Origin of the sequence: Streptomyces kaniharaensis (assembly GCF_009569385.1) — a bacterium.
Classification (GTDB): Bacteria; Actinomycetota; Actinomycetes; order Streptomycetales; family Streptomycetaceae; genus Kitasatospora; species Kitasatospora kaniharaensis.
In genome coordinates this window covers 226,470-1,135,866 of the sequence record NZ_WBOF01000001.1, presented here as the reverse complement: position 1 = coordinate 1,135,866, position 909,397 = coordinate 226,470, and the positions used below count along the sequence as shown (strand labels likewise).

General features: G+C 72.8%; 824 protein-coding genes, 8 tRNA genes, 10 pseudogenes, 4 riboswitches and 1 other annotated feature (2 of these 847 only partly in view). Of the genes and pseudogenes, 488 read left to right on the top strand and 354 right to left on the bottom strand.

Annotated elements, in window-relative coordinates:
• On the top strand, window positions 1–1,214 hold the 3' portion of the coding sequence (locus F7Q99_RS05160; protein ID WP_153460259.1) for an MFS transporter. 208 nt of this gene lie to the left of the window's left edge; 1,214 of the gene's 1,422 nt are visible here — the last part of the coding sequence; the start codon falls outside the window, past its left edge; its stop codon occupies window positions 1,212–1,214.
• Window positions 1,215–1,233: 19 nt separating this feature from the next.
• Here F7Q99_RS05160 and pth read toward each other — a convergent pair whose 3' ends face one another.
• The 4 genes from pth to F7Q99_RS05140 all read right to left on the bottom strand — a co-directional run bounded on the left by pth (window position 1,234) and on the right by F7Q99_RS05140 (window position 3,925).
• Window positions 1,234–1,830 carry an aminoacyl-tRNA hydrolase gene (gene pth, locus F7Q99_RS05155; RefSeq protein ID WP_153460258.1) on the bottom strand — a complete coding sequence of 199 codons (597 nt, stop codon included), beginning with the start codon at window positions 1,828–1,830 and terminating at the stop codon, window positions 1,234–1,236.
• A 135-nt stretch (window positions 1,831–1,965) separates the two neighbouring features.
• On the bottom strand, window positions 1,966–2,664 hold the full coding sequence (locus tag F7Q99_RS05150) for a DUF305 domain-containing protein (protein ID WP_326846282.1): 699 nt from the start codon (window positions 2,662–2,664) through the stop codon (window positions 1,966–1,968).
• Complete coding sequence (locus tag F7Q99_RS05145; protein WP_153460257.1) at window positions 2,661–3,323, bottom strand: DUF3105 domain-containing protein; 663 nt, start codon at window positions 3,321–3,323, stop codon at window positions 2,661–2,663. The genes F7Q99_RS05150 and F7Q99_RS05145 overlap by 4 nt, the downstream gene beginning before the upstream one ends.
• 101 nt (window positions 3,324–3,424) lie before the next feature.
• Window positions 3,425–3,925 (bottom strand): hypothetical protein, encoded by a 501-nt coding sequence (locus F7Q99_RS05140; protein WP_153460256.1) that lies wholly within the window; start codon window positions 3,923–3,925, stop codon window positions 3,425–3,427.
• A gap of 294 nt (window positions 3,926–4,219) precedes the next feature.
• Between F7Q99_RS05140 and F7Q99_RS05135 the strand changes: the two genes are divergently transcribed.
• A complete protein-coding gene (locus F7Q99_RS05135; protein ID WP_153460255.1) occupies window positions 4,220–5,734 on the top strand; it encodes a protein phosphatase 2C domain-containing protein in 1,515 nt (504 codons plus the stop codon).
• A gap of 35 nt (window positions 5,735–5,769) precedes the next feature.
• Here F7Q99_RS05135 and F7Q99_RS05130 read toward each other — a convergent pair whose 3' ends face one another.
• From F7Q99_RS05130 to ureA, 4 genes are all read right to left on the bottom strand, one after another.
• Complete coding sequence (locus tag F7Q99_RS05130) at window positions 5,770–6,372, bottom strand: TetR/AcrR family transcriptional regulator (protein WP_153460254.1); 603 nt, start codon at window positions 6,370–6,372, stop codon at window positions 5,770–5,772.
• A 134-nt stretch (window positions 6,373–6,506) separates the two neighbouring features.
• Window positions 6,507–7,553, bottom strand: a complete 1,047-nt coding sequence (locus F7Q99_RS05125; protein WP_153460253.1) for an agmatine deiminase family protein — start codon at window positions 7,551–7,553, stop codon at window positions 6,507–6,509.
• Between the two features lie 32 nt (window positions 7,554–7,585).
• Window positions 7,586–9,307, bottom strand: a complete 1,722-nt coding sequence (locus tag F7Q99_RS05120) for an urease subunit alpha (protein WP_153460252.1) — start codon at window positions 9,305–9,307, stop codon at window positions 7,586–7,588.
• Window positions 9,308–9,377: 70 nt separating this feature from the next.
• On the bottom strand, window positions 9,378–10,088 hold the full coding sequence (gene ureA / locus F7Q99_RS05115; protein WP_326846281.1) for an urease subunit gamma: 711 nt from the start codon (window positions 10,086–10,088) through the stop codon (window positions 9,378–9,380).
• Between the two features lie 469 nt (window positions 10,089–10,557).
• Here ureA and F7Q99_RS05110 point away from each other — a divergent pair, with 469 nt between their 5' ends.
• Window positions 10,558–11,073 (top strand): ATP-binding protein, encoded by a 516-nt coding sequence (locus F7Q99_RS05110; RefSeq protein ID WP_153460251.1) that lies wholly within the window; start codon window positions 10,558–10,560, stop codon window positions 11,071–11,073.
• 343 nt (window positions 11,074–11,416) lie between these two features.
• Window positions 11,417–13,705 carry a SpoIIE family protein phosphatase gene (locus F7Q99_RS05105; RefSeq protein WP_153460250.1) on the top strand — a complete coding sequence of 763 codons (2,289 nt, stop codon included), beginning with the start codon at window positions 11,417–11,419 and terminating at the stop codon, window positions 13,703–13,705.
• Window positions 13,706–13,711: 6 nt separating this feature from the next.
• Here the strand turns inward: F7Q99_RS05105 and F7Q99_RS05100 are convergent, their stop codons facing one another.
• From F7Q99_RS05100 to F7Q99_RS05080, 5 genes are all read right to left on the bottom strand, one after another.
• On the bottom strand, window positions 13,712–14,752 hold the full coding sequence (locus F7Q99_RS05100) for a DUF2637 domain-containing protein (protein ID WP_153460249.1): 1,041 nt from the start codon (window positions 14,750–14,752) through the stop codon (window positions 13,712–13,714).
• Between the two features lie 215 nt (window positions 14,753–14,967).
• Window positions 14,968–15,834, bottom strand: a complete 867-nt coding sequence (locus F7Q99_RS05095; RefSeq protein WP_153460248.1) for a (2Fe-2S)-binding protein — start codon at window positions 15,832–15,834, stop codon at window positions 14,968–14,970.
• Between the two features lie 190 nt (window positions 15,835–16,024).
• A complete protein-coding gene (locus F7Q99_RS05090; RefSeq protein ID WP_407697745.1) occupies window positions 16,025–16,867 on the bottom strand; it encodes a hypothetical protein in 843 nt (280 codons plus the stop codon).
• 193 nt (window positions 16,868–17,060) lie between these two features.
• Window positions 17,061–17,945 carry a hypothetical protein gene (locus F7Q99_RS05085; RefSeq protein WP_230210160.1) on the bottom strand — a complete coding sequence of 295 codons (885 nt, stop codon included), beginning with the start codon at window positions 17,943–17,945 and terminating at the stop codon, window positions 17,061–17,063.
• Between the two features lie 176 nt (window positions 17,946–18,121).
• Window positions 18,122–18,757, bottom strand: coding sequence for a nucleotidyltransferase family protein (locus F7Q99_RS05080; protein WP_153460247.1), 636 nt, complete (start codon window positions 18,755–18,757; stop codon window positions 18,122–18,124).
• A gap of 146 nt (window positions 18,758–18,903) precedes the next feature.
• On the opposite strand from F7Q99_RS05080, the gene moaA reads away from it, so the two are divergent.
• Together moaA and F7Q99_RS05070 are read left to right on the top strand one after the other, a co-directional pair.
• Entirely contained in the window at window positions 18,904–19,899 is a 996-nt protein-coding gene (gene moaA / locus F7Q99_RS05075) for a GTP 3',8-cyclase MoaA (protein ID WP_153460246.1), read from the top strand.
• A gap of 150 nt (window positions 19,900–20,049) precedes the next feature.
• On the top strand, window positions 20,050–21,630 hold the full coding sequence (locus tag F7Q99_RS05070; protein ID WP_153465816.1) for an alpha/beta hydrolase: 1,581 nt from the start codon (window positions 20,050–20,052) through the stop codon (window positions 21,628–21,630).
• A 58-nt stretch (window positions 21,631–21,688) separates the two neighbouring features.
• Here F7Q99_RS05070 and F7Q99_RS05065 read toward each other — a convergent pair whose 3' ends face one another.
• Both F7Q99_RS05065 and F7Q99_RS05060 read right to left on the bottom strand, forming a co-directional pair.
• Window positions 21,689–24,103, bottom strand: a complete 2,415-nt coding sequence (locus F7Q99_RS05065; protein ID WP_153460245.1) for a glycosyltransferase family 39 protein — start codon at window positions 24,101–24,103, stop codon at window positions 21,689–21,691.
• A gap of 86 nt (window positions 24,104–24,189) precedes the next feature.
• Entirely contained in the window at window positions 24,190–25,308 is a 1,119-nt protein-coding gene (locus tag F7Q99_RS05060) for an alpha/beta hydrolase (protein ID WP_326846280.1), read from the bottom strand.
• A gap of 189 nt (window positions 25,309–25,497) precedes the next feature.
• Here F7Q99_RS05060 and F7Q99_RS05055 point away from each other — a divergent pair, with 189 nt between their 5' ends.
• The 4 genes from F7Q99_RS05055 (at window position 25,498) to F7Q99_RS05040 (ending at window position 30,332) form a co-directional block, all read left to right on the top strand.
• Entirely contained in the window at window positions 25,498–26,445 is a 948-nt protein-coding gene (locus F7Q99_RS05055) for a hypothetical protein (protein ID WP_153460243.1), read from the top strand.
• Between the two features lie 155 nt (window positions 26,446–26,600).
• The gene (locus tag F7Q99_RS43585; protein ID WP_153460242.1) at window positions 26,601–28,148 is read left to right on the top strand and encodes a putative Ig domain-containing protein; all 1,548 of its coding nucleotides are present in this window, start codon (window positions 26,601–26,603) and stop codon (window positions 28,146–28,148) included.
• 1 nt (window position 28,149) lies between these two features.
• Window positions 28,150–29,646: a S1 RNA-binding domain-containing protein gene (locus F7Q99_RS43045; protein ID WP_153460241.1), complete on the top strand. Its 1,497-nt coding sequence runs from the start codon at window positions 28,150–28,152 to the stop codon at window positions 29,644–29,646.
• A complete protein-coding gene (locus F7Q99_RS05040; protein ID WP_153460240.1) occupies window positions 29,643–30,332 on the top strand; it encodes an HAD family hydrolase in 690 nt (229 codons plus the stop codon). The genes F7Q99_RS43045 and F7Q99_RS05040 overlap by 4 nt, the downstream gene beginning before the upstream one ends.
• Window positions 30,333–30,460: 128 nt before the next feature.
• Here the strand turns inward: F7Q99_RS05040 and F7Q99_RS05035 are convergent, their stop codons facing one another.
• Window positions 30,461–31,321: a hypothetical protein gene (locus F7Q99_RS05035; RefSeq protein ID WP_153460239.1), complete on the bottom strand. Its 861-nt coding sequence runs from the start codon at window positions 31,319–31,321 to the stop codon at window positions 30,461–30,463.
• A 145-nt stretch (window positions 31,322–31,466) separates the two neighbouring features.
• On the opposite strand from F7Q99_RS05035, the gene F7Q99_RS40875 reads away from it, so the two are divergent.
• Window positions 31,467–31,919: a GNAT family N-acetyltransferase gene (locus F7Q99_RS40875; protein WP_230210159.1), complete on the top strand. Its 453-nt coding sequence runs from the start codon at window positions 31,467–31,469 to the stop codon at window positions 31,917–31,919.
• Between the two features lie 239 nt (window positions 31,920–32,158).
• Here F7Q99_RS40875 and F7Q99_RS05025 read toward each other — a convergent pair whose 3' ends face one another.
• Window positions 32,159–32,560, bottom strand: a complete 402-nt coding sequence (locus F7Q99_RS05025) for a class I SAM-dependent methyltransferase (protein ID WP_230210158.1) — start codon at window positions 32,558–32,560, stop codon at window positions 32,159–32,161.
• A 106-nt stretch (window positions 32,561–32,666) separates the two neighbouring features.
• Here F7Q99_RS05025 and F7Q99_RS05020 point away from each other — a divergent pair, with 106 nt between their 5' ends.
• On the top strand, window positions 32,667–33,110 hold the full coding sequence (locus F7Q99_RS05020) for a VOC family protein (RefSeq protein WP_153460238.1): 444 nt from the start codon (window positions 32,667–32,669) through the stop codon (window positions 33,108–33,110).
• Between the two features lie 44 nt (window positions 33,111–33,154).
• Here the strand turns inward: F7Q99_RS05020 and F7Q99_RS05015 are convergent, their stop codons facing one another.
• Window positions 33,155–33,847, bottom strand: coding sequence for an aspartate/glutamate racemase family protein (locus tag F7Q99_RS05015; RefSeq protein ID WP_153460237.1), 693 nt, complete (start codon window positions 33,845–33,847; stop codon window positions 33,155–33,157).
• Between the two features lie 104 nt (window positions 33,848–33,951).
• Entirely contained in the window at window positions 33,952–35,805 is a 1,854-nt protein-coding gene (locus tag F7Q99_RS05010) for a CocE/NonD family hydrolase (RefSeq protein ID WP_153460236.1), read from the bottom strand.
• Between the two features lie 252 nt (window positions 35,806–36,057).
• On the opposite strand from F7Q99_RS05010, the gene nicT (F7Q99_RS05005) reads away from it, so the two are divergent.
• Window positions 36,058–37,179, top strand: coding sequence for a Nickel transporter NicT (nicT, locus tag F7Q99_RS05005; protein WP_153460235.1), 1,122 nt, complete (start codon window positions 36,058–36,060; stop codon window positions 37,177–37,179).
• A gap of 137 nt (window positions 37,180–37,316) precedes the next feature.
• Here the strand turns inward: nicT (F7Q99_RS05005) and F7Q99_RS05000 are convergent, their stop codons facing one another.
• The gene (locus F7Q99_RS05000; protein ID WP_326846279.1) at window positions 37,317–38,264 is read right to left on the bottom strand and encodes an SGNH/GDSL hydrolase family protein; all 948 of its coding nucleotides are present in this window, start codon (window positions 38,262–38,264) and stop codon (window positions 37,317–37,319) included.
• Between the two features lie 322 nt (window positions 38,265–38,586).
• On the opposite strand from F7Q99_RS05000, the gene F7Q99_RS04995 reads away from it, so the two are divergent.
• A complete protein-coding gene (locus F7Q99_RS04995) occupies window positions 38,587–40,242 on the top strand; it encodes an FAD-binding dehydrogenase (RefSeq protein WP_153460234.1) in 1,656 nt (551 codons plus the stop codon).
• 7 nt (window positions 40,243–40,249) lie between these two features.
• On the opposite strand, the gene lepB is transcribed toward F7Q99_RS04995, so the two are convergent.
• Window positions 40,250–40,921, bottom strand: coding sequence for a signal peptidase I (gene lepB / locus F7Q99_RS04990; RefSeq protein WP_195910992.1), 672 nt, complete (start codon window positions 40,919–40,921; stop codon window positions 40,250–40,252).
• A gap of 155 nt (window positions 40,922–41,076) precedes the next feature.
• Here lepB and F7Q99_RS04985 point away from each other — a divergent pair, with 155 nt between their 5' ends.
• From F7Q99_RS04985 to F7Q99_RS04975, 3 genes are all read left to right on the top strand, one after another.
• Window positions 41,077–41,481 (top strand): (2Fe-2S) ferredoxin domain-containing protein, encoded by a 405-nt coding sequence (locus F7Q99_RS04985; RefSeq protein ID WP_153460232.1) that lies wholly within the window; start codon window positions 41,077–41,079, stop codon window positions 41,479–41,481.
• Between the two features lie 102 nt (window positions 41,482–41,583).
• The gene (locus F7Q99_RS04980) at window positions 41,584–41,838 is read left to right on the top strand and encodes a hypothetical protein (RefSeq protein ID WP_153460231.1); all 255 of its coding nucleotides are present in this window, start codon (window positions 41,584–41,586) and stop codon (window positions 41,836–41,838) included.
• 199 nt (window positions 41,839–42,037) lie between these two features.
• Window positions 42,038–43,702, top strand: a complete 1,665-nt coding sequence (locus F7Q99_RS04975; RefSeq protein WP_153460230.1) for a purple acid phosphatase family protein — start codon at window positions 42,038–42,040, stop codon at window positions 43,700–43,702.
• 60 nt (window positions 43,703–43,762) lie between these two features.
• Here F7Q99_RS04975 and F7Q99_RS04970 read toward each other — a convergent pair whose 3' ends face one another.
• Together F7Q99_RS04970 and F7Q99_RS04965 are read right to left on the bottom strand one after the other, a co-directional pair.
• Entirely contained in the window at window positions 43,763–44,095 is a 333-nt protein-coding gene (locus F7Q99_RS04970) for a YnfA family protein (protein WP_153460229.1), read from the bottom strand.
• 18 nt (window positions 44,096–44,113) lie between these two features.
• Entirely contained in the window at window positions 44,114–45,328 is a 1,215-nt protein-coding gene (locus F7Q99_RS04965) for a pyridoxal phosphate-dependent aminotransferase (RefSeq protein ID WP_153460228.1), read from the bottom strand.
• A gap of 98 nt (window positions 45,329–45,426) precedes the next feature.
• Between F7Q99_RS04965 and F7Q99_RS04960 the strand changes: the two are divergent.
• Window positions 45,427–45,795 (top strand): annotated as a pseudogene (locus F7Q99_RS04960) (winged helix-turn-helix transcriptional regulator); the annotation flags it as partial.
• 174 nt (window positions 45,796–45,969) lie between these two features.
• The gene (locus tag F7Q99_RS04955) at window positions 45,970–46,758 is read left to right on the top strand and encodes an SGNH/GDSL hydrolase family protein (protein WP_407697744.1); all 789 of its coding nucleotides are present in this window, start codon (window positions 45,970–45,972) and stop codon (window positions 46,756–46,758) included.
• On the opposite strand, the gene F7Q99_RS04950 is transcribed toward F7Q99_RS04955, so the two are convergent.
• Window positions 46,759–47,400 carry a GNAT family N-acetyltransferase gene (locus F7Q99_RS04950; RefSeq protein WP_153460226.1) on the bottom strand — a complete coding sequence of 214 codons (642 nt, stop codon included), beginning with the start codon at window positions 47,398–47,400 and terminating at the stop codon, window positions 46,759–46,761.
• Window positions 47,401–47,531: 131 nt separating this feature from the next.
• Here F7Q99_RS04950 and F7Q99_RS04945 point away from each other — a divergent pair, with 131 nt between their 5' ends.
• Window positions 47,532–48,440, top strand: a complete 909-nt coding sequence (locus F7Q99_RS04945) for a pentapeptide repeat-containing protein (protein WP_326846278.1) — start codon at window positions 47,532–47,534, stop codon at window positions 48,438–48,440.
• 35 nt (window positions 48,441–48,475) lie between these two features.
• On the opposite strand, the gene F7Q99_RS04940 is transcribed toward F7Q99_RS04945, so the two are convergent.
• From F7Q99_RS04940 to F7Q99_RS04925, 4 genes are all read right to left on the bottom strand, one after another.
• Complete coding sequence (locus F7Q99_RS04940) at window positions 48,476–48,811, bottom strand: hypothetical protein (protein ID WP_153460224.1); 336 nt, start codon at window positions 48,809–48,811, stop codon at window positions 48,476–48,478.
• Window positions 48,808–49,146 carry a hypothetical protein gene (locus tag F7Q99_RS04935; protein WP_153460223.1) on the bottom strand — a complete coding sequence of 113 codons (339 nt, stop codon included), beginning with the start codon at window positions 49,144–49,146 and terminating at the stop codon, window positions 48,808–48,810. The genes F7Q99_RS04940 and F7Q99_RS04935 overlap by 4 nt, the downstream gene beginning before the upstream one ends.
• 202 nt (window positions 49,147–49,348) lie before the next feature.
• Window positions 49,349–50,083, bottom strand: a complete 735-nt coding sequence (locus tag F7Q99_RS04930; RefSeq protein ID WP_153460222.1) for a tyrosine-protein phosphatase — start codon at window positions 50,081–50,083, stop codon at window positions 49,349–49,351.
• A 118-nt stretch (window positions 50,084–50,201) separates the two neighbouring features.
• The gene (locus F7Q99_RS04925) at window positions 50,202–51,248 is read right to left on the bottom strand and encodes a Scr1 family TA system antitoxin-like transcriptional regulator (RefSeq protein WP_195910991.1); all 1,047 of its coding nucleotides are present in this window, start codon (window positions 51,246–51,248) and stop codon (window positions 50,202–50,204) included.
• Between the two features lie 170 nt (window positions 51,249–51,418).
• Here F7Q99_RS04925 and F7Q99_RS04920 point away from each other — a divergent pair, with 170 nt between their 5' ends.
• Window positions 51,419–51,808, top strand: coding sequence for an ATP-binding protein (locus F7Q99_RS04920; protein ID WP_153460220.1), 390 nt, complete (start codon window positions 51,419–51,421; stop codon window positions 51,806–51,808).
• 9 nt (window positions 51,809–51,817) lie between these two features.
• Here F7Q99_RS04920 and F7Q99_RS04915 read toward each other — a convergent pair whose 3' ends face one another.
• Window positions 51,818–52,864, bottom strand: a complete 1,047-nt coding sequence (locus tag F7Q99_RS04915; RefSeq protein WP_230210157.1) for a YncE family protein — start codon at window positions 52,862–52,864, stop codon at window positions 51,818–51,820.
• Between the two features lie 148 nt (window positions 52,865–53,012).
• On the opposite strand from F7Q99_RS04915, the gene F7Q99_RS04910 reads away from it, so the two are divergent.
• Window positions 53,013–53,945, top strand: a complete 933-nt coding sequence (locus tag F7Q99_RS04910) for a LysR family transcriptional regulator (RefSeq protein ID WP_153460219.1) — start codon at window positions 53,013–53,015, stop codon at window positions 53,943–53,945.
• A gap of 13 nt (window positions 53,946–53,958) precedes the next feature.
• Here F7Q99_RS04910 and F7Q99_RS04905 read toward each other — a convergent pair whose 3' ends face one another.
• On the bottom strand, window positions 53,959–54,858 hold the full coding sequence (locus tag F7Q99_RS04905; protein WP_230210156.1) for an aminoglycoside phosphotransferase family protein: 900 nt from the start codon (window positions 54,856–54,858) through the stop codon (window positions 53,959–53,961).
• Window positions 54,859–54,933: 75 nt separating this feature from the next.
• Here F7Q99_RS04905 and F7Q99_RS04900 point away from each other — a divergent pair, with 75 nt between their 5' ends.
• Window positions 54,934–55,548 (top strand): hypothetical protein, encoded by a 615-nt coding sequence (locus F7Q99_RS04900; RefSeq protein ID WP_153460218.1) that lies wholly within the window; start codon window positions 54,934–54,936, stop codon window positions 55,546–55,548.
• A 119-nt stretch (window positions 55,549–55,667) separates the two neighbouring features.
• Complete coding sequence (locus F7Q99_RS04895; RefSeq protein WP_326846277.1) at window positions 55,668–58,130, top strand: Tex family protein; 2,463 nt, start codon at window positions 55,668–55,670, stop codon at window positions 58,128–58,130.
• A gap of 69 nt (window positions 58,131–58,199) precedes the next feature.
• Here F7Q99_RS04895 and F7Q99_RS04890 read toward each other — a convergent pair whose 3' ends face one another.
• The 3 genes from F7Q99_RS04890 to F7Q99_RS04880 all read right to left on the bottom strand — a co-directional run bounded on the left by F7Q99_RS04890 (window position 58,200) and on the right by F7Q99_RS04880 (window position 60,457).
• Window positions 58,200–58,784 carry an NUDIX hydrolase gene (locus F7Q99_RS04890; protein ID WP_153460216.1) on the bottom strand — a complete coding sequence of 195 codons (585 nt, stop codon included), beginning with the start codon at window positions 58,782–58,784 and terminating at the stop codon, window positions 58,200–58,202.
• A gap of 105 nt (window positions 58,785–58,889) precedes the next feature.
• A complete protein-coding gene (locus tag F7Q99_RS04885) occupies window positions 58,890–59,603 on the bottom strand; it encodes a response regulator (protein WP_407697743.1) in 714 nt (237 codons plus the stop codon).
• A complete protein-coding gene (locus F7Q99_RS04880) occupies window positions 59,600–60,457 on the bottom strand; it encodes a sensor histidine kinase (RefSeq protein WP_326846276.1) in 858 nt (285 codons plus the stop codon). The genes F7Q99_RS04885 and F7Q99_RS04880 overlap by 4 nt, the downstream gene beginning before the upstream one ends.
• Before the next feature lie 118 nt (window positions 60,458–60,575).
• On the opposite strand from F7Q99_RS04880, the gene F7Q99_RS04875 reads away from it, so the two are divergent.
• From F7Q99_RS04875 to F7Q99_RS04860, 4 genes are all read left to right on the top strand, one after another.
• Complete coding sequence (locus tag F7Q99_RS04875) at window positions 60,576–61,301, top strand: ABC transporter ATP-binding protein (protein WP_153460215.1); 726 nt, start codon at window positions 60,576–60,578, stop codon at window positions 61,299–61,301.
• Window positions 61,298–63,607 carry an ABC transporter permease gene (locus F7Q99_RS04870; RefSeq protein WP_153460214.1) on the top strand — a complete coding sequence of 770 codons (2,310 nt, stop codon included), beginning with the start codon at window positions 61,298–61,300 and terminating at the stop codon, window positions 63,605–63,607. The genes F7Q99_RS04875 and F7Q99_RS04870 overlap by 4 nt, the downstream gene beginning before the upstream one ends.
• A gap of 74 nt (window positions 63,608–63,681) precedes the next feature.
• The gene (gene hemC, locus F7Q99_RS04865; RefSeq protein WP_153460213.1) at window positions 63,682–64,617 is read left to right on the top strand and encodes a hydroxymethylbilane synthase; all 936 of its coding nucleotides are present in this window, start codon (window positions 63,682–63,684) and stop codon (window positions 64,615–64,617) included.
• Between the two features lie 154 nt (window positions 64,618–64,771).
• Window positions 64,772–65,284 carry a hypothetical protein gene (locus F7Q99_RS04860; protein WP_153460212.1) on the top strand — a complete coding sequence of 171 codons (513 nt, stop codon included), beginning with the start codon at window positions 64,772–64,774 and terminating at the stop codon, window positions 65,282–65,284.
• A gap of 10 nt (window positions 65,285–65,294) precedes the next feature.
• On the opposite strand, the gene F7Q99_RS04855 is transcribed toward F7Q99_RS04860, so the two are convergent.
• Window positions 65,295–65,849 carry a winged helix-turn-helix domain-containing protein gene (locus tag F7Q99_RS04855; RefSeq protein ID WP_326846275.1) on the bottom strand — a complete coding sequence of 185 codons (555 nt, stop codon included), beginning with the start codon at window positions 65,847–65,849 and terminating at the stop codon, window positions 65,295–65,297.
• Between the two features lie 134 nt (window positions 65,850–65,983).
• Between F7Q99_RS04855 and def (F7Q99_RS04850) the strand changes: the two genes are divergently transcribed.
• The 3 genes from def (F7Q99_RS04850) (at window position 65,984) to F7Q99_RS04840 (ending at window position 67,871) form a co-directional block, all read left to right on the top strand.
• Complete coding sequence (gene def / locus F7Q99_RS04850) at window positions 65,984–66,628, top strand: peptide deformylase (RefSeq protein WP_153460210.1); 645 nt, start codon at window positions 65,984–65,986, stop codon at window positions 66,626–66,628.
• Window positions 66,625–67,263, top strand: a complete 639-nt coding sequence (locus tag F7Q99_RS04845) for a class I SAM-dependent methyltransferase (protein WP_326846274.1) — start codon at window positions 66,625–66,627, stop codon at window positions 67,261–67,263. The genes def (F7Q99_RS04850) and F7Q99_RS04845 overlap by 4 nt, the downstream gene beginning before the upstream one ends.
• Window positions 67,264–67,337: 74 nt before the next feature.
• Window positions 67,338–67,871, top strand: a complete 534-nt coding sequence (locus F7Q99_RS04840) for a hypothetical protein (protein WP_153460209.1) — start codon at window positions 67,338–67,340, stop codon at window positions 67,869–67,871.
• A 3-nt stretch (window positions 67,872–67,874) separates the two neighbouring features.
• On the opposite strand, the gene F7Q99_RS04835 is transcribed toward F7Q99_RS04840, so the two are convergent.
• Window positions 67,875–68,477 (bottom strand): TetR/AcrR family transcriptional regulator, encoded by a 603-nt coding sequence (locus F7Q99_RS04835; RefSeq protein ID WP_153460208.1) that lies wholly within the window; start codon window positions 68,475–68,477, stop codon window positions 67,875–67,877.
• A gap of 134 nt (window positions 68,478–68,611) precedes the next feature.
• Here F7Q99_RS04835 and F7Q99_RS04830 point away from each other — a divergent pair, with 134 nt between their 5' ends.
• Window positions 68,612–69,355: an SDR family oxidoreductase gene (locus F7Q99_RS04830; protein ID WP_230210155.1), complete on the top strand. Its 744-nt coding sequence runs from the start codon at window positions 68,612–68,614 to the stop codon at window positions 69,353–69,355.
• Window positions 69,356–69,494: 139 nt separating this feature from the next.
• On the opposite strand, the gene F7Q99_RS04825 is transcribed toward F7Q99_RS04830, so the two are convergent.
• Window positions 69,495–70,940 (bottom strand): SDR family NAD(P)-dependent oxidoreductase, encoded by a 1,446-nt coding sequence (locus F7Q99_RS04825; RefSeq protein WP_153460207.1) that lies wholly within the window; start codon window positions 70,938–70,940, stop codon window positions 69,495–69,497.
• A 236-nt stretch (window positions 70,941–71,176) separates the two neighbouring features.
• Here F7Q99_RS04825 and F7Q99_RS04820 point away from each other — a divergent pair, with 236 nt between their 5' ends.
• The gene (locus tag F7Q99_RS04820) at window positions 71,177–72,130 is read left to right on the top strand and encodes an aldo/keto reductase (protein WP_153460206.1); all 954 of its coding nucleotides are present in this window, start codon (window positions 71,177–71,179) and stop codon (window positions 72,128–72,130) included.
• Here F7Q99_RS04820 and F7Q99_RS04815 read toward each other — a convergent pair.
• The 4 genes from F7Q99_RS04815 to F7Q99_RS04800 form a co-directional block, all read right to left on the bottom strand.
• A complete protein-coding gene (locus tag F7Q99_RS04815; RefSeq protein ID WP_153460205.1) occupies window positions 72,124–72,801 on the bottom strand; it encodes a GNAT family N-acetyltransferase in 678 nt (225 codons plus the stop codon). The two genes, F7Q99_RS04820 and F7Q99_RS04815, sit on opposite strands and share 7 nt — an antisense overlap.
• A gap of 75 nt (window positions 72,802–72,876) precedes the next feature.
• Complete coding sequence (locus F7Q99_RS04810) at window positions 72,877–73,566, bottom strand: nitroreductase family protein (protein WP_153460204.1); 690 nt, start codon at window positions 73,564–73,566, stop codon at window positions 72,877–72,879.
• A gap of 59 nt (window positions 73,567–73,625) precedes the next feature.
• Window positions 73,626–75,281, bottom strand: coding sequence for an ABC-F family ATP-binding cassette domain-containing protein (locus tag F7Q99_RS04805; protein WP_153460203.1), 1,656 nt, complete (start codon window positions 75,279–75,281; stop codon window positions 73,626–73,628).
• A gap of 98 nt (window positions 75,282–75,379) precedes the next feature.
• The gene (locus F7Q99_RS04800; protein ID WP_153460202.1) at window positions 75,380–76,627 is read right to left on the bottom strand and encodes a trypsin-like serine peptidase; all 1,248 of its coding nucleotides are present in this window, start codon (window positions 76,625–76,627) and stop codon (window positions 75,380–75,382) included.
• A 525-nt stretch (window positions 76,628–77,152) separates the two neighbouring features.
• Here F7Q99_RS04800 and F7Q99_RS04795 point away from each other — a divergent pair.
• On the top strand, window positions 77,153–78,760 hold the full coding sequence (locus F7Q99_RS04795; protein ID WP_153460201.1) for an ABC-F family ATP-binding cassette domain-containing protein: 1,608 nt from the start codon (window positions 77,153–77,155) through the stop codon (window positions 78,758–78,760).
• 99 nt (window positions 78,761–78,859) lie between these two features.
• On the opposite strand, the gene F7Q99_RS04790 is transcribed toward F7Q99_RS04795, so the two are convergent.
• From F7Q99_RS04790 to F7Q99_RS04765, 6 genes are all read right to left on the bottom strand, one after another.
• On the bottom strand, window positions 78,860–79,513 hold the full coding sequence (locus F7Q99_RS04790) for a Pr6Pr family membrane protein (protein ID WP_153460200.1): 654 nt from the start codon (window positions 79,511–79,513) through the stop codon (window positions 78,860–78,862).
• A gap of 183 nt (window positions 79,514–79,696) precedes the next feature.
• On the bottom strand, window positions 79,697–80,365 hold the full coding sequence (locus tag F7Q99_RS04785; RefSeq protein WP_153460199.1) for a response regulator: 669 nt from the start codon (window positions 80,363–80,365) through the stop codon (window positions 79,697–79,699).
• A complete protein-coding gene (locus tag F7Q99_RS04780) occupies window positions 80,362–81,705 on the bottom strand; it encodes a sensor histidine kinase (protein ID WP_326846273.1) in 1,344 nt (447 codons plus the stop codon). Before F7Q99_RS04780 ends, F7Q99_RS04785 begins: the two co-directional genes overlap by 4 nt.
• Window positions 81,702–82,694, bottom strand: coding sequence for a hypothetical protein (locus tag F7Q99_RS04775; RefSeq protein ID WP_153460198.1), 993 nt, complete (start codon window positions 82,692–82,694; stop codon window positions 81,702–81,704). The genes F7Q99_RS04780 and F7Q99_RS04775 overlap by 4 nt, the downstream gene beginning before the upstream one ends.
• A gap of 219 nt (window positions 82,695–82,913) precedes the next feature.
• Window positions 82,914–85,058 carry a hypothetical protein gene (locus F7Q99_RS04770; protein ID WP_153460197.1) on the bottom strand — a complete coding sequence of 715 codons (2,145 nt, stop codon included), beginning with the start codon at window positions 85,056–85,058 and terminating at the stop codon, window positions 82,914–82,916.
• 18 nt (window positions 85,059–85,076) lie between these two features.
• Window positions 85,077–85,556, bottom strand: coding sequence for a hypothetical protein (locus F7Q99_RS04765; protein ID WP_153460196.1), 480 nt, complete (start codon window positions 85,554–85,556; stop codon window positions 85,077–85,079).
• Window positions 85,557–85,869: 313 nt separating this feature from the next.
• Here F7Q99_RS04765 and F7Q99_RS04760 point away from each other — a divergent pair, with 313 nt between their 5' ends.
• The 4 genes from F7Q99_RS04760 (at window position 85,870) to F7Q99_RS04745 (ending at window position 91,723) form a co-directional block, all read left to right on the top strand.
• Complete coding sequence (locus F7Q99_RS04760) at window positions 85,870–86,976, top strand: CaiB/BaiF CoA transferase family protein (protein ID WP_407697742.1); 1,107 nt, start codon at window positions 85,870–85,872, stop codon at window positions 86,974–86,976.
• Window positions 86,977–86,978: 2 nt separating this feature from the next.
• Window positions 86,979–88,121, top strand: coding sequence for an acyl-CoA dehydrogenase family protein (locus F7Q99_RS04755; RefSeq protein ID WP_153460195.1), 1,143 nt, complete (start codon window positions 86,979–86,981; stop codon window positions 88,119–88,121).
• 93 nt (window positions 88,122–88,214) lie between these two features.
• The gene (locus F7Q99_RS04750) at window positions 88,215–89,429 is read left to right on the top strand and encodes an acetyl-CoA C-acetyltransferase (RefSeq protein WP_326846271.1); all 1,215 of its coding nucleotides are present in this window, start codon (window positions 88,215–88,217) and stop codon (window positions 89,427–89,429) included.
• 116 nt (window positions 89,430–89,545) lie between these two features.
• Window positions 89,546–91,723 carry a 3-hydroxyacyl-CoA dehydrogenase NAD-binding domain-containing protein gene (locus F7Q99_RS04745; RefSeq protein WP_153460194.1) on the top strand — a complete coding sequence of 726 codons (2,178 nt, stop codon included), beginning with the start codon at window positions 89,546–89,548 and terminating at the stop codon, window positions 91,721–91,723.
• A gap of 62 nt (window positions 91,724–91,785) precedes the next feature.
• On the opposite strand, the gene F7Q99_RS04740 is transcribed toward F7Q99_RS04745, so the two are convergent.
• On the bottom strand, window positions 91,786–92,523 hold the full coding sequence (locus F7Q99_RS04740; RefSeq protein WP_153460193.1) for a MerR family transcriptional regulator: 738 nt from the start codon (window positions 92,521–92,523) through the stop codon (window positions 91,786–91,788).
• Between the two features lie 167 nt (window positions 92,524–92,690).
• Here F7Q99_RS04740 and F7Q99_RS04735 point away from each other — a divergent pair, with 167 nt between their 5' ends.
• Window positions 92,691–94,823, top strand: coding sequence for a tetratricopeptide repeat protein (locus tag F7Q99_RS04735; protein WP_153460192.1), 2,133 nt, complete (start codon window positions 92,691–92,693; stop codon window positions 94,821–94,823).
• 58 nt (window positions 94,824–94,881) lie between these two features.
• Here the strand turns inward: F7Q99_RS04735 and F7Q99_RS04730 are convergent, their stop codons facing one another.
• From F7Q99_RS04730 to F7Q99_RS04715, 4 genes are all read right to left on the bottom strand, one after another.
• A complete protein-coding gene (locus F7Q99_RS04730; RefSeq protein WP_153460191.1) occupies window positions 94,882–96,162 on the bottom strand; it encodes a hypothetical protein in 1,281 nt (426 codons plus the stop codon).
• Between the two features lie 637 nt (window positions 96,163–96,799).
• Window positions 96,800–97,834 carry an isopenicillin N synthase family dioxygenase gene (locus F7Q99_RS04725; RefSeq protein ID WP_153460190.1) on the bottom strand — a complete coding sequence of 345 codons (1,035 nt, stop codon included), beginning with the start codon at window positions 97,832–97,834 and terminating at the stop codon, window positions 96,800–96,802.
• A gap of 341 nt (window positions 97,835–98,175) precedes the next feature.
• Window positions 98,176–98,832: a response regulator transcription factor gene (locus F7Q99_RS04720; RefSeq protein WP_326846269.1), complete on the bottom strand. Its 657-nt coding sequence runs from the start codon at window positions 98,830–98,832 to the stop codon at window positions 98,176–98,178.
• A complete protein-coding gene (locus tag F7Q99_RS04715; protein ID WP_230210154.1) occupies window positions 98,784–100,229 on the bottom strand; it encodes a sensor histidine kinase in 1,446 nt (481 codons plus the stop codon). The genes F7Q99_RS04720 and F7Q99_RS04715 overlap by 49 nt, the downstream gene beginning before the upstream one ends.
• A gap of 249 nt (window positions 100,230–100,478) precedes the next feature.
• Between F7Q99_RS04715 and F7Q99_RS04710 the strand changes: the two genes are divergently transcribed.
• Window positions 100,479–101,192, top strand: coding sequence for an ABC transporter ATP-binding protein (locus F7Q99_RS04710; RefSeq protein WP_326846268.1), 714 nt, complete (start codon window positions 100,479–100,481; stop codon window positions 101,190–101,192).
• Window positions 101,189–103,597, top strand: a complete 2,409-nt coding sequence (locus F7Q99_RS04705; RefSeq protein ID WP_153460189.1) for an ABC transporter permease — start codon at window positions 101,189–101,191, stop codon at window positions 103,595–103,597. The genes F7Q99_RS04710 and F7Q99_RS04705 overlap by 4 nt, the downstream gene beginning before the upstream one ends.
• Window positions 103,598–103,824: 227 nt before the next feature.
• Here F7Q99_RS04705 and F7Q99_RS04700 read toward each other — a convergent pair whose 3' ends face one another.
• The 5 genes from F7Q99_RS04700 to F7Q99_RS43035 form a co-directional block, all read right to left on the bottom strand.
• On the bottom strand, window positions 103,825–104,586 hold the full coding sequence (locus F7Q99_RS04700) for a MerR family transcriptional regulator (RefSeq protein ID WP_153460188.1): 762 nt from the start codon (window positions 104,584–104,586) through the stop codon (window positions 103,825–103,827).
• A 132-nt stretch (window positions 104,587–104,718) separates the two neighbouring features.
• On the bottom strand, window positions 104,719–105,732 hold the full coding sequence (locus F7Q99_RS04695; protein WP_153460187.1) for a DUF2332 domain-containing protein: 1,014 nt from the start codon (window positions 105,730–105,732) through the stop codon (window positions 104,719–104,721).
• A 213-nt stretch (window positions 105,733–105,945) separates the two neighbouring features.
• Window positions 105,946–106,320, bottom strand: a complete 375-nt coding sequence (locus F7Q99_RS04690) for a hypothetical protein (protein WP_153460186.1) — start codon at window positions 106,318–106,320, stop codon at window positions 105,946–105,948.
• A 167-nt stretch (window positions 106,321–106,487) separates the two neighbouring features.
• Window positions 106,488–107,666, bottom strand: coding sequence for an SUKH-4 family immunity protein (locus F7Q99_RS43040; RefSeq protein WP_153460185.1), 1,179 nt, complete (start codon window positions 107,664–107,666; stop codon window positions 106,488–106,490).
• A gap of 93 nt (window positions 107,667–107,759) precedes the next feature.
• The gene (locus F7Q99_RS43035; RefSeq protein WP_326846267.1) at window positions 107,760–108,692 is read right to left on the bottom strand and encodes a hypothetical protein; all 933 of its coding nucleotides are present in this window, start codon (window positions 108,690–108,692) and stop codon (window positions 107,760–107,762) included.
• A gap of 36 nt (window positions 108,693–108,728) precedes the next feature.
• On the opposite strand from F7Q99_RS43035, the gene F7Q99_RS04675 reads away from it, so the two are divergent.
• The 4 genes from F7Q99_RS04675 (at window position 108,729) to F7Q99_RS04660 (ending at window position 115,437) form a co-directional block, all read left to right on the top strand.
• Window positions 108,729–109,202 carry a hypothetical protein gene (locus F7Q99_RS04675; RefSeq protein WP_153460184.1) on the top strand — a complete coding sequence of 158 codons (474 nt, stop codon included), beginning with the start codon at window positions 108,729–108,731 and terminating at the stop codon, window positions 109,200–109,202.
• Between the two features lie 411 nt (window positions 109,203–109,613).
• Window positions 109,614–110,351 (top strand): hypothetical protein, encoded by a 738-nt coding sequence (locus tag F7Q99_RS04670; protein WP_153460183.1) that lies wholly within the window; start codon window positions 109,614–109,616, stop codon window positions 110,349–110,351.
• 1 nt (window position 110,352) lies between these two features.
• Window positions 110,353–111,993: a DNA polymerase Y family protein gene (locus F7Q99_RS04665; RefSeq protein WP_153460182.1), complete on the top strand. Its 1,641-nt coding sequence runs from the start codon at window positions 110,353–110,355 to the stop codon at window positions 111,991–111,993.
• Window positions 111,994–112,050: 57 nt separating this feature from the next.
• Window positions 112,051–115,437 carry an error-prone DNA polymerase gene (locus F7Q99_RS04660; protein WP_153460181.1) on the top strand — a complete coding sequence of 1,129 codons (3,387 nt, stop codon included), beginning with the start codon at window positions 112,051–112,053 and terminating at the stop codon, window positions 115,435–115,437.
• Between the two features lie 105 nt (window positions 115,438–115,542).
• On the opposite strand, the gene F7Q99_RS04655 is transcribed toward F7Q99_RS04660, so the two are convergent.
• Window positions 115,543–116,361, bottom strand: a complete 819-nt coding sequence (locus tag F7Q99_RS04655; protein WP_153460180.1) for a TIGR03084 family metal-binding protein — start codon at window positions 116,359–116,361, stop codon at window positions 115,543–115,545.
• Between the two features lie 183 nt (window positions 116,362–116,544).
• On the opposite strand from F7Q99_RS04655, the gene F7Q99_RS04650 reads away from it, so the two are divergent.
• Complete coding sequence (locus tag F7Q99_RS04650) at window positions 116,545–117,351, top strand: helix-turn-helix transcriptional regulator (RefSeq protein WP_153460179.1); 807 nt, start codon at window positions 116,545–116,547, stop codon at window positions 117,349–117,351.
• On the opposite strand, the gene F7Q99_RS04645 is transcribed toward F7Q99_RS04650, so the two are convergent.
• From F7Q99_RS04645 to F7Q99_RS04635, 3 genes are read right to left on the bottom strand one after another with little or no spacing between them, the layout of a single operon-like run.
• Window positions 117,344–118,879 carry an AMP-binding protein gene (locus tag F7Q99_RS04645; RefSeq protein WP_153460178.1) on the bottom strand — a complete coding sequence of 512 codons (1,536 nt, stop codon included), beginning with the start codon at window positions 118,877–118,879 and terminating at the stop codon, window positions 117,344–117,346. The two genes, F7Q99_RS04650 and F7Q99_RS04645, sit on opposite strands and share 8 nt — an antisense overlap.
• Window positions 118,880–118,930: 51 nt before the next feature.
• Window positions 118,931–119,293, bottom strand: coding sequence for a MerR family transcriptional regulator (locus F7Q99_RS04640; RefSeq protein WP_326846266.1), 363 nt, complete (start codon window positions 119,291–119,293; stop codon window positions 118,931–118,933).
• Window positions 119,294–119,319: 26 nt separating this feature from the next.
• Window positions 119,320–120,090, bottom strand: coding sequence for an SDR family NAD(P)-dependent oxidoreductase (locus tag F7Q99_RS04635; RefSeq protein WP_153460177.1), 771 nt, complete (start codon window positions 120,088–120,090; stop codon window positions 119,320–119,322).
• A gap of 192 nt (window positions 120,091–120,282) precedes the next feature.
• On the opposite strand from F7Q99_RS04635, the gene F7Q99_RS40870 reads away from it, so the two are divergent.
• The 3 genes from F7Q99_RS40870 to F7Q99_RS04625 are packed head-to-tail and all read left to right on the top strand — an operon-like array spanning window position 120,283 to window position 121,687.
• Complete coding sequence (locus F7Q99_RS40870; RefSeq protein WP_230210153.1) at window positions 120,283–120,741, top strand: group II truncated hemoglobin; 459 nt, start codon at window positions 120,283–120,285, stop codon at window positions 120,739–120,741.
• A complete protein-coding gene (locus F7Q99_RS40865; RefSeq protein WP_326846265.1) occupies window positions 120,738–121,295 on the top strand; it encodes a GNAT family N-acetyltransferase in 558 nt (185 codons plus the stop codon). The genes F7Q99_RS40870 and F7Q99_RS40865 overlap by 4 nt, the downstream gene beginning before the upstream one ends.
• Before the next feature lie 5 nt (window positions 121,296–121,300).
• Entirely contained in the window at window positions 121,301–121,687 is a 387-nt protein-coding gene (locus tag F7Q99_RS04625; RefSeq protein ID WP_153460176.1) for a VOC family protein, read from the top strand.
• Between the two features lie 25 nt (window positions 121,688–121,712).
• On the opposite strand, the gene F7Q99_RS04620 is transcribed toward F7Q99_RS04625, so the two are convergent.
• Window positions 121,713–122,300: a maleylpyruvate isomerase N-terminal domain-containing protein gene (locus tag F7Q99_RS04620; RefSeq protein ID WP_153460175.1), complete on the bottom strand. Its 588-nt coding sequence runs from the start codon at window positions 122,298–122,300 to the stop codon at window positions 121,713–121,715.
• Window positions 122,301–122,445: 145 nt separating this feature from the next.
• On the opposite strand from F7Q99_RS04620, the gene F7Q99_RS04615 reads away from it, so the two are divergent.
• Entirely contained in the window at window positions 122,446–123,093 is a 648-nt protein-coding gene (locus F7Q99_RS04615; RefSeq protein ID WP_153460174.1) for an NAD(P)-dependent oxidoreductase, read from the top strand.
• A 35-nt stretch (window positions 123,094–123,128) separates the two neighbouring features.
• Here F7Q99_RS04615 and F7Q99_RS04610 read toward each other — a convergent pair whose 3' ends face one another.
• Entirely contained in the window at window positions 123,129–123,911 is a 783-nt protein-coding gene (locus F7Q99_RS04610) for a dioxygenase family protein (protein WP_153460173.1), read from the bottom strand.
• A 103-nt stretch (window positions 123,912–124,014) separates the two neighbouring features.
• Here F7Q99_RS04610 and F7Q99_RS04605 point away from each other — a divergent pair, with 103 nt between their 5' ends.
• On the top strand, window positions 124,015–124,491 hold the full coding sequence (locus F7Q99_RS04605; RefSeq protein WP_153460172.1) for a MarR family winged helix-turn-helix transcriptional regulator: 477 nt from the start codon (window positions 124,015–124,017) through the stop codon (window positions 124,489–124,491).
• 23 nt (window positions 124,492–124,514) lie between these two features.
• Here F7Q99_RS04605 and F7Q99_RS04600 read toward each other — a convergent pair whose 3' ends face one another.
• Window positions 124,515–124,934, bottom strand: coding sequence for a TOBE domain-containing protein (locus F7Q99_RS04600; RefSeq protein WP_153460171.1), 420 nt, complete (start codon window positions 124,932–124,934; stop codon window positions 124,515–124,517).
• Window positions 124,935–125,234: 300 nt separating this feature from the next.
• Between F7Q99_RS04600 and F7Q99_RS04595 the strand changes: the two genes are divergently transcribed.
• Both F7Q99_RS04595 and F7Q99_RS04590 read left to right on the top strand, forming a co-directional pair.
• Window positions 125,235–125,753 carry a GNAT family N-acetyltransferase gene (locus F7Q99_RS04595; RefSeq protein ID WP_153460170.1) on the top strand — a complete coding sequence of 173 codons (519 nt, stop codon included), beginning with the start codon at window positions 125,235–125,237 and terminating at the stop codon, window positions 125,751–125,753.
• A gap of 218 nt (window positions 125,754–125,971) precedes the next feature.
• Entirely contained in the window at window positions 125,972–127,009 is a 1,038-nt protein-coding gene (locus F7Q99_RS04590; protein WP_153460169.1) for a sphingomyelin phosphodiesterase, read from the top strand.
• A 64-nt stretch (window positions 127,010–127,073) separates the two neighbouring features.
• Here F7Q99_RS04590 and F7Q99_RS04585 read toward each other — a convergent pair whose 3' ends face one another.
• Complete coding sequence (locus F7Q99_RS04585; RefSeq protein WP_153460168.1) at window positions 127,074–128,102, bottom strand: LacI family DNA-binding transcriptional regulator; 1,029 nt, start codon at window positions 128,100–128,102, stop codon at window positions 127,074–127,076.
• Between the two features lie 117 nt (window positions 128,103–128,219).
• A complete protein-coding gene (locus F7Q99_RS04580) occupies window positions 128,220–129,083 on the bottom strand; it encodes a MurR/RpiR family transcriptional regulator (RefSeq protein ID WP_153460167.1) in 864 nt (287 codons plus the stop codon).
• Window positions 129,084–129,137: 54 nt separating this feature from the next.
• On the opposite strand from F7Q99_RS04580, the gene F7Q99_RS04575 reads away from it, so the two are divergent.
• Window positions 129,138–129,995 (top strand): DMT family transporter, encoded by an 858-nt coding sequence (locus F7Q99_RS04575; RefSeq protein ID WP_153460166.1) that lies wholly within the window; start codon window positions 129,138–129,140, stop codon window positions 129,993–129,995.
• On the opposite strand, the gene F7Q99_RS04570 is transcribed toward F7Q99_RS04575, so the two are convergent.
• The 5 genes and pseudogenes from F7Q99_RS04570 to F7Q99_RS04550 form a co-directional block, all read right to left on the bottom strand.
• Window positions 129,992–130,771, bottom strand: a complete 780-nt coding sequence (locus F7Q99_RS04570) for a GNAT family N-acetyltransferase (RefSeq protein WP_153460165.1) — start codon at window positions 130,769–130,771, stop codon at window positions 129,992–129,994. The genes F7Q99_RS04575 and F7Q99_RS04570 overlap by 4 nt on opposite strands.
• Window positions 130,772–130,844: 73 nt before the next feature.
• Entirely contained in the window at window positions 130,845–131,939 is a 1,095-nt protein-coding gene (locus tag F7Q99_RS04565) for a WD40/YVTN/BNR-like repeat-containing protein (RefSeq protein WP_153460164.1), read from the bottom strand.
• Window positions 131,940–132,135: 196 nt separating this feature from the next.
• A pseudogene (locus F7Q99_RS04560) lies at window positions 132,136–132,282 on the bottom strand (pyridine nucleotide-disulfide oxidoreductase); the annotation flags it as partial.
• A gap of 78 nt (window positions 132,283–132,360) precedes the next feature.
• Entirely contained in the window at window positions 132,361–133,095 is a 735-nt protein-coding gene (locus tag F7Q99_RS04555; protein ID WP_153460163.1) for an alpha/beta fold hydrolase, read from the bottom strand.
• A gap of 152 nt (window positions 133,096–133,247) precedes the next feature.
• Complete coding sequence (locus tag F7Q99_RS04550; RefSeq protein WP_326847175.1) at window positions 133,248–133,667, bottom strand: thioredoxin family protein; 420 nt, start codon at window positions 133,665–133,667, stop codon at window positions 133,248–133,250.
• Between the two features lie 141 nt (window positions 133,668–133,808).
• On the opposite strand from F7Q99_RS04550, the gene F7Q99_RS04545 reads away from it, so the two are divergent.
• From F7Q99_RS04545 to F7Q99_RS04535, 3 genes are all read left to right on the top strand, one after another.
• Window positions 133,809–134,390, top strand: a complete 582-nt coding sequence (locus F7Q99_RS04545; RefSeq protein ID WP_153460161.1) for a hypothetical protein — start codon at window positions 133,809–133,811, stop codon at window positions 134,388–134,390.
• A gap of 62 nt (window positions 134,391–134,452) precedes the next feature.
• Window positions 134,453–135,022, top strand: coding sequence for a sigma-70 family RNA polymerase sigma factor (locus F7Q99_RS04540; RefSeq protein WP_407697741.1), 570 nt, complete (start codon window positions 134,453–134,455; stop codon window positions 135,020–135,022).
• Window positions 135,019–135,828 (top strand): anti-sigma factor family protein, encoded by an 810-nt coding sequence (locus tag F7Q99_RS04535; RefSeq protein WP_326846264.1) that lies wholly within the window; start codon window positions 135,019–135,021, stop codon window positions 135,826–135,828. Before F7Q99_RS04540 ends, F7Q99_RS04535 begins: the two co-directional genes overlap by 4 nt.
• Before the next feature lie 97 nt (window positions 135,829–135,925).
• On the opposite strand, the gene F7Q99_RS04530 is transcribed toward F7Q99_RS04535, so the two are convergent.
• Together F7Q99_RS04530 and F7Q99_RS04525 are read right to left on the bottom strand one after the other, a co-directional pair.
• On the bottom strand, window positions 135,926–136,585 hold the full coding sequence (locus tag F7Q99_RS04530) for a hypothetical protein (protein ID WP_326846263.1): 660 nt from the start codon (window positions 136,583–136,585) through the stop codon (window positions 135,926–135,928).
• Window positions 136,586–136,627: 42 nt separating this feature from the next.
• Entirely contained in the window at window positions 136,628–137,488 is an 861-nt protein-coding gene (locus F7Q99_RS04525; RefSeq protein WP_153460159.1) for a YndJ family protein, read from the bottom strand.
• Between the two features lie 154 nt (window positions 137,489–137,642).
• Between F7Q99_RS04525 and F7Q99_RS04520 the strand changes: the two genes are divergently transcribed.
• A complete protein-coding gene (locus F7Q99_RS04520; RefSeq protein WP_153460158.1) occupies window positions 137,643–137,912 on the top strand; it encodes a DUF1876 domain-containing protein in 270 nt (89 codons plus the stop codon).
• Entirely contained in the window at window positions 137,909–138,112 is a 204-nt protein-coding gene (locus tag F7Q99_RS04515) for a hypothetical protein (RefSeq protein WP_153460157.1), read from the top strand. Before F7Q99_RS04520 ends, F7Q99_RS04515 begins: the two co-directional genes overlap by 4 nt.
• Before the next feature lie 95 nt (window positions 138,113–138,207).
• Here F7Q99_RS04515 and F7Q99_RS04510 read toward each other — a convergent pair whose 3' ends face one another.
• The 3 genes from F7Q99_RS04510 to F7Q99_RS04500 all read right to left on the bottom strand — a co-directional run bounded on the left by F7Q99_RS04510 (window position 138,208) and on the right by F7Q99_RS04500 (window position 141,430).
• The gene (locus F7Q99_RS04510) at window positions 138,208–138,648 is read right to left on the bottom strand and encodes a PPOX class F420-dependent oxidoreductase (RefSeq protein WP_326846262.1); all 441 of its coding nucleotides are present in this window, start codon (window positions 138,646–138,648) and stop codon (window positions 138,208–138,210) included.
• Window positions 138,649–139,031: 383 nt separating this feature from the next.
• Window positions 139,032–140,564, bottom strand: a complete 1,533-nt coding sequence (locus F7Q99_RS04505) for an MFS transporter (protein ID WP_153460156.1) — start codon at window positions 140,562–140,564, stop codon at window positions 139,032–139,034.
• A 188-nt stretch (window positions 140,565–140,752) separates the two neighbouring features.
• Window positions 140,753–141,430 (bottom strand): TetR/AcrR family transcriptional regulator, encoded by a 678-nt coding sequence (locus F7Q99_RS04500; protein WP_153460155.1) that lies wholly within the window; start codon window positions 141,428–141,430, stop codon window positions 140,753–140,755.
• A 408-nt stretch (window positions 141,431–141,838) separates the two neighbouring features.
• On the opposite strand from F7Q99_RS04500, the gene F7Q99_RS04495 reads away from it, so the two are divergent.
• Complete coding sequence (locus F7Q99_RS04495) at window positions 141,839–142,627, top strand: VOC family protein (RefSeq protein ID WP_153460154.1); 789 nt, start codon at window positions 141,839–141,841, stop codon at window positions 142,625–142,627.
• A gap of 23 nt (window positions 142,628–142,650) precedes the next feature.
• Here F7Q99_RS04495 and F7Q99_RS04490 read toward each other — a convergent pair whose 3' ends face one another.
• Together F7Q99_RS04490 and F7Q99_RS04485 are read right to left on the bottom strand one after the other, a co-directional pair.
• The gene (locus F7Q99_RS04490; RefSeq protein ID WP_153460153.1) at window positions 142,651–143,112 is read right to left on the bottom strand and encodes a hemerythrin domain-containing protein; all 462 of its coding nucleotides are present in this window, start codon (window positions 143,110–143,112) and stop codon (window positions 142,651–142,653) included.
• 185 nt (window positions 143,113–143,297) lie between these two features.
• Window positions 143,298–143,894 (bottom strand): TIGR03086 family metal-binding protein, encoded by a 597-nt coding sequence (locus tag F7Q99_RS04485; RefSeq protein WP_153460152.1) that lies wholly within the window; start codon window positions 143,892–143,894, stop codon window positions 143,298–143,300.
• A gap of 199 nt (window positions 143,895–144,093) precedes the next feature.
• On the opposite strand from F7Q99_RS04485, the gene F7Q99_RS04480 reads away from it, so the two are divergent.
• Window positions 144,094–144,663, top strand: coding sequence for a DoxX family protein (locus tag F7Q99_RS04480; protein WP_153460151.1), 570 nt, complete (start codon window positions 144,094–144,096; stop codon window positions 144,661–144,663).
• Between the two features lie 241 nt (window positions 144,664–144,904).
• The gene (locus tag F7Q99_RS04475) at window positions 144,905–147,217 is read left to right on the top strand and encodes a collagenase (protein WP_326846261.1); all 2,313 of its coding nucleotides are present in this window, start codon (window positions 144,905–144,907) and stop codon (window positions 147,215–147,217) included.
• A 73-nt stretch (window positions 147,218–147,290) separates the two neighbouring features.
• On the opposite strand, the gene F7Q99_RS04470 is transcribed toward F7Q99_RS04475, so the two are convergent.
• Window positions 147,291–148,052, bottom strand: coding sequence for a PP2C family protein-serine/threonine phosphatase (locus tag F7Q99_RS04470; protein WP_153460150.1), 762 nt, complete (start codon window positions 148,050–148,052; stop codon window positions 147,291–147,293).
• A 332-nt stretch (window positions 148,053–148,384) separates the two neighbouring features.
• Between F7Q99_RS04470 and F7Q99_RS04465 the strand changes: the two genes are divergently transcribed.
• The gene (locus F7Q99_RS04465; RefSeq protein ID WP_153460149.1) at window positions 148,385–149,170 is read left to right on the top strand and encodes an electron transfer flavoprotein subunit beta/FixA family protein; all 786 of its coding nucleotides are present in this window, start codon (window positions 148,385–148,387) and stop codon (window positions 149,168–149,170) included.
• Between the two features lie 45 nt (window positions 149,171–149,215).
• Complete coding sequence (locus F7Q99_RS04460) at window positions 149,216–150,178, top strand: electron transfer flavoprotein subunit alpha/FixB family protein (protein ID WP_153460148.1); 963 nt, start codon at window positions 149,216–149,218, stop codon at window positions 150,176–150,178.
• A gap of 95 nt (window positions 150,179–150,273) precedes the next feature.
• Here the strand turns inward: F7Q99_RS04460 and F7Q99_RS04455 are convergent, their stop codons facing one another.
• Complete coding sequence (locus tag F7Q99_RS04455; RefSeq protein ID WP_153460147.1) at window positions 150,274–150,708, bottom strand: Zn-ribbon domain-containing OB-fold protein; 435 nt, start codon at window positions 150,706–150,708, stop codon at window positions 150,274–150,276.
• A gap of 193 nt (window positions 150,709–150,901) precedes the next feature.
• Between F7Q99_RS04455 and F7Q99_RS04450 the strand changes: the two genes are divergently transcribed.
• The 3 genes from F7Q99_RS04450 to F7Q99_RS04440 all read left to right on the top strand — a co-directional run bounded on the left by F7Q99_RS04450 (window position 150,902) and on the right by F7Q99_RS04440 (window position 154,376).
• Window positions 150,902–152,053: an acyl-CoA dehydrogenase family protein gene (locus tag F7Q99_RS04450; RefSeq protein ID WP_153460146.1), complete on the top strand. Its 1,152-nt coding sequence runs from the start codon at window positions 150,902–150,904 to the stop codon at window positions 152,051–152,053.
• Window positions 152,054–152,166: 113 nt separating this feature from the next.
• On the top strand, window positions 152,167–152,856 hold the full coding sequence (locus F7Q99_RS04445; RefSeq protein ID WP_153465795.1) for a TetR family transcriptional regulator: 690 nt from the start codon (window positions 152,167–152,169) through the stop codon (window positions 152,854–152,856).
• A 137-nt stretch (window positions 152,857–152,993) separates the two neighbouring features.
• Window positions 152,994–154,376, top strand: a complete 1,383-nt coding sequence (locus F7Q99_RS04440; RefSeq protein WP_153460145.1) for a chloride channel protein — start codon at window positions 152,994–152,996, stop codon at window positions 154,374–154,376.
• Window positions 154,377–154,730: 354 nt separating this feature from the next.
• Here F7Q99_RS04440 and F7Q99_RS04435 read toward each other — a convergent pair.
• Window positions 154,731–154,818 (bottom strand) — tRNA-Leu (locus F7Q99_RS04435).
• 289 nt (window positions 154,819–155,107) lie between these two features.
• Between F7Q99_RS04435 and F7Q99_RS04430 the strand changes: the two genes are divergently transcribed.
• The 3 genes from F7Q99_RS04430 to F7Q99_RS04420 all read left to right on the top strand — a co-directional run bounded on the left by F7Q99_RS04430 (window position 155,108) and on the right by F7Q99_RS04420 (window position 158,083).
• Window positions 155,108–156,439: a M20/M25/M40 family metallo-hydrolase gene (locus F7Q99_RS04430; RefSeq protein ID WP_326846260.1), complete on the top strand. Its 1,332-nt coding sequence runs from the start codon at window positions 155,108–155,110 to the stop codon at window positions 156,437–156,439.
• A gap of 249 nt (window positions 156,440–156,688) precedes the next feature.
• Window positions 156,689–156,925, top strand: coding sequence for a chaplin (locus tag F7Q99_RS04425; RefSeq protein ID WP_407697740.1), 237 nt, complete (start codon window positions 156,689–156,691; stop codon window positions 156,923–156,925).
• A gap of 267 nt (window positions 156,926–157,192) precedes the next feature.
• Window positions 157,193–158,083: a chaplin gene (locus F7Q99_RS04420; protein WP_153460143.1), complete on the top strand. Its 891-nt coding sequence runs from the start codon at window positions 157,193–157,195 to the stop codon at window positions 158,081–158,083.
• A gap of 109 nt (window positions 158,084–158,192) precedes the next feature.
• Here the strand turns inward: F7Q99_RS04420 and F7Q99_RS04415 are convergent, their stop codons facing one another.
• Entirely contained in the window at window positions 158,193–158,402 is a 210-nt protein-coding gene (locus tag F7Q99_RS04415; RefSeq protein ID WP_153460142.1) for a DUF5703 family protein, read from the bottom strand.
• 393 nt (window positions 158,403–158,795) lie between these two features.
• Between F7Q99_RS04415 and F7Q99_RS04410 the strand changes: the two genes are divergently transcribed.
• Window positions 158,796–159,401 carry a hypothetical protein gene (locus F7Q99_RS04410; RefSeq protein WP_153460141.1) on the top strand — a complete coding sequence of 202 codons (606 nt, stop codon included), beginning with the start codon at window positions 158,796–158,798 and terminating at the stop codon, window positions 159,399–159,401.
• A 67-nt stretch (window positions 159,402–159,468) separates the two neighbouring features.
• Here the strand turns inward: F7Q99_RS04410 and F7Q99_RS04405 are convergent, their stop codons facing one another.
• A complete protein-coding gene (locus F7Q99_RS04405) occupies window positions 159,469–161,526 on the bottom strand; it encodes a helix-hairpin-helix domain-containing protein (RefSeq protein ID WP_153460140.1) in 2,058 nt (685 codons plus the stop codon).
• Window positions 161,527–161,573: 47 nt separating this feature from the next.
• Window positions 161,574–162,554 (bottom strand): aldo/keto reductase, encoded by a 981-nt coding sequence (locus F7Q99_RS04400; RefSeq protein WP_153460139.1) that lies wholly within the window; start codon window positions 162,552–162,554, stop codon window positions 161,574–161,576.
• Window positions 162,555–162,815: 261 nt separating this feature from the next.
• On the opposite strand from F7Q99_RS04400, the gene F7Q99_RS04395 reads away from it, so the two are divergent.
• Window positions 162,816–163,862, top strand: a complete 1,047-nt coding sequence (locus F7Q99_RS04395) for an LLM class F420-dependent oxidoreductase (protein ID WP_153465794.1) — start codon at window positions 162,816–162,818, stop codon at window positions 163,860–163,862.
• Between the two features lie 29 nt (window positions 163,863–163,891).
• On the opposite strand, the gene F7Q99_RS04390 is transcribed toward F7Q99_RS04395, so the two are convergent.
• On the bottom strand, window positions 163,892–164,884 hold the full coding sequence (locus F7Q99_RS04390; protein WP_153460138.1) for a magnesium and cobalt transport protein CorA: 993 nt from the start codon (window positions 164,882–164,884) through the stop codon (window positions 163,892–163,894).
• 134 nt (window positions 164,885–165,018) lie between these two features.
• On the opposite strand from F7Q99_RS04390, the gene F7Q99_RS04385 reads away from it, so the two are divergent.
• The 4 genes from F7Q99_RS04385 (at window position 165,019) to mshC (ending at window position 168,713) form a co-directional block, all read left to right on the top strand.
• Window positions 165,019–165,711, top strand: coding sequence for a histidine phosphatase family protein (locus tag F7Q99_RS04385; RefSeq protein WP_153460137.1), 693 nt, complete (start codon window positions 165,019–165,021; stop codon window positions 165,709–165,711).
• 168 nt (window positions 165,712–165,879) lie between these two features.
• Window positions 165,880–166,446, top strand: a complete 567-nt coding sequence (locus tag F7Q99_RS04380) for a DUF3090 domain-containing protein (RefSeq protein ID WP_326846259.1) — start codon at window positions 165,880–165,882, stop codon at window positions 166,444–166,446.
• The gene (locus F7Q99_RS04375; protein ID WP_407697739.1) at window positions 166,416–167,288 is read left to right on the top strand and encodes an SCO1664 family protein; all 873 of its coding nucleotides are present in this window, start codon (window positions 166,416–166,418) and stop codon (window positions 167,286–167,288) included. The genes F7Q99_RS04380 and F7Q99_RS04375 overlap by 31 nt, the downstream gene beginning before the upstream one ends.
• A gap of 195 nt (window positions 167,289–167,483) precedes the next feature.
• Window positions 167,484–168,713, top strand: a complete 1,230-nt coding sequence (mshC, locus tag F7Q99_RS04370) for a cysteine--1-D-myo-inosityl 2-amino-2-deoxy-alpha-D-glucopyranoside ligase (RefSeq protein WP_153460136.1) — start codon at window positions 167,484–167,486, stop codon at window positions 168,711–168,713.
• Window positions 168,714–168,773: 60 nt separating this feature from the next.
• On the opposite strand, the gene F7Q99_RS04365 is transcribed toward mshC, so the two are convergent.
• Both F7Q99_RS04365 and F7Q99_RS42445 read right to left on the bottom strand, forming a co-directional pair.
• Window positions 168,774–169,730, bottom strand: a complete 957-nt coding sequence (locus tag F7Q99_RS04365) for a PAC2 family protein (RefSeq protein WP_326846258.1) — start codon at window positions 169,728–169,730, stop codon at window positions 168,774–168,776.
• A gap of 157 nt (window positions 169,731–169,887) precedes the next feature.
• The gene (locus tag F7Q99_RS42445; protein ID WP_268267532.1) at window positions 169,888–170,013 is read right to left on the bottom strand and encodes a hypothetical protein; all 126 of its coding nucleotides are present in this window, start codon (window positions 170,011–170,013) and stop codon (window positions 169,888–169,890) included.
• Between the two features lie 306 nt (window positions 170,014–170,319).
• On the opposite strand from F7Q99_RS42445, the gene F7Q99_RS04360 reads away from it, so the two are divergent.
• The gene (locus F7Q99_RS04360; RefSeq protein WP_153460134.1) at window positions 170,320–170,832 is read left to right on the top strand and encodes an SRPBCC family protein; all 513 of its coding nucleotides are present in this window, start codon (window positions 170,320–170,322) and stop codon (window positions 170,830–170,832) included.
• Between the two features lie 3 nt (window positions 170,833–170,835).
• Here F7Q99_RS04360 and F7Q99_RS04355 read toward each other — a convergent pair whose 3' ends face one another.
• The gene (locus tag F7Q99_RS04355) at window positions 170,836–171,924 is read right to left on the bottom strand and encodes a glycoside hydrolase family 18 protein (RefSeq protein ID WP_326846257.1); all 1,089 of its coding nucleotides are present in this window, start codon (window positions 171,922–171,924) and stop codon (window positions 170,836–170,838) included.
• A gap of 142 nt (window positions 171,925–172,066) precedes the next feature.
• Here F7Q99_RS04355 and metH point away from each other — a divergent pair, with 142 nt between their 5' ends.
• The 3 genes from metH (at window position 172,067) to F7Q99_RS04340 (ending at window position 178,395) form a co-directional block, all read left to right on the top strand.
• A complete protein-coding gene (gene metH / locus F7Q99_RS04350) occupies window positions 172,067–175,576 on the top strand; it encodes a methionine synthase (RefSeq protein ID WP_153460133.1) in 3,510 nt (1,169 codons plus the stop codon).
• Window positions 175,577–175,729: 153 nt separating this feature from the next.
• Window positions 175,730–176,434, top strand: a complete 705-nt coding sequence (locus F7Q99_RS04345) for an HAD family hydrolase (RefSeq protein WP_153460132.1) — start codon at window positions 175,730–175,732, stop codon at window positions 176,432–176,434.
• A 356-nt stretch (window positions 176,435–176,790) separates the two neighbouring features.
• On the top strand, window positions 176,791–178,395 hold the full coding sequence (locus F7Q99_RS04340) for an ABC transporter substrate-binding protein (protein ID WP_153460131.1): 1,605 nt from the start codon (window positions 176,791–176,793) through the stop codon (window positions 178,393–178,395).
• Window positions 178,396–178,528: 133 nt separating this feature from the next.
• On the opposite strand, the gene F7Q99_RS04335 is transcribed toward F7Q99_RS04340, so the two are convergent.
• Window positions 178,529–179,200, bottom strand: a complete 672-nt coding sequence (locus F7Q99_RS04335) for a response regulator transcription factor (protein WP_326846256.1) — start codon at window positions 179,198–179,200, stop codon at window positions 178,529–178,531.
• On the bottom strand, window positions 179,200–180,108 hold the full coding sequence (locus tag F7Q99_RS04330) for a RecB family exonuclease (protein WP_153460130.1): 909 nt from the start codon (window positions 180,106–180,108) through the stop codon (window positions 179,200–179,202). The genes F7Q99_RS04335 and F7Q99_RS04330 overlap by 1 nt, the downstream gene beginning before the upstream one ends.
• Window positions 180,109–180,294: 186 nt before the next feature.
• Between F7Q99_RS04330 and F7Q99_RS04325 the strand changes: the two genes are divergently transcribed.
• From F7Q99_RS04325 to F7Q99_RS04315, 3 genes are all read left to right on the top strand, one after another.
• A complete protein-coding gene (locus F7Q99_RS04325; RefSeq protein ID WP_326846255.1) occupies window positions 180,295–181,512 on the top strand; it encodes a site-2 protease family protein in 1,218 nt (405 codons plus the stop codon).
• Between the two features lie 55 nt (window positions 181,513–181,567).
• Window positions 181,568–182,527, top strand: a complete 960-nt coding sequence (locus tag F7Q99_RS04320; RefSeq protein WP_153460128.1) for a tRNA (adenine-N1)-methyltransferase — start codon at window positions 181,568–181,570, stop codon at window positions 182,525–182,527.
• Window positions 182,528–182,633: 106 nt separating this feature from the next.
• Complete coding sequence (locus tag F7Q99_RS04315; protein WP_153460127.1) at window positions 182,634–183,272, top strand: hypothetical protein; 639 nt, start codon at window positions 182,634–182,636, stop codon at window positions 183,270–183,272.
• Between the two features lie 13 nt (window positions 183,273–183,285).
• On the opposite strand, the gene F7Q99_RS04310 is transcribed toward F7Q99_RS04315, so the two are convergent.
• A complete protein-coding gene (locus F7Q99_RS04310) occupies window positions 183,286–183,588 on the bottom strand; it encodes a ferredoxin (RefSeq protein WP_153460126.1) in 303 nt (100 codons plus the stop codon).
• A 284-nt stretch (window positions 183,589–183,872) separates the two neighbouring features.
• Between F7Q99_RS04310 and arc the strand changes: the two genes are divergently transcribed.
• The 24 genes from arc to F7Q99_RS04195 all read left to right on the top strand — a co-directional run bounded on the left by arc (window position 183,873) and on the right by F7Q99_RS04195 (window position 207,810).
• Window positions 183,873–185,639 carry a proteasome ATPase gene (gene arc, locus F7Q99_RS04305; RefSeq protein WP_326846254.1) on the top strand — a complete coding sequence of 589 codons (1,767 nt, stop codon included), beginning with the start codon at window positions 183,873–183,875 and terminating at the stop codon, window positions 185,637–185,639.
• 246 nt (window positions 185,640–185,885) lie between these two features.
• Entirely contained in the window at window positions 185,886–187,397 is a 1,512-nt protein-coding gene (gene dop / locus F7Q99_RS04300) for a depupylase/deamidase Dop (protein WP_153460124.1), read from the top strand.
• A gap of 173 nt (window positions 187,398–187,570) precedes the next feature.
• Complete coding sequence (locus F7Q99_RS04295; protein ID WP_153460123.1) at window positions 187,571–187,789, top strand: ubiquitin-like protein Pup; 219 nt, start codon at window positions 187,571–187,573, stop codon at window positions 187,787–187,789.
• A 162-nt stretch (window positions 187,790–187,951) separates the two neighbouring features.
• Window positions 187,952–188,794 carry a proteasome subunit beta gene (prcB, locus tag F7Q99_RS04290; protein WP_326846253.1) on the top strand — a complete coding sequence of 281 codons (843 nt, stop codon included), beginning with the start codon at window positions 187,952–187,954 and terminating at the stop codon, window positions 188,792–188,794.
• A 31-nt stretch (window positions 188,795–188,825) separates the two neighbouring features.
• Window positions 188,826–189,587: a proteasome subunit alpha gene (gene prcA, locus F7Q99_RS04285; protein WP_326846252.1), complete on the top strand. Its 762-nt coding sequence runs from the start codon at window positions 188,826–188,828 to the stop codon at window positions 189,585–189,587.
• A gap of 114 nt (window positions 189,588–189,701) precedes the next feature.
• Window positions 189,702–191,063: a Pup--protein ligase gene (gene pafA, locus F7Q99_RS04280; RefSeq protein WP_153460122.1), complete on the top strand. Its 1,362-nt coding sequence runs from the start codon at window positions 189,702–189,704 to the stop codon at window positions 191,061–191,063.
• A gap of 131 nt (window positions 191,064–191,194) precedes the next feature.
• On the top strand, window positions 191,195–192,181 hold the full coding sequence (locus F7Q99_RS04275; RefSeq protein ID WP_326846251.1) for an FKBP-type peptidyl-prolyl cis-trans isomerase: 987 nt from the start codon (window positions 191,195–191,197) through the stop codon (window positions 192,179–192,181).
• Window positions 192,182–192,385: 204 nt separating this feature from the next.
• Entirely contained in the window at window positions 192,386–193,696 is a 1,311-nt protein-coding gene (locus F7Q99_RS04270; protein WP_153460121.1) for an FKBP-type peptidyl-prolyl cis-trans isomerase, read from the top strand.
• Window positions 193,697–193,872: 176 nt separating this feature from the next.
• Window positions 193,873–194,250 (top strand): FKBP-type peptidyl-prolyl cis-trans isomerase, encoded by a 378-nt coding sequence (locus F7Q99_RS04265; protein ID WP_407697738.1) that lies wholly within the window; start codon window positions 193,873–193,875, stop codon window positions 194,248–194,250.
• A gap of 205 nt (window positions 194,251–194,455) precedes the next feature.
• Entirely contained in the window at window positions 194,456–195,442 is a 987-nt protein-coding gene (locus tag F7Q99_RS04260; protein WP_153460119.1) for a helix-turn-helix transcriptional regulator, read from the top strand.
• A gap of 26 nt (window positions 195,443–195,468) precedes the next feature.
• Window positions 195,469–196,395: a helix-turn-helix transcriptional regulator gene (locus F7Q99_RS04255; protein WP_153465787.1), complete on the top strand. Its 927-nt coding sequence runs from the start codon at window positions 195,469–195,471 to the stop codon at window positions 196,393–196,395.
• Window positions 196,396–196,422: 27 nt separating this feature from the next.
• Window positions 196,423–196,629 (top strand): hypothetical protein, encoded by a 207-nt coding sequence (locus tag F7Q99_RS04250; RefSeq protein WP_230210152.1) that lies wholly within the window; start codon window positions 196,423–196,425, stop codon window positions 196,627–196,629.
• Window positions 196,630–196,650: 21 nt separating this feature from the next.
• Entirely contained in the window at window positions 196,651–196,827 is a 177-nt protein-coding gene (locus tag F7Q99_RS04245) for a hypothetical protein (protein ID WP_153460118.1), read from the top strand.
• Between the two features lie 191 nt (window positions 196,828–197,018).
• Entirely contained in the window at window positions 197,019–197,315 is a 297-nt protein-coding gene (gene tatA / locus F7Q99_RS04240) for a Sec-independent protein translocase subunit TatA (protein ID WP_153460117.1), read from the top strand.
• A 127-nt stretch (window positions 197,316–197,442) separates the two neighbouring features.
• Entirely contained in the window at window positions 197,443–198,333 is an 891-nt protein-coding gene (gene tatC / locus F7Q99_RS04235; protein WP_153465786.1) for a twin-arginine translocase subunit TatC, read from the top strand.
• Window positions 198,334–198,462: 129 nt separating this feature from the next.
• On the top strand, window positions 198,463–199,623 hold the full coding sequence (locus tag F7Q99_RS04230; RefSeq protein ID WP_326846250.1) for an NAD(P)/FAD-dependent oxidoreductase: 1,161 nt from the start codon (window positions 198,463–198,465) through the stop codon (window positions 199,621–199,623).
• A 38-nt stretch (window positions 199,624–199,661) separates the two neighbouring features.
• A complete protein-coding gene (locus F7Q99_RS40860; RefSeq protein WP_230210443.1) occupies window positions 199,662–199,976 on the top strand; it encodes a (2Fe-2S)-binding protein in 315 nt (104 codons plus the stop codon).
• Entirely contained in the window at window positions 199,957–201,354 is a 1,398-nt protein-coding gene (locus F7Q99_RS04225; RefSeq protein ID WP_326846249.1) for an FAD-dependent oxidoreductase, read from the top strand. The genes F7Q99_RS40860 and F7Q99_RS04225 overlap by 20 nt, the downstream gene beginning before the upstream one ends.
• 133 nt (window positions 201,355–201,487) lie before the next feature.
• The gene (locus F7Q99_RS04220) at window positions 201,488–202,351 is read left to right on the top strand and encodes a dihydrodipicolinate synthase family protein (RefSeq protein WP_153465784.1); all 864 of its coding nucleotides are present in this window, start codon (window positions 201,488–201,490) and stop codon (window positions 202,349–202,351) included.
• Window positions 202,352–202,459: 108 nt separating this feature from the next.
• Entirely contained in the window at window positions 202,460–203,464 is a 1,005-nt protein-coding gene (locus F7Q99_RS04215) for a proline racemase family protein (protein ID WP_153460115.1), read from the top strand.
• Between the two features lie 85 nt (window positions 203,465–203,549).
• Window positions 203,550–204,905, top strand: coding sequence for an aldehyde dehydrogenase family protein (locus F7Q99_RS04210; protein ID WP_407697737.1), 1,356 nt, complete (start codon window positions 203,550–203,552; stop codon window positions 204,903–204,905).
• Window positions 204,905–205,939, top strand: a complete 1,035-nt coding sequence (locus F7Q99_RS04205) for a proline racemase family protein (protein ID WP_153460113.1) — start codon at window positions 204,905–204,907, stop codon at window positions 205,937–205,939. Before F7Q99_RS04210 ends, F7Q99_RS04205 begins: the two co-directional genes overlap by 1 nt.
• A complete protein-coding gene (locus tag F7Q99_RS04200) occupies window positions 205,936–206,871 on the top strand; it encodes an ornithine cyclodeaminase family protein (RefSeq protein WP_326846247.1) in 936 nt (311 codons plus the stop codon). Before F7Q99_RS04205 ends, F7Q99_RS04200 begins: the two co-directional genes overlap by 4 nt.
• Window positions 206,872–207,096: 225 nt before the next feature.
• A complete protein-coding gene (locus F7Q99_RS04195) occupies window positions 207,097–207,810 on the top strand; it encodes a GntR family transcriptional regulator (protein WP_153460112.1) in 714 nt (237 codons plus the stop codon).
• Between the two features lie 159 nt (window positions 207,811–207,969).
• Here the strand turns inward: F7Q99_RS04195 and F7Q99_RS04190 are convergent, their stop codons facing one another.
• Together F7Q99_RS04190 and F7Q99_RS04185 are read right to left on the bottom strand one after the other, a co-directional pair.
• A complete protein-coding gene (locus F7Q99_RS04190; RefSeq protein WP_153460111.1) occupies window positions 207,970–208,650 on the bottom strand; it encodes an ABC transporter ATP-binding protein in 681 nt (226 codons plus the stop codon).
• On the bottom strand, window positions 208,647–209,723 hold the full coding sequence (locus F7Q99_RS04185) for an ABC transporter permease (protein WP_326846246.1): 1,077 nt from the start codon (window positions 209,721–209,723) through the stop codon (window positions 208,647–208,649). The genes F7Q99_RS04190 and F7Q99_RS04185 overlap by 4 nt, the downstream gene beginning before the upstream one ends.
• A 163-nt stretch (window positions 209,724–209,886) precedes the next feature.
• Between F7Q99_RS04185 and F7Q99_RS04180 the strand changes: the two genes are divergently transcribed.
• Entirely contained in the window at window positions 209,887–211,089 is a 1,203-nt protein-coding gene (locus tag F7Q99_RS04180; RefSeq protein ID WP_153460109.1) for a sensor histidine kinase, read from the top strand.
• A complete protein-coding gene (locus tag F7Q99_RS04175) occupies window positions 211,086–211,712 on the top strand; it encodes a response regulator (protein WP_153460108.1) in 627 nt (208 codons plus the stop codon). Before F7Q99_RS04180 ends, F7Q99_RS04175 begins: the two co-directional genes overlap by 4 nt.
• Before the next feature lie 103 nt (window positions 211,713–211,815).
• On the opposite strand, the gene F7Q99_RS04170 is transcribed toward F7Q99_RS04175, so the two are convergent.
• On the bottom strand, window positions 211,816–213,264 hold the full coding sequence (locus F7Q99_RS04170; RefSeq protein ID WP_326846245.1) for an aminopeptidase P family protein: 1,449 nt from the start codon (window positions 213,262–213,264) through the stop codon (window positions 211,816–211,818).
• Between the two features lie 214 nt (window positions 213,265–213,478).
• Between F7Q99_RS04170 and F7Q99_RS04165 the strand changes: the two genes are divergently transcribed.
• From F7Q99_RS04165 to F7Q99_RS04145, 5 genes are read left to right on the top strand one after another with little or no spacing between them, the layout of a single operon-like run.
• Window positions 213,479–215,230 (top strand): ABC transporter substrate-binding protein, encoded by a 1,752-nt coding sequence (locus tag F7Q99_RS04165; RefSeq protein ID WP_153460107.1) that lies wholly within the window; start codon window positions 213,479–213,481, stop codon window positions 215,228–215,230.
• A 10-nt stretch (window positions 215,231–215,240) separates the two neighbouring features.
• A complete protein-coding gene (locus F7Q99_RS04160; protein ID WP_153460106.1) occupies window positions 215,241–216,200 on the top strand; it encodes an ABC transporter permease in 960 nt (319 codons plus the stop codon).
• A complete protein-coding gene (locus tag F7Q99_RS04155) occupies window positions 216,197–217,183 on the top strand; it encodes an ABC transporter permease (protein ID WP_326846244.1) in 987 nt (328 codons plus the stop codon). The genes F7Q99_RS04160 and F7Q99_RS04155 overlap by 4 nt, the downstream gene beginning before the upstream one ends.
• Window positions 217,183–218,181, top strand: a complete 999-nt coding sequence (locus F7Q99_RS04150; RefSeq protein ID WP_153460105.1) for an ABC transporter ATP-binding protein — start codon at window positions 217,183–217,185, stop codon at window positions 218,179–218,181. The genes F7Q99_RS04155 and F7Q99_RS04150 overlap by 1 nt, the downstream gene beginning before the upstream one ends.
• Window positions 218,142–219,155 carry an ABC transporter ATP-binding protein gene (locus tag F7Q99_RS04145; protein ID WP_153460104.1) on the top strand — a complete coding sequence of 338 codons (1,014 nt, stop codon included), beginning with the start codon at window positions 218,142–218,144 and terminating at the stop codon, window positions 219,153–219,155. The genes F7Q99_RS04150 and F7Q99_RS04145 overlap by 40 nt, the downstream gene beginning before the upstream one ends.
• 143 nt (window positions 219,156–219,298) lie before the next feature.
• Here F7Q99_RS04145 and F7Q99_RS04140 read toward each other — a convergent pair whose 3' ends face one another.
• Complete coding sequence (locus F7Q99_RS04140) at window positions 219,299–221,683, bottom strand: immune inhibitor A domain-containing protein (RefSeq protein WP_153460103.1); 2,385 nt, start codon at window positions 221,681–221,683, stop codon at window positions 219,299–219,301.
• Window positions 221,684–221,861: 178 nt separating this feature from the next.
• On the bottom strand, window positions 221,862–223,940 hold the full coding sequence (locus F7Q99_RS04135) for a S9 family peptidase (RefSeq protein WP_326846242.1): 2,079 nt from the start codon (window positions 223,938–223,940) through the stop codon (window positions 221,862–221,864).
• An 86-nt stretch (window positions 223,941–224,026) separates the two neighbouring features.
• Between F7Q99_RS04135 and F7Q99_RS04130 the strand changes: the two genes are divergently transcribed.
• Window positions 224,027–225,199: an aminotransferase class V-fold PLP-dependent enzyme gene (locus F7Q99_RS04130; protein ID WP_326846241.1), complete on the top strand. Its 1,173-nt coding sequence runs from the start codon at window positions 224,027–224,029 to the stop codon at window positions 225,197–225,199.
• Between the two features lie 7 nt (window positions 225,200–225,206).
• On the opposite strand, the gene F7Q99_RS04125 is transcribed toward F7Q99_RS04130, so the two are convergent.
• Complete coding sequence (locus F7Q99_RS04125) at window positions 225,207–225,539, bottom strand: ArsR/SmtB family transcription factor (RefSeq protein ID WP_326846240.1); 333 nt, start codon at window positions 225,537–225,539, stop codon at window positions 225,207–225,209.
• 29 nt (window positions 225,540–225,568) lie between these two features.
• Window positions 225,569–225,941, bottom strand: a pseudogene (locus F7Q99_RS04120) (hypothetical protein).
• A 254-nt stretch (window positions 225,942–226,195) separates the two neighbouring features.
• Between F7Q99_RS04120 and F7Q99_RS04115 the strand changes: the two are divergent.
• Both F7Q99_RS04115 and F7Q99_RS04110 read left to right on the top strand, forming a co-directional pair.
• A complete protein-coding gene (locus F7Q99_RS04115) occupies window positions 226,196–229,051 on the top strand; it encodes a DEAD/DEAH box helicase (RefSeq protein ID WP_153465778.1) in 2,856 nt (951 codons plus the stop codon).
• A gap of 73 nt (window positions 229,052–229,124) precedes the next feature.
• Window positions 229,125–230,348, top strand: a complete 1,224-nt coding sequence (locus F7Q99_RS04110; protein WP_153460101.1) for an IS30 family transposase — start codon at window positions 229,125–229,127, stop codon at window positions 230,346–230,348.
• Window positions 230,349–230,416: 68 nt separating this feature from the next.
• Here the strand turns inward: F7Q99_RS04110 and F7Q99_RS04105 are convergent, their stop codons facing one another.
• The 3 genes from F7Q99_RS04105 to F7Q99_RS04095 form a co-directional block, all read right to left on the bottom strand.
• Window positions 230,417–231,319 (bottom strand): 5'-3' exonuclease, encoded by a 903-nt coding sequence (locus F7Q99_RS04105; protein ID WP_153465777.1) that lies wholly within the window; start codon window positions 231,317–231,319, stop codon window positions 230,417–230,419.
• A gap of 59 nt (window positions 231,320–231,378) precedes the next feature.
• Window positions 231,379–232,434, bottom strand: a complete 1,056-nt coding sequence (locus F7Q99_RS04100; protein ID WP_153460100.1) for a cation diffusion facilitator family transporter — start codon at window positions 232,432–232,434, stop codon at window positions 231,379–231,381.
• 170 nt (window positions 232,435–232,604) lie between these two features.
• On the bottom strand, window positions 232,605–233,333 hold the full coding sequence (locus F7Q99_RS04095) for a gamma-glutamyl-gamma-aminobutyrate hydrolase family protein (protein ID WP_153460099.1): 729 nt from the start codon (window positions 233,331–233,333) through the stop codon (window positions 232,605–232,607).
• 159 nt (window positions 233,334–233,492) lie between these two features.
• On the opposite strand from F7Q99_RS04095, the gene F7Q99_RS04090 reads away from it, so the two are divergent.
• The 3 genes from F7Q99_RS04090 to F7Q99_RS40310 all read left to right on the top strand — a co-directional run bounded on the left by F7Q99_RS04090 (window position 233,493) and on the right by F7Q99_RS40310 (window position 236,927).
• On the top strand, window positions 233,493–234,881 hold the full coding sequence (locus tag F7Q99_RS04090; protein WP_153460098.1) for a glutamine synthetase family protein: 1,389 nt from the start codon (window positions 233,493–233,495) through the stop codon (window positions 234,879–234,881).
• A 5-nt stretch (window positions 234,882–234,886) separates the two neighbouring features.
• Window positions 234,887–235,687, top strand: coding sequence for a 3-oxoacyl-ACP reductase (locus F7Q99_RS04085; protein ID WP_153460097.1), 801 nt, complete (start codon window positions 234,887–234,889; stop codon window positions 235,685–235,687).
• Window positions 235,688–235,805: 118 nt separating this feature from the next.
• Complete coding sequence (locus tag F7Q99_RS40310) at window positions 235,806–236,927, top strand: DUF2510 domain-containing protein (RefSeq protein ID WP_326846239.1); 1,122 nt, start codon at window positions 235,806–235,808, stop codon at window positions 236,925–236,927.
• Between the two features lie 169 nt (window positions 236,928–237,096).
• Here F7Q99_RS40310 and F7Q99_RS04075 read toward each other — a convergent pair whose 3' ends face one another.
• The 3 genes from F7Q99_RS04075 to F7Q99_RS04065 all read right to left on the bottom strand — a co-directional run bounded on the left by F7Q99_RS04075 (window position 237,097) and on the right by F7Q99_RS04065 (window position 239,962).
• On the bottom strand, window positions 237,097–238,035 hold the full coding sequence (locus F7Q99_RS04075; RefSeq protein WP_153460096.1) for a lytic polysaccharide monooxygenase auxiliary activity family 9 protein: 939 nt from the start codon (window positions 238,033–238,035) through the stop codon (window positions 237,097–237,099).
• Window positions 238,036–238,274: 239 nt separating this feature from the next.
• Entirely contained in the window at window positions 238,275–238,682 is a 408-nt protein-coding gene (locus F7Q99_RS04070; protein ID WP_153460095.1) for a hypothetical protein, read from the bottom strand.
• Between the two features lie 59 nt (window positions 238,683–238,741).
• A complete protein-coding gene (locus F7Q99_RS04065; protein ID WP_230210150.1) occupies window positions 238,742–239,962 on the bottom strand; it encodes an alanine racemase in 1,221 nt (406 codons plus the stop codon).
• A 91-nt stretch (window positions 239,963–240,053) separates the two neighbouring features.
• Between F7Q99_RS04065 and F7Q99_RS04060 the strand changes: the two genes are divergently transcribed.
• Window positions 240,054–240,827 carry an SseB family protein gene (locus F7Q99_RS04060; protein WP_326846238.1) on the top strand — a complete coding sequence of 258 codons (774 nt, stop codon included), beginning with the start codon at window positions 240,054–240,056 and terminating at the stop codon, window positions 240,825–240,827.
• Between the two features lie 70 nt (window positions 240,828–240,897).
• On the opposite strand, the gene F7Q99_RS04055 is transcribed toward F7Q99_RS04060, so the two are convergent.
• Window positions 240,898–241,275 (bottom strand): DUF1844 domain-containing protein, encoded by a 378-nt coding sequence (locus tag F7Q99_RS04055; RefSeq protein WP_153460094.1) that lies wholly within the window; start codon window positions 241,273–241,275, stop codon window positions 240,898–240,900.
• A gap of 457 nt (window positions 241,276–241,732) precedes the next feature.
• Between F7Q99_RS04055 and infC the strand changes: the two genes are divergently transcribed.
• From infC to F7Q99_RS04010, 9 genes are all read left to right on the top strand, one after another.
• Window positions 241,733–242,422 (top strand): translation initiation factor IF-3, encoded by a 690-nt coding sequence (infC, locus tag F7Q99_RS04050; RefSeq protein WP_326847173.1) that lies wholly within the window; start codon window positions 241,733–241,735, stop codon window positions 242,420–242,422.
• A 141-nt stretch (window positions 242,423–242,563) separates the two neighbouring features.
• On the top strand, window positions 242,564–242,758 hold the full coding sequence (rpmI, locus tag F7Q99_RS04045) for a 50S ribosomal protein L35 (RefSeq protein WP_153460093.1): 195 nt from the start codon (window positions 242,564–242,566) through the stop codon (window positions 242,756–242,758).
• 109 nt (window positions 242,759–242,867) lie between these two features.
• Window positions 242,868–243,263 carry a 50S ribosomal protein L20 gene (rplT, locus tag F7Q99_RS04040; protein ID WP_030055649.1) on the top strand — a complete coding sequence of 132 codons (396 nt, stop codon included), beginning with the start codon at window positions 242,868–242,870 and terminating at the stop codon, window positions 243,261–243,263.
• 94 nt (window positions 243,264–243,357) lie between these two features.
• Window positions 243,358–244,224: a TrmH family RNA methyltransferase gene (locus F7Q99_RS04035; RefSeq protein WP_153460092.1), complete on the top strand. Its 867-nt coding sequence runs from the start codon at window positions 243,358–243,360 to the stop codon at window positions 244,222–244,224.
• A gap of 127 nt (window positions 244,225–244,351) precedes the next feature.
• On the top strand, window positions 244,352–245,455 hold the full coding sequence (locus F7Q99_RS04030; RefSeq protein ID WP_153460091.1) for a sensor histidine kinase: 1,104 nt from the start codon (window positions 244,352–244,354) through the stop codon (window positions 245,453–245,455).
• 301 nt (window positions 245,456–245,756) lie between these two features.
• Entirely contained in the window at window positions 245,757–246,878 is a 1,122-nt protein-coding gene (gene pheS / locus F7Q99_RS04025; protein ID WP_153460090.1) for a phenylalanine--tRNA ligase subunit alpha, read from the top strand.
• Entirely contained in the window at window positions 246,878–249,379 is a 2,502-nt protein-coding gene (gene pheT / locus F7Q99_RS04020) for a phenylalanine--tRNA ligase subunit beta (RefSeq protein ID WP_153460089.1), read from the top strand. The genes pheS and pheT overlap by 1 nt, the downstream gene beginning before the upstream one ends.
• Before the next feature lie 65 nt (window positions 249,380–249,444).
• The gene (locus F7Q99_RS04015) at window positions 249,445–249,864 is read left to right on the top strand and encodes a hypothetical protein (protein ID WP_153460088.1); all 420 of its coding nucleotides are present in this window, start codon (window positions 249,445–249,447) and stop codon (window positions 249,862–249,864) included.
• A gap of 117 nt (window positions 249,865–249,981) precedes the next feature.
• Window positions 249,982–251,076, top strand: a complete 1,095-nt coding sequence (locus F7Q99_RS04010; protein ID WP_153460087.1) for a sugar ABC transporter substrate-binding protein — start codon at window positions 249,982–249,984, stop codon at window positions 251,074–251,076.
• Window positions 251,077–251,164: 88 nt separating this feature from the next.
• Here the strand turns inward: F7Q99_RS04010 and F7Q99_RS04005 are convergent, their stop codons facing one another.
• Window positions 251,165–252,034 (bottom strand): 3-hydroxybutyryl-CoA dehydrogenase, encoded by an 870-nt coding sequence (locus F7Q99_RS04005; protein ID WP_326846237.1) that lies wholly within the window; start codon window positions 252,032–252,034, stop codon window positions 251,165–251,167.
• A 288-nt stretch (window positions 252,035–252,322) separates the two neighbouring features.
• Between F7Q99_RS04005 and F7Q99_RS04000 the strand changes: the two genes are divergently transcribed.
• Window positions 252,323–253,141 carry an SDR family NAD(P)-dependent oxidoreductase gene (locus F7Q99_RS04000; RefSeq protein WP_326846236.1) on the top strand — a complete coding sequence of 273 codons (819 nt, stop codon included), beginning with the start codon at window positions 252,323–252,325 and terminating at the stop codon, window positions 253,139–253,141.
• A gap of 42 nt (window positions 253,142–253,183) precedes the next feature.
• Here the strand turns inward: F7Q99_RS04000 and F7Q99_RS03995 are convergent, their stop codons facing one another.
• Window positions 253,184–254,080: a polysaccharide deacetylase family protein gene (locus F7Q99_RS03995; protein WP_153460086.1), complete on the bottom strand. Its 897-nt coding sequence runs from the start codon at window positions 254,078–254,080 to the stop codon at window positions 253,184–253,186.
• 223 nt (window positions 254,081–254,303) lie between these two features.
• Here F7Q99_RS03995 and F7Q99_RS03990 point away from each other — a divergent pair, with 223 nt between their 5' ends.
• Complete coding sequence (locus F7Q99_RS03990) at window positions 254,304–255,200, top strand: SAM-dependent methyltransferase (protein ID WP_153460085.1); 897 nt, start codon at window positions 254,304–254,306, stop codon at window positions 255,198–255,200.
• 170 nt (window positions 255,201–255,370) lie between these two features.
• On the opposite strand, the gene F7Q99_RS03985 is transcribed toward F7Q99_RS03990, so the two are convergent.
• Together F7Q99_RS03985 and F7Q99_RS03980 are read right to left on the bottom strand one after the other, a co-directional pair.
• Complete coding sequence (locus F7Q99_RS03985) at window positions 255,371–255,745, bottom strand: RNA-binding S4 domain-containing protein (protein ID WP_153460084.1); 375 nt, start codon at window positions 255,743–255,745, stop codon at window positions 255,371–255,373.
• A gap of 13 nt (window positions 255,746–255,758) precedes the next feature.
• Window positions 255,759–256,163 (bottom strand): VOC family protein, encoded by a 405-nt coding sequence (locus tag F7Q99_RS03980; protein ID WP_153460083.1) that lies wholly within the window; start codon window positions 256,161–256,163, stop codon window positions 255,759–255,761.
• 84 nt (window positions 256,164–256,247) lie between these two features.
• On the opposite strand from F7Q99_RS03980, the gene F7Q99_RS03975 reads away from it, so the two are divergent.
• The 16 genes from F7Q99_RS03975 (at window position 256,248) to cobA (ending at window position 276,166) form a co-directional block, all read left to right on the top strand.
• The gene (locus tag F7Q99_RS03975) at window positions 256,248–257,450 is read left to right on the top strand and encodes a methyltransferase (protein ID WP_153460082.1); all 1,203 of its coding nucleotides are present in this window, start codon (window positions 256,248–256,250) and stop codon (window positions 257,448–257,450) included.
• Window positions 257,451–257,545: 95 nt separating this feature from the next.
• Complete coding sequence (gene argC, locus F7Q99_RS03970) at window positions 257,546–258,574, top strand: N-acetyl-gamma-glutamyl-phosphate reductase (RefSeq protein WP_153460081.1); 1,029 nt, start codon at window positions 257,546–257,548, stop codon at window positions 258,572–258,574.
• A gap of 14 nt (window positions 258,575–258,588) precedes the next feature.
• Entirely contained in the window at window positions 258,589–259,743 is a 1,155-nt protein-coding gene (gene argJ / locus F7Q99_RS03965; RefSeq protein WP_326847172.1) for a bifunctional glutamate N-acetyltransferase/amino-acid acetyltransferase ArgJ, read from the top strand.
• 78 nt (window positions 259,744–259,821) lie between these two features.
• Window positions 259,822–260,697 carry an acetylglutamate kinase gene (argB, locus tag F7Q99_RS03960; protein WP_153465772.1) on the top strand — a complete coding sequence of 292 codons (876 nt, stop codon included), beginning with the start codon at window positions 259,822–259,824 and terminating at the stop codon, window positions 260,695–260,697.
• A complete protein-coding gene (locus F7Q99_RS03955; RefSeq protein ID WP_153460080.1) occupies window positions 260,694–261,899 on the top strand; it encodes an acetylornithine transaminase in 1,206 nt (401 codons plus the stop codon). The genes argB and F7Q99_RS03955 overlap by 4 nt, the downstream gene beginning before the upstream one ends.
• Window positions 261,900–261,922: 23 nt before the next feature.
• Window positions 261,923–262,471 (top strand): arginine repressor, encoded by a 549-nt coding sequence (locus F7Q99_RS03950; protein ID WP_153460079.1) that lies wholly within the window; start codon window positions 261,923–261,925, stop codon window positions 262,469–262,471.
• A 111-nt stretch (window positions 262,472–262,582) separates the two neighbouring features.
• Window positions 262,583–264,007: an argininosuccinate lyase gene (gene argH / locus F7Q99_RS03945; protein WP_153460078.1), complete on the top strand. Its 1,425-nt coding sequence runs from the start codon at window positions 262,583–262,585 to the stop codon at window positions 264,005–264,007.
• Between the two features lie 99 nt (window positions 264,008–264,106).
• A complete protein-coding gene (locus tag F7Q99_RS03940; RefSeq protein ID WP_153460077.1) occupies window positions 264,107–264,364 on the top strand; it encodes a sigma-70 RNA polymerase sigma factor region 4 domain-containing protein in 258 nt (85 codons plus the stop codon).
• Window positions 264,365–264,552: 188 nt separating this feature from the next.
• Window positions 264,553–265,056 carry a GNAT family N-acetyltransferase gene (locus F7Q99_RS03935; RefSeq protein ID WP_153460076.1) on the top strand — a complete coding sequence of 168 codons (504 nt, stop codon included), beginning with the start codon at window positions 264,553–264,555 and terminating at the stop codon, window positions 265,054–265,056.
• 539 nt (window positions 265,057–265,595) lie between these two features.
• Window positions 265,596–266,621 carry a methionine ABC transporter ATP-binding protein gene (locus F7Q99_RS03930; RefSeq protein ID WP_326846235.1) on the top strand — a complete coding sequence of 342 codons (1,026 nt, stop codon included), beginning with the start codon at window positions 265,596–265,598 and terminating at the stop codon, window positions 266,619–266,621.
• Window positions 266,618–267,349: a methionine ABC transporter permease gene (locus tag F7Q99_RS03925; RefSeq protein WP_153460075.1), complete on the top strand. Its 732-nt coding sequence runs from the start codon at window positions 266,618–266,620 to the stop codon at window positions 267,347–267,349. Before F7Q99_RS03930 ends, F7Q99_RS03925 begins: the two co-directional genes overlap by 4 nt.
• 57 nt (window positions 267,350–267,406) lie before the next feature.
• Window positions 267,407–268,231 carry a MetQ/NlpA family ABC transporter substrate-binding protein gene (locus F7Q99_RS03920; protein ID WP_326846234.1) on the top strand — a complete coding sequence of 275 codons (825 nt, stop codon included), beginning with the start codon at window positions 267,407–267,409 and terminating at the stop codon, window positions 268,229–268,231.
• A 197-nt stretch (window positions 268,232–268,428) separates the two neighbouring features.
• Window positions 268,429–269,094, top strand: coding sequence for a GNAT family N-acetyltransferase (locus tag F7Q99_RS03915; protein ID WP_153460074.1), 666 nt, complete (start codon window positions 268,429–268,431; stop codon window positions 269,092–269,094).
• Window positions 269,095–269,235: 141 nt separating this feature from the next.
• On the top strand, window positions 269,236–270,498 hold the full coding sequence (gene cbiE / locus F7Q99_RS03910; protein WP_153460073.1) for a precorrin-6y C5,15-methyltransferase (decarboxylating) subunit CbiE: 1,263 nt from the start codon (window positions 269,236–269,238) through the stop codon (window positions 270,496–270,498).
• A 524-nt stretch (window positions 270,499–271,022) separates the two neighbouring features.
• The gene (cobT, locus tag F7Q99_RS03905) at window positions 271,023–274,817 is read left to right on the top strand and encodes a nicotinate-nucleotide--dimethylbenzimidazole phosphoribosyltransferase (protein WP_153460072.1); all 3,795 of its coding nucleotides are present in this window, start codon (window positions 271,023–271,025) and stop codon (window positions 274,815–274,817) included.
• Between the two features lie 101 nt (window positions 274,818–274,918).
• Window positions 274,919–276,166, top strand: a complete 1,248-nt coding sequence (gene cobA, locus F7Q99_RS03900; protein ID WP_153460071.1) for a uroporphyrinogen-III C-methyltransferase — start codon at window positions 274,919–274,921, stop codon at window positions 276,164–276,166.
• A gap of 52 nt (window positions 276,167–276,218) precedes the next feature.
• Here the strand turns inward: cobA and F7Q99_RS03895 are convergent, their stop codons facing one another.
• A complete protein-coding gene (locus tag F7Q99_RS03895; RefSeq protein ID WP_153460070.1) occupies window positions 276,219–278,960 on the bottom strand; it encodes a SpoIIE family protein phosphatase in 2,742 nt (913 codons plus the stop codon).
• Between the two features lie 142 nt (window positions 278,961–279,102).
• On the opposite strand from F7Q99_RS03895, the gene F7Q99_RS03890 reads away from it, so the two are divergent.
• Window positions 279,103–279,909 carry a TrmH family RNA methyltransferase gene (locus tag F7Q99_RS03890; RefSeq protein WP_326846233.1) on the top strand — a complete coding sequence of 269 codons (807 nt, stop codon included), beginning with the start codon at window positions 279,103–279,105 and terminating at the stop codon, window positions 279,907–279,909.
• 700 nt (window positions 279,910–280,609) lie between these two features.
• On the opposite strand, the pseudogene F7Q99_RS03885 reads toward F7Q99_RS03890, so the two are convergent.
• Window positions 280,610–281,893, bottom strand: a pseudogene (locus F7Q99_RS03885) (protein kinase domain-containing protein); the annotation flags it as partial.
• A gap of 435 nt (window positions 281,894–282,328) precedes the next feature.
• Between F7Q99_RS03885 and F7Q99_RS03880 the strand changes: the two are divergent.
• Window positions 282,329–282,526 carry a hypothetical protein gene (locus F7Q99_RS03880; protein WP_153460067.1) on the top strand — a complete coding sequence of 66 codons (198 nt, stop codon included), beginning with the start codon at window positions 282,329–282,331 and terminating at the stop codon, window positions 282,524–282,526.
• Window positions 282,527–282,826: 300 nt separating this feature from the next.
• On the opposite strand, the gene F7Q99_RS03875 is transcribed toward F7Q99_RS03880, so the two are convergent.
• From F7Q99_RS03875 to F7Q99_RS03855, 5 genes are all read right to left on the bottom strand, one after another.
• A tRNA-Val gene (locus F7Q99_RS03875) sits at window positions 282,827–282,898 on the bottom strand.
• A 41-nt stretch (window positions 282,899–282,939) separates the two neighbouring features.
• A tRNA-Val gene (locus F7Q99_RS03870) sits at window positions 282,940–283,011 on the bottom strand.
• 41 nt (window positions 283,012–283,052) lie between these two features.
• Window positions 283,053–283,124, bottom strand: a tRNA-Val gene (locus tag F7Q99_RS03865).
• A gap of 34 nt (window positions 283,125–283,158) precedes the next feature.
• Window positions 283,159–283,232, bottom strand: a tRNA-Cys gene (locus tag F7Q99_RS03860).
• A gap of 40 nt (window positions 283,233–283,272) precedes the next feature.
• Window positions 283,273–283,345 (bottom strand) — tRNA-Gly (locus tag F7Q99_RS03855).
• 254 nt (window positions 283,346–283,599) lie between these two features.
• Here F7Q99_RS03855 and F7Q99_RS03850 point away from each other — a divergent pair.
• Genes F7Q99_RS03850 through F7Q99_RS03840 form a run of 3 tightly spaced genes read left to right on the top strand, consistent with a single transcriptional unit; the run spans window position 283,600 to window position 286,409 of the window.
• On the top strand, window positions 283,600–284,649 hold the full coding sequence (locus F7Q99_RS03850; RefSeq protein WP_195910990.1) for a chorismate-binding protein: 1,050 nt from the start codon (window positions 283,600–283,602) through the stop codon (window positions 284,647–284,649).
• Window positions 284,650–284,688: 39 nt separating this feature from the next.
• Window positions 284,689–285,519: an aminotransferase class IV gene (locus F7Q99_RS03845; protein ID WP_407697736.1), complete on the top strand. Its 831-nt coding sequence runs from the start codon at window positions 284,689–284,691 to the stop codon at window positions 285,517–285,519.
• Window positions 285,520–285,566: 47 nt separating this feature from the next.
• The gene (locus F7Q99_RS03840; protein WP_153460065.1) at window positions 285,567–286,409 is read left to right on the top strand and encodes a GNAT family N-acetyltransferase; all 843 of its coding nucleotides are present in this window, start codon (window positions 285,567–285,569) and stop codon (window positions 286,407–286,409) included.
• A gap of 12 nt (window positions 286,410–286,421) precedes the next feature.
• Here the strand turns inward: F7Q99_RS03840 and F7Q99_RS03835 are convergent, their stop codons facing one another.
• On the bottom strand, window positions 286,422–286,922 hold the full coding sequence (locus tag F7Q99_RS03835) for a DsbA family protein (protein WP_153460064.1): 501 nt from the start codon (window positions 286,920–286,922) through the stop codon (window positions 286,422–286,424).
• Window positions 286,923–287,031: 109 nt separating this feature from the next.
• On the opposite strand from F7Q99_RS03835, the gene F7Q99_RS03830 reads away from it, so the two are divergent.
• On the top strand, window positions 287,032–287,484 hold the full coding sequence (locus F7Q99_RS03830; protein WP_326846232.1) for a hypothetical protein: 453 nt from the start codon (window positions 287,032–287,034) through the stop codon (window positions 287,482–287,484).
• Window positions 287,485–287,494: 10 nt separating this feature from the next.
• Here the strand turns inward: F7Q99_RS03830 and F7Q99_RS03825 are convergent, their stop codons facing one another.
• Both F7Q99_RS03825 and F7Q99_RS03820 read right to left on the bottom strand, forming a co-directional pair.
• Window positions 287,495–288,064, bottom strand: coding sequence for a CGNR zinc finger domain-containing protein (locus F7Q99_RS03825; RefSeq protein ID WP_326846231.1), 570 nt, complete (start codon window positions 288,062–288,064; stop codon window positions 287,495–287,497).
• A 405-nt stretch (window positions 288,065–288,469) separates the two neighbouring features.
• Window positions 288,470–288,883 carry an SsgA family sporulation/cell division regulator gene (locus tag F7Q99_RS03820; protein ID WP_030056266.1) on the bottom strand — a complete coding sequence of 138 codons (414 nt, stop codon included), beginning with the start codon at window positions 288,881–288,883 and terminating at the stop codon, window positions 288,470–288,472.
• 662 nt (window positions 288,884–289,545) lie between these two features.
• On the opposite strand from F7Q99_RS03820, the gene F7Q99_RS03815 reads away from it, so the two are divergent.
• Together F7Q99_RS03815 and F7Q99_RS03810 are read left to right on the top strand one after the other, a co-directional pair.
• Window positions 289,546–289,617: transfer RNA gene (locus tag F7Q99_RS03815), tRNA-Val, on the top strand.
• Between the two features lie 212 nt (window positions 289,618–289,829).
• Window positions 289,830–289,901, top strand: a tRNA-Val gene (locus tag F7Q99_RS03810).
• A 63-nt stretch (window positions 289,902–289,964) separates the two neighbouring features.
• Here F7Q99_RS03810 and F7Q99_RS03805 read toward each other — a convergent pair.
• Window positions 289,965–290,732, bottom strand: coding sequence for an exonuclease domain-containing protein (locus F7Q99_RS03805; protein ID WP_153460062.1), 768 nt, complete (start codon window positions 290,730–290,732; stop codon window positions 289,965–289,967).
• 148 nt (window positions 290,733–290,880) lie between these two features.
• On the opposite strand from F7Q99_RS03805, the gene F7Q99_RS03800 reads away from it, so the two are divergent.
• From F7Q99_RS03800 to F7Q99_RS03785, 4 genes are all read left to right on the top strand, one after another.
• On the top strand, window positions 290,881–291,435 hold the full coding sequence (locus F7Q99_RS03800; protein ID WP_153460061.1) for a DUF4365 domain-containing protein: 555 nt from the start codon (window positions 290,881–290,883) through the stop codon (window positions 291,433–291,435).
• 32 nt (window positions 291,436–291,467) lie between these two features.
• Window positions 291,468–292,649 (top strand): hypothetical protein, encoded by a 1,182-nt coding sequence (locus F7Q99_RS03795; protein ID WP_153460060.1) that lies wholly within the window; start codon window positions 291,468–291,470, stop codon window positions 292,647–292,649.
• A 116-nt stretch (window positions 292,650–292,765) separates the two neighbouring features.
• The gene (thrS, locus tag F7Q99_RS03790) at window positions 292,766–294,745 is read left to right on the top strand and encodes a threonine--tRNA ligase (RefSeq protein WP_326846230.1); all 1,980 of its coding nucleotides are present in this window, start codon (window positions 292,766–292,768) and stop codon (window positions 294,743–294,745) included.
• Between the two features lie 84 nt (window positions 294,746–294,829).
• Window positions 294,830–295,390, top strand: coding sequence for an HIT family protein (locus F7Q99_RS03785; protein ID WP_153460059.1), 561 nt, complete (start codon window positions 294,830–294,832; stop codon window positions 295,388–295,390).
• A 68-nt stretch (window positions 295,391–295,458) separates the two neighbouring features.
• On the opposite strand, the gene F7Q99_RS03780 is transcribed toward F7Q99_RS03785, so the two are convergent.
• Window positions 295,459–297,108: a hypothetical protein gene (locus F7Q99_RS03780; RefSeq protein ID WP_153460058.1), complete on the bottom strand. Its 1,650-nt coding sequence runs from the start codon at window positions 297,106–297,108 to the stop codon at window positions 295,459–295,461.
• A gap of 212 nt (window positions 297,109–297,320) precedes the next feature.
• On the opposite strand from F7Q99_RS03780, the gene F7Q99_RS03775 reads away from it, so the two are divergent.
• Window positions 297,321–297,779, top strand: a complete 459-nt coding sequence (locus F7Q99_RS03775) for a thiol-disulfide oxidoreductase DCC family protein (RefSeq protein WP_153460057.1) — start codon at window positions 297,321–297,323, stop codon at window positions 297,777–297,779.
• Here the strand turns inward: F7Q99_RS03775 and F7Q99_RS03770 are convergent.
• Entirely contained in the window at window positions 297,767–299,815 is a 2,049-nt protein-coding gene (locus F7Q99_RS03770; RefSeq protein WP_153460056.1) for an elongation factor G-like protein EF-G2, read from the bottom strand. The genes F7Q99_RS03775 and F7Q99_RS03770 overlap by 13 nt on opposite strands.
• Window positions 299,816–300,070: 255 nt before the next feature.
• On the opposite strand from F7Q99_RS03770, the gene pgsA reads away from it, so the two are divergent.
• The 16 genes from pgsA (at window position 300,071) to F7Q99_RS03690 (ending at window position 315,933) form a co-directional block, all read left to right on the top strand.
• A complete protein-coding gene (gene pgsA / locus F7Q99_RS03765; protein ID WP_153460055.1) occupies window positions 300,071–300,718 on the top strand; it encodes a phosphatidylinositol phosphate synthase in 648 nt (215 codons plus the stop codon).
• 19 nt (window positions 300,719–300,737) lie between these two features.
• Window positions 300,738–301,733 carry a phosphatidylinositol mannoside acyltransferase gene (locus F7Q99_RS03760; protein WP_153460054.1) on the top strand — a complete coding sequence of 332 codons (996 nt, stop codon included), beginning with the start codon at window positions 300,738–300,740 and terminating at the stop codon, window positions 301,731–301,733.
• 46 nt (window positions 301,734–301,779) lie between these two features.
• Entirely contained in the window at window positions 301,780–302,964 is a 1,185-nt protein-coding gene (locus tag F7Q99_RS03755) for a glycosyltransferase family 4 protein (protein WP_326846229.1), read from the top strand.
• Between the two features lie 60 nt (window positions 302,965–303,024).
• Window positions 303,025–303,390, top strand: a complete 366-nt coding sequence (locus tag F7Q99_RS03750; RefSeq protein ID WP_195910989.1) for a 5-carboxymethyl-2-hydroxymuconate Delta-isomerase — start codon at window positions 303,025–303,027, stop codon at window positions 303,388–303,390.
• 74 nt (window positions 303,391–303,464) lie between these two features.
• Window positions 303,465–303,965, top strand: a complete 501-nt coding sequence (locus F7Q99_RS03745) for a hypothetical protein (protein ID WP_153465767.1) — start codon at window positions 303,465–303,467, stop codon at window positions 303,963–303,965.
• Between the two features lie 153 nt (window positions 303,966–304,118).
• Window positions 304,119–305,030 (top strand): pyridoxal 5'-phosphate synthase lyase subunit PdxS, encoded by a 912-nt coding sequence (pdxS, locus tag F7Q99_RS03740; RefSeq protein ID WP_326846228.1) that lies wholly within the window; start codon window positions 304,119–304,121, stop codon window positions 305,028–305,030.
• Window positions 305,031–305,125: 95 nt separating this feature from the next.
• The gene (pdxT, locus tag F7Q99_RS03735; protein ID WP_326846227.1) at window positions 305,126–305,749 is read left to right on the top strand and encodes a pyridoxal 5'-phosphate synthase glutaminase subunit PdxT; all 624 of its coding nucleotides are present in this window, start codon (window positions 305,126–305,128) and stop codon (window positions 305,747–305,749) included.
• Between the two features lie 78 nt (window positions 305,750–305,827).
• Window positions 305,828–306,583 (top strand): YebC/PmpR family DNA-binding transcriptional regulator, encoded by a 756-nt coding sequence (locus tag F7Q99_RS03730; RefSeq protein WP_153460052.1) that lies wholly within the window; start codon window positions 305,828–305,830, stop codon window positions 306,581–306,583.
• 115 nt (window positions 306,584–306,698) lie between these two features.
• The gene (gene ruvC / locus F7Q99_RS03725) at window positions 306,699–307,250 is read left to right on the top strand and encodes a crossover junction endodeoxyribonuclease RuvC (protein WP_326846226.1); all 552 of its coding nucleotides are present in this window, start codon (window positions 306,699–306,701) and stop codon (window positions 307,248–307,250) included.
• Window positions 307,247–307,858, top strand: a complete 612-nt coding sequence (gene ruvA / locus F7Q99_RS03720; protein ID WP_326846225.1) for a Holliday junction branch migration protein RuvA — start codon at window positions 307,247–307,249, stop codon at window positions 307,856–307,858. The genes ruvC and ruvA overlap by 4 nt, the downstream gene beginning before the upstream one ends.
• Window positions 307,859–307,904: 46 nt before the next feature.
• Window positions 307,905–308,981 carry a Holliday junction branch migration DNA helicase RuvB gene (gene ruvB, locus F7Q99_RS03715; protein ID WP_230210149.1) on the top strand — a complete coding sequence of 359 codons (1,077 nt, stop codon included), beginning with the start codon at window positions 307,905–307,907 and terminating at the stop codon, window positions 308,979–308,981.
• Between the two features lie 250 nt (window positions 308,982–309,231).
• On the top strand, window positions 309,232–309,639 hold the full coding sequence (gene yajC / locus F7Q99_RS03710) for a preprotein translocase subunit YajC (RefSeq protein ID WP_153460051.1): 408 nt from the start codon (window positions 309,232–309,234) through the stop codon (window positions 309,637–309,639).
• Window positions 309,640–309,786: 147 nt separating this feature from the next.
• Window positions 309,787–311,625, top strand: coding sequence for a protein translocase subunit SecD (secD, locus tag F7Q99_RS03705; RefSeq protein ID WP_407697735.1), 1,839 nt, complete (start codon window positions 309,787–309,789; stop codon window positions 311,623–311,625).
• A gap of 4 nt (window positions 311,626–311,629) precedes the next feature.
• A complete protein-coding gene (gene secF, locus F7Q99_RS03700) occupies window positions 311,630–312,724 on the top strand; it encodes a protein translocase subunit SecF (protein WP_326846224.1) in 1,095 nt (364 codons plus the stop codon).
• A 25-nt stretch (window positions 312,725–312,749) separates the two neighbouring features.
• Window positions 312,750–313,301, top strand: a complete 552-nt coding sequence (locus F7Q99_RS03695) for an adenine phosphoribosyltransferase (protein ID WP_326846223.1) — start codon at window positions 312,750–312,752, stop codon at window positions 313,299–313,301.
• 181 nt (window positions 313,302–313,482) lie between these two features.
• The gene (locus F7Q99_RS03690; RefSeq protein ID WP_326846222.1) at window positions 313,483–315,933 is read left to right on the top strand and encodes a RelA/SpoT family protein; all 2,451 of its coding nucleotides are present in this window, start codon (window positions 313,483–313,485) and stop codon (window positions 315,931–315,933) included.
• 80 nt (window positions 315,934–316,013) lie between these two features.
• Here the strand turns inward: F7Q99_RS03690 and F7Q99_RS03685 are convergent, their stop codons facing one another.
• Entirely contained in the window at window positions 316,014–317,243 is a 1,230-nt protein-coding gene (locus F7Q99_RS03685) for a DUF349 domain-containing protein (protein ID WP_153460049.1), read from the bottom strand.
• Between the two features lie 264 nt (window positions 317,244–317,507).
• Entirely contained in the window at window positions 317,508–318,362 is an 855-nt protein-coding gene (locus tag F7Q99_RS03680; protein ID WP_326846221.1) for a peptidylprolyl isomerase, read from the bottom strand.
• Window positions 318,363–318,625: 263 nt separating this feature from the next.
• Between F7Q99_RS03680 and F7Q99_RS03675 the strand changes: the two genes are divergently transcribed.
• From F7Q99_RS03675 to F7Q99_RS03660, 4 genes are all read left to right on the top strand, one after another.
• Complete coding sequence (locus F7Q99_RS03675) at window positions 318,626–319,333, top strand: MBL fold metallo-hydrolase (protein WP_326846220.1); 708 nt, start codon at window positions 318,626–318,628, stop codon at window positions 319,331–319,333.
• A gap of 11 nt (window positions 319,334–319,344) precedes the next feature.
• Window positions 319,345–320,607 (top strand): histidine--tRNA ligase, encoded by a 1,263-nt coding sequence (gene hisS, locus F7Q99_RS03670; protein ID WP_153460047.1) that lies wholly within the window; start codon window positions 319,345–319,347, stop codon window positions 320,605–320,607.
• Window positions 320,604–322,394, top strand: a complete 1,791-nt coding sequence (gene aspS, locus F7Q99_RS03665; protein WP_326846219.1) for an aspartate--tRNA ligase — start codon at window positions 320,604–320,606, stop codon at window positions 322,392–322,394. Before hisS ends, aspS begins: the two co-directional genes overlap by 4 nt.
• Window positions 322,395–322,490: 96 nt before the next feature.
• Window positions 322,491–323,000 carry a GNAT family N-acetyltransferase gene (locus F7Q99_RS03660; protein ID WP_153460046.1) on the top strand — a complete coding sequence of 170 codons (510 nt, stop codon included), beginning with the start codon at window positions 322,491–322,493 and terminating at the stop codon, window positions 322,998–323,000.
• Here F7Q99_RS03660 and F7Q99_RS03655 read toward each other — a convergent pair.
• Entirely contained in the window at window positions 322,997–323,902 is a 906-nt protein-coding gene (locus F7Q99_RS03655) for a LysR family transcriptional regulator (protein ID WP_153460045.1), read from the bottom strand. The genes F7Q99_RS03660 and F7Q99_RS03655 overlap by 4 nt on opposite strands.
• Window positions 323,903–324,108: 206 nt before the next feature.
• On the opposite strand from F7Q99_RS03655, the gene ppk2 reads away from it, so the two are divergent.
• From ppk2 to F7Q99_RS03570, 17 genes are all read left to right on the top strand, one after another.
• Window positions 324,109–324,909 carry a polyphosphate kinase 2 gene (gene ppk2 / locus F7Q99_RS03650; RefSeq protein ID WP_407697734.1) on the top strand — a complete coding sequence of 267 codons (801 nt, stop codon included), beginning with the start codon at window positions 324,109–324,111 and terminating at the stop codon, window positions 324,907–324,909.
• A gap of 70 nt (window positions 324,910–324,979) precedes the next feature.
• The gene (locus tag F7Q99_RS03645; RefSeq protein WP_153460043.1) at window positions 324,980–325,591 is read left to right on the top strand and encodes a hypothetical protein; all 612 of its coding nucleotides are present in this window, start codon (window positions 324,980–324,982) and stop codon (window positions 325,589–325,591) included.
• 30 nt (window positions 325,592–325,621) lie between these two features.
• Window positions 325,622–326,983, top strand: a complete 1,362-nt coding sequence (locus F7Q99_RS03640; protein WP_326846218.1) for a replication-associated recombination protein A — start codon at window positions 325,622–325,624, stop codon at window positions 326,981–326,983.
• Window positions 326,984–327,306: 323 nt separating this feature from the next.
• On the top strand, window positions 327,307–327,921 hold the full coding sequence (gene rpsD / locus F7Q99_RS03635; RefSeq protein WP_153460042.1) for a 30S ribosomal protein S4: 615 nt from the start codon (window positions 327,307–327,309) through the stop codon (window positions 327,919–327,921).
• A gap of 265 nt (window positions 327,922–328,186) precedes the next feature.
• Window positions 328,187–328,666 carry a DUF948 domain-containing protein gene (locus F7Q99_RS03630; RefSeq protein ID WP_326846217.1) on the top strand — a complete coding sequence of 160 codons (480 nt, stop codon included), beginning with the start codon at window positions 328,187–328,189 and terminating at the stop codon, window positions 328,664–328,666.
• Between the two features lie 4 nt (window positions 328,667–328,670).
• Window positions 328,671–329,108, top strand: a complete 438-nt coding sequence (locus tag F7Q99_RS40305) for a DUF6167 family protein (RefSeq protein WP_195910987.1) — start codon at window positions 328,671–328,673, stop codon at window positions 329,106–329,108.
• Window positions 329,108–331,777, top strand: a complete 2,670-nt coding sequence (gene alaS, locus F7Q99_RS03620; RefSeq protein WP_153460040.1) for an alanine--tRNA ligase — start codon at window positions 329,108–329,110, stop codon at window positions 331,775–331,777. Before F7Q99_RS40305 ends, alaS begins: the two co-directional genes overlap by 1 nt.
• Window positions 331,777–332,256: a Holliday junction resolvase RuvX gene (gene ruvX / locus F7Q99_RS03615; protein WP_153460039.1), complete on the top strand. Its 480-nt coding sequence runs from the start codon at window positions 331,777–331,779 to the stop codon at window positions 332,254–332,256. The genes alaS and ruvX overlap by 1 nt, the downstream gene beginning before the upstream one ends.
• A gap of 90 nt (window positions 332,257–332,346) precedes the next feature.
• Window positions 332,347–333,546 carry an endolytic transglycosylase MltG gene (mltG, locus tag F7Q99_RS03610; protein WP_153460038.1) on the top strand — a complete coding sequence of 400 codons (1,200 nt, stop codon included), beginning with the start codon at window positions 332,347–332,349 and terminating at the stop codon, window positions 333,544–333,546.
• A 207-nt stretch (window positions 333,547–333,753) separates the two neighbouring features.
• Window positions 333,754–335,559, top strand: a complete 1,806-nt coding sequence (mltG, locus tag F7Q99_RS03605; RefSeq protein WP_153460037.1) for an endolytic transglycosylase MltG — start codon at window positions 333,754–333,756, stop codon at window positions 335,557–335,559.
• Window positions 335,560–335,593: 34 nt separating this feature from the next.
• Complete coding sequence (locus F7Q99_RS03600; RefSeq protein WP_153460036.1) at window positions 335,594–336,424, top strand: shikimate dehydrogenase; 831 nt, start codon at window positions 335,594–335,596, stop codon at window positions 336,422–336,424.
• 172 nt (window positions 336,425–336,596) lie between these two features.
• The gene (gene aroC / locus F7Q99_RS03595; RefSeq protein ID WP_153460035.1) at window positions 336,597–337,781 is read left to right on the top strand and encodes a chorismate synthase; all 1,185 of its coding nucleotides are present in this window, start codon (window positions 336,597–336,599) and stop codon (window positions 337,779–337,781) included.
• Window positions 337,778–338,299: a shikimate kinase gene (locus F7Q99_RS03590; RefSeq protein WP_153460034.1), complete on the top strand. Its 522-nt coding sequence runs from the start codon at window positions 337,778–337,780 to the stop codon at window positions 338,297–338,299. Before aroC ends, F7Q99_RS03590 begins: the two co-directional genes overlap by 4 nt.
• The gene (gene aroB / locus F7Q99_RS03585; RefSeq protein ID WP_153460033.1) at window positions 338,292–339,380 is read left to right on the top strand and encodes a 3-dehydroquinate synthase; all 1,089 of its coding nucleotides are present in this window, start codon (window positions 338,292–338,294) and stop codon (window positions 339,378–339,380) included. Before F7Q99_RS03590 ends, aroB begins: the two co-directional genes overlap by 8 nt.
• An 8-nt stretch (window positions 339,381–339,388) precedes the next feature.
• Window positions 339,389–339,817: a type II 3-dehydroquinate dehydratase gene (gene aroQ / locus F7Q99_RS03580; protein WP_153465759.1), complete on the top strand. Its 429-nt coding sequence runs from the start codon at window positions 339,389–339,391 to the stop codon at window positions 339,815–339,817.
• A 79-nt stretch (window positions 339,818–339,896) separates the two neighbouring features.
• Window positions 339,897–340,736: an AAA family ATPase gene (locus F7Q99_RS03575; RefSeq protein WP_407697733.1), complete on the top strand. Its 840-nt coding sequence runs from the start codon at window positions 339,897–339,899 to the stop codon at window positions 340,734–340,736.
• Window positions 340,737–340,815: 79 nt separating this feature from the next.
• Window positions 340,816–341,625, top strand: a complete 810-nt coding sequence (locus tag F7Q99_RS03570) for an Fpg/Nei family DNA glycosylase (protein ID WP_326846215.1) — start codon at window positions 340,816–340,818, stop codon at window positions 341,623–341,625.
• A 402-nt stretch (window positions 341,626–342,027) separates the two neighbouring features.
• On the opposite strand, the gene F7Q99_RS03565 is transcribed toward F7Q99_RS03570, so the two are convergent.
• Window positions 342,028–342,411, bottom strand: coding sequence for an ArsR/SmtB family transcription factor (locus F7Q99_RS03565; protein WP_153460030.1), 384 nt, complete (start codon window positions 342,409–342,411; stop codon window positions 342,028–342,030).
• Window positions 342,412–342,492: 81 nt separating this feature from the next.
• Window positions 342,493–342,685, top strand: a riboswitch (cobalamin riboswitch).
• Window positions 342,686–342,717: 32 nt separating this feature from the next.
• Here F7Q99_RS03565 and nicT (F7Q99_RS03560) point away from each other — a divergent pair.
• The 6 genes from nicT (F7Q99_RS03560) (at window position 342,718) to F7Q99_RS03535 (ending at window position 348,328) form a co-directional block, all read left to right on the top strand.
• On the top strand, window positions 342,718–343,836 hold the full coding sequence (gene nicT / locus F7Q99_RS03560; protein WP_153460029.1) for a Nickel transporter NicT: 1,119 nt from the start codon (window positions 342,718–342,720) through the stop codon (window positions 343,834–343,836).
• A gap of 128 nt (window positions 343,837–343,964) precedes the next feature.
• Window positions 343,965–345,071, top strand: a complete 1,107-nt coding sequence (locus tag F7Q99_RS03555; protein ID WP_153460028.1) for a M24 family metallopeptidase — start codon at window positions 343,965–343,967, stop codon at window positions 345,069–345,071.
• Window positions 345,072–345,149: 78 nt separating this feature from the next.
• On the top strand, window positions 345,150–345,713 hold the full coding sequence (gene efp / locus F7Q99_RS03550) for an elongation factor P (protein ID WP_045692866.1): 564 nt from the start codon (window positions 345,150–345,152) through the stop codon (window positions 345,711–345,713).
• A gap of 4 nt (window positions 345,714–345,717) precedes the next feature.
• A complete protein-coding gene (gene nusB, locus F7Q99_RS03545) occupies window positions 345,718–346,155 on the top strand; it encodes a transcription antitermination factor NusB (protein WP_326846214.1) in 438 nt (145 codons plus the stop codon).
• A gap of 191 nt (window positions 346,156–346,346) precedes the next feature.
• Window positions 346,347–347,174: a thioesterase family protein gene (locus F7Q99_RS03540; RefSeq protein WP_153460027.1), complete on the top strand. Its 828-nt coding sequence runs from the start codon at window positions 346,347–346,349 to the stop codon at window positions 347,172–347,174.
• 236 nt (window positions 347,175–347,410) lie between these two features.
• Window positions 347,411–348,328 (top strand): hypothetical protein, encoded by a 918-nt coding sequence (locus F7Q99_RS03535; protein ID WP_153460026.1) that lies wholly within the window; start codon window positions 347,411–347,413, stop codon window positions 348,326–348,328.
• 126 nt (window positions 348,329–348,454) lie between these two features.
• Here the strand turns inward: F7Q99_RS03535 and bldD are convergent, their stop codons facing one another.
• Entirely contained in the window at window positions 348,455–348,958 is a 504-nt protein-coding gene (gene bldD, locus F7Q99_RS03530) for a transcriptional regulator BldD (protein WP_031072501.1), read from the bottom strand.
• A 330-nt stretch (window positions 348,959–349,288) separates the two neighbouring features.
• Here bldD and pyrR point away from each other — a divergent pair, with 330 nt between their 5' ends.
• The 14 genes from pyrR (at window position 349,289) to F7Q99_RS03460 (ending at window position 365,938) form a co-directional block, all read left to right on the top strand.
• Entirely contained in the window at window positions 349,289–349,912 is a 624-nt protein-coding gene (gene pyrR / locus F7Q99_RS03525; protein ID WP_153460025.1) for a bifunctional pyr operon transcriptional regulator/uracil phosphoribosyltransferase PyrR, read from the top strand.
• A 5-nt stretch (window positions 349,913–349,917) separates the two neighbouring features.
• Window positions 349,918–350,907: an aspartate carbamoyltransferase catalytic subunit gene (locus tag F7Q99_RS03520; protein ID WP_326846213.1), complete on the top strand. Its 990-nt coding sequence runs from the start codon at window positions 349,918–349,920 to the stop codon at window positions 350,905–350,907.
• Entirely contained in the window at window positions 350,904–352,208 is a 1,305-nt protein-coding gene (locus F7Q99_RS03515; protein WP_326846212.1) for a dihydroorotase, read from the top strand. The genes F7Q99_RS03520 and F7Q99_RS03515 overlap by 4 nt, the downstream gene beginning before the upstream one ends.
• Entirely contained in the window at window positions 352,205–352,771 is a 567-nt protein-coding gene (locus F7Q99_RS03510) for a PH-like domain-containing protein (protein ID WP_326846211.1), read from the top strand. The genes F7Q99_RS03515 and F7Q99_RS03510 overlap by 4 nt, the downstream gene beginning before the upstream one ends.
• The gene (carA, locus tag F7Q99_RS03505) at window positions 352,768–353,934 is read left to right on the top strand and encodes a glutamine-hydrolyzing carbamoyl-phosphate synthase small subunit (RefSeq protein ID WP_153460024.1); all 1,167 of its coding nucleotides are present in this window, start codon (window positions 352,768–352,770) and stop codon (window positions 353,932–353,934) included. The genes F7Q99_RS03510 and carA overlap by 4 nt, the downstream gene beginning before the upstream one ends.
• The gene (carB, locus tag F7Q99_RS03500) at window positions 353,927–357,235 is read left to right on the top strand and encodes a carbamoyl-phosphate synthase large subunit (protein ID WP_326846210.1); all 3,309 of its coding nucleotides are present in this window, start codon (window positions 353,927–353,929) and stop codon (window positions 357,233–357,235) included. Before carA ends, carB begins: the two co-directional genes overlap by 8 nt.
• 162 nt (window positions 357,236–357,397) lie before the next feature.
• Complete coding sequence (locus F7Q99_RS03495; protein WP_153460023.1) at window positions 357,398–358,501, top strand: quinone-dependent dihydroorotate dehydrogenase; 1,104 nt, start codon at window positions 357,398–357,400, stop codon at window positions 358,499–358,501.
• A 37-nt stretch (window positions 358,502–358,538) separates the two neighbouring features.
• Window positions 358,539–359,372 (top strand): orotidine-5'-phosphate decarboxylase, encoded by an 834-nt coding sequence (gene pyrF / locus F7Q99_RS03490; protein WP_153460022.1) that lies wholly within the window; start codon window positions 358,539–358,541, stop codon window positions 359,370–359,372.
• Between the two features lie 390 nt (window positions 359,373–359,762).
• The gene (gene mihF, locus F7Q99_RS03485) at window positions 359,763–360,089 is read left to right on the top strand and encodes an integration host factor, actinobacterial type (protein ID WP_030056187.1); all 327 of its coding nucleotides are present in this window, start codon (window positions 359,763–359,765) and stop codon (window positions 360,087–360,089) included.
• A 49-nt stretch (window positions 360,090–360,138) separates the two neighbouring features.
• Window positions 360,139–360,696 (top strand): guanylate kinase, encoded by a 558-nt coding sequence (gmk, locus tag F7Q99_RS03480; protein ID WP_153460021.1) that lies wholly within the window; start codon window positions 360,139–360,141, stop codon window positions 360,694–360,696.
• A 37-nt stretch (window positions 360,697–360,733) separates the two neighbouring features.
• A complete protein-coding gene (rpoZ, locus tag F7Q99_RS03475) occupies window positions 360,734–361,000 on the top strand; it encodes a DNA-directed RNA polymerase subunit omega (protein WP_030056185.1) in 267 nt (88 codons plus the stop codon).
• A gap of 138 nt (window positions 361,001–361,138) precedes the next feature.
• Entirely contained in the window at window positions 361,139–362,389 is a 1,251-nt protein-coding gene (gene coaBC, locus F7Q99_RS03470) for a bifunctional phosphopantothenoylcysteine decarboxylase/phosphopantothenate--cysteine ligase CoaBC (protein ID WP_153460020.1), read from the top strand.
• A 155-nt stretch (window positions 362,390–362,544) separates the two neighbouring features.
• Window positions 362,545–363,768, top strand: coding sequence for a methionine adenosyltransferase (metK, locus tag F7Q99_RS03465; RefSeq protein WP_326846209.1), 1,224 nt, complete (start codon window positions 362,545–362,547; stop codon window positions 363,766–363,768).
• Between the two features lie 85 nt (window positions 363,769–363,853).
• Window positions 363,854–365,938, top strand: a complete 2,085-nt coding sequence (locus tag F7Q99_RS03460; RefSeq protein ID WP_153460019.1) for a primosomal protein N' — start codon at window positions 363,854–363,856, stop codon at window positions 365,936–365,938.
• 82 nt (window positions 365,939–366,020) lie between these two features.
• Here F7Q99_RS03460 and F7Q99_RS40855 read toward each other — a convergent pair whose 3' ends face one another.
• The gene (locus F7Q99_RS40855; RefSeq protein WP_230210148.1) at window positions 366,021–366,635 is read right to left on the bottom strand and encodes a hypothetical protein; all 615 of its coding nucleotides are present in this window, start codon (window positions 366,633–366,635) and stop codon (window positions 366,021–366,023) included.
• A gap of 273 nt (window positions 366,636–366,908) precedes the next feature.
• On the opposite strand from F7Q99_RS40855, the gene def (F7Q99_RS03450) reads away from it, so the two are divergent.
• From def (F7Q99_RS03450) to F7Q99_RS03435, 5 genes are all read left to right on the top strand, one after another.
• Complete coding sequence (gene def / locus F7Q99_RS03450) at window positions 366,909–367,454, top strand: peptide deformylase (RefSeq protein ID WP_326846208.1); 546 nt, start codon at window positions 366,909–366,911, stop codon at window positions 367,452–367,454.
• Window positions 367,455–367,506: 52 nt separating this feature from the next.
• A complete protein-coding gene (gene fmt / locus F7Q99_RS03445) occupies window positions 367,507–368,451 on the top strand; it encodes a methionyl-tRNA formyltransferase (protein ID WP_153460018.1) in 945 nt (314 codons plus the stop codon).
• 115 nt (window positions 368,452–368,566) lie between these two features.
• Window positions 368,567–370,000 (top strand): RsmB/NOP family class I SAM-dependent RNA methyltransferase, encoded by a 1,434-nt coding sequence (locus tag F7Q99_RS03440; RefSeq protein WP_326846207.1) that lies wholly within the window; start codon window positions 368,567–368,569, stop codon window positions 369,998–370,000.
• An 85-nt stretch (window positions 370,001–370,085) separates the two neighbouring features.
• On the top strand, window positions 370,086–370,205 hold the full coding sequence (locus F7Q99_RS43580) for a MerR family transcriptional regulator (RefSeq protein WP_407697732.1): 120 nt from the start codon (window positions 370,086–370,088) through the stop codon (window positions 370,203–370,205).
• Entirely contained in the window at window positions 370,190–370,726 is a 537-nt protein-coding gene (locus F7Q99_RS03435) for a hypothetical protein (protein WP_326846206.1), read from the top strand. The genes F7Q99_RS43580 and F7Q99_RS03435 overlap by 16 nt, the downstream gene beginning before the upstream one ends.
• Here the strand turns inward: F7Q99_RS03435 and F7Q99_RS03430 are convergent.
• The 3 genes from F7Q99_RS03430 to F7Q99_RS03420 form a co-directional block, all read right to left on the bottom strand.
• The gene (locus F7Q99_RS03430) at window positions 370,644–371,141 is read right to left on the bottom strand and encodes a hypothetical protein (protein ID WP_153460017.1); all 498 of its coding nucleotides are present in this window, start codon (window positions 371,139–371,141) and stop codon (window positions 370,644–370,646) included. The two genes, F7Q99_RS03435 and F7Q99_RS03430, sit on opposite strands and share 83 nt — an antisense overlap.
• 187 nt (window positions 371,142–371,328) lie before the next feature.
• Entirely contained in the window at window positions 371,329–371,655 is a 327-nt protein-coding gene (locus F7Q99_RS03425; protein WP_153460016.1) for a sulfurtransferase TusA family protein, read from the bottom strand.
• 35 nt (window positions 371,656–371,690) lie between these two features.
• Window positions 371,691–372,380, bottom strand: coding sequence for a class I SAM-dependent methyltransferase (locus F7Q99_RS03420; protein WP_153460015.1), 690 nt, complete (start codon window positions 372,378–372,380; stop codon window positions 371,691–371,693).
• Window positions 372,381–372,543: 163 nt separating this feature from the next.
• On the opposite strand from F7Q99_RS03420, the gene F7Q99_RS03415 reads away from it, so the two are divergent.
• Together F7Q99_RS03415 and F7Q99_RS03410 are read left to right on the top strand one after the other, a co-directional pair.
• The gene (locus F7Q99_RS03415) at window positions 372,544–374,199 is read left to right on the top strand and encodes an FAD-dependent monooxygenase (RefSeq protein ID WP_153460014.1); all 1,656 of its coding nucleotides are present in this window, start codon (window positions 372,544–372,546) and stop codon (window positions 374,197–374,199) included.
• Window positions 374,200–374,552: 353 nt separating this feature from the next.
• Window positions 374,553–375,128, top strand: a complete 576-nt coding sequence (locus F7Q99_RS03410; RefSeq protein WP_153460013.1) for a maleylpyruvate isomerase N-terminal domain-containing protein — start codon at window positions 374,553–374,555, stop codon at window positions 375,126–375,128.
• 69 nt (window positions 375,129–375,197) lie between these two features.
• On the opposite strand, the gene F7Q99_RS03405 is transcribed toward F7Q99_RS03410, so the two are convergent.
• From F7Q99_RS03405 to F7Q99_RS03385, 5 genes and pseudogenes are all read right to left on the bottom strand, one after another.
• Window positions 375,198–375,377 (bottom strand): hypothetical protein, encoded by a 180-nt coding sequence (locus tag F7Q99_RS03405; protein WP_153460012.1) that lies wholly within the window; start codon window positions 375,375–375,377, stop codon window positions 375,198–375,200.
• Window positions 375,374–375,595, bottom strand: a pseudogene (locus F7Q99_RS03400) (ATP-binding protein); the annotation flags it as partial. The pseudogene F7Q99_RS03400 and the gene F7Q99_RS03405, both read right to left, overlap by 4 nt.
• A gap of 135 nt (window positions 375,596–375,730) precedes the next feature.
• Complete coding sequence (locus tag F7Q99_RS03395) at window positions 375,731–376,108, bottom strand: hypothetical protein (RefSeq protein ID WP_153460011.1); 378 nt, start codon at window positions 376,106–376,108, stop codon at window positions 375,731–375,733.
• A 324-nt stretch (window positions 376,109–376,432) separates the two neighbouring features.
• On the bottom strand, window positions 376,433–376,894 hold the full coding sequence (locus F7Q99_RS03390; protein WP_153460010.1) for a MarR family winged helix-turn-helix transcriptional regulator: 462 nt from the start codon (window positions 376,892–376,894) through the stop codon (window positions 376,433–376,435).
• Window positions 376,895–376,963: 69 nt separating this feature from the next.
• Window positions 376,964–377,317, bottom strand: a complete 354-nt coding sequence (locus F7Q99_RS03385) for a DUF6204 family protein (protein ID WP_153460009.1) — start codon at window positions 377,315–377,317, stop codon at window positions 376,964–376,966.
• 146 nt (window positions 377,318–377,463) lie between these two features.
• On the opposite strand from F7Q99_RS03385, the gene F7Q99_RS03380 reads away from it, so the two are divergent.
• Window positions 377,464–377,808 carry a cupin domain-containing protein gene (locus F7Q99_RS03380; protein ID WP_195910986.1) on the top strand — a complete coding sequence of 115 codons (345 nt, stop codon included), beginning with the start codon at window positions 377,464–377,466 and terminating at the stop codon, window positions 377,806–377,808.
• 16 nt (window positions 377,809–377,824) lie between these two features.
• On the opposite strand, the gene F7Q99_RS03375 is transcribed toward F7Q99_RS03380, so the two are convergent.
• From F7Q99_RS03375 to F7Q99_RS03365, 3 genes are all read right to left on the bottom strand, one after another.
• Window positions 377,825–378,469 carry a hypothetical protein gene (locus F7Q99_RS03375; protein WP_230210147.1) on the bottom strand — a complete coding sequence of 215 codons (645 nt, stop codon included), beginning with the start codon at window positions 378,467–378,469 and terminating at the stop codon, window positions 377,825–377,827.
• Window positions 378,470–378,618: 149 nt separating this feature from the next.
• Window positions 378,619–379,308, bottom strand: a complete 690-nt coding sequence (locus F7Q99_RS03370) for an alpha/beta hydrolase (protein WP_153460007.1) — start codon at window positions 379,306–379,308, stop codon at window positions 378,619–378,621.
• A gap of 128 nt (window positions 379,309–379,436) precedes the next feature.
• Window positions 379,437–380,342, bottom strand: coding sequence for a phosphotransferase (locus F7Q99_RS03365; RefSeq protein ID WP_153460006.1), 906 nt, complete (start codon window positions 380,340–380,342; stop codon window positions 379,437–379,439).
• Between the two features lie 202 nt (window positions 380,343–380,544).
• Between F7Q99_RS03365 and F7Q99_RS03360 the strand changes: the two genes are divergently transcribed.
• Entirely contained in the window at window positions 380,545–381,003 is a 459-nt protein-coding gene (locus tag F7Q99_RS03360) for an SRPBCC family protein (RefSeq protein WP_153460005.1), read from the top strand.
• On the opposite strand, the gene F7Q99_RS03355 is transcribed toward F7Q99_RS03360, so the two are convergent.
• Together F7Q99_RS03355 and F7Q99_RS03350 are read right to left on the bottom strand one after the other, a co-directional pair.
• Window positions 380,975–381,247, bottom strand: coding sequence for a hypothetical protein (locus F7Q99_RS03355; RefSeq protein ID WP_153460004.1), 273 nt, complete (start codon window positions 381,245–381,247; stop codon window positions 380,975–380,977). The two genes, F7Q99_RS03360 and F7Q99_RS03355, sit on opposite strands and share 29 nt — an antisense overlap.
• A 76-nt stretch (window positions 381,248–381,323) precedes the next feature.
• Window positions 381,324–381,884: a TetR/AcrR family transcriptional regulator gene (locus tag F7Q99_RS03350; protein ID WP_153460003.1), complete on the bottom strand. Its 561-nt coding sequence runs from the start codon at window positions 381,882–381,884 to the stop codon at window positions 381,324–381,326.
• A gap of 100 nt (window positions 381,885–381,984) precedes the next feature.
• Between F7Q99_RS03350 and F7Q99_RS03345 the strand changes: the two genes are divergently transcribed.
• Entirely contained in the window at window positions 381,985–382,587 is a 603-nt protein-coding gene (locus F7Q99_RS03345; RefSeq protein WP_153460002.1) for a DUF2867 domain-containing protein, read from the top strand.
• A 134-nt stretch (window positions 382,588–382,721) separates the two neighbouring features.
• Here the strand turns inward: F7Q99_RS03345 and F7Q99_RS03340 are convergent, their stop codons facing one another.
• Both F7Q99_RS03340 and pdxR read right to left on the bottom strand, forming a co-directional pair.
• The gene (locus tag F7Q99_RS03340; RefSeq protein WP_153460001.1) at window positions 382,722–383,447 is read right to left on the bottom strand and encodes a hypothetical protein; all 726 of its coding nucleotides are present in this window, start codon (window positions 383,445–383,447) and stop codon (window positions 382,722–382,724) included.
• A gap of 220 nt (window positions 383,448–383,667) precedes the next feature.
• A complete protein-coding gene (gene pdxR, locus F7Q99_RS03335) occupies window positions 383,668–385,047 on the bottom strand; it encodes a MocR-like pyridoxine biosynthesis transcription factor PdxR (RefSeq protein ID WP_153460000.1) in 1,380 nt (459 codons plus the stop codon).
• 68 nt (window positions 385,048–385,115) lie between these two features.
• Between pdxR and F7Q99_RS03330 the strand changes: the two genes are divergently transcribed.
• Window positions 385,116–386,108, top strand: a complete 993-nt coding sequence (locus F7Q99_RS03330) for an EamA family transporter (RefSeq protein ID WP_153459999.1) — start codon at window positions 385,116–385,118, stop codon at window positions 386,106–386,108.
• Window positions 386,109–386,268: 160 nt separating this feature from the next.
• Entirely contained in the window at window positions 386,269–386,643 is a 375-nt protein-coding gene (locus F7Q99_RS03325; RefSeq protein WP_153459998.1) for a VOC family protein, read from the top strand.
• Window positions 386,644–386,722: 79 nt separating this feature from the next.
• On the opposite strand, the gene F7Q99_RS40850 is transcribed toward F7Q99_RS03325, so the two are convergent.
• Together F7Q99_RS40850 and F7Q99_RS03315 are read right to left on the bottom strand one after the other, a co-directional pair.
• Window positions 386,723–386,956 (bottom strand): DUF397 domain-containing protein, encoded by a 234-nt coding sequence (locus tag F7Q99_RS40850; RefSeq protein ID WP_326846205.1) that lies wholly within the window; start codon window positions 386,954–386,956, stop codon window positions 386,723–386,725.
• Window positions 386,953–387,813 carry a helix-turn-helix domain-containing protein gene (locus F7Q99_RS03315; RefSeq protein WP_153459997.1) on the bottom strand — a complete coding sequence of 287 codons (861 nt, stop codon included), beginning with the start codon at window positions 387,811–387,813 and terminating at the stop codon, window positions 386,953–386,955. Before F7Q99_RS03315 ends, F7Q99_RS40850 begins: the two co-directional genes overlap by 4 nt.
• Before the next feature lie 185 nt (window positions 387,814–387,998).
• On the opposite strand from F7Q99_RS03315, the gene F7Q99_RS03310 reads away from it, so the two are divergent.
• The 3 genes from F7Q99_RS03310 (at window position 387,999) to F7Q99_RS03300 (ending at window position 390,078) form a co-directional block, all read left to right on the top strand.
• Window positions 387,999–388,424 (top strand): ATP-binding protein, encoded by a 426-nt coding sequence (locus tag F7Q99_RS03310; protein WP_230210146.1) that lies wholly within the window; start codon window positions 387,999–388,001, stop codon window positions 388,422–388,424.
• Between the two features lie 25 nt (window positions 388,425–388,449).
• Window positions 388,450–389,172: a hypothetical protein gene (locus tag F7Q99_RS03305; protein ID WP_153459995.1), complete on the top strand. Its 723-nt coding sequence runs from the start codon at window positions 388,450–388,452 to the stop codon at window positions 389,170–389,172.
• 96 nt (window positions 389,173–389,268) lie between these two features.
• Window positions 389,269–390,078: an alpha/beta fold hydrolase gene (locus tag F7Q99_RS03300; protein ID WP_153459994.1), complete on the top strand. Its 810-nt coding sequence runs from the start codon at window positions 389,269–389,271 to the stop codon at window positions 390,076–390,078.
• Window positions 390,079–390,131: 53 nt separating this feature from the next.
• On the opposite strand, the gene F7Q99_RS43030 is transcribed toward F7Q99_RS03300, so the two are convergent.
• Window positions 390,132–391,121 carry an ArsR/SmtB family transcription factor gene (locus tag F7Q99_RS43030; protein WP_153459993.1) on the bottom strand — a complete coding sequence of 330 codons (990 nt, stop codon included), beginning with the start codon at window positions 391,119–391,121 and terminating at the stop codon, window positions 390,132–390,134.
• A gap of 169 nt (window positions 391,122–391,290) precedes the next feature.
• Between F7Q99_RS43030 and F7Q99_RS03290 the strand changes: the two genes are divergently transcribed.
• Window positions 391,291–392,676: an alpha/beta fold hydrolase gene (locus F7Q99_RS03290; RefSeq protein WP_153459992.1), complete on the top strand. Its 1,386-nt coding sequence runs from the start codon at window positions 391,291–391,293 to the stop codon at window positions 392,674–392,676.
• Between the two features lie 119 nt (window positions 392,677–392,795).
• Here F7Q99_RS03290 and F7Q99_RS03285 read toward each other — a convergent pair whose 3' ends face one another.
• The 4 genes from F7Q99_RS03285 to F7Q99_RS03270 form a co-directional block, all read right to left on the bottom strand.
• A complete protein-coding gene (locus tag F7Q99_RS03285; RefSeq protein ID WP_153459991.1) occupies window positions 392,796–393,353 on the bottom strand; it encodes a hypothetical protein in 558 nt (185 codons plus the stop codon).
• Window positions 393,341–394,486 (bottom strand): serine hydrolase domain-containing protein, encoded by a 1,146-nt coding sequence (locus F7Q99_RS03280; protein WP_153459990.1) that lies wholly within the window; start codon window positions 394,484–394,486, stop codon window positions 393,341–393,343. Before F7Q99_RS03280 ends, F7Q99_RS03285 begins: the two co-directional genes overlap by 13 nt.
• 115 nt (window positions 394,487–394,601) lie before the next feature.
• Window positions 394,602–395,585 (bottom strand): AraC-like ligand-binding domain-containing protein, encoded by a 984-nt coding sequence (locus F7Q99_RS03275; protein WP_326846204.1) that lies wholly within the window; start codon window positions 395,583–395,585, stop codon window positions 394,602–394,604.
• Window positions 395,586–395,841: 256 nt separating this feature from the next.
• Window positions 395,842–396,327, bottom strand: coding sequence for a hypothetical protein (locus F7Q99_RS03270; RefSeq protein ID WP_153459989.1), 486 nt, complete (start codon window positions 396,325–396,327; stop codon window positions 395,842–395,844).
• A 305-nt stretch (window positions 396,328–396,632) separates the two neighbouring features.
• On the opposite strand from F7Q99_RS03270, the gene F7Q99_RS03265 reads away from it, so the two are divergent.
• Window positions 396,633–398,015, top strand: coding sequence for a pyridoxal-phosphate dependent enzyme (locus F7Q99_RS03265; RefSeq protein WP_153459988.1), 1,383 nt, complete (start codon window positions 396,633–396,635; stop codon window positions 398,013–398,015).
• A 72-nt stretch (window positions 398,016–398,087) separates the two neighbouring features.
• Here F7Q99_RS03265 and F7Q99_RS03260 read toward each other — a convergent pair whose 3' ends face one another.
• A complete protein-coding gene (locus F7Q99_RS03260; protein ID WP_326846203.1) occupies window positions 398,088–398,849 on the bottom strand; it encodes a TetR/AcrR family transcriptional regulator in 762 nt (253 codons plus the stop codon).
• A gap of 103 nt (window positions 398,850–398,952) precedes the next feature.
• Here F7Q99_RS03260 and F7Q99_RS03255 point away from each other — a divergent pair, with 103 nt between their 5' ends.
• The 4 genes from F7Q99_RS03255 (at window position 398,953) to F7Q99_RS03240 (ending at window position 402,610) form a co-directional block, all read left to right on the top strand.
• Window positions 398,953–399,927, top strand: coding sequence for an ATP-binding cassette domain-containing protein (locus F7Q99_RS03255; protein ID WP_153459986.1), 975 nt, complete (start codon window positions 398,953–398,955; stop codon window positions 399,925–399,927).
• Window positions 399,927–400,745 carry an ABC transporter permease gene (locus F7Q99_RS03250; protein WP_153459985.1) on the top strand — a complete coding sequence of 273 codons (819 nt, stop codon included), beginning with the start codon at window positions 399,927–399,929 and terminating at the stop codon, window positions 400,743–400,745. Before F7Q99_RS03255 ends, F7Q99_RS03250 begins: the two co-directional genes overlap by 1 nt.
• A 58-nt stretch (window positions 400,746–400,803) precedes the next feature.
• Entirely contained in the window at window positions 400,804–401,790 is a 987-nt protein-coding gene (locus F7Q99_RS03245; protein ID WP_153459984.1) for an aldo/keto reductase, read from the top strand.
• A 121-nt stretch (window positions 401,791–401,911) separates the two neighbouring features.
• Window positions 401,912–402,610 (top strand): C39 family peptidase, encoded by a 699-nt coding sequence (locus F7Q99_RS03240; RefSeq protein ID WP_153459983.1) that lies wholly within the window; start codon window positions 401,912–401,914, stop codon window positions 402,608–402,610.
• Here the strand turns inward: F7Q99_RS03240 and F7Q99_RS03235 are convergent.
• Window positions 402,600–403,454: an SCO6745 family protein gene (locus F7Q99_RS03235; protein ID WP_153459982.1), complete on the bottom strand. Its 855-nt coding sequence runs from the start codon at window positions 403,452–403,454 to the stop codon at window positions 402,600–402,602. The two genes, F7Q99_RS03240 and F7Q99_RS03235, sit on opposite strands and share 11 nt — an antisense overlap.
• A 237-nt stretch (window positions 403,455–403,691) precedes the next feature.
• On the opposite strand from F7Q99_RS03235, the gene rpe reads away from it, so the two are divergent.
• Window positions 403,692–404,375, top strand: coding sequence for a ribulose-phosphate 3-epimerase (gene rpe, locus F7Q99_RS03230; RefSeq protein ID WP_153459981.1), 684 nt, complete (start codon window positions 403,692–403,694; stop codon window positions 404,373–404,375).
• 117 nt (window positions 404,376–404,492) lie between these two features.
• The gene (locus tag F7Q99_RS03225) at window positions 404,493–405,452 is read left to right on the top strand and encodes a pirin family protein (RefSeq protein WP_153465749.1); all 960 of its coding nucleotides are present in this window, start codon (window positions 404,493–404,495) and stop codon (window positions 405,450–405,452) included.
• Between the two features lie 26 nt (window positions 405,453–405,478).
• Here the strand turns inward: F7Q99_RS03225 and F7Q99_RS03220 are convergent, their stop codons facing one another.
• The 5 genes from F7Q99_RS03220 to F7Q99_RS03200 form a co-directional block, all read right to left on the bottom strand.
• Window positions 405,479–406,366, bottom strand: coding sequence for a PfkB family carbohydrate kinase (locus F7Q99_RS03220; protein ID WP_153459980.1), 888 nt, complete (start codon window positions 406,364–406,366; stop codon window positions 405,479–405,481).
• On the bottom strand, window positions 406,363–409,173 hold the full coding sequence (locus F7Q99_RS03215) for an FAD-binding and (Fe-S)-binding domain-containing protein (RefSeq protein ID WP_153459979.1): 2,811 nt from the start codon (window positions 409,171–409,173) through the stop codon (window positions 406,363–406,365). Before F7Q99_RS03215 ends, F7Q99_RS03220 begins: the two co-directional genes overlap by 4 nt.
• Window positions 409,174–409,183: 10 nt before the next feature.
• Window positions 409,184–410,185: a phosphoribosylaminoimidazolesuccinocarboxamide synthase gene (locus tag F7Q99_RS03210; RefSeq protein WP_153459978.1), complete on the bottom strand. Its 1,002-nt coding sequence runs from the start codon at window positions 410,183–410,185 to the stop codon at window positions 409,184–409,186.
• A gap of 31 nt (window positions 410,186–410,216) precedes the next feature.
• A complete protein-coding gene (gene ssuE, locus F7Q99_RS03205; protein WP_153459977.1) occupies window positions 410,217–410,774 on the bottom strand; it encodes an NADPH-dependent FMN reductase in 558 nt (185 codons plus the stop codon).
• Between the two features lie 102 nt (window positions 410,775–410,876).
• Window positions 410,877–412,103 carry a Rieske 2Fe-2S domain-containing protein gene (locus F7Q99_RS03200; protein ID WP_326846202.1) on the bottom strand — a complete coding sequence of 409 codons (1,227 nt, stop codon included), beginning with the start codon at window positions 412,101–412,103 and terminating at the stop codon, window positions 410,877–410,879.
• A gap of 335 nt (window positions 412,104–412,438) precedes the next feature.
• On the opposite strand from F7Q99_RS03200, the gene F7Q99_RS03195 reads away from it, so the two are divergent.
• From F7Q99_RS03195 to F7Q99_RS03170, 6 genes are all read left to right on the top strand, one after another.
• A complete protein-coding gene (locus F7Q99_RS03195) occupies window positions 412,439–413,464 on the top strand; it encodes a beta-ribofuranosylaminobenzene 5'-phosphate synthase family protein (protein WP_153459976.1) in 1,026 nt (341 codons plus the stop codon).
• Between the two features lie 70 nt (window positions 413,465–413,534).
• A complete protein-coding gene (gene purB / locus F7Q99_RS03190) occupies window positions 413,535–414,959 on the top strand; it encodes an adenylosuccinate lyase (protein ID WP_153459975.1) in 1,425 nt (474 codons plus the stop codon).
• Between the two features lie 45 nt (window positions 414,960–415,004).
• Window positions 415,005–416,621: an FAD-dependent oxidoreductase gene (locus F7Q99_RS03185; protein WP_326846201.1), complete on the top strand. Its 1,617-nt coding sequence runs from the start codon at window positions 415,005–415,007 to the stop codon at window positions 416,619–416,621.
• Complete coding sequence (locus F7Q99_RS03180; RefSeq protein ID WP_326846200.1) at window positions 416,618–417,742, top strand: NAD(P)/FAD-dependent oxidoreductase; 1,125 nt, start codon at window positions 416,618–416,620, stop codon at window positions 417,740–417,742. Before F7Q99_RS03185 ends, F7Q99_RS03180 begins: the two co-directional genes overlap by 4 nt.
• A gap of 25 nt (window positions 417,743–417,767) precedes the next feature.
• Window positions 417,768–418,958: an amidohydrolase family protein gene (locus F7Q99_RS03175; protein ID WP_153459973.1), complete on the top strand. Its 1,191-nt coding sequence runs from the start codon at window positions 417,768–417,770 to the stop codon at window positions 418,956–418,958.
• 97 nt (window positions 418,959–419,055) lie between these two features.
• On the top strand, window positions 419,056–419,619 hold the full coding sequence (locus tag F7Q99_RS03170) for an NUDIX hydrolase (RefSeq protein ID WP_153459972.1): 564 nt from the start codon (window positions 419,056–419,058) through the stop codon (window positions 419,617–419,619).
• 57 nt (window positions 419,620–419,676) lie between these two features.
• On the opposite strand, the gene F7Q99_RS03165 is transcribed toward F7Q99_RS03170, so the two are convergent.
• On the bottom strand, window positions 419,677–421,614 hold the full coding sequence (locus F7Q99_RS03165) for an alpha/beta hydrolase family protein (protein WP_153459971.1): 1,938 nt from the start codon (window positions 421,612–421,614) through the stop codon (window positions 419,677–419,679).
• A gap of 453 nt (window positions 421,615–422,067) precedes the next feature.
• Between F7Q99_RS03165 and F7Q99_RS03160 the strand changes: the two genes are divergently transcribed.
• The 11 genes from F7Q99_RS03160 to F7Q99_RS03110 all read left to right on the top strand — a co-directional run bounded on the left by F7Q99_RS03160 (window position 422,068) and on the right by F7Q99_RS03110 (window position 435,742).
• Window positions 422,068–423,672, top strand: coding sequence for an ATP-grasp domain-containing protein (locus F7Q99_RS03160; RefSeq protein ID WP_326846199.1), 1,605 nt, complete (start codon window positions 422,068–422,070; stop codon window positions 423,670–423,672).
• Between the two features lie 32 nt (window positions 423,673–423,704).
• Window positions 423,705–424,859, top strand: coding sequence for a saccharopine dehydrogenase family protein (locus F7Q99_RS03155; RefSeq protein WP_153459970.1), 1,155 nt, complete (start codon window positions 423,705–423,707; stop codon window positions 424,857–424,859).
• A gap of 31 nt (window positions 424,860–424,890) precedes the next feature.
• Window positions 424,891–426,222 carry a lysine N(6)-hydroxylase/L-ornithine N(5)-oxygenase family protein gene (locus F7Q99_RS03150; RefSeq protein WP_153459969.1) on the top strand — a complete coding sequence of 444 codons (1,332 nt, stop codon included), beginning with the start codon at window positions 424,891–424,893 and terminating at the stop codon, window positions 426,220–426,222.
• Between the two features lie 65 nt (window positions 426,223–426,287).
• Window positions 426,288–428,312 carry a class I tRNA ligase family protein gene (locus F7Q99_RS03145; RefSeq protein WP_326846198.1) on the top strand — a complete coding sequence of 675 codons (2,025 nt, stop codon included), beginning with the start codon at window positions 426,288–426,290 and terminating at the stop codon, window positions 428,310–428,312.
• Window positions 428,313–428,402: 90 nt separating this feature from the next.
• On the top strand, window positions 428,403–429,674 hold the full coding sequence (locus tag F7Q99_RS03140; RefSeq protein WP_326846197.1) for an aspartate aminotransferase family protein: 1,272 nt from the start codon (window positions 428,403–428,405) through the stop codon (window positions 429,672–429,674).
• 101 nt (window positions 429,675–429,775) lie between these two features.
• Entirely contained in the window at window positions 429,776–430,390 is a 615-nt protein-coding gene (locus F7Q99_RS03135) for a sigma-70 family RNA polymerase sigma factor (protein ID WP_153459967.1), read from the top strand.
• Between the two features lie 46 nt (window positions 430,391–430,436).
• On the top strand, window positions 430,437–431,438 hold the full coding sequence (locus tag F7Q99_RS03130; protein ID WP_153459966.1) for a hydroxyacid dehydrogenase: 1,002 nt from the start codon (window positions 430,437–430,439) through the stop codon (window positions 431,436–431,438).
• A gap of 35 nt (window positions 431,439–431,473) precedes the next feature.
• The gene (locus F7Q99_RS03125; protein WP_326846196.1) at window positions 431,474–432,745 is read left to right on the top strand and encodes an adenylosuccinate synthase; all 1,272 of its coding nucleotides are present in this window, start codon (window positions 431,474–431,476) and stop codon (window positions 432,743–432,745) included.
• A gap of 27 nt (window positions 432,746–432,772) precedes the next feature.
• Window positions 432,773–433,363: a phosphoribosylaminoimidazolecarboxamide formyltransferase gene (locus F7Q99_RS03120; protein ID WP_153459965.1), complete on the top strand. Its 591-nt coding sequence runs from the start codon at window positions 432,773–432,775 to the stop codon at window positions 433,361–433,363.
• Entirely contained in the window at window positions 433,360–434,388 is a 1,029-nt protein-coding gene (locus tag F7Q99_RS03115; RefSeq protein WP_326846195.1) for an LLM class flavin-dependent oxidoreductase, read from the top strand. Before F7Q99_RS03120 ends, F7Q99_RS03115 begins: the two co-directional genes overlap by 4 nt.
• 4 nt (window positions 434,389–434,392) lie before the next feature.
• Window positions 434,393–435,742: an NtaA/DmoA family FMN-dependent monooxygenase gene (locus tag F7Q99_RS03110; RefSeq protein WP_326846194.1), complete on the top strand. Its 1,350-nt coding sequence runs from the start codon at window positions 434,393–434,395 to the stop codon at window positions 435,740–435,742.
• A 57-nt stretch (window positions 435,743–435,799) separates the two neighbouring features.
• Here F7Q99_RS03110 and F7Q99_RS03105 read toward each other — a convergent pair whose 3' ends face one another.
• From F7Q99_RS03105 to F7Q99_RS03095, 3 genes are all read right to left on the bottom strand, one after another.
• Window positions 435,800–437,008 carry an MFS transporter gene (locus F7Q99_RS03105; RefSeq protein WP_153459964.1) on the bottom strand — a complete coding sequence of 403 codons (1,209 nt, stop codon included), beginning with the start codon at window positions 437,006–437,008 and terminating at the stop codon, window positions 435,800–435,802.
• A gap of 42 nt (window positions 437,009–437,050) precedes the next feature.
• Window positions 437,051–438,058, bottom strand: a complete 1,008-nt coding sequence (locus tag F7Q99_RS03100; protein ID WP_153459963.1) for an HD domain-containing protein — start codon at window positions 438,056–438,058, stop codon at window positions 437,051–437,053.
• Between the two features lie 208 nt (window positions 438,059–438,266).
• On the bottom strand, window positions 438,267–439,616 hold the full coding sequence (locus F7Q99_RS03095) for an aminotransferase class I/II-fold pyridoxal phosphate-dependent enzyme (RefSeq protein ID WP_153459962.1): 1,350 nt from the start codon (window positions 439,614–439,616) through the stop codon (window positions 438,267–438,269).
• Between the two features lie 260 nt (window positions 439,617–439,876).
• Between F7Q99_RS03095 and F7Q99_RS03090 the strand changes: the two genes are divergently transcribed.
• From F7Q99_RS03090 to F7Q99_RS03075, 4 genes are read left to right on the top strand one after another with little or no spacing between them, the layout of a single operon-like run.
• The gene (locus F7Q99_RS03090) at window positions 439,877–440,572 is read left to right on the top strand and encodes a phosphoribosylaminoimidazolesuccinocarboxamide synthase (RefSeq protein WP_326846193.1); all 696 of its coding nucleotides are present in this window, start codon (window positions 439,877–439,879) and stop codon (window positions 440,570–440,572) included.
• The gene (locus F7Q99_RS03085) at window positions 440,565–441,266 is read left to right on the top strand and encodes an SDR family oxidoreductase (protein WP_326846192.1); all 702 of its coding nucleotides are present in this window, start codon (window positions 440,565–440,567) and stop codon (window positions 441,264–441,266) included. Before F7Q99_RS03090 ends, F7Q99_RS03085 begins: the two co-directional genes overlap by 8 nt.
• A gap of 34 nt (window positions 441,267–441,300) precedes the next feature.
• Complete coding sequence (locus tag F7Q99_RS03080; RefSeq protein ID WP_153459961.1) at window positions 441,301–441,723, top strand: hypothetical protein; 423 nt, start codon at window positions 441,301–441,303, stop codon at window positions 441,721–441,723.
• Window positions 441,716–442,510, top strand: coding sequence for an HAD-IIB family hydrolase (locus F7Q99_RS03075; RefSeq protein WP_153459960.1), 795 nt, complete (start codon window positions 441,716–441,718; stop codon window positions 442,508–442,510). The genes F7Q99_RS03080 and F7Q99_RS03075 overlap by 8 nt, the downstream gene beginning before the upstream one ends.
• A 299-nt stretch (window positions 442,511–442,809) precedes the next feature.
• On the opposite strand, the gene F7Q99_RS03070 is transcribed toward F7Q99_RS03075, so the two are convergent.
• Both F7Q99_RS03070 and F7Q99_RS03065 read right to left on the bottom strand, forming a co-directional pair.
• The gene (locus F7Q99_RS03070; RefSeq protein ID WP_153459959.1) at window positions 442,810–443,583 is read right to left on the bottom strand and encodes a CbtA family protein; all 774 of its coding nucleotides are present in this window, start codon (window positions 443,581–443,583) and stop codon (window positions 442,810–442,812) included.
• Between the two features lie 16 nt (window positions 443,584–443,599).
• Complete coding sequence (locus F7Q99_RS03065) at window positions 443,600–443,818, bottom strand: CbtB domain-containing protein (protein ID WP_153459958.1); 219 nt, start codon at window positions 443,816–443,818, stop codon at window positions 443,600–443,602.
• Window positions 443,819–444,116: 298 nt separating this feature from the next.
• Between F7Q99_RS03065 and F7Q99_RS03060 the strand changes: the two genes are divergently transcribed.
• The 4 genes from F7Q99_RS03060 to F7Q99_RS03045 all read left to right on the top strand — a co-directional run bounded on the left by F7Q99_RS03060 (window position 444,117) and on the right by F7Q99_RS03045 (window position 448,803).
• Complete coding sequence (locus F7Q99_RS03060) at window positions 444,117–444,683, top strand: histidine phosphatase family protein (protein ID WP_326846191.1); 567 nt, start codon at window positions 444,117–444,119, stop codon at window positions 444,681–444,683.
• Window positions 444,684–445,136: 453 nt separating this feature from the next.
• Entirely contained in the window at window positions 445,137–446,201 is a 1,065-nt protein-coding gene (locus F7Q99_RS03055) for an iron ABC transporter substrate-binding protein (RefSeq protein WP_153459957.1), read from the top strand.
• A complete protein-coding gene (locus tag F7Q99_RS03050) occupies window positions 446,198–447,763 on the top strand; it encodes an ABC transporter permease (RefSeq protein ID WP_326846190.1) in 1,566 nt (521 codons plus the stop codon). The genes F7Q99_RS03055 and F7Q99_RS03050 overlap by 4 nt, the downstream gene beginning before the upstream one ends.
• The gene (locus tag F7Q99_RS03045) at window positions 447,760–448,803 is read left to right on the top strand and encodes an ABC transporter ATP-binding protein (RefSeq protein ID WP_153459956.1); all 1,044 of its coding nucleotides are present in this window, start codon (window positions 447,760–447,762) and stop codon (window positions 448,801–448,803) included. Before F7Q99_RS03050 ends, F7Q99_RS03045 begins: the two co-directional genes overlap by 4 nt.
• 25 nt (window positions 448,804–448,828) lie before the next feature.
• On the opposite strand, the gene F7Q99_RS03040 is transcribed toward F7Q99_RS03045, so the two are convergent.
• Window positions 448,829–450,595 carry a protein kinase domain-containing protein gene (locus F7Q99_RS03040; protein ID WP_195910985.1) on the bottom strand — a complete coding sequence of 589 codons (1,767 nt, stop codon included), beginning with the start codon at window positions 450,593–450,595 and terminating at the stop codon, window positions 448,829–448,831.
• A 215-nt stretch (window positions 450,596–450,810) separates the two neighbouring features.
• On the opposite strand from F7Q99_RS03040, the gene F7Q99_RS03035 reads away from it, so the two are divergent.
• The 7 genes from F7Q99_RS03035 to F7Q99_RS03005 are packed head-to-tail and all read left to right on the top strand — an operon-like array spanning window position 450,811 to window position 459,908.
• The gene (locus F7Q99_RS03035; protein ID WP_153459954.1) at window positions 450,811–454,920 is read left to right on the top strand and encodes a tetratricopeptide repeat protein; all 4,110 of its coding nucleotides are present in this window, start codon (window positions 450,811–450,813) and stop codon (window positions 454,918–454,920) included.
• A gap of 43 nt (window positions 454,921–454,963) precedes the next feature.
• A complete protein-coding gene (locus tag F7Q99_RS03030) occupies window positions 454,964–455,389 on the top strand; it encodes a hypothetical protein (RefSeq protein WP_153459953.1) in 426 nt (141 codons plus the stop codon).
• On the top strand, window positions 455,386–456,099 hold the full coding sequence (gene grpE, locus F7Q99_RS03025; protein ID WP_153459952.1) for a nucleotide exchange factor GrpE: 714 nt from the start codon (window positions 455,386–455,388) through the stop codon (window positions 456,097–456,099). The genes F7Q99_RS03030 and grpE overlap by 4 nt, the downstream gene beginning before the upstream one ends.
• A gap of 27 nt (window positions 456,100–456,126) precedes the next feature.
• A complete protein-coding gene (locus F7Q99_RS03020) occupies window positions 456,127–458,685 on the top strand; it encodes an Hsp70 family protein (protein ID WP_153459951.1) in 2,559 nt (852 codons plus the stop codon).
• Window positions 458,682–458,966, top strand: a complete 285-nt coding sequence (locus tag F7Q99_RS03015) for a hypothetical protein (RefSeq protein ID WP_153459950.1) — start codon at window positions 458,682–458,684, stop codon at window positions 458,964–458,966. The genes F7Q99_RS03020 and F7Q99_RS03015 overlap by 4 nt, the downstream gene beginning before the upstream one ends.
• 12 nt (window positions 458,967–458,978) lie before the next feature.
• Window positions 458,979–459,623 carry a 2'-5' RNA ligase family protein gene (locus F7Q99_RS03010; RefSeq protein ID WP_230210145.1) on the top strand — a complete coding sequence of 215 codons (645 nt, stop codon included), beginning with the start codon at window positions 458,979–458,981 and terminating at the stop codon, window positions 459,621–459,623.
• A 57-nt stretch (window positions 459,624–459,680) separates the two neighbouring features.
• A complete protein-coding gene (locus F7Q99_RS03005) occupies window positions 459,681–459,908 on the top strand; it encodes a DUF6059 family protein (RefSeq protein ID WP_230210144.1) in 228 nt (75 codons plus the stop codon).
• A gap of 27 nt (window positions 459,909–459,935) precedes the next feature.
• Here the strand turns inward: F7Q99_RS03005 and F7Q99_RS03000 are convergent, their stop codons facing one another.
• Window positions 459,936–461,246, bottom strand: coding sequence for a cation:proton antiporter (locus F7Q99_RS03000; protein ID WP_407697838.1), 1,311 nt, complete (start codon window positions 461,244–461,246; stop codon window positions 459,936–459,938).
• Window positions 461,247–461,349: 103 nt separating this feature from the next.
• Complete coding sequence (locus F7Q99_RS02995) at window positions 461,350–462,594, bottom strand: FAD-dependent monooxygenase (RefSeq protein ID WP_153459948.1); 1,245 nt, start codon at window positions 462,592–462,594, stop codon at window positions 461,350–461,352.
• A 245-nt stretch (window positions 462,595–462,839) separates the two neighbouring features.
• Here F7Q99_RS02995 and F7Q99_RS02990 point away from each other — a divergent pair, with 245 nt between their 5' ends.
• From F7Q99_RS02990 to asnB, 4 genes are read left to right on the top strand one after another with little or no spacing between them, the layout of a single operon-like run.
• Entirely contained in the window at window positions 462,840–464,120 is a 1,281-nt protein-coding gene (locus F7Q99_RS02990; protein ID WP_326846189.1) for a beta-ketoacyl-[acyl-carrier-protein] synthase family protein, read from the top strand.
• The gene (locus F7Q99_RS02985; protein ID WP_153459947.1) at window positions 464,117–465,322 is read left to right on the top strand and encodes a ketosynthase chain-length factor; all 1,206 of its coding nucleotides are present in this window, start codon (window positions 464,117–464,119) and stop codon (window positions 465,320–465,322) included. Before F7Q99_RS02990 ends, F7Q99_RS02985 begins: the two co-directional genes overlap by 4 nt.
• 44 nt (window positions 465,323–465,366) lie before the next feature.
• Complete coding sequence (locus tag F7Q99_RS02980) at window positions 465,367–465,621, top strand: acyl carrier protein (protein ID WP_153459946.1); 255 nt, start codon at window positions 465,367–465,369, stop codon at window positions 465,619–465,621.
• Window positions 465,622–465,623: 2 nt separating this feature from the next.
• Entirely contained in the window at window positions 465,624–467,453 is a 1,830-nt protein-coding gene (gene asnB, locus F7Q99_RS02975; protein ID WP_153459945.1) for an asparagine synthase (glutamine-hydrolyzing), read from the top strand.
• Here asnB and F7Q99_RS02970 read toward each other — a convergent pair.
• Window positions 467,437–467,934 carry a MarR family winged helix-turn-helix transcriptional regulator gene (locus tag F7Q99_RS02970; RefSeq protein WP_153459944.1) on the bottom strand — a complete coding sequence of 166 codons (498 nt, stop codon included), beginning with the start codon at window positions 467,932–467,934 and terminating at the stop codon, window positions 467,437–467,439. The two genes, asnB and F7Q99_RS02970, sit on opposite strands and share 17 nt — an antisense overlap.
• A 170-nt stretch (window positions 467,935–468,104) precedes the next feature.
• Between F7Q99_RS02970 and tcr3 the strand changes: the two genes are divergently transcribed.
• A complete protein-coding gene (gene tcr3, locus F7Q99_RS02965; RefSeq protein WP_153459943.1) occupies window positions 468,105–469,640 on the top strand; it encodes a tetracycline efflux MFS transporter Tcr3 in 1,536 nt (511 codons plus the stop codon).
• Window positions 469,641–469,843: 203 nt separating this feature from the next.
• Window positions 469,844–470,419, top strand: a complete 576-nt coding sequence (gene ctcQ, locus F7Q99_RS02960; RefSeq protein WP_153459942.1) for a flavin reductase CtcQ — start codon at window positions 469,844–469,846, stop codon at window positions 470,417–470,419.
• Between the two features lie 74 nt (window positions 470,420–470,493).
• Here the strand turns inward: ctcQ and F7Q99_RS02955 are convergent, their stop codons facing one another.
• Genes F7Q99_RS02955 through F7Q99_RS02945 form a run of 3 tightly spaced genes read right to left on the bottom strand, consistent with a single transcriptional unit; the run spans window position 470,494 to window position 474,702 of the window.
• A complete protein-coding gene (locus F7Q99_RS02955) occupies window positions 470,494–472,149 on the bottom strand; it encodes an NAD(P)/FAD-dependent oxidoreductase (protein WP_153459941.1) in 1,656 nt (551 codons plus the stop codon).
• 17 nt (window positions 472,150–472,166) lie between these two features.
• Window positions 472,167–473,201 carry a methyltransferase gene (locus F7Q99_RS02950; protein ID WP_153459940.1) on the bottom strand — a complete coding sequence of 345 codons (1,035 nt, stop codon included), beginning with the start codon at window positions 473,199–473,201 and terminating at the stop codon, window positions 472,167–472,169.
• A gap of 28 nt (window positions 473,202–473,229) precedes the next feature.
• Complete coding sequence (locus F7Q99_RS02945) at window positions 473,230–474,702, bottom strand: FAD-dependent monooxygenase (RefSeq protein ID WP_230210143.1); 1,473 nt, start codon at window positions 474,700–474,702, stop codon at window positions 473,230–473,232.
• Window positions 474,703–474,862: 160 nt separating this feature from the next.
• Here F7Q99_RS02945 and F7Q99_RS02940 point away from each other — a divergent pair, with 160 nt between their 5' ends.
• Both F7Q99_RS02940 and dapC read left to right on the top strand, forming a co-directional pair.
• Complete coding sequence (locus tag F7Q99_RS02940) at window positions 474,863–475,288, top strand: PPOX class F420-dependent oxidoreductase (protein ID WP_153459939.1); 426 nt, start codon at window positions 474,863–474,865, stop codon at window positions 475,286–475,288.
• The gene (dapC, locus tag F7Q99_RS02935; RefSeq protein WP_153459938.1) at window positions 475,285–476,376 is read left to right on the top strand and encodes a succinyldiaminopimelate transaminase; all 1,092 of its coding nucleotides are present in this window, start codon (window positions 475,285–475,287) and stop codon (window positions 476,374–476,376) included. The genes F7Q99_RS02940 and dapC overlap by 4 nt, the downstream gene beginning before the upstream one ends.
• 175 nt (window positions 476,377–476,551) lie before the next feature.
• On the opposite strand, the gene F7Q99_RS02930 is transcribed toward dapC, so the two are convergent.
• The 4 genes from F7Q99_RS02930 to F7Q99_RS02915 are packed head-to-tail and all read right to left on the bottom strand — an operon-like array spanning window position 476,552 to window position 479,911.
• Window positions 476,552–477,589 (bottom strand): methyltransferase, encoded by a 1,038-nt coding sequence (locus tag F7Q99_RS02930; RefSeq protein WP_153459937.1) that lies wholly within the window; start codon window positions 477,587–477,589, stop codon window positions 476,552–476,554.
• 12 nt (window positions 477,590–477,601) lie between these two features.
• Entirely contained in the window at window positions 477,602–477,892 is a 291-nt protein-coding gene (locus F7Q99_RS02925) for an antibiotic biosynthesis monooxygenase family protein (RefSeq protein WP_326846187.1), read from the bottom strand.
• Window positions 477,893–477,928: 36 nt separating this feature from the next.
• On the bottom strand, window positions 477,929–479,482 hold the full coding sequence (locus tag F7Q99_RS02920) for a class I adenylate-forming enzyme family protein (RefSeq protein ID WP_326846186.1): 1,554 nt from the start codon (window positions 479,480–479,482) through the stop codon (window positions 477,929–477,931).
• A 12-nt stretch (window positions 479,483–479,494) separates the two neighbouring features.
• Window positions 479,495–479,911, bottom strand: a complete 417-nt coding sequence (locus F7Q99_RS02915) for a nuclear transport factor 2 family protein (protein WP_153459936.1) — start codon at window positions 479,909–479,911, stop codon at window positions 479,495–479,497.
• Between the two features lie 186 nt (window positions 479,912–480,097).
• On the opposite strand from F7Q99_RS02915, the gene F7Q99_RS02910 reads away from it, so the two are divergent.
• Genes F7Q99_RS02910 through F7Q99_RS02895 form a run of 4 tightly spaced genes read left to right on the top strand, consistent with a single transcriptional unit; the run spans window position 480,098 to window position 484,243 of the window.
• Complete coding sequence (locus F7Q99_RS02910) at window positions 480,098–480,886, top strand: SDR family NAD(P)-dependent oxidoreductase (protein WP_153459935.1); 789 nt, start codon at window positions 480,098–480,100, stop codon at window positions 480,884–480,886.
• A 43-nt stretch (window positions 480,887–480,929) separates the two neighbouring features.
• Entirely contained in the window at window positions 480,930–481,868 is a 939-nt protein-coding gene (locus tag F7Q99_RS02905; protein WP_153459934.1) for an aromatase/cyclase, read from the top strand.
• Window positions 481,861–483,486, top strand: coding sequence for an FAD-dependent oxidoreductase (locus F7Q99_RS02900; RefSeq protein WP_326846185.1), 1,626 nt, complete (start codon window positions 481,861–481,863; stop codon window positions 483,484–483,486). Before F7Q99_RS02905 ends, F7Q99_RS02900 begins: the two co-directional genes overlap by 8 nt.
• Entirely contained in the window at window positions 483,473–484,243 is a 771-nt protein-coding gene (locus F7Q99_RS02895) for a cyclase family protein (protein WP_153459932.1), read from the top strand. Before F7Q99_RS02900 ends, F7Q99_RS02895 begins: the two co-directional genes overlap by 14 nt.
• 69 nt (window positions 484,244–484,312) lie before the next feature.
• Here the strand turns inward: F7Q99_RS02895 and F7Q99_RS02890 are convergent, their stop codons facing one another.
• A complete protein-coding gene (locus tag F7Q99_RS02890; protein ID WP_407697731.1) occupies window positions 484,313–486,286 on the bottom strand; it encodes a GTP-binding protein in 1,974 nt (657 codons plus the stop codon).
• Window positions 486,287–486,629: 343 nt separating this feature from the next.
• Here F7Q99_RS02890 and F7Q99_RS02885 point away from each other — a divergent pair, with 343 nt between their 5' ends.
• A complete protein-coding gene (locus F7Q99_RS02885) occupies window positions 486,630–487,442 on the top strand; it encodes an AfsR/SARP family transcriptional regulator (RefSeq protein WP_195910984.1) in 813 nt (270 codons plus the stop codon).
• Window positions 487,443–487,533: 91 nt separating this feature from the next.
• Here F7Q99_RS02885 and F7Q99_RS02880 read toward each other — a convergent pair whose 3' ends face one another.
• Entirely contained in the window at window positions 487,534–488,184 is a 651-nt protein-coding gene (locus F7Q99_RS02880; protein ID WP_153459929.1) for a response regulator transcription factor, read from the bottom strand.
• Window positions 488,185–489,184: 1,000 nt separating this feature from the next.
• On the opposite strand from F7Q99_RS02880, the gene F7Q99_RS02875 reads away from it, so the two are divergent.
• Window positions 489,185–490,816 (top strand): AMP-binding protein, encoded by a 1,632-nt coding sequence (locus tag F7Q99_RS02875; protein ID WP_326846184.1) that lies wholly within the window; start codon window positions 489,185–489,187, stop codon window positions 490,814–490,816.
• A gap of 42 nt (window positions 490,817–490,858) precedes the next feature.
• Here the strand turns inward: F7Q99_RS02875 and F7Q99_RS02870 are convergent, their stop codons facing one another.
• Together F7Q99_RS02870 and F7Q99_RS02865 are read right to left on the bottom strand one after the other, a co-directional pair.
• Window positions 490,859–491,260 carry a YccF domain-containing protein gene (locus tag F7Q99_RS02870; protein WP_153459928.1) on the bottom strand — a complete coding sequence of 134 codons (402 nt, stop codon included), beginning with the start codon at window positions 491,258–491,260 and terminating at the stop codon, window positions 490,859–490,861.
• Between the two features lie 200 nt (window positions 491,261–491,460).
• Window positions 491,461–493,845, bottom strand: coding sequence for a collagenase (locus F7Q99_RS02865; RefSeq protein WP_326846183.1), 2,385 nt, complete (start codon window positions 493,843–493,845; stop codon window positions 491,461–491,463).
• 631 nt (window positions 493,846–494,476) lie between these two features.
• Here F7Q99_RS02865 and F7Q99_RS02860 point away from each other — a divergent pair.
• Window positions 494,477–496,288 carry an APC family permease gene (locus F7Q99_RS02860; protein WP_153465731.1) on the top strand — a complete coding sequence of 604 codons (1,812 nt, stop codon included), beginning with the start codon at window positions 494,477–494,479 and terminating at the stop codon, window positions 496,286–496,288.
• Between the two features lie 126 nt (window positions 496,289–496,414).
• Here F7Q99_RS02860 and F7Q99_RS43025 read toward each other — a convergent pair whose 3' ends face one another.
• Window positions 496,415–497,068 carry a transglycosylase family protein gene (locus F7Q99_RS43025; RefSeq protein ID WP_153459927.1) on the bottom strand — a complete coding sequence of 218 codons (654 nt, stop codon included), beginning with the start codon at window positions 497,066–497,068 and terminating at the stop codon, window positions 496,415–496,417.
• Between the two features lie 270 nt (window positions 497,069–497,338).
• On the opposite strand from F7Q99_RS43025, the gene F7Q99_RS02850 reads away from it, so the two are divergent.
• Window positions 497,339–498,196 carry an S-methyl-5'-thioadenosine phosphorylase gene (locus F7Q99_RS02850; RefSeq protein ID WP_153459926.1) on the top strand — a complete coding sequence of 286 codons (858 nt, stop codon included), beginning with the start codon at window positions 497,339–497,341 and terminating at the stop codon, window positions 498,194–498,196.
• On the opposite strand, the gene F7Q99_RS02845 is transcribed toward F7Q99_RS02850, so the two are convergent.
• Window positions 498,159–498,596 (bottom strand): hypothetical protein, encoded by a 438-nt coding sequence (locus F7Q99_RS02845; RefSeq protein ID WP_153459925.1) that lies wholly within the window; start codon window positions 498,594–498,596, stop codon window positions 498,159–498,161. The genes F7Q99_RS02850 and F7Q99_RS02845 overlap by 38 nt on opposite strands.
• Window positions 498,596–499,726: a molybdopterin-dependent oxidoreductase gene (locus F7Q99_RS02840; protein ID WP_153459924.1), complete on the bottom strand. Its 1,131-nt coding sequence runs from the start codon at window positions 499,724–499,726 to the stop codon at window positions 498,596–498,598. Before F7Q99_RS02840 ends, F7Q99_RS02845 begins: the two co-directional genes overlap by 1 nt.
• A 158-nt stretch (window positions 499,727–499,884) precedes the next feature.
• On the opposite strand from F7Q99_RS02840, the gene F7Q99_RS42440 reads away from it, so the two are divergent.
• On the top strand, window positions 499,885–501,231 hold the full coding sequence (locus F7Q99_RS42440; protein ID WP_195910983.1) for a hypothetical protein: 1,347 nt from the start codon (window positions 499,885–499,887) through the stop codon (window positions 501,229–501,231).
• Between the two features lie 175 nt (window positions 501,232–501,406).
• Here F7Q99_RS42440 and F7Q99_RS02830 read toward each other — a convergent pair whose 3' ends face one another.
• The 3 genes and pseudogenes from F7Q99_RS02830 to F7Q99_RS40815 all read right to left on the bottom strand — a co-directional run.
• A complete protein-coding gene (locus tag F7Q99_RS02830; protein ID WP_153459923.1) occupies window positions 501,407–502,093 on the bottom strand; it encodes a class I SAM-dependent methyltransferase in 687 nt (228 codons plus the stop codon).
• Window positions 502,090–502,545 (bottom strand): DUF2064 domain-containing protein, encoded by a 456-nt coding sequence (locus tag F7Q99_RS40820; protein WP_407697837.1) that lies wholly within the window; start codon window positions 502,543–502,545, stop codon window positions 502,090–502,092. Before F7Q99_RS40820 ends, F7Q99_RS02830 begins: the two co-directional genes overlap by 4 nt.
• A gap of 180 nt (window positions 502,546–502,725) precedes the next feature.
• A pseudogene (locus F7Q99_RS40815) lies at window positions 502,726–503,442 on the bottom strand (glycosyltransferase family 2 protein); the annotation flags it as partial.
• 158 nt (window positions 503,443–503,600) lie between these two features.
• Between F7Q99_RS40815 and F7Q99_RS02820 the strand changes: the two are divergent.
• A complete protein-coding gene (locus F7Q99_RS02820; RefSeq protein ID WP_407697730.1) occupies window positions 503,601–504,317 on the top strand; it encodes a response regulator transcription factor in 717 nt (238 codons plus the stop codon).
• On the top strand, window positions 504,314–505,450 hold the full coding sequence (locus F7Q99_RS02815; protein WP_326846182.1) for a sensor histidine kinase: 1,137 nt from the start codon (window positions 504,314–504,316) through the stop codon (window positions 505,448–505,450). The genes F7Q99_RS02820 and F7Q99_RS02815 overlap by 4 nt, the downstream gene beginning before the upstream one ends.
• On the opposite strand, the gene F7Q99_RS02810 is transcribed toward F7Q99_RS02815, so the two are convergent.
• Window positions 505,447–506,505 (bottom strand): NAD-dependent epimerase/dehydratase family protein, encoded by a 1,059-nt coding sequence (locus tag F7Q99_RS02810; RefSeq protein WP_153459921.1) that lies wholly within the window; start codon window positions 506,503–506,505, stop codon window positions 505,447–505,449. The two genes, F7Q99_RS02815 and F7Q99_RS02810, sit on opposite strands and share 4 nt — an antisense overlap.
• Window positions 506,506–506,714: 209 nt before the next feature.
• On the opposite strand from F7Q99_RS02810, the gene F7Q99_RS02805 reads away from it, so the two are divergent.
• Window positions 506,715–508,331 (top strand): purple acid phosphatase family protein, encoded by a 1,617-nt coding sequence (locus F7Q99_RS02805; RefSeq protein ID WP_153459920.1) that lies wholly within the window; start codon window positions 506,715–506,717, stop codon window positions 508,329–508,331.
• 183 nt (window positions 508,332–508,514) lie between these two features.
• Here F7Q99_RS02805 and F7Q99_RS02800 read toward each other — a convergent pair whose 3' ends face one another.
• Window positions 508,515–509,219 (bottom strand): sirohydrochlorin chelatase, encoded by a 705-nt coding sequence (locus tag F7Q99_RS02800; protein WP_153459919.1) that lies wholly within the window; start codon window positions 509,217–509,219, stop codon window positions 508,515–508,517.
• Window positions 509,219–510,340 carry a uroporphyrinogen-III synthase gene (locus F7Q99_RS02795; RefSeq protein WP_153459918.1) on the bottom strand — a complete coding sequence of 374 codons (1,122 nt, stop codon included), beginning with the start codon at window positions 510,338–510,340 and terminating at the stop codon, window positions 509,219–509,221. The genes F7Q99_RS02800 and F7Q99_RS02795 overlap by 1 nt, the downstream gene beginning before the upstream one ends.
• Before the next feature lie 192 nt (window positions 510,341–510,532).
• Here F7Q99_RS02795 and F7Q99_RS02790 point away from each other — a divergent pair, with 192 nt between their 5' ends.
• The 7 genes from F7Q99_RS02790 to F7Q99_RS02760 all read left to right on the top strand — a co-directional run bounded on the left by F7Q99_RS02790 (window position 510,533) and on the right by F7Q99_RS02760 (window position 519,773).
• Window positions 510,533–512,662: a molybdopterin oxidoreductase family protein gene (locus tag F7Q99_RS02790; protein WP_153459917.1), complete on the top strand. Its 2,130-nt coding sequence runs from the start codon at window positions 510,533–510,535 to the stop codon at window positions 512,660–512,662.
• Window positions 512,659–513,876: an NAD(P)/FAD-dependent oxidoreductase gene (locus F7Q99_RS42435; protein ID WP_153459916.1), complete on the top strand. Its 1,218-nt coding sequence runs from the start codon at window positions 512,659–512,661 to the stop codon at window positions 513,874–513,876. Before F7Q99_RS02790 ends, F7Q99_RS42435 begins: the two co-directional genes overlap by 4 nt.
• Window positions 513,877–513,890: 14 nt before the next feature.
• Complete coding sequence (gene nirB, locus F7Q99_RS02780; protein ID WP_195910981.1) at window positions 513,891–516,503, top strand: nitrite reductase large subunit NirB; 2,613 nt, start codon at window positions 513,891–513,893, stop codon at window positions 516,501–516,503.
• Complete coding sequence (gene nirD, locus F7Q99_RS02775; RefSeq protein WP_326846181.1) at window positions 516,500–516,859, top strand: nitrite reductase small subunit NirD; 360 nt, start codon at window positions 516,500–516,502, stop codon at window positions 516,857–516,859. The genes nirB and nirD overlap by 4 nt, the downstream gene beginning before the upstream one ends.
• Before the next feature lie 73 nt (window positions 516,860–516,932).
• On the top strand, window positions 516,933–518,285 hold the full coding sequence (locus tag F7Q99_RS02770; RefSeq protein ID WP_153459914.1) for a nitrate/nitrite transporter: 1,353 nt from the start codon (window positions 516,933–516,935) through the stop codon (window positions 518,283–518,285).
• 267 nt (window positions 518,286–518,552) lie between these two features.
• Complete coding sequence (locus F7Q99_RS02765) at window positions 518,553–518,972, top strand: cupredoxin domain-containing protein (RefSeq protein WP_230210142.1); 420 nt, start codon at window positions 518,553–518,555, stop codon at window positions 518,970–518,972.
• Between the two features lie 156 nt (window positions 518,973–519,128).
• Window positions 519,129–519,773 carry a hypothetical protein gene (locus F7Q99_RS02760; protein ID WP_153459913.1) on the top strand — a complete coding sequence of 215 codons (645 nt, stop codon included), beginning with the start codon at window positions 519,129–519,131 and terminating at the stop codon, window positions 519,771–519,773.
• Window positions 519,774–519,777: 4 nt separating this feature from the next.
• Here F7Q99_RS02760 and F7Q99_RS02755 read toward each other — a convergent pair whose 3' ends face one another.
• Complete coding sequence (locus F7Q99_RS02755; protein WP_153459912.1) at window positions 519,778–520,278, bottom strand: hypothetical protein; 501 nt, start codon at window positions 520,276–520,278, stop codon at window positions 519,778–519,780.
• A gap of 518 nt (window positions 520,279–520,796) precedes the next feature.
• Between F7Q99_RS02755 and F7Q99_RS02750 the strand changes: the two genes are divergently transcribed.
• Window positions 520,797–521,921, top strand: a complete 1,125-nt coding sequence (locus tag F7Q99_RS02750; RefSeq protein ID WP_153459911.1) for an alpha/beta hydrolase — start codon at window positions 520,797–520,799, stop codon at window positions 521,919–521,921.
• A gap of 114 nt (window positions 521,922–522,035) precedes the next feature.
• Here F7Q99_RS02750 and F7Q99_RS02745 read toward each other — a convergent pair whose 3' ends face one another.
• Window positions 522,036–522,521 (bottom strand): universal stress protein, encoded by a 486-nt coding sequence (locus tag F7Q99_RS02745; RefSeq protein ID WP_153459910.1) that lies wholly within the window; start codon window positions 522,519–522,521, stop codon window positions 522,036–522,038.
• Window positions 522,522–522,816: 295 nt separating this feature from the next.
• On the opposite strand from F7Q99_RS02745, the gene F7Q99_RS02740 reads away from it, so the two are divergent.
• The 6 genes from F7Q99_RS02740 (at window position 522,817) to dmpI (ending at window position 526,946) form a co-directional block, all read left to right on the top strand.
• Window positions 522,817–522,990, top strand: coding sequence for a hypothetical protein (locus F7Q99_RS02740; protein ID WP_153459909.1), 174 nt, complete (start codon window positions 522,817–522,819; stop codon window positions 522,988–522,990).
• Between the two features lie 33 nt (window positions 522,991–523,023).
• On the top strand, window positions 523,024–524,376 hold the full coding sequence (gene lysA / locus F7Q99_RS02735) for a diaminopimelate decarboxylase (RefSeq protein ID WP_153459908.1): 1,353 nt from the start codon (window positions 523,024–523,026) through the stop codon (window positions 524,374–524,376).
• A gap of 91 nt (window positions 524,377–524,467) precedes the next feature.
• On the top strand, window positions 524,468–524,983 hold the full coding sequence (locus F7Q99_RS02730) for a DinB family protein (RefSeq protein WP_153459907.1): 516 nt from the start codon (window positions 524,468–524,470) through the stop codon (window positions 524,981–524,983).
• A gap of 320 nt (window positions 524,984–525,303) precedes the next feature.
• The gene (locus F7Q99_RS02725; RefSeq protein ID WP_153459906.1) at window positions 525,304–525,666 is read left to right on the top strand and encodes a hypothetical protein; all 363 of its coding nucleotides are present in this window, start codon (window positions 525,304–525,306) and stop codon (window positions 525,664–525,666) included.
• A gap of 101 nt (window positions 525,667–525,767) precedes the next feature.
• Entirely contained in the window at window positions 525,768–526,664 is an 897-nt protein-coding gene (locus tag F7Q99_RS02720; RefSeq protein ID WP_153459905.1) for a LysR family transcriptional regulator, read from the top strand.
• Window positions 526,665–526,763: 99 nt separating this feature from the next.
• Complete coding sequence (gene dmpI / locus F7Q99_RS02715; RefSeq protein ID WP_153459904.1) at window positions 526,764–526,946, top strand: 4-oxalocrotonate tautomerase DmpI; 183 nt, start codon at window positions 526,764–526,766, stop codon at window positions 526,944–526,946.
• 56 nt (window positions 526,947–527,002) lie between these two features.
• On the opposite strand, the gene F7Q99_RS02710 is transcribed toward dmpI, so the two are convergent.
• Both F7Q99_RS02710 and F7Q99_RS02705 read right to left on the bottom strand, forming a co-directional pair.
• Window positions 527,003–527,206, bottom strand: a complete 204-nt coding sequence (locus F7Q99_RS02710) for a DUF397 domain-containing protein (protein WP_153459903.1) — start codon at window positions 527,204–527,206, stop codon at window positions 527,003–527,005.
• On the bottom strand, window positions 527,206–528,198 hold the full coding sequence (locus tag F7Q99_RS02705) for a helix-turn-helix domain-containing protein (protein WP_230210141.1): 993 nt from the start codon (window positions 528,196–528,198) through the stop codon (window positions 527,206–527,208). Before F7Q99_RS02705 ends, F7Q99_RS02710 begins: the two co-directional genes overlap by 1 nt.
• Before the next feature lie 125 nt (window positions 528,199–528,323).
• Here F7Q99_RS02705 and F7Q99_RS02700 point away from each other — a divergent pair, with 125 nt between their 5' ends.
• From F7Q99_RS02700 to F7Q99_RS02670, 7 genes are all read left to right on the top strand, one after another.
• Entirely contained in the window at window positions 528,324–528,752 is a 429-nt protein-coding gene (locus tag F7Q99_RS02700) for an ATP-binding protein (protein ID WP_230210140.1), read from the top strand.
• On the top strand, window positions 528,749–529,024 hold the full coding sequence (locus F7Q99_RS02695; RefSeq protein ID WP_153459902.1) for a hypothetical protein: 276 nt from the start codon (window positions 528,749–528,751) through the stop codon (window positions 529,022–529,024). The genes F7Q99_RS02700 and F7Q99_RS02695 overlap by 4 nt, the downstream gene beginning before the upstream one ends.
• 176 nt (window positions 529,025–529,200) lie before the next feature.
• Window positions 529,201–530,544: an ABC transporter substrate-binding protein gene (locus F7Q99_RS02690; RefSeq protein ID WP_153459901.1), complete on the top strand. Its 1,344-nt coding sequence runs from the start codon at window positions 529,201–529,203 to the stop codon at window positions 530,542–530,544.
• A complete protein-coding gene (locus F7Q99_RS02685; RefSeq protein WP_153459900.1) occupies window positions 530,541–531,476 on the top strand; it encodes a carbohydrate ABC transporter permease in 936 nt (311 codons plus the stop codon). The genes F7Q99_RS02690 and F7Q99_RS02685 overlap by 4 nt, the downstream gene beginning before the upstream one ends.
• Window positions 531,473–532,318 carry a carbohydrate ABC transporter permease gene (locus F7Q99_RS02680; RefSeq protein ID WP_326846180.1) on the top strand — a complete coding sequence of 282 codons (846 nt, stop codon included), beginning with the start codon at window positions 531,473–531,475 and terminating at the stop codon, window positions 532,316–532,318. Before F7Q99_RS02685 ends, F7Q99_RS02680 begins: the two co-directional genes overlap by 4 nt.
• Before the next feature lie 2 nt (window positions 532,319–532,320).
• Window positions 532,321–534,033: a glycoside hydrolase family 36 protein gene (locus F7Q99_RS02675; protein ID WP_153459899.1), complete on the top strand. Its 1,713-nt coding sequence runs from the start codon at window positions 532,321–532,323 to the stop codon at window positions 534,031–534,033.
• Window positions 534,034–534,112: 79 nt separating this feature from the next.
• On the top strand, window positions 534,113–535,141 hold the full coding sequence (locus tag F7Q99_RS02670; protein WP_153459898.1) for a LacI family DNA-binding transcriptional regulator: 1,029 nt from the start codon (window positions 534,113–534,115) through the stop codon (window positions 535,139–535,141).
• Here the strand turns inward: F7Q99_RS02670 and F7Q99_RS02665 are convergent.
• Entirely contained in the window at window positions 535,138–535,980 is an 843-nt protein-coding gene (locus tag F7Q99_RS02665; RefSeq protein WP_153459897.1) for a DeoR/GlpR family DNA-binding transcription regulator, read from the bottom strand. The genes F7Q99_RS02670 and F7Q99_RS02665 overlap by 4 nt on opposite strands.
• A gap of 206 nt (window positions 535,981–536,186) precedes the next feature.
• Between F7Q99_RS02665 and galT the strand changes: the two genes are divergently transcribed.
• Complete coding sequence (galT, locus tag F7Q99_RS02660; protein ID WP_153459896.1) at window positions 536,187–537,290, top strand: galactose-1-phosphate uridylyltransferase; 1,104 nt, start codon at window positions 536,187–536,189, stop codon at window positions 537,288–537,290.
• Between the two features lie 17 nt (window positions 537,291–537,307).
• Here galT and F7Q99_RS02655 read toward each other — a convergent pair whose 3' ends face one another.
• A complete protein-coding gene (locus F7Q99_RS02655; RefSeq protein WP_326846179.1) occupies window positions 537,308–538,528 on the bottom strand; it encodes an IS110 family RNA-guided transposase in 1,221 nt (406 codons plus the stop codon).
• 239 nt (window positions 538,529–538,767) lie between these two features.
• Between F7Q99_RS02655 and galK the strand changes: the two genes are divergently transcribed.
• Window positions 538,768–539,892: a galactokinase gene (gene galK, locus F7Q99_RS02650; protein WP_153459895.1), complete on the top strand. Its 1,125-nt coding sequence runs from the start codon at window positions 538,768–538,770 to the stop codon at window positions 539,890–539,892.
• Between the two features lie 190 nt (window positions 539,893–540,082).
• Here galK and F7Q99_RS02645 read toward each other — a convergent pair whose 3' ends face one another.
• Window positions 540,083–540,703, bottom strand: a complete 621-nt coding sequence (locus tag F7Q99_RS02645) for an L-threonylcarbamoyladenylate synthase (protein WP_153459894.1) — start codon at window positions 540,701–540,703, stop codon at window positions 540,083–540,085.
• A gap of 94 nt (window positions 540,704–540,797) precedes the next feature.
• Here F7Q99_RS02645 and F7Q99_RS02640 point away from each other — a divergent pair, with 94 nt between their 5' ends.
• A complete protein-coding gene (locus F7Q99_RS02640) occupies window positions 540,798–542,156 on the top strand; it encodes a cytochrome P450 (protein ID WP_153459893.1) in 1,359 nt (452 codons plus the stop codon).
• Here the strand turns inward: F7Q99_RS02640 and F7Q99_RS02635 are convergent.
• Window positions 542,123–542,536, bottom strand: coding sequence for a Fur family transcriptional regulator (locus tag F7Q99_RS02635; RefSeq protein WP_153459892.1), 414 nt, complete (start codon window positions 542,534–542,536; stop codon window positions 542,123–542,125). The two genes, F7Q99_RS02640 and F7Q99_RS02635, sit on opposite strands and share 34 nt — an antisense overlap.
• Before the next feature lie 204 nt (window positions 542,537–542,740).
• Here F7Q99_RS02635 and katG point away from each other — a divergent pair, with 204 nt between their 5' ends.
• The 6 genes and pseudogenes from katG (at window position 542,741) to F7Q99_RS02605 (ending at window position 550,554) form a co-directional block, all read left to right on the top strand.
• On the top strand, window positions 542,741–544,969 hold the full coding sequence (gene katG, locus F7Q99_RS02630; protein ID WP_153459891.1) for a catalase/peroxidase HPI: 2,229 nt from the start codon (window positions 542,741–542,743) through the stop codon (window positions 544,967–544,969).
• Window positions 544,970–545,382: 413 nt separating this feature from the next.
• Window positions 545,383–545,562, top strand: a complete 180-nt coding sequence (locus F7Q99_RS02625) for a hypothetical protein (protein WP_153459890.1) — start codon at window positions 545,383–545,385, stop codon at window positions 545,560–545,562.
• A gap of 122 nt (window positions 545,563–545,684) precedes the next feature.
• Window positions 545,685–548,849, top strand: coding sequence for a type 2 lanthipeptide synthetase LanM family protein (locus F7Q99_RS02620; protein WP_153459889.1), 3,165 nt, complete (start codon window positions 545,685–545,687; stop codon window positions 548,847–548,849).
• A 68-nt stretch (window positions 548,850–548,917) separates the two neighbouring features.
• A complete protein-coding gene (locus tag F7Q99_RS02615; RefSeq protein ID WP_153459888.1) occupies window positions 548,918–549,370 on the top strand; it encodes a DUF5990 family protein in 453 nt (150 codons plus the stop codon).
• 36 nt (window positions 549,371–549,406) lie between these two features.
• Window positions 549,407–549,568, top strand: a pseudogene (locus tag F7Q99_RS02610) (Fe-Mn family superoxide dismutase); the annotation flags it as partial.
• A gap of 158 nt (window positions 549,569–549,726) precedes the next feature.
• Window positions 549,727–550,554, top strand: a complete 828-nt coding sequence (locus F7Q99_RS02605) for a polysaccharide deacetylase family protein (RefSeq protein ID WP_230210139.1) — start codon at window positions 549,727–549,729, stop codon at window positions 550,552–550,554.
• A gap of 312 nt (window positions 550,555–550,866) precedes the next feature.
• Here F7Q99_RS02605 and F7Q99_RS02600 read toward each other — a convergent pair whose 3' ends face one another.
• Both F7Q99_RS02600 and F7Q99_RS02595 read right to left on the bottom strand, forming a co-directional pair.
• Window positions 550,867–552,045, bottom strand: coding sequence for a transcriptional regulator (locus F7Q99_RS02600; RefSeq protein WP_195910980.1), 1,179 nt, complete (start codon window positions 552,043–552,045; stop codon window positions 550,867–550,869).
• A 57-nt stretch (window positions 552,046–552,102) separates the two neighbouring features.
• Window positions 552,103–553,575 carry a helix-turn-helix domain-containing protein gene (locus tag F7Q99_RS02595; RefSeq protein ID WP_153459886.1) on the bottom strand — a complete coding sequence of 491 codons (1,473 nt, stop codon included), beginning with the start codon at window positions 553,573–553,575 and terminating at the stop codon, window positions 552,103–552,105.
• A 396-nt stretch (window positions 553,576–553,971) separates the two neighbouring features.
• Between F7Q99_RS02595 and F7Q99_RS02590 the strand changes: the two genes are divergently transcribed.
• The 5 genes from F7Q99_RS02590 (at window position 553,972) to F7Q99_RS02570 (ending at window position 557,478) form a co-directional block, all read left to right on the top strand.
• Entirely contained in the window at window positions 553,972–554,718 is a 747-nt protein-coding gene (locus F7Q99_RS02590; RefSeq protein ID WP_326846178.1) for a hypothetical protein, read from the top strand.
• A gap of 96 nt (window positions 554,719–554,814) precedes the next feature.
• Complete coding sequence (locus F7Q99_RS02585; protein ID WP_326846177.1) at window positions 554,815–555,729, top strand: phosphotransferase family protein; 915 nt, start codon at window positions 554,815–554,817, stop codon at window positions 555,727–555,729.
• Window positions 555,726–556,400, top strand: a complete 675-nt coding sequence (locus F7Q99_RS02580) for a class I SAM-dependent methyltransferase (RefSeq protein WP_326846176.1) — start codon at window positions 555,726–555,728, stop codon at window positions 556,398–556,400. Before F7Q99_RS02585 ends, F7Q99_RS02580 begins: the two co-directional genes overlap by 4 nt.
• A gap of 26 nt (window positions 556,401–556,426) precedes the next feature.
• On the top strand, window positions 556,427–556,972 hold the full coding sequence (locus tag F7Q99_RS02575) for an HAD domain-containing protein (protein WP_153459884.1): 546 nt from the start codon (window positions 556,427–556,429) through the stop codon (window positions 556,970–556,972).
• 20 nt (window positions 556,973–556,992) lie between these two features.
• The gene (locus F7Q99_RS02570; protein ID WP_153459883.1) at window positions 556,993–557,478 is read left to right on the top strand and encodes an ATP-binding protein; all 486 of its coding nucleotides are present in this window, start codon (window positions 556,993–556,995) and stop codon (window positions 557,476–557,478) included.
• Between the two features lie 79 nt (window positions 557,479–557,557).
• Here F7Q99_RS02570 and meaB read toward each other — a convergent pair whose 3' ends face one another.
• The 4 genes from meaB to F7Q99_RS02550 form a co-directional block, all read right to left on the bottom strand.
• Entirely contained in the window at window positions 557,558–558,544 is a 987-nt protein-coding gene (meaB, locus tag F7Q99_RS02565; protein ID WP_153459882.1) for a methylmalonyl Co-A mutase-associated GTPase MeaB, read from the bottom strand.
• Between the two features lie 12 nt (window positions 558,545–558,556).
• Entirely contained in the window at window positions 558,557–560,764 is a 2,208-nt protein-coding gene (gene scpA, locus F7Q99_RS02560) for a methylmalonyl-CoA mutase (protein WP_326846175.1), read from the bottom strand.
• The gene (locus F7Q99_RS02555) at window positions 560,761–562,668 is read right to left on the bottom strand and encodes a methylmalonyl-CoA mutase subunit beta (RefSeq protein ID WP_153459880.1); all 1,908 of its coding nucleotides are present in this window, start codon (window positions 562,666–562,668) and stop codon (window positions 560,761–560,763) included. Before F7Q99_RS02555 ends, scpA begins: the two co-directional genes overlap by 4 nt.
• Window positions 562,669–562,923: 255 nt before the next feature.
• Window positions 562,924–563,883 carry an NADP-dependent oxidoreductase gene (locus F7Q99_RS02550; RefSeq protein WP_153465721.1) on the bottom strand — a complete coding sequence of 320 codons (960 nt, stop codon included), beginning with the start codon at window positions 563,881–563,883 and terminating at the stop codon, window positions 562,924–562,926.
• Window positions 563,884–563,999: 116 nt separating this feature from the next.
• Between F7Q99_RS02550 and F7Q99_RS02545 the strand changes: the two genes are divergently transcribed.
• Window positions 564,000–564,959, top strand: a complete 960-nt coding sequence (locus F7Q99_RS02545) for a GlxA family transcriptional regulator (protein ID WP_153459879.1) — start codon at window positions 564,000–564,002, stop codon at window positions 564,957–564,959.
• Window positions 564,960–565,012: 53 nt separating this feature from the next.
• On the opposite strand, the gene F7Q99_RS02540 is transcribed toward F7Q99_RS02545, so the two are convergent.
• Together F7Q99_RS02540 and F7Q99_RS02535 are read right to left on the bottom strand one after the other, a co-directional pair.
• Window positions 565,013–566,110: a YncE family protein gene (locus F7Q99_RS02540; RefSeq protein ID WP_153459878.1), complete on the bottom strand. Its 1,098-nt coding sequence runs from the start codon at window positions 566,108–566,110 to the stop codon at window positions 565,013–565,015.
• Window positions 566,111–566,375: 265 nt separating this feature from the next.
• The gene (locus F7Q99_RS02535) at window positions 566,376–566,747 is read right to left on the bottom strand and encodes a BlaI/MecI/CopY family transcriptional regulator (RefSeq protein ID WP_153465720.1); all 372 of its coding nucleotides are present in this window, start codon (window positions 566,745–566,747) and stop codon (window positions 566,376–566,378) included.
• A gap of 198 nt (window positions 566,748–566,945) precedes the next feature.
• Window positions 566,946–567,119: riboswitch (M-box (ykoK) riboswitch) on the top strand.
• A 361-nt stretch (window positions 567,120–567,480) separates the two neighbouring features.
• On the opposite strand from F7Q99_RS02535, the gene F7Q99_RS02530 reads away from it, so the two are divergent.
• Window positions 567,481–569,124 carry an NRAMP family divalent metal transporter gene (locus F7Q99_RS02530; RefSeq protein WP_153459877.1) on the top strand — a complete coding sequence of 548 codons (1,644 nt, stop codon included), beginning with the start codon at window positions 567,481–567,483 and terminating at the stop codon, window positions 569,122–569,124.
• 162 nt (window positions 569,125–569,286) lie between these two features.
• Entirely contained in the window at window positions 569,287–569,964 is a 678-nt protein-coding gene (locus tag F7Q99_RS02525) for a YoaK family protein (RefSeq protein WP_153459876.1), read from the top strand.
• Between the two features lie 41 nt (window positions 569,965–570,005).
• On the opposite strand, the gene F7Q99_RS02520 is transcribed toward F7Q99_RS02525, so the two are convergent.
• The 4 genes from F7Q99_RS02520 to F7Q99_RS02505 all read right to left on the bottom strand — a co-directional run bounded on the left by F7Q99_RS02520 (window position 570,006) and on the right by F7Q99_RS02505 (window position 573,632).
• A complete protein-coding gene (locus F7Q99_RS02520; protein ID WP_153459875.1) occupies window positions 570,006–570,656 on the bottom strand; it encodes a hypothetical protein in 651 nt (216 codons plus the stop codon).
• 99 nt (window positions 570,657–570,755) lie between these two features.
• Complete coding sequence (locus F7Q99_RS02515) at window positions 570,756–571,409, bottom strand: Rv1733c family protein (protein WP_153459874.1); 654 nt, start codon at window positions 571,407–571,409, stop codon at window positions 570,756–570,758.
• 218 nt (window positions 571,410–571,627) lie between these two features.
• Entirely contained in the window at window positions 571,628–572,080 is a 453-nt protein-coding gene (locus tag F7Q99_RS02510) for a nucleotide triphosphate diphosphatase NUDT15 (RefSeq protein WP_153459873.1), read from the bottom strand.
• Window positions 572,081–572,111: 31 nt separating this feature from the next.
• The gene (locus tag F7Q99_RS02505) at window positions 572,112–573,632 is read right to left on the bottom strand and encodes an SDR family oxidoreductase (RefSeq protein ID WP_153459872.1); all 1,521 of its coding nucleotides are present in this window, start codon (window positions 573,630–573,632) and stop codon (window positions 572,112–572,114) included.
• A gap of 280 nt (window positions 573,633–573,912) precedes the next feature.
• Here F7Q99_RS02505 and F7Q99_RS02500 point away from each other — a divergent pair, with 280 nt between their 5' ends.
• Complete coding sequence (locus F7Q99_RS02500) at window positions 573,913–575,352, top strand: GuaB1 family IMP dehydrogenase-related protein (RefSeq protein WP_153459871.1); 1,440 nt, start codon at window positions 573,913–573,915, stop codon at window positions 575,350–575,352.
• Here the strand turns inward: F7Q99_RS02500 and F7Q99_RS02495 are convergent.
• From F7Q99_RS02495 to F7Q99_RS02485, 3 genes are all read right to left on the bottom strand, one after another.
• A complete protein-coding gene (locus F7Q99_RS02495; RefSeq protein ID WP_326846174.1) occupies window positions 575,313–576,128 on the bottom strand; it encodes a DUF5995 family protein in 816 nt (271 codons plus the stop codon). The two genes, F7Q99_RS02500 and F7Q99_RS02495, sit on opposite strands and share 40 nt — an antisense overlap.
• A gap of 113 nt (window positions 576,129–576,241) precedes the next feature.
• Window positions 576,242–576,631: a DUF3224 domain-containing protein gene (locus tag F7Q99_RS02490; RefSeq protein WP_153459870.1), complete on the bottom strand. Its 390-nt coding sequence runs from the start codon at window positions 576,629–576,631 to the stop codon at window positions 576,242–576,244.
• A 105-nt stretch (window positions 576,632–576,736) separates the two neighbouring features.
• A complete protein-coding gene (locus F7Q99_RS02485) occupies window positions 576,737–577,828 on the bottom strand; it encodes a PP2C family protein-serine/threonine phosphatase (protein ID WP_326846173.1) in 1,092 nt (363 codons plus the stop codon).
• A gap of 108 nt (window positions 577,829–577,936) precedes the next feature.
• Between F7Q99_RS02485 and F7Q99_RS02480 the strand changes: the two genes are divergently transcribed.
• From F7Q99_RS02480 to F7Q99_RS02470, 3 genes are all read left to right on the top strand, one after another.
• Window positions 577,937–578,884, top strand: a complete 948-nt coding sequence (locus F7Q99_RS02480) for a pseudouridine synthase (protein ID WP_153459869.1) — start codon at window positions 577,937–577,939, stop codon at window positions 578,882–578,884.
• Window positions 578,885–578,976: 92 nt separating this feature from the next.
• Complete coding sequence (locus F7Q99_RS02475) at window positions 578,977–579,726, top strand: SDR family NAD(P)-dependent oxidoreductase (RefSeq protein WP_153459868.1); 750 nt, start codon at window positions 578,977–578,979, stop codon at window positions 579,724–579,726.
• Complete coding sequence (locus F7Q99_RS02470; RefSeq protein WP_153459867.1) at window positions 579,723–580,790, top strand: S-adenosylmethionine:tRNA ribosyltransferase-isomerase; 1,068 nt, start codon at window positions 579,723–579,725, stop codon at window positions 580,788–580,790. Before F7Q99_RS02475 ends, F7Q99_RS02470 begins: the two co-directional genes overlap by 4 nt.
• A 64-nt stretch (window positions 580,791–580,854) precedes the next feature.
• Here the strand turns inward: F7Q99_RS02470 and F7Q99_RS02465 are convergent, their stop codons facing one another.
• From F7Q99_RS02465 to F7Q99_RS02445, 5 genes are all read right to left on the bottom strand, one after another.
• Window positions 580,855–581,271 carry a nuclear transport factor 2 family protein gene (locus F7Q99_RS02465; protein WP_326846172.1) on the bottom strand — a complete coding sequence of 139 codons (417 nt, stop codon included), beginning with the start codon at window positions 581,269–581,271 and terminating at the stop codon, window positions 580,855–580,857.
• Between the two features lie 124 nt (window positions 581,272–581,395).
• On the bottom strand, window positions 581,396–585,061 hold the full coding sequence (locus tag F7Q99_RS02460; protein WP_195910979.1) for a SpoIIE family protein phosphatase: 3,666 nt from the start codon (window positions 585,059–585,061) through the stop codon (window positions 581,396–581,398).
• A gap of 221 nt (window positions 585,062–585,282) precedes the next feature.
• A complete protein-coding gene (locus F7Q99_RS02455; RefSeq protein WP_153459865.1) occupies window positions 585,283–586,335 on the bottom strand; it encodes a serine hydrolase domain-containing protein in 1,053 nt (350 codons plus the stop codon).
• A 140-nt stretch (window positions 586,336–586,475) separates the two neighbouring features.
• Entirely contained in the window at window positions 586,476–586,892 is a 417-nt protein-coding gene (locus F7Q99_RS02450) for an HIT family protein (protein WP_153459864.1), read from the bottom strand.
• Between the two features lie 113 nt (window positions 586,893–587,005).
• Window positions 587,006–587,701 (bottom strand): MSMEG_1061 family FMN-dependent PPOX-type flavoprotein, encoded by a 696-nt coding sequence (locus tag F7Q99_RS02445; RefSeq protein WP_153459863.1) that lies wholly within the window; start codon window positions 587,699–587,701, stop codon window positions 587,006–587,008.
• Window positions 587,702–587,818: 117 nt separating this feature from the next.
• Between F7Q99_RS02445 and F7Q99_RS02440 the strand changes: the two genes are divergently transcribed.
• On the top strand, window positions 587,819–588,133 hold the full coding sequence (locus F7Q99_RS02440) for an antibiotic biosynthesis monooxygenase family protein (RefSeq protein ID WP_153459862.1): 315 nt from the start codon (window positions 587,819–587,821) through the stop codon (window positions 588,131–588,133).
• Window positions 588,134–588,208: 75 nt separating this feature from the next.
• Here the strand turns inward: F7Q99_RS02440 and F7Q99_RS02435 are convergent, their stop codons facing one another.
• Complete coding sequence (locus tag F7Q99_RS02435; RefSeq protein WP_153459861.1) at window positions 588,209–588,457, bottom strand: SCO4226 family nickel-binding protein; 249 nt, start codon at window positions 588,455–588,457, stop codon at window positions 588,209–588,211.
• A 265-nt stretch (window positions 588,458–588,722) separates the two neighbouring features.
• Window positions 588,723–588,850, top strand: a riboswitch (FMN riboswitch).
• 209 nt (window positions 588,851–589,059) lie between these two features.
• Here F7Q99_RS02435 and F7Q99_RS02430 point away from each other — a divergent pair.
• The 10 genes from F7Q99_RS02430 (at window position 589,060) to F7Q99_RS02385 (ending at window position 597,811) form a co-directional block, all read left to right on the top strand.
• Window positions 589,060–589,728 (top strand): riboflavin synthase, encoded by a 669-nt coding sequence (locus F7Q99_RS02430; protein ID WP_326846171.1) that lies wholly within the window; start codon window positions 589,060–589,062, stop codon window positions 589,726–589,728.
• Between the two features lie 56 nt (window positions 589,729–589,784).
• Window positions 589,785–590,372, top strand: coding sequence for a nicotinamide mononucleotide transporter family protein (locus F7Q99_RS02425; protein WP_153465717.1), 588 nt, complete (start codon window positions 589,785–589,787; stop codon window positions 590,370–590,372).
• Window positions 590,369–591,634: a bifunctional 3,4-dihydroxy-2-butanone-4-phosphate synthase/GTP cyclohydrolase II gene (locus F7Q99_RS02420; protein WP_153459859.1), complete on the top strand. Its 1,266-nt coding sequence runs from the start codon at window positions 590,369–590,371 to the stop codon at window positions 591,632–591,634. The genes F7Q99_RS02425 and F7Q99_RS02420 overlap by 4 nt, the downstream gene beginning before the upstream one ends.
• Window positions 591,635–591,696: 62 nt before the next feature.
• A complete protein-coding gene (gene ribH, locus F7Q99_RS02415; protein WP_153459858.1) occupies window positions 591,697–592,170 on the top strand; it encodes a 6,7-dimethyl-8-ribityllumazine synthase in 474 nt (157 codons plus the stop codon).
• 123 nt (window positions 592,171–592,293) lie between these two features.
• Window positions 592,294–592,566 carry a phosphoribosyl-ATP diphosphatase gene (locus F7Q99_RS02410; protein ID WP_153459857.1) on the top strand — a complete coding sequence of 91 codons (273 nt, stop codon included), beginning with the start codon at window positions 592,294–592,296 and terminating at the stop codon, window positions 592,564–592,566.
• Between the two features lie 49 nt (window positions 592,567–592,615).
• Entirely contained in the window at window positions 592,616–593,464 is an 849-nt protein-coding gene (gene hisG / locus F7Q99_RS02405; protein WP_153459856.1) for an ATP phosphoribosyltransferase, read from the top strand.
• 122 nt (window positions 593,465–593,586) lie between these two features.
• Window positions 593,587–594,024, top strand: a complete 438-nt coding sequence (locus F7Q99_RS02400) for a PH domain-containing protein (RefSeq protein WP_326846170.1) — start codon at window positions 593,587–593,589, stop codon at window positions 594,022–594,024.
• A gap of 281 nt (window positions 594,025–594,305) precedes the next feature.
• Window positions 594,306–595,649: a hemolysin family protein gene (locus F7Q99_RS02395; RefSeq protein WP_326846169.1), complete on the top strand. Its 1,344-nt coding sequence runs from the start codon at window positions 594,306–594,308 to the stop codon at window positions 595,647–595,649.
• Window positions 595,646–596,692, top strand: a complete 1,047-nt coding sequence (locus F7Q99_RS02390) for a hemolysin family protein (protein WP_153459853.1) — start codon at window positions 595,646–595,648, stop codon at window positions 596,690–596,692. Before F7Q99_RS02395 ends, F7Q99_RS02390 begins: the two co-directional genes overlap by 4 nt.
• A gap of 105 nt (window positions 596,693–596,797) precedes the next feature.
• The gene (locus F7Q99_RS02385) at window positions 596,798–597,811 is read left to right on the top strand and encodes an NAD-dependent epimerase/dehydratase family protein (protein WP_153459852.1); all 1,014 of its coding nucleotides are present in this window, start codon (window positions 596,798–596,800) and stop codon (window positions 597,809–597,811) included.
• Between the two features lie 29 nt (window positions 597,812–597,840).
• On the opposite strand, the gene F7Q99_RS02380 is transcribed toward F7Q99_RS02385, so the two are convergent.
• Both F7Q99_RS02380 and F7Q99_RS02375 read right to left on the bottom strand, forming a co-directional pair.
• Complete coding sequence (locus tag F7Q99_RS02380; RefSeq protein ID WP_153465716.1) at window positions 597,841–599,700, bottom strand: AAA family ATPase; 1,860 nt, start codon at window positions 599,698–599,700, stop codon at window positions 597,841–597,843.
• Window positions 599,701–600,108: 408 nt separating this feature from the next.
• Window positions 600,109–600,723 (bottom strand): uridine kinase family protein, encoded by a 615-nt coding sequence (locus tag F7Q99_RS02375; protein WP_326846168.1) that lies wholly within the window; start codon window positions 600,721–600,723, stop codon window positions 600,109–600,111.
• 210 nt (window positions 600,724–600,933) lie between these two features.
• Between F7Q99_RS02375 and F7Q99_RS02370 the strand changes: the two genes are divergently transcribed.
• The gene (locus F7Q99_RS02370) at window positions 600,934–602,097 is read left to right on the top strand and encodes an acyl-CoA dehydrogenase family protein (RefSeq protein WP_153459851.1); all 1,164 of its coding nucleotides are present in this window, start codon (window positions 600,934–600,936) and stop codon (window positions 602,095–602,097) included.
• An 86-nt stretch (window positions 602,098–602,183) separates the two neighbouring features.
• Here the strand turns inward: F7Q99_RS02370 and F7Q99_RS02365 are convergent, their stop codons facing one another.
• Window positions 602,184–602,639, bottom strand: coding sequence for a hypothetical protein (locus F7Q99_RS02365; protein ID WP_195910978.1), 456 nt, complete (start codon window positions 602,637–602,639; stop codon window positions 602,184–602,186).
• Window positions 602,640–602,868: 229 nt separating this feature from the next.
• Here F7Q99_RS02365 and F7Q99_RS02360 point away from each other — a divergent pair, with 229 nt between their 5' ends.
• The 4 genes from F7Q99_RS02360 to fxsA all read left to right on the top strand — a co-directional run bounded on the left by F7Q99_RS02360 (window position 602,869) and on the right by fxsA (window position 607,486).
• Entirely contained in the window at window positions 602,869–603,309 is a 441-nt protein-coding gene (locus tag F7Q99_RS02360) for an Lrp/AsnC family transcriptional regulator (protein ID WP_326846167.1), read from the top strand.
• Between the two features lie 31 nt (window positions 603,310–603,340).
• Complete coding sequence (locus F7Q99_RS02355) at window positions 603,341–605,005, top strand: amidohydrolase (protein WP_153459850.1); 1,665 nt, start codon at window positions 603,341–603,343, stop codon at window positions 605,003–605,005.
• 206 nt (window positions 605,006–605,211) lie between these two features.
• Window positions 605,212–606,840: an apolipoprotein N-acyltransferase gene (gene lnt / locus F7Q99_RS02350; protein ID WP_153465713.1), complete on the top strand. Its 1,629-nt coding sequence runs from the start codon at window positions 605,212–605,214 to the stop codon at window positions 606,838–606,840.
• A 67-nt stretch (window positions 606,841–606,907) separates the two neighbouring features.
• Window positions 606,908–607,486: an FxsA family membrane protein gene (gene fxsA / locus F7Q99_RS02345; protein WP_326846166.1), complete on the top strand. Its 579-nt coding sequence runs from the start codon at window positions 606,908–606,910 to the stop codon at window positions 607,484–607,486.
• Window positions 607,487–607,587: 101 nt separating this feature from the next.
• Here the strand turns inward: fxsA and F7Q99_RS02340 are convergent, their stop codons facing one another.
• The 3 genes from F7Q99_RS02340 to F7Q99_RS02330 form a co-directional block, all read right to left on the bottom strand.
• Window positions 607,588–607,962, bottom strand: coding sequence for an RNA polymerase-binding protein RbpA (locus F7Q99_RS02340; RefSeq protein WP_153459849.1), 375 nt, complete (start codon window positions 607,960–607,962; stop codon window positions 607,588–607,590).
• Between the two features lie 277 nt (window positions 607,963–608,239).
• On the bottom strand, window positions 608,240–609,856 hold the full coding sequence (locus F7Q99_RS02335; RefSeq protein WP_195910977.1) for a hypothetical protein: 1,617 nt from the start codon (window positions 609,854–609,856) through the stop codon (window positions 608,240–608,242).
• A 112-nt stretch (window positions 609,857–609,968) separates the two neighbouring features.
• The gene (locus F7Q99_RS02330; protein WP_153459848.1) at window positions 609,969–610,163 is read right to left on the bottom strand and encodes a hypothetical protein; all 195 of its coding nucleotides are present in this window, start codon (window positions 610,161–610,163) and stop codon (window positions 609,969–609,971) included.
• A gap of 387 nt (window positions 610,164–610,550) precedes the next feature.
• Here F7Q99_RS02330 and F7Q99_RS02325 point away from each other — a divergent pair, with 387 nt between their 5' ends.
• From F7Q99_RS02325 to F7Q99_RS43575, 5 genes are all read left to right on the top strand, one after another.
• Complete coding sequence (locus F7Q99_RS02325) at window positions 610,551–610,967, top strand: ankyrin repeat domain-containing protein (protein ID WP_153459847.1); 417 nt, start codon at window positions 610,551–610,553, stop codon at window positions 610,965–610,967.
• Between the two features lie 42 nt (window positions 610,968–611,009).
• Window positions 611,010–611,528: a GNAT family N-acetyltransferase gene (locus F7Q99_RS02320; protein ID WP_153459846.1), complete on the top strand. Its 519-nt coding sequence runs from the start codon at window positions 611,010–611,012 to the stop codon at window positions 611,526–611,528.
• Window positions 611,529–611,588: 60 nt separating this feature from the next.
• Window positions 611,589–612,662: a serine hydrolase domain-containing protein gene (locus tag F7Q99_RS02315; protein WP_153459845.1), complete on the top strand. Its 1,074-nt coding sequence runs from the start codon at window positions 611,589–611,591 to the stop codon at window positions 612,660–612,662.
• Window positions 612,663–612,979: 317 nt separating this feature from the next.
• Complete coding sequence (locus F7Q99_RS02310; RefSeq protein WP_153459844.1) at window positions 612,980–613,150, top strand: hypothetical protein; 171 nt, start codon at window positions 612,980–612,982, stop codon at window positions 613,148–613,150.
• Window positions 613,108–613,221, top strand: a sequence feature (AL1L pseudoknot). (Overlaps the previous gene by 43 nt.)
• Window positions 613,147–613,521: an IS3 family transposase gene (locus tag F7Q99_RS43575; RefSeq protein WP_153465711.1), complete on the top strand. Its 375-nt coding sequence runs from the start codon at window positions 613,147–613,149 to the stop codon at window positions 613,519–613,521. Its footprint overlaps the feature before it by 75 nt. The genes F7Q99_RS02310 and F7Q99_RS43575 overlap by 4 nt, the downstream gene beginning before the upstream one ends.
• A gap of 96 nt (window positions 613,522–613,617) precedes the next feature.
• Here the strand turns inward: F7Q99_RS43575 and F7Q99_RS02300 are convergent, their stop codons facing one another.
• The 6 genes from F7Q99_RS02300 to F7Q99_RS02275 all read right to left on the bottom strand — a co-directional run bounded on the left by F7Q99_RS02300 (window position 613,618) and on the right by F7Q99_RS02275 (window position 619,810).
• A complete protein-coding gene (locus F7Q99_RS02300) occupies window positions 613,618–614,637 on the bottom strand; it encodes a hypothetical protein (protein WP_153459843.1) in 1,020 nt (339 codons plus the stop codon).
• Window positions 614,638–614,649: 12 nt separating this feature from the next.
• Window positions 614,650–615,519: a papain-like cysteine protease family protein gene (locus F7Q99_RS02295; protein ID WP_230210137.1), complete on the bottom strand. Its 870-nt coding sequence runs from the start codon at window positions 615,517–615,519 to the stop codon at window positions 614,650–614,652.
• Window positions 615,520–615,550: 31 nt separating this feature from the next.
• Window positions 615,551–617,101, bottom strand: coding sequence for a fibronectin type III domain-containing protein (locus F7Q99_RS02290; protein WP_153459842.1), 1,551 nt, complete (start codon window positions 617,099–617,101; stop codon window positions 615,551–615,553).
• A 365-nt stretch (window positions 617,102–617,466) separates the two neighbouring features.
• On the bottom strand, window positions 617,467–618,120 hold the full coding sequence (locus F7Q99_RS02285) for a vitamin K epoxide reductase family protein (RefSeq protein WP_153459841.1): 654 nt from the start codon (window positions 618,118–618,120) through the stop codon (window positions 617,467–617,469).
• Window positions 618,121–618,187: 67 nt separating this feature from the next.
• Window positions 618,188–619,003 carry a thioredoxin domain-containing protein gene (locus tag F7Q99_RS02280; RefSeq protein ID WP_153459840.1) on the bottom strand — a complete coding sequence of 272 codons (816 nt, stop codon included), beginning with the start codon at window positions 619,001–619,003 and terminating at the stop codon, window positions 618,188–618,190.
• Between the two features lie 132 nt (window positions 619,004–619,135).
• Entirely contained in the window at window positions 619,136–619,810 is a 675-nt protein-coding gene (locus tag F7Q99_RS02275) for a hypothetical protein (protein ID WP_153459839.1), read from the bottom strand.
• 201 nt (window positions 619,811–620,011) lie between these two features.
• Between F7Q99_RS02275 and F7Q99_RS02270 the strand changes: the two genes are divergently transcribed.
• Entirely contained in the window at window positions 620,012–620,890 is an 879-nt protein-coding gene (locus F7Q99_RS02270) for a CHAD domain-containing protein (RefSeq protein ID WP_153459838.1), read from the top strand.
• A gap of 10 nt (window positions 620,891–620,900) precedes the next feature.
• On the opposite strand, the gene F7Q99_RS02265 is transcribed toward F7Q99_RS02270, so the two are convergent.
• Window positions 620,901–621,689 carry a uracil-DNA glycosylase gene (locus F7Q99_RS02265; RefSeq protein ID WP_153459837.1) on the bottom strand — a complete coding sequence of 263 codons (789 nt, stop codon included), beginning with the start codon at window positions 621,687–621,689 and terminating at the stop codon, window positions 620,901–620,903.
• Between the two features lie 147 nt (window positions 621,690–621,836).
• Between F7Q99_RS02265 and F7Q99_RS02260 the strand changes: the two genes are divergently transcribed.
• Together F7Q99_RS02260 and F7Q99_RS02255 are read left to right on the top strand one after the other, a co-directional pair.
• Window positions 621,837–622,814, top strand: coding sequence for a slipin family protein (locus F7Q99_RS02260; protein ID WP_153459836.1), 978 nt, complete (start codon window positions 621,837–621,839; stop codon window positions 622,812–622,814).
• Between the two features lie 108 nt (window positions 622,815–622,922).
• On the top strand, window positions 622,923–623,366 hold the full coding sequence (locus F7Q99_RS02255; protein WP_153459835.1) for a CBS domain-containing protein: 444 nt from the start codon (window positions 622,923–622,925) through the stop codon (window positions 623,364–623,366).
• A 31-nt stretch (window positions 623,367–623,397) separates the two neighbouring features.
• Here F7Q99_RS02255 and F7Q99_RS02250 read toward each other — a convergent pair whose 3' ends face one another.
• From F7Q99_RS02250 to F7Q99_RS02230, 5 genes are all read right to left on the bottom strand, one after another.
• Window positions 623,398–623,808 (bottom strand): PaaI family thioesterase, encoded by a 411-nt coding sequence (locus F7Q99_RS02250; RefSeq protein ID WP_153459834.1) that lies wholly within the window; start codon window positions 623,806–623,808, stop codon window positions 623,398–623,400.
• Window positions 623,809–623,899: 91 nt separating this feature from the next.
• Entirely contained in the window at window positions 623,900–626,869 is a 2,970-nt protein-coding gene (locus tag F7Q99_RS02245) for an FAD-binding and (Fe-S)-binding domain-containing protein (protein WP_326846165.1), read from the bottom strand.
• Window positions 626,870–627,004: 135 nt separating this feature from the next.
• Window positions 627,005–628,021: a glycosyltransferase family 2 protein gene (locus F7Q99_RS02240; RefSeq protein ID WP_153459833.1), complete on the bottom strand. Its 1,017-nt coding sequence runs from the start codon at window positions 628,019–628,021 to the stop codon at window positions 627,005–627,007.
• A gap of 206 nt (window positions 628,022–628,227) precedes the next feature.
• Complete coding sequence (locus tag F7Q99_RS02235; protein ID WP_153459832.1) at window positions 628,228–628,956, bottom strand: aggregation-promoting factor C-terminal-like domain-containing protein; 729 nt, start codon at window positions 628,954–628,956, stop codon at window positions 628,228–628,230.
• A 488-nt stretch (window positions 628,957–629,444) separates the two neighbouring features.
• Window positions 629,445–630,266: an EI24 domain-containing protein gene (locus tag F7Q99_RS02230; protein WP_326846164.1), complete on the bottom strand. Its 822-nt coding sequence runs from the start codon at window positions 630,264–630,266 to the stop codon at window positions 629,445–629,447.
• Window positions 630,267–630,407: 141 nt separating this feature from the next.
• On the opposite strand from F7Q99_RS02230, the gene F7Q99_RS02225 reads away from it, so the two are divergent.
• Window positions 630,408–631,196, top strand: a complete 789-nt coding sequence (locus F7Q99_RS02225) for a serine protease (protein ID WP_153459831.1) — start codon at window positions 630,408–630,410, stop codon at window positions 631,194–631,196.
• A 76-nt stretch (window positions 631,197–631,272) separates the two neighbouring features.
• Here F7Q99_RS02225 and F7Q99_RS02220 read toward each other — a convergent pair whose 3' ends face one another.
• From F7Q99_RS02220 to F7Q99_RS02210, 3 genes are all read right to left on the bottom strand, one after another.
• Window positions 631,273–632,412 carry a helix-turn-helix domain-containing protein gene (locus tag F7Q99_RS02220; protein ID WP_195910976.1) on the bottom strand — a complete coding sequence of 380 codons (1,140 nt, stop codon included), beginning with the start codon at window positions 632,410–632,412 and terminating at the stop codon, window positions 631,273–631,275.
• Window positions 632,413–632,568: 156 nt separating this feature from the next.
• Window positions 632,569–634,017, bottom strand: a complete 1,449-nt coding sequence (locus F7Q99_RS02215; RefSeq protein WP_153459829.1) for an amino acid permease — start codon at window positions 634,015–634,017, stop codon at window positions 632,569–632,571.
• 221 nt (window positions 634,018–634,238) lie between these two features.
• Window positions 634,239–634,463 carry a hypothetical protein gene (locus tag F7Q99_RS02210; RefSeq protein WP_153459828.1) on the bottom strand — a complete coding sequence of 75 codons (225 nt, stop codon included), beginning with the start codon at window positions 634,461–634,463 and terminating at the stop codon, window positions 634,239–634,241.
• A gap of 102 nt (window positions 634,464–634,565) precedes the next feature.
• Between F7Q99_RS02210 and ku the strand changes: the two genes are divergently transcribed.
• Together ku and F7Q99_RS02200 are read left to right on the top strand one after the other, a co-directional pair.
• Entirely contained in the window at window positions 634,566–635,558 is a 993-nt protein-coding gene (ku, locus tag F7Q99_RS02205) for a non-homologous end joining protein Ku (RefSeq protein ID WP_153459827.1), read from the top strand.
• Between the two features lie 54 nt (window positions 635,559–635,612).
• The gene (locus F7Q99_RS02200) at window positions 635,613–635,894 is read left to right on the top strand and encodes a hypothetical protein (RefSeq protein WP_153459826.1); all 282 of its coding nucleotides are present in this window, start codon (window positions 635,613–635,615) and stop codon (window positions 635,892–635,894) included.
• A gap of 32 nt (window positions 635,895–635,926) precedes the next feature.
• On the opposite strand, the gene F7Q99_RS02195 is transcribed toward F7Q99_RS02200, so the two are convergent.
• From F7Q99_RS02195 to F7Q99_RS02185, 3 genes are all read right to left on the bottom strand, one after another.
• Entirely contained in the window at window positions 635,927–637,315 is a 1,389-nt protein-coding gene (locus F7Q99_RS02195) for an NADP-dependent succinic semialdehyde dehydrogenase (RefSeq protein WP_153459825.1), read from the bottom strand.
• A 146-nt stretch (window positions 637,316–637,461) separates the two neighbouring features.
• A complete protein-coding gene (locus F7Q99_RS02190; protein WP_230210136.1) occupies window positions 637,462–637,743 on the bottom strand; it encodes a DUF6158 family protein in 282 nt (93 codons plus the stop codon).
• 208 nt (window positions 637,744–637,951) lie between these two features.
• Window positions 637,952–638,392: an SRPBCC family protein gene (locus tag F7Q99_RS02185; protein ID WP_153459824.1), complete on the bottom strand. Its 441-nt coding sequence runs from the start codon at window positions 638,390–638,392 to the stop codon at window positions 637,952–637,954.
• Between the two features lie 187 nt (window positions 638,393–638,579).
• On the opposite strand from F7Q99_RS02185, the gene F7Q99_RS02180 reads away from it, so the two are divergent.
• Complete coding sequence (locus tag F7Q99_RS02180) at window positions 638,580–639,449, top strand: Fpg/Nei family DNA glycosylase (protein ID WP_153459823.1); 870 nt, start codon at window positions 638,580–638,582, stop codon at window positions 639,447–639,449.
• 45 nt (window positions 639,450–639,494) lie between these two features.
• Here F7Q99_RS02180 and F7Q99_RS02175 read toward each other — a convergent pair whose 3' ends face one another.
• Both F7Q99_RS02175 and F7Q99_RS43020 read right to left on the bottom strand, forming a co-directional pair.
• Window positions 639,495–640,352, bottom strand: a complete 858-nt coding sequence (locus F7Q99_RS02175) for an SAM-dependent methyltransferase (RefSeq protein WP_153459822.1) — start codon at window positions 640,350–640,352, stop codon at window positions 639,495–639,497.
• A gap of 190 nt (window positions 640,353–640,542) precedes the next feature.
• On the bottom strand, window positions 640,543–640,908 hold the full coding sequence (locus F7Q99_RS43020; RefSeq protein ID WP_153459821.1) for a hypothetical protein: 366 nt from the start codon (window positions 640,906–640,908) through the stop codon (window positions 640,543–640,545).
• Between F7Q99_RS43020 and F7Q99_RS02165 the strand changes: the two genes are divergently transcribed.
• The 4 genes from F7Q99_RS02165 to F7Q99_RS02150 all read left to right on the top strand — a co-directional run bounded on the left by F7Q99_RS02165 (window position 640,892) and on the right by F7Q99_RS02150 (window position 644,793).
• On the top strand, window positions 640,892–641,509 hold the full coding sequence (locus tag F7Q99_RS02165; RefSeq protein ID WP_153459820.1) for a polysaccharide deacetylase family protein: 618 nt from the start codon (window positions 640,892–640,894) through the stop codon (window positions 641,507–641,509). The two genes, F7Q99_RS43020 and F7Q99_RS02165, sit on opposite strands and share 17 nt — an antisense overlap.
• A gap of 209 nt (window positions 641,510–641,718) precedes the next feature.
• Window positions 641,719–642,045 carry a hypothetical protein gene (locus F7Q99_RS02160; RefSeq protein ID WP_153459819.1) on the top strand — a complete coding sequence of 109 codons (327 nt, stop codon included), beginning with the start codon at window positions 641,719–641,721 and terminating at the stop codon, window positions 642,043–642,045.
• A gap of 164 nt (window positions 642,046–642,209) precedes the next feature.
• Window positions 642,210–643,082 carry a sulfurtransferase gene (locus tag F7Q99_RS02155; RefSeq protein ID WP_153459818.1) on the top strand — a complete coding sequence of 291 codons (873 nt, stop codon included), beginning with the start codon at window positions 642,210–642,212 and terminating at the stop codon, window positions 643,080–643,082.
• A gap of 172 nt (window positions 643,083–643,254) precedes the next feature.
• Window positions 643,255–644,793: a M1 family metallopeptidase gene (locus F7Q99_RS02150; RefSeq protein WP_326847170.1), complete on the top strand. Its 1,539-nt coding sequence runs from the start codon at window positions 643,255–643,257 to the stop codon at window positions 644,791–644,793.
• Window positions 644,794–644,888: 95 nt separating this feature from the next.
• Here the strand turns inward: F7Q99_RS02150 and F7Q99_RS02145 are convergent, their stop codons facing one another.
• The 4 genes from F7Q99_RS02145 to F7Q99_RS02130 form a co-directional block, all read right to left on the bottom strand.
• Window positions 644,889–645,830 (bottom strand): PfkB family carbohydrate kinase, encoded by a 942-nt coding sequence (locus F7Q99_RS02145; RefSeq protein ID WP_153459817.1) that lies wholly within the window; start codon window positions 645,828–645,830, stop codon window positions 644,889–644,891.
• 70 nt (window positions 645,831–645,900) lie between these two features.
• Entirely contained in the window at window positions 645,901–646,650 is a 750-nt protein-coding gene (locus tag F7Q99_RS02140; protein ID WP_153459816.1) for a CPBP family intramembrane glutamic endopeptidase, read from the bottom strand.
• Between the two features lie 7 nt (window positions 646,651–646,657).
• The gene (locus F7Q99_RS02135) at window positions 646,658–649,204 is read right to left on the bottom strand and encodes an MMPL family transporter (protein WP_153459815.1); all 2,547 of its coding nucleotides are present in this window, start codon (window positions 649,202–649,204) and stop codon (window positions 646,658–646,660) included.
• Entirely contained in the window at window positions 649,201–650,136 is a 936-nt protein-coding gene (locus F7Q99_RS02130; RefSeq protein WP_153459814.1) for a class I SAM-dependent methyltransferase, read from the bottom strand. The genes F7Q99_RS02135 and F7Q99_RS02130 overlap by 4 nt, the downstream gene beginning before the upstream one ends.
• Before the next feature lie 210 nt (window positions 650,137–650,346).
• Between F7Q99_RS02130 and F7Q99_RS02125 the strand changes: the two genes are divergently transcribed.
• On the top strand, window positions 650,347–651,549 hold the full coding sequence (locus F7Q99_RS02125) for an IS110 family RNA-guided transposase (protein ID WP_153459813.1): 1,203 nt from the start codon (window positions 650,347–650,349) through the stop codon (window positions 651,547–651,549).
• 126 nt (window positions 651,550–651,675) lie between these two features.
• Here F7Q99_RS02125 and F7Q99_RS02120 read toward each other — a convergent pair whose 3' ends face one another.
• Together F7Q99_RS02120 and F7Q99_RS02115 are read right to left on the bottom strand one after the other, a co-directional pair.
• Entirely contained in the window at window positions 651,676–652,200 is a 525-nt protein-coding gene (locus tag F7Q99_RS02120; protein ID WP_153459812.1) for a hypothetical protein, read from the bottom strand.
• The gene (locus F7Q99_RS02115; RefSeq protein ID WP_153459811.1) at window positions 652,197–653,447 is read right to left on the bottom strand and encodes an aminotransferase class I/II-fold pyridoxal phosphate-dependent enzyme; all 1,251 of its coding nucleotides are present in this window, start codon (window positions 653,445–653,447) and stop codon (window positions 652,197–652,199) included. Before F7Q99_RS02115 ends, F7Q99_RS02120 begins: the two co-directional genes overlap by 4 nt.
• Before the next feature lie 626 nt (window positions 653,448–654,073).
• Between F7Q99_RS02115 and F7Q99_RS02110 the strand changes: the two genes are divergently transcribed.
• The 3 genes from F7Q99_RS02110 to F7Q99_RS02100 all read left to right on the top strand — a co-directional run bounded on the left by F7Q99_RS02110 (window position 654,074) and on the right by F7Q99_RS02100 (window position 655,542).
• Window positions 654,074–654,619 carry a TetR/AcrR family transcriptional regulator gene (locus F7Q99_RS02110; RefSeq protein WP_326846163.1) on the top strand — a complete coding sequence of 182 codons (546 nt, stop codon included), beginning with the start codon at window positions 654,074–654,076 and terminating at the stop codon, window positions 654,617–654,619.
• 119 nt (window positions 654,620–654,738) lie between these two features.
• Window positions 654,739–655,071: a DMT family transporter gene (locus F7Q99_RS02105; RefSeq protein ID WP_153459809.1), complete on the top strand. Its 333-nt coding sequence runs from the start codon at window positions 654,739–654,741 to the stop codon at window positions 655,069–655,071.
• A gap of 39 nt (window positions 655,072–655,110) precedes the next feature.
• Entirely contained in the window at window positions 655,111–655,542 is a 432-nt protein-coding gene (locus tag F7Q99_RS02100; RefSeq protein WP_153459808.1) for a DUF5360 family protein, read from the top strand.
• Between the two features lie 58 nt (window positions 655,543–655,600).
• Here the strand turns inward: F7Q99_RS02100 and F7Q99_RS02095 are convergent, their stop codons facing one another.
• Window positions 655,601–656,413: a class I SAM-dependent methyltransferase gene (locus tag F7Q99_RS02095; protein WP_153459807.1), complete on the bottom strand. Its 813-nt coding sequence runs from the start codon at window positions 656,411–656,413 to the stop codon at window positions 655,601–655,603.
• 300 nt (window positions 656,414–656,713) lie between these two features.
• Between F7Q99_RS02095 and F7Q99_RS02090 the strand changes: the two genes are divergently transcribed.
• Both F7Q99_RS02090 and F7Q99_RS02085 read left to right on the top strand, forming a co-directional pair.
• Window positions 656,714–657,172 carry a DinB family protein gene (locus tag F7Q99_RS02090; protein ID WP_153465705.1) on the top strand — a complete coding sequence of 153 codons (459 nt, stop codon included), beginning with the start codon at window positions 656,714–656,716 and terminating at the stop codon, window positions 657,170–657,172.
• 131 nt (window positions 657,173–657,303) lie between these two features.
• A complete protein-coding gene (locus F7Q99_RS02085) occupies window positions 657,304–658,440 on the top strand; it encodes an NADH:flavin oxidoreductase (protein ID WP_153459806.1) in 1,137 nt (378 codons plus the stop codon).
• A 68-nt stretch (window positions 658,441–658,508) separates the two neighbouring features.
• Here F7Q99_RS02085 and F7Q99_RS02080 read toward each other — a convergent pair whose 3' ends face one another.
• Both F7Q99_RS02080 and F7Q99_RS02075 read right to left on the bottom strand, forming a co-directional pair.
• Entirely contained in the window at window positions 658,509–658,988 is a 480-nt protein-coding gene (locus tag F7Q99_RS02080; RefSeq protein ID WP_153459805.1) for an ATP-binding protein, read from the bottom strand.
• 135 nt (window positions 658,989–659,123) lie between these two features.
• Window positions 659,124–660,818 (bottom strand): CehA/McbA family metallohydrolase, encoded by a 1,695-nt coding sequence (locus tag F7Q99_RS02075; protein ID WP_153459804.1) that lies wholly within the window; start codon window positions 660,816–660,818, stop codon window positions 659,124–659,126.
• A 205-nt stretch (window positions 660,819–661,023) separates the two neighbouring features.
• Between F7Q99_RS02075 and F7Q99_RS02070 the strand changes: the two genes are divergently transcribed.
• Window positions 661,024–661,914, top strand: a complete 891-nt coding sequence (locus tag F7Q99_RS02070; RefSeq protein ID WP_326846162.1) for a polysaccharide deacetylase family protein — start codon at window positions 661,024–661,026, stop codon at window positions 661,912–661,914.
• A 103-nt stretch (window positions 661,915–662,017) separates the two neighbouring features.
• Here the strand turns inward: F7Q99_RS02070 and F7Q99_RS02065 are convergent, their stop codons facing one another.
• Together F7Q99_RS02065 and F7Q99_RS02060 are read right to left on the bottom strand one after the other, a co-directional pair.
• On the bottom strand, window positions 662,018–662,401 hold the full coding sequence (locus F7Q99_RS02065; protein WP_326846161.1) for a barstar family protein: 384 nt from the start codon (window positions 662,399–662,401) through the stop codon (window positions 662,018–662,020).
• 18 nt (window positions 662,402–662,419) lie between these two features.
• Entirely contained in the window at window positions 662,420–663,097 is a 678-nt protein-coding gene (locus F7Q99_RS02060; RefSeq protein WP_326846160.1) for a 4'-phosphopantetheinyl transferase family protein, read from the bottom strand.
• 340 nt (window positions 663,098–663,437) lie between these two features.
• Here F7Q99_RS02060 and F7Q99_RS02055 point away from each other — a divergent pair, with 340 nt between their 5' ends.
• Window positions 663,438–663,920: a cysteine/serine endopeptidase inhibitor gene (locus F7Q99_RS02055; RefSeq protein ID WP_153459803.1), complete on the top strand. Its 483-nt coding sequence runs from the start codon at window positions 663,438–663,440 to the stop codon at window positions 663,918–663,920.
• A 126-nt stretch (window positions 663,921–664,046) separates the two neighbouring features.
• On the opposite strand, the gene F7Q99_RS02050 is transcribed toward F7Q99_RS02055, so the two are convergent.
• The gene (locus F7Q99_RS02050) at window positions 664,047–665,672 is read right to left on the bottom strand and encodes an alpha/beta hydrolase (RefSeq protein ID WP_153459802.1); all 1,626 of its coding nucleotides are present in this window, start codon (window positions 665,670–665,672) and stop codon (window positions 664,047–664,049) included.
• Between the two features lie 138 nt (window positions 665,673–665,810).
• Between F7Q99_RS02050 and F7Q99_RS02045 the strand changes: the two genes are divergently transcribed.
• The 4 genes from F7Q99_RS02045 (at window position 665,811) to F7Q99_RS02035 (ending at window position 668,386) form a co-directional block, all read left to right on the top strand.
• Window positions 665,811–666,314 (top strand): flavoprotein, encoded by a 504-nt coding sequence (locus tag F7Q99_RS02045; RefSeq protein ID WP_326846159.1) that lies wholly within the window; start codon window positions 665,811–665,813, stop codon window positions 666,312–666,314.
• Between the two features lie 550 nt (window positions 666,315–666,864).
• Window positions 666,865–667,140 (top strand): hypothetical protein, encoded by a 276-nt coding sequence (locus F7Q99_RS40295; protein ID WP_195910975.1) that lies wholly within the window; start codon window positions 666,865–666,867, stop codon window positions 667,138–667,140.
• Complete coding sequence (locus F7Q99_RS02040) at window positions 667,137–667,697, top strand: acyl-CoA thioesterase (protein ID WP_195910974.1); 561 nt, start codon at window positions 667,137–667,139, stop codon at window positions 667,695–667,697. Before F7Q99_RS40295 ends, F7Q99_RS02040 begins: the two co-directional genes overlap by 4 nt.
• Window positions 667,698–667,990: 293 nt before the next feature.
• Window positions 667,991–668,386 carry a DUF2267 domain-containing protein gene (locus tag F7Q99_RS02035; protein WP_153459800.1) on the top strand — a complete coding sequence of 132 codons (396 nt, stop codon included), beginning with the start codon at window positions 667,991–667,993 and terminating at the stop codon, window positions 668,384–668,386.
• A gap of 96 nt (window positions 668,387–668,482) precedes the next feature.
• Here the strand turns inward: F7Q99_RS02035 and F7Q99_RS02030 are convergent, their stop codons facing one another.
• From F7Q99_RS02030 to F7Q99_RS02005, 6 genes are all read right to left on the bottom strand, one after another.
• Window positions 668,483–669,433, bottom strand: a complete 951-nt coding sequence (locus F7Q99_RS02030) for an ROK family protein (RefSeq protein WP_153459799.1) — start codon at window positions 669,431–669,433, stop codon at window positions 668,483–668,485.
• A 137-nt stretch (window positions 669,434–669,570) separates the two neighbouring features.
• A complete protein-coding gene (locus F7Q99_RS02025) occupies window positions 669,571–672,615 on the bottom strand; it encodes an alpha-mannosidase (protein WP_153459798.1) in 3,045 nt (1,014 codons plus the stop codon).
• A gap of 87 nt (window positions 672,616–672,702) precedes the next feature.
• Window positions 672,703–673,971, bottom strand: coding sequence for a glycoside hydrolase 5 family protein (locus F7Q99_RS02020; protein ID WP_153459797.1), 1,269 nt, complete (start codon window positions 673,969–673,971; stop codon window positions 672,703–672,705).
• A 44-nt stretch (window positions 673,972–674,015) separates the two neighbouring features.
• The gene (locus F7Q99_RS02015; protein ID WP_407697729.1) at window positions 674,016–674,915 is read right to left on the bottom strand and encodes a carbohydrate ABC transporter permease; all 900 of its coding nucleotides are present in this window, start codon (window positions 674,913–674,915) and stop codon (window positions 674,016–674,018) included.
• 4 nt (window positions 674,916–674,919) lie between these two features.
• Window positions 674,920–675,792 carry a carbohydrate ABC transporter permease gene (locus F7Q99_RS02010; protein WP_153459796.1) on the bottom strand — a complete coding sequence of 291 codons (873 nt, stop codon included), beginning with the start codon at window positions 675,790–675,792 and terminating at the stop codon, window positions 674,920–674,922.
• 85 nt (window positions 675,793–675,877) lie between these two features.
• Entirely contained in the window at window positions 675,878–677,167 is a 1,290-nt protein-coding gene (locus F7Q99_RS02005) for an ABC transporter substrate-binding protein (protein ID WP_153459795.1), read from the bottom strand.
• A 214-nt stretch (window positions 677,168–677,381) separates the two neighbouring features.
• Here F7Q99_RS02005 and F7Q99_RS02000 point away from each other — a divergent pair, with 214 nt between their 5' ends.
• From F7Q99_RS02000 to F7Q99_RS01990, 3 genes are all read left to right on the top strand, one after another.
• Complete coding sequence (locus tag F7Q99_RS02000; RefSeq protein ID WP_326846158.1) at window positions 677,382–678,449, top strand: LacI family DNA-binding transcriptional regulator; 1,068 nt, start codon at window positions 677,382–677,384, stop codon at window positions 678,447–678,449.
• A 210-nt stretch (window positions 678,450–678,659) separates the two neighbouring features.
• A complete protein-coding gene (locus F7Q99_RS01995) occupies window positions 678,660–681,119 on the top strand; it encodes an endo-beta-N-acetylglucosaminidase (RefSeq protein WP_153459793.1) in 2,460 nt (819 codons plus the stop codon).
• A gap of 31 nt (window positions 681,120–681,150) precedes the next feature.
• Window positions 681,151–685,335 carry a glycoside hydrolase family 38 N-terminal domain-containing protein gene (locus F7Q99_RS01990; protein ID WP_326846157.1) on the top strand — a complete coding sequence of 1,395 codons (4,185 nt, stop codon included), beginning with the start codon at window positions 681,151–681,153 and terminating at the stop codon, window positions 685,333–685,335.
• A gap of 106 nt (window positions 685,336–685,441) precedes the next feature.
• On the opposite strand, the gene F7Q99_RS40290 is transcribed toward F7Q99_RS01990, so the two are convergent.
• Window positions 685,442–686,062: a hypothetical protein gene (locus tag F7Q99_RS40290; protein WP_195910973.1), complete on the bottom strand. Its 621-nt coding sequence runs from the start codon at window positions 686,060–686,062 to the stop codon at window positions 685,442–685,444.
• Here F7Q99_RS40290 and F7Q99_RS40285 point away from each other — a divergent pair.
• Window positions 686,049–686,411, top strand: coding sequence for a CAP domain-containing protein (locus F7Q99_RS40285; RefSeq protein ID WP_195910972.1), 363 nt, complete (start codon window positions 686,049–686,051; stop codon window positions 686,409–686,411). The two genes, F7Q99_RS40290 and F7Q99_RS40285, sit on opposite strands and share 14 nt — an antisense overlap.
• Window positions 686,412–686,510: 99 nt before the next feature.
• On the opposite strand, the gene F7Q99_RS01980 is transcribed toward F7Q99_RS40285, so the two are convergent.
• Complete coding sequence (locus F7Q99_RS01980) at window positions 686,511–687,761, bottom strand: cytochrome P450 (RefSeq protein WP_326846156.1); 1,251 nt, start codon at window positions 687,759–687,761, stop codon at window positions 686,511–686,513.
• Between the two features lie 232 nt (window positions 687,762–687,993).
• Entirely contained in the window at window positions 687,994–689,172 is a 1,179-nt protein-coding gene (locus tag F7Q99_RS01975; protein ID WP_153459791.1) for a cytochrome P450, read from the bottom strand.
• A 292-nt stretch (window positions 689,173–689,464) separates the two neighbouring features.
• Between F7Q99_RS01975 and F7Q99_RS01970 the strand changes: the two genes are divergently transcribed.
• The 8 genes from F7Q99_RS01970 (at window position 689,465) to F7Q99_RS01935 (ending at window position 708,236) form a co-directional block, all read left to right on the top strand.
• Window positions 689,465–690,322 carry a sterol desaturase family protein gene (locus tag F7Q99_RS01970; protein ID WP_407697728.1) on the top strand — a complete coding sequence of 286 codons (858 nt, stop codon included), beginning with the start codon at window positions 689,465–689,467 and terminating at the stop codon, window positions 690,320–690,322.
• Between the two features lie 77 nt (window positions 690,323–690,399).
• Entirely contained in the window at window positions 690,400–699,654 is a 9,255-nt protein-coding gene (locus F7Q99_RS01965; protein WP_153459790.1) for a non-ribosomal peptide synthetase/type I polyketide synthase, read from the top strand.
• Window positions 699,641–701,320 (top strand): phytoene desaturase family protein, encoded by a 1,680-nt coding sequence (locus F7Q99_RS01960; RefSeq protein WP_153459789.1) that lies wholly within the window; start codon window positions 699,641–699,643, stop codon window positions 701,318–701,320. The genes F7Q99_RS01965 and F7Q99_RS01960 overlap by 14 nt, the downstream gene beginning before the upstream one ends.
• Before the next feature lie 20 nt (window positions 701,321–701,340).
• A complete protein-coding gene (locus F7Q99_RS01955) occupies window positions 701,341–702,981 on the top strand; it encodes a phytoene desaturase family protein (protein ID WP_153465696.1) in 1,641 nt (546 codons plus the stop codon).
• Between the two features lie 10 nt (window positions 702,982–702,991).
• A complete protein-coding gene (locus tag F7Q99_RS01950) occupies window positions 702,992–704,047 on the top strand; it encodes an MDR family NADP-dependent oxidoreductase (RefSeq protein WP_153459788.1) in 1,056 nt (351 codons plus the stop codon).
• 302 nt (window positions 704,048–704,349) lie between these two features.
• Window positions 704,350–705,624, top strand: a complete 1,275-nt coding sequence (locus tag F7Q99_RS01945; protein ID WP_407697836.1) for a hypothetical protein — start codon at window positions 704,350–704,352, stop codon at window positions 705,622–705,624.
• Between the two features lie 33 nt (window positions 705,625–705,657).
• The gene (locus tag F7Q99_RS01940) at window positions 705,658–706,914 is read left to right on the top strand and encodes an AAA family ATPase (protein ID WP_230210135.1); all 1,257 of its coding nucleotides are present in this window, start codon (window positions 705,658–705,660) and stop codon (window positions 706,912–706,914) included.
• Between the two features lie 74 nt (window positions 706,915–706,988).
• Window positions 706,989–708,236: a vWA domain-containing protein gene (locus tag F7Q99_RS01935; protein ID WP_230210393.1), complete on the top strand. Its 1,248-nt coding sequence runs from the start codon at window positions 706,989–706,991 to the stop codon at window positions 708,234–708,236.
• 79 nt (window positions 708,237–708,315) lie between these two features.
• Here F7Q99_RS01935 and F7Q99_RS01930 read toward each other — a convergent pair whose 3' ends face one another.
• Window positions 708,316–709,932 (bottom strand): ADP-ribosyltransferase domain-containing protein, encoded by a 1,617-nt coding sequence (locus tag F7Q99_RS01930; RefSeq protein WP_153459786.1) that lies wholly within the window; start codon window positions 709,930–709,932, stop codon window positions 708,316–708,318.
• Window positions 709,933–710,098: 166 nt separating this feature from the next.
• Here F7Q99_RS01930 and F7Q99_RS01925 point away from each other — a divergent pair, with 166 nt between their 5' ends.
• Both F7Q99_RS01925 and F7Q99_RS01920 read left to right on the top strand, forming a co-directional pair.
• Complete coding sequence (locus tag F7Q99_RS01925) at window positions 710,099–710,776, top strand: macro domain-containing protein (protein ID WP_153459785.1); 678 nt, start codon at window positions 710,099–710,101, stop codon at window positions 710,774–710,776.
• Window positions 710,777–711,183: 407 nt separating this feature from the next.
• The gene (locus tag F7Q99_RS01920) at window positions 711,184–711,981 is read left to right on the top strand and encodes an IclR family transcriptional regulator (RefSeq protein WP_153459784.1); all 798 of its coding nucleotides are present in this window, start codon (window positions 711,184–711,186) and stop codon (window positions 711,979–711,981) included.
• 95 nt (window positions 711,982–712,076) lie between these two features.
• On the opposite strand, the gene F7Q99_RS01915 is transcribed toward F7Q99_RS01920, so the two are convergent.
• From F7Q99_RS01915 to aceA, 5 genes are all read right to left on the bottom strand, one after another.
• Window positions 712,077–713,438: an NRAMP family divalent metal transporter gene (locus F7Q99_RS01915; RefSeq protein ID WP_326846154.1), complete on the bottom strand. Its 1,362-nt coding sequence runs from the start codon at window positions 713,436–713,438 to the stop codon at window positions 712,077–712,079.
• A complete protein-coding gene (locus F7Q99_RS01910) occupies window positions 713,435–714,802 on the bottom strand; it encodes a magnesium transporter MgtE N-terminal domain-containing protein (protein WP_326846153.1) in 1,368 nt (455 codons plus the stop codon). The genes F7Q99_RS01915 and F7Q99_RS01910 overlap by 4 nt, the downstream gene beginning before the upstream one ends.
• A gap of 297 nt (window positions 714,803–715,099) precedes the next feature.
• A riboswitch (M-box (ykoK) riboswitch) is annotated at window positions 715,100–715,278 on the bottom strand.
• A gap of 255 nt (window positions 715,279–715,533) precedes the next feature.
• Entirely contained in the window at window positions 715,534–716,400 is an 867-nt protein-coding gene (locus F7Q99_RS01905) for a 3-hydroxybutyryl-CoA dehydrogenase (RefSeq protein ID WP_153459783.1), read from the bottom strand.
• Between the two features lie 26 nt (window positions 716,401–716,426).
• A complete protein-coding gene (gene aceB / locus F7Q99_RS01900; protein WP_153459782.1) occupies window positions 716,427–718,037 on the bottom strand; it encodes a malate synthase A in 1,611 nt (536 codons plus the stop codon).
• A gap of 108 nt (window positions 718,038–718,145) precedes the next feature.
• On the bottom strand, window positions 718,146–719,441 hold the full coding sequence (gene aceA / locus F7Q99_RS01895; RefSeq protein WP_153459781.1) for an isocitrate lyase: 1,296 nt from the start codon (window positions 719,439–719,441) through the stop codon (window positions 718,146–718,148).
• A gap of 369 nt (window positions 719,442–719,810) precedes the next feature.
• On the opposite strand from aceA, the gene F7Q99_RS01890 reads away from it, so the two are divergent.
• The 7 genes from F7Q99_RS01890 (at window position 719,811) to F7Q99_RS01860 (ending at window position 727,346) form a co-directional block, all read left to right on the top strand.
• Window positions 719,811–721,217: a short-chain fatty acyl-CoA regulator family protein gene (locus tag F7Q99_RS01890; protein WP_153459780.1), complete on the top strand. Its 1,407-nt coding sequence runs from the start codon at window positions 719,811–719,813 to the stop codon at window positions 721,215–721,217.
• Window positions 721,218–721,660: 443 nt separating this feature from the next.
• Window positions 721,661–722,728 carry a gluconolaconase gene (locus tag F7Q99_RS01885; protein WP_153459779.1) on the top strand — a complete coding sequence of 356 codons (1,068 nt, stop codon included), beginning with the start codon at window positions 721,661–721,663 and terminating at the stop codon, window positions 722,726–722,728.
• Window positions 722,729–722,779: 51 nt separating this feature from the next.
• A complete protein-coding gene (locus F7Q99_RS01880) occupies window positions 722,780–723,913 on the top strand; it encodes a Vgb family protein (protein WP_153459778.1) in 1,134 nt (377 codons plus the stop codon).
• A gap of 31 nt (window positions 723,914–723,944) precedes the next feature.
• Entirely contained in the window at window positions 723,945–725,012 is a 1,068-nt protein-coding gene (locus tag F7Q99_RS01875; protein WP_153459777.1) for a gluconolaconase, read from the top strand.
• Window positions 725,013–725,383: 371 nt separating this feature from the next.
• Window positions 725,384–726,316: a hypothetical protein gene (locus F7Q99_RS01870; RefSeq protein ID WP_153459776.1), complete on the top strand. Its 933-nt coding sequence runs from the start codon at window positions 725,384–725,386 to the stop codon at window positions 726,314–726,316.
• Window positions 726,317–726,413: 97 nt separating this feature from the next.
• On the top strand, window positions 726,414–726,821 hold the full coding sequence (locus tag F7Q99_RS01865; protein WP_153459775.1) for a roadblock/LC7 domain-containing protein: 408 nt from the start codon (window positions 726,414–726,416) through the stop codon (window positions 726,819–726,821).
• A 120-nt stretch (window positions 726,822–726,941) separates the two neighbouring features.
• The gene (locus tag F7Q99_RS01860; protein ID WP_153459774.1) at window positions 726,942–727,346 is read left to right on the top strand and encodes a hypothetical protein; all 405 of its coding nucleotides are present in this window, start codon (window positions 726,942–726,944) and stop codon (window positions 727,344–727,346) included.
• A 330-nt stretch (window positions 727,347–727,676) separates the two neighbouring features.
• On the opposite strand, the gene F7Q99_RS01855 is transcribed toward F7Q99_RS01860, so the two are convergent.
• The 5 genes from F7Q99_RS01855 to F7Q99_RS01835 all read right to left on the bottom strand — a co-directional run bounded on the left by F7Q99_RS01855 (window position 727,677) and on the right by F7Q99_RS01835 (window position 734,862).
• Window positions 727,677–728,072 (bottom strand): SHOCT domain-containing protein, encoded by a 396-nt coding sequence (locus F7Q99_RS01855; RefSeq protein ID WP_326846152.1) that lies wholly within the window; start codon window positions 728,070–728,072, stop codon window positions 727,677–727,679.
• A gap of 270 nt (window positions 728,073–728,342) precedes the next feature.
• Complete coding sequence (locus F7Q99_RS01850; RefSeq protein ID WP_153459772.1) at window positions 728,343–731,081, bottom strand: LuxR C-terminal-related transcriptional regulator; 2,739 nt, start codon at window positions 731,079–731,081, stop codon at window positions 728,343–728,345.
• 131 nt (window positions 731,082–731,212) lie between these two features.
• Entirely contained in the window at window positions 731,213–732,586 is a 1,374-nt protein-coding gene (locus F7Q99_RS01845) for an MFS transporter (RefSeq protein ID WP_153459771.1), read from the bottom strand.
• Complete coding sequence (locus tag F7Q99_RS01840) at window positions 732,583–732,981, bottom strand: DUF7144 family membrane protein (protein ID WP_153459770.1); 399 nt, start codon at window positions 732,979–732,981, stop codon at window positions 732,583–732,585. The genes F7Q99_RS01845 and F7Q99_RS01840 overlap by 4 nt, the downstream gene beginning before the upstream one ends.
• A 51-nt stretch (window positions 732,982–733,032) precedes the next feature.
• Window positions 733,033–734,862 (bottom strand): glycoside hydrolase family 15 protein, encoded by a 1,830-nt coding sequence (locus tag F7Q99_RS01835; RefSeq protein ID WP_153459769.1) that lies wholly within the window; start codon window positions 734,860–734,862, stop codon window positions 733,033–733,035.
• Between the two features lie 297 nt (window positions 734,863–735,159).
• Here F7Q99_RS01835 and F7Q99_RS01830 point away from each other — a divergent pair, with 297 nt between their 5' ends.
• Window positions 735,160–735,681: a hypothetical protein gene (locus tag F7Q99_RS01830; RefSeq protein WP_326846150.1), complete on the top strand. Its 522-nt coding sequence runs from the start codon at window positions 735,160–735,162 to the stop codon at window positions 735,679–735,681.
• Between the two features lie 161 nt (window positions 735,682–735,842).
• Entirely contained in the window at window positions 735,843–736,343 is a 501-nt protein-coding gene (locus tag F7Q99_RS01825; RefSeq protein ID WP_153459768.1) for a DUF7144 family membrane protein, read from the top strand.
• Window positions 736,344–736,420: 77 nt separating this feature from the next.
• Here F7Q99_RS01825 and F7Q99_RS01820 read toward each other — a convergent pair whose 3' ends face one another.
• On the bottom strand, window positions 736,421–736,702 hold the full coding sequence (locus tag F7Q99_RS01820; RefSeq protein WP_153459767.1) for an SHOCT domain-containing protein: 282 nt from the start codon (window positions 736,700–736,702) through the stop codon (window positions 736,421–736,423).
• Window positions 736,703–736,725: 23 nt separating this feature from the next.
• Window positions 736,726–737,229: a DUF6325 family protein gene (locus F7Q99_RS01815; RefSeq protein WP_153459766.1), complete on the bottom strand. Its 504-nt coding sequence runs from the start codon at window positions 737,227–737,229 to the stop codon at window positions 736,726–736,728.
• A gap of 368 nt (window positions 737,230–737,597) precedes the next feature.
• Between F7Q99_RS01815 and F7Q99_RS01810 the strand changes: the two genes are divergently transcribed.
• Window positions 737,598–738,026: a DUF7144 family membrane protein gene (locus F7Q99_RS01810; protein WP_153459765.1), complete on the top strand. Its 429-nt coding sequence runs from the start codon at window positions 737,598–737,600 to the stop codon at window positions 738,024–738,026.
• Window positions 738,027–738,144: 118 nt separating this feature from the next.
• On the opposite strand, the gene F7Q99_RS01805 is transcribed toward F7Q99_RS01810, so the two are convergent.
• The 3 genes from F7Q99_RS01805 to F7Q99_RS01795 all read right to left on the bottom strand — a co-directional run bounded on the left by F7Q99_RS01805 (window position 738,145) and on the right by F7Q99_RS01795 (window position 741,283).
• Window positions 738,145–739,821 (bottom strand): alpha/beta hydrolase, encoded by a 1,677-nt coding sequence (locus F7Q99_RS01805; RefSeq protein ID WP_153459764.1) that lies wholly within the window; start codon window positions 739,819–739,821, stop codon window positions 738,145–738,147.
• Window positions 739,822–739,970: 149 nt separating this feature from the next.
• Entirely contained in the window at window positions 739,971–740,687 is a 717-nt protein-coding gene (locus tag F7Q99_RS01800) for a CPBP family intramembrane glutamic endopeptidase (RefSeq protein WP_153459763.1), read from the bottom strand.
• A 65-nt stretch (window positions 740,688–740,752) separates the two neighbouring features.
• Window positions 740,753–741,283, bottom strand: a complete 531-nt coding sequence (locus F7Q99_RS01795) for a DUF1269 domain-containing protein (RefSeq protein ID WP_230210134.1) — start codon at window positions 741,281–741,283, stop codon at window positions 740,753–740,755.
• Window positions 741,284–741,555: 272 nt separating this feature from the next.
• On the opposite strand from F7Q99_RS01795, the gene F7Q99_RS01790 reads away from it, so the two are divergent.
• On the top strand, window positions 741,556–742,503 hold the full coding sequence (locus tag F7Q99_RS01790) for a polyphosphate kinase 2 family protein (protein WP_153459762.1): 948 nt from the start codon (window positions 741,556–741,558) through the stop codon (window positions 742,501–742,503).
• A gap of 37 nt (window positions 742,504–742,540) precedes the next feature.
• Window positions 742,541–745,291 carry a cation-translocating P-type ATPase gene (locus F7Q99_RS01785; protein ID WP_153459761.1) on the top strand — a complete coding sequence of 917 codons (2,751 nt, stop codon included), beginning with the start codon at window positions 742,541–742,543 and terminating at the stop codon, window positions 745,289–745,291.
• 131 nt (window positions 745,292–745,422) lie between these two features.
• Here F7Q99_RS01785 and F7Q99_RS01780 read toward each other — a convergent pair whose 3' ends face one another.
• Window positions 745,423–746,229, bottom strand: a complete 807-nt coding sequence (locus F7Q99_RS01780) for an exodeoxyribonuclease III (RefSeq protein WP_326846149.1) — start codon at window positions 746,227–746,229, stop codon at window positions 745,423–745,425.
• Window positions 746,230–746,562: 333 nt separating this feature from the next.
• Between F7Q99_RS01780 and F7Q99_RS01775 the strand changes: the two genes are divergently transcribed.
• Window positions 746,563–747,339, top strand: coding sequence for a GntR family transcriptional regulator (locus F7Q99_RS01775; RefSeq protein WP_326846148.1), 777 nt, complete (start codon window positions 746,563–746,565; stop codon window positions 747,337–747,339).
• A gap of 98 nt (window positions 747,340–747,437) precedes the next feature.
• Here the strand turns inward: F7Q99_RS01775 and F7Q99_RS01770 are convergent, their stop codons facing one another.
• Entirely contained in the window at window positions 747,438–748,604 is a 1,167-nt protein-coding gene (locus F7Q99_RS01770; protein WP_153459759.1) for an ROK family transcriptional regulator, read from the bottom strand.
• A gap of 339 nt (window positions 748,605–748,943) precedes the next feature.
• Between F7Q99_RS01770 and F7Q99_RS01765 the strand changes: the two genes are divergently transcribed.
• Window positions 748,944–749,201, top strand: a complete 258-nt coding sequence (locus tag F7Q99_RS01765; protein ID WP_153459758.1) for a hypothetical protein — start codon at window positions 748,944–748,946, stop codon at window positions 749,199–749,201.
• A gap of 13 nt (window positions 749,202–749,214) precedes the next feature.
• Here F7Q99_RS01765 and F7Q99_RS01760 read toward each other — a convergent pair whose 3' ends face one another.
• Complete coding sequence (locus tag F7Q99_RS01760) at window positions 749,215–750,768, bottom strand: serine/threonine-protein kinase (protein ID WP_153459757.1); 1,554 nt, start codon at window positions 750,766–750,768, stop codon at window positions 749,215–749,217.
• Window positions 750,769–751,076: 308 nt separating this feature from the next.
• Here F7Q99_RS01760 and paaK point away from each other — a divergent pair, with 308 nt between their 5' ends.
• Complete coding sequence (gene paaK, locus F7Q99_RS01755) at window positions 751,077–752,411, top strand: phenylacetate--CoA ligase PaaK (RefSeq protein WP_153459756.1); 1,335 nt, start codon at window positions 751,077–751,079, stop codon at window positions 752,409–752,411.
• Window positions 752,412–752,520: 109 nt separating this feature from the next.
• Here the strand turns inward: paaK and F7Q99_RS01750 are convergent, their stop codons facing one another.
• Window positions 752,521–753,249 carry a COG4705 family protein gene (locus F7Q99_RS01750; protein ID WP_326846147.1) on the bottom strand — a complete coding sequence of 243 codons (729 nt, stop codon included), beginning with the start codon at window positions 753,247–753,249 and terminating at the stop codon, window positions 752,521–752,523.
• A 74-nt stretch (window positions 753,250–753,323) separates the two neighbouring features.
• Window positions 753,324–753,962, bottom strand: a complete 639-nt coding sequence (locus F7Q99_RS01745) for a hypothetical protein (protein WP_153459755.1) — start codon at window positions 753,960–753,962, stop codon at window positions 753,324–753,326.
• Window positions 753,963–754,137: 175 nt separating this feature from the next.
• Here F7Q99_RS01745 and F7Q99_RS01740 point away from each other — a divergent pair, with 175 nt between their 5' ends.
• The 6 genes from F7Q99_RS01740 to F7Q99_RS01715 all read left to right on the top strand — a co-directional run bounded on the left by F7Q99_RS01740 (window position 754,138) and on the right by F7Q99_RS01715 (window position 760,404).
• On the top strand, window positions 754,138–754,815 hold the full coding sequence (locus F7Q99_RS01740; RefSeq protein ID WP_153459754.1) for a response regulator transcription factor: 678 nt from the start codon (window positions 754,138–754,140) through the stop codon (window positions 754,813–754,815).
• Window position 754,816: 1 nt separating this feature from the next.
• Window positions 754,817–756,244 (top strand): sensor histidine kinase, encoded by a 1,428-nt coding sequence (locus F7Q99_RS01735; protein ID WP_153459753.1) that lies wholly within the window; start codon window positions 754,817–754,819, stop codon window positions 756,242–756,244.
• A 93-nt stretch (window positions 756,245–756,337) separates the two neighbouring features.
• Window positions 756,338–757,462 carry a sugar ABC transporter substrate-binding protein gene (locus F7Q99_RS01730; protein ID WP_153459752.1) on the top strand — a complete coding sequence of 375 codons (1,125 nt, stop codon included), beginning with the start codon at window positions 756,338–756,340 and terminating at the stop codon, window positions 757,460–757,462.
• A gap of 93 nt (window positions 757,463–757,555) precedes the next feature.
• Window positions 757,556–758,335, top strand: a complete 780-nt coding sequence (locus tag F7Q99_RS01725; protein WP_407697727.1) for an ATP-binding cassette domain-containing protein — start codon at window positions 757,556–757,558, stop codon at window positions 758,333–758,335.
• Between the two features lie 80 nt (window positions 758,336–758,415).
• The gene (locus tag F7Q99_RS01720; protein ID WP_153465688.1) at window positions 758,416–759,684 is read left to right on the top strand and encodes a sugar ABC transporter permease; all 1,269 of its coding nucleotides are present in this window, start codon (window positions 758,416–758,418) and stop codon (window positions 759,682–759,684) included.
• Between the two features lie 36 nt (window positions 759,685–759,720).
• On the top strand, window positions 759,721–760,404 hold the full coding sequence (locus F7Q99_RS01715; protein WP_153459750.1) for a class I SAM-dependent methyltransferase: 684 nt from the start codon (window positions 759,721–759,723) through the stop codon (window positions 760,402–760,404).
• A gap of 138 nt (window positions 760,405–760,542) precedes the next feature.
• Here F7Q99_RS01715 and F7Q99_RS01710 read toward each other — a convergent pair whose 3' ends face one another.
• Window positions 760,543–761,985 carry an aminopeptidase P family protein gene (locus F7Q99_RS01710; protein WP_153465687.1) on the bottom strand — a complete coding sequence of 481 codons (1,443 nt, stop codon included), beginning with the start codon at window positions 761,983–761,985 and terminating at the stop codon, window positions 760,543–760,545.
• A gap of 173 nt (window positions 761,986–762,158) precedes the next feature.
• Here F7Q99_RS01710 and F7Q99_RS01705 point away from each other — a divergent pair, with 173 nt between their 5' ends.
• Both F7Q99_RS01705 and F7Q99_RS43015 read left to right on the top strand, forming a co-directional pair.
• The gene (locus F7Q99_RS01705) at window positions 762,159–762,755 is read left to right on the top strand and encodes a helix-turn-helix domain-containing protein (protein WP_326846146.1); all 597 of its coding nucleotides are present in this window, start codon (window positions 762,159–762,161) and stop codon (window positions 762,753–762,755) included.
• 285 nt (window positions 762,756–763,040) lie between these two features.
• On the top strand, window positions 763,041–764,048 hold the full coding sequence (locus tag F7Q99_RS43015) for an ArsR/SmtB family transcription factor (protein WP_153459749.1): 1,008 nt from the start codon (window positions 763,041–763,043) through the stop codon (window positions 764,046–764,048).
• 38 nt (window positions 764,049–764,086) lie between these two features.
• Here the strand turns inward: F7Q99_RS43015 and F7Q99_RS01695 are convergent, their stop codons facing one another.
• Window positions 764,087–765,646, bottom strand: a complete 1,560-nt coding sequence (locus F7Q99_RS01695) for a hypothetical protein (RefSeq protein WP_153459748.1) — start codon at window positions 765,644–765,646, stop codon at window positions 764,087–764,089.
• A 391-nt stretch (window positions 765,647–766,037) separates the two neighbouring features.
• Between F7Q99_RS01695 and F7Q99_RS01690 the strand changes: the two genes are divergently transcribed.
• The 3 genes from F7Q99_RS01690 to F7Q99_RS01680 all read left to right on the top strand — a co-directional run bounded on the left by F7Q99_RS01690 (window position 766,038) and on the right by F7Q99_RS01680 (window position 767,673).
• Complete coding sequence (locus F7Q99_RS01690) at window positions 766,038–766,787, top strand: hypothetical protein (protein ID WP_153459747.1); 750 nt, start codon at window positions 766,038–766,040, stop codon at window positions 766,785–766,787.
• A 133-nt stretch (window positions 766,788–766,920) separates the two neighbouring features.
• The gene (locus F7Q99_RS01685) at window positions 766,921–767,175 is read left to right on the top strand and encodes a hypothetical protein (RefSeq protein ID WP_153459746.1); all 255 of its coding nucleotides are present in this window, start codon (window positions 766,921–766,923) and stop codon (window positions 767,173–767,175) included.
• A gap of 207 nt (window positions 767,176–767,382) precedes the next feature.
• Window positions 767,383–767,673, top strand: coding sequence for a hypothetical protein (locus tag F7Q99_RS01680; protein WP_153459745.1), 291 nt, complete (start codon window positions 767,383–767,385; stop codon window positions 767,671–767,673).
• A gap of 55 nt (window positions 767,674–767,728) precedes the next feature.
• Here the strand turns inward: F7Q99_RS01680 and F7Q99_RS01675 are convergent, their stop codons facing one another.
• The 6 genes from F7Q99_RS01675 to bioB form a co-directional block, all read right to left on the bottom strand.
• Entirely contained in the window at window positions 767,729–767,995 is a 267-nt protein-coding gene (locus tag F7Q99_RS01675; protein ID WP_153459744.1) for a DUF397 domain-containing protein, read from the bottom strand.
• On the bottom strand, window positions 767,959–768,192 hold the full coding sequence (locus F7Q99_RS43570; protein ID WP_407697726.1) for a Scr1 family TA system antitoxin-like transcriptional regulator: 234 nt from the start codon (window positions 768,190–768,192) through the stop codon (window positions 767,959–767,961). The genes F7Q99_RS01675 and F7Q99_RS43570 overlap by 37 nt, the downstream gene beginning before the upstream one ends.
• Before the next feature lie 9 nt (window positions 768,193–768,201).
• Entirely contained in the window at window positions 768,202–768,648 is a 447-nt protein-coding gene (locus F7Q99_RS01670) for a hypothetical protein (RefSeq protein ID WP_153459743.1), read from the bottom strand.
• A 77-nt stretch (window positions 768,649–768,725) separates the two neighbouring features.
• Window positions 768,726–769,460: a dethiobiotin synthase gene (gene bioD, locus F7Q99_RS01665; protein WP_153459742.1), complete on the bottom strand. Its 735-nt coding sequence runs from the start codon at window positions 769,458–769,460 to the stop codon at window positions 768,726–768,728.
• Window positions 769,457–770,761, bottom strand: coding sequence for an adenosylmethionine--8-amino-7-oxononanoate transaminase (locus tag F7Q99_RS01660; RefSeq protein WP_153459741.1), 1,305 nt, complete (start codon window positions 770,759–770,761; stop codon window positions 769,457–769,459). The genes bioD and F7Q99_RS01660 overlap by 4 nt, the downstream gene beginning before the upstream one ends.
• A 23-nt stretch (window positions 770,762–770,784) precedes the next feature.
• Window positions 770,785–772,065, bottom strand: coding sequence for a biotin synthase BioB (gene bioB, locus F7Q99_RS01655; protein WP_153459740.1), 1,281 nt, complete (start codon window positions 772,063–772,065; stop codon window positions 770,785–770,787).
• Between the two features lie 224 nt (window positions 772,066–772,289).
• Here bioB and F7Q99_RS01650 point away from each other — a divergent pair, with 224 nt between their 5' ends.
• A complete protein-coding gene (locus F7Q99_RS01650; protein ID WP_153459739.1) occupies window positions 772,290–773,120 on the top strand; it encodes a hypothetical protein in 831 nt (276 codons plus the stop codon).
• Between the two features lie 71 nt (window positions 773,121–773,191).
• On the opposite strand, the gene F7Q99_RS01645 is transcribed toward F7Q99_RS01650, so the two are convergent.
• Complete coding sequence (locus F7Q99_RS01645) at window positions 773,192–775,684, bottom strand: DEAD/DEAH box helicase (protein ID WP_153465685.1); 2,493 nt, start codon at window positions 775,682–775,684, stop codon at window positions 773,192–773,194.
• Between the two features lie 178 nt (window positions 775,685–775,862).
• Here F7Q99_RS01645 and F7Q99_RS01640 point away from each other — a divergent pair, with 178 nt between their 5' ends.
• Entirely contained in the window at window positions 775,863–777,062 is a 1,200-nt protein-coding gene (locus F7Q99_RS01640) for an 8-amino-7-oxononanoate synthase (protein WP_153459738.1), read from the top strand.
• Window positions 777,063–777,080: 18 nt separating this feature from the next.
• Here F7Q99_RS01640 and F7Q99_RS01635 read toward each other — a convergent pair whose 3' ends face one another.
• The 4 genes from F7Q99_RS01635 to ligD are packed head-to-tail and all read right to left on the bottom strand — an operon-like array spanning window position 777,081 to window position 780,348.
• Entirely contained in the window at window positions 777,081–777,941 is an 861-nt protein-coding gene (locus F7Q99_RS01635) for an aminoglycoside phosphotransferase family protein (RefSeq protein ID WP_326846144.1), read from the bottom strand.
• Window positions 777,938–778,609, bottom strand: coding sequence for a GNAT family N-acetyltransferase (locus F7Q99_RS01630; protein WP_230210133.1), 672 nt, complete (start codon window positions 778,607–778,609; stop codon window positions 777,938–777,940). Before F7Q99_RS01630 ends, F7Q99_RS01635 begins: the two co-directional genes overlap by 4 nt.
• Window positions 778,610–778,629: 20 nt before the next feature.
• On the bottom strand, window positions 778,630–779,298 hold the full coding sequence (locus tag F7Q99_RS01625) for a class I SAM-dependent methyltransferase (protein WP_326846143.1): 669 nt from the start codon (window positions 779,296–779,298) through the stop codon (window positions 778,630–778,632).
• Window positions 779,299–779,349: 51 nt separating this feature from the next.
• On the bottom strand, window positions 779,350–780,348 hold the full coding sequence (gene ligD / locus F7Q99_RS01620; RefSeq protein ID WP_153465682.1) for a non-homologous end-joining DNA ligase: 999 nt from the start codon (window positions 780,346–780,348) through the stop codon (window positions 779,350–779,352).
• A gap of 78 nt (window positions 780,349–780,426) precedes the next feature.
• On the opposite strand from ligD, the gene F7Q99_RS01615 reads away from it, so the two are divergent.
• Window positions 780,427–781,488 carry an ATP-dependent DNA ligase gene (locus tag F7Q99_RS01615; protein WP_153459736.1) on the top strand — a complete coding sequence of 354 codons (1,062 nt, stop codon included), beginning with the start codon at window positions 780,427–780,429 and terminating at the stop codon, window positions 781,486–781,488.
• A gap of 64 nt (window positions 781,489–781,552) precedes the next feature.
• Here the strand turns inward: F7Q99_RS01615 and F7Q99_RS01610 are convergent, their stop codons facing one another.
• Window positions 781,553–782,857, bottom strand: coding sequence for a serine hydrolase domain-containing protein (locus F7Q99_RS01610; protein ID WP_153459735.1), 1,305 nt, complete (start codon window positions 782,855–782,857; stop codon window positions 781,553–781,555).
• Window positions 782,858–783,325: 468 nt separating this feature from the next.
• Between F7Q99_RS01610 and tdh the strand changes: the two genes are divergently transcribed.
• The 5 genes from tdh to F7Q99_RS01585 all read left to right on the top strand — a co-directional run bounded on the left by tdh (window position 783,326) and on the right by F7Q99_RS01585 (window position 788,629).
• Window positions 783,326–784,354, top strand: coding sequence for an L-threonine 3-dehydrogenase (gene tdh, locus F7Q99_RS01605; protein ID WP_326846142.1), 1,029 nt, complete (start codon window positions 783,326–783,328; stop codon window positions 784,352–784,354).
• A gap of 30 nt (window positions 784,355–784,384) precedes the next feature.
• Window positions 784,385–785,578 (top strand): glycine C-acetyltransferase, encoded by a 1,194-nt coding sequence (locus tag F7Q99_RS01600; protein ID WP_326846141.1) that lies wholly within the window; start codon window positions 784,385–784,387, stop codon window positions 785,576–785,578.
• A gap of 422 nt (window positions 785,579–786,000) precedes the next feature.
• Entirely contained in the window at window positions 786,001–786,912 is a 912-nt protein-coding gene (locus tag F7Q99_RS01595) for a LysR family transcriptional regulator (RefSeq protein ID WP_326846140.1), read from the top strand.
• A gap of 219 nt (window positions 786,913–787,131) precedes the next feature.
• Complete coding sequence (locus F7Q99_RS01590) at window positions 787,132–787,647, top strand: hypothetical protein (RefSeq protein ID WP_153459731.1); 516 nt, start codon at window positions 787,132–787,134, stop codon at window positions 787,645–787,647.
• 52 nt (window positions 787,648–787,699) lie between these two features.
• A complete protein-coding gene (locus tag F7Q99_RS01585; RefSeq protein ID WP_326846139.1) occupies window positions 787,700–788,629 on the top strand; it encodes a Gfo/Idh/MocA family protein in 930 nt (309 codons plus the stop codon).
• A gap of 40 nt (window positions 788,630–788,669) precedes the next feature.
• On the opposite strand, the gene F7Q99_RS01580 is transcribed toward F7Q99_RS01585, so the two are convergent.
• Window positions 788,670–789,245, bottom strand: coding sequence for a hypothetical protein (locus F7Q99_RS01580; RefSeq protein WP_153459730.1), 576 nt, complete (start codon window positions 789,243–789,245; stop codon window positions 788,670–788,672).
• 248 nt (window positions 789,246–789,493) lie between these two features.
• Between F7Q99_RS01580 and F7Q99_RS01575 the strand changes: the two genes are divergently transcribed.
• Window positions 789,494–791,098, top strand: a complete 1,605-nt coding sequence (locus F7Q99_RS01575) for a CocE/NonD family hydrolase (RefSeq protein ID WP_153459729.1) — start codon at window positions 789,494–789,496, stop codon at window positions 791,096–791,098.
• A gap of 254 nt (window positions 791,099–791,352) precedes the next feature.
• On the opposite strand, the gene F7Q99_RS01570 is transcribed toward F7Q99_RS01575, so the two are convergent.
• A complete protein-coding gene (locus tag F7Q99_RS01570; protein ID WP_153459728.1) occupies window positions 791,353–792,204 on the bottom strand; it encodes an SDR family NAD(P)-dependent oxidoreductase in 852 nt (283 codons plus the stop codon).
• A 103-nt stretch (window positions 792,205–792,307) separates the two neighbouring features.
• Between F7Q99_RS01570 and F7Q99_RS01565 the strand changes: the two genes are divergently transcribed.
• From F7Q99_RS01565 to F7Q99_RS01555, 3 genes are all read left to right on the top strand, one after another.
• The gene (locus tag F7Q99_RS01565) at window positions 792,308–792,919 is read left to right on the top strand and encodes a CGNR zinc finger domain-containing protein (RefSeq protein ID WP_153459727.1); all 612 of its coding nucleotides are present in this window, start codon (window positions 792,308–792,310) and stop codon (window positions 792,917–792,919) included.
• Between the two features lie 647 nt (window positions 792,920–793,566).
• Window positions 793,567–794,943 carry an IS1380 family transposase gene (locus tag F7Q99_RS01560; protein ID WP_326846080.1) on the top strand — a complete coding sequence of 459 codons (1,377 nt, stop codon included), beginning with the start codon at window positions 793,567–793,569 and terminating at the stop codon, window positions 794,941–794,943.
• Between the two features lie 226 nt (window positions 794,944–795,169).
• Window positions 795,170–795,793 (top strand): hypothetical protein, encoded by a 624-nt coding sequence (locus tag F7Q99_RS01555; protein WP_153459726.1) that lies wholly within the window; start codon window positions 795,170–795,172, stop codon window positions 795,791–795,793.
• Window positions 795,794–795,872: 79 nt separating this feature from the next.
• Here the strand turns inward: F7Q99_RS01555 and F7Q99_RS01550 are convergent, their stop codons facing one another.
• From F7Q99_RS01550 to F7Q99_RS01535, 4 genes are all read right to left on the bottom strand, one after another.
• Window positions 795,873–796,733 carry a hypothetical protein gene (locus F7Q99_RS01550; protein ID WP_153459725.1) on the bottom strand — a complete coding sequence of 287 codons (861 nt, stop codon included), beginning with the start codon at window positions 796,731–796,733 and terminating at the stop codon, window positions 795,873–795,875.
• A 101-nt stretch (window positions 796,734–796,834) separates the two neighbouring features.
• Entirely contained in the window at window positions 796,835–797,893 is a 1,059-nt protein-coding gene (locus F7Q99_RS01545; RefSeq protein WP_153459724.1) for a TniB family NTP-binding protein, read from the bottom strand.
• Window positions 797,887–799,980, bottom strand: a complete 2,094-nt coding sequence (locus F7Q99_RS01540) for a Mu transposase C-terminal domain-containing protein (RefSeq protein WP_326846138.1) — start codon at window positions 799,978–799,980, stop codon at window positions 797,887–797,889. Before F7Q99_RS01540 ends, F7Q99_RS01545 begins: the two co-directional genes overlap by 7 nt.
• Complete coding sequence (locus tag F7Q99_RS01535) at window positions 799,977–800,783, bottom strand: TnsA-like heteromeric transposase endonuclease subunit (RefSeq protein WP_230210132.1); 807 nt, start codon at window positions 800,781–800,783, stop codon at window positions 799,977–799,979. The genes F7Q99_RS01540 and F7Q99_RS01535 overlap by 4 nt, the downstream gene beginning before the upstream one ends.
• Before the next feature lie 341 nt (window positions 800,784–801,124).
• Here F7Q99_RS01535 and F7Q99_RS01530 point away from each other — a divergent pair, with 341 nt between their 5' ends.
• The 7 genes from F7Q99_RS01530 (at window position 801,125) to F7Q99_RS42430 (ending at window position 812,627) form a co-directional block, all read left to right on the top strand.
• Window positions 801,125–802,780, top strand: coding sequence for an acyclic terpene utilization AtuA family protein (locus F7Q99_RS01530; protein ID WP_230210131.1), 1,656 nt, complete (start codon window positions 801,125–801,127; stop codon window positions 802,778–802,780).
• Window positions 802,777–804,375 carry an acyl-CoA carboxylase subunit beta gene (locus tag F7Q99_RS01525; RefSeq protein WP_326846136.1) on the top strand — a complete coding sequence of 533 codons (1,599 nt, stop codon included), beginning with the start codon at window positions 802,777–802,779 and terminating at the stop codon, window positions 804,373–804,375. The genes F7Q99_RS01530 and F7Q99_RS01525 overlap by 4 nt, the downstream gene beginning before the upstream one ends.
• Window positions 804,376–804,401: 26 nt before the next feature.
• Entirely contained in the window at window positions 804,402–806,324 is a 1,923-nt protein-coding gene (locus tag F7Q99_RS01520; RefSeq protein ID WP_153459722.1) for an acetyl/propionyl/methylcrotonyl-CoA carboxylase subunit alpha, read from the top strand.
• A 13-nt stretch (window positions 806,325–806,337) separates the two neighbouring features.
• Window positions 806,338–807,510, top strand: coding sequence for an acyl-CoA dehydrogenase family protein (locus F7Q99_RS01515; RefSeq protein WP_153459721.1), 1,173 nt, complete (start codon window positions 806,338–806,340; stop codon window positions 807,508–807,510).
• Between the two features lie 229 nt (window positions 807,511–807,739).
• A complete protein-coding gene (locus tag F7Q99_RS01510) occupies window positions 807,740–809,326 on the top strand; it encodes a 4-coumarate--CoA ligase family protein (RefSeq protein ID WP_153459720.1) in 1,587 nt (528 codons plus the stop codon).
• Window positions 809,327–809,392: 66 nt separating this feature from the next.
• The gene (locus F7Q99_RS01505; protein WP_153459719.1) at window positions 809,393–810,013 is read left to right on the top strand and encodes a TetR/AcrR family transcriptional regulator; all 621 of its coding nucleotides are present in this window, start codon (window positions 809,393–809,395) and stop codon (window positions 810,011–810,013) included.
• A 148-nt stretch (window positions 810,014–810,161) separates the two neighbouring features.
• Window positions 810,162–812,627 (top strand): SpoIIE family protein phosphatase, encoded by a 2,466-nt coding sequence (locus tag F7Q99_RS42430; RefSeq protein WP_153459718.1) that lies wholly within the window; start codon window positions 810,162–810,164, stop codon window positions 812,625–812,627.
• A gap of 7 nt (window positions 812,628–812,634) precedes the next feature.
• Here F7Q99_RS42430 and F7Q99_RS01495 read toward each other — a convergent pair whose 3' ends face one another.
• From F7Q99_RS01495 to F7Q99_RS01455, 9 genes are all read right to left on the bottom strand, one after another.
• Entirely contained in the window at window positions 812,635–813,891 is a 1,257-nt protein-coding gene (locus tag F7Q99_RS01495) for an amidohydrolase family protein (RefSeq protein WP_153459717.1), read from the bottom strand.
• Window positions 813,891–814,418: a nuclear transport factor 2 family protein gene (locus F7Q99_RS01490; RefSeq protein WP_153459716.1), complete on the bottom strand. Its 528-nt coding sequence runs from the start codon at window positions 814,416–814,418 to the stop codon at window positions 813,891–813,893. The genes F7Q99_RS01495 and F7Q99_RS01490 overlap by 1 nt, the downstream gene beginning before the upstream one ends.
• Window positions 814,419–814,593: 175 nt before the next feature.
• Window positions 814,594–815,271 (bottom strand): O-methyltransferase, encoded by a 678-nt coding sequence (locus F7Q99_RS01485; RefSeq protein ID WP_326846135.1) that lies wholly within the window; start codon window positions 815,269–815,271, stop codon window positions 814,594–814,596.
• Window positions 815,268–816,200: a TauD/TfdA family dioxygenase gene (locus F7Q99_RS01480; RefSeq protein WP_230210130.1), complete on the bottom strand. Its 933-nt coding sequence runs from the start codon at window positions 816,198–816,200 to the stop codon at window positions 815,268–815,270. The genes F7Q99_RS01485 and F7Q99_RS01480 overlap by 4 nt, the downstream gene beginning before the upstream one ends.
• 12 nt (window positions 816,201–816,212) lie before the next feature.
• Window positions 816,213–817,787 (bottom strand): AMP-binding protein, encoded by a 1,575-nt coding sequence (locus F7Q99_RS01475; protein ID WP_153459714.1) that lies wholly within the window; start codon window positions 817,785–817,787, stop codon window positions 816,213–816,215.
• Entirely contained in the window at window positions 817,774–818,445 is a 672-nt protein-coding gene (locus F7Q99_RS01470; protein ID WP_230210129.1) for a thermostable hemolysin, read from the bottom strand. Before F7Q99_RS01470 ends, F7Q99_RS01475 begins: the two co-directional genes overlap by 14 nt.
• A 13-nt stretch (window positions 818,446–818,458) precedes the next feature.
• The gene (locus F7Q99_RS01465; RefSeq protein WP_153459712.1) at window positions 818,459–819,460 is read right to left on the bottom strand and encodes a methyltransferase; all 1,002 of its coding nucleotides are present in this window, start codon (window positions 819,458–819,460) and stop codon (window positions 818,459–818,461) included.
• A 92-nt stretch (window positions 819,461–819,552) separates the two neighbouring features.
• Window positions 819,553–820,968 carry an amidase gene (locus F7Q99_RS01460; protein ID WP_153459711.1) on the bottom strand — a complete coding sequence of 472 codons (1,416 nt, stop codon included), beginning with the start codon at window positions 820,966–820,968 and terminating at the stop codon, window positions 819,553–819,555.
• Window positions 820,969–821,007: 39 nt separating this feature from the next.
• Window positions 821,008–821,613: a flavodoxin family protein gene (locus F7Q99_RS01455; protein ID WP_153459710.1), complete on the bottom strand. Its 606-nt coding sequence runs from the start codon at window positions 821,611–821,613 to the stop codon at window positions 821,008–821,010.
• A 216-nt stretch (window positions 821,614–821,829) separates the two neighbouring features.
• On the opposite strand from F7Q99_RS01455, the gene F7Q99_RS01450 reads away from it, so the two are divergent.
• Entirely contained in the window at window positions 821,830–822,339 is a 510-nt protein-coding gene (locus F7Q99_RS01450) for a MarR family winged helix-turn-helix transcriptional regulator (RefSeq protein WP_326846134.1), read from the top strand.
• Window positions 822,340–822,447: 108 nt separating this feature from the next.
• Here the strand turns inward: F7Q99_RS01450 and F7Q99_RS01445 are convergent, their stop codons facing one another.
• The 7 genes from F7Q99_RS01445 to F7Q99_RS01415 form a co-directional block, all read right to left on the bottom strand.
• Window positions 822,448–824,004 carry an MFS transporter gene (locus F7Q99_RS01445; protein WP_153459709.1) on the bottom strand — a complete coding sequence of 519 codons (1,557 nt, stop codon included), beginning with the start codon at window positions 824,002–824,004 and terminating at the stop codon, window positions 822,448–822,450.
• Window positions 824,001–824,606 (bottom strand): TetR/AcrR family transcriptional regulator, encoded by a 606-nt coding sequence (locus F7Q99_RS01440; protein WP_153459708.1) that lies wholly within the window; start codon window positions 824,604–824,606, stop codon window positions 824,001–824,003. The genes F7Q99_RS01445 and F7Q99_RS01440 overlap by 4 nt, the downstream gene beginning before the upstream one ends.
• Window positions 824,607–824,741: 135 nt before the next feature.
• Window positions 824,742–825,134, bottom strand: a complete 393-nt coding sequence (locus F7Q99_RS01435; RefSeq protein ID WP_195910969.1) for a cell division protein SepF — start codon at window positions 825,132–825,134, stop codon at window positions 824,742–824,744.
• Between the two features lie 270 nt (window positions 825,135–825,404).
• Entirely contained in the window at window positions 825,405–825,929 is a 525-nt protein-coding gene (locus F7Q99_RS01430) for a DinB family protein (protein WP_153459706.1), read from the bottom strand.
• A 37-nt stretch (window positions 825,930–825,966) separates the two neighbouring features.
• A complete protein-coding gene (locus F7Q99_RS01425) occupies window positions 825,967–826,656 on the bottom strand; it encodes a TVP38/TMEM64 family protein (protein WP_326846133.1) in 690 nt (229 codons plus the stop codon).
• Window positions 826,657–826,752: 96 nt separating this feature from the next.
• Window positions 826,753–827,523, bottom strand: a complete 771-nt coding sequence (locus tag F7Q99_RS01420) for a dienelactone hydrolase family protein (protein ID WP_326846132.1) — start codon at window positions 827,521–827,523, stop codon at window positions 826,753–826,755.
• Between the two features lie 98 nt (window positions 827,524–827,621).
• The gene (locus tag F7Q99_RS01415) at window positions 827,622–828,866 is read right to left on the bottom strand and encodes an MFS transporter (protein ID WP_153459705.1); all 1,245 of its coding nucleotides are present in this window, start codon (window positions 828,864–828,866) and stop codon (window positions 827,622–827,624) included.
• Window positions 828,867–829,015: 149 nt separating this feature from the next.
• On the opposite strand from F7Q99_RS01415, the gene F7Q99_RS01410 reads away from it, so the two are divergent.
• The 8 genes from F7Q99_RS01410 (at window position 829,016) to F7Q99_RS01375 (ending at window position 837,140) form a co-directional block, all read left to right on the top strand.
• Window positions 829,016–830,209: an ROK family transcriptional regulator gene (locus F7Q99_RS01410; RefSeq protein ID WP_153459704.1), complete on the top strand. Its 1,194-nt coding sequence runs from the start codon at window positions 829,016–829,018 to the stop codon at window positions 830,207–830,209.
• Between the two features lie 112 nt (window positions 830,210–830,321).
• A complete protein-coding gene (locus F7Q99_RS01405) occupies window positions 830,322–830,738 on the top strand; it encodes a TOBE domain-containing protein (protein ID WP_153459703.1) in 417 nt (138 codons plus the stop codon).
• Window positions 830,739–830,892: 154 nt separating this feature from the next.
• Complete coding sequence (locus tag F7Q99_RS01400) at window positions 830,893–831,624, top strand: glycerophosphodiester phosphodiesterase (RefSeq protein ID WP_326846131.1); 732 nt, start codon at window positions 830,893–830,895, stop codon at window positions 831,622–831,624.
• Window positions 831,621–832,739 carry a winged helix DNA-binding domain-containing protein gene (locus F7Q99_RS01395; protein WP_326846130.1) on the top strand — a complete coding sequence of 373 codons (1,119 nt, stop codon included), beginning with the start codon at window positions 831,621–831,623 and terminating at the stop codon, window positions 832,737–832,739. The genes F7Q99_RS01400 and F7Q99_RS01395 overlap by 4 nt, the downstream gene beginning before the upstream one ends.
• A gap of 123 nt (window positions 832,740–832,862) precedes the next feature.
• Window positions 832,863–833,756, top strand: coding sequence for a Vgb family protein (locus tag F7Q99_RS01390; RefSeq protein WP_153459700.1), 894 nt, complete (start codon window positions 832,863–832,865; stop codon window positions 833,754–833,756).
• Window positions 833,757–833,929: 173 nt separating this feature from the next.
• Complete coding sequence (ctaD, locus tag F7Q99_RS01385) at window positions 833,930–835,684, top strand: aa3-type cytochrome oxidase subunit I (protein ID WP_456114936.1); 1,755 nt, start codon at window positions 833,930–833,932, stop codon at window positions 835,682–835,684.
• 91 nt (window positions 835,685–835,775) lie between these two features.
• Window positions 835,776–836,309: a hypothetical protein gene (locus tag F7Q99_RS42425; protein ID WP_153459698.1), complete on the top strand. Its 534-nt coding sequence runs from the start codon at window positions 835,776–835,778 to the stop codon at window positions 836,307–836,309.
• Between the two features lie 126 nt (window positions 836,310–836,435).
• On the top strand, window positions 836,436–837,140 hold the full coding sequence (locus F7Q99_RS01375) for a response regulator (protein ID WP_153459697.1): 705 nt from the start codon (window positions 836,436–836,438) through the stop codon (window positions 837,138–837,140).
• Between the two features lie 105 nt (window positions 837,141–837,245).
• On the opposite strand, the gene F7Q99_RS01370 is transcribed toward F7Q99_RS01375, so the two are convergent.
• The 3 genes from F7Q99_RS01370 to F7Q99_RS01360 are packed head-to-tail and all read right to left on the bottom strand — an operon-like array spanning window position 837,246 to window position 840,215.
• Window positions 837,246–837,740, bottom strand: a complete 495-nt coding sequence (locus F7Q99_RS01370; protein WP_153459696.1) for a copper chaperone PCu(A)C — start codon at window positions 837,738–837,740, stop codon at window positions 837,246–837,248.
• 34 nt (window positions 837,741–837,774) lie between these two features.
• Entirely contained in the window at window positions 837,775–839,964 is a 2,190-nt protein-coding gene (locus F7Q99_RS01365; RefSeq protein WP_153465674.1) for a heavy metal translocating P-type ATPase, read from the bottom strand.
• Window positions 839,965–840,023: 59 nt separating this feature from the next.
• Entirely contained in the window at window positions 840,024–840,215 is a 192-nt protein-coding gene (locus F7Q99_RS01360; protein WP_153459695.1) for a hypothetical protein, read from the bottom strand.
• 182 nt (window positions 840,216–840,397) lie between these two features.
• On the opposite strand from F7Q99_RS01360, the gene F7Q99_RS01355 reads away from it, so the two are divergent.
• Window positions 840,398–841,012 (top strand): hypothetical protein, encoded by a 615-nt coding sequence (locus F7Q99_RS01355; protein ID WP_153459694.1) that lies wholly within the window; start codon window positions 840,398–840,400, stop codon window positions 841,010–841,012.
• A 6-nt stretch (window positions 841,013–841,018) separates the two neighbouring features.
• Here F7Q99_RS01355 and F7Q99_RS01350 read toward each other — a convergent pair whose 3' ends face one another.
• From F7Q99_RS01350 to F7Q99_RS01340, 3 genes are all read right to left on the bottom strand, one after another.
• Window positions 841,019–841,423 (bottom strand): PIN domain-containing protein, encoded by a 405-nt coding sequence (locus tag F7Q99_RS01350; RefSeq protein ID WP_153459693.1) that lies wholly within the window; start codon window positions 841,421–841,423, stop codon window positions 841,019–841,021.
• Window positions 841,424–841,496: 73 nt separating this feature from the next.
• Window positions 841,497–841,910: a PPOX class F420-dependent oxidoreductase gene (locus F7Q99_RS01345; RefSeq protein WP_153459692.1), complete on the bottom strand. Its 414-nt coding sequence runs from the start codon at window positions 841,908–841,910 to the stop codon at window positions 841,497–841,499.
• 72 nt (window positions 841,911–841,982) lie between these two features.
• Window positions 841,983–843,275 (bottom strand): D-alanyl-D-alanine carboxypeptidase family protein, encoded by a 1,293-nt coding sequence (locus F7Q99_RS01340; RefSeq protein WP_153465673.1) that lies wholly within the window; start codon window positions 843,273–843,275, stop codon window positions 841,983–841,985.
• Window positions 843,276–843,445: 170 nt separating this feature from the next.
• Between F7Q99_RS01340 and F7Q99_RS01335 the strand changes: the two genes are divergently transcribed.
• From F7Q99_RS01335 to F7Q99_RS01325, 3 genes are all read left to right on the top strand, one after another.
• Complete coding sequence (locus tag F7Q99_RS01335; protein WP_153459691.1) at window positions 843,446–843,643, top strand: hypothetical protein; 198 nt, start codon at window positions 843,446–843,448, stop codon at window positions 843,641–843,643.
• Between the two features lie 562 nt (window positions 843,644–844,205).
• On the top strand, window positions 844,206–847,691 hold the full coding sequence (locus F7Q99_RS01330) for a S8 family serine peptidase (RefSeq protein ID WP_153459690.1): 3,486 nt from the start codon (window positions 844,206–844,208) through the stop codon (window positions 847,689–847,691).
• 133 nt (window positions 847,692–847,824) lie between these two features.
• Window positions 847,825–848,808, top strand: a complete 984-nt coding sequence (locus F7Q99_RS01325) for an alpha/beta fold hydrolase (protein ID WP_153459689.1) — start codon at window positions 847,825–847,827, stop codon at window positions 848,806–848,808.
• Here the strand turns inward: F7Q99_RS01325 and F7Q99_RS01320 are convergent.
• Window positions 848,797–850,200 carry a vWA domain-containing protein gene (locus tag F7Q99_RS01320; protein ID WP_153459688.1) on the bottom strand — a complete coding sequence of 468 codons (1,404 nt, stop codon included), beginning with the start codon at window positions 850,198–850,200 and terminating at the stop codon, window positions 848,797–848,799. The genes F7Q99_RS01325 and F7Q99_RS01320 overlap by 12 nt on opposite strands.
• Window positions 850,197–851,069 carry an AAA family ATPase gene (locus F7Q99_RS01315; RefSeq protein ID WP_153459687.1) on the bottom strand — a complete coding sequence of 291 codons (873 nt, stop codon included), beginning with the start codon at window positions 851,067–851,069 and terminating at the stop codon, window positions 850,197–850,199. The genes F7Q99_RS01320 and F7Q99_RS01315 overlap by 4 nt, the downstream gene beginning before the upstream one ends.
• 274 nt (window positions 851,070–851,343) lie before the next feature.
• On the opposite strand from F7Q99_RS01315, the gene F7Q99_RS01310 reads away from it, so the two are divergent.
• The 4 genes from F7Q99_RS01310 (at window position 851,344) to F7Q99_RS01295 (ending at window position 857,011) form a co-directional block, all read left to right on the top strand.
• Window positions 851,344–854,727, top strand: a complete 3,384-nt coding sequence (locus F7Q99_RS01310; RefSeq protein ID WP_153459686.1) for an ALF repeat-containing protein — start codon at window positions 851,344–851,346, stop codon at window positions 854,725–854,727.
• Window positions 854,728–854,815: 88 nt separating this feature from the next.
• Window positions 854,816–855,199, top strand: coding sequence for a hypothetical protein (locus F7Q99_RS01305; protein WP_153459685.1), 384 nt, complete (start codon window positions 854,816–854,818; stop codon window positions 855,197–855,199).
• Between the two features lie 62 nt (window positions 855,200–855,261).
• Entirely contained in the window at window positions 855,262–855,777 is a 516-nt protein-coding gene (locus F7Q99_RS01300; RefSeq protein WP_153459684.1) for a hypothetical protein, read from the top strand.
• Between the two features lie 55 nt (window positions 855,778–855,832).
• Window positions 855,833–857,011 (top strand): trypsin-like serine protease, encoded by a 1,179-nt coding sequence (locus F7Q99_RS01295; RefSeq protein ID WP_153459683.1) that lies wholly within the window; start codon window positions 855,833–855,835, stop codon window positions 857,009–857,011.
• A 69-nt stretch (window positions 857,012–857,080) separates the two neighbouring features.
• Here F7Q99_RS01295 and F7Q99_RS01290 read toward each other — a convergent pair whose 3' ends face one another.
• On the bottom strand, window positions 857,081–857,752 hold the full coding sequence (locus F7Q99_RS01290) for a Tat pathway signal sequence domain protein (RefSeq protein WP_153459682.1): 672 nt from the start codon (window positions 857,750–857,752) through the stop codon (window positions 857,081–857,083).
• A gap of 350 nt (window positions 857,753–858,102) precedes the next feature.
• Between F7Q99_RS01290 and F7Q99_RS01285 the strand changes: the two genes are divergently transcribed.
• From F7Q99_RS01285 to F7Q99_RS01275, 3 genes are all read left to right on the top strand, one after another.
• Complete coding sequence (locus F7Q99_RS01285; protein WP_153459681.1) at window positions 858,103–858,810, top strand: TetR/AcrR family transcriptional regulator; 708 nt, start codon at window positions 858,103–858,105, stop codon at window positions 858,808–858,810.
• Window positions 858,811–859,057: 247 nt separating this feature from the next.
• Window positions 859,058–859,708: a DUF6230 family protein gene (locus F7Q99_RS01280; protein ID WP_153459680.1), complete on the top strand. Its 651-nt coding sequence runs from the start codon at window positions 859,058–859,060 to the stop codon at window positions 859,706–859,708.
• A 194-nt stretch (window positions 859,709–859,902) separates the two neighbouring features.
• Window positions 859,903–860,280: a DUF6114 domain-containing protein gene (locus F7Q99_RS01275; protein WP_153465672.1), complete on the top strand. Its 378-nt coding sequence runs from the start codon at window positions 859,903–859,905 to the stop codon at window positions 860,278–860,280.
• Between the two features lie 99 nt (window positions 860,281–860,379).
• Here the strand turns inward: F7Q99_RS01275 and F7Q99_RS01270 are convergent, their stop codons facing one another.
• Complete coding sequence (locus F7Q99_RS01270; protein WP_153459679.1) at window positions 860,380–861,483, bottom strand: NAD(P)-dependent alcohol dehydrogenase; 1,104 nt, start codon at window positions 861,481–861,483, stop codon at window positions 860,380–860,382.
• Window positions 861,484–861,670: 187 nt separating this feature from the next.
• Here F7Q99_RS01270 and F7Q99_RS01265 point away from each other — a divergent pair, with 187 nt between their 5' ends.
• Window positions 861,671–862,603, top strand: coding sequence for a helix-turn-helix domain-containing protein (locus F7Q99_RS01265; RefSeq protein WP_153459678.1), 933 nt, complete (start codon window positions 861,671–861,673; stop codon window positions 862,601–862,603).
• 179 nt (window positions 862,604–862,782) lie between these two features.
• Here F7Q99_RS01265 and F7Q99_RS01260 read toward each other — a convergent pair whose 3' ends face one another.
• Window positions 862,783–864,204: a selenium-binding protein SBP56-related protein gene (locus F7Q99_RS01260; protein WP_153459677.1), complete on the bottom strand. Its 1,422-nt coding sequence runs from the start codon at window positions 864,202–864,204 to the stop codon at window positions 862,783–862,785.
• Between the two features lie 242 nt (window positions 864,205–864,446).
• On the opposite strand from F7Q99_RS01260, the gene F7Q99_RS01255 reads away from it, so the two are divergent.
• The 6 genes from F7Q99_RS01255 to F7Q99_RS01230 all read left to right on the top strand — a co-directional run bounded on the left by F7Q99_RS01255 (window position 864,447) and on the right by F7Q99_RS01230 (window position 869,785).
• Entirely contained in the window at window positions 864,447–865,409 is a 963-nt protein-coding gene (locus tag F7Q99_RS01255; protein WP_153459676.1) for an alpha/beta hydrolase, read from the top strand.
• Between the two features lie 53 nt (window positions 865,410–865,462).
• The gene (locus F7Q99_RS01250; RefSeq protein WP_153465671.1) at window positions 865,463–866,257 is read left to right on the top strand and encodes a spermidine synthase; all 795 of its coding nucleotides are present in this window, start codon (window positions 865,463–865,465) and stop codon (window positions 866,255–866,257) included.
• 170 nt (window positions 866,258–866,427) lie between these two features.
• Window positions 866,428–867,234, top strand: a complete 807-nt coding sequence (locus F7Q99_RS01245; RefSeq protein ID WP_153459675.1) for a class I SAM-dependent methyltransferase — start codon at window positions 866,428–866,430, stop codon at window positions 867,232–867,234.
• 237 nt (window positions 867,235–867,471) lie between these two features.
• Window positions 867,472–868,125, top strand: a complete 654-nt coding sequence (locus F7Q99_RS01240) for a DedA family protein (protein WP_153459674.1) — start codon at window positions 867,472–867,474, stop codon at window positions 868,123–868,125.
• Window positions 868,126–868,193: 68 nt separating this feature from the next.
• Window positions 868,194–868,862 (top strand): O-methyltransferase, encoded by a 669-nt coding sequence (locus tag F7Q99_RS01235; protein WP_153459673.1) that lies wholly within the window; start codon window positions 868,194–868,196, stop codon window positions 868,860–868,862.
• A gap of 23 nt (window positions 868,863–868,885) precedes the next feature.
• Window positions 868,886–869,785, top strand: coding sequence for a Gfo/Idh/MocA family protein (locus tag F7Q99_RS01230; protein WP_326846128.1), 900 nt, complete (start codon window positions 868,886–868,888; stop codon window positions 869,783–869,785).
• A 39-nt stretch (window positions 869,786–869,824) separates the two neighbouring features.
• On the opposite strand, the gene F7Q99_RS01225 is transcribed toward F7Q99_RS01230, so the two are convergent.
• From F7Q99_RS01225 to F7Q99_RS01190, 8 genes and pseudogenes are all read right to left on the bottom strand, one after another.
• Complete coding sequence (locus tag F7Q99_RS01225) at window positions 869,825–870,397, bottom strand: GNAT family N-acetyltransferase (protein WP_153459671.1); 573 nt, start codon at window positions 870,395–870,397, stop codon at window positions 869,825–869,827.
• 27 nt (window positions 870,398–870,424) lie between these two features.
• Window positions 870,425–870,898: a glycine-rich domain-containing protein gene (locus F7Q99_RS01220; RefSeq protein WP_195910968.1), complete on the bottom strand. Its 474-nt coding sequence runs from the start codon at window positions 870,896–870,898 to the stop codon at window positions 870,425–870,427.
• A 95-nt stretch (window positions 870,899–870,993) separates the two neighbouring features.
• Window positions 870,994–871,841, bottom strand: a pseudogene (locus F7Q99_RS01215) (helix-turn-helix domain-containing protein).
• Window positions 871,842–871,867: 26 nt separating this feature from the next.
• Window positions 871,868–872,392, bottom strand: a complete 525-nt coding sequence (locus F7Q99_RS01210) for a DUF6879 family protein (protein WP_153459670.1) — start codon at window positions 872,390–872,392, stop codon at window positions 871,868–871,870.
• Entirely contained in the window at window positions 872,373–872,606 is a 234-nt protein-coding gene (locus F7Q99_RS01205) for a hypothetical protein (protein WP_153459669.1), read from the bottom strand. Before F7Q99_RS01205 ends, F7Q99_RS01210 begins: the two co-directional genes overlap by 20 nt.
• Window positions 872,607–872,723: 117 nt before the next feature.
• Window positions 872,724–873,809, bottom strand: coding sequence for a hypothetical protein (locus F7Q99_RS01200; RefSeq protein ID WP_153459668.1), 1,086 nt, complete (start codon window positions 873,807–873,809; stop codon window positions 872,724–872,726).
• 368 nt (window positions 873,810–874,177) lie between these two features.
• The gene (locus tag F7Q99_RS01195; protein WP_153459667.1) at window positions 874,178–874,384 is read right to left on the bottom strand and encodes a hypothetical protein; all 207 of its coding nucleotides are present in this window, start codon (window positions 874,382–874,384) and stop codon (window positions 874,178–874,180) included.
• Window positions 874,381–874,740: a hypothetical protein gene (locus F7Q99_RS01190; protein WP_153459666.1), complete on the bottom strand. Its 360-nt coding sequence runs from the start codon at window positions 874,738–874,740 to the stop codon at window positions 874,381–874,383. Before F7Q99_RS01190 ends, F7Q99_RS01195 begins: the two co-directional genes overlap by 4 nt.
• 137 nt (window positions 874,741–874,877) lie before the next feature.
• On the opposite strand from F7Q99_RS01190, the gene F7Q99_RS01185 reads away from it, so the two are divergent.
• The 5 genes from F7Q99_RS01185 to F7Q99_RS01165 all read left to right on the top strand — a co-directional run bounded on the left by F7Q99_RS01185 (window position 874,878) and on the right by F7Q99_RS01165 (window position 879,745).
• Complete coding sequence (locus F7Q99_RS01185; protein WP_153459665.1) at window positions 874,878–875,711, top strand: helix-turn-helix domain-containing protein; 834 nt, start codon at window positions 874,878–874,880, stop codon at window positions 875,709–875,711.
• Window positions 875,708–875,926, top strand: a complete 219-nt coding sequence (locus F7Q99_RS01180) for a DUF397 domain-containing protein (protein WP_153459664.1) — start codon at window positions 875,708–875,710, stop codon at window positions 875,924–875,926. The genes F7Q99_RS01185 and F7Q99_RS01180 overlap by 4 nt, the downstream gene beginning before the upstream one ends.
• A 150-nt stretch (window positions 875,927–876,076) precedes the next feature.
• Window positions 876,077–877,114, top strand: a complete 1,038-nt coding sequence (locus F7Q99_RS01175) for a phosphotransferase family protein (protein ID WP_153459663.1) — start codon at window positions 876,077–876,079, stop codon at window positions 877,112–877,114.
• A gap of 5 nt (window positions 877,115–877,119) precedes the next feature.
• Window positions 877,120–878,331: an acyl-CoA dehydrogenase family protein gene (locus F7Q99_RS01170; protein WP_326846127.1), complete on the top strand. Its 1,212-nt coding sequence runs from the start codon at window positions 877,120–877,122 to the stop codon at window positions 878,329–878,331.
• A gap of 127 nt (window positions 878,332–878,458) precedes the next feature.
• On the top strand, window positions 878,459–879,745 hold the full coding sequence (locus F7Q99_RS01165) for an alpha/beta hydrolase family protein (RefSeq protein WP_153459662.1): 1,287 nt from the start codon (window positions 878,459–878,461) through the stop codon (window positions 879,743–879,745).
• Between the two features lie 142 nt (window positions 879,746–879,887).
• Here the strand turns inward: F7Q99_RS01165 and F7Q99_RS01160 are convergent, their stop codons facing one another.
• Genes F7Q99_RS01160 through F7Q99_RS01150 form a run of 3 tightly spaced genes read right to left on the bottom strand, consistent with a single transcriptional unit; the run spans window position 879,888 to window position 882,396 of the window.
• A complete protein-coding gene (locus F7Q99_RS01160) occupies window positions 879,888–880,844 on the bottom strand; it encodes an NADPH:quinone oxidoreductase family protein (RefSeq protein ID WP_326847169.1) in 957 nt (318 codons plus the stop codon).
• A gap of 11 nt (window positions 880,845–880,855) precedes the next feature.
• Window positions 880,856–881,641: an SDR family NAD(P)-dependent oxidoreductase gene (locus F7Q99_RS01155; RefSeq protein ID WP_326846126.1), complete on the bottom strand. Its 786-nt coding sequence runs from the start codon at window positions 881,639–881,641 to the stop codon at window positions 880,856–880,858.
• The gene (locus F7Q99_RS01150; RefSeq protein WP_326846125.1) at window positions 881,638–882,396 is read right to left on the bottom strand and encodes an SDR family oxidoreductase; all 759 of its coding nucleotides are present in this window, start codon (window positions 882,394–882,396) and stop codon (window positions 881,638–881,640) included. Before F7Q99_RS01150 ends, F7Q99_RS01155 begins: the two co-directional genes overlap by 4 nt.
• A 214-nt stretch (window positions 882,397–882,610) precedes the next feature.
• Between F7Q99_RS01150 and F7Q99_RS01145 the strand changes: the two genes are divergently transcribed.
• The 4 genes from F7Q99_RS01145 to F7Q99_RS01130 all read left to right on the top strand — a co-directional run bounded on the left by F7Q99_RS01145 (window position 882,611) and on the right by F7Q99_RS01130 (window position 886,045).
• The gene (locus tag F7Q99_RS01145) at window positions 882,611–883,240 is read left to right on the top strand and encodes a TetR/AcrR family transcriptional regulator (RefSeq protein ID WP_153459660.1); all 630 of its coding nucleotides are present in this window, start codon (window positions 882,611–882,613) and stop codon (window positions 883,238–883,240) included.
• Window positions 883,241–883,596: 356 nt separating this feature from the next.
• Entirely contained in the window at window positions 883,597–883,860 is a 264-nt protein-coding gene (locus F7Q99_RS01140; protein WP_153459659.1) for an ABC transporter permease, read from the top strand.
• A 67-nt stretch (window positions 883,861–883,927) separates the two neighbouring features.
• A complete protein-coding gene (locus F7Q99_RS01135) occupies window positions 883,928–884,653 on the top strand; it encodes a hypothetical protein (RefSeq protein ID WP_153459658.1) in 726 nt (241 codons plus the stop codon).
• A gap of 6 nt (window positions 884,654–884,659) precedes the next feature.
• On the top strand, window positions 884,660–886,045 hold the full coding sequence (locus F7Q99_RS01130) for a hypothetical protein (RefSeq protein ID WP_153459657.1): 1,386 nt from the start codon (window positions 884,660–884,662) through the stop codon (window positions 886,043–886,045).
• Between the two features lie 96 nt (window positions 886,046–886,141).
• On the opposite strand, the gene F7Q99_RS01125 is transcribed toward F7Q99_RS01130, so the two are convergent.
• The 3 genes from F7Q99_RS01125 to F7Q99_RS01115 are packed head-to-tail and all read right to left on the bottom strand — an operon-like array spanning window position 886,142 to window position 888,349.
• A complete protein-coding gene (locus F7Q99_RS01125; protein WP_153459656.1) occupies window positions 886,142–887,215 on the bottom strand; it encodes a M14 family metallopeptidase in 1,074 nt (357 codons plus the stop codon).
• A gap of 15 nt (window positions 887,216–887,230) precedes the next feature.
• A complete protein-coding gene (locus F7Q99_RS01120; RefSeq protein WP_195910967.1) occupies window positions 887,231–887,566 on the bottom strand; it encodes a hypothetical protein in 336 nt (111 codons plus the stop codon).
• A 51-nt stretch (window positions 887,567–887,617) separates the two neighbouring features.
• Window positions 887,618–888,349, bottom strand: coding sequence for a TetR/AcrR family transcriptional regulator (locus F7Q99_RS01115; RefSeq protein ID WP_153459654.1), 732 nt, complete (start codon window positions 888,347–888,349; stop codon window positions 887,618–887,620).
• Between the two features lie 286 nt (window positions 888,350–888,635).
• Here F7Q99_RS01115 and F7Q99_RS01110 point away from each other — a divergent pair, with 286 nt between their 5' ends.
• Window positions 888,636–889,001 carry a hypothetical protein gene (locus tag F7Q99_RS01110; RefSeq protein ID WP_153459653.1) on the top strand — a complete coding sequence of 122 codons (366 nt, stop codon included), beginning with the start codon at window positions 888,636–888,638 and terminating at the stop codon, window positions 888,999–889,001.
• A gap of 66 nt (window positions 889,002–889,067) precedes the next feature.
• Here F7Q99_RS01110 and F7Q99_RS01105 read toward each other — a convergent pair whose 3' ends face one another.
• Window positions 889,068–889,973 (bottom strand): lysozyme, encoded by a 906-nt coding sequence (locus F7Q99_RS01105; protein ID WP_153459652.1) that lies wholly within the window; start codon window positions 889,971–889,973, stop codon window positions 889,068–889,070.
• A gap of 146 nt (window positions 889,974–890,119) precedes the next feature.
• Between F7Q99_RS01105 and F7Q99_RS01100 the strand changes: the two are divergent.
• From F7Q99_RS01100 to F7Q99_RS01080, 5 genes and pseudogenes are all read left to right on the top strand, one after another.
• Window positions 890,120–890,524 (top strand): annotated as a pseudogene (locus F7Q99_RS01100) (GNAT family N-acetyltransferase); the annotation flags it as partial.
• 157 nt (window positions 890,525–890,681) lie between these two features.
• Window positions 890,682–891,392: a hypothetical protein gene (locus F7Q99_RS01095; protein ID WP_153459651.1), complete on the top strand. Its 711-nt coding sequence runs from the start codon at window positions 890,682–890,684 to the stop codon at window positions 891,390–891,392.
• 240 nt (window positions 891,393–891,632) lie between these two features.
• Window positions 891,633–891,863 carry a hypothetical protein gene (locus F7Q99_RS01090; RefSeq protein WP_153459650.1) on the top strand — a complete coding sequence of 77 codons (231 nt, stop codon included), beginning with the start codon at window positions 891,633–891,635 and terminating at the stop codon, window positions 891,861–891,863.
• Between the two features lie 23 nt (window positions 891,864–891,886).
• A complete protein-coding gene (locus tag F7Q99_RS01085) occupies window positions 891,887–892,060 on the top strand; it encodes a hypothetical protein (RefSeq protein ID WP_153459649.1) in 174 nt (57 codons plus the stop codon).
• Entirely contained in the window at window positions 892,057–892,653 is a 597-nt protein-coding gene (locus F7Q99_RS01080; RefSeq protein ID WP_326846124.1) for a class I SAM-dependent methyltransferase, read from the top strand. Before F7Q99_RS01085 ends, F7Q99_RS01080 begins: the two co-directional genes overlap by 4 nt.
• A gap of 28 nt (window positions 892,654–892,681) precedes the next feature.
• Here F7Q99_RS01080 and F7Q99_RS01075 read toward each other — a convergent pair.
• The 3 genes and pseudogenes from F7Q99_RS01075 to F7Q99_RS01070 all read right to left on the bottom strand — a co-directional run.
• Window positions 892,682–892,801: pseudogene (locus tag F7Q99_RS01075) on the bottom strand (transposase); the annotation flags it as partial.
• Between the two features lie 27 nt (window positions 892,802–892,828).
• Window positions 892,829–892,951: a hypothetical protein gene (locus F7Q99_RS42420; RefSeq protein ID WP_268267531.1), complete on the bottom strand. Its 123-nt coding sequence runs from the start codon at window positions 892,949–892,951 to the stop codon at window positions 892,829–892,831.
• A gap of 78 nt (window positions 892,952–893,029) precedes the next feature.
• The gene (locus F7Q99_RS01070; protein ID WP_153459648.1) at window positions 893,030–893,977 is read right to left on the bottom strand and encodes an AraC family transcriptional regulator; all 948 of its coding nucleotides are present in this window, start codon (window positions 893,975–893,977) and stop codon (window positions 893,030–893,032) included.
• Window positions 893,978–894,119: 142 nt separating this feature from the next.
• Here F7Q99_RS01070 and F7Q99_RS01065 point away from each other — a divergent pair, with 142 nt between their 5' ends.
• Entirely contained in the window at window positions 894,120–894,836 is a 717-nt protein-coding gene (locus F7Q99_RS01065; protein ID WP_153459647.1) for an SDR family oxidoreductase, read from the top strand.
• Window positions 894,837–895,442: 606 nt separating this feature from the next.
• On the opposite strand, the gene F7Q99_RS01060 is transcribed toward F7Q99_RS01065, so the two are convergent.
• From F7Q99_RS01060 to F7Q99_RS01045, 4 genes are all read right to left on the bottom strand, one after another.
• Window positions 895,443–896,504, bottom strand: a complete 1,062-nt coding sequence (locus F7Q99_RS01060; protein WP_153459646.1) for an SDR family oxidoreductase — start codon at window positions 896,502–896,504, stop codon at window positions 895,443–895,445.
• Between the two features lie 78 nt (window positions 896,505–896,582).
• Window positions 896,583–897,173, bottom strand: coding sequence for a TetR/AcrR family transcriptional regulator (locus tag F7Q99_RS01055; protein ID WP_153459645.1), 591 nt, complete (start codon window positions 897,171–897,173; stop codon window positions 896,583–896,585).
• Window positions 897,174–897,223: 50 nt separating this feature from the next.
• Entirely contained in the window at window positions 897,224–897,847 is a 624-nt protein-coding gene (locus F7Q99_RS01050) for a histidine phosphatase family protein (RefSeq protein WP_153459644.1), read from the bottom strand.
• Window positions 897,848–898,374: 527 nt separating this feature from the next.
• Window positions 898,375–899,310, bottom strand: a complete 936-nt coding sequence (locus tag F7Q99_RS01045) for an oxidoreductase (protein ID WP_153459643.1) — start codon at window positions 899,308–899,310, stop codon at window positions 898,375–898,377.
• A 39-nt stretch (window positions 899,311–899,349) separates the two neighbouring features.
• Between F7Q99_RS01045 and F7Q99_RS01040 the strand changes: the two genes are divergently transcribed.
• The 4 genes from F7Q99_RS01040 to F7Q99_RS01025 all read left to right on the top strand — a co-directional run bounded on the left by F7Q99_RS01040 (window position 899,350) and on the right by F7Q99_RS01025 (window position 902,977).
• Complete coding sequence (locus F7Q99_RS01040) at window positions 899,350–900,384, top strand: ArsR/SmtB family transcription factor (protein WP_230210126.1); 1,035 nt, start codon at window positions 899,350–899,352, stop codon at window positions 900,382–900,384.
• A 287-nt stretch (window positions 900,385–900,671) separates the two neighbouring features.
• A complete protein-coding gene (locus tag F7Q99_RS01035; RefSeq protein WP_153459642.1) occupies window positions 900,672–900,827 on the top strand; it encodes a hypothetical protein in 156 nt (51 codons plus the stop codon).
• A gap of 27 nt (window positions 900,828–900,854) precedes the next feature.
• A complete protein-coding gene (locus tag F7Q99_RS01030) occupies window positions 900,855–901,829 on the top strand; it encodes a D-2-hydroxyacid dehydrogenase family protein (RefSeq protein ID WP_153459641.1) in 975 nt (324 codons plus the stop codon).
• A 113-nt stretch (window positions 901,830–901,942) separates the two neighbouring features.
• Window positions 901,943–902,977 (top strand): hypothetical protein, encoded by a 1,035-nt coding sequence (locus F7Q99_RS01025; RefSeq protein ID WP_326846123.1) that lies wholly within the window; start codon window positions 901,943–901,945, stop codon window positions 902,975–902,977.
• Between the two features lie 10 nt (window positions 902,978–902,987).
• On the opposite strand, the gene F7Q99_RS43010 is transcribed toward F7Q99_RS01025, so the two are convergent.
• Window positions 902,988–904,583, bottom strand: a complete 1,596-nt coding sequence (locus F7Q99_RS43010; RefSeq protein WP_326846122.1) for a M4 family metallopeptidase — start codon at window positions 904,581–904,583, stop codon at window positions 902,988–902,990.
• A gap of 476 nt (window positions 904,584–905,059) precedes the next feature.
• On the opposite strand from F7Q99_RS43010, the gene efeO reads away from it, so the two are divergent.
• The 3 genes from efeO (at window position 905,060) to efeU (ending at window position 908,519) form a co-directional block, all read left to right on the top strand.
• Window positions 905,060–906,208 carry an iron uptake system protein EfeO gene (efeO, locus tag F7Q99_RS01015; RefSeq protein ID WP_153459640.1) on the top strand — a complete coding sequence of 383 codons (1,149 nt, stop codon included), beginning with the start codon at window positions 905,060–905,062 and terminating at the stop codon, window positions 906,206–906,208.
• A 109-nt stretch (window positions 906,209–906,317) separates the two neighbouring features.
• A complete protein-coding gene (gene efeB, locus F7Q99_RS01010) occupies window positions 906,318–907,637 on the top strand; it encodes an iron uptake transporter deferrochelatase/peroxidase subunit (RefSeq protein ID WP_153459639.1) in 1,320 nt (439 codons plus the stop codon).
• Between the two features lie 48 nt (window positions 907,638–907,685).
• Window positions 907,686–908,519, top strand: coding sequence for an iron uptake transporter permease EfeU (efeU, locus tag F7Q99_RS01005; protein ID WP_326846121.1), 834 nt, complete (start codon window positions 907,686–907,688; stop codon window positions 908,517–908,519).
• A gap of 94 nt (window positions 908,520–908,613) precedes the next feature.
• Here the strand turns inward: efeU and F7Q99_RS01000 are convergent, their stop codons facing one another.
• A protein-coding gene (locus F7Q99_RS01000; RefSeq protein WP_326846120.1) for a restriction endonuclease crosses the window boundary here: on the bottom strand, window positions 908,614–909,397 show its final stretch. 1,355 nt of this gene lie beyond the right edge of the window; 784 of the gene's 2,139 nt are visible here — the last part of the coding sequence; the start codon falls outside the window, past its right edge — the gene reads right to left on this strand; its stop codon occupies window positions 908,614–908,616.

Sequence of the window (909,397 nt, the reverse complement as noted above, 5' to 3'; positions counted from 1 at the left end):
CCCTGGCGTACCTGCTCGTCCTGGTCGCCCTGCTCGCGCCGGTCGGCTGGCTCTCCGACCTGGTCGGCCGCAAGACGATGTACATAGGCGGCTTCGCCGTCTTCGGCCTGGCCTCGCTCGGCGCCGGATTCGCCGGCAGTCTCTGGGTCCTGGTCGCCTTCCGGGCGGTGCAGGCCGTCGGCGGCGCGATGATGCAGGCCAACAGCGTCGCCCTGGTCGCGCGCGGCGTCCCGGAGCACGCGATGCGGCGCGCGCTCGGCATCCAGGCCGCCGCCCAGGGCCTCGGGCTGGCGCTCGGGCCGAGCCTCGGCGGGCTGCTGGTGGAGCACGCGTCGTGGCGGTGGGTGTTCTGGATCAACGTGCCGGTCGGCGTACTCGGCATCCTGGCCGGCTGGTTCCTGCTGCCCCGCACCCGGACGGAGCGCCCTGCCGCCGCGCAGCGGGACGACGGCCGCTTCGACCTGCCCGGCATGCTGTTGCTCACCGGCTCGACCACCGCGCTGCTGCTCGCGCTGTCCACCGCCTCCGGCCTGCCGCTGCCCGGCTGGGTGGTCGTCGTGCTGCTGCTCGCCTCCGTCGTCCTCGCGCTCGGGCTGGTACGGCAGGAGCGGCGGGCCCTTCGGCCGATCCTCGCACCCGGACTGGTCAACACCCCGGGCGTGCGGTCCGGGCTGGTGGTCTCGCTGATCGGTTACCTGCTGCTGTTCTGCCCGCTGGTGCTGGGCCCCGTGCTGCTCACGGGCGCGGGCGTGTCGATGGCACGGGCGGGCCTGGTGATCACCCTGCTGCCCGCCGCGTTCGCGCTCGCCGCGACGGTCGGCGGCGCGCTGCTGCCCCAGGGCTGGTCGGACGTGACCAGGTGCCGCCTCGGCGCGTCCGTCGCAGGCGCCGGGCTGCTGCTCTTCGCGCTGCTGCCGGTGTCGGGAGCGGCGACGGCGGCGGCACTGCTGGTCGCCGGGTACGGGCTGGGCCTGCTGCTGCCCGCCAACAACGCACTGGTGATGCGGGCGATCCCGGCGGACTGCTCGGCGGTCGGCGGCGGCATGGTGAACACGGCGCGCAGCCTCGGTACGGCGCTCGGCACGGCGCTGCCCGTGCTCGGCGTCCACCTGGCGGGCGCGGCGTCCGGTGGGCGGACGGTGCTGCTCGTCCTCGCGGCGGTCGCGGCGGCGGCCGTGGTCCTCACCCGGCCGGTCCACCGCGTGCGCCGCTAGCTCGCGACGGTTCGGCCGGCTAGCGACCGTTCGGCCGGCTCGCGACGTTCAGCGCGTCCTGGGCTCGGTTGAGGCCGCGCTGGACGAGTGTCTCCGTCGCGTCCGCGCACCGGTCCAACACGGCGGGCAGCGCGGCCAGTTCGTCGTCCGAGAACTTCTTCAGGACGAAGTCGCCGACGCTCTGCCCCTTCGGCGGGCGCCCGATGCCGAACCGGAGCCGGACGAAGTCGCGGGTGCCGAGCACGTCGCCCACCGAGCGCACCCCGTTGTGCCCGCCCGGGCCGCCGCCGCGCTTGAGCTTGCAGGAGCCGAACGCGAAGTCCAGGTCGTCCTGCACCACCACCAACTGCTCGACCGGAATGCCGTACCGCCGCATCAGCCCGGCCACCGGGCGGCCGGACAGGTTGATGAACCACTGCGGCTTGGCGAGCAGCACCCGCTTGCCGTCGACCTCGATCTCGGCCACCACACTGCCGATCCCGCGCCGCCGGAACCGCGCGCCGTGCCGCTCCGCCAGCCGCCCCACGGCCAGGAAGCCCGCGTTGTGGCGGGTGAGCCGGAACCACGGGCCGGGGTTGCCCAGGCCGGCGATCAGCCAGGGGGCGTCGGGGGTCATCGGTGCTCCAGGGGTCATCTGATCGGAAGGGAATCGGAAGTTAACGGAAAATGCGGGCGGCCGGGGTGCGGCGGGGACGGAACGAACCGTCCCTGCCGCACCCCGGCCGCCGGGCGGTGCGGGTGCGGATGCGGGTCAGGAGTCGGGCACGCCGGGGGCGGCGCCGCGCTCCTTCAGCATGTCGGTCATCAGCTCCAGCTCGGAGGTCTGGGCGACCACCATCGACTGGGCGAGCCGCTTCTCGGAGTCGTTCTTCGCCAGGTCCACGTAGCCCTGGGCCATCTCGACGCCGCCCTTGTGGTGCTCGATCATCAGCTGCAGGTAGAACACCTCGGCGTCCCGGCCGCTGAGCGAACGCAGCTTCGCCAGCTGGGCGTTGGTGGCCATGCCGGGCATCAGCGAGCCGTCGTGCGCCTGGTAGTCGTGGCCCATCTTCATCCACGCCATCGGCTTGGCCGGCGAGTTCTGCGACAGCCCCCACTGGTCGAGCCAGCCCATCATCATGCCGCGCTGGTTGGCCTGGGTGTTGATGATGTCGAAGGCGAGGGTGCGGGTCGGCTCGTCGCCGGTCCGGTCCCGGACGATGAACGACAGGTCGACCGCCTGCTGGTGGTGGGTCGCCATGTCGCGGGCGAACCCGGCCTCGGGCGAGTCGTCCGCCGGGACGGCGATCGAGGACGATCCGGAGGCCGACGTCCCGCTCGTCACCAGGGCGGGCACGCCCAGCGCCAGCGCGACCGCGGCGGCCAGCGCCGCCGGCCACCACAGCCGGCGGCGGGCCGGGCGGGCCGCCTCGGGCGCGTCGTCGCCGGGCGTGGCCGCGTCGGCGGTCACATCTGCCCCATGGTGCAGGAGGCACCCGGCTCCTGGGTCTGCTTGCCCTGGACGTACTTGGTGAAGAACTCGTTCACCCGGGGGTCGTTGGCGCTGTCCACGACCAGCTGGGTGCTCCAGGCGTTCAGGGTGATGGTGCCCTTCTCGTCCGGGTACGGGCTCATCAGCGAGTACGGGGTGGCCTTGACCTTGTCGGAGAGGACCTTGATGTCGTCCGGGGTGGCCTTGCCGTTGTACGTCACCCAGACCGCGCCGTGCTCCAGCGAGTGGACGGCGCGCTCGTTCTCGACCGGCTGGTCGTAGACGTGGCCCATGCAGTCCAGCCAGATCGCGTTGTGGTCGCCGCCGACCGGCGGGGTCATCGGGTAGTTGACCTTCTCCTTGACGTGGTTGCGGCTCAGGTCGCCGAAGGTCTGCACGCCCGGGATGTCCGCGTTGGCGGCGGCCTCCCGGTCCTTCTTCTTCTGGTTCTGGTCCATCACGACCCAGGTGCCGGTGGCGACGGCGCCCATCACCAGCACACCGGCCGCGACCGAGGCGATGATCTTGTTCCGGCGGTCGCGGCGCTGCTCGGCGGCGCGCAGCTCGGCGATGCGGGCGCGGCGGTCGAGGCCGGACTGCTTGTTCGACTTGTCGGACTGCTTGGAGGCGGAACCCATGGTGGTTGTGTCCTTGTCCCCGCCGCGCCCTGAGGGCGGCGCGACGGTCGGCTGAAGAGGGCGGAGGGCGGATCCGTCCGTTTCCGGACGGTGGGTTCCGCTCAGGACCGGTGTACCTGGAGCTCGTACAGATCGGGCGCCGGATGCGGACCGACCAGCAGCCCGGCGGGCGCCACCCGTGGCAGTGCCTCCGGCGCCTCCGTGTGTGGTGACACCGCCGGCTGCGGCTGCGGCGGCGGGTTCGGCAGCTGGGCGTCCTGGGCGCAGTACGGGTGGCTGGAGCAGTCCTTGTCGCGGTGCGGCGGCCGGCCGTCGGCCGAACACCAGGTCCGGTGCCGCTGGCCCTCGGCGTGCAGGCGGTATCCGGCTGCCTTGGCGGCTAGGCCGGTGGCACTTCTAGCTGTCGCTGTCGCGGCCGTGGCCGAGGTCGCGCTCACCGTGGTGGACGCCGTCCGGGAGTCCTGGTCGGCGGCCCTGGCCTGACCCGCGCACGGCAGCGCCGTCAGCAGCGCGACCAGCAGCAGGATCCACAGCACACCCGCCGGGCGGCCCGCCCGTACGGCCCTCCCCGGTCGGGGCAGTCTGGGGGCCGACACGGTCATGCGCACATTTAATCAGCCGAACGAGTGAAGCGATGCCCCTCCTCCGGCCCCTTTTCCGGGCACTCGCGGAACGGAACAGCACGGAAACGCCCTGCTCCGGGCACTTCCGGCAAGCCCGGACGGAACGGGAGCGAACACGGCGGTGAACCGGGCCGCGGGGCCGTGGCTCGGATCATCCGGATCGGTGTCCGGTTGTCGCCGAAACCCGGACAGCGTCGTTGCACTTCGAGACAATGACGTCGAGTCCGGCCCCGCCCGGGGCGGCGCGACCACGGACCGACCAGGAGCCGCCAGATGAGCAACCAGGGTGCACCCGCACAGCCCCGCCGGTCCGACGACGCCTGGTGGGACGCCGTCTACGACGGTCCGGCGGGCACCCTCCTCGACACCCCCGACGCCGGCCCGGGCGAGGGCAGCGTCGACGACTGGTTCGACACGGCGGCCGGCCTCATCGCCCCCCGGCGCACCGGTGAAGAGGCCGAGACCGCGACCGCTGAGCCCGCGGCGGAACGGGACAGCTTCGACGACTGGTTCGACACCGCTCTCGGCGTGATCGGGCCCGCCCCGTCCGAGACCCACAAGTTCCCGGCCCCCTCCTTCCCGTCCGCCCCCGTCAGCCTCGACAAGCCGCAGTCCCCCGAGCCGGAGCCCGAGCCGGAGCCGGAGTCGGAGCCCGAATCCGGGCCTGAGCCCGCAGCCGAACAGTCCCCTGACGCTGTCCCGGCGCCCGAGGCGGGACCTGATGCCGATGCCGATGCCGAGGCCGAGGCCGCCCAGGACCCGCAGCGTCAGCCCGAGGCCGTCCACACCTCGCCGCCCGAGCCGGAACCGGATCACACGGCCGAGCCCGAACCCGCCCCGGCACCGCGCCCGGTCGTTCGTTCGCCGCTGGCCGACGGCGCGGCGGCCGTGCCGCACGTGGGTGAGCGCCCGCCGGCGTACGGGCCGGAGCCGACGGCCGTGCCGGAGGCGGACCCGGGGTCGCTCGGGACGGTCGTGCCGGACACCGTGCTGGAAGGGGCCCAGTACGGGTCGGCCATACTGCGGGCCGTCTCCGTCCGCGGCGACTCCGCCCGTCACCGGGGTGAGCCTCGCCGGGACGCGCTGCTGGTGACCAGGTTCGGCGAGGGGCCCGACGGGCTGCTGCTCGCGGTGCTCGGCGGTTTCCACGCCACCGGCACCGAGGCCGAGGGGGTGGCGATTCCCCCGGAGGCCGTCACCATCGCCACCGGCGAGGCCTGCCGCCAGCTCGCCGCCGCGATCGGCCGCAGCCGGGCCGGCCTCGTCGCCGACCTGCGTGCCGGCGCCCGCGACCGGCTCCGCTACGGCCTCCAGCGGCTGGCCACCGGCGCCGCGGCCCCGCTGCGGGCACTGGCGCCCCGAGCGGAAGGGGACCCGGCGTCGCTGCACTGCCTGCTGGTGTCGCTCGACCCGGCGGCCGGCCACCGGGCGGCGTTCGGCGTCGGACCGGGCGGGCTGTACCTGCTGCGCTCCGGTCACTGGATCGACGCCTACGCGGCCAGGCTGCTGCACCACCCGGACGGTCAGCCGCCGGCGCCCGACGCCATGCTGCCGGACCCGCGGCCGTTCCGCTTCCGCCTGGTCCCGGCCACCCCGGGCGACATCCTGCTGCTCTGCACCCCGGGCCTGGCCCGACCGATCGCGGACGAGCCGGCCGTGGCCCACTTCCTCTCCTCCCACTGGGCCCACCCGCACCCGCCGGGCACGGTCGACTTCCTCCGCCAGGTGCAGGTCCGCGCCAAGGGCTACGCCGACGACCGCACGGCCGCCGCGATCTGGACGCAATAGCGGCGCTCCGGTCGGAACGAGCAGCCCACCGCCCCTCAGGGCGTGCGGAGGAGGATGCCGGCGACGGTGGTGGCGTGGCTGACGGCGGCCGGAAGGTGGGTGTCGGGGAGCCCGATGGCGAGGGGGACGGCGAGGCCGTCGAGGAGGGCGCGGATCTGGGCGGCCCGGTCGGCGGACGGGCCGGGCGTGAAGTGGCCGGTGGCGGTTCCCTCGTCGATCAGGGCGACCAGGTCGGCCTGCCAGGGTGCCTCGATGTCCTGCTGGCCCTGGCGGAGTTCGGCGCTGGCGGGGGAGCGGCCCCACACCTCGACCCAGAGGATCCAGCGCGGGTCGCCGGGTCCTTCCGGGAGGTAGAGCCGGATGTAGGCGGCGAGTCGGTCCCAGACGTCCCGGTCGCCGTCGGCGAGGGCCTCGCGGCGGCGGGCGCCGAGTTGGTCCTCGCTCCAGCGGAGGGTCTCCAGCAGCAGCTGGTCCTTGCTGCCGAAGTAGTACAGCAGGTGCCCGGCGCTCATCTGGAGCTGTTTGCCGAGCCCGGCCATGGTGAGTTTGGCGAGCCCGTGTTCGGCGATCGCGGCTCGCGCCGTCGCGTAGACCTCCTCGCGGGGGCGCGCCGGTCGGCGGGGGCGGGCGTCCGCCATGTGCAGTGCTCTCCCTCGGTGGAACGGAGGTCCGAACGCTACCGGAGCAGGGGAGGCGGCCCCACTCCGGTAGCGAACGAAAGACGGCGCAGTCGGCGAAGGCTGGCCGGTCAGACGGTCAGACGGTCAGACGGTCAGACGGTCTTCGGCTGCTGCTGGGTGATGCAGTGGATGCCGCCGCCGTTGGCGAAGATCTCGCGGGCGTCGACGAGTTCGACGGTTCGGCCCGGGTAGGCCTCGCCGAGGATGTCGGCGGCCTCCTGGTCGCGCGGGTCGTCGAAGGCGCACAGGATGACGGCGCCGTTGGCCACGTAGTGGTTGATGTAGGAGTAGTCGACCGGCTCGCCGTCCTCGTCCAGCAGGACGGTGGGGGCGGGCAGTTCGATGACCTCCAGCTGCCGGCCCTGCGCGTCCGTGGCGGCGCGCAGGATGGCGACGAGCTCCTGGCAGACGGCGTGGTCCGGGTGCGCCGGGTCCGGCTGGACGTGGGCGACGACGACGCCGGGGCGCACGAAGGAGGCGACGATGTCGATGTGGCCGCGAGTGCCGAACTCGTCGTAGTCGCGGGTGAGTCCGCGCGGCAGCCAGATCGCCTTGGTGGTGCCGAGGAAGGCGTGCAGCTCGGCCTCGACGTCCTCCTTGGTCCAGTCGGAGTTGCGGCCCTCGCCGAGCTGGACGGTCTCGGTGACCAGCACCGTGCCCTCGCCGTCGACGTGGATGCCGCCACCTTCGTTGATCAGGCGCGAGGCGAAGCGCTGAACATCCGTCAGTTCGCTGATGTGCTCGGCGATGTGCTGGTCCTTGTCCCAGCGGGCCCAGCCCTGCGCGCCCCAGCCGTTGAAGATCCAGTCGGCGGCGGCGAGCGCGCCCTTGCCGTCGATCAGGAAGGACGGGCCGATGTCGCGCATCCAGGCGTCGTTCAGCGGGCGCTCGACGATCTCGACCTGCTCGGAGACGTACTCGCGGGCCTGCGCGGTCTCGCCGGTGTTGACGATCAGCGTCACCGGCTCGTACCGGACGATGGTGTTGGCGACCGCGGCCCAGGCCTCGCGGCCCGCGTGCAGCTGCTCGGGGCTGTCGAAGGTGGGGTTGGTGGTCGGGAAGGCCATCCAGGTGCGGTCGTGCGGGTGCCATTCGGCGGGCATCCGGTAGCCGAGGGAGGCGGGCGTGGGCGTGGTCATCTGGCGGTCCTTGAAAGAAAGGCGAGGGCAGGTCAGAGGAAGTAGAGGCGGCTGAGCGAGACGCTGTCCGCGGGTTCGGAGCGCAGCGGCGAGCCGTCCAGCGAGACCAGGCCGGTCTCGTTCACCTCGACGTGCCCGATGCGGGCGTTGCGCACCATGTCGCGCGGGCCGATGCCGCGCGTGTTGCGCACGCCGACGCGGCGACGGCGGGTGGGCAGGCCGTCGGCGGGGCGGTCGAGGTAGGCGCCGTCGGCGGCGGCCTGGGCGACGAAGGCGACCGAGATGTCGGCGGCGGTCGCGCCGTGGGCGCCGAACTGCGGTCCGAGGACGAGCGGTTCGCAGCGGTCGGTGGAGGCGTTGGGGTCGCCGACCACACCGTATGCGGGGAATCCGGCCTTGAGGACGAGCTGCGGCTTGGCGCCGAAGTGGTCGGGGCGCCAGAGCACGAGGTCGGCGAGCTTGCCGACCTCGATCGAGCCGACCTCGTGGACGAGCCCGTGGGCGATGGCCGGGTTGATGGTGAGCTTGGCGATGTAGCGCAGCACGCGCTCGTTGTCGTCGCCGCTCTCGGTGGTGCCGTAGGAGCCGGTGCCGTCGAGCGGGCCGAGTTCGGCCTTCATCTTGCCGGCCATGGCGAAGGTGCGGCGCACGGTCTCGCCGGCGCGGCCCATGCCCTGGGCGTCGGAGGAAGTGATGCCGATGACCCCGAGGTCGTGCAGGACGTCCTCGGCGCCCATCGTGCCGGCGCGGATGCGGTCGCGGGCCATGGCGGCGTCGCCGGGCAGGTCGACCTTGAGGTCGTGGGCGGAGACGATCATGCCGAAGTGCTCGCCGAGCGCGTCCCGGCCGAAGGGCAGGGTGGGGTTGGTGGAGGAGCCGATGACGTTCGGCACGCCCGCCATCTTGAGGACGTTGGGGACGTGCCCGCCGCCGCAGCCCTCGATGTGGAAGGCGTGGATGGTGCGGCCCTCCAGCACCTTGAGGGTGTCCTCGACGGACAGGCACTCGTTCAGCCCGTCGGTGTGCAGGGCGACCTGGACGTCGTACTCGTCGGCGACGCGCAGCGCGGTGTCCAGCGCGCGGGTGTGCGCGCCCATGTCCTCGTGCACCTTGAAGCCGGAGGCGCCGCCCTCGGCGAGCGCCTCGACCAGCGGGGCCGGGTCGGAGGACGAACCGCGGCCCAGGAAGCCGATGTTGACGGGCCAGGCGTCGAAGGCGTTGAACGCGTGCCGGAGCGCCCACGGCGAGTTGACGCCGACGCCCCAGACCGGGCCGAACTCCTGGCCGATGATCGTGGTGACGCCGGAGGCGAGCGAGGCCTCCATGATGCGCGGCGAGAGCAGGTGGACGTGGGTGTCGATGGCGCCGGCGGTGGCGATCAGGCCCTCGCCGGAGACGATCGTGGTGCCGGTGCCGACGACGACGTCCACGCCGTCGAGGGTGTCCGGGTTGCCGGCCCGCCCGATCGAGGCGATCCGGCCGTCGATCAGGCCGATCGAGGTCTTGCGGATGCCCTGGACCGCGTCGATCACCAGCACGTTGCTGATGACGACGTCGCAGGTCTCGCGGACGGCGGCGGCCTTGAGGTGCAGGCCGTCGCGGGCGGTCTTGCCGAAGCCGGCCAGGAACTCCTCGCCGGGCGCCTGCGAGTCGGACTCGACACGGACGATCAGGCCGCTGTCGCCGAGCCGGATCCGGTCGCCGGCGCGGAGGCCGTGCACCGAGATGTAGTCGTGCGCACTGATGGCGGTCATGCCCCCGCCTCGCTTCGCTCGGCGGACCACGCCCACGTGGCCACTCCGCTCAATTGCTTGCTCCGCTCGCTCATGACGGCACCTCCGCGTCGTCGAAGCTGGTCAGGTAGCCGGTCGCGCGGGCCTTCGCCAGGGCGGCCTCCTTCGCGCCGGGCGCGTCCAGCGGACCGTCCACCAGGCCGGCGAAGCCGATCGCGACGCGCTCGCCGCCGATCGGCACCAGGCCGACCTCGACGGTGGCGCCCGGGTCGAAGCGCACCGAGGAGCCGGCCGGTACGGCCAGGTGGGTGCCGTAGGCGGCGGCGCGGTCGAAGGCCAGGCGCGGGTTGGCCTCGAAGAAGTGGAAGTGCGAGGTGACCGAGATCGGCACCTCGGCGGTGTTGTGGACGGGGAGCACCACCGTCTCCTCGACGGGGTCGTAGCCGGCGCCGTCGCCGGCCAGCGCTCCGCCGGGGGCCTCGTCGCCGAGCGAGCCGGCGCCCTTGAACGGGTCGTTGACGACGGCCAGCCGGGTGCCGTCGTCGAACACGGCCTCGACCTGGATGACGGTGACGACGTCCGGCACGCCGGGCAGCACGTCGTCGGCGGTGAGCACGCTGCGCCCGGCCTCGATGGCCTCGGCGAGCCGGAGGCCGTCGCGGGCGGCCTCGCAGACGGTGTCCGCGATCAGGGCGGTGGCCTCGGGGATGTTGAGGCGTACGCCCCGGGCGCGGCGGGCGCGGGCCAGCTCGGCTGCTGTGAAGATCAGCAGCCGGTCCCGCTCGGTGGGGGTCAGTCGCACGGTTCCTCGCTGGCGGGTCGTCGGGCCCCTCGGGCAGGCAGGGGGGTCGGCCCGGGGGATGTTAGAACGTCGTTCAAACTTCTCGGGTCATTGAACCCGGACCGGGCCGCCCTGTCCAGCGTTGCCCGTCCGCGGTGGTTCGGCTCGCCGGGCGGGGCGCAGGGGGGCGAGGAGGAGGAACGGTGCGACGGCGCGCGAGGTGAGGAGGGGGCGGTTCCGCGCGCCGGGTGTGCGCGGGATCGGCAGGGGGCGGGCTCGAAAACGGTCTCTGCACATCGCAAACCTGTCCGGCGCGGTCAGTTGGATCACGTGAACCTCTCCGTGCCCCTTTCACCCCACGTGATCGGACGCACACTGTTGCAAACGCCGTCAACTGGGCATGACGATGGGTGGCCAGAACGAGGAGGGCCACCCGGCCGGCGGGGGATCCGGACGCGGGAGCCCGGATTGAGGGCGGGGGCATGAGTTGATGGACGGTCAGTCGCGATTCCCGCGGCAGCGGACGAGTTCGGGCGATGCCTACCGGTCCGCGCCGACCGGGGGCACGGCCGGCACCACGGGGACCGCAACGCCGGGCGCCGTCGCTCCCGGCTGTGCGCTGCACCGCAGACTCCATCTGACGCTCGACCCGGCCGATCTGGTCGCGGTCGGCGCGGTCCGGCGGCGGCTGCGGACGGCGCTGAGCCACTGGGGGGTGCCGGAGCTGGCGGACACCGCCGAGCTGCTCTCGTCCGAGCTGGTGACGAACGCGCTGCTGCACACCGGCAAGGGCGCGGTGTTCGACGCGGTGCTCGGGACCGATCACCGGCTGCGGATCGAGGTGCAGGACGGCACGGCCCGGCTGCCCGGCCGCCGGCGCGACCCGGACGCCGAGTACGCCACCTCGGGCCGCGGGCTGCTGCTGGTGGAGGCGCTCGCGGACGCGTGGGGCGTGCAGCTGCGCGGCGACGGCAAGGTCACCTGGTTCGAGCTGGCGCTGCCATAGCCGGCGTCCGCCGCCGTGGCCGGGCGTCCGCGGGCGGAGGGTAGCCCGGTCGGCGGCCGGGTCGGACACGCTTCGAAAACACTTCGGAAACGATTCATTCGCCGGCGAAGGACGCCCTGAACAGAAGGATTGCCGCAAGATTTCCGGTCCGTTGCCATTGCCGCTCGGCCGAACATTGGCCAGGATGGTGGGAATGTGTGTCCACGTGCGGAAGGCAGCGGGGAGACGGTACCTCGACTGACCGCCGCAGGTCGGCACCGCCCGATCCAGCACGACCCATCACACTGCCACGCGGCCCGGCCGGACGGCCGGCGCGGTCCGCCACGGCAGCGGCAGGAGCAGCATGCCCACTGAGCCCGAGTCGCCGGGGCCGGCGCTTCCTCCCGGTGCGTCCACGGCCGCACAGCCCGCCACGCCGTCCGCCGGGATCCCGGCCCCCGCGACGGGCCGGGCGCAGCCGCCCGCCCGGCCGGTGCGCCGGCATCCGCTGCGGGCCGCGCCCGGGCTGGCGGCGCACCGGCTGGCGCCGGTGCTGTCCGGGGGCCTGCCGCCCGCCTCCGGGGACTCCATGCCGGACTGGCTGGAGCCCGCGATGGCCGCCAACGGCATCGGCTCGTTCGACTGGGACATCCGCCGCGACGTGCTGGAGGGCGACCAGCGGGCGTGCGCGATCATGGGCCTGGACGCCGTGGACAAGGTCCGCTTCGACTGCACCGCCTCCTCCTTCCTGACCCTGCTGCACCCCGAGGACGCTCCGGTGGTGCGCCGCCGGGTCGAGCGCGCGGTGGCCGAGCTGGGCCAGTGCGGCGCGTACTACCGCGCGGTCGGGCCGAACGGCACCATGCGCGCCGTGCGCTTCCGCGGCCGGGTGCTCGCGGACGCCTTCGGCCGCGCCTCCCGGATGGTCGGTTTCGTCTGGGACGCCACCGTCGAGCTGCACAAGCGCGACCGCGCCGACCGGCTCGCCCTGCTGCGCGAGGAGCGCTCCCGGTTCATCAAGGAGGCCGCGCGCGCCCTCTCCGAGGCGGTCACCGTCCGCGACGTCGCCCGGGTCTTCACCGAGTTGCCGCTGCCCGGCCTGCCGCCGGACGGCCTGGTGCTGGCCGCCTTCGAGGCCGGCCGGGCGCAGATCCTCGGCGCCTCCGGCTACCGGCCCGGCTCGCTCTCCATCTGGGACCGCACCCTGCTGCCCGCCGGCCACCCGGCCGCGGAGGCGCTGCGGCACCGGGCGCCGGTCTTCATCTCGACGCGTGAGGAGTACCGCGAGGGCTACCCCGAGGTGTGGGAGCCGACCAGCCGCAACGGCCGCGGCTCCTGGGCGTACCTGCCACTGGTGGCCAGCGGCCGGGCGATCGGCGTCTGCGTGGTCAGCTTCGACGACGAGCGCGAGCTGGACGCCGACGAGCGCACCCTGCTGACCACGCTGGGCGGCCTGGTCGCTCAGTCGCTGGCCCGGGCCCGGCTGCACGACGCCGAGCACGAGCTGGCGGCCGGGCTCCAGCGGGTGATGCTGCCGCGCACGGTGCCGTCCGTGCCGGGCGTCACCACGGCCGTGCGCTACCTGGCGGCCGGCTCCGGCCTGCAGATCGGCGGCGACTGGTACGACGTCGTGCCGTTGCCCGGCGGGCACGTCGGTCTGGTGATCGGCGACGTCCAGGGCCACGACGTGCACGCCGCAGGGATCATGGGCCAGCTGCGGATCGCGCTGCGCGCCTACGCGGCCGAGGGGCACCCGCCGGCCGCCGTGATGGCCCGCGCCTCCCGCTTCCTCGCCGACCTCGACACCGACCACTTCGCGACCTGCACCTACGCCGAGGTCAACGTGGACTACGGCGTGGTCTACGCCGTCCGGGCCGGCCACCTCGACCCGGTGGTCCGCCGTTCGGACGGCACCGCCACCACCGTGCCGGTGGCCGGCGGCCTGCCGCTCGGCATCGACCCCGACCAGGAGTACCGGGTCACCCGGTTCAGTCTGGACCCGGGCGAGACGGTGCTGCTCTGTACGGACGGGCTGGTCGAGGCCCGCGGCATGGACCTGGACGACGGCATCGCCCGGCTCACCCGGACGCTCGCCGAGCCGCTGCCGCCCGCCGGGGAGGCGGCCCGCGACCCGCTGGAGAGCCTGGCCGACCGGATCGCCTCCCAGGCCGCCGACTCCAGTGAGCGCGAGGACGACATAGCGCTGCTGCTCCTGCGCTGGGACGGCCCGGAGGGCGGCCTGGCCGCCCAGCAGCTGCGCCGCCGCATCGGCCAGGCCGACCTCGCCCGCATCTCCGAGGTCCGGGCCGAGCTGCGCGACGCGCTGCGCCGCTGGGGCGTCGCCGAGTTCATCGACACCGCCGAACTGCTCTCCTCCGAGCTGGTCACCAACGCCATTCGGCACACCGACCGGGACGCCATGTTCACCGCCCGGCTCTACCGGGAGCCGGACTCCGCCGGCGGCAGGGCCCGGCTGCGGGTCGAGGTGGAGGACGAGTCGGACCTCTGGCCGACCCGCCGCACACCGGGGGAACAGGCCTCCTCCGGGCGCGGGCTGATGCTGGTGGAGGCGCTGGCGGACGCCTGGGGCGTCGAGCCGCGCGGCTCCGGCAAGCGGATGTGGTTCGAGCTCAGCGGGACGGCGGCCGCGTAGTCCCGGCTACCCCAACTGCTGTTCCAGGTCCTTCAGTTTGCGCTCCAGCGAGTCCAGCCGGGGCAGCGTCACGGTGTCCTCGTCGAGCGTGAGGTCGATGGTGTGCCGCTGCGGCCGGGCCGGGGGGCCGGGCTGCGCCGCCGCGCTCTCGGCCGCGCCTTCGACCTCGCGCGGTCCGGCGGGCCGCTCCGCCCCGAGCCGGCCGGCTATGGCGGGCTCCGAACCGGACTCCAACTGGCGGACGCCGCCCTCGCGTTGGCGCCAGGCGCCGTTGCTGCGGCTGATCGCCCGGATCTCCGCCCGCTCGCGGCGCCCGGCGAGTCGGCGGCGTTCCTTCTCCCGCGCCTTCTCACGCCGGTCCTCGCGGACCTCGTCCACCGCCTCGTCGAGGCTGCGGACGCCCTCCAGGAGCATCAACGACCAGGCCGCGTAGGTCTCGCGCGGGGCGCGCAGCCACCGGACGATACGGATCTGCGGCAGCGGCCGGGGGACGAGCCCCTGCTCGCGCAGGGCGGCCCGGCGGGTCTGCTTGAGCGCGCGGTCGAACAGCACGGCCGCGGAGAGGGACATCCCGGCGAAGAACTGCGGGGCGCCGGCGTGCCCGAAACCGCGCGGGGCGTGCACCCAGTTGAACCAGGCGGACGCGCCGGCGAACAGCCAGACCAGCAGCCGCGAGCCGAGGGCGGCGTCGCCGTGGCTGGCCTCGCGGACGGCGAGCACCGAGCAGAACATCGCCGCACCGTCGAGTCCGAACGGCACCAGGTACTCCCAGCCGCCGGAGAGGTCGAGGTTCTGCACCCCGAATCCGACCAGGCCGTGGAAGGAGAGTGCGGCGGCGACGGCGGCGCAGCAGAACAGCAGTGTGTACGAGGCGGCGCCGTACAGGGATTCCTTGCGGCGGCGTCGATCCTCGGAACGCTCCCAGGAATCCGTGCCCCCGGCTGCGGAGGAGCCCCGGTTCCGGGCCAGGGCCACCAGGAGTGCGGTGACCAGCAGCGCCGCGCCTCCGGTGACGGCCCAGCCGAGCGGTATGTCGGACAATTTCATCGCCGGAACCAGCCTCGCTTTCCTGCGTCGCGTTCCTGCGTCGTGATGGCGGGGACCATCATGGCGGATGCCCGGCATGAGTAAGCCTGATTCGCAGTCAATGCACTGCTGAGAGGTATTTCTGACTCTTGGCCATTCGCATTGTCGTATGAATTTGAAGCGGACTATTCCCGCGGATTCCGGACGTTCCGGCGTCCTTCTCGCATGTGTTTTCGTCAACGTCGCGTGACGCGCGGGCAGCCGCGGCACATGTCCGCGGGCTCCGCGGTGTACACGAGGCAGCAACTGGCCCGCACCCGGTCGGTACCCGGAGCGTCGCCGAGGCCGTCGGCACGGCCGGCGAAGCCGGCCCCGGGGGCGAAGGGAGCCGGAGCGGCGGCCGGCGCCAGCAGGGCGGACAGTTCGGCCCGCGCCCGTTCCTCCTCGCCGAGCAGCCCCCCGACGTACCAGAGCCCCTCGACCGCCGCGTCGGTGGCCATCGCCCACAGCACCCGCGGCCCGCGTCGCACCTCCGGACGGAACGCGGCCAGCACCGGCGCCAGGAACTCACCCAGCGCACACCGGAGTTCGGCGGCCAGCGCGGCCTCGCACGGGACCGTGCGGGCCAGCGCCAGCCCGGCGGCCGGGTCGTCCGGCAGGCACACGAAATCGCCCGGGCGGACCGTCAGTTCGCCCTCGCCGGAGCGGCGGCGCAGCGAGACGTCCGTGGGGGTGAGCAGCGGGACGCGCCGCTCCAGGAACCACGGCACCGTGAACAGCAGCGAGACCGGCCAGGCGAAGCGGTGCAGGCCGAAGCCTGCCGCCACGTCCGGGCGCAGCGGCCGCCCGTACCGGGCCAGGCCCTGCCGGGCGTCGTGGACGATCAGCTCGCGCACCGCCTCGGGCCGGGCGGCCAGGTCGGCGGCGGGGATCCAGCCGCGGCCGCGGCGGGGCCGGGCGCACCGCACCCGCAGGACGGGGGCGAGGGCGTCGAGCCGGTGGTACGAGGTGGTGCAGGGGGCGGGGGAGTCCGGCGCGGTGCGCGGGGCGCACGGCGCGGGGCCGGGCCGGGTGCTGCTCGCGCTCGTGCTGCTCGCTGTCATGGGCGGGCCCCATCGGGTCGACCCGGCCCCGCGGGTCGACTGCCCGGCGGGCCCGGCCGGGGCTTCCGTCGGCGGGATCGGGTCGTCGACGGGCACCGGTGGGCCCGGCCGGACCGGGGCGTGGCGGAGCCCGGGAACGGCAAGGCGACCCGGCTGGGGTGCTGCTCCCCCCAGTCAGGTTAGCCTCACCTTAGCTGATTGTTCCCCGGGTCTCGTGTCCGATGCGCCCGTCCGGGGGAGGCGCCGGCGCGTGAACGGCGCTCAGCTGGCGCGCGAGCCACACCGGTACGCCGCCCAGCGCATGCACCAGCCGGGCCGCCTCGGCGCGCAGCCGCGCCGCCTCGGCCGGTTCGGACACCTCCGCCAGCGCGGCCAGCGCGGGCGCGACCCCCACCGTGAAGCCGAGTTGCTCGCGCAGTCGCAGCGAGGCGTCGAAGCCCTCGCGCGCGTGGCCGCGGTCCCCGCGCGCCAGCGCCAGCGCGGCCAGGTGCCGCCAGGTGTACGAGCGCAGCAGCTCGTCCCCGCTTTCGCCCGCGCCGTCGTGCGCCCGGCGGTAGGCGATCCAGGCGGCGCTGCGGTCCCGCAGCAGGTTCTCCGCGACCAGGCCGCGCCGGAAGTCCAGCAGCGGACGGCCGGGGGCGTCCGGCGGCAGCAGCGCCGAGGCGCGGCCGAACGCCGCCTGCGCCTCGTCCAGCCGGTCCCGCGGGCCGAGCACGCTGGCCAGGTACGCGAGGAAGCCGCGGGCGCAGGCGGCGGAGGCGCGCTGCTCGGTGCTGGTCACCACGGCCTCGGCGAGCCGCAGCGCCTGCTCCGCCTGGGTCCAGTGCGCGGCGGTGAACAGGCACTGCTCTATGAGGAGTTCGGCCCTGCCGAGGGCCGTCGCCGGGTCGTGGTCGGCTTCCGGTCGCAGCAGTTCGGCGGCCTCCTGCCAGCACCCCCGGGACCGCAGTCGCCACACGGTGTCCCCCGGCTCCTGCGGCACCGCCCGCCCCTGCGCGTCCGGCCCGCTCGGGCCCCATCCGTGCTCCGACAACGCCACCTCCTTGTGTGCGCCATCCAGCAGGACGCAGGCCCGCCCAAGGGCCCGGCCGCCGGCTCCCCATGCCGGCGGCAGGGCAAAGGCCCGCGCTGTGGCGGCAATTCAACACGGGGGTGAGCTTGTGCACCAGATCACGAGCGCAGGTTGTTGCGCTCGCGGAGGATTCGATCCCGTGCGGCGCGTGCGGTCAGGACGTCCAGCCGGTCTCCATCAGCGCCTCGGCGGCGCCGTTCGCGGGCTGCGGGACGCCCGCCAGGTCCAGGCTGAACAGGGCGACCAGCAACTGCTCGCCGCGCACGGTGGCCTGGTGGGAGTAGCCGGCCAGGGTGAACATCGCGGCGGCCATCTCCTCGGCGTGCAGGGTCTGCAGCCACAGGCACTCCACCGACTTCACGTCGGCGGGCTCGGTCCAGGTGTCCACCTGGGCCACCATCCGGCTGCCCAGCAGGGTGACGCCGTCGCGCTCCTGGGCCTCCGTCAGCTCCAGGTCGTCGAAGCCCAGCCACTCCAGGTAGCGGGCGGCGGTGAACACCGCGTCCTGCGAGGTGCGCACCGGGTGCGGGCGGAACGGCTGGCGCCCGCGGAACGGCTTGGCCTGGCCGCTGCCGCCGGGCGGGGCGGGCACCGGCGCGCCCATCGGGTGGGCCGGATGGGGGCGACTGGCCTGCGGGCCGGCGGTGCCGAGCGGGCCGGCGGTGCCGAGCGGGGCCGTGGTGCCGAGCGGGCCGGTCGTGCCGCTGCCGAGGCGGGTCGTGCGGTCCACCGGCAGGCGGACGGTGGCGCCGCAGTTGCAGGTGAACTCGGGCTGCGGCCACTGGTCGGAGCGGCCGCAGTGCGGGCAGCGCATGCTGAGCCAGGAGTCCTCCCAGGAACGGAACCGCACCTGCACCGGCACCCCGCCGCGCAGCAGCGGCACCTTCAGCGAGGCGCCGCAGGGGCAGGGCAGCGACGGCGGTTCGTACAGGTGCTCGCGGCGGCAGGCGGGGCAGCGGATCGCCCGGGCGCCACCGCCCGTCCCCGGCCCGTTCCGCGCGGGGTCGTGTCCGGTGAAGTCGTCGGGCAGTCCGGCCATCGCGGGCTCCGTCCGTTCGAGTCGGGTGGAAGGACGCCTCCCATGCTCCCCGAAACCTCGGGCGCTTGGCGCGGAATGGGGCAATCCTCAGGGACAGATCAGGGGTATGCGCCCGGTTGGTGCCCTTACGGGACGACCCGGACACGTGTCCGGACGGCGATCCGGGTGGCGACGGGTCAGCCCGCCGACCAGCGCGCCAGGTCGGCGGGGGTGTCGAGGTCGTCCGGGACGGCGACGTCGGCGCATTCGACCAGCGCGAGCTCGTCCGCGTGCGCCGTCAGCAAGGCTCGCGCGCCCGCGTCGCCCGTCGCGCCCGCCGCCGCCTCCGCGAAGTGCCGGGCACCGATCAGCACCGGGTGCCCGCGCCGCCCGCCGTACGCCGCGGCGGCCAGCTCGGCGCCCGCCCGGTGCGCGGCCACCAGCCGGGCCACCGCGGCCGGGGTGACGCCCGGGGTGTCCACGAGCATCACCAGCACCGCCGACATCCCCGGCGAAAGTGCGGCCAGCCCGGCCCGCAGCGAGGAGCCCATGCCGCCCGCCCAGTCCGGGTTGGCCACCAGCCGGCAGCCCGGCAGACGGGCGGTGGCGCGGACCCGCTCCGCCTCGGCGCCCAGCACCACGGTCACGTCCGGGCAGCCGCCGGCCCGGACGACGGCCACCGCGTGCTCGACCAGCGGCCGCCCGGCGTACCGGATCAGCGCCTTGGGCCGCCCGCCGAGCCGCCGGCCACCCCCGGCGGCGAGCACGAGCGCGGCGACGGGGCCCTGCACGACGGGCCCCTGCGCGACGGGCGGGTCGGACGTCTTCTGCATGCGCCCAGCCTGCCCGCCCGTCGGCCCGCCGCGCACGGTAGGAACCCACACGTTGTACGAATCCACAACACGAACCCGCAGGTGGGAGCGGCTCCCCGGCGGTTCGGCCGCTGGTGGTCCGGCCCGCGCACCCCTGTACTTGGCAGATGAACACCGCACCGCGCCCGCTGCTGGACCGCTTCGGCAGGGTCCACACCGACCTGCGGGTCTCGCTCACCGACCGCTGCAACCTGCGCTGCACCTACTGCATGCCGCCCGAGGGGCTGGACTGGCTGCCCAGGGCCGAGGTGCTGGGCGACGACGAGGTGGTGCGGCTGGTGCGGATCGCCGTCGAGCGGCTGGGCATCACGTCGGTCCGGCTGACCGGCGGCGAGCCGATGCTGCGCCGCGGCCTGCCGGACCTGGTCGGGCGGATCACCGCACTCGGCCCCGAGGTCTCGCTCACCACCAACGGCATCGGGCTGGCCCGCACCGCCCTCGCGCTGCGCGAGGCCGGCCTGCACCGGGTGAACGTCAGCCTGGACACCCTGCGGCCCGAGCGCTACGCGGCGATCACCCGCCGGGACCGGATCGCCGACGTGTTCGCGGGCCTCGCCGCCGCGCGGGCCGCCGGGCTCGCGCCGGTGAAGGTCAACGCCGTCCCGGTGCGCGGCGTCAACGACGACGAGATCGTGCCGCTGGCCGAGTTCGCCGCCGCGCACGGGTACCGGATGCGGTTCATCGAGTCCATGCCGCTGGACGCGCAGGGCTCCTGGAACCGGGCGACGATGGTCACCGCGGACGAGATCCTCGCCGTGCTCGGTGAGCGCTTCGACCTCGTCCCGGTCGGCCGCCACGGGAACGCCCCGGCGGAGGAGTGGCGGATCGCCGGCACCGACACCGTCGTCGGCGTGATCGCCTCCGTCACCCGCCCGTTCTGCGGCGGCTGCGACCGGGTCCGCCTCACCGCCGACGGCCAGCTGCGCAACTGCCTGTTCGCCACCGAGGAGTCCGATCTGCGCGCCCTGCTGCGCGGCGGCGCCGACGACGACCGGATCGAGGCCGCCTGGAAGGCCGCCATCGCCGGCAAGGGGCCCGGACACGCCATCGGCTCCGCGGACTTCGTCCGGCCCGAGCGGCCGATGTCGGCGATCGGAGGGTAGCTTCGAGGACGCGGAGCCGTGGTGTGCTCAGCCTGGTGCCCGCGACGCACCGGCTGCCCGTCACCGAAGCGGACGAGCGCCACGCTCCGGCAGTCGGCTGACGAATCGTTGCGCCCGTCCACGACGTGGTATTCGTGGGCCGTGGACTCGATGATCCCCCGGTTCCGACGGCACGCCCTGCCCGCGCTCGCCGCCGCCCTCGCCGTCGCGCTGCCGGCCGGCTGCACCGGCCCGAGCGGCCCGGGCGCAGGCCGGGCGGGGGCCGGCGAGGCCTCCCGCCCGCCGCTCTCCGAACGGGTCTCCGCCACCGCCGCCCCGGCCCTGCGCGCCCTCTACGACCAGCGGATCCCCTGGAAGCCCTGCGCCGACGACGTCAACGCCGACCCCAACGGACCGGTCGTACAGTGCGCCACGCTCAAGGTCCCGCTGGACTACACCGACCCCGGCGGCGAGACCATCGACGTCGCACTCGCCCGAATGCCCGCCGCCGACCCCGGCCGGCGGATCGGCTCCCTCCTCCTCAACCCCGGCGGGCCCGGCAACTCCGGTGTCGACATGGTCCGGTGGGGCTGGCGGAGCTACCAGGGCCCGCTGCACGACCGCTTCGACCTGGTCGGCTTCGACCCGCGCGGCGCCGGCCGCACCACCCCCGTCGCCTGCCTCGACGACCGCACCCGCGACGAGTGGACCAGCACCGACGACCCGGCCTACGACCACGGCCGGATCCTCGCCGACGCCTGCCGGGCCAAGGACGCCAGGATGCTCCCGTACCTCGGCACCCGGAACACCGCCCGCGACCTCGACGTGCTGCGCGGCGCCCTCGGCGACCGCAAGCTCGACTTCCTCGGCCTCTCCTACGGCACCTACCTCGGCGCGCTCTACGCCGAGGAGTTCCCCGACCGCACCGGCCGGCTAGTCCTCGACGGCGCCGTCGAGCGCGGCACCGACCTGGTGCACCTCAACGCCGAACAGGCCGCCGCCACCGAGACCGCGTTCCGGGCGTTCGCCGCAGACTGCGCCACCGCCGAGGACTCCTGCCCGCTCGGCACCGACCCGGCCGCCGCCCCGCAGCGCCTCGCCGACTTCCTCGACGGCCTCGACGAGCGCCCGCTGCGCGCCGACCGCGGACGCCTCCTCACCGCCACCCTCGGCTGGAACGCCACCCTCAACGTGCTCTACGACGGCCACCGCTCCTGGGAGCGGCTGCGCACCGCCCTCGAACCGGCCCTGACCCGCCGCGACGCCGACGACCTGCTGAAACTCGCCGATTCCGCCAACGGCCGTGACGAGCAAGGCCACTTCGACACCTCCGCCGACGCCTACACCGCCATCCACTGCGCGGACGCCCCGCTGGCGCCCACCGAGGCGGAGCTCAGCTCGGCGCTCGCCGACCTCGCCGACCGGGCACCGCTGGTCGGCAGGCACGACACCCGGGCCGTCCTGCTCGACCCGGACTGTCGCTCCTGGCCGTTCCGTTCGCCCGAGCACCCGCACACGGTGAAGGCGCCGGGCAGCGCCCCGATCCTGGTGGTCGGCTCGACCGGCGACCCGGTCACGCCCTACGTGTGGGCGCAGCGGATGGCGGCCGGGCTGGAGCACGGCGTGCTGCTCACCCGCGACGGCGACGGGCACACCGCGTACGACAAGAGCGGGTGCGTGCGGGCGGCCGTGACGGCGTTCCTGGTGGACGGCCGGCTGCCCGGCGCGGGGACGCGCTGCCCGTCCGACTGACCACGCTGACCACGCGAGGGGGGCGTACCGCCAGGTCGCGGTACGCCCCCCTCGCGCTTCAGGAGGCCGGGGCCGTCAGGTCGTAGAAGGTGGCCGAGCCGACCGTCTTCGCCGTGAAGTGGCTCGTCACCCACGCCTCGATCCGGGAGGTCTCGGACGCCTGCTTGCCGTCGTCGCCGGCGCCGGTGCCGCCGCCGAAGGCGCGGTGGGAGCCGCCGGCGATGAACCAGTGCACCTTGCCCTCCTGCACGTACTTCTGGAAGCCGCTGAGGCTCAGCGACGGGTCGGTGCCGTTGAAGCCGCCGAGGGCCATCACCGGCTTGCCGGTGGCGAGTTGGTAGCTGGCGGCGTTCTGCGAGCCGCTGGTCGCGGCGGTCCAGGTGTAGTCGTCGGCGTTCTCCTTGAGCAGGGTCGCGGCCTCGTCGCTCACCTTGGTGCCGCCGAGCAGGCCGCCCATGCCGCCCGCGCCGCCGGGGCCCGCGCCGCCGGGCCCCATGCCTCCCGCTCCCATGCCTCCCGGGCCCATCCCCTCGGGGTCCATCGCGCCGGGGTCGGCGGTGGTGCCGCGCTCGTGGCGCCCGGTCGTCCCGCCGGAGCCACCGCCCGGGAAGCCGCCGGGGAAGCCCTGGCCGCCGTTCTGCCCGCGGGAGCCCTGGCCACCCGGGAATCCGCCCGGGAACTGGCCGCCCGGGGAGCCCTGGCCGCCCGGGAACTGGCCGCCGCCCGGGGCGAACCCCCGGCCGTTGCCGGCGAAGCCCTGCGCGCCGTGCTTGCCGCCGCCCGGGCCGAACGTGCCCTTCACCGCAGGCCCGGCCGTCACGATGGAGCCGTTGTGCGCGGTGTTGACGGTGTCCACGGCGTACGCCGCCGGACCGCCGAACGCCGCCGCGAGCCCCAGCAGGCCCGCCACCGAGGCGATCCGCGCGCCCACCCGTCCGGAGGCCTTCCCGGCGAACTGACCGGCCACCAGCGCGACCGCCGCCGCCAGCCCACCGGCCAGCACCGCCCAGCGCAGCCACGGCAGGAACCCCGAGCTGCGTCCGAGCAGGACGAACGCCCACACCGCCGTCACCGCGAGCGTGCCCGCCAGCACCAGGGCGTACGGCAGCCGGTGCCGCGCCCCCCACAGCCCGTCCACGCCCATGCCGACCAGCGCCGCGACGGCCGGGGCGAGCGCCACCGTGTAGTACTGGTGGAAGATCCCGGACATGAAGCTGAAGATCAGCGCGGTGGAGACCAGCCACCCGCCCCAGACCAGGAACGCCGCGCGGGCGGTGTCGGTGCGGGCGTAGCGGCGGGTCGCCCAGAGGCCGACCAGCAGCAGGATCAGCGCGGCCGGCAGCAGCCAGGCGATCTGCCCGCCGATGTCGCTGCCGAACAGCCGGGTGATGCCGGTCTGGCCCCAGCCGCGGCCGCGCGCCGCGCCGCCCGGCAGGTCGAGTCCGGCCGGGAGCCGGCCGCCGCCGCCCACGCTGCCGCGCTCGTTGCCGTCGACCCGGCCGAGGCCGTTGTAGCCGAAGGTGAGCGAGAGGAAGCTATTGTCCTGCGAGCCGCCGACGTACGGACGGGCCGAGGCCGGCAGCAGCTCGACGACCGCGACCCACCAGCCGCCGGCGACCACCACGGCCACACCGGCGAGCAGGACCTGCCGCACCCGTCGCCAGAAGCCGGTCGGCGCCACGACGAGGTAGACCACCGCGAAGGCGGGCAGGATCAGGAAGGCCGCCAGGGTCTTGGTGAGGAAGGCGAAACCGAACATCGCGCCGGTGAACAGCAGCCACCGGGTGCTCGCCGTCTCGATCGCCCGCACCAGGCCGTACGCGGTCAGGGTGAGCAGCAGCACCAGCAGCGCGTCCGGGTTGTTGAAGCGGAACATCAGCGCCGCCACCGGGGTGAGCGCCAGCGCGGCCCCGGCCAGCAGTCCGCCGAGCGGGGAGAACCGGCGGCGCACCGTCGCGTACAGGACGCCCACGGTGGCGGAGCCCATCAGCGCCTGCGGGGCGAGCACGGACCACGACGAGAGGCCGAAGATCCGCGCGGACAGGGCCATCGGCCACAGCGACATCGGGGGCTTGTCGACGGTGATGAAGTTCCCGGCGTCCGAGGAGCCGAAGAAGAACGCCTTCCAGCTCTGGCTGCCCGCCTGGACGGCCGCCGAGTAGAAGGCGTTGGCCCAGCCGGAGGCGCTCAGGCCCCAGAGGTAAAGGACGGCGGTGGCGGCCAGCAGGCCGAGCAGGGCCGGGCGCACCCAGCGCGGGTCGTCCGCCCGGCCGCGCCAGGCACGGGCCGGGAGGGTGCGCAGCCGGCCGGACCAGGAGGCCGGGCCCTTGGGTCCGGCCGGCGGCAGGGGCTGCTCCGGGAAGAGCGGTGCCGGGTCCGGGGCGGGGGCCGGCTGCGGCACCTCCGGCGGCGGGAAGTTCGCGGCCTCGGGCCACGGTTCGCCGGCCGGAGGGGAGTAGCTGGTCGTGGTCATGCACCGTACGGTGCGTGACGTGCCTGAGAGGACCGTGAGACGGGTCTGTGAGTCGGGTGTGATCTGTGGGTGGGTCGTGTGGGGGGTCAGGCGGCGGCGGGCATGACCAGGTGCTTGCCCAGCCACTCCAGGGCCGGGGGGATCTCCCGGGTCCAGGTGTGGAAGTTGTGTCCGCCGGTGTTCAGGGTGATGGTGGAGAGCTTGGTCGGGGCCTTGAACGCGCCCACCATGGCCTGGGTGCCGTCGTAGTTGTTCTCGTCGTAGCTGGTGGCGAGCAGCAGTGAGACGGGCGCGGCCGGCTGGTTCTTCAGCCGCCAGACCAGGTCGTTCTGCTGCTTGAGCTGGGCGCTGCCGTTGAAGAGGTCGCCGGTGGTCTCGTCGATCGGCGCGGTGTAGTAGCCGGAGAGGGAGATCGCCGAGCGGTACGCGTCGGGTTTGCGCATCGCGAACTTGAGGGCGCAGTAGCCGCCGGTGGAGTTGCCGATCACGGCGCGGCTGGCCGGGTCGCTGCCGATCCGGTAGGTGGTGGCGAGGGCCTTGGGCAGGTCGCTGGTGAAGAAGGTCTCGACCTGCGGGCCGTTCGGGATGTCCATGCACTCGGTGTCGCGGTTGCCGGACAGCGTCGGGCGCATCAGGACCAGGACGGTCGGCGGCAGCTTCTTCTGCTCGATCGCGGTGAGGGTGGAGGCCGGGTACTGCATCAGCGAGATCAGCTTCTCGGCCGAGCCCGGGTAGCCGGCCAGCACCAGGGCCATCGGGAACTGCTGCTTGGCGTAGTCCGCCTGGAAGTACTGCGGGGGCAGGTAGACGTAGGCGTCGCTGGTCAGGCCGCTGGCGGCGCCCTTGACGGCGACCTTCTGGATCAGCCCGGAGCGGTCGGGGTCGGAGCCCTGGGCGGAGTACATCTTCTGTTCGCCGGTGACGGCGACAGCGGCGTTCGGCGTGTGGTCGACGACCGTTCCGGGCTTGCCGTTGGTGCCGAGCAGGTCGCTCCAGGAGCTGTAGAAGCCGAAGTAGCCGTTGGCGACGAGGCCCATCGCGACCAGGACGGCGATCTGGGTGGCGAGGAAGGCGCCGATCCGGCCGAGCCAGGCCCTCCAGCCCCGCCCGCCGAATCGAGGCCAGAGCCACATGGTGGCGGCGAAGACGGCGATCGCGACGACCGACGCGATGATCTGGAGCGGGAGGCCGGTGAGACTGAGCACGAGCCCGATCTTAGGTGACCGGCGAGGGCGCACCGCGCGCCCCTTCCCGCTCCCTCGCGCCCCCTTGTCCCTCCGTACGCCCGCCCTGCGCCCTGTTGACCACGGCATGCGGGCTCGGGAACATGTCCGGCGGGGCAGGGGCACGCTGTGTGCCGGGGGAGTCGGGGAAGTCACAGGGGGCGGGGTTTCATGAGGTCCATCACCAAGGCCGGACTGGCCGTCGGCACCGCGCTGCTGCTCGCGGCGTGTTCCAGCGGCGGCGGGGGCGGCACGGCCGTGCCGTCGCCGTCCGGCACGCTCACGGCGCTGCCCGCGCCGACCCGCACCCCGACCCCGCTGCCGACGTGGACGCGGCAGCCGTACGGCCCGGTGCTCACCCGCAACGTCAACGCCGTCAACACCGCGCTCGGCAAGGTCACCGTGGTCAACAACCTGACCGACTTCGACACCGTGCTCGGCGAGATCGGCACGAGTGCGAGCAGCGCCGGCACCGGCCTGCGGGGGGCCGACCAGCCGGCCGAGGTCACGACCGCGCAGTCCGAGCTGGTGACGGCACTCGGCCAGGTCTCCACCGACATGACGAAGGTCCGTGGCGACATCAAGCACAAGAACGTCTGCGCGCTGAGCTCCGCCCTCGCGGAGTTCGGCCAGACGCAGGGGCTCAAGGCGGTCACCGCCGCCCTGGCCAAGATGGCGGCGGCCGGCTATCCGACCACGCTCACCGTCCCGCAGATCCCGCCGCCGCAGACCCGCTCGCTGGACAGCGGCACCATGGTCCGCGAGGGCCGGCTGCGCGGGCACGGCGTGTTCAAGGTCGACAACGGCGGCAAGTCCGACGCGGTGGTCTCGCTCGCGCTGGGCGGCAAGTCCGTGCACTCGGTGTTCGTCGCCAAGGGGGACAAGGCCAGCATCGAGGGCGTTGAGGACGGCAGGTACGAGGTGTACTTCTCCGGCGGGGTGGACTGGGACTCGGACGCGAAGGCGTTCACCCAGAACTGCCGGTTCAGCAAGTTCCAGGACACGCTCGCGTTCGAGACCGGCCGCACCTACACCTCCTGGTCGATCACCCTCCAGCCCGCGGTCGGCGGCAACGCGAAGACGGACGACGTGGACGAGAAGAACTACCCGCAGCCGTAGCTCTCTTGACGGCCCATGTCCTTGTTCTGACGGCCCATGAGATCTATTCGGCCGACTTCGGTCAGGACGGTTGACCGTTTGAAGTGACCATGGCACCTTCGTGCGGCGCGGGTCTCGGCGACCAGCCGGGCCCGCGATCCCCCACAAGGAGAGCCATGTTCAAGAGACTTGTCGCGATGGCCGGCGCGAGCGCCGTCGTCGCGGGCGGGCTGACCCTGGCCGCCGCCCCCGCGCACGCGGTCCAGGCCGGAGACCTCACGGCCACCATCGCGCTCAGCAACTGCTCGGCCTCGCTGGTCCGTTACCCCACCTCCGTGGACGGTGACCGGGCGCTCATGCTCACCAACGGCCACTGCCTGCCGACCATGCCGCCCGCCGGCGAGGTCATCCAGAACGTCGCGGCCAGCCGCAGCGGCACCCTGCTCAATGGCGCCGGGAACAGCCTGGGCACCGTCCAGGCCGACAAGGTGCTCTACGCGACCATGACCGGCACCGACGTCGCGCTCTACGAACTCACCGACACCTACGGCTCGATCAGCAGCCGCTACGGCGTCACCGCGCTGACCGTCAGCGACACCCACCCGGCCGACGGCGCCGCGATGTTCATCCCCTCGTCGTACTGGAAGCAGGTCTGGAACTGCTCCGTCAACGGCTTCGTGCCGACCCTGCGCGAGGACGAGTGGACCTGGCACGACTCGCTCCGCTACAGCGCCGGCTGCAACACCACGCACGGCACCTCCGGCTCGCCGATCGTCGACTCCGCGAGCGGGCGGATCATCGGCATCAACAACACCGGCAACGACGACGGCCAGATGTGCACCCTCAACAACCCGTGCGAGGTCGCCGCCGACGGCACCACCACCGCCACCAAGGGGCAGAGTTACGGTGAGGAGACCTACTGGTTCACCACCTGCCTCGGCAACGGCCGGGTCATCGACCTCAATGTCAGCGGCTGCCTGCTCACCAAGCCGGCCGGCAGTGGCGCGGTGTCGGTGAGCAGCCCGGGCGACCAGTCCACGGCGCTGAACGGTTCGGTGAACCTGCAGGTCCAGGCGTCGGGCGGGACGGCTCCGCTGTCGTACTCCGCGACCGGGCTGCCGACCGGTCTGTCGATCAACTCCTCGACGGGTCTGATCTCGGGCACCGCCTCCGCCGCGGGCAGCTACAACGTGACGGTCACGGCGAAGGACTCGGCGGGCAAGACCGGGACGACCAGCTTCAGCTGGACCGTGTCCGGTGGTGGCGGCGCCTGCACCCCGACGCAGCTGCTGGGCAACCAGGGCTTCGAGACGGGTTCGGCCGCGCCGTGGACGGCGTCGGCGGGCGTGATCGACAACAGCGCGTCGCAGCCGGCCCACGGCGGCAGCTGGAAGGCCTGGCTGGACGGCTACGGCAGCAGCCACACCGACACGCTGTCGCAGACGGTGACGATCCCGGCGGGCTGCAAGGCGACGCTGAGCTTCTGGCTGCACATCGACACCGCCGAGTCGGGCACCACGCCGTACGACAAGCTGACCGTGTCGGTGAACGGCACCACGCTGAAGACGTACAGCAACGTGGACGCCGCGGCCGGCTACCAGCAGCGCACGTTCGACCTCTCCGCCTACGCGGGCAAGAGCGTCACGCTGAAGTTCACCGGCGTCGAGGACTCCTCGCTGCAGACGAGCTTCGTGATCGACGACACGTCCATCCAGACCGGCTGACGTGACCGATGCCGCGCGGTCCGGCCCGGAGTTCCGCTGGGCTAGACTGCGCGGCATGGCGCACCCCGTCCACCGGCTGAGCGGGTCCTTCGACCACAACTCCCGGGAGAGCCACGCGGAAGCGTGCGTGGCGGCCGTCGCGGGTTTCGCGCTCGACGCCGGGGCCGGGCGGCTGACGATCGACAATCCCGCGCTGGACGGCTTCTTCTCCTTCTCCCGGCGGGTCGGTGTGAACGGCCATGGGTTGCACGGCCTGTTCGACCATCGTCATCGCGGTTTCCACGACGGCGCCGAGGTGTCGCTGGGCACCGGGCTCGCGCTGGTGCGCGCGATGGTGCTGCGGCAGGGGGCGTGGTGCCGGCTGAGTGGTGACGGCGGGTTCTTCGTGCACGTCGGCGACGAGGGAGAGGTCTACGTCCGCGGGGCGGCCTTCGGTACCGCCGTCGAGCGCGCGCGGGCGCTGGGGCTCGACGTCTCGGAGGTGGAAGGATCGCCGTACGCGCCGGAGTTGGACGAGACGGCCGACGCCCGTCCAGCCGATGACGCGTTCTGGGCGGCGGTCGCGGCTCTGGTGGCGGAGCGAGGCGCGGTGCTGTTGGAGGAGCAGTACGTCCGCAACGGCTATCGCTGGCACGGGATTTCGTCCGTCGAGGACGTCGACGGTGCGCGCGCCAGGCTGACCCCACGAGCGCGGCTCGCCCTGTGGCCGGATCTCTCGGCGGACCTCGACGCCGTTCGGACCGCGATCGAACGGCAGGAGCACGTCGCAATGCTGGTCGAGGAGCCGCAGCTCGCCGACTCGTTCCCGGCGAGGATCGCCGAGCGGCGTACGGAGGTGCGAAAGTGCCGCGCCGCCCTGATCCCGATGGAGCCGGCCGACCGCCATCCGCTGCTGGCCGCCGAAGTCCCGGACGCCGACGGCGTGTTGCGCACCCGCTGGCGGCTCCAGCCCACTCGGGCGGAGCAACTGCGCGCGCTGCTCGGCTCGTTGCGGGCCGGCGACCGGGTGCGCGGGGTGGTGGCGACGGGCGTGCACGACGTCGGCGTGTACGTGGACCTGGACGACGACCTCGGGCGGCAGGTCGGCTTCCTGCGTGTGCCCGAGCTGTCCTGGAGCCGCGTCGACGGCGTGGACGACCTCGCACCGGTCGGGCGGGAGATCGAGGCGATGGTGCTGAGCGTCGACTTCGGCTGGGAGCAGGTCAACCTGTCGATGAAGGCCCTGAACCCCGACCCGTGGCGACTCTTCGCCGACACCGAGCCGGTCGGGCGGACGTTCACGGGCGTGGTCGCGAAGCTCATGCCGTTCGGCGCGCTCGTGGCCGTCCGGAACGACGTCGGCGCGGAGCTGGGCGGCCTGGTGCGTGCCGAGGATCTCGCATCCTCGGTGGAGGAGGGCGATGAAATCGCCGTCTTTGTAGAGGAGTTGGACCTAGAACGGCGCCGGATCCGGCTGCGGTCGGCGGCGGAACCGGGCGCCCCTATGCTGTCCGGATGATCACGCCGATTGAGATGGTGATATTCGACTGCGACGGCGTCCTCGTGGACAGCGAGGTCATCGCCGCCCGCGTCCAGATGCGGTTGGGCGCGGAGCTGGGCTGGCCGCTGACGGAGGCCGAGGTGGTCGAGCTGTTCATCGGCCGCTCCGAGGCGTCCAACCACGCGGTGGTCGCCGAACGGCTCGGCGCCGCGACCGCCGACCTGTGGCGCAAGCGCTTCGTCGAACTCCATGCCGAAGCCGTGGACGCGGAGTTGGCGCCGGTCGCCGGGCTGCCGGAGGCGCTCGCCGCGATCACCCTGCCGACCTGCGTCGCGTCCAGCGGTTCGCACGAGAAGATGCGCCACACCCTCGGCCGCACCGGCCTGTACGAGCACTTCGCCGGGCGGATCTTCAGCGCCACCGAGGTCGGGCGCGGCAAACCCGCGCCCGACCTCTTCCTGCACGCCGCCCGCACGATGGGCGTCGACCCGGCCGCATGCGTCGTCGTCGAGGACAGCCTGCCGGGTGTCCAGGCGGCCCGCGCCGCCGGGATGCGCGCATTCGGCTACGCGGGCGGGCTCACCCCGGCGGACAGGCTGGCGGGGCCGGGCACGGTCGTCATCGACGACATGCGGAAGCTGCCCGAACTCATCGGCGGCTACCAGGGGTGCGGCACCAGGGGTATGTGGAGCCCTGATCGCTGAGGAACGTGCCCGTCGGCCCCTCAGCGGCCACGGTCACCTGGGCGGCGATGGGGCAACGGCCTCCTCAGCGCTGAGAGCCGCCATCGCGAGGCACGTGATCGCGGAGGTTCCGGCCGAGGGCTGAGGTCTCAGCTCTCGCCGACGGGGAGCCGCCACTCCCACGGGTAGAGGTCCTTCTCCCACGGCCCCGACGCGGCCAGGGCGTCGGCGGCCTCGGGGGTGCGGAGCAGGCTGCGGTGGCGGAGCAGTTCGCGGCGCTCGGTGGGGGTGAGCAGGCGTTCGTCGGGGCCGAGGTTCTCGGGGTGGTCCGGGTGCAGGTCGGGACGGCCGTCGATGGCGCCGTCCCCCGCGACGTTGAGGTGATCGCCGGTGGCCGTCCGGTAGTCGAGGCGGAGTTCCGTTCGCCATTGGGAGTTGCTGCCCCAGCCGTGCGAGCGGTCGACGGTCGGGCGGTTCCGGCGGCGGAACGTCCAGTACAGCGGTGAGGCGTCGGCGATGCCGCGCTGGGCGTGGTGGGCGCCGGCGCTCACTCGGACGCCGGCCCGGCTGAACAGCAGCTCGCCGAGCATCAGGCCCGGCCAGCGGACGTCGGTGAGCCGGATCGGCTGCTGCGGATCCTCGGTCTGCTCGACCTCGGCGATCTCGTGGTGGAACGGGTCGAAGGCTGCCTCGCTGTCCTCGACGGGAGTCATGCCGAGGGCGGTGAAGAGGCGGAGGTACTCCTGGGCCGAGAATCCGTCAGGCATGAGGTAGAGGAGGTAGTCGCTGACCCGACTCAACGCGTAGAGCTCCCAGTGGAGTTCGATCCTGTCAGGCCCCTCCCACCACTCCCGATGCCAGGCGGCCGTGGTCAGCCGCTTGTGGTACCCCTCGGGTAGGGCCCGGTCGAGCCACGGTGCGACAACCGCCGTGTACGGCTCCGCGCCCTCGTAGTCCAGCAGCGCCTCGTACAGTGCCCTCGCGTCCACCCCGTCCGCCCCGTTCGTCATGCGCGGAGCATACGTGAAGGCCCGCTCGGACAGGTTTTACCGAACGGTCGACCAACAGGCTGCCCGACTCGCGTAGCGTCCTGGTCATCCACTGAACGCGACACGCGGACGCCCCGGGATTGGGCGCACCGCTGGGAGGCATGCCATGAGCCCGATCAACGTCACCGAGATCGCGTCGTCCCTGCCGGAGGCGTGGCGGTCGCGCGTGTTGGGGCAGGTCGGGACGGCCGCGGTGAACGAGTTGAACCGAACATGCTCGGCGGACATCCCCGAGCGCGGCGAGTTCCACACCTACGAGGGGTACCGCATTTGCCGCCTCCGACCGCCCGCCTATGACCCGCACGGCGTCATCCTGGCCCTGGACGAGGGCGCATGGATCGGGATGGCGGCGACGTCGAGGCCGGGCGGCGGGGAGGCCTGGAGCGAGATGACCGGCGTCCTGCGAAGCCACCGGGGGAGGGGCACCTCGATGGCGATGAAGCTCCTGGCCATCGACTACGCGCGCACCGCCGGCGCCCGCTGGGTGCGGACCATCCACCACCCCGCCAACACCTCGGTCATCACCCTCAACCGCCGCCTTGGCTTCATCGAGGCCTGAACCTCAAGCTTCGCTCAACTTCCGTGCGCAGCGGGCGAGTTTGGCTACTCTCGAAGTCCGGGGGGAGTCCGGGGGGAGAAAGACCCGGCAGGCCAAGCCTGCCGGGTACTCCCATGCCGCCGGTGATGAAATCGAGCGAGGAGCCGACAGGCAGTGCCTCTGCCGTGATCTCCTGGAACTTGGGCCAGACCCACCGGGCGGCACGCCCGCCTGCACAGGAAGTCGGCCAGGCCGACTTCCTATGCGGGACCGGTGGCGTGGGCCCGGAGATCCCCCGCCAGGGGGAGGGGGATCGTCGTCGGCGACGAGGGGCTTCGTGCGCGCGCTCGCCAGCATTGGATCGTGGTCACCGAGCAGATGAAGTCGTAGTCGGCGTCCGGAAGTTCGAGGGCGAGGAAGTCTCCGGTGGCGAAGGCGAGGTCGGTGCGGCCGGCGGCGCGCTCCCGAGCGGCGGCGATCATCTCCGGCGATTTGTCGACTCCGAGGACGTGCTGTGCCCGGTCCGCGAGCTTCCACGCCAGCAGCCCGTCCCCGCAGCCGACGTCCAGTGCCCGCCGGCACGCGGCGGGGACGGTGCGGAGGATGCCGGGGTGGCGGGCGACGTTGGTGTTCCAGTACGGCTTGAGGTCAGGGTGTCCCATCGCGTCAATCTCGCGCTCTGCGGCCGGAGTCGTGCATCCCTGGACCTAGGCTGGGCAGGTCTCTCGCCCGATGTGCGGGTGATCATCTCTGCCTACCGTGAAGGGCATGGAGATTCCCGAGCACCACAAGCGCACCGTCATCCCGCACATCTTCGTCGACGGGGCCGCCGAGGCGATCCGCTTCTACCAGGCCGCCTTCGACGCGTCCGAACTGTTCCGGCTCGCAGGCGACGGTGACGGCGACCGCGACGGCGGTGACGGAGACGACGGCGGCCGGATCGTCCACGCAGAGATCGTCATCCACGGCGCCACCCTGATGCTCAGCGACGCCCACCTCGACCCGTTCGCCCCACCCGCTGCCGCCGCCGGAGCATCCGTCGCCCTGCACGTGTACGTGCCCGACGTCGACGCGCTCACCGTCCAGGCCGTGACCGCCGGCGCCCAACTTCTCTCCCCACCCGCCGACATGCCCTACGGCGCCCGCCAGTCGATGCTGCGGGACCCGTTCGGGCACGTCTGGATCTTCTTGACGCCTCTTCCTGCGGCCTGAACCCGGGCCCGCGTCTCAGCCGCTCATGCGGACGAGACCGGACGTTACGGCGCGAGGGCCGCGTCGATGGCGGCTTCCGCGTGGAGGCGGGCGGTGGGGAAGACGGGGACGGGGCTGTGCTCGGGGTGGATGAGCAGTTCGATCTCCGTGCAGCCGAGGATGACGCCCTCCGCGCCCGTGGCCACCAGGTCGTCGATCACCCGGCGGTAGGCCGCCCGGGACTCCTCGCGGACCACGCCGACGCACAGTTCCTCGTAGATCACCCGGTGCACCAGCGCGCGGCTCTCCGGGTCGGGGACGACGACCTCCAGGCCGCCCGATGCCAACCGGCCCCGGTAGAAGTCCTGTTCCATCGTGAACGCCGTCCCGAGCAGGCCGACCCGCCGCAGCCCCGCCGTGCGGACGGCGCTCGCCGTGGCGTCGGCGAGGTGCAGGAGGGGGATGGAGACGGCTGCGGCGATCTGGTCGGCGACCTTGTGCATGGTGTTGGTGCAGAGCAGCAGCAGGTCGGCGCCGGCGGCCTCCAGGGAGCGCGCCGCAGCGGCCAGGATCTCGCCGGCCTCGTCCCAGCGCCCCTCGGCCTGGAGGCGTTCGATGGCGGCGAAGTCGACGGAGTAGAGCACGAGTTGGGCCGAGTGCAGGCCGCCGAGGCGGTCGCGGGTGAGCTCGTTGAGGAGGCGGTAGTACTCGGCGGTGGATTCCCAGCTCATGCCGCCGATCAGTCCCAGGGTCTTCATGGCGCCATTTATAAAGCAACCTATGAGAAATGGGCAAATATATTAGGTTGACTTTGAGAAAGGGAAAGGCCTGGCGGGGCGAGCGGCCAGTCGGCGGCGCCACGTCAGCCGTTGCGTGGCACGCGGTGCTGCCATTCCCTCGTGAACACCACCGACCCCGCCTCCAGGGCGCGGAGTTGGACGATGCTGATGAAGTGGGTGGCGTCGCAGCGGAGTTGGGTGCGGGTCTGAACGCTGACGTCCCAGCCGATGTCCGGGCGTTCGAGGCGCGTGGTGTGGTCGGTGCGGGCCTGGGCGCTGAGCGGGGTGTCGGTGAGGACGCGGTAGGCGGTGACGGTGTGTTCGTCGCGGACGAGGCCGTCGGGGTGGGTGCGGGTGCCGTCGGTGGCGGGGGAGAGCTCGGTGCGCCATTCGTGGCGGCCGATGTCGTGGATGGTGACGCGTTCGGGGCGGGCGGTGAGCGGTTCGGTGAGGTGGACGGTGAGCGGATCGGGCAGGGTCGGGGACTCGAACACCACGGGGGTGGCGCCCACGTCGGCGGCGAGGTGGCGGACCGGGAGGGTGAGGGTGCTGTGGGAGGGGTCGAGCGCGTACCCGGCGGTGTCGGCGGCGGGCCACACCCACGGCCAGTAGACGGAGGAGAGGGCGAGCCGCAGCCGGTGCCCGGCCGGGACGGTGAAGGCGCAGGCGGCCAGCTCGACGGTGACGTCCGGGGTGTTCGAGGCCGCCAGCACCCCCCGGGTGACCAGCGCCGACGTCCCGTCCGGCCCGACGGCGCAGAGCCGGGCGACGACCAGGGCCGCCGGCCCCTCCTCGCGCAGCCGGAGCCGGACGGACGGGATGCCGAGCAGTTCGACGGGCTCGGGCAGCGGCTGGGAGTCGAAGCAGACCGAGCGCCCGTCCTCCTCGCGCTGGTCCGGCGGCTGGTCGGCGGGGCGGCCGAGCGGGACGAAGGCGCCCGCGTTGAGGCCGGTGTGCTGGGGTGAGCGGACGTGGACGTAGCGGTCGCCGGCGGCGGTGCCCGCGGTCTGCAGCGGCCCGTCGAGGCCGTAGTGGATGTCGCGGACGTCGGGGGACGGCCAGACCTCGTCGCCGGCCCAGCGGGTGCTGATCCAGCTGCGCAGGGCGGGTTCCTTGAGGACGCCGGTGTCGATGTCGCGCAGCCAGTGGTCCCACCAGCGGAGCGTCTCGGGGAGGGTGTCCTCGGGCAGGCCGTGCGGCCAGGGCCCGAGCAGGGCACGGGCGGTCTCGGAGGTGGCGAGCAGGCGCAGGACGAAGGAGCAGGACGGGTCGCCCCAGCCGGCGATCGCGAGGGTGGGGACGGAGACGGGCACGGTCGTGTCCCCGGCGGCGAGCCAGGCCTCGACGGGGGGTTCCAGGGACTCCAGGCGGGCCAGCCACCGGGCGCGCCAGGCGTCGCCGACGTAGCGGGGGTCGGGCGGCCGGGCGGCGCCCGCGACGTGGGCGGTGAGCCGGGTGTGCAGGTCGGCGGCGAGGACGGCGCCGCCGAGGTGGTGGCCGCCTTCGGGGCAGGCGGTGACGACGGCGCGGACGGTGTCGGGGGCGAGGGCGGCGAGCTGCAGGGCGGTGGGGCCGGCCGCGCCGACGCCGAGCAGGCCGATCCGGCCGCTGCACCAGTAGCGCGCGGCGAGCCAGGCGAGGACGGCGGCGCCGTCGGCGAGTTCCGGTTCGCTGCCGGGCGCGGCGGGCAGGCCGTCGGAGTTGCCGTGGCCGCGGGTGTCGACCCGGACGGCGGCGTAGCCGTGGCCCGCGTACCAGGGGTGGCGGCGGGCGTCGTCGGCGGCGGTCCAGTCGGTGTGCCGCCCGGCGGAGTACTCCAGCAGGGCGGGGACGGGTTCGTCGCTGACCGGGCGCCACAGGCGGGCGGACAGCTCGGTGCCGTCGGGCAGCGGGATGCGGACGTCCTCGCGGGTGGTGTGGAAGGGGTACGACGGCATGGCCGCTCCCATCGGGGTCCCGGGCCGGTACGTGCCGACGGGCCCGCCGCGCGGACGGCGAGCGCGGTGAGGCGTCGGCATTCCGACAGTAGGGGAGGAGCCGTCCGATTTCCTGACGAGTCGGACGGGACGGTGGTGCGACGGGACCGGATGGCGCCCGCTGCCATTAAGTAGTTGCGTATGACTTGCAACTACTTGCCAGTCGGGGGAAAGATGGCTCAGCCCCGCCGGTTCGTCGGAAGGACCCCCAGCATGGCAAGCCCCGCCGCAGGTGCCCCGCCCGTCAGATGGCGCGACCGGCTCACCCGTGAGGAGTGGATCCGCCTGGCCGGCATGGGCGGCTTCATCCTCGCGCTGCACGTCGTCGGCTGGTTCACCCTGCTCGCGCTCGTCGCGCCCGAGCACTACGACGTGGGCGGCCAGGTGTTCGGCGCGGGCATGGGACTCACCGCCTACACCCTCGGCATGCGGCACGCCTTCGACGCGGACCACATCGCGGCGATCGACAACACCACCCGCAAGCTGATGGGCCAGGGCAAGCGCCCGCTGTCGGTCGGCTTCTGGTTCTCGCTCGGCCACTCCTCGATCGTCTTCGGCCTCTGCGCCCTGCTGGCCTTCGGCATCCGCTCGCTCGCCGACCAGGTCGAGGCCGACGACTCGACGCTGCACAGGGCCACCGGCCTGATCGGCACCACCGTCTCCGGGACGTTCCTGCTCCTGCTCGGCCTGATCAACCTGGGCGCCTTCAACGGCATCCTCAAGGTGTTCCGCCGGATGCGCGAGGGCGAGTACGACGAGGCCGAGCTCGAACGCCAGCTGGAGCGGCGCGGGCTGATGAACCGGATCCTCGGCCGGGTGACCCGGGCCGTCACCAAGCCCTGGCACATGTACCCGGTGGGCCTGCTGTTCGGGCTGGGCTTCGACACCGCCACCGAGGTGTCCCTGCTGGTGCTGGCCGGCGGCGCGGCGGCCTTCTCGCTGCCCTGGTACGCGCTGCTCACCCTGCCGGTCCTGTTCGCGGCCGGGATGAGCCTGCTGGACACCATCGACGGCTCGTTCATGAACTTCGCCTACGAGTGGGCGTTCTCCAAGCCGGTCCGCAAGATCTACTACAACCTGACCGTCACCGGCCTGTCCGTCCTGGTCGCGCTGGTGATCGGGCTGATCGAGCTGATCGGCCTGGTCGGCGAGAAGCTGGACATCACCAGCGGCCCGATCGCCTGGATCGGCGGGCTGAACCTCAACGTCGTGGGCTACGCGATCGTCGGCCTGTTCGTGCTCACCTGGGCCGGGGCGATCGCCTTCTGGAAGTTCGGCAACGTCGAGGAGAAGTGGTCGGCGGGCCTGGCCGCGGCGGCGACCGAGTCCGACTGACGTACGTCCGACTGACGCAGGGACGCCCAGTCGAGGACACGCAGCCGAAGACGCCCAGCCGAAGTCGCACAACCGAAGACGCACAGCCGAAGGGGCGGTGACCGGGGTCTGGTCACCGCCCCTTCGGGGTCCGTGGGCTACCGCAGCGCGGCGAGCACCGCGTTCGCCATCACCCGCTCGCCGGTCGCGTTCGGGTGGAACGGCACCGCGGGCGAGCCGGGCAGCGCGCCCTCGATCCAGCGGTCGTCGGAGCACGCGTCGTGCCCGGCGGTCGCGGTCTGGGTGTCCACGTAGATCGCACCGTTCGCCGCCGCGATGGACTTGAGCATCGCGTTGAGCTTGCCCAGCGTGCGGTGCAGGTACGGGATGTCACGCGGCGCGATGGGCTGGCGCAGCACGCACGAGGAGCCGTCGGCCGGGATCACCGTGGGGTAACCCACCAGCAGCACCTTGGCCTTGGGGGCCTTGGCGTGGATCCGTTTGAGCGCGTCGGCGAGTTGCGGCTGCGCGGCGTCGATCCGGTCGGCGAGGGTGTCGTCGCCGTACTGCCAGGACCAGCTGCTCCAGTCCCAGTGGCCGTGGTTGTAGACGTCCTGGCAGGGCGTGCCCAGCGGGTTGACCACCGCGCCGGCGATGCAGGTGGCGATCACGTCGCCGATCCCGATGTCGCTGGTGCCGAGGTCGTTGCCGCCGAGGGTGAGGCTCACCAGGTCGGTGTCGTGGGTGACCGCGTCCAACTGCGGGTCGTTGACCCGCAGGAACAGGTCGTACTGCGGCTCGGTGATCGCCTTGATCTTGGCGGCGGCGCACGTGACGTCGGTGTACGTGCCGGCCTTGAGGGCGGCGGCGACCAGGTGGCCGTAGTTGTGGTCGGAGCGCAGGCACAGGCCGGCCGACTGGCCGGGGACGCCGGCGCCGGCGGCGTACGAGTCGCCGAGCGCCACGTAGTGCCGCGGGGCGGGGGTGGCGGCCTGGGCCGTGGTGGAGGTGAGCGCGAAAGCGGCGCCGAGGGCGACGGCGGCGAGCGCGGTGGAATTCCTGCGGTGGGGGAAACGCCGGATGGCTTTCCGGGCACGGCGGAGCACGGTTCCTCCTGGGGGAGAGAAACAACGGGGTGGGGGTCGTGTCAGCCGGGCCCAGCTACTCACAGGTAAGTTACTGCCAGGTTTCGTGCTCGTCCATCCTCTGCGCGGAATTTCCCGAAATCCCGTCAGATCCGCCGTCCGGGTATTTCGAATTACGCTCCACTGCGTATCGAAGGTATTTCCGCAACGCAGTGGAGCGGAATTGCCGCCACTGGTTGTTACTCGCCGGTTGACCGGACGTCACCGCAGGCCGCAGTATCGGGCGCACAGTGACGGCGTCCACCCCGCGCGCCGTCCGCCCCGCTGCGACGGAGGACTGCGCATGGCCCTGGACGCCGACGTCATCGTCATCGGAGCGGGGCTCGCCGGCCTCACCGCGACCGCCGAACTCGCCGACGCCGGACGGAAGGTGATCCTGCTCGACCAGGAGCCCGCGGCCTCGTTCGGCGGCCAGGCGCACTGGTCCTTCGGCGGCCTGTTCCTCGTCGACTCGCCCGAGCAGCGCCGGATGCGGATCCGCGACTCGCACGCCCTCGCCTGGCAGGACTGGCTGGGCACCGCCGGCTTCGACCGGCCCGAGGACGCCTGGCCGCGCCGCTGGGCCGAGGCCTACGTCGACTTCGCGGCCGGCGAGAAGCGCTCCTGGCTGCGCGGCATGGGCGTGCGCTTCTTCCCCGTCGTCGGCTGGGCCGAGCGCGGCGGCCTGCTCGCCGACGGGCCCGGCAACTCGGTGCCGCGCTTCCACATCACCTGGGGCACCGGGCCCGGGCTGCTCGAACCCTTCGTCCGCCGGGTCCGGGCCGCCGCCGCGCGGGGCCTGGTCGACCTGCGGTTCCGATACCGGGTCACCGGACTGGCCGCCACCGCGGGCGTCACCGACACCGTCACCGGTGAAGTGCTGGTGCCCAGCACGGCGGCCCGCGGCGAGGCCAGCTCGCGCGAGGTCGCCGGCCGGTTCGAACTGCGCGCCCAGGCCGTGATCGTCACCTCAGGCGGCATCGGCGGCAACCACGAACTCGTCCGCAAGGCCTGGCCCGCCCGGCTCGGCAGCCCGCCCGCCCGGATGCTCTCCGGCGTGCCCGCACACGTCGACGGCCTGATGCTGGACGTCGCGGGCGCGGCCGGGGCCAGCCTGATCAACGGTGACCGGATGTGGCACTACACCGAGGGCATCGAAAACTGGGACCCGATCTGGGCCCGGCACGGTATCCGCATCCTGCCCGGCCCGTCCTCGCTCTGGCTGGACGCCACCGGCCGCCGGCTGCCCGTCCCGCTGTTCCCCGGCTTCGACACCCTCGGCACGCTGGACCACATCATGGCCACCGGACACGGCCACACCTGGTTCGTTCTCAACCGGCGCATCATCGAGAAGGAGTTCACCCTCTCCGGCTCCGAGCAGAACCCAGACCTCACCGGCCGGTCCGTGCGCGGCGTGCTGCGCCGCGCCCTGCCCGGTGCCCCCGGGCCGGTCAAGGGTCACCTGCGGCACGGGCCCGACTTCGTCGTCGCGAGCAACCTCGCCGACCTTGCCCGCGGCATGAACGCGAAGACCCGCGAGGCGCTGATCGACCCGGACGAGCTGCGCCGCACCGTCGAGGCCCGGGACCGTCAGCTGGCCAACCCCTTCGCCAAGGACCTCCAGGTCACCGCCATCCACGGCGCCCGCCGCTACCTCGGCGACAAGCTCGTCCGCACCGCCGCCCCGCACCGCATCCTCGACCCGGCCGCCGCCCCGCTGATCGCCGTCCGGCTCAACATCCTCACCCGCAAGTCGCTCGGCGGCCTGGAGACCGACCTCGCCGCCCGCGTCCTGCGTCCCGACGGCGAGGTGCTGCCCGGCGTGTACGCGGCGGGCGAGGCGGCCGGGTTCGGCGGCGGCGGCGTCCACGGCTACCGCTCCCTGGAGGGCACCTTCCTCGGCGGCTGCCTCTTCTCCGGACGCACGGCCGGCCGCGCGGCGGCGGAGGCAACAGCCTGACGATATGTCAACTCTGTGCGGCGGCAGGGGCATCCGGTCGCTCGTGGCGCCCCGATGTGGCGGTGGTGATGACGGCGGCGATCTTCCCGACGACGAGCAGCAGCGGCCCGACGAGGAGCAGCACGATCGCGCCGACCAGCTTGCCCGGGAGGGGTGGCGTGTCGGTGCCGCTGTGCCAGATCACCCGCTCGTGGACCTTCGCGAGGTCGACGGTGCCCTGGTGGTCGTCGTCGTTGTGGTACCGGGAGCCGAACGCGTCGGCGCGGAAGTCGCCCATGAGGAAGGCCCGTCCGGGCTGGACGGTGACGTCGAAGTCGATCCGGCAGGAGTCCTTCTGCCGCTCGGCCGGCTCGTCCGGCGGCTGCCCGTTCAGCGTGAGCCTCCCGCCCTGACAGGCGATCCGGTCCCCGCCGAGGGCCATGACCCGCTCGAAGACCAGGCCGTCCATCGTCCACGGGGAGTCGACGACGTAGACCTCGCCACGACGCACGTCCGAGGCGTCCACCCGGTCGGTGAGGAGGACGTCGCCGGGCTCCACCGTCGGCGACATCGCCTGGCTCTGCGCCGCGTGGAGCGAGTAGCCGGTGAGGACCACCGCCAGTCCGAGGCCCGACATCACAAGTCCAGCCACGGCGACCGCGATCCACGTCCACACCAGCCGCATCCGGCGCTTCTTCATGTCCGTCCCCCCGTTCGAGCCGCGCGAAGTCGTGCGCATCCTAAGGGATTCCCGTGGATCCCGGGCAGGCCGGTGGCACCCGGCAGGGGCCCGGACCCGGCCGGGTACGCTGCCGGTGCCGAGCATGCCCCTGACCTGGAGGAGAAGCCGAACCCATGAGCCGCCGAGACCGCGACCGCCCGCAGGCCGCAGCCTCCCCGGTGACCGTCACGGTCTGCCGCGGCTGCTGCTGCGGCACGGAGGAGAAGCACCCGGGCGTGGACCACGCCGGGCAGTACGAGCGGCTGCGCGCTGCGGTCGGTACGGCGGGCCGGGTTCGGGCCGTCAAGTGCCTGGACGCGTGCACGCATTCGAACGTGGTCGTGGTCGGCCCCTCCGGTGCCGGACGGGCGGCCGGGGGCCGTCCGGTCTGGCTCGGCTGGGTGCTGGCCGACGACATGGTCGACGAGATCGCCGCCTGGGTGCACGCCGGCGGCCCCGGCCTCGCCGACCCGCCGGGCCTGCTCGACCTCCAGGAGATCTCCGTCTCGCGCCGGATCCGCGAGGGCCTTCCGGACTGACGCCGCCCGCGGCGGTCCGTTCGGCGGCGGGACTCACCCTGGGTCAACCGGCCGGACTACCATGGCCGGTGGCTTCGAGCGGATCCGCCAGGGAGGAAGACGATGACCACGGTCTGCCGCATCTGCGCGGGCACCGGCCGGACCGCCGGCCTCAGCTGCCGCACCTGCCAGGGCACCGGCACCACCGAGGTCGGCGGGGGCGGCGGCAACTGCTTCCTCTGCGACGGTACGGGCGTCTACGTCCGCTACCGCGTCGACGCCACCGGGGCCAAGCACGCCTACCGCGACGAGATCTGCCGCACCTGCGACGGCACCGGCAACCGCGCCGCCACACACTGGGACGAGCCGTCCGCCTGAAGGACGGGCCGCCCCGCCGGATAGCCGACGCCCGATCAGACTGCTTGGTCGGAAGGGTCGATGATCCGGCGTCGGGGCGGGCGTGGACATGCTCTTTGCCGTTTCTTGATCGAACATTGGCGTTCGAATAGGCGGCGCGCTACCGCTCGTTCACCGAATGTCCGTGCGCGGTCAACCGGCCGCTGGAAGAGTCCCGCGCATGGATATCCCTCACATGGGCGTACCGGCCAAGCTCGCCGAACGCATGAGCATGGCCGAGCAGCACGAGTACCTGCGGGCTCGCTTCTCCCGGCGGCGGATGCTGCGCGCCGGTGCCGTCACCGTCGGCGCGCTGGCGGTCGGCGGTGCGGTGGGCAGCGGCACCGCGTTCGCGGCGCCGGCCACGCCGCAGCTGCTGACCGGTACGACGGACGGCATCGACGGTGCGGTCGTCGCGCCGGTCGGGCGTCACCTGCAGTTCGGCCCGGAGCCGGACACCCAGTTCCGGATCTCGTGGCAGGTGCCGGTTCCGGTGAAGAAGCCGTTCCTGCGCTTCGGCAAGCACCCGTGGGAGCTCGGCCACAAGATCGAGGCCGAGGTCCGCGCCCTGCACACCCCCGCGCTCGTCCCCGGCGGCCAGCCGGTGGACCAGTACTACCTGCACGTGGCGCTGGAGGACCTGCACCCCGACACCACCTACTACTACGGTGTCGGCCACGAGGGCTTCGACCCGGCCTCGCAGCAGCAGATCTCCACCCTGAGCACCTTCCGCACCGCGCCCTCGCGCGACCACCGCTGGGGCAAGGCGTACGAGCCGTTCACCTTCACCGCCTTCGGCGACCAGGGTGTCAGCGACGACGCCAAGGCCAACGACAACGTCATCCTGGCCCAGAACCCGTCGTTCCACCTGCACGCGGGCGACATCTGCTACGCCGACCCGATGGGCTCCGGCACCGACCCGGACCGGGCCAGGTTCGACGCCAGGACGTGGGACGCGTTCCTGGTGCAGACCGAGTCGGTCGCCGCCAAGGTGCCGTGGATGGTCTCCTACGGCAACCACGACATGGAGGCCTGGTACTCGCACAACGGGTACGGCGGCGACAACACCCGCTTCTTCCTGCCGGACAACGGCCCGGACCCGCGCACCGTCCCGGGCGTCTACAGCTTCCGCTACAAGAACGTCGGCGTCATCTCGCTGGACGCCAACGACGTCTCCTACGAGATCCCGGTCAACCTGGGCATCTCGGCCGGCAAGCAGACCAAGTGGCTGGCCCGCACCCTCAAGGACTTCCGCAGCGACGAAACCATCGACTTCATCGTGGTCTTCTTCCACCACTGCGCCTTCTCCACCACCGTCGCGCACGCCTCCGAGGGCGGTGTCCGCGAGGCCTGGGTGCCGCTCTTCGAGAAGTACCGGGTGGACCTGGTCATCAACGGCCACAACCACATCTACGAGCGCACCGACGCGATCCTCGGCAACAAGGTCTCGAAGCAGGTGCCGAGCGGCGCCACCATCGAGCCCGCCAAGGACGGCGTGGTGTACGTGACGGCGGGTGCGGCCGGCCGCAGCCTCTACAAGTTCGACGTGCCGGACACCTACGAGGGGCACGAGAACCACCTCGACGAGGTGAAGACGTACTACTTCGGCAAGGGTCGGGTGAAGGTGCCCGAGACCATCCAGTGGTCGCGGGTCCGCTACACCGGCTACTCCTTCATCAAGGTCGACGTCACCCCGGGCCACCTGGGCCAGAAGTCGTCGATGAAGGTCACCGCGCTGACCGAGAAGGGCCAGCAGATCGACAACTACACGATCGTGCGGACGGTCGGCGAGGGCTGGGACTCGAACTCCGACGACGACGGCGAGGGCGGCGGCTGGGGCTGGTAACCCTCGACCGGCGTGACGGGCCCCGGCGTTGAGGAAACGTTCCCCTGCTGGGGGCAGGCCTCAGCGCCGGGGCCCGTACATGATGACGGCGACCCCGGCCAGGCAGATCAGCGCGCCGACCACGTCGTAGCGGGTCGGCCGGAAGCCGTCCACGGCGATGCCCCACAGCAGCGAGCCGGCCACGAACACCCCGCCGTACGCGGCGAGCACCCGGCCGAAGTGGCCGTCCGGCTGGAGCGCGGCGACGAACCCGTACCCGCCGAGCACCACCACGCCCACGCCGGCCAGCCACCACGGCCGTTGCTCGCGCATGCTCTGCCAGATCAGCCAGCAGCCGCCGATCTCGGCGAGCGCGGCGAGGGCGAACAGGGCGACGGAGCGGAGGACGGTCATGGTCGAGAGCGTAGGCGCTCAGGTCTGCCGGTACGTCGCGAGGAAGCGCCCGATCCGGTTGATCGCCGTCTCCAGGTCGTCGGCCCGCGGCAGGGTGACGAAGCGGAAGTGGTCCGGGCGCGGCCAGTTGAAGCCGGTGCCCTGGACGACGTGGATCTTCTCGCGGAGCAGCAGGTCCAGCACGAACTGCTCGTCGTCGACGATCCGGTGCACCGCCGGGTCGAGCTTGGCGAAGGCGTACAGCGCGCCCTTGGGCTTGACGCAGCTGACGCCGGGGATCTCGTTGAGCGCCTTGAAGGCGACGTCCCGCTGCTCGACGAGCCGGCCGCCGGGCAGCACGAGGTCGTTGATGGACTGGTGACCGCCGAGTGCGGCCTGGACGGCGTACTGCGCGGGCACGTTGGGGCACAGCCGCATGCCGGAGAGCATGGTCAGGCCCTCCAGGTAGTCGGACGCGTGCTGCTTGGGCCCGGAGACGACCAGCCAGCCGCTGCGGAAGCCGGCCACCCGGTAGGCCTTGGAGAGGCCGTTGAAGGTGAGGGTGAGCACGTCGTCGGCGAGCGCGGCCAGGCAGTGGTGCTCGGTGTCGTCGTAGAGGATCTTGTCGTAGATCTCGTCGGCCAGGACCATCAGGTGGTGCCGGCGGGCGAGGTCGAGGATGCCCTCCAGTAGTTCCTTCGGATAGACCGCGCCGGTGGGGTTGTTGGGGTTGATGACGACGATCGCCTTGGTGCGGGCGGTGATCTTGGCGGCGATGTCGTCGAGGTCCGGGTACCACTCGGCCTGCTCGTCGCAGAGGTAGTGGACGGCCTTGCCGCCGGCCAGCCGGACGACGGCCGTCCACAGCGGGTAGTCCGGCATCGGGATCAGCACCTCGTCGCCGTCGTCGACGAGCGCGGTGACGGCCATCTGGATCAGCTCGGAGACGCCGTTGCCGAGGTACACGTCGCCGACGCCGACGCCCTCGACCCCGCGCTGCTGGTAGTACTGCACCACCGCGCGCCGGGCCGGCAGGATGCCGCGCGAGTCGCTGTAGCCGTGCGCCTTGGGGAGGTTGCGGATGATGTCCTGGACGATCTCCTCCGGCGCCTCGAAGCCGAACGTCGCCGGGTTGCCGGTGTTCAGCCGCAGCACGCTGTGCCCGGCCTCCTCCAGCGCGTTGGCCTGGTCGACCACCGGGCCCCGGATCTCGTAGCACACGTCACTCAGCTTGCTGGACTGCCGAAACTCCATCTGCGGCCTCCCGACCGTCACCACCCGCTTGGTTGCTGCCACTTTGTTCTACCAAGTAAGGACTTGGAAAGTCCAACCTTTTGGCTATGCTGATCCACATGTCACGCCGAAGCTACGACCAGTACTGCGCCGTCGCCCGCGCCCTGGACGCGGTGGGGGAGCGCTGGAGCCTCCTGATCGTCCGTGAACTCCTGCGCGGCCCGCGCCGCTACACCGACCTGCACGCCGACCTGCCCGGCGTCTCCACCGACATCCTCGCCGCCCGGCTCAAGCAGCTGGAGAGCGACGGCCTGGTCCTGCGCCGGCGCCTCGAACGGCCGGCCAACGCCACCGTCTACGAGCTCACCGAGCGCGGCCGCGAACTGCGCCGGGTGATCGAGGCGCTGGGGGAGTGGGGGCTGCCCGCGCTCGGCGAGCAGCGGCCGACCGACGCCGTCCGGGAGCACTGGGTCACGTCCGCGCTGGTGGCGGACGCGGTGGACCAGGTGGCGGAGACGGCGGATGCGGCGGTCGTCGTGGGCTAGCCGGGCACAGGGGGGCGCTCGGTACGCAACGAGCGGTGGGGGCCGGGCCGTTCCGTGATCCGGGCACGCGTACGATCATCGGGCCACGGAGCAGTCGGAGGAGAGCGGAGAGAGCCCGTGCCCACCACGTACCGCAGTTACGTCGCCATCGGGGACTCCTTCACCGAGGGCATGTGCGACGACGTGCTGCCCGACGGCCAGTTCCGCGGCTGGGCCGACCGGGTCGCCTCCGCCCTCGCCGACGAGCTGACCGGCGAGCCCTCCGACGACGGCTTCCGGTACGCCAACCTCGCAGTCCGCGGCAAGCTCATCGGCCAGATCCACGACGAACAGCTCGCCGTCGCGGCCGGGATGGGCGCCGACCTCGTCACCCTCGCCGGTGGCCTCAACGACGTGCTGCGCCCCGGCTGCGACATCGCCGAGGTCGAGCGGCTGCTCGGTCGCTGCGCCACCGAACTGCGCGCCACGGGCGCCACCGTCGTCATGTTCACCAGCACCGACCCCACCCGCCGGCTCGCCGGCAGCGCCCGGCTGCTCCCCACCATCCTGCGGATGAAGTCCTTCGTGCACGAGCTCGGCCAGGACGACGGCATCGCCGTCGTCGATCTCTTCTCCGCGCCCTGCTTCGACGACCGACGGCTCTGGGCCGAGGACCGCCTTCACCTCTCGCCCGAAGGCCACCGCCGGGTCGCAGCCGCCGTCCTGGAAGCCCTCGGCCGCCCCGCCGCCTTCGACTGGCGCGCCCCGCTGCCGCCCGCCGCCCCGCGCGGCCGCGCCGAACGGCTCCGCGCCGACGCCCGCTGGCTCGGCACCCACCTCGGCCCGTGGATCGGCCGCCGCCTCACCGGCCGCTCCTCCGGCGACGGGCGGCCGCCCAAGCGGGCGGAGCTGCTGCCCTACCGCTGATCACGTCGCTTCGAGGACGAGGCTCGCCATCGGCGTGTGCATCGTCCAGCCGAGCGCGGTGTAGAGCTCACGGCCCGCCGGGCTGCCGACCAGGACGGCCTTCTCGGCTCCGGCCTCGCGCGCGGCGTGCTGGAGCGTGCGCATCACGACGCTGCCGAGCCCTCGGCGGCGGTGCTCGGGCGCCGTCACGATCTGGTCCGGCACGACGACCGCGCCGGCCAGGCCCGCCTGCCCGCGTGCGGCGAGGTGGCCGTCGTCGGTGCGAACCAGTGCGCGGACGACTCCGCCGCGGGTCCAGGTGGTCACGGTGTAGCCGGTCGGCGGCTCGGGCCGTTCCGTGTCGTTCAGCGGGAGGCTCATCAGGAAGCCCGGGATGTCCAGTCGCCACTCGGGCCCCAGCCAGGGGCGGACGGTGTCGGCCTCGGCGAACGCCTTCAGCCACGTGCCGGGTGCGGTCGTCGCCTCGGCGATCTTCCGCACGTCGCTCTCGACCGGCTCGGGCAGTACATGCCGCGCCACCTCGCCGGTCGGTGCCCCGACGTCGATGCTCCACCCCCACGGCTCGGGTGTGGGGTCGGCCGCGCCGCGCGAGACGACCCATCCTGAGATCCACTCCCGGACGAGCTCTCCGGTCTCCTGCATCGTCTACCCCCGTGCGTTCGTAATAGATGAACTGGCGCTGGACACCTTACAACCGGTGGCTGGTGCGTGGCCAGGGGCGCAGTAGGCTAAGGGTTTGATTCGCTGCGCTTCTGCCGGAAGGACCACAACTCGTGAGCGGCTCGCTCCCGACCGAACTCCGCTCCGACTGCACGAGCTGCTTCGGGCTCTGCTGCGTCGCCCTCCCGTTCGCGGCCGGCGCCGACTTCGCCGTCGAGAAGGCCGCGGGTACCCCGTGCCGGAACCTGCAGACCGACTTCACGTGCGGCATCCACGAGCGACTTCGGGACAAGGGCTTCCAGGGCTGCACCGTCTACGACTGCTTCGGCGCCGGACAGCGGGTCTCGCAGGTCGTCTACGGCGGGCGCAGCTGGCGGGACGAGCCGGGCAGCGCGCGGCAGATGTTCGACGTGTTCACGATCGTCCGGCAGCTGCACGAGCTGCTGTCGTACCTCACCGAGGCGCTGACCCTTGAACCGGCAGGGCCGTTGAACGCCGAGCTCGGGCAGGCCCTGGAGGAGACCGACCGGCTCGCCGGTGGCACCCCGGAGGAGATCCTGGCCGTCGACATCCCGGCCCACCGGCAGCGCGTCAGCGACCTGCTGCTGCGGGCGAGCGAACTCGTCCGCGCCGCTGTGCCCCGGCGTCGCGAGCACCGGGGGGCCGATCTGTTCGGGGCCCGCCTGCGGGGTGCCGACCTGCGCGGAGCCAACCTGCGCGGGGCGTTGCTCGTCGCCGCCGACCTGAGCGGTGCCGATCTGCGCCTCGCCGACCTCATCGGCGCGGACCTGCGCGATGCCAACCTAGCGGGCGCCGACCTGACGGACGCCCTGTTCCTCACCCAGGCTCAGCTCAACGCCGCCCGCGGCGACGCCGGCACCCGCCTACCGGCCGGCCTGGTCCGGCCCGCCCACTGGCCGGAGACGGTCGGCGCCCCCGTGGTCACCGTCCCGCGCAAGCCGCGTGGCGGGGCCAGGCCGCAGGGCAGCGGCGGCCGTTCCGGCCGGCCGCGCCGGCGGTAGGTCGGGGCGGGCACCAGTGCCCGCCCCGCTGCCGTTCACGGCTGGCGGTGGAGCGGGTCCTCGGGGACGACGGCGGCGATACGCACGGTCGGGGGCCACGGTGGTGCGGGGGCGTAGGCGTGCACCACGTTGACGGCTGGGCGGTCGGCCGCCGGGCTGCCCTCGATACGGGTGGAGTAGGCCTCGACCTCTTGCCCGCCTTCGGTGACCGTGCGGATGTGGCGGCCGAGCCGGGGCCGGTGTTCGAGTTCGGTGCGCAGCGCCTCCAGGGCCTCGGTGACGCCGAGTTCCTTGGCCCGCTGGGCGGCGCGGTCGGTGACGACCACGACCGCCGTGTCGCTGGGGTCGTCCCCGTCGCGCGGGTCGTTCACTCGGCGTCCTGCCGGGCCAGCAGGTCAGCCACGGCCTCGTTCACGGCGTCGGCCGCCTCGCGGTCGGCGGCGAGCAGCACCCGGCCCCGGTAGGCGGCGACGATCTCGGCGACCGCGACGAGGTCGACCACCGTGCCGACCTCCCCGACCTGGTCGAGCTGGTCGACCGGCACTCGGCGCAGCAGCTGCTCGGCGAGCTCGGCGTCCAGGCGCTCCGCGTCGCCGGGGTAGCCATGGCCTGCCCGCAGCGCGGCCCGCAATTCCTGCACCGTGTTCATCGGCGGCAGGTCCAGGTGGACCTCACCGTGCCCGTGTTCGGCGGGCTGGGCGGTCATTCCCACCAACCCCTTCTCCGTCGGCTTCCCCGGCGCCAGGCCGGGCCCTGTGCTCCTAACGGTAGCCGCCCGGCGCCGGTCCGTGGCCCCGCACCCGGCAACCCGCTGCGAGCGGGCCATCGGCGAGGAGTGGACCGCCTGACGCGCTATTGCTACGAGTCCTGTGCCAACGCCGATGCCTGGCCTGGCCTTGCGGGTGGGGTCAGGTTGTGAGCAGGCGGGCCCGCAGGGCGGCGATCTGGTCGCGGTCGACGCCGAGGGTGCCGGTGATGTAGCCCTCGACGGAGCCGTAGCGGGTGGCGAGGTCGGAGAGGGCGAGGCGGATGACGGTCTCGGGGGCGCGGCCGTAGCCGGGCCAGCGGAGGGTGCGGCCGGGGTGCGCGGCGTGCCATTCGGCGACGAAGTGCGGGGTGGCGAACTCGGTGAGGGCGAAGTCGGCGGCGATGTCGTCCTCGCAGACGCCGAGGAGGGTGAGGACGAGGGCGGCGATGAGGCCGGTGCGGTCCTTGCCGGAGGCACAGTGGAAGACGAGCGGTTCGTCGGCTGCGGTGATCACGTCCAGGACCTGGCGGATCTCCTTCACCCCGTCCTCGGCGACCTCGGCGAAGCGGTCGGCGAGGTAGCGCCAGGGGTCGAGGTCGGGGTCGATCTCGGCTTGGTCGTAAGGCCGGTGCTCGATGGAGAGGTTGTGGTAGTCGAGGCCGTCGAGGTCGGGCACCCGGCCCTTGGCCTCGATCTCCCAGGGGTAGCGCAGGTCGATCACGGTCCGGACGCGGAGGTCCCGGAGCCGGGCGATGTCGGCGGGGGAGGTGAGCTTGCCGAGCGAGTCGGAGCGGTAGAGCAGGCCCCGGCGCACGGTCCGTCCGCCGATGGCGGGGTAGCCGCCCAGATCGCGGAAGTTGTGCAGCCGGTCGAAGACGAGGTGACGTGTTGTCATCCCGGCACTCTAGCCAGGCCGGCATCCGACCACACCGAAAGCGGTGGACTCGGGTGGACTCTGACCTGGTAGCGGATCGCACCGAGGGCCGGCCGCACGGAATGCGGTCGGCCCTCGCTCAGGAGGAGGGAAATTCGTCGGCGCGGACGGCGTCGACGAAGGACTGCCAGGCGGTCGGGGTGAACCCGAGCGTGGGTCCGTCGGGGTCCTTGGAGTCGCGGACGAGTCGCCCGGGGCTGGCGGTGGCCACCTCGATGCAGTTCCCGCCGTTGTTGCCGCTGTAGCTGGACTTGCGCCACGAAGCATCAGCTTTGGTGGGGATCATGTTGAGAAGTCCTTCCCTGACGCTGCGGATCAGATCGGCGCTCTCGCGGGGAGACAGCGCCTCCGCTTGGAGCAGATCATAGGCCCGCTGCTTGCGTTGGACTTCCCTGGGATCTTCGATGAAGTGCCCCTGGTCCAGGCTTTCGGAGTAGACCCTGGTCCGGCCGTCAGGGGACGTGATCAGTGAAACGATGGTGTCGAACGGGACGCGTTCGCCGAGGCTGAACGGCGCGATCTGGATAACGACATTGGGCAGTCGACCCACCGCCAGGAGGTGGCCGAGCTGTTCGTACATCACTTCGGGGCCTCCGATCAGCAAGCGGATGGCGGCCTCGGAATGCACAACCATGAAGAGCGGGCCATCCGGAGCCGTGATCCGGTGCTGGCGCGCAAGTCGGGAAGCCACGCGCTCCTCGATTAGTTCGGGATTGCCCGCCGCATCACCTGATCCCAGCAGGACGCGCGCATAAGCTTCCGTCTGGAGCAGTCCCGAGATGTGAGCGACCTGGAATTCGCCGATGGTCGAAGCCTTGTCCTCATAGCCGGCGTAGCGCCGGAACCAGTCCGGGTGTTCCACCCGTGCGTACCAGTCGATCTCCTTCCAGAGATCCATCAACTGGCCGCCCGTCTCCAGCAGTCGGTCCGCGGCGAGGACGAAGTCCTCCTGCGGGTTGCGCGTGCCGGCCTCGATGCGGGAGATGTGGGGGCGGCTGCACGGGATGAGGATCGCGAGCTGACCTTGGGAGACACCCTTCGACTCCCGCAGGCGGCGCAGCACGGCGCCGAACACGGAGGCTGCGCTCGATCGCAGGTTCGGGTTCGTGGACTTCTTGCGGGTCAAGGCGCAGGCCCCCTGTGTCAGGACGTTCCCTGGAACCAGCTGATGTCTCGTCACCAGTAGCTGGATCACCGATGCTTCATCATGAAACTCATCGCGCAATCGCACTAGTGAGTGCACGAAGCGGTCTGTCCGCGCGCGGAAGTCCTTATGCATCAGAAAGTGGCGCAGTCATGCCCGAATCGCTTGACAGAACTCCCACCGACCAGCTTTGCGCGCTGCCGCGCCACCCCTCCTCGGCGGCGGCCGCCCGCATCGTGCTCAGGGGGTTCCTCTCCGAGCTCAAGGACGGTGAACACTACGCCTCCGACGGTGAGTTGATCGTCACCGAGCTGGTGGCGGCTGCCGTGCTGACGTCGCAGGCTCCCGAACACCACCTCATCGACGTGCTGTTCGAGCACTCGGCTCCCACCGGCCTCTGGATCGAGGTCACCGACACAGGGCTGTCCGGCCGCGATCGGCCGGACAGCCCGGTGTCGGGCATCGTGCGGGAGCTCTCCGCGTCCTGGGGCCGTGACCTCGACGGCGGCGGGCTGTGGGCCCACCTGGCTCCGCCTGGCTGACCCAGTCCGTCAGGCCGGGCGCGGGATGTAGGCCAGGCCGTGGGCGCCGGGTTCGGCGAGCTTGGGGATGTCGAGGCAGGCCAGGCGCTGCATCGTCTCCAGGTCGACGACGTCGACGGTGGACGAGACGACGTTCGAGACGTAGGCGAGCCGGCCGTCGGGGGAGGACGTGATGGTCAACGGAAAGAGTCCGACGTCGAGTTGGCCCAGCTGCTTGCGGGTGGCGGCGTCGAAGACCGTGAGCTGTCCGGGGGCCTGGCGGCCGAGGCGGGACTCCGGGTCGGGGGTCGTGCGCACCTCGCCCGCCAGCAGCTTGCCCGTCGAGGTCAGGTGCACGGGCATGATGACGTTGTCCGTCGGCAGGGTGTCGATGACGGACGCCGTCCGGCCGTCGATGACGCGGATCCCGGGGGGCGGCTGCTCGGTGTCGGCATAGGTGCTGTTGTAGGGGGATGCGACGAAGGCGGTGCCGTCGGCGGCGACGGCGAGCCCCTCGCTGCCCGGCACCTCGACCTTCGCGGTGAGGATGCCCCGGCCGAGGTCGACGACCGAGACGAACGGCGCCTCCTTGTTGGTGGCGTACCCGATCCGCCCCGCCGGGTCGATGGCGAACCAGTGCGGGCCGGGAGCGTCGGTGTCGATCCGGCCGATCGGGCGGCGGGTCCGGGTGTCGACCACCACGACGCCGCCGGGCCGGTCCGCCGAGCCCTCCACGCTCACGTAGAGGAGGCCGCGTGCCTCGTCGAGCGCCAGCCCGTGCGGGCCGTGCTCCGGGGCGAGGTCGACGACCTCGACGATGCGGCGGGTGTCCGGGTCGATGACGGTCAGCTCGGTGCGGCGGCCGCTGTTCGCGTGGTAGTAGCCGGCGTGGTACGAGGTGGTGCACCACAGCAGCCGCTGCGTCGGGTCGAAGCACAACTCGTGGGGCTCGGCGAGGATTTCGACCGAACCGACCTGCTGGTCGGAGGCGGCGTCGAAGAACGAGACCGTCGGGCCGCTCTGGCTGACGACGGCGAGGACGTCGCCTGCTCGGCCGGCACGGGGGGACTGCTGCACAGGGGCTCCTTGAGCGAAGAGTCGGGAGGCCGCGCGTGTTCCGCGGCGGACAACTCCACTCTCGGCGCCGGCACACCCCCGCGACAATGCAAGGATTGGCACGCAATAGTTGACGGAGATGGAAAAATAAAGGTCAGGGAGTACGAGTATGGACCTCAACCTGCTGCGCGTGCTGGACGCCCTGCTCCAGGAGAACAGCGTGACACGCGCCGCCGAGCGGCTCGGCTCCTCGCCCGCGGCGGTCAGCCGAACCCTGGCCCGGCTCCGCCGTGCCGTCGGAGACCCCCTGCTGGTGCGCGCCGGCCAGGGGATGGTCCCGACCCCGCGCGCCGTCGAACTCCGCGAGGAGGTGAGCGCGTTGCTGCGCGGCTGTGACAACGTCCTGCGGCCGGGCGCCGGTTTCGACGCAGTCCACCTCCAGCGCACCTTCACCGTGCAGGCCACCGACCTGCTCCTGGTGGGGCTGGCCGGCACCCTCACCGAGCGGATCCACGCCGAGGCGCCGCACGTGGACGTGGTCTTCCTGCCGGAGGCGATCGAGGGCGGCCCCGCGCTGCGGCAGGGGTGGGTGGACGTCGAACTCGGCGTCCTCGGGCACCTGGACCCCGAGATCCGGACCCGCCCGCTCGCCCGGGTGCCACTGGTCGGCGTCGCCCGCAGCGGCCACCCGCTCTTCGACCGGCGGATCGACGCCCGCGGCTTCGCCGCCGTCGACCACATCGGCATCTCCCGGCTCGGCAAGCGCCTCGGACCCATCGACGCCGCGCTCGCCGAGCACGGGCTGCGGCGCCGCATCGCGGTCGTCGTCCCCAGCCACACGAGCGCGATGATGCTGGCCCGGGACACCGACTTCGTCGCGCTGAGCCTGGCCGACTGGCTCCCCGACACCATCACCGCACTCGGGCTGCGCACCTTCCCCATCCCCCTCGACCTGCCCCCGCTCGACCTCGGCATGGCCTGGCACCCGCGCAACGCGGCCGACCCGGGCCACCGTTGGTTTCGCGATCGCCTCGCCGAAGCGGTCCAGACCACGTGGGGAGCCGCGGGGAACGGCGACTCCCGGGGCGGCGAGGCGCCGTAGCGGTGAGGACGGCTCAGGCGCTGCGGTCGGCCAGGACCTCGCGGACGACATGGCGGGCGTCGGTGGCGAGGCGCGGGTTGGTGTGGCGGTAGTACGGGATCACGACGAGCGCCATGGACAGGGCGCAGGCGCGGGCGCGCGCCCACATGGCGTCGTCGGCGTCGAGGGCGGCACGGAAGGCGGGGCGGGCGGAGGCCGGGAGGAGGGTCCAGGCGGCGATCAGGTCGACGGTGGGGTCGCCGACGCCCATCAGGCCGAAGTCGATGACCGCGCCGAGGTGGCCGGCGCCGGTGACGAGGAGGTTGCCCGGAGAGAGGTCGCCGTGCATCCAGGTGGGCGGGCCGGCGTAGTCGGGGAGGCGAAGTGCCTTGTCCCACAGGGCGGTTGCGGCCTCGGTGTCGATCGTCCCGGCGAGTCGGGCGAGGGCTGCCCGGGTGGCGCCGTCGCGGGCGGCGAGCGGGACGCCGCGGGAGGCGGACGGGCCGCCGGTGGGGTCGACGGAGCGCAGCGCGGTGATGAACCCGGCCAGGTCGCGGGCGAGTCGGTCAGGTGCGGCGAGCACGCCGACGGCCGGATTGACGCCGTCCAGCCAGCGGACCACCGACCACTCCCACGGGTAGCCGGCGGCGGGCCGGCCGAGCGCGATGGGTGCGGGGATCGGTTGCGGTAACCGCGGGGCGAGCCGCGGCAGCCAGTACTGCTCGCGCCCGACACCCTCCGCGGCCCAGCCGACCCTGGGGAGGCGGACGGCGAGGTCCGGGCCGAGGCGGAACATCGCGTTGTCCGTCCCGGTGGAGGCGACCGGCTGGACCGGCAGGCCGACCCACTGCGGGAACTGGGCGGAGAGCAACCGCCGCACCAGGGCCGCGTCGATGTCCGGTTCGTCGGGGTGCATCCGGGCGGCAGCGCACATGCCCGGCAGCGTACAGCGCCGTCCGGGCGGCTATCAGCAGGTTTCCCCAACTGCCGGAACTACTAGGCTGCGCAGATGATGATCACACGGGGGGCCAGGGCCGAGCAGGCCGGGCCGAGACCCGACGACCGGACGGACGTCGAGCGCCGGTTCCTGCGCGCCGGACTCGGCGCCCTGGCCGTCCTGGCACTTCTGGCCGCGATCGGCCAGTACAACGCGCGCTCCGGCGGCTTCCTCCTCCTGCGCGAATGGCTCGACCGACCACTGCTGTTCTTCACCCTCGCCCTGCCCTGCCTCCTCGCCGTGCTGTTCAACCTCCGCTGGTGGCTCTGGCTCCGCGTGGTGCTGGGCGTCTGCGTGATGCTGGCGGCGGCGCTCACGGTGCCGCTCTGGATCTTCCTGGACGACCCCGCCACCACCCACATCGAGACGGCACCCGGCCGGCCGGACCGCCGGCTCGTGGTCCAGGAACAGGGCTGGTCGCTCAACTCCGTGGAGTGGGTGTACGTCGACGAGGGCTCGGGCCTCACCGCCCGCCGCTGGGAGATCGCCTTCGTCGGCCGGCCGGGCACCTACGCCAAGGCCACGTGGGTCGGCCCGAACCGCATCCAGGTGTCCAGTGACGGCCCGGGCGGGATGGTCGACCTCGCCGACGACGGCCACCCGATGAACCCGCTCACCGAGGACTGACCCCGCCCGCAGCCGCCCGCCACGCCCGGCCGTCCCGGGTTCGACCGGGGGCCGTCGCCGGCACCTGCCAGAATGCAGGACGTACGGCGAACGCACTGAAGGAGAAGGTGACCGGCTTCGTGACCACGCCAGTCGATCAGGCGGCCCAGCAGGCCCAACAGGCGATCGAGCGGAAGATCGCCGAGGAACTGGGCGTCCGCGAAGGGCAGGTGAAGGCGGCCGTCGACCTGCTCGACGGCGGCTCCACCGTCCCGTTCGTGGCCCGCTACCGCAAGGAGGCCACCGGCTCCCTCGACGACGCCCAGCTGCGCACCCTGGAGGAGCGGCTTCGCTACCTGCGCGAGCTGGAGGAGCGCCGCACCGCCGTCCTGGAGTCGATCGAGGCCCAGGGCAGGCTGGACGACGCGCTGCGCGCGCAGATCCTGGCGGCCGACTCCAAGGCCCGCCTGGAGGACATCTACCTGCCGTTCAAGCCGAAGCGGCGCACCAAGGCGCAGATCGCCCGCGAGGCCGGGCTGGAGCCGCTGGCGGACACCCTGCTCGCCGACCCCACCCAGGACCCGACCGCGCTCGCCGGCCAGTACCTCAACGAGGCCGTCGCCGACCGGGCCGCGGCCCTGGAGGGCGCCCGCGCGATCCTGACCGAGCGCTTCGGCGAGGACGCCGACCTGGTCGGCTCGCTGCGCGAGCGGATGTGGACCCGCGGCCGGCTGGTCGCCAAGGTGCGGGAGGGCAAGGAGCAGGACGGCGCCAAGTTCGCCGACTACTTCGACTTCGCCGAGCCCTACACCAAGCTCCCCTCGCACCGCATCCTGGCGATGCTGCGCGGCGAGAAGGAGGAGGTGCTGGACCTCGAACTGTCCCCGCTGGACGGTGACGAGACCGGCGACGCCAGGGGCGACCTGCCCGGCGCCGGCGACTACGAGCAGCGCATCGCCGCCCGCTTCGGTATCGCCGACCACGGCCGCCCGGCCGACAAGTGGCTCGGCGACACCGTCCGCTGGGCCTGGCGCACCCGCATCCTGGTCCGGCTCGGCATCGACCTGCGCGCCCGGCTGCGCGCCGAGGCCGAGGAGGAGGCGGTGCGCGTCTTCGCCGCCAACCTGCGAGACCTGCTGCTCGCTGCCCCGGCCGGCACCCGCGCCACCATGGGCCTGGACCCGGGCTTCCGCACCGGCGTGAAGGTGGCCGTCGTGGACGCCACTGGCAAGGTCGTCGCGTACGACACGATCTACCCGCACCAGCCCGCCAACAAGTGGGACGCCGCCCTCAACACCCTGGCCGCGCTGGCGAAGAAGCACGGCGTCGACCTGGTCGCGATCGGCAACGGCACCGCCTCCCGCGAGACCGACAAGCTCGCCGAGGACCTGCTGGGGCGCCACCCGGAGCTGAAGCTCACCAAGGCGATGGTCAGCGAGGCCGGCGCCTCCGTCTACTCGGCCTCCGCGTTCGCCTCCCAGGAACTGCCCGACCTGGACGTGTCCATCCGCGGCGCGGTCTCCATCGCCCGCCGCCTCCAGGACCCGCTGGCCGAGCTCGTCAAGATCGACCCCAAGTCGATCGGCGTCGGCCAGTACCAGCACGACCTCAGCGAGGTGAAGCTCTCCCGCTCGCTGGACGCCGTCGTCGAGGACTGCGTCAACGCCGTCGGCGTGGACGTCAACACCGCCTCCGCGCCGCTGCTCACCCGGGTCTCCGGCGTCACCGCCACGCTCGCCGACAACATCGTCGCCCACCGCGACGCCAACGGACCGTTCCGCACCCGCAAGCAGCTCAAGGACGTCGCCCGGCTCGGCCCGAAGGCCTTCGAGCAGTGCGCGGGCTTCCTGCGCATCCCCGGCGGCGACGACCCGCTGGACGCCTCCAGCGTGCACCCCGAGGCGTACCCGGTGGTGCGCCGGATCCTCACCGCGACCGGCGGGGAGCTGCGCGAACTGATCGGCAACAGCGAGCGGCTGCGCGCCCTGCGCCCGGCGGACTTCGCCGACGACACCTTCGGCATCCCGACCGTCACCGACATCCTCGGCGAGCTCGACAAGCCCGGCCGCGACCCGCGCCCGGCGTTCCGCACCGCGACCTTCAAGGAGGGCGTCGACACCATCGGCGACCTGGTGGTGGGCATGGTGCTGGAGGGCGTCGTCACCAACGTCGCCGCGTTCGGCGCCTTCGTCGACGTGGGCGTCCACCAGGACGGGCTGGTGCACGTCTCGGCGCTGTCGAGGAACTTCGTCAAGGACCCGCGCGAGGTGGTCAAGCCCGGCGACATCGTCACGGTCCGGGTCACCTCGGTGGACGTGCCGCGCAAGCGGATCGGGCTGACCCTGCGGCTGGACGACGAGCCCGGCCGCGACCGCGGCGGGGACCGGGGCCGTGGCGGGGACCGGGGCGACCGCGGTGACCGGCAGGCCCGGCCGCCGCGTCAGGACCGCCGCGGCCCGGACCGGCGCGGCCAGGGCGGCTCCGGCGGCGACGCCCCGCTCGCGAACAGCGCCATGGCGGACGCGCTGCGCCGGGCGGGCCTGGCCGGTGGCGGGTCCGGTGGCCAGGGCGGGCGCGAGGACCGGCGCTCCGGGCGGCGCTGACAGCACGCACATGTACGGCGGGGCCGGTGGATCTTCCGTCCGCCGGCCCCGCCGTACGTGTGCCTGCGCTCAGCCGAGCCCCGCCCGGCGGCGCAGCTCCACCGCCAGCCCCACCAGCTCGCCCCACCATGCGTCGTGCGACGCCACCAGCAGCCGCTGCGCCTCGCCCACCGGCACCGCCCGCACCTCGACGACCTGCTCGCCGTCCGCCGGATTGGTCGGCACCGAGTCCACCGCCACCTCCGCCCAGCCCCACAGCCAGGCCTTCTCCGGGTGCGGCTGCCACGGCCGGTACGGCGTCGGGTCGTTCGTCCGGCACCGGTGCGCGCCCAGCCAGCCCGGCTCCCCGAGCAGCCGGGCGCCCGCCTCCTCCTTCAACTCCCGCTCCAGGCAGGCGGCGACGCTCTCGTCCCGCTCGCGCGTGCCGCCGGGCAGGAACCAGTGGTCCCGCTCGTCCCGGCAGAGCACCACCGCGCCCGCCGAGAAGCCCACCAGGTGGATGTTGGTCACCAGCTCGTCCGCCGGCAGCTCGGTCGAGAACTGCGCGTCGTACCTCCCCCAGGCCCAGTACTGCGGCGCGTGCAACGCCGGGAAGCGTGCCGCCAGTTCGGCGGCTCTGGCGGAGGAGGCGGTCCGGTCCGTGGTATCGGTCATCCGGTGATCGTAGTGCCGACCGGGAAGCGGCGGGGGCGACGGGATGGAAGCGGACAGCCAACTCCCGAGCTGAATATCGTCGGTGATGCCTGCTCCGAACCTCGATCACGGCGGGGGTGCACCTCCGCCCGGTGCGACGAGGCCGGTCTCGTACGCGAGGACCACGGCCTGCGCCCGGTCGCGCAGATCGAGCTTGGCGAAGATCCGTGCCACGTGCGTCTTCACCGTCGACTCGCTGAGCGTCAGTTCGCCCGCCAGCTCGCCGTTCGAGAGGCCTCGGCCCATCAGGGTGAGCACCTCCAGCTCGCGCGGGGTGAGCCGGGCGAGGTCGCGGTGGAGGGCCGGGGTGCCGGGGGCGGGACGGGGGTTGTCGGCGGCGCAGCGTTCGACGAGGCGTCGGGTGATGGAGGGGGCGAGGAGGGCGTCGCCGGTGTCCACGAGGCGGACGGCGGCGGCGAGATGGGCGGAGGTGACGTCCTTGAGGAGGAAGCCGCTGGCCCCGGCCGCGAGGGCGGCGTACACGTAGTGGTCGAGGTCGAAGGTGGTGAGCATGATGACCCGGCACCCGGGGGCCCGGGCGAGGATCCGCCGGGCGGCCTCCAGACCGTCCATGCCGGGCATCCGGATGTCGAGGAGCACGACGTCGGGCCGGTGCGCGACCGCCGCCGCCACCGCCTCGGCGCCGTCGGCGGCCTCGGCGACGACGTCGATACCGCGCGCCGTGAGGATCATGCGGAAGCCGGTGCGGACGAGCTCCTGGTCGTCGGCGATCACCACGCGCGGGCGCCGCTCCACGCCCGTCTCGGGAGCCCCCGTCACGGCCGGTCCAGCGGGATGCGCGCGCGGACCCGGTAGCCGCCGCCGAGCCGGCGCCGGGCGTCGAGGTCGCCGCCGTACACGGCGACGCGCTCGCGCAGGCCGATGAGCCCGCGCCCGGCGCCGTCCGCCTTCCGTGCGTCCGTCTTTCCTTCACGAGCGCCCGCGGCGCCGGAGAGCACGCTCGGCCCGCTGTTGAGCACCTCCACCCGCAGGTAGTGGTCCGCGTACCGCACGGTCACCTCCGCCGTCCCCCCGTCCCCGTGCTTGAGCGCGTTGGTGAGCGCCTCCTGGATGATCCGGCACGCCGTCACGTCGACACCGCCGGGCAGCGGGCGCGGGTCACCGGAGACGCGGACCTCCACCGGGAGGCCGGCGAAGGCGAACCGGTCGATGAGCGGACTGAGCCGGGTCAGGCTGGGCTGCGGCGCGAACTCGGCCTCGTCCGGCTCCTCGGAGCCGTCCGCGGCGGGGGCGAGCAGGCCGAGCAGGTGCCGCAGTTCGGTCATCGCGTCCCGCCCGGCGGCCTCGACGGCGACCATGGCGGCCGCCGCCTCCTCGGGCATGGTGGCGAGGACCTCGCGCGCGGCGCCGGCCTGCACCACCATGACGCTCACGTTGTGGCTGACGATGTCGTGCAACTCGGCCGCGATGCGTGCCCGTTCGGCGTCGACGGCGGTGCGCGCGGCGCTCTCCCGCTCGCGTTCCAGCAGCCAGCCGCGCTCCCCGACGGCCGCCCGGTAGAGCCGCCGCGCCCGGGCGAGCGCGAGGCTCAGCCAGCCGACGGCCGCGCACGCTGCGGCCGGTGCCGCCCAGCCCCATTCGGTTCCCCACACGCCGTCAGCCTCCCAGCTCACGGCGTGATCCACATCATCCGGGGGTGCCGCTCGCGTACATCCCCGGTACTACGGCCGCCGACGACTACACCCGGGGTGGGACGCGGCCCGTACCCCGCCGCTCCTACCGTCGTCGTCCATGAACAACGATCACGACGGGACCACCGGGCCCCGCGACGCGCAGGTCGTCGTCGAGCTGTCCGGGGTACGCAAGGAGTACGGCGACGCCATGGCGCTGGACGGGGTCGACCTGACGATCCGGGCGGGCGAGGCGGTCGCCGTGATGGGCCCCTCCGGGTGCGGCAAGTCCACCCTGCTGAACATGGTCGCCGGGCTGGACCGGCCGACGGCGGGCACCGTCCGCGTGCACGGCCAGGACCTCGGGCAGCTGAACGAGACCGGGCTGGCGCTGTTCCGGCGCCGCCACATCGGCATGATCTTCCAGTTCTTCAACCTCATCGACGACCTCCCGGCCCTCGACAACGTCGCCCTGGCCGCCCAACTGACCGGCACCACGGCCAAGCAGGCGCGCCGCCGTGCCCTGGAGCTGCTGGACGAACTCGGAGTCGCCCACCGCAAGGACACCTACCCGGCCGCGCTGAGCGGCGGCGAGCGCCAGCGGGTGGCCGTCGCCCGGGCGCTGATGAACCGCCCGGCGCTGCTGCTCGCGGACGAGCCGACCGGCGCGCTGGACAGCCGTTCGGGGGAGCAGGTGATGGACCTGCTGATCGACCTCAACCAGATCGGGCAGACCCTGCTGATCGTCACCCACGACCCGCAGCTGGCCACCCGCTGCGCCAGCCGACTGGTCGAGGTCGCGGACGGCCGGGTGGCGCGCGAGCGCTCGCTGGAGTCCGCGTCATGACCGGCGCGGTGTGGCGCGCTTCGCGCGCCGCGGTGAAGCGCCGCAGGCTCCAGACCTTCGTGATCGGCCTGGTCGTGTTCTGCACCACGACGACCGTGCTGCTCGCGCTGGCGGTGATCAGCGCCGCCCGGGCGCCGTTCGACGAGGCCTTCGCCGCGCAGCGCGGGGCACACGTCGTCGCTGCCTTCGACACCACGAAGGCCCCGGCGGAGCAGCTGGCCGCCACCGCCCACCGGCCGGGCGTGGAGGCGGCCGCCGGGCCGTTCGCCCAGGCCGTCGTCGAGATCCCCACCGACTGGCTCGGCAGCCCGCCGGGCCCGCTGAACCTGGTCGGCCGGGCCGATCCGAAGGGCCCGGTGGACCAGGTCGAGCTGCTGGCGGGACGCTGGGCCACCGCGCCCGGCGAGGTCGTCGTCCAGCAGCCCTTCCGGGGCCACCCGGACGAGCTGCTGGGCCGGACGACCACCACCAGCGGCGGCCTGACGCTCACCGTCGTCGGCTTCGCCACCAGCATGAGCCAGTCCGCGGGCGGCTGGGTCACCCCCGAGCAGGCGGCGGCCCTGCACCCCACCGGCGCGCAGATGCTGTACCGCTTCACGGCCTCCTCGACGGGGCAGCAGCTCACGGCGGCCCTGAGCACGGCCACCGAGGGGCTGCCGAAGGACGCGCTCACCAGCTCGCAGTCCTACCTCGTCCTCAAGCAGGCGTTCTCCGCGGGCGCCGACGCCTTCCTGCCGTTCATGACGGTCTTCGGTGTGCTCGGCCTGGTCGTCGCCGCCCTGATCGTCGGCAACGTCGTCAGCGGCGCGGTGGTCTCCGGCTACCGTCACATCGGCGTCCTCAAGTCGATCGGCTTCACCCCGCGCCAGGTGGTCGTGGTGTACGTGGCGATGGTCTCGGTGCCCGCGATCGCCGGCAGCCTCCTCGGCACGGCGGCCGGCTGGGCGCTCGCCTCGCCGATCCTCGGCGTCGCGTTCTCCGGAATCATGACGGGCACCGCCGCCGTCGAACCGGCCGCGTGGCTGCCGGCCGTCACCGTGGTCGCGGTACCGCTGCTGGTCGCCGTCGCCGCGGTGATCCCGGCGTCGCGCGCCCACCGCCTCTCCGCCGCCCAGGCGATCTCGGCGGGCAGCGCGCCGCGGACCGGGCGCGGGCTGCGGATCCAGCGCCGGCTCGGCGGCACCCGGCTGCCGCGGGCGGTCAGCCTCGGCCTCGGCCAGCCCTTCGCACGCCCGGCGCGCTCCGCCCTCACCATGGCGGCCATCATGCTGGGCGTGGTCACGGTGACCCTGACCACCGGCCTGAGCAGCACCATGATCGCGACGATCGATCCGGAAGAGAACGGCCGCAGCACCCACGTCTCCGTCCAGACAGCCCACTTCACCGGCCGCCACACCGAGGCGGAGCAGACTCCGGCCCGGACCGACGCCCTGCTGCGCTCCGCCCCCGGCGCCCGGCAGGTGACCGCGCGCGGACTCCTCCAGGTCGGCCTGGTCGGCTTCACCCAGCCCGTCTTCGCCGACTTCTACGGCGGCGACGAGATCACCGGGCCGCTCCGGGTCGTCAAGGGCCGGCCCGCGACCGGGCCGAACGAGGTCGTCGTCGGACCGGCCTTCCTCGACCGGCGCGGCCTCCGGCTCGGCGACCGGATCACCCTGGACCTGGAGGGCCGGCACCTGCCCGTCACCATCGTCGGCGAGCAGCTCCAGGGCAATCCGCGGGCGGTGGCATCCAACGCGGCGACCCTGGCCGAGCTCACCCCGGACCCGCACGTCGTGGAATACGACGTCCGGCTCGCCGACGGCGCCGACCCGGAGGCCTACGTGAAGGCGGTCCGGGACGGCGACCCGAGCCTCGACGTCTCGGTGCGCACCGTGGACCTGCCCGCCGCCGAAGCGGCGGTCATCTCCTTCAGCACGATCTTCACCGTGCTGCTGTCGGTGGTCGCCGCGCTCGGCGTCCTCAACACCGTGCTGCTCACCGTCCGGGAGCGCCGCCGGGAGCTCGGCATGCTGAAGTCGATCGGCATGACCCCGCGCCAGGTGGTCGCGATGACGGTGGTGTCGGTGGCCTGGCAGGGGGTGGTCAGCGGGGCCGTCGGGATTCCGGTCGGGATCGTCGCTCATCGGCTGATCGTCGAGAACGTCGGCATCATCGCGTTCCCGGAGGAGATGATCGACGTCTGGCGCGCCCCCGTGCTGACCGGCCTCGCCTTCGCGGGCGTCGCGATCGCGGTCCTCGGCGCGCTCGTCCCGGCCCGCTCGGCGGCCCGGCTGCCGATCGCCGAGGTGCTGCACAACGAGTAGCCGCAAACGTCTTCCGTGATGCCGAACCTGACGCGTTGTCGAGACCACCCGTCAGGTCGGCCTATCATCGCGCTATGGCCATCGCTGAGCTGATCCGCATCGTCTCCCGCTCCTCACCCATGGCACTCGCCCAGGTGGAGCGCGTCCGCGCCGAACTCGCCGTGCTGCACCCGGGAATCCGCACCGAGGTGGTGCCGGTGACCACCTCCGGCGACCGGTGGACGGGCGACCTCGCCCGGCTCGGCGGCAAGGGTGCGTTCACCAAGGAGGTCGACGCGGCGCTGCTCGCCGGGGAGGCCGACGTCGCGGTGCACTGCCTCAAGGACGTACCCGCCGACCGGCCACTGCCTGCCGGCACCGTCTTCGCCGCCCACCTGCGCCGCGACGACATCCGCGACGCCCTCGTCCACCCCGGGGGGCTCACCCTCGACCGACTCCCGGCCGGCACCCGGATCGGTACCTCCTCCGTCCGCCGAGCCGCCCAGCTCGCCGCCTCCCACCCGCACCTGGTCTGCGTGCCGATCCGCGGCAACGCCAACAGCCGGCTCGCCAAGCTGGCGGCGGGCGAGGCGGACGCACTGCTACTGGCCGTCTCCGGGCTGGAACGGATCGGCGAGGAGGCCCGGATCACCGAGATCCTCGGCGTCGACGCGATGTGCCCGCCGATCGGCGCCGGCATCCTGGTGCTCCAGTGCCGAGAGGACGACGACACCACGATCGGCACGATCGCCGGGCTCGGCCACCACGACACCTGGCGCGAGGCCGCCGCCGAGCGGATGTTCCTGCACGTCCTGCAGGGCCACTGCAACAGTCCGATTGCCGGCTACGCCCACGCCGAGCCGGATGGCCGCCTGTCGATGCGCGGCCGGGTCTTCAGCCCGGACGGCAAGCAGGTGCTGGACGCCCACGAGTGGGCCGGTGCGCTCACTCCCGAGGACCTCGGCACCTCCACCGCCCTGGCGCTCAAGCGGCAGGGCGCGCACGACCTGATCGCGGCCATTCCGCACTGACGGCCCGGTCCGCCTCCGGTCCACTCCTACGACGTACACCTACACGCCGCAGACCCCCGGGACGTACATCTGGATCGCCTACACCTCGGGCGGCGAGAACCGTCCGGACGTTCGGCGCGTCCGTTCCGATGTGATTAGCGGAGTGCTCGGCGCCATGCCGATGTTCTGGCCCGGGCTGTTGTTGTCCCTGGTGCCGGCGGCGCTGCTCAACCGGCCCGTCGGGCGGCTGCTGCGCGCGCACTGGGCGGTGGGCTTCCTTCTGCTGCTCGGCCTGGGCGGGGTGATCACGGTAGCCCTCGTGCCGGACGCCTGGCAGCTGTCCGCGGACGCCGTCCGGCACTGCAACGTCGTCGGCGGCCGACCGCGCTCGCCGCACGAGCTGCTGACCGTCCGGCACGTCGACCTCAAGGTGGCCGTGTTCGTCCCGATCGGCCTCGCGGCCGCCCTGGCCGGGACGCGGCCCCGCGCCGTGGTCGCATTGGTGGGTGCGGCGGCGTTGCCGTTCGCGGTGTCGGCGGTGCAGTACGCGATGCCCGTGATCGGGCAGGCGTGCGACGTCCAGGACGTGTGGGACGGCGTGCTGGGCGTGGGCCTGGGCGCGCTGGCGGGCCTGCTGGCCGGGCCGGTGCTCCGGGCGACGGTGCGGTCGGTGGGCGCGGCGCGGTAAGGGCGGCCGGTCAGCGCTCGTCCGGGTGCCGGTCGGGCTGGTCGTCGGGCAGCAGCGGGAAGAGCCGGGTGACGGCGGCGACCGGGCGGGCGCCGGCGGGGCGGGCACCCGGGTTGTGCTCGCGGTCGCGGAAGCGGGCGAGGATCCGGCGGACGGCGTCGCCGACGGCCGTGAGCTCGGCGGGCGTCAGATGGACGACCGCGCTGAACGCGTCGTCGTGCTGCCATTCGGCGGGTGCGTCGGTGCGGCGGGCGAGCCAGCGCTGGTAGCTCTCGTCCTCCAGGCCGCGCGCCAGATCGCCGAAGTCGTCCGCCGCGGCCGTTTGTTGAGGCCGGGGCAGCTGCCAGGGCCGGGCCCGGCCGTCGGTCGGCGGGGCCTCCTCGATCAGGCCGTGCCGGGCGAGCTGGCGCAGGTGGAACGAGCAGAGGCCCGAGCTGTACCCGAGCCGGGCCGCGGCCTCGGTGGAGGTGATGGTCCCGTGCTCGGCCAGGAGCGCGAGCAGCGCCGTGCGGACCGCGTGCTCGGGGAGGGCGCCGGCGGTGGGGGCGGTCAGGTCTTCGGTCACTTTGCAAAGTCTGCTACTTTGCAAAGTCGATGGCAACGTGGATCACCGCGTCCATCGCAGCGTCCATCACCAGTTGGATCACACCAGTGGACGGCGGACCGTCGTGCCCGCCGTCCGTCGACGAGGGAGCGCCGATGTCCGACCTGCATGAACGCCCGACGATCCTGCGGATCACCGAGATCGGGGAGCGGATCCTGCACGGCCCGTGCCGCCCGGCGGGCGCGGAGGACTTCGGCAGCCCGGAACTCGCCCGGCTGATCGAGGAGATGTTCGCGACGATGCACGTCGCGGACGGTGCCGGGCTGGCGGCGAACCAGGTGGACGTCGACCTCCGGCTCTTCGTCTACGACTGCCGGGACGACCAGGGCGTCCGCCACGTCGGCCACCTGCTCAACCCCGTCGTCGAACCGCAGACGCCCGGACGGCGGCTGATCGAGGACGCCGAGGGCTGCCTCTCCGTGCCGGGCGCCCACGCGACGCTCGCCCGGCCCGCGCACGCGGTGGTGCACGGCTTCGACCAGCACGGGAACCCGCGAACCGTCGTCGGCACCGGCTACTTCGCCCGCTGCCTCCAGCACGAGACCGACCACCTGAACGGCCACCTGTACGTGGACCGCCTGTCCAAGCGGGACCGCAAGGACGTCCTGCGGCAGACCGCCGAGCGTCGGGACGGCGTGTTCGCCGAGCGGGCCGCAGCGGCGGAGCGGCTGAACCGGCGCGGCCCGGCGGCGGATTGCGCCCCGTCCTGCCGGTGCCGTCCGGCAGAATCGCCCGCGTGACCGAACCCTCCCACCTCGCCGCCGTCCGCGACTCCTACGACGCCGTGGCCGCCGACTACGTCCGACTGATCATCCCTCCCGAGGAGATGGACCCGGTCTCGCGCGCGATGCTCGCCGCGTTCGCCGAGCTCGTCCGCGACGGCGGCGGACCTGTCGCGGATCTCGGGTGCGGGCCGGGGAGGGTGACGGCGTACCTGGCCGGGCTCGGGCTGGCGGCGTTCGGCGTGGACGTGTCGGGTGAGATGGTCGCGCTGGCCCGCCGGGCCTACCCCGAACTCCGCTTCGTGCAGGGCTCGATGGCCGCCCTCGACCTCGCCGACGGCACCCTCGGCGGCGTCCTGGCCTGGTACTCCGTGCACCACACGCCGCCCGCGTCGCTGCCCGCGGTGTTCGCCGAGTTCCGCCGCGTGCTCGCGCCCGGCGGACACCTGCTGCTCGGCGGCCACGCCGGAGACGCCCATCTGCGGCCGGCCGAGGCGTACGGGCATCCGGTCTCGTTCGAGTCCCACCTGCTCCCGGCGGGCCGCCTTGCTGACTTGCTCGCGCAGGCCGGGTTCACCGTCACCGCCCGCCTGGAGCAGCCGCGCCCGGAGCGGGCGGACCGGTCGTACGTGTGCCTTCTGGCGTACGCGTAGCTGGCTCTCCCGGGGGAGGGTGCTCGGCCGTGCGGCCGACGTACCGGCCCCCGGGGGTCGGCGAGGGTGGGTTCATGCCGATCACGCTCCCCCTGGGCGACACCGAACGCCCCGTGCCCCGCTGGGCCCTCCGACTGGCCAAGGCCCTCCCGTTCATCGTGCTCCCGCACTGCCTGTGGCGGCTCCCGTTCGCCGTCAACTACACGATGGGGGCCGTCGATCCGGACGCCCCGGCCGTTCCGTGGTGGGCGCCGGGCTACGTGGTCGGCCTCAGCGTGCTCACCGAGGCTCTGTGCCTGCTCACCACCGGCCTGGTCGCCGGCTGGGGCGAGGTGTTCCCGCGCCGGATCCCGCTCGTCGGAGGCCGCCGCGTGCCCGTGCTCGCGGCCGTGGTCCCGGCCGTCCTGGGCGGACTGGCCCTGGTGGCGCTGTTCGACCCGATGCCCCTGGCCTGGGCCGGCGTCCTCGGCCTCGAGGAAGTCCCCTACCGCAACGGGTGGTGGTGCGCGCTGGCCCGGGTGTGCACCGGCCCGGCGATGCTCTGGGGCCCGATCGTCCTCGCCCTGGCCTGGGCCTACTACTGCCGCCGCCGGCCCGACGTCCGGTGAGGATCAGGCGCTTCCGGTGACCACGGACTCGGCCAGACGGTCGGCCACCGCCTGGTCCAGTGGTGCGTGGCCGAGCAGGAAGCGGTACCAGAAGACGCCGTAGACCTGGTCCACGATCAGGTCGAGGTCGGCGTCCGCGGGGAGTTCGCCGCGTTGCCGTCCCCGGTCGAGGAGTTCGCGCAGAGCCGTGCGGCGGGCGGCCGTGAAGGTCTGCATCAGGTCGGCGAGGTGGGGGTCGCGGGCGGCCTCGCGGACGAGGGTGCGCAGCGCGGAGGCGGTGGTGCCGCGCTGGGCGGCGTCGAAGGTGGTGGCGATGAAGGCGCGCAGGTCGGTGCGGAGGGCGCCGGTGTCAGGGCCGTCGACGTCCTGGTCGGCGCGGTCGGTGAGGGCGTCCAGCAGGACGGCGCCCTTGGAGGGCCACCAGCGGTAGACGGTCTGCTTGCCGACGCCGGCGGTGCGGGCGATGGCGTCGATGGTGACCGGGGTGCCGTCGGACGCGGCGAGCAGGTGGAGCGCCGCGTCGAGGATCGCGCGGTGGGCGGCCTCGTTGCGGCGGCGTCCGGTGTGCGGGCGGGCCGTGCTCGGCCGGGGGTCTGTGGCGTTCATCGGTCGTCCTCTCTCTGCCCCTCGCTTGACAAGACTATCAGTCTCGGCAACCATCATTTGTAGGTACTGGCGGTATCGACAAGTTCGCCGGACCTCGATCAGCACGTCTCGACAAGCCGGAAGGAAGCACCACCATGAGCACTGCGGCCACCCTCTTCGCCGGACAGCGCGTCATCGTCATGGGCGGCAGCTCGGGCATCGGCGAGGCCGCGGCCGCCGCCTTCGCGGCCGACGGCGCGGAGGTCGTGATCACCGGCCGGAGCCGCGAGCGGCTGGACGCGGCCGTCGCCCGGATCGGCGGAAAGACCACCGGCGCCCAGCTGGACGCGGCCGACGCCGAGGCCGTCGCGGCCTTCTTCGCCGAGGGCGGCGCCCTCGATCACCTGGTCGTCGCGGTCAGCGGCGCGGCCGGCAGCGGCCCATTCGCCCAGCTCGACCTGGCCGAGCTCGCGACCGGGTTCGACGCCAAGTTCTGGCCGCAGGTCCGCGTCCTGCAGGCAGCGCTGCCGCACCTGCGGGCGGACGGTTCCGTCACCCTGATCACCGCCGCCTCGGCCCGCGCCGCCTTCCCGGGCACGGCCGGGCTGGCCGCCATCAACGGCGCGCTGCAGGCCATGGTCCCGCCGCTCGCGGTCGAGCTGGCCCCGCTGCGGATCAACGCGGTGTCGCCCGGCGTCATCGACACCCCGTGGTGGGACCGCGTCCCGACGGACCAGCGCAAGGCGCTGTTCGACGGCCTCGCCGCCACCACCCCGGCCGGCCGCGTCGGGCGCGCCGAGGACGTGGCGCGGGCGATCCACATGCTGGCGGCCAACACCTTCGTCACGGGTGTCGTGCTCGACTGCACGGGCGGGGCCAACCTGCCCACCGGCCGCTGAGCGAAGGGGAGTTGATCGTGCGGCACCGGGACGAGTCGCTTCCCGGTGCCGCGCCGCTCACGCCCGGCGGACGAAACCGGCCAGCAGGCCGTGGAAATCCCAGCCGAGCGACTCAGCCAGGCTGTCGGGCGCCCCGGCGTCACCAATCGGCCTCGCGGTAGTCCTTGAGGAAGACGCCGGACACCGGGGAACCGGACTCGCCGCGGACGATGGGGTCGTAGACGCGGGCGGCGCCGTCGACGATGTCGAGCGGGGTGCGGAAGCCCTGGGCGGCGAGGTGAGTCTTCTTGGGAGCGGGATTCTCGTCGGTGATCCAGCCGGTGTCGACGGCGCACATGTGGACGCCCTGGGCGGCGAGTTCGGCGGCGCTGGTGCGGGTGAGCATGTTGAGGGCGGCCTTGGCCATGTTGGTGTGGGGGTGGCCGGCGGTCTTGTTGCGGACGGCGAAGCGGCCCTCGACGGCCGTCACGTTGACGATGTAGCGGGCGCGGTGCGGGGACGCGAGGAGGAGGGGGAGCAGGCGGTCGCAGAGGAGGGCGGGGGCGAGGGCGTTGACGAGCTGGGTCTCCAGGACCTCCGCCGGGTCGAGCCCGCCGAGGCGGGCGGACCAGGAGTTGCCGGGCGCGGGGTCCGGCAGCAGGCCGGCCTCGTCGGGCGGGGCGAGCAACCCGTGTGCGGCGGCCGGGAGTTGGTCCAGCTCGGCAGCCGGCCACGCGGAGGTGAGCGCGGGCATCGGCCGGAAGCCCGGGGCGTGCGAGACCGCGCGGCCGTCGGCAGCCGGCAGGGCGGCGCGCTCGCCGGCGGCGAGCAGGGCGTACGACTCGGGCGGGCGGCGCAGGGTCTGGGCGGCGTTGTTGATCAGGATGTCCAACGGGCGTCCGTCGGCGCGCAGTTGCTCGGTGAGCCCGAGAACCTGGCGCGGGTCGCGCAGGTCGATGCCGACGACGGTCAGCCGGTCCCACCACTGCGCGCTGCCCTCGACGGCGCGGAAGCGGCGGACGGTGTCGTGCGGGAAGCGGCTGGTGACGGTCAGCTCGGTGCCGTCGCGCAGCAGCATCAGGGCGAGCTGGAAGCCGATCTTGACCCGGCCGCCGGTGAGCAGCGCGCGCCGGCCCCGCAGGTCGGTGGTGAGGTCGCGCCGGGCGGTGTTGTCGGCCGCGCAGGCCGGGCAGAGCATGTGGTAGAAGCCGTCGACCTGACGGTACGGCTGTTTGCAGACGTAGCACCTGCGCGGTATTCGCAGCTCTCCGACCGACCCGCCGGCCGGCGCGAGCGGTGCGTCCTCGCGGCGGCCGCGGGCGCCGGTGGCGGTGGCGGCGAGGACACCGGCGTCGGCCTGCCGGACGGCCCGCTTGGCCTCCTGGCGGCGGCGCTTGCGGCTCTCCATCACGAACGAGCTGAGCTGCCGCTCGGCGTGCAGCCGGGTGCGGTCGTGGGAGGGGAGGGCGCGCAGGCGACCGAGGGTACGGCTGAACGCGGCGAGTTCCTCGGCGCCGATGTCGGCGATGTCGGCGCTGCCGGTGCCGTCGGCGCCATCGGTCGTCGTGGTGTCGATGAGCTGGTGGTCGTCGCTTCGGACCGTCATGTCCGCCCCCTCGTGCCGTGCAGTGGAAGGGACTGTAATCGACGGCCCCGGGCGATGTGACCTCAATATCTCCGGGGTGAGCCGATGGCGACTCGGCGGAGCTGGTGCTGGCCGGCGGGTTCGCCGGCTGGATCCGGCCGTGACCGCGAACGGGCTTGACCTTGAGTGCACTCCAAGGTGAAGGCTGGTCCCCGTTGATCCACCGCGAACACCGCAGAGCAGATCGGAGCACCGTCATGCGCACCACCACGTTCGGCACCCACGGCCCGGAGACCGGCGTCATAGGCCTCGGCTGCATGGGGATGACCTGGGCCTACGACGTGCGGAACCGGGACGACGAGAACTCCGTCAAGGTGATCCGGCAGGCCCTGGACCTCGGCGTCACCCTGATCGACACGGCCGACATGTACGGCCCGTTCACCAACGAGGAGGTGGTCGGCGCCGCCCTGGCCGGCCCGTACCGGGAGCGCGCGTTCCTCGCCACCAAGGTGGGCATCGTCCCGGGCGGGTCGGGCCAGGGGGAGCGCAACGGCCGCCCCGAGCACGTGCGTCGCTCCATCGACGACAGCCTGCGCAGGCTCGGCACCGACCACGTCGACCTCTACCAGCTGCACCGGGTCGACCCGGACGTCCCGATCGAGGAGACCTGGGGCGCGCTCGCCGAGACCGTCGCGGCCGGCAAGGTCCGCCGGATCGGGCTCTCCGAGGTGAGCGTCGAGGAGATCAAGCGGGCCCAGTCGGTGCACCCGGTGGCCTCCGTGCAGTCCGAACTCTCGCTCTGGACCCGGGACGTGCTGGCCGACGTCCTGCCGTACACGGAGGAGCAGGGCATCGCCTTCCTGCCGTTCTCGCCGCTCGGCCGGGGCTTCCTGACTGGCAGCATCGCCTCCTTCGACGAGCTGCCCGCCGACGACTTCCGCCGCCGGCTGCCGCGCTTCCAGCAGGACGCGCTGAAGGCGAACCTGGCGCTGGTCGGGAAGGTCAAGGCGGTCGCCGAGCGGGTCGGCGCGACGCCCGCGCAGGTGGCGCTGGCCTGGGTGCTGGCGCAGGGGCGGTACGTCTTCCCGATCCCGGGCACCAGGACGCCGCGCTACCTGGTGGACAACGCGGGTGCGGCCGAGGTCGTGCTCTCGGCGGCCGACCTCGCCGAGCTGGACGCGCTGCCGGCGCCGACCGGCTCGCGCTACTGATCCGACCGGGCCGGCCGACCCCACGAAGGGCGTTCCGTGACCCAGATCTGCTGCCGCCCGGTCTCCGCCGGGGCCCGGACGGCGGCCTCGGCCACCCGGTCCAGCCGGTAGCCGAGTTTGCGGGGGACGGCCGCGCTGGCGCCGTTCGCCTGGTCGCAGCGGATCTCCGTCCGCGCGATCCCGGGCAGCGCCAGCGCGGCCGAGGTCAGTGCCCCGGCCGCGGCGGTGGCGATGCCGCGGCCGACGTGCCGGGTGCCCACCCAGTAGCCGATCTCCAGCGCGCCGGGGCCGATCCGGCCGTGCAGGCCGAAGGCGCCGATCACGCTGTCGGGTTCGGCGTCCGGCACGACCAGGTACATGAAGTCGGTGCCCGCCTCCCAGGCCACCGCGCCGGCCCGGGTCAGCTCGGCGGTCCGGGCCCGGGTGGGGGCCTCGGCGGCCCACTCCAGCCAGGGCCGCAGGTGGTCCAGGTTGGCGCGGACGGCCTTGTTCAGCGCCACCGTGTGCGAGGTGCGGCGGCGGTGCAGCGAGAGCCCGCCGGCCAGCCGCAGCAGCTCCGGCGGCCGTCCGGCCGTCACCTGGCCGGACGCGGCGCCGGCCGCCGCCTCGCCGGACGGGGTGCCGGCCGCCGCCGGAGCGTGCTCACAGGACCGTGGCTGTGTATGGCTCATGACGGCGATTATGTCCTTGGCCCGGACCTGTCACCAGCCGGTATCCCCGGCGGACCGGAGGCGTCCGGCGGCGGATCAGAGCCGCACCAGCACCTCGTCGAGCTCCTTGCGCCGCAGATCCGGCACGCGCGCCCCCTCGGCCGGGTAGCCCACCGGGATCACGTACGCGGCGCGCTCCTCCGCCGGGCGCTCGCACACCTCGTTGAGGAACCTCATCGGGCTCGGCGTGTGCGTCAGAGTGGCCAGCCCGGCCTGGTGCAGCGAGGCCAGCAGCAGGCCGACCGCGATCCCCACCGACTCCTTGGTGTAGTACGGGCGCGGCGAGTCGGGCCCCTTGTGCACCTCGAACACGACGATCACCGCGGGCGCGTCCTCCAGGAACGGCTTGTGCCAGTCGGTGCCGATCGGCGCCAGCGCGGCCAGCCACTCCTCCGACGCCCGGCGCGCGTAGAACTCGCGCTCCTCGGCCTCGGCGGCCTCGCGCAGCCGCCGCTTGCGCTCCGGATCGGTGATCACCACGAACCGCCACGGCTGCACGTGGGCGCCGCTGGGCGCGGTGCCGGCGGTCCGGACCGCCCACTCGACCACGCCGTCCGGGATCGGGCGGGGGGAGTAGTCGCGGACGGTCCGGCGCCGCGCCATCACGTCGTGGAAGGACCTGCTGCGGGCCTCGGCCTCCTGGGCCGGCACCGTCATCGGGCGGAGCGGAACGCTCGGGAACGGGCGTCCGTCCGCCGTGCCGTCGGCCGTACGGTTCTCAACCATGGCCGACAGCACAGCACATGACGGTTCCGGCCGAAAGAGGTCGAGACCAATCGAGAGTCCTACAGCTCGTGCACGCGCCCGTCCCGGACCTCCAGGCGCCGGTTCACCGCGACGGTGTCCAGCATCCGCCGGTCGTGGGTGACCAGCAGCAGCGTGCCGGTGTACGAGGCGAGCGCGGACTCCAGCTGCTCGATCGCGGGCAGGTCGAGGTGGTTGGTGGGCTCGTCCAGCACCAGCAGGTTGACCCCGCGGGCCTGGAGCAGCGCCAGCGCCGCCCGGGTGCGCTCGCCCGGCGACAGGGTGTCGGCCGGGCGCAGCACGTGCGCCGCCTTCAGGCCGAACTTGGCCAGCAGGGTGCGCACCTCCTCCGGGGTGAGCTCCGGGACGGCGGCGGCGAACGCCTCCACCAGCGGCTCCCCGTCCAGGCTGTGCCTGTTCCTGAAGATCTGCCCGCGCGCCTGGTCCACCTCGCCGACCACCACGCCGGAGCCCAACGTGGCGCTGCCGCCGTCGAGTTCGAGCCGGCCGAGGAGCGCGGCCAGCAGCGTGGACTTGCCCGCGCCGTTGGCGCCGGTGATCGCGACCCGGTCGGCCCAGTCGATCTGGAGGTTCACCGGGCCGAAGCCGAAGTCGCCGCGGCGGGCGGTGGCCCCGTTCAGGGTGGCGACCACCGAGCCGGAGCGCGGCGCGGTGGCGATCTCCATCCGCAGCTCCCACTCCTTGCGCGGCTCCTCGACCACGTCCAGCCGCTCGATCATCCGCTGGGTCTGCCGGGCCTTGGCGGCCTGCTTCTCGGTGGACTCGGCGCGCGTGGCACGGGCCTTCTTGTCGTTGTCGCCGCCCTTGCGGCGGGCGTTGCGGACGCCGTGCTCCAGCCAGTTGCGCTGCATCCGGGCCCGGGCCTCCAGCGAGGCCTTGGTGTCGGCGTACTCCTCGTACTCCTCGCGGGCGTGCCGGCGGGCCACCGCCCGCTCCTCCAGGTACGCGTCGTAGCCGCCGCCGTACACGTTGACCTGCTGCTGGTGCAGGTCCAGCTCCAGGACCCGGGTGACGGTCCGCGCCAGGAACTCGCGGTCGTGGCTGATCAGCACGGTGCCCGCGCGCAGGCCCTTGACGAAGGCCTCCAGCCGCTCCAGGCCGTCCAGGTCGAGGTCGTTGGTGGGCTCGTCGAGCAGGAAGACGTCGTAGCGGGAGAGCAGCAGTGAGGCGAGGCCGGCCCGGGCGGCCTGGCCGCCGGACAGCGCCGTCATCGGCAGGTCGAGCGAGACCTTCAGCCCGAGCGAGTCGGCGACCTCCTCGGCGCGCTCCTCCAGGTCGGCGCCGCCGAGGTCCAGCCAGCGGTCCAGGCTCGCCGCGTAGGCGTCGTCGGCGCCCGGTCGGCCCTCGACGAGGCCCTCGGTGGCCTCGTCCAGCGCCGCCTGCGCCGCCGCCACGCCCGTCCGGCGGGCCAGGAAGGCGCGTACCGACTCGCCCTCGCGCCGCTCCGGCTCCTGCGGCAGGTGGCCGATGTTGGCGCTCGCCGGGCTGAGCCGCAGCGAGCCCGCCTCGGGGGTGTCCAGCCCGGCGAGCAGCCGCAGCAGGGTCGACTTGCCGGCGCCGTTCACGCCGACCAGGCCGATCACGTCGCCGGGGGCGACGACCAGGTCCAGGCCGGAGAAGAGGGTGCGTTCGCCGTGGCCGGCGCTGAGGTCCTTGACTACGAGTGTGGCGCTCATGATGGGCCCGATTCTACGGAGCCCGGGTGGGGCGGCGAAAAGGCGCGGGGCCGCGGCTCGTGCAGCCGCGGCCCCGCTGTGCTCGGACGCTCAGTGGATCACTTGGTCTTCTTGGAGATGTAGTCCAGCGCCTTGGCGGCCACGTCGTCCAGGTACGGACCGGCCTCCCAGGTGTTGTCGTTCCCACCGATGGAGGTGTCCGAGACCAGCATCTGCTTGCCGTCCTTCATGGCGAACCAGCCGCCGCCGCTGTCACCGCCGGTGCCGTTGCAGCCGATGGTCACCATCGGCGGGCGGGCCGGGTCGATGGTGTACTTGACCGGCTTCGGGGCCTCGCAGTGGTCCAGCTCCATGCCGTCGAACGGCTTGTCGGCCGGGTAGCCGTAGCTGCTGATCGCGGTGACCTGGTCACGCGGGGCGTTGAACCAGACCGGCACGGAGCCGCCGACCGTCTCCTCCAGCGACTTGCCGCTGCCGTCCGGGTTCGCCACCCGGATGATGCCGAAGTCGTACGCGCTCCACGAGCCGCCGTACTCCGGGTCGGCCTCGCTGGACCAGGTCGGCGACACGATGCCGGCGGTGGCGCCCCACTCGCCGAACGGCTCGGCCTTGGCGAGGTCGCCCTGCTTGCCGCCGCTCAGCAGGCCGTTGCTGTTGAAGGCCGGGGCGAAGACGATGTTCTTGTGCGACTTGCCGCCCTTGCCGCCGTGCAGGCAGTGGCTCGCGGTCCAGACCAGGTTGCTCTTGCCCGGGTTGGCCGGGTCGGAGATCACGGTGCCGGAGCAGACGAACTCCTGGCCCTTGTCGTCCAGGAAGAAGATCTTGCCGTTGACGTCGAGGTTCTTCGCGAACGGGTGCGGGACCGGCTTCATCTGGACCGGGGTCGGCTTGGGGTCGACGTCACCCGCGCCGTCGGTGCCGCTGCTGCCGCCCGGCTGGGCCGGGGCCGGAGCCTGGGTGGTCGGCTGGGCCGGGGCGGCGCTGGTCGGGCCCCCGGTCGGGGCGGCGCTCGGCTGGCCGCCGGGCTTCTTGCCCGGCTTGTACGGCTTGGCCTTCAGGATCTTCTGGAGGTCCCAGTAGCCCTTGACGGCCGGGGTGATGACGTTGGCCTGGGCCCACTTCTCCCAGTCCTCGGGCTTCCAGGTCTTGATCTCCTCGGCCGTCGGAATGTGGATCGGCGCGGCACCCGGCTTTCCGGAGGCGGACGCGTCGGCGGTGGGCGCCGCGGTCTGCGCCCCGTTCGTGGTGTCGCTGTTGTCCGGGCCGCACGCGGTGGCGAGTGCCATGGTCAGCGCCACGACGGAGGCGCCGACGGCGATGCGGGTGGTCCGGGATATCGGTGACATGAGTTCAGTTCCCCCTGTGTACGGACGCCATACGGCCCGATCCGCGGGTACGGCCCCGAGGGCCGCAGGTATGGCAGGGGAGGAGTCTGCCATGCGGATCAGGACATCCTCGCGTCCACCCCCGCCTGGTACGAGGCTGTCACCGGATCGGCACCGGATCGGCACGTGGGCTCCGCCAGCCCTCGCCGTCGCGAAGAGCTTCGCCACCGCGCGAAGAGCTTCGCCACCGCGCGGAAAATCGGTTGCCGACGTTCGGGAGGGTCCGTAACGTCCTCCGTGTCAAGCCGTCAGGAATGCCGCCGACAAGGAGAAGGCCGTTGCTCTACTGAGGTCCCGGGACACCGCCCCGCCGCGCAGGGCCAGCGCCGATCGCAGTGCGCCGATCGTCGACCGCCGCGCGGTGTGCCAGTGTGCGACCTCAGTCACGGCCCCCTTTCGGTCACGGCCCAGTGGCTTCCCTTCCGCACCCGCGGTGTCTCCCCGTGTTGCTCCGTCACTTATCAGCAACCACCCGGGAGGCCGTTCATGGCACAACCCACCACCGCCGTCCTCTGCACCGACCTCGCCTTCGAATGGCCCGACGGCAAGCCCGTCCTGGACGGCTTCCACCTCGCCGTCGGCCCCGGCCGCACCGGCCTGATCGGGCTCAACGGCGCCGGCAAGTCCACCCTGCTGCGGCTGATCGCCGGCGACCTCACCCCCACCCGCGGCGCCGTCCGGGTCGCCGGGGAACTCGGCTACCTGCCACAGGGGTTGACGCTCGACACCACCCTGCGGGTGGACGAGGCGCTCGGCATCCGGGCCGCCCGCGAGGCCCTGCACGCCATCGAGTCCGGCGACACGGACCAGGTCCACTACGACGCCGTCGGCGACGACTGGGACGTCGAGGAGCGCGCCCGCGCCACCCTCGACCGGCTCGGCCTGCGCCGGCTCGGCCTCGACCGCACCACCGGCGAACTCTCGGGCGGCGAGGCCGTCCTGCTCCGGCTGGCCGCCCTGCTGATGCGCCGCCCCGACGTCCTGCTGCTCGACGAGCCCACCAACAACCTCGACCGGGCCGCCCGCGAGCGGCTCTACGAGACGGTGGCCGGCTGGCACGGCGTCATGCTGATCGTCAGCCACGACCGCGAACTGCTCGAGCACGTCGACCAGATCGCCGACCTGCGGGACGGCCAGGTCACCTGGTACGGCGGCAACTTCGCGGACTACGAGCGCACCCTCGCCGCCCAGCAGGAGACGGCCGAGCGGCTGCTGCGCAACGCCGAGGCCGACGTCCAGCGCCAGAAGCGGGACCTCGTCGAGGCCCGCACCCGGCTCGAACGCAGCGCCAGCTACGGCAGGAAGCGCTCGATCACCCGCAACGACCCGCACATCTTCGCCGGCAAGCTCAAACGCCAGGGCCAGGAGACGGCCGGGCGGCTCCAGGGCATGCACACCGAACGGCTGGAGGAGGCCAAGCAGCGGCTCACCGCCGCCGAGGAGGCGGTCCGTGACGACGCCGAGATCCGGATCGACCTCCCGCGCACCGCCGTTCCGGCCGGGCGCACCGTGCTCACCCTGCAGAAGGTCCGGCTGCCCTACGGCACCACCGCCGACCTCGACCTGCGCGGCGCCGAGCGGATCGCGCTGGTCGGGCGCAACGGCGCCGGCAAGACCACCCTGCTGCGCACCATCGCGGGCGAACTCGCCCCGCTGGAGGGAGAGATCACCACGCCGGTGCCGCTGCGCCACCTGCCGCAGCGGCTCGACCTGCTGGACGACAAGCTCACCGTCGCGGAGAACGTCAAGCGGTTCGCTCCCGCCGCCGGGCCCAACGCGATCCGGGCCCGGCTCGCCCGCTTCCTGTTCCGTGGCGGCCGGGCCGACCAGCCGGCCGCCACGCTCTCCGGCGGCGAGCGGTTCCGGGCCACCCTGGCCGCCCTGCTGCTGGCCGACCCGCCACCGCAGTTGCTGCTGCTCGACGAGCCGACCAACAACCTGGACCTCGCCAGCGTCCGCCAGCTCACCCAGGCGCTGGCGGCCTACCAGGGAGCGCTGATCGTGGCCAGCCACGACCTGCCGTTCCTGCGCGGCCTGGGCCTGACGCGCTGGCTGGAGCTGGACGGCGACCTGAGGGCGGTGGATCCCATGTAGCCGCTGTACTCGCGGCTGTGACGGTGCCGTGTACGCGCGCGGCCGGCTCGGATCCGCTCCTGGGGGATCCGAGCCGGCCGTCGCGCCGGCACAGGGGGGTTATGCCTCAGCGGGTGCGGGCCGCAGCTTGCCGGCGACCAGCGTGCCCAGCCGGTCCAGGCCGACCACGACCGTGGCGAGCACGATGAACTCGACGGTCAGCATGGCGATCTGGCCCCACACGTAGCCGTAGCCCTTGGTGGTCGGGTCGAAGAAGAAGTACGGGTAGGGCGTCGGGTAGTCGTCGAACAGCGCGTTGCGGGTGAGCACAATCGCCGCGTACCCGAGCGGGAAGGCCAGCCAGAGCGGGATGTCCTTCCAGGCGGACACGTTGCGCGGCTTGAGCACCAGCCAGTCGGTGATCACCATCACCGGCGTCACGTAGTGCAGGAAGAACGACGACCAGTGCGCCAGCTTGTCCGGCCCGTCGACCAGCCCGGGCAGCGGGTTGGCGCCGTGCTGGAGCAGGATGTGCGAGACCAGCCCGGTGATGATGATGTACAGCGTGGCGGCGCCGCGCAGCCGGGGCGCGGGCGCGTCCACGGTGTTGCGCTTGATCATCCAGTAGACCGCGCCGATGAAGTAGCCGAGCACGATGACGTTGCTCTGCACGGTGAAGTACACCAGCGGCGCGGTTCCGAGGGTCAGGCCGAGGCCCGCCGAGAGCACGATGCCCATGCGCCACCACAGTGCGGGGCGGGTCCGGACTGACATGCGGCCACCAGTTCGTTTCAGGCGATACGGGAGGTATCGGACGGTGAGGGGTTGCCGCACTCTACTCGCTGGTAGCCTCGGGCGGAAGAATCGTCCCTGCCCACCGGGTGTTCGACGGGCACACACCGGAGGTCCGGCGGCTCACCCCTTGGGGCCCATCCCGGCGGGCCCTGCCCGCGAGTCCTACCCCGGGAGCACGAAGCCCGACTCGTACGCCACGATGACCGCCTGGGTGCGGTCCCGGGCGCCGAGCTTGGCGAAGACGCTGCCGACGTGCGTCTTGACCGTCTCCTGGCTGACCACGAGCCGCTGCGCGATCTCCGCGTTGTTCAGCCCGGCGGCCATCAGCCGGAGCACCTGGCCCTCCCGCTCGGTCAGCCGCCCGATCGGCCCCCGCTCCGGGGCGGCGACCCGGGGGGCCTCCGGGGCGTGCCGCAGCGCGAGCTCCCGGACGGCGGCCGGGAAGAGCAGCGAGTCCCCGCGCGCGACCAGCCGCACCGCCTGGAGCATCTCCTCCGCCCGCGCCCGCTTCAGCAGGAACCCGGCCGCGCCCGCCCGCAGCGCGTCGTACACGTGATCGTCGTGCTCGAAGGTGGTGACCACCAGGATGCGGGGAGGCTCGGCCATGGTGCCCATCAGCTGTTCGGTGGCCCGGATGCCGTCGATGCCGGGCATGCGGACGTCCATCAGCACCACGTCCGGCCGCAGTTCGCGCACCAGCGGCACGACCTCGGCGCCGTCGGCCGCCTCGCCGACCACACTGAGGTCCGGTTCGGCGTCGATCACCACCCGCAGGCCCATCCGGACCAGCCGCTCGTCGTCCGCGATCACCACGCGGATGTTCTCGCTCATCGGGTGCCCACCACTCCTGTCCCGCCCACTCGCGTTCCGCCCACTCGCGTTCCGTTCACTCGTGCCCCGCTCACTCGTGCCCCTCCCAGCGGCAGCCAGACGGCCAACCGCCACGTCGTCCCGTCCTCGGTCGGCCCCGCCTCGCTGCCGCCGCGCAGCGCCGCCGCCCGCTCCCCGATCCCGCGCAGCCCCCGCCCGCCGCCGGGGCGGCTGGGTCGGGCCGGGCCCAGCGGGTTGGTCAGCTCGATCTCCAGCCGGCCGTCCGCGAGGGCGACCCGCAGCCCGGCCGGTGCGGGCCCGGCATGCCGGAGCACGTTGGTGAGGCCCTCCTGGACGATCCGGTACGCCTCGCGGGAGACCGCGGCCGGCAGCCGCCCCAGGCCGGGGGCGAGGTCGGCGTCCACCCGGACGCCCGTGTGGGCGAGCTGGCGCAGCAGGTCGTCCAGCCCGGCGAGGGTCGGCCCGGCGGGGCCCTCGGTGCCGGCGTTCTCCTCGCGCAGCAGCCCCAGCACGGTGTCGAGTTCGGCGACGGCCGCCCGTGCGGTCTCCTCGATGGCGGCGAGCGCCTCGGCGGCGAAGTCCGGGTCGCTGCGCAGCACCCGGGCCGCGGCCGAGGCCTGGATGCTGACCGCGCTCAGCGCGTGCCCGACGGAGTCGTGCAGTTCGCGGGCCAGCCGGTTGCGCTGGGCGAGCACGGCGGCCCGGTGCTCGGCCGCGGCCAGCCGCTCCTCCGGGGTCGGGCCGAGCAGGACTGGCGCCCAGCGGGCGAGCAGCGCGCCGCAGCCGGCGTTGGCGCAGACGATCAGCGTCAGGACGACGAGGCCGAGGGCGGGGCCGGTGAACATCCAGCCGGGGAACCGGTTCTCCCAGAACCGGGTGAGGTCCATCGCCCCGTCGAAGTCGAAGATCAGCACCACCGAGAAAGGCGCCCCGGCCAGCGTCATCCCGGAGACCACGCCGCCGAGGAACAGATGCAGCACGTACCAGGCCGCCGCGCGGCGCCGGGCCGCCCACGACCGGGCCGGCCCGGTGGCGATTTCCTCCGGCCGCTCCGGCGCGCAGAGCGCCTTCGCCGCCGCGCCCTCCAGCGTGCGGACGGTCGGAAGCAGCGCGGTGACGGCGGCCATCGGCAGCGAGACGCCCAGCGAGACGAACTGGAGCAGCAGCTGCCGCAGGTGGCTCTGCTCGGCGTTGAGCCCCCCGAGAATCACCTGCGAGAGCAGCCAGTAGGGCATCAACAGGGCGCCGCCCAGCACCAGATGCACCCAGCGCAGCCGGGCCCGCCGTCCGAACAGCGCCCCCGCCCCGCGCCGAATCCGGCCCCCTCCCTCCGTGTTCACCCGGCCGACTCTACGTCAGCCGCCACCGCCCGGGCCGCCGCGGCCCGTTCGGTCAGCGCCATGGCGCCCACCGCCAGGATCAGCACCGCGGCCACCACCTGCGCGGACTGGACCAGCGGCATCAGCCCCGGCACCGCCATCCGGACGTCCGTCACCCTCGTCGTCGTACTGCCGAACGCCACCAACTGCCAGGAGCCCCAGCCGAACAGCGACCCGGCCGCCGTCCACGCCACCACCAGCGGCACCCGCAGCCGCCGCCGCGGCCCGATCCGGAACACCAGCACCAGCAGCGCCGCCGCCGCGGCCACCGCCATCACGGCGCCCACGCCGTCCATCACCGCCACGCCCCGGCTGTGCTCGTCGGCCCACCGTGACGGCACCCCGGCGGTGCCGCCCGCCGCCCAGTACGTCCGGGCCACCGCGACGCCCAGGCCGAGCAGGGCGGCGACCCCGGCGAACGTGCGCTGCGCGGTCAGGGTGGGGGAGTCCGGTAGGGCGCCGATCCGGTCGCGCAGCAGCCCGGCCCAGCGCTGCCGGGCGTACAGCACGAACCCGGTGATCAGCGCGAGGCCCTGGACCGAGAACCCGCCGTACACCACGGCGAAGACCCAACCGCGGAGCCCGCCCGCCACCTTGTCACCGTCCGCCTGGTGCTCCGGCCCGAGGACCAGCGTGCTGAGGAGGGACAGCGGCATCGCCACCAGGATCGTCCCGAGGAGTCCGGTCGCCACCCACATGGGGAACGCCACCAGCCCGGCTGGCACGCGCCGCCCCCACGGCCGGACGAAGGCGAGCGCGAGGGCTACGGCGATAGCGTCCATGCCGAAGGTGAGCAGGTTCACCAGCCAGAGCTTGTCCATCGCGGCCGGGTCGTCGGACCCGACCGGATGGCCGGTCAGCCACAGGATCTTGAGCGTCAGATACGGCACGGTCGCGGCCACGGCGACCCAGGCCGCCGCCGCCCGCACCACACGTTCCCTGTTTCCCATGCCCCTACGGTCGCGCGGGAGCCCGGGCCGGCACGTCGGCCCAGGACACGATCCCCCTCCCCCTGGCGAGGGATTCGCGGCGTCTGCGGCCTAGGCCGTGCGGTGGATCAGCCGCTCCCGGTGCCCGACCCTGCCGTCCGGGTCGGGCAGCCCGACCGTCGCCGAGAAGGCCTGGAGGATCGGCTCGCAGTCGGCGCTTTGCCCCTTCCTTCCACGGCCTCACGCCCTGCCGAACACGGTGCGATAGGTGTCGTCGATGCCGGTGTTGTAGAACGTCCGCGCGCTCTCCTTGAGTTGGCCGGGGACACTGCCGGACTCGTCCATGGCTTTCGTGCCCATGCCGAACCGGATGGCCTTGTAGTCGATCATCGCGCCCAGCTGGCTGTGGCCGGCCGAGAACCGCGAGCTCAGAGTGGACCTGGTCTCGGCATCGATCACGGCGTTGGCACCCTCGGCATACTTGGACGTGCCGACGTCGACCAGTCGCTGGGCGATGTCACCGAGCGGCTGCGGGAGCATGTTCACGGGTGTGCCGAGGAGGTGGTAGTTCATCTTCTCCCGCCAGTTCTGCGCCGCCTTCTCGTCCTCCCCGTGGTCGACGGCGACATCGCCGTACACCGCGTCGAGCGCGCCGAGGGACGAGCCGGCCTCATGGACGAAGGCGGTGAGCCTGTGGTCGGCGCCGCCCGTCGCGTCGGGTACGAACGCCTCCGGCCCGTAGCCGTCCAGCCGGTGGGCGATCTCCTGGGTCGCGGCCCGGTGGACGATCGCGAAGGAGCCCGGGTCTTCGGCGGCGCCGCGGATGACCCGGAGCAACTGCGCACGGCTGACCGTGAGCCCGTCGGGCTGCGCCGGGCCGTACAGGTCCTTGCCGAGGATCTCGTGCATGTCCGCGGCGTAGTCGGCGACCATGTCGGCCATCGGCCGGCGGAGTCCGGCCGGGAGCGACGTCTTGTCGGCGGGGCCCGTCCCGGCGAACGACTTGACCGTCTCGTCCATGATCTGCGACATGACCCTGTCGTGCGGACGGACCGGCGGCTGACTGCCGTGCGGGTCCCGGCCGGTGGTGGCGGCCTCCAGGGCGTCGCCGAACGCGCGGCGTGAGGTCGTACGAGCGAGGGCGTCGACCTGGTTCTGCTCGAACCCCTGGTTGGGCCACTTCCGTTCGTGGAGCAGGTAGTCCAGGTTCCTGCTCTTCCCGGGATCGAAGAAGTCCTTCGACGCCTCGGGGTTTCGGCTCAACGCTTGCATCAGGCCGCGCACCGGGTCGGTCTGCGCGCCGGTGACGCTGGACCAGTTCGGCCCCCACAACTGCTCGCCCCTGAGCCTGCCGGTGCGTTCGAAGTCGACCAGATCGTTGCCGACCTTGTTCAGGAAACCCCTGTCAAACGTGCCCTTCGCGCCCATCAGGTCGGTGAGCGACGTGTAGTTCTCGTTGCACCCGGCGGCCGAACCGCCCGGGCGGCGGGCGGCCGCCAGCAGGTTGTTCTCCCAGTCCTTGCCCATGCCGCCGTCGCGGGTCGCGGTCGCGAGGGCCACCGAGAGGCTGCCGTGGACGTCCTCGTAGCCCTTGGCGTCGTGGTTGCCGTGGGCGAGGTCGCCGTAGATCTTGGCGTATGCGAGGAGGGCGTCGGGGCCGGTCCTGCCGCCGTGGCTCAGGCCGTTGAGAAGTGTGGTGGAGAAGTCCCTGGAGCCCGCGTGGAGCTTCATGAGGTCCTGCAGTCGCTTCAGTTCCTCGTCGGTGAGGCTGCCGCACTTGGCCATCAGGTCCTTGGCCCGGTTGGCGTCGGCCACGTCTCCGCTGCCGTACGGGCACGGGTTGAACGACGTGGTGCCGGCACCGATGTCGCTCCGGAGCGCGGCGGTGGCCGCCTGGTCGGCGGCGGTGGCCTTGTCGGCGGCTGCGGCGATGCGGGCCGCGATCGCCTCGGCCCTGGCCTTCATCTCCGCGTGGTACTTCCTGGCGGCGTCGGCGGCGTCGGGGTCGTTCCTCGAGCCGGGCATCGGCGGCCAGCGCACTTCGCCGCGCGGGGTGATGGTCATCTGCTCGACCTTCGCGTCGTACAACGCCGCGATGAGATCGTTCCTGGCCGCGGTGAACTCCTCGGCCGCGGTGCTCATGATCGCGGCGAGGGCGGTGGCGACGGCCGACGCCTGCTTGACGTCGGTGTCGATCCCCCGCATCGCCGTGGCGGCGGTCTCGGCGGCCAGGCCTCTCCAACCGGCCCGCTGCGCGGTGGTGGTGAGGTCCTTGCCGACCCGGCCGTCCAGGGAGGCGAGGGCCTTGGCGACGCCGGTCCAGGCCTCGGCCGCCTCGGTGACCCCGGAGATATCGGCTTCACCCAGTTCCTTGAAGGACACCATGTTCTGGACTCCCCTTCCTCAGCGACCCGCGCCGATGCGATCCGCACCGACGCGATCCGCACCGAAAGAGGCAGAGGTCTTCGCGTCGTTGACGCTGTACTCGCGGTGGGTCCGGTCGAGGTCGGCGGCGACTCCGGCGAGCTTGTCGTGCAGGGCCTTGCACTGCTTCATCCACCGCTCGGTGCTGCCGGTGAGGGCGCCGCCGAAGGCGAAGCCGCGGATCCTCACCGACGCGGTACTCGCGTACTCGTCGAGGCTCCGCAGGTTGGGCCCGGCGCTGCCGTTGGCGCGGTTGAGATCGGTGGCGATCTGCCGGGCGATTCCGGCCGAGGCGGCCAGCTCGTGCGGGGTGTCCAGGTGGATGGTCGCCATGCCGGGTGGCGCCGCCCCCCAAGGGGCGCCGCCGCCATGGACGGGCTTGGCGTACGGCGAACCGCCGGTGGTGCCAGGTGTCGGGGCCGGAGTGACCGGTCCGGTGGTGAAGTCCGGGTTTCCCATGAGTGCGTAACTCCTCCTCGCCTGACGAGAGATCAGAACACTGGCGGCAGGATGACCGTACCGTTCCACACCGTCAGTGCACTGACGCACTCTCCGTCGTCGTGAATCCACGGTGGGTGGTGGCGCTTGTGGAGGGTTGACCAAGAAGGGAAAGGCTGCCGGGGCGGGCGTGGAGGGTCTTGTTACCGGCGGGTCGCTTCTCTATCATCGCGAGTGTTACAGCTTTACTGTCAAACCCCGAAGGGTTCTGCAGCCGGTGCGTGACACAAGCAGTCCACAGACCCCGGGCCCCGGGCCGTTGGCGGGGGTTCGGGTGGTCGAGCTCGCGGGGATCGGGCCCGGGCCGTTCGCGGCGATGCTGCTCGCCGATCTCGGTGCGGACGTCGTCCGGGTGGACCGGCCCGATCCCTCGCCGCTGGGGGTCGACCCGGCGTACGACGTGACCAACCGCAACAAGCGCTCGGTGCTGATCGACCTCAAGTCCCCGGACGGTCCGGCGCGGGTGCTCGACCTGGTCGAGCGGGCCGACCTGCTGATCGAGGGCTATCGGCCCGGCGTCGCCGAGCGGCTCGGCATCGGGCCGGAGGTGTGCCTGGGGCGCAACCCGGCGCTGGTGTACGGGCGGATGACCGGCTGGGGGCAGGAGGGGCCGCGCTCCGCGCAGGCCGGGCACGACATCGGGTACGCGGCGGTGGCCGGTGTGCTCGGACTGGTCGCCGCGCCCGGCGGGGCGGAGGAGGCGCCCGGGATCCCGGCCAACCTGCTGGGCGACTACGCGGGCGGCTCGCTCTACCTGGTCGTCGGGCTGCTCGCCGCGCTGCACCACGCCCGGGCCACCGGTGCCGGGCAGGTCGTGGACGCGGCGATCGTGGACGGCGCGGCGCACCTCGGCAGCATGCTGTGGGGCCTGCTCGCGGCGGGCCACTGGCAGGACCGCCGGGGCGTCAACCTGCTGGACGGCGGCGCCCCCTTCTACGCGATCTACCGGACGGCGGACGGCGGCCACCTCGCCGTCGGCGCGCTGGAGCCGCGGTTCTACGCCGAGTTCACCCGCCTGCTCGGCCTCGGTCCGGACGCGCCCGGCCAGTACGAGCTGGACCGCTGGCCCGAACTGCGCGCCCTGATCGCCGACCGCTTCGCGACCCGCACCCGGGCCGAATGGGAGGCCGTCTTCGCGGGCTCCGACGCCTGCGTGGAGCCTGTGTTGACGATGCGTCAGGCCGTCGAGGACGGGCACCTGAAGGCGCGCGGTACGTACGTCGAGGCGGACGGCGTCACCCAGCCCGCACCCGCCCCGCGGTTCTCCACCACCCCGGGCACGCTGCGCCGCCCGCCGGCCCGGCCCGGTGCGCACACCGCCGAGGTGGCCCGGGACTGGGCCGTGCCGTCCCTCGACTCCCACGAAGAACAAGGAGCGTAGCGTTGCAGCGCGACATCTTCACCGAGCAGCACGACGACTTCCGGGACACCGTGCGGGCCTTCCTCGCCAAGGAGGTGCTGCCGCACTACGACCGGTGGGAGAAGGCCGGCATCGTCGACCGCTCCGCCTGGCTCGCGGCCGGCCGGCAGGGCCTGCTCGGCATCGCCGTCCCCGAGGAGTTCGGCGGTGGCGGCACCCCGGACTTCCGCTACGCCGCCGTGCTGGCCGAGGAGTTCGCCCGCGCCGGGGCGCCAGGGCTGGCGATCGGGCTGCACAACGACATCATCGGCCCCTACCTCACCTCGCTCGCCAACGACGAGCAGAAGCGCCGCTGGCTGCCCGGCTTCTGCACCGGCGAGCTCATCACCGCGATCGCGATGACCGAGCCCGGCGCCGGCTCCGACCTGCAGGGCATCCGCACCCAGGCGGTCGACCAGGGCGACCACTACCTGCTCAACGGCGCCAAGACGTTCATCTCCAACGGCATCCTCGCCGACCTGGTGATCGTCGTCGCCCGCACCACCCCGGAGGGCGGTGCGCACGGCCTGAGCCTGCTGGTCGTCGAGCGCGGCATGCCTGGCTTCGAGCGGGGCCGCAACCTCGACAAGATCGGCCAGAAGGCGCAGGACACCGCCGAGTTGTTCTTCGAGGACGTGCGGGTGCCGAAGGAGAACCTGCTCGGCGAGCTCAACGGCGGCTTCGTCCACCTGATGCAGAACCTCGCCCAGGAGCGGCTGGCGATCGCCGTCGCGTCGATCGCCGGAGCCGAATACCTGGTCGAGATCACTACCGACTACGTCAAGCAGCGCGAGGCCTTCGGCCGTCCGCTGGCCAAGCTCCAGCACGTCCGCTTCGAGATCGCCGAGCTCGCCACCGAGTGCGCCGTCACCCGGGCCTTCGTCGACCGCTGCATCACCGAGCTGGGCCGCTACGCGCTCACCCCGGCCGACGCCTCGATGGCCAAGTGGTGGGCCAGCGAACTGCAGAAGCGCACCGCCGACCGCTGTCTCCAGCTGCACGGCGGGTACGGGTACATGAGCGAGTTCCCGGTCGCCCGGGCGTTCACCGACGGGCGCATCCAGACCATCTACGGCGGCACCACCGAGATCATGAAAGAGATCGTCGGCCGCTCCATCCTCGGCTGAATCCCCGGCCCGAGACCTCGAAGCCCCGAAACCCTGAAGCCCCGAAGCCCTGAAGTCCCGCAGCCCTGAAGTCCTGTGAAAGGCGTTTCCACCGTGACCACCGAAGCGTACGTCTACGACGCGATCCGCACCCCGCGCGGCCGGGGCAAGGCCAACGGCTCGCTGCACGGCACCAAGCCGATCGACCTGGTCGTCGGACTGATCCACGAACTGCGCCGCCGCTTCCCGGACCTGGACCCGGCCGCGGTGGACGACATCGTGCTCGGCGTGGTCAGCCCGATCGGCGACCAGGGCTCCGACATCGCCCGGATCGCCGCGATCGCGGCCGGCCTGCCCGACACCGTCGCCGGCGTCCAGGAGAACCGCTTCTGCGCCTCCGGCCTGGAGGCCGTCAACCTCGCCGCCGCCAAGGTCCGTTCGGGCTGGGAGGACCTGATCCTGGCCGGCGGCGTCGAGTCCATGTCCCGCGTCAAGATGGGCTCCGACGGCGGCGCCTGGGCGATGGACCCGATGACCTCCTACGAGACCAACTTCGTCCCGCAGGGCATCGGCGCCGACCTCATCGCCACCATCGAGGGCCTCTCCCGCACCGACGTCGACGCCTTCGCCGCCGAGTCCCAGGCGCGCGCCGCCAAGGCCCAGGCGGACGGCCTGTTCGACCGCTCGGTCGTCCCGGTCCGCGACCGCAACGGCCTGGTCGTGCTGGACCGCGATGAGTTCATCCGCCCCGGCACCACGGTCGACACCCTGGCCGGCCTCAAGCCCTCCTTCGCCGCCATCGGCGAGGCCGGCGGCTTCGACGCCGTCGCGCTGCAGAAGTACCACTGGGTGGAGGCCATCGACCACGTCCACCACGCCGGCAACTCCTCCGGCATCGTGGACGGCGCCGCACTCGTCGCCATCGGCAACCGCGAGGTCGGCGAGCGGTACGGGCTGCGCCCGCGCGCCCGGATCGTCTCCGCCGCCGTCTCAGGCTCCGAGCCGACCATCATGCTCACCGGCCCCGCCCCGGCCACCCGCAAGGCCCTCGCCAAGGCCGGCCTCACCGCCGCCGACATCGACCTCGTCGAGATCAACGAGGCCTTCGCGGCGGTCGCCCTCCGCTTCATCCGCGAACTCGGCTTCCGCCACGACCAGGTGAACGTCAACGGCGGCGCGATCGCCCTCGGCCACCCGCTCGGCGCCACCGGTGCGATGCTGCTCGGCACGGTGATCGACGAACTGGAGCGGCGCGACCTGCGCTACGGCCTCGTCACCCTGTGCGTCGGCGGCGGCATGGGCATCGCCACCATCGTCGAGCGCATCTGACCCCGTCCGCCCACCAGTCGCCCGCCGCCATCCCTCTCGGGACGATCCCCCGGACTTCGTCCGGCGGGACCCCGTCGCGCGGCACCTCCCCTGGTAGACCTGGAGAACCCGACCTCATGAGCGACACCACCACCATCCGCTGGGAGCAGGACCAGGACGGCGTGGTCACCCTCGTCCTCGACGACCCCACCCAGTCCGTCAACACCATGAACGAGGCCTTCACCGCCGACTTCGACGCCGTCGTCGAGCGGCTGGCCGGCCTCGCCGCCTCGGACGAGCTGCGCGGAGTGGTCATCACCTCCGGCAAGAAGACCTTCTTCGCCGGGGGAGACCTCCGGATGCTCTCCGCCGCCCGCCCCGAGGACGCCGACACCGTCTTCGAGAAGTCCATGCGGATCAAGCGCGCGCTGCGGAAGCTGGAGACGCTCGGCAAGCCGGTCGTCGCGGCCGTCAACGGCAGCGCCCTCGGCGGCGGCCTGGAGATCGCACTCGCCTGCCACCACCGGATCGCCCTGGACACGCCCGCCAGCCGGATCGGCCTGCCCGAGGTCACCCTCGGCCTGCTGCCGGGCGGCGGCGGAGTGGTCCGTACGGTCCGGCTGTTCGGCATCACCGACGCCCTGCTGAAGCTGCTGCTGCAGGGCCGCCAGTACCGTCCGGCTCAGGCCCTGGAGCACGGCATCGTCCACGAACTCGTCGGCACCCCCGAGGAGTTGACGGCGAAGGCGCGCGCCTGGATCGAGGCCAACCCGACCGCCGTCCAGCCCTGGGACGTCAAGGGCTACAAGATCCCCGGCGGCACCCCCTCGACCCCGGCCTTCGCCGCCAACCTGCCCGCCTTCCCGGCCAACCTGCGCAAGCAGCTGAACGGCGCGCCCTACCCGGCCCCGCGCAACATCCTCGCCGCCGCGGTCGAGAGCGCCCAGGTCGACGTCGACACCGCGATGGTGATCGAGGCCCGCTACTTCACCGAGCTGGCCTGCGGGCAGACCAGCAAGAACATGATCCAGGCCCTGTTCTTCGACATGCAGGCCGTCAACTCCGGTGCCGGCCGCCCGAAGGACGTCGAGAAGCGGACGGTCCGCAGGGTCGCCGTGCTCGGCGCCGGCATGATGGGCGCGGGCATCGCCTACGCGTGCGCGAAGGCCGGCATCGAGGTCGTGCTCAAGGACGTGAGCGTCGAGGCCGCCGAGCGCGGCAAGGCCTACAGCGTCGGGCTGCTGGAGAAGGCCGTCGCCCGCGGCCGGTCCACCGAGGCCAAGCGCGACGAGCTGCTCGCCCGGATCACCCCCACCGCCGACCCCGCAGACCTGGCCGGCTGCGACGCGGTGATCGAGGCCGTCTTCGAGAACACCGAGCTCAAGCACAAGGTGTTCCAGGAGATCGAGGACGTCGTCGACCCCGACGCGCTGCTCTGCTCCAACACCTCCACCCTGCCGATCGGCGTGCTCGCCGAGGGCGTCCGGCGGACGGGCGACTTCATCGGCCTGCACTTCTTCTCGCCGGTCGACAAGATGCGCCTGGTGGAGATCATTCGCGGGCCGCAGACCGGCGACGAGGCGCTCGCCCGCGCCTTCGACCTGGTCCGCCAGATCGACCGGACGCCGATCGTCGTCAACGACTCGCGCGGCTTCTTCACCTCCCGGGTGATCGGCCAGTTCCTCAACGAGGGCGTCGCCATGGTCGGCGAGGGCATCGACCCCGTCAGCATCGAGCAGGCCGCCGCCCAGGCCGGCTACCCCGCCAAGGTGCTCTCGCTGATGGACGAGCTGACCCTCACCCTGCCCCGCAAGATCCGCGACGAGTACCGCTCGGCCGCCGAGGCGAGCGGCGGCACCTGGACGCCCCACCCGGCCGACGCGGTGGTCGACCGCATGGTCGACGAGTTCGGCCGCCCCGGCCGCAGCGGCGGCGCGGGCTTCTACGAGTACGGCGAGGACGGCCGGCGCGGGCGGCTCTGGCCGGGGCTGCGCGAGCACTTCACGCGGGACGAGGCCGCCGTCCCGTTCGAGGACCTCAAGGAGCGGATGCTGTTCAGCGAGGCCATCGACTCCGTGCGCTGCCTGGAGGAGGGCGTCCTGACCTCCGTCGCCGACGCCAACGTGGGCTCCATCCTCGGCATTGGCTTCCCGGCCTGGACCGGCGGCGTGTTCCAGTACATCAACGGCTACGAGGGCGGCCCCGCGGGCTTCGCCGCCCGCGCCCGTGAACTCGCCGCCGCCTACGGCGAGCGGTTCGCGCCGCCCGCGCTGCTGGAGCGGATCGCGGCGGAGGGACGGACCTTCACCGACTGACCGTCAGCGTTCGCCGGGTGAGGCCGTGTTCCGTACGGCCGCGGCCTCACCCGGCTCCGCGCCTACTCGCCGCGCAGCTCCCCGCCCAACTCCTCCCGCAGCGACCGCTGGAAGGCCGTCACCAGCGCCTGCGCCACCATCGGCTGGATGTGGTCCGTCAACGCCTTCATCCGCGCCAGCTCCTCCGGCGCCGGTTCGCTCTCCCGGTACGGCTTCCACACCGTCTCCCGGAACAGCCGCTGCAGCTCCCGTGCCGTCGCCCGGCTGTGCTCCAGCACCACCGCCCGGGCCGCCCGCAGCGTCTCCAGCGGAATCGGCACGTCCAGGATCCGCACCCCCAGCGGCAGCAGCCCCGGATCCACCCGGAACACCTCCGGATCGTCCGTCCGCTCCAGCGCCCCCATCGCCGCCAGCCGCTCCACCTGCTCCTCCGACAGCCCCCGCCCGGTCCGCCGCTCCAGCTGCGCCCGCCCCAGCTCCTCCGCCGCCTCCGGCGTCCACGACGCCACCAGCGCCCGGTGGATCGCCAGATCCAGCGGCGTGCTGTCCTCCGGCAGCCGCGCCAGATACCGCTCGATCGCCGCCAGCGTCAGCCCCTGCCGCTGCAACTCCTCGATCAGCCCCAGCCGGTCCAGGTGCGTCGCCCCGTACAGCCCCACCCGCCGCGGCCCCAGCTCCGGCGGCGGCAGCAGCCCCTTCGTCCCGTAGAACCGCACCGTCCGCACCGTCACCCCGGCGCGCGCCGCCAACTCGTCCACCGTCAGCCGCACATCGTCCGTCACGGCCCCGTGCTCCCCCATCCGCTGCCTCCCGCGCTGGCACACTCTCGCTGTAACAGCAGCAGTGTGACAGTGCCCGCCCCGCCGGTCCACCGCATGCTTGCGCCCGCTCCGCGTTGCCGCCTTGAGCGCGCTCCGCGTTGCCGCCAGGATGGTCGCGGCGGACGGGGTGAGGGAGAGGCGGGGCGGTGCTGAACCTGATCAGCGGCGGCACGATCAACGGGAACGTGTACATGGGGCAGGTGCTGAACTTCCCGCCGCCCGCCGAGACCGACGGGTCGGACGTCGCGATGGGCGCGCAGTTGCCCCGGCACTACGTCAACAACGCGAAGCTGTTCGAGGCCATGGACGCCGTCCACGCCCAGTGCCGCGCCGAGAACGTGCCGACCCGCATGCTGCTGTGCGGTCTCCCGGGCCTGGGGGCCACGGCGGCCGGGGACCAGTGGGTGGTGACCCGCCGCGGCGAACTGCCGGAGAAGCACCTGCGGGCCTCGCTCGGCTCCGGGTTCATGGACGCCGCGGCGATCCTGGAGCACTGGCTCGACCAGCTCAGGGCCCCGAAGGAGGACCGGCCGTCCGGGGCGGAGGCGCTGTCGGCGTACTTCCGCGCGCGGACCGCGAACCTCCCGCTGCTGGTGTTCGTCGACGGCGCGGCGACGGAGGCCCAGGTCAGGCTCCTGCTGCCGGGTTCGAGCGACAGCGTCGTGCTGATCACCAGCCGAGCGCGGCTGAACGGGCTGGTCGGCGGACTCGACGTGGTGCCGTTCGCCATCGACCCGCTGGACGAGGCCGACAGCGACGACCTGCTCGCCCGCGTCGCCCGGCTCGGCGAGCAGACCAGGGCCGCCCGGCTTCCACTCGTCCGTGCCTGCGCCGGCATCCCGCTGGCCGTACGGATCATCGCCGCCCAGCTGCTGTCGCTCGGCCCGGACGCGCTGACCGAGCTCGTCGCGCAACTCTCGGACCGCGGCTCGCTTCTGGAGGCCCTGGACGTGCCCGACGACACCTCCCTGCCGCGCATGCTCGAGGCGATGTACCGCAGCCTGGACGCCGAAGGCGCCCGCGCCTACCGGTTGCTCGGCCTGCACCCCACGCTCCTCGTCGATGCGGACGCGATCAGGGCGCTGCTCGACACCACCGGACCGCTCGGCCGGACCGTGAACGCGCTTCTGATGGCGAACCTGCTGGACCGGCGGGCCATGGGCTACTACCTGATGAACGGCGTGGTGCACGAGCACGCCTGGAGCATCGCCTGCCGGCCGGAGCACGCCGAGGAGCGCGAGGCCGCGCTGGACCGGATCCTGGAGTACTACACGGCCGTCGCCGAGAGCGGCGAGGCCCTGCGGTCCGGTCGCTGGCGGCACGACCCCGCCGGCGCCTATCGCCGGCTCGCCGAGACGCCCGGCACCGACGCCGTCGACCGGAACCGCGTCGCCCTGGTGGCCGCCGTCGAGACGGCCAACCGGACGGGGCGGCACGATCTCGCCTGGCGGATCTGCCAGGGCCTGTGGACCCACTGTCTGCAGGGCGGCCACCACGCCGACTGGATCAAGGCGTTGACGTTCGGTGTCGCCTCCGCGATGGAGCTCGCCTCGGCGGGGGAGAGTTCCACGGCGGGGGAGAGTTCGTCGGCGGAGACGAGCGCGGACACGCTTGCGCTGGCCCGGATGCACTACGAACTCGGCTTCGCCCTTCTCGACCGCTACGACACCGCCGAGGAGGACCCGCGGCTGGCGCAGGAGCACCTGGAGGAAGCACTGGTCATCGCGCGGGGCGAGGCGTCCGAGGGGCATCGGCGCACCGAATCCTCGGTGCTCGAAGCGCTCGCGCTGCTGCGCCTGCGCCAGGGCAGGGCCGAGACCGCCCTGGAACTCCTGGACCAGGCGCTCGCCGCGCTCGACGGAATCGACCACAGGCGCGGCCGGACCCTCCTCGGCTACCACCGCGGTCGCGTGCTGACCGCGCTCCGCCGGCACGAGGACGCCGAGCGCGAACTCCTGGAGGCCCGTGACCGGTTCGCCGAGCTCGGCGACACGTACAACGTGGCCCGCAGCCTGACCAGGCTGGCCGAGGACCGCGTCGCCGCGGCACTGCCGGCGCAGGCCCTGACGTGGTTCACCCGGGCACTGGAAACGATGCCGGTGGACGGCAGGGCCTACCAGCGTGCTGCAATCCTGTGCCAACGCGGCGACCTCTCCCGGGACGTGGGGGACCGGGACGGGGCGGTCGCCGACTGGACGCTGGCCCTCGCCGGATACGAGGAGACCGGGAGCCCGCTGGCGGTAGAGGTCCGGGAGCGGCTCTCGGAAGCCGGGTTCTGAGAGGCCGGGCTCTCGGAGGCCCAGCTCTTAAGGCACCCGGCTGTCAAACACCCGGCTGTCAGCAACGGCGGACGAGGAGCAGCCCGGCCGGCTGCCCCGGTCCGGCGGTCACCTCCACGGTGTGGGAGGTCGTAGCGGCCGGTGCGGTGCCGTACACGTGGTCGTGGAGCACGACGGCGGCAACCCCGAAGTCCGCCCAAGCGGGCCGCTGTTGCCACGCGGCCGCGAGCCGCCGCCCGTCCGGGAACAGGGCCAGGCAGCCGCCGTCCGCCTGCTCGACGGCGATCAACGCGCAGCCCGGCACGCCCCGGCCCCACTCCTCCCAACTCGGCTCGGCGGACGGGTCGATCCGGTCGGCGGGCACCAGCAGGACGTCCGCCGACCGCCGCAGGCCGGCGTCCGGATCGGCGTGGTCGGCGACCAGGCGGGTGTCCTGGCCGAGGTGGTCGCGCCGGGAGCGCTGCAGCCGGGCCGGGTAGCGGCGGATCCGGAGGCCCGGGCCGTGCTCGGTGGCCGCCATCATCGCCGGGACCAGCGTGGAACGGACCTCGGGCAGCACCGGGACCGGGACGATCCTGGTCGCGGCCGGGCGGTCCGGTTCGGCGAGGCCGAGATGGCGGTAGAACAACGTGCGCAGCCGGGCGGCCGACTCGCCCGGGACGGAGGTGACCTGCCCGCCCAACTCCGCCAGGGCCGGGTCCGCGAGCTGTTCCGTCTCCGCCCGGTGCAGTTGCGGCAGCACGCCCTCCCACGAGGAGAGCCTCGGGATGAGCTTCCCCAACTGCTCCAAGGGTGAGCCGGGGGCCGTGGTGTCGTCGGAGAACGATCCGAGCAGGGCCGGGACGCCGAGCGAGACGCCGTAGAGGGTGACCGAGCCGTGGTCGCCGACGAGATGGTCGGCGGCCACCAGGGCGGCTTTCCAGGCCTCGGTTTCCGGCGCGGGGAGAATCAGGCCGTTGTCGAGGAGATCGGCGAGCCAGCGGTGCACCTGCCATGCCCCGTGCGCGTACCAGGCATTCGGATGGATCGCGGCAACCACCCGGAATTCATCGGCGGGAAGTTCCGCCAGAATGCGGCGCAGGGAATCGGCCTCGGCATGTCCGAGCAGAGAATGCTGGCCCCAGGTGGAGGACGCCACCACCAGTCTCTGGTCCGGCCGGACGCCGAAGGCCTTCCGGTAGGCCGCCCGGAGCGGGGCGCTCGCGCGGAGCTGGTCGATGCACGGATCGCCCACCACGGTGCTGACCGGCAGGGCCTCGGGACAGCCGGTCCGTAGCCGTTCGAGCTGCTCGTGGTGGGACAGCAGGACGGCGGCGGGTATGACGACCCCGTCGTGCATCAGCCACTCGGCCGTCAGGCCGAAGGCTTCCGGCTTCCGGCTTCCGGCTCCCGGCTCCCGGCTCCCGGCTCCCGGCTCCCGGCTCCCGGCTCCCGGCTCCCGGCTCCCGGCTCCCGGCTCCCGGCTCCCGGCTCCCGGCTCCCGGCTCAAGATTTTATTGTATCCAGCGCCGTGTGGGGCCCCGATCAGCGGCGCCCGAAGATTCTGCAGATCGCCACCGCGATTCGTAGCGATCGCGAGATCGAACGAGAATTCCTTCGCGTCTTCCCAGGGTATTTCCGTCATTCCGTGCGCGCGCAGGAATTCCGAGGTGCCTGCGTCGAGGGCGGACGATCCGGTACAGCTGAACAGGACCTCCACCCGGCGGTCAGGGCCGAAGACGGAGAGCAGGTCGAGCAGCCGGGTCGCCGAGGTGATGTTGTGAACCACCCCGAGGACCCGGCGTTCCGGCGTGACCGTCGACCAGCGGATGCGGTCGGGGGCGATGGCCGGGTGGAGGCGCGGTGCCGCCGCGGGTCGGGTCTTCAACGCCCCTGCCTTCCGCCGGGATCGGGCTCAGGATCGGGCCATTGTGCCAGGTCCGGCCCGGGAGCCGGGGGCTGGTTCCTGACGGCGGCAGGGGCGTCGGCGACCGGGGTCAGCGGGTGGCGGCCTCGGCCAGGTCGGGGTGGTGGCGGCGGGTGACCTCGGGGTGAGCCCTTGTGTACCCCTTCCACTCGTTTTGTCCGAATTCTGCGAAGAGGGGGTTGTCCGGGTCCTCGGTGGCGCCGGGGGCGTGGTGGGCGTGCGGGAAGTCCAGCGGCTCGATGTGGGCGTCGAGGCGGGGGTTGTAGAAGAAGGGCACCGAGTAGCGCTCACGGGCGCCGGGCGGGCTGACGACGCGGTGGCTGGTGGCCTTGAGGTAGCCGTCGGTGGCGACCTCCAGCAGTTCGCCGAGGTTGACGACGAAGGCGCCCTCCAGCGGGGGGATGTCGAGGAAGGTGCCGTCCGGGCGCTCGACCTGGAGCCCGCCGACGCTGTCCTGGAGCAGCAGGGTGATGAAGCCGTAGTCCTTGTGCGCGCCGACGCCCTGGCCGGCGCCGTCCGGGGCGGTGCCGGGGTAGCGGACCAGCTTCAGCCGCAGGTGGGGGTGGCCGGCGAAGGCGTCGTCGTAGAAGTCGGGGCGGGCGCCGATCGCGGCGAGGAGTTCGTGCAGCAGGCGGCGGGCGACGTCGCCGAGGTGGTCGATCCAGCCGAGGGCGGCGGTGCGCAGTTCGGGGAGCGCCTCGGGCCACTGGTTGGGGCCCTCCAGCCACCAGTACGGCGGCTCGCCGCGGCCGGGAACGTGCGGGGGCAGCTCGGCGCCGATGTCCAACTGGTCGCGCCAGTCCTGGCTGCCGCCGGTGCGCTCGTCACCGGTGCGGGTGTAGCCGCGGTAGTGCGGGGAGTTGAGGTTGCTCACGGCGAGCCGGTCGGCCTCGGGGAGGTCGAAGAAGGCGCGCATCGCGTCGGTGAGGGTGGCCGTCTCGGCCCGGGTTATGCCGTGGCCGACGAGCTGGAAGAAACCGACGCCGGTGGCCGCGGCGCGCAGCTCGTCGTGCAGACGGCGACGGTCGTCCGGGCCGCCGTCGGCGAGCGAGAGGTCGATCACCGGGAGTGACTGGGGGAAGGGCTGGGTGTGCTGCTGCGTCATGAGTGACATCCGCTGGGTCTCGTCCCGGCTTGTCCCGGTGGTCGACCGGTGGGAAGGCCGGAGCCGCTGCCTGGTGCGGCGGGTGCTCCGGGTGCCGGGAGGTGGTGGCAGCCACGCGGGGCTGACCTGAGGGTGGTTGGCGCGAGGTTCAGCCGGAGCGTCGACAGGACATGCTCGTCACGCGGAGCAGGTCCACGTGGCGACGACGAACAAGGATGAGCACGTCACCAGCCTAAATGACCCGTTCCGGACGGAGCGAACCCCCCCTCGGCGGAGGGACCGTGCCCCGTCTCCGCGTCGATCAGCAATTTCCCCCGATCCCGTATTCCTCCCGATCCCGATCAGCTGTTTCCTCCGTTGTTGAGGTAGGCGAGGACGGCCAGTACCCGCCGGTTGTCGTCGTCGGAGGGCTGGAGGTCGAGCCGGACGAAGATCGACGCGGTGTGCTTGGCGACGGCCCGCTCGGTGATCACCAGCTGCTGGGCGATCGCCGCGTTGGAGCGGCCCTCGGCCATCAGCGCGAGTACCTGCCGCTCGCGCGGGCTGAGGGTGGCGACCGGCCCGGCCGAGGAGTTGTGGGTGAGCAGCCGGGTGATCACCTCCGGGTCCATCGCGGTGCCGCCCCGGGCGACCCGCCGGACCGCCTCGATGAACTGGGTGCCGTCCATCACCCGGTCCTTGAGGAGGTAGCCGATCCCGCCGGTGCTGCCGGCCAGCAGCTCGCGGGCGTACAGCTGCTCGACGAACTGCGAGAGCACCAGCACGGGCAGGCCGGGGTGGGCCCGACGGGCCGCCAGCGCGGCGCGCAGGCCCTCGTCGGTGAAGCCGGGTGGGAGCCGGACGTCGACCACGGCGATGTCCGGCCGGTCGGCGGCCACCGCGTCGAGCAGTTCCTCGCCGGTCTCGACCGCCGCGGTGACCTTCATGCCGTTGGCCTCCAGCAGCCGGGTCAGGCCGTCCCGGAGGAGGAAGAGGTCTTCGGCGATGACAACGCGCACGGGATCTCCAGGTTCACGATGGTCGGACCGCCGGCCGGACTGCTGATCGCGAGTACCCCGTCGAAGGCGGCCAGTCGGCGTTCGGTTCCGCTGAGGCCGGTGCCCCGGGACGGGTCTGCGCCACCGCGCCCGTCGTCGGTGACCGATATCCGCAGCAGCCCGTCACTGTGCCCTATCTCGATCCACACGTGCGAGGCGCCCGCGTGCTTCACCACGTTGGCCAGCAGCTCGCTGACCGCGAAGTAGGCGGCGGACTCGACCGGGGCGGGCGCCCGGCCGGGCAGTTGGCCGGTGAAGGTGACCGGCAGCGGCAGGTCGAGCGCGGTCGCCCGGAGCGCGTCGGCGAGACCGCGGTCGGCGAGCACCGGGGGGTGGATGCCGCGGACCAGGTCGCGCAGCTCGCTCAACGCCTTGGCGGAGGAGGCGCGGGCCTCGGCCAGCAGCGGGCGCAGGGCCGCCGGGTCCTCCACCATCTGGTCGGCGACGGTCAGCAGCATGCCCAGGGCCACCAGCCGGGCCTGCGCCCCGTCGTGCAGGTCCCGCTCGATCCGGCGCAGCTCGGCGGCCCCGGCGTCGATGGTGTCCGCCCTGGTCCGGGCCAGGTGGCTGACCTGGCGGGCCAGGTCGACCCGGCGGGAGGGCCCGAGGAGGGCGCGGGCGGCCCGCTCGTGCAGCCGCAGGACGGGCGGGGCGGCCCAGAGGGCGGCCAGTGGGGCGACGCAGAGCCCCATCATGTAGATGATCCCCAGCGGGAGGAACGGCCCGTTCCGGCCGAGCACTTGGAAGGCGATCGGGGTCAGCACGACGATCGCGGCGGTGAGCACGACCGCGCAGCCGGTGAGGACCGCCCAGGCGAGATCCCGCCAGGTCGCCGGGTCGGTCAGCCAGCCGCCGGTCCGCATGCGCTGCCACGGTCCGGCGGCGCCGCGGCGGTAGGGCACCGGGATCGGTCGGCCGCTCCACAGTCCGACCACGCGCCGGCTCTCCGCGGCGATCCAGCGCGCGCCGAACAGTCCGAGCACCAGCACCGCGGGCGCCAGCCAGAACGAGCCGGACCGGCCGCCGGGCGGGGCGCCGCCGTAGAGGTGGGTGGCCGTCACCGCGAGCGCCCCCGGTGCGAACAGGGCGGCCCCGGTCGCCCGGCCGCCGCCCCCGGTGGCCCAGCAGAGCGCCCAGAGGGCGACGGGCGCCGTCGGCACCAGCAGGATCAGCGGCCCGCCCGGCGCGAACGGCCCGGACTCGTCGGGGCCGAACATCGCGCAGGCCAGCAGGACCGGCCCGGCCAGCAGCGCGACCAGCCCCGTCACGGCGAGCGTGACCACGTAGAGCGCGCGCACGCCGGCCACGACGGCGCCCTCTAGCCGCGCGGTCGTCCTGGTCACCACATCCGTGCTCATCCGCGCCTCCTCTCCGTCGGTGGCCCCGAGGGCCCATGGTCGATCGGTCGATCGTCCGGTGGCCCAGTCTGCAGGGGCGCCGAGGTGCTGCGCTCTAGGCCTGGACCCCGAATCCGAGGTGTATCTGAGTACACCTCAGAGACACCGTCTGGACGGCTGTCCGGCCCCGGCCGCCGGTTCGTAGCGTCGTGTTCCGTCAGCCGGCCCGGGCTTTCCGGTGCCGGACCCGGAACCGTGGAGGGCCCGCCTGTGAGTGCGCCGATCATCCAGATTCGTGGCGTCAGCAAGACGTACGACCGATCCGAGGCCGCCCGGCCGGCGCTGGCCGGGTTCGACCTGGAGGTGCGGCCCGGTGAGGCACTGGCCGTGCTCGGCCGGTCCGGCAGCGGCAAGTCGACGCTGCTCAACCTGATCGCCGGGCTCGACCGCCCGAGCGAGGGCGGTGTGGTGGTGGACGGCCTCGCCGTCCACGAGCTCGGCGAGGCCGCACTGGCCGAGTACCGGCGGACGCGGATCGGCATGGTCTTCCAGTTCTTCAACCTGCTGGACGACCTGACCGTCGAGGACAACGTGCTGCTCCCCGCCCAACTGGCCGGGCTGCGGCGGGAGAAGGCCCGTGCCCGGGCCGGCGAGCTGCTGGAGCGGCTCGGGGTGGCCCGGCACGCCGCGACCCTCCCGGGTCGACTGTCCGGTGGCGAGCGCCAACGCGTCGCCGTGGCACGGGCGTTGATGAACCGCCCGCCGTTGCTGCTCGCCGACGAGCCGACCGGCGCGCTGGACACCGCCTCGGCCGCCGACGTCCGGGACCTGCTCACCGGCCTCAACGCGGAGGGCCAGACGATCCTGTTGGTCACCCACGACACGGCGCTCGCCGAGGCCTGTGCGAGCCGGACGATCGAGCTGCTCGACGGACGGCTGGTCCGGGACACCGCGACCGCGCCCGCCGGCGGGGGTGTTCGATGAACGCGCTGAGCAAGGTGGTCCGGGCCGGGGTCGGCCGCAAGCGGGTGCAGACCCTGGTCATGGTGCTCACCACGATGATGTCCGTGACGGCGTGCATCCTCGCGACGGGGCTGCTGGTCGCCTCCCAGGGGCCCTACCAGAGATCCTTCGCCGACCAGCACGGCGCGCACCTCAACGTGCTGTACGACCCCGCCAAGGCGAGCCCCGCACAACTCGCCGCGACGGCCCACACGCCCGGCGTGACGGCGTCGGCGGGCCCCTACCCGGCGCTCACCGTCCAGGCGCGAGCCGGCCAGGACACCGAGATCCCGCCACCCGGCAGCCTGCTCCCACCGATGACGCTGGTCGGCCGCGCGCAGGACGGCCCGATGGACGGCCTGCGCATCACCCAGGGCCGCTGGTTGGCCGGCCCCGGCGAGGTGGTGTTCCTGGACGGCCACTCCCCGCTGGCCATCGGCGACAGCATGACGTTCCCGGACCTGCCCGGCCACCCGACGCTCAAGGTCGTCGGCCTCGCCGCCTCCGTCTCCTGGAGCGCGGACGGCTGGATCGCCCCCGAGCAGGTCCCCGCGCTCACCGCACCCGGCACGGCGCCCGCCCTCCAGTACCTCTACCGCTTCGCCCACGCCGGCACCGACGCCGAGGTGGACGCCGACCACGCCGCCCTCACCGCCGCGATGCCGGGCGGCGCGCTCGCCAGGGCCACCTCGTACCGGCCGGCCCAGGCGGAGGCCAACCGGACGGCCTCGACCTTCGTCCCGTTCGTGACGGCCTTCGGGGTGCTCGGGCTCGCCATGTCGGTGCTGATCATCGGCGTCGTGGTCAGCGGCGCCGTCAGCGCCGCCACGCGGCGGATCGGCATCCTCAAGTCGCTCGGTTTCACCCCGGCCCAGGTGGCGCGCGCCTACGTCGGCCAGGCGCTGATCCCCGCCGGGATCGGCACGGCGCTCGGCGTCCTCGGCGGCAACCTGCTGTCCGTGCCCGTCCTCGGAATGGCCCACAAGGCCCTGCGCGGCGGCCTGCTCGGCATCCCGCTCTGGGTGGACTTCGCCGTTCCGGCCGTCGCCCTGGCCGCAGTGACGGCCACTACGCTGCTGCCCGCCCTGCGCGCCGGGCGACTGCGTACGGTGGAGGCGCTCGCGGTCGGCCGGACGGCCCCGGGCGCCCGGGGCACAGCCGCCCGAGGCGAGGGAGCCTGCGGCGGTGAGGCCCGGACGGGAGCTTCGGGCCTCGTGGCCGGGATCCGGCGGCTGATCGACCGGCTGCCGGTGCCGCGCACTCTGAACCTCGGGCTGGCGAGCCCGTTCAACCGCCCGGCCCGCTCGGCTACCACGGCCGCCGCGGTGGTGCTCGGCACCGCCGGGGTCACCCTCTGCGTCGGCCTCACGCTCTCCCTCAGCGCCTTCCAGGACGGCCTGACGGCCGAGCATGCGGGCAAGGTCGTGGTCGAGGCCCCGATCGACGGCTCCGTGAAGCCCGCCGACCACCTGGACGAGGCGGCCGTGGCCAAGGCGATCAACGCCGGCCCCGGCACCCGGGCCTGGTACAGCAGCGTCCCGACGTCGGTCGCCGTGGCCGGGAACACCGGGCGCTCCGAGGTGATCGCCTTCTCCGGTGACGCCTCCTGGAGTGGCTACCAGATGATCTCCGGTCGCTGGTTCCAGGGCCCCGGCGAGGCGGTGGTCGGCTCGGCCTTCCTCCGCGCCAACAAGGTGAAGGTCGGCGACACCATCACCCTCACCGACCACGGGCACTCCACCCCGGTACGAATCAGCGGAGAGATGTTGTCCCCGGACGACCTGGTGTTCGTCGACCGGGCCGCGCTGAACGAGCTCGACTCGGCGGTCCACACCGAAGCGGTCGGGTTCCACATCGACCTCGCCCCGGGCACCGACGCGAAGGCGTACGCCGACGCGCTCGACGCCGCCGTCCGGCCGCTGGGCCTGACCGCCGAGCAGGGCGGGACGCACCTCAGCATCGTCATGCTGGCGATGAACACCCTCGCCGGGACGCTCACTCTGCTGCTGGTGGCCGTGGCAGGCCTCGGCGTCCTCAACACGGTGCTGCTGGACACCCGGGAGCGGGTGCACGACCTCGGGGTGCTCAAGGCGCTCGGGATGTCGCCCCGGCAGACGGTCGGGATGGTGCTCGCCTCGGTCTGCGGGAGCGGGCTGGTCGCAGGGCTGGTCGGGGTCCCGATCGGGATCGTGGTGCACCACTGGGTGATGCCGGCGATGGCGCACGCCGCCGGGGTCGGAGTGCCCGAGGCGGACCTGGCCGTGTTCGACCCGTCGGTGGTGGGGCCGCTCATACTCGGCGGCCTGGTGCTGGCGCTGCTCGGTGCCCTCCTGCCCGCCACCTGGGCGGCCCGCACTCGGACGGTCACGGCGCTGCGCACCGAGTGAGGCGGGAGGACGGCGGCCTGAGGGCCGTTTCCGTGGGCCCGCCCCTGCCCACGGGAAAGGCCCGGTCCCAGCCGAAGTGGTCGCCCCCAAGCCGAAGCGGCCCGGTCCCGAGCCGAAGTGGTCGGCCCCAAGCCGCCGTTGCCCGGCGGCGGCCGTCCCCCGAGCGGTCGCCGCCGAGCAGTGCGGCGCCGTGATGCCCCGAGTCACGGGGGTCCGGGCCGGTGGGCTCAGGACAGCCGCGCCACCGCGTACGCCTCCATTGCGGCCCGCTGGTACGCGGCCAGGCCCGGGGCGATGGCCTCGTACGCGGCCCGCCACTGAGCGTTCTCCACAACGGCGCGCGCGATCGCGCGGTACTCCTCGACGGAGACCGGGCGGAGGGCCGTGAGTGCCCGGTACTCGGTGTCGATCCTGCGCTGTACCGGCTCGGCGTCCGCCGGGTGACCGGCCGTCATGAGCTCCGCCAGCCTGATCATCTGGGTGGTCCGCTCGCGCTGTCCGGCCTCGACCTCGGCCTGGCTCATCGCGGCGGTCGCCCGCAGGGCCGCCTCGGCGTGCTCGGGGAAGTCGCGCAGGCTGTCCTCGACGTCGGTGTGCTGGATGCCCTCGAACAGGTTCTCCGGGCGGTTGATGCTGGTCATGGGCGTGCCGTCCTTCCTGGACTGTTCCAGTTCGGCGATCGTGCGGGAGACGGTGGCGGCCAGGGCGTCCAGCCGGTCGCGTTCGGCGAGCAGCCGGTCGTGGTGGCTCCGCAGGGCCTCCAGTTCGTCCACCTGATCGCCCAGGATCCGGGCGATCTCGGGCAACCCCACGCCCAGTGCCCGCAGCACGAGGATCTGCTGCAGCTGCAGCAACTGCCGCTCCTCGTAGTAGCGGTGGCCGTTGGAGCCGATCCACGCCGGTGGCAGCAGCCCGATCTCGTCGTAGTGCCGCAGCGTCCGGGCGGTCACACCCGACATCCGGGCGACCTCTGCGATCGGCCAGGCCATGGCCGCCCTCCCTCTCCCTCGCGTTCGCTCTCATCGGGCCGGTTCTCCGGCCCTGGTCACGACGGTAGAAGCTGCCGTTGCGGCAGCTTCAAGCCCGAATGCCGACCGCGTTTCGAACCGTACGTCGAGGTGCTACGCCCCCGACTCGCCGAACCAGTCCAGCAACTGGCCGTGCGGCCCGGTGAACGCCACCGGCCGTTCGTCCAGGGCGAGTGTGAACAGCCCGGACCGGGCGGGCGCCGGCCGGGGGAGCCGCCGTTCGGCGGCAGGGAGCACCAGGATCGCCTCGTTGGAGATCCAGTGCCCGGGCAGGTCGCGCATCGTCGCCGCGAACTCCTCCCGTTCTGCCGGCGGTAGGTAGGCGAGCACCGCGCTGTGGAACACCACCGGGGTCGCTCCGGCGGGCACGCGCGCCACCAACTCCCGTACCGCCGCGTTGAGATCGCCGCGCACCAGCTCGGGCGGCTCGGCCCGGGCGATCCGGACGGCGCCGCGCAGCCGGTCCAGCCGGTGGGTCTGCTCGGGCCAGACCAGCGCCTCCAGCCGGCGCACGTCGTCCTCGGCGCGGACGTCCAGCGGGTTGAGGTCGATGCCGGCCCGCCACACCACCTCGGGCAGCCGCTCCCGCAGCACCGGCGGGAGCGGCACCGGCCCGCTCACCGTGCACTCCAGCGTGACCGAGCCCGCCTCGGCGCCGAACTCGGCCACCGGAGCCACCGGCCCCGCAGCCTCCGTCACGTACCGGTACCTATACCGGTCCGGGTGCGGGAAGAGCCCCGCCGAGGCGCCCACCTCGATCAGCGCGAGCGGCCCCGGCAGCGCTGCCAGCAGCGGCAGCAGGGTGGCGCACCGGCCGGCCTCGTTGGTCTGCGTCCGCCGCGCCAGCATGGTCGCCGAGATCTCATCCCAGTGCGCCGACACCCACGCTCGGAAGGTCGGATAGCCCTCGGTCACCGGCCCGCCCAGGTAGCGGACCGCGCCGAACAGCAGGTTCGGCTGCCGCTTGGCGGCCGGCAGATCGTCCACGGGCGCGCGCAACTCCCCGTCCCCGGCGACGCGTTCGGCCAGCTCCTGATAGATCGCCGAGTTGCCGCGGGCTTCCCGCTCCGCGAACCTCCGGTAGAGCTCCCCCGTATCGCTGTGCATGGACGCGAGCGCCGGTGCGCCCCGCCCTTCCCTTCTCTCGAACGAATCGGCTCTCGCGAACGAATTCCGCCGCAGCCTTGTCCCCGAGAGAGTGAGTTCACCGGAACCGGACTTACCTCTCCGCAGCAGGAGGTCCGATGAAGTCCGAGCTCCATACCCGCACCGCGCTCGCCACCGCCGCCGCGAAACCCGTCATCGGCGTATCGCCCGTGGTCACCAGCTCGGGCCGTGCTCCGACTGCCAGTCCAGCCCGGGCCGTGGGCGCGGATCGCGGGCCCGCAGCAGCGCCGTCACCGCCCAGACGGTGACCGTCAGCAGGGAGTAGAACAGCAGCAGCGCCCAGAACGGAGTGGTCGACACGCTCCCGTCCTCGAACCGGCACCACGCGTCCGGCGGCAGCCACGAGGCACCCGTCTCCAGCAACTGCCCGCCGCCGGACACCAGGCCCCGCTCGCAGCGCTCCCCGAAGTCCAGCGACCGCACGTACAGCGCGTCGTACACGGCGCCCGCCCCCGCTAGGGGAAGCGCGGCGCCGATCCCGAGCAGGACCGCCCGTCTTCGCCCGGCTGCCGTACGGATGTTCGTCACCGGGGCAGCGTACCGGCCCACCGGCGGGCGGGACCGGCCCGACTCCGCCCGCGCCGACGGCGGCGCAGCAGCGGTACGACGGGGACAGGAGGCGGACGCGGCAGCCACACGGTCGGCCGCCCACCCATCGTGTCCGCACCGCCGGCAGCCCCGGGCGGCAGCCGGGATCACCCCAGCAGGCCGCCCATGTGCGCGTCCTCCGCGAGCAGCCGCCACGACCGCCCGGGCGTGGCGAACGCCTCCGGGTCGACGGCCTCCACCACCCCGTCCACCGCGGCGCTCAGCAGCGACTGCGGGTCGAACACGGCCCAGGTGGAGCGGCCGACCCCGTAGTCCCAGTGCTCCCACTCGGCACGCAGCCGCTCGTACGTCCACAGCGCGTAGAGCAGGGCCGACAGGTCACGGTTGAGGTAGGCCTCCGGCTCGCCGTCGTCGTACCAGTCCGGCAGCTCCAGCCGGCCCGTCACCCCGTCCAGGGCGATTGTCAGATCCGTCGGCCAGTGCCCGAGCGCCAGGAAGTCCCGCTGGTACGGGCGCTCCTCCTCGCCGTCGAAGTACTCCGGATACGCCTCCGCCATGGTCACCAGCGGCTCCTCCGACACCCCGAACATCGCTCCGCCCAGCGGCAGGCCGATCTCGGTCAGCAGCCGCCGCGTCGGCTCGTGCACCAGCCCCGGTGGCAGCTCCTCCGGCCGGTAGCGGTGCACCAGGCCCTCGTCCGTCAGCGTCGCGATCTCCGCCACCAGCTCCGGGCCGATCTCGTACGCGGGGCCGTCCGGACCACCCGGCAGCGCACCCCAGCCCAATGCCCGCACCAGCAGCGCCGTCCCCCAGTGCGCGGGCGGCACGTCGGACTGCCCGAACAGCTTCGGGTCCAGCTCCCGCAAGTGCCGATCGGCCGCCGCCATCACCTCGGCGACCACGGCCGGCCCACGCCGCCCACCCCGCGCGTCTCCCTGCCGGGCCGCCTCGGCCACCGCCTCGACCTCCCGCACCAGCCCGGCCAGCGCGGGCAGATCCGAGGCCAGCACGTCCCGCTCCAGCTGCCCGCCGACCACCTTCGCCAGGAACACCTCGCCGGTCACGCCGTCCAGCAGCACCGGATTGCCGGAGCTCGCGAAATGCGCGCAGTACTCCGTCTCACCCAGCACGAACAGCCGCCCGGCCTCCGGTATGCCGTGCAGCGGATCCAGCCGGTCCAGCGGCTCCAACGGCCCGGCCCCCAGCCGCCCGAAGTCCAGGAACGCCCCCGCCGGTGGCAGCCCCTCCCGTACCAGGAACTCCCGGCTCCGCGCGTGCACCACCTCTGCCGGCAGCTCCCCGGCCGCCACCCGCCCGAACCCCACGCGACCTCACTCCTCGCCGTACGACCCCTGACCCCTCGACCCTAGCGGTCACCCCTGACACCCTCGACACCCCCGGTACCGGCCCCGCGGCTGCTACGGCGCCCCGTCGTCGACGTTCCAGTGCCCGGGCAGGTCGCCGTCGCAGAACACGCAGACGAAATGCCCCTCGCGGACGATGTTGTGCCGCTCGCAGCCCGGGCAGTGGCGGAACACCACCTCGTGCGTGAACCCGCCGGGGCGGCTCACCCCGATCCGGTCCAGGGCGGAGGCGACGGCGGGCCAGGAGGCCACGTCCGGGCAGTAGCCGGTGGACTGATTGCTGATCTCCTCGGCCGCCCAGCCACCACCTTCCCGCCGGAACCCGATCTCCCCGGCGCTCAGCACCAACGCGCCGCCCGCGCAGGCCACATGCTCGCTGCGGCGCGGGGCGAGGCGCAGCGGTCCCGCGAGGTCGACGACGAACGTGAACGGCTCCGCGAGCTCCGCCGCCGTCCGCTCACCCACCCAGGTGGCGAACTCGGCGGGCGTCCGCAGCAGTCGGCCGCCGGGGCCGCCGCCGTTCCACAACTCCGGCGGCCCCACGTGCCGGTACGCCCGGCCCGGGCCGTCCACCACCTCTGCCGGGACTCCGTGGTCGCGCAACCGCAGTCGGCGGATCGCCATCTCGGCGGCCGTCCCGGTCAGGCCTAACTGGCGGAACTCGGCGAGGAGTTCGCGCGCCCGGCCGAGCGAGACACCTGCCTCCTCGCGGAACGCCCGCATCGCCGCCACCGGGTCGACCGACGGTCCGGCCGGTCGCAGCCGGGCCGGCCCGTGCGCCATCAGCAGTGCCTCCCGGACCTCCTCCGGCGCCGGTTCCGGGCCCGCGTGCTCACACCGGGCCGCCCCGCAGTGCGGACAGGACAGCTCGGCGTCCCACCACAACTCCCGTCCCCGGACGAACTGTCCGAGGTGCCGCCTGGCCGTGCCCCCGCAGTCGTCGCACCGGACGGCCAGTTCCACGCCCTGCGTCCCCCTCGTCGTCATGCCCGGAAGCCTAGACGTCTGGTTGCATGGTGCCCCATGGACGCCATAGTCACGAGCGTCATCGCGGTCCTCGGCACGCTGCTGGGCTCGACGGTGACCCACGTCTTCCAGCAGCGCTCCGCGCGGCGCATGGAGCACAACGCCCGCCTGGAGCGGCTTCGGCAGGAGCGGCTGGAGGTCTACGGCGCGTACGCCGGACTGCTCGTCGAGTTCCGCCAGGCCATGCTGCACCACTGGTTCTGCGTGCACGAGGGCCGCGACGCCGAGGACGAAGTCGCGCTGCGTGGGCGGTCGTTCGAGACGCGCTCCAGTGCGCAGCACGCCCTGTTCCAGCTCCAGCTGATCACCGACGAGCCCGAGCTGGTGGCCGTCGCGGTCGATGCCTTCGTACAGGTCGGCAAGATCGACCGCGCCGAGGACCGCGCGGACGCCGTCGTTCGGCGGGGCGCGACGCGGGAGCTGATCGACACCTTCGTCGCGACGGCGCGCCGACACGTCGGGCAGGCGTGAACCACTGACGACAGTGCCGCCGCCGCCCGCGACCGCGGCCCTGTCGAGGCCACCTGCACGAGGACGTGACGCTCACCTGGGTTGTGCGGACCTGCGCGGCCTGCGCGTCGCAGTGGGACGCGTGGGCGAGCCCGGCGGTACCGCCGGACGATCTCCGCCGTGGTCTCGTCGGCCCGCGCCCACAGGTCGGCGTTCGGTTCGGCGTCGTCGGTGATCCAGAGCGTGGTGGGTTCGCCGAACGGCCGTCCCCCGGCCGGCGCGCCTTCGGGCCCGCGCCTCCCGACACGGAGTGTGACGGATGAGGCGGATGGTTCGGACTTGAATCTTTGCGAACGAATGTTCGATCCTGGAGCTGTGCCCGTTTTCGAATCTGTTTTCGAATCCACCGTCGAGCGGCCGACGCTCCGACCGGTGGCGTCGAAGGCTGCGCCGGAGGCGGTGCCGGCCGCCGGGCGGGGGCTGCTGCCGGTGGTGCCCGCGCTGCGGGAGGTGCTGCCGGAGGGCGGGCTGCGGCGGGGTACCGCGGTGTCGGTGGCGGGTGGGGACACCGGGCTGCTGCTGGCGCTCGCCGCCGGGGTGAGGGAGACCGAGGGTGGCTGGGCGGCGGCCGTCGGTTTGCCGGAGCTGGGACTGGCCGCCGCCGAGGGGTACGGGCTGGACCTGCGTCGGCTGTTGGTCGCGGACGACCCGGGGCCGCACTGGGCCGAGGTGGTGTCGGTGCTGGCCGGGGCGGTCGAACTGATCATGCTGCGCCCGGACGGGCCGGTGTCGCCGAAGCTGGCCGCCCGGCTGGCGGCGGTGCTGCGGCGCAGCGGGTGCGTGCTGCTGGTGGCCGGGCCGTGGCCGGGGGCGGTGCTGCGGCTGGGGGTGCGGTCCGGGCGCTGGTTCGGGTTGGGGGACGGATACGGGCAGCTCATCGGGCGGCAGGTGGAGGTGATGGCCGAGGGCCGCGGCTCGGCGGTGCGCGGCCGGACGGCCCGGCTCTGGCTGCCGGACGAGCACGGTGCCGTGCGTGCGGTGGAGGAGGCCGTCGAGTCCGCCGAGCAGCCCGCGGAGCAGACCGCCGCGGTCCGCCTGGGGGCCGTCGAGCCCGCCCCGCTCGAACACCTCGAATACTTCGAACGCCTCGAACGCGTGGCGGTGGTGTGAGATGGCGGACGGCGGCACGCCACGTGTGCTGGTGGTCTGGTGTCCGGACTGGCCGGTGGTGGCCGTCACGGGCGACGACCCGGTGGCGGTGACCGAGGGCGGGCGGATCCTCGCCTGCTCGGCGGGCGCCCGGGCAGCCGGGGTGCGGCAGGGGCAGCGGCTCAAGCTGGCGCAGCGGCTCTGCCCGGCGCTGGAGCTGCGCGACCGGGATCCGGAGGCGGAGACGCGCCGGTTCGAGCCGGTGGTCGCGGCGGTGGCGGCGTTCACGCCCCGGGTGGAGGTGATCCGCCCGGGCCTGTGCGCCATTGCGGTGAAGGGCCCGGGCCGCTACTTCGGCGGCGAGGAGGCGCTGGCGTCGAAGGTCCGGACGGCGGTGGCGGCGGCCCTGGCCCAGGAGCCGGTCCCGGACGCCGTCCCGGGCGAGGCCGCCGTACCCGCTGTACCCGCCGTCCCGGGCGAGGCCGCCATGCCCGCCGTACCCGCCGAGGCCACCGTCCCCCACGCCCAGGTCGGCGTCGCCGACGGCCTGTTCGCCGCGGTGCTGGCCGCCCGGGCCGGAGTGCTGGTGCCGGCCGGGCGGACGGCGGAGTTCCTGGCGCCGTACCCGGTGAGCACGCTCGGGGACGAGGCGCTGGCGGAGCTGCTGGGGCAGCTCGGCCTGCCGACCGTCGGAGCGTTCGCCGCGCTGCCGCCGGAGGCGGTCGCCGACCGGTTCGGCCCGGCCGGGACGCTCGCGCACCGGCTGGCCCGCGGGCTGCAGCCGCGCCCGCTGGTGCCGCGCGCGGAGGGCCCGGACCTCGCCGTCGAGCAGCGCTTCGACCCGCCCGAGCCGCTGGCAGAGCCGCTGGTGTTCGTCGCCCGCACGCTGGCCGAGCGGCTGCACCAGCGGTTGGCCGGAGCGGGGCTGACCTGCCAGCGGGTGGCCGTGGAGGTGGCGTGCGCGGACGGCCGGGCGGCGTCGCGGCTGTGGCGGCACGAGGGACGGCTGTCGGCGACGGCGCTGGCCGAGCGGGTGCGCTGGCAGCTCCAGGCGTGGCAGGGCGCGGGCACCTTCACCGTCACCCACGAGGGCCCCGACGCCGGCTTCACCCTGCTCCGCCTGGCCCCCGACGGCCTGTCCCCGGACGAGGGCCGGCAGCTGGCGCTGTGGGGGCAGGCGGTCGCGGACGACCGGGTGGAGCGCGCGGTGGCCCGGGTGCAGGCGGTGCTCGGGCTTGCCGGGCTGCGCCGGATCGAGCCGGCCGGCGGGCGCGGCCCGGCCGAGCAGGCGGTCCGAGTGCCGTGGGGCGAGCCGTACGAGGCGGCGGCGCCGGCCGACGCGCCCTGGCCGGGGCGGCTGCGGGACGTGTGGCCGGCCGTGGTGCTGCGGGACCCGGCGCCGGTCCGGGTGCTGGACGAGGCCGGGCAGCCGGTCACGGTGAACGGCCGGGCGGGGGTGTCGGCCCGGCCGGCGCTGGTCGTGGTGCGGGGGCGGGAGGAGCGGGTGGACGGCTGGACCGGGCCCTGGCCGGCGGTCGAGTACTGGTGGGACCAGTCGCTCGCCCGCCGCCGGGCGCGGTTCCAGGTCGTGGTGGGCGGCGACCGGGCGCTGCTGCTCACCGTGGAGGGGGGTGCGTGGTACCTGGAGGCCGGCTACGACTAGCGGTCCCGACCCAGGGGGGAGCGGCAAAGAGCACGAGAACGACGAAGGCAACCCCCGATGGGCTTCACCAGTCACCCCACCGTCCCCTGGAGCGAGCTGCACCGCCGCTTGACCAGTAGCGGCACCGGTACCAGTGCCGGTGCCGTACCGGACACCGTCGTACCGCTGCACCGCTCCGCCGGGGACAGCCGCCGCGCCCGGGACGAGGACGCCCCGCGCCCGGCCCCGGTGGACGGCGCCGGCGAGCCCTGGGCCGAGCTGCACGTCCACTCCGCCTTCAGCTTCCTCGACGGCGCCAGCGACCCGGAGGACCTGGTCGCCGAGGCGGTCCTGCTGGGCGTCGAGACGCTGGCGATCACCGACCACGACGGCCTCTACGGCGCGGTCCGGCTCGCCGAGGCGGCCCGGGGGACGGGCCTCGCCACCGCGTTCGGCGCCGAGCTGACGATTCGTCACACTCCGGACGAGATCGAACACCTGCTGATCCTCGCTCGCGACCCCGAGGGCTACCGCAGACTCTCCGCCGCGATCGCCGCCGCCCAACTGGCCGGCGGCGCGAAGGGGCGTCCGGCGTACGACGTCGAGGCGCTGGCCGAGGCGCACGGCGGCCACTGGGCGGTGCTCACCGGCTGCCGCCTCGGCCGCGTCCCCGCCGCCCTGCACAAAGCTGCTTTGCACAAAGCCGTCCTGCACAAAGCCGCCCTGCATGGAACCACCCCACTCGAAGCCGTACCGCCCAAAGCCGCCCCGCACAACATCACCCCGCCCAAAGCCGCCCCGCACAAAGAGGCCGACCCCGAGTACCAACTCCGCACCCTCGTCGAGGCGTTCGGCCGTGAGAACGTCCACGTCGAGCTGATCGACCAGTGGCTCCCCGGCGACGACCGGCGCAACGACGCCCTCGCCGCGCTCGCCGCCCGGCTCGGGCTCCCCACCATCGCCTCCACCAACGCCCACCACGCGGGCCCGGCCCAGGGTCGCCTCGCGCAGAGCCTCGCCGCGCTGCACGACCGCCGCACCCTCCAGGACGCGGCGGGCTGGACGCAGGCGGCCGGCACCGCGCACCTGCGCTCGGGCCGCGAGATGGCCGCCCGGCTGGCCCGCTTCCCGGGCGTGCAGCGGGCCACCGCCGAACTCGGCCGGGCCTGTGCCTTCGACTTCACCACGCTGGACCCGGAACTCCCCGGCTTCCCCGTCCCGGAGGGCCACACCGAGATCAGCCATCTGCGCGCGCTGGTGGCGGCCGGCGGCCCGGCCCGGTTCGGGCCCGGCAACGCGGCCGCCCGGCGCCAGCTCGCCAGGGAGCTGGACGTCATCGAGGACCTCGACCTGGCCGGCTACTTCCTGATCGTGCACGACATCGTCGACTTCTGCCGCCGCGAGGACATCTGGTGCCAGGGCCGCGGCTCGGCCGCCAACTCGGCGGTCTGCTACGCCCTCGGGATCACCGCCGTCGACCCGATCCACTACAGGCTGCTCTTCGAGCGCTTCCTCTCCACCGCCCGGGACGGCCCGCCCGACATCGACCTGGACATCGAGAACCGCCGCCGCGAGGAGGTCATCCAGTACGTCTACCGCCGTTACGGCCGCGAGCACGCCGCCCAGGTCGCCAACGTGATCACCTACCGGCCCCGGCTGGCGATCCGCGACGCCGCCCGGGTGCTGGGCTACCCGCAGGGGCAGGTGGACGCGTTCAGCCGGCAGGCCGACTTCCGCTCCGCGCCCGGCGCGGACGCCGTCATCCCCGCCGACGTGCTCTCGCTCGCCACCCAACTCCACGGTCTGCCGCGCCACCTGGGCATCCATTCGGGCGGCATGGTGCTCACCAGGGAGCCGATCGGCGAGATCTGCCCGACCGAATGGGCCCGGATGCCCGGGCGCTCCGTCCTGCAGTGGGACAAGGAGTCGACGGCCGGCGCCGGGCTGGTGAAGATCGATCTGCTCGGCCTCGGCATGCTCGCCGCGCTGCACGACACCTGCGACCTGGTCGCCGAACACCACGGCCTGCGCTACGACCTGGCGTCCATTCCGGACGACGACCCGGGCGTCTACGCGATGCTGCGGCGGGCCGACACCGTCGGCGTGTTCCAGGTCGAGTCGCGGGCGCAGATGGCGACGCTGCCCCGGCTCAGGCCGGACCACTTCTACGACCTGGTGGTCGAGGTCGCGCTGATCCGGCCCGGCCCGATCCAGGGCGGCTCCGTCCACCCGTACCTGCGTCGCCGGGCCGGCGTCGAGGCGGCCGGCTGCCCGCACCCGTTGATGGAGAACGCGCTCGGCAAGACCCTCGGGGTGCCGCTGTTCCAGGAGCAGATGATGCAACTCGCCATCGACTGCGCCGGGTTCACGCCCGCCGAGGCCGACCGGCTGCGGCAGGCGATGGGCGCCAAACGCTCCCACGAGCGGGTCGCCCGGCTGCGCGAGCGCCTGCTGAGCGGGATGGCCGAGCGCGGTATCCCCGAGGAGGTCGCCGAGGACGTCTACGGCAAGATCGAGGCGTTCTCCAACTACGGCTTCCCGGAGAGCCACGCGATCAGCTTCGCCTATCTGGTGTACGCGAGCGCCTGGCTCAAGTACCACTTCCCGGCGGCCTTCACCTGCGCGCTGCTGGCCAACCAGCCGATGGGCTTCTACTCGCCGCTCAGCCTGGTCTCGGACGCCCGCCGGCACGGCGTCCGGGTACGCGGGGTGGACGTCAACGCCAGCGGGGCGCGGCCCACCCTGGAGCCGTACCGGGGCCCGACGCCGGAGCCGCCGCTCACCGCGGGCCGCCCGCAGCCGGCGATCCGGCTCGGGCTGGAGACGGTACGCGGCATCGGTACCCCGCAGGCCGAGGCGATCGTGGCCGGGCAGCCGTACACCGACCTGGAGGACTTCGCCCGCCGGACCGGCCGGCCCGCGCCCGTCCTGGAGGCACTGGCGACGGCCGATGCCTTCGGCTGCTTCGGCCTGACGAGACGTCAGGCCCTCTGGTCCGCCGGGGCGTTCGCAGGGATCTCGGCCGAGCTTCTCCCCGGCACCACGCCCGGCACCGAGGCGCCGGAGCTGCCCGGCATGAGCCCGGTCGAGGAGACCATCGCCGACCTGTGGTCCACCGGCACCTCCGCCACCAGCCACCCGCTCCAGCACCTGCGCGCCCACCTGGAACGCGGCGGCGCCCTCTCCGCGGCCCAACTCCCGGACGTCCCACCGGGAACGGCGGTGGTGGTCGGCGGCCTGGTCACCCACCGGCAGCGGCCGCCGACGGCCGGCGGGGTGCTGTTCCTCAGCCTGGAGGACGAGACCGGCCTGATCAACGTGATCTGCAACCGCCCGGTCTGGGAGTCCCAGCGCCGCACCGCCCTCGACCGGGCCGGTCTGCTCGTCCACGGCCACATCGAACGCGACCGCGGCGCCACCAACCTGATCGCCACCCGGCTCACCCCGCTGCGGATCGGGCTCTGACGCCGACAACCGTCGCCGTGGCGTCCTCCGCGAGCGACGCCGGGATCCGGCCCGGGATTCGCCTCGTGCTCCGGCTCGACACCCTCTTCGGCCCAGGGCCGGTCGTCACGCTCCCGCCTCCCGCCCCTTGCCGGGGGTGCCGGCGAAGATCTGGGCGATGGGCAGCCACGCGGTCGCGGTGGGGCCGGTGGCGGTGAGGGCGAGGTCGTCCCGGTGGCGGCGCTGGGTGACCAGCAGGCAGAAGTCCAGCGCCGGGCCGCTCACCCGGTCGGCGGCGTCGGCCGGGCCGAAGGTCCACAAGGTGCCGTCGGGGGCAGTCAGTTCGAGACGGACCGGGTCCTGCGGGGCGGGCCGTCCGTGCAGGGTGAAGGCGAAGCCGAGAGTGCGCAGCCCCAGGTGGGCGATGTGCCGCAGCCGGGCCGTGGGCTCCCTGGTCGTGCCGAGGGCGTCGGCGACGTCCTGGCCGTGGGCCCAGGTCTCCATCAGCCGGGCGGTGGCCATCGAGGCGGGCTTCATCGGCGGGCCGAACCACGGCAGCCGGACGTCGGCGGGGGCGGCGGCGAGCGCGGCCTGCACCTCGTCGCGGCCGGTCCGCCAGCGGGCGAGCAGGGCGCGGGGCTCCTCGGTGGCGCCTTCGGCCGCGCCCTCGTCGACCGGGTCCCGGCCGGCCGCGAGGAGTTCGCCGAAGCTGCTGCCGGCGGCCGCGGTGAAGGCGTCCGCGTCGCGGGCGGAGCGGACGGTCCAGTCGTCGGTCCAGGCCAGGTGGGCGATCTGGTGCGCGATCGTCCAGCCCTCGGCGGGCGTCGGGCGGGTCCACTCCTCCGCCGGCAGATCGCCGACCAGTTCGTCCAGGACGGCGCTCTCCGCCCGCAGGTCGGCCAGCAGGCCCCGCAGGACGTCCTTCGGGGTGTTCGGATTCGTCATCGGCTTCCCCTCACCTCGATCTCAGCTGGATCACATGGCCTTACCCGTCGGTAATCCAGGGCCGCACCCTATGCCCGGCGCGGCCGCCGCGCCCGCGATTCGACGGAACACGCACGTCCGATTCCATGAAGCCGGCACCTCAGAACTCTCGCCAGCGGCCGCACCACGTGTGACAATCGCGCGATGACAAGGGCTGCGGACCCCGTTTCCCCCACGCACGACCTCGACGACCCCGACGACCACGACGTCGCCGCGCGCGCCGCCGAGCTGGTCCGGGAAGCCGTGCTCGGCGACCTCGCCCGCCGGGTGGTGGCCGAGTGCGGCGCCGACGTCGGTCTGGTCGGCGTGCCGGAGGAGCTCCCCGGGGGCCGCAAGCATGCCGAGGGCATGGTGCTGCGGCACTGGGCCGGCACCCGTGCCGACCTGCTGCACGACCTCGCCGTCCCGGCCGGCCACGGCCTCGGCGGCCGGACGCTCGCCGAGCGCACGCCCACGTGGGTGCCCGACTACCGTGCGGCGACGACCATTTCGCACCACTACGACGCGGCCGTCACCGCCGAGGACCTCTACGCGATGCTCACCGTGCCGCTGCTGCACGGCGGCACCGTGCACGGCGTGGTGTACGCCTCGCTGCGCGCCGTCGTGCCGCTCGGGGACGTCCGGATCGCGGCGGTCGGCAGGCTCGCCGCGGCGGCCACCCGCGCGCTCGCCGGGGCGGCGGCCTGGGGCGCCCAGCCAACGCCGACTCACCCAGCGCCTCCGGCACCCCCGCACCCCCGAAGAGCCCTGCCCGCAACGCCGTTGACCCCGCGTGAACACGAGGTGCTGAGCTGGGCGGCGACCGGCCGGACCAACCCGGAGATCGCTGCCCGGCTCGGCCTCACCTGCAACACCGTGACGGGCTACCTGAAGTCCGCGATGCGCAAGCTGGGCGTCCGCAATCGCACCGAACTCGCCCTGGCCGCAAGGGAGTCGGGGCTGATCAGTTGACCTGCCGCGGCTGCCCGCTCCAGTACGGCTCGCGCAGCCGGAACTTCTGCAGCTTCCCGGTGGCCGTGCGCGGCAGGGTCTCCCGGAACTCCACCGACGTCGGCGACTTGTAGCCGGCCAGCCGCTGCTTGCAGTGCGCGATCAGCTCGGCCTCGGTGACGTCGCCGCGCCCGTCCCGCAGCACCACCAGCGCCTTGACCGTCTCACCCCACTTCTCGTCGGGCACCCCGATCACCGCGGCCTCGGCCACCGCCGGGTGGCTGTACAGGCAGTCCTCCACCTCGATCGAGGAGACGTTCTCCCCGCCGCTGATGATGACGTCCTTCTTCCGGTCGGAGATGGTTAGGTAGCCGTCGGTGAGGGTGCCGCCGTCCCCGGTGTGGAACCAGCCGTCCCGGATCGCCTCGGCCGTGGCCGCGGGCTGCTGCCAGTAGCCGTCCAGGACGGTGTTGGAGCGCACCACCACCTCGCCCTGGCCGTCCACCCGCAGCTGGGTGCCGAGCGCGGGCGCGCCGGCCTGGACGAGCTTCTCGGCGCGTTCGGCGGCGGGCAGGGCGTCCCACTCGGTGCGCGAGCGGTTGACGGTGACCACGGGGGAGGTCTCGGTCAGGCCGTAGAGCTGCATGAACTCCCAGCCCAGTTCGGCCTCGACCCGCTCCACCACGGAGGTCGGCGGCGGGGCGCCGGCCACGATCATCCGCACCCGGTCGCGCCCGGGCACCGGGCCGTCCCAGTCGGCGGCCGCCTCCAGCACCATCTGGACGACCGCGGGCGCGCCGCACAGGAAGGTGACGCCGTGCCGCTCGATCCGGCGCAGGATCTCCGCGCCGTCCACCTTGCGCAGCACGATGTGCCGGGCGCCGAGGCCGGTGAGCGCGTACGGCAGGCCCCAGCCGTTGGCGTGGAACATCGGCAGGGTGTGCAGGTAGACGTCCCGGTCGCTCGCCCCGTAGTGCAGGCCCATCGTCATCGCGTTGAGCCAGATGTTGCGGTGGGTGAGCTGAACGCCCTTGGGGCGGGCGGTGGTTCCGCTGGTGTAGTTGATCGTGGCGGTGTCGTTCTCGGAAAGCGCGTACCGTCGAGGGGAGTTGTCGAAGTCGTACAGGAGAGCGTCGCTGTCGGCGCCGATCACGAACTTGTGCTTGGCCGCCACCCCGTCCAGCGCGTCGGCGAGTTCGGGGTCGACCAGCAGCGTGGACGCGCCGCTCTGCTCGACGATGTACGACACCTCCTCCGCCTTCAGCCGGAAGTTCACCGGCACGAGCACCCGCCCGTACCCGCTGACCCCGAAGAAGGAGGTCATCAGTCGGGCCGAGTTGTGCGACACGACCGCGACCCGCTCGCCCGGCCCGACGCCGAGCCGGTCCAGCCCGGCCGCCTGCGCCCGGGCCAGCTCGGCGATCCGGCGGTAGCTCAGCTCGCCCCAGGATTCGGCCGGCTGTGCCGGCTCGTCGACGATGCCGACCCGGTCGCCGTAGACCAGCTCGGCCCGGTCGAGGAAGTCCATCACGGAGAGTGGAATCTGCATGCGCCCACTGTCCTCTCCCGGCCGCCCGCTGGACACCCCCGATCGGGGGTGTCACCCGTCCGATGGCACGTCCGCCGCGTGCAGGGCCGCGACCAGCCGGTCCCGGACGTCCGTCTGGGCGGCGATCCGGTGCTCCAGCACGGCCAGCCGCTCCCGGGCGATCGCCAGCATCCGCGGGGACGGCGGGCTCGCCAGGACGTCACCGTCCAGGCAGCCCAGCAGTGGCCGGACGTCGTCCAGGGTGAGCCCGGCCTCCACCAGTGCACGGATGTTGCGCACCCGGACGGCCGCTGCCTCCCCGTACTCGCGGTAGCCGTTCGGCGCGCGCTCGGCGGAGATCAACCCGGCCTGCTCGTAGTGCCGCAGCGCCCGGGTCGTCGTGCCCGTCAGCTCCGCCAGCTCGCCGATCCGCACCCCGTACCCCCTTGCCGCCCGACGCCTCACCCCACCAGTGCGCCCCCGTCGACGGGCAACACTACGCCGGTCACGAACGAGGCCTGTGGCGAGGCGAGTTGGACGATCGCCCAGGCCACCTCCTTCGGGCGGCCGATCCGACCCAGCGGCGTGTGCTCGATCTGCCACTTCCGGACGGCCGCCCGCTGCTCGGGGCCGTACCCGGAGTGGTCGGCGATCGGGGTGTCGATCGCCCCGGGCGCCACCGCCGCCACCCGGATGCCACGCGGCGCCAGTTCGACCGCCCAGCTGCGGGTGACCGTCTCCAGCGCGGCCTTGCTCGCCGCGTACACCGAGTTGGACGGCCAACCGCGTTGCCCGACGGCGGTGCTGACGTTGACCACCACGCCCCGGCTCTCGGCGAGCGCCGGCACCGCGGCCTGCCCGAGCAGCACCGGCGCGACCAGGTTGGTGGCCAGCAGCGACTCGATGCCCTCCCGGTCGTAGCTCCCGAGCCCCTGCCCGCTGCGAACGATCCCGGCGTTGTTGACCAGCACGTCCAGTCGCCCGTGACGCGCCAGCGCCTCCGCGACGATCGCCTCCGGCGCACCCGGCTCGGTGAGGTCGGCGACCAGCGGCTCCATCCGCCCGGGATGCGCGGCGGCCGTCTCCGCGAGCGGCTCCGCCCGCCGCCCGACCACCGCCACCCGCACATCCGGCCCCTGCGCCGCGAACGCCCGCGCCGTCTCCCGCCCGATCCCCGTCCCGGCCCCGGTGACGATGACGACCCGCCGCCCTGCTGTCTCCACAGTGTTCATGCCGTCAGCCTCCAACCCTGCCGCCAGCGTCAATGTCAAGCGCCGGCTGTCGGAGGAGCAGGAGTCCGGGCTTCCGGTTGCTGAGCCCGGCGCGAACACGTGGCCGACCGGAGCGGCGGACGCCCCGCCCGCCTGCTAGGAAGGTTTCGCCACAGGTTCCATCACACAGCGGCCGCACCCACGGGGAGAACCATGAGCGACCAACGGCCCGACACCCTCTACGAGGCCGTCGGCGGCATCGAAACGCTGCGCCGGCTCAGCCACACCTTCTACGAGGGCGTCCTCGCAGACCCCCTCCTCGCGCCCGTCTTCGCGAACTTCACCACCACCCACATCGAGCACGTCGCCGTCTGGCTGGCCGAGATCTTCGGCGGCCCGGCCCGCTTCACCGAGGAGCTCGGCGGCCACCAGGCGCTGCTCGGCGCGCACCTCGGCCTGGCCATCACCGAGGAGCAGCGCCTGCGCTGGATGGAGCTGATGGCCGCCGCCGTGCGGAAGGAACTCCCCGACGACGAGCTGCTGCGCACCCGGGTGATGGAGTACTTCGACTGGGGCACGAAGATCGCCGAGGACGTCTCGTCCTCCCCGGCCGGCACCGACCTCGGCGAGCCCGGCCCGACGCCCCGCTGGGGCTGGGAGGGCCTCCAGTGACCGTCGCCCTCACGGCGGGCCCGACCGCGGACGGCCTTCTGCTGCGCCCCTTCGAGGACGGGGACGCGCCGGCGCTGATCGAGATCTACCGGGACGAGACCCTGCGCCGCTTCACCAGCGTCCCCGTCGACGACCCCGCCGAGGCCGTGCGCTGGCTGGACGTGCAGTACCGCGGCCGGGCGGAGGGCACCCGCTACAGCTTCGCCGTCCTGGACGGGGACGAACTCGTCGCCAACGTGGTGCTCAAGCGCGGCACCCCGGGCGGCGAGACCGCCGAGGTTGGGTACTGGACGGCCGCCGCCGCCCGTGGCCGGGGCGTGGCCCCGCGGGCCGTGCAGGCGTTGACGGACTGGGCGTTCGCCGCGTTCGCCGGCGACGGCCTGGTCCGGATCGACCTGCTGCACCAGGTCGACAACCTGGCGTCCTGCCGGGTGGCGGAGAAGAGCGGCTACGCACTCGCGGAGGTGATCCCGGCCTACCCGCCGTACCCCCGCGACGGCCACCGGCACTCCCGTAATCGGCTGGACCGATCCGAACGAAGCCGGTCAGAGTAGGGCGCATGGCCTCTCTGATACGACACGTGACGATCGACTGCGCTGACCCGTACGCCCTCGCCCGGTTCTGGGCGGAGGCGCTGGACGGCGCATTGGGCGAGGACGACAACCCAGGTGACCCGGAGGCGGCCGTAGAGTCCGCGGGCGCCACGCTGCTCTTCATCCGGGTACCGGACGGCAAGTCGGTCAAGAACCGCGTCCATCTGGACCTCCAGCCGCAGGACCGCTCCCGCGAGGAGGAGGTCGAACGCCTGCTGGCCCTGGGCGCCACGCTGCTGGACGACCGCCGCACGCCGGACGGTCGCGGCTGGGCCGTCCTGGCGGATCCTGAGGGCAACGAGTTCTGCGTCGAGCGCGGTCACGCCGAGCGGATCGCCACCGGCGACGCCTGATCAGCCGCCGTGAGGCGCTGGGGAGTCACCACTCACCCATGGCCGCCCGCCAGCACCACGAGGTCTTGCGCGGGCGGCCGTTGAGTTCCGCGCGCCCGGTGCAGTAGAGCAGAATGTCGCCGGCCGTGGCCTCCGAGGCGTCCGGCGCGTCGGGGAACAGCCGGTCCAGGACGAAGGCGGAGAGCTCGGCGGGCGGTTGCCAGTCCAGCCCGAGGCCGCGGGTGATGTCGTGGGTGTGCAGGACGGTCTCGGCGACGCCCATGGCGGCGAAGCCGTGCGGCTCGCAGGGCCCGTGGTGGTAGGCGCGCACCTCGGGCGGCGCGGCGTCGAGGGCGGTGGCGAGCAGCCGTGCGGCGGCGGTGACGACGGTCAGCACCTCGGCGGGCCCGGCGTCCGGGCGGACGGTGAGGTCGAGCGGCAGGTACCGGCCGGTGGGCCGGGCGGCGAGCTGGCCGGCGTACGCGAGCAGGTCGTGCGCGATGTGCGCGGCGGTCTCCCGGCAGCTCCACTCAAGCAGCCCGGCCGGGACGTCCCAGTCCCGGTCACCGGTGTGAGGGCTGAGCGCCCGCAGGGTCTCGTCGAGGGCGGCTCGCACCGCGTCGCCGTCGTGCATGTCGTACCTTCACCAGGCGTGCCGTCAGATCGTCACACGATAGGTCGAAGATCCCGGCCGATGCAGCCGGACCGCCCGATAATCGACGATGCCTGACGCAAAGTCAGGATTTCGAAGCACCCCCGAACGGACAGGCAGGTACCCCATGGCCAGAATCGCCGTGATCGGCGCCAACGGCACCATCGGCAGCGCCGTCGTCGCGGAGGCGACGGCGCGCGGGCACGAGGTCACCGCGGTGGTCCGCGACCCGGACCGGTACCGCGGCGACGCGGCGGCCGTCGAGCGCGGCGACGTGCTGGATCCGGCGGACGTCGCCCGCGTGGCGGCAGGCCGGGACGTCCTGGTGAGCGCCGTCGGCGGCGGCGACGGCCCCGGCCACCTCGCGCTGATCGAGCCGGCCGCCCGGTCGCTGGTCGAGGGCCTGCGCGCGCTGGGCGGCGACGCGCCCCGGCTGATCGCCGTCGGCGGGGCGGGCAGCCTGGAGACCGCTCCGGGCGTGCGCGTCTGGGACACCCCCGGGCTGCCGGAGCCGCTCCTGCAGATCATGCACGCGCACGGCGCGGCGCTGGACTACTACCGGACGGTCTCCGACGTCCGCTGGACGGTGCTCAGCCCGGCGGCCGAGATCGGGCCGGGGGAGCGGACCGGCCTCTACCGGACGGGCCTGGAGCAACTGCTCACCGACGCGGCGGGCCGGAGCCGGATCACGGTGCCGGACTTCGCGGTCGCCCTGGTGGACGAGATCGAGCAGCCCGAGCACATCGGCGAGCGCTTCACCTGCTGCGCGCTTTGATCTGTCGAAGGATCGCCCAAGGCCCTTCGAAGTGCTCACCCCAGCTGGATCGACCGCTTGGCGAGTCCCATCCAGAAGCCGTCGATCACGCTGCGCTGGCTGCCGAGATCGGCCTCGCCGGCCCCGAGGGTGACGAACAGCGGCGCGAAGTGCTCGGTGCGCGGGTGCGCCAGCCGCCCGGCCGGGGCTTTCCGCTCGAAGTCGAGCAGCGCGTCGAGGTCGTGCGCCTCCAGCGCGCGCCGGCCCCAGTCGTCGAACTCGGCCATCACGGAGCTGACCCGGCCGTCGCTGCTGAGTGCCCGCAGGTTGTGGGTGAAGAAGCCGCTGCCGACGATCAGGACGCCCTCGTCGCGCAGCGGGGCGAGCCGGCGGCCGATCTCCAGCAGCCGCTGCGGGTCGAGCGTGGGCAGGGAGACCTGGAGGACGGGGACGTCCGCCTCGGGGAACATCTCCACCAGCGGGACGTACGCGCCGTGGTCGAGCCCGCGGTCGGGGATGTCCTGGACGGGCGTGCCGGGGGCGCGCAGCAGCTTGCGCACGCGCTCGGCGAGCTCCGGCGTGCCGGGGGCGGCGTACTGGACGCGGTAGTAGTGCTCGGGGAAGCCCCAGAAGTCGTAGACCAGCGGCACGGTGGTGACGGCGCCGAGCGCGAGCGGGGCCTCCTCCCAGTGGGCGGAGACCACCAGGATCGCCTTCGGCCGGGGCAGGTCGGCGGACCACGCGGCGAGCTGGCCGGGCCAGATCGGGTCGTCGGCGAGCGGCGGCGCGCCGTGCGAGAGGTAGAGGGCGGGCATGCGCTCGGGGGCCGCGGTGCTCATGGCGTCTTCCTCGGGGAGCGGGGGCGGAGGTAGTTCAACTTTGAACCTCTATGTCGACAGTACACCTTCGTTCGAATTTGAACAACAGGAGTAGGCTTCGACCATGGCCTCACCGAACGAACCCCGCTGGCTCGACCAGGACGAGATGGCCGCCTGGCGGGGTTTCGTCACCGCGAGCAACCTGCTCAACCGCCGGCTGGAGCGCCAGCTCAAGGAGGACTCCGGCCTCTCGCACACCCAGTACGAGATCCTGGTGCACCTCTCCGCCGCTCCGGCCGGCTCGCTGCGGATGACCGAACTCGCCGAGAAGCTGGTCACCTCCAAGAGCGGCCTCACCTACCAGGTCACCCAGCTGGAGCGGATGGGCCTGGTCGGCCGCCGGTCCTGCCCCAGCGACGTGCGCGGTGTGTTCGCCGAGCTCACCGACCACGGCCGCGAGGCGGTCCGGCAGGCCGCGCCCGGCCACGTCGCCCTGGTCCGCGAGCTGCTGATCGACGTGCTCACCCGCGAGCAACTGGCCGTCCTGGCCGAGGGTCTGGGCGAGGTCAGCGCCCGGCTGCGCCCGGACGACGTTCCATAGTCGCCCTCCGGCCCGCCGCGGCCTCAGGCGGTCGCGAGTGCGATCTCGGTCGACTTGATCAGGGCCACCACCGGCGAACCGGCCGCCAGGCCCAGATCGGCCGCCGCTTCGGCGGTGATCGCGGCGGTCAGCGCGCCGTCCGCGACGTCCACCCTGACCCCGGCCATCGCCCCACCCGTGGCGACCTCGGCGACCGTGCCGGGGATCTGGTTGCGGATGCTCAGCCCGGCGACCGGGCCGGTGGCCAGCGCGACCTCGGTGGACTTCACGAGGGCCTGGACGGCGCTGCCCGCGCCCAGCCCGAGGTCCCTGACGGCGTCGAGGGTGACCGCGGCGGTGAGCTCCTGGCCCGAGTCGAGGCGGACCCTGACGGTGGCCATCACCTCGCCCGGCGTGACGGAGCTGACGGTGCCGGGCAGCTGGTTGCGGATGCTGAGGCTCATGGGGTGGCGCCTTCCGATCGTGTTCCCCTGCGGGAACGAGGGGTTTACGGCCGTGCCCACTCCCACCCTAGCGGCCGGAAACCGCCGCAAGCCCGGCGTCGGACCCGGCCGGGGGAAGCGGGCCGGGCCCGACGCCGGACGGTCACATCATCTGCGGCTGGGGCGCCTTCGGTCGCAGCTCCGGCGGCAGCGGCTGCGCGCCCGACAGCCGGACGGCGGCACCGCGCGCGAGGTGGAAGGCCGCCACCGGGTCGGTAAAGGCGCTCGCCGGACGCCCGTTTCCGTGTCAACATGCCCGATATGGGGACGATTCTGCACGGCACCCTCGTGACTCTCCGGCCCGCCACCGCCGACGACATCCCGGTCCTCGTGGCCATCCGCGGCACGCCCGAGGTCTACGCCCGGTGGCGCGGCGGCGACGACCTCGCCGACGAGGTCGCCACCGACCTCGAAGCGCCCGACACCGAGACCTTCGCCGTCGAGCTGGGCGACAAGGTGGTCGGCGCCATCCAGTGGTACGCCAACAACGACGACGACTACCGGCACGCCGGCATCGACCTCTTCCTCGACCCGAGCGTGCACGGCCTCGGCCTCGGCACCGACGCCGTCCGCACCCTCGCCCGGCACCTGGTGCACGACCACCACTACCACCGGCTGATCATCGACCCGGCCGCCGACAACGCCGCCGCGATCCGCTGCTTCGCGAAGGCCGGCTTCCACCCGGTGGGCACCATGCGCCAGTACGAGCGCGGCCCGGACGGCAGCTGGCACGACAACCTGCTGATGGACCTGCTCGCGGACGAACTCGTCGAGGGCTGAACCGTGAGGGGCCATGGGGGCGCAAGGGTGTACAGACATCTTGTCGTACACCCCGTCGGAGCTGTACAGACATCTCTCGGCCACAGAGCCGATCGCCACTGATCTTCTGGCGTTCTTCCCGACGTACCGAGCAGTAGCTAGCGTTCCGCTGCCAACCCCGTCGGCCGCGACCCGCGGCCCGGGTTCCGCAGGGTAGACGAGTCCCCAGGAGAACGCCCATGCTCTCGCGTCGCACGGCCACCGCCCTCACCTCGGCAGCCGCCGCCGCACTGCTGCTCGGCGGCACCGCCCCGACCGCCTCCGCCGGCTCCCCGGCCGGCCCCACCACGCTGTCCGTCTTCGCCTTCAACGTCGACCTCGGCACCCCCGTCGTGGACAGCACCCAGAACGAGCAGGCCGCCCGCCGTACCCCGGTGATCGAGCAGATCGTCCGTCAGCACAACGCCGATGTCGTCATCCTGGACGAGAACTTCAACAACAGCTCGACCGCCGACATCAACAGCAAGCTCGCCGACCTCTACCCCTACCGCACCCCGGTGGTCGGCCAGACCTGCTCCGGCGGCGGCTGGACCGGCATCAGCGGCAACTGCTCCAACTCGTGGTTCGTCATCAACGGCGGCACGATGATCCTCTCGAAGTACCCGATCGCCGCCCAGTACGCCCACGTCTTCAGCAACTCGACCTACGGCACCTGGGACTACCACGCCAACAAGGGCGCGGCGCTGGTGAAGGTGAACAAGAACGGCACCACCGCCTGGGTCGTCGGCACCCACCTGCAGGCCGACGAGTCGGACGTCTCCACCGACACCACCCAGTCCACCCGCCTCGGCCAGCTCGGCGAGCTCCGCGCCTGGGTGAACGGCGTCGTCGGCAGCAGTGCGCCCGTCCTGATCGGCGGCGACCTCAACGTCGAGTACTTCCACGGGCAGAGCCGCGGCGACTACGCCAACGCCCAGTACGCGGCGGACGGCGTCCTCGGTACCCCCGCCACCGACCCGGGCCAGACCCTGAACACCATGGACTGCACCGTCTCCGCCTGGTGCCAGTACATGTCCGGCGTCGAGACCTTCCCCAAGGACTACCGGGACGACCTCGACTACATCGGCTACCTGAACGCCCCCGGCCGCCCGGCGCCCACCTCGATGTCCACCGTGAAGGTCGACTTCGACCCCCAGGCGGGCTGGACCCCGGGCCAGCCGGACACCAACGCGCCCAGCGACCACTACCCGGTCGAGGCCACCTTCCAGCTGAACTGAGCCCCAACGCCCTTGGCCCGTGCGGAGGTTGCACCCCCGTACGGGCTCAGGGCGGCGTACCGGCTCAGGACGGCCCGGACGGACCCGGGCAGCCGCAGGAACGGCGCGGCACCAGCCGGGCCGGGAAGGTCCGCGCGCCGGTGACCCGCTCGGTGGCCCCGCCCAGCACCAGGTCCACCGCGGCCCGGGCCATCTCGTCCTGCGCGGTGGCGACCGTGGTCAGCGCCGGGCCGGCGATCACGGCCTCCGCGATGTCGTCGAAGCCGGCCACCGCCAGCTCCTCCGGCACCCGGATCCCCAGGTCGTCGGCGGCCCGCAGCATGCCGATCGCCTGGTCGTCCGTCGTGCAGAACACGGCGGACGGCCGGTCCGGCCGGGCCAGCAGCTTCAACGCCTCGGCGTGCGCGCGCACCCGGTCGAACGGTGCGGGGACCAGCAGGTCCTCGGCCGGCACGCCCGCGTCGGCCAGCGCGGCGGCCCAGCCGGCCGTACGCCCGGAGACCGGGTCGGCCGGGCTGAGCCCGAACGTGCCGCCGAAGCAGTGCACCTCGGCGTGCCCGTGGCCGAGCAGGTGCCGGACCACCTCGGCGGCGCCGCCCTCGTCGTCGGCCACCACCGCCACGCCGCCGGCGGTCTCCGCGCGGTGGTGCAGCAGCACGACCGGCGTCGCGTCGCCCACGTCGAAGCCGGCCACCCCGGGCACCGACGGGTCCTGGGTCACCAGGATCAGGCCGTCCACCTGCATGCCGAGGAAGGCGCGGATGTAGTGCGCCTCGCGCTCGTCCGCGTAGTCCGAGTTGCCGATCAGCAGCAGCCGGCCGCGCTCGGCGGCGGCCTGCTCCACCATGTGCGCGAGCCCGGCGAAGAACGGCTGGCGCGCGTCCGGGACGACCATCCCGATCAGGTTGGTCCGCCGCCGCGCCATCGCCTGCGCGACCCGGTTGGGCCGGTACCCCAGCTCCTCGACCGCCGCGAGCACCCGTGCCCGTGTGGCCGGCGCCACCGGCCGTGGCCCGTCGTTGATCACATAACTCACGACCGCCGTGGACGTCCCCGCCACCCTCGCCACATCGTCCCGCGTCACCCTCGCCATGCCTGCGAGCCTACACACCACCTCCGACAGCCTCGTTCTCCCTGATCGGAGGCCTGCGGCCCCGTCCTCGGCGGCCTCCGGTAGCGCAGCGCCGGATGGCCGGGCCCGCGCCGGCCCTCAGTACATCTGATCCGCCGTCACGTCCGCCGAGAGTCGGAGCGCCTGCTCGGCCCGGGGCCCGCGCAGCGCGAGCAGGGTCGCGGCGAGGGCGTCGACGGCGGCCAGGTGGGCGAGCCGGCTGGCGGTCGTCTCCAGGCCGAACACCAGGTCCTGCCCGCCGGCGACCAGGGTGTGGGTGGCGATCTCGGTGAGCGGCGAGCGGGCGTAGCTGGTGACGGCGAGGACGGCGGCGCCGGCCGCGCGGGCACGGCGTGCGGTGTCGACCACGGTCGGGGTCGCACCGGTGTGGCTGACGGCCAGGCAGACGCCGGTGGGCGGGAGTTGGGCGGCGGCGAGCTGGGCGGTGAGCGGGTCGGCGGGGGCGTCGACGAGCAGCCCGAGGGCGCGCAGCCGGTAGGCGAGGTCGAGCACGACCGCGCCGGAGAGTCCGGTGCCGGCCAGGAGCACCTGGTCGGCGCCGTCGAGCAGTCCGGCGGCTGCCCGCAGGTCGGCCGGTGTGAGGGTGGCGGTCATCCCGTCGAGGGCCTCCCGGGCGGCGCGCAGGCTGTCGGCGAGCGCGCGGGCGGCCGGGTCGCGGTCGTCGGCCGGGCCGGGCGCCGGGCGGGGGGCGTGCCGGGCGGCGGCGATCTTCAGCTCCTGGTAGCCGCGGAAGCCGAGCCGCTGGCAGGCGCGGACCACGGAGGACGGCGCGGTGCCGGCGAGCGCGGCGACATCGCTGACGCTGAGGTGCACCAGGTCGGTGCCGCGGTCGAGGACGACCTGGGCGACGCGGGACTCGGTGCCGCGCAGCTCGCCGAGCCGGGCGCGGATCTGCGCGGCGAGCTGCGACTCCAGGGGAGAAAATTCGGAACACTCTTCCATGGAATCAGGGTAACGTGGAATTCCGTTCCAGGCTCGTTGGAGGGGAGCTTCGCCATGCCAGGATTCGCGTCGGCCGTGCCCGTCGCCGTGCTCACCGCGGCGGTGCTGCACGCCGTCTGGAACGGGCTCGCGCACCGGATCCCGGACAAGCTGGTCGGCTTCACGCTGATCAACCTCACGTACACCGCGTGCGCGGTCGTCCTGGTGCTGCTCAACCCGCTGCCGGCCGCCGCCTCCTGGCCGTACCTGCTGACCTCGGTGGCCGTGCAGACGACGTCGACGGTGCTGCTCCTGCGGGCCTACCAGCTGGGGGACTTCGGGCAGATGTACCCGATCGCGCGCGGGTCGGCGCCGCTCCTGGTGGCGCTGATGTCCGTGACGGCGCTCGGCCAGCACCTGGGCCTCGGCGAGCTGCTGGGAGTGGCGGTCATCTCCTGCGGCCTGATCGGGCTGGCCTTCGCCAAGGGCGTACCGGGGCGGGCACAGCTGCCCGCACTGGGAGCCGCCGCCGGCACCGGGGTGATGATCGCCCTGTACACCGTGCTGGACGGGAGCGGGGTGCGTCACGCCGGTACCGTCGGCGGCTACGTGGCCTGGCTGTTCCTGCTGCAGGGGCCGATGCTCGCGCTGATCGTCCGGCTGCGGCGCGGCCGGTCGCTGCTGACGGGGGCCGGCCGGGTGGTGCCGCTCGGGATCGCGGGCGGGGTGCTGTCGCTGACGGCTTACGGGCTGGTGGTGTGGGCACAGTCGCGGGGCAATCTGGCGACGATCGCGGCGCTGCGCGAGACCAGCATCGTGATCGCCGCACTGATCGCCACGGCCGTCTTCCGCGAGCGCCTCGGGCGGCTACGGCTGACCGCCAGTGCCACCGTGCTGGCCGGGATCGTGGTGCTGGAGCTGGCGCGGACCTAGCCCCTGGTCCTGCCCCCGGTCTGCTTCGGCACGATCACGGTCAGTGCGGTGTGCAGCAGTTCGAAGCCGAGCGACTCGTAGAGGCGGCGGGCCGGGTTGCCCTCGGTCACCGTCAACTGCACTTCGGTGAGGCCGCTTCGGGTGGCGTCCGCGACCGCCTGGCGCAGCAAATCCGCGCCGAGGCCCCGGTAGCCCCGCTCCGGGTGGCGGAAGACGTCGGCGATCCACGGCACGCCGTCGCGGTCGGTGAGCACCACCCCTGCCACCACCCGGTGGTCCGCGTCCACGGCGAGCCGGCTGGACGGCAGCACGGGCCCGATCGCCTTCCCGGCGAGCAGCGGGACGAGCCGTTCCGCCAGCGCCTGCCGGTCGTCGCCGGCGAAGCGGTCCACGTGCCCGGGGGCGAACGCCGCCCGCCAGGCCTCGAACAGGTCCTCGGGTGCGCGGTCGCAGGCGGTGGCTCGCAGGCCGCTCCGCAGCGGTGTCCCGGCCCAGTCGGCGGGCGGGGGAGCGGCCACCAGGTCGCGCCGGAGGGTGTGGGCGTGCCGGAGCACCGTCGCGCCCCGGCTCAGCAACTCCCGCCCGAACCGCTCGGATCCGGAGACCACCCACCCCGGCATCTCGGTGCGGACGAACTCCACCGGGTCCACCCCGCCGGAGCCGTCCAGCACCTCCAGCAGGTCGGCCCAGGGCCGACCCTCACGCTCGCCCCTGACGAAGCGCACCACCGGCACGCCGTCGCCACTCCGCCCGATCACCCAGTCCGCCTCGGCCATGGCCGCCCCCCTCGTCGAGATCGTCCGTCCGACGCCATGTTCGGCGAGCACGCGACCCAGGACAACCGGGTTGTCAGGAGACCACGGCGGCCCGGAGGCACAGCACGTCGGGCAGGTGGGAGACGAGCAGCGACCAGCTCTCGCCCTCGTCGCGGCTGCCGTACACGTCGCCCGTCCGGTTGCCGAAGTAGATCCCGGCCGGGTCGGCGTCGTCCGTGCGCAGGGCGTCGCGCAGCACGATGCCGTAGTGGTCCTCGCCCGGCAGGCCGTTGGCGAGCGGCTGCCAGCTGTCGCCGCCGTCCGCCGTGCGGTAGACCCGGCAGCGGCGGCCGGGCGGAATGCGGTCGTCGGCGCCGCCGAGCGGGAACAGGTAGGCGGTGTCGCCGCGGCGCGGGTGGGCGGCGATGGCGAAGCCGAACTCGGCGGGCAGCCCGTCGGCGATGGGACGCCAGCTCGCACCCCAGTCGTCGCTGCGGTAGACGCCGCCGTGGTTCTGCAGGTAGAGGCGGTCGGGGTGGACCGGGTCCGGGGCGATCTTGTGGACGCACTGGCCGAACTCCGGGTACTGGCTCTCCGCGGGGAAGAACTCGGCGCGCAGGCCTGCGTTGGACGGCTCCCAGCTGTCGCCGCCGTCCTTGCTGCGGTAGACGCCACCGCTGGAGACGGCCACCAGCAGCCGCTGCGCGTCGCGCGGGTCGGTGAGGACGGTGTGCAGGCCCTGGCCGCCGTAGCCGGCGCCCCACTGGGTGCGCTGCGGGTGGTTCCACAGCGACTCGACCAGGCTGAAGGTCTCGCCGCCGTCCTCGGAGCGGAACAGCGCGGCGGGTTCGGTGCCCGCGTAGACGACGCCGGGGGCCTCGGGCCCGGCGGGCTGGAGCTGCCAGACCCGGGTGAGCGAGGCGCCGGTGCTCTCGGGGAAGCGGATCGCGGGCTTCGAGGGCTCGAACCAGGTGGTGCCGAGGTCGTCGGAGCGCCAGACGGACGGGCCCCAGTGGCTGCTGTCCGCGCCGACCAGCAGCCGGGTGCGGCCGCCGCGGCGGTCGACGGAGACGGAGTAGATCGCGTTCATCCGGAAGTGCGGCCCGCTGAACTCCCAGTTCAGCCGGTCGCGGCTGCGGCCGAGAAAGAGGCCCTTCTCGGTTCCGACGGCCAACAGCACCTCGGTCATGCCACACACCACCTGGTCACGAGAACGACCCCCCGGGACGCCCCCCGACTGCCAGTGTCCCGCCGTCCACCCAACGCCACATCTCGCCGCGCCGATGCGTGCGGAGCTGCGCCGATGCCTGTAAGCCGAGCCGGTGGGTGTGGAGTCGCGCCCGCGGTGTGGAGCCGCGCCGATCACCGGCACGGAGTCCGCCGGCTCAACCGCGGCAGTCCCCCAGCAGCCGCAGCCACACCTCACTGATGGTCGGGTAGGCGGGCACGGCGTGCCAGAGCCGGTCGATGGGCACCTCGCCGACCACCGCGACGGTCGCCGAGTGCAGCAGTTCGGCGACCGCGGGGACGACCGCGCAGCAGTGCCTTGCTCGGCATGCACGGCCAGTACGAGCACTCGCCGCCGACCAGTTCGGCTTCGACGATCACCGTCAGAGCGCCGCGAGTTCGGCGAGCACCGCCGCCGTGTCGGCCGGGCGGGAGAACATCGGCCAGTGCCCGGTGGGCAGTTCGCGCAGCGCCCAGTTCGGCCCGTCGAGCCCGGCGAACCACGGGTGGCCGGACGCGATCATCGCCTGCACCTGGGAGAGCGGGAACGAGCAGGACACCAGCGCCTGCGGCAGCCCGGCCCCGGCGCCGGTCAGCCGCAGCCGGTCCCGGTACGCGCCGGCCGGGTGCGGGGTGGCCCGCGCGCGGATCCGGGCGAGCGTGGCCTCGTCCAGGCCCTCCACGCTGGCGCCGTGCGAGGACAGGTCGGCCCAGGACGGCATCGGGAGCCGCCCGTCGACCACCGAGGCGTCGGCCAGGGCGCGGTAGCCGGGCTGCCAGAGGTCGTACAGCGAACCGCCGTCGATCATCGGGCCGCTGTCCAGGTAGACCACGCGGCGGATGCGCTCGGGCATCCGGTCGGCGACCCCGCCGACCGGGGCGCAGGCACCGCTGTGCGCGACCAGCACCACCTCGTACAGGTCCTCGCGGACGAGCAGGTCGGCCAGATCGGCGATGTGGTCCGCCAGCCCGAGGTCGCCCTTCTCGCCGGCGCGTTCGGCCACCCCGGGCAGGCTCACCGCGTACACGGTGTGCCCGGCCGCGTGCAGCGGCGCGGCGACCTCGTCCCACGCCCACGCGCCGAGCCAGAAACCGGGGACCAGTACGAACGTGCTCATGGTGGATCGCTCCTCTGCCGTGGGCGGGACCTCCGTCGGCGACGACTCTAGGAGTGAATCCGGACGGAATCGGACCTGAGGAGACGAGGGATCCGTGGATCATCCGGTCGGCCGCGTGCCCGCCCTCGTCCGCGAGCACGCCGCGCCGCTGATCACACCTGCCCGTCGGTCGCCTGCTCCTCAGCGACCTTGCGCTTCACCTCGGCCATGTCCAGCTTCCGCGCCTGGCCGATCAGGTCCTCGAACACCGCCTCAGGCAGCGCGCCGGCCTGCGAGAAGACGAGCACGCCCTCGCGGATGATCGCCAGCGTCGGGATCGACTGGATCCCGAAGGCTGCGGCCAGCTCCTGCTGCGCCTCGGTGTCCACCTTGGCGAACACGAGGTCCTGGTGGCGCTCGGCGGCCTTCTCGTACACCGGGGCGAACTGGCGGCACGGTCCGCACCATGCAGCCCAGAAGTCGATGAAGACGAAGTCCTGGCCCGCCGGACCGGGGACGATCTCGTCGAAGTTCTCCTTGGTCAGCTCGACCGTGCTGCTCATGTCGCGGTTCCTTCCCTTCCGGCGTTCCAGGCCGTGCGCCCGCGACAACGGCCCGCGAGCGCAGGCTATTCCGTGGCGGGCGCGCGGGGAATGCCACGCGCCGTTGAGCAGTCGGCGGCCACTGTCCGTATTGAAAGGTGTCCACCCCGAACCCGACCGCGGGAGCCCACCATGCGCAGCAAACCCCGCTCCCGTCGGGCCGCCCTGCTCGCCGCCTCCGGCCTCGCCGTGGCCGCCCTGGTGGCCGGCTGCGGGTCGTCCGGCGGCTACAAGGCCCCCGCGACCCCGAGCGCTCCGAGCACACCCGCTCCGAGCCAGTCAGGCGGTTCCGCCACCCTGAAGACCGCCACTGACCCCAAGCTCGGCACGATCGTCACGGACAGTGCCGGGTTCACCCTCTACCGCTTCGACGCGGACAGCGCCAGTCCCCCGAAGTCCAACTGCAACGACAACTGCGCCAAGATCTGGCCGCTGGAGCCGGCGAACGGCAACGTCACGGTCAAGGGCATCGACAGCAAACTGGTCGGCACCGTCACCCGGGCCGACGGCAGCAAGCAGGTCACCCTGAACGGCTGGCCGGCCTACCGCTACGCGCCGGACACCAGACCCGGTGACACCAAGGGCCAGGGCGTGGACGGCACCTGGTTCGCGCTGACCCCGACCGGCGACAAGGCGGGCGTCACGGGCGGCTCCAGCCAGATGCCGGGCAACCCCGCCACCCCGAGCCCGAGCGCGCCGAGCAGCGGCTACTGACCACGGCCGCCGACCGGCCCGGCCGGTGACCCCGTCGGCCGGTCCTCGACCGGGAGGCACGTGTGCGCAACGATGAAGTGGTGACCGAGGAGCACCCCGGCGGAGCGGCCGCGCACGGCACGGGGACGCCGGACGAGGAGTTGATGCGCGCCCTGTACCACGAGCACGCCGGTCCGCTCTTCGGTTTCGTGCTCCACCTGGTGGCGGGCGACCGGCAGCGTGCCGAGGACGTCGTCCAGGAGACGCTGGTCCGGGCCTGGCGCAACATCCACCGGCTCGACCCGGCGGCCGGCTCACTACGGCCCTGGCTGGTCACGGTCGCGCGGCGGATCGTCATCGACGACCACCGCAGTGCCAGCTCCCGGCCCCGCGAGGTGGACGCGGCCCCGCTGGAGCTGATGCCCGCCGAGGACGAACTCGACCGCGCACTACGGCTGATGGTCATCACGGACGCGCTCGGCGACCTATCGCCGGCGCACCGGGAGATCATCGTCGAGACCTATCTCAAGGGCCGCACCGCACACGAGGCGGCGGCCGAACTCGGCATCCCGGCCGGGACCGTCCGGTCGCGGGTGTTCTACGCACTGCGCTCGCTCAGGCTCGCGCTGGAGGAACGGGGAGTGACATCGTGACCAAGCGCCCCGACCCAGTGCCGGGCGGACCGGGCGGACCCGACCGTCTCCCCGGCGGACCCGGCGGACCCGGCGGACCCGGCGGGCCCGAGCGCGCCTCCGGCGGGCCCGACCACGTCGACGTCGGCGCGTACCTCCTCGGCCTGCTGGAGCCCGCCGAGCGCACCGCGTTCGAGGAACACCTGGCCGGCTGCCCGCAGTGCGCCGAGCAGGTCGCGGACCTCGGTTTCGTCGAGCCCCTGCTGGCCGAGTACGCGGCCTCGGCCGTGGACGCCGGTCTCGATCCGGCCGGCCCGACCCCGCGCCCGGACCCGGCACTCCTGGACCGGCTGGTCGCCGACGTCACGGCCGGCCGGCGCCGGGGGCGGGTGCGGCGGCTGGTGCTGGCCCTGGCCGCGACCGTGATGGTGGCTGCGGGTCCCACCGTCACGGCCGCGGTGCTCACCGCCGACTCCGCGCCCGCCGTGGTCGCCGTCGCCGAGCAGTTCACCGCCACCGACCCGGGTACCGGCGCGCGGGCCACCGTCGGGCTGGACGGCACCACCTGGGGCAGCCGGGTCAGCCTGCAACTCGACAACGTCAAGGGTCCGTTGACCTGCCGCCTGGTCGCCGTCTCGCACAGCGGCGAGCGTCAGACCGTCACCACCTGGAGCATCCCGGCGAACGGCTACGGCAACCCCGGCGACGCAGGCGCGGTGCGCACGACCGGCGGCGCGGCGCTCCGGCCGGGCGACATCGACCACTTCGAGGTGCGCGTGCAGGGCAGCGACAGGGTGCTGGTCACCGTCCCGGCGCACCAGGTCTGAGCGCCTGGCCGTGCCGGTCGAGTGCGGCACCATCGAGCGGTGGAGCGGGAGTTGAGAGTTGAGCACGCGGACCCGGTGGGTGCGGGAAGCTCACCGGCTAGTCGTCCTCGACCGGGTCGGCCACCCGCGCCAGCGCGGCGGTGAGGGCGGCGGCGTACCCGGGCAGCTGCCGTTCGGCCCAACTCCCGGCCAGGCGAAGGAAGCCCCGCAGGTCCTGCTCGGCTCCGGCGATCAGCCGGCGCAGCTCGTCCACCGGCAGTTCGATCACCGGGCTGCCGCCCTCGGTGTCGGTGTCCGCGTCAGTGTCCACGGTCAACCGGACGACGTCGCCCAGGCGTTCGACCAAGGGGGACGGGCCGTGGCCGAACCCGGCGACGCCCCCGCCGTCCAGGACCTCCAGCCAGTCGCGCCACTCGTCGAGGCCGTTGCAGCAGCCGGGCAGGAGGGCGGCGCCGGTGGCGGTGTCGGTCACCCGGAAGCCGCCGGGGGCGACGGGGTATGGATTGTTCAGCAGTCCGTACAGGAACGTGTCGACCGGATCGGCGTCGACCGGATCGGCAGGGTGGGGCTCCGGCCGGCGGTCGCCGTCCTCGACGGGGTCGGTTCCGTTGGCGATGCATGCCACCGCCGTGCCGATGTCGGCGGGCGTCATGTCCCCGTGCAGCGTGAGGAATCCGTACGGTTCATGCTCGCCGACCGGCCAGAGTCCGAAGCCGTCGGGCACAAGGGTCTCCAGCACGGCTTGCACAAGGATCACCGGGCGATGATGCCGGATCGACTGCCCGCCCGGCCACGGCATTTACCCGGCCGCCTCCGCCGCGATCACCGGTGCCTCCAGGGTCAGCCGCCGCCAGGCGAGCAGCGAGCAGAGGGCGAAGCCGAGGGCGTTGCCGACGCCGTGGGTGGCGGCCATCCAGGTCAGGCTGGGGTGGGGGAGTCCGGACGCCTGGCCGAGCGCCCACCAGAGGGCGAGCGCCATGGTGACGGCGAGCACCGCCGAGGAGACGGCGAGCAGTTGGGCGGTGGCCGGGTCGGTGGTGCGGGTGCGCAGGTCGCGCCAGGTGATCAGACCGACCAGCCACATGCCGGCGGTGAGCACGACGGCGCCGCCGAACTGGACCCAGGCGCCGAGGAAGTAGCCGGTCAGCACCAGCAGGGTGCCTGCTGGCACGCTGAGCGCGGCCGCACGGGCGGCGGCGGAGCCCGGTGCGGAGGCCCGGCAGACCAGTCCGGCGACGAGGGCGGCGGTGAAGCCGGCGAAGTGGAAGTGCGGAACGGTCAGCGCCAGGATGTGCGGCTCGAAGCCGAACAGCGGGTACCCGGCGCGTTCGGCGACCAGGGCGACTGCGGCCACCGCCGGGGTCGCGAGCGCGGTGAGGACGGCGACCTCGCGCGCGGCGAGCGAGCGGACGCGGGCCAGCCGCAGCGGCGCGTGGGTGGCGACGGCGAGGGTGCCGAGCGCGTACGGGACGGCGCTGCCGGCGGCGAGGCCGCCGCGCGGCAGCCAGAGCGACAGGGCGCCGGGGACGGCGGCGAGCGGCCAGAGGCGGCGGACCCGGGCGAGCCCGGGTTCGCCGACGAGCGCGAGGCCGAGCGGGACGATGGCGCCCATACCGAGCAGGATCAGCAGGTTCACCAGCTCCGTCGTGCCCTTGTTCATTGCCGACAGCCTCCTTGAACGCGTTCAAACTTGCTCTGGCGGTGACTCTACGCCGCCGACTTGAACGCGTTCAACTCGGCCCCGGTCCTGCTGCTCTGGTGTTCACGGTGGGTGCGGCGCACTCTGGAGGAGTAACCGATGGAGGTGATCCGCCATGCAGACTCTGGTTGGTTGGCACATCGAGATGGAGTTCCGCGAGGACGGCCCGCGGACATCCGCCGCCGCCATGCTCCGGCTCGGCGACGGAACCGAACTGCGCGCCCACGGCTACAGCAGCCGACACCCCTCGGACCCGGAGCAACTGCGGGTCGGCGAGGAGATCGCGGGAGCTCGCGCACTCAACGACCTCGCCTCGCAGCTCCTCACCAAGGCCCACGGCGAGATCCAGGACGTCAGCCCGGTCCCGACCCACCCGCTGACGTGACCGGCCCTCGCCCAGGCGGCGCTCCGGCCACGCGGGAGCAGCACCGGCCGCGCATCCCGCTGATCTGCCCGCGCTGCGGGCACGAGCAGCGTGTGGTGCCCGGCGGCCCCGAGCGGGCGGTCAAGGTCGTGCACGTGGCGACCGGCCGGGAGGCCTGCGAGCCCGGCGACCTCGCGCGGGCGCCGGACAACGGGCCCTGAGCGCGGCCCCGTTGCAACGGGCCCGAGGGGACCCGGTTGAACACCGAAACGCCGGGGACCGGCGAGACCGGCCCCGGCGCCTCGCGGTGCCGGCGTCAGTTCACGCAGTACGTCGCCGGCAGTTCCCACTCCGGCCCGATCAGCCGCTGCTCCAGCTCGTTGAGCGTGATCCGGATGCCGACCGTGCCGGCCAGCCCGACCCGCAACCGGCTGCGGGCGAGCGCGATCAGCGCAGTCAGGCCGTACTTGTTGATCAGTGAGGTGCGGTAGCGCGCGGTCGCGTCGGCGCCACAGAGCCGTGCGCGGGCCGGGAGTCGGCGGCCGGTCGGGCGTCCGTGGGAGTCGCAGGGGCCGACCAGCACCCTGGGGTGGCGCCGGATCCGCTCGGCCGCGCCGGAGTGGGCCGGGGTCCAGATGCCGAGCGCGGGGCCGTCGGCCACCACCCAGATCTGCGAGTCGAGTCGGCTGCCGTCGTCGGCGAACGTGGTGAGCAGGAGGTATCTGCTGTCGGCGAGCTGGTCGGTACGGTCGTGCACGATGTCCTCCCTCGGTCCTCCCTCGTCCGCGGGGGCCTCGTCCGTGGGGCCGTGGGCCGGGACGGTGCCCGTGGGCCTCGGTGATCCCGCGGTACTCCTCGGCGGTGGGGCTGGGCGATCCGGACGTGCTCGCCGCGGAACCCGTTGGGACGGCCCCGCACGGGTGCGGTGAGCACTCCCGCCGGGTGGGCGACTCCATTCTCGTCGATCGGGGCTGGCGCTTCGAGGGGGCGGGGGCCGCTCGTGTGGGTGCGTACGGTGATCCGCTCCGCTCCTGATCCGCCCGCTTCTGGTCCGCCCCGCTCCGGGAAACGGCGAGCGGCCCGCCCGGTGCCGTGAGACACCGGACGGGCCGCGTACGCACCCGAGTCACCCCGTGAGGGTCAGTGCACCAGCACCGGCACCTCGTCGTGCTTCTCGGCGCCGGCGGCCGAGACCGTCGTCGCGCCGCCGGGGCGGCCTGCGTTGACGAAGGTGAAGGCGACCGTCGATGCCGCCACCAGGATCCCGAAGGACACCCAGATCGCGGTCGAGAAGCCGTGCACCATGCCCTGGAACTGCAGCACCTTGGCGGCGGCGGGGTTGGTCGCCGCCGCGGCGGTCGCGTGGGAGGCCAGCCAGCCGGTGGTGGCACTGGCCGCGATGGTGTTCAGCAGCGCTGTGCCGATCGCGCCGCCGACCTGCTGCGAGGTGTTGACCATGGCCGACGCCACGCCCGCGTCGCGCGGCTGGACGCCGTGCGTGGCCAGGCTCATCGCCGGCATGAACGCGGTGCCCATGCCGAGGCCCATCAGGATCAGGCCGGGCAGGATCAGCGCCGGGTAGGAGGTGTTCAGGTCGATCTGGGTCAGGATCAGCATGCCGAGCGAGGCGACCAGGAAGCCGGGCGCCATCAGGTAGCGCGCCGGGACCCGGGTCATCAGCCGGGCGCCGATCTGGGTCGAGCCGGTGATCATGCCCGCCACCATCGGCAGGAAGGCGACACCGGTCAGCACCGGGCTGTAGCCGAGCACGATCTGCAGGTAGTAGGTCAGGAACAGGAACAGACCGAACATGCCGATCACGGCCATCCCCAGCGACAGGTACACCCCGCCGCGGTTGCGGTCCAGGACCACGCGCAGCGGCAGCAGCGGGGCCTTGACCCTCCGCTCGACCAGCACGAACGCGGTCAGCAGCACGGCCGCGGCGGCGAACAGGCCCAACGTGCTGCCGGCCGTCCAGCCCTTGGACTCCGCGCGGGTGAATCCGTAGACCAGCGAGACCAGGCCGCTCGTCACCAGCAGCACGCCGGGGACGTCCAGCCGGTTGCGGTTGCGACCCTCGGCGGGTTCGCGGATCACCAGGACGGCGCCCGCGGCGGCGACGACGGCGAACGGGATGTTGACGAAGAAGGTCCAGCGCCAGTTCATGTACTCGGTCAGCAGGCCGCCGAGGATCAGGCCGATGGCACCACCGCCACCGGCGATCGCACCGTAGATGCCGAAGGCCTTGGCGCGCTCCTTCGCCCCGGTGAAGGTCACCGCGAGCAGCGACAGCGCGGCCGGAGCGAGCAGCGCGCCGAACGCGCCTTGCAGGGCGCGGGCGCCGAGCAGCATCGCGGTGTTGGCCGCGGCGCCCCCGAGCGCGGAGGCGAGCGCGAAGCCGGTCAGGCCGACCACGAAGGTGCGCTTGCGGCCCCACAGGTCGGCGATCCGGCCGCCGAACAGCAACAGGCCGCCGAAGGCCAGCGCGTAGGCGGTGATCACCCACTGACGGTTGCCGTCGGAGATGCCGAGGTCGCGCTGGGCGGAGGGCAGGGCGATGTTCACGATGGTCGCGTCGAGCACGACCATCAGCTGGGCGAGGCCGATGAAGATCAGCGCCTTCCAGCGCCGGGGATCGGGCAGTGTCGCCGGGCGGGCGTCGGTTTCAGGCATGGGGGTACTCACTTCACGGTGCGTGTGTGCGAGAACGGTCAACAGGCGTGCGGGGGCGGGCCGTTGTCGCCGTACGAGGGCATGAGGGGATCAGGTCCCGACCGGTTGGCGGTTCCGGGCGGTCGGCGGTTCCGGGCGGTCGGTGGTTCCGGGCGGTCGGTGGTGGTGTCGGTGGTGCCGTCGGTCGGTCAGTGGTGGGCTTGGAAGTCCTGGAAGGTCGCGGCCCGGCCGGGCAGGACCGAGCGGGCGGGCGCCCGCAGGCCGTCCAGGAACAGCTGCAGGTGGCGGTGGACGAAGTCGTCGAGCAGCCGGCAGGAGGTGCCCGGCAGCGGTCGGGTCAGCTGGCTGATCGCGATGAACAGGTCACCGTGGTCGACGTCCGGCCGCAGCTCGCCCGCCTCGCGGGTGCGCGCCAGCAGGCCGCCCACGGCGGCCGTCAGGCGCTCGCGGGTCTCGGCCAGCTCCGGGTCGAACGGGTCGACCCGGTCGGTGAACAGGGGGCACAGCGCGCCGAGCTTCTCCTCGACCGTCGCGTGCGCGAACCGCTGGAGTGCGTCGAACGGGCTGGCCCCTGCCGTGTCCGCCTCGGCGGCCGCCGTCTCGGCGAGGGCCAGGATGCGGTTCTTGACGAGCAGCGCCACTTCGCGGATCAGCGCCGTGCGGTCCGGGAAGTTCCGGTACAACGTGGCGTTGCCGACGCCCGCCCGCTTCGCGACCTCGTCGAGCGGCACATCCGGGCCGAGTTCGACGAAGGCGTCGCGGGCCGCCAGCACGATCCGTTCCCGGTTGCGGGTCGCGTCGGCGCGCAGCTTGGGCGTGCGAACGGCCTTCCCGGGACGGGCCGGCTGGGTGGCGGCGGTGGTCATGGCGACTGCTCCTTCAGAGTACCGGGGAGGTTCTCCCCGTTTCTGCCTACGAAAGAGCAAACGGGGATTCAGTCCCCGGAAATTTCCCCTCCTGATGTGACCTGCGTCACATTGCCATCCTCGGCGTGGGCCGGCGTCCGGTTGTGTTGATCCGCGAGGTCGTCTTCCACGGCGAGCGGGTGCGCGAGCAGCCCTCCGCCCGGCCACGGCCTCGGTCCGTGGCCGGGCGGAGGGCGCTATCGTCGGAAGCCAGACGGCCCGTAACCACTCGCCGGTTGCGCTGATTCCCGGCCGTGCCTTCCGGCAGGGCTTGCGCCCGTCGGCCTAGGCTGTGGGCGTCCGGACGGCCCGGTGGGCCGTGGGAGTCGGGAGGGGCCCGGCGGCCGGGCGGTGGCGAGGAGGTCCGCGATGGGCAGCGGTGAGACCGCCCGGGTGAGCTGCGTGCCGGCCGTTCCGTGCTGGGTGAGCCTGATGGCCCGGGATCTGGAGGAGGCGAAGGGGTTCTACGGGCCGCTGCTCGGCTGGGAGTTCGAGGCCGTACCGGAGCACTTCGGCCCCTACGTGCACGCGGTGACCGGCGGCGAGGCGGTGGCCGGGCTGGGGGCCGCGGGCGGGAACTGGCCGATGCCGGTCGCGTGGACCAGCTACTTCGGGACGGAGAGCGCGGACGCGGCCGCCGACGCGGTGCGCGAGCGCGGCGCCACCCTGGCGGTCGGCCCGCTGGCCTCCGACGCCGGCCGGGTGGCGTTCGCCGCGGACCCGGCGGGGGCGGTGTTCGGCATCTGGGAGGGCCCGCTGGGCCGGGCCCGGCGGCTGGACCTGATGGGCGCGCCGGTCTGGATCGAGCTGCGCACCCCGGACCCGTTCGCGGCGGCGCTGTTCTACGGCGAGGTGTTCCGCTGGGACGGCCGAGACCCGGAGCGGTTCGAGGTGCACTGGGAGCACGACCGGGTGGTGCTGCGGGCGGAGGGACACAGCGTCGCGGCGCTGGCCAAGGAGCAGGCGGGCGGTCCGGCGGGGACGGCGCCGCACTGGGAGGTGTCGTTCTCGGTCGCGGACACCGATCGGGCGCTCGTGCTGGCGGAGCGGCTGGGCGGTTCGGCGCTCGGGCCGGCCTTCGACTCCCCGTACGGGCGGGTGGCCCGGCTCCAGGACCCGGAGGGCGGCCGGTTCGCGGTGATCAGCCCGAAGGGCTGAACGAGGACCCGAACAGGACGGTTCTACGGCCCCGCCTCGGCGACCTCCGCGCGGTCGGCCCGCACCCGCTCGCCGAGCGCGGCGCGCGCCGAGGCGGGCAGGGCCTTGCGGGCGGCCGGGAACAGGCCCTTCTCCTCGGCGGCCATGTGCCGCCGGACGGTGTCGGCGAGTCCGCTGAGCAGCGTGGTGAAGGCCGGGTCGCCGGGTTGGAGGCTCTGCAGGTCGGACAGGTACTGCCCGATCGCCAGGTGGTCGTGGATGCTGCTGAAGACCAGCGCTCCGCCGTCCGGGACGTCGTGCTGGACAACCGGGAAGAGGTGTTCCTCCTCGGCGGCGCAGTGGGTGAACAGCAGGTCGGTGAGCCGGGCCACCAGGTCGCCGCGCGTAGCGGTGCCGTCCGGCGTTTCCTCGATCCGGGTGAGCAGGTCGGTGACCGCCCGGTGGTCGGCGGTGAACTCGCCGAGGATGTCCGGCCTGCGGCTCATGGCACGCCCGCCTTTCCCGCGGAAATACTGCCCCCGCTTCCTCCAGTATCCGGCGTCGGGCTCCGGTTCTGAGGGGCGTGGGGGAGAAACCGCAGGTCAGGGGCGGTTACAACATTTCGGGGGTGGCGGGGGAGCGGGGCCGACAAGGGCCGTGCTCCCGCTGAGGCAGGCGGCGAAGCCGCAGGTCAGGGTCGGTCGCGGCGTCCGGTGAGGGCGAGGAGGCGGGTCTGCGGGCTGGCGTCGGCGGGGACGGTGAGGGGCGGGTCGAAGACGCCGCTGCCGGAGAGGTCGCCGTAGCCGGCGAACTCGCCGAGGGCGAAGTCGACGAGCTCGACGGGGAGCCGGGTGTGCTGCCGGATGCCTTCCGCGAGGTCCCAGGTGTGGATGACCAGGTCGGTGGTGAGCTGGTCGAGGTAGTACTGGCCGGAGACGTCCGCGAACGAGAGGTGGACGGTCAGCTCGGTGGCGCCCGGGACGGCGAAGGCGTGCCGGGCGGCGTCGGCGGCGGCGGTCCAGGCGGCGACGGGGTCGGGGCCGAGGACGTCGCCGTCGAAGCGGGTGCCGACGTCGGCGATGGTGGCGCCCATCAGCAGCTCGGGGACCCACAGCTGCTCGCCGGTGAGGTGGTTGACGAGGTCGCGGACGGACCAGTCGGTGCACGGGGTGGGTGCGTCCCACTGGTCGGGGCTGATCAGCCGGACGCGTTCGCCGAAGGCGTCGAGCGCCTGCGGGTAGGGCGTGCCGGGTTCTGCCGCCCGCTGGTGTTGCCTGCGTTGAGCCATGTCTCCACCCTGCCCCGCGCGCGGCAGGACCCGCGACTCGCTCACAGGGCGTCAGTTGTTCAAATTCGAACTCCAAGGTACGGTCGAGAAGCGCCGGTTCAAATTTGAACAACAGCGCGGGGCGTCCCGCGCCCGGCCGCACCACGACATCCCTGCGACACCACATTCCTGCGACCGACCTCGATCGATGGAGACGCGCATGCCGAGCGGCAGCCCGAGCACGACCGCCCCCACCACCACCGTCCACCCGGGCCGGGTGACCCCCGGCTCGGCGGAGACCTCCCCGCACGCCTACGACGCCGGACTCCTGCTCCTGCGCCTGGCGCTCGGTCTGACCATGGCCGCGCACGGCAGCCAGAAGCTGTTCGGCTGGTTCGGTGGCGGCGGGATCGACGGCACCGGTCGGTTCTTCACCATGAGCGGCTACCCGGCGGGCGACACCATGGCCGTCGTCGCCGGCCTCACCGAGACGCTGGGCGGGCTGGCGCTGGCCGTCGGCCTGCTCACCCCGCTGGCCGGCGCCGCGATCGTCGGCACGATGGTCAACGCCATCGCCGTCACCTGGGGTGGCGGCTTCTTCGCCCCGAAGGGCAACGAGTACGAACTGCTGCTCACGGCCGGCGCCGTCGCGCTCGCCCTGACCGGCCCGGGCCGCTACGCGGTGGACCGCTTCCTGCCGGTGCTCCGCGCGCATCGCCTGGCGTACGGTGCGGCTGCCGTCGTGATCGGCCTGGCGACCGCGGGCGTCGTCCTGCTGTTCCGCAGGTAGAGCAGCCAACTGGCTTGCTGTGAGGCCGTGGTGACGATCTGTCGCCACGGCCTCGCCGTCGTCTTCCGGCCTGACGGGCCGTCGCCCGAGGGGTTCCCACCGTCATGTGAAGTGTGTCATTGTACATGTCACACTCCCCACCGTGTGTACGGCGGAGCCGCCCCACGGCGCCGTCGCCAACGGTCCTCGCCCCCACCGGCCGCACCCCCAACGCGGCCGACGACGGCCCGGAGGCCCCCACGTGAGTACCGCACGTCTGCTGCGACTGCCGCAGCTGGCGCGACTGTTAACGGTCGCTCTGATCCTTGTGCTGGCGATCGGCCTGCTCGCCCCGCGCGGCCAGGCAGCGCCGCTCCCCACCGGCCCGAACCCCGCCGCCCCGAATTCCGTCGGCGCGGCACCCCAGCCCGGCCTCGGCGCCGCAGCCAACGGCGACGGCGAGCAGGCGCTCGTCGGTGCCGACCGGCGCGCCCCGCTCGCCCTCGACCCCGCACTGCCGTCCGACCGCTCGCCGGACCAGCCCGCACCTGCCAACGCGCCCGCCAAGGCCCTTGGCGCCGCAGCTGCGGACGCGCCGGCGTGCAACGTCGGCGACTTCACCGGCCGTACCGGCGACGCGCTCGTGCAGCAGATCAAGTCCGTGGACCTCGGCTGCATCAACCAGCTGTTCCAACTCGTGGGCACGGACGCGTACAACGCCTTCCGTGAAGCCCAAATGGACACCGTGGCCTACGCGTTGCGCGACGCGGCGGGCAGCTACCCCGGCGACAACAGCACCTCCGTCGGCCAGCTCGTGCTCTACCTGCGGGCCGGCTACTTCGTGCAGTGGTACAACCCGGCCGTGGTCGGCCCGTACGGCACCGCGCTGCAGACCGCGATCCGCGCCGCGCTGGACGCGTTCTTCGCCAACTCCCACGCGTGGGACGTCACTTCGAACAACGCCGGGACCCTGGGCGAGGCCGTCACGCTGATCGACAGCGCGCAGGAGAACATCCGCTACCTGTCCGTCGTCAAGCGGCTGCTGACCGACTACAACAGCGCCACCTGGAACCCGGCCGGCCTGGCCTGGGCGGTCAACCCGGCGTTCACCGTACTGTTCCGCGGCCACCAGCTGGCGGACTTCCCCGCCGCCGTCCAGGCCGACCCGAGCGTGCTGGACGCGCTGTACGGCTTCGCCTCCCGCAACAGCGACCTGTTCAGCGGCAGTTACCGCCCGCTGCCCTACAACGCCGACCGCGAGCTGGGCCGCTTCCTGAAGTACCCGGTGCTCCAGGCCAAGGTCCGCCCCCTTGAGCAGGCGCTCGCCGCGCAGTCCTCGCCGGGCGGTGCCAACGTCTACCAGTGGGCCGCCGTCGCCGAGATGGCCGACGCCTACGACACCGGCAACTGCGCGTACTACGGCACCTGCGACAACGCGAACCGCCTCAAGGCGGCCAACCTGACCGTCTCGTCCACCTGCAGCCCGAGCATCCGGATCCTCGCCCAGGCGCTGGACGCCGGCCAGCTGGCCACCGCCTGCACCAGCCTGAACGGCCAGGACGCCTACTTCCACGCCGTCGTGCGCGACAACGGCCCGGTGAAGGACGACCACAACACCACCATCGAGGTCGTGGTGTTCCACTCCTCCTTCGACTACGGCGCGTTGGCCGGGATCCTCTACGGCATCAGCACCAACAACGGCGGCATGTACCTGGAGGGCGACCCGGCCAAGCCCGGCAACCAGCCGCGCTTCGTCGCGTACGAGGCCGAGTGGGTCCGCCCGGCGTTCCAGATCTGGAACCTCAACCACGAGTACACCCACTACCTCGACGGCCGCTTCGACATGTACGGCGACTTCAACGCCGGCCAGACCACCCCGACGGTGTGGTGGGTCGAGGGCTTCGCCGAGTACGTCTCCTACTCGTACCGCAAGGTGACGTACGACGCCGCCATCGCGGCCGCGGCCCGGCACACCTACAAGCTGAGCGACCTGTTCGACACCACCTACAACAACGCCGACCAGGAGCGGATCTACCGCTGGGGCTACCTCGCCGTCCGCTACATGCTGGAGCAGCACCGCGCCGACGTGGACGCCGTGCTGGCCAAGTACCGGGTCGGCGACTGGGACGGCGCCCGGACGCTGCTGAAGACCACCATCGGCACCCGCTACGACGCCGACTTCGACACCTGGCTGACCGGGTGCGCGAACGGCGCCTGCGCGACCACGCCCACCGTCCCGTCGCTGCCTGAGTGCACCGGCGCCGACACCCGGCAGCTGGACAAGAACTGCGCCCGCAGCAACGTCTCCGCCACGACCGGCAACTACGCGCACTTCTACGTGCTCGTCCCGGCGGGCATCCAGCAGCTGAAGATCACCACCGGCGGCGGCACCGGCAACGGCGACCTGTACTACAACCCGAGCAGCTGGGCCTACACGAACGCGTACACCGCGCGCTCGGCGGGCCCGGACAACAGCGAGACCCTCACCGTCGGCAACCCGCCCGCCGGCTACGTCCACTTCAGCCTCTACGCCCAGCAGGGCTTCAGCGGGGTGAGCGTCACGAGCGAGTTCTGAGCGGGACGGCTCGGACGGCGAGGAGGCCGTCCGGGCCGACCGGATGAGCCCGGGGCGCGCCCGTGCCCCGGGCTCATCCGCCGATCCGCACCAGTGCCAGGGTGATGTTGTCCGGCCCGCCGGCCTCGATCGCGGCCTTCCACAGTTCGAAGGCGGCCTTGCCGTCCGCCTGCTCCTCGCCCTCGTCCGATCGGGCCAGCAGAGCGGCCAGTTCGTCCTCCGGCACCGGATCGGTCAGGCCGTCGCTGCACACCAGGTAGCGGTCGCCGGCCGCCAGTGGCGTGGCGCGCACGTGCGGCTCGACGAAGGTCAACCCGAGCGAGCCGCCCAGCGTCTGGGTGACCATCGAGGTGACGCGCCGGCCGGGCGGCAGCGGCGGACTGTCGTCCACGCTCACCCGGCTCAGCCCCTCCGCGGTGACCCGGTAGACCCGGCTGTCGCCCACGTTGAAGGCCACCACCTGCTCGGGCAGCAGCACCAGGCCGGCCACCGTGGTGCCCATCGCGGCCAGCTCCGGAGCCTCGGCGGCGGCCGCGTACACCGCGTGGTTGCAGTCCTGGAGTTCGGCCCGGACGGCCTCCTCGCCGTCCAGCCCGGGCCCGTCCGCGGCGAGCCGCCGGGCCACCAGGGCGCTGGCCACCTCGCCGCCGGGATGGCCGCCCAGACCGTCGGCGACCGCGACCACGCAGGGCGGGCCGAGCGGGAAGAGCAGGGTCTGCGGATTGGTGGTCACGGTCGCACAGAGCGTCCACGGCCCGACCGTCAGGCTGTCCTCGTTGTGCTCGCGCACCAGGCCCTCGTGGCTCAGCGCGCTCACCGCGATGTACGGCGCCATCGGCTCGCCGCCTTTCGGGAGCTCTCCTCGCTTCCATTGTCGGCGCGAACGGGCGGGCGCGAATTCCGGCCCGGCGGCCCGCCTCGTCCACACGTCGTGGTCCGTCCGGACCCGCCGGAACCGGGAAGGGTACTGAGTTCCTTTACCAGGGGTACTGAGTGCCGTATTCTCTCGGTGGAGCCTCTGACGCCAGTCGAAGAGAGCCGACACGGTATGCCGGTCCAGGTGGCGCCTGCGGCGCGCATGGCGCGGCCGGGCCGAACCTGGCACTCAGTACCCTCGGCATGACCTGAGGCCAAGGATCCAGTGCACCCGTGACAGGAGAACCGCTCATGAGCTTGAGGATCGTCGTCTGTGTGAAGTACGTGCCGGATGCGACGGGTGACCGTCGGTTCGCGGACGACCACACCACCGACCGGGAGGGCGTGGACGGCCTTCTGTCGGAGCTGGACGAGTACGGCGTGGAGCAGGCGCTGCGGATCGCGGAGGCGAACGAGGGCGCCGAGGTGACGGTGCTGACGGTCGGGCCGGACGACGCGAAGGACGCGCTGCGCAAGGCGCTGTCGATGGGTGCGGACAAGGCCGTGCACGTGAACGACGACGACATCCACGGTTCGGACGTGATCGGGACGTCGGCGATCCTGGCGAAGGCGCTGGAGCGGACCGGGTTCGACCTGGTGATCGGTGGCATGGCGTCGACGGACGGTTCGATGGGTGTGCTGCCGGCGCTGCTGGCGGAGCGTCTGGGCGTGCCGCAGGTGACGCTGCTGTCCGAGGTGTCGGTCGAGGGCGGTGTGGTCAAGGGCCGTCGCGACGGTGACGCGGCGACCGAGCTGGTCGAGGCGGCGCTGCCGGCCGTGGTCTCGGTGACGGACCAGTCGGGTGAGGCCCGCTACCCGTCGTTCAAGGGGATCATGGCGGCGAAGAAGAAGCCGGTGGAGTCGCTGGACCTAGACGACCTGGGCATCGAGGCCGACGAGGTCGGTCTGGCCGGTGCGTGGACGGCGGTCGAGGCCGTGGCGGCGCGTCCGGCGCGCACCGCGGGCACGGTCGTCAAGGACGAGGGCGAGGGCGGCAAGCAGCTCGCCGCGTTCCTCGCGGACCAGAAGTTCATCTGAGCCGCCCCCACCCCCCGACCCAGCGAAACACGGAGACATTGAGCAATGGCTGAGATTCTCGTTCTGGTGGACCACGCCGACGGTGTGGTCCGCAAGCCGGCCCTGGAGCTGCTGACCCTGGCCCGCCGCATCGGCGAGCCGTCCGCCGTCGTCCTGGGCGCCGGTGCCGCCGCCGCCGACATCGCCGCCAAGGCCGGCGAGTACGGCGCGGCGAAGGTGTACGTCGCCGACGGCGCCGAGTTCACCGACCAGCTGGTCGTCCCCAAGGTGGACGCCCTGACCCAGATCGCACAGGCCGCCTCCCCGGCCGCCGTGCTGGTCACGTCCTCCGGCGAGGGCAAGGAGGTCGCCGCCCGCGTGGCGCTGCGCCTCGGCTCCGGCATCATCACCGACGCGGTGGACGTCCGCGCCGGCGCCGAGGGCCCGGTCGCCACCCAGTCGGTGTTCGCCGCCTCGTTCACCGTCGACTCGCGCGTCGGCAAGGGCGTGCCGGTCATCACCGTCAAGCCGAACGCCGTCGCCCCCGAGGCCGCCCCGGCCGCCGGCGCGGTGGAGAACGTCACCGTCGCCTTCACCGGCAACGCCGCCAAGGTCACCTCGCGCACCCCGCGCGTGTCCTCGGGCCGCCCGGAGCTGACCGAGGCCGCCATCGTGGTCTCCGGTGGCCGCGGCGTCGGCGAGGCCGCCGGCTTCGGCGTCGTCGAGGAGCTCGCGGACGCGCTGGGCGCGGCCGTCGGCGCCTCGCGTGCCGCCGTCGACGCCGGCTGGTACCCGCACAGCAACCAGGTCGGCCAGACCGGCAAGCAGGTCTCGCCGCAGCTCTACGTGGCCAACGGCATCTCGGGCGCCATCCAGCACCGGGCCGGCATGCAGACCTCGAAGACCATCGTGGCCGTCAACAAGGACCCCGAGGCCCCGATCTTCGAGCTGGCGGACTACGGCGTGGTCGGCGACCTCTTCGCCGTCCTCCCGCAGCTCACCGCCGAGGTGAAGACCCGCAAGGGCTGATCCGCCCCGAGCAGACAGTGAGGGCGTGGCACCGGGTACCCGGTGCCACGCCCTCCGGCGTTTCTCGTGCTGCTCTGGGACGGTGCTCCGCGACGCTATTCCGCGAAGGCCGCGAGGTGCTGCGTGAAGCCGCCCTGGGTCGGCGGCAGCGGGCGCGGCTCGGCGGGCTGGACCGGCTGCGGCTCCTCCACCGGCAGCAGCCGCAGCTCCGGGTGCTCGGAGTCGGGGGAGGACAGCAGACGGACCCTGGTGCCCACCGGCACGGTGCTTCGCAGCCCGTCGACGATGCACCACACGTCGAAGCCCTCGGCCATCCGGATCAGCGACTTCTGGCGAGCCAGCGGCGTCCTGGCCTGCTCGACCGCGCAGCGCCGCACCACGCCGGTGCCCTCGCTGGGCTCCAGCCGCAGGTCGGTGGAGCCGCAGGTGGGGCAGAGCAGCCGCTGGAAGGTGGGGTTGCCGCACCACGTACAGCGCTGGAAGTACAGCGTGGTGCTCTCGGTTTCGGTGTCGATGGCTGAGTGGACCACGCTGTCATCTCCCTGCACTCGGACCGGACTCGTTCGGCCGAAGCCCGGCGCGGCGGGCGGCGGAGCTCGGCAGAAAAAGGATAGGGAACTCAGTGCCGCCATGTGAAGGCACTGAGTTCCCTTTTTGCTGCACGCATGCATAATGAAGGGTACTGAGTACCGTCAGTACCGCCGCGAAACAGGAGTGCCGATCATGAGCCAGGACTTCGATCTCTTCCGTGTCTCCGAGGAGCACGAGATGCTCCGTGAGGCGGTGCGCGGGCTGGCCGAGGCGAAGATCGCTCCGTTCGCGGCGGAGGTGGACGAGCAGGGGCGGTTCCCGCAGGAGGCGCTGGACGCGCTGCAGGGCAACGACCTGCACGCGGTGCACGTGCCGGAGGAGTACGGCGGTGCGGGGGCGGACGCGCTGGCGACGGTGATCGTGATCGAGGAGGTCGCGCGGGTGTGCGCGTCCTCGTCGCTGATCCCGGCGGTGAACAAGCTGGGGTCGCTGCCGGTGCAGCTGTCGGGCTCGGAGGAGCTGAAGGCGAAGTACCTGGGGGCTCTGGCGCGCGGGGAGGGGATGTTCTCGTACTGCCTGTCGGAGCCGGAGGCGGGCTCGGACGCGGCGGGGATGAAGACCCGGGCGGTGCGGGACGGGGACTTCTGGGTGCTGAACGGTGTGAAGCGCTGGATCACCAATGCGGGTGTGTCGGAGTTCTACACGGTGATGGCGGTGACGGATCCTTCGATGCGGTCGAAGGGGATCTCGGCGTTCGTGGTGGAGAAGGGCGACGAGGGTGTGTCGTTCGGTGCTCCGGAGAAGAAGCTGGGGATCAAGGGGTCGCCGACGCGTGAGGTGTACTTCGACAACGTGCGGATTCCGGCGGATCGGATGATCGGGGCGGAGGGCACCGGTTTCGCGACGGCGATGCGGACGCTGGACCACACGCGGGTGACGATCGCGGCGCAGGCGATCGGTATCGCGCAGGGTGCGCTGGACTACGCGAAGGGGTATGTCCAGGAGCGCAAGCAGTTCGGGAAGGCGATCGCGGAGTTCCAGGGCGTCCAGTTCATGCTGGCGGACATGGCGATGAAGCTGGAGGCGGCGCGGCAGCTGACGTACGCGGCGGCGGCGAAGTCGCAGCGCGGGGACGCGGATCTGACGTTCTTCGGTGCGGCGGCGAAGTGCTTCGCGTCGGACGCGGCGATGGAGATCACCACGGACGCGGTGCAGCTGCTCGGCGGGTACGGGTACACGCGGGACTACCCGGTGGAGCGGATGATGCGGGACGCGAAGATCACGCAGATCTACGAGGGCACCAACCAGGTCCAGCGCATCGTCATGGCCCGCAACCTGCCGTAGGTCCGGCGCCCCGAACGGCCGGGCCGGCCGTTCGGGGCCGATGCTATGTTCCGGGAATGAGCGAGAAGGAAGAGCAGGACCTGCCCATGAACGACGGTCCCTCGAAACCGGCGATGCGCGAGGCGCTGGTCGCCGCGGCCTTCGAGCTCTTCCTGGAGCGCGGCTTCGAACAGACCACCATCGACGACATCGTCTCCCTCGCCGGAGTCGGCCGGCGCTCCTTCTTCCGCTACTTCCCGGCCAAGGAGGACGTGGTCTTCCCCGACCACGAGCGCGGCCTCGCCGACATGACGGAGTTCCTGGAGTCCGGCACCGGCGAGGAGGACCCGGTCAAGCACGCCAGCGACGCCGCCCGCCTGGTCCTGCGGATGTACGCCGAGCAGCCGTCCTTCTCCGTCCAGCGCTACCGGCTCACCCGCAAGGTGCCCGGCCTGCGCGCGTACGAGCTGTCGGTGGTCTGGCGCTACGAGCACACCCTCGCGCACTACCTGCGCGGCCGGTTCGCCGACCGCCCGGACGGCGCGCTGCGCGCCGACGTGATCGCCGCCGCCGTGGTCGCCGCGCACAACCACGCCCTGCGCACCTGGCTGCGGTCGGGCGGGGAGAGCGACTGGGTGGCCGAGGTGGAAAGCGCCATGGCCTTCGTCACCGGGACGTGGAGCGACCGCCCGGCCGAGGGCGCCGCGGACGGCGGCGAGCCCGGGGCGGACGAGGTGGTCGTGCTGGTCGCCAGCCGCCGGGCGCCGCTGTGGCGGATGGTCCAGGGCATCGAGAGCGCGCTGGGGGAGTCCCGGAAGGTCTAGCCGCCCCACCCGGACGGCTCAATCCGTCTCCCGCGCTGCGTGGTTGACGGCCCGGGCGCCGTGCCGGGCGCCGTGCCCCCGGCCAGACTCGGTCGCAGGACGGGGCCGGGCGGCCCCGGGAGCGCGAAGGAGCGGCCATGCCGGGGACGCCCCAGCAGCAGAGCGGTGGTCCGACGCTGCACGAGGTGCTGCTGCGGAAGGGATACTTCGGCCTGCTGCTGATCGCGGCGCTGGTCGGCATCCCGGTCTCGCTGGCCGCCTTCGGGTTCGTCAGCCTGGAACACCAGCTCCAGCACTGGGTCTGGGAGAGCCTGCCGGACGCCGCCGGGTTCAGCCGCGCCCCCTGGTGGTGGCCGATGCCCGCCCTCCTGCTGGCCGGACTGCTGCTCGCCCCGGTCGTCACCCGGCTGCCCGGGCACGGCGGGCACATCCCGGTGGTCGGGTTCGGCGGCGGGCCCAGCCTGCCGCGGGACGTCCCCGGCGTGGTGCTCGCCGCGCTCGCCGGTCTGCCGCTCGGTGTGGTGCTCGGCCCGGAGGCGCCGCTGATGGCGATGGGCAGCGGCCTCGCACTGCTCGCGGTCCGCTCCGCCCGGAGGACCGAACAACCCCAGCTGGTGCGGGTGTTGGGCACGGCTGGCTCGGCGGCGGCGATCTCCACCATCTTCGGCAGCCCGCTGGTCGCCGGCGTGATGATGATCGAGGCGGCCGGGCTGGGCGGCCCGCGGCTGGTCGCGCTGATCCTGCCGTGCCTTCTCGCCAGTGGCGTCGGCGCGCTGGTCTTCACCGGCTTCGGCCACTGGACCGGGCTGTCGATCGGCGCGCTCGCGCTGCCCTCCGTCCCGAAGACCGGCATCCCCGACCCCGGCGACTTCCTCTGGGGCATCCCGCTGGCCGTCACGATCGCCGTGGTCTCCGTGGCCGGACAGACGTTCGGCCGGCGGGTCAAGGCGTACACCACGGGCGACCCGGACGGGCCCCGGCCGCGGCCGACCGCCCGGCAGACGGCCGTCCGGACGGTGCTGTGCGCGGTCGCGGTCGGTGCCTGCCTCACCGCGTACGCGCTGCTCACCGGCCGCTCGCCCGAGGAGGCCGCGCTCTCCGGGCAGGCCACCCTGAGCACGCTGGCAGCCGACCCGGCGGCCTGGCCGATCGGTGCGCTGCTCGCGCTGGTGCTGTGCAAGGGAGTCGGCTGGGGCATCGCGCTGGGCAGCCTGCGCGGTGGACCGATCTTCCCGGCGATCCTGCTCGGCGCCGCCCTCGGCGTGGCCTGCGCGCCGCTGCCCGGCTTCGGCACCGCGTCCGCCCTGGCCGCCGGACTGGCCGCCTCCGCCGCCGCCGTCACCCGCCTGCCGCTCAGCAGCACGGTACTGGCAACGGCCCTGCTGGGCGGGGAGGCGGCGAACGCGATGCCCCTGCTGATCGTCGCCGCCGTGACGGCCTTCATCACCGGCGAGCTGCTCCGCAGCCGGGCCGGGCGCGCCCCCGTACCGTCGGACCGCACGGCAGCCGAGGTCGGCTGACCCGGGTCGCCGGTCGGTCTTCGGCGGCTACCAGGCGGCGAGGCGTCAGGAGCCGACTGGATTCCGTCGATCGGACCCGAAGTGTCGCCGTCTGCGGATACCCTCACCTGTGTCTGGCCATTGGTCAACGCCGGTATCTGATAAGCGAGATTGCAGGGCGACAGCTGGAGCTCCGCTGTCGTCGGCAGCGCGTTGGTGTGCGGCGGAACCAGTCCGCCGGTGACGTTGGCGAGCCGGAATGATCCACCCCTTGGTGTCCGGTTCGGCTGCTCCCGCACGATCACGTACAACGCGAAGTGCGGGCCAGGATTGCTCCTGACCCGCACTTCCTCGCCGACGATGTCGGCGAATGGCTGGTGTCCGAGGGGGGACTTGAACCCCCACGCCCGATAAAGGGCACTAGCACCTCAAGCTAGCGCGTCTGCCATTCCGCCACCCGGACGGGGTGTTGCCTTTGCGGCTTTCGATCTTCCGTCGGCCGCGCTGACAGATGTAACTGTAGCAAAGATCGGCTTGGGGTCCCAAAACGGCTCCGGGTGGGGGAGCAGGGCGGTGGCGGGGGCAAGGGGTGGTGTGCGACGGGGGCGTGACCAGGGGGTTTCGGGCCGGTGCGGGGGGTGGATCCGGGTGGCGGCTGGGGGGAGGATGAGCGGACGTGCTCGTACGGCCCGGGTGAGGTCCTGGGGGTGGCGCGCTGGTGCGCCGGTGCGGGCCAGAGACGAGGAGTGACCGTGAGCGAGCGGAGCGAGTCGGCGGCGTCGAAGGTGACGGCTGAGTCGGAGGTCGCCGGGATCTGTCGTGATCTGATCCGGATCGACACCAGCAACTACGGTGACGGCTCCGGCCCGGGGGAGCGCAGGGCGGCCGAGTACGTGGCCGAGCAGCTCGCCGAGTTCGGGGTCGAGCCGCAGATCTTCGAGTCGACCAGGGGGCGGGCCTCGACCGTGGTCCGGATCGAGGGCGAGGACCGGTCCCGCCCGGGCCTGCTGATCCACGGCCACACCGACGTGGTGCCGGCCAACGCCGCGGACTGGACGTACGACCCGTTCGGCGGGGAGATCGCGGACGGCTGCGTCTGGGGGCGCGGCGCGGTGGACATGAAGGACATGGACGCGATGACCCTCGCCGTGGTCCGCGACCGCCTGCGCACCGGGCGCAAGCCCCCGCGCGACCTCGTGCTGGCCTTCCTCGCGGACGAGGAGGCGGGCGGCACGCACGGGGCGCGGTTCCTGGTGGACAAGCACCCGGAGCTGTTCGAGGGCGTGACCGAGGGCATCGGCGAGGTCGGCGGCTTCTCCTTCACGGTCAACGACCAGGTCCGGCTCTATCTGGTGGAGACGGCCGAGAAGGGCATGCACTGGATGCGCCTGACCGTCGAGGGGCGCGCCGGGCACGGCTCGATGGAGAACGACGACAACGCCATCACCGAGCTGTGCGAGGCGGTCGCCCGGCTGGGACGGCACAACTTCCCGCTTCGGATCACCAAGACCGTCCGGGCGTTCCTGGACGAGCTGTCGGACGCGCTCGGGGTCGAGCTGGACCCGGAGAACATGGACGAGACGCTGCGGGTGCTCGGCGGCATCGCCAAGATGATCGGCACCACGCTGCGCAACACCGCGCAGCCGACCATGCTCGGCGCCGGCTACAAGGTGAACGTGATCCCCGGTCAGGCCACCGCGCACGTGGACGGGCGCTTCCTGCCCGGCTACGAGGAGGAGTTCCTGGCCGAGCTGGACAGCGTGCTCGGCCCGCGCGTGAAGCGGGAGAGCCTGCACTCGGACCGCGCGATCGAGACCAGCTTCGACGGCGCGCTGGTCGAGGCGATGCAGACGGCACTGCGGGCGGAGGACCCGATCGCCCGCGCGGTGCCGTACTGCCTGTCGGGCGGGACGGACGCCAAGTCGTTCCAGGACCTCGGGATCCGCTGCTTCGGCTTCGCGCCGCTCCAGCTGCCGCCGGAGCTGGACTTCGCCGGGATGTTCCACGGGGTGGACGAGCGGGTGCCGGTCGACGGCCTGAAGTTCGGCGTGCGCGTGCTGGATCGCTTCATCGACGCCTGCTGAGCACACGCGCCGACGGCCCGTTCCCGGGATGCCCGGGGGCGGGCCGTCCGCATTGTCCGAGCTGATGATTATGGACAGGGCGGGAGAGATCGACAGAAACGATTCCGCACGAGATTAGGCGTCGATCGTCTGTACGAGGCATCACCGTTGCGGGTGAATGGCAAATCTGTTCCGTACCCCGTTTGCCACACCCTCGTTCATTCCAGTGCAGCCCGCCGAACGAGCTGCGTTGTACATACAGGAGGAATGATGAAGGTCAAGAAGATCGCCGCCGTCGCCGCCGCCACGAGCGGCCTGGTGCTCGCAGCCGCCGGTGTCGCGTCCGCTCACGGCGGTGCCGATGCCCAGGGTGTGACCGCCGGCTCCCCGGGTGTCGTCTCGGGCAACCAGGTCCAGGTTCCGGTGAACATCCCGGTCAACGTCTGCAACAACACCGTCAGCGTGATCGGCATGCTGAACCCGGTGTTCGGCAACCACTGCGGCTGAGGCTGAACGCTTGGCCCCCGGTGGCGGAAACACCGCTGCCGGGGGCATTTGCATGTCCGGCGACGTGCCGCGAGCGTGCGTGCGGCATGCGGAGCGGCGTGTCCGGCGATGTGCCCGGCGTCGCTCGATCGGGTGAAGCCGGTTCGCTCGGCTCAACCTCCGCCCGGCTGAGTCGTTGAGACCTGTGCAGTCGAGGACCTTGCTGGATATTCGGAAATTCCGACTTTCGTAAGGTCGTCACGTCGTCTCGAAATCTCAGGGGAATACATGAGGAATGTAGCCAAGAAGGGGATCCTCACGGCCGTGGCCACCGGCAGTGTCCTGGCCTCGACCGCCGGCTACGCCTACGCGGCCGATGCGCAGGGGACCACCACCGGTTCGTCGGGCGTCGTCTCCGGCAACCAGGTGCAGGCGCCGCTCGAGGTGCCGATCAACGTGTGCGGCAACACCGTCGACGTGATCGGCCTGCTCAACACGTCCCACGGCAACAGCTGTGCCGGCGTCAACGGCCACTCGGGAACGGGCGGCAGCGGCACCGGAAGCAGCGCCTCCGGCAGCAGCGGCACCGCGAGCAGCGGCGACAGCGGTACCGCCAACGGCTCGTCCGCCTCCGGGGCGTCGGCCTCCGGCGTCGCGGCCGACTCGCCCGGGGTGGCCTCCGGCAACAGCATCCAGGCCCCCGCGCACGTCCCGGTCAACGTCTGCGGAAACTCCGTGAACGTCGTGGGCCTCGGCAACGTGCCCGTCGGCGACGCCTGCGGCAACGTCGCGCCGCCGGCCCCGAGCACCCGGCCGACCGACGACTGCCCCGAGGACAACCACACCTCGGTGCCGCCGTCCACCTCGCCGTCCACGCCGCCTTCCACCCCGCCGCGGACCAACGGCGAGCCCACCACGGTCGGCGGCCGTACCTCCGACCCGACCACCGGCACCACGCCGACCGCCTCCACCCCGGCCGCTCGGGCCTCCGACAACGGCGGCCCAAGCAGCCACGCCGTCCCGGCCTCCACCCGCAGCGGGAGCGCGGCCACCGACGCGGCGGGCGGCCAGCTGGCCTCCACCGGCGCGGGTGACGTCGAGATGCTCGGCGCCGCCGGTCTCGCGCTGCTGCTCGGTGGCGGCGTGCTCTACCGCCGCGCCCGCGCCGGCGCCCGCTGAGCGGTCGCCCAGGGAACGGAACGCGCCCGCGGCCTCCGGATGAACGGACGGCCGCGGGCGCGTGCGCTTTCGGCGCGAATTCCCGCACCGGGACGGGCGGGTCGGCCCGTCACCAGTTCCGGATCTGCCGGATGATCCGCCGCCGCAGCCGGACCGTCCGGCTCCCGTCCGGGAACAGCCTCAGCCGGTCGAGCTCCCAGTGCCCGTACTCGGCGTGCTCGGTGAGCAGTTGGCGCGCCGCGTTGCGGGTGGTGCCGCGTGGCATGCGAAGGGACTGGTACTCGTACTCCGGCTGCCGGACCGGCTTCGGTGGGGTCAAAACGCTCCTCCTGAGGATCACCTGCACGCAAGCCTACGGCCTGCCACGGACGGTGGGCCCGGGTATTTCCGGCCGTCCTCCCCGCCCCGGGAGCCACGGAGAGCGACCGAACCGCATCGAGAGCCGCCGTGAGCGGTCGGCGAGCCAGGACGGACCGGACACGTCTCTGACAGTTCATCAGTTCTGTTGCTCGTGTGGACGGGATACCCCGATCCGGGCGCACCAAGCGGTCGCCGGACGGTCGGGCCACCCCCTCCGCGCGCCTCGCGCGCCGGGTCCGCGCGGGGACAGAACCGCCTGGATCGGACATCAGGGGGGAAGTTGCGGTGAAATCGCGGGTGTAGGTGACAACCGCTGTGCGTACCGACACCGCGGGGAGATAGCGTCTGCACCATGTCTGATGCCGCGCAGCCCACCATTGCCGAGGTACGCGCCGCCGCCGAGGCGGTCAAGGCCGCCATCGACCGTCATCTGGAAGCGGTGTCAAGCCCCAGCGCAGCGGATGATCCCGCTGTGTCCGCCGCCTACGAGCAGCTCGCGACGGCGGCCATCGCCTACGACCAACTCCTGTACGAGGCCTACGACGAGGTCACCCCGTTCGAGGTCCCCGGGGACGAGGGCCCCGGGGGCTACCACGGCCCCGACCAGCCCGAGGCGATCAGCGTGCTGATCCGCCGCGACTACCACGTCGCCGATCCCCAGCGGCTGCGCGCCCAGGCCGAGCGGCTCGATGCGTCGTTGACCCCGGGCGGCGCCGGCGCGAGCGGGGTGAACGCCGCGATCGGCGTGCTGTTCGGCGAGTACGAGCCGGACGAGATCGCCGCCCGAAGTGAGGAGTTCGGCCTGGAGGAGGCCGACTCGACGCTCTGGGTCGCGGCGGCCGAGCCGACCGAGCCGGGGGAGTGGCTGCCGGAGCCCTTCGACCACGCCGATCCGCAGCTGCTGATCTGCCGGTTCGACGTGAGCGAGGTCTACGACGACGAGGACCTCGACGACTGACGCGGTCCGGAACGCGGCGGGCGGCCCCACGTGTCGTGGGGCCGCCCGCTTTCCGTGTCCGGAGCCGTCAGTACGCCGAGGCCGCGTTCTCCGCGAGGATCGCCCGCAGGCGGGTGGTGCGCGGCTGCGCCGGGCGCTCGGCGACGGCCTGGGCGAGCGCGGGGCCCGCCGCGTGCACCACGGACAGGTGCCGCTCGCCGCGGCCGAACGCGGTGTAGACCCACTGCCGGGTGAGCGCCGGGGCGGCGTCCTCCGGCAGCACGACCACCGCGCCGGGCCAGCGCCGGCCGAGCGCCTGGTGGACGGTCAGCGCCCATCCGTGCCGCAGCCGGGCCGCCTCGGCGGGCGGGACGGTCCGGTGCGTGCCGTCCGCGTACTCCAGGTGCAGGCCGGTGGCGTCGCCGTCGAGCACCCGGGCCGGGCGGGTGATGCCGGGGGCGGGGGAGTCGACCACCCGGTCGCCGGGGTCGAAGCCGCCGAACCGGCCGGGGCCGGGGTTGAGCCGGGCCTTGGCGGCGGCGTTGAGCGCCCGGGTGCCGGCCGCGCCGCCGTGGCCGGGGGTGAGCAGGACGACCTGCTCGGCGGGGATGCCGAGGGCGCGGGGGATGGAGTCGGTGAGCAGCTGGATGGCGCGGTGGACGGCCTCGGCGCCGTCCCTGGCGGTCAGGATGACCACCTCCTTGTCCGGCGCCTCGACCTGCTGGAGCTCGCCGATGCCGACGCCGGATACCAGCTCGCCGATCGGGCCGAAGTCGGGGGTGCGGGAGGCGACCGCCGGGCAGGCCTTGGCGGCCAGCAGGTCGGCGAAGAACCGGCCGGGGCCGGCCGACCAGAGCTGGCCGGGGTCGCCGCTGAGCACCAGCCGGGTGCCGTCGGCGAGCGACTCCAGGACGGTGGCGGCGAGTTCGACGTCCAGTAGCGGTGCGTCGAGGACGACGAGGAGGTCCAGGGCGAGCGTGCCGTCGGGCGAGCGGCCGGGGCCGGCGGTGCCGGACAGCAGCTCGGCGAGCGTGACCACGGGGGTGGGGGAGCCGGCGGGGGCGGCGAAGGAGTCCCGGCCCTGGTCGGTCCAGGTGGCGGCCCAGCTGCGAAGCCCGAGGCCGGAGGCGGCGGTGAGCAGTGCGGCCGGCTCGGCGCGGGCCGCCTCGCCGCCGGTGTGCAGCACGAGGGCGCTGTCGGCGACGGCACTGATCAGCGCGGTGGCCGAGGACGACGGTGCGGCCTCGGCGGCGGCCGCCCATGCGGATGGGCCGGGGGCGGCAGGAGCCTCGGCCCCGTCGCCGTTCCCGGCGGAGGCCTCTTCGGAACCTTCTTCGGAACCTTCTCCGGAACCTTCTCCGGAACCTTCTCCGGGAGCCTCGTCGGGCTCCGTCCCCGGCACGAAGGTGGACATCAGCCGGACCAGCCCGTCCGCGAGGCTCTCCTCCGCGAGCGCCAGCCGCTCCAGCGCGAGCAGCGTCCGGGTCGGCGGCTCCTCGTCCTCGTCGCCGCCCCCGGCGGCGTGTGCCCCGGGGCCGGTCAGCTCCTCCTGGAAGGCCATCGCCCGACCGTCCAGCACGGCCGCCTGGATCGCGGCGGCGGAGTCGGGCAGCCCGAGGCGGTCGAGCCCGGCCGCGATCTCGGCGATCTCGACGGCGGAGTGGCCGCGCAGCGCCGACTGCTCCAGCAGCCACGGCACCAGCGCCTGGGCGCGGCGCGGGTCGCCGGGGCCGGCGGCGGGGCCGAGCAGGCCACGGGCGAAGCCGTCCGCCTGCTCGGGCCGGACGCCGGGCAGCCCGAGGACCGCCCACGGGTCGGAGCGCAGCTGTTCGGCGGCACCGTCGCCGAACTCGGCCACGGCGGCGGCCGCGAACTCGGCGGGGGCGCCACCTGCCGTGAGCACCTCGGCGGTGTCGCGCAGCGCCTGCGCACGCTGCTGGTCGAGCTCCGCAGCGGACGGTGCCGGCGCGGCGGCCGGAACGGCGGCCGGAACACCCTCGGGCGCGGAGGACTGCGGCCCGACGCTTCGGATCTTCTGCGCCAGCTCGGCGATCGCCGCGGCCTTGTCCACCGGTTCCGCCGTGCCAGACGTGCCAGCCGTGCCCGCCGAGGTCTCCTCCGGAGCGCCGTTCTCCGTGTCACTCATCGTCCGCTCCAAGGGTCACTCCACTGCGTGTTCGTCAGGACAAGGGGCTACAGCTCGCTCCACCCCTGGTCCGGGTAGCGGTGCACCGGGGACGAGATGTCGTCCAGCGCGCCGCGGATCTCTTCCGGAAGCGTAAGGGCCTCCACTGACAGCGCCGCCTGCAGCTGCGCGACCGTCCGGGCCCCGACCAGCGCACTCGCCACCCCGGGCCGGTCCCGCACCCACGCGAGGGCGACCGCGAGCGGCGTGCTGGCCAGACCGTCCGCGGCGGTGGCGACGGCGTCGACGATGCGCCGCGAGCGCTCCCCGAGGTACGGCTGGACGAAGCCGGACAGGTGGGCCGAGGCGCCGCGAGAGTCCTGCGGGATGCCGTGCCGGTACTTGCCGGTGAGCACCCCGCGCCCGAGCGGCGACGAGGCGAGCAGCCCGACCCCCGTGTCGAGGGCGGCGGGCAGCGCCTCGCGCTCGATGCCGCGCTGGAGCAGCGAGTACTCCAGCTGCGCCCCGGCGATCGGCGTCCGCCCGTGGTGGGCGTGCTGCCAGGTGGCGGCCTTGGCGAGCTGCCAGCCGCTGAAGTCGCAGATCCCGACGTACCGGGCGCGCCCGGAGGCGACGGCGATGTCGAGGGCGCTGAGCGTCTCCTCGACGGGGGTGGCCGGATCGAAGGCGTGCATCTGCCACAGGTCGACGTAGTCGGTGCCGAGCCGGCGCAGCGAGGCGTCGAGGGCGGCGAGCAGGTGGCCGCGCGAGCCGTCGAAGCGGCGGGCGGAGTCGGGGACGCTGCCGGCCTTGGTGGCGATGACCAGTTCGGAGCGGGGGACGAGATTGTCGGTGAGGCGGGAGATCAGGTACTCGGCGCCGCCGTCGGCGTACACGTCGGCGGTGTCGACCAGGTTGCCGCCGGCGTCGACGAACTCCTTGAGCTGCTCGGCGGCCTCGTGTTCGTCGGTGTCGCGGCCCCAGGTCATGGTGCCGAGGCCGAGCCGGGAGACCTGTAGGCCGGTACGGCCGAGGTGACGCTTTTCCATCGGACGGGCCCTCCACTGGCCGGTGGCCCCGGGTGCCCCGGTAGCCCTCTAAACGCGCAGGTGGGGAGAGGATTCCGCAGAGGGCTCCCCACGTCGGCTGAGCGTAGCGGCCGGTGCACGGGCAGGTGCGCAGACCCGCAGAACGATCACCGGGGGAGGACGGGCCCGGTGTGACCCAGCCCACGACTACCGGTCAGTAGCATCACCGTGGGACGCCCGGCTACCCTCACCACCAAGCCCACCGACTGGAAGGTTCGGCACATGCGACTCGGCATCAACCTCGGCTACTGGGGACTCGGCATGGACGCCGACAACATCGCCGTGGCCCAGGAGGCGGACCGGCTGGGCTACTCGGTCTGCTGGGCGGCCGAGGCGTACGGCTCCGACGCTGCGACCGTGCTCAGCTTCGTCGCCGCGAAGACCGAGCGGATCGACGTCGGGTCGGCCATCTTCCAGATCCCGGCCCGCACCCCCGCCATGACGGCGATGACCGCCGCCACCCTGGACACCCTCTCCGGCGGCCGGTTCCGGCTCGGCCTCGGCGTCTCCGGCCCGCAGGTCTCCGAGGGCTGGTACGGCGTCAAGTTCGACCAGCCGCTCGCCCGCACCCGCGAGTACGTGGAGATCATCCGCAAGGCGATGTCCCGCGAGCGCCTCGTCCACGAGGGCGCGCACTGGACGCTGCCGCTGCCCGGCGGGCCCGGCAAGCCGATCAAGCTCACCGTTCACCCGGTGCGCGAGCACATCCCGCTGTACATCGCCGCGATCGGCCCGAAGAACCTGGAGCAGACCGGCGAGATCGCCGACGGCTGGCTCGGCATCTTCTTCTCGCCCGAGCACGCCGCGCTCTCCCTCGACCCGCTGAAGGCCGGGCGCGCCCGGAACGGGCAGACGCTGGACGGCTTCGACCTCTGCCCGACCGTCAACGTCGCGGTCGGCGAGGACATCAAGGCCGGCGTCGACTCGCTGCGCTCCTACGCCGCGCTCTACATCGGCGGCATGGGCAGCAAGGAGAAGAACTTCTACAACCAGCTCGCCCGGCGGATGGGCTACGAGCAGGCCGCCGACGAGGTCCAGGAGAAGTACCTGGCCAAGGACTACGCCGGCGCCGCCGCGGCCGTCCCGCACGACCTGATCGACGCCACGGCGCTGATCGGCGACACCGCCCGGATCGCCGACCGCATGCAGGCCTACGCCGAGGCGGGCGTCACCACGCTCACCCTGGCCCCGGGCGGCTTCACCCTGGACGAGCGGATCCGGGCGCTGCGCACCGGCGTCGAGGCGCTGGAGCGCGCCGGGGTGGCCTGACCGCGCCGCGGCACCACGGGCGGGCGGCCCTACAGCCAGTCGTGCCGCTTGAAGATCCGGTGCAGCACGACGCACACCGCCGCCATCAGCCCCAGCGCCGCCGGGTACCCCCAGGGCTGGTGCAGCTCGGGCATGTGGTCGAAGTTCATCCCGTAGATGCCGGCGATCATCGTCGGCACCGCGGCCAGCGCCGCCCAGGCCGAGATCTTCCGCATGTCGTTGTTCTGCTGCACGCTGACCTGCGCCAGGTTGGCGCTGAGGATGTCGGACAGCAGCCGGTCCATGCCGTCCACCTGGTCGTTCACCCGGGCCAGGTGGTCGGCGACGTTGCGCAGGTAGGGCAGCGCCTCGGGGCGGACGAACGGGGCGCCGTCGCGCTCCAGGCGCAGCATCGGTTCCAGCAGCGGCACGGTGGCGCGGCGGACGGTCATCACCTGGCGTTTGGAGCCGTAGATCCGCCCGGCGATGTCGGGGCCGACCCGGCTGGGGGCGAAGAGGTCGGCCTCCAGGTCGTCCAGGTCGGTCTGGAGGGCGGCGGCGACCTCCATGTAGCCGTCCACCACGGTGGCGCAGACCGAGTGCAGCACCGCGCTCGGCCCGTACGCCAGCAGCTCGGGCTGCTGTTCCAGCCGGGCCCGCAGGCCGCTGAGCGGGGTGTCCTCGCCGTGCCGGACGGTCAGGACGAAGTCGGTGCCGACGAAGACCATCACCTCGCCGCTGGTCACCGCGTGGGCGCCGGGGTGGTAACCGAGCGTCTTGAGCGCGACGAACAGCGAGCCCTGGTAGGCCTCGATCTTGGGGCGCTGGTGGGCTCGGACGGCGTCCTCGGCGGCCAGCGGGTGCAGCGCGAACTCGCTGCCGACCTGGTCGAGTTCCTCGGCGGTGGGCTCGAACAGGCCTATCCAGACGAAGCCGCCCGGGCCGGCCGACCGGGCGGCGGCGAGGGCGCCGGCGGGATGCGAGAGTGTCTCGACCCGGCGGCCGTCGCGGTAGATGGCGCAGTGGACGATCATGTCGGACATTCTGACCTGTCGGCCCCTGCCGGGCTCGGACCCGGGGCCCCTGAGGAGAGCCGCCCACGCCTGACGCCCGCCCCCACACCCGCCCCCGGCGCCCGCACCCCACGCCCACCCGCGGAAGCCGTAGGCTAAGCCCCATGCCCACCCTGCTGCTCGTCCGCCACGGCCGCTCGACCGCGAACACCGCCGGAATACTGGCCGGTTGGACGCCCGGGGTGGACCTCGACGACACCGGGCGCGCGCAGGCCGCCGCGATGGCCGAACGGCTCGCCGGCATCCCGCTGGCGCAGGCCGTCAGCAGCCCGCTGGAACGCTGCCGGCAGACCCTGGAGCCGCTGCTCGCCGCCCGGCCGGAGCTGGGCCCGCCCGCCGAGGACGATCGGCTCGGCGAGTGCCACTACGGCGAGTGGACCGGCCGTCCGCTGGCCGAGCTGGCCAAGGAGCCGCTGTGGCGCACCGTCCAGGACCACGCGGCCGCCGCGGCGTTCCCCGGCGGCGAGTCGCTGCGCGAGCTGAGCCACCGCACGGTGAGCGCGGTGCGCGAGTGGAACGAGAAGATCGCCGCCGAGCACGGCGACGACGCGGTCTGGATCGCCTGCTCGCACGGGGACGTGATCAAGGCGGTGATCGCCGACGCGCTCGGCCTGCACCTGGACCACTTCCAGCGGATCAGCGTCGAGCCTTGTTCCGTCTCCGCGATCCGTTACACCCCGCAGCGGCCCTTCGTGCTGAGGATGGGCGACACCGGCGACCTCGCCTCGCTGGCACCGAAACCCGGTGCCGCCCAGGCCACCCCGGCCGGCGACGCGGTGGTCGGCGGCACCGCCTGAGCGGTCGGGCGCCGCGGGCCCTGCCCGCTGCTCGGCTCCCCGGCCGGGGCCGGGAGGTCGTAGGGTGACTAACGAGCCTCGCCGCAGGCGAGTCCGACGAATTCCTGTGGTCCACCAAAGGATTCCGCCAGCGGATCCTCAACGAGCGACACGATCCGGAGCGAGAGCGTGCCCCGTCAGGTCTTCTTCTACGACCAGCCCGAACGGTTCGTGGCCGGCACCGTCGGCCAGCCCGGCGCCCGGGCCTTCTACCTGCAGGCCAGCGCCCGGGGGCGGATCACCAGCGTGCTGCTGGAGAAGACCCAGGTCGCCGCGCTCGCCGAGCGGATCGACGAGGTCCTGGACGAGGCGCTGCGGCGCAGCGGCGGCGACGCCTCGATCCCGGCGGCCGCCCCGCAGGACCTGCTCGACACCGCCCCGCTGGACCTGCCGCTGGAGCAGGAATTCCGGGTCGGCACCATGGCCCTGGCCTGGGACAGCGTGGACCGCTGCCTGGTGGTCGAGGCGCAGGCGCTGGTCGAGGACGAGGACGAGGACGCCGCCGAGACGGTCTTCGAGGACGACGACAACGGTCCGGACATGCTCCGGGTGCGGCTCACTGGCGCGATGGCCCGGGTGTTCGCCAAGCGGGCGCTGGACCTGGTCGCGGCCGGCCGCAAGCCGTGCCCGTTCTGCAACCTGCCGCTCGACCCGGAGGGCCACCTGTGCCCGCGCGCGAACGGCTACCGGCGCTGAACACCGAGACCCCGCCCCGGGCGGACCCGGTCGTCGCCGCGGCCCTCGCCGCCGACGCGCCCACCGCGCTGGCGCTGCTGCGCGAGGGCGAACTGACGGTCCACGGCCGCCTGACCGACGCCTCGAACGCCGCGCTCTACTGCTCCGTCGCGCTCGGCTCGCTGAGCGCGCAGGCGGTGTACAAGCCGGTGGGCGGCGAACGCCCGCTCTGGGACTTCCCGGACGGCACGCTCGCGGGCCGCGAGGTCGCCGCGTACGAGCTGTCCGCCGCCACCGGCTGGGCGCTGATCCCGCCGACCGTGCTGCGCGACGGCCCGCACGGGCCCGGCATGGTGCAGCTGTGGGTGGAGCCCGACCCGGCGGCCGAGCCGCTGCTCGACCTCCAGGACCCGCGCGGCCCCGAGGCCGGCTGGCTGCCGATCGTCCGGGCCGACGTCGGCGACGGGCGCACCGCGCTGCTGGTCCACCACGACGACGCGCGGCTGCGCCGGCTCGCCGTGCTGGACGCCGTCCTCAACAACGCCGACCGCAAGGGCGGCCACCTGATCCCGGCCGCCGACGGGCGGGTCTACGGCATCGACCACGGTGTCACCTTCAGCACCGAGGACAAGCTGCGCACCCTGCTGTGGGGCTGGGCCGGGGAGCCGCTGCCGGCCGAGGCGCTGGAGATGCTGTCCCGGCTGGCGGGGCAGCTGGACGGCGAGCTCGGCGAGCGGCTGGTTCCGCACCTGACGGCCGCCGAGCTGGACGCCACCCGGGCCCGGGTGGCCGGGCTGCGCGGCACGGGCCGTCACCCGCTGCCGTCCGCGGACTGGCCCGCGATCCCCTGGCCGCCGGTCTAGCGCGCAACGCAGGTCCAGCGGGCACGCCGGTGTAGCGGGCACGCCGGTGCAGGGGTCGCGCACCGGAGCTGTCGGAGTACGCAACGTATCGATACGAAAACGGTCAGGCCACGACAGGAAGCGATTCCAGTCGATCTTGTGCATTCTCGTGCATTGGTTAGGCCTTCAAATGTTCGCAAGGTTAAAGTCGATCCCATGCATGCCTGGCCCGCCTCCGAGGTTCCCGCCCTGCCTGGTCAGGGGCTCCCCCTTCGTATCTTCGACACCGCAACAGGCGGGGTCCGCGAGGTCGTGCCGCAGGACGGCACCGCCCGGATCTACGTCTGCGGCATCACCCCCTACGACGCGACCCACATGGGCCACGCCGCCACCTACAACGCCTTCGACCTGGTGCAGCGGGTGTGGAGGGACGCCGGCCACGACGTCCTGTACATCCAGAACGTCACCGACGTCGACGACCCGCTGCTGGAGCGCGCCGTCGCCACCGGCCAGGACTGGACGGTCCTGGCGGAGCGTGAGACCGCCCTCTTCCGCGAGGACATGACCGCCCTGCGGCTGCTCCCGCCGGCCCACTACATCGGCGCCGTCGAGTCCATCCCGTGGATCGTCCCGATCGTCCAGAAGCTGCTCGCCAGCGGCGCCGCCTACGAGGTGGACGGCGACATCTACTTCTCCGTCGACTCCGACCCGCACTTCGGCGAGGTCTCCGGCCTGACCCGGGAGGCCATGCGCCCGGTCTTCGCCGAGCGCGGCGGCGACCCGGACCGCCCGGGCAAGCGCAACCCGCTGGACGCCCTGCTCTGGCTCTCCGCCCGCCCGGGCGAGCCCGCCTGGGACACCGAGCTCGGCCACGGCCGTCCCGGCTGGCACATCGAGTGCGTCGCCATCGCGCTGCAGTACCTCGGCATGTCCTTCGACATCCAGGGCGGCGGCAGCGACCTCTCCTTCCCGCACCACGAGATGGGCGCCTCGCACGCCCAGGTCGCCACCGGCGCCCACCCGTACGCCCGGGCGTACGTGCACGCGGGCATGGTCGCCCTGGACGGCGAGAAGATGTCCAAGTCCCGCGGCAACCTGGTCTTCGTCTCCGCGCTGCGCCGCGAGGGCGTCGACCCGGCGGCGATCCGCCTGGCCCTGCTCTCGCACCACTACCGCGAGGACTGGGAGTGGACCTCGGCCACCCTGGACGGGGCCGTCGAGCGCCTCGCCCGCTGGCGGGCCGCGGTCTCCCGGCCGGACGGCCCGGCCGCCGAGGCGCTGCTCGCTGAGGTCCGCGCGGCGCTCGCGAACGACCTGGACGCGCCCGCCGCGCTGGCGGCCGTCGACCGCTGGGCCGACCGGCAGGAGACCGAGGGCGGCGAGGACACCGGCGCGCCCGGCCTGGTCACCCGCACCGTGGACGCCCTGCTCGGCGTCGCGCTCTGAGACACCGCGAAGGGGCGTCAGGACCGGTCGTCCTGACGCCCCTTCGGCGTTGCCCGTGCCTCACTCCTCGTCGCCGGAGCCGTCCTGGCTCTCCCGGGCGGCGCCCGGCGGCTCCGGCTCGGCCGGCCGCTCCGCCGTGGCGTGCCCGGCCACCGGCTTCTCGCCGGTCGGCCCGACGTTCTCCCGGCGGCGCAGGTAGCGCTCGAACTCGCGGGCGATCGCGTCGCCGGAGGCCTCCGGCAGCTCCGCGGTGTCCTGCGCCTCCTCCAGCTGCTGGACGTACTCGGCCACCTCGCTGTCCTCGGCGGCCAGCTGATCCACGCCCAGCTGCCAGGCCCGGGCGTCCTCGCCGAGGTCGCCCGGCGGGATCCGCAGGTCCAGCAGGTCCTCCAGCTTGTTGATCAGGGCCAGCGTCGCCTTGGGGTTCGGCGGCTGCGCGACGTAGTGCGGCACCGCCGCCCAGAGCGTCACGGCCGGCACCCCGGCGTGGGTGCAGGCCTCCTGGAGCACCCCGACGATCCCGGTCGGGCCCTCGTAGCGGCTCTCCTCCAGGTCCAGCCGGCGGGCCAGTTCCGGGTCGGAGGTGACCCCGCTGACCGGCACCGGGCGGCTGTGCGGGGTGTCGCCGAGCAGCGCGCCCAGGATCACCACCAGCTCGATGCCCAGCTCGTGCGCGAAGGCGAGCAGCTCGTTGCAGAACGAGCGCCAGCGCATGCTCGGCTCGATGCCGCGGACCAGGACGACGTCCCGGGTCGTGGGCTCGGTCACCCGGATCACCGAGAGCCTCGTGGTGGGCCAGGTGATCCGGCGGACGCCGCCGTCCAGCCAGACCGTGGGCCGGTTGACCTGGAAGTCGTAGTACTCCTCCGCGTCCAGGGCGGCGAACACCTTGCCGCCCCAGGTCTCGTCCAGATGCGCCAGAGCCGCGGAGGCGGCGTCGCCCGCGTCGTTCCATCCTTCGAAGGCGCAGACCATCACCGGGTCGATCAACTCGGGGACATCTTCCAGCTCGATCACCCGGCGTCTCCCTCCGAACCTCTCGTCACCCATGGAACGGCTCGCTCCATGGTCCCTACCTGCCCAGCCTACGGGCTTTGAAGCGCGCCGCGGCCCGGGCACCGGGACAGTCTGGGGGAGCGGGCCGCCGTGGGCCAGTGGTTATCGGGAGCCGTGGCTACAGGGCGCCGGCGACGGCCGGGAGGTAGCCGCGGGCCTGGCCCGCGGCGGTGGGGTGGAAGGACTCCCGGAGGCGGGAGAGCACGATGCCGTTGATCCACTCCTGCCCGCCGCCGGCGCACACGCCGTGCCTCTCGAAGGCCGCCCGCGCGTCCGCGAAGGCGAAGCCGTGCGCCGTGGACTGACGGCGGATCAGCTCGTCGAGCCGGTCGGTGAGCCCGTTGAACCGCCGCCGGCGCGCGTCGGTGGCGATCAGGCAGGCGGTGCCGGTCCGCAGCAGCCTGGGGTTCGGCGGCCGGGCGCGGTCCGCCTCGGCCCATCGGGCACGGATAGTGGTCGATCGACTACTGATGGTCGTGTCGCGCCCGCGCGGCGGGGCGGCGCGATGATGGACAACGGGGCCGGACGGCGGGTGTGAGGAGCCGGACCGATGAACCGATGGCTGTGGATCGGCGCGGGCGCGGCGGCAGTGGCCGGGGCCGCGGTGGTGGCGGCGGACCGGATGGGCCGCCGGCTGCCGGTGGAGCACGTCACCGAGGGCGGCCTGGAGCTCGCCCAGCCGCCGGGCGCGGTCTGGGACGTGCTGACCGACATCGACCTCTACCCGGCCTGGCGCCCGGGCCTCACCCACGTCGAACGGCTGCCCGCCGCGGCCGGCGGCCGGCCCCGCTGGCGCGAGTACGACCGGCACGGGCACACCACGTACGAGGTGGTCGCGAGCGAGGCCCCGCGCTGCCTGGTGACGGGCATCGCCGACCCCGACCTGCCGTACGGCGGCACCTGGACGTACGTCCTGACCCCGGCGGGGGAGGGCTGCACGCTGACCGTCACCGAGCGCGGGGAGGTCCGCAAGCCCCTCTACCGCACCGTGTCCCACTACGTGACGGGCGAGGGTGCGTCCATCCACCGCTACCTGGGCGCCCTCGCCCACCGGATGGCGTAGTCGCTAGCCCACCCAGCCACGGCGGTACGCCGCCCAGTGCTCGGGCGTGGACGCGAAGTCGACGTACAGCGCGACGCCGAAGTTCGCCCGCCGGGCGTCCTCGCGGCCGAGGCCCAGCCGGACGCCGCGGACGGCGGCGTCCACGGTCTCGGCGTCACCCCAATGGCCCCACTTGTCGTCCCAGAAGAACGGCAGGCCCATCAGCAGGTCGACGTCCTTCGGGGTGGCCTCCAGTGCCAGTTCGGTCTGCAGGGCCACGTACCCGCCGAACAGCGGCTCGGTGGGCATGCTGGTGTCGTACGTCATGACGGCGATCTGGTCGACCCGGCGGGCGGTCTCGGTGAAGTACGCCCGGTCCCACCACTTGCCGTGGTCGGTGAGCAGGATCCCGGCGGTGTGCAGGCCGGGCAGCGGGTCGATCTGCGGGGCGGCCACCGAGAGCTTGGCGCCGCGCTCGCCGGTGACCGTGCGGACCCGGTCGAGCAGGGCGAGCCAGCCGGCGGAGCCCGGGCGGATCGGCTCCATGTCGAAGTGCACGCCGTCGAAACCGAGGTCCAGCACCTGCCGGGCGGAGGCGGTGACGCGGTCCCGGGTGGCCGCGTCCTCCAGGTCCAGGGCGTCCTTCTCGGGCTTCACCTCGTCGCCGAGCCAGCCCTGCAGCCGGATCCGCGGCAGCGCCCGGTGCAGCGTCTCGGTGAACCAGCGCGCGCGGGGGTGGACGGACGGCGGCAGCGAGCCGTCGTGCTCCAGCGGCCCGGTGTGCACGTACAGGTCGCGCACGCCGGTGCCGGCTAGCTGATCGGCCAGCGCGGCGACGTCGGCCTCGCTCTTGCGGCCGTCCACCCAGGCGTGGCCGAGCCAGACGGCGTCCCGGCCGCGGGTGCGGGCCTCGGCGGAGGCGGCGCCGGTGTAGTGCAGGCGGATCGCGACGAAGACCGCGCCGAGCGTGGCCATTGGGACGGCCACCGCCACGGCCAGTGCGACCAGGGCCCGGCGCCACCGGGACCAGCCTCGCCAGCGGGCCCGCAAGGCCCGGAACGGGGACCCCATGGCCCTGCCGATGTGGCGCGCGGGCGTCCGTATGCCGGTCACGCGATTGCTCCCCCCTGCGGTCGAGCGCTCAGGATACGAAATGCTCCTCCGGGCCGGGGCGCAGGACGGATACCCTGGCCACGTGCGTCCCCGACCAAGCGGGTTCGCAAAGCCGACAGCCGTCGCACCAGGGAGAAGCCCCATGGCCACTGCAGCCGATCCGTCCATCACTCAGCAGAGCCGCGCGAACGCGTTGCGTGAAGCACTCGCCACCCGGGTGGTGGTCGCCGACGGTGCGATGGGCACCATGCTCCAGGCACAGGACCCGACCCTGGAGGACTTCCAGAACCTCGAGGGCTGCAACGAGGTCCTGAATCTCACCCGGCCCGACATCGTCCGCTCCGTCCACGAGGCCTACTTCTCGGTGGGCGTGGACTGCGTGGAGACCAACACCTTCGGCGCCAACCACGCGGCGCTCGGCGAGTACGAGATCGCCGACCGCATCTTCGAGCTGTCCGAGGCGGGCGCCCGGATCGCCCGCGAGGTCGCCGACGCGCACGCCGCCGACGGCCGCACCCGCTGGGTGCTCGGCTCGATCGGCCCCGGCACCAAGCTGCCCACCCTCGGCCATGCCCCCTACGAGGCGCTGCGCGACGGCTTCCAGCAGAACGCGGCCGGCCTGATCGCGGGCGGCGCGGACGCGCTGCTGGTCGAGACCAGCCAGGACCTGCTGCAGACCAAGGCCGCGATCCTCGGCTCCAAGCGCGCCCTCGCCGAGGCCGGGCTGGACCTGCCGGTGCTGGTCCAGGTGACGGTGGAGACCACCGGCACCATGCTGCTCGGCTCGGAGATCGGTGCCGCGCTGACGGCCCTGGAGCCGCTCGGCGTGGACTACATCGGCCTCAACTGCGCCACCGGCCCGGCCGAGATGAGCGAGCACCTGCGCTACCTCGCCAAGAACGCCAGGATCGGCCTGTCCTGCATGCCGAACGCGGGCCTGCCGGTGCTGGGCAAGGACGGCGCCCACTACCCGCTCTCCCCGGCCGAACTGGCCGACGCGCACGACGTGTTCACCCGCGAGTACGGGCTGTCGCTGGTCGGCGGCTGCTGCGGCACCACACCCGAGCACCTGCGGGCCGTCGTCGAGCGCGTCCAGGGCCGGGAGATCGCCCCGCGCACGCCGCAGCCGGAGCCGTCGGCGGCCTCGCTCTACCAGGCGGTGCCGTTCCGTCAGGACACCTCGTACCTGGCGATCGGCGAGCGCACCAACGCCAACGGCTCGAAGAAGTTCCGCGAGTCGATGCTGGCCGGCGACTGGCAGGCCTGCGTGGAGATCGCCCGCGACCAGATCCGGGACGGCTCCCACCTGCTGGACCTGTGCGTGGACTACGTCGGCCGCGACGGCGTCGCCGACATGAAGGAGATCGCCGGACGCCTGGCCACCGCCTCCACCCTGCCGATCGTGCTCGACTCCACCGAGCCGGACGTCCTGCGCGCCGGCCTGGAGGCGCTCGGCGGCCGCGCGGTGCTCAACTCCGTGAACTACGAGGACGGCAACGCCCCCGACTCGCGCTTCGGCCGGATCGCATCGCTGGCCCGCGAGCACGGCGCCGGCCTGATCGCGCTGACCATCGACGAGGAGGGCCAGGCCCGCACCGCCGAGAAGAAGGTCGCGATCGCCGAGCGGCTGATCGCCGAACTGACCGCCGACTACGGCATCGACGAGGGCTCGATCCTGGTCGACTGCCTCACCTTCACCCTGGCCACCGGTCAGGAGGAGTCCCGCCGGGACGGCATCGAGACGATCGAGGCGATCCGCGAGCTGAAGCGCCGCCGCCCGAACGTCCAGACCACGCTGGGGCTTTCGAACATCTCCTTCGGCCTCAACCCGGCCGCGCGCGTGGTGCTCAACTCGGTCTTCCTGCACGAGTGCGTGGAGGCCGGCCTCGACTCGGCGATCGTGCACGCGTCCAAGATCCTCCCGATCTCCCGGATCCCCGAGGACCAGCGCGAGGCCGCGCTCGACCTGGTCTACGACCGCCGCCGGGACGGCTACGACCCGCTGCAGCGCCTGCTGGAGCTGTTCGCGAACGTCTCCTCGGCCTCGGTGAAGGCGGGCAAGGCGGAGGAGCTGGCCGCGCTCCCGCTGGACGAGCGGCTGCAGCGCCGGATCATCGACGGCGAGCGGAACGGCCTGGAGGCGGACCTGGACGAGGCATTGACCGGGCGCCCCGCGCTGGAGATCATCAACGACACCCTGCTGGCCGGCATGAAGGTGGTCGGCGAGCTGTTCGGCTCCGGCCAGATGCAGCTGCCGTTCGTGCTCCAGTCCGCCGAGGTGATGAAGACCGCGGTGGCCCACCTGGAGCCGCACATGGAGAAGTCCGACGCGGAGGGCAAGGGCACGATCGTGCTGGCCACCGTCAAGGGCGACGTCCACGACATCGGCAAGAACCTGGTCGACATCATCCTGTCCAACAACGGCTACAACGTCGTCAACCTCGGCATCAAGCAGCCGGTTTCGGCGATCCTCGACGCCGCGCAGGAGCACAGGGCCGACGTCATCGGGATGTCCGGCCTGCTGGTCAAGTCGACCGTGATCATGAAGGAGAACCTGGAGGAGCTCAACCAGCGCAAGCTGGCGGCGAGTTACCCGGTGATCCTCGGCGGCGCCGCCCTCACCCGGGCGTACGTCGAGCAGGACCTCCACGAGATCTACGAGGGCGAAGTCCGCTACGCCCGCGACGCGTTCGAGGGCCTGCGCCTGATGGACGCCCTGATCGCGGTCAAGCGCGGCGTACCCGGCGCCGCCCTGCCGGAGCTCAAGCAGCGCCGGCACGCCCGCGTCGAGGTGGAGGAGCCGGAGCCCGAGATCAACCTCGGCCAGATCCGCTCCGACGTCACCGTCGACAACACCGTGCCCACCCCGCCGTTCTGGGGCGACCGGATCGTCAAGGGCATCCCGTTCGCCGACTACGCCTCCTGGCTGGACGAGGACGCGCTCTTCAAGGGCCAGTGGGGCCTGAAGGCCGCGCGCAACGGCGACGGCCCCTCGTACGAGGAACTGGTGGAGACCGAGGGCCGGCCGCGGCTGCGGGCGTGGCTCGACCGGCTGCAGACCGAGGGCTGGCTGGAGGCGGCCGTGGTCTACGGCTACTACCCGGCCAACTCCAAGGGCGACGACCTGATCGTCTTCCACGAGGACGGCACCGAGCGCACCCGGTTCACCTTCCCCCGCCAGCGGCGCGGGCGCCGGCTCTGCCTGGCCGACTTCTTCCGCCCGGAGGAGTCCGGCGTGCGGGACGTCGTGGGCCTCCAGGTGGTCACCATGGGCAACCGGATCTCCGAGGCCGCCAACGAGCTGTTCGCCGGCAACTCCTACCGCGACTACCTGGAGCTGCACGGCCTCTCCGTGCAGCTCGCGGAGGCGCTGGCCGAGTTCTGGCACGCCCGGGTCCGGTACGAGCTGGGCTTCTCCGGCGAGGACCCGCAGGACGTCAGGGACATGTTCGCGCTGAAGTACCGGGGCGCCCGGTTCTCGCTCGGCTACGGGGCGTGCCCGGAGCTGGAGGACCGCGCCAAGATCGCCGAGCTGCTGAAGCCCGAGCGGATCGGCGTGGTGCTCTCCGAGGAGTTCCAGCTGCACCCCGAGCAGTCCACCGACGCGATCGTGATCCACCACCCCGAGGCCAAGTACTTCAACGCCCGGTAACTCCCACGCCTCACTGCGTTCGCTCTTTCCCGGCGAACCGGGCGTATCCTGGATGATCCTGAACGGGCCGGTCCGCTCACCAGCGGGCCGGCCTGTGCCTTCCCCGGGACACGCCCACGAGCGCGTCCGGGGCACGGACGGAAGGACTCCCCCATGACCACCATCTCCACCGCCACCCGCCTCCTCGACCACGGGGACGACCACGGCCTGCAGGCGGTGCTGCTGGACATGGACGGGACGCTGGTGGACACCGAGGACTTCTGGTGGCAGGCGGAGGCCTCCCTCTTCGCCGAGCTCGGCTACGCGCTGAGCGAGGAGGACCGCGCCCAGGTGGTCGGCGGCCCGATGACCCGGGTGATCGACTACCTGATCGGCACGACCGGGGTGGACCTCTCGCCGGCCGACCTGACCGTGCTCATCAACCAGCGCTTCGTCGACCTTTTGGGCGGCGGCGTGCCGCTCATGCCGGGTGCCGAGCGGCTGCTCAACACCCTGGCCGCGCACGGGATCCCGGCCGCCCTGGTGTCCGCCTCGCACCGGCACATCATCGACATCGTGCTGCGCTCGCTGGGCGCCGAGCACTTCGCCTTCACCGTCGCCGGGGACGAGGTGCCGCGCACCAAGCCGCACCCGGACCCGTACCTGGCGGCGGCCCGCCGGCTGGGCGCCGAGCCGGGCCGCTGCGTGGTGGTCGAGGACGCGCCGACCGGGGTGCGGGCGGCCGAGGCGGCGGGCTGCCCGGTGATCGCGGTGCCCTCGGTCGCGGCGATCGAGCCGGCGCCCGGGCGGCTGGTGGTGTCCTCGCTGGAGCAGGTGGATCTTGAACTGCTCCGCTCGATGGTCACCTCGCGCGTGTGATTGTCATCTCATTGCATGAGTGGGCTACTCGCCGGTAAGAGGTCCGGTGGGGCCGTCCGCGGCAGCCCTCCGGGGAGAAATCGGGCAATGTCTGACAACTCGTCGATCGGGCCCCGTTGCCCCGCCTCACTGTGTCCCAAACGTCATCTGCGGGGTATCGGTCGTACGTGTTCGATATGGCACGCTACTCCCGTTCATTCCCACCCCTCGCAGCCCTGCCACCGCGCGGACGGGCGATCCCGTCCTGCCCGCGGTAGCACGGCGCCAGGCCCGCGCACGCCTTCGCACCCCGGGGGCGCGCGCCCCCGACGCGGGCCTCCGGCCCCGGCCGGACCCCACCCAGAAGGACGCGCCCCGTGAAGACTTCAGCTGAACGCCTGGCAGTACTCGGCTGCGCCGGCCTGGTCGCCGTGACGGTGGCCGGCTGCGGATCGGTCACCGACGCGGTCAAGGGCGACAGCGGCACGTCGATCACCATGGGCACCACCGCGCTCACCAGCGCGCTGGACCCGGCCGCGGCCTACGACTCGGGCGCCTGGCTGCTGCTGCGCAACACCTTCCAGTCGCTGCTCGCCTTCCCCGCCGCCTCCAGCACGCCCTCGCCGGACGCCGCGCAGTCCTGCGAGTTCACCGGCGGCGAGGCCACGCAGTACCACTGCACGATGCGGGCCGGCCTGAAGTTCTCCAACGGCCACCCGCTGACCGCCGCCGACGTCGTGTACTCGATCGAGCGCACCAAGAAGATCAACGACCCGAACGGCCCGGCCGGCCTGCTCTCCTCGATCAAGGCGGTCGAGGCCAAGGGCGACAACGAGGTGGTCTTCCAGCTCACCGCGCCCGACGCGACCCTGCCGGCCAAGCTGGCCGGTCCGGCCGGCGCCATCGTCGACCACCAGGTCTTCCCGGCCGACAAGGTGCTGTCCAACGACCAGATGGTCGGCTCCGGCCCGTACCGCTTCGACTCGGTCGAGACGATGTCAGGCGGCAAGAACCTGGGCAAGGTCGTGCTGGTGCCCAACGACAAGTACACCGGCGACGCCAAGCTGCGGAACAACAAGTTCACGGTGAAGTACTACGACAAGCCCGCCGACCTGAAGACGGCGCTCGACAAGGGCGACGTCGACCTCACCGACAGCAGCCTGGAGCCGAACACCGCCGCCCAGATGCGCTCCGACCAGCAGGGCGGCAAGACCGACTTCCAGGTCGTCGAGGGCGACAGCAACGACACCCGCTCGCTGGCCTTCAACACCAAGGACGCGACCGCCGGAAACGCCGCCGTCCGCAGGGCCGCGGCCCAGCTGATCGACCGCAAAGCGCTCGCCCGCGACGTCTTCGCCCGGACCGTCCAGCCGCTGTACTCGATGGTCCCGGCCGGCGTCTCCGGCCACAGCAACGCCTTCTTCGACCAGTACGGCGACCAGGACGCGGCCAAGGCCAAGAAGATCCTGTCCGACGCCAAGGTCCAGATGCCGGTCAAGCTCACCCTCACCTGGGGCCGTTCGCGGGCCGGCAGCGCCGAGGCCGACGCGCTGAAGAAGCAGCTGGAGGCCGGCGGGCTGTTCGAGGTGACGGTCCAGCAGGAGGCCGACTGGGGCGCCTACAAGAAGGGCTGGAACGAGGGCAAGTACCAGGCGTACATCGTCGGTTGGTATGCCGACTACCCCGACGCCGACAACTACATCGCCCCGCTGATCGTCGGCGGCGGCGTCTTCCACAACGGCTGGGACGACAACCGGATCAGCGGGAAGCTGCTGCCGGACGGCCTCAAGCAGGCCGACCGCGGCGCCGCGGCGCCGGGCTACACCCAGGTCCAGCAGATCGTCGCGGAGAACGTGCCGCTCATCCCGCTGTTCCAGAACAAGGCCTTCTACGCCGCGCGGTCCAGCATCACCGGCGTCGAGTCCACCGTCGACACCACCGGCGTCTTCCGGTTCTGGGAGATCGGGCGGTCCGGCAAGTAGGACCACAGGCTCTCATCGCGGTGGCCCGTCCGTTCCCCTCGTACCCGCGGGGAGCGGACGGGCCACCGTCGTACCGTCCGTTCCCCTCGTACCCGCGGGGAGCGGACGGGCCACCGTCGTACCGTCCCAGGGACTACAGCGTGCCCGGGCGGACGAGACCGCTCTCGTACGCGTACACCGCCGCCTGCACCCGGTCGCGCAGCTGGAGCTTCGTCAGCACGTGGCCGACGTGCGTCTTCACGGTGGTCTCGCTGACGAACAGCTCGGCCGCGATCTCCGCGTTCGACAGCCCGCGCGCCACCAGCTTCAGTACCTCCAGCTCCCGCTCGGTCAGCGCGTTCAGCGCCTGCGGCGGCGCCTCGTCGCCCGAGGGCAGCTTGGTGGCGTACATGTCCAGCAGTCGCCGGGTGATGCTCGGCGCCAGCATCGCCGCGCCGTCCGCGACCACCCGGATCGCCTGCACCAGCTCCTCGGCCGGCACGTCCTTCAGCAGGAAGCCGCTGGCGCCCGCGCGCAGCGCCTCCACCACGTACTCGTCCAGGTCGAAGGTGGTCAGCACCAGCACCTTGACCGGGCCGTCCCGCCCCGGGCCGGCTATCCGGCGGGTCGCCTCGACGCCGTCCATCCTGGGCATCCGGATGTCCATCAGCACCACGTCGGGCTGCAGCGCCCGGACCTGGTCCAGCGCCTGCTGACCGTCGCCGGCCTCACCGACCACCACCAGGTCGGACTCGGCCTCCAGGATCATCCGGAAACCGGTGCGCAGCAGCGGCTGGTCGTCGACCAGCAGCACTCTGATCGTCACTAGGACTCCTTGCTCATCGGATCCCCCGTGGGATCGTCTTCGTCAGACGTTCGGGCCAGCGGCAGGGGGTACGGCGGGGGAGTGCCGCCGAACTCCGGGCAGCTGGCCTGGTGGTCGCACCAGTCGCAGAGCCGGTTGCGGGTGGCCGGGAAGTCCCCGGTGGCCACCGCGTGGGTGATCCGCTCCCAGAGCGCCTGCAGCTTGCGCTCCGCCGCGAGCAGGTCCGCCTCGTCCGGGTCGTAGCTGACCACGTCCCCGCCCCCGCCGAGGTAGACCAGCTGGAGGCGCTTGGGGATCACGCGCTTCCAGCGCCAGACCACCAGCGCGTAGAACTTCATCTGGAACATCGCCTTGCCCTCGAAGTCCCGCGAGGGCGCCCGGCCGGTCTTGTAGTCCACGAGGCGGACCTCACCGGTCGGGGCGACGTCCACCCGGTCGATGTAGCCGCGCAGCAGCAGCCCCGACTCCAGGGCCGTCTCCACGTACAGCTCGCGCTCCACCGGGTGCAGCCGGGTCGGGTCCTCCAGCCGGAACCACTGGCCGACCAGCTTCTCGGCGTCCGCCAGCCAGCGGGTGAGCGCCGCGCCGTCCGGATCGTCCGGGAACAGCGAGCCCAGCTCCGGGCGCTCGCCCAACAGCCGCTCCCACTGCGGGCGCAGCAGCCCCAGCGCCCGCTCCGGCGTCCGCTCGACCGCAGGGCTGTCGAACAGCCGCTCCAGCACCGCGTGCACCAGCGTGCCCCTGGTCGCCGCCGCGCTCGGCGGCTCCGGCAGCCGGTCGATCACCCGCAGCCGGTACAGCAGGGGGCAGGTCAGGAAGTCCCCCGCGCGGGACGGGGACAGGCCGGTCGGGGGCGCCGCCGGGCGCGCCGGGGCCCCGGCGGCACTGGTGGTGTCGGTCTGCTGCATGCCCCGACCCTATTGCCCTTCGCTGTCATCCCGCTGCCACCGTGCTGCCATCGCTCCACGCGGGGCCGCGCAGGGCGTCCGCCAGTGGGTATGAAGGCAACAGAGGGGCGCGCGGCGCGGTGTCGCCGAGATCACGTAGCGTGGGCGCACCGGCGCAACTCGGGGGAGACGACCGAAGGGATCACGGTGAGCGACAGCAGGGGGCAGCAGACCTCCGACCAGCCACCGCACGGCGACGGCCCCGGCGCTCGCCGGCCGCCCGAGCCGCCGGAGCGCGGCAGCGGCCTCCTGATGGGCCGTCCCTTCGGCGTGCCGATCTACGTGACCCCGTCCTGGTTCGTCATCGCCGGCCTGATCACCTGGGTGTTCGGCGGCCGGCTGAACGACGTCCTGCCCGGGCTCGGCGGATCGCGCTACCTGATCGCGTTCTCCTTCGCCGTCGCCTTCTACGGCTCGGTCCTGGTGCACGAGCTCGCCCACACCCTGGTCGCGCTGCGCTACCGGCTCGGGGTGCGGCGGATCCAGCTGCAGTTCTTCGGCGGCGTCTCGGAGATCGAGAACGAGGCCGAGACCCCGTGGCGGGAGTTCTGGCTCGCGTTCGTCGGCCCGCTGCTCTCGCTCGCGCTGGGGGGCGTGTTCTACCTCGCCATGCAGACCGTCGAGGCGGCCACCGTGCCCGGGGTGCTGCTCACCGGCCTGATGGTCTCCAACCTCGTCGTCGCCGCCTTCAACCTGCTGCCCGGGCTGCCGCTGGACGGCGGCCGGATGTTGCGCGCCGTCGTCTGGGCGGTCAGCGGCAGGCCGATGACCGGCACCGTCGCCGCCGCCTGGGCCGGCCGGGCGCTCGCCGTCGCCGTCCTGATCGGGCTGCCGCTGGTCGGCGCGGCCCGCGGGACCGAGCGGACCGGCACCGAGACCCTGGTGGACGCGGTGATCGCCGCCGTCCTCGCCGCGATCATCTGGAACGGCGCCGACGGCAGCCTGCGCAACGCCCGGCTCAAGGAGGTGCTGCCGGGGCTGCGCCTGCGCGACCTCGCCCGCCGGGCCGTCGAGGTCACCGCCGACACCCCGCTCGGCGAGGCGCTGCGGCGGGCCCGCGAGGCCCAGGCCGGGGCCCTGGTCGTGGTGGACGGCCGGGGCGAGCCGATCGCCATCGTCCGCGAGTCCGCCGTCCGGGCCGTGCCCGAGCGCCGCCGCCCGTGGGTCGCGGTCGGCCCGCTCGCCCGCGACCTCGAACCCGGCCTGAAGCTGAGCGCCGACCTCTCCGGCGAGGACCTGCTGCGCGCCGTGCGCGCCACCCCGGCCGCGGAGTACCTGGTGGTGGAGGCCGACGGCCGGGTGTACGGCGTCGCCGCGCTCACCGACATCGAGCAGCGCCTCACCGCCGCCGTCGCCGGGCGGTGACCCCCGCCCGGGGCCCGGTCGGGCGGGGACGTCCGCTTCCCTTAGGATTGTCGTCATGTCCGAACCGACCGGTGCCGCCCGCCGACGCGGGCCCTTCCAGGTCGGGGACCAGGTCCAGCTGACCGACCCCAAGGGTCGCCACTACACGTTCACGCTCCAGGCCGGGAACCAGTTCCACACCCACAAGGGTGCGTTCCCGCACGACGAGCTGATCGGCGCCCCCGAGGGCACGGTCGTGCGCACCACGGGGAACGTCCCGTACCTCGCGCTGCGCCCCCTGCTCCCCGACTACGTCCTGTCCATGCCGCGCGGCGCCGCCGTGATCTACCCCAAGGACGCGGGGCAGATCCTGGCGATGGCCGACATCTTCGCGGGTGCCCGCGTCGTCGAGGCCGGCGTCGGCTCCGGCGCGCTCAGCATGTACCTGCTGCGCGCCGTCGGCGAGCACGGCATGCTGGCCTCCTACGAGCGCCGGCAGGACTTCGCCGACATCGCCCAGGGCAACGTCGAGCGCTACTTCGGCGGGCCGCACCCGGCGTGGAAGCTCACCGTCGGCGACCTCCAGGACAACCTGGTCGAGAGCGACGTCGACCGCGTCATCCTCGACATGCTGGCCCCCTGGGAGTGCCTGGACGTCGCCTCCAAGGCGCTCGTCCCCGGCGGCCTCATCTGCTGCTACGTGGCCACCACCACGCAGATGTCCAGGACCGTCGAGGCGCTGCGCGAGCACGGCACCTTCACCGAGCCGCAGGCCTGGGAGACCATGGTCCGCACCTGGCACCTGGAGGGCCTGGCGGTCCGCCCGGACCACCGGATGATCGGCCACACCGGCTTCCTGCTCACCGCCCGCCGCCTCGCCGACGGCGTCGAGCCGCCGCTGCGCCGCCGCCGCCCGGCCAAGGGCGCGTACGGCGAGGACTACGACAACGGGGCGCCCGAGCCGACCCTGCAGGAGCGCGCCGCGGCCCGGGCCGCCGCCCGCGCCGCCACGGCGGAGCAGGTCGACCTCGGCTGACGCACGACCGCGGTGAGGGGTGGTACGCGCGGGCTTCCGGCCCGCCCGTGCCACCCCTCCGCCGTCCGCCAACCCGGCCACCGGACGGCCATGACGATGTGGGACGATGCCAGCTCACACAGACCACTGGAGGGGACGCCTGGTGGAGACCGCGGTCGGGACGACGGCTGAACAGCAGAAACCGGCGGGCCGCGCCCGGTCCGGCCACGCACGCACCGCCCCCTGGCACTGGGCCCTCACGCTCGCCGGCTGCGGCGCCGTGGTGGGCACCGCCCTCGCCGCTACCCCGGCCACCGGCACCCCGGTGCCCCTGCACGACACCCCCAGGTCCACCCCGGCGGCCGCCGCGCCCGACCCGGCCAGGGCCCAACTCCCGCTGAACTGCGGACCGTTCCCGGTGAAGGCGACCCTCAGCCTGACCGCCGACCTCGGCGACGGCCGGGCCGGCACCGTCGTCGCCGCGCACTGCGCCGCCGAGAACGGCACCCCGCCGGACGCCGTCTACCTGCTCGGCGGCCCGGCCGACCACCCGGTGGTCGTCGCCACGCTGCTCTCCGAGCGCGACAACCTCACCGTCAGCCGGCTCACCCTGCGCTCCGACGGCACCATCACCGGCCACGCGCAGGGGTATTCGAGCGACGACGTGCCGCGCTTCCGGCCCGACGTCTCACTCGACCTCACCTGGACGCGCAGGGGCGGCAGCTGGAACCGCGCCCAGACCACCGCCCCGATCACCGCCACCTGACGGGTCGTTCGGGCTATTCGGCGTCCGGCCCGTACACCTCGACCCGGTCGGACGCCCGGCGCACGTGGATGCAGTCGCCGGGGCACTCCTTCGCCGAGTCCACGACGTCCTGAAGCAGCGTCAGCGGCACCGGGGCCGTCTCCCCGGGCTGCTGGCGCAACTCGTCGTCCGGTCCCTTCACATAGGCGAGACCGTCGATGTCGAGCTCGAAGACCTCGGGCGCGTACTGCACACAGATGCCGTCACCGGTGCACAGATCCTGGTCGATCCACACCTCCAGGGGTTCGGCCGCCGCCGTCTGCTCGGTCACCGACATGGTCTCCCGCCGTTTCTGTCCCGGGACGTGCCTTTCTGAGGGCATTCCCGCCATTCGTACAACGATCGGACCCTCGTCCTCGGTCGCGATCGGATATCGACTCGCTCGACGATACATCTGGTCCGCTTTGGGCCGTGCGCGGTGGGTATCCCCTTAGCAGAGGGGAAGCACGCGAGGGCGAAGATCGGACACGCCCGTTCCATCTTTCTTGATCTAGGGGTTTACGGACCCCTGGTCCCAGGTAGGGTCTGGAAGCGTCCAGCTCCCCGGAGGAGGTGAGGACCGTGGCAGCCCACGATGACGACTACAACCGCAGCACCGGCAGGCCCGCTCGTGGTTCCGACGAGGCCGCTCAGGTCTCGTACCTTGAGCAGGAAATCGCCGTGCTGCGCCGCAAGCTCGCCGACTCGCCGCGCAATTCGAGAATCCTCGAAGAGCGGATCGTCGAGCTCCAGACCAACCTGGCCGGCGTGACCGCCCAGAACGAACGGCTCGCCTCCACCCTGCGCGAGGCCCGCGACCAGATCGTGGCCCTCAAGGAGGAAGTGGACCGGCTCGCCCAGCCCCCGGCCGGGTTCGGCACCTTCCTCGGCGCGAACGAGGACGGCACCGCCGACATCTTCACCGGCGGGCGCAAGCTCCGCGTCAACGCCAGCCCCAACGTCGTCCTCGACGAACTGCGGCGCGGCCAGGAAGTGATGCTCAACGAGGCCCTCAACATCGTGGACGCGATGGCCTTCGAGAGCATCGGCGAGATCGTCACCCTCAAGGAGGTCCTGGAGGACGGCGAGCGCGCCCTGGTCATCGGCCACACCGACGAGGAGCGCGTGGTGCGCCTCGCCGAACCGCTGCACGAGACCACCATCCGGGCGGGGGACGCCCTGCTGCTGGAGCCCCGCTCCGGCTACGTGTACGAGGTCGTGCCGAAGTCCGAGGTCGAGGAGCTGGTCCTCGAAGAGGTCCCGGACATCGACTACCGCCAGATCGGCGGCCTGAGCAACCAGATCGAGCTGATCCGCGACGCGGTCGAGCTGCCCTACCTGCACGCCGACCTGTTCAAGGAGTACGAGCTGCGCCCGCCCAAGGGCGTGCTGCTCTACGGCCCGCCGGGCTGCGGCAAGACGCTGATCGCCAAGGCGGTCGCCAACTCGCTGGCCAAGAAGGTCGCCGAGGTCACCGGCCGCCCCCAGGGCAAGAGCTACTTCCTCAACATCAAGGGCCCCGAGCTGCTCAACAAGTACGTGGGCGAGACCGAGCGGCAGATCCGCCTGGTCTTCCAGCGGGCCCGGGAGAAGGCGGGCGAGGGCACGCCCGTCATCGTCTTCTTCGATGAGATGGAGTCGCTGTTCCGCACCCGCGGTTCGGGCGTCAGCTCGGACGTGGAGAACACGATCGTCCCGCAGCTGCTCGCCGAGATCGACGGCGTGGAGGGCCTGGAGAACGTCATCGTCATCGGTGCCTCGAACCGCGAGGACATGATCGACCCGGCGATCCTGCGGCCCGGCCGCCTGGACGTCAAGATCAAGATCGAGCGCCCGGACGCCGAGGCGGCGAAGGACATCTTCTCCAAGTACCTCAAGGAGTCGCTGCCCTTCCACCCGGACGACCTCAAGGAGCACGATGGCTCCGTCGACGCCACCGTGGCCGCGATGATCCAGTCGGTCGTGGAGCGGATGTACTCGGAGACCGAGGACAACCGCTTCCTGGAGGTCACCTACGCCAACGGGGACAAGGAGGTCCTGTACTTCAAGGACTTCAACTCCGGCGCGATGATCCAGAACATCGTCGACCGCGCGAAGAAGATGGCCATCAAGGACTTCCTCGACCACGGTCAGCGCGGCCTGCGCGTCTCCCACCTGCTCGCCGCCTGCGTGGACGAGTTCAAGGAGAACGAGGACCTGCCGAACACCACCAACCCGGACGACTGGGCCCGCATCTCCGGCAAGAAGGGCGAGCGGATCGTCTTCATCCGCACGCTGGTCACCGGCAAGCAGGGCGCCGAGTCCGGCCGCTCGATCGACACCGTCGCCAACACGGGGCAGTACCTGTAACCGCACTGTCCTTCGATCCGCAGGACGAGGACCGTCACCTGGTCCCCGGGACAGCAAACGCACCCCCGTCCGGCTGTGGCGCCTCGCGGCCCCGCAGCCGGACGGCGCGTCTCGGGGCCCGGCCGTCGGTGCCGCGTTCTAGGCTCGACCCACCGTCCGCGGGCAGATCGCCGGCGCCGGTGTTGTTCAGCGGTACGTCAGCGTGTTCCGCCCGTGGGGGGCGGCGCACCGGGCAAGGAGGGCCGCATGACCGTACGGCGCGTGATGGGCATCGAGACCGAGTACGGGATCTCCGTGCCCGGGCACCCCAACGCCAACGCCATGCTCACCTCGTCCCAGATCGTCAACGCGTACGCGGCGGCGATGCACCGGGCTCGGCGGGCCCGCTGGGACTTCGAGGAGGAGAACCCGCTGCGCGACGCCCGGGGTTTCGACCTCGCGCGCGAGGTGGCGGACGCCAGCCAGCTGACCGACGAGGACATCGGCCTCGCGAACGTCATCCTCACCAACGGGGCCAGGTTCTACGTGGACCACGCGCACCCCGAGTACAGCTCGCCCGAGGTCACCAACCCGCGCGACGCCGTGCTGTGGGACAAGGCCGGCGAACGGATCATGGCGGCCGCCGCGCAGCGCGCGCTGGAGCTGCCCAACGGGCAGAACATCCACCTGTACAAGAACAACACCGACAACAAGGGCGCCTCCTACGGCACCCACGAGAACTACCTGATGAAGCGGGCGACGCCGTTCGCCGACATCGTCCGCCACCTCACCCCGTTCTTCGTCTCCCGCCAGGTGGTCACCGGCGCCGGCCGGGTCGGCATCGGCCAGGACGGCTCCGCCAACGGCTTCCAGATCAGCCAGCGGGCCGACTACTTCGAGGTCGAGGTCGGCCTGGAGACCACCCTCAAGCGGCCGATCATCAACACCCGGGACGAACCGCACGCCGACGCGGAGAAGTATCGCCGGCTGCACGTGATCATCGGGGACGCCAACCTCTCCGAGATCTCCACCTACCTCAAGCTGGGCACCACCTCGCTGGTCCTGGCGATGATCGAGGACTCCTTCATCGCCTCCGACCTCGCCGTCGACCAGCCGGTGCGCACCCTGCACCGGGTCTCCCACGACCCGTCCCTCAAGCAGCTGATCACCCTGCGCAACGGGCGCAAGCTCACCGCCGTCCAGCTCCAGCTGGAGTACTTCGAGCTGGCCCGCAAGTACGTCGAGGACCGCTTCGGCACCGACGCGGACGAGCAGACGGTGGACGTGCTGACCCGCTGGGAGGACGTCCTCGGCCGGCTGGAGCGCGACCCGATGTCGCTCTCCCGGCAGCTGGACTGGATCGCCAAGCGGGAGATCCTGGAGGGCTACCGCAGCCGGGACGCCCTGGAGTGGGACAACCCGCGGCTGCACCTGGTGGACCTCCAGTACAGCGACGTACGGCCCGAGAAGGGCCTCTACAACCGCCTGGTGGCCCGCGGCAGGTTCGACCGGCTGGTCACCGAGGAGGAGGTCGAGCGGGCCGTCGGCCAGCCGCCGGACGACACCCGGGCGTACTTCCGCGGGCGCTGCCTGGAGCAGTACGCGGAGCACGTCGCGGCGGCCTCCTGGGACTCGGTGATCTTCGACCTGCCCGGCCGTGACTCGCTGCAGCGGGTGCCCACCCTGGAGCCGCTGCGCGGCACCCGCAACCACGTCAAGGAGCTGCTGGACCGGTGCAGGACGGCCGAGGACCTGCTCCGGGTCCTCGCCGGCGGGTAACTTTTCGATCACCACGGGTGAACGTCCGCCGAATGGGAATCATCCGGGGTGGCAGCGGGTGTTGGACAGGAAGCGCCACCGGCAAACCGGGAGCGGTTGTCGCACCTTGTGTATAGGGTCGGTGCAGCAGCAGCGACCGAACCGTGCCAGACGAATCGAGCGGGGTGAGGGAAATGGCGAGCAAGGACACCGGCGGCGGCCAGCAGCGGGCGAACCGCTCCTCGGAGGAGATCGAGGAGCAGGTCGCGGAAACCCAGAATTCCGACGACCTCAAGGAGCGCCAGGAAAAGCTGAGCGACGACGTCGACGCGGTACTGGACGAAATCGACGAGGTCCTCGAGTCGAATGCCGAGGATTTCGTGCGTGGATTCGTCCAGAAGGGCGGGCAATAGCCCGTCACGGGCATTCCGGAATTCACGGTCGTGACCGTCGAAGGCGGTCGGGCGGTCCTGGCCGCCCGGCCGCCCGGCTCCGGCCCCTCTTCGCGTGGACGATGATCGTCGGGCGGGTAGGGTGCGGGCAGCGCGCGCTTCAAGCTACCTGGAAGGAATCGTGTGGAAGCCAACACTCGCGGCACCGGGCGTCTACCGGCTGCCTTCCTGACCCCGGGATCGTCCTCGTTCCTCGACTTCCTCGCCGAGCACAAGCCGGAGCTGATCCCCGGCCACCGGGGGCTGCCCGAGGGCGCGGTCGTCGAGGCCCCGCACGGGACGACGATCGTCGCCGCGGTCTTCGACGGCGGCGTGGTCATCGCCGGTGACCGCCGCGCCACCATGGGCAACGTGATCGCCCAGCGCGACATCGAGAAGGTCTTCCCGGCCGACGAGTACAGCGCGGTCGGCATCGCCGGCACCGCCGGCCTCGCGGTCGAGATGGTCCGGCTCTTCCAACTGGAGCTGGAGCACTACGAGAAGATCGAGGGTGCCACGCTCTCCCTGGAGGGCAAGGCCAACCGGCTCACCAGCATGATCCGCGGCAACCTCGGCATGGCGATGCAGGGCCTCGCGGTGGTGCCGATGTTCGCCGGCTACGACCTGGACCTCGGCCGCGGCCGGATCTTCAGCTACGACGTCACCGGCGGGCGCTCCGAGGAGCGCGGCTTCGCGGCCACCGGCTCCGGCTCGGTCTTCGCCCGCGGCTCCATGAAGAAGCTCTACCGGGACGACCTGACGGCCGAACAGGCCAGCACCCTGGTCGTCCAGGCGCTCTACGACGCGGCCGACGACGACTCCGCCACCGGCGGACCGGACCTCGCCCGCAAGATCTTCCCGATCGTCTCGCTGATCACCGAGGACGGCTTCCGCCGGCTCACCGAGCCGGAGGTCGCGCGGATCGCCGTCTCCATCACCGACCAGCGCCTCTCCCACCCCAACGGCCCGCAGGCCCCGCTGCTCTAGCCGCTACCTCACAGGAAGGGGACGACCGCCGGTGTCGACACCGTTCTACGTCTCGCCGCAGCAGGCCATGGCGGACCGCGCGGAGTACGCCCGCAAGGGCATCGCCCGCGGCCGCAGCGTGGTCGTGCTCACCTACGCCGACGGCATCGTCTTCGTCGCGGAGAACACCTCCAGAGCGCTGCACAAGGTCTCCGAGATCTACGACAAGATCGCCTTCGCGGCGGTCGGCCGCTACAACGAGTTCGAGAACCTGCGCATCGGCGGCGTCCGCTACGCCGACCTGCGCGGGTACTCCTACGACCGGGCCGACGTCACCGCCCGGGGCCTGGCCAACGTGTACGCCCAGACCCTCGGCACCATCTTCTCCTCGGTCGGCGAGAAGCCGTACGAGGTCGAGCTGATCGTGGCCGAGGTCGGCCGCACCACCGAAGAGGACCAGATCTACCGCCTCACCCCGGACGGTTCGATCGTCGACGAGAAGAACTACGTGGTGGTCGGCGGCAACGCCGACTCCATCGGCAACTACCTGGGCCAGCGCCACCGCGGCGGGATGGGCCTGAGCGAGGCGGTCCGGCTCGCCGTCGACTCGCTCGCCCGCGATGCCAACGGCGGCAGCCCGCGCACCCTGACCCCGGAACAGCTGGAGGTCGCGGTCCTCGACCGCCAGCGGTTCCAGCAGCGCAAGTTCAAGCGCATCCTGGGCGGCCAGCTCGGCCGGCTGCTCGACGGTGACCAGTCCGCGGCTGCGGACGACGAGGAGAAGCCGGCGGCCACGCCGCCGTCGGACGAGTAGTGCCTGCGGAGTCCCGTGCGGCGGCCGGACCGCCGCACGGGACTCCGATGCCCCTGCGGCGGCTCGCCGTCGTGGAGGCGGTTTCGGACAGCTCCGACAGAGAATGGAGTGCTCATGGACCGCCGGATTTTCGGGCTGGAGAACGAGTACGGGGTCACCTGCACGTTCCGCGGGCAGCGGCGGCTGTCGCCGGACGAGGTGGCGCGGTACCTGTTCCGCCGTGTCGTCTCCTGGGGCCGTAGCAGCAACGTGTTCCTGCGCAACGGCGCCCGCCTCTACCTCGACGTCGGCTCCCACCCCGAGTACGCCACCCCCGAGTGCGACGACGTCGTCGAACTGGTGACGCACGACAAGGCGGGCGAGCGCATCCTCGAAGGGCTCCTCGTGGACGCCGAGCGGCGGCTGCACGAGGAGGGCATCGCGGGGGACGTCTACCTCTTCAAGAACAACACCGACTCGGCCGGCAACTCCTACGGCTGCCACGAGAACTACCTGGTGGCGCGGCACGGCGAGTTCTCCCGGCTGGCCGACGTGCTGATCCCGTTCCTGGTGACCCGCCAACTGGTCTGCGGCGCGGGCAAGGTGCTGCAGACCCCGCGTGGCGCGGTGTACTGCGTCAGCCAGCGGGCCGAGCACATCTGGGAGGGCGTCAGCTCCGCCACCACGCGCTCGCGCCCGATCATCAACACCCGCGACGAGCCGCACGCCGACGCCGAGCGCTACCGCCGGCTGCATGTGATCGTCGGCGACTCCAACATGTCCGAGACCACGACCCTGCTCAAGGTGGGCGCCACCGATCTGGTGCTGCGGATGATCGAGGCCGGGGTGGTGATGCGCGACCTCACCCTGGAGAACCCGATCCGGGCGATCCGCGAGGTCAGCCACGACCTCACCGGCACCCACCAGGTGCGGCTCGCCAACGGACGGGAGGCCAGCGCGCTGGACATCCAGGAGGAGTACTACACCAAGGCGCTGGAGTTCGCCGACCGCAAGGGCATCAACACCGGCACCATCGCTCAGGTCCTCGACCTGTGGGGCCGCACGCTGGAGGCCGTCCGGACCGAGCGGCTGGACGGGGTGGCCACCGAGATCGACTGGATCATGAAGTACAAGCTCATCGAGCGCTACCGCGAGAAGCACCAGATGAGCATGTCCAATCCGCGGGTGGCCCAGATCGACCTCGCGTACCACGACATCCACCGCCGCCGCGGCCTGTTCTACCTGCTCCAGGGCAAGGGGCAGGCGCAGCGGGTGACCACCGACCTCAAGACCTTCGAGGCCAAGTCGATCCCGCCGCAGACCACCCGGGCCCGGCTGCGCGGGGACTTCATCCGCCGGGCGCAGGAGCAGCGCCGGGACTTCACGGTGGACTGGGTGCACCTGAAGCTGAACGACCAGGCGCAGCGCACGGTGCTGTGCAAGGACCCGTTCCGTTCGGTGGACGAGAGGGTGGAGAAGCTGATCGCGGGGATGTGATCCCGGGTCCGTGATCGTCGTGATCACGGCGCCGACCGGCCCCGGTGGTGTCTACCGGGGCCGGACACGCGTGGGGCATACGCTGTCCGTCGAGTCAGGAGAGCCGACTTCGACCGACAGTTAGGACCACCGTGCGCCGCACCGCCGGTTTGCTTCTCACCCTGCCCCTGCTGCTGGCGGTTGCGTGCAGCAGCTCCACCAAGGCGGCCGGGCCGGCGACGTCGTCGGCACCCAGCGCGGCCCCGACCGTGCCCACTCCGGTCAACGAGGCCTCGCCGATGCCCACGCTTTCGGGTGGTGGATTCGGGAGCAAGGCCACCATCACCATCCCCGAGGGCCCGCCCAGCGGCCAGTTCGTGGTGAACACCGTCAGCGAGGGCGACCGGGCGACGGTGAACAAGGGCGACTGGGTGACGGTCAACTACACCGCGAAGGACTGGACCACCGGCAAGGACCTGCCCAGCTCGTACGACTCGGGCGGGAAGCCGCAGCTGTACCAGGCGGGCAGCGGGCAGCTGGTGCCGGCCTTCGACCAGAGCGTGATCGACAAGAAGGTGGGCAGCCGGCTGCTGGTGGTGGCCCCGCCGGCGGCGGCCTTCGGGGACCAGGGCAGCAGCCAGCTGGGGGTGGGCAAGGGTGACACCGTGGTGTTCGTGCTCGACATCATGGAGAGCCTGCCGCAGGACGCCACGCTGAGCGGGAACATGACCCAGCCGCCGGCGAACCTGCCGCAGGTCAAGGACAACGGCAAAGCCCCGGTGACGATCACCGTGCCGGCCGGGCAGGCCCCGCCCACCGACCTCCAGCAGGCGGTGCTGATCAAGGGTGAGGGCAAGCAGGTCAAGACCGGGCAGACCCTGGTGGTCCAGTACACCGGGGTGCTCTGGAACAACGGCCAGCAGTTCGACGCGTCCTGGACGCACGGCGGCGCGCAGGCGGTGCAGATCGGCACCGGGAGCGTGATCGAGGGCTGGGACAAGGGGCTGGTCGGCCAGACCGTCGGCAGCCGGGTCGAGCTGGTGGTGCCGCCCGCGCTCGGGTACAAGGACCAGGCGCAGGGCTCGGTGCCGCCCAACTCGACGCTGGTCTTCGTGATCGACATTCTGGAAGCGGTCTAGGAAGACTCCCGGAGGATTCCGTACGCTTGGGCGGGCGCTCGCACACGGAGGCGCCCGCCCTCATCCTGAGCTGTCATACTGCCCACGCACTGTGGCAGGCGCCGCCGGCGCCCGGGTCCAGGGCGGACGGTGCGGCGGCAGACCGGCGGTCACCACGCCGGCGGCACACCTCGAAATGATCTGTGGCGAGATGGATGGGGAGTCATGACTGAGAAAGCGCCGAACCCCGGCGGGCCCGGCACCGCGGCGAACGACGGCTCCGCGGGTGACCCGGCCGCCTCGCGGCCCGGCGGCCCGCTTCCGGGTGCCGGCGAGTCGATCGTCGTGCCGCCGTCGATCCTGAAGCAGCAGGCAGGCTGGTCGAACCCCGACGAGAGCCCGCGGGCCGCGGGCGGCACGAAGACCGGCGAGGCGCCGCAGATCTTCGCGTCCAACGTGCGCAAGTCCGACAGCTCGGAGGCGGGGTACGACGAGAACCCGCCCGGCGTGGGCAAGCTGGGCGTCATCCTCGGCAGCGTGCTGGCCTTCCTGCTGGTGGGCAGCGCCGTGACGCTCTACATGGTGAACAAGGACGACTCGAAGTCGGACGCCAAGCCGGAGGCCGCCAAGACCGCCCCGGCCAAGCCGACCGCCGATCCGGTGCCGCCGATCAAGGACACCGCCAAGGTGCTGCCGACGATCGTCGGCGACTTCGGGAAGAAGGCCGACATCCAGGTGCCGTCCGAGCAGGCCGACGGCTCCTTCGTTGTCAAGGTGCTGTCCGAGGGCAGCGGCCCGAAGGTCGACAAGGGCTCCTGGACCTCGGTGGACTACACCGCCAAGAACTGGAACACCGGCAAGGACATCCCGAGCTCCTTCGACAAGGACCAGAAGCAGTCGATCTTCCAGGCCGGCTCGGACGCGCTGATTCCGGCGCTGGACCAGGCGGTGCTCGGCAAGAAGGCCGGCAGCCGGATCCTCGTGGTGGCCCCGCCGGCCGCCGCGTTCGGCTCCGAGGGCAAGCCGGGCATGTCGATCGGGCCCAAGGACAACCTGATCTTCGTGATCGACATCCGCAACGCCAACGCGCCCGACACCGTGGTGAACGGGACCGTCACCCCGCCGCCCGCGGGCTTCCCGCAGGTCAAGGACAACGGCAAGAAGCCGGCCGAGATCACCCCGGTGGCCGGCGCCGCCGACCCGACCGAGCTGAAGACCCACGTCCTGATCAAGGGCACAGGGCCGGCCGTGGAGAAGGGCGAGAAGGTCGTCGTCCAGTACACCGGCGCGCTGTTCAAGGACGGCAAGGTGTTCGACTCCTCGCTGAGCAAGGGCCAGGCATTCAGCTTCCCGGTCGGCGGCGGCCAGGTCATCCAGGGCTGGGACCAGGGGCTGGTCGGCCAGACCGTCGGCAGCCGGGTCGAGCTGGTGATCCCGGCCGCACTGGCCTACGCCGACAAGCCGCCGTCCGCCGACATCCCGCCGAACTCGGCACTGGTGTTCGTGGTGGACATCCTGGACGCCGGTCAAGGCTGATCCACTTTCGGGTGACAATGGTGTGCGTGTGACCTTCGGGCCCGGCCGCGTGGCCGAGCCCGTACGGGCGGCGGGCGCCCGTACCGTGGTCCGCCGCCCTTACTGTTGAGGGGCGGACCGGGGTGCGGGCGCCCGCCGCTTGGTCATGGATGCAAGCAACCGTGAGAAGAGGGACTGTGAACCTCAACGAGAAGCCTGAGATCGACTTCCCGGGTGGCGAGGCTCCGAAGGAGCTTCAGATCCGCGACATCGTCGTGGGTGACGGCGCCGAGGCCAAGCCGGGCCACATGGTCAAGGTGCGCTACGTCGGCGTGACCTTCGAGACCGGCGAGGAGTTCGACGCCAGCTGGAACCGGAGCCCCAACGAGTTCCAGTTCCCGTTGGGCGCCGGCCGTGTCATCAAGGGCTGGGACCAGGGCGTCGCCGGCATGAAGGTCGGCGGCCGCCGCGAGCTGGTCATCCCGTCGCATCTGGCGTACGGCGCGCAGTCGCCGTCGCCGCTCATCCCGCCGCACTCGACCCTGATCTTCGTGGTCGACCTGCTGGCCGTCTGAGCCGCTTCGGGGCCGTCCTGGCCGGGGCCGCACCTCTGCGCGAGGTGCGGCCCCCGCACGTTTCGAGGACGCGGCTTTTGCAGCGTGTACCGCTACCGGTACGGTCGGTCCCGCCGGGTGACGATCGCCCGGCGGCGCACCTCCCCCAGCCTCCGGCCGGGGGCACCCCCCAGCGCACATGCGCGGCACACCGGAAGGGTCAGCGATGGCGATCGCCAAGGCAGAGCGGCTGATGAATCTCGCCCTGTGCCTGATGAACACCAGACGTCCGCTCTCCAAGAAGGAGCTGCGGGAATCCATCGAGGCGTACCGCGAGGCCTGGCAGACCAGCAGCGAGGACGCCTTCAACCGGATGTTCGAGCGGGACAAGGACGACCTGCGCGAGCTCGGCCTGGTGATCGACGTCGACGAGAACGCCCTGGACGGCGAGCTCGGCTACCTGGCCCGCGCCGACCGCAACCGGCTGCCCGAGATCGCGCTGGACGCCGAGGAGGCGGCGGCGCTTACCCTGGCCGCCCGGGTCTGGCAGCAGGCCAAGATGTCCGGCGCCGCCAGCGGTGCGCTGCAGAAGCTGCGGGCCGCCGGGGTGCCGTTCGCCGAGGCCGAGGGCCGTACCGCCCTGGAACCGCGCATCCCCGCCCGGGAGGCCGCGTTCGAGCCGCTGCTCACCGCCGCCCGGGACCGCCGCCCGGTCGCCTTCGAGTACCGCAAGGCCGGTGCCGCGGCCGTCGAGCAGCGCAGCGTCGAGCCGTGGGCGCTGGAGTGCTGGCGCGGGCACTGGTACCTGGCCGGCTGGGACCGCGACCGCGGGGACGCCCGGGTGTTCCGGCTCAGCCGCATCACCGGCAAGGTGCGCGCGAAGAGCGGGGCGTTCCTGGGCACCGTCCCGGAGCACGTGGACGTGCGCGCGACCGTCGCCAAGTTCGCCGGCGAGGGCGCCACCGCCACCGCCACCGTCCGGGTCCGCCGCGGGGCCGGGTTCCCGCTGCGCACCAAGGCGCTGGGCAGCGCGCGGGTCGACGAGACCTGGGACGAACTGGAGATCCCGTACGGCAACGGACTGGGCGCCGATCTGGCCGAGTTCGGACCGGACGTGGTGGTGCTCGGCCCCGAGGAGCTCCGGGCCGACGTGATCGACCGGCTCCGGGCCGTCGCCGGGCCGGCCGTTGTGACCGAAGGGGTGCAGGCGTGAGTAACGCGATCGACCAGACCCGGCGGATGCTCTCGCTGGTCACCTACCTGCGCGAGCGGCCCGGCGCCGAGGTCGCCGAGGTGGCCCGCGCCTTCGGGATCACCGAGCGCGTGCTGATCGGGGACCTCAACGTGCTGCCGATGTGCGGCACCAGCTTCCGCGGCGGCGACCTGCTCGACATCGACACCGACGGCGAGCGGATCTGGTGGCACAACGTCGACGACGTGGCCCAGCCGCTGCGGCTGGCCGCCGACGAGGCCACCGCGCTGCTGGTCGCCGCCCGGGCGGTGGCCGGTCTGCCCGGCCTGCGGGCCGGGGACCGGGAGGCGCTCACCCGGGCCGTCGCCAAGATCGAGAACGCGGCGGGGGAGAGCGCCGAGGGCAGCGCCCGCGTCGGGGTGACCTTCGAGGCCGAGAGCCACGTCTTCGCCGACATCGACCGCGCGCTGAGCGAGGGCCGCCGGCTCTGGCTGCGCTACTACTCGCACGGCCGCGGCGGCATGACCGAGCGTGAGGTCGACCCGATCCGGCTGCTCACCGAGGGCCACACCTACCTCGAAGCCTGGTGCCGCACCTCCGAGGACCACCGGATGTTCCGGCTCGACCGGGTCGCCGAGATCCGGGTGCTGGACGTGCCCGCCGACCCGCCCCGGCGGGAGCCCCGCGACCTGTCCGGCGGGCTGGTCAACCCCTCCGCGGACGACCCCGAGGTGGTCGTCGAGGTGTCCTCCGGCGGGCGCTGGGTGGCCGAGTACTACACCCACGACCGGGCCGAGGAACTGCCGGACGGCGGGCTGCGGATCACCCTGCGCAGCGCCGACCCCTCGCAGCTGCGCCCGCTGGCGCTGCGGCTGGGCCGGGACGGCCGGATCGTCTCGCCACCGGAACTGGCCGAGCAGGCGCGCGCGGCGGCCCGGGAGGCGCTGGCCGCCTACGGGGAGGGGCGGGTCTGACCGGTGGAGCCCGGGACGAGATTCAAGGTGTACTGCTCGCAGTGCCGGGAGAAGGTGGAGCTCCCGGCCGAGGAGTTCCGCCTGACCCTCGGTCGCACGCCGGCCCAGGCGCACTACAGCTTCGGCTGCCCGCTGTGCGGGGCGGCGGTGCGCAAGCAGGCCGGGGAGAAGATCGTCGCGGCGCTCATCGGGGCCGGGGTGCGCACCATGCGACTCGTCCCGGCGGAGGGATAGCGCCCGTATAGGGTGTGGGCCATGTCCTGGATGCTCGTCGCCGCCGTCCTGCTCGCCACCGCGGGCCTGCTGGTCCTGGGGGTCCTCGCGATCCGGCTCTGGCTGGACGTGCGGGCGCTGGCCAAGGGCGTGGACGCGGCCTCGCGGGCGCTGGCCGACGCCGCCGGGGACCTCGCCGCGGCGGTGCCGGGGCGCTGAGGGCGCGGCTCCTCCGCCGTACGGGGGCTGCAGGACGGGTGTAGGGGCGCGTTACGCTCTCAGGTGGCTCCTGTAGTGCGAACCGGGGGCCGCTGTCCTGTTCGGGCGGCCGACGTCGGGGCGTCATCCGCAGCGGTTACCATCCGCGGCGGGCGGCCCGTCGGTGCCGCCATGACTGAAGGTGGTCGAGCATGCGCATCTCGATGACCGCGATCGTGGTGGTCGTGGTTTTCGCCATCGTGCTCTTCGGTGCCAAGCGGCTGCCCGATCTGGCGCGCTCGCTCGGCCAGTCGATGCGGATCCTGAAGAGCGAGACCAGGGCCATGCGCTCGGACGACGAGCCGGACGGGCCCGCGCGGGACGACGGCGGTGCGGCCACGAGCACGGTCAGGACCATCCAGACCGCCCCCGGGGCGTCCGCCACGGCCCGGCCGGTGGCCGAGCCTTCCGCCGAACGGCCCGCCGCCGACGGCGACCGGCCGCACTGAGCGCGGCGTACGTGACACACGCGACCACTGAGGCCCGTCGACCGGCGGGCCTCGACGCACGAGTTGAGGACCGGGGTTGAGCAAGCTCTCCAAGGCGTCGAAGGCGCCCAAGGATCCCGAGGGGCGGATGGCCCTCGCCGACCACCTGCGGGAACTGCGGAACCGCGTGGTCAAGTCGGTCCTGGCGATCGTGCTGATCACGATCGTCGCGGCGGTCTACCACAAGCAGATCGAGACCTTCCTGCTGAAGCCGCTTCCGCAGTGCACCCCGGAGACCTCCTGGCAGTACCACGGCAAGTGCGCCCAGGTCTCCAACATCGGTCTGACCGCCGGTTTCACCTGGATGCTCAAGGTGTCGCTGACGGCCGGTGTGGTCGCCACCGTGCCGATCTGGCTCTACCAGGTGTGGGCCTTCGTGGCGCCCGGTCTGCACCGGCACGAGAAGAAGTACGCGGTCATCTTCATGACCTGCGGTGCGCCGCTGTTCCTGGCCGGTGTGGGCTGCGCCATCCTGACGCTGCCGACGACGGTCGAGGTGCTGATCTCGTTCACCCCGAACGGCACCACGCCGATCCTGCCGCCCGAGGACTACTTCGACATCGCGACCCGGATGGTGCTGGTCTTCGGCCTGGCCTTCGAGTTCCCGCTGCTGCTCGTGATGATGAACATGGTCGGCATGGTCACCGGCAAGCGGCTGCTCGGCTGGTGGCGCGGGATGGTCATGGGCATCACGGTGTTCGCGGCCTTCGCCACGCCGAGCGCCGACCCGATCAGCATGCTCACGCTGGCCGCGCCGATCTGGGCGCTGTACTTCATCGCGGTGGCCATCGCGCTGCTCAACGACAAGCGGAAGCGGCGCAACAACCCGGACGCCGACCTGGACGACGAGGAGGCCTCCCACGTGGACCTCTCGGTGCAGCCGGTGGCGGGGGCGGAGGCCGTCGAGGCCTCGTCCGCGCCGGCGGCCAGTGCCCCGGTGCCGGCCGCCCGCCGGGAGCAGATGGACGACATCACCTGAGCCGTTGGTCGTGAGCCCCGGCCGGCCGTGTTTCTCGCGGCCGGCCGGGGCTTTTGTGCGGCTTGCTCCGGTTCGGGATTTCGGCGGGGCGGTCTTGGCAGCCACGATGGCATGTGACATATTACTGGCGTGCTCAAGACCCAGAGACCTCCCCTGGACGTCGTCGTGGTCGGCGCCGGAGTCGTCGGCGCCGCCTGCGCCTACTACGCCGCCCGTGCCGGGCTCGCCGTCGCCGTCGTCGACCGCGGGCCGGTGGCCGGTGGCACCACCGGCGCCGGCGAGGGCAACCTGCTGGTCTCCGACAAGGAGCCCGGGCCCGAACTCGACCTCGCCCTGCTGAGCACCCGGCTCTGGCGCGAGCTCGCCGACGACTTCGGCACCGTCATGGAGTACGAGCCCAAGGGTGGCGTGGTCGTCTCGTCCACCCGGGCCGGGCACGAGGCGCTGCGCGCCTTCGCCGCCCAGCAGGCCGCCGCCGGCGTCACCGCGGAGGAGATCCCCGCCGATCGCCTCCGGGAGCTGGAACCGCACCTCTCGCCCGACCTGGCCGGCGGCTTCCACTACCCGCAGGACGCCCAGGTGCAGCCCGCCCTCGCCGCCGCCCACCTGCTGCGCGAGGCCCGGCGACTGGGCGCGCAGCTGATCACCGGCGAGACCGTCCGGGCCGTCCGCAGGGGGTCGGACGGTGCCGTGCTCGGCGTCGAGACGGACCGGCGGCGGCTCGACGCGCCCGCCGTCGTCAACGCCGCCGGCACCTGGGGCGGGGAGCTGGCCGGGCTGGCCGGGGTGCACCTGCCGGTGATGCCCCGGCGCGGGTTCGTCCTGGTCACCGAGCCGCTGCCGCGGATCGTTCGGCACAAGGTCTACGCCGCCGACTACGTCGCCAACGTGGCCAGCGGCTCGGCCGGGCTGCAGACCTCCGCCGTGGTCGAGGGGACACCCGGCGGGCCGGTGCTGATCGGCGCCAGCCGGGAGCGGGTCGGCTTCGACCGCACCCTCTCCCACGAGGTGCTGCATCGGCTGGCCGCCCAGGCCGCCGAGCTGTTCCCGGTGCTCGCGGACGTCACCGTCATGCGCGTCTACCGGGGCTTCCGCCCGTACCTGCCGGACCACCTGCCGGCCATCGGCGCCGATCCCCGGGTGCCCGGGCTCTACCACGCCTGCGGGCACGAGGGCGCCGGCATCGGGCTCGCTCCGGCCACCGGGCTGCTGATCGCCGAGCAGCTGACCGGGAAGCAGCCGGAGCTGGACCTCGCGCCGTTCCGGGCCGACCGCTTCCCGGCTGCCTGACATCCGTACGTACCCTTCCCGGATTGGAGAAGCCACCGATGCGCCGCACCCCCGCCGAGCTGGTCGGGGCCGAGCCAGGCCCTGCCCACCACATCGAGTTCGACGGCCGCGCCGTCCCGGCGCTGCCCGGGCAGTCGATCGCCGCCGCGCTCTGGGCCGACGGCGTGCTCGCGTGGCGCACCACCCGGGTCGGCGGCCGGCCGCGCGGGGTGTTCTGCGGGATCGGCGCCTGCTTCGACTGCCTCGCCACCGTCAACGGACGCCCCAACCAGCGCACCTGCCTGCTCCCCGCCGAGCCCGGCACCACCGTCACCACCCAGGAGGGCCACGGCCGTGCCGACCTCGCCGTCTGACGCGTCGACGTACGACCTCGCGGTGATCGGGGCCGGCCCGGCCGGGCTCGCCGCCGCCGTCACCGCCGCCGACCTTGGCCTGCGCTGCGCCCTGCTCGACGCGGGTCGGCAGACCGGCGGGCAGTACTACCGCCACCCGGCGTCAGGCCTCGGAGCGGCCCGGCCGGACCGGCTGCACCACGGCTGGTCCGTCTACACCGGCCTCGCCGACCGGCTCGCCGCGCACCGGGAGGCCGGGCGGGTGGACTTCCTCGGCGGTCACCAGGTGTGGGCGCTGGAGCGCACCGGCGACGGCTACGCCGTGCACGTCACCCTCGGGCCGGAGGCCGCCGACCGGGCCACCGTGCCGGCCGCGGCCGTGCTGCTGGCGACCGGCGCGTACGAGCGGCAGCTGCCGTTCCCCGGCTGGACCCTGCCCGGGGTGGTCACCGCGGGCGGCGCCCAGGCCATGCTCAAGGCCGGGCTGGTGCTGCCCGGCCGGCGGATCGTGGTGGCCGGCAGCGGGCCGCTGCTGCTCGCGGCGGCGTCCTCGCTGGTCACCGCCGGGGCGGAGGTGCCGTCGGTGGTCGAGGCCACCGACTACCTCGGCTACGCGCGGCGCCCGGGCGTGCTGGCGGCCGTCCCCGGCAAGCTCGTGGAGGGCGCGGGGCACGGGAGTGCACTGCTGCGGCACCGCGTCCGGCTGCGCCGGCGCAGCGCCGTCGTCGAGGCGCACGGCACCGACCGGGTCAACGCCGTCACGGTGGCCAGGCTGGACGCCGACTGGCGGCCGGTGCCCGGCACCGAGCGCCGGATCGACTGCGACGCGCTCGCCGTGGGCCACGGCCTGCTGCCGCAGATCGAGCTGGCGACCGAGCTGGGCGCGGCCACCAGCACCGGCCCGGACGGCGCCGTCGCGCTGCAGGTCGACGCCCGGCTGCGGACCACCGTGCCCGGCCTCTGGTCGGCCGGTGAGACCAACGGCGTCGGCGGCGCCGACCTCGCGATCGCCGAGGGCGAGCTGGCCGCGCACGCGGTGGCCGACCTGGCCCCGCGGCCCGCGCTGCTGCGCCGCCGGGCGCGGCTGCGGGCCTTCGCCGAGCTGATGGCCGCCGCCCACCGGCCGGGCCCCGGCTGGACCGGCTGGTTGCGCCCGGACACCGACGTCTGCCGGTGCGAGGAGGTGCCGGTGGCGCGGATCCGGGAGGCCGTGGAGGAGCTGGGCGCGGGCGATCCGCGGACCGTCAAGCTGCTCACCCGCGCCGGGATGGGCTGGTGTCAGGGCCGGATGTGCGGTCCGGCCGTGGCCTGCTTGGCCGGCTCCGGTGAGCCCGGGCCGGACCGGCGCCCGTTCGCCTGCCCGGTGCCGCTGTCCCAGCTGGCGGCCGCCGAGGACTGAGGCTCCTCGCCGAACACGAGGGCCGGAGGCTCTTGTCTCCGGCCACCCTCTCTAATAAAATGTCACACCTCACCAAGGAGTCATCACCGTGTCCCACACCCCGCACGACAGCACCCGCCCCTGGCGCGGCATCATGGTCGCCACCACGATCCCGCTGCGCCCGGACCACTCGGTCGACTACGACGCCTACGCCGAGCACGTCCGCTGGCTGATCGAGTCCGGCTGCGACGGCGTCGTCCCCAACGGCTCGCTGGGCGAGTACCAGACGCTCACCGCCGAGGAGCGCGCCCGGATCGTCGAGGTCGCCGTCGAGGCCGCCGGTGACGGCTCCCGGGTCATGCCGGGCGTGGCCGCGTACGGCAGCGCCGAGTCCCGCCGCTGGGCCGAGCAGGCCGCCGAGGCGGGCGCGGGCTCCGTCCTGCTGCTGCCGCCGAACGCGTACCGGGCCGACCACGCCTCCGTCCGCGCGCACTACGCCGAGGTGGCCGCGGCCGGTCTGCCGATCGTCGCCTACAACAACCCGATCGACACCAAGGTCGACCTCGTCCCCGCGCTGCTCGCCGAACTGCACGCCGAGGGTTCGATCGTCGCGGTCAAGGAGTTCAGCGGCGACGTCCGCCGGGCGTACGAGATCGCCGAGCTGGCCCCCGGGCTGGACCTGCTGATCGGCGCCGACGACGTGCTGCTGGAGCTGGCGCTGGCCGGCGCGGTGGGCTGGATCGCCGGCTACCCGAACGCCCTGCCGGAGGCCTCGGTGGCGCTCTACAACGCCGCCGTCGCGCACGACCTGGAGACCGCGCTGCCGCTGTACAAGGCGCTGCACTCGCTGCTGCGCTGGGACTCGAAGACCGAGTTCGTCCAGGCCATCAAGCTCTCCATGGACATCGCCGGGCGCCCCGGCGGCCCCGTCCGCGCGCCGCGCCTGCCGCTGGCGCAGGACATCGAGGCGGCCGTCCGCGCGGCCACCGAGAAGGCGCTGGCCGAGGGCCTGGCGTAGGAGTTCCCCCGTCGTCACCCAGGCCGGCTGCGGGGGCAGTCGGCCCGGCCTCCACCCACCCCGTACCGTCGTTCCGACTTTCCGACCTTCCGACGGGAGCCGTCACCCATGCGCAGCCGTCACGTCTTCCACGCCGTCGACTCGCACACCGAGGGCATGCCGACCCGGGTCATCACCGGCGGGTTCGGTGTCATCCCCGGCGCCACCATGGCCGAGCGCCGGGTGCACTTCCAGCAGCACCTGGACCACTTCCGCACCCTGCTGATGTACGAGCCGCGTGGCCACGCCGCGATGAGCGGCGCCATCCTGCAGCCGCCGACCCGGCCGGACGCCGACTTCGGCGTGCTGTACATCGAGGTCTCCGGGCTGCTGCCGATGTGCGGGCACGGCACCATCGGTGTCGCGACCGTGCTGGTCGAGACCGGCATGGTGCCGGTCGTCGAGCCGGTCACCACGGTGCGGCTGGACACGCCCGCCGGGCTGGTGATCGCCGAGGTGCACGTCGAGGACGGCGCCGCCAAGGCGGTGACGATCCGCAACGTGGCCTCGTACTCGGTCGCGCTCGACCGCAAGATCGAGGTGCCCGGCTACGGCACCGTCGGCTACGACCTGGCGTACGGCGGCAACTTCTACGCGATCCTGCCGCTCGCCGAGTTCGGGCTGCCGTTCGAGCGCGAGCGCAAGCAGGAGATCCTGGACGCCGGGCTGGCCCTGATGGACGCCATCAACGCGAGCCCCGACCGTCCGGTGCACCCGGAGGACCCGTCCATCCACAGCTGTCACCACGTGCAGCTGCTCGCGCCCGGCTCGACCGCCGAGCACTCGCGGCACGCGATGGCCATCCACCCCGGCTGGTTCGACCGCTCGCCCTGCGGCACCGGCACCTCGGCGCGGATGGCGCAGCTGCACGCGCGCGGCGAACTGCCGCTCGGGCGGGACTTCCGCAACGACTCGTTCATCGGGACGACCTTCATCGGGCGGCTGGTCGAGGAGACCGAGGTGGCCGGGCACCCCGCCGTGGTGCCCACCGTCACCGGGCGGGCCTGGGTGACCGGAACCGCCCAGTACTTCCTCGACCCGAGCGACCCGTTCCCGGCCGGCTTCCTGCTGTGACCGGGCCTGCTGTGACCGGGCCCGCTCCGCTTGTGACCGGGCTCGCGCCGACCTCGGCCGAACCACCTTCGAAGGGCTGCCAGTTGTGACCATCACCTCGTACAACCCCGCCGACCCCGCGGACCTCGTCGTCGCCGTCGAGGAGCCCGGTGCCGAGGCCGTCCGCGCGGCCGTCGGGCGGGCCCGGGCCGCACAGCCCGGGTGGCTCGCCGCCGGTGCGGGCGCCCGGTCGGCGGCGCTCGGCCGGATCGCCGAGGCGGTCGAGGCCAACGCGGAGGAGCTGGCCGCGCTGATCGTGCGCGAGGTCGGCAAGCCGCACGCCGAGGCGCGCGGCGAGGTCGCCCGGACGGCGGCGATCTGGCGGTACTACGCGCAGGCGCCGTACGCGCCGTCCGGTGCGGTGCACGAGACCGCCGCCGGGCCTGGGCTGCTGCTCACCCGGCGCCGCCCGTACGGGGTGGCCGGACTCATCGCGCCGTGGAACTTCCCGCTGGCGATCCCGAGTTGGAAGGCAGCGCCGGCGCTGGCGGTCGGCAACACCGCGGTGCTCAAGCCGGCGCCCGAGGCCACGGCGTGCGCGCTGCGGCTGGCCGAGCTGGCGGGCCTGCCCGAGGACGTGTTCACCGTGCTGCCGGGCGGGGCCGAGGAGGGCGCGGCGCTGGTCGACACGGTGGACGTGGTGTCGTTCACCGGCTCGACCGGGGTCGGCCGGGTTGTCGTCCGCGCGGCCACCGGGCGCGGAGTGCCGGTGCAGGCCGAACTCGGCGGACTGAACGCCGCGTTGGTGCTGCCCGACGCCGACATCGAGCAGGCCGCCGGGCACATCGCCGCCGCGATCGCCGGGTACGCCGGGCAGAAGTGCACCGCCACCAGCCGGGTCATCGCGGTCGGCGCCGCCTACGAGCCGCTGCGCGACGCGCTGGTCAAGGCACTGGCGCTGGCCGACGACGCGGTCTGCGGGCCGGTCATCAACGCGGCCGCCCGCGACCGGCTCACGGACGCCGTCGCTTCGGCTGTCGGCGGTGGGGCGACCGTGCTCACCGGAGGGCGGGTGCCCGAGCGGGACGGCTGGTACGTCGAGCCGACCCTGCTCGGTGGCGTGCCGGCCGAACACCCCTTGGCGCGTGAGGAGTTCTTCGGGCCGATCGCCGTGCTGCACGCCGCGGCCGACCTGGACGAGGCGATCGCGCTCGCCAACGACACCCCGCACAGCCTGTCCACCTCGGTGCACAGCCGCAGCCTGGACGTCGCGCTCGCCGCCGCCGACCGGCTCGACGCGGGCATGATCCGGATCAACGCGCCGTCCAGCGGCGTCGACTTCCACCTCCCGTTCGGCGGCGCCAAGGGCGCGAGCCACGGCGAGCGCGAGCAGGGGCAGGCCGCGCTGGACTTCTACGCCGTCAGCCGCACGATCAGCGTGCTCCCCGGCGGGGGCGCGTGATGTTCGTCCGGACCGTCGACTACCACACGGCCGGCGAGCCGTTCCGGATCGTGGTGGACGGCGCGCCGGTCATCCCCGGGGACACCGTCGCCGAGCGGCGGGCCATCGCGCTCGGCGCGGGCGGCAGCGCGACCGCGCCCCGGCCGAGCGCACTGGACGACGTCCGGCAGCTGCTCAGCCGGGAGCCGCGCGGGCACGCCGGGATGTACGGCGGGTTCCCGGTGCCGCCGGACGACGACGAGGCGCACCTCGGGGTGCTGTTCTGGCACAAGGACGGCTACTCGACGGCCTGCGGGCACGGCACCATCGCGCTCGGCGCGTGGGCCGTCGACTCCGGGCTGGTCCCGGCCCCCGCGGACGGCGTGGCGCGGGTGCGGATCGACGTGCCGTCCGGGCGGGTCACCGCCCTGGTGCACCGGGCCGGCGGCCGGACCACCGGGGTGACCTTCCGCAACGTGCCCACCCGGATCAGCGCGCTCAAGCTGCTGGTGGCGACCTCGCGCGGGACGGTGGAGGTCGCGGTGGCGCACTCCGGCGCCTGCTACGCCTCGGTGCCGGCCGCCGCCCTCGGGCTGTCCGTCGAGCCGGCGAGGCTGCCCGAACTCACCGCCGTGGGGCGGGAGATCAGGGAGCTGCTGGCCGAGACCGCGCCGGAGGCGGTGGCGCATCCGTCCGACCCGCGGCTCTCGGGCGTCTACGGGGTCATCCTGTACGACGAACTCCCTTCGGAGAGAGGGGTGTTGAGCCAGCGGAACGTCACCGTCTTCGCCGACGGGCAGATCGACCGCTCGCCCTGCGGCTCCGGCACCTCCGCCCGGCTGGCGGTGCTCGCCGCCGAGGGGCGCCTCGCGCCGGGTGAGGAACTGCGGCACGAGTCCGTCATCGGGACGGTGTTCACCGGCCGCCTGCTGCCCGGCGGCGACCCGTTCGACGGCGGCGTCGTCACCGAGGTCACCGGCACCGCGCACCGCACCGGCGAGCACGGGTTCGTCCTGGAACCGGACGACGAGCTCGGGGCGGGGTTCCCGCTGTGAGTGCCGCCATGCAGCCCGGTGCGGCGGCTGAGCCGCTCCAGTACGCCGTGCCGGGCACGGGTGGGGTCGGGGTTCTCCAGGCCACCGCCGCGATCGAGCAGATGCTGCTCGGCGGGTTCGACCCGGAGGCGGCGCCGGCCCGCTCCGCGGTGCCCGTACCGGCCGGCGAGCTGCTGATGATGCCGGCCGCCGCCGGACCGTACGCGGGCGTCAAGATCGCCGGCGTCGCGCCGGCCAACCCCGCCCGCGGGCTGCCCCGCATCACCGGCAGCTACCTGCTGCTCGACGGGCCGACCCTCCAACCCGTCGCGCTGCTCGACGGCGCCGCGCTCACCGCGCTGCGCACGCCCGCCGTCACCGCCGTCGCCCTGCGACGGGTCGCCGTGCCGGAGGCCGCGCACCTGGTGCTGTTCGGCGCCGGGCCGCAGGCGTACGGGCACCTCGACGCGCTGCTCGCGATCCGTCCGCTGACCCGGCTCACCGTGGTGGCGCGCAGCGCCGGGCCGGCCGAGGCGCTGGCCGGGTACGCGCGGGAGCGCGGGCTGGCGGCGTCGGTGGGTGCGCCGGAGGCCGTCGCGGATGCGGACGTGGTGGTCTGCTGCACCACCGCGCGCACGCCGCTGTTCGACGGCGCGCTGGTGCCGGCGCACGCCGCCGTCGCGGCCGTCGGCTCGCACGAGCCGGACGCGCGGGAGGTGGACGAGATGCTGGTCGGGCGCGCCGAACTCTACGTCGAGGCAAGGGCGGTGGCGGCGCGCGAGGCCGGGGACCTGATCATGGCGGGCGTGGCCGGACGGCAGGTGTGGAACCTGGCCGAGCTGGTCCGCGGCGACGTCCTGGTGCCGGAGGGCCGGCCGCGCTTCTTCAAGAGCGTCGGCATGGCGTGGGAGGACCTGGCGGTCGCGGCGGAGGTGTACGAGACCGGCCGCTGAGGGCGGTTTCCTGGCGCGGCGGGGAGTGGGATCCCCGCCGCGCCGTCCTGACCAGCCTGGCGGGGCGGTTCCGGAGGGCGTAGCAGATCGTGTGCCGCCGGCCGTTGTCACGGCCGGCGGCCGCTGCCACCATGGGCTGCGGCATCGTCCTGATCGTCGACCGTTGCAAACTCGACGCAACGTGACATTGTACACTGGTGTTCTGCACCCACCCGGAGGAACACCATGGCCGAGCTCAAGTCCCGCACCCTGATCTCCGTGCAGGAGCGGCTTCGCGACCAGGTCGCCCACGCGCTCCGCGCCGCCCTGATCTCCGGCGAACTGCGCCCCGGCGTCGTCTACTCCGCGCCCGCCCTCGCCGCCGACTTCGGCGTCTCCGCCACCCCCGTCCGCGAGGCCATGCTCGACCTCGCGCGCGAGGGCCTGGTCGAGGCCGTCCGCAACAAGGGCTTCCGGGTCACCGAACTCACCGAGCGCGACCTCGACGACTACACCGAGATCCGCGCCCTCATCGAGGTCCCGACCGTCGGCCGGGTGACGCGGACGGCGACGAAGGAGCAGCTGGAGCGGCTGCGCCCGCAGGCCGAGGCGATCGTGGCCGCGGCGCGGAAGCACGACCTCATCGGGTACCTGGAGGCGGACCGGCAGTTCCACCTCGACCTGCTGGGCCTCGCCGGCAACGCACGGCTGGTGGATGTCGTGGGCGATCTGCGCAAGCGTTCGCGGCTGTACGGGCTCAACCGGCTCGACGAGCGCGGCGAGCTGGTGTCGTCGGCGGAGGAACACCTGGAACTGCTGGACCTGATGCTCTCCGGCGACGCCGAGGCGGCCGAGGCCTGCATGACGCGCCACCTGAGCCACGTCCGCTCGCTGTGGGCCAACGGCCAGGAGGCGGCGGCGGAGGAGGCCCGCCCGGCGCTGCGCCTGCGGGCACGGTAGGGCTGAACCACTCGTTCGGGTGGAGGCTGACCGACCCACAGGACGGCGAATACCGTGTGCACGCCGTCCACCACCTTGGGCAGTCCTTCACACTGCCGGAGTCGATCGGGGCGTCGGTGACGCCGGCGGTGGACGACGTGCTCGCCGCGAAGAAGTAGCTCAGGCCGCTGCAGGTACCGTCAGTCGGCCGTCGTGGACTTCGGCGATGTGGTCCACCGAGGCCAGGCGGGTGCGGTCGTGGGTGACCAGGACGGTGGCCGTTGACCGTTCGTGGGTCAGCGTGGTGATCAGGTCGAGGACGGCGGAACCCCGCTCGTGGTCCAAGGCGCTGGTGGGTTCGTCGATCAGGAGCACCTTCGGGTCGTTCATCAACGCCCGTGCGATGTTCACGCGTTGGCGCTGACCGCCGGACAGCTGGTGCGGGCGACGGCCGGCCTGGTCGCGGAGGCCGACGGCATCCAGCAGTTCCAGCGCCCGGGGGAGGGCACCGCGCGGGGAGCGGCCGTCGAGGTGGGCCATCACCTGGAGCTGCTCGACCGCCGAGAGGGACGGCAGCAGGTTGGCCTGCTGGAAGACAATGCCGATGCGGGTGCGGCGCAGCGCGGTCAGTTCGGCGCGGCCGAGGCCGGTGGTGTCCGTGCCGTCCACCACGACCCGGCCGGAGTCGGGGGTGATGAGGGTGGCGGCGACCGCCAGCAGGCTGGACTTGCCGGAGCCGGACGGGCCGACCACGGCCGTGACGGTGCCCTCGGGGACGGTCAGCGAGACGTCGTCGAGGGCCGTGAGCCGGCCGTCGCCGTCCGGGTAGGTGAGGGTGACGCGGTCGAGGGTCAGGGTCATCGGGCGCTCCCCAGGGCGGTCAGCGGGTCGACGGAGGTGATCCGGCGGATGGACAGGGCCGCGCCGACCGCGCCGAGGGCGATCATCACGGCGGCCGGGAACAGGACGGTCGGGGCGTCCAGGACGAACGGCACGGCGGAGCCGATCAGCGCGCCGAGGCCCAGGGCGACGGCGGTGCCGAGGGCGGTGCCGAGCACCAGCAGCAGGACGGCCTGGCCGAGCGCGTCCCGCAGCAGGTAGCGGGTGGAGGCGCCGAGAGCCTTGAGCACCGCGATGTCGCCGCTGCGCTGGATCGTCCAGACGGTGAAGAACGCGCCGATCACCAGGGCGGAGATGGCGAACAGGAAGCCGCGCATCAGCTGGAGCGAGCCGTTCTCGGAGGTGTAGGAGCCGATCGCGGCGAGCGCGTCGTCGCGGGTACGGGTCTCGGTGCCGTGGCGGGCGTCGGCCGCGCCGAGGTCGGCGCCGGTGGCGGTGGTCAGGGCGATGACGGTGGCGTGGCCGGCGCCGCCGGGGGCGAGCTGCTGCCAGTCGGCCAGGCTGGTCCAGATCACCGGGGTGTGGCTGTACGCGGCGTCGCCGTCGACGGCGGCGACCTGGAGGCGGTGGCCGGCCAGGGTGAACTCGGCGCCCGGGGTCAGGCCGCCGAGGTTCTCGGCGGCGGTCCTCGACAGCACCGCCCGGCCGGGGCCGATCCGCTCGCCCTGCGGCGCCAGCCCGGAGCCGTCCGGGACGCCGAACGCGGAGAGGGCGGCGGTGCGCTGCCCGGCGGCGGCCTTGGTGGTCGTGATGCCGAGCGGCTGGGCGGAGGTGACACCGGGCTCGCGCGACCAGGCCTGCCACTGCTCCGGGGTGAGCTGGGAGTCGGTGAAGGAGAGCTTCTGACCGTCGGCGGGGCGGGAGAAGACGAGATGGTCGGCGGGCAGGCCGGTGATCGCCGAGATGTTCTGCCGGCCGAGCCCGGCGGTCAGCCCGGACAGCAGGCCGACCAGCACGGTGATCAGCACGATGACGGTCCCCATCAGGGCGAACCGCCCCTTGGCGAACCCCAGATCCCTCCAGGCGACGAACACGACGGGCCTTTCTGCGCATGACGACTGTTCGCTGTACACCGTCGTGGAGAGAGGGGCCCGCGGGCATCGCACCCGGGATTGCATCCTCGGCATCGAAGGGCAGAAGCGGATTTCAACCTTTTGATTGATGCCGACACCCCGGCGCGGAACTTAGGCTGGCCGGATGGCGACCGAACGTTCCCGCACCACCCCCGTCGCCCGCGTCCTCCAGGTCTGCCTGCACCTGCTCGTGGCGGGCCTCCTCGTCCTCGCCGTCGCCCGCGCCGCCGCCGGCCGGGACGGCGACCCGGCGGCCGTCATCGCCGCCGCCACCGCGATGGCCGCCGTCTACGCGGCCGGGCCGAGGCTAGCCGCCGTCCGGCGGTCGCGCCGGGCGGCCGCGCTGTGGCTGGCGCTGCTCGGCCTCACGTGGGCGGGTGTGCTGGTCACCACCCAGGACGGGGTGTGGCTGGCCTTCCCGCTGTACTTCCTCGAACTGCACCTGCTCGGGCGCCGCGGCGGGCCGGTCGCCGTCGGGCTGACCGTAGCCGCGGCGATCGCCGCCTGGTCCTGGCACCAGCACACCTTCAGCCTGGCAGCCGCGATCGGACCCGCGCTCGGCGCGGCCGTCGCCACCGCGACCGTGCTCGGCTACCAGGCGCTCTACCGGGAGAGCGAGCAGCGCCGCCGGCTCATCGACGAGCTGACCGCCGCCCGTGCGGACCTGGCCGCCGCCCACCACACCGCCGGGGTCATGGCCGAACGCGAACGCCTCGCCCGGGAGATCCACGACACCCTCGCCCAGAGCCTCAGCAGCATCCAGCTGCTCCTGCGCGCCGCCCAGCGGGCCCTGCCCGAGCGCACCGAGGCCGCCGCCGGCTACGTCGAGCAGGCCCGGCAGGCCGCCCAGGACAACCTCGACGAGGCCCGGCGGTTCGTCCGCGCCCTCACCCCGCCCGCGCTGGACGGCGACCCGCTGCCCGTCGCGCTGGAGCGGCTGTGCGCGACCACGACTGCGCACAGCGACCTGCCCGTCCACCTGCACGTCTCCGGGGAACCGGTGCGGCTGCCGGTGCCGCAGGAGGTCGCGCTGCTGCGGATCGCGCAGTCGGCGCTCGGCAACACCGTCCGGCACGCCCGGGCCTCGAACGCCGAGGTGACGCTCAGCTACATGGAGGGTGAAGTGGCACTGGACGTGTTCGACGACGGGGCCGGGTTCGACCCGGCGGCGGTCGCCGGCCGCCCCGGCGGGGACGACGGCGGATTCGGGCTGCCGTCGATGCGGGCCCGGGCACGGGCGCTCGGCGGTACGTTCACGGTGGAGTCGGCGCCCGGCCGGGGGACCGCGCTCGCGGTGCTGCTGCCGGTGACGGAGGTGGGTGCATGATTCGGCTGCTGTTGGCGGACGACCACCCGGTCGTGCGGGCCGGGCTGCGGGCTGTCCTGGAGAGCGAAGCGGACTTCACGATCGTCGCGGAGGCGGCGACGGCCGAACGGGCCGTCGAGCTGGCGGGCGAGGGCGAGGTGGACGTCGTCCTGATGGACCTCCAGTTCGGGCCCGGCTCGGCCATGAACGGCGCCCAGGCGACCGCCGCGATCACCGCCCGGGCGGGCGCGCCGCGGGTGCTCGTCGTCACCACGTACGACACCGACGCCGACACCCTGCCCGCCCTGGAGGCGGGCGCCACCGGGTACCTGCTCAAGGACGCCCCGCCGGAGGACCTGGCCAGTGCCGTGCGCGCCGCCGCGGCGGGCCGCCCGGCGCTCGCACCGACCGTCGCGGACCGGCTGCTGGCACGGATGCGCACGCCTGCGGCGGCGCTCAGCGCGCGGGAGACGGAGGTGCTGGGGCTGGTCGCGGACGGGCTGACCAACCAGCAGGTCAGCCAGCGGCTGCACCTCAGCCAGGCCACGGTGAAGTCGCACCTGGTGCACATCTACACGAAGCTGGGGGTGGACTCGCGGACGGCGGCGGTGCGGGAGGCGCGGGGGCGGGGGCTGATCCGGTAGGGCGGCACAGGGTGGGGCCTCGCCGCCCGGGCGGCGTGCAGCTGTGCCCGTCCTGCGGGAGGCAGCCCGGCATCCTCGTTACCTGATCCCCTTGCCCTTGCGCTCAGCTCAGGAGGTCGGCCATCCAGGACTCGATCTCCTCGGCCGTCCTCGGGAGGGCGTCGGACATCAGGCGGGCGCCGTCGGAAGTGATCACGAGGTCGTCCTCGATGCGGATGCCCAGGCCTTGTAGCTCCAAGGGGAGGGTCTCGTCGTCGGGTTGGAGGTAGAGGCCGGGCTCGACGGTGAGGACCATACCCTCCTCCAGGGTGCCGTCGAGGTAGCGGTCGGCGCGGGCCTTGGCGCAGTCGTGGTAGTCGAGGCCGAGCATGTGGCCGCTGCCGCAGAGGGTGTAGCGGCGGTGGAGGCCGTTGTCCTCGGCGAGGGCCTGGTCGGCGGGGATGCGCAGCACGCCCCAGTCGGCGAGGCCTTCGGCGATGACCCGCATGGCGGCCTGGTGGAAGTCGCGGAAGCGGGCGCCGGGGCGCAGGGCGGCGATGCCGGCGGTCTGGGCGGCGAGGACGAGTTCGTAGGCCTGGCGCTGGACGGGTGAGAAGGTGCCGCCAAGCGGGAGGGTGCGGGTGATGTCGGCGGAGTAGAGGGTGTCGGTCTCGACGCCGGCGTCGAGGAGGAGCAGGGCGCCCGGGTCGAGGGCGCCGTCGTTGCGGATCCAGTGCAGGACGCAGGCGTGGGCGCCGGAGGCGGCGATGGTGGTGTAGCCGGTGCCGTTGCCCTCGGCGCGGGCGCGGAGGTCGAAGACGCCTTCGATCCAGCGTTCGCCGCGCGGGTGGCGCAGGGCGGCGGGGAGGGCGCGGACGACGTCCTCGAAGCCCAAAACGGTGTGGTCGACCGCGAGTTGGAGCTGGTCGATCTCCCAGGTGTCCTTGACGAGGCGCAACTCCGAGAGGACGGCCGCAAGTTCGCCATCCGCGAGAGGATCACGGCTTGGTCGGCCGGCGTCGACGAACGGGTCGACGCCGGCCAGCACCCGGGTGGGCGGCTGCGACCCCGTGAACAACTTGCCCAGGTCGTCGAGGTGTTCGGTGCGCAGGCCGGTGAGCTGTGCGGCCTCGGCGAGGTCGGGGCGGCGGCCGACCCAGAACTCGCCGTAGCGGCGGTCGCGGTAGAACTCGGCACCGTCGCGCGGGGAACGGGGGCGCAGGTAGAGCACCGGCTCGTGTCCCGCCGGGCCCGCCGGTTCGAGGACGAGGACGTGGTCGGCCTGGTCCTCGCCGGTGAGGCCGGTGAGCCAGGCGTACGCGCTGTGGGGCCGGAAACGGTGGTCCAGGTCGTTGCAGCGGACCTTGAGCCGGCCGGCCGGGACGACGAGCCGCTCGCCGGGGAAGGCGGCGGAGAGCCGGGCGCGGCGGCCGGGGAACCGGGAGTGACCGGGGACGCGCCGGTCGGCGGGGAGCGGGCTCGCGGCCCACCGAGTGCCCATGAAGGCGTCCAGCGCGGGCGAGACGGGGAGGTCGTGGCTCCCGGTGTCGAGGTCTGCCTGACGGAAGGTCACCGGTGAACTCCTATACGGGACAGGGGAGGTGTGGCCCGGACACAGCTCGGTAACGGGCAGCGCCGCCTCTTGTGGAGTGCAATTTCACATTACTATGTTACGGGTCACACCGCGGAGCGGCCAGACCTCGACGGTCCCCTCCCGGTCGACCCCGGACCAGCCCCGGGGCGGACGACGGGCCTTCACCGCAGGCCCCCCACACCGGAGTTGCAACATGACCAGGCGCACCCACGCCGCCCTCGCGGCGGCCCTCGCGGCGACCCTCACCCTCGGCCTCGGGGCCTGCAAGAACGACAAGAGCGACAGCGGCGGCGACACGGCGGCCGGCAGCACCAAGGCCCCCGGCGCGGCCTCGGGAACGGTCGTCGGCGGCACTCCGGTCAGGGGCGGCACCCTCACCGTGCTCTCCAACCAGGACTTCGCCCACCTCGACCCGGCCCGCAACTGGACCATGCCGAACATGGACTTCGGCATCCGGCTGCTCTACCGCACCCTGGTCACCTTCAAGGCCGAACCGGGCGCCGCCGGCAGCGAGATCGTCCCCGACCTCGCCACCGACCTCGGCAGGTCCTCCGACGGCGGGAAGACCTGGACCTTCACCCTCAAGGACGGCGTCAAGTACGAGGACGGCACCCCGATCAAGGCCGCCGACATCAAGTACAACGTCGAGCGCTCCTTCGCTCCGGACCTCACCGGCGGCCCCGACTACGCCCAGCAGTACCTGGCCGGCGGCGAGAACTACAAGGGTCCGCTGAACGGCGAGCACCTGGCCAGCATCGAGACCCCGGACGACAAGACCGTCGTCTTCCACCTCAAGCGCCCGGTCGCCGAGTTCTCGTACACCGCGACCCTGCCGACCTTCTCGCCCGTGCCGCAGTCCCAGGACAAGGGCACCCAGTACGACCTGCGCCCGTTCTCCTCCGGCCCGTACCGGATCGAGACCTACGACCGTGGCAAGCAGCTGACGCTGGTCCGCAACACCAACTGGGACCAGGCCACCGACCCCGTCCGCAAGGCCTACCCGGACAGGATCGTGGTCACCCAGGGCCTCAAGGGCGGCCAGGTCGACGACCGGATCATCGCGAGCGAGGGCGCGGACGCCTCCGCGGTCGAGTGGATGGGCCTGCGCCCCGAGTCGATCCCCAAGGTGCTGCCCAAGCCGGACGTGAAGTCCCGGCTGATCGCCGAGCAGCAGGGCTGCACCGACATGCTCTACCCCAACACCTCCAAGGCGCCGTTCGACGACCCGAAGGTGCGCGAGGCACTGCTGTACGCGGTGGACCGGGAGGGCCAGGTCACCGCGAACGGCGGCCCGGCGATGGCCGACGTGGCCACCTCCTACCTGCCGCCCGCGCTGACCGGCGGCACCAAGCAGGACGCCATGAAGATCGCCCCGACGGGCGACCCGGAGAAGGCCAAGCAACTGCTCAAGGAGGCCGGCAAGAGCGACCTCAAGGTCTCGCTGACCGTCTCCTCCGGTGACAAGACCCGGGCCGAGGCACTCCAGCAGTCACTGGCCAAGGTCGGCATCCAGGTCACCATCACCACCGCCGATCCGTCGGTGTACTACGACACCATCGGCGACACCAAGAACGCGCCGGACCTCGCCATCCTCGGCTGGTGCCCGGACTACCCGTCGGGTGCCACCTTCCTGCCGATGGTCTTCGACGGCCGCACCATCAAGGAGAAGGGCAACCAGGGCAACGTCGAGCAGTTCCGCGACCAGGCCACCTCGGAGCGGATCGACCAGATCAACGCGATGGCCGACGTCGCCGAGGCCAACAAGGCGTGGCTCCAGCTCGACGGGGACCTGCTGAAGAAGGCGCCCACCGTGCCGATGCTCTGGCAGCGCCGCCCGCTGCTGGCCGGCACCAACGTGGCCGGGGCCTTCGGCCACCCGGTGTGGACCGGTCAGTGGGACTTCGCCACCATCGGTCTCAAGGACCCCTCCAAGAGCCAGGGCTGAGGGCCGTCCGATGAGTGCCACCACTGAGCCCGTCGCCGCGCCGGTCGCGGTGCCGGGCCCCGCGAAGGCCGCCGGCCGCGGGCCCTGGCGGCTGGTCTGGGACCAGCTGTGGGCCAGGGGCTCGGCCCGGTTCGGCCTGGTCACCGTCGCCCTCCTGGTCCTGCTGGCCGCACTGGCCGGCCCGTTGAGCGCGCTCGGCGGCTGGTCCCCCGAGGAGTTCGACAAGCGCGCGATCGATCCCTACCTCGGCGGCCTGCCGATCGGCGACTTCGGCGGAGTCGGCACCCGGCACTGGCTGGGCGTCGAACCCGCGACCGGGCGCGACCTGTTCGCCCGGGTCCTGCACGGCGGCCAGGTCTCGCTGCTGATCGCCTTCACCGCCACCGCGGTGGTCGTGGTCGCCGGCACCCTGACCGGGATCGCGGCCGGCTACTTCGGCGGCCGGACCGACGCCGTGCTCTCCCGGCTGATGGACCTCACCATGTCCTTCCCCTCCCTGATCTTCATGATCTCGATGATGTCGGTCGCCAAGGACGTCAACCGGATCCTGCTGATGACCCTGGTGATCGGCCTGTTCGGTTGGCCAGGCATCGCCCGCGTGGTCCGCGGCCAGACCCTCTCGCTCAAACACCGCGAGTACGTGGAGGCCGCCAAGGTCGGCGGTGCCCGCTCCTGGCGGATCCTCGCCCGCGAGATCCTGCCCAACGTCTCCGGCCCGATCATCGCCTACACCACGCTGCTCGTCCCCGGCATGATCGCCACCGAGGCCGCGCTCAGCTACCTCGGCGTGGGAGTGCGCCCGCCGACCCCCTCCTGGGGCCAGATGATCGCCGAGAGCATCAGCTTCTACGAGACCGACCCGACGTACTTCCTGATCCCGACGGCCTTCCTGTTCCTCGCCGTGCTCGCCTTCACCCTGCTCGGCGACGCGCTGCGCGACATCCTCGACCCCAAGGCGGGCCGGTCGTGATCCTCTACCTCGCCCGTCGGCTGCTCGGCGCCGTCGGCATCCTGCTCGCCATCTGCGCGATCACCTTCACCATCTTCTACCTGCTGCCCGCCGACCCGGCCGCGGCCGCCTGCGGCAAGACCTGCAGCCCCGAACGGGTCGCCGAGGTCAAGGCCGCGATGGGCCTGGACAGGCCGGTCTGGGCGCAGTTCGCCACCTACGTCACCGGCATCTTCGCCGGGCGCGACTACGGCAGCGGGCCCAGTGCCACCCACTGCGGATTCCCGTGCCTCGGCTACTCCTACGAGTACTCGCTGCCGGTCTGGGACCTGCTCACCGACCGTCTGCCGGTCTCCGTCTCGCTCGCCGTCGGCGCGGCCGTGCTCTGGCTGGTCCTCGGCCTCGGCGCGGGCGTGACGTCGGCGCTGCGCAAGGGCGGCGTCACCGACCGGACGCTGATGGTGCTCTCGGTCGGCGCCGCTTCGCTGCCGGTCTACTTCACCTCGATCATGCTGATCTGGGGCGTCGTCAGGACGGCCGGGCTGCTGCCCTACCCGGCGTACCACGAGTTCGCCGGGAACCCGGTCGAGTGGGCCTCCAACCTGCTGCTGCCGTGGACCGCCCTGGCCCTGCTGTACGCGGCCATGTACGCCCGGCAGAGCCGCAACTCGATGATCGAGGCGATGGCCGAGCCGTACATCCGCACCGCCCGGGCCAAGGGCCTGCCGGCCCGCACCGTCGCCGTCAAGCACGGGCTGCGCTCGGGGATGACGCCCATCCTCACCATCTTCGGCATGGACCTCGGCGGGCTGCTGGCCGGTGCCGTCATCACCGAGTCCATCTTCGGACTGCCCGGGGTCGGCCGGCTCTTCTACGACGCGCTGGTCCGCTCCGACCAGCCCGTCATCCTCGGTGTCACCCTGCTCGCGGCCACCTTCATCGTCGCCGCGAACCTGCTGGTCGATCTGCTCTACGCGTACGTCGACCCGAGAGTGAGGTACTGATGTCCCTGCTGGAGGTCGAGGACCTCAAGGTCCTTTTCGACACGCCCCGGGGCGCCGTCCGGGCGGTGGACGGCATCTCCTTCACCGTCGAGGCCGGGCGCACCCTCGGACTGGTCGGCGAGTCCGGCAGCGGGAAGTCCGTCACCTCGCTGGCCGTCATGGGGCTGCACCGCGACGCCGCCGTCACCGGCTCGATCCGGCTCGACGGGCGGGAGCTGGGCGGGCTCGGCGAGCGGGAACTGGGCGCCGTCCGGGGCCGCCGGATCGCGATGATCTTCCAGGATCCGCTGTCCAGCCTGCACCCCTTCTACACCGTCGGGGAGCAGATCGCCGAGCACTACCGGGTGCACTTCAGGGCCTCCCGAAGGGCCGGCCGGGAGCGCGCCGTCGAGATGCTCGCCGAGGTCGGCATCCCCGAACCGGCCCGCCGGGTCGACGAGTACCCGCACCAGTTCTCCGGCGGCATGCGCCAGCGCGTCATGATCGCCATGGCGCTCGCCTGCGAGCCCGACCTGCTGATCGCCGACGAGCCCACCACGGCCCTCGACGTCACCGTGCAGGCCCAGATCCTCGACCTGATCGCCCGGATCCAGCAGGACCGCGGCCTCGGCGTCGTGATGATCACCCACGACCTCGGCGTGGTCGCCCGGGTCGCGCACGAGGTACTGGTCATGTACGGCGGTCGGGCCGCCGAACAGGCCCCGGTGGACCGGCTGTTCGGCGCCCCCGCGCACCCGTACACCCGCGGCCTGCTCGACTCGCTGCCCCGCCTCGACGACACCGACGACGCTCCGCTGCGCGCCATCCCCGGCAGCCCGCCGTCGCTGATCGCCCCCGCCCCCGGCTGCTCCTTCGCGCCGCGCTGCGCCCGCACCACCGCCGCGACCGCCGAGGAACACGCCCGCTGCCTGGCCGAACGCCCCGAGCTCGACCCGCTCGCCCCCGGCCACCAGGCCGCCTGCCACCTGCCGCTGGTGCCGGAAGGAGCGCGACCGTGACCGACACCCTGCTCTCGGTACGGGACCTGGTGAAGACCTTCCCCGGCCGGCGCGAGCGCACCGGCCGGCCCGGCGCCCCGATCCGGGCCGTCGACGGGGTGAGCTTCGACGTCGGCCGGGGCGAGACGCTGGGCCTGGTCGGCGAGTCCGGCTGCGGCAAGTCCACCACCGGGCGCATGATCGTCCGGCTGCTGGACCCGACCTCGGGCACCGTCAGCTTCGACGGCACCGAGATCGGCGGGCTCTCCCAGGCCCAACTGCGCCCGCACCGGCGGCACTTGCAGATGGTGTTCCAGGACCCTTACTCCTCGCTCAACCCCCGGCAGACGGTGGCCCGGATCATCTCCGAGCCGCTGCTGGTCCAGGGGGCGGGCGCGGCCGAGGCGCGGAAGCGGGCGGGCGAGCTGATGGAGCTCGTCGGACTGATCCCCGAGCACCTGGACCGCTACCCGCACGAGTTCTCCGGCGGCCAGGCCCAGCGCATCGGCATCGCGCGCTCGCTGGCCACCGCGCCGAAGCTGGTGATCGCCGACGAGCCGGTGTCGGCGCTGGACGTGTCCATCCAGGCCCAAGTCGTCAACCTGATGGAGCAGTTGCAGCGGGAGCTGGGCCTGGCGTACGTCTTCATCGCGCACGACCTCTCGGTCGTCAAGCGGGTCTGCGACCGGGTCGCCGTGATGTACCTGGGCCGGATCGTCGAGATCGGCGACAAGGCCCAGGTGTACGGCAACCCCGCGCACCCGTACACCAAGGCGTTGCTGTCCGCGGTGCCGCTGCCCGACCCGGCGGCGGAGCGGGCGCGCGAACGGATCGTCCTGCTCGGCGACCCGCCGAGCCCGGCGAACCCGCCGTCCGGCTGCACCTTCCACCCGCGCTGCCCGAAGGCGCAGGAGCTCTGCCGGACCGAACGGCCGCTGCTGCGGATCGCCGGGCCGGGCGGCCGGGAGGCGGCCTGCCACTTCCCGGAGGCCTGAGCCTCCCCGATACCCCCGGTCGGACGCGGCGGGGAACCTCACGAGGGCCGCGTCCGACCGGGTTCCACCCCCATGACCGGTGAGCACGAGACTGCCCCGGGCCCCCTGCACGTCGGGGGCCCGGGGCCTTTCCCATGACGGTGTCAGGAGGCCGGGCCCACCCGGACGGTGGTGATCCGCCCGCCCTTGGACTCCCGGACGACCTCGATCCTGGTGTTGGTGTCCGGCACCTTCACCGAGAGCTGCGGAGTGGCCGGGTCGTTGTACACACCGGTGTGGTCGTTGAACACCGGGACGCCCGGCTCGGACGGGATCCGCACCGCGACGCCGCCCTTGTGCAGGGTGAACGGCGTGGTCGGCTTGAGCGAGAACGGCGCGTCGAAGGTCTGCGCCCGCCCGTTGACCAGGGTGCCGTCGGCGAAGCGGATCGGCGTCGGGTGCGCGTCGATCGGCAGGATCAGCCCGCCGCCGGGGTGGTCCTTGGTGTTGTTGTCGGCGTACGAGGTGTCCCAGAGCCAGATCAGGACGCCCTCCTGGTACGGGTAGTTGTCGACGACGTCGGCCTTGCCTGCGACGCCGCCGTACCCGAAGTTGTACGGGCCGGTCTTCAGGAACGCGCCATACCCGGTGTAGCGGCGGTTCTCCGCGAGGTACGCGCGCGGGTGCTGCTTGACGGCGCTGCGGCCCGTGATGATCGCGAACCCGGTGGGCGTCCAGCCGTTGGTGCCGTTCTCGGCGCCGTCGGAGAACAGCTCGGTGCCGCCGGCGGTGATCTTCACGGCGTCGACCAGGACGCCCTTGCCGTGGGTGTTGCCGTCCGAGGTGACGTGGAAGCGCAGCCGGACCTGCTGCCCCGTGTACCCGTCGAGCGGGATGTGCAGCTTCTTGTAGGTGCCGGAAGTGCCGCTCATGCCGGGGGTGTTGGCGCTGGTCCTGCCGATCGGCGCGCCGTCGATCGTGCCGCCGAGGGAGGTCCAGTGCTTGCCCTGGTCGGTGGAGGCCTCGACGGTGAGGAAGTCGTAGTCGAGTTCGGTGTCGTACCAGACGGCGGCGTCGAGCGCGGCCGGGCCGGTGGCGGTGCGCAGGTCGACGTCCCGGGCGAGGGAGTTGTCGAGGTTGTCGCCGGTGTCGCTCCACCACTGCTTGGCGCCCTCGTACGGGTCGGCGAGGTCGGTCGTGGTGGTCCCGTCCGGCAGGTGGACCAGGACGGCCTGCGCCTGGTCGGTGTTGTAACTGCTCACCCCGAGCGCGTGGCTGGAGCGGGTGGCGGCCTGCGCCTCGTCGTAGTTGAGCCAGCCGAACTGGAGCTTGCTCCAGGCGTCGAGGTCGCCGGGGTAGCCGCCGGTGGTGTTCGGGCCCTTCCCGAGGTACGAGCCGGAGGACATCAGCGACCAGAAGTTGACGCTGTTGTCGCCGCCCGTGGTGCTGTACAGGTCGGGCAGGCCGAGGTTGTGGCCGTACTCGTGGGCGAACAGGCCGACGCCGCTGTTCTCGCCGGCCTGGACGTAGTCGTAGACGTAGAGGCCGGTGTCGCCGACCGGCACGCCGCCGATCTTGTCGCCGTCCGGGCCGGTCTGCCCGGTGGCGTCGGGGAAGGCCCAACTGCGGTGCGCCCACAGGGCGTCGGAGCCCTGCGCGCCGCCGCCCCAGGTCTCGTCCACGCCCGCGTGGACGACGATGACGTTGTCGAGGTAGCCGTCGGGCTGGTTGAACTCGCCGGTCTTGGTGTGGTCGTAGCGGTCGTAGACGTCGTACTGGGCGAGCTGGGCCTTGATGTCGGCGACGCTGCGGCCCTTGGCGATCTCGCCGTCGTACCAGGCCTTGACGGCGTCCCGCACGAACTCCTGGGCCTGGGTCCAGGCGCCGGAGCCCTGCGGGCCCTTGTTGCTGCCGTAGCGGGCCTCGTTGTACGGGACGGTGACCCAGTCGCTGACGGCGCCTTCGATGTCGTACCGGCCGGAGGACTGGGTGCGGTAGTAGTTGCGCATCGACACGACGCCGGGCGTGTCGTCGAAGAACATCTTCTGGTAGTACTCGCGGTTGAAGTCCCGCTCCCACAGCGTGTGGTTGTCGTCCTTGCCGGGCTTCGGGATCAGGTCGTGCCGCGGGCCGGGGGTGCCGCCGTAGCGGGGAACGCCGTTGTAGAGGGTGGTGTTGTCCACCTCGTCGCCGAACTGGGCGAGGATCACGAAGACCTTGTCCGTGCGCTGGTGGGCCAGTTGGACGTAGTCGTTGCCGATCTTCACCTTGGCGGGGGCCCGGCGGTCGGGGGTCTTCGCGACCTCGCCCTTATTGAGCTGCTCCAGGGCCTTGGTGCGAAGCGCCTGGCGTTCGCGCTCCTGCGGGGCGAGCGGCGCGGGCGGGGCCTCGGCGCCGCTCGCCTCGGGGGCGCCCGCCCCGTCGCCCCGGTCGGCGACGGCGACGGTGACGGGGGGAGTGGGGGCGGCCTGGGCGGGGGTGCCCAGCAGGGCGGCCGCTATCGCGCTCGTGGTGAGCGCTGCCGCGAGGGCCGCGGACAGTCTGCGCAACTGACCGGTCCTTTCAGGGAGATGGGGGTTCTTCGGGGATCCTTCGGTGAGTCCTCCGGTGAAGCGCAGGTAATATTTCACATGTCACGGGTCACGTGGAAGGGGTCGCGCGCATGCGGAAGGGCGCCGCACACGCCGGTGCGACGCCCCTGGTTGACGGTCAGTCAGTGGATGTGGATCAGTCGGTCAAGCCCAAGGCCTCCCGGAGGAAGGCCAGTTCGGCCTGGGCCACCTGCTCGTTCACCCCGCCCGGGGTCATGTGGGTGACGCCCGGCAGCGGCAGGACGCGGTGCGGGCGGCCGGTCCGGGTGAGCGCCTGGGAGAGCAGGAGGGTGTGCGAGGGGTGGACGTTGTCGTCGGCCAGCCCGTGGACCAGCAGCAGCGGACGGGTCAGTGAGGGGGCGTCGTCGATCAGGCAGTCGCCCGCGTAGCCCTCCGGGTTGTCTTGTGGCAGGCCGAGGTAGCGCTCGGTGTACGCGGTGTCGTACTGCCGGAAGTCGGTGGGCGGGGCGCCCGCACTGCCGGCGTGGAAGACGTCCGGGCGGCGCAGCACGGCGAGCGCGGCGAAGTAGCCTCCGTACGACCAGCCGCGCACGCCGACCCGGCCCAGGTCGAGGTCGGGGTGGCGCTCGGCGAGCGCGTGCAGGGCGGTGACCTGGTCGTCCACCGCGACCCGGGAGAAGCGGCGGAAGATCGCCCGGGCGAAGTCGGGGGAGACGAACGGGGTGCCCCGGTTGTCCGTGGTGACCACGGCGAAGCCCTGGTCGGCCCACCACTGGCGGAGCTGCCAGCGGCGCGGCTCGCTCGCCACGGCCTGGAAGCCGGGCCCGCCGTAGACGTCCAGCAGGACGGGCAGCCGGCGGCCGGGGACGTGGTCACGCGGGTACACCACGGCGGTGGGCAGGCCGAGTTCGGTGACCCGGGCGAGCTGGGGCACCACCCGGTAGGGCAGGGCGGCGCTCAGGTCGGCGAGCGGCAGCTCACGGCCGTCGGCGAGGACGAGGCGGCGGCGGGTGCCGTCGGCGTCGGCGGAGGTGAGCAGCAGGGTGTCGGCGGCGGCGAGCGCGGAGTGCGTGCCGGGGCCGTCGCTGATCCGCACGGGTGCGCCGCCGTCCGGGTCGACCAGGTGGACGTGCTGGTCGGCCGGGTCGCCCTCGGTGGTCTCGCAGAGCAGCCGGCCGCGCAGCCGGCCGACCACCCGGCGGATCTGCAGGCCGGTCGTGTCCAGCGGCTTGCCGTCCAGGGCGAGGCCGCGGGCCTCGGGGGTGTCGTGGGCGGTGAGCAGACGGCCGTCGGTGAGGCGGGCCGGGGTGCCGGGCAGGTCGTCGACCCAGAACTCGTCGGTGGTGCGGGAGAGTTCGCGGGTCTCGCCGGTGGCCGGGTAGGCGCTCAGCAGCAGCACGTTCTGCTGGAGCCGGTCGGCGACGGTGAGCAGGATCTCGTCGTCCCCGGCCCAGGAGGCGGCGCAGACGTACGGGAACGCGGCGTCGTCCCAGCGCAGCCGGACGCGGGTGCGGTCGAGGCCGAGGACCCAGAGCTGGACGTCGGCGTTGGGGCCGCCGGCCTGCGGGTAGGCGAAGTCCTCGGCGGGTTCGCCGGGGCTGGCCGGGTCGGCGAAGTACCGCCGGGGCAGGGCGGATTCGTCCACCCGGGCGGCGAGCAGCGCGCCGCCGTCCGGGCGCCACCAGTGGCCACGGGAGCGGCCGAGCTCCTCGGCGGCGGCGAACTCGGCGACGCCCCAGCGGGCGCCGTCGGCGGGGGAGAGCGGCGCTTTGTCGGGGGTGACGTACAGGGCGTCGTCGCAGACGTAGGCGACGCGCCGGCCGGTGGCGTCCGGCCGGGGGTCGAACGCGGGCCCCGCGGTGGGCAGTTCGGTGCAGCTGCCGGTGGCGGTGTCCGCGCGGAAGAGCCGCCCGTCGAGGGTGAGGACGGCGACGGCGAGGTCGGCGGTGGCCGCGTACGTGCCGATGCCGGCGGCGACGAGCCGGGTGCGTTCGCGCAGCCGCCGCTCGACGGTGGGCAGGTCGTCGCGGTGGCCGGTGCGGCCGGGGACGAGCACAGCGGGGTCGGCGATCAGGCGCTCGTGGTCGGTGGCGGTGTCGAGCAGGTGGAGGCGGTCGACCGGATCCTCCGGACCGGTCGATCGGAGCAGCAGCAGCCGGGTGCCGTCCTCGCTGAGACCGGCCGCACGCGGAGCACCGTAGGTGAACCGGCCGGTACGGGCGCTGAGGGAGAGGAAGGGGTCGGTGATGGTCACGGCCCGATGGTGTCCGGGTGGTGCCTTGCCGGGATAGGGGTCCGTCATGTGAAATGTCACACAATACAAGCGCGAGGGAGAGTGCCGTGATCGAGGACCTGCGGACCGTCGAGCCCCCGGCGCCGCTGCCCGGGACGGAGGGGCTGTTCAGCGTGTCCGCGGACGCGGCGCACCTCAACCACGGCTCGTACGGCGCGGTGCCCGTCCCGGTCCAACGGGTGCAGGAGCGGCTGCGGACCGAGCACGAGCAGGATCCGGACGGCTTCTTCGCCGACCTGCCGGCCCGGGTCGGCGCCGCCCGCGTCCGGATCGCCGCCGAGCTGGGTACCGACCCGGAGCGCCTCGCGCTGGTCGCCAACGTCACCGAGGCGGTCGCGATCGTCCTGGACACCCTCCCGCTCGGGCCCGGCGACCGGATCCTGGTCACCGACCACGGCTACGGCGCGGTCACCAGGGCCGTCGCCCGGCGGGCCGCCGAGACCGGCGCCGAACTCCTCACCGTCCCGGTGCCGTTGGACGCCCCGGACGAATTCGCCGTACGGGACGCCGTGCTGGCCGCGGTCGACGACCGCACCCGGGTCGCCGTCCTCGACCAGATCACCTCGCCCACCGCCCGCCTGTTCGCCGCCCCCGACCTGCTCGCCGCCCTGCGCGGGCGCGGTGTGACCACCGTCGTGGACGGCGCCCACGCGCCCGGCATGCTGCCCGCGCCGGTCGACGAGCACGCCGACTTCTGGTTCGGCAACCTGCACAAGTGGGCCTTCGCCCCGCGCGCCACCGGCGTCCTGTCCGTCCGCCCGGAGTGGACGGACAGGGTGCGCCCGCTCGCGCTCTCCTGGGAGCACGACCGGGGCTACCCGGCGAACGTCGAGTGGCGCGGCACCTGCGACTACACGCCCTGGCTGGCCGCCCCCGCCGGGTTCGAGCTGCTGCGCGGACTCGGCACCGAGCAGGTCGCCGCGCACAACGCCCGGCTCGCCGCCTACGGCCGTCGGGTGCTCGCCGGACGCGCCGGCCTGGAGCCGCTCCCGGCCACGCCCGGGGTGTGGATGAGCACCGTCCGGCTGCCCGCCGGCCGGGGCGAGACCGAGGCGGACGTGCGGGCGGTGATGGCGCAGGTGTGGAAGCGCCTGGCCACCCGGATCGCCGTCCGCCCGTGGACCGGCGGCGGGGTCCTGCGGGTCAGCGCGCAGCTGTACAACCGGCCGCGGGAGTACGAGCGGCTGGCGGACGGCCTCGCGGAACTCCTGAAGGGCTGATCCCGGGCTACTCCGCGGCCGCCCGCAGTTCGGCGAGCAGCTGGTTCCGGTCGGCGAGCAGCCCGGTGAGGATCCGCCGCGCCGACCGGAGCAGGTCGGCGACGTCGCCGCCGGCCAGCGCGTACACCACCGTGCTGCCCTCCCGGGTGGCGGTGACGATGCCGGACCGGCGCAGGACCGCGAGCTGCTGGGACAGGCTGGAGGGCTCGACCTCCAGCTCGGCGAGCAGATCGCGCACCGGCGTCGGCCCGGCCTGGAGCAGCTCCAGGACCCGGATCCGGACGGGATGGCCGAGCATCCGGAAGAACTCGGCCTTGGCCTGGTACAGCGCTACCGCCACGAGGCCCCCCTTCGTTGGTGTCGGTCCGCTCAGATCTCCAGCGCGAGTTCGATGCGCTTGAGCTGGTGGCGGGCCATCGCGAGGTTGGAGCGGCTGCGGGTGAGCGCGAGGAAGAGGAAGAGGCCGCGCCCGGAGGGCGTGGTGATCGGCCGGACCAGGTGGTACTGGCTGGTGAGGCTGATCAGGATGTCCTCGATCTCGTTGTCGTGCAGGTTGAGCATCTCCATCGCGCATTTTGGCGCGGACCACGTCGGTGTTCCCGGCCGCTGCGACGTTGAGGTCGAGCTCGCCGCCGTCGCCGAGGCTGCCGAGCGCCATGCCGCTGCCGTAGTCGACCAGAGCGACGCCGATCGCGCCCTCGATCGTCATGGCCTCCTTGAGGGACGTCTCCAGGTTCGCCATCGTCGGTGTCCTCCCTTGAGTTGGTGGTGAGTTGGTGGCTGTGACGACGAAGGTACGGAGTCCGAGCGGGGATTCACCGGGGATGACCGGAGACGTTCGAAGCTGGCGACATCACGATCACTTGAAGACATTTGCAACTATGGATCTGAGAGAGAACTGATCCGGTGGCGCGAAAAAACGGTGCTATCGATGTCGGTCCTCCCGGGTAACCTCTCGCTGAGATGCGAGACCACACCAACCACACCCGGACGGCGATGAACACCCCCGATCCCGAGCCCCACGACGACCGGGAGCTCAGCCCCGCCGAGGCGTACGCGGCCAGCCGCCGCCGGGCCAGGGAGCAGGCCACCGCCTTCCACGGGTTCCAGCAGCTGTACGACTTCCCGTTGGACGACTTCCAGGTCCAGGCCTGCGAGGCGCTGGAGGCCGGCGAGGGCGTCCTGGTCGCCGCGCCCACCGGCTCCGGGAAGACCATCATCGGCGAGTTCGCCGTCCACCTGGCCCTGCAGTCCGGGCGCAAGTGCTTCTACACGACGCCGATCAAGGCGCTCTCCAACCAGAAGTACGGCGACCTGGTCAAGCGCTACGGCGCCGCCAAGGTCGGCCTGCTCACCGGCGACAACTCCGTCAACGGCGACGCCCCCGTGGTGGTCATGACCACCGAGGTGCTGCGCAACATGCTCTACGCGGGCTCCAGCACCCTCGACGGCCTCGGCTACGTGGTCATGGACGAGGTGCACTACCTCGCCGACCGCTTCCGCGGCGCCGTCTGGGAGGAGGTCATCATCCACCTCCCCGAATCGGTCACCCTCGTCTCGCTCTCCGCGACCGTCTCCAACGCCGAGGAGTTCGGCGACTGGCTGGACACCGTCCGCGGCGGCACCAGGGTGATCGTCTCCGAGCACCGGCCCGTCCCGCTCTGGCAGCACGTGATGGCCGGCAACCGGATGTACGACCTGTTCGCCAACCCCGACCGGGACGGCCGCCCCAAGGACAGCCTGCGCAACCCCGGCAAGGCGGTGAACCCGGAACTCGTCCGGCTCGCCCGCTCCGAACTCGACCGCAACCCGCGCGACCGGTTCGGGCGCGGCCGCGGCCGCAGCATGCCCAACGGCCGCCCCGGACGGGTCTGGACGCCGGGCCGGGTGGACGTCATCGACCGGCTCGACGCCGAGGGCCTGCTGCCCGCGATCACCTTCATCTTCAGCCGGGCCGGCTGCGAGGCCGCCGTCCAGCAGTGCCTCAGCTCCGGCCTGCGGCTCAACAAGGACTCCGAGCGCGCCCAGGTCCGCGCCATTGTCGAGGAGCGCTGCGCCGACATCCCCGACGAGGACCTGCACGTCCTCGGCTACTTCGAGTGGCTGGACGGGCTGGAGCGCGGCATAGCCGCCCACCACGCCGGGATGCTGCCGCGGTTCAAGGAGGTCGTCGAGGAGCTGTTCGTGAAGGGCCTGGTCAAGGCCGTCTTCGCGACCGAGACCCTGGCGCTCGGCATCAACATGCCCGCCCGCTCGGTGGTCATGGAGAAGCTGGTCAAGTGGAACGGTGAGACCCACGCCGACATCACCCCCGGCGAGTACACCCAGCTCACCGGCCGGGCAGGGCGGCGCGGCATCGACGTCGAGGGCCACGCCGTGGTGCTCTGGCAGCGCGGCCTCGACCCGGAGGCGCTGGCCGGCCTGGCCGGCACCCGCACCTACCCGCTCAAGTCCTCGTTCCGGCCGTCCTACAACATGGCCGTCAACCTGGTCTCCCAGTTCGGCCGGCACCGCTCGCGCGAACTGCTGGAGACCTCCTTCGCCCAGTTCCAGGCGGACCGCTCGGTCGTCGGCATCGCCCGCCAGGTCCAGCGCAACGAGGAGGGGCTGGACGGTTACCGCGCGTCGATGACCTGCCACCTCGGCGACTTCGACGAGTACATGGGCCTGCGCCGAGAACTCAAGGAGCGCGAGAACGAACTCGCCCGCGAGGGCAGCAGCCAGCGCCGCGCCGCCGCCATCGAATCCATCGAGCAGCTGAAGCCCGGAGACGTCATCCACGTCCCCACCGGCAAGTTCGCCGGCCTCGCCCTGGTCCTCGACCCCGGCCTGCCGCCGGTCAACCGCTCCGGCCGCGGCGGCCCGCGCCACCCCGACTTCCAGGACGGCCCGCGCCCGGTGGTGCTCACCGCCGAACGGCAGGTCAAGCGGCTCGCCATGATCGACTTCCCGCACCCGGTCGCCGCCATCGAGCGGGTGCGCATCCCGAAGTCCTTCAACCCGCGCAGCCCGCAGTCCCGCCGCGACCTCGCCTCCGCGCTGCGCACCAAGGCCGGCCACCTGGAGCCCGAGCGGTTCCGCCGCGGCCGCGCCGCCGCCGCGGACGACCCGGAGATCACCCGGCTGCGCGCCGACCTGCGCCGGCACCCCTGCCACGGCTGCGACGAGCGCGAGGACCACGCCCGCTGGGCCGAGCGCTACCACCGGCTGCACCGCGACACCGAGCTGCTGGAGCGCAGGATGCGCTCCCGCACGCACACCATCGCCCGCACCTTCGACCGGGTCTGCGCCCTGCTCACCGACCTCGGCTACCTGCAGGGCGACACCGTCACCGACGACGGCAAGCGGCTCGGCCGGCTCTACGGCGAGCTCGACCTGCTCGCCTCCGAGTGCATCCGCGAGGGCGTCTGGAACGGCCTCGCCGCCGCCGAACTCGCCGCCTGTGCCTCGGCGTTGGTGTACGAGGCCCGGCAGGCCGACGACGCCGCCGCGCCCCGGGTGCCGGAGGGCGCCGCGAAGGAGGCGCTCGGCCAGATGGTCCGGATCTGGGGCCACCTGGACGCCCTGGAGGAGCAGCACCGGATCAACACCGCCGAGGGCGTCGGCCAGCGCGAGCCCGACCTGGGCTTCGCCTGGGCCGCCTACCGCTGGGCGCTCGGCCACAACCTGGACCAGGTCCTGCGCGACGCCGACATGCCGGCCGGCGACTTCGTCCGCTGGACCAAGCAACTGATCGACGTGCTCGGCCAGATCCAGGACGCGGCCGGCGAGGACGTCGAGCTGCGCAGGACCGCCCGCAAGGCGGTCGACGGCCTGCGCCGCGGCATCATCGCCTACTCGTCGGTGGGCTGATCACGTACCGGAGGGCCCGCACGCGCAGCTTGGGTTCTAGGAGTCGTTGCAACACCCCAGTTCAGGGGATGCATTGGACTTCGAGATCCGCAAGGACCGGACGGCCCAGGGGCCTGTGAAGCTGCGCCGGGAACGGGAGGCATACTCCCGGCTCATGCAGCAGGGCTACACGAACACCGAGGCGTGCCGGATCGTCGGCATCGCCCGCCGGACCGGCCAGAAGTGGCGTCACGGCCGCGGAGCCGAGCAGCGGCAGAAGGCGGCACCACCGATTCGCATGGTGGTGCCGCCTTCCGGTGTCTCCCGGTATCTGAGCGAGGACGAGCGGATCCACATCGCCGACCGGCTGCGGGAGAAGGCCACCGTGCGGGCCATCGCCGCGGAGCTGGGCCGCAGTCCGTCCACCATCAGCCGGGAGATCCGCCGCAACCGCACCGAGGGCACTCGCGGGCAGTGGCACTACCGTCCGCACGCCGCCCAGGCCAGGGCGGACGCTCGCCGGCCCCGCCCCAAGGCCCGCAAGATCACCGAGAACCCCGAGCTGCACGCCGCCGTCCAGGCGATGCTGGACGAGCAGTGGAGCCCGGAGCAGATCTGCCACGCTCTACGTCGACAGTTCCCCGACCGGCCGGAGATGCACGTGGTCCACGAGACCGTCTACCAGGCGCTCTACGTCCAGGGCCGCGGCGAGCTGCGGCGCGAGCTCGCCGGTGCCCTGCGCTCAGGCCGGGCCCGCCGCAGGCCCCAGCGGCAGGCCAACTGCCGGCGTTCCCGCTTCACCGACCCGATGGTCATGATCAGCGAGCGCCCCGCCGAGGCCGAGGACCGGGCCGTCCCCGGCCACTGGGAGGGCGATCTGATCCTCGGCAAGGAGCACAAGTCCGCGATCGGCACCCTGGTCGAGCGTTCGACCCGCTACGTGATGCTGCTGCACCTGCCCGGCGACCACACCGCCGAGACCGTCCGCGACGCCCTAGTGGCCACCGCCCGGACACTCCCGGTCCAGCTGAAGCGGTCCCTGACCTGGGACCAGGGCAGCGAGATGGCCAGGCACGCGGAGTTCAGCCTGGCCACCGACATCCCGGTCTACTTCTGCGACCCGGCCAGTCCCTGGCAGCGCGGCTCCAACGAGAACACGAACGGCCTGCTGCGGCAGTACTTCCCCAAGGGCACCGACCTGTCGGTCCACACGCCCGAGCACCTGGCCGCCGTCGCCGACCAGCTCAACCGCCGCCCACGCAAAACGCTCGGCTGGGAAACCCCAGCCGAGCGTCTGGCTAAACTCCTCGCGGCCTAGACAACCGACCACGTGTTGCAACGACCACTAGAAACCGCCCAGAGGCGTGCGGGCCCTCCGGGCGTTGCTCAGCGGGCGGCCAGGGACTCCAGGACGCGGTCCAGGGAGGTGCCGAGGCCCCAGCGGGTGGAGAGTTCCTCCAGGGTCATCGGGTCCAGTGGCTCGTGCGGCAGCGTCGGGTCGAAGTCCGGCAGCGGCGCGTCGTCGGCGACGCGGACCACCTTCGGGGCGATGTCGAGGTAGGCCGCGCCCTCGACGATGTTGCGGCGGCGGGCCGGGGTGAGCTTCGAGCCGATGTCGAGGGCGGCGGCCCGGATGCCGGCGAGATCCCCGTACTCGTTGATCAGCTGGGCCGCGGTCTTCTCGCCGATGCCCTTCACCCCGGGCAGGCCGTCGGACGGGTCCCCGCGCAGGGCGGCCATGTCGGCGTACTGGGCGCCGCGCACGCCGTACTTCTCCAGCAGCAGCGCGTCGTCGGTGACCTGCAGGTTACCCATGCCCTTGACCGGGTAGAGCACGGTGATCCGGCGGGCATCGTCCACGAGTTGGAACAGGTCGCGGTCGCCGGTGACGATCTGGACCGGGCCGGTCGCCCGGGCGGTGAGGGTGCCGATCACGTCGTCCGCCTCGTAGCCGGGGGAGCCGACCCGGGCGATGCCGAGCGCGTCCAGCACCTGCTCGATCACCGGGACCTGCGGGGCGAGCGTGTCGGGCACGTCCTCCTCGCCGTCCTCGGCGGCCTCGGCGACCCGGTGGGTCTTGTACGAGGGCACCAGGTCCACCCGCCACTGCGGGCGCCAGTCGGCGTCCATACAGGCGACCAGCTGGTCGGGGCGGTGGTCGTGGACCAGCCGGGCGATGAAGTCCAGCAGGCCGCGGACGGCGTTGACCGGCTCGCCCTGCGGGGATCGCAGGGTGTCCGGCACGCCGAAGTAGGCCCGGAAGTACAGGCTGGCGGAGTCGAGCAGCATCAGTCGCGGTGCGGTCACGCCTCAGATCATGCCGTACCGGGGCGAGGGACCGCCGGTTCTCAGTGCTCGTGCGGGCCCGCGCGGTGCACCGGGCCGTGCGCGTCCGCACAGTGCTCGGCGGCCAGGTCGCCGCGGGCCGCGATCTGCAGCAGCGCGCCCGCCTCGTCCTCGCCGACGTGGTCCACCTGGAGCGTGCTGTGGGTGATCCCGTACTCGCCGGCCAGCCGGCGCTGGAGTTCGCGACGCACGGCGTGGCAGTCCCCGCCCGGGGTGACCAGGATGTGCGCGGACAGGGCCGGCTGGCCGGAGGTGATCTCCCAGATGTGCAGGTCGTGGATCTCCTCGACCAGCGGCTGGGTGACCAGCCGGTCGGCCACCTCGTCCGGGTCGATCCCGGCCGGGGCGGCCTCCAGGAAGATCCGCGCGGAGTCCCGGACCAGCCCGACGCCGGCCCTGAGCATCAGGGCGACGACGATTAGCGAGGCGATCGCGTCGGCCCGGACGAAGCCGGTGGTCAGCATCACGACACCGGCGACGGCGGTGGCGATGAACGCGTACAGGTCGGTGAGCACGTGCTGGAAGGCGCCCTCGACGTTCAGCGAGCTGCGGTTGGCCTTCGACATGCACCAGGCGGCCGCGAGGTTGACGACGATCCCGACCAGCGCGGTGACCAGCACCAGCGAGCCTGTGACCGCCGGCGGCTCGACCAGCCGGGTGATCGCCTCGTAGCCCAGCCAGGCGGACAGGACCAGCAGGGTCACGCCGTTGGCCTGCGCGGAGAGGATCTCGGCGCGCTTGAGCCCGTAGGTGTAGCCGCCGCGGGCAGGGCGGGCGGCGAGCCGCATCGCGACCAGCGCCAGGACGATCGACGCGGCGTCGGTGAGCATGTGTGCGGCGTCGGAGATCAGGGCCAGCGACTTCGCGGCGAAGCCGACCACGACCTCGCCGGCCATGAAGGCGACGATCAGGGCGAGCGCGCTGACCAGCCAGCGGCGGTCGGCGTCGGCGGCGACACCGTGCGAGTGGCCGCCGTGGCCGTGGGAGTGCCCGTTGCCACCGTGGGAGTGCCCATGGTCATGCGCATGATCATCGTGGTGGTGCTCGTGCCCGGCCATCGAAGTCCTCTCTGGACGCACGGGTGGGAAGGGGCGGGCGCTACGGCCCCGCACCCGAAGTGAACCGCAGATCGGACGAAGATCCAAAGGCTGCACTGGTGACCGTTGTCGTTGCCGTTGCGCGACCGTGCCGATGACCGGGTCCACCGGCGCTCCGCGGCCGGTCGCCGCTACCCCAGCGCCACGGCGTCCAGCTGCGCCGCCGTCGCCGCCCGCACGAGGGCCTGCATCACCCGCAGGTCGTCGCCCTGCTCCGGGTGCCACTGCACGCCCAGCGTGAAGCCCGGCCCCTCCACGGCCTCCACCGTCCCGTCCGGGGCGTGCGCGGAGACCCGCAGCCCCGCGCCGAGCCGGTCGACCGCCTGGTGGTGGAAGGTCGGCACGTCCAGTTCGCTCTCCGGCAGCAGACCGCCGAGGAGCGTCCCGGGCACCGGCCGCACCGGGTGGGTCCCGTACTTCCCGGGGGTGCCCCCGTGCACGTCCGCCGCGACGACGTCCGGCAGGTGCTGCACGAGCGTCCCGCCGCACACGACGTTGAGCACCTGCATGCCCCGGCAGATCCCCAGCAGCGGAATGCCGGCCGCGAGGGCGCCCCGCAGGAGCGCGGTCTCCCAGACGTCGCGCTCCGGCGAGTCGACCTCGGTGCGCGGGTGCGGGGCCGAGCCGTAGAAGGCGGGGTCGAGGTCGGGCCCGCCCGCGATGACGAGGGCGTCGAGCCGGGCGAGGACGTCGGGCGCGCGTTCGGGGGCGTCGGGCGGGAGGAGGACGGCGATGCCGCCGGAGTCCTGGACGTAGGCGGTGTACCGCTCGGGCACGAGTGCCGCCCGGCGGTCCTGCCAGTCGCCCCAACTCGCGTCCACCAGGTAGGTGCTGACGCCGATGAAAGGCCTGCGATCCATGGCGCGCATTCTCCTCCGGTGCCGCCTGATCCACCGTCAATCACGCATGTCGGCGCGCCACACGCGCCCGCCCTCTTCCGCGCCGCGAGTCGCAGGCCGTACGGTTCGCTGTGACCGCCTGATCTCGAAGAGTGATCGAGGAGAAGGGTTTCCGTCACCATGTCCGAGAACGCCGCCACCGCGGGTTCGTCGCCGCGGGCGCCGCTCACCCTGGACGAGCTGCGCACCATGGTCGACGCCGGCGAGGTGCACACCGTCGCGCTCGCCTTCACCGACATGCAGGGCCGCCTGCAGGGCAAGCGGTTCGCCGCCCGTTTCTTCCTCGACGAGGTCGTCGAGAACGGCGCCGAGGCCTGCGACTACCTCCTCGCGGTGGACGTCGATCTGAACACCGTGGACGGCTACGCCTTCTCGTCCTGGGCGACGGGCTACGGCGACTTCGCGATGCGCCCGGACCTCGGCACCCTCCGCCTGACGCCCTGGCAGCCGGGCACGGCCCAGGTGACGGCCGATCTGGCCAGGCACGGCGGCCACCCGGTGGACGCGGCGCCGCGGCAGCTGCTGCGCCGGCAGATCGCGCGGCTGGCGGAGTACGGGCTGGCCGCGGACATCGGTACGGAGCTGGAGTTCCTGGTGTTCCGGGATACCTACGAGCAGGCCTGGTTGAACGGCTACCGCGGCATGACTCCGGCGAACCTGTACAACGTCGACTACTCGATGCTGGGGACGGCCCGGGTGGAGCCGCTGCTGGCGCGCATCCGCAACGAGATGGCGGGCGCGGGCCTGACCGTGGAGTCGGCCAAGGGCGAGTGCAACCCGGGGCAGCACGAGATCGCGTTCCGCTACGCGGACGCGCTCACCACCTGCGACCAGCACAGCGTCTACAAGACGGGCGCGAAGGAGATCGCCGCCCAGCAGGGCTGCGCGCTGACCTTCATGGCCAAGTACGACGAGCGCGAGGGCAACAGCTGCCACATCCACCTGTCGCTGCGGGACGCGGTGGGTGCGCCGGCCTTCGCCGACCGGGACGGCCGGATGACCGACACGATGCGGCACTTCCTGGCGGGCCAGCTGGTGGCGCTGCGCGAGTTCTGCCTGCTGTACGCGCCGAACATCAACTCCTACAAAAGGTACCGCCCGGGCTCGTTCGCGCCGACGGCGGTCGCCTGGGGCCGGGACAACCGCACCTGCGCCTACCGCGTGGTGGGCCACGGGCCGGGCCTGCGCATGGAGAACCGAGTGCCGGGCGGTGACGTCAACCCCTACCTGGCGGTGGCGGGCATGATCGCGGCCGGTCTTTACGGCCTCCAGCAGAAGCTGGAGCTGCCCGCGCCGTGCCTGGGCAACGCGTACGCCGTCGAGGAGTACGCCCGGGTGCCCGGCTCGCTGCGGGAGGCGGCGAGCCTGTGGGCGGAGAGCGAGCTGGCCCGGGCGGCGTTCGGTGACGACGTGGTGGAGCACTACCTGAACATGGCCCGGGTCGAGCAGTCCGCGTACGACGGGGCCGTCACCGACTGGGAGCGCTACCGCTCCTTCGAACGGATGTGAGGCCGATGACCGAGAAGCACGCCGCGAAGGGCGACGCGGTCTGCCGCCGGCTGGTAGGCCGCACCGCCGTGATCACCGGCGCGGGCAGCGGCATCGGCCTGGCCGCCGCCCGCCGGCTCGCCTCCGAGGGCGCGAAGGTGGTGTGCGCGGATCTGGACGAGGAGGCCGGACGGGCGGCGGCGAAGGAGGTCGGCGGCCTGTTCGTGCACACCGACGTCACCGACCCGTACATGGTGGAGGCGCTGTTCGACGAGGCCTACGAGACGTACGGCAGCGTGGACGTGGCCTTCAACAACGCGGGCATCTCGCCGCCGGAGGACGACTCGATCCTGACCACCGGCCTGGAGGCGTGGCGCCGGGTGCAGGAGGTCAACCTGACCTCCGTCTACCTGTGTTGCAAGGCGGCGCTGCCGTACATGCGGCGGCACGGGCGCGGTTCGATCATCAACACGGCGAGTTTCGTGGCCCGGATGGGCGCGGCGACCTCGCAGATCTCGTACACCGCGTCGAAGGGCGGGGTGCTGGCGATGTCCCGCGAACTGGGCGTGCAGTTCGCCCGGGAGGGCATCCGGGTCAACGCGCTGTCACCGGGGCCGGTGGACACTCCGCTGCTGCGCGAGCTGTTCGCCAAGGACCCGGAGCGGGCCGCCCGCCGGCTGGTGCACATCCCGCTGGGGCGGTTCGCGCGGCCGGAGGAGATCGCCGCCGCGGTGGCGTTCCTGGCGAGCGACGACTCCTCGTTCATCACGGCGAGCGAGTTCCTGGTGGACGGCGGCATCGCCGGGGCCTACGTGACGCCGGTGTAGGCCGAGGCGTGCGCTGCTCGCCGCAAGGTGGGCTTCTCACCGTAATCTCATACGGAAGTACGGGAATTAGCGGTTGCTCTGATATCGCGTTTATCCGGCTGCCCTTAGATTCTCCGGTGTGAGCGAGCAGATTCCCGCCGGGTGGTACCCGGACCCGAAGGACACCGGCAGCGACCCGAGGCCGCAGCGCTGGTGGGACGGCAAGGGCTGGACGGCCAGCACCCGGCCCGCACCCTCGGACGCCCCGACGCCGGAGCCCCCGGCGGCCGCGGATCCGGGGCCGGCGGCGGCCGACGGGCCCGAGCCGGCGGCCGACGGGCCGAAGGTGCTGGAGGGCGAGGTGCTGGAGAGCGGGACGGTCCGCTACCCGGAGCCGCCGCCGTTCGGCGCCGCGTACGGCGCCGCCGTGCCGCCGCCGGCCAAGGCCCGGCGCAGGCCGTCCAAGCTGGTGATCGCGACCGCCCTGGCGGCGGTGCTGGGCCTCGGCGTCGGCTCCGGGGTCACGTACCTGGTGATGGACGGCCGCGACGGCGACCGCCCGCACCGCTCGGCCAAGCACCAGGCACCGCCGTGGGACGAGAACGGCCCGTGGAACGGCCTCCCCGGTCTCGGCGGCGACAACGGCGGCGACGGCAGCAACGGGGACGGCGGCAACGGGGACGGCGGCAACGGCGGCGGGAACGGAAAGAACAAGGGCAAGCGTGCCGGCAGCGCGATCGACCTGGTGAACCGGATCACCCTGCCCGTCCCGTCCGGCTGGGAGGGCAGCCACACCTCCGACGGCTTCGCGTCGATCAGCGTGGGCTCGTACACCTGCGCGGACGGCAAGGACAGCTGCACGCTCGGCGGCGTGATCACCGGCCGGATCGACGGCGGCGGCTCGGACGTCGCGGCGGCGGCCAAGGCCGACATCGACAAGGCGGCCAAGGAGGCCTACGGCGACGTCACCGGGCACCAGGAGCTGAAGTCCGAGGCGGTCAAGGTGGCCGGCAAGGACGGCTACCTGGTCCGCTGGAAGGTGGACGCGTCGAAGGGCAACAACGGCTACGTGCAGACCGTGGTCTTCCCGTCCTCCAACGGCAAGACGCTGGTCTCGGTGCACTTCGGCTTCGACATCGCCGACAAGGCGCCGGACCTCGGCCTGATGGACACCATCCTCAAGGGCATCGGCGACTACAAGGGCAAGCTGCCCCCGATCCCGCTCCCCGACACCGGCTCGGGCGGCACCACCACCACCTGAGCGGGGCGCTCCTCACGAAGACGGCGGCCCACCCGGAACCCCCGGGTGGGCCGCCGCCGTTCGCCCGCCGCCGTTTACGTGGGACGGGAAGTCCGGACGGGACGCCCGGACGGCAAGCACCGGGGCCGGACCGGACGGCGGTGTGCCGGTCCGGCCCGGCGCCCGGCGCTCAGGAGTCGCGTCGAACAGCCTCGACGCGACGGCGCCGGAGCACCATGCCGGCCCAGCCGACGCCGATCGCGGCGGCGCCGGCGAGCAGCAGCGGGCCGGTGGCCGAGGTGCCGACGGCCGCGGAGGCGGTCGGGACCATGACACCGGCGGGGGAGTCGGGGTCGCCGCCGTGGCCGTGGTGGGCGACCGTGGACTTCGGCGCGTCGGCCGCGATCTGCGCGTCGCTGGGCGCGGCCGGGGCCTGCGCGGAGACCGGCCCGGCACCCTTGGCGGAGACCGGCCCGGCACCCTTGGCGGAGGCTTGGCCGAAGTCGACGTCGGAGCAGCTGTAGAACGCCTCCGGGCTGTCGCTGCGCTGCCAGATCATGTACAGCAGCTGGCGGCCGGTGCGCTGCGGCAGGGTGCCGGAGTAGGTGTAGTACCCGTTGGGGGCGGTGCGGCCGACCTGTACCTGGGCGACCGGCGTCGGTTCGAGGTCGGACCACTTCAGCGGCTGCGTGGGGTCGTAGCCCTGCTTGGTGATGTAGACGGTCTGGATGCCGAGGTGCGGCGCGGTGGCACGGAACTTGAAGGTGAACGAGCCCGCGGTGACGGCGGTGGCAGGCCAGTCGGTGCGCGGCCAGTCCAGGGCCTGGTACTTGTCCCGGTTGGCCGAGCAGAGCTTGCCGTCCGGGATCAGCGCCCGGTGGTTGCCGTCGGCGTCGGCGATGTTGACCTCGTTCCAGTCGTAGAGCGGCTGGGTGCCGCTCGCCGCGACGAGGTCCTTGCAGACCTGGGAGACGGGGTGTTCCGGGCCTTCGGCGTAGCAGGCGGCGATCCGGCTGACGGGGTTGGTCATCGTGCCGTGGGCGTCGGCGGTGCCGGCGGTGGATGCGGCCACCGCGAGGAGCGCGGCGCCGACCACGCCGACGGACAGGGCACTTCGCTTGAGGGACATGGGGTGGGGACTCCTTGACCGTCGTTCCGGGCGGGTGTGGGGGAGCGGACACGCCTGCCCGCCCGGGGCCGTCGGCCCGGATCGCGGACCCCCAGCGAGCGTATGAGTGGTCTGGACCACATGGCAATAGACCTGCGCGGTCCGCCTCTTGACGGACTGTAGGTGATCGGAAAACGCAAAGGCCCGACGAGGCGCCGGAGTTAGGCGCGTCATCGGGCCCTCTTAAGGCGCTGGAAAGGTCAGAGGCTCAGGCCGTGGATCGTGTGGGCCTGGACGACCTTGCCCTCCACCCTGGCGTTGCCGCTGATCTCGTTGTGCACGGATCCCGCCGCCTGCTCGGGCCGCTTCTGGGCGAACTCGTCCAGAATCCCCTGGAGTCGGGTCGCAACCTGCGGGTCGCGAAGCGCCCGGCGCAGCCGGCGCTCCCATTCGGCCTGCGCGCCCCGGGCGGCGGACTCGTCGCCGTTCTCCGCCGCCTCGACGAGCTCCTCCCGCGTCTCCTCCAGCTCCTCCGCCACGTCCGCCTCGCGACCCCGGCCGAACAGGGCGGCGAACCGCGGCTTGACCTGCGACCAGGCCTCGTTGACCATCAGTCCGACCAGAGCGGACGCTCCCGACGCTGCCAGCTGCACGATCTCGGCTTCCATGCCGCTCCCTTGACGCTCCGTGGTGTCCGAACCACCGTAGGGCACCGGGGCCCGGCCGGTCAGAGAAAAGTCCTACCCTCACCCCGGTAGGTCGGAACGGTCCGGACGATCCGGTCGCCCTCGATCAGGTGCAGTTCGGCGAAGCGCTCGCACAGTTCGCCCGCCTTGGCGTGCCGGAACCAGACCCGGTCGCCGATCAGCAGGTCGTCCGCGGTGGCGCCGAGCAGCGGGGTCTGCACCTCGCCGGCGCCCTCCATCGGGTCGTAGCGCAGCCCTTCCGGCAGGTACGGCACCGGCGAGCGGTCCGGTCCGGCCGCGCCGGAGGCCGGGTAGCCTCCCCCGAGCACCGTCACCACGCCGACGCCGGGGCGGCGCACCACCGGCTGGCCGAACAGCGCGGCCGGACGGCCCCGGAACGCGCGGTAGTCGTCGAACAGCCGCGGCAGGTACAGCCCGGAGCCGGCCGCCACCTCGGTGACGGCCCGCTCGGCCGCGGTGGTCTCAACGCTGCCGGTGCCGCCGCCGTTGACGAACTCCAGCTCGGCCACCTGCCGAAGCCGCCGGACCACGGCCGCGCGCCGTTCGGCCAGTTCCGTCCGGGCCCTGGCCTGCATCAGCCGGATCAGCTGCGAGCGCACCGGCCGACCGGGCACCCGGTCGCCCACCCCGGCGACGTGCCCCTCGTACGCCATCAGGCCGACCACGCGGAAGCCCCGGCGCCGCTGGACGAGTTCGGCGAAGGCGCCGAGGTCCTCGGGCGTGCGCAGCGGGGAGCGGCGGGCGCCGACCCGGACGCGTCCGCCGAGCAGGTGCAGCGCGGTGTCCAGCTCCAGGCAGACCCGTACCTCGGCGTCGCCGGCGCGGGCCCGGTCGATCAGGTCGAGCTGCGCGGGGTCGTCGAGGACGACGGTGATCTCGCGGGCGAGCTCCGGGTCGGCGGTCAGCTCGGCGAAGCCGGCCCGGTCGGTGGAGGGGTAGGCCAGCAGGACGTCGCGCAGGCCGGTGCGGGCCAGCCAGAGCGACTCGTCGAGGGTGAAGCTCATCACCCCGGCGAAGCCGTCCGTCGCCAGCGCCCGTTCCAGCAGGGCCCGGCAGCGCACCGACTTGCTGGCCACCCGGATCGGCTTGCCGCCCGCCCGGCGGACCAGGTCGGCGGCGTTGGCGTCGAAGGCGGCGAGGTCGACGACGGCCACCGGCCCGTCCAGGTGCGCGGTGGCCCGGTCGTACCGGGCGCGGTCGGTGACCGGGGTGACGGCGGGGGCGGGTTCGAGCATCACCATGCGCGAAGGCTGTCACACCCGGCTACCCGTGGGTAGACCCCGCGTGCACGTATGTGGGGCCGGCGGTGTGCGGTGGCATAGGGTCGGCCGGGTGGACCGCAAAGACTTCTCCGACCCGGCGTTCGTCGGCAAGAGCATCCCCGACCCCGGCTTCGCCGGCGACGACGGCACCGCCGACCCGGCGCTGACCGCGGCGCTCGCCCGCTGGTCGCAGGACCGCGCGGCCGCGCCCGAGGTGCTGGCGGCGCTCACCCCGACCCGGCTGATGGTCCCGATCGTCGCCCTCCTCGGCGAGGTCGAGGTGGACGAGCACGGGCACAAGCACGACAAGACCAGCGACATGGCGGTGCCGGTGCTGGAGGCCCCGGACGGGCGCCGCGCGCTGCCGGCCTTCACCTCGCTGGAGGCGCTCGCCCGCTGGCGGGCCGACGCCCGCCCGGCGCCGGTGGCCGCCCCGCAGGCCGCGATGGTCGCCTACTCCGAGCAGGCCGACACCCTGCTGATCGACCCGGCCGGCCCGGTGCCGTACCAGCTGAGCGGTGCCCGGCTGCGCGCCCTCGCCGAGAACCGGCCGTACCTGCCGCCGGTGCACGACCCGGAGGTGCGCGAGGCGGTCCGGGCGCTGCTGGCGGCCGAGCCGCAGGTGGTGACCGGCCTGCTGGCGCCGTCGGAGGGTGCGGACGGGGTGCTCGCGGTGGTGTTCGACCCGGCGCTGGACCAGCCGGGCCTGCAGGCGGCGGCGCAGCGGGTCGGGCAGGCCGTGGCGGCGGATCCGGTGCTGCGGGTCCGGCTCGACCGGGGCCTGGACCTGGCGGTGCTGCCGGCGACCGCGCAGCTGCCCGGCGAGCCGCTGTACCGGCGCTGAGACGACGGAACGCCCCTCTCCCGGCCCGGGAGAGGGGCGTTCCGGCAAAAGAAGCCAGACGATCGGACGATCAGGCGTAGACCGGCCCGGTGAACTTCTCGCCCGGGCCCGCGCCCGGCGCGTCCGGGACGATGGAGGCCTCGCGGAAGGCCAGCTGGAGCGAACGCAGGCCGTCGCGCAGCGGGGCGGCGTGGAAGTTGCTGATCTCCGGCGCGCCGGCGGTGACCAGCCCGGCCAGCGCGGTGATCAGCTTGCGGGCCTCGTCGAGGTCCTTGTCCTTCTCGCCGCCCTCGGCCAGGCCGCACTTGACCGCGGCGGCGCTCATCAGGTGCACCGCGACGGTGGTGATCACCTCGACGGCCGGGACCTCGGCGATGTCCCGGGTCAGGTCGTCGAAGCCGATCGCGTCGTCGTCCGCGCCGGGGGTCTGGGTGGGCTCGCTGCTCAAGGGGGGCTCGTTCCGTCGTGCCGGTGTCCGTACCCCTGGAGCGTACAAGGGGGTGCGCGGAGGGGCGGAATAGCGTTCGACCCCCCGGCGCTGTATGCTTCGAGACTGACCGGCCGGGATTCCGTATGGGCTCCTGGCCAGCAAGTGGAGGCTCCACTCAGGAGGCCCGAGAGGGCAACCGCGAAAGTCTCCCACCTGATCGGCCTCGCGGTCGACGGGTCCGGTCCGCGACGGGCGCCACAGCGCCGAGTCGCCGCAGCGCCCCTGATCGGGCGCCGCCCCCGGTTATGTGGAGCCCCGCTTGTACCGAGCGGGGCTTTTTTCGTGTCGCGGTGCACGCGGTGTCGGCAGGTGCCGAGCAGCGCAGCACGAATGAAGCCCCGCCCAGTGGTCGAGTCCACTACGTGCGACCGCCGTCCGACGGCCGCATCGCAGAAGGTGCAACCGAGGAGGCCCCATCAGCACCGAGCCCCGCATCAACGACCGGATTCGCGTCCCGGAGGTGCGACTCGTCGGTCCCAGCGGCGAGCAGGTCGGCATCGTGCCGCTTGCCAAGGCGCTGGAGCTCGCGCAGGAGTACGACCTCGACCTGGTCGAGGTCGCGGCGACCGCCCGGCCGCCGGTGTGCAAGCTCATGGACTACGGCAAGTTCAAGTACGAGTCGGCCATGAAGGCCCGTGAGGCGCGCAAGAACCAGGCGCACACGGTCATCAAGGAGATGAAGCTCCGGCCGAAGATCGACCCGCACGACTACGACACCAAGAAGGGTCACGTCGTCCGGTTCCTCAAGCAGGGCGACAAGGTCAAGATCACGATCATGTTCCGCGGTCGTGAGCAGTCCCGCCCCGAGCTGGGCTTCCGTCTGCTGCAGCGGCTCGCCGACGACGTCCAGGAGCTGGGCTTCGTCGAGTCCTCGCCGAAGCAGGACGGCCGTAACATGATCATGGTTCTTGGCCCCCACAAGAAGAAGACCGAGGCGATGGCCGAGGCCCGCGCCGCAGCGGACGCCCGCAAGGCCGAGCGCCAGGGCCGGACCACCGGCTCCGACGCCGCCGAGGTGACCGAGGCGCAGGACGCTCCGGCCGAGGCGACGGCCGTCGAGGCCGACGCTCCGGTCGAGCAGCCGGCCGCCTCCCAGGGCGCCTGAGCCTTCACCGGCCAGGGCAGTCCGGGAGACCGGCCCCAGGGTGAACGGGCGTCCCGCCCGGTCACGCAGATCCATCCAGTTCACGCCCGCGTGGCGCAGGCCGCGCGGGCGCGGACAGGACCGACGAGGAGATACGGCGAAATGCCGAAGCAGAAGACGCACAGTGGCGCCAGCAAGCGCTTCAAGATCAGTGGCTCTGGCAAGGTGCTGCGCGAGCGCGCCGGCCGCCGCCACCTCCTGGAGCACAAGCCCTCGACGCTGACCCGCAAGCTGGCCGGGACGATCGAGATGGCCCCCGCTGACGCCAAGAAGATCAAGAAGCTTCTCGGCAAGTGATCGCCTTCCCGCCCGGCGTGAGCCGTGAGCGGGGCAGCTGATCCTTCCCGACCCATTCGAATGACGGACCACGTGAAGTAGTCCGTGGTCCAACCCAAGGAGTAATCAAGTGGCACGCGTCAAGCGGGCAGTCAACGCCCACAAGAAGCGCCGGGTCATCCTGGAGCGCGCCAGCGGCTACCGTGGCCAGCGTTCGCGCCTGTACCGCAAGGCCAAGGAGCAGGTCACCCACTCGCTGGTCTACAACTTCAACGACCGCAAGAAGCGCAAGGGCGACTTCCGTCAGCTGTGGATCCAGCGCATCAACGCTGCGGCCCGTGCCAACGGCATCACCTACAACCGCTTCGTGCAGGGCCTGAAGGCCGCCAGCGTCGAGATCGACCGCAAGATGCTGGCCGACCTGGCCGTCAACGACCCGGGCGCGTTCGCCTCGCTGGTCGAGGTCGCCCAGAAGGCGCTGCCGGCCGACGTCAACGCCCCCAAGGCTGCCGCCGACGCCGCCTGATCTCGCGATCAGCCGAGCTCTGACCGGACCCGCAGGCTCCCTGCGGGTCCGGTTCTGCGTTCACCCGTCCTCCAGCGCCCCAGAGAACGAGACCATGCCGAGCACCGACACCCCCCTGCTCACCTCCCTGCGCTCGCCGCGCGTCGTCGCGGCCCGCCGACTCGCCAAGCGGAACCAGCGCACCAAGGAGCGCCGCTTCCTGGCCGAGGGCCCGCAGGCCGTCCGGGAGGCCGTCGCCTTCGGCAGGCTGCCGGGCTCGGCCGAGCACGCCGTGGTCGAGGTGTACGTGACCCCGGAGGCCGCCGAGCGGCACGCCGGCATCGTCGACTCCGCGCTCGCCGAGGGCCTGCCGGTGCTCACCGCCACCGACGAGGTGATCGCCGGGATCTGCGACACGGTGACCCCGCAGGGCATCGTGGCGCTCTGCCGCTTCATCGACACCCCGTTCGCCGAGGTGCTCAGGGCCCGCCCGAAGCTGGTCGCGGTCCTCGCCCACGTCCGCGACCCCGGCAACGCCGGCACCGTGCTGCGCACCGCCGACGCGGCCGGCGCGGACGCCGTGGTGCTCACCGACGCCTCCGTGGACCTGTACAACCCGAAGGCCGTCCGGGCCTCCGTCGGCAGCCTGTTCCACGTGCCGGTCGCGGTCGGCGTGCCGGTCGAGGAGGCGGTGGGGCAACTGCGCGCGGCCGGGATCCGGGTGCTCGCCGCGGACGGCGCGGGCGAGCGGGACCTCGACCAGGAACTCGACGAGGGCACCCTCGGCGCGCCCGGAGCGTGGGTGTTCGGCAACGAGGCGTGGGGACTTCCGGAGGAGACCCGCGCGCTCACCGACGAGGTCGTGCGCGTCCCGATCCACGGGCACGCCGAGAGCCTCAACCTGGCCACGGCCGCCGCCGTCTGCCTGTACGCCTCGGCCAGGGCGCAGCGGTCGCCCGGCGGGTGTCGCTCGAACGGCTGAGTGCGCGTCGAGCGCCGCCCGAGAAGTCGGCTTCGCCACGCCGTGGGCCCTACTGCGGGGCGCACGGAGGCGCTAGGGTCTGCCTCGGTGGGGGGAACGGCACGGTGGGTAATCGGGGAGGGCACCCATGGTCGGCAGCGGGCCAGAGTTCGACCCGGACGACCTGCCGGACGGCCTGGTGGTCGCCGACGCGCTGGGCCGGGTGGTCTGCTTCAACCGGGCCGCGGCCCGGCTCACCGGCGTGCTCGCGCAGGCCGCTCTGGGCTGCGCGCTGGAGGACGTCCTCCCACTGGAGGACCTGGACGGGCGCCGCTGGTGGCAGCTGACCGACCCGTACGGCGGTCTGGCGATCCGCACGCGCCAGCCGGAGCGCAACCTGCTGCTGCCCGGCGGCCGTGAGGTGCTGGTCTCCGCCCGGTACGTGCGGGCGGTGCCGCAGGGCCCGCTGGAGCGGCTGGTGATCGCCCTGCGCGGCACCGAGGCCCGGCGCCGCACCGAGCGCAGCCACGCCGAGCTGATCGCCACTGTCGCGCACGAGCTGCGCTCGCCGCTGACCAGCGTCAAGGGCTTCACGGCGACGCTGCTGGCCAAGTGGGAGCGGTTCACCGACGGGCAGAAGCGGCTGATGCTGGAGACCGTCGACGCCGACGCCGACCGGGTCACCCGGCTGATCGCCGAACTGCTCGACATCTCCCGGATCGACGCCGGCCGGCTGGAGCTGCGCAAGCAGGTCGTCGACCTGGCCGCCGCGGTGCGCCGGCACGTCGAGCGCAAGGTCGCCACCGGCATCCCCGAGGACCGCTTCGACATCCGGATCACCGAGCCGCTGACCGTCCTGTGGGCCGACCCGGACAAGGTCGACCAGGTGCTCGCCAACCTGCTGGAAAATGCGGTGCGGCACGGCGAGGGAACTGTCACCATCGAGGTGGCACCGGCCAAGGAGGTCGTCGAGGCGCCCGTCTGGGAGCGCTCCGGCACCCCGCCCCGCATCGTGGAAGGCACAGCGGTCACCGTGAGCGACGAAGGTAGCGGCATCCCCGAGGAGTCGATGCCGCGCGTCTTCACCCGCTTCTGGCGCGGCTCGAAGCGCGGCGGCACGGGCCTCGGCCTCTATATCGTGAAGGGCATCGTGGAGGCCCACGGCGGCTCGATCCGCGTCGATCGCGCCCCCGGCGGCGGCGCCCGGTTCCGATTTATCCTGCCCGCCGGGGTGCCCGACTTCATGCTCTGACATCGCGAACGACGAGCAGAGCAGCCTGTAGGTCGGTACCGGGCGGGCTTCGCGGCAGTCGCGCTACGCGCTGCGACTACACTCGACCTTTGGCGTTGCGCAACGCCCTGCGCGGCCTGTGCCGCGGACACCTCTCCCGTTAGCCCTCTGGTCTCCCCGTGAGCCCTCCGGTGGACGGAGACCGGCTGCCCGTGCCCCGGCCACGCCGGCGGGACGCGGTGGGCCCCTCCTGCCCGTGACGGGCGGGGAACGGGCCCCACACACCGGAGCACGGACGAGCAGGAGCACGGGAAAGATAGAGATGTCGGCACCCAACAAGTCGTACGACCCGGTCGAGGTCGAGGCCCTCAAGCCCGAGGTGGTGGAGCAGGCGCGGGACGAGGCCATCGCCGCCTTCGCCGCCGCCAGCACGCTCGACGAGCTGAAGCAGGCCAAGGTCGCCCACACCGGCGACCGCTCCGCGCTCTCCCTCGCCAACCGCGAGATCGGCGCCCTGCCCCCGCACGCCAAGGCCGCCGCCGGCAAGCTGATCGGTCAGGCCCGCGGGGCCGTCAACCAGGCCCTCGCCAAGCGCCAGGCCGAACTGGAGGCGGAGCGCGACGCCCGCGTGCTGGTCGAGGAGGCGGTGGACGTCACGCTGCCGTACGACCGCACCCCGCGCGGCGCCCGGCACCCGCTGACCACGCTGGCCGAGCGCATCGAGGACACCTTCGTCGCGATGGGCTACGAGGTCGCCTCCGGCCCCGAGGTCGAGGCCGAGTGGCTCAACTTCGACGCCCTCAACCTGCACGAGGACCACCCGGCCCGCTCGATGCAGGACACGTTCTGGGTCCAGGCCCCGGACGGCTCCGCCGACTCCGGCGTGGTCCTGCGCACCCAGACCTCCCCGGTGCAGATCCGCACCATGCTCGACCGCGAGCCCCCGCTGTACGCGATCAGCCCCGGCCGGGTCTACCGGACCGACGAGCTGGACGCCACCCACACCCCGGTCTTCCGTCAGGTCGAGGGCCTCGCGGTGGACGAGGGCATCACCTTCGCCGACCTCAAGGGCACCATCGAGGTGCTGGTCGAGAAGCTGATCGGCGGCCACCTGGAGCTGCGCTGGCGGCCCTCGTACTTCCCGTTCACCGAGCCGTCGGCCGAGGTCGACCTGCAGTGCTTCGTGTGCCACGGCGAGAGCGTCGGCAACCCGGACCGTCCGTGCCGCACCTGCTCCTCCGAGGGCTGGATCGAGCTCGGCGGCTGCGGTGTCGTCAACCCGCGCGTGCTGGTCGCCTGCGGCGTCGACCCGGACCGCTACAGCGGGTTCGCCTTCGGCCTGGGCCTGGAGCGGATCCTGATGAATCGTCACAACGTCGCCGACATGCGCGACATGGTCGAGGGTGACGTGCGCTTCACCCTCCCGTTCGGGATGGAGATCTGATGCGCGTCCCGCTTTCCTGGCTGCGCGAGTACGTCGACCTGCCGGCCGGCGAGACCGGTCGTGACGTCGCCGAGCGCCTCGTCCGGGCCGGCCTGGAGGTCGAGACCGTCGAGCAGCTCGGCGGCGACCTCAAGGGCCCGCTGGTGGTCGGCGAGGTGCTCTCCATCGAGGAGCTCACCGGCTTCAAGAAGCCGATCCGGCACTGCTTCGTCAACGTCGGCGACGCCAACGGCACCGGCGAGCCGCAGGAGATCGTCTGCGGCGCCACCAACTTCGCGGTCGGCGACAAGGTCGTGGTCGTCCTCCCGGGTGCCGTGCTGCCCGGCCCGTTCCCGATCGCGGCCCGCCAGACCTACGGCCACACCTCGGCCGGCATGATCTGCTCCACCCGCGAGCTGGGCATGGGCGACGACCACGGCGGCATCCTCGTGCTGCCGCCCGAGTACGAGCCCGGCACCGACGCGATCGAGCTGCTCCAGCTCGTCGACGAGGTGCTCGACATCGCCGTCACCCCGGACCGCGGCTACTGCCTGTCCATGCGCGGCGTCGCCCGCGAGGCCGCCGCCGCGTACGGGCTGCCGCTGGCCGACCCGGCGCTGCTCGACGTGCCGCCGGCCAACTCCTTCGGCTACGCGGTCAAGGTCAACGACCCGGCCGGCTGCGACCGCTTCGTCGCCCGCACCGTCGTCGGCGTCGACCCCGACGCCAAGTCCCCGATCTGGCTCCAGCGCCGCCTCCAGAAGGCCGGCATCCGCCCGATCTCGCTGACCGTCGACATCACCAACTACGTGATGCTGGAGGTCGGCCAGCCGCTGCATGCCTACGACAAGCAGCGTGTCGACGGCACCATCGTGGTCCGCCGGGCGGAGGAGGGCGAGACCCTCACCACCCTCGACGGCGTGAAGCGCAAGCTCTCCACCGAGGACCTGCTGATCTGCGACGACAGCGGCCCGATCGGCCTGGCCGGTGTCATGGGCGGCGCCTCCACCGAGATCCTCGACCCGGCCGCCGGCCCGGGCACCACCGAGGTGATCATCGAGGCCGCGCACTTCGACCCGGTCGCCATCGCCCGCTCCGCCAAGCGGCACAAGCTGCCCTCCGAGGCGTCCAAGCGCTTCGAGCGCGGCGTCGACCCGGAGGCCGCCCGCGCCGCCGCGCAGCGCGCCGTCGACCTGCTGGTCCTGATCGCCGGCGGCACCGCCGAGGCCGGGGTCACCGACATCGCCGCCCCGCACCCGGTGCGCACCATCACCATCGCCGCCGACCTGCCGGACCGGGTCGCCGGCACGGAGTACGGCCGCGAGACCGTCACCCGGCGCCTGCAGGAGATCGGCTGCACGGTCGCCGGCGCCGACCTGCTGGAGGTCACCCCGCCGACCTGGCGCCCCGACCTCACCGACCCGTACGACCTCGCCGAGGAGGTCATCCGGCTGGAGGGCTACGACAACGTCCCCGCCCGGATGCCCAACGTGCCGCCGGGCAAGGGCCTGACCGAGGCCCAGCGCACCCACCGCCGGATCGGCGTCGCACTGGCCGGGGCCGGCTACGTCGAGGTCAACAACTACCCGTTCCTCGGCGAGGCCGCCTTCGAGGCGCTCGGCCTGGAGGCGGACGACCGGCGCCTGCGCACGGTCAAGCTGGTCAACCCGCTCAACGACGAGGAGCCGGCGCTGCGCACCACGCTGCTGCCGGGCCTGCTCGGGGCGCTGCGTCGCAACATCGGCCGCGGCAACACCGACCTGGCGATCTTCGAGACGGGCACCGTCTTCCTGCCCAAGGACGAGCTCACCGTCGCTCCGCGTCCGGCCGTCGACCGCCGGCCGAGCAACGAGGAACTCGCCGCGCTGAACGCCGCGCTGCCGGACCAACCGCGCCGGGTCGCCGTCGCCCTCGCGGGCGAGCGGCTGCCGTCCGGCTGGTGGGGCAAGGGTGCCGGGGCCTCCTGGGCGGACGCCGTCGAGGCGGCCCGCACGGTCGCCCGCGCGGCCGGCGTCGAGCTGGCGGTCCGCCAGGGCCAGCTGGCGCCCTGGCATCCGGGCCGCTGCGCCGAGCTGGTCGTCGCCGGCACCGACCGGGTCGTCGGCCACGCCGGCGAGCTGCACCCGCGCGTCGTCAAGGCGCTCGGGCTGCCGGCCCGCACCGCCGCGATGGAGATCGACGTCGACCTGCTCACCGCCGACGGTGCCGAGAAGGTCAGCGGCCCGGTCGTCTCGGGCTTCCCGGTGGCGACCCAGGACGTCGCGCTGATCGTCGACACCGCCGTCCCGGCTGCCGAGGTGGAGGCCGCGCTGCGCTCCGGCGCGGGCGAACTGCTGGAGGACATCCGGCTGTTCGACGTCTTCACCGGCGAGCAGGTCGGCGAGGGCAAGAAGTCTCTGGCCTACGCGCTGCGCTTCCGCGCCACCGACCGCACCCTGACCGCCGACGAGGCCACCGCCGCCCGCGAGGCCGCCGTCGCCGAAGCCGTCACCCTCACCGGCGCCGTCCTGCGCGGCGCCTGACCCCGTACGGCCCCACGGGCCCCGCTCGGACCTCGGTCCGGGCGGGGCCTTCGCGTTTCCCTGCGTTGACGATTCCTCACATCTCCACTCGGCGAGGAGGGGCCCATGCCGGCACGACTTCATGGCCGCGCTGTCCCTCGCGCTGGCGGTCCACGGCTGGTACGTCCACGACGGCCTGGAGGCACCGGCGCCGCCTCCTGCGGGCCCCGTTCAACCCGGACATCTTCGGGCAGACGGCGCCGGTCGCGGTCGGCCGCGTCCTGCTGACGTTCGGCGCGGCGGTGCTGGCGGGCGCGGTGCTGCGCCGCACGGTGGTGGCGGTGGGCGCCGGCCCGGCCGTCTCGCTCGCCCTGCCCTTGGTCGCCGAGCCCGCCGCCGGGCGGTCTGACGGGCTCCCGGGCGGCCCGCCGTCACACTCTGACCGGGCGGCGGGCCGCCCCTCACAGGCGACCTGCGGGGATGTGATCGGCCTGTTCGGTCTGTAACGAATTGAGCAGGAGGGTAACGAAGAGATCTTCACTTATTGACGTCTTCGCCCCAGGGCGCTTGACTCCGTCCTCCGTCGCGCTTGCTTTGGCGCAGTACAGGAGGCACTACCGATCATGAACAGACCGATGCGTCTTGCGGCCACGGGCACGGCCGCCATGTCGCTCGCACTCACCCTTGCGGCCTGCGGCCAGACCGATGCAACGCAGGCGTCGTCGGCCGGCGGGAACAGCGACAAGACCATCGGTCTGCTCCTGCCGGAGAACACCTCCTCCACCCGCTACGAGGCGTTCGACAAGCCGCTGATCGAGCAGACGGTGACCGGCCTCTGCGCGAAGTGCACGATCAGCTACGCCAACGCCGACGGCAACGAGGCCACGCAGAAGAAGCAGTTCGACGACCTGCTCGCCAAGGGCGTGAAGGTCATCCTGCTCGACCCGGTCAACGCCAAGAGCACCGCGCCGTGGGTCGACGCGGCCATCGCCAAGGGCGTGAAGGTCGTCGCCTACGACCGGCTGGCCGAGGGCAAGGTCGCCGCGTACGTCTCCTTCGACAACGGGCGCACCGGTGAACTCCAGGGCCAGTCCCTGCTGGACGCGCTCGGCCCGAAGGCGTCCTCGGCTAACGTCGTGATGATCAACGGCGCCGAGTCCGACCCCAACGCGGCGCAGTTCAAGGCGGGCGCGCACCGGGTGCTGGACGGCAAGGTGAAGAAGATCGCCTACGAGCAGTCCGGCCAGTGGAAGCCGGAGGTGGCCACGGCGAAGATGAACGAGGCCATCCAGAGCCTCGGGAAGGACGGCATCCAGGCCGTCTACGCGGCCAACGACGGCATGGCAGCGGCCGTCATCGACGCCCTGAAGGCCGCGGGCATCAAGAACGTGCCCGTGGGCGGCCAGGACGCCTCCATCGACGCGGTGCGCCGGGTGCTCACGGGTGAGCAGACCTACACCGTCTACAAGCCGTACAAGCCCGAGGCGGACGCGGCGGGCAGCATCGCCGTCCAGCTGGCCGAGGGCATGGACATCAGCTCGACCGCGACCTCGATCACCGACAGCAACGGGCTGCACATCCCCTCGCTGCTGCTCACCCCGATCGTGGTGACCAAGGCCAAGGTGGAGGTCACCGTGGTCGGCGGCGGCCTCTACAAGGCGTCCGACATCTGCATCCAGCAGTACGCGGAGGCCTGCGCGGCGGCCGGCGTCAAGTAGCGCAAAGCCAAGCAGCACAGAGTCAAGCAGCGCGAAAGGGGCGCGCCGCACCGGTCACCCGGTGCGGCGCGCCCTGTGCGTTCGCGGGTCAGGCGCTCGCGGTGTAGTCGTAGAAGCCGCGGCCGGACTTGCGGCCCAGCAGGCCCGCGTCGACCATCCGGGAGAGCAGCGGGGGAGCGGCGTACAGCGGCTCCTTGTACTCGTCGTACATCGACTCGGCGATCGACACGATGGTGTCCAGGCCGATCAGGTCGCACAGCCGCAGCGGGCCCATCGGGTGGGCGCAGCCGGCCTCCATGCCCTTGTCGATGTCGGCGGCGGTGGCCACGCCCGACTCGAACATCCGCACCGCGGACAGCAGGTAGGGCACCAGCAGCGCGTTGACCACGAAGCCGGCCCGGTCGCGGGCGCGGATCGGCTCCTTGCCCAGCACCTGGGAGGCGAAGGCCTCGACGCGCTCGGTGGTCTCCGCCGAGGTGGTCAGGGTCGGGATCACCTCGACCAGCTTCTGCACCGGCGCCGGGTTGAAGAAGTGCAGGCCGACGACCTGCTCGGGCCGCGAGGTGGCAGCGGCCAGCTTGACGATCGGGATCGACGAGGTGTTGGAGGCGAGGATCGCGTCGCGGCGCTCGATCACCCGGTCCAGCGTCTGGAAGATCTGGACCTTGACGTCCTCGCGCTCGGCGACGGCCTCGACGACCAGGTCGCGGTCGGCGAAGTCGGACAGGTTGACGGTGAACGAGAGCCGGGCGAGCGCCTCGTCCCGCTGCTCGGGGGTCAGCTTGCCGCGCTTGACCGCCGTGTCCAGGGAGTTGGTCACCCGGGTGCGGCCGAACTCCAGTGCCTCCCCGCTGGCCTCCGACACCATGACGTCCAGCCCGGCCCGGGCGAAGACCTCGGCGATGCCCGACCCCATCAAGCCGCAGCCGATCACTCCGACGCGCGCGATGTCACTCACTCACTTGCCCTTCGGTGGTGCTGGGGGTCGCCCAGCGACAGATGGTCCAGCAAGGTGCTGGTCAACGGGCCGGTGAACCGGAATGGGTGCACCGGTTTGCACCGTCCCGACGACGTTACTACTCCGTACCGGCCGGTAGGTCACCCCCTCCCCGGCGGAGTGCCACCGTGTGCACGGCGCGCCCGAACGGGTGAGGACGGTCGGACCGCCCGTGTGCCCGGGGCCGGCTCCGCCCGGTGGCCGACAGAATGCCGCAGACGGGGGCCGGGGACGGGAAGGGAGCACGCAGTGTCGACGGGATCGCTCGCAGGACAGGTCGCCCTGATCACCGGCGCCGGCCGGGGCATCGGCCGGGAGATCGCCATCGGGCTGGCCGCCGAGGGCATGGCCGTCGGACTGGTCGGCCGCACCCACGAGACGCTCACCGAGACCCTCAAGGAGTGCGTGCGGCACGGCTCCCGGGGCGTCGCGGTGACGGCGGACGTCACCCGGCCCGGCTCGGTCCGCGAGGCCGTCCGGGTCGTCGAGCGCGACCTCGGCCCGATCGACCTGCTGATCAACAACGCCGGGCTGGTGGACCGCGCCGAGGTCCCGCTCTGGGAGACCGACGCCAACCAGTGGTGGCAGGTCGTCGAGACCAACCTGCGCGGCCCCTACAACCTGCTGCGCTGCGTCCTGCCCGGCATGGTGTCCCGCCGCCGCGGCCGGATCGTCAACCTCAGCTCCGGCTTCGCGCTGCGCCCGGACGGCCACTACACCGCGTACGCGACGTCCAAGGGCGCGCTGCTCCAGCTCTCCGACAACATGGCGGACACGCTCGCGCAGCACGACATCGTCGTGCTCGACATCAGCCCGGGCGCGGTGGCCACCGACATGACGGCCGGGATGCCGATGTTCAGGGACATGAAGACCTGGGGCTCGATCCCGTACATGGTCGCGGTCACCGTGGACGCCGCCCGGGGCCGCTTCGACGCGCTGCACGGGCGGTTCATCCACGCGGGGCGGGACAATCTGGAGGAACTGGTGAGCCGCGCGGAGGAGATCCGCGCGTCGGACGCCCGCACGCTGCGGCTGCGACCGTACAAGCCCGACGATCCGATGGCCTGACCGGCGGCCCCGCCCGGGTCGGGTCTGTACGAACGAGCGCGGCTAGGCGCAGAGTTGACTGGCGGTCACTGGCTTGAGGCCGGACTTGACGAAGCCGTCCAGGATGGCCGGCAGGGCGTCCACCGTGCACTGGTGGCCCATGTGCAGGGCGACCACCGAGCCGCCGCGCACCGCGCCCAGGACCCGGCGCTGCAGTTCGGCGGCGGTCGGGTCGGTGTAGTCGCGCGGGTCCACGTCGAAGGAGAGCACGTGCTCGTAGCCGACGGCCTTCGCCTGCTCGCGCACCATCGGGGTCGCGTACTGCGCGGCGGAGGGGCGGAACCAGCGGCCGATCGAGCCGGTGAGCCGCTGGAGCCGGTCGGCGCACTGGGCGATCTCGGCGCGCGCCTGGTCCGGGGTCATCGCGGAGATGTTGAGGTGGTTCTGGGTGTGGTTGCCCAGCTCGTGGCCGCCGTCCAGGATCCGCCGGGCCATCTGCGGCTGCTGGTCGAGCCAGCTGCCGACGGCCATGACCGTCAGCTTCGCGCCGTGCTGCTCGGCGATCTCCAGCAGCGTGGTGGCCAGCTTCGGGTCGCCGCTGCCGTGGAAGGTGAGCGCGACGTTCTTGCCGGTGCGCGGCCCGTACGCGACCTCGACCGGGGTGCCCGGCGCGAGCGGCGGCAGCACGGGCGGAGTGGGTGGCGCGGTGGCGGCTGTCTCGGTGGCGGCGGGCTGGGGCTCGGCCGTGGTGGTCGGCGCGGGCGCGGCGGGGCCCTCGCCGCCGTTCCACGCGGGGTCGGAGGTGTGCTGCGGGTCGACGGTGCCCGGGTGCACGGCCAGCCCGCCCGGGTCGGTCCGGCGGGGCGCACCGCTTCCGCACGCGGTGAGGAAACCGCCGGCGGCGGTGAGGGCGGCCAGCTTGGCGGAGGTGCGCAGTACGGTGCGGCGGTCGGCAGTCATCGGCAGCCAGCATAGAGACGGCGGCTCGGTGCGGCGATCCGGGGCGGCCTCCGAGACACCTCGTTTGACGTGCACACGCTCGGCCGCTCGGGTGTTGCGTAACCCTGAACTCCCGCTGTTTCCACGGCGTGTCGTCGGATAGCATCGCCGCGCACCGCGTGCTACGGGACGGCGGCCCATCGCGGCGATCATTCCGGCAGTGAGCATTGGGGGCGGAAGCAGGATGCACGAGGACAGCGCGAACACCGCGAACAGCGGGGCCACCGGTACGGAATCCGACTGGGACTGGGTCCGGACGGACGACTGGCAGCCGCCGACCGAACTCGACACCGGGATCCCGCACACCGCCCGGATGTACGACTACTACCTGGGCGGCAAGGACAACTTCGAGGCCGACCGCAAGGCCGCCGAGGCCGCCATCGCCGCCTATCCGGCGCTCCCGCTGCTGGCCCGCACCAACCGGGAATTCCTCGGCCGCGCCGTCGAGTTCGTGGCCGGCCGGGGCATCCGGCAGTTCGTCGACATCGGCACCGGCATCCCCGCCGCGGGCTCCACCAGCGAGGTCGCCCGGCGGGTCGCCCCGGACGCCCGCGTGGTGTACGTGGACAACGACCCGATCGTCGCCACCCACGCCCGCGCCCTGCTCGCCGGCCACCCCACCGGGCACACCTCGGTCATCCAGGCCGACCTACGCGACCCGGCCGCCATCCTCGACCACCCGTCGCTGCGCGACGCCGTGGACCTGGCCGAGCCGGTGGCGCTGATGCTGGTCGCCGTGCTGCACTTCATACGCGACGAGGAGGGTGCGCAGCAGATCGTCACGACCCTGCGCGACGCGCTCGCCCCCGGCAGCGCGCTGATCCTCTCCCACGGCAGCCCCGACTTCGCCTCCCGGCAGAGCGCGGACGAGGGCGCCCGGATCTACCGGGGCGCGAGCGCCCCGCTGGTGCTGCGCTCGCGCGCCGGGGTGGAACCCTTCTTCGGCGACTTCGGCTTCGCCGGCCCCGGCCTCGTCCAGCTGCCGCTCTGGCGGCCCACCGCGGGGCACGTCGCGACCGCCGAACTGCCCGAGGGCTGGCAGGACGTCTCCGCGTACGCGGGCGTCGCCTTCAAGAAGTAGTCACCGACGGTTCACCTGCACGTCACTCGCAGGCCGGCCCCGGCGCCTCCCTCCCGGCGCCGGGACCTGGCCCGGTAAGCAAGGACACTAGACGGTGCCGCTGACAGTCCTTCACCCGCCCCGCTACCCTGCGGTGCCTCCGCCGTCCAGGCCGCCCACCCGGTGAGCCCCTAACGCCCGCGCAGCTGGTCCAGGTCCCGGCGCTCCCGCTTGGTCGGCCGCCCGGCACCCCGGTCGCGCTCGCCGGCCGACGCGACGAACTCACGCGGCGGACGCGGCGGGCTGTTGTCCACCAGGCACTCGGCCGCCACCGCCGCGCCGACCCGCTTGCGCACCAGCTTCCGCACCACGACCACCCGCTCGTAGCCGTCCTCGCGCACCCGCACCTCGTCCCCGGGCCGCAGCGACTGGGCGGGCTTGGCGCGCTCGCCGTTCACCCGGACGTGACCGGCCCGGCAGGCCGCGGCCGCGAGCGCACGCGTCTTGGTGAGCCGGACCGACCAGATCCAGCTGTCCACCCGGACGCTTCCCTCGTCTTCAGCCATCCCCGGACTCTACCTAAGCCTTCGAGGGAGCCTCCTGCACCGCCCAGCCGTTCCCGTCCGGGTCGTTGAAGAACACGAAGGAGTTCCACGCCTCGCCGTGCCCGTTCACCCGGACCCCCGCCTCGAAGTGCTGCACCGGGCTGACCTCCACGCCCCGCGCGGCCAGTTCGGCGTGCGCCTTCTCGATGTCCGGCACCACCAGCTGGAGCCCCTTGACCGACCCGGGCGGCGACTCGATCACCCCCGTGCCCACCACGATTGAGCACGAGGAGCCGGGCGGCGTCAGCTGCACCACCCGGGCCCCGTCCCGCAGCCGGGTGTCGTGATCGACCGTGAAGCCGGCCTGTTCCTCGTAGAAGACCTTCGCCCGGTCCACGTCGGCGACCGGAACCACGACCACTTCGAGCTTCCAGTCCATCGCTCTCACCCCTCTCGGTCGGGCTCTTCCAGTATCAGTCGCCCGAACGGCCCACGTCGCGTGGTCGGCTAGCCTGAGAGCACGATGAACCGCCTCAGCACGCCCGCCGCAGCGACCCCGTTCACCACCCCGTGGGGCACCCACCTGCTCACCCGCTTTCCGGAGGACCCGCGCGAGCGGCTGCGCGCCTGGGACGCCGCCGACGAGTACCTGCTGCGCCACCTCGCGGGCGAGACGGACAGCGCCGAGGGCGCCGCCACCGAACTGGCCGGCCGCAGGGTCGTCGTCCTCGGCGACCGCTGGGGCGCGCTGGCCACCGCCCTCGCCGCGTACGAGCCGGTCCAGATCGGCGACTCCCACCTCGGCCGCGAGGCCACCCGCGCCAACCTGGCCCGGGCCGGCGCCGCGGTCGACCCGGCCCGGCTGCTCACCACCCGCGACACCCCGCCGGGGCGCATCGACGTCCTGCTGGTCCGCGTCCCCAAGAGCCTCGCCCTGCTGGAGGACCAGCTGCACCGGCTCGCCCCCGCCGTCCACCCCGGCACGGTGGTGATCGGCACCGGCATGGTCACCGAGATCCACACCTCCACCCTCCAGCTCTTCGAGCGGATCCTCGGCCCGACCCGCACCTCGCTCGCCGTCCGCAAGGCCCGGCTGATCTTCTGCACCCCGGACCCGGCGCTCGACCCCGGCCCGAACCCGTGGCCGCACCGCTACGCCCTGCCCGGCGACATCGGCCCGGCGTCCGGCCGCACCGTCGTCAACCACGCCGGCACCTTCTGCGCCGAGCGCCTCGACATCGGCACGCGCTTCTTCCTCGGCCACCTGCCGACCCCGGCCCCCGGCGCCCGCGTGGTCGACCTCGGCTGCGGCAACGGCGTGGTCGGTACGGCCGCCGCGCTGGCCGGCCCGGGCGCCGAGCTGCTGTTCGTCGACGAGTCCCACCAGGCGGTGGCCTCCGCCGAGGAGACCTTCCGGACCAACCTCGGCCCGGAAGCCCCGGCCGAGTTCCTCACCGCGGACGCGCTCGCGCCGGAGGTGATCGCGCCCGGCTCGGTCGACCTCGTCCTGAACAACCCGCCGTTCCACTCCCACCAGGCCACCACCGACGCCACCGCGTGGCGGATGTTCACCGGCGCCCGCCGCGCCCTGCGGCCGGGCGGTGAACTCTGGGTGGTCGGCAACCGTCACCTCGGCTACCACGTCAAGCTGCGCCGGCTCTTCGGCAACTGCCAACTCGTGGCCGGCAACCCCAAGTTCGTGGTGCTGCGCGCCGTCAAGCGCTGAGCCGGGCCTGCCCGCCCGAGGGTGGCCGCCACACAGACTCCTTGCATGAAATTTCCGTGCTGCGTATATTCATGCCACGACGAAGGAGGAACGCCATGGCATTGCGAGTCGCCGTCGCCGGCGCGAGCGGGTACGCGGGCGGTGAGGTGCTGCGCCTGCTGCTCGGCCACCCCGAGGTGGAGATCGGGGCGCTGACCGCCGGCTCGAACGCCGGCACCAGGCTGGGCACCCTGCAGCCCCACCTGATCCCGCTCGCCGACCGCGTCCTCGAACCCACCACCCCCGAGGTGCTGGCCGACCACGACGTGGTGTTCCTGGCGCTGCCGCACGGCCAGTCCGCGGCCGTCGCCGAGGCGCTCGGCCAGAACGTCCTGGTCGTCGACTGCGGGGCCGACTTCCGGCTCCGGGCCGCCGCCGACTGGGAGCAGTTCTACGGCACCGCGCACGCCGGCACCTGGCCCTACGGCCTGCCCGAACTGCCAGGCCACCGGGCCGCGTTGAAGGGCAGCAACCGGATCGCCGTGCCCGGCTGCTACCCGACGGCCGTCTCCCTCGCCCTGTTCCCGGCGTACGCGGCCGGGCTCGCCGAGCCCGAGGCCGTCATCGTCGCCGCCTCCGGCACCTCCGGTGCGGGCAAGGCGGCCAAGCCCCACCTGCTCGGCAGCGAGGTGATGGGCAGCGTCAGCCCGTACGGCGTCGGCGGCGTACACCGGCACACCCCGGAGATGTCCCAGAACCTGACCTCGCTCGCGGGCGAGCCGGTCACCGTCTCCTTCACCCCCACCCTCGTCCCGATGCCGCGCGGCATCCTCGCCACCTGCTCGGCCAAGGCCAAGCCGGGTACGACCGCCGAGAGCCTGCGCGCCGCCTACGCCGACGCGTTCGCGGCCGAGCCGTTCGTCCACCTGCTCCCCGAGGGGCAGTGGCCGCAGACCAGCAGCGTGTACGGCTCCAACGCCGCCCTCGTCCAGGTCGCCCTGGACGAGACCGCCGGGCGGATCATCGCGATCAGCGCGATCGACAACCTCGTCAAGGGCACCGCGGGCGGCGCGGTGCAGAGCATGAACATCGCCCTCGGCCTGCCCGAGGAACTGGGCCTTCCCGTGAACGGAGTCGCACCGTGAGCAGCAGTACGAACGTGGGCGTGACCGCCGCCAAGGGCTTTCGCGCCGCCGGCGTCACCGCCGGTATCAAGGCCTCCGGCACCCCGGACCTCGCCCTCGTCGTCAACGACGGCCCCTCGCTCGCCGCCGCCGGCGTCTTCACCTTCAACCGGGTCAAGGCCGCGCCCGTCCTCTGGTCCGAGCAGGTCCTCAAGGGCGGCCGGGTCTCCGCCGTCGTCCTCAACTCCGGTGGCGCCAACGCCTGCACCGGCCCGCTCGGCTTCCAGGACACCCACGCCACCGCCGAGAAGGTCGCCGAGGAGCTGAAGCTCAACGCGGGCGAGGTGGCCGTCGCCTCCACCGGCCTGATCGGCGTGCGCCTCCCGATGGACGTACTGCTGCCCGGCGTCACCCTGGCCGCCGGAGAACTCAGCGCGACCGGCGGCGAGGCTGCCGCGATCGCCATCAAGACCACCGACACCGTCCACAAGACCGCCCAGGTCACCAGCCCGGCGGGCTGGACGGTCGGCGGCATGGCCAAGGGCGCGGGCATGCTCGCCCCGAGCCTGGCCACCATGCTGGTCGTCCTCACCACCGACGCGGACCTCGACGCCGCCGCCCTGGACGCCGCCCTGCGCGGCGCCACCCGCACCACCTTCGACCGGATCGACTCCGACGGCTGCGCGTCGACCAACGACACCGTGCTGCTGCTCGCCTCCGCCGCCTCCGGCGTCGTGCCGGACGAGGCCGAGTTCGCCGAGGCCGTCCGCACCGTCAGCGCGGACCTCGCCCGCCAGCTGATCGCCGACGCCGAAGGCGCCAGCAAGGACATCCGCATCGACGTCACCGGCGCCGCCACCGAGGAGGAGGCAGTCGACGTCGCCCGCACGATCAGCCGCAACAACCTGCTCAAGTGCGCCATCCACGGCGAGGACCCGAACTGGGGCCGGGTGCTGGCCGCCATCGGCACCACCACTGCCACCTTCGACCCGAACGAGCTGGACGTCGCCATCAACGGCGTCTGGGTGTGCCGCAACGGCAGCGTCGGGGAGGACCGCGACCTGGTCGACATGGCAGGCCGCGAGGTCGTCATCACCGCGCACCTGAACGCCGGCGAGGCCAGCGCGTCCCTGTGGACCAACGACCTCACCGCCGACTACGTGCACGAGAACAGCGCCTACTCCACCTGATCCGACAAGGACACCGGAACCGTGCAGATCGCACCCAAGGGCGAACAGGCCCGCAACAACACGGCGCTGCCCAAGGCCATGACGCTGATCGAGGCGCTGCCGTGGCTGGAGCGCTTCCACGGCAAGACAGTCGTGATCAAGTTCGGCGGCAACGCCATGGTGGACGACGACCTCAAGGCGGCCTTCGCCCAGGACGTCGTCTTCCTGCGCTACGCCGGGCTGCACCCCGTCGTGGTGCACGGCGGCGGCCCGCAGATCAGCGCCCAACTGGACAAGCTCGGCCTGGAGTCCAGCTTCACCAACGGCCTGCGCGTCACCACCCCCGAGACCATGGACGTGGTCCGGATGGTGCTGGCCGGGCAGGTCCAGCGCGAGCTGGTCGGACTGCTCAACGAGCACGGCCCGTTCGCCGTCGGCATGACCGGCGAGGACGCGCACACCATGACCGCCGTCAAGCGGTACGCGGTGGTGGACGGCGAGCAGGTCGACATCGGCCTGGTCGGAGACATCGTCAACATCGAGGCCGGCGCGGTGAAGGCGCTGATCTCCGACGGCCGCATCCCCGTCATCTCCTCGATCGCGCGCGGCGCCGACGGCCACGTCTACAACATCAACGCCGACACCGCCGCCTCCGCCCTCGCGGTCGCGCTCGGCGCCGAGATGCTGGTCGTCCTGACCGACGTCGAGGGCCTGTACAAGGACTGGCCGCACTCCGACGACGTGATCAGCCAGCTCAGCGCGGGCGAACTGGAGGAGCTGCTGCCCGGCCTGGCCAGCGGCATGCTCCCCAAGATGGAGGGCTGCCTGCGGGCCGTCCGCTCCGGCGTGGGCACCGCCCGCGTCCTGGATGGCCGGGTGCCGCACAGCCTGTTGCTGGAGATCTTCACCGACGAGGGCATCGGCACGATGGTGGTGCCGGACGACGAGCCGACCGTGACCGGGGGACTGGCATGACGCACAACGAGCAGCTCACCGATCGGTGGCAGCACACGTTCACCGACAACTACGGCACCCCGCGGATCCCGCTGGTCCGCGGCGAGGGCGTGAAGCTGTGGGACGCCGACGGCAGGGAGTACACCGACCTGCTCGGCGGCATCGCCGTCAACGCCCTCGGCACCGCCCACCCGGCCGTCGTCGAGGCCGTGAGCCGGCAGATCGCCACCCTCGGCCACGTCTCCAACCTCTTCATGGCCGAGCCGACCATCGCCCTCGCCGAGCGACTGCTGAAGCTGGACGGCCGGGCGGGCGGCCGGGTGTTCTTCTGCAACTCCGGCGCCGAGGCCAACGAGGCCGCGTTCAAGATCAGCCGGCGGACCGGCCGCACCCACCTGGTCGCCCTCCAGGGCGCCTTCCACGGCCGGACGATGGGCGCCCTCGCCCTCACCGGCCAGCCCGCCAAGCAGGACCCCTTCCGCCCGCTGCCCGGCGACGTCACCCACGTCCCCTTCGGCGACGTCGAGGCGCTGCGCGCGGCCGTCACCACCGACACCGCGGCCGTCTTCCTGGAGCCGATCCAGGGCGAGAACGGCGCCGTCCCGCTGCCCGACGGGTACCTGACGGCGGCCCGCGAGATCACCCGGGCGACGGGGACCCTGCTGGTGCTGGACGAGATCCAGACCGGCATCGGCCGCACCGGCCACTGGTACGCCCACCAGGCCACCGAAGGCGTCGAGCCGGACGTCGTCACCCTCGCCAAGGCCCTCGGCGGCGGCCTGCCGATGGGCGCGGTGCTCGCCTTCGGGCAGGCCGCCGAACTGCTCACCCCGGGCCAGCACGGCACCACCTTCGGCGGCAACCCGGTGGCCGCGGCGGCCGGGCTCGCGGTGCTCGACACCATCGAGTCCGAGGGCCTGCTGGAGCACGTGCGCAAGATCGGCGAGCGGCTGCGGCACGGCGTCGAGGCGATCGGCGACCCGCTGGTCTCGCACGTGCGTGGCGCCGGGCTGCTGCTCGGCATCGTGCTCACCGAGCCCGTCTCGGCCAGGATCCAGGCCGTCGCGCAGGACGCCGGCTTCCTGGTCAACGCCGCCGTCCCGGACGCGGTCCGGCTCGCCCCGCCGCTCGTGCTGACCGAGCAGGAGGCGGACGCCTTCCTCGCCGCGCTGCCGGGCATCCTCCGGACGGTGCGCGAGAGCGCCCCGGGCGATGCGAGCTGACCGCCGTCCGGGAGAATAATCACATGACCGCTTCCAACTCCGGCCAGTCGGCCGCCGGCCCGACGCCGCAGGTGCCGCAGACCCGCACGGCGCGCCACCGGCGGATCGTGGACCTGCTCACCCGCCAGCCCGTGCGCTCGCAGAGCCAGCTCGCCAAGCTGCTCGCCGACGACGGACTCGTGGTCACCCAGGCCACCCTCTCCCGGGACCTGGACGAGCTGGGCGCGGTCAAGATCCGCAACCGGGACGGCGCGCTGATCTACGCCGTCCCGGCCGAGGGCGGCGACCGCACGCCGCGCGCGCCGATGGGGGAGTCGGCCAGCGAGGGCCGGATGGCCCGGCTGGCCGGTGAGCTCATGGTCTCCGCCACCGCCTCCGGCAACCTCGTCGTGCTGCGCACCCCGCCCGGGGCCGCGCAGTTCCTCGCCTCCGCGATCGACCAGGCCGAGGTGTTCGAGATCATCGGCACCATCGCGGGCGACGACACCGTCCTGCTGATCAGCCGCGACCCGGCCGGCGGGCAGGCGCTCGCCGACCACCTCATGCAGCTCGCCCAGGCCAAGGCGCAGTAGCGCGTGCCGTCGACGACCCCGGCCGGTGGACTCCACCGGCCGGGGTTTGTGTTTCATACAGAGTTGTGCATACTTATGCCAGTTGCCGTAGACCTGTGAGGAGCCCACGCGATGACCGCCGACCAGAACGCCGACGTCCGACTCTGGGGCGCGCGCTTCGCCGACGGCCCGTCGGAGGCCCTGGCCAAGCTCTCCGCCTCGGTCCACTTCGACTGGCGCCTCGCGCCCTGCGACATCGCCGGCTCCAAGGCCCATGCCCGGGTCCTGCACCAGGCCGGCCTGCTCACCGGTGACGAACTCGCCGCCATGCTGGCCGGACTCGACCAGCTGCTCGCGGACGTCAAGGCCGGCACCTTCACCGGCACCGTCGCCGACGAGGACGTCCACACCGCGCTGGAGCGCGGCCTGCTGGAGCGGCTCGGCGCCGAACTCGGCGGCAAGCTGCGGGCCGGCCGCTCGCGCAACGACCAGATCGCCACGCTCTTCCGGATGTACCTGCGGGACCACGCGAAGATCATCGGCGGGCTGGTCCTCGACCTCCAGCACGCCCTGGTCGGCCTGGCCGAGGCGCACCCCGACACCGCGATGCCGGGCCGCACCCACCTCCAGCACGCCCAGCCCGTCCTCTTCGCCCACCACGTCCTCGCGCACGTGCAGGCCCTCGGCCGGGACGCCGAGCGGCTGCGCCAGTGGGACGCCCGCACGGCCGTCTCGCCGTACGGCTCCGGGGCGCTGGCCGGCTCCTCGCTCGGCCTCGACCCGCAGGCCGTCGCCGCCGACCTCGGCTTCGAGGGCGGCTCGGTCGGCAACTCCATCGACGGCACGGCCTCGCGCGACTTCGTCGCCGAGTTCGCGTTCGTGACCGCGATGATCGGCATCAACCTCTCCCGGATCGCGGAGGAGGTGATCATCTGGAACACCAAGGAGTTCGGCTTCATCACGCTGCACGACGCCTTCTCCACCGGTTCCTCGATCATGCCGCAGAAGAAGAACCCGGACATCGCCGAGCTCGCCCGCGGCAAGTCCGGCCGGCTGATCGGCAACCTGACCGGCCTGCTGGCCACCCTCAAGGCGCTGCCGCTCGCGTACAACCGGGACCTCCAGGAGGACAAGGAGCCGGTCTTCGACTCCTGCGACACGCTGGAGGTGCTGCTGCCCGCGTTCACCGGGATGATGGCCACCCTCACCGTGCACCGGGAGCGGCTGGAGGAGCTGGCCCCGGCCGGCTTCTCGCTCGCCACCGACATCGCCGAGTGGCTGGTCAAGCAGGGCGTGCCGTTCCGGGTCGCGCACGAGGTGGCCGGCGCCTGCGTCAAGGTCTGCGAGGCGCAGGGCATCGAGCTGTCGGACCTGACGGACGAGCAGTTCGCCGCCATCTCCGGGCACCTGACGCCCGAGGTGCGGTCGGTGCTCAGCGTGCACGGCGCCATCGCCGCCCGCAGCGGGCGCGGCGGCACGGCCCCGTCCGCGGTGGCCGTGCAACTCGCCGAGGTGAAGGCCGACCTGGCGCGCCAGCAGGAGTGGGTCCAGGGCTGACCCGGGGGAGGGGCGCGGCGGTCCGACCGTCGCGCCCCTTTCCCGTCCGCACGACCGGCCGGGCGTAACCGGCCCCGCCCGGGTCCGGTCAAGCACGTTGTGTGTACCGGCCTTCCGACCTCCCCATCCGCCGAGGACGAGTTCCTCGCCGAGCGGCGCCGCCGTCTGGTCCGCAACGCGGTGGCCGCCCTGCCCGGCCGCTGCCCCCAGTTGATCGCCGCCCTCGCGGAGGACCCGCCGCCGACGTACCAGGAGATCTCCGAACGCCTCGGCATGCCCCGCGGCTCCATCGGCCCCACCCGCTCCCGCTGCCTCGCCTGCCTCCGCGCCCTCCTCCACGCCGAGCGGTACCCGTGAGCCCGAGCGACGCGACCGCCACCCCGGCGTGACCCTCCTCACGTCCGGGGCCCCGAAGGTTGAGAGAACCTGACGTGCGGGTAGAGCGCTGGCGAACCGACTCTTGACGGTGCCGTGATGACTCGGATACTGGGCGTGAGCACGTCACGCTTCGCGCGCCGGGCACGACGATGGGGAGGCCCCAGCACATGGGCATGAGCGTGATCATCTCGGCGGCGGACGCCGAGGACGCGGAGCAGATCCTCAAGCTCCAGTACCTCGGCTACCAGGCCGAGGCGGAGCTGTACGGCGACTGGTCGATCGACCCCTTGACGCAGAGTCTGGAGAGCCTGCGCGCCGAACTGGCCGAGCAGCGCTTCCTGGTCGCGCGGCTCGGCGACGAGGTGGTCGGCACCGTTCGCGGCCGCGTCGACGGCGACGGCATCGGCCGGATAGGGCGCCTCGTGGTCCACCCCCGGATGCAGCGGCATGGCCTGGGCGGCCGGCTGCTGGACGCGCTGGAGCGCCGCCTGGTCGAGGACGGCCGCCCGCTGACCGCCTACCGCCTGTTCACCGGCCACCGCAGCCTGGGCAACCTGCGCCTGTACGCCCGCCAGGGGTACCGCCAGGCCGGGGTCGAGCAGGTCACCAGTCGGCTGAGCGTCGTGCATCTGGAGAAGCCCGTCTCGTCGCCGTTCGCCGCGACCGCCTGACGCCTTCCGTTCGTCCGCATCCCCTCGGCGCCGCCACCATCCGGACACTCCGGTGGCGGCGCCGAGTCGTGTCTCCGCAGGTGGCAAGCGGTTTACGTCCACATAGTGGACATTTGTATCCGCATAATTGGGCACTGATCCGCCGATCTGTTTTACTGGCTCGCATGACCACGACGACGACATGGACCCCCACCGGCACTCTGCCGGCAGGTGAGCGCGCCATGTGCTGTCGAATGTGTCACTGCTGAGGGCCACCGTCCCCTTTTCGCGCCCCGAAGCGAGAACCCGGCGTCGACTCCCGTCCGTGTGAGCGCGCCCAGCCTGTTCCACTCCCTTCCATCGGCCTGCCCGCCCACGGGTGCTGATGGCTCGTAGCCGACGACTCGTGAGGGCCGCGCCCTCGCGCGGCCCGGCCGTCCAGCGGCCGCGATCAAGGGGTGACAGGTCCTGATCCCCCCTGGCGAAGCGCCGTGGACGCCGCCGACCGCAACCCGGTCGGGCGGTCGAGCCGGCGTCCGCCCCCGACCCAGGAACCAGTTGTGATCACCACCACGGACCTCACGAAGGTCTACCGCTCCCGTGGCCGCGAGGTGACCGCCCTCGCCGGCGTCGACCTGCACGTCCGACCGGGTGAGGTCTACGGAGTCGTCGGCACCAGCGGCGCCGGCAAGTCCAGCCTCATCCGCTGCGTGAACATGCTGGAGCGCCCGACCTCCGGCACCGTCACCGTGGACGGGGTCGAGCTGACCGCGCTGTCCGGCGGCGAGAATCGCGCCGGCCGGGAACTGCGCGAGGCGCGGCGCCGGATCGGCATGGTCTTCCAGCACTTCAACCTGCTCTCGTCGCGCACGGTGCAGCAGAACGTCGAACTCCCGCTGGAGATCATCGGCCTGGACCGCACCGAGCGCCGCCGCAAGGCCGCCGAACTGCTCGACCTGGTCGGTCTCGCCGCCTTGGCCCGCAGCTACCCCAACCAGCTCTCCGGCGGCCAGAAGCAGCGCGTCGGCATCGCCCGCGCGCTGGCCGGCGACCCGAAGGTGCTGCTCTCGGACGAGGCCACCTCGGCGCTCGACCCGGAGACCACGCGCTCGATCCTCAGGCTGCTGCGCGACCTCAACCAGCAGCTCGGCCTGACCGTCCTGTTGATCACCCACGAGATGGACGTCATCAAGTCCGTCTGCGACTCCGCCGCCCTGATGCGCGGCGGCCGGGTGGTCGAGTCCGGCGAGCTGACCGACCTGCTCGCCAGGCCCGGCTCGGAGCTGGCCCGCGAGCTGTTCCCGCTGAGCGAGTTCGGCACCGGCCACGCCGGTTCGACCGTGCTGGAGATCACGTTCCAGGGCGACACCTCGGCCCAGCCGTTCGTCTCGCAGCTCGCCCGCACCTACCAGATCGACATCAACATCCTGGGCGCCGCGGTGGAGACCATCGCCGGCCGGATGGTCGGCCGGATGCGGGTCGAGCTGTCCGGCGGCCACCAGGACAACGTGGTGCCGATCGGCTACCTGCGCGAGCAGGGCCTGCAGGTGGACGTACTGGGCGCGGCGGACGGAGCGGTGGCATGACCTGGGATCAGATGCAGGCCCTGATGTGGCCGGCCACGCAGGAGACCTTCCAGATGGTCGGTGTGGCCGCGGCCTTCACCGCGTTGCTCGGCCTGCCGCTGGGCGTCCTGCTGGTGCTGACCGACCAGGGTGGCCTGCTGGCCAACCGGGCCGTCAACAAGGCCATCGGCTTCGTGGTGAACATCGCCCGCTCGGTGCCGTTCATCATCCTGATGATCGCGCTGATCTCCTTCACGCGGTGGCTGGTCGGCACCTCCATCGGCTGGCAGGCGGCGACCGTGCCGCTCACCATCGGCGCCATCCCGTTCTTCGCGCGCCTGGTCGAGACCTCCGTCCGCGAGGTCGACCGCGGCCTGATCGAGGCGGTCCAGGCGATGGGCGGCAGCAGCTGGACGATCGTCCGCAAGACCCTGCTGCCCGAGGCGCTGCCGGGCCTGGCCGCCTCGGTGACCACCACGGTCATCACGCTGATCGGCTACTCCGCGATGGCCGGCACCGTCGGCGGCGGCGGCCTCGGCACCCTCGCCGTCAACTACGGCTACCAGCGCTTCGAGACCGCGTTCATGTGGGTCATCGTCGCAGAGCTGGTGATCATCGTCACCGCCGTCCAGCTGCTCGGCGACCTCGCCGTCCGCCGCCTCGCCGACCGCGGCCGCACCGGCGGCCGGACCCGCCTGCTCCGCCCGCGCCCCGCCGCCACCACCGACGAGAACCTCGTCGCCTCCTAGACCTCCCTCGTCCGACTCCGGACGCGGCTCCCCGTACCACGCAGAAAGGCACTTTTCGTGCGCAACGCCCTGAAGTTCACCAGCGTCCTCGCCACTGTCGGCCTCGCCCTCTCGCTGGCCGCGTGCAGCAGCTCGGGCTCCTCCTCCTCGGACCCGAACGCCCCGCTGACCGTCGTCGCCAGCCCCACCCCGCACGGGCAGATCCTCAAGTTCGTCAAGGACAACCTCGCGGACAAGGCCGGCCTCAAGCTCGACATCAAGGAGGTCACCGACTACGTGACCCCCAACACGGCGGTGCAGGACGGCTCGGCCGACGCCAACTACTTCCAGCACGTCCCGTACCTGGAGGACTTCAACAAGAAGCACGGCACCGACCTCGTCCCGGTCGAGCCCGTGCACCTGGAGCCGCTGGGCGTCTACTCCAAGAAGGTCAAGGCGATCACCGACCTGCCGGACGGCGCCACCATAGGCCTGCCGAACGACGCCACCAACGAGGGCCGCGCCCTCAAGCTGCTGGCCGACAACAAGATCATCACGCTGAAGGACGGCGTCACCACCACCGCCACCCCGGCCGACGTGACCGGCAACCCGAAGAACCTCAAGTGGAAGGAGCTGGAGGCCGCCCAGCTGCCCCGCTCGGTCGCCGACCTCGACGCCGCCGTCATCAACGGCAACTACGCGCTCGACTCCGGTCTGCACCCGGCCACCGACGCGCTCGTGCTGGAGAAGGCCGACGGCAACCCGTACGCCAACATCCTCGCCGTCAAGAAGGGCAAGGAGAACGACCCGCGGGTCCGGAAGCTGGCCGAGCTGCTCCACTCCGACGAGGTCAAGAAGTACGTCGACGACACCTTCAAGGGCTCCGTCATCCCGGCGTTCTGATTCCGCGCCACCACAGCCCGACGCCCACCGACCGGGCCCCCGCCGCAACGGCGGGGGCCCGGTCGGGCAGTATGCACCAGGGCGGCCCCCGCCGAAGGCGTTCTGACGTACCGTCGTGCGGGCGGCGCACCGCGTGATACCCGGGCGCTGCGGGGGCGTACGGTGTTGTGTTCACGACCCGGCGAGGAGAGAACGGCATGGCAGCGAGCTTCCCCGAGACCGCCATCAGCACCGAGCGGCTGCTGCTGCGGCCCCTTGCGGAGAACGACGCGCCCGGCCTGGCCGTGATGATGGCCGACGACCTCGTCCTCGCCTGGACCGACCTCCCGCAGCCCTTCACCGAGGCGTACGCGGCCGAGCTCGCCCACACCCTGGCCCCCGCCCACCGGGCCGCCGGGCGCGGCATCGTGCTCGCCGTCACCGAGCACCTCACCCAGCGCCTGGTCGGCCTGGTCGAGCTGCGCAACACCGACTGGCGGCTGCGCTCCACCGAGATCTCCTACGTCACCGCCGCCTGGGCGCGCGGCGAGGGCTACGCGCCGGAGGCCGTCCTCGGCGTCGCCCAGTGGCTGTTCGAGGACCGCGGCTTCCTGCGCCTGGAGATGCGCACCGCCGCCGGGAACACCGCCGCCCAGCAGGTCGCCCAGAAGATCGGCGGCATCAGCGAGGGCGTGCTGCGCAGCGCCTGGATAGTCCGCGGGGAGTCCGGCGAGGCCGGCGTCGAGGCGCCGCGCGGCCGCCGGGCCGGGGGAGAGAGCCGCAGCGACGTCATCCTGTGGAGCCTCCTTCCCGAGGACATGGAGGCCCCGGAGCCGCACCGCCCCGGCCGGCACGGCGACCACCGCTACGTCCTGCGCGACTGACCGGGCAGGTCACAGCCCCCGCCGTTCACGGACATGTGTGCGAGATGTCGGCGCCTGGGGGATCACACCCGGTAGCCTCTGTCCGGCGCCGGATTCCGGCGCGGTTTGCCGGCGCACCGAGTCGAGGGAGAACGGCCGCAGATGGCTGACCGGATCACGGTCATCGGATGGGACGGAACACCGCTGACCGAGGCCGCCGGCGCGGCCCTCGCCGCGGCGACCCTGGTGGCCGGCGCCCCCTACCAGCTCGGCGCCCTCCCGGTGCCGCCCGCCGCCGAGCGGATCCCGCTCGGCAGCGTCCAGCAGGCCGCCCGGAGAATAGCCGAGCACCGCGGCGCCGCCGTCGTGGTCGCCGAGGGCGACCCGGGCTTCTTCGGCGTCGTCCGCACCCTGCGCCGGCCCGAGTACGGCCTGGAACTCGAAGTCCTGCCCGCCGTGTCCTCGGTCGCCGCCGCCTTCGCCCGCGCCGGCATGCCCTGGGAGGACGCCCAGGTGGTCAGCGCCCACGGCGGGCGGCTGCGCCGCGCGGCCAACATCTGCCGGGCCCACCCCAAGGTCGCGGTGCTCACCGCGCCCGGCGCCGGGCCGGGCGAACTCGCCCTGATGCTGCGCGGGGTGCACCGGACCTTCGTCGTCTGCGAGGCCCTCGGCACCCCCGAGGAGGACGTCACCGTCCTCACCTCCGACCGGATCGCCGACCACACCTGGCGCGATCCCAACGTGGTGCTGGTGATAGGCGGCAGCACCGGCGCGGCACCGGCCGGTGCGGTGGACGAGGCGGCCGGCTGGCTGGCCGGGCGCCCGGTGGGCTTCCCCGGCGCGGAGCGCGGCTGGGCGCTCCCCGGTGACGCCTACGCGGGCGCGGGGCGCACGGCAGACGCGCCGGGCGCATCGGAGGCGCTTCCCGCGCACGTGCGCGCTCTGGTGCTGGCCCGTCTGGGTGCGCGCCCCGGGGACCTGGTCTGGTCGGTCGGCGCAGGCAGCGGCGCCCTCGCGGTGGAGGCGGCCCGGTTCGGCGCCGCCGTGGTCGCCGTCGAGGCGTCCCGCTCGGCCTGCGCGCGGCTGGCCGTCAACGCCCGCCGGTACGGAGTCGAGGTGGAGGTCGTCCACGGGCGCGGCCCCGAGGTGCTGGGCGGGCTGCCGGAGCCGGACGCGGCCGTCGTCGAGTTGGGCGGCCCGGACGTGGTGCGCGCGGTGCTGGCCCGCAGGCCCGAGCGGTTCGTCGCGGTGCCCCGGACCTTCGCCGAGGCCGAGGAGGTCCGCCGGGCGATCACCGAGGCCGGCTACCGGGCGGACGGTGCCCTGCTCCAAGCCACCGCGCTGCGCGCCGCCGACGGCGGCGGGCTGGAGCTCGGGGCGAGTGAACAGGGCGCGTTCCTGCTCTGGGGTGAGCAGATCGTGTGAAGGCCCGGGGCGCGGCGGGTGTACCACATGATGATCGCGGTGGGGCCCGGGGCGGTGATCCAGGTCGCATCCGGACACTGATTCGAGAGGTGACCGCGCTGGGCCGGTAGTGTGGCGTCCTGGGCGGCCGCGGCGGTCGGCGACCCGCCCGATCCGGTCGGTTTGTCGCCTTTTTGACGCGGCGCAACTCCCCCGGCCTGGCGGCTGGGAGGGGCCACGGGCACGGTTCGGAGCGTGGACGATTCGACGGGCCGCGTGCCGGACCTGGAGAATGCCGTAGGGTCCGGTGCGACGGTGCCGGTCGCCCCGGGTTGTCGTTGTTTCAGATAAGCACGCCGCCCGAGTGGGAGGCGCGCGGGCCGGGGTGTCACAGCGCGCCGGACGGACTTTGGCCGCAGCGCCTCGGCGCGGCGGCCGTATGTGGTTAGGGGCGGGTCGGTGCAGGCCCGGCCCGTGCGGATGGGCGCTGCGGTCGGTGATCGTGTCGCCGAGGGCGCGGCAGCGGCCTGGAAGGAGCTTTGACAATGACCGATGGCGGCCACGTCCCGGGCGAGGGACTGCCGGAGCACCTGCACGCCGGGCCCGACCCGCTCGGCGGCCCGGAGGGCGTCGCGGCCGCCGCACCCGTGCATGGCGTGGCACCCGTGCCGGGCGTCATGACGGACGGCGGCGTCGTCCCGAACCCCGCCGTGCCCGGGAGCGGCATGCCCGGCATGATGCCGCCCGCCGCCGGCCTCATCCCGCCGCAGGGCCAGCCGCAGGGCGCCCACGGCTACGGCGTCCCGGCGCCCGGTATGCCCGGCGTGGTCGGTATGCCCGGCTCCGCGGTGCCCGGTGAGGGCTGGGCGGTCGACCCGGGTGCCCCGCGCCCGGCTTTCCACTTTCTCGACCAGCCCGACCAACTGCTCGACGACGAGGACGACGTCCTGCTGATGCCCGGCCCGCAGGGCTCGTGGGGCGAGCCGGTCGCGCCCGTCCCGGCCGAGCAGATGCCGGGGGCACCGTTCGGCGACCAGCTCGGGGGAGTCGCGCCGGTCCAGGACGGCATGCCGGTCGAGCCGTCCTGGCCGCCGGTGGAACCGCCGGTGCCGGGCGCCGACCCGGCCCTCCATGCGCAGCAGGTCGCCCCGATGCAGCCGCAGGCCCAGGACCCGCTGACGGCGGCTCAGCCGCCGCGCCGCCCGCTGCACGCCGGGCCGCCGATCCCGGACCCGTCCCTGATGACCGGCCAGGTGCCGGTCCGCTCGCTTGCCGACCGCGGCCCGTCGCAGGGCGGCACGCCCGCGCACGGCACCCCGGTCGTCGGCCGGCCGCCGATGGCCGAGGCCGCGGTGCCGGTGGCGGCGCCCGTGCCGCAGGCCGTCCCGGTCGCGCCCGTGCCGCCCGCGGTGGACGCGGTGCCGGTCGCGGAGGTGCCCGGCGTGGTGGCGGAGGCTCAGAACGCCCAGGCCGTCCAGGAGATCGCGGACGGCGTGCAGGTGCCGCTGCCGGTCGAGCAGGGCGTGCCGGTGGTGGCCGTCCAGATGGCCGGGGCGATCGAGGTCGTCGAGGTCGTCGAGGCGGCGGAGGCCCTGGTCGAGCAGGCCGCCGAGGTCGCGCCGCAGGCCGTCGTCGCCGAGCCGGTCGCCGTGGAGGCGGTCGAGGCGGTTCAGCAGGTTGCCGAGGAGCCCGCCCCCGCTTCCGCCGAGCAGGCCGACGCCCCCGCCGGGCAGCACCGCCGGATCTCCGCCTTCCTCGCCGCGCCGACCCCGCACGGCCTGCCGCAGGTCGAGGCGACCGAGCCGGCGCCGGTGGCCGAGGAGGCCGCCCCGCAGCAGCCCGCCCCCATAGCGCCCGCGGAGCCCGCAGGCGAGCCCGAGTCGCCGGAGGCCCCGGCGGCCGACGCGGCGCAGCCCGTCGAGGCCCCGGCCGCCGAGGTCGTGGAGGCCGCGGTCGTGGAGGCCGCGGAGCCGGCCCCGGCCGTCGTGCCCGAGGCCGAGCAGCCCGTCGCGCCCGAGGTGGTCGCCGCTCCTGAGGCTGTCGCCGCTCCGGAGGCCGTCGAGGTCGCCGCGGCCGAGCCGCAGGCCGTGGCCGAGACCGCCGCCGTGACCGGCGAGATGCCGTCCGGTCAGGCTGTCGCGGCGCCGGAGGCCGAGCAGCGGCTGGAGGCCGCCCCGGTCGTCGAGACCCCCGCCGAGGCGTCGGCCGAGACTCCGACCGAGATCCCGGCCGAGGCCCCGGTCGAGCAGACCGCCGACGCCGTCGCCCCCGAGGCCGAGCAGGCACAGCCGGTCGCCGAGGCCGCCGAGGCCGTTACCGGGCAGCCCGAGCAGCCCGTCGCTCCCGAGGCCGTCGCTGCCCCGGGGGCCGGCGAGGTCGCCGAGGCCGAGCCGCAGGCCGTCGCCGCCGAGCCGACGGTCCCGACGGCCGAGGCCGTCGCCGAGCCCGCCGACGCCTCCCAGGAGCCCGCCGAGGCCGAGCAGCCCACCGAGCCGTCCGCCGAAGAGCCGTCCGCCGAGGAGTCTGGCTCCGAGGAGTCTGCCTCCGAGCAGCAGCCCGCCGCCGAGGAGCCCGCCGAGCCGCGCGGCCCGGCCGCCCAGGGCTACGACGAGGCCGGCCGCGAGGCCGTCCACCAGGTGATCCGCGAGCGCCGCGACATCCGCAACGGCTTCCGCCCGGACCCGATCCCGCACGAGGTGCTGATCCGCGTCCTGGAGGCCGCCCACACCGCGCCCAGCGTCGGCTACTCGCAGCCCTGGGACTTCGTGGTGATCCGCTCGGCCAAGACCCGCCGGCGGATGCACGCCCTGGCCGAGCGCCAGCGCGAGGCCTACGCGGACTCGCTGCCCAAGGGCCGGGCGAAGCAGTTCAAGGAAATCAAGATCGAGGCCATCCTCGAGACCCCGGTCAACATCGTGGTCACCGCCGACCGCACCCGCGGCGGCCGGCACACCCTGGGCCGGCACACCCAGCCCCAGATGGCCCCGTACTCGGCTGCCCTGGCCGTCGAGAACCTCTGGCTGGCCGCCCGCGCCGAGGGCCTGGGCGTCGGCTGGGTGAGCTTCTTCGACGACGAGGAGCTGGTCCGTGAGCTCGGCCTGCCCGAGCACCTCGAGGTCGTCGCCTACCTGTGCGTCGGCTTCGTGGACGCCTTCCCGGACGAGCCCGAACTCCAGCAGCAGGGCTGGGCGAAGAAGCGCCCGCTGTCCTGGGTCGTCCACGAGGAGCAGTACGGCAACCGCGCGCTGCCCGGCGAGGAGCCGCACAGCCTGCTCGGCGAGACCCTGCGCGGCATCCGTCCGCTGGACGCCAAGGCGCTCGGCGAGGCCTGGGACCGCCAGAAGCGGATGACCAAGCCCGCCGGTTCGCTCGGCATGCTGGAGATCATCTCCGCCCAGCTGAGCGGCCTGTCCCGCAAGTGCCCGCCGCCGATCCCGGAGCCCGCCTGCGTCGCGATCTTCGCGGGTGACCACGGCGTCCACGCGCAGGGCGTCACCCCCTGGCCACAGGAGGTGACCGCCCAGATGGTCGGCAACTTCCTGGCCGGGGGTGCGGTGATCAACTCCTTCGCCCGGCAGATCGGCACCGAGGTCTGCGTGGTCGACGTCGGCGTCGCCGCCGAGCTGCCGGACGCCGTCCAGCAGGGCCGCGCCACCGGCCTGCTGCCACGCAAGGTCAAGCCCGGCACCGACGACATGACCCAGGGCCCGGCAATGACCCGCGAGGAGGCCCTCAAGGCCATCGAGGTCGGCATCGAGACCGCCCGCGACCTGGTCGCGGCCGGCAACAAGGCGCTGGTCACCGGCGACATGGGCATCGCCAACACCACCGCCTCGGCCGCCCTGATCGCGGTCTTCACCGGCCTCGACCCGGCCGAGGTCACCGGCCGCGGCACCGGCATCGACGACGAGACGCACGCCCGCAAGGTCGAGGTGATCCGCGCCGCGCTGGCCCTGCACCAGCCCGACCCGGCCGACCCGATCGGCGTCCTCGCCGCGATCGGCGGCCTGGAGCACGCGGCCATCGCCGGCTTCCTGCTGGGCGCCGCCTCGCTGCGCACCCCGGTGGTGCTGGACGGCGTGATCGCCGGTTCGGCCGCGCTGGTGGCCAAGGCGATCTCCCCCGAGGCGCTGGCCGCCTGCATCGCCGGCCACCGCTCCGCCGAGCCCGGCCACCAGGCCGCGCTGGCGAAGCTCGGCCTGCGTCCGCTGATCGACCTCGACCTGCGGCTCGGCGAGGGCACCGGCGCCCTGCTGGCCCTGCCGCTGGTGCAGAGTGCGGCCCGCGCGATGCACGATGTAGCCACCTTCGACTCCGCCGGGGTCACCGAGAAGGCCTGACGTTCCCCGCACCGCTCCGTGGACCGGCCCAAGGGCGCGCCGGCCCGCGGAGCGGCGGCGCGCCGTATCGCACCCCACCCTCACCCCCAGGAGCACCGCCGATGACCGCGCCCACCCCGCACCCCAGCACCGAAGGCCGTACCGCCTACCCGGTCGGGCTGCTGCTCGCCGGCCGCCGCGTGGTCGTGGTCGGCGGCGGCCAGGTCGCGCAGCGCCGGCTGCCCGCGCTGATCGCCACCGGTGCCGAGCTGCACCTGATATCCCCGTCCACCACCCCGGCCGTCCAGGCCATGGCGGACGCCGGCGAGCTCACCTGGCACCCCCGCCCGTACGCGGACGGCGATCTGGCCGGCGCCTGGTACGCCCTGGTCGCCACCGACGACCCGGCGGTGAACGCCGCGGTCAGCGCCGAGGCCGAGCGCGAGCGGGTGTTCTGCGCCCGCAGCGACGACGCCGCCGCCGCGACCGCCTGGACCCCGGCCAGCGGCCGGGACGCGGGCGCCACCGTCGCCGTCCTCACCGGTGACCCGCGGCACTCCGCCGCCCTGCGCGACGCCATCGTGGACGGCCTTCGGGACGGTTCGCTGGCCGCCCGCCAGTACCGCGCGCACGGCGCCGGTGTCGCCCTCGTCGGCGGTGGTCCCGGCGACCCGGACCTGATCACCGTGCGCGGCCGCCGCCTGCTGGCCGACGCGGACGTCGTCGTCACCGACCGCCTCGCCCCGCGCGAGCTGCTGGCCGAACTGCCCGAGCACGTCGAGGTGATCGACGCCTCCAAGATCCCGTACGGCCGCTTCATGGCCCAGGAGGCGATCAACCGGACGCTGATCGAGCACGCCAGGGCGGGCAAGTTCGTGGTCCGTCTCAAGGGCGGCGACCCGTACGTCTTCGGCCGCGGCGGCGAGGAGCTGCTGGCGTGCGCGGAGGCCGGGCTGCCGGTCACCGTGGTGCCGGGCATCTCCAGTTCGATCAGCGTCCCGGCGGCGGCCGGCGTGCCGGTCACCCACCGCGGCATGACGCACGAGTTCACCGTGATCTCCGGCCACGTCGGCCCGGACGACGAGCGCTCGCTCACCAACTGGGAGGCCGCCGCGCGGATGAGCGGCACCCTGGTGCTGCTGATGGCCGTGGACAAGATCGGCGCGATCGCCGCGAAGCTCGTCGAGTACGGCCGCCCGGCGGACACCCCGGTCGCGATCGTCCAGGAGGGCACCACCGCGGCCCAGCGCCGGGTGGACGCCACCCTGGGCACCGTGGGCGCGGTGGTCGAGACCGAGGGGATCAAGCCGCCGGCCGTGATCGTCATCGGCGACGTGGTCAACGTCCTTGCGGCGGCCTTCCGGCACTGAACGCCGGAGGAGTGGGAAGTCGACCCGGCCGACCTCCCACTCCCGGTGCCGGCTACTCCAGCGGCTGCTCCGTCCAGATCACCTTCCCGGTCGCCGTGTACCGCGTCCCCCAGCGGTCCGCGAACTGCGCGACCAGGAACAGCCCGCGCCCGCCCTCGTCCGTCGTGGCCGCGTAGCGCATGTGCGGCGAGGTGCTGCTGCCGTCGGACACCTCGCAGATCAGCGTCCGGTCCCGCAGCAGCCGCACCCGGATCGGCCCGGAGCCGTACCGGATCGCGTTGGTCACCAGCTCGCTCAGGATCAGCTCGGTGACGAACGCGGCCTCGTCCAGCCCCCACGCCGCCAGCCGGTCCGCGACCGCCGCCCGGACCTCGCGCACCGCGGCGGGGTCGGACGGCACGTCCCACTCCGCCACCTGGTCCGACGCCAGTACCCGGGTCCGTGCCACCAGCAGCGCGATGTCGTCCTGCGGACGCTCCGGCAGCATCGCCCCCAGCACGTCCGCGCAGGTCTGCTCCGGCGTGCGCGGCGGCCCGGTCAGCGCCGCCCGCAGCCGCTCCAGCCCCTCGTCGATGTCCCGCTCGCGGTCCTCCACCAGCCCGTCGGTGTACAGCACCAGCCGACTGCCCTCGGCCACCTCCAGCTCGACCGTCTCGAAGAGCAGCGCCGCCAGCCCCAGCGGCGGCCCGGTCGGCAGCTCCGGGAAGTCGACCCGCCCGTCCGGGCCCACCACCGCGGGCGGCGGATGCCCGGCGCTGGCCACCGTGCAGCGCCGCGACACCGGATCGTAGATCGCGTACAGGCAGGTCGCCCCGGCCAGCTCGGAACTCTCCCCGCTCGCCGCCTCGTCCTGGTCGATCCGGTTCACCAGGTCGTCCAGGTGCGCCAGCAGCTCGTCCGGCGGCAGGTCCAGGGTCGAGAAGTTGTGGATCGCCGTGCGCAGCCGTCCCATCGTCGCCGCCGCGTGCAGCCCGTGCCCCACGACGTCTCCGACCACCAGGGCCACCCGCGCGCCCGGCAGCGGGATCACGTCGAACCAGTCCCCGCCCACGCCCTCCTGGGCCGGCAGGTACCGGTGTGCGACGTCCAGCGCGTTCTGCACGGGCAGGCTGCGCGGCAGCAGGCTGTGCTGGAGGGTCACGGCCATCGCGTGCTCCCGGGTGTACCGGCGCGCGTTGTCGATGCACACCGCCGCGTGCGCCACCAGCTCTTCCGCCAGTGCGAGATCGTCCAGCTCGAACGGCTCGGGCCGGTCCGCCCGCCAGAACCGGGCCATCCCCAGCAGCACCCCGCGCGCCTTCAGCGGCACCCGCACCAGCGAGTGCACCCCGTACGCCAGCGCCTGCGCCGCTCCCTCCGGGTCCTGCTCCCGCCATGCCCGGGCCTGGTCCAGGTGCGCCTCCATGCCGGGCTTCCCGCTGTGCAGCGCCCCGGCCAGCGGGGTGGACGGCACCACGTCCAGCACCGTACCGACCGGGTAGAACGGCGAGTCGTCCCGGATGCCCGCGAACGCCGCCCGCCGCATCCGCCCCAGCGACTTCCCCGGCGGCGGCTCGTCGCCCGACAGCACCTCGTCGGCCAGGTCCACCGTGACGAAGTCCGCGAACCGCGGCACCGTGATCTGTGCCAGCTCCTCCGCCGTGCGCGTCACGTCCAGCGTGCTGCCCACCGTCACCCCGGCGTCGTACAGCAGCCGCAGCCGCCGCTGCGCCACGTCGGCCCGGCCGGACAGCGCCAGCAGCTCGGTGGAGTCGCGCAGGGTGGCGACGAAGCCGGGCGGGCCGCCGTCCTGGTCGGTGAGCCGGACGTTCACCGCCAGCAGCCGGTCACCGGCCATGACCACCTGGTCGGTGACCGGCCGATTGGCAGTCAGCAGCTCCTTGGGGACGGGCTCCAGGCCCAGCTCGGTCACCAGGCGGCCCTCGGCGTCCGCCGGCAGGCCGAGCAGCCGCCGCGCCTCGTCGTTGCAGAGCAGCAGGCGCCCCTCCTCGCCGACGATCAGCACGCCCTCGCGCACCGCGTGCAGGACGGCCGCGTGGTGCTCGTACATCCTGGTCATCTCGGACGGTCCGAGCCCGTGCGTCTGCCGCCGCAGGCGCCGGCTGATCAGCGCCGTCCCGAGTGTCGCCATCCCGACCGCGCCCGCGGCGGCGCCCAGCACGACGGGCAGCTGCCGCTCGCTGGCGGTGCTCACGTTCGCGAGCGTGACACCTGCCGAGACGAGTCCGGCCACCGAGCCGTCCGGCGCGTACACCGGGACGACCGCCTGGACGAGCGGGCCCAGGGTGCCGGTGATGTGCTCGGTCACCACGTGCCCCTGAAGGGCGGGCTGGTAGTCGCCGACGAACTTCTGGCCGATCCGGGCCGGGTTGGGGTGGGTGTAGCGGATGCCGTCGTTGTTCAGGACGACGATGAAGTCGACGCCCGACGACACCCGCGCGGACTGTGCCTTCGGCTGCAGGATCGCCGTCGGATCGGGGGAGCGCAGCGCCTCGACGACGCCCGGCGAGTTGGCGAAGGCCTGCGCGACCGCCACGGACCGGTTGCGGGCCTCGTTCTCGGCGTCGTTGCGGGACTGCACCACGAGCGCCACCGCGGCGGCCACCACCAGCAGCAGCACCACGAGGATCTGCAGCGCGAACACCTGCCCGGCCACCGACCGGTGCTTCACCGGCCACGCCCGCTTGGCGCGTGGCTGTTGTTGCCGACCGTGTGGGCGCCCACCGGGGGGGCCGGCGGAACCAGTAGCACCAGAGGCCGACGGAGCCCAGGATCGGCCCGGAAGACGGGCCATATGGTCATATTTGCACTCCCGCTGGCAAGGGGCCAAGGCCAACGCGTCCAACCCCGGGGCCGCCGGCGGACTCCCGCCCACCGGGCGACGCCGTGCCCTGGACCGTTTGGCCTTCCCCGCCCCGGCTTGGCAGGATCGCAGGGTGTCCGAACCCAGCACCATCACCGACCCCGCCGACCCGCGCCTCGGCGACTACACCGGCCTCACCGACGTCGAACTGCGCCGCCGGCGCGAACCCGCCGAGGGCCTGTTCATCGCCGAGGGGGAGAAGGTCATCCGCCGCGCCCTCAGCGCCGGCTACCGGATGCGGTCGATGCTGCTCACCCCGAAGTGGCTGGACGTGATGGCCGACGTCATCGCCGAGGCCGACGCCCCCGTCCACGTCGTCGAACCCGCCCTGGCCGAAGCCGTCACCGGCTACCACGTCCACCGCGGCGCCCTCGCCTCGATGGAGCGCAAGCCCCTGCCGGACGCCGCCACCCTCCTCGCCGGATCCCGCCGCGTCGCCGTCCTCGAAGGCCTGGTCGATCACACCAACCTCGGCGCGATCTTCCGCAGCGCCGCCGCCCTCGGCATGGACGCCGTCCTGCTGTCGCCCGACTGCGCCGACCCGCTCTACCGGCGCGCCGTCAAGGTCTCCATGGGCGCCGTCTTCGCGGTGCCGTACGCCCGCCTCGACCCCTGGCCGGCCGCGCTGGACACCGTCCGCGACACCGGATTCACGCTCCTCGCCCTCACCCCCGCCGACTCCGCGGTCGACCTTGCGAGCCTCGCCCCCCAGCGGCTCCCCAAGACGGCCCTCATGCTCGGAGCCGAAGGCGACGGACTCACCGGCCCCGCCATCTCGGCCGCCGACCACCCCGTCCGCATCCCCATGGCCCACGGCATCGACTCGCTCAACGTGGGCGCGGCGGCCGCCGTGGCCTTCTACGCCGTCACCACTCCCTGACCCCGCCAGCCCTGCACAGGAGGTCGACCTCGCCGACGTCCTGCGCTCAGCCTGCCGCTGCCGTCGGCGGTGCGGGGGCGGCGGCCGGGGGAGGAGCGGTGAGGCCGGCGCCGCCGGAGGCGCCCGCGCCGGGCCAGGACTCGTCGAGGGTGCCGTCGGGGCGGACGGTGTAGCGGGTGGACGTGACGGCGCCGGTCTGGACGAAGCGTTCCTCGCGGACCACCGCGCCGCCGTCGAGCCGCCACGTGGCCGTGGCCTGCGGGTCGGCCGTCGAGGAGCGCGAAGCGGAGGCGACCGGGGCGTCCCCGGTGAAGGTGTACAGCTGGACGAGGTCGACCGGCACCGAGCCCTCGGCCCGCCGCAGCACGACCACCGTCGCCGGCGTCCCCTTGTACCGGGCCGGCAGCACCGCGCTGAGCGTCACCTGCGGGCCGGCGCCGGCGGAGTGCCCGTCCCGGAGCGTGATGCCGGGGCCGCCCGCCGCGTCGGGGTAGCTGCGGTTCGGCCAGTCCACGACCGGCCCCGGCCCCTGCGGCGGAGCCAGCGCGCCGTCACCCGCGGTCGCACCGCCGCGCGCCGCCGCCGGGAGCGGCGTGGCCGACGGCGGCACCGCGGCCGCCCCGTCCACCGACGTGCCGGCACCCGTCTTCGGCTCGGCGGAGACGCTCACGGTCGGCCGCAGGCCCTGGTTGCTCCGGTCCTCGCACCCCTGCGCCGCCGCGATGGCGAGCGCCACCCCGAGTGTGACGGTGACGAAGACGACGAGCCGCTGCCGCAGCAGCCGCTGCCGCGCGGTCGCGGGCCGCACGCCCGGGGCGGGGGTGTGCTGCCGGTCCCGGGGCCGCCCGGCGTTGCGGGCGCCGTGCTGGCCGGGTGCCGGGGTCTGCTGACGCTCCCGCACCGGACGGGCCGTCGGCGCCGCCTCGGGCCGGGGATGGGGGGCGGCCACGCCCTGCGGGCGCCGCTGCGCCGCGCCGTGCGCCTGCCCGCCCGGTCGGCTCGACGCCCCCGCTCGGGCCCGCGCCACGGCGGGTTCCGGCGAGCGCCCGGGCGCGGGCACTCCGGGGCGCGCACCGCCCGAGACATCGGCGCCCGAGGCCGGAGCCGGGGCGGAGCTGCGCCCGGGCCGCGCAGCGCGCAGCCCGCCACCGGCCCCTGCCGCCGCACCGCGCGCCGCGAGTTCGCTGAGCCGCTCGTGCAGGGCGGCCGCGCCCGGCCGTTCGGCGGGCTCCTTGGCCAGGCAGGCGCGGATCAGCGGCGCGAGCTGCGGCGGTACGGCCGACAGGTCGGGCTCCTCGTGCACGACCCGGTAGAGCATGACCTCGGACGAGGCCCCCGAGCCGAACGGGGTGTCCCCGGTGAGCGCGTAGGCGAGGGTGGCGCCGAAGGCGAACACGTCCGTGGCGGGCGTGACGGCGACGCCACGCACCTGCTCGGGCGCGAGGAAGCCGGGGGAGCCGACCGCGGTGCCGACGTGGGTGAGGGTGCTCGCGCCGCGCGACCAGGCGATGCCGAAGTCGATGATCCGCGGGCCCCGCGGCGAGAGCAGGATGTTGGACGGCTTGAGGTCGCGGTGGACGACCCCGGCCTCGTGCACCTTGACCAGCCCGTCGGCCAGGGCGGCGCCGATCCGGGCGGCCTCCGGCCAGCTGAGCGGCCCCTCGTCGCCGACCCGCTTGTAGAGGGACGGCCCGGGCACGTAGGCGGTGGCGAGCCAGGGCCGGTCGGCCTCGATGTCGGAGCCGACGACGCGGGCGGTGCAGCCGCCGCGGATGCGGGAGGCGGCGGCGATCTCGCGGGCGAAGCGGGTACGGAACTCCTGGTCCTCCGCGAGTTCGGCGCGGATCAGCTTGAGGGCGACCCGCTGACCACGCCGGTCGGAGCCGAGGTAGACCACGCCCATGCCGCCGGCTCCCAGTCGCCGGTGCAGGCGGTACGGCCCGACGATGCGGGGGTCCTCACGCCTCAGCCGCATCATCGCCATGTTTCTTCCCCGTCAGCCCGTGCGTGAGGCCCCGTCGGTTGGGGCATCGTCAGTTCCTGTCGGGCACAGCTTACGGACTGCCCACTGCGGTGTGCTGATACGCAACACCTCGAGCCACCGTGCGATTGTCCGATCTTGCACGCACGCACAGGTCAGCGACGTGCCGAAACGCGTCTCGGGGTCGCCTGTCAGGGTTCTCCCGGGGGGCGCGCGAAGACCGTCTCCCCCTGCGGTAGTACTCCCGAAGTCTGAGCGTCATCCTCCGGGATGCCCGAGGAACAGTACGACGGCATGACGCCCGAACAGCCCCCCGCGCCATAGCGTTGTTAGCAGCGGTGGACGGGGAGCTCGTCCCCCGAGGTAAGCCGTCCACCGCGCCAACTCGACCGGACGACCGCCACCGGAAAGCACCGAGCACGGATCAGGAGCAAGGGCATGGCACCGCAGCTCACGGGAACCTCCCGCCGCCGTCGGCCGGCCTTCACCCAGCCCCGGTCCGCGGAGCCCACCCGGCACCCGGCGGTGGCGCTGGCCATGGCCCTGCCCTGTGCCGCGCTGCTGGTGGCCCTGTTCGGCGGCTGGGAGCAGATGGCGAACCAGGCGCAGGCCGTCGCCGATCTGCTCGGCCACTGAGACCTGGCCGGCCGCACGGCCGGCCGCGGAACGGGCACTGATCCCCTGGGGACGGGGAACCAGTGCCGCCGGGGAAGGCCGCGCCCGCGACGACTCGCGGACGGGCGAGGAGCGGTGCGCAGAGCACCCCGGCAGGCGGAGACGCCGCGTACGGACGTCGGTGAGGGCGGCCGTACGCGGCTCTTCTGTTCTCACGGATCTCACAGCCCGCGCTCTTCCCGTAGCCCGGAACGCCAAGGCCCGGAACGCCGAAACGGCCGGGGCCGCGACCCTCACGGATCGCGGCCCCGGCCGATACTGTGCGCGATACTGGGATTGAACCAGTGACCCCTACCGTGTCAAGGTAGTGCTCTCCCGCTGAGCTAATCGCGCCTGGTGTGGCGGTCCTGCAGCAGACCCCGGAGGGCCCGACGTGCGCGATACTGGGATTGAACCAGTGACCCCTACCGTGTCAAGGTAGTGCTCTCCCGCTGAGCTAATCGCGCCTGGTGTGGCGGTCCTGCAGCAGACCCCGAAGGATCCGACGTGCGCGATACTGGGATTGAACCAGTGACCCCTACCGTGTCAAGGTAGTGCTCTCCCGCTGAGCTAATCGCGCGGGGAGGTCTCCCGGTGGAACCGGGTGATCCTCTTGGAGGTGGAGACGGGATTTGAACCCGTGTAGACGGCTTTGCAGGCCGTTGCCTCGCCTCTCGGCCACTCCACCAGGCAACACTCGAAGAACGACCTTACACCGTTCTCCATCGAGCGGACGACGAGATTCGAACTCGCGACCCTCACCTTGGCAAGGTGATGCTCTACCAACTGAGCCACGTCCGCCTGTCTCCCGGGATCTTCACCGCTTTTTCTCGGCTGCGCTCCCTGGCGACGTGTTGAACTCTAGCGGATTCCCGGGCCAGCTAAAAATCCGTTCCCGCAGCGTGCGCTCGGTGGACACCCGCACGACTTCCCCGGCCTCCGGCCGGGAGGTACCCCCAGGAGCTGCTCGCGCCCGCCGCACGCCCCCGGGCCGGGCCCGCGCCCCCGACCTACACTTCAGGCACCGCCGCTCAGCACCACCGCGCAGGAGAACCGTGTCCGGCCCCACCGCTCCCCACACCCCGCTCGCCCGCTTCGGCGGCCGCCTCGCCACCGGACTGCGCGACGTCACCTCGGACCTGGCCGCACTCGACTCCAGCGGCTACTGGGCCGTCGCCTACGACTTCGAGGGCCGGCTCACCTGTGCCCGCTTCGACGACGTCCGCCCCGCCCCCGCGCCCCCTTCCGGCGCCGGCTGGCGCGGACCGGACGCCGGCAGCTGGCACAGCTCCCTGGACCGCGACGCCTACGTCGCGGGCGTGCGCCGCATCCGCGAACACATAGCCGCTGGCGAGGTCTACCAGGCCAACCTCTGCCGCGTGCTGTCCGCGCCGCTGCCCGACCCGGCCCGCAGCGACATCGACGCCCTCACCGGCCTGCTCGCCCACGGCAACCCGGCCCCCTACGCCGGCACCATCCGGCTGCCCGAGCACGGCGTCGAGATCGCCACCGCCTCGCCCGAGCTCTACCTGCGCCGCACCGGGCGCACCGTCGCCTCCGGCCCGATCAAGGGCACCGGCCGCACCGAGGACGACCTCCTCGACAAGGACCACGCCGAGAACGTGATGATCGTCGATCTGGTCCGCAACGACCTCGGCCGCGTCTGCGCGACCGGCAGCGTCACCGTCCCCGACCTGTGCGTCGTCGAGAAGCACCCCGGCCTGGTCCACCTCGTCTCCACCGTCGAGGGCACCCTGCGCGACGGCGCAGGCTGGCCCGACCTGCTGGACGCCACCTTCCCGCCCGGCTCCGTCACCGGCGCGCCCAAGTCCAGCGCCCTGCGCATCATCGAGGCCCTGGAGACCGCCCCGCGCGGCCCCTACTGCGGCGCCGTCGGCTGGGTCGACGCGGACCGGGGCGAGGGCGAACTCGCCGTCGGCATCCGCACGTTCTGGCTCGACCGGACCGACCCCGCCGCCCCCGTCCTGCGCTTCGGCACCGGCGCCGGCATCACCTGGGGCTCCGACCCCGACCGCGAGTGGGCCGAAACCGAACTGAAGGCCGGCCGCCTGGTCGCGATAGCGTCGGGCAGCGAAACCCTCTGAAGAACCCCTCCGAAGACACCCTCCGAGGAGCAGCGCTCGATGCAGAACCCCACCATGACCTGGGTCAACGGGACACTCGTCGACTCCGCCGACGCCGCCGTCTCCGTCCTCGACCACGGACTCACCACCGGCGACGGCGTCTTCGAGACCGTGAAGGCCGTCGACGGGCAGGCCTTCGCGCTCACCCGCCACCTCGACCGCCTCACCCGCTCCGCCCGCGGCCTCGGCCTGCCCGACCCCGACCGCGAACAGGTCCGCGAGGCCTGCGTCCAGGTCCTCGCCGCCAACCCGATGCCGCTCGGCCGGCTGCGCATCACCTACACCGGCGGCAACGCCCCGCTCGGCTCCGAACGCGGCGACTCCGGCGCCACCCTGGTCGCCGCCATCGGCGCCGTGAACCGCCGCCCCGACACCACGGCCGCCGCCGTCGTCCGCTGGCGCCGCAACGAGCACAGCGCCGTCGCCGGCCTCAAGACCACCTCGTACGCCGAGAACGTCGTCGCCCTGGCCACCGCGCACCGCGCCGGCGCCTCCGAGGCCCTGTTCGCCAACACCGCGGGCCTGCTCTGCGAGGGCACCGGCTCGAACGTCTTCGTCGTCATCGGCGGCCGCCTGCTCACCCCCACCCTCGCCTCCGGCTGCCTGGCCGGCATCACCCGCGCCCTCGTCGTCGACTGGTGCGGCGCCGAGGAGGTCGACCTGCCGCTCGAAGCCCTCCAGGACGCCGAGGAGATCTTCCTGACCTCCACCCTGCGCGACGTCCAGGCCGTCACCCGCGTCGACGGCCGCGAACTGCCCGGGATCGGTCCGGTCACCGCCAAGGCCATGACCGTCTTCACCGAGCGCAGCGGCGATGACCTCGACCCGTGAGCCGGGCCCGGCGGATAACCCTCCCGGGGTGGGGAAGGGACCACCACATGACCACGACGCTGCGCCCCGAGGGGCCCGAGACACCCACCCCCGCCGGGGGCCGCACCAGACGCTGGCAGATCTGCGCCAACGGCCGCCCGGTCGGCGCGCTGCGCACCACCGCCGTCCCGCACGGCAGCCAACTCTGGGGCGATATAGCCGAGTTGGAGGTCAGGGAGGGCCGCGGGCGGGGCCGCGGGACGTTCGGCGCGCTGGCCGCCGAGGAGGTGCTGCGCAACTGGGGCTGCACCCGGGTGGACGTCGGCATCCCCGAGTCGGCGCAGGTCGCCCGCGGGCTCGCCGCCGCCCTCGGCTACACCGAGCGGATGCGGAACCTGTCCAAGCGCCTGACCGCGGCCCCGGTCCTGCCCGCCGGCGTCACCGCGCGACGGATCGAGCCCGCAGAACTTCCGGCCTGGCTCGACGGGGCCGCGGAGGGCTACGTCCGCTCGCTGATGGCGTCGGGTCTCACCGAGGAACAGGGCCGCGCCAAGTCGGAACTCGACCACCTCCGCGTGCTCCCGCAGGGCGCGGACAGCCCCGGCGTCGCCCTGCGCCGGCTCTGCGGCGACGCGGACGGCGAGGTGCTCGGCTCGCTCTGGGTGGACCTCCACCTGCGCGACCTGCCCGACGGCGAGCCGCTCGCCTGGGTCATGGTCGTCGAGGTGTCCCCGGCCCGCCGGGGCCGGGGACACGGCCGCACGCTGATGCTGCTCGCCGAACGGGAGTGCCTGGCCGCCGGGGTGTGCACCCTCGGTCTCAACGTCTTCACTGCCAACGAGGCGGCGATCCGGCTCTACGCCTCGCTCGGCTATCAGGTCACCAACCGCCTCTACGGCAAACCGCTGTGACCTGACATGGCGTCAGGAATCCTTCGCCTCCTCGATGATGGCGACGATCCGTGCCCGCAGGCCGTCCTGGCTCTGCCCGCCGTCCAGCCGCTTCCCGCCGATCACGTACGTCGGCGTTCCCGTCACCCCGATCGCCCTGCCCTCGGCCTGGTCGGCGTCCACGGTCAGCATGTGCCGGCCGTCGATCAGCGCCGTGTCGACCTCCTCGGCGTCCACCCCGACCTCCCGCGCCACCTCCAGCAACACCTGCTGCCCCCGCGCGTCCAGGTCCTCGACGCGGGCCAGCAGCGCCTCGACGAACGGCCAGCCCAGCCCTTGGGCGAACGCCTCCTCGGCGGCCTCGGCGGCCGCGTAGGCGTGCTTGTGCTTCTCCAGCGGGAAGTGCCGCAGCTCGACGGGCAGCGCGTCGCCGTGCTGCGCACGCAGCGCCCGTACGTCGTCCAGGGCGGTACGGCAGTCCGGGCACTGGAGGTCGCACCAGAACTCGAGACGGGGGAGGGAACCTTCGATCATTCCCCCAGTGTTCCACCAGTGAGCCCCCGCGCCGCCGGGCGGTGTGCCCGAGGGCCGAGCGACAGGAGGCACCGATGACCAGGACCACCGGACGCGACGGGGCGAGGCCGTGCTGACCGCCGCGATCAGCTTCGCGCTCACGGCGGCCGGGGTGGCCGTCGCCGGCCTGCGCGCCTACCGGCGGCGCTTCCTCTCCGCGACCCGCTGGTTCGCGGTCGCGCTGCTGCCTGCCGGGCTCTACCTCACCGGCCTGTTCCCCGTCGCCCGCACGATCGGCCGCGAGTTCGCCGACTGGGCCACCAGGCTCGTCTTCGACCCCCGGGTCTGGACGGGCATCGTGCTGCTCGCCATCTCCGCCGCCCTGCTGCTCACCACCCGCCGGCTGGGCCGCCGCGACGCCGTGGACGCCCCGGAGTCCCGCCCGGCCGCGGGCCCGGCATCCGAGCGCCCGGCGGTGACGGCCGCGCCGCCGAAGCCGAAGAAGGCGGCGGCGAAGAAGCAGGACGACGGCCTCGGCGACTTCGCCGACATCGAGGAGATCCTCCGCAGGCGCGGCATCTGAGCGCGGTGCGTCAGATGGTCGGCACGGTCTCCGCCGAGCGCTGGCGCGCCCGGTACGCGGCGACGTGCAGCCGGTTGCCGCAGGTCCGGCTGTCGCAGTAGCGCCGGGAGCGGTTGCGCGAGAGGTCCACGAAGACCCGCGCGCAGTCCGGCGCCTCGCACGTGCGCAGCCGCTCGCGCTCACCCGCCATGAAGATGAAGGCCAGCGCCATGCCCAGCTCGGCCGCCAGGTGATCGCCGAGCGCGGCGTGCGGCGCGAAGTAGTGGATGTGCCAGCCGTGGTGGTCGTGGTTGGTCAGCCGGGGCGTCGTCCCGGCCGCCGCGACGATCCCGTTGACCAGCTCGGCCGCCGCCGCGGTGGACTCGGTGCCGAACACCTCGCGCAGCCGCGAGCGCAGGTCGTGCACGCGGTGCAGGTCCTCCTCGGTCAGCGAGTCGATCTCGCTGATCTCCTGGCGGACCACGAAGGCGTCCAGCGCGGCCACGTCGGGCAGCAGCTCCGTGCCGCAGACCTCGGGGGCGGTGTTGAGCAGCTCGACGAGGCTGCTCAGTGCGCACTCGGTGTCGTGGGTGATCAGCACGAGGGGACTCCTGGCGGAGGGGGATTTCGGTACCCCGCGTCTGCGGTTACCCCAGACCATACCGGGCCGTGCGGCAGGAGGGCGGCGCCTTCTTTCGAAGGAATGTGCGGATGGCATCGATGCGGCGAAAACCGGACGGGGTCAATCGATTAACCACTCGCGAATGATCATTCCGGAAACCCGGCGGCGCCCGGCAGCGAGGCCGGCCACCCGTACGGATGACCGGCTCCGGTGCCGGGCGCCGGTGGTGCTCCGGTCCGCTCCGACGGGAGCGGGCCGCGCACCGGCCCCGAGACCGCGTCGTGCGCGGCTGAGTCTGCTGCCGTGCCCCCGAGTAGGACGGCTGCGGTGACGGCAGGGGCTACGGCCCCGCCGACGGCGGAGCGTGACCTCCTCCGGTCGGGGTCAACTTTCGGCGAGGATGTGGGACAGCTCCCGGTCGAGGTCGAAGTGACGGTGTTCGGTGCCGGGGGGCACCGCGGCGTCCGTCCGCTTGAGGAACGACTCAAGCGCCCGGGCCGGGGCCTCCAGCAGGGCTTCTCCTTCCGGAGAGCTCAGCGCGATGCAGACCACCCCTTGCCCGTGGCTGCGCGACGGCCACACCCTGACGTCGCCGGTACCGGTCGGTCGGTGCAGCCCCTCCGCAAGGAGATCTCGGGCGAACACCCACTCCACGGTCTCGTCGGCGCCCGTGTGGAACGTGGCGTGTACGGCGTAGGGGTCGGCAGTGTCGTAGCGAAGGCCCGCGGGGACGGGCAGTGAGGACTCGCTGGACACGATGAGGCGCAGGTGCAGCTCGCAGCTGACCGTGGTGTTCATAAGCGCCATGGCCTTTCGCTCAGTGTGCGCTCGGGGAATCGCACGTCGGCGAACGGACCATCCCACCCCTACGACCGATGTAAACCCCTCTGTCCCGATTCGGGGCCGAGTCGTACCCCTTACGGCGCATTGCGTAATCGTTCCGTAGTGCCCGGGTCGGGCATTACCGGGCCGCTTCTCGGTTTGTTTCCCGGCATGACTGTGCGAAACACCAAGGCGGGCGGGAACACGGGAACGGGTGATGCGGTCGAGCCGGACGACGCAGTCCGCGGGACGGTGCCGACACCGCCGTCGACGGCGACCGGGTGGTCGGCTCGAGGGCGCCCCGCGTTCACCCGCCGTTCCCGTCCCCTCCACCTGCTCCGGCGGGTGTGGATCCTCCCGGCCGGCCTCGCGGGGCCGGTGCTCGGCGCGATCATGCTGCCGTGCCCGGCCCCGGCCAGGTGGTGATCTTCCTGGGTGCGGGCGTCCGGGCCGCCGGGTTCGTCCGAGTCCGGCCGGCCCTGCCGCAAGGCCGCCGAGGCTGCCGGAGCGCGGTGGGCCCCGTCCGGCCCGGCCGTCCCCTGGAAGGCGGACGGCAGCCGGACCGGCCCGGGGCCGGGACCTCCGCAGGCGGGTGTTCGGACCACCCTCCGGGATGCGGTAATGTTTTCCCTGCACCCGGGCGATTAGCTCAGCGGGAGAGCACTTCGTTCACACCGAAGGGGTCACTGGTTCGATCCCAGTATCGCCCACCGGAATGCATTGTGATATGTGAGGCCCGGCCGATTATCGGCCGGGCCTCACATGTATTTCCGGATTCCATCGGAAGGCCGCCGCCGGGAATGAACTGAGGCCCAGTCATCTTCCGTGCGGAGTGCGAGTTCTGCGGATGCGCCAGGCCGTCCCCGGAAGGGACGAGTTGTACGACCGGCCCCGAATGGTGCTACAGTTCTTCTCGTTGCCCGGGCGATTAGCTCAGCGGGAGAGCACTTCGTTCACACCGAAGGGGTCACTGGTTCGATCCCAGTATCGCCCACCGGACAGCATGCAGGCCCTGATCGGGAGACCGGTCAGGGCCTGCGGCGCGTTCCGGGCGCTCCTACGCCGCCGCCTCGCAGCCGTGCGCCGGCTCCAGCCGCCGGCCGCAGCCGCACCGGGCCGGCCGCAGCGGCCAGGACAGGTCCACCCGCTCCGGCGTCCCTGACCGGTCGAACCAGCTCTGCAGCCCCCGCGCCTGCGCCGCGTGCCAGATCGCCTGCCGCAGGTGCAGCTCCGCCGCCGTCAGCCCGCCCAGCGCCGCCGGGTAGCGGGCGCCGATCGTCCGGGTCAGCGCCAGCGCCGCCGAGGCGTCCGCCGCCGCGTCGTGCGCCCCCGTCAGCTCCACGCCGTAGTGCGCGCACAGGTCGGTGAGCGTCCTACGGCCCTTGCGGTAGCGGTCCACGTGCTTGTCCAGCACCCGCGGATCCAGCACCACGAGCCCGGCCGCGCCCAGCCCGTCGGTCAGCGTGAGCCGGTGGTGGCGGCGCAACTCCCGGTCCAGCAGCGTCAGATCGTACGGCGCGTTCATCACCACCACCGGCCGGCCGGCCCGGGCCTGTGCGGCCAGGGCGCGGGTTATCTCCGCCACAACGACACGGGCCGGACGGCCGTGCGCGAGCACGTGCTCGTCGGTGATGCCGTGCACCGCCCGCGCGCCGTCCGGGATCGGGACCCCCGGATCGGCCAGCCAGGTCGAGGTCTGCACGGGTGCGCCCGGGGAGAGTTGGACGACCAGGGCGGCCGAGACGATCCGGTCGTGCTCGACGTCCACGCCGGTGGTCTCGGTGTCGAAGGAGGCAAGTGGACCGGTGTACCAGTGCTGCTGCATGACTGCCCCTCAGGCGTGCGTTCCGCGCCCGGTTGATACCCGGTTCTGACGCCCGTTCAACCGTTTGGCGCAGGCCGGGCCGGGGATGCTGCCAGAGGTGTCCCGTTCGAATCCGGACGGGCCCGGAGCCGGGGGAGGCCACGGGGCGATGGCACTGACACAGCCGCAGCCCGAGGAGGCGGCTGCCGTCCTGCGGGGGAACCTGGCGGTCACGGCCTGCATGGAGACGCTGCAGGTCGGCTACCTGCACGCGGTCGCGGCGGCGGCCGGCTGCTCGCTCTCCCAGCCCTTCCCGGACAACGGCATCGACTGGCAGGTCAGCCACGGCTCGCGGGAACACGAGGTCGACGACGAGGTCACCATCAAGATCCAGCTCAAGGCGACCCAGCAGATCGCGCCCGACCCGGCCGGCACGCACTTCAGCTTCACCCTGGACAACGACCACCTGCGCAAGCTCGCCCGCGCCCGGGTCGCGGTGCCGCGGATCCTGGTCGTGATGCTGCTGCCGCGCCGGGTCGACCGCTGGCTGGAGGCCCGGCCGGACGCGCTCGAACTGCGGCACTGCTGTTACTGGGTCAACCTGGCCGGCCACCCGGTCACCGGGCAGCGGCGCACCAACGTCCGCGTGCCCACCGGCAAGGTCTTCGACGACCGCGCGCTCTGCGACATCATGGCCCGGGTCGGTGCGGGCGGCAGCCCGTGACGGCCCGGCCCCGGCGGGGAGGAGCAGCACCCATGACACTGCCGCACGGACCGGGCGGCCACGCCCACGCCCAGGCCCTGCCCGACCCGGCCGCCGTCGACCCGGCGGTGCTCGCCACCCTGCTCGCCCGGCACGGCTGGGTCCGGCGCGGCGGCCCCGCCGCCCGGTACGGCCGCTGGACGCCCCCGGACGACGACCCGGGCACCAGCCTCCTCGTCCCCGCCGGGGACGGCTTCGACGACGCGGTCGACCTCCTCACCGACGCCGTCACCGCGCTCTCCCGCTCGCGCAGCCCGTCCGCCCGCGCCATCCTGCTCGCGCTCGCCGTGCCCGGCGACGAACTGCGCTGGCGCCGCGACCTGCCCGGGCCGTCCGGCACCACGCCCTGGGAGGACACCGAACGGCTCCAGGCGGCGGCCCGCGGGATGCTCGCCGCCGGGGCCAAGGCCGGACGGACCAGGGCCGCCTACTTCGGCGCCCGTCTGGACGCCTGGGCCGGGGACTTCCTGGACCGCGTCCTCGTCGTCGAGCAGGGCGCGGGCCTCACCGCCTACACCCCGGCCCCCGAGGGCCGGGCGGCCGTCACCACCCTCGTCCGCGCGCTGGAGGCGCTGCGCGACGCGGTCGACTACCGCCGGGTCAGCGGCGGACCCGAGGCCTTCGAGAACGCCGTCCAGGCCGGGGTCAGCCGGGAACTCGTGCAGTCCGTCGAGGACCTGGTGCGCGGCGCGACCGGTGCGCAGCTCGCGGTCGCCTGGTCGGTGGCCGCCGGCACCCCGGGCGGCTTCGGCGAGCGCCGGATCGTCCTCGACTTCTCGCCGGGCGACCTGCCCGCCCTGGCCGAGGCCGCCGACCTGCTGGAGCGCATCGAGCCCGCCATCGCCGTCACCGTGGTCGGCGTGGTCGTCCGGCTCAAGCGCGCCGACCCGGCCGGCCCGGGCACCGTCCGGCTGCGGGTGCTCGGCGGCGCCGAGGTCCGCGAGCTGAAGCTCCGGCTGCCCGACGCCGACTACCGCCTCGCCGCCGAGGCCCACCTGGCCGGCGTGCCGGTCCGGGTCAGCGGCCGGCTGGAGCGCAGCGGCGGCTTCCGCCGGCTCACCAGGCCGCACGGACTGGAACTGTGTGACTGGGAGGGAGCGGACCGTGAGCGGCTGCTGAAGGGGCTGAAGGAAGAGCTCAAGGATGAGCTCAAGGAAGAGGGAGAGGGGGCGTAGGGAGGTGTAGGAGGGCGTGGAAAGGCGTAGGTGGACGGCGGGGGCGGCGCTCTCGGTACCATCGTGACGCGCAGCGAAGTGTTGCGTCCTCTAATCCAGCACGTCAGGAGAGACCGGTGACGGACGTCCGGGTAATCATCAGCCGCGAACCCGATCGGGAAGAGCGCGTGGTGACGACGGGCACTACGGCCGCCGAGCTCTTCGCCGACGACCGCTCGATCATCGCCGCCCGCGTCGGCGGCCAGCTCAAGGACCTCGCCCACGTCCTCCAGGACGGCGACGAGGTCGAGCCGGTCGCGATCGGCAGCAAGGACGGCCTGGACATCCTGCGCCACTCCACCGCGCACGTCATGGCGCAGGCCGTGCAGCAGCTCTACCCGGAGGCCAAGCTCGGCATCGGCCCGCCGGTCAAGGACGGCTTCTACTACGACTTCGACGTCGAGAAGCCGTTCCACCCCGATGACCTCAAGGCCATCGAGAAGAAGATGCAGGAGATCATCAAGCGCGGGCAGAAGTTCGCCCGCCGCGTGGTCACCGACGAGGCCGCCCGCGAGGAGCTGGCCGCCGAGCCGTACAAGCTGGAGCTGATCGGCCTCAAGGGCTCCGCCGCCACCGCGGGTGAGGGCGCCGACGTCGAGGTCGGCGCCGGCGAGCTCACCATCTACGACAACCTGGACGCCAAGTCCGGCGAGCAGTGCTGGGGCGACCTCTGCCGCGGCCCGCACCTGCCCAGCACCCGGCACATCCCGGCTTTCAAGCTGATGCGCAACGCGGCCGCCTACTGGCGCGGCAGCGAGAAGAACCCGATGCTGCAGCGCATCTACGGCACCGCGTGGCCGACCAAGGACGAGCTGAAGGCCCACCTCGACTTCCTCGTCGAGGCCGAGAAGCGCGACCACCGCAAGCTCGGCAACGAGCTCGACCTCTTCTCCATCCCGGAGGAGATCGGCTCCGGCCTCGCCGTCTTCCACCCCAAGGGCGGCATCATCCGCCGCGCCATGGAGGACTACTCGCGCAAGCGACACGAGGAAGAGGGCTACGAGTTCGTCTACACCCCGCACGCCACCAAGGGGAAGCTCTTCGAGAAGAGCGGCCACCTGGACTGGTACGCGGACGGTATGTACCCGCCCATGCAGCTCGACGAGGGCGTGGACTACTACCTCAAGCCGATGAACTGCCCGATGCATAACCTGATCTTCGACGCGCGCGGCCGCTCGTACCGTGAACTGCCGCTGCGCCTCTTCGAGTTCGGGACGGTGTACCGCTACGAGAAGTCCGGCGTGGTGCACGGCCTGACCCGTGCCCGCGGCTTCACGCAGGACGACGCGCACATCTACTGCACCCGCGAGCAGATGGCGGACGAGCTCGACTCGACCCTGACCTTCGTGCTCAACCTCCTTCGCGACTACGGTCTGACCGACTTCTACCTGGAGCTGTCCACCAAGGACCCGGAGAAGTACGTCGGTTCGGACGAGACCTGGGAGGAGGCCACCGCGGTCCTCGCGAGCGTGGCCGAGAAGCAGGGCCTGCCGCTGGTTCCGGACCCGGGCGGCGCGGCCTTCTACGGTCCGAAGATCTCGGTGCAGGCGAAGGACGCGATCGGCCGGACGTGGCAGATGTCCACGATCCAGCTGGACTTCAACCTGCCGGAGCGCTTCGACCTGGAGTACACCGCGGCGGACGGCTCGCGTCAGCGGCCGGTCATGATCCACCGCGCGCTGTTCGGTTCGATCGAGCGCTTCTTCGCGGTGCTGCTGGAGCACTACGCCGGCGCCATGCCGCCGTGGCTGGCTCCGGTCACCGTCACCGGCATCCCGATCACCGACGAGCACGTGCCGTACCTGCTGGAGGTCGCGGCCGAGCTGAAGAAGCACGGGATCCGGGTCGAGGTGGACACCTCGGACGACCGCATGCAGAAGAAGATCCGCAACGCGCAGAAGACCAAGGTCCCGTACATGCTCATCGCCGGCAACGACGATGTCACCGCGGGTGCCGTCTCCTTCCGCTACCGCAACGGCGAGCAGAAGAACGGCGTTCCGGTCGCGGACGCCGTCGCGGAGATCGTGGACGCGGTGAAGAACCGCATCCAGGTCTGACGTTGTAGCCGGACGATCACGGTGCGCGGGGCAGGCTCTTGATGAGTCTGCCCCGCGCGGCTTTGCAAGCACCGTCGGGCGAATATGCTGATCAGCATGACGACTGAGCCGGAACTGCAGCGGGGCGTCGGTGAGCCGGACGGCTTCCGCCGCCTGTGGACCCCCCATCGGATGGCGTACATCCAGGGTGAGAACAAGCCCACCGGCCCGGCTCCGGACGACGGTTGCCCGTTCTGCTCGATCCCGTCGCTGAGCGACGAGGACGGGCTGGTCATCGCGCGTGGCCGCTCCGTCTTCGCGGTGCTGAACCTGTACCCGTACAACGGCGGGCACTTGATGGTGGTCCCGTACCGGCACGTGGCCGACTACACCGAGCTGGACGAGGCCGAGACGGCCGAGCTGGCGGACTTCACCAAGAAGGCGATGACCGCGCTGCGGGCGGCCTCGGGGGCGCACGGGTTCAACATCGGTTTGAACCAGGGTGCGGCGGCCGGTGCCGGGATCGCGGCGCACCTGCACCAGCACGTGGTGCCGCGCTGGGGCGGGGACACCAACTTCATGCCGGTGGTCGGGCACACCAAGGTGCTGCCGCAGCTGCTGGCGGACACCCGCAAGATGCTGGCCGAGGCCTGGCCGCAGGGCTGAGCAGTGGCAGAGCGACAGCGAAGGGGCCCTTCACCGACCGGTCGGTGAAGGGCCCCTTTCGCATGCGCTCAGCCGGCGTCGAACTGGTCGACCTTGTACGGGCGGGTGCCCTGCGCCTCGGACTTGATGATCGAGGCGCGGTTCTTGAAGAAGTGCTCGGTGTCCAGGTCGTGCTCCTCCAGGAACTCCAGCGTGGCGGCGTGCACCGCGCTGAGGACCGGTACGGAGGCGTTGAGCGCGTTGTCCGTCATGAACCGGCTGCTCCACGGCGGGTTCGCCCAGGCGTGCCGGAAGCCGAACGGTTCGGGCAGGCCGAGGCCGCCGCCGAGCCAGGCGAGCAGGCCGGGGAGGCGCATGAACGGCGCACGAAGGGCCTGGCGTACCACCTCGTCGTTGTCGATCAGGGGGAGCTGGACGGTCTTCTCCTCCCAGAACTTGCCGGTCTTCTGGATCGTCTTCTCCTTGGGGGCGGGCTTGTCCCCGAAGACGCCGGCGACCGGGCCGAGGGCGTAGCCGGCGACCGTCACAGTGAGGGTGTTGGCGAGCAGCGTGACGGTGACGGTGAAGGTGATGATCAGCTTGCCGTCGAAGGTGATGAACTGGGTGGCGAGGTAGTGCCGGGCGCCGCCGCCGGAGAACGTCTGCTTGTCGGCGACGGCCTGGACGGCGAACTCGCGCATCCGGTCGCCGTCCATGTCGGCGCCCGAGGGGCGGGAGATCTCGTCGGCGTTCTCGCCGACTTCGAGCACGGCCCACTGCTTGATCGAGAGGTTGGTCATCCCGCTGTTGGCGACCTCGCTTATGGCGAGGGCCTTGAGGTGGGCGGAGATCTTGCGGACCAGGTCCCAGGGGTGGAAGGCGCGGAAGTCGGCCTGGCCGTCGGCGGGGCGCAGGACGTCGACGAGTCGCCATTCGCCCCAGCGTCTGCCGACGCCGAGGATGCCCTTGGGACCGGCGTAGTGCTGGACGTTGGTCTCCTGCTCGGCTTCCAGGCGGCCGAGTTTGTCGCGGAGGTCGGCGGCCTTCTTGTCGAGGTCGTCGCGGGGGACGGCCTTGGCGACGCTGGCGGCGACGGCGTTGCCTTCGACGAGGGCCTTCCAGCGGTCGCGCAGCTCCTGGGTGGAGCGGAGCACGATGCGCTTGGCGAGGAACCAGCCGACGACCGGGGCGATCATGGTGATGCGCAGGTAGACGCCGAGCAGGCCGGCGGCCGGCGGGCGGAGGGCGAGCAGGACGGCGACGGCGCCGGCGGCGAGGAGGGCGAGGCCTCCGTAGAGCTCGTTCTGCCGGGACTTGTCCTTCAGGAGCCACGCGCGGAGGTAGAACGCGGCGAGCCAGATGAGGGTGCCCGGGAGGGCGAGCAGGCCGAAGACCACGGTGATGGTGGTGAGCCGGCGGTCGCGGTTGGCGCGGAACTCCTGGGCGGCGAGGCAGTGTTCGACGATCTGGCGGGTGTCGGTGCCGAAGGAGGGCACGATCGGCTTGCGGCCGGCGCCCATGGTGCGGGCGATGACCGCGGCGCTGAACGCCTCGCCGAGATTGGCGCGGAACAGTCGGAACCGTGGCTTCTTGAAGGTGGCGGCGGTGACCGCCGTGACGAAGGGCTCGATCTCGCCGTCGCGGTACGCGGCCGAGGAGAGCGCCTGGGTGACGGCGGTCTGCGGGCCGGCGTCGGTACGGGGTATCTGCGCACCCGGGGTCATGTCGAGCGTGGTCACGGTGGCGTCCTCCTCCCCTTGTCAGCGGCAGGTTACCGTGCCGTGGTGCCACCGCGTGGATGATCGTCTGAAGTACCGTCACGATCGAGCCGCGCCGGTTCGAGAGGCATGATTCCCCGCTTCGGGTGGCTCGATACCCCGTCGGCATCCGTCGGCATCCGTCGGCGCCCGGGCGGTACCCGGTGGATCACCGCATGTAGGGGTGGTGCACGATGGCGGTACGGGCGGAGAAAGGGGCCGAAGTGTTGGATCCGGTGCTGGTGTTCGACGGGGACTGTGCGTTCTGTTCGTCCTGTGCGCGCTGGGCGGAGCGGTATTTGCGGCAGACGCTGGCCTCGGGGGGCTGGGAGGCGGTGCCGTTCCAGTTCGAGGATCTGGCGGCGCTGGACGCGCGGGCCGGCGGGCTGGGCGAGGTGAGCGCGGAGCGAGCGGAGCGCGAGGTGCTGTGGGTGACGCCGGCGGGTGAGGTGTACGGCGGTGCGCAGGCGGTGGCGCGGTTGCTGATGCGGTCGGGCGGCGTGTGGGCGTACCTGGGCGGGCTGCTGGCGCTGGCGCCGGTGCGGCCGGTGGCGGGCGTGGCGTACCGCTGGGTGGCGCGGAACCGGCACCGGATGCCGGGGGGTACGGCGGCGTGCTCGCTGGCGAACCGTGCGGGCGCTCAGTCGGTGTAGCGGTCGGCGACCGCGGCGGGCATGGGTTCGTGGCGCAGGTAGGCGCGGCTGAACTCGGCGGTGCCGTGGGTGAGTGAGCGCAGGTCGACGGGGTAGCGGACGAGTTCGAGTTCGGGGACCTCGGCGCGCAGCAGGGTGAGGCCGGGTCCGCCGGTCTCGGTGCCGAGGACGCGGCCGCGGCGGGCGGAGAGGTCGCCGAGGACGGCGCCGAGGTAGTCGTCGGGCAGCAGGACGCTGACGGCGGCGACGGGTTCGAGGAGCCGGATGACGGCGTGCTCGGCGGCGTCGCGCAGGGCGAGGGCGGCGGCGGTCTGGAAGGACGCGTCGGAGGAGTCGACGGAGTGCGCCTTGCCGTCGGTGAGGGTGACCCGGATGTCGACGAGCGGGTGGCCGGTGGCGACGCCCTTGGCGAGCTGGGCGCGGACGCCCTTCTCGACGGAGGGGATGAAGTGCTTGGGCACGGCGCCGCCGACGACGTGTTCCTGGAACTCGAAGCCGGAGCCGGCCGGGAGGGGTTCGACCTCCAGGTCGCAGATGGCGTACTGGCCGTGGCCGCCGGACTGCTTCACCAGGCGGCCGTGGCCGGCGGCGGCGCTGCCGAAGGTCTCGCGGAGGGCGACCTTGGGTTCGACGGTGTCGACGTGGACGCCGTGGCGGGTGCGGAGGCGGTCGAGGACGACCTCGGCGTGGGCCTCGCCGGTGCACCACAGGACGAGCTGGTGGGTGTCGGGGTTCTGTTCGAGGCGCAGGGCCGGGTCCTCGGCGGTGAGGCGGCCGAGGGCCTGGGAGAGCTTGTCGTCGTCGGCCTTGCTGTGTGCTTCGACGGCGATCGGGAGCAGGGGGTCGGGCAGGGTCCAGCCGTCGAGTTCGACGGGGTGGCCGGGGTCGTGGACGGTGTCGCCGGCCCGGGCGGTGGTGAGTTTGGCGGCGCAGACCAGGTCGCCGGCGACGGCGTGCGGGACGGGGCGCTGGAGCTTGCCGAAGGGGCTGCTGAGGCCGGTGACGCGTTCGTCGCCGTTCTGGTCGGAGGCGTGGGCGGGGCCGACGAGGTGGATCTTGGTGTCGGGGCGCAGGGTGCCGGCGTAGAGGCGCAGCAGGCTGATCCGGCCGACGTAGGCGTCGCCGGTGACGCGGACGACCTGGGCGGCGAGCGGGGCGTCGGGGTCGCAGGCGGGGGCGGGGCGGGTGCGTTCGGTGGGGTCGGGGAAGGTGTGGGTGATGAGGTCGAGGAGTTCGGCGGCGCCGAGGCCGTTCTCGCTGGTGGGGACGGCGGGGTGGAGGGTGCAGGCGAGGACTTCGCGGCGCATGCCGGCTTCGAGGGCGTCGGCGTCGAGGGTGTCGCCCGCCAGGTAGCGCTCCATGAGGGTGTCGTCCTGGCCGGAGATGGCCTCGACGAGGCTGTCGCGGGCGGGGGCGGTGTCGGGCAGGGGAGTGGCGTCGCCGTAGGTCTGCCCGGTGAGGAGGTCGACGCTTCCGTCGGGGTGGCCGTCGTGGAGGACGGGGAGGAAGAGCGGGCGGAGGGTGTCGGGGCCGAGGCCGAAGGCGTCGTGGCAGGCGGTGAGGATGTCGTCGAAGCCGGTGCGGGCGAGGTCGAGTTTGGCGACGGCGATGGCGCGGGGGATGCCTTCGGCGGTGCACTCGCGCCAGAGGGCGCGGGTGGGCGCGGTGACCGGGTCGGTGGCGGAGACGACGAAGACGGCGGCGTCGGCGGCGTGCAGGGCGGCGCGCAGGTCGGCGGTGAAGTCGGGGTGGCCGGGCGGGTCGATCAGGTTGATCTTGACGCCGTTCCATTCGAGCGGGAGCAGCGACAGCTGGACGGATCGCTGCTGCTGGTGCTCGATGTCCTCGTGGTCGGAGACGGTGGTGCCGTCGGTGACGCGGCCGGCCCGGCCGGTGGCGCCGGCGGTGAAGGCGAGGGTTTCGGCGAGGGTGGTCTTGCCCACACCGCTACCGCCGATGAGGACGACGTTGCGCAGGTCGCGGGGGCCGGTGACGGCGGGTGCCTGGCCGGCTCGGGCCGTGCTGCGGTCGGGCATCGGGGTCTCCTCCCGTCGCGCCGAGGCTGTCTTTCGAAAGTCTAGGGTCGGGTCACGCCGGGGCGCGTGTCGTACGCGCGAGCGGTTGTCGTGCACGTGTGCGAAGCCGGTTGGTGTGCCGCCGGGCGGTGCTGCGGCGGAGCGTGTCGTAGGCGTGGCTACGATGGGTGCGCCGGGTGGGCTGATCCGCCCGGCCGTCTGCCGCGCGGGTTGCGCCAGACGGGTTCCTGGGAGATCGGAGCGGTCGGGAAGGCCATGCTCAACAAATACGCGCGTGCCTTCTTCACACGTGTTCTGACCCCGTTCGCCGCGTTCCTGATCCGGCTCGGAGTGAGCCCGGACGCCGTGACGCTGATCGGTACCGCCGGTTCGGTGGCCGGTGCGCTGGTGTTCTTCCCGCGGGGGGAGTTCTTCTGGGGCACCATCACGATCACGCTGTTCATCTTCTCGGACCTGGTAGACGGGAACATGGCCCGTCAGCTGGGGCGGAGCACCAAGTGGGGCGCGTTCCTGGACTCCACGCTGGACCGGGTCGCCGATGCGGCGATCTTCGGCGGCCTGGCGATGTGGTACGCGGGCAAGGGCGACAACAACCTGCTGTGCGCAGTGGCGATCTTCTGCCTGGCGAGCGGTCTGGTGGTGTCGTACACGAAGGCCCGGGCGGAGAGCCAGGGGCTGCCGTGCGACGTGTCGGGCCTGGTGGAGCGGGCCGAGCGGCTGGTCGCCAGCCTGGTGGCGGCCGGGGTCGCGGGTCTGCACGACTTCGGGGTGCCGTACGTGGAGTGGCTGCTGCCGGTGGCGCTGTGGCTGGTCGCGGTGGGCAGTTTCATCACGGTGCTGCAGAGGATGCTGACCGTGCGCCGGGAGGCGTTCGAGGCCGACCGAGTGTCGGCCGGGAGCTGATGGGGGGCGTCCTGCGGTGATGGACCGACTGGTGTACTGGGCGTACGCGCTGGGCTGGGCGGTGCTGAAGCACCTGCCGGAGCGGGTGGCGCGAGGCCTGTTCGAGCGGCTGGCGGACTACGCGTGGCGCAAGCGCGGCAAGCGGGTGCTCCAGCTGGAGACCAACCTGCGCCGGGTCCGTCCGGGGCTGGACGAGGAAGCGCTGCGGGCGCTCTCGCGGGCCGGGATGCGCTCGTACCTGCGGTACTGGATGGAGTCGTTCCGGCTGCCCGTGTGGAGCCGGGGCCGGGTGGCCCGGGACATGCGGGTGGAGGGCTTCGAGAACCTGCGCGGGCCGATGGAGGCCGGGCGGGGCGCGGTGATAGCGCTGCCGCACATGGGCAACTGGGATCTCGCGGGCACCTGGGTCGCGCAGCAGGGCTATCCGTTCACGACGGTCGCGGAGCGGCTGAAGCCGGAGCGGCTGTTCGACCGGTTCGTGGCGTTCCGGGAGGGCCAGGGCATGGAGGTCCTGGCGCTGACCGGCAGCGGGGTGAACGTGATCGGCACGCTGGCGCGGCGGCTGCGCGAGGGTCGGTTGGTCTGCCTGGTGGGGGACCGGGACCTCTCGGAGGCGGGCATCGAGGTGACGTTCTTCGGCGAGGCGACGCGGATGCCGGCCGGCCCGGCCGCGCTGTGCCAGCGGACCGGGGCGGCGCTGCTGCCGGTGACGCTCTGGTACGACGGGCCGGCGATGCGGGCGCGGATCCACCCCGAGGTGCCGGTGCCGACCGAGGGCGACCGCAAGGAGCGGACGCAGGCGATGACGCAGGCGATGGCGGACGTGTGGGAGCGGGCGATCGCCGAGCACCCCGAGGACTGGCACATGCTGCAGCGCTTCTGGCTGGCCGACCTGCCGGTCCGTGAGACGGTGGTGGACGGGGCGGGGGATCAGACCGTGGCGCGGGTCGAGCCCGTCCGGGAGGCCGCACCGGAGCCGGCAGGCGAGCCCGCGGCCGAGGCGTCCGGGTCCTGAGTCCACATCCCCCGTACCGGAGTACCCGAAGGAGCATGAGGAACCCGTGAAGATCGGCATCGTCTGCCCGTACGACTGGGACGTCCCCGGCGGGGTGCAGTTCCACATCCGGGACCTGGCCGAGCACCTGATCGGCCTCGGCCACGAGGTGTCGGTGCTGGCGCCCGCCGAGGACGACGAGGCGCTGCCGCCGTACGTGGTCTCTGCCGGGCGGGCGGTGGCGGTGCCGTACAACGGGTCGGTGGCGCGGCTGAGCTTCGGCATCCTGTCGGCGGCGCGGGTGCGGCGGTGGCTGCACGACGGGCGGTTCGACATCCTGCACGTGCACGAGCCGGCCTCGCCGAGCCTGTCGATGCTGGCCGCCTGGTCGGCCACCGGGCCGATGGTCGGGACGTTCCACACCTCGAACCCGCGCTCGCGGGCGATGATCGCGGCCTCGCCGATCCTCCAGCCGGGGCTGGAGAAGATGCGGGCCCGGATAGCGGTGTCGGAGTACGCCCGGCGGACGCTCGTCGAGCACCTGGGCGGGGACGCGGTGGTGATCCCGAACGGCGTGGACGTCGGCTTCTTCGCGGACGCCGAGCCGGACGAGCGCTGGACGGGCGGCGCGGCGGCGGGCGAGCCGGGCACGATCGGCTTCATCGGCCGGATCAACGAGCCGCGCAAGGGCCTGCCGACGCTGCTGGCGGCACTGCCGAGGATCCTGGCCGAGCGGCCGGGCGTGCGGCTGCTGGTGGCCGGCAAGGGCGACGAGGAGGAGGCCGTCGCGGGCCTGGCGCCCGAGGCCCGCCGGCAGGTCGAGTTCCTGGGCATGGTGAGCGACCGCGACAAGGCCCGGCTGCTGCGCAGCGTGGACCTGTACGTGGCGCCGAACACCGGCGGCGAGAGCTTCGGGATCATCCTGGTCGAGGCGATGTCGGCGGGCGCCCCGGTGCTGGCCAGCGACCTGGACGCGTTCAAGCAGGTGCTGGACGGCGGGGACGCGGGCGAGCTGTTCCCGGTCGAGGACGCCGACGCGCTGGCGCGGACGGCGCTGCGGCTGCTGGGCGACCCGGGGCGGCTGGAGGAGCTGCGGAAGGCGGCGTCGCGGCACGTCCGGCGGTTCGACTGGTCGACGGTCGGCGCGGACATCCTCGCGGTGTACGAGACGGTGACGGCGGGCGCCGCGGCCGTCGTCGAGGAGGACGTGCGCAGCGGGCGGCGTGGCCGGTTCGGGCTGGCCCGGGATTGATCCGCGCCGACGCGGCGTTAGATTCGGTCGACCGTACTGCTGTGACTCATGGGGGCAACGATGCCGCAGATCTCCGTCGACTACTCGGCCGGCCTGGCCGGCACCTTCGACCGCCGGGCGCTGGGCCTGGCGATCAACCGGCTCGCGGTGAAGACGATCGCCGCCCAGCCGGAGGCGTGCAAGACGCTGTTCCGGGCGAACGACGACTTCGTCGTGGGGGAGGGCGACGGGCCCGACGCGCAGGTGTTCGTCGAGTTCCAGATCTTCCCGGGCCGTACGCCGGAGGCGAAGGCCGCGCTCAGCGAGGGCGTGCTGGCGTTGCTGGCCGAGCACATCAGCCCGGCGCCCGGCACCCGGCTGTTCACCGCGGTGAACATCGAGGACATCGACCGGGAGAGCTACCGCTCCACCACCGCCGCCGGCTGAGCCGGTAACACCCGGTAACGTAGCGGCCCGTGACTACCTGGATCTGGGCCGGCGTGGCCGTGGTGCTGTTCGGCATGTACCTGAGTTGGACGGCCGGCCGGCTGGACCGGCTGCACGCCCGGATCGACGCCGCCCGCGCGGCGCTGGACGCGCAGCTGGTCCGCCGGGCCTCGGTGGCGATGGAACTCGCCACCTCCTCACTGCTGGACCCGGCGGCCTCGCTGCTGCTGCTGGACGCGGCGCACGCGGCCCGGCTGGCGGACGACGAGCAGCGCGAGGTGGCCGAGAGCCAGCTGAGCCTGGCGCTGCGGGCGGTGTTCGCCGAGCCGGAGCAGGTGGCGGTCCTGGTGGCCGAGCCGGGCGGCGAGGACGCCGTCAGGGACCTGACCACGGCGGTGCGCCGGGTGCCGATGGCCCGTCGGTTCCACAACGACGCGGTGCGGGCGGCCCGGGCGGTGCGCGAGCACCGGCTGGTGCGCTACTTCCGGCTGGCCGGAAAGGCGCCGTTCCCGCTGGCGTTCGAGATGGACGACGCCCCGCCGCCGGCCCTGACGCCCGAGGGCGCGCCGTCCTGAGAGCGGTCCCGAAAGCGGCCGGAAATCGACGCACGGATAGGGCCTGTTTGTCGCATCTCGCCGTCCGGCCTGGACTGGGTGGCGCATGGATGCGTCAATTCATGCGCCTACCATAGGGCGATAGCACTGGTTCATCTTCGAGTGAGGTCTCACGTGTCCACCACCCCCATCACCGCAGACCAGCCGCAGATCGGCACCGCCCGGGTGAAGCGCGGCATGGCCGAGCAGCTCAAGGGCGGTGTGATCATGGACGTGGTCAACGCCGAGCAGGCCAAGATCGCCGAGGACGCCGGCGCTGTCGCCGTCATGGCGCTGGAGCGGGTCCCCGCCGACATCCGCAAGGACGGCGGCGTGGCCCGCATGTCGGACCCGAACATGATCGAGGAGATCATCGGCGCGGTCTCGATCCCGGTCATGGCCAAGTCCCGGATCGGCCACTTCGTCGAGGCCCAGGTCCTGCAGTCGCTCGGCGTCGACTACATCGACGAGTCCGAGGTCCTGACCCCGGCCGACGAGGTCAACCACTCCGACAAGTGGGCCTTCACCACCCCCTTCGTCTGCGGTGCCACCAACCTGGGCGAGGCCCTGCGCCGCATCGCCGAGGGCGCGGCCATGATCCGCTCCAAGGGTGAGGCCGGCACCGGCAACGTCGTCGAGGCCGTCCGCCACCTGCGCCAGATCAAGAACGAGATCGGCCACCTGCGCGCCCTGGACCACAACGAGCTGTACGCCGCCGCCAAGGAGCTGCGCGCCCCGTACGAGCTGGTCAAGGAGGTCGCCGAGCTCGGCAAGCTGCCGGTCGTGCTGTTCTCCGCCGGTGGTGTGGCCACCCCGGCCGACGCCGCGCTGATGCGCCAGCTGGGCGCCGAGGGCGTCTTCGTCGGCTCCGGCATCTTCAAGTCGGGCGACCCGGCCAAGCGCGCCGCCGCCATCGTGAAGGCCACCACCTTCTTCGACGACCCGAAGATCATCGCGGACGCTTCCCGCAACCTGGGCGAGGCCATGGTCGGCATCAACTGCGACACCCTGCCGGAGACCGAGCGCTACGCCAACCGCGGCTGGTAATCGCCCCCTTCCATGAGCCGGCCCGCCGCAGCGCCTCGGTGCGCGGCGGGCCGCGCCACGTACGTCCGTAGAACGATCGAACGAGGTTGAAGACCGTGAGCACTCCAGTCATCGGCGTCCTCGCCCTGCAGGGCGACGTCCGCGAGCACCTGGTCGCGCTGGCCGAGGCCGACGCGCTCGCCCGCCCGGTGCGCCGTGCCGAGGAGCTGGCCGAGGTCGACGCGCTGGTGATCCCCGGCGGGGAGTCCACCACCATGTCCAAGCTGGCGCTGCTGTTCGGCGTGATGGACCCGCTGCGCGAGCGGGTCGCCGCCGGCATGCCGGTGTACGGCACCTGCGCGGGCATGATCATGCTGGCCGACAAGATCCTGGACGGCCGCGAGGACCAGGAGACCGTCGGCGGCATCGACATGACCGTGCGCCGCAACGCCTTCGGCCGCCAGAACGAGTCCTTCGAGTCCGGGATCGCGTTCAAGGGCCTGGACGACGCGCCGGTGCACGCCGTGTTCATCCGCGCCCCCTGGGTGGAGGCGGTCGGCGCGGGCGTCGAGGTGCTGGCCGAGCTGCCGGCCGCGGACGGCCCGGAGAGCCGGATCGTGGCGGTGCGCCAGGGGAACCTGCTGGCCACGTCCTTCCACCCGGAGCTCACCGGCGACCACCGGGTGCACGCCTACTTCGTGCGGATGGTCGAGGAGCACCTCGCGGTGGCCGCGCGCTGACCGTGTGCGCCTTATCGGTGACGACACCGGTAAGATCTCATCTGTTCATTTCCCTTTGGCGACGTAAAGGAGCTGGCGATGTCCGGCCACTCTAAGTGGGCTACCACCAAGCACAAGAAGGCCGTGATCGACGCCAAGCGCGGCAAGCTCTTCGCCAAGATGATCAAGAACATCGAGGTGGCGGCTCGCACCGGCGGGCCCGACCCGGCCGGCAACCCGACCCTCTACGACGCCATCCAGAAGGCGAAGAAGAGCTCGGTCCCGATCGACAACATCAACCGCGCCGTCAAGCGCGGTGGCGGTCTGGAGGCCGGCGGCGCCGACTACCAGACCATCATGTACGAGGGCTACGGCCCGAACGGCGTCGCCGTCCTCATCGAGTGCCTCACCGACAACCGCAACCGCGCCGCCTCCGACGTGCGCGTCGCGATGACCCGCAACGGCGGCTCGATGGCCGACCCGGGCTCGGTGTCGTACATGTTCTCCCGCAAGGGCGTCGTCATCGTCCCCAAGGCCGACGGCGTGGACGAGGACAAGCTCTTCGAGGTCGTCCTGGACCAGGACCCGGAGGAGATCAACGATCTCGGCGAGGCCTTCGAGATCATCTCCGAGGCGTCCAACATGGTCGCGGTCCGCACCGCGCTGGTCGACGCCGGCATCGACTACGACTCCGCCGAGGCCAACTTCGTGCCGAGCATGCAGGTCCAGCTGGACGCCGACGGCGCCCGCAAGATCTTCAAGCTGATCGACGCGCTGGAGGACAGCGACGACGTGCAGAACGTCTTCGCCAACTTCGACGTCAGCGACGAGATCATGGCCGAGATCGACGCCTGATCGAACACGTCCCCTCCGCCCGGCAGCCCTCGTGGCCGCCGGGCGGAGGTGTGTTCGGGGCGGATTGTCGGTGCGGGCCGGTAGCCTGCGGGGGTCGTGGAAAGGCGGGCGTGACGTGCGGGTACTGGGCGTGGACCCGGGGCTGACCAGGTGCGGTGTCGGCGTGGTCGAGGGCGCGCCGGGCCGGCCGCTGCGGATGGTCGGGGTCGGTGTGGTGCGCACTCCCGCCGACGCCGAGACAGGGCAGCGGCTGCTGCTGGTCGAGCAGGGCATGGAGCGCTGGCTCGACGAGCACCGGCCGGACCTGGTGGCCGTCGAGCGGGTCTTCGCCCAGCACAACGTGCGGACGGTGATGGGCACCGCCCAGGCCAGCGCCGTCGCGATGCTGTGCGCCACCCGGCGCGGCATCCCGGTCACCCTGCACACCCCGAGCGAGGTCAAGGCCGCCGTCACCGGCTCCGGTCGGGCCGACAAGGCGCAGGTCACCGCCATGGTGCAGCGCCTGCTGCGGCTGGACGCCCCGCCCAAGCCCGCCGACGCCGCCGACGCGCTGGCGCTGGCCATCTGCCACATCTGGCGCGGCGGTGCGACCAACCGCATCGAGGCGGCGGTCCGGGCCGCCCGCTCCACCCCGTCGAACGGCACCCTGAAAGGAACCAGCCGGTGATCGCCTTCGTGCAAGGACCCGTGGCGGCCATCTCCGCCGGGATCGCCGTCGTCGAGGTCGGCGGGGTCGGCATGGCCGTGCAGTGCACGCCGAACACGCTGGCCGGCCTCCGGCTGGGGGAGCCGGCCAGGCTCGCGACCTCGCTCGTGGTCCGGGAGGACTCGCTGACCCTGTTCGGTTTCGCGGACGACGACGAGCGGGCCGTGTTCGAGATCCTGCAGGCGGCGCCGGGTGTCGGCCCGAAGCTCGCGCAGGCGATCCTCGGCGTGCACAGCCCCGACGCGCTGCGGCTGGCGGTGGCGAACGGGGACGAGAAGGCGCTGGTGGCCGTGCCGGGCATCGGGAAGGCCAAGGCGGCCAAGCTGCTGCTGGAGTACAAGGACAAGCTGGGCGCCCCGAACGGCAGCGTCCCGGCGCAGAAGCCGCTCGCCGCCGGGCCCGCGCCGTGGGGCGAGCAGCTGCACTCCGCGCTGGTCGGCCTCGGCTACGCGCCGCGCGAGGCGGACGAGGCGGTGGCCGCCGTCGCCCCGGAGGCCGAGGCGCAGTCGACGCCGGACGTCGGTGCGCTGCTCAGGCTCGCGCTGCGCAGCCTCAACCGTTCCCGCTGAAGCGATCTGACGACCTGTCCGTTTGTCGACATTGGAGCACGATTCGATGACCTCGTACGACGACCAGGCCGCCGACCGGCTGGTCACGGCCGCCGCCGACGGCGAGGACCAGGCGGTCGAGGCGGCGCTGCGGCCCAAGCTGCTGGGCGAGTTCATCGGCCAGGAGCGGGTGCGCGAGCAGCTGTCCCTGGTGCTCCAGGCGGCCCGCAAGCGCGGCGCCGCACCGGACCACGTGCTGCTCAGCGGCCCGCCGGGGCTCGGCAAGACCACCCTGTCGATGATCATCGCGGCCGAGCTGGGCGCCCCGATCCGGATCACCTCCGGCCCGGCCATCCAGCACGCAGGCGACCTCGCGGCCATCCTCTCCTCGCTCACCGAGGGCGAGGTGCTCTTCCTCGACGAGATCCACCGGATGTCCCGGCCGGCCGAGGAGATGCTGTACATGGCGATGGAGGACTTCCGGGTCGACGTGATCGTCGGCAAGGGCCCGGGCGCCACCGCCATCCCGCTGGAGCTGCCGCCCTTCACCCTGGTCGGCGCCACCACGCGGGCCGGTCTGCTGCCGCCGCCGCTGCGGGACCGTTTCGGCTTCACCGGGCACATGGAGTTCTACGCCCCGGCCGAGCTCCAGCGGGTGGTGCACCGCTCGGCCTCGCTGCTGGACGTCGAGATCGACCCGGCCGGTGCCGCCGAGATCGCCGGGCGCTCCCGCGGCACCCCGCGCATCGCCAACCGGCTGCTGCGCCGGGTCCGCGACTACGCCCAGGTGCGGCACGACGGCGTGGTCACCGCCGAGATCGCCGGCCAGGCGCTGGACGTCTACGAGGTGGACGCCCGCGGTCTGGACCGGCTGGACCGCGCGGTGCTGGACGCGCTGCTGCGACTGTTCGGAGGCGGACCGGTCGGTTTGTCGACACTGGCGGTCGCGGTGGGTGAGGAGGCGGAGACGGTCGAGGAGGTCGCCGAGCCGTTCCTGGTGCGCGAGGGCCTGCTCGCCCGGACCCCGCGCGGCCGGATCGCCACCGCCGCCGCCTGGCAGCACCTCGGGCTGACCCCGCCGGTCCAGACCGCCCGCGGCGCCGTCCCGGCACAGTCCGAGCTCTTCCCGGCCGACGAGGGCTGAACGGGTGAGGCTTGCTCCCCGGGTTTCCCGGCGGGCCCGTCTACCACACCGCACGGAGATCCGAGGGGAGGAATCCGGGGAATCCGTGCAGGCGGAGGGTCGCCACTTTCGGCGGCAGGATGCGATGCTTGGCGTTGTCCGATCAGTTCGGGGTCGCCTAGACTCCGCCGGACCGCCCCTCTCACCTGACGGGCCGACCAATACCACACAGGCTGCCGGCCCCGGCGGCCCGTAAAGGACCCTGGCTGCAGTGAACTTCATCATCCTTCTCCTCCCCGTCCTCGCGATCGTGCTCATGTTCCGGTCGCAGAAGAAGCGCCAGCAGCAGCAGCAGCAGATGCAGACCTCGCTGGAGGCCGGGGCGGGAGTGCGCACCATCGGCGGTCTGTACGCCCAGGTGAAGGCGGTCAACGAGGAGACCGTCGAGCTGGAGATCGCGCCCGGTGTGGTCACCCACTTCACCAAGAGCGCGATCGCGGCCGTCCTGGACCCGCAGGAGTACGACGCGATCATCAACGGCCGCCCCGCCGATGACGAGCTGCCCGAGCCGGAGGCCGAGGACGCCGACGAGGCGCCGGTCGAGGACAAGCCGCTGACGCTGACCAAGGACAGCGCCGAGAAGGGCGATGCCGAGGGCGGGGCTCCCGCGAGCAAGTAGTACGGTCGGGCACCCCGCCCGGCCGCGCGGCGCAGTGCCGCGAGCCCACAGGACCTCAGGGCCGCAGAACCGCCATGCCCCCGTTCCGCCACGAGCCGGACGGGGGTCCGGTCGGGGAGGTGGCATGGACAGGGAGAAACGAGCAAGGTGGCAACACCCAAGTCGCGCCCGCGCGACGGCTACCCAGGGCGGGCGCTGGCCCTCATCCTGGTCGTCACCGTCGGACTGGTCGCCCTCATGTTCGGGACGGGCAACACCAAGCCCCGGCTCGGGATCGACCTCGCCGGTGGCACCAGCATCACGCTGACCGCGAAGTCGACCGACCCCAAGGCGATCAACAAGTCCAACATGGACATCGCCACCGGGATCATCGAGCGCCGGGTCAACGGGATGGGTGTCTCCGAGGCGGAGGTCCAGACCCAGGGCTCGGACACGATCATCGTGAACATCCCCAAGGGCGGAGACCGGCAGAACACCGCGGAGCAGGTCGGCACCACCGCGAAGCTGTTCTTCCGCCCGGTCCTGGCCGTGGCGCCCAGCGGCCTCCAGGTCCCCGCGCCCACCTCCTCGCCCTCCGCCGGCGCCACCGGAACCCCGGCCGCGGCCCCGACGGCCACCGGCTCGGCCGCCCCGAGCGCCGCCGCCACCGGCACCCCCGGCGCGAGCGCCAGCGCCACCAAGCAGGGCCGTGCGGTCGGTGAGGCCCTCGCCGACGCCAGCCCCTCGACGGCCCCCTCCGGCGCGAGCGCCGCCCCGAGCGCCCCCGCCGCCACCGGCACCCCGGCCGCGGCCGCCTCGAGCACCCCGAGCGCGCCCGCCACCGCCCCGAACCCGGCCGACCTCGCCGCCGCGATGACCCAGGGCACCGTGCCGCCGGAGCTGTCCGCCGCGTTCGCCACCCTCGACTGCACCAAGCCCGAGGCGCGGCAGCAGCTGGGCCAGCAGGCCGAGGACAAGCCGGTCGTCGCGTGCTCCCAGAAGCCCGAGCGTGGCGGCGCCTACTCCAAGCTCGTCCTCGGCCCGGTGGCCGTGAAGGGCTCGGACGTCTCCAAGGCCCAGGCCTCGATCGACACCCAGCAGGGCGCCGGCTGGCAGGTCCAGCTCCAGTTCAACGACAAGGGCACCAGCGACTTCGCCGCCGTCACCGGCAAGCTGGCCGCCATGCCCGACCCGACCAACCAGTTCGCCATCGTGCTGGACAACGAGGTCGTGTCGCACCCGTACGTGCGCAGCGCCATCCCCGGCGGCACCGCCGTCATCTCCGGCAGCTTCACCCAGCCCGAGGCGCGGGACCTGGCCAACGTGCTGAGCTACGGCGCCCTGCCGCTGGAGTTCTCCAAGAGCGACATCACCACCGTCTCCCCGCAGCTCGGTGGTGACCAGCTCAAGGCCGGTCTGGCCGCCGGCGCCATCGGCATGCTGCTGGTGGTCGCCTACTCGGTGATCTACTACCGGGGCCTCGGCCTGGTCTCGATCGCCGGTCTGGTCGTCTCGGGGATCCTGACCTACTCGATCATGAGCCTGCTCGGCGGCGGGATCGGCTTCGCGCTGAACCTGCCGGCGGTCTGCGGTGCGATCGTCGCGATCGGTATCACCGCCGACTCCTTCATCGTGTACTTCGAGCGCATCCGCGACGAGGTCCGCGAGGGCGCCCCGCTGCGCCCGGCCGTCCAGCGGGCCTGGCCGCGGGCCCGGCGCACCATCCTGGTGTCGGACTTCGTGTCCTTCCTCTGTGCCGCGGTGCTCTACATCGTCTCGGTCGGCAAGGTCCAGGGCTTCGCGTTCACCCTGGGTCTGACCACCGCGCTCGACGTCGTGGTGATCTTCCTCTTCACCAAGCCGGTGATCACGCTGCTGGCCCGGCGCAGGTTCTTCTCCGACGGTCACCCGTGGTCCGGCCTGGACCCGAAGCGACTGGGCGCCCGCCCGCCGCTGCGCAGCAGCCGTCGCCGTAGCCCCTCCTCTGCCGCCGTGAAGGAGGCCTGACACCGTGTCACGCTTCTCCAATCTGGGCCACCGGCTCTACCAGGGCGAGGTCAGCTTCGACTTCGTCGGGCGCCGTAAGATCTGGTACTCGATCTCGGGTGTCATCGTCCTGCTCGCCGCCGTCGGACTGGCCATGGGCCTGCACCTGGGCATCGAGTTCAAGGGCGGTTCGGTCTACACCGTCAGCAAGCCGGGCCTCACCGTCTCGCAGGCGCAGGACACGGCCGACCAGGTCGTCTCCTCGCACCCGCTGGTGCAGTCGACGGACAACGGCAAGATCCGCATCCAGGTCAGCACCGACGAGTCGAAGAGCTCGGACGAGATCCGCTCGCAGCTCTCGCAGAAGATCGGCGTGCCGCTGGACACCGTCGAGGCTCAGGTGATCGGCCCCAGCTGGGGCAAGCAGATCTCCGACAAGGCGCTCACCGGTCTGATCGTCTTCATGATCCTGGTGACGGCCTACCTGGCGATCGCCTTCGAGTGGCGGATGGCGGTGGCCGCGCTGGTCGCCCTCATCCACGACCTCCTGATCACCATCGGCGTCTACGCCCTGGTGGGCTTCGAGGTCACCCCCGGTACGGTGATCGGCTTCCTGACGATCCTCGGGTACTCGCTCTACGACACGGTCGTCGTCTTCGACACCGTGAAGGAGAACACCAAGGGGCTCACCAAGCAGAACAAGCGCACCTACAGCGAGGCGGCCAACGCGGGCCTCAACCAGACGCTGGTGCGTTCGCTCAACACCACCGTGGTCGCCCTGCTCCCGGTCGCCGCGCTGCTGTTCATCGGTGGCGGCCTCCTGGGCGCCGGCACGCTGAACGACATCTCGCTCGCGCTGTTCATCGGCCTCGCGGCCGGTGCCTACTCCTCGATCTGCGTCGCCACCCCGCTGCTGGCGCAGCTCAAGGAGGAGCAGTCGGACATGAAGGCGCTGCGCAAGCGGGTCCTCCAGCACCGGGCCGCGGCGGACGCCAAGGGCGATGCGGTGCCGGCGGGCGAGGAGTCCGCGGACGAGGACCTGCAGGCGGGTATGGTCGGTCAGCGCGGCCGGTCGGCCGGCACCACGCGTGCCAAGGGCCGTCCGTCCTCCAAGCGCTGAGCCCCGACCCTAAGGACGCATCACCGTGACCACCGCCGACATCGCACTGGCCGACCTGCTGAACAGCCGGATCCGGGACGTCCCGGACTACCCGAAGCCGGGTGTGCTGTTCAAGGACATCGCGCCGCTGCTCGCCGACGCCGAGGCCTTCGGCGCCCTCACCCGGGCGCTGGCGGACCGGGCGAAGGCGCTCGGGGCGACGAAGGTGGTCGGCCTGGAGGCGCGCGGCTTCGTGCTGGCGGCCCCGGCGGCCTTCGCGGCCGGGCTCGGCTTCGTGCCGATCCGCAAGCAGGGCAAGCTGCCTGGCGAGGTGTTCCGGCGCTCGTACGAGCTGGAGTACGGCTCGGCGACGCTGGAGGTCCAGTGCGACGCCTTCACGCCCGGTGAGCGGGTGCTGGTGGTGGACGACGTGCTGGCCACCGGCGGGACCATCGGCGCCTCGCTGGACCTGGTCAAGGAGGCCGGCGCCGAGCTGGCGGGCGTCGTGGTGCTGATGGAGCTGGGCTTCCTGGAGGGCCGCGCGCGGCTGGCCGGGCACCTGGACGGCGCTCCGCTGGAGACGCTGGTCATGGTCTGAGTGCCCTGAGCGGGACATGAGTGAGGAGCGGCGGTCGGATCATCCGGCCGCCGCTCTTCGCCGTCCGCGGGTGCGTCAGGGCCCGGGCGGCTGAACACCCGGGCGCCCGGCTCGGTACCATGAAGATTCATCCCCTCCCGGTTGTGCCAGGCAGCGCGGCCCGTGCGAGGGGCCGGCCCCGGTGCCCCGAGGAGTGTCCTTGCCCGACGAGGTTGTGCCCACGGCCGCATCGGCCGCCCCCGAAGACCGTCCCACGCCCTCGGGGGCCACCCCGGCACGCCCGGCGCCGACATCCTCGCGTCCGCTCGCCCCCGCCGGCCGAAGTGCCTCCGCCGGCGGCATGCGCGCGCGCCTCGCCCGTCTCGGCGGCCAGCGCTCCAGTGTGCTCAACCCCGTCCTGGAGCCGCTGTTCCGCTCGATCCGGGCGAACGACCCGAAGGCCGACCCGGCCCTGCTGCGCGACATCGAGCGCGCCTACGCCGTCGCCGAGAAGTGGCACCGCGGGCAGAAGCGCAAGAGCGGCGACCCGTACATCACCCACCCGCTGGCCGTCGCGACGATCCTGGCCGAGCTGGGCATGGACGCCCCGACCCTGATGGCCGGGCTGCTGCACGACACCGTCGAGGACACCGACTACGGCCTGGAGACCCTGCGCAAGGACTTCGGCGACTCGGTGGCCCTGCTGGTCGACGGCGTCACCAAGCTGGACCGGGTCAAGTTCGGCGAGGCCGCGCAGGCCGAGACCGTCCGCAAGATGGTCGTCGCGATGGCCAAGGACCCGCGGGTCCTGGTGATCAAGCTCGCCGACCGCCTGCACAACATGCGCACGATGCGCTACCTCAAGCGGGAGAAGCAGGAGAAGAAGGCCCGCGAGACGCTGGAGATCTACGCCCCGCTGGCGCACCGGCTGGGCATGAACACCATCAAGTGGGAGCTGGAGGACCTCGCCTTCGCGATCCTCTACCCCAAGATGTACGACGAGATCGTCCGGCTGGTCGCCGAGCGCGCCCCCAAGCGGGACGAGTACCTGGCGACCGTGATCGACCAGGTCCAGGGCGACCTGCGCGGCGCCCGGATCACCGCCTCCGTCACCGGCCGGCCGAAGCACTACTACTCGGTCTACCAGAAGATGATCGTGCGGGGCCGGGACTTCGCCGAGATCTACGACCTGGTGGGCATCCGGGTCCTGGTCGACACCGTCCGCGACTGCTACGCGGCGCTGGGCACCATCCATGCGCGGTGGAACCCGGTGCCGGGGCGGTTCAAGGACTACATCGCGATGCCCAAGTTCAACATGTACCAGTCGCTGCACACGACGGTGATCGGCCCCGGCGGCAAGCCCGTCGAGCTGCAGATCCGCACCTTCGACATGCACCGGCGGGCCGAGTACGGCATCGCCGCGCACTGGAAGTACAAGCAGCGCGCGGTGGCCGGTGCGTCCAAGGTCCGCACCGACACCCCGACCCAGGTGCGCAAGGACGACAAGGCCGGCGCCGTCAACGAGATGGCCTGGCTGCGGCAGCTGCTCGACTGGCAGAAGGAGACCGCCGACCCGGGCGAGTTCCTGGAGTCGCTCCGCTTCGACCTGGCCAGCAACGAGGTCTTCGTCTTCACGCCCAAGGGCGACGTGATAGCCCTGCCGGCCGGCGCGACCCCGGTCGACTTCGCCTTCGCGGTGCACACCGAGGTCGGCTACCGGACCATAGGCGCCCGGGTGAACGGGCGGCTGGTGCCGCTGGAGTCGACGCTGGAGAACGGCGACACCGTCGAGGTGTTCACCTCCAAGGCGGAGAACGCCGGCCCCTCCCGGGACTGGCTGGGCTTCGTCAAGTCGCCGCGCGCCCGCAACAAGATCCGCGCCTGGTTCTCCAAGGAACGCCGCGAGGAGGCGATCGAGCACGGCAAGGAGGCGATCGTCCGGGCGATGCGCAAGCAGGGCCTGCCGATCCAGCGGATCCTCACCGGCGACTCGCTGGTCACCCTGGCCCACGAGATGCGCTACCCCGACATCTCCTCGCTCTACGCCGCGATCGGCGAGGGGCACGTCGCCGCGCAGAACATCGTCCAGAAGCTGGTCCAGGCGCTCGGCGGCGAGGAGGGCGCCACCGAGGACCTCGCCGAGACCGCGACCCCGACGCACGACAACCGCCGGGCGGTGCGCCGCCGGGCGAAGGGCGACCCGGGCGTGATCGTCAAGGGCGTCGAGGACGTCTGGGTCAAGCTGTCCCGCTGCTGCACCCCGGTGCCGGGCGACCCGATCGTCGGCTTCGTGACCCGCGGCAACGGCGTCTCGGTGCACCGCGCCGACTGCGTCAACGTCGAGGCGCTGAGCCAGCAGCCGGAGCGGATGATCGACGTCGAGTGGGCCGCCACCCAGTCCTCGGTCTTCCTGGTGGCGATCCAGGTCGAGGCGCTGGACCGCTCGCGCCTGCTCTCGGACGTCACCCGGGTGCTCTCCGACCAGCACGTCAACATCCTGTCGGCGGCGGTGCAGACCTCGCGCGACCGGGTCGCGATGAGCCGCTTCACCTTCGAGATGGGCGATCCGAAGCACCTCGGCCACGTGCTCAAGGCCGTCCGCGGCGTGGAGGGCGTGTACGACGTCTACCGCGTCACCTCGGCGCGCAAGTAGCCCGTACGCGAGCAGCCCGTACGCGCCGTACGCAAAGGGGCCCCGGCATCACCCGGGGCCCCTTTCGGCGTGCAGCGGGCTCAGCCGCTGAACTCCTCCTGGCTCTTGTGGGCCTGCTCCAGCAGCTCCTGCACGCCGGCCAGCTCGGACTCCAGCTTGGCCGCCTTGGCGGTGTTGCCGGCCGCGCGGGCCTTGTCCAGGTCGGCCCGGAGCTTGTCGGCCTTCGTCTGGAACAGGCCGACCATGCCGGCGGCGCGGGCCTTGGCCTCCGGGTTGGAGCGCTTCCACTCGGCGTCCTCGGCCTCGCGGATCACCCGCTCGACCGCGTTCAGCCGGCCGTCCAGCTTCGGTCGGGCGTCGCGCGGCACGTGCCCGATCGCCTCCCAGCGCTCGCTGATCTCGCGCAGCGCGGCCTTCGCGGCCTTCAGGTCGGTGATCGGCAGGATCGCCTCGGCCTCGGTGGCCAGCGCCTCCTTGAGCTTCTGGTTGCCCACCTGCTCGGCGTCCCGCTCGCTGAACACCGCGGAACGGGCCTGGAAGAAGACGTCCTGGGCGCCGCGGAACCGCGCCCACAGCTCGTCCTCGACGTCCCGCTGGGCGCGGCCGGCGGCCTTCCAGCGCGCCATCAGGTCGCGGTAGCGGGCCGCGGTCTCGCCCCACTCGGTGGACGAGGACAGCGCCTCGGCCTCGGCGACCAGTGCCTCCTTGGTCTGCCGGGCCTTCTCGCGCTCGGCGTCCAGGGTGGCGAAGTGGGCCTTGCGGTGCTTGGAGAAGACCGAACGGGCGTGCGAGAAGCGGTGCCACAGCTCGTCGTCGCTCTTGCGGTCCAGCCGCGGCAGGCCCTTCCAGGTCTCCACCAGGGCGCGCAGCCGGTCCCCGGCCTCCCGCCACTGGGTGGACTCGGCCAGCTGCTCGGCCTCGGTGACCAGCGCCTCCTTGGCGGTGCGGGTCTCGTCCTGGGCCTTGGCCCGGGCGGCCTTGCGCTCCTCGCGCCGGGTCTCGATCTCACCGGCGAGCGTGTCCAGTCGCTTGGCCAGGGCGTCCAGGTCGCCGACCGCGTGCCCCTCGGCCACCTGCGCGCGCAGGTGCTCCAGCGCGATCTGGGCGTCCTTGGCGGCCAGGTCGGTGGTGCGCACCCGCTTCTCCAGCAGGCCGATCTCCACCTCGATGCCCTGGTACTTGCGCTCGAAGTAGGCGAGGGCCTCCTCGGGCGAGCCGGCCTGCCAGGAACCCACGACGCGTTCGCCGTCGGCCGTCCTGACGTAGACCGTGCCCTGCTCGTCGACACGGCCCCACGGGTCGCTGCTCATAGCGCGTCCTCCACATGACGTCGCGCCCGCGCCGGGGCGGCGCGCGTCCGTCGTCCACAGTTGATGTGCGGCGGACCGAAGAGTCCGCCGTCCCGTCCGCCGTGCCTTGCTGCCGAGGGTGACGGCTAGGCGGGTCCGGGCACCCTACACAACGCCAACATAGGCGACCAGGCCCGGTGCTGTCCGCATCCGAGCCCAGCGATTTCGGGCCGGGACCGCGCCGGAGCGCGCTCGGGAGCGCGTTCCGGGCGGCCCCGGCGTGGGTCAACCCTTCGCCGTGGTCACCGAGTTGAGGGTGACGTCGGCCATCGGGTGGCCGTCCGGGCGGCCCTCCAGGGTGCCCGCGGCGGCGATCTTCTGCAGCACGTCCAGGCCGCCGGTGATCTTGCCGAAGGGGGTGTACTTCGGGTCGAGCTGGGTGTCCTTGTAGACCAGGAAGAACTGGCTGCCGTTGGTCCCCGGGCCGGAGTTGGCCATCGCCACCGTGCCCGCCGGGTAGGTCGCGCCGGTCAGGTTCTCGTCCGCGAACTTGTAGCCGGGGCCGCCGGTGCCGCCCGGCAGGATCGCACTGGCGGTCGGGTCGCCGCACTGGAGCACGAAGATGCCCGCGGTGGTGAGGCGATGGCACTTGGTGTGGTCGAAGTACTGCTCGCCGGAGAGGAAGGCGAAGGAGTTCACCGTGTGCGGGGCCTTGGCCGCGTCCAGCGCGATCGTCACCTTGCCGCAGTTGGTGTCCAGCGTCGCGGTGTAGGCGCCGCCGGCGTCGATCGTCATGGCCGGCTCGGCCTGCCACTGCTTCTTGTTGGGCGCTCCCGCGGCCGGGTCGGCGCAGCCCTCGACCGGCTTGCGGGTCGGCGCCGGGGGCTGGGTGACGTCGCTCGGGACCGGCTGGGTCGGCGCGGCCTGGGCCGCGGCGGTGTCCTTCTTGTCCTTGTCGTCCGAGCTGAAGGCGCCCGTGCCGATCAGGGCGCCGCCGCCGGCCAGCACGACCACGGCGAGCGAGGCGCCGAGGATCGTGTTCCGGCGCCTGCGGGCGGCCTGGGCCGCGACCCGGCGCTCCATCTGCCGCTCGTACTTCTCGCGGGCGAGCTGCCGCCGCCGCTGTTCGCTGCTGACCACCGGCCGTGTCTCCTGACGGATGTGCGTGGGCCCCTCGTGCCCGACGGGCGAGGAGGGATCGTGAACGGATACAGATGGGGATCTTCGCATCCATCGGCGGCCAAGTGTAGGGACCCGGCCCGTAAGAACGCGGTGAACCTGTCAGAACGAACCGCGCCCGCCACCGCTATCTGGTTCGCAACCGGACCCGGACCGCCGGTAGGCTGCCCATACATCACTGGTAGCCGCATCACAGCCTGTAGCCGCACAACCGAAGGACGCGCGTGTTCATCGCCGGATTCCCCGCTGGAGCCTGGGGCACGAACTGCTACCTGGTCGCGCCGGCGCAGGGCGAGGAGTGCGTGATCGTCGACCCCGGTCACCAGGCGGCCCGCGGCGTCGAGGATCTGGTCCGCGAGCACCGGCTGAAGCCCGTCGCCGTGCTGCTCACCCACGGCCACATCGACCACGTCGCCTCGGTGGTCCCGGTCTGCGGCGCGCGCGGCGTCCCGGCCTGGATCCACCCCGAGGACCGGTACATGATGTCCAACCCGGAGAAGGCGCTCGGCCGCTCCCTGGGCACCCAGCTGATGGGCGAGCTCACCGTCGGCGAGCCCGACGACGTGCGCGAGCTCACCGACGGCAGCGTGCTGGAGCTGGCCGGCCTGCAGCTCACCGTGGACCACGCCCCGGGCCATACCGGGGGGTCGGTGACCTTCCGGACGCCCGGCGCCGAGGACCTCCCCCCGGTGCTCTTCTCGGGCGACCTGCTGTTCGCCGGCTCCATCGGGCGTACCGACCTCCCGGGCGGGGACAGCGGAGCGATCATGCGCTCGCTGGCCCGGGTGTGCCTGCCCCTCGACGACACCACCGTGGTCCTCTCCGGCCACGGCGGACAGACCACCATAGGCCGCGAGCGCGCCACCAACCCCTACCTCCGACAGGCAGCAGGGGCGACCGGCGCCCCGGCTTTCCCGCGACGAGGAATGTGACGGAAGAGACGTTGAGCACCTTCACCGCCCCCAAGGGCACCTACGATCTGCTGCCCCCCAGCTCCGCGACCTTCCTGGCGATCCGCGAGCGCATCGCCGCGCCCGCCCGCCAGGCCGGTTACGGCTACATCGAGACCCCGGTCTTCGAGGACGTGAAGCTGTTCTCCCGCGGCGTCGGCGAGTCCACCGACATCGTGACCAAGGAGATGTTCTCCCTCACCAAGCGCGGCAAGGAGGACCTCGCGCTGCGCCCCGAGGGCACTGCCTCGGTGCTGCGCGCCGCCCTCCAGGCCAACCTGCACAAGCTGGGCAACCTGCCGGTCAAGCTCTGGTACTCCGGCTCGTACTACCGCTACGAGCGCCCGCAGGCCGGCCGCTACCGCCAGTTCTCCCAGGTCGGCGCCGAGGCGATCGGCGCGGAGGACCCGGCGCTGGACGCCGAGCTGATCATCCTGGCCGACGACGCCTTCCGCTCGCTGGGCCTGAGCAACTACACGCTGCTGCTCAACAGCCTCGGCGACAAGCAGTGCCGCCCGGTCTACCGCGCCGCGCTGATCGAGTTCCTCGCCGGCATGGACCTGGACGAGGACACCCGCCGCCGCGCCGAGATCAACCCGCTGCGCGTCCTCGACGACAAGCGCGAGTCGGTCCAGGCCCAGCTCACCGACGCCCCGATGCTGCGCGACTTCCTCTGCGAGGACTGCAAGGCGTACGACGAGAAGGTCCGCGAGCTGCTCACCGCCAACGGCGTGGCCTTCACGGACGACCCGAAGCTGGTCCGCGGCCTGGACTACTACACCCGCACCACCTTCGAGTTCGTGCACAACGGCCTCGGCGCCCAGTCCGCGATCGGCGGCGGCGGTCGCTACGACGGCCTGTCCGAGATGATCGGCGGCCCCTCGCTGCCGTCCGTCGGCTGGGCCCTCGGCGTGGACCGCACCTACCTGGCGCTGGAGGCCGAGGGCGTCGTCCTCGACCTGCCGTCCGCCACCTCCGTGTACGCCGTCGCGCTCGGCGAGGAGGCCAAGAACGTCCTGTTCGCCAAGGTGGTCGAGCTGCGCCGGGCCGGCGTGGCCACCGACCTCGCCTTCGGCGTCAAGAGCATCAAGAACGCCATGAAGTCCGCCGACCGGTCCGGCGCCCGCTTCGCCCTGATCGCCGGGGACCGGGACCTCGCCGAGGGCGTCGTCCAGCTCAAGGACATGACCACCGGCGAGCAGAACCCCGTCGCCCTCGACGCACTCGTCACCACCCTGAAGGAGAAGCAGCTGTGATCCGCACGCACGACGCGGGCACGCTCCGCCCGGAGCACGCAGGCACGACCGTCACCCTGGCCGGCTGGGTCGCCCGCCGCCGCGACCACGGTGGCGTGGCCTTCATCGACCTGCGCGACGCCTGCGGCAGCGTGCAGATCGTGGTCCGCGACCTGGATTCGGTGCACGGCCTGCGCGCCGAGTACTGCGTCAAGGTCGTCGGCGACGTCCGGGTGCGCCCCGAGGGCAACGAGAACCCGGACATCCCGACCGGCGCGATCGAGGTCGTCGTCAGCGCGATCGAGGTCCTCTCCGAGGCCGCCCCGCTGCCGTTCCCGGTCGCCGAGTACGAGCCGGGTACGGTCAACGAGGAGGTCCGGCTGCGCTACCGCTACCTGGACCTGCGCCGCGAGGGCCCGGCCAAGGGCCTGCGGCTGCGCTCCAAGGTCAACAACATCATCCGCCGGGTGATGGAGGAGAACGACTTCCTCGACATCGAGACGCCGTACCTCACCCGCTCCACCCCCGAGGGCGCCCGCGACTTCCTCGTCCCGGTCCGCCTGCAGCCCGGCCACTGGTACGCGCTGCCGCAGTCGCCCCAGCTGTTCAAGCAGCTGCTGATGGTGGCCGGCATGGAGCGCTACTACCAGATCGCCCGCTGCTTCCGCGACGAGGACTTCCGCGCCGACCGGCAGCCGGAGTTCACCCAGCTGGACATCGAGGCCTCGTTCGTCGACCAGGAGGACATCCTGGCCCTCGGCGAGAAGATCGTCGGCGCCGTCTGGCGCGAGGTGCACGGCTACGAGATCCCCAACCCGCTGCCGCGGATGACCTACGCGGACGCCATGGGCCGCTACGGCTCCGACAAGCCGGACGTCCGCTTCGGGCAGGAACTCACCGACCTCACCGAGTACTTCAAGGGCACCGAGTTCCGCGTCTTCCAGGCCCCGTACGTCGGCGCCGTGGTCATGCCGGGCGGCGCCTCGCAGCCGCGCAAGGCCCTGGACGCCTGGCAGGACTGGGCCAAGGCGCGCGGCGCCCGCGGCCTCGCCTACGTCGTCATCGACGCCGAGACCGGCGAGCTGCGCGGCCCCGTCGCCAAGAACCTCTCCGAGGAGCACCTGGCCGGCCTCGCCGCCGCCGCCGGCGCCAAGAACGGCGACGCGATCTTCTTCGCGGCCGGCAAGCAGCGCGCCTCGCAGGAGCTGCTCGGCGCCGCCCGCCTGGAGATCGGCCGCCGCTGCAACCTGATCGACGAGTCGCAGTGGGCCTTCCTCTGGGTCGTCGACTTCCCGATGTTCGAGCCGATCGAGGACGACAAGGGCGAGTTCCAGGGCTGGCACGCGGTGCACCACCCGTTCACCGCCCCGACCCCGGAGTCGCTGGACACCTTCGACACCGACCCGGGCTCGGCCCTGTCCAACGCCTACGACCTCGTGCTCAACGGCTCGGAGCTGGGCGGCGGTTCGATCCGTATCCACCAGCGGGACGTGCAGAAGCGGGCGTTCGACGCGATCGGCCTCTCCGAGGAGGAGGCGGCCTCGCAGTTCGGCTTCCTGCTCGACGCCTTCAACTACGGCCCGCCGCCGCACGGTGGCGTCGCCTTCGGCCTCGACCGGATCGTCACGCTGCTGGGCGGGTACGACACCATCCGGGACGTCATCGCGTTCCCGAAGACGTCCACCGGCGGCGACCCGCTGACCGGTGCCCCGACCCCGATCACCCCGGCACAGCGCCGCGAGGCCGGCGTGGACGCCCAGCCGAAGGTGCGCGATGACGCCAAGTCCGAGGCCCAGCCCGAGGCCTGACGGAACATCGGCTAGCCTGCAACGGCCCCGGACGGTCCACCCGCCGTCCGGGGCCGGTCCACAACGGCGTGCGACACAGGGAGGGTTGACTCAACCATGAAGATCAGTACCAGGGTCGAATGTCCGGACGACGCCCCGGCCACCAGACGGGTCCACATGGCGGCGTTCCCCGGGCCGGACGAGGCGGACCTGGTGGACGCGCTGCGCCGCCACCCCGCCTGGCTGCCCGGACTGTCGCTGGTGGCCGTGGACGAGGCCGGGCTGGTGATCGGGCACGCGCTGCTGACCCGGCTGCGGGTCGGCGACGGGGGCGAGGGCCTGGCGCTCGCGCCGGTCGCCGTGGCGCCGGAGTGGCAGCGCAAGGGCATCGGCGAACTCGTCGTCCGGGCCGCGCTGTCGGCGGCCGAGGAGGCGGGCGAGAAGCTCGTCGTCGTCCTCGGCGACCCGGGGTACTACGCCCGGTTCGGCTTCGCCCCGGCCGGACGGCACGAGGTGACCGGCCCGTTCGAGGTGCCGGAGGCCTACTTCCAGGCGCTCACGCTGTCCGCGTACGACGGCGGGCCGCGCGGGCTGTGCCGCTACCCCGAGCCCTTCGAGGTGCTCTAGCTCCGCACCCCGAACCCCACGGTGGCCCGGCAGCTGCGGACGAACGCGGCCATCGCCGGGGTGAGTTCGCGGTCCTTCGGCCAGTAGAGCCCGACCTGGCTCGGGCTCAGGCCCCGCACCGGCCGGTACGCGACGTCGTCGCGCGCCGCCAGCCGGCTCATCGTCTCCGGTGCGAAACCGATCCCCTGGCCGCACACCACGGCGGCCAGCCACTCGTCGGTGTTGTGCGCCACCGCGCCGATCCGCACCGGACGCCCGCCCCGCTCGTGGGCCGCCAGCCAGTAGTCGCGCCAGTGCCCGGCCTCGTGCGGAATCGCCACGAACGGCTCGTCCAGCAGGTCCTCGAAGCTCAGCTCGGAGCGCGCGGCCAGCCGGTGCCCGGCGGGCAGCGCCGCGACCCGCCGCTCCTGGCCGAGGACGGCGACGTTGTACTGCGCGGACAGGTACGGCGGGGCGTGCCAGAGCGTGAGGTCGATCTCGCCGGTCGCCAGGCCCGAGGTCGGGTCGAACCAGTTGTTCTGCCGCAGCTCCACCTGCCAGCCGGGCATCCGCCGGGTGAAGTCGGCCACCGTGCGCCGGGACATCAGGTTGATGATGCCACCCTCGAATCCCACCCGCAGCGTCGCCACCTGCTCGGCGGCGGCGGCCCTGGTGGCGCGCAGCGCGTCGTCCCAGCCGGCCAGCATCGCCCCGGTGTACTCGGCCAGCGCCCGGCCGGCCGGGGTGGGCGCCATGCCGCGCCGCGAGCGCTCGAACAGCTCGACCCCGAGCAGCGTCTCCAGCTGGCGGATCTGCTTGGTCAGCGTCGGCTGCGAGACGAACAGCCGGGCCGCGGCGGCCGTCAGCTGCCCCTCCTCGCAGACCGCGGCGAAGCTGCGCAGCAGCCGGGTGTCGACATCCATGCCCCAAGGTTATGGAAGCGGAAATTGGACCCGTCCGGCAGGTGTGGGTGAAGGTTGATCGTTGGCCTTCGGGCCGGCCCGACGGGGGAGCACGGCAGCGGCGGTTCAGGGGGCCGCCGCTGCCGCCTTCTGCCGCCACGACCTGCGGATCCCGCGTCCAGCGCCTACGGTGAATGCTCATCAGCAGGTGGACGGAGGGTCCCCGGGTGGCCAAGGAGCATCGGCTGGCGAAGAAGCCGTACGAGCAGGAGCTGCTGAGGCTCCAGGAGGAGCTGGTGAAGCTCCAGGAGTGGGTGCGCGTCGAGGGCGCCCGGCTGGTGGTGGTCTTCGAGGGGCGCGACGCCGCGGGCAAGGGCGGCGCCATCAAGCGGGTGACGGAGTATCTGAACCCGCGCATCGCCCGGGTCGCGGCGCTGCCGACGCCCACCGAGCGGCAGCGGAGCCAGTGGTACTTCCAGCGGTACGTCGAGCAGTTGCCGGCCGCCGGGGAGATCGTGCTGTTCGACCGCAGCTGGTACAACCGGGCCGGGGTCGAGCGGGTCATGGGCTTCTGCACGGACGAGGAGTACTGGCAGTTCCTCCACCAGTGCCCGACCTTCGAACAGATGCTGATCGAGGCGGGCATCCTGCTGCGCAAGTACTGGTTCTCGGTGAGCGACACCGAGCAGGAACAGCGCTTCCGGGACCGCCTGGAGGACCCGATGAAGCGCTGGAAGCTCTCCCCGATGGACGTCGAGTCGATCACCCGCTGGGAGGACTACTCGCGGGCCAAGGACGAGATGTTCGTCTACACCGACACCCCGGACTCGCCCTGGCACGTCGTGGAGAGCGACGACAAGCGCCGGGCCCGGATCAACATGATCGCCCACCTGCTGTCCACCGTGCCGTACCACGAGATCACCGCGCCGGAGATCGACCTGCCGCCCCGCCCGGCCTCGCGCGGCTACCAGCGGCCCCCGCGCGATCTGCAGAGGTATGTCCCGGACCACGCTGCCAGACTGGAGTAGACGGGGTTTCTCCGGGCGCTGTATCTCCGCACGGCCCCGTGGCGCCCGGACATCATCGGGAGGCGTGCTCATGTTCGTCCGTACCGTCTACGCCACCGGCAACCCGGACCGCATCGACCGGACCCTGGACGGGCTCCGCGTCGAAGCCCTCGGGTTGCTCACCGCCCAGCCCGGCTACCGAGGCTACGGGCTGTTCGCCGACCGGGCTCTGGGCAAGCTCACCATGGGCTCGTGGTGGGAGTCCGCGCAGGCCGAGCGCGACAGCGACAAGGAGCTGGGCGAGCGCCGCGCCGAGCTGCTGGCGCCGCTCGCGGGCACCGTGACCACCGACCTCTGGGAGGCCGTGGTGGTGGCCCCGCCCGGCGAGGCCGGGCCGGGTGCCGGGTTCCGCCTGGTGCGGGTCGACGCCGACCCGGCCAAGGTCGACATGATGGCGGAGGTCTTCCGGGACCGCGCGCTGCCGACGCTGGAGAAGATGCCCGGCTTCGTCACGAGCGCGATGCTGGTGGACCGGGCGACCGGCCGGGCCTCGGTCGGCGCGATCTTCGCCGACCAGGAGAGCTTCGTGGCCTCGCGCGGCCCGCAGGCCGACGCCCGGGCGCAGGCGGTCGCCGCGGTCGGCGCCACGGTGCGGTCGGTGGAGGAGTTCGAGGTGGTCCTGCTGGACCGCCGTCACCCCTGAGGTGTCCGCGGGCTCGCATAGGCTTCCGGTGTGGACGAACCGGACCTCTTCACCGCCGCCGCCGAGGAACGCCAGGCCAAGGAGCCCGGGCGGGCGCCGCTCGCCGTACGGATGCGCCCGCGCACCCTGGACGAGGTCGCAGGGCAGCGGCAGCTGCTGAAGCCCGGTTCGCCGCTGCGCCGGCTGGTGGCCGGCTCGCGCGGCCCGGCGGCGACCAGCTCGGTGATCCTCTGGGGTCCGCCGGGCACCGGCAAGACCACGCTCGCGCACGTCATCAGCCAGGCCGTCGAGGGCCGCTTCGTCGAGCTGTCCGCGATCACCGCCGGAGTCAAGGAGGTCCGCGCGGTCATCGACGGCGCCCGGCGGGCGGTCGGCATGTCCGGCCGCGAGACGGTGCTCTTCCTGGACGAAATCCACCGCTTCTCCAAGGCCCAGCAGGACTCGCTGCTGCCGGCCGTCGAGAACCGCTGGGTCACCCTGATCGCGGCGACCACCGAGAACCCGTACTTCTCGGTGATCTCGCCGCTGCTGTCACGCTCGCTGCTGCTCACCCTGGAGTCGCTGACCGACGACGACATCCGCGCGCTGCTGCGCCGCGCGGTCGCCGACGAGCGCGGCCTGGAGGGCGCCCTGGAGCTGACGGAGGAGGCCGAGGACCACCTGGTGCGCCTGGCCGGCGGGGACGCCCGGCGGGCGCTCACCACGTTGGAGGCGGCGGCCGGGGCGGCGCTGGAGAAGGGCGAGGCGAGCATCACGCTGGCGACCACGGAGACCGCCGTCAACCACGCGGCCGTCCGCTACGACAAGGACGGCGACCAGCACTACGACGTGGCGAGCGCGCTGATCAAGTCGATCCGCGGCAGCGACGTGGACGCCACGCTGCACTACCTGGCCCGGATGATCGAGGCGGGGGAGGACCCGCGGTTCATCGCCCGGCGGCTGATGATCTCGGCCAGCGAGGACGTCGGCCTGGCGGATCCGACGGCGTTGCAGACGGCCGTGGCGGCGGCCCAGGCGGTGGCCATGATCGGCTTCCCGGAGGCGCGGATCATCCTGTCCCAGGCGGCGATCGCGCTGGCCCTGGCGCCCAAGTCCAACGCGGGCTACCTGGCGATCGACGCGGCGCTGGCGGACGTCCGGCAGGGCCTGGCGGGGGCGGTGCCGCCGCACCTGCGGGACGCGCACTACGGCGGCGCCGGAAAGCTCGGCCACGGCCAGGGCTACCGGTACCCGCACGACCTGCCGGAGGGCATCGCCGCCCAGCAGTACGCGCCGGACGCGGTGCACGGCAAGGAGTACTACCGGCCGACGCGGCGCGGCGGCGAGGCCCGGTACGCGGACGTCGTGGAGTGGACGCGGGGGCGGCTCAGGGGCGAGCACAAGGGCGAGTGATCCCCCTGGCGATCCGCCGGTATACTCGATCGGAGTGCCATGTCCCGGGACGGCGGCGGGGGAGACCCCACCGACCGGCCGCACCAGCGGGGCATCGGCCGTAGGCCCCTTCCGAGGGGTCCGCACCAGGAGCGTCGCGCACCGTTTCGGTGTCGCGGGTGGCCCGGTCCTCCGGGTCGTCCGTGTGACAAGCACTTTTCGTGCCCGGCTCCGGAGAGCGGCTGACTTCGCTGCGCAGGCAGTGGGGTTTTCTCCGGGTCGCGACGTGCGACCTCCGTCAACACCTGGTGAAGCCGTATTCGAAAGCAAGGAAGGTTTGGTTCATGGCGAACCAGAAGCGTCCCAAGGTCAAGATCGCGCGTGCGCTCGGCGTGCCGCTGACCCCGAAGTCCGTCAAGTACTTCGAGGCCCGCCCGTACCCGCCCGGCCAGCACGGCCGTGGCCGCAAGCAGAACTCGGACTACAAGGTCCGTCTGCTCGAGAAGCAGCGTCTTCGCGCCCAGTACGACCTGAGCGAGAAGCAGCTGTCGCGTGCGTTCGACCGCGCGAAGAAGGCCGAGGGCAAGACCGGTGAGGCGCTCGTCGCCGAGCTGGAGACCCGTCTGGACTCGCTGGTGCTGCGTTCGGGCATCGCCCGCACCATCTACCAGGCCCGCCAGATGGTCGTCCACGGCCACATCGAGGTCAACGGTGGCAAGGTCAACAAGCCGTCGTTCCAGATGAAGCCGGGCTTCGTGGTGACCGTCCGCGAGCGCAGCAAGGAGAAGGTCCCGTTCCAGGTCGCCCGTGAGGGTGGCTACGCGGGCGAGGGCCAGACCCCGAAGTACCTCGAGGTCAACCTGAAGGCCCTGGCCTTCCGCCTGGACCGTGCGCCGCAGCGCAAGGAGATCCCGGTGATCTGCGACGAGCAGCTGGTCGTCGAGTACTACTCGCGCTGACCCGCGAGCGGTCCCGCACCCGCGGTACCTCTGCGAGCCCCCGCCGCCTTCCGAGGCGACGGGGGCTCGCCCCTTTTCACAGGCTCGTTGTGGGGCGGCGGCCCGCCCGGCAGCGCGAAGTGACCGGTCGGTAGGTTGCGCGGGCGGTTCGCACACCGGAGCGGATGCGGCGGAGGAGCTCGCCCGGGACAACCCGGTCCGGAAAGCGGGCGTGGGCGCGATAGGGTTCCGTTTGGAGAACAGCAAGGCGAGGGAGCGCGCAAAGGTGTCCGTGGGAGAGCTGGCCGGATTGCTCGTCGCCGTGTTCTGGGCGGTCCTGGTCACCCTGCTCGCCGTGGTGCTGGTCCGGCTCTCGCGGGTGCTGAAGGAGGCCACCGTCCTGGTCTCCGCCGTCACCGAGCAGGCCGTGCCGCTGCTGGCCGAGGCGGGCGCCGCGGTGCGCAGCGCCAACGAGCAGCTGGTGCGGGTCGACGAGATCACCGCCAACGTCCAGGACGCCGCCGCCAACGCCAACGCGCTGTCCTCCACCGTCGCGGCCACCCTGGGCGGACCGCTGGTGAAGGTCGCGGCCTTCAGCTACGGCGTCCGCAAGGCCGTCGCCAAGCAGCAGAACGGCGGCCCGACCGTGCCGGCCCAGCCGGGCTCGCGCGAGGAGCTGGCCCGGCTGATCCGGGCCGAGGTGCGCGCCGCGACCGCGCCGCGCAGCGGGCTGCTCTCCCGGGTCCGGCGCGCGGTGAGGGGCTGACGGCATGGTGCGACGCATCTTCTGGATGGCGGTCGGCGCCGGCGCCACCGTCTGGGCCATGAACAAGGCCAACGAGGCCGTGCACCGGCTCACCCCGGACAGCCTCTCCGGCACCGCCGCGCGCGGCGCTCTGCACCTGGGCGACCTGGCCAAGCAGTTCGCCCTGGACGTGAAGGCCGGCATGGCCGAGCGCGAGGAGCAGCTGCGCGACGACCTCGGACTGCACGGCACCGCCGTCGTCGAGCCGCGCCGCAGAGTGCTGCGCGGCGAGCCGCAGTACCGAGCTATCTCGGCGGCGCCCGGGAGCCCGGCCGCCGCCCTGCCTCCGTCCAGCAGTGCCCGCGCATCGTCCGACGGTGCCCGCACCACCCCCCAAGCCATCGAGAAAACGCCCCGGCGCGCGCTTCCGCCGCGGGGCGGTACGAACCGGAAGGACCACTAATGGAGTCGGCTGAGATCCGCCGCCGCTGGCTGCGCTTCTTCGAGGAGCGCGGCCACACCGTCGTTCCGTCGGCGTCCCTGGTCGCCGACGACCCCACCCTGCTGCTGGTCAACGCCGGCATGGTGCCGTTCAAGCCCTACTTCCTGGGCGAGATCAAGCCGCAGTTCTCGCGCGCCACCAGCGTCCAGAAGTGCGTGCGCACCCTGGACATCGAGGAGGTCGGGAAGACCACCCGGCACGGCTCCTTCTTCCAGATGTGCGGCAACTTCTCCTTCGGCGACTACTTCAAGGAAGGCGCCATCAAGTTCGCGTGGGAGCTGCTCACCACTCCCGTCGCGGACGGCGGCTACGGTCTGGAGAAGGAGAAGCTCTGGATCACCGTCTACAAGGACGACGACGAGGCCGAGCAGATCTGGCGTGACGTCATCGGCGTGCCCTCCGAGCGCATCCAGCGCCTCGGCATGAAGGACAACTTCTGGTCGATGGGCGTCCCCGGCCCGTGCGGCCCGTGCTCGGAGATCAACTACGACCGCGGCCCCGCCTACGGCGAGGAGGGCGGTCCGGCCGTCAACGGCGAGCGCTACCTGGAGATCTGGAACCTGGTCTTCATGCAGTACGAGCGCGGCCACGGCGACGGCAAGGACGGCTTCGAGATCCTCGGCGATCTGCCGAGCAAGAACATCGACACCGGCCTCGGCCTGGAGCGCCTCGCCGCCATCCTGCAGGGCGTCGACAACCTCTTCGAGATCGACACCAGCCGGATGATCCTCGACCGCGCCGCCGAGCTCACCGGCCACACCTACGGTGCCGACCACAAGTCGGACGTCTCGCTGCGCGTGGTCACCGACCACATCCGCACCGCGCTGATGCTGGTCGGCGACGGCGTCACCCCCGGCAACGAGGGCCGCGGCTACGTGCTGCGCCGCATCCTGCGCCGCGCCATCCGCAACATGCGCCTGCTGGGCGCCACCGAGCCGGTGGCCAAGGAGCTCATCGACATCGCCATCGCGGCGATGGCCCCGCAGTACCCGGAGCTGGAGACCGAGCGCAAGCGCATCGAGACGGTCGTCGTCGCCGAGGAGGCGGCCTTCCTGCAGACCCTGAAGGCCGGCACCAACCTGCTGGACGCCGCGGTCACCGAGACCAGGCAGGCCGGCGGCGTGGTGCTCTCGGGCGACCAGGCGTTCAAGCTGCACGACACCTACGGCTTCCCGATCGACCTGACCCTGGAGATGGCCGAGGAGCAGGGCCTCCAGGTGGACGAGGCCGGTTTCCGCCGCCTGATGCAGGAGCAGCGGGACCGCGCCAAGGCGGACGCCAAGGCCAAGAAGATGGGCCACGCCGACGTCGCCGCGTACCGCGAGGTCGCCGACGCGTCCGGCGCGAGCCTGTTCACCGGCTACAGCCTCACCGAGGGCGAGGCCACCGTGGTCGGCCTGCTGGTGGACGGCGTTCCGGCGCCGGCCGCCTCCGAGGGCGACGAGGTCGAGATCATCCTCGACCGCACCCCGTTCTACGCCGAGGGCGGCGGCCAGCTCGCCGACCACGGGCGGATCCGGCTGGAGTCCGGCGCGGTGGTGGAGATCCGCGACGTGCAGCAGCCCGTCCCGGGTGTGATCGTCCACTCCGGCGGCGTGCTGTTCGGCGAGGTCGTGCTCGGCGCCTCCGCCTACGCGACCATCGACATCGACCGCCGCCGGGCGATCGCCCGCGCCCACTCGGCCACCCACCTGACCCATCAGGCGCTGCGCGACGCGCTCGGCCCGACGGCCGCCCAGGCCGGCTCCGAGAACGCCCCGGGCCGCTTCCGCTTCGACTTCGGCTCGCCCTCCGCCGTGCCCGGCAGCGTGCTGACCGACGTCGAGCAGAAGATCAACGACGTGCTGACCCGCGAACTCGACGTCACCGCCGAGGTCATGACGATGGATCAGGCCCGCAAGGCCGGCGCCATCGCGATGTTCGGCGAGAAGTACGGCGACGAGGTCCGGGTCGTCACCATCGGCGACTTCTCCAAGGAGCTGTGCGGTGGCACCCACGTCGGCAACACCGCCCAGCTGGGCCTGGTGAAGCTGCTCGGCGAGTCCTCGATCGGCTCCGGCGTGCGCCGCGTCGAGGCGCTGGTGGGCGTCGACGCGTACCGCTTCCTGGCCCGTGAGCACACCGTGGTCTCCCAGCTCACCGAGCTGGTCAAGGGCCGCCCGGAGGAGCTGCCGGAGAAGATCTCGGGCATGCTCGCCAAGCTCAAGGACGCCGAGAAGGAGATCGAGCGCTTCCGCGCCGAGAAGGTGCTGGCCGCCGCGGCGGGCCTGGCCGACTCGGCCGAGGACGTGCACGGCATCGCCGTGGTCGCCGCCCAGGTCGCCGACGGTGTCGGCGCGGACGAGCTGCGCAAGCTGGTCCTGGACGTGCGCGGCCGCTTCGGCTCCCGCCCGGCCGTGGTCGCCGCCTTCACCGTGGCGAACGACCGCCCGCTGACCGTGATCGCCACCAACGAGGACGCGCGGGGGCGCGGCATCAAGGCCGGCGAGCTGGTCCGGGTCGCCGCCAAGACCCTCGGCGGCGGCGGTGGCGGCAAGGACGACGTCGCCCAGGGCGGCGGCTCCAACCCGGCCGCGGTCGGCGAGGCCATCGCCGCGGTGCGCGGCCTGGTCGCGGAGCGCGCCTCCTGATGGAGCCGGTGGAAAGGCCGTTCCGACGCGGGCGGCGGATCGCCGTCGACGTCGGCGACGCCCGGATCGGGGTCGCGTCCTGCGACCCCGACGGGGTGCTCGCCACGCCCGTGGAGACCGTCCCGGCCGGGGTGAAGTCGCAGGCCCGGATCGCCGCCATCGTCGAGGAGTACGACGCGATGGAGGTGATCGTCGGGCTGCCGCGCTCGCTCAGCGGCAAGGAGGGCCCGGCGGCGGAGAAGGTCCGCGCGTACGCCGCCCGGCTGGCCAACCGGCTCTACCCGGTGCCGGTCCGGCTGGTGGACGAGCGGATGTCCACCGTCACCGCCACCCACGGGCTGCGCGCCTCGGGCGTCAAGGCGAAGAAGGGCCGCTCGGTGGTCGACCAGGCCGCCGCGGTGGTGATCCTGCAGACCGCCCTTGAGTCCGAACGGGTGAGCGGACGCCCGCCCGGTGAGAGCGTCGAGGCGGCGGGCTGACCGGCCTGTTCTAACGTCCCGAGAGGGGTCCGTGCGGACGCGTCCGCACGGACCCCTCCAACGTTTCGGGACCGCCGAGGGGGCGAGGCCATGACCGACCAGGACTTCCTCCCGGGGCTCACGCCCGGCCACCTCGGCGCGCCGGTGCCGGAACCGGAGGGCCGTCCGCCCGGCGCGCCCCGCGTGCGCTCCGATGCACCGGATCCGCACCGACGGCGTAACGGGCTGGCCTGCGGGCTCACCGCACTGGCCCTGGTGGCGGTCTTCGGCGGGCTCGGGCTGGCCGGGTTCAGCTGGGTGGAGGGCCAGCGCAAGCCCCCGGCGGCCGCCGACTACGCGGGGCAGGGCACCGGCAGCGTCCAGGTCTCGGTGCCCGAGGGCGCGGGCCTGTCCCAGATCGCGTCCGCGCTCGTGCGCAACGGTGTCGTGGCCAGCTCGCTCGCGTTCACCCGCGCCGCCAAAGGCAGTGCGGCGGCGGCCGGGCGGATCCAGCCCGGCACGTACACGCTGAAGCAGCGGATGTCGGCGGCGGCGGCGCTCGCCGTCCTGATCGACCCGGCCAACGCCAACGGTCTGACCATCCCCGAGGGGTGGCGCGGCTACCAGATCTTCGCGGCCATCGACAAGAAGCTGAACCTCCCCGAGGGCACCACCCAGCGCACCGCCAAGGAGCAGGCCGCCGAACTGGGCCTGCCCGACTTCGCCAACGGCAGCCCCGAGGGCTACCTCTTCCCCGCCACGTACAGCGTCACGGACGGGACCACCGCCGTCGACCTGCTGAAGCAGATGGTCGAGCGAGCCGGCAAGGAGTTCAGCCGGGACGACGCCGACATCGTCGCGCAGACCCTCGGGCAGAGCCTGTACGGGCTGGTCACGGTGGCGAGCATGGTGCAGGGCGAGGCCGACAACACCGAGGACATGGGCAAGGTCGCGCGGGTGATCTACAACCGGCTGGCCAGGAACATGCCGCTCCAGCTGGACTCGACGATCAACTACGCGCTCGGCCGGTCCACCCTGAACACCACGGTGACCGACACCAAGCTGGACTCGCCGTACAACACCTACGTGCACGCCGGCCTGCCGCCGTCGCCGATCTCCAACCCGGGGCGGCAGGCGATCATGGCGGCGCTGGACCCCGTCCCCGGCGACTGGCTGTACTTCGTCACCGTGAAACCGGGGGACACCCGATTCACCGACAGCTTCGAGGTGCAGCAGCGCAATGTGGCCGAATTCAACGCCAACCGAGCGGCGCAGCCGAGCGCCACGGCCTCGTCCTCGGGCACGCCGTAGGCGGCCCCGGCGTCCCGATCGGCCGGGGCTGCGGCGGGCGGGGGCGGACATTGACGGGCTCGTCCGCTTTGTCGGACGTTTGGCTGCGGTACGGTAACGTCTCCTGCCAGGCGCTGCGCTAGCACGCCGGTTCGAGAAATCAGCCGGGACGCCGTCCCGGACGGCCGGTCCGATCCGCCCGGCCGTCTCCGTCGGTTAAGGGGATCAATGACCGATCTGGGTCGGGGCTACGGCCCCCAGGGCTCCGAGCCGTGGCACCCCGGTGATCCCGCTTACGGCGGCCAGCAGCAGGACGGCCAGTGGCAGCAGTATCCCCAGCAGGGCCAGCAGCAGGGCTATCCCCAGCAGCAGATGCCGCAGCAGGGGCAGTACGTGCAGCAGCCGATGGCGCAGCAGCAGGGTTACCCGCAGCAGCAGATGCCTCAGCAGGGTTATCCCCAGCAGCAGATGCAGCAGCCGGGGCAGTACCCGCAGCAGATGCCTCAGCAGCAGGGTCAGACCTTCGGCGGGCAGCAGGGCTTCCAGCAGCAGATGCCTCAGCAGGGCTATCCCCAGCAGCAGATGCAGCCGGGGCAGTACCCGCAGCAGCAGATGCCTCAGCAGGGTTACCCGCAGCAGATGCAGCAGCCGCAGATGCAGCAGGCACCCCGGCAGATGACGCAGCCGACGCCCCAGCAGGCCCAGCCCAAGCCCGCTTCCGGGCCCGGTCCGGACGGCATCGACTGGGAGGCCGAAGCCGCCGCGCTGGAGTCCGGCGCCGGCCCGGTGGCGGGGCACGAGCCCGCCGAGGAGGAGTGGGACGGCCACGAGGACGGCCGCGACGAGAGCGGTGAGTACTCCGACGAGGTCGGCGAGCCCGAGGAGGTCGGCTTCCTCGGCGAGGAGGACGTCTCCCGCGACGCGCAGAAGAAGCGCAAGGAGAAGGGCAAGAAGGCCGGCCGCCGCAACGGCGGCGCCTGCCTGCTGGTCGCGCTGGTGCTGCTCGGCGCCATGGGCGGCGCCGGCTGGTGGGGCTACGGCTTCTACCAGAACCACTTCGGCCCGCCGCCGGACTTCGCCGGCGACGGAAACGGCACCGCCCAGGTCGAGGTCAAGCAGGGCGCGGTCGGCGGCCAGATCGGCCTCGCGCTGAAGAACGCCGGTGTGGTCAAGAGCGTCGACGCGTTCAGCAAGGCGTGTGACAACGAGCCGAAGTGCAAGACGATCCAGCCGGGCTTCTACTCGCTGAAGAAGGAGATGTCGGCCGCGGCCGCCCTGAGCGCGCTGCTCAGCGGGGCCGGCGGCGACGGGCTGGTCATCCCCGAGGGCAAGACCTCCACCGAGATCTACGCCAAGATCGACGAGAAGCTGAAGCTGGCGCCGGGCACCACGGCGGGCGTCGCCAAGGCCCAGGTCGGCACCCTCGGCCTGCCCGCGTACGCGAACGGCAACATCGAGGGCTTCCTCTGGCCGACCCGCTACAACGTCTCCGACGGCATGAAGCCCGAGGAACTGCTCAAGCAGATGGTGAAGAACGCCACCGACAAGTACGCGAGCCTCGACGCCGACGCCTCCAAGGCCGGCCTCAAGACCGGGTACGAGGTGGTCATCGAGGCGAGCATCCTGCAGCGCGAGGGCAACAACGTGCCCGATTTCGCCAAGATGGCGAAGACCATCCAGAACCGCCTCGCCAACGAGCCCGAGACGCACCACCGGCTCGGCATGGACACCACGCTGCAGTACTCGCTCGGCCGCAAGGAGCTCAACAAGAAGGACATGGACGACGCGTCCAACAAGTACAACACCTACCTCAACGCGGGTCTGCCGCCCGGTCCGATCTCCAACCCCGGTGACGACGCCATCAAGGCGGTGCTGAACCCGGCGGACGGCAAGTGGCTGTACTTCATCGCGATGTCCCCGTCCGAGACGCGGTTCGCCGAGACGTACAAGGAGCACCTGGCCAACGTCGAGGAGTACTGCAAGGCGGCCGGCCAGAACATCGACAAGGAACGCGGCCACTGCACCACCAAGTAGCCATCGCCGGACGGTAGTTCATGGAGACGCAGCGTTGACCAGCAAGCACCGGGCCGCCGTCCTCGGCTCGCCGATCGCCCACTCGCTCTCGCCGGACCTGCACCGGGCCGCCTTCGCGGCGCTCGGGCTGGACGGCTGGCGCTACGACCGCTTCGAGGTGGACGAGGCGAGCCTGCCGGGCTTCCTCGCCGGGCTGGACGAGGCCGAGTGGGCCGGGCTGTCGCTGACCATGCCGCTGAAGCGGGCGGTCATCCCGCTGCTCGACGAGGTCAGCGCGACGGCGCGCTCGGTGGACGCGGTGAACACGGTCGTGTTCACCGCCGACGGGCGGCGCACCGGGGACAACACCGACGTTCCGGGCCTGGTGAACGCGCTGCGCGAGCGCGGCATCAGCGAGGTGCCGGGCGCGGCCGTGCTGGGCGCCGGAGCCACCGCGTCCTCGGCGCTGGCGGCGCTCGCTCAGATCTGTACCGGCGAGGTGACGGTCTACGTGCGCAGCGCCGAGCGGGCCCGGGAGATGGCCGTGCTCGGCGAGCGGCTGGGTGTCGTCGTCCGGACGGCCGACTGGGAGCGCGGCGCCGAGGCGCTGGCCCAGCCGCTGACCGTCTCCACGACGCCGGTCGGGGCCACCGACGGTTTCGCAGGCGCGCTGCCGGCCGCGCCCGGGGCGTTGTTCGACGTGCTGTACCACCCGTGGCCGACGGCCCTGGCGGCCGCCTGCGCCGAGCGCGGTGCGACCGTCCTGGGCGGGCTGGACCTCCTGGTGCACCAGGCGGTGCTGCAGAACGAGGCGTTCACCGGGCGGACGCCGGGACCGCTGGCCGCCATGCGCGAGGCGGGGGAGAAGGCGCTCGCCGGGCGCTGAGCCGCCGCCATACCGCCTCGCCGGTCCACCCGTCCCGGGGGGTGACCGGTTGCTGTCCGTCACGCGGACTGCACCCCCGGGCTCTGCCGGGTCGTGAAAGGATTCAGGCACAAGGCACGCCCGGGCGGGCCGCGGCGGTGCCGTGGGCCGGCCCGCTGATGAAGGAGCTCCGTTGGGTACGTTGCGCTGGCTGACGGCGGGGGAGTCGCACGGCCCCGCACTCGTCGCGACGCTGGAAGGCCTGCCCGCCGGTGTACCGGTCACCACCGCCGTGGTGGCCGACGCGCTGGCGCGCCGCCGGCTCGGCTACGGGCGCGGCGCGCGGATGAAGTTCGAGCAGGACGAGGTGACCTTCCTCGGCGGCGTCCGGCACGGGCTGACCATGGGCAGCCCGGTGGCGATCATGGTCGGTAACACCGAGTGGCCGAAGTGGGACCAGGTGATGTCGGCCGACCCGGTCGACCCCGAGGTGCTGGCGGGCCTGGCCCGTAACGAGGCGCTCACCCGGCCCCGTCCCGGCCACGCCGACCTGGCCGGCATGCAGAAGTACTCGATCGACGAGGCCCGCCCGATCCTGGAGCGCGCCAGTGCCCGTGAGACGGCCGCCCGGGTCGCCCTCGGCGCCGTCGCCCGCTCGTACCTGAAGGAGACCTGCGGGATCGAGATCGTCAGCCACGTGGTCGAGCTGGCCGCGGCCAAGGCGCCGGCCGGCGTGCTGCCGCTGCCCTCCGACGAGGCCCGGCTGGACGAGGACCCGGTGCGCTGCCTGGACGCCGACGCGTCCAAGGCGATGGTCGCCGAGATCGACCAGGCCCACAAGGACGGCGACACCCTCGGCGGCGTGGTCGAGGTGCTGGCGTACGGCGTGCCGGTCGGCCTCGGTTCGCACGTGCACTGGGACCGCCGTCTGGACGCCCGCCTGGCCGCCGCGCTGATGGGCATCCAGGCGATCAAGGGCGTCGAGATCGGCGACGGCTTCGAGCTGGCCCGGGTGCCCGGCTCCAAGGCGCACGACGAGATCGTCCCGACGGCCGAGGGCGTCAAGCGCACCTCCGGGCACTCCGGCGGCACGGAGGGCGGCCTGTCCACCGGCGAGCTGCTGCGGGTGCGCGCCGCGATGAAGCCGATCGCGACCGTGCCGCGGGCCCTGCAGACCCTGGACGTGCGCACCGGCGAGCCCGCCAAGGCCCACCACCAGCGCTCGGACGTCTGCGCCGTGCCGGCCGCGGGCATCGTGGCCGAGGCGATGGTCGCCCTGGTGCTGGCCGACGCGGTCAACGAGAAGTTCGGCGGCGACCACGTCGCCGAGACCCGCCGCAACGTGCAGAGCTACCTCGACCACCTGATCGTCCGATGACCGTACCCGTCGTCGTGCTGGTCGGCCCGCCCGGCAGTGGCAAGTCCACCGTCGGGCGGGCCCTGGCCGCGCGCCTGGGCGTCGGCTTCCGGGACACCGACGCCGACATCGAGGCGCTGGCCGGCAAGCCGATCCCGGAGATCTTCATCGACGAGGGCGAACCGCACTTCCGCGAGCTGGAGGTCCGCGCCGTGCGCGAGGCCGCCGCGGCACACGGCGGCGTGCTGGCGCTCGGCGGCGGCGCGGTGATGGCCGAGGCCACCCGGGCGCTGCTGCACGAGCTGCCCGTCGTGTTCCTGGACGTCCCGCTGGCCGACGCGGTCAGGCGGGTCGGCCTGGACGCCCCGCGGCCGCTGCTGGTCGTCAACCCGCGGGCCCGCTGGCGCGAGCTCATGGAAGCCCGCCGCCCCCTCTACCTGGAGGTGGCCACCGCCGTCGTCGACACCGCCGGCCGCACCCCCGAGCAGGTCGCGGACGCCGTACTGGAAGCACTGGAGCTGAAGACCCCCCATGACTGACATCGTCAGGATTCACGTCGGCGGCAGCGCCGGCCACGACCCGTACGACGTGCTGATCGGCCACCAGCTGCTCGGCGAGCTGGCGCCGCTGATCGGCACCCGCGCCAGGCGGGTCGCGATCATCCACCCCGAGGCGCTGGCGGCCACCGCCGACGCCATCCGCGACGACCTGCTCGGCGAGGGCTACGAGGCGATCGCGCTCCAGGTGCCCAACGCCGAGGAGGCGAAGAGCGCCGAGGTCGCCGCGTACTGCTGGTCGGTGCTCGGGCAGACCGGCTTCACCCGCAGCGACGTCATCGTCGGCCTCGGCGGCGGCGCCACCACCGACCTGGCCGGCTTCGTCGCCGCCACCTGGCTGCGCGGGGTCCGCTGGGTCTCCATGCCCACCACCCTGCTCGGCATGGTCGACGCCGCCGTCGGCGGCAAGACCGGCATCAACATCGCCGAGGGCAAGAACATGGTCGGCGCCTTCCACCCGCCGGTGGGCGTGCTGGCCGACCTCGGCACCCTGGAGACCGTGCCCAAGCACGACTACGTCTCCGGCCTCGCCGAGGTCATCAAGTGCGGCTTCATCGCCGACCCGGCCATCCTCGACCTGATCGAGTCCGACCCGGAGGGCGCCAGGACGCCGGCCGGCCCGCACACCGTCGAGCTGATCCGGCGCGCCATCCAGGTCAAGGCGGACGTCGTCTCCGGGGACCTCAAGGAAGCCGGGCAGCGCGAGATCCTCAACTACGGCCACACCCTCGGCCACGCCATCGAGCGCAACGAGCGCTACAAGTGGCGGCACGGCGCCGCGATCTCCATCGGCATGGTCTACGCCGCCGAACTCGGCCGCCTCGCCGGGCGGTTGGACGACGAGACGGCCGACCGGCACCGTACCGTGCTGGCCTCCGTCGGCCTGCCGCTGCGCTACCCGGCGGAGGCCTGGCCCAAGCTGCTGGACGCGATGAAGATCGACAAGAAGTCGCGCGGTGACCTGATCCGATTCATCGTCCTGGACGGCCTCGGCAAGACCTCCGTCCTGGAGGGCCCCGACCCGTCGCTGCTGGTCGCCGCCTACGCGGAGGTTTCCGCGTGACCCGGGTGATGGTGCTCAACGGCCCCAACCTCGGCCGGCTCGGCAGCCGCGAGCCGGACGTCTACGGCGCCACCTCGTACACCGGGCTGGTCGAGCGCTGCACCGCACTCGGCAAGGAGTTCGGCTTCGAGGTCGAGGTCCACGAGACCAACTCCGAGCAGCAGATGGTGGAATGGCTGCACGAGGCGGCCGACGGACAGGTGCCCGTCGTGATCAACCCGGGCGCGTTCACGCACTACTCGTACGCCATGCGCGACGCCGCCGCCCAGCGCACCGCACCGCTGATCGAGGTGCACATCTCCAACCCGTACGCCCGCGAGACCTTCCGGCATACCTCGGTCATCGCCGCCGTCGCCTCCGGCACCATCGCCGGATTCGGGATCGGCTCGTACGAACTGGCCCTGCGCGCCCTGGCCGAACAGCTCACCACACGCTGACCGCTGGTCAGCGGCCCGGCGGCGGACTGTGCCCGCCGCCGGGCCGCCGTGTAGTGTCCCCGCTGAAAGATGTCGGGAGGTGACCGTGACGCAGTACGCCGGGGGTGGACAGGTGCCCCCACGTCCCGCCGGGCCGCCGGTCCGGCCGCATCCCGGCAGTGCCCCGGCCGCGACGCCCCCGGGGCCGCCGCCGTTCGGCGGGCGCGTGCCGCCGCCCGTGCCGCCCGCCGCTCCTGCCCCCGCTCCCGCGGCGCCCATCGCCCCCTCCGCCCCGATGCCCGCCGGGGCCACCGGGCACTTCGTGCTGCCCTCCGGCACGCCCGTCCAGCTTCCCACCCACCCGCCGCAGCGGCACGCCCCCGCCGGGCCCATCGCCGTCCTGCTGATCGGCCCGGCCGGCGCCGGCAAGACCACCGTCGCCCGCCACTGGGCCGAGCGACGGCCCAGCCCGACCGCCCACATCAGCCTGGACGACGTCCGCGAGTGGGTGCAGTCCGGCTTCGCCAACCCGCAGTCCGGCTGGAACAACGCCTCCGAGGCCCAGTACCGGCTGGCCCGCCGCACCTGCGGCTTCGCCTGCCGCAACTACCTCGCCAACGGCATCTCCTGCATCATCGACGACGCCGTCTTCCCCGACCGCCCGGCCATCGGCCTCGGCGGCTGGAAGCGGCACATCGGCCCCGGCATGCTGCCCGTCGTGCTGCTGCCCAGCCTCGACTCGGTGCTCGTGCGCAACGCCCGGCGCAGCGGCAACCGGCGGCTCAGCGACGAGGAGGTCGCCCGCATCCACGGCCGGATGGCCGGCTGGTACAACTCCGGGCTGCCGATCATCGACAACTCGCAGCTGGACGTCGCCGCCACCGCCGCCGAGCTGGACCGGGTGATCCTCGCCCGGCTGATGGGGATGCCGGTCCGCTGACCCGCGGCTCGGCAAGGCTGTCGGTGCCGGCTGCGATGATGGACGGGCCCTGTCGAACCACCCGGGGGAGCTGACGCCCGTGCCGGAAGGCCACATCATCCACCGCCTCGCCGCCGAGAACCGGAAGGCCTTCGGCGGCCGCCCCGTCCAGGTGTCCAGCCCGCAGGGCCGGTTCGCCGACGACGCCAAGCTGATCGACGGGCAGGTGCTCGCCGAGGCGGAGGCCACCGGCAAGCACCTCTTCCTCGGCTTCGAGGAAGGCGCCTGGGTCCACATCCACCTCGGCCTCTACGGCGGCTTCACCTTCGGCACCGGCCCCGCCCCCGCAGCGGTCGGCATGGTCCGGCTGCGCCTGGAGACCGACGACGCCCACGCCGACCTGCGCGGCCCCAACACCTGCGCGCTGATCACCGGTGCCGAGAAGGCCGCCGTCGCCGCCCGGCTCGGCCCCGATCCGCTGCGCGCCGACGCCGACCCGGAGGCCGCCTGGCGCCGGATATCGGCCAGCCGGACGACCGTCGCGGCCCTGCTGATGGACCAGAAGGTGCTGGCCGGCGTCGGCAACGTCTACCGCGCCGAGGTGCTGTTCCGGCACGGCATCAACCCGCACCGGGCCGGCCGCGACCTCGCCCGGAGCGAGTGGGACACGATCTGGGCCGACCTGGTCGCGCTCATGCGCGAGGGCGTCGGCGCCGGCCGCATCGACACCGTCCGCCCCGAGCACACCCCCGAGGCGATGGGCCGCCCGCCGCGCCTCGACGACCACGGCGGCGAGGTCTACGTCTACCGGCGCGCCGCGATGCCCTGCCTGGTCTGCGGCACGGACGTCCGCACGGAGTCGCACGCCTCGCGCAACCTGTTCTGGTGCCCGACCTGCCAGGCGGCCTGACGGCCTGATCCGCCCTCCGGCCCGGTGCCCAGCCCGTAGGCCGGGGCCGACCGGCCGGAGGGAGCAGGCGGATGGAGCGGGCGGATGGAGCGGCGGGAGGCGGCCGACACCGTGTCGGGTGCGGTGGGTGGCCACGTGGTGCAGGCTCAGAGCATCGGCGCGGTGCACCTCCACACCGATCCGCCACCGAGGCCGCGTCAGGTCCGGGCGCCGAAGGGTCTTTCAACCGTGGCCGGAACCGGCCGCGCTCATCGCCGCGTTGCGCCGGGTCGAGGACGGCGAACTCAGGATCGTGGTGTTCACGGGGCTCGGCGGGGTCGGCAAGACCGAGCTGATCGCCAGGTCCACCCGGGACCACCGGGCGCACAGCGCCGGACGGCGTGAGGCGTGGGCGGGAGCCGGTCAGCCTGCCACTGCGGCGGGCTCGTGGTGTTCCGCGGCGGCGCACTCGCCGAGGAGAGGGCGCATGCTCTCGTCCACGAGCCGGTAGCGCACAATCCGTCCGTCCTTGTCGCCGGTGACCACGCCGGCCGTGCGGAGCAGCCGCAGGGCCTGGGAGACGGCCGGGTCGCGCATGCCGGTGGCGACGGCCAGGTCGGTGACGGCGAGCGGGCCGGCCCGGTGGAGGGCGAGCAGGAGGGCGAGCCGTCCGGGGTCGGCGAGCAGGGAGAATCGCTCGGACCAGGACCGGACGTGCGCGGTGTCGCCGATCGCGGCGATGGCCTCGCAGACCCGGTGTCCGTCGATGGTGCGGTGGCCCGCGCGGTCGGCCGGTACGAGATGCATGTGCACATTCTTGCAGCCCATGGTCTGTGATCTAGGACACCTGCGCAGGTGCGCAGCCTTGCATGGGTGGGCCCGGACCCCTACGGTGTTGCCCGTCGTGGTGCTCGGGAAGACCGGTGACGGACCCTCAGGGGTCCCAGTCCGGGGCGGCCCTCGCCACTGTGATCGGGGGAAGTCGACCGCACCCACGACGCCACTGGGCGCTCCGCGTGCCTGGGAAGGCGGGTACGGGAGCCCCGTAAGCCAGGAGACCGGCCACGGCATCTCACGAAGTCTTTCCACGAGGTGCTGGAGCGTGATCCGCCGATGACCCTGCCCGAAACCGCCGCCGCCGCGGAGACGAAGGCGACGCCGTCCGTACTGCCCACCTTCCGGTGGAAGCGCGAGGACACCATCCGCACGGCCGGGCTGATGGGGGTGATCCTGGCCATGCACGTGGTGGCGTTCGGGACGCTCGTCTTCCTGGTCGCGCCAGAGAACTACGCGGTCGGTACCCAGGTCTTCGGGGTGGGCCTGGGTATCACCGCGTACACCCTCGGCATGCGGCACGCCTTCGACGCCGACCACATCGCCGTGATCGACAACACCACCCGCAAGCTGATGGCGGACGGCAAACGGCCCGTCTCGGTGGGCTTCTGGTTCGCGCTCGGGCACTCGTCGATGGTGGTCATCATGGCCGCCCTGGTGGCGGGCGGCGCGCAGCTGGCGAACACGCTGATGGACGACGAGTCGACCACCCACAAGTGGCTCGGCATGGTCGGCACCACCACCTCCGGCGTCTTCCTCTACCTGATCGGCGCGCTCAACCTGGCGGCGCTGCTCGGCATCCTCAAGGTGTTCCGGGCGATGCGGTCCGGGCAGTACGACGAGGCGGAGCTGGAGGAGCACCTCAACTCGCGCGGTTTCCTGGCCCGGGTGCTGAACCGGGCGACCAGGTCGATCACCCGGCCCGGGCAGATGTTCCCGGTGGGGATGGTGCTCGGCCTCGGCTTCGACACCGCGACCGAGGTGACCCTGATGGTGATGGCCGGTTCGGGCGCGGCGGCCGGTCTGCCCTGGTACGCGATCGTCTGCCTGCCGCTGCTGTTCGCGTCGGGGATGAGCCTGTTCGACACGCTTGACGGGACGTTCATGAACTTCGCGTACCAGTGGGCCTTCTCCAACCCGGTGCGCAAGGTGTACTACAACCTGACGATCACTGGGCTGTCGATCGCGGTGGCGTTCGTCATCGGCACCATCGAGCTGGTCGGGGTGCTGCACGACAAGCTGGACCTGACCGACCCGGTCACCGGCTGGATCGCGGACATCTCGCTGGACAACGTCGGGTACGCGATCGCCGGGCTGTTCGTCGTGGTCTGGGCCGTGGCGATCGCGTACTGGAAGCTGGCCGGGGTCGAGAAGCGGTGGAACGCCCAGAGCTCCTGATGCCGGGGCTCCCGATTCCCGCCGCCACGCTGACCGCTCTGTGGAACCCGGGGCGTGCGGGGGGCGGAGTGCGCCCCGACGGGGGCGCTCGGCGGGCGGATCGGGGTCAGGGTTCGTAGGCTCGACGCATGGCTGATGCGTACGCGGGCCGACGGGAGCGGCTGCGGGAGCACTGCAGTGCGGCCGGGTCCGATGCGGCGCTGATCACCCGGCCGGCGAACGTGCGGTACCTGACCGGTTGCGCGCCCTGCGGGGCGACGCTGCTGCTCACCCGGGACCGGGCGCTGCTGGCGCTGCCGGACGACCTGCCGCCGGACGACACCGGGGAGCACCTGATCGCCCCGGAGGTCACCCAGGTCCCGGTGCCTGCGGGTGCGGACACCGCGCTGGCCGCCGCGGACGCGGCCGCGCGGCTGCGGGTGACGGCCCTCGCGGTGGAGGAGCACGACCTGACCGTGAGCCGGCACCGGGCGGTGGCGGGCACGGCGAAGGGCGTCAGGCTGGCGGAGCTCGGGCCGGTGGTGGAGAGCCTGCGCGTGGTCAAGGACGAGCACGAGATCGGCGATCTCCGCATCGCCGCGGAGATCGCGGACCAGGCGCTCGGCGAGCTGCTGGAGTCGATCCTGGTCGGCCGGACCGAGCGGCACCTGGCGATGGAGCTGGAGCGCCGGATGATCGACCACGGCGCCGACCGGGCGGCGTTCCCGGTGTCGGTCGGCACCGGCAGCCACTCCGGCCAGCCCGCCCACCAGCCGACCGACCGCCGGGTCGAGGAGGGCGACTTCCTGACCGTGGTGCTCGGCGCGCAGTACCGCGGGTACCGGGTGTCCACCGCCCGGACCTTCGTGATCGGCGCCGCGCCCGCGCCCTGGCAGGTGGAGCTGCACCGGCTGGTGTTCCGGGCGCAGCGGGCCGGCCGGGAGGCGCTCGGGCCGGGGGTGGAGCAGTGCGTACCCGACCGGGCCGCGCGGCAGCTCCTGGAGGCGGCCGGATACACCGAGGCCTCCCCGCACCCGGTGGGCCACGGCATCGGGCTGGAGATCCGGGAGGCGCCGCGCCTCGGCCCGTCGGACATGGGTAAACTGGACAGCCGCGTACCGGTCACCGTCGGTCCCGGGGTCCACATCCCGGGCAAGGGCGGCGTCCGGATCGAGGACACGCTCGTCGTGCGCCCCCTCGAAGAGGGCGGGCCCGAGCTGCTCACCATCACCACCAAGGAGCTCCTCGCCCTGTGACCGCGGCCCCTGGCGGCCGTCGGCGGCAGGACGCGGCCCTTGGTTCCTTGACAGCTATATCCAGGAGTAAGTGCGCCCGTGGCTTCCACGAACGATCTCAAGAACGGCATGGTCCTCAAGCTGGAGGGCGGCAAGCTCTGGTCCGTCGTCGAGTTCCAGCACGTCAAGCCCGGCAAGGGCCCGGCCTTCGTGCGTACCAAGCTCAAGGAGGTCCTGACGGGCAAGGTCGTCGACAAGACCTTCAACGCCGGCACCAAGGTCGAGACCGCCAACGTCGACAAGCGCGGCATGCAGTTCTCGTACAAGGACGGCGAGAACTTCGTGTTCATGGACATGGACACCTACGACCAGCTGACCGTCGAGCCGGCCGTCGTCGGCGACGCCGCCAAGTACCTGCTGGAGGGCTTCGAGGCCCTGGTCGCCACCAACGAGGGCGCGGTCCTGTACATCGAGCTCCCGGCCGCGGTCGAGCTGACCATCGAGCACACCGAGCCGGGCGTCCAGGGCGACCGCTCCACCGGTGGCACCAAGCCGGCCACCCTGGAGACCGGTGCCGAGATCCAGGTCCCGCTCTTCGTCGTCACCGGCGAGAAGGTCAAGGTCGACACCCGCGACGGCAGCTACCTCGGCCGGGTGAAGTAAGTCCGTGTCGGCCGCACGCAGTAAGGCCCGCACCCGGGCCTTTCAGATCCTCTTCGAGGCCGATCACCGCGGGGTCGACCCGCAGCAGGTCCTCGCCGACTGGGTGGCCCGCGCCCGCGAGCCCAAGCCCGACGAGGGCACCCCGCAGGTCGGCGAGTACACCATGGAGCTGATCGAGGGGTACGTCCAGCACGCTCGCCGGATCGACGAGCTGATCTCGCAGTACGCGGTGGGCTGGACGCTCGACCGGATGCCGATCGTGGACCGCAACGTCCTGCGACTCGGCGCGTACGAGCTGATCTGGGAGGACGGCGTCCCGGACGCGGTCGTCCTGGACGAGGCCGTCGAGATCGCCAAGGAGTTCTCCACGGACGAGTCCCCGGCCTTCGTGAACGGCCTGCTCGCCCGTTTCCTGGAGCTGAAGCCGAGCATCCGCCGGTAGTACCGGAGGAGCACCGCCGACGGCCGTCGGACCCGCACGTCGGGTCCGGCGGCCGTCGCGCGTTTCACCCGATTGGCGTATCTTGGGGGCCTACTCGCCAGTAACTTGGCGGCAAGCGGGTCCGCCGCCGCCCGCGCGGCCGACATCCCCGCGTACTCCCGTACTTCCGCAGTGAAGGGCAGGCCACCCCCATGACCACCGCGATCCGCAGCGAGTTCGACCAGGGCATCGCCCTGACCAGACACCCCGAGGAGCCCGGCCGCTACGACGGCGAACTCGGCGCGGGCTGGCAGATCGGCGGCGGTGTCAACGGCGGGCTGCTGCTGGCCGTCGCCGGACACGCGCTGTCGCTGGAGCACGGTGACCACCCCGACCCGATCTCGATCAGCGGTTACTACCTGTCCGCCTCGGTGCCCGGCCCGGCCACCGTCCGGACCGAGGTGCTGCGCACCGGCCGCGGCCTGTCCACCGGCACCGCCTCGGTCAGCCAGGACGGCGTCGAACGGCTGCGCGTGATCGCCAGCCACGGCGACCTGGCCACGGTCGACGGGGAGGTGCGCACCAGCGCGCAGCCGCCGCAGCTGCCGCCGCCGGACCAGTGCATCGGCGTCGAGCACGCCCCCAAGGAGCTGATCACCCAGGCCGCGCTGCTGGAGCGCTTCGACCTGCGGCTCGACCCGGCCACCGTCGGCTGGGCGCTCGGGCAGCCCTCCGGCAACGGGCGGATCCAGGGCTGGTTCCGACTCGCCGACGGCCGCGAGCCCGACCCGCTGCTGCTCCTGCTGGTGGCCGACGCGCTGCCGCCGGTCACCTTCGACCTCGGCATGCCCGGCTGGGCGCCGACCGTCGAACTGACCGTGCACCTGCGGGCCAGGCCGGTGCCCGGCTGGCTGCGGGTCACCCACGCCACGCGGAACCTGGCCGGCGGCTACTTCGAGGAGGACGCCGAGGTCTGGGACGAGGCCGGACGCCTGGTCGCCCAGTCCCGGCAGCTGGCCCGGGTGCCGCGGGCGCAGTGACAACGGGCGACTTACCGTCGGTTACATTCCCGTGACATGCCGTAGGTGTGCGGCGCGCGGGGGTGGGGAGGACAACGGTCGGCGGCGAACCCGCTGCCGACCGTGATCCGCCGACGCCAGGAGCTACCGATGAGCGAGCGAAGCGAGCGAGCCATCAAAGGGTGCGTGTGGGCGAATGCCCCTGCCGAGCGATGGGGGCACCTCCCAGCCGCCAAGGCTGGGGGAGAGGTGGGCGCATGAGTCGCAAGGGCCGCGCCCGCCGCATCTCCGACTGCACCGGCGGCGGCGGTCCCCGCTCCCACGCGCGGGCGCCGCACCAGCGGCGGGTCGAGGGCGCCCAACAGACGTTCGTCATCGGGGTGCTGGCCAGCGCCGCGGACTTCGAACGGGCCCGCGCCTGGCGGCTGTCCGACGCCCCCGACTACGAGCGCTACCTGACCGACACCGCCCGACTGCTCGCCGAGGCGCGGCGCCGCTTCGACACCGTGCGGGCGCGGATGTTCCACCCGCAGGACTTCGCCGAGTTCTGCGTCCTGCACGGGCTGGACCCGGCCGAGCCGGCCGCCCGAGACCGCTACCTGGTCAATCCGCCGCTGCAGACCCAGCTGCTCGCCTACCAGGGGGAGGAGCTGGCGGGCGACTTCGTGCCGCGCCTGGTCCGGGCCCGGGAGAACGGGCTGACGCTCTGCCATGCCGACCTGCTGCTCGACGGCGGGCTGTACGGGGGAGCGGGCGAGTCGGACGACGAGCATCGCCGCTGGGTGCGCGCCGCCTACCAGCGCGGCGCCGAGGTGTTCCGCCGGATGCTGGTCGGCGCGGGCGCCGGGGTGTACGAGCTGCGCCTTCGGGTGGACGCGCCCGGCGGAAAGCTGAGCGCGGCGGCGCGGATCCTCCAGTGGGAGGACGGCGTGGTGCGGATCAACGACGAGGACCTGGAGCTGCTCTGCGCGGTGCTCTGCGCGGGGCTGGCCCTGGAGCTGCCCGCGGTGGCGGTGCTGCACGGTTCGCAGGGGTCGGCCGCTGCCGGCGGACACTTCCGGCCGGCCGCGTGGGCCTGGTCGAGCGACGGGCCGGACTGGGAGCCGTCGGCCCGGCCGGTGCGGCTGGACGGTGTGGCGGCGCAGCCGGGCTACAGCCTGGGGACGGTCTGCTGAGCCCGCCCCGAACGCACCGCGGCGCAGCACCCCGGGCTCCGGGGTGCCGCGCCGTGACGTTTCTGCGCAGCCCCAGGACAGCCTGGAGCCGCGTGTCCGCGCCAGTGGAGCCGCTGCCGCCGAGCGTCAGCTCGCCTCCTCCTCGCGCACCGCCCGGCGCGCGTCGGGGTTCAGCACGCCCCAGGAGATGAGCTGCTCGGTGAGGATCGACGGCGACTGGTCGTAGATGACGGCCAGGGTGCGCAGGTCGTCCTGGCGGATCGACAGCACCTTGCCGTTGTAGTCGCCGCGCTGGCTCTGGATGGTCGCCGCGTAGCGCTGCAGCGGGCCGGCCTTCTCCGACGGGACCTGGGTCAGTCTCTCCAGGTCGAGCACCAGGCGCGGCGGCGGCTCGGCGGCACCGCCGGGCGTACCGCCCGGCAGCAGCTCCTGCACCGGGACGCCGTAGAACTCCGCCAGCTCGGCCAGCCGCTGCACGGTGACCGCACGGTCGCCGCGCTCGTACGAGCCGACGACGACTGCCTTCCAGCGCCCCTGGGACTTCTCCTCGACACCGTGCAGGGAGAGCCCCTGCTGAGTGCGGATCGCTCGGAGCTTGCCTCCGAGCTGCTTCGCGTAGTCGCTGGACATTGATCTCCCCGGACGAGATTGCTTCGCGTTCAGTGGTGGGTCACGGGCCGATGCCGACGCCGTTACCGGTGGGTTCGACGTCCGTCTCGTAACTCACTGTGAGGTTACGTAGAGTAAGGTAGTTGCGTCAAGCCGAATGGGGCAGTCGTGCGAATGGCCCGCATCGGCGACGCGTCCGCGGCGTTAACCCGGTGAAGCGGAATCGTGCACGTCCGTTTGCCGGTCGGCGCGCTGATAGGATGACCCGAAGCCCGCGCCCGGTCGGCGGGGGCCCTTCCAGGCATCCTTTAAGGCCCGTCCCGTGAGGCGGGGAAGGAGGTCCGCTTCGGCATGACCACACACCAGGATCCGTCACCCCGAGCGCCGCACCAGGTGCTGGACGGCACGGACATCGCCCGGGTCGTCACCCGGATAGCGCACGAGATCGTCGAGCGCGCCAAGGGCGCCGAGGACGTCGTGCTGCTCGGCATCCACACCAGGGGCGTCCACCTCGCCCGCCGCCTGCACGCCCGGCTGGCCCAGATCACCGGCCGCGACATCCCGCTCGGCACCCTCGACATCACGATGTACCGGGACGACCTGCGGCTCAAGCCCGCCCGCGCCCTGGAGCACACCGAGATCCCGCCCGGCGGCATCGACGGCAAGCTGGTCGTCCTCGTCGACGACGTGCTCTTCTCCGGCCGCACCATCCGCGCCGCGCTCGACGCGCTCAGCGACATCGGCCGCCCGCGCGCCGTCCAGCTGGCCGTCCTGGTCGACCGCGGCCACCGCGAGCTGCCGATCCGCGCCGACTACGTGGGCAAGAACCTCCCCACCTCGCTGCGCGAGGCCGTGCAGGTCCGGCTCTCCGACAGCGACGGCGTGGACGCCGTCCTGGTCGGCGACCGCGACTACACCGCACGCTCCTCGCAGGCCCTGGCCGCCCAGCCGTCCGAACCGCACCTCCCGGAGTAACCCGCGTGAAGCGCCACCTCGTCTCCGCCGCCGATCTCAGCCGCGACGACGCGCTGCTGATCCTGGACACCGCCGAGGAGCTGGCCCAGCTCTCCGGACGGGCCGTCAAGAAGCTGCCCACGCTGCGCGGCCGGACCGTCGTCAACCTCTTCTTCGAGGACTCGACCCGCACCAAGACCTCCTTCGAGGTCGCCGAGAAGCGGCTCTCCGCCGACGTCATCAACTTCTCCGCCAAGGGCTCCTCCGTCTCCAAGGGCGAGAGCCTCAAGGACACCGCGCTGACGCTGCAGGCCATGGGCGCCGACGCGGTCGTCATCCGGCACCACGCCTCCGGCGCGCCGGCCCGCCTGGCCCAGTCCGACTGGCTGCACGGCAGCGTGATCAACGCCGGTGACGGCACCCACGAGCACCCCACCCAGGCGCTGCTCGACGCCTTCACCATGCGCCGCCACCTCAACCCGGGTGGAGGGAACGACCTCGCCGGGCGCCGGGTGACGATCGTCGGCGACGTCCTGCACAGCCGGGTCGCCCGCTCCAACGTCCACCTGCTGACCACCCTCGGTGCCCAGGTCACCTTCGTCGCCCCGCCGACGCTGCTGCCGATCGGCATCGAGAACTGGCCCTGCGAGATCAGCTACGACCTGGAGAGCGTGCTCCCCAAGACGGACGCGCTGATGATGCTGCGGGTGCAGCGCGAGCGGATGAACGCCGCGTTCTTCCCGACCGAGCGCGAGTACAGCCGCCGCTACGGCATGAACGCCACCCGGATGGCCCAGCTGCCGGAGCACGCGATCGTGATGCACCCCGGCCCGATGGTCCGCGGCATGGAGATCACCGCCGAGGTCGCCGACTCGCCGCGCTGCACCGTGGTCGAGCAGGTCGCCAACGGCGTCTCCGTCCGGATGGCCGTCCTGTACCTGCTGCTCGGCGGCGCCGTCTTCGCCGACGGCCCCGCCGACGCCCCCCGCACCGACTCCGTGGAGACCGCTCAGTGACCACCTACCTGATCCGCAACGCCCAGATCGTCGGCGGCGCCCCGCAGGACCTCCACCTCGCCGACGGTGTGATCAAGGCGATCGGCACCGACCTGGCGACCGAGGCGGACATCGAGATCGACGCCACCGGCCTGATCGTGCTGCCCGGCCTGGTCGACCTCCACACCCACCTGCGCGAGCCCGGCCGCGAGGACGCCGAGACCGTGCTCACCGGCACCCAGGCCGCCGCGATGGGCGGCTTCACCGCCGTGCACGCGATGGCCAACACCACCCCGGTGGCCGACACCGCCGGCGTGGTCGAGCAGGTCTGGCGGCTCGGCCAGGAGGCCGGCTACTGCGACGTGCGCCCGGTCGGCGCCGTCACCGTCGGCCTGGAGGGCAAGAAGCTCGCCGAGCTGGGCGCCATGCACGAGTCGGCCGCGAACGTCCGGGTCTTCTCCGACGACGGCAAGTGCGTCGACGACGCCGTCCTGATGCGCCGCGCCCTGGAGTACGTCAAGGCCTTCGACGGCGTCGTCGCCCAGCACGCCCAGGAGCCGCGGCTCACCGAGGGCGCCCAGATGAACGAGGGCCAGGTCTCCGGCGAGCTCGGGCTCGGCGGCTGGCCGGCCGTCGCCGAGGAGGCGATCATCGCCCGCGACGTGCTGCTCGCCGCGCACGTCGGCTCCCGGCTGCACGTCTGCCACGTCTCCACCGCAGGCTCCGTCGAGATCATCCGCTGGGCCAAGGCCAAGGGCTGGGACGTCACCGCCGAGGTCACCCCGCACCACCTGCTGCTCACCGACGAGGTGGTCCGCTCCTACGACCCGGTGTACAAGGTCAACCCGCCGCTGCGCACCGCCGAGGACGTCAAGGCACTGCGCAAGGCACTCGCCGACGGCACCATCGACGCCGTCGCCACCGACCACGCGCCGCACCCGGCTGAGGACAAGGACTGCGAGTGGGCCGTCGCCGCGATGGGCATGGTCGGCCTGGAGACCGCGCTGTCGGTCGTTCAGCAGACCATGGTCGACACCGGCCTGATGAACTGGGAGGGCGTCGCCGACCGGATGTCCCACCGGCCGGCCCGGATCGGCCGTCTCGCCGGGCACGGGCGGCCCATCTCGGTCGGTGAGCCGGCCAACCTGGTGCTGTTCGATCCCGCGTACCGTGGTGCCGTGAACCCCGACAGCTTCGCCACGCGCAGCCGCAACACCCCCTACCGGGGCCTCGACCTGCCCGGACGGGTGCACGCCACCTTCCTGCGCGGGCGGGCCACCGTCCTGGCCGGCGAGCTGGTCGAGCAGGGCGGCGACGCGTGAAGGCCTACGGCGCGCTCGCCCAGGAGCAGGCCAAGGTCACCAACTGGCCCGGTTACATCGGCTGGACCGTCGGCCTGCTGATCGTGATCGGTCTCATCTACTGGCTGATGCGCCAGGGCTGGAACTGGCGGCGCACCCTCCAGTCCGGCATCCCGCCGCTGCCCGCCGTGCCGGCCGGCGCCGGCCGGACCATCCTGGAGACCAGCGGCCGGTACCACGGCACCACCACCGCCGGGAACTGGCTCGACCGGGTCGTCGCGCACGGCCTGGGCACCCGCAGCCGCGCCGACCTCACCCTCGGCGAGGACGGCCTGCTGGTGCGGCGCCCCGGCGACGTCGACCTCTGGATCCCGGCCGGGCACCTGACCGGTGCCCGCACGGACTCCGGGATCGCCGGCAAGGTCGTCCCGGCCGGACTGCTCGTCGTCACCTGGAAGCACGACGGGATCGAGCTGGACTCCGGCTTCCGGGCCGACCACCCCGACGAGCACGCCGCCTGGGTCGAGGCGGTCGCTCAACTCGCAACACGTACGAAGACGAAGACGGAAGAGGCCGCGCAATGACCGCACCTGCCCCCACCACGCAGCGCCAACGGCGGGAGCCTTTGACCCGTCACGCCGCCGTGCTCGTTCTGGAGGATGGCAAGGTCTTCCGCGGCCAGGCCTACGGCGCGATCGGCGAGACCTTCGGCGAGGCGGTCTTCAACACCGGGATGTCCGGCTACCAGGAGACCCTGACCGACCCGTCGTACCACCGCCAGGTGGTCGTGATGACCGCCCCGCAGATCGGCAACACCGGCTGGAACGACGAGGACGACGAGTCCAAGCAGATCTGGGTCGCCGGGTACGTCGTGCGCGACCCCGCCCGCGTGGCGTCCAACTGGCGGGCCAGGCGCTCGCTGGACGAGGAGCTCGTCCGCCAGGGCGTCGTCGGCATCAGCGGCATCGACACCCGGGCCCTGACCCGGCACCTGCGCGAGCGCGGCGCGATGCGCTGCGGCATCTTCTCCGGCCCGCAGCTGGCCGAGCCGGCGGCCCTGCTCGCCCGGGTGCAGCAGTCGCCCGAGATGAAGGGCGCCGACCTGTGCGCCGAGGTCGCCACCACCGAGCCGTACATCGTGCCCGCGATCGGTGAGAAGAGGTTCACCGTCGCGGCGCTGGACCTCGGCATCAAGGCGATGACCCCGCAGCGGATGGCCGAGCGCGGCATCGAGGTGCACGTGCTGCCGGCGGGCGCCACCCTGGAGGACGTCTACGCGGTCAACCCGGACGGCGTCTTCTTCTCCAACGGCCCGGGCGACCCGGCGACCGCCGACCACCAGGTCGCCGTCGCGCAGGGCGTGCTGGAGCGCAGGATCCCGTTCTTCGGGATCTGCTTCGGCAACCAGATCCTCGGCCGCGCGCTGGGCTTCGGCACGTACAAGCTCAAGTACGGCCACCGCGGCATCAACCAGCCGGTGCAGGACCGCACCACCGGCAAGGTCGAGGTGACCGCGCACAACCACGGCTTCGCCGTGAACGCACCGCTGGACGAGGTGAGCGACACCCCCTACGGGCGGGTCGAGGTCTCCCACGTCTGCCTCAACGACGACGTGGTCGAGGGCCTCCAGGCGCTCGACGTGCCCGCCTTCAGCGTGCAGTACCACCCCGAAGCGGCTGCCGGCCCGCACGACGCGGCCTACCTCTTCGACCGTTTCGTGAAGCTCATGGAGGGCCAGCGTGCCTAAGCGCACTGACATCAAGTCCGTCCTGGTGATCGGGTCCGGCCCGATCGTGATCGGCCAGGCCGCCGAGTTCGACTACTCGGGCACGCAGGCCTGCCGCGTCCTCAAGGCCGAGGGCCTGCGGGTCGTCCTGGTCAACTCCAACCCGGCCACCATCATGACCGACCCGGAGATCGCCGACGCCACCTACGTCGAGCCGATCACCCCGGAGTTCGTCGAGAAGATCATCGCCAAGGAGCGCCCCGACGCGCTCCTGCCGACCCTCGGCGGGCAGACCGCGCTCAACACCGCGATCTCCCTGCACAAGGCCGGCACGCTGGAGAAGTACGGCGTCGAGCTGATCGGCGCCGACGTCGAGGCGATCAACAAGGGCGAGGACCGCGACCTGTTCAAGGGCGTCGTCGACGCGGTCAACGCCAAGATCGGCCACGGCGAGTCCGCCCGCTCCGTCATCTGCCACACCATGGACGAGGTGCTGGCCGGCGTCGACACGCTCGGCGGCTACCCGGTCGTCGTCCGCCCCTCCTTCACCATGGGCGGCGCCGGCTCCGGCTTCGCCCACAACGAGGAGGACCTGCGCCGCATCGCCGGCCAGGGCCTGGCCCTCTCGCCGACCACCGAGGTGCTCCTGGAGGAGTCCATCCTCGGCTGGAAGGAGTACGAGCTGGAGCTGATGCGCGACAAGCACGACAACGTCGTGGTGGTCTGCTCCATCGAGAACTTCGACCCGATGGGCGTGCACACCGGCGACTCGATCACCGTCGCCCCGGCGATGACGCTCACCGACCGCGAGTACCAGATCCTGCGCGACATCGGCATCGCCGTCATCCGCGAGGTCGGCGTCGACACCGGCGGCTGCAACATCCAGTTCGCCGTCAACCCCGTCGACGGCCGGGTCATCGTCATCGAGATGAACCCGCGCGTGTCCCGCTCCTCGGCGCTCGCCTCGAAGGCCACCGGCTTCCCGATCGCCAAGATCGCCGCCAAGCTGGCCGTCGGCTACACGCTCGACGAGATCCCCAACGACATCACCGAGGAGACCCCGGCCTCCTTCGAGCCGACCCTCGACTACGTCGTGGTCAAGGTGCCGCGGTTCGCGTTCGAGAAGTTCCCGAGCGCCGACGCGACGCTGACCACCACCATGAAGTCCGTCGGCGAGGCCATGGCCCTCGGCCGCAACTTCCCCGAGGCGCTGCAGAAGGCGCTGCGCTCCCTGGAGAAGAAGGGCTCCCAGTTCGGCTGGACCGGCCCGGTCGGGGACAAGTCCGAGCTGCTGGCCAAGGCGGTCGTGCCGACCGACGGCCGGATCAACACCGTCATGGAGGCCATCCGGGCCGGCGCCACCCCGGAGGAGGTGTTCGAGGCCACCAGAATCGACCCGTGGTTCGTCGACCAGCTCTTCCTGCTCGACGAGATCGCCGCCGAGCTGGCCGACGCCGCGGAGCTCACCCCCGAGCTGCTGCGCCACGCCAAGCGGCACGGCTTCTCCGACCAGCAGATCGGCGAGATCCGCGGCCTCAAGCCGGACGTCGTCCGCGAGGTGCGGCACGCGCTCGGCATCCGCCCGGTGTTCAAGACCGTCGACACCTGCGCCGCCGAGTTCGCCGCCAAGACCCCGTACTTCTACTCGTCCTACGACGAGGAGAACGAGGTCGCCCCGCGCACCAAGCCCGCCGTGATCATCCTCGGCTCCGGCCCGAACCGCATCGGCCAGGGCATCGAGTTCGACTACTCCTGCGTCCACGCCTCCTTCGCGCTGGCCGACGCCGGGTACGAGACCGTGATGGTCAACTGCAACCCGGAGACCGTCTCCACCGACTACGACACCTCCGACCGGCTCTACTTCGAGCCGCTCACCCTGGAGGACGTCCTGGAGATCGTCCACGCCGAGCAGCAGGCCGGCCCGCTCGCCGGCGTCATCGTCCAGCTCGGCGGCCAGACCCCGCTCGGCCTCGCCCAGGCGCTCAAGGACAACGGCGTGCCGATCGTCGGCACCCAGCCCGAGGCGATCGACCTCGCCGAGGAGCGCGGCGCCTTCGGCCGCGTCCTGCGCGACGCCGGACTGCCCGCGCCCAAGCACGGCACCGCCTTCTCCTTCGAGGAGGCCAAGGCGATCGCCGACGAGATCGGCTACCCGGTGCTCGCCCGCCCGTCCTACGTGCTCGGCGGCCGCGGCATGGAGATCGTCTACGACGAGGCCTCGCTCGCCTCCTACCTGGAGCGCCACGCCGGCCTGATCTCCGAGCACCCGGTGCTCATCGACCGCTTCCTCGACGACGCGGTGGAGATCGACGTCGACGCGCTCTACGACGGCACCGAGCTCTACCTCGGCGGCGTCATGGAGCACATCGAGGAGGCCGGCATCCACTCCGGCGACTCCGCCTGCGCGCTGCCCCCGATCACCCTCGGCGGCTTCGACATCAAGCGCCTGCGCACCTCCACCGAGGCCATCGCGCGCGGTGTCGGCGTCCGCGGCCTGATCAACATCCAGTTCGCGATGGCCGGGGACATCCTCTACGTGCTGGAGGCCAACCCGCGCGCCTCCCGCACCGTCCCGTTCACCTCCAAGGCGACCGCCGTGCCGCTGGCCAAGGCCGCCGCCCGGATCTCGCTCGGCGCCACCATCGCCGAGCTGCGCGCCGAGGGCCTGCTCCCGGCCGAGGGCGACGGCGGCATGCTGCCCGCCGACGCCCCGATCGCGGTCAAGGAGGCCGTGATGCCGTGGAGCCGCTTCCGCGACATCCACGGCCGCGGCGTGGACACCGTGCTCGGCCCGGAGATGCGCTCGACCGGTGAGGTCATGGGCATCGACAAGGTCTTCGGCACGGCCTACGCGAAGGCGCAGTCCGGTGCGTACGGCGCGCTGCCGACCAAGGGCAAGGTCTTCGTCTCGGTCGCCAACCGCGACAAGCGCAACCTGGTCTTCCCGGCCCGCGCGCTGGTCGGCCTCGGCTTCGAGGTGCTGGCCACCGCCGGCACCGCCGAGGTGCTGCAGCGCGGTGGCATCCCGTCCACGCTGGTGCGCAAGCACAGCGAGGGCGAGGGCCCGAACGGCGAGAAGACCATCGTCCAGCTGATCCACGACGGCGAGGTCGACCTCATCATCAACACGCCGTACGGCACCGGCGGTCGACTCGACGGCTACGAGATCCGCACGGCGGCCGTCTCGCGCGGCGTGCCGTGCCTGACCACCGTCCAGGCGATGGGCGCGGCCGTCCAGGGCATGGACGCGCTGCTGCGCGACGAGGTCGGGGTGATGTCGCTCCAGGAGCACGCCGAGCTGATCAACGCCGGCCGCAAGTAGCACCACCGCAGTGGGGGGCACCGAATCCACCGGGTGCCCCCCACTTCCATGCCCGCCCTCCCCCAGCCTTCGGCCGGGGGTACCCCCAGGCCCGCCACCACCCTTCTTTCGACGGGCTGCGCCCGCGCCCTCAAATTCGGTCCCTGCTTCGGGAGTTGCCCCTTGTACAAGCTGCTGTTCGACCTGGTCTTCAAGAGGATGGACCCCGAGAAGGCGCACCACCTCGCCTTCTTCTGGATCCGGCTCGCCTCCTCGGTGCCCGGCCTGCGCACCCTCGTCCGGCTGGTGCTCGCCCCGCGCGACCGGGCGCTGCGCACCAACGCCCTCGGCCTCGACCTGCCCGGCCCGTTCGGGCTCGCGGCCGGCTTCGACAAGAACGGCGTCGGCATCGACGGCCTGGCGATGCTCGGCTTCGACTACGTCGAGATCGGCACCATCACCGGCGAACCCCAGCCCGGCAACCCGGCGCCGCGGCTGTTCCGCCTGGTCGAGGACCGCGCGCTGATCAACCGCATGGGCTTCAACAACCAGGGCTCGGCCCGGGTCGCCGCCCGCCTGGCCGCACGCCCGCACACCAGCTCCACCCCGGTGATCGGCGTCAACATCGGCAAGACCAAGGTGGTCGAGGAGGCCGACGCGGTCGCCGACTACGTCAAGTCCACCGAGCGGCTGGCCGGGTACGCCGACTACCTGGTGGTCAACGTCAGCTCGCCGAACACCCCCGGGCTGCGCAACCTCCAGGCCGTCGACCACCTGCGTCCGCTGCTCGCCGCCGTCCGCGAGGCCGCCGACCGCACCACCGCGCACCACGTGCCGCTGCTCGTGAAGATCGCCCCGGACCTGGCCGACGAGGACGTCGACGCGGTCGCCGACCTCGCCCTGGAGCTGGGCCTGGACGGCATCATCGCGACCAACACCACGATCGGCCGCGAGGGCCTGCGGGCCGACGCCGCGCGGGTCGAGGAGATCGGCATGGGCGGCCTGTCCGGCGCCCCGCTCAAGGCCCGCGCCCTGGAGGTCCTCCAGCGGCTGCGCGCCCGCACCGAGGGCCGGCTGACGCTGGTCTCGGTGGGCGGCGTGGAGACCGCCGAGGACGCCTGGCAACGGATCATCCACGGCGCCGACCTGGTGCAGGGCTACAGCGCCTTCATCTACGAGGGCCCGTTCTGGTGCCGCCGCATCCACAGGGGCCTGTCGGCCCGGGTCCGGGCCGGCGGCTTCCGCAACCTGGCGGCGGCGGTCGGCAGCGCGGTCCCCACCCGGTGAACCCCCGTACCCCCGTACGACCTTCGGAAAGGACGACATGACCCTCGCCCCGTTCGGCGCCCGGCTGCGCCAGGCCCTCGACACCCGCGGCCAGCTCTGCGTCGGCATCGACCCGCACGCCTCCCTGCTCGCCTCCTGGGGGCTCGGTGACGACATCGCCGGCCTGGAGACCTTCAGCCGCACCGTGGTCGAGGCGCTGGCCGACCGGGTCGCCGTGCTCAAGCCGCAGGCCGCCTTCTTCGAGCGCTTCGGCAGCAAGGGCGTCGCCGTGCTGGAGAAGACCGTCGAGGAGGCCCGCGCGGCCGGTGCGCTGGTCCTGATGGACGCCAAGCGCGGCGACATCGGCTCCACCATGGCCGCCTACGCCGAGGCCTTCCTCGCGCCCGGCAGCCCGCTGTTCTCGGACGCCGTGACGGTCAGCCCCTACCTGGGCTTCGGCTCGCTGCGCCCGGCGCTCGACCTGGCCCGGGAGCACGGCTGCGGCGTGTTCGCGCTGGCGCTCACCTCCAACCCGGAGGGCGGCGAGGTGCAGCGCGCCGTCGGTGCGGACGGCGAGCCGGTCGCGGCCGCGGTGCTGCGGCAGCTGGCGGCCGAGAACGCCGGCGCCGAGCCGCTCGGTTCGTTCGGCGCGGTGGTCGGTGCGACGCTCGCCGACGCGGGCGTGGACCTGGCCATCAACGGCCCGCTGCTGGCCCCCGGCATCGGCGCCCAGGGGGCGACCATGGCCGACCTGCCGCGCGTCTTCGGCGCCTCGGTGCGCAACGTGGTGCCGAGCGTCAGCCGGGACGTGCTCAAGCACGGCCCGTCGGTGGCGGCCCTACGGGAGGCGGCCGCGCGGTTCGTGGACGAGGCCGCCGCCGCGGTGAAGTAGCCGTCGCTCGCCGCGGTCGGGTCATTGACGCAGTGAACTGGCGGGCGGGAGCGGCCGGGTAGCCGTCCGGTGACCCTGCGCAGTGTGTGCAGGGCGGCGGGGCGGCCGGTTCGTCGACGTGAGCGCCGTCACATCGAAGGCGCCAAAGTCTCGCAATCGCGGTCATTTTGTCCCGGAAAGTCCTGGTCGGCCTTGGCTGACCAGGACTTTTCGTGTTCTTTTCCTGACGTGGCGCCGCAATCCGGGTAGTGTCCGGCGATAGGTCATCGAAGAGCCGCGATTCTCGTAGCTCCCGCAGGTCAGGGCCTTGGGGTTCCACTTGCGGAGGTGTCCTGAAGAACCGAACCAGTCATAGCTCAATCCTTCCTTCCACACCCTGAGGTGAACGGCGTGGCTCTTCCGCCCCTTACCCCTGAACAGCGCACCGCCGCGCTCGCCAAGGCCGCCGAGGCTCGCCGGGAGCGCGCCGAGGTCAAGAACCGGCTCAAGCACTCCGGCGCCTCCCTGCACGAGGTGATCAAGGCCGGCAAGGCCGACAACGACGTCATCGGCAAGATGAAGGTCTCCGCCCTGCTGGAGTCGCTTCCGGGCGTCGGCAAGGTCCGTGCCAAGCAGATCATGGAGCGCCTCGGCATCAGCGAGAGCCGGCGCGTCCGCGGTCTCGGCACGAACCAGATCGCCTCCCTGGAGCGGGAGTTCGGCGGCGGTGCCGCCTGACCATGGCCCCGTGGTCCCGGGATCGTCCGCGATCCGGGATAATCGGTGCATGAGTGAGCGTCCGCGGCTGACCGTGCTCTCCGGCCCTTCGGGGGTCGGCAAGAGCACGGTCGTCGCTCATATGAGGAAGCAGTACCCCGAGGTCTGGCTCTCGGTGTCGGCGACGACCCGCCACCCGAGGCCCGGCGAGCAGAACGGGGTCCAGTACCACTTCGTCGACAACGACGAGTTCGACAAGCTGATCGCCAACGGCGAGCTGCTGGAGTGGGCCGTCTTCGCCGGCAACCGCTACGGCACGCCGCGGTCCGCCGTGCTGGAGAAGCTGGAGCGCGGCGAGCCCGTCCTGCTGGAGATCGACCTGCAGGGCGCGCGGCAGGTGCGCGAGTCGATGCCCGACGCGCAGCTGGTCTTCCTGGCCCCGCCGAGCTGGGACGAGCTGGTCCGCCGGCTCACCGGCCGGGGCACCGAGCCGCAGGACGTCATCGAGAAGCGGCTGGAAGCCGCCAAGGTCGAGCTCGCGGCCGAGCCCGAGTTCGATACGACTCTTGTCAACACCTCCGTCGAGCAGGTAGCGGCCGAACTGCTAGCCTTGCTCGGTGTAGCCTGACCTGTCAGTCCTTTCCACCCTTTCGGAAGGTTTTCGCGTGTCCTCTTCCATGACCGCGCCCGAGGGCATCATCAACCCGCCGATCGACGAGCTGCTCGAGGCCACCGACTCCAAGTACAGCCTCGTGATCTACGCCGCCAAGCGCGCGCGCCAGATCAACGCGTACTACTCCCAGCTCGGTGAGGGCCTGCTGGAGTACGTCGGCCCGCTGGTCGACACCCACGTGCACGAGAAGCCGCTGTCGATCGCGCTGCGCGAGATCAACGCGGGCATGCTGACCGCCGAGGCGGTCGAGGCTGCCTGAGGCAGTCCCCGTGGTTTCCGGAAGGGCCTGGCGGAGTTCTCCGCCGGGCCCTTCGGCGTTGTGTGTGGCACCACAGTGCGAGTGATCGCCGGGCGGTCGTAGGGTGTGCACGTTCCAGATGTGGAGGAGAGCGGGAGTATGAGCGCGACTTCGGACCGGACCGGCGCGGACGCCCCGCGCGTCGTCCTCGGCGTCAGCGGCGGCATCGCCGCCTACAAGGCGTGCGAACTGCTCCGCCGGTTCACCGAGTCCGGCCACCAGGTCACCGTGGTGCCCACCGCCGCCGCGCTGAACTTCGTCGGCGAGGCCACCTGGGCCGCCCTCTCCGGCCGCCCGGCCGCCACCGAGACCTGGGAGCGCGTCCACGAGGTGCCGCACGTGCGGATCGGCCAGCAGGCCGACCTGGTCGTGGTCGCCCCCGCCACCGCCGACCTGATCGCCAAGGCCGCCCACGGCCTCGCCGACGACCTGCTCACCAACACCCTGCTCACCGCCCGCTGCCCGGTCGTGGTGGCGCCCGCCATGCACACCGAGATGTGGGAGCACCCGGCTACCCGCGACAACGTCGCCACGCTGCGCCGCCGCGGCGTCATCGTGCTGGAGCCGGCCGTCGGGCGGCTCACCGGCAAGGACACCGGCAAGGGGCGGCTGCCCGAGCCGTCCGCGATCTTCGACGCCTGCCGGGCGGTGCTGCGCCGCGGCGGGGCCGTCCCGACCGACCTGGCGGGCCGGCACGTGGTGGTCTCGGCCGGCGGCACCCGGGAGCCGCTGGACCCGGTGCGCTTCCTCGGCAACCGCTCCTCCGGCAAGCAGGGGTATGCGCTCGCCGTGACGGCGGCGGCGCGTGGGGCGCGCGTGACGCTGGTATCGGCCAATGCGGAACTGCCGGATCCGGCCGGGGTGGACGTGGTGCACGTCTCGACCGCGCTGGAGCTGCGGGAGGCCGCGCTGAAGGCCGCCGAGGACGCGGACGCCGTGGTGATGGCCGCCGCCGTCGCCGACTTCCGACCCACCGAGTACGCCACGGGCAAGATCAAGAAGGTGGAGGGGGTCGAGCCGGCGCCGGTCGCGCTGGTCCGCAACCCCGACATCCTGGCCGAGCTGTCGGCCCACCGCGTCCGTTCGGGTCAACTTGTCGTGGGCTTCGCGGCGGAGACGGACGACGTGCTGGCGAACGGCCGTGCCAAGCTCGCCCGCAAGGGCTGCGACCTGCTCGTCGTCAACGAGGTGGGCAACGGCAAGGCCTTCGGCACGGACGTCAACGAGGCCGTGGTACTGGGCTCGGACGGCAGCGAGACGGCCGTCCCGGTGGGCCCCAAGGAGGCGCTGGCGGACGTCGTCTGGGACCTGGTCGCGAAGCGACTGGAAACGATCGGCGGCCGATCGTAAGGCGTTGGAGTTCGGACGGAGATCGGTCTCGTTTTTCGGAAGCAGGTGACGTTCGCCGGAAGCAGACCGTTACACTCCATGAATCAAGTCTTTCCGGATGTCCCCGGTCCGCCGGGGGCCTTCAGTCAGCAGCCGCTGCAACCCCAGGGAGCGCTGTGTCTCGCCGCCTGTTCACCTCGGAGTCCGTGACCGAGGGGCACCCCGACAAGATCGCTGACCAGATCAGCGACACCATCCTCGACGCTCTCCTGCGGGAGGACCCGACGTCCCGGGTCGCCGTGGAGACGCTCATCACCACCGGCCAGGTGCACGTGGCCGGCGAGGTGACCACCAAGGCGTACGCGCCGATCGCCCAGCTCGTCCGGGACAAGATCCTGGAGATCGGCTACGACAGCTCCAAGAAGGGCTTCGACGGCGCCTCGTGTGGCGTGTCGGTGTCCATCGGTGCGCAGTCGCCGGACATCGCGCAGGGTGTGGACACGGCGTACGAGGCCCGTGTCGAGGGTGCCTCCCAGGGGGATGACGCGGATGACCTGGACAAGCAGGGTGCGGGCGACCAGGGTCTGATGTTCGGGTACGCGTCGGACGAGACGCCCGAGCTGATGCCGCTGCCGATCACCCTGGCCCACCGGCTCTCGCGGCGGCTGACCGAGGTGCGCAAGAACGGGACGATCCCGTACCTGCGTCCCGACGGCAAGACCCAGGTCACCATCGAGTACGACGGTGACAAGGCCGTCCGCCTGGACACCGTGGTCGTCTCGACCCAGCACGCCTCCGACATCGACCTGGAGTCGCTGCTGACCCCGGACATCCGCGAGTTCGTCGTGGAGCCGGAGCTGAAGGCGCTGGCCGAGCAGGGCATCAAGCTGACCACCGACGGCTACCGGCTGCTGGTCAACCCGACCGGGCGGTTCGAGATCGGTGGTCCGATGGGTGACGCCGGGCTGACCGGCCGCAAGATCATCATCGACACGTACGGCGGCATGGCCCGTCACGGTGGTGGCGCGTTCTCGGGCAAGGACCCGTCCAAGGTGGACCGTTCGGCCGCGTACGCGATGCGCTGGGTGGCGAAGAACATCGTCGCCGCGGGTCTGGCGCGCCGGGCCGAGGTGCAGGTCGCGTACGCGATCGGCAAGGCCGAGCCGGTGGGTCTGTTCGTGGAGACCTTCGGCACCGAGTCGGTGCCGGTGCTGGCGATCCAGAAGGCCGTCACCGAGGTGTTCGACCTGCGTCCGGCCGCGATCATCCGCGACCTGGACCTGCTGCGGCCGATCTACTCGCAGACCGCCGCGTACGGCCACTTCGGCCGTGAGCTGCCGGACTTCACCTGGGAGCGCACCGACCGGGTGGAGCAGCTGAAGGCTGCCGTGCAGGACTGAGTCTCCTGACCGCTCGAAGGCGGCGCCCACCCCGCTCGGGGTGGGCGCCGCTTTTGTCGGTGTGACCTGGTAGTACTTGGGATTGATGAGCAGCACAGGGGAGAACGGGGCCGCCGAGCCGGAGCAGCTGGCGTTCATCCGGGAGACGGTCCGCCGGGCCAAGCCGCGGACGTGGCGCGGCGCGAAGCGGGCCGAGCATCTGCCGGTGGCCCGGGTCGTGGTCGACAAGGGCGTGCTGACCATCGACAAGTTCTTCGACTACGAGGTGCCGGCCGCCATGGCCGAGGACGCCAAGCCCGGGGTGCGGGTGAGGGTCCGCTTCGGTGCGCGCGTGGTGAGGGGCCAGCGCGAGGGCGGGGAGCTGCACGACGGCTTCATCGTCGCCCGGCTGGAGAAGAGCGACTTCCCCGGCCCGCTCGCCCCGCTCGCCCAGGTGCTCTCGCCCGAGCCCGTGCTCACCCCGCAGTTGCTGCAGCTGTGCCGGACCGTCGCCGACCGGTACGCCGGCACCCTCGCGGACGTCCTCCAGCTGGCCGTCCCGCCACGGCACGCCAAGGCCGAGGCCGAGCCCTCCCCGCCGCCCCGCCCGCGCCCGCCGGCTCCCGCCCCCGGCGGCTGGCAGCGCTACCCCGCCGGGCCCGACTTCCTCGCCGCGCTCGCCGGCGGCGGCGCGCCGCGTGCCGTCTGGGCGGCGCTGCCAGGCCCCGGCTGGCCGTACGAGATCGCGCGTGCCGTCGCGTCGACGCTGTCGAGCGGGCGCGGTGCGCTGGTCGTGCTGCCCGACGGCCGTTCGGTGGCGCGGGTGGACCAGGCGCTGACCGAGCTGCTCGGTGAGGGCATGCACGTGGCGCTGGAGGCCGACCTCGGCCCGCGTGAGCGCTACCGGCGCTGGCTCGCGGTGAGCCGCGGCTCGGTGCACGCCGTCGTCGGCACCCGCGCCACCATGTTCGCGCCGGTCCGCGACCTCGGGCTGGTCGTGGTCTGGTCCGACGGCGACAACAGCCACAGCGATCCGCGCGCCCCGCACCCGCACGTGCGCGAGGTCGCGCTGCTGCGCGCCGCCGAGGAGGGCGCGGCCGTGCTGCTAGGCGGCCACGCGGTCACGGTGGAGGGCGCGCAGCTGGTCAGCACCGGGTGGGCGCGGCCGCTGGTCGCGGACCGGGAGACGGTGCGGCAGGTCGCCCCCCGGGCGCGGACCGTCACCGACCAGGACCAGCACCGGGACGCAGCCGCGCAGGCCGCCCGGCTGCCGTCGGTCGCCTGGGAGGCCGCCCGGGAGGCGCTCGCGGCCGGGCACCCGGTGCTCATCCAGGTGCCCCGGCGCGGCTACGTCCCCCGGCTGGCCTGCGGCCGCTGCCGGACGCCCGCCCGCTGCCGGCGCTGCGAGGGCCCGCTGGAGGCGCCGTCCGCGGACGCCTCGCTGTGCTGCGCGTGGTGCGGGGAGGCGGAGAACGACTGGCACTGCGCCGAGTGCGGGTCGTTCCGGCTGCGGGCGCAGGTGGTCGGGGCCCGGCGGACGGCGGAGGAGCTGGGGAAGGCGTTCCCGCGCATCCCGGTGCGGACCTCCGGCCGGGACGCGGTGCTGGCCACGGTGCCCGACGAGCCCTCGCTGGTGATCTCCACCCCCGGCGCGGAGCCGCTGGTCGAGGGCGGCTCCGGGTACGGGGCCGCGCTGCTGCTGGACGGCTGGGCGCTGCTGAGCCGCCCCGACCTGCGGGCCGGCGAGGAGGCGCTGCGGCTCTGGCTGGCCGCCGCCGCGCTGGTTCGGCCCTCGGCGGAGGGCGGGACGGTCGTGGTGGTCGCGGAGCCGTCCGCGCGGCCCGTACAGGCCCTGGTGCGGTGGGATCCGCTCGGGCACGCCGGGCTGGAGCGGGACGAGCGGGCGCAGCTGCACTTCCCGCCGGTGTCGCGGATGGCGTCGGTGTCGGGGAGCCCGGCGGCGGTGGCCGACCTGCTCGGGCTGATCCGGCTGCCGGAGGGGGCGGACGTGCTCGGGCCGGTGCCCGTTCCGGCGCTGCGCGGGCAGGAGCAGGAGCGCGCCCTGCTGCGGGTGCCGCCCGGGCAGGGGGCGGCGCTGGCGGCGGCGCTCAAGGCGGCGCAGATCGCGCGGATCGCGCTGCGGACGCCGGAGGCGGTGCGGGTGCGGGTGGATCCGACGGATATCGGGTGACAGACGTTCGCGCCGGTGCCGGCCTGTGTTGGGGGCGGGGTGAGTGGGCCACCCCGCCCCGGGTGGCCCTTCGGGAGGGCCGTCAGCCGCGCAGGGGGATGCCGGTGCGGTCGGGTGCGCTGCGCTCGATCGTGCTCCGGTCGAGGGCGCTGCGTTCAAGCGGGGTGCGGTCCAGAGGGCTGCGGTCGAGGGGGGTGCGGTCGAGGGGGGTGCGGTCGAGGCCGCCCTGGCGGGCCGCCGGGACGGTGGTTGCGAGGCCACCGCGCTCGGCGGGCGCGGACAGCTCGTCGGAGCGGTCCACCCGGCTCGGGCCGCCCAGTGCGCCGCTGGCGGCGAGGAGTTCGCTGGTCGGCCGGCGCATCCCGTAGCGGCGGTGCACCGCCTGCTTGGTGACGCCGAGGGCCGAGCCCACCGAGTCCCAGGAGAAGCCCAGCGCCCGGTCGAACTCGACCGCCGCCGCCACCAGCGTCTCCACGCTCTCGCGCAGCTCCTGCGCCAGGCGCACGGTGGGCGCGGGCGCCCGCCCGTACACCACGAACCCGGCCGAGGTGCTGGGCCGGCGCGGCCGGTAGACGTTGCCCAGTTGGGCGGTGAGCGTCCGCAGCGCGTCGACCTGCCGCCTCACCCGCTCGATGTCCCGCACCAGCAGGTGCAGGCTCGCCCGCGCCCGGGCGTCGTGGTTGATCTGCTCGGCCATGGCCTACGTGCCACCTTCCGTACGGTTCGGTTCGGCCGGAGCGCCTGTCCCGCGCGCCTCGGCCAACGGTCAATCTCACTTGACCAACGCCGAAGCGGGGGCCGGGGTAACGCGGCGGAGCGGAGTCGGGATATGCCGGAGCGCGCCGCGGGGCCCCGGACGGGCCTCCGGCGACGGGCCTCCGGCCGGGGCGAGGGGCATGGGAGGCGGGCCCGGCACGTTGCATAGACTTGCGGTGAGCCAGCGTTCTCGACGGACAGGAGCCCGTACCCCGTGGCGATCCAGCCGATCCGTCTCTTCGGAGACCCCGTCCTGCGAGCCCCCGCCCAGCCGGTGACCACGTTCGACAAGGAACTGCGCACCCTGGTCCGGGACCTCACCGACACCATGCTCGACGCGCCCGGCGCCGGCCTCGCCGCACCCCAACTCGGCGTCTCCCTGCGGGTGTTCACCTACCACGTGGACGGCGTCACCGGCCACTTGATCAACCCGGACCTGGCGCTGAGCGAGGAGGAGCAGGACGGCCCCGAGGGCTGCCTCTCCCTGCCCGGGCTGCGGTACGACACCAGGCGCGCCCACGGCGTGGTCGCCAAGGGCTTCAACATGTACGGCGATCCGATCACGCTGGAGGGCACCCGGCTGCTCGCCCGCTGCATACAGCACGAGACCGACCACCTCGACGGCATCATCTTCATCGACCGGCTCGACGGCGAGCAGCGCAAGGCCGCGCTGAAGGCGATCCGGGAGGCGGACTGGGGCGGCGGGCCCACGCCGGTCGTGAAGGTCTCGCCGCACAGTACGTTCGGCGCGGCGCGCTGAGTCCGTCGTTCATGAACCTGGTCGTGAACCTCCCTTCGCAGAAAGGCACTTGATGCGTCTCGTCTTCGCCGGCACCCCCGAGGTCGCCGTTCCCGCCCTGGACGCCCTGCTCGCCTCCGACCGGCACGAGGTCGTCGCGGTGGTCACCCGCCCCGACGCGCCCGCCGGGCGCGGCCGCAAGCTGGTCGCCAGTCCCGTCGCCCAGCGCGCCGAGGAGGCCGGGATCGAGGTCCTCAAGCCGGCGAAGCCGAGCGACCCCGAGTTCGTCGCCCGGCTCACCGAACTCGCCCCCGACTGCTGCCCGGTGGTCGCCTACGGCGCCCTGCTGCGCCCCGGCACCCTGGAGATCCCCAAGCACGGCTGGGTCAACCTGCACTTCTCGCTGCTGCCCGCCTGGCGCGGCGCCGCGCCGGTCCAGCACGCCGTGATGGCCGGGGACGAGGTCACCGGCGCGTCCACCTTCCTGATCGAGCAGGGCCTGGACTCCGGCCCGGTCTACGGCGTGATCACCGAGGAGATCCGGCCGACCGACACCAGCGGCGACCTGCTCACCCGGCTGTCCGTCTCCGGCGCGCGGCTGCTCGCCGCGACCATGGACGGCATCGAGGACGGCTCCCTGCACGCCGTGCCGCAGCCGGCCGAGGGCGTCACGCTCGCACCGAAGATCACCGTCGAGGACGCGCGGATCGACTGGACCCACCCCGCCCTGCGGATCGACCGCGTCGTGCGCGGCTGCGCCCCGGCGCCGGGTGCGTGGACCGAGTTCCGCGGCGAGCGGCTGAAGGTGTCCGGCCCGGTCAGGCTGCTGCCGGGGGAGACCGGGCTGGCGCCCGGGGAGGTGGCGATGGTCGGCAAGAACAGCGTCCGGGTCGGCACCGGCAGCCACGAGATCGAGCTGGGCGAGGTCCGTCCGCAGGGGAAGAAGGAGATGCGGGCGGCGGACTGGGCGCGCGGGGCGCGGCTGGAGGCGGGGGAGCGGTTCGGGGCCGAAGGCTGACGGCCGTGGCTCGTCGAGATTTCTGGCCCGATGAGGGCCTGGGACCCCGGCGAGCTGAGCCTTCCGTTTAGCGTTACTGTTCGTCTGATAACCACCGCAGCACCTTGAGGCACCTGTGACCACTCCCAGCGCCAAGCGCGCGCCCCGTCCGCACCGCCGGCCCAAGAAGGACCCGGCCCGTATCGTCGCGTTCCGCGCCCTGCGCGCCGTCGACGAGCGCGACGCGTACGCCAACCTGATCCTGCCGTCGCTGCTCCGCGAGGCCGAGCAGAAGGGCATGGACCGGCGCGACGCCGCCCTCGCCACCGAACTCGTCTACGGCACCCTGCGCCTCCAGGGCACCTACGACGCGGTCATCGCCGCCTGCATCGACCGGCCGCTCAGCAAGGTCGACCCGCCGGTGCTCGACGTGCTCTCGCTCGGCGCCCACCAGCTGCTCACCACCCGCATCCCCAGCCACGCGGCCGTCTCGGCGACCGTCGAACTCGCCCGGGTGGTGCTCGGCGACGGCAAGGCGAAGTTCGTCAACGCCGTGCTGCGCCGGATCAGCGCCCACGACCTGGACACCTGGATCGAGCAGGTCGCCCCGCCGTACGACAAGGACGCAGAGGACCACCTCGCCGTCGTCCACTCGCACCCGCGCTGGGTGGTCTCCGCGCTCTGGGACTCGCTCGGCCGCTGGCAGCCGGACGCCTCCGGGCGCACCGCCATGGAGGAACTGCTGCGCGCCGACAACGAGCGGCCCGAGGTCACGCTGGTCGCCCGGCCGGGGCGGGCCAGCGTCGGCGAGCTGGCCGACGCGCTGCCCGAGGCCGAGCCCGGCCGCTGGTCCCCGTTCGCGCTGCGGCTCGCCGAGGGCGGCGACCCGGGCGCGCTGGACGCGGTGAAGGAGAACCGGGCGGGGGTGCAGGACGAGGGCAGCCAGCTGGTCGCGCTCGCCCTGGCGAGCGCCCCGCTGGACGGCCCCGACCGGCTCTGGCTGGACGGCTGCGCCGGCCCCGGCGGCAAGGCCGCGCTGCTCGGCGCGCTGGCCGCCGAGCGCGGCGCGGCGCTGGTCGCCAGCGAGAAGCAGCCGCACCGCGCGCGGCTGGTGGCGCGGGCGCTGGAGGGCAACCCCGGCCCGTACACCGTGATCGCGGCCGACGGGACGCGGCCGGCCTGGCGCTCGGGCGGCTTCGACCGGGTGCTCGTCGACGTGCCCTGCTCCGGGCTGGGCGCGTTGCGCCGCCGCCCCGAGGCGCGGTGGCGGCGGCGTCCGGCGGACATCGCGGCGTTCGGGCCGCTCCAGCGGGACCTGCTGCGCTCGGCGATCGACGCCACCCGGGTGGGCGGGGTGGTCGGGTACGCGACCTGCTCGCCGCACCTCGCGGAGACCCGGGCCGTCGTCGACGACGTGCTGCGGGCCGAGGGCGGGCGGGTCGAGTGGATCGACGCCCGGCCACTGCTGCCCGGCGTGCCGGCACTCGGGGACGGGCCGGACGTGCAGCTCTGGCCGCACCTGCACGGGACGGACGCGATGTACCTGGCGCTGCTGCGGCGGACTTCGTAGGCGGCTTCGAGGCCCGGGCGCTTTCGGGGACTTCGGGGATTTCGGGGTTGCATCTCCCGTAGGGGGAGGCGCCAGGGTGGTGGCCATGAACGGCGACACGCTCCACTCGATCGGTGATCTGGCACGGCGGACCGGGCTGACGGTCAAGACCGTGCGGTACTACTCGGATCTGGGGATCGTGTCGCCGGCGTGCGGCGCTCGATGACGCCGGAGCTGCCGGACGACCCCGAGCCCGAACAGGTCGACGCGTGGGTGGAGTTGGCGGAACTCGCGATGGACGACGGCTTTCGCGGGCTGCTTCGCCGGCTCGTGGAGGAGGAGGCCGCCGAGGCCGGTGCGGGGTGGCCGTGTCCGGGACTGGCGGCGGTCGTACGGGAGGTGGCCGGGCCGGCGGTCGCCGCCGGGATCGATCCGGGGTCGGCTGCGGCGGCGGGTGTGGTCGAGGCGGTGATCGACCGGTATGCCGGGCTGGTGGGCGGCGGCAGCGGCTTTGCGCTGGAGTGCCTACCTGAGCGGCTGAGAGCGTTGGCGGATCCGCGTCGGGAGCGGTATCTGGAGCTGCTCGCGATCGTCAACGGGTGGTCGGCGCCGGAGAGTTGGGCTCCGGTGGTGGACTGGCTGGAGCTGGCCGCGCGGCGATCGGCTACGGGTGGCTCTGCTGTGGGCGGTTCTGCTGTGGAGGGTTCTTGCGCCGGGAGCTCTGCTGCGGGGAGGGGAGGCTGGTGAGGAAGGCGTGGGCCTGGGCGCGGAGTTGGTCGATCGGGGGGTCCTCGCAGATCACCTCCAGGCCGAGGCCGGTCGCCTGGCCCCGGTGGTAGTAGGACTGGTAGGCGAGGTAGGGGCGGTGGCCGTCGGTCGGGTCGAGCCCGACGGCGAAGGTCGCGAAGTGCGTGCGCTCGTTCTCGGTGCGCTCGTTCTCGGTGCGGGAGAGCTGCCACTCGAACTCGTACGGTTCGGGCTCGGCGGGGAGGTCCAGCAGCGTCTGGGCGAGCCGGCGGACGTCGTCGGGGTCGGCGAACGGGAGCGTCTCGGACCAGCGGGGCGCGGCGGCGAGCAGTTCCCAGGTCGTTCCGTTACGGCTGACGGTCAGTGCCCAGTCGCCGTCCGGGTCGCGCCAGTGGCAGCTGAGGATCGGGTCCATGGTCAACCTCCGTATGGCGCTTGGCCGTTCGGTCCTTCCATGGTGGCACATCAGGGGCGTCCGGACCTGTTGTGGCGGCTCAGGTGGTCGTGGTCGGCGTGGGGAACCGGCCAACAATCGTCCAGGAGGCATGAGTTCGGGACGCGGGTTCGAGCTGTGGGTCGTCGGGCGCGGTGGGCCCGTCGGTTCAGCCGGCGGACGGGGCCGGGGCCGGGTGCCAGGGGCGGTCGGCGCGGGTGGGCAGGGCGGCGGTGGTGAGACGGATGGCGTACACCTCACGGTCGGTGGCCGGGTGGGGGACCGGGCCGAGGTACTCGTGGCCGGTCAGGTGGCACCAGGCGGGCAGGTCGAGCGGGGCGGCCGGGTCGGTGGTGTGGATGTGGACCACCGTGCCCGCCGGGTGGTCGGCGATCCGGCCGCGCAGGCGCAGCAGGAGCTGGACGCAGAGCAGGCCGGTGCCGTCGATGCTCAGGTCGGGGTCGGGGCCCGGGGCGGGCGGCTGGGCGGTGGTCATCGGGGCGTCTCCTGCGGGGGCGTCGGCAGTGGTGCTCAGCGGGGCGTCCGCTGGGTGATGCGCCAGAGGCGGCGGGGCAGTTCGCCCTCTTCGAACGGGTGCACCTCGGCGAGGTGCCAGCCCTCGGCAAGGGCGTCGACGAGGGCGCGGGGGAAGAAGTGGACGGCGAACCCGCCGTGTTCCCAGACGTCGTCGCCGTGGTCGGTGCCCGCCCCGTAGTGAGCGTCGCCGGTGTGGCGGACGGTGTAGACGAAGCTGCCGCCCGGACGCAGGACGCGGCGGACCTCCGCGACCAGGGCGTGGATCTCCTCGGTGGACAGCGCCATGCAGAGCAGCATGTGCGCGAACACCGCGTCGACGGACGCGTCGAGGAGCGGCAGCGGCTTACGGACGTCGTGGACGGCGATGGTGACCCGGTCGGTGACGCCCTGCTCGGCGGCCGCCGTTCGGAGTTGCTCCAGGCCGGTCGGGCTGAAGTCGGTGGCCAGCACGGTGAAGCCCTCGCGGGCGAAGAACAGGGCGTCCCGGCCGTGGCCCGCGCCCAGTTCCAGGACGTCCCGGGCACCGGCGGCGGCGAACACCCGGGCGGCGTGCAGCGCGGCGGCGGAAGGCTGCTCGCCGTACATGCCCGGGTGGGCGCTGTACGTCCGGTGCCAGTGCTCGCGTTGGGCGTCGGCGAGGCCGGGCGCCTCCCCGTCGCCCTGCGTCACGTGGTCCTGGGTCATGCGGATGCCCTCGCGATGGTCGGGGCCGGTGGTGACTGCCCAGCCTAGGCCGTCGGGGGTGCCCGGCCTCCGGGTGGGGTGCGGGCTCCGTCGGCGGGTGGCGGGCCGGGAGCGGCGGGCGCAGCCTGGGGGCGGGGGGTCGTCCTGGAGTTGAGGAGCGGGCATGGGTGACACGGACGTGCTGGTCGTGGGCGCGGGGCCGGTCGGGCTGACGGCCGCGGCCGAGCTTCGGCGGCGGGGCGCCGACTGCCGGATCGTCGACCGGCTGGCGGCCCCGCAGCCGTACGCCAAGGCGGTGGGGATCCAGCCCCGGACCCTGGAGGTGTGGGACGCCATGGGGGCGGGGCTGCTCCGGCGGGTGCTGGACGAGGCGGTACCGATGCGGGGGCAGCTGACGTACGTGGACGGGGCAGCCGGTCCGCGGATCGACATGGAGCTGCCGGCGGACGTGCCCTACGGGTTCGCCGCGCTGCCGCAGTACGCGACGGAACGGCTGCTGGCGGAGCACCTGGCGGGGTACGGGGTGGCGGTCGAGCGGGGCAGCGAGCTGGTGGGGCTGGAGCAGATGGACGGGTACGTCCGGGCTTCGCTGACCACGGCCGGGGGCGGGGAGGAGGTGTCCGCGCAGTACGTCGTCGGCTGCGACGGCGCGCACAGCCGGGTGCGTCGGGCGGCCGGGATCGGGTTCGAGGGGGACGCGTTCCCCGAGCAGTACATGCTGGGCGATGTCGAGGTCGACTGGGACCTGCCGGAAGGCTACGCCGTGCGCTCCACCACGGGTGGCGGCGATGTGCTCGTGTGCATTCCGCTGCCCGGGCGGCGGCGGTACCGGATGTCGATGCTCGTGCCGCCGGAGCTGGACGCCGGCTCGGCGGTTGGCGCGTCCGGGGAGGTGGCTCACGGGCTGGAGCGCGGCCGGGCGCCGGAGCTGCGGCACATCCAGGACGTGCTCGACCGGCTCGCGCCGCAGCCCACCAGAGCCGGCGCGCTGCGGTGGTCCTCGGTGTTCCGGATCAGCCACCGGCTGGCGGACCGCTACCGCGACGGCCGGATCTTCCTCGCCGGCGACGCCGCGCACATCCACCCGCCCACCGGCGCCCAGGGGATGAACACCGGCGTGCAGGACGCGTACAACCTGGCGTGGAAGCTCGCCCTGGCGGTGCGGGGCCTGGCCGCGGACGAACTGCTCGACAGCTACCACGCGGAACGCCGCCCGGTGGGGGAGGAGGTGGTCGGGCGCACCGTGCGGCACGCCCGAGCCGGCCTCGACGCGGACCGGGACGACCTGGCGACGCTGCTGCTGCGGGAGGCGCAGCTCCTGGTGAACTACCGGGGCGGGCCGCTGGCCGAACCGGGCAGGGGTGCCGGACCGGATGCCGCACTCCCGGGTGATCTGGCCCCGGGCGACTTGATCCCGGGTGATCGGGCGCCGGACTGTGCGGGGCTGGAACGGCCGCTGGTGTCCTTCCGCGTGCGGCTGTTCGACCTCCTGCGCGGCCCGAACCACGTGCTGCTCCTGTACGCGGGTGCCGGGACAGGGGTGGAGCCGGAGTCCCTGCACGCGAGCGCGGAGGCGGCCCGCTCGGCTACGCACGGACTGCTGGACACGTACGTCGTGCTCGCGGCCGACGCGGTCCGACCGGAAGGCCTCCTGCTCCCGCACGTTCGGGACGCGGACGGCGCCTTCAGGGCAGCCTACGCGGCGGCGGACGGCGAGGCCTTCGTGATCCGCCCGGACGGCTACCTGGGCGCTCGCCTTCCGGCCGCTGCCCCGGCGCGGCTTGCGGCCCACCTGCGGCGCACATTCGCGGCTGCTTGAGGCAGGCGTTGTGGGGCGGGGTGTGGGACGGGTGAATATGTAGACCGGTCTAGAGACGTGTAGCTGGCGGGGCGTAGGAAGTCGGCCTGGCCGACTTTTGGCGTGCCCCGTCGTAGATGATCTGGTCGCGCCTATGGCCATGACCTGCGAGGATCAGATTGGGTGAGGCGACGGGGTGCAGGAATTCTCGGTTGATCTGAGCTCTCCAGCGCAGGTGTCGGCCGTTGTCTCAGTTGATTCGGTCCGTTGCCATCCGGGCTACTGACCTGACCGCCCGGACACTGGAGAGGGCACCCTTCGTCAGCGGTCGAATTGCGCTTGTTGATGGCGGCTAACGCTGCGACGATCACGGGATGGATGGCATCGACAGTCGAGACGTCGACCGGGCTGTGGACGAGATGGTTCGGGTGCTCGGCCCACACGATTCCGAAGACTGGCAAGCCCGTGCAGGGTCGCTGGAGTGGAGCTGCCGGCAGACTGCCGCGCACGTCGCGCACGACCTGCTGGCCTATGCCGGACAGTTGGCGGCCCGTTCGGCAGATGCCTATCTGCCCTTTGACCTCGTCGTCAACGCCGATGCACCGGTGCGTGAGGTCCTCAGGGTGGTCACCGCCTGCGGAAGACTGCTGAGTGCTGCGGTCGCCGCGGCCGCACCCGATGATCGCGCTTGGCACTGGGGGCCCTGTGATCCGGCGGGGTTCGCCGCGATGGGGGTCGCTGAGACGCTCCTTCACACGCATGACATCACCCAGGGACTGGGGCTTTCGTGGCGCCCCCCGGAGGATCTCTGTGCGGCAGTGCTGAACCGGTTGTTCCCTGATGCTCCGTCTGGTGATCCTGCCCAGGTCCTGCTGTGGTCCACCGGCCGGGGTGAGCTCGCTGACCGGCCGCGCGTCACCTCGTGGGTCTGGAAAGCCGCGGTTTCCTGAGAAGTGGATCAGGCTCCTGCCGTCGCGGCGGGTGCCCGGATGACACCTGCCGCAGAAGGCGGCCGTGCGTCAGGCCAGCTGATCGGCGTGGAGCTCCAGGGCGGTGATGACCCAGTCGATCGCAGTGTCGAAGCCGTAGCGGTCGTTGAGCGCCTGGTCGACGTGCTCGTCGGCCGAGGTGAAGAAGTCGGCCAAGCCGCGGAGGAAGCCGGCGAGTTCAGCGAGTCCGCCCGGTCCTGTGCCGGTCATGCGGCGGCTGGCTTGCGCTTGGCGGTGGTGCTGGCGAGCCGGTAGGACTCGGTGCCGGTCTCGATGATGTGGGCCTCGAAGGTGAGCCGGTCGACGATGGCCTGGCAGAGGCGCTTGTCGGTGAAAGTCTCGTCCCACTCGACGAAAGGCCTGTTCGAGGCGATCGCGATCGCGTGGCGTTCCTCGCGCTCGGTGAAAATCTGGAACAGCAGTTCGGCGAGGGTGTTCACGATTTGTCCTCGATCCGCTTGGTGCGGGGGAAGTTCGCTTCCTTGACCCGGCCGGCCTTGCGCCGCTCGTCGCGGTCCTCGCGCTCGCTCTCCAGCAGTTCGGCCAGTCGTTATAGACAGGGGTCAGTTCTCGGTTGGTGGGGTGGCGGCGAGAAGTTCGCGCTTCACGTGCTCGTAGTCGGCCAGGGCCTGCGGGTCCCCGTGGGTGTAGTCGGCCCAGAAGCCCGGGCGCTGCCAACGGGCGTCGGCAAGGCGGGTGCGGCCGCCGGCGATGACCAGGGTCCAGCCGGGCGGTATCCAGGTGTCCACTGTCTCGAAGTCGGCGGGGTCCCAGAGCAGTCCGGGGTCGGGTGTGTCGGCGCCGAGCACGCGGATCTGGCAGTCGATGTCGTAGGTGACCATCTCCAGAACCGGGTAGACACCGCCCACCCGGATCCCTTCGAACTCCGCGACCGGGATGTCGGCCGCGGGGTGGATGATCTGCAGGCATCTGACTCTCATGGGAGAAGTTTCGCCCAGTCGATCCCTGGTCGCTGTCCGGGGCACTGCCCTGAGCAATGCTCAAGTACCTTCCCAAATGATCCGTTGATGGTCACCGAGTAGGGCTGCCTTGCAGCGCGGGTCGGGAAGGCGCGGCCGTGCTCAGCGCAGTCACCGCCGACGGCCCACAGAGTCCGGCTCCCTGATCGACGAGACAGGCACGCTGGGATGGGGGCCGGCGGGTGGGCGATGGAGAGGATGTGGCGCGGGGGAACGGGTGCTCTCGCGGGTGGCTGCGTAGGAAGTCGGCGGGGCCGACTTCCTACGCGCGTGAGGCTGGTGGGGTCAGAGCCGCGGGGTGGTGAGGGGGGTCAAGAGGCTGGCGAGCGTGGCGAGGTCGTTCGGGGGCCACTGGGTGGGGGCGAAGATGTCGGCGGCGACCTGGCGGGCGGTTTTCAGCATGTCGGCGAGGCGTTCGCGGCCGGTCGGGGTGAGAGCGGCGTAGGCGACCCGGGCGTCGCGGGGTGCGGGCTCGCGAGTGACCAGGCCGATGCGTTCGAGCGGGGCGAGGCCGCGGGTGACGCCGGAGGCGGTGAGGCCGAGGGTTTCGGCGAGGTCGACACGGCGCATGCGGCCGCCCGGCGCCTCGCTGAGGCGGAGCAGCATCGTGAAGTCGGAGAGGCTGACGCCGTGCAGGCCGCTGAGGCTGGCGTCGAAGCGTTTGACGAGGGTGGCCTGGGCGCGGACGAGGCGTAGAGCCGTGTCCAGGGGGTCGGGGCCGAGTTGGTCGGTCTGCAGGCTGGTCATTGCCACCTCCTTGAGCACTCAAGTATACCCCTGTGGTGAGCGGTCAAGGAGGTGGCAGAGGGGGGAGGGTCAGCTGGTGGCGGCGGCGCGGCGTTGGCGCTTGCCGAGCGGGGCCTGGGAGAGGTCCTCGGCCTGGGAGCGGAGGTTCTTGTAGCCGTAGCCGCGTTCGGTCAGCCAGGTCTGTGCTGCCTGCTCGGCGCGTTCGGTCGCGTCGAGAATGTCCTCCTCCGCCTCGCCGGAGTCGAGGAAGCGGAAGGTGAAGGCGGCTCGCGCGGTGAGGTCGTACGCGAGGTGGCCCTCGGGGGTGAAGGCCGCGTGCAGGACATCGTGTTCGGGAGCGTGGGCGAGGAGTTCGGCGCGCTGATCGGGGGTCAGGCCGTCGAAGACGCCGCGCACCATGATGCGGAAGGTTCGAGTGCTCATCCCGCGACGATAGGCAGGTCGGGCGTTCCGTGGCCACACGATTCTGGGAATGCCAGACGGGTGGGGCGCGGTAGGGGAGGGCGTGAGTTAGGGGGTGATCGGTTGGGCGATGTGCGGCATGATGATCGTTCATGGATAGCATCAGTGTGACGGATGATCAGGCTCCGCTCTCCCGCGAGATCCTGCTGGATGTGCCAGTGTTGCCGGCGAAGCCGACGGCTCGGGTGGAGGTGCGGCGGATCACGATGAAGCCCGGGTTCGCCGCCGGGTGGCACGTGCACAACTGCCCGGTGGTCGGGAGCGTGCTGGCCGGATCCGTGCGCTACCAGGCCGAGGGTGTGGACGAGGTGGTGCTGACGGCCGGCGAGGTGTTCCACGAGCCCGAGGGGGTGCCGGTGCGGTTCGATGCCGGCGACGAGGGGGCGACGTTCCTGGCCTACTTCCTGCTGGCGGACGGGGAGGAGCCGGAGATCGCCCTGACCTCCGGGTGACCCTCGGCGCGGCCGCTCATTGGGTCGGCAGTTCGGTGTGGTGGACGGTGAAGCCGCCGTTGACGACCGGGGCGAACGGCGCCGGGGCCATGCAGGTGCCCGTCACCGCCGGGCGGGGCCGGCCGGCGGCGTCCACGTCGAGGTTGCCTATGCCCCAGGAGAAGCCGAGGCGGCTCCTCCCATGGCCGTCGTAGATGCTCAGGCCGATCCGCTCGCCGACGTTGCCGATGTCCGAGGTGGTGACCACGGCGGTCAGGGTGGCGACCGGGCCGCCGGTGACCAGGCAGTCCACCGCCGCCTCGGCGCGGTACACCGTGCCGGTGGAGGCATCCCGGTGGGACCAGCGGACGGTGCCCCGGGCGTCGGTCGGCAGGCCGTGCTCCAGCTTGTCGACGCCGGGGAACGGGTGGGTGAACGGAGCCGCCTGGGCGTCGACGGTGAACCAGATCTCATCGCTCGGGGAGAAGGCGTACGAGATGCGCCCGGTGCCGCTGACGCTCGCGGGGCGGGTGTGGTGGTCGGAGTCGGAACCGGGGGCTGGGGCAGGGGCGGCGGCGGTGAGCGTCGCGAGGGCGAGCGCGGCGGTGGCCGCGGCGATCGCGGTGCGGATGCGGGTGTGGATGCGGGCGTGGATCTGGGCGCGAGCACGGGTGCGGAACACGGTGGGCCCCTTCCTCCGGCAGCCCCGGTGGCTGCCGTTTCGGTATTCCAAGCCTGGTCGTCGCACCCCCGTGCGGACCATCTGCCGATCGGCACATCATTCGCCCATCAGCCACCGATGCCCCTGCCGATCGGCAGGGTGAGAGAGCCTCAGACCCGTGAGGGCAGCCGCGTACAGACCGTGCCCTCCGCGAATGCGGACGGCTCGGCGCCGAGCGTGGCGAGTGTGAAGGCCGTCGTCAGGGCGCTGATGTCGGCGGCCTGCCGCACGAGGTAGTGACTGCCGCCCGGGACCTCGTAACGGGCGAGGTCGGGCACCACGGTCCGGGCCCGGAGCGCGTACTCGAGCGACTGGGTGGCGCCGGCCGCGCTGTGGTCGCCGGTGCCGTGGACGATCAGCACGCGGCGTCCGGCCAGTTGCTCGACCGGGTCGCCGCTCGGCAGCCAGGGCGCGATGCCGGCCACCCCGGTGACGTTCGGATGCCCGGCGCACCAGAACGCGGCACGCCCGCCGAGCGAGTTGCCGACCAGGACCACCGGCACCGGGCCGTAGCGGCGGGCGAGTTCGTCGAGCGCCCAGCGGGTGTCGACCGCCGTGTCGGCGTCCGGGCCGTTCCAGCCGCTGTGGCGGTAGCGCAGCAGGTGGACGGCGATGCCGTGGGTGTGCCCGCGCTCGGTGAGCTCGGTGGCGAGGTCGCGCAGGCCGAGTTCGGCGACCTTCACCGGCCCGCCCCGGCCGCGGACGAACCCGCCGGGCAGCAGCAGCGCGACCCCGCGGACCTCGCCCTCGCCCTGTCGCTGCGTCAACTGCGCGGTACGCCCCCGCTGCGCTCGGAACACGCGAATCCCTCTCCTGGTGCCTGCCAGCGGATTCTACGGTTCCGTCAGCGCGTCGCTGCGATCGAGAAGGATCACACGACACGGCCGGTGGCGGGGTCGGGTCGGGCGTCGTCGTGAGGCGACGCTCCCTACCGGAACGCGAGGACGCGGTCGAGTGCTGCCCGTCCCGCAGGCCCCCACGTTGGCTGGCCGCCGGGGAGGCCGCGCTCCCCGGCCCTGCCGATGTCGATCAGCGAGAGGCTGTGCAGGAGTGCCCAGCCCCGTGCCCGTCGCATCGTCGCCAAGCCGGCGTTCGCGTCGGCGTTCGCATAGGCGCGGAGGAAGTCCGGGAGCGCCTTGGCGGGCAGCAGCAGCCAGGCGGCGGCGAGGTCCGCGGCGGGATCGCCGGCGCACAGGTCGCCGAAGTCGATCACTCCGGCCAGCGTCCCGTCCGTGATGACGACGTTCGCTGGGTGGAGGTCGCCGTGCAGCCACACGGCAGGACCGTCCCAGGCCGGCGCCGCGACGGCGTCCTGCCAGGCGGCTCGGACCTCGGCGGTGGCCAGGCCGGTCGGGGCGATGGCGCGGAACCGTTCCTCGAACTCCGGCGCGACCGTAGCGAGCGGAACTCCCCGGCGGGGGTTGGCCGGTGCGCCGGCGGGTGCGGGCCGGTGCAGCGCCCGGAGGAAGCCCGCCAGTCGCTCGGCCGCGTCCCTCGGTCGGTCGATCGACGCGCGGTCTCTCGGCTCGCCCGGGACCCACACCGTGACGCCCCACGGGAACGGGAAGCGTTCCGAGGGCTCACCGGCCCGCACCGGGCAGGGCACCGGGAGCGGAAGGCGCGGAGTGAGGAGCGGGAGCCACAGCTGCTCCTTCCGAAGGAGTGACGGCGCTCGCGGCGTGCGCGGCATCCGCACGGCCAACTCATCGCCGAGACGCCACAGTTGGTTGTCCCAGCCGCCGGCCACCGGCCGGATCGGCAGGTCGGCGAGGTCCGGGTGCTGGTCCCGCAGCAGGGACCGTATCAGCGACTCGTCGATGGTGTAGCCGTCCATGAACAGTCCACGCCCCTTTCGCGATTCGGTGCCGCCCACCATGATCGCCCACCCGGGTTCCCCCGGTGGCGAGTTGCGGTCAGGCCCGGGTCGGGACCGAGCGAGAAGCCGGGGAGGCGGGTGTGCTGCGCGTGTCACGAATCGTCGGGCTCTCCTGTCCATTGGGCGTCGGGACGGATCCACCGAGGAGAAGGAGAGGGACATGGCAACCGTGACAGTGCGACGCGTCATCGCGGCGCCGATCGCCGACGTGTTCCATTGGTGCGCGACGACCACCAACTACACCCGCAGCCCGTGGGTCCGCAGGGCGCGACTGGCCCGGCCGGGCGTGGGCGCGCCGTACGGGGTGGGCGCGGTGCGGCTGCACACGTGGCTGATCGGCTGGTTCCGCGAGCGGATCATCGCGTACAACGCGCCGTACGACTTCGAATACGTCGTCGACCGCAGCTTCCCGCCAGCTCGGCACGAGGGCGGGCGCATGACGTTCGCCGAGGTCGCGCAGGGCACGCTGGTCGTGTGGACGACCACCTTCCAGCTGCCGACTCCCTTCGGCGCTGCCTTCGCCCGCGGGGTTGCCGGGCCCGTCATCGCCCATGTCTTCGGCAGGATCCTCGACGCCGGCGCTGCGGCGCTCACGGGTAGCCTGCCTCGCCGTGCGTGAGGCTGACGGCGCTCGGGTGCCGTGTGGAGGCCGCCGAGGACTCCTGCGGGAGGAGCCAGATGAAGCCGACGGTCAGCGCGAGTGCGCCGAGCGAGGCGACGGCCAGGCCGACGGCCCGTCGGAGGTCGGCAGCGGCGGTGAAGGCGTAGGCGTCGCGGCGTTGGCGAGTCGCCGGGTCGTCGAGTCGTCGGCGTGACAGGAATATGCCTGAATTGATCAAGAACACGTGGAATTGTTCCGTCATGTCGGCCTCGGTGCCTGCGGGCGCCCTTGACGCCTCGACGGGGTCGGGGCAAGGCGTCACCCCGCAGGCGCAGGCGTCACCTCAGGAGCCACTGGCGGGTGAGGGCGATCACCTCGGCGCGGCTGCGCGGCCCGTTGTTGGCGGCGATGAAGTGGTTGCCGATGCGGAGGGAGAAGGAGATGAGGCAGCGCATCTCGACGTCGTCCTCGTCGGCGCAGAAGGCGCGGAACAGGGAGCGCATGTACTCCATGCGCCGGTTGTCGACGCGCCGCAGGCGGTCGGCCACGGCCGCGTCGCGGCGGGCCCAGTCGCGGATGGCGAGTTCGGAGGCGGTGGAGGTCATGGGGTCGTCGTCGCCGGCGGAGGCGAGCGCCTGGAGGCGGGAGAGTCTGGCGCGGGCGTCTCCGCCGCCGCTCTCGACCCGGTCGATCACGTTCTCGGTGACGGCGCGTTCCCAGGTGTCGAGGATCTCGGCGAGCAGGGCGTCGCGGTTGCGGAAGTAGCCGTAGAAGCCGCCCTTGCTGACGCCGAGGGACTGGGCGAGGGGCTCGATCCGGACGGCGTCGGGGCCGCCGGCGGCGAGGGCTCGGAGGCCTTCCTCGATCCACGCGCTGCGCGGGGTACGCGCGTTGGCCATGGTGTGTGTCTCCCTTCGTGCCACCCCCGGTCTATACGGCGCCGTATAAATGGGTCTAGCCTGGCTTCTATACGCCATCGTATAGACAAGGGGCCGACAGATGAGACTCCCCAGCACCGCGCACACCTCCCGGCCGTGGCGCATCCACGAGATCACCCGGGACTTCCACGTCGAGGACGTGTGGGCCCTGCCGACACCGGGCGGGCCCGACGACCTCCAGTACCTGGTGCGGCAGTTCGCGGAGGCGCCGTCGGACGAGGCGACCATCTCCGCGCCGATGTACCGCGTGCTCTTCGTGATCCGCTGGAAGCTGGGGGCGCTGCTGGGCTGGGACAAGCCCGACACCGGCCTGAACGCCCGGGTCCGGACACTGCGCGACCGCCTCCCGGCGGACCTCCGCGAGGCCCCGCGCGGACCTGACACCCGGTCGAAGCCGTTCCGCTCCGTGTACCTGCTGCACGACGAGTGGGCGGCCGAGATGGCCAACCGGACGGTGCACGGCGTGATGCACATCGGCTGGGTGCCGGACGGGTCCGGCGGCTACCGCGGTCAGATGGCCGTCCTGGTGAAGCCGAACGGTCTGTTCGGCGCCGCGTACATGCTGGCGATCAAGCCGTTCCGGTACGTCGGCGTGTACCCGGCGCTGCTGCGGGCGATCGGGCGCCGGTGGGAGGCGACCGCGGCGGAGCGGAACGGGGGGTGACGGGGGCCGCCCGCGCAGGAAGTCCACGGGGGTGGCTTCCTGCGCGTCGGGCGGGTGTCGCGTGCGGGTTCCGGCTTCGCGCTGCTCCGGGACCCGGATCGCCGGGTGCCGTTTTCACGTCATTCGACGCGAGGTCACACCTTGTACGGGTTCGCCTCGGGGCCGGGCTGGCCCGGCTGGCCCGGGTAGGGCATCTGCGGCGGGATCGGCGCGCCCTGCTGCGGGTACGCGGCCGGCGGCGGCACCGGGGCGCCCGGCTGCGGCGGGAACGGCGGCTGGGCCTGGGCGGCCGGGTACGGCTGCTGCTGCGGCGGGTGGGGCTGGCCCTGCTGCGGCGGGAAGGGCTGGGCCTGCGGCGTCGGGTACGGCTGCTGCTGCGGGAACGGCGGCTGGGCCTGCGGCGCCATCTCGAACGGCTGCGAGCTCGGGTCGATCGATCCGGGCGGGAAGGCGGCGCTCAGCTGGTCCAGCTCGACACGCCAGTAGCGGTGGATGTTCAGGCGCTTCGGCTTGTCGTCGGTGGGCAGCTGCAGGTACATCGAGCTCCAGATGGAGGCCCGCTTGACCCGGCTGACCGGGAAGGAGTGCCGCGGGAAGACCGCGACCACCTCGCCGGGGCGGTTGGTCCAGCGGTTGGCCGTGTTGACCACCACGGAGCTGTTGGTGAGCGTCAGGAAGTAGAACCTGCGGGTCAGCGCGACGATCAGGCCGAGCCCCGGGATCTCGTCGAATATCGCGTTGAGCCACGGGCTGGGGCCGGTCTCCACGTGCACGCACGCGACGAAGGTCTCCCCAGGTGGTGCCACCTGCGAGAGCTTCTCGATGACCTGTTCCTTCTGCTTTGCCCGGCGAATTGCCATGTTTCGTCCTCTTGCTCCGTCTTGTCCGCCGGCGTCGGTGCGGCGGGAAACCGGGTGAGGCTAGCAGGTGTTGATGACAGCTCGAACAGCCCTCGACCGGGTAGCCACCGTCGAACCGGTCGACCGACCGCCGACGACCGATATTCGGACTTCACGGACAGCGGCTCGGACAACGGACGACCTCCAGGCAGATCGCCGCATCCTTGCACAGGGCACGCGTTCACGGTGCCGGAGCGGCCGCGACCGCCTGAGCCAGCAGGGCGGTGGCGCGTTCCAGCCGGCCCTCCGTCAGGCCGCAGTAGCCGAGCGCGAGTGCGGGGCCGCCGGGGCTGAGCCGCATCGGGCTGACCGGTTCGACCCGTAGCCCGCGCGCCAGCGCCGCGGTGACCACGGCCTGTTCCTCGACTCCCGGTGGCAGGTCCAGGTAGAGGTGGAGGCCAGCGGCGACGCCGCGGACGGCGGCGTCCGGCAGATGCGTCCCGAGGGATCGGACCAGGGCGTCGCGCCGACTGCGGTAGCGGGCGCGGACGGTGCGCAGATGCCGGTCGTACGCACCGCTCGCGAGCAGCCCGGCGAAGGCCAGTTGGTCGATCACCCCGGTCCCGAGGTCGGCGTAGCGCTTGGCGGTACGGAAGTCCTCGACCAGCCGGTCGGGCAGCACCGCCCAGCCGAGGCGCAGGCCGGGAGCGAGGGACTTGCTGACCGAGCCGAGGTGGACGACCCGGTCGCGGGCCAGGCCCTGCAGACAGCCGACCGGTTCGCGGTCGTAGCGGAACTCGGCGTCGTAGTCGTCCTCCACCACCAGGGCGCCGGCCCGCTGCGCCCAGGCGAGCAGCGCGGTCCGGCGGGCCGGGGCGAGCACGACGCCGGTCGGGTACTGGTGGGCCGGGGTCACCAGCACGACCTTCGCACCGCTCGCGGCCAGCGCGTCGACGTCGATCCCCTCGTCGTCCACCGGAACGCCGACCGGCTCGACCCCGTGCGCCCGCAGCAGGTCGAGCATGCCCGGCGAGCACGGGTCCTCGACCGCCCAGCGGCGATGCCCGCGGGCGAGCAGCACACCGCACAGCAGAGCGAGGCTCTGGGCGACCCCGCTGACCACCACCACGTCGGCGGGGGCTGCGACGGCGGCGCGGACCCGGCCCACGTAGGCGGCCAGTTCGGTCCGCAGCCCGAGTTGCCCGGCAGGATCGCCGTAGCCGAGGCGGCTGTGCAGGGCCTCGGCGAGCGCCTGCCGGGTGGCGGAGAGCCAGGCGGCGCGCGGGAACGAGGCCAGGTCGGGAGTGCCCGGCTTGAGGTCGTAGGCGACTGTCGGCTCGGCCGGTCCCGCCGGTGCGGCGGGACCGGCGGGGGTGATCCCGGAGGCGACCCGGGTGCCCGAGCCGCGCCGGGCCACCAGGTAGCCCTCGGCGACGAGTTGGGCATATGCCTCGACGACGACGCCGCGAGAGACGCCGAGTTCCTCGGCGAGTGCCCGCGTGGCGGGCAGTCTGGTGTCGGCCGCGAGCCGGCCCTCCCGGACGACCGTGCGCAGCTCCCGGATCAGCTGGCCGGTGAGGTCGCCCTGCGTGTGGTCGAGGGAGAGCAGCAGCTCACGCAAAGTGGTCCTCCAGATCCATGGCAAAGTGGACCTGTGCACAGGACCACTCCTTTTCTAGCGTGACAGACATGCCTATTTCCGACAACGCTTCCGGTGCGATCCGTGCCGCCACCGCCATGTCCCTGCTCGGCTGCTCGACCGGGGTGACGGCCGCGTTCGCCGGCTATCCACTGGCAGGCGGGCAGACCCTGCGGTACCTCCTCGCCTCGCTGATCCTGCTCCCGTTGGCGCGCCGGGAGGGACCGCTCCGCCCTCGGCTGACGGGGCGTGAGCTGACCCGGCTGATCTGCCTGGCGGGCAGCGGCCTGTACGCCTTCAACCTCCTGCTGATCGCGGCGCTGCATCGGAGTGACCCGGCGGTGGTGGGGAGCGTGGTCGGCTGCACACCGCTGCTGCTGGCGGTGCTCGGTCCGCTGCTCGCCGGGCGGCGGCCGCAGCTGCGGTTGCTGGCCGCGGCCGGGGTGGTCGTCGCGGGGGCGGCGGTCACGCAGGGCTTCGGGCCGGGCGACGCGCTCGGATTCGCGTACGCCCTGGGGACGTTGGCGTGCGAGGCGGCGTTCTCACTGCTGGCGGTGCCGCTGTTGCCCCGGCTCGGACCGGTCCGGGTCTCGACGTACGTGACGGTGCTGGCCGTGCCGATGTTCGCGGTGACGGCCCTGGCCATGGACGGGACGGCAGCCGTGCGGATGCCGAGCGGCCCGGAGTTGGTGGCGCTGCTCTACCTAGCCACGCTGCTCACCTGCGGGGCGTTCCTGCTCTGGTACGGCGCGCTGGAGCGGCTGGGCGCGGACCGGGCCGGGCTGTTCGCCGGGCTGGTGCCCGTCACCGCCGCGGTGTCGGGGGCCGTGACGGGCACGGGAGCGTTGCGGTCGGGTGAGCTGGTGGGCGCGGTGCTGGTCGGCGTTGGCGTCTGCGTCGGAGTGAGGGCGAGTACGGAGCAGGGCGGCAGGCGGGCGCGAGCGGGACGATCCGACCAAGTCGCTGGTCGAGAGGAGTCAACAAGCAGCCGACACTGTCCTGTTGCCGCCAGCCAGCAAGATCACGTAGGGTCCCCGATGTGAACACCGGACCGGCGCACAGCCACACACGGATCGGCCACCCGGTGGAGGGCTGATCGCACCGTGGGTGCGGAGAAGGCACCCCAGTTCGGCACGCGGACCTCCCAGTGCTCCTGCACTACGAGTCCTCTTCTTCGTGCCGAACAACAGCGAGGCCAGCCACATGACAGTCACGTTCAACCACACCATCATCGCCGCCAAGGACCGCAACGATTCGGCTCGTTTCTTCCGCGAGCTGTTGGAACTTGCGGAAGCACCGTCCTGGGGCCCGTTCACCAACATCCAGCTCTCCGACGGCGTACTGCTTCAGTTCGCCGAGCCGCCGGTGGAGATCCAGATGCAGCACTACGCGTTCCTGATCGACGACGAGCTGTTCGATCGCGCGTACCGGCGACTGTGCGACCGCGGCACCGAGCACTGGGCCGACCCGCAGATGCGACGCCCAGGCGAGATCAACAACGAACACGGCGGTCGCGGGGTGTACTTCAAGGACCCCGCCGGCCACGCGATCGAGCTGATCACCCGCCCGTACCTGTAACTGAGGCAGCGCCTGGTTGAGCCAGAGTCGTCAGTGAGTCCGGCGCCGCCCGTGTTCGGGTGGCGCCGGGCAGAGTTGTTCAGGCGGTGAAGCGGGGGTCGCGGGTTTCGATGGCCTGGACGAAGGCGGTCCATTCGGCCTGGTCGAAGGCGAGGTGGGGGCGGTTGGGGTTCTTGTCGTCGCCCACCCAGACGTCACCGTTGTCGAAGCGGGAGATGATCACGCAGTCGCCGTTACCGTCCCCGGAGAAAGGCGACTTGACCCACTCGGCGTCGGCGGGGTCGTGGTCATACGGGTCGTGCTTCTCGCTCACGTCAGCTCTTCCAACTTGCGTTCAAGGGCGGTGATGGTGTCCTCCGGACTCAGCGAGCACCGCTTGACGCGGGCGATGGCCCGCTCGGTCCGCCGTACGTCTCGGCCGGTTCTACGCGGGAGCATACCTCCGACGGCTTCGATGAACGCGAAGCCGTTTTCGAGGTCGTCGGGGAACCTCATCAAGGTGATACCGGACGAGAGGATGCCAGGCCGGCCAGCACTCAAGGGCACCATGCGCAAGGTGACGTTGGGGTACTGAGCGACCGTGATGGCATGTCGGATCTGTCCCGCAAGTACTTCCTGGTCACCGGCCACCAACAGTGCGACCTCGCCGAAGTAGGCCTCGAATGTGAGTCGCGGATCATGGATCAGCCTTCGCTGTCGAAGGATGCGGACCTCAGCGCCCGCCTCGACACGTTCCTCGTTGGGGGAGTCGAGACCGGCGGCGATCATCTCCTTTGCATAGGCCTCGGTCTGCACCAAGCCAGGAAAGGCCGATGGGAAGTAGTTCAGTATCTCGGAGGCATCGGCTTCGAGGGCCAAGTATTCGGCGAACGCAGGTGTGATCGCTTCGGCGTAGTCCAGGTCCCGCCACCACTGCTTCGGCGGGCTGGTCCCGAGGAAGCTCTCGAAGTCCTCGCGCTCTGGGCCGGTGATTCCAGCGTGATCGAGCAGGGCAGCCAGATCCGCTGCGGTGATCTGTTGTTGGGCCCGTTCGATTCTGCTGAGGCGGCCGGGGCTCCATCCCTTCAGGCCGGCCGTCATGTCGGTCAGCGTCTTGTTGTTCTCCAGTCGCCAGGCGCGCAGCTCGTCGCCAAGTCGGATTTGCCTGATGGCGGACAGGTCCTTGCTCAAGTGGCGCCCCTCCCTCCGGGTGTGGATGACTCAGTCTCGCCAGTCAGCAGGCCTCGACTCAAGTCCAAATCAAGATCAATTAATTTTTTCGAGCAATGCAGTTGCGTTTTCGAATCCGACTCCTCCACACTCAACGTGACCGCACGGACACGCATCTGATGGCGTGTCGAGGCGAAGGGGCACCCATGTCCGCGTTGAGCACACCCGTTCTCCACACCTCCGAGCTGCTCCTGACCGAGCACTCGACCTCGATCCGCACCGCTCGCCGCCACGTGCGCGACCAGCTGGCCGCCTGGGGCTGGGGCGGCGATCCGGTGGACGACCTCGTCCTCATCGCCAGCGAGCTCGTCACCAACGCCGTCGTCCACGCTTGCCACGGATCCGGCGAAGTCCGGCTCTACCTCCAGGAGTTCGGCGGCGACTGCCGGCTCGAAGTCTGGGACCCGCGCTTCGACCTCCCGCTCCAGGACCGCAGACCCCGCCGCTTCAACGAGTGCGGCCGCGGGATCGAACTCGTCCGCGAACTCGCCCTCGACTTCGGCGTCGTGATCCGCCGGGGCGCGGGCAAGCGCGTGTGGGTGCGGGTCCTGCTCGACACGGTCGCCCCGTAGAACCCGCAGAAAGAGAGCAACTCCCATGCACCCTGCCGCGATCGCCTTCCGCGACCCCGCCGCCCTGCACGCCCGTTGCGACTTCGGCGGCGTCCGCCGTCTCCACGTCGAACCCGACTACGAGACCTGCGCCGTCGTCCCCGACGGCGCCTGGCAGCCCCTCCCCGCCGGCTACCCCGAGCGGTTCGCGCCCGGCATCTTCAACTACGACAGCGGCCTGATCGAACTCTTCAAGGTGCCCGAGACCGTCACCGACCGTGACACCCTCGCCGCCCTCGTCGAGACCCTCGGCGACCCGCACCCCGTCACCCTCGGTGACACCGACGACCCGCCCGGCGAGCTCACCACCCACCGTGACTCCCCGAGCGGTCTGCGCCCCGGCATCCACGTCGACAACGACCAGAACCTCCCCTACGACCAGCGTGAGAAGGCCCGTCGGCGACTCTGCGTGAACCTCGGCCCCGGCAGTCGCTACCTCCTCCTCGCCGACACCGACATCAAGTCCATCTGCCGCTGCGTCCAGGACCGCTACGAGACGCACCACCCGTCCACGCACGACCTGCGCCTCTTCGTCACCCTCCGTCGTCCGCTGCGCCTCCTCCGCCTCCGCATCGACCCCGGCGAGGGCTGGTTCGCGCCCACGTCCGTCCTTCCGTACGACGAGTCCACCGAGGGGCAGGACCTGCCCTCCGCAACCTCCTCCTGGCTCGGCCACTGGGAACGCGGCGTCTTCGGCCCGCTGATCTGATCCCGGCTGGATCTGACCGGACACAGGCTGATCTGAACCGACACGCCGGTTGTGTCAGGCTGGTGGAGGAGCACCGCCGAGATCGGGAGGCTCGTGATGGCCGAGATCAGGGTGAACGGGGTGTCGCTGCACTACGAGGCCCGTGGTGAGGGGCCCGGGGTCGTCCTGGTGCACGGCTCCTGGACCGACGGCGACACCTGGGCCCACGTGATGCCGGGCCTGGCCGAGTTCACCGCCGTCGTCGCCTACGACCGCCGGGGCCACAGCCGCAGCGAGGACCTGCTGACCCAGGGCTCGGTGCACGAGGACGCGGCCGATCTCGCCGGGCTGATCCAGGGTCTCGGCCTCGCGCCCGCCTTCGTCTGCGGGGACTCGTACGGCGCCCTGGTCACCCTCCGCCTGGCCACCGCCTGCCCCGATCTCCTGCGCGGCATCGCCGTGCACGAGCCGCCCGGGACCGGCATCCTGCTCGCCGAGCCGGACCTGCGCCCGATCGGGAGGGCCTTCGCCGAACGGGTCGCCGCCGTCCGCGAGCTGCTGGAACAGGCGGAGTCCGCCGCCGCGGCCGAGCTGTACGTGGACACCATCGTCTTCGGCCCCGGTGCGTGGTCCCAGCTGCCCGCGCCGGTCCGGCACACGTACATCCGCAACGCGCCCACCTTCCTGGACGAGCTGCGCGACCCGGACGCGTTCGACCTCGACCTCACCGGCCTCGCCCGCTACGGCGACCCCGCGCTGCTCACGCAGAGCGACGACAGCGCGCCGTTGTTCGGCGAGGTGCTGGATCTGATCGACCTCACCCTGCCGAAGGCGGAGCGGCACCTCTACGAGGGCGCCGGTCACGCTCCGCATCTGTCGCAGCCGGAGGAATGGGTGCGGGTGGTCCTCCCGCGCGCGTTGGTGTGAACCGAACCTCAGGGGCGTGAAACAGGGGGCACGCGCCGGTGCATGCGCCGCCCCTACTGTGCCGCCACCAGCTCCTCCCCGCGCGGCGTCCGCCGGTACAGCACCTCCCGCCCGCTCCGCACCCGGCTCACCAGCCCCGACCGGTGCAGCACCCCCAGGTGGTACGAGACCGTGCCGGCGTTGAGATAGTGCCGCCCCGCCAGCGTCGCCGTCGTGGCCGGGCCGGTCAGCGCGGCGAGCAGATCCGCCCGCGTCGGCCCGAGCAGTTGGGCCAGCGCCGGGCTCGGCTCCAGCCGCGCCACCGGCCGGTGCGCGGCCGGGTACATCAGGGTCGGCGCCCGGTGGACGCCGTCGATCGGATCCAGGATCACGTGGATCGAGCGCGTCACCAGCGTCGGCATCAGCAGCACCATCCGGGCCGGCAGCGCCACCGTGATCCGGCTCTCCAGCCTGATCCGCCCGTCCGCCCAGGAGAGCTCAGGGGCAAGCGAGTTGATGAGCGCGCCGGTGCCGTGCCGGGCGAGGAAGCGGCCCCGCAGATCCACCTCGGCGTCGAGCACCGCCCGGGCGTCCGGCCAGTACGGCGCGATGGCGAGGTCCCAGTAGCAGCTCAGCTCGTCGGCGGCCCGCTGCGCGAAGTAGCGCGGGCCGCGCTGCAAGGTGCGCTCCACGACGTCCGGTAACTCACGCCCCATCAGCCCGGCCTCCGGGCGGCCCCGCCGGACGGTCGTCAGCTCGCCCAGCACGCGGTCGGGCGGCGTGGCGCGCACAGCCGCCAGCTGCTCCGCCACCTCGGGGGAGGGGCCGGTCGGGTGCGGGGACAGGAAGTCCGGGAGGTAGCCCCCGGCCTTGTCCAGGGCCAGCGCGGACAGCAGCTCCAGCCGCTCCCGCCGCAGCACCCGCCGCGTCCGGCTCACCCAGGCGTACGGGCCGGTGCGGGACGTCAGCCCGGAGGACATCAGGGTGTTGACCGCCTCGTGCAGCGGCGAGACCGCGAACCGGGAACGCGCCAGGCCGGTGGAGTCGATGGTGAGGGTGATCACCGGTGTCCTTCCCCCGTCGGACCGTCCGGCCGCCGCAGCACGGTTCGGGACGGCCGACGTTTCGAACCTGCTCGAATCGTCGCAGGAATCATCGCGCGCCGACTCCCCGGAGGCACAAGCTATTTCCCGACCGCGTCAGCACGAGCTACGCGTACGGGGAAGGACAGAAATGACGAGAACGCGCGGCCGCATCGCCGCCCTGCTGGGCGCCGTCGCGGTGGTCGCCGGCACGACGCTGGGGACCCCCGCCGTCGCGGCCCCGACCGAGGACGGGCCGAGCAGTGGGCTCACCGGGCAGGCGCCCTGCCCCGGCATCGCCGGCTTCACCTGCGGGACCCTCACCGTCCCGCTCGACCACGGCGGCGACACTCCCGGCACCCTCGACCTCAAGGTGGCCGTCGGCGGCAACACCGACGCGCCCAAGGGCGACCTGCTGTTCCTCACCGGCGGCCCCGGACAGCCGGGCGTCCCGCTGGTGAACAAGATCGCCGCCAAGCTGGCGCCCGTGCTCAAGGACTACCGCCTGGTGATGTTCGACCAGCGCGGCACCGGCGCCAACGCCCTCCAGTGCCCGGCCCTCCAGGAGCAGATGGGCGCCTCCGACCTCACCCCGCCCACCCGGCAGGCCGTCACCGACTGCGCGGCGGCCATCGGCCCCAACCGGAGGTACTACAGCACCGCCGACACCGTCGCCGACATCGACCAGCTGCGCCGCGCCCTCGGTGACAAGCGCCTCACCCTCGACGGTGTCTCGGCGGGCACCATGACCGCCGAGCGGTACGCACTCGCACACCCGGCGCACGTCGCCCGGCTGGTGCTCGACTCCGTGGTGCCGCAGCAGGGTTACGACCCGCTCGACCCCGTCCCGTTGAAGGCCACCGCCCGGGTGCTCACCGACGCGTGCAAGGCCACCGGGTGCACCACCGACCCGGCCGCCGACCTCGCCGCGACCGTCCGCCGGTACCACAACGGGCCGGCCGTCCTCGACGCCATCACCAGCTACGAGTTCGTCGACCCCGACTACCGCTGGATCCCGGAGGCCCTGCACGAGGCCGCCGCCGGGCACCCCGAGTGGCTCCAGCGCTTCATCGACGGCGCCCACCAGGGCAACGCCGTCCCCGCCTCGTTCCTCAGCCAGGGCCTGCACGCCAGCACCCTGTGCGCCGACGGCCACTTCCCGTGGGGAACCTCGGACACACCGGTCGAGGGGCGCGCGGCGGCGCTGGAGCAGGCCCGGCAGGAGCTGACCGACGAGGAGACCTTGCCGTTCGACCCGGCCACCGCCACCGGGACGGGCACCCTGCTCACCTGCCTCGACTGGCCGCAGGAGGAGGTGCCGCCGTCCCCGCCGGAGCACCGCAAGCTGCCGAACGTGCCGGTGCTGCTGCTCGGCGGTGACCGGGACCTCTCCACCCCGCTCGACTGGCTGTACCGGGAGGCGGAGATGGCGCACGACGCCCAGGTCGTGATCGTCCCCGGGGCGGCGCACTCGGTGCAGACCCGGGCGGCCAGTGACCTCGGGCGGCAGGCGGTGTACGACTTCCTACTGGGTTAGCGGCTCATGCCGGCTCGGCGACTGCCGGCTCAGCGGTCCGTGAGCTGCCGGACCGTTCCGCGCGGGGGGCGGAACGGTCCGGTCCGAACGGTCCGGTCCGGGCGGTCCGGCTCCGAGCGTCAGGCGCCCCATCCGTCGTCGGGGAGCGCGCGGTCGGGCTCGGGGCAGTCGACGTGGGCGTAGCCCCAGAGCACGACCTTGTACAACATCCAGTCCTCCAGCGGCGGTTCGTCGTAGGAATCGCGGTCGGTGAGGATGAGTCCCACCCGGACCTCCTCGACCGGTGTGAACTCCAGGGTCCGCTGGCCGGGGACGTTCTCGTACGTCACCGTCTCCCAGACGCTGCCGGCGTCGATGAGTGCGGTGAGCAGGGCGGACTCCGTCACGCGCGTGTCGACGATACCCAACCCGCCATCCGGCAACGGGAGTTCCAGCTCGCCCTGCCAGACGGGCAGGGAGAACGAGCGCAGGCGACGGCAGCGACAGAACACCGTCTGCACGTCGCCGAAGCCGAAGGCGTGCGGCCAGCGCGACTCCCGGTGGATGCGCCCGCCGTGCCACGGATCGCCGTAGCGGGCGGCCAGTTCGGGCAGCGAGGCGTCGTAGCGCAGGCCGCCGAGGGTGCCGGTGGTGGCCAGGACGGTGACGCGGGCGAGGAAGTCCGTCACCCCAGGCATCCGCGCACCGCCTCGACCAGCCGGGTGGCGCGCGCGTCGCCGTGGCCGATCATCCGGTTCGCCACGTAGGCGAAGCCGACGCCGAACTCGTCGTCCCCGAAGGCGAACTGGCCGCCCGCGCCGTCGTTGCCGAAGCTGCGTGAGCCGTACAACGGGCGGAAGGCGAGGGAGTCCAGCAGCACGCCCGAACCCCAGCGGGCGCCCATGTCGAAGCCCAGGAAGCCCGCGCCGGAGGAGACTTCGCGCACCGCGTCGGTCACCGTGTCATGGGAAAGCAGGCGCTCGCCGCCGTCGATGCCGGTGACAGCCGCCGCGTACAGGCCCGCCAGACCGGTCGCGGAGGCGACGGCGCCCGCACCCGGCAGCTCGATCGCGTGCAGGGCCGGGTCGTTCCAGCCGTGCGGCACGTCCAGGCCCGGGAAGACGAGCGCGCCGTTCATCGTCACGATCCGGGTCAGGAGGTGCTCCGGACCGGGCATCGGGCGGCGCCCATCGGCCTCCACCAGCCTGGCCAGGTCCGGGAGTTCGGTGTCCGGCAGGCCGAGCCAGACCGGCAGGCCGCCGAGCGGCTCGGCGATCTCCTTGCGGAAGAACGCACCCGGGGTCAGGCCGGTGACACGGCGGATCACCTCGCCGACCGCGAAGCCGAACACGTGCCCGTGGTACTCGTACGTGGTGCCCGGCTCCCACAGCGGCGGCTGCTCCTCGATCGCGCGGATCACCGGCGTCCAGGCGGCGATCTCCTCGAAGGAGAGCACGGCGTCCAGCGCGGGCAGGCCGGCGCGGTGGCCGAGGATCATGCGGGTGGTGATGTCCTGCTTGCCGTGGCGCGCGAACTCCGGCCAGTAGCGGGCGATCGGGGCGTCGAGGTCCAGGCGGCCCTGCTGGGCGAGCAGGTGGGCGCTGATGCTCACCGGGCCCTTGGCGCACGAGAAGACCGGGACGACGGTGTCCTGTGACCAGGCCCGGCCGGTGCGCTCGTCGGCCGTGCCGCCCCACAGCTCGACGACCTTGCGGCCCCCCGCGAACACCGTGACGGCGGCGCCGAGTTCGGGGAACTCGGCGAAGTTGCGGTCGAACGCGTCCGCGACGGCGCCGAAGCGTTCGTCGGCCCAACCCTGGTAGTGCTGCATGATGTCCCTCGCGCTCGGTTCAAGATCATCGACTGGTCCACGGTACGGGAGGAGGGCGGTCGGTGCGACGGGTTTCGATCGGTGCGGTCGTGCGGTGCTACCGGGCGTGCCGTGATCAGTCGCCCGGGCCGGGCAGTTGGTGGTCGCGGCGGTAGTCGCGGGGGCAGGTGCCGTAGGTGGTGCGGAAGGCGCGGGTGAAGTCGGAGGCGTGCCGGAAGCCCCAGCGGGTGGCGATGGCGTGGACGGGGAGAGCGTTGAGGCCGGGGTCGGCGAGGTCGCGGCGGGCGCGGTCGAGACGGCGCCGTCGGGTCCAGGCGGACACGCTGGTGCCGTCCTCCTGGAAGAGCCGGTGCAGGTAGCTCAGCGAGATGTGGTGCGCGGCGGCGACCGTGGCCGGGGTGAGGTCCGGGTCGTGCAGGTGGTCGGTGATGAACGACTTGATCCGGAGCAGCAGCGCGACGCGGCCCGGTCCTGCCGAGGCGGGCCGGGTCTCCAGCGCCGCGGCGAACAGCGAGGACACCACCTCGGCGATGACGGCGGCCAGCCGCGGACCGTCGGAGGGCTGGTAGTGGTCGGTCTCCCGGGTGATCTGGAGCAGGAGCTGGGCGAGCACCGCGCCGAAGCCGTGGTCGGTCGGCAGTGGACGGTTGGCCAGCCGGGCGACGCCGTCGCGGGGGAGGGTGAGCCGGGTGCGGGGGATCTCCAGGCCGATGCCGGTGTGGCGGGCGCCGGTGCGGCCCGCCCAGACGTCGATGGGACGGGAACTGCTCACCACGCAGAGGCTGTACGGCGGGTAGACGGCCTGGTGGTCGCCGAGGGTGCTCTCCAGCGGGCCGCTGATCGGGAGCGAGACGTTGACGGACTCCGGGTCGGAGGCGCGGATCAGGCGGGGTGTGCGGCGGAAGAGCACCGGCTTGAACGTGCAGGGCCAGACCGACAGCCCGTCGAGGTGCAGCACCCGCTGGACGGCCCGGAAGTCCTCGGTGTGCGGGGTCGTCAGGTCGAGCGGGGCGTGCGTCTGCCGGACGAGCCGGCGCCAGCAGTCGAACCGGTCCGCGGCCGGGACGTCCTCGCTGCGGTACACGGTCTGCTCCAGCACGGAAAGCTGTTCCCCTTCGCCCGGCCCGGGTGTGGACAGCCCAACGATGCACCGGAGCCGGGCGGCCCGTCCACCGGTGGCTGTGGACGTGGTGTCAAGAAGTGTGGACGCTCCGTCAATGACACCGGCCGGATTCGGCGGGAGTCTGGACCCGTCGCGATGGGGCTGCTCGTCGAGCCTCTCGCCGACCTCTGTGCTGCGGGTCTCGGGGGAGTCCGCAGGCCCGCCGGGCAGGTGACCGCCCGGCGGGCCCCCTTCAGACGGTGACGGGGCGGTCGTCACGGCGCAGCCGGGACCAGGCGGCAGCGGCCAGTGCCGTCCCGATCCCCACGAACGCGCCGGTGCCGGCGGGCACGACCCACCCCGTCACCGGGCCCCGGCCGCCGTTCCCGGCGAGCGCGACCAGGGCCGTCAAGGTGCCGTACGCGGCCAGCAGCGCCCCCGCCCCGGCCGGGACGAGCAGCAGGCGCGCCGGGATGCGGCGGCCGAACGGGAGGACCAGGGCGGCGGCGACCGCCAGCCCGGCGAGCGCCAGCACGGCCGTGAAGTCGACGCCGTGCCGCTCCAACCACACCAGGGCCTCGGGCGCGCCGTTGCGCTCGAACTCGCCCGCCAGCTCGAAGCCGTCGGCGAGCCCCGCCCGGCCGCCCGCCGCCCAGTAGGACTTGACGGCGATGTAGGGGAGGGCGAGAGCGCCCGCCAGGGCGACTGCCCGCGTGGTGGTTGCCTGTCGTGCCGTCATGTTCGCTCCCCTTCCGTCGGGTTCCACCCTGCCGGGCGTAGATGCGGTCGGCCTCCTGCCCAGGTGCCGGGTGCCTCCCCCTGGCGGGGGATCGGCGTCGGGCATGATGGTGGGCGGGCGACGGGGGACGCGGGTGGACCGGGAGGCGCTGAGCGCGCCGTGGGAGCGGCGGTGGCCGGGCGGCGCGCCGGTCGGACGCGAGATCGACGTCCGCGAGCGGGACGTCCGGGTGCGCCCGAACCCGGGGTCCCCGCCGCTCGGGCCGGTGGCGGCGACTCGTCGGACGACGACCTAAGGAGGCCGCGATGGCGGCGGTGCACGACAACGTAGTGGACGCGATCGGCGGGACGCCCCTGTTCCGGCTCGCGCGCCTCGGCGCCGGGCTCGGTGCGCCCGTCTACGCCAAGGCGGAGTTCCTCAGCATCGGCGGCAGCGTCAAGGACCGGGCCGCGCTGTCGATGGTGCTCGCCGCCGAAAGGGAGGGCCTGCTGCGGCCCGGCGGGACGATCATCGAGGCGACCTCCGGCAACACCGGCATCGGCCTGGCCATCGTGGGCCGGCAGCGCGGCTACCGGGTGATCGCCGGGGTGTCCGACCGGTCGGCGGCCGAGAAGTCGGACATCCTGCGGGCGTACGGTGCCGAGGTGGTGACCGCCGCGACCGCCTTGCCGCGCGAGGACCCGGCCCACCTGTTCAACGTCGTCGAGCGGCTCGCCGCCGAGATCCCCGGCGCCTGGCTCGCCAACCAGTACGACAACCCGGCCAACCCCGACGCCCACGTGCGGACCACCGGCCCCGAGATCTGGGAACAGACCGGCGGCCGGATCACCCACTTCGTCGCGGGCGTCGGCACCGGCGGCACCATCAGCGGCACCGGCGGGTACCTGAAGCAGGTGTCCGGCGGCGCGGTGACCGTGGTCGGGGCGGATCCGCAGTCCTCGCTGTACGGGGGCGGGGACGGCAGCCCGTACTTCGTCGAGAGCATCGGCCACTTCCTCCACCCCGAGACCGTCGAGGACCGCTGGCCGCAGGCCTACCGGGAGGACGTGGTCGACGCCTTCGAGCGGGTCCCCGACCGGGAGTCGCTGCTGACGGCACGTCAACTAGCCAGGACGGAAGGCCTGCTGGCCGGGCCGTCGTCGGGCGCGGCGGTGGCGGCGGCCCTCCGGGTGGCGCGGCGGCTCGGGCCGGACGACCTGGTCGTGGTGCTGCTGCCCGACTCCGGGCGGTCGTACCTGTCCAAGGTGCACAGCGACGACTGGATGCGCCAGTGGGGCTTCCTGGAGGAGCCGGGAGCCGAGACCGTCCGCTCGCTGCTCGATGCTGCCGCGCCGCTGGTGACGGTCGCCGCGGACGCGACCGTCGGTGAGGCGCTGGAGGCGCTGTGCGCGGTGCCGGGCGGCGTCGCACCGGCCGTCCTGGCGCGGGCGGCCCGGCCGTACGGGGTGAGCGCGACGGAGGTGGTCGGCTCGGTGTCGCGGGCGGTGCTGGAGTCGGGGCTCGCGGACGGGAGCGCGAAGCCCGACGGCCCGCTGAGCGCGCTGCTCGGCCCGGCGCTGCCGACGGTGGGTGTCGGCCAGTCGCCGGCCGAGGTGCGGGCGGTGCTGGGGGACGCGCACGAGGCGGTGCTGGTGCTGGTCGACGGCCGTGCGGCTGCGGTGCTGCACCGGGGGCGGTTCGGCGTGTAGCGGGGCGTCCGTCCGCGACGTGCGGGCCCGGCTGCCGTGCGCTCGGCGGCCGGGCCCGTCGTGCTGCCGTCGTTACGGCGTGGGCGCCAGCATGGCGGTGATGACCCGGTCCAGTGAGCGGTCGAAGGTGGAGTCCGGATCGGCGGGCGGCCCGGACGTCGCGAACGCCTGGGCCAGGTTGGGGAATTCGCCGCTCATCGCGGCCTGGGTGAGGTAACCGATCATCTCCGCCTGCCACTTGGCGCCGGCCGCCGCCGTCTGCTCGTACTGCGCGAACTGGCAGATGAAGCCGTTGAACAGCGCCATCGCCTCCATCCTCGCGCCGCCGCCGAGGCCGGTGGGAGCCGTGATGGCGAGGAAGTGGTCGGTGTAGCGCAGGGCGTTGGGCCCGATGCTCGGGCGGGCGAGGACCAGGGCGGGCAGCCAGGGGTGCCGGCGGAAGATCGCCAGCTGCTGGTGGGCGAGGCCGACGAGGTCGGCCCGGCAGTCACCGCTTGGCGCGGGCGGGAGCTCGTACTCGCCCACGGCGGCGTCGAGCATCAGATCGAGCAGGTGTTCCTTCTTCGGCACGTAGTTGTAGAGCGACATGGTGCCCGCGCCGAGCGCGGCGGCGACCCGGCGCATGGAGGCGGCGTCCAGGCCCTCGGCGTCGGCGATGCCGATCGCGGCGGCGGCGATCGAGGCGCGGCTGTGGGCCGGGCGGGGGCCGCGCCCGGTGCGCTCGGGGCGCAGCCAGATCAGCTCGGGCGCCTCGGGGGGCGTCGGCCTCTCCGGTCGATCCGGGCCGGTTCCGCGGCCGGGTTCCGGGCTGGTCGGGGGCTTGCTGGACGGCACTGGAAGATCACCTCGCTCACCCATCTTAGATACGTACGGCGTACGTAGTACGATGAGCTCGCGCGCGCTTCTACGTACGGTGTACCTAGAGAAGGGTGGAGTCATGTCCCCTGTCGTCCGGACCGCCGCGCCCGCCATCGAGATGGCGGGCGTGGAGAAACGCTTCGGCACCACCGAGGCCCTGCGCGGCCTCGACCTCACCGTCCCCGCCGGGACGGTCTGCGGCCTGCTCGGCCCCAACGGCGCTGGCAAGACCACCGCCGTCCGCGTCCTCGCCACCCTCGTCGGGCCCGACCGGGGCACCGCCCGGGTCGCCGGGCACGACGTCGCCCGCGAGGCCGAGGCCGTCCGGCGCGCCATCGGCCTGGCCGGGCAGCACGCCGCCGTCGACGAGGGCATCACCGGGCGTGACAACCTGCACCTGTTCGGCCGGCTGCACCGCCTCGGCGCCCGCCGGGCCCGGGCCCGCGCCGACGAACTGCTGATGCGCTTCGGCCTCGCCGAGGCCGGCGGCCGGCTCGTCCGCACCTACTCCGGCGGCATGCGGCGGCGCCTCGACCTGATCGCCAGCCTCGTCACCAGCCCGCCGGTGCTCTTCCTCGACGAGCCCACCACCGGGCTCGACCCGCGCAGCCGCCAGGAGATCTGGGACACCGTCGAGGAACTGGCGAGCGGCGGCACCACCGTGCTGCTCACCACCCAGTACCTGGAGGAGGCCGACCGGCTCGCCGACGACATCGTGGTCGTCGACCACGGTGCCGCGATCGCCACCGGCCCCCCGGCCCGGCTCAAGGCGGCGATCGGCAGCCGGCTGTCCGTCACCCTCGCCGACCAGGACCAACTCGGCGCCGCCGCCGTGGTGCTGTCCGCGCTCTCCGGCGGGGACGCGCAGGTGGACGTCGCCGAGCGGCTGGTCACGGTGGTGACACCGCCGGGCGTCGAGGTCCAGCTCCCTTCCCTCGTACGGGAGCTGGACGCGCGGGGCGTCGTCGCGCAGGACGTCGCGGTGCGGGCGCCCTCGCTGGACGACGTGTTCCTCGCGCTCACCGCCTCCGCCACCCCGAGGAGGGCCGCCTGATGGCCGCCACGTACGCCGCCCCGGGCGTGGACCGTTCCACCCGGCTGGCCTGCGACACCTGGACGTCGATGCTCCGCATCCTCCTCAACTACCGCCACTCGCCCGGCCTGTTGGCCGCATCGCTGGGCGTCCCGGTGGTCATGGTGGTGGTCTTCGGGTACGTCTTCGGCAGCGCCATCCAGGTGCCGGGCGGGGGCGACTACCGGGAGTTCCTGATGCCCGGCCTGTTCGCCATGGTCGCCACCAACGGCATCATGCCCACCATGGTCGGCGCCGCCCGCGACGTCGGGCGCGGCGTCACCGACCGGCTGCGCTCGATGCCGGTCTCCCGCACCGGCCTCCTGCTCGGGCAGACCCTGGCCGACCTGCTGGTCAGCGTCGTCGTCCTGGCCCTGCTCGCTCTCGTCGGCCTCGCCGCCGGCTGGCGCGCCCGGCACGGACTCGCCGACACGGCGGGCGCGTTCGGGCTGCTGCTGCTCTTCCGGTTCGTGATGACCTGGGTCGGGACGTGCCTCGGGCTCGCCGTCGGCAAGGAGGAGGCCGCCGGACAACTCTCCGTCGCCGTCTTCCCGTTGGCGATGATCACCAACGCCTACGTGCCGACCGGAGGCATGCCCGGCTGGCTGCGGACCGTCGCCGACTGGAACCCGATCAGCGCCGTCGTCCAGGCGTGTCGCGAACTGTTCGCCAACCCCTCCGCACCCGGCGACGCCTGGCCCATGCAGCACGCCGCGCTCGCCTCGCTGCTCTGGAGCGTGCTGCTGCTCGCGCTGTGCATCCCGCTGGCCGTAAGGAAGTTCGCCACACACGGGCGGTGACCCGCCGGATCGGTGCAGGTGCTGGACACCGGTGCCGGTGCGGCCGAGGGTGGGCCCCATGGAGTACACCCACCTCGGCCGCACCGGCCTGACCGTCTCCCGACTCTGCCTGGGCACCATGAACTTCGGCCCCCACACCGAGGAGTCCGACGCCCACCGCATCATGGACACCGCCCACGACCGGGGCATCAACTTCTTCGACACCGCCAACGCCTACGGCCGCGACAGCCGGGGCAACCTCAAGGGCCGCACCGAGGAGATCATCGGCCGCTGGTTCGCCCAGGGCGGCGGACGCCGCGAACGGACCGTCCTCGCCACCAAGGCCTACGCCGCGATGGGCGACTGGCCCAACGAGGGCCGCCTCTCCGCGCTCGCCATCCGCAGAGCCGTCGACGCCAGCCTCCGCCGTCTCGACACCGACCACATCGACCTCTACCAGATGCACCACATCGACCGGGACACGCCGTGGGAGGAGATCTGGCAGGCGATGGAGGTCCTGGTCGCCCAGGGCAAGATCATCTATGTCGGCTCCAGCAACTTCGCCGGCTGGCACATCGCCCAGGCCCAGGAAGCCGCCCGCGCCCGCCACTTCCTCGGCCTGGTCAGCGAGCAGTCCCTCTACAACCTGCTCGACCGCGCCGTCGAGCTGGAGGTCGTCCCCGCCCTCCAGCACTACGGCCTCGGCCTGCTGCCCTGGTCCCCATTGCGCAGCGGCCTGCTCGGCGGGGTGCTCCGCAAGGAACGCGAGGGCACCCTCGTCCGCGGCGCGACGGCCCGGGCGAGCGAGCTCCTCGCCGGCCACCGCGACCGCATCCAGGCCTACGAGGACTTCGCCGCCGAACTCGGCACCGACCCCGCCGACCTCGCCCTCGCCTGGCTCCTCACCCGCCCCGCCGTCACCGCCCCCATCATCGGCCCGCGCACCCCGGCCCACCTGGACGCGGCGGTCGCCGCCCTCGACCTCCGGCTCGACCGGAAGACGCTGGACCGCCTCGACGAGATCTTCCCCGGCCACCGGCCGGCCCCGGAGGACTACGCCTGGTAGGCGCGCGGACGTCGCCCCCGGCCCCGGTGCTTCGCCCGGGCCGGGGTTCGGGGCGACCAGTAGGGGGCGTCGAGGGCCGTGTCGGCGGCGGCCCGGGCGGGTGGCGTGAGAGCGTCGGGGGATGGTGGACGAGGCGGTTGTGCACGAGGTGCCGTACTACGCGCAGTGGGAGTCGGCCGAGCTGGTGCGGGCGATCGTGGACGGGGAGCTGAGCGCCGCCGAGGACCCCCGGTGGGGCCAGTCGGGGGCGGCCACGCCGGAGGAGTACGCGTGGTGGTCGTGGCGGCTGTGCGGGGTGGCCTGCCTGCGGATGGCGCTGGACTACTGGTGGGGCGTGGCCCCGGTCGCGCTCGGGCTAGCCGAGGAGTGCGTGGCGGCGGGCGCGTACGTCCGGGACGGCGACAGCCTGCGCGGGCTGATCCACACGCCGTTCGCCGCGTACGTCCGGGAGCGGTGGGGGCTGGCCGCACAGGCGGGGGAGCTGACGCCCGAGGAGGTGGCGGGGGAGGTGTCCGGCGGGCGGCTGGCCATGCTGTCCGTGCACCCGTCGATCCGGGAGCCGGAGGGCCCGCGGCCGGTCCGGCGGGGCGGGCACCTGGTGCTGGCGGTGGGCGCCACGAGCACGGCGCTGGTGATCCACAACCCGTCCGGTTTCCCGGGCGGGTCGCAGGCCTTCGCGCACGTGCCGTGGCGGTCGTTCGGGCGGTTCTACGCGGGGCGGGGGATCGTCCTCGGGCCGCCCGTCGGGCTCGGGCCGGCGGCCGGAGAGGGGACGGCCGGAGAGGGGCCGCCCACCGGAGAACGGCCTGTCACCGCCTGACGCTCGGCAGGCGGAGCAGGTCGACCGGGATCTCGCCGCCGCACAGCGCCGCGATCGGCTCCAACGCGGCGGTCAGACGGTCGAGTTGGTCGCGCGAGTGGCTCTCCAACACCCGGCCGGCGGCCATGTCGGTGGCGGCCTCCAGGGCCTGGTGCCGGATCCGGCCGAGCTCGGTGACCGTGCCCTCCGCCGTCAGCCAGCCCCGCTCGACCAGCCGGGCCGCCGCGGCCTCCCACTCCTCGTCCGTCCACCCGCGCCGCGGCTGCAGCACGTCGCGCCGGACGCCCAGCGCGCAGCTGATCACCACCGCCTCGCAGCCGTCGAGCCCGGCCGCGACCAGCGCGGCCACGTGGCCGTCCCCGCGGTGCTCGCGCAGCACGGTCGCGGCCTGCCACAGCCGCCCGTGCACGTCGGAGGGCCGGGGCAGGGCGGCGTTGGCCGCGGCGAGCACCCGTCCCGCGCAGTCCACGCGCGCCGCCGCCTCCTCCAGCGCGTCGGCGGCCAGCTCCACCTGCTCTGGCTTCACGTGCTCCAGGAGCCGGGCCAGCGTCGCCGTCGCGCCCTTCAGCCGCGCCGCCAGGGACTCCTCCGGGCCGGCATGCGTCCACACCTCCGGCACGACAGACTCGACCAACGTCGGCGAGAAGCTGAAGAACGTGGCGATCACCGGCGGCGCGTCCACCGCGCCCAGCGGCGCCGCGCGCTTGGCGAAGTAGGTGCGCCAAGCGCCGTGCAGCCCGGCCGCCTCGAAGGCCTCGCGGGTCTCGGGCGAGAAGTAGGTGACGGAGTGCACCGGCTCGAAGAGCCACCACAGGGAGCGGGCGGGGTGGACGGGATCCGACATCGGGAGGCCTTCCTCGGAGAGCGATGTGCGCGGGGGACGTGCCGGACCGGAGCGACCGTGGCCGCGCGCAGGCCGCTCCCCAGCTGATGACCACGGCGACGGCCGCGGTAACCCCGGGCCGCGTGTGACGACGGTCACGCGGAGGGCGGGCTGCGCGTCGGCCGGTGCCGCCGCACGAGATGATGGGGCGAGGTGCCCGCTCCCGGGGCATCCGACCCTCGTGTGAAGGCATCGGTAATGGCGCAGATCAACCCCAGCATCCTGTCCGCGGACTTCGCCCGGCTCGCCGAGGAGGCCGAGGCCGTCCGGGGTTCGGACTGGTTGCACGTCGACGTCATGGACAACCACTTCGTGCCCAACCTCACCCTGGGCGTCCCGATCGTCGAGTCGCTCGCCCGCGCCACCGACATCCCGCTCGACTGCCACCTCATGATCGAGGACCCGGACCGCTGGGCCCCCCAGTACGTCGAGGCCGGCGCCGGCTCCGTCACCTTCCACGTCGAGGCCGCCGCCGCGCCCGTCCGCCTCGCCCGCGAGATCCGTGCCAAGGGCGCCCGCGCCTCCATGGCCCTCAAGCCCGGCACCCCGATCGAGCCCTTCGAGGACCTGCTGCCCGAACTCGACATGCTGCTGATCATGACCGTCGAGCCCGGCTTCGGCGGCCAGGCGTTCCTCGACATCATGCTGCCGAAGATCCGCCGCACCCGGGAGCTGATCGACAGGCACGGCCTCGAACTGTGGCTCCAGGTCGACGGCGGCGTCTCCGCGAGCACCATCGAGCGCTGCGCCGAGGCCGGCGCGGACGTCTTCGTCGCCGGCTCGGCGGTGTACGGGGCGCAGGACCCGGCCGAGGCCGTCCGCAGCCTGCGGGAGCTGGCGGTCAAGGCCACCGCGGACGCCTGGTGGGCCTGCGGGCACTGAGGCGGCCGCGGCCCCGGCCGCGCGGATGCGAGGTCCGGCCGTGGTGATGGACGATCGTTGACGACGGTCATCGACGGCCGGCCCCGGCCCTACTCCGCACGGTGGTGGATCCGCGACATGAGCAACCTCGACCTCAAGCCCTCCCCGACCGCCTGCGGCGGCGAGGCCAGCAGCGGCCCGGTGAAGGAACTCCTCACAGGGCGCCAGGTCCCGCTCGGCGAGAGCACCGTGGTGCGCCGCCTGCTGCCCAACCTGGGCCGGCGCATGGTCGGCGCCTGGTGCTTCGTCGACCACTACGGCCCGGACGACATCGCCGACGAACCCGGCATGCAGGTCCCGCCGCACCCGCACCTGGGGCTGCAGACGGTCAGCTGGCTCCACCAGGGCGAGGTGCTGCACCGCGACAGCCTCGGCAGCCTGCAGACCGTCCGGCCGTACGAACTGGGCCTGATGACCTCGGGCCGGGCGATCTCGCACTCCGAGGAGTCCCCGCGCCCGCACGCCCGCTTCCTGCACGGCGCCCAGCTCTGGGTCGCCCTGCCCGACGCCCACCGGCACACCGCCCCCGCCTTCGACCACCACCCCGACCTGCCCGTGGTCACCGCCCCTGGCCTGCGCGCCACCGTCATCCTCGGCACCCTCGACTCGGCCACCTCACCGGGCACCACCTACACGCCCCTCGTCGGCGCCGACCTCGCCCTCACCGCGGGAGCCGACCTCGGGCTCCCCCTCGTCCGCGACTTCGAGTACGCCGTCCTCTCCATGTCCGGCAGCGTCGACGTCGACGGCGTCCGCATCGAACCCGGCTCCATGCTCTACCTCGGCTGCGGCCGCTCCGAACTCCCCCTCCTCGCCCGCACCGACGCCGCCGTCCTCCTGCTCGGCGGCGAGCCCTTCGACGAGAAGATCGTCATGTGGTGGAACTTCATCGGGCGATCCGGTGAGGAGATCGTGCAGGCGCGGAACGACTGGGAGACGAGCTCGCGATTCGGCGAGGTGCACGGCTATGACGGTGCCCGGCTGCGCGCTCCCGAGCTCCCGTCGATCCCGCTGAAGGCGCGGGGACGGGTGCGCTGAACTGCCGGGTTCGCCGTCGGTCGGCGCTACTGCGCGGTGGGGCGCAGGGCGGTGTAGGCCGGGGTGGTGAGGTAGGTAGTGGTGAGGGTGGCGGCTTGGCGGAGGGCCTGGGGCCAGGGGGTGGGGGTGAGGCGAGCGGAGAGGAGGCAGGCGAAGAGGATGTCGCCGGCGCCGACGGTGAGGGGGTGGCCGTTGATGGTGGGGGCGGGTTGGTGGAGGGGGGTGGTGCCGTCCGCGGGGACGAGGACGGCACCTTGGGGGCCGAGGGTGACGAGGGCGTGGCCGCCGGAGGTGACGAGTTCGCGTGCGGCGGCGGCGATGGCGTCGTGGTCGGGGAGGTCGGCGCCGGCCCAGAGGGAGAGTTCGCGGGCGTTGAGGGAGACGAAGGTCGCGTGCTGCCCTTCGGGGACGAGTTTGTGGACTTCGGTGGGGTCGGCGGAGAGGAGCCAGAAGGGGATGTCGCGGTCGCGGGCGGCGGTGCAGAGCCAGGCGAGGGTGGCGGGGTGGCTGTCGGTGCCGGCGACGACGACGGAGGCGTTGTCGAACAGGTCGGCGCGGGTGTCGAGGAGGCCGGGGGTGAGGAGATCGAGCGCCTCCTGTCCCACGAAGTGCTTGTCGGTGACCGAGCCGTCGATCAGTTGGGCTTCGAACAGGGGCAGTGGCGCCTCGACCGGGAGGGTGAGCCGGTCGACGCCGTGGGCGGCGAGGTGGCCCGTGACGGCGGGAGCCAGGTCGCCGGTGTAGGTGGCGGTGAGGAAGAGCGGGTTGCTGCCGCGGGCGGCCATGGCGCAGGCGACGTTGTGGATGACTCCGCCCCAGCGCAGGGTCGCGGGTGGGAGGGCGCGGCCGATCGGGCCCTCGTGGAGGTAGTCGAGGGTGACGGTGCCTACGAGCAGGGGGCGCTTGGCGGTCATCGGCGGTCCAGGAGTTCGGCGAGGTGGAGGCTCTCCCGATGGGCGAGCTGGTCGAGTTGGGTGCGGCAGGAGAAGCCGTCGGCGAGCAGGTCGGCGGTCGCCCCGGCGGCGCGGACGGCTGGGAGGAGGGACGTTTCGGCGACCTGGAGGCTCGTCTCGTAGTGGCCGCGTTCGGCGCCGAAGTTGCCGGCCAGGCCGCAGCAGCCGTTGACCGCCTGGACCGTGGCGCCCGCCCGGGTGAGCAGGTCGCGGTCGGCGGACCAGCCCATGACGGAGCGGTGGTGGCAGTGGGGCTGGGCGACGATGTGGGTGTCGGTGAGTGGTGGTGGCGTCCAGCCGGGTGTGTCGGTGAGCAGCTCGGCGAGGGTGCGGGTGGCTCGGGCGACGGCCGTCACGGCGGGGGTGGAGCCCAGGAGTTCGGCGGCGTCGCCACGGAAGACCGCGGTGCAGGACGGTTCCAGGCCGACGACGGGGAGGCCGGCCTCGGCATGCGGGGCCAGGGCGGCGATGCTGCGGCGGAGGGTGCGGCGGGCCAGGTCCAGCTGGCCGGTGGTGATGGTGGTGAGGCCGCAGCAGAGTTGCCGGGCCGGGATCCGGACGTCGTAGCCGGCCCGTTCGAGGACTCGTACGGAGGCCTGGCCCACCTGTGGGGCGAAGTGGTTGGTGAAGGTGTCGACCCAGAGGAGGACAGGCTTGCCGGTGGACGGTGGTTGCGGGCGGGTCGCGAACCACTGGCGGAAGGTGCGGGGGGCGAATCGGGGGAGTTCGCGGCGCGGGTCCACTCCGGCGGCCCTGCGGCCCAGACGGCCGAACGGCCCGGCAAGGGCGCGGTTGGTGAGTCCCGGGGCGAGTGAGGCGAGGCGGGCCCAGAGCGGGAGCAGGCCGAGGGAGTAGTGGGAGGCGGGGCGCAGCCGGCGCCGGTACCGCTGGTGGAGGTACTCGGCCTTGTAGGCGGCCATGTCGACGCCGCTGGGGCAGTCGGAGGAGCAGCCCTTGCAGGCCAGGCAGAGGTCGAGGGCCTCGGCGAGCTCGGGGGCGCGCCAGCCGTGCACGAGCGTGCCGTTGACCATCTCCTGGAGCACCCGGGCCCGTCCCCGCGTGGAGTCCTTCTCGTCGCGGGTGGCGAGGTAGCTCGGGCACATCACGGCGTCCGGAGTCGGCGTGCTCGCACGGCACTTGCCGACGCCGGTGCAGCGGTGGACGGCTCGGGTGAAGTCGCCGCCGTCGCGGTGGTGGGCGAGTCCGAGGCCGGAGCGCAGCGGGACGGCGGCGGGGAGACGGAGGTCGGCGTCCATCGGGACGGGGTGCACCAGGACGCCGGGGTTGAGCAGGCGGTCGGGGTCGAAGACCGCCTTGACCGCGCCGAACGCCTCCAGTGCGGCGGGGGAGTACATGTACGGGAGAAGTTCGCCGCGGGCGCGGCCGTCGCCGTGCTCGCCGGACATCGAGCCGCCGTGTTCGCCGACGAGCCGGGCCGCCTGTTCCAGGAACGCGCGGAACGCGGCCGGGCCGCCCGGGCGTTCGAGCGGGAAGTCGAGGCGGACGTGGACGCAGCCGTCGCCGAAGTGGCCGTAGGGGATGCCGGTGAGGCCGTGTTCGGCCAGCAGTGCGTCGAACTCGCGAAGATAGGCACCGAGTCGGGCGGGCGGGACGGCGGCGTCCTCCCAGCCGGGGTGGGCGCGGCCGGTGCGGGCGACGAGGCCGGCGCCGTCCTCGCGGATCCGCCACAGCGCCTCGGCCTCCGCCCGGTCGGTGATCAGCCGGGAGTCGAGCGCCCCGGCCGCCGCGATGACGCGGGCCGCGCCCGCCTCGGCCTCGGCCGGGGTGGCGCCGGGGACCTCGACCAGCAGCCAGCCGCCGCCGCGCGGCAGCCGGGGCAGGGCGGCGGAGCCGCGCAGGCCGCGGACGATGTCGACGATGCGCCGGTCGAGACCCTCGACGGCGACCGGCTCGCACGGCAGCAGCTGCGGGACGTCGTCGGCGGCGCTCGCCATGTCGGGGTAGCCCAGCACCGCCAGGGCGGTCGAAGCGGGGACGGCGGTGAGTCGCAGGCGCGCCCCGAGCAGGACGCCGAGCGTACCCTCGGAGCCGGTGAGGGCGGCCGGGAGGTCGAAACCCCGTTCCGGCAGCAGGTGTTCGAGGGAGTAGCCGGACACCTGCCGCCCGAACCGGCCGAGTTCGGTGCGGATGACGGCCAGGCGGCCGTGCACCACGCGGGAGAGGGCGGTGAGGGTCGGCGAGCCGGACGGATCCGAGCCCTTGCGGGCGGTGAGGCGTTCGCCGGTGCCGGTGACCAGGTCCAGCTCGACGAGGTTGTCGGCGGTGCGCCCGTACCCGAGCGCGCGGGATCCGCACGCGTTGTTCCCGATCATCCCGCCGATCGTGCAGCGGCTGTGGGTGGACGGGTCGGGGCCGAAGCGCAGGCCGTGGGCGGCGGCGGCCCGTTGGAGGTCGTCGAGGACGACTCCTGGGTCCACGAGCGCCGTTCGGGAGTCCCGGTCGATCCCGTGGATCCGGTTCAGGTGGCGGGAGAAGTCCAGGACGACGCCGGGGCCGACCGCGTTTCCCGCGATCGACGTACCTGCGCCCCGGGCCGTCAGCGGAACGCGGAGCGAGCGGCAGACCTCCAGCGCCGCCACCACGTCGTCGGCGGTCCGCGGGAACGCGACCGCGGCCGGGACGATCCGGTAGAGCGAGGCGTCGCTGGAGTACTCCGCCCGGCGGCGCACGGAGTCGTCCGCCTCGACGCCGGCGCGGCGGAGGGCGGCGGCCACGTCGCCGAGGTCGGTCACGCCGTCAACAACCATGTTCGGTGCCCTAGTCGGCCGAAGCCCCGACCAGCCCGACCCGCTCCAGCAACTGCGGTGCGGGCAGGGAGGCGTGGAACTCCGTGACCGCCGCGGTCAGCCGCTTCTCGGGCTGCGGCGTGTCGGGGCGGCCGCCCGTCCACAGCGCGGTGAGCGCCTGGTACACCTCGGCGGTCGCCGTCACCAACCGGTCGCTCAGGCGCTCCGGTCGCGGCCACTGCGAGCGGGGCGTGCCGTTGCGCACCGACTCCTGCACCTGGTCGCGAAGTCCGGGGTGGAGGAGGCGCAGCAGCTCCTTGCAGACCGGGGTCCCTCGGAAGTAGAAGCGGTTCTCGTCCGGGGTGCCGACGTGGTCGATGAGCAGCGGACGGCGGTGCTCGTCGAAGCCGTACTCGGCCTTGCCGTCCGCGAGTCGCAGCCCGACCGCGTCCGCGTGGGCGGTCAGGACCCCGGCGACGGTGCGGGTCAGGTCCGCGATCCCGGCCAGGTCGGCGGGGGTGACGCGGCCGACCAGGGCCGCCTCCTCGGCGGTGACGAAGCGGTCGGTGTCCTCGAACTTGGTGGTGAACTCCACCATCGGGGCGGCCAGCCACGGCGCGCCGGAGGGAGCGTACGGGGGCACCAGCGCCGGGTCGAGCGTGCCGGCGGCAGTGCGGCGGTGGACGGACGACTCGCGCGGGAGCGCGTTGCGGTAGACCACCTGGAGGGGGATCATCCCGGCTGGGCCGGTGGCGGCGGACTTGCCCAGGAAGTCGATCTCCAGCAGCCGGATGCGCAGCGAGCGCTCGGACACCTGCTCCACGAAGTGCGTCGGGACGCCGGCCGCGGCGAGCAGTCCGAAGGAGTGGACGGCCATGGTGGCGGAGGCGATGCCCTTGCCGGGGATCTCGTCGGGCATCACGCCGAAGTCGTACACCGAATAGCGGTCGGTGAAGGTGAGGATGCCGTCGCCGGGGCGGCCGTCGGCCGGTGGGCGGAGGATTTCCAGGTCCTTGGTGGACCAGCGCTTCACGGGTACTCCAACAGGTGAGGGGCGGGAGAGCTCAGGCGGAGGTGGTGGACAGGACGGCGCGTGCGCCGAGTGCGACGGAGAACTGGTCGGTGACCTGGGCCAGGGCGTCGGCGGTCTGCTCGGCGATCGCCACCGTGCCGTCCTCCCGCACGGTGATCTCGCGGTCGAGGGTGAACCAGCCGGGGGTGACCTGCGCGGCGCCCATCGAGGTGAGCACCGGGCGCAGCGCGTAGTCGATCGCGAGGACGTGCGCGGCGGTGCCGCCGGTGGCCAGCGGCAGCACGACCTTTCCCGCGAGGGCGTACTGCGGCAGCAGGTCGAGCAGGGACTTCAGCAGACCTGAGTAGGCGGCCTTGTAGACGGGCGTGCCGACCACGATCCCGTCGGCCGTCTCGAAGAGTTCGGCCGCCGCCGCGATGGCGGGGTGCCGGGGGTCGGCGCCGAGCAGCGCCTCGGCCGGCAGGGAGCGGACCTCCAGGGGTGTCACCCGGTGGCCGTGGGCGGTGAGGCGGGCGTCGAGGTGGCGCAGCAGCGCGGTGGTGCGGGAGGTCGCGGACGGACTTCCCGAGATGGACAGCACATGGGCCATGGCAGATTCCTCGTCCGAGTGGCTGAGTGACTGAGTGGCTGGGTGACTGAGCGGCTGGCGGCCGAGCGGCCGAACAGCGGGTCCGGTCAGCTGGAGGCGGACTCAGGACACCAGGTCGCGCCAGTCCGTGCCGTCCGGGACCACGACGTTGGCGGAGCGCACCTTGCCGTAGTCGGCGTCGGCGCCAAGTCCCGGCGGAGTGGCGCCGTTGGCGTGCGCGTCGAGGGCGTCGAGCAGGTAGCGGCGGGCACGGACGATGCCGCGGTCGCTCTTGCCCGGGTTCTCGATGGTCCGGTCGACGATCGGCCCCATGCTCTCCTGGACGGCCACGTCCTGGAGCACCAGGCCGCGGATGCCGGAGAAGCTGCGGCCGTCGGCCATCGCGGCGCGGTCCTGCCCCCAGGCGTTCTCGCGGGTGTAGCCCTCGCGGATGTTGTCGGGGTTGATCCGGTCGAGGTCGAGGCCGAACTGCTCGGCGAAGTACGACGGGTCGACCGGCTTCTCGTCGTTCCACCACAGGTACCACATGATGGTCTGGTGGTCGTTGACGGGCACCCACGCGTGCCAGAGCCGGTCGCCGGTGGGCAGTTCGGGCACCACGGTGTACCAGGGCATGGCGAAGGGCTTGACCCGGACCAGCGCGTCGCCGGAGGACAGCGAGCGGATCGCGGCGTAGCGCAGCCCGTACGGCTGTTCGTCGATCTCGTCGCGCGGGGCGGTGTCGTCGAGCAGATCGCGCAGCGGGCCGTTGCGGGCCTCGGTCTCGTGGAGAAGGGAGACGTGCGCCGAGTCGATGTCGGCCTCGACGCCCTGGAGCCAGTTGCAGTCCACCAGGGCGACGGTGGCGAAGACCTGCTCGGCCGGGAGCTTGGTGAAGGGGAACCCCGGGAAGGCGTTGGGCTCCCGGTCGGTGCCGCCGAGCCACACCCAGATGACGCCGCCGGCCTCCACCACCGGGTGGTGCTTCAGCTTGACGCGCGAGGCGAACCGGCCGCCGTCCTCGGGTTCTGACGGTGTGTCAATAACCTTGCCGGAGACGTCGAACTTCCAGCCGTGGTAGATGCAGCGCAGCGCGCAGTCCTCGTTCCGGGCCAGCGCCAGCGAGGCGCCGCGGTGCGGGCAGGCCTCGTCGAAGCAGCCGACCCGGCCGTCCGCGCCGCGGAACAGGACGTACTTCTCGCCGAGCAGCTCCACCGGGACGGGATCGCCGCCGGGCTCGGCCAGGCGCTCGCTGCGCATCACCGGAAGCCAGTACTCGCGGAGCAGCCGGCCCATGGGCGTGCCCGGTCCGACCCGGGTCAGGGATTCGTTGACCTTCCGCGTAGCCACTGCGGGCCTCCTTTTCGATGGTCGCGACCTGCGATCGCGATGATCGGCTTCCACTCCTGAGACGAATCGGCGATCGCGGATGTGACACCCCAGGTGGGGAGTGGCCGGACGGAATACGGTGATTGACGGTGCGTCCGGTGCCGGTCCAAGATTGAATCGCCGCGGGCCCCGCAGCCGACCTCCGGTTGCCCGAGGGGCGTGACGCGCCGCCCGCCGACGACCGGCGGCAGGCCGGGCAGAAGCGACCGGTCTCCCCCTGAACCCCTGAACCCCGTGTTCCGCGTGCGGACCGGCGCGCCCGTGACCGTGATCGACGATCAACCGGAGGTCCCACCATGGCACTTGACCGACCCGACCGAAGCGGTGCCGTCCGGGTGTCCGCTCCGGCCCGGCTGAGCTTCACCCTCATCAGCCTCGACGGCAGCTCGCTGCGCCGCAACGGCATCGCCGCGATGGCCGTCGACCGGCCCGGCCTGACCGCCGAGGTGCGGGAGGCCGCGGACGGGATCGTGGCGGTGACGGGCACCGCAGAGGAGACGGCGCGTGAACTGGCCGCCGCCCTGGAGGCCCTGCGCAAGCTGTGGGACGGGCCGGCCGCCCGGGTGGACGTCCTCGAAGCGCTGCCCCAGCACAGCGGCTTCGGCTCCAAGACCAGCACGCTGCTCGCCGTCGGCCACGCCTACGGCCGGCTGTGCGGGGTGGAGCCGGACCTGCGGGAGCTGGCCCGGACCCTCGGCCGCGGCCGGACCTCGGGCGCCAGCACCGGGCTGTCCGCGTACGGCGGTTTCCTGGTCGACGGCGGCCACGTCAATCCGCCGGACTTCGCCGAGGCCCCGCAGAAGTACCTGCGGCCGAGCCGCTTCGCCCAGCAGGTGGCGCCGCCGAAGCCGGTGGTCCGGCTGGACTTCCCGGACTGGCCGGTCCTGGTGCTGCTCACCCACGGGCGCCACCTGGGCGGGCAGGAGGAGCTGGAGTGGTTCCACTCGGTCGCGCCGATCCCCGCCGAGGAGTCCTGGCGCACCTCCCACCTGGTCTTCATGGGGCTCGCCCCGGCCGTCCTGGAACAGGACTTCGACGCGTTCTGCGCGGCGGTCAACGAGATCACCTTCACCGGCCACTTCAAGCAGGCACAGATCGCCTTCCAGGGCGACGCGGTGGCCGACGTGCTGGAGGCGGGCCGGGCGGCCCCGTCGGTGGACGCCATCGCGCTCAGCGTCACCGGCCCCGCATGCTTCGCCTTCACGAAACGCCCGGAGGACGCGGAGCGGTGGGCCTGGGAGCTGAAGAACCGCGGCCTGATCCGGGACTTCTGGTTCACCCGGGCCAACAACCAGGGCCTGGCCACCACCGTCGTCTCCTGACCCGCGGCAGAGAACACCGAACCGCATCGGAAGACGCCGAGCGGAAGACACCCCATCGGAAAGCAGGGCAATGAAGACCGACATCCCCGACGTCCTGGCCGCGCGGTACGCCTCGCCCGAGCTGGTCGAACTCTGGTCGGCCGAGCACAAGATCGTGCTGGAGCGCCGCCTGTGGCTGGCCGTGCTGAGCGCGCAGCGCGACCTCGGCGTGGCCGTCCCGGACGGCGTGGTGGCCGACTACGAAAAGGTCCTCGACCGGATCGACCACGCCTCCATCGAGGCGCGCGAGCGGGTCACGCGGCACGACGTGAAGGCCCGGATCGAGGAGTTCAACGCCCTGGCCGGGCACGAGCACATCCACAAGGGGATGACCTCCCGGGACCTGACCGAGAACGTCGAGCAGCTCCAGATCCGGGAGAGCCTGCTGCTGGTGCGCGGCCGGTGCGTCGCGCTGCTGACCCGGCTGGGACGGCTGGCCGCCGAGCACGCCGAGCTGGTCATGGCCGGCCGCTCGCACAACGTGGCCGCCCAGGCCACCACGCTGGGCAAGCGCTTCGCGACGGTGGCGGACGAGGTGCTGGCGGCCCTCCTGCGACTGGAGGAGCTGATCGAGCGCTACCCGATGCGCGGCATCAAGGGCCCGATGGGGACGGCCCAGGACATGCTCGACCTGCTCGGCGGGGACCGGGCCCGGCTGGCCGAGCTGGAGGACCGGGTCGCCACCCACCTCGGGTTCACGCACCGGCTCACCAGCGTCGGCCAGGTCTACCCGCGCTCGCTCGACCACGAGGTGCTGAGCCTGCTGGTGCAGCTGGCGGCCGGCCCGTCCTCGCTCGCCAAGTCGATCCGGCTGATGGCCGGCGACGAGCTGGTGACCGAGGGCTTCGCCGAGGGCCAGGTCGGCTCCTCGGCGATGCCGCACAAGATGAACTCCCGCTCCTGCGAGCGGATCAACGGCCTGATGATCGTGCTGCGCGGCTTCGCGTCGATGGCCGCCGAACTCTCCGGCGACCAGTGGAACGAGGGCGACGTGTCCTGCTCGGTGGTGCGCCGGGTCGCGCTGCCGGACGCGTTCTTCGCGTTCGACGGGATGTTGGAGACACTGCTGACCGTTCTGGACGAGTTCGGCGTCTTCCCGTCGATGGTCGGTGCCGAGCTGGAGCGGTACCTGCCGTTCCTGGGCACCACCAAGATCCTGATGGCGGCGGTGCGCGCGGGCGTCGGCCGGGAGACCGCGCACGAGATCATCAAGGAGCACGCCGTCGGCGCGGCCCTGGCCATGCGGTCGCAGGGCGCGGCCAACCACCTGATGGACCGGCTCGCCGCGGACGACCGACTGCCGCTCGACCGGGCCCGGTTGGACGCGCTGCTGGCCGACCGGATCGGCTTCACCGGCGCCGCCACCGACCAGGTCGCGGCCGTGGTGGGGAGGATCGAGGCGCTCGCCGCCCGCTACCCCGAGTGGTCCGGCTACCGGCCCGCCCCGCTGCTCTGATCCCCCCGTTCCAGAGCCCGATTGACTCTTGAGGATTGGACTTCCGTGCGACAGGTTGAAACCGACTCCTTGGTGATCGGCTCCGGCGGCGCCGGACTGCTGGCGGCCTGCCGCGCCGCCGACGCCGGGCACCGGGTGCTGGTCCTCGAACGCACCCCGGTGCTGGGCGGGACCACCGCCGTGTCCGGCGGCATGATCTGGGTGCCCGACAGCTCCGTGATGCGCGAGCACGGCATGCCCGACTCCGCCGAGGACGCGCTGCGCTACCTGGAACTCGTCACCGAGGGCGAGACCGAGCGGTGGCGGCTCCAACAGTACGTCGAGACGGCGCCGGAGGTGATCGACTACCTGCACGCCGAGACGCCCGTCCGGCTGTTCCCGATCGACCGGCCCGACTACCACTCGGACTGGCCCGGCGCCCGGGACGTCGGCCGCACCCTCGACAACGTGCCGTTCCCGACCGCCGACCGCCCCGGCCTGCTGGACCGCATCCGGCGTGGCAGCCACTTCGACGCCGTCACGTACGACGAACGGCACCGCTGGCAGATCCCCGGGCGGTACGACCACGAGCTGGTCGCCCGCCGCAAGGCCGAGGGTGTGCTCACGGTCGGCGCCGCGCTGGTGGCCGCCCTGGTGGCGGCCTGCGACGACTGCGGGGTCGCCTTCGAGACCGGGGTGCGCGCCCGCGCCCTGCTGGTGGAGGACGGCCGGGTGGTCGGCGTCCGAGCCGAGACCGCCGCAGGCCCGGTCGAGTACCGGGCGCGGGCCGGCGTGGTGCTGGCCACCGGCGGCTTCGAGTGGAACGAGCGCCTCAAGCAGGCCCACCTCGGGCTGTCCAGGACACGCCCGGTCAGCCCGCCGTGGAACCACGGCGACGGCCTGCTGATGGCGACGGTCGTCGGGGCGGCGCTCGGCACCATGTCGCAGGCCTGGTGGGTGCCGGCGGTGTCCGGCCAGGGCGAGGAGTACGACGGCGTGCCGCTCTCCCGGCACCTGGTCGGCGAGCGCTGCCTGCCCGGCTCGATCATGGTCAACCGGCACGGCCGGCGCTTCGTCAACGAGGCCGTCAACTACAACGACATCACCAAGGCGTTCCTGGCCTTCGACCCCACCCGTCACCAGCGCCCCAACCTGCCCGCCTGGCTGGTCTTCGACGAGGCGTTCCGCCGCCGCTACCCGATCGCCGGCGCGCAGCCGGGCGGACCGGTGCCCGGCTGGTACACCAGCGCCGACACGCCCGCCGAACTCGCCCGGCTGATCGGGGTGGACGAGCAGGGCCTGACCGAGACCCTGGCGACCTTCAACCCGGATGCCGTCCGGGGCGTCGACACCGCCTTCGGCCGCGGTGGCACCAGCCACGACCGCTACTACGGCGACCCGCTGCGCGAGCCCAACCCCTGCTTGGCGCCGCTGGTCGAGCCGCCGTTCCACGCCGTCCGGGTCGAGCCGGGCATGCTCGGCACCAAGGGCGGCCTGGTCACGGACGCGCGCGGCCGGGTGCTGCGGCACGACGACACCCCGGTCCCCGGGCTGTACGCCTGCGGGAACGTCGCGTCGACCGTGATGGGACCCGGCTACCCGGGTTCCGGCGGCACCCTCGGGCCGGCGCTGGTCGGCGGTTACGTGTGCGGGACGGCGCTCGGCAAGGAGGAGCAGCGGTGACCCGGATCATCGTCGTCGGAGCCGGATCGATCGGCAGCTGCGTCGCGCTGCGCCTGGCGGAACAGGGCGTCGAGGTCGTCCTGGTGGACGCCCGGGAGCCCGCCGAGGGGCTCTCGGCCCACGGCTTCGGCTGGGTCAACGCGGTGGACAACGGTTTCGACCCCTACTACAGGCTCTCGGCCGAGAGCCTGCGCGCCCACGAGCGGCTGGCCGCCGAGACCGGGGACGACCCGTGGTTCTTCCGGCGCGGCAACCTGCACTGGGCCGACAGCGCGGAGGGGGCCCGGCGGCTCGCCGGCACCGCCGACGGGTACCGGGCCAAGGGCTACCCGGTCGAGGAGGTCGACGCCGAGCGGGCCCTGCGCGAACTCCAGCCGGGGCTGGCGCTCGACGGCCTGCACGGGTCGCTGGTGTACTACCCGGCCGACGCGCACGTGGTCAGCGACCGTTTCGTCGCGGCCGTGCAGGATCGGGGCCGTCGTCTGGGAGTGCGGCTGCGGATCGGGGACGCCGTCACCGGCCTGCTCGGCACGGACCGGGTGCGCGGCGTCCGGCTGGCCTCCGGGCAGCGGATCGAGGCGGACGCCGTCGTGAGCTGCGCCGGGCGCGGGACCAGGGAACTGCTGAGCCGCGCGGGCGCGGACGTGCCGCTGGTGGAGCCGGGGGACGACTCCGGGGTCACCGTCATGGGGCTGCTGGTGCGGACCTCGCCGGTGCCCGTCCGGGTGGACCGCGTCCTGCACGCGCCGCACCTGAGCATCCGTCCGCACAGCGGCGGGCGGCTGGTGCTGCACTGCCACGACGTGGACGAGGAGCTCACGCACGAGCAGCAGGGCCGCGCCGCCGCGGAGAAGGTGCTGGCGCGTCTCGCCGACGTGCTGCCCGGCACGGCCGGTGCGGGCGTCACGGTGGAGGACGCGTACGTCGGGGTCCGCCCGATGCCGGCGGACGGGATGAGCGTCCTGGGCTGGGTGCCCGGGGCCGGCTCGCTGTACGTGGTGGTGACCCACAGCGGGCTCACCCTGGCGCCGGTGCTCGGGGAGATCGTCGCGCAGGAGGTACTGGGCGAACCGTCCGCGCTGGCGGCGGAGTTCCGGCCCGAGCGCTTCGTGGCGGCGTGAGGACAGGACGAGGAAGGGCGACGACATGGGCACGTTGGCAGTCACGGGGGCCGGATGCCTGGTCTCCGGCGATCTCACCGCACCGCTGATCGACGGCGCGGACACCGTCCTGTGCGTGGACGGCCTCATCACGGCGGTCGGCCGGGCCGCCGACCTGGCGGACGAACTCGCCGCCGCCGACCGGGTCCTGGACGCGGCCGGGGCCACCGTGGCGCCCGGCCTGATCGATTCGCACGGGCACGTCGCCTTCGGCGACTACTCGCCCCGACAGAAGGCCGTGGACTACCTGGAGGGGTACGTCCACGGCGGCATCACCCGGACCATATCGGCCGGAGAGGTGCACGTCCCCGGCCGGCCGCGCGACCGTGCCGGGGTCAAGGCACTCGCGGTCGCGGCCCGCGCGTCCTACGACAACTTCCGGCCCGGTGGGATGCGGGTGCACGCCGGCAACGTGCTGCTCGAACCCTCCCTGGACGAGGCCGACTTCGAGGACCTCGCACGCTGCGGGGTGTGGCTGGCGAAGTTCGGCTTCGGTGCCTACGAGAAGGCGGCGGACGGCGTCGAGCAGATCCGCTGGGCCAAGGAACACGGCCTGGTGGTCATGTGCCACGCCGGGGGCGCCAGCGCGGCCGGATCCGCCTCGCTCGGCGCGGACGACCTGCTGGCGCTCGACCCGAACGTGTGCGGGCACACCAACGGCGGCCCGACCGCGCTGCCCGACGGCGACGTGGACCGGCTGCTGGCCGAAAGCCGGATGGCGCTGCAGATCGTCCAGGCGGGAAACCTGCGGGCGGGCCTGCGGATCGTGCGGCGGGCCGTGGCGGAGGGCGCGCTGGAGCGGATCGTGCTGGGCTCGGACACCCCGTCAGGGTTCGGCGTGATCCCGTTGGCGGTGCTGAAGACGGTGGTGGAGCTGTCCGCGCTGGGCCCGGTGGACCCGGCGCGGGTCTGGGCGCTCGCCACCGGCAACGTGGCTGACGTGTGGGGCCTGCCCGCCGGACGAGTGCGGGCGGGTGACGAGGCCGACCTGGTGCTCCTCGACGCGCCGCGCGGCTCGGCGGCGGGGACCGCGCTGGAGGCCCTGGCGATCGGTGACATGCCCGGCATCTCGGCGGTCGTGACGGCGGGTGAGGTGCGCTTCCTGGCCAGCCGCAACACGCCCCGGGCGAGCCGGCCCGCCGTCCTCACCGGCGGCCGGTCCCCGATCACCGGGTAGGGTGGGCCCGTTCGCCGTACGCGCGAGACGAACGTGTCCAACGGCCCTGTGGGCCCGAGATGATGACGCAGACTCGACGGAACGAGGAGTGCTGAGGATGACGAGCGGGACGCAGACCCCCGGCCTGGCCGAGCTGCTGGGCCGGTACCGGCCGCAGGGCGCGGCGGAGACCGCGGACCACGAGCGGCTGCTGGGTCTGGTGGGTGCGCCCGACGCGTGGGACCGCGCGACCCCGCTGCACTTCACGGCCTCCGCCCTGATCGTCCACCCGGGGACCCGGCGGGTGCTGCTGCGCTGGCACGTCCGCCAGCAGGCCTGGTTGCAGGTCGGCGGGCACGGCGACCCGGGCGAGACGCTGCCGTTGGAGATCGCGCTGCGGGAGGGCCGGGAGGAGACCAACCTGACCGACCTGGTCCCGTGGCCGGACGCGTCCCTCGTGCACGTCACCGTCGTGCCGGTGCCGGCCTCGCCGCGCGAGCCGGCGCACGAGCACGCGGACCTGCGGTTCCTGCTGGCCACCGGGACGCCGGACGAGGCTCGGCCGGAGAACCCGGACTCGCCGCTGGAGTGGCTCACGGTGGCGCAGGCGCGCGAGCGGACGACCGAGGAGAACTTCCGCGAGACGCTCGACCGCGCGGGCCGACTGCTGGACGCGGTCTGACGCAAGGAGGCCGCTGAGCCCGCGGACCCCGCCCGGGGTCCGCGGGCTCAGCGGCGTTCACGCCGGGTCGAAGCCCATGGCCTCCCCGTAGAGCGCGAGTTCGGCCTCCAGACAGCGGACGACGGTGTCCCGGCGGCGGAACCCGTGGCGCTCCCCGGCGAAGAGCAGGTAGGTGTGCGGGATGCCGGCCCGGACCAGCCGGTCCACCAGGCGGTCCGCCTGGGCGGGCGGGCAGATGGTGTCCAGCTCGCCCTGGAACAGCACGATCGGGACGTTCAAGCCGTCCGCCCGCCGCACCGGCGAGCGGTCCTCGTACCGGGCGCGCTGCTGCGGCCACGGGCCGATCAGGCCGTCCGCGTAACGGGCCTCGAAGTCGTGGGTGCCGCCGGCCCGCCAGGTGACCGGGTCGAGCACCGGGAAGTAGAGGCCGGCCGCCCGGTAGAGGTCCGGCTCGGCGAGCGCGGACAGGATCGCGGTCCAGCCCCCGGCGCTGGCGCCGCGGACGGCGATCCGGGCCGGGTCCGCGAGGCCCTCGGCGACCAGGGCGCGCACGACCGTCGCGCAGTCCTCGACGTCCACCTGCCCCCAGCGGCCGCGCAGCCGCTCCCGGTACGCCCGGCCGAAGCCGCTGGAGCCGCCGTACTGGACGTCCACCACGCCGATGCCCCGGCTGGTGAAGTAGCTGATCTCCTGGTTGCGCACCGGCTGGCTGCGGCTGTTGGGCCCGCCGTGGACGAAGACCAGGAACGGCGGCAGCTCGTCGGCGGGTCCGCCGACCTCCGGGTGGTGGGGCGGGTGGACGTAGGCGTGCACCGGGGAGTCCGGCCCCTGGAAGGTCCGCACGACCGGGCGGGAGGCGTACTCCTCGTGGGCCGGTCGCGGTGCCCGGACCAGCTCGGCGGCGCCGTCGGCCGGGTCGACCAGCACCACGGTGCGGCGGTGCTCCGGACCGGCGACCACGGCCGCGATCCGCCGGCCGTCGGTGGCGACGGAGGACCACTCGGTGTACGGGAGGTCGAGGTCGGTCAGCCCGCCGTCCGGGGCGAGGAGGCCGAGTCGGCGCCGGCCGGTGCCGTGGACGGTGGCGAGGGTGCCGTCGCGCAGGGGCAGGCACCAGCGCAGGCCGATCCGCCACGGGGCCTCGCCGAACTCCTCCTCGGCCCGGTGGAGCCCGCGGACGGCGCCGTCCGGGGTGAGCTCGTGGACGTTCCACCAGCCGTCGGGGTCGGCGACCGCGTAGAGGCGGCCGGAACCGTCGGCCGCCCAGTCGGCCTGCACCACGGACACGCGCTCGCCGCCCATCAGCCGCACCGGTTCGTCGAGCGTGCCGTCCGGGCCGATCGCGGCGGCCATCAGCTCGGTGCCGTCCCAGGGCATGTTCGGGTGGTCCCAGCCCAGCCAGCAGACCCGGGTGCCGTCGGGCGAGATCCGAGGACCAGTCAGGAAGGCGTGGCTGGAGGCGAGTTCCCGGACGGCCTTCGGGTCCGCGGCCGCGCCGCCGTCCATCGGCAGGGCCACCAGGTGGCGTTCGACCTCGGTGCCGGCCTCGTCCAGGACCGTCTCGCGCAGGCACCACACCTCGGCGCCGCGCACCTCGAAGTCGCAGTAGCGCAGTTGGGTACCCGGCGGCGGGACCGGGCTCAGCGGGACGGGCTCCTGGCCGGGGGACCACCGGTAGAGCCGCTGGTCGCCCCGGTGGCTGAACACGACACCCTGCTCGGCCCGGTCGGACACGGCGGTCCACGGCCGGCCGCCGTACTCGATGACGCCGCTGCGGACGTCCCAGCCGGGCGGCAGGACCTGGACGGCGGTGCCGTCCGGGCCGCGCCGCATGAGGGCGCCTCGGCCGCCGTCCTCCGGGAGCACCTCCGTCCAGCAGGGGTCGGCTCCCAGGAAGCCGACCCATTCGACGAGGACGCCGCTGCGGACCACGTCGGCGGGGGTGATGGGGGAGGGCCAGGTGCCGTACGGCGCGCGTCGGGCGCGGTCTGCCATGCGTTCTCCTCGGCAGTCGTGGGGGGCCGGGTCGGGAACGGGGGGCGGGAGAGCACAGGCGTGGCCGAAATCGCGGGCACCGCAGGTGGTTTCGGTGGCGTCGGCGATGCGGACGGCCGAAACGGGATGCCGCTCGGAGCCGCCCCGGTCGGACTGATCATCCTGCCAGAGGCCGACCTGTCCTGCCGGAGGTCTGGACAACTTCCCCGGGGCAGGGAGGATTTCGGCCACGCGGGCGCGGAAGGCAGGCCGGATCGGGGTGCCGGGGCGCACGGACGCCGAGGTCGGCGGCGTTCCACCCGGGTTCGAGGAAGTGTCGAACTCTCTTGGAGCCGACGGTCTTTGACTGTTCAACAAGAGTCTCGACAGGCGAGACTCGAGGAGCGTCAGGTGAGCGTCGGGGTCGCCGGGATGACCGGAAGCGATCGGTTGACATGCCTCTGATGACAAATCATGCTGGTGGTGAGCCCGAGGGCAGCGTTGCTGACGGTGCCCGTGTTACTGGAGAGCCCTGAAGCCCGGCCCGCGGCCGGGGTTTCGAGGCGGCGGTCACGCTGCCCGACTCGGTATTTCCCGTCCTTTTCCGTGCACGTCCTCGCAAGCGGTCGAATGCTGCCCCGGTGCAGCCGGCGGCGTCGTGCGTCGGAACTTCCTGTGAACGGACCGTGCGGGAAATTCCCACACTTTCCCGGCGGCCCGCACAGGTTTAGCTTCCGACCGGGCCGGAGAAGGACTCTCGGGCTGTGGTTGGTTCCGCTCGACTTTCTCATCCGGCAATGCAGACTGGAGGGTCCTGTGGCGAAGCGCCATGTGCTTTTCGTGAACCTGCGGAGGATTCAGCGGGAGGGCCTCGAATCCCTTCTCGCGGCCCGCCGCCTCGGATATGGTGTGGTGCTCCTCGGACGATCCGTCCCGGAATTCGCCAAGCCGCTCGTGGACGAATTCCGTCAGGTCGACACCTACGACCGGGAGGCCTCGCTGGCGGCTGCCCGGGACCTCGCGAAGAGCTACGACCTGGCCGGAGTCGCCAACTTCACCGAGGTCGACGTGCAGCTGGTCGCGGCGATCGCCGCCGACCTCGGCCTGCGCGGCATGTCCGAGACCGCCGCGCTGCGCGCCCGGAACAAGTACGCGATGAAGGAGGCGCTGCGCCACCTCGGCGGCGTGCTCCCGCGCTTCGCCCGGGTCACCGGCCTGGACGAGCTGCGCAAGGCCCTGGACGAGGTCGGGCTGCCGGCCGTCGTGAAGCCCACCGGAGCCTCGGGCTCCAAGGGCATCTTCGAGCTGCGCGGGCCGGCGGACCTGGAGCCGGCCATGGAGCGGCTCGCGGGCATCGCCCGGCCGGACTTCGACCCGGTTTTCCGCCAGTTCGGCGCGGAGTTCATCGTCGAGGAGTTCCTGGAGGGCGACGAGCTGAGCGTCGAGGGATTCGTCTCGGACGGCGAGGTGCACGTCGTCACCGTCACGGACAAGGTGACGAGCGTCCCGTACCACCTGGAGCTGTCGCACAAGGTGCCCAGCGCGCTGCCCTCCGACGACTGGGCGGAGATCACCGCGACCACCAAGGACATCGTGGCGGGCCTGGGCTTCGACCACTGCGCCTTCCACCTGGAGGCCAAGTGGGGCGAGCAGGGCCTGCGGTTCATCGAGATCGCCGCCCGCCCGGCCGGCGACTACATCGGCTCGCACCTGGTGCCGCTGGCCACCGGCGTCGACTACTTCGAGAACGTCATCAGGGTCGCCACCGGAGATCCGCTGCGGCTGGAGCACGACCGGCAGGTCAACGCGGGCCTGCGGTTCGTGCTCGCCGAGCGGGCCGGGCGCTTCGAGGAGGTCGGCGGTCTGCAGGGGATCTGCGAGCAGGCGGGTTTCGACCACGTCTTCTACGAGGTCCCGGCAGGGACCGAAGTCGCCCTGCCGCCCGAGAACTTCGGGCAGCAGCGAGTGGCCGCGGTGGTCGCCCGGCACGTCACGCGGGCCGGGCTGGAGGCGCTGCTGGACCGGGTGCCCGCCGAGGCGGTGGCCCGGGTGACCCCGGCCGTGGCCGACGGAGAGTAGGCCGTGGCGACCCGACCGCGGGGACAGCGCTCGTGAAGGCGGCGCTGGTGGGCTGCGGGCAGATGGGCCGGGCCGCCGCGTACGCGCTGGCCACCGGCCCTGACACCACCGAGCTGACGCTGGTCGACCGGGACCGCGAGCGGGCCGTCGAACTGGCCGGCTGGCTGGCCGGGTTCGGCGGCTGCCCGGTCCGGGTCGCGGCCGATCCGGCGGATGCGCTCGCCGGGCGGGACGCCGTCGCCACGGCGCTGCCGTGGGCGGCGACCCGGGCGGTGATCCGCACGGTGGTGCGGACCGACCCCAGGGTGCCGGTGGCGAGCATCACCCGGCCGCCGACCGAGGAACTCGCCGGTCTCGACGCGTGGTTCCGGGCCGCAGGCGCCACCGTCCTGCTGCCGCTCGGACTCGAACCGGGCCTCACCGAGCTGCTCGCGGTGCACGTGGCGCAGCGCCTGGACCAGATCGAGGCGCTGGAGATCTGCTGCGGCGGCGTGCCCGAGCAGCCGCGCGAACCGCTCGGCTACACCGCCTTCTTCGGCGGCGAGAACGACCACCACCTGCCGATCGCCCAGCGCGAGGCGCTGGCCCTGAGCGGTGGCCGGAGGGTGCGGCACGCCCGCTTCTCCGGGGTCGAGACGCGGGAGGTCGACGGGGTCGGCCGGCTGGAGGCCTATCACGACGGCATGGCGCCCTGGCTCGGCGAGCACCCGCTGCTGCAAGGGGTCGACTGCACCCAGAAGACCCTGCGCTGGCCCGGTTTCGCCCAGGCCGTGTCCGGCCTGGCCCGGCTCGGGCTGCTGGCCGAGGAGACCGTCGACGTCGACGGCGTCGAGGTGCCGCCCAAGCGCGTGGTCGAACGGGTGCTGGCCCCGCAGGTGCGCGCCCGCACCGGCGACCGGGACCTGGTGGTCCTGGAGGTGACCGCGCACGGCCGCCTGGCCGGAGAGCCGACCAGTCTGCGCAGTACCGTCCTCGACTCGGCGGACGAGACGACCGGCCTCTCCGCGATGGCCCGCACCACCGGGTTCGCGCTGGCCGGGGCGACCGGGCTGCTCGCCGAGCGGTCGGTCACCGGCGCCGGCTGGCGGAAACCGCACCGCACTCTGTCCGCTGACCAATTCGAAAAGCTGATGGGGTCACTGACCGCCCGGAGAGTGACCTGGATACCGGCGCACGAGATCGGCTGACCAGCGCCCTAGTGACAATGGGAGAGACAGCATGAGTGAGATGCCGGAGACTTTCGATCTGGTGGGTGTCGGCATAGGTCCCTCGAATCTGAGTCTCGCGGCACTGACGTCGGGGGAACCGGGTTTGTCGACCGTCTTCGTCGACCACAAGGACCGATTCGAGTGGCATCCCGGCCTGATGCTGCCGGACGCGCAGATGCAGGTCCACTTCCTGAAGGACCTGGTCACTCCGGTCGACCCGACCAACCCGTTCTCCTTCCTGGCCTTCCAGGTGGACACCAAACGGCTCTACCGCCTGCTGGTGACCGGCCGGTCGAAGGTGCCGCGCCGGGAGTTCGAGCAGTACTGCCAGTGGGCGGTGGCTGGCCTGGACAACCTGCGCTTCGGCGTGCGGGCGGAGAACGTCGAGTGGGACGGCGGTTCCTTCGTCGTCCACACCAGCGACGGCCTCCTCCAGGCCCGCAACATCGTCGTCGGCACCGGCCTCGCACCGCGGCTGCCGCACAGCATGCGCGGCCACGACCCCGAGCGGGTTTTCCACACCGACCAACTGCTCCGCCGGCCGCGGGACTTCGCCGGCAAGCGGGTCGCCGTCGTCGGCGGCGGGCAGAGCGGCGCCGAGGTCGTCAACTACCTGTTGGGCGGCGAGGAACGGCGCCCCGAGCAGATCCTCTGGGGCACCCGGCGAACCAACCTGCTCCCGTTGGACGACAGCCCGTTCGTCGACGAGCTCTACCTGCCCGACTACAGCCACCACTTCTACGGTCTGCCGGAGCACGAGCGCGAAGAGATCGTGCAGCGGCTACGCCTCACCAGCGACGGCATCTCCATCCCGCTGCTGGAGGACCTCTACCGGCGGCTGTACGACCTGGACCTCCTGGAGGGCCGCGAGCGCAGCTGCCGCATCCTGCTCGACCACACCCTGGAGGACCTGGAGGAGACCGCCGAGGGGCTGGTCATCACCTGGCGCCCGGCCCGCGGCGGGGAGCCGGTGCGGGAGGCGGTGGACGTCGTCATTTGCGCCACCGGCTACGAGCACGCCATGCCCGACCTACTGCTCGGGCTCAAGGACCGGCTCGCGATCAGTGACGGCCTGCCGGTGGTGCGGCCGGACTTCAGCCTCCAGTGGGACGGCCCGGCGGAGCACCGCATCTTCGTCCAGAACGCCGCGCGGCGGGAGTACGGGGTGGCGGACCCCAACCTCAGCCTGCTCGCCTGGCGCAGCGCGGTGATCACCAACAGCCTGCTCGGCCGCCGGCGCTACGACACCGGATCGGTGAGCACGGCCCTGGACTGGGCGCCGCCCGGTCCGCAGGAGGCGGACGACGCACCCGCCGAACTCGCCCTGAACACGGGGCGCTGACCGAGTACCAACGACTCCGGGAGAGGAGCCGGGGGCGAGTCCACCCCCACCACACGATGGACATCGTGACCGTTCCACGCACCGTCAATGACCTGAACCTGCCGGAATTCGTCCGAAGCGTCCTGCCGGCCTGGGCCCAGAACCCCGAACTTCCCGTCAACGTCCGCAGGGTCACCCTGCGGCCCGGCGAGACCACGGCCCCGCACAACCACCACGACGTCGAGGTCTGGGTGATCCTCGACGGCAGCGGTGAGGTCACCTCGGACGGCGAGACCGCGCCGGTGGCGGCGGGCGACGCGCTCCGCCTCCCGCCGCTGGGCGTGCACACCCTGCACAACCCGGCCGAGGACCGGCCGCTCTCCTTCCTCACCTTCTGGTGGGAGGACCTGGCCGCGCTGGACGCCGAGCACGACCGGCGTGCCGCGCAGACCGGGGAGACCGGTCGCCCCGTCCTGCTGCTGCCTTCCTTCCCGACGCCCAACGGCGAACTCCACCTGGGGCACCTGGCCGGCCCGTTCCTCAACGCCGACCTGCTGCGCCGCGGCCTGATCGCGCGGGGCACCCCGGTCCGGCTGCTGCTGGGCACCGTCGGACACCAGAGCCAGGTCGCGGCCGCCGCCCTCGACCAGGGGCTGACCTTCTACGAACTGGCCGAGCGCAACACCGACGCGATCCAGGAGGCGCTGGCCGCCGCGAGGGTCGAATGGGACGTCTTCGTCCGGCCGTCGTCCCCGCGCTACCCGCAGGTGGCCCTGGAGTTCTTCGAGCGGCTCCGCGCGAACGGGACGGTGGTCGCGAAGACCGTTCAGGCCAACTACTGTGTCCCGTGCGAGAGTTACCTGTTCGAGGCGTTCGTCGCGGGGGCCTGTCCGCACTGCGGCTCGCGGGACACCGCGGGCATCGAGTGCGAGGCGTGCGCGCTTCCCTTCGCCGACCACGAGTTGCTGGACCCGAGCTGCAGCTCCTGCGGGACCCCGGCCGAGCAGCGCGAACTCACCCGCTACTACATGCCCTTGGAGCCGCTGCGGGCCCGGCTGGCCGACTACCTGCGGTCCGTCGCGATGAGCGCCCGGCTGCGGTCCTACGTGGACCGGGTGATGGCCGCCCCGCTGCCCGACCTGCCGGTGAGCACCGTTGCCGCGGACGGCATCCTGCTGCCGGCCGACCCGTCCGGCGCGACCGACGGCCAGCGGATGTACTCGGCCTTCGAGCTGGCCGCGCGCTTCATCACGGCGGTGGACGACCTGGCCCGTCAGCACGGCGTGGCCAGCTGGGAGGAGTACGCCGAGGCGGTGCAGCCGCGGACGGTGCTGTTCTTCGGCTTCGACAACGCCTTCCTGCGCGCGGTGGTCTTCCCCGCCGTTCTCGGGGCCTTCACCGACAAGCTGGCGCTCGCCGACACCATGGTGTGCAACGAGTTCTACCTGCTCGACGGGCAGAAGTTCTCGACCGGGCGCAAGCACGCGATCTGGGGCCGGGACGCGTTCCGCCCGGAGACGAGCGACCAGCTTCGGCTCTACCTGGCCGCCACCAGCCCGGACATCCGGCGCCGGGACTTCGTCGTCGCGGACTACGAGCGCTTCGTCCGTGACGAGTTGGCCGGGCAGTGGGAGGGCTGGCTGGCCTCGGTCGACGACCGGCTGCGCAAGTACTTCGGCGGCGTGGCGCCGGAGGCGGGCAGCTGGAACGGCGAGGCCGAGCAGTTCTACGGCCGGATCCGCGCCTTCGCCGCCCGGCTGACGAGTGCCCTGGAGCCGGAACGTTTCTCCGCCCGTGCCGCCGCGCGCGAGCTCCGCGACTTCGTGGCCGAGGCCCGCCGGTTCACCGAGGTCTGCGAGGACGTCCTCGTGGTGCAGCCGGTCTCGGCCACGGCCAGGACCTGCACGGCCCTGGAGCTGATGGCCGTCCGGGCCTTGGCGGTGGCGGCCGAGCCGCTGCTGCCGGAGCTGGCCGCCCGCCTCTCCGGGCAGCTGGGGGCAGCCGCCTCCGCAGCCGGGGACGACCCCGTGCGGTGGGTCGCGCCCGGTACCGCCGTCGCCCTGACCGGTCCGTACTTCTCGTCGGACGCGCTGATCGGTCCATCGCACTGAGCCGGCGTGCCGGCCGACAACCCCCGCCGAGCGCACCTTTCCCATGCCCGTTTCCCAAGGCCGTCCAGGCCCGTCCCGAAGGGTTTCCCCGTGATCACCGAGAAGTCCGCTGCCCTGTACGCCCGCGCGGTCGAGGTCATGCCGGGCGGCAACAGCCGCACCGCCGTCTACAGCTCGCCCTACCCCGTCTACGTCCGGTCCGGTAGCGGCGCCCGGGTCACCGACGTCGACGGCGTCGAGCGGATCGACTTCCTCAACAACAGCACCACGCTGATCCACGGCCACGCCCACCCCGAGATGGTCGAGGCCATCGCGGCGGCGGTCGGCCACGGCACCAGCTTCGGCATGCCCACCCCGGTGGAGGTCGAGTACGCCGAGGCGCTCTCGGCCCGCAACGAGACCTTCGAGCACGTCCGCTTCACCAGCTCCGGCACCGAGGCCGTCATGATGGCCGTCCAGGCCGCCCGCGCCTACACCGAGCGCCCGAAGATCGCCAAGATCGCCGGCGCCTACCACGGCGCCTACGACGCCGTCGCGGTGAACAACGACGGCTCGGGCAACCTGATCAGCCACGCCGTCACCGGCAACCCCGAGGGCGTCGTCGCCAACACCGTGGTCATCCCGTTCAACGACCCGGAGGGCTCCCTGGAGGTGCTGCGCCGGCACGCAGACGACCTGGCCTGCGTGCTGATCGACCCGGTGCCGTGGCGGATCGGCCTGCTGCCCGCCAGCAAGGAGTGGCTGGACGCACTGCGCGAGTTCTGCGACGCGAGCGGCGCGGTGCTGATCTCCGACGAGGTCGGCTCGTACCGGGTCGGCTACCACGGCGCCATGCAGTTGCTCGGCGCCGAGGCCGACATCACCGTCATGGGCAAGGTCATCGCCGCCGGCATGCCGATCGGTGCCGTGGCCGGCCGCCGTCGGTTCATGAGCGTCTTCGACCCCAGCAAGGGCAAGCCGGCCCTGCCCCACTCGGGCTCCTACAACGCCAACCCGGTCAGCATGAGCTCCGGCATCGCCTCGCTGCGCCTGCTCACCCCGCAGGCGCACGAGCGGATCGGCCAGCTCGGCGAGCAGGCCCGCGGGTCGATGCGCACCGCCCTCGGCGAGGCCGGCCTGGACTGGGAGGTCAACGGCCTCGGCTCGCTGTTCCGCGTGGTCGCGAACAGCGCCCCCGCCGGGTACGACAGCGCGGCGGCTGCGATGAAGGCCCTGTACTGGAAGCTGCTGGAGAACGGCATCCACATCGGCGACAGCGGCCTGGGCTGCATCTCCACCCCCATGGGCGAGGAGGAGATCGCCGAGTACGCCGTGGCCTTCGCCAAGAGCCTGGGCCAGGTCCTGGCCGAGGGCCGGGCCTGACCGCGAACACGAGCCTGCTTCCGGTGCGGGGCCACGGCCGCGACCGCGGCCCCGCACCGGAACGGCCCTGGGAGGCACCACCGTTGTCCGGCCCCGTCCACATGCGAGAGCAAGAACACGACGAGCAGCACGACGAGCGGTTCGAGAGCCAGCGCCCGCGGCTGCTGGCGCTCGCCTACCGGCGGCTCGGATCCGCCGAGGAGGCCGAGGACATCGTCTCCGAGGCGTGGCTGCGCTGGTCCGCCGCAACGAACGTCGAGAACCACGCCGCGTTCCTCGCCACCGTGGTCAGCCGCCTGTGCGCGGACCACCTGAAGTCCGCGCACGCCCGGCGGGTCTCCTACGTGGGCGCCCTGGTGCCCGAGGAAGCCCTGCCGAGCAGCGGCGAGCCGCACGAACTGGTCGGCGACGAGGACGAGTTGCGCGGCAGGATGACCTGGCTGCTGGAACGCCTCGGCCCGGCGGAGCGCGCCGTGCTGCTGCTGCGCCGGGCCTTCGACTACAGCCACCGGGAGATCGCCGCCGCGCTCGGCATCAGCGAGGCCTACAGCCGCAAGCTGTACGGCCGGGCCTGCGACCGCCTCGCCGCCGACCGCTCCCGGTTCACCCCCGCGCCCACCGAGCGCACCGAGCTGACCCGGCGGTTCCTGGCCGCCAGCCGCGGCGGCGAGCTCAAGCCGCTGGAGCACCTGCTCGCCGCCGCCATGGCCGCGTGACGCGGCACCACCACCCTTCCGACCCCCTGCCTGAGGAGGCCCCACCATGCGACCCACCGTGGTCCTGATCGGCTCGATGTACGCGCCCGAAGCCGAGGAACTGCTGGAGCAGCACGCCGACGTCCGCCGCGTGGACGACCAGGACCGGCCGGCGATCCTCGCCGCCGTGGCCGGGGCACACGGCATCGTGGCCCGCTACCCCGCCCGGATCGACGCCGAGCTCATCGCCGCCGCCCCCGAGCTCGTCGCCGTCCTGTCGAGCGGCCGCGGCGTCGACAACATCGACCTCGACGCGGCGAGCGCGGCCGGCGTCGTCGTCGCCAACAACCCCGGGCTCGGCGGCAAGCCGGTCTCGGAGCACGCGCTCGGCCTGCTCCTGATGGTCACCCGCGGCCTCACGGCGATCAGCCGGGACGGCATCGAGAAGGCCTGGGACGCCCGCCTGACCACCCACCGGGTCGAGCTGACCGGCAAGGTGCTCGGCATCGTCGGCCTCGGCAACGTCGGCGGCTGGATGGCCCGCCGGGCCCACGGCGGCTTCCTGATGCGCGTCCTCGCCTACGACCCCTACGTCTCCGCCGAGAAGATGGCCGAGGTCGGCGCGGAGAAGGTCGACACGCTGGAGGAGCTGCTCTCCCGCGCCGACTTCGTCACCTGCCACCCGGAGCTCAACGACGAGACCGAGCAGATGTTCAACGACAAGACCTTCGCGCAGATGAAGCCCGGCGCGTACTTCATGAACACCTCGCGCGGCCGGGTCGTCGACGGCGCCGCGCTGGCCCGGGCGCTGCGCAGCGGTCACCTCGGCGGTGCGGCCCTGGACGTGTACGAGGACGAGCCGCTGCCGGCCGACAGCCCGTTGCTGGGCATCGAGAACCTCGTGCTCAGCGCGCACATCGCCGACTTCACCGTCGAGACCAAGCGGGCCCTGGCCCTCTCCGCGGCCACCCAGCTGCTGAGCGCGCTGGAGGGCAAGCAGCCGCCGGCCGTGCTCAACCCGGACGTCTGGGGCCAGGCGGCCGAGCGTCGCCGCGCGCTGCTGGCCTGATCCGCGAACCGACGTCGAGCTGAGGGAGTTTCGTCGTGCTGAAGGCAATCGTGGGCCTCAACTGGGGTGACGAGGGCAAGGGAAGGATGGTCGACAACCTCTCCGCGGAGGCCGACTATACGGTTCGCTACCACGGCGGCAGCAACGCCGGCCACACGATCCACACGGACCAGGGGAAGTTCAAGCTGCACAGCCTGCCCAGCAGCGTGCTGCACCCCACCGTGACCGGCGTGCTGGGCCCCGGCATGACCGTCGACGTCGAGGGCTTCCTCGCCGAGTTCGAGGCGCTGCGGGAGCACGGTGTGACGGCCGACCGGCTCCTCGTGGCGGACGCGGCCTCGGTCTGCTTCCCGTTCCACCGCGACCTCGACGGCGCCGAGGAGGAGCGGCTCTCGGACGGCCGGTACGGCTCGACCCGGCGCGGCATCTCACCCGCCTACGGCGACCGGGTGATGAAGAAGACCCTGCTCGTGCGGGAGCTCTTCGACCGGGAGAACCTGCCCGCCCGCCTCGCGGCCGTCCTGGACTGGGCGAACGAACGGATCGTGCGGATCTACGGGGGAGCGCCGCTCTCCCTCGACGAGGTCACCCGCTGGGCCGCGGACGTCGCCGCGCGGCTGGAGCCGCACGTCGTCGATGCGACCGCCCTCCTGGGGAAGGCCCTGGACGACGGCGCCACCGTCATCGCCGAGGGCCAGCTGGGCGCCCTCAAGGACCTGTACTACGGCATCTACCCCTTCACCACCTCGTCCACCTGCCTGGCCGGCCACGCACCGGTCGGCATCGGCGTCCCGTGGGCGCGCGTGGACCGGACCATCGGCGTGACGAAGGCGTTCTCCTCGTGCGTCGGCGCGGGGCCCTTCGTGACGGAGTTCGACGAGGAGCGCGCCGACCGGCTGCGCCGCCAGTGGGGCGAGTACGGCTCGACGACCAACCGGCCCCGCCGGCTCGGCGCCTTCGACGCGGTGGCGACCCGCTACGGCGTGCGCGTCCAGGGCGCCGACGAGGTCGCCATCACCAACCTGGACCAGCTGAGCGGCACCGGCGAGCTGGACCTGTGCGTGGCGTACGAGCGGGCCGGCCGGACGGTGCGGGAGTTCAGCCCCAGGCCGGCGGAACTGGCCGCCAGCACCCCGGTCCACGAGACCCTGTCCGGCTGGGACGAGGACATCTCCGGCGTCCGCACGTACGAGCAGCTTCCCGCCGGCGCCCGGGAGTACGTCGAGGCGATCCAGGAGCTGCTCGGGGTGCCGGTGCGCCACGTGTCGGTCGGCTCCCACCGCGACGCGCTGATCGAGATCAAGTAGACGACCCACTCAAGGAGGATCGCTGACATGCTGGCCGTACTCGCGGTGAGCGACAAGCGGAACATCGAGCCGCTGGCCGCCGGACTGCTCCGGCTCGGCTGGAGGGTCGCGGCCACGGAGGGGACGTACCGGCTGCTGCGCGACGCGGGCCACGAGGTGGAGCGCATCGCCGACCTGGCCGGCGTCCCGACCCTGCTGGGCGGCCGGGTCAAGACGCTGACCGTCTCCGTGATGGGCGGCATCCTGGCCCGCGAGACCGAGTCCGACCTACGGGAGATGGCGGAGTACGGGATCCCCCGGATCGACCTGGTCTGCAACAACTACTACCTGCTGCCCGAGCCGCAGCCGGGCCTGGACCCGGCCGGGTTCCGCGAGAAGGTGGACGTCGGCGGGCCCGCGATGCTCCGCGGGGCGGCGAAGAACTTCGAGCACGTCATCCCGCTCAGCGACCCGGACGACTACGACGACGTGCTGAAGCTCCTGGAGCAGGGCGGCGGCCTCCCGTCCGCCGTCCCGGTGGAGCGCCGGTTGGCCCTCGCCGAGAAGGCGTTCCGGATCAGCGGCGCGTACGACGCGTCGGTGGCGGAGCTGTTCGGGGCGAGCGGGAGCCGGTCGTGACCGGCCTGGTCCTGGCCTACGAGCTGTCCGACGCGGTGCTCGCCGGGCCCGCCGCCGGGATCGTCGTGGCGGCCGAGCGGGCCGAGGCGGCCGGGGTGCACGCCCTGCTCCTCGGCGACCGCCCGGCCGCCCGGCCCGGCCGGGCCGCCCCGCCGGCCGCGATCGTCGCCGCGTCGATGCTCGCGGTGCGCACCCGGCGGATCGGCCTGGTCGTGGACGCCGCACCGGCCTACTGCGAGCCCTACAACCTGGCCCGGATGATCGCCTCGCTGGACCACATCAGCGGCGGCCGGGCCGGCTGGCGGGTGGTGACCGGCCCGGACCCGGAGGCGGACGCCAACCACCGCCGCGAGGGCGTCGATCCGGCGGTCGGCCGGGAGGTGCGCGCCGCCGAGTTCGTGCCGCTCCTGCGCGACCTCTGGGACACCTGGGAGGACGGCGCCTTCGTGCACGAGAAGGACGTCGGGCGGTTCATCGACCCCGACCGCGTCCACGTGCTCGACCACGCGGGCCCGGCGCTGCAGGTGCGCGGGCCGCTCAACGTGGTCCGCCCGCCGCAGGGCCATCCGGTGGTCCTGGCCCCTGCCGCCGAGCCGCTGCTCGCCCCGGAGGCGGACGTGCTGGTGGCGGGGAACCCGGACCGGGCGGCGGCCTCGGACCGGCCGGTGCTCGGGACGGTCACCCCCTTCGTCGCCGAGACGCAGGAGCGGGCCCGCGAGCTGCACGCGCGCGCGGGCGCACCGCGATCGGACGGGGATTGCGCGGTGCTGGTCGGCGACGCGGCATCGGTCGCCGGGCAACTCGCCGCGTGGGCCGACCGCGCTCCGGTCGACGGCTTCGTCCTGCGGCTCCCGCTGCCCGGGAGCGTCGAGGTGTTCACCGACCTCGTCCTGCCCGAACTGCGGGCGTCCGGGCGGTACTCGGGCGAGTTCCGGGCCGGGACACTGCGCGGGCACCTGGGGCTGGCCCGGCCCGCCAACCGGATCGTCGGACGGCTCACGGCGGCCGGCGCGGAGAGGAGCTGACGACGTGTCCGAGCGAGAACTGCACCTCGGGCTGATGTTCTGGGCGACCGGCACGCACGCCGCTGGGTGGCGCCATCCCGACGCCCGCGCCGACGCCGCCTACGACATCGGCCTCATCCAGGAGGTCAGCCAGGCCGCCGAGCGGGCCAAGTTCGACTTCGTCTTCCTCGGCGACCGACTGGCCAGCGACCCGGCCCTGCAGCACAGCAACCCGGCGCAGATCTCCCGGCTGGAGCCCTACAGCACGGCCATGGCGATCGCCGCCGCCACCACGCACATCGGCGTCGTGGTCACCGCCAACCCCACTTATTCCGACCCGTACGCCATCGCTCGACTGATGGCCTCGCTCGACCACCTCAGCGACGGGCGCGCGGCCTGGAACCTCGTCACCGGCGCGGACGCCGCGGCGGCACACAACTTCGGCCGGGACGCGCACTGGGACACCGCACGGCGCTACGACTGGGCCGAGGAGACCCTCAGGGTGGTCCGCGACCTGTGGGACGCCGCACCGGAGCCGGACGGCACCGGAGCCCGCCGGATAGACCACCGCGGCGAGTTCTTCTCGGTGGACGGCCCGCTGGACGTCGCCCGGCCGCCGCAGGGCCACGTCGTGGTGTTCAACGCCGGCACCTCGGACCGCTCCCGCGAACTCGGCGCCCGCGACGCGGACATCGTGTTCGCCGGGCCGCAGCCGACACTGGCCAAGCGCCGGGAGTACTACGCCGACATCAAGGCCCGGGCCGCCCGCCACGGCCGCGCCGACCACGTCGCCGTGCTGCCCGGCCTCACCCCGATCGTCGCGCCCACCACCGAGGAGGCGGTCGCCCTGCACGACCGGCTCAACGCGCTGCTGGTGCTCGACCCGGAGCGGGAGGTCGGCGACATCGTGCGGGCCGGCGGCATCGGCGAGGGCCACCAGCGCAACCTCACCTCCGCGTCGGAGGTGTTCGGGGTGGACGTGCGCGGCAACGACCTGGCCGCCGCCGTCCCGTCGAGCACCCTGGCCGCGGTCTCCGAGGAAGGGGCCCGGCGGCTCACCGAGATCACCCGGCTCACCCGGCGCACCGTCGACGGGCCGGACCGGATCACGTACGGGGACCTCGTCCACGCCACGCCCGCCCAGCTCTCGCACGTGGTGGTCGGCAACCCGGAGGAGGTGGCCGACATGATCCAGGAGTGGTTCGAGGAGGGTGCCGCCGACGGGTTCAACATCTACCCGGCGTACGTGCCCGGGGCCGTCACGGCGTTCACCGAGCTGGTGGTGCCGGTGCTCCAGCGGCGCGGGCTCTTCCGCAAGGAGTACGGCGGGCGGACCCTGCGCGAGCACCTCGGGATGGCCGTTCCGCCGCGCTGAGGTGCGTCCTGCGACGGCGTAGGCCTCCGGAACGCTGGTTCCGGAGGCCTACGCCGTTCAGTGCTGGGCCGCGTCGGCCGTGGCCGGGACCGGGGCTGCGACCGGTCCCGCGGCGAAGCCCTTCCGGCCGAGGGCCAGGATCGTCAGGGTGACGAGGGCGCCAGCGGTGCCGCACAGGGCCGCCCAGTGCTCGTTGGTGTGCGCCAGCACGTTGCCGACGGCCGCCGAGCCCAGCGAGGTGCCGGCGGCGAACAGCGTCACGAGCCAGGCGAAGGCCTCCGTGGTGGTCCCCGGCGGCGCCAACTCGCCCACCAGCACGAAGGTGACGGTCAGCATCGGAGCGAGGAACGCCCCGGTGAGCAGCATCAGCACGACCATGTAGCCCGGAGGCGGCACCAGGACCAGCAGCCCGTACCCGACCACCAAGCCGGCCGCGAACAGCAGCCCGCGGTTGGCGAGCGTGCCCGGCCAGCTGCGCGAGCCGTAGACCAGCACACCGGCGAGCGAGCCGAAGGCGTTCAGGGCCAGCAGGGAGGGCGCGCCGCCGGGCACGTCCCAGCGCTCCGCGTACGAGACCACCAGGACGTTCAGGGTGCCGATCGCGAAGCCCACCCCGATCAGCGCGCTGAGCAGGGTGACCAGCCGTCCGCTGCGCAGCGGCCCGAGCCAGTCGGTCGAGCGCGCCTCGGCCCGCCACTGCCGGGACGGCCGCGAGCTGGCCACCACCGCGACCCCGAACAGGCCGAGCAGCGCCTGGACGTACAGGGCGGCCGTGGGGGACCAGACGGCGACGCTGCCGGTGACCACCAACGGCCCGGCCACGAAGACGAGTTCCTGCGCGCTGGAGTCGAGCGCGTACGCCGATTCGAGCTTCCCCTCAGGGGCGATCGCGGGCCAGAGCACCCGCAGGCACGGCTCCAGCGGGGGCGTCATCGAGCCCGCGAGCACGGCGCCGACGAGGACGGCGGCGGGCTGGCTCGGCGCCAGCGCGATGGCGACGAAGCCCGCCGCGGCGAGCAGCGCGGTCGGGACCAGGACCCTGGTCTGCCCCCAGCGGTCGACCAGCCGGCCGAGCAGCGGGGAGCCGACCGCCGCCGCGATCGCGTACGAGCCGGCCGCGGCGCCGACGAAGCCGTACCCGGACCCGGCCTCGCGCAGCGCCAGCGGGATGGTGAGCGCGGCCATGGCGGAGGGCAGTCTCCCGACCCAACTGCCCAGCAACAGACGGGTGACGGAAGGGGAGCGGAGTAAGATCAGGAAGCTCATGAGCATCACCTTAGGGGGATCTACGCGCGTGTACACGTCGATTCATGGATTGGCCTGTACATGAAGACGAAGGACCGCCGGACGGTCCGTACGGGTCCCCACCTCGATGTCCGTGACGGCGGTCGCGCGGTGGTGGGCCAGGCCCGGCGCAGCGGTGATCCAGGCGTGCCCGGTGGCGTGGTCCGCCCACCACGCAACGCCGTCGCCGCGGGCCGTGCTGTGCCAGAAGTAGCGGTGCTGCTGGGCGGGCGGGAGGAGGGCGACGAGGGCGGGCGGCGCGTTGTGTAGGTCGATGCCGAGCAGGCGGTCCGTTTCGTCGAAGGTCAGCCAGACCTCGCCGCGGTAGCCGATCCGCACCAGCGGGCCGGTCGCCGGGGCGTCGAACACGGCTTGCAGGAAACCCGACTTCGGGTCCCAGTCCACCCGGGTCGCCGCCGCCGGGCCGGGATCGGGCTCGCCCGGGAGACGGCCCAGCTCGGCCTCCGTCCGGTAGTCGGCGGCCAGCCGGTGCACCAGGTCCATCCGGTCGGCGGCCAGGCGGCGGGCCGGCTCGGTCAGCAGCTCGCGCTCGGCCCGGACCAGTTCCTCGTACAGCTCCGGCGGGGCCGGCCGAGGACGGCCCGCGGCCGGGCCGTCCGGGTGCCAGGGCAGCCCCTCCCCGGTCAGCGCCCGCTGGAGCCCGGCCGCGCCCATCGCATCGATCCGCTCGGCGTCCAGCACGGCCGCACGGTACGGGGTCTCGGCGGCCGGTGAACCCGGGCCGACCACCGTGAGCAGGTCCCGGTGCAGTTCCCCGGGCACCCCCGAACGGGTCAGGAAGTCGAGCGCGCTGTCCCGGGTCCCGGCCGGGGCATCCCGCGCGCCGGGCAGGCGGAAGCGGTGGTACAGGTGGGCGGCGCAGCGGGCGGTGCCCGCGGCGAGCCCCGACTCCTCGGCGATCCGGCCCGCCAGCGCGGCGGTCCGGGAGAGGTGGCCGGTGTCGTAGGGCGCGTCGAGTGCGCCCAGGTCGGCGAGGGTGTGGTCGTACAGGCGATCGAATATCGACGTCACGGCCTTCGGACTCCTCGGTCCGTGCTGGGTGGGGGCGTGGAAACGACCTGCGCAAGCGCGTCCGGCGCGTGGTGACGGGCATCCGGTCGGGCTCGGCCGTTGGACACGGGTCGGTGGAGAGGCGGAACGGCCGACTTCTCTCCAGATCCGCCCGTCAGGATCGTTCGCACCGATCCGCCGTGTCAAGCACGCGTCAGGCCAGGCCCGTTCACGTCAGGCGCCCGCGTTCCGGATCGACCCGGAGTGCTGCGGCCACGTCGGCGGCCAGCGCGGGGAGCTCGTCCAGGGCGAGGCCCGAGACGGTCAGCCGCAGCCCGGGCCCGGACCGCAGCCGGAACGGCGCACCCGGGGCCACCGCCCAGCCCCGCTGCAGCAGCGCCACGACGGCCGAGGTCTCGCTGTGCACCGGGATCCAGACGTTGAAGCCGCTGCGTCCCCGGGCCGGGACGCCCTCCGCAGCCAGTGCGCGGATCAGCGCGCCGCGCCGCTCGGTGTAGTGGGCGGCCACCCGCGCGCGGTCCACCGACTCGTCCGCCAGCAGCCGGGCCGCCGCCCGCTGGAGCACGTGGCTGACCCAGCCGGTGCCCAGCCGCTGGCGGCCGCGCAGGCGGTCCACGGTGTCGGGGTCGCCGGTCAGCACGGCCAGCCGCATGTCGGGGCCGAGGAGTTTGGTGACCGATCGGACCACCGTCCAGTGCCGCACGACCGGACGGCCGTTCGCCGCGCACACCGGGTGGTACGGGGTGTCCGCGATGGCGTGGCCGAAGTCGTCCTCGATCAGCAGCACGTCCGGACGGTTCGCCAGCACCGCGCGCAGCTCGGCGGCGCGGCCTGGGCCGACCGTCGCGCCGGTGGGGTTCTGCGCGCGCGAGGTGACCACCAGGGCGGCGGCGCCGGCCGCCAGCGCCACCGCGACGTCCTGCGGGAGGGGCCCTTCGTCGTCCACCCCGATCCCGGTCATCCGCAGGCCGAGAGCCGGGAGCAGGTCGTGCAGGCTGCCCCAGCCCGGGTCCTCGACGGCGACCAGGTCGCCCGGGCGCAGCCGGGTCTGTAACACCCGCTCGATCGCGTCGAGGGCGCCCGAGGTGACGGCGGTGGTCTCGCCGGGCAGGCCGTCGGCTGCGAACTCCCGCCGGGCGATCGCCAGTAGGCCGGGGTCCACCGCGGGTCGGCCGTACAGGACCGGGTCGCGCAGCTGCTCGCCCGCCGCGAACGCCAGGGCGTCGGCGAGCGGCGGAAGCAGGCCGGGATCCGGGTTGCCGTCCGTCAGATCGCGGACACCGTCCGGGACTTCGAAGTGCAGGTGGGCGCGCGCGATGTGCGTCGGCCGGGGCGACACCCGGGTGCCGCGTCGCCCGCCGGTCTCGATGACGCCGCGGTCGCGCAGCAAACGGTAGGCCGCCGCCGCGGTGTTGGGGTTGACGCCCAACTCGGTGGCGAGCCGGCGGAGCGGGGGCAGGGGGCTGCCGGGGGCGAGGTGTCCGGCGGCGACGGCCTGCTCGACGTCGGCGGCGATCTCCGCGGCCCGACGCCCGCGAATCCGATGCTGCTCTGGCATGACGAACATTCTGCACGACTGCTTCCGGGCCTGTTCGGTGCCCGCTGAGTCCGCTCACGACCGAGTCGCGGGGCAGGGTCTTCGGCACACTTCTGATCCCGTCCCCGATCCTGTCATGATCACTTCTAAACCTGCCGAAGGCTCTTTCTTTCCGGTCACGCCCGTGCCAGACTTGCCGCACCGCTGATCATTTAAGTCCTGGCACTGCTTTGTGCCCGACCTCCTGAGAGCGACCTGTGGCTGCCTTAGATGCGGTTTCCGTGACTTCCCGTACTCCGGACATCGAGGGGCGGAGCAAACGGCTCTGGCATCTCGACGAAGGCCTCTGCCTGATCGAGATGATTCCCTCGCTCCGGAGTTTCACCTACGATCGCGACGAACTCGTGGACGGAACTGCCGAGTTGCGTCTCGACTTCTTCGAGTACGTTTCGGCTCGACTCGCCGAACGCGGTGTGTACACCGTTTTTCGCGAACGCGTGGGGCCGGTCAGTTACCTCGCGGACTACCGGCCGGCCCCGCCGTTCGAGGTCATCGTCAAGAACCGGGCCACCGGCTCGACCATCCGCAAGTACCCCGGGCTCTTCGAGGAGGGGCAGGTCCTCGACCGCCCGGTCGTGAAGTTCGACTACCGGGTCGACCCGGAGGACCAGCCGATCGGCGAGGACTACCTCCGGCTGCTCGGAGTGGACGTCGAGCACCACCGGCAGGTCGCGCTCGACTGCAACGCGGTGCTGCGCGAGCTGCTCGCGCCGCTCGACCTCTGGGACTTCTGCCTCGTCATCGCGCCCGACGACAAACACGGACTGGTCGTCAACTCCGAGATATCGCCGGACTGCATGCGCCTCAAGTCCGCCGACGGACGGCCCTACGACAAGGACATGTTCCGCCAGGGCGCCGGCCGGGAGGACATCCTCGCCCGCTGGGCCGAACTCATCTCGATGGTCTCCGGTGGGTGAGCCTGCGGCGCCACCGCTCGCCCTGGTGACGGGGAGCAACCGGGGCACCGGCCGGGCCGTCCGCAGCCGGCTGATCGCCGACGGGTACACCGTCCGCTGCCTCAACCGCTCCCCCTGCGCGGACCACGACGACCCCGTCACCGTCGACTTCGGCGACCCCGCCGCCGTCGCCCGGGCCGCCGAGCAGGTCCTCGCCGACGCCCCGCGCCTCGACCTGCTCGTCGTCAACGCCGTCACCCGCGGCTTCGGCGCGGTCGCGGACGTCACCGCGCAGGACTGGGACGAGGCCGTCGCGGTCAACCTCACCGCGCCCGTGCGCCTCGTCCAGGCCGCGTTGCCGCTGCTGCGCCGTGCGCAGGGGCACATCGTGCTCATGGGCTCGCACGCCGGGTCCCGGCCGTTCGAGGGCGGCGTCGCGTACTGCGCCACCAAGGCCGCGCTCAAGCAGGTGGCGGAGGTCCTGCTCATGGAGGAGCGCCGCCACGGGGTGCGGACCACCCTGCTCAGCCCCGGAGCCATCCGGAACTTCGACGACGACCACTCCGCCTACAAGATGAGCGTGGAATCCGTTGCCGAAGTGGTGTCCTGGGCGGCCTCCACGCCGCGCGACACCGTCCTCGGGGAGATCGAACTCCGACCGGGCAGGCTGGACACCCCACCTGTCGTCGGGCTCGACCGCCTCCAGCACGTCTGAAGGTGCACGAACTGCGACCGACAGGAGTGGAACCGTGGAATCGCACACCGGCACGGCCGGGATCTGCACGCCCGAGGCCCAATGGGACGAGGGGCGTGGGGAGTTCTCCGTCGACCTGCTGCCCGACGCGGACGGGCCGGGCGCGGCCGTGATGTCGTTCCGGACCGTCGCGTGGGTCGGGCTCGGTGCGTCCGGCGCGGTCACCTCGGTCGACGTCCACGACATCCCTGTTCAGGTCTCCGACCGGATCCCCCGGGTGGAAGGTGACGACGTCATCGGATGCGCGGTCGTCGACACCCAGTGGCTCTGGGTGCCGCTCGGCACCGGGCCGACGGCCCGGCGGCACGCGGGCAGGGCCGACGTCGAGGCCGTGGTGACCGGTGCGGGGCTGGCCCGGCTGACCCTGCGCTTTCTGGGAGAAGCCATGAAGAAGCCTCGGAGGGCTGACCATGGCTGACGGGTACCGGCTGCTCGCCTGCGATCTGGACGGGACGCTGCTCGACTCGTCCGGCGTGCTGCCCGGCGCCGTGTCGGACGCGCTCGGCCGGGCGGTGGCGGCCGGACTCGCCGTCGCGGTGGTCACGGCCCGCCCCCCGCGCGACGTGCCGGCCGAGATCCGGTCGGGCATCCCGCCCTCGGCCTACTGGGCGCACGGGAACGGGGCGTTGGTGTTCCGGCCGGGCGAACGGCGGCCGAGCCGGCAGCTCGTCTTCGACGCGGCGGCGCTCCATCGAGTCGCCGCCATCCTTGGGAAGGCGCATCCGGACTGGGCGCTGGCCTTCGACCTGCTGGACGGGACGGTCGTCCAGCCGGGCTTCCCGGAAGAGCTGGCGCGTCACTGGAGCGGGGTCGAGTGGCGGGGCGCGGTCGAGCCCGCGCGGCCGGTGGTGAAGGTGCTGGCCTGTCCGTTCGCACCGTTCGGCGCCGAACTCGTGGACGCCGTCCAGGGATTGGTGGGTTCCGACGCCGAAGTCACCGCGTCCGGACGACACTTCCTCGAACTCGGCCCGCGCGGCACCGGCAAGCACGGCGTACTCGCCTGGATCGCGGCGGACCTGGGCCTGCACCCCGCCGAGACGGTCGCCGTCGGCGACGGCCTCAACGACTGCGGGATGCTCACGCTCGCAGGTCTCGGCGCCGCCCCCGCGAACGCCCCCGACACCGTCCGCCGCGCCGCCGACCGGCTCCTGCCGAGCAACGACGACCACGCGGTGGCCCATCTGGTCGACCAGTTGCTCGCCTGATCCCGCAGACCGGCACCCAGCAGGACGGCGCGGCGCGATCCCAGTTGTGGGTCGCTCGCCATCTGCTGCGAGGCGGCCGGGAACTGCAGCACGCTCACTGCGGTCAGCTGGGCGGTCGCACATCAGGTTGCGGGGAATCGGTCCAGGAGAAGGGCCACCCGGGGTCGCTCAGCTCGCGGATGGTGCTCCTCCGCTCGGGTCCCGGATTCGCGGTCGCGGACGTGCCGAAGGCCGGTCGGGGCGACGGTGTGTCGTCCCGACCGGCCTTCGGTGCGCTGTGCGCGGAGCCCTCGCCGTGCTCAGTGCACGGGCGCCGTCGCCTCCGGGGAGGTCTCCCGGGTGACGGCGGCCGGGGTGGCGGGCTTCGGGTTGAGGAGCCGCTCGGCGAGGTGGCCGAAGAGCAGGCCGAAGGACGCCCAGAGGGTGAGCTGGATGGCCAGGGCCGCGAGGCGGAACTGCCAGAGCAGCGTGGCGGAGAAGTCCTCGGGGACCTCGTTGACGGCGGGCAGGAAGGCGAACGCGAGGCCGACCGCGACGGCGAAGCCGAGGACGGCGACGACGGTCGCGTACCAGTTGCCCAGGCGCGGAGCGAGCCGCTTGCCGACGATCACCGCGGCGATCGACAGCAGCACGCTGAGCGCCATCATGAGGAAGTACAGCGTGGTGCGTTTGCCGATGGTCTCCGGGTCACCGACCGACGGCGGGTTGGCGGGGTACTTGAGGAAGGGGACGACGTAGACCGCGAGCAGCGCCACCCCGGAGAGCAGGGCCGCGGTGGCCCGGGGGGTGAAGCGGCCCACGCGGCCGAGTGCGAAGCAGTACGCGAGCGCGGCGATGCCGCCGAGCGAGACGCCGTAGACGAGAACGCCCGTGGCCAGACCGGCAGTTGACTGCAGGGAACGGCTGACGACCTCCATCGCGGGTTCGCCGGCGGCGTGCGCGTCCTCGTAGGCGATCGCGGCGTCCACCCGGGGTTCGCCGAGCAGGTAGGCGACGACCAGGGCGAGCAGGCCGGCGCCGAGGCCGGCCAGCATGCCGCGGACGAGCAGGGATCTGACGGTTGTGGAGTTCATGCGGCGGTTCCCCGGGTCAGTGGCAGGGGAAGCCGAGCAGGTGGCGACCGTCGTGCACCCACTCGTGCACGTCCTCGCCGGAGATGAGGGAGGTGGCGCCCTGCTCGGCGCCGACGAAGTAGATGAGGGTCATCAGCAGGATGCCGAAGAACACGGCCCAGGGCAGGATCGCCTTGACGGAGATGGGGGCGACCGCCGGTGCGGCGGGGGCTGCGGGGGCGATGGGGTGAGCCATGGCCGACCTCTCTTCTGGGAACACGCGTCCCGTTCGATGGAGCACGGACGACGGAGGCGGGTCTGACTCACCGGCCCGTGACGGGGGTCATGGTTCCGGTTCCACAGTGGCGCGACCGTGCCGGATTCTCGCCGGCTTCCGCGCTCCGTCGTCTTGAGTTGTCGAAGGGACGGTACCGTGTCGGGACCGACCGGCCAAGGGGATTCGCAGGGGCTCGTAGGCGCGTGACCGGCACGGAAGGGGTGTCACACCCCGGTACGTATGCGTGCGGCCCCGTTCCGGCCCGAGAGGAGGGCGAGTGACCGTACGCGTGATGTTCGTCGCACCGGCGATCGGGTTTGAAGTTCGTGCGGCCCGCTTCGGTGATGACGGCCCGTCGGACGAGGCGGCTCTGGCGGCCGTCCGTTCGGCGGCCGGCACCTTGCCGACGCCCGCCAGGGCCTTCGCCTCGCCTTCGCTGCGCTGCCGCCAAACAGCCCAGGCGCTCGGCCTCGGCGCCGAACCGCTGCCGCAACTGGCCGACCTGGACGTCGGGTTGTGGCGCGGCCGAAGCCTCGACGAGGTCGCCGCGGCCGACCCGGCGGCGATCTCCGCATGGCTGTCCGACCCGGCGGCGGCGCCGCACGGCGGAGAGCCGGTCACCGCCCTGGTCGCCCGGGTGGGCGGCTGGCTGGACGAGCTGGCCGAGCAGTCCGGCCGGGTGGCGGCGGTGGCCGAGCCCGCGGTGGTCCGGGCGGCGGTGGTGCAGGCGCTCGGCCTGCCGCCCGGGGTCTTCTGGCGGCTCGACGTGCGTCCGCTGTCGGTCACGGAGCTGTCCGGGCGCGCCGGGCGATGGAACCTGCGCTGCGGGTGGGACCTCACGTAGGCCCCGGGACCGGCTCTCCGGGGCGATGGCCTTCTCGGCGGCCTTCGTGGTCGGCAACAGCCCTCGGCTCCGCCGCTTCCGCTGACGCCCTTCAGGCCCGGGCCCCGGAACCCACCGGTTCCGGGGCCTTGGCGTTTCCGGGCCGTCCTTGTACGGCCTTGGTGATTACGCAGCGTGGTTGGGATCGCCGGTGGCACCATCTCGCGATCCGTCGTATACGGCAGCTCTGACCTGCGCTTGGAGGTCGGTTTGCCTGTGCTTGGCGGTTTGTCCATCGAAGCGCGACCCCAGCGAGACTCCGCCGAGATGTGACGCTCCGAAACTTGTTAGGCAAGCCTTCCCTGGCCTAAGTTCTCGTGACGCCAGGCCGGCGCTCCGCGTCCCACGGTCCCCGACGACCCGTCGTGGAAGCGCCCGTCCGGCCGACCCCCTGCCCCACGGAGGACCCTCACCATGCTCGGAACCGTCCGGCCCCTCGCGGGCCTGTCCCTCGTCGCCGCCTGCGCCGTCGCCCTCACCGCGTGCGGCAGCTCCGGCGGCAGCGCCGACGGCTCGCCCGCGCCCTCCGGCTCCGCGGCGCTCGCCGGCCAGACCATCACCGTCTACAGCGGCCAGCACGAGCAGACCGTCAAGGCGCTCACCGAGGACTTCACCAAGCGCACCGGCATCAAGGTCGAACTGCGCTCCGGCGACGAGGCCGAGCTCGCCAACCAGATCCTCCAGGAGGGCGCCGCCTCCCCGGCCGACGTCTTCTACGCCGAGAACCCGCCCGCGCTCACCGTCCTCGGCGACAAGGGCCTGCTCGCCCCGGCCGCCGCCGACACCCTCAAGTCCGTTCCCACCGCGGACAGTTCGGCCAAGGGTGACTGGGTCGGCATCTCCGCCCGCACCTCCGCCTTCCTCGCCGCCACCGGCAAGGGCGCCGACACCGCGCCGCCCGCCTCCGTGCTCGACCTCGCCAAGCCCGAGTGGAAGGGCCGCCTCGGCATCGCCCCCGGCGAGACCGACTTCGCCCCCGTCGTCACCCAGGTCGTCAAGGCCAAGGGCGAGGACGCGGCCAAGCAGTGGCTCAAGGGGCTCAAGGACAACGCCAAGGTCTACGACAGCAACGAGGACCTCTCCACCGCGATCAACAGCGGCGAGGTCGAGGGCGGCGTCATCGACCACTACTACTTCTACCGGATGCGCGACGAGAAGGGCGCGGCCGCGACCCACGCCACCCTGCACTACTTCCCCAAGGGCGACCCGGGCGCCCTCGTCGACGTCTCCGGTGCGGCCGTCCTCAAGAACGGCAAGCACCAGGCCGCCGCCCAGGCCTTCCTCGGCTACCTCGCGAGCGCCCCGGCGCAGACCGTCATCGCCGGCTCCGAGAGCTACGAGTACCCGCTCGTCGCCGATGTGAAGGGCAAGCCCGAACTGCCCGCCCTCGACGGCATCGGCGCCGTCGCCGACCCGGCCCAGCTGGGCGACGGCAAGCAGGCGCTGTCCCTGCTCCAGGACGCCGGTCTACTCCAGTGACCTTCCCCGTCCGCGCCCACGGCCCGTCCCCGCTCCGGCGGTGGCGGGCCGCAGGCCTGCTCGCACCCGTCGCCGTGGCCGTCGTCGCGGTCGTCGCCTCGCCGCTCGGATTCGTCGTCGCCGAAGCCGCGCAGGCCGGCTGGGACCAGACCCGGCGGCTGCTCGGCCGCCCGCTGATCGCCACCCTGCTCTGGCACACCGTCAGCCTCGCCGCGGCCGTCACCCTCGCCACCGCCGTCCTCGGCTTCGGCGCCGCCTACCTGGTCGAACGCACCGCCCTGCCCGGGCGGCGGGCGTGGACCGTCGCCCTCGCGCTCCCGCTCGCCGTACCGGAGTTCGTCCGCGGCTACTCCTGGGTCTCGCTGTTCCGCTCCGTCCACGGTTACTGGGGCGCGGTGCTGGTCATGACCTGCTCCCTGTACCCGCTGGTCTTCCTGCCCGTCGCGGCCGCCCTGCGGGGCGGGGACGCCGCCGCCGAGGAGGTCTCCCGCTCGCTCGGCCGCGGCCGGCTCGCCACCCTGTGGCGGGTCACCCTCCCGCTCACCCGGCCCGCCCTGGCCGGCGGCGTCCTGCTCGTCTCGCTCTACCTCCTCGGCGAGTACGGGGCGTTCGCGATGCTGCGCTACACCACCTTCGCCACCGCCGTGTTCACCCAGTACAAGCTCGGTTTCGACGCGGCCTCCGCCTCGCTGCTCACCCTGGTGCTGGTGGCCCTCGCCCTGCTGCTCGTCGGGCTGGACGCCTGGGCCGGCCGGCACGCCCGCGTCACCCGGCACGGCGCCGTCGCCCGCAGCGCCCCGCCCGTCCGGCTCGGCCGGTGGACGGTACCGGCGCTCGCCGGCCTCACCACGCTGGTCGGCGTCTCGCTCGGGGTGCCGGTGTACGCGCTCGGGTACTGGCTGATCAAGGGCAGCTCGACGACCCTGCCCTCGGCCTCCGTCCTCGGCGCCACCCTCGCCACCCTCGGCTACGCGCTCGGCGCGGCGCTCGTCGCCACCGCGGCGGCCGTCCCCGTCGCCCTGTACGCGTGGCGGCGCGGCACCCGGCCCGCCCGGGCCGTCGAGCGCGTCGCCTACCTCACCCGGGCCCTGCCTGGCATCGCCGTCGCGCTGTCGGTCGTGCACTTCTCCGTCCGCTACGCCCGACCCCTGTACCAGCAGCCGCCGATGCTCGTCGCCGGGTACGTCGTCCTGTTCTTCCCGCTCGCCCTCACGGCCGTCCGCGCGGCCCTCGCCCAGGTGCCGCCCGGCGTCGAGGAGGCCGCCCGCTCGCTCGGCACCCGGCCCCTCGCCGTCCTCGGCCGGGTCACCCTGCCGCTCGTGCTGCCCGGCCTCGGCGCCGCCGTCGCCATGGTGGGCCTCACGGCCTCCACCGAGCTCACCGCGACCCTCCTCCTGCGCCCGACCGGCACGCAGACCCTGGCCACCCAGTTCTGGGTCTACACCAGCGGCCTCGCGTACGGGGCGGCGGCGCCGTACGCGGCCCTCATGGTCGCGCTGTCCGTCCCCTCCGTCCTCCTGCTGACCCGCCGCACCCTCGGCCGCCCCGGGAAGAACTCATGACCGGACTCACCCTCACCGCCCTGCACGCCACCCACGGCCGCAGCCCGGTCCTCGACGGCATCGACCTGACCGTCGAGGACGGGGACCTCGCCTGCATCCTCGGCCCCTCCGGCTGCGGCAAGTCCACCCTTCTGCGGGTGGTCGCCGGCTTCCACCCGGCCGCCGCCGGGCAGGTCGTGCTGCACGGCCGGGTGCTGGACGACGGGCGGCGCAGGCTCCCCGCCGAGCGCCGCAACATCGGCCTCGTCCCGCAGGACGGCGCGCTCTTCCCGCACCTCACCGTCGCCGCCAACATCGGCTTCGGACTGCCGCGCGCGCAGCGGCGCGAGCGCGTCGGCGAGCTGCTGGAGCTGGTCGGCCTCGGCGGTCTCGGCGAGCGCCGCCCCCACCAGCTCTCCGGCGGGCAGCAGCAGCGCGTCGCCCTCGCCCGTGCGCTCGCACCGCGGCCGGGACTCCTGCTGCTCGACGAGCCGTTCGCGGCCCTCGACGCGGCGCTCCGGGCCGAGCTGCGACGGGAGGTCGCCGCCACCCTGCGGCAGGCCGGGACGACGGCGATCCTGGTCACCCACGACCAGGACGAGGCCTTGTCGTTCGCCGACACCGTCGCCGTCCTGCGGGACGGGCGCATCGCCCAGGCCGGCACACCCGACACCCTCTACCACCGCCCCGCCGACGCCTCCGTCGCCCGCGTCCTCGGCGAGGCCAACCTCGTCCCGGCCGAACTCACCGGCGCCCGGGCCCGCACCGCCTTCGGCACCCTGCCCGTCGCCACGACGGCTCCCACCAGCCGCCGCGGCCTCGCCCTGCTGCGCCCCCGGCAACTCCGCCTAACCGCCGACCCGGCCCCCGGCGCCGTCCGGGCCCGCGTGCTCGGCTCCGACTTCCGCGGCCACGACCACCGCATCGAGCTGCGCCCCGAGGGCACCGGGCTGCCGGACACCCTGATCGCCTACTCCGAGCTCCCGTGGGGCCCCGGGGAGGCGTACGTCGGCGCGGCGGGCCCGGTCCACGTCGTTCCGGAGGCGGCCGGCAGCGCCTGAGGTCACAGCTGCTCGGGCCGCCGTGTCACGCCTCGCCCGGGTCCGGGAGGGGCACCGACTGCCAGCGGTAGCCGGCGTCCTCCTGCCAGCACTGCAACTCGCCCTCGACCATGGCCGCCAGGCACAGGCGCCAGTCGTCGCCGACGGCGAGGGCGACGCGGGTGGCCGGGCGGAGGGTCGGGCGCCACCAGCGCGGGCGGCGGGAGGTGCCGGTGGCGGGAAGGCGGAGGCGGACGCCGCCCTCGCCGGCGAGGGCGATGGTGGGGCCGCCGCGGTGGCCGGCCATGGCGAGGCCGAGGGCGGGTTCGCCGTCGCCCGTCTCGGATCCGGGCCCTGCCGAGCCCACGGTGTGCAGCCGGACGGAGCCGTCGGCGTGGAGGGTCGCGGCCTGGGGTCCGGCGGAGGTGCGGGCGAGGGCGGCGGCGCGGACCGTACCCGGCGGCCCGAGCGGGGTCGGGGTCGAGCCGGTGCGCCAGGACAGCACGCGGCCCCCGTGTTCGACGAGGACGAGCCACGCGCCGGACCGTTCCTCGACGGCGGCGAGGACCCGGTCGGCGGGGCAGCCGGGCAGTTCGCGGCCGGTGAGGGTGCGGCCGGGAGCCCAGCGGTAGGAGTGGAGGGCGCCGCCGGCGGCCGTCCAGACGGTGAGTTCGCCGGTGGAGTCGACCGCGCCCGCCAGTCCGGTGACGCCGCGTGCGGCCTCCCACCAGCCGGTGGCCGTGCCGACCCACAGGGCACCGGCGCCGTCCTCCGCGCACAGGACGAGTTCGCCCTGGCGCCCGGCCCATCCGAACACCAACTCCCGTACGGCGACGGGTCCGTGACCGGGCGGCAGGCGGTGTGCGCCGTGGCCGGCCAGCACGACACCGGCGGCACCGGCGGCGGCCACCAGTGGCCGGCCGGCGGCGTCGGGCAGCACGGCCAGGCCCGTGGTGCGGGGCGACGGCCGGTGGGCGCGCAGGAGTTCGCGTCCGCGGGCGGCCCAGGGGCCGAGCGGGGCGGGGCGGCGGTCGGGGTCGCGGGCGAGTGCCTCGCAGGCCCACTGGGCGATGTCGTCGCCGTAGCCGGCGGCGAGGAGTTCGGCGCGGGCCTGTTCGGCGGCCGACCGGTGGTCGAGCCGGCCGTGTTCGGGGAGCAGGAGGGTGCGGGCGAGGGTGCCGACGGCGAACAGGTCCTTGCCGGTGGTCGGGAAGCCGCCGACCTGTTCGGCCTCGGGCGGGACGTGGCCGGGGGTGAACACGGCGACGGTGAGGGTGTGGTCGAGCGGGGCGAGGAATGTGAGGTCGATGAGCTTGACCTGGCCGTGGGCGTCGACGAGGACGTTGGCGGGGGAGATGTCCCGGTGGACCCAGCGCTTGCGGTGCAGTTCGTCGACGATGCGGCAGAGCCGGGCGAGGACCTCGGCCGCCGCCGCGGGCCCGGCGCGGTTGGCGCGGGCCCAGCTGTGCAGCGGGACGCCGTCGACCCACGGGGAGATCTGGTAGCCGAGGAGGCTGCTGGTGGGCATGGTGCCGGGCCGGTGCGGGGAGGGGCCGAGGAGGAAGCTCGGGACGACGAGGTCGGTGACGCCGAGCCGGTGGGCGTTGTGCGAGACGTCGTCCCAGCGGCCGAGCCAGCGCCGGACCTCGGAGGGGTCGCGTTCGAGCATGATCTTCGCGGCGACGAGCTCCTTGAGCCCGCTGTGGCCGGTCCGCACGGCCCGCCACACCTCGGCCTCGCCGCCCCGGTGGTGGAACTCGAGGAGCTCGTACTGCTCGGGGTCGAACTCCGGTCCGAACCGGAGCCCGGGCACCCAACGCGCGACCCCCGCCTGACGCCTGACGCCGGCCCGTGGACAGCGGGCCGGCTGCTCGCGCTGCCCAGGATAGTGCTCGTTCCTGTGCCGCCGCCCCACCGAGGCCCTATCCTGATCCTCGCTGAGCAACATCATGAAATAACGTCAAATCATGATCGACATCGGATAGTTGATCATGTCGGGGGCGGTTTTGGAGCGCAGGGGGACGGCGCATGGCGCAGCTCGCGGTGCTGCTGATCGTGGTGGCACTGGCCGGTGTGGCCGGCGTCCTGCTGGTCCGGCGCCGGCGGGCGCTCGACCCGGAGTCGGTGACGAAGGCGCTGGCCCGGGCGGCCGAGCGGCTCGCGGCGGGCAGGACGCAGCAGGCCCGGCGCCGGTACGCGCAGCTGGCCGGGCGACTGGCCGCGGCACCCGAGGCGCTGCACGGACAGCGCGGCCTCGCCCTGCTCGGGCAGGCCGAGGCGACGGCCGCCGCCGGCGACGCGCAGGCCGCCCTCGCGCTGCACCGCGAGGCCTTCCCGCTGCTGGTCGACCCCGCCCGGCAGCTGCCCCGGTGGAGCCTGCACCGGTTGGCGGAGGAGCGGATGCGGGCGCCGGGCGGCGACCTCGGGCCGCTGCTCGCCTTCCTGCAGGCGACGGCCGGAGGCGCCGAACCGGGTGCCGAGGCGGAGGCGGCGGCCCGCGCGCTGGACTGGCTCCAACGGCTCTGCCGCGAGGGCCCGCCGGAGCAGCGGGAGACCGCGACGCGGCACGCCCTCGCGGCGCTGCCGGGGCGGGACTGGCCGGTGCTGGCCCGGGCCGCCGTGCTGCGCGGCAGCGACCGCGCGGCGGAGGCCGAGGCCCTGCTGGCGGGGGCCGTGCGGGACGGCGGCGGCGAACTCTGGTTCCGCTGGGGCGCGCAGCTGTTCGCGCTGCACCGGGACGTGCCCGCCGTGGCCGCCTTCGACGAGGCGCTGCGGCGCGCGCCGGGCGAGGCGTACCGGTGGTCCCGAGGCCCGGCGCTGCGCAGCGAGTGCCTGCTGTTCCGCGGCCTGGCCCGGCAGCGGCTCGGCGAGACCGAGGCGGCCTGGACCGACCTCCAGGCGGCGGCCGACCAGGCCTCCTGGGACCCGCGCCCCCGCTACGCGCTCGGCCGGCTCTCCCTGCTGCTGGGTGCCGACGACCGGGCCGCCGAGCAGTTCACCGCCGCGCTCGCGGCCCAACCCGCCTTCGCCCCGGCCCGGTTCGGCCTGGCCCTGGTGCACGAGCGGGCCGAACGGCCTGCCGAGGCCGCCGCCGACTACCGCGCCGGCCTCGACCTGGCCCCGGACTGGCGCCCGGCCCGGGTCCGGCTCGGCGCGGCCCTGCTCGCCGCCGGACGGACGGCCGAGGCGGAGCCGCTGCTGCGCGCCGAGGCCGGGGACGACTCCCGGTGGGGCCGGGTCGCGGCCTTCCACCACGGCCTCGCGTGTGCCCGGTCGGACGACCCGGCGGGCGCCCTGGCCCGGTGGGAGCCGCTGCGCGAGCACGGCCGGCCGGGCGACGACCTGGGCGACCGGCTCGCCCTGGTGCGCGACCGTCTGGCCCGGCGATGCCTGGCGGCCGACCCGGCGACGGCCCGGCAGCTGTGGCAGCAGGCCGCCGCAGACGACCCGGCCGCCCCCGGCTACCGGCAGGCGCTGCGCGAGGCGGCCCTGCGCGAGGCTGCGCACCTGCTCGTCACCGGCCGCGATCGCCCCGAGACGCGCGCGCACGCCACGGAGGCGCTGGCGCTCGCGGACTCCCTGGCCGGCGCCGTGACCGGACGGCAGGGGCGCCTGCGGGCCGCGCTCGCCCTGGCCGAGGGCAGGCCGCAGGCGCTGCCCGGCCTGCTCGACCCCGCCGCCGGCCCGCGCGACCGCTACCACCTGGCGGCCGCCGCGCTGCTGGCCGGCCGCCCGGTGCAGACGGTCGCCCTGCTCGCGCCGCTGGAGGCCGACCCGGCGGGCGATCCGGCCCTCGCCCGGCTGCGTGCGGTGCTGGCGGAGCGGGCCGGGAACTGGGCCGTCGCGCTGGCGTGGCACCGGCACTTCCTGTCCGCGCCGGGCCCGGCCGGCGCCCTGCCTCCGGGCGTTGGGGGCACGGACTGCGCCGTCTGCGCCCGTCCGGCCGCCGGCGCCTGCGGGGGCTGCGGCCGGGAGGCGTGCGCCGCGCACCTGCACCGCCCCGCCGACGCCGCCTCGCCGCGCTGCGTCCGCTGCGTCGGACCCGCCCTGCGCGCCGTCCTGGACTGCGCCCGCCGGGCCGGCACGCCCGAGCTGGCCGAACCGGCTCTCGCCGCCTGGGCGGACGCGCTCGGCGAGAGCGCCGCCGCCGCGCCCGTCCGGCTCGACCTCGCCCTTCTGCGCGCCGAACTGGGCCGCCTGGACGAGGCGTTGGCCGAGCTGCCGGAGGCCGCCGCCCGGGAGCGCACCGCCGTCCTGGTCCGCCGGGCCGCCGCCCGCCTCGACGGGGGCGAGCCCGGCCCGGCCGCCGGCGACCTGCGCGAGGCCCTGCGGCTGACGCCCGACCACGCGCAGGCCGCCGCCACCCTCGCCGTGCTGGCCGAGCACGAGGCCCACGGGCACGCGCTGGCGGGCCGCCGCCGGGAGGCCTGGCACGCCTACCGCGCTCTGCTGCTCACGGACCCCGCCCACCCCCGGCTGCTGCACGCGCTGGGCCTGGCCGGGTACCGGCTCGCTTCCGGTGGCGGGGCCGGCATCGACGAGCGGGTCTGGGAGTGGACGATCGGCTGCCTCGTCGCCGCCCTGTACCAGCCCGACCTGTGGGCGGAGTCCGTCCGCGTCACCGGCCGACCGGCCGAACCTCCGCGCATCGCCGCCGCCCGCGCCGCGCTCACCGAGCGCCTCCGGGAGGACCTTCGCGCGCTGGACCGGGCGGCCGGGCGCAGCGGCGACGAGGTCACCGCGTGGACGGTCCTGCTGGGCATGGAGGCCCACAGCGCCGACGCGTTCGCCCAGGAGGACCTGCGCATCGCGCTCCCCGGGGGCCCGGCCCGGCGCCTCGTGCTCGGCCCGACCCTCGCGCGGCTGCTCCGGCGGGAGCCGGAACTCGCCGACTGGGGCGGCTGGTTCGACGAGGCTATCCGACCGGCAAGGTCCGGAGGATCCCAACTCGCCCGTGCTCTGGGGCTGTTCGGTGAGCTCGGCCCGCAGCGCTACCTGCTGATCCAGGGCCGGCAGGCCGCAGCCGTCAGTGCGCTCGACGCGATCCCAGAGGCCGAACGCGGCCCGGAGTGGGAGGCGTTGCTCGGCGAGACCCTGGTCAGCCAGGCCCGGGCGCACCACCGCAACCAGGACTGGCGCGAGGCCCTGGACTGCCTCACCCGCGCCCTCGACCTCCTCGGCGCCGAACTCCCGGACGACGTACCGCGGATCGCCGCCGAATCCGGCCTGCGCGCCGCCCGCGCCCTGCTCAAGAGCAGCGACGACGACCAGCAGGGCGCGGCCGAACTGCTCGAACGGGCCTTCATGCTGGCCCCCGACCACGCCGAGGTGCGCGGTGACCTCGGCGCCACCTACGCCCAGTGGGCCCGGAAGATCAACAACGAGACCAAGGACTACCCCCGCGCCCTCACCCTGTTGCGCAAGAGCCTCGTGCTCGCCCCCGGCGACCCGACCGCCCGCCACTTCATGCTGGCCGCCCTCGGCAACCGGGCCGGCGAGCTCAGCCAACCCGACTCCACCGACGAGGAGTTGACGGAGGCCGCCGACCGGTGGCGCGAACTCGCGAGCCTCGACCCCGACCCGGACCACCGGCTCGGCCTCGCCTACGTGCTGCGCCGCCTGGCCCGCTCGGCCGCCCTCGCCGAGGACCGCCCGCTTGCCGTCGCCCGGATGACCGAGGCGCTCGACGCCGACCCGGAGTGGGACGGCGACCCCGCCCGGGAGGCGCCGCGCCGGATCGGCGTCATGCTGGCCAACCACGTGCTGGACAACCTTGAGGACAGCCCCTTCCGGATACGGGCCGACATCCTCCGCAAGGCGCTGTCCTACGACGACTCGCCCGACGTCCGCCGGCTCATGGTCAGCGTCTGGCGCGGCGAGGCCATCGGCCACTACGAGGCCGGACGCTTCTCCGGCGCCGCCCGGCTGCTGGAGGAGGCGCTCGGCCTGTCCCGTGCCCCGGAGGACATCGCCAAGCTGCACACCGAACTCGGCGTCGTCTACGGCGCCTTCGCCGTCAACCGGGCCAACGCGCGCGCCTTCCGGGAGGCCCGGCAGCTGATCCGCCAGGCCGTCGAGCACGACCCGGACGACCGCGAGCTGCGCGCCCTCCAGCGCCGGATCAACGCGCTGCACTGACCGGCGCACCAGGGCCGTTGCCGCTGTAAGGAGACCACCCGCCATGCCACTGCACGAACCGTCGCCGTACGAGGTCCTGGGCGTTCCGATCACCGCCGGGGCGCGCGAGATCAACCTCGCCGTGAGCCCGGCGCTACGGGCGGGCCGCTACACCCGCCAGCAGATCCAGGACGCCGCCGGCCTGCTGCGCCACCCGGACCGGCGGCTGGAGGTGGACCTCCAGCAGCCCCTCCCGCCCGAGCCGGTCGACCACGCGGCCGAGCTGCTGGCGCCGGCCCTCGCCGAACCGCTGCTGGTCGTCGACCGGCCCCGGCTGCCGCCCGCCGACTCCTTCCTGGCGCTCCACCGCGCCGAGCTGGCGGCCGAGTTCGCCGAGCCCGCCCCGGCCGGGACGGACCCCGAGCCACCCATCCCCGCCCGCTTCGCCGCCGACCTGTCCGTGCTGCCGCAGATCGAGGTACCGGAATGACCACGACCCGCCCGCCGTCGTCCGAGCCGCTCGCACCGCTGCCCGTCCCGCAGCGCGCCCTGGAGCTCGACCTCGACCAGGCTTTCACCCAACTCCTCTTCCGGGCCTCGCTGTTGCAGCGCAAGCGGGCCGAGGAGGCGGAGGCCGCCCGGGCAGCGCAGCGGGACCTGCTGGGCGTCCTGGTCGAGGTGGACGACGCGCTGGCGGCGCTCGGCCTGGACGGCGAGCTGGTCCAGCTCGGCCGGGGCGCCGGGATCGAGGCCACCCGCCGCCGCCTGCTGGGCCGGCTCGCCAGGGCCGGGGTGCGGCCGATGCGGCTGGAAGGGCTGGCGGCGGACCCGGCGCTGACCGAGATCGTGGGCAGCGAGGCGCGGCCCGGGGTGGCGCCGGAGACGGTCGTGCGGACGGTGGTCACCGGGTTCTTCTGGGGTGAGGACGTGCTGCGCCGGGCCCAGGTGGTGGTCGCCGCGTACGTACCCGGAGCCGAGGTCCCGGCCGACGAGGTGGAGCGGGCGCTCGTGCCGGAGCCGAAGCCGGAGGAGCCCGAAGGCGTCGAGGAGCCCGCAGAGCCGAAGCCGGACGAGCCTCGGCCCGACGAGCCCGGCCACGCCGCCGCGCCGGTGATTCCCGCCCAGCCGAAGGCGGCCCGGGCCCGCGTCCGGCGCGGCGGCGTGGCCCCGGGCGGCCGGCGCAAGCGGAAGAAGAAGTAGGACCACGAGGGGCAAGAGGGGAACGACATGTACCGCACACTCGGCATCGACCTGGGCACCACCAACTCCGTGGTGGCCCACCTCCGCCGGGGCGAGCCGGAGATCATCTTCAACCGGCAGAACCAGGAGGCCACGCCCTCCGTCGTCGGCACCGGCCGCAAGGGCGAGCTGCTGGTCGGCTCCACCGCGCGCAGCCGCACCGCCATCGACGGCGCGAACGTGATCCGCTCGGTCAAGCGCTTCATGGGCCGCAAGTTCAAGGACCCGCAGGTCCAGGCCGCCCTCAAGGAGGTCGACTACAAGGTCACCGCGGGCACCGACGGCGACGTGAACGTCTGGTTCAACGGCCGTTCCTACACCCCGATCGAGATCTCCGCGATCATCCTGCACCGCCTCAAGGAGGACGCGGAGCAGCGCTTCGGCGAGCCCTTCCACCGGGCCGTGATCACCGTCCCCGCCTACTTCGGCGAGCGGCAGGTCGCGGCCACCCAGGAGGCGGGCCGCATGGCCGGCCTGCACGTGCTGCGGATCATCAACGAGCCGACCGCCGCCGCCCTCGCGTACGGGATCACCTCGGAGGCGGGCGACGACGGCCGTACCGTCCTGGTCTACGACCTCGGCGGCGGCACCTTCGACATCTCCATCCTGCTGCTGGTGCCCGGTTCGGTCTCGGTGCTCGGCATCGAGGGCGACAACCTGCTCGGCGGCGACGACTTCGACCGCGCGATCACCACCGCGCTGCTGGACGACATCCGCGAGGAGTACGGCGCGGACTACCGGCCGGACCTGCGCGACCGCCCCAAGATCGCCTCCACCGCCGAGACCATCAAGATCGAGCTCTCCCACCAGGAGTCCTCCGAGGTCATCCTGCCCGGCCTCGGCGCCGGCCAGCTGGTGCTGGAGACCGAGTTCGAGCGGGCCCGCTTCGAGGAGCTGATCGAGGCCCACATCGAGCGCACCATCGAGCTGACCCACAAGGCCATCATGCAGGCCAACCTGACCGTCGGGGACATCGACGAGGTGGTGCTGGTCGGCGGCTCCACCGCGATCCCGCTGGTGGCCCGGCGCCTCGGCGAGGTCTTCGGGCCGCGCCGGATCCGGCGCGGCGTCAACCCGATGCAGTGCGTCGCGCTCGGCGCGGCCGTGCAGTCCGCGCTGGTCGGCGAGGTCGAGTGCCCCGAGTGCCGAGCCCCCGGCGACCTCTCCGCCTCGGCCTGCGCCAACTGCGCGACCTCGCTGCTCGGCGACCCCCGGGTCTCCTGCCCCGGCTGCCACATCCCGGTGGACGCCGCAGCTACCGCCTGCCCCAAGTGCGCGCGGGCGCTGGACGGTTCGGGAGCCGGCCCCGCCCCGTCCCAGGCCGCCACGGTCGTCCGCACCGACAACTGCCCGCGCTGCGGCACCCCGGCCGCCCCCGGCGTCACCGCGTGCGAACTCTGCGGCGAGGCCCTCAACTCCGCCGCCCCCGGCCGCACCAGGGTCGCCTCCACGGCCGCCGAGGAGGTCGGCCTGCGCTGCGCCGCCTGCGGATCCGTCAATCCGCCGGGCAGCGAAGTCTGCACCGGATGCGGCGAGTTGATGCAGGTCACCAACCCGTTCGACATCACCCCGAAGAACCTCGGCATCGAGCTCAACGACGGCCGGATGGCCGTCATCATCCCCAAGAACACGAGCTACCCGACGAGTTCACCGGTCAGCCGGGAGTTCGTCGTCTCCGGCAGCGGCCGCCAGCGGCTGGAGGTCGCGGTCTACGAGGGCGAGCACGAGATCGCCCAGCAGAACGAGCTGATCGGCCACCTCACCCTCCGGCTGCCCGCCGGCCTCGGCGGACGGATCCCGGTCGACGTCTCCTTCGGCCTCGACCGGGACCGCACCATCACCCTGTCGGTGCGGATCCAGGGCGGCGGCGAGAAGACCGTCAAGCTGGAGCGCGCCACCCTCGACCCCGAGCTCAAGGTCCAGGTCGAGGAGCAGCAGCGGCAGATCGAGACCTTCACCGACCGCTGGGGCGGCGAACTCACCGAGGCCGAACTGCGCGAGGCGCAGCACCTCATGGACACCCTCGACGACCTGGCCGCCGGCCAGACCCGGGGCCGGTCGGTGGACGAGGCGCTGGAGCGGGCCCAGCGCCAGCTCAAGGCCCAGCGCTGGGTGCGCGGCTCGGAGGCGTACCTGAGCCTGTTCATCCACTACTGCGAGAAGCACCTCGACCCGAGCGACCTGGACCGGCTGCGCGCGGTCGCCGCCGAGCTGCGGCTGCGCCGCGAGGCCGCCGACTGGGAGGGGGCGGTGCGCGCCGCGCAGCGGGCGGACGAGCTGTGCGACTCGCTCGGGCACACCTTCCGGATGCTCACCATGTGCAACGTCTACGTCAGCCAGAACCTGGTCTCGCCGGCCCTCGCCCAGCAGATCATCGCCGAGCTGCGCGGGCTGGACGCGTCGGTCGAGTCCGCCAACATGGAGGCCGCCAACCGGCACAACTCGGCGCTGCTGGTGCTGTACGCGCAGGCGCAGCGCGAGCTGGGCAACGACCCGACGCCGGAGTCGCTCGGCCCGGTCCGCCCGGAGGAGGCCGGTCCGCGATGACGTCCGAAGCCGCCGTGCCCCCGATCGAGGTGCCGTGCCCGCAGTGCGCCGTCCCGGTGGAGCCGGAGAGCCTGCGCTGCCCGTCCTGCCGGGAGGACCTGGCCGCGCTGGTCCGGCTGCGCTACGCCGGCCGGATCGACTACAACGAGGCGCTGGCCGCCGTCCGCGCGGGGGACGACCCGTCGGCGCTGGTGCTGCTGCGCCGCGCCCTGGCGGCCGAGCCGGGTCTGCTCCCGGCCCGGGAGCTGCTGGCCGCGGTGGAGGCGCGGCTGGGCGTGTAGTGCAATGGCGGTATGTCCAACCGCGGTATGCCCGGTGTCGGCATGACGGACGCGACGGCGGCGGGGTACGGGGAAGCCGGGCCCGCCGCCGTCCTCGACCTCGCCCCGACGCCCCGGACGGCCGTCGCCTGGCTGCCGCCGGCCGAGCTGTGGCCCGCCATCCAGGCGATCCGCCTCGAACACGACCCGCAGATCCGCCGGTGGCCGCCGCACGTCAACCTGCTCTTCGGGTTCGTCCCGGAGAGCGAGTTCGGCCGGGCGGCGCCGCTGCTGTCCGCCGCCGCGGCCGGCACCCGGCCGTTCACGGCCCGCCTGAGCGGCGTCCGCAGCTTCCGTCACCGCGCGTACGCGACCGTCTGGCTCGACCCGGCCGCCGCCGGCGCGGCGCCCTGGGTCCGCCTGTACGCGGATCTCCTGGAGCGCTTCCCGCGCTGCCGCGGCCACGCCGCCGGCTTCACCCCGCACCTGTCGCTCGGCCGCACGCGGCACCCGAAGGAGCTCGCCGCCGAGTGCGCGGCCCGGCTCGGCTCACTGTCCGCGCAGGTCAGCGGCGTGGTCCTGCTCTCCCGTCGGGGCGCCGGGCCGATGGTCCCACGTGCGGCCGTCGCCCTGGGCAGCGGCGAACTGACCTGGGAGGGCGACCCGCCCGCCGACTGACCGGTCCGGGGCGGCCGGCTCGAACGGCGCTTCAGGACCGGCCGCCATGCTCGGCGGATGCGTGAAGCGATCGGATGGTGCTGCCGCCTGCTGGGCCGGCTCCTGCGGGGGCTGGCGGTGCTGGGCCAGTCGGCGGGTTTCGTGGTGCCGGTGGTGGAGCCGCCCCGGCGCGGGCCGGCACCGGGGCATCCGGAGCGGCTCCGGCCCGACGTGCCGCTCAGCCCTGTCGAGCGGGAGCTGCGGCGGCAGCTGCGCGGGGTCGGCGGGTGGACGGAAGCGCCCTGAGCCCGGCCCGTCAGGACGCCGGGCCCGTCAGGACGGCGTGCGCGCCCCCGCGGGCTGCGCCGACGGGGTCGGCAGAGCGGTGGCGGGCCCGTTGCGCACGGCGGTGCGGGCCAGCAGCGGCCCGGTCATCAGGGTGGTGACCAGGGCCATCACCACCATCGCGCTGAACATCCGGGTGTCGATCACCCCGAGCCGGTGGCCCACGTTCAGGATGACCAGTTCGGTGAGGCCCCGGGCGTTGAGCAGGATGCCCAGCACGGTCGCCTCGCGCCGGGTCGAGCCGGTGGCCCGGGCGGCGGCGACGGCGCCGGCGAACTTGCCGGCGCAGGCCGTCACCAGCACCGCCACCACGATGACCAGGCCGCGCAGCCCGAGGCCGGTGAGGTCGACGGCGAGACCGGTCACGGCGAAGAAGGCCGGCAGCAGCAGGAGGCCCGCCTGCTCGATGCGCTCCGGGACCTCGGGCGCGACCGCCTCGATCCGGTCCCGGGGCACCGCCGCACCGAACATGAACGCCCCGAAGACGGAGTCCAGCCCGATCCGGCTGGTGACCCAGGCGGTGAGCAGGGTGCCGGTGACCAGCACGGCGTGGATCCACGGTTCGCCGAGGGGGCGGCGGCGCCCCGGGTCGAGCAGCCGGGCGAGCGCCGGGCGGACGACACCGGCGAGCACCAGCACCACCACCGCCGTGCTGAGCGCCAGTCGTCCGAGTGACCACAGGCCCCGGGCCTGCACCACGGCCACCACCACGGCCAGCGCGCACCAGGCGAGGAAGTCCTGGAAGGCGGCGCTGGCCAGCGACAGGCTGCCGAGCGGGTCGTTCTGCATCCGCCGCTCGGCGATGATCCGGGCGAGGACGGGGAAGGCGGTGATGGACATCGCAGCGCCGAGGAACAGCGCCGGTCCGAGCCGGCCGTCCGTGGCCAACTGGGCGGTGTCGAACCAGGGGTAGAGCGCCAGCGCCAGCCCGACGCCGAGCGCGAACGGCAGCGCCACCGAGCTGAGCGACACGGCCGTCACCCGGCGCCCGACGCCGCGCAGATGGCCGACGTCGAACCGCAGGCCGACGGTGAACATGAAGAGGACCAGGCCAAGTTGGGACAGCACCCGCAGGTAGGACTGGACCTCGGAGGGAAACAGCTCGGCGTCCAGCTCGCCCGGCAGCAGCCCGAGCAGGCTCGGCCCGAGGGCGACCCCGCCGACGATCTCGCCCATGACGACCGGCTGGCGCAGCCGTTGGGCGATCCGCCCGCAGACGAAGGCGGTGCCGAGGATGACGGCGAGCGCGAGGAGCACCGCTCCGGCCGTCGCAGAATCGCCCGAGGCGGCGGTCAACACCGTTGTGTGGCGGGGGAGTTCGCCTATCGGTTGCACAGTGTTCTTTCCTTTCGCGGGGCGCGCCGACGCGCGCGGGGTCTGGTCGGGTACGGGGAGGTGTCGGTCACCGCTCGACGGCGGCGAGAAGGTCGGTGCGCAGCCGGACGGGGGCGGTGCCGAAGGCGATCCGGCGCAGCAGGGCGCCGTAGAGCGGGGTCCTGGACATCAGTGCCGCCGCCCGCGGGCGCAGCGTCGAGGAGAACCGGCCGGTGGAGAGCATCATGCGGCTCTGGATCTGCTGGATCCTGGTGATCCGCTCCACCTCAGGCCGGCGCAGCTCGGCGTAGCGGCTCAGCCGGGCCGCGCCCGCGTCGCCGCTGCGGACCGCCTCGACCAGGACGGGGTGGGCCGCCACGGCGTCGCGGATGGCCAGGTTGATGCCCTGGGCGCCGATCGGGCTGTGGGTGTGGGCAGCGTCGCCGATCAGCAGCAGGCCGTGACGCACCCACTGCTCGGCGCTGCCGGAGAAGACGTCCAGCAGGGAGAGGTCGGCGAAGCCGGTGATCTCGGCCCGGATCCGTTCGGCGTACTCCGGTGCGGCGCGGCAGAGTTGCTCGACGATGTGGTCGATGCCGCGGTCGGCCAGCGGGCGGAAGCCGCCGTGCGGGAGGGTCCAGCCGAGCTGGAGCGCGTCCGGCACCGAGCGGTAGCTCAGCACCGGGTTGCCGCCGGCCCGGAAGACCCGGACGTCGCAGGGGCGCCGGGTGCCCGGCCGCGGCGGTGCGGAAAGCCGGAACCAGAGGACGTCCTGGCTGAACAGCTCCTGGCGACGGTAGCCGATCCCGGCGAGGCCGCGGACCTTGGAGAACCGGCCGTCCGCGGCGACCACGCAGCGCGCCCGCACCACCTGCGCGGGCGCGCCCGCGGACCCGCCCGCGACGACGCCCCGGACGGCGCCGCCCTCCTCGACCAGCGCGGTCGCCTTGGCGCCCGCCAACTGGCGGAATCCGTCGTAGCGTTCGCAGGCGGCCAGCAGTTCGGTGAGCAGGTGCCGCTGCGGCAGGCTGAGCAGGCAGTTGTACGGCCCCGGCAGCCGGCGGTAGTCGCCGTCGATCAGGACCCGCCCGTGCTCCTCCAGCAGGAACCGGTCGTGCTCGACGGCGCCGCGCTCCCGCGCGGGAGCGAGGACGCCCAGTTCGTCCAGCAGCGCCTGGCCGCCGGGTTGGAGGATCTCCCCGCGGTACGTCCGGTCCAGCGAGCGGCTGCGCTCCAGCACGGTGACCCGGATGCCGGAGCGGACCAGCAGCAGGGCGAGGGTCAGGCCGGCCGGCCCGCCGCCGACCACGCAGATGTCGGTGTCGATGTCCATGCGGCCAGACGCTAGGCAGTGCGCTTCGACCCCGGTTCGCGTCGCCTTCCCGCGGGGGGCGGTCGCGGTGCCCGTCGTGCGGGGTGGACGGCGGCTCGAAGCCGCCGCGAACGCCTGCCAGGACGATCTGATCCGGCTCAAGTCCCTGACCCGCCCCAGCGTGCGGGCAGGGCGGGACGCACCGGACAGGAGGGCATCGGGCATGTCGTCGGAGACGAGCAGGGAGACGAACAGGGGGCGCGGCGGTGGCAGCTGACAACGGACGGCGGCGCGTGGTGGTGACCGGGATCGGCGTGGTGGCCCCCGGTGAGGTGGGCACCAAGGCGTTCTGGGACCTCCTGACGGCGGGCCGGACCGCGACCCGGACGATCTCGACCTTCGACCCGGCGCCGTTCCGGTCCCGGGTCGCCGCCGAGTGCGACTTCGACCCGGAGGCGAGTGGTCTGACGCAGCGTCAGATCAGGCAGTGGGACCGCACCGCGCAGTTCGCGGTGGTCGCGGCCCGTGAGGCGCTGGCCGACTCGGGGGTGTCGGGGGTCAACGACCCGGTACGGACCGGGGTGATGGCCGGCACGGCCTGCGGGATGACGATCAGCCTGGACCGCGAGTTCGCCGTGGTCAGTGACGAGGGCCGCAAGCGCCTGGTCGACGACGCGCACGGCGTGCCCTACCTCTACGACTACTTCGTGCCGTCCTCCATGGCGACCGAACTGGCCTGGCTGGCGGAGGCCGAGGGCCCGGTGGGCGTGGTCTCCACCGGGTGCACCTCCGGGATCGACGTGATCGCGCACGCCTGCGACCTGATCCTCGACGACACGGCCGACGTGATGCTGGCCGGCGCCTCGGACGCCGCGATCTCCCCGATCACGGTGGCCTGCTTCGACGCGATCAAGGCGACCACCCCGCGCAACGACGAACCGGAAAGCGCCTCGCGCCCGTTCGACCTGACCCGCAACGGCTTCGCCCTCGGCGAGGGCGCGGCGATGTTCGTCCTGGAGGAGCGGGAGCACGCGCGCCGGCGCGGTGCGCACATCTACGCCGAGGTCACCGGCTACGCCGGGCGCTGCAACTCCTACAGCATGACCGGGCTGCGGGTGGACGGGAACGAGATGGCGGAGGCGATCCGGGTCGCGCTCGACCGCAGCCGGATGAACCCCGAGGACATCGGCTACGTCAACGCGCACGGCTCGGCGACCAAGCAGAACGACCGGCACGAGACGGCCGCGTTCAAGAAGAGCCTCGGTGACCACGCCTACCGGGTGCCGGTCAGCTCGATCAAGTCGATGATCGGGCACTCGCTCGGCGCCGTGTGCGCGCTGGAGTTCGCTGCCAGCGCGCTGGCGATCGAGCACTCGGTGGTGCCGCCGACGGCCAATCTGCACGTGCCCGATCCCGAGTGCGATCTGGACTACGTGCCGTTGACGGCGCGGGAGCAGCGGGTGCCGACGGTGCTCAGCGTGGCCAGCGGCTTCGGCGGTTTCCAGAGCGCGATCGTGCTCGCCGAGCCGGAGTGGAGCAGGGCATGACCGACGTGGTGGTGACCGGGATCGGCGTGGTGGCGCCGAACGGCTGGGGTGTGGCGGAGTACTGGGAGGCCACGCTGGCCGGCCGCTCCGGGCTCGGGCCGCTCACCCGCTTCGACTCCGCCGGGTACCGGGCGCACGTGGCCGGGGAGGTGAACTTCACGCCGGAGGACCACCTGCCGGGCCGGCTGCTGCCGCAGACCGACCACATGACCCGGCTGGCCCTGGTCGCGGCGGAGGAGGCGCTCGCCGACGCCGGGGCGGATCCGTCGGCGATGCCGGACTTCTCCGCCGGAGTGGTCACGGCGGCCTCGGCGGGCGGCTTCGAGTTCGGCCAGAAGGAACTCCAGGCGCTGTGGAGCAAGGGCCCGGCCTACGTCAGCGCCTACCAGTCCTTCGCCTGGTTCTACCCGGTCAACACCGGGCAGATCTCGATCCGGCACGGCATGCGCGGCCCCGGTTCGGCGCTGGTGGCCGAACAGGCGGGCGGCCTGGACGCGCTGGCCAAGGCGCGCCGGCACGTCCGCGAGGGCACCGCGCTGATGCTGGCCGGCGCGGTGGACGGCTCGCTCTGCCCGTGGTCGTGGCTCTGCCTCACCCGCAGTGGCACGGTGAGCCCGCGCCGGGATCCGCACCGGGCCTTCCTGCCGTTCGACGCCGACGCCTCCGGCGGGGTGCCGGGCGAGGGCGGCGCGCTGCTCGTCCTGGAGAACCCGGAGCGGGCGGCCGAGCGCGGGCAGCACCGCCACTACGGGCGGATCGCCGGCTACGCGGCCACCTTCGATCCCCGGCCGGGCTCCGGCCGTCCGCCCGGCCTGCGGCGGGCGATCGAGACGGCGCTCGCGGACGCCGGGCTCGGCCCGTCTGACATCGACGTGGTCTTCGCCGACGCCAGCGGGGTGGCCGAGCAGGACCGTGCGGAGGCCGGGGTGCTGAGCGCGGTGTTCGGCCCTCGCGGGGTGCCGGTGACGGCCCCCAAGACGATGACCGGCCGACTGCTGGCCGGCGGCGCCCCGCTGGACGTCGCCGCGGCGCTGCTGGCCATGCGCGACGCGGTGATCCCGCCGTCCGTCCACATCGGCACGCCGGCCCACCCGGACCTCGACCTGGTGCGGGACCGGCCGCGGCCGGCTCGGCTGACCACCGCGCTGGTCCTCGCCCGCGGCCACGGCGGCTTCAACAGCGCGCTCGTGCTGACCAGTTGATCAACCCTGTAGACACCCAACCCCATCGATTGTGAGGAATTCCCATGGCAGAGTTCACCCTTGACGAGCTCATCACCGTGCTGAAGGAGGCCGCCGGCGCCGACGAGGGCATCGACCTCGACGACATCCTGGACGTGCCCTTCACCGACCTGGGCTACGACTCGCTGGCCCTGTTCAACACCGTCAACACCATCGAGCGGGACCGCGGCATCGCGCTCCCGGACGAGACCGTGGTCGAGGCCACCACGCCGCGCCTGCTGCTGGAGGCGGTCAACCTCGGTCTCGCCAAGGCCGCCTGATCATGTGCGGAGTCGTGGGGGTGGTCGACTACGACACCCCGCCCGAGCACCGCCGGGAGCTGCTCCAGGCGATGACGGAAACCATGGCCTGCCGGGGGCCGGACGCCGATGGGCTCTGGTTCGGCCCGTCGGTCGGCCTCGGCCACCGGCGGCTGTCGGTCATCGACCCGGAGCACGGGCAGCAGCCGATGACCGCCCGCCACCAGGGCCGCGGCGCGGCCATCACGTTCAGCGGGGAGATCTACAACTTCCGCGAGCTGCGCGCCGAACTCATTACGCACGGGCACCAGTTCCGGACCGCCTGCGACACCGAGGTGGTCCTGCGCGGCTACCTCCAGTGGGGCGCCGCGCTGGTGGAGCGGCTGAACGGGATGTTCGCCTTCGCCGTCTGGGACGAGCAGACCGAGGAACTGCTGCTGGTCCGCGACCGCATGGGCGTCAAGCCGCTCTACTACTGGCCCACCGCGGCCGGCGTGCGGTTCGGCTCGGAGCCGAAGGCCGTCCTGGCCGACCGCATGCTGCCCCGCAGGGTCGGCGCGGAGGGCCTGTGCGAGGTGCTGGACATGGTGAAGACGCCGGAGGCGGCCGTCTTCACGGGGCTGTCCGAGGTCCGCCCGGGCCAGCTGGTCCGGGTCGGGCGCGGCGGGGTGCGCCGGCAGACGTACTGGCGGCTGGAGGCCCGGGAGCACACCGACGACCTGCCGACGACCATTGGCACCGTCCGCGAGCTGCTCGCCGACACCGTCACCCGCCAGCTGGTCTCGGACGTGCCGCTCGGCACGCTGCTCTCCGGTGGCCTGGACTCCTCCGCGGTGACCGCGCTGGCCGCCCTCAGCGGTCCGGTGCGCTCGTTCTCGGTGGACTTCCGGGGTGCGGCCGACGGCTTCGCCTCCGACGCCGTCCGGCGGGAGGCGGACGCGCCGTACGTGCGCGAGCTCGCCCGGCACGTGGGCGCGGACCACCTGGAGGTGCTGCTGGACAGCCCCGGGCTGACCGATCCCGCGGTGCGCGCCGCCGTACTGCGGGCCACCGACCTGCCGCCCGCGTACTGGGGCGACATGTGGCCCTCGCTCTACCTGTTCTTCCGCGCGGTGCGGGAACAGGTGACGGTGGCGCTGTCCGGCGAGGCCGCGGACGAACTGTTCGGCGGCTACCGGTGGTTCCGCAACCCGGCGGCACTGCGCGCCGCCACCTTCCCGTGGCTCACCTCCGGTTCGGCGCGCTACTTCGGCGGCAGCTCGCTCTTCCAGCCGGGCCTGCTGGACAAGCTCGACCTGGTCGGCTACCGGGCCGCCCGGTACGCCGAGGCGATCGCCGAAGTCCCGGTGCTGCCGGGCGAGTCGGACACCGACCGGCGGATGCGCGAGATCGGCTACCTCAACCTGACCCGGTTCGTGCAGACGCTGCTCGACCGGAAGGACCGGATGAGCATGGCGGTCGGTCTGGAGGTGCGGGTGCCGTTCTGCGACCATCGGCTGGTCGAGTACGTCTTCAACGTGCCGTGGGAGATGAAGAGTTTCGACGGCCGAGAGAAGAGCCTGCTGCGCGCGGCGGTGGCCGACCTGCTGCCGCGCTCGGTGGTCGAGCGGGTGAAGACCCCGTACCCGGCCACCCAGGATCCGGGCTACGAGGGTGTGCTGCGGGCCGAACTCACGCGGGTGCTGGGCGATCCCGACGCCCCGGTGCTGCCGCTGCTGGACCTCGACCGGGCGCGGGCCGCGGCCGGCCGTGCGACCGGCGCGGTCAGCCGGCCCTACGACCGGGGCAGCCTGGAGCTGGTGCTGTGGCTCAACTCCTGGCTCACCGAGTACGAGGTCACGCTGGATCTGTGACCCCGGCGGCGTCCGCGCCGCCGGTGGCCGACGGGGGCAGCCCCTCGGCCAGCACCGACCGAAGGCCACGCAGCAGCCGCAGCGTGGCCTTCAGGTCGTCCGGGTCCAGACCGCCGGCGAGGTGCTCCATCCAGTGCCGCTCGGCGGGCTCGATCCGGGCGAGGGCGTCGGCCCCCTCGGCGGTCAGGGCGACCAGCGGGGCCCGCCGGTCGGCTGGATTGGGAGAGGTGCTGACCAGGCCCTCCTCGACCAGCTTGACGACGGTCTGCTGGACGGCCTGCCGGCGCAGGCCGCGCTCGCGCGCGAGGCGGGCGGCGCTCTGCGGTCCGTCGTGCAGCAGGCCGAGGACCTGCCAGCGCGCGGAGGTGAGCCCGAAGCGGGCGGACAGCGCGTCGCCCGCGCGCAGCAGGGCACCGTTGACGGCGAAGAGTTCAGTCGTGATGTCACTCAATGTCTCGGCCGCGGGGGAGAGGTCGGTCATGCGGGCAGCCTAACCGCTGCCTGTCCGGGGTTTCGGCAAGAACTTGTCATTCCGCTCCGGCACCCACTACTCTCAATTCGACAAGATCTTGTCGATTCGGCGAGTCGCGCCGGATGCGCGCCGCCGGCCGGACCCCGGCCGGACGATCGGAACCTCTGGGAGAAACAGGAATGGCAAACGCCGCCTCGCAGACCGACGAGGCCGCCCCCGACCAGGCCGGCGGCCCCGCCGGCTTCACGCACCGCCAGATCATCACGGCGCTGTCCGGCCTGCTGCTGGCCGTGCTGCTCGCCGCGCTCGACCAGACCATCGTCTCTACCGCGCTGCGCACGATCGGCGACCAGCTGCACGGGCAGACCGTCCAGGCCTGGGTGATCACCGGTTACCTGGTCAGCTCCACGATCGCGATGCCGTTTTACGGCAAGCTGTCCGACATCTACGGCCGCAAGCCGCTGTACCTCGCGGCGATCGTGGTGTTCATCGTCGGCTCGGCGGCCTGCGCGCTGGCGAACTCGATGGAGACGCTGGCCGTCGCCCGGGTCGTCCAGGGCTTCGGCGGCGCCGGGCTGATGTCACTGCCCACGGCCGTCATCGCCGACCTCGCCCCGGTGCGCGAACGCGGCCGCTACTTCTCGTACCTGATGATGGCCTGGGTCGCGGCCAGTGTGCTCGGCCCGCTGGTCGGCGGCCTGTTCGCGGGCGCCGGCGAGATCCTCGGCGTGACCGGCTGGCGCTGGGCGTTCCTGATCAACGTGCCGCTCGGCCTGGTGGCCCTGCTCAGTGTGCGCAAGGCGCTCAACCTGCCGCACCAGCGGGTGGACCACCCGATCGACTACCGGGGTGCGCTCACCCTGGCGGTCTGCCTGGTGCCGCTGCTGATCGTCGCCGAGGAGGGCCTCGACTGGGGCTGGGGGTCGGCGCGTTCGCTGGCCCTGTTCGCGGTCTCGCTGGTCGGCCTGGTGCTGTTCGTGCTGGCCGAGCGGGCCCGCGGGCTGGAGGCGATGGTCCCGCTGAGGCTGTTCCGGCGCGGCGGGATCACCCTGGCCACCGGCGTCAACTTCACCATCGGCGTGGGCATCTTCGGCACGGTCTCCACACTGCCGCTCTTCCTGCAGCTGGTGCAGGACCGCAGCGCCACCGTCGCCGGGCTGGTGATCATCCCGGTGATGACCGGGGCGATCGTCTCGCAGACCGTCTGTGCGAAGATCATCAAGAAGCGGAACCGGTACAAGAAGCCCGCGATCGTCGGCCTCGGCTCGATGGCCGGCGCGCTGCTGGCGCTGTCCGCCACCGGCGCGGACACCCCGCTGGCGGTGATCGTGCTGATCGCCGCGTGGCTGGGCCTCGGCATCGGGCTCTCGCAGACCGTCATCACCCTGGCTATCCAGAGCTCGGCGCCCAAGTCCGAGCTGGGCGTGGCCAACGCCGCCTCCGGCCTGTTCCGGCAGCTGGGCGGCACGACCGGTGCCGCGGTGTTCATGTCGGTGCTGTTCGGCGTCGCCGCCGGCCGGATCGACGGCGCGGCGGACGGCGACGAGGCCGTCCGGCAGGCGCTCTCCGACCCGGACTCCACCGGCCGGCTGACCGCCTCGGCGGTCGACGCCTTCGCCTCGGGCTTCAGCACGATGTTCCTGGTCGGCGGCCTGATCCTGGCGGTGGGCTTCGTGCTCACCTTCCCGCTGCGGGAGCTGCACGACGAGGAGTGATCGCGCGCACCCGCACCCCCTGATCCGCGTACCCCCGGTCGCCCCCGTGCCGGGGGTACGCGCTTTTCCGGCGGCGATTCGGCGGCGATTCGGCGGATTTCCATGGCAGTTCGGCCCGGCGGCCCCGCCCGACGGCGACCCGGCGGCGGCTCGAAGGGGCCCGGCGAGCATGGGGACACCGACCCGCCGAGAGTGGAGGACCGATGCCCCCCGTACCCCTGACCCTGCCGCTGGACCTGGCCCCAGGCCTGGTGGACGGCCCGACCTTCCTGTCCATCATGGGCGCACTGCCCACCGGGGTCACCGTGGTGACCACCCTGGGACCGGACGGCGAGCCGTATGGCATGACCTGCTCCGCCGCGTGCAGCGTCTCCAAGACCCCGCCGCTGCTGCTGGTGTGCATCAACCGGGAGAGCCGGGTGCTGAAGGCCCTGCTGGAGCGCGGCGAGTTCGCCGTCAACGTGCTGCGCGGCGGCGGCGAGTCCACCTCCGCCCGGTTCGCCTCGCAGCAGGACGACCGATTCCGGGACGTCCGGTGGGAGCCCGGCAGCGCCGGTGGGCTGCCGGTGATGCCGGCCGACGTGGTCGCGCACGCCGAGTGCCGGGTCGCCGCGGCCGTGGAGGCGGGCGACCACACCATCGTGATCGGCGCCGTGCTGGCCGGCGGCCTCCGGCCCGAGGTGCCCAGCCCGCTGATGTACTGGCGCCGCTCCTACACCCGCTGGCCCGTCGAGGAGGACCCGAGGACCGCCGCCCTGACCCTGGCGGCCGAGGGCTGAGCGGGCACGGGAAACGGCGAGGGCCGCGTCCGGGGAACAGCTCCCCGGACGCGGCCCTCGCCGCGTGTCCGTCGTTACTTGCGTTTCATCGCCGCCCTGACCTCCTCGGCGCTGGCGGCCAGCAGTTCACGGATCTCCGGGCGGTGGTGGCCGGTCGCCCACTCCGCGATCTGGATCATCTTGTCCGCCGTCGGGTTGATGTGGTGGGTGTCGGGGTCGTTGAAGCCCAGCGCGGGCAGCATCCAGTCCGACTCGCGCACCCGCTGCTCCAGCACGGCCGCGGCCTCCTCGGCCGTCGTCCGTCCCGCGTCCACCGCCTCGCACAGCTCGGTGAGCTCGTCGAAGGCCTCCTTGTAGAAGTCGAGCGGACACCACAGGCCGGGGTACGGGTTGTCGTCCAGCGCCCGGCAGTGGGCGTCGTCGCCGGTCTCCTTGGTCTTCGTCAGCGCGTTGAGGATGCGCTTGCCGCCGATCACGCTGGCCGACGCCCAGATCCGGAACACCGAGTTCCACAGCGGGTAGTGCGAGAAGGAGATGAAGGAGTTGTTGACCAGCTTGTCGTTCCAGTCCAGCAGGCCCTGCTCCAGCTGCTCCACGTAAGCGAAGCGCTCGACCGCGAAGTCGTCCTCGCGCAGCGCCGCCATCAGTCGCCAGGACAGCGCGTTGATGATCTCGCAGGTGTTGGACAGCCCGCGGGAGAACAGCGGGTCGATGAAGCCGGCCGCGTGCGACATCAGGCACCAGCGCTCGCCGACGGTCTTGGTCGAGGAGTACTGCATCCGGTCCGTCCGGACCCACTCGCGCACGCTGCGGGCGCCCTTCAATTGCCGCTGCACCGCCGGGAAGCGCTCCACGTGCGACCAGAACTCCTCCTCGGCCGTCAGGTCCGGCCGGGCGGGGTACTTCCGCTCGTCGAGCTGGATGCCCACGCTGCACAGCGGGTTGGTGGCACCCGGGTGGTTGTTGAACGGGATGATCCACATCCAGCCGCGCTCGAAGATGTGGTGCATCGTCCCGTCGTTCCACGGCACCGGCGGGCGCAGCTCGGCGGGCGTGTCCACGTGGTCGTCGATCGCGTCCACCCTGACCATGTGGGTGAAGATCGAGCGGGCGTGGTGCTTGAGCCGGCTGGGCTCCTCGCGCAGCCCCAACTGCCCGGCCAGCGGCGAGCGGAAGCCGCTGGCGTCGACCAGGTAGCGGGCCCGGATCGTGCTGCCGTCCGCGCCGGCCACGGTGACCCCGGCGTCGTCGAACTCGATGTTCTCCACCCGGAAGTACTGCCGCGCGTCGCAGCCGTAGCGCACGGCGGCGTGGAACATGTACGCGTCGGTGTCCTGCCGGAAGAAGTGGGCCGCGTTGCCGACGATCGAGGGGATGCGGAACTGGCTGGTCTCGTGCGGGTCCGGTTCCTGGCCGTCCTGGTGGAACATGAAGCCGAAGTTGCTCTTCTGCCCGTGCGCGCTGCTGACGTTGGCCAGGACGTCCTGGAAGCTCGCCAGGTTGGCGATCTCCGGCACGCCGTACCGGTCCGAGATCAGCCGCAGGACCACCAGCGTCTGCCCGATGGTCGACTCGCCGACGGCGAAGCGGGGGTGGTGGGCGCCGTCGAGCAGCATCACGCGGAAGCCGTGCTTGGCGAGGATCGAGCCGAGCATGGTGCCCGACAGGCCGCTGCCGATGATGGCGACGTCGTACGGCTGCCCTGCCTGCTGTCCCTGGTCTGTGGTCACGTCGAACTCCCTTCCGTTCAGGCCGACTTGACGCCGATGGCGAAGTGGTCGCGGGTGATGGTGTCGGAGGCGGTGATCCGGTCGACGGTGAAGCCGGCCTCCACCAGGTACTCGCGGGCGTCCTGGAGCGAGTAGGCCCCGGCCTCGTCCCGGATCATGGTGTGGTTGATCCGCTGCAGCAGGACCTGCGGGTCCCGCTCCTCCGGGTCGATCATGGCGTCGTACAGGACCACCAGCCCGCCCGGGCGCACCGCCTTGTGGGCGCGGCGCAGCAGCTCCTTGCGGTCGGCCACCGGCCAGTCCGGCAGGACGTGACCGAAGATCACCACGTCCGCCTCCGGCAGGTCGGTGGCGAAGAAGTCGCCGCCGTGGAAGTCGACCCGCTCGGCGGTGCCGGCCTCGGCCACCAGCTCGTCGAAGAGCGGGCGCAGCGCCGGCAGGTCGAAGACCGCGCCGCGCAGGTGCGGGTGGGCGGCGGCGATCCGGGAGGCGACGTTGCCGCGCCCGCCGCCGACGTCCACGAAGGACGTGTACCCGCTCCAGTCGATCTCGCGCGCCAGCTCGTCGGCGGTGAAGCCGTTGTGGGCGTCCATGTGCAGCATGATCTGCTTGGCGCGGTCGAGGTCCTCGTACTGCTTGGGGTAGGCCAGCTGGCCCTGCGCGGCCACCGCCGACTTGGCCTTGCCGTCGCGCAGCGCGTCGGTCAGCTGCGCCCAGGCGTGGTAGTGCAGCCGGGCGTGCTGGCGGGCGGTGCCGCCCAGGTAGGTGCCGCCGGGGAGCAGGAACTCGCGGGCGAGCTCCGAGGTCCGGTAGTGCCCGCCCTGCTCGTCGAGCAGTCCGAGGCCGACCAGGGCGTCCAGGAAGTCCTTGAACAGCCGGTGCTGCACGTCCAGTTCGGCGCGGATCTGCTCGACGTCGGCGGAGCGGTCGGAGAGCAGCTCGAAGATGCCGAGCTCGACCGCGCTCTGCAGCGCCTTGGCTTGGAAGTAGGCGGTGTTGAGTGCGACGATCCTGCGCGCTCGGGCGGCGGCGCTCTCGGTGGTCGATGTCATCGTGCGTCCCTTCTAAGTGAGTTGGTGGTCAGGCCGCCGGGCCGAACCAGGTGGCCGCGGCGTGGTGGAGCTCGTCGTGGCGGGCCGGGTCGCCGGCCCAGGCCACGTAGCCGTCCGGGCGGATCAGGTAGGCGGTGGCCGGCTCCGGCCCGGCCCCCTTGGCGGTCAGGGTGTCCACCCGGTCCGCCCAGGCGGCCAGTGGCGGGGCGGCCGGGGCCGGTTCGGGGAGCAGCAGCAGGCCGCGGGCCCCGGCGAAGCAGTCGCTGATCCGCCGCGGGCCGTCGGCGGTGAGCAGTTCGGCGTCGGGCATCCGCCGGCCGACCAGCGGGTGGTCGCCGGTGCCGTAGGTGACGTCGAAGCCGGAGAGCATGCCGGCGATGTACCGGTTGGTGTCGGGCAGGGCCATCAGCTCGCGGAAGGTCTGGCGCAGCGCGTCGTACCGGGGGTCCGGGTCGATCAGGACGGCCTGGGTGCGGGTGTTGCGCACCACGCCGTCGGCGACCGGGCGGCGCTCGCTCTCGTAGCTGTCCAGCAGTTCCTCGGTGCCCTGGCCGCGGACCATCGCGGCGAGCTTCCAGCCGAGGTTGACGGCGTCCTGGAAGCCGAGGTTGAGGCCCTGGCCGCCGGCCGGCAGGTGGATGTGCGCCGCGTCGCCGGCCAGCAGGACCCGGCCGTTCCGGTAGGAGTCGGCCAGCCGGGAGACGTCGGTGAGCCGGGACAGCCAGGTGACGTCGTGCATCCCGTGGTCGCCGCCGGTGTGCTCGATCAGCGCGGCGCGCATCTCCTCCTCGGTGACCGGCGCGTTGCGGTCGGGGAAGGGCTCGTCGAACCACGCGACCGTCGCCCGGTAGACGCCCGGCTGGTGCTGGAACGCCCCGAACCAGGACCGCCGTTCGGGGTTGAGCAGGCCCACCGGGCGCATCGGCCCGAGGCCCTCGCCGCGCGGCAGCTCACCGCTGAAGCGCATGTCGCCGATGAGCGCGTACATGTGCGGGTCCTGGCCGGTGAACCCGATCCCGGCGTGCTTGCGGACGGTGCTGCCGCCGCCGTCGCAGCCGACCAGGTAGCGGGCCCGCAGCGGGCCGGTGCCGGTCTCGACGGTCACCCCGTCGTCGTCCTGGGCGAAGCCGGTGACGGCCGCGCCGCGCACGATCCGTACGCCGAGCTCGCGGGCCCGCTCGGCGAGCAGCTCCTCGGTGCGCAGCTGGGGCACCAGCAGCACGTACGGGTGGCGGGTGTCGAACTCCTCGAACCGCATCGGCACGCCCAGGCTGGCGAAGTTGCCGCCCTGGAGCACGCCCGCGCCCTCCTTGAAGCGGTCGAGCAGCCCGCGCAGTTCGAGCAGCTCCACGGTGCGGCCCTGCATGCCCATGGCCTTGGAGTGCTTCTCCGGTTCCGTGCGGCGCTCGACCACCACCGTCCGGGCTCCGCCCAGCGCCAGTTCACAGGCGAGCATCAGGCCGGTCGGCCCCGCCCCCGCCACCACCACATCGCAGTCCAACACGGCCTCCGCTCTCGGTCCGGTACGACGGGCTCACGCTGTCAGCCGGACTTCGAGCCGGAGTCCAGCGGCGGTCGCCGCCCGGGCGGCCGGCACCAAGGCGGCTCGAAGCGGGGTGCCTAGCGTCGGCGGGGACCCGACCCACCGACAGAGGACAGTCATGCCATTCACCGCGAACGAGGCCGCCTACCTGGCCTCGCAGTCGCTCGCCCGTCTGGCCACCGTGGACGGCCGCGGGCAGCCGCACGTCGTGCCCCTGGGCTTCCACTACAACGCCGAGCTCGGCACCGTCGACGTGACCGGACGCGGCATGGCCCGCAGCCTCAAGTACCGCCACGTCCAGACGCATCCGCGGGTCTCGCTGGTGGTGGACGACGTGGTGGACGCGCAGCGCTGGGTCGTCCGCGGGATCGAGATCCGGGGCACCGCGGTGGCGCTGCGGAGCGGTGGCAAGGAGATCCTGCCGCACGTCGACGACGAGCTGATCCGGATCACCCCGGAGCGGATCGTCTCCTGGGGCATCGACTCCGACTGCCAGGCGCCGCCGCTGGCCCGCAACGTCGTCGGGAACGGGGTGCGGGCATGATCGAGCGGCTGCCGAAGTTCCCCTGGGACGTCCTGTTCCCCTACCGCAAGCGCGCGGCCGCCCACCCCGACGGGCTGGTCAACCTGGCGCTCGGCGACCCGGTCGACCCGACCCCGCCCGCCGTCCGCGCGGCCCTCGCCGCCGCCGCCGACGCGCCCGGCTACCCGTCCACCGAGGGCACGCCCGTGCTCCGGGCGGCCGCCGCGCAGTGGCTGCTGCGCCGCGAGGGGGTGACCGTCGAGCCGGACGCCGTGATCCCGGCCGTCGGCACCAAGGAGCTGATCGCCTGGCTGCCCACCATGCTGGGCCTGGGCCCCGGCGACGTCGTCCTCGTCCCCGAACTCGCCTTCCCCACCTACGAGGTGAGCGCCCGCCTGGCCGGCGCGACGCTGGTCCGGACGGACTCGCCGCTGAGCTACGACGGCCCCGCCCCCCGGGTGCTCTGGCTGAACTCGCCGTCGAACCCCGAGGGCCGGGTGCTGGGCACCGCCGAACTGCGCGCGATCGTCGAGTGGGCGCGCGAGCGGGGCAGCCTGGTGGTGAACGACGAGTGTTACCTGGACCACGTCTGGGAGGGCGAGACCCGCTCGGTGCTGCACCCCGAGGTCAGCGGCGGCAGCCACCGGGGCGTGCTGGCCGTGCACTCGCTGTCCAAGCGCTCCAACCTGGCCGGCTACCGGGCGGGCTTCGCCGCCGGTGACCCGGACGTCATCGCGACGCTGCTGGAGGTGCGCAAGCACGCCGGCCACATGGTGCCCGCCCCGATCCAGGCCGCGATGGCGGCCGCGCTCGGCGACGACTCCCACCTGGCGCAGCAGCGCGAGCACTACGCGCGGCGGCGTGAGCTGCTGCGCAGGGCGCTGGTGGACGCCGGGTTCCGGATCGAGCACTCGGCGGGTGCGCTGTTCCTCTGGGCCACCAGGGACGAGCCGTGCTGGACGACCGTGGGCGCGCTGGCCGACCTCGGCATCCTGGTGGCGCCCGGGGAGTTCTACGGTGCGGCGGGCGCGCGGCACGTCCGGGTGGCCGTCACCGAGACCGACGAGCGGGTCGAGCAGGCGGTGAAGCGGCTCGCCGAGGGCTACTGACGCGCTGTCCCCGATGCCCCCGCCGGCCGTGTGCCGGCGGGGGCATCGTGCTGTTCGGGTGCTGTGCTGCCCGGGGCCTGTGCCGGCTCGGTGTTCTGGTGAACGGGCGGGAACGCCCAACGGCCGCTGCCCCCGGACTCGTCCGGGGGCAGCGGCCGTTGTGGGCGTGGGCCGGTCAGCTCCGCTCCGGCACCACGCTCTCGACCAGGTGCAGGTAGGAGTTGACCGGGCGGACCTCGGCCCGGGTCAGGCCCGCCTCCTCGACCAGCGAGACCAGGCCGGCCTGCGTGTGCTTGCGGCCACCGACGTTGAGCAGCAGCAGCAGGTCCATCGCGGTGGTGAACTTCAGCTCCGGGCTGCCGTCCACCAGGTTCTCGACCACGATGACCCGGCTGCCGGGCGCGGCCGCCCGTACGACGTTGCGCAGGGTCAGGACGGTGCTCTCGTCGTCCCACTCCAGGATGTTCTTCAGCAGGTAGACATCGGCCGCGACCGGGATCTCCCGGCGGCAGTCGCCGGCCAGCAGCGTCGCGCGGTCGGCGAGCGCACCGCCCGGCTGCAGCCGCGCGTCGGCCCCGGCCACCACGTCCGGCAGGTCCAGCAGGGTGCCGCGCAGCCCGGGGTTGCGCTCCAGCAGCGTGGCCAGGACGTGCCCCTGGCCGCCGGCGATGTCCACCACCGTGCCGACCCCGCTCAGGTCCAGCCGGTCGGCCAGCGCGAGGGCGGAGAGCCGGCTGGACTGGGTCATCGCCCGGTCGAAGACCGCCGCCGACTCCGGCGAGTGCTCGTGCAGGTGGTCGAAGAAGTCCATCCCGTGCAGCTCGGGGAAGACCGCCTTGCCGGTGCGCACCGCCTCGTCGAGGTGCCCCCACAGCTCCCAGGTCCACGGCTCGGTGCCCCAGAGCACCATGTCCTTGAGGCTGCGCGGGGTGTCCTCGCGCAGCAGCCGGGAGTCGTCGGTGTGCACGTACCGGCCGTCGGGCTGCTCGGCGAACACGCCGTAGCAGGTGAGCGCACGCAGCAGGCGCTGCAGGGTGTCCGGGTCCGCGTTCACGGCCCGGGCCAGTTCGGCCGCGCCGGCAGGCTCGTCGCCGAGCGCGTCGGCCAGGCCCAGCCGGGCCGCCGCCCGGACGGCGGCCGCGCCGGCCGCGCTCAGTGCGAGCTCGCGCAGCCGGATCACCGGCTGCGGGATGATGTCGCCGCTCGTCGTCATGGTCTGCTCCTCTCAGGCGCCGTGCTGCGCGATCAGGTCGAACGGGGCCGGCTCGGCTTGGGCGAGGCCCATCACCTTGCCGACCCGCGAGCGGAACTCCGGCGAGCCGGTCGCCGCCTTGTGCGAGGCCGCGTCGTCCCACTCGGCGGTCTCGACGTACACCGAGGCGTCCGCGGCCGACCGGTACAGCCGGTGCGAGCGGAACCCGGGCTGGGTGCTCATGAAGTCGCTGATCTCACCGACGAGCGTCTCGAACTGGGCGACGTCCCCGGTGACGGTGAAGCGGTTGATGAAGGTGAACACGGTTGTCCTCCAATAAATGGTGTGGGTGGTGCGGGGTCAGAGGGAGCCGAACAGCCGGTCGCGCAGCTCGCGCCGCTGGACCTTGCCGGTGGCGGAGCGCGGAATGCTCTCCACCAGCCGCAGCTGCCGCAGGTGCTCGTAGTAGGGGAGTCGCGCGTTGGCGAACTCGGCCAGGGCGGCCGGGTCGACGCCCTCGCCGCGCGGCACGACGAGCCCGACGGCGACGGCACCGCTCAGCTCGTCGGGGTGGTCGAAGACCACGCAGTCGGCGACGGCCGGATGGCGCATCAGCACCCGCTCGATCTCGGTCGGCGACACCAGCCAGTTGTCGCACTTGAAGACGTCCTTGATCCGGTCGACGACGAACAGCCGGCCCGCCTCGTCGATCCGGCCGACGTCGCCGGTGCGGAACCAGCCGTCCGCGTCGACGGCGTCGGCGGGCGAGTCGCCCAGGTAGCCCAGCATCAGCTGCGGACCCCGGACCTGGATCTCGCCGCGCTCGCCGATCGGCAGCACCGCGCCGGTGCGCACGTCGACGATCCGGCAGGCCGTCCCGGCGACCGGCGGCCCGCTGGAGCCGACGGTCGGCCCCTCCGGCAGGTCGAAGTGGGTCGACGGGGAGGTCTCGGCGAGGCCGTAGCCCTGGACCACCGGAACACCGAAGTGCTCCGACAGGGCCACCGTCGTCCGGGGCGGCAGCGCCGAGCCCCCGGACAGCACCGCGCGCAGCGACGGGATCCGGAAGCCGGGCAGACGCTCGTCCCCGGCGAGGCGGGACAGCCGCACCGGCAGGCTGTACAGGTGCGAGGCCCGCCAGGTGCGGGCCAGCCCCACCAGCGCCTCCCGGTCCTCCTCAGGGCAGAGCACGTGCGTCGCACCGACGGCGAGCGCGGTGTTCAGGTGCATGAGGTGGAACGAGGGCAGGTTGTTGAGCGAGACGGAGTCCGCCGCCAGCCGGTGGGCGTGCGCCGACTGCGCCGCGTTCACCAGCAGGTTGCGGTGGCTCAGCCGCACCGTCTTCGGCGCGCCCGTGGTGCCGCTGGTGAACTGCAGGCAGGCGGTCTCCACCACCTCGCCGGCCGGGACGGCGGCCCGCTCCAGCTCGCCGAGGACGGGCGTGCCGTCACCGGCGTCGGCGGTCACCACGAGCTGCCGCAGCAGCGGCAGCCGGGGGCGCAGCGCCGCGATACGCCGGTGCATCCGGGGCGACAGCACGGCCGCCCGCGCACCGCAGGAGTTGAGGACGTGCACCAGGGTGTCGTCCGGGACGAGCGGGTTGAACATGGCACTGGTGTTCCCGGAGCGCGAGATGCCCAGGAACGTGACCGCGAACTCGACGGTCAGCTCGGCGGCGATCGCGATCACCGTGCCGGGGCCGCCGAAGGCGCCGCGCAGCGCCTCGGCGCAGTCGGTCACCCGCTGGTCCAGGCCCGCGTGGTCGAGCACCAGGCAGTCGGCGACCAGGGCCGGGTGACGCGGCGTCCGCCCGGCGGCGCGCCGGAGCAGGTCGTCGATCCGGGGCCCGCCGATCAGCTCGGCCACGCCGTCCAGGGGCGGACCGAAGGTCGTACTGTCCCGTGGGAGGTCCACGGCGGCCTCCTCTCAGGCGGGCAGGTCGTCCCGGTACACCTGGCGGTGGCGGACCTTCAGCTCTCCGGCCACCCGCACCAGCCGGTCCTCGCAGCTGCAGCTCAGATGCACCGCGGCCGAGCCGCCCTTGGGCGTCGCGACGATCAGGGCGTACGTCCTGGCCAGCACGGTGCCGTCCGGCTGCTCGTCGACCTCCAGCATCCCGAGCCAGTGCCGGTGCTGGACCCCGGCGGCTGCCAGGCGCTCCGCGGCCTCACGCGCGCCCTGCTCGATCGCGCCGCGCCCCTCCTGCGGGTGCGGGCGGGCGTTGGCGGCGAACACGCCGTCCTCGGTGAAGGTCGCGGCCCACTCGGTGACCTCGCCCTCGTCCAGGTGGCGCATCTGCCGCCCGTAGAAGTGCTGGACCTCCTCGTAGAGCGATCCGGTCATGCTCCGGGCCTCCTCGGATAGTTGGGTGGTTGGGCAGCGCCGACGCTCCCACCCCCGTTTCGAATCCCGTTGGAGCCGGCGGCGTGCCGGGCCCGCTCGAAGCGCAGTCGAAGCCGGCCGGGCAGGGTCGGGCCAGGGCTCGGAGGACGGGCCCGGGATTCGCGAGCGAGACAGGAGATCGATGCGATGAGCACGGTGACAACCGGTGAAGTCGCCCTGGTGACGGGGGCGACCAGCGGTATCGGACTGGCCAGCACCGTCCGGCTGGCCCGGCGCGGGCTGCGCGTCTTCATCTGCGCCCGCACCCCGCAGGCCGTCGCCGAGACGGTCACCCGGCTGCGCGGCGAGGGCCTGGAGGTGGACGGCCTGGCGGCCGACGTCCGCTACCAGGAGGACGTCACGAAGGCGGTCCGGGCCGCGGTGGAGCGCTACGGCCCGATCGGCGTGCTCGTCAACAACGCCGGACGCAACGGCGGCGGCGTCACGTCCACCATCACCGACGAGCTCTGGCAGGACGTGATCGAGACCAACCTCACCAGCGTCTTCAGGGTCACCCGCGAGGTGCTCACCACCGGCGGCATGGAGGCGGCCGGCCACGGGCGGATCATCACCGTCGCCTCCACCGGCGGCAAGCAGGGCGTCCCGCTCGGGGCCCCGTACTCGGCCTCGAAGGCCGGCGTCATCGGCTTCACCAAGGCGCTCGCCAAGGAGCTCGCCGCCACCGGCACCACCGTCAACGCGGTCTGCCCGGGCTACGTCGAGACCCCGATGGCCGTGCGGGTCCGCCAGGCGTACGCCAACACCTGGGAGACCACCGAGGAGGACGTGCTCGCGCGGTTCGAGCAGAAGATCCCGCTCGGCCGCTACTCCACCGCCGAGGAGGTGGCCGGCATGGTCGACTACCTGACCACGCCCGCCGCCGCCTCCATCACCGCGCAGGCGATCAACGTCTGCGGCGGCCTCGGCATCTACTGAGCCGCATCCCACCCACCCCGCAGACGGAAGGCCGGTCCGACACATGACCACCACCCAGCACACCACGCACGAGATCGACATCGACGCCCCCGCCGACGTCGTCTACACCGTCATCGCCGACGCCGAGGCCTGGCCGCGGCGCTTCACGCCCACCCTCCACGTCGAGCGCACGGAGCTCGCACCCGGCGCCGAACGCCTGCGGATCTGGGCCCGGGCCAACGGCGAGGTCAAGCAGTGGACCTCCCGCCGCGACCTCGACGCCGACCGCCGCCGGATCGGCTTCCGCCAGGAGGTCTCCTCGCCCCCGGTCGCCTCGATGGCGGGGGAGTGGCACGTCACCGAACGCCCCGGCGGCGCCACCCTCACCCTCACCCACGAGTTCAGCGCGCTCGACGACGACCCGCAGGGCCTGCGCTGGATCACCGAGGCGACCGACCGCAACAGCCGCAGCGAACTCGGCAACATCAAGTCCCTCGCCGAGCGCTGGACCCAACTCGCCGACCTGGAATTCGAGTTCGAGGACTCGGTGCTGGTCGACGCCGCCCCGGACACGGTCTACGACTTCCTCCACGACGCCGCCGCCTGGCCCACCCGGCTGCCCCACGTCGCCCGGCTCGACCTGCGCGAGGAAGCCGGCGGCATCCAGCACATGGCGATGGACACCCGCACCGCCGACGGCTCCGAGCACACCACCGAGTCCGTCCGGATCTGCTTCCCGGACACCGACATCACCTACAAGCAGCTGCGCACCCCCTCCATGATGGCCGCGCACACCGGCCGCTGGACCGTCGAGCCGACCGAGCACGGCGTACGGGTCACCTCCTGGCACGCCGTCGTCCTCAACCCGGAGGCGATCCCCGCCGTCCTCGGCCCGGACGCCACCACCGCCACCGCCCGCCGCTTCATCCGGGATGCCGCCGGCGGCAACAGCCGCGCGACCCTCGGGCTCGCCAAGCGGTTCGCCGAGGAACGCCGTGGCTGACCCGGCCCCGGCCATCCTGATCGCCGGCGCCGGCCCGGTCGGCCTCACCGCGGCGCACGAACTCGCCCGGCGCGGCGTGCCGGTCCGGCTGATCGACGCCGCCTCCGGCCCGGCGACCAGCAGCCGCGCCCTGGCGGTGCACGCCCGGACCATGGAGGTGCTCGACCAGATGGGGGCCGTCGACCGGCTGCTGCCCCTGGGCCGGCGGGTCACCCACTTCACCATGCACCGACGCGGCCGGACCCTCGTCCGCTTCGACACCAACTACCGTTCCCTGCCCACCCGTTACCCGTTCAGCCTGATGGTCGACCAGGTGGTCACCGAGCAGGTGCTGCGCGAGCGCGTCGCCGAACTCGGCGTCACCGTCGAATGGGGCGTCGAACTGACCGCCCTGCACCCCGAGACCGACGCCGCGCTCGTCACCCTCCGCCATGCCGACGGGCGCACCGAGGAAGCCCGGGTGCCCTGGCTGATCGGCGCCGACGGCGGCCGCAGTACCGTGCGCAAGCAGCTCGGCATGCGCCTGATCGGAGACTCCACCGAGGTCTGGCTCAACGCCGACGTCACCCTCGACGCCGACCTGCCGTCGGACAGCAACCACCTGCTGCACACCGACCCCGGCACCCTGCTGCTCGTCCCGTTCCCCGAGCCCGGCAAGTGGCGCGTGGTCGACACCGTCGACACCGACGGCGCCGACGACCCCGAGCTGGTCCGGCGGCGCCTGGCCGACAAGATCGGCCGGGCGCTCCGCCGCCCGGTCGAGGTCGGCACCCCCACCTGGCTCTCCGTCTTCACCGTCCAGCAGCGCCAGATCACCAGGATGCGCGAGGGCCGCTGCTTCCTGGCCGGAGACGCCGCCCACGTGCACAGCCCGGCCTCCGGGCAGGGCATGAACAGCGGCATCCAGGACGCCTACAACCTCGCCTGGAAGCTCGCCGACGTGATCCGCGGCCACGCCGGACCGGGACTCCTCGACAGCTACGACGCCGAGCGGGTCCCGACCGGAGCCGTCCTGCTCCGCTCCACCCGGACGGCCACCGCCCTGGTCTCGCTGCGCACCGCCCTGGCCCCGGCCCTGATCACCGTCGGCACCGCCGTGCTGCGCCGGATACCGCCGCTGCGGCGCAAGGTCGAGGGCCGGATGATCCGCGGCTTCTGCGGGCTCGCCCTGGCCTACCCCGACAGCCCGCTCACCCGGCCGGACCCGGCGTCGGCCAGCCGCCTCGCCCCCGGCGACCGGGTGGGCTGCGACGCGACGACGGCGGCCGGGCACCCCGGCTGGTCCGCGCTCTGCACCGAACTCGCCGACCCCCGCTGGACGTTGCTCGCCACCCCGGCAGCCGCCGGGCAGACCGGGCACCGGGAGGCACTCGCCCGGGTGGAACGGCTGCTCGGCACGGCCGTCTCCGTCCACACGGTCGCCGACGCGGGCGGCCCGGGCGACCTGCCCGACCACGACGGCACGCTGCGCCGCGAACTCGGCCTGGCACCAGGCGAGTTCCTGCTGATCAGGCCGGACGGCCATCTCGCCGCGCGGGACCGCGGTCCGGACCGCTACCTCGACGTCCTCCGGGCCTGCGACCTGCTGCCGGAAGGAGCCGCGCATGCGCATCATTGACCTCTCCTCGACGATCGACGGCAGCGCCTGGGAGGTGGACGGCATCCGCCACGAGGTGATGACGCCGGCCGACGGCGCGCGCCACATGGCCGAGGGCATGCTCCGCAACCACGGCATCGAGTTCGACATCGCGGACCTGCCCGACGGTGAACTGCTCTCGCTGGACACCCTGACCCTGACCACCCACACCGGCACGCACGTCGACGCGCCGTCGCACTACGGCAGCAAGGCCGCCTACGGAGTGCCGCGCCACATCGACGAGTTGCCGCTGGAGTGGTTCATCGGCCCGGGCGTCGTCCTCGACCTCACCGACTCGGGGGTCGGGACGATCGGCGCGGACCGGCTGCGGCGGGCCTTCGACGAGATCGGCCACCGCCCGCAGGCCGGGGAGATCGTGCTGCTGCACACGGGAGCCGACCAACGCGTGGGGACGCCCGAGTACTTCACCCAATTCGCGGGCCTGGACGGGGAGGCGACGAACCTCCTGCTCGACCTCGGGGTGCGGCTCATCGGGACGGACGCCTTCGGACTGGACGCTCCGTTCACGCACATGCTCTCCGAGTTCCGGCGCACCCGGGACCATTCCGTGCTGTGGCCCGCGCATTTCGCGGGACGTCAGCGGGAATACTGCCAGATCGAGCGATTGGCCAATCTGGGCGCGCTGCCCGCGCCGACCGGATTCACCGTGCAGGCCTTTCCCGTCAAAATCGCGGGGGCGGGGGCGGGTTGGACGCGAGCGGTGGCACTGCTCGACTGAACCGCGGAATTGCCGTGACGGCCGAGGGCCCGACCACTGGAGCAGTGGTCGGGCCCTCGTGACGTCACGTCAGATGCGGCCGAACGCCCGCAGCATGTACTCCTTGCGGTCCACCGGGTTGAGGTCGGTGCGGCGCCGGCTCGGCACCGGACCGACGGCCGGCTGGAAGCTGTGGAACCGCGTCACCAGCACACCCTCGCCCTGGCTCAGCCCTGGCAGCCGCTGCTCGAACTCCTGCACGGTGCGGGCCGGAATGGTCCCCTCCACCAGGCAGCTGCTGCCCTGCCCCCGGGTCGTCTCCGGGGTCGCACCGCACTCCACCAGGTTCAGCAGGACCGTGCTGGCACTCTCGGCCGGCACCTCCAGCTCGAACCGGTTGACCGGCTCGAAGACCTGCGTGCCCGCCTGCTTGAGCGCGTTCATCAGCACCAGCGGGGTGAGCTTGCGGAAGTCACCCGCCGCGCTGACCGGGCTGGCGAACCCGGAGTGGGTCAGCGTCACCAGGATGTCCAGCACCTCCCAGCCGTTCAGCCCCTGCTGCAGGGTCGCCCGGACGGCCTCCTCGACGGCCTTGTGGAAGGCGTGCGGCAGCGAGCCGAGCTCCACCGACCGGCGGAAGACGATCCCCGAGCCCGGCTCCCCGGGTTCGACCCGCAGGCCGACCGTGGCCCAGAAGAAGGTCTTGCTCCGGTAGTCGATCTCCTCCACCGACTCGCCGACCCCGATCGGGCGCTCGACGCAGATGATCCGGGTGCCCTCGAACACCACGTCCAGCTTGTAGTCGTCGGCGAGGGTCGCCGCGATGACCTCCTTCTGCACCTCGCCGTAGAGCGAGACCGAGATCTCCTGCTCCTCGTCGTCCTTGCGGACGTTGATGAACGGATCCTGGTCGGCCAACTGCAACAGCGCGTCGTAGAGTTCGGGCATCGCACCGGGCCGGGCCGGCCGGATCACGGTCTCCAGGCTCGGCGGCGCGAACAGGTGCTCGCCGTCCAGCCCCTCGTCGGAGCCGAGCCGGTCGCCGATCCGGATGCCCTTGAGCCCCCAGACCTTGGCGATGTCACCCGCCCTGGCCTGCTCCTCCACCACCGCGGAGCCCCGGTCGAACACCTCGACCACGGTGGTCCGGCCGGGCAGTTCGACGACCGCGCCGTGCTGGTCGCGCCGGAAGACCGACACCTTCGACCGCGGCCCGAGCGTGCCCGTCCGCAGCCGCACGTAGGCGACCTTCTCGCCCGCCCAACCGCGTTCGATCTTGAACACGGTGCCGTGGAGCGTGCCGTCGGAGCCACCGTGATTGACCGGAAACAGCCTGGTGATCCCGTCGACGAGTGCGCCGATGCCGGCGTCGGCCACGGCCGAGCCGAAGAACACCGGGTAGACCTGCGCCTGGCCGGCCTGCCGGGCCAGTTCCTTGGTGTAGTCCCGTGCGGTCAGGGAGGCCTCGTCGTCGAGGTAGCGGACCAGGAAGTCGTCGCCGTGCTCGGCCAGGATGTCGGCCAGTTCGGCGGCGAACTCCGGATCGTCCGGCCCGACGGTCCGGGCGATCGCGCGCGCCCCGGGCGTGCCGAGCCCTTCGACCCTGGTCAGCGGCACGACGGCGGGCGAGAGCTCGGAGCGGATCTCGTCCAGCAGGTCGGCGTACCGGGCGCCCATGCGGTCGATCTTGTTGACGAAGAGGATCACCGGCATGCGCATCTTGACCAGCGTGCGCATCAGCAGCCGGGTCTGCGCCTGCACCCCCTCCACGGCCGAGATGACGAGCACCACGCCGTCGAGCGCGCCGAGGGCCCGCTCCACCTCGGAGATGAAGTCCGGGTGGCCGGGAGTGTCGATGAGATTGACCTTCACGTCGCCGACGGTGAAGGACACCACCGCGGACCGGATGGTGATGCCGCGCTGGCGTTCGAGTTCGTGCGAGTCGGTCTGGGTGTCACCGCGGTCGACGCTGCCGACGCGGTCGATGACGCCGGCGGTGTGCAGCAGCCGCTCGGTCAGGCTGGTCTTACCGGCGTCGACATGCGCCAGGATTCCGATGTTCACGCTTGACAAGACGGAGTTCCCCTAGTTCTTCGGTCTTCGTACGGATAACCGGAGCAACACGGATCTTTCGGGGCACGTCCTTCTCCTCGCGTGTCTGGCGGGTGGCGGGACCTGATAGTCCAACCTGCCGGAGTCTAACAGAACTTGACGGATGGACAGCCGATCGGCGGGGGTCGGTCGGCGGGGGGTGTTTCCCTCGGGACAGTCCGGCTGGCCGATCTGGAAATGCGCCGGTGCCACCTGGGAAATGCGGCGCTGCCACCTTGTACGGATTCCTCTTGAGCCCCCGCGGGAAGCCCGGATATACCTGGGTTCGAGGAAATGTCCGGCCGACATCGGAGGCATGATGAAGTTCAACATTCTGGGCCCGCTGGAAGTCCTCGACCGGGGAATTCCGTGCACCCCGAGCGCGCTGAAGGTCCGCTGGACGCTGGCGATCCTGCTGATGAACGCCAACCGGATCGTCGACCTCGGCCTCATCATCGAGGAGATCTGGGGCGGCAGCCCGCCGCGGACGGTGGTCACCACCGCACAGACCTACATCTACCAACTGCGCAAGCTCTGTCGCCCCCAGGGGCGTGACGTCATCCTCACCAAGGCCCCCGGCTACGTGCTGCTGCTGGGGGAGGAGGAGCTCGACGCCCAGGAGTTCGAGCGCCTGCACACCGAAGGGGACCGCCTGCTGGCCGCCGGCAACCCCGAGGCCGCCGCGGAACGGCTGCGGCAGGCGCTGGGCCTGTGGCGGGGCACCGCGCTGGCCGACATCCCGGTGGGCGGCGTGCTCGCCGGCCACGTCGCGGTCCTGGAGGAGATGCGCATGCGAGCCCTGGAGCACCGCATCCTGGCCGACCAGCAACTCGGTCGCCATCGCGAACTCATCCCGGAGCTACGGCTGTTGACGCTCAACCAGCCGCTCAACGAGTGGTATCACGAGCAGCTCATGCTCGCCCTGGACGCCGCCGGGCGGCGCAGCGAGGCGCTGCACGTCTACCGCACGCTCTACCGCAGGCTCGACGAGGACCTCGGGATCACCCCGTCGCGGCCGGTGCGGGACCTGCACAACGAGCTGCTGAGCGGCACCGTGCCCGCGCGGCAGCAGTTCCGGGCAGCTGCCGCGCGGGCGGTGGAGCAGGGCCTGCGGGCCCGGTCGGCCTAGGGCAGGACCTCGGTGCGACCGGGCCGGTCTTCCTGCCGTCGGGCCCACTGCCCGGGCCCGCCGGCCGAACCTGCTGGTCGGGCGGGCCCGGTCAGGCCCGGTGGCCCGCCGGCACCAGCATGGCGGCGGCCCGGGCCTTGTTGACGGCGTCGATCCGGGAGACCGCGTTGAGCTTGACGAAGACGTTCCGGAGATGGCGCTTGACCGTCCCGGGCGAGATGCAGAGCCGCCCGGCGATGTCCGAGTTGCTCAGCCCGTTCGCGACCAGCCCCATGACCTCGCGCTCCCGGCCGGAGAGCTGCCCGCCGCGCTGGCCGGCCATCCAGCCGAGGCCGGAGCGCGAGGCCATGATGTACACCCGCTCCCGGTCGGCGGTCAGGCCCCGGATCACCGGGCACAGGCACTCGCCGGCGGCGTCCTCGGTCAGGTAGGCGCTCACCCCGGAATTGAGGTACATCTCCATCTCGCCCGGGCGCTCCTGACGGCTCAGCACGACCACCCGGGCGCCCCGGTCGAGCAGCCGCCCGAGGGCCCGCTCGGTGTCGGCCGCCGACTCGCCCGCCCCGTACACCACGACGTCCACCCGCTGCCCCGCGAGGACCTCCAGCGCCTGGTCCACGTCGCCCACGGCGGCGTGGAGGGCGAGGTCGCTCTCGGCGGACAGCAGCGCCCGGAGCCCCGTGCGCAGCAAAACGTTTCCCTCGACGACCAGGACCGTCGGACGGGTGTTGACAGGTGACACGATTGACCCCCGGTGGCGACAGGCACGAATGACCGACGAGTGGAGCGACCCCGGTTTGCCGGTCAATACGGCGCGGTGGACGCTCCGAGCCCTGAAACGGGTGGCGGAAAACCGATTCTCCTTCTCCGGATATCGACTCGGAGCGACCGCGGCCCGACAACGGGCGGCGGAACGACCGCTGCGAAGCCGTCCGGCGGTGTGGTGGACCGTGAACGAATTTCGGACGGTTCCTGTGGCCGGGCCGGTTTCGGCATTCCGGTGCAGGGCCTCCGGGCGCCGGGCGGGACGATATCCGGTCGTGCGGCGCCCGAACCCCGCCGCTTGGCGGGGGCGGCCCGGGACGCTCGCGAACGTGGTGGTGACCGTTGCGACCTGCACTGTTGTCAAGCCGCCGGCCGCGGGGGCGGCGGCGGCACTGACCGGCGTGGCCGTGCCCGGAGACGGGCGCGGGACCTGTGGCCGGCCGGGGAAAGCAGCCATTCGTAGTCCTCCGGTGGGTGGGGGGTCGGTGGATGTTCGTATTCGGGAATAAAGGGCGCTTCCGGGCGGTTTCTGGACCACCCCGCGCACGGCCGGACGTGGGATGACACCTCGTCGGCCGCGTCCGCAGCCGGTCGATCGAGCCCGCCGCGGAGGTGGCTCGATTTGACCATGCGGGCTGAGGAGAACCTAACCTGATTCTTACTTTCAGCCCAAGGGCGGTTTTTCGCCGCGCGAGCGCGGCGAGATCACAGGACGATCTCGCCGGCCCGGCGCGGAGACGTGGCCGACAGGAGCATGTCAGCCACCGGAGGTTGGTGACCCGGGCACCGGGAAAGGCGAGAACGAATGATCGCCGGAGTGCCCGAGGCGCCCCCGCCCGGCGGCCCGAGACGATCACGCTCACCACCCCCAAACGGGGGTGGTGAGGGACCGGCGTGGCGCGGATCATGGTTCCTGCCGGGTCGGCCGCGCTGCCGTATCGCGACATCGTTTCGTTGCTTCAGCCAGGAGGCCCATCGTGTCGACAACGACGTCCGCACGGAGCTACTCGTCGGGGACCTCGGACGTCCCGCTGCTCGGCGACACGATCGGGGAGAACCTCGACCGCGCCGTCCGCGCCTTCCCCGAGCAGGACGCCCTGGTCGACCGCGCCACCGCCCGCCGCTGGACGTACGCCGAACTCGCCGCCGACGTCGACGCCCTGGCCCTCGGCCTGCTCGGCCTCGGCATCGCCAAGGGCGACCGGGTCGGCATCTGGGCCCCCAACTGCGCCGAGTGGACGCTCACCCAGTACGCCACCGCCAAGCTCGGCGCGATCCTGGTCACCGTCAACCCGGCGTACCGTTCGCACGAGTTGGAGTACGTGCTCAACCAGGCCGGCATCCGCCTGCTGGTCGCCGCCGAACGGTTCAAGACCTCCGACTACGCCGCGATGATCGACGAAGTCCTTCCCCGCTGCAAGGAGTTGGAGCGGGTCGTCCTCCTCGGCAGCCCCGCGTGGGACGCTCTCCTCGCCGCCGGACGGCAGGCCGACCCGTCACCGCTCGCCGACCGGCGGCGGGAGTTGGCCCCGGACGACCCGATCAACATCCAGTACACCTCGGGCACGACCGGCTTCCCCAAGGGCGCGACCCTGTCGCACCACAACATCCTCAACAACGGCTACTTCGTCGGCGAGCTGCTCAACTACACCGAGCAGGACCGGATCTGCATCCCCGTCCCCTTCTACCACTGCTTCGGCATGGTCATGGGCAACCTCGCCGCCACCTCGCACGGCGCCTGCATGGTCATCCCGGCCCCCTCCTTCGAACCCGGCGCCACCCTGGCCGCCGTCGCCGCCGAACGCTGCACCTCGCTGTACGGCGTGCCGACCATGTTCATCGCCGAACTGGCCGACCCCGACTTCGAGCGCCACGACCTCACCAGCCTGCGCACCGGCATCATGGCCGGCGCCCCCTGCCCGACCGAGGTCATGAAGGACGTCATGGGCCGGATGGGCATGGCCGAGGTCTCCATCTGCTACGGCATGACCGAGACCTCGCCCGTCTCCACCCAGACCCGCGCGGACGACTCCGTCGAGCGCCGCGTCTCCACCGTCGGCCGGGTCGGCCCGCACCTGGAGGTCAAGGTCGTCGACCCGGCCACCGGCCGCACCGTCCCCCGCGGCGAACCCGGCGAACTCTGCACCCGCGGCTACTCCGTCATGCTCGGCTACTGGGGCGAACCGGAACGCACCGCCGAAGTCGTCGACGCCGCCCGCTGGATGCACACCGGCGACCTCGCCGTCATGGACGACGACGGCTACATCGGCATCACCGGCCGCATCAAGGACATGGTCATCCGCGGCGGCGAGAACCTCTACCCGCGTGAGATCGAGGAGTTCCTCCACACCCACCCCGACATCCTCGACGTCCAGGTCATCGGCGTCCCCGATCCCACGTACGGCGAGGAACTCATGGCCTGGATCCGCCTGCGCGACGGCGCCGGACCCCTCACCGCCGAGACCGTCCGTGCCTACTGCACCGGCCGCCTCGCCCACGTCAAGATCCCGCGCTACGTCCACGTGGTCGACGAGTTTCCGATGACCGTCACCGGCAAGATCCGCAAGGTCGAGATGCGCGCCATGGCCACCGAGATCCTCGGCCTCTGACACCAAAGCCGGCCCCCACAACCACCGGCGGGTGCTTTCGGCCTACCAGCCGGCGAAGCGCTGGTCGGTGGGGACGATCTCGCGGCCGAGCGGGGTGAGGGAGATCGGGATCATCTTGAGGTTGGCCCAGCCGAAGGGGATGCCGATGATCGACAGGAACAGCGGGATGCTGGTGACCAGGTGCGCGAGGGCCAGCCACCACCCGGCGAAGATCAGCCAGAGCGTGTTGCCGACGCAGGACGCCGCCCCGGCGTCGCGTCGCTCGACCGTGGTCCGCCCGAAGGGCCACAGCACGTAGCCGGCGATGCGGAACGCGGCAATGCCGAATGGAATTGTAATGATGAGGATGAAGCAGATGATTCCGGCGATCACGTAGCCGATGGCCATCCAGATGCCGCAGAAGATCAACCAGAGGACATTGAGAACGAGATCGATCACCTTCATGGGTGGCACCTTCTCATGACTCGCGGCCGGCTCCTACGACGTGGCCATGCCCTGCGACCGGCGTGTCTACGCCCTTAGGGGCCGCTCCTCAGGGTCCGGTCCGGGTTGCGGCCTCGGGGGAGCACCGTGCCCCGGGGTAGGGGAAGACCCGGGCGCGGTACGGATCCCACCGTCCGTACCGCGCCCGGGGATTCGTGGGGTCAGCGGCGGAGAGGGCCTTCGCAGGTGTAGTCGGCGGTGCCGGCCCGGCCGGTGGACCAGAGGTCGACCTTGCCGAAGGTGCAGTTCATGTCGTTGAGGTTGTTGGCGTCGTCGACGTCCTTGGTGCGGGCGAGGATGAAGTAGTCGACGGTGTCGGACATGTCCTTGAAGACCTTGTCCGGGTTGGTGGTGTCGGTGAGGTTGGCGGTGATGCGGCCCGTGCAGATGAAGCGCATCGGCTTGTTGGCCCAGTCCCCGTTGTTCTTGCAGGTGGGGGTGGACCCGGTGGCGTCGGTGATGGCGGCCTGGACGTCGGAGGCCCCGGCGAGGTCGAGTTGGTCGTTCGGGATGTAGGAGGTGGAGGGGACGTAGAGGGTGTCGACCTTCCTGATCTGCTCGTCGAGGAAGGCGAAGTACTCGGCCTGCAGGGCGGTGTCGGCGCCGAGGCGGTCGCGCCAGGCGTCGAAGCCGGCGGGGTTGTCGGCGCGCTGGTAGCCGTACATCTCGCGTAGGAGCGAGGGGTGCTTGAGCCAGAGGAACTCGAAGAAGGTGCCGGCGTAGTTGTAGAAGTGGAAGGCCGGGGTGTCCGTGTACCGGGCGTGCAGGAGCTGGGCGACCGTCATGCGCGGGATGCCCTTGGCCTCGTCGGAGGCGAGCTTCTGGACGAGGGACTTGCGGACCAGGATGCCCTGGTCGCGGGTGGAGCCGTCGAAGAACTCGGCGGTGCCCTCGTCCATGGCGGTGGTCTTGTCGTCGGCGTACCAGCGCGGGTCGCCGAAGTAGCCGGGCACCGCCCAGCGGCCGTTGAGGTAGTGGACGTACTCGTGGCGGAAGAGCTCTTCGAGGGTGAGCATGGAGTCCTGCGGGACGCGCCGCTGGTAGGTGTAGAAGGTGGCGCCGCGTTCGATGTAGATGCCGCCGTTGTTGGTGCTGTAGCCGGTGAGGATCGGGTGGTAGACCTCGTAGTCGGCGCGCGAGGCGTACAGGTGGATGTGCAGGGTGGTGTTGACGTCGCCGGCCAGCGGCTGGTCGGTGCCGAGGACGCGGAAGTACTGGCTCTTGACCTGCTTGCTGGCGTAGTACATCTGGTCGACGGTGGCCTTGTCGAGGGCGGTGCGGACCTCGATGGCGCCGTTGTCGTAGGTGTACGTGTGGGGGAAGAGCTTGTTCTCGAGGTCGGCGATGCAGATGCCGTACTGCTTGCAGACGCCGTAGGTGTTGGCCCAGCCGATGGCCTTGGCCCACGGGTCGGACCACTCGCCGAACGCGGCCTTGGTGGCGTCGATGAGCCGGCCGAGGTCGGCGACGGTGCTGTCGTGCAGGGCCGGGACCTGGCCGAAGCGGCCGTACTCGGCGACGGCGTCACGGGCGGCCCAGGCGTTGGCCGTGCCCTTGAGGTGGGTCCAGGAGGCGTAGGCGCGGAACGCGGCGCGGTAGTCGGCGTTCGCGGCGACGGCGGCGAGGAAGGCCGGGTCCTGGTTGTAGATGCCGAGGTAGTTGAGGTTGAGCGCCTGGAGGACGGCGTTGCCCCACGGGCGGCTGCCGGCGAGGGTGGTGCCGGGGGCGAGGACGCCGAGGATGCGCTGGGCGAGCGGGAGGTTGCGCTGGCGCAGGCCGTCGCTGCCGGCGGTGATGGCGGCCTCGCGGAGGATGTCGGCGGCGAGGTCGGTGCGGTCGAAGGCGTGCGCGCTGCCCGCGTACGCGTCGATCGCCTGCTGGACGGCGGCCAGGGTGGTGGGCTCGGTGACGTTCAGCTCGTGGTGGCTGAAGGCGTGGTAGACGGTGGCGTGCAGGTACGTCCACAGCTCGTAGAGGTGTGAGGCGCCGGTGCCGTCATCGGTGGCGGAGAGCTGGGTGATCCGGCGGGCGACGGCCTGGACGTGGGCGTTGTCCATGGCGGTGGTGAAGCGGGCGTCCCAGGTCCAGATGACGCCGCGCAGGCAGCCGTCGGCGGTCACGGCGGGGTCGCTGAGGAAGGCGACGAGTTGGTCGGCGCCGAGACCGGTCATGCCGTCGACGGTGCACGGCACGCCCGCGGCGGTGGTGGGCGCGGGGGTGGCGTTGCCGGTGCCGGCGGCCTGGGGGGCGGTCGGGGCGGGGGCGCCGACGTGGTCGGGCAGCAGGCCGGGGATCAGCGAGGTGCCGAGGGAGCCGCCGCCGGGGGCCGGTGCGGGGGCACCGGGCTTGGCCGCGTCGGTGCCGAGGTGGTCGACGTCGTCGTAGGCGGTGCTCGACGGTACGTCAGGAGTGGGAGTGGCCTTGGGCGTTGCGGTCACGGCGGGTGCGGGGGTGAGTGCCTGGGCGCTCTGCAGGGCGGGCAGGGTGAGGGTGGCGGCCATGGCGGCTGCGAACAGAACGCGCTTGGTGGCACGGGAAGTTGACACCGAATCTCCTGGAGGGGGAAGTGGCAGGGCGGTGCGGTGGTGCAGGACCGTGGGTTCCGGTCGGAACTGCGGGGCCGGGGACGGGTGGTGGGGTCGCGGCCGTCCTCGACGCGAGCCGTAACATAGCAATGTGAAATTGCACCAGACAAGAGGGTGAACACACCCGGCGGCGACACGGCGTACCGGACGGCCCTCGGTGTCCGTGCGCCGACCGCCGTGCGGATGCGGCTGAAGTCACGGAACGCGACGCGGCTGTGGCACCCGGTTCACCCGCGCGGCCACACCTGCGCCACGTGCGCCAAGGCGCCCCCACCATGACGTTTTCTTAACGCGGGCCAATGACGCGTCCTTGACGCCAGTCGCATAGCCTGGCGCACTGCCGTCGCCCGACGGCGCTTTTACGGGGTCTTTAAACAAGAGGTGCACAGTGGTTTCGTCGGGTTCGACGGAGACGGGGACGGTGGAGGCGGCGCCGCCGCCGGCGGCGGTCGCGCCGTCGGCGCGAATACGCCTCCGTAACTGGCTGCTCGCGGACCAGTCCGTGGCCAAGGGCGAGCACGGGGACGGCGCGGAGGCACCGGCCTCCTCGGCCCCGGCAACGGCGCACGCCCGCCAGAGCTGGTGGCGGGTGATGTGCCTGACCGGCGTCGACTACTTCTCCACGCTCGGCTATCAGCCGGGAATCGCCGCGCTCGCGGCCGGGGTGCTGTCGCCGATCGCGACGATCGTGCTGGTGATCGTGACCCTGCTGGGCGCGCTGCCGGTCTACCGGCGGGTCGCCCAGGAGAGCCCGCACGGCGAGGGCTCGATCTCGATGCTGGAGCGGCTGCTGTCCTTCTGGAAGGGCAAGCTGTTCGTGCTCGCCCTGCTCGGCTTCGCGGCGACGGACTTCATCATCACGATCACGCTCTCGGCCGCCGACGCCAGCGCGCACCTGGTCGAGAACCCGCATTTGACCGGCGTCCTCGGCGGCAAGCAGGTGCTGATCACGCTGCTTCTCGTGGCGCTGCTCGGCGGTGTCTTCCTGAAGGGCTTCAGTGAGGCGATCGGCCTGGCCGTCGCGCTGGTCGGGATCTACCTGGCGCTCAACGTGGTCGTGGTCGTGGTCGGCCTCTGGAAGATCATCCAGGCTCCGCACGTGGTCACCGACTGGACGGACGCGCTGACCACCCAGCACGGGAACCCCATCCTGATGGTCGGCGTGGCGCTGGTGCTGTTCCCGAAGCTGGCGCTGGGCATGTCCGGCTTCGAGACCGGTGTCGCCGTGATGCCGCACATCCAGGGCGACCCGGGCGACACCGATACCGACCCGGCGGGCCGGATCCGCGGCACCCGCAAGCTGCTCACCACCGCCGCCGTGATCATGAGCGCCTACCTGATCGCCACCAGCTTCATCACCACGCTGCTCATCCCGGCCAAGGAGTTCGAGACCGGCGGCGAGGCCAACGGCCGAGCCCTGGCGTACCTGGCCCACGAGTACCTGGGCGGCACCTTCGGCAGCATCTACGACCTGTCCACCATCGTCATCCTCTGGTTCGCCGGCGCCTCCGCCATGGCGGGCATGCTCAACCTGCTGCCCCGCTACCTGCCGCGCTACGGCATGGCGCCGCACTGGGCGCGCGCGGTGCGCCCGACGGTGATCGTCCTCACTCTCATCGCCTTCCTGATCACCTGGATCTTCGACGCGGACGTCGACGCCCAGGGCGGCGCCTATGCGACCGGCGTGCTGGTGCTGATGAGCTCGGCGGCCATTGCGGTTACCATCGCCGCGTACAAAAAGCGCCAGCGCGGCTGGACCGTCGCGTTTGCCGTCATCGCGGTGGTGTTCCTGTACACCACCGTGCTGAACTGCATGGAACGGCCGGACGGTCTGAAGATCGGTGCCTGCTTCATCGCGGGCATCATCCTGATCTCGTTGCTCTCCCGGCTCAAGCGCGCCTTCGAGCTGCGCGTCACCAACGTGGTCCTGGATGACGTCGCCGAGCGCTTCATCCGCGACTACGCGCACCGCCCGCTGCGCCTGATCGCCAACGAGCCGAGCAACCGGGACGTCGCCGAGTACCGCGACAAGATCCGGCAGATCCGGGCCGACAACGACATCCCGGGCGAGGACGACCTGGTCTTCGTCGAGGTGACCGTCCGCGACGCGTCGGACTTCGAGGCCGAGCTGACCGTCCGCGGCGAGGTGCTGCACGGCCGCTACCGGGTGCTGACGCTGGAGAGCTCCAGCATCCCGAACGCGATCGCCGCCCTGGCGCTCACCGTCCGGGACCGCACCGGCCAGCGGCCGCACCTCTACTTCGAGTGGACCGAGGGCAACCCGTTCGCCCAGTTCCTGCGGTTCTTCCTGTTCGGCCAGGGCGAGGTCGCCCCGGTCACCCGCGAGGTGCTGCGCGAGGCCGAGCCGGACCGCGGCCGCCGTCCGCGCGTCCACGTGGGGTAGCGGTCCGAGCGCCACGTCGGCCCGTCCGGTCCTGGTGACCGGGCGGGCCGACGGCGTTCCGGGGGCTGCTCGAAGCAGCCGTGCCGCCCACGCCCCCGGGAGGGCGTGGGCGGCACGGCGGGCGGGTCAGGAGGGCAGACGCAGGCGCATGCCCGGCTGGATGAGGTCCGGGTCCTTGCCGACGGTGTTGCGGTTGAGCTCGTAGAGGGCGGGCCAGCCGCCGGCGATGCGGAGGGTCTCGGCGATGTCGCCCAGGGTGTCGCCCTCGCGGACCCGCCACTCACCGGAGGCCGAGTCGATCGCCGTGGCGGGCGTCACCGCGGGCGTCGCGGTCGGCGGCGGGGCGGCGGCGTCATGGTTCTGCTCACGCTCCTGGTCTCGGTCGCGGTTTCGGGCGCGGTCGTGGCCGTGGCTGCCGGTGGCGCGGGCGCCGCAGACCGGCCAGGGCCTGAGGCCGCGGCGGTCGGCGAGGTGCTGGGCGACGGCGATCTGCTGCTCGCGGCTGGCGAGGTCGGCGCGCGGGGCGTAGTCGAGGCCGCCGTTCTCGCGCCAGGTCGGCTTGTCGAACTGGAGGCCGCCGAAGTAGCCGTTGCCGGTGTTGATGTGCCAGTTGCCGCTGCTCTCGCAGGACGCCACGCGATCCCAGTCGTAGCTCCCGGGGTCGGTCCCGGTGTCGCGGCCCGGCGGCGCGGCCTGGGCCGTTGGGGCGGTGAGGGCTACGGCGATGGCGCACAGGGCGGCGGTGGGGGCGAGGCGGCGGAGACGCGCGGTGGGAGGCATGGGCGGCTCTCAGGTCCGGGGACAGGGCGTGCACCGTTCGGAGGCGGCGCTGTCCCAACCGACGCACGCCGGGTGGGGCGAACCGCCGCCGACACGTCCGGCAAGTCACCCGGTCGGCCGCCCGTTGGCACTCGGCCGGCTCGCGGCCGTTCGGCCGTACCAGCCGTTCGGCCGCACCAGCCGTTCGGCAACCGTAAGACGGCCCCCGGCCACGCCGCGCCCGCGGCCTCCTAGAGTGGCCGGGACGCCTCCCGAGGAAGGGCACGAACGATGACGATCGATCAGGAAACGCCGCACGCCGAACTGGGCGTGATCGGCGGCTCCGGGCTGTACGCGCTGCTGGACGACGTGACCGAGGTGCGGGTCGACACGCCGTACGGGCCGCCGAGCGACGCGCTGTTCCTCGGCGAGGTCGCGGGCCGCAGGGTCGCCTTCCTGCCCCGGCACGGGCGGGGCCACGGCCTGCCGCCGCACCGGATCAACTACCGGGCCAACCTGTGGGCGCTGCACTCGCTGGGCGTGCGCCAGGTGCTCGGGCCGTGCGCGGTGGGCGGGCTGCGGCCGGAGTACGGGCCGGGCACGCTGCTGGTGCCGGACCAGTTCGTCGACCGCACCTCCGGCCGGGTGCAGACCTACTACGACGGGCTGCCGCTGCCGGACGGCACGCTCCCCGAGGTGGTGCACGTGTCGATGGCCGACCCGTACTGCCCGGGCGGACGGCGGGCGGCCCTGGACGCGGCGCGCGACGCCGCCTGGGAGCCGGTGGACGGCGGGACCCTCGTGGTGATCGAGGGCCCGCGCTTCTCCACCCGCGCCGAGTCCCGCTGGTTCACCGCGAACGGCTGGTCTGTGGTCGGCATGACCGGCCACCCCGAGGCCGTGCTGGCCCGCGAACTCGGGCTCTGCTACACGTCGTTGGCGCTGGTGACGGACCTCGACGCGGGCGTGGAGAGCGGCGAGGGCGTCACCCACGCGGAGGTGCTGAAGGTCTTCGCGGGGAACGTCGACCGGCTGCGCTCGGTGCTGTTCAAGGCTCTGGAGAGTCTGCCGGCCGACCGCGACTGCGTCTGCTCGCACGCCCTGGACGGGCTCACGACGGGTCTGCCGGGCGTCGTCTCCGGCGCCTGAACGAGAAACCCTGGGAGCGCCACCGCCGGGCCGCCGCGATCAGCAGCGCGAGCCCGGCGGTGGCGGCCAGCACCAGCAGCCAGTTGCGCAGGTACGGCAGCGGCAGCACCGAGGAGTTGCCGTGGTTCGTGCCGTCGCGCAGCACGGCCGGCAGCCCGACGGCCGTCACCGCCGCCGCGACGACCAGCCAGCCGCGCAGCACCGGCCCGCGCGCGAAGGACGCGCCGACCAGGCAGAGCAGCGGCACCCACAGTCCGTCGTGCAGGAGCACCGCGCCGACCGCCCAGACCAGGACGTCGAACGGGTCGGTGATGTAGGAGTCGGCGAGCAGGCCGGAGAGGCCGTAGGCGATCAGGGCGAGCCCGCCGAGCAGCAGTGCCGCGCGCAGCCACCGGGGCATCAGAGCACCTCGATCCGTTCGACCCACTTGGTCTGCAGGACCCCGGGCCGGTTCGGCGCGATGATCCGGGCCGGGTAGCCGTGGTCGGCCGCCAGCACCTCGCCGTTGACCCGCAGGGCGAGCAGCGAGAGCGGGTCGACGCAGTAGTCGGGCGGCATCTCCGTCACCCGGTACGGCCCGGCGGCCTCCAGCGAGGTGACCCGCAGTGAGGCCCCGGCCGGGGCGCCCGCCCGTTCCATCAGATCGGCGATCCGGACCCCGGTCCACCGGGCCGAGGCGCTCCAGCCCTCCACGCAGGAGATCGGCAACTCGACCTCGTACTGAGGGAGTTGTGCCAGTTCGGCGAGCGTCAGCTGATACGGGCGGGGCCCGTCCACGCGCAGCCGCCAGTCGGCCGGGACGGTGACCGTGCCGGCCTGGGCGGCCGTGCGGTTCACCGGCAGCCCCTGCGGGCCGACGTCCGGACGGCGCGGGGCGAGCAGGTCCAGACCGCCGAGGAACGGCACGGTCTGCCCGGCCGTGGTGAGGGTCACGGCGCCGACGGCGGCGGTCACCGCGGTGAGGAACGCCCGTCGCTGCGGCAGCCCGACTGCCGGTCGGTGCCAGTTCCGCGCGATCAGCGTGCCCTTGGCGGCGATGTGGACCAGCAGGCCACCGGTGGCCAGCCAGCCCAGCCAGAAGTGCGTCTGCCGGAACGGGAACGGCCATGGGTACCACTGCAGGGTGTTGAACAGCCCGGTGAACAGCTCCAGCAGCATTGCCGAGACGAGCGCGAAGATGCCCAGCCGCTCCAGCGCGTGCAGCACACTGCGTGCCGGCGGCCACTCGAACAGCCGCGGGTAGACCGTCCACAGCTTCGCCCCGAGCAGCGGGATGGCGGCGATGCCGCTGATGACGTGCAGCCCTTGGGTGACCCGGTAGCCGTTCACCGGCCGGCTCTGGAGGTACGGGAGGAGCCAGCCCGGCGGATCCTGGAGAGCGTGGCTGACCAGGCCGGTCAGGAAGCAGACCAGCAGCGCCGCGCCCAGCCAGCGGCCGAGCACCACGGTGGTGCGCGGCTCGTGCAGCGGCGACCGGAATGCCCCTTCGCGGAACGGACCGCGGCGGAGAAGCACGGGCGGCGGGGGCAACGGGAGATCGTAACGACGGCGCGCGCCGGGGGGATTCGGGGTCACCGTTTCATGGAACCGCCCGTCGGCCGTGTTGTGGTGCTCCGACGTGCTTACGGAATCCGAACGGCGCCATGCCGCTGCGGCCGGTGGCCGACAGCCGGTGGGAGGGTGGTCGCGTGCTCACCCGATTCCTCCCCTGCCTGCTCGCGCTGGCCGCCCTGGTCGGCGCGCTCTCGCTGACCGTCACCGGCGGCGGCACGCTCGGCCATCGCGCGCCGCTGTACGCCTGGTACGCCGTCGACGCCGGGCTGTTCGCGCTCGCGGTGCTGCTGCTGAGGCGGGTGCCGGAGCGTCAGGTCGTGCCGCTGGTGCTGGCGGGCAGCGTCGCGGTGGCCGCCGTCGGCCTGCTCGCGCCGCCGCGCACCAGCGACGATGCCTACCGGTACGTCTGGGACGGCCGGGTGCAGGCCGCCGGGATCTCCCCGTACGCGCACACCCCGGACGACCCGGCGCTCGCCCGCCTGCGCGACCCGGGGCTCTGGCCGGCGGGCGGGCCGTGCGACGGGTGGGACGAGCGGCGGACGGCGGCCGGGGACTGCACCCGGATCAACCGGCCTGCCGTGCACACCGTTTACCCGCCGGTCGCGGAGGCGTGGTTCCTCGCCGTGCACCCGTTCGGAGGCGGCGTGCGCGGGGTGCAGGCGGCCGGTGCGCTGCTGGCGGTGGCGACGACGGGGGCGCTGCTGGTGGTCGGGCCGGGGAGCCGGCGGGCGGCGCTGTGGGGGTGGTGCCCGGGTGCGACGGTGTGGTCGGTGAACGACGCGCACGTGGACACGCTTGGCGCGTTGCTGCTGGTGGCGGGGCTCGGGTGTGTGGCGCTGCGGCGGGGGGTGGGAGGGGGAGCGCTGTTGGGTGCGGCGGCGGCAGTCAAGCTGCTGCCGGGGCTGGCACTGCCGGGCGCGCTGTCCGGTGGTCCCCGGCGGGCACTGCCGGTACTGGGCGCGGCGTTGGCGGCCTTCGCTGCCGCCTACCTGCCGTACGTGGCAGCGTCGGGTGCCGGGGTTCTCGGGTACCTGCCGGGCTACCTCAAGGAGGAGGGGTACGAGCAGGGGCACCTCGAGCGGTTCGGGCTGCTGGCGCTGGTCCTGCCGGACGTGCTGCTGCCGTGGGCGGCTGGGGCCGTGGTGGCGGGCGTGGTGCTGTGTGTGCTGCGGCGCGGCGACCCGGCCCGGCCGTGGTCGGGAGCGCTGCTGGTCACCGGGACGGCACTGCTGGTCGTGGCGCCGTCCTACCCGTGGTACGGACTGCTGGTCGTGGCGCTGGTCGCGCTGGACGGCCGCTGGGAGTGGCTGGCCGTCCCGGCGGCCGGGCAGTACCTGTACCTGGGCGGTGGGATCGAGGGCTACGGCGTGGCGCTGCTCTGTGTCGTCGCCCGAAGCGTCACTCGGCGGGCACTCCGCGCAGCAGGGACGGCAGATGCGCGCCGCGAGCACCCGCAGTGGCGGGCGGCGGACGTGGAGTAGGGGGCGGGACGAACGTCTTGTCGCAGCGCGGGGCATCTGGCAGGCTCGGCCCCGACGCCGCGAAGGGTGCCGCCGGGGCACTCCTGACCGAGGGGCCGAGAGGCGGTTGGGCGACAGCCGCACGCGTGGTGCACGACCGGCACCCTGCAAGGCTCCCTGGACCCCGGCGCCAGCTTCACCCCTTGTGCAGCGCCACGAAGCGGCGGCCGTGGGAGGCCCAGCGCTCGGCCTCGGCGAGGCCGGCACTCCCGGCTCGGCGCAAGGCGGCGCGAGTGCCGAGACGGGCCCAGGGGAAGGGCGGGCCGAGGCGGCCGTCCGGCCCCTCGACCCGGACGGTGGTGCGCTCGTCCACCTCCTCCGGATCCACCTCGACCAGCAGCAGCCCGTCCGGCGCGATGAGTTCGGCGCCCCGACGGAGCAGCGCGTCCGGGTCGCCGCCGATGCCGAGATTGCCGTCGGCGAGCAGCGCGGCGCCCCAGCGGCCCTCGGCGGGCAGCCGGTCGAAGACCGAACGGCACAGTGCGGGGCCGCCCAGGCCCAGGGTTCGGGCCACGGCCGCGCCGGTCACGTCCACGCCGAGCGCCGGGACGCCGAGGGCGAGCAGGGCGGCGACCAGGCGACCGGGGCCGCAGCCGAGGTCCAGGACCGGTGCGGCGAGGTGGGCGCAGCGCAGCAGCAGGCTGTGGTCGGCGCCGGCCGCGGGCGCGCACCAGCGTTCGAGGTCGAGCCGAAGCCGGCGGCCGTCCTCGCGGCGCAGCCAGAGCGGTCCCCGGCCGGTGCGGACGGCCTCGGCATAGGGGTCTCCCCAGCCGGATGTCGGGGAAGGGATGTCGACCCCGGGGGTGGCCGCGGTGGGCGTCAACCCGCCACCTCCGGAGTGAGGTTGAAGCTATGCAACCGTGCGGCGAAGCGGCTGTGCGGCGCCTCGGCGGCGACCGTGCGGGCGTCGTGGACGGTGTCCACATCGGTGAGCGACGGAAGGTGATGAACCGTCAACGCTGCTGCGGCAAGCCGGTCGAGGAGATCTGAGCCGGTGTGTGGGGTGGACATCGGTACGCCGTGCAGGAGTTGGGCGGCAAGCTCCGCGGTCGGCCGGGCCAGGCCGAGCGCCCAGAAGCCGCCGTCGGCCGCCGGGCCGTACCACGCGTCCGCGCCCGCGCGCCGGGCGGCGGACAGCGGCTCGGCCAGGGCGGCGGCGCTCAGCTGCGGGGTGTCCATGCCGACCAGCAGGGCGGGCGCGTCCGGGGCGAGGCGGGCGGCGTGGGCGAAGGCCGCCGCCAGCCGCTCGTCCAGACCGCCGCCGGACTGCGGCACGACCTCCCAGCCCGGCAGCAGCCAGCCGCCCGGTTCGCCGTCCAGCACCAGCAGGCGGCGCCCGGCGGGGACGGTCGCCAGGGTGTGCAGCGTGTCGGTGAGCGCGGCCTCGGCCAGGGCGGCGGCCTCCTCGGGCGTGCACGGCGGGGTGAGCCGGGTCTTCACCCGGCCCGGGACCGGCGCCTTGGCGATCACCAGCAGCGTGGGCGGCGGCGCGGCCAGTACCGCGCGCATGTCGCGGACGGCCTGGCGGGTGCCGCGCAGCGTGCCGGTGACCTTGGAACGGCCCGCACGCGGCAGGTAGTCGACGGGCGTCTCGGCGATCCGCATCCCGGCCGCCGTGGCCGAGAGCACCATCTCCAGCGGGTAGCCGGAGCGGCGGTCGCCCAGGCCGAGGGCCAGCAGCCGTTCCCTGCGGGCCGCCCGCATCGGGCCGAGGTCGTGCAGTGGCGCCCCCGTACGGGCGCGAAGCCGCCGGGCCAGCGCGGCGTTGGCGAGCCGGGCGTGCACCGGCCAGGCCCCGGCCGTCACCGGGCGGCGCCGGCCCAGCACCAGGTCCGCCGCCCCGGCCAGCACCGGGCCGGCGACCCGGGGGAGCTGGGCCGGATCGAGCGAGCCGTCGCAGTCCAGGAAGCAGACCAGCTCGGCGGTGGCCGCGAGCAGCCCGGCGTGGCAGGCGGCGCCGAACCCGCGCCGGGGCTCCGCCACCACCGTCGCGCCGAGCGAGCGGGCCAGCTCGGCGGAGCCGTCCCGCGAGCCGTTGTCGACGACGATCGCCCGCCAGCCGGCCGGGATCCGCCCGAGCACCCAGGGCAGCGCGGCGGCCTCGTCGAGGCACGGCAGCACGACGTCGACGGGCGGAAGGCGGTCCGGGAAAGGCGAGGTGGGTGAGATCACGCGGGCCACGCTAATTGCGGAAGGCCGGCACGCGGCGGCGCGGGCGTCTTACGGAAGTCGGACGTCGTGGCCGGTGACCCGTCCGGCGGACCTTACGAAAACCGAACGGGAGCCCGGCCCGTCCGCACCCGGCGCCGCGGGCTCCTATCCTCGGCGGGGTGAACGACACCTCCCGCATCCTGGTGATCGACGACGACCCGACCGTGGCCGAGGTCGTCGCCGGCTACCTCACCCGCGCCGGCCACCAGGTGGACCGGGCCGCCGACGGGGCCCAGGGGCTCGCCCTGGCCCGGACCGCGCGACCGGACCTGCTGGTGCTCGACCTCATGCTGCCCGGCCTCGACGGCCTGGAGGTGCTGCGCCGGGTGCGCGCCTCCGCGGAGGGCGCAGGGCTGCCCGTGGTGCTGCTCACCGCCAAGGGGGACGAGGCCGACCGGATCCTCGGCCTGGAGCTCGGCGCGGACGACTACGTCACCAAGCCGTTCAGTCCGCGCGAGCTCGTGCTGCGGGTGCAGTCGGTGCTGCGCCGCTCCCGGCCCGGCACGGCCCCGGCGCCGGACGGCGGGCCGCTGCTCTCCGGGGACATCACGCTCGACCCGAAGGCTCGCCGTGCCCACCGCGGTGGGCGTGAACTCTCCCTCACGCTCAGGGAGTTCGATCTGCTCGCGTTCCTGCTCCGGCACCCCGGCGCGGTCTTCTCCCGGCAGGACCTGATGCAGCGGGTCTGGGGCTGGGACTTCGGCGACCTCTCCACCGTCACCGTCCACGTCCGGCGGCTGCGCGAGAAGATCGAGGACGATCCGGCCGCGCCCGCCCTGATCAGCACCGTCTGGGGCGTCGGCTACCGCTTCGACCCCACGGGGGGTGCGGCGTGAAGGACCTGCTGCTGATCGCCCTGTTCGCCGCCCTCGGGGCGGGCGGCGCGGGCCTGCTGGGCTGGCCGGCGATCCGGCTGCTGCGCCGCCGCTCCGTCGCGCTCTCGCTGTTCTGCGTGGCCGTGGTGACGGTCCTCGCGGTGACCTCCGGAACCTTCGCGGTGGCACAGGCGATGTTCCTCTCCACCCACGACCTCGGCGTCGTCATCACCGTGCTCGGCATGGCCGCAGTCGTGTCGCTGCTCACCGCCGCGCTGCTGGGTCGCCAGGTGGTGGCCGGCAGCCGGGCGCTGGCCGTCGCCGCCCGGACGGTCGGCAGCGATGCCGGGTTCACCGCGCCGGCCCACCCGCTGGGCACCGAATTGGCAGCGCTGGCCGAGGAGTTGGCGGCCACCAGTGCCCGGCTGGCGGAGTCCCGGGCACGCGAGCAGGCGCTGGAGAGGTCCCGTCGGGAGCTGATCGCCTGGATCTCGCACGACCTGCGCACCCCGCTGGCCGGACTGCGGGCGATGGCCGAGGCCCTGGAGGACGGCGTCGCCGAGGAGCCGGACCGCTACCTGGTACGGATCCGCACCGAGGTCGAGCGGCTCACCGGGATGGTGGACGACCTGTTCGAGCTCTCCCGGATCCAGGCCGGGGCGCTCTCCCTCTCGCTCACCCGGGTGTCGGTGTACGACCTGGTCGACGACGCGCTCGCGGGGGCGTACCCGCTGGCCCGGCGCCGGGGTGTCCGGCTGGAGGGTCGGCAGGTGGCGGCCGAGCCGGTCGAGGTGGACAGCCGGGAGATCACCCGGGTGCTCGGCAACCTGCTGGTCAACGCGATCCGTTCGACTCCCGAGGACGGCGTGGTGGCGGTGGCCGCGCGGCGGGAGGTGGACGAGGTGGTGCTGTCCGTGACCGACGGCTGCGGCGGCATCCCGGAGCAGGACCTGCCGCGCGTTTTCGAGACCGGCTGGCGCGGCGGCTCCGCCCGCACGCCCCGGCGCGAGCCCGGTGAAGGCGGGGACAGCGGTGCAGGGCTCGGGCTGGCCATCGTCCGTGGAATCGTCGAGGCGCACGCCGGGCGCGCCCGGGTGCACAACGTCGCCGGGGGATGTTGCTTCGAGATCGCGCTCCCGGCGGCGCGAGGCTAGTCAGGCCGCAGGACCACGGCGGCGAACTCGGCCGTCCCGGTGCGGAACGGTACCTGCGGGCGCCAGCCGAGTTCGGTGCGCAGCCGGGCGGAGTCGGCGGTGATGTGCCGGACGTCGCCCAGCCGGTACTGGCCCGTCACCACCGGCGCTGGACCGCCGTGCGCCTCCGCCAGCGCCTCGGCCATCTCGCCGACCGTCCGGACCTCGCCGCTGCCCACGTTGTACGCGCGGGCGCTGCCGACCGGGCGGGACGGCAGAGCCGCCAGGGCCGCCAGGTTGGCCGCCGCCACGTCCTCGACGTGGACGAAGTCCCGCCGCTGGCCGCCGTCCTCGAACACCCGGGGCGCCTCGCCGCGGGCCAGGGCGGAGCGGAACAGCGAGGCGACCCCGGCGTACGGGGTGTCGCGCGGCATGCCCGGGCCGTAGACGTTGTGGTAGCGGAGCGTCAGGACCGTGCCCTGGCACGCGCGCGCCCACGCCGAGGCGAGGTGCTCCTGGGCGAGCTTGGTGGCGGCGTAGACGTTGCGGGGATCGGGCGGGGCGTCCTCGGTGACGAGTCCCGGCGCGAGGGTGGTGCCGCAGACCGGGCAGGGCGGCTCGAAGCGGCCCGCGTCCAGGTCGGCCGGGCGGCGCGGGCCGGGGGCGACGTCGCCGTGCTCGGCGCAGCGGTAGCGGCCCTCCCCGTAGACGACCATGGAGCCGGCCAGGACGAGGTGGCGGACGCCGGTGCGGGCCATCGCGGCGAGCAGGACGGCGGTGCCCAGGTCGTTGCAGCCGGCGTAGGCGGGCGCGTCGTCGAGGTCCAGCCCGAGGCCGACCATCGCGGCCTGGTGGCAGACCGCGTCCACCCCGGCCAGCGTCTCCTCGACGGCGGCGGCGTCGCGGACGTCGCCGTGGCAGAAGGTGACGTCGGAGGGCAGGTCCGGCGCCCGCCCCGAGGGATGGACGGCGGGCAGCAGCGCGTCGAGCACCCGCACCCCGTGCCCCGCCGCGGCCAGCGCGCGGACGACGGCCGATCCGATGAACCCGGCGCCGCCGGTGACCAGAATCTCCATACGCCGAAGCTATCGGCGCGGGGCCGGGTTGAGGACGTGTGTGGAGTCGGCGTCAGGGTTCGGTAATCCGCCCGTGTCAGCGCGGGCCCCGGGGGGTCGGTACAGGCAGGCGTTCAACTGCCGTTCCCCGTGAGCACTGTCCGAAGTGGTCTGCCGGACCGGTCCGGCTGGGATTCTCCTGGGCGTTTCCCGGAGCCCAGGAGGCGGCAGTGTCACATCCCTCGCGGTCACATCCCTCGCGCAGAACGGTCCTTCGGACGGGTACGGCGGTCGGCGCCCTCGCCGCGATCCCGGCGTCCACCCTGCTGTGGACGCAGCCGGCGCTGGCCGGCACCCCCGGCCCGGAGCAGATCCACCTCCAGTGGGGCAACGAGCCGTCCACCGAGATGACCGTCTCCTGGGCGACGGCGGCCTCGGTGAGCCGCCCCCGGGTGCGGATCGGCACGCCGCGCGGCGGCGCCGGGCACAGCGTCGACGCGCAGACGCGCAGCTACGTCGACGGTCTCAACAAGGTCGAGACCTTCACCCACCACGCCCGGCTGCGCGGCCTGAAGCCCGACACCACGTACGTCTACGACGTGCTGCACGACGGCGCCGAACCGGTGCGCGGCACCTTCCGCACCGCCCCCGCGCGTGGCCGGGCCGCGTTCCGGTTCACCAGCTTCGGGGACCTGGGCACCGGCGACAACGTGTTCAAGAAGTCGTCGATCCACGGCGCGGCGGCCGTCCGTCAGGTGGAGCAGTTCGCTCCGCTGTTCCACCTGCTCAACGGCGACCTCGCGTACGCCAACAACAACCCGCAGCTCCAGCCGCAGTGCTGGAACGCGTTCATGAACAACCTGTCCAGGTCGGCCGCGAGCCGCCCGTGGATGCCCTCGCCCGGCAACCACGAGGTCGAGGCCGGCGGCGGGGACCTCGGGTACGCCTCCTACCTGACCCGCTTCGAGCTGCCCGACAACGGCACCCGCGACCACTGCGGCAACTGGTACGCCTTCCAGGTCGGTTCCGTGCTGTTCCTGAGCCTCGACGGCAACGAGATCGCCGTCGAGGACGACGCCAGCCTCGACCCGGCCACCGGCCGGTCCATCTACATCAGCGACTACAGCGAGGGCGCCCAACTCCGGTGGCTGGAGCGGGTGCTGTCGCGCGCCCGGGGCGGCAGCGCGGTCGACTGGATCGTCGTCAGCATGCACCAGTTCGCGATGTCGTCGTCCTCCGCCAGCCACGGCGGCGACATGGGCATCCGGGAGAAGCTGTTGCCGCTGCTCGACCGCTACTCCGTCGACCTCGTGCTGGCCGGCCACGACCACGACTACGAGCGCACCCACCCCGTCCGCGGCACCGAGCCCGGCGGGCTGCTCACCCCGGCCGTCGCCGACGACGACCTGCGCCGGATCGACACCTCGCAGGGCACCGTCCACCTGATCCTCGGCGGTGGCGGCACCGCCGGGCACGACGACCAGTACCTGCCCGCCGACGCGGACGGCGTCCGCGAGGCCTTCGTCCGCACCCAGCGCCTCACCTTCAAGGCCGACCCGGACGCCAAGGAGAAGGCGCACTGGTCGGCGGTGACCGACCCCGACACCAACTACCCGTACGGCGTCGCGGTGTTCGACGTCGACCCGGGCCTGGTGCCGGGCGGGCGGACCGCGATCACGGTCAGCTACTACCACTCGGCGCCCGCCACCGCTGTCAACCCGCTGCCGGCGCCGGTCCTGTTCGACCGCTTCACCCTCTACCGCGACCGCAGCGACGGCTGGGGCGACGACCAGGGCGAGGACGAGAACACCGACGCGCGCGAGCGGGCGGCCACCGGCCGACGGTAGTGCACAGCTTCTGACGGATCGTCGAAAACCCACCCCAACTCAAAGCCGGTCGCCCCCGTCGCCGCTTCGGCAGGGCCGAAGCGGCGACGGCATTGTCCGGCCCCTCTGCACAGGAAGTCGGCCAGACCGACTTCCTGTGCAGAAGACGAAAGGCTGCGGGTCAATCGCCCTGACTCTGCCCGCTCAGGCGGCCCAGGGCAGTGATGTCGCCGCCCGGGCCTCGTCGTAGCGGTGGAGGACCAGGCGGGCGACGGCGTCGTGGGCTGCCAGCGGGGGGCTGGTCCAGGTGGCGGCGGTCGTGGCGGCGCGGCGGGCGAAGAAGCCCGAAGCGAGGAGGTAGGTGGCGACGGCGACCTCGGGGTGGCCGGCGGCGTGGAGGGCCTCGACGGCCTGGTGAGGGGTGGGGGCGGCGGCCGAGAGATGTGCCGGGGTGACGGGGCGGGCGAGGCGCGTGGCGAGGAAGCCGGCCATGCGGGCGGTGTCGGCGAGGGCGGTGGGGTCCGAGGAGCCGGCGCCGGCCAGGACCACGGGTGCGTCCGCCGGGGCGCCGGCCTCGGTGAGGCGGTCGGCGAGGGCCTCGGAGAGCAGTGGGTGGGGCCCGAGGGCGGGGGCGAGGTGGGAGAGGGGGAGGTCGGCGGCGGCGAGCGCGGCCGGGAGGTCGACCCGGACGTGGTAGCCGGTGCCGAGGAGCAGCGGTACCAGGATCGGCCGCGCGCCGGCGAGTTGGGCGAGCGCATCGGTGAGCGAGGGGCTGGCGAGGTCCAGGAAGCAGCAGCGGACTGTCAGTTCGGGTCGAAGGGCGCGAACCCGCCGTAGCAGGACCCGGATTGCGGCGGAGGCGGTGGCGTCCCGGCTGCCGTGCGCGACGGCGAGGAGGACGGGCGGCATCAGCCGGCCGCCAGCCGGTAGCCGCGCTTGGGGACGGTACGGATCAGGCCAGCGTGCGGGCCGAGGGAGGCGCGTAGCCGTCCGACCGCCGCCTCGACGGCGTGCTCGTCGGCCGCGGCGTCTGTCCAGGCGACGCGCAGGAGTTCGGCGCGGCTGAGCACCCGGCCGGGCCGTTCGGCGAGGGCGCGGAGGACGGCGGCGCCGCGCGGGCTGAGCCAGTGGCTCTCGCCGTCGACCAGGGCGGCGTTGCCCTGGAGGGTCAACACCATGCCGGAGAGGGTGAGTTCGCGCCGTCCGAGCGAGGGCAGGGTGTCCGCGAGCAGGCGGACGAGGGAGCCCAGCCGGCCGCGTTCCGGGAAGACGGCCGGCAGGCCGAGTTCGGCGAAGGGCCGGGCGCACAGCGCGCCGACGCACACCGGCAGGACGTCCCCGCGCAGCGCGTCCAGCAGGGGTTCGCGCAGGCCCTCGGCCTCGGCGGTCGCGATGAAGGCGGCGACGGCGGGTGCGCTGGTGAAGGTGAGCGCGTGCACCTGCCGCCGCACGGTCTGCTCGACCAGCCGCCGCACCGGCGCCATGTCGTCCGGCGGCGCCCAGCGGTAGACGGGGACGGAGATCACCTCGGCGCCGCGCTCGCGCAGCGCCGCCGCGAAGGCGTCCAGCCGTACGCCGTGTTCCTGGACGGCGATCCGGCGCCCGGCGAGCGGGCGGGCGAGCAGCCAGGTGAGCAGTTCGTCGGTGGCCTCCGAGCCGGGGGAGAAGCCCTCGCCGAGCCCGCTGGCCCGGACCGCGCCGGTGGCCTTGGGCCCGCGGCTGAGCACGACCGCGCCCCGGCAGGCCTCGGCGAGCGCGGCGCCGCGCCCCCATCCCTCGGCGGCGCTCATCCAGCCGCGCCAGCCGACGCCCGTGGTGGCGACCACGTAGTCGAGCGGGGCGGTGAGGCAGCGTTCGGTGGCCTCGCGCAGCGCGAGGTCGTCCGCGAGCGGCATGATGCGGAGCACCGGGGCTTCGACCACCTGGGCGCCGCGCCTGGTGAGGAGGGCGACGAGTTCCTCGCGGCGGCGTGCCGCGGTGACCCCGACGGTGAATCCGGTGAGCGGTCCTGGCTGGGTGGGGGTTGCCATGCCAGGTAGGGTGCGGCGCGCACGTTACGGGGGCATTGCCCGGCCGTCACCTGGAAGTAAGCGAAACCTGCGCTCCGGTTACGGCTGATGTCCGTCCGCGCACCCTGCGGCCCAGGTGGCGTGAGGGAGGTGTACCGCGCACGCAACACGCGTGACCCGGACGTGAAACAGCGGAGCGCGAGATTCCTCGGCATGAACCTCACCAGCCCGCCGGCCCCGGCGCCGGCCACCGACACCCACTGCCCGTACTGCTCGTTGCAGTGCGGCATGCGGCTGGGCCGTGGGACGGGCGCGAGCGGGGCCGAGGTGTTGGAGCGGCCGGACTTCCCGGTGAACCGCGGCGCGCTCTGCGGGAAGGGCCGTACGGCGCCCGCGCTGCTCGCCCGTGACGTGCGGCTGACCGGCCCGCTGCTGCGCGACCGGCCCGGCGGGCCGCTGCGGTCGGCCGGCTGGGCGGAGGCGCTGGACCGGGTGGCCGCCGGGCTGGCCCGGACGCGGGCCGAGCACGGCGCGGACGCGGTGGGAGTGTTCGGCGGCGGCGGGCTGACCAACGAGAAGGCGTACCTGCTGGGCAAGTTCGCCCGGGTGGTGCTGGGCACCGCCAACATCGACTACAACGGCCGGTTCTGCATGTCCTCGGCGGCCGCCGCGCACCGCAGGGCGTTCGGCCTGGACCGCGGGCTGCCGTTCCCGCTCGCGGACATCCCGCACACCGGCTGCCTGATCCTGGTCGGCGGCAACCCGGCCGAGACGATGCCGCCGGCCGTCCGCTACTTCCGCGAACTGCGGGAGAACGGCGGCACGTTGATCGTCGTCGACCCGCGCCGCACCCGCACCGCCGAGCTCGCCGACCTGCACCTCCAGCCCCGGCCCGGCGGGGATCTGGCGCTCGCGCTCGGCCTGCTGCACCTGGTGATCGCCGAGGGCCTGGTGGACAAGGACTTCGTCGCCGAGCGGACCACCGGCTTCGAGGCGGCCCGGGAGGCCGCGATGGCGCACTGGCCGGACCGCGTCGAGCGGATCACCGGCGTGCCGGCCCACCAACTGCGCGAGGCTGCCCGGCTGTTCGGCGGGGCCGGGACCGGCATGGTGCTCACCGCGCGCGGGCCGGAGCAGCAGAGCAAAGGGACGGACACCGTCGGTGCCTGGATCAACCTGTGCCTCGCCACCGGCAAGGCCGGCCGCCCGTACAGCGGGTACGGCTGCCTGACCGGGCAGGGCAACGGGCAGGGCGGGCGCGAGCACGGCCAGAAGGCCGACCAGCTGCCGGGCTACCGCTCGATCGAGGACCCGGCCGCCCGCGCGCACGTCGCCTCCGTGTGGGGAGTGCCGGCCGACAGCCTCCCGGGCGCGGGCAAGTCGGCGTACGAGCTGCTGGACGGCCTAGGACGGCCCGACGGCGTGCGGGCGCTGCTGCTGGCCGGCTCCAACCCGGCGGTGTCCGCGCCGAACGCCGGGCACGTCACCGAACGGCTGCGCGCGCTGGACCTGCTGGTCGTCGCGGACATGGTGCTGTCGGAGACGGCGCGGCTCGCGGACGTCGTCCTGCCCGTGACCCAGTGGGCGGAGGAGGACGGCACCACCACCAACCTGGAGGGCCGGGTCATCCTGCGCCGCCGCGCCTTCGACCCGCCCGAGGGTGTGCGCAGCGAGCTGTGGCTGTTGCACGAGCTGGCCGCCCGGCTCGGGGTGACGGGCGGCTTCCCGACCGACGCCGAGGAGGCGTTCGACGAGCTGCGGCGCGCCTCGGCGGGCGGCGACGCCGACTACGCGGGCATCAGCTACCGGCGGATCGCGGCCGAGGACGGGGTGTTCTGGCCCTGCCCGGCGGAGGACCACCCGGGCACCCGGCGGCTGTTCCTCGACCGGTTCGCCACGCCGGACGGGCGAGCCCGGTTCGCGGCCGTCACCCACCGCCCGGCCGGCGAGGAGCCGGACGACGCGTACCCGCTGTACCTGACCACCGGCCGGGTGCTCGCCCAGTACCAGAGCGGCGCGCAGACCCGCCGGGTCGCGGAGCTCAACGCGGCGGCGCCCGGCCCGTTCGTCGAACTGCACCCGCGGCTCGCGGAGCGGCTCGGGATCGCGGACGGGGAGCCGGTCGCGGTGACCAGCCGGCGCGGGCGGGCGGTAGCGGCGGCGCGGATCACCGACGCCATCCGCGCGGACACCGTGTTCATGCCGTTCCACTGGCCGGGCGCGGGCCGGGCCAACAGCCTGACCAACCCGGCGCTCGACCCGGTGTCCCGGATGCCGGAGTTCAAGCTCTGCGCGGTGCGGGTCGAGCGGGTGGTCACCGACCGAGACGAGGTGGCGTCATGACGCAGAACCCGAGGATCGCCGTCGTCGGCGGTGGCATGGCGGCGGCCAGGTTCGCCGAGCGGTACGGGGCGCTCGGCGGGCGCGGCACCGTCACCGTCTACGGCGCCGAGCCGCGCGCCCCCTACAACCGGGTGCTGCTCGCGGACGTGCTGACCGGGCGCTACGACGCCGAGTCGATCGCGCTGCCGCTCGGCGGGGCCGAACCGCGGCCCGGCTGCGAGGTGGTGACGTTCGACCCGGTCGCCCGCACGCTCGGGCTGGCGGACGGCACCGTCGAGCCGTGGGACGAACTCGTCCTCGCCACCGGCTCCAACCCGGTGCTGCCGCCCGTCCGCGGGCTGCGCCGCCCCGACGGGCAGGGCCTCGCCGAGGGCGTGCACACCCTGCGCACCCTGGACGACTGCGGCCGGCTCGCCGAGGAGGCGGTCGGCGCGAAGCGGGCCGTGGTGATCGGCGGCGGCGTGCTCGGGGTGAGCGCCGCGCGGGCGCTCGCCGCGCTCGGCGTGCGCACCGAGATCGTCCACCAGGGACCGCACCTGATAGAGCGTCAGCTCGACCGTGAGGCCGCCGCGGTGCTGCGGGAGCGGCTGCTCGCGCTCGGCGTCGAGTGCTACCCCGGCAACCGGGCCCGTGCCGTGCACGGCGGCGAGAGGGTCGGCGCCGTGGAGCTGGCCAACGGCTACCGGCTCGACTGCGACCTGGTCGTGCTCGCCTGCGGCACCCGCCCCCGCACCGCCCTCGCCCACGTCGCCGGACTGCCGGTCGGCACGGGCGTCCTGGTCGACGACGGGCTCGCCACCGCCGCACCCCACGTGTACGCGATCGGCGACTGCGCCGAGCACCGCGGCACCGTCCACGGCCTGGCCGGCCCCGCCTGGGACCAGGCCGACGTGCTGGCCCGGCGGCTCTCCGGCGCCGACCCGGACGCCACCTACTCCGGCACCCGCCCGCGCGCCCGGCTCAGCACCGGTGACCTCGAGTACGCGGCCTTCGGCGCCGTGGACGAGACCCTCGACCCCGGCCTCGACGTCCTGCGGATCACCGACGCCACCCGCGGCAGCTACAAGAAGCTCGTCCTGCGCGGCGACCGTCTGGTCGGCGCGATCCTGCTCGGCGACCTGGCCACCGTGGACGCGCTGGCCGGCGCCTTCGCCGAAGGCGGCGCCCTCGCCGGCCACCCCCTGCACCTGCTCACCCGAGGAGAACTGCGATGACTGGAAGTACTGGGATGACCATTGACGACCGCACGGTCCGGGACCTCGTCCTGGTCGGCCACGGCATGGTCGGCCAGCGCTTCCTGGAGGCCTGGACCGAGCAGCCCGCGGCCCGCGGCTGGCGGGTCACCGTGCTCGCCGAGGAGCCCCGGCCCGCGTACGACCGGGTCCACCTCAGCTCGCTGTTCGACGGCCGCACCGCCGAGGACCTGTCGCTCTGCCCGCCCGGCTTCCTCGCCGAGCACGGCATCGACCTGCGCCTCGGCGACCCGGTCACCGCGATCGACCGGGCCGGGCGGACCGTCACCACCCGGTCCGGTACCGAAGTCCGCTACGACGTCCTGGTGCTGGCCACCGGCTCGGTCCCCTTCGTGCCCCCGGTGCCCGGCAAGGACGCCGCCGGCTGCCACGTATACCGCACCATCGAGGACCTGGACGCCATCCGCGCCGACGCCGAGGCGGCCGGCACCGGTGTCGTGGTCGGCGGCGGCCTGCTCGGCCTGGAGGCCGCCGGGGCGCTGCGGGCCGGTGGACTCTCCACCCACGTGGTCGAGTTCGCGCCCCGCCTGATGGCCGTCCAGGTGGACGACGGCGGCGGCGCGGTGCTGCGCCGCAAGATCGAGGACCTCGGCGTGACGGTGCACACCAGCGCCGGCGCGAGCGGCGTCGTCACCGGCCCGGACGGCCGGGTCACCGCACTCGCCCTCTCCGACGGCCGCGAACTGCCCGCCGACCTCGTGGTGTTCTCGGCGGGCGTGCGCGCCCGCGACCAGCTCGCCCGCGACTGCGACCTGCCGGTCGGCCAGCGCGGCGGCATCGTCGTCGACGAGCACTGCCGCACCGCCGACCCCGCGATCCTCGCCATCGGCGAGTGCGCCCAGGCCGCCGACGGCCGGGTCTACGGCCTCGTCGCGCCCGGCTACCAGATGGCCGAGACGGCCGCCCGCACCGTCGCGGGCCTGGCCGGCGAGGGCGCTGGTCCCACCGGCGAGGGCTTCACCGGCGCCGACACCTCCACCAAGCTCAAGCTCCTCGGCGTCGACGTCGCCAGCTTCGGCGACCCGCACGGCACCGCCGAGGGCGCGCTCGACGTGCTCTACAGCGACAGCCGCAGCGGCGTCTACCGCAAGCTCGTCATCGGCCAGGACGGCGCGCTGCTCGGCGGCGTCCTGGTCGGCGACACCGACGCCTACGGCACCCTGCGCCCGCTCGCGGTGGCCGGCAAGCCGCTCACCGTCGCCCCCGAACAGCTCGTGCTGCCCGCCGGGTTCGCCAATGCCGGACCGGTCGCCCTGCCCGACGACGCGGTGCTCTGCTCCTGCCACAACGTCACCCAGGGCGCCGTCCGCGCCGCCGTCCACGAGCAGGGCTGCGACAGCGTCGCCGCCGTCAAGAAGTGCACCCGGGCCGGCACCGGCTGCGGCAGCTGCCTCAAGCAGCTCGGCACCGTCGTCACCGAGGAGCTGGAGGCCGCCGGCGTCAGCACGGACAAGGGCCTGTGCGAGCACTTCACCCACACCCGCGCCGAGCTGTACGAGATCGTCCGGGTCACCGGCATCACCACCTTCACCGACCTGCTCGACCGGCACGGCAACGGCGAGGGCTGCGAGATCTGCAAGCCCACCGTCGCCTCCATCCTGGCCAGCCTCGGCAACGGCCACATCCTCGACGGCGAGCAGGGCGCCCTCCAGGACTCCAACGACCACTTCCTCGCCAACATCCAGCGCAACGGCTCCTACTCGGTCGTCCCCCGCGTGCCCGGCGGCGAGATCACCCCCGAAGGCCTCATCGTCATCGGCGAGATCGCCCGCGACCACGGCCTCTACACCAAGATCACCGGCGGCCAGCGGATCGACCTCTTCGGCGCCACCGTCGACCAGCTCCCGGTCATCTGGCGCAAGCTGGTCGACGCCGGCTTCGAGTCCGGCCACGCCTACGGCAAGGCGCTGCGCACCGTGAAGTCCTGCGTCGGCGAGACCTGGTGCCGCTACGGCGTCCAGGACTCCACCGCCCTCGCCATCGAACTGGAGCTCCGCTACCGGGGACTGCGCTCCCCACACAAGCTCAAGTCCGCCGTCTCCGGCTGCGCCCGCGAGTGCGCCGAGGCCCGGAGCAAGGACTTCGGCATCATCGCCACCTCGGCCGGCTGGAACCTCTACGTCGGCGGCAACGGCGGCATGACCCCCCGGCACGCCGACCTGCTCGCCGCCGACCTCGACCGCGAGACCCTGATCCGCACCATCGACCGCTACCTGATGTTCTACATCCGCACCGCCGACCGGCTCGAACGCACCTCGGTCTGGCTGGAGCGGCTGGAAGGCGGCCTCGACCACCTGCGGGCCGTCGTCCTCGACGACTCGCTCGGCATCGCCGCCGAGCTCGACGACCTGATGGCCCGTCATGTCGGCGGCTACCAGGACGAGTGGGCCGAAACCCTCGCCGACCCCGACCGGATGCGTCGCTTCGCGTCCTTCGTCAACGCCCCCGGCACCCCCGACCCGGCCGTGACCTTCGTCCCCGAACGCGGCCAGATCCGCCCCGCCCGCGCAGGCGAGGCCGGACAGACCCTCACCGCCCCCGTCCCGGTCCTGGTGGCCGGGTCCCGACTGGAGGTGCTCACCCCGTGACCGTTCAGATCCACGACGGCACCAGCTGGCACGCCGTCTGCACCCTCGACGACCTGCAGCCCGGCCGTGGCAGGGCCGTCCTGCTCGACGGCGACCGGCAGGTCGCGCTGTTCCTCGGCCGCGCCGGCGACCTCTACGCCGTCGACAACCTCGACCCGTTCAGCGGCGCCCAGGTCCTCTCCCGCGGCCTCATCGGCAGCCGCGGCGACCGGCCCACCCTCGCATCCCCGATGTACAAGCAGGTCTTCGACCTCACCGACGGCCGCTGCCTCGACGAGGACACCGCCCCCGACGGCGCCCCCGCCGTCCTGCGGCTCTGGCCGGTCCGGCTCGCCCCGGAAGGGGAAGTGGTATGAGCGAGAGAAGCGAGCGAATCATCGAAGGGTGCGCGTTGCGCGAAGCGCCTGCCGAGCGGAGAGAGGTGGGCGCATGAGCGCCGTCGTCGACGTCAGACCGCCCGCCCCGCTCAGCGGCTGGGACCCGGAGAACGAGGAGTTCTGGGAGCGCGCCGGCGCGCGGATCGCCCGGCGCAACCTGGTCTTCTCCGTCCTCTCCGAGCACATCGGCTTCTCGGTGTGGAGCCTCTGGTCGGTGCTCGTCCTCTTCCTCGGGCCCGAGTACCACATCGACCCGGCGGGCAAGTTCACCCTCACCGCGCTTCCGACCGCACTCGGCGCGCTGCTGCGGCTCCCGTACACCTTCGCTGTCGCCCGGTTCGGCGGGCGGAACTGGACGGTCGTCAGCGCCCTGCTGCTGCTCGTCCCCACCGCCCTCGCCGCCGTCGTCCTGGAGCCCGGCGTCTCGTACGGGACGCTGCTGGCGGTCGCGTGCGTGGCCGGCGTCGGAGGCGGCAACTTCGCCTCCTCCATGGCCAACATCAACGCCTTCTACCCGCACCGGCTCAAGGGCTGGGCGCTCGGCATCAACGCGGGCGGCGGCAACCTCGGCGTCCCCGCCGTCCAACTGCTCGGACTGCTCGTGCTCGCCACCGCCGACGCCGCCCACCCCCGGCTGCTGCCGCTGCTCTACCTGCCGCTGATCGTCCTCGCGGCGGCCGGGGCGTGGTGGAAGATGGACAACCTTCCAGTGTCGTCGGCGAGTTCGGGGGAGGGTCGGGCGCTGCGCGAAGTGGCAAGCGACCCGTACGGCTGGGCCGTGTCCACGCTCTACATCGGCACCTTCGGCTCGTTCATCGGCTTCGGCTTCGCCTTCGGGCAGGTGCTCCAGGTGCAGTTCCACGACCGTTTCGACACCCCGGTCAAGGCCGCCGCCCTCACCTTCCTCGGACCGCTGCTCGGCTCCCTGCTGCGCCCCGTCGGCGGGCGGCTCGCCGACCGCTGGGGCGGCGCGAAGGTGACCCTCGCGACCTTCGTGGCCATGGGCGCCGGGACGGCCGTGGTCCTGGCCGCCTCGCGGGCCGGCTCGCTGCCGCTGTTCCTCGGCGGATTCATCGCGCTGTTCGTCCTCAGCGGCATCGGCAACGGCTCGACGTACAAGATGATCCCCGCCCACTACCAGGCCCGCGCCCGGGCCGCGGTCGCCGCGGGCGGCGACCCGGCCGCCGCCGAGGCTGCCTCCCGGCGCCGGTCCGCCGCCCTCATCGGGCTCGCGGGCGCGATCGGGGCGTTCGGCGGGGTGCTGGTCAACCTCGCGTTCCGGCAGTCCTTCCTCGGCAGCCACAACGGGGACACGGCGTACGTCGGGTTCCTGGCGGCGTACGTGGCGTGCTCGGTGCTCACCTGGGTGGTCTGGCTGCGGCCGGGTGCCCGGATGTCCCACTGAGCCGTTCGCACTGAGTTCGTCGCGCTGAGTTCGTCGCACGGAGCCGTTCGTGCTGAGCCGTTCGTGCGACGGCCGCCCGCTTCGCCGCGCGGCGTGCGAGGCGGGCGGTTAGCGTCGGGCCCAGCGCATCCTCGCCCCAGGGAGGTCGGCAGTGCAGCGGTGGACCACCCCGACGGCTCTCACCCCGGCCCTCCTCGGCCTCGCGCCACCCGCCCCGGCCGCCGCCGAGCCGGTCGGGGACGCCCGCCGCGTCCGGCCCACCACCGCATGATGCGCCCGCCGACCCGGCTCACCCGGGCCGGCGGCGCACTGCTGCTCGCCGCCACCCTGAGCGCCTGCCTCAGCAGCTACCTCGGCCCGGCACCGTCCGAGAGCAGCTCCGCCGCCCCACCGTCGTCGCCCGGCCCCGGCCCGTCGTCCCCGACCGGCTCGACGGCGGCGGGGACGGTGACGATCAGGAACTTCCTGTTCCAGCCGGCGAACCTCACCGTCGGCCCGGGCGCGGTGGTCACGGTCACGAACGCCGACACCGTCGAGCACACCCTCACCGCCCAGGACCGCTCCTTCGACACCGGCCCCATCACCCCGGGCGGCACGGCCACCTTCGAGGCGCCGACTCAGCCGGGGGCCTACTCGTACCTGTGCACCCTCCACCACTTCATGCGGGGCATCCTGACGGTGGCCTGATGCCCGGCCCCGCGATTCCACAGGTGAAGTGTGCTGCTCCCGTACCACCCCATGCTCTACAGTGCTGTAGAACCAAGGGCTGGAGACGCCGGCGCTGTGGTGGGGCTGACGCGCTCGGGACGGGGCCGGCAGGTGAACAGCGAACGGGGTAGAACCATGGACAGGCCGCTTCGACTGCCGCAGCAGGACCGGGCCGACTTCGAGACGATGCTGAGTCGCGCGCTGGCGGGGGCGCCGGCGCAGGCCGCGTTGCGGGCGATCGGGGACGAGGCGCACGGGGCGGAGCGGTTGCGGCGGAGCGCGCGGGACAACGCGGAGTACGTGCTGGCCGCGGCGGCGCCGGAATACGAGAGATATGCGGTGCTGCGGGCGGACGCCGACGCGGCGGCGCCGCTGCCGGTGGACGCGCCGGCACGGCAGCGGGCGTCGGGGTGGCTGGGCGTGCTGGCCGTGATCGTGCCGATCGTCGCGGGCGCCGCCGCCACGATCTTCCTGCTGCTCGGCTACGCGCTCGCGTTGGCCGAGGACCTGGAGCTGCTGGGGCACGCGCTGGTCGGCGCCGGGTGGATCGCGGCCGGGGTGGCGCTGGTGGGCGCGCTGGCCGGCGGGCTGGGGCTGCTGGGCGCGGCGTCGCGCTCCCGGGCGGCCGAGGCCGGGGAGGCGGACGGCGCAGGGGAGTTGGCGTCGGCGCGGGAGGCGTGGCGGACGGCGCTGGCGGAGCGCGGGATGGTGCCGTTCCTGGTGGCGCAGGCGAACGCCGGCTGCGGCGGGGCCGCCGCTGTGCCCGGGGCGCCCGTGTGAGAGATCAGTCGCGGCGACGGCCCGGGCCGGCGGACCGGCCGGGCTTCGTCCGGACCCGGCGGCACGCGTGGACGGCGTCCACCAGGAGCCGGGCGGTGGGCACGGGGAGGTCCAGCCGGCGGGCGATCCACGGCGCCGTGCGGCCGCCCAGGGCCAGCACCCAGGCGGCGTACAACTGGTCGAGCCGCGGCCCGTGCTCGGCGAGCAGCAGCGGGCGGACCGCCTCCATGGGGAAGCCCTCGAGGGCGCGGGCGCTGTAGACGGGGCCGTTGGGGCCCGGCGGGGGCAGCGGGAGCCTGCGCCGAGCACTGAGAAGACGGCCGACGAGCAGCGCGCCCGTCAGCGCGAGGCCGGACCCGGCGGCCCCGATCAGGGCGGCGCCGACCACCGGCCGGTCGGTCTCCGAGGCGGTGCCGAGGGTGAGGCCTTCGAGGGCGAGGAGCGTCAGGACGGCGAGCAGACCCGCCGCCTCGCCGCGTTGCGGGAGCAGCTTTCCGGGAGTCATCGGAAACCTCGTCGTGGGCTCTGGACGGGGGAGTTGGCCAGACGGATCGGGCGCCGGCCGGTCGGGGGTCGTGCGCGGACGGCCATGACGGACTTCCTTCGGCGTGAACGGGTGTGTGTGGCGGCCGGGATCGGTCGGTCGGCTCTCCCGTGGCGACTCACCTCCGGTTCAACGGCCGACGGGCGTGCGAGGGCATGCCCCGGTCGGGCGTGGCGTGCTGGCGGCGGGTTGACGTGACGCAACGGCGTCCTCTCGGTGCACGTCCCGGCGCCCGCAGCAAGCAGCTGATAACTCGTCAGATATGCCCCATCAATGGGTAGTTCGCCATCTGGCGGAGGCGTCTCGCGTGCCCTTTCAAGCCGCCGAAAGCATAGCCTGCGACCCGACCCATCTTCTACATCCTTGTCGAACTTCTAGCGCGCGTGACCGGGATCACGCCGGGTGGCCACTCGATCGCTCTGCGGTGAGGAGCGCCGACCCGGGCCGGTGGGTCACAGTGGTAGGGGAGGCCGGGACCCATGGGACTCACCAGTCACAAGCTGCTGGCGCTGATGGCACTGTTCGCGGTGTCCACGGTGCTCGGCACCCTGTGGGTCTGGCCCAAGCTCGCCGTGCGCAGCTGGCCCGCGATGTTCCTGCGGCTCGGCACCATCCTGCTCACCCAGCTCGCCCTGCTCGCCACGCTCGGGCTCGCCGTCAACGACTACTTCGTGTTCTACAGCAGCTGGTCCGACCTGTTCGGGCACGAGCGCGGCACCGGGGTCGTCCAGGGCGCCGGCCCCGGAGGGCCCACCGGCGTCCAGGTGCTCGGCACGGCGGAGATCACCGGCGCCGGATCGGCGAGCCGGGATCCGGCCCAGATCGGGCGGCTCGACAGGGTCCGCATCCCCGGCGGCACCACCGGGCTCAGCACCGACGGGTACGTCTACCTGCCGCCTCAGTACTTCCAGCCGGGCAACGAGGGCAGGCACTTCCCGGCCGTCCTCGTCATGACCGGCTTCCCCGGCGACGCCACCAACCTCGTCACCAAGCTGCGCTACCCCGCCACCGAACTCGACCTCCTGCGCAGGGGCACGATGAAGCCCACCGTCCTCGTGCTGATGCGGCCCTCGCCGTCGATGCCCCGGGACAGCGAGTGCGAGGACATCCCGAACGGACCGCAGGCCCAGACCTACTTCACCACCGACGTGCCGGCCGACCTGCGCGCCTCCTACCGGGTGCTGGGAGGAACGGGCAGCGTCGGCGTGATGGGTGACTCGACGGGCGGCTACTGCGCGCTGAAGCTCGGCATGGAACACCCGCAGACCTTCTCCGCGGTCGTCTCGCTCTCCGGCTACCTCAAGGCCGCCGAGGACGTCACGACCGGCGATCTCTTCGCCGGCAGCCAGCAGCGCCGCAACGAGGCCGACATGGCCTGGCGCCTCGCCCATCTGCCCGTGCCCGCGCTCAACGTCCTCCTCGCCGACAGCAAGGAGGACGGCCGCACCTACGCCGACTCCAGCGCCTTCGCCGCCGGCGCCCGGCCCCCGCTGGTCGTCGCACAGGCCACCGTCGACAAGGGCGGCCACAACTTCACCACCTGGAACCGCCTGCTGCCCCCGTCGCTGACCTGGCTGAGCGTCCACCTGGACGACCCGTCCTGACGGCGCGCCCCTGGCATGCCGTTGCCCCGCCCGCGGGGGGATCGGGCGGGACAACGGCGGATCGGGGCGTTAGGCGGGTCTCGGCAGGCGTCGGGTTTCGAGGGCGCGCGGGTGTCAGCGGGCGAGGAGGGGGAGTGGGGCGCCGGTGCGGGCGGGGAGTTCGAGGCGGGTGAGCAGCTCGGACGGGGACACCTCGACGACCCGGCAGCCGGCCCGCTGGCGGCAGTGGCGGGCGACCGAGGGGCGCCGTAGCCGGTCGAGGCGGCGGCGGGCGGACGTGCCGAGGACGAGCAGGTCGTCCGGGCCGGTGACGGCGCCGACCAGGGCGGGCCCGGGTTCGGCGTTGACCACCAGGGGGCGGATGACCAGACCGGACGGGTAGCCGCCGTAAGCCTGGTCGAAGGCGATGTCGAGGCGTCGCCGGGCGCCGTGTTCGAGCTCGGACAGGGGCCGCAGCCCGTCCCGGTCGTTCGGCCTCCAGGCGGCGACCGGCACGAGGGTGGCCCTGTGCCGGGCGGCCTCTCCGACGGCGAGGTACAGGGCGGCGAGACTGCTCAGTGATCCGCTCAGGCCGACGATCACTCGGGTGGTCCCGGTCATGGCCGTTCGCCTCCGCGTGGTTCCGGGTTCTCGGTTCCGTCGTATCCAGTGAACCCCGGAACCATCTCGTCCGCGCCGCCGCTGACGCGGTCATGACGCCCGCGGCCCGCTTCTTGACGGCCCCCTGACGGCCCGCCGTTCGGGACGGGCCAGCGTCGGGGGAATGTCAGGGAGCCGTCAAAGTCCGCCCCCGATCCGTAGGCCGCGCGTCAAGGACGGGTGCCATCGGTGCGCGGAGGGTCTCCACTGGAACCGAGGGCCGTGAACGACGGCCCCGAGACCCGAGGAGCTCGCAGTGACCACCGCCACCATCGACGTCGACCAGCCGCCGGAGCGGACGATCCGTCTGCTGCCCACCGCCGGACGCCAGGACAGCCCCGAGCCGCCCGAACCGGCCCCTGCGGCGGCGGCCGACCGCGACCGCACCCGCCCGGCGCACTGCCGGTTCGCTATGCACTTCGAAGACTGACCACCCGCTCGACGTTCCCTGGGAGTTGCCGCCATGACCCAGCTGACCGCCCCTCCCGCCTCGACCGCTGCCGTCGGTGCGCACGACGCGCTCGGCTCGCCCTGGCCGGCCTCGGCGCGGCCCGGCCCGGGCGGGGACCTGCTGGTCGGCGGGGTGGGCCTGGCGGAGTCCGCCGAGCGGTTCGGCACGCCCCTGTACGTCCTGGACGAGGCCGAGGTGCGGGCCCGCGCCCGCGCGTACCGGCGGGCGCTGCCCCACGCCGACGTGCTGTACGCGGCCAAGGCCTTCCTGTGCAGCGCGATGGCCGACTGGGTGGCCGAGGAGGGCCTGGGCCTGGACGTCTGCTCCTCCGGTGAGCTGTGGCTGGCCGTCTCGGCCGGGTTCCCGGCGCAGCGGATCCTGCTGCACGGCAACGCCAAGTCCCCGGCGGAGCTGCGACTGGCCCGGCGGCTGCGGGTGGGCCGGATCGTCATCGACGGCCCGGCGGAGATCGCCCGGCTGGCCGCGCTGGTGGCCGCCGACACCCCGCAGAAGGTGCTGGTCCGGGTCGTGCCCGGGATCGCGGCCGGCCATCACGCGGCGGTACGGACGGGCGTCGGCGGCCAGAAGTTCGGCTTCCCGATCGACGGCGGTGACGCGGCCCACGCGATCGCCCGGGTGCTCGACCAGCCCGGACTCGAACTGGTGGGACTGCACTGCCACTTGGGCTCGCAGATCACCGAGGTCGGGCCGTACCTGGAGGCGGTGGACGCGCTGGTGCGGCTGATGGTCGAGGTGCGCGACCGGCACGGTGTCGAGCTGCCCGAGCTGGACCTCGGCGGCGGCCACGGCATCCGCTACCTGCCGGGCGATGAGGAGTTGGGTCTCGCCGAGTTCGCCGTCCGGGTGACCGACCGGCTGGCGGTGCGCTGCGCGGAGTCGGATCTGGAGGTGCCACGCCTGCTGGTCGAGCCGGGCCGCGCGGTGGCCGGGCCGGCGGGGGTGGCGGTGTACCGGGTGCTGTCGGTGAAGCATGGTTCGGACGGCCGCTGCTTCGCGGCGGTGGACGGCGGGATGAGCGACAACCCGCGCCCGGCGCTGTACGGATCGCCGTACAGCGTGCGGTTGGTGGGGCGGAGGTCGGAGGCGGGTGCGGCCCGGGTGGACGTGGTCGGTCGCCACTGCGAGGCCGGGGACGTGCTGGTCCGCGACGCCGTCCTGCCCGCCGACCTGCGCCCGGGCGATCTGCTGGCCGTGCCGGCGGCCGGGGCGTATCAGCTGTCGATGGCGTCGGGCTACAACCTGGTCGGCCGCCCGGCCGTGGCTGCGGTGCGGGACGGTCGCGCCCGGCTGCTGATCCGGCGTGAGACGGTCGAGGACTTCCGCCTGCGCGAGGTCGGGCGCTGAGGAACCGGGCGATCACCGCGTGGGAGTGCGGCCAGGGCTGTCCCGTAAATCCAGCTGCGTCCTCCCGACTGTCCCGGTAGCGTGCGCCGGTATGGCATCGGAACTGGAACGCCCCCCGCTCCAAGCGGACGAACGGACCGCGCTCGTAGGCTGGTTGGACCTGCAGCGGCAGATCTTGCGCTGGAAGTGCGAGGGGCTGGACGACGAGGACGCGCACCGCTCGGTCATCCCGACCTCACCAGCCATGACGATGGCCGGTCTCGTCTCCCATATGCGCTGGACCGAGCACATATGGCTGGAGGTGTTGTTCCTCGGCGGTGACAAGAAGCAGAACCCGTCGTGCGACGAGTCGAGCGACGACGCCGACTGGCACACCGACGGTCGCCCCCTCGCCGAGCTCCTCGCGGAGTACGAGGCCCAGTGTGCCCGCAGCAACGAGATCGTCGCCGCGGCCTCCCTGGACGATGTCGGCCGCCACCCCGACTTCCGCGCCGGCAGCGCCAACCTCCGTTGGATGCTGATCCACCTTGTCGAGGAGACCGGGCGGCACGCGGGGCACGCGGACATCGTCCGGGAGCTTCTCGACGGCACGAAGGGGTACTACTAGAGGTCGGTCCCGACATGAGGGCACCCCGTACCTGCTGGTGGTGGGTGAGATGAGCTCGGCGTGCCTGCTGTGATCACGGCGACGGAGTCGTCCCGGACAGGCCCGTTCACCGGGTTGAGTCCGGGAGACTTCGCCAAGCTCATGACCGTGCTGCGCATACTGGCGCACCCATCTGACGCCCCGCCGGCGTTACGGGTCAGCCCTTAGCATGAAGCATGGAATCGAACATCACACGTTCTGCGGCGGCTTGGTCCGGACAGCGGGCGAAGGTTCTGGTCTTCCTGTTGGGTGCCGCGGCCGTCGGCTGGACTGTGGTCGCGATGAGCGTGCACACACCCGATCCGGCCGCGCTCGACCCTGACGGTGTGACCGATGCCGCCCTGGCCCGGATGGGTGCTGCCGTGATGGCCGCCGTCGCGGCAGTGGCAGCCTTGCTCTGGGGGCGCCACCAGGTGACCGCGCGCCGTCCGGGGAGCGGCGGGGGTTGGGCGCGGGCGGCGTTCGCCGTCTCCGCTGTCCACTTGGTGCCCAACCTTGCGGTGATCGCGCTCGCCTCGTGGGGCTGGCAGGCCCCGCTGATCGCGTTCACATGCGCGGTGGTCACCTGCGGTGTTCAGGAGGCCGCCGCGGCGACGGCACCAGGTGGCGACCGGGCGGGCCGGCCTTCCCCGACGTTCGACTGACGAGCCGAAGCGCTGCGCCCTGCGGCAGGTTCTGGCGCGCCCGTCGCCGCACGTCCCGGCCTGCGACCATGGGTCGTCGGCATATCGAGCAGGGGGACCGCATGGAGCTACGGCAGCTGCGCTGCTTCGTCGCCGTCGCCGAGGAACTGCACTTCGGCCGGGCCGCCGAGAAGCTGCTGCTCGGCCAGCCCGCCGTGAGCCAGCAGGTCCGGCGTCTGGAGCGGGAGTTGAAGGTCGAGTTGTTCGACCGCTCGCCCCGGTACGTCCGGCTGACCCCGGCCGGTGAGCACTTCCTGCCCGCCGCCAGGGACGTACTGGCCGCCGAGGACGCCGCCCGCGCCCTCGCCGCCGATCTGGCCGCACCCGCCGTGCTCCGGCTCGGCACCGTCACCGGGCTCGGTGAGAGGCTCGACCTGATCCTGGACACCTACCAGCGACGGGCCCCCGGCGTGCGCGTCGAACTTCATTCCACCCCGGTACGGGAACGGCTCGCCCGGCTGGCGGACGGCCGCCTCGACGCCGCCTTCGTGCGCGGTGCCATCGCCGGGAGCAGCGCCGATCTCCGTTTCCTGCCCGTCTGGCAGGACGAGTTGGTGCTCGCGCTGCCCGCCCGGCACGCCCTCGCCGACCAGCCCGAGATCGAACTCGCGGAACTCGCCGCCCTGCCACTCCGGCTGACCGAACGCCGCAACCACCCGGCGCTGGTGGACCTGGTGATGGACGCCTGCGCGCAGGCCGGCTTCCGGCCGATCCTCGGCCCGGCCCACAGCACCCTGCAGGACACCCTGGCCTCGATCGGCACCGGAACCCCGATGTGGACGGTGGTGTACGCCGCCAACGCCCGCATGATGAACGCCCGCCGGATCGCCTTCCGCCCCTGCCGAACCCCGCTGGCCCTGCCGACCTCGATCGCCGTACGGCGCTCCGCCCCGCTTCCCCGGCTGCTCCTGGAAGCCTGCCGCCAGACGACCCCGACCTGGGACGATCAGGATTCGTGATCGCTGCCAGAGCGATTCGGGTCTGGGTGCGGGCGGCCCGATCGGGTGGACTGTTCTCGGCCGGAAAGCCCGGCAGGAACACCCGGTTAGGAGCCGAAGATGCCGATCGTCACCATCCAGCAGGGCCCGCGCGAGGTCGAGCAGAAGCGCCAGCTGGTCAAGAAGGTCACCGACGCCTTCGTGGAGGCACTTGAGGTGCCCGCCGAGAGTGTGTTCGTGTGGATCCAGGAGTACCCGGCAGAGAACTGGGGCGCGGCCGGCAAGCTCACCGCGGATCGGTAGCCGGCTGGCAGGGCTGCGCGAGAAGTCGGCCGGGCCGACTTCTCGCGCACGTGCGTTCAGGCGTTGGGGAACTGGCCGGTCTTGATGCCGGTGACGAACGCAGTCCATGCGTCGGCGGGGAAGACCAGAGCAGGGCCGTTGGGGTCCTTCGAGTCCCGGACCGGGACGAGGTCGGCGAAGCCGTCGGCTACCTCAACGCAGTTTCCCTGGTCGCCGCTGAACGTGCTCTTCCGCCACGCCGTGCCCCGTTCGGTGTCCATCACTCAATTTCCTTTGCAATCCGCGCGATAAGTCGCCGTGACGGCCCGACATCAAGTGCTGCTGCTCGGAGTCGGTCAAACGCCTGGTCGTGGGCTGTAACGTCGTCATCCCGTTCGAGATAGAGGCTACTCGTCATGGCCTCCGTGTACACCACGTCGAGATCATTCCGGACGGGGAATTCCAGGATCACGAACGAGCCGAGCACTCCCGGATGGGCGCCGGCCTCGAACGGCACGACCTGCAAGGTGATATGTGGCTCCTTGGAGGCGGTGACGAGCTGTTGTAGCTGCTTGGCCATGACAGCTTTGCTTCCGACTACCCGCCGAAGTGCGGCCTCGTCCACGATTGCCCAGAGCTTCAGCGGCTCCTCTCGACGAAGAGCCGCGTTCTGCCGAGCCAGGCGCACATCGACCAGTGCATTGATCACCTCGGGCGCCGCCTCCGGTCGGAGCCCGCGAATCACCGCCCTCGCGTAGTCGGCGGTCTGGAGTAGTCCTGGGATGAGCGCCGACTCGAAGTTCCGGATCGACACGGCCTCCGCCTCGAAGCTGATGAACGAGGCGTATCGCTGTGAGATCACATCGGAGTACGGCTGCCACCACACCCGGCGCTTGCCCTCGCGCGCCAGCGTTGCAAGCGCTTCCCGGGTTGCTGGGTCAGTGACTTCGTAGACGTCGAGCAGTATCCCGACCTCGTTCGCCCGCACGCCATGGCGGCCGTTCTCCAGCCGGCTGACCTTGGACTGGTGCCAACTGAGCCGGGCTGCTACGTCGTCGACCTTGAGGTTGAGTCCCTCCCGGATCCTCCGCAGTTCCGCACCCAGCATTCGGCGGCGCACCGTCGGTGTTGCGGCCACGCTCCGACCTCCCCTCGTCGCGCTCTGTCGTCGAGCCACAGTCTGGCGTGGCGGAAGTGGTTTCGTCACATCAGATCTCAAAGAGCATATGCACTTTGCTGGATCGTGTTGCACGAAGAGGTAGGCAAGGAGCATGCTACGAAGCGTGGTGAACATCACCACACAGCGTGATCCTGATGGCTCATTGCTCGGGCATTCCCGTGCCTTTCGCCGCCCTTCGGATCGCGATCTTTCCCGCCACGCCCGGAGGAGGCCCCGCCATGCCCGGAATGCTGGAGAAGTCGCCAACCCCCGCAAGCGAGTACTCGTGCTGGCTGCCCATGCACCGAAAGTCCGTCGGGGTGGCCAGAGGGCTGCTCCGTTCCTTCCTCGCCGACCGTCCGGACGGCGAACTGTTCGTTGAAACCGGCGAGTTGGTGCTCAGCGAGCTCGTCACCAACGCGGTCCTCCACGCCAAGACCCCGTCCGGGCGGCTCATCTACATCCAGTTCGAACTCCACCCCGACGCCCTCCGCGTCGAAGTCCACGACGCCGACGCCACCCGACCCACGGCGCGCCCCTCCACCGAACACGACGAGGCCGGTCGTGGGCTCTGGTTGGTCTCCCAGCTCGCTGCCCGCTGGGGCTGCTGCCCCCGCGCGGGTGGCATCGGCAAGGCCATGTGGGCGCTGGTCGGAGGCGGGCAGTGAGCGCCGAACTTCCCTTCCCCGTCACGGTCGAGATCAAGGGCATCACCAAGGCCGCCACCTTCGCGAGGCTTCCCGACGCCCTCGACGCCGTCCGTACCAGCCTCGCTCAACTCCCGCTGGACGACGACCAGGCCGGCTACCTCGCCGACCTCTTCTCCCCGGCCTCTGCCGAACGGATCGCCCATCAGCTGGTCCAGGTCGGTGCGGTACGCGCGATCGCCTTCCTCGGGATCGAGCCCCACCCGATCTACCTGTGCCCGGCTCGCGAATGATCGGGCGGCACCCGTGCCGGGGAGTCCGGTAACGGAACGGTTGCGGAGCCCGCCCTCCGTGCGCCCAGGGGTTGACGGGGTGCGGAGGGCGGGCGTTTGCTGTCTCCGCCCCGTCCGAACCTGTTTGGTTCTGGTTTGTTTTGTGGATTTGAACGTTCAAACTCGGGAGGAATGCAATGTCACACCTTTCACGTCGTGATCTGCTCCGCGCCTCTGGGGCCGGCCTGCTGGCCCTGGCCACGGGCAGCGCTCTCGCGGCCTGCGGCTACTCCGGCTCCGGGAGCGCCTCGGGCGGGGACGCCGACACCGGCACGGTCACCGTCTGGTCCTGGGCCACGGCCGCCGCCGCTCTGCGCGGGGTCGTCCCGGCGTTCGAGAAGGACAACCCGGGCATCAAGGTCGACGTCCAGGACATCGGCAACCCGGCCATCTGGGACAAGATCACCGTGGGCCTCGCGGCCGGCGGCCAGGGCCTCGGCGACGTCCTGCACATCGGCTGCGACTACCTGCCCGGCTACCTGGAGAAGTTCCCCGGCGGCCTGGCCAACCTCTCCGAGTACGGCGCCGACTCCTACAAGGACAAGTTCGCCAAGGGCCTGTGGCCGGTTGTCACCGGCAAGGACGGCCATGCCTACGCGCTGCCCTGGGAGGTCAACCCGCTCGGCTTCTTCTACCGCAAGGACTACTTCGACAAGGCCGGGATCGACCCCGCCGGCCTCGCCACCTGGGACGACCTGGTCGCGGCCGCCGACCGGTTCAAGGCCGCCAACCCCGGCATCTCCCTCATCGGCATCAACAAGGCCGCCAACCCCGACCCCGACCTGGACTTCCTGCAGTCCCTGATGCAGCTCCAGGGCGCGTTCTACTTCGACCTCCAGGGCAGAATCACCTTCGGCTCGGAGCCGGACGTCCGCGCCCTCGCCACCGTCAAGCGGCTGGACGACGCCGGGCTGATCGCGGACGCCCCCGGAGACCAGGGCTGGGCCACCCTGATGAAGGCCGGCAGGCTCGCCGTCGCCCCGATGCCCGCCTGGGCCGCGCACTACCTGGAGACCAAGTTCGCCGACCAGAGCGGCAACTGGCGGCTCACCAAGCCCCCTGCCGTCATCGCCGGCGGCAAGCGCACCGCCCTGGTCAACTCCACCCACCTCGCCGTCGCCGCCTCCAGCCCGCGCCGCCGCGCCGCCTGGAAGTTCGTCGAGTACGCGCTCACCCGCACCGCCTCCGTGAACAGCATGTTCACCGCCGGCGGCGTCTTCCCCGCCCTCACCGAGGCCTACGCCGACCCGATGTACTCCGCGCCGAGCACCTTCTACGGCGGCCAGCCCGTCCTGAGGACCTTCGCCGACCTGGCCGTCGACGGCGGCGACCCCACCAACTACTCCGGCGACTACGCCCGTGCCCTCAAGCTCGCCAGCGACGCCCAGACCAAGGTCTTCCTCAAGGGCGGCGACCCGGCCGCCGTCCTCCAGGACGCCGCCAAGCAACTCGCCCAGCAGACCGGACGCAGCACCGCATGACCGCCGCCGCCGAGCCCGCCGCCCCGTCCGTCCCCCTTGCCGAGGAAGCCAGGCGGACGCACCGCAGCGCCCGGTGGCGCCGCACCGCCGTGCCGTACCTGCTGCTCGCTCCCGCCCTGATCACCTTCGGCGTGTTCAAGGCCTACCCGATCCTCGACTCGCTGCTGCTGTCCTTCACCACCGGCTCCGGCGCCGCCACCCGAGACGCGGGCCTCGCCAACTACCGCCGCCTGCTGGACGATCCGCTGTTCTGGACGGCCCTGCGCAACACCGCCGAGATCCTCGTCGTGCAGGTCCCGCTGATGCTCGGCCTGGCCCTGCTGATGGCCGCCGGCATCAACTCCGTCCTGGTGCGCTGGCGCGCCGTGTGGCGCCTCGGCGTCTTCATGCCCGCCGTCACCGGCCTGGTCGCCACCGGCGTGATGTTCGCCTTCCTGCTCAACACCGAGCACGGCGCCGTCAACTGGCTGCTCGACGCCGTCGGCCTGCCCGCCGTCGACTGGCTCGGCCGGCCGTTCTGGGCCCGGATGTCCGTCGTCCTGGTCCTCACCTGGCACTACACCGGCTACAACGCCGTCATCTACCTGGCCGGCCTGCAGGGCATCCCGAAGGAGCTGTACGAGGCGGCGATGGTCGACGGCGCCGGCCCCGTCCGGCGCTTCACCGCGATCACCGTCCCGGCGCTGCGCCCGGTCCTGCTGTTCACCGTGGTCCTGTCCACCATCGGCACGCTCCAACTCTTCGACGAGCCCTACGTGCTGACCGGCGGCGGCCCGGACAACGCGACCCTCACCGTCTCTATGTACCTGTACCAGAACGGCTTCCGGTACTTCGACTTCGGCTACGCCTCCGCCGTCGCGTACGCGCTCACGCTGCTCGTGTCGGTGCTCGGCGCGGTCCAGATGCGCCTGATGGGAGAGCGCGGGACGTGAACCCCGACAAGTCGTCGCACCTCAAGGAGCTGCGGGGCTGGCCGCTGACCTTCCTCCTGGCCGGCGTCACCGGCCTGTCCGTCGGCCCCTTCTACTGGCTGGTGATCGCCGCCACCCGCAAGGACACGGAGATCTTCGACTGGCCGCCGAAGCTGCTGCCCGGCGGCGACCTCGGCGACAACCTCGACCGCCTCCAGCGCCGGATCGGTCTGCTCAGGGTGGTCGGAAACTCCCTGCTGGTGGCGGGAGTCCAGACGGTCGGCGCGCTGGTCGTCGCGCTGCTGGCCGGGTACGCCTTCGCCAAGTTCCGCTTCCGCGGCCGTACCCTGCTGTTCGCGCTGCTGCTCTCCACCCTCGTGGTGCCCGAACAGGTCATGCTGGTACCGCTGTTCAAGATGATGACGGACCTCGGCCTGCTCGACACCTACCAGGCCATCATCCTGCCCGGCCTGTGCGTGCCCTTCGCCGTCTTTCTGATGCGGCAGTCGCTCACCAGCCTGCCCGACGAACTCCTGGACGCCGCCCGGGTCGACGGCGCGGGCGAGCTCCGGGTGCTGTGGAACGTCGTCGTGCCGGTCATGCGGCCGGTGCTGGCAGCCCTGGCGATCTTCCTCTTCCTGGGTTCCTGGAACCAGTTCGTCTGGCCGCTGGTCGCCCTGCGCAGCCCCGACATGCACACCCTGCCCGTCGCCCTCGCGACCCTGCACGGCAACCAGAGCACCACCGACTACGGCGCGATTCTCTCCGGCACCGCGCTGTCCACCCTGCCCATGATGGCCCTGTTCCTGCTCCTCCAGCGGCAGTTCATCTCCGGCCTGCTGGCCGGTGCGACGAAAGGCTGATCATGACCGACATCTGGGAGCCGCACGCCCCCGCCGCCGTCGGCGACCTGCGCCCGCTCCACGCCGAGGGCCTGGACCTGCGGGTCAGCGGCGCGGCGACGGCCCGCGCGGCGGGTGACGGCCTCGTCGAGGTGACCGCGGCCGGCGACGGCGACGTCCGGATCGAGTGGCGGGTGCCCTGCGTCGACGCCACCGCCTTCTGGACGCCCGAACCGCGCGGCACCGGCCGGCTGCCCGCCGCCTGGAGCGCCCCGCGCCGCACCGGCCTCGCGGGCGGCGCCCCGATCGCCGCCCTGGTCGGCACCGGCGACGTCGCGATCTGCGCCTTCGCCGCCGAGCGCCCCGACGTGCTGGCCGGCGCCGGGGTGGTCGAGGAGACCGGCGACTTCCGGTTCTGGGCCCAGGCCGCCGGCCGGCTCACCGTCCGCATCGACACCTCGCGCCGCCACTACGCCGCCTGCCTCGCCGACCTCGCCGCCTGGTGGCGCACCGGCCGCGAGGCCCACATCCCCGAGGCGGCCCGCCGACCCGCCTACTCCACCTGGTACTCGATGCACCAGGACGTCTCGCCGAAGGCCGTCGAGACGCAGGCCGCGCTCGGCAAGGAACTCGGCATGGACGTCGTCATCGTCGACGACGGCTGGATGACCGCCGACCGCACCCGCGGCTACGCGCACTGCGGCGACTGGGAGCCCGTCTCCCTCCCGGACACCGCCGCCCACGTGCGACGCGTCCACGACCTCGGCATGCGGTACGTGCTCTGGTACGCACTCCCGTTCATCGGCAGGGACAGCGCGGCCTTCGAGCGGATCGGCCGGTTCGCGCTCGCCGACGCCGCCCACATGGGCGCGATCGTCGCCGACCCCCGCTACCCCGAGGTCCGCGAGTTCCTGACCGGCAAGCTCGCCCGGGCCGTCGAGGAGTGGGGCATGGACGGGCTCAAGGTCGACTTCGTCGACTGGTTCGCCCACCCCGAAGCGCCGGCCGCCGGTCCCGAGGCGGACTGCGAGAGCGTCGACGAGGGCGTCGAGCGGCTGCTGGCAGGGATCCGCCGACGGATCACCGCGGCCGACCCGGAGGCGATGATCGAGCACCGCCAGCCGTACGTCAGCCCCGGCCTGTGGCCGTACGTCACCATGATCCGGGCCACCGACTGCCCGCTCAGCCCGCACGAGAACCGGCAGCGCACCATCGACGTGCGGCTCGCCGCCGGGCCCGTCCCGGTCCACTCCGACATGCTGATGTGGCACCCGGCCGAGCCGCCCGAGCAGATCGCCTGCCACCTGATCAACGTGCTGTTCGCCGTCCCGCAGATCTCCGTCGACCTCGCCGCGCAGCGCCCGGAGCAGCGCGAGGCGATCGCGTTCTGGCTCGGTGTCTTCCGTGAGCACACTGGCACCCTGCAACTCGGCGACCTGCGCCCGGCCCGGCCGGACCTCGGCTACCCGATGGTCACCGCCACCGGCGGCGCCACCGCCGCGGTCGCCCGGTACGCGGCGCTGCCGGTGGACGCCTCCGGCGAGCACTGGCGCACCCTGCTGGTCGCCAACGCCGACGCCGACCCGGACGTCCGGCTGACCGGCGGCAGCGGCACCGCCGAGGCCACCGTCCAGGACGCCCGAGGGCGTATCGTCCGGCAGGGCGCGGTCGAGCTCGGCCGGGACGGCGTGATCCCCGTACCGCGCGGCGGGCTGCTGACCCTGCGCCGCCCGTGACCTGGACCCGGCCCTGAATCCGGATCCGGGCTGGGGCCTGGGCCTGGACCTGGACCTGACTGACCGCCTGGGAGAGCCGATGCCCGAGGGAACACACCGACCGCGCCGCGGCGCCACCACCATCGAGGAGGTCGCCCGCGCGGCCGGGGTGTCCCGGCAGACCGTCTCCAACGTGCTCAACGCCCCGCACCGGGTCCGCCCCGACACCCTGGAACGGGTGACCGCGGCGATCCGCGAACTCGGCTACCAGCCGGACCAGTCCGCCCGCTCGCTGCGCAGCGGCGCCCGGCGCACGATCGGCTACCTCGCGCCGGTGGACGACCCGTTCGACCCCAACCCGCTGATGGCCGGCTTCCTGGAGGCGCTGGTCGACGCGGCCGGGGCGCAGGGCCAGCGGGTGCTGCTGTTCCGCCCCGCGCCGGGCGCGGCCGACCCGCTGGCGGCCATCGACGAGCTGGTGGCGGCCCGCCAGGTCGACGGGCTGGTGCTGGCGGACGTGCTGCGCGACGACCCCAGGATCGGGCACGTCGTGCGTGCGGGCGTCCCGTTCACCACCTTCGGGCGGACGGGGCCGGGGGAGCCGCAGCACTGGGTGGACATCGCCAACGGCCCGGCGATGGCCACCGTGGTCCGGCACCTGGCCGAGCGCGGCCACCGGCGGATCGCGTATGTCGGAAGTGCCTGTGTCGGCGACAGCGAGAACCTGCCGTGGATGGCGGACCGCCGGGCCGGCTTCCTCGCCGAGGCGCATCGGCTCGGCCTGACGGCGGTCACCACCGCGCGGCCCGGCGTCGAAGCCGTCCGGGAGCTGCTGGCCGGGCCGGACCGGCCGACGGCCGTCGCGACGGGCAGCGACCTGCTGGCGCTGGACGTCTACGAGGCCGTCCGCGCCGAGGGCCTGACGGTCGGGCGGGACGTGGCGGTGACCGGCTTCCACGACACCCCGCTCTGCCGCCACCTGCACCCCGCGCTCACCTCCGTCCGGCTGCCGCTGCGCGCGATCGCCGGCGCGCTGGTCGAGAGGCTGCTCGACCAGGTGCGCGGGGAGGCGCCGCGGGCCGCCGGGCTGGAGCTGCCCACCGACCTGGTGGTGCGGGCCAGTTCCTAGGGTTGGGCGTCCGAGCGGGTCTCCGGGCCGTTCTCCCCTGACGGCGCGACGATCAGTTCACCGACCAGGCGCTCGGCGGCGGCCCGGGCCTCGGCGGGCAGGGCGTCGTCGGTGACCAGCACGTCGAGCTGCTCCAGAGCGGCGAAGGAGGCCAGGCCGACGGCGTTCCACTTGGTGTGGTCGGCGACCACCACCACCCGGCGGGCGGACTGCAGGAAGGCCCGGTTGGTCTCCGCCTCGGCCAGGTTCGGGGTGGTCAGCCCGGTCTCCGCGGACAGGCCGTGGCAGCCGAGGATCAGCACGTTGACGTGGAGCGAGCGGATCGCCTGGTCGGCCACCGGCCCGACCAGCGCGTCCGAGGGCGTGCGCACGCCGCCGGTGCGGATCACCGTCGCGGTGGCGGGTGTGCCGTCCTCGTCGGGCTGTTCGAGGAGTTCGGCGATCCGAAGGGAGTTGGTGACCACGGTCAGGCCCTCGACGGCGCGCAGGTGCCGGGCGACGGCGAAGGTCGTCGTCCCGGCCGCCAGCCCGACCGCCGAACCGGGCGGCACCAGGGCGGCGGCGGTCCGGGCGATCGCCTCCTTGGCGGGCAGCTCCCAGTGCGCCTTGGTCTCGAACCCGGGTTCGCGGCTCAGCGGGGCCTCGATCCGCACAGCCCCGCCGTGCACCTTGTGCACCAGCCCGCGGCGGGCGAGGGCGTCCAGGTCGCGCCGGACGGTCATGTCGGACACTCCGAGGTCGCGCACCAGTTCCGTCACCCGGACCCCGCCCCGCTCCCGCACCTGCTCCAGGATCAATGCGCGCCGCTGCCCGGCGAGCGGTTGGGTGCTGTCGGCCATCGGACGGCCTCCTCGGGTCGGTGCGGCGCGGACGGCCACGATCACCGTCATCATGGCAGGCGGCGGACACTTCCGGACAGCCGTTCCTGTTGGATAGTGTTCGAGATTGTTGATTCACGTCGGATTCATCGCCGGATGAACTGCCGGATGAACTGCCGGATGCACCGTCGGACTTCACCGTCGGATCGAGGAGGAAGCAGAGGGCCATGGCCGGGACCGTCACCGAGCCCACCGCCAGGACCGTGACCACGCTCGCGGACGGCCGGGAGCTCATCTACTACGACCGCGGCGCCGCCGTCCCCCGGAACGCCGTCGACCGGCGCCCGCTCGACCCGCGGACCCCCGCCTCCCAGGTGCGGTTCGACCCCGTCACCGGCGACCACGTCACCATCGCCGCCCACCGGCAGGCCCGCACCTACCAGCCGCCCGCCGAGGAGTGCCCGCTCTGCCCCTCCCGGGACGGGCGGCTCAGCGAGATCCCCGCCGACGACTACCAGGTGGCCGTCTTCGAGAACCGGTTCCCGTCGCTGGCCGGCGCCCCGGTTGCGGCCGAGGTGGGCGGGGGCGGACTGTGGACGGCCGGGCCCGGCGCCGGACGCTGCGAGGTGGTCTGCTTCACCGCCGACCACGACGCCTCCTTCGCCGACCTTTCCCCCGAGCGGGCCCGCCTGGTGCTCGACGCCTGGACGGACCGCACCGCCGCCCTGTCCGCCCTGCCCGGTGTGGAGCAGGTGTACTGCTTCGAGAACCGCGGCGCCGAGATCGGCGTCACCCTCGCCCACCCGCACGGCCAGATCTACGCCTTCCCGTTCACCACCCCGCGCACCGCGCGAATGATCGGGCAGGCCGAGCGCCACCGCGCGGCCACCGGCCGCAACCTCTTCGACGACCTCGTCGCCGCCGAACGCGCGGACGGCGCAAGGGTGGTGCTGGCCGGCGAACACTGGACGGCCTTCGTCCCGTTCGCCGCGCGCTGGCCCTACGAGGTGCACCTCTACCCGCACCGCCGGGTGCCCGACCTCACCGCCCTCGACGAGGCCCAGCGCGCCGAGTTCCCCCGGCTCCACCTCGACCTGCTGCGCCGCTTCGACCGCCTCTTCGGCGGCGGACGCACCCCGTACATCGCCGCCTGGCACCAGGCCCCGGCTCGTCAGCGGGCCGAACTCGGCCTCCACTTGGAGCTGTTCACCATCCGGCGCGCCGCCGACAAGCTCAAGTACCTGGCCGGAGTGGAATCCGGCATGGACGCCTTCGTCAACGACGTCACCCCCGAGGACGCGGCCCGCCGGCTGCGGGAGGTAGCCCGATGAGTTTCCTGAGTCAACGCCTATGCCGCCAGGGCCGCCTCCGGGGCCGTTTTGGTCTTGCTGTTGGTCTGGTGAGTGGCGGGGTCGTAGCAGGTTCCGTCGCGCCAGCAGGCCCAGATCACTCGCAGCCAGGCGCGGGCGAGGATGCGGGTGGCGTGGGGGTGTCGCTTCTTGCGGGCCCGGGCGTCGTTGTAGATCTTCGCGGCCCAGTCGCTGCCGTGCCGGCTGTTGTCGGCGAACGTGGTGACGGCCAGGCGCGCCCGCCGGTTGGTGGCGAAGCGGAACGTCACGGTGTGGGACTTGCCGGAGGCGCGGGTGACCGGGACGACGCCGACTTCGGCGATGAACTGCTCGCAGGAATCCGCGCGTTCGAGGATCGGGCCGAGTTCGCCGATGATCTGTCCGAGGTTGACCGTGCCGATGCGTGGCATGCCCGCCAGCAGCGGCGCGTAGGGGTGGGCGGTGACCGCATCGGTGATGGCCCTGTCCAGCTCGCGGATCGTGGCGCGTATGCCGCGTACCAGATGGATTTGGACGCGGACCAGCGTGGCGACGGTGGCTTCGCCCAGGCGGGTCGCGGCGCTCGGGGCGGAGCGCATGCGCTCGATGAGCGCTTTGCCGGTGCGGCGGCCGGAGTAGCCGCGTCGCTTGCACCAGGCTTCCAGCTTGGCAGGGGTGAGCTTGGCGGCGGCCTGCGGGGTCGGGTAGCGGTCGAGGAACTCCAGCGCGATGTCGCTGTCGCGGTCGGCGAAGATCGCCTTGCCGCCGGGCCACAGCTGGTCGAGCTGGGCGTCGAGCTGGTTGACGGCGGCGACCCTGGCCTCGACGTGGTCGGCGCGCTGGCGGGTGAGGGCCTGGAGTTCCAGGGTCCTGGGGTCGGTGGGGGTGATACGTCGCAGCTGGTGGCCGTCGGTGCGCAGGTAGTCGGCGAGCTTGTGGCTGTCCCCGGCGTCGGTCTTGGCCTTGGAGGCGCCCCAGCGCGGGCGCATCGCGTGGAAGGCGTTGGGGTGGACCGGCACGACCGGGTGGCCGGCGGCCAGCAGCCGGTCCACGACCAGGCCGCGGGTGGTCTCGATCGCCACCGGCAGATCGGCAGGGTTCCCCAGCCTGCGAAGGCGCTTGAGCGTGGCGTCGATGCCCTGCTCGGTGTGCGTCAGTTCCCAGCGATCCGCGTGGGCGCCGGAGTTGTCCATGACGGTGACGTCGTGGGTCTCGGTCGCCCAGTCCCATCCGATGAACACGAAGGTCGTACTCCTGTGACGTCGACGGAGCACCTGCCCGGTTGTGAGGTCGTCTGCCGGGAGCTCATTAATCGGCCCTCTGCGGGGCGTGTCCCTGAAGCCGATCAGACGGCCTCGGCCCGGCGGGGCTGGCGTAACTCATCGTGGCCGACGAACGGCTCGCGCGACTGGCCATGCACCCACCGGGACCGAGAGGTCACAACCCTACCGAAGAGGGTTGCAGAAGGGATGGTCCTCTAATGAGCACGTTCACGGAGTTGTACGGCCGCGCCCCCGAGGGGGAGTGGGCCGCCCCCGGCCGGGTCAACCTGATCGGCGAACACACCGACTACAACCTCGGTTTCGTGCTGCCGATCGCCCTGCCGCAGACGGTCCGCGCCCAGGCCGGGCGGCGCGACGACGGGCTGCTGCGGCTGCACTCGACGCAGGGCGGTTCGGCCGAGGCGGCCGTCACTGACCTCGCCCCGGGCGGCGTCGCCGGCTGGGCCGCCTACCCGGCGGGGGTGGTGTGGGCGCTGCGCGAGGCCGGGCACGACGTCGGCGGCGCGGAGCTGTTCCTGGACAGCGACGTGCCGGCGGGAGCCGGGCTGTCGTCCTCGGCCGCGCTGGAGTGCGCGGTCGCCCTCGCGTACAACGACCTGTACGGGCTGGGGCTTTCGGCACCCGAGCTGGCGTTGCTCGCCCAGCGGGCGGAGAACGCGTTCGTGGGGGTGCCGTGCGGAATCATGGACCAGATGGCGTCCATGTGCTGCCGGGCGGGAGCGGCGCTGCACCTGGACAGTCATGACCTGACGGTACGTCAGGTACCTGTGGACCTGGCGGGCGCGGGCCTCGCGCTGCTCGTCCTGGACACCCGCGTCAAGCACGACCTCGGCGACGGCGCGTACGCCGCCCTGCGCGCCGGTTGCGAGCGGGCCGCCAGGCTGCTCGGCCTGCACTCCCTGCGCGACCTGGGGTTCGCCGACCTTCCGTCCGCACTGCCCCAACTGCCAGGCGAACTGAGGCCGTTGGTGCGGCATGTGGTCACCGAGAACGAGCGCGTGGAGGAAGCAGTCGCCCATCTGGACGCCGGCGACCTCGCCCCCCTCGGCCCGATCCTCACCGCAGGCCACGCCTCGTTGAGCGAGGACTACCGGGTCTCCTGCCCCGAGACCGACCTCGCCGTCGGCGCCGCGGTCGCAGCCGGAGCCCACGGAGCCCGCATGACCGGAGGCGGCTTCGGCGGCTCGGTCATCGCCCTGGTCGAAGCCCAAGCCGCCGACAAGATCGCCGCCGAAGTCACCACCGCCTTCCACGCGGCGGGCTACGCCACCCCGCGCACCCTGACCGCCGTCCCGTCGGAGGGCGCCCGCCGCATCGCCTGATGGCTGGTGCGGTCATGGAAGAACTCCCGTGCTTCCAAGGTGGTTCTCCGGGACCCAGGTTGATGCAGGCCTGGTTCGGCGCCACGGGCGCCGGCGAGGGTGAGGGCTGCCGGCGGCGCTCGCGACGCCGATCAGTGCGAGAACGCCTCGAAGGTGACGATGACCCCCGACCACGGGTGTGCCCGGCCCGTCACTCGAAGCGCGTGGGGTCGCCGGCCCCCCGCCGGACGATTTCCGGCCCGCCGCCGGAGAAGTCGACGACCGTCGTCGGTTCCGTGCCGCAGTCGCCCGAGTCCACCACGGCGTCCAGCAGATGGTCGAGCCGCTCCTTGATCTCCCAACCCTGTGTCATCGGTTCGTCCTCACCGGGGAGCAACAGGGTGCTGGAGACCAGGGGCTCACCGAGTTCGGCGAGCAGAGCCCTGGTGACGGCGTGGTCGGGGATCCTGACTCCCACCGTCTTCTTCTTCGGGTGCATCAGGCGGCGCGGAACCTCCTTGGTGGCAGGGAGGATGAAGGTGTAGCTGCCCGGCGTCGCCGCCTTGACGGCACGGAAGACGTTGTTGTCGAGCTGGACGAACTGCCCCAGCTGCGCGAAGTCCACGCACATCAGGGTGAAGTGGTGGCGCTCGTCGAGACGCCGGATCGACCGGATCCGCTCGAGCCCGTCGTGGTTGTCCAACCGACAGCCCAGGGCGAAACAGGAGTCGGTCGGGTACGCGATGAGGGCTCCGGACCGGAGACTGGCGGCCACGGTGCCGATGGTGCGCGGCTGGGGGGACTCTGGGTGCACGTCGAAGTACTTCGCCATTGGCCGACCCTACGGGATCCCGGCGACCGATGGGCGCAGCCGCGACATCCCGCGTTCTGGCAGGCCGCCGGGGCGCGGCGTACGGTCGGTCGGTATGGGCTTCGACCAGGCGCGGGTGAATCGGCTCTTCCTTCCCGAGACGTACGCCGAGGGTGTGCCGTACGGCCTGTTCCGTGAGCTGCGGGCTGCGGCGCCGGTCTGCTGGGTGGAGGAGCCGGCGGTGGGGGACTGGCCGGCCGGGCCCGGCTACTGGGCGGTGCTGCGGCACGCGGACGTGAAGCACGTGCTTCGCAGCCCGGAGGACTTCTCCTCACGCCTCGGCGCGACCCAGATCCGCGACCCCGACTCGGCGGCCGACCTGGACTTCGCCCGCACGATGATGCTCAACCAGGACCCGCCCGACCACTCCCGGCTGCGCCGGGCCGTCGCTGCCGCCTTCACCCCGCGTGCGCTGCACGAGCTGACCGTCGCCATCGAGAGTCGCGCGGCCGAACTCGTTGCCGCGATCCGTCCTTCGGGCGAGGCCGACTTCGTGCCGATCGCCGCTGATCTGCCCGTGTGGACGCTGGCGCGAATCCTGGGCGTGCCGGAGCAGGACCGGCAACTGCTGGTCGACTGGTCGAATCGCGTGATCGGTTACCAGGACCCCGATTACGCCGAGTCGAGTAGCGCCGACCCGTCTCAGCTGACCGACATGGGCCGTGCCGCGCTCGTCCGCCGCCCCGTTGCGCTCACCGCCCCCGACGGCCGCCCGGTCAACCCGCGCTCCCGGGCCGCCCTCGCCGACATGTTCGCCTACGCCCACGCGCTCGCCGAACAGCCACCGCCGGGCAGCATGGTCGCCCGCATGCGGGAGGCAGGACTGAGTGCTGCGGAGTTCGAGACGATGTTCTTCCTGTTCGGAGTCGCCGGCAACGAGACGCTGCGCAACGGCCTGCCCGGCGGTCTGTATTCCCTGCTCACCCACGCCGACCAGTACGGCCGGTTGTCCCGACGGCCCGATCTGATCCCTTCGGCGGTGGAGGAGTTGCTCCGGTTCTGGCCGCCCGTTCTGGAGTTCCGGCGGACCGCCACTCGGGACGTGATGTTGGCCGGGAAGCCGATCCGCAGTGGGGACAAGGTGGTCGTCTACCATGCCTCCGCCAACCGGGACGAATCGGTCTTCCCCGACCCGGACCGCCTGGACATCACCCGCACGCCGAACGACCACGTCAGCTTCGGGTTCGGTCCGCACTTCTGCGTGGGAGCGCGACTGGCCAGGATCCAGATGTCGGCCCTGATCCGCCGGATCGTCTCCGAGCTGCCCGGCCTGGAGCTCGCTTCGGGCGCGCCGCCGAAGCGACTGGTCTCCAACTTCCAGAACGGGCTCAAGTCGCTGCCCGTCCGCTGGAGGGCCGAGGGCGGGCCGGCCGGGAGCGGTCAGCCCGCGCAGGACGGGCAGAGCCCCCGGTAGGTGACCTCGGCCCCGGAGACGGTGAAGCCGAAACGCTGCTCGGCCGGCAGGTCGGCGACCGGGTCGCCGGCCGGGTGGACGTCGCGGATGGTGCCGCAGCCGGTGCAGATCAGGTGCTGGTGCGGGCGGTGGGCGTTCGGGTCGTAGCGTTTGGCGCGGCCGTCGGTGGAGACCTCGGTGACCTCGCCGAGCGACACCAGCTCGCCCAGGGCGTTGTAGACGGTGGCCCGGGAGATCTCCGGGAGCCGCTCCGTGGCGCGGGCGTGCACCTCGTCAGCGGTGAGATGGACGTGGTCGCCGTCGAGGACCTCCGCCACGACACGCCGCTGGGAGGTGAGGCGCCAGCCGCGCGCGCGCAGTCGCTCCAGCAGGTCACTCATATCGATTCACCTGTTCAGGTCATGGGAGAAGCCGGGAGTTTATCAACCGGTATCGGCGATATCCGGTTCCCGATCGGATATGGGTTTGGTGTCTTTCTTGACTTGGATTGCGTCCATCGTAGGATCGGCTCCGGCGATAGCCTAGGTAGCAGCACACTAGGTAGCGAAAGACACCGTGATCCGCCTGTCTAGGGAAGGATTCCCATGTCTGAGAACCACGATGCAACCGTCGTAGCGGCAGAGGCGGAGGGCACGGGCGGCTGCCCGGTGGTCCACGGGCGCGCGCCGCACCCCACCCAGGGCGGCGGGAACCGCCAGTGGTGGCCGGACCAGCTGAACCTCAAGATCCTCGCCAAGAACCCCGCCGTGGCCAACCCGCTCGGCGCGGACTTCGACTACGCCGCGGCGTTCAACACCCTCGACCTCCCGGCCGTCAAGCGCGACATCGCGCAGGTGCTCACCACCTCGCAGGACTGGTGGCCGGCCGACTACGGCAACTACGGCCCGTTCATCATCCGCATGGCGTGGCACAGCGCCGGCACCTACCGGATCCGCGACGGCCGCGGCGGCGCCGGCGGCGGCCAGCAGCGCTTCGCCCCGCTCAACAGCTGGCCCGACAATGCGAGCCTCGACAAGGCCCGCCGCTTGCTCTGGCCGGTCAAGAAGAAGTACGGCCGCGCCCTCTCGTGGGCCGACCTGATGATCCTGGCCGGCAACGTCGCCCTGGAGGACATGGGCTTCAGGACCTTCGGCTTCGGCGGCGGCCGCGTGGACGAGTGGGAGCCGGACGAGGACGTCTACTGGGGCCCGGAGACCACCTGGCTCGCCGACGAGCGCTACACCGGCGACCGCCAGCTGGAGAACCCGCTCGCCGCGGTCCAGATGGGCCTGATCTACGTCAACCCGGAGGGCCCCAACGGCAACCCGGACCCGATCGCCGCCGCCCGCGACATCCGCGAGACCTTCTACCGGATGGCGATGAACGACGAGGAGACCGTCGCCCTGATCGCAGGCGGTCACACCTTCGGCAAGACCCACGGAGCCGGCCCGGCGGAGAACGTCGGCCCCGACCCCGAGGCCGCCCCGATGGAGCAGCAGGGCCTCGGCTGGAAGAGCGCCTTCGGCACCGGCAAGGGCGCCGACGCGATCACCAGCGGCCTGGAGGGGGCCTGGACGCCCACCCCGGTGACCTGGGACAACTCCTTCTTCGAGACGCTGTTCGGCTACGAGTGGGAGCTCACCAGGAGCCCCGCCGGCGCCTACCAGTACAAGCCGAAGGACGGCGCCGGGGCGGACACCGTCCCCGACGCGCACGACCCGTCCCGGCGGCACGCCCCGACGATGCTGACCACCGACCTGTCGCTGCGCATGGACCCGGTCTACGAGCCGATCTCGCGGCGCTTCATGGAGCACCCCGAGGAGTTCGCCGACGCCTTCGCCCGGGCCTGGTTCAAGCTCACCCACCGCGACATGGGCCCGGTCGTCCGCTACCTCGGCCCCGAGGTGCCGAGCGAGCAGTTGCTCTGGCAGGACCCGCTGCCGGCCGTCAGCTACGCGCAGATCGACGCCGCCGACGTCGCCGCCCTCAAGGAGAGCGTCCTCGCCTCCGGCCTCACCGTCGCCCAGCTGGTCTCCACCGCGTGGGCCGCGGCCGCCTCCTTCCGCGGGAGCGACAAGCGCGGTGGCGCCAACGGCGGGCGGATCCGCCTCCAGCCGCAGGTCGGCTGGGAGGTCAACGACCCGGACCGGCTCGCGATCGTGCTGCGCACGCTGGAAGGCATCCAGCGGGACTTCAACGCCCGGTCCGGCGCCAAGCAGGTCTCGCTGGCCGACCTGGTCGTGCTGGCCGGCAGCGCGGCCGTCGAGCGGGCCGCCAAGGAGGCGGGCCACGCCGTCGAGGTGCCGTTCTCGCCCGGCCGGGTGGACGCCACGCAGGAGCAGACCGACGTGGAGTCCTTCGCCGCTCTGGAGCCCGCCGCGGACGGCTTCCGCAACTACGTCGGCAAGGGCAACCGGCTGGCGGCCGAGTACCTGCTGCTCGACAAGGCGAACCTGCTGAACCTGAGCGCCCCCGAGATGACCGTCCTCGTCGGAGGCCTGCGGGTGCTCGGCGCGAACCACCAGCAGTCCTCGTACGGCGTCCTCACCGAGACGCCCGGCGTCCTGACGAACGACTTCTTCGTCAACCTGCTCGACCTGGGCACCACCTGGAAGGCCACGTCCGAGGACGCGACGACCTTCGAGGGCCGCGACGCCGCCACCGGCGAGCTCAAGTGGAGCGGCACGCGCGCCGACCTCGTGTTCGGCTCGAACTCCGAGCTGCGCGCGCTCGCCGAGGTCTACGCGAGCGACGACGCCAAGGAGAAGTTCGTGACGGACTTCGTCGCGGCGTGGGTCAAGGTGATGAACCTGGACCGGTTCGACCTCGCCTGACCGTGACGTCCGGGCCGACCCGACCGGGTCGGCCCGGACGCCTGACACGGGCCCGGTGGCGTCACGCCCCCGGGCCCGTGTGCGTTCCCGGTGGGTGACCTCGGCTGTGGCGACGGCCGGGCACGGCTTCCCAGCGGCGGCTGGCACAAACGTTGGAGTCCGGTTCAAGTGAGCGCCATCGTCCGGATTTCGGACAGGTGTACGGCCGTCGGTGCGGCCGGGCGGCGGGGTGGTGCGAGACGAGGTGGGGTGCGGCCTGCGGGAACGGGGGTTCGGCGGTGCGGCGGGTGCTGTTTCGATCCTGGCCGGAATCGGGTCGGGTGGGGCGCATGCCTCTGGTGTGACGGGTGAGGCGCTGTCAGGATCCCGATCCGGCACACCCGTGCCGCATCCGAACGCTTGTAGGAGGCAACATGCTGCCCACGGCTGAGCAGGTCCGCGCGCTCAAGGACGAGGACTTCCGGCTCACCCTCGGCCAGGGCCACCAGGTCCACCCGGCCGGCGAGCTCGCGGACGAGGTGTACGTGACCGCCGCGGTGCAGAACAGCACCTGCGGCGGCTGGTCCAGCTGCGGCAGCGTCTGCAGCTTCTGAGACCACCGCCCGGCGCGGACCCCGGTCGCACCGCCGGGGTCCGCGCCGGGCGGCCGTGCCCCGGCCGACCGCCGGGCACCCGCACCACCCTCGCCGAGCCCCCAGAGAGGCAGCACCGCCCCGTGGTTGACGCGTCCGAACTCCCGCGGGCCGCGGCCCGAGCCGTCCCGCTGAACGCCCGCGGCCGGGTCCCGGACGGCAGCCGACCCGGCCCGGAGTCCGCCGAGCGCGCCGCCCGCAAGCTCGACCGCTGGCGGGCCCAGGCGCCGTTCGACCGCGACGGCTGGTTCGAGCGCCGCCTCGCCGCCGACGGCCTCGACCCGGACGCGCTGCGCGCCCTGCTCGCCGAGCACCCGGACGCGCTCGCGGACCGCCTCGGACCGGCACCGTGGGCCGAACGCCTCGCCGCCGCCTTCGCCGAACCGGCCCCGATCGACGTCCCCGAGGACCACGCCTTCGCCCGGATCGTCGCCCCGCTGCTCGCCGACGCCCGCGACCGCCTCGCCGCCGGGATCGCCGTCCTGGACGCCCCCACCCTCGGCACCCCCGAGGAGCTGACCGCCCTCGCCCTGCCCGCACTCACCGCCGCCGCCCACGCGATGGCCGTCCGCACCGTCATCACCGAACTCCACGTCGCCCGCCTCACCGGCGAGTTGACCGGCGACACCCCCGAGCAGCGCTACCGCGACTTCCTCGACCGGCTCACCCGGCCGGAGCGGGCCGTCCGACTCCTCGCCGAGTACCCGGTCCTGGCCCACCGCCTGGCCACCGCCGCCGACCAGTGGGCCGCTACCGGCCTCACCCTGTTCCGCCGCCTCGCCGCCGACCTGCCCGCCCTCCGCGCCACCTTCGCCGCCGGCCGCCCGCTCGGCCGCCTCACCGAACTCGCCACCGGTCTCGGCGACCCCCATCGCGGCGGTGCCACCGTCAGCTCCCTGCGCTTCGAGCACGGCACCCGGATCGTCTACAAGCCCCGCCCGCTCGGTGCCGAGACCCACTTCCAGCAGATCCTGCGGTGGCTCAATCCCAGGCTCCGGCTGCCCCTGCACGACCTCGCCCACCTCGCCGGTGACGGCTACGGCTGGGTCGCCCACGTCACGTCCGAACCTGCGCGCGATGCGGTCGAGTTGAGCGCCTTCTACCACCGGGCCGGCACCCTCGCCGCCCTGCTCTACGCCCTCGACGCCGTCGACTGCCACGCGCAGAACCTCCTCGCCGTCCGCGACCAGCCCGTCCTCATCGACCTGGAAGCACTGCTCCACCCCGACCTGCACGAGCCCGCCAAGGACCTCTCCGAGTCCGAGCGCCTCGCCCGCCACCGGGCCCGCCACTCGGTCCTGCGCTCCGGCCTGCTCCCCGAACGGATGTGGGACGAGGGCAACGGCGGCACCGACCTCTCGGCCCTCGGCTGGGACCCGGCCAGCCTCCCGCCCCGTGCCGCCGCCGTCCTCGTCAACCAGGGCACCGACGAACTACGGCTCGAATACCGGCGGTTGCCCGTCGAAGCCCCCGGCAGCCGGCCCGTCCCCGCCGGGCAGCCGCTGCGACTCGCCGACCACCTCGACGCGCTGGAATCCGGCTTCACCGAGGCCTACCGGCTGCTCGCCGCGGACAAGGAACAACTCCGGGAACTGATCGGTGCGTTCGCGGGCGACGAGACGCGGATGCTGCGCCGCGACACCTTCGAGTACCGCAGCCTCCTCAACACCGCCTGCCACCCCGACCTCCTCCGCGACGCCCTCGACCAGGACCGCCACCTCGACCGGCTCTGGGCCCTCGCCGCCTGGGAGGAACACGCCCTCGCCTTCGTCGACCACGAACGCGCGGACCTGTGGCGCGGCGACATACCCGTCTTCACCATCCGCCCCGACAGCGTCGACGCCCGCTCCTCCACCGGCGCCGTCATCCCCGGTGTCACCGACCGGCCCGCGCTCGACCTCGCCCTTGCCAAGGCGGACCAACTCGGCGAGGAGGACCTGGCCCGCCAGCTCCAGCTCCTGCGGCTCTCCGTCACCACCGCCGACGGGGCCCGCGAGCCGCGCCGGGCCACCACCGCCGCCGTCCCGCGGGACACGTCGGTCGAACCGGGGGAGGGGCTGGCCGCCCGCGCCCTTGCCAAAGCCGTCGAAGCCGGCGAGCAGCTGATCCGCGAGGCCTACCGCGGCCGCGCCGACCTCGCCTGGGTCGGCCCCAACTGGACCACGCCCGGCCGCTGGGCCCCCGCCGAACTCGGCCCCGACCTCTACAGCGGCACCGCGGGCATCACCCTCTTCCTCCACCAGCTCGCCGTCGTCACCGGCGACCGTTCACACCGCGAGGCCGCCCGGGCAGCTGAACTGACGTTCCGTCACCAGATCCGCCGGCGCGCCGACCGCCTCGGCGGCGGCCTCGCCGGCACCGGCGGCGTGCTCTACACCGTCGCCCACCTCGCCGCCCACCACCCCGACGCCGAACTCGACGCACTCGCCGCGCAGGTGATCGAGCGCATCACCGTCACCGCCGCCGAGGACACCCTGCACGACCTCCTCGCCGGCAATGCCGGCACCATCGGCGGCCTGCTCGCCTGGGACGCCATCCGCCCCGGCTCGGCCGTCACCGCCGCCCTCGCCACCTGCGCCGAACGCCTCACCGGCACCGCCACCCCCCACCCCGAAGGCGGCACCGGCTGGCTGCCCGCCTCCCTCGCCGACACCGCCACCCGCCCCCTCGCGGGCTTCGCCCACGGCGCCTCCGGCATCGCCTGGGCCCTGGCCCGCGCCGGCCACCGCCTCGGCGACCAGCGACTGCCCCAACTCGCCCTCGACGCCCTCGCGTACGAGCGCACCCTGTTCGACCCGGCCGCCGCCAACTGGCGCGACGTCCGCGAGGACGGCGGACCCGGCGCTCCCTCCTTTCCCACCCTCTGGTGCCACGGCGCCGCCGGCATCGCCCTCGCCCGCGTCGAACTCGCCGAACTCCTGCCCGACGGCGACGAGTTGCTCCGCAAGGAACGCGACAACGCCCTCGACACCGTGCTCCGCGAAGGCTTCGGCCTCAACTTCTCGCTCTGCCACGGCGACCTCGGCAACCTCGAACCCCTCCACCTCGCCGGCGCCCCCTGGCACGCGCAGGCTCGCGCGACCCTGGACGCCCTCGACACCCGAGGCTGGATCTGCGGCCTCCCGAACGGCGTCCACAGCCCCTCCCTCATGGTCGGCCTCGCCGGAATCGGCCACGGCCTCCTCCGCCTGGCCGCCCCCGAGACCGTCCCGTCCCTCCTGGCCCTCCACCCGCCGATCACCCGCTGAGCTCTACCCGCCCTCGCCGTGCGGCGGGGGCGCGGGGAGAACCGCGCCGGGTGCGGGACGATGGCGGTATGCAGCTCAGGATCGAGGCCACCGACCTGCCGGGCCGCGAGTGCGCGGCCGCCCCCGGCTTCCCGGGGTACCGGGACATCCACGTGGCCGTCCAACGCCGCGCCAAGCCGGGCGAGTTGCTGGACCCGTACCCCGGCGATGCGCCGCGCGCGGAGTGGACGCTGGAGTGCGCGGCGAAGGCGACGCCGACCGGCGTGGACATCACCGGCCGGTACGTCCAGGGCGGCCCGGGCGGCAGGTTCGTCTACCTGAACTGGGTGACGGCCGAGGGTGACGGCTGGTCGCTGTTCCGCCGGGCGAAGCTGCTGCTGGAGGAGATCGACCCGGCGACCGTCAAGGCGGCCGTGAACACCGGCCTGCTGGTGGCCCGCCTGGGGCTGACGGACGCCAAGGGGCACCCGTTGTGCGCCGCCGTCCGCCCGCCGCTGGTCACGTGGACGGCGGAGGGCTGAGCATGCGTATCTGACGTGATGTGAACAAGAAGCAGTAACGTTGGTCGGAACACCACGCCGCTGCTCGCCTTCGACGCCTGGGAGCACGCCTACTACCTGCAGTACGGCAACGTCCGGCCGGACTACGTCGAGAAGCTCTGGGACGTCGTCAACTGGCAGGACTTCCAGGCCCGCTTCGAGGCTGCCAAGAGCGCCTGAGCCCCTCAGGCCCCATGCAGGCCCCGGCCCGGTCGGGCGGGCCGGGGCCGCGATCAAGGCCTTCACCTGCAATGACGAGCGAATCGGGGAACCTGTTCGATTCGGTTCTCGTCATGAACCTCGGAAAGCTCGCAGACAGGTGGGGGAGTGGTCGGTCGATGGACCTCAAAGCACGCATGAAGGATCTGGGCCGCAGCCGGGTGGCCCTCGCCACAGCGGCCGTTGTGCTGACGGCGGGCGTCTGGGGGGTTGCGTCCCTCAACGGGTCGGACGACGCTCCCCAGCCGAACGTCACACACGCGCAGGACACGGCCCCCGACGGCAGCGGCGGGGACGGCTCCAAGGGCGACGACGGCGGTACCCAGCAAGGCGGAATACCCGACGGCATAGCCCACGCCTCCGAGGCCGGAGGCAAGGCCGTCAACATCACCATCGACGACGGCCCCGACCCGATCTGGACTCCGAAGGTCCTCGACGTGCTCAAGCGGCACGGCGTGAAGGCGACGTTCTGCATGATCGGACCGCAGGCCAAGGCCCACCCCGACATGGTCAAGCGGGTCGTCGCGGAAGGCCACCGGCTCTGCGATCACACCGTGGACCACGACACCACCATGGACAAGAAGCCCGTCGCCTACCAGGAGAAGCAGATCCTGGACGCGAAGAAGATGATCGAGGAGGCTGCTGGCGGCGCCAAGGTGCTGTACTACCGGGCTCCCGGCGGCTCGTTCACCCCCGACAGCCGGCGCATCGCCGCCCTGAACGGCATGCGCCCACTCGGCTGGAACGACGACTCGAAGGACTTCAACAAGCCCGGCACCGCCACCATCGTCGCCACGGTCAAGAAGGAGATCAGCCTCGGCCCGACCATCCTGTTCCACGACGGCGGCGGCGACCGCCAGCAGACTGTCGAAGCCCTCGACCAGGTGCTCACCTGGCTGAAGGACCAGGGCCGCCCCACCGGCTTCCCGGTCCAGAGCACCCCGTGACACCGCCCCCCGCCCCCCGCCCCCCGCCCCCGCCCCCCGCCCCCCGCCCCCCGCCCCCCGCCCCCCGCCCACTTGGCCGACTAGCAGGCCCAAGTGAGGGAATGCTGAATGTCCTGGTTCGATGCGGGCATGGATCTTCCTGCGGTCCTGTAGATCTCGAAGTCCATCGCATGAGTTGGGCTGGTGTGCTGCGAGGGCCGTGAGAACGCGAGGCCGCCCGGGCCGCCAGTGCGGCCCGGGCGGCCTGACCTGCGTTGCCTCCACCCCCAACCAGCTCCTGGGCCGGTTGGGTAGCCCGGGTACCGCCCTGCGTCAGGGGAACTGCAACAGGGCCTTCCGGTGCTGCCAGGCGAGCCGCAGGAGCGCCGCGCCGGCGGGCTGCATCGGCTCCGTGCCGGTGAGGCGATCCACCTGATCGGCAGTGAAAGGGATGCCTACCGAGCGCCCTGTCGCATCCTCCAAACCGACCAGACGGCCTTCGTCGTTGGTCGAGACGATGCGCTGGAACGTCTCGTCGAAAAGGTCGGCGTCGAACACGGCCACGGTGAGCAGGTCGGTGACGAACGTCAGTGGGTCCATCCCGAGGCCCAGCCAGAAGACTCGCAGGCTGCCGTCCTCACGCGCTGCGGTGAGCGTCTTGTTGAGTGGCCAGGCGGCATAGTCGATGGGCGCCCGGTCGCTGCCGTAATCCTCGCTGCCACCGAGCAGTTCCTCACTCAGCTCCCGCAGAATGGAGCGCCACAGGTCGAAGTCGTTGTCCTCGTTCCACGGCGCGTCGTCCGATGGCTGGAACATCCCGACCGGCATCACCTGGTACAGGCCCCCGCCACTGGCCACCTTCTCGGGATCACGCCAGTGCAGCACGAACTCCGCGTCGCCGGTCTGGCGATCGTGCCGAATGGTAAGCGTGCTGATGGCCGCCATGACGGGTCGGCGCACAAGGTCGGTCGGATCACCGATGGCGGCCCGGAAGGGCGTGGAAGCAGGGCGAACTGGCCCGTTCGCGCCCTCCAGGACTGCCGCCGCGTATTCATGTGCGACGGCCTCACAGATGTTGATGACGTCGAAGTACTGACCACGGCCGAAGGTCAACGCTGGACCGTCGGCAGAAGGCTCAACAGCAAGCAGGCGGTAACAGCTTCGGTTCTCAAAGAGCTTGGGCTTGGCGAGATCCCGAACAGCATCCGCATAGCGGCGATGGGTGGTCCCGTCATCCCGGCGTGGGCGAATGTGATCGAGCTCTGGCTCACCGCCGTCCAGGTCGGCTGCGGGCGTGTCCGGCTGCCAGTACAGCCGTACACACTCCAGCGGTACTGGCTGTTCCGGAATCCAGTGCCGGCGGGCCAGTACAGGTGTTCCAGAGATCAGGTGTTCGGGAGTGCTCTCGGTCAGGAGCCGACCAGTCAAGGCGAAGCGTTGATGGTTCAGATGGCTTCGTACCCGTTGCCACTGCTCCCTGTTGTCGGACGGATTCGGCTGGTCGTCTGCCACGGGCCCGCTGGACACGACGCTCCTTCTTCGCATGTGGCCGCGACGCCTTGCAGTCAGCTATGAGCCGAGCAGCAGGTCGCGGTACTTCCAGGTCAGCGCCAAGCATGCTGCGCCTGGCGGTGCCATGGGTTCGTTTCTGATGAACTGTGAGACGTTCTGTTCGGTGAACGGGATACCACTCGAGGTGTCCTGACCGTTCCACTCGGTGACTGTGACCCCTTCGGCGTTGGTCTTCACCACCTCGCCGAACAGCTCCTCAAAGACCTCGTCGTCGATAACCAGTGCCGTGGGGATGGTTGCTGCCAACGTGAGCGCATCGCAGCCCACACCAAAGCAGTATGCCCGTAGACGCCCGGCTTGGCGGGCTCGCTCAAGCGAACGGTATAGCGGCCATCGATCGTAATCCAGTGGTCGGCTGCTGGATCCGTCGTACTCGGGCGCTCCAAGTAGTTCCTCGTTGAGCTCCCTGGCGATGTTGCGCCACAGGTCGAAGTCGCTTCCGGACGGGTCGCCCGTGATCGTGCTGGGCTGGAACTCTCCAGCCGGAATGGTGTCGTAGAGGCCGCCTGCAGTGGCTACCTTGCTTGGATCACGCCAGTGCAGCAGGAACGTGGCCTCACCGGAGGCCCGCACCCGCAACAGCAGTGTGGTGATGGCAGGCGCCACGGTCCGCAGTTCCACATCGAATGGATCGTTCAGCAGCCGCCGTAGAGGCAACCGAGCCCAGTTGGCGAAGCCCTCGGTCATGGCGGAGGCGAACTCGTGTCCGACGGCCTCGCAGACGTCGAGTTTGTCGAAGTAGGTGGCCAAGTTGAAGGAGAGCTCGCCACCACCGGCCTGATCCCATTCGACCGCCGTCAGCCGATAGCTCGGGCGATTCTCGAAAAGGAAAGGCGAGTCGATGTATCGCACCGCCTGTGTGTAGCGCTCGAACGAGCGGCTGGGGCTGTACAACGGCACGGTCTGGCGAGCCTCGACTTCTCTCCCGTCGACCAGTGGCACCTTCGGCGCCGCGTCGATCCACTTAAGGCGTACACGCTCAAGCGGTACAGGAGCCGGCGGTGTCCAGGCTGGTGCCATCAGCAGCGCGGTACCTGACACGTGAAACTCGGCCGGATACAGCGCGCTTGCCGCTTGGGCGAGCTGCGCCCGATGGGTGTTGAGGTAGCGGCGCGTGGCTCGCCAGGCCTCTTGACTAGCGATTACTTCGCTTGCAGGGGAGTCGAGTTCGGCTAGGAAGAGAGGTTCGGCCCGTGGCGTCGGCACCTTCCCCGGAAGGCTGAACCACAGCCGCTCCTCCGGCACGCCCAGCACGCGGGCGTAGTGGGTCAAGGAGATGAGGTCGGTGACGGGTGGCCCGGTCTCAATTCGGCTGACCTGGGCCTGAGTCAGGCCCAACCACTGAGCGACGACGCTCTGAGGAACGCCCCGCGGCCCGTACTCCGCCCGGTGGTACCGATGGAGTCGATAGGCGCGCATCAGCCGACCGATGTGGCGGGCTTCGAAAGCCGCCAGCAGCTCCTCGACCATCCAGAACTCGGGAGGCACGGCCGGCGGCCGAGTGCCGATTTGGGAGCGACCTACAGCCTGGCACGGTGAGCACAGTGCAGCTTGATGATCTGTAGCCAGCCGTGCCCCGCACCGACGACATGTGAGCGCTGGTCCATGCCTGACCGACACAGTTGCCGCCCGATCCGCTCGCCCAGAAACGCAACCTGACCAAGAGTATAGGAACCGCCACGGTAAGTGTCCGGCGATCTATGTATCTCGCGTATACGGGCGACCGTAGCTCGGCATGGAAGCAGCTGAACCTAGCCGCCACCGTAGTCACCAGTCGCCCGAGACAGCCGGCTCTTCCGTGTTTCAGGCGGCCAGTCAAAGCCGATTGGCGCCGATCAGGTGCCGCGACCCGGAATGGAGACACAGGTGACCACCGTCGACACCACGACGATCACGGTCGAGCTGCCCGAGGCGTTCGACCCGCGCTGGAACCGCCTGCCCGGCATCACCGTGGACGGCAAGAAGATCACCCTCGACCCGGAGAAGTACTTCTTCCGGTTCGAGACCGACTCCTGGCTCGTCATCGAGTGGCAGACCGTGCAGGACGGCCTGCTGGACGTGGACGAGACCGAGGAGGCCGCCGTCGAGCAGATGGCGCTGGAGTTCATCAAGGCCTACGCCCGCTCGACCCGCGACGCGGGCGAGGTGCTGGCCATCGCCCACCAGGTGTACTCGTACCTGTTCCGTGACGAGCACCTGGCCTCCCTCGGCCTGCCGCGCGTCACGGCCGAGCACCTGCGGATGCTCCGCGAGGCCGCCACGTTCATGGCGCTCAACAAGGTTGAGCTGGACGGACACATCAGCAACGTCGGCCCGTGCTGGTTCTTCCCCTCCGCCACCGGGGTCGTCTTCGACCTCTCCGAGGAAGACGGCCAGATGCTGGACGAGGTCTACCACGGCGGCTGGTTCAACGAGCACCGCCGGATCGAGGGGATCAAGGCCCACACCGCGCTCGGGGGCCGACTGGTGCACGGCTGCCAGTCCGTTCCCGACCAGTCCGGCGGCGTCGTTGCCCCCTACGGCGCCTTCATGGCCCGCTTCCGTGAGGAGCTGGCCGGCATGAAGCAGGAGTGGATCGAGCAGGTCGACTCCTACCGCGTGACGGCGGCCTGACCCTCGCGTTGACACCGGTCCGGGGCGGCAAGCGCGCTGCCGCCCCGGAACCCATCGTCCTCAACCCGTCAGCCTGACCGAACGGAAACAATTCCCGTGGACACCACGCTCGTCACCGCCATCCTCGCCGACATCTGCTCCAGCATCGGCCACTCCCAGCCCGCCCGCGAGAAGGTCAGGGTGTGGGGCATGTCCGGTGTCGAACGCCTGCGTTTCGACAGCGGCCGCACCGCGATCTACAAGTACGCCGTGGAGCCGTTCGACGGCGAGGACCAGATCCTCAAGGCCGCCGCCCGTTCCGGCATCCCGGTGCCCCACATCATCGGCTCGATCGCCCGCGAAGGCACCCTCGGCATGGTGATCGAAGATCTGGGTGAAGCGGTCGGCGAACCGGAGGACATCGACGGCGCCGTGGCCGCCGTCGCCCTTCATGAGGCCCCCGCCGCCGCGTCGCTGCCGGTGATGGACGAGGGCGCGCTCGCCGCCCTCCCGGAACTCGCGCTCGGGCACCTCCGGCGCCTGCGCGAGGCCGGCCGCTGGACGGAGGACGCAGCGGATGTCGCGGCGATGCTGGAAGCCCTCGCGGTCTCGGCGGTCAAGCGTGCGAGCGGAGCCGAACTGGCCCCGTTCGGCTGGGTGCACTCCGAATTCCACCCCACCAGCCTCCACTTCGGAGAAGAGGGCTGGCGCCTGCTGGACTTCGCCCGCGCGTTCACCGGACCCGGTCTGCTCGACCTCGCCTCTTGGCACGGCACCCTCGACGACCCCGACCCGATCCGGCTCCGGGCCTTCATCGAGGCGTACGTCGCCGCTGGCGGCGCGAAGGATGCGCTAGCCGAACGCGGCGGGCTGCCGGCCGAGCGCTGGGCACTGGGCTGGCACCGTGTCTGGGCCGTGGAGTGGTTCATGGAGCAGGCCGTCAAGTGGATCAACGACCCGTCGAGCGATCCTCTCTACATCAAGGCCGTGCGCCGCCACCTGGTTGCGGCCGCACGGCTGCTGGACGCGTGACGGTGGAGGCCTGGGACGCCCACGCCGCCCAGCGCCTCGCCCAGGACCCGCCGAAGCCGCTGGCGCCACCCGTACGGATGGAGTGGACCCAGCGGCCCGGTATCGGGCCGGGCACCGAGGTTCTGGGCGGCTCCCTGTGCGGGCGCCGGATCGTGGAGCTGGGTTGCGGCCCCGGCCGCAACACCGCCCACCTGGCCGGCCTCGGCGCCCGCGTCACCGGGATCGACAGCTCCCGTGGCCAGATCCGCCGGGCCGCCGCCCACTATGGTCACACCGGAGCCGAGTTCGTCCGTTCCACCGCGAGCGCTTACCTGAACGGCGAACGCGAGAGGTTGGACGCCATCGTGTCCATCTTCGGAGCGATCGGCCTGACCGAGCCGTTCAAGCTCCTCGTCGCGTGCTCTCGCCGTCTGAGCCGCAATGGCATGCTGGCCTTCTCCGTCCCGCACCCGCAGAGGACCGGCACCATCCCGGCCAGCCCCCGCACCCGCGACCAGCTAACCCTGCCCGATGGCACCCCAACTGTGGTGGAGCGTTGGGACATCGGCTCGGCCTCCTGGGTGCAGGCCATCAATCGTGCCGGCCTGCTCGTCACCGGAGTTCAGGACCTCTTCGCCCCGGTCGACGCACGGTGGCCGACCACGCTCCTGATCACCACGCGGATGCCCTGACATCCGACCAATCTAGGAGGGACCAAATGCACAAGTCCCCGTTCCTGCTGCTGGACATCGACGGCGTCCTCGTCCCTTTCCCCGCCGTCGATGGGAGCACTGCGACCACCCACACGCGCCACCGAGTCCGCACCGACGGTGTCGCCCAGCCATTTTGGGTCTGGCTCAACCCGACCCACGGCGCGCTGATCACCGACGCCATCAACACCGGTCTCGTCCGGCCGGTGTGGTGCACGAGCTGGCGCTTCGACGCCCGTCGCATCATCGCCCCGCTGCTGGGCGTGCCGGACTTCGATCACATCGAGCTGCCCAAGCTGCCGATCACCATCAGCCACCCCGACGGCTACCTCTGGAAGCGCAACCACGTCGCGGACTGGCTCTCCGGCGCCCCCGCCGTGTGGATCGACGACGACTTCACTCCGCTCGATCACCAGTGGGCGGCAGATCGCAGTGCCTTCGGCAACCCCACCCTGCTGATTCAGCCCGACCCGCGCGCCGGCATTCAGCCGGAACACATCATGACGGCTCTGGAATGGGCCATCTCTCTTGACGCGACGAAGGAAGCGGCCTGATGGCAGATTAGCGCCCGGAGATGTCGATGGTGGTCAGTCCATTGAGTGTTGCGCGGTTTCCGGTTCCGCTGGAGTGGGGTGTACCGCCGGGGGTCGACGCCGTGCCAGCGGCGCGGCGGTTGGTGGTGGCGATCGTGCGGGAGTGGGGCGTGCCGCTCTCGGCTGACGCGCTTCAGGAAGTCGAGGCGTGCGCGAGCGAGTTGATCGCCAATGCGCTGGTGCACACGAAGGAGCGTTGTGCCGTGACGGTCCGGCGGCGTGCCGGGCGGTTGCGGGTGGAGGTTGCCGACCGGTGTCCGGAACTCCCGCGGCAGGAGCGCGATGATGAATCGACCAGCGGGCGTGGCCTGTTGCTGGTGGAGGCGCTGGCGCATGCGTGGGGGTGGCACCCGGCGGGGGTGGGCAAGGTGGTGTGGTTCGAGTACCTGGAGGCGTCGGAGGCGCCGTGCCCCACGCATGGGTGGGGCACGGCGCGCAGTCTCCACTCGCTCTGCGAGGTGGCGTAGTGGCGACCGTCGGGCGGCTCGTGTGGTGGGTGCTCTTCTCCGCTGCCGTGGTGGCCGGGTTCGTGGCCGGGTGTGACCGCTAGCCGAAGAAGGCGTCCAGGATCTGCTGCGCGGCCAGCCCCGCAGGCAGGGAGCCGTCCCGGACCTGGCGCTCCAACTCGGGGGTCAGAGAGCGGACTTCGGGGTGCTCGTGCAACCGGGCGAAGAGCTGGTCGTGGACCATCGCCCATGTCCACTCGACCTGCTGCTCCCGCCGCCTCGCGGCCAGCGCGCCGGTGGCGTCCAGCACCTTGCGGTGCTGCTGCAGACGCTCCCACAGCACGTCGAGCCCAAGCCCCTCCCGCCCGCTGCACGTGAGCACCGGTGGCGTCCACGCGGCGTCCGGGGCCTGCAACAGCCGTAGCGCGCCCGCGAGTTCGCGTGCCGCCGCCTTGGCGTCGGTCTCGTGCGGGCCGTCCGCCTTGTTCACGGCTATGACGTCGGCGAGCTCCAGCACGCCCTTCTTGATGCCCTGCAACTGGTCGCCGGTGCGCGCCAGGCTGAGCAGCAGGAAGGTGTCGACCATCCCGGCCACCGCCGTCTCGGACTGGCCGACGCCCACCGTCTCGATCAGCACGACGTCGTAGCCGGCCGCCTCCATGACGACCATCGACTCCCGGGTGGCCTTGGCGACTCCGCCGAGCGTGCCGGAGGTGGGGGAGGGGCGGACGAAGGCCTGAGGGTCGACGGCCAGGCGCTCCATCCGGGTCTTGTCACCCAGGATGGAGCCGCCGGTACGGCTGGACGTCGGGTCGACGGCCAGCACCGCGACCCGGTGGCCCAGCCCCGTGAGCATGGTGCCGAAGGAGTCGATGAAGGTCGACTTGCCGACACCGGGCACGCCGGTGATGCCCACCCGGACCGCGCCGCCCGCGTGCGGCAGCAGCCGCTGGAGCAGCTGCTGCGCGAGCGCGCGGTGGTCGGGTCGGGTGGACTCGACGAGGGTGACGGCCCGCGCGATCCACGCGCGCGAGCCCTCCCGCACACCGGCCGCGTACTGGTCGAGGTCGATCGTCCTCGGTGGCATCGGATCAGCGGCTCACAGCTCGTGGCCGAGGTCGGACGCCAGCGTCGTCAGCAGGTCGTGCGCCGCATCCGGGATGACGGTGCCCGGGCCGAAGACCGCCGCGGCACCCGCCTCGTACAGCGCGTCGAAGTCCTGCGGGGGGATCACCCCGCCGACCACGATGGTGATGTCCTCGCGGCCCGCCTCGGCGAGTTCGGCGCGCAGGGCGGGCACCAGGGTGAGGTGCCCGGCGGCCAGCGAGGAGACGCCGACGATGTGCACGTCCGCCTCGACGGCCTGGCGGGCGACCTCGGCCGGGGTCTGGAACAGCGGGCCGACGTCGACGGTGAAGCCGAGGTCGGCGAAGGCGGTGGCGATCACCTTCTGGCCACGGTCGTGGCCGTCCTGGCCCATCTTGGCGACCAGGATGCGCGGCCGCCGGCCCTCGGCCTGCTCGAACCGCTCGACCAGGTCACGGGTGCGCTGGAGGGAGGCCGACGGGCCCGCTTCGTCTCGGTACACACCGGAGATGGTACGGATCTGTCCGGAGTGGCGGCCGTACACCTTCTCCAGGGCGTCCGAGATCTCGCCGACGGTGGCCTTGGCCCGGGCCGCGTTGACGGCCAGGTGCAGCAGGTTGCCGTCCAGCGAGCCGCCGCGCTGCGGGCCGGCCTCGGCGGCCCGGGTCAGCGCGTGCAGCGCGTCCTGGCAGACCGCCTCGTCGCGCTCCTCGCGCAGGCGGCGCAGCTTCTCGATCTGGCGAGCGCGTACGGAGGAGTTGTCGACCTTGAGTACGTCGATCTGCTCGTCGCTCTCCACGCGGTACTTGTTGACGCCGATCACGGGCTGGCGGCCGGAGTCGATGCGTGCCTGGGTGCGGGCCGCGGCCTCCTCGACGCGCATCTTGGGGATGCCCGCGTCGATGGCCTTGGCCATGCCGCCGGCCGCCTCGACCTCCTGGATGTGCTGCCAGGCGCGCGCCGCGAGGTCGTTCGTCAGCTTCTCGACGTACGCCGAGCCGCCCCACGGGTCGATGACCCGGCAGGTGCCGGACTCCTGCTGGAGCAGCAGCTGGGTGTTGCGGGCGATGCGCGCGGAGAAGTCGGTGGGCAGCGCCAGCGCCTCGTCGAGGGCGTTGGTGTGCAGCGACTGGGTGTGGCCCTGGGTGGCGGCCATCGCCTCCACACACGTACGGGTCACGTTGTTGAACACGTCCTGGGCGGTGAGCGACCAGCCGGAGGTCTGCGAATGGGTGCGCAGCGACAGCGACTTGGCGTTCTTCGGGTCGAACTGCTTGACGAGCTTGGCCCACAGCAGGCGGGCCGCGCGCAGCTTGGCGACCTCCATGAAGAAGTTCATGCCGATCGCCCAGAAGAACGACAGCCGCGGCGCGAAGGCGTCCACGTCCAGCCCCACGTCCAGGCCCGCGCGCAGGTACTCCACCCCGTCGGCCAGGGTGTAGGCCAGCTCCAGGTCGGCGGTGGCACCGGCCTCCTGGATGTGGTAGCCGGAGATGGAGATCGAGTTGTACCGGGGCATCTTCTGCGAGGTGTACGCGAAGATGTCCGAGATGATCCGCATCGAGGGCTGCGGCGGGTAGATGTAGGTGTTGCGGACCATGAACTCCTTGAGGATGTCGTTCTGGATGGTCCCCGCGAGCTTCTCCGGCGGTACGCCCTGCTCCTCGGCCGCGACGATGTACAGCGCGAGCACGGGCAGCACGGCGCCGTTCATGGTCATCGACACCGACATCTTGTCGAGCGGGATGCCGTCGAACAGCTGGCGCATGTCGTAGATCGAGTCGATGGCGACACCCGCCATGCCGACGTCGCCGGTTACGCGCGGGTGGTCGCTGTCGTAGCCGCGGTGGGTCGGCAGGTCGAAGGCGACCGAGAGGCCCTTCTGGCCGGCCGCGAGGTTGCGGCGGTAGAAGGCGTTGGACTCCTCGGCGGTGGAGAAGCCCGCGTACTGGCGGACGGTCCAGGGCTGGTTGACGTACATGGTCGGGTAGGGCCCGCGCAGGTACGGGGCGATGCCCGGGTAGGTCTCCAGGAAGTCCAGGCCGGCCAGGTCCGCCGCGGTGTACAGCGGCTTGACGCCGATGCCCTCGGGGGTGTCCCAGACCAGCTCGTCGACGTCCTTGCCGGTGGACTGCCGCCAGGCGGCATGCCACTGGGTGTCGGTGACGTCCCGGGCGGCGTCGCCGTCCAGCCCGATTCCGGTGAAGTCGGGGATCATCACGCCACCTTGCTCTCGTCGGTGAGGCTCGTACCAGTGATCTGGGCCAGCAGGGCCGTCAGCGTGGCGACGGCGTCGACGCCCGCGAACACGAACCCGTCCACGCCCGCCGCCTCGAAGGCCGCGCGCTGCTCGCCGGGCCGCCCGGCCAGCAGCACCCGCTGCGCCCCGGCCGCCTTGAGGGCGGCGGCGACGGCCTCGGCGTGCTCGCCGTACAGCGCGTCGCTGGAGCACAGGCAGGCGACCTCGGCGCCGGAGGCGGTGAAGGCCTCGGCGAACGCGGCCGGGTCGACACCCTCGGCGGACACGGTCGCGATGCCGCCCGCCTGGAACAGGTTGGCGGCGAAGGTGGTGCGCGCGGTGTGCGCGGCGGCCGTGCCGATCGACGCCAGGAACAGCGTCGGACGGGCGCCGGTGGCCGCCAGGTACGCGTCCGAGCGGTCCCGCAGCGCCTCGTACGCCTCGGCGCGGCGTACCTGCGGCAGTCCGCCGCCGGGTGTGGCCGGGGCCGGCTCGCGGACCAGCGGCTGCTCGTCCAGGTGCGGGAACTCGCTGACGCCGGTGACCGGTTCGCGCCGCTTGGCGAGCTTCGCCGAGCGCGCGGCCCAGGTCGCGGCGATCCGCTCGCCGACCAGCCCGGAGCCCAGCGCGGCCTGCTGGCCGCCGGCCCGCTCGATCTCGTGGAACCAGGCCCAGGCGGCCTGCGCCAGCTCCTCGCTCAGCCGCTCGACGTACCAGGAGCCGCCGGCCGGGTCGATCACCCGGGCCAGGTGGGACTCCTCCAGCAGGATCGACTGGGTGTTGCGGGCGATCCGGCGGGCGAAGGCGTCGGGCAGGCCGAGCGCGCTGTCGAACGGCAGCACGGTGACGGCGTCGGCGCCGCCCACCCCGGCCGCCAGGCAGGCGACGGTGGTGCGCAGCATGTTCACCCACGGGTCGCGCGCGGTCATCATCACCCGGGAGGTGACGGCGTGCTGGCGCTGCGCGGAGGCGTCGGCGGTGGCGCCCGACACCTCGGCGACGCGGGCCCAGAGGCGGCGCGCGGCACGGAACTTGGCGATCGTCAGGAACTGGTCGGCGTCCGCCGCGTAGCGGAACTCCAGCTGGCCCAGCGCGGCGTCCACCGAGAGCCCGGCGGCGGTCAGCGCGCGCAGGTAGGCGACGCCGGTGGCCAGCGCGCAGCCGAGCTCCTGCGCGGGCGAGGCGCCGGCCTCGTGGTACGGCAGGGCGTCCACGGTCAGCGCCCGCACGCCCGGGTAGTCGGCGGTGCAGCGGGCGGCCAGGGCGGTCGCGTCGGCGAGCAGCGCGCCGGTGCGGTCGGCGTCGCCGGTGCGGGCCTCAAGGCCCAGCGGGTCGGCGCCGAGGTTGCCGGCGGCGGCGCCCGGGGAGACCTCGCGCTCCTCGTACAGCTTGAACAACTGCTCGGCGGCGTCCGTGAATTCGGGGCCCGCGTCGAGGGTGATGGCGGCCAGGTCCAGGTACACCCCGGTCAGCGCCTCGGGCAGCGCGGCGATCGGCAGGCCGTCCCCGCCCAGCTCCAGCCAGAGCGAGCCGACGCCGTTCTCCAGGTCGGCCAGCACCGCCTCGTTGGCCCGCCGACGGTCCGGGTCGGCGTGCCGCTGGCGGACGTCCCATCCGGCGACGGCCGAACCCTGCGGCCGGCCGCCGCGCAGGTACGGCGGGAAGCCGGGGTAGCCGGCTTCGGGCGCGGTGTCCTCAGCGGTGTACAACGGCCGGGCTCGCAGCCCGTCCTGAAGCTCGGTGGCGAGCGCCTGCTCGGCGGCGGCGGCGTCCGCGGGCTGCGCGCCGGACTTGCGCAGCACGCCCTCGACGAGCTGCTGCCACTGCTCACGGTGCGCGGCCGGGAACTCGGCGGCGAGGGGGAGCCCTTCGGGCGGGACCTTCATGACCGCAGGTTAGCGCCCGTTCGCGAGCGCACAGGAGGGGCGGCTGGTGTGACCTTTCCCTCGATTTAGCGGTTCTTCAGCACTCCGGGCGGCGAGAAGTGCCATCGCGCGCGAAAGGGGGGCGGGCTTGGGAACTCGCACCCTCATCTCTTAAGTTCTTTAGAAGAAGGCGGATGAGGCCGGCATTCCCGTGCGACCTCGCCCGCCTTCGCCGTGCCCTGCCCGAGCCGGGGCTATTCGGACGTGAGCCGGAGGTCAACGGACGGACAGGACGATCTTCCCCGTGGTGCGGCCCTGCTCGCCGAGGCGGTGGGCCTCGGCGGCCTCCGCCAGCGGGAACACGTGGTCGGCGATCACCCGCAGGCGGCCGGTCTCGACCAGGTGGGCGATCTCGCGCAGGCCCTTCTGGTCCGGCTCGACCAGCATGAACACCGCCCGGAGCCCGGCCGCCTCCGCCTCGGCGGCCGGGAAGTCCTCGGTCGGCGGCACGATCGAGACGAGGATGCCGCCCGGGCGCAGGGTGCGCAGCGAGCCGGCCCAGTTGGCGCCGCCGATCGGGTCGAGGACGACGTCGACGTCCCGGACGGCCTCGGCGAAGTCCGTCGTGCGGTAGTCGACGACCTCGTCCGCGCCGAGCGAACGCAGCAGTTCGTGCTTGGCGGCGCTCGCGGTGCCGATCACGTGGGCGCCGTGGGCCTTGGCGATCTGGACGGCCAGGTGGCCGACCCCGCCGGCGGCGGCGTGGACCAGCACGCGCTGCCCCGGCCGCACGTCGGCGGTGTCGATGAGCGCCTGCCACGCGGTGAGCGCCGCCAGCGGCAGCGCGCCGGCCTCGACGTGGGACAGGCCCTCCGGCTTGGGCGCGAAGTGCCGGGCCGGCGCGGTGACGTACTCGGCGTAGGCGCTCGCCGGGTGCGGGAAGCGGGGCATCCCGTACACCGCGTCGCCGGGCCGGAAGATCGTCACCCCGTAGCCGACCGACTCCACCACACCCGAGACGTCCCAGCCGACGGTGAACGGCGGCGTCACCCCGCCGGCGAAGGCGCCGCGCGTGCGGGTCTTCCAGTCGGCCGGGTTGACGCCGGCCGCGTGCACGCGGACCAGGATCTCGCACGGGCCCGGCTCCGGGCGCGACGCCTCGACGACCCGCAGGACCTCGGGGCCTCCGGCGGTCTCCTGGGAGACGATCCGCATGGTGGCGCTGTTCTGAGGCATGGTCACGTACTCGTTTCTGCTCGGACTGTGCCCGCCTCCCGGGCACGCCGTCAGACTGCCGGAGCGGGCAGGCCCCCGGTGGTGGCGAGATGGCCACGGGGTGAAAGGATCCGGCCATGCACCACGTCGGCGTTCTGGCCCTCGGCGGCGTCTACCCGTTCGAACTCGGCATCCCCGCCCGGATCTTCGGCGCCGCCCGGGACGAATCGGGCGCGCCGCTGTACACCGTGGCCACGTGCAGCCTGGACGGCCGTCCGGTCCGCACGGACGCCGACTACGAGATCGGCGTCTCCCGGGACGCCGGCCTGCTGGCCGCCGTCGACACCGTCGTCATCCCGCCCTCGGGGGCCCTCGGCCCGATACGGGAGGAGGGCCGCCTGCCCGACGCGCTGCGCGCCGCCCTCGCCGCCGTCCGCCCGGGCACGCGCATCGTCGGGCTCTGCACCGCGACGTACGTGCTGGCCGCCGCGGGCCTCCTCGACGGCCGCCCCGCCACGACGCACTGGCGCGACGCCGACCGGCTTCAGCGGATGTTCACCACGGCCCGGATCGACCCCGACGTCCTGTTCGTCGACGACGGCGACATCCTCACCTCCGCCGGGGTCGCCGCCGGCATCGACCTGTGCCTGCACCTGGTGCGCCGCGACCACGGCAGCCAGATCGCCAACGAGGTGGCCCGCTCCTGCGTCGTCCCGCCGTGGCGCGACGGCGGCCAGGCCCAGTACATCCGGCGCCCGGTCCCGGACCCCGGCGGCACCGGCACCGCCGCCACCCAGGCCTGGGCGATGCAACGCCTCGCCGAACCGCTCACCCTCGCCGACCTCGCCGCCCACGCCCACATGAGCGTGCGCACGTTCTCGCGTCGCTTCCGCGAGGAGACCGGCACCACCCCCGGCCAGTGGCTGGCGGCCCAGCGCACCGACCTGGCCCGGCACTACCTGGAGACCACCGACTGGCCCGTCGACCTCGTCGCCCGCCGCGCCGGTCTCGGCACCGGCGCCTCGCTGCGCCAGCACCTCCACGCGGCGATCGGCGTGAGCCCGCAGGCGTACCGGCGCACCTTCCGGGCGGCCTGACGCCCGGCGGTCCCGGCCGCTCCGAACGGAACGACCGGGCCCGCCGCGATCGGTCAGTTGTTGTCGATCTCCAGGTCGGCGGCGTTGCCGATGGTGCCGCCCACGTAGAGGGTGTGACTGTCGGGGCCGACGGCCAGGTGGTCGACGTGCTCCACGGTGGTGCTCACGGTCTCGGCCGCGACGGTGGCACCCGTCGCCGAGTCGACGGAGAGCACCGACGGGCCGGTGGTGTAGCTGTTCTGGCTGACGTAGAACCGGGTGCCGTCCGGGCTGGCCTGCGGGTTCGACAGGTCGGCGTAGCCGGAGACCAGGGCGACGTGCTTGGTGACGGTGTCGGTGGCGGGGTCGACCAGGTCGGCCTGGCCGGCGCCGGCCGCGCCGCCGCCCAGGGCGAACAGGCGGGTGCCGTCCGGAGTGAGCGCGACGGAGTAGTCGAGCGCGGCGGCGGTGCCGGGGACGGCGGCGACCAGGGTGGGTGCGGCGCCGGTCGTCTTCAGGTGGAAGACCCCGGCGACGCTGCCGAGGTACGCGTCCTGGCCGTTCGGCCGGATGGCGAGGTTGCCGGTGTAGACGGCGGGCACCTCGACCGAGCCGGTGAACGCCCGCTGCGCGGCGGAGAACGCCACGACCCGGCCGTTCCCGTTCTGCCGGTAGGCCGTCGCGCCGTTCTGGGCCACGTAGACGGTGGCGCCGTCCGGGCTGACCGTGACGCCGGTGGGCGTGCCCGGGTTCCAGCCGGCCGGGCGCGACTGGTCGGGCAGGGCGGCCGTGGTGAGCACCTTCAGCGTGGCGGTGTCCACGACGGTGAACTGCTGCTGGTTGACGACGTACAGGCGCGAGCCGTCCGGGCTGAGCGCCGAGGCGACGTAGAACTGGGTGGCGCCCAGGGCGACTCGCCCGGTGACCGCACCGGTCTGGGTGTCGACCGTCTTCACCACGAGCGTGTTGTCGGCCTCGGCCACCACGACGTAGGCCTTGGTGCCGTCCGGGCTGACGCTCGGCTGGGCGTTCATCTTGCCGACCGCGATGACGCCTTCGGTGCCGGAAACCGCCTCGACGGCCTGGGCGGTGGTGCCGGTGAGGGCCAAAGCGGCCGCGGCGGCGATCACCGCGGTCCAGCGGGCAGCCTTCACACGCGTGTACGTGGACATCGAATCCCCCATTTCGCACCGCACGTTGCGGTGTCGAGGGCAGGCTAACCGATCGAGCTGACGTTCTGACGAGCAGTCAGTGAGCGAACCTGTGCCCGGAAAGCCGCTGGTCACGGATGCGGTGCGCATGCCAACAGGTGCGGCAGCAGTGGTAGCCCCAACACTGGCACCCGCCAGGCGAGTTGGGAGTTCCGCCGGGCGGGCTCGGAGTCGGTCGGCCGGTGCACCCGGGCGCGGCCAGGTAGGGGCCCGAGCAGGGCGAGGGTCACCGGCCGTCGTCCCGGGCCTTCACCTGCTCCAGCGCGGCCAGCAGCGCAGTGGCCTCGTCCCCGCTCATCCGGTCGACGAAGTGCAGCAGCGCGCCCGTGCGGTCCGGGGTGGTCTCCAGCGCCTGGTGCATCAGCTGCGCGGTGTACGCCTCCCGGGTGCAGGTCGGCTCGTACACCCAGGCCCGGCCGACCTTGTCGCGGCGCAGCCAACCCTTGGTGTGCAGGATGTCCGCGACCGTGGTGACGGTGGTGTACGCGACCGGCCGCTGCCGGCGGAGGTCGTCGACCACCTCGCGCACCGTGGCCGGCCGGCCCCAGGACCAGAGCCGGTCCATGATCTCGGCCTCCAGATCGCCGAACCCGCGCAGCACTGCCCGAACTCTCCCTCGCCGACCCCCGCTGGAACCCGCCCATCGTACGGCGCGGGTACTCGCGCCCGCCCTCGGGGCCGAGGGCGGGCGGTCGAGGACACGCGTGTTCGGTCAAGGTTCTACAAAGGTGTCGAAGATGAGCGGAAAAGCCGCCCGGGCCGACTCCGGGAGCGTCTATGCTCTTCGAGGTTTGAAAAGGCACCTCGTTCGGTGAGGCGTCTTCACGGACACAGGCCACTGACCCGACGACGTCGAGAGACGCCCAGGTTCAGGACAGATCCTCCCGACCTAAGGGTTGATCCCAAGTGGCTTCCCCCGCACGGGGATCACGCCGTGAAGTGCCAAAGCTCTGACGAGTTGGGGTGTGCCGGTCCGCAGGGGCCGGTCCGCTCCTTGCCGTGTCGCGACGCGGCGCACAGACGGTGCGCCCCCGGCCGGGAGGAGGTGAGAGGCATGGACTGTAGTAGTCCGGGCCACAGTCGCCCCTCTTCCCGCATGCTCTCGATCACCTCCGGCACGCGGTAACAACCTCTCCTGCGCGTTCACTCCGACGCTGCGTCCCGCGCTCGACCGCGCCCTGACGCAAGCCGTCCGACGCATCGTCATGCCCGCACGCCCCCGCGACCCGTCCGCGCGCCGCCGTGCGGTCCGACGCCGTGCGCCCGCAGGGGGGATCGCTGCTGCGTGCCCCCCGACACCCCCTCAAGGAAGGGGGGAGGGAGGCTCCATCATGACCAACCTGACCCTGGACCCGACAGTTCACGCCGCTCCCACCGCAGTGCTGGACGACGCGCACCTCGGCGACATCAAGGGTGCGCTCGGCACCATCCGGCTCGACGACGACGCTCCGCGCCAGGGACTCTCCGCCCGGTTCAGGACGCTGCTCGCGATCATCGGCCCCGGACTGATCGTCATGGTCGGCGACAACGACGCCGGCGCCTTCGCCACCTACGGCCAGGCCGGCCAGAACTACGGCACCCACCTGCTGTGGACGCTGCTGCTCCTCGTCCCGGTCCTGTACGTCAACCAGGAGATGGTGCTGCGCCTGGGCGCCGTCACCGGCGTCGGCCACGCCCGCCTGATCCTGGAGCGCTTCGGCAGGTTCTGGGGCGCGTTCAGCGTCATCGACCTGTTCCTGCTGAACGCGCTGACGCTGGTCACCGAGTTCATCGGCATCACGCTGGCGGCCGGCTACCTCGGCCTGCCCAAGGCGCTGTCCGTCGTCCTCGCGGCGGCGATCATCATCGCGTCCGCGTTCACCGGCTCGTTCCGGCGCTTCGAACGCGTCGCGATCGGCCTCTGCGTCGGCTCGCTGCTCCTGGTGCCGGTCTACTTCATGATCCACCCGCCGGTCGGCCGCATGGCCGAGGACTTCGTCGTCCCGAACATGCCCGGCGGCACCGGTGAACTCTCCACCGTGATGCTGCTGATCATCGGCATCGTCGGCACCACCGTCGCCCCGTGGCAGCTGTTCTTCCAGCAGTCGTACGTCATCGACAAGCGCATCACCCCGCGGTTCATGAAGTACGAGAAGATCGACCTGTGGATCGGCATCGCGGTCGTCGTGATCGGTGCCGCCGCGATGATGGGCTTCACCGCCGCCGCCTTCGCGAACACCGACGGCTTCGGGCAGTTCACGGACGCGGCCGGCGTCGCCCGGGGCCTGGCCGACAAGGCGGGCAAGGCCGCCGGCGTGCTCTTCGCCATCGCCCTGCTGGACGCCTCGATCATCGGCGCCTTCGCCGTCTCCCTCTCCACGGCCTACGCGATCGGAGACGTGTTCGGCATCAAGCACTCGCTGCACCGCGGCGTCGCAGGCGCCAAGGGCTTCTACGCCGTCTACGCGGGCCTGGTGGCCGTGGCCGCCACCATCGTGCTGATCCCCGGCTCGCCGCTCGGCCTGCTCACCACGGGCGTCCAGACCCTGGCCGGCGTGCTGCTGCCCTCCGCCTCGGTCTTCCTGCTCCTGCTCTGCAACGACCGGGACGTCCTCGGCCCCTGGGTGAACGGGCCGCGGACCAACGCCTTCACGGCCGCCGTGGTCGGCGTGCTGGTCACCCTGTCGATCATCCTGACCGCCTCCGTGCTCTTCCCCGACATCAGCGCGGACGCGATCCTCACGATCATGGCCGTCTGCGGTGTCCTCGGTGTGCTGGCGGCCGGGTACGCCTTCCTCCGCAACCGCACCGCGACGAAGGAGGACCCGATCGACCGCACCGGCCGCGACGGCTGGCGGATGCCCCCGCTGGAGACCCTGGCCCGGCCGGTCGTCTCCACCGGCTACAAGATCGGCATGGGCGCGCTGCGCACCTACCTGCTGGTCGCGATGATCCTCGTGGTCATCAAGATCGTCCAGACCGCCATGGCCGGCTGAGCCACCGGACGCACCTCGGCGGACGGGTGGAGGGCTCGCCGCCCGTCACCCGTCCGCATCGTTCGTCCCGTCGTGATCCCGAACCCGAAGGACAACGGCCGTCCCGCGCGCGCCCGAGGACGTAGAACGGAAGGGCCGTCACACCCCCGACCGGGAGGCCCGATGCTTACACCCGACCCCAAGCACGGGCCGCTCGTGCCCATGCTGCTGGTGCTCACCTTCATCACCGGAGTGGTGGACGCGGTCAGCTACCTCACGCTCGGCCACGTCTTCGTCGCCAACATGACCGGCAACGTGGTCTTCCTCGGCTTCGCCCTGGCCAACGCCGCCAACCTCTCGGCGACCGCCTCGCTCGCCGCCCTCGGCGCCTTCCTGCTCGGCGCCCTGGCCGGCGGCCGCCTCGCCGAGCGGCTGCCCGACCACCGGGGGCGGCTGCTCCGGGCGGCGGTCGCGTCCGAGGCGGTGCTCGTCGCGGCGAGCACCGTCCTGGCGGCGGTGGCCGGGCACACCGCCGACCCGGTCCGCTACACCCTGATCGGGCTGCTCGGCACGGCGATGGGCGGCCAGACCGCCGTGGCGCGCTCGCTCCGGGTGCCCGACCTGCCCACGACCGTGCTCACCAGGACCATCACCGCCCTCACCGTCGAGCGCACCGGCGCGCGGCGGTTCGCCTCCGCGGTGTGGATGTTCACCGGCGCTCTGCTGGGCGGACTGCTCGTCCTCCATGCGAACGTCTCGACGGCCCTGGCCCTCGCCCTGGCCCTGCTGGTCACCGTCGCCGTCCTCCTCCGCCGCCACTGCCGCACCACCCCGGCCTGGGCGCACCCGGACGGTGCGTGAGGCGGACGTGGCCGGCGCGCTCGCGCTTACGGGTGGTCGACCTACGGGTGGTCGACCTCCTTCATCGCCGTCACCCTCCCCTGCCCGTCCCGGTGGATCGTGAAGTACGGGGCGCCCGCCAGCTTGTAGCCGGGCAGTTCGGCGGGCGTGATGGTGCGCTCCTTCGCTCCCTTGCCGTTCGCCGTCTTCCCGTTCGTGCCCTTGCCGTTCGCACTCTGCCCGTTCGTGTCCTGCCCGTTCGCACTCTGCCCGTTCGCGCCCTTCCCGCCGGGCTCGACGACCTGCACGACGGCGTTCTTCGCCAGCACGTAGCTCGCCGGGTCGCCGGTCGGCGTGTACTCGACGGCCTGCTCGTCGCCGACCTTGTGGGTGCAGTTCACCGGCGTCACGTTCACTTTGGTCGTCCCGCCGCCGGTGGTCGCGGAGTTGAACCTGACGGTCTCCGGCCGGGCCGGGTCCTGATGGCACGGCTCGACCGCCGCCGAGGCCGCCGCCGAGGCCGTCGGCGCGGGCGTGGTCGGGGCCGCGCTCGCGGTGGGCGCCGGCGTGGTGGGGGCGGCGGTCGCGGTGGTGGAGGCGGGCGGGGCCGCGGCGGGTGCGGGGTCGGGGTCGTCCGGCCCGCAGCCGGTGACGAGTGCGGCCAGGCCCAGGGCGAGCGCGGCGGTGGCCAGGGCGGTGCGGTGGTTGGTCATGTGCGTTCCCCCGAGAGCTGATGCGGTGCCGGGGGAGACGCGGATCGGCCGGCGCCGGTTTCAGTCCGTATGCTCAGCCCGCGTTTTCGGTCCCCGTCTTCAGTCCTCGTGCCGCTGGCCGGCCCGGCCGCTCCAGCGCGGTTCGAGCAGGGCCCAGGAGCGCGCCCAGGAGTCCTCGGCCCGCCGGTCGAGCGTCCGGAGCCGGAGCCGGAGGCCGACGACCACGAGGGCGGCCAGCGCGAGCAGGCCGCCGGCGCCGGTGCAGGCGGCGGAGACGGCGACGGCGGAGCGGTCGAGCGGGGGCCTGGCGACGGCGCCGGCGGGGTCGACCCAGATGCGGACGGCCGTGCCGGTGGTGGCCTCGCGGGGTGCCTGGACGACGCCGGTGTGTGGCCGTCCTGCGGGGTGGGTCCAGGAGGCCTCGGCGTCGACACCGTTCTCGAACCCGGCGACGAGGCGGCCCCCGGCGGCGGCGTGTTGGGAGGTGCCGAGCACCGTGGCATCCACCTGGTGGAGCCGCCCGCGTTCGGCGTCGGCTTCAGGGGCGGCGGCGCGGTAGCTGAGCAGGGCCGCGGTGGCGGAGAGGACGAGAGCGAGCAGCAGTCCCAGGGCGGAGAGGGCACAGGCCCGGGCGCGGGCCCGGTCGACCGGCCGGGCCAGCGGCTCGTGCCGGGCGCCCAGGGCCCGCCGCAGCTGGCGCCCGGCTCGCCGTGGGAGCGACGTGGGCCGGGCCGGGCGCGGGCGGCTGGACACGATGACGGCTCCTCAAAGGCGTTGAGGCGGTGCGGTGGTGAGCCGCTTTCCGTCACACAATGTCCACCCGACGGCCGGTCGGGCACAAGAGTGCGCAACAGGGGGCTGGCGCGGGGCCGCAGTTAGAGCTGAGATATCGTCAGAAACGCTCGGTAGTGCCCTAGAAGTGTCCAGGCGAAGGCGCGTTGTCGGCCTCGGTTGCGGCCCAGGTCCCGGCCTCAGCCGAGCCGGTAGGCGTGCGTCCCCGCCCGCCGGACGCCGTCCATGCCCGGCAGCCAGGCCGCGAGGACGAGGGCCGACGGGTAGAACATCGGCTCCGGCAGCGCGTCCACCGGGAAACGCTCCCAGCCGCCACACGCGTGCGGCTCGGTGACGACCGCATCGGCCAGGCTCGGCGGCGCCAGCACGGCGGCGGTCAGCCGGGGCCGGCCGAGCTCGTGGTCGAGCAGCACGGCGAGCACCCGCATCTCGTCGGCGGGCAGCACGATCCCGGTCTCCTCGGCGAGTTCGCGGGCCGCGGCCTGCTCGAAGGACTCGCCCGGGTCGTCCACCTTCCCACCTGGCAGGCTCCAGGTGGGCGGCTCGCCGGCGGTGGTCCGGCGGCCGATCAGCACCCGGCCGTCCCCGGTGGGCACGATGACGCCGGCGCCGATCAGCGGTGCGGTGGTCAACTCGCCATCTCCTTCTCGATGGTCACCGGGCTCACCAGTTGCCGCGCTCGTAGTCCTTGAGGAAGCAGCCGTACAGGTCCTCGCCCTGCTCGCCGCGGACGATCGGGTCGTAGACCCGGGCCGCGCCGTCGACCAGGTCGAGCGGGGCGTGGAAGCCCTCGTCGGCCAGGCGCATCTTGTCCGGGTGCGGGCGCTCGTCGGTGATCCAGCCGGTGTCGACGGCGGTCATCAAGATGCCGTCGGTCTGGAACATCTCCTGCGCGCTGGTGCGGGTGAGCATGTTGAGCGCGGCCTTGGCCATGTTGGTGTGCGGGTGGCCGGCGCCCTTGTAGCCGCGGGAGAAGACGCCCTCCATCGCGGACACGTTGACCACGTACTTGCGGCGGGACTGCGACGCGGCCATCGCCGGGCGCAGCCGGCTGATCAGGATGAACGGCGCGGTGGAGTTGCAGAGCTGGACCTCCAGCAGCTCCATCGGGCCGACCTCCTCGACGGTCTGCACCCAGCTGTTGGTGTCGGCGAGGTCGGGCACCAGACCGCCGGCGTCGATCGCGGTGCCGGCCGCGATGCGGGCTGGCGTGGCGGAGCCGGTGACCAGGGCGAGCGACGTGACGTCCTCGGCGGCCATCCGCCGCTCGACGCCGCTCGCCTGGTGGGGGAGGGCGGGCAGGTCGACGCTGCCGCTGCCGAAGCGGCCGATGGTGGTGGCCTGCGGGAGCTCGCCGGCCGGCAGCGGCGCGGACTCGGCGGCGACCAGCTCGCGGTAGGACTCCGGCGGGCGGCGGACGGTCTGCGCGGCGTTGTTGATCAGGATGTCCAGCGGGCCGTCGGCGGCGACCTCGTCGGCGAGGGCCATCACCTGGGCCGGGTCGCGCAGGTCGATGCCGACGATCTTGAGGCGGTGGATCCACTCGGCGCTGTCCGGCATCGCCTTGAAGCGGCGGATGGCGTCGTTGGGGAAGCGGGTGGTGATCGTGGTGTGGGCGCCGTCGCGCAGCAGCATCAGCGCGATGTACATCCCGATCTTGGCCCGGCCACCGGTGAGCAGCGCGCGCTTGCCGGTGAGGTCCGCGCGGGCGTCCCGGCGGGCCCGGTTGAGGGCCGCGCAGCGCTGGCAGAGGTTGTGGTAGAAGGCGTCGACCTCGGTGTACCGGCCCTTGCAGATGTAGCAGGAGCGGGGCCGCTCCAGGATGCCGGCGATCTCGGTGGTGGTGACGGTGGTCAGGCCGAAGGCGCCGGCCGTCTCGTCGTCGATCCGGGTGGGGGCGCCGGTGGCGGTGCGCGCGGTGACCGCGCGGTCGTTGGCGGTCTTGCGGGCCCGGGTCTCCTGGCGGCGGCGCTGCTTGAGGGTGCGGAATATGCCGCCGACGGCCTTGCGCACGGTGATCGCGTCCGGGTGGTCGACGTGCAGTTCGTCGAGTTCGGCGAGCACCTCCAGGCAGAGCCTCAGGCGCTCCGGGTCGAGGCCGGGACCGTAGTCGATCTCCTCCTCGCAGCCCTCGCTGCCCTGGTGCTGCTCGATGTCCGTGTCGATCCCCGTGCCCGCCGTCATGCCCGCTGTCGCTTTCCCGTTCGCCTCGCCGTTACCGCGTGAATGCTACGGGAGCGGTCCGGGCCAGGGCGAAAACCGGGACTTTTGGAGGATCCTCCATGTCTACGCGCGGAGCATTGATCTTGGTTTGTGTGCAGTGCCAGCAATCGCCCTCGAACTGGCTTTTGCCCCCACCGTCGCGGAGAATCGAACGTTGGGTGCCGGGCGCCCGAGTGCGCCCGGCGGCACTGCCGCAACCGCACCCGAGGTGTAATTTCTCCCAGCCAGAGAGCCCCCTTTCATGCGCTTCCTGAACGACCTCAAGCCCTCGTACGACTTGACGTACGACGACGTCTTCATGGTCCCCAGCCGTTCCGCCGTGGGCTCCCGGCAGGGCGTCGACCTCTCCTCGAACGACGGCACCGGCACCACCATCCCGCTGGTCGTCGCCAACATGACCGCCATCGCCGGCCGCCGGATGGCCGAGACCGTCGCCCGACGCGGCGGCCTGGTCGCCATCCCGCAGGACATCCCCACCGAGGTCATCGCCGAGGTCATCTCCTGGGTCAAGCAGCGCCACCTGGTGCACGACACCCCGATCACCCTCGCCCCGGGCGCCACCGTCGCCGAGGCGCTGTCCCTGCTGCCCAAGCGCGCGCACGGCGCCCTCGTCGTGGTCGAGGGCGGCAAGCCCGTCGGCGTCGTCACCGAGTCCGACTGCCAGGGCGTCGACCGCTTCACCAGCCTCGCCGACGTCATGTCCCGCGACCTGCTGCTCCTGGACGAGGGCATCGACCCGCGCACCGCCTTCGACAAGCTCTCCGACGCGCACCGCAAGCTCGCACCGGTCGTCGACGCCGAGGGCGGGCTGGTCGGCATCCTCACCCGCAAGGGCGCGCTGCGCGCCACCCTGTACACCCCGGCCGTCGACGCGGCCGGCAGGCTGCGGATCGCCGCCACCGTCGGCATCAACGGCGACGTGGCCGGCAAGGCCAAGGCCCTGGTCGAGGCCGGCGCCGACGTGCTGGTGGTGGACACCGCGCACGGCCACCAGGAGAACATGATCAACGCGCTGCGCGCGGTGCGCGGCCTGGACCCGCAGGTCCCGATCGTGGCCGGCAACGTGGTCTCCGCCGCCGGTGTCCGCGACCTGGTCGAGGCGGGCGCCGACATCCTCAAGGTCGGTGTCGGCCCGGGCGCCATGTGCACCACCCGGATGATGACCGGCGTCGGCCGCCCGCAGTTCTCCGCCGTCCTGGAGTGCGCCGCCGAGGCACGCCGGCTCGGCAAGCACGTGTGGGCCGACGGTGGTGTCCGGCACCCGCGCGACGTCGCCATGGCGCTGGCCGCCGGTGCGTCCAACGTGATGATCGGCTCGTGGTTCGCCGGCACCTACGAGTCCCCGGGCGACCTCCAGACCGCCGCCGACGGCCGCCAGTACAAGGAGAGCTTCGGCATGGCCTCGGCCCGTGCGGTGAGCAACCGCACCGCCCAGGACTCCACCTACGACCGGGCCCGCAAGGCGCTGTTCGAGGAGGGCATCTCGCACTCCCGGATGTTCCTCGACCCGGCCCGCCCGGGCGTCGAGGACCTGATCGACTCGATCGTGGCCGGCGTGCGCAGCTCCTGCACCTACGCGGGCGCCAGCACGCTGGAGGAGTTCCACGAGAAGGCGATCGTCGGGGTTCAGAGCGCGGCCGGCTACGCGGAGGGCAAGCCGCTGCACTCCAGCTGGGCCTGATCACCCGTACCGTCCTCGGCGGCCGGCCGGTTCCTCGCCCCGGGGAGCCGGCCGGCCGCCGTCGCGACGTGGCCGGGGTGCAGCCCGAGCGGCAGCAGCAGCGCGTGGCCGAGCAGCCCGACCGAGCCGTCCAGCGCGGCGGCGAAGGCCTGTTCGGCGCACGGCACCCGGTGCAGCTCCCACAGCGCCCGGACGGCGGACCATGCCGTCTCCCGGGCAGCGTCCACCGACCAGGCGCCGAGCAGGTGGGTGAGCGGCTCGACCCGCTCCAGCAGATCCGGCCCGGGCATCAGCTGCTCCCGGACGGCGGCCTCCACCTCGGCGAGCACACCGTTGATCCGGTGGTAGTCGGCCTCGACGTCGCCCGGCTCGCAGCCGAGCCGGTCACAGGTGTCGACGACGGCGAGCGGCAGGTCGTGCTCGATGTGGGCGTTCATCCCGGCCAGGGCGAACTGCAGCGGGTGCACCCCGGCGTGGGCGCGCAGCTCGAACAGCGGCCGCCAGCAGGCGGGAGGCTCCCGCCCGGCCGTGGCGGCGCCCACCGCGAGCAGGTAGCGCCCGGCGAACACCACGTCCAGCTCGGCCATCGCCGTCGGATCCGCGAAGTACCGGCCGCAGAGCCGGTCGCGGACCGCCTCCGTGACGGTGAGGTAGGCCCGGTTGAACACCGCCACCCCGTCCGCCGGTGGCAGGCCCGCCCCGATCTCCCGCAACCGGCCGACCACGTCGTCGACCGTGTCCACCGCACCGTCCGCTGCCGCCGCCGCATCGGGCATGGGCCACTCTCCGATGTCGATCGCACTGATCGCATCATCGTGGCAGCGCGGACGGCCGCCCGGCGGGCGCGGCGCGCGGCCGACAAGGTGACCCCGGCCAGGTCGGCGGGGAATCAGCCCAGCTCGTACTCCAGGACGTAGGTGTGCTTGCCGGCCTCGTCGACGGCCAGGTGGAACTCCCCGGTGAGCCCGGCCAGCTCGCCCGCGCCCGTCCCCGGCACCACGCGTATGGTCACGCCGCTGGTGTCCCAGGCCGCGTGCTGCAGCACGAACGAGCCCTTCCGCCCGTCCAGCTCGCCGGTGACGCGCTCCACCGCGACGTACGACGCCGGTGCGCCCGCCGCATCCCCGACGGACAGCATGCGCACCTCGCTCGTACCGCTGAGCCCGCCCGTGAAGGTCTTGGAGATCCTGATGCGGCCGAACGGCGCGTCCGTCCGCTCCTCCGTCTCCACCGGCTCGAAGCCGGTCACCTCGAACGCCCCGCTCGCCTTGCTCCCCATGGCCCCGTCCCCTCGGTTCGACGATCGTGTCCGCGGCCGGCACCCCCCGTCGGCCGTGGACAGAGCCTTGCACACGCCACTGACAATCGCCCCCGCGGTGATCCCTCACAGCTCCCAGCGGATCGCTAGCAGCGCCGCGTCGTCGGCCAGCCCGGCGCCCCCGACCCAGCCGTCGACGTCCGCGAGCAGTTCGTCCAGCAGGTCCGCCGGGCTGCTCGTGCGCAGGCCCGGCAGCCGCTGCGTCAGCGGGTAGAACCGGCCCTCGGCGTTCCGGGCCTCCGAGACGCCGTCCGTGTGGAGGAGCAGCAGGTCGCCCGGTCGCGGTTCGAACAGGCTCGCCGGGTAGCCGCCGTCGGCCAGTCCGAGCAGGCCCAGCGGCGGCGCCGGGAACGGTGGTTCCAGCTCGCTCGCCCGGCCCGCGCGGCGCAGCAGCGGGTGCGGATGGCCGCAGTTCACGATGGTCACCGGCCCCCGGCCGCCCGGTGCGACCTCCAGCAGCAGCGCGGTGGCGAACCGCCCGTCGCCCGGCCGGGCGGTGAGCGCCGCGTCCAGCCGCTCCGCGAGCCGGCCGGGATCGGGCTCGGTCCGCGCCGCCTCCCGGAACACCCCCAGTACGTCGGCCGCCGTCTCCACCGCCGGCAGGCCGTGCCCCTGCACGTCCCCGAGCAGGATCCGCACACCGAACCGGGTCTCGACGACGGAGTACAGGTCTCCGCCGATCCGCGCCTCCGCCGCCGCCGCGACGTACCGAACGGCCAGGCGCAGCGGCCCGATCCGTTCCGGCGGCGGGCGCAGCAGCGCCCGCTGCGCCGCCTCGGCCACCGTCCGGACCTGGAACAGCTCCCGCTCCCTGGCCGCCACGAGCACGACGTTGGCGGCGCTGGCCAGGGTCGCGGCGAGCACCGTGATCAGCGCGGTGACGTGCACCTCGGTCGGCAGGTCGGTGTTGGTGGACTCCAGCAGCCCGACCGCGATCACGGCCAGCCCCCCGGCGAGCAGCGGCACCCGGGCCGTCCGGGTGGCCGCGCCGGCCAGCACCGGCGCCACCGCGAGGACGGGGGAGAGGGTCGTCCCGGGGCCGGTCACCAGATCGGCCACCACGGCGCCGACCAGCAGCACGAGGGCGCCGTACAGCAGCAGCCGGGTGCGCCGCGGAAGGTGCAGCGGCGGCACACCGTCCGGGCCGTCGGCACTCACACGTCCTCCCTGGCTGGAGCGGGCCTCCCGTCCACTCTCCCTGCGCGCCCCAGCGGCGGCACCTCGAAGGACGGCACCGGGCGGGCCCCGGCTAGGCTGGGCCGCGAGATGAGACGCAAGAGCCGCCGCCCGGCATCCCCCCTCCCGCAGCGCAACGGCGTGGATCCGGTGCACCTGCGGCTGCCGACCGAGGGCTCCTGGCCGACCGTCCGCTCCTACCTGGCGGAGCGGCTGCCCGCGGTGGCCGCCGAGCGGATCGACGCGGCGCTGCGCGGGCGGGAGATCGTCGGCGAGGACGGGCCGGTCGCGCCCGACGCGCCGTTCCGGCCCGGCGCGCACCTGTGGTTCCACCGGGACCTGCCGGACGAGGTCCGTGTCCCGTTCGAGCTGGAGGTGCTGTACCGGGACGAGCACCTCGTGGTCGTCGACAAGCCGCACTTCCTGGCCACCACCCCGCGCGGCAGGCACGTCGCCGAGACGGCGCTCTCCCGGCTGCGGCACACCCTCGACCTGCCCGCGATCAGCCCCGCGCACCGGCTCGACCGGCTCACCGCCGGCCTGGCGATGTTCGTGGTGCGGCCCGAGGACCGCGGCGCCTACCAGACCCTCTTCCGCGACCGGCTGGTCCGCAAGGAGTACCAGGCCGTCGCCTCCTACGACCCGGCGCTCGACCTCCCGCGCACCGTCCGCAGCCACATCGTCAAGGAGCGCGGGGTCATCGCCGCCGGCGAGATCGACGCCCCGCCGAACAGCGAGAGCCGGATCGACCTGGTCGAGCGGCGCGACGGCCTCGCCCGCTACCGGCTCCGCCCGCTCAGCGGACGCACCCACCAGCTGCGGCTGCACATGAGCGGCCTCGGCGTGCCGATCCTCGGTGACCCGGTCTACCCCGTGGTGCTGCCCGAACCGGCCCCGGACGACTTCCGCCACCCGCTCCAACTGCTGGCCTCCGTCGTCGAGTTCACCGACCCGCTGACCGGCCGCGAGCGCCGTTTCGAAAGCCGCCGCACCCTGGCCGCCTGGACCGACCCCGAGGGCTGGGCAGCGGGGAAGTAGGGCCGGCAGAAGGGAACTAGGTCCAACGGACGACCGGGTCCCGGTCCCGGTGACCGATCCGCCAGGCGGCCCGGCGGCGCGATCGTGGGGCCATGAACGCAGCACAGCACACCGCCCCCGCCCGCGTCGCCGTCGTCACCGGAGCCTCCCGCGGCCTCGGTCTCGCCCTCGCCGAGGCCCTCGCCGCCGACGGCTGGCAGCTCGTGATCACCGCCCGCGGCGCCGCCGGACTCGCCGCCGCCGAGGCGCGTCTGGCCGCCGTCACCAAGGTCGTCGCGCTGCCCGGCACGATCGTCGACGACGACCACCGCGCCCGCCTCGCCGAGGCCGCCGCCAGGCTCGGCGGCGCGAGCCTCCTCGTCAACAACGCCGGCACCCTCAACGGGAGCGACGACGCCACGGCCGAACCGCTGCCCCGGCTCGCCGACGTCCCGCTGCCCGCTCTCCTGGAGACCTTCGAGGTCAACGCCCTCGCCCCGATCGCACTCACCCAGCTCGTCCTGCCGCAGCTGCGTGCCCACGGCGGCGCCGTCCTCAACATCAGCTCCGACGCGGCCGTCGTCCCCTACCTCGGCTGGGGCGGTTACGGCGCGAGCAAGGCGGCCCTGGACCTCGCCACCGCCGTCCTCGCCCGCGAGGAGCCGGACGTGCGGGTCTGGGCCGTCGACCCGGGCAGCATGCGGACCGGGATGCTCCAGGCCGCCAGCCCCGGCGAGGACATCTCCGGCGAGCCGCTGCCCGAGGAGGTGGCCCCCGTCCTGCTCGGCCTGCTCCGCGACCGCACCCCCTCCGGCCGCTACCGCGCCGAGGACCTGGCCGCCCCGGCCCGGGGTGGGCGATGACCACACCGGCGACCATCGACCTCGACATCACCGTCCCGCCCGAACTCTCCGCCCGCGCACCGGCGGAGGCGCGCGGCGAGGCGCGCGACGGCGTACGGATGCTGGTCGGCCGACGCGACCGAGGGACGGCCGAACACCACCGCTTCACCGACCTGCCCGAGGTGCTGCGCCCCGGCGACCTGCTGGTGGTCAACAACTCGGCCACCCTCCCCGCCGCCCTACCCGGCCGGCTGCCCGACGGCACCCCGGTCGCGCTGCACCTCTCCTCCGCCCAGCCCGACCAACGCGGCGCCCACCTGGTGGAGTTGCGCCGGGTCGTCCCCGGGAAGGCGGCGGCCTACTACCCGCCGCAGGACACCCCGGCCCGCCCCGGCCTGCGGGTGGGCCTGCCGGCCGGCGGCGCGGCGCGACTGACCGCGCCGTTCACCGCCCGCCTCTGGTACGCCGAACTCGACCTGCCCGCGGCGCTGTTGTCGTACCTGGCGGTGCACGGTCGGGCGATCCGCTACGGCTACGTGGACCGCGACTGGCCGATCGACGCCTACCAGACGGTCTTCGCGACCGTGCCCGGAAGCAGTGAAATGCCCAGCGCCGCCCGCCCGTTCACCGCCGAGGTGGTGGCCCGGCTGGCCGGCCGCGGGGTCCTGGTCGCGCCGATCACCCTGCACACCGGCGTCGCCTCCCCGGAGGCCCACGAGGCCCCCTACGCCGAACGCTTCCACGTCCCGGCGGCCACCGCGCGCCTGGTCGGCCACGTCCACGCCGACGGCGGACGGGTGATCGCCGTCGGCACCACCGTCGTCCGTGCCCTGGAGTCCGCCACCGACCCGGGCGGCACCGTCCACGAGGCGGACGGCTGGACGGAGTTGGTGATCACCCCCGACCGCGGCGTCCGCGCCGTCGACGGCCTGCTCACCGGCTGGCACGAACCCCGCGCCTCCCACCTCCACCTGCTCGCCGCCGTCGCCGGCCGCCCGCTCCTGGCGAACTGCTACCGCGAGGCCGTCCACCACCGCTACCTCTGGCACGAGTTCGGCGACGTCAACCTGCTCCTGCCAGACTGAGCTGTGGGCTCCTGGGCCGCTGCCGGCCGTCGCGCCGACCGCGCTCTGCCGGACCGCACCGCGCTCAGCCGGCAACGGGGGCGAGGAGGGTCCGGGCGACGTGGTCGGTGTCGAGGTACTCGCGGACGGCGGTGATCAGGCCGTTCTCGACGGTGAAGATGCCGAGGCAGTGGTTGTCGTAGACGGCGCCGTTCGCGGCCTTGCCGACGGTGGTCCACTCGGCGACCACCTGCGGGCCGTCGGCGATGACGCCGGTGAGGGTGATCTCCGGGAGGCCGTCGGGCGCGAAGAGGGTGCCGATCTGGCCGAGGAAGTCGCCGAAGATCTCCTGCTTGCCGCGCCAGGTGCGCGACAGCGCGAGGTCGCCGGGGTAGGTCCAGGTGGCGTCCTCGGCGAAGAGGGCGATGGCGGCGTCCAGCTCGCCGGCGGCGAGGTTGGTGACGTAGTCGGTGACGACGGTGCGCGGGTCGAGCTGGTTCACGGTGGCTCCTTCGGTTGGTCGGCGGGCTTGTCCCGCCGTGCCACCAGGTAACCGCTCATGCCGCCCGCCCGGCCAACAACCGCACCACCCCAGCGACAACCGGCCGTTGTCGTCGCAGCGCCCGCTAACCGGACGAGGTGCCGGGCGGCAGCTCCAGCTCGAACCAGACCACCTTGCCGTCCTTGGTCCGCCGGCTGCCCCAGCGGTGGGCGAGCTCGTTGACCAGGTGCATGCCGCGCCCGCCCTCGTCCTCGGTGCGGGCGCGCCGCATCCGCGGGGCCTCGCCCTCCTCGTCGGCCACTTCGACGGTCAGCATCCGGTTGCAGAACAGCCGCAGCTGGGTGGGTGATCCGGCGTGGACGAGGGCGTTGGTGATCAGTTCGCTGGTGAGCAGTTCGGCCCAGTCGGCCAGGGAGCCGAGCCCCCACTCGACGAGCGTCTCGCGGGTGAACCGGCGCGAGTGCGCGACCATCGCGTGGTCGCCGGTGAGCGGCAGGATCGCGATCCGGTCGGTGCCGGCCGGACGGACCTGCGCCATGATGACGGCGATGTCGTCCTCGGCGGTGCGGCCGGTGAGTTCGGCCAGGACGGCGTCGCAGGTCTGCTCCAGCGACCGGCGCCGGTCGGCGACCGTGCGGCAGAGCAGCCGCAGGCCCTCGTCGAGGTCGCGGCCCCGGCGCTCGACCAGCCCGTCGGTGTAGAGGGCGAGGATGGCCTCCTCGGGGAGGGTGAACTCGACGCTCTCGAACGGGACTCCGCCCACGCCGAGGGGCACGCCCGGCGGCAGCTCGACCAGCCGGGCCCGGCCCTCCGGGTCCGCCACCACCGGCGGCAGGTGGCCGGCGCACGCGGCGGTGCAGTGGCGGTCGACCGCGTCGTAGACGACGCAGACACACGTGGCGAACTGGCCCTCGCCGATGGCGGTGGTGGCCTCGTCCAGCCGGCGCAGCACGCGTGCCGGGTCCAGGTCCAGTGTGATCAACGTGCGGGCGACGGTGCGCAGTTGGCCCATGGTGGCGGCGGCCCGGATGCCGTGGCCCATCACGTCGCCGACGATCAGCGCGACCCGCCCGGAGGAGAGCGGCACGACGTCGAACCAGTCGCCGCCGACCTCGCTGACCACGCTGCTGGGCAGGTAGCGGTAGGCGATCTCCAGGCCGAGCGTGCGGTGGATCTCCTGGGGCAGCAGGCTCCGCTGGAGGGTGAGCGCGGTGTCCCGCTCGCGCCGGTACAGCCGCCCGTTGTCGATCGCGAGGGCGGTGCGGGCGGCCAGTTCCTCGGCGAGCGAACGGTCGGCCGGCCCGAACGGCACCGGGTTGCGCGTGCGCACGAACTCGGTGCCGCCGAGCACGAGTCCGCGCGCCACCAGCGGCACCATCAGGTACGAGTGCACCCCGGCCGCCAGGCTCGGCTCCACCCGGTCGGGCGAGGCGACGATCCGGCGCAGCTCCTCCTCGGTCACCTCCGCGATCAGGATCGAGCGCCGGGTGCGCAGGCTCTGCGCGTACACCTCGGCGGACTGCGAGGTCTCGCCGACCTGGTCGGCGGCGCCGGTCATGGTGCCGTCCGGGGCCGCTTCGCCGACCGCGACCGCGCGCATCAGCACCGAGCCGTCGTCCGGGACGGGCCCCGGCTCCTCGCCGCCGAGCACCGTCTCACGCAGGTCGACGGTGACGAAGTCGGCGAAGCGGGGGATCACCACGTCCACCAACTCCCGCGCGGTGCGGTGCAGATCGAGGGTGGTGCCGATCCGGTTGCTGGCCTCGTTGAGCAGTGACAGCCGCTGCTGCGCCGCCCACGCCTCGTCCAGGGCGCGCTGGCGGGCGGCGGCCGCGTCGCGCTCCCGGGTGAACAGCAGCGCGTTGTCGATCGACACCGCGGCCCGCACCGCCAACTCCCCGGCCAGCGCGAGGTCGTCGTCCTCGTACGGGCGCTCGACGAGGGTGCGGTAGAAGCCCGCGACGCCGACCGGGGTGCCGCGCGCGATCAGCGGGACCACCATGAACGAGCGGACGTTCTGCTCCCGCACCGCCGCCGAACGCACCGGGTCGTCGGCGAACCAGGCCATGCCGGCCTCGTCCATCCTCGGCACCAGCACCGGTTTGCGGTTCGCCAGGGACCACGCGTACGGCGAGCCGGGCACGAAGCGGTGTACCCCGCCGAGCCGGTCGATCGGCTTCAGCGTGGAGCCGTGCACCGAATGGAACGCCATCCGCCGCAGCACGGCCGAGCTGTCCGGCTGGGGGCGGGCCTCGCGCTCGCCGTGGACCAGGTCCTCCAGCACCTCCACGACCACGGTGTCTGCCAGCCGAGGCGTCGCCACCTCGGCCAACTCCTGGGCGGTCTGAGCGAGATCGAGGGTGGTGCCGATCCGGGTGGAGGCCACGTTGACCAGCGCCAGCCGCTCCTGCGCGGCCTTCGCCTCGCGCAGTGCCTGCTGGCGGGCCAGCACGGTCTGGTGCTGGCGCAGGTACAGCCGGGCGTTGTCGATCGCGACGGCGGCGCGCGAGGCCAGTTCGTCGCCGAGGGTGATGTCCGCCTCCGCGAAGGACTCGCGGGCACCGCGCCGGGAGTACACGATCATGCCGAGCGTCGTGCCGCGCGCCACCAGCGGGGTGATCCGCACCGAGCGCGGCCGGTCGCCGAGGTAGGCCTGGCGGCGGCTCTCGGGGATGCCTTCGCTCAGCAGCGGCAGCTCCCACGACGGCACCACGACCGTCCGCCCCGTGGTGAGGGCCCGCGTGTACGGGGAGTCCGTCGGCAGCTCGTAGACGGTGTCGACCGGCAGTGCCTCCGCCGGGTACAGCGGGTCGTTGGAGGCGAACGCCAGGCGGCGCACCAGCTGCGGGGCCTCCGGGTCGGGCGGTTCCACGTTGCGCCCGGCCACCAGCGCCTCCAGGGCGAACACCCCGCTGATGTCGGCCACCCTGGGCACCATGGCGTCGGCCAGCTCCCGGGCGGTCTGTCGCAGGTCGAGCGTGGTGCCGATGGAGGCCGTCGCGTCGACCAGCAGGGCCAGCCGCTCCTGCGCCCTGGCAGCCCGGGCGTCCGCGCGGAACCGCTCGGTGATGTCGATGATGGTCGAACTGACGCCGAGCACCCGCCCGCCGGGGTCCTCCAGCCGGAAGTACGAGGCCGACCAGGCGTGGTCGTGTTGCGGGTCACGCGGGGTGCGGCCGTGCGAGCGGCTATCAACCACGGGCGTACCGGACTCCAGCACCTGGCGCATCACCGCCTCGGCCTCCTCGCCGTTGATCCCGGGCAGCACCTCGGTGAGCCGGTGGCCCAGATGCGCGTCCACGGACAGGCCGTTGACGCGGGCCAGCGCCTCGTTCAGCCGGACGAACCGCAGGTCGGGGTCGAAGACGCCCATCCCGACCGGGGACTGCGTGAAGAAGCCGTCGAGGACCGCCAGGTCCGCCTGGATCCGGCGCAGCGTCGTCACGTCGGACGCGACGGCCAGCACCAGCGGGCTGCCGCCGGGCCCGGCGATCGGGTGGGTGCGGAACTCCAGGTTCACGTTGTGCCCGTCCCGGTGCCGGACCGCGAACACGCCGGACCAGCCGCGGCCGTCCAGTATCTGCTGGAAGAGCTCCAGCAGATAGGGCCGCTGCTCCTCCGAGGCCAGCAACTGGGCGGCCTTGGCGCCGATCGCCTCGTCCGCGGTGTAGCCGAGCAGTGCCTCCGCGTCGCCGCTCCAGTGCAGGATCCGCCCGTCGGCCTCGATCAGCGCGGTGGCGATCGGCACCATCAACAGGGCATCCTGCCGCGGCTCCCCCTGGTGCTGCATCTCGTTCACCATGGCCAGAGAACCGTCCGGAGATCGTTCCCACCAGCCCTGCCATCTTCCCACGCAGCCCCGCCGAACCGCTCACCGTACGCCTACCGGCCTCGGCGGCTCACGATCCGCAAGGCCGCCTGTGGCGGTCGGTGGCCGGCTCGCGTGGGGGTGGGCGGCCAACCGGTCGTCCCGAACCCGCGCCGGATCGTTCCGCCAATGCCTCACCTCTCCTACGTCGTCGTCGCGAACCCGTTCTGCAGCGTGCGCAGCAGCGCCGTGCCGGGCGAGTCGGGCGACCGGCGGGTGTTGGCCAGCACGACCACCCCCACCTGCTTCTCCGGATCGAAGGCCACGAAGGACCGGAACCCGCCCGTGCCGCCGTTGTGCCAGATCTGGAGGTGGCCGCCCTGCTGGGTGTGCAGGCGGTGGGCGAGCCAGCCCAGGTGTACCCAGGCGAACGGGTTGACCCGGTGCCGTACCTCCCTGGTGAGCGATATCGCGGGCGCCAGCGGCCCGTCCGGCTCGCGGCCGGCGGACAGCTGGGCCCGCACGAATATCGCGAGGTCGGCGGCGGTCGAACGGAGCGCCCCCATGCCTCCCAGATCGGCGAAGTTCCAGTACGGCACCGCCCGCCCGCGCGCCGTGTGCCCGTGGGCGAGCCGCTCGGACTGCTCCTCGTCCGGCGTCACCACGGTGTCCGCGAGCTCCAGCGGAGCGCAGACCTCACGCCGCACCAACTCCGCGTAGCCGGTGCCGGCCCGGTGGGCGAGGGCGAGACCGAGCAGCCCGGCACCGAGGTTGGAGTAGCGGAAACCGCGCCCGGGTACGGCCCGCAGCCTGGTCCGGGCGAGACCGGCGAGGATGCGATCGGCGGTGCAGTGGGCGTACGGGTCGGGCTTGTGCGGGGTTAACAGGGCGGCAGCCGTCATGCCCCGGGGCAGCCGGGGAAGCCCGGAGGTATGGGTGGCGAGGTGTCGCAGGGTGATCGCCTGCCCGCGCCGGACGGGGACCGCGGCACCGTCGGGGAGCAGCGCGGTGACCGGATCGTCCAGCTCGGCCGCGCCGGCCAGCACCAGCCGGGCGAGCGCGAGCGAGCTGAACACCTTGGTGACGGAGCCGACTTCGAACAGCGTGCGCGGCCCCGGCACGCCGCCGCCCGGGCCGGTGCGCCCGGCGCCGCGGATCTCCACCGCGCCGCCGGCCAGCCCTGCGACGACCGCGCCGACGTGCCGGCCCGCGAGTTGGTCGGCGGTCCGCTGGACGAGGCAGGCGAGTTCGTTCATGGCAGTGAGCCTAGGCGCGCCCACCTGCGGATTCGTCAGCCCGCACGGTGATTTCGGCGGCTGCCTCCTGCGCCCGCAGGAGTACGCCCCACTACGTTCGGCGAGGTATGTCGGAGCACACCAGGGCGCCGCCCCGACCGTCAGAGACCTTCGAGCGCCGCCCGAAGCCGGCGGGCGACCTCCGCCGCGCCCGCCTCGTCCGGGTACTTGCCGCGCGGCCAGAAGAACCCGCGCAGCCCGTCCTTCGGATTGCGCGGCACGACGTGGACGTGCAGGTGCGGCACCGACTGGCTGATCCGGTTGTTGGCCGCGACGAAGCTGCCCGCCGCGCCCATCCCGTGCTCCACCGCGGCGGCCACCCGCTGGACCCGCAGGAAGAACGGCCCCACGTCGGCCGCCGGCAGGTCGGCCAGGGTGTGGTGGTGGGCCCGCGGCACGACCAGCACGTGCCCGGGGAAGAGCGGCCGGCGGTCCAGGAAGGCGACCGCCGCCTCGTCGTCCAGCACCAGGTGCGCGGATTCGGTGCCCGCCACGACCGCACAGAAGACGCAGTCCATCCGCCCATTCAAGCCGCCGGGCGTCGCCCCGTGCGGGAGGGGCACGCCGTGCGATGGACATCCCGCATCCCGGACATCCCACGTCCCCGAGGCCGCCGGCCGTGCGCTGGCGTCTACTCGTAGCGGTGGAGCAGCGCCTCCCGCTCGTCCTGCTCGATCATCTCGATGGTCAGCGAGTCGTCCCGCAGGTGCGAGAGCGTGATCTCGGCCGAGCTCGGCTGCGCGTCCTGGGCCGGCCAGTTCTCCGGCTTCCACGCCGAGCCGCGCAGGAACGCCTTCGGGCAGTGCGCGTACACCTCCTCGACGGCCACCACGATCGCGCTGCGCGGGGGCTTGCCGACGGCGGTGAGCTGCCGCAGCAGCTCCGGGTCGGTGGACACGCAGGCCCGCCCGTTGACCCGCAGCGTGGTGTCCCGGCCCGGGACGACGAAGATCAGCCCGACCCGGCCGTTCTCCAGGATGTTGTGCAGGGTGTCCAGCCGCTTGTTGCCGGTGGCGTCAGGTATGGCCAGCGTGTACTCGTCGAGCACCGAGACGAGCCCGGCCGGCCCGCCGCGCGGGGAGACGTCGCAGCGTCCGGCGGCGTCGGAGCTGGCCACGAAGACCATCGACGAGCAGGCGATCAGCTGCCGCGCCGCGTCATGGAGGCGGTCCACCTGCTTGCGGCGGGCGCGGTCCCCGGGGTGTTCGTAGATCTCGCGCAGCTGGTCCGGAGTGCGCACGGCCCCGGCCCGGAGCGCGGCGAACAGGCTGCCGGGCCCGTCCGGAAGGGTGTTTGACGGAACGGAAGTTTCCGGTGTGCTGGTCATACCGGGAATCTAGCCGAGCGGGTCGGGGCAGCCCAGGAGGCAACCTGGCCGCACCCCTCCCCACCAGCGGTTTTCCGCTGATAATGGGGCCAAAGGCTTCCACGGGAGGTGGTGGTCGTGATCGTCAGGATCTGGGCCGGTCAGGTCATGGCCGGGCACATCGAGGAATTCTGCACGCTGCTGACGACACAGGTCATCCCGCAGCTCGGGCGGACGGACGGCTGCCTGGGCGGCGAGCTGCTGCGCTCGGTGACCGAGGACGGGCACCGGGTGCTCGTGGTCAGCCGGTGGCGCGACGAGGAGGCCCTGCGCGGGTACGCGGGGCCGATGTGGCGGATCCGACCGGTCTGGTCGGAGGGCGAGCTGCGCTATCTCGCACACCCGCCCGAGGTCACCCACTTCATGCCGATCGCGGCGCCCGCACCTCTCTGAACCGCGCGCACCCCTGAACCAACGCTCCGAACGCGGACCAACGCTCCGAACCGTTCGAACCGCATCCCCGGGGCCTCACACCGCGAGCGGCACCGGGTGGATCTCGTCCGCGGGGTGGCCGGTGCGCGTGTGGACCCGCTGCACGGCCTCCTTGGTCGGCGCCTCGGAGAGGCAGTACACCGTGCCCGACTCGGGGTCGGCCCAGGCATGCTCGAAGTGCACGCCCTCCTCGCCTTCTATCGCCAGGTCGGCCGCGTGCGACTGCCTGAGCTGCTCGTCGGTGATCCCGGTCATCCCGTGGTGGACGTCCATGAACTTGGCCATCGCCCTCGCCTCCGTGCCCGACAGCCTCGACAACTCGACAACCTCGACCCGCTCGGCATGTTCGGCACGTGCTCGACTTCGACATGTACTCGACCCGCTCGAACGGTCGGGCCCTACCACCAGCCTGCGCCCACGACCACCGCGCCACCACCCGGCCGCCCCGGCCCCGGGCATTCCCCGCCCACACGTGAAACAGCCCACAGCGAAAGCCTCTCCCTGGGCCAGCACGGGCCGTGGCACAATGACGGCAACAGCAGTGACGTTCAGCGCACTCCGGGGTCGGTGAAAATCCGAACCGGCGGTTACAGTCCGCGACCCGTCCGCAGCCAGCGGCCGGTTGACCAGGTGAAATTCCTGGACCGACGGTTAAAGTCCGGATGGGAGGCGTGCGCGGGCGGACGAAGAGCAGTACCCGTGGGCCCCGGTGGTCCATGGTCAGGTGGACGGCGGGAGTGCACGCGCTTCCGTGCTGGGGGAGCGATTTCCCGGCGGCCTCGGCACCCCGGCGACGGGTCGTGCCGCCGGCCGGTGCACCGGTGCCCGTCCGTGTCATCTCCCTATGCCGCCCCGGAGTCCGCGCCCCAAGCGCGAGGAGAACCCGGGTGTTCACCGGCATCATCGAAGAGCTCGGCGAGGTCGTGTCGATCGAGGAGATCGGCGACTCCTCGCGGATCCGCCTGCGCGGCCCGGTGGTCTGTGCGGGTGCCCGTCACGGCGACTCCATCGCGGTCAACGGCGTCTGCCTGACCGTCGTCGACACCCCCGACGAACTGGCCGCCGGCACCGGCGAGTTCAGCGCCGACGTGATGGCCGAGACGCTGCACCGCTCCAGCCTCGGCGAGTTGAAGCCCGGCTCCCCGGTCAACCTGGAGCGCGCCATGGCGCTCGGCGACCGGCTCGGCGGCCACCTCGTCCAGGGGCACGTCGACGCCACCGGCACGCTGCTGAGCCGCGAGCCCGGCGAGCGCGACGCGGCCGGTGAACTCCGCTGGGAGGTCCTGCGGTTCTCGCTGCCGGACACCATCTCCCGCTACCTGGTGGAGAAGGGCTCGATCACCGTCGACGGCGTCAGCCTCACCGTCGTCGAGGCGGCCCGCGACAGCTTCACCGTCAGCCTGATCCCGGCCACCCTCGCGCTGACCACGCTCGGCGCCAAGGCCGTCGGCGACAGCGTCAACCTGGAGGTGGACGTCCTCGCCAAGTACGTCGAACGGCTCCTCGACTCCCGCACCCTGCCGAACCTGCCGATCAACCACCCGGAGTCGAAGTGAGCTGGCTCAGCGGAGAAGCGTTCACCGTCCTCGGTGAGCACGTGAAGTGGGCCGACATGTGCGGCAACGTGCTCGGCCTGTCCGCCCTCGCGCTCGGCTGGCGCCGCTCGGTGTGGAGCTGGCCGGTCCAGCTGCTCTCCGGCGCCGTGCTGATCGCGGCCTACCTGGGCGGCCACGTCCCGGGCCTGATCGGCAAGCAGCTGATCGTCATCGTCACCGCCGCCTGGGGCTGGACCCAGTGGCAGCGCGGCCGCCGGGACACCGGCACGATCGCCGTCCGCTTCGCCACCTGGCCCGAGCGCGCGGCCCTGGTGGCCGGCACCGCCGCCGGGACGGTCGGCCTGGCGCTGCTGTTCCAGGCGTACCCCAACCTGTCCTGGAGCCCCTGGTCGGACGCCTACATCTTCGTCGGCACGCTGGCCGCGATGGTCGCCCAGGCGCGCGGCTGGCTGGAGTTCTGGTTCGCCTGGATCGCCGTCGACGTGGTCGGCGTCCCGCTCGCCTTCGACAGCGGTTACTCCTTCTCCGGCCTCACCTACTCGATCTACTTCGTCCTGGTGCTGCTCGGCCTGCGCTCCTGGTGGCTGAGCACCCGTGAGCCGCGTCTCCAGTCCGCCACCGTCCCGCAGGGAGTCACCGCATGACCGCCCATCAGACCGACGGCCCCACCGACGAGTTCGTGCTCGACCCGATCGAGCGGGCCATCGCCGACATCGCCCTCGGCCGCGCCGTGATCGTGGTCGACGACGAGGACCGCGAGAACGAGGGCGACATCGTCTTCGCCGCCTCCGCCGCCACCCCCGAGCTGATGGCCTTCACCATCCGCTACAGCTCCGGCGTGATCTGCGCCCCGATGACCGGTGACGAGCTGGACCGGCTCAAGCTCCCGCCGATGACGCAGGTCAACGAGGACCGCAAGGGCACCGCGTACACCGTCTCGGTGGACGCCCGCGAGGGGGTCGACACCGGCATCTCCGCGGCCGACCGCGCCCGCACCGTCCGGCTGCTGTCCTCGCCCGGCACCGAGCCGGGCGACCTCACCCGCCCCGGGCACGTCTTCCCGCTGCGCGCCGTCGAGGGCGGCGTGCTGGTCCGCCCCGGGCACACCGAGGCCGCCGTCGACCTGGCCAGGCTCGCCGGGCTGCCGCCGGCCGGCGCGATCGCCGAGGTGGTCAACGACGACGGCACCATGGCCCGGCTGCCCGAGCTGGTCGCCTTCGCCCGTGAGCACGGCCTCGCGATCATCTCCATCGAGGACCTGATCGCCTACCGCCGCCGCACCGAGCTGCACGTCGACCGGGCCGCGGTCACCGCCCTGCCCACCGTCCACGGCGAGTTCACCGCCGTCGGCTACAAGGGCACCATCGACGGCATCGAGCACATCGCCCTGGTGGCGGGCGGCCTCGGCCCGGACGGACGGCTGCCGGACGGCGAGGACGTGCTCGTGCGGGTCCACTCCGAGTGCCTGACCGGCGACGTCCTCGGCTCGCTGCGCTGCGACTGCGGCCCGCAGCTGGAGGCCTCGCTGCGCCGGGTCGCCGAGGCCGGCCGCGGCGTGGTGCTCTACCTGCGCGGCCACGAGGGCCGGGGGATCGGCCTGACCCACAAGCTGCGCGCCTACGAGCTGCAGGAGCAGGGCCGGGACACCGTCGACGCCAACCTCGATCTCGGCCTGCCCGCGGACGCCCGGGACTACAGCATCGGCGCCCAGATGCTCGTCGACCTCGGGGTGCGCTCGCTGACCCTGCTCACCAACAACCCCGAGAAGCTCACCGCGCTCACCGAGCACGGCCTCAAGGTCAAGGGGCGCGAGTCGATCGAGATCGCGCCCGGCGAGCACAACCTGCGCTACCTGCGCACCAAGCGCGACCGGATGGGCCACGACCTGCCCGGCCTCGGCTCCTGACGGCGGACCCGTCCCACACCCACAGCCGGACCCGACCCACACCTACAGGAAGAGCAGAGAACATGAGCGGCCACGGAGCCCCCGAGCTGACCATCGACGGCGCCGCCGACCTCAAGGTCGCGGTCGTCGCCGCCCAGTGGCACGACAAGGTGATGAACGGCCTGCTGGACGGCGCCCACCGCGCGCTCAAGGAGCTCGGCATCGCCGAGGCCACCGTCCTGCGCGTCCCCGGCACCTTCGAGCTGCCGGTCGCCGCCAAGCGCCTCGCCGACCGCGGTTACGACGCCGTCATCGCCCTCGGCGTCGTCATCCGCGGCGGCACCCCGCACTTCGACTACGTCTGCCAGGCGGCCACCGCCGGCCTCACCCAGGTCAGCGTGGACACCGGCGTCCCGGTCGGTTTCGGCGTGCTGACCTGCGACAACGAGGAGCAGGCGATCGACCGCGCGGGCCTGCCGGGCTCCGCCGAGGACAAGGGCCACGAGGCCGTCACCGCCGCCGTCGCCACCGCCGCGGTGCTGCGCGCGATCGCCTGACGCCGGCGAAGCCGCTCCGGACCGCTCCCGGACCGCTTCCGGACCGTGGACGTCCACTGGACTGTCCACGGTCCGGAACCGTTTACCGCCGGTCAGCCCGCACACCGTAAGGTGAGGTCCATCATGGCTTCGAAGACATTCGAGGAGCTCTTCGCCGAGCTCCAGCAGAAGGCCGCCACCGGCGACCCCTCGTCCTCCCGCACCGCGCAGCTCGTCCAGCAGGGCGTCCATGCGATCGGCAAGAAGGTCGTCGAGGAGGCCGCCGAGGTCTGGATGGCCGCCGAGTTCCAGTCGGACGAGCAGACGGCGGAGGAGATCTCGCAGCTCCTCTACCACCTCCAGGTGATGATGATCGCCCGCGGCCTGACGCTCGACGACGTCTACCAGTACCTCTGATCCGGTCCGAACAGCACACCCTCCCCAACAGGTAAGGAACTGACCTCCCATGCTGCGCATCGCCGTCCCCAACAAGGGTTCTCTCTCGGGTCCCGCGGCGGAGATGCTCCATGAGGCCGGCTACCGCCAGCGGAAGGACCCCAAGGAGCTCGTCCTCGTCGACCCGGACAACCAGGTCGAGTTCTTCTTCCTCCGGCCGCGCGACATCGCCGTCTACGTCGGCTCCGGCCGCCTGGACATCGGCATCACCGGCCGCGACCTGCTGCTGGACTCGCACTCCGACGCCGAGGAGGTGCTCGCCCTCGGCTTCGCCGGGTCGACCTTCCGCTTCGCCCGCCCCGAGGGCGTCGCCGTCGAGGACGTGAAGGGCCTGGAGGGCCTGCGGATCGCGACCTCGTACACCGGCCTGGTCGAGCAGCACCTCGCCGACCACGGGGTGAAGGCGACCGTCACCAAGCTGGACGGCGCGGTGGAGACCGCGGTGCAGCTGGGCGTCGCCGACGTGATCGCCGACGTCGTGGAGACCGGCACCAGCCTGCGCAACGCGGGCCTGGAGGTGTTCGGCGAGCCGATCCTGGTCTCCGACGCCGTGGTGATCCGCCCCAAGGGCGCGGGCGACGACCAGGCGGTGGAGCAGTTCCTGCGCCGCCTCCAGGGCGTGCTGGTGGCCCGCCGCTACGTGCTGATGGACTACGACATCCGCGCCGAGAAGGTCAGCGCCGCCGTCGCGCTCACCCCGGGCCTGGAGTCGCCGACCGTCTCCCCGCTGCACACCGAGGGCTGGGTGGCCGTCCGCGCGATGGTGCTCCGCAAGGAGGCCCAGCGGATCATGGACGACCTGTGGAGCATCGGCGCCCGGGCCATCCTGGTCACCAACATCCACGCCTGCCGCCTCTGACCTCGCGGGCAGCCTCGCGTGCTGCCGCGCGAGTAAGGAACGGTTGAATGGGGCGGGGACGCCGGTCGGCGTCCCCGCCCTTTCCCGGAACTTCCCTGGAACCACCCCACCGGAGACCCCACGTGTCCACGCCCGCCGAGCTCCCCGTCACCTGGGCCCCGCGCCGTACCCGCGCCGTGCTGCTGCCGGTCTGCGCGCTGCTCGTGGTGCTGTTCGCCGTGATGGCGCTCGCGCTCCCGGAGAACTGGCAGCTCAACGACCGGATCATGATGGTGTGCAGCGGCGTGGCGTTCGCGTGCGCCGGTCTGATGCTTGCCCGTCCGCGGGTGACCGCCGACGCCGAGGGCGTGACGGTGGTCAACTTCGTCCGCCGCCGCCGGCTCGCCTGGGCCGAGATCGTCCGGGTCAACTTCCGCCAGGGAGACCCGTGGGCCACCCTCGACCTCTCCGACGGCACCTCGCTGGCCGCGGTCGGCATCCAGTCCGGCGTCGGCAAGTCCCAGGCGATCGCGAACGCCCGCGCCCTGCGCGACCTCGTCGAGCACCACGCCCAGGTCTGAAACCCCGGGTCCGAAGCCCGGGTCCGAAGCCCGGGTCCCAAGCCCAGGACCGGGCCCCGGGAATGAGCCCCGCGCCCGGCCGTTGCCTGCGATTCGACGGCCGAACGGGGGCGAACACATCTCCTACCGTCGAAACCGCTATGGTCTACGCTGGTAAAAGCAGGGCAAAGTTCCCGTCCTGCCCGCACGCGACCTGAGGAGTGACACTCCCCCTCGATGGACGATCCGTCCGGTAGTACCTGCGCCGCCTCACTTCCGACGCCCGGAAGGCGGGCGGCACTGTGATCACCGCCTGGCTGCTGCTGTTCGCGGCCTTCCTGCTCATCCTCGCCAACGGCCTGTTCGTGGCCGCCGAGTTCGCGTTCGTGACCGTCGAGCGCGGAGCGGTGCAGCGCGCCGCCGAGGCGGGGGACGCCAGGCTCGGGCGGGTCTCGCGGGCCCTGCGGCACCTGTCCTTCGAACTCTCCGGCGCCCAGCTGGGCATCACCGTCACCTCGCTGGTGGTCGGTATGCTCGCCGAGCCGGCGCTGTCCACGCTGCTGAGCCCGGTGTTCACCGGCCTCGGCCTGCCCGACTCGGCCGCCCGCGGCACCGCCGTGATCGTCGGCATGGTGCTGGCCACCGTCCTGCAGATGGTGATCGGCGAGCTGGTCCCGAAGAACTGGGCGATCTCCCGGCCGGTCCAGGTGGCCCGCGCGGTCGTCGCGCCGCACATGACGTTCTCCCGGGTCTGCCGCCCGCTGATCGGCTTCCTCAACGGGGCCGCCGACCGGACGGTCCGCGCCTTCGGCATCGAGCCGCAGGAGGAGCTGGCGCACGCCCGCACCCCCGCCGAACTGGTCTCGCTGGCCCGGCACTCGGCCAGGGCCGGCGCGATAGACGAGGAGTCGGCCGCCCTGTTCGAGCGCACCCTCGGCCTCGGCGAGCTCACCGCGGAGTCCGTGATGACCCCGCGGGTGGACGTCGCCGCCCTCCAGCGCGACGCCACCGCGTCCGACGTGGTCAACCTGACCCGGGCCACCGGCCTGTCCCGCTTCCCGGTCTACACCGACAGCCTGGACGAGGTCACCGGCATCGTCACGCTCAAGGACGCCCTGGCCGTCCCGGCCGTCCACCGGGGCCGGGTCCGGGTCGGCGAGCTCGCCTCGCCGCCGCTGCTGGTGCCCGAGACCCTGCCCGCCGAGCGGCTGCTCGACCGGCTGCGCAAGCTCCAGCCGATGGCCATCGTGGTCGACGAGTACGGCGGCACCGCCGGCGTCGTGACCGTCGAGGACATCGTCGAGGAGATCGTCGGCGACGTGCAGGACGAGCACGACCTGGCCGACACCCCCGAACTGGTCCCGCTGGCACCGGCGGACGGCCGGCCGGTCTGGGAGGCCGACGGCCGGGTCCGGACCGACCAGCTGGAGGCCATCGGCCTGCACGCCCCCGACGGCCCGTACGAGACCCTGGCCGGCCTGGTCGCCGACCTGCTCGGCAAGCTGCCCGAGCCGGGCGAGCAGGCCCACCTGCCGGGCTGGCTGTTCACCGTGGAGGCCGTCGACCGGCACCGCACCAGCAAGGTCCGGGTGGAACACAGCCCCGCACGCCGGGAGTCCGGTGACGACGAGGACGGCATCCGATGATCGCGCTCCAACTGGCCGCCGCGCTCCTGCTGCTGCTCGGCAACGCGTTCTTCGTCGGCGCCGAGTTCGCCGTCATCTCTGTGCGCCGCAGCCAGATCGAACCGCTCGCCGAGGCCGGCCACAAGCGCGCCCGCACCGTGCTGCACGCGCTGTCCAACGTCTCCGCGATGCTCGCCGCCGCCCAGCTCGGCATCACCGTCTGCTCGCTGGGCCTCGGTGCGCTCGCCGAGCCGACCATCGCCGGCCTGCTGGAGGGCCCCTTCCACGCCGTCGGCATCCCGTCCAACCTGATGCACCCGCTCTCGTACGGGATCGCGCTCGCCGTCGTGGTGTTCCTGCACATGGTGATGGGCGAGATGGTGCCGAAGAACATGGCCATGGCCGGCACCCTGAGGGCCGCGCTCTGGCTCGGCCCGCCGCTGGACCGGCTGGCCCGCTGGCTCGCCCCGGTGATCCGCCTCCTGAACGCCTTCGCCAACGGCGTGCTGAAGCTGTTCAGAGTCGAGCCCAAGGACGAGGTGGAGTCGGTCTTCACCACCGAGCAGCTGATGTACCTGCTGGTCGACTCCCGCGACGCCGGCCTGCTCGACGAGGAACGCCAGGAGCGACTGGAGGACGCCCTGGCGCTGGGCCGCCGTCCGGTCACCGACGTCCTGCTCAAGCCCGAGCAACTGGTCACCGTGGACACCAAGGTGACCGCCGCGCAGGTCGGGGAGCTGGCGCTGCGCACCGGCTTCTCGCGCTTCCCGGTCACCGACGGCGACCCGGCCGGCCACGGCTACCTGGGCTACCTGCACCTCAAGGACATCCTCGACGTGGACGACCCGTCGCTGCCCGTCCCGGCCCGCCTGCGGCGCCCGATCACGGTGCTGCGCGGCGGCCTCCCGCTGGACGACGCGCTCGGCGCGATGCGCCGGGCGGCCTGCCACCTGGCGGCGGTCCTAGACCAGGACGGGCGCACGCTCGGCGTGGTCATGCTGGAGGACCTCCTGGAGGAGCTCGTCGGCGAGATGCACGACCCGGACCACCGGTCCGTGGCGTAACGGCTCCGGGTTCCCGGTTTCGCCGACGGCGTGTCCGCCACGGGCGATTCCGCCCAGAGCGTTCAGCCGTTCCCCGCCGGCCACCCGAGGAGCAGGGTTGTCGGCATGAGGCTTCTCCTGCTGGGTGGAACGAAGTTCGTCGGACGCGCCGTCGCCGAGGAGGCGGTGGCCAGGGGATGGGAGGTGACAGCCCTCAACCGCGGCACGCAGCCCGCACCCGAGGGCGTGACCGTGCTGCGGGGCGACCGCACCGCCGAGGGCGGGCTCGCGGCGCTGGCGACGGGGGAGTGGGACGCGGTGGTGGACACCTGGTCCTGGGCCCCGGCGGCGGTGCGCGACAGCGCCCGCCTGCTCAGGGACCGGGTCGGGCACTACGCGTACGTGTCGAGCTGTTCGGTGTACGCCTACCCTAAGGCGCCCGCGGCCGACGAGTCGGCGCGAGTGGTCGAAGGCTCGCCGGACGCCGTCGGCGAGGTGCCGTACGCCGAGGCCAAGCGCGGCGCCGAGCTGGCCCTGGAGGCCGAGTTCGGCGGACGGGCGCTGCTCGCCCGCGCCGGGCTGATCATCGGCCCCTACGAGAACATCGGCCGGCTGCCCTGGTGGCTCAGCCGGATCGCCCGCGGCGGCCCGGTGCTCGCCCCCGGCCCGCGCGACCTGCCACTGCAGTACGTCGACGCCCGCGACCTCGCGCGCTGGATGCTGGACGCCACCACGGCCCGCCTCGGCGGCGCGTACAACGTGGTCAGCCCGGCCGGGCACGCCACCACCGAGTCCCTCCTGGAGGCGTGCGTCCGAGCCACCGGCTCTGACGCCGAACTGTGCTGGACCGACCCGGAGCGGATCGTGGCGGCCGGCGTCGAACCGTGGACCGAGCTGCCGATCTGGGTGGCGCCCGGCGAGCTGTACGACTACCTGCACAACACGTCCGTCGCCCGCGCGGTCGCCGACGGGCTGCGCTGCCGCCCGGTCACCGAGACCGTCGAGGACACCTGGGCCTGGCTGCGGTCGATCGGCGGCAGCGCCCCGCAGCGCGCCGACCGGCCGAACGTCGGGCTCGACCCCGAGCGCGAGGCCGAGCTGCTCAAGGGCCTTCAGGGTCTCCAGGGTCTCCCGGGCTGATCGCTCAGTGATCGTCGACGGCCGGCGGCTCAGCCCCGGCCGTCGATCAGCTCCCCGTACGCCTGGACGAGGTCCGGCAGCCGCAGCGTCGCCAGGTCCTCCCGGCCCGGCGGCTCGCGCAGCAGCGAGAGCCGCAGGTCACGGTAGGCGCAGGACTTCTCGTACAGGGTGCGGATGAACCGGCCGTTGCCGAGCTCGTCGATCCAGCCCTCGCGCACCACGTGGGTGCAGATGCTGGCCAGCTCCTCGGCCGCGTCCTCGTCCCAGCCGTCGCCGTCCCGGCCGGCCAGGGCCGCGCCGATCGCGGTCAGCTCGTTCGGACGGTAGCTGGGGAAGTCCACCCGGGTGGTGAAGCGGGAGTTGAGGCCGGGGTTGGCGGCGAGCAGCCGGTTCATGCCCTCCGGGTAGCCGGCGAGGATCACCACCAGCCGGTCGCGGTTGTCCTCGGCACGCTTGAGCAGCACCTGGAGCGCCTCGTCGCCGTACGCGTCGCCCTTGGTGTAGCCGGAGTTGGAGAGGCTGTAGGCCTCGTCGATGAAGAGCACGCCGTCCAGCGCGGAGTCGATCAGCTCGTTCGCCTTGACCGCGGTCTGGCCGAGGAACTCGCCCACCAGGTCGGCTCGTTGGGCCTCCACCAGATGGTCGCCGGAGAGCAGCCCAAGGGCGTGGAAGACCCGCCCGAGGATCCGGGCCACGGTGGTCTTGCCGGTGCCCGAGGGACCGGAGAAGACGAAGTGGCGCTTGGGTGGCTGGACCGGCAGGCCCTGCTCGGCGCGCAGCCCGGCCATCCGCAACTGGGCGGACAGCGCCCGCACCTGGCGCTTGACCGGCTCCAGGCCCACCATCAGCGAGAGTTCGGCCAGGGCGGCGTCCAACTCCTGTTCGCTGCCGCCCGGTTCGGGAGCACCGACCGGGTCCGCGCGGCGCGGCGCCCTGCTCCGGACGGGCAGTGGCGCGGGCGGCACGTGCGACGCGGCGGGGCCGGCCGGGGCCGCCGAACCCGAGCGCTCGCCGGCGGCCTGCGGCGCGCCGTCCGTCGAAACCGCCTCCTCGATGTATGCGGAACCCTCGGCGAACCCCGGCTCCTGGCCGTACCCGGGCCCGTCCTGGAACTCCGGCTCCTCCGGGAAGGCCTCCTCCAGCCCGCCCGAACGCCCGCCCTCCAGCAGGCCGTCCGCGAGGGCGTCCTCCGCCGAGATCGCGGCCAGCCGGGCGGCGGTGTCCATGAACGCCGGATCGGCCCGGTGCACCGCCCGGTACAGCGGCAGCGCCGCCGCGCTGCGCCCGGCCCCCTCGTACGCCCGGCCCAGCCAGTACCGCAGCTCCTTGCGCTGCGGCTGTTCGGAGCGGCAGCGGGCCAGCGACGCGGCCAGCGGGGCCTGCGCCTGGGCGCACATGTCCAGCCGGACCCGCGCCATGCCGGCGAACAGCCCGGCCTCGATGCCCAGCATCGGGTCGTCCAGCAGGCGGTCGGTGTCCCGGATCAGCTGCTCCCAGTCCTTGAGCAGGTAGGACCGGCAGGCGTACAGGAACTGGGCGGACGGGTCCTCGCTGGGTGCGGGGCACTGCTCCAGCGCCCGGTCCAGCTCGGCCAGGTGTCGGCCGTCCAGCCAGTGCGAGGCGTGCGCCAGCGCGAGGTCGCGGGCGTCCTCCAGGACCGGCTGCACCCACCAGCCCAGCCAGTACCAGGAGCTGAGCGGGCGGCGGTGGCGGCGGCGCTGCTCGCCGAAGCGCTTCTGGTGGCGGTACATGGCCAGCAGGGCGGCCGAGGTGTCGCTGCGCAGGGCGTGCAGGCCGAGCCATGCGTCGGCCATGCCCGGGTCGAGCCGGGCGGCTGCGCGGAACTCCTCCTCGGCGCGGGCGTAGGCGCCGGCCGTGTAGGCGTCCATGGCGCGCAGCCAGGCGCGGTCGGCCAGCCGGTCCGGGCCGCCCGCGTTGCTGTCGGAACTGTCCACCGTCGTCACTCACGCCCCCCGCGGTGTGGCCCGGGGCCCCAGCCTGCGGGCCGCCTGCGCGGAGCCGGCCGGTGGTCGTGAAGCCCCCGGGGCGCAGATGCGCCTGCCTGAAATCGTACCGGGGCCGCGCTGATCCGGAAGGGTGCCGCATCGGGTCAAATACAATCGCGCGCGCGGGTGTTGAGCCGCCGTCGGGTGCGCGGAGGGCATGCGGACGAGGGTGCGGAGAGGGGGCGGCACCCCCGGCTCACGGGGGAACAAGCCGGGGGTGCCGGGTCCGAGTCGTTCGGAACCTCGCGTTCCGGCGACTGGTGAGAACCTAAATCCTGACGACTGCGCAGGTCAAGGGCATGTTGAAGGTTCACCGAGGGTGCCTGACGCGATCCGCCCGGTCACTCCGTCGACCCGCGTTCCGGCGTACGGGCGGCTCGGATCCGCGGCGAAATGCGCCGATTCGGCGCGCGCCCAGCCCACCCAGAACTCGGCCAGCTCCGGCCCGTCCCGCTCCTCCCCGCGCCGCCGGGCCGTCGCCGCGTCCAGCTCCATCCAGATCACCCGCGCCAGCCACGGGCGCACCGCCCGCCGCCCGGCCCCGACGCCCTCCACCAGCACCACCGGCGCCACCGGCACCTCGGCCGTGCCCGCGAACCGCCGCAGCGTCCAGTCGTACACCCGGTACGCGGTGTCCCGGCCCGCCGCCAGCGGCTCCAGCACCTGCTCGCGCAGCCGGGCGGTCCAGCCGAACGGCTCGGCGTGGGTGGCCAGGTCGTCGAGGTGGACCACCGGCGCCCCGCCGAGCGCCCTGGCCAGCCGCCCGGCGAAGGTCGTCTTGCCCGAGCCCGCGTGCCCGTCCACCGCGATCAGCCGCACCGGCCCGCAGGAGGGCGGCAGCGCGCGCAGCTGGGCGGCGAGCGCGGTCACGGTGTCGGGGGAGTGCGGGGATTCGGTTACGGCCACGACGTCAACCCTACGGTGCCGTACCCGGCCACTCCGGACAGTTCATCTGTGCTGGTCGTGACGGCAGCGCGGCTTTCGGGCATACTCGCATCGCCACGCCTGTGAACGGCCGTTCACCGCAACCCGGTGCCGGTCGGGCCGACCTGCCACACCCGCGCCGGACCTGTCGAACCAGGAACCCGGCGCCCGATCGAGGAGGCGACCGCCGCCATGACCCCCTCCCCTGCGAAAGCCGTGGACCGCCAGCTGCCCACCGAGGAGGCCCGCGAGCTGCTGAGCCTCACCCGGGACCTGGTCCAGCGCGAACTCCAGCCGCGCGCGGCGGAGGACGAGGCCGCCGACCGCTTCCCGCGCGACGTGTTCCGCACGCTCGGCGAGGCCGGCCTGCTCTCCCTCCCGTACGACGAGAAGTACGGCGGCGGCGAGCAGCCCTACGAGGTGTACCTCCAGGTCCTGGAGGAGCTGTCGGCCGGCTGGCTGGCCGTTGGCCTCGGCGTGAGCGTGCACACCCTCTCCTGCCACGCGCTGGCCACCTTCGGCACCGAGGAGCAGCGCGCCGCCTGGCTGCCCGGCATGCTCTCCGGCGAGCAACTCGGCGCCTACTGCCTCTCCGAGCCGCAGTCCGGCTCGGACGCCGCCGCCCTGCGCACCCGCGCCGACCTCGACGGCGAGGAGTACGTGGTCAATGGCACGAAGGCGTGGATCACCCACGGCGGGCAGGCCGACTTCTACAGCGCGCTGGTGCGCACCGGCGGCGAGGGCCCGAAGGGCATCAGCTGCCTGCTGGTCCCCGGCGACCAGCCCGGCCTGTCGGCCGCCGCGCCGGAGCACAAGATGGGCATGCGCTCCTCGCCGACCGCGCAGCTGCACTTCGACGGCGCCCGGGTCTCCCGCGACCGGCTGGTCGGCGAGGAGGGCCAGGGCTTCCAGATCGCTCTCGCGGCGCTGGACTCCGGCCGGCTCGGCATCGCCGCCTGTGCGATAGGCGTCGCCCAGGCCGCCCTCGACCTCGCGGTCGACTACGCCCGCACCCGCCGTCAGTTCGGCCGTCCGATCGCCGACTTCCAGGGCCTGTCGTTCATGCTCGCCGACATGGCCACCCAGATCGAGGCCGGCCGGGCGCTCTACCTGTCCGCCGCTCGGCTGCGCGACGCGGGCCGCCCGTTCTCCAAGGAGGCGGCGATGGCGAAGCTGTTCTGCACCGACACCGTGATGCGGGTGACCACCGACGCCGTCCAGGTGCTCGGCGGCTACGGCTACACCCAGGACTTCCCGGCCGAGCGGTACATGCGCGAGGCGAAGGTGCTGCAGATCGTCGAGGGCACCAACCAGATTCAGCGGCTGGTGATCGGCCGCCACCTCACGAAGGGCTGAGGCTCTTCGGTACGGCCTCCGGCCGTCACTCCGGGGTGCGGAGTGACGGCCGGAGGCATGTCTGATGCTTCGTCAACTGCGGTGCGTCAGCGGCGGATCAGCCGACGGCGCTGCTCGGGGATCAGCGGGACGACCGCGGCGACCCGCACCGGCCGGTGCGCCACCGCGTGGGAGAACGGCTGGGTGCGCCAGTCGAGCCCCGTGGGGAGCTTGAACAGCGCGTCGAAGCCGGCCGGCCGGCTCTCCTCGGGGGAATCCACCTCGGCCAGGTCGTCGGTCGGCGCGCCCGAACCCGGGCAGATGGCGGGGGCGAAGGGGTTCCAGGCGGTCGGCAGCAGTGCGTGCAGCGGCAGCCGCTCCTCGTCGGCCACGAGGGCGATCGGGCGGCGGCACTCGGGGCAGTGGACCCGGAAGATCTCCCAGCCGTCGGCGTCGCCCGGGTCGGCGCTCGGCGTGGGGCCTTTCTCGACCGCGAGGGCGTCGCGGCCGGTCATATCCTCGGTCTCATCGGAGCCCAGGGCACGCTGGTCGGTAGCAGGCATGAGGTCCCCCTCGGATCGGGCCCGGCGTGGTCGCCCGGGGCCACAACCAGCATTTCCCTGCGGCGCGGACTCATAACCCTGCGGTCCGGCGCACCGTGATGCACAGGGTTGTGTCCTTCGCCACATTCCGCCGGCATGTGCCCGCGTGACACCCCGCGCCGCCGCCGGTGACACCGTGTACGCCCACCCGGGCGCCCCGCGCGCCCCCGACCGGGTAGGTTTGCGCACTGTGGAGGATCTCGACCAACGCATCGTCCAGCTGCTCCTCGAGGACGGCCGGATGAGCTACACGGACCTGGGCAGGGCCACCGGCCTGTCCACCTCGGCGGTGCACCAGCGCGTGCGCCGCCTGGAGCAGCGCGGGGTGATCCGCGGCTACACCGCGATCATCGACCCCGACGCCGTCGACCTGGCGCTGACCGCGTTCATCTCGGTCAAACCCTTCGACCCCAGCGCCCCCGACGACACCCCCGAACGCCTGGCCGACCTGCCCGAGATCGAGGCCTGCCACAGCGTCGCCGGCGACGAGAACTACATCCTCAAGGTCCGCGTCGGCGCCCCCGGCGACCTGGAGGACCTGCTCGCCCGCATCCGCAGCGCGGCCGGTGTGTCCACCCGCACCACCGTCGTCCTCTCCACCCCCTACGAGGCACGCCCCCCGAAGCTCTGAGGCCGGGTGGCGGGGGTGCAGACTTGGCGGCATGACCGAACGCACTCTCCCTCCCTGCCCGCCTTTGGGCAGGAGGGGCCCACGGACCGTCCTGCTGCGCGGCGGCGCCGTCTACAGCCCTGCCGACCCCTTCGCCACCGCGATGCTCGTCGAAGGCGAGCACATCGCCTGGGTCGGCAGTGACGGCGCCGCCGAGGCGTACGCCGGGACCGCCGACGAGATCGTCGAGCTGGACGGCGCCCTGGTCACCCCCGCGTTCGTCGACGCCCACGTGCACGCGACCTCCACCGGCCTGGCGCTCACCGGCCTCGACCTCACCGGCAGCCCCTCGCTGGCCGCCGCCCTGGCCGCCCTCACCGCCTTCGTCGACGCCCGGTCCGAGCCGGGCGGGGTGCTCATCGGCCACGGCTGGGACGAGACCGGCTGGCCCGAGGGCCGGCCGCCCACGCTCGCCGAGCTCGACGCCGCCGCCCGCGGCGCCGCCGTCTACCTCTCCCGTACCGACGTCCACTCCGCGCTCGCCACCACGGCGCTGCGCACCTTCGCCCAGGGCCTCGCCGAGCTGCCCGGGTACGCCGCCGAGGGCCCGCTCACCAAGGACGCCCACCACGCCGTCCGGCAGACCGCGCTCGCCCATCTCACCGCCGAGCAGCGCCGCCGCGCCCAGCGCGCCACCCTCGCCCGCGCCGCCGAACTCGGCATCGGCGCGCTGCACGAGTGCGCGGGCCCGGAGATCTCCTCCGAGCAGGACCTGGCCGCGCTGCTGGCCCTCGCCGCGGAGGGAGAGGGGCCCGAAGTCTTCGGCTACTGGGGCGAGTTGGGTGGTGTCGAGACGGCTCGCAGGCTCGGCGCGGTGGGCGCCGGCGGCGACCTCTTCGTCGACGGCGCACTCGGCTCGCACACCGCCTGCCTGCACACCGCCTACGCCGACGCGGACCACACCGGCACTGCCTACCTGACCGCCGAGCAGGTCGCCGACCACGTCGCCGCCTGCACCGAGGCCGGACTCCAGGCAGGCTTCCACGCCATCGGCGACGCCGCCGTGGCCGCGGTGATCGAGGGCGTCCGGGCGGCCGGCGAGCGGGTCGGCGCCGACCGGGTCAGGGCGTTGCGCCACCGCGTCGAGCACGCCGAGGCTCTGGACGACAAGGCCATCGCCGCCTTCGCCGAACTCGGCCTCACCGCCTCCGTCCAGCCCGCCTTCGACGCCACCTGGGGCGGGCCGGACGGCATGTACGTCCAGCGCCTCGGCGCCGAGCGGGCGGCCGCCCTCAACCCCTTCGCCGCCCTGCTGCGCGCCGGCGTCCCGCTGGCCTTCGGCTCGGACGCCCCGGTCACCCCGCTCGACCCCTGGGGCACGATCCGCGCGGCGGCCTTCCACCGGACGCCCGAGCACCGGATCTCCGTCCGCGCCGCGTTCACCGCCCACACCCGCGGCGGCTGGCGCGCGATCGGCCGCGACCAGGACGGCGTGCTCGTCCCGGGCGCGGTCGCCAGCTACGCGATCTGGGCCGCCGACGAGCTGGTCGTCCAGGCCCCCGACGACCGCGTCGCCGGCTGGTCCACCGACCCGCGCTCCGGCACCCCGGGCCTGCCCGACCTCACCCCGGGCCACCCCCTCCCTACCTGCCTGCGCACGATCGTCCGCGGCCGGACGGTCCACCTGGCTGCCGAGGAGGCCGTGCGGACCGCGTAGGTCGATCGTCCGCGCACGCTGCTCGCCCAGGACCTCCACCCGGATCCCCTAGGCGAGCAGCACAAGCCGGACGCACCGCTCCACCAAGCACCTTCTGACCGTTTCCGTGCCCGCACCCCTCGCCTCCCGGCACCGGCCCGTTCCGGGGTACCTTCTGGGGACAGCATCCGAACAGCAAGTCACAGAGAGATGGTGCGCCGGTGACCATGTCCGTCACCCAGGAGCGGTCCGCGGCCGCACCCGAGCCGCCGAGCCCGGGGTCCCGGCCCGGTCGGGGCGCCCGCGTCCTCGCCAGGGTCCGCGCCGGGCTGCCCCGGACCGGCCTCGCCGTGCTGGCCGGCCTGCTGCTCGCGCTCGCCTTCCCGCCGTTCGACCTGTGGCCGCTTTCGCTGGTCGGCGTCGCCGCGCTCTCCCTGCTCACCCGGGATCGCACGGTCCGCCAGGCGGCCTGGACGGGCTTCGCCTTCGGCCTGCCGTTCTTCCTGCTGCTGCTCAGCTGGCTGCGCGTGGTCGGCTGGGACGCGACGATCGGCCTATCGATCGTCGAGGCCCTGTTCCTGCTGCTGCTCGGCGCGGGGCTGGCCGTCACCTCCCGGCTGCCCGCCTGGCCGCTGTGGGCCGCCTGTCTCTGGGTCACCCAGGAGTGGGCGCGCGACCGGCTGCCGCTCGGCGGCTTCCCCTGGGGCCGGCTCGCCTTCGCCAACACCGCGACCCCGTACACCCCGCTGGCCGCGATCGGCGGCGCCCCGCTGGTGACCTTCGCCGTCGCCCTCTCCGGCGCGCTGCTGGCCTGGGCGGCGCTGCGCCTGCGCGGGCCCGGCCGCGCCCCGAAGGCCGCCGCGCTGGCCGCCCTCGGCGCGGTGGCCGCGCTGCTGGCCGGCTACGTCGTCCCGGTGCCGACCGCGGCCGACGACACCGTGAAGGTCGCGATCGTCCAGGGCAACGTGCCCAACCCCGGCATGGACTTCCTCGGCCGCCCGATGATGGTCCTCAACAACCACGCGGCGGCGACCGAGCGGCTGGCCGCCGACATCAAGGCGGGCAAGGTGGACCGCCCCGACGTCGTGATCTGGCCGGAGAACTCCTCCGACCTCGACCCGTTCAGCGACCCGCTCGCCTACCGCCGCATCGACCAGGCCGTCCGGACGGTCGGCGTGCCCACCCTGGTCGGCACCCTGGTGGACGGCCCGGACGCGCAGCACGTCCAGAACGAGGGCATCGTCTGGGACCCGCAGACCGGCCCCGGCGCCTCCTACACCAAGCAGCACCCCGTCCCGTTCGGCGAGTACGTGCCGTTCCGCGCCCAGCTGATGAAGGTGATCACCCGTCTCCAGCGGGTCGCCCGGGACTTCTACCCCGGCGACCACAACGGCGTCATGCAGCTCGGCCCGGCCAGGATCGGCGACGTGATCTGCTTCGAGGTCGCCTACGACGAGATCGTCCGCGACACCGTCGACAGCGGCGCGCGGGTCCTGGTCGTGCAGACCAACAACGCGACCTACGCGAAGACCGGCCAGCCCGACCAGCAGCTCGCGATGTCCCGGCTGCGGGCCGTCGAGCACGGCCGGGCCGTGCTGATCGCCGCCACCAGCGGCATCAGCGCGGTGATCGCCCCGGACGGCACCGTGCAGCAGCGCACCGAGGAGCTGACGGCGGCCGAGCTGTCGGCGACCGTCCCGCTGCGCGACGGCACCACGATCGCCGACCGGGTCGGCGTCGCGCCGGAGTGGACGCTGGCCATCGGCGGCCTGCTGGCCTGCGGCGCGGGCGTGCTGGTCGCTCGGCGCCGCCGCCCGGCCGCCGGAACACCGGCCGCCGGGGATTCGTTGAAGTAGGCGGTGCCGTAGCCGGCCCGGACCTCCCGTGCGGCGCGTAGAGCACCGCCTGGAGTGGATTCGTACCGTGACCCAGCAAGCAACCCCCACCCGTCCGGCCACGCGCGGAAGGCTCCGCCGGGTACTGCCGCTGGTGATCACCGCCTGGCTGGTGCTGGAGATCTGGCTGCTGGTCCGGGTGGGCTCCTGGCTCGGCGGCGTCACCGTCGTGCTGCTGCTCCTCGCCGGCGCGGTGATCGGCGGCTCGCTGATCAAGCGGGCCGGGCGGAAGGCGCTGTCCGCGGCGATCGAGCAGAGCCGGGACCCGAAGCCGCGGCAGCCGCAGACCGGCACCACCATGACGGTCCTGGCCGGCCTGCTGCTGATCGTCCCGGGCTTCCTCTCGGACGTCGTCGCGCTCACCCTGCTGTTCCCGCCCACCCGGGCGCTCTGGCGGGCGGCCGGCCGGCGGCTGGCCGACAAGGCGCTGCGCAGCACGGCCGCGGTGGGCGCCGACCCGCTCGCGGACGCGATGCGGCTGCAGGAGCAGCTGCGCATCCACCGCCCGGACGGCAAGGTGATCCAGGGCGAGGTCGTGGATCCGGAGGCCGGCCCGCGCGGCCCGCAGGACCCGGACACCACCTACCGGCCGCCGATCACCGGCTGACGGGCACGGACCGGAGAGCGCACGAAAGCGACGGAAACGCGAAAGGGACCCTGGTCACCAGGGTCCCTTTTCGCGGCCTCCCGCCGATGGCGGGAGCGAGGTCAGGCGCTCTTACGGGTGTCCCGCGGATGCACCGCGAGGTTCATCCCGCCGGAGCGGAGCACGGCCAGCCGCTCGGCCAGCACCTCCTCCAACTCCTCGCGCGTCCGGCGCTCCATCAGCATGTCCCAATGGGTGCGCGTGGGCTTGACCTTCTTCTCCTCCGGCTCGTCGCCGTCGAGAAGTGCTGCTTCCTGGCCACAGAAGCGGCATTCCCAGGTCGGGGGGATCTCCGCCTCGACCGAGAAAGGAACCTCGAATCGGTGTCCGTTCTGACATGCGTACTCGACGGTCTGGCGGGGAGCCAGATCGATACCACGGTCGGTCTCGTAGCTAGTGGCCCCGAGTCGCGTGCCGCGGAGAGCTCGCTCGCTCATGAATCGTGCCTCCCGGGCTTTATGGCCCACAGGACTGGTTGGTCGCTGTTCTTCGTCGTTCGGTCAACGCTCGGCTTCCGACGAAGATTCCCGTCCCGGGACATGCGTCGTCTGTCGTGCCGCCCCTGTTTGTACCCACCGACGCCCGATTTGTCACATCTGGTCGGTGATGTCACCCCGGGTGTCACCTATTTCACATCTGGTGATCGGTCGGCCTTTCCGTGACGAGCCTACCGGGACGGCAATCGGCGCCGGTCGCCGCCCCCGATCCTTGCGGTCAGGAGATCGGACGGGAACGGATCATCGGCTCGCCCTTGGCGAGGTCGACCGGGTGGGCCCCGGGGGCCGGCTCGGCCGGGCGGACCAGCGGCGGGTGCTCCGGGCGCGGCGGCACCTCGACGGCGGCCTCGGTGCGGGTGTCGCGGTGCGGCAGCAGGGCGATGACCGCGTCCCGCAGCGCGGCCGGGGCGTCCTCGTCCAGCGGGTCGACGGTGGTGGGCACCTGGAGCCGGACGGGGGCGCCGTTGCCGATGCGGGCGTAGCCGCGGCCGATCGGGGCGAGCGCGGCGGGCGCGATGTCCAGCGGCGCGCCGAGCGCGGCGCGGCCCTCCTCGGGGCCGGCCGGGCCGAGCACCACGCGGGCCCGGGTGGTGGCCCGGACGGTGGAAGTGATCCGGTCCCGGGCCTCGATGTCGTCGGCGATCACCACGGTGACCCGGGCGGCGCGGCCGTGCCGCAGCGGCAGCTCCAGCAGGTCCTGCGGGTCGGGGCGGCCCTCGGCCTGGGCGAGTTCGCTGAGCTCGGTCGGGTGGTCGAGCATCAGCCAGAGCGGCCGGGTGGCGTCCTCAGGCGGCGCGGTGCCGCGGTGCCGGGCGGCGTTCAGGGCGGTGAGCCGGCGCTCGGTCTCCTGGACGGCCCACTCCAGCGCGGCGAGCGCGCCGTGCAGGCTGGTCTCCACGGTGTGCACGCCTGGCCGGTTGACCAGGCAGGCGTGCTCGCCGGTCCCAGCGCCGTCGATCACCACCAGGTCGGCGTACGGCAGTGCCTGGAGCGCGACGGAGCGGATCAGGCTGGAGGTGCCGTGGCCGGCGACGCCGAGCGCCAGCAGGTGCGGCTCGGCCGAGCGCGGCCCGGTGCGCCAGATCACCGGCGGCTGCTGGGTGACGGCCCCGCCCTGGCAGACCGGGATGGTGCGGGCGGTGCCGTCCTCGTCGGTGAAGCCGAGCACGATCTCGCCGGGGGCGGCCACGAAGCGCTGGGCGACGATGTCGGTGGGCAGCGGCGTCATCGCGGTGATCCGCAGTTTGTTGGACTCCTCGTCCCAGTCGAAGCGGTACTCCCGGGCCCGCCCCGCCTTGCCCTGGACGACCTGCTCGATCCGGGCCCGGGCGGCGGGCTCGGTGTCGGTGAAGTACGCGGGGTAGGTGAGCTCCAGTCGGGAGAGCCGGCCGTCGCCGTCGAACTCCCAGGCGGTGAAGGCGTTCTTGTGGCTGCCCTCGTAGTGGTAGAGCGGGTTGGCGTCCTCGGGGCCGCACAGGTACGGGGTGAGGGCCGAGTAGAGCGCGGAGAGCTTGACGTCGGCGACGTCCGGCGCGGGCGGGGCGGGCGGCGCCTTGGGGGACCGGCCGCTCCACGCGGCGCCCGCCATCAGCGCGATCAGCGCGAACAGCAGGCCGTGCGGCAGCAGGTAGATGCCGATCAGCATCGCGGCGGTCAGGAACAGCGTCGGGCCGCGGCGGTCCTTGGGGGTGGCCTGCCAGCGGCTCTTGGCCCAGCCGGCCTGGTGGCGCAGCCCGCGGCCGATGACGGTGAGCGGGGCGAACATGTCGGAGGCGTGGTCCCCGGCGGTTCGGGCGATCTCGCGGCCCTTGCCGAGGTGGCGGTGGAGCGGCATTGCTTGACTCCCCGGGCGAGTGGGACGGGTGGGGTGAGGGGGCGGTGCTCGTGGAACGACGGGGCCCGGGGCGGTGGGATCCGCGCCCGGGCCCGTACGGGGAGTGGCGGCGCTAGAACTTGAGGCCGCCGAGCAGGCTGGCGAGGCTGGCGCCGCCCGCGGTGATGCTCGGTGCGATCGAGGAGCCGGCGATGTAGAAGCCGAAGAGGGCGCAGACGATGGCGTGGGAGACCTTTAGTCCGTCCCTGCGGAAGAATAGAAAGGCGATGGTGCCGAACAGGACGATGCCGGAAATCGAGAGGATCATGTTCTGCTCCTCGGGGAGGGGGACAGGGGCAGTGACGGAAAGTGTCATCATCGTGACAAAAAGTAATAGATGATGGAACGGTGCAAATGGGTGGTTTCACCGTTCAATACCGCTCCGGAGTCCGGACGGGGGTAGGCGAACCGGCCGGGGTGGGGGCCGCGCACCGCACTGGTTCGGTGCGGCGAGGCATTCCCGGCGGATGGGCGGGGCGTCTCCGAAGGGTCGGAAAAGTTCGCTCGAACGGCTGTGCAGCCCTTCGGCCGGTGTGTCTTCCCCGGTGGAGCCGCCATCCGCCATCCGGACGCGTGCTGGCCGGTGCGTTCGCCCGGCCGCTACGGTGCGGTACGCGCAGCTCCCGCCACCCGCCACGAGGAAAGGCCGCCCGCCATGACCGACGCCGCCAGCCAGCAGCCCGCCGACGCCCCCGACGCCGAGGTGATCGCGCTGGCCGGGAAGCTCTTCGATGCCGCGCGGGCCGGCGACACCGACACCCTGGCCGCGTACGTCGACGCGGGCGCGCCCGCCGACCTCACCAACGACCGCGGCGACACCCTGCTCATGCTCGCCGCCTACCACGGCCACGCCGCCACCGTCACCGCGCTGATCGAGCGCGGCGCCGAGCCGAACCGCGCCAACGACCGTGGCCAGACCCCGCTCGCCGGCGCCGTCTTCAAGGGCGCCGAGGACGTGCTCGCCGCCCTGCTGGCCGGCGGCGCGGACCCGCAGGCCGGCACCCCGTCCGCCGCCGACACCGCCCGGATGTTCGGCAAGGATGACCTGGTCGCCCGCTTCGAGGGCCGCTGAGCCGAGGTCGTAGGCTTTTCGACCGTCGTAGGATTTTCGACCATGGAGACCACCGCCGCCCAGGACACCGGCACCGTCGAATTCCGCGTCACCGGCTACGGCCACCCCGACGCGCAGGCCCTGTCGGCCGAGGTCCAGCAGGAGTACGTCCGCCGCTACGGCGACCCGGACGAGACCGTGCTGCACCCCGACGACTTCGACCCGCCGGCCGGGCTCTTCCTGATCGCCTACCTGGACGGCCGGCCGGTCGCCTGCGGCGGCTGGCGGGCCAAGCAGGCCGGTCCGCACGGGGTGCGCGACGGCGACGCCGAGCTGAAGCGGATGTTCGTCATCCCCACGGCCCGCGGCCGCGGCCTCGCCCGGGCGGTGCTGCGCCACCTGGAGCAGACCGCCGCCGAGGCCGGGCGCACCCGCTTCATACTCGAGACCGGCACCGAACAGCCCGAGGCGGTCGCGCTCTACCGGTCCGAGGGGTACGCGGCGATCCGGAAGTTCGGCATCTACCGCGAGCACCCGCAGAGCATCTGTCTCGGCAAGGAGTTCACCGCCGCGTCCGTCTGACCGGCCCACCCACCGGGTAGGCTCCCGTCGAGACGAGTCCGGGGACCCGCAGGGGGACGGATGAGCCACCAACCGCCCGCATCCGACCGGCTCCCCGCCCTGGCCGCGCCCGGCGGGGAGGTGGACCGGCTGGTCCGCGTCGGCGTGCGCAGCATCGGGGCCGGCGCCGTCTGGGCCGTCGGCGACGCCGCGGGAACGGCCGGACAGGGCAGCCACGGGGTGCTCGGGCCGGGCCCGTACGCGCGGCAGGCGCCCGGGCCGGACACCCGGTACGACCTCGCCAGCGTCACCAAGATCGTCGCGCTCTGGCCCTGCGCCGGGGTGCTCCGGCAGGCCGGGTGGCTCCCGCTCGACCAGCCGCTGGGGAACTACTGGCCGGCCGCCGCCGGACACCCCGCCGGAGAGGTGACGGCCCGTCAACTCCTCACCCACACCGCCGGACTGCTCCCGCGCACCAACTTCGAACGGCTCTACGGGCGCGACCTCGCGGCGATCCGTGCCGGGATCATCGCCGCCCCGCTGCACCGCGCGCCCGGCACGGCCGTCGAGTACACCGACCGCGCCGCCGTGCTCCTCGGTCACCTCGTCGAACACCTCGGCGGCGCCCCGCTCGACGACCTCGCCACGCGCTGGATCTGGCGGCCCCTCGGCATGGCCGACACCCGCTACGGACCGCTCGGCCCCGGCGACACCGCCCACACCGCGCCCACCGAGTACGACGAGACCGTCGGCGCCCACCTGCGCGGAGTCGTCCACGACCCCTCCGCCCGGCTGCTCGGAGGTGTGTCCGGCAACGCCGGCGCCTTCTCCACCGCCCGCGACCTGGCCCGTTTCCTCACCGCCCTGCTCGACCCGCCGCCCGGCCTGCCCTGGGGTGAGCCGTGGTTCGCCGAGTCACTGCGCGAACAGACCGGCGGGCTCACCCCTGCCCGCGGCCTCTCCTGGCTGTGCGCCCCCGGCACCGACCCGGCCGACGGCACCTTCGTCCACTACGGCTTCACCGGCACCGGGATCTGGATCTCCCGTCGGCTCGGCCGCTGGGCGCTGCTGCTCACCAACAAGGTCCACCACGACGGCGAGACCCAGCCGCTCACCGACCTGCGCAACGCCTTCCGCCGGGCCGTCTTCGGCTGACACTGGATCAGGTGGATCAGGTACGAACCACCGTTTCCAGGGCGGGGTTTGAGGAATGGTGTCCTGCGTCGGCTGCGGAAACCGCGCAGCCGCGCGGCGCAGGTGCGTTCCGATCGGCGCGCGGGCGTCACCAGCGGACCGCACGTGTCTCCCGATCGGCCCGGCGGACGTTTCCCGACAAATCAGGGAACGCCCGCCGGGCTGCCCGCGTCTTCGTTGGCATGGCTCTGACCGCGCGTTGACGAGCCCCTTCCCGAGGTCGGTGGCACGGCCCTGCGCGCGGCGCCTGCAATGACCCCGAGAGATTGGAGCAACGGGTGAATCAGACGGAGACGACATCCTCGAACGGCCGCCGGCGGCGGTCCCCGGAGAACGGTGAGGTCGACGTGCTGCGCCGGAGGATCAGCGAGCTGGAGCGGGAGAACGAGATTCTCCGGGCGGCCTCGGATTTCTTCGCGCGGGAGCTCGACCCGCGACGCTCGCGCTGATCCGGTTCGTCGAGGCGCACAGGAAGCCGCACGGGGTCGAGCGGATCTGCCGCATACTGCGGATCCCCCCGTCGACGTATTACGCGGCCCGCTCCCGGACCGCGTCTGCCCGCGCCCTCCGGGACGCGGAGCTGCTGGCCGAGATCCGTCGCATCCATGAGGAGAGCAACCACACCTTCGGCGCCCGCAGGGTCTGGACGCGCCTGCGCGCCGAGAACGTCGACGTGGCCAGGTGCACGGTCGAACGGCTGATGCGGGAGGCCGGTCTGACCGGAGCGGGCGGCGCTTCGGGCCACCGGCTCCGCAGGGCGGCCCGGCCGCCGGCGGCGGAAGCCGCACCGCTGACGGCCGGGTGGCACAGACTGTTGTGACGTTGTCCCCGGCTCGCGTGTGTACACGCGGGCACAGCTGAGCCCGGCGCCGGTCTCGTGACTTCCGTGGACCGGCGCCGGGCCGTTGTGTGTGGGTCAGCGTGTCGTGGACGTCCGCCGGCGGCGGGTGTACAGCGCGGCCGCGCCGACCGCGGCCAGGGCCGCCGCCCCGGTGACGGCGACCGGCTGCCAGGCGTGCTCCGCCGCCCGCTCGCCGGTCCCGGCGGCGACTTGCGCCGCCCGGTCGCTCGCCTGATAGTCGGCCTGGCCGTCAGCCTGGTTGTCCGCCTGGTTGTCCGCCTGGCCGTCCGTCAGGCCGGCGAACCCGCCGGCCAGGCCCTTGCGGTCGTACTCCGAGCCGGGCAGCTTGTCGGCGTACCGGGTGGCGACCAGCTTCTGGTAGGCGGCGAGCGGCATGCTCCGCTGTCCGCCGAGGCTGGTGGTCGCCTCCTCGTTGAGCGGTTCGACCGCGCCGTCGGCGGTGAGCCGGTACCAGGCGTGGATCTGCGGCTCGGTGAAGGTGCGGGCCTGCGGAGTGCCGCGTTCGGCGAGGCCGAGCTCGGTGTCGCCGTCGCGGATGCCGGCCAGCTGCCAGCCCTCGGCGCCGACGTTGTGCTGACCGTCGCCCTGCGCGGTGGCGGGGTTGCCCTGGGGTGCGAGCAGGACGGCGGCCTGGTGGCCGTCGGAGGCGGTCACCCGGGAGGCCAGGTAGGTGAGCCGCAGTGCGGTCTGCGGGGTCGCCTGCGCCTTGCCGGTGACGAAGTCGGGGCTGAGTTCGAACATCGGCACCGGGTCCTTGAGGTCGAACCGGGGCGGTGCGGCGACGGCCGCGGGCGTGTTCCCGGGAGCCCCGACGGCGCCGCCGTCCGCCGCGGCGGACGGGCTTCCCGGGTTGGCCTGCACTGCGGAGACCAGGAAGCGGGAGACGGTGTCCCGGACCTGGTTGCTCTGGAGGACCTGCTGGGCGGACGGATAGCCCGCGATGCCGTCACCGTCCGCGGCGTATGCAGAAAGGTTTCCGCACTGGATCGAAACCAGGATCGCCGTGGTGACGGCGGCGGCCCGGACGGTCACGCGTGCGGCGCGTCGCACGGTCCGGATGGTCGGTCGACTCATCGTGTCTCTCCTTCAGCCGTGGATGCCGATGCGGGAGTGGGTCCACTGGAACGAGTTGTTGTTGGCGTACGAGGCGTAGTTCCACCAGGTGTACGTCTGGGTGCTGGGCCACGGGTCGCCGACCGCGATCATGTTGGTGGTGGGGTCGTAGCCGTAGACGACGTTCATGTGACCGCCGCCGCTGCGCCAGCCGATCCGGACGCCGAAGGGGCGGCCGGCGGTGATCTCGGCGGCCGATTCGGCGAACGAGGCGTTGCGGGAGAGGCTGCGGCCGCTGTTGCCCAGGCCGATCCGGGCCAGCCCGTTGGCCATGTCCTCCAGGGTGGCGGGCTGGTTGTTGCAGTTCACCCAGGTGCCCTGGGAGGCGAGCCGGCAGAAGTCCTCCTGGCTGACGCCGGTCTTGCCCCAGTAGTTGGCGATGGTCAGGCCGGAGGCGTCCCAGCACCACTGGGTCTTGACCTGCTTGAGCATGGTGATCTTGAGCGACTGGGCGGTCGTGGGCGTCGTGGGCGGCGTGGGGCCGGGGTTGGGCGTCGAGCCGCAGACCGGCAGGCTGTCGGTGCTCTCCCTGATGAAGGCGGCGGCGATGTAGAACGAGCCGGAGCGGATCCACCGTGAGTTGTTCTCGACGGCGTCCCCGGTGGTCCGGCATGACATCGGCACCTTGTCGCCGATCCGGGAGGAACCGCTGATCTGGGCCGAAAGGGACGGCTTGGACCGGTGGTTGATGCTGTTGTAGCGGCCCTTGCCGGCGGTCACCGTACCGTTGACCAGGTCGGCCTGGGCGAGGGCGCCGAGGCCGAACACCAGACCGCCGGAGACCGTGGCGGCGGTCGCGGCCATCAGCGTCTTCTTGCGGCGGGACATGCGACGTCTGTGCATTCGTGCTCCTTGATCCGGAATCCGCGGGGCGTCAGGCCTTCGGGGTGTGGAAGGACACCGCGCGGCCGGGCTTGGAGTCGTGCCCGGCGCCGTCCCGGACCGAGATCGCGATGGTGTAGTCGGTGTCCGGACGCAGGTTGTAGATCCGGGTGGAGGTCTTCTTCACCCAGTCGAGGTGCCTGCCGTTGAGGAACACCTCGTACCACTCGGCCGAGTTGGCGGTCGTCCAGTTGACGACGGCCGAGTCCCGTGTGACCTGTCCGACCGTCACGTCCGGGCCGGTCGACGGGCCCGTGCTGCCGGTGGGGCTCGGGTGCGGGGTCGGGCTGGCGGTGGGGTCGGGCTTGGTGCCGTTGCCCTTCAGCAGGAACTGGTTGTTCGCGATGTTCCAGTGCGTGGCGAGGTAACTGCCGGGCGCGGGGTTGGTGTTGTAGTAGTCGTCGTGATTGCAGTCGAGCCGTTTGTCGTGGCCCTGGTCGGGACAGACGTAGCGCATCTGCGGGTAGTACGGCGTGTCCGAGTAGCACATGAGGTCCCACTCGTCGGTGCAGTGCGCACCCTTGCTGGAGTTGGGTGCGCTGTTGTTCACCGCGCCCAGGTTGTGGCCGAGTTCGTGCGCGGGGGTGGAACCGCTCCAGCAGCCGGAGTCCGTCCGGCCGTACGACGGGCCGAAGTTGCTCTGGTTGTCCTGGCCGGATCGCTCGTCACCGGCGAAGGTGCCGATGCCGCAGTAGACCTTGGCGTCCGTGAAGACCATGTACTTGCGGTCGCGCCGGTCGAACCCCTTCTTCGCGAGTGCGGAGTTCATCGCGCCGAACTCGGCCAGGGCCGCGTCCGGGAGCTCGACGTCGAGCACCGTCGGGGTGCAGTCAGCGGCGGTCACGTACCGGATGTGGCGGACGCCCCCGGTCTCCTGCGCGCTGGCGAAGTAGATGGCGTCCGCCTCGGCGGCCCACTTGCGGAACGACGCGACGTACTCCGCGTACCGGTCCCGGCCCGGCCCGTGCGCGTACACGACCTGCACCCGGTTGCCGGTGTTCCCGTCGCCGTCGCAGACCACGGTCTGGTCGGACGCCGCCGCAACCCCGCTGCCCGCAGCGGATGTCGAGCCCGGCGGGGGCGGTGCCGTCGCGGTCGCGGACTGGCCGGCCCGCGCGTCGAGGGCCGGCGTGGCGTCGGTTGGCGAAGTGTCGGACTTCGCTGCGGACTCCGGCTTCACCGCTGGCGGGGTGTCCTTGCTGATGTCCACGCCCTTGGGCGGCGCGTCCGGTCCGTGGGTGCAGTGACCGTCCGCCGTGCTGAGGACCCCGGCACAGCGGTTGCCCGTCGGGGCGGCCTGAAGGCCCGTGTACACCAGGCCGTTCGGCGGATCGTCGGCGGGTATCGAGGCCACTGCGGCCGGCGCGTCGTGCTGGGGCTCGGATGCCGGCGTGAGGCCGGTCGCGGCCGCGTCGGCCGATGCGGGAGTCCGGCCGCCGGAGTGGATTCCGGCGAGCGCGGTGGTGCCGCCGATGAGGAGCCCCGTCGCGGCCACCGCGGCTGCGAGCATCGAGACCCGGGTCCGGCGTCCCCGCTTGCTCACCCTTCTTTGTCCAGGCATAACCACACCTCTTTCCTCGGGTGGATTGAGTGCCGGGAATCCTGCCAGAGGGTTCGCGGGTAACTGAACGCCGGTGCTCCGGGCGCGAAGATGTCACCCCTTCAACCATCGATTGGCGAAGGGGTGACGTGATGTCAGTTCATGCTGCCCGACCGGACGTTGGCAGATTTGTAAGGTCGGCCGCGAGCGCATCTCGACAGCTGGATGGCATGCGACTTAATGCAAACGTTATCCTTCGTGATCCGCTGTTAGATACACTGTTCAATAACGAAATTGCACTGCGTGGAGCGAATGTGACTCTCCATCACATGACTCCGTCGGTAACTGCCCCGGGTTTTCTGGAGAATTCAGAGAAGCGTGTGCCAGTAGTACCAGAACCGGTTGAGGATCAGCAGCGCGATCACCGCCGCCCACAGCACCGGCAGCGCCCAGTGGTAGCGCGCCGCCTCCCGGACCACCGGCCGCAGTCGCGGGCCCACCGGGATCACGCCCGTGCTCAGGTTGTGCAGGGTCGTGTACCAGAACAGCGTGACCACCGTCGCCCACACCACCATGCAGTACGGGCAGAGCGCGCCGATCTCGTACAGCGCCTGGTCGATCAGCCAGTGCACGAAGACCAGGCCCAGCAGGGTGCCCGCGTGCAGGCCCAGCCAGAACCAGCGGCGGTACGCGGCGCCGGCCAGCAGCCCCGCGCCGATCGCCGCCAGGGCGCCGAAGGCGACCAGCCCGATCAGCGGGTTCGGGAAGCCGAACACCCCCGCCTGGTCGGTGCGCATCACCGAACCGCAGCTGATCACCGGATTGATGTTGCAGCTGGGGACGTAGGACGGGTTCTCCAGGATGTGGAGCTTGTCGAAGGTCAGGACGGCCGAGGCCGCCAGCCCGATCAGCCCGCCGAGGAACAGCAGCAGCGAGAAGGCCCGGCCCGCGCCGATCGGGGCGCTGCCCGGGGAGGTGCCGGCGGCGGGGCGGGAGGGGCGCGCAGAGGTCGAAGCGGTCATGACAGCACACTCCGGTGGCTGGGAGGGGCCGGCCCGGCCGGGAGTTCGGCCGGGCCGGTGATGATCACTACAGGCCGGCGGCCTGCTTGACCTGTGCGGTGAACTGCTCCGGCGTCACCGCGCTGCGGCCGCTGAACAGCGTGATCGACTTGCCGTCCACCTTGATCGTCGGGGTGCCGGTCACCCCGCTGTCGTTGAACGCGTCCGCGACCTTCGCCGCCCACGGCGCGTACGTCCGGTCGGTGACCGCCTTGACGAAGGCGTCCGTCTTCAGGCCCGGCACCTGGTCGGCGAGCTCCAGGACGCGGTTGACGTCGCCGAAGCCGTCGTTCCGCTCGTCGGGCTGGTTGGCGTACAGCACGTCGTGGAACGCCTTGAACTTGTCCACGCCCTCGTTCAGCGCGGCGCCGGCCGCGGCCAGCGCGGTGTGCGAGCCCTTGCCGCCGAGCGCCTTGTCCAGGAACGCGGCCAGGTGGAACTGCACCTTGATCTGGCCGTCCTCGGTGAGCTTGCGGACGGTCTGGCCGTTGGCCGCCTCGAACTCCTTGCACACCGGGCAGCGGAAGTCCTCGTAGACCTCCATGGTGTGCGGGGCGTCGGCCTTGCCGTACGTGATCACCGTGCCGTCCTGGCCGGACGCGTTCGCCGGCACGACCAGCGCGGTCGACGGGGCCGCCTCGGCGGAGGACTTCTGGTCGTCCTTGCCCGCCGAGTTGATCGCCACCGCCACCCCGCCCGCCAGGGCGAGCACGGCGACGGCCGAGACGGTGACGACGATCCGCTGACGGCGCCTGGCGGCCGTCTGCTCGCGGCGCTGCGCCTCCTGGATCCGCTCACGGGCGCTGATGCGCTTGTTCTGCTGCTTGTTGTCGGCCTGAGCCATGGGAGTCAACTCCTGTACGCGGCGCGCGGGTGCGCGCGGGACGCCCGCTCGGGCACGCCGAGGGGCTTGATCGGTGAACGCGGGAGTTGTGCGCCTCGCCTGCGGGCGCAACCGGGCCTTACGGCCGGGGGATCAGCAGGCGGGCGCGAAGGCCGGCGGACCGCGCCGCGGAGCCGGGCTGAGGACCACGTCCTCGCGGCGCGGGCGCTCCCGGTCCGAGACCGGCAGCGGCACCCGCAACACCGGGCGCACCGGAGCCGGGAGCAGCAGCAGAACCAGTGCGCGCAGCGGTGCCGTCAGCGACTGGCTGAGCGCGCGCAGGGACCGGGCCAGCCCCGACAGGGCGGCATCGCCCAGCCGCAGCCAGGCGGAGGCGGCCAGTGCGATCAGCAGATGCACCAGCAGGACCAGCAGTTGGGTCATGGCCGGCGCGACCGGCCCCTCGAGCCCCAGCGGGCCGGACAACAGCGAGCCGTCCACCGAACCGCCGCCGCACACCAGCAGATTCACGCCGTGCGCGGGCACGTGCTCGCTCAGGACCGGACCACAGCCGGTCTGGCCCAGGTTGAACGTCGTGTTGAGCAGCAGTTCCACCGGCACCATCACGCCGGAGATGTGCAGCAGCCGCCGCTCCCCGCCGGCCAGCGCGGCCGACACCAGGAAGACGACGGCGGTCGCGGCGGCCACCAGGGTGAGCGGCAGCGGGCGACCGGTGATCACCACCTGGCCCAGCGCGGACAGCGGCACGGCGAGCGCGGTGAACACCGCGGCCCGCAGGGCCCTGGTCGCGTGGGTGGAGGTCATCATTCCTCGGAGTATGCCATGAGCCTTACACCGGACACGAGGCCGCGTCGGTGTGCGGTCGGCCGCACCCGCCTCTCGGCGGCCCTTCGGCCACCCGGGTGACGTCCCGTCAGCGGGTGGACACCGGGTAAGGGCGGACTAGCCTGGAAGGCGTCCCGGCGACCCGACGCGTCCCGGCGACCCCGATGAGGGGGTGAACCGCTCATGGCCCGGCCCGAGACCACGGTGGGGCAGGTGCTGCTCGCCCGCATCGAGGCGCAGGCGAAGGTGCTCGCGGGGCTCGACGACGCCGTCCGGGCGGACGAACCGGACGCGGTGCACAAGATGCGGGTCGCCTGCCGGCGGCTGCGCAGCGCCCTGCGGACGTACCGGCGGCTGCTCCGCACCGGGGCCACCGACGCCCTGGTCGGCGAGCTGCGCTGGCTGGCCGGCGCCCTCGGCCGCGCGCGGGACCGCGAGGTGCTCGCCGAGCGGCTCGCGGCGCGGGCCCGGGAGCTGCCCGCCGAGTGCGGGCCGGAGCGGGTCGCCGCGGAGCTGGAGCGCTGGGGCGGCGCCGAGTACCGGCGGGTCTGGCCAGAGGTGGTGGCCGCCCTCGACAGCCCCCGCCGCCGCGCCCTCGGCGACGGCCTGGCAGCCTTCCTCGCCTCCCCGCCCCTGCGCGGCCGGGCGGATCGCTCCGCCACCCCCGAGCTGGCCCGCGTCGCCGCCCGCGAGCAGCGCCGTACCGGTGACCGGGTCCGCGCCGCGCTGGACGCGGAGGGCGAGGAGCGGGACCAGGCCCTGCACGAGGCCCGGAAGGCCGCGAAGCGGGCCCGCTACGCCGGCGAGACCGCCGCCCCGGCCGTCGGCCGGGCGGCCGAGCGGTACGCGGAGCGGATGAAGGCCGTGCAGGAGGTGCTGGGCGAACACCAGGACGCGGTGGTGGCGGCCGCGGCGCTCGTCGGCCAGGCGGGCGCGAGCGGCGAGCCGTTCGGCTACGGGGTGCTGTACGGCCGGCAGCTCGCCGAGGCGGAGGCGGCCCGCGAGCGGCTGCCCCGGGTGTGGGACCGCGCGTCGCGGCGGAAGCTGGCGCGGTTCGGGTAGGGAGCCGGCTCTAGGCCGGGCGCTCCTGGTTCGGCGTGAGGCCGGCGGAGGTGGCGGCCGTGCGGAGGAGGGCGCGGAGCATCTCCGTGGTGAGGCGGCCGGTGTTGGTGTTGCGCGGGCTTACGTGGTAGCAGCCGTACAGCCGCAGTGCGGGGCCGCCGTCCGCGGCCGGCAGGGTGAGGTGGGCGGCGTGGCCGAAGGCCGGGCGAGGGCGGGGGACCAGCCAGCCGGCAGCGGTGAGGGCGGGGAGGAGCGCCTGCCAGGCGAAGCCGCCGAGGGCGACGACGGTCCGGACGGTGGGGCGCAGCAGCTCAAGCTCGCGGGTGATCCACGGGCGACAGGTGTCGCGCTCCTCGGTGGTGGGCCTGTTGTCGGGCGGGACGCAGCGGACGGGGTCGGTGATGCGGACGCCGTGCAGTTCCAGCCCGTCCCCGTACCGGACGGACTCGGGGCGGTTGGCGAGCCCGAGTTCGTACAGCGCCGCGTACAGCAGGTCCCCGGAGGGGTCGCCGGTGAAGATCCGGCCGGTGCGGTTGGCGCCGTGCGCGGCGGGGGCGAGGCCGACGAGGACGAGCGGGGCGTCGGGCGGGCCGAAGCCGGGGATCGGGCGGGCCCAGTAGTTCCAGTCCTGGTAGGCGCGGCGCTTGGTACGGGCGGTCTCCTCGCGCCACTCGACCAGGCGCGGGCAGGCGCGGCAGCCGGTGACGACGCGGTCCAGGCCGGCCAGTGCGGTGGCGCGCGCGGCGGCCTCGGCGGGGTGGCGGGGGTGGCCGGGGTCGTCGGCGGGGGACAACGGCATAGCGACGATCCTAGGGCTGGATTCGGTCCGTTTCGACGGTTGGCCGGGCAGGCGTAGCGTGGAATCAGCTGCTCCGGCGGCCCCCTGGTCGGTCCGGGGCGGCGACGGCCGGAACTCGCTGGTGCGCGAGGCCGCGAGGAGGCCGCGATGATCGTCGATGCGGTGCTGGGTGTGATCGGGGGGCTGGTGGGTCTGGGGGCGATCTGGGCGGGCCTGAGCGTCCGGGTGGTCCAGCAGTTCCAGAGGGGTGTGGTGTTCCGCTTCGGCCGGGTGCGGGACGAGGTGCGCTCCCCGGGGCTGGTCGCGCTGATGCCGATCGCGGACAAGCTGCGCAAGGTGAACGTGCAGATCGTGACGATGCCGATCCCGGCGCAGGAGGGCATCACCCGGGACAACGTGACCGTGCGGGTGGACGCGGTGGTGTACTTCCGGGTGCTGGACCCGGTCAAGGCGACCGTCAACGTGCAGGACTACAACTTCGCGATCTCCCAGGTCGCGCAGACCTCGCTGCGGTCGATCATCGGCAAGAGCGAGCTGGACGACCTGCTGGCCAACCGCGAACCGATCAACCAGGGCCTGGAGTTGATGATCGACAGCCCGGCGCTGGGCTGGGGCATCCAGATCGACCGGGTGGAGATCAAGGACGTCGCCCTGCCCGAGTCGATGAAGCGCTCGATCGCCCGGCAGGCGGAGGCCGAGCGGGAGCGGCGGGCACGGATCATCACGGCGGACGGCGAGTTCCAGGCCTCGGAGCGGCTGTCGGAGGCGGCCAGGGTGATGAGTCAGACCCCGTCGGCGCTCCAACTGCGGCTGCTGCAGACCGTGGTGGAGGTCGCGGCGGAGAAGAACTCCACGCTGGTGCTGCCGTTCCCGGTGGAACTGCTGCGGTTCCTGGAGAGCGCGACGGAGGTCCAGCAGCGGAACCTCCTGGCGGCCGCGGCGACGGCGGCCGGGGCGAAGGCCGCCGAGGAGTCCGGCCTCGAGGGCGGGGAGGTCGAGCAGGCCGAACTCGAACGCGACGCGTCGCCGCACGAACTGCCGGCGCTGGACGAACTGTTGGAGCACTCGCCGCTGGAGCACGAGGACGCGCCGGACGGGCGGGTCGAGCCGGGCGAGGCGGCCTGAGCGGCGCCCGGTGGCGTCGGTGGGAGTCCGGCTGGGCGCCCGGTGGCGTCCGTCACCCGCCCGGACCACGATGGACAGGGGGGCGGAAGCCAGGTCAGGAGGCGGACCATGACCAGAGCCAGCGACATCATGCACCCGGGCGCGGAGTGCATCCGCGAGCACGAGACGCTCGCCGCTGCCGCCCGGATCATGCGGGACCGGGACGTCGGCGCGCTGCCCATCTGCGGTGAGAACGACAGGCTGCTCGGCATCGTGACCGACCGCGACATCGTGCTCAAGTGCATCGCGGAGGGCCGGGACCCGGCCCTGGTGACGGCGGGCGAGGTGGCCGAGGGCCGGCCGATGACGGTGGAGGCGGACGAGGACACCGAACAGGTGCTGCGGGTGATGGAGCAGTACCGGGTGCGCCGGCTGCCGGTGATCAACCACCCCGAGCACAAGCTGGTCGGGATGATCAGCGAGGCGGACATCGCGCGCGGGCTGCCGCAGGCCCGGGTGGCGGAGTTCGTGTCGGCGGTCTGCGCCGAGGAGGCGCCGGCCGCGGAGGCGTGACGCCGGACGCCCGGGCCCCGCGCGTCTTCCGTCAGGCCAGCGCGTACACCGTGGTGGCGTGTGCGGCCGGCTCCTCCTCGCCCTCGGCGGTGAGCGTGATGTCGAGGAAGGCGATGCGCCGGCCGAGCTTGGTCACCCGGGCGTGCACCAGCACGTCCTGGCCGGTGACGGCGCGCTGGAAGGTGGTGGACTGCTGGACGGTGGTCATCGGGCCGAAGCCGCCGCGCGCAGCCGACACCGCGATCACGCTCGCGGTGTCGGCGGCGGCCATCAGCGCCTGCCCGGACAATCCGCCGCCCTCCCGGGCCAGTTGACCGGACCAGGGCAGCCGCAGCACGGCGTGCCGCTCCCCGGTCTCGGCCACCGACAGGCCGAGCGCCTGCACCCAGGGGGCGAAGTTGTCGGCCAGGATCTTGTCCGCCTCGGCGGTGGTGAGGGTCATTCCGTCATTGTGGCGCGTGCGGTGGCGCTGCGTCGGCGATTGCCGAGGGCGCCCGCCCGGTGCCGCCCTGGGCGAGGCCCTGGCCCGCTGGCTACCGCGCGGCGTCCCCCGGCACCCCGTCCGCACCCGGGCGGCGATCCCGGGCATCCTCCCGCAGGGCGCGGGCGATCAGCTCCGCCAGGTGCAGTGCCTGCCGTCCCTCGGCGAGCTGGGCGATCTGCGTGCGGCAGCTGAACCCGTCCGCCAGCACCACCGTGCCCGGGTCGGCCGCCCGCAGCTCCGGGAGCAGGACGCGCTCCGCGATCGCCTCGGACACCTCGAAGTGGCCCCGCTCGAACCCGAAGTTCCCGGCCAGGCCGCAGCAGCCGGAGTCCAGCACCCGGTTGTGCAGGCCCAGCCGGGCCTCCACCCGGCGGTCGGCCGCGGTGCCGAGGACGGCGTGCTGGTGGCAGTGGGTCTGGGTGACGGCGTCCCGGGGGACGCGGGGGAGCGGGGCGTCGGGGGCGAACTCGTCGAGGAACTCGGCGAAGGTCCGGGTGCGGTCGGCGAGCGGACGGCCGTCCGGGCCGAGCAGACGGGGCAGGTCCTCGCGCAGGCTGGCGGTGCAGCTCGGGTCCATGCCGATCACGGGGGTGTCGGCGGGAAGGCCGTCCGCGGCGAGCACCTGGAGGCTGCGCCGCAGCACCCGGCGGGCGGTGCCGAGCTGGCCGGTGGAGTACCAGGTGAGGCCGCAGCAGACCGGGCCGGCGGGCAGCCGGACGTCGAAGCCCAGGTGCTCCAGCACCTCGACGGCGGAGCGCAGCACGTTCGGCTGGAGGTGATCGGAGAAGGTGTCCGGCCACAGCAGGACGGTCCGCGCGCCCGCCGCCGCCGGGTGCGCGGTGCGGTGCCGCCGGTACCAGCGGGTGAAGGTCTCCGGCGGGAGGACGGGCAGGACGCGCCGCCGGTCGATGCCGCCGAGCCGCTTCAGCAGCCCGGCCGCCGGTGAGCGGGCGAGGGTGTTGGCGGCCCCGGGCGCGAGCGCGGCGGCGCGCAGCCAGAGCGGTAGCCAGCCCATCGAGTAGTGGGCGAGCGGGCGCAGCCGGTGCCGGTAGTGCTGGTGCAGGAACTCCGTCTTGTACGTCGCCATGTCGACGTGGACCGGGCAGTCGCTCGCGCAGCCCTTGCAGCTGAGGCAGAGGTCCAGCGCCTCCCGGACCTCCTCCGACCGCCAGCCGTCCGTGATCGCTCCCCCGGCCCGGCGGCCGGGAGGTGCCCCCATACCGCGCAGCATCTCGGCGAGCAGCCGAGCCCGGCCGCGGGTGGAGTGCCGCTCCTCGCTGGTGGCCATGTAGCTCGGGCACATCACCCCGGTGGTGGGGTCCACGCACTTGGCGACGCCCACGCAGCGGTGCACGGCGCTCGCGAGGCTGCCGCCGTCCCGCTCGTACGGGAGGGCGAGCGGCAGGGGGCGGCGCGGGGCGGCGACGAAGCGCAGGTCGGCGTCGAGCGGGCGCGGGTCGACCAGGGCGCCGGGGTTGAGCAGGTTCTCCGGATCCCAGATCCTCTTGAACTCGCCGAACAGGTCGATGACTTCGGGCGGGTACATGCGCGGCAGCAGCTCGGCGCGGGCCTGCCCGTCGCCGTGCTCGCCGGAGAGCGAACCGCCGTACGAGACCGCCAGATCGGCCGCCTGCTCCAGGAACTCCCGGAAGACCAGCACCCCTTGGGGCTGGTCGAGCGGGAAGTCGATCCGCAGGTGCACGCAGCCCTCGCCGAAGTGCCCGTACGGCACGCCGCGCAGGCTGTGCCGGCGCAGCAGGGCGCGAAGGTCCCGCAGGTAGTCGCCGAGCCGCTCGGGCGGGACGGCGGAGTCCTCCCAGCCGGGCCAGGCCTCGCCTCCGCCCGGCAGCCGGGTGACGATCCCGGCGCCCGCCTCGCGGACGGCCCACAGCTGCCGCTGCTCGCCCGGGTCGGTGACGAGGGCCACGGCGGCGGAGTGCTCGCGGCGCACCGTGTCGGCGAGCCGGCGGGCGGCGCTGTAGGCCTCGACCGGGGTGGCGCCGGCGGTCTCCAGGAACAGCCAGCACTCGCCGGCGGGCAGCCGGTCCAGCGCGGGCGGGCGTGGACCGGCCGCGAGCAGTGCGGCGATCAGGTCGGCGGCCATGCCCTCGGCCGTCAGCGGGCGCAGCGGCAGGAGAGCCGGGACGGCGTCGGCGGCGGCGCCCTCGTCCGGGTAGCCGGCGATCACCAGCGCCCGCGCGGGCGGCTCCTCGACCAGCCGGACGGTGGCGCCGAGCAGCAGCGCGCAGGTGCCCTCGGTGCCGGTGAGGGCGCGGGCCAGGTCGTGGCCGCGTTCGGGCAGCAGGGCGTCCAGCGGGTAGCCGGAGGTGCGGCGAGGCAGGTCGGGCATGCCCTGCCGGATGGTGGCGAGGTGGTGGTCGGTGAACTCCTGGAGTTGGCGGTGGAGTTCACCCTCACGGCCGGGCAGGGCGCGCAGTGCGGTGCGCTCCTCGGGGGCGAGCCGCCCGCGGACGGTCAGCTCGGTGCCGTCCGCGAGCAGCAGCTCCAGCCGCTCGACATTGTCCGAGGTGCGCCCCCAGGCGAGCGAGCGCGGGCCGCAGGAGTCGTTGCCGATCATGCCGCCGAGCGTGCAGCGGCTGTGCGTGGACGGGTCGGGCCCGAAGCGCAGCCCGTACGGCCTGACGGCGCGCTGGAGGTCGTCCAGGACGACGCCGGGCTCGACCCGGGCCGTGCGGGCCTGCGGGTCGACGTCGAGCACCGCGCCCAGGTGCCGCCGGAAGTCCAGCACCACCGCGCCCGGCCCGATCGCCTGCCCGCCGATGCTGGTGCCCGCGCCGCGCGCCACCACCGGCACCCGGTACTGGCGGCACAGCGCGAGCGCGGTGCGGACGTCGTCCAGGTCGGCGGGTTTGACCACGCCGAGCGGCAGGTGGCGGTAGTTGGACGCGTCGTGGCTGTAGACGGTCCGCTCGGCGGCGCCGAAGCGGACCTCGCCGCGCAGGTCGGCGGCCAGCTCACGGGCCAGCTCGGCGCCGGGGACGGCGGACGGACGGCTCACCGGGGACCTCCGAGGCGGTGCGGCGACGGCTCCGGCCGATCATCGCAGCCGCACGCCGCGCAGGGGCGCCGACCGCCCCGGGCGTTCGGCCGACGGGGTGGCGTCCGGCACGCTCGGCGTACGACCGAGCGTCGCTCAGTCCTTCCGCCGGCCGGCCCCGGTGAGCGAGCCGCGGGCGATGTGGGACAGCTTGGCCACCTCGAACGCCGGATACGCGCCGCCGGCCAGCAGCGAGAACTTGACCCCCTCGCGGCCGCCCGGCTTCCGGTGGCCCGGCGGCTGGAAGCGGCGGTGGTGCTCGGCGGCCCGGTGGAAGAACTGCGGCCGCTCGGCGCGCGTCACGCACCCGGCGAGGTCGAAGACGAACAGGTAGTGCCGGATCATGCGGACGAACAGCGCGTCGCGGACGGCGTACAGGTGCGGCTGGTCCTCCATCAGCGCGAAGGTGCGCTCGTACTGCTCGAAGATGTCGAACACGCTGCTGCCCGGCGAGCCGGTCGGGTGCACCGTCTCCCGGCGCCGCAGCTGCACGCACTCGCGCGGCAGGACGGCCACCCGCCGGGCGCCGAGCATCGCCGCGTGGACGACCGGGATCTCCTCGTACCGGCCGTCGGGGAAGGCCAGCCGCAGCTCCTCCCAGTGGCCGCGGCGCACCAGGCGGTCCCAGATCAGCGGCGGCGCGCCCAGCAGCTCCGGCCGGTCGAACGGCCCGGCCACCTCCGGCCCGGCCTCGGCCAGCGGCTTCTCCGCCCCGCCGGGCCACTCGCGGCCGTTGTGCCGCCGGGTGTGCCCGAACTGCAGCACGTCCACCGGCCCGGTCTCGCTCAGCCTGTCGGCGAGTGCCTGCAGCCCGTCCGGTGGCAGCAGGTGGTCGGCGTCCAGGAACAGCAGGTACTCGCCGGTCGCCCGCGCCGCCCCCGCGTTCCGGCTCACCCCGACCCCGACCGCCGCGTCCAGGTGCAGCGCCGACACCTGCGGATGGCGCGCCGCGAACTCGTCGACGAGGTCCCGCGGGGTGCCGGGGGAGCGGTCGGCGACCACGATCACCTCGACGTCCCGGAAGGACTGGCCGAGCAGCGAGTCCAGACAGGCCGCCAGCTGATTCTGCTGGTCGTAGGCGGGGAGCACGACACTGATCAGGGGTGAGGGCATGACGCCGGAGCGTAAGAGGGCGCGCGAACCGTGGCAAAGCCCTGACGGTGTGTAATTCCGAGCAATCCGCGGCAAATCGTACGGCCGTGCGCCATATCTTCACGGCTCCTTCCGGGCGCGTCCACGTCAGAAACCTGGCCGTATCCGAACGGCGCAGGCCCGCGACGCGCAACGCGTCGCGGGCCCGGGGGTGTCGAGCGGTCGGCTCAGTACCAGTGGTGGACCTGCCAGAACGACCAGGCGGCGCAGGGGCTGCCGTAGCGGGAGTTCATGTAGTCGAGGCCCCACTTGATCTGGGTGGCCGGGTTGGTGCGCCAGTCGGGGCCGGCGGAGGCCATCTTGGAGCCGGGGAGGGCCTGGACGAGGCCGTAGGCGCCGGAGGAGGCGTTGACGGCGAGCGGGTTCCAGCTGCTCTCGTGGAACACGATGTTGCTGAAGCACTGCAGCTGGCCGGCCGGGACCATCTGGGCGGCGATCTGCTGAGGGGTGCCGGAGTACGTGGGGGCGGCGTTCAGGTTCTGGCGCTGCTGGGAGCGGGAGGCGGCGGCCTGCGCGTCGGCCTGGGCCTTGGCGTCCGCCTGGGCCTTGGCGTCGGCCTGGGCCTTGGCGTCGGCCTGTGCCTGGGCCTGCGCCTGCGCCTGGGTGGCGGCCTGAGCCGCGGCTTGGGCCTGCGCCTGGGCGGCAGCGGCGGCGTCCGCCTGGGCCTTGGCCTGCGTGGCCTGCCCGGCCTGCGCCTGAGCGGCGGCAGCAGCGGCGTCGGCCTGGCCCTGGTCGGTGACCGGCTTGCCGTCCACCGACACGGCGGCCGCGGGGGCGGCGACCTCGACGGTGTGCCCGCTCTGCGGGATGGCGAGGGCGGCCGTGGCGGCGCTCGCGACGACGAGCGTCGTGACGCCGGTGATCAGGGAGTTGCGGCGGGCATGGCTGAGGCGCATGAAGCGGGCGATCCTTTTCCGTCGGGGGCGGCATCACGCGGCCGTGCTGGACGGCCGTGGCGCCCCGGCGGAACCGGCGGGGCGGGTGGGCTGCGCGGCGGTCGGACCGTCGGCGCTGCCTGGCGACGGGCCATTCTTGGCAGGGCTGCGGACGGGTGGCAAAGGCGCCTGCTACTACGGCTGGTAGTGGGTCCGGAAGGAGTCCGGCGGGGTATGGCTGGGCGTTTTGAGCGATTTGGCCGATATGTGCATTTGTCGGTCGAAGCGCTGCCGCAGCGGATGATCGACAAGGGGAACGGGGTGGTGGCCTGCGTTCTTGAGGCGGATCCGGCCGGTGGCGGGGAGGGGCCGGGCCCTGCGCGGGCGGCCGCGGGGGTGCGGGGAGCCGACCGCCCACTATCGGCGATCGTAGGTGCGGAACCCCGTGTGGGCGGCCTCACATGTTTAACGGGCCAGGTTCGTCGCAGGGTGACGGAGTCGTCACGCGTTCAGGGCGTCGCGTACGGGTTTCCCGGCGCGGGGCGCGGCGGTGCGTAGGACGGGGGGAGGGGCGGCTCCGCCGCGGGAGGCTCCTCGGTCGGGACGAGATCGCGGGCCAGCAGGGTGGCGCCCGCGACGGCGCCCGGCATCGCGAGGACGGTCACCAGCGGGATCAGGAACGCCAGGAACAGCGGCGCCCCGAAACCCAGCGCGAGCCCCAGCCGGGAGCGCAGCAGCCGGATCCGCTCGCGCTGCGGCACCCCGCGCCGCTGGAGTGCGACCGCCGTCAGCTCGACGGTGAGGAAGAAGCCGGAGATCAGGAAGCCCAGCACCGGCACGATCGTCTGCCCGGCCAGCGGGATGAACCCGCCCAGGAACAGCAGCACGCCGAACCCGGCCACCCGCGCCAGCACGTACGCGCTGTCCCGCACCGCGACCCACAGCTCGCGCCAGAACGGCGTCTCCGTCGGGGCCGGGGCGCCGCCCTCGGACTCGTCGACCTTCGCGCACAGCGACTCGTAGAAGGGCTGGCCGACGGCCAGCGTGACGGCGGTGAAGGTGAGCACCGCGATCAGGAGGCCGGCGCCGAAGACGATCACCGCGAGCGCGTCGCGCAGCAGCACCTGCCAGGGCGAGCCCCAGTGGTCGGCGAACGGGGTCGCCCAGGCGGCGAGGTCCGCGGACCAGCCGCCGAGGAACGCCAGCGCCACCGCGTAGCCCGCCAGCGTGAGCAGCGCGGGCAGCATCCCGAACCCCCACCAGTGACCGCGCCGGCCCACCCACTTCTGGCCCTCGATCAGGTACTTCATCCCCGCCGCAAGATCTCGCACGGGTGATCACCCTAGGGCCTTGCAGTGCGGAACCCCGCACTGCCGTGTTCCTGCCAGCGCCGGCTGGCAGGGGCCAGACCCTCGTGCCCCGCCGCGCGGCGCGTCACGCTCGATCCTCCCGACCTGTTCAGGAGGAGTTCGATGAAGCGTCAACTCGGCCGATTCATAGGGCTGTTGGCTGGTTTCGTGTTCGCCGCCGGCGCGCTGGTCCTGCCGGCCGCCGCCGCGCCCGCGCCGTCGTCGACGGTGGTCGGCGGCACGCAGGCCGACCAAGGCGAGTTCCCGTTCATGGTGCGGCTCTCGATGGGCTGCGGCGGCGCCCTCTACACCCCGCAGATCGTGCTCACCGCCGCCCACTGCGTCTCCGGCACCGGCGACGACGCCGGCATCACGGCCACCCTCGGCGTCGTCGACCTCAACAGTGCGAGCGCGATCACCGCGCACTCCACGTACGTGTACCAGTCGCCCGCCTTCAGCGGCGCGGAGAACGGCAACGACTGGGCCCTCATCAAGCTCGACGCGCCGGTGAGCGGCAGCCAGGTCGCGACCCTGGCGGTCACCGACTCCACCGCCTACGACAACGGCACCTTCACCATCGCCGGCTGGGGCGCCGCGGTCGAGGGCGGCGCGCAGCAGCAGCACCTGCTCAAGGCGACCGTGCCGTACGTGGACGACGCGACCTGCACCAAGGCCTACCCGGGCCTGGTCACCGCGGCCTCCCTCTGCGCCGGCTACGTCGACCAGGGCGGTGTCGACACCTGCCAGGGCGACTCCGGCGGCCCGATGTTCCGCCGTGACGCGGCCGGCGGCTGGATCCAGGTCGGCATCGTCAGCTGGGGCAACGGCTGCGCCCGCCCCGGCTTCCCCGGCGTCTACACCAAGGTGAGCACCTACGCCGCCGACATCGCGGCGGCAGCGGCCACCCTCTGACCGGGGATGCGGAGCAGCGCCCGGGGGCGAGTCGTCGCCCCCGGGCGCTCGGGCGTGCGGCGCCGTCCCGGCGGCCTCAGGTGGCCCGGGTGTAGGACAGCAGGGCGCTGGCCTGGTGGTGTTCGTGGGCGATGCGGCCGGTGGGGGCCGGAGGCAGGTGGGCGAGGAGGGCGGTGGCGGTGTCGGGCTCGCCGGTGCGAGCGTGGACGGCGGCCAGGCGGGCGGTGACGAGGGCGTGGTCGTGGGGGTGGGTCGACGGCGGGAGTTGGGTGAGGGCGGTGGTCAGGTGGGCCACCGCGGCGTGGGCGTGGCCGGTGCTGCCGGTGCGGTGGGCGAGGTCGCGGCGGCAGGTGCCGTGGGCGACGGTCAGGACGAGGTGGGCACGCGCGAGCCAGGGGCCTGGCTCGGCGGCGCGCAGTGCCTCCTCCGTCAGCCGTTCGGCGTCGTCCAGGGCGCGGAGCGACTCGGGTGCCGCGCCGGCCAGCGCGTGGGCGTGGGCCTCGGCGATGGCGGCCCAGGCCTGCGCACCGGGCAGGGGGCGGGCGGCGGCCCGGGCGGCGTGGGCGAGGGCGAGGGCCGCGGGGGCGTCGCCGCGCCACCAGTGCACAGAGCTCTGGCGGGCGAGCAGGTCGGAGGCGGCGGCCCGGTCACCGGCCGCTCGGGCCCAGGCGAGGCCGCAGCCGTACCAGGCGAGGGCACGGGCGGGGCGGGCGCCGTCGAAGTGGGCCCAGCCGGCGAGTTCGGCGTACCGGGCGGCGAGGGCGCGGATCCGGTCGGTGTCGCGCCGGGCGTCCCGCTGCCGGCCGGCCAGGGTGCGGGTGTGGTGTTCGAGGACGGCGGTCAGTTCCTCGCCGCCGATGCGGGTGGTGGCGGCGCGGTAGACGGTGAGCAGGTGGCTCAGCACGTCGAGGGTGGCGCCGTCGGGGACGGCAGCGGGACCGGCGGACGGCCCGAGGACGTCGAACCGTTCACGCTCCTGCCGGACGGGTTGCCAGAGGGCGGCCAACTCACCTCCGGTACGGAGGAGTTCGTCGGCGCGCCCGGGCAGTCCGGGTGGCGGCCAGCGGCGGGCGTTCTCGACCCGGCTGATCAGCGAGTCGTCGTAGCCGAGCCGGCGGCCGAGTTCGGCCTGGCTGAGGCCTCGGGCCTCGCGCCAGTGTCGTAATCGGTGCCCGAAACGGAGCCGGGCGGAGGCGGGGGCGGGGAGGATCGGCACGGGGCCTCCCGGGGCGGTGGTGGGGGTGCGCTCGTGGGGTGAGCGTCGTGCCGGAGGTATCCCCATTGACGCGCCCCCGTCAAACGAGACAGCGCCAGGCCCGGGAGCCGTTGCGGAGGCTCCCGGGCCCGGCGCTGTCGGCGCGGCGCGGACGGATCAGGAATCCGCCGCCACCGCGGCCCGCCGGCGTCGACCCACCACGGCCGAGGCCGCGAGGACGATCGCCGCGGCGGCCAGCGACAGGTACATCTGCTTGCGCCCGTCGGCGTCGGTGAACATGTACGCCATCACGAACCCGATCATGCCGATCGCGGTCCAGGTGAGGTAGGGGTACAGCCACATGCGGACGGTCAGCCGCTCGGGGGTCTCCCGCTCGATGATCTTGCGCATCCGCAGCTGTGTGACGCAGATCACCAGCCAGACGAAGAGTGCGACCGCGCCGGAGGAGTTGAGCAGGAACGCGAACACCTTGTCCGGCGAGGTGTAGTTGAAGAAGACGGCGATGAAGCCGAAGACGACGGACGCCAGGATCGCGACCAGCGGCACGCCCCTGCGGGTGACGCTCGCGAAGGCCTTGGGCGCGTCACCGCGCTGCCCGAGCGAGAAGGCCATCCGGGAGGCCGTGTACATCCCGGAGTTGAGGCAGGAGAGCACCGCGGTCAGCACGATCACGTCCATGATCTGGCCCGCGTGCGGGATGCCCACGTGGTTCAGCACCGCCACGTACGGGCTGTCCTTGATCTCGGCCGAGTCCCACGGCAGCAGGGTGACGACGAGCAGGATCGAGCCCAGGTAGAAGACGCCGATGCGCCAGATCACGCTGTTGGTGGCCTTGGTGACCGCCTTCTCCGGGTCCTCCGACTCGCCGGCGGCGAGGGTGACGATCTCGCTGCCCATGAAGGCGAAGACGACGGTGAGCATGCCGGTGAACACCGCGCCCACGCCGTGCGGCAGGAAGCCGCCGTGGCCGGTGAGGTTGGTGGTGCCGACCGCGTGGGTGCCGGGCAGCACGCCGAACACGGCGAGGGCGCCGATCACCAGGAACGCGGCGATCGCGACGACCTTGATCCCGGCGAACCAGAACTCGAACTCGCCGTAGGAGGCGACCGAGAACAGGTTGGTGGAGGTCAGCACCGCCATCACGATGAGTGCGAACGCCCACTGCGGCACGCCCGGCATCCAGTTGTTGAGGATCTTCGCGCCGGCCGTGGCCTCGACCGCGAGCACCACGACCCAGAAGAACCAGTACAGCCAGCCGATGGTGAACCCGGCCCACCGGCCGAGCGCGCGGTCCGCGTACGCCGAGAACGAGCCGCTCTGCGGGTCGGCCGCGGCCATCTCGCCGAGCATGCGCATCACCAGCACGACCAGCAGGCCGGCCAGTGCGTAGGAGAGCAGGATGCCGGGGCCGGTGGCGGCGATGCCCGCGCCGGAGCCGACGAACAGGCCGGCGCCGATCACGCCGCCGATGGCGATCATCGACAGGTGGCGGTTCTTGAGCCCGGCCTTCAGGTGGCCGTCGCCGCCGTGTCCGCCGGGTCCGTGCGGTCCCGCCTGGTGGGGGACCTTCGCCGCTACAGCCGGCTTGGTGGTTTCCGCACTCATCTAAGGGTGCCCTGTGCCTTTCCAGCGCGGTGACCTTCGGCTCGTCGCGCCGGAGGATGGGGGGACAGAACCGCGCAATGCGGTGCAACCTAACTTCTACGCCCGAGTATCGGAACTCGAAGCTGATAACTGTTCGGTCAGCGGACGCAAAAGCCCAGGTCAGAATAGGTCCGAAGGTGGTGCGAAAAGCTCAAATCTGACACATCGCCAGGTCGGGAGGTCTATGCCTCCCGCAGCTCCAGCAGGGCGATCCGGTGCGCGTCCCCCGGCCGCCCCGGGGCGAGTCGCGCGGCCAGGATCCGAGGGATGTCGCTCTCCTGTGAGTACCCGGGCACCACGGTGACCTCGGCCCGCCGCGCCACGGCCTCCCCGCGGACGGCGTACACCACCCGGTACGTCGTCCGCTCCGGCGGTGGCGCGCAGTGTTCCCGCCCGTCGACGGCCATCCGTGTCCACCTCCTCGGGCCCCCTCGGGCCCATTGTCCGCGCGGTGTGGCCGAACCTGGCAAATCCGGGCAGAGTGGGATTCTCCGGAAGGGGGCGACCCCATGCAGACCACCTGGAAGGGGACGATCAGCTTCGGGCTGGTCAGCATCCCCGTTCACCTGTACTCGGCCACGCAGGAGCACGACGTCCCGCTGCACCAGGTGCACGCGAGGGACGGCGGACGGGTGCGGATGAAGCGGTACTGCGAGCGGGAGGACAAGGAAGTCCCGTACGCGGAGGTCGCCAAGGGCTACGAGTCGCCCGACGGCCGGACCGTCACGCTGACCGACGAGGACCTGGCCGACCTCCCGCTGCCCAGCAAGAAGATCATCGACGTGCTGGCCTTCGTGGACGCCGGTGAGATCGACCCGCTGATGTTCTCCAAGGCCTACTACGTGGGCGTCGCCGACAAGGCGGCCGCCAAGCCTTACGCCCTGCTGCGCGACGCGCTCACCGAGTCCGGTCAGGTCGCCGTCACCAAGATCGCGCTGCGGACCCGGGAGTCGCCCGCGGTGCTGCGGGTGCACGAGGGCACGCTGGTGCTCCAGACCTGCATCTGGCCGGACGAGGTCCGCCCGGCCGCCGGGATCGCGCCGGAGGAGAACGTCACCGTCCGGCCGCAGGAGCTCAAGATGGCGCGGTCGCTGATGGACACGCTCTCCGAGGACTTCGACCTCTCCCAGCTCCACGACGACTACCAGCAGGCCCTGCAGCAGGTCATCACGGCCCGGCTGGACGGCGTCGAGCTCCCGCACGAGGAGGAGCCGGGCGAGGCGCCCGACAACGTGATCGACCTGATGGAGGCGCTGCGCAGCAGCCTCAAGCAGGCGAAGAGCGGGCGGAGGAGCGACGCCGGACCCGAGGACGAGAAGCCCGCGCCGCGCAAACGCGCCCCGGCGAAGAAGGCCGCACCTGCCGGGAAGGCCGCGCCCGTCGAGAACACAGCAGCCGCCGGGAAGACAGCGGCCGCCGGGAAGACGGCAGCCGCCGGGAGGTCCGCGACCGCGAAGAAGACCACGACCCGCAAGACCGCGGCTCCCCGCAAGGCCTCCTAGGCCGCGCGCCGCGGACCGGAAGTCCCCTCCCCCTGACTACCGGAGGCGATCCCGATGGACCTGCTGACCTACAAGGAACTCGACACCGGCCCCGACGCCCCGAAGAACCCGAGCATGGGATACCGCGCCTGGCACTGGCTGCTCAGCCTCAGCCCCACCGCCGTGACGTTCATGGTCGCGCTCTCGATCGGCCTCGGCATGGTCGGCGCCCAGGTGAGCTCGCTGCCGGTGCTGATACTGATGTCGATCTTCTGGGGCGCGACGGTGGTCGCGATGGTGGGCGTGGTGGCCCGCTGGTTCACGCCCGGCCGGGGCAGGCACCGGATGGCGTCCTGACCCGGCCGCGGCCGGCGTGAGGCCGGAGGTGCTCAGCCGATCCACACCGTGGTGACGTTGCAGAACTCCCGGATCCCGTGCCCGGACAGCTCCCGCCCGAACCCGGAGCGCTTGACGCCGCCGAACGGCAGCGCCGGGTGGGAGGCCGTCATGCCGTTGAAGAACACCCCGCCGGCCTGGATGTCGCGGACGAAGCGCTCCTGCTCGGCCTCGTCCCGCGTCCAGACGTTGGAGCTCAGCCCGAACGGGGTGTCGTTGGCGAGCGCCACCGCCTCGTCCAGGCCGGCGACCCGGTAGACGGTCGCGACCGGGCCGAAGGTCTCCTCCTGGTGGATCCGCATGGCCGGGGTGATGCCGGTCAGCACGGTCGGCTCGTAGAAGTACCCGGTGTCCCAGCCCATCGGCCGCCCGCCGCCGCACTCCACCCGGGCGCCGTGCGTGCGGGCGTCCTCGACCAGTTCCTCCAGGTCGTCCCGGCCCTGACGGCTGGCCAGCGGGCCGACGTCGGTGTCCTCGTCCATCGGGTCGCCGACCTTCAGCGACTGCATCGCCTCGGTGAAGGCGGCGGTGAACGCGCCGTAGACGTCGGTGTGCACGATGAAGCGCTTGGCCGCGATGCAGGACTGGCCGTTGTTCTGCGCTCGCGCGCGGACGGCGATGCGCACCGCCCCGGCCAGGTCGGCGGAGGGCATCACCACGTACGGGTCGCTGCCGCCGAGCTCCAGGACGGCCTTCTTCACCTCGTCGGCCGCGGCGGCCGCGACCGCCCGCCCGGCCGGCTCGCTGCCGGTGAGGGTCACGGCGGCCACCCGCCGGTCCCGAATCACGCCCTCGACGGCGCCCGAGCCGATCAGCAGGGTCTGGAAGCAGCCCTCCGGGAAGCCGGCCCGGCGGAACAGCTCCTCGATCGCCACCGCCGTCCGGGGCACGTTGGACGCGTGCTTGAGCAGGCCCACGTTGCCCGCCATCAGCGCCGGCGCGGCGAAGCGGATCACCTGCCAGAACGGGAAGTTCCACGGCATCACGGCCAGCACCGCGCCGAGCGGCCGGTAGCGGACGTAGGCCCGGGCGGCCCCGGCATCGGCGACGTCGGCGGCGGCCGGGTGCTCGTCGGCGAGCAGCGCCTCGGCGTTGTCGGCGTACCAGCGCATCGCCTTGGCGCACTTGGCGGCCTCGGCCCGGGCCGCGGCGAGCGGCTTGCCCATCTCCTCGGTCATCGTGCGGGCAACGGCCTCCTGGTCCTGGTCCAGCAGGTCGGCGGCCCGGTGCATCAGCGCGGCGCGGGACACGAAGGTGGTGGTGCGGTAGTCGTGGAAGGCGGCCTCCGCGAGGGCCAGACGGCGGTCGAGGCCGGCATCGTCGAGCGGTTCGAAGGTCTCCAGGACCTCGCCGGTCGCGGGGTTGACGCTTGCGATGGGCATGCGGGGGCTCCCAGGGGGGTCGGGTGCTGGCGCAGGGGGGGTCGGGTGCTGGCGCGCCTACTCACCCTCCCTGACGGGCCGCCCCCGGGCACGCCACCGCCGCCCGGCGTGTCCTGCCGGGCGGTGGCGGCGCGGGCGGTGCGGGGCTACTCGGGCAGCGACTCCACTCGGGCCGCCGCCTCCCGGGCGCGGGCGCCGGCCCGGGTGCGGCCGGCTGTCACCTGGCGGTTGGGGAAGCGGTGCAGGTACTCGGCCTCCAGCTGCCCGGTGCGCAAGGTGTGGCGCTTGAGCGCCTCCTCGGAGCCGTACAGGAACGTCTCGTGGCGTGTGCGGTGCAGCTGTTCCAGCTCGTGCAGCAGGGTGTCGTTGCCCAGGGCGTGCGGGGAGATGCCCTCGGGCCTGATGTGCGGGGCGTCGACGTGCCGCATGTCCGAACCTCCTCGGCGGAAGCCCCCTTGTACCCGGTGCCCGGTGATCCGGGCCGGTACACCCGTTCGGGCGGGCCGGCGACAGTACTCCTCGGTGAAGCAGCGGCGTTCACGTTTGCGGGCTCGGGCCGTCCGGTCGGGCGTAGTGGAGCGAATGGTGGGGAACAGGCGGTTGCCTTGGCCGAGCAGGACAGGTCCTGGGCCAGGCTCATGCCGCGTTGACGCGTTCTTCGACCAGACTGCGGAACTGTTCGAGGTCGCTCCGCACGGCCCGTTCGATCGCCCCGGCCAGGGCGAAGCCCCGCGGCCCGCCGAAGGCATCGTGCATCGCCTCCGGGTCGTACTCCACCCGGATCTGCAGCCGGGTGTGCCGCGGGTCGAGCGGCAGGAGCGCGAACGCGCCGCTCAGGTGGAGCCCGTCCAGCGTCCGCCAGGCCATCACCCGGCCCCGGCCGCGATCGGTGATCTCGGTTTCGACGTCCCGCTCGGCGCCGCGGATCGCCACCCCGAGGTGCGCGAGGTTCCGCCCGTGCGGGTAGGCGCTGTGCACCCCGTCGACGAACCGTGGGTAGTCGTGCACGCGGTGCAGCTGCTCCCAGGCGGCGAGGACGGGGACGGCGATGTCGATCTGTTCCTCCAACGTACTCATGACTCGACCGGACCTCCTCCGGTGGATCGCGGGCAGTTCCAGCCTGCGCTCAGGAGTGGCGCCCGGGCAAAGGTCGGACGAGGGCGTGGCGGAGCGTGAGTCCCCGCGGGCGGTGGGTGAGTGCGGAGCGTGAGCCGACGCGGGCGGTCGGGGCGCGGAAGGTGGTGGGCTGCGGGAGACTGGGCGCATGCCGGAGCTGCCCGAGGTCGAGGCGTTGAGCGCCTTCCTGTCCGAGCGGCTGACCGGGCGTGTCATCGCCCGCGTGCAGCCGGTGGCGATCAGCGCGCTGAAGACATACGACCCGCCGGTCGGCGCGCTGGAGGGGCGGACGGTGGGGCCGGTGACGCGGCGCGGCAAGTTCCTGGACATCGAGGCCGGCGGGCTGCACCTGGTGATCCACCTGGCCCGGGCCGGCTGGCTGCGCTGGAAGGACAGCCTGCCCGCCGAGCCGCCGCGCCCGAGCCCGAAGAACCCGCTGGCGCTGCGGCTGCGCCTGGAGGGCGAAGCCGGGGACGGCTTCGATCTCACCGAGGCGGGGACGAAGAAGGGGCTCGCCGTCTACGTCGTGAAGGATCCGGCCGAGGTGCCCGGGGTGGCCCGGCTCGGCCCTGACCCGCTGGACCCGGGCTTCACCCTGGACGACTTCGCGGCCCTGCTGCGCGGCGAGCGGCGCCGGCTCAAGGGCGTGCTGCGGGACCAGAGCGTGCTGGCGGGCGTCGGGAACGCCTACTCGGACGAGGTGCTCCACGCGGCCCGGATGTCCCCGTACAAGCTGGCGTCGAGCCTGACCGAGGAGGAGACGGCGCGGCTGTTCGAGGCGCTCGGCGGCACGCTGCGCGAGGCGGTCGAGCGCTCGCGCGGGCTGGCCGCGGGGGAGCTGAAGGCGGAGAAGAAGCTCGGGCTGCGGGTGCACGGCCGTACCGGGCAGCCGTGCGCGGTGTGCGGGGACACCGTGCGCGAGGTGTCGTTCGCGGACTCCTCGCTGCAGTACTGCCCGACCTGCCAGACCGGTGGCAAGCCGCTGGCCGACCGGCGGCTGTCCCGGCTGCTGAAGTGAGCCGGTGAGGGAAGCCGGCAGGCTCCTCTCACCAGCTGTGGGGGTTCAGCGCTTGATGGCGACGCCGCCCCAGTAGTACGCGGCCCTCGGGTCGGCGGGCGGCTCGCCGTCCGGCCGCCAGGCCAGCACGGGGGAGACGCCCGGCTCGATCAGGTCCCAGCCGTCGAAGAAGCGCAGGACGTCGTCGTAGGTGCGCGGGACGAGGGTCATCCCACCGGCCCGGGCGGCTTCGGTGACCTTGCCGACGGCCTCCGGGTCGAAGTCCTGGGTGGGGGTGGTGAGCGCGATGCAGCTGCCGGCGGGCAGGGCGTCGCGCAGGGCGGCGACCCGGCCCCACGGGTCGTCCTCGTCGGCGATCAGCATCAGTACGGCGATCATGAGCAGGCCGACCGGCCGGGTGAGGTCCAGCGTGGCGGTGAGCGCCGGGTCGGAGAGGAGTTCCTCGGGCTTGCGCAGGTCGGCGTGGATGTAGGTGGTGCGGGTGGCGGGGGTGGAGACCATCAGGGCGCGGGCGTGGGCGAGGACGATCGGGTCGTTGTCGACGTAGACCACCCGGGTGCCGGGGCTGACGGACTCGGCGATCTCGTGGGTGTTGGGCGAGGTGGGGATGCCGGTGCCGAGGTCGAGGAACTGGCGGATGCCGTGTTCCCGGGCGAGGTGGCGCACCGCCCTGCCCTGGAAGGCGCGGTTGGCCTTGGCCATCTGCTTGATGCTGGGCACGGCCGCCTCGATGGCCTCGGCCATCGCGCGGTCGGGCGGGAAGTTGGTCTTGCCGCCCAGCCAGTAGTCGTAGACGCGCGCCGAGTGCGGGGTGGTGGTGTCGACGCCGAACCGTTCCCACTGGCTCGGCTCGATCGCGTCCTCGTGCTGGTTCCCGTCCGGGGAGTGCTGACTTGTCGTCATGGCAACGTCCTCTGATGGCAGATCATCACACTGGAGGGGTCAGCGTAGCGGTCCCGGGTGGAGCCCGGGCGTCCGGCGAGGGCGAGCCGTGGCGGGCTTGGGCCGTCGGAGTGGTGATCCGGTCTATCGGAGGTGCCGTCCGGGAGCGGGGCTGACGAGCGGGGGAAGCATTCAAAATGCTGTCAGATCGTCAGATTACTCTGAATGTCACACCACATGTCACCCCGAAGGTGACGTCACGGGTCACGTCGCGCAGGCTGCTGCTGGTCGCGGCCGGGATGTCGCTGCTCGGGGCGGCGGCCGGCTGCCGGAGCCCGTTCGACGGCGGGGACGGCTCGGCGCCCACCTCGGACGCCGCGGCGGCGGGTGCGGCCGGGGCCGCCCCGGAAGGGTCCTCCTCGCAGTGGGTCGCGGCGAGCGGGTCGCCGACGGCCGCGCCCCCGGCCACCCCGTCCGCACCGCCCACCCCGTCCGCGCCCGCCTCGCCGGCGCCGTCTCCCACCGCTTCGAGCGCGTCGAGTGTGCCGAGCGCGCAGCCCGTGCACCGAGCGCTCACGGCGGCGGAGAGCAGGCCGGTGTACGAGCTGGACCCGGCGCGGCGGGTGGTGGCACTCACCCTCGACGACGGCCCGGATCCGCGGTACACCCCGACCGTGCTCGCGCTGCTCCAGCAGCACGGCATCCGGGCCACGTTCTTCCTGATCGGGGAGAACGCCGTCGAGCACCCCGAGCTGGTGCGGGAGATCGCGGACCACGGCCACCACATCGCCAACCACACCTGGAGCCACCCCGACCTGCGGCGCGTGTCCGAGAGCAGGGTCCGGGACGAGCTGGAGCGCACCTCGGACCTGCTGCAGCGCACCACCGGCCGCACGCCGACCTGGTTCCGCGCGCCCGGCGGGGACTGGTCGGACGTCTCGCTCCAGGTGGGCGCCGATCTCGGGATGCGGCCGATGGCCTGGTCGGTGGATCCGCGGGACTGGGCCCGGCCCGGGACGGCGGCGATCACCGACCGGATCCTCAGGGACGTCCGGCCGGGCGCGATCGTGCTCAACCACGACGGCGGCGGGGACCGGTCGCAGACGGTGGCCGCGCTGAAGGCGTACCTTCCGGCGCTGATCGATTCGGGGTACTTCTTCACGGCCCCGCCGAACTGACCGTGCGCGGGGCGGGGGCCGGCCGGGCGGCGTCCCGGCGTTGTGGCGGCCCGGCGGTGCGATGGGATGCGCGGGGGAAACGGCTTCCGGTCCAAACCACCCGAACGTGTGGATTGGGAGAACCGTTTCTGCGGATTTGCGGCCTCTAGGGTGATGTCGCATCAATTCCCCAGGTACCGCCGGGTACCGCCCTGGAAGGCTCTTTCCCCATGCGTCTCCGCAACGCCTCGCTTGCCGCCGCCAGCGCGATCGCTCTCGTCCTCGCCGTCCCGGTCTCCGCCGACGCCGCGACCGGTGATTTCCTGTACAGGGTCGGCCCCGGCGTCCAGACCGGTCTGGCCGACCCGGAGAGCCGCGCGTGCATCAACCTCCCCTGGACGACCGACGAGGCGCCCGGCTCCGCGCCCGCGAACCTCACCACGTCGACCGCCACGGTCTTCCTCGACTTCGACTGCTCGGGCGACACGTTCTACGTCATGAACCCGGGCAAGAAGCTCGGGGACCGTCTGAAGCTGCGCTCGGTCCTCTTCTCCTGAGCTCCTTCTGAGCTCCTTCCGGGCCCCTCCTGAACGGCGGGAGCCGGCGGGGTGGCCGGGGCCGGGCGGCCGACGTACGTTCGAAGTGTCCGGCCCGGTCGCCGGTGCCTCGCCGTGCCCGTGGTCGGGCGCCCCAGCCTGGGCAGAGCGAAGGAGGGCCTGGGATGACCGGCAACGGCTACGCACACCCTGAAAGGCTGGTCCACACCGAGTGGCTGGGCCACCACCTGGACGACGGGACAATCCGGGTCATCGAGGTCGACGAGGACACCACCGCGTACGACCGGGGCCACATACCCGGCGCGGTCGGCTGGAACTGGAACACCGACCTGCACAGCCGGGTCGGCCGCGACTACGTCGACCGCGAGGGCCTCCAGCACCTGCTGCGCGCGGCCGGCGTGGAGGACGACACGACCGTGGTGCTGTACGGCGGCAACAACAACTGGTTCGCCGCGTACGCCTTCTGGCTGCTGCGGCTGCGCGGCTTCGAGCCGGTGCGGCTGCTGGACGGCGGGCGGAAGAAGTGGGAGCTGGAGCGGCGCGAGCTCACCGAGGAGGTGATGGACTACCAGCACACCACCTACCGGTTGACCGGGCCCGAGCACCCGGAGATGCGGGCGCTGCGGGACGAAGTGCTCGGCAAGGCCGAGGTGTTCGCCAAGCCCGGCGCGGACGCGGTGCTGGTCGACGTCCGCTCGCCCGCCGAGTTCCGCGGCGAGCTGATCGCGCCGCCGCACCTGCCGCAGGAGCAGGCGCAGGTGCCCGGGCACATCCCGGGCGCGGTCAACATCCCCTGGTCGCAGGCGGCCAACGACGACGGCTCGTTCCGCTCGGCGGAGGAACTGCGGACGCTCTACGGGGGCAACGGCGTGGAGTCGGAGCGCGAGGTGATCGCGTACTGCCGGATCGGTGAGCGGTCCGCGCACACCTGGTTCGCGCTGACCGAGCTGCTGGGATATCCGCACGTCAAGAACTACGACGGCTCGTGGACGGAGTACGGCTCGCTGGTGCGGGCGCCGGTGGCGCTCGGCGCGTGAGGCCCGGGGCAGCCGGTTCGCCCTGCTGCGGCACGGCTGAGAGCCGGCCGCGGCCGATCGCATGATTTCGGCCTGTTTCTTTTCATGAACATCTCACAATCGGGGAGTGGAGCAGGGGCCACCGGGACAAGGATCGATCCGACCCTTCGTCCCCGTGACCCTGGAGGACCACGTGCGCAAGAGGCTGATCGTCTCTGCCGCCAGTGCCATCACGCTGTTCCTGACCGTGCCCGCCTCGGCCGCCGACTTCCAACCCGGCGCGGCCGGGGTCGGTGACACCTACTACCCGACCTACGGCAACGGCGGTTACCACGTCTCCCACTACGACATCCGGCTGAAGTACCAGCCCGCCACCGACGAGCTGGAGGGCACCACCACCATCCTCGCCACCGCAACCCAGGACCTCTCACGGTTCAACCTCGACTTCGCGCTGAACGTCCAGGAGGTCCGGGTGAACGGGCGGGTGGCGAAGTTCGCCACCAGCGGTGAGCAGGAGCTGGAGGTCACGCCCGCCCGGCCGCTCGCCAAGGGCAGCCAGGCCACCGTGGTCGTCCGGTACAAGGGCGTGCCGTCCACGGTGAAGAAGTACGGCTTCACCGCCTGGCAGCGCACGCCGGACGGCGCGGTGGCGGCCGGCGAGCCCGAGTCGGCGTGGTGGTGGTTCCCCAGCAACGACCACCCCAGCGACAAGGCCACCTACGACATCTCCGTCCAGGTGCCCGACGGCAACGAGGTGATCAGCAACGGCCTCCTCGTCGGCAAGCGCTCCGAGGCCGGCTGGACGCGCTTCAGCTGGCGGGAGAACAAGCCGCAGGCGACGTATCTGGCCACTCTGGCGGTCGGCAAGTTCGACGTCACCACGGACACCACGCCGAGCGGGCTGCCCGTCTACAACGCGTACAGCAAGGACCTCGGCGAGAACGCCGACTCCGCCCGGGCCAGCGTCGAGCGCACCGGTGAGCTGGTCGACTGGCTGAGCGGCTATTTCGGCGAGTACCCGTTCAGCTCGGTCGGCGGCTACGTGCCCAACGTCAAGGCCGGGTTCGCGCTGGAGACCCAGACCCGGGTGTTCTACGGCCCCCGGCAGTTCGCGCGCGGCGCCAACACCTCGGTGGTCGTGCACGAGCTGGCCCACCAGTGGTACGGCGACAGCGTCTCGCTCTCCCGCTGGAGCGACATCTGGCTGAACGAGGGCTTCGCCCGGTACGCGCAGTTCCTCTGGTCCGAGCACGAGAACGAGGGCACGGCCCAGGAACTCGCCGACTACGTCTACGCCTCGCACCCGGCCGACGACAAGTTCTGGACCGTCAAGCCGGGCGACCCGGGCGCGGAGAACCAGTTCGACACCGCCGTCTACGACCGGGGCGCGGTGGCCATCCAGGCGCTGCGCAACGCCGTCGGGGACGACGCGTTCCTCCGGATCCTGAAGGGCTGGCCCGCCGAGCGCCGCTACGGCAACGCCACCATCCCCGACTTCCAGGCGTACGCGGAGAAGATCTCCGGGAAGCCGCTCGGGGACCTCTTCACCACCTGGCTGTTCACGCCCTCGAAGCCGGCGACCGGGCCGGTGGCCGCCGTCGACGCGGGATCGGCGGCCTCGCCGGCGGCGAGTTCGGGCGCGGGGCGGTCCGACGAGCCGCAGGCCGTGGTGGAGCCGAAGTCCTGGAAGAAGATCCAGGAGACCAACTCCGTGCACGACGAGGCCCACTGACCTCCGGGTGACGGGCGTGGCCCGGTGTGCCCCCTGCCGTCGAGGCGGGCGGGCGCGCCGGGCCGTGTGCCGTACGGGAGTTCAGGAGTTGCTGCTCAGGCGTGCAGGGTCGTGTACACGTCGGCGAGGCGGGCCTCGAAGGCCGCCGGGGTGAACAGGTAGTCCTGGCTGCCCGCCGACTCCAGGGCGTAGGCGGCCAGCACGCAGCCGACCCGGGCCGCCTCCTCGTCGTCCCGACCGTCGGCCTTCGCGGCGAGGAAACCGGCCCGGAACGCCCCGCCGCCGCCGGCGCCGTCAGGGAGCCGGGAGATCGGCGCGGCCGGGACGGCGATCGAGGGCCGGGTGGCGTAGTCGATCCAGACGCCCTCCCGGCCGAGCGTGGTGATCCACGCGCCGACCCGGGCCAGCACGTCCGCCGCGGTCCAGCCGGTGTGCTCCAGCAGGGCTGCGCGCTCGCGGCGGTTGGTGACGAGGTGGGTGGCGCCGGCCAGCACGGCCTCCGCGCCCGCGCGGCCGAGCTCCCGGGTGCGGCCGGCCACGTCGACCAGGTACGGCAGGCCGCGCCGGCGGCACTCGGCGGCCCGGGCGGCCAGCACCTCGGGCTCGGCGGGGCCGAGGAAGACCAGCCCGACGTCCTCGGGCCAGCCCTCGGGGCCGGGGGTGTCGTCCTCGGCCTGGGCGCCCGGGTGGTAGGAGACGATGCGGTTGTCGTCGGCGTCGGTGGTGCGGGTGTAGCGGGCGGTGGCCAGTCCGGGCGAGATCCGGACCCGGGAGGTGTCCACGCCGACCTCCTCCAGGCGGGCGCGGTAGTCGCCGAAGTCCCGCCCGGCCGCGCCGAGCAGCAGCGGTCTGCGGCCGAGCCGGCCGAGGCCGTACGCGACGTTGGCGGCCACGCCGCCGTAGCGCACCTCCAGGTCGTCGACCAGGAACGACAGGGAGAGGTGCTGGAGTTGGGCCGGCAGCAGCTGGCTGGTGAAGCGCCCGGGGAAGGTCATCAGGTTGTCGATGACGATCGGGCCGGTGACCGCGATTCTCATGGGAGGCCTGCCTCTCCTGGGAGGGACGGTGGTCGTGCGGGGCTCGCGCCGGGGAGGCGGGCGTGAGCGGTCAGCGGGCCCAGAGGACCCAGGCCAGCAGGAGCAGGTTGGCGGCGCCCTGGGCGAGCGCGCTCGCGAGCGCGGAGCCCGTCCAGGCGCGGCAGACGCCGAGGGCGACGCCCATCGCGAAGACGGACGGCAGCACCCCGCAGATCACCCACCCGTTGAGCGGGTTGAGCCCGTAGTCCCCGAGGTGGACCAGGGCCCAGCCGGCCGAGGTGGCGGTGATCGCCGCGAGCGTGCCGCGTCCGCGCTCGACGGCCCGGTAGAGCACGCCGCGGTAGCAGACCTCCTCGACCAGCGGCACGAGGACGCCCATGCAGAGCACCATGGCGATCCCCGCGACCACCGGCTGCCCGGGCGCCATCTGCCGGAACAGTTCGGGGACGAGGGAGGTCCAGTTGTCGTGGCCCCGGCCGAAGGCGGCCCGGCTGGCGAACACGGTGTCGGCGTACGCGAGCACCACCAAACCCGTCCCGGCGAGGGCCGGGAGGAGGCGGAACCGGCGCAGGCCGGCCGCCGCCCAGTCGGCCCGGTCCAGGACGGCGACCACGGCGGCGCTCAGGCCGACCGAGATCACCATCAGCGGCAGGGACACCGCCCCGGCGATGCGGACCGCGGCGAGCACGGCGAACACCCGGGCGGCGGAGGACAGCGGTGCGCCGCGGTGGTGCCGGCGCAGGCGGTGCAGGGTGCGAGCCCGCCCGGTGGTGGCGGGCGCGGGGGCGGCAGGCGCCACCACCGGGCGGTCCGCGGTCATGGCCGGCTCACCCCGCCTTCGCGAGCGCCGGGGCGGGAGCGGTGCGCAGGCCGGGCAGCCACCAGTTGTAGCGGCGGAACAGCAGCAGCGTCGCCGGGACGAACAGCATCCGGACGAGCGTGGCGTCCAGCAGGACGGCGAGGCCGAGGCCGGCGCCGTACTCCTGGAGCATGATCGTCGAGGAGAGCGCCATGGTGCCGAGGCTGCCCGCCATGACCAGGCCGGCGGCGTTGATCACCCGGCCGGTGTCGACCACCGCCCCGACGGTGGCGCTCTCCTGGTCGGCGCCGCCGCGGACCAGGTCGCGGACGCGGGTGACCAGGAAGATCTCGTAGTCCATGCCCAGACCCATCATCAGCACGGTGAGGAAGATCGGCAGGTCGTCGATGATCGCCCGGTCCAGCCAGACGTGGAAGATCAGCACGGTGAGGCCGATCGCCCACACGTTGCTCATCATGATCGTGAGGATCAGCCGGACCGGGATCAGCAGCGAGCGCAGCGCGAACACCAGCATCACGAAGACGCCGACCGAGACGAGCCCGATCATCTGCCAGAAGCTGGAGTCGAGCGCGTCGCCGTACTGGCGGTCGACCTGGGTGGCGCCGCCGACGGAGAGCGGGCCGACGTCCCCGGCCCCGGCCGTGACGTCCTGGATCCGGTCGACGGTGCTCACCGCGGCCTCGGTGTAGGGCTTGTCGGCGAGTTCGACGACGATCCGCAGGGCGCCGTCGTCGGACAGGTAGTCACGGCGGACGTCCGGGCCGAGCGCGTCGAGTTCGGCGGCGGTCACCGGGGTGCCGAACGGCCTGGTCACCGCGGACACCCGGGCCACGCCGGGCACGGCGGCCAGGCGGTCGGTGAGCGCCGTCACCGCCTGCCGCCCGCTGTCGGTCAGCCGGTGCCGGGCGTCCACCACGCCGGGGTTGGGCCGGCCCACCACGAGCGTGGGCAGCACGGCGGCGTCGCCCCACTCCCGCGCCAGCAGCTCGAAGCCCGTCCGGGAGTCGGTGGCCGGGCTGAGCGCCACCGGGTCGGCGGTCGAGCGGTGCTGGGCGGTGATCACCGCGAACGGAACGGTGATCGCCGCGAACAGCAGCACGACGGCGACCTTGCGGCGGCGGGCGAGGTCGGCGGCCCGGCGCAGGTGGCGGCCGAGGGCGCTGCCGTGCTCCAGGTCGGCCAGCGGGTCGCGGCCGAGCCAGAAGAAGCGGTCGCCGAGCAGTACCAGCAGGGCCGGGGTGAGGGTGAGCGCGGCGAGCAGCACGATCGGGATGCCGATCAGACCGCCGTAGCCGAGCGGCGGGATCCAGTCCACCGGGGAGAAGAGGGTGGCGCCGAAGGCGAGCACCACGGCCACCGCCGCGAGCAGCATCGACTCGCCGGCGTGCGCGGTGGCGTGCACCGCGGCCTCCTTGGGCGGACGCCCGGCCAGCCGTTCCTGCCGGTAGCGGGAGGACAGCAGCATGCTGTAGTCGACGCCCGCGCCCAGCATCACGAAGTTCATGATGGTGATGGTGAACTGGGTGAGCGTCACTCCGTGTCCGAGGGCGAAGAGCGCGGCCTGGCTGACGGTCGTCGCGAGGCCGATCGCCGCCACCGTGAGCAGGGCCGGCACCACGGCCCGGAAGAACAGCAGCAGGACGACGAAGATGATCGCGTAGGCGACCGTCTCCATCAGCGCGTTGTCGTCCTCGGCCTTCTTGTAGGTGTCCTTGATCAGCGCCAACTCGCCGGTGACGTGCGCCTCGACGTCCGGGCCGGCCCCGGCCGCCTGCCGGGAGGCGGCGATCGCGGAGCGCAGCCAGTCCACGTCGGGGTCGTGCCCGGCGCCCCCGGCGAAGCTCACCGAGACCAGGGCGGCCCTGCCGTCCTTGGCGAGCAGCCGGTCCACGGCGTCGGCGGGCACCGGCACGGGGAAGGAGTGCCAGTCCGCGGACCTGGTGAACGTGGCTGCCAGGTCGGGGAGTCGGCTCTCGTCGGAGGCCACCGCCTGGCGGGCCGGTTCGGCCAGCGCGGGCGGGATCCGGCCGGCGGCGACGGCAGCGTCCACCGCCTGCCGGCGGGTCTGCGGCGTCGCGGGCGTCCGTGCGGCGGCGAGCTGCTGGTCGACCTCGGCGCGCAGGCGCTCCAGGTACTCGGTCGTCGCGTCCCGGTACACCGTGTACGCGGAGGCGGACTGCCGTACCTCGCCGGTGCGCACCCGTTCGGCGATCCGGTCGTCCAACTCGGCCAACATCGTGCGCAGTTGGTTGCCGCGGACGTCCGGCGCGCCGATCGCGACGAAGGACTCGCGCTGCGAGCGGTGCGGGAAGGACCGCTCGACCAGCTGGTCCGCGCGGGCGCTGCCGGTGCCCGGCACGACCTTCGACGCCCCCTGCTTGGTGAGGACGTCGCCGAGCTGTGACGCGAACGGGAAGCACACGGCGATGACCAGCGCCCAGACGGCGAGCACGGTCTTCGGGCGGGCGGTGAGCGCCCCGGCGAGGCGCAGCAGGCGGTGCTGCACCGCGCCGTGGGTGGTCTCCGCCGCTGGTGCGGGCGTGGTGGTGGTCATGCGATCCGGGCTCCCTCGCGGTGGCGGCCGCCCGGCCCGGTTGCGGTGGTGGTGCCCGGGTTGGTCCCGGTGACCACGACGAAGGTGTGGCGCAGCTCCAGGGCGCCGTGCCGGGCGACGTGCTCGGCGAGGCCGGCGCGGATCAGCTCCAGGGCGTGCTCCTCGCGGCTCTGGTCGACGGCGTCCTTGAAGCCGGCCGCCGCGCCCGAGCGCTGGACCCACTCCAGGGCCGCGTCCGGGGTGTCGGCGGGCAGCACCTGGTGGCCGTCGCGGTGGACGTCCACGGTGAGGCCGGCCCTGGTGAACCAGCGCGCCACGGTGGCCGCGTCCTTCGGCAGGTTGACCCGGATCATGCCGGTCAGCAGCGACGGGTCGGCGGTGAACACCTTCTCCAACTGCTCGATCAGCGTCTTCAGGGCGTCGCCGCGGGTTTCGATCACCATGACCCGGCCGCCGGGGCGCAGTACGCGCCGGATCTGCTCCAGCAGCTTGACCGGCTTGCTGTAGCAGATCGCCCAGCCGACCACGACGAGGTCCGCGCTGTCGCTCGGCCGGGTGCGCAGGAACTCCTCCATGTCCCCCTCCTGCAGGGACACGTCGAGGCCGGGCGAGCGCAGCGCCTCCGGCATGACCTTGGCCTGGGCGACCGAGAGCATGCCGGGGGACTTGTCCACCGCGTGGACCGAGCCGCGTCCCTCCAGCCTGCGGATGATCTCGTGGGTCAGGTGCCCGGTCCCGCAGGCGAGTTCGAGGACGTCGTCGCCCGGGGTGATGGTGACCTCGCGCAGGGCGGCGATCGAGTGGACGCCCATCACCGGGCTGAAGTAGGTGTCGTAGCTGGGACTCGCGGCGTCGTAGTCGGGTGTGGTGTCGGCGTGGGTCCGGCTCAGGGTCAGACGCAGGGCGCGGGCGGCGAGTCCGAGGCGGCTCATGGCTGGCTCCGTAAGTTGTTAGGCGGCCCGGGAGGGCCGGATGTGGCTGATGGTGGCTTGCCTCTGGTGGCTCCCAAGGAGTGGCCGTCCGGCTCTCCGGGGCGCCCTGACCGCTGATTGAGATCTGCGTCCTGGTCGCTGTTTACGGAGCTGACGGCGGGGTGTTCCTCGGGCCAAGGAGAGTGCTGGTTTCGGCGTGGGGAGCGTGGGATGACAGAGCGGCGGGCTCGGATCTGGGTGGGGATCGACGCGGGCAAGGGCCACCACTGGGCGGCGGCGGTCGACGAGTCGGGGTTCCAGGTCTGGTCGAAGAAGATTGACAACGACGAGGCCGCGATCCTGGAAGCGGTCGCCGAAGCGCTGGCCATGGCGGGTGCGGTGGACTGGGCGATCGACCTGTCCGGCACCGCGTCCGCGCTGCTGCTGGCCCTGCTCGCGTCGCACGGGCAGAAGCCGGTCTACGTTCCCGGCCGCACCGTCAACCGGATGTCCGGCGCCTACCGAGGCGAGGCGAAGACGGATGCCCGCGACGCGTTCGTGATCGCGGAGACCTCGCGCCTGCGCAGGGACTTCGCGGCCGTGGACGTCCCCGCCCAGCTGGTGGCCGATCTGGCGCTGCTGGTCGCGCACCGCACTGACCTGGTCGCCGACCGGGTCCGCATGGTCAACCGGCTCCGTGACGTGCTGACCGGGATCTTCCCGGCCCTGGAGCGGGCCTTCGACTGGTCCGGCAGCAAGGGCGCGCTGACCCTGCTGACCTACCGGCAGACCCCGGCCGGGATACGCCGGGTGGGCCGCGCCCGTCTGGAGTCTTGGCTGCGCAAGCGTGGTGTCCGCTCGGCCGACAAGGTCGCCGCCACCGCGCTGGAGGCGGCCGGGGCCCAGCACACTGTGCTGCCCGGTGAGAGCATCGCGGCCTCGATCGTCGCAGACCTGGCCTCCCAACTCCTCGCGCTGGACGAGCGGATCGGTGGCCTCGACAAGCAGATCAAGGAGACCTTCCATGCCCACCCGCAGGCGCACATCATCGAGTCGATGCCGGGCATCGGCCCGATCCTGGGCGCCGAGTTCGTCGTCGCTGCGGGCGACCTGTCGGCCTACGCGGATGCCGGCCGGCTGGCCTCCGCGGCCGGCCTGGTTCCGGTGCCCCGCGACTCGGGCCGACGCACCGGCAACCTGCACCGGCCCAAGCGTTACAGCCGTCGCCTGCGCAGGGTGTTTTACATGTCCGCGCAGACCAGCATGATCAAGGACGGCCCGAACCGGGACTTCTACCTCAAGAAGCGTGCCGAGGGCTGCGGCCACGTCCAGGCTCTCATCGCCCTTGCCCGGCGCCGGGTGAACGTCCTGTGGGCGCTGTTGCGCGACGGACGGGAGTTCACCCCCGCACAGCCGGTCGCGCAGGCGGCTTGACTCGGTCATTGAAACTCCTTGGGGTCGGGTCGGTCGGGGTGCGGTCGCGGTGGCGCGGTGGCGGCTCCGGGCACGGCGGTGGCTCCGTTCCTCGTGGCGGGCGGGTCCGGGGTCGGTGCGGTGGGGCTACTCGGGTGTGCGGGCGGCGACTCCGGGCAGGTCGGCGACGAGCAGCAGCCCGCCGATCCCGGCGAGGGTGCCGAGGGCGGCCGCCGTCGCGGACGGGGCGGCCGCTGCGAGGCAGGCGCCGGCGGCCAGGGCGGCGGCGGCCCCCGCGACGACCGCCGCCCGTGGTGCGGTGGCGGCGACGGTGAAGACCGCCGCCGAGGCCGCCAGGCCCGCGCACCACGGGCTGTCGGAGGTGGCGGCGGCGGGCAGTGCGCCGCCGGTCAGCAGCAGCCCGGCGGCCGGGGCCCAGCCGGGCCGGTGCCGCTGCGCGCGCCGGTGGAGCAGGACGGCCAGCAGGGCGAGCGCCGCGCCGGTGAGGGCGGCCGCGCACCACGGCAGGTCGGGCGTGCGGCCGGTGCCGGGGGTCAGGCCCGCGCCGAGGACGACGCCGGCCGAGCCGCCGGCCAGGGCCGCGACGGCGGGGAGGGCGGCGGTGCGCATCGCGGTGGGCGCGGCCGCCGCCGCTTCGCCGGTGCTGGTCATGGCCGGGCGAAGACGCCGGCGTCGGCGAGTTCGGCGAGTGCTTCCACCGCGTACCCGTCGTTGGCGTCCGGCTCGTCGTCGGCGAGGAAGTGTTCGGCCCGCGAGCCGAGCGCGTCCAGCACCCGGTCGAGGTGCTCGGTCGTGTGGGTCGCCATGAAGCTGAGCCGCAGTCGCGGAGAGGCGGCGGGCGGCAGCACCGGATTGGTGTAGACGCCCGCGTCGACGAGTTCCCGCCACAGCAGGAGGGTCTCGACGGTGCCGCGGGTGCGCAGCGGGATGACCGGGGTGGCGCTCTCGCCGGGACTGATGCCCCGTTGGGCGAGGCCGGCACGCATGTACTCGGCGTTCTGCTGGGCGCGTTCGGCCCGCCACGGCTCCTCGCGCAGGATGCGCAGGGCGGCCAGTGCGGAGGCGGCGCTGGCCGGCGTGGCGGAGGCGCTGAAGATCAGGCTCCGGGCGTGGTGCTTGAGGTAGTGGATGACGTCGTCGTCGCCGACCACCGCGCCGCCGAGCGAGGCGAGCGACTTGCTGAAGGTGACGGTGATGAGGTCGACCCGGTCGGTGAGGCCGAAGTAGGAGCAGGTGCCGCGCCCCTGGTCGAGCACGCCGAGGCCGTGGGCGTCGTCCACGATCAGGCGCGCGCCGCGCCGCTCGCAGACCTCGACGAGCTCCGGCAGGGCGCAGAGGTCACCCTCCATGGAGTACACGCCGTCGACGACGACCAGCTTGCCGGTGCCGTCGGGGACTGTGGCCATCGCGCGGTCCAGCGCCGTGGCGTCGTTGTGCCGGAAGCGTCTCAGCTTGGCGCCGCTGAGGCGGCACCCGTCGACGACGGAGGCGTGGGCGTCGCGGTCGGCGAAGACGACGTCGCCGCGGCCGGCCAGGGCGCTGATGGTGCCGAGGTTGGCCTGGTAGCCGGTGGAGATGACGGCGGCGGCGGGCTTGCCGTAGAAGTCGGCGAGCTCGGCCTCCAGCCGGTCGTGCAGGGCCAGGTTGCCGTTGAGGAACCGGGAGCCGGTGCAGGAGGTGCCGAACTGCTCCACGGCCTGGGCGGCGGCCTTCTTGACACGGGGGTCGGCGGTGAGGCCGAGGTAGTTGTTCGACCCGCACATGACCAGCTCGCGGTCACCGAGGGTGACCGTGGTTCCCTCGTTACCGGTCAGCGGCAGGAAATACGGGTAGATCCCGGCGGCCATCGCATCCCGGGCCGCGGTGTAACCGGAAACTTTCGAGAATATGTCCACCATATTTCCCTCGAATTCAATGGGAGGTGTCCTGGCGGGCTCGGGCGCCGGTATTACGGGGCGCGCCGAACACGAAATGACATGGACACTCGACCCTGGACGGGCGTGGTGAAAGCGGACCGGGCAGGGGGGGAGCCGTCCGGCCCGGGTGCGAGCGCGTCGTTGCGCCGTACCCGGGCCTCGCGCACCCGGCGGTGCTGGAACTCGGCAGAGGCTCGACGTGGGACGTGTGGGGCGTCAACGTCCAGCATGGGAGCACTGCTTGGCTGCTCGTCAGTCGTGTGAGGCAGGGCGTGTGAAGCCGTGGCGACCCTAGCCGACCCGCGCGGACAGCGTCGGATGCGCATGTCTCGGAACGATCCCCCGTTGATGTCGAAGAGCGGTCGCCCTGGCCCGGGAATTCCCCGGGTCGCATTTTCGATCATCGTGCACAGCAAACCTGAGGCCGTTGACCGGTGGAGCTTCCGCCGTTTCTCCGCGGCCTGGCCGAGGAAACGAAAGCATGCGCGATGGAGGCTGTCAACAACCATTCCTGCGTTGCGTGTTGGGGTTTCTGACAGGTAGTCGGAAGTCTGCTAGGCTGCGCCCGACCGTCTGGACGGTTTGTAACGGGGAGAGAGGGACCAGCGGTGCGTGATCAACTGCTCGACGCCGTCGAGCGGCTTCTGGTGCGAGGGGGTGTCGACGCGGTGCGCCTGGACGCCGTCGCCGTCGAGGCCGGCGTGAGCAAGGGCGGGCTGCTGCACCACTTCCCCAGCAAGCGGGCGCTGGTCCAGGGCGTCGTCGAGCGCCTGGCGGACCGGTTCGAGGCCGTCCTGCCGGGCCCGGAAGCGCCGCCCGGCGCGTTCGCGCTCGCCTGGCTGGACGCCAGCATCCCCGCGGAGTCGCCCACCGGGGACACCGGCGGCGCCGACCAGGTGCCGGTCGCGCTGCTCGCGGCCGCCGGCGGACCCGAGGTGCTGGACGTGCTGCGGGTCCGCTACGACGGCTGGCAGAAGCGCCTGACCGACAACGGGCTGGACCCGGCCGTCGCCACCCTCGTCCGGATGGCGGTCGACGGCTGGTGGACGTCCAGGCTGCTCGACCTCTCCCCGCCGCGCGACGACCTGCACCGACGGCTCCGCGCACTGCTCGTCGAACTCACGCAGCGCGGAGCCGAGTTCGCGAAGGCCTGAGCCACAGCACGCTGAGCTCGCCCAGTACGGAAGCCGGCCGACCACGGTGGTCGGCCCGGCCGGTCGACCCGGGCAGGACCACCCTGTCCGGCCGAGTCACGACGACGGGGACGGACGGCATGACGGCATACCTTCTCGTGGGAGCGGCGATCTGCGCCGAGGTGACGGCCACCCTGGCGCTGCGCGCATCGCACGGCCTCACCCGGCTGGGGCCCGGCGTGGTGGTCGCGGTCGGCTACATCGCCGCGTTCGTGCTGCTCGCGCAGGCACTCAAGTCGCTGAACGTGGGCCCGGTGTACGCGGTCTGGTCCGGGCTGGGCACGGTCGGCGCCCTCGTCGGCGGGGTGGTCGCGTTCGGCGAACCGGTCAAGCCCGCCTCGGTGGCCGGGGCGGTGCTCGTCGTGGCCGGCGTGGCGGTGATGTACCTCGGCGGGGGAATGAGTCACGAGTGACGCAATGACGTCGCGTCGGGGGAGGTCGGAGGAGACAGCATGCGCGCCGTGCCCGCCCGGAGCCGGGTCCTGCGATTCACCAAGACGTCGATGGTCGTCACCGACATCGGCTTCCTGGTCTACTGGGCGGCCACGCTGCTGGCCCTCGTCCCGGCCGAGTACGCGTACAAGGACTACGACGATCCGGTACTCCGCGACTGGAACTACTCGTTCGTCCTGCTGGACGTGCTGGCCAGCGCCACCGGGCTCACCGCGCTGCGGCTCGGCCGTCGCGGCACGGCGGCCGGCGCCCGGCCGCTGATGCTGGTGTCGCTCGCGCTGACCAGCACGGCCGGGCTGCAGGCGGTGGCGTTCTGGGCGCTGCGCGGGGACTTCTCGGTGAGCTGGTGGCTGCCGAACCTGTTCCTGCTGCTCTTCCCGATCCCCGGCATGGTGCACCTCGCACGGCGGATGGCCGCGGAGGGGCGTTAGCCCGCCGCCACCGGCGATCGACGCCGGCGGCGGGGCGGGCCGCAGGTGGGGGACGGTTTCAGGCCCGGTCGGCGGTGACCACGTGGTAGTCGAGGAGGCCGTCCCGCCAGGCCGTGCGGAAGTGCCGGGTCCAGTGCCCGGGCGGGACGATGTCCGCCAGGTACCGGTCCAGTCCCGGCCAGACGTCCGCGCCGATCGACTCGGTCGTGATGCTGGTGAACCCGGCCTCCGCGAGGTCGGCGGTGAAGCCGTCGAGCGGGTGGGCGACGTCCAGACCGTCGGCGAAGCTGCCGAGCAGGATGCTCAGCCGCTCGGCCACGTCCGGGCCGTCGGCGGTGAAGAAGGTGGTCACCACCAGCCGCCCGCCGGGCCGCAGCACCCGGGCCGCCTCGTGCGCGAAGCTCGTCAGCTCACGGAAGTGCTGCGCCGCCTCCACCGAGTAGACACCGTCCAACGAGCCGTCCGGGAAGGGGAGTTCGTCGGCAGCGCCGAGGGTGTAGGAGAGCCGGTCCGGGTACGTCGCGAGCGCCCGGGCGTTCACCGCGCGGGCGCGCTCGATCTGGTCGGGGTGGATGTCCGCGCCCGTCACCGCCGCGAACCGGAACTCCCGCAGCGCCAGCGCCGAGCCCAGCCCGCGCCCGCAGCCGACCTCCGCCAGCCGCAGCTGCTCGTGCGGCTCCGGGAACGCCCGCAACACCAGCCGGTACAACTGCTCCTGGCTGTGCACCCGGTCCTCCGGCGTCGGTGCGGCGAGGTCGATCCCGTGCCAGTAGCCGAAGTTGATGAAGCCGCCGGCGAAGGTGGCGGCCTGGGAGAGATCGTCCGCGCCGTACATGCGGTGTACGGAGGGCGGGATCCGGCTCTGGTTCATGGGTCGTCCTGCCTTGATCGGAGGTCCGTCGGGCGCGCCGCTTGGCGGCCGCGCCGCTGTACGTACCCCAACCGGCCCGGATGCGAACGCACGGGAGTCGGGCGATTACCGAGTGGCACGGGGAAAATGCGGTGCGGGTGGGACGGCGATCCACTACAGTCCGCGGTGATCATGTGGAGTCGCGTTGCGGGGGACGCCGCACCCGGTTCCTGAACCGCGCGGGAGTGCGAGAGAAGGAGACGTGGAGGCGTGAACACCGACGACCGCCCCAAGCCGCCGCTGACCGGCGGCGAACGCGAGATGCTGCGCACCTTCCTGGACTTCCACCGGGCGACCCTCGCCATGAAGTGCGAGGGCCTGACCGACGAGCAGCTGCGGCAGCGCTCCAGCCCGCCGTCCACCCTGACCCTGCTCGGACTGGTGCGCCACATGGCCGAGGTCGAGCGCACCTGGTTCCGGCGCGTCATCAACGGTGAGGACATCCCGCTCGTCTGGTCGGAGGAGGGCGACTACCAGGCCGCCTACGACCCCGCCGGAGCCACCCGCGCCGAAGCCTTCGCCGCCTGGCAGGCCGAGGTGGAGCACTCCCGCCGGATCGAGCGCGAGGCCGAGTCCCTGGACGTGACGGGCTACCAGTCGCGCTGGCAGGCCGAGGTCTCGCTGCGCCTGGTGATGCTCCACCTCATCCACGACTACGCCCGCCACAACGGCCACGCCGACTTCCTCCGCGAGGCGATCGACGGCACGGTCGGGGCGTAGTGGCCGGGGCGTAGTGGTCGGGATCACAGGGCGGTTCGTGCAGTGGGTGAAATGCCGGGGCCGTCGGAGCGGTTGGCACGGGCAGCCGTACCTGTCCATGCGCACACCTCCGGCACCCACGAGGAAGATCCATGACCGTCACCGCGTCCGCTGAGTCCGCTGCCTCCCGCGCGGCCGAGATCCTGTCCCGGCCCGTCGAGCTGAACGGCCTGACCGTCCCCAACCGCATCGTGATGGCGCCGATGACGCGCATGTTCTCCCCGGGCGGCGTCCCCGGCGAGGACGTGCGGTCCTACTACGCCCGTCGCGCCGCCGCGGGCGTGGGCCTGATCGTCACCGAGGGGACGTACGTCGGCCACGCGTCGGCCGGGCAGAGCGACCGGGTGCCGCGCTTCCACGGCGAGGAGCAGCTGGCGGGGTGGGCCGGGGTCGCCGAGGCCGTGCACGCGGCGGGCGGCACGATCGTGCCGCAGCTGTGGCACATCGGCATGGTGCGCAAGCAGGGCGAGCCGCCCTACGCCGACGCCCCCGCGGTCGGCCCCTCCGGCATCCGCCTCGACGGCACCGAGGGCACCGGCCGGGCGATGAGCCGCACGGACCTGGACGACGTGATCGGCGCCTTCGCCGAGGCCGCCGCCGCGGCCGAGCGCATCGGCTTCGACGGCGTCGAACTGCACGGTGCTCACGGCTACCTCCTCGACCAGTTCCTGTGGGAGCGGACGAACCGGCGCACCGACGGCTACGGCGGCGACCCGGTGGCCCGGGCGAAGTTCGCGGCCGAGATCGTGGCCGCGGTCCGCGCGGCCGTGTCGCCCGACTTCCCCGTGATCTTCCGCTACTCGCAGTGGAAGTCGGAGGCCTACGACGCGCGGCTCGCCGAGACCCCCGAGGAGCTCGCGGCGATCCTGACCCCGCTCGCCGAGGCCGGCGTCGACGCGTTCCACGCCTCCACCCGCCGCTACTGGCTGCCGGAGTTCGACGGCTCGGACCTGAACCTGGCCGGCTGGACCAGGAAGCTCACCGGCAGGCCCACCATCACCGTCGGCTCGGTCGGCCTCGACGGCGACTTCATCCGCGGTTTCATGGGCGAGGGCGCCCCGGTCCAGGGCATCGACAACCTGCTCGACCGTCTGGAGCGCGACGAGTTCGACCTCGTCGCCGTCGGCCGCGCCCTGCTCCAGGACCCGGAGTGGGCGGCCAAGGTCCTGGCCGGCCGCCTCGACGAGCTGAAGCCGTACGACGCGGCGGCGCTGAAGACGCTGAGCTAGTTCCGCCCCGTGACGTGGACGCCCCGACCGTGTGCGGTCGGGGCCTTCGTCGTTGACGGAGGGTGCCGCTACCAGCCGAGGAGGTGGGTGCCGGTGGCGAGGGCCGCGAGGACGGCCTTGGTGGTGGTCTCGGGGGTGAGGGTGGTGGGGTCGACGGTGTGGCGGCCGGGAGCCGGGTCGAGGACGACGTAGTGGAGGGCGGCGCCGGTGGTGCGGCTCTCGCGGCGGAAGGTGTCGAGGGCGGGGACGGCGGGGCACTCGACGACGACCTGGTAGCCGCCCGTGGCGTAGGCGAAGGCGGCCTGGGCGGCGGCGGCCAGGGCGGTGGTGTTCTGGCGCTCGGCCTCGGGGAGGTGGGGCGGCAGCTGGCCGCGGCGGATGACCCGCAGGAAGTCGTCGGTCCGCAGGTGGACGCTCGGGTGCAGCTCGGTGGCGAGCAGCGCCGCGACGGGGCTCCGCCCGGCCCTGGCGGGGTCGACGAGGACGACGACGCCGCCGGCGCCCCGGCCGCCCCCGAGCTCCGGCCCACCTACGGTCGTACGGTTCACAGCAGCTGATCCCTTCGCGGGCCGGGGACGGTCGGGTAGCCGGGGCGAGGCGGTCGGAGCGCGAAAGGGGCGGTCGGACCTGGATGCGGACAGCCGACCGCCTCGTCCCAACGACTGATGCTTTCGGGGATCAACCTAGTCCACATGGGTGCCCCGAGTCGTCCCCTCCCTGGTCCCGGGGTTGCCGGCTCTCCCGGTGCGGTCCCCGGCTCGGTCCTGGCCACCGGCCACGGTGCGGTCCTCGGTGCGGTCCTCGGTGCGGAGGACGATCGGGTTGGTCAGTGCCGCCATCGGGCCCCAGGGCAGGTCCTCGCCCATCGCGTTGCCCCTGCCGGGCGTCCCGTCGGCCTTCGGGTGGCGGACCTCGGCCCGGACGTACGCGGCGAGCGAGGCCGTCGTCCGCCAGGCGACCGTGCCCGAGCCGCCGGCGGGCAGCGTCTCCTGGTGCATCTGGCCCTCGTCGGTGAGGAAGCGGACCGTACCGCCGGGCACGCCGGACACGGTGAGCCGGACGTCCACCGGGGCGTCCGCCGGGACGGACAGCTCCTCGCCGATGCCGGCCCGGCGGCCGTGCCCCGTGACGGTGAACTCCAGCTGAACGGCGGCGGATTCGGCGAGCCAGCTGCGCCCGGCGCGCATCCCGTCGAGGACCGCGTCCCGGGTGAGCTCGTCGGCCAGGACCACGTTGTGCGGGGATCCGATCACCTGCGGGACGCTGTGCGCGTCGCTGTTGCCCATGGCGGGCAGCCAGGACCGGCCGTCCCGGACGGCGACCGCGAGCTGCGCGTCCCAGGTGTCCACGGCCGACTCGTCGTCGTACGTCCAGGGCCCGTTCCAGACCTCCACCGCGTCCGCCTGCTCGTACCCGAACTTCCACTGGCAGGCGACGTAGGGGCAGTACGGGTGCGCGGGCACCACCAGGCCGCCGGAGCGGTGCACCTGGCGGGCGAAGCGCGGGAAGGCCTCGTCGCGGGAGCGGTAGCGCCAGTCGACGAACTCGCCCGGCCGCAGGCCGAGCGCCAGCCAGTGGCCGTTGCGGGTGGTGATCTCCTCGCCGGGGACGACGAGGAGGTCCGGGCCGGCCAGCGGGCCCCACACCGCGTGCGAGGAGCTGGTGTTGTGGTCGGTGGACACGATGAAGTCCAGGCCGGCGGCGCGGGCACCGGCCGCCACCTCCTCGGGCAGCCGTCGGCCGTCGGAGTGCACGGTGTGCAGGTGGCAGTCGCCCCGGTACCAGGCGCGGCCCCGGCCGCGGGCCCGCTCGGGCGGGTAGCTCGGGGTGAACTCCGGCCCGGGAGCGCCGAATCGGAGGGTCACCTGGACGCGGTAGTCGAGGCCCTGCGGCGCGATCTGGTACGGGCCGAGAACGATGTGCCAGGTGCCCGGGTTGACCGGGCCGGGCAGGTAGCCCGGGGTCGCGGAGTCGCGGGCGATGCGGAACTCGGTGCGGAAGCCGCCGGACCAGCCGCGGAAGCCTGGGCCTCCGAGGTCGGTGCCGCGCTCGTCGAAGATGCCGATGTCGCAGGAGTTGCCCGGGGTGCCGGCCGGGACCGGGGGCCTGTCGTAGGTGTAGGAGACGGCGATCTCCCGTACGCCGTCCGGGACTTCGACGGGCAGGTGGACGAAGTCGGGTGCGCCGGTGGGCAGATGGCCGGTGAGGGTGAGGGTGCTGTCGCGGTCGGGTGAGTCGGCTGCCGCCGGGGTGGCGGCGGCCGACAGTCCGAGGACGGTGGCGGCGCCGGTGGCGAGACCGGTGCGGAGCAGGTCGCGGCGGTCGAGGAGGGGGCGGTCGGCGGCGGTGGGGTCGTCGCTCTCCGGGGTGGCGGGCATCGGGGCCTCCGGGTTCGGACGGGGTGGGGTCGCCCGCGTGCCTACCCGCGGGGGTGAACCCGGGGTGAGCCGGGGCCCACGGGGGCGGGGCGGGTCGGTGAAGGGCGGCGGGGCGGGCGGCGACTGGGGGCGGGTTGCGGCGAGTGACGATCGGTCTGTTCATAGAAACAGATGGTCGGATTGTCGGAATAGTGTGGAGGTCGGCGTGTCGCTCAGTCGGCGGGCCCTGCTGGTGGCGGTGGCCGGGAGCGCACTGGCGGGGTGCCGGTCGGCGGTGCGGGGTGGTGAGGAGGCTGCGGGGCAGGTGGCCTCGGGTACGGCTGCCGTGTCCGGATCTCCGACGGCGACGGCGACCGCGGTGGCGCCACCGTCGGTGTCCGCCGCGCCCCGGATACCGACCAGGGCGGACGTGGTCGCCCGGTACGGCGGGGTGGACCCGACGGAGTGGGGTCTGGAGACGGCCGGGGTGATCACCGAGCTGCCCGGCGGCGAGGGGGCCACGGCGCTCACCTTCGACGCCTGCGGCGGCCCCGGCGGAAGCGGGTACGACGCCGACCTCATCGACTTCCTGCGCGCGCACGGCGTCCCCGCCACGCTCTTCCTCAACGCCCGCTGGATCGACGCCAACCCGGCCGCGTTCGACGGTCTCGTCGCCGAGCCGCTCTTCGAGATCGGCAACCACGGCACCGCCCACCGTCCGCTCTCGGTCACCGGCCGCTCCGCCTACGGCATCGCCGGCACCCGCGACGTCGGAGAGGTGTACGACGAGGTCGCGGGCAACGCCGAGAAGCTCACCGGGTTGCTCGGGCACCCGCCCCGCTTCTTCCGCTCCGGTACCGCCCACTACGACGACGTCGCCACCCGGGTGGTCGCCGACCTGGGGGAACGCGTCGCCGGCTTCACCGTCAACGGCGACGGCGGCGCCACGCTCAGCGCCTCCCAGGTACGGCAGGAGGTCGCGGCGGCCGCGCCGGGATCGATCGTCATCGCCCACCTGAACCACCCGGGCGGCGGTACCGCCCCCGGCTTCGCGGCGGCGATACCCGGGTTGCTGGCGGCCGGGCGGCGGTTCGTCCGGCTGTCGGACGTGTTCTGAGCCCTCACGCCAGTGCTCGGCTGGCCCCGGAGGCGCGCTCCGAGGCGTGCTCCGGGGCGCGCTCCGAGACGGGGGATCAGGGAGGGGGACCGGAGACGGGGGATCAGCGGAGCCGGAGGCCGCCGGGGAGCTCCTCCTCGATGATCCGGACCAGCCAGTCGAAGACCGTCGGGCCGCGTCCGGCCCGGGCGGCGGCGAGGTCGGCGGCGACGTGCTCGCGGTTGGTGGGGTGGCAGCGGGCGAGGCGCTGCTCCAGCTGGCGGACCGTCTCCGGGTGGCCGAGATTGCGCCGGGACACCTCGTGGTCCCGCCACTCGATCGCGTAGTCGCCGTCCTCGGGCGTGCCGTAACCACCGCGCAGACAGTCCGCGAAGGCGTCGAGGTTCCGGCCGAAGTAGCCGTCGGAGCCGATCGACTCGCCGACGACGTCCCAGAAGTCCTCCAGCGTGCCGACCCGGGTGCCATCGATCACATACGTCACGGTCACACGGTGAGGATAGTGCGGTCAGTGGGCCACGGCGATGGCGGTCGCGAGCAGGCCGTCGCGGACCGCCCAACGGCCGTCGAAACCGTCGATCCGGCGGTCGCCGACGCGTGGGCCGGGGACCAGGAGGCGGGCGCTGAAGGTGCCGTCGGAGGCGAGGACGAGATCGGCCTCGCTGAAGTCCAGGAACTTGCCGGCGAGCGGGAACCACGCCTTGTAGACGGACTCCTTGGCGCTGAACAGGATGCGGTCCCAGGGGATGTGCGGGGCGGCGGCGAGGAGGCCGGCGATCCGCCGCTGCTCGCCGGGCAGGGCGATGACGTCCAGGACGTCGTCCGGGAGCGGCAGCGCGGGCTCGGCGTCGATGCCGACCGAGACGAGGTCGCGGGAGTGGGCGACGGCGGCGGCGCGGAAGCCGTCGCAGTGGGTGAGGCTGCCGACCACGCCGTCCGGCCAGCTCGGTGCGCCGAGGTGGCCGGGGATGATCGGACGGTAGGCGACGCCCAGGCGCGAGAGCGCGGCGCGGGCGCAGTGGCGGGCGGTGGTGAACTCGCGGCGGCGCTTGCCCACGACCTTCGCCCCGGACTTGGCGGCAGCCCGCGCGATGACCGCCTCCTCGTCGGGCTCCAGGCGGGCCTCCGGCGGGTCGTCGTACGCCACTTCCGTCGCCACGACGTCCGGCAGCAGGTCCCCGATCACACGTTCCCCCTCGGTCGGTCGCGCGGGCGTCGCCGCGCCGGACGAGCCTAACCCGGGTGTGGGGTGGGGGAGTCACCGGTACTGCGCTGGAGGGGCGGTGACGATCTGTCAGGGCCGGGAGCGGTGGGGCGGTCACGTATCTTCGCGTGTTCGCGCGCATGAGTAAAGGTTCCTCCTTTGTGTTCATGGCAACACCATGGAGGTCTAGACCCATCATGGTCGGGTGCTTAGGTTCCTTGCACTGGCGGGAGTGAACTCGACGGCGCTCTGGGCGAGTTATGTTGTCATGCCCACGCCTGCCGCCATTCGCTCCGCTCTCCCAACCGAACCGGAGGGAACCATGCGAGCCGTCACGAAGAACCTCAGGATCCTGGCCGGCGCGCCGCTCGCCGCCGCAGCCCTGATCGCCCTCACCGCCGGCAGCGCGAGCGCCGCGATACCGGTCAACAAGCCGATGTCCGGCAAGGCCACCTACTACACGGACGCCGGATACGGCGCCTGCGGCACCCGGATCGACGCGTCCAGCCAACTGCTCGTCGCCGTCCCGCGCTCCTGGTGGACGGCCGCCAACCCCAACAACGACCCGGTCTGCAAGGGAATTTCGGTGAAGGTGACCTACCAGGGCAAGACCATCACCGTGCCCGTCAAGGATCAGTGCCCGTCCTGCGACTCCACCCACATCGACCTCAGCCAGCCGGCGTTCGCCAAGCTCGCTCCGCTGGGCCAGGGCGTCATCAACGGCCTGACCTGGCAGTTCGTGAAGAGCAGCGGCGGCAAGACGATCGCACTCTCCGAGCCCGTCACCGGTTCGACGCTCGGCTGAGCGTGCTGCCCGCCCCTGCCCGTGCGCAGGGGCGGGCTGCTTGGCGGTGAACCGACGTGCGCGTACGGGCCGCTGGGCCGGGCGCCGACGCCATCACCTGCTGGGAGGTGATGGCGCACACGTCGGCTACCGGAGGACGCCGTGGACGGCTTCGGGGTCGGTGGGCGACAGGGGAGTCGGGGCGGTGGCCGCCTTGCTGGTCAGGGTCGGGGGCGGAGTGATGTAGGTGGCGGTGGGGTCGGCTTCGGGGGCGCAGGTCCTGGCGATGCTGCCGTTGCCCTGCGGGAGACTGCCGTCGCGCAGGTAGGCGGTGAACGTGTCGTCGAGGCAGGCGTTGCCGTGGAAGAGGATCTCGTGGAAGCTGCCGCCGGTCTGGACGACGAGCTTGGAGCCGGGGAGTGCGTCGTGCATGGCGAGGCCGCCCTCGTACGGGGTGGCGGCGTCCTCGGTGGCCTGGAAGAGGAGGACCGGCGGGAGGCCCTTGCCGGTGATCTTCAGGCGGCCGGCCGGGTTGCCCTGGTAGGGCCAGAACATGCAGGCGGCGTTGTACCACATGTTGTTATAGGTGTAGAAGGGTGCGGTGGCGTTGACCTTGGCCTGGTCCTTCTTCCAGAACTCCCAGTCGCGCGGCCAGGCGTTCTCGGTGCACTGCGCGGCGTTGTACGCCGGGAAGGTGCCGTCGTCGGCGCCGGGCGCCGCGTACTTGTTGTAGGCGATGGCGAGCGGCCTGGTGTCGTGCTGGGTGAGGTAGGCCGAGAGCACGGTGGCCATGCGCGGCCAGCGCAGGAAGTTGTAGCCGCCGCCGTAGAAGGTGTCCTCGAACTCGGCGGGGCCGATCTTTCCGGGGGCCGGGGCGGCGTCGGCCGGGGTGGTCCGCAGGGCGTCCTCGACCTTGTCGTACGCCTGCTTGACGGCGGCGGCGTCGGTGCCGAGGTGGTAGACCGCGTCGGCCTTGGCGGTCCAGGCGGCGAAGGCGTCGAAGCGGCGCTGGTGTTCCTTGTCCTGGAGGATGTTGTGGTCGTACCAGCTGATGGTCGGGCCGACGATGCTGTCCAGCACCATCCGGCGGACGTGCCTGGGGAAGAGCTGGCCGTACGTCGAGCCCAGTGAGGTGCCCCAGGATCCGCCGTAGAAGTTGATCTTCGGGACGCCGAGCGCCCGCCGGATGCTGTCCATGTCGCGCGCGTTGTCGACCGTCGTCATGTGCGGCAGCAGCCAGGACCAGTCGGCGGCGCAGTCGGCGGCGTACCCGGCCGCCTTCTTCAGCCACTCCTTCGAAGTGCCCCGGCTCACCTGGTAGTCGGGCCGCTCGCCGTCGAAGTAGTGGGCGTCGCAGACGACATGGGGATCGCTGCCGTTGGTGCCGCGCGGGTCGAAGCCGATCCAGTCGTAGGTCGAGGCGACGTCCTTGGGGAGCTGCCCGGAGATGTAGGCGGGCATCCAGAGCCCGGAGTCGCCGGGGCCGCCGGGGTTGAGGAGGATCGGGCCCTGCTGCTGGTCCTTGGCAGCGGTGGCGGGGAGCCGGTTCACCTTGATCTTGATCTTGCGGCCGTGCGGGTCCGCGTAGTCGGCCGGCACGTCGAGCATGGCGCACTGCAGTGCGGGCGTGGCGGTGTCGTTGCAGGAGCTCCAGACGAGCTTGCCCTGTCCGGTGTCCTCAAGCGTGGCGGTGTCGGGTTCGGCGGCGGAGGCCACGCCACCGAGGGCGGCGACGGCCGCGGCGGCCGAGAGCAGGGCGATGACTTTTCTCATGGGGAGCATCATGTGATATGTGCAATGTCACTACTAGTGAGCTGACCGGACTTTACCAAGGCTTGACGGGTGCGGAGTTGGGGCGTGGGGCGCGGCTACTGTTCTTCGGTCCGGTTGAGGGCTGAAGGGAGCACGGGCGTGCGCGCGGAGAAGAAGCCGGTTCTGTACGTGGTCGTGTGCGCGGCGGGAGTCGCGGGCGGAGTGGGGGAGTTGATCGCGGCGGCCCAGGACCGGGGATGGGACGTCGGGGTGGTGGCGACCCCGCTCGCGATGGGGTTCATCGACGAGGAGGCGATCGTCGAACAGACGGGGTATCCGATCCGCTCGGCCTGGCGCAAGCCCGGTGACCCGCGGCCCCTGCCGGACCCGGATGCCGTCGTGGTGGCTCCGGCGACGTTCAACACCGTCAACAAGTGGGCGGCAGGGATATCCGACACGCTCGCGCTCGGGATCCTCTGCGAGTCGTACGGCTGGGGGATCCCGGTCGCCGTGCAGCCGTGCCTGAGCACGGCGCAGGCGGCGCACCCGGCGTACGAGGAGAGCCTGGCGCGGCTGCGTGCGATGGGGGTGCGGATCGCGGAGTTCGTGCCGGGAGCGTACAGCTGGACGCGGGTGCTGGACCTGCTGGGGGAATCGGGCTGACCCCGGTCGGTCATTCCACCCCGGCCCGCTCGCCGACCCCGCCGTCGAACGAGAGGTGAAGATCATCGGCCGGCCGGAAGGTGAGGAGCACCGCGACGAGCCGGACAGTGGCCGCTACTCACCGTTGCCCTCGACCGTGCCGGGCCGTGCATCCCGGCGCCTCCGTCCTAAACCTTCCGTCGCCGGACGGCACCCGCGCCCTGCCCGGCGCGCACCGGGACGAGGCGTGCTGGTGGGGCGGCGGTCGGCGGCTCGAGTGCGGTGTGCGGGGTGGCGCAGGGTGGCGAGATTCACCCGCACTGGCGTGGCATTCGGATGATGCGGCATATTTTGTACCCGCCAAATTACTCCGATCGAGGTGAGTTTCCCGTCACCGTCCGCAAACCAGTCTCGGGCCGCCCGGGCTGGGATAGCGTCCCTTCCGCCCGGGGGTGGTCCCACCGTTCCCTCCCCCCGGCGCAATCCGGTGTATTCGAACACGGCCGAGCCGGGCCGTGACCTCATTCGGGAGAAACGCGTGCGAAATTGCCTTTCCGATAGTCGGCCCGACGTGGCCCGCGATCTGCGCCTCGCGGTCGACTCGCTGGCCGCCTTCCCGGCCCGCGACGCGGCCACCGCCGCCGTCACCGACCGCCTGGCCGCCGTCGCCGAACTCTGCCGCTCGGTCGACGAGGTGCTCGACAGCATCGTCGTCCAGACGGCCGCCGAGGCCGCGGAGGAGGGCTGGACGGCGGCCCGGATGGCGGCCGAACACGCCGCCTACTACGCCAGGTTGCGGCGTGCGCTGCTCCCCGCCGCGGTCGGCGCCGGGCTGACGCAGCAGTGAGCGCGCTGCACCCGGGCGCGCACGTGCTGACCTGTCCCACCCGCTGGAGCGACGTCGACGAGAACGGGCACATCAACAACGCCCGGCTGGTCGGATACGTCCAGGAGGGGATTTACGACCTGTTCTGCCACCACGCGACCGCCGTCCGGGAATCGCTGTTCCCGTCCGGATTCCTCATCGCGCGGCACGAGATCGATTACCTGGAGCAGCTGCACCACCGGCCCGAGCCATTGACGGTCAGGCTGTCCGTGGAGCGGCTCGGGCGGAGTTCCGCGCACGTCGTCGTGAATGTCTGCCGGGAACCGCAGGTGTTCATGCGGGCCCGCACCGTGGTCGTCGCCCGGGACAGGGAATCCGGGCGCTCGCGCACCCTCAGCGAGAACGAACGGCGTTTTCTCACGGGGTTCATTCCGGAGTCCGCGCGGGGTGAGGCCGACCGGGCCGACGCTTCGCCGAGCGCGCCGCACACGGTGCCGCCGCAGCGGGTACCGGCTCGTTCGGGCACGGCCTCGCCCGTGCGGGGCTCCCGCAGGCGGTGCCGCGCCTCGGCGGCCTGACGCCGGTCGGCCGCGCGCTCGGTCGATCCGCGCCGGACGGGCGGCGCGGGCCGGCGGCGTGATCGGCAGCCGCGTCGATCCGCCCGCCTGGTCGAGCCGGGGTACGGATGATCCGGGGTACGGCGAGAAACCCTCCGCCGTACCCGACGGTCCGCAGTACCCTGAGCAGCACGGGCACCGGTACGTTCCGCGCCGGTCACCGGCTGCGACGGCCCCCGAATCCGCAGCCCGCCGCAGCCCGCCGCAGCCCGCCGCGGACCCCGCCGGTTCCCGCCGAGCGGAAGGAGGACGCGATGACCATCTCCCGGGAGGACTTCCTCGCCCGCGTCGTCGAGCGCGGGGAGTACCGCGGCGACGCGGAGGCCGACCACGCCGCCCGCGTGGTGCTCGCCTTGCTCGGCGAGCATCTGGTCGGGGGCGAGCGGGCCGAACTGGCGGAGTCCCTGCCCGAAACCTATGCCTCGCTCCTGCGCGACGCCCGGCCGACCGGCGAGGCGCTGACCGCCGAGCGCTTCGTCGAGGCCGTCGTCGGCTGGATCGACGGGGCCACCCCGGCGACCGCCCAGTGGGACATCGGGGCGGTCCTGAGCACGCTCGCCGACCTGGCCCCGGACGAGCTGATCGGCCGGGTGCTCGACCAGCTGCCGGACGGCTACGACCTGCTGTTCGGCCACCCGCTGCCGGCCTGAGCGGGCCGCCGCCGGAGGCGCGGGACACCTGGGCTCCCGGGCCGGTCGTTTCGACCGGCCCGGTGCAGTTCGGAGGAGCGGGTATCGGAGCCGGGTTCAGCGGCAGAGGGCGGCGGCGCCGATCAGGCCCGCGTCGGTGCCGAGTTGGGCTCGGCGGACGTCGAGGCGGCGGACGTACGGAAGCACGGCGTACGCGTCGAGGTGGCGGGCGAGCGGGGCGAACAGCACGTCGCCGGCGGTCGCGACACCGCCGCCGATCACCACCCGATCGAGGTCGACCAGTGCGGCGGTGGCGGCGATGCCGGCGGCCAGGGCCTGCGCCGCGCGGTCGAAGGACGTGAGGGCGATCGGGTCGCCCGCCTCGGCGTCGGCGGCGACGGCGCGGGCCGAGCGGTCCTCCCCGGACGGGCGCCAGCCCTCGGCGAGGGCGCGGCGGGCGATCGCGGTGCCGCTCGCGATGCCCTCCAGGCAGCCGCGCGAACCGCACGGGCAGGCCTCGCCGTCCAGGTCGACGGTGATGTGGCCGAGGTGCCCGGCGTTGCCGCTCGGGCCGGGACGAACCGCGCCGTCCAGGACGAGGCCGGCGCCGACGCCCGTCGACACCACCAGGCACAGCGCGTTGTCGGCGCCCCGCGCGGCACCCCGCCAGTGCTCGGCGGCGGCCATCGCGACACCGTCCCCGGCGAGGTGCACCTTCAGCCCGCGGGCGGCGAGCGCCGTGTGCGCGGCGACCTCGGCGACCAGCGGGAAGCCGCGCCAGCCGGGGATGTTGACCGGGCTCACGGCGCCCCGGGCGAGGTCCACCGGGCCGGCGCTGCCGATCCCGACGGCGCGCACGGCGGCCCAGTCGGGCGAACCGGCCAGCCGGTCCAGCACCTGGCGGACGACGGCGATCACGGCCTCGCCGGACTCCTGGGCGGGGGTGGGCAGTTGCAGCCGGTGCCGGAGCCCGCCGCGCTCGTCGACCAGCGCCCCGGCGATCTTCGTTCCGCCTATGTCGACGGCGGCGAACAGCGGGGCGGCGGCGGACGCGGTGGTGACGGTCATCGCGGACGGCTCCAGGCAGGGGCGGACGGCAGCGGCCCCGGCCGGGGTGGTGGGGCGCCGATCAGCGTAGTGGGATGGGCCGGGGCTGGGGCGACGGCGGTGGCGCCTCGCTCTCCCCGCGAGGCGCCACGGGGCGGTCAGCCCGCCGTCGTCAGGCGCAGCGTGACCAGTTCGAACGGCCGGAGCGCCAGCTCCACCCCGCCGTCCACCACGGCCACCTCGCCGCGTGTGCCGTCCCACGGCCGCTCCAGCAGATCGCAGGGCTCCGCCCCGGCCAGCGGGAACGACGTGGCGAGGCGGCCGCGGGCGCGCCCGCCGCCGGCCTCGTAGACGCGGACGACCAGATCCCCGCTCCGGTCGTCGGCGAGCTTGACCGCGCTCACCACGATCGCGTCGTTGTCCATCGACACCAACGGCGCCACGTCGGCGACCGTGCCGGTGATCCGGCGCTCGGGCAGGCCGATGCGGTAGCCCTCGCGGACGGCGTCGCCGATGGCCGCGCCGGGCACGAGGGCGTGGTGGAAGCGGTGCAGGCCCTGGTCGGTCCTGGGGTCGGGGAAGCGGGGTGCGCGCAGCAGCGAGAAGCGGACAGTGGTGGTCGTGCCGCCGTCGGTGCCGCGCACGGTGCGGGTGACGTCGTGCCCGTAGGTGGAGGCGGTGACGAGGGCGACGCCCCAGCCGGGTTCGTCGAGGTGGACGAAGCGGTGGTTGCAGGCCTCGAACTTGGCGGCCTCCCAGCTGGTGTTGGTGTGGGTGGGGCGGTGGAGGTGGCCGAACTGGGTCTCGGCGGCGTAGCGCTCGGTGTGGATGTCGAGCGGGAAGGCGGCCTTGAGGAACTTCTCGGTCTCGTGCCAGTCGACCTCGGTGTCGATGTCGAGCCGCTGCTCGCCTGCGCGCAGGGTGAGCGTCTGGACGACGGTGGACGATCCGAAGGAACGCGCCACCCGGACCGCGACCCGATCGGCGTCCGAGGCGGCGACGGTGAGCGAGTCGAGCCCCACCAGATCGGTGACGGTGTTCCGGTAGAACCGGTCGACGTCCCAGGCGTCCCACATGTTGGGGAAGTCGGGGTGGATCTGGAGCAGGTTGGCACGCGCGCCCGGAGCGACGGTCTCCCGCCCGCTCGCGACGTCGACGACCGACACCACCAGCCCGTCGCCGTCCACCACCACGTCCAGCAGGCCGTTGCGCAGGACGAACCCGCCCTCTGCCCGCGCCGTCACCGAGCAGCCCCCGGCGGGTGTCCCGGCGACCGCCGCCCCGCCCGCCGGAACGGCCGACCGCGCGTGTGGCGCCGCGTTGAACACCAGCTCGCGCCCGCCCGCGGCGTCCCCGGCGAGGGCCTGCTGGGCGCGCCCGATGAGCGCCTCCAGCTCCTCGGCGATCGCCGCGTACGTCGCCTCGGCCTCGCGGTGCACCCACGCGATGGACGAGCCGGGCAGGATGTCATGGAACTGGTGCAGCAGCACCGTCTTCCAGATCCGGTCCAGCTCCTCGTACGGGTACGCCGCACCCGTGCGCAACGCGGCGGTGGCGCACCAGAGTTCGGCCTCGCGTAGCAGGTTCTCGCTGCGCCGGTTGCCCTGCTTGGTCCTGGCCTGGCTGGTGAGCGTGGCCCGGTGGAGTTCGAGGTAGAGCTCGCCGACCCAGACCGGTGGGTTCGGGTACTCGGCCTCGGCCTTGGCGAAGAACTCGGCGGGCTTCTCCCAGTGGACGGTGGCCGAGCCCTCCAGGTCCTTCAGCCGGGCGGCCTTGGCGACCATCTCACGGGTGGTGCCACCACCGCCGTCGCCCCAGCCGGTCGGGGCGAGCGAGCGCCGGGCGACTCCCTTGTCCTTGAAGTTCCTTGCCGCGTGTGCGATTTCGCTGCCCTTCATGGAGCAGTTGTAGGTGTCCACGGGCGGGAAGTGGGTGAAGACGCGCGTCCCGTCGATGCCCTCCCAGAGGAAGGTGTGGTGCGGGAACCTGTTGACCTGGCTCCACGAGATCTTCTGCGTCAGCAGCCACCGGGAGCCCGCGTTGTGGATGATCTGCGGCAGGCCGCCGGCGAAGCCGAAGGTGTCGGGCAGCCAGGCCTCGTGGTTCTCGATCCCGAACTCGTCGAGGAAGAACCGTTTGCCGTACACGAACTGACGGGCCATCGCCTCCGAACCCGGCATGTTGGTGTCGGACTCGACCCACATGCCGCCGGCCGGCACGAACCGCCCGTCGGCCACCGCCTTCCGCACCCGTGCGTACACCTCGGGGCGGTACTCCTTGATCCAGGCGTACTGCTGCGCCTGGGACATGGTGTAGACGAACTCCGGCTCGTCCTCCAGCAGCGCGGTCATGTTGGCGGTGGTGCGGGCCACCTTGCGGACGGTCTCGCGCAGCGGCCAGAGCCAGGCCGAGTCGATGTGTGCGTGGCCGACCGCGCTGATCCGGTGCGCGGACGGCGTGGCAGGCGCGGCCAGTACTCCGGCCAGTTCCGAGCGGGCGGCTGCGGCGGATCCGTTGACGTCCTGGAGGTCGACGGCGTCGAGCGCCCGTTCGACGGCGCGCAGGATCTCCCAGCGGCGGGCGCCGTCGACCGGCAGCTCGGCCATCAGCTCGCCGAGCACCTCCAGATCGATCGCGAGCTGCCACACCGTCTCGTCGAAGACGGCGAGGTCCATCCGGGCGAGCCGGTACTGCGGCGCCTCGCCGGCCGTGTCCCGATCGCCCAACTCGGTGGGCAGGAAGGGGTGGTAGTCCAGGATGACCGGGTTGGACGCCGCCTCGACGTGCAGCAGCACCTGCTCGCCGCCGGCCGCGGGCGCGGCGATCCGCACCCACTGGTTGCGCGGGTTCAGGCCCTTCACCGGGGTGCCGTCGGGGCGGTAGACCAGGCCCTCGCACTGGAAGCCCGGCATGTTGGCGTCGAAGCCGAGGTCGATCAGCGCCTCGACCGTCCGCCCGGCCCACGCCTCGGGCACGGTCCCGGAGACGGTGAGCCAGCTGGTGCCCCACGGCGCGCCCCACGCGTCACCGACCGCGACGGGGGTGCGCGGCGCGGCCAGGCCCTCGGCGACGGGGACGGGCTCGCCGGGCGCCGTCCAGATGCCGACCTTCAGCGGGACGGACTCGGGGTGGACGGCCGGGCGGATGCGCTCGTCGAGGACGCGCCTGAGGCGGGACTCGACGAGGGTGCGGTCATCGTGCATGTCAGCAGGCTCCGTTGCGTGGCTGGCGGATGTGAACGGCTGTACACGGCTTTACGCGGCTGGGGAGAACGCACGGAGAACGTACGTCTAGAGAGAACGTACGTCGTGCGGGTGGACCACCTCGGTGATTCCGCGCGCGGCCAGGTGTGCCCGGTCCTCGGCGCGTTCGGCGAGGACGGTGGTCGGGCGGGCGCCGGCCTCGGTGAGGCGCATGAACGCCTCGAACACGGCGCCGCCCGGCCCGCAGACCGAGCGCTTCGGGGCCGCCACCTCGTCGCCGGTGGCCACGACCACGGCCGTGGTGCGCGGCCGCGGCGGCTGCCAGCCGTTGCGCGCCTCGGCGACGGCCTCGGCGAGGCGGGCACCGGCCGGCTTGACCGCGCGGTCGGTGGTCAACAGGCCCAGGCCGTATTCGAGTTCGGGGAAGTCGGCGAGGGTGCGGTCCACGTCGTGCGAGCACCACCAGGTGACGCCCCACAGGCCGGGGCAGTCCAGGACGGCCGCGACGGTGGCAGCGGTGAAGCGGGCGGCGTCCTCGGCGGTGATGTGCGGGGCGGGGGCGCCGACCTCCTGGAGCCAGACCGGGCGGGCCGGGTCGTCCGCCCAGGCCTTGGCGAGCTCGACCAGGTAGGCGGCGTGCTGCGCGGTCGCGGTGGAGGCGGCGCCGTAGCGCTGGGCGGTGCCGTTGAAGACCCAGGAGTGCACGGCGGTGGCGGCGCCGATCCGGGCCGAGTGCCAGGGGGTGAACGGGTGGTCGTCGAGGTACCAGGCGGCGTCGTAGGAGGCGTGCAGGTGGAGCCGGCCGGGCGCGCCCTGTTCGCAGGCGGCGAGCATCCGGCGCAGCCAGGCGTCGGCCTGGCCGGGGGTGATCCGGTCGGGGTCGGGGTGCGGATCACCGGAGAACTGGTTGATCTCGTTGCCGACCGTCATGCCGAGGAAGTTGGGCCTCCCGCGCAGCGCCGCGGCGAGGGTGCGCAGGTAGGCGGCCTGGCCGTCGACGACGTCGGGATCGGTGAAGAGGTTGCGCCGGTGCCAGGTCCGGGTCCAGGAGGGCAGGAAGTCGAAGCTCGACAGGTGGCCCTGGAGGCCGTCCACCGCGACGTCGAGCCCGCGCTCGCCGGCCGCGTCGACGAGCGCGGCGAGCTGTTCGACGGCACGCGGGCGGATCAGCGTGCGGTTGGGCTGGAAGAGCGGCCAGAGCGGGAAGACGCGGACGTGGTCCAGGCCGAGTGCGGCGACGGAGTCGAGGTCGGCGCGGACGGCGTCGAGGTCGAAGTCGAGCCAGTGGTGGAACCAGCCCGAGGTGGGCGTGTAGTTGGCGCCGAAGCGGGGGCGCTGCGGGGCGGAGCCGGTCATGGGCGGGTGCTTCCTCGGCAGGGTCGGGGCGGACGGACGGCGGGCTAACCCTTGACGGCTCCCTCCTCGACGCCCTTGAAGAAGAAGCGCTGGCAGGCGGCGAACACGACGACGATCGGCAGGAAGGCGATCATGGTGCCGGCGGCGATCAGCCGGGGGTTCGCGGAGAACGTGCCGTTGAGGTACTGGAGCCCGACGGTGAGCGTGTACTTCTGCGGGTCGTTGAGCACGATCAGCGGCCAGAGGAAGTCGTCCCAGGCGCCGATGAAGGTGAAGATGGCGATCACGCTGAGCATGCCGCGCACGTTCGGCAGTCCGACGTGCCAGAGCCGCTGCCACACGGTGGCGCCGTCGACGAGGGCGGACTGGTCGAGTTCGACGGGGACGGCGGCGAAGGCGGTGCGCATCAGCAGGACGTTGAGCATGGCGAGCGCGCCGGGCAGGGCGACGCCGGCCAGGCTGTCGGCGAGGCCGAGGCTGCGCACCAGCACGTACTGGGAGACGATGGTCACCTCGCCGGGGAGCACGAGGGTGGCGAGGAAGAGGCCGAGGACGAGCCTGGCACCGCGGAAGCGCAGCCGGGCCAGGGCGTAGCCGGCCAGTGTGCAGCCGATGACGTTGCCGGCGATGCAGACCGCGGCGACGGTCAGGGAGTTGAGGGCGTAGGTCCAGACCGGGATGGTGTCGGCGACCTTCGCGTAGTTGGAGAAGGTGAGGTCCTCGGGGAGGAAGGCCGGGGTGCGGGTGTAGACGTCCTCGCCCGGGCCCTTGAGGGAGGTGGACAGCTGCCACAGGAACGGGCCGATGACGAGGAGGAGGACGAGGACGAGCAGCAGGTAGCGCAGGGCGGTCCCGGCGGGGGAGGGGGTGTTGAGGCCGCGGGAGCCCCGGGACGTTCGGGAGCCCTGTGATCTTCGGGTGTCCGGGGAGCGGCGCGTGGTCACGGGCTCAGGCCGCCTTTCGGTTCAGCCGCATCAGGAGCAGCATCGGGCCGAGGGTGATGGCGAACAGCATCAGGCTGAGCGCGGAGGCGTAGCCGAGGTGGCCGGTGAAGCCGCGGCTGTACATCTGGATCAGCATCACCACGGACATGTCCCGGCCGCCGGGGCCGCCCTGGCCGTTGGAGAGCACGTACAGCTCGGAGAAGACGCGCAGGGCGCTGACCGAGATGAGGACGGAGACCAGCATCATGGTCGGCCGCACCCCCGGGAGGGTGACGTGCCGGAACCGGCGGAAGGGGCCGGCACCGTCGACGGCCGCGGCCTCGTGCAGTTCGCGCGGCACGTTGGCGAGGGCGGACAGGTAGATGACCATGTAGTAGCCGAGGCCCTTCCAGACGGTCAGGGCGATCGCGCTGAGGAGGAGCAGCCAGCGGTCGGTGAGGAACGAGACCGGGGAGTCGGCCAGCCCGCTCCGCTGGAGCAGGCCGTTGACCAGACCGCGGTCGTCCAGCACCCAGCCCCAGATCAGCGCCACCACGACGGCGGAGGCGATGACCGGGGTGTAGAACGCGGTGCGGAAGAAGGTGAGGCCGGGGATCTTCCGCTGGACGAGCAGGGCGAGCAGCAGCGGCAGGAAGGTCAGCAGGGGGAGGCAGACCAGCATGAAGACGACGCTGTTGAGCAGGGCGTCGGCGAGCTGTTCGTCGTCGAGGATCCGCCCGTAGTTCTCCAGGCCGGTGAACTGCCCGCCATCCAGCGGCTTGGCGTTGGTGAAGGACAGGATCACGGTGTTGACGGCCGGCCAGAGGTTGAAGACGGCCAGCCAGACCATCGCGGGCCCGGCGAGCAGCCAGGGGGTGAACCAACGCCGGTGGGTCATGCTGCTGCCCTCCTGGGGCGGCGGGTTCCGGGGGCCGGTGCCCGGGCGTCCGCCGCTCGGCCGGTACGGTCCTCGGCGCGGCTGCTCAGCCCTTGAGCAGCTTGTTGCACTGCTCGACGGCGGAGTCCAGCGCCTGCCTGGAGCTCGTGTCGCCGCTGATGGCCAGGGCGATCTGCTGGTTGATCACCGTGCTCATCGCGTCGTCGATCTGGACGGGCTGGATGATCTTCGCCTTGGCCAGGGAGTTGAAGGCGATCACCTTGGCGTCGCCGGCGTTGGTGCCGTCGCTGCGGCTGAAGAACGGGTCGTCGGCGGAGGCCTTGGTGGACGGGAAGACGCTGGTCAGGTGGGACAGCGCGGCCTGGTTCTCGGCGTTGGTGACCCAGCGGGCGAGGGCGACGGCGGCTGCGGGGTTCTTCGTGCTCTTCGGGATGGACACGCCCTGGACGTACAGCGGCGGGATGTTCATCGCGGGGGAGGGGACGACCTTCGGGGCGAGTGTCGGATTGTCGGTGGCGAGGCCGGTGATGTAGTTGGCGCCGGCGGTCGTCCAGGCGGCGGTGCCGGAGTTGAAGAGCTTGGAGTTGCCGGCGTAGGTGTTGGTCAGGACGTCCTTGGGGAGCAGGCCCTCCTTGAAGGCGTCGCGGTACTTGTCGAGCAGCGCGGCGGCCTCGGGGGTGTTGAAGGTGAAGGACCGGCCGTCGTCGGCCATGATCCTCACGCCGGCGTTGTAGAGGTCGCCGATGCCGGGCTTGCGGCTCATCAGGTAGGTTCGGCCGCCGGACCTCTCCTTCATCACCCGGGCCTGGGCGATGAGGTCGTCGAGGGTGGCGGGGAGCTTCTTCGGGTCCAGGCCGTACGTGGTGAGGAGCTCCGAACTCCAGTAGTTCACATCGGTGTTGAGGTACCAGGGGTAGCCGTAGGTGCCGTCCTGGCCGGCGAAGCGGTAGGCGTCGACGCCGCCCGCGACGTACTCGTCGGCGAGCTTCGGATCGGCCTTGGCGGCGTCCAGCAGGAGGCCTTTCCTGGCCAGCGGGAGGGCGAAGTCGGGTGGGAGGTTGACCACGTCGGGGAGGGTGCCGGCGGCGGCCTGGCTGAGGACCTTGTCGGAGTAGCCCTCGCCGGGCTGGTCGAGCCACTCGACCTCGACGCCGGGGTACTTCTTCCTGAAGCCGTCGATCACGCCCTGCACGTAGTCGGTGAACTTCGGCTTGAGCGCCCAGGTCTGTAACGAGACCTTGCCCTTGACCTCGCCGGTGGCGGCCGCGGAGGCCACGCTGTCGCTGCTCTTGCTGTCGCCGGAGCCGAGTCCGCAGCCGGTGAGTGCGGCGGCGGTGACCGCCGTCGCCGTAAGTGCCGCCCGGATTCTTCGCATGAGGGTCTCCCGGTCCAGAGGTGGGTGGGGATGGTGCTCAGGGGCGCTCAGGGGGGTGCTCAGGGGGTGCTCAGGGGGGTGCTCAGGCAGTGTTCAACGGTGCTCGGAGGTGCGATTGTGCCGAGATCGGAGCCTGGCTGTACTAAACCGGTCTAGCTGCCTCAGGGACTATGCTCCGGCCTAAACTTGGCTGTCAAGAGAGGGGTCGGATGCCGTGGGCAGACCGACGATCGCCGACATCGCCCGTCAGGCCGGTGTCTCCAAGGGTGCGGTGTCCTTCGCGCTCAACGGCCGACCCGGGGTCAGCGAGGCGACCAGGGCGCGGATCCTGCGGGTCGCGGAGGAGATGAAGTGGCGTCCGCACAGCGCCGCCCGCGCCCTCGGCGGCGCCCGGGCCGACGCCGTCGGCCTGGTGATCGCGCGCCCGGCCCGCACCATCGGGGTCGAGCCGTTCTTCGGCCAGCTGCTCTCCGGCCTCCAAGCGGTGCTCTCGGCCGGGTCCGTCGCGCTGCACCTGATGGTCGTCGAGGACACCGCCGCCGAGATCGACGTCTACCGGCGCTGGGCCTCCGAACACCGGGTGGACGGATTCATCGTCGTCGACCTCCAGACCCGCGACCCGCGGCTGCCGGCGCTGGACGAACTCGGGCTGCCCGCGGTCGTCCTGGGCGGACCCGGCAAGGGCGCCGGGCCGCTGCGGATCTGGGCCGACGACCGGGAGGCGATGCTCTCGATCGTCGACTACCTGGCCGCCATCGGGCACCGCCGGATCGCCCACCTGGCCGGGCTGCCGCACTTCCAGCACACCCAGCGGCGGATCCGCGCGGTGCGCGACGCCTCGCGCCGGCTCGGGCTGGAGGAGGCCGTCTCGGTGCCGACCGACTTCAGCGACGCCGAGGGGGCCGCCGCCACCCGCACCCTGCTCTCGCGGACCAGGCGACCCACCGCGATCGTCTACGACAGCGACGTGATGGCCGTGGCCGGGCTGGGCGTGGCGGGGGAGATGGGCGTCGCGGTGCCCGGCGATCTGTCGATCGTCTCCTTCGACGACTCGGTGCTCGCCCGGATCGTCCACCCGCCGCTGACCGCGCTCAGCCGGGACACCTTCGCGCTCGGCGAGCAGGTGGCGCGCACCCTGCTGGCGGTGGTGGATGAGGCCGGGCCAGGGCGCGATCTGCAGATGCCGACGCCGCGTCTGACCGTGCGGGAGTCGACGGCGCCGCCGGCCGCCGCGTCCCCCGCCGGGGTGGTTGCTGCGCGAGTCATTGACACTGCTTCTTAACCGATTTAGCCTCGCTGCGCCGAGGGGGCCCGGCCCTTGCGTCCTGCGCGCCCCCTCACCGAGTACCTCCCTCCGAGTACTTCTCATCTCCGAGTACCTCTCTTCGAGCACGTCCGACGAGCACCACGAGCACCGCCACGCCCGCATGCACCCGGGCCCGCCCGTGCCGGTGGGCCACCCCACCCTCCGCCGCTCGATCGGAGCCACCGCATGTCACGACGTCTCCCCCTGCTGCTCAGCGCCGTGCTCGCGACCGCGGCGCTGGCCGCCGTACCCGCCGCGCACGCCGACCCGCACGCCGAGCCGTCCGCCAGGTTCGCCGCGCCCGCACCGGCCGCCACCGCCGCCGGCAACCAGCCCTACGCCTCGTACTGGTACCCCAGCACCATCCTCGCCTGGGACCCGGCCACCGATCCCGACGCCCGCTTCAACCGCTCCCGCGTCCCGCTCCAGCCGCGCACCAGCGACCCCGCGCTCAGAGCCAACCCCAACGCCCGTGCGGGCGAAGGGAAGATCGCCTCCTTGGTCTCCTTCGGCCCCACCTCCAACAACCCGTCCCAGGGCTCCGCCGACCCCAACTACTACGCCTTCGGCTACTGGCAGTACGTCGACAAGCTGGTGTTCTGGGGCGGCTCGGCCGGCGAGGGCCTGATCCTCGCCCCCAACCCGACCGTCGTCGACGCCGCCCACCGCAACGGCGTCAAGGTCTACGGCACCGTCTTCTTCCCGCCCGGCGCCTACGGCGGCCGGATCGAGTGGGTGCGCGACTTCGTCCAGAAGTCCGGCAGCCGCTACCCCGTCGCCGACAAGCTCGTCCAGGCCGCCCGTTACTACGGCTTCGACGGCTGGTTCATCAACCAGGAGACGGGCGGCGGCGATTCGACCCTCGCCACCGAACTGCGCGACCTCATGCAGTACACCAAGGCGCAGGGCAGTACCGAGTTCATGTGGTACGACGCGATGACCACTACCGGCGCGGTGGGCTGGCAGAACGCACTCACCTCCGCCAACTCGCCCTATCTCCAGGACGGTTCGAAGCGGACATCGGACTCGATGTTCCTGAACTTCGGCTGGACGTCCACCGGTCTGGACTCCTCCCGCACACTGGCCCGACAGCTCGGCCGCAGCGAGTACGAGCTCTACTCCGGCATCGACACCGAGGCCAACGGCTACAACACGAGCGTCGACTGGAACACCCTGTTCCCGCCCGGGCAGCCGCACACCACCTCGCTCGGCCTCTACCGGCCCGAGTGGACGTGGAAGTCCGCCACCGACCGCGCCGACTTCTACGCGAAGGATGCCCGCTACTGGGTCGGCGCCAACGGCGACCCGTCCAACACCAACCGCTCCGACAGCTGGCCGGGCCTCGCCGGCTACGTCGCCGAGTCCTCGCCCGTCACAGCCAAGCCCTTCGTCACCAACTTCGGCACCGGACAAGGGGACTTCTACAACTCCGGTGGCACCCGGGTGGCCACCGGCGGCTGGAACAACCTGTCGCTCCAGGACGTCCCGCCCACCTACCGCTGGATGGTCGGCTCCGACGGCAGCAAGCTCACCCCGTCCGTCGACTTCACCGACGCCTACCAGGGCGGCTCCTCGCTGCGCCTCACCGGCACGCTGGACGCCACCAACACCGTGCGGCTGTACCAGACCAGCCTGCCGGTCGCGGCGGACACCCGGCTGTCCGTCGTGCTCAGGACCCCGGCCGCCGGGCCGACCAGGCTCAAGGCCGCGGTCTCCTTCACCGACGCGCCGAGCAGCTTCTCGACGCTCGACCTGGGCGCCAACTCCGGTACCGGGTGGGAACGGCACACCCTCGACCTGTCGCCCTACGAAGGCCGGACGATCGCCCAGATCGCCCTCCAGGCCGACGGCTCCGACCCCGCCTACGACATACGGATCGGCCAGATCGCCGTCTACGACGGCACGGTGGAGACACCGGACGCGCCCGACGGCCTCACCGTCCTCGGCGCGAGCGACATCGTGGCCGGCTCCAGCCAGTCCCTGCGGCTCTCCTGGATGGCCGCGCCCGGCGGCCACGTCCACCACTACGAGGTGTACCGGCGCAACGCCGACGGCACCCGCACCTTCCTCGGCGCGACCCCGAACGACGCCTACTTCGTGGGCCGGTTGGACCGCGCGGGCGGCGAGGACGGCACCACGCTCGACGTCGAGGCCGTCTCCACGACGTTCGGCCGCTCGGCCGCCGCGACCACTACGGTCTCGTGGACCGCGACGCCCCCGGTCGGCAACCTGGCCCTGAACCGCCTGGCCACGGCGTCCGGCCGGTGCAACGCCGACGAGGGCCCGGCCAAGGCCGTCAACGGCAGCGTGAGCGGGGGCACCAGCGACAAGTGGTGCACGCTCACCCGCGGCAAGTGGCTTGAGGTGGACCTCGGTTCGGCCCGTCAGCTGTCGAAGTTCGTGGTCAGGCACGCCTCCGCCGGTGGCGAGAGCGCGTCGTACAACACGCGTGACTTCTCGATCCGGGTCCGCTCGAACACCACCGATCCGTGGACCACGGTCGCGAACGTCACCGGCAACACGGCCGGCACCACGACCCACCCCGTGACCACCACGGCCCGCTACGTCAGGCTGGTCGTCACCAGGCCCACCCAGACCACCGACCCGGCCGCCCGCATCTACGAGTTCGAGGCCTGGGGCAGGTAGCCACCTCCCCGCGACGGAAAGGACCTCCCCCGTGCCGGTCACCATCACCGCCGTCGAGAGCACGGACCTCTTCACCGGCCCCGAGGACGCCCCGCGCCAGCTGCTGCGGGTGACCCTCGACGGGCCGGCCGCCCGGATCACCGTCACCGGCCCGGGCGTGCGCGGCGAGGCGGCCGGCACGGGGCTCGTCGAAGTCCCGTTGGAGATCACCGGGGCGTCGGTCGGTGATCAACTCCCGGTCACCGTAAGGGCCGACGAGGCCGAGGCGCAGGCCGTCGTCGAGGTCGCCGAACCCGGCTGGACGATGTTCCTCGTCCCGCACTTCCACTACGACCCGGTCTGGTGGAACACCCAGGCCGCGTACACCTCCCCCTGGGAGCTGCTCTCCGCCGACGCCACCACCCGGCCGCGGTGGGAGCGCAACGGCTTCGCGCTCGTCGACGCGCACCTGGACCTCGCGCTGCGCGACCCGGTGTACAGGTTCGTCCTCGCCGAAGTCGACTACCTGAAACCGTACTTCGACCAGCACCCCGAGCGGCGCGAGGCCCTGCGGCTGCTGCTGGAACGCGGCCAGGTCGAACTCGTCGGCGGCACGTACAACGAGCCCAGCACCAACCTCACCGGCGCCGAGACGACGATCCGCAACATCGTGTACGGCATCGGCTACCAGCGCGACATCCTCGGCGGCGACCCCCGAACCGCCTGGCAGCTCGACGTGTTCGGGCACGACCCGCAGTTCCCCGGCTACCTCGCCGCCGCCGGCCTCACCGGCAGCGCCTGGGCACGCGGACCGTTCCACCAGTGGGGCCCGATCCAGAAGAACTTCCGCGAGGCCAAGGACGACGCGCGGGTCATGCAGTTCCCGAGCGAGTTCGAGTGGATCGCCCCGAGCGGCGACGGCGTGCTCACCCACTACATGCCGCACCACTACTCGGCCGGCTGGTGGATGGACTCCTCCCCGGACCTCGCCACCGCCGAACAGGCGGTCCACGAGCTGTACCGCAAGCTCAAGCCCGTCGGCGCGACCAGGAACCTGCTGCTGCCGGTGGGCACGGACTACACCCCGCCGAACAGGTGGGTCACCGGAATCCACCGCTCCTGGGGCGCCAAGTACCTGTGGCCGCGGTTCGTCTGCGCCACCCCGCGCGACTTCCTCGACGCCGTCCGGGCCGAACTCGCCGCCACCAGCCGCCGGCCCAGCCCGCAGACCCGCGACATGAACCCGGTCTACACCGGCAAGGACGTCTCCTACATCGACACCAAGCAGGCGCAGCGGGCCGCCGAGGTCGCCGCGCTGGACGCGGAGCGGCTCGCCACCCTGGCGACCGTCCACGGGCTCGGCCGCTACCCGTCCGCCGCACTCGACAAGGTGTGGCGCCACCTCGCGTACGGAGCCCACCACGACGCGATCACCGGCTCCGAGTCCGACCAGGTGTACCTCGACCTGCTCGGCGGCTGGCGGGAGGCGCACGACCTGGCCACCGCCGTCCGGGACGCGGCGCTCGACGCGCTTTCGGCGCGGATCTCCACGGTGGGCGAGGGCTCGCCGGTCGTCGTCACCAACACGCTGTCCTTCGACCGGACCGACCTGGTTGCCGTCCGGCTGCCCCCGGGCGGTCGGGCCGTGCGGGTGCTGGACGACGCCGGTGCGGAGGTGCCGAGCGTCGTCGACCGGGGCACGCTGCGCTTCCTCGCCGCCGATGTGCCCGCGCTCGGCTGGCGCACCTGGCGGCTGGTGGAGGGCTCGCCGGCCGCCGCCTGGACGGCGGTCGAGGGGTGGACGATCGCCAACCGACGGTACCGGGTGAGCGCCGACCCCGCCCGGGGCGGCGGGCTGACCTCCGTCCACGATCTGCTGCACGAGCGGGAGTTGATCCAGGCCGGACGGATCGGCAACGAGCTGCGCGTCCACGAGGAGTACCCGCAGCACCCCGACTTCGGCGAGGGCCCGTGGCACCTCGTGCCCAAGGGGCCGGTCGTCGGCTCCGGATCCGCGCCCGCCGAGGTGCGGCGGGAGACCGGACCGCTCGGCGAGCGGCTGGTGATCGCCGGGACGGTCGACGAGATCCGCTACGAGCAGACGGTCACGCTGTGGCACGGCCTGGACCGGGTCGACTGCCGCACCCGGGTGATCGACCACTCCCGCGCGGACCGGCTGGTGCGGCTGCGGTTCCCGGTGGACCTCCCCGGCGCGCTGCCCGTCAGCGAGGTCGCGGGCGCCGTAGTCGGGCGCGGGTTCGCCCTGCCCGACGTCGACTCCGCCGAGGCGCCGTGGACCCTCGACAACCCGGCCAACACCTGGTTCGGCCTCGGCGCCACGGCGCGTGCGGTGCTCCGGGATCCGGCCGGATCGCCGCTCGGCGAACGGGCGTTGGGCGTGGCCGAGGTGGTCGTTCCGGGGCTCGACGACGCCGCGGACGTGCGTGACCTGGTCGTCGCGCTCGCCCGGGTCGGTGTCACGGCCACGACCTCCGGCGCCGACTGGTCCCGGTACGGGTGGCTGGAAGTGGACTCCAACCTGCCCGACTTCCGGATCGTCGTCGGCGGTCCGGAAACCAACGACGTGGCACGGGAGTTGATCGGCCGGGCGGGTGAGGAGTGTGCGAGTGTGCTCAAGGCGCACGGCGCTGTCTGGGTGCCCGCGCTCACCCGGCTCGCCGAGGTCTGGCAGCCCGGCGCCGACCTGCGGGACCTCCGGGCGCTGCCGGCACTGGTGGTCACGGACCCCGCGCCGCTGGTGGCCGACCTGGCGGACGCGCGCATCGAGGCCGTCTGCCCGTTCGGCTCCTCGTGTGAGCAACTCGCGGAGCACACCGTGGCGTTGCTCAACTTCGGCCTGCCCGGCTTCGCGGTGGACGCCACCGGCGCGCTGCACCTGTCGTTGATGCGCTCCTGCACCGGCTGGCCGTCCGGCGTCTGGATCGATCCGCCCCGGCGCACCCTGCCCGACGGCGCATCCTTCCAACTTCAGCACTGGACCCACGAGTTCGGCTACGCCCTGGTCGGAGGCGCGGGCGACTGGCGAGCCCAGACCCTGCCCGCCCGGGGCCAGGAGTTCAACCACCCCCTCCACGCACGGATCGTGCCGCCGCAGGACGGACCGCTGCCCGCCACGCTGTCCTGGCTGCGCGTCGAACCCCAGCGTGAGATCCTGCTCGGCGCGCTCAAGCCGGCCGGCAACCCGATCGCGCACGGTTCGGCGGCGGAGGTCGGACGCGAACTCGCCGTCCGGCTGGTCGAGTCGACGGGTTGCGGGCGGACGGCGGCACTCGGCGGGGCGCTGGGGCTGGGCGGTTTGCAGCACGCCGACCTGCTGGAGCGGCCGCTCGGTCCGGTGCGCGGGAGCCTCGACCTCGCCGGCTCGCAGACCGTCACCCTGCTCGCGACCCCCGGTGTGGGGGCTTCGGTGGACGGGCCGCCGCTCGGGCCCGTCGCGGAGGCGGCACAGCCCGTGTACTCCCGTTACTGGCTGCACAACCGGGGCCCGGCACCGCTCGGCTACCTGCCGGTGTCCGTGGGCGCCTCGCCCGGCCTGCTGCGGACGACGGGGGAACCGGTCGAGCTGTTCGTGGTGCTGTCCTCGCAGCTGCGGGACGCGGCGGTCGAGGGCACGGTCGTCATCCTGCCGCCCGACGGCTGGCGGACGAGCCTCGGCAGCCGCCCGTACCGCCTGGAGGCGGGCGGCCACCTGCGCTTCGCGGTCACCCTCACACCGTCCTCCGATGCGGAGCCCGGGCTGTACTTCGCCGCGGTCCGCCTCACCCACGACGGCCAGGAGATCGAGGACGTCGTGACGATCGCCGTCGGCGACCAGCCCGGCCTGCTGCCCGTTCCCGGGGACGCCCCCGAGGACTGGACGGCCGCCCAGGGCACCACGGCGACGGCCGGCCGGGACACCGGCCTGGACGTGGCGGTGTCCCGCGAAACCCTCCGCGTGACCCCTGGTGGCCGGACCACTTTTCGGCTGACGCTGACCAACCGCACCCGGGGCGAGATCCACGGCGAACTCCAACTCGTCTCCCCGTGGGGCACCTGGGAGGCGGTTGCGGCCCCGGTCCGAGGCTTCACCGTCGCGGCCGGCTCCTCCTCGACCGTCGACGTCGAGATCACCGCGCCCGAGGACACCGACCCCGGCACCTACTGGGCGCTGGCCAAGGTGATGTGGTTCGGCCGCTGCCAGTACACGCCGACGGTCGCGCTGGAGGTGCAGCCGTAACGGTCGAGGGCGGCCCGAATGTGCAGGCAGATGGGACAGCATCCGGACGTCGAAGACTGAGATCTCATCAGAAAGTGTTATCGCCACCGAGCCCGCCGGTCTCCTTCTATGTCGGCGCAAGACGCGTCGGCCGGTCGGGGTGGCGTGTGCGCGGTGGTACGGCCGCGCAGTCGCCCTGAGCCGCCAGGAGAAGCCAGGGAGTCTGTTTCATGCATTCCGTTCGTCCAAGGCAGATGATCGCCGCGGTCATGGCCGCCGGTGTCATATGCGCGGCGCTGAGCGCGTGCGGTCCGGAGAACGACGGATCCGGAACGGACACGGCAGCCGCCGCACCGGCGAAGCCGGCGGCGACCGGCGTCGACTCCCGGCCGTCCGCGGCCGTCTCCTCCCCGACGGCGTCCGCCTCCGCGACCGGCCAGGGAACCACGCCGCCGCCGGCCGCGCCCGCACCGACGACGCCGACGGCCACGAAGGCCCCCTCCAGCACGCCCACGGCGAAGACCCAGTCCCAGACCCAGGTTCCGGCCCAGCCCCAGCCCAAGGCTCCGGCCCAGACTTCGACCGGGGCGCCCGCCAAGGCCCAGCCGAACACGGACAGCGCGGCGTCGGGCAAGACCCCGGCGAACCCCGGCCGCACGACGCCCGCCCCGGCCCCGGCGAACCCCGACACCACCGGGCCGGGCCGGACCGCGGGCAGCGCCGAGGCGCTCTCGTTGAAGCTGATCAACGAGGAGCGTGCCCGCAACGGTGTCCCGGCCCTCGTGGTCAAGGACGACCTGACGGAGTTCGCCGCGAACTGGGCCCGCCACATGCGCGAGACCGGGTTCGCCCACTCGGAGAACGCCTCCGGTGCCGGGCCCAGCCTCACCGGCAGCCGGACGCTGACCGGAGAGTGCATCGTGATGTGGGGCGACGCCTCGCTCACCGGGGAACAGGCCGCCGAGCAGTTCCAGAAGATGTGGACCGAATCCCCGGGCCACCACGCCGCTCAGATCAACCCCCGCTACACGCAGATCGGCGTCGGCCTCTACCACGACTCCAGCGGCTGGTGGGGCGTGCACGAGTTCGCCGGCTGACGAGGGTCCTGGTCCGACCCGCCACGCCCGGGCCACGCCACCCGCAACAGTCCGGAGGCCGTCACCGCTGACGGTGGCGGCCTCGCCCGGCCGAGGACGTCAGCGCAGCACCGCCGGGGTCGGGCCGTTGGGGCGGACGGTGATGCTGTAGGCGGAGCCGGTGGGGGTGGAGCGGAAGGTGGGGGTGTGGGCGGGGAGGAGGAGTTCGAGGAGGGCCGTCGTCTCCCGTAGGGCGAACTGGGCGCCCAGGCAGGCGCGGGCGCCGAGGCCGAAGGGGACGTAGGCGGCGAGGTGGGCGGGGCGGGTGCCCGTGGAGGTGAAGCGGGTGGGGTCGAAGCGGTCGGGGTCGGGCCAGAGGGCGGGATCGCGGTGGGTGAGGTAGGGGCAGACCAGGACGTCGGTGCCGGCCGGGATGCGGTGGCCGGCGAGGATGTCGTCCTCGGCGGCATGCCGGGGGAGCACCCACGCTGACGGGTAGAGCCGGAGGGTCTCCTGGACGAGCGCCTGGACGCCCTCGGTGCCGTGGGCGAGCGCCCGGGTGCGGGCGTCGGGGTGGCGGTCGAGGAGCAGGTACAGCCAGGTCAAGGTGGTGGCGGTGGTCTCGTGGCCGGCCACCAGCAGCGTGACGAGCTCGTCGCGGATCAACCGGTCGGTGTATTCGGGGTGTTGGGATCCGGCGTCGAGGAGGACGCGGAGGACACCGGGGGCCTCGGAGCCGCGGGCCGCGTCGATGGCGGCGTGACAGACCGCGTCGATCCGGGCCAGGTCCTCGGCGACCGCGTCGCGGGCGTCGCCGGAGTCGGCGGGGAGGGTCGGCATGGCGGCCACGACCCGCTCCACGGAGGCGAGTTCGCGCTCCGCATCGGAGTCCAGCGGGTGTCCGGTGAGCGCTCGCCAGACCGTGTCGAGGGCGAAGCGCCGCATCTCCTCACCGACGTCGAACGTCTCCCCGCTGCGCGCGTACCCCGCCCAGCGATCGGCCGTCCGCCGGGCAGCCGCGGCGATCCGCTGCTCGTAGCGGCGCATCCCGGTTCCGGTGAACTGCGACTGCAGCAGCCGCCGTTGGCGCTTCCAGGCGTCGCCGGTCGCGGAGAGCACGCCGTCCCCGACGAGCATCCGTGCGCGGTGCGAGCGCTTAACGTACCGGTCGGGGTGGCGGCCGAGGACGTGCTGGACGGCCTCCGGATCGGTGACCAGGACGGTGGGGGTCGGGCCGAGCCGGAACGCGGCGATGCCGCCGATGTCCCGCTGCGCCCGCGCGAGCAGGTCGACGAGTTCGGCCTTCTCGGTGCGCCACTGCTCGACGACGTCCGCCGCCAGCTCCGGGACGGGCTGCGCTTTCGCGGTCACGGGGCTTCTCCTCGGGTCGACAGCCGGGCGGGCGCGCTTCCGCCCCGGCTGACTGTACGCCAGACGGGTGGGTCCGGGTGGCGGCGTGATCACCTCCAGTGACCGGTCGAGCGCTCCCGGCGGACGCCGACGTCCGCGTGGCCGTCCACCCCGGGTGACCGGCCGCGCCGCCCGCACCCGGAGCCCCCACTCGCGGGCTCCGGGCGGGAGCGGCGCCGAAGCCGGGCTCAGGTCACCAGGTCACCGTCAGCCTGCGCGGACTGCGGGTGGTCGACACGCACCGCCACTCGATCGCGTCGACCGGCTCGGCCAGCCGCAGGCCAGGCAGCAGGGTGGCGAGCCGGTGGAGCGCCTGGCGCAGTTCGATGCGGGCCAGCCAGGCCCCCAGGCAGTAGTGCGGTCCGGCGCCGAAGGCCAGGGTCGTCGCCTCCAGTGGTTCGAAGAGCCCGTCGGACAGGCCGGTGGTGAAGACCTCCGGGTCGCGGGCGGCGCTCGTCCGGTCCACGATGACCACCGCGCCGGCCGGGATGGCCACCCCGCCGACCACCGCTTCCCGGACGGAACGGCGGAGGGCACCCTGCCCCTCACCCAGCGGGATGTTGTGCAGCAGCCGGTCGGCCGCCGCCTGTGCCGCGTCCTCGGAGGTGAGCCGTGACCAGGCGTCGGGGCGTTCGCCCAGCAGGTAGACCAGGGCGTTGCCGAGGGTGGCGACGGTCGTCTCGTGGCCGCCCGCGATCAGGCCGCAGACCAGTTTGATCAGGCGTTCCTCGGAGATCCCGCCCTGTCGGTCGGCGGCCACCACCACGCGGCTGACCAGGTCGTCGCCGGGCCGTCGGCGGCGTTCGTCGAGGAGTTCGGCCGCGAAGGTCGCGAACTCCGCCAGTACCGCCCGGACTTCGTCGAGCGGGCAGTTGCGGTCGGCGAACAGGTGGTCCGTCCAGTGGCGCAGGCGTTTCCGGTCGACGTCCTCCACTCCCATCAGCCGGCTGATCACCTCGACCGGCAGCGGCAGGGTGAGGGAGGCGACCAGGTCGGCCGGCGGACCGTGCTCGGCGACGTCCCCGACGAGCCGTTCCACCACCGACGTCAGCCAGGGCACCCAGGCGGCGATGGCCCGGCGGGTGAAGGCCTGCTGCATGAGGGCCCGTAGTTGCCGGTGGTCGGCGCCGTCGATGTTGGTGATGAAGCCGGGATCGCCTTCCAGGTTGGAGGACGCGCCGAGCGGCGGGGCGTCCGGCGCGTACAGCGTCGCCCGGCCGAACCGCGGGTCGGTGAGGACGTGCCGGACGTCGTGGTAGCGGGTCACCAGCCAGGCGGGTGTGCCGTTGGGCAGTGCGGTGAGCCGGGGCGGCCCGAACTCGGCGGGCTGCAGGCGGTGCAGGGGAATCAGCGTGCGTTCCTCGACGGACATGGCACCTCCACTCCCGCGGGGCGGGAGTTCGTCGACTGTCGGTGAGGAAGCAGTTTCGACGGATCGGGTGCGTCCGATCCAGCGGGGCGTCAAGGACGCCCGGCGGTATTCCGTCATTCGGGTCATCCGCAGGTCGAAACAGCTTCGTAGCGGGCGGCTCGGGCTAACATCGCTTTCGTTTCCGCTCGTCAGTCTTCGTGAGTCTTCGTTAGCCCTCGAAGTCAGGCCATAGAGCCCTCGAAGTCGGCGATCGAAGTCCGCCGAAGTCAGCCATCGAATAACCAGGGAGCACGTGCTGTCTGCCATCGCACGTCGGGTCGGTTATCCACTTCTGCTCCTCGGAGTGCTGTCCGCGGTGGTGGCGACGCTGCATTTCCACTGGGACCCCGACCGGGTCAGCGGGCTGACGCTGATCGGTACCATCGGCTACCTGTCGGTGCTGGAGCGGGTGATCCCCTACCGGACCGACTGGTGGCCGAGCCGTCGCGAACTCCGCTGGTACGCCGTGTACTTCGTGCTGAGCATGGTGGGCGGCGCGCTGGGCCAGGGGCTGGTGACGGCTCTGGTGGGCGTGGTCGCGCCGGCCCGTCCGGGGCTGCCGCTCGGCGTGCAGATCCCGCTCGCGCTGCTGGTCGGCACGCTCGGCGACCACCTCGTGCACCGCTGGTCGCACCACAACCGGTGGCTGTGGCGGCTGCACGGCGTCCACCACGTTCCGGAGAAGGTGAATGTCGCCAACAATGGCGTCAACCATTTCCTCGACGTTTTCGTGGCGCAGGCCGCCGTGCAACTCGTGCTGGCCATGATCGGATTTTCCCAGGAGTCAGTATTCGCCGTCGGAATATTTCTGGTCGCCCAGGGATATTTCGTACACGCCAACATCGACGTCAGCCTCGGCCTGTTCGGCCACGTCCTGGCCGGCCCGGAGCAGCACCGCCTGCACCACAGCACCGACCTGGCCGAGGCCGGCCACTTCAGTTCGGACCTGTCGCTCTGGGACCACGTGTTCGGCAGCTACACCTGGCGTCCCGGCCGCGTCCCGGCCGCCGTCGGGCTCGCCGACCCGGCGTCCTTCCCCGCCACCGGCGAACTCACCGCCACCCTGCTGCACCCGTGGCGCCGGATGCGGACCCCCGGACCGTCCGTCTGAGCCCCGCGGGCCCGTCCCACCCTCCTCGCAGTGCCGTCCACGACCTCGCCGTGCCGCCAACATCCCCGGATTGGACCATGACCACCTCGCCCACCGCCGTGCCCAGCGAACGGATCGCGATCACCGGCATCGGCTGCCGCCTGCCCGGCCACGCCAACGACCACCGGTCCTACTGGCGCAACCTGATGGAGGGCCGGGACTGTCTCACCCCGACACCCGCCGACCGGTACGACGTCGCGTCGCTGGGCAGCCGGGACCGGGCCAAGCCGGGGCGGCTGATCGGCGGCCGGGGCGGGTACATCGACGGCTTCGACACGTTCGACCCGGCGTTCTTCGGCATCAGCCCGCGCGAGGCCGCCTACATGGACCCGCAGCAGCGCAAGCTGCTGGAGGTCACCTGGGAGGCGCTGGAGGACGGCGGCCTGCGGCCGGGCGAACTGGCGGGCCGGGACGTCGGCGTGTACGTCGGCGCGTTCACCCTGGACTACAAGATCCTCCAGTTCGCCGACCTCGGCTTCGAGACGCTGGCCGCGCACACCGCCACCGGCACCATGATGACGATGGTGTCGAACCGCATCTCGCACTGCTTCGACTTCCGCGGCCCCAGCCTCTCGATCGACACCGCGTGCAGCTCCTCCCTGGTCGCGGTGCACCTGGCCTGCCAGAGCCTGCTTCGTGGCGAGACCGAACTCGCCCTGGCGGGCGGCACGTTGCTGCACATGGCGCCGCAGTACACGATCGGCGAGACGAAGGGCGGGTTCCTGTCCGCACACGGCCGCTCGCGGGCCTTCGACGCGTCCGCGGACGGGTACGTGCGGGCCGAGGGCGTCGGCGTGGTGGTCCTCAGGCGCCTGTCGGACGCGCTGCGCGACGGCGACCCGGTGTACGCCGTGATCATCGGCAGCGGCGTCAACCAGGACGGGCGCACCAACGGCATCACCGTGCCCAGGGCGGACGCCCAGGTCGCCCTGATCGAACGGGTCTGCGTCGAGGCCGGGGTGCTGCCGGGCAGTCTGCAGTACGTCGAGGCGCACGGCACCTCGACCCCGGTCGGCGACCCGATCGAGGCCTCGGCGCTCGGCCGGGTGCTGGGGACCGGCCGCCGGCCAGGGGACCGCTGCTACGTCGGGTCGGTGAAGACCAACATCGGGCACACCGAGTCCGCGGCGGGCGTGGCCGGGCTGATCAAGACCGCGCTCGCGCTCAAGCACCGCCGGATCCCGCCGCACATCAACCTGGAGCGGCCGAATCCCGAAATCGACCTGGCCGCGCTGCCGTTCGACATCCCGACCACCGCGGTCGACTGGCCCGAGCACGACGGCCCGGCCCGGGCGGGCGTCAACTCCTTCGGCTTCGGCGGCACCAACGCGCACGTCCTGCTGGAGGAGCCGCCGCGCCGCGCGCCCGCCGCGCCGGTGCCCGCGCCGCCGTGCACGGTGCTGCCGCTGAGCACCCGCGACCCGGCCGGACTGCCCGAACTGGCCGCCGGGATCCGTCGCGAACTCGCCGCCGGGGCCTCGCTCGCCGACGTCGGCCACACCCTGGCGCACCGGCGCCAGCACCTGCCCGAGCGGCTGGCCGTGGCGTACACCTCCCGGGAGTCCCTGGACGAGGCGCTGGCCGCGTACGAGCGGGGCGAGCCGCACCCGCGGGTGGTCCAGGGCCGGGCCCGGGAGCGCCGGCAGCGCCGGCTGGCCTGGGTGTTCACCGGGATGGGCCCGCAGTGGTGGGCGATGGGCCGCGGGCTGTACGAGAGCGAGCCGGTCTACCGGGAGGCCGTCGACGCCTGTGACCGGAAGATCCGCGCGCAGGCCGGCTGGTCGCTGCTCGACGAACTCGCCCGCGACGAGGCCGAGTCGAGGATGGCCGAGACCTGGCTCGCCCAGCCCGCCAACTTCGCCGTCCAGGTCGGTCTGGCCGCGCTCTGGCGCAGCCACGGGCTGCGGCCCGACGCGATCGTCGGCCACAGCACCGGCGAGGTCGCGGCGTTCCACGAGGCCGGGGTGTACGACCTGGCCGACGCCGTCCGGGTGGTGCTGCACCGCAGCCGCCTCCAGCACCGGCTGGCCGGGACCGGCACCATGCTCGCGGTCGGCCTGCCCGAGGCGGAGGCCGAGCGGCGGATCCGCCCGCACCGCGACCGGGTGTCCCTGGCGGCCGTGAACGGGCCGAGCGCGGTGACCCTCGCCGGCGACGCCGACGCGCTGCGCGACCTCGCCGAGGAACTGCGCCAGGAGCAGCTGTTCGCCAAGTTCCTGGACGTCGAAGTCCCGTACCACAGCGTGCGGATGGACCCGATCCGGGAGGAGCTGCTGGCCGCGCTGGCGGACCTCAAGGCGGGCGAGGCACGGGTGCCGCTCTACCTCACCGCCGCCGACGGGCTCGCCCGCGGCCCCGAGCTGGACGCCGGGTACTGGTGGCGCAACGTCCGGAACCCGGTGCGCTTCCGGGCCGCCGTCGACCGGATGGCGGAGGCCGGGCACACGCTGTTCCTGGAGCTCGGCCCGCACCCGGTGCTCGGCCACGCGATCCGCGAGTGCCTCGACGGCCGGGACGTCGAGGTGCGGACCCTGCCGTCGATCCGCCGCCGCGAGGACGAGCCCGAGCGCGTCGCCCGCACCCTCGCCGAGCTGCACACTCTCGGCGTCGAGCTCTCCTGGGACGCGCTGCAGCCCGGCGGCCGTCCGGTGCCGCTGCCCTGCTACCCGTGGCGGCGCGACCGGTACTGGGCGGAGCCGCGCCCGGTCGAGCAGGTCCGGCGCGGCGAGTTCGACCACCCGCTGCTCGGCCGGCGCACCACCGGTGCCCGGCCGACCTGGGAGAACGCGCTGGACGTCGAGAAGCTGCCGTACCTGTCGGACCACCGGATCGAGGGCAGTGCGGTGTTCCCGGCGGCCGGCTACCTGGAGATGGCCGCCCAGGCCGTCCGGGCGCTGACCGGCGGGACGGACGTGGTGCTCGCCGACGTGGAACTCGCCCGCGCCCTGGTCCTCTCCGACGCCGAGCCGACCAGGGCCCAGTTCTGCTTCGATCCCGATGCCGGCCGGTTCACCATCGCCTCGCTGCCCGCCGCCGGGGAGCCGACCGTGCACGCGAGCGGGCGGGTCCGCACCGGCCAGCGCCGCGGCTACGGTCCGTCGCTGGACACCGAGGTGGTCCGCGCGCGCGGCACCCACCACGACGGCGCCGGCTGCTATCGGGAGCTGGCCGCCCGCGGCTACCACTACGGCCCGGCGTTCCAGGCGATCGAGGACGTGTGGACGGGCCCGGGCAGCGGGTCGGGCGAGGCCTTGGCCCGGATCCGCCCGACCGTCGCCGACGCGGACGACCACCACGTCCACCCGGTGCTGCTCGACGCCTGCTTCCAGACCCTGCTCGCCGCCCGGGTGCTCCGGGCGGACGGCGGCGGGGTACGGCTGCCGGTGTCCATCGAGGAGGTGCGGCTGGGCCCGGTCGGCGACCAGGAGATCTGGGCGCACGCGACCGTCACCCGCGACACCGGGGACGAACTCGTCGGCGACCTCGCCCTGTACGCCGAGGACGGCACCCCGCTCGGCCGGATCACCGGCTTCCGCGTCGCCGACGTGGCGCAGGCCGCGGCCTCCGTCGGGCTCGCCACCATCGACGGCTGGCTCACCGAACTCGCCTGGGTGGAAGCGGAGCCGGCGCAGCCGGTGCCCGACCACGGCGACCTCGTCCTGCTCGCCGACTCCGCCGGGCTCGCCGAGCGGCTGGCCGCGCGGGCGGGCGAGCGGGGCGTCCGCTGCCACCTGGTGCGGCCCGGCGACGCCTACCGGCACACCCCCGACGGCTCCACCGTCCGCCCCGACTCCGCCGAGGACCTCACCCGGCTGCTCGCCGACCTCGACCCGGGGTTCCGCACCGTCGTCCACCTCTGGAACCTCGACCTGCCCCGGCTCGACGCCACCGGCCGGGCCGACCTCGACCGGCTCGCCACGCTCGGCGCCTACTCCCTGATCGCCGTCGCCCAGGCGCTGCCCGCGGCCCGGCCGGACGGGCGGCTGCACATCGTCACCCGCGGCACCCAGGCGGCCGGACCGGGCGACCGGGTCGAACCGCTCGGTGCACCCGCCTGGGGCCTCGGCCGGGTGCTCTGGCAGCAGGAACTCGTCGCCCAGCGCGGCACGTTGATCGACCTCGACCCCTCCTCCGACCTGCTCGACGAGGTCGACGCGCTGCTGCGCGAACTCACCGCGCGCGGCGAGCAGGAGATCGCCCTGCGGGCCGGCCGCCGCCTCACCAGCCGGCTGCGCCAGGCCGACGGCCTCACCCGCCCGCTGCCGCCGATCCTGCGGCCCGGCGGCGGCTACCTGGTCACCGGTGCGTTCGGCGCGCTCGGCCGGCTGCTCTGCCGCACCCTTGTCCGGCGCGGCGCCCGCCGGCTGATCCTGCTCGGCCGCACCGCCCTGCCCGAGCGCGACCGGTGGCGGTCGGTCGACCCGGACAGCCCGGCCGGGCGCCGGATCGCCTTCCTGCGGGAGCTGGAGGCACTCGGCGCCGAGGCGCTGGTGGCTCCCGTGGACGTCACCGACGAGGCCGCCCTGGCAGCCTGGCTGGCCGACTACCGCGGCCGTCAACTCCCGCCGATCCGCGGTGCGTTCCACCTCGCCGGGCAGGTCAGGGACACCCTGCTGCCGCAGATGGACCGCGCGGCCTTCGACGCCGGGTACACGCCGAAGGTGGTCGGCGGCTACCTGCTGCACCGCCTGCTGCGCGACGAACCGCTCGACCACTTCGTGCTGTTCGCCTCGGTCGCCTCGCTGCTGACCACCGCCGGCCAGACCAACTACGCGGCGGGCAACGCCTTCCTGGACGCGCTCGCCCACCACCGCCGCGCCGACGGCCTACCCGCGATCAGCCTGGACTGGGGCCCGTGGGCGACCGGCATGATCGAGGAGCTCGGCCTGGTCGCGCACTACCGGAACGCCCGCGGCATGAGCTCGCTCCCGCCGGAGGCAGGCACCGCCGTCCTGGAGCGGGTGATCGGGCAGGACCGCGCCCAGCTGCTGGTCGCGACCGTGGTCGACTGGCCCGTCTTCCTCTCCTGGTACCCGGCACCGCCGCCGCTGGTCGCCGACCTCGCGGCCGCCGCCGCCGAGCCCGCCCCGGCCGAGGCCGGCGGCTTCCTGGACGCCTTCCGCGCGGCCGACGAGCCGACCCGTCGGGCGCTGGTGGCCGAGCGCTTCGCGGCCTCCGTCGCGGGCGTGCTGCGGATCGGCGCCGAGCGGATCGACGCGGAGACCAGGCTCGGTGCGCACGGCCTGGACTCGCTGCTCGCCATGGAGCTGCGCGCCCGCGTCCACGGCGAGCTGGGCGTCGCCCTGCCGGTGGTGGCCCTGCTGAGCAACGGCCCGGTCGACGACCTGGTGAGCCTGCTCTGCGACGGCCTGGCCGAGCTGGTGGCCGCCGACGGAGCCGCCGAACAGGCCGCCGTCGAACTGCACACCGACGAGCGGTGCTACCCGCTGACCCACAACCAGAAGGCGCTCTGGTTCCTCAAGCAGCTCCACCCCGACGGCTTCGCGTACAACATCGGCGGCGCCGTCGAGGTCCGGACGGCCATCGACCCCGAGCTGTTCGCCGAGGCCTTCCGCGCCGTCGTGGCCCGCCACCCCGCGCTGCGCGCCGCGTTCACCGCGCAGGAGGGCCGCCCGGTGCAGCGGATCCGGGACGAGGCCCTGGTCGACACGGCCCTGATCGACGTCGAGGGACGGCCCTGGGAGGAGATCCAGGACCTGATCGTCGCGGAGTACCGCAAGCCGTACGACCTGGAGCACGACCCGCTGGTCCGGCTGCGGATGTTCCGGCGCGGGCCGGAGCGCTGGGTGCTGATGAAGGCCGTCCACCACATCGTGTCGGACGCGATCTCCACCTTCACGTTCATCGAGGAGCTGTTCGAGGTCTACGAGGCGCTGCAGAACGGGCGCACCGCCGAACTCCCGCCGGTGCCCGCCCGCTACCTGGACTTCCTCAACCACCAGAACCGCTTCCTGGCCGGCCCCGCGGCCCGCCGGATGCTCGACTACTGGCGCGGCCACCTGCCGGCCGAGGTGCCGATCCTCAGCCTGCCCACCGACCGGCCCCGGCCGGCCGTGCAGACGCACAACGGCGCCTCCGCGTTCTTCCGGCTGGACGCCGACCTCAGTGCCCGCGTCCACGAGCTGGCCCGCGCGCACAACGCGACCCCGTTCATGGTGCTGCTGAGCGCGTACTACCTGCTGCTGAACCGCTGGTCGGGGCAGGAGGACATCATCGTCGGCAGCCCGGTGACCGGGCGCACCCAGGAGGAGTTCGCCTCCGTCTACGGGTACTTCGTCAACCCGCTGCCGCTGCACGTGAGCCTGGCCGGGGAGCCGACGGTGGCCGAGCTCCTCGCCCGCGTGCGGGAGACGGTGCTCGGCGGCCTGGACAACCAGGAGTACCCGTTCGTGCTGCTGGTCGAGCAGCTGGGGCTCCAGCACGACCCCAGCCGCTCGGCGGTGTTCCAGGCGATGTTCATCCTGCTCACCCACAAGGTCGCCGTCGAGCGCGACGGCTACCGCCTCGACTACATCGAACTACCCGAGGAGGAAGGGCAGTTCGACCTGACGCTGTCCGCCTACGAGGACCGCGCGGACGGCTGCTTCCACTGCGTGTTCAAGTACAACTCCGACCTCTTCGACGCCTCGACCGTCGAGCGGATGGCCGGGCACTACCGCAACCTGCTGGACGCCATGACGCGGGCCTGCGCCGAGCAGCCGACCGCGCGGCTGCGGATGCTCGGTGACGACGAACGCAGGCTCGTCCTCACAGAGTTCAGCGGCGCCGGCCGCGTCCTCGACCACGACGTGCCGCTGCCCGACCTCGTCGCCAAGGCCGCCGCCGAACGGCCCGAGGCCATCGCCGTGACCGTCCCCGGCCCCGCCGGCGTCCGGCGGCTCGCCTACGGCCAACTCGACCGCCGCGCCCAGCGGATGGCCGGGCGGCTGCGCGAACTCGGCGTGCGGGAGGGCTCGGTGGTGGCCGTCTGCCTCGACAAGTCGCCCGAGCTGATCACCACGCTGCTCGCCGTGTGGCGGGCCGGCGCCGCGTACCTGCCGCTCGACCCCGGACACCCGGCCGACCGCCTCGCCTACCAGGTGGCCGACGCCGGCGCCGCGCTGGTCGTCGTCGACCAGGAGCGCCCGGCGCCGGCCGGACTGCCCGCCCCGCTGGTGACCCTGGAGGAGCTGGAGGTACCCGCTGCCGCGGACGGCCCGCTGCCCGCAGCCGACCCGGACCGGCCCGCGTACGTGATCCACACCTCCGGCTCCACCGGCCGCCCGAAGGCCGTCCAGGTCTCCCACCGCAGCCTGGCCGCGGTGGCCGCGGGCTGGCGGGCCGAGTACCGGCTGGACACCGAGGCCCGGGTGCACCTGCAGATGGCCGGGATCGCCTTCGACGTGTTCACCGGCGACCTCGCCCGGGCCCTCGGCTCCGGCGGCACCCTCGTCCTGGTCGACCGCGAGCTGCTCTTCGACACCGCCCGGCTCTACCGGACCATGCGCGAGGAGGCCGTGGACTGCGGCGAGTTCGTCCCGGCGGTGGCCCGCGCCCTGCTCGCCCACTGCGAACGCGAGGGCCTGCGGCTGGACTTCCTGCGGCTGCTGATCGTCGGCTCGGACCTCTGGAAGGCGGGGGAGCACGCCCGGCTGCGCACCCTGTGCGGGCCGGACACCCGGGTGGTCAACTCCTACGGCCTGACCGAGGCCACCATCGACAGCAGCTACTTCGAGGGGCCGGTGGACGGGCTGGAACCGGGCCGGATGGTGCCGATCGGCCGGCCGTTCCCCAACAGCGAGCTGTACATCCTCGACCGCCACGGCGAGCCGGTGCCGCCCGGCGTCCCCGGCGAGCTGTGGATCGGCGGCGCGGGTGTGGCCGACGGGTACCCGGGCGACGCCGAGCAGACCGCCGAGCGCTTCACCACCCTCGACCTGGACGGGCCCGTCCGGCTCTACCGCACCGGCGACCTCGGCCACTGGGACGACCGTGGCACCGCGCACCTGCTCGGCCGGATCGACAACCAGGTCAAGGTGCGCGGCCACCGGATCGAACTCGGCGAGATCGAGGCCCACCTGGCCGCCCGGCCCGAGCTGGCCCAGGCCTGTGTGACGATCCGTCAGGACGGCAGTGGAGAAAGCGTGCTGTGCGCGTACTGCGTCCCGACGGAGGGGGCCGGCCTGAACCGCCGCGAGCTGCGGCGCCACCTGTCCGAGCACCTGCCCACCTTCATGATCCCGTCCTGGTTCACCGAACTCCCCGCGCTGCCCCTGACCGCCAACGGCAAGGTCGACCTCGCCGCGCTGCCGGAGCCGCGCGTCGAGACCGGCGGCGAGCGGCACGAGCCGCCCGTCACGCTCTACGAGACCCGGATGGCCGCGCACTGGCAGGCGCTGCTGGGCGTCGACGACCTCGGCCTCCAGCACGACTTCTTCGAACTCGGCGGCAGCTCCATCCGATTGATCGAACTGATCCACCACCTGCGAGCCGAGTTCAACATCAGCATCCCTGTCGGCCGGCTCTTCAAGGTCACCACCCTGCACGGCATGGCCCGCACCGTCGAGCAGATCATCACCGGCGAACTGGCCGGCGCCGAACCGTACCTGTGGTTCAACCCCGCCGCACCGCACGAGCGGACGGTGTTCTGCTTCCCGCCGGCCGGCGGCCACGGCCTGGTCTACCGCCAGCTCGCCGCGCACCTGCCCGGCCACCGGATCGCCGCGTTCAACTACCTCACCGGGGACGACAAGGCGGCCCGCTACGCCGACCTCGTCGAGTCGCTCCACGAGCAGGGGCCCTACGCCCTCCTCGGCTACTCGCTCGGCGGCAACCTCGCCTTCGAGGTGGCCAAGGAACTGGAGCGCCGGGGCCGCGGGGTGAGCGCCGTCGTCATCCTGGACTCCTACCGGATCCCGGAGGCGTACGCGCTCGGCGACGAGCACCTCGCCGCCTTCGAGCGCGAACTCCACGACCACCTGCACCGGCACACCGGCTCGACGATCGTCGCCGAGGAGACCCTCGAACAGGCCCGTGACTACCTGGAGTTCTGCAGCCGCACCCCCAACCTCGGCACGGTCGACGCCCCGCTCAGCGTGGTCTGCGACCGGGACCGCCTGCCGTTCCACGCCAGCGCGGAGCGCGGCACCTGGCACGGCACCTCGACCGCCGGCACCGCCGTGTACGGCGGCCACGGCGCCCACGCCGAGATGCTGGACGCCGAGTACGCGGCCCGCAACGCCGAGCTGGCGAGTGCGATCCTGGCGGGAGGGACCGTCGATGGCCGCGCCTGACCGCGGACCGGACTGGACCGCCCGGGACCGCACCCCGGGCGGCCGGCCCCGGGTGATCGTCATCGGCGCCGGGATCGCCGGCCTGGCCACCGGCTGCTACGCGCAGATGAGCGGCATGGAGACGCGCATCTTCGAGAAGCACGTGCTGCCCGGAGGCTGCTGCACCGCGTGGTCCCGCGAGGGCTACCTGTTCGACTACTGCGTCGACTGGCTGATCGGCACCGCCCCCGGCGCCGGCGGCCACCAGGTGTGGCGGGAACTCGGCGCCCTGGACGGCAAGTCGATCACGGAGTTCGACGTCTTCAACCGCGTCGTGGACGAGCACGGCCGGGCCGTCACCTTCTACAACGACCCGGACCGGCTCGAACGCCACCTGCTGGAGACCTCCCCGGCCGACGCGCCGCTGATCCGCTCCTTCTGCCGCGACCTGCGCCGCTTCGCCGCCCTCGACCTGCCCTGGGAGGTCACGCCCCCGCCGTTGAGGACGGTGGCCGAACGGCTGCGGACCGTACGGGCCGTCCTGCCGGGGTTCCGGCTGTTCTGGCGCACCGCGACCACGCCGATGAGCGGCTTCGCGGAAAGGTTCCAGGACCCGCTGCTGCGCCGGGCGCTGCCCAACATGTTCCTCCAGGAGCCGGCCGGCTTCCCGCTGCTGCCGTACCTGTTCACCCTGGCCGCCGCACACAACGGCAACGCCGGCTTCCCGCAGGGAGGTTCGCTCGGGCTGGCCCGGTCGGTCGAGGAGCGCTACATCTCGCTGGGCGGGGTGGTCGGCTACCGCCGCCGGGTCGAGCGGATCCTGGTCGAGGACGGCCGGGCGGTAGGGGTCCGGCTGCGCGACGGCACCTCGCACTACGCCGACCACGTGGTGTCCGCCTGCGACGGCCCCACCACGGTGGACCGCCTGCTCGAGGGCCGCCACACCAGCCCGACGACCGACCGGCTCTACCACGAACTGCTGGACCGCCCGGGCAACCTGTACCCGGCGGCCGTCTCGGCCTTCGTCGGCGTCGACGGCCCGCTCCCGCCCGGCGAACCGCACAGCACCACCTACCTGCTCACCCCCGAGCAGGGCGCCCGACTGCCCGGCGCGCTGCAGAACAGCCTGGTGGTGCAGCTGCGTTCGCAGTACGCGGACGGCTTCGCGCCGCCCGGCAAGTCGATCCTGCACTGCATGTACTTCAGCGACCACGCCTCGTGGAAGGCGCTGCGCGGCACCGACCGCCGCGCCTACCGGGCCCGCAAGCAGGAGGTCGCCGCGTTCGTCCGCGAGTTCCTGGAGCGGACCCATCCGGGGCTCGCCGGCCGGATCGAGCTGGTCTCCGTGGCGTCGCCGGCCACCACCGAGCGGTTCACCGGCAACACCTACGGCAGCATCCTCGCCTGGCAGGCCTTCTCCGACGCCGAGGACGCCGCCAACCGGCTGGTGAACAAGGACCGGATGCGCCTGCCCGGCCTGCGCGGCTTCTCGATGGCGGGCCAGTGGGTCGGCATGGGCGGGCTGATCCGGGCGGCGACCAGCGGCCGGTTCGCCGTCCAGTACCTCTGCCGGGAACTCGGCCTGGACTTCCGGGCCTGGCCCAGCGACAACCAGGAGCCCTGGCACACCGGCAAGTGGGGCCGGCTGCCACGGCTCGACCGGCAAGCCGTGGGAGCAGCGGAATGAGCGGGACGACCAGGCCGAACATGGTGATCGTCGGCGGCGGGCTGAGCGGCCTGTCCACCGGCTGCTACGCGCAGATGAACGGCTACCGGACCAGGGTGCTGGAGATGCACGAGATCCCCGGCGGCTGCTGCACGGGCTGGGAGCGGGGCGAGTTCACCTTCGACCCCACCGTGAGCTGGCTGCTCGGCAGCGGCCCCGGCAACGAGATGCACCAGATCTGGCTGGAGCTCGGCGCCCTCCAGGGCAAGCAGATGCGCAACTTCGACGCCTTCAACGTGGTGCGCGGGCGGGACGGCCGGGCGGTCTACTTCTACTCCGACCCGGACCGGCTGGAGGCGCACCTGCTCGGCCTCTCGCCGGGCGACGCCCGCCCGATCCGGCAGTTCTGCGCCGACCTGCGCAGGTTCCGCCGCTGCCTGACGCTCTACCCCTTCCTCACCCCGGTCGGGCTGATGAGCCGGTGGGCGCGCTGGCGGATGCTGGCCTCGTTCGTGCCGTATTTCAACCTGATCCGCCGCTCGCTGGGCGTCCTGATGACCGAGTACTCCACCCGGTTCCAGGACCCGCTGCTGCGCGAGGCGTTCAACTTCATCCTCTACGAGAAGCACCCCAACTTCCCGGTGCTGCCGTTCTACTTCCAGCTCGCCGCGCACGAGGGCCTGTCGGCCGGGGTGCCCGAGGGAGGGTCGCTCGGGCTGGCCCGCTCGATCGAGGACCGCTACAGGCGGCTGGGCGGCGAACTCACCTGCAACGCCAAGGTGGTGGAGATCCTGGTCGAGGACGACCGGGCGGCCGGGGTGCGACTGAGCGACGGGACGGAGATCCCGGCCGACGTCGTCGTGTCGGCCTGCGACGGGCGGACGACGGTGATGGACCTGCTCAAGGGCCGCTACCTCAACGACACGTACCGCCGCCTCTACACCCACTGCATCGACCAGCGCGACCAGGTCTTCCCCGGCTACGTCGCCGTCTTCCTCGGCCTGCGCGAGCCGTTCCCGGTGGGCGATCCGTGCACCACGTACCTGCTCGACGACGACCTGGCCGCCCGCCTCACCGGCATCCGGCACCCGAGCATCAACCTCCAGTTCCGCAGCCGCCACTACCCCGAGCTGTCGCCGCGGGGGACGGGCGTCGTCTTCGCCAGCTACTTCAGCGACATCGCCCCCTGGCGGGCCCTGAGCACCGGCCCCGAGCAGGCCGCCAGGATCCGCCGGGGCGAGGAGCTGCACACCCTGCCGGTCGGGCGCGGACGGGAGTACCAGCGCGAGAAGCGCCGGGTGCGCGACGCCGTCATCGAGCTGCTCGAACGGCACCACCCGGGGATCCGGAACGCGATCACGGTCAAGGACGTGTCCACCCCGCTCACCCAGCTGCGCTACACCGGCAACTACGACGGCTCGGTGCTCGGCTGGCAGCCGTTCGTGGAGAGCGGCGAGACGATGGAGGAGGAGATCAAGCGCAACGGCCCGGTGCTGCCCGGGCTTCGCGACTTCTACCTCTCCGGGGTGTGGGCCACCACCGGCGGCCTGATCCGGGCCGCCGCCGCCGGCCGGCACGTCATGCAGTTCATCTGCCACGACGAGGGCCGGCCGTTCACCGCGTGGGTGGACGACAGCCGCCCGCTGCCCACCCATCTCGTCGACCCCGTCGGCCAGTTCTGAGGAGCCTTCCTTGAAGATCGAGAAGTGGATCGTCCGCGAGCACGTCGAGGGCGTCCCGGACGTCGACCGGATGTACGAGAAGGTGGTCGAGGACGTGGACGTGCGGCTCGCGCCGGACGAGATGCTGTTCCGGACGCGGTACGTCTCGGTGGACCCGTACCTCCAGGGGATCGCCCTGGACACGCCCGTCGGCGACCACATGGGCGGCGACTCGGTCATGGAGGTGATCGAGGCGGGGCCGCGGGCCCGGTTCGCGGTCGGCGACCTGGTGCACGGCTTCGGCGGCTGGCGCAGCCACGTGATCGGCGACGGCGGGCCCTCGCCGTGGCAGACCGGGACGTTCCCGATGGTCTTCCCCGCCTACCGCCGGCTCGATCCGGAGGACTACGACGAGGCGCTGCCGCTGTCGACGGTGCTCGGGATCATGGGCGGTTCGGGCATGACGGCATGGGGGACGGTGACGAAGTTCCTGGACGTGCGGCCTGGCGACACCGTGGTGGTCGGCGGCGCCTCCGGGTCGGTCGGCTCGCTGGTCGGCCAGTTGGCCAGGCGGCGCGGCGCCCGGGTGGTCGGCACCACCGGCTCGCCGTCGAAGGCGGCCCGGCTGCGGGAACTGGGCTTCGACACGGTGGTGCTGTACCGCGACGGCGACGACGCCGAGCGGCTGCGCGAGGACCTGGCCAAGGCCGCGCCGGGCGGTGTGGACCGGTACTTCGACAGCCTCGGCGGCACCCTGACGGACGTCGTGTTCACCATGCTGAACGTCGACAGCCGGGTCGCGGTCTGCTGGCAGTGGGCCAGCCAGGTCGGCGGGGACTGGGTCGGGCCGCGCCTGTTGCCGATGATCATGTTCCCGCGCACCACGATCCGGGGCATCTTCGCGCCGGAGTGGTTCACCGACGAGAACTGGGCGGCCCTGCGGGCGGAGGTGGGCGGGCTGGTGCGCAGCGGGGAGATCGCGTTCGAGCAGACCGTGCACCACGGGTTCGACAGCATCCCCGAGGCCTACCGAAGCCTGTACACCGACCGGGCGGCGAGCCGGGGCAAGGTGCTGGTCGAGCTCTGACGCTTCAGGCTCCGGGGTTCGGCTCCGGGATTCGGCTCCGGGGGTCGGCACTGACTCAGGGTTCCGGCCGGGCGCTGTGACGAGCGCCCGGCCGGCGCGCCGTCAGGCCTCCGGCCTCCAGGCGCAAAGGCGTTGGCAGATCACCAAGGGCCCGGCTATGCTCCCGGCGATGACGACTCACACCTCACACGATTGGGGGTTCCCGTCCACGCAAGGTGAGTGCTGATGGTCACTCACACCGCGTGGGGGATACCCGCCGCTCCCGCTGGCTGCACATCCGCGAGTACGCCGTGCCGCCCGCCATGATCGAAACCGCGACCGCCCGCCGCAGCGTCGGCGACTGGGCCGGGGCGTGCGCCGCCGCCCGCTTCGACGTCGACCTCAACCCGCGGGCCGTGGCCCGCACCCACGGCCGGGCCCTCGCCGCCCGACTCCGGGCCGATCTGCGCCGCTTGGCGCCGGACCTGCTGCGCTGGCACCTGCCGAGGAGAACCGACTTCGGGTACCTGCTGCCCAAACTGACCATCACGCTGGCGCGCTACGACGGCGCCGGGCGCGACGGTGAGAGCCCGGTGCACCTCGTGGTCCGCACGCCGCCGCACTGGGCGGACGGCGGCCAGCGGGTCAGCCTCGCACTCTGGGACGCCTCCGACGACTACGAAGGCCCGCACCCGCACCCCAGGCCGAACCGCTACCACCGCCTCGACCTGCACCGCCACCTGTGGGACGCGAGCCGGGCGGACGAACTGCGCACCCGGTGCGGCGCCGACCGTCCACCGCCCCACGTCGGTCCGGACGTGCACCCGTCGATCTCACCCGACCTGCCGTTCGCCGTCGACCGGTGGATCGAGGAGGCGCGGATCGTGCTCCACTCCGACGGGCGGCCCGTCGGCCCCGTTGTCGTGGGGCTCGGCGGGACCAGGCTGGTCCTCGACCTCGCCGCGTCGGCCTCCGGACGACCCGTCATGGACCGGGCGCCCGAGGCGCCGGCGCGCGGCCTGCTGCCGGTGCTCCCGGAGGCGGCCGTCATGGTGCCGCCCGACCTGGAACTGCTGCGGGCCGGACTGATCGGGCCCGACCGGCTGCACCCGCTGGTCGCCGCCGCCCTGGTGCCGGGCTTCGTCCCGGTGCCCGCCGAGGCGAGGCCCCCGGACGGGCCGCGCCCGGTCGAGTGCCGGGGCGCCCGGCACCGGATCGGCCTCGTCGACGGGGTGCTGGCCGCCCTGGACCACGACCCGGACGAACTCCGGCGCGAAGAACTGCTCGTGGCCCTGACCGGCACGCCGCTGCCCTGCCTCCAGGAGATCGACCGGGCGCACCGCAGCCCGGACTGTCTGCCCGGAGTCCGCGAACGCCTCGACCACGGCGACACCGCCGGTGCCCTGGCCGTCGTCGAGGCCCTGCTGGGCCCCGCCGCCGTGCTGCGCGACGGTCCGCTGCGGGACGAACTGGAAGCGGCGGCGCAGCGCCGCATCACGTACGGCCTGTACCGCGCCGGACTGACCGGCCACTGCCCGCCCGGCAAGCTCCGCCCCGGCACCTTCCGCTCCCACCCGCGCCACGCGCTCGGCCGCTGACCACTCCTCAGACCCGTCACAAGGTGATCACCCATGCCCATGCACGTCTCCTTCGCCATGCCCGAAAAGTCCCAACTCGACGTCGCCGCCGACCTGTTGGCCCTGCTCGGCGACACCGCCACCGAACCGCGCCCGGACACCCAGCTGGAGGCGCTGACCCTCGCCGTCGCCGCCGACCTGCCCGTCCTCCTGTGGGGCGAACCGGGCATCGGCAAGACCGCCGCGCTCACCCAGCTCGCCACCACCCTGGACCTGCCGCTCACCACCGTGATCGCCAGCGTCCACGAGCCGTCCGACTTCTCCGGGCTGCCGATCGTCGGCGACGACCCCGCCGAACAGGGCGTCCCGATGGCCCCGCCGGACTGGGCCGTCCGCCTGGTCCGGGCCGGCCGCGGACTGCTGTTCCTGGACGAGCTGTCCACCGCGCCGCCCGCAGTCCAGGCCGCGCTGCTCCGCCTGGTCCTGGAACGGCGCATCGGCGCCCTGCAACTCCCGCCCGGCGTAAGGATCGTGGCCGCCGCCAACCCGCGCTCCTCGGCCGCCGACGGCTGGGAACTGAGCCCGCCGCTGGCCAACCGCTTCGTCCACCTCCAGTGGACCCACGACCACGAGGTCGTCGTCCGCGGCCTCGGCGGCACCTGGCCGAGGGCGACCCTGCCCCGCCTGGACCCCGACGCCCTGCCGGACGCGGTGGCCTTCGCCCGCCGCGCCGTGTGCGGGCTGCTCACCGGCCGCCCCAAGCTCGTCCACCAGCTGCCGAACAGCGAGGCCCGCCGCGGCGGCGCCTGGCCGTCGCCGCGCAGCTGGGACATGGCGCTGCGCCTGATCGCCTTCGCGACCGCGGCCGGCTCCTCCCGGGACGTGCTGTCGCTGCTGATCCGGGGCACCGTGGGGGACGGCCCGGGGCTGGAACTGCTCGCGAGCCTGGACCGGATGGACCTCCCGGACCCGGAGGACCTGCTCGCCGACCCGGCCGGCGCCGTCCTGCCCGAGCGCGGGGACCTGCGCCAGGCCGTCCTCGACGGGGTGGTGGCCGCGGTCCGCAACCGGCCGGAGCGCGCCCGCTGGGACTCGGCCTGGGCGCTGCTGGTCCGGGCGATGGAGACCGGCGCCCCGGACGTGGTGGTCGTCCCCGCCACCACGCTCGCCTCGCTGCGCCGCGAGGACTGGGACGTCCCGGCCGCGATCGAGCGGCTCGCCGGCGCCGTGGCCCTGTCCCGGCGGGCGGACCGCGCGGCGGACCGGGTGGCGAGCCGGGTGGCGGCGCTGGCGGGGAAGGCCGGCCGATGAACGAGCCGATGAACGAGCCGATGAACGAGCCGATGAACGAGAAAGACCCGTCGACGAACGGGGAAGGCCTGCCGATGAGCAGGGAGAGCCCGTCGACGACGCCGCAGTCCCTCGACCTGGACAAGCTCTTCGCCGCCCGCCTGCTGGCCGCCCGAGCCCGCCCCTACCTGGCGACGGCGCTGTTCGCCCTGCACACCGTGGAGTCCCGGCAGGTGCCGACGATGGCCGTCGACAGCCACTGGCGCTGCTACGTCTCCCCGGCCTTCGTCGCGCGGACGCCGGTCGAGGAGCTGGCCGGCGTGTGGGTGCACGAGGTGTCGCACCTGCTGCGCGACCACCACGGCCGCAGCGACCGGTTCGCTCGGCAGCAGGGACTGACCGGACCGGGGGAGCGGCTGCGGATGAACATCGCCGCGGACTGCGAGATCAACGACGACGCGTTCGGCCACGGCCTGGTCCGCCCCGAAGGCGCCCTCCTCCCGGGCGAGTTGGGGTTGCCCGAGGGCGAGGTGATGGAGGAGTACCTGCGGCGCTTCCGGCTCGGGGCACACACCCAGCACCTGGCCTGGCTCGACTGCGGCAGCGGCGCCGACGGGCTGGCGCGACCGTGGGACCTCGGCCCGGACGGCGCGCACGGCCTCAGCGCGCAGGAGCGGGACGCCGTCCGGTTCCGGGTGGCGCAGGGCATCACCGGCCGCCCGGGCACCGCCCCGGAGGGCTGGCGGCGGTGGGCGGAGGAGGCGTTCCACCCGCCGCAGCCCTGGCGGGACCTGCTGGGCGCGGCGGTGCGTTCGGCCGCATCCGGCAGCGGCGCGGGCGAGGACTACAGCTACGGCAGGCCCGCCCGGCGCTCGGCGGGCCTGCCCGGCGTCGTGCTGCCGAGCCTGCGCCGCCGCCCGCCCCGGGTCGCCGTGATCATCGACACGTCCGCCTCGGTCAGCGACGCCGAACTCGGCGGCGCGCTGCTGGAGGTGGCCGCGATCGCCCGCGCGGTGGGCGGCCGGCGCGACCTGGTCTCCGTGCTGTCCTGCGACGCGGCGGCCGGAACGGTGTACCCGCTCTGCCGCGCCGAGGGCATCCCGCTGGTCGGCGGAGGCGGCACGGACCTGCGGTCCGGCTTCGCCCGGGCGCTGCGCTCGCGGCCGCGCCCGGACGTCGTCGTGGCCCTGACGGACGGCCAGACACCCTGGCCGAGCGCGAAGCCGCCGTGCCGGACGGTGGTGGGCCTGTTCCCCCGGGGCGTCCCGTCGTGGGCCGAGGACGACCCCGACTACGAACCGGACGAGCCCCCGGCCTGGGCCCAGGTGGTCGCCATCGGGTAGGACCCGCCGTGGATCCGGCGGTGGGCGCGGCGCGGCCTTCTCGCGGACGCCCGACGTCCGCGAGAAGGCCGGTGCCGGCTCAGGACACGAGGGTCTGCTCCTCCAGCTCCGTCAGCGTCACCGTGCACAGGCCGCCGCGCTCGGTCCTGACGTCCGTCACCTTGAGCTGCGTGCCCGGAAGGAGGATGAACTCCTCCTCACCGGTGAACGCGGAGTAGTTCCGGATGCCCACCGCCCGGGAGGGGGCCACCTCGAAGAGTGTCCGCTTGCCACGGCTGCCGAGGAACGCCCGAGCCACGCCGAGCTCGGACGTGCACGAGGACACACCCCACCAGGTGACGGTCCGTCCGAGCGGGTACTGCGCGCGCAGGTCCAGCGGCACCCCGCGCCACAGCGGCGCCGTGCGGGCGGGAAGCTGCGACACCGCCGAGAACAGCAGCCGCAGGTACGGGAGGTACGGCACGAGCCGGGACCGGTCCGGGGAGCGCAGGATGGCGTTGATCTCGCGGTAGAAGGCGGACTCGCAGGTGTAGAGGTAGAGGGCGGCGATCGCGTCCGCGGACAGCCCGCCGGCCTCCTCGTCCGCCCGCCGCTTGCCGAAGTCGTGCGACCGCTGGACGTGCCGCTCCAGGCCCGACAGCAGCTCGGCGACGGGGCCGACGGCCTCGCGGAAGTCCATGAGCGGGGTGTCGAACACGCCCGTGATCTCCGGGAGGACGAGCCCCTCGTCCTTGACGCTGGCGAGGCGGTCGAGGTAGAGCTGGTGCAGCTCCATGGTGGACGCGATGAACGCACCCATGCGCTCGGCCGTGTCGCCGTCCGCCCCGCCGCTCTCCGCCGCGAGCTCGTTCCACCCCTTGCTCGGCAGCCAGTCGATCTGGTCGGCGCCCAGCGACGCGAGCGCCGAGTTCACCATGGCGAAGTGGTCGCCGTCGCAGAAGATGTCGCCCTGCGCCGCGGGATTGGGGTGGTCGATGTGGCGGACGTCGACCTCGGGGTACTTCTTCTGGAGCCGCAGGACGATGTTCTTCAGGCTGCGGGCGTGAGCCCCCCACCACGCGAAGACGACACCGCGGTCCTCCTCGTCGGCGTTCTGCTTGGCCCTGAGGATCTCCTCGACGATCCGCTCGGCGACCGGCCGCCAGAACGCGGTGTGCCGGTCGGGACCCATCGCGCCGTCGCTGCTGGCCGTGAGCGCCGCGTTCAGCAGCAGCACGCCCTGCGTGAGCATCGCCTGGAACCACTCCGGCGGCTGGACGGTGTCCTGCTTCTTCAGCAGCGCGCGTATGTCGGCGATCGGGGTCTTCTTGGGAATGCCGTACTTCCACATCGCCGCCGCCTTGATGATGCAGCGGATGCTGACGACCCGGCCGAACTGGCTGTCCTTCCAGTCGTGGAAGGTGTTGTCGAACATGGCGATGCCCGTGGCGCTCTCCGGCCGCGGATACGGGTTCTGGCCGAAGATGACGACCTTCCACTTGTGCGGCGCGTGGGGCTTGAGCGCCTGGAAGGTCAGTTCGCGGACGGGGACGACGTCCGGACCGCGGCCGGGGCCGATGAACGAGGCCGCGTCCGGCTGCGCCTCGATGACCGGCTTCAGCAGCGGAAGCCACGGTTCACCGCCGCCCTTGAAGAGCTCCGCGAGAGCCAGCGGGTCGTTCGGGTCGGGCGTGGCGGGGGCGTTGGCATCGGTCATGAGGAGGAACTCCGAACTGTCACGACGTGCGGATGGAAGCGAAGACGGTCCTGACGGTACGACAGCCGACTGACAACCCCTCGGGACGGTGCTCACGGGCCGATCTGTCAGTGGGGCGAGCTAGCGTCGTGGGTGTTGAGGGACCGTATCTCGATCGGAGTTGAGCATGACCGTGGACCGCGTGCAGCCGTCGCTCAGGGTGGTTCTGACCGACGTCAACACGACTGTGGTGGAGGCGTGGCGGGCGGCCTTCGCCGACACCCCCGGGATCGAGATCCGCGAGGGCTCGATCCTCGACGAGCAGGTCGACGCCTGGGTCAGCCCCACCAACTCCCGGGGCCGGATGGACGGCGGCGTCGACGCCGTCATCAAGCGACACCTGGGCGCCGGCATCCAGCTGAAGGTGCAGCGGGCGATCCGGTCCCGGTTCGCGGGAAGCCTCCCGGTGGGAAGCGCCGTGTGCGTGCCGTCCGGTGCCGTCAACCCGAAGTTCCTGATCTCCGCGCCGACGATGGAGGCGTCCTCGCAGAACGTGAGCGAGACGCTCAACGTGGCCCTGGCGTGCGCCGCCGCGTTCCAGGCGATCCACGAGCAGAACAGGAAGGCGACGGGCAGCATCACGTCCGTGGCCCTGGTCGGCATGGGCGCCCAGACCGGCCGCGTCCCGGCCCGGGTGTGCGCCAACCTGATGTGGACGGGCTACACGCTGTTCAACGACTTCCAGTTCGAGGACTACGACGAGCTGCGCGGCACGATCACCGCACAGCTCGACGACATCGAGAAGGCCCCCGTCGAGCAGCGCGTCCGGATAGCCCCGCCCGCCCGCCGCACCTCCCGCCGCTGAGCCCACCGCCCGGTCGGGCAGACCTCGTCGCCCCGCCTGCCGGGCTTCGGTGGGCTGCCGGCGGGCGACGATGGCAACTTCCTGTAGCGCCCGTTGCGAGGGGCACCGGCCGCTGGATAGACCTGTGGGCAGAGAGTCCGCAGCGAATCGTCCAGCCGCGCCCGGCGGGATCCGAAGGCGAATCCCGAGGAGGCCGGCCGGTCGAGTTCCATGCGATCGAGGAGTCCCTCGCCCGGAAACCCCGGACGGCGGAGCCGGAATCGCCCCGGAGCGCCGGCAGCCGCGCCACCCTCACGCGGCACGCCCGGCCGGCCGCGGAGCTCGGGGGCCGGCACGCGGTTCCGGAGGCAACGACACCCCGCCGGGGTCCGGGAGACTCGGCGACGTTCCGGCAGGAAGGTGAACCCATGACCCCCCTTACGACTCTCCCCGCCCCTTCCGGGCCGGGGAGCGACTTCGACGGTCGGAGCGCGCGGCCCGGTGTCGACATCGGCCCCGGATTCACCAGCGGCGTCGGCGTCCTGGACAAGACCTCGCAGCTGTTCGGCGTGCTGGCGCACGGCCCCGCGTCGCTGCGGTCCCTGACCGTGGCGACCGGCCTGTCCCGCCCGACCGTGCACCGGCTGGCGGTGGCGCTGGAGAACCTCCGGCTGCTCACCCGGGACGTCCAGGGACGGTTCGTGCTCGGGCCGCGACTCGGCGAACTGGCCGAGGAGGCGGGGCGCGACCGGCTGTTGCTGGCCGCCGATCCGGTCCTGGCCGAGTTGCGGGAGCGCACCGGCGCGAGTGCGCGGCTCTACCGGCGGCAGGGCGACGTGAAGATCTGCGTCGCCTCGGCGGAGGCCCGGTACCCGCGGGGCGCCCGAGCCCAGGTCGGGTCGACGCTGCCGATGAGGGCGGGAGCCTCCGCCCAGGTGCTGCTGGCCTGGGAGAGCGAGGACGAACTCCGCCACAGCCTGCGCGGGGCCGGGTTCGACGCCGCCCTCCTCGCCCGGGTACGACGGCAGGGCTGGGCGCAGAGCCTCGGCGGGGGCGAACTCGGCTTCGCCTCGGCCGCCGCGCCGGTGCGCGGAGCCGGACGGCGGGTGGTCGCGGCGGTGACCCTGGACGGCCCGGTCACGAAGCTCTCCCGCACCCCCGGCCAGATGCACGCCGCCCTGTTGGCCGAAGCCGCCCGGCGCCTCGGCGAAGGCCTGATCGCCTGAGCGCGGCGCCCGCCGCCCACCGGCGGCCTCCAACTCCGCCACCCGACACCGGCCCGGACCGACGGTCGCCGAAGCTCCGCGCAGGCGGCGCGGGTTCAGCCGATTCCGAACCAGCCGAGGACGGTCTGCACGAGCAGGATCGTCGACATGGCGGCCACGCCGACGACCACGACGGTGGCCGCGAGGCGGTAGCGCGGGCTGTTGGCCGCCTCGCCGAGGACGGAGCGGCGGTTGGTGAGGACGAGGAGGTAGACCAGCACGATCGGGCTGATCAGGCCCTGCAGGACCTGGGTGCCGATCAGCAGCTGGATGACGTCCACCGGGGTCAGCGCGACGATGGCGCCGAGGGCGATCTGGGCGGTGAACACGCCGAGGAACAGTGGCGCGTCGCGGAAGCTGCGGGAGACGGAGCGTTCGACGCCGGCGGCCTCGCCGATGGCGTAGCTGGCCGAGAGCGGCACCACGGCGCCGGCCAGGGCGGAGGCGCCCATCAGCCCGAAGGCGAACAGCAGCTCGGCGCCGTGTCCGGCGACCGGCTTGAGGGCCTCGGCGGCCTGGGCGGCGGACTCCAGGGGGCCGGTGCCGCCGATCGCCGCGGCGGTGGCGATGATGATCGTCAGGCTGATCAGGCAGGCGAACACCGCGCCGAGGACGGCGTCGGCCCGGATGAGCTTGTAGTCGGCGGGCTTGGCGCCGCGGTCGACGACCCCCGCGGCGGCGTAGAACTGCATGTAGGGGCTGACGGTGGTGCCGATGAGGGCGACGGCCAGCAGGATGAAGTCCTTGCTGGGTTCGAGGTGCGGGACGACCAGGTGCTCGCCGACCTGGCCCCAGTCGGGGTGGCCGAGGACCATGGCGACGGGGTAGGCGAAGAAGGCCAGCGACATGACCAGGAAGATGCGCTCGGCCCACTTGTAGGAGCCGAACAGCACCAGCGACCACAGCAGGACGGCGGCCGGCGGGATGACCGCCCACTTGGGCATGCCGAGCAGTTCGAACGCGGCGCCGATCCCGGCGAACTCGCTGACCACCAGACCGGTGTTGGCCAGCAGCAGGCAGAAGACGGCGAGGGCGGTCAGGCGGAGGCTGAACTGCTCGCGGATCAGCGCGCCCAGGCCCTTGCCGGTGTGGGCACCGAGCCGGACGGCCATCTCCTGCACCATGACCAGGGCGACGGTGACCAGCACCATGAAGAACAGCGTGCCGTAGGTGAACTGGGAGCCGGCGCTGGCGTAGGTGGCGATGCCGGCGGCGTCGTTGCCGGCGTTGGCGGCGACCAGGCCGGGGCCGGCGATCATCGCGACGGCGGCCAGCCGGCGGATGCCTCTACGGCGGCCGGAGGGGCCGGAGGAGCTGACGGGGACGGACGGGGAGGCGGCGGCGGACGCCACGGGCTCCGGGGCGCCTAGATCGGGTCGGGTGGCGAGATCCGGGCCGGTGCCGAGGTCGCGGGTCACTTGAGGAGCCTCCGGAAGTGCAGGCGCCCGCGCTCGGGCAGCAGCGTGTCGAGGATGTCGTCGGCCAGGACCCGGCCGAGCGGGCGCCCGGTGTCGTCGACCACGAGCAGGGAGCTGGCCCGGGCGGCGACCAGGTGGTCGGCGGCCTCGGCGAGTCGGGTGTCGGGCCGTACGGTCACCGGCGGGCCGAACTGGGCCAGCCAGGCGACCAGATCGCCGACCACCGCGCTGTCCTCGGCCACGGCCAGGTCGAACAGCGGGATGTCGCCGACCAGGCGGCCGTCGTGGTCCAGCACGGCGACCGCGTCGATGTCGGTGCGGTGCTCGGCCTGCGCGGCGAGCTCCGCCCGTACCTGGGCGACCGTGTGCGCGGGGCCCGCGGTGACCAGCAGTGTGGTCATCGCACCGCCGGCCGTGCCCTCGCGGTGGGTGAGCAGGGAGCGCAGCTCGGCCGCCTCGGGCTCGGGCATCCGGGCCAGCAGGGTCTCGCGCTCGCCCGGGTCGAGGTCGCGCAGGGCGTCGGCGGCCTCGTCGGGCTCCATCTCGTCGACCAGCCGCGCGGCGTGCTCGGGCGGCGCCTCGCGGAGCAGGTTCTCCAGCTCGGCGGGCTCCATCTCCTCCAGCGCGTCGGCGGCCTGCTCCGGCTCCAGCCAGCCGAGCAGCTGCTGGCGCTCGTGGCGGCCGAGGTCCTCCAGGATGTCGGCGAGGTCGGCCGGGCGCAGCCGGTGCAGCGCGGAGCGGGAGGCGCGCAGCTGTACCTCGGCGGGCCCGTGGGTGGCCTGCTCGCCGAAGGGGGCGATGGACTGCCAGTCCAGGACGCGGTCCGGGGTGGGGCGGATCTGCCAGCGGCGGGGGCCGAGGCGGCGCAGCAGGGTGGGCAGGGAGACGTCGACGCCGACCAGGACGGTGCGGGCGGCCAGCGGCGCCAGGTAGAGGTCGGCGGCGCGGGTGACCTGGACGCCGTCGACGTCGACGAGCTGGTGGTCCATCACATCGCGGGCGAGCAGCACCTCGCCGGGTCTGCGGTTGAACTCCCGCAGGTCCACGCGGGCGGTCCGCAGCCGTACCTGCCCGGTGAGGATCCGGTCGACGGCGTCGGCGGCGATGAAGGCGCGGCGACGGCCTATTCGGATGATCAGACCGGTGACCGGCGGGTAGGGCTCAGGCCCGTAGAGGCGGGCGACCACGTCGACTACGCGGCCCACCTCCTCGCCGGCCTGGTTGGCGACCGGGCCGCCGACCAGCCCGGCCAGCGACACGAGCGACGATCGGACGGTTCGGGTGACGGTGCTCCGGCGCTCGGCGGCGACCGTGCGGTCGCGCAGACGCGCCGTGGCGGACGTGAACAGGGTGGTGGCAGCCACGATGAAGACCCCCTCGCCCCGGCAGTGCGGGGCATCGGGCCGCCCGGCGGCGCGCCATGTCGAGCCCTGACCAAAGAAACGCTTCCGGGCCCACGCCAAGGAACCCCGCACGAGGCGGGACGGGCGGACCGGATCGGTCAGGGAAGGAGGAGGCGCCTCGGGCGGCGGAAGGACGGCGAGGACGACACGGGAATGGGCCGACTATGGCCAGGACTTCCGTCCATCACGCCTCCTCCCGATCTCGGCCGCGAGTCCGACTCGCGGCGGCACGGCAAGGGGAGTCCGACATCACCGCCCGGCACACCCCCACTCGTCAGAGCTTTGGCACTCCACGGCGTATCCCTGGTCGATCACGACGGGAAGCCACTTGGGATCACCCCTTGAGCCGGGGAGACCTGTCCTGATCCGGAGCGTCTCTCGACGGGTGGGATCAGTGGCCTGTGTCCGTGAAGACGCCTCACCGAACGAGGTGCCTGTTCAAATCCGCACCAGGATAGACCCCTGGCGCCCTTCCGGCGTAATCCTTGACCGGGCCTTGACCGTGGTCTGGCCAGTGGGGGAGCCGCCGGGCGCACGTCGGGGCCCGGCCGTGGTGCTGCGGCGGGCCTCGCTCCCTCGCCGGGGCGGGACATGGCGATGCGTCATGTTCTCGCCGGCACACCCGGCGGGCAACGGCCATGCCCCGGCCCTCCGCGACGGGAGCCGGGGCATCGGTGGGGCGGCGATCGGGGTCACACCCCGCCGTGGGGGTGGAACCCGCGCCCGGTCTTGCGGCCGAGGTGGCCGGCCTCGACCATGCGGGAGAGCAGCGGCGGCGGAGCGTGGAGCGGCTCCTTGTACTCGTCGTACAGGGACTTCGCGATCGCCTCGACGGTGTCCAGCCCGATGAGGTCGGCGAGTTGGAGCGGGCCCATGGGGTGGGCGCAGCCGTGCACCATGCCCGCGTCGATGTCCTCGGGGCTGGCGTGACCGGCCTCGGCCATCCGGATCGCCGACAGCAGGTAGGGGATGAGCAGGGCGTTGACGACGAAGCCGGCCCGGTCACGGGAGCGGATGACGCGCTTGCCGAGGACGTCGCGGGTGAAGCGCTCGACCCGGTCGAGGACGGTCGACTCGGTGTGCAGGGAGGAGACCAGCTCCACCAGCGGCATGACCGGGGCGGGGTTGAAGAAGTGCAGCCCGAGGACGTGCGAGGCGCGTCCGGTGGCGATGCCGAGCCGGGTGAGCGGGATGGCGGAGGTGTTGGTGGCGAGGACGGCGTGGTCGTCGGCGAGGATCTTGTCCAGGGTGGCGAGCACGTCGGTCTTGACGCGTTCGTCCTCGACGACGGCCTCGACGACCAGCTGGCGGTCGGCCAGGGCCTCCAGGTCGTCGGCGAACAGCAGGTGCGCCCAGATGTCCGCACGGTTGGTCGGGTTGATGCGGCCGCGGTCGACCGCGCGGTGCAGGGAGTGGTCGATGCGGGTGCGGGCGGCCCGGAGTGCGGCCGGGTCGTGCTCGCAGACGATGGTGTCCAGCCCGGCGCGGGCGAAGACCTCGGCGATGCCGGAGCCCATCTGGCCGGCGCCGACGACGGCGACCCGTCGGATCTCGTTCATGGCAGTGCCTTCCGTGATCGGGCGGCTCAGGCCGCGGTGCGGACGCGGACGAGGTGGCGGGCGTACGCGTCGGTGGTGAGGAAGGCGGGCAGCTCCGGGCCGAGGGCAGTGTCCTCCAGGACCCGCACCGCGTCGTCCACCGACGCCGGGTCGGCTCCTTCGAGGAGCAGCGTGGCCCGCTCCCGGTCGATCAGCCGCCGCACCATGTCCGGGGTGACGAGCGAGCCGCCGCTGAGCCGGGTGCAGTGGTGCTGCCACTGCCAGATCTGGCAGCGGGCGATCTCGGCGGTGGCGACGTCCTCCATCAGTCCGAGGACGGCGACCGCGCCCGTGCCGCCGAGCCATGCGGTGAGGTAGCGCAGCGCGACGGCGACGTTGGAGCGCAGGCCCTGTTCGGTGGGCAGACCGACGGAGAGCCGGTGGACGGCCAGCAGGTCGGCGGCGGTGACCTCGACGTCCTCCCGGGTGCGCTCCAGCTGGTTCGGGCGGTCACCGAGGACGGCGTCGAAGGCGGTGCGGCAGGTGTCGACGAGGCCGGGGTGGGCGACCCAGGAGCCGTCGAAGCCGTCGCCGGCCTCGCGCTCCTTGTCGGCGCGGACCTTGGTGAGGGCCACCGCGTGGGCGTCTTGGTCGCGCTGGGGGATGGCGGCGGCCATGCCGCCGATGGCGTGGGCGCCGCGCCGGTGGCAGGTGCGCACCAGCAGGTCGGTGTACGCGCGCATGAAGGGCTGGGTCATGGTGATGGTCGCGCGGTCGGGGAGGACGAACCGCGGGCCGTGCCGGGCGAAGTTCTTGATGAGGCTGAACAGGTAGTCCCAGCGCCCGGCGTTGAGGCCTGCGGCGTGGTCGCGCAGTTCGTGGAGGATCTCGTCCATCTCGAAGGCGGCGGTGATGGTCTCGATCAGGACGGTGGCGCGGACGGTGCCGTGCGGGATGCCCAACTCGGCCTGGGCGAAGGTGAAGACGTCGTTCCAGAGGCGGGCTTCGAGGTGATTCTCCAGCTTCGGCAGGTAGAAGTATGGGCCGCTGCCGCGTTCGATCTGCCGCTTCCCGCAGTGGAAGAGGTAGAGGCCGAAGTCGACGAGCGCGCCGATGGCCGGGCGGCCGTCGATCAGCAGGTGGTGTTCGTCCAGGTGCCAGCCACGGGGGCGGACCACGATGGTGGCGGGCCGGTCGCCGATCCGGTACCGCTTGCCGTCCGGTGTGGTGTCGTCGATCCGGCGCTCGATCGCGTCGAGCAGGTTGAGCTGGCCGGAGACGAGGTTGTGCCAGGTGGGGGCGGTGGCGTCCTCGAAGTCCGCCAGCCACGCCTTCGCGCCGGAGTTGAGCGCGTTGACGGTCATCCGGCGCTCCGGCGGGCCGGTGATCTCCACCCGCCGGTCGGCGAGGCCCGGTCCGGCGCCGGCGACCCGCCAGCTGAGGTCGTCCCGGACGGCGCGGGTCTCGGGGAGGAAGTCCAGCGTGCCGCCGGCCGTGAGCGCGGCGGTGCGGCGGACGCGCGCCGCGAGGAGGCCGGCGCGGCGGTCGGCGAAGGCCTCGTGCAGGCGGGCCAGGAAGCGCAGTGCGTCAGGGGTGAGGATCTCCTCGAAGCGGTCCTCGTGTTCTCCGAGGACCTCGGTGCGGCTGGGCAGGCTCATCCGGTTCTCCAGGAAGGGGGAAGGCTGGGCCCGGGGCCTCGTCCCTCAACGAGGCCCCGGGCGGGGGTGGGCGGTGGCCTCTCCCCAAAGAGGCCGCCGGAGGCGGGCTCAGTGGAACTGCTCGGCCTCGGTGGAGCCGCTGAGCGCGAGGGTCTCGGCGTTCGGGTTGAGCGCGGTGGAGACCAGGTCGAAGTAGCCCGTGCCGACCTCGCGCTGGTGCTTCACCGCGGTGTAGCCGTCCCGTACGGCCGCGAACTCGGCCTGCTGGAGGTCGACGTAGGCCGTCATGCCGTGCTCGGCGTAGCCGCGGGCGAGCTGGAACATCGAGTGGTTGAGCGCGTGGAAGCCGGCCAGCGTGATGAACTGGAAGCGGTAGCCCATCGCGCCCAACTCCCGCTGGAACTTGGCGATCTGGTCGTCGTCCAGGGCGGCCTTCCAGTTGAACGACGGCGAGCAGTTGTAGGCCAGCAGCTTGTCCGGGTAGCGCGCCTTGACGGCCTCGGCGAACTCGCGGGCCTGGGCGAGGTCCGGGGTGCCGGTCTCCACCCACAGCAGGTCGGCGTACGGGGCGAAGGCGAGGCCGCGGGAGATGACCGGCGCCATGCCGGGCTCCACCCGGTAGAAGCCCTCGGCTGAGCGCTCCCCGGTGCAGAACCGGGCGTCGCGCTCGTCGACGTCGCTGGTGAGCAGGTTGGCGGCGAGCGCGTCGGTGCGGGCGACGATCACCGTCGGCACGCCGGCGATGTCGGCCGCGAGGCGGGCCGAGTTGAGGGTGCGGATGTGCTGGGCGGTGGGGACGAGCACCTTGCCGCCGAGGTGGCCGCACTTCTTCTCGGAGGCGAGCTGGTCCTCGTAGTGGATGCCCGCCGCGCCGGCCGCGATCATGCCCCGGGTGAGCTCGAAGGCGTTCAGCGGGCCGCCGAAGCCCGCCTCGGCGTCGGCCACGATCGGCACCAGCCAGTCCGGGCCGCCGTTCGTGCCCTCGGCGGCGTCGATCTCGTCCGCGCGCAGCAGTGCGTTGTTGATCCTCCGCACCACCTGGGGAACGGAGTTGGCCGGGTAGAGGCTCTGGTCGGGGTAGGTCTGCCCGGCCTGGTTGGCGTCGGCGGCGACCTGCCAGCCGGACAGGTAGATCGCCTGCAGTCCGGCCTTCACCATCTGCACGGCCTGACCGCCGGTCAGCGCGCCGAGCGCGTGGATGTAGTCCTGCTCGTGCAGCTGCCGCCAGAGCCGTTCGGCGCCGCGCCGGGCCAGCGTGTGCTCCTCGCGCACCGTGCCGGACAGCCGTACGACGTCGGCCGCCGTGTAGCTGCGCTCCACACCGGCCCACCGCGGGTCGCAGGCCCACCGGGCGGCGAGCTCCGCCGCGCGCTGCTCCTGCTGCTGCCGAACCGACGTCGTCATGGTCTGCTCCCGGGAAGCTCGTTGCGAAGGGTGTGGTACACCTCACCGCTCGGGTGAGTGGGGCGGCCGGGCGGCATCGGGCGGCGGTGGAACACCGCGGGACGAGGTCGCCCGAGCAGCTGTCCCAGGGGCACTGATCTGGCCCTCTGCTGCTGGTCTGCGCTCCGCCCGGCCGCACCACCGACTCTGGCACCTCGCACGGCGACCGTCACCACTGGACCGGTGCCAACTTCTGCGAAGCATCCTCGGCGAATCCGCGAAGGTTGCGAAGGCCTCGTCCGAGCCTCTCCGGCTAGGCTGCCCGGGCGAGTTCGGCCGATCCGCGCGGTTCGCGCGGCAGGACGTCCGTACAGCAGGAAGGGCGACACCATGGGAAAGGCCTTCGCCGGCGCCCGGCTCCGCCGGCTGCGGGAGGAGCGCGGACTGAGCCAGGCCGCCATGGCCCGGCTGATCGACCTGTCACCCAGCTACCTCAACCAGCTGGAGCACGACGCCCGCCCGCTCACCGTCCCGGTCCTGCTCCGGCTCACCGAGGCCTTCGGCGTCGACGTCGGCTACTTCGCCCCGCCGGACAGCGCCCGGCTCACCGCCGAACTGCGCGACGTCCTCGGCGAGGAGCTCGCCGCCGGCCGGGTCACCCCCGGCGACCTGGACGAGGTCGCCGTACGACTGCCCGCCGTGGCGCGGCTGTTGATGGACCTGGGACGCGGCCGCAGCGCCGCGGTCGAACAACTCGCAGTCCTCGCCGGGGAACGCGGCCCCGCGGCCGACACGCTCACCCCGCACGAGCAGGTCCGCGAGTTCTTCTACCGCCGTCAGAACTACCTTCACGAACTCGACACCGCAGCCGAGGAGTTGGCGGCGAACATCCGCCTGAGGCGAGGCGAGGTCAGAACGGCGCTGGCTGAACGGCTGACCACCGGGCACGGCGTCCGGATCGCCACCGGCAGCGAGCAACTCCACCAGTACGACCCACGCGCCCGGACGCTGCGCCTGTCGGACCGGCTGCGCCCGGGCCAGCAGGCCTTCCGGATGGCCACCCAGCTGGCCTATCTGGAGCACGACCCGCTGCTGTCCGAACTCGCCGCCCAGGACATCCCGGAGGGCTCCACCGCCTGGTCGCTCACCCGGATCGGCCTCGCCAACTACTTCGCCGCCGCGCTCGTCCTGCCCTACACCGCCTTCCACGCCGAGGCGGAGTCGGCCCGCTACGACATCGAGCACCTCGCCGACCACTTCGGCGTCGGCTACGAGACCGTCTGCCACCGGCTCAGCACCCTCCAGCGGCCACGCCTGCGCGGGGTGCCGTTCTCCTTCGTCCGCGTCGACCGGGCGGGCAACGTCTCCAAACGGCAGTCCGCCACCGCCTTCCACTTCTCCCGCACCGGAGGCACCTGCCCGCTGTGGAACGTCTACGAGGCCTTCGCCTCGCCGGGGCGGGTGCACGTCCAGGTCGCGGCGATGCCCGACGGCCGGCGCTACCTGTGGACGGCCCGCGCCGTCACCCGCTCACCCGGCGGCTGGGGCAGGCCGGGGAAGACGTTCGCCATCGGGCTGGGCTGCGAGATCCGGCACGCGGGACGGCTGGTGTACTCGGCCGGCCTCGACCTCGCCGACGAGGCGGCCGCCACCCCGATCGGCCTGGGCTGCAAGGTCTGCGATCGCCCCGCCTGCCCGCAGCGCTCCGCGCCCGCCATCGGCCGGCCGCTGGCGGTCGACGAGCACGCCAGCACCTTCGTTCCGTATCCCGTACACGTGGACTCGGAGAACCGTTAGCATGTTTGACGGATTGTCAACTTATAACATCTAAGTGCGCTCGTTTGAGTGATCGGCTGCCGTTACCGCTGGCCGGATCGCTTCGGATGCGATGTTCTCGTTGCCGGCCCATCCGGGCCACGGAGAACGGAGTGGCATCCATGACCATTCGCAGATCTTCCGCACTCGCCGCCATCGCGCCGGTCGGCGCTTTCGCGCTCTCCGGCGGCGCGGCTCACGCGGCTTAGACGGCCGGCCGGCCGACGATCGCCGCTGCCGGTCGCAGGAGCGGTGAAACCGCCAAGTAGCCAGGGGCAGTTCGCGGCCGGGGACGGATACCGGGTCGCGCGTTGCCGCATGGCCTGCGCCGGGCCGTGGGCCACTCCCTCCAGCCGGGTCGCCGCCGCACCCGGCACGCCAGACACATCATGCGGTTCTGTGACGGAAGGAGTCCTCAAGAAGTCATGGCCAACACCAGCGTGAAGAACGATGTGGGCCGAGCCTATCTCGGCGACGTGTTCATGCGTCATCCGCTGACCACGCGGAATCAGGAGGAGCTCGGGATCGCCGCCAAGTGGGAGGCCATCCTGGCACGGCAGTTGAAGGCGTTGATGCGGGTCCCCAAGGCCGGGGGAGACCCGATCGCCCCGATCGGCTTCTGCCTGAACAAGGTGCGCTACGGCCGGTTCCCCGAATCGGAGCAGACGGCCCACGACCGCGGATGGCGGGCCTACATGAACGTGGGCGTGCCGCTCATCGAGGAGATCGGCGACATCGAACAGCCGCCCCCGGACCTCGTCTCCAAGCAGACGTACATCAACGGCACCGACCCCATCAAGGTGACCGCGACGGACACGGTCGAGTTCTCCATCTCGAACACCATCAGCTGGTCGCTCCAGGGGCAGGTGCAGCTCACCTTCGGGGCGAAGACCACCGCATCGCTGCAGCAGCAACTGCAGAAGAGCATGGCGATGAAGGACTCGCAGAAGACCACCGTGCTCAACAGCAAGGACCGGCAGGGCGTGGACTCGGAGTCCCTGACGGAATCGACCGGCACGACCACGGCCACCGGCACCGCCACGGGCACCGGAGAGCTGTGGGGGCAGCTGATGCTCGGGGTCACGGCTGCGGTCAGCGGCTCGGTGACCACGCAGTGGAAGCACGCCTCCACGATCAGTGTGGAAGTCAGCAGCCGGGTCGACGTGCTGGCGACGGTCCGGCGCCAGGTACGGCAGTTCGACTACGAGTTCCCCGTCACGTTCGGCGGCTACGTCGCCCTGTACTACCCGGAGCCGGTGGCGGTCAAGGAGACCCCGCCGCAGGCCGGTGACTCGCAGTACTCCCGGGTGATCGCGTGGAAGCTCGGCGAGTTCGCCGACAACGCTGGCAACTTCGACATGGCCGACCCCGGCCGGCGGTTCATGCAGAAGGGGATTGCCGAAGTCGTCGCCGTCCGGGTCGGCGAGCACCGGGTCTTCCAGCCCGAGGAGCTCGACTACGCGAACCAGAAGCAGCCCTACTACAAGAGCTGACTGCGCCCACCAGGCGATGACCCGTCCACCGGTAGACCAGGAGGGAAGCACATGACTTTCAAGAACATCTTCGACAGCGGCGGAGACGAGGCCGATTCCGCCAAGAAGGCCGCCGATGCGCTCAACCGGGACATCCCCGGTGCCGGGACCGTCTCGGGACCGGTGCGCGACCTGGAGAGCAAGCAGGACCCGTGGCTGGTGCGCCAGACGGCGCACGGGGCATTCGACGTCATGGGTTTCCTCAACCCCCTCCTCCAGAAGTTCCACGACGCCTCCGCCGATCAGCTCCGGGCCGCCCAGGACCCGGCGTCCACCTTCGCCATGGCCTCGTCGGCCATGAAGAAGGCAGCCGAGGCGATGAAGGTGGAGATCCGCCCCGAGGACCTGCCGAACGTCAGCACCGAAAGGGCGAGCCTGCTGCTCACCACCGAACTGGGCCAGTCCGAGGGCCTCGCGGTGGACCCGGCCCGGAACAAGGCGTACGTCGGCGACCTGGCCGGCCAGAAACTGTCCGCCGTGGATCTCGCCACCGGTGCCAAGCGCGTGGTCGCGAGCAGCCTGGGCGACATCCGCGACGTGACACTGGACGGGAACGGCACGGCCTACGCCGCCGACTACGGCGGCGGACGCGTGGTCGCGGTGGACCTCACCACCGGATCCGTCCGTACGGTTGCCAGTGTCCTGGGCGCGTACGGCGTCGCGCTGGACGGGGCGGGCAAGGCCTACGTCGCCAACTGGAACGACGGGCAGCTGATCGCGGTCGACCTGAAGAGCGGACAGAAGAACACGGTCACCGACGGTCTGGGGCGCGCCTCCGCGGTGGCGCTCGCCGGCAACGGCAAGGCCTACGTCGGCCAGCGGGAGGGCGGGGCCCTGTACGAGGTCGACCTGGCTGCCGGCACCAAGCGCCTGGTGACCACCCTTCCCGCTGCGAACGCCACCCGCGTGGCCCTGGACGGTGCCGGCAACGCCTACGTCGCCGACAGCGGCGGCGGGCGCCTGTACCTCGTCAACCTGGCCGACGGAGCGCAGCGCGTGGTGGCCAGTGGCCTCGGCCACCCGTACGGCCTCGCCCTGGACGGCGGCAACGGCCGGATCTACGTCAGCAACCAGGAAGGCCAGCTGTGGCGGCTCTCCCAACGCGTCGCCCAGGCCCTGGGAGGCATCGGCAAGGTCGTCCCGTAGACCGTCCTGTCACGGAAGGGGGCCTGAAGCCATGGCCGACAGCAGTGTGAAGAACGATGTGGGCCGAGCCTATCTCGGCGATGTGTTCATGCGTCATCCGCTGACCACGCGGAATCAGGAGGAGCTCGGGATCGCCGCCAGGTGGGAGGCCATCCTGACACGGCAGTTGAAGGCGTTGACGCGGGCCCGGAAGGGCGGGGGAGACCCGATCGCCCCGATCGGCTTCTGTCTGAACAAGGTGCGCTACGGCCGGTTCCCCGAGGCGGAGCAGACGGCTCACGACCGCGGATGGCGGGCGTACATGAACGTGGGTGTGCCGCTCGTCGAGGAGATCGCCGACATCGAGCAGCCTCCACCCGACGTCATCTCCAAGCGGACGTACGTCAACGGCACCGACCCGGTCACGGTGACCGCCACGGACACGGTCGAGTTCTCCATCTCGAACACCATCAGCTGGTCGTTCCAAGGAGACGTGCAGCTCACCTTCGGGGCGAACGCCAGCGCATCGCTGCAGCAGGAGCTGCAGAAGAGCATGGAGGAGAAGGCGTCCCGGACGACCACCGTGCTCAACAGCAAGGACGACCAGGGAGTTGACACGGCCTCCCAGAGCGAGTCCACCGGCACGACCACGGCCACGGGCACCGCCACGGGCACGGGGGAGCTGTCGGGGCAGCTGATGCTCGGGGCCTCCGCCTCCATCGGCGGTTCGCTGACCGCCGAATGGAACCATGTGTCGTCGCTCAGTGTGGAAGTCAGCAGCCGGGTGGACGTGCTGGCCACGGTCCGGCGCCAGGTACGGCAGTTCGAGTTCGAGTTCCCCGTCACGTTCGGCGGCTACGTCGCCCTGTACTACCCGGAGCCGGTGGCGGTCAAGGAGACCCCGCCGCAGGCCGGTGATCCGCAGTACTCCCGGGTGATCGCGTGGAAGCTCGGCGAGTTCGCCGACAACGCCGGCAACTTCGACATGGCCGACCCCGGCCGGCGGTTCATGCAGAAGGGGATTGCCGAAGTCGTCGCCGTCCGGGTCGGCGAGCACCGGGTCTTCCAGCCCGAGGAGCTCGACTACGCGAACCAGAAGCAGCCCTACTACAAGAGCTGATCCACAGCTGCGTTCCGGTTGAACAGGATCGCGAGAGCACCCCGGTGGGCGTTCTCGCGATCCTTGCGGAGCCGAGGTGTCCGTGGGCAGGCGTGGCGGCCCTCCGACACCCGGCCGGACACAATCGAACAAGGTTGAACGTGGGATGTTCTCAGCCGCGCAGAAAGTGCTGCTCGGCGCTGACAATTGAGCAATTCGCGCATGCCCGGTCGAAAGTTCTGTCGCTGCGACTAAAGTGCGATTTCCTGAGTCGACATTCGGGGGAGTCGGCGGCAGCTGTCCATGAGAACACGGCCGATAGCGGAGACATGTCAGAAATCGGTATACCGGCGCGCTGGAATTCTGATTCCCGTGCGAGCGAGGTGGGCTCCGTGGTGGCACTGCCGCTGCCCGCTGCCTTTCGGTCGGGCAGGGCGGGGCTGGATTTCGCCAGGATGCTGACGGAGGTACCGCACGGCCGGTTCTCCGGAACCCTCCTGGTGGCCGGGGATCCGGGTGGCCGATTTCACCTCGAGGACGGCGCGATCGTCGAGGTCACCTCACCCGGTTCGCCGGGGGTCGAGATTCTTCTCCTGCGGTCCGGCCGGGTCAGCGAGGACGACTGGGCCTCGGTGGTCCAGTCGAGGACCGCCCGGGGGCGGGTCGGCGCCGAACTGGTCGCCCGGGAGCTGGTCGGCTCCGCGGAACTGCAGCTGATCTGCGTGATGGCGGCGTTGGACGGGGCTCTGGCGATGGGAATGGGCCGGATCGATCGGGTCGCGCTCGACCGCGAATCGTCGGCCTCCTGCTTCGCCGCGCCGGAGGGAATCGAGCCGGAATGGCTGATCCATGAAACCGGGCGACGGATCAGGGCCCTGGGTGGACAGCCGCTTTCTCCGTTCCGTGACCGCCTGACCCGGACCGCGGCCGGGGCCCGGCTGCTGGACGGCGACGCCATCGGTGAACGGCGGGAGATCCTGCAGAGGGCCAATGGCAGGCGCAGTTCGCGGGACATCGCCTTTCTGCTCGGACGGGGCCTCTATGCCGTCACGGTCGAAGCCTCGCGACTGCTGCGCGAAGGGTTGGTCGACGTCGTGGCCTCGGCCCTGGAGGAGGCCGATGGGTCGTCTTCCGCTGCGGTCGGCGACGGGAACCCGGAGCTGGCCGGGCCGGCTGGTCGTGCGGAGGGCGCGGCCCGGCTGCCTCGGCGTCGGCCGGGCGCGAGCGGGATCACCGATGTCTTTCCCCTGCGGCCCGTGGCCAGTCCCTGGCAGCCCTCATCGGCACTCGTGGCGAAGTACCAAGGGTTCGGCGGCGCGCAGTAGCGGCCGAAGCGGACGTGCCCGGCACGCGCCGGGTGGATGAACGGACCGGGGCGACGCGGCTCGCGTCGGTACCCGGCAACGAATCAACAGGAGAACTGTGACTGACAGGCATGACCAGCTGGCCGCAGAGGTGCGGGTGCTCCGGGACCGGGTCGTCGGTGTCACCGACGTCGTGGTGGCGTCCGTCGACGGACTGCTGATCACCTCCGAGACCGACGAGACCGACGAGACGGCGGGGGCCGAGAGCCTGGCCGCCCTCACCGCGGCCTCGTTCAGCATCGCCGGCCGCGCCGGCAGCATGACCAGCAAGGGTCGGCTCCATCACACGGTGTCGCAGTTCACCGACGGCTACCTGGTCGCCCGGGCGGTCGGCGAGATGGCGCTGATCGGGGTGGTCGGCGACGTCGGCATGGACGTTCAGCGGCTGCACGTCGAGGCACAGGAGTCCGCGGAGCGGATCAGCGTCCTGCTCACCGCGGCGAGGACCAAGAGCGAGGCCAACTGACCCTGTCAGTAGTCGAGTTACTGACTGCCGGGGTCGGCATCGGTCCATTTCCAGGCAATTTCCAGGACGAACGGAGAAGGAGCACAAGTGAGCGGGTCGGAAGTCCGAGGGACCCAGAGCATGACCGAAAAAATCGCGAGTCTGGTGAAGTCCTTGCGCGTCGAGGTGCCGGACTGCGTCGCCGCAGGGGTCATCGACATGTCCACCGGCATGCTGCTGTCGGTGGAGACCGTCGACTCGCACCCGCCGGAGGTCCTCGACATGCTGGCGGCGGCCACCCTCGACCTGTTCCAGGGCCGTAACGTGGTGATGATCGAAGGCATCTTCAAGGAACGGCGCGGGGTCGTCAGCGACCGGCACTACTTCCAGGAGATCCTCGTCAACAGCGACAACCTGGCGCACCTCTTCCTGCGGATCAACAGCACCGACGAGATCGTCGCCGTGGTCGTCTGCCGCAAGACGGTGAACGTGGGCATGCTGTTCGCCCAGGCCCGGCGGGTGCTCAAGGACCACGGCCAGCTGTGACCGCGCCCTGCGACCCGGTTCCTCCCAGCTGCTGAGAGGCAGCCCCGGCGCGTGGAACGCCACACGCCCGCCGGGGCTGCCTCCTGATTCCGTCCAACTGCCAGTCCCTGCCCGTGAACCGCCCCCGGTGCCACCACCGGGGGCGGTTCGGCGTGCGCCGGTCCTACAGCATCCTGTCGTCAGCGGTGGTCTCTCCACGGCAACACCGCCGGCATGTCCCGGGTGGTGTTCGTCATCGGCTTCCTCAACTTCTTCTCCATCGGCCTGTCCCTCGGCGTGTGCTCGCTGTCCTACCAGCGCCGGACCAAGCAGGTGCCGGCGTACTGAGGTTCAGCCGAGCACGATCGCCTTGGCGCGCTGGTACTCGTCGTCGGTGATGTCGCCGCGGTTCCTGAGGTCGGCGAGACGCGCCAGCTCGTCGACGTGGCCGGAGGGGGCCTTGGCTTCGGCGGCTGTTTCCCGGACGTAGGCACGGAACTGCTGCTCCGCCTCGGCCGCCTGCTGGTATTCGCGCTTGCCCATGCCCTTGCCTCTGGCGATCAGGTAGACGAACACGCCGAGGAACGGGAGGACGAGCACGAACACGGTCCAGCCCGCCTTGCCCCAGCCGCTCAGGGTGTCGTCGCCGAAGAGGTCCCCGAAGACGCGGAACAGCAGGAAGAACCACATGATCCACAGGAAGAGCCACATGGTCGTGAAGAAGATGTCGAGCAGCGGATAGTCCACGGCAAGCCTCCTGACATCGATGGCCTCACCCGAGAACGCGGCAGGTGCGCGGTCTGCTGAGCGGAGGCGTCCCAGCGGCCACCCGGACGCCGAAGGGCCCCGGGCAGGGAGCTGGGTATCGCTCTCCACCACCATGTACGCGTCCCAGGTCCGCCCGGCATCACCCGGATCGGGTGAGTCCGCCCCGGGGCAGCCCCCGCAGGGCCGTTCTGCGGCTGACGGGCCGGACGGAGAGTGCACGGCGACGGCCACCCGCCCTTGTTCGGGCGGTCAGAGCAGGTGCAGTTCGCGCGCCCGTCGTACGGCTCTGCTGCGCCCGGAGACGGCGAGCTTCCGGTTGATGTTCTTGAGGTGCGTCTTGACCGTGTTCACCGAGAGGAACAACTCGGCGGCGATCTCGTCGGTGGACAGCATCTGTGCTGCCCTTTCCAGCACTTGGAGTTCGCGCTCGCTCAGCGGCTCGACCAGGTCGTCCGGCACGTCGACGTCCGCGGATCCGTCAGCCGGAAGGCCGGACAGGAGGTCGGGAGGGAGCCAGTCGTGGGAGCTCGCGAGGCCCGGCCGGGCTCGCAGCAGTCGGCGCAGCCACGGACCGGCCTCCCGGAACGGTCGGCGCAACTGCTCCGGCCGGGCGACCGTGAGGGCGCGGGCGAGCAGGCGTTGCGCGCGGGCCTCGTCGCCGAGGGTGAAGGCGGCATGGGACCGGGCCAGCAGGACTCGTACGGTGACGGCGGGCCCGCGGCCGTTGTTGACGGGGATCGTGTCCAGGATCCGGAGGGCGCTCCGGCTCTTCCCGGCGACGAGCCGCGCCTGGGCGGCCGCGACGGCGCACTCCGGGCCGTCGGCGCCGCTTTGTTCCAGGGCCTCCACGGCGGCGGCCGGATCGCCCTCGGCGAGGTGCGCGGCCGAGACGGCCACGGCCACCCCCTCCCTCATCCAGGGCGGCGGTGGTCCGGCAGTGGCAGGACCGTCGTCCTCCAACCTGTCGAGGGTGTCGATGGCCGCCCGGGCACGGCCCCCGGCCAGCAGCAGCCTCGCACGGACGATCGCGAGTCCCGCGGCGACGGTCGGGTCGTGGCAGGCCGCATCCGACTCGGCCGCCCGGTCGATCGCCGCGTGCGCCGTGGGCAGGTCGTCGCGGTCGACGGCGAGCGCGGCCAGCACGAGCTGGGCGACCCCGGTGCGGGAGGCCGGTGGCAGGCCGGCGCGTTCGGCTTCGGCCGTCGCCTTCCGCAGATGGGCGTCCGCCCGGCCCGGCCTTCCTCGGAGGAGGTCGATCAGGGCGAGTCGAGCGAGCGCCTCGTGGCGCGGACAGGCGGCGGTGGCGCCGTCGGCCCTCTTCACCGCGGCCGACAGAGCCGCACCCGAGGCTTCGAGGCTGCCTTCCCAGAGCAGCACCGAGCCGAGGTCGTTCAGTCGGAGCGCGGGCAGTTCGGGGTGTTCCCTCAACAGCCCTTGCGGGACGTGCTCCTCCAGCTGCTCGGCCTGCTCGGCGGCGGCCCGCGCCATGTCGGCGGAACCGAGCAGCCGGCCCGCCAGAACCCGCAGGTGGGCCGCGCTGAGCAGGGCCGTCGAACCGTCCTCGCCATCGTGCTCCGGATCGTGCTCCGGGAGGAGTGTCTCGGCGCGCCGGAGATGTTCGAGACCGCTGTCCACGTCGTAGCGGGCGAGGTCGCGTGCCGCCCGGACCAGCTCCGGGGCCGGGCCCCGGGCGTCGGGGGTCATGCCCGAGAACAGGTCGTCGAGCCGTTCTGCGTCGCGGCCGGTGAACAGCTGTCCGATGGCCAGGTGGTCGACGACCTGCGCCGCGGCGAACTCCCAGTCGCCGGCCGCGGCGGCGTGTGACAGCGCGTCGGTCAGGTGGCCCGCGTCAGCCAGCCACCGGGCCGCGCTGCGGTTGAGTTCCCGTTCCAGCCCCGGGTGCCGTGCTGCCAGGTGGACGCGCAGGATCTCGGCGAACAGCGGGTGGCAGCGGTACCAGGAGTGCCCGAGGGGCTCGACGAAGGCATTGGCGCGGGAGAGGTCTGCCAGGATCCGCGCCGCGTCCCGCCGGCCGGTCAGGGCGTCGGCCAGGTCGGGATGGATACGACCGAGGACGCTCGTCCTCAGCAGGAGGTCCTGGGCCTCGACGGACTGGGCGTCGAGGACCTCGGCGAGCAGGAAGTCCGCGACCGTGCTCTGCCCGGCCTCGAACTCCTCCAGGTAGGCCGCGGGATCCGCAGCGCGCTGGGCGGCCAGGGCCGACAGCCGCAGGCCGGCGGCCCAGCCGCCCGTTCGCTCGGTCAGCGCCCGGCTGCTCTCGGCGGAGAGGTGGAGGCCGTGCCGGCGCAGCAGCACGGCGGCCTCCTCCGGCCGGAAGGCCAGATCGGCGGCCCGGATCTCGGTGACACTGCCGCAGGCGCGGTAGCGGTGGATCGGGAGCAGCGGATCCGTCCGGCTGATCAGGACCAGTCGCAGACCGGGGCCCGCGTGGCCGAGCAGGAAGTGGAGTCCGGAAGCCACCTCGTCGGAGGACACGCGTTCGAACTCGTCTAGGACGAGGACCACGGGCTCCTCCCGGCGACTCAGGTGAGCGGCCAGTCGGGCCAGCAGCGAATGATCGACCTCGTGGGCCCGGGCGGGAGTGCCGATGTCCTCCGGCAGGGCGATGCCGTGGTGGCGGGCGGCTTCCAGCAGGTAGGCCCAGAAGACTCCCGGCGCGTTGTCCTCCCGCTCCACGGTGAGCCAGACCGCCGAGCCGGGCCGTCGCGTCGTGGCCAGCCAGTCGGCGACGAGCAGGGTCTTTCCGGCACCTGCCGGGCCGTTCACCAACAGGAGGGACGTCCGGAGCCCTTGGCGCAGGCGCTCGACCAGGCGGGGCCTTCGGACGAAGGTCTCCGGAATCGGAGGTGCGGCGAAGCGGGCCGCGAGCACCGGGTCGCCGCCGGGTATCCGGGTTGACGGGGTAGAGCCACGTCGTGGACCGCCCGTCGGACGGGTTGGGGAATCGACGGCTGGGCTGAGGGGCATGGTGCTCACCTCAGGGTTGGCGGCGCATGGGAGGCGCGGGTCAGTGACAGTCACCATCCTGTCCGACCCGGCCCGACCCGAACAAGGGGCGTGTGGTCCCGCCCATCGGGCCGTACGCCCCTGGAACGGTGTCACGCCGCCCGGTCACGTGGCAGGAACAGCGCCGCGCAGAGACCGATGACGCCGCAGAGTGCGAGGGCGCCCATGGCCGCCGCGTAGCTGTTCCGGGTGAGTTCGGAGACCAGGATGGTTCCGGCGGCAGCGGTGCCGAGCGAGGAGCCGAGGTTGGAGATGCTGCGGGAGAGGCCGGAGATCTCGCCCTGGAGGCTGTCGGGGAAGGCGGACTGCACGATGTTGACCGAGGGGGTGAGCATGAGGCCGATGCCCAGGCCGATCAGCAGGAGGCCGGGCGTGAAGGCCCAGACGCTGTCGACGGCGCGCACCAGGAGGAGCAGCACGACGATGCCGACGGTGGTGACGGCGAAGCCCGCGACGATCAGGGTGCGCTGGGCGTGGCGCTTGGCCAGGCGCTCGGCGGAGAGCGAGGTGGCGAGCAGACCGAGGGTGGCGGAGGTGAAGACCCCTCCGGTGGCGATGGCGCTGTAGCCGCGGACGACCTGGAGGTAGGCGCCGACGGTGAACGAGACACCCATCAGGACGAGCCACTGGGCGTTCTGGGTGACGAGGCCCAGGTTCGAGGTGTGGCTGCGGAAGAGGCGGGTGGCCAGCAGCGGTTCGCGTCCGGCGCGTTCCAGGCCGCGGATCCAGCGGAAGAAGCCGGCCAGCACCGCGGCGCCGGCCACGAGGAGCGCGATCATCAGCCAGGTGTTGTTGTCCGCGGCGAGGATGCCGGTGACCAGCAGGACCAGGCCGGCCGCCGACAGGACGGCGCCGACGGTGTCGAACGGCCGGGTGGGGTCGGCGGGGAGCGGGTCCTCCAGCTTGCGGGTGAGGAAGAGGATCAGGGCCACGATCAGGGCCTGGAAGCCGAAGTTGGCACGCCAGTCGATGGCTGTGGTGAGCAGGCCGCCGATGAGCGGACCGGCTGCCGCACCGATGCCGCCGAAGGCCATGATGGTGCCGAAGGCGCGGGCCCGGGCGGCGGTACCGGTGAACAGCAGGGTGGTCAGGATGTAGACCGGGGGGATCAGCAGGGCGGTGCCGACGCCCTCCAGGATGGAGTTGCCGAGGATGAGGACGCCGAGTCCGGGGGCGGCCGCACTGAGCACGGCGCCGACGCCGTAGGTGGCGAGGCCGGCCATCAGGCACCGCTTGCGGCCCCAGCGGTCGGTGAGCTTGCCCCCGGGGATCATCAGTGCGGCCATCACCAGCAGGAAGACGGTGATGACGACCTGGACACCCTGGACGGTGGTGTCCAGGTCGGTGCTGATGTCGTTGATCATCACGTTCATGCTGGAGCCGGCGAAGCTGCAGATGAACTGGGCGAGTGCCAGCGGGATCAGCACAGGGCGCCCGGTCGTGGTGGGGGCGGCCACCGTGGTCATTCCCGGTTCCTTTCCTCGGGTGCGCTGAGGACCACGTAGAGCGCGGCGAGGTCGATGGCGATGATCGTCAGGGACCAGGCCGGGAAGCTCGGAAGGAAGACGAACTGGGTGAAGGCGTTGGCGCACAGCACGACCGCCGGGAACCAGCGGGAGGGGAGGTCACCGGTGAGCAGCGTGATGCCGGCAAGCCCCTGGGCGATGGCCAGGACGAGCAGGGCCCAGCCCAGGCCGTGCAGATCTCCGAAGACGTAGCGGTCGGTGCCGGTGACGACGGGGGAGTCGATCAGCGCCGCCATGGCGTCCCACCCGTTGAACAACGCCAACAGGATCATCACGATCCCGGCGAACGGCAGCAGGTTGCGGCGCGGCTGCGCCGCGTGGGGAGGGGAGACCACGGCCGTCTCCTTTCGAGCTCCTGCGGGCCTTCGGATTCCGGGTGCGGTGCGTCAGGCAGCCCCCTGGCGGTCGAGTTCCTCGTCCAGGGCGAATGCCGCGTCGATGAGGGCGAGATGGGTGAACGCCTGGGGGAAGTTGCCCAGTTGCTCGCCGGAGGGGCCGATCTCCTCGGCGAACAGGCCCACGTGGTTGGCGTAGGTGAGCATCTTGTCGAACGCGTAGCGGGCGTGGTCGACCCGGCCCGCCCGGGCCAGGGCCTCGACGTAGAGGAAGGTGCAGAGGTTGAAGGTGCCTTCGGAGCCGCGCAGCCCGTCGGGGGAGGCGGCCGGGTCGTAGCGGTAGACCAGGCTGTCCTGGACCAGTTCCTGGTCCATGGCGTCCAGGGTGGACAGCCAGGCCGGGTCGGTGGGGGAGAGGAAGCCGACCTTGGGCATGAGCAGCAGCGAGGCGTCCAGGACGTCGGTGGCGTAGTGCTGGGTGAAGGCCTCGCGCTTGGGGCTCCATCCGCGCTGCACGATCTGGCGCAGGATGTCGTCGCGCACCGAGCTCCAGCGTTCGAGGTCCGCGGGGCGTGCGAACTTCCTGGCGACGCGGACGGCGCGGTCGAAGGCCACCCAGCACATCAGGCGGCTGTAGGTGAAGTCCTGGCGTCCGCCGCGCGTCTCCCAGATCCCTTCGTCCGGGCGGTCCCAGTGCTCGGTCAGCCAGTCCACGAGCCTGCGGAACGCCTCCCAGCCGCGCAGTGCCCCCATGTCGCTCTCGTCGGCGGCGAACGCGTAGGCGGCTTCGCCGTAGATGTCGAGCTGGAGCTGGTCGGAGGCGGCGTTTCCGGCGCGCACCGGGAACGAGCCGCGGTAGCCCTCCCACTGGGTCAGGGTCTCCTCGGTCAGGTGGGGGTCGCCGTCGATGCGGTACATGATCTGGAGCCGTTCGCCCTCGGCGCCGGCCGCCTCGACCCGGTCCCGCACCCACCGGCGGAACGCCAGCGCCTCGTCGCGGAAGCCGAGGCCGATGAGGGTGTGGACGGACAGCGAGGCGTCCCGGATCCAGGTGTACCGGTAGTCCCAGTTCCGCTCACCGCCGACCTGCTCCGGCAGTCCCATGGTCGCGGCGGCGATCAACGCGCCGGTCGGGTGGTAGCTGAGCAGCTTGAGCGTGATGGCCGAGCGGTCGACCATCTGGCGCCAACGACCTTGGTAATTGGAGGACTTGATCCACTCGTACCAGAACCTTCGGCAGGCGTCGAAGTCGGCGATGGTGTCGGCGTCACCGGGCGGGGCGGACGGGGTGGCGCCCGGTGACTGGGCGGTGAGGAGCACGGTGGCCATCTCTCCCGCGTCCAGGGTGAACCCCGCGGTCACGTCGGAGCCGTCGGGGTGGAGCACGACCAGGTCGCTGGCCTGCACGCACAGTTCCTGATCGGGGGCCTGCAGCACTGCGCAGCGTTCGTCCGGCATGGTGAGCCGGTGGGCGGCGCGGCCGTAGTCGAAGCGAGGCCGGCACTCCAGCCGGAAGGGCACCCGTCCGCGCACCACGCGGGCCGTGCGGATGATCCGGTGCCGGTCGCTCGGGGTCGGCGAGGTGTCGGGGAGCATGAAGTCGACGACCTCCGCCACCCCCTGCGGGGCGAGGAAGCGGGTCACCACGATGGCCGTGCCGGCGAGGTAGAGCTGTTTCACCTGGGCGTCGGGTACCGCGTCCCGGTCGACGGCGAGCCGGCACCGGCCGCCCTTCGCGTGGTCCAGCAGGGAGGCGAAGAGACTGGGGGAGTCGAAGCGGGGGGTGCACCACCAGTCGATGTCGCCGGCGGTGGACACGAGTGCGGCGGTCTGCAGGTCGCCGATGACCCCGTGCTCGGCGATCGGGGGGTAAGGGTTCATGGCAGGCTTCCCGGCGGACGAAGGAAACGGCCTTCGCCGTCACCGTACGAAGGGCGGCTCGGCCCCGGATCACCCGGTGTGGGTGAGCGCGCGGTGGGCGGGTCGTGGCCGGCGCACCGGGCGGGCCACCGTGCGGTGCATCCTTCGACCGAAGTGCGGCCGGGGCACCGCAGGCTGTGGGGCGGTCACCGCGCCCCACCTCACCTGCCGGGGGTGAGGTGGGGCCCTGGGGATCCGGCGAGGATTGCGGCAACGGGCTCACCGGTCGTCCCCGGCGCGGTGACAGGAGGAGGCGCCGTGACAACCTCCCGCAGCCGTACCCCGGCTCCGCCCGGACCGGCCCCGGACGGAGCCGGGAACCGGACGGACTACGCCGGCGCGGTCTACGGTTCGATGCTGGCCGCCTCGGTGATCGCGGCCTCCGCCGTCCACGAACCGCACCCGCGGCTGTCGCTCGTCCTGCTGCTGGTGATCACCGGGATCGTCTTCTGGATCGCCCACGTCTACGCGCACGTGGCCGGGCGGCGCGAGGTCGGCCGTCGGGTCACCTGGAGCGAGGTGCGCAGGGTCGGCCGGCAGGAGTGGCCACTCGTCGAGGCGGCGGCACTGCCGGCCCTGGCGGTGCTGGTCAGTCCCTCGCTCGGGACGGGGGAGAACGCCTGGCTCGCCCTCGGTGTCGCCGTGGCGCAGCAGGTGACCTGGGCGACGCTGGGCGCCCGCCGGGCGGGCGCCTCATCGGGACAGGCCGCCGTCGAAGGCGCGGTCAACCTGCTTCTGGGCCTGGTCATCGTGGCGGCCAAGGTTGTGGTCGGGCACTGAATCACCCGGTTCGGGTGGTGCCGCCGCCGAGCCGACCTGACTGAGTGGTGACATCGGGCCTTTCGCTGCCGCCGTGGGCGCAATGCCGGTCCGGCGGACCCGCCGGTCCGCCCACGCCACCGATGAGCGCGGCACGGCCGCACCCCCACCTGGAGGCAACCATGCCCACCGCCGCCCCGCACGGTGAAGACCCGGCAGCCGGCGCCCGCGGAAGCGGCAGCACAGGCTCCGGACTGATCACCTTCGCCGGTGTGCTGCTGATCCTGCTGGGCTCCCTCAACGCCCTGGACGGCATCGCCGCCATCGCGCGGTCGCACTTCTTCGTCGGCAACGCCCACTACGTCTTCGGCGACCTCCGGTCCTGGGGCTGGGCGATCCTTTTCCTGGCCGTCGCCCAGCTGGCCGCGGCCTACGGCGTGCTGGCCCTTCGTGCCCAGTGGGCCCGCTGGACCGGCGTCGTCGTGCTCGGCCTCAACGCCTTCGCGCAGATGGTCTTCGCTCCCTCGTACCCGCTCTGGTCGGTGACCGTCATCGCGATCGACGTGATCGGCATCTACGGCCTGACCGCCCAGAGTACGTCCGAGCAGTGGGCCCCGACGGCCGACGGCACAGCGCCCCCGGTACGGGCCGAGCGGGGTTCCGGGCCCGGCACCGGGGCGTGAATACGGGCTTCGATACGGACGCGGCGGCGGCCCCCGTCCCGGTCTGACCGGGACGGGGGCCGCCGTGTCGACGGAGGTCAGCCGGCGAGAAGCCGCTGCTTCTGCGCCGCGAACTCCTCCTCCGTGAGGACTCCTTGGTCCCTCAGCTGCCCCAACTGCTGCAGCTGGGCGAGCTTCTCGTCCATGCTCGTCGCCGCGGGCGCGGCAGGAGCAGGGGGCGGCGGGGGCGGCGCGGGTTCGGCCGCCATGTCCTGTTGGGCCCAACGACCCGCCTGACGGCGGGAGACCCGGTTGGACACGGCGGTTGCCGTTCCGGCGACGACGGCGGTGCGCGCGACACCGCGCAGCAATCCAGGCATGACGCGTCTCTCCTCTCGGCGGCTCACTCGGTGGCGGACGGCCCGGGGGCGGAGCCGCCCGACGCGTCCGTCCGGTCCGTCCCGTTGGCGTCGTCCAGCTCGTCCAGGGAACGCAGCAGGTCCGGCAGGGGCACCCGGCCACTGGCGACGACCCGGGCGCCGGCCCGTCGCAGGGCTGAGGTGAACGGCGCTGCCCAGGTGTTCTCGTAGATGAGCACACCGGCCGAGTTCCCGGGCTCGAGGACTGCGGCGGCCTCGCCCAGGTCGTCGGCGCCGAGCAGACCCGAGCCGACGCCCTCGAAGACGGCCAGGTCCAGCAGGCCGTCGCCGTCGAAGTCGGCCAGTTCCATACCCGTGACGGTGCCGTCGGTGTCCTTGCGCACGAACGCGAAGTCCAGGATGCGGATCACACCCCGGTCCACCAAGTCGATCAGCAGCGGGAGCCCCTCTCCGGTCATGCGGTTGCCGGGGAACTCGACCACCAGGTAGTCGATGGGCCCGGTCTCGGCGAGGACGTCCTCGGCCATGGCGGTGCTCCTTCCACGTGGAGTCCGTCGCCCGGTCCGCCGGGCCGGGCGCTGGTTTCGACGCTAGGGGCCGACACCCCGTCCACGGATCACCTGCCCCGGGTGAGGGAGCGGCCGGTGTCGAGCACCGTGTGGGGCGGTACGGGCCGTAGCCGCGGTCCATGCTGCCCACGACAGGTGGAGGGTCCGGTCCTACGGTGAACGTAGGGCTTCCGTTCCGGGTCCTTCCGCCGGTCGAGCTTCCCAGGCGGTTGTCATACGAGCCCCCCTCGCCCCGGCGAGGTTTCCCCGGAGCCCCTCTGCTCAGCTGCTCTTACCTCCCGTCTCCCGCTGCCCGCGAGGCGGTGGCCACAGAAGGAGTTGATGTCATGACCGGCAGTGTTACCGGAGGCGGCCGTACCACCCAGGTGCCCGAACACCGCCCCTTTGTGACGGGGTGGACCATCTTCGCCGCGGTCATGCTGATCTCCGGCGGCATCATGGCGATCTTCCAGGGGGTCGCCGCCATCACCAAGGACAGCCTGATAGTCGTCACCCGTCATTACGTGTACTCGATGAACACCGAAGGGTGGGGATGGATCCATCTCATCCTCGGGATCGTCGTCGTCCTGGCGGGCATGGCGCTCTTCACCGGCGCTGTCTGGGCCCGTGTCGTCGGTGTCGTCGTCGCCGGGCTGGAAATGATCGCCAACTTCCTGTGGCTGCCCTATTACCCGTTCTGGGCCGTCGTCCTGATCGCGATCGACGCCTTCGTCATCTGGGCGCTGTGTGTCGGCACGACCAGAAAGGAGGCCTGATGACCCCCGAAGGCGCCCGCCCCGGGCCCTGACAGCGGGGCCGGCCCGGATCCTCGCATCCCTCCAGGGGCCGGGCCGGGTTCCCGAACGACGCCCGGGCAAGACCCGCGGTGATCGGTCATCCCCCTTCTGCGATGACGTTCCTGAGGACGTCGAGGTCCTGGGCGGAGATCCCGGGAGACTGGAGTACGGCATTCCAGCCGTCCACGTACTCGGCCTTGTACTTGTGGCCGTGGCCGCTCGGAACGCCGGTGGAGAACGGAAGGTCGGCGGTGACCTGCCAGAACGTCACGAACGGGATCCAGACGATCCCCTTGAGCACGTCCTTGCCAGGCGTTTCGGCGATCCAGTCGGGCTCGTTGAAGATCAGGTGCGGGCTCCACCAGACGATCGGGTCGGAACTGTGCATCAGATACAGAACCCGGGTACCCGTCCATGGCTGATCTGCGGGCGGAGCCCCCGCCGCGGGGTCGTTCGTGAAGCGCACGGTCCGGCCGTCCTTGTAGACCGGCTGGATCTCCGGGCTGCCGGCGGCGCGGTTGTCACTGAACTCTCGGAACAGGGTATTGAAGTTGGGCGGACCGGCGAACAGCGTGCCCGAGGTGCGGTTGCGCAGGTCGTACTCGCCGCTGAACGCCGTTTCACCGCCGAAGGACCCCAGGCTCTCCCCGGCGACGAAGAGTCTCGGCCGGGTCGCCTGCGGCAGCTTCGACCAGACGTCGTAGACCGCGTCGAACAGATCGCGGCCGGCGGCCCTGGCCTTGGACTGGTCCACGAGGTAGGAGATCCAGGACGGCAGGTAGGAGTACTGGATCGCCACCGTCGCCGTGTCACCGCCGCCGAGGTACTCGAAGGTGTCGACCGACGCCGGGTCGACCCAGCCGCTTCCGGTCGTGGTCACCACGAGCAGGTTCGCGCGCTGGAAGCCGCCCGCGCGGTCGAGATCCTTGACCGCCAGCTCGGCACGGGACGCGGTGTCGCCGGATGACCACAGACCGGCGTAGGACCGGATCGGTTCCATGGCCGGGCGATGGGTGAACCTCGCGATGTCGCCCTCCGACGGGCCGGTGCCGACGAAGCCGCGCCCCTGCCGTCCGAGCGAATCCCACGCGACGAGCGAGCCCGGCCCACCCGAGCGCAGGGTGCTGGCGGGCTGGTGCACGCCCTCCGGGGTCGCGCCGTCGCGAAGTGAGAACACCTGGTTGGCGATGCCGACGAACCCGTCCAGCAGGAGACCGGTGATCACCAGGTAGGCCAGGCCGGAGACCAGAATCCAGCCGGTCGCCCTGGCCGCGCGCTGCCCGATGCGGCGGCCGAGTACGTCCGCGGTTCTGCGGTAGAGCGCCCGAAGGCCGCGCCCGATCAGTAGAAGGAGACCGAACACCACTACCGCGACGACGGGCGAGAGAACGACGAGTGCGATGTTGTAGTCCTGGACCCCCATCATTCCGCGGATCAGGTACTGCCAGTACTGCCCGAGCCCGAAGAAGACGACGAGCAGCACGGCCGCGCTGATGAGGAATGTGCGCCAGGCCATGCGCTTGGGGTGCCTGGGCTCCCGGTCGGCGAAAGCGCGCCAGACGGATGCCGCGAGTACTCCGAGCCCGTAGCCGATGGCAGCGGCGATGCCCCAGATCAGGCCCTGGAGGAAGCCACCGCGTGGCAGCAGCGATGGTGTGAAGGACAGGCACGAGAGAACGAGCGCGCCCCAGCAGCCGGGAAGCGTGAGATTCGGCGGCTTCCGGAACCTCGCGAACTTCTTCGCGGGTTCCGGGTCCTCGGCGTGTGTGTTCAAGGCGGCGACCGATCGACTGGGAGCGGACGACACGGGGTGCGAGCGGCCCACCTGCGGTGTGTCCAGAGCTGGCTCGGCGGCCGCGTCTTCTGCCCCAAATGATCGCCCGTGGGCGCTCGTGGTGCCAGCGGTCCGCACCCTTGGGGTGGCTATGCCAGCCGCGTCAGGGCGTACGCGGCGAGATAGCCCAGCGCGTTGGTCGCCCAGTGCAGCCCGATCGGTGCCAGCAGGCTGTCACTGCGGCGGCGCAGCTCGCAGAAGAGCACACCGGCGGCTGAGGTGAAGAGCACCGCGCCGAGGTCGGCGATGACCGCACCGACGGGGGTGTGGCCGAAGACCGCGGTGAGCGCGGGTTTCTGGGTGGCCACGTGCAGGGAGGGGAGGACGTGCCAGAGCCCGAACAGCAGCGACGAGGTGACGGTTGCCGTGACTGTGCCGCGGTAGCGCCGGATCAGCCCGTACAGCACGCCGCGGAAGGCGTACTCCTCGAGGAGCACGGTGCCCAGCGGGACGGCGACGAACACGCGCAGGGCCACCTCTCCACCGGGCAGGTGCGCGCTGCGCCGGTCGGAGAACAGCTCACGGGTGAACGGCAGCAGAGCGGCGACCAGGTAGACCGTGGCGACGACGCCGATCAGGGCCGCCGCCCAGATCGCGCCGCGCCGAATCGTTCCCCTGCCCAGGGCGACGTCGTCCCGGGTGCCGCCGGCCCACCACACGATCACGGTGAGGACCGCGATCGTCAGGGCGGCGTTGGCCAGGCCGAGCGACGGCAGGAGACCGTTGTCGGCGAGGTTCACCAGAATCAGGACGGTCAACACCGAGGCCAGTACGATCCCGGGAGCCGCCGGGCGGCGAAGTCGCATCAGACCTTCAGAGTACGGCGCCCCACGCTGCCCACCCGCCACGCTGGTCCTCGGCCGTCAGGTTCTCACTCGCCTTCGGTGAACGCTTCGCGCAGCCGGGCCTCTTCGTCCGCCGAGAGGTTCGTCTCCAGGAGTTCGGCGTGCCAGCCCTCGAACGCGGATCTGACCCGATCGAGCACGGCGTCGGAGCTGAGCACGAACAATGCGGAGGTGCCGGGCGTCACCTTCTCCCGCACCTGCTTGATGAAGCCCTCGTCGATGCCGAGGTGAGCGAGGTGGCCCCCCAGCGCGCCTCCGGCCGCGCCCACCGCCGCGCCGAGAAGGGGGACGAAGAAGATCATCCCGAGGAGGAAGCCCCAGAAGGCGCCACCTAAGGCGCCCATGTCGGTCATGTCGCTCAGGTGGCGGGTCTTCGGCTTCCTGGCACCTTCCGGCCAGGTGATCACGGCTCCGTCCTGGACCTTGATCAGCTCTTGGCGCCCCAGCTTCTTCAGCGTGGCGAGAGCTTCCTCGGCTCCGGTCGCGCTGGGAAAGCGCCATACCGTCAGGGTCGCCATCATGGCCTCCGATCGCAGGGAAATGCGCGACAGCCCCATCGTCGGCCCGGTCTCTTGCCGTCGCCACCCACGGCTGCCGGACGAACGACCAAGGGCTGCCGGAAGACCGCCGCTGCCGGGCGGCTGTGGGCAGGCCTGCCCGGACGGGCGCTGTCGGATTGACGCGGGTGTCCGGCGGCCACAGCGTGGCAGGTAGCACTCACCCGTGCTGGTCGGTCCCGGTTCGGCCCGCGTCGTGGATGCCGGTGCGGATGGGGCGACCTGGCGGGCTGCGCGATTCCTGCCGGACCCGAGAGGAACTGGTGCGGGCGATGTCGGACAAACGGACGGCCAAGCGCATTGCGAAGTTCATCAAGCCGCTGCGGGTGGAGCCGGGGTCGCGGGTGAACCTCGCGGAGGACTTCGATCCCCGCTACAAGGCGGGCATGAAGAAGCGCGAGGCCGCGGAGCTGCTGCGCACCGGCGTGTCGCTGCTGTCGGAGTACCAGGCCCGGCTGGCCGCTCAGGACACCTACGGAGTCCTGCTCTGCCTCCAGGCGCTCGACGCCGGCGGGAAGGACGGGACGATCCGTCACGTCATGAGCGGGGTCAACCCGCAGGGCGTCCAGGTGAGCAGCTTCAAGGTGCCTTCCACTGAGGAGCTCGACCACGACTTCCTGTGGCGGTACGCGCAGCGGCTCCCGGCACGTGGGGACATCGGGATCTTCAACCGGTCGCACTACGAGGAGGTCCTCGTGGTGCGTGTCCACCCGGAGAACCTCGACCGGCAGAAGCTGCCGGAGGAGGCGAAGGGCCCTGGGGTCTGGCACCGCCGGTACCGGGAGATCAACGACTGGGAGCGCTACCTCACCGACAACGGGATCAAGGTGGTGAAGATCTTCCTGAACCTCTCCAAGGAGGAGCAGCGCACCCGCTTCCTGAAGCGGATCGACCTGCCCGAGAAGAACTGGAAGTTCTCCGCGGCCGACATCCGCGAGCGCGAGCGTTGGGACGACTACCAGGAGGCGTTCTCCGACGTGCTGTCGGCCACGAGCACGCCGTGGGCACCCTGGTACGTCGTACCGGCCGACCGCAAGTGGTTCGCGCGCATCTGCGCGGCGGCGGTGCTCGCCCACACCCTGATCGGGATCGATCCGCAGTACCCCACGGTCGACGAGCAGGCCGGGAAGGACCTCCTCGCGGCCAAGCGCCGACTGGAGAAGGAGGCCCCCAGGGGCGCCGCGCGTGACCCGTACGCGGCGAAGCACCGGACCGACTGACGCTTCGGCGGACCAGCCCGGATCTTGAGGAGTGAAGATGGCGGAGCAGGCTGACCGGCCCGGACCGCAGGAGTCCCCGCTTCCCTGGTACACGCGGACACCGGAGGAGGTCGCGGCCCGGCTCGACGTCGACCCTGCGGTCGGGCTCACCGCCGCCCGGGCGTCCGAGCTGTTGGCCTCCCACGGCCCGAACGCGCTCCCCGAGGAGAAGCAGAAGCCGGGCTGGCTGCGCTTCCTCGACCAGTACCGCAGCTACATGCAGATCATCCTGGTGGCCTCGGCGGTGGTCTCGCTGGCGATCAAGGAGTGGACCACCGCGATCCTGCTCCTCGTGCTCACCCTGTTCAACGCCGTCGTGGGCCTGCGCCAGGAGGGCAAGGCCGAGAGTGCGATGAACGCGCTGAAGTCGATGATGGAGGCGACGGCGCGGGTCCGGCGGGAGGGGGCTGAGGCGGAGATCTCCGCGGAACAGCTGGTGGTCGGCGACATCGTGCTCGTCTCGGCGGGCGACGAGGTGCCGGCGGACGGACGGATCGTCGAGGCCAGCTCGCTGCAGATCGACGAGTCGGCGCTGACCGGCGAGAGCGTCCCGGCGGCGAAGGACGCGGGCACCCTGACGGGCGAACGGCTCGCCCCGGGGGACCAGACGAACATGGCGTTCATGAACACCCCGGTCACCCATGGCAGCGGACTGCTCGTCGTCACCGCGACGGGCGCCGAGACCGAACTGGGCAAGATCTCCGGGATGCTGTCGGCCACGGAGAAGGAGGAGTCGCCGCTCACCCGCGAGCTCAACACGCTGACGCTGTGGATCGCGGCGGCCGCCGGCCTGACCATGGTGGTGATGTTCGCCCTCGGCCGCAGCCGCGACCAGGCGTGGGACGCGCTGTTCGTCAGCGCGGTCTCGCTGGCGATCGCGGCCATCCCGGAGGCGCTGCCCACGGTCAGCCAGGTGATCCTCTCCGTCGGCAGCCTCAACCTGGCCAAGCGCAACGCGATCGTGAAGGAACTGCCGTCCGTCGAGACGCTCGGCTTCACCTCGGCCATCAACTCCGACAAGACCGGCACCCTGACGATGAACCAGATGACGGTCGTGGAGGTGCTCAGCCCCACCGACCGCTACACCGTCTCCGGCACCGGCTACCGCCTCGACGGGAGGATCCACCACGCCGCGGGCTCCTCCCCGAGCATCGAGGACGCCGTCCTGCCCTACCTCGTCGCCAACGACGCGAAGCTGGTCGACGGCGAGGTCGTCGGCGACCCGACCGAGGGCGCCCTGCTCGTCCTCGGCCACAAAGCCGGACTGGACATCGAGGCCACCCGGGAGCGCTTCCCCCGCCTCGCGACCTTGCCGTTCGACCCCGGCTACAAGCTGATGGCCAGCTTCAACGAGGCGAAGGACGAGGACGGCCGACCGGTGGTGCGGTGCTTCGTCAAGGGCGCTGCCCCCGCGGTGACGGCCCGCGCCACCACCGCACTCGCGGATGGCGCGGGCATCCCCTGGGACGAGGACCTCGGCGCACGCGCCCGGTCGCAGACCGAGCGGATGGGTGGCGAGGGACTGCGGGTGATGGCCGCCGCCTACCGCGACCTGGACCCGGTCGACTTCGACCCGGACGGCGACCTGCTGGCGCTCGTCACCGACCTGCGGATGACCAGCCTGGTGGCCATGGTCGACCCGCCCCGCGAGGAGTCGAAGGCCGCCGTCGCCAGCGCGCAGGCCGCCCACATCCGGGTGCGCATGGTGACGGGGGACGACGTCACCACCGGCGCCGCCATCGCCCGCCAGCTCGGCATCGGCGGCGAGGCCATGCTGGGCGCCGACTTCGCGGCGCTGCCGGAGCACGAGCGGCTGGCCCGGATCGACGACATCGGCGTGGTCGGCCGCGTCGCGCCCGAGCACAAGGTGCTGCTCGCGGCCACGCTCAAGAAGAAGGGCGACGTGGTCGCGATGACCGGCGACGGGGTGAACGACGCGCCCGCCATCAAGGCCGCGGACATCGGCATCGCCATGGGCAGCGGCACCGATGTGGCGAAGAACGCCAGCCGGATGGTCCTCGCCGACGACAACTTCGCCACCATCGTCTACGCCGTGGAGGAGGGCCGGAAGCTCTACGACAACCTCACCAAGTACATCCGCTTCGTCCTGGTGCTGCTGGTGACGTTCGTGCTGACCTTCCTCGGAGCCGCGATCCTCAACATCGCCGCCGGCGAGCCGTTCACCCCGCCGCAGGTGCTGTGGATCCACTTCGTCGTCAACGCCCCGTTCGGCTTCGCCCTGGGGTTCGACCAGGAGAGCCCGGGACTGATGCGGCGCACCCCGCGTCCGCGAGGGGAGTCCGTGCTGACCAGGCCCGTCGTGATCACCGTCGGACTCGCGGGGCTGGCCGTCACGGTCGCCCTGCTCGGTCTGATCAAGCTCGGCCAGGCGCACTACCACAGCGCGCACATCGGCAACTCGATCGCCTTCACGGCCTTCGCGCTCTGCCTGATCGTGGCGGCCTACGAGTGCCGCAGCGAGCGCGGCTCGGTGCTGACCGTCCGCACCTTCGACAGCAAGCAGATGAACCTGGCGGCCCTCGGAGAGTTCGTCCTGGCGGTGCTCGTCACCCAGATGGACGCGTTCAACCGCATCCTCGGCACCACCGACATCAACGCCCGGCAGTTCGGGTGGGCCCTGCTCGCCGCGGTCGCGCTCCTGCTGCTGTGGGAGCTTGGCAAGCTCCTGGCCCGCAGATCACCGAGCGCCCGCAGCGGGACTCGTGGTGCTCCGCGGTCACCGGCGTGACTGGCTGCCGGGCGTGACCGGGGTTGTACACCCGCCTGGCACGGGTAGGGCCGCTTGCCGGAAGGTTCGACGGTGGGAGGCCGCAGGCCGGGGACGACTCTGGACTCTGCTCAACGGTAGCTAGCAGTAGGTCAGTTATCGCCGACGTCGAACACCGCGGTGACGGGCGCGTGATCGGACCAGCGTTCGGCGTGGGTGGCGGCGCGTTCGACGTAGGCCTCGACGGCCTTGTCGGCGAGGTTCTCGGTGGAAACGATCAGGTCGATGCGCCAGCCCGAGTCGTTGTCGAAGGCGCGGCCGCGGTAGGACCACCAGGAGTAGGGGCCGGTGCGGTCGGGGTGGAGGGCGCGGACGACGTCGACGTAGCCGGCTTCGTCGTAGACGCGGGAGAGCCAGGCTCGTTCCTCGGGGAGGAAGCCGGCGGACTTCTGGTTGGCCTTCCAGTTCTTGAGGTCCTCGGGGCGGTGGGCGATGTTCCAGTCGCCGCAGACGACGACCTCGCGGCCGTCGGCGGCGGCGCGGGTGCGCAGGGCGGTGAGGTGGTCGAGGAACTCCGCCATGAAGCGTTCCTTCTCGTCCTGGCGTTCGGTGCCGACCTCGCCGCTGGGGAGGTAGAGGCTGGCGACGGTCAGTCCGGGGAGGTCGATTTCGAGGTACCGGCCCGAGTCGTCGAACTCCTGCGAGCCGAAGCCGATCGCGGTCCGCTGCGGTTCCTGTCGCGACAGGATGGCGACGCCGGCCCGGCCCTTGGCGGCGGACGGGGCCCAGGCCGCGTGCCAGCCCTCCAAGTCGCGTAGCTCGACGGGCAGTTGCTCGGGCTCGGAGCGCACCTCCTGCAGGCAGATCACATCGGCGTCGGTGGCGGCCAGCCACTCGATGAAGCCCTTCTTGGCCGCCGCCCGGATCCCGTTCACATTCGCACTTGTCACCACGATCACCCGGGCAGACTACCGAGCGGAGTCGGAGGGGCCGAAGCGTGACGCGCCCCTCGCCGTCGTGCCCCTCGCCGTCATGCTCCTCGCCGTCGTGCTCCTCACCGAATGGTGTGAACGCGGTATGAGCCCGTGCGACGGCCGTGTCAACGCGTGCCATTGGTCTTGACCATCTTCGGACGAAGCCCCTAGGGTCGCTTACTGCAAGGACCTTTCATAAAGAAGGACGGATAAAGCCTGGCTCTCCCACGTGCCGCAACGGCGGACAGCGGGCCCGGGATCCGCCCTCCTTTCGCCCCCGTCCCTCGGCGGGGTGGGCACAACAAGGTGGAGGACACGGTGGAAACGACAGGGCAGCAGCCCACCGCGGCTCCGGAACCGAAGTACTGGCACCTGCGCACCGTGCTGGTCCGCGCCATCGATTCGGAGTTCTCCACCGGCCAGGTGCTCCCCAACGAGCGCGAGCTCGCCGCCCGTTTCGGCGTTGCCCGGGCGACCCTTCGGCAGGCGCTCGACCAGCTGGAGCTGGAGGGCCGGCTGGTCCGCCGCCGGGGCATCGGCACCCTGATCGCCGCCCCGCGGGTCGGCGTGCCGGTCAACCGGCAGGAGGAGGGGTGGCCCGGCGCCGGCCGCAGCAAGGCCTGGCGCACGGTCGACTGCACCACCGCCCCGGCCTCGGCGCAGCTCGCCGGGAACCTCGGCGTCGCCGAGGGCGCCACCGTGCACACCGTCCGCCGGGTCCGCCTGGTCGAGGGCCGGCCCATGGCCACCGAGTCGCTGCACGTGCCCGCGTCCGCCCTGCCGCACCTGCCCGGCTTCCGCGCCGAGAGCGACCGCGCCCGCTCGGTGCTGCGCCAGCTGGAGCGCCTGGAGGTCGACGGCGAGTCCCGCTCCGTCGAGCTGGGCGTCGCCGAGGCCGACGAGGCCGGCCTCCTGGAGCGCCCACCCGGCTCGCCGGTGCTGGTGATGACCACCCAGTACGTCTCCGCCGGCCGCCTGGTCGCGCTCGCCGTCTCGACCTACCGTGCCGACACCTGCAAGCTGACCTTCGGCGAGACCGGCCTCGCCGACGTCGCCCCGGTCGGCGTCACCCGCGAGGTGCGCACCGCCTCCTGAACCGTCCCGAACCCGACCGTCGGAACGAGGCCCGGACGCCCCAACAGGCGCCCGGGCCTCGGCCGTTGAGCGGCGCCGACCGCGCCGCCCTGCGAGGGTCAGCCGCGGGCGGGCGGGTCGACCGCGAAGAGCTGGTCCTCGACGTGGTCGAGGGCGACGCGGAGGGCGCCCATCGCGACGACCTCGGAGCCCAGGGCCGCCGGCGCGACCTCGGGGGCGCGGAGGGTGAATCGGGCGAGGCGTTCGCGCAGGGGCTCCAGGACGCCGTCGAGGCCGGCCGCCCAGCCGCCGATGACGACGAGTTGGGGGTCGATGGCGAGGACGAGCGCCGCGACGCCCTGGACGAGGCGGGTCAGGAAGCGGTCCATGGCGACCTGGGCGACCTCGTCGCCCTCGCGGGCGAGGCGCAGAACGCGGGCGACGGCGGCCTCGTCGAGGGGGTTGAGGGGCTTGCCGGTGGTGGAGAGGAGGCGTTCGGGCGTGACCTCCCGGCCGAGCAGGTGGAGGGCGCCGATCTCGCCGGCGGCGCCGCCGTAGCCGCGGTGGAGCTTGCCGTTGATGAGGGAGCCGGCGCCGGGGCTGAGGCCGGCCATGACGAAGACGACGTCGTCGGCGCCGATCGCCGCGCCCTGCCAGTGCTCGGCGATGGCGGCGAGGTTGGCGTCGTTCTCGATCAGGACGGGGCAGCGGAAGGAGCGGCGCAGGCGGGCGCCGAGGTCGAGGCCGGTCCAGCCGGGCATCGCGGTGCCGAGCCGGACGGTGCCCGCGCGGTCGACGATGCCGGGGGTGCCGACGCCGACGGCCCACAGGCTGTCGCGCGGGACGCCGGTCCTGCGCAGCGCCTCGGCGACGGCGGTGCGGGCGGCGGCGAGCCGGCCCTCGGCCGCCAGGGCCTCGTCGACGGGCCTGACGTGACTGCCCACCACCTGGCCGGTGAGGTCGGCGAGGATGACGCGGACGTCGTGGACGCCGATCTCGATGCCGAGGATGTGCCCGGCCTCGGCCCGGAACCGGAACCAGCGGGCGGGCCGGCCGCGGCGCCCGTTGCCCGGGTGGCCGTCGTCCCTGGGCTGGTCGACCTCGGCGACCAGCCCGCTCTCCACCAGGCCCTCGATGACGCCCTCGACGGTGGGCCGGGAGAGGCCGGTCTCGCCGACGAGCTGAGTGAGGGTCACGGAGTGGCCGGCCCGCAACGCCCGAAGCGTGACCGCGGCGTTGATCCGCCGCAGGAGCGAGGAGTCCCCTCCGGTGAGCCGATCCGCCAAGACGCTGCCCTTCGCCTTTCGCGCGACTGCCCTGGCGCGCGGTGCCGAGTGCGCGGTGACCACCGAATGGCCCGCGAGAGTGCGCCGCCCGGCTCACGGCAGGGCGGCGGGAGGCCGCCTGCGCCGGGGGCATGCCGGATGCTACCCGGGTGCGGGCCCGGCGGGCGAGGATCCTCGCAGCTCACCCCGGCTTCGCCACCGAAACGGAACGCCTCGGGTGGCGGTGTGTGACCACGGCTTCACCGGCCGGCCACGAGCCGACCTTCCAGGGGCTCACGAGACGGCGCCGGCCGGCGGGAACGGGCGCCGCCGACGGTACCGACGCTGCGCCACGAGCCGATGGACCGAGCGGAGAGTGCGGACCCGATCGAGCCGATCGAGCAGAAGGAGCCGATCGACCCGACGGAGCAGAAGGAGCCGATCGAGCCGATGGAGGCGGCCGACCCGATGGAGCCGACGGAGAGGAACGACCCGACGGAGCCGATCGACAGGAAGGAGCCGACCGAACCGATCGAGAGCGCCGAGCCGAGGGAGGCGATCGACAGCACCGAGTTCGCGAGGCGGGAAGACCGGGATGGCGAGGCGGACATGGGCTGATCGTAGCCGCGGATCAGGGCACGCGGGCGACGAACAGGTGTTGCCCCAGGAGTCCCATCGGGTGCCCGTCCTCCGGCAGTCCGAGGACGGTCGTGCAGCCGGCCGCCGTCAGTGCCGCGCGCCAGTGCTCCACCGGGGCCGCCGCGGGGAGCGAGCCCGGCTCGCCGGTCAGCAGCAGGTCGAGCTGCTCCTCGATGGGCGCGACGAGCAGCAGCCGCCCGCCGGGGGCGAGCAGGCGGACGAGCCGGGCGACGGTGGTGTCCGGGTCGTCGGAGTCAGAGTCCGAGCCGGAGTCGGAGCCGGTGGCGACGACGACGTCGAACCGGCCGCCGTCGGCCACCGCGTGGTGCTCGACGGTCTGGCGGGGGCGGGCGGACAGGGCCCGGGCGATGGCGGTGTCGGTGCCGTCGCAGGCCTCCAGGACCCGCAGCGGCGCGGTGCCGTCGTGCGTCTCGGCCATGCCGCGGACGAGGGAGCCGATCGCGGCGCCGAGGTAGCCGCGGGCCGCGGCCGAGCGGACCGGGGGGACGGCGGGGCGGGGCGGCTCCTGGCCGGTGATGACGCGGGGGAGCCGGCCGGCGGCGCGTCGGACGCGGTCGAGAGCGGCGGCGGGGCCGAGGCCGTCGGCCCAGGCGTCGGCGGCGGTGCGCCAGGTCTCGCGGACCTCGGCGGCGGTGAGCGGCGGCGCGCCGTGGTAGCCGTCCGCGTGACGGCCGATCAGGCGGTGCCGGGTGAGGGCGTCGAGCCAGCGCGGCACCTGGGGGCGGTACTCGGGGGTGACGGGTACGGCGTCGAGGATCTCGGCCCCGGTGTGGCCCGTGGCGGGGTCGGTGAGCACGCCGTACTGCTGGAGGGTCAGCAGGAGCGAGGTGAGGACGGCGTGGTCGAGGCGCTCGCCGAAGACGCGTATCTGGTCGGCGGTGATGCCGATGGCGTGCTTCCAGGCGGTGGCGGTGGCGGCGGCGACGGCCGTGCGCAGGCGGTGTTCGGCGGCCTCGGCGTCGCTGTGCGGTTCGCGGAGGTGGGCGACGACGGCGCCGAGCGCGTCGACGGCGGCGTAGACGTCGTCCTGCCGGGGTTCCGGTCCGACGTGCAGGACGAGGCGCAGCGCGGAGAGGTCGTGCTCGGCGAGGTCGGGGACGCGGCTGAGGCGCCAGAGCAGGTGGGAGGGCAGGCTGAGGTGGGTGGTGGCGCCGGCGGCGAGGGCGGCGAGCTGGTCGCGGGGGTGCTGGTCGGGGTCGCCGCAGTGGACGGTGCCGCCGGCGAGGAGGGTGGCGAGGGCGAGTTCGACGGCGAGGTCGGTGGCGGGGTGGAGGACGGTGTGCCGGATCGGCGGCGGGCCCAGGACGCCGGCCCAGTGCCGCAGCCGCTGTTCGGCGGCGCGGGCGCCGGTCGTGGACAGTGCGGTGTGGGCGGCCACCCGCTTGGCCATGGCTCCGGGCAGGCCGTCCGGCGGGGAGACGCCGAGCAGGAGGCCGATGCCGCTGATCGAGCGTCCGCCGGCGACGACGGCGGGCCGGTCGCCGAGTTCGCGCAGGGCGCTGACCAGGGCGGGAGTCGTGGACAAGGTGATCACTCCGGGTGGGCGGGGGAGGCCGCACTACTGAACCACGCGGTGTGCCCGGTCGAGGCCGCATCCGGGTAAAGCTTCGTAATGATTTTCATATCGACTAGTCAATCGCGGGGTGCGATGTCATCCCGAACGTGCCGGAACTTCGCATTCCGGAATGCCTCCCGCCACCCTGAGGTGTCCTGGCGGTGTTGCGAGAGGTGTCTTGACAGGGCGTTCGGGTCCTGGATTACTGGCCTGGGATCTCCCGGCCGAACGATCGGTAGGGGGCGCTCAGGGCTCGGCCGACCTGTGAAGGAGCGACGATGACCAGCATTGCACCCGGCGCACCGGGGCGCCTCGGCGAGCCGATCCCGCCCGAACTGCTGGACGCCGGCGAGCGGATGGGCGTCGACGAACTGCGCGCCCGTCAGCTCACCCGGCTGCGGGCCACCCTGCGTCACGCGTACGACAACGTCGAGCTGTACCGCCGCAAGTTCGACGCCGCCGGGGTCGGGCCCGAGGACTGCCGCACCCTCGCCGACCTCGCCCGCTTCCCGTTCACCACCAAGGCCGACCTGCGCGAGGGCTACCCGTTCGGCCTGTTCGCCGTCCCGATGGAGCAGGTCCGCCGCATCCACGCCTCCAGTGGCACCACCGGCCGCCCGACCGTCGTCGGCTACACCGAGAACGACCTGTCGATGTGGGCCGACGTGGTCGCCCGCTCGATCCGCGCGGCCGGCGGCCGGCCCGGGCACAAGGTGCACATCGCGTACGGCTACGGGCTGTTCACCGGCGGGCTGGGCGCGCACTACGGCGCCGAGCGGGCGGGCTGCACGGTGATCCCGGCCTCCGGCGGCATGACGGCGCGGCAGGTGCAGATCATCCAGGACTTCCGGCCCGAGATCATCATGGTCACCCCCTCCTACATGCTCACGCTGCTCGACGAGTTCGAGAAGCAGGGCATCGACCCGCGCACCACCTCGCTGAAGGTCGGGATCTTCGGCGCGGAGCCGTGGACGGAGGAGATGCGGCGCGAGATCGAGGAGCGGCTCGACCTCGACGCGGTCGACCTCTACGGCCTCTCCGAGGTGATCGGCCCCGGCATCTCCCAGGAGTGCGTGGAGACCAAGGACGGTCTGCACATCTGGGAGGACCACTTCTACCCGGAGGTGGTGGACCCCTTCACCGACGAGGTGCTGCCGGAGGGGGAGGGCGGCGAACTGGTCTTCACCTCGCTCACCAAGGAGGCGCTGCCGGTGATCCGCTACCGGACCCGCGACCTCAGCCGCCTGCTGCCGGGCACCGCGCGGCCGGCGTTCCGGCGGATGGAGAAGGTCACCGGGCGCAGCGACGACATGATCATCCTGCGCGGTGTGAACGTCTTCCCGACCCAGATCGAGGAGATCCTGCTGCGCACGCCGGGAGTCGCACCGCACTTCCAGCTGCGGCTGAGCCGGCAGGGGCGGATGGACGCGATGACGGTGCGGGTGGAGGCGCGGCCGGACGCGCCGGCCGAGCAGCGGGCGGCGGCGGAGGCGGCGATCGTCCGGGCGGTGAAGGAAGGGGTGGGCGTGACGGTCACGGCCGAGGTGGTCGAGCCGTACACGCTGGAGCGCTCGGTCGGGAAGATTAAGCGGGTGGTCGACGAGCGCGGGTGAGTCCGCGGACGCGGCCCGCCGGAGGCGTACGGGTGTCCGGGGTGACGCCGTACGCCTCCGGCGCGTCTACAGCAATGTAGACGCCAGGTGGTGGGCAGTCCAGCCCGGCTCAGCCCCGGCGTGTCCGTGCCGCGCGGGCGGACAGCACGAGGGCGACGGTCATCACGGCGGCCAGCCCCAGGCTCACCGGGCCGGTGCCCAGGCCCAGACCGCCCCTGTCCGGGCCGACGCCCGCCCAGTCCGCGAACGACGCGCCCAGCGGACGGGTGAGCACGTACGCCCACCAGAACCCGGCCACCGGGCCCACCCAGCGGGCCCGCGCCGCGACCGCCGGGACGGCGATCAGCGCGGCGAAGCCCAGGCCGGACAGCAGGTAGCCGGCGTTCAGCGTGGCGGCCGTCAGATCGCCCACGGCGGTGCCCAGGGCGAACGTCAGCAGCACGGCGGCCCAGTAGAACAGCTCCCGGCGCAGCCCCGTCACCCGGTCGATGGCCGGCGAGCCCTCCACCCGGTGCCAGAGCACGAACAGCGCCGCCAGCGCCACCGCCAGCGCGCCCGCCGACACCGCGTACGGCACGCCCAGGGCGACGTGCGCCACGTCGGCCACCATGGTGCCGAACACGCTGACCAGCACCACCACGGCCCAGTACACCCCGGGCACGCAGCGGCGCAGCCGCAGCTGGACCACCAGCGCCACCGCCAGCAGCAGGCCGGCCGCGGCCACCGCGGGCACCGGCCCGACGGTGTGCGCGAGGAAGTCGGAGAGCGTCTCGCCCATGCCGGTGGTGAGGATCTTCACCAGCCAGAACCAGGCGTCCACGGTCGGGGCCTTGCTCACCCCGGCCGTGCCCTCCGCGGCCCGGGTGCCGGGGCGGAGCGGCTCCGGGGCCAACGTCGAGTGCAGGGCCACGTTCAGCGGCCCGACTCGTCGACGACGGTGTTCCCGGTCAGCTCGCCGCTCGCGCCGTCCACGGTCACCAGGTGCCGCACACCGTCCTGGCCCACGACCACGACGGCCCAGCCGACGGAGCCGCCCTGCTGGGCGGTGCACCGCAGCGACTCGGCCCGGCCGCCGGGGACGGCTCCCTGCGCCTTCTCCAGCGCGGTCGAGGCGGCGACCGAGGGGAGCGGGGCCGGAGCGGTGCGGCCGGCGAGGCCGCCCTCCTCGCGCGAACCCCGGTCACCCTGCTCGCGGGACCCCGGGCCGCGCTGCTCGCCGCCCTGGTGCCGGCCGCCCTCACGATGGCCCTCACCGCGGTCGCCGTACGAGCCGTGGTCGCCGTACGAGTCGGACGAGCCGTGCTCGCCCTGGCCGTCTTCGGCCCAGTTCATCGCCCGGTGGTGCTCCCGGCCGTGACCCTCGTGCGCGACCGCGAGCGCCAGACCGCCCGCGCCGACCAGCGCGACGGCGGCCACCCCGGCGGCGATCCGGCGCTCCCGGCCACCCGCCCAGGCACGCAGCCGCGCCGCCCGGCGCCGCTTCGGCACTGATGCCTGGACCTCCTCCGGGCCCTCCGCGAGCGGGGTGGTGGACGACGTGGAGTCGGTCATCGGCGTTCTCCTTGCCTCGGCTGCTCTTCGCGCCCGGAACCGCCCGGGCCGCGCCCGGCGATCATGGCGGACCGTCCCTGAACCTGCGCTTAAGCCGGCGCGGGCCCACACACGCCCCTTAAGCCCCGCTTGAGCCCCGCGAAGATCGAGAAGGAGCACCTGGCACCCTGATCGGATGCACATACTCGTCGTCGAGGACGAACACCGGATGGCCACCGCGCTGCGCCGCGGCCTGGAGTCCGACGGCCACACCGTCGATACCGCCCACAACGGGCCCGAAGGCCTCGCCCTCGCCGACCGCCACCCCTACGACGTCATCGTCCTCGACATCATGCTCCCCGGCCTCAACGGCTACCGGGTCTGCGCCCGGCTGCGCGCCAACGGCTGTCGCGCCGGGATCCTCATGCTCACCGCCAAGGACGGCGAGTGGGACGAGGCGGAGGCCCTCGACACCGGCGCCGACGACTACCTGTCCAAGCCGTTCTCGTTCGTCGTCCTGCTCGCCCGCCTGCGCGCCCTGCACCGCCGCATCGACCAGCAGCGCCCCCGCCGGCACACCCTCGGCGATCTGGTACTCGACGCCAACGCCCGCACCTGCACCCGGGCCGGCACCCCCACCCACCTGACCGCCCGCGAGTTCGCCATCCTGGAACACCTCGCCGCCCGCGCCGGGACGGTCGTCTCCAAGCGCGAGATCCTCGATCACGTGTGGGACGCCGGCCACGACGCCGACCCCAGCATCGTCGAGGTCCACATCCACGCCCTGCGCCGCAAGATCGACGCTCCTTTCGGCCGCGCCGCACTGCAGACCATGCGCGGTGCCGGCTACCGGCTCGACCCGGACGGTGGCTGAGATGCGCCGACTCCCGCCCCGGATCAGCAGACCCCGGATCAGCGGACCCCGGATCGGCGGACCCCGGATCGGCGGATTCGTCCCCCGGACGGTCCGCGCCCGGGCCACCGCCGCAGCCGGAACGGTGCTCGGCGCCGCCCTCGTCGTCGCCAGCGCCGGACTGCTCGTCGTCCTGCGCATGGACCTCGTCGCCTCCGCCGCCTCCGCCACCCGCCAGCAGGCCGAGTCCGTCGCCCAACTCGCTGCCCAGGGACGGCTCTCACCCGTCCTGCACACTGGCCACGGCACCGACTTCATCCAGGCCGTCGACGAGCACGGCACCGTCCTCGCCGCCAGCCCCAACCTGGCCGGACGGCCCGCGCTCACGCCCGCCCGGCGCACCGGCTCGCACACCACCGACGACGTCGACCCGCTGCACGAGCACCATCGCCAGCGGCTCACCGCCGTCACCGCCGACACCCCCGGGGGGCCGGTCACCGTCTACGCCGGCGCCTCGCTGCGCGCCGCCGACGAGGCGCTGGACATCACCCAGGCCGGGCTCGCCGTCGGCTGCCCGCTGCTGCTGCTCACCGGAATCGTCGTCACGTGGCGGGTCACGGGGCACGCGCTGCGCCCGGTCGAGGCGATCCGCGCCGAGGTGGACGCCATCACCGGCCGGGACCTGCACCGCCGGGTACCCGAGCCCGGCACCGCCGACGAGATCGCCCGGCTCGCCGCCACCATGAACGCGATGCTCGACCGGCTGGAGGCCGCCGGACGGCGCCAGCGCCAGTTCATCGCCGACGCCTCGCACGAACTCCGCAGCCCGCTCGCCGTGCTGCGCACCCAGCTGGAGGTCGCCGACACGCACCCGGACCCGGCGGTGCGGGCCGAACTGGTGCACGGCGCGCTCCAGGACACCGACCGGCTGCAGAGCCTCGCCACCGACCTGCTCCTGCTCGCCCGCCTCGACGCGGGCGGAGCCGAGGACCGGCCCCGGCAGCGCGTCGACCTCACCGCGCTGGTCGCCGACACCGTGCTCGGCCGCTCCGCGGGTCCGCACCGGCGCACCACCGACCTCGCCCCGGGCGTCGCCGTCGACGGCATCCCGCTGTGGCTCGGCCGGCTGCTCACCAACCTGCTCGACAACGCCGACCGGCACGCGTCCGGCACCGTCCGCGTCCGGCTGGCCGCCGACCGCGCCCGCGGCATGGCCGTCCTGGACGTCGAGGACGACGGCCCCGGCATCCCGCCCGCCGACCACGAGCGGGTCTTCGAACGCTTCACCCGCCTCGACGACGCCCGCAGCCGCGACGAGGGCGGCAGCGGCCTCGGCCTGCCGATCGCCCGCGACATCGCCCGCCATCACGGCGGCACCCTCTCCGTCACGCCCACCCCGGCCGGCGCCCGCCTGACGGCGACCCTTCCGCTGGCCGCGAAGTGGCGCTGAGTTACCCGTTCGGCGCACCTGCGGTCGTGCCGGCGGCCGGAACTTCCCAAACTCGGAGCAAGGGGGTGGACTCATAACCGGAGAGGCATCCTCATGAGCATCGGGCTTCGCCGCGTGGTCGCGGTGACCGCAGTGGTTTCCCTCGGCCTCGGCGCAGCATCCTGTGGCAGCGCCAAGCAGGCGTCCAGTGGCGGTACGTCGGGCAGCGCGAGCGCAGGCGGCAGCGCGGGCGCGGTCGGCCCCGTGAAGATCGGTCTCCTGCTGCCGGAGACCAAGACCACCCGTTACGAGCAGTTCGACCGCCCCCTGATCGAGAAGAAGATCAAGGAGCTGGCGCCGGAAGCGACGATCGACTACTACAACGCCAACCAGGACGCCACGACCCAGCAGACCCAGGTGGACACCGCCCTCACCAAGGGCAACAAGGTGCTGATCCTGGACGCGGTGGACTCCAAGTCGATCCAGTCCTCCGTCCAGAAGGCCCACGACGCGGGCGTCAAGGTGGTCGCCTACGACCGCCTCGCCCAAGGGCCCGTCGACGCGTACGTCTCGTTCGACAACCACAAGGTCGGCGAACTGCAGGGCCAGGCCCTGGTGGCGGCGGTGGGCAGCAAGGCGAACGCCGGCTCGATCATCATGATCAACGGCTCGCCCACCGACCCCAACGCCGCCGACTTCAAGGCTGGCGCGCACAGCGCGATCGACGGCAAACTGAAGATCGGCAAGGAGTACGACACGCCCCAGTGGGACCCGAACACCGCCAACCAGGAGGCGGCCGCCGGGATCACCGCCATCGGCGCGAACAACGTCGTCGGCGTCTACTCGGCCAACGACGGCATGGCCGCCGGCATCGCGACCGCGCTCAAGGCGGCCGGCCTGAGCGTCCCGCTCACCGGTCAGGACGCCCAGCTCGACGCCATCCAGCGGATTCTGGTGGGCACCCAGACCATGACGATCTACAAGCCGTTCAAGCCGGAGACCGACACCGCCGCCCAGATGGCGATCACGCTCGCCGCCGGGAAGCCGCTGGACTCGACCCTGGCGCCGACCACCGTCACCAACGGCAGCGGCAACAAGGTGCCGGCCAACCTGATCACGCCGATCGTGGTCACCAAGGACAACATCAAGACCACCGTGGTCGCCGACGGCCTCTACACCGTCGCGCAGATCTGCACGCCGGACTACGCCGAAGCCTGCAAGGCAGCCGGCCTCCAGTAGCCCGGGCGTCGCCGCGACGTCCCCACACGAAGACGTCCCCACACGAATATGCCCCGCCTCCACCCCGGAGGCGGGGCAAGGGAGTTGGTCACTGTGGCAGGTGAGACCGTACTCGCCCTGCGCGGGGTCTCCAAACGGTTCGGCGCCGTCCAGGCGCTCACCGACATCGAACTGGAGGTGCACGCCGGCGAGGTGGTGGCGCTGGTCGGCGACAACGGCGCCGGCAAGTCCACCCTGGTCAAGGCCATCGCCGGGGTCCACCAGCCGGACGAGGGCACGATCGAGTGGCAGGGCCGGACGGTGGCCATCCACCGCCCCCAGGACGCCCAGCACCTGGGCATCGCCACCGTCTACCAGGACCTCGCGCTCTGCGACAACCTCGACGTGGTCGGGAACCTCTTCCTCGGCCGCGAGATCCGGCGCTTCACCATCCTCGACGAGGTCGCGATGGAGAAGCGCTCCCGGGCGCTGCTCGACACCCTCTCCATCCGCATCCCCAGCGTGCGGATCCCCGTCGCCTCCCTCTCCGGCGGCCAGCGCCAGGTGGTGGCGATCGCCCGCGCGCTGATCGGCTCGCCCAAGGTCGTGATGCTGGACGAGCCCACCGCCGCCCTCGGCGTCGAGCAGACCGCCCAGGTCCTCGACCTGGTCGAGCGGCTGCGCGAGCAGGACCACGGCGTGATCCTCATCAGCCACAACATGGCGGACGTGATGGCCGTCGCGGACACCGTCGCGGTGCTGCGCCTCGGCCGCAACAACGGGATCTTCGACAAGCGCTACACCAACCAGGAAGAGATCATCTCGGCCATCACCGGCGCCACGGACAACGCCGTGACCCGCCGGCAGGCCCGCGGCCAGGAGGGCTCCCAGTGAGCGAGAACATTCCCGGGAGCCCTGCGGGTGGCGAGCCCCAGCGGCCCGAACGCCACCACATCCCGCTGCCCGAGGACACCATGCCCACGGGCGGCGTCAACGCGCCCGTCCCGGTGGCGCCCGAGGCCACCCCGGCCGTGGACCCCCGGCTGATCGTCCGCCAGGAGGGCATCAAGGGCTACGCCATCGAGTTCCGCCGCCGCCTCAGCAGCGGCGAACTCGGCTCGCTGCCCGTCGTGCTGGCCCTGATCGTGATCTGGGCGGTGTTCGGCAGCCTCAACAGCACCTTCCTCTCCGCCCAGAACCTGTCCAACCTGTCGCAGCAGATCGTCGGCACCGGCATGATCGCGATCGGCGTCGTGTTCGTGCTGCTGCTGGGCGAGATCGACCTGTCGGTCGGCTCGGTCAGCGGCCTGTGCGCGGCGCTGTACGCCGTCCTGAACGTCACCCACGGCGTCAACGAGTGGGTGGCCCTGCTGGTGGCCCTCAGCGGCGGGGCCGCCGTCGGCCTGATCCAGGGCCTGTTCTTCGCCAAGGTCGGCGTGCCGGCCTTCGTCGTCACCCTCGCCGGTAACCTCGGCTGGAACGGCCTGATGCTGCAGGTGCTGGGCGCCACCGGCACCGTCAACCTGTCCGGCAAGGACATCGTCTCCCGGCTCTACAGCACCATCTACGGCCAGGAGATCGCCGCGTACGGCACCGCCGCGATCGGCGTCGCACTGTTCGTCGTCGCCTCGCTGTTCGACGCCAACCGGCGCAGAGCGGCCGGGGTGCCGTACCGGCCGATGACCGACATCGTGCTGCGCAGCGCCATGCTCGCGATCGTCGCCTTCCTCGCCGCCTACACGCTCAACCAGTACAAGGGCCTGCCGCTGGCGCTGCTGATCTTCCTGATCTTCATCGTGGTGCTGGACTTCGTGCTGCGCCGCACCGGCTACGGCCGGCAGGTGTTCGCGCTCGGCGGCAACATCGAAGGTGCCCGGCGCGCCGGTATCAACGTCCCCTGGATCCGGATCAGCGTGTTCACCATCTGCTCGACCATGGCCGCGGTCGGCGGCCTCTTCCTGGCCGCGCAGATCCAGTCGGCCAGCCAGACCTCCGGCGGCGGCAACCTGCTGATGAACGCCATCGCGGCGGCCGTCATCGGCGGCACCAGCCTGTTCGGCGGGCGCGGCTCGACCTGGTCGGCGCTGCTCGGCGCGCTGGTGATCGGCTCGATCCAGTCCGGGATGAACATCGAGGGCCTGAGCAACGCCATCCAGTTCATGATCACCGGTGCGGTGCTGCTCGCCGCCGTGGTGGTCGACTCGCTGGCCAGGCGCACCCAGAAGGCCGCCGGTCGCGCGTGAGGGCCACCGCGACGGCGGGGCCCTATGCTGCGGGGCATGTCGAGTGAGCTACGAACTCTTCAGCCCCGTCAGCGGGACACGGACCTCGCCTTCATCCTTCGCGAGACCGAGCTGAAGCCCGTCCCGTCCGTCCCCGAGATCAGCCTGCACATGGCCGAGGACGCGATCGCCCTCTGGGAGACCACCGAGCGGGCGCGCGGGAAGGCCGGACTGCCGCCGCCGTTCTGGGCGTTCGCGTGGGCGGGCGGGGTGGCCGTCACCCGCTACGTGCTGGACCACCCCGAGGTGGTGGCCGGGCGCACCGTGCTCGACGTCGCGGCAGGGTCCGGCCTGGTGGGCGTCGCCGCCGCGCTGTGCGGGGCCGCGTCCGTCCGCGGCGCCGAGATCGACGCCTACGCGGTCGCCGCCATCGGGCTCAATGCCGAGGCCAACGGCGTCCGGGTGGAGGGCGCGCTGGTGGACCTGGTCGACGGAGACGGTGACGGCGCCGACGTCGTGCTCGCCGGGGACGTCTTCTACGAACGGGCCATGGCCGCCCGCTTCCTGCCCTTCCTGGAGCGGGCCGCCGCCCGCGGCGCCACCGTCGTCGTCGGCGACCCCGGCCGCGCCTACCTGCCGCGGGAGCGGTTCACCGCGCTGGCCGCGTACGAGGTACCGGTGGTGGCGGACCTGGAGGACACCGCGATCAAGACCACCACGGTGTGGCGGCTGGGCGCCTGAGAATCGAGTGTTTTTCGGACGGCCGCCGACCGCTGGCGGGCCCCAGCGGACCACGCTCCGGGGACGGAAACCACCGCCGGTGCGGTGACCTGCCCGAGGCGCTCCGCCGGGGCGCCTCGGGCAGGCCGGTCGCCGGGCTCAGGCGCGCAGGCCGGCCAGCCAGGCCTCGACGGCGTCGGCGTGGCGGGGGAGGGCGGCGGAGAGGTTCTCGTTGCCGTCCTCGGTGACCAGGATGTCGTCCTCGATGCGGACGCCGATGCCGCGGTACTCGGCCGGGACCGTCAGGTCGTCCTCCTGGAAGTAGATGCCCGGCTCGACGGTGAGCACCATGCCCGGCCTGAGCGGACCGTCGACGTGCTCCTCGGTACGGGAATGGGCGCAGTCGTGGACGTCGATGCCGAGCATGTGGCCGGTGCCGGCCAGGGTGAAGCGGCGGTGCAGGCCCAGCTCGTAGACCTTGTCGGCGGAGAGGCCGCCGAACAGGCCCCAGGAGGTGAGGTGTTCGGCGAGCACCCGCTGGGCGGCGTGGTGGAAGTCGCGGAACATCCCGCCCGGCCTGACGGCGGCGATGCCGGCCTCCTGCGCCGCGTACACCGCGTCGTAGATCCTGCGCTGGAGCTCGTCGAACCGGCCGTTGACGGGGAGGGTGCGGGTGACGTCGGCGGTGTAGAGCCGGTTCGTCTCCACGCCCGCGTCGAGCAGCAGCAGATCGCCAGGCTTGGCGCGGCCGTCGTTGCGCACCCAGTGCATGGTGGTGGCGTGCGGGCCGGCGGCGGCGATCGTGCCGTAGCCGACGTCGTTGCCCTCGACCCTGGCCCGGACGAAGAAGGTGCCCTCGATCAGGCGCTCGGCCGTCTCGGTGTCCGTGCCGAGCACCCGCACGACGTCCTCGAAGCCGCGGGCGGTGGCCTCGCAGGCGAAGCGCAGCTCGGCGATCTCGAACTCGTCCTTGACCAGGCGCATTCCGGACAGGAAGACGCGGAACTCCTCGTCCTGCTCGGCAGTGCCCTTGCCCCGGAGCACCTCCTCCACCCCGGCGTCGTGGCCGCGCAGCACGCGGACCGGGCCAGTGACGGAGCGCAGCCCGTCCAGGACCGTGCGGACGTCGCGGCAGGGCAGGCCGAGCAGGCGCTCGTTCTCGCTCAGGCTGTTGCGGCGGCCGTCCCACAGCTCGCCGTGGTTGTCCAGCCAGAACTCGCCGTTCTCGCGGTCGGAGCGGTTGCGCAGGTAGATCGTGGCGTCGTGGCCGGTGGCGCCGGTGGGAGCGAGGACGAGCACGCCGTCCTGGGACTGGTCGCCGGTGAGGTAGACGTAGTCGGAGGAGGGGCGGAACGGGTAGTCCGTGTCGTTGGCGCGGACCTTGGGGTTGCCGGCCGGGACCACCAGCGTCTCGCCCGGGAAGGCGGCGGACAGCTCGGCGCGGCGGAGGGCGGTGTGCGCGGCCTGCGGGATCGGCGCGAGGTCGGCGCGCTCGGTGTCGGCCCAGCCCTGCTTCATGTTCGCGGCGAGCTCGTCGGTCACGCCGCGGGTGAGACCGTTCTTCCGGTACTTGATGGGGTCGGCCGGCTTGGCATCGGACATGGGCCGGGTGGGCTCGGTCACTGCCGTCTCCTGGGTCGGGTCGGGTGCGTACGGGCGCGGTCGGTGAGGTGCGCGGGCGCGGTCGGTGCGTGGGCGTGGTCGGTGCGTACGCGGGGAGTCGGGCGCGTCCCGTACGGTATATCGAACGAAGACCGGGAGGAAAGAGGAACAGCGTGGGCGACTCCGAGGGATCCGTCCGGGGCGTGCTCGCCGCCAACCTGAAGCGGGTGCGGGCCGAGCGCGGCCTGTCGCTGTCCGAGCTGTCGCGGCGCGCCGGGATCGGCAAGGCGACGCTGTCCCAGCTGGAGTCCGGCACCGGGAACCCCACCCTGGAGACGGTCTTCGGGCTCGCCCGGGTGCTCGGCGTGCCGATCTCCGACCTGGTGGACGGCGCACCGACCGGCGGGGTGACGGTGGTCCGCGCCGCCGACGTCGAGGCGCTCAGCGGAGCGGGCGTCGACCTGCGTCCGCTGCGCCGGATCGAGTCCGGGGACTCGGTGTTCGAGATCTACGACCAGCAGGTGCGCCCCGGCGGCACGCAGGACTCGGCCGGGCACAGCGGCACCGAGCACACCGTCGTCCAGGCGGGCCGGCTGGGCGTGCGGGTGAACGGGTGCGACGTGGAGCTCGGACCGGGCGACTACGTCGGCTTCGACGCCACGCTGCCGCACGCGTACACCGCGCTCGGCGGGGAGGTGGTGCGCTCGGTGCTGCTCCTGCACTTCCGGGCGGAGCAGCGGCTGCACGTGGCGGACCCGCACGACGGGTGAGGGGCGGGCGGGGGCGTTCGGTCCACCAGGCACGTTCGGTTTACCGAATGCGTGGATATGTGCGCTCCGGTCCCCCACTCCCCTCGCGGTGGGGGGCCGGAGCGAGTCCGCGCGTCCCGTTGCCGTTCCGTCGCCATTTCCGTCGCCGTCCCGTCGACCCGCCGACCCGGGAAGGATGCCAACCGACGCGGCCTGGTCGCCATGCATTAGCCTCTGGGCCTAAAGGTCAAGAAACCACCAGGTGAGAGCCAGTCCGCCGGGGGTTCCGGCAGGGGTCGGGGGACAGTGCTCACGCTCAGGTTCGGCGTCGCGGACGTCGCCAACACCCGGTTCGTCATCTCGCCGCTCGACCACCTGCTCACCGGCGCCGCCCGGCAGGAGGTGCACGACTGCCTCGGCCTGCGCCGCGACCGCTGGTGGCGCGACGTCCGGCGGCACGTCCCGCACCGGGCCGCCCCGCTCCTCGACCTGGTCAACGCCTCCACCGCCGGCGTCCCGAAGTTCATGGGCGCCGACGTCGACGCCACCCGCCGCCTGCTCGCCGACGAACTCGACGCCGTCCTGGACGTTCCGCAGCACACCTTCGAACAGGACCTGGCCATGTTCGGCAGCGAGGCCGAACTGCCCACCGCCCTCGCCCGCCTCCTCGACGGCGGCACCCGCAGCCTGCGGCAGATCACCGACAGCGCCTGGGCGCTGTTCCAGTCCTGCCTGGCCCCCGACTGGCCCGACATCCGCCGCCTGCTCGAAGCCGACATCGCCCAGCGCTCCCGCACCGTGGCCCGCGCCGGCGTCGGCGCCATGCTCGGCGAACTCCACCCCCGGGCCGTCTGGCGCGACGAAGGCGTCCTCCAGTGCACCATCGCCGACTGGGACGGCAGCTTCGACCTCGGCGGACGCGGCCTCGAACTGCGCCCCAACTACTTCCTCCAGAACGGCATCGGACTCCTCCTCGCCGAGGACCGCCCGACCCTCCTCGTCCACCCCGTCGGCGCCCACCCCACCGAGGGCCCCGCCCGCCCCGCACGCCCAGCCGCCGTCGACGGCCTCGCCGGCGTGATCGGCCCCGCCCGCGCCCGCGTCCTGCGCGTCATCGGCAGCGGCCCGTGCTCCACCACCGAACTCGCCCAGCACATGGGCGTCACCCCGCCCTCCGCCTCCGTCCACGCCGCCGCCCTCCGCAGCGCCGGCCTCATCACCACCCAGCGCCAGGGTCGTGAGGTCCGCCACGCGCTGACGGACGTCGGCCACGACCTGCTCCACGACAACCCGGAGCTCCCGGTGTCCGTTTGATCACCTGTCGGAGAGAGCTCCGGCGAAGCGACGAAGGGTCAGGTCCGGACCTCCACGGGCCGGACGAGGGAGCGCGGGGAGCAGCGGGTGGAGGTCGCGCACACGGTCATGGGCCTGCGGTAGGGCCCGTCGGGGATCTGGACCGACCAGAGCACGGCGTAGGTGTGGCCGCAGATGTCGCAGGTCGGGCGCGGGGTGCCGATGTGCGGGGAACTGAAGCGCGGGGTGTCGAAGCCCTGGGTGTCGGAGCGCGGGGTGTCGAAGCCCTGGGGTGGCGGCCCGGATTCGGGTGTGCTCGGTGCCGGGGGCGTGCCGGGCGTCGGAGGGGTGGCCGGGGCCGGGGGAACGGTCGGCATGGGCGGGGTCGCCGGGGCCGGGGGAGCGGTCGGCATCGGAGGGGTGGTCGGGATCGGCGGAACGGTCGGGGCCGCCGGAGGCGGTGCGGTCTTCCAGACCACCAGATCCGCCACCAGCCCGTCGAAGTCGTACTCGCACTCCGAGCAGGTCGTGAGGACGGACTCCTTGCGCATGTCACCGCAGGCGGGGCAGAACGTGACCGGCTGCTCGTCGGCCTCGGTGCTCTCGCACCGCGTGCACACGAAGTCCGGGTCGAACTTGGCCTGTTGGAAGAGCGTGCCGAAGATCTGGAAGGGACTGATCTCACCCTTGTCGTCCGTCGCCCGCACCACCGACAGGATCGTCTTGAGGCGGTGGTTCCTCTCCCGCAGCCGTTTGAGGTCCAGGTTCACCACCTTGGTCTGCAGGCAGTCCCGGCAGACGCACAGCGTTCGCACCGGCAGCCGGGAGCGGATCTCGAACTGCCGGTACAGGAACTCGAAGGCCTCCCGATGCTCCGCCGGGACCGGCATCTCGACGGCTCCCCAGCCGCCCGCGTTCAGCCGCCCCTCGATCGTCGCCGCCAACCGCTGCACTTCGAACGCCAGTTGGCCCGGCAGCTCCACCGGCCGGGAGCCGATCATCACCGGGATCGCCAGCAGGCTCCGGGCCGTGACCATGTCCAGATCGACGACGCCCGCGGAGGAACGGAAGACGAGCCGGTCGAAGCCGGTCCACCGGGACGGCCCGGTGTTGCGGGGGCCGCCGGACAACCGGTCCGTGACGCGGGCCGTCACGCCGCCGACCAGGCGCTGGCCCGTCTCGTGGTGCCGTGCCAGCGCCTCCGCCTGGGGCGCCGCCACCCACCACCGGGGCTCCGGGAAGCCGCCCGCCCCGGCGGCCGGGTCGAGGTCGGCCAGTGCCCGGTCGAGGGCCGACAGCGCGCTCTGGAACGCCGACACATAGGGGGCCTGCACCCCCAGTGCGACCACCGAGACGGAACGGTCCGTCAGATGCATCGAGACCACGGTGTCCTGGGCGTCCTGGAGCGCCGCCGCGAACTGGAGACGCACCGCGAGCGGTACCTGGTCGGGCATGAGCATCGCCGATCGGACGGCGGAACCTCGCCGAGCCTCCACGACGGTCGCCATCTCCGAGGTGATCTGGAAGCCGAGCCCGCGCAGCGCGCCCACGGCCGCCACCCGGGCCCGTCCTGCGTCGGCGCGGATGCGGCGGTCGGCGTCGAGGGTGATCGAAGCCAAAATGCCCCCTCCGTGAGAACTGCGGTGGTTCCGGGCCGGGCCGGCGGCCCGGTCGCCGACTACGGTCTCCCGAGCGGGTCGGGCGGTCGGCGCAGTCCTGGACGGCACCGCGGACCACCTGCCCCGGAGTCTCCAACCCGCGTCGTTCCCCCACCAGTTGCGGTACGGGCCGCGAGTCTATCCGGGCACCGGCAGCCGGTCCATCGGGCTTGACGGGCACGCTGGTTTGGTCAGGGCTACGCAACGAGCCCATGCCCGTGATCCGCAAGAGCGGGGCCATAGGGTACTTTGATCTGCTGCCAGCGGATGTTGAACCGACAACCGCTTGGCGTGCCAAAGCGCCGAACAGCTCAAGGCGCAGCACCTTTCACCGTTCGGGGGAACACCAGTCATGCGTTCTCTGCGCATCATCGTCGCCACCGGCGTCCTCGCGCCGCTCGTCCTGGCCGCCACCGCGTGCGGTCCCAACAACGACGACAAGTCCAGCACCACAGCCACCACTGCGCCCATCGGCACGGCCACGGCAGCCCCGACCGGAGCCGGAACCGGAGCCGCTGCCAAGGCGCTGACACAGGACCAGCTTGTCAAGGCCCTGCTCACCGTCAAAGACCTTCAGGCCGACCAGAACCGGTCATCCCTGGGCGCGACCAAGTCGCAGCACAAGCTCACCGCCAACAAGGCCGCCTGCCAGCCGTTGCTCGACCTGGCCGACGCCGGCAACGCGGCCACCCCGCCGGCCGCCTCCGCCACCGGCGCGTACTTCGGCACCAACGGCCGTGAGTACACGGTCATCCAGCTCACCCAGTTCGGTGCCGGGCAGGCCGCCAAAGCCATGACGTCCGGCGAGGCCGCACTCGGATCGTGCGCGGCGTTCAACGCCACGAGCCAGGGCCAGCCCGCCATGAAGGTCACGTTCAGCAAGGCCACCTTCCAGGCGGCCGGTGACGCCACCCTGGCCCTCAACGCGAAGTTCACCGCTGACGACTGCGCCAATGCCCCGTGCGAAGCCCGCAGCTACGTCATCGTCCGCAGCGGTGACGTCCTGACCATGCTCTCCAACTCGGCTCTCGCGGACCCGGGCATGCCCGAGCAGGACACCGTCAAGAAGCAGCTCGACAAGCTCCACGCCGCCGCCAAGTAGCACCGGCCCCACGCGCGGAAGTCGGCGACGTCGACTTCCTGCGTTGAGAACGTGCTGTAGTGCGGCCGGGGCCGCACGAGTACCGGGCCCGCCGGTTCGCGGGGACGTCCCGCCCGGTCGACAGGATTTCGACGTGACCGGCGATCCGCTGGAGGAGTTCCACCAGCGTGTGGTACTCGTCCGGGGTGATGCATTCCATCATCCGGGCGCGAAAGACCCCGGAGCGGTCGGAGACCCGCCGGTGGGCCTTGCGGCCCTCGTCGGTCAGGGCGATGGTGTCGTCGTCGGGTGTCCGTGCCACCCACCCGCGTTCGACGAAGTCGTCGACGTGCGGGCGCTCACGGCGTTCGTGAGGTCGTTCGGCCAGGTGGCGCCCGGCGATCACTAGGGTGCTGCCGCCCTGCTTACCTGTTGTGACGCGTGGCGCCCTCCGCGAGCGGCGCGAACAGCCGCGGCGGTGAGGTGGTGGCGCGCGACGGTCCACTCGTCGGGCCGTGCCTGGGCTCCGCGGCCCGAGGACACCGAGCGTCGGCCCCCGGAGATGCAGAACCGTGTGCGGCCGGTATGGTCCAGCCCGGTGCCTCCGCTTGAGGTCATGCACTGGCTGGCCAAGTCGGCGGCGCAGATCAAGCTCACGGCCGGTGAGCCGGCGGAGGTGTCGGAGTGGCTGAGCAAGCAGCTCGCTGAGGTTCCTGCGCAGGAGAGCGACATGGAACCGGTCGTGAGGCCGGAGCACGCGCGGGAGTTCCTCGGGACCTTCCCGCACGACGTGGTGTGGACGTACTGGACGCCGGGCCAGCAGCTGAGGTCGGTAGCCGCTGTCTCGTGCCCCCGAACGTTCAATCCGACCGGCGAGGCGCCGCCGCCGTGTCCGTTGGCGCGGTGATGACGCAGGCCACGGGCTTCGAGCAATGGCGCGAAGCCCGTGGCCGAGGCGAGCGTCAGATGGTGCCGAACTCGCCGGTGGCGGTGGCGGTGACGAATGCGGTGAAGGCTTCGGGGGAGACGGCGATGTGGACACCAGGAGTTTTGGTGTCGCCGATGAGGATGAGGTCGTGAGTGACCGAGAAGTTGGTAGCGACCTGCACGCAGTCGCCGTCGCCCTGAGGGTCGCTGTGAGTCGACTTGAACCAGCGGGCAGTTGAGAGATCCAGGACCGAAGCGCGTGGGGTCATGCCGGAAGATTCTCCGATGCTCTTTGCGGCCACGCCAACGACTCGTCAGGCGTAAGGGCTTCTGCCCGGAGCGTATCGTAGATCAGTGCCATATCGGTCACCCGGTCTGGCGTCTCTACGAGTTGACCACTCTGCAAGCCTTCCAGGTAGGCGACCCGAGGAGCGTCGTCGAAGTGGAGGAGCGTGAGAGAGCCGCCGGAAAGGCGGGGGCTCCTCGGAGCCCCCGCCACCAACGCTTTTCAGGGATTGCTCAGCGCATACGACCGGAATGTGGCGAGGAGCGGCAGGACCTCCGTCTTGCTCGGGTCCTCCGTCACCGCGCGCATGGAGTCGATCACCACGTGGGCGATGGCCTTCGTCGCCACCAGGTCGTCCGGTGCCGCCGACGTGCCCCACGCCTTGAGTGCCTGTGTGAGCAGGGCGCTCATCCGGGCGCCGATGTTGGCGCTCACCGCGTCCGAGAGTTCCGCGATCTCCTCGTCGCTCATGCTCGACCGCAGCCCGAACGCGAGCGCCATCAGCGTGTCCATCGCATGTTCGCCGTACTCGGCGACCAGCGCCGGCAGCGTTCGCTCGCCCGGTCCGCCTGCGGCGAGTGCGGACAGTGCCTCGTCGTCGTCCTTCCACGCCGCCTCCAGGGCGGCCAAGGCCCGAAGAGCCTCGTCTACCGTCAGCCCGTCTGTCATGGATGGAACGGTATTGAGCCCCACCGCACCGGGACACGGTTCGAGTGCGGACATCACACCTTCGAGCGAAGCCGGGCCTATTGCGGCCAGTGCGACTCCGTGAAGTGCTTCGCATCCCATGTGCCGCCCAGCTCGGGGGCCAGGGAGGACAGAGCGAGCGCGGGGAAGTCCGGAGCGGAGCCGGCTCGTTCGGGGAGCGCACCCAGCAGGGGGGCGCCGGCCGAGCGGGGCAGGTCGACGAGGTTGCAGCGATCGGCCAGTCCGGGGGCGGAGGGCCAGGAGCCGACCACGACGCCCGTCAGCGGCAGCTCGCGCGCTGCCAGTGCCTCCGCCGACAGGGCGACGATGTTGAGCGTCCCCAGGCCCGCCGACGCGACGAGCAGCACCTCGGCCGGCAGTCCGGCGTCGCGTACGGCTCGCGCCTGGTCGGCGAGCGTCCGCCCGTCCTCGTCGTAGCGGACGAGCAGCCCCCCCGCGCCCTCGACGAGCACCAGGTCGTGGGTCGTGGCCAACTCGGCGACGGCCGAAACGACTTCGGCCGGGGAGAGGCAGGGCAGACCAGCCCGCCTCGCGGCCATGTCCGGCGCCAGCGGCTCCGGGTAGCGGACGAGTTCACGGATCGTCAGTTCACCAGCCAGTCGGAGGACTTCCTCCGCGTCACCCGGCTCGCCCGGGCCGACGCCGGTCTGCCCGGGCTTCAGCATGGCGACGCGCAGCCCGCCCTGCAGAGCCGCCGACGCGAGAGCCGCCGTGGTGACCGTCTTTCCGACCTCGGTGTTCGTCCCCGTGACGAACAGGATCCGCGCGCTCATCCCGCCACCGCCGCAGCGTTGACGGCGGCGGCGATGCGTGCCACGTCCTCGTCCTCCGTCACGTAGGGCGGCATGGTGTAGATCAGGTCCCGGAACGGGCGCAGCCACACGCCCTCGCGGGCCGCCGCCTCGGTGGCGGCGATGACGTCCACGGGGTGGTCCAACTGCACCACGCCGATGGCGCCTTGGACGCGGACGTCGCGTACGCCGGGGATGTCGCGAGCCGGGGTGAGGCCGTCCACCAAGCCCGTCTCGATGCGCTTGACCTCGACCTGCCAGTCCTGGCCGAGCAGCAGGTCGATCGACGCGTTGGCGACCGCGCACGCGAGCGGGTTGCCCATGAAGGTCGGCCCGTGGGCCAGCACCGGCATCTCGCCACGGCTGATGCCGTCCGCGATCTCGCTCGTGCACAGCGCGGCGGCCAGCGTCAGGTAGCCGCCCGTGATCGCCTTGCCGAGGCACATGACATCCGGCGACACCCCGGCGTGCTCGGCGGCGAACAGCGCGCCACTGCGGCCGAATCCGGTGGCGATCTCGTCGAAGACGAGCAACACCCCGTGCTTGTCGCAGAGTTCGCGCAGCATCCGCAGGTAAGCGGGGGAGTGGAACTGCATCCCGCCCGCGCCCTGCACGACCGGCTCGACGATGACGGCGGCCAGCTCATGCGCGTGACGCGCCATCAACTCCTCGAAAGCCGAGGCGTATGCGACATCAAGTGAGGCGCCGAACCCGGCCGGCGGCTGCGGCGCGAAGAGCTGCCCGGGCAGCACCCCGCCCCACAGGTGGTGCATGCCACCGTCGGGGTCGCACACGGACATCGGGTGGAAGGTGTCCCCGTGGTATCCGCCGCGCCAGGTCAGCAGCCGGTTCTTCTCCGGGCGGCCCGTCGACTGCCAGTACTGCAGGCACATCTTCATCGCGACCTCGACCGCGACCGAGCCCGAGTCGGCGAGGAAGACGTGCTGCAACGGCTCCGGCGTGATCTCGACCAGCCGGGATGCCAGCCGGACGGCGGGCTCGTGGGTGAGCCCGCCGAACATCACGTGACTCATCCGCCCCAGCTGCTCCCGCACGGCCTCGTCCAGGACCGGGTGCCGGTAGCCGTGGATGGCCGCCCACCAGGACGACATCCCGTCCACGAGCTCGCGCCGCCCGCCCGCGACGGGCTCCGCCAGTCTCAGCCGAACCCCCGACGCCGACTCGACCACGTACGGGGTGACGGTGCCGGGCATCGGGCCGTACGGGTGCCAGACGTGGGCGCGGTCGAGGCTGAGCAGCGTGTCCGCGGACAGCTGGGGCATGATGAGTCGGTTCTCCAGAAGTGTCAGGCGTTCGGGGCGAGTTCGGTACCGGCACCGCGCAGGCGGACCTTGACGAGATCGCTGCGCAGCTCACCGGCCGAAGCGGCCGAGTCCGCCGAGCCGAACGAGTCCGCCGAGTCGGAAGCGTCGGCCGAGACAGCCGGCTCCTCCGACACGGCAGCCTCCTCGTGCGCGTGCCCGCCGCACGGACCGCAGCCACCCCCGCTGCCGCACGCCGAAGCCGCCGTGCCACACGAAGAGGCCGCCGTGCCGCACGCCGAGGCCGCAGCCGCGATGTCCGCCCGGTGGCGCGGCAGGGTGGCCTCGCCGGCGCCCTCGACCTCGAAGCCCGCGTCCTTGATCATGTCGAGGTCGGCCTGCCCGGCCTGCCCCTCGCTGGTCAGGTAGTCGCCGAGGAAGATCGAGTTGGCGATGTGCAGCCCGAGCGGCTGCATCGACCGCAGGTGCACCTCGCGCCCGCCGGCGATCCGCACCTCGGTGTCCGGGTTGACGAAGCGGACCATCGCCAGGATCCGCAGGCAGCGCTGCGGGGTGAGGTTCCACTCCTTGGCGAGCGGGGTGCCCTCGAACGGGATGAGGAAGTTGACCGGGACGGAGTCCGAGCCCAGCTCGCGCAGCGCGAAGACGACGTCGACCAGGTCCTCGTCGGTCTCGCCCATGCCCGCGATCAGGCCGGAGCAGGCGGACAGGCCCGCGCCGTGCGCCTTCTGCACGGTGTCCACCCGGTCCGCGTAGGTGTGGGTGGTGGTGATGTCGCCGTAGGTGCTCTCGGAGGTGTTGAGGTTGTGGTTGTACGCGTCGGCGCCGGCCGCCTTGAGGCGCTCCGCCTGGTTGTCGGAGAGCAGGCCCAGGCAGACGCAGATCTCGACCTCGGGGTCGGCGTCCTTGATGGCGGCCATGGTGTCGGTGACGCGGTCGATGTCGCGGTCCGTCGGGCCGCGCCCGCTCGCGACCAGGCAGACGCGCTTCGCCCCGCCCGCGACGCCGGCGCGGGCGGCCTCGGCGGCCTGGTCGGACTTGAGCCAGGTGTACTTGAGGATCTCGGCCTTGGAGCCCAGCCGCTGCGAGCAGTAGTTGCAGTCCTCGGGGCAGAGGCCGCTCTTGAGGTTCACCAGGTAGTTGAGCTTGACCCGGCGGCCGAACCACCGCCGGCGCACCTTCCCGGCGGCGGCGACCACGTCCAGGAGCTCGTCGTCGGTGGTGGCGAGGACGGCCAGTGCCTCCTCGCGGGTCGGGACTTCGCCGCGCAGGCCCTTGGCGGTGAGGGTATCGAGCAGATCCATGGGGCTGATCCTGCCTGCTGGTGTTCGGCTGACGCCAGAGGAAACCCACCAGAAGATCCGTGGACGGATGTGCCACTTGCCACAGTGTCGAAGCTCACGGCTGCGGCGCAGGTCAATCCCCTTGACGGGGCGCGGGCCGCAGGTTACCCGCCGGTAGTCGACGGTGATCGACAACCGCCCACCCCGTGATCTGGAACACCCGGCGGTTGCTTAGAATCTGCGCCATGACCACGCAGGGGGAGCGCACCCCGACTCCGGGAGAGGGCCAGGAAGGCCAGGCAGGGCAGCGATTCGGCGGGGGTGCCGGCGCCTACTGGGGCAGGCGGCTGACCGCCCGCCGGGTGGTGGGCTGGACGGTCGTCGTGGGCGTGGTGGTGGCCGGCGGGTGGATCATCACCCGGCCGACGCCGGGCGACTTCATACCCGGCCTCGGTCCGTCCAGCAAGGACGCGACCAAGACGCCGCCGGTCGTCGGCGCCCCGCCGCCGCGCACCGACCCCGAGGCGCTCAACGTCGAGACGTACTTCCCGTCCCAGCGCCTCATCGAGATGGGCGCCTACAAGGGCAGGCGCAACGGCGTGCGGCGCGGCGAGAACTGCGTCGAGGCGCAGCAGGACCGCGGCCAGGAGCTGCTGAAGAACAGCGGCTGCCAGGCCTACCTGACCGTCAGCTTCACCGGCCAGGACAAGCCGGTGCTCAGCAGCGTCACCGTGCTGCGCTTCGCCGACCAGGCCGCCGCAGTCAAGGCCGCCGACGCGCTGAAGGCCAAGCCCGGCGCGCTGGCCTTCATCCTCCCCGACGCCAACGAGGCGCCCGCTCCGGCGGCCGGCAGCGCGGCGAAGCCGGGCACCGAGCCGCGGGTCGAGGCGGTCGGGCACTACGTGACGGTGACCAGCTCGCGCCTGCCCGAGAGCCCGACCCACGCGCCGAGCGCGCCCGCGAGCACCCCGGCCACCCCGGCGGCGTCCGCCACGGCGCCGACCCCCGAGCAGGTGCTGGACGAGGCGACGCGCGCGGTGTCGTACTCGGCGGGCTCGCAGTTCGTCTGGATGTGACAACCGGCGGGGCCCGAGAACCTCGGGCCCCGCCGCGTAGTTGACAAACCGTCAGCTACTGGAAAGGTCCGTCAGCCGCCCAGCCGGTCCACCGCGGTGACCCGCAGCACCGCCCGGCCCTCCTCGTCCGAGCCGTACAGGTCGACCTCGGCGCTGATGCCCCAGTCGTGGTCGCCCGCCGGGTCGTCGAAGATCTGCCGGACCCGCCAGGCGGAGTCCTCCTCCTCGATGATCAGCATCTTGGGGCCGCGCGCGTCCGGGCCGGTGCCGAGGTCGTCGTACTCCTCCCAGTACCCGTCCATGGCGTCCGCCCAGCGGTCCGCGTCCCAGCCGTACTCGCCGTCCAGGTCGCCGAGTTCCTCGTAGTGCTCCAGCGCGCACAGCTCGACGCGGCGGAACATCTCGTTGCGCACCAGCACCCGGAACGCCCGCGCGTTCGCCGTGACCGGCGCCGGCTTGTCGTCCAGCGCCACCTCGGGGGCCTGCGGCTCGGTCGGGTTGGCGAGCTGCTCCCACTCGTCGAGCAGGCTGGAGTCGACCTGGCGGACCAGCTCGCCGAGCCACGCGATGACGTCCTTGAGGTCGTCGGTCTTGACGTCCTCGGGGACGGTCTGCTCCAGCGCCTTGTACGCGCCCGCGAGGTAGCGCAGCACGATGCCCTCGGTACGGGCGAGCTCGTAGTGGCCGACGTAGTCGGAGAACGTCATCGCCCGCTCGTACAGGTCGCGGACCACGGACTTCGGCGCGAGCTGGTGGTCGCCGATCCACGGGTGCGCCCGGCGGTACACCTCGTAGGCGTGGGTGAGCAGCTCCTCCAGCGGCTTCGGGTAGGTGATCTCCTGGAGCCGCTCCATCCGCTCCTCGTACTCGACGCCGTCGCGCTTCATCTCGCCGACGGCCTCGCCGCGCGCCTTGTTCTGCTGCGAGGCGAGGATCTGGCGCGGGTCGTCGAGCGTCGCCTCGACCACCGACACGACATCCATCGCGTACGACGCCGAGGCCGGGTCGAGGAGCTCGAAGGAGGCCAGGGCGAAGGTGGAGAGCGGCTGGTTGAGCGCGAAGTTCTCCTGAAGGTCCAGCGTGAGGCGGACGGTCCGGCCCTCGGAGTCCGGCTCCGGCAGGCGCTCCACCACGCCGCCCTCCAGCAGCGAGCGGTAGATCGCGATCGTCGTGCGGATGTGCCGGCGCTGGGCGGCGCGGTCCTCGTGGTTGTCGGTGAGGAGCTTGCGCATCGCGTCGAAGGCGTTGCCCGGGCGGCCGATCACCGACAGCAGCATCGCGTGGCTCACCTTGAAGCGGGAGACCAGCGGCTCCGGGTCGGCGGCGATCAGCTTGTCGAAGGTCTCCTCGGTCCAGCCGACGAAGCCCTCCGGCGCCTTCTTCCGGACCACCTTGCGCTTCTTCTTCGGGTCGTCCCCGGCCTTCGCGATCGCCTTGTCGTTCTCGATCACGTGCTCCGGCGCCTGCGCCACCACCTGGCCGACGGTGTCGAAGCCGGCCCGGCCGGCCCGCCCGGCGATCTGGTGGAACTCACGGGCGCGCAGGATGCGGACCCGGTTGCCGTCGTACTTCGACAGGGCGGTGAACAGCACCGTGCGGATCGGCACGTTGACGCCGACGCCGAGCGTGTCCGTGCCGCAGATGACCTTCAACAGGCCCGCCTGGGCGAGGCGTTCGACCAGCCGGCGGTACTTCGGCAGCATGCCCGCGTGGTGCACGCCGATGCCATGACGCACGTAACGGGACAGGTTGCGGCCGAACTTGGTGGTGAAGCGGAAGTTGCCGATCAGATCGGCGATGGCGTCCTTCTCCGCCTTCGAGCACATGTTGATGCTCATCAGCGACTGCGCCCGCTCCACCGCCTCCTTCTGCGTGAAGTGCACGACGTAGACCGGCGCCTGGCCGGTCTGCAGCAGCTCCTCCAGGGTGTCGTGCATCGTCGTGCGGCGGTACTCGTAGAACAGCGGCACCGGACGGGTCGCGTTGCGGACGACCGAGGTCGGACGGCCGGTGCGGCGGGTCAGGTCCTCCTCGAACCGGCGCACGTCACCCAGCGTCGCGGACATCAGCAGGAACTGCGCCTGCGGCAGCTCCAGCAGCGGGATCTGCCACGCCCAGCCGCGGTCCGGCTCCGCGTAGAAGTGGAACTCGTCCATGACCACCTGGCCGATGTCCGCCCGGGCGCCGTCGCGCAGCGCGATCTGCGCCAGTACCTCGGCCGTGCAGCAGATGATCGGCGCGGTCGGGTTCACGCTCGCGTCGCCGGTCATCATGCCGACCTGCTCGGTGCCGAACATCTTGACCAGGTCGAAGAACTTCTCCGAGACCAGGGCCTTGATCGGAGCGGTGTAGAACGTGCGCTGCCCCTCGGCGAGGGCCGCGAAGTGCGCCCCCGCCGCCACCAGGCTCTTGCCCGAGCCGGTCGGCGTCGCCAGGATCACGTTGTTCCCCGAGACCAGCTCGATCAGCGCCTCCTCCTGCGCCGGGTACAGCGTGATCCCCCGCTCCTCCGCCCAGGCGGCGAACGTCTCGTACAGCGCGTCGGGCGTGGCGGGCTTCGGCATCAGATCAAGGAGGGTCACCCGGCTATCTTGCCTGCTCGCCGCCACCGCGGGCAAAGCCCCAGGGCGGCGGCGGAACCGCTGGAACCGGAGCGCCGTGCGCGTACGCGGCGAACCGGGCCGCGTCGTGTGCGAAGTCGCACATTGCCCGGTGATCGGCGGCCGTGCCAGAGTGCCCGGCATGGCCCATCCTCTCGCGTCCGAACCGCACCGCACCGCCGTCGCCCCCGGCGGGGTCTTCGACTGGCTCGACGAGGCCGCCCTGCTGCGGGCCGACGCCGGGCTCACGCGTACGCTGCGCAGCCGGGAGGCCGAGGATCCGGTGCTCGACCTGGCCGGGAACGACTACCTGGGGCTGACGCGGCACCCGGTCGTCACCCGGGCCGCGGCGGACGCCGCGCTGCGGTGGGGTGGCGGCTCGACCGGGTCGCGGCTGGTCACCGGGACGACCGCGCTGCACACCGAACTGGAGGAGGAGCTGGCCGAGTTCTGCGGGGCCGAGGCCGCGCTGGTGTTCTCGTCCGGCTACACGGCCAACCTCGCGGCGCTCACCGCGCTCACCGACCCGGACACGCTCATCGTGTCGGACGCCTACAACCACGCCTCGCTGATCGACGGCTGCCGGCTCGCCCGCGCCGACGTCCATCGCTCCCCGCACAGCGACCCGGAGGCCGTCCGGGAGATCCTCGGGGGGCGCACACAGCGGCGGGCACTCGTCGTCAGCGACTCCGTGTTCTCCGTCGACGGCGACGCCGCCCCGCTGGCCGCGCTCTCGGACGCCGCCCGCGCGCACGGCGCCGCGCTGCTCGTCGACGACGCGCACGGGCTGGGCGTGCTCGGCCCCGGCGGGACGGGGGCCCTCGCGGCGGCCGGACTCGCCGGGCAGCCGGACACCGTCGCGACGGTGACCCTGTCCAAGTCGCTCGGCTCGCAGGGCGGCGCCGTCCTCGGGCCGCGCCGGGTCATCCGCCACCTGACGGAGACCGCCCGCACCTTCATCTTCGACACCGGCCTCGCCCCCGCGGCCGCCGGCGCCGCCCTCGCCGCGCTGCGCCTCCTGCGCGCCGAGCCGCACCGCGCCGACCGCGCCCGCGAGGTGGCCCGGTCGCTCGCCGCGCGGCTCACGGCGGCCGGGCTCCAGGCGTGCGAGCCGGACGCCGCCGTGGTGTCCGTGCGCGCCCCGGGCCCGGAGGCCGCCGTCGCCTGGGCCGCCGACTGCCGACGGGCAGGCCTGGCGGTCGGCTGCTTCCGCCCGCCGTCCGTCCCGGACGGGGTGTCCCGCCTGCGCCTGACGGCCCGGGGTGACCTGACGGACGATCAGATCACTGATGCGGTAAGGATCATCGCGGAGTTGGCCCCGGCGGGTGCCCGCTCGCGCTGACCGGGCCGGTGGTCGCCCTCAGAGCCCCGCGAGCTTCCGCAGGAAGTCCGTCTCCGCGTCGTTCCGCCCGGCGGCGAGGCGTGGGGCGGCGATGATCGGGGCGGTGGCGCGGCACCAGTCGAGGACCCGGGCAGAGTCGCATCCGGGGACGAGGGGCGCCAGTTCGGTGATCCGGGCGGTCAGGACGGCGTGCGAGGTGACGCCGTCGAGGACCCAGTCGACCAGGTCGAAGTCCGGGTCGCCGAGGGTCGGCCGCGGGTCGATGGCGACCGGACCGTCCGGGCCGTCGAGGACGTTGCCGGGGTGCAGGTCGCCGTGGACGAGGGCGAGCGGGCCGTCCGCCGCGAGCCCGAGGGCGACCGTGCGCGCCGATCCCGGGACGACCCCGGGGGCGCGCCGCGAGGTGAGGTCGAAGAGGAAGTCCACCCGCTCGGCGAGTGACGGCAGCGGGACTCCGGCTACGGGGACGGACCGCAGCGACGTCAGCAGCCCGGCGACCTCGGCCGGGCGCCACGGCCGCTGCCGCAGCGTCGTGCCCGGGGCGACGCCCGCGAGGAGCAGCGCGCCCGTCGCCGGGTCGTGTGCGAGCAGCCGGACCATGGAGGGCAGGCCGGACCAGGCCCGCAGCGCGGCCTCCTCCTCGGCCGCCACCCGGAGGTCCGGCGTGAGCTTGAGCCAGACGGTGGCGCCGGCGCCGTCCGTGCAGCGGAACACCCGGGCCGTCCCGCCCCCACCGGCCGCCACCACGCTCAGGCCCCAGTGCGCGGTGAGCTCGTCCACGACGGCGGGCAGCGCCTCGCACCAGGCTTCCGCGGACGGGCCGAAGCGGACGGCGAGCCGGGCGCGGACGTCCTCCGGGACGGTGGCCGTGGGCGTCACGGTCGCCCCACGACCAGCAGTGTCTCGGCGCCGACCGGCTTGTACCCCGCGGCCTGGAACGCGCGGACGCTGGTGGCGTTGCCGGGCGCCTGCTGCGCCCAGATGACGTCGCCCTCGGGCAGGAGGTGTCGCGCGGCCGTGGCCAGGGCCCGGCCGAGGCCGCGTCCGCGGGCCTGCGGGTCGACCTCGACGGCGGCCTCCCAGCGGCCGGCGACGCCGCGACCGAGCACCAGCACGCCGCCGTCCGCAGAGAACACGCGTACGTCCTCGCGGTAGCGCAGCGCGCGCACCACACGGGGGTGCTCCCGGTCGTCGACCCGCACCAGCGGCAGCGGCGGCTCGCCGGGGAGGCGGTGGGCGACGGTCAGCAGGTCGATGTTGTTGACGACGCGCCCGGTGCGCTCGGCGAAGGCGGTCAGGAAGGGCGGACAGAGCGGCGCGGCCAGCGGGTCGGACGGCACGGCGGCGAGCGTGCGGTGCACCCAGCCCGGGTCCTCATCGGTGAAGATCACCGCGTGGGCGGAGAACGACAGCACCCCGGCCTCGCGCTCGGACGGCTGCGGGACGACCGTCACCGAGCCGTCCGACGGCGGGAAGATCCCGCGCGCCGCGTCCGCCAGGATCTCCGCGAGCCCCCGCACGCCCATCCGGTCCCCTCCCGTGGTCATGGAAGGGCCAGCCTAGTTGATCACTCGACGGGGGCTCGCCGGTGGACCAGGAGGTACCGCCAGAACAGCAGCTGCCGCATCCGGTACCCCGGCAGGTGCTCGGCCGCGTACGCCCGGACATCGGCGAAGGAGACGGTGGGGGCCGAGGTCGGCGCTTTCGCCGCGGGGCCGGTCAGGCGTCGGGCCCGCTCGTAGCCGAACACGGCAAGTCGGCAGACGGCGTTCACCGGTACGGCCAGCAGGCTGACGACCCGGTCCCACGCCGACTCCTCCTGGTAGCAGCCGAGGACCACCAGCACCCCGCCCGGTGCGAGTGCGTCGCGGAGCGTACGGAGGGTGTCGAGCGGCAGGTGGTGGAGGCTGGCCAGGCAGGAGATGTAGTCGTACGTGCCGGGCGGCAGGGTGAGTTCGGTGATGTCCGCCTGCCGGAAGTTGACCCGCCCGGGACCGGCCACGCCCTGCGCGACCGTGTTCGCCGGCGCCTGCGCGACGGCAGGCGCCTCGGCGGCGACCCGCGCCTCCACGACCACCCGCGCGTCCCGGTCGACGGCGTCCACGTCGACACCCCGCCGGGCGAGCCGGCGCGCGAAGGCGCCGGTGCCGCACCCGACGTCGAGAGCCCGGCGGGCGCCGTCGGGGAGCTCGCGCAGCAGGAGGCGGTGGTAGTGATCGTTGTGGTCGAACGGCACCGCGCCATCATGCCATCGGCGGCGGACCCCACTGCCCGCCACCTCTTCCGGCTACGTCCTCTTCCGTGCCCGGCTGGGCTGGACCCGGGTCGGCTCGCCCTCGGCCTTGGGATGGTCGGGCGGGTACGGGAGTTCGCCGAGCCCCTCGTCGCGCAGCTGCTTCTCGTACAGCTCCAGCAGGCCGTCGAGCCGGAACGCTTTCCCGTCCATCTCCGCGTTCAGGTCGCCGAGTTCGGCGAACCGGGCGGGGACGGTCCGCAGGTCGAAGTCCTCGGGCGAGGCGTCGTCGAGCTCCTCCCAGCGCAGCGGGGTGGAGGCGGTGGCGCGCGGGCGGGCGCGCAGCGAGTAGGCGGAGGCGATGGTGCGGTCGCGGGCCATCTGGTTGTAGTCGACGAAGATCCGCTCGCCGCGCTCCTCCTTCCACCACGCGGTGGTGACCCTCCCCGGCATCCGCTCCTCCAGCACCCGGCCGAGCGCGATGACGGCGTGCCGGCCGTCGGTGAACGTCCACTCGGGCTCCAGCGGGACGTACACGTGCAGGCCGCGCCCGCCGGAGGACTTGGGCCAGCCGCGCAGCCCGTACTCCTCCAGCAGGGCGCGCAGTTCGTGCGCGGCGCGGACGGCGTCGTGGAAGTCGGTGCCCGGCTGCGGGTCGAGGTCGATGCGCAGTTCGTCGACGTGGTCGGTGTCGCCACGCCGGACGGGCCAGGGGTGGAAGGTGAGGCAGCCGAGGTTCGCGGCCCACAGGACGGCGGCGGGCTCGGTGGGGCAGATCTCGTCGGCGGAGCGGCCGCTGGGGAACTCGATGCGGGCGGTCGGCAGCCAGTCCGGCAGGCCCTTGGGGGCGCGCTTCTGGTAGAAGAACTCGCCGTCGACCCCGTCGGGAAAGCGCTGGAGCGTGGTCGGCCGGTCGCGCAGCCCGCGCAGCACCCCGTCGGCGACGGCCAGGTAGTACTGCGCGACGTCCAGCTTGGTGAACCCGCGCTCCGGGTAATACACCTTGTCCGGGTTCGACAGCCGGACGGTGCGACCGGCGACGTCCAGTTCCATGGCTGAGCCCATGCCTCTCACGCTAGGCGCGCCACGCCCGGCGCGCGCCCCGAGGCGTCCGGCGCGAGGATCGGACGCATGGACCTGCCTGTGATGCCGCCGGTGGCGCCGATGCTCGCCAAGTCGGTGGCCGAGATCCCGCCGGGGATGCAGTACGAGGCCAAGTGGGACGGCTTCCGTGCGATCGTGTTCCGCGACGGCGACGAGGTCGAGCTCGGCAGCCGCACAGGCAAGCCGCTGACCAGGTACTTTCCCGAGCTGGTCGCGGCGTTCCGCAGGGAGCTGCCGCCGCGCTGCGTGCTGGACGGCGAGGTGGTGATCGCCCGGGACGGCCGGCTGCGGTTCGAGGAACTGCTGGAGCGCATCCACCCGGCCGCGAGTCGGGTGAGGCTGCTCGCCGAGCAGACGCCCGCCTCCTTCGTCGCCTTCGACCTGCTCGCCCTCGGCGACGTGCCGCTGTTGGACGAGCCGCTGTCGATGCGCCGCCCGGCGCTGGAGACGGCGCTCGCCGGCGCCGCCGACCCGGTCTTCACCGCCCCCGCCTCCACCGACCGCGAGCTGGCGCGGAGCTGGTTCGCCGAGTACGAGGGCGCCAGGCTGGACGGGGTGGTGGCCAAGCCGCTGGACCAGCCCTACCGGCCGGGGGAGCGGACCATGTTCAAGATCAAGCACGAGCGCACCGCGGACTGCGTGGTGGCCGGCTACCGCGAGCACAAGAGCGGCCCGGTGGTCGGCTCGCTGCTGCTCGGCATCAACGACGCGGACGGGCGGCTGCAGCACGTCGGAGTCTGCGCCGCGTTCTCGATGGCCCGCCGCCGTGAGCTGGCCGAGGAACTGGCGCCGCTGCGGATGACCGACCTGTCCGAACACCCCTGGGGCGCCTGGGCGGACGAGGCCGCACACGCGGAGGGCCGGCTGCCGGGAGCGGTCAGCCGGTGGACCGGCGGCAAGGACCTGTCCTGGGTCGCGCTGCGGCCCGAGCGCGTGGTGGAGGTCGCGTACGACCACATGGAGGGCGACCGCTTCCGGCACACCGCGCAGTTCCGCCGCTGGCGGCCGGACCGCACACCCGAGAGCTGCACGTACGCACAGCTGGAGGAGCCGGTCTCGTACGATCTGCGGCGCGTGCTGGGAATGTGACGGACGGTCATGTCCCAAGGGCCCGAACCGGCGCACCGGTTCGGGCCCTTGGCTCGGTGCTCCTTCAGGAGATGTGCAGCGAGGCGCTGGCCGAGGGTGAGCCGCCGGACGAGCCGCCGGACGGTTGGGGCGGGAGCGTGTAGACGTTGTTCGGCGAGGCGATCTGCGTGATCGCCCGCGCGAGCAGCGTCGAGGGCTCCGAACCCTCGTGCGACACATCGGTGTTGAGCATGATCACCAGGCTGGCCTGCGCCTGCGGCAGGTACACCACCACGCTCTGGTAGCCGGGCAGCGAGCCGTTGTGGCCGATCCACCCGTGCGTCTCGAACACCCCGAAGGCGTAGTCGATGTCCGGGGTGCCGGTCGTCTTGCTCTTCAGCCGCTCGGCCTGGGTCGCGGGCTTGATCAGCGGCGAGCCGGTGGCCAGCACCTTCGCCCAGGTCTGCAGGTCGGTGAGGTTCGAGATCACCGCGCCGGCCGCCCAGCCCCAGGACGGGTTCCAGGTGGTGGAGTCCGCGGTCGCGCCGTTCAGCGTCTGGTTGGTGTAGCCGTGGGCGTGCGGGTCCGGGAAGGCCGCGTCGGTCGGCAGGACGGTCTTGTTCAGCCCGGCCGGGGTGAACACCTGCTGCTTCATGAAATCGGAGAGCGACTGCCCGCTGACCTTCTCGACGACCAGGCCGAGCAGGATCGCGTTGGTGTTGGAGTACTCGAACTTCGCGTCCGGCGGGAAGTTCGGCGGGTGCTTGAACGAGTACGCGAGCAACTGGTCCGGGGTGAAGGGCCGGTTCGGGTCGCTGAAGAACGCCTGCTGGAAGTCCGGATCGAAGCTGTACGAGAACAGGCCGCTGCGCATGTCGCCGAGCTCGCGCAGGGTGATCTGGTCGCCGTTGGGCACGTTCGGGATGTACTTGGAGACCGGGTCGTCCAGGCCCACCTTGCCCTGGTCCACCAGCCGGAGGATAGCGGTGGCCGTGAAGGTCTTGGTCACGCTGCCGATCCGCATGTAGAGATCGGGCGACATCGGCGTCCCGGCGGGCTTGTCGGCGACGCCGAAGGCACGCACGTAGCTGTCGTTCGGGGTGGTGAGGCCGACGATCACGCCGGGGACGGAGGCCTGGCTCATCACCTGCCTGATCGCCGCGTCCAGCCGGGCGGTGACGGCGGGGGTGAGCGGCACCACCGCGCCGGAGGTCGCGGACGGGCTGATCGCGACCGGTTCGGCGGTGACGGCCGCGCCGCCCTGCTGGGCCGGTTGCCGATCGGCGGAGCAGGCCCCGGAGGCGAGCAGGCCGGTCAGCGCGAGGGCGGCGACGGTCGCCCGGCGGGCGGAGCGGGGAACGGCCGGACGCGGCCGTCGGGTCTTGGTCATGTTGTCGAGGCGCCTCTCTGCGGCGGACGGCCCCGGAGCGCTGCTCCACGGGGGCCGCGGGGGAGCGTCGCCACCGTAAGCACCGCCCCGATCGGCCCGCGCGTCGGCCGCCGCGGGGCTGGCCCGAACGGGCCCACCGCCCACCCGAGCGCCCCAACCCGGCTGGCGGCTCGGTGCCGAAGGTGTCGAAACACGGCGAACGCGTCGAAGGCGTCGAAGGATCCCCGCCCGCGCTCCGCCGAACGAGTGGCCACCGGCACGCCGCACCCGCCGCCGGGCCCGCCGCCGGGCACGATCGTTCAGCCCAGCTGTGGCCACCCTTAAGAATTCCTCGATGGACCGCACCCCCTCCCACCAGGCAGATTTCTGCCTGCCCGGAGGCGCGGCTGCCAGGAACGGCCGCTCCGGGCCCCGCCGACCTGCCCACCCTCGCAGGCCGCCCCACTCGCACGTCAGGAGCCGCTGCCCGTGAAGGCACTCGTCAAGCACAAGGCCGAGCCCGGACTCTGGCTGATGGACGTCCCGAAGCCCGAGATCGGCGCCGGCGAGGTGCTGATCAAGGTGCTGCGGACCGGCATCTGCGGCACCGACCTGCACATCCGCAAGTGGGACGGCTGGGCGCAGCAGAGCATCAGGACCCCGCTCGTGCTCGGCCACGAGTTCGTCGGCGAGGTCGCCGAGATCGGCGCCGGCGTCGCGGACATCGCGGTCGGCGACCTGGTCAGCGGCGAGGGCCACCTGGTCTGCGGCAAGTGCCGCAACTGCCTGGCCGGCCGCCGCCACCTGTGCCGCAACACCATCGGCCTCGGCGTCAACCGCGACGGCGCCTTCGCCGAGTACGTGGCCCTGCCCGCCTCCAACGTCTGGGTGCACCGGGTGCCGGTCGACCTCGACGTCGCCGCGATCTTCGACCCGTTCGGCAACGCCGTGCACACCGCGCTGTCCTTCCCGCTGGTCGGCGAGGACGTGCTGGTGACCGGCGCGGGCCCGATCGGCATCATGGCCGCCGCCGTCGCCAAGCACGCCGGCGCCCGCAACGTGATGATCACCGACGTCTCCCCGTACCGCCTCGACCTGGCCCGCGAGGTCGGCGTGACGCTCGCGCTCAACGTCGCCGAGCACACCATCGAGGAGGGCCAGCAGAAGCTCGGCCTGCGCGAGGGCTTCGACGTCGGCCTGGAGATGTCCGGCCGCCCCGAGGCGATGCAGTCGATGATCGCCAACATGACCCACGGCGGGAAGATCGCCATGCTCGGCCTGCCCGCCGAGCAGTTCCCGGTCGACTGGGCCTCGATCGTCACCTCGATGATCACCATCAAGGGCATCTACGGCCGCGAGATGTTCGAGACCTGGTACGCGATGTCCGTGCTGCTGGAGGGCGGCCTGGACCTCAGCCCGGTCATCACCGGCCGGTACGCCGCCACCGACTTCGAGGCCGCCTTCGACGACGCCGCCAGTGGCAACTGCGGCAAGATCATCCTCGACTGGACCGCCTGAGCCCCGCCGAATCCGACAAGGAGTCTGCTCGTGTTCGACAACGTGCGCGCCGACATCGCCACCACCCTCGACGAGATCCGCGAGGCCGGCCTCTTCAAGCCCGAGCGGGTGATCGGCACCCCGCAGAGCGCCGCCGTCACCGTCACCTCCGGCGGGCGGCCCGGCGAGGTGCTGAACTTCTGCGCCAACAACTACCTCGGCCTGGCCGACCACCCCGAGGTCCTCGCCGCCGCCAAGGACGCGCTGGACCGCTGGGGCTACGGCATGGCCTCGGTCCGCTTCATCTGCGGCACCCAGGACGTCCACAAGGAGCTGGAGGACCGCCTCTCGGCGTTCCTCGGCCAGGAGGACACCATCCTGTACTCCTCCTGCTTCGACGCCAACGGCGGCGTCTTCGAGACCCTGCTCGACGACCGCGACGCCGTCATCTCCGACGCGCTCAACCACGCGAGCATCATCGACGGCATCCGGCTCAGCAAGGCCCGCCGCCACCGCTACGCCAACCGCGACATGGCCGACCTGGAGCAGCAGCTCAAGGAGACCCAGGACGCCCGCCGCCGCCTGATCGTCACCGACGGCGTGTTCTCGATGGACGGCTACGTCGCCCCGCTGCGCGAGATCTGCGACCTGGCCGACCGCTACGACGCGATGGTCATGGTCGACGACTCGCACGCCGTCGGCTTCGTCGGCGCCAACGGCCGCGGCACCCCCGAACTGCACGGCGTGATGGACCGCGTGGACATCATCACCGGCACCCTCGGCAAGGCGCTCGGCGGCGCCTCCGGCGGCTACGTCGCCGCCCGCCGGGAGATCGTCGCCCTGCTGCGCCAGCGCTCCCGCCCGTACCTGTTCTCCAACTCGCTCGCCCCGGTGATCGCGGCGGCCTCGCTCAAGGTGCTCGACCTGGTCGAGCGCTCCAACGAGCTGCGCGAGCGGCTGGCGGCCAACACCGCGCTGTTCCGCACGAAGATGACCGAGGCCGGCTTCGAGATCCTGCCCGGCGACCACCCGATCGCCCCGGTCATGATCGGCGACGCGGCCAAGGCCGGCCGGCTCGCCGAACTGCTGCTGGAGCGCGGGGTGTACGTGATCGGGTTCTCCTATCCGGTGGTCCCGCACGGCCAGGCCCGGATCCGGGTGCAGCTGTCCGCGGCGCACTCCACCGAGGACGTCGAGCGCGCCGTCGCGGCCTTCGTCGACGCGCGCGCCGCGCTGGCGGAGTAGCCGGACAGGCCCGCGCCCCCATCCGGGTGCGGGCCCCATCAGCCGCCCGTGGCCGGTCCGCTCGGAACCGGACCGGCCACGGGCTTCCAAGCCGCCGTGCGGCGGGGCTGGCCGGCCCCGTCGCACGGTCCCTCAACCACCTGCCCCACCCTCCCGCGCGGGAGCGGGACCCCGGTCCGGCCGGCGTCCCGCTCCCGTTCGCGGCCCGGAAAGCCCCGAAAATCGTCAACGGTCGTATGTGGACGGCGAATCGGGCGTGAGCGTCCGTCCCCTGGCTCCGACGCGAGAGCCGGGGGACGCGTCACGGGTGTCGCATACGGAGTCGACAAGATCGCCGCTCCGGCCTGCGCCTGACTGCCACCTGGGCCCCGTCCGGACGGAGCCGGTCCGGATCGCGGCGCCGCGCTGGCAGAATTGGGCGTGTGATCGACGCACGACGGCTGCGGACCCTGCGGGCCGTGGCGGACCACCGCACCGTGACCGCGGCAGCGGCGGCCCTGTACCTGACCCCCTCCGCGGTGTCCCAGCAACTGGCCGCACTGGAACAGGAGACCGGCCACCACCTGCTCGCCCGCGAGGGCCGGGGCGTGCGCCTCACCGCCGCCGGGGAGATCCTGCTCGGCCACGCCGACGCCGTCCTCGCCCAGCTGGAGCGCGCCGAGGCCGACCTCGCCGCGTACAGCGCGGGCGTCGCCGGTGAAGTCACCGTCGCGTCCTTCGCGACCGGCATCGCCCTCGTCCTCGCCCCGGCCATCGGCCTGCTCGCCGAGCGCGCGCCGGGTGTCCGGCTCAAGGTGCTGGACGCCGAGGGCGACGCCAGCCTGCCGATGGTCCTCGACGGGCGCGCCGACCTCGCGGTGGCCGTCGAGTACCGCGGCGCCCCGCGCGCCGACGACGCGCGGCTCACCCGCGTCCCGCTGTACGCCGAGCCCTTCGAGGCCGTCCTGCCGCTCGGCCACCCGCTGGCCGCCGGCCGGGGCCCGATCGCCGTCGCCGACCTCGCCGCCGAGCCCTGGATCGGCCCCTACCCCGGCAACCCCTGCCACGACGTCGTCCTGCTGGCCTGCGAGCACGCCGGGTTCCAGCCCCGCCTGGTGCACTCCTCGGACGACTTCCGCGCCGTCGTCGCCCTGGCCTCGGCCGGCGCGGGCGTCGCACTGGTGCCGCGCTCGGCGCTGCGCGGCACCGACCTCGGGCAGGTCGCCGTCCGGCCGGTGGACAGCGAGCTCGCCACCCGCCGGGTCTTCGCCGCCGTCCGGGCCGGTGCGGACGGCCACCCGCTGATCCGCCCGGCGCTGGACGCCCTCGCCGAGGCCGCTGCGAACGGCGCCTGAGCATCCCGGATCCACACGAACGCCGGGTGCGGTGGCCTCACCATGGGGTGTGAGGCCACCGCACCCGGCGTCCGTCGCATCAGCCGCCCATGCCGACGATCAGGCTCTCGGGCGCACGGCCTGCGGATGAGACACCGATCGCCGTCTCCCCCGACAGCGGGATGCCAACGAGCCTTCGGACGGATCCAGGTGCGGCAGGCCGGTCGCCATCATGGACGTATGGCTTCGTACTTCACCACCACCCCTGCGCCGGCGCCCCGTTGGGCGATCCGCGCCGCGCATGCCGCAGCCCTGACCACCGTGCCGTCGGGGCTGTGGCGGATCGCGCTGGCCTTCGGCCTGCCGGTGGGATACAGCGACGAGGTGCTCCGCCAGGACTTCTCCATCCCCGGCTGGGGTGTGGTCTACGTGGTCGCGCTCAGTGTGGTCTCCGAGGCCCTCGCCCTGCTGACGATCGGTCTGGTCCGGCCCTGGGGCGAGGTGGTGCCGCGGTGGGTCCCGTTCGTGGGCGGTCGGCGCGTCCCCCCGCTCGCCGCCGTCGTCCCCGCGGCCCTCGGCGCACTGTCCCTCACCGTCCTGTGGAGCGACTTCCTGTTCTGGTGGGTCGACGAGCAGCACCCGGCGCTCGACGGGCCCTGGCAGGACATCGTCGGGGTCTTCTACCAGCCCCTGGTCCTCTGGGGCCCGCTGCTCGCCGCCGTGACGTTCTCCTACTACCGCCGCCACCGTGCGTAGGGTTGGCCTGGCCGGCGATCGTCCGCAGTGCGCAGTAGCAGGAGGAGATTCCGTGAGTGAGACCGTTCCTTCCGACACCCGCCTTCCCGTCGGGGTGGTCGGCCTGGGTGACATCGCGCAGAAGGCGTACCTGCCGGTCCTCTCCGCGCTGCCGGGACTCGACCTGCGCCTGATGACCCGCGACCGGGCCAAGCTCGACCGCTTCGGCGACGCTCACCGGATCGACCCGGCGCACCGCTACACCGACCTCGGCGAGCTGATCGGCAGCGGTGTCCGGGCCGCGTTCGTGCACGCCGCCACGGACCAGCACGTTCCGATCGTCGAGCAGCTGCTCACCGCCGGCGTCGACGTGTACGTGGACAAGCCGCTGGACTACACCCTGGACGGTGCCCGCCGGCTGGTCGCCCTCGCCGACCGTACGGGCCGCTCGCTGATGGTCGGGTTCAACCGCCGCCACGCGCCCGGCTACGTGCAGGCGAAGGAGCGCCCGCGTGACCTGATCGTGCTGCAGAAGAACCGTGAGGGCCTGCCCGAGGCCGCCCGCACCCTGGTCTACGACGACTTCATCCACGTGGTGGACGTGCTCCGCTTCCTCGTCCCCGGCGACATCGAGCACGTCGACGTCCGCTCCCGGGTCCGCGACGGCCTGGTCGAGCACCTCGTCCTCACCCTCGCCGGGGACGGGTTCACGGCGCTGGGCATCATGAACCGCGTCTCCGGGTCCACCGAGGAGGTCCTGGAGGTCTCCGGCGGCGACTCCAAGCGCGAGGTGCGCAACCTCGCCGAGGTCGTCGACCACCGCGGCCAGCCGACCGTGCGCCGCCGCGGTGACTGGGTGCCGGTCGCCCGGCAGCGCGGGATCGAGCAGATCGTGCTCGGCTTCCTCGACGCCGTCCGGGCCGGGAGGACCCTCGACGCCCACGACGCGCTGCGGACGCACGAGCTCTGCGAGCTGATCGTGGAGCGCATCGAGTCCGCCTGAGGCCGACGGCGGTCCCGGTCGGTCGGTGCACCGGAGCCCGTCAGTTGGTGCACCAGAGCAGGAACCGGGTGCAGCTCGGGGTGGGGGTCGGGTCGGTCGGGTGCTGGGTGGGCGGACGCGGAGCGGCGGTGCTCGGCGCGGGCTGGTTCGCCGGTGGCGGGGTGGCAGGCTCGGCCGGGCGCGAGGGGGCTGTCGAAGTGCGCGACGCGCTGGGCCGGGCGCTGGTGGCCGAGGGCTGCGGGCGGGTGGTGCCGGTCGTGGCGGGTGCGGCCGTCGCGGCGGCCGCCCTCGTGGGTTCCGGGGTGGGGGACGCAGGGTTCGGGGAGACGGTGGCCGCCGCGCTGCCCGACGGGAGCGGCACCGCCTCGCCGCTCCCATGGCTGAAGGCGAGGACGGTGGTGGCCAGCCCGCCGACCGTCAGGCCGATCGCGGACAGGGCCGGCACGGTGCTGCGCCGGCGTCTTCTTCGGTTGGGGGGTGCCGTCGGCAGTGCCTCGCCGGGATGCGGGGGTTCCTGCGGCCGGGGTTCCTCGGCGGAGGATTCGGCGGCCCGGCCGCAGCCGGGGCAGGAGAGCGCACCGTTGAGATGCCGTTGGCAGAGCGTGCAGTAACTCATCAGATCGTTTCCGGTAGATGCCCGCATGCCGAGACGGGTGGTCTGCGGGAGCGTACGCAGATCGGCCCCGCTTGCAACACCAGGGCGGCGCGAGGCTTCTGGGCAGATCGCGTGCAGTTCGCGTGAGCACGGCCCGGCCACCACCACGTTACCGGCCAGTACTTTGGCTGATCATCGTCTCGCCTGAAGAACCGTCAGATCACTAGGCTCCCGTCGACGAAGCGGTCCGGAAGACACAGGGAGCAGCAATGGCACGACCCCACCGAAGCGGCGGACACCGGGCGGCGAGCGCCGTCCTCGCCGTAGCGCTCGCCGTCGGCGCGGGCGCCGTCGCGCAGCCGGCCGTAGCCGCTCCCGGCGCCTCGGCCTTTGCCGGCGCCGCGCCCGCTCCCACCGTAGGGTCGGCCCTCGGCTCGTTCCGGCTCGCCGACATCCCGGCCAAGGACGGCGTCGTCCTCAAGGCCGACGTGTTCACCCCGCCCCCTGGCACGCCCGGTGCCGATCCGCAGGGCCGCTACCCGGTGGTGGTGCAGCCGGCCAGCTGGGGGCAGAACGACCTGGAGTACGTCGCCCAGGGCCACCGCTTCGCCGCCGCCGGGTACGTCGTCGTCACCTACACCGTGCGCGGCTTCTGGCGCTCCGGCGGCGAGGTGGACGTCGCCGGGCCCAAGGACGTGGCCGACATCTCCACGGTGATCGACTGGGCGCTCGCCCACACCCCGGCCGACCCGCAGCACATCGGCATGGTCGGGCTCTCGCTCGGCGGCGGCCTCACCCTGCTGGGCGCCGCCTTCGACCCGCGGATCAAGGCCGTCGCGTCGCTGAGCGGCTGGGCCGACCTGACCGACGCGCTCTACAGTGGGCAGACCCGGCACACCCAGGCCGCCGCCGTGCTGGCCGGCATCCAGGCCCCCACCGGCCGCAAGAGCCCCGAGTTCGCGAAGGTTCTGGACGACCTCTTCGCCGACCGCGACCTGCCCGACGTGATCCGCTGGGCGGACACCCGCTCGCCGTCCGCCTACCTGGACAGGATCAACGCCAACGGCACCGCCGTCCTCCTCGCCAACGGCTGGGGCGACAGCTTCTTCAACCCCGGCCAGATCACCGCCTTCTACCAGCGGCTGACCGTACCCAAGCGCCTCGAACTGCGCCCCGGCGACCACGCGACCCAGGAGCTCACCGGCCTGCTCGGCCTGGACAACGCCACCTGGAACAGCGCCCGCACCTGGCTCGACCGCTACCTGAAGGGAGCCCCCGACGGCCAGGGGCAGCCGGTCGACCTGGAGGTGCGCCCGACCGGCGCCCACGAGCAGCGCCCCGACTGGCAGTCCGTGAGCTCCCGTACCGAGCACCTGACGTTCGGCACCGAGCCGGCCACCGTGCAGGGCGGCCGTGCCTCCGGCGCGAGCGGCGGCATCGCCGTGCTGTCCGGCATGCTCGACCAGGCCGCGCACCAGCCGCCGACCGTCCTCGTCCCCCTGCTCGACCGATCCGCCGCCGCGGTGTGGCAGTCGCAGCCGTACCCGCAGGGCCTGCCCGTGCGCGGCGCCACGCAGCTGCACACGACGGTCACCGCCTCGGCGCCGCAGGGCACGGCCGTGGCCTACCTCTACGACGTGAACGCGCTCGGCGTCGGCCGCCTGATCACGCACGCCCCGCAGAGCTGGTCCGGACGGCCGCCAGGGCAGGCCTTCCCGCTGGACGTCACGCTGTTCCCCACCGCCTACGACCTGCCGGCCGGCCACCGGCTCGCCCTGGTCCTCGGCACCCGGGACAACCTGTACGGCGGCGTCACCCCGGCGGGCAGCACCGTGACGTTCGGCCCGGCGGAGCTGTCCCTCCCCCTGCGCTGAGACAGGAGGCCGCTGCCCGGACAGGCCGCTCACACACGTCGCGGTCTGGGCCGGGCCGGCGGCCCGTCGATCCGCTCGAACGCCTCCCGGCCCGCGGCCGACGCCCGCCGGGGAGAGCGCGGAGCAGTGGTAGTACAGGGGTCCGGGTCGAAGCCGTCTGCCGTGGCTTCGACCCGGACCCACTGGTCATGGCCGGGCGGTGACGAGGGCCGGGCCGCCTCCGCCGTGACCATGTCCCCGGCGGGATTCGTGACTTACTGCCTGTCGACGGCGTCGGTCACATGCTGCCAGCTGTCCAGGTCTGCGATCCGTGCCTCCAGAGCGGGGCGCATGCTCGTCGCGCTGGAGGCGCCGAGGGCCAGGCGCAGCGGAGGGTTGGGGCTGTCGACCGCGGTCCGGATGCCTTCGGCGATCCGCGCCGCGGCGGAGAACGCGGACGCCGGCAGGTCTCCTATGCCCTTCTGAACCTCGCGGACGGTCTGGTCGTAGTCGCCCAGGCCGGCTGCGACATCGAGGTTGGCAAGGAAGGGGGTCGCGGTCATCCCGGGCTGGATGATCGTAACCTTTATGCCGAGCGGTGCGACCTCGGCCGCGAGCGCGTCCGACAGCCCCTCGACCGCGTACTTGGTGGCGGCCAGCAGACCCACGCCGGGATGGGCGGACTGCCCGTAGATCGACGAGCCCTGGAGGATGTGCCCGGACCGCTGGGCGCGGAGCACCGGCAGCGTTGCGCGGAGCACGTTGAGCACTCCGAAGACATTGGTGTCGAACACGGCGCGGACCTGCGTGTCGGAGGCCTCCTCAACGGCTCCGAACAGTCCGTATCCCGCGTTGTTGGCCACGACGTCGATACGGCCGAACCGTGCGAGCGTGCCTTCCACCGCGTCCCGGACGGCTCGCTCGTCACGTACGTCCGCCTGGATGAGAAGCAGGCGCTCACCGTGCGCTTGCGCCAGTTCGACCAGGGAGGAGGTGTCGCGGGCGAGGGCCGAGACGGTGTCGCCGTTCTCCAGTGCCTGGAGCGTCAGTTCGCGGCCGATGCCGGACGTCGCGCCGGTGATCAGCCATGTGCGGAGGTGGGTCTGGTGGTTGGATGTTCCGTTCATGTTGCGACCGTAAGCCGTTAGATCGCAACGCGTCAACCTGAATCGACGGGAAGGTTGCTCACTAGCTGGATTAGGGCGGCTCGCGCTGATGTAGTGTGGGGGGATGACTACTGCGGCAGCCGGATCCCCCAAACCCAGCCCGCGCACCGTCACGCCGACGGTGGAGACCGTTCTCGCGTTCGTGAACACGCGCGCGGACGGATCGGGTCGCCGAGAGTTGTTCGGGGACGGGGAGTCGTTCGCGGCGTGGCTGGCGGAGCGCGACGAGTTCGGTGGCGAAACCGTGGTGACCGACGCTGACGCCGCGGTCGCGCGAGAGCTGCGTGATGCCCTGGTGACTGTGCTGCTCGCGCACTCGGGCGATGAGGAAAGCCTGGGTGAGCCGCTGCTGCGTGCCGAGCGGCACCTGCGACGTGTGGGTTCGCTCTACCCGCTGGCGACGGTGGTCACGGCCGGCGGAGCGGAGCTGGCCTCGCCGCAGACGGGGGTGCCGCGCGTGTTCGGAACCGTACTGGCTGCGGTGACGACTTTTGCGCAGAGCAGCGACTGGGGGCGCATCAAGGCGTGCCGTAACCCCCCATGCCATTTCGGTTTCTTCGACCGCACCCGCAATGGGGGAGGGCTGTACTGCAGCACTGGCTGCGGCTCTCAGGTGTCCATGCGCAAACACCGCCAGCGGCAGCGCCACGGCAGTGGTGCGCCGTCCGGGACGTGAGGCCGCCCTTCCAGCGAGGAAGGGTGATCGGGGGCAGGTCCTGGACGGCCGTGCTGACACGGCAGTTGGCCTGCTGAGCCACACTCGCTCACCGCAGCGAGACCGGGCAGCCGCCGACTGTCGGTTCCACCTGTCCGTTCTCAGTAGACATGGCGGCCTGATGGACCCGTGAGCTGTGGCTCGTCAGGTTGGTTGAGAAACATGGCTTCCTCGTGTCTCAGGTGAAGTGGCAGATGTTGGGGAAGAGGGTGTGACGGACAGCTACGGCCCTTGCTGAGGCCGGACAGCTTCGGTGTTTCGGGAGCTCTTCGGGTGGTGGTACGCGAGACGCGCCGCACGCTTCGCGGTCGACCTCTGTCGGTGGTCATATCGTGTGAGGAATCATCCTGACGTCCTCTGGGCCAAGTCGGAGACGATGATCTAGAAGGGAGTGCGGGTGACTGACGATGAGTTCGATTCCTTTCTGCGGTATCTCGCAGAGGAATACGTTGAGCGGCGCTTTCCGCAGGCCCGGCTCAGGCTTAGCCTCGCGCTTTCACGAAGTGGGCTGTCCGGCAGGTGATCAGCAAAGCAGAAAGGGCCTCTGACCTGCGAGAATAAGGATTGTCTAGGCCCTTGTTCCCGCACCAGCCGGAGGCACTTCCCAGGTGAGTAAGCGTATCGGGTCGTATCCGCGTGTGCGGGTGTCGGGTGGCGGTGGCGGGATTGTCTCGCAGGCCGGCGGGGTGCTGCTGGTGGAAACGACCCGAAGAACAGGGCTGGCTGATGCGCTGTCTGCGGCGCTCGCGCCGTGGCGCAAGCCCAGGGCGGTTCATGACCCCGGCAAGATCCTGTTGGATCTCGCGCTGACAGTGGCATTGGGCGGGGACTGCCTGGCGGACGTCGCGATGCTGCGGGCCGAGCCCGCCGTGTTCGGGCCGGTGGCATCGGATCCGACTGTTTCCCGCCTGGTCGACACCCTGGCGGCGGCTGGACCCAAGGCACTGACGGCAATCCGCCGTGCTCGGGCCGAAGTCCGCGAGCGGGTCTGGCGGTTGGCCCGCGAGGCGGCCCCGGACGCGGGCGGCGAGGTGATCGTGGACATCGACGGCGTGCTGGTCATGGCGCATTCCGAGAAGGAGCACGCCGCCAAGACCTGGAAGAAGACGTTCGGCCATCACCCGCTGTTCGCGTTCGTCGACCACGGCCGAGACGGGTCCGGGGAACCTGTCGCCGGCCTGCTCAGGCGCGGGAACGCGGGCAGCAACACCGCCGCCGACCACATCGAGGCCGCCCGAATGGCCCTGGGCCAGCTGCCGAAGAAGTACCGGCGTGGACGCCACACCCTGATCCGCGCCGACTCCGGCGGCGGCACCCACAAGTTCCTCAACTGGATCACTGCACGCGGAAGGTGGCTTTCCTACTCGGTGGGGATGACCATCACCGACGCCATCCACCAGACCGTCCTGCTCGTGCCGGCCTCGGCCTGGACGCCCGCGATCGGGCCGGACGGCGAGATCCGGGACGGCGCCTGGGTGGCCGAACTCGCCGGGGACGTCCTCACTGGCTGGCCGAAGGGCATGCGGCTGATCGTCCGCAAGGAACGGCCGCACCCCGGAGCCCAGTTGCGCTTCACCGACGCCGACGGAATGCGGCTGACCTGCTTCGCCACCAACACCGCCCACGTCCCGATCGCCCACCTGGAGCTGCGGCACCGCCAGCGCGCCCGCGCCGAGGACCGCATCCGCGCCGCCCGCGACACCGGCCTGCGCAACCTCCCCCTCCAAGCGGCCGCGCAGAACCAGGTCTGGCTCGAGATCATCCAGCTCGCGCTCGACCTGCTCGCCTGGATGCCCATGCTCGCCCTCACTGGGCCCGCCCGCCGGTGGGAACCCAAACGCCTGCGGCTACGGCTGTTCTCCGCCGCCGCCCAACTCGTCACCACCAGCCGCCGCCGCGTGCTCCGCCTCGCTCGACACTGGCCCTGGACCGATGTGATCACCAGCGCCTTCGAACGGCTACAAGCCCTGCCGAACCCGGGCTGACCAGCGTCGATGCCCTATCCCAGCCAGCAACTGACCCTCCCCGGAGACGTGGAACCCGGCGCCCACCCGACGCGACAGCCGGGCCACAGGCATCCTCGCCACCGCCAGAAAGCCGAAACGGCCCGCCGGATGAACCGACGGACCGTCACGAAAGATCGAGGTTAGGCATCACTTCGATGATGAAGTCAGCTGGATTCTCGACCGATTGCGTCAATCCCATCAGGCGTTGAATCTTATTCAGGACTCGATGCGGCAGGACGATGACATCTACGATACCTTCACACTGAAGGCGCTCGAAGGAATTATTGGGAATGTGAACGCTGGGACTCGCTTCCAGATCCGCCTGGCGGAAGATGTGGGAATTATGGAGGTAATGGATGAACACTTCCAGGACCTAGCTGCTGGTCTTCGTGCTGAACACCTCCCGAGCAGCGAAGCGGATATTCTGTCATCCCTCGGGTTCCCGCGAGTTGCCGCCCAGCTCCCTGGTTTGGTCTGCAGCGTCAAGATTTTCAGCCGCAATCGGCGTTCCTTTCTCGATGAGGTCCCTGTCAGTCAGCAACTCCGCGATCTGGCAGATCGCCTTGAGAGGGCGCGGGGCGAACACCAGGCGGCGGCTGCTCGATCTGAGCAGGAAGAGCAGCCGTCTATCCGGCGCAAGCGCAAGTGGTGGACAGGCCTTGGCAAGGTAGTGACCGGTAGTGCTATCTCTATCTCGGACATGGCTCTTGGTATTGGTCTTCTTCCATTTGAAGTCTCGCCAGAAACCAAGTCGTGGGGTGCCCTCTCCTCGGCAGCTCTGGGTATTGGTCAGGTGCTGGAAGGAGTGGGAGCCATTCGCGGAGAGTGATTAATAGATGTGGCGAGCTCCCGAGTCGTAGAAGTGCTGTTCGCCAGTTGTGGTGAGACATCTCTGCTGGATCCGCGTCTCAAGCGAAGTGGCAAGAGTGGGGAAGCGGGTTGTCGTAGAGACCGCCAAGGCCGTGGTTGGCCCAGTACGTGCGGCGCCGGTCCTGGTGCCGGCCGCGGAACATTTCGACCCATCGAGCAAGAGGGTCGTGCGATCGTAGATCGCCGTCGTCGGTGAGTGTCGCGCCAACCTTGTCGGCCACGTGCTCGTAGAAGAGGCCGAGGTCGAGATCCAGCGCCATGGCGACGTGACGGCGCCATTGAGGATCGGCGAGGATTTCGGCGAGGGCAACCGTCTCGGGGAAGCAAACGAGTCTCATGCCGGTGGCCTCTCGCAGTCCGAATACCTGATACTCATGCGCCCTTGCCGTCCAGCGCTCCGCAAGAGCCGTGTGGTGGTGGTCGGTGGCCCACTGAAAGGCGATGCGTTCGGCCTGCTGCACCGCCTCGACGGCCCGCAGACTCTGAGGGCCGTCGAGGAGAGATCGGTAGCGGATGTGGGCTGCTGTGATTTCGGATTCTCGGGACAAGTCGCGTTGAGTACCGTTGATCCAACGCAGATGCCTCTGGCATATCCGCTGTCCATTTCGGACTCGGATTCGAATGCTTCCGGACTCGCCATGGCGGAGCGTGCACTTTCGACACGCGATCTGGGGGCGGGGGCTGGTGATGAACCACCGCAGATCGGGGACCTCGGGGTCGAGTGGGATGTGTGGAGTGTGATCCTGACCGGGCAAGACCATGTTCAGGACCTTGCTGTCCCTGCCAGAGAGCAGTGCCAGCCGGTCGAGTGAAACGGGCGTGAGGATTGCGTCCTTGTCCAAGACGTGCTTTCCCGGAACGCACGGAGCGATGAGTCGGAAAACATCGGTGAAGTTCATCGCGTTGGCGTCCGCAAGCCGGGACACGAACGAGACCACTGTTTCGTTGCTGAACGGCCGAACTATGAGGGGCAGGCGGCGAAGTGGCTGTTCCCAGGTCTTTATGACGCCGCCTTCCGTCCTGGACGGCCTTGAGGTGCCGGGAGGGCCCAGGGCTCGCCCTGTGATGCGGTGTCCAGCAGAATCTCGTCCAGGTGCCTCTTGGTGATTCGCTCGGTGCCATCGGTGATGGCGTCGTTGGCGGCCTGATGGATCAGCTGGTCCAGGGCACCGATCGAGCCCGCAGATCGCTCCTGAAGATAGGGGGCAAGCCTGACGAGACTGCCCGGGGCATGCCGGTGGAGCCGCAATGCCTGTTCCATCGTGGCAATGATCTTCTTCCAGTCCGAGCGTTCTTCGGCGCCGTTGTCACCAAATGCCGATGTGTGAATCGTCAGGAACCGTCCGGCGATTTGTCGGCCGCGTAGCCCAGAGAACAGGCCGTGCTCGGCAACGTCGATACCCGCGTAGACAAACGTCGCGCGGATCTGCTCATAGAAGTACTTGAGCTGGTCCGACGCCTCCGCGCCCGCGCGTGTCGAAAGATCGAGGTTATGGATCTCGTCGACGATGACCATGCCGCACCGCACCTTCCGTAGAACAGTGCAGACGGCGTTGGTGATCTCGTGTTGACTCGCGCGGGGACGAATGGGCAGTCCGAGGAACGACGCGAGTTCGATAGAGAGCATCTTCGGCGTCGCGCCGGAAGGGACGACGATATAGGCGACGGGAATGCGGTCGCTGTGGGGATTGGCCTGCCGCATCGTGTCGACGTGGTATTTTTTGCCGAGTTGCTGCACGGCTGTGGACTTACCCGTGCCGCTGGGGCCGGAGACGATTAGGCCTCGGCGTCCGGTGGCCTTGGGGGCGTTGTAGGCCAGCAGCTTTCTTCCTGTCGTCGTGATATGCCGGATAGCTGGGGTGGCGACGACGAGTAGCCTCATGTGGTGGGTCATCCGCGCGCGGTCGTAGGCGTCACGTTCCAGCGGGTCGAGGCCGAGCCAAGCGGCCTCCGGAAGCAGGGTGGGCGCTTCGGGACGAGGGGCATCCGCGAAGGCCCTCCAGCCCTCGCGGGTCACCAGTGGCTGGAAGTCGAGCTCATCGTCCCCGGTCCTCACCATGACCCACCATCCTCGAATGGGTCGAAGACCCCGAATGGTTCGATGTCGTCGGTTTCGATGATCTCGGCCTCCACGATCTCGGCGTCAGGTTCGTCTGCCGGGGCTGTTTCGGCGGGTGGGACAGACGCTTGCGCGGGAATGAGCGCAGATGGGAGCCGGCGCGGCATTGCAGCGGCTGCACGGGTCCGCGCAGTGGCGCGCTGCTCTGGGCCAGGGCCTGCCTCGGCCCGCCTGAGCAGGCCGGCCAGGAGTACCGCGACGGCCGTCTCGTTGCTGGAGTCCATGCCGCGTTCGGTGGCGATCCGGCGAGCGTAGCGCCAGGTGAACTCCGCGAACGGCTGCTGGACCATGGGCAGGTGGGTCCACTGGGCGAGGATCCAGCCGCCCTGCCGATGGTCGCGGACCCACACTCGGCTCAGGTCATAGGGGTCGTAGTGAACCTCCCACTGGCCGTTCTTGATCCCGATACCGGAATGCTGGCGCCTTAGCGGAGCGAGGTCGGTGCTGTTGTAGGTGCGGTGGTCAATGCGGATGCCGTAATCGTTGACGGTCCGCCAGACTGCGGGAAGCATCTCGATGTAGTCGTCTCCGCTCGGGGCCAGCGGTACGTAGCCGCTGGCGGCGACCATCGCCGCGTACGCCTCGTTCGGTGAAAGAGGCCGGCCGGACAGGTAGGGGTGCCGCAGTCCGTCGTGCGGGCGAGACTGCCAGCCCGCCACGATCCACTCGTCCAGAAGGTCCTGAAGATCGGCGACCGGCCAAGCGGCGCCCTCTTCCGGGCTTGCGCCCCGCCTGGTCACATCTCGGCCGGTGTAGCCCGCGACGTGCTGGCAGAACAGGGTGTTGATGGAGGAGAACGTGCGCTCGACCACGCCCTTGTCCGTGGGCGTCCTGGGCCGCGCCGGCTGGACGGAGATCTCCAAGGTGCGACAAGCCCGCACGAAGGTCTCCGACACGAACACTCTCCCGTGGTCGATCACGATCGTCTCCGGAACGATCACCGGCCTTGCGGCTACCTGCTCCAGCCGCGCGTCGATATCCAGCAGGCGTGCGTGCGGAATTCGCGAGGCCGACATCCGAAGCGCCTCGGCCCAGTTCGGACGCATCGGTTCCGGGACGACAATGCGTGCCAGCATCAGCGCCGCGTCAACGGCTTTGGCCCGCGCGGGATGCAGCACGGCCGCGCAGATGGTCCGAGTAGCGATGTCCAAGGCGATTGTCAGCTCAGGGCGACCAACGACGCCGTCGTCCATGACCGCCATCACGTCCAGCGGGGTGGTATCGATTTGCACCTGCTCGCCGGGCCGGGCGGCCATGGTGGGGGTGAAGACGCCTTCTGGGCGATTGGCCGTCTGTCGCCGGGTCGTTGCCGAGCCGAAGGTATGGCGGCCCGCCGTGAGAGTGTCCAGGAGCCTGTAGAAGGTTGCCCGCGATGGCATGGGTACCGATCCGGGCCCATAGTTGGTCGTCAGCTGCTCTTCCACCAGCCTCAGGATCCGCGACTTGGTTCCAGTCGATTCCGAGGTCTGGCGCTCGACAACCGCGGCGACCGCGGACACGACCCGGGAGTCGACGTTCCCTGTAGCCGTGCGTCGCTGTGTGCGACGGCCGTCCACCAGCCCCCACACGCCTTGCTCCCGGTAGCGCTTCCGCATGCGCTGCACCGTCCGCACCTCTGCGGGAATGCCGAGGGCCGTCAGCTCACGAGCCTTCGCTGCCACCCGCTGAGCCAACGTCGCCCGCATCGGGTCGTACTCTGGCCGGGGCGGTGTGCCAGGCGGGACACCGGGTAGAAGTCCGCTCTCTAACTCCACCAAGTGCTGTTCCCAGAGCCGGGCGCGTTCCGCGACCTTGGCCGGAACACTGTCCAGGAGGCCGTGCGCCGTGGCTCTCGGTGCCGCGCCAGCTCCGACCACGGAGAAATCCGGCGCGGCCTGCAGGTAGGCCAGTAACACGACGCTCTGGTCTCCGGAAGCGGACAGTAGCCGGATCGAGGTCCCCGAGATCGCAACGACGGTGTGCTCTCGGCCGCTGAAGACGACACGGTCACCGACCCGAAGGACGCCGGATGCGGCGAACTCATTCACTGCTCACCCGGCCGGTTCGCGGTCGCGTGAACCACCGTGCGATCGCTGAGCAGGACGGACAGGTCCGTCGTCAGCTCCTGGCGCCACAGAAGATGAAAGAGAACCGGCAGCGTGGCGATCGGATCACCAGTTTCCTCAGCTCCGGCCAGTAGCATCCCCGGACGCGCGAAGTACCGTTGCAGACGGTTCGCGACGGCTTCATTGCGGCAACGAGCGTGTCGGTAGCCGGCCAGCCAGCGCACGTTTGCCACCCATACCTCGTCCGCTTCGCCCCACAGGGCGTAGTCCCAACCCGCCTGCGCGCAAGCGAGCTTCGTAGCCGCGAACGTCGCGATGTCACGCTCGTCGGAGCGGCACTCCACGGGGCGCGAGTCGATCACCATCGCGCGGCCGTCCGACAACCTGGCGAAGAAGTCCGGTGCGTGGCAGCGGACCCGGCCGGACTCGCCTTCCCAGAACAGCCACATCGGCTGTGAGGCATACCCGATGACCTGCGGATCGAAGTCCAATGCCACGGCGTGATCGCGTTCCAGCCAGGACTCGAAGCCCACATGCCCGCCGGTCGTGGCCGACCAGTACAGCCCCGGGTAGCTCCGCTGCCCACGATAGGAAGGGAACGAACGCACAGGAAGACCGTCCTCGAACCGCACCGCGCGAGCCCGCCGAAGCGGCACCCGGCGCTCCACACCGTCGCCGTCGACGTAGCCGACGTCGAACCCCTTGACTCGGCTCGGTGGCCTGCTCTGTCGGACTGGTCGCGTACCCACCAGGCTGTCCTCCCGGTTCAGGATTTCCTCCTTCAACCCTGCCTACCGGCTGGACCGACTCGCCCACGGATCGCGCCGACACTCGCCAGATCGAATGAGAAAGCGCCAAAAGCCTTGCCAGATCCCGTGAGACTTCGCCACATCGGGCGAGAAGGGACACCACCTGCCGCGGACGGGCTGCCCACCGGCATCGCGTCGAAACAAGCAGGCGTGATTGCTTTTTTCTTCGCCCGGTGTCACGCTGCTGCCCCCGGCGGCGGCTGCGGAGTCGCCGTCAACTCACCGGCAGGGGAGGCGCTTTGGTGCGCGCACGGGCGGGGTTGCGGATCGGAAACGCGTCGGGGTTCTACGGGGACCGGTTCGCGGCGGTTCGGGAGATGCTCACGGATGGGCCGCTGGACGTGCTGACCGGGGACTACCTGGCGGAGCTGACGATGCTCATCCTGGCCAGGGACCGGCTGAGGGACCCGTCGCTGGGGTATGCGAGGACGTTCCTGCGGCAGATGGAGGAGTGCCTCGGTCTGGCCCGGGAGCGCGGCGTGAGGATCGTGGTGAACGCGGGCGGGCTCAACCCGGCCCGGCTCGCCGCCGAGTTGCGGAAGCTGGCGCAGCGCCAGGGCATCGCGGCGGCCGTCGCCCACGTCGAGGGCGACGACGTGCTCCAGCGCAGCGCCGAACTCGGCTTACCGGACGGCCTGTTGGCTGCCAACGCCTACCTCGGCGCGTTCGGCGTCGCCGCCTGCCTGGCCGAGGGTGCGGACGTCGTGGTGACCGGCCGGGTCACCGATGCGGCGCTGGTGGTCGGGCCGGCGATCGCCCACTTCGGCTGGACACCCGATGACCTGGACGCCCTGGCCGGGGCCGTCGTCGCCGGGCACGTGCTGGAGTGCGGCGCCCAGGCGACCGGCGGGAACTACGCGTTCTTCCGCGAGCACGACATGACCAGGCCCGGCTTCCCGATCGCCGAGCTGCACGCCGACGGCTCCAGCGTGATCACCAAGCACCCGGGCACCGGCGGCGCCGTCACCACCGGCACCGTCACCGCCCAACTCCTGTACGAGACAGGGGGTCCGCGCTATCTCGGGCCGGACGTCACGGCTCGCCTGGACAGCGTCCGGCTCACCCGGGAGGGCCCGGACCGGGTGCGGATCGACGGGGTGCGCGGCGAGGCCCCACCGCCCACGCTGAAGGTGGGGCTGAACCGCCTCGGCGGCCACCGCAACGAGGTGACGTTCGTGCTCACCGGGCTCGACATCGAGGCCAAGGCCGCCCTGGTGCAACGGCAGTTCACCGACGCGCTACCGCCAGCCGAGCGCCCGGCCGAACTCCGCTGGACCCTCGCCCGCACCGACCATCCCGACGCGCCCACCGAGGAGGCGGCCTCCGCGCTGCTGCGCCTCACCGCCCGTGACCCCGACCCTGCCAAGGTCGGGCGCGAACTCGGCAAGGCCGCAGTGGAGTTGGGCTTGGCAGGCTACCCGGGCTTCCACCTCACCGCCCCACCCGGCTCGGGCGCGCCGTACGGGGTGTTCACCGCCGCCCACGTGGACGCGAAGGCCGTCGAGCACATCGCCGTCCTGCCGGACGGCCGCCGCCTGAGCATCGCCCCCGCGCCGGTCACAGCCCAAGCGCTCAGCGAACAAACCGAGTCGCAGCTCCCGGAGCGGCTCCCGCCCGCCCCCACCCGCCGCGCCCCGCTCGGCCTGGTGGCCGGTGCCCGCAGCGGGGACAAGGGCGGGGACGCCAACCTCGGCGTCTGGGCCCGCGACGAGGACGGCTGGCGCTGGCTCGCGCACACCCTCACCGTAGAGCTCCTGCGTGAACTCCTGCCCGAGACAGTCGACTTGCCAATCACCCGGCACGTCCTCCCGAACCTCCGCGCCCTCAACTTCACCATCAGCGGTCTGCTCGGCGAGGGTGTCGCCGCCCAGCACCGCTTCGACCCGCAGGCCAAGGCGCTGGGGGAGTGGCTGCGCTCCCGCCACCTCGATGTCCCGGAGATGCTCCTCGACCGCCCGGAGGAACTGCTGTGACCGTGCTGCCCACCCGCGTCGACCCGGCCGGGCCCGACCACGCCGAGCACCGCGCCGCGATGCTCGGCAAGCTCGCCGACCTCGACGCCGAGCACGCCAAGGCGCTGGCCGGCGGCGGCCCCAGGTACGTCGAACGCCACCGCGCCCGCGGCAAGTTGCTGCCGCGCGAGCGGATCGAGCTGCTGGTCGACCCGGACTCGCCGTTCCTGGAGCTGTCCCCGCTGGCCGCCTGGGGCAGCGACCACCCGGTGGGCGCGGCGCTGGTCACGGGCATCGGCGTGATCGAGGGCGTCGAGTGCGTGATCACCGCCAACGACCCGACGGTGCGCGGCGGCGCCAGCAACCCCTGGACGCTGCGGAAGGCCCTGCGCGCCAACGAGATCGCGCTGAACAACCGCCTCCCGCTGGTGAACCTGGTCGAGTCGGGCGGCGCCGACCTGCCCAGCCAGAAGGAGATCTTCATCCCCGGCGGCGCCCTCTTCCGTGACCTCACGCGCCTGTCCGCCGCCGGGATCCCCACCGTCGCCGTGGTGTTCGGCAACTCGACGGCCGGCGGCGCCTACGTGCCGGGCATGTCCGACCACACCGTGCTGGTCAGGGAGCGCGCCAAGGTGTTCCTCGGCGGCCCGCCGCTGGTGAAGATGGCCACCGGGGAGGAGGCCGACGACGAGTCGCTGGGCGGCGCCGAGATGCACGCCCGCGTCTCCGGCCTGGCCGACCACTTCGCGGTGGACGAGGCGGACGCGCTGCGCCAGGCCCGCCGGATCGTCGCCCGGCTGGACCACCGCAAGCCGGGCCCGGATCCCGACCCGCGCGCCGAGCCGCCGAGGTACGACGTGGAGGAGCTGCTGGGCATCGTCCCGGGCGACCTCAAGGTGCCGTTCGACCCGCGCGAGGTGATCGCCCGGATCGTCGACGGTTCCGACTTCGACGAGTTCAAGCCGCTCTACGGCACCAGCCTGGCCACCGGCTGGGCCCGCCTGCACGGCTACCCGGTCGGCATCCTGGCGAACGCGCAGGGCGTGCTGTTCAGCGCGGAGTCCCAGAAGGCCGCCCAGTTCATCCAGTTGGCCAACCAGCGCGACGTCCCGCTGCTGTTCCTGCACAACACCACCGGCTACATGGTCGGCAAGGACTACGAGCAGGGCGGCATCATCAAGCACGGCGCGATGATGATCAACGCGGTGTCCAACTCCCGGGTGCCGCAGATCTCGGTGCTGATGGGCGCCTCCTACGGGGCCGGCCACTACGGCATGTGCGGGCGGGCGTACGAGCCGCGGTTCCTGTTCGCCTGGCCGAGCGCCAAGTCCGCGGTGATGGGCCCGCAGCAGCTCGCCGGGGTGCTGTCGATCGTGGCCCGCCAGTCGGCCGCCGCGAAGGGGCAGCCGTACGACGAGGACGCCGACGCGGCGATCCGGGCGATGGTCGAGCAGCAGATCGAGGCGGAGTCGCTGCCGGTGTTCCTCTCCGGCCGGCTCTACGACGACGGCGTGATCGACCCGCGCGACACCCGGACGGTGCTCGGCCTCTGCCTGTCCGCGATCCACAACGCGCCGGTCGAGGGCGCGCGCGGTTACGGCGTCTTCCGGATGTGAGCCCGCCCGTTGCGAGGGAGTCCGACATGATCACCAACCTGCTGGTCGCCAACCGGGGCGAGATCGCCCGCCGGGTCTTCCGCACCTGCCGCGACCTGGGCATCGCGACCACCGCCGTGCACTCCGACCCGGACGCGGACGCCCCGCACGTCCGCGAGGCCGACGCCGCCGTGCGGCTGCCCGGCGCCGCGCCCGCCGACACCTACCTGCGCGGCGACCTGATCGTCCAGGCCGCGCTCGAAGCGGGTGCCGACGCCGTCCACCCGGGGTACGGATTCCTGTCCGAGAGCGCCGAGTTCGCGCAGGCCGTGCTGGACGCCGGCCTCACCTGGGTCGGGCCGCCGCCGGCCGCGATCGCCGCGATGGGCTCCAAGACGGCCGCCAAGCAGCTGATGGCCGAGGCGGGCGTGCCGGTGCTCGGCGCCCTCGCCGCGCCCACCGAGGCCGACCTGCCGCTCCTGGTCAAGGCGGCGGCGGGCGGCGGCGGACGCGGCATGCGCGTCGTCCGCACGCTCGCGGACCTCCCCGCCGAACTGGAGGCGGCGAGCGCGGAGGCGGCCAAGGCCTTCGGCTCGGACGAGGTGTTCTGCGAGCGCTACCTGCCCGCCGGCCGGCACGTCGAGGTCCAGTTGCTGGCCGACGCGCACGGCACGGTCTGGGCGGTCGGCGACCGCGACTGCTCGCTCCAGCGGCGGCACCAGAAGGTGATCGAGGAGGCCCCGGCGCCGGGCATCCCGGACGACGTGCGCGCCGCGCTGCACGCGGCCGCCGTCACCGCCGCCCGGGCGATCGGCTACGCCGGCGCCGGTACCGCCGAGTTCCTGCTCGCCGAGGACGGCCGGTTCTTCTTCCTGGAGATGAACACCCGGCTCCAGGTGGAGCACCCGGTCACCGAGGCCGTCACCGGACTCGACCTCGTCGCCCTCCAGCTCGCCGTCGCCGAGGGGGAGAAGCTGCCCGGTTCGCCCCCGCCGGCGACCGGCTGCGCGATCGAGGCCCGCCTCTACGCCGAGGACCCGGCCAAGGACTGGCAGCCCGCCACCGGCACCCTGCACCACATCGAACTCACCGTCCCGTACGAGGCGTTCACCGGCCGCGGCATCCGGCTCGACTCCGGCGTCGAGGACGGCAGTGCCGTCACCCCGCACTACGACGCGATGCTCGCGAAGGTGATCGCCTGGGCCCCGAGCCGCCCGGCCGCAGCCCGCCGCCTGGCCGACGCGCTGGCCCGCGTCCGCCTCCACGGGCCCGCCACCAACCGGGAGTCGCTGGTCCGCGCGCTGCGGCACCCGGCCTTCCTGGCGGGCCGGCTGCACACCGGCTTCCTGGCTGAACACGCGGCCGAACTCACCGCCCCGGACGGCAAGGACACCGCCCGCGCCGCCCTGGCCGCCGCCCTCGCCGACGCCGCCGCCCGCCGCACCCCGCTGCCCTCCGGCTGGCGCAATCTGCCGTCCCAGCCGCAGGTCAAGCGCTACCGGGCGGCCGACGGAGGCGAGTTGGAGGTGCGCTACCGCCTCACCCGGGACGGCCTGCGCGCCGACGACCACCCGGAGACGGTGCTCGTCGAGGCCGCCGCGGACCGGGTCGCCCTGCGCGAGGGCACCGTCCGGCGCACCTACCGCATCGCCCGCTACGGCGACGAGGTGTACGTCGACACCCCGGGCGGCACCACGGCGCTCATCGCCGTCCCCCGATTCCCCGATCCCGCCGCGCAGACCGACCCGGGCGCCCTGCTCGCCCCGATGCCCGGCACCGTCACCCGCACCACGGCGGCCGTCGGCGACACCGTCACCGCGGGCCAGCCGCTGCTCTTCCTGGAGGCGATGAAGATGGAGCACCGCGTCACCGCCCCCGCCGACGGCACCCTCGTCGAACTCCGCGCCACCCCCGGCCAGCAGGTCGAACTCGGCACCCTGCTCGCCGTGGTCCACCCCGCCACCGCCTGAGGAAGGACCCCGCATGTCCACCATCGGCAGCCAGCTCCTCGAAACCCCCGAACGCCGGGCCCTGCGAAAGGCCGTCGCCGACCTCGGCCGCCGCTACGGCTCCGCCTACTACCTCGCCAAGGCCCGCGCCGGCGAGCCCGCCGACGAACTGTGGGCCGACGCCGGCAAGGCCGGCTACCTCGGCGTCAACCTGCCCGTCGAGTACGGCGGCGGGGGCGGCGGCATCACCGACCTCGCCATCGTCCTGGAGGAACTGGGCACCGCCGGCTGCCCGTTGCTCCTGCTGATCGTCTCCCCGGCGATCTGCGGCACGGTCATAGCCCGCTACGGCACCGAGCGGCAGAAGGAGCGCTGGCTGCCCGGACTCGCCGACGGCAGCCGGAAGATGGCCTTCGGCATCACCGAGCCGGACGCCGGCTCCAACTCGCACCGGATCTCCACCGTCGCCCGCCGGGACGGCGAGGACTGGCTGCTCACCGGCCGCAAGGTGTTCGTCTCCGGCATCGACCACTCCGACGCGGTGCTGTTCGTCGCCCGCACCGCGGACGCGACCACCGGAAAGCTCAAGCCCTGCCTGTTCGTCGTCCCCCGCGACACCCCTGGCTTCGAGTACCGGGCGATCCCGATGGAACTCGTCGCCCCCGAGAAGCAGTTCCAGGTCTTCCTGGACGACGTCCGGCTGCCCGCCGACGCCCTGGTCGGCGACGAGAACGCGGGCCTGCTCCAGCTCTTCGCCGGCCTCAACCCCGAGCGCATCCTCACCGCCGCGTTCTCCCTCGGCCTCGCCCGCCAGGCCCTCGGCAAGGCCGTCGAGTACGCGAGGACCCGTACCGTCTGGTCCACCCCGATCGGCGCCCACCAGGGCCTGGCCCACCCGCTCGCCCAGTGCGCGGTGGAGATCGAGCTGGCCCGGCTGATGACCCAGAAGGCCGGGCTGCTCTACGACGCGGGCGAGGACCTCGCCGCCGGCGAGGCCGCCAACATGGCCAAGTACGCGGCGGGCGAGGCCGCCGCCCGCACCGTGGACCAGGCGGTGCAGACGCTCGGCGGCAACGGCCTCACCCAGGAGTACGGGCTGGGCGCGCTGCTGGCCGCCACCCGGGTCGGCCGGGTCGCCCCGGTCAGCCGCGAGATGGTGCTCAACTACGTTGCCCAGCACACCCTCGGGCTGCCCAGGTCCTACTGACCCGGGCCGACCGCTGACATGAGGCGGCGGCGCGCGGCGGTGGTGCACACCGTCGCGCCGGGCGCCCTCCCGGCGGCGACCGCGCCACGCGCGCTACGCCCTTCGTCACCCACAACGGCCCGGTGCCCGTCCGCTGTCCGTATGCTCCTGAACGCGCCCCCGGCCGGCCGCCCCGTCGACCCGTCGCCGGCACCCGAGCCCTCGTCAACTACCTCAGTGGAGGCTTACCTTGGTGTTCCGCAGTGAGTTCCCGGACGTGCCGGCGGTGGACCTGCCGATCCATGACGCGGTACTCGGCGCCGCCGAGCGCTACGGCGACCGGCCGGCCCTGGTCGACGGCGTCACCGGGGAGAGCGTGAGCTACGCGCGGCTCGCCGAGGCCGTCCGCCGGGTCGCCGCCGGGCTGGCCGGCGCGGGGGTGCGCAAGGGCGACGTGGTCGCCCTGTTCAGCCCCAACACGACCGGCTACCCGATGGCCTTCTACGGCGCCACCCGGGCCGGCGCCACCGTCACCACCGTCTCCTCCCTCGCCACCCCCGGCGAAGTGGCCTGCCAGCTCCGCGACAGCGGCGCCCGCCTGCTGATCACCGTCACCCCGCTCCTGCCCACCGCCCGCAAGGCCGCCGACCTGCTCGCCGCCGAGGGCCGCCCGCTCGCCGAGATCGTCGTCCTGGACGGCGCCGAGGGTCACCGCTCGCTCGCCGACCTGCTCGCCACCACCGGGCCCGCGCCCGAGGTCGAAATCGACCCCGGCGAGGACGTCGCCGTCCTGCCCTACTCCAGCGGCACCACCGGCCTGCCCAAGGGCGTGATGCTCACCCACCGCTCGATCGCCACCAACCTCGCCCAGTGCGACGCCCTCTACCGGCCCGCCGAGGGCGAACGCGTCCTCGCCGTCCTGCCGTTCTTCCACATCTACGGTCTCGCCGCACTCCTCAACCAGCCGCTGCGCTGCGGCGCGACGGTGGTCGTCCTGCCCCGCTTCGACCTGGAGCAGTTCTGCCGCACCATCGAGGAGCAGAAGGTCCAGGCGCTGATCGTGGCCCCGCCGATCGCGCTCGCCCTCGCCAAGCACCCGGTGGTGGAACGCTTCGACCTGTCCTCCGTCGAGTACCTGCTGTGCGGCGCCGCGCCGCTCGACAACGGACTGGCCAGCGCCTGCGCCCGCCGCCTCGGCCTCCGGCACCTCCTCCAGGGCTACGGCATGACCGAGCTGTCCCCGGTCTCCCACCTGATCTCGCGGCAGGACCCGGCCCCCTCGCCCGGCGCGGTCGGCCGGCTGCTGCCCTCCACCGAACTGCGGGTCACCGCCCTGGACGGCGACGGCACCGACCTCGGGCCCGGCGAGCCCGGCGAGCTGCTGATCCGCGGCCCGCAGGTGATGAAGGGCTACTTCGGCCGCCCCTCCGACACCGCCGCCATCATCGACGACGAGGCCTGGCTGCACACCGGCGACATCGGCTACGTCGACGACCGCGGCTACCTGCACATCGTCGACCGGGTCAAGGAACTGATCAAGTACAAGGGGTACCAGGTGGCCCCCGCCGAGCTGGAGGCCGTCCTGCTCGCCCATCCCGAGATCGCCGACGCCGCCGTCATCGGCGTGCCGAACGCCGACGGCACCGAGTGCCCCAAGGCCTTCGTCGTCCGCACCCCCGGCAGCGGGCTCGGCGCCGAGGAGGTCAGTGCCTTCGTGGCCGGCCAGGTCGCCCCGTACAAGAAGGTCCGTGCGGTCGAGTTCGTCGAGGCCGTCCCCAAGTCCGCGGCCGGCAAGATCCTCCGCCGCGAACTGCGCGCCCGGGAGGCCGCCCGCTGAGCGGTGGGGCGCATCTGTGAAGATCGACCCAGCGAGCCCCCACCGGAACAGGAACCGCCAGCAGCGATGACCAGCCACCCCGCCGCCCGCACCCCGCAACAGGACCGCAGCCGCGCCACCCGCGCCCGGCTGCTCGCGGCGGCCGTGGACTGCCTGGCCGAACACGGCTGGAACGGCTCCACCGTCGCCGTGGTCGCCGAACGCGCCGGAGTCTCCCGGGGCGCCGCCCAGCACCACTTCCCGACCCGCGAGGACCTGTTCACCGCGGCCGTCGAACACGTCACCGCCGAGCGGCTGGCCGCCGTCCGCGCCCACGCGGACGAGCTGCCGGCCGCCGGCCCGGACCGCACCCGCGCCGTCGTCGACATGATCGTCCGCCTCTACACCGGCCCGCTGTTCCGCGCCGCCCTCCACCTGTGGACCGCCGCCGCCACCGAGGAGCCGCTGCGCGAGCGGATCATCGCCCTGGAGGGGCACGTCGGCCGGGAGGCCCACCGGGCCGCCGTCCAGTTCCTCGACGCCGACGAGCGCCACCCCGGCGTGCGCGAATCGGTGCAGGCCACTCTCGACCTCGCCCGCGGACTCGGCCTCGCCAACCTGCTCACCGACGACAGCGCCCGACGATCCGGAGTGATCCGGCAGTGGGCGGGCCTTCTGGAGAGTACGCTGCGCCCGGTACGCCCATGACGCCCGAACACCCGGAACGACCGGACGGGCCCCACCGAAGGGGTCGCCGGGCGACCGATGTCCGTGCAGTCTGGAGAAGAATCCCGGCCGGCACGGACCGCGAGGCCCACCCGGCCGGGCACGAGCCGAACCGGGGTGCTGCCTGATCATGCACGGACACGAGTGGGACGCGACCGACGCCGCCGGCCCGGTGCCGGGCGACACCCCCGCACGTCCCGAAGGCCACCGGCTGGTCCCGCTCGCCACCGCCCTGATCCAGGGTGACGGCCTGATCCTGCACTGGAGCGAGGACGCCGAGGCTCTGCTCGGCTACACCGCCGAGGAGGCCGTCGGCAGCCACGCCGCCCGGCTGCTCACCGACGACACCGACCGCGCCGAGGTCCTGGACCTGTTCCGGCGGATCATGGGCGGCACCGGCTGGTCCGGCGTCTTCCCGGTCCGTCACCGCGACGGCCACCGGGTCGAGCTGGAGTTCCGCACCTACCCGATCGCCGGCCCGGCCGGCACCCTCCTGCTGCTCGCCACCGCCTCCGACATCCGCGCCATCCACGAGATCGAGGCCGACCTCGCCGTCCTCGACGGCATCTTCGGCCGCTCGCCCATCGGCATGGCCGTCTACGACACCCGGCTGCGCTACGTCCGGATCAACGAGGCACTCGCCCGGATGAACGGCGTCCCGGTCGCCGCCCACCTCGGCCGCCGGATATCCGCGGTGCTGCCTGGCATCAACACCGCCGAGATCGAGCAGACCATGAGACAGGTGCTCAGAACCGGCAAGCCCGTGGTGGACGCCCGCTCGCACGGCCGGGTCCCCGGGGATCCGAAGCGCGACCGCGCCTGGTCCGCCTCCTACTTCCGGCTGGAGGACTCCACCGGCCGGGTCTTCGGCGTCGCCTCCTCGATCATCGACGTCACCGAGCGCTTCCAGGCCGAGGCCCGCGCCGCCCGCGCGCAGGAACGTCTCGCCACCATCGCCGAGGCCACCGCCCGGATCGGCACCACCCTCGACCTCCAGCGCACCGCCGAGGAGCTGATCGAGGCCGTCGTCCCCCGGTTCGCCGACTTCGCCACCGTCGACCTGCTGGAGCCGGTGCTGCGCGGCGCCGAGCCCACCGCCATCCCCGCCGACCGCCCGATCACGCTGCGGGCCGTCGCCGTCGGCGAGTCCTACGAGACCGGCCTCGCGCACGCCGTCGACACCGTCGGCGAGACCTCCGAGTACGCCCCCGACCGCAGCTACACCCAGTGCCTGCGCAGCGGCCGCCCGCTGCTGCGCTCCCGCGTGGACACCGAGGTGCTGCGCGGACTGGTCGCCAGCGAGGACCGGGTCGCCCCCGGCATGGCGGCCGGCATCCACTCGTACCTGATGGTGCCGCTCACCGCGCGGGGCATGGTCCTCGGCGGCTCCGAGTTCATCCGGATGCGCAACCCAGAGCCGTTCAGCGCCGCCGACGTCGCCCTCGCCGAGGAACTCGTCGCCCGCACCGCCCTGGCCATCGACAACGCCCGGCTCTACCGGCGTGAGCGCGAGACCGCGCTCACCCTCCAGCGCAGCCTGCTGCCGCAGGAGATCCACCGCACGCTCGGCCTGGAGATCGCCTACCGGTACCTGCCCAGCAGCGTGGTCAGCGAGGTCGGCGGCGACTGGTTCGACGTCGTGCCGCTGTCCTGCGGCAGGGTCGCCCTGGTGGTCGGCGACGTGATGGGCCACGGCATCCGGGCCGCCGCCACCATGGGCCAACTGCGCACCGTCGCCCGCACGTTGGCCACCCTGGACATGCCGCCCGAGCAGGTCCTGACCCGGCTGGACGAGACCGCCTCGGGGATCGGCGAGGGCCAGTTCGCCACCTGCATCTGCGCCGTCTACGACCCGCTGGAGCGCACCGTCCAGGTCGCCTCGGCCGGCCACCTCCCGCCGGTCTGGGTGGCCCCCGACGGCCTCGCCCGCAAGGTCGAGGTGCCGCCGGGCGTGCCGCTCGGCGTCGGCGGGGTGGCCTTCGAGTCGATCGAGTTCACGCTCCCCGAGGGCGGCATGGTCGCCCTCTACACCGACGGCCTGGTCGAGCGGCGCGGCCAGGACATCGACGACGGCATCGGGCTGCTCGCCCGTACCCTCGCCGGGCCCGGCCGCACCCTGGAGCAGAGCTGCGACGCCGTTCTCGGCGCCCTCGTCACCGACGGCACCGACGACGACATCGCGATGATCATGGCCCGGGTGCTGCCGCTGCCCGCCGACCGGATCGCCACCCTCCCGCTCACCGGCGGCGGACGCCTGCCCGGCAAGGCCCGCCGCTTCACCCGCGAGACGCTGCAGCGCTGGGGCCTGGCCGCGCTCACCGACTTCGCCGAACTGCTGGTCAGCGAGCTGGTCACGAACGCCCTCCTGCACGCCGACGCCCCGCGGCGGCTGCGCCTGTTCCGCGACCGCGTGCTCACCGTCGAGGTCTCCGACGCGGGCGGCCAGACGCCGCAGCTGCGCCCGTTCGCCGAGCAGGACGAGGGCGGGCGCGGCATGTTCCTGGTCAGCGAGCTGGCCCAGCGCTGGGGCAGCCGGCTGACCAGGAACGGCAAGGTGGTCTGGGCCGAGCTGGAGCTCCCCCTCGGGACGGTCTGACCGGCCCTCAGCGGCGGTGTTCCCGGCGGAGCCGGTCGCGCACCGCCCCGGCCTGCTCCAGGACGGACGCCAGGGAGGCGTGGGTGAGCCGGCCCGCCCGCTTGCGGAACGTGCCCGCCACCAGCACCGAGTCGACGTCGCCGCGGTCCATCGCGGAGACGACGGTGCGGGCCGCGTCGTAGACCGGCACCACGCCGGGCCGGTCGGCGCGCAGCACGACCAGGTCGGCCGACTTGCCCGGGGTCAGGCTCCCGACCCGGTCCTCCAGGCCCAGCGCCCTCGCCCCGCCGATCGTCGCGTACTCCAGGATCTGCCGGCAGGTCGGCAGATCCCGCTCGGAGCCGCCGTGGTGCAGGGCGGCGTAGCGGGAGGTCTGGAAGGCCGCCCGCATCTGGGTGAACATGTCGGCCGCGGCGGCCACCTCGACGTCCGTGCTGAGCGAGGTCCTCACCCCCGCGTCCCGGGCCTCGCGGAACGGCGGCAGGCCGTGGCCCATCGTCATCTCGATGGCGGGCGCGACGGACAGCGCGCCGCCGCTCTGGGCGATGAGGTCGAGGTCGTAGCCGCCGAGCCCGTTCCCGTGGATGTAGACGGTGCCCTTGTGCAGCCCGGTGAGGCGGTGCAGCCGGTCGACGGTGCCGTAGCCGCGGGCGTGCAGGGCGATGGGCAGGTCGAGCTCGTCGGCGAGCGCCCAGGCGCGGCGGGTGCCGTGTTCGTCGGAGGGCTCGGCGTTGAGGCCCAGGGTGACCAGCGAGTCGCCGCCCCCGATGGCGGCGCGCAGGCGCCGCAGGTCGGCCTCCGTGCCCTGTCCGTAGGAGTGCCGGGCCCGGATGCCGGAGTCCACGAGGCCCGCGATCACGGCGTCGGAGTGGTCCTGGGTGGGCTTGCCGACGTTGGAGATGTCCTGGACGGTGGTGATGCCCGCGTCCAGGGCGCTCAGCGCGCTGAGCAGGTTGCCCAGGTACAGGTCGTGCGGGCCCATCAGGGGGCCCAGGGTGCCGAGGACGACCCGGAAGTACTCGCCGAGCGTCTGGTCGGCGCCGTGGCCGCGCAGCACCGCCTGCCACATGTGCCGGTGGGTGTCGACGAACCCGGGCAGCACGATGCACCCGGCCGCGTCGACGACCTCCGCGTCGTCGGCGGCGAGGGATGGCCCCACCGCCGCGATCCGCCCGTCCTCGACCAGGATGTCGGCGCACGGCAGGTCCCCGAGGAGCGGATCCATGGTGAGGACGTGGCCGTCGCGCAGGAGCAGACGGTCCATCAGTGCCCCCAGCCCGCGGGCGGGTCGATCCGCCCGGACTGGAGGTTCCAGTACTCGACGTTGCACGAGACCAGCCCGGGCGCCTCGAAGCGCAGGACGTTCGTCTCGATCAGTGTGATCCACTGCCGGGTCCCGCCGTCGCCCGGCACCTGGAGCTGCACCCACAGCTCGACGACCGCCCGGTTGCCCTGGACGATCGGCCGGCCGTACCGGGCGGACAGGTCCGACTGCGGCGCGGTGACGCCGCGCCAGTAGTCGCCGATCGCCTGGCGGCCCTGGAAGGTCTGCTGCGCGACACCGGGGACGGCCTGGTAGACGGCGTCCGGGGTGAAGAGCGCGACGGCGGCGTCGGCGTCCTTGTTCCGCCAGGCCGCGAGGTAGGCCGTGATCCAGCGGACCACGTCGTCTTCCCGCAGGCTGAACGGTTCGGCCGCCGCCGGAGCGGCCGCGTGGGCGGCCACCGCGACGGGCACCGCCGTCGCCAGTCCGGCCCGAAGGAGCGTACGGCGGTCGGGGAGCGGGGACATCGGCTGGTTCCTCCTGAGCTGTCTTTCCCAAGGCGGTACGTTGCTGGTGCTGCTTGGTGCCGAGTGGTGCCGGGTTGGCGCTGTGTTGGTGCCGGGACCGGCCGGCAGACGCGTCTCGGGGGTATGACGCCTGCCGGCCGGGGCTGTGCGGTCGGATCCGACCGTCGGGCTCCCGTCAGGACGACAGGCGCACCGACACTTCGATGCCCTCGCCCAGGGCCAGCTCCTGCGAGACGTACCCCGGCCCGCGGACGTGGGCCAGGAACTCCGTCGGCAGCATCGGCAGGTTGTCGGAGACGACGAGCGCGCCCGCCCGCAGGTGGGGCTCCAGCTGCCGAAGGACGGGCAGGTAGAGCTCCTTCCAGCCGTCCAGCAGCAGCAGGTCGATCGGACCCGGCAGCTCGTTCAGCTCGGTGCGCGCGTCACCGACGCGGATTTCGGCGACGTGGTCCACCCCGGCCTCGGTCAGGTGGCCGAGGGCCTTCTGCGCCTTGCCGGGCTGGAACTCCGAGCCGATCACCCGGCCGGTGCCGTTGTCGCGCAGCGCGGTCGCGATGTACAGCGTGGAGATGCCGAAGGAGGTGCCGAACTCCACCACCAGGGACGGGCGCAGCGCCCGGACCATCTGGTAGAGGTAGGTGCCGACCTGCGGGTCGACGGGCAGCGCGGCCTCCTCGCACAGCTCCGCCGCCTGCTCCGGGGAGGGCGGTTCGGACCAGTCGGCCACGGCGGCGTACGCACGCTTCATGACGTCGGCGTCCCGCGCCCCGGCCTGGTCGGTCAGCCGGTCGATCACCTGCTGGACGCGGGGGTCGGGGAGCACGGCGCTCGGCGCGAGGCCGTCGGCGGTCACCGGGCGGGCCCGGCGGGCAGGAGGGCCTCGGCGAGGTAGCTCTGGGCGTTGTAGATGGTGCGGTCGGTGTCGAGGATCGCGCGACGGCCGTGCATGACCCGGGTGTTGTCGATCAGTGCGACGTCCCCGTCCTGCCATTCGAGGTCCTCGGTCACCTTCTCGGTGAGCGCCCGCATCTCGTCGAGGAGGGTATCCGGCAGCTCGTTCCCGTCCTCGGCGAAGGTGATCCGCGGGGTCTCGTAGTTGTACGAGGGACCGAAGATGCTGTTCGCCCAGGAGAGCCGCTCGCCGAACAGGGTGGTGCGGGCGGCGGGGGTGCGGAAGGAGTACGCCATCGAGCCGTCCGGGTTCAGCGTGATGGTCGTGGAGTCCTCCTTGCCGGCCACCAGCGCGCGCATGTCGTCGAAGGTGATGTCCCGGGGCTCCTTGCTGCCGCCCAGGTGGTGGAAGACGAACGCCTTCCACTTGTCCTCCTCGACCCGGCGGCTGTACACGATGTCCTGGCCGAACTGCTCGCGGGCACCGGGGGTCGCCTCGTCCCAGACGCGGTAGCCGTCGCAGACGGTGGTCTGCGAGCCCTGGGAGGCGGCCTTCTCGCAGAAGAACCAGGTGAGGTCGGGCCCGAACGGGCTGTTGCCGTTCTCCAGGTGCAGACCCACCGCCGCCGTGCCGGCGTCGACCTTCTGGGCCACCTCGCCGCCGTGGAAGGACCGCGCCGGGTCCAGGGTGATCCGGCTGGAGTGCGCCTTGACGAACTGCGAGAACTGCTGGAGGTCCGGCGAGAACCCGCGGAAGAGCAGGAAGCCCGCGTCCGCCAGGAGCTCGATCACCCGGGCCGGGTCGAGCCCGGCCAGCGTGTCCGCGTCGCCGGGCGTGACCAGCAGGCCGGTGCCGGAGCCGTACCGAGTGGTGGTGGTGAAGGATGCCATGGTGTTTCCCCGTCAGTTGTTGCCGAGTCCGTTGGTGCCGGGTCCGTTGGTGTCGATGGTTCCGTCGGCGATGGCTTTGAGTACGGTCGCGCGCACCGGGCGGCCGGTCACGGTGAAGAACCGCCGGTAGACCTCCTCCGAGGAGACCAGGACGACCGGGTCCGCCACGCGTTCCACGTCGGACAGGTGCTCGCGCCCGTACGCGGTGATCTCCTCAAGAGCCGTCTCCGGGTCGGTGCCCGGCCGTACCAGGAACAGGCCCCGGAGCGCGACCAGTCCGTCCCCGACGACGGCGACCGCGTCGACGAAGGGCAGTTGGGCGTACTGGGCCTCCACCCACTCGGGTGCGACGTTGCGGCCGGTGCCGGTGATGATGACGTTCTTCTTGCGGCCGGTGATGTGGATGAACCCGTCCTCGTCGATCCGGGCGAGGTCACCGGTGAGCAGCCAGCCGTCGCCGTCCAGCGCCAGGCTGGAGGGGTCGTTGCGGGTGTAACCCGCGAACAGGGAGGTGCTGTTGACCAGCAGCTCGCCGTCGTCGGCGATGCGCACCCGGACGTGCGGCAGCGGCTTGCCGACGCTGCCGATGCGGCGGGCCCCCGGCGTGTTCCAGGCCACGACCGAGCTGTTCTCCGACAGCCCGTAGCCCTCGTGGACGGGCAGGCCGAGCGCCTCCAGTCGCTGGAGCACGTTCGGGTGCACGGGGGCGCCGCCGCAGCAGATCAGCGGGGCCTGCGCGGTGCCGAAGACCTCCCGGGCGGCCGTCCCCTCGGGGGCCGCCTCGGCCGCCGCGGCGAACTCGTCGACCAGCGCGGGCGTGGCGACCAGGGCCGTCGGCCGGGCGGCGCGGACGAACGGCATGACCGCGGCCACCGCCTTGGCGTCCGTGCCCACCAGCGGCATGGCGGCCGGGAGTTGGACCAGGGTGCCCTCGTGCAGCAGCACCATGTACAGGCCGGTGACCTGCTCGATCAGCAGGCTGAACGGCACCACCGACAGGTAGCGGGCGAAGGCGCGCTCGGGCATCACCGAGAGCAGGGAGCCGAGCAGGGCGTCGACGGCGTGGGCCCGGATCCGCACCCCCTTGGGCCGGGAGGTCGTCCCGGACGTGTGGATGACCTTGCACTCCCAGTCGTCCCCGGTCTCGCCGAGGTGCAGGGGCCCGGCGTCCTGTGCCGCGAGGCGGTCGAAGGACACGGACACCGTGCGGCACCGCTCGGGCAGCACGTTGGCGCGCCCCCACTCGGCCAGCCGCCGCTCGCCGAGGCCGTCCACGAGACAGACGTCGACGTCCTCCAGCAGCCCGGCCGCCTGCTCGGCTGAGAACGCCAGCGGGACCGGCACCTCGACGATGCGGGCGGCCAGCAGGGCCAGGTCGGAGACGACGAACTCCGGGGTGTTGCCGCACAGCACGCCGACCTTGCGCGGCCGGCCGCCGTCGCCCAGTTGCTCGACGAGCGCCTGCGCCGCCCTGGTGACGTCCCGGTAGGACAGCACCCGGGCCGCCTCGGTGTCCTCGTCGAGGACCTCCACCAGGGGCCGGTCCGTCTCCCCGAGGCGCCGCAGCACCTCCTCAATGACCCGCATACGTCGCCACCTTCCGGTCGGACTTGACGGTGAACGCCACCCCGGCCATCGAGTAGCGCCCGGTGGCGTCCGTGAACAGGCGCTCCAGCGCGTTGAGCGGGATGACGCCGACCTCCGGCTCCTGCTCGTAGTAGCTGCCCCAGCGCTCGACCTCCTCGTCGGAGCCGAGCCGGGCCGGGTCGGCGGGCCCGAGTGGGACGAACCCGATCCCGGTCTGCTCCAGCCGCTTGATCAGCGGCTTGGTCGCGGTGGCGAGGATGAACTGCATCCCCAGGCACCACGCGATGATCGGGGTGGCCCGGATGACCTCGAGTCCGACCGTGCGCTCGCGGGTCGCGAGCGATCCGACCTCCACCACGCCGCCGCGGTCCACGGTCACCCCGAGGGCCCGCTCGATCTCCTCCTCCAGGCTGCCGGCCAGGTACCGCTCCGAGAAGAGCGGTTCGGTGGCGCCGAAGGTCAGTCCGGCGCAGGCCAGTACCGTCGGTCCGGAGCCCTCGTCGGTCTGCGCGACGATGAAGGACTCTGGCGACGGCCGGACCCGGGCCCCGTACTGCGTCGCGTAGACCTCGCTGGCCAGGTCCACGGCGTCGTGCCAGAGCGTGCTCGTTCGTTCCGCTATGCCGATCTGCATGGCGTGTTCGTCCCCCCTGGTCATCCGGGCGCCCGGACTACTTGGTGCCGATGACCAGCGAGACGGACGAGGGCAGCTTGATGGTCTCCACGGAGGCCATGCCGGCGCCGTCGAGCCAGGAGGTGATCTCCGGCAGGCTGTAGGTGCGGTCGCCCGAGCAGGCGTACATCGCGAGGCTGAACGCCGTGTTGTGGGCGTCGAGTTCGTCGCCGCGCACGTCCTCCAGGATGACGATCTTGCCGCCGGGGCGCAGCGCCTTGGCGGCGCGGGCGACGAGGTCGCGGTTGGTGGCGTCCGGGTGGTTGTGGACGATCTCGAACAGCAGGACCAGGTCGTAGCCCTCGCCGAGGTCGTCGGTGAGGAAGCTGCCGCGGCGCAGCTCGATCCGGTCGGTCAGGCCCTCGGCCTCGATGGCGGCGCCGGTGCCGGCGAGCGCCTCGGGCAGGTCGAGGATGGTGGCGGTCAGCTCGGGGTAGCGGTGGCAGAAGGCCGAGGAGTGCAGGCCGTGCGAACCGCCGAGGTCGAGCAGGCGCTTGGCGCCCTCGGGCACCGGGACGGCGTCCACGATCGCCGGGACGGTCAGGCGCGACTTGACCTTCATGTACTGGGAGAAGTCGCGGCCGGCCTCGGGCTTGTCGGCCCAGCGCTCCCACAGGGACTGCGCCGGCTTGCCGTCGCGCACGGCCTGGGGCAGGTCCCACAGGACGTTGATGAGCTCGTAGGCCCACAGCAGTGCCGGGGTGAAGTCCAGCTCGCTGCCGGAGACGAGCCAGCGCTTGGCGAGCGGCCCGTTGGCGTAGACGCCGTCCTGGTACTCCAGCCAGCCGAGCACCGCCACGACGTCGGCGACGGCCTGGGTGCCCGACTCGCTGGCGCCGATCGCGGTGGCGAGGTCGGCGAGGCTCTTCGGCCCCTCCTCCAGCGCCCGGAAGATGCCGAGCTTGGCGGCGGCGGTCATCGCCGCGTACTTGATCGAGCCGCCGATCACGTCGTCGATCGGGTTGCCTTCGAGCTCGGCGTCGGTCGTCGTGTTGAACATGCTGCATCCCTTGTCGTGTGCTGTCGGTGTGAAGTGAACGGGCAGGCGCGGCCGGGCCGTTGGCGACTTCGCCGACGGCCGGGCGAGCGCCCTCAGGCCCAGGGGCGGGCGGCTTCCAGCTGAGCCGCGAGCGACAGGAGCGTCCGCTCCTCGCCGAAGCGCCCGGTGAACTGCACGCCGACGGGGATCCCGTCGGCCGTCCTGTGCAGGGGGACGGACATGGCGGGCTGGCCGCTGAGGTTGGCCAGTGGCGTCTCGTAGGCGAAGGCCAGGGCCCGGTCCAACTGCTGCTGGGGGCTGCCGTGGTGGAAGGTGCCGAGCAGAGGCGCAGGCTCGGCGGTCACCGCGGAGAGCAGGACGTCGTGGCGCTCGTGGAAGGAGGCCAGCGCCCGTGCCGCGCGCTGCAGGCGCGTGATGGTGAGCAGGTACTCGGCGGCGCTCACCGCCTTGCCCTGCTCGTACAGCCACCAGGTGAGGGGTTCGAGGAGCCCGGGGTGGGGGGTCCGGCCCGCGACGAAGGCCTGGGCGGTGACGGCGGACGAGACGCCGGCGGCCCAGACGGTGAGGAACTCGGCGGCCACGTCGGCGATGCCGATCGCGGGCGCGTCCTCGACCACCTCGTGGCCGAGCTCCTCGCACAGCCGCGCCGCCTCGGTGACGGCCCGGACGCACTCGGCGTCGAGGTCGGTCATCCCGGTGCGGGTGGTGAACGCGATCCGCAGCGGGCGTTCGGCGGGCGCGAGGACCGCGTCCAGGAACGTCCCGTCGACGGGCGGGGCCCAGTACGGGTCTCCGGTGTCAGGGCCGGCGACGAGGTCGAGCGCGGCGGCGCTGTCGCGCACGCTGCGGCTGACGACGTGTTCGGCGGCCAGACCGTTCATCAGGTCGCCCACGTCGGGGCCCATCGGGGTGCGGGCCCGGGTGGGCTTGAGCCCGAAGACGCCGCAGCAGGAGGCCGGAATGCGGATGGAGCCCCCGGCGTCGTTGGCGTGCGCCAGGGGCACGAGGCCCGCGGCGACCGCGGCCGCCGCGCCTCCGCTGGAGCCGCCCGCGCTGCGGTCCCGGGCCCACGGGTTGCGGGTGGGGCCGTAGTGCGCGGGCTCCGTGGTCGGCAGGACGCCGAACTCGGCGGTGGCGCTCTTGCCGAGGATCCGCAGCCCGCCGGCCTGGAAGCGCCGGGCGAGGGTGCTGTCGTGCTTCTGCACGTTCCCGGCGAGTAACGCCGATCCCGCGGTGGCCGCCAGCCCCGCACAGCCCGGCCCGAGGTCCTTGAGCAGGAACGGAACGGCGCTCAGGGGTGAGCCGTTCCCCCCGGGCCGGGTGTCGGCGGCCTTGGCCTCCTCGATCGCCCGGTCGAAGCAGGTGATCGGCACGGCGCCCAGTTCGGGCCGGGACGCCTCGATGCGGGTGATGGCAGCCTCGACCAGGTCGAGCGGTGTCAGCTGTCCGGTGCGCACCAGTTCGGCCTGGTCGTGGCCGTCGAGGCGCCAGAGGTCGCGCATGTCCATGGTTCCGGGCCCTCCCCCTGCCTAGGTCCTGCCGGGTTGTCAGGCGTTTGCGGCTTCCGGCTTGGCGGCGCGGCCGAGGGCGTGCACGTGGGCCACCTCGGCGACCCGGCGGCCGAGCACCTCGGCGGTGCGCAGGTCGGCGTCGCCGGGCGCCTCCTCGGGGGACGCGTCGACGTTGGACTGGGCCATCGCGCCCAGCCAGCCGCCGAGGCGGTTGACGTCCTCGGGCGTGCCGGTCGAGGAGTTCCAGCCGCTGAACTCGGACAGGCCGACCCAGATCATGCCGTGCTGGGCGGCGACCAGGGCCATGTTGACCAGGGTGTGCAGCTTGTCGCCGGACATGCTGCCGCTGTTGGTGAAGCCGGCGGCGATCTTGTCCTTCCACTGCTGCTGCTGCCACACGCCGCTGGTCGCCTCGACGAAAGCACGGAAGGCGGCGCTGCTGCCGCCCATGTAGGTCGGCGAGCCGAAGACGATGGCGTCGGCCTCGGCGAGGGTGGCCCACAGTTCGTCGTTGAGCTCGGCCACGGAGACGAGCGAGACCTCGGTGTCGGCGACCTTGCCCGCGCCGGCGGCCACCGCCTCGGCCTGCTTGGCAGTGTGGCCGTAGCCGCTGTGGTAGGCGACGGCGATACGAACCTGCATGGATCCTCCAGAGGAACTGTCTTGCCCTAAAGCTTTACCGAAAGATTTCGTGCGAGGAAGATGCTAGGTGAGGCACTGTGCGTGTTGCAAGGGGTGACAAGAGGTAACAGGTAAGAACCAAGCCGAGCACAAAACGGGCGCCGGACTCCTTGAGCGACATCACCTGCCGTGCTCAGGCTCTACCCTGAAGCTAGCAACCAGGAAAGGTATCGGCCAGTGAAACATGATCACGTCGACGAGATCATCACGGCCTGGCGCAAGGAACTGCCGGAGATCGCCGGACTGCCGCTGGAGCTGAGCAAGCGGACGTCCCTCCTCGCCGCGGCCTTCCAGGTCCTCACCATCGAGGAACTGGAACGCCTCGGTCTCACCGAGGCCGACTACGGCGTCCTTGCGACACTCAGACGCATCGGTGAGCCGCACCGGCTCACGCCGACCGATCTGTCCCAGTCCCTGCTGCTGTCCTCGGGCGGCACCAGCAACGTCGTGAAACGGCTCGTCGAGGCCGGCTACCTGGTCCGCGAGGCGGACCCCAAGGACGGCCGGAGCAGCTTCGTCAAGCTGACCCCGGACGGCATCCGGATCGCCGAGGAGGCCGTCATCAAGGTGACCGAGGCGCACGCCCGCCTGGTCGCCCGCATCCCCGACCAGACCGCCCGCCTGATCAGCGAGCTGCTGCGCGCCGCGCTGGCCGCGGTGGAGGAAGGCGTCCTGATCCGGGACTGACCGGCGGCGCTCGCCCCACCGGCGCGGGGCCTCGGCGGGGCGGGTCCTTTCGTATCGGACTGTCTCATCGGACTTTCGTGTCGGATTTTCGTGTCGGGCAGGGCCCGGTTACGCGTCCACCTTCTCGCGGGCCGGCTGCCGCACGGGTGCGGCGGCCGGGGCGGACAGCCCGCGCAGCAGCCGCCAGGCCATCGCCGCGGCGCCGATCAGCAGCGCGGCGGCCAGCAGCCCGGCCACGTTCACGCCGTGCACGAAGGACTCCTTCGCGCTCGCCAGCAGCGGCTCGGCGAGCGCCGGCGGCAGCCCGTGCGCCGTCTCGACGGCACCGCCCAGCGACTCGACCGCCCGGGCGGCCGAGGCCGGATCCGTCCCGACCGGGACGGACAGCCCGCTCGCGTACAACGACCCGACCACCGACCCGACCAGCGCGATGCCGAGCGCGGTGCCCAGCTCGTAGGCCGTCTCCGACACGGCCGAGGCGGCGCCGGCCCGGTCGGCGGGCGCGGCGCTCAGCACGAGGTCGGCGCCGAGCGTGTAGACCACGCCCTCGGCCGTCCCGACCAGCAGGAACGCGGCGGCCGGCAGCAGGTAGGCGGTGTCCTGCCGGAGCCAGCCGAGCAGGCCGACGCCGAGGCCCATCGCCAGCAGGCAGAACGTCAGCGCCGCCCGGGCGCCGGTGCGCCGGACCAGCCGGGCGGTCAGCAGACCGCCCGCCACCGCGCCGACGAAGCCCGGCAGTTCGGCCAGGCCCGCCTTGAGCGGCTCGTAGTCGCGGACGAGCTGGAGGTACTGCGAGGTCACGAAGAGCACGCCGGACAGGCCGACCAGCGCGATCAGCGAGGCCAGCACGGCGGCGGTGAACCGCCGGTCGCGGAACAGCCGGACGTCGAGCAGCGGGGTGTCCAGCCGCAGCTGGCGGCGGACGAAGACGGTCAGCGCCGCGACGCCCACGGCGGCCGTGAGCAGCACGTCCCAGCGGGCCACGCCGTGCGCGGCGGCCTCCTTGATCGCGTAGACCACGCCGATCACACCGGCCAGTGACAGGGCGGCGCTCTGCGCGTCCCAGCGGCCCGGCTTCGGGTCCTTCGACTCGGGCAGCAGCCACCCGCCGAGCGCCAGCAGCAGAAGCAGCACCGGGATGTTCAGCAGGAACACCGAGCCCCACCAGAAGTGCTCCAGCAGGACCCCGCCGACCACCGGGCCGAGCGCGGCGCCCGCGGTCGCGGCGGCCCCCCAGATGCCTATCGCGGTGGCCCGCTCCCGGTCGTCCGGGAAGAGGCCGCGGATCAGCGACAGGGTGGCCGGCATGATCGTCGCCCCGGCCACGCCGAGCAGCGCGCGGGCCGTGATCAGCCAGCCCGGCCCGGGGGCGTACGCGGCGAGCAGCGAGGCGGCGCCGAACGCGCTGGAGCCGGCCAGCAGCAGCTTCCTGCGGCCGATCCGGTCGCTCAGCGAGCCCATGCTGACCAGCAGGCCGGCCAGCACGAACGAGTAGACGTCGCCGATCCAGAGCAGCTGGGTGCCGCTGGGGCGCAGCGTCTCGCTGATGGACGGGAGGGCCAGGGACAGGACGGTCGCGTCGACGGCGACCAGGGTGACGGCGAGGACGAGGACGGCGAGGCCGCTCCAGCGCCGGCGGGGGTCGATCAGGGGGGTGGTGCTCATGGTGTATCGGGTTCCGTTGTGCGGGCCGAAGGTGCTGTGGGCGGGGGAGTGTTCGCCGCCGGTCGGCGCAGCGCGCCGCCGAGGAACAGCTCGGTGATCGAGAACGCGGCGTCGCGGGGGGCCAGCCGGCCGTCCTGGATCGCCCAGCCGACGCCGGCGACCAGGTCGAAGAAGGCCTCGCTCAGCCAGGCGGCGCTCAGCTCGATGCGGAAGACGCCCTGCTGCTGGCCGCGCAGGAACAGGGCGCGCAGCCGGTCGATCTGGGCTTCCCAGAGGGCGTTGACGTTCTCGTCGTCGTAGAGCTGGTTCTCGCCGGCCAGGAAGGCGCAGAGCGCGGCGTCGGGGACGGAGGCGTCGACCAGGCGGCGCAGGGCCGCCTCGGCGTCGCCGTCCTCGACAGTGGCGGTGTCCAGGGCGGCGGCGAAGCGTTGCAGGCCGAGCAGGCCGACCTCGCGGATCAGGGCGTCGCGGCCGGGAAACAGCCGGTGCAGGGTGGCACGGCTGATGCCGGCGGCGCGCGCGATCTCGTCCAGGTGCGCGGTCGGGCGGCGGGAGAGCACGCCGACGGCGGCTTCGAGGACGGTGTCACGATCGGTGGCCATGCTGCGAGTGTAGCTCGGATGAGACATGAATGTCTCAAAATAAGAGTCATCGCCTCAGATGAGGTGTCCGGTTCCACTCGTACGGCAGCAAAAAACCGGGGACGGCGTTGGCCGTCCCCGGTGCTCCGGTCGTTCTCAGCTCTGGTTGTAGAAGCCGGTGTCGTCGAGCGGGCGGTCGATCACCATGACCTCGACGTCCGCCGGGGTCAGCAGGAACACCCGGCGGGCGATCCGCTCGATGCCGCCCTGGGTGCCGAAGACCAGCCCGGAGGCGAAGTCGACCATGCGCTTGGCCTCGGCCTCGTCCATCTCGGTGAGGTCCATGACCACCGGCGTGCTGGCCCGGATGTGCTCACCGACCGTGCGGGCCGCCTCGAAACCGGTCGGCCGCAGGGAGACGATCTTCGCGGGCGCCGGGACGGACGACACCGTCTCGGGTTCGACCCACTCGTCGTCGTACACCGCGGCCGAGTACGTCCCCGAGGGCATCAGCCACCCGTTGTGGTGCTCGTCGCGAAGTGCTCCCATGCCGCGCCTCCCTGCCTCGTCCCGGTCGCGTCCCCCCGGGTGAGCGTGCCTTTTTGACACGTCATCCACTCGTCGGAACTGTCCGAGTATCGCACTGTTCACCGGTCCCGTGCCCGCTCGCGACCCCCGTACGAGTCGTGCCGCGCCGGAAACCCGGGCGGACCCGGGCACCATCATCGACGCGGGGGGCCGGCGTACGGTTGCGCGCGTAGACCATATCGGCTGAGGTCACTCCTGAATTGACCTTCTGTCAACCACGCGGAAACGATTTCACTCGCCGGTCGTGCCGTCCAGCAGTTCGCGCAGGAAATCCGCGTGCCCGTTGTGCCGGGCGTACTCCTCGATCATGTGGACGAGGATCCAGCGGAGCGTCACCTCCTGTCCGCGGCGCGGCCGCTCGGCCACCGTGTCCGGGGACAGGCCGGCGCTCGCGCTGCGGGCCGCCGCGATCTCGGCGTGCCAGGCGGCGAAGTCCGCCGCGACGTCGGCGGTGTCGACGTTGTCGAAGTCGCCGTCCGGGTCCTGCTTGGTCCAGTAGAGCCCGTCGGTGAGCTCCTCGCCGAGCAGGACGGTCCGGAACCAGTACCGCTCCACCTCGGCCATGTGCCGGACGAGGCCGAGCAGCGAGAGCGAGGACGGCGGGACGGAGCGCAGCCGCAGCTGGTCGTCGGTGAGGCCCTCGCACTTGAGGGCCAGCGTGCTGCGGTGGAAGTCGAGCCAGGCGGTCAGCATGGCGGTCTCGTCGGCGGCCATGGGCGGGTCGACCCGCGGGGTGATGACGGTCATGGCCGACATCGTGGCCCCGGGCCGGGAGTGATCGCGAGCGAATTGCTCAGGCGGTGGCCCGGCGGCGGGCGGCCGCGGCCCGCCAGAGCGAGACCAGGGTCACCAGGCCGAGCACCCCGATCGCCCCCGCCGAGAACAGGAAGGCCGCCGAGCCCGGCTCACGCGCGCTCGCCGCCGCCGTCACGTACACCGCGGTCGTCGGTATGACGCCCACGGCGGTGGCGAGCAGGTAGGGCAGGAAGCGTGTGCCGGAGAACGCCGCGCCGTAGTTGCCCGCCTGGAACGGCAGGCCCGGCAGCAGGCGCAGCAGCAGCACGCTGCGGAAGCTCTGGTCGGTGAACCGCCGGTCCAGCGCGGTCAGCATCCGCCCGCGCAGGTACGGGCGCAGCGCGTCGCGCCCCAGCGCCCGGCCCAGTCCGAACGCCGCGGCGGCGCCCAGCGTGGTGCCGAGCACCGCCAGCAGCACGCCCTGCTGGATGCCGAGCAGCAGCCCGGCGGCGGCGTTGAGCGCCGGGCGGGGCATGAACGCGAGCGTGCCGAGCGCGTACACGGCGACGAACACCGGAGCCAGCCAGTACCCCGGCACCCCGGCCGGAAGGCCGCCGGACAGGAACGCCGTCGGGCTCCACAGCAGCAGCGACCCGGCGGCGGCCCCGAGGATCACGACCAGCAGGGCGAACCGCCACCATGGCGAGCGCTGGGCGGGCGGTGCGGGGACGGCTTCAGGTGCGGGCACCGGGCGAGCCTAACCGGCGCCGGCCGCTGCCAGGGCACCGGGCTGATGCCGGGGTTCGAGGGCCAGGAGCGCGGTGCCCCGTCCCGTGAAGCGGGCTCAGTGCGGCCGGGAGAGGAAGCCGAGCAGGCGCTGCCAGGCGTCCCGGGCCGCATCGGAGGGTTCGGCCGCGCGGAGCTCGAAGAAGTTGTGCGGAGCCCGGGGGTACGTGACGAACTCGTGGGGGCAGCCGGCGGCGGTGAGCGCCGCGTCGAAGGCGTCGACCGCGGCGGCCGGGATGTGCTCGTCGGCTCCGCCCCACAGGGCGAGGATCGGGGCGGTGAGGCCGGGGGCCAGCTGGGTGGGGCCGGGGGCGCCGTCGATCGTGTCGGGGTATCCGTAGAAGCCGACCGCGCCGGCCAGGCCGAAGCGGGGTGCGGCGGCGCGGAAGGCCTGGCGGCCGCCGAAGCAGAAGCCGAGGGCGACCACCTCGGTCGCCCCGATGCCCCGCAGGTGGTCGAGGCCTGCGATGAGGTCGGCGTCCAGGCCGTCCGGGGTGAGGGCGAGCAGGCGGGGGAGCAGGTTCGGCAGCTCGCCGAATTCGGCGGGGCGCTTTTCGGGGTCGGCGCCGGCGGTGCGGCCGTAGTAGTCGATGACGAGCGTCGGGTGGCCCTGTTCGGCGAGCCGGGCGGCGGTCTGCCGGTAGAACCCGGAAAGGCCCTTGTTGTCCGGCAGGAGCAGTACGGCGGGCCCGGTCGCGAATTCCGGGCTGGCCAGGAAGGCGCCGAATTCCGTGCCGTCCGCCGAGATCAGGGTGAGCGGCGCGGCCTCGGCCAGCGGCCGGAGTGCGGGGGTGAAGGCGGGTGGCGCGGCATCGGCGTCATAGCACACGGGGAATCCCTTCGCGGTCGCGAAACCGCCGGGCGCGTGCGCCCGGCGGTCGACGTATGAGCGACGATATTAGCGAGGAATTCCCTGGAATTCTTTGATCATAGCGCCGGGAAATCGTTTTCGGAAGCGCTTTTCGGTGACATTGTGGTCACATTCCCGGCGGGAGAATTCTGTTCGGCCCGGCGCAGCGCCCCGGCGCTCGGCACGAGCGCGAAGGCGAGCGCGGTGACCAGGCCGAAGGAGACGGTCAGCGAGGTGGCCTGGGCGAGCGCGCCGATGACCGCCGGGGCGATCAGGCCCGAGGTGTAGGTGACGGTGGCGACGCCCGCGATGGCCTGGCTGGGGTTGGTGCCGATCCGCCCGGCGGCCGCGAACGCCAGCGGGACGATGACGGCGATGCCGACGCCGATCAGCGCGAAGCCCGGGATCGCCAGGGCCGGGCCGTCGGCGGCCACCACCAGCAGCCCGCCGGTGGTGGCGACCGCGCCGCCGAGGCGGGTCGCCCGGACGGCGCCGAGCCGGCGGATCGCCGCGTCCCCCGCGAGTCGGCTGACTGCCATGGTGAGCGAGAACGCGGTGTACGAGGCGGCGGCCACGGTGGCCGAGGCACCGGCGACGTCCCGCAGGTAGACACCGCTCCAGTCCATCGAGGCGCCCTCGGCGAAGACCGCGCAGAAGCCGACCAGCCCGATCGCCAGCGAGCTGCGCGGCGGCAGTGCGAACCGTGGCGGAGCCTGTTCCTCCTCGGGTGCCCGCAGGTCCGGCAGGCGCCGGCAGACCGGCTGCGCCAGGGCGAGCAGCACCAGTGCGGTGAGGGCGAGCTGGAGCCGGGCGTCGAGGTCGAGGTGGGCGGCCAGGATGCCGAAGCCGGAGGCCAGCAGCCCGCCCGCGCTCCACATGCCGTGCAGCCCGGACATGATCGAGCGGCCGAGCCGCTCCTCGATCTCCACGCCCTGGGCGTTCATCGCGACGTCGGCCATGCCGGCCGTCGCGCCGTACACGAGCAGCGCCACGCAGAGGGCGGGCAGCGACGGCGCGAGCGCGGGCAGGGCCAGTGCCAGGCACCAGATCGAGAGGAGCCCGCGCACCGCCGTCCGCCCGCCGTGGCGGTGGACGAACCGGCCGGCCAGCGGCATGGCGAGCGAGGAGCCGATCGCGGGCATCACCAGTGCCGCCCCGAGCTGGGCGGGCGAGAGGTCGAGGCGGTCCTGAATCCACGGGATGCGGGTGACGAAGCTGCCGCCGGCGGCGCCGTGCACGGCGAACACCAGGGCGATGCCCGTACGGGCGCGGCGTGGCGCGGTCGGTCGGTCCTGCGGTGGTGCGGTCGTGCTCGGGCTCATTCGGCGTCCCCTCCCGGTCGTGTGACGGTGCTCCGTGGGTGGTCCACGGGCACGCCGATCGGTCCGCGCGGCGGCGCGGCACCGGCGGATGGTTCGATAAATTATCAGGAAGGGACCCTGATAGAAACACTCTGGAAGGATGAGCGTCCATGACCACCGCGCGTACGGCCACGCCGAGCACCGCCCGGGCGATCAACGACCGGCTGGCGCTCAACCTGCTGCTCGAACAGGGGCCCCTGACCGCCACCGAGCTCCGCGACCTCACCGGCCTCTCCCGGCCGACCGTCGCCGACCTGCTGGACCGCCTCCAGCGCACCGGCCTGGTCGCCGTCGTCGGCGAACGCGGCGAACAGCGCCGCGGCCCCAACGCCCGGCTCTACGCGCTGGTCGCCTCCCGTGCCCACCTCGCCGCCTTCGACGTCCGCTCCGGCGGCGTCAGCCTCGTCGTCGCCGACCTGGCCGGCCGCACCCTGGCCGCCGCCGACCTCCCGGTCGAGGGCGGCGGCGGCCCCGACACCGCCGACCGGATCGTCCGCACCCTGCTCGACACCGCGCGCGGGGCCGGAGTCGAGCGCCTGCACACCGTGGCCGTCGGCGCACCCGGCCTGGTCGACCCGGCCACCGGACGCCTCCACAGCACCGGCGCCCTGCCCGCCTGGCACGCCGAACTGCTCACCGCCCTGCGGGAGTTGCCCGGCACCGAGGTGATCCTGGAGAACGAGGTCAACCTGGCCGGCCGCGCCGAGCACCGGATCGGCGCCGCCCGGGACCGCGACACCTTCGTACTGATGTGGCTCGGCCACAGCGTCGGCGCCGCCGTCATCCTGGACGGGCGGCTGCGCCGCGGCTTCTCCGGCGGCACCGGCGAGATCTGCTTCCTGCCCGTACCCGGCACCGCCGGACTGCCCAGCGCTGCCAGCAGCGCGGGCGGCTTCCACGGGCTGGTCGGCAGCGCCGCGATCTGCGAGCTCGCCCGTGCCCACGGGCTGCCCGCCGACCCGGCGGGGGACGCGAGCGCCGCCGAGGGCGCCGTCCGCACCGCCCTCGACGCGCTGGGCGACGACGCACCCGGTGGGCCCTTCCTGGGCGCGCTGGCCGAACGGATCGCCATCGGCGCGGCGAGCGTCTGCGTCGTCCTCGACCCGGGCTGCGTCGTCCTCGGCGGAGAGATCGGCCGGGCCGGCGGCGCCGAACTGGCCGGCCGGGTCGAGCGCCGCCTCGCCGAGCTCTCTCCGCTGCGCACCGAGGTCCGGGCCGGGACGGCGGGCGGCGGCGCGGTGCTCGCGGGCGCCGTGCTCACCGCCGGGGACGCCGTCCGGCGGGACCTGTTCGGCGAGCCGTAACGGGCCGCGGCCTGTGCCGCTTCGCGGCCCGGGCCCCCGGTACGGCAGGATGGCGGCGACGGTGCGCCCCGCGCGCCCGCCCACCAGCCGGAAACAGCGTCAGGAGTCGCACATGGACCAGCCCGACGTGCCGGTCAACCCGTACCGCATCGGCGAGGCCGCGGCGCTGCTCGGCGTCAGCACCGACACGATGCGGCGCTGGGTGGACGCCGGACGGGTCGCCGCCGAGCGGGACGAGCACGGCCACCGGATCATCCCCGGGGCCGAGCTGGCCGCCTTCGCCCGCGAGCTGGCCCGGCCCGAGAACGCCGAGGCCGAGGGCCGCCCGTCCTCCGCCCGCAACCGCTTCCCCGGGATCGTCACCGGCGTGGTGCTCGGCGACGTGGCCGCCCAGGTGGAGGTGCAGGCCGGGCCGTTCCGGGTGGTGTCGCTGATCAGCCGGGAGTCGGCGGAGGAGCTGAACCTGGTGCCCGGCGCTCCCGCCACGGCCGTCATCAAGTCGACCAACGTGATGATCGAGCGCCGCTGAGGCCGTCCGCCGAGCCCGCCGCTGAGGCCGCCCGACGGTCTCGCCGCTGATCCCGCCCCCGCTGATCCCGCCCCGCACCGGTTCCGAACGAGAGGCCCCGCCCGGGATGTCCCACCCGCACCAGCCGACCCGCCGGCCTCCACGACCCCACCCCGTGGATCCCGGGGCCGATCCGACGACGCCCGCCGGCCGCCGCCGGGTGCTCGCCGTCGCCCACCGCGGCGACCCGTACCGCCACCGCGAGAACACCCTGCCCTCGGTCGAGTCCGCGCTCGCCCGGGGTGCCGACGCCGTCGAGGTGGACGTCCAGCTCACCCGCGACCGCGTGCCCGTCCTCCTCCACGACCCCACCCTGGAACGCTTCTGGGGCGACCCGCGGACGATCGGCCGGGTCACCGTCGAGCAGCTCGACGAGCTGCGCCAGGGCGCGCTCGCCGTGCCGACCCTCGCCGAGGCGATCAAGACCGTCGCCGCGGCCGACGGCCCCCGGCTGCTCATCGACCTCGACGAGCCCGGCCCGGTCGCCGCCACCTGGTCCGTCGTCACCGGCCTCGGCGCCGAACGGCTGGTCGCCTTCTGCGGCCCCGCCACCGCCATGCTCGCCGTCCGCGCCGTCGCCCCCGACGCCGAGATCGCGCTCACCTGGAAGCAGCCCCGGCTGCCCGTGCACGCCCTGCTCGACGACCTGCGCCCGCGCTACCTCAACCCGCCGTTCGGCCTGGTCACCCCCGACCTCACCGCCGCCGCCCGGGACGCCGGACTGGCCGTCTCCACCTGGACCGCCGACCTGCGCCGCACCATGCGCCGGCTGCGCGACGCCGGGGTCGACTCGATCACCACCAACCGGATCGACGTGCTGCGCTCGGTGCTGGACGGCCGCCGGTGACCGTGCTGGGCATCCGGGCCCTCGGGCGCGCCCTGCTGGCCCGTCAGCACCTGCTCGACCGCTCAGACCTGACGGCGCTGGGCAGTCCGGCGGTGCCGGAACCAGCCGCGATGGTCCGCCATCTCGGCGGGCTCCAGGCCCAGGCCGCGCCGCAGCCGCCCTACCTGGGCCTGCTCGCCCGGATCGACGGCTTCGCGCACGAGCACCTGACCGCGCTGATCGAGGACCGTACGGTCGTCCGGATCGCGCTCCAGCGCGGCACCATCCACCTGGTCACCGCCGAGGACTGCCTGACGCTGCGCCCGCTCCTCCAGCCGGTGCTCGACCAGGGCCTGCGCACCACCTACGGGAGGCGGCTGGCCGGGCTGGACCTCACCGCGCTCGCCGCCGAGGCCCGGGCGCTGGTGGAGGAGCGGCCGCGCACCTTCCAGGAGCTCGGCCCGCTGCTCGCCGCCACCCGCCCGGACCGCGACCCGGCCGCGCTCGCCCAGGCCGCGCGCTGCCTGCTGCCGCTGGTCCAGGTGCCGCCGCGCGGCGTCTGGGGCCGGAGCGGCGCCGCCGCCCACACCACCGCCGAGGCCTGGCTCGGCCGACCGCTCGACCCGGCGCCGTCCCTCGACGACCTCGCCCTGCGCTACCTCGCCGCCTTCGGCCCGGCCACCGCCGCCGACCTGCAGAAGTGGTGCGGCCTCAGCCGGCTCGGGCCGGTGCTCAAGCGGCTCGCGCCGCAGCTGCTCACGTTCCGCGATGAGCAGGGCCGGCTGCTGTACGACCTGCCCGAGGCGCCCCGGCCGGACCAGGACACGCCGGCGCCCGTCCGGCTGCTCGCGCCCTTCGACAACCTTCTCCTCTCGCACGCCGACCGCACCCGGGTGCTGCCCGAGGAGTACCGGAGCCGGGTGATGACGCAGAACGGGATCGTGCTCGGCACGCTGCTGGTGGACGGGCTGGTCGCCGGGACGTGGCAGCTGACGGGGGAGCAGCAGGTGGTGGTCCGCCCGTTCGAGCCGCTGCGGCGGGCCGACCGGCGGGCGGCGGAGGCCGAGGCGGAGCGGGTGTTGGCCTTCGCCGGCGGCGGGTCGGTGCGCTTCGAGGACGTCGAGGGTCAGCGGTAGGCGGCCGTGGCCGCCGCGTCGTGGTCGAACCAGCGGTGACAACCCGGTTGCCTGGCGGTGCATCAGCGTGCGACGATCCTAATGCGACGCAAGTCGCGATAGTGCTGAGGGGGTTTGTCGGGTTTGTTCACGCAACGACGGACGGTGGAGCGGTTCGAGGTCGCGGAGGCGGAAGCCGGGCCGTACGGGGTCGCGGTGGCGGCGGACGGCGGCGTCTGGTTCACGCTGGTGCACGCGGGGGAGATCGGGCGGCTGGCGGCGGACGGGACGGTGGTGCGCTACGCGCTCGGCGCGGCCGGGTGCGGGCCGTCGGTGATCACCGCCGGGCCGGACGGCGCGCTCTGGTTCACCCGGATGCGCGACCACCGGATCGGGCGGATCGACACCGACGGGCGGCAGCGGTCCTTCGCCGTGCCGACACCGGACGCCGGGCCGTACGGGATCACCGCGGGGCCCGACGGCGCGCTCTGGTTCACCGAACTGAACGCCGACCGAATCGGGCGGATCACCGTGGACGGCGAGGTGACGGAGTATCCGCTGCCGGTCACGGGCGCCTTCCCGTCGATGATCACGGCGGGCCCGGACGGAGCGCTGTGGTGCACGCTCAACCAGGCGAACGCCGTCGCCCGGATCACCGTCGACGGCGAGATCACCGTGCACCCGCTGCCCACCGAGGGCGCCGCCCCGGTCGGGATCACCGCGGGCACGGACGGCGCGCTCTGGTTCGTCGGGATCGGCGCCGGGCTGGTCGGTCGGATCGCGGTGGACGGCAAGGTCACCGAGTTCCCGCTGCCGGACCGCGCGGCCAGGCCGCACGCGATCGCCGCCGACGCGGCGGGCCGGCTCTGGTTCACCGAGTGGGGCGCGGGCCGGATCGGCGTGCTCACCCCGGACGGCCGCTACGACGGCCACCCGCTGCCCGGCGAGTCCGCCGAGCCGCACGGCATCGCGGTCGGACCGGACGGCACGGTGTACGCGGCGCTGGAGCGCGGCGAGCTCGTCCGGCTGGCCGGGTGAGCGCAGGGGCTGCTGTGGCCCGTCCCCGGAGGTCCCGTGTGCGGCCCCGGAACGCGGGCCCAGCGGCCCCGGGCGGCCGGGTCCAACGGCCCTAGGGCGCAGGGGAGTCGTGTTCGGATCATGGATCGCCATCCATTCGCACGACGTTCCGAAGGAGCGCGTCCTTGAGCGCCATCCAGGCACAGGGCGACCCCACGCCACCGCCGCCCGCCGTCCGGGCAACGGCAGTTCGGGCCCAGCGGCCCGGTTCGGCGGTGGTCAGGCTGCTGACCACCACCGACCACAAGACGATCGGCTCCATGTACCTGGTGTCGGCGTTCGCCTTCTTCCTGATCGGCGGCATCCTCGCCCTGGTCATGCGCGCCGAACTCGCCCGGCCGGGAACGCAGATCCTCTCCAACGAGCAGTTCAACCAGGCTTTCACCATGCACGGCTCGGTGATGCTGCTGCTCTTCGCGATGCCCCTGTTCACCGGCTTCGCCAACTGGATCATGCCGCTGCAGATCGGCGCCCCGGACGTCGCCTTCCCGCGCCTGAACATGCTCGCCTTCTGGCTGTTCATGTTCGGCTCGCTGATAGCCGCCGCGGGGTTCGCCACCCCGCAGGGCGCCGCCGACTTCGGCTGGTTCCTCTACGCGCCGCTGTCCGACGCCGTGCACTCGCCGGGCGTCGGCGCCGACATGTGGATCATGGGCGTGACGCTCTCCGGCTTCGGCAGCATCCTCGGCGCCGTCAACTTCATCACCACCATCATGTGCATGCGCGCGCCCGGCCTGACCATGTTCCGGATGTCCATCTTCTGCTGGAACGTGCTGCTGACGTCCCTCCTGATCCTGCTCGTCTTCCCCGTGCTGGCCGCCGCGCTGCTCGCCCTCGAATGCGATCGCAAGTTCGGGGCGCACGTCTTCGACCCGGCCAACGGCGGGGCGATGCTGTGGCAGCACCTGTTCTGGTTCTTCGGCCATCCCGAGGTCTACATCCTGGCGCTGCCGTTCTTCGGGATCGTCTCCGAGATCATTCCGGTGTTCAGCCGCAAGCCGATGTTCGGCTACTCCGGTCTGATCGCGGCGACGGTGGCGATCGCGGGCCTGTCGGTGACGGTCTGGGCCCACCACATGTACGTCACGGGGCAGGTGCTGCTGCCGTTCTTCTCGTTCATGACGTTCCTGATCGCCGTTCCGACCGGGGTGAAGTTCTTCAACTGGGTCGGGACCATGTGGAAGGGGTCGTTGAGCTTCGAGACGCCGATGCTGTGGACGGTGGGGTTCCTGGTCACCTTCCTCTTCGGCGGCCTGACGGGCGTGCTGCTGGCCGCTCCGCCGATCGACTTCCACGTCTCTGACTCGTACTTCGTGGTCGCGCACTTCCACTACACGCTATTCGGCACCGTCGTGTACGCGATGATGGCGGGCTTCCACTTCTGGTGGCCGAAGATGACCGGCAAGATGCTCGACGAACGGCTCGGCAGGATCACCTTCTGGACCCTCACCATTGGCTTCCACGCGACGTTCCTCGTCCAGCACTGGCTCGGCGCCGAGGGCATGCCCCGCCGTTACGCCGACTACCTCGCGTCGGACGGCTTCACCACCCTCAACACCGTCTCGACGATCGGCTCGTTCCTGCTCGGCCTCTCCATCCTGCCGTTCCTCTACAACGTGTGGAAGACCGCCAAGTACGGGGAGCGGGTGACCGAGAACGACCCGTGGGGATGGGGGCGCTCGCTGGAGTGGGCCACCTCCTGCCCGCCGCCGCGGCACAACTTCGTCACCCTGCCGAAGATCCGCTCCGAGTCCCCGGCGTTCGACCTGCACCACCCCGACATCGCGGCGCTCGACGCCCTGGAGAACAGCGGTGAACCCGCCAAGCACCTGGCCGGCGTGACTCCCGCCAAGTACGACCTGCCGCGCTCGCGTTCAGGTCGCGGCTGAGCCCGTCACGCCCCCTCGATCGCCGTCCCCGCCCGCACCACCGCCCTCGCGCGGGCGGGGACGGTCCCTCCGCCTCCCAAGAAGGCCAGGCATGTCCCACACCGTCCTCGCCCTCGGCATCGCCGCGCTCACCGCCTGCGGCTGCGTCTGGTACCTGCCCGCCGTCGCCGACCTCCAGGCCGGCGCCGACCGGCCCCGCTCCATGCGCACCGCCGCCGCGGCCTGCGTGCTCTGGTGGGCCGGGCTCGCCGTCGCGGGCGGGCTGCTGCTGGCCCTGCCCGACTGGCAGCCGGCCGCCCAGATCGCCCTCGCCGGGCTGGTGGGCGGGGTCCTGCTGCGGGTGCGGGCGCTCCGGTACCGCCGGGAGGAGGAACGGGAGGCGTGCGCACGCTGGGCGGCGCTCGACGCCGGGCCGGTGCCGCGCTCGCCCCGGGGTGCGACGGTCGCGCTGGCGGGGTGGCTCCTGGTGGGGGCGGCCGTCGCCTCGCTCGGGGCGGCGTCGATCCTGCTGTCGGGCGGCGGCGCACTCGCTCCCCGGCTGGTGCTGGCGGCGGCGAGCGCGGCGGGGGTGGCGCTCGCGTTCCTGCTCGTCGGGCTCGGGAACGTACGACGGCAGCGGCGGTGAGCGGTGGCCATGGAGGGTCCGGGCCCGGAATGGGGCCGTTCGGCCCTGGGCCCGGGAGCGGGCGTAGACGATGATGCGATGGGCCCCGCCGTTCGTGTGCGGGGGTGACGAAGGTGGAGCCGCGTGATGGCGAGCATGACGGCCGGTGGCGGAACACCGGCGCCGGTCCGGGTGTTCCTGCTGGACGACCACGAGGTGGTGCGCCGCGGGGTGCACGACCTGCTGGACGGGGAGCCCGACCTGGAGGTGGTCGGCGAGGCGGCCACCGCCGAGCAGGCGCTCGTGCGGGTGCCGGCGCTGCGGCCCGACGTGGCGGTGCTCGACGTCCGACTCGGCGACGGGGACGGCGTCTCCGTCTGCCGCGAGCTGCGCTCCCGGATGCCGGGGCTGGCCTGTCTGATGCTCACCTCCTTCGACGACGAGGAGGCGCTGCTCGACGCCGTGATGGCGGGCGCCGCCGGGTACGTGCTGAAGCAGATCAGCGGGACGGACCTGGTGTCAGCCGTCCGGACCGTCGCGTCCGGGCGTTCGATGCTCGACCCGGGCGCGGCCACCCGGCTGCTCAACCGCCTGCGCAGCGACGCGGAACCTGCCCACCACGCCACCAGCGGGCCGGAGTTGACGGCTCGCGAGCAGGAGGTGCTGGCGCTGATCGGGGAGGGTCTGACCAACCGGCAGATCGGCGAGCGGCTGTACCTGGCCGAGAAGACGGTCAAGAACCACGTCTCCCGTCTGCTCGCCAAGCTCGGCGTGGAGCGGCGGGTGCAGGCGGCGCTCATCGCCACCGAGATGCGGCAGGCGCCGCCCCACTGGGGCGGCGCCCGGGGCTGACGGACCGCCCCGCCGGAGCACCCCGGACGTCGGCGGGGGCCGCCGTCCGGGCGCCGGGCAGTCACTACCCTGTGCCCGGGGCACACGCCTATGCGGCCGGAGCCCTCAACCGGGCGGGCGGGAACCGGGGGCCCGCACTTCGGCCCGGAGGTGCAGCTCCGGGCTGTGCCGGAAGGTGAGGGTGAACTCGACCCACTGGCCGGGGTTCAACGGTGGTGGGGCGGCGATCACCAGGTCGGCGTCCTCCGGGGACATCGCCAGCTCGCCCCGGCCCGGAACCGGCAGCACCGACACCGGCTCCCAGCGGCCCGCCGCGCCCTGGTGCAGGTGCCGCTTCAGGGTGACCGGGCCGCCGAACTCCCAGCGGGCGCCCGTCAGTTCGTCGGGCACATCGCCCGGGTTGCGGATCGTGAAGAACGCCGCCGTGGCGGAGGACGCGCCCGCCGCCGCCGGCAGCAGCAGCCAGCCCGGGCCGGCCGCCTCCACCGGGTGGGGCCGCCCGGCCCCGCCGACCGCCGTCCATCCGGTCAGCAGGGCCAGGGCCAAGGCCGCCGCGCCCACCGGCGGGCCGACCACCTTCAGCCGTTCCATCCCGCTCATGCGCCCGCCCCTTCTCCGGCTACGCGCCTCTGGCTCACGCCCGCGCCCCCTTCCGGGCGCCGCGCCCCGGCTGCCAGGTGCGCAGCCGCAGGCTGTTGCCCACCACCAGCAGCGAGCTGAGCGACATCGCCACCGCCGCCAGCATCGGGTTGAGCAGGCCGACCGCCGCCAGCGGGATCAGCACCACGTTGTACCCGAACGCCCACAGCAGGTTGGCCCGGATCGTCGCGAGCGTCCGCCGGGCCAGCCGGACGGCGTCCACCACCGCCTCGATGTCTCCCCGCACCAGGGTCAGCCCGGCGGCCCCGATCGCGGCGTCGCTGCCCGAGGCCAGCGCCACCCCGAGGTCCGCCGAGGCCAGTGCCACCGCGTCGTTGACCCCGTCGCCGACCACCGCCGTCGTCCGCCCGGCGGCCTTCAGCTCGGCCACCACCTCGGCCTTGCGCTCGGGCGAGGCGCCGGCGTGCACCTGCCCGATGCCCAGCTCGCGGGCCACCGCTCGGGCCGCACCCGGGCCGTCCCCGGTGAGCAGGACCGTCTCCAGGCCCATCCCGCGCAGCCGGTGGAGCGCCCGCCAGCTGCCCGAGCGCAGCGTGTCACCGACAGCGAGCACCGCCGCGGCCCGCCCGTCCAGCTCGACCACCACCGCCGTGCGGCCCGCGTCCCCGGCCGCCGCCACCGCCCCGGCCAGCTCGTGAGGCCCGGAGACCTCGTCGGGACGGACCACCCGGACGGCCCGGCCCTCGACCGTCCCGGACACCCCGACCCCGGCCGCGGCCGCGAAGCCGGTCACCGCCGGCAGCGCCCCGCAGCGCTCCCGGGCCGCCGCCGCGACGGCCCGCCCGATCGGGTGCTCGGAGCGGTGCTCGACCGCGCCGGCCAGCCGCAGCGCGTCCTCCTCGCCGAAGCCCTCGGCCACGGTGACCGACGCCAGCTCCATCCGCCCGGTGGTCAGCGTCCCGGTCTTGTCCAGCACCACGGTGTCGATCCGCCGCAGGCTCTCCAGCACCTCCGGGCCACGCACCAGCACCCCCAGCTCCGCGCCCCGGCCGGTCGCCGCCAGCAGCGCCGTCGGCGTGGCCAGGCCCAGCGCGCACGGGCACGCCACCACCAGCACCGCGACCGCCGCCGTCACCGCCGCCTGCGGGGCCGCGCCGGCGCCGAGCCAGAAGCCCAGCACGCACACCGCCACCGCGAGCACGCACGGCACGAACACCCCGGCGACCGTGTCCGCGAGCCGCTGCGCCCGGGCCTTCCCGGCCTGGGCGTCCGCCACCAGCGCGGTGATCCGCGCCAGTTGGGTGTCCGCGCCGACCGCCGTCGCCCGCACCACCAGCGCGCCGCCGACGTTCACCGTCGCACCCGCCACCGCGTCCCCCGGGCCGACCTCCACCGGCACGCTCTCCCCGGTCAGCAGACTCAGGTCCAGCGCCGAGCCGCCCTCGACGACGACCCCGTCGGTGGCCACCCGCTCGCCCGGCCGCACCACGAACTCCTGCCCCGGCAGCAGCAGTTCGACCGGCAGCAGCCGCTCCTCGCCGCTCTCCGCGCCCCGGACGCACACCTCCTTCGCACCCAGCTCGGCGAGCGCCCGCAGCGCCGAACCGCTGCGCCGCCGCACCCGGCCCTCCAGCAGCCGCCCGGCCAGCACGAAAAGCGGCACCCCGACGGCCGCCTCCAGGTACACGTGCGCCGCGCCGCTGCCGTCGGCGGTGAGCGAGAACGGCATCCGCATGCCGACCTGCCCGGCCCCGCCGAACAGCAGCGCGTACGCCGACCAGCCGAAGGACGCCAGCACACCCAGGCCGACCAGCGTGTCCATGGTCGCCGCCGCGTGCCGCAGGCCCTGCCACGCCCGGCGGTGGAAGCAGGCCGAACCCCACGTCACCACCGGGACGGCCAGGGCGAAGCACACCCACTGCCAGGCCGGGAACTGCAGCGACGGCACCATCGACAGCACCAGCACCGGGACGGCCAGCAGCGCGGTGACCAACAGCCGCCGCCGCTCGTCAGGATCCTCCTCGGCCGGTCCGGCGGCCGCGCCCGCAGGCGCCAACTCGGCGGTGTAGCCGGCCCGTTCGACGGCCGCCACGAGCTCCGCGACGGACACCCCGGCCGGATGCAGCACGCGCGCCCGCCCGGTCGCCAGGTTCACCCCGGCCGTCACCCCGTCGATCCGCGCCAGCCGCTTCTCCACCCGGCCCACGCACGCCGCACAGGTCATCCCGCCGACCGCCAGATCGGTGCTCACCAGCTCCCCGGCGTCGGCCCCCGCGACGGAGCTCACCGCATGCCGCCCATGTCGTGCCCGCTCATCCCGGGCGTGCCGCCGCCCCCGCGCCCGGGCGTCAGCCCCGGCGACACCGGCCCCGCCTGACGGCCCACGGCATACGCCACCACGAACACCACCACCAGCAGCAGGGCGAACCCCGCCAGCACACTCGACGGCCGGACACCCGGCGACTTCGCACTCACGCCCCACCAGTCGGGCGGCGGCCGGCATTGGTTCCCGTACCGTCCGACACGGCGGAACACCTCGTGGCGACCCCTCCACCCGAACGGGCGCGCAGGTCTCGCCGTCGCGCCGCAACGCCCCGAAGCATGGGGTGCATACGGGCCACCGGCCGCCGGACGCCGAGCGAGAAGAGAGAACCCCGGTGCGCGAACTCCACACCCTCCCCAGCTCCCGCCGCTGGACGGCGCCCCGCGCGGCCGGTCTGGCCGCCGGTCTGGCCGCCGGCGCCGTCCTGGTGGCGTGCAGCAGCTCGTCGACCAATGCGGCGATCGTCCGGACCTCGAGCCCGACGCCCTCCGAGTCCGCCTCGGCAGCGCCGTCCGAGTCGGCTTCGGCCTCGGCGGCCGCGTCGCCGTCCGCGCTCGCCTCGGCCCTGGCGTCGGCGGCCGCCTCGGCCGCCGCGTTCGCCGCCTCGGCGGACGCACAGCAGGTGATGGTCCACGACAAGGCGGCCTCCGTCCTGGCCCAGGAACCCGACGGCGGCAACGCCCTCGGCTCGGTCACGCTCACCGAGGTGCCGCGCGAGGCCAGCGGGGGTCTGCCCGCCGTCTTCGTCACGATCGAGAACACCGGCATCGACACGGCCTCCTACGCCGTGCAGGTGGATTTCACCGACACCAGCGGCAACACGGTCGACAGCGCCGTCGTCGGCGCCGAGCACATCCCCCGCGACGGGCAGGCCACCCCGGTGGCGTTCAGCCGCCGTCCGACGGACGAGCGGCTGCTGCCGGTGGTGGTGAAAGCCGTGCGGTACTGACGGCGTCTACGGCCGGACGGCGCGAGGGCCGGTGACGTCCGCGCCGAGGGCGGCGACCCGGGTGCGCAGCTCGCGGTCGGCGGTGACGACCAGGCAGTCCCGGTCGGGGTGGTCGGCCTTGGCCGCCCGGACCAGGTCGACGACGCGGTCGTCGCCGCTGCCGGTCGCGGCGACCACCCGGACCTCGGGCCGCCCGGTCACGCCGCGCGCCGCGCCCTCGACGACCAGCACGACCTCCAGCGGGCCGGCCCGCCCCGGCAGGCCCTGCGCGGCGACGGCGACGAGCGCGTCGCGCAGCCGCTCGGCGGCGCCCCGCCGGTCGCGCCACCAGCCGTCGGGCACCGACCCGACGACGTTGGCGCCGTCCACGATGAGCAGCGGGCGGCTCCGGCCGGTCTCGTTCTCTCCCATGGGCGGCAAGCCTGCCACGCCGCGCCCCGGCCGGGGGGGGTTCGAGAGGGGTATCCGGCCCGGAGTGGCGGGCTCAGTCCGCGAGCGTGATCCGGATCCCGACGGTGCCGCGCTCGCCGCGCCGCAGGCGGCTGCCGAGGAGGGTGAGCACGCCGAGCAGGCCGTACTTCTGCCGCAGCAGGGTGCGGTAGGCGGCGGTCCGCTCGGGCCCGAGGATCTCGGCCGTGGCGGGGTACTGCTCGCCGGTCGGGCGGCCCTTGACGTCGCAGGGACCGACCAGGACGTCGGCGCGGTTGCGGATGCGCCTGACCTTCCAGGAGTCCACGGCGGTCCAGATGCCGAGCGCCTCGCCGTCGCGGACCACCCAGACCGGGGTCGGCACGGCGGTGCCGTCCTTCTTGTAGGTGGTGACGAGCAGGTAGCTCCCGGAGGAGAGGCGGACGATCCGGGCGAGCCGGTCCTGGGAGGCGGGGTCGGGGGTGGTCATGGCGGGAAGTGTAGAGCGCCCGGCCCGGCGTCCCGTGCCGCCGTCACCGGAGCTCCCTCGCGCTCCGCCGGTTCAGCGGTGGGCGCGGGCGGACCGGACGAGGGCCCGGGCGCGGCGGACCAGGCGGCTCCGGCCGCGGCCGCCGACGCCGGTGGAGCCGCCGGCGGCGGTGGCACCCGCCTCGGGGACGGCGAGCGGCGGTGGCGGTGCCTCGGCGGGGACGGCCGAGGCGAGGCGCAGGCGTGACGCCGTGCGGCGTGCGGTCCACAGGGCGAGGGCCGCGCCGAGCAGGACGGCCGTCCAGGCGGCCGGGCCGAGGCCGGGGCCGCCGTCCCGGGCGGCGTGCGGGCGCACCTCGGCGGCGGGCGCGGAGCCGGTGGGGCCGGCCGGTGTGGGCGCGGTGTCCTCGACCAGCTGCCCGACCGGCTGGACCTTGCCGATCGCCGCGAAGCCCCAGTCGAGCAGCCCGGCGGCCTCGTCGTACACCTTGCCCTGGGTCTCCGGGTGCATCACTGTCACCAGCAGGGTCCGGCCGCCGCGTTCGGCGGCGCCGGTGAAGGTGGCGCCCGCCTTGCTGGTGTAGCCGTTCTTGACGCCGATCAGGCCGGGGTACTTGCCGAGCAGCCGGTCGGTGTTGGCGATGTCGAAGGTGATGCGCCGGCCGGTGACGGTGTCCATTCCGCCGGGGAAGGGGGCGGTGCGGGTGGAGCAGTAGGAGCGGAAGTCGGCGTTGCGCAGCCCGGCCCGGGCGAACAGCGTGAGGTCGTACGCCGAGGAGACCTGTCCGTCCATGTCGTAGCCGTCGGGGGAGAGCACCCTGGTGTCGCGGGCCTGGAGGGCCAGGGCGCGGGCCTGCATCTCGGTGACGGTCTGCTGGACGCCGCCGTTCATGTGGGCGAGGACGTGCACCGCGTCGTTGCCGGAGCTGAGGAAGACGCCCCGCCACAGGTCCTCGACCCGGTACGGCAGGTTCTCCTTGACGCCGACCAGGCTGCTGCCGACGCCCAGGTTGGCCAGCTCGGCCGCGGTCACCTGGTGCTCCAGGGAGCGGTCGAACTTCGGCAGCACGGTGTCCGCGAACAGCATCTTGAGGGTGCTGGCCGGAGGCAGCGGCAGATGGGCGTCGCGGGCGGCGAGCACCTCGCCGGTGCCGGCGTCGGCGACCAGCCAGGACCGCCCGGTGAGCTCGCTCGGCAGTGCCGGCGCGCCGGCCAGCGGGGCGACCTGGACGGCCGGGCGGCCGAGCCGCTCCCCGCCGACGACGGTGGTGGTGGAGTCCTGCCCGGACGCCGTCGGCGCGCCGACGGCGAGCACCAGGGCGGACACCGCCGACACCGCGGCCAGCCTGCCGACCCGCTGTGACATCTGCTGCACACGGCGAACGTACCCGGGCCGCCGCCGGGCCGCCGTGCCTGCTGCTCCGTCCGGAGACCGGACCGCAACCCACGCCGGGACGCGTCCGGCGCGACTTTGGTGACGCCTGGTCGCGCCGAAAGTCGGACTACCGGGCGCGGGCGGATTCCTAGGCTTCCGGTATGAAGCACCTGCTCGGCTATCTCGGTTTCGTCCTGATCCTCGGCAGCGCGTCCGGCCTGCTCGCCGGCCACCTGGGGGGCTTCCGGCTGTTCGGCTTCGTCCGCTTCCTCGTCCCGTCCGGCCACGAGACCGTCGGGTACGCCGCATTGCTGGTGCTGGGCATCGTGCTCTCGATCCCCTCCGCGCGGCGGGGCTGAGCCGGGATCGGCCGCGTTGCACTGCCGGTGTGGACGGCCATTTCCGGCAACTCCTCGGGGGTTGAGCATTCTCCGGCCACCAAGCTCTTTTCAGCCCCGACGGCGCCCGCCTCGCCGGTCGGCCCCACCGATGTCCTGAGCCGGCCCGGGCCGGGGTGTTCGTCCGCGGACGCCCCGGCCGAAGTCGACCGGTTTGACGGGCGGGTGGCGGGGAAGACCGTGGGACGGCTCCGGGTGAGGTCCGTTTTCGACCGGTACCCGATGGCGGTTGTACGCCAGTGTCCAGAGTTCGCCAGTGGGGTGTCCGGGCTGATCGGGCACCACTTCGCAGGCCTGAGCGGGGAAAAGGTCGGTGATTGGCCTGATATCCCCTGCCCATTTTACTTTCTGATGGTCATTTTTACTTTCTGATGGGGATTTCCCCCCTTGTCGTGGTCGTGTCGGATGCGCTGGAATGCGTCCGCTGTCGGGACGTGCGGTCCGGAGCAACCACGCGACCGACCAGGGCCCGCGTGTGCCTGTACCGTGCAACCTGACGTCTCATCAGACGAAAGGATGTCCATTGATCGGCTGGCGGAAATCCCAGCTAGCAGCTGCCGTCACGGTCACCGCCGCGTCCATGGTCCTCGGCTTCGGGACCACCGCGAACGGCGCTCCGATCCCCGACTCCCCGAACGCCCCGGCGGCGTCGGCGGACGGGACCCCGGTGCCGGTGATCGTGATTCTCAAGGACCAGATCGCGGACGCCCCGGCCGACCACGGCCACCTGGGCGCGCGCCAGCAGAAGGCCGCCAACGCGCAGGCCCCGTTGCTGGCGAAGGTCAAGGCCAACGGCGGCACCAACATCAAGAGCTTCGTGGTCGGCAACGCCTTCTCGGCCACCGTCAGCCCGGCTCTGCGGGCCCAGCTCCAGGCCGACCCGTCCGTCGCCTCCGTGGTGGCGGACACTCAGGTCACCGTCGCCCCGCCGGCCGCCACCAAGGCCAAGGCCAAGGCGGCCGAGACCGCCGAGGCCCCGAAGGCCGCCGCCGCCCCGCAGGCCGTTTCGGGCAGCAACGGCCAGGGCCCGGAGGAGATCGCGACCAACACGGTCTGTCCGTCCGACCCGAGCAAGCCGCTGCTGGAGCCGGAGGGCCTGTACTCGACCCGCGCGGTCGGCGCCAACGGCCGGCCCGGCGCGGCCGACCTGGCCACCGGCAAGGGTGTGAAGGTCGCCTACATCGCGGACGGCCTCGACCCGAACAACCCGGACTTCATCCGGGCCGACGGCTCGCACGCCGTCGTCGACTACCAGGACTTCGCGGGCGACGGCATCAACGCGCCGACCGGTGGCGCGGAGGCCTTCGGCGACGCCTCGGCGGTCATCGCCCAGGGCCGCCAGGTGTACGACGTCTCCAAGTTCGTCAACGCCTCGCACCCGCTCCCGGCCGGCTGCAACATCCGCGTCCGCGGGCTCGCCCCGGACGCCGACCTGGTCGCGCTGAAGGCCGGCGGCGAGGTCATGTCCAACTCGTCGATCCTGCAGGCGATCGACTACGCGGTGCGGGTCTCCCACGTCGACGTGCTGAACGAGTCCTTCGGTGGCAACGTCACCCCGGACTCCGGTGCCCACGACACCATCGCGCTCTTCAACGACCAGGCCGTCAAGGCCGGTGTGACGGTCGCCGTGTCCTCCGGTGACGCCGGTCTCAGCGGCACCATCGGCACCCCGGCCACCGACCCGAACGTGATCGCGGTCGGCGCCTCCACGGACAACCAGAACTACCAGCAGACCGGTTACGCGGCCGCGCAGTTCTCCAACAAGACCTGGAGCAACAGCCGCATCTCCGCGCTGTCCTCGGGTGGCTTCACCCAGGCCGGCCGCACGGTCGACCTGGTCGCCCCGGGCGAGTCGGACTGGGCGCTGTGCTCGCCCGACCTCACCAAGTACACCGACTGCAAGGGCTTCGGCGGCACCGGCCAGCCGATCCAGTCGTTCGGCGGCACCAGCCAGGCCGCGCCGTTCGTCACCGGCGCCGCGGCCCTGGTCATCCAGGCCTTCCGCGACACCCACGGCGGCGACTCGCCGTCCCCGGCCCTGGTGAAGAAGCTCCTCACCGGCACCGCCCAGGACCTCGGCGTGCCGGCCGAGGAGCAGGGCGCCGGCCTGCTGAACGTCCGCGCCGCCGTCGAGGCCGCCCGCGGCATCCAGGACGGCGACGGCACCCCGGGCAGCAACGCGGTCGTCGTCAACACCGGCCAGGTCGACATCGCCGGCGCCCCCGGCTCGACCCACACCACCGACGTGAGCGTCACCAACACCAGTGACACCAAGCAGACGGTGACCGCCGCGACCCGCAGCTTCGTGCCGCAGTCGAGCAACCAGCAGACCGTCCAGCTGGACACCGCCTCCACCGACACCTTCAAGTACGCCACCAACGGCGCCACCTGGGTGCAGAAGCAGGTCAAGTTCACCGTCCCGGCCGGCGCCGACCGCCTCGCGGCGTCGATCGCCTGGCAGGGTGCGGCCACCCCGGTCGTCAACGGCCCGGTCGTCCGCATGACGCTGCTCGACCCGTCCGGGAAGTTCGAGACCAACACCCGCCCGCAGGGCGGTGCCACCCCGGCCAACTACGGCCTGGTGGACGTCCCGCACCCGGTCGCCGGCGAGTGGACCGCGATCCTCTACACCCCGGCGGGCAAGGCCGGCTACAACGGCGCGGTCCAGCTGGGCACCTCCACCCAGCGCGCGGTGCCGGCCGGCTCCGTGGGCCCGAACGTCGTCGACCTGCAGCCGGGTCAGACGAAGACCCTGAAGGCCCAGGTCACCGTCCCGGCGACCAGCGGCGACTCCAGCGAGGCGATCACCGTCTCCAGCTCCGACGGCACCACCACCAGCGTGCCGGTGGTCCTGCGCAGCCTCGTCCCGCTGAACCAGAACGGCGGCACCTTCACCGGCACCATCACCGGTGGCAACGGCCGCGGCAGCTCGCCGACGCAGAGCTTCTCCTACGCGTTCGACGTCCCGAAGGGCCAGAAGGACCTGCGGGTCGGCGTCACCGTCAAGGACTCCAAGCTGCTCATGCAGGGCGCGCTGATCAGCCCGAACGGCACCCCGATCGACGTCGAGGGCAACGGCATCCTCGACGCGCAGGGCAACCTGACCAGCACCACCGCGGGCGTCTCGGCCTCCACCGTCAACCCGGCCGCCGGCCGCTGGCGGTTCGTCCTGAACGTGGTCGGCTCGGTCAGCGGCCAGGAGCTCAGCCAGGACTTCGCCGGCACGATCGCGTTCAACCAGAACCGCGCCACCGCCGCCGGCCTGCCGAACGACGCGCGCACCAAGCTGGCCGCCGGCAAGCCGGTGACCGTCCAGGTGAACTACACCAACAACACCGTGGCGACGCAGAAGATCTCGGCCGACGGTCGCCTCGACCGCCGCACCGACGTGCCGCTGGTGCCGCAGGGCGCCTCGGCCTCGGTCACCCTGCCGCTGAGCCTCACCTCCTCGGTGCCGGCCTTCCTCGTCCCGCCGGGCACCGACCAGGTGAAGGCGGTGGCGGCGTCCTCGACCCCGGCCCAGCTGGAGCTGAGCGCCACCACCGGCTCGCCGGACCTCTTCGGTGACCTGAAGAAGGCCCAGGACGGCTCGACCATCTCGGTCGCCGGCTACGGCGGCTCCGCCGCGCAGCCGATCGTCCCCGGCATGTGGAGCACCTTCGTGCAGCAGATCGGCCCGTTCGGCACCGCCGGTGCCCCGGCCGGTACCGCCACCATCACCGCGACCGCGCACACCCAGGCGTTCGACCCGGCGCTGACCTCCAGCACCGGCGACCCGTACGCCGCCGCGGTCAACGCCTCGGCTGCGGCCGCCAACCCGGTGACCGTCGCGCCGGGCGCGACGGGCTCGCTGCAGGTGACCCTCACCCCGACCGGCCCGAAGGGCAGCACCGTCCACGGCGTGCTGTACCTGGTGTCCGCCCCGACCGCTGTGGCCACCGCCAACAACTTCCTCGGCACCACCGGTGGAGTGCTGGCGGCGATCCCCTACAGCTACACGGTGAACTGACGCATCGCCAAGACGCCGAGGCCGCCCCGGAGTTTCCGGGGCGGCCTCGGCCGCGTTCTGGGGGATTCCCCGGGTGACCGGCTGGGCAGGGTCGGGTCGAACGGCCGAATCGGAGCGACCCGGGGAGCGGGAGTTGAGCGACGCGACCAAGCACGGCGACGTCGAGGTGAACGGTGTCCGACTGCACATCGCCGAGCAGGGTGAGGGCCCACTGGTCCTGCTGCTGCACGGCTTTCCGGAGAGCTGGTACTCCTGGCGGCACCAGTTCGACCCGCTCGCCGCCGCCGGCTACCGCGTCGTCGCCCCCGACCAGCGCGGGTACGCGCGCAGCGAGCAGCCGGAGGACGTGGACGCGTACACCCTGCTGCACCTGGTGGGGGACGTGACGGCCCTGATCGGCGCGCTCGGCGCGGAGCAGGCCGTGGTCGTCGGCCACGACTGGGGTGCGCCGGTGGCCTGGACCGCCGCGGCGCTCCGGCCGGACCTGGTGCGCGCCGTCGCCGGGCTCAGCGTGCCGCCGCTGCCGCTCGGCGGGCCGCCGCCGCTGCGGAACGCCCGGGAGGACTTCGGCGAGGGCTACTACCAGATCTACTTCCAGCAGCCCGGGCGCGCCGACGCCGAACTGGCCGCCGACCCGAAGTCCAGCTTCCGCCGCATCCTCGGCGCCACGTACCCCGACGGGAAGCCGCAGCCGTGGATCGTCCCCGAGGGCAGGACCCTGCTGGACACCGTGCCGGAGCCGGAGCGACTGCCGCACTGGCTCACCGAGGCGGACATCGACGCCTTCGCGGCCGACTACGCCGAACACGGCGAGCACGCCTTCACCGGCGGGCTCAACTGGTACCGCAACATCGACCGGAACGCGGAGCTGATGGCGCCGTTCGCCGGCCGGCCGATCGAGGTGCCCGCGCTGTTCGTGGCCGGCGAGCAGGACCTGGTGAACGCGATCATCGAGCCGGAGGTGCGGGCGCACCTCCTGAAGCACCACACGCCGAGGCTCCACCGGTACGTCCGGCTGCCGGAGACCGGCCACTGGACGCAGCAGGAGCGGCCGGAGGAGGTCACCGCGGCGCTGCTCGACTTCCTCGAGCACGTGGAGAGCGCCTCAGACCGGTAGCAGGCGGGCGATCAGTTCGCCCAGCCGGCGGGCGTTGCGGCAGGAGTGCATCTCCACGACGCCCGCGTAGGCGAGCGCGGCGGAGTCGCCGGTCGGCCAGAGCGCGGGCTGCTCGGGGTTGAGCCAGTGGACCCGCCGTGCCCGGCCTGCGATCCGGCGCAGCGCGTCCAGGTTCGGGTCACGGCGGTTGTTCCGGGCGTCGCCGAGGATCAGTACGCTGGTCCGCGGGCCCACCGCGTCCAGGTACCGCTCGGCGAACTCGCCCAGGGCGGAGCCGTAGTCGCTGTTGCCGTGGTAGCCCATCACCTTGGCCTCGCCGAGGATGCGCGCGGCCAGCCGGGCCGGGTCGGTGTCGCCGCGCGCCAGCAGGGCGGTCACCTCGGCGGTGCGGTTGACGAACGCGAACACCCGTACCTTGCTGAACTGTTCGCTCATCGCCTGCACCAGCAGCATGGTGAAGTCGGCGAACCCGGCCACCGAACCGGACACGTCGCACAGCAGCACCAGCTCCGGCCGGGCCGGTCGGCGCAGCCGGTACGCCGGGCGCAGCGGCACCCCGCCGGTGGACAGCGAGCGGCGCAGGGTGCGCCGCAGGTCGATCTGCCCGTGGGCCGCCTTCCGGCGCCGGGCGGCCAGGCGCGTGGCCAGCTTGCGGGCCAACGGGTGCACGGTGCGCCGGAGTTCGGCGAGCTGGTCGGGGCCGGCGGCGAGGAAGTCGATCCGGTCGGCGGCCGGCGTGACCGCGCGCTCGGCGATCCGCTCGGTTCCGCGCAGCTCGGCGACGCGGCGGCGGGCCTCGCCGGCGACCATCGCGCGGAAGTCCTGGATACGGCGGCGGATCTCGTCGGCGAGGACGCGGTCGGAGAGGTCGGCCGCTTCCCGGCCTTCGCGCAGGGCGGCGAGGATCCGGGCGAGCAGGGTCTCCGGGGCGAGCCGGCCGAGCGCCTGGTGGGCCGACCAACCGTCCGAGCCGGGGGCGGAGCCGGTGCCGTAGCGGCCGAAGGACTCGACCGCCTCGCCCGCCAGCGCGGCGAGTGCGGCCCGGTCGTCGGCGGCGAGCGCGGCGGCGATGCGCTCGCGCAGGTCGTCGCGGGCGGGGTCGGGGCGGCCGAAACGCGGTGCGTCGTCCTGCGGTTCGACGTGGCGCGCGGCCTCCAGTGTGCCGACGCCGAGTGGGAAGAAGAGGTCGAAGGCGGCGTCGAAGACCGCCCGTTGGCCGTCCGAGCGCAGCAGCGCGGCGGCCAGCCCGGCGCGCATCTGCTCGCGGTCGGCGAAGCCGAGGACGTCGAGCACGGCCGCCGCGTCCACCGTCTCGGCCGGGCCGATCCGCAGCCCGTGCCCGCGCAGCGCGCGGACCAGGCCGGTCAGGCGGGCGGCGGGATCGGTCGTCATGCGACGGTGAGCTTCCGGGTGGCCTTCCGCACGTCGTCCTGGTGCTTGAGGATCACCCCGAGGGTGTCCTGGACGACCGCCTCGTCCAGGGTGTCGGCGCCGAGCGCGAGCAGCGTGCGGGCCCAGTCGATGGTCTCCGCGACCGACGGCGCCTTGCGCAGTTCCATGGCGCGCAGCGCGCCGACCACCCGGACCAGCGACGCGGCCAGCGTCTCGTCCAGGCCGGGCACCTTCAGCCGGACAATCCGGCGCTCCAACTCCGCGTCCGGGTAGTCGAGGTGGAGAAAGAGGCAGCGGCGGCGCAGCGCCTCCGACAGCTCCCGGGTGGCGTTGGACGTGAGCAGCACGAACGGGCGGCGGCTCGCCGTGATGGTGCCCAACTCGGGCACCGTCACCTGGAAGTCGCTGAGCACCTCCAGCAGCAGCGCCTCCACCTCGACGTCGGCCTTGTCCATCTCGTCGATCAGCAGCACCGTCGGCTCGTCGCCGCGGATCGCGGTCAGCAGGGGGCGGGTGAGCAGGAACTCCTCGCCGAAGATGTCGGTGCGGGCGTCGTCCCAGCTCTCGTCACGCCCGGCGGTGATCCGCAGCAACTGCTTGGCGTGGTTCCACTCGTAGAGGGCGCGGGCCTCGTCGATGCCTTCATAACACTGCAACCGGACCAGTCGGGCGCGACCGATTTCGGCCAATGCCTTGGCGAGTTCGGTCTTGCCGACCCCGGCCGGCCCCTCGACCAGCAGCGGCTTGCCCAGCCGGTCGGCCAGGAACACCGTGGTCGCCACCGCCGTGGAGGCGAGGTAGCCCGTCGCGGCCAACTGCCGTGCGGCGTCCGCCACCGACGTGAAGAACCCCGTTCCGTCCCCGTTCATCCCCGCTCCGTTTCCGCCTCGCCGTGACCGTCGGCCAGCACCCTACCGGCCGGTCGCTTCGCTGTCTCGGGGTCAGGTGCGGCGGTGCGTGGATGTGTACGAACCGGACAGGTGTGGTCATTCCCGTTCTTTGCCATTGGTTGGCGAGATTTATTGCATGGATATGAGGTCCGTATCCGAAGCTAATGGGGCTTCAGCGGCCCTAGGATCTTATTGCTGCCATGACAACTGTCCTGGTGCAAGGGGGCCGTGACGGCCCGGGGGAAGAGGGGATATGACGGACATACCCAAGAGCGCGGGAACACCCCGCAAGCGTTTACGTGCCCGCTTGCTGACGGCGACCGCGTTCGCCCTGGCTGCGACGATGGCGGGGACCACGGTCGCCCAGGCGCTTCCGTCCGACGCCGGCCCGGCGCCGATGCCGGCCGAATACCGATCACGGGTGGTCGACGCCTGGACGGGCGGCGGCCTCGCCGTTCGCGACGAGGCCGAGAAGGCGCTGCGCGGCTCGGACGCCGACATCACGACCTTCCTGACCAGTACGCTCGCCCGTGCCCAGGCATCGGACGAGCGGTTCGCCGTCATCGCAATGCTGAGCAACACGGGCAAGGGCGTGCGTGACGCCGCGTCGAAGGCGCTGAGCGGCTCGGACGCCGACGTCCACGCGTTCGTCACCAGCGGCTGGCAGAACCCGATGATGGACGACCGCCGGGTGGCGATCCTGTCCGTCATCACCGGCGCTGACGCCGGCGTCCGGACGGCCGGTGGCAAGGCGCTCGACGACGGCACGGCCCAGGCCATGGACGACTTCCTGACCAGTGGCCGGTTCAAGGCGCAGGAGGAGGACGACCGCGTCGCCGTCCTGCGGCTGATGGGCGTCTACACCGGCGCGGAGTTCACCAAGCAGGCCAACCGGGTGCTCAACGGCACCCCCGCCGACATTCGCGAGTTCCTGCGCAGCGGCCAGTACCTGGCCCAGGCCAGGGACCAGGAGACGCTGTCCGTCAAGCAGCTCGCCCAGGCCGCGAGCGACGCCACCAAGCGGGCCCAGACCGAGACCGCCGCCGCCAAGGAGGCCGGCGACCAGGCCGAAGCCGCCGCCGCGCAGGCCAAGCAGGCCGCGCAGACGGCCGCCGCCGAGGCCGCCGCGGCCAAGGACGACGCGGACAAGACGGGCGCTGCTGCCAACAAGGCAGCCCAGGCAGCCCAGGCCGCCGCGCAGGCCGCCAAGACCGCGATCGACGCCTCCAACACGGCGGTGTCGGCGGCGCAGACGGCCGCCACCGCGGCCCGCTCGGCCGCGTCCGCCGCAGCTGCCGCAGGCCAGGCCGCCAGCCGCGCCTACAACGCCGCGGCCGGCGCCGCGGGCGACGCGAGCCAGGCCAAGGCCGCCCGCGAAGCCGCCCAGGGCGCTCGCGACGCGGCCGCCGGTGCCCGGGACGCTGCGGCGGCCGCCGCCAGCGCCGCCGAGGCCGGTACCAGGGCGGGCCAGGCCGGCTCCGCCGCGGCCCGCGCCGCGAACAACGCCGCCGCTGCCGCCGAGGCCAGCGCACAGGCCGCGAGCTCGGCCGGGGCGGCCACCACCCAGGCGGCCCGTGCCCGCAACGCGGCCACGACGGCGCGCAACGCGGCCAACGCGGCCACCGCCGCGGCCACCCGAGCCGAGAACCTCGCCACCTCGGCCGCCGCGGCCGCCAGCGAGGCCAACGTCCGGGCCAACGCCGCCGCCGACCACGCCGAGAAGGCCGCCAAGGCCGCCGACGACTCGGCCAACGCGGCCGGGCAGGCCCAGAACTGGGCGGACATCGCGGGCCGGCACGCGGACGCCGCGGCAGCCGCCGCCAAGACCGCGTCCGACGCGGTCACGCAGGCCCAGAACATCGAGAAGCTCGCCCGCGACGCCGAGACGGCGAAGCTGGAGGCGGACAAGCTGCTCGGCGTCACCCAGGCCGACCTCCTCCTCAAGGACGAGCAGGCCACCCAGGTCCGCTTCGACCAGCAGCAGACCGAGGCCGCCACGCAGGACGGTGCGACGAAGGACCTCGTCAAGCAGGCGGCGGCTCCCGGCGCCGACACCAGGACGGCTGCGAAGGCCGGCCGGGCGGCGGCGGTCAACCTGCTGAAGTCCACCGGCGCCTGGACCCGTGCCTCGGCCCAGGCCGCCCTCGCCGGGCCGGACGAGGCCGTGGTGAGCTGGGCGAAGACGGACTACCAGCGCAGCATGCGCATGGACGACCGCGAGAAGATCGTCGCCGTCTCGAAGGTCGGCAACGCGACCCTCGCGAGCGCCGCCCAGAAGTCACTGGAGAGCACCGACCCCAAGGCGGTCGAGGCCTTCCTCAGCGGCGGCGCGCTCCAGGCCCAGTCCGACGACATGCGGATGCAGATCCTCCGGCTGATCACCGGCGGCGGCAAGGCCCTCCAGCGGGACGGCGGCGCGGCCCTGAGCGACGGCAGCGTGCCCGTCATGGCCGCGTTCCTGTCCAGCGGTTACGCCAAGGCGCTCGCCGAGGACGACCGGGTGGCCGCCATCGGGATCGTGACCAGCGGCGGGCCGAACGTGCAGGCGGCGGGCGCGGTCGCGCTGGCCGGACCGTCCTGGATGCAGCACGACTTCGTCTCGAAGACGCAGTTCAAGGCGGCCCAGAAGGACGCCGACACCGACGCGCACGTGTCCTCCGTGCTGGCGATGATCTCCAACGCGGCGAAGGACGCGGTCACCGCCAACCAGAGCGCCCAGCTCGCCTACCAGATCGCGGCGAACGCACGTGGCGCCGCACAGGACGCGGCGAACTGGGCGAGCCAGGCGCAGCAGTCGGCCCAGGCGGCGAAGGGGTACGCGGACGACGCCAAGGCCAAGTCCACCGCCGCGGACGCGTCCGCTGCCGCTGCGGCCGCGTCGGCGCAGAAGGCCAAGAGTGCGGCGGCCACCGCCCAGAGCGCCAACCGCCAGGCCAACTACTCCGCCACCCAGGCCACGACCTCCGCGAAGCAGGCCGTGAACTCGGCGTCGAGCGCGAAGGCTTCGGCTGCCGCGGCCGCGGCCAGCGCGAGCGCCGCGGGCAAGGACGCGAGCGCGGCCGCCCAGGCCGCGAGCGACGCCAACGGGATCGCCGCCCAGAAGCGCGAGCAGGAGCAGGCCGCCGCTGCCGCTGCTGCCGCCGCCCAGGCCCAGGCCAACGCCAACAACCACGTCGACCCGGTGAACCAGCCGGCCAACGACTCGGTGACCGTCCCGGTGGTGAGCAAGCCGACGCCGGGTCAGCCGCCGAAGGACGACAAGCAGCTGTTCCGGGACTACGGCGACTTCCTGGGCAACGTGAGCACCTGGACCGGAATTGCGGCGGGCGTTGCGGCGGTCATTCCGGGCGGACAGCCCATCGCGCTCGGCCTCACGGTGGTATCCCTGGGCGCGGGCGTCTTCGGAAGCCTCTACAAGGGGATCGGCTACGGCTTCACCAGCCACGAGTTCACGTTCGCCGCGGCGACCACGGCGCTCTCGGGCATCGGCGCCGGTGTGTCCGGCGTGATGGCCTGGGGCCGAGGGGAAATGGCCAAGGCAGGCGTGAAGGTGGTCGAGTCGGTCGGCGAGAAGCTGTCGAACGCGGGGCACAACATCGTCTCGTCCTTCGTCAGCCTGTTCGGGGACGACGACTAGTCTGTCCGTTGTCGAACGAACCTGATGGCACAGAGCTGCGGGGCCCGCGCCCGACGCGGGCCCCGCAGCCCGAACGAGGGGGTGTGCGGTGACTCCGCTGGGGCTGAGCGTCGCGTCGTGGCTGTGGATCGCCGTTCTGGCGGCGGGTGTGTTCTGGGCGGTCGCGGTGCCGGGGATGCCCACCACGGAGTACCGGATCAGGACGGCCCTGGCTCCCGTCGTCGGGGCGCTCACCGCCTTCGCCTACTACCGCGTGGGGCACCAGGAGCCTGCCACCGTGATCGTGTTCTACACGACTGCGCTGCTGGCGTTCGCGGCGGGCATGATCGGCCACCGCAGGGAGCTGGCACGACGGTTGATGGAGGCGAAGCGCAAGGGCGAGCCGGAGGACGCCACCTGGTCGGTCGCCATGATGGCGCAGGTTCTCGTCTCCCTCGTCGTGTTCTGCATCGCGGCGTTCTGGATCATCTGACAGCCGCATCCATTACTTTCTCAATCTGTATCAATTCGCTTTTCCAACAAGGGGGTTTACTCATGCGTTCCATCGCAAGGGCGGCCGTCATCGGCACCATCGTCGGCGCGGTCGCCGTGTCGGGCATCGTGGGGGCCGTCGCGGCCGACGGCGGTGCCGCGGTTGCCGCGGCGGCGTCGGCCGACACTCCGCCGCCGCCGGCCGTGGAGGACTTCGCCTACCCGGGCGCGGACCAGATCTTCAAGGACCGCGGCATCAAGCTGAAGAGCGGCGACGGCAACATCATCCTCGCCGCGACCTGCTCGCCCGGCATGCTGGAGATCGACGCCCGCCCGATCAACATCGGCCGGTACTGCTTCACCACCACGGGGGCGAGCGGCCGGCTGAGCCTGGAACTGCCGTCGACCGTGGGCGTTAGCACCCCGGTCAACTACTCGGCGCGCGTGGTCCTGGTCACCGGCACCGAGACCAAGATCCAGGACCTGAAGCCGGGCACCTGGACCGGCGTGGGCGAGACCACCGACCCGCAGCAGCGCTCGTTCACCACGCTGGAGATCACCACCACCCTCGTCAAGTAGGGCTCCGGTCCAGCAGATCGACGTACTTTCCACTTCCGTAACGAGGAGTTCCATCGTGTTTCGCTCACGTCCGCGCGCCGCGTGGATGACGGGGATGCTCGCCTCGGCCGCCGTCGTCGGCAGCCTGGTGAGTGCCGGTACGGCCAACGCCCTGATCGGTGACAGCGTGCCGAACGGCACCTACGCGTTCACCACCAAGCTCGACATCGGCGGCCAGCGCTCGTGCACCGGTTCCCTGGTGGACCCGTACTGGGTGCTGACGGCGAGCAGCTGTTTCGCCGACGACCCGGCGCAGCCGCAGGCGCTGCAGGCCGGTGCGCCGAAGCTGAAGACGGTCGCGACGGTTGGACGCACCGACCTGACGACCAACGCCGGGTTCTCGTCCGAGGTGACGCAGCTGGTGCCGCGTGCCGACCGTGACCTGGTGCTGGTGAAGCTCGCTCAGCCCGCGCAGGGCATCCCCACCGTCAAGGTGGGCGCCGCGCCGACCGCCGGTGAGACCCTCACCGTGGCCGGCTACGGCCGCACCAAGGACGAGTGGGTGCCGAACACGCTGCACAGCGCCTCGTTCACCGTCCAGTCCTCGACCGCCACCACCGTCGCCGTCACCGGCAAGACGGCCGGCAAGGACGCGATCTGCAAGGGCGACACCGGCGGCCCGGCGCTGCGCGCCACGACAGGCGGCGGCGTGGAGCTGGCTGGCGTCAACAGCCTGTCCTGGCAGGGTGGTTGCCTCGGTTCCGGCGCGGAGACCCGGACCGGCGCGGTGGAGACCCGGGTGGACGACCTGGCGAGCTGGGTGTTCGACACCCGGCTGCACACGGCCTCGCTGAAGAACAACTACAGCGGCCTGTGCGCCTACGTGCCGTGGCAGACGCCGCAGGACATGGCCAACCTGGTCCAGGTCGGCTGCGACCGCCAGTACGTCGACCAGATCTGGGACCTCCAGAAGGTCGACGGCGGCTACTCGCTGCGCAACGTCAAGTCCAACAAGTGCGCCTACGTGCCGTGGCAGACGCCGAACAACGGCGCCGAGGTGGTCCAGATCTTCTGCGACCCGCAGTACGTCGACCAGGTGTGGAAGCTGGAGCCGGTGAGCGGCGGCGGCTACCAGCTGCGCAACGTCAAGAGCAACAAGTGCATGACCGGCTGGTCGCGGGAGGCCGCAGCCGGTCAGAAGCTGACCCAGTTCGACTGCATCCCGGAGTACTCGGACCAGGTCTTCACGATCTGACGATACGTCATCATCGAGCGGCGTCCGGCAACCTCGCGTTGCCGGACGCCGTTTCGCTTGTGCCGGGTGTCAGTTGACGTAGATCAGCGGGCTGCCCGCAGCGGAGGTGTCGGTGACGGGGCCGTACGTGGCGGTGAAGTAGCCGGTCGAGGAGCACAGGCTCGAACCGGAGCTGAGGCCGAACGGCTGGGCGGCGAAGCCGATGCTGTTGTCGGTGTTGGAGGTGGTGCCGGAGATGCTGGCCGCCTGCTGGTAGACGCAGCTGACGCTGCCCAGGATGGTGTTGAGCACCACCGTGGTCTGCATCGGGCCGGCCGCGCCGGGCGCGAGGGTGACCGGGCTGCCGGGGCCGTCGCCGACGGTGTTGGTGTAGGACAGGTTGTCGACGGTGATGCTCTGGACGCCGGTGACGCCCATGACGTTGGACGTGCAGGAGTCGAAGGTCTGGGTGTTGAGCTGCTCGACGGCGTTGCCGGGTGCGGCCGGGTTGTCGGTGACCGTGGCGGAGAACGAGGAGACGGCGCAGCTGATGCCCTTGGTGCTGGTGGCGCTGTCGTAGAAGGTGGCGGACGTGCCGGGCAGCAGGCTGGCGGTGAGGACGTCGCCGACGGTCGCGGCCGGGCCGCCGAGGCTGCCGGTGGTCAGGACGGCGGAGGCGTCGGCCCGGGCGGGGCCGACGGCGGTGGCGGCGAGGGCGAGTGCGGCGAGGGCTGCGGTTCCTAGGGTGCGGCGGATGCGCATGAGGGTGTCTCTCTCCGTGCGGAGTCGGGTGGGGGTTTCCGCCCGCCGTGGGTGTGGTGGAGCGCGCGGCGGGGGAGGGTGCGGGCATGGCGGGTGCGGTTCTCCGCGAACCACGGCGCGGCGGGCCCGGCGCCACGGGCCCGCTCTGCGGCGGAGGTGTGCGCGGTGCAGTGGGGTGCCGGCCGGCGGCTGCCACCGCCGGGCGAGCGTCCGCCGTGGTCCCGGAGCCCGGGATGGCGTAGTCGGCCGTCGGGCCCTGGAGGTTCCCCGGGTCGCCCACCGATTGGAAACCTGCCAGTGTTGTAAACCCGTTGTTGCGTCAATGTCAAGGCAGAAAGCGGGAGTTGGTGATGGAGGGAAATTCCTTCGGGGGTGCCGACGTGGTCCTGCTGCCGGGCGCGCGGACCGGCCGCGACCCGGCCCGTTCGATCAAGCGCGGCCCCAGCCGGCTGCCCCCGGACGTGGTCGCCGCGACGCAGCGCGAGCGGCTGCTCGACGGGCTGGTCCACACCGTCGCCGAACACGGCTACCAGCATGCGACGGTCAGCGACATCTGCCGCGCCGCCGGGGTGACCAGGCCGGTGTTCTACGAGCTGTTCAGCGGCAAGGAAGACGCCTTCCTGGCCGCCCACCGGCACGGCACCGGGGTGGTGATCCGGCGGATGGCGGCGGCCTTCGCGGTCGAGCCGGACTGGTGCACGGGCATTCGGCAGGCGCTCGACGCGATGCTCCGGCTGCTGGCCGGCGTACCGGCGTTCGCGACCATGGCGGTGATCGAGATCGAGGCGGTCGGCCCGGCCGGGCGGCGGGAGCGCGATCAACTCCTCAAGAAGTTCCGGGCGTTCTTCGCCGAGGTGCCGCAACTGCCGGGCGGGATCGAGGTGGAGGCCGTGGTCGACGCGGTGGTGGGCGGCGTCTACAGCGCGGTGTACCGGCAGGTGGGCTCCGGCAGGACGGGCGAACTCGAGGATCTTCTGCCGGTGTTGAGCCTGTTCTGTCTCGCGCCCTTCCTCGGGCCGGCCGAGGCCGGCCGTCGCCTGGGTCTCGCGGACGGATGAATTCCGAACGCGGGAAACAAAACTGACGAACAGTCAAGATCCATGGCCGGTTGGTGAAGATCCTTCGTGCACCCGTATTGACCCGGCCGATACCGAGCAGTAGCTTCTCGGTTATTCCACCCGCGGTCCGACCACCGTTCCCGTCCCGCTGCCGAGGGACGGGCGACCGGCCCGGCCGTGGAACGCTGTCCGCGCCAGGACGACGTGCCAGTGCCTGCCCGTCCCAACCCACCCACAGGGAGCACACATGGCCATGTCCGAGGAGGCCGCCGCGGCGGCCGAGGCACCCGACACACCGCCCGGGCCGAGAAGAGGACGTGTCCGTCTGAAGCGCACCGCGCTGATGGCCGTCCCGGCCGTCGTCGCCGGGGGCGTCCTGATGACGCTCACCGCACAGGGCGTGCTCGCCGCGAACTTCGCCATCTCCGGCATGCCGTTCACGATCACCGCCGACAAGCTCGACGGCAAGGGCTTCGAGCAGTTCGGCAGCCTGGACCACATGATCCCGAAGAGCCCCAACCAGGGGAACACCGGCGGTCAGGTGCTGGTCGCGGTGTCGGCGATCAAGAACGCCGAGATCACCAACCTCTGCCAGAGCGTCGACCTCGGCGGCATCAACCTGGTGATCCACGCGGGCGACGCCGGCACGCCGGTCAGCGCGCAGGACCTGACGACCGACTCCGACCTGCTCTCCGGCGACGCGTCGTTCAACAACATCGAGATCGGCGGGGACGCCAGCACCTACACCAAGGCCGGGGTCAAGGGGAACCCGGGCGTCTTCGGGCAGCAGGCCGACACCGTCACCATGACCCACGTCAGGCAGCACAACTACGCCAGCACGGCGGTGCAGTTCAAGCTGCCCAACCTGAAGCTGAGCTTCAGCTCGAAGGGCTGCTAGTGGCCGAGCCCGAGTCGCCTCCCGCAGGCTCCGGCGGCCCCGGTGCCTCCGACGGCGCCGGCAACTCAGGCGGCTCCGGCAGGGGAGAGGCCGTGGGGACGGCCGCCACCCCCGTCGCGGCAGCCGTCGGTCCCGCGCACGCCAGTTCGGTCGAGCGACGGGACTGGCGGGGACGGCGACCCTTCTGGGGCGGACTGGTGGTGCTGCTGGGCGGCGCCGAGATCCTGTTCACCCTGCGGGCGCCGCTGCCGGTCGTCCTGCACATCGGGATGCAGGGGCTGGCCGGCTACCTCGTCCCGACGGTGATGGTGCTGTGCGGCCTGCTGATCCTGTTCAACCCGGCGCAGCGGCTGTTCTACTCGATCATGGCCCTGCTCGCGTCGCTGGCCAGCTGGGTGACGTCCAACCTGGGCGGCTTCCTGTTCGGCATGCTGTGGGGCGTGATCGGTGCCTGCCTCACCTTCGGCTGGGTGCCCGACCAACCGCTCAGACGCGGCCGGGCGCGCCGGGAGGAACGGCGTGAGGAACGCCGGGCCCGGCACGGCAAGGCAGCCGGCCCGGCCGGCGCATGACGGCGGCGCCCCGCCCCCGGTGAAGGGAGAGCACCGGGGGCGGGGCGCCGCGTTCACTGCCGCAGTGTGTCCGACGTGGCGCGGACAGGCGGGCGCAGATCAGATCGTCGAGACGTCGATCACGAACCGGTACCGGACGTCGCTCGCCAGCACCCGTTCGTACGCCTCGTTGATCTGGTCGGCGCGGATCAGCTCGATCTCCGCGGTGATGCCGTGCTCGCCGCAGAAGTCCAGCATCTCCTGGGTCTCCGGCAGCCCGCCGATCATCGAGCCGGACAGCGACCGGCGGCCGACGAGCAGCGCGTGCGCGTTCACCGTGACGGGCTTCTCCGGTGCGCCGACCTGGACCATCGTGCCGTCGGCGCGCAGCAGCCCGAGGTAGGCGCTGAGGTCGAGGTCGGCCGAGACGGTGTTGACGATCAGGTCGAAGGTGCCGGCCAGCTCGGTGAAGGTGGCCGGGTCCGAGGTGGCCCGGTAGTGGTCGGCGCCCAGCTTCAGCCCGTCCTCGCGCTTGCGCAGCGACTGGCTGAGCACGGTGACCTCCGCGCCCTTGGCGTGGGCGATCTTGACGCCCATGTGGCCGAGTCCGCCGAGGCCGACGATCGCGACCTTCTTGCCCGGGCCCGCGCCCCAGTGGGAGAGCGGCGAGTAGAGGGTGATCCCGGCGCACAGCAGCGGGGCGGCGGCGTCCAGCGGCAGGTTGTCGGGGATGCGCAGCGCGTAGCCCTCGTCGATCACCAGCTGGGTGGAGTAGCCGCCGTAGGTGGGCTCGCCGTCGCGGCCGATGGCGTTGTAGGTGAAGGTGGCGCCGCCGTCACCGGTGCAGTACTGCTGGAGGCCGGCCCGGCAGTTGTCGCACTCCCGGCAGGAGTCGACGAAGCAGCCGACTCCGACCCGGTCCCCGACCTTCCAGCGGGTGACGCCGGGGCCGACCTCGCTCACCACGCCGGCGATCTCGTGGCCCGGCACCATCGGGAAGATGCCGGTGCCCCAGTCCTCGCCGACCTGGTGGATGTCGGAGTGGCAGATGCCGGCGAACTCGATGTCGATCAGGATGTCGTGCTCGCCCACCGCGCGGCGGGGCACCGTGGTCTTCTGCAGCGGGGACTTCGGGGTGAGCGCCGCGTAGGCGGCGACCGTGCGGGTGGTACCGGCGTTCGTGTCGTTCGTGATGCCCGTGTTCGTGATGCCCGTGTTCGTCATGTCCTCAAGGCTGCGCCGGGCCGGAGCGGCCAACCAGACCAAGGATCAACGTACGAAGCCGCAGCGTACGAGCCCCGAACGTAGGAAAGCCGGGCGTACGGAACGCGAGCGTAGGAGAGCGGAACCTACGCACGGCAGTATCACGTTCGCGTACGCCCGGGCGGCCGATCGCCCGCATACTGCAGGCATGGACCAGCGCACCGAACTCAGCGAGTTCCTCCGTTCCCGCCGCGCCCGGCTGCGGCCCGAGGACGTGGGCCTGCCCGACCACGGGACCCGCCGCCGGGTGCCCGGCCTGCGCCGCGAGGAGCTGGCCCAGCTCGCCGGGGTCAGCACCGCTTACTACACCCGGCTCGAACAGGGCCACGGCGAGAACGTCTCCGCGGCCGTGCTGGACGCCATCGCCCGCGCCCTGCGGCTCGGCCCGGCCGAGCGCGACCACCTGGGCCGCCTCACCAAGCCCGCCCGCCGCCGCTCCGGCCGCGCGGCGGCCCGCGTGCAACAGGTCCGGCCCGCGCTCCAGCAGCTCCTGGACGCGATGGAGGGCGTGCCCGCCTACGTCCTGGGGCGGCGGCTGGACGTCATCGGCTGGAACCGGCTCGGCGCCGCCCTGCTCGGCGACTTCGGCGCGATGCCGCCGGAGCAGCGCAACATGGCCTGGCACGTCTTCCTCGACCCGGCCGCCCGCGAGCTGTACCAGCCCTGGGAGGGCAAGGCCGCCGACGTCGTCGGCATTCTGCGCCTGGACGCCGGCCGCGACCCGGACGATCCGAGGCTGGCCTCCCTGATCGGCGAACTCTCCGTCAAGAGCGAGGACTTCCGCCGCCTCTGGGCGGCCCACGGCATCCAGGACAAGGGCCACGGCACCAAGGAACTGCGCCACCCGGTGGTCGGCCGCCTCAGCCTCCAGTACGAGACCCTCCGCCCGGCGGGCGACCTCGAGCAGGTACTCGTCGCCTACCATGCCGCACCCGGCTCGACCTCCGCCGAATCCCTGCGCCTGCTGGCCAGTTGGGCGGCGACCGAACACCTTGCCGAGCCCGAGTCCCAGTCCGAGTCCGAGCCCGACGTGAAGCCTGCCGCGGAGGGTCGGGAAACTCCGTCGGAAACCTCGCGTTAGGCCCGATGGTCCCGGGTGCGGCCGGGGCCATCGGCCCTTCCGGGCGGTCGGCGGCAGGCGGTTGACTGGGCGGGTCATGGAGATCAGCAGCACCGCCGAATACGCATGGTGGCCGACGTCCGGTCCGGGCTCCTCGTAGCCGGCCTGCCGGTGGCCCAGGTCCGCTACGACCAGGCGCTCTACCGGTAGCAGTAGGAGTCCGAGGACGCGTCGCCGCCCGCGAGGTGCGTCTGGTGCACCCGCAGCCCCCGGAAGTCCGCGCCGTGCGGGAAGAACCGCTCGTCCACGGTCAGCCCGCCCGCCTCGGTGTCGGCGTCCAGCTTGACGATCCACGGCTCGATGCCGTCCGGGTAGAACTGGTCGTCCCAGGCCCCGTAGAGCGAGTTGGTGAGGTAGAGCCGCTTGCCGTCCCGGCTGATCTCCACCATCTGCGGCGCGCCGCTCAGCGGGCGCTCCGGCTCGGCGGGGTGCGGGGTGCGGGCGGCCACCCCGCCGAGCCGCACCGAGGCGGTCCGCCGGGGGTGGAACGGGTCGGACACGTCGTACTGGAACAGCTCGCCGGTGCCCCACGCGGACACGTACAGCCAGCGGTCGTCCACCGACAGGTTGATGTCGGTGACCAGCGGCGGCACGGCCTCGAACGGCTGGAGCGCGGGCGGCAGGCTCTCGGCCTTGGCCGGCTCGGCCGGTATCTCGATCACCTTGCGCGCGGTGAACGCCGCTCCGTCCCGGTACCAGAGCCACACCGAGGAGGAGAGGTCCTCGACGTTGGCCACCACGCCCGCGAACCCCCACTCCGCCTGCGGATCGTGCGCCGGGCGCAGCTCCAGCACCATCTGGTGCTGGTCGCCGAGGTCGACCCGCTGGAGGTGCCGGCCCGAGTCCAGCTCCCAGAAGTGCAGCGCGTGCCCGTACTCGCGCCGCAGCAGCAGCTCCGGCCGCACCCCGTCCTCGACCATCCACGGCGTGCCCCACTCGCTGGTGACGCCCACGTTCGTCCCCAGGTGCCACCACACGTCGTACGCGAAGTGCTGCGGCCCGCGCTCGGTCTCCCACGCGCGCAGCACGTCGAAGGTGGTGTGGTCGAGCAGCGCCACCCCGCCCGGCCCGTCCGAGCCGTCCCCGCTCCCCAGGCACGACAGGAACACCCCGTCCGGCCCGCAGTGCAGCGTGTGCGGCCGCGAGTACCCGGCCCGCGCCGCCAGCTCCTCCGCCGACACCGTCTTCACCAGCCTCGGCCGCACCGGATCCGGCCGGGTGTCCATCACGTGCAACCGCGACGACCGCAGCCCCGGCAGCAGCAGGAACCGCCGCTCCGGGTTCTCGTGGCAGGCGTGCGCCAGCGCGCTGGAGCAGGCGTTCCACCCGAAGTGGTGCAACTCATCGCCCAGCGTCGGCAGTTCGGCGAAGTTTAGCACCTTCCCGTAACTCGCCGACGCCGGATCGGTGTCCACCGTGAGCAAGGCGTCCGGCCGTCGCCCCGCCCGGTCGAACCCGGCGACGTACGCCAGCCTCTCCGGCGGCGCGGCCATCGCGTCGGTGGCCGAGCGGTAGAGCGACGGATCGGTGTGCGCTGTCTCCTGACCATGCCCGTGTGGCATCGCGGACTCCTCAACTCGCCTTGCGGATACGGGGAGTGACGTGCGTCCGGGTAGCGTTCCACACTCCCACCGGCGCACAGCAGGCGCACGGAGGGAGGTCCAGTGGTGCGGGTCACCGGGCCGGCGGCGCGCGGCGGACGGACGCCGCCGAGCGGAGGCGGGCTACCGGCCGGTATCGTCGGGGCTTCCGGATCGGAGCACCTGTCACGGCAGGTCGGAGCAGAGGTTGGGTGCGGCGGGCGATGGAGTTTCGGGAAGACGTGCTGGGTGCCCCCTACGAGGTCGTGGAGCTGCCGCTTCGGCCGGACGACGAGGGGGAGGTCCTCGCGACGCTCGTGCGGCGGCTGGTGCCCGGGTCGGACAAGGCCGTGCTGTACATCCACGGGTACAACGACTACTTCTTCCAGACCAACCTCGCGGACCACTTCGCCGGGCTCGGCTACTCCTTCTACGCGCTCGACCTGCGCAAGTACGGTCGCTCGCTGCGGCCGCACCAGTCGCCGAACTTCGTGCGCGACCTCGCCGAGTACGACGAGGAGATCGACGAGGCGATGCGGATCGTCCGCGAGGTCGACGGGCACCGGCAGGTGCTGCTGAACGGGCACTCAACCGGTGGGCTCGTCGGGGCGCTGTGGGCCGGGCGGCGTGCGGGGCGGGGGCTGATCGACGGGGTATTCCTGAACAGCCCGTTCCTGTCGATGCCGGTCGCGCCCGCGGTGGTGACGGTCAGCGGGCCGGCCGTCACCGCCATCGCGCGGTTCGCGCCGACCCGGGTGCTGCCCTCGACGATGAACCCGCACTACACGCACAGCCTGCACAAGGACCACCGCGGCGAGTGGGACTTCGACCTGAAGCTCAAGCCCGCCGAGGGGTTCCCGCTGTTCGCCGGGTGGCTTTCGGCCATCCACCAGGGACACCGGCAGGTACGGCGCGGGCTCGGGATCGACGTCCCCGTGCTGCTGATGGCGTCCACCGCCTCGATCTCCACCACCAAGTGGCACAACGCCCTGCACCACGCCGACGGCGTGCTGCGCGCCGACGACATCGCCGCACAGGCGCCGCGCCTGGGCCGGCACGTCACCGTCGTCCGGATCAAGGGCGGCATGCACGACCTCGTCCTCTCCGGCGAGGCCGCCCGCACCCAGGTCTTCGACGAGCTGAACCGCTGGCTCGCCGCGTACGTGGACGTCGAGGCGACGGCGTGACCGACGAGCGGGTGCCGGTCGGGCGGCAGACGGACCTCGGGTTCGCCAAGCTGATGCCCGACGTCGACCGCGACGGCGGCTGGCTGCTCACCCTCGACGGCACCCCGCAGTCCTACGTCGACCTCTCCGACCCGACCCACCTGGAGTTCGAGTACACCCGCCGCCTCGGCCACCTCGCCGACGCGCTCGCCCCCGCCGGCCAGCCGCTCGACGTCCTGCACCTCGGTGGCGGCGCCCTCACCGTGCCCCGGTACATCGCCGCCACCCGCCCCGGCTCGCGGCAGCGGGTCGTCGAGGTGGACGGGCCGCTGCTCGCCCTCGTCGAGGAGCACCTGCCCTGGCAGGGGCCCGGCGTGGACATCACGGCGACGGTCGGGGACGCCCGCGCCGTCCTCGCCGAGGTGCCCGGCGGCTCGCTGGACCTGGTGATCGCCGACGTCTTCCGCGGCTCGCGCACCCCCGCGCACCTCACCTCGGTGGAGTTCGTGCGTCTGGCCGCAGCCGCGCTGCGCCCCGGCGGCTGCTACGTGGCCAACCTCGCCGACGGCCCGCCGCTGGCCTTCGCCCGGGCCCAGGCGGCGACGCTGCGGGCCGTGCTCCCGGAGGTCTGCCTGATCGCCGAGGCGCCGGTGCTGCGCGGCCGCCGGTACGGCAACATCCTGCTGGCCGGTTCGACCGCCCCGCTGCCGGTCGCGGAGCTGTCCCGGCTGCTGGCCGCGGACATCTTCCCGGCCCGGCTGACCGAGGGTGCCGACCTGGCCGCGCTCGTCGGCCGGGTGACGCCGGTCACGGACGCGGACGCCACCGACTCCCCGCCGCCCCCGGACGGCGCGTTCAGCGTCGGGTGAACTCTCCGGGGTGTCGGGATCGGCGGTCCTTCCGCGCCCAGGTCCGGCGGCGCCCCGCTCCCGGCCGCGCCGCGCGTCGGCCCGGGCCCCGGCCCGTCCCGGGTGGCAGAATCGGCGGGTTCATACGGAGCACGGATCACCGGGCACGTCCGAGGGAGAGGGAGAGCGCGATGAGCGGCGGGGAGCGGCCGGAGCTGGGGGAGGTGCCGGAGACGGCCCTGTGGACGCTGTGGCACCGGGCGCTGGAGGCACGGCGGCCGGACACCGTCCTGCACGATCCGAAGGCCGTCGAACTGGTCGGGCGGATCGACTTCCCCTTCGAGGAGCGGTTCGGCCACGGCGCCCTCGCGTCGCAGCTCCAGGCACTGCGGGCGGCCTGCTTCGACCGCGAGGTCGCCGACTTCCTGGCCCGCAACCCGCGCGGCACGGTCGTCTGCCTCGGCGAGGGCCTGGAGACCCAGGCCTGGCGCGTCGACAACGGCCGCGCCCGCTGGCTGACCGTCGACTTGCCGGAGGTCGCCGCGCTCCGCGAGCGCCTGCTGCCGCCCGACGAGCGGCACCGGATCTTCCCCTGCTCGGCCACCGACCCGCGCTGGATGGACGAGGTGGACCCGGCCCAGGGCGTGCTGATCAGCACCCAGGGGCTGCTGATGTACCTGCGGCCCACCGAGGTCCGGGCGCTCATCGCGGCCTGCGCCGAGCGCTTCCCCGGCGCGTCGTTCGTCCTCGACGCGGTGCCGCGCTGGTTCAGCGCCCGGGCCACGCAGGGCAGGCTGCGCGACCGGCACTACCAGGCGCCGCCGATGCCGTTCGGCATGAACGCGGACGAGCACGGCAAGCTGGCCACCGCCCACCCGGCGGTCACCGGCGTCCGCGAGGTGTATCCGGAGGGCGGCCGGGGTCTCGTCCGGGTGCTGCTGCCGCTCGTCGCCCGCCTGAACGCCCGGCCGTCCGTGGTCGCACTGCGCTTTGCCTAGACTTGGGATTCGATGGGCCGGGCCGGAACCACCGCCGGGCGCCGTACGTCCTATGGCCGGGTGCCGTACGTCGTAAGGCCAGGTGAGGACCAGGCGATCGGCGGGGGGAACGGGCCCGCCGGGCACGTTAGGCTGCCTGGACGAGGGGGAGCGGCCCGGAGCCGCATCGGACGACCGCCGGGACGGGCGCGCCGCTGAGGGCCGCGCCCGTCCCGTCCTGCCACGGAGGTACTGGCCTTGCACATCGACGCCTGGATCGAGAGCGTCCCGCCGGGCGCGGTCTACGGCCTGGTCGGCCTGATCATCGGACTGGAGTCGCTGGGCATCCCACTGCCCGGCGAGATCGCCCTGGTGACGGCGGCGCTGATGTCGGTCAAGGGCGTGGTGAGCCCGTACGGCATCGCGGGGGTGGCGATCGCCGGCGCGATCGTCGGCGACTCCATCGGCTACTCGATCGGACGCAAGGGCGGCAAGCCGCTGTTCGAGAAGCTCGGACGGAGGTTCCCGAAGCACTTCGGGCCGGCCCACCTGGCCACCGCCGAGCGGTCGTTCCAGAAGTGGGGCATGTGGGCGGTCTTCTTCGGCCGGTTCATCGCGCTGCTGCGCATCTTCGCCGGACCGCTCGCGGGCGCGCTGAAGATGCCGTACTGGAAGTTCCTGATCGCCAACGTGCTGGGCGGCGTCATCTGGGCCGGCGGTACGACACTGCTGGTCTACAAGGTCGGCAAGAGCATCGAGCCGTGGCTGTCCCGGTTCTCGTGGGCCGGTCTGCTGGCCGCCCTGCTGGTCGGCGGCGCGTCGGCCTGGATCATGAAGCGCCGCGCCGCCAAGGCGCACGCCGAGCAGGAGGCCTCCGAGGCCGTCGCCGTCAAGGAGCCGGTCGCGGACTGACGGCCCGTCGGCTGCGTGTCGTAGCATCGGCGGGCAACCGTCGATCAAGCACCGTACTGGAGGCCAAGATGACGCAGCCGACCTGGGACGCCGTGGACGCGTACTTCTCCGACAAGCTGGTCGGGCACGACCCGGCGCTGGAGGCCGCGTCCGCCGCCGCCGACGCGGCCGGCCTGCCGCACATCGCCGTCGCCCCTAACCAGGGCAAGCTGCTGCACCTGATCGCCCTCACCGCCGGGGCCCGGCGGATCCTGGAGGTCGGCACGCTCGGCGGCTACAGCGCGATCTGGCTCGCCCGCGCGCTGCCCGCCGACGGCACGCTGATCACCCTGGAGATCGACCCGAAGCACGCCGAGGTCGCCCGGCAGAACCTGGCGAACGCCGGACTGGACAAGGTGGCGGAGGTCCGGCTCGGCCGCGCCGCCGACTCGCTGGCCGCGCTGGCGGCGGAGGGCGTGGAGCCCTTCGACCTCGTCTTCATCGACGCCGACAAGGTGAGCAACCCCGAGTACTTCGCCTGGGCGCTGAAGCTGACCCGGCCGGGCTCGCTGATCATCGTGGACAACGTGGTGCGCGGCGGCGCCGTCGCGGACGCCGACACCACCGACCCGTCGGTGGTCGCCACCCGTAAGCTGCACGACGTGATCGCGGCCGAGCCGCGGGTCACCGCGACGTCGGTGCAGACCGTCGGCAGCAAGGGCTACGACGGCTTCACGCTGGCGCGCGTGCAGAGCTGAACTGTGTGGGAGACGGAGACACCGTGCGAATAGGACTGCTGGGCACCGGCCCCTGGGCGGAGCGGGTGCACGCACCCGTGCTCGCCGACCACCCCGGGCTGGAGTTCGCGGGCGTCTGGGGCCGGCGCCCCGAGGCCGCGACGGCGCTCGGTGCCGCGCACGGTGTCTCCGGCTACGCGGACCTGGACACACTGCTCTCCGAGGTGGACGCGGTCTCCATCGCGCTGCCGCCGTCCGTCCAGGCGGACCTCGCGGTGCGGGCCGCCGAGGCGGGGTGCCACCTGCTGCTGGACAAGCCGGTCGCGCTGACCGTCCCGGACGCGCGCCGGGTGGCGGAGGCCGTACGGGAGCACAAGGTCGCCTCGGTGGTCTTCTTCACCGTCCGTTTCGGCGGGGACCAGATCCCGTGGATCGAGCAGCAGGCGGCGCTGGGCGGCTGGTTCACCGGCCGCTCGGACTGGCTCGGCTCGGTGTTCGCCCCCGGCAGCAGCAGCCCGTACTCGGCCTCGCCGTGGCGGCAGGAGAAGGGCGCGCTGTGGGACGTCGGCCCGCACGCGCTGTCCGTCCTGCTGCCGGTGCTCGGCGACGCGACGCAGGTGACGGCCGTCGCCGGGCCGCTCGACACCCTCCACCTCGTGCTGCGCCACGCGGGCGGCGCGTCCAGCACCCTGGCGCTCAGCCTGACCACCCCCGTCGCGGGCGGCGGCACCGGCATGGAGATCCGCGGCGAGCACGGAGTCGCCCACCTCCCGGAACGCGGCGAGGGCCCGATCGCCGCCCTGCACCGCGCCCTGGACGCCCTCCACGAATCAGCCCGCACCGGTGAACCGCACCCCTGCGGCGCCGACTTCGGCCTGCGCGTGGTCGAGATCCTGGCCGCCGCCGAACGCTCCCTGGAGTCCGCCGGCCCGGTCGACGTCTGACGCCGCCGCTCCCGCCCGGGCGGGAGCGGCGGGCCGTGATCACAACTCGAGGCCGGGGCGGGACGCGGCCCACGAAGGGCTGTGGAACTCCTCGCGAAGGATGTCCATCAGCAACTCGTCCACCTCACGGCCCATCCAGGTGCCCGCGCGGCGCTGACGCCCCTGGTACGAGAAGCCAGCCCGTTCGTATGCTTTGACGGCGCTCACGTTGGGCTCCAGGACCTTGAGCCAGATGGCCCGGAGGCCGGCGAGGTTGAACCCCCAGTCGAGGGTCAGGCGGGTCGCCTCCACGGCGTACCTGTTGCCTCGGGCCTCGGGAGCGATGCCGAGGACGAACTCAGCAGTTTGCTTGCGGAAGTTGACGTTGAGGACCGACATACCGACGGGCGTGTTGTCTTCCAGTCGCACGACCTCGAACGCGCTGTGCGTGCGGTCCTGAGTGTTCCGCTCCCAACGGGCGCGCCTGGCCTCCAAGGTCGGGGGAAGCTGAGCCCCGTATCCGAGGACGGAGCCAGGGTCGGTCTCCCAGCGGTGGTACTCGGGCAACATGTCCGCCCGAGTGAGACCGAGGCCGAGCTTGTCGCCGGCCAGCACGATCTTCGGTTCGCTCAACGTCAACTCCTCCGCTGCGTCGTCAGGTCAGACGACGTTGCCATCGGAGCAACCCTTCTGGCATTGGCTGCATCCGTTGCCGCACTTCTTATCGAACTCGCAGTCAGCGGCACACATAGCCCAGAGCGCGTCGTCCACCAGGAACCCGCACTCCCGCATCACGGTCACCGTGTCGGCGATCGTAGTCCCGTTGCCGGGGCTCTCCTCGTCGGTCGGCACGTGGTGCATGAAGCGTCCCGCGATGTTGTTACAGAACTCGGAGTACTCGCGGGTGTGGAGGATGAACGTGTGCCACCCGATGTCCACCAGTGCGGACGGACCGAGTCCGATGGCGGGCCGCTGCGCGCAGGCTCCGAGGAACGCGAGAGCCTGGTCCATGACCTGCTCCGCGAGGGCGGTCTCCAACTTCTCGTCCTTGACGATGCGGGCGACCAACCGCCCGAACAGGCTCGGGTCCACGAGGGACCGGCCGGCGATCCGTTCCGTGGTCACAAGAATCACGAAAACTCCCTGTCTCTGCCGAGAACTGACGATGCCTCAGAGAGTAGGGAAGAGAGCGGGTGAGCCTCCACGAAGTTGCACGCGGTTGCACGACCTCACCCGATCGTGGCGCGAGCTCTGGCGATGAGCTCGCGGGCCGGCCTGCCGTGGACAGCGATCTTCGCGAGGTCGGCGAAGGCGCGGAGATAGGTCTCGATCTCCCCGGGAGCAGTCACGTTGATCTCGGCCGTCAACGTCTCAACAGCCACCAGCTCGTCGTCGAAGGCGTAGAACGCTTCGACCGGCCAGACTTTTCGCCGGGCGCGGAACGGGATGACCCCACAGAGACGTTCGGGCGAGACATCAGGCTCTCAAGATGATCAAGCTGACCGACCAGGGAGTCGTCGTCGCAGACCGCGTAGTACAGCACCGCCTCTTCCAGCAGAAGCGCGAACTGGTGATCACCCTCAACCACGACTCGCGAGCGATTCAGGCGCGCTTGGACTGCTTGCTCGACATCGTCGGGCATGCCCTGGAACCGGGTGATCGACTTCAGCAGGCCGGTCGCGTACGGGCCTGTCTGAGTCATTCCCGGCATCACGTTCGAGGCGTAGACGCGGAACCGTCGAGTCCGCTGATACAGCGGGGTGGTCTTCTGGTGCACGCGCGTCATCCCGTCGCGGTGCAGATCGCGCCACCGCACGTACATGGAATCCGCAGTGCGTGAGGCTGCGATCAGGTCCCGGGCTCGCTCGGGCACGCCGCAGGCGGTGCACCAAGCGCGAATGTCGTCGTCAGAGGCAACCGTGAGGCCGCGAGCGATCCGTGACGACTTGGACTTGTGCCACCCGCACAGTTCGGCCAGCTCCAGCCCCGTCTTACCGGCGTCCTTCCTGATTGCATCGAGTTGATCAGCAACGGCTTTCCGCGCTGCTTGAGCACTGGACAGTGGCGAGGAGGGCATGAGCTGACCGACTGCGCGAGCGGTCCTCAGACGGAGTACTTCTCGTGCGGAATTGCCCGGTCCCACACCGCCTCGAAGGCCGTGGAGCAGAACGCCGCCACGTTGGGGTCCGAGGTCTCGTCGGTGTGGACCCAGTGGCCGTCACCGTCGAAGACGTTGAACTGCACGAGCTTCCCGTCGAACAACCAGAAGTCGTTGCCCGGGAGCGCGAGGTCGCTGGCGTTACGCCTGGGCAGCCACCGGACCTCTTCGCCGCCGGCCACGTTGGTGAACGTGAACGAGTGCTCGTACCGGATGTACTCGCTCGCGGGCTCGGAGACGATCCGGGCGCGGCGGACGGCTACACCGGTGCCGGTGACTTCCTGAACCAGGTCAAGCCAGGGTCGCCACCACGACGACCGGTCCTCCGGATTGAGCCGGTGGCCCGCCTTCCACGCCTCGAATCCGTCGGTCTCATTCTCGACGGCGTAGACATCCCGCATCTCCAGGTGGAGCGCTGAGTGTTCGACCGATCGAATGAGGTCGGCAAAGCTAGCCAAGCTCTGAGACATTCAGCGCCTCCTTGAGGACCTTCGCCATGCGGGCGGGGATGCGGATCACCGTCTCATGATCGGGGATCGGCCCGGCGGCGAGAACCTGAGCCTCGGTCTCGGAGTCGATCTTCCAGCCTTGAATGATCAAGTCGGAGGTCTGCTCGTCCACGAAGATCGTCGGAGAGCCGTGATCACCCGACTTGTCGTCCTTGCCGATGAACCGTAGCTGCATGACGTCCTCCCCATGGAACTGGTTGCGCCTGGTGGGGCCATCGTGGCGGAACTGCGTACGGTCCGTCAGTTTTTTGGCCGGCATTACGTCAACTAGGTGATATCCGAAACACGGTGGTCAACTGGTCGGCCGGCGGTCGGTGGGGCGGCTTGGGGGGATGACGGGAGCGCGGAAGTCGCGGGGGCCGGTCCAGAGGGCGGGGACGGCGTCGCTGCGGCGGGCGAGTTCGTAGGCGAGGGCCTCGTAGTTGACGCGCCAGCCGTGGAAGTGGGGCCAGGCGTCCTCGACCGGGCGTTCGCGGGGGAAGCCGGCGGCGGTGATCATCGCGACGGCGCCGAGGTACTCGGTGTAGGTCAGGCGGATCGGGGTGGACGGGTCCGGGTCGGGGTCGAAGTCCACGCGCAGCGAGCGGGCGATGTCGCGCATCGCGGTGAACCCGGCGCGCAGCACCAGTCGGGCTTCGGGCGGGGCGGAGAACGGACAGAGCGAGAGGTGGATGGCGGCGGCGTCCATCACCGCGATCAGGCCGACCACCCAGCTGCGGTTGGGCTGAGGGGAGCGGAAGGAGAGCAGCACCGGGTAGTTGGAGTGGCTCTCGCCGATGTCCGCCGCCAGCCGCTCCCAGTCGCGGTAGAGCTGGGGGAGGGCGTTCTCGGTGTCGACGAGGGACTGGCGGGCGAGGAGTTCCGGGCCCCAGGCGGGTTCGCCGGCCCGGGACTGGAGGAGCGTGACCTCCGTCTCGCGCCGCTGGTAGGCGGCGTAGAGGGTCGGCAGGTAGGCGATCTGCAGGGCGATCACCAGGGGCCCGCTGGCGGCGGCGAAGAAGTCGATCACGGACAGACGCAGGCGGTTGCCACTGGCGAAGCCCAGGGTGAAGAGGCTGGATCCGGCCTCCCGGAAGGACACCGACCAGTCGAGTTCGGACGTGCCGTGAAGCAGAAGTGTGTACGCGAGCAGCATCCCGCCGAGCCACACCCCGAGCATTCCCAGCAGGACCAGGGGCGCCAGCCAGGTCAGCACCCGGTCCTGCGCGCGGTAGGTGCCGAACGGCGCCGCGGACAGCCGCAGCACGGTCCGGAGCGCCGCCCAGAGCCGGTGCACCATCGAGGAGTAAAGCCCGCGCGGCACGACCAGCGTGCGCAGGATGCTGCCGACGACGAGCACGAGCAGGAGCACGCCGGCCACGGTGTGGATCAACCTCATGCGGTCATTGTGGCGGTTGACCAGGTCAGGTGCGGCGTCGGGCGGCACCGGGCAACGCAAAGATGCCCCTCTCCTGGAATGGCGAGGGGCATCTCAGAGCAGCCCGCGCTCCGGCCGACGTGGGCCCGTCGGTGCCGTAGCTGTCCTTCGTCCGACGGCGACAGCGAGCTAAGCGGCGACGGGCAGGATGCGCAGGTACGCCTCGGCGGACGCGAGGATGTAGAAGCGCCTGATCCGGTGCGAGGATCCCGGGACGCGCAGGTACTCGTGTCGCTCGCGGTCCCAGATTCCCCAGCACTCCAGCAGGAGGAAGTGCGGGCTGCGGGAGTCGATCAGGCGGATCTCCTACGTGCTGGCCTGGATGGTGCTCATGACGCAACCTCCTTGGCCGGCGCGGGCTTTTGGTTCTTGCGCACCCACACCTCCGCCCTCTCGTACGAGTAGAACCGCAGCGGCTCGGGGCGCGGGGGGAGGGCCTTCACCAGGTGGCCGGTCTGGTGGTCGTGGATGACCCACACCGGGTACGAGGCGCCGTTGAGGGCGTCGGCGGGGACGATCCGGTAGCGACCGGTCACTGGCGGGTCACCTGGACGAAGCCGCCGGCCTTCTCGACCTGCCGGGCGAACTCGTGGTACTCGCCGTCGATCGGCGAGATGGTCGCCTTGCTCGGGACGAGGATCGCGCTGGCCTGCTTGTCCTTGATGCGCCGCAGGGCGACCTGGAGCTTCGCCCGGCGGTCCGGGGGCGTCTCCATGTCGTCGTCCACCACGGTCAGGGAGATGCCCCAGCCGAAGGCGAGGGCGTAGTCCTCGCAGCTCCGCATCTCCAGCTCGGGGAAGGTGGGGCCGATCCTGGGCAGGTAGATCACTGCCTGGAAGCTCTGGATGGAGCTGCTCAACTCCGGCTTGCTGCTTCGACTGTTGAGGGGCATGGGTGTCTCCATGGTTGCGCATAGCGTCCGGCTTCTCACCGGGTGTAGCCATGGTGGCGTGTTGCCCTTTACGATCGGAAGGCTTTCCCACTTGACAGTCTGTGCCGTGGGATTCAGGCGGCAATGGAGGTCTGATTATGCGTGAGACGGAGCTGGATCCGTCGGCATCCCCCCTTGCGGCCTTTGGCGCCCAACTTCGCAGGTCGCGCAAGGCGGCTGGCATGAGGCAGGCCCAGCTTGGGGCCCTGACGTCGTTGAGTGACAGTCAGATCTCGAACCTCGAAAGAGGTACACGCAGTCCCACACTTGACTGGGTCGTGGCCGCAGACCGGGCTCTCGGGACCGATGGAACGCTGGAACTGACGTACTGGACCCTCAGCGGCGGAGGATCTCTCCTGCAGGGCTTCCCGGAGTATGTGGCACATGAGTCCAAGGCTGCTGAGCTGCGACAGTTCGAACTCGGCGTTGTCCCTGGGCTGTTCCAGACCAGGGCCTATGCAGAGACGCTGGCGGCGGCCGATGTGCGACGAGGGGCCATTACGAAGGATGAGGCCCAGACGCGGGTCTCGTACCTGCTCACCCGTCAACAACGGCTCGTCGGCAAGGATGCGCCGCTCGTCCATGCGGTATTGGACGAGAGCTGCATTCGAAGGCTGGTGGGCGGCGCAGCCGTCATGCGGGAACAACTGGACCACTTGGCGGAGCTGTCCGAGCGCCCGAGGACTATCATCCAGGTAGCGCCCTTCTCGATGGGTGAGCGCAGGTCTCTCGCCCTGCCGGTGGTTCTGCTGACCATGCCTGATCGCAGCATGCTGGGGTACACGGAGTCGCAAGAGCGTGGTTTCCTCACCAGGGAATCTGAGACGGTCACGGCGTGGGCCAGGGACTACGATCGGCTCCAGGTGGGAGCCGGTTCGGATGTGGCGTCCCTCGAAATGATCCGCACAGCTCGGAAGGACCTCCGATCATGACCCGCACCGACCATGCAGCTCTGACCGGCGCCACCTGGGTCAAGTCCAGTTACAGCCAGAACGGCGGCAACTGCATCGAGGTAACCCCCGACTTGCCCGGCGTGATGCCTGTCCGTGACTCGAAGGATCCCGAGGGGTCTGTCCTCGTTTTCCCGATCGAAGCGTGGCGGTCCTTCGTCGCCGCGACCGTCGCCGGCGAGTTCGGCCACATCTGACCACAACCTTCCTCACGAACCCCCGGGCCCGCTGGGCCCGGGGGTTCGTTGCGTTCGGAGGGAAGCGGCGGGTGGCATTGACAGGGGGACCGCTCCGCTGAATGCTAAGCAAGCGCTTAGTCAATGAGGAGCAAGCCGAGGAGCCGCCCGATGCCCGAGACCCCCGCCGACCCGCCCGGCCTGGACCTGGCGCGGCTGCGTGCCCATCTGGACCGCGAGCTGCCCGGCGCCGTCCAGGGTCCGCTGCGGGCCGACCTCATCGAGGGGGGCCGGTCCAACCTCACGTACGTCCTCACCGACGGCGCCGCCCGCTGGGTGCTGCGCCGGCCCCCGCTCGGGCACGTCCTGGCCACCGCCCACGACATGGGCCGCGAGCACCGCGTCATGACCGCCCTGCGCGACACCGGCATGCCCGTACCGCGCACCCTGCTGTTGGACCCCGGCGCCGACGTCATCGGTGCCCCCTGGTACCTGATGGAGTACGTCCCCGGCACCGCCCACCGCGACGCCGCCGCGCTCGCCGCCTTCGGCGAGCAGCGCGTCCACGCCCTCGGCCGCCGCCTGGTCGACACCCTCGCCGCCTTGCACCGGATCGACCCGGCCGCCGTCGGCCTCGCCGACTTCGGCCGCCCCGACGGCTACCTGGAGCGCCAGCTGCGCCGCTGGTCGAAGCAGCTCGCCGCCTCCCACAGCCGTGACCTCCCTGAGCTCGACCGGCTGCACGGGCTGCTCGCCGAGCGCCTGCCCGTCTCGCCGGCGCCCGCCCTCGTGCACGGCGACTACCGGCTGGACAACGTCCTCATCGACCAGGTCGACGGCACCGACACGATCACCGCCGTGCTGGACTGGGAGATGTCCACCCTCGGCGACCCGCTCACCGACATCGGCCTGCTCGTGATGTACACCGAACTCGCGGGCGTCGGCGGCGGCATCATCCCCTCCGCCATGGCAGCACCCGGCTTCCCGTCCAGCGGCGAAATCGTCTCGTACTACGCCGAGCTGACGGGACGTCAGGCTGGAGACCTCGACTGGTACGTCGCCTTCGCCTCCTTCAAGCTCGCCGCCGTCGCCGAGGGCATCCACTACCGCTACCAGCAGGGCCGCACCCTCGGCGCCGGCTTCGAGCGGGCCGGCGAGATGGCCCCGATCCTCGCCCGGCACGGCCTGACCACCCTCAAGGAGCACTGACCACCGTGGACTTCGCCTACGACGCCCGGACGAACGCCCTGCGCGAGCAGCTGCTCGCCTTCATGGACGACCACGTGTATCCGGCCGAGCCCGTCCTGGAGGAACAGCTCGCCGACCCCGACCGCCCCGCCTGGAGCGTCCCGCCGGTCGTTGCCGAACTCCAGGTGGAGGCCCGCAAGCAGGGCCTGTGGAACCTCTTCCTCCCCGGCGAGCACGGTGCCGGCCTCACCAACCTCCAGTACGCCCCGCTCGCCGAAATCACCGGCCGCAGCCCCCAGTTGGCCCCGCCCGCGCTCAACTGCGCGGCCCCCGACACCGGCAACATGGAACTGCTCGCCCAGTTCGGCACCCCCGAGCAGCGCGAGCGCTGGCTGCGCCCGCTGCTCGACGCCGAGATCCGCTCCGCGTTCGCGATGACCGAGCCCGAGGTCGCCTCCTCCGATGCCACCAACATCGCCACCCGGATCGAGCGCGACGGCGACGAGTACGTGGTCAACGGCCGCAAGTGGTACATCACCGGCGCGATGAACCCCCGGTGCCGGATCCTCATCGTCATGGGCAAGACCGACCCCGACGCCGCCCCGCACAGGCAGCAGAGCATGATCCTCGTCCCCCGCGACACCCCCGGCGTCACCGTCCGCCGTGGCATGAAGGTGTTCGGCTACGACGACGCCGACCACGGCGGCCACGCCGACGTGCTGTTCGAGAACGTCCGCGTCCCCGCCGCCCACCTGATCGGCGAGGAGGGCGCCGGCTTCGCCATCGCCCAGGCCCGGCTGGGCCCCGGCCGCATCCACCACTGCATGCGCGCCGTCGGCATCGCCGAACGGGCACTGGAGCTGATGTGCCGCCGGGCCGGCGAGCGCGTCGCGTTCGGCCGTCCGCTCGCCGACCAGGGCGTCATCCAGGACTGGATCGCCGAATCCCGCGTCCGCATCGAGCAGTTGCGGCTCCTCGTGCTCAAGACCGCCTGGCTGATGGACACCGTCGGCAACCGCGGCGCGCACACCGAGATCCAGGCCATCAAGATCGCGACCCCGAGCACCGTCGAGTGGATCCTCGACAAGGCCGTCCAGGCCCACGGCGCCGCCGGCGTCAGCCAGGACACCCCGCTCGCCCAGCTCTGGGCCGGCAACCGCACGCTGCGCCTGGCCGACGGACCGGACGAGGTGCACAAGCGCTCGCTGGCCCGGCGGGAGCTCAGGAAGTACGCCTGAGAAGAACCCTTAAGGGCGTCATACCGGGGTACTTAGGGGCCGGTTGGGTCCCTGGTATGACGGCCGCGGTCCCTTCCCGCCCGTACTGTCGCCCGTATCGGATCAGTTCGGGCGAGGAGGAACAGCGATGGGCAGGCGGGGACGGACCGTGGCGGCGGTCCTGCTGGCGGCGACGGCGACGCTGGGCGTGGTCGGCGCACCCGGGGCGATGGCGGCGGCGCCGCAGGACGGCGGCACGAGCACCGGACAGCAGGCCCGCGCCTGGCTGCCGCAGCCCACCGGGCCGTACTCCGTCGGCACCACCGCCCTGCACCTCACCGACGAAGGCCGGGACGACCCGTGGAAGCCCGGGCGGCACCGCGAGCTGATGATCAGCCTCTGGTACCCGACCGCCCGCCCCGCCACCGGCGCCGACCGCGCCCGGTACATGGAGCCCGCTGCCGCCGAGCACTTCGGCAGCGGCGAGGGCGTCGGCCTCGTCAACTACGGCGCCGAACCCGGCCGCACCGACTGGGCCGCAGTCCGCGGCCACGCCCGTGCCGACGCGCCCGCCCTGCCGGGCGGCAAGCGCCCGGTCGTGCTCTACTCGCCCGGCCTCGGCGACCCGCGCACCTGGGGCACCGCCCTCGTCGAGGACCTCGCCTCGCGCGGCTACGTCGTCGTCACCGTCGACCACACCTACGAGGCCTCCGAGGTCGCCTTCCCGAACGGCGACCTGGCCACCTCCGTCCTCCCCGGGATGATCGGCCAACCCGGCCTGGACATCGGGGCGGTGCTGCGCAAGTCGCTGCAGACCCGCGTCGACGACACCCGCTTCGTGCTCGACCAGCTCACCGGGCTGCGTCGCGACCCACACCTGCCGGCCGGGCTCGCCGCCTCGCTGGACCTCGACCGGATCGGCATGGTCGGCCACTCGGCGGGCGGCTTCACGGCCGTCCAGACCATGCACGACGACCCCCGGATCAAGGCCGGCATCAACCTCGACGGCCAGCTGCACTTCCCCGGACCGGACGGGCAGACCGGCGTGTTCCTGCCGAGCGTCGCCCAGGACGGCCTGGACCGGCCCTTCCTCCTGATGGGCACCCAGAGCCCCGACTCCGGCGACTACCATCACCAGCCGGGCTGGGACGCCCTCTGGCAGCACAGCACCGGCTGGCACGCCGACGTTACCCTCACCGGCTCCCGGCACGGCTCGTACACCGACGCCCAGTCTCTGCTGCCTCAACTCGCCCGGCAGGGCGCCGTCACCCCGGAACGCCTGCGCGACGACATCGGCGACATCCGCCCCGACCGCGCGGTGCTCGCCACCCGGGCGTACGTCGCGTCCTTCTTCGACCGCTGGCTGCGCGGCCACAACGACCATCTGCTCGACGGGCCGGCGGCGCGCTTCCCGGAGATGGTGTACGAGCGTTAGCGGACCTCCGAGCCCGGGTCGGCGGGCGGTCGGTGCCTACCCGGCGATCGCCCACGGGTTCCTGACCGCAGGCCGGGCCGGGCGACCTCGCGGCTCTGCCCGGCCGCTCGCCCCGCCCGGCCCTGGAGGTCGTCGCCGAACGCTAGTCCGGCAGGACGACCAGCCGCCCGACGCTCAGCCCGTCGGCGACGCGCTGGACGGCGTCGGCGGCTGCGGCGAAGGGGAGACGGGCGCCGACCAGGGGGCGGACCACGCCTGCGTCGGCGAGCTTGGTCAGCTCCTCGTGGGCTTCCCGGACGGCCTGCGGGTCGCGGGTGTTGTAGAGGCCCCAGTGCAGGCCGAGGATCGAGTAGTTCTTCACCAGGGCGTGGTTGAGCGCGGGCGCGGGGATCTGCCCGGCGGCGAAGCCGACCACCACGATCCGGCCCTCGAAGGCGACGCAGCGGGCGGAGCCGTTGTAGGCGTCGCCGCCGACCGGGTCGAAGACCACGTCCGCGCCGCGCCCGCCGGTGGCCGCCTTCACGGCGGCGACGAAGTCCTCGGCCGTCCGGTCCACCACCAGGTCGGCGCCGAGCGCCCGGGCCGTCTCCGCCTTGGCCGGCCCGCCGACGACGGCGATCACCCGTGCCCCGGCGGCCCGGCCCAGTTGCACCGCCGCGCTGCCGACCCCGCCGGCCGCGGCGTGCACCAGCAGGGTCTCGCCGGCGCGCAGCCGGGCCCGGCGGTGCAGGGCGAACCACGCCGTCTGGTAGCCGATGTGCAGGGCGCTCGCCTCGGCGTCGTCCAGCGCCTCGGGGGCCGGGAACGCGGCGGCCGCATCCAGCAGCGCGTACTCGGCGAAGGCGCCGTGCGGCAGCACCGGGTTGCCGATCACGCGCTTGCCCCGCCGGGCGCCGTCCACGACCTCGCCGCAGAGTTCCACGCCGGGCGTGAACGGCAGCGGCGGGCGCACCTGGTACTGCCCGCGCACCATCAGCGCGTCCGGGAAGTTGACGGCGGCGGCCCGCACCCGGACCAGCAGCTGCCCCGGCCCGGCCACCGGCCGGGCCACGTCGTCGGCCGTCCGCATCACCTCACGCGGCTCGCCGAGCTCGCCCACCTGCCAGGCCCTCACAGCGCGTCACTCCTCTCGAGTCCCTGCTGAAGCCGGTTCATTGCGGCGAGCCAGCGGTCCGGCTCGGTGGCGCGGACGCGGTAGTACTCGGCCACTTCGGGGTGCGGCAGGATCAGGAAGCGGTCCTCGCGGAGTCCGGCGAGGGCGGCCGCGGCAACGTCCTCGGCGTCGAGGGCGGTCGGCGCGAGCAGGGCCTCGCCGACGGCGCCGGTGGCGGCGAGCATGTCGGTGCGCACGCCCTGCGGGCAGAGCGCGTGGACGTGGATGCCGCGGTGACGGTAGGTGGCGGAGAGCCACTCGGCGAAGGCGAGCGCGCCGTGCTTGGTGACGGCGTACGGGGCCGAGCCGAGCATGCTGAGCAGACCGGCGGCGGAGACGGTGGCGAGGAAGCGTCCGTGGCCGCGCTCCAGCCAGCGGGGGAGGAGCAGGTCGGCGGCCCGGACGTGGGCGAGGACGTTGACCTCCCAGGCGCTCGCCCAGGCGGCGGCCGGGGCGTTCGCGCCGCCGACGGGGGCGACGCCGGCATTGGCGCACCAGACGTCGATCTCGCCGAGCGCCTCCCGGGCCCGCCCGACCAGCGCGGCGAGCCCGTCGGCCGAGGCCGCGTCCCCGGACAGGGCCGTCCCGCCGACCTCCGCGGCGACGGCGTTCGCGGCCTCGCCGTCCAGGTCGTTGACCACCACCCGGGCCCCGGCCGCGGCGAAGGCCCGGGCCAGCGCTGCGCCGATGCCCCGCCCGGCGCCGGTCACCACCACGCCCTGGCCGGTGAGTTCCCCGGTCACATGCCACCGCCCAGCGTGACGCCGCCGTCCAGGACCAGGGTCTGGCCGGTGATCCAGTCGGCGTCGGGGGAGAGCAGGAAGGCGACGGCCCCGGCGATGTCCTCGGGGACGCCGAGTCGGCCGAGCGGGTACTTGGCGGCGACCTTCTCCTCGCGGCCCTCGAAGAGCGCCTCGGCGAACTTCGTCTTGACGATGGCGGGGGCGACGGCGTTGACCCGGATGCCCTGGGGGCCCAGCTCGGCGCCGAGTTCGGTGGTGAGCCGGATCAGCGCGGCCTTGCTGACCCCGTACATGCCGATGCCGAGCGAGGCCCGGATGCCGGCGACGGAGGCGACGTTGACGATCGAGCCGCCGTGCTCGCCCATCCACGCGGCGTGCACCCGGCGGGTCCAGGCGAGCGGGGCCAGCACGTTGACGGCGAGGATCTTGGCCGCGGCCTCCTCGTCGGTGGTCAGGACCGGGCCGTAGACCGGGTTGATGCCGGTGTTGTTGACGAGGTGGTCGAGCCGCCCGAAGGCCTCCAGGGTGCGGGTGACCGTCTCGTCCTGGTGGGCCGGGTCGTCGGCGCGGCCGGCGACGGCGATCGCGTGGTCCGGCCCGCCCAGCTCGCGGACGGCCTCGGCGAGCGGCTCGGGGCCGCGGGCGGTGAGGCAGACCTTCGCCCCGCGGGCGACCAGCTCGCGGGCGATCCCGAGGCCGATGCCCCGGCTCGATCCGGTGACGACGGCCACCCGGCCCTTGAAGGATTGCGCCACGGAGCGTCCTGCCTTTCGCGCGGTTCGGAAGTGGGTTCGGAAGCGTCCCGAAGAGGAGACTGCGGCTGACTGAGGCCGCCTGACTAAGCGCTTGCTCAGCATGGTGTCGGTGCGGGAACCTGTCAACAGTCCGCCCGGATCCGCCGGAGTCCACGTGGCCGTTGGGAAGCCGTCGGCGGGAATACGCGTACGAGTTCTCTGCGAGGATGACGCCATGACCAGCACGCCCATCGCCGACCTCTGGCCCTCCCTGCCCGGCGGCAGCGACGCCCGCCCCGAGGCGGCGTACCGGCTGCTCCAGGCGGCCGTCGAGTCGTTCGCCGAGCGCGGCTTCCACGCCACCACCACCCGGGACATCGCCACCGCCGCCGGCATGAGCCCGGCCGCGCTGTACATCCACTACCAGTCGAAGGCCGCGCTGCTCGCCGAGATCAGCCAGGCCGGGCACGCCGCCACGCTCGCGCTGGTCCGGGAGGCGGCGGCCGGCGAGGGGGAGCCCGTGGCGCGGATGCGGCGGCTGGTCGAGGAGTTCACGACCTGGCACGCGCGGGGGAGAACCGTCGGCCGGGTGGTCAACTACGAGCTCCACGCGCTGCCCGAGGACGCGTACGCGGTGGTCGCGGCGCTGCGGCTGGACATCGAGCGCGAGGTGAGCGCGCTGATCGAGGAGGGCGTCACGGCGGGCGTGTTCGACGTCTCGGAGGTCCGGACGGCGGCCCGCGCGGTCACCTCACTGGGGATCGACGTCTCCCGCTGGTACACCGACCGCAGCACCGAGACGCCGGAGGAACTCGGCCGCCGCTACGGCGAGTTGGTGCTGCGGATGCTCGGCGCCCGGGTCTGAGCCGGGCGGCCCGGACATCGTCTCTTGACCCGCCCGGGGGCGGGCGAGCAGACTCGTATACGAAGTACGTGTGCCTCGTAGGCGTACATCGCCGACAGCGCCGCCCGCGGACCCGACCCGCGGCCCGGCCCCGGCGAACTCCCACGCGGTCCCGAGACCGCGCATCGAAGCAGAACGAACCGAAGCAGAACCCCCCTCCCGCGGCGGCCACGCCCCCCGACCGGCGGCCCGGCGGGAGCAGATCCCCGACCCGGGCCGGCCCGGCCGGTCGTGCTGCCGCGCCACGGCGCGGTGGCGCGAGGACGGCGTGCGCGCTACGGCGCGGCCCGGGCGGCAGGAGAAGGGGAGGCGCAGTGATGCCCTTCCAGCAACCGAGCCCGCCCCGGCCCCGCTTCTGGCTGGAGACCGCCCTGGGCAGCCTTTCCGGGCTGCTGTTCCTGATCACCCTCGCGTGGCCCGAGTGGATCGAGACCCTGCTGGGCGTCGACCCGGACGCCGGCAGCGGCGTCGCCGAATGGCTGGTCGCCGCGCTCGCCGCGTCCGTGACCGCCGCCTGCGCGCTCGCCGCGCGGATCGAGTGGCGCCGGACGCACTCGTCCTCCGCCCACGCCACGAAATGAGCGGTGGCAACTGGAGAGGAGGATCATCATGACCGACAAACCACCCTCCGCCTCGCCCGAACAGCTCATGGAGCTCATCCGCCGAGCCCCGCTCAGCTTCGTCGGCACGGTCACCCGCATCGGCGGCACCTCGCTCGTGGCCGTTCCGGCCGATTTGAAGGAGGAGTACACCGCCGTCGTCAAGGTGAATGAGGTGTTGCACGCTCCCGATGACTTCCGGCAGCTGGCAGGCAGCGAGGTCACCGTTCAGCTGGCGAGCTCGCTCGAGGTCGGCGACACGAGGGCGTTCTTCACCCAGGGCATGGTCTATGGAGAGAGCCTCGGCCTCATTGAGCTGGAACGGCTTCCAGCCGAAGCGGTCCAGCGCCATGTCTCGATGGCGGCAACCACCGCTGACGAGATGCCGTTCTCGGCTCTTCAACGCGAGATCCGGGACCAGGACATCGCTCAGCACGCGGAGGACGCGGATGCCGTGGTGGTCGGTGCGGTGGGCGGCCTGGAGGAGGTCGGGCTGGCGGCCTTCTCCGAACACGACCCCCAGTGGTGGCGTGCCAAGATCGATGTCTCGATCGTGGAGCGTGGAGATGTCGCCCCGGGGCGGATCGACGTCCTCTACCCGAGCAGCGCGGACAGGCGGTGGCACCGGGTCCCCAAGCCGCAACCCGGGCAGGAGGGCCTCTGGTTCCTGCACGTTACCGGGGGCGACCTTCACGCCGAGGCGCCCTTCCAACTGCTCCACCCCTATGACTACCAGCCGATGCAGAAGCTCGCCGTACTGCAGGGACGGAGGTGAGCCGGCATGCCCACCATCAAGGTCGTCGACATCATCCCGAGGTCGTTAAGCGGCAACACAGGTCGGGACAGCGAGCCCAGCCTCGCAGTCAACCCCGAGAACCCGAAAGAGATGGTTGCGACCGCCTTCACGCCCGACCCGATGGGAGGTCCGTTCGCCCCGGTCTTCGTCTCGACGGATGGCGGTGACACCTGGGTGTTGAATCCTGTCGTTCCGGGCAACGCGGACCCCGTCGGCACCGGCGATATCAGTGTCAGCTTTGCGTCGCGGGGCGGCACGCTTTACGCAGGCACCCTCAACGGCGAGACCGACAATCTGCAGATTCTGCGCGCGCGGAGCATCACCTCAACCACGGTGATGCAGATTCTCGTCGACCGGGATGTCGCGGAATCTCCGGACCAGCCGTGGGTGGTCGCCGACACTGTCCCGGTGAACGGTTCCAGCCGGGACCGCGTCTATGTCGGCAGCAACACCGGCTCCCGTGACCCTCGGAGCGCCACCGTCGACGTCTCGGTCGACGCCCGCACGGGATCGGGTGACTTCACGCCGGTTCAGGTCGAGCAGCGCGACCAGGAGGCTATCCACGACGGGCCACCGACTCGGATAGCCCTGCACCCCGACGGCACGGTTTACGCGGCGTTCGAGAGCTGGCGGAGCTTCGATGCCAACAGGATCGTCACTTTCGATGTCGTGGTGACCCGCGATGACAGGAGTGGCAACGGGCCAAACCCCTTTGAGGCTCTCACGGACTCCGACGACGGCGGCGTCGGCCAGCGGGTGGCCACCCAGCGGTCCGTGCGGTTCAACGTCAAGGTGGGGCCGCTTGGCCAGGAGCGCATCGGCGCCGATCTGTCGATCGCGGTCGATCCCGGAAACTCCGACAGTGTGTGGATCGCGTGGTGCGACGGCACCGGCGGAGACGTTCCCACCGACTACGTTTTGCACGTCCAGCACTCGGCGAACCGGGGGCAGACATGGGCCGCGGCACACGCGGACCTTGTCAATGCCAAGAACCCGTCGCTGGCGATCAATTCCGACGGTCTGGTCGGGTTGGTCTTCCAGCAGTTCGCCAACGGACAGTGGACGACGGCGCTGGAGCTGACCGCCGACCTCGGGAAGACGTGGGAACGCCAGATTCTGCACCAGGCCCCGGCCGACGTGCCGCGGGCGGTCGGCCTGCCGTACCTGGGCGACTACATCCGGATGGTCACGGTCGGAAGCGACTTCTACGGTGTGTTCGCGGGCAACAACACGCCCGACAAGGCCAACTTCCCGGTCGGTGTGACGTATCACCGCAACGCCAACTTCAACACCCACCAACTGCTCGACAACGACGGCGTCACCCGGGTGCCGGTGTCGATCGACCCGTTCTTCTTCCACCGGGCCGCCTGAAAGCCCGACAGCCCGACAGCCCGAAAGTCCTAGCGGTCCCGAGCAGTTGGGCGCCCGCCACGACCGGCCGTGGCGGGCGCCCAACTGCTTCGGGGTTCAGGCGGTGGCCAGGCAGAACTCCACGAGGCCCGCGTCCACGTCGAGGATGATCTTCTCCATCTCGGCCCACGGCGGGTGGAAGCTCGTGCCCCACTCGACGGTGAAGCCGAGCACCTTGCCCTGGGCGGGGTCCGTGAAGTGCCGCGAGAACACGTAGTCGTCGCTGGTCCCGCTCGTCGGGTAGAGGTGGAACCCGGTGATCGGCTTGTAGGTGAGTCCGCGGACCCCGCCGACCCCCTGGCAGAACCGCTCGGCGAGCAGCACGGCCGTGTCGGCGTCGGTCTTGGCGATGTACTCGGCGTACGCGACGTCGCCCGGGAGGCCGCGGGTGCCGTCGTAGGCGGGGTTGCGGAAGTTCATGGCGGGGTCGACGGACTGGTTCTCGTCGTCGCCCCAGTTGTACAGCATGTCCTCGGAGTAGCTGTGCACGTCGACCAGCCAGCCCGTGCGCGGGAACCGGTCCAGCAGCCAGCGGACGTTGCGGGTCTCGGGCTCCGAGAAGGCGCGCGGGCCCTCGTAGACCTGTGGATCGCACGGATCCGCCGACACCTGCGGGGTGGCGGTCGGCGCGAAGGCGGTGGCGAAGTCGAAGAGGAAGTCGTAGTTGCGGTTGAGGTCCACGCCGATGCAGGCCGGGTCCGAACCACCACCGGCGTAGGCGGGGTTGCGGTTCTTGCGCCACATCGGGTCGACGGTCTGGCTGTACAGCCGGCCGTCCGGGTTGACCAGCGGGAACACCACCACGTCCAGGCGCTGGAGCAGCCCGCGCACCTGGTCGGCGGTGAAGGCGGTGCCTCCGTAACCGAGGCCGGTACCGCCCTGGTAGGCCTCCAGCAGGTCGGCGGCGAGGTGGACGAGGATCTCGCAGCTGCCCCATTCGCGGGCGTGCACCCCGCCGATCATGATCACGCAGTCCTTGGGGAACGGCGCGGGGGCGCCGATCCGCAGGGCGTGGGAGGTCCGGCCCTCGACGGAGGGCTCGGGCAGGACGAGGAGTTCGGTCAGGCCCGGGTACGCGGTGGACAGGCTGCCCAGCGCGGACTCGACCTCGACGATGTTCAGGTACGGCATGACGGTCCTCCCGGCTCAGCCGCCGAACTTGGCGGCGAGGCCGCGGGGCACGGCATCGGCGGGGGCGAACCGGTCGCCCTCGCCGACCTCGGCCTGGGCGGCCCGGCCGGCGGCACTGGCGTTGCCGACCCGGGTCACGGTGACGCCCTCGCGTTCGAGGGCCGGGATCCGGTCGTCCGGGACGTACGCGTCGATGCTCACGGTGCCGTCGGCGGCGATGCTGGGACGCCCGCCCACGTCGGGGCGGACCTCGCGCAGCAGGGCGCGCAGGGTGTCCGCGTCCCTGGCGGTCACGCGGACGCGGAGGATGTCATGCGGGAGGGAGGGGAGGGATTCGTGGGAGACGGACATGGCGGCCTCTTCCGGGCGCTGGAATATCTCCGACGTGTACCTCGTATACCGTCAGGATGCGCCGTCACCGTAGAACGCGTCAAGCGGTGCCCGGGGCATCCGGTCCAGCAGGCCGTCCAGGCCGGACAGCATCTCGCCCTCGTCGTCGAAGTCCGCGAACCGGGGCACCAGCGCGCGCAGCCGCGGGTACTCCGCGGCGGGCAGCAGGTGCAGGCCGAGGCGCAGGACCGGGTCCGGCTCGGTTTTGTTGTCGACCACCTGACGCTTGTCGACGAGCAGGCAGCCGAGGTTCCACGCGACGAACGCGCGGTAGATCGTCAGAGTCGTGGAGTCGTCGAAGCCGGCGCGACCGAGCACGGCGAGAATATGCTCGGTGAGATCGAGCACCGGCGCCGGCCGGCGGGCCACCGGTACGGTCAGCGGCCGGGTCGCGACCAGCGGCAGGATCTCCGGGTGCGCGTGCGCCACGGTGGCGAACGCCTGGGCGATGCGCCGCAGCTCGGCCCGCCAGGCGGGCTGCGGCGGCCCGGGCGGGGCGCTGCCGGCGGTGCGGCGGAGCCGCTCGTTCACCTCGGCGAAGAAGGCTTCGGTCAGCCCGTCGAGCAGCGCCTCCTTGCCCGGCGTGTAGCGGTACAACGCCATCGACTCGACCCCCAGCTCACCCGCCAGCCGCCGCATGGTCAGCGCCGCCAGCCCCTCCCGGTCGACCAGCGCCACGGCCGCCCCGAGCACCAGCGGCCGACTCAGACGCCCCCGCCTTTCGGGGCCGTCCTGCTCAACCATGTCCGCACTCCTCCGTGCCGGTGCCACATCATCGGGCCGCGCCCGAGCCGGTCAGGCGGATACACGACCAGGATACAAGGTACGGATGGGGCATAAAGGTATGAATACGGTCGCTCGGGTGGTGGTGGCGGGTGATGGTGGCCGAGGGCGGGGGCGGCTGGCCGGACGGACGCTCAGGTGCTGCCGGTGATTCGCCGGGTCATGTCCCGCCGGGATCCGTCGGCGCAGGTCAGGCGTACGATGTGCGCCGGAGACGCCGCAACCGGGGAAGACGGGGGAACGATCGATGGGCGACATCGTCTGGTGGGTCATACCGGCAGTGCTGTACGGCGGTGGATGGATCGCGAACAACGCCCGCCTCGCGCTCAAGGTCCGGCACGAGCGCAAGCTCGAACTGCTGGACGCGGCCGAACGCCAGCGCACCGCCCTGGAGGCGGCCAAGCGCCCGCCGGAGCCGATCTGCGGCTGCACGCACCACCTGGCCAAGCACGACAAGCAGGGCCGTTGCCACGAGGAGGTCGAGGCGCCGACGGCCTGGGACGCCGACCGCCGGCCGGTACAGTTCGAGCCGCGGCAGTGCAACTGCCAGCAGTACGTCGGCCCGGAGCCGCTGGGGACGGTCTTCGCCCCGGAGCTCGTCGACCCGCGGTGACGTGAGGCCCGCTGCGGGCGGGAGGATCGGTTTCGCCGGCCCGCCCGCCCGCATTGGGAGCGGGGATCAGCCGTCGGCGAGCGCCTGGAGGCGGTCGTAGGCACCGTTGAAGAGGTCCTGGTCGCCGGGGAAGGTGCCGGAGGAGGCGTACTGCCAGATGGTCTGGTAGGCCCAGCCGTTCGGCAGGGTGCCGGGCGAGGGGGCGTACCGGGCTATCCAGAGCGGGTTGGTGGCGCCGAAGTCACCGTTGTTGCCGGTGCATTGGGTCCACCAGCTGGTCGTGGTGTAGATCGTCGGGTAGCGGCCGGTGCGGGCGAGGACGGTGTCGCTGAACGCGTGGATCCAGGCGACCATGTCGCGCTGTCCGAGGCCGTAGCAGGTGGCGCCGTACGGGTTGTACTCGATGTCGAGGGCCGGCGGCAGGGTGGCGCCGTCCGGGGACCAGCCGCCGCCGTGGTCGACGAAGTAGTTGGCCTGGACGCCGCCGGAGGAACGATTCGGCAGGGCGAAGTGGTAGGCGCCGCGGATCAGGCCCGCGTTGTAGGAGCCGTTGTACTGCTGCGCGAAGTACGGGTTCCGGTAGGTGGTGCCCTCGGTCGCCTTGACGTACGCGAAGTTCGCGCCGTTGGCGGCGGCGGTGGCCCAGTCGACGTTGCCCTGCCAGCCGGAGACGTCCGTGCCGGGGGTCTGGGTGACGTAGAGGGAGCGGATCCCGGCCGTGTCCTCGGCGCCCTCGTGGGCGGCGACGGTGGAGCCGGCGAAGTCGAGTTCGGGGTGCGGGATGCCGTCCGCGGTGGCGGCGGGCGGGAGGTCGGCGGGGGTGCGGTCGGCCGCGTTGGCCGGGACGGTGGCGCCCGCGACCAGCGCGGTGGCGGCGAGCCCGGTGGCGGCGAGTGCGGCCGGGGCGGGGAGCCGGCGGGTTCTGCGGCGGGTGGTCCCGGTGGGGCTGGCGGAGCGGGAAGTGCTGGACATGAACACTCCTCTGGTCCGGTGCTGAAGGCCCAAGGGGCCCGGTACGACCGGGAGTTGGCCCGGCCGGGAAGCAGGGTAGCCATGTACCCGCCACGAGTACCAGGCCCCCGGGGCCACATCCTGAACCGCCGTCACGTGTGCCGGACCAGCGCACCGACGCCGAGGGCGTCACCGCCGCGCTCGGCCACCCGGACGGGGTCGTCCTGGTCGCCGAGCGCGACGGTGAACTGCTCGCCTGCTGCCAGCTGGAGCATCGCGGCGACCGCGCCTACTTCGGCATGTTCTCGGTGCTCCCGGGCCTCCAGGACGGCGGCCTCGGTCGGGCCGTGCTGGCCGAGGCCGAGCGGGTGGCGGCCGGGAGTGGGGCGTGCCCGCGCTGGGAGATGACGGTGATCGAGCAGCGCGCCGACCTGATCGCCTGGTACGAGCGCCGCGGCTTCCGCCGGACCGGGGTCTACACCCCGTTCCCGTACGGCGACGAGCGCTTCGGCATCCCGCTGCGGCCGGACCTGCGGTTCGAGACGCTGACGAAGGTGCTGGGCGAGGCCTGAGCACCGGGGTGCGGTTCGCTTGACGGCCCCGCCGCCGGATGGCGGGACGTCACGTCACCGATCAGGGGCGATATGGAGCTGCCGCACCTCGTTCAGTGATTGGTCCCGGCCAACGTGGGGGGCTGCGCTTTCACCGGGCGCGGTATGGGTGGACGCGGTGGCGCTTTCGGCGGGCGCGGTGGCGCTTTCGGCGGGCGTGGCACGGGTGAGCGCGGTGCGAGCGGACCTGCCGCCGGCTGGGTGCGGCTGCTGCTGCGGGCGGGCCGAACGCTCGGCCGAGGAGGGGGCTCTGTCGCCGATCGCTCTCTCCGCGATGCTGCGGCAGAGCCGGGCCTGCGCCGAGTCGGGGAGCCAGCGGCCCATCCGCTCGGCCTCGTCGCAGATCGAGCCCGGGCCGGGCGCCGGGATCGCCGCACCCGAGCCCCAGCCCGGGGTCGAGCCCGGGTCCGGAGCCGGGGCCGCCGGGGACGGCGCCGAGCCGTTCGGGGCAGGCGCGGCCTGGGACGCGGCCGGCCGGGGAGTGCGGCGCGGTCGCGGCCGCGGGCTCGCGGCAGGCTCCGCCGCGGCCGCCTCCGCAGCCGACGCCGACTCGCCGCCCGCGGGGGTCGGGGCCGGCAGCGGCGACGGCGCGGGCGTGGTCGGGGGCGGCGGGACCGGCGCCTGGTCCGGGGCCGTGGGGCCGGACGGTGTCGGCGAGGCGGCCTGTGGCTCCGCCACCACCGACACGTCGTCGCCACCCCCCGGCCCGCACATCGCCAGCATGGACGCCAGCATGGCGACGGTCCCCACCGCCGCGGCGGCCCACACCTTCCGGGACCACCTCGGGGCCGGAGGCAGCTCGGGGGCGGGCGGCGGGATGAACGTGTAGGCCGGCCCGGTCGGGGGAGGGGCTGGTACCGGCGGCGGCTGCCACGCATTCCGCGGCCACTGCCACTGTTCGCCGGTGGGCTGCCCGGTCATGTCGATGTCCTCCTGCGGTCGACCCCCCGCCATACCAACGCCGTGCTCAACGAGCCTCTGTGCCCAACGAATACGTCGACGCCGGGACATGACCCGGAAGAGTGTTCTGGACGGGCGCCGATTGCCGCCGCGCCACATGCTTGGGGGCATGGAGACCAACAGCACGTCCAAGCCACTGGTCAAGATCGCCGAGTTCCGCACCGACAGCCGCTACCGGCTGGTCCACTTCGAGGGCCACGGCTGGGAACCCCTGTCGCCCGAGGAGTTCGAGCCCCGGGTCCACCAGCTGTTCCCCGACCTCGACCCACGTGACCCGGTCCGCGTCCACTGGGCCGACCGCCCGTGGGAGTGGCCCGCCTGGCACCCCGGTGAGGCCTGACGGGCCGACGCTAGTCTGTCCGGGTGAGCAACCACGTCTGGATGCATCTGCCCGGGCAGGCCGTGGACACGCGCTTCGCCGTGTGTTCGCCGGAGGACCCTCAGCTCGTGCCCGCCCGGTACGACGGCCGTCTCACCGGGCCGACCTCCTTCGCGCCCGTGACCGGTGCCGCGGTGGTTGGGTCGGAGGCGGCGTGAACGACCTGTCCAGCACCGCGGGTTACGGCGCCGAGGCGGACGCGCTCGCCGTCCAGTACGAGAGCGTCACCTTCGCCGAGGTCCACCGCGACATGCTGCACCTCTTCCCGCCGGCACCCGCCGCCGTCCTCGACATCGGCGCCGGCACCGGCCGCGACGCAGCCGCCCTCGCCGCCCTCGGCCACCCCGTCGTCGCCGCCGAGCCGACGCCCGAACTCCGGTGTCTCGGCAAGCAGTTGCACGCCGGCTCCGGCATCCGCTGGATCGACGACGCCCTTCCCGCGCTCCCCTCGCTGGGCGCCGAGCGCTTCGACCTCGTCCTCCTGACCGCCGTCTGGATGCACCTCGCCCCGGCCGAACGCCCGCCGGCCATGCGAACCCTCGCCCGCCTCCTCGCCCCCGGCGGACGCGTGGTCCTCTCCCTGCGCCACGGCCCCGTCCCGCCGGGCCGTCGCATGTTCGACGTCCCACCGAACGAGACCGTCACCCTCGCCGCAACCCACCACCTCCGCCTCCTCCACCGCACCGCCCACCCCGACCTCCACGCCCGCCCAGGCGTCCACTGGACGGTCCTCGCCTTCGAGCCGGCCTGACGCGAGCCTCCCGAGAGCACCCCGGGAACGTGTACTGCCGCCGGACACCCGCCGAACCACGACCCTTCTTCAAGAAGCCCGTCTCATCCACGATCAAAACACCGTCACCGACGCCGAGATGGTCCACGACGTAGCGGCGGACCTCGTCGAGATCATCTCGCGGTGGCCGCACGCATCAGGCGTCGTAGTAATCGCCGTCCTCACCCTGGACCTTGGCCGCCAGAACCTCCGCCACCTCGCGCATCGTCGCGACCACCGCATCGGGTTCTTGGACACGATCCGCCCGGCGCTCGACCACTTCGGGGCCACCGCGAGGCCGGGATCGGCAGCGACCACCCCTTCCCAATCCGCTGCGGTGATGTCCTGGCCCTCACCGTCAGTTGTATCCGCCTGGTTCGTCGCCTGCCGTCCTGACCTGCTTGCGGTAGGCCCCCGGCGGCGATCCGAAGTGTCTTTTGAAAGCTTTGGCGAAGGCGAACTCCGACGTGTACCCCGTGTGCTGCGCGATCGTGCTCAGCGGGGCCGGCGACTGGTGCAGCAACCGCGCCGCGGTGGCCATCCGCCAGTTGGTCAGGTAGGTCAACGGCGGCTCGCCGACCACCGAGGCGAAGCGGCGGGCGAACGCGGCGCGGGACAGCCCGGCGCGGGTGCCCAGAGACTCCACGGTCCAGGGATGGCCGGGATCGTCGTGGATCGCCTTCAGGGCCGGGGCGACTGCCGGATCGGTCAGCGCGGCCGCCCAGCCCCGGGTCCGCTCCTTCGGCAGTTCGGCGTACCACGACCGGAGGATGTACAGCAGCAGCAGATCGATGAGCGCCGTGACGACCGCGTCCGAGCCCGGCTGCGGCGCGTGGAACTCGGCGCACAGCTGATCGACCGCCGAGCGCAGCACGGGGTGGCGGCCGGGAACCGCGGGAAGGTGGATGACCTCCGGTAGATCGCTGAACAGCGGGTGCGGGCGATCAACGTCGATCGCGTACGCGCCGCAGACCAGCACCGTGTGCGGCCCCGGTCCGTCCACGGTGACCTGGCCGATCGGCGAGGAACGGTCCACGCGCTCCGGTACGAAGTCCACCGGATCGCGGTCCGGCACGTCGCACAGGGTGTGTCCGCTGCCGCGCTGCAGGAACACGATGTCGCCGGGTCCCAGCGCGAGCGGTTGGCCGCGTGGTGGCAGCAGGTGACAGTGCCCTTCCACGACCACGTGGAATCCGGCGCCTGAGATGGGTTGGAACTTCAGGGCCCACGGGGCGTGCGCGTCGGTGCGAGTCACCATCGGGCGTCCCGTGCGCAGGACTTCGAGGGTGTCGCTCAGGATGTCCATAGCGCCACTCTAGTGCCTGTATGGCGAGACGATATGACATGGAATCAAGACTTCAAGTCATTCACCGTCTCGATGTGGAGGCGTACGTTCTTGCCATGGGGTTGCCGAACCCCGGCACCGCATCGACGAAGGAATGGGTCCCATGTCTCTGGCTGGCAAGAAGATCGTGATCATCGGTGGAACCTCCGGCATCGGCTTCGCGGTAGCCCAACAGGCCGCGGCGGCTGGCGCGGACGTCGTGGTCGCCTCCAGCAATCAGGACCGCGTGGACGCCGCGACGAAGCGGTTGGGCGAGCCGGCCGAAGGCCGCCGCCTGGACGTCGCAGACGGCAACGCCATCGCCGCGTTCTTCGAGCAGGTCGGGGAGTTCGACCACCTCGTCTACACCGCGGGCGAATCTCTGCTGATCAAGCCGCTGGTCGACACCACCCCGCAGGAGGCCAGGGCCGTCTTCGAGCGCCGGTTCTGGGGCGCGTTCCTCTCCGCCAAGTACGCTGCACCGCGACTGCGCGACGGCGGCTCGATCACCTTCAGCTCCGGCGTCCTCGCGATCCGCCCCCTGTCCGGAACCGCGCTCACGGCGGGTATCACCGGCGGCATCGAGGCCCTGTCCCGGGCACTCGCCGTCGAACTCGCCCCTCTGCGCGTCAACGTGATCCAGCCCGGTGTGATCCGTACCGAGCTGTGGGACGGCAGTGTCACGGACCCGGAGGCTTTCCTCCAGGGCGCCGGATCCGAGCTGCTCACGCGGCGTGTCGGCACTGCCGAGGAAGCCGCAGCGGCCTATCTCTTCGTCCTGGCCAACGCCTACGTCACCGGCACCACGCTCGCGATAGACGGCGGCGCGGCACTGGTGTGACATAGGCGCCGCTCATAACGGCCAACGGAGCAACGCCGCACCGACGCGACGCGTTCCTTGCCGCGGCGGTCGACGACGCGAGGCCGACCAGACGTGCCGGATGCGAGCCGCCCGGCCCGAAACGGGGGCCCGGTCGACCTGACCGTCCCGAAGATCCGCCGCCTGATCGGCGCAGTGTTCAGCCCGCCGACCACAGCCCTGAACGCACTCCTGCACTGGTCGAACTGGCGCAGAAGCCACCAAGCTTCGGCACGTCGCAGCCACTATCGGCAGCGGCTCTCCGCCGCCTCCACCGCGTAGATCGCGAAGTCACACTGGAGTACTGGGCGCGCCTGGTGGGGCGTCGAAACAGGTCTGGCGGCCCGGTCGCGCTCGTTTTGCGGGTGGTCGGTCCGGGCCTGTGCGTGCCCGGGGGTGTCGGCGTCGGGATCGGTTGCAGGGGAGGTCGGGTGGGTCGACTTTCTGTACCGGCGCCGGGGAAGCGTGTCTGGTGGAGCGTCGACTGCCGGCCCGGGGCGCGGCCTCGGCCGCGCCCGTTTGCGGCTGGTTGATCGGGGTCCGTTGGTGCCGGGGTGGGTCGCGTGGGAAGTCGGGTGGGCCGACTTTCTACGTCGCGGTGCCGAAGCCATCGGCGACGAGGCGGGTGGACCAGGCGCGGAGGGCTTCGGTGACGGGTGGGTGACTGAGGCCGATCTTGGCGGCGAGGTGGTCGGCGGAGGTGGTGTCGTAGCGGTCTTCGGAGAGGAAGCTGAGGGTTTCCGGGTCGGCGCCGGTGAGGGCTCGGGGGAGTCGGCGGAGCAGGGGGACGGGGATGTGGCCGCGGGGCGGGCGGACGCCGAGGTGGGTGGCGAGGAGGGCGATGAGATCCGGAAGGAGAGGAGTGTCGGGGTCGAGAACGGCATGGGCCTGGGCCTGCGGCCGGTCGTGGGCTGGGACGGCGGCGAGGAAGCGGGCCAGGTGGTCGACGGTGACGACGGGGAGGAAGGTGCGGCGGGTGCCGGGGAGCAGCGGGAGGCGTCCGCGGTGGAGTTGGCGGACGAGTTGCGCGAGGCCGAGGTACTGGCCGGCTTCGCCGGTCGTCGAGTGACCGATGACGCTGCTGGGGTTGACGGTGGTGAGGGGGACGTCGAGCCGGTCGGCCGTCACCCGGACGGCGGCGTCGCCGAGTTGCTTGGACGCCTCGTAGGCGCCGAGGCGGGCGTAGAGGGCCGCGGCCTCGCGGGGCGGGAGCGGGTGGCGGGGGTGGGGGCCGCGGCCGACGCGGTAGCCGGAGAGGTGGACGTGGCGGCGGAGGTGAGGGCGGGTGGCGGACCAGCGGAGGGCGTGCAGGGCGCCGTCGACGTTGGCGGGGTGGGCCTGGGCGCGGGTGAGGCCGAACGCGTAGCGGGCGGCGAGGTTGTGGACGTCGCGGACCTCGGCGAGGCGGGCGTCGTCGTCGGGGGAGAAGTCGAGGCCGGGGCGGGTGAGGTCGGCGACGACGGTGGTGAGGGAGGTGTCCTCGGTGCCGTGGGCGCGAAGCCAGTCGCGGAGCTCGGTGTCGCGTGTGCTGCCGGGACCGCCGCGGACCGCGGCGGCGACTGGCTCGTCGCGGGTGAGGAGTTCGAGGACCAGCCAGCGGCCGAGGAAGCCGGTGGCGCCCAGGACGAGGGTGCTCGGTAGCGGCGGCATGGTGAGCTCTCCGTTTTCTGTAGACCGGTCTGTATATTTCTTGGGCGCACGGAAGGGCACCGCGGCGGGGCGGGCCGTTCACTCGGAGCGCGATGCCTTCGCGCCGATGAGGTGCAGCACGGCGTGCTGGGCGTGGTCGAGCGGTTCGCGGCTGCGTCGGACCGACGCGAGCAGCACCGCGCCCTCCAGCAGAGCGAGTGCCTGCCCGGCGGCGGTCTCCGCCTCCAGCGGCCCGAAGCCCTCGGCCTCCAGGCGGTCGGCCAGGACGCGCTGCCAGCTCCCGTACACCGCGGAACAGACCGCGCGCAGCGGCTCGTTGGTGCCGGCGACCTCCAGCGCGACGGTGGCGATCGGGCAGCCCTTGGCGTAGTCGGACCGTTCAAGGCGGGAGGCGAAGATCTCGGTGAGACGCCGGGTGAGCGCCCCGGCGTCGACCCCCTCGGCGGCGAGGGCGTTGAGCAGGTCCTCGATCTCCTGCCCGGCCTGGGTGAGCGCGGCGGCGACCAGCTGGTCCTTGCCTTCGGGGAAGTGGAAGTAGAGCGACCCGCGCGGCGCGCCGCTCTCGGCGACGATGTGGTTGACGCCGGTGCCGAAGTAGCCCTGCGCCTCGATCAGTGCCCGCGTGCCGGCGATCAGCCGCGCACGGGTCTCCTCGCCCTTGACTCCCATGCGGGAAACAGTAGACCGGTCTGCATATTTTTCGTGGGTTTTTCAGGGTTTCACACGCGGAATTCGGCTGGGAAGCCGGTCCAGCGGAGTTCGTCGGGCAGATGCCGCATGTCGTTGAGGACCAACAAGGAGGCCGGCCGCCCGGGCGCGTAGCGGATGACGGTCAGGGCCGCGTTGCCGTGGTTGAGGCCGAGCCAGCGCCAGGCGGGGGCGTCCAGGACGTGCCGGACCAGCCAGCCGATCAGGAAGTTGTGCGTGACGACCAGTTCGTGGCGCTCCTCGCCGCCGGGCACCGGTCCGGTGAACTCCGCCACGGCCCGGCGGGCGAGCTCCGGACCGCGCGCCCGCTCCTCGGCCGTGGCCCCGGACAGGAAGTCCAGGAGGAAGTCGGCGCTGGCGGCGGGCAGTTCCTCCCGCGCCGGGACATACGGGACGTAGTCGCCGGCAGCCTCACAGGCCTGGACGGCGGCGCCGCCCAGGTGCTCGGCGACCAGCCGTGCGGTCTGCGACGCCCGGGGCAGCGGACCGTGGTGCACCGCCGAGATGGGGCGGCCCGCCAGCCGCCGGCCCAGGAGCCCGGCTTGGCGGCGCCCGGCGTCCGACAGCCCACTCTCGTCCGGCATCGCCTCTCCGTGGCGGGCGAGATAGAGGTAGCGGGTGGCGGTTCCGGTCATGCGCGGGCTCCTGGTGCTGGGGTGCGATACGTCGTCCCCAGCGACGTCGCAGCTCTCGGCGGTGGTTCCGCGCGTGGTGGCTTTGGCCTGCCGCTGTGTCAGGCCTCTTACTGACGAACGGAATATACGACCCGAGCGCACCGCATGAAGCCACCGAAGCCGAAGCTTGCTGTCGGCCTGCACACGCTCGACCTCGTCGACGCTGCCGGCCGGGCGAGTTGGGTGTGGGTGGAGTGGCTGGGTTTGAGCGAGGAGGCCGGTTCGCCGGAGGGGCGAGGGCAGCAGAGGAGCTGTCCGACGAGCTGGACCAACCGGGTGGACGGGGGCGCCGAGGCCGTGCGCCCGCCGCTTTATCAGCGCGGCTACGTACGGCCCCGGCGCCGTCGGCGCCGTTGTCTACCGGCCGGGCCACGGAGGGGTCGCCAACCAGCAGCCAGGCGCGGCCGAGAGGCGGCAGTCGTCCACCGCCTTCCGGCTCGGCACCTGGACGCTCACCCTCCGCGTCGGTCCGCTGGCCTGATGCGAGCTCAGGCCGTGTGGGCGGCGTCGAGGAGCGCCAGCTCGTCCGCAGAGAGGCGGAGCGATCCGGCGGCGATGTTGTCGGTGAGGTGGGCGAGGTCGCCGGTGCCGGGGATGGCCAGGACGTGCGGGCCGCGGTGGAGCGTCCACGCGAGGCGGACCTGGGCGGTGCTCACCCCGTGGGCCTGCGCCACGGCCTCCACCTGGGGCAGCTCGGCCTCGCCCGCGAAGGCAGTGCCGCGCTCCCGGCCGGCGCCGGCTATCGCGTAGAACGGGACGAACGCGATGCCCTGCTCACCGCAGAGCCGCAGCACTTCGTCGTGCTGGGCGGAGGCGCCGATTCCGTAGGGGTTCTGCACGCAGACGACGGGGGCGATGGCCTGGGCCTCGGCGAGGTGGTGCGGGTGGATGTTGGACAGGCCGAGGTGGCGGATGAGCCCGGCCTGCCGCAACTCGGCGAGGGCGCCGAAGCGTTCGGCGATCGAGTCGGTGCCGAGGATCCGCAGGTTGACCAGGTCGAGCTGGTCGCGGCCGAGCTGGCGCAGGTTCTCCTCGACCTGGGCGCGCAGCTGCTCGGGGGTGCGGGCGTGTTCCGCCCACCCGCCGTTCAGTGTGCGGGCCGGGCCGACCTTGGTGGCGATCACCAGGTCGTCGCGGTACGGCGCGAGGGCGCGGTTGATCAGCTCGTTGGCGGAGCGCAGCGGGGAGAAGTAGAAGGCGGCGGTGTCGATGTGGTTGACGCCCAGCTCGAGGGCCCGCCGAAGGACGGCGATCGCCTGGTCGCGGTCGCGGGGGACGGCGTCGGGGATGAGCGCGGGGCCGGTCTGCGGGAGGCGCATCGCGCCGAAGCCGATCCGGTGGACGGTGCGGTCACCGAGCGTCCAGGTGCCGGAGTCGGCCGCGTTGACGGTGGTGGTGGAGGTGTCGGTCGTCATGCGGATCATGATCGGATCTGCACTAGCCTGGCCGCCAATGATTCGGGAATGTGCGAATCCACGGGGGCGGGGGACATGACGGCGGAGCTGTCGTTCACGGTGGGCGACCTCGCGAGCATGCGGTTCGCGGTCTCGCCGATGTGGGAAGTCGGGCCGAGCCTGCGGCTGCTGGCCTCGCGGCAGGCCCATCCGGTGCACCGGCCGTGGGTGGAGCAGGTGCGGCCGCGGGTGGCCGCCGCCGGGCTGGACCGGGGGTGGCTGGCCGAGCTCGTGCCGCCTTCCGGGTACGTGCCGGACTTCATCAACCCGGCCCCGGCCGGCCCCGCGCCCACCCTGGCGGACGAGCTGGCCGCGATCCGGGCCACGCCCGCCGAGCGGGTGCGCCGCGATCTCGACCGCCTGCGGGCACGTCGGGGCGGCGGCCTCGGCCCCCGGCTGCGCGCGCTGTACGCCGACCCGGCCACAGGCCTGGTCCGGCTCACCGAGGCCGTCGAGGCCTACTGGGACGTCGCGCTGGCGCCGTACTGGGCGCGGATCCGTGCGCTCCTCGACGCGGACGTGCTGCACCGTGCCCGCCGGGCCGCCGAGCACGGCACGGCGAGCGTCCTCAACGACCTGCACGCCGAGGTCCGGTGGGCCGCCGGCGCGTTGCGGCTGGACCGTCGCCCGCGAGGCCTGGACCGCCGGACGGCCGGGTCGGGCCTGCTGCTGATTCCGTCCGCCTTCACCGGCCCGGGCCTGTTCACCCGCGTGGCGCCGCCGGACCCGCCGCAGCTCGCCTACCCGGCGCGCGGCATCGGCACGCTGTGGGCCGCCCGGCCCGGCCCGTCGAGTGATGCCCTGGCCGCCGTGCTCGGCCGCTCCCGCACGCTCCTGCTGATCGAGCTCGCCGCGCCGGCCTCCACCACCGAACTCGCCCACCGCACCGGGCTGTCGCCCTCGGCCGTCTCCCAGTACCTGACCGCGCTCCGCGACGCCGGCCTGGTGAGCGCCCACCGCGCCGGGCGCTCGGTGCTGTACGCCCGGACGGCCGCGGCCGAGGCCGTCCTCGCGCCGCTCGCGCGAGCAGGCATGGACCGCTGACTACTGCGGACCGGCTCACCGCGGCAGCGAGGACGCCTCACCGACGGCGACGAGCAGTTCGAGCGGCAGCTCGGTGTCGCCCTGGCCGATGGGTCAGCCCGAGCCAGCGGCCGGAGGCCGGGAGCTGCCACACCTCCATGGTGCCGGCGACGCCGCAGAGGAAGAGCAGTGGTTCGGCAGGCGGGACATAGGCGTCCGGATCGCCCCACCCGAGATACGGGAACAGGTCGCGGGAGACCAACCTGCTGCGAGGGCTCGTCGAACTCGGCGAGGGAGTGCACCCGGCCGTGACGATCCTCGAACGGGCCTGGCGCGTTCCGTGGCCGAACCCGGGGGACCTGCAGGCCCCGATCAGGATCCTGCGCATCAAGCTCGGTGAGCCGTGGTGGATCGAGCTGGCCCCGGACGACCACTACGGCCTGCGCGCCCCTGACCCGCGGTGACGCACCGTCGTCTGCGAGAGTGCTGACATGACTCCTCCGGACGCGACCCTCCGCTGCGCCGTACTCGACGACTTCCAGGACGTAGCCTCCAGCATCGTCGACTGGTCCCCGCTGGCCGGCCGGGTGGTGATGACCGCCTTCCACGACCACTTCGGCTCGGAAGACGAACTCGCCGACGCCCTCGCCGAGTTCGACATAGTCGTGACCCTGCGCGAACGGGTGCCGTTCCCCGCCTCGCTGTTCGCCCGGCTGCCCCGGCTCAAGCTGCTGGTCGCCTCGGGCATGCGCAACTCGGTCATCGACTACGCCGCCGCCGAGGCGCACGGCGTGACGGTCTGCGGCACCACCAGCTCCTCCGCTCCGCCCGTGGAGCTGACCTGGGCGCTGCTGCTCGGCCTCGCCCGCGGCATCGTGCCGGAGTCCACCGCACTGCGCGAGAACGGCCCCTGGCAGAGCACCGTCGGCGCCGACCTCAACGGCCGGGTGCTCGGGCTGCTCGGCCTCGGGAAGATCGGCAGCCTGGTCGCCCGGGTCGGACTGGCCTTCGGCATGGACGTGATCGCCTGGAGCCAGAACCTCACCGAGGAGCGGGCCGCCGAGGTGGGCGTGCGCCGGGCCGCGACCAAGGAGGAACTGCTCGGCGGCAGCGACTTCGTCTCGATCCACCTCGCGCTCGGCGACCGTACCCGCGGCCTGCTCGGCAAGGCCGAACTCGCCCTGATGAAGCCCGAGGCGTACCTGGTCAACACCTCCCGGGCGGCGATCGTCGACCAGGACGCGCTGCTCACCGCGCTCACCGAGGGACGGATCGCGGGCGCCGCCGTGGACGTCTTCGACGTCGAACCGCTGCCCGCCGACCACCCGCTGCGCACCGCGCCCCGGCTGCTGGCCACGCCGCACCTCGGGTACGTGTCGCAGGACAACTACCGCCGCTACTACGGCGAGGCCGTGGAGGACATCGCCGCCTTCCTCGCCGGCGAGCCGATCCGCCGCCTCGGCTGAGCGGCGGCCCGTCGTCGAACTCCCGCCTGCCGGGCGACGTCGGGAATCTGACATCGGGAGTCCGACGACGGGACTTCCCCCGGATCCTGCGCCGGCCGCCGCATACTGGCCGCGTGACGAGCGCAGACGACGGGTGTGCGGCGGGCCGGCGCGAGGTGCTGAGGGCGGGCGCGGCGGCGCTGCTGCTCGGCGCGGCCGGGTGTGCGAGCGGTAGCAAGAAGTCGGTGGCGGTGACGAGTTCGGCGAACGGCCCGACCGTCACGGCGACGCCGGCCCCGACCGCGACCGCGACCGCGACCCCAGCCCCGACCCCGACCCCGCTCCCCAACCCGCCGCTCTGGCAACCCGGCCCCTCCGAGGTGGAGCCCGACGTCAAGCGCCGCGCCGTCGAACTGGTCGCCGCGCTCGGCGCCTGGCCACTCGGCGGCCAGGGCGTGGAGGCGGCCCGGGCCCGGGTGGCGGCGCTCGGCCTGCCGCCGGGGCTGGCCGACCAGGCCGGCCCGCTCGCCCCCGCCGCGCCGGAGGCGAGCCTGGAGGTGATCAACGCCCAGTACGGCGGGATCCTCGCCGACTCGGCGAGCGTGCTGGCGGTCTGCCGGCAGTGGACCCGGCAGCCGGACGGCTCGGTCGCGACGGGCGGCACCACGGTGGACGTCCGCCTCAGCCGCGCCGAGCCGCGCTGGACCGTCACCGACCTGCACCCGGGCGACCCCGGCCCGCCCGCCGCCGCGCCGTCCCCGGCCGTGGCCCAGGTGCTGGCGCAGCCGCGGATCGAACTGCCGCCCGAGGCGGTCGCGGACCTGCGCAGCGGCACCGTCCACGACAGCGTGCTGCACGCGATGCTGCGCCTCGCCGGTACCTACACGCTGTCGGTGAGCGTGGTGCGGACCGGGCACCCGCTGAACGTCTTCGGCACCACCCGGCCGAGCGACCATCCGCCGGGCCGGGCCTTCGACGTCTGGCGGATCGACGGCCGGGCGGTGGTGGACCCGGGGACGCCCCGGCAGCTGATCGAGTCCTTCATGCGGGACGCGGCCGCCGCCGGGTCGTACAACGTGGGCGGTCCGGTGGCGATCCCGGGCGCAGGCAACCAGTTCTTCACCGACGACACCCACCACGACCACGTCCACATCGGATTCACCGAGTAGCGGAGCGCCATCAGTTGACCTTGACCGCGCTCCAGGCCGCCGCGACGGCCTTGTACTCGGCGCTGTTGAGCCCGTACAGGTCGCTCGCGGCGTTGAGCGAGGCGGTGCGCGCGCCCTTGTAGGTGGTGGTGGACGTCATGTAGACGGTCAGCGCGCGGTACCAGATCTTGGCGACCTTCTGGTTGCCGATGCCGGTGACGGTCGAGCCGTTGCAGGTGGGGCTGTCGTAGGTGACGCCGTTGATGATCTTGCTGCCGCTGCCCTCGCTGGCGAGGTAGAACCAGTGGTTGCCGACGCCCGAGGAGTTGTGCACGTTGAGCTTGCCGACCGTGCTGCTCCAGCAGTCCGCCGACTTGCCGTCCAGCGAGGGCTTGTCGAAGCGGCGCAGCCACGGCGGGGTGGACTGGTCGCTGAACAGGTAGTCGGGGGTGTCGAACGTGTTGTTGGCGTACCACTCCACCATCGTCCCGAAGATGTCGCTGGTGGACTCGTTGAGGCCGCCGGACTCGCCGCTGTAGCGCAGGTTGGCGGTGGCGCTGGTGACGCCGTGGGTCATCTCGTGGCCCATGGTGTCGAGGTCGACCTGCTCCGGGTCGGTGGTGCCGTTGCCGTCGCCGGTCATCATGCAGAAGCAGCTGTCGGACCACTGGGCGTTGTCCCAGTTGGTGCCGACGTGGACGAAGACGGTGGCGCCCCTGCCGTCGTTCTTGATGCCGTTCCGGCCGAAGGTGTTCTTGTAGTAGTCGTACGTCCAGGCGGTGTTGGCGTGGGCGTCGACGGCGGCGGTGGAGCGGTCGGCGGAGAACTTCTGCCCGTCGCCCCAGACGTTGGTGCTGCTGGTGAACTCCGTCCCGGAGCTCGCCTTGAGCGAGCTCGCCGAGATGTTGTCGGCGTCCTTGGTGACGTGGCCGCGGACCGGGTCCTTGAGGGTGTAACCGCCGCCCGCGGCAGGGGTGGTGTCGACGGTGACGTCGCCGGTGTACTCGGAGTGCCCGGTGCCGGTGGCCTGGTGCTCGGCGTCGTAGGCCTCGATCTGCTCGCCGGTGGAGGCGTCGGTGACGACCACGCGCCCGGCGGGCTGGCCGTGCTCGCCGACGCCCTCGACGGTGGTGCGCCAGGCGAGCCGGGGCGTGCCGTCGGCGGCCCAGACGACCAGTTCGGGGGTGCTGGTGGCGTCGTTGACGCCGGGGGCGGCGGCGATCGCGGTCCCGGCGGTGGCCTGCGCGGGGACGCCGGGGGCGGTGGACTTGACGGCCGGGTCGTGGGCGGCGGCGCGGGAGGAGTCCTTGAGCCGGCCGCGGGCGTCCTGGTGGACGACGAGGTCGCCGCCGACCACGGGCAGGCCCTGGTAGGTGCGGTCGAAGCGGACGTGCGAGGCGCCGTCGGCGTCGAGGATCACGTCCTTGACCACGAGGTCCTGGCCGGTGCCGAAGCCGAACACCCCGGCGTTGCGGGCGACGTTGGCCCGGGCCTGGGCGATCGCGGCGTCCCGCCCGGCGGGGGCGGCCGAGGCGGTGCCGGTGGGGACGGCGACGGCGACGAGGGCGGCGACGACGGTGATGGCTCCGGCCGTGAGGGTGCGGCGGGAGGAGGAGGTGGGGCTCACTCTGACTCCAGTGGGGGTAGCTGCAGGGAAGCGAGCGGCTCATGGCTGCTCGCGAAGAGCTGCGACCGAGATTGACGGCGATCAGTCAGAGAGAGCTAGAGGAACGGTCATATCTTTGCCAAGTCGTGTCCAAGGAAAAGCAACAGATGATCAGAAACCGATCAGAACTGATCAAAGCTGAAAATCGAGCATCCGGACGCGCTGTGACGATGCGTTCGCGGCAGTGGTGGTCCGCATCCCATGGGCTCGCCTGCACGTCCTCGGTGTGCCGCACTGAGATGTCGACCGCCCGCGCGGCCGCCCGTCGAAGCCCCCGGGAGGTGGCGGTCGGGTTTCGATCGGGGGGTGGGTGTGGACGCCGATTCGGCCATACGTAAGGTATGCCTTAGCTAAGGTGGCGTCGCCGACCCGTTCGGTGCCCCACCCTCGCCGAGTCCCGCCGTGGCATCCCCATGCCCTTTTCCGTTGGAGCCCGCATGTCCGCCCGCCGCCGTTCCACCGCAGCCGCGCTGCTCACCCTCGCCGTGGCGATCGCCACCCTGGCCGGCTGCGCGGACAAGAAGGACGACAAGGCCGGCAGCGCCGACGCCGTCACGGTCAACGCCACCGACTCCGCGTGCGAGGTCTCCAAGACCAGCGTCCCGGCCGGGCACGTCATGCTGGACATCAGCAACAAGGGCTCGAAGACCACCGAGGTCTACGTCTACGGTGACGGCGACAAGATCATCACCGAGCGCGAAAACATCGGCCCCGGCACCAAGGCGACCATCGACGCCGAGATCAAGGCCGGCTCGTACGAGATCGCCTGCAAGCCCGGCATGGTCGGCGACGGCATCCGCCAGAAGATCACCGTGACCGGCGAGGGCGGCGCCTCCGCCGCGGCCGACCCGCGCCTGGCCGGCGCCGTCGACGCCTACCGCAAGTACGCCCAGGAGCAGGCCGACACCACCATCCCGGCCGTCGAGGCCTTCGCCGCCGCGATCAAGGCGGGCGACGTGGAGAAGGCCAAGTCGCTGTACGCGGCCTCGCGCACCGGCTGGGAGCGCACCGAGCCGGTCGCCGAGAGCTTCGGCGATGTCGACCCGAAGACCGACACCCGCGAGGACAAGGTCGAGGCCGGCAAGGAGTGGACCGGCTGGCACAAGCTGGAGAAGTCGCTCTGGGCCGACGCGAAGATCGGCGACGACGAGAAGAAGCTCGCCGACCAGCTGGTCAACGATCTGAAGGACTGGCAGAAGAAGATCCCCTCGGCGGAGATCACCGCGACCAGCATGGCCAACGGCGCCAAGGAGCTGCTGGACGAGGTCGCCACCAACAAGATCACCGGTGAGGAGGACCGCTACAGCCACACCGACCTGGCCGACTTCCAGGCCAACGTCGAGGGCGCGCAGAAGGCCTACGAGCTGCTGAAGCCGGTCGCCGCCGAGAAGGACCCCGAGCTGTCCAAGACCCTGGACTCCGAGTTCGCCGCCATCCAGGCCCTGCTCGCCAAGTACAAGCAGGCCGACGGCACCTTCACCTCCTACGACAAGGTCGCCCAGGCCGAGCGCAAGACCTTCTCCGACGCGGTCAACTCGCTGGGCGAGCCGCTGTCGAAGCTGGCCGCCGCCGTGGTCGCCAAGTAACACCCGCGATCACCACCCCGAGTACCCAGTCACCCCACTGACGCCGTGGCGGCCCCGAACCGGCCGCCACGGCATCCGTGAGTCAGCACAGAGAAGGGCCCGCCCGCCGATGGACGCCGAGAACGAGCAGCAGAACGGAACGCCGGCCGGTACCGACGCCGCCGCCCCGAGGAGCGCGGTCAGCCGACGCGCCGTCATCGGCTGGGCAGGTGCGGGCGTCGCGCTCGGCGCCGCCGCCGTCGGCTCGGTCGCCGCGGCCACCCGCCAGGACGACCCCGCCCCGGCGCCGGCCGCCGCGTCCGGCGCCGAGGTCCCGTTCTACGGCGACCACCAGGCCGGCATCGCGACCCCGGTCCAGGACCGGCTGCACTTCGCCGCCTTCGACGTCTCCGAGAAGGCCACCCGCGAGTCGCTCGTCAAGATGCTCAAGGAGTGGACGAAGGCGGCCGCCGCGATGACCGGCGGGCGCGAGGTCGGCACCGGCGCCGCCACCGGCCTTCCCGAGGCACCGCCGGACGACACCGGCGAGGCACTCGGCCTGCCCGCCTCCCGGCTCACCATCACCATCGGCTTCGGCCCGAGCCTGTTCGAGAAGTCCGGGCCGGACGGACAACCCGTCGACCGCTTCGGCCTGAAGGCCAAGCGCCCCGAGGCCCTGATCGACCTGCCGGCCTTCCCGGGCGACAAGCTCGACCCGCTGCGCAGCGGTGGCGACCTCTGCATCCAGGCCTGCGCCGACGACCCGCAGGTCGCCGTGCACGCGATCCGCAACCTGGCCCGGATCGGCATGGGCACCGTCAGCATTCGCTGGTCGCAGCTCGGTTTCGGCAAGACGTCCTCCACCACCCCGGACGCCCAGACCCCGCGCAACCTGATGGGCTTCAAGGACGGCACCCACAACATCGCCGGCACCGACACCGCCAAGCTGTCCGACCACGTCTGGGCCGCCTCCGGCGACGGCCCAGACTGGATGACCGGCGGCTCCTACCTGGTCGCCCGGCGGATCCGGATGCACATCGAGACCTGGGACCGCACCTCGCTCAAGGAGCAGGAGGACGTCTTCGGCCGCACCAAGGGCGAGGGCGCCCCGTTCGGCAAGGTCAAGGAGCACGACGACCCGGACCTCAAGGCGATGCCGGCCGACTCGCACGTCGCCCTCGCACACCCGGACGCCAACAACGGCCTGATGATCCTGCGCCGCGGCTTCTCCTTCACCGACGGCACCGACGGCCTCGGCCGCCTCGACGCCGGCCTGTTCTTCCTGGCCTACCAGCGCGATACGCGCAAGGCCTTCGTGCCGCTCCAGCAGCGGCTGGCCGGCAGCGACAAGCTCAACGAGTACATCCAGCACGTCGGCTCCGCCCACTTCGCCTGCCCCGCGGGCGTCCGCAAGCCGGGGGAGTGGTGGGGCCAGGCCCTGTTCGGCTGACCCTCCCGTGACCCGTACGTACCACCTCTTCACCCCCAGGGAGCCCGCGTGTTCGGCAACTACCTGATCGGGCTGCGCGAAGGCCTCGAAGCAAGCCTGGTTGTCTGCATCCTGATCGCCTACCTGGTCAAGACCGAGCGCAGGGACAAGCTGCCGCCGGTGTGGATCGGCGTGGCCTCGGCCGTGGTGCTCAGCATGGCCTTCGGCGCCGTGCTGCAGTTCGGCTCCTCGCAGCTCACCTTCGAGGCCCAGGAGGCGCTCGGCGGTTCGCTGTCGATCATCTCGGTGGGGCTGGTCACCTGGATGGTGTTCTGGATGCGCCGCACCGCCCGGCACCTGAAGTCCGAGCTGCACGGCAAGCTGGACGCGGCCATCGCCATGGGCACCACGGCCCTGGTGGTCACCTCCTTCCTGGCGGTCGGCCGCGAGGGCCTGGAGACCGCGCTGTTCATCTGGTCGGCGGTGCAGGCCACGGGTGACGGCTACAACCCGCTGATCGGCGCGGCGCTCGGCCTGCTCACCTCGGTGGTGCTCGGCTGGCTGTTCTACCGCGGCGCGCTGAAGATCAACCTGGCCAAGTTCTTCACCTGGACCGGCGGCATGCTGGTGGTCGTCGCGGCCGGCGTGCTCGCCTACGGCGTGCACGACCTCCAGGAGGCCGGCTGGCTCCCCGGTCTGCGCAGCGTGGCCTTCGACATCTCCAGCAGCATTCCGAAGGACAGCTGGTACGGCACCCTGCTGAAGGGCGTCTTCAACTTCCAGCCGGACCCGACCGGGCTCCAGCTGGTGGTCTGGCTGCTCTACCTGCTGCCGACGCTGGCGGTCTTCTTCAACCTGTTCGGCGGCCGGGCGAAGCCCGTCACCGCCAAGCCGGCCGCCTGACCGGCCCGTTCGCCCCCTGATCCGCCCCGCCCGGCACCTGCCGAGCGGGGCGGATCCGTCTCCGCCGTTGACGCTGTTGGTGCCTTCGCAGCGGCTACTCCACGGCGACGCCGAACGCCCCCGCGAGCCCGGCCAGGCCGTTCGTCACGGCCTTGCCCGACGGCGTGAACCGCCAGCCGCCGCCGTTGCGTTGGAACGAGCCGACGAGCATCGCGGTCTCCGGCATGCCCCCGGTGTGGGCCGTCCACTGCTCCGTGCCCGTCGCCCCCGGGGCGTAGGACCCGGCGAGCGCCAGCCCGTGCACGTACCCGAGCGGCAGCGCGGGCGGCTCCTCCTCCTCGGTCGAGACGGCGATCACCACCTCCTCCACCGCGGGCCCCAGCCGGGCCAGGTCCAGGGTCAGCCGGGCCGCGCGGACGGGCTCCCCCGGCACCGAGCGGGTGGGGTGCAGGCGGACCGCGCCGTCCGGGTCCTGCGGGTTGTTGAAGAACACGAAGTGCTCGTCGCTCAGCACCCGGCCCGAGGCGCACAGGAACGCGGTGACGTCCAGCTCGACGGAGTCCCCGCCGGCCGTCCGGCTGCCCCAGGCGAGTTCGATGCCGGTGTGACGGTCCGCCGGCTCGTCCTCGCCGGGCTCCGGCCGGCCCGCCTGCGGGCCGCCGCCGAGCCGTCCGCGCAGCCCCTGCTCGGCCAGCAGCTCGACCAGCTCCGGGCCGCTCACCAGCGTCAGCGGCTTGTTGCGGATGTACTGGTACGAGCCCGGGCCGAAGCCCGCCGTGGTCACCAGGATGCCCTTGATCGCGCCGTGGTGGCGGACCGTGGAGTCCAGGTCGCGGACGGCGGTGGGGGAGACCGTCGAACGGTAGCGCTTCGCCTGG

Bases quoted from the DNA above. Each gene is read 5' to 3' on its own strand.
- hisG (WP_153459856.1), top strand. From the start codon at position 592,616: ATGCTGCGCATCGCCGTCCCCAACAAGGGTTCTCTCTCGGGTCCCGCG.
- F7Q99_RS01115 (WP_153459654.1), bottom strand. From the start codon at position 888,349: ATGGTTGAGCAGGACGGCCCCGAAAGGCGGGGGCGTCTGAGTCGGCCG.
- F7Q99_RS03430 (WP_153460017.1), bottom strand. From the start codon at position 371,141: ATGGACCCGATCCTCAGCTGCCACTGGCGCGACCCGGACGGCGACTGG.
- F7Q99_RS01965 (WP_153459790.1), top strand. From the start codon at position 690,400: ATGACCACCTCGCCCACCGCCGTGCCCAGCGAACGGATCGCGATCACC.
- F7Q99_RS04890 (WP_153460216.1), bottom strand. From the start codon at position 58,784: ATGACCGATACCACGGACCGGACCGCCTCCTCCGCCAGAGCCGCCGAA.
- gmk (WP_153460021.1), top strand. From the start codon at position 360,139: ATGAGTGAGCGTCCGCGGCTGACCGTGCTCTCCGGCCCTTCGGGGGTC.
- F7Q99_RS02330 (WP_153459848.1), bottom strand. From the start codon at position 610,163: ATGATCCTCTCGATTTCCGGCATCGTCCTGTTCGGCACCATCGCCTTT.
- F7Q99_RS40855 (WP_230210148.1), bottom strand. From the start codon at position 366,635: ATGGCCGAGCAGATCAACCACGACGCCCGGGCGCGGGCGAGCCTGCAC.
- purB (WP_153459975.1), top strand. From the start codon at position 413,535: ATGAAGACCGACATCCCCGACGTCCTGGCCGCGCGGTACGCCTCGCCC.
- F7Q99_RS05140 (WP_153460256.1), bottom strand. From the start codon at position 3,925: ATGACCGTGTCGGCCCCCAGACTGCCCCGACCGGGGAGGGCCGTACGG.
- F7Q99_RS03325 (WP_153459998.1), top strand. From the start codon at position 386,269: ATGACAGTCACGTTCAACCACACCATCATCGCCGCCAAGGACCGCAAC.
- F7Q99_RS01480 (WP_230210130.1), bottom strand. From the start codon at position 816,200: ATGGCATCCTTCACCACCACCACTCGGTACGGCTCCGGCACCGGCCTG.
- F7Q99_RS02390 (WP_153459853.1), top strand. From the start codon at position 595,646: ATGATCGCGCTCCAACTGGCCGCCGCGCTCCTGCTGCTGCTCGGCAAC.
- rpsD (WP_153460042.1), top strand. From the start codon at position 327,307: ATGGCGAACCAGAAGCGTCCCAAGGTCAAGATCGCGCGTGCGCTCGGC.
- F7Q99_RS04445 (WP_153465795.1), top strand. From the start codon at position 152,167: ATGCGCGAGGCGCTGGTCGCCGCGGCCTTCGAGCTCTTCCTGGAGCGC.
- F7Q99_RS04700 (WP_153460188.1), bottom strand. From the start codon at position 104,586: ATGGCCTGGCCGATCGCAGAGGTCGCCCGGATGTCGGGTGTGACCGCC.
- F7Q99_RS02810 (WP_153459921.1), bottom strand. From the start codon at position 506,505: ATGGAGATTCTGGTCACCGGCGGCGCCGGGTTCATCGGATCGGCCGTC.
- F7Q99_RS04195 (WP_153460112.1), top strand. From the start codon at position 207,097: ATGGCCGAGCTCAAGTCCCGCACCCTGATCTCCGTGCAGGAGCGGCTT.
- F7Q99_RS01120 (WP_195910967.1), bottom strand. From the start codon at position 887,566: ATGTCCGTCTCCCACGAATCCCTCCCCTCCCTCCCGCATGACATCCTC.
- F7Q99_RS04405 (WP_153460140.1), bottom strand. From the start codon at position 161,526: ATGAGTGACACGGAGAACGGCGCTCCGGAGGAGACCTCGGCGGGCACG.
- F7Q99_RS01745 (WP_153459755.1), bottom strand. From the start codon at position 753,962: ATGACCGACTCCACGTCGTCCACCACCCCGCTCGCGGAGGGCCCGGAG.
- F7Q99_RS01445 (WP_153459709.1), bottom strand. From the start codon at position 824,004: ATGAGCACCACCCCCCTGATCGACCCCCGCCGGCGCTGGAGCGGCCTC.
- F7Q99_RS04395 (WP_153465794.1), top strand. From the start codon at position 162,816: ATGCGACTCGGCATCAACCTCGGCTACTGGGGACTCGGCATGGACGCC.
- F7Q99_RS01890 (WP_153459780.1), top strand. From the start codon at position 719,811: ATGGGAAAGGCCTTCGCCGGCGCCCGGCTCCGCCGGCTGCGGGAGGAG.
- F7Q99_RS02675 (WP_153459899.1), top strand. From the start codon at position 532,321: ATGACCGACATCTGGGAGCCGCACGCCCCCGCCGCCGTCGGCGACCTG.
- F7Q99_RS02380 (WP_153465716.1), bottom strand. From the start codon at position 599,700: ATGGACGCCTACACGGCCGGCGCCTACGCCCGCGCCGAGGAGGAGTTC.
- F7Q99_RS03820 (WP_030056266.1), bottom strand. From the start codon at position 288,883: ATGAACACCACGGTCAGCTGCGAGCTGCACCTGCGCCTCATCGTGTCC.
- F7Q99_RS01145 (WP_153459660.1), top strand. From the start codon at position 882,611: ATGACCAGCACGCCCATCGCCGACCTCTGGCCCTCCCTGCCCGGCGGC.
- F7Q99_RS01055 (WP_153459645.1), bottom strand. From the start codon at position 897,173: ATGGGAGTCAAGGGCGAGGAGACCCGTGCGCGGCTGATCGCCGGCACG.
- F7Q99_RS02725 (WP_153459906.1), top strand. From the start codon at position 525,304: ATGAGCGTGCACACACCCGATCCGGCCGCGCTCGACCCTGACGGTGTG.
- F7Q99_RS03300 (WP_153459994.1), top strand. From the start codon at position 389,269: ATGGCCGAGATCAGGGTGAACGGGGTGTCGCTGCACTACGAGGCCCGT.
- F7Q99_RS02410 (WP_153459857.1), top strand. From the start codon at position 592,294: ATGGCTTCGAAGACATTCGAGGAGCTCTTCGCCGAGCTCCAGCAGAAG.
- F7Q99_RS02720 (WP_153459905.1), top strand. From the start codon at position 525,768: ATGGAGCTACGGCAGCTGCGCTGCTTCGTCGCCGTCGCCGAGGAACTG.
- F7Q99_RS01190 (WP_153459666.1), bottom strand. From the start codon at position 874,740: ATGCCCCTCAACAGTCGAAGCAGCAAGCCGGAGTTGAGCAGCTCCATC.
- F7Q99_RS04470 (WP_153460150.1), bottom strand. From the start codon at position 148,052: ATGGCGCCGTACATCGCGGTGAGCGCGCTGAGCCACGAGGGCCTGGTG.
- F7Q99_RS01285 (WP_153459681.1), top strand. From the start codon at position 858,103: ATGGAGGGAAATTCCTTCGGGGGTGCCGACGTGGTCCTGCTGCCGGGC.
- F7Q99_RS04725 (WP_153460190.1), bottom strand. From the start codon at position 97,834: ATGACGCAGCAGCACACCCAGCCCTTCCCCCAGTCACTCCCGGTGATC.
- F7Q99_RS05095 (WP_153460248.1), bottom strand. From the start codon at position 15,834: ATGACAGCGAGCAGCACGAGCGCGAGCAGCACCCGGCCCGGCCCCGCG.
- F7Q99_RS01270 (WP_153459679.1), bottom strand. From the start codon at position 861,483: ATGACGAACACGGGCATCACGAACACGGGCATCACGAACGACACGAAC.
- F7Q99_RS02105 (WP_153459809.1), top strand. From the start codon at position 654,739: ATGACGGCATACCTTCTCGTGGGAGCGGCGATCTGCGCCGAGGTGACG.
- F7Q99_RS01345 (WP_153459692.1), bottom strand. From the start codon at position 841,910: ATGACCACCCCCGACCCCGCCTCCCAGGACCGGCTCGCCCGGATCGTC.
- F7Q99_RS02470 (WP_153459867.1), top strand. From the start codon at position 579,723: ATGACCACACCGGCGACCATCGACCTCGACATCACCGTCCCGCCCGAA.
- F7Q99_RS02860 (WP_153465731.1), top strand. From the start codon at position 494,477: ATGTGCCTGACCGGCGTCGACTACTTCTCCACGCTCGGCTATCAGCCG.
- nirB (WP_195910981.1), top strand. From the start codon at position 513,891: ATGACCATTGACGACCGCACGGTCCGGGACCTCGTCCTGGTCGGCCAC.
- F7Q99_RS02140 (WP_153459816.1), bottom strand. From the start codon at position 646,650: ATGACCGCGGACCGCCCGGTGGTGGCGCCTGCCGCCCCCGCGCCCGCC.
- F7Q99_RS03255 (WP_153459986.1), top strand. From the start codon at position 398,953: ATGTCCCCTGTCGTCCGGACCGCCGCGCCCGCCATCGAGATGGCGGGC.
- F7Q99_RS02595 (WP_153459886.1), bottom strand. From the start codon at position 553,575: ATGGTCGAGGAGCTGCTGGCGGCTTTCGAAGCCCGCCACATCGGTCGG.
- F7Q99_RS02020 (WP_153459797.1), bottom strand. From the start codon at position 673,971: ATGACCGGCTCCGCCCCGCAGCGCCCCCGCTTCGGCGCCAACTACACG.
- F7Q99_RS05105 (WP_153460250.1), top strand. From the start codon at position 11,417: ATGCCCACTGAGCCCGAGTCGCCGGGGCCGGCGCTTCCTCCCGGTGCG.
- F7Q99_RS04500 (WP_153460155.1), bottom strand. From the start codon at position 141,430: ATGACCACCGCCGCCACCCAGCCGGCCCGTCCCGGGAAGGCCGTTCGC.
- F7Q99_RS04175 (WP_153460108.1), top strand. From the start codon at position 211,086: ATGATTCGGCTGCTGTTGGCGGACGACCACCCGGTCGTGCGGGCCGGG.
- F7Q99_RS03345 (WP_153460002.1), top strand. From the start codon at position 381,985: ATGAGACTCCCCAGCACCGCGCACACCTCCCGGCCGTGGCGCATCCAC.
- F7Q99_RS04160 (WP_153460106.1), top strand. From the start codon at position 215,241: ATGAGTGCCACCACTGAGCCCGTCGCCGCGCCGGTCGCGGTGCCGGGC.
- F7Q99_RS04775 (WP_153460198.1), bottom strand. From the start codon at position 82,694: ATGGGAAACAGGGAACGTGTGGTGCGGGCGGCGGCGGCCTGGGTCGCC.
- F7Q99_RS04410 (WP_153460141.1), top strand. From the start codon at position 158,796: ATGTCTGATGCCGCGCAGCCCACCATTGCCGAGGTACGCGCCGCCGCC.
- F7Q99_RS05035 (WP_153460239.1), bottom strand. From the start codon at position 31,321: ATGACGAACGGGGCGGACGGGGTGGACGCGAGGGCACTGTACGAGGCG.
- F7Q99_RS02135 (WP_153459815.1), bottom strand. From the start codon at position 649,204: ATGACCACCACCACGCCCGCACCAGCGGCGGAGACCACCCACGGCGCG.
- F7Q99_RS03995 (WP_153460086.1), bottom strand. From the start codon at position 254,080: ATGACTGCCGACCGCCGCACCGTACTGCGCACCTCCGCCAAGCTGGCC.
- lysA (WP_153459908.1), top strand. From the start codon at position 523,024: ATGACCCAGCTGACCGCCCCTCCCGCCTCGACCGCTGCCGTCGGTGCG.
- F7Q99_RS01650 (WP_153459739.1), top strand. From the start codon at position 772,290: ATGACCACGCAGGGGGAGCGCACCCCGACTCCGGGAGAGGGCCAGGAA.
- F7Q99_RS04585 (WP_153460168.1), bottom strand. From the start codon at position 128,102: ATGGCGAGGGTGACGCGGGACGATGTGGCGAGGGTGGCGGGGACGTCC.
- F7Q99_RS04625 (WP_153460176.1), top strand. From the start codon at position 121,301: ATGGCCTCTCTGATACGACACGTGACGATCGACTGCGCTGACCCGTAC.
- F7Q99_RS01550 (WP_153459725.1), bottom strand. From the start codon at position 796,733: ATGAACTTCACCGATGTTTTCCGACTCATCGCTCCGTGCGTTCCGGGA.
- F7Q99_RS03010 (WP_230210145.1), top strand. From the start codon at position 458,979: ATGTCCAACCGCGGTATGCCCGGTGTCGGCATGACGGACGCGACGGCG.
- F7Q99_RS04035 (WP_153460092.1), top strand. From the start codon at position 243,358: ATGCCGAGCACCGACACCCCCCTGCTCACCTCCCTGCGCTCGCCGCGC.
- F7Q99_RS03895 (WP_153460070.1), bottom strand. From the start codon at position 278,960: ATGGCCCGTCTTCCGGGCCGATCCTGGGCTCCGTCGGCCTCTGGTGCT.
- F7Q99_RS04860 (WP_153460212.1), top strand. From the start codon at position 64,772: ATGCCGATGTTCTGGCCCGGGCTGTTGTTGTCCCTGGTGCCGGCGGCG.
- F7Q99_RS04645 (WP_153460178.1), bottom strand. From the start codon at position 118,879: ATGCAGATTCCACTCTCCGTGATGGACTTCCTCGACCGGGCCGAGCTG.
- F7Q99_RS05070 (WP_153465816.1), top strand. From the start codon at position 20,050: ATGATCCCCCGGTTCCGACGGCACGCCCTGCCCGCGCTCGCCGCCGCC.
- F7Q99_RS04695 (WP_153460187.1), bottom strand. From the start codon at position 105,732: ATGCACAGCGATACGGGGGAGCTCTACCGGAGGTTCGCGGAGCGGGAA.
- F7Q99_RS03535 (WP_153460026.1), top strand. From the start codon at position 347,411: ATGAGTCGCAAGGGCCGCGCCCGCCGCATCTCCGACTGCACCGGCGGC.
- F7Q99_RS03785 (WP_153460059.1), top strand. From the start codon at position 294,830: ATGCTGATCAGCATGACGACTGAGCCGGAACTGCAGCGGGGCGTCGGT.
- F7Q99_RS04010 (WP_153460087.1), top strand. From the start codon at position 249,982: ATGAACAGACCGATGCGTCTTGCGGCCACGGGCACGGCCGCCATGTCG.
- F7Q99_RS02500 (WP_153459871.1), top strand. From the start codon at position 573,913: ATGCGCTTCCTGAACGACCTCAAGCCCTCGTACGACTTGACGTACGAC.
- F7Q99_RS02340 (WP_153459849.1), bottom strand. From the start codon at position 607,962: ATGAGCGAGCGAGCTCTCCGCGGCACGCGACTCGGGGCCACTAGCTAC.
- F7Q99_RS04425 (WP_407697740.1), top strand. From the start codon at position 156,689: ATGAAGGTCAAGAAGATCGCCGCCGTCGCCGCCGCCACGAGCGGCCTG.
- F7Q99_RS04360 (WP_153460134.1), top strand. From the start codon at position 170,320: ATGAACCGATGGCTGTGGATCGGCGCGGGCGCGGCGGCAGTGGCCGGG.
- F7Q99_RS01590 (WP_153459731.1), top strand. From the start codon at position 787,132: ATGGCTTCGTACTTCACCACCACCCCTGCGCCGGCGCCCCGTTGGGCG.
- F7Q99_RS02475 (WP_153459868.1), top strand. From the start codon at position 578,977: ATGAACGCAGCACAGCACACCGCCCCCGCCCGCGTCGCCGTCGTCACC.
- F7Q99_RS01180 (WP_153459664.1), top strand. From the start codon at position 875,708: ATGACCCGCACCGACCATGCAGCTCTGACCGGCGCCACCTGGGTCAAG.
- F7Q99_RS03165 (WP_153459971.1), bottom strand. From the start codon at position 421,614: ATGGCAGACCGCGCCCGACGCGCGCCGTACGGCACCTGGCCCTCCCCC.
- F7Q99_RS04595 (WP_153460170.1), top strand. From the start codon at position 125,235: ATGGGGACGATTCTGCACGGCACCCTCGTGACTCTCCGGCCCGCCACC.
- F7Q99_RS02155 (WP_153459818.1), top strand. From the start codon at position 642,210: ATGACCGGCAACGGCTACGCACACCCTGAAAGGCTGGTCCACACCGAG.
- F7Q99_RS02450 (WP_153459864.1), bottom strand. From the start codon at position 586,892: ATGGACTGCGTCTTCTGTGCGGTCGTGGCGGGCACCGAATCCGCGCAC.
- F7Q99_RS04660 (WP_153460181.1), top strand. From the start codon at position 112,051: ATGGGCTTCACCAGTCACCCCACCGTCCCCTGGAGCGAGCTGCACCGC.
- F7Q99_RS03365 (WP_153460006.1), bottom strand. From the start codon at position 380,342: ATGGACGGCTACACCATCGACGAGTCGCTGATACGGTCCCTGCTGCGG.
- F7Q99_RS03555 (WP_153460028.1), top strand. From the start codon at position 343,965: ATGGCTGATGCGTACGCGGGCCGACGGGAGCGGCTGCGGGAGCACTGC.
- F7Q99_RS03195 (WP_153459976.1), top strand. From the start codon at position 412,439: ATGGCACTTGACCGACCCGACCGAAGCGGTGCCGTCCGGGTGTCCGCT.
- F7Q99_RS02255 (WP_153459835.1), top strand. From the start codon at position 622,923: ATGACCAGAGCCAGCGACATCATGCACCCGGGCGCGGAGTGCATCCGC.
- F7Q99_RS03405 (WP_153460012.1), bottom strand. From the start codon at position 375,377: ATGACCGGCACAGGACCGGGCGGACTCGCTGAACTCGCCGGCTTCCTC.
- F7Q99_RS01505 (WP_153459719.1), top strand. From the start codon at position 809,393: ATGACCAGCCACCCCGCCGCCCGCACCCCGCAACAGGACCGCAGCCGC.
- F7Q99_RS04910 (WP_153460219.1), top strand. From the start codon at position 53,013: ATGGACCTCAACCTGCTGCGCGTGCTGGACGCCCTGCTCCAGGAGAAC.
- F7Q99_RS03975 (WP_153460082.1), top strand. From the start codon at position 256,248: ATGAACCGCCTCAGCACGCCCGCCGCAGCGACCCCGTTCACCACCCCG.
- F7Q99_RS01715 (WP_153459750.1), top strand. From the start codon at position 759,721: ATGTCGAGTGAGCTACGAACTCTTCAGCCCCGTCAGCGGGACACGGAC.
- def (WP_153460210.1), top strand. From the start codon at position 65,984: ATGTCCGACCTGCATGAACGCCCGACGATCCTGCGGATCACCGAGATC.
- F7Q99_RS02145 (WP_153459817.1), bottom strand. From the start codon at position 645,830: ATGAGAATCGCGGTCACCGGCCCGATCGTCATCGACAACCTGATGACC.
- F7Q99_RS01680 (WP_153459745.1), top strand. From the start codon at position 767,383: ATGCACTGGCTGGCCAAGTCGGCGGCGCAGATCAAGCTCACGGCCGGT.
- rpe (WP_153459981.1), top strand. From the start codon at position 403,692: ATGGCGCAGATCAACCCCAGCATCCTGTCCGCGGACTTCGCCCGGCTC.
- F7Q99_RS04505 (WP_153460156.1), bottom strand. From the start codon at position 140,564: ATGCCTGAAACCGACGCCCGCCCGGCGACACTGCCCGATCCCCGGCGC.
- F7Q99_RS01465 (WP_153459712.1), bottom strand. From the start codon at position 819,460: ATGTTCAACACGACGACCGACGCCGAGCTCGAAGGCAACCCGATCGAC.
- F7Q99_RS04740 (WP_153460193.1), bottom strand. From the start codon at position 92,523: ATGGGGGAGCACGGGGCCGTGACGGACGATGTGCGGCTGACGGTGGAC.
- F7Q99_RS02885 (WP_195910984.1), top strand. From the start codon at position 486,630: ATGATGAAGTTCAACATTCTGGGCCCGCTGGAAGTCCTCGACCGGGGA.
- F7Q99_RS03310 (WP_230210146.1), top strand. From the start codon at position 387,999: ATGTCCGCGTTGAGCACACCCGTTCTCCACACCTCCGAGCTGCTCCTG.
- F7Q99_RS03270 (WP_153459989.1), bottom strand. From the start codon at position 396,327: ATGACGGCACGACAGGCAACCACCACGCGGGCAGTCGCCCTGGCGGGC.
- F7Q99_RS02435 (WP_153459861.1), bottom strand. From the start codon at position 588,457: ATGGCCAAGTTCATGGACGTCCACCACGGGATGACCGGGATCACCGAC.
- F7Q99_RS02175 (WP_153459822.1), bottom strand. From the start codon at position 640,352: ATGACGACAAGTCAGCACTCCCCGGACGGGAACCAGCACGAGGACGCG.
- meaB (WP_153459882.1), bottom strand. From the start codon at position 558,544: ATGCCACCGAGGACGATCGACCTCGACCAGTACGCGGCCGGTGTGCGG.
- F7Q99_RS04450 (WP_153460146.1), top strand. From the start codon at position 150,902: ATGAGCCAGGACTTCGATCTCTTCCGTGTCTCCGAGGAGCACGAGATG.
- F7Q99_RS01720 (WP_153465688.1), top strand. From the start codon at position 758,416: ATGCCCACGGGCGGCGTCAACGCGCCCGTCCCGGTGGCGCCCGAGGCC.
- F7Q99_RS01185 (WP_153459665.1), top strand. From the start codon at position 874,878: ATGCGTGAGACGGAGCTGGATCCGTCGGCATCCCCCCTTGCGGCCTTT.
- F7Q99_RS03075 (WP_153459960.1), top strand. From the start codon at position 441,716: ATGGCTGACGGGTACCGGCTGCTCGCCTGCGATCTGGACGGGACGCTG.
- F7Q99_RS02285 (WP_153459841.1), bottom strand. From the start codon at position 618,120: ATGACCGCTTCGACCTCTGCGCGCCCCTCCCGCCCCGCCGCCGGCACC.
- F7Q99_RS05040 (WP_153460240.1), top strand. From the start codon at position 29,643: ATGATCACGCCGATTGAGATGGTGATATTCGACTGCGACGGCGTCCTC.
- F7Q99_RS02870 (WP_153459928.1), bottom strand. From the start codon at position 491,260: ATGAAGGTGATCGATCTCGTTCTCAATGTCCTCTGGTTGATCTTCTGC.
- F7Q99_RS02915 (WP_153459936.1), bottom strand. From the start codon at position 479,911: ATGACCGGATCGCTCTACGAGGAGGTCCAGCACTTCTACGGGCGGCAG.
- F7Q99_RS01645 (WP_153465685.1), bottom strand. From the start codon at position 775,684: ATGCCGAAGCCCGCCACGCCCGACGCGCTGTACGAGACGTTCGCCGCC.
- F7Q99_RS03005 (WP_230210144.1), top strand. From the start codon at position 459,681: ATGCGTGAAGCGATCGGATGGTGCTGCCGCCTGCTGGGCCGGCTCCTG.
- F7Q99_RS01315 (WP_153459687.1), bottom strand. From the start codon at position 851,069: ATGAACGGGGACGGAACGGGGTTCTTCACGTCGGTGGCGGACGCCGCA.
- F7Q99_RS02355 (WP_153459850.1), top strand. From the start codon at position 603,341: ATGACCGAACGCACTCTCCCTCCCTGCCCGCCTTTGGGCAGGAGGGGC.
- F7Q99_RS04555 (WP_153460163.1), bottom strand. From the start codon at position 133,095: ATGAGCACGTTCGTACTGGTCCCCGGTTTCTGGCTCGGCGCGTGGGCG.
- F7Q99_RS02425 (WP_153465717.1), top strand. From the start codon at position 589,785: ATGTGCGGCAACGTGCTCGGCCTGTCCGCCCTCGCGCTCGGCTGGCGC.
- F7Q99_RS43580 (WP_407697732.1), top strand. From the start codon at position 370,086: ATGAACGGCGACACGCTCCACTCGATCGGTGATCTGGCACGGCGGACC.
- F7Q99_RS02570 (WP_153459883.1), top strand. From the start codon at position 556,993: ATGTCGATGGTGGTCAGTCCATTGAGTGTTGCGCGGTTTCCGGTTCCG.
- F7Q99_RS02035 (WP_153459800.1), top strand. From the start codon at position 667,991: ATGACCATCTCCCGGGAGGACTTCCTCGCCCGCGTCGTCGAGCGCGGG.
- F7Q99_RS03880 (WP_153460067.1), top strand. From the start codon at position 282,329: ATGGCACCGCAGCTCACGGGAACCTCCCGCCGCCGTCGGCCGGCCTTC.
- F7Q99_RS03045 (WP_153459956.1), top strand. From the start codon at position 447,760: ATGACCGGACTCACCCTCACCGCCCTGCACGCCACCCACGGCCGCAGC.
- F7Q99_RS03245 (WP_153459984.1), top strand. From the start codon at position 400,804: ATGGAGTACACCCACCTCGGCCGCACCGGCCTGACCGTCTCCCGACTC.
- F7Q99_RS03800 (WP_153460061.1), top strand. From the start codon at position 290,881: ATGGCACTGACACAGCCGCAGCCCGAGGAGGCGGCTGCCGTCCTGCGG.
- F7Q99_RS02445 (WP_153459863.1), bottom strand. From the start codon at position 587,701: ATGACCAGCACACCGGAAACTTCCGTTCCGTCAAACACCCTTCCGGAC.
- pyrF (WP_153460022.1), top strand. From the start codon at position 358,539: ATGACCCTCGCCCCGTTCGGCGCCCGGCTGCGCCAGGCCCTCGACACC.
- F7Q99_RS05135 (WP_153460255.1), top strand. From the start codon at position 4,220: ATGAGCAACCAGGGTGCACCCGCACAGCCCCGCCGGTCCGACGACGCC.
- F7Q99_RS05110 (WP_153460251.1), top strand. From the start codon at position 10,558: ATGGACGGTCAGTCGCGATTCCCGCGGCAGCGGACGAGTTCGGGCGAT.
- pgsA (WP_153460055.1), top strand. From the start codon at position 300,071: ATGCTCAACAAATACGCGCGTGCCTTCTTCACACGTGTTCTGACCCCG.
- F7Q99_RS01880 (WP_153459778.1), top strand. From the start codon at position 722,780: ATGACTTTCAAGAACATCTTCGACAGCGGCGGAGACGAGGCCGATTCC.
- F7Q99_RS02190 (WP_230210136.1), bottom strand. From the start codon at position 637,743: ATGCGGCACGTCGACGCCCCGCACATCAGGCCCGAGGGCATCTCCCCG.
- F7Q99_RS03065 (WP_153459958.1), bottom strand. From the start codon at position 443,818: ATGGCTCACCCCATCGCCCCCGCAGCCCCCGCCGCACCGGCGGTCGCC.
- F7Q99_RS02455 (WP_153459865.1), bottom strand. From the start codon at position 586,335: ATGAACGAACTCGCCTGCCTCGTCCAGCGGACCGCCGACCAACTCGCG.
- F7Q99_RS04920 (WP_153460220.1), top strand. From the start codon at position 51,419: ATGCCCGAATCGCTTGACAGAACTCCCACCGACCAGCTTTGCGCGCTG.
- F7Q99_RS01405 (WP_153459703.1), top strand. From the start codon at position 830,322: ATGGACCAGCCCGACGTGCCGGTCAACCCGTACCGCATCGGCGAGGCC.
- F7Q99_RS03845 (WP_407697736.1), top strand. From the start codon at position 284,689: ATGCAGAACCCCACCATGACCTGGGTCAACGGGACACTCGTCGACTCC.
- F7Q99_RS02325 (WP_153459847.1), top strand. From the start codon at position 610,551: ATGACCGACGCCGCCAGCCAGCAGCCCGCCGACGCCCCCGACGCCGAG.
- F7Q99_RS02420 (WP_153459859.1), top strand. From the start codon at position 590,369: ATGACCGCCCATCAGACCGACGGCCCCACCGACGAGTTCGTGCTCGAC.
- F7Q99_RS01690 (WP_153459747.1), top strand. From the start codon at position 766,038: ATGCGTTCTCTGCGCATCATCGTCGCCACCGGCGTCCTCGCGCCGCTC.
- F7Q99_RS01580 (WP_153459730.1), bottom strand. From the start codon at position 789,245: ATGAGTTACTGCACGCTCTGCCAACGGCATCTCAACGGTGCGCTCTCC.
- F7Q99_RS02605 (WP_230210139.1), top strand. From the start codon at position 549,727: ATGGACCTCAAAGCACGCATGAAGGATCTGGGCCGCAGCCGGGTGGCC.
- F7Q99_RS02180 (WP_153459823.1), top strand. From the start codon at position 638,580: ATGCCGGAGCTGCCCGAGGTCGAGGCGTTGAGCGCCTTCCTGTCCGAG.
- F7Q99_RS04220 (WP_153465784.1), top strand. From the start codon at position 201,488: ATGGTCGCCACCACGATCCCGCTGCGCCCGGACCACTCGGTCGACTAC.
- F7Q99_RS04980 (WP_153460231.1), top strand. From the start codon at position 41,584: ATGACCACGGTCTGCCGCATCTGCGCGGGCACCGGCCGGACCGCCGGC.
- F7Q99_RS04665 (WP_153460182.1), top strand. From the start codon at position 110,353: ATGGCGGACGGCGGCACGCCACGTGTGCTGGTGGTCTGGTGTCCGGAC.
- F7Q99_RS01040 (WP_230210126.1), top strand. From the start codon at position 899,350: ATGTGCGAATCCACGGGGGCGGGGGACATGACGGCGGAGCTGTCGTTC.
- F7Q99_RS01975 (WP_153459791.1), bottom strand. From the start codon at position 689,172: ATGTCCGTCGAGGAACGCACGCTGATTCCCCTGCACCGCCTGCAGCCC.
- cobT (WP_153460072.1), top strand. From the start codon at position 271,023: ATGACCGATGGCGGCCACGTCCCGGGCGAGGGACTGCCGGAGCACCTG.
- F7Q99_RS05120 (WP_153460252.1), bottom strand. From the start codon at position 9,307: ATGACCGCCATCAGTGCGCACGACTACATCTCGGTGCACGGCCTCCGC.
- F7Q99_RS02200 (WP_153459826.1), top strand. From the start codon at position 635,613: ATGGACCTGCTGACCTACAAGGAACTCGACACCGGCCCCGACGCCCCG.
- F7Q99_RS02530 (WP_153459877.1), top strand. From the start codon at position 567,481: ATGACCAACCTGACCCTGGACCCGACAGTTCACGCCGCTCCCACCGCA.
- katG (WP_153459891.1), top strand. From the start codon at position 542,741: ATGTCTGAGAACCACGATGCAACCGTCGTAGCGGCAGAGGCGGAGGGC.
- F7Q99_RS03225 (WP_153465749.1), top strand. From the start codon at position 404,493: ATGAGCAACCTCGACCTCAAGCCCTCCCCGACCGCCTGCGGCGGCGAG.
- F7Q99_RS05145 (WP_153460257.1), bottom strand. From the start codon at position 3,323: ATGGGTTCCGCCTCCAAGCAGTCCGACAAGTCGAACAAGCAGTCCGGC.
- F7Q99_RS04655 (WP_153460180.1), bottom strand. From the start codon at position 116,361: ATGACGAATCCGAACACCCCGAAGGACGTCCTGCGGGGCCTGCTGGCC.
- F7Q99_RS04270 (WP_153460121.1), top strand. From the start codon at position 192,386: ATGACTGAGAAAGCGCCGAACCCCGGCGGGCCCGGCACCGCGGCGAAC.
- F7Q99_RS01030 (WP_153459641.1), top strand. From the start codon at position 900,855: ATGACTCCTCCGGACGCGACCCTCCGCTGCGCCGTACTCGACGACTTC.
- F7Q99_RS04165 (WP_153460107.1), top strand. From the start codon at position 213,479: ATGACCAGGCGCACCCACGCCGCCCTCGCGGCGGCCCTCGCGGCGACC.
- F7Q99_RS40860 (WP_230210443.1), top strand. From the start codon at position 199,662: ATGCGCCGCACCCCCGCCGAGCTGGTCGGGGCCGAGCCAGGCCCTGCC.
- F7Q99_RS02905 (WP_153459934.1), top strand. From the start codon at position 480,930: ATGACCACCACCCAGCACACCACGCACGAGATCGACATCGACGCCCCC.
- F7Q99_RS02265 (WP_153459837.1), bottom strand. From the start codon at position 621,689: ATGCCGTTGTCCCCCGCCGACGACCCCGGCCACCCCCGCCACCCCGCC.
- dop (WP_153460124.1), top strand. From the start codon at position 185,886: ATGACCGTACGGCGCGTGATGGGCATCGAGACCGAGTACGGGATCTCC.
- F7Q99_RS02800 (WP_153459919.1), bottom strand. From the start codon at position 509,219: ATGCCGCCCGTCCTCCTCGCCGTCGCGCACGGCAGCCGGGACGCCACC.
- F7Q99_RS01470 (WP_230210129.1), bottom strand. From the start codon at position 818,445: ATGACCAGGGGGGACGAACACGCCATGCAGATCGGCATAGCGGAACGA.
- F7Q99_RS01475 (WP_153459714.1), bottom strand. From the start codon at position 817,787: ATGCGGGTCATTGAGGAGGTGCTGCGGCGCCTCGGGGAGACGGACCGG.
- F7Q99_RS01335 (WP_153459691.1), top strand. From the start codon at position 843,446: ATGAAGCACCTGCTCGGCTATCTCGGTTTCGTCCTGATCCTCGGCAGC.
- F7Q99_RS02505 (WP_153459872.1), bottom strand. From the start codon at position 573,632: ATGACGGCGGGCACGGGGATCGACACGGACATCGAGCAGCACCAGGGC.
- F7Q99_RS03330 (WP_153459999.1), top strand. From the start codon at position 385,116: ATGCCTATTTCCGACAACGCTTCCGGTGCGATCCGTGCCGCCACCGCC.
- F7Q99_RS01920 (WP_153459784.1), top strand. From the start codon at position 711,184: ATGACCCCCCTTACGACTCTCCCCGCCCCTTCCGGGCCGGGGAGCGAC.
- F7Q99_RS02095 (WP_153459807.1), bottom strand. From the start codon at position 656,413: ATGAACCAGAGCCGGATCCCGCCCTCCGTACACCGCATGTACGGCGCG.
- F7Q99_RS01110 (WP_153459653.1), top strand. From the start codon at position 888,636: ATGGGCGACATCGTCTGGTGGGTCATACCGGCAGTGCTGTACGGCGGT.
- tatA (WP_153460117.1), top strand. From the start codon at position 197,019: ATGCGCATCTCGATGACCGCGATCGTGGTGGTCGTGGTTTTCGCCATC.
- F7Q99_RS01490 (WP_153459716.1), bottom strand. From the start codon at position 814,418: ATGTCCCCGCTCCCCGACCGCCGTACGCTCCTTCGGGCCGGACTGGCG.
- F7Q99_RS01370 (WP_153459696.1), bottom strand. From the start codon at position 837,740: ATGAGCGGGATGGAACGGCTGAAGGTGGTCGGCCCGCCGGTGGGCGCG.
- F7Q99_RS03355 (WP_153460004.1), bottom strand. From the start codon at position 381,247: ATGACGGAACAATTCCACGTGTTCTTGATCAATTCAGGCATATTCCTG.
- F7Q99_RS02010 (WP_153459796.1), bottom strand. From the start codon at position 675,792: ATGACCCACCGGCGTTGGTTCACCCCCTGGCTGCTCGCCGGGCCCGCG.
- F7Q99_RS04295 (WP_153460123.1), top strand. From the start codon at position 187,571: ATGGCGAGCAAGGACACCGGCGGCGGCCAGCAGCGGGCGAACCGCTCC.
- F7Q99_RS04590 (WP_153460169.1), top strand. From the start codon at position 125,972: ATGCTCTCGCGTCGCACGGCCACCGCCCTCACCTCGGCAGCCGCCGCC.
- F7Q99_RS02315 (WP_153459845.1), top strand. From the start codon at position 611,589: ATGAGCCACCAACCGCCCGCATCCGACCGGCTCCCCGCCCTGGCCGCG.
- F7Q99_RS04520 (WP_153460158.1), top strand. From the start codon at position 137,643: ATGCAGACTCTGGTTGGTTGGCACATCGAGATGGAGTTCCGCGAGGAC.
- F7Q99_RS43585 (WP_153460242.1), top strand. From the start codon at position 26,601: ATGTTCAAGAGACTTGTCGCGATGGCCGGCGCGAGCGCCGTCGTCGCG.
- ligD (WP_153465682.1), bottom strand. From the start codon at position 780,348: ATGGAACTGGACGTCGCCGGTCGCACCGTCCGGCTGTCGAACCCGGAC.
- F7Q99_RS01280 (WP_153459680.1), top strand. From the start codon at position 859,058: ATGGCCATGTCCGAGGAGGCCGCCGCGGCGGCCGAGGCACCCGACACA.
- F7Q99_RS01415 (WP_153459705.1), bottom strand. From the start codon at position 828,866: ATGAGCCCGAGCACGACCGCACCACCGCAGGACCGACCGACCGCGCCA.
- F7Q99_RS02005 (WP_153459795.1), bottom strand. From the start codon at position 677,167: ATGCGAAGAATCCGGGCGGCACTTACGGCGACGGCGGTCACCGCCGCC.
- F7Q99_RS02055 (WP_153459803.1), top strand. From the start codon at position 663,438: ATGCGAGCCGTCACGAAGAACCTCAGGATCCTGGCCGGCGCGCCGCTC.
- F7Q99_RS02690 (WP_153459901.1), top strand. From the start codon at position 529,201: ATGTCACACCTTTCACGTCGTGATCTGCTCCGCGCCTCTGGGGCCGGC.
- F7Q99_RS01925 (WP_153459785.1), top strand. From the start codon at position 710,099: ATGACCGTGGACCGCGTGCAGCCGTCGCTCAGGGTGGTTCTGACCGAC.
- F7Q99_RS01435 (WP_195910969.1), bottom strand. From the start codon at position 825,134: ATGGGAGCACTTCGCGACGAGCACCACAACGGGTGGCTGATGCCCTCG.
- pyrR (WP_153460025.1), top strand. From the start codon at position 349,289: ATGACCACACACCAGGATCCGTCACCCCGAGCGCCGCACCAGGTGCTG.
- F7Q99_RS02615 (WP_153459888.1), top strand. From the start codon at position 548,918: ATGCAGCTCAGGATCGAGGCCACCGACCTGCCGGGCCGCGAGTGCGCG.
- F7Q99_RS04815 (WP_153460205.1), bottom strand. From the start codon at position 72,801: ATGAGCCATACACAGCCACGGTCCTGTGAGCACGCTCCGGCGGCGGCC.
- moaA (WP_153460246.1), top strand. From the start codon at position 18,904: ATGAACACCGCACCGCGCCCGCTGCTGGACCGCTTCGGCAGGGTCCAC.
- coaBC (WP_153460020.1), top strand. From the start codon at position 361,139: ATGAGCGCGACTTCGGACCGGACCGGCGCGGACGCCCCGCGCGTCGTC.
- F7Q99_RS05100 (WP_153460249.1), bottom strand. From the start codon at position 14,752: ATGAAATTGTCCGACATACCGCTCGGCTGGGCCGTCACCGGAGGCGCG.
- F7Q99_RS01820 (WP_153459767.1), bottom strand. From the start codon at position 736,702: ATGCCTGGATTGCTGCGCGGTGTCGCGCGCACCGCCGTCGTCGCCGGA.
- F7Q99_RS02295 (WP_230210137.1), bottom strand. From the start codon at position 615,519: ATGCACAGACGTCGCATGTCCCGCCGCAAGAAGACGCTGATGGCCGCG.
- efeO (WP_153459640.1), top strand. From the start codon at position 905,060: ATGTCCGCCCGCCGCCGTTCCACCGCAGCCGCGCTGCTCACCCTCGCC.
- galT (WP_153459896.1), top strand. From the start codon at position 536,187: ATGGCCGGGACCGTCACCGAGCCCACCGCCAGGACCGTGACCACGCTC.
- mshC (WP_153460136.1), top strand. From the start codon at position 167,484: ATGCATGCCTGGCCCGCCTCCGAGGTTCCCGCCCTGCCTGGTCAGGGG.
- F7Q99_RS02765 (WP_230210142.1), top strand. From the start codon at position 518,553: ATGATGCGCCCGCCGACCCGGCTCACCCGGGCCGGCGGCGCACTGCTG.
- F7Q99_RS01165 (WP_153459662.1), top strand. From the start codon at position 878,459: ATGGGCAGGCGGGGACGGACCGTGGCGGCGGTCCTGCTGGCGGCGACG.
- efeB (WP_153459639.1), top strand. From the start codon at position 906,318: ATGGACGCCGAGAACGAGCAGCAGAACGGAACGCCGGCCGGTACCGAC.
- F7Q99_RS04930 (WP_153460222.1), bottom strand. From the start codon at position 50,083: ATGACAACACGTCACCTCGTCTTCGACCGGCTGCACAACTTCCGCGAT.
- F7Q99_RS02320 (WP_153459846.1), top strand. From the start codon at position 611,010: ATGGAGACCACCGCCGCCCAGGACACCGGCACCGTCGAATTCCGCGTC.
- F7Q99_RS02120 (WP_153459812.1), bottom strand. From the start codon at position 652,200: ATGACCAGCACCGGCGAAGCGGCGGCGGCCGCGCCCACCGCGATGCGC.
- F7Q99_RS03220 (WP_153459980.1), bottom strand. From the start codon at position 406,366: ATGACCGCCAAGCGCCCCCTGCTCGTAGGCACCGTCACCCTCGACTAC.
- F7Q99_RS02025 (WP_153459798.1), bottom strand. From the start codon at position 672,615: ATGCACGATGACCGCACCCTCGTCGAGTCCCGCCTCAGGCGCGTCCTC.
- F7Q99_RS03215 (WP_153459979.1), bottom strand. From the start codon at position 409,173: ATGGTTGTTGACGGCGTGACCGACCTCGGCGACGTGGCCGCCGCCCTC.
- tcr3 (WP_153459943.1), top strand. From the start codon at position 468,105: ATGGCAAACGCCGCCTCGCAGACCGACGAGGCCGCCCCCGACCAGGCC.
- F7Q99_RS02645 (WP_153459894.1), bottom strand. From the start codon at position 540,703: ATGGCGAAGTACTTCGACGTGCACCCAGAGTCCCCCCAGCCGCGCACC.
- F7Q99_RS01290 (WP_153459682.1), bottom strand. From the start codon at position 857,752: ATGCGCATCCGCCGCACCCTAGGAACCGCAGCCCTCGCCGCACTCGCC.
- F7Q99_RS03395 (WP_153460011.1), bottom strand. From the start codon at position 376,108: ATGAGAGTCAGATGCCTGCAGATCATCCACCCCGCGGCCGACATCCCG.
- ctcQ (WP_153459942.1), top strand. From the start codon at position 469,844: ATGCCCCCCGTACCCCTGACCCTGCCGCTGGACCTGGCCCCAGGCCTG.
- F7Q99_RS01050 (WP_153459644.1), bottom strand. From the start codon at position 897,847: ATGACCGGAACCGCCACCCGCTACCTCTATCTCGCCCGCCACGGAGAG.
- F7Q99_RS03645 (WP_153460043.1), top strand. From the start codon at position 324,980: ATGTTCGTCCGTACCGTCTACGCCACCGGCAACCCGGACCGCATCGAC.
- F7Q99_RS01265 (WP_153459678.1), top strand. From the start codon at position 861,671: ATGGACCAGCGCACCGAACTCAGCGAGTTCCTCCGTTCCCGCCGCGCC.
- F7Q99_RS04830 (WP_230210155.1), top strand. From the start codon at position 68,612: ATGAGCACTGCGGCCACCCTCTTCGCCGGACAGCGCGTCATCGTCATG.
- F7Q99_RS02730 (WP_153459907.1), top strand. From the start codon at position 524,468: ATGGCATCGGAACTGGAACGCCCCCCGCTCCAAGCGGACGAACGGACC.
- F7Q99_RS01260 (WP_153459677.1), bottom strand. From the start codon at position 864,204: ATGCCACACGGGCATGGTCAGGAGACAGCGCACACCGATCCGTCGCTC.
- F7Q99_RS03305 (WP_153459995.1), top strand. From the start codon at position 388,450: ATGCACCCTGCCGCGATCGCCTTCCGCGACCCCGCCGCCCTGCACGCC.
- F7Q99_RS01245 (WP_153459675.1), top strand. From the start codon at position 866,428: ATGAGCGGCGGGGAGCGGCCGGAGCTGGGGGAGGTGCCGGAGACGGCC.
- F7Q99_RS01660 (WP_153459741.1), bottom strand. From the start codon at position 770,761: ATGCCCCAGCTGTCCGCGGACACGCTGCTCAGCCTCGACCGCGCCCAC.
- galK (WP_153459895.1), top strand. From the start codon at position 538,768: ATGAGCACGTTCACGGAGTTGTACGGCCGCGCCCCCGAGGGGGAGTGG.
- F7Q99_RS02270 (WP_153459838.1), top strand. From the start codon at position 620,012: ATGGCCCGGCCCGAGACCACGGTGGGGCAGGTGCTGCTCGCCCGCATC.
- F7Q99_RS04215 (WP_153460115.1), top strand. From the start codon at position 202,460: ATGCGCAGCCGTCACGTCTTCCACGCCGTCGACTCGCACACCGAGGGC.
- F7Q99_RS01365 (WP_153465674.1), bottom strand. From the start codon at position 839,964: ATGACCTGTGCGGCGTGCGTGGGCCGGGTGGAGAAGCGGCTGGCGCGG.
- F7Q99_RS01495 (WP_153459717.1), bottom strand. From the start codon at position 813,891: ATGGACCGTCTGCTCCTGCGCGACGGCCACGTCCTCACCATGGATCCG.
- F7Q99_RS04105 (WP_153465777.1), bottom strand. From the start codon at position 231,319: ATGCTGCTCGACTCCGCCAGCCTGTACTTCCGGGCCTACTTCGGCGTG.
- F7Q99_RS04090 (WP_153460098.1), top strand. From the start codon at position 233,493: ATGTCCGAGAACGCCGCCACCGCGGGTTCGTCGCCGCGGGCGCCGCTC.
- tatC (WP_153465786.1), top strand. From the start codon at position 197,443: ATGGCCCTCGCCGACCACCTGCGGGAACTGCGGAACCGCGTGGTCAAG.
- F7Q99_RS03410 (WP_153460013.1), top strand. From the start codon at position 374,553: ATGGATGGCATCGACAGTCGAGACGTCGACCGGGCTGTGGACGAGATG.
- F7Q99_RS01530 (WP_230210131.1), top strand. From the start codon at position 801,125: ATGCTCACGGATGGGCCGCTGGACGTGCTGACCGGGGACTACCTGGCG.
- paaK (WP_153459756.1), top strand. From the start codon at position 751,077: ATGACCAGCATTGCACCCGGCGCACCGGGGCGCCTCGGCGAGCCGATC.
- F7Q99_RS01800 (WP_153459763.1), bottom strand. From the start codon at position 740,687: ATGCGACTTCGCCGCCCGGCGGCTCCCGGGATCGTACTGGCCTCGGTG.
- F7Q99_RS03290 (WP_153459992.1), top strand. From the start codon at position 391,291: ATGACGAGAACGCGCGGCCGCATCGCCGCCCTGCTGGGCGCCGTCGCG.
- F7Q99_RS04320 (WP_153460128.1), top strand. From the start codon at position 181,568: ATGTCCGAACCGACCGGTGCCGCCCGCCGACGCGGGCCCTTCCAGGTC.
- F7Q99_RS04600 (WP_153460171.1), bottom strand. From the start codon at position 124,934: ATGAGCCTCAGCATCCGCAACCAGCTGCCCGGCACCGTCAGCTCCGTC.
- F7Q99_RS02260 (WP_153459836.1), top strand. From the start codon at position 621,837: ATGATCGTCGATGCGGTGCTGGGTGTGATCGGGGGGCTGGTGGGTCTG.
- F7Q99_RS01350 (WP_153459693.1), bottom strand. From the start codon at position 841,423: ATGGGAGAGAACGAGACCGGCCGGAGCCGCCCGCTGCTCATCGTGGAC.
- rpmI (WP_153460093.1), top strand. From the start codon at position 242,564: ATGCCGAAGCAGAAGACGCACAGTGGCGCCAGCAAGCGCTTCAAGATC.
- F7Q99_RS05130 (WP_153460254.1), bottom strand. From the start codon at position 6,372: ATGGCGGACGCCCGCCCCCGCCGACCGGCGCGCCCCCGCGAGGAGGTC.
- ribH (WP_153459858.1), top strand. From the start codon at position 591,697: ATGAGCGGCCACGGAGCCCCCGAGCTGACCATCGACGGCGCCGCCGAC.
- F7Q99_RS02090 (WP_153465705.1), top strand. From the start codon at position 656,714: ATGCTGCGCACCTTCCTGGACTTCCACCGGGCGACCCTCGCCATGAAG.
- F7Q99_RS02365 (WP_195910978.1), bottom strand. From the start codon at position 602,639: ATGCCTGCTACCGACCAGCGTGCCCTGGGCTCCGATGAGACCGAGGAT.
- F7Q99_RS02225 (WP_153459831.1), top strand. From the start codon at position 630,408: ATGAAGCGTCAACTCGGCCGATTCATAGGGCTGTTGGCTGGTTTCGTG.
- F7Q99_RS01670 (WP_153459743.1), bottom strand. From the start codon at position 768,648: ATGACAGACGGGCTGACGGTAGACGAGGCTCTTCGGGCCTTGGCCGCC.
- F7Q99_RS02705 (WP_230210141.1), bottom strand. From the start codon at position 528,198: ATGCTCCTTGCCTACCTCTTCGTGCAACACGATCCAGCAAAGTGCATA.
- F7Q99_RS02625 (WP_153459890.1), top strand. From the start codon at position 545,383: ATGCTGCCCACGGCTGAGCAGGTCCGCGCGCTCAAGGACGAGGACTTC.
- F7Q99_RS02750 (WP_153459911.1), top strand. From the start codon at position 520,797: ATGGGACTCACCAGTCACAAGCTGCTGGCGCTGATGGCACTGTTCGCG.
- F7Q99_RS01885 (WP_153459779.1), top strand. From the start codon at position 721,661: ATGGCCAACACCAGCGTGAAGAACGATGTGGGCCGAGCCTATCTCGGC.
- F7Q99_RS04995 (WP_153460234.1), top strand. From the start codon at position 38,587: ATGGCCCTGGACGCCGACGTCATCGTCATCGGAGCGGGGCTCGCCGGC.
- argC (WP_153460081.1), top strand. From the start codon at position 257,546: ATGGCATTGCGAGTCGCCGTCGCCGGCGCGAGCGGGTACGCGGGCGGT.
- F7Q99_RS01340 (WP_153465673.1), bottom strand. From the start codon at position 843,275: ATGTCACAGCGGGTCGGCAGGCTGGCCGCGGTGTCGGCGGTGTCCGCC.
- F7Q99_RS02545 (WP_153459879.1), top strand. From the start codon at position 564,000: ATGCACCACGTCGGCGTTCTGGCCCTCGGCGGCGTCTACCCGTTCGAA.
- F7Q99_RS01740 (WP_153459754.1), top strand. From the start codon at position 754,138: ATGCACATACTCGTCGTCGAGGACGAACACCGGATGGCCACCGCGCTG.
- F7Q99_RS03795 (WP_153460060.1), top strand. From the start codon at position 291,468: ATGACACTGCCGCACGGACCGGGCGGCCACGCCCACGCCCAGGCCCTG.
- F7Q99_RS02195 (WP_153459825.1), bottom strand. From the start codon at position 637,315: ATGCCCATCGCAAGCGTCAACCCCGCGACCGGCGAGGTCCTGGAGACC.
- F7Q99_RS02480 (WP_153459869.1), top strand. From the start codon at position 577,937: ATGAGACGCAAGAGCCGCCGCCCGGCATCCCCCCTCCCGCAGCGCAAC.
- F7Q99_RS01250 (WP_153465671.1), top strand. From the start codon at position 865,463: ATGCCCGACGTCGACCGCGACGGCGGCTGGCTGCTCACCCTCGACGGC.
- alaS (WP_153460040.1), top strand. From the start codon at position 329,108: ATGGAGTCGGCTGAGATCCGCCGCCGCTGGCTGCGCTTCTTCGAGGAG.
- pheT (WP_153460089.1), top strand. From the start codon at position 246,878: ATGCGCGTCCCGCTTTCCTGGCTGCGCGAGTACGTCGACCTGCCGGCC.
- F7Q99_RS01175 (WP_153459663.1), top strand. From the start codon at position 876,077: ATGCCCGAGACCCCCGCCGACCCGCCCGGCCTGGACCTGGCGCGGCTG.
- F7Q99_RS43035 (WP_326846267.1), bottom strand. From the start codon at position 108,692: ATGACGACGAGGGGGACGCAGGGCGTGGAACTGGCCGTCCGGTGCGAC.
- F7Q99_RS03915 (WP_153460074.1), top strand. From the start codon at position 268,429: ATGGCAGCGAGCTTCCCCGAGACCGCCATCAGCACCGAGCGGCTGCTG.
- F7Q99_RS04115 (WP_153465778.1), top strand. From the start codon at position 226,196: ATGAACACCCCCGATCCCGAGCCCCACGACGACCGGGAGCTCAGCCCC.
- F7Q99_RS01410 (WP_153459704.1), top strand. From the start codon at position 829,016: ATGACCACCGCGCGTACGGCCACGCCGAGCACCGCCCGGGCGATCAAC.
- F7Q99_RS42435 (WP_153459916.1), top strand. From the start codon at position 512,659: ATGACGCAGAACCCGAGGATCGCCGTCGTCGGCGGTGGCATGGCGGCG.
- F7Q99_RS02215 (WP_153459829.1), bottom strand. From the start codon at position 634,017: ATGAGTGCGGAAACCACCAAGCCGGCTGTAGCGGCGAAGGTCCCCCAC.
- F7Q99_RS40875 (WP_230210159.1), top strand. From the start codon at position 31,467: ATGAGCCCGATCAACGTCACCGAGATCGCGTCGTCCCTGCCGGAGGCG.
- F7Q99_RS01825 (WP_153459768.1), top strand. From the start codon at position 735,843: ATGCCCACCGCCGCCCCGCACGGTGAAGACCCGGCAGCCGGCGCCCGC.
- F7Q99_RS02795 (WP_153459918.1), bottom strand. From the start codon at position 510,340: ATGGCAACCCCCACCCAGCCAGGACCGCTCACCGGATTCACCGTCGGG.
- F7Q99_RS04615 (WP_153460174.1), top strand. From the start codon at position 122,446: ATGGCCAGAATCGCCGTGATCGGCGCCAACGGCACCATCGGCAGCGCC.
- F7Q99_RS02980 (WP_153459946.1), top strand. From the start codon at position 465,367: ATGGCAGAGTTCACCCTTGACGAGCTCATCACCGTGCTGAAGGAGGCC.
- F7Q99_RS03565 (WP_153460030.1), bottom strand. From the start codon at position 342,411: ATGCATCTCGTACCGGCCGACCGCGCGGGCCACCGCACCATCGACGGA.
- F7Q99_RS02075 (WP_153459804.1), bottom strand. From the start codon at position 660,818: ATGCCCGCCACCCCGGAGAGCGACGACCCCACCGCCGCCGACCGCCCC.
- F7Q99_RS03135 (WP_153459967.1), top strand. From the start codon at position 429,776: ATGCGAGAGCAAGAACACGACGAGCAGCACGACGAGCGGTTCGAGAGC.
- F7Q99_RS04715 (WP_230210154.1), bottom strand. From the start codon at position 100,229: ATGAGCACGGATGTGGTGACCAGGACGACCGCGCGGCTAGAGGGCGCC.
- F7Q99_RS03840 (WP_153460065.1), top strand. From the start codon at position 285,567: ATGACCACGACGCTGCGCCCCGAGGGGCCCGAGACACCCACCCCCGCC.
- F7Q99_RS02700 (WP_230210140.1), top strand. From the start codon at position 528,324: ATGCCCGGAATGCTGGAGAAGTCGCCAACCCCCGCAAGCGAGTACTCG.
- F7Q99_RS01200 (WP_153459668.1), bottom strand. From the start codon at position 873,809: ATGAGGTTGATCCACACCGTGGCCGGCGTGCTCCTGCTCGTGCTCGTC.
- nicT (WP_153460235.1), top strand. From the start codon at position 36,058: ATGGCAAGCCCCGCCGCAGGTGCCCCGCCCGTCAGATGGCGCGACCGG.
- F7Q99_RS04545 (WP_153460161.1), top strand. From the start codon at position 133,809: ATGCGCAGCAAACCCCGCTCCCGTCGGGCCGCCCTGCTCGCCGCCTCC.
- F7Q99_RS03985 (WP_153460084.1), bottom strand. From the start codon at position 255,745: ATGGCTGAAGACGAGGGAAGCGTCCGGGTGGACAGCTGGATCTGGTCG.
- F7Q99_RS01090 (WP_153459650.1), top strand. From the start codon at position 891,633: ATGGAGACCAACAGCACGTCCAAGCCACTGGTCAAGATCGCCGAGTTC.
- F7Q99_RS02185 (WP_153459824.1), bottom strand. From the start codon at position 638,392: ATGAGTACGTTGGAGGAACAGATCGACATCGCCGTCCCCGTCCTCGCC.
- F7Q99_RS04460 (WP_153460148.1), top strand. From the start codon at position 149,216: ATGGCTGAGATTCTCGTTCTGGTGGACCACGCCGACGGTGTGGTCCGC.
- F7Q99_RS04790 (WP_153460200.1), bottom strand. From the start codon at position 79,513: ATGTCAGTCCGGACCCGCCCCGCACTGTGGTGGCGCATGGGCATCGTG.
- F7Q99_RS01205 (WP_153459669.1), bottom strand. From the start codon at position 872,606: ATGCAGCTACGGTTCATCGGCAAGGACGACAAGTCGGGTGATCACGGC.
- F7Q99_RS04420 (WP_153460143.1), top strand. From the start codon at position 157,193: ATGAGGAATGTAGCCAAGAAGGGGATCCTCACGGCCGTGGCCACCGGC.
- F7Q99_RS05020 (WP_153460238.1), top strand. From the start codon at position 32,667: ATGGAGATTCCCGAGCACCACAAGCGCACCGTCATCCCGCACATCTTC.
- fmt (WP_153460018.1), top strand. From the start codon at position 367,507: ATGCGTCTCGTCTTCGCCGGCACCCCCGAGGTCGCCGTTCCCGCCCTG.
- F7Q99_RS03030 (WP_153459953.1), top strand. From the start codon at position 454,964: ATGCCACTGCACGAACCGTCGCCGTACGAGGTCCTGGGCGTTCCGATC.
- F7Q99_RS03730 (WP_153460052.1), top strand. From the start codon at position 305,828: ATGTCCGGCCACTCTAAGTGGGCTACCACCAAGCACAAGAAGGCCGTG.
- F7Q99_RS02160 (WP_153459819.1), top strand. From the start codon at position 641,719: ATGCGTCTCCGCAACGCCTCGCTTGCCGCCGCCAGCGCGATCGCTCTC.
- F7Q99_RS04840 (WP_153460209.1), top strand. From the start codon at position 67,338: ATGCCGATCACGCTCCCCCTGGGCGACACCGAACGCCCCGTGCCCCGC.
- F7Q99_RS04770 (WP_153460197.1), bottom strand. From the start codon at position 85,058: ATGGTGTCCTTCAAGGAACTGGGTGAAGCCGATATCTCCGGGGTCACC.
- F7Q99_RS01730 (WP_153459752.1), top strand. From the start codon at position 756,338: ATGAGCATCGGGCTTCGCCGCGTGGTCGCGGTGACCGCAGTGGTTTCC.
- F7Q99_RS01955 (WP_153465696.1), top strand. From the start codon at position 701,341: ATGGTGATCGTCGGCGGCGGGCTGAGCGGCCTGTCCACCGGCTGCTAC.
- F7Q99_RS03935 (WP_153460076.1), top strand. From the start codon at position 264,553: ATGGGCATGAGCGTGATCATCTCGGCGGCGGACGCCGAGGACGCGGAG.
- F7Q99_RS01790 (WP_153459762.1), top strand. From the start codon at position 741,556: ATGTCGGACAAACGGACGGCCAAGCGCATTGCGAAGTTCATCAAGCCG.
- F7Q99_RS03955 (WP_153460080.1), top strand. From the start codon at position 260,694: ATGACGCACAACGAGCAGCTCACCGATCGGTGGCAGCACACGTTCACC.
- F7Q99_RS04345 (WP_153460132.1), top strand. From the start codon at position 175,730: ATGACCACCATCTCCACCGCCACCCGCCTCCTCGACCACGGGGACGAC.
- F7Q99_RS04800 (WP_153460202.1), bottom strand. From the start codon at position 76,627: ATGTCACCGATATCCCGGACCACCCGCATCGCCGTCGGCGCCTCCGTC.
- F7Q99_RS03120 (WP_153459965.1), top strand. From the start codon at position 432,773: ATGCTGGCCGTACTCGCGGTGAGCGACAAGCGGAACATCGAGCCGCTG.
- F7Q99_RS01815 (WP_153459766.1), bottom strand. From the start codon at position 737,229: ATGGCCGAGGACGTCCTCGCCGAGACCGGGCCCATCGACTACCTGGTG.
- metH (WP_153460133.1), top strand. From the start codon at position 172,067: ATGGCCACTGCAGCCGATCCGTCCATCACTCAGCAGAGCCGCGCGAAC.
- F7Q99_RS04900 (WP_153460218.1), top strand. From the start codon at position 54,934: ATGATGATCACACGGGGGGCCAGGGCCGAGCAGGCCGGGCCGAGACCC.
- F7Q99_RS02280 (WP_153459840.1), bottom strand. From the start codon at position 619,003: ATGGCTCAGGCCGACAACAAGCAGCAGAACAAGCGCATCAGCGCCCGT.
- F7Q99_RS03350 (WP_153460003.1), bottom strand. From the start codon at position 381,884: ATGGCCAACGCGCGTACCCCGCGCAGCGCGTGGATCGAGGAAGGCCTC.
- F7Q99_RS04950 (WP_153460226.1), bottom strand. From the start codon at position 47,400: ATGCAGGAGACCGGAGAGCTCGTCCGGGAGTGGATCTCAGGATGGGTC.
- F7Q99_RS02385 (WP_153459852.1), top strand. From the start codon at position 596,798: ATGAGGCTTCTCCTGCTGGGTGGAACGAAGTTCGTCGGACGCGCCGTC.
- F7Q99_RS04255 (WP_153465787.1), top strand. From the start codon at position 195,469: ATGCTCTCGCTGGTCACCTACCTGCGCGAGCGGCCCGGCGCCGAGGTC.
- F7Q99_RS02460 (WP_195910979.1), bottom strand. From the start codon at position 585,061: ATGCAGCACCAGGGGGAGCCGCGGCAGGATGCCCTGTTGATGGTGCCG.
- F7Q99_RS03990 (WP_153460085.1), top strand. From the start codon at position 254,304: ATGCACGAGGACAGCGCGAACACCGCGAACAGCGGGGCCACCGGTACG.
- F7Q99_RS03590 (WP_153460034.1), top strand. From the start codon at position 337,778: ATGACCGTACCCGTCGTCGTGCTGGTCGGCCCGCCCGGCAGTGGCAAG.
- F7Q99_RS01135 (WP_153459658.1), top strand. From the start codon at position 883,928: ATGGAGCTCATCCGCCGAGCCCCGCTCAGCTTCGTCGGCACGGTCACC.
- F7Q99_RS04100 (WP_153460100.1), bottom strand. From the start codon at position 232,434: ATGGCCGGGCACGAGCACCACCACGATGATCATGCGCATGACCATGGG.
- F7Q99_RS02540 (WP_153459878.1), bottom strand. From the start codon at position 566,110: ATGTCCACGTACACGCGTGTGAAGGCTGCCCGCTGGACCGCGGTGATC.
- F7Q99_RS02710 (WP_153459903.1), bottom strand. From the start codon at position 527,206: ATGGACACCGAACGGGGCACGGCGTGGCGGAAGAGCACGTTCAGCGGC.
- F7Q99_RS03055 (WP_153459957.1), top strand. From the start codon at position 445,137: ATGCTCGGAACCGTCCGGCCCCTCGCGGGCCTGTCCCTCGTCGCCGCC.
- F7Q99_RS01610 (WP_153459735.1), bottom strand. From the start codon at position 782,857: ATGACCAAGACCCGACGGCCGCGTCCGGCCGTTCCCCGCTCCGCCCGC.
- F7Q99_RS03340 (WP_153460001.1), bottom strand. From the start codon at position 383,447: ATGGCAATTCGCCGGGCAAAGCAGAAGGAACAGGTCATCGAGAAGCTC.
- F7Q99_RS04870 (WP_153460214.1), top strand. From the start codon at position 61,298: ATGACCGGCGCGGTGTGGCGCGCTTCGCGCGCCGCGGTGAAGCGCCGC.
- F7Q99_RS03175 (WP_153459973.1), top strand. From the start codon at position 417,768: ATGGGCACGTTGGCAGTCACGGGGGCCGGATGCCTGGTCTCCGGCGAT.
- F7Q99_RS02895 (WP_153459932.1), top strand. From the start codon at position 483,473: ATGCGCATCATTGACCTCTCCTCGACGATCGACGGCAGCGCCTGGGAG.
- argB (WP_153465772.1), top strand. From the start codon at position 259,822: ATGACGCTGATCGAGGCGCTGCCGTGGCTGGAGCGCTTCCACGGCAAG.
- F7Q99_RS04570 (WP_153460165.1), bottom strand. From the start codon at position 130,771: ATGGCCGAGGCGGACTGGGTGATCGGGCGGAGTGGCGACGGCGTGCCG.
- F7Q99_RS01845 (WP_153459771.1), bottom strand. From the start codon at position 732,586: ATGACCACGGTGGCCGCCCCCACCACGACCGGGCGCCCTGTGCTGATC.
- F7Q99_RS03835 (WP_153460064.1), bottom strand. From the start codon at position 286,922: ATGATCGAAGGTTCCCTCCCCCGTCTCGAGTTCTGGTGCGACCTCCAG.
- F7Q99_RS04605 (WP_153460172.1), top strand. From the start codon at position 124,015: ATGGCCTCACCGAACGAACCCCGCTGGCTCGACCAGGACGAGATGGCC.
- F7Q99_RS04575 (WP_153460166.1), top strand. From the start codon at position 129,138: ATGCCAGGATTCGCGTCGGCCGTGCCCGTCGCCGTGCTCACCGCGGCG.
- F7Q99_RS04205 (WP_153460113.1), top strand. From the start codon at position 204,905: ATGTTCGTCCGGACCGTCGACTACCACACGGCCGGCGAGCCGTTCCGG.
- F7Q99_RS01875 (WP_153459777.1), top strand. From the start codon at position 723,945: ATGGCCGACAGCAGTGTGAAGAACGATGTGGGCCGAGCCTATCTCGGC.
- F7Q99_RS02495 (WP_326846174.1), bottom strand. From the start codon at position 576,128: ATGCCCGATGCGGCGGCGGCAGCGGACGGTGCGGTGGACACGGTCGAC.
- aceB (WP_153459782.1), bottom strand. From the start codon at position 718,037: ATGAGCCTGCCCAGCCGCACCGAGGTCCTCGGAGAACACGAGGACCGC.
- F7Q99_RS03170 (WP_153459972.1), top strand. From the start codon at position 419,056: ATGACGAGCGGGACGCAGACCCCCGGCCTGGCCGAGCTGCTGGGCCGG.
- lnt (WP_153465713.1), top strand. From the start codon at position 605,212: ATGTCCGTCACCCAGGAGCGGTCCGCGGCCGCACCCGAGCCGCCGAGC.
- F7Q99_RS02770 (WP_153459914.1), top strand. From the start codon at position 516,933: ATGAGCGCCGTCGTCGACGTCAGACCGCCCGCCCCGCTCAGCGGCTGG.
- F7Q99_RS03385 (WP_153460009.1), bottom strand. From the start codon at position 377,317: ATGAGCACTCGAACCTTCCGCATCATGGTGCGCGGCGTCTTCGACGGC.
- bldD (WP_031072501.1), bottom strand. From the start codon at position 348,958: ATGTCCAGCGACTACGCGAAGCAGCTCGGAGGCAAGCTCCGAGCGATC.
- F7Q99_RS02745 (WP_153459910.1), bottom strand. From the start codon at position 522,521: ATGACCGGGACCACCCGAGTGATCGTCGGCCTGAGCGGATCACTGAGC.
- F7Q99_RS01105 (WP_153459652.1), bottom strand. From the start codon at position 889,973: ATGTCCAGCACTTCCCGCTCCGCCAGCCCCACCGGGACCACCCGCCGC.
- F7Q99_RS03460 (WP_153460019.1), top strand. From the start codon at position 363,854: ATGAGCAGCACAGGGGAGAACGGGGCCGCCGAGCCGGAGCAGCTGGCG.
- F7Q99_RS02525 (WP_153459876.1), top strand. From the start codon at position 569,287: ATGCTTACACCCGACCCCAAGCACGGGCCGCTCGTGCCCATGCTGCTG.
- F7Q99_RS02790 (WP_153459917.1), top strand. From the start codon at position 510,533: ATGAACCTCACCAGCCCGCCGGCCCCGGCGCCGGCCACCGACACCCAC.
- F7Q99_RS03070 (WP_153459959.1), bottom strand. From the start codon at position 443,583: ATGAACTCCACAACCGTCAGATCCCTGCTCGTCCGCGGCATGCTGGCC.
- F7Q99_RS04400 (WP_153460139.1), bottom strand. From the start codon at position 162,554: ATGGAAAAGCGTCACCTCGGCCGTACCGGCCTACAGGTCTCCCGGCTC.
- bioD (WP_153459742.1), bottom strand. From the start codon at position 769,460: ATGAGCGCGCGGATCCTGTTCGTCACGGGGACGAACACCGAGGTCGGA.
- F7Q99_RS01065 (WP_153459647.1), top strand. From the start codon at position 894,120: ATGTCTCTGGCTGGCAAGAAGATCGTGATCATCGGTGGAACCTCCGGC.
- F7Q99_RS03160 (WP_326846199.1), top strand. From the start codon at position 422,068: ATGCTGGTGGTGAGCCCGAGGGCAGCGTTGCTGACGGTGCCCGTGTTA.
- F7Q99_RS05015 (WP_153460237.1), bottom strand. From the start codon at position 33,847: ATGAAGACCCTGGGACTGATCGGCGGCATGAGCTGGGAATCCACCGCC.
- F7Q99_RS03015 (WP_153459950.1), top strand. From the start codon at position 458,682: ATGACGTCCGAAGCCGCCGTGCCCCCGATCGAGGTGCCGTGCCCGCAG.
- F7Q99_RS01440 (WP_153459708.1), bottom strand. From the start codon at position 824,606: ATGGCCACCGATCGTGACACCGTCCTCGAAGCCGCCGTCGGCGTGCTC.
- aroQ (WP_153465759.1), top strand. From the start codon at position 339,389: ATGGTGCTCAACGGCCCCAACCTCGGCCGGCTCGGCAGCCGCGAGCCG.
- F7Q99_RS01630 (WP_230210133.1), bottom strand. From the start codon at position 778,609: ATGACCACGGGAGGGGACCGGATGGGCGTGCGGGGGCTCGCGGAGATC.
- F7Q99_RS04975 (WP_153460230.1), top strand. From the start codon at position 42,038: ATGGATATCCCTCACATGGGCGTACCGGCCAAGCTCGCCGAACGCATG.
- F7Q99_RS03750 (WP_195910989.1), top strand. From the start codon at position 303,025: ATGCCGCAGATCTCCGTCGACTACTCGGCCGGCCTGGCCGGCACCTTC.
- F7Q99_RS03660 (WP_153460046.1), top strand. From the start codon at position 322,491: ATGAAGATCAGTACCAGGGTCGAATGTCCGGACGACGCCCCGGCCACC.
- F7Q99_RS04180 (WP_153460109.1), top strand. From the start codon at position 209,887: ATGGCGACCGAACGTTCCCGCACCACCCCCGTCGCCCGCGTCCTCCAG.
- F7Q99_RS01640 (WP_153459738.1), top strand. From the start codon at position 775,863: ATGGCCCATCCTCTCGCGTCCGAACCGCACCGCACCGCCGTCGCCCCC.
- F7Q99_RS01130 (WP_153459657.1), top strand. From the start codon at position 884,660: ATGCCCACCATCAAGGTCGTCGACATCATCCCGAGGTCGTTAAGCGGC.
- dapC (WP_153459938.1), top strand. From the start codon at position 475,285: ATGATCGAGCGGCTGCCGAAGTTCCCCTGGGACGTCCTGTTCCCCTAC.
- F7Q99_RS02940 (WP_153459939.1), top strand. From the start codon at position 474,863: ATGCCATTCACCGCGAACGAGGCCGCCTACCTGGCCTCGCAGTCGCTC.
- ruvX (WP_153460039.1), top strand. From the start codon at position 331,777: ATGGAGCCGGTGGAAAGGCCGTTCCGACGCGGGCGGCGGATCGCCGTC.
- F7Q99_RS04245 (WP_153460118.1), top strand. From the start codon at position 196,651: ATGTCCTGGATGCTCGTCGCCGCCGTCCTGCTCGCCACCGCGGGCCTG.
- F7Q99_RS02850 (WP_153459926.1), top strand. From the start codon at position 497,339: ATGACGATCGATCAGGAAACGCCGCACGCCGAACTGGGCGTGATCGGC.
- F7Q99_RS02490 (WP_153459870.1), bottom strand. From the start codon at position 576,631: ATGGGGAGCAAGGCGAGCGGGGCGTTCGAGGTGACCGGCTTCGAGCCG.
- F7Q99_RS04085 (WP_153460097.1), top strand. From the start codon at position 234,887: ATGACCGAGAAGCACGCCGCGAAGGGCGACGCGGTCTGCCGCCGGCTG.
- lepB (WP_195910992.1), bottom strand. From the start codon at position 40,921: ATGAAGAAGCGCCGGATGCGGCTGGTGTGGACGTGGATCGCGGTCGCC.
- F7Q99_RS04330 (WP_153460130.1), bottom strand. From the start codon at position 180,108: ATGCAGCAGACCGACACCACCAGTGCCGCCGGGGCCCCGGCGCGCCCG.
- F7Q99_RS01930 (WP_153459786.1), bottom strand. From the start codon at position 709,932: ATGACCGATGCCAACGCCCCCGCCACGCCCGACCCGAACGACCCGCTG.
- F7Q99_RS03925 (WP_153460075.1), top strand. From the start codon at position 266,618: ATGACCTGGGATCAGATGCAGGCCCTGATGTGGCCGGCCACGCAGGAG.
- F7Q99_RS03540 (WP_153460027.1), top strand. From the start codon at position 346,347: ATGACCACCGCGATCCGCAGCGAGTTCGACCAGGGCATCGCCCTGACC.
- F7Q99_RS04260 (WP_153460119.1), top strand. From the start codon at position 194,456: ATGGCGATCGCCAAGGCAGAGCGGCTGATGAATCTCGCCCTGTGCCTG.
- dmpI (WP_153459904.1), top strand. From the start codon at position 526,764: ATGCCGATCGTCACCATCCAGCAGGGCCCGCGCGAGGTCGAGCAGAAG.
- F7Q99_RS05055 (WP_153460243.1), top strand. From the start codon at position 25,498: ATGAGGTCCATCACCAAGGCCGGACTGGCCGTCGGCACCGCGCTGCTG.
- F7Q99_RS02085 (WP_153459806.1), top strand. From the start codon at position 657,304: ATGACCGTCACCGCGTCCGCTGAGTCCGCTGCCTCCCGCGCGGCCGAG.
- carA (WP_153460024.1), top strand. From the start codon at position 352,768: ATGACCGCACCTGCCCCCACCACGCAGCGCCAACGGCGGGAGCCTTTG.
- F7Q99_RS01960 (WP_153459789.1), top strand. From the start codon at position 699,641: ATGGCCGCGCCTGACCGCGGACCGGACTGGACCGCCCGGGACCGCACC.
- F7Q99_RS01310 (WP_153459686.1), top strand. From the start codon at position 851,344: ATGACGGACATACCCAAGAGCGCGGGAACACCCCGCAAGCGTTTACGT.
- F7Q99_RS01235 (WP_153459673.1), top strand. From the start codon at position 868,194: ATGACGCAGCCGACCTGGGACGCCGTGGACGCGTACTTCTCCGACAAG.
- F7Q99_RS02125 (WP_153459813.1), top strand. From the start codon at position 650,347: ATGACAGAGCGGCGGGCTCGGATCTGGGTGGGGATCGACGCGGGCAAG.
- F7Q99_RS01940 (WP_230210135.1), top strand. From the start codon at position 705,658: ATGCCCATGCACGTCTCCTTCGCCATGCCCGAAAAGTCCCAACTCGAC.
- F7Q99_RS01320 (WP_153459688.1), bottom strand. From the start codon at position 850,200: ATGACGACCGATCCCGCCGCCCGCCTGACCGGCCTGGTCCGCGCGCTG.
- F7Q99_RS42430 (WP_153459718.1), top strand. From the start codon at position 810,162: ATGCACGGACACGAGTGGGACGCGACCGACGCCGCCGGCCCGGTGCCG.
- F7Q99_RS40870 (WP_230210153.1), top strand. From the start codon at position 120,283: ATGAGCGACCAACGGCCCGACACCCTCTACGAGGCCGTCGGCGGCATC.
- F7Q99_RS02300 (WP_153459843.1), bottom strand. From the start codon at position 614,637: ATGAGTCGACCGACCATCCGGACCGTGCGACGCGCCGCACGCGTGACC.
- F7Q99_RS02550 (WP_153465721.1), bottom strand. From the start codon at position 563,883: ATGCCTCAGAACAGCGCCACCATGCGGATCGTCTCCCAGGAGACCGCC.
- pafA (WP_153460122.1), top strand. From the start codon at position 189,702: ATGGACCGCCGGATTTTCGGGCTGGAGAACGAGTACGGGGTCACCTGC.
- F7Q99_RS04440 (WP_153460145.1), top strand. From the start codon at position 152,994: ATGCCGGGGACGCCCCAGCAGCAGAGCGGTGGTCCGACGCTGCACGAG.
- F7Q99_RS01140 (WP_153459659.1), top strand. From the start codon at position 883,597: ATGCCCTTCCAGCAACCGAGCCCGCCCCGGCCCCGCTTCTGGCTGGAG.
- ssuE (WP_153459977.1), bottom strand. From the start codon at position 410,774: ATGGCCCATGTGCTGTCCATCTCGGGAAGTCCGTCCGCGACCTCCCGC.
- F7Q99_RS03235 (WP_153459982.1), bottom strand. From the start codon at position 403,454: ATGTCGGATCCCGTCCACCCCGCCCGCTCCCTGTGGTGGCTCTTCGAG.
- F7Q99_RS03240 (WP_153459983.1), top strand. From the start codon at position 401,912: ATGGTGGACGAGGCGGTTGTGCACGAGGTGCCGTACTACGCGCAGTGG.
- F7Q99_RS02640 (WP_153459893.1), top strand. From the start codon at position 540,798: ATGGGCTTCGACCAGGCGCGGGTGAATCGGCTCTTCCTTCCCGAGACG.
- F7Q99_RS02995 (WP_153459948.1), bottom strand. From the start codon at position 462,594: ATGGACATCGACACCGACATCTGCGTGGTCGGCGGCGGGCCGGCCGGC.
- F7Q99_RS05025 (WP_230210158.1), bottom strand. From the start codon at position 32,560: ATGGGACACCCTGACCTCAAGCCGTACTGGAACACCAACGTCGCCCGC.
- F7Q99_RS05065 (WP_153460245.1), bottom strand. From the start codon at position 24,103: ATGACCACGACCAGCTACTCCCCTCCGGCCGGCGAACCGTGGCCCGAG.
- F7Q99_RS04610 (WP_153460173.1), bottom strand. From the start codon at position 123,911: ATGAGCACCGCGGCCCCCGAGCGCATGCCCGCCCTCTACCTCTCGCAC.
- F7Q99_RS01850 (WP_153459772.1), bottom strand. From the start codon at position 731,081: ATGCCCCTCAGCCCAGCCGTCGATTCCCCAACCCGTCCGACGGGCGGT.
- F7Q99_RS03425 (WP_153460016.1), bottom strand. From the start codon at position 371,655: ATGACCACCGCCCAGCCGCCCGCCCCGGGCCCCGACCCCGACCTGAGC.
- F7Q99_RS01860 (WP_153459774.1), top strand. From the start codon at position 726,942: ATGACCGAAAAAATCGCGAGTCTGGTGAAGTCCTTGCGCGTCGAGGTG.
- F7Q99_RS01905 (WP_153459783.1), bottom strand. From the start codon at position 716,400: ATGAACGAGATCCGACGGGTCGCCGTCGTCGGCGCCGGCCAGATGGGC.
- F7Q99_RS05010 (WP_153460236.1), bottom strand. From the start codon at position 35,805: ATGCCGTCGTACCCCTTCCACACCACCCGCGAGGACGTCCGCATCCCG.
- F7Q99_RS02930 (WP_153459937.1), bottom strand. From the start codon at position 477,589: ATGACGACGAGCGGCGACATCATCCCGCAGCCGGTGATCCGGCTGCGC.
- F7Q99_RS04490 (WP_153460153.1), bottom strand. From the start codon at position 143,112: ATGAGCCGCAGGCCGGACATCCTCGGCGAGTTCACCGCCGACCACCGG.
- F7Q99_RS05125 (WP_153460253.1), bottom strand. From the start codon at position 7,553: ATGACCACGCCCACGCCCGCCTCCCTCGGCTACCGGATGCCCGCCGAA.
- F7Q99_RS04635 (WP_153460177.1), bottom strand. From the start codon at position 120,090: ATGAACACTGTGGAGACAGCAGGGCGGCGGGTCGTCATCGTCACCGGG.
- F7Q99_RS42425 (WP_153459698.1), top strand. From the start codon at position 835,776: ATGTCCCACACCGTCCTCGCCCTCGGCATCGCCGCGCTCACCGCCTGC.
- F7Q99_RS04385 (WP_153460137.1), top strand. From the start codon at position 165,019: ATGCCCACCCTGCTGCTCGTCCGCCACGGCCGCTCGACCGCGAACACC.
- F7Q99_RS03980 (WP_153460083.1), bottom strand. From the start codon at position 256,163: ATGGACTGGAAGCTCGAAGTGGTCGTGGTTCCGGTCGCCGACGTGGAC.
- bioB (WP_153459740.1), bottom strand. From the start codon at position 772,065: ATGGATCTGCTCGATACCCTCACCGCCAAGGGCCTGCGCGGCGAAGTC.
- F7Q99_RS03805 (WP_153460062.1), bottom strand. From the start codon at position 290,732: ATGCAGCAGCACTGGTACACCGGTCCACTTGCCTCCTTCGACACCGAG.
- F7Q99_RS04030 (WP_153460091.1), top strand. From the start codon at position 244,352: ATGGTCGGCAGCGGGCCAGAGTTCGACCCGGACGACCTGCCGGACGGC.
- F7Q99_RS02210 (WP_153459828.1), bottom strand. From the start codon at position 634,463: ATGGCCGTCGACGGGCGGGAACACTGCGCGCCACCGCCGGAGCGGACG.
- grpE (WP_153459952.1), top strand. From the start codon at position 455,386: ATGACCACGACCCGCCCGCCGTCGTCCGAGCCGCTCGCACCGCTGCCC.
- F7Q99_RS03280 (WP_153459990.1), bottom strand. From the start codon at position 394,486: ATGCAGCACTACCAGGGTTGGGCCGACGAACGCTTCGGCGCCGTCGCG.
- F7Q99_RS01735 (WP_153459753.1), top strand. From the start codon at position 754,817: ATGCGCCGACTCCCGCCCCGGATCAGCAGACCCCGGATCAGCGGACCC.
- F7Q99_RS02635 (WP_153459892.1), bottom strand. From the start codon at position 542,536: ATGAGTGACCTGCTGGAGCGACTGCGCGCGCGCGGCTGGCGCCTCACC.
- F7Q99_RS01255 (WP_153459676.1), top strand. From the start codon at position 864,447: ATGGAGTTTCGGGAAGACGTGCTGGGTGCCCCCTACGAGGTCGTGGAG.
- F7Q99_RS04675 (WP_153460184.1), top strand. From the start codon at position 108,729: ATGGACGCCATAGTCACGAGCGTCATCGCGGTCCTCGGCACGCTGCTG.
- F7Q99_RS01835 (WP_153459769.1), bottom strand. From the start codon at position 734,862: ATGAACCCTTACCCCCCGATCGCCGAGCACGGGGTCATCGGCGACCTG.
- F7Q99_RS03390 (WP_153460010.1), bottom strand. From the start codon at position 376,894: ATGACCAGCCTGCAGACCGACCAACTCGGCCCCGACCCCCTGGACACG.
- F7Q99_RS02100 (WP_153459808.1), top strand. From the start codon at position 655,111: ATGCGCGCCGTGCCCGCCCGGAGCCGGGTCCTGCGATTCACCAAGACG.
- F7Q99_RS03285 (WP_153459991.1), bottom strand. From the start codon at position 393,353: ATGCCTGGGGTGACGGACTTCCTCGCCCGCGTCACCGTCCTGGCCACC.
- F7Q99_RS02950 (WP_153459940.1), bottom strand. From the start codon at position 473,201: ATGACATCGACCACCGAGAGCGCCGCCGCCCGAGCGCGCAGGATCGTC.
- F7Q99_RS03770 (WP_153460056.1), bottom strand. From the start codon at position 299,815: ATGCCCGACCGCAGCACGGCCCGAGCCGGCCAGGCACCCGCCGTCACC.
- F7Q99_RS01125 (WP_153459656.1), bottom strand. From the start codon at position 887,215: ATGCCGTACCTGAACATCGTCGAGGTCGAGTCCGCGCTGGGCAGCCTG.
- F7Q99_RS43025 (WP_153459927.1), bottom strand. From the start codon at position 497,068: ATGCCTCCCACCGCGCGTCTCCGCCGCCTCGCCCCCACCGCCGCCCTG.
- F7Q99_RS02985 (WP_153459947.1), top strand. From the start codon at position 464,117: ATGACCGACGTGGTGGTGACCGGGATCGGCGTGGTGGCGCCGAACGGC.
- F7Q99_RS03095 (WP_153459962.1), bottom strand. From the start codon at position 439,616: ATGCCAGAGCAGCATCGGATTCGCGGGCGTCGGGCCGCGGAGATCGCC.
- F7Q99_RS01520 (WP_153459722.1), top strand. From the start codon at position 804,402: ATGATCACCAACCTGCTGGTCGCCAACCGGGGCGAGATCGCCCGCCGG.
- F7Q99_RS01615 (WP_153459736.1), top strand. From the start codon at position 780,427: ATGGACCTGCCTGTGATGCCGCCGGTGGCGCCGATGCTCGCCAAGTCG.
- aroB (WP_153460033.1), top strand. From the start codon at position 338,292: ATGACTGACATCGTCAGGATTCACGTCGGCGGCAGCGCCGGCCACGAC.
- F7Q99_RS02275 (WP_153459839.1), bottom strand. From the start codon at position 619,810: ATGATGACCTCCACCCACGCGACCAGGGCCCTGCGGGCCGCGGTGTTC.
- nicT (WP_153460029.1), top strand. From the start codon at position 342,718: ATGACCCTGCCCGAAACCGCCGCCGCCGCGGAGACGAAGGCGACGCCG.
- F7Q99_RS04480 (WP_153460151.1), top strand. From the start codon at position 144,094: ATGCCGAGCGGCAGCCCGAGCACGACCGCCCCCACCACCACCGTCCAC.
- hemC (WP_153460213.1), top strand. From the start codon at position 63,682: ATGGCCATCGCTGAGCTGATCCGCATCGTCTCCCGCTCCTCACCCATG.
- F7Q99_RS03775 (WP_153460057.1), top strand. From the start codon at position 297,321: ATGGCGGTACGGGCGGAGAAAGGGGCCGAAGTGTTGGATCCGGTGCTG.
- F7Q99_RS02555 (WP_153459880.1), bottom strand. From the start codon at position 562,668: ATGAAGGTCCCGCCCGAAGGGCTCCCCCTCGCCGCCGAGTTCCCGGCC.
- F7Q99_RS04825 (WP_153460207.1), bottom strand. From the start codon at position 70,940: ATGACGGTCCGAAGCGACGACCACCAGCTCATCGACACCACGACGACC.
- F7Q99_RS01070 (WP_153459648.1), bottom strand. From the start codon at position 893,977: ATGGACATCCTGAGCGACACCCTCGAAGTCCTGCGCACGGGACGCCCG.
- F7Q99_RS01455 (WP_153459710.1), bottom strand. From the start codon at position 821,613: ATGCAGGTTCGTATCGCCGTCGCCTACCACAGCGGCTACGGCCACACT.
- F7Q99_RS01995 (WP_153459793.1), top strand. From the start codon at position 678,660: ATGTCACGACGTCTCCCCCTGCTGCTCAGCGCCGTGCTCGCGACCGCG.
- F7Q99_RS02685 (WP_153459900.1), top strand. From the start codon at position 530,541: ATGACCGCCGCCGCCGAGCCCGCCGCCCCGTCCGTCCCCCTTGCCGAG.
- F7Q99_RS03760 (WP_153460054.1), top strand. From the start codon at position 300,738: ATGGACCGACTGGTGTACTGGGCGTACGCGCTGGGCTGGGCGGTGCTG.
- mltG (WP_153460037.1), top strand. From the start codon at position 333,754: ATGACCGATCTGGGTCGGGGCTACGGCCCCCAGGGCTCCGAGCCGTGG.
- asnB (WP_153459945.1), top strand. From the start codon at position 465,624: ATGTGCGGAGTCGTGGGGGTGGTCGACTACGACACCCCGCCCGAGCAC.
- F7Q99_RS02670 (WP_153459898.1), top strand. From the start codon at position 534,113: ATGCCCGAGGGAACACACCGACCGCGCCGCGGCGCCACCACCATCGAG.
- F7Q99_RS02370 (WP_153459851.1), top strand. From the start codon at position 600,934: ATGACCCCCTCCCCTGCGAAAGCCGTGGACCGCCAGCTGCCCACCGAG.
- F7Q99_RS02910 (WP_153459935.1), top strand. From the start codon at position 480,098: ATGAGCACGGTGACAACCGGTGAAGTCGCCCTGGTGACGGGGGCGACC.
- F7Q99_RS01945 (WP_407697836.1), top strand. From the start codon at position 704,350: ATGATCGAAACCGCGACCGCCCGCCGCAGCGTCGGCGACTGGGCCGGG.
- argH (WP_153460078.1), top strand. From the start codon at position 262,583: ATGACCGCCGACCAGAACGCCGACGTCCGACTCTGGGGCGCGCGCTTC.
- F7Q99_RS03035 (WP_153459954.1), top strand. From the start codon at position 450,811: ATGGCGCAGCTCGCGGTGCTGCTGATCGTGGTGGCACTGGCCGGTGTG.
- F7Q99_RS01570 (WP_153459728.1), bottom strand. From the start codon at position 792,204: ATGAACGGAACATCCAACCACCAGACCCACCTCCGCACATGGCTGATC.
- F7Q99_RS01060 (WP_153459646.1), bottom strand. From the start codon at position 896,504: ATGCCGCCGCTACCGAGCACCCTCGTCCTGGGCGCCACCGGCTTCCTC.
- F7Q99_RS03745 (WP_153465767.1), top strand. From the start codon at position 303,465: ATGTACCTGAGTTGGACGGCCGGCCGGCTGGACCGGCTGCACGCCCGG.
- F7Q99_RS04905 (WP_230210156.1), bottom strand. From the start codon at position 54,858: ATGTGCGCTGCCGCCCGGATGCACCCCGACGAACCGGACATCGACGCG.
- F7Q99_RS02970 (WP_153459944.1), bottom strand. From the start codon at position 467,934: ATGACCGACCTCTCCCCCGCGGCCGAGACATTGAGTGACATCACGACT.
- F7Q99_RS02130 (WP_153459814.1), bottom strand. From the start codon at position 650,136: ATGAGCCGCCTCGGACTCGCCGCCCGCGCCCTGCGTCTGACCCTGAGC.
- ruvB (WP_230210149.1), top strand. From the start codon at position 307,905: ATGACCTCGTACGACGACCAGGCCGCCGACCGGCTGGTCACGGCCGCC.
- F7Q99_RS02335 (WP_195910977.1), bottom strand. From the start codon at position 609,856: ATGCCGCTCCACCGCCACCTCGGCAAGGGCCGCGAGATCGCCCGAACC.
- F7Q99_RS03265 (WP_153459988.1), top strand. From the start codon at position 396,633: ATGGCGGCGGTGCACGACAACGTAGTGGACGCGATCGGCGGGACGCCC.
- F7Q99_RS02755 (WP_153459912.1), bottom strand. From the start codon at position 520,278: ATGACTCCCGGAAAGCTGCTCCCGCAACGCGGCGAGGCGGCGGGTCTG.
- F7Q99_RS03250 (WP_153459985.1), top strand. From the start codon at position 399,927: ATGGCCGCCACGTACGCCGCCCCGGGCGTGGACCGTTCCACCCGGCTG.
- F7Q99_RS01710 (WP_153465687.1), bottom strand. From the start codon at position 761,985: ATGTCCGATGCCAAGCCGGCCGACCCCATCAAGTACCGGAAGAACGGT.
- F7Q99_RS03360 (WP_153460005.1), top strand. From the start codon at position 380,545: ATGGCAACCGTGACAGTGCGACGCGTCATCGCGGCGCCGATCGCCGAC.
- F7Q99_RS02240 (WP_153459833.1), bottom strand. From the start codon at position 628,021: ATGCCCTCACCCCTGATCAGTGTCGTGCTCCCCGCCTACGACCAGCAG.
- F7Q99_RS04065 (WP_230210150.1), bottom strand. From the start codon at position 239,962: ATGGTGATGCTCGAACCCGCCCCCGCCGTCACCCCGGTCACCGACCGC.
- F7Q99_RS04705 (WP_153460189.1), top strand. From the start codon at position 101,189: ATGAACGCGCTGAGCAAGGTGGTCCGGGCCGGGGTCGGCCGCAAGCGG.
- cbiE (WP_153460073.1), top strand. From the start codon at position 269,236: ATGGCTGACCGGATCACGGTCATCGGATGGGACGGAACACCGCTGACC.
- F7Q99_RS01565 (WP_153459727.1), top strand. From the start codon at position 792,308: ATGACTACTGCGGCAGCCGGATCCCCCAAACCCAGCCCGCGCACCGTC.
- F7Q99_RS04795 (WP_153460201.1), top strand. From the start codon at position 77,153: ATGGCACAACCCACCACCGCCGTCCTCTGCACCGACCTCGCCTTCGAA.
- F7Q99_RS01575 (WP_153459729.1), top strand. From the start codon at position 789,494: ATGGCACGACCCCACCGAAGCGGCGGACACCGGGCGGCGAGCGCCGTC.
- F7Q99_RS04785 (WP_153460199.1), bottom strand. From the start codon at position 80,365: ATGAGCGAGAACATCCGCGTGGTGATCGCGGACGACGAGCGGCTGGTC.
- F7Q99_RS04095 (WP_153460099.1), bottom strand. From the start codon at position 233,333: ATGGATCGCAGGCCTTTCATCGGCGTCAGCACCTACCTGGTGGACGCG.
- F7Q99_RS04985 (WP_153460232.1), top strand. From the start codon at position 41,077: ATGAGCCGCCGAGACCGCGACCGCCCGCAGGCCGCAGCCTCCCCGGTG.
- F7Q99_RS04465 (WP_153460149.1), top strand. From the start codon at position 148,385: ATGAGCTTGAGGATCGTCGTCTGTGTGAAGTACGTGCCGGATGCGACG.
- F7Q99_RS03950 (WP_153460079.1), top strand. From the start codon at position 261,923: ATGACCGCTTCCAACTCCGGCCAGTCGGCCGCCGGCCCGACGCCGCAG.
- F7Q99_RS05080 (WP_153460247.1), bottom strand. From the start codon at position 18,757: ATGCAGAAGACGTCCGACCCGCCCGTCGCGCAGGGGCCCGTCGTGCAG.
- F7Q99_RS04810 (WP_153460204.1), bottom strand. From the start codon at position 73,566: ATGGTTGAGAACCGTACGGCCGACGGCACGGCGGACGGACGCCCGTTC.
- F7Q99_RS04485 (WP_153460152.1), bottom strand. From the start codon at position 143,894: ATGGCTCAACGCAGGCAACACCAGCGGGCGGCAGAACCCGGCACGCCC.
- cobA (WP_153460071.1), top strand. From the start codon at position 274,919: ATGACCGCGCCCACCCCGCACCCCAGCACCGAAGGCCGTACCGCCTAC.
- F7Q99_RS01045 (WP_153459643.1), bottom strand. From the start codon at position 899,310: ATGATCCGCATGACGACCGACACCTCCACCACCACCGTCAACGCGGCC.
- F7Q99_RS04835 (WP_153460208.1), bottom strand. From the start codon at position 68,477: ATGAACGCCACAGACCCCCGGCCGAGCACGGCCCGCCCGCACACCGGA.
- F7Q99_RS01210 (WP_153459670.1), bottom strand. From the start codon at position 872,392: ATGTCTCAGAGCTTGGCTAGCTTTGCCGACCTCATTCGATCGGTCGAA.
- F7Q99_RS04075 (WP_153460096.1), bottom strand. From the start codon at position 238,035: ATGTCCCTCAAGCGAAGTGCCCTGTCCGTCGGCGTGGTCGGCGCCGCG.
- F7Q99_RS03685 (WP_153460049.1), bottom strand. From the start codon at position 317,243: ATGAGCAGCGACCCGTGGGGCCGTGTCGACGAGCAGGGCACGGTCTAC.
- F7Q99_RS03020 (WP_153459951.1), top strand. From the start codon at position 456,127: ATGTACCGCACACTCGGCATCGACCTGGGCACCACCAACTCCGTGGTG.
- F7Q99_RS04935 (WP_153460223.1), bottom strand. From the start codon at position 49,146: ATGACCGCCCAGCCCGCCGAACACGGGCACGGTGAGGTCCACCTGGAC.
- F7Q99_RS04730 (WP_153460191.1), bottom strand. From the start codon at position 96,162: ATGCACGACGGGGTCGTCATACCCGCCGCCGTCCTGCTGTCCCACCAC.
- F7Q99_RS03130 (WP_153459966.1), top strand. From the start codon at position 430,437: ATGCGACCCACCGTGGTCCTGATCGGCTCGATGTACGCGCCCGAAGCC.
- ku (WP_153459827.1), top strand. From the start codon at position 634,566: ATGCAGACCACCTGGAAGGGGACGATCAGCTTCGGGCTGGTCAGCATC.
- F7Q99_RS02250 (WP_153459834.1), bottom strand. From the start codon at position 623,808: ATGACCCTCACCACCGCCGAGGCGGACAAGATCCTGGCCGACAACTTC.
- F7Q99_RS01810 (WP_153459765.1), top strand. From the start codon at position 737,598: ATGACCGGCAGTGTTACCGGAGGCGGCCGTACCACCCAGGTGCCCGAA.
- F7Q99_RS02235 (WP_153459832.1), bottom strand. From the start codon at position 628,956: ATGCGCCTCAGCCATGCCCGCCGCAACTCCCTGATCACCGGCGTCACG.
- F7Q99_RS02845 (WP_153459925.1), bottom strand. From the start codon at position 498,596: ATGCCCCGGTGGCTGCGCGCGGCACTGCTGCTCGGCGGGCTCGCCCTG.
- F7Q99_RS01795 (WP_230210134.1), bottom strand. From the start codon at position 741,283: ATGGGGCTGTCGCGCATTTCCCTGCGATCGGAGGCCATGATGGCGACC.
- F7Q99_RS04150 (WP_153460105.1), top strand. From the start codon at position 217,183: ATGTCCCTGCTGGAGGTCGAGGACCTCAAGGTCCTTTTCGACACGCCC.
- aceA (WP_153459781.1), bottom strand. From the start codon at position 719,441: ATGACGACGTCGGTTCGGCAGCAGCAGGAGCAGCGCGCGGCGGAGCTC.
- F7Q99_RS02575 (WP_153459884.1), top strand. From the start codon at position 556,427: ATGCACAAGTCCCCGTTCCTGCTGCTGGACATCGACGGCGTCCTCGTC.
- F7Q99_RS04745 (WP_153460194.1), top strand. From the start codon at position 89,546: ATGAGCGACACCACCACCATCCGCTGGGAGCAGGACCAGGACGGCGTG.
- F7Q99_RS03105 (WP_153459964.1), bottom strand. From the start codon at position 437,008: ATGAGCTTCCTGATCTTACTCCGCTCCCCTTCCGTCACCCGTCTGTTG.
- F7Q99_RS01375 (WP_153459697.1), top strand. From the start codon at position 836,436: ATGGCGAGCATGACGGCCGGTGGCGGAACACCGGCGCCGGTCCGGGTG.
- F7Q99_RS03150 (WP_153459969.1), top strand. From the start codon at position 424,891: ATGAGTGAGATGCCGGAGACTTTCGATCTGGTGGGTGTCGGCATAGGT.
- F7Q99_RS04525 (WP_153460159.1), bottom strand. From the start codon at position 137,488: ATGAACAAGGGCACGACGGAGCTGGTGAACCTGCTGATCCTGCTCGGT.
- F7Q99_RS04070 (WP_153460095.1), bottom strand. From the start codon at position 238,682: ATGGAAGCCGAGATCGTGCAGCTGGCAGCGTCGGGAGCGTCCGCTCTG.
- F7Q99_RS04820 (WP_153460206.1), top strand. From the start codon at position 71,177: ATGCGCACCACCACGTTCGGCACCCACGGCCCGGAGACCGGCGTCATA.
- F7Q99_RS01430 (WP_153459706.1), bottom strand. From the start codon at position 825,929: ATGTCGGCCATGACCGTCATCACCCCGCGGGTCGACCCGCCCATGGCC.
- F7Q99_RS02665 (WP_153459897.1), bottom strand. From the start codon at position 535,980: ATGGCCGACAGCACCCAACCGCTCGCCGGGCAGCGGCGCGCATTGATC.
- F7Q99_RS01460 (WP_153459711.1), bottom strand. From the start codon at position 820,968: ATGGACATGCGCGACCTCTGGCGCCTCGACGGCCACGACCAGGCCGAA.
- F7Q99_RS02115 (WP_153459811.1), bottom strand. From the start codon at position 653,447: ATGGTGGACATATTCTCGAAAGTTTCCGGTTACACCGCGGCCCGGGAT.
- F7Q99_RS01785 (WP_153459761.1), top strand. From the start codon at position 742,541: ATGGCGGAGCAGGCTGACCGGCCCGGACCGCAGGAGTCCCCGCTTCCC.
- F7Q99_RS02760 (WP_153459913.1), top strand. From the start codon at position 519,129: ATGGACAGGCCGCTTCGACTGCCGCAGCAGGACCGGGCCGACTTCGAG.
- F7Q99_RS04805 (WP_153460203.1), bottom strand. From the start codon at position 75,281: ATGAGCGCCACACTCGTAGTCAAGGACCTCAGCGCCGGCCACGGCGAA.
- F7Q99_RS04620 (WP_153460175.1), bottom strand. From the start codon at position 122,300: ATGCACGACGGCGACGCGGTGCGAGCCGCCCTCGACGAGACCCTGCGG.
- F7Q99_RS03415 (WP_153460014.1), top strand. From the start codon at position 372,544: ATGGGTGACACGGACGTGCTGGTCGTGGGCGCGGGGCCGGTCGGGCTG.
- F7Q99_RS02050 (WP_153459802.1), bottom strand. From the start codon at position 665,672: ATGAGAAAAGTCATCGCCCTGCTCTCGGCCGCCGCGGCCGTCGCCGCC.
- F7Q99_RS03420 (WP_153460015.1), bottom strand. From the start codon at position 372,380: ATGACCCAGGACCACGTGACGCAGGGCGACGGGGAGGCGCCCGGCCTC.
- F7Q99_RS03655 (WP_153460045.1), bottom strand. From the start codon at position 323,902: ATGGATGTCGACACCCGGCTGCTGCGCAGCTTCGCCGCGGTCTGCGAG.
- F7Q99_RS04390 (WP_153460138.1), bottom strand. From the start codon at position 164,884: ATGTCCGACATGATCGTCCACTGCGCCATCTACCGCGACGGCCGCCGG.
- F7Q99_RS04970 (WP_153460229.1), bottom strand. From the start codon at position 44,095: ATGACCGTCCTCCGCTCCGTCGCCCTGTTCGCCCTCGCCGCGCTCGCC.
- F7Q99_RS04875 (WP_153460215.1), top strand. From the start codon at position 60,576: ATGAACAACGATCACGACGGGACCACCGGGCCCCGCGACGCGCAGGTC.
- F7Q99_RS04310 (WP_153460126.1), bottom strand. From the start codon at position 183,588: ATGTCGGTGACCGAGCAGACGGCGGCGGCCGAACCCCTGGAGGTGTGG.
- F7Q99_RS01935 (WP_230210393.1), top strand. From the start codon at position 706,989: ATGAGCAGGGAGAGCCCGTCGACGACGCCGCAGTCCCTCGACCTGGAC.
- F7Q99_RS40305 (WP_195910987.1), top strand. From the start codon at position 328,671: ATGGTGCGACGCATCTTCTGGATGGCGGTCGGCGCCGGCGCCACCGTC.
- F7Q99_RS01300 (WP_153459684.1), top strand. From the start codon at position 855,262: ATGCGTTCCATCGCAAGGGCGGCCGTCATCGGCACCATCGTCGGCGCG.
- F7Q99_RS04765 (WP_153460196.1), bottom strand. From the start codon at position 85,556: ATGGGAAACCCGGACTTCACCACCGGACCGGTCACTCCGGCCCCGACA.
- mltG (WP_153460038.1), top strand. From the start codon at position 332,347: ATGACCGACCAGGACTTCCTCCCGGGGCTCACGCCCGGCCACCTCGGC.
- F7Q99_RS02520 (WP_153459875.1), bottom strand. From the start codon at position 570,656: ATGACCAACCACCGCACCGCCCTGGCCACCGCCGCGCTCGCCCTGGGC.
- F7Q99_RS04190 (WP_153460111.1), bottom strand. From the start codon at position 208,650: ATGACCCTGACCCTCGACCGCGTCACCCTCACCTACCCGGACGGCGAC.
- F7Q99_RS04965 (WP_153460228.1), bottom strand. From the start codon at position 45,328: ATGGAGTTTCGGCAGTCCAGCAAGCTGAGTGACGTGTGCTACGAGATC.
- F7Q99_RS04565 (WP_153460164.1), bottom strand. From the start codon at position 131,939: ATGACCGAGGTGCTGTTGGCCGTCGGAACCGAGAAGGGCCTCTTTCTC.
- F7Q99_RS04315 (WP_153460127.1), top strand. From the start codon at position 182,634: ATGCCAGCTCACACAGACCACTGGAGGGGACGCCTGGTGGAGACCGCG.
- pheS (WP_153460090.1), top strand. From the start codon at position 245,757: ATGTCGGCACCCAACAAGTCGTACGACCCGGTCGAGGTCGAGGCCCTC.
- F7Q99_RS01515 (WP_153459721.1), top strand. From the start codon at position 806,338: ATGTCCACCATCGGCAGCCAGCTCCTCGAAACCCCCGAACGCCGGGCC.
- F7Q99_RS04495 (WP_153460154.1), top strand. From the start codon at position 141,839: ATGGGCAGCGGTGAGACCGCCCGGGTGAGCTGCGTGCCGGCCGTTCCG.
- F7Q99_RS04650 (WP_153460179.1), top strand. From the start codon at position 116,545: ATGACAAGGGCTGCGGACCCCGTTTCCCCCACGCACGACCTCGACGAC.
- F7Q99_RS01545 (WP_153459724.1), bottom strand. From the start codon at position 797,893: ATGGTGAGGACCGGGGACGATGAGCTCGACTTCCAGCCACTGGTGACC.
- pth (WP_153460258.1), bottom strand. From the start codon at position 1,830: ATGACCCCCGACGCCCCCTGGCTGATCGCCGGCCTGGGCAACCCCGGC.
- F7Q99_RS02030 (WP_153459799.1), bottom strand. From the start codon at position 669,433: ATGACCGTCACCACCGCGTCCGCCGCCGCCCCGCTGTTCGCCGCCGTC.
- F7Q99_RS01765 (WP_153459758.1), top strand. From the start codon at position 748,944: ATGGACCGAGCGGAGAGTGCGGACCCGATCGAGCCGATCGAGCAGAAG.
- F7Q99_RS04580 (WP_153460167.1), bottom strand. From the start codon at position 129,083: ATGGAAGAGTGTTCCGAATTTTCTCCCCTGGAGTCGCAGCTCGCCGCG.
- F7Q99_RS05085 (WP_230210160.1), bottom strand. From the start codon at position 17,945: ATGGCCGGACTGCCCGACGACTTCACCGGACACGACCCCGCGCGGAAC.